The following is a 922746-nucleotide window of genomic DNA, read 5'->3' as shown; positions in this document are numbered from 1 at the left end:
AGAAAGGCGGCTGCGATACAGAAAGCAAGTGAAAGCAGCGTCTTGGAATGAATGCGCAACAGCAGTTTGGTAAACACAAAGAGCAGCAACTGCTTCATGAAGTAGATGCCTGCCACCATGAACACCAGCAGCATGAGGACTTCAATATTCCCCGTGACTTCATGCCACACCTGCTGCGGGCTAGTCATACCGATGAGGATGGCCTGTAGTGCCAGCAGGCCGCCAGGCTGTAATGGGTAACATTTCAGCGCCATACCTAGCGTAAAAATAAACTCCACGACGAGTAACCAACCGGCCCAAAACGGGCTGACAAAATAGAACAGCAGCGGATTAATCAGCAAGAAGCAAAAAATAGTCAATTTGTACCAGTCTGGCGCGTATCCGAGGAAATTTTTTAATAGCGCACGGTGGAGGGGCATGCCGCTCATAATGGAAGAGGAATCCTTATTCGTTAGAATAGTTTGATGGTTTTTATCATATCGTAAAAACTTTACAAACGGGCAGAAGTCTACCGTTCTACGCCACAAGAGGGCGGTTTGCAGTCACAATTTTTCATTGAAATTGCTCGGTGCCCGAGTGCGGCGCTATATCATGATTCTTTCGTCTGGTATTATGACTTAGCTTTTTTCGGCAATCACCGCTACGGATTATCAAACACATGGTTATAAAGGCGCAAAGTCCGGCTGGATTCGCGGAAGAATACATTATCGAAAGTATATGGAATAACCGCTTTCCTCCTGGCTCTATTTTGCCCGCGGAAAGAGAGCTTTCCGAACTGATCGGCGTGACCCGTACTACCCTGCGTGAGGTGCTTCAGCGCCTGGCTCGCGATGGTTGGCTGACGATACAGCACGGGAAGCCAACAAAGATTAACAATTTTTGGGAAACGTCTGGGCTCAATATTCTGGAAACGCTGGCTCGGCTCGATCACGATAGCGTGCCGCAATTGATCGATAACCTGCTGGCAGTGCGAACCAACATCGCCGCCATCTTTATTCGGACGGCGTTACGCCATAACCCAGAAAAGGTGCGTGAGGTATTAACTCAGACAAACGCGGTAGATGATAGCGCAGAAGCCTTTGCGCAGCTTGACTATAACGTGTTCCGTGGTTTGGCTTTTGCCTCTGGCAATCCGATTTATGGTCTGATCCTGAACGGTCTGAAAGGGCTATATATCCGTGTAGGGCGCTACTATTTTTCCAATCCGGAAGCCCGCAAGCTGGCGGTGAATTTTTACGGTCGGTTGGACGCGTTGCGTAGCGAAGAGCTCTACGATCAGGTGATGGATGTCGTCAGACATTACGGTAAAGAAAGCGGCGCGATCTGGCACAGTATGCAGAGTGCTATCCCGCGGGATATCGCAGAAGTACGCCGCTAAGGCTCATACCGCAGTTTCATTGTGAAAAGGGGATTCAGGTTGTTGCCTGAATCCCCTTTGTCTTTGGTCGTGTCGCTGACCTGCGAACCGAGTTCCGTTATGTGGATGCCGTCCCGTTACGCGGCGGGCAGCGTTCAATCAACTCGATGCTGCCATCCGTGTTAGCCTGTTCCAGATAGACGTCAAATCCCCACAGGCGGTGAACGTGCTTCAACACTTCCTGGCTACTTTTATCCAGCGGTGCGCGATTATGCGGAACATAGCGCAGCGTCAGTGCCCGATTACCGCGCAAATCCACATTCCAGACCTGAATGTTCGGTTCCAGATGGCTCAGGTTGTACTGCGCGGAGAGCTCCTGCCGGATCAACCGATAGCCTTCTTCGTCGTGAATCGCGGCAATTTCCAGATAGTTATTGCGGTCGTCGTCCAGCACCGTAAATAGCCGGAAATCACGCATCAGCTTCGGCGACAGGAACTGGCTGATGAAACTCTCATCCTTGAAGTTCTGCATCGCAAAATGCAGCGTATCGAGCCAGTCTTTACCCGCGATATCGGGGAACCAGTAGCGGTCTTCGTCGGTCGGTGACTGACAAATACGCTTGATGTCCTGAAACATCGCGAAGCCCAGCGCATACGGGTTAATCCCGTTGTAGTAAGGGCTATTGTACGGCGGCTGATAGATCACATTGGTATGGCTGTGCAGGAACTCCAGCATGAAGCGCTCAGTGACCCTGCCTTCATCATAGAGATGGTTCAGAATGGTGTAGTGCCAGAACGTGGCCCAGCCTTCATTCATCACCTGAGTCTGCTTCTGCGGATAGAAATACTGACTGACTTTCCGCACGATACGCAGAACCTCACGCTGCCAGGGCTCAAGCAGCGGCGCGTTTTTCTCCATAAAATAGAGCAGGTTTTCCTGTGGCTCTTGCGGAAAACGTCTGGCTTGTTCTGGTGCGGCACCCTGTTCACGACGCGGTAATGTCTTCCAGAGATCGTTAACCTGGCTTTGCAGGTAGGCCTCACGGCTTTTCTGGCGAGACTTTTCCTCTTCGAGTGAAATCTTCTGCGGGCGTTTGTAGCGGTCAACGCCGTAATTCATGAGTGCATGGCAGGAATCTAACAGGCGTTCCACCTCGTCCACACCATAACGCTCTTCGCATTGCGCGATATACTGCCGGGCAAACAGCAGGTAATCGACGATGGAGCTGGCATCGGTCCAACTGCGGAACAGGTAGTTGCCTTTGAAGAATGAGTTATGCCCGTAGCAGGCATGCGCCATCACCAGCGCCTGCATCGGCAGCGTGTTTTCTTCCATCAAATACGCGATACAGGGATCGGAGTTAATGACGATTTCGTATGCAAGCCCCTGCTGCCCGTGTTTGTAACGCTGTTCGGTTTCGATAAATTTCTTTCCGAACGACCAGTGGGCATAGTTGATCGGCATGCCTATACTGGAATAAGCGTCCATCATTTGTTCTGAAGTGATGACTTCAATCTGATGAGGATAGGTCGCCAGACGATACAACTTGGCCACTCGATCAATCTCATCAAGGTAAACCTGCAATAACTCAAACGTCCAGTCCGGTCCATCACTCAGGCGAAGTGTTTTTTTTACCTGATTATCCGTCGATATAGCCATCAGCGCGCCCCCTAACATAACAAGTCTGTACGTGAGATCTCGTTTACTGCCTTCCCGCTGGCTCCTGTGAAAAAATCATCGTTGTTCATTTAGTTATAGCTGAGCTTTGGCAACGCGGCAATTGACGAATTGAGCGTGTTTGATGGAAAAAGGTCGCTGAGGTGATAAAAAGAAACTGGGTATTACGCTGTCTATTGATAGGGAAATGCGCTCCCCGAAGAGAGCGCGAAAGACCGTTTGGGCTAGCGATGTTGATACCGTTTTAACAGCGCCTGAATATCGTTGAGGCGGGAAACGGCAATCGTAGACAGCTTCTCTTTAGAAACGTTGCGATCGAGCGAGATGCAATCCTTCCACAGTGAACGACCGGCAATCACGCCAGAAGCGCCATTTTTCAACGCACTTTCTACCTGAGGGAGAAAGGTGGCGTGATCGACACCCGCAGACAGAACGGCCCAGGGAATGTTACCGCAGAGTGTGGTTACGCGCGCACAGGCTTCATCAGACCCAGGATAAGGAATCTTTAAGACTTTCGCGCCTTGATCGATACAGGCCTGACAGCCTGCCGGAATAAGTTCGGGCAAGAGGCGGATATAGGCTTCACGAGATTCATTTTCCAGAGGGTAGGTCAGAAACTCAACGACGAGCAGTAAATCTTCCTGCGCAAAGTCCTGAATCACGGTACGGAGTGTGGCAAGGTTACGGGTATTGGCGTCGGGTATATCTGGGCGAAGGTAGATCATGATTTTTCCGCCGGTGGCACCCCATTCGCGGACTTTACGTGCCGTTATGCCGTCAACCATCGTGGAGATCCGGTAGCCTTCTGGCGTTGTTTCCCACCCTGACGCATCGAGCCCGATGAGCAGGCCGGTATCGCGGGGCAAAATCTTTTCGTCTATAAGACCCGGTATGGCGCAGATCGGATCAACCAGGACACAGCCTGCCTCTGCTGCCAGATAGCGAGTGATGTCATATTTTGTTTTTCCTAATGTCTCATTGGTAATCGCGGCCTGTGCTTCTGATGTCGGTGCTAATAATGTTCGCATGCCGCCACGTTGATCGCAGGCAATAACCATCATTGCCCCCGTCGCGTTACAAATTAATTGGTATCCCCGGTGCTCAGCAGTTGTCATGGTGTTCATGATAATTACCCTCATAAAATTAATGTAAATAAGCGATTAATCCAGGTGTGTTTTTATCCATTGAATTAATTCCTGATAATTAATTTCCTTATCCTGATCAACCGTGTAACATTTTCCCATACCCATCGGCAGTGCCTGATGCGCGAGTGAAATTAATTCCGGCAGATACTCACTGCCGGGATGGCCTTTTATCCTGTCATTCATTCTGGTCTGATATCGTTCAGCTACCCGGTCAGGTGAAATAGCATTCCATATCTCAAGCGTATGCTGGATATCACACGCAATCAGATAGTCCTGTAATAGCGATTTTTCGCGAAAACCGAACCAGGCATCAAGAATCAGAATACTATTATCAGGAGCCTGTCTAACGATATTAAACATGACCTGATAGGCGGCGACCCCCAGTTTTCTGTTTAGCGTTCTGTCAATCGTGTCGCAGAACTGCATCATGAACGGCTCTTTTATTTCATCGAGGCTTAACCGTGGGAGATTCAATTCATCCGCAATGATACGTGCTACCGTGCTTTTCCCTGATGCAGGGATGCCATTTACTAAAATAAGTTTTTTCATAATACCCCGACAATATCATCTGACGTAGTGGCACATCGAATACGAGAGAGCATGTCGTCCTTTTCTAATAAATTGATGATTGAGGCGATACCTTCCGTAATATGCGCATCACTGTTAACCCCACCAAACATAATTAAAATATCCACCGGTTCACTTCCATGAATAGAGAGCGGCGTCTGTAACGTCAGCAAACTAAAACAATTCTCCCGAACGCCACATTCAGGGCGCGCATGGGGAATAGCGATGCCTTCATCAAATACATAATAAGGGCCGTATTCCTTCGTGTTTTCTATCACCGCGATGGGATACGCCTTCGTAATACACCCCGCGCTGATTAATGGTTGTGCGGCACAATAAATAGCGTCTTCCCATGTCTTACATATCACGCCGAGTTGAATGCAATTGTGCTGCAAAAGGAAATTTTTTATGCTCATAAAACCTCATATATTTTTCCGAATGGTGTTTCTGAGTTCATCTATCTGAATAAAAATACGATCAACGCGCTCCCGATAGTCAGGATGCGAAGAAAATAGTTGAATGGCCTGATTGTATTTAATCATTAGCATTTTTTGCGTTTCACTATGACCCGGTTCTTGTGCTAAACGAGATTCAAGCTCCGCTAATTCTTCCTCAATTTCTCTGACGCGCTTGTCATCCGTATTATCGCGATGGTCGGATGAGGGGCTAGGGGATAAAAAGCGTTTGAGTAGAGAAAACATAGTGACTCCTTAAGCTATTTGCATCATGACGACAGGCCAGTACGCTATTGCGAGAGTTTACGGTTCGCAATAAAAGCAATGAATGCAACAAACGCGACAAAGGCGGCGACAAATAACCAGTCTTGCTGGAAAGCGTGTCCTAATATCAGGCCAGTGCTGATGACATCGGAATCACTGAAGGTGACGCCGGTAAAGCCGAAAATTTCCAGCAATGGCACCAGAATGGCGGGCAATAGCGTAATGAAAAGGCCATGAACGACACCGCCGATGACGGCACCACGTCGTCCCCCCAACGCGTTACCGAAAATACCGGCTGTTCCGCCCGCAAAGAAGTTGGTCAATAAACCCGGCAAAATCATTGCCAGCCCAAACATCGGGAAGATCAGCATCCCCAGAATGGAACCGACGGTGGTCGCGAGGAACCCGACAATCACGGCGTTCGGCGCATAAGGGAAGAGCACCGGGCAATCCAACGCGGGTTTGGCGTTAGGTACCAGACGCATGGCGATACCTCGAAAGGCGGGAACCAGCTCATTAAGCAGCAGACGTACACCGCTGTAGAGAACGAAAACGCCTGCGACAAACTGCATGGATTGCATGAAGGAATACATCAGATAGTTCACGCCGTTGGCGTACTGGGCGATGTAGGCCGGTCCTGCCGCCACGGCGGGGATGAGATACATCGGCACCATGACGACGGCCATCGACAGATAGGTATCCTGCAAGAATTTGAAGTTATCAGGCAGCGTTAAGTCTTCCGTAGATTTGGAGTTTTTACCGACGACCCGAGCGACGGCAGCCTGCACCAAATACCCGATGGTACAAAAATGTCCCAGCGCAACATCATCGGAATTCGTGATTTTACGGACAATCGGCTGTGCCAGCGCTGGCATCAGGACCGCCATAATGCCGCCAAATATGCCTCCAGTTAAGATCAGCGTCGCGCCGGTCAAGCCCGATTTATAGCCGATCACGGTACCGATTGTTGCCATCCACAGCAGAGCTTGCCCCGTCAGGAAGATATATTTAAAGGGGGTGATTCGCGCGATAAGGATGTTAACGGCAAAGATCACCATGAGCGTCAACGCGACTTCTGATCCGAGCTCGCGGTTTGCCAACCCAGCGATGGCGGCAACATCGGTGATGTAGCCTTTCATGCCAAAGCCTTGGGTAAAGATGCTGTTCAAATACGTCAGGGTATCAACGATGATGTTAATCCCTGCCATCATGATGAGGAAACCCAGCAGTGTCTTGAACGTCCCCTCGGCAGTTTTTCCTACCGATTTCTTCTGCAAAATCAACCCGATCATGGCGATCAGCGCGATTAATATGGATGCCTGGCCTAATAAGTCTTTCACAATGAAATTGATAACGGTGTTCATTTTTCACCTCATGCTATTGATGAGCCTGGATATACGCTAAAATTTTTTCTTCTATTTCATCTTTGTCGGTCAATTTATTAAGAATGATGATTCTTTTTTTCTCATCTTCACTGGCATCGCTATTCAGGATGTCAGCAAATATTTTCTGGGTTAAAATAACGTCATAATTGAAAGCAGAAGCTTCTGAAATCGTGGTGTGATTTATTTCTGCATCAATTCCTAGTTTTTTTAGTACGGATTTCGCACTCATTTCGATAGCGAAACTGGAACCTAATCCACAGCCGCAAACGCAAAGTACTTTCAACATAATCATGGCCTCATATCAGGTGATGAGCTTTCGCGAGCTTATAATAGTGACTGTCGACATCAATCAAACGTCGTTCGGAATCCTCCAGATCGATAGGAATGGCTTTGTTGTTATTATTGATAATGATGATTTTATTGGTTAGTCCGGTATTAATACACCGAACTACTTCTTCTGCTAACAGGATGCCCTGAATAATTTCTTCCCCAGTGGGCGCGCCATTTCGTAAACCATATCCCAAAATGGTTTTTCGGATACGGATGCCAATCTTATGCTCTAGTTTCTTGATAATGGTGTCGATAGCGCCCTGAAAGCCAGGAGTATATTCATGGGTATAACCTTCAGAGCATAAAATGATTACGCTGTTTTGTTCCGCGATTTTATCCCGAATACATTGTGATAATTGTTCAATATCCCACGGTGATTCTGGAATGAGTGCGATATCTGCGTTGCTCTTTAATGCCGCCTGCAATGTCAATTCGCCACAATAACCGCCGAGTAATTCAATCATGAATACCCGCCCTTGTAGTCCACGGCCTGTATTTCGCAATTTCTCTACTTCACTCATTACCTGCTCGCAGGCGGTAGAAAAACCGATCGTATAGCGGTTCCCTGAAATATCATTATCAATTGTCATTCCTACGCCATAGCAATGAATACCATAGTGACTGAGTTTTTTTAGAAATTGGAATGAGCCATCTCCTCCCGCCATAATGAGCGCATCGAGTTTTTGTTTTTGAATGTTTTTGACGATGTGCTCATAGTCTGTTTTTCTACATTTTCCGGTTTTTCTCCCTGAAGTAATCAGGGGCATTGCTGAGAGGGAATAATCCACCAAATCACGGCGAGTGAGCACTTTACAGCAGTTATCGATAAGGCCATTAATTCCACCATCGAAAATGACGATGTCGGAGGCAGTCATTCTATTCACCTGAAAGATGAAGTTATTTATTCCGCTAACGTCGCCGCCGCTAATGACTAATCCAATTTTCATCGTCGCCCTCTGGAAATATGAATAACCACCGTGTGAACACAATGTTATTAAACTGATAAGGCGTTTTTTTGATGAATGTCGCAAATTTGTATTTAATTACGGGGCTGAATGTCTTGACAGTGATGTCGTTAATTCAATTATTGTGATGATTGTCACGATTTTAAAATAAGCAAATTAACTAACTTGTTAATTCATTAGGCATTTAACATTTTCATCTTTTTTATTCTTCTTTATCTTTTCAGCTAAAGAGTGAATACGCATTTTGTGAATGATTTCACAGTTATTTCGTTACGATCATCAGTGATGAATAGATAAGAGAACAATATACCCTAAATAATTCGAGTTTCAGGAAGGCGGCAAGAGAAGGAATCCCGATGAACTTACTTGAGTAAGTGATTCGGGTGAGTGAACGCAGCCAACGCACATGCAACTTGAAGTATGACGGGGATAGATAAATGTTATCGTCGAGGCGGGTGACAATTCCTTCCCAAATGCTAGAGTAGTCTTCAGTTTTATCTTTTAACTAGTGTTTTATTCCATTAAATAAGCATTTTTCCAGTAGATTAGACGGTTTTTAACGGAGAGAAAGGGAGAGCGGTAGCATGCGGGTTGTGATTCTGGGAAGTGGCGTCGTTGGCGTAAGTACTGCTTGGTATCTTGCGCAGGCAGGGCATGATGTTACCGTTATCGATAGGCAACCGGAGCCCGCGTTGGAAACCAGCGCCGGGAATGCCGGACAAATTTCCCCTGGCTATGCCGCGCCTTGGGCTGCGCCGGGCATACCGCTGAAAGCGATAAAGTGGATGTTTCAGCGCCATGCACCGCTGGCCATCCGGCCAGACTTTACGGCCGCGCAGCTTTGCTGGATGTGGCAAATGTTGATCAACTGCGATGCGCGCCACTATAAAACCAATAAAGCGCGGATGGTGCGTCTGGCGGAATACAGCCGCGACTGTTTGCAAGCGCTGCGGCAGGATATCGGTATCCAGTACGAGGGGCGGCAAGGTGGAACGCTGCAACTGTTTCGCACTGAACAGCAATATGACAATGCGACACGGGATATCGCCGTGCTGGAAGAGGCTGGCGTACCGTATCAACTGTTGACTCGCCATGAGCTTGCCTCGGTTGAACCCGCGCTGGCGAACGTGGCGGGAAAACTGACTGGTGGGCTGCGTTTACCGCATGATGAGACGGGCGATTGCCAGCTGTTCACTCGCCAACTGGCGGCGATGTCCGCCGAGGCTGGCGTCACCTTTAAACTGGGGCGTAACGCTCGTCAGTTGCGGGTTGAAGGGCAGAGCGTCACGGGCGTGCAGTGCGACGACGAAATCATCGTGGCAGATGCCTATGTGATGGCCTGCGGCTCCTATTCCACTGGATTACTGCGTCAGTGGTTTGATATTCCGGTTTATCCGCTGAAAGGCTATTCGCTGACGATCCCGCTAGCAGATGACGCCTCGGCACCGGTTTCTACCGTACTGGATGAAACCTATAAAATAGCGATTACCCGCTTTGATCGTCGCATCCGCGTTGGTGGAATGGCAGAAGTCGTGGGCTTCAACACTGAGCTGAATCCCAAGCGCCGTGAAACGCTGGAAATGGTGGTGCGCGATCTCTATCCTTATTGCGGCCCGATTGAGCAAGCAACATTCTGGACGGGGCTGCGCCCGATGACGCCGGACGGCACGCCGCTGGTAGGGCGCTCACCGCTGAAAAATCTGTACCTGAATACGGGTCATGGCACGTTAGGCTGGACGATGGCCTGTGGATCGGGGAAATTGCTAGCGGATATTCTGTCGGACAAATCACCGGAGATTGAGTCCGATGATTTGTCCGTGGGAAGGTATGTTCGTTAGTTTTAAACTACGTGCGGGGCAGTGGCGTAATGCTGCCCTTGTGGTGCCGCGTGAGCAGACGGGCGCGTATCGCCAGCAAGGCGGCACAGAGCATCACCAGCGCCAGGGATATTTTTGACGGCAGCGGGAGCGCCATAGCAATCAGTCCCAGCGCTGCACCGCCCGCCATCTGCACAAATCCTACCATCGCTGATGCAATTCCCGCCTCATTGGAATAAGGCTCCAGCGCATAGCTGGTGGACGGCCCGATCAAAAATGCCAGACCTGCACAGGCCAGCGCGACGGGCAGCATGTAGGTTGGCCAGGTGTTTTGCATCGCTTCGGGTAAGAGAACGACGCCGCTAAGCAGCGAAAGAAAACCCGTACCCATCAGCAGGCTACCAATAGCCAGACAGCGCGGTCGGCCGACTTTGCGGATAATGCGATTCGCAAAGAAGCTGACCAGCATGATCCAAAAACCGTTTACGCCAAAGGCAATCGAAAACTCAAGCGGCGTGAGCTGGGCCTCATTCATCAACACCACAGGAGAGAAGGTGACATAGGTTAACGCCATCCCCATCGCGCCCGCGTTGACTGAGGCGAATCCCAGAAAGTGGCGATCGGATAACAGACGTACGTATTGGCGCAGCGGCAAGCCGTGTACGGGCAACGTTGAATCTGGTCGCGTTTCAGGAAGAAAGCGGATGACGACTGCCAGTACCAAAATGCTGTAGCCCGCGAGGAACCAGAAGGGGGCACGCCAGCCTAAGGCTTCGGCCAAAAGCCCACCGAATAGCGGCGCCAGCGCTGGCACAATGTTCAATGTGCCGTTAAGAAAGCCATAGGTTCTGGCGGCATCGTCACCGTTCAGTTTGTCACGCACGCTGCTGAAAATGGCGACGGCGGTACAACAGACGGCCAGCCCCTGAAAAAGGCGTGAGAGGATGAACAGCGTGGCGCTGGTCGCCAGCGCAGCCATGACCGCGCCGATGAGATAGATAATCACACCAGCCAGCGCCATTGGACGTCGACCGTACTTATCGACCAGCGGCCCCGCCAGAAGTTGGCCTAATCCCATGATCAGAATAAACAGTGCGACGGTGGACTGAATCAGCGATTCTGGGCTGTTCAGCGCCACGGCGATGGCGGGAATAAGCGGTAAATAGATGTCAATGCCCAGCGGGCCGAGTAGAACCAGAGCCAGTAAAATCAGAACAAATCGTTGCATAACAAAACAGAAATCTACGTTTTATGGGTTCGACAGGGTAATGCGCACCGTGGCGGAAGGAAAGTGTTATGTTTGTGACAACGTCACGATAATGTGAGGGAGATGGCGTAGCAAGACAGCATGAAGGCGGTAATCAACAGGGCGGAGCGTCGTCAGCCAGAAATTCTCCGCCCTTTAGTCAATTGTGCTTAATCCACTCAGGCCGTTTCAATGCGGGGATAAAAATCATGATTCTCCCGCTGCATACGCTCATAGACCTTACGCAATACGTTATTGGCATCAGCCCGAAAATCCCTGTCGTGACCAACCAGTTGTGAAGCCGTATTCCAGCGACGGGAAAACGCATCGTAATCGGCGGCAATGGTTTGCATTTCATTCTGGTAATGCTGGCTCATCTTCGTTAACTGCTCGTCACCGCTGCGCTGAAGTGAAGGGTAAAGCACGCGATCTTCTGCGGAAAGGTGCAGCTTGATAGTTGAACTCATGGCGACGATGGCGCGAGCGATATCCGCGGCGTTTTCTGTCACGCCCGCCTTAGACAGCCGGCGCAGGGTATCAATGCTTTCGAGGATATCGTTGTGCTGGTGTTTGAATTTATCAATGTTCATAAGCGATTCTCTGTGCAGGTATAATGCTATTTATAATATATGTATTTTAAATACACGTTTATAGAAAAATGCCCAGAGAGAGAAAATCAGCCAGCTAACGATTAATCATTAACAGATAACTGGCCGACTGAGAGGAGGGTCAATGTCCTACCGTTTGTTTACGGAAGAGTTCACGGAAGACAGGGTAAATATCATCCTGATCGCGGATATGCTGCATAGCGAAATTATCGAACGTATCGCGCAGTGCTTCATATTCGCGCCAGAGCGTCTGGTGTGAACGCCGGGTGATTTCAATGTAGCTATAGTAACGGACCATCGGCAGAAGTTGATTCGCTAGAATCTGGTGACACAGCGGGGAGTCATCAGCCCAGTTATCACCATCCGAGGCCTGTGCCGCGTAGATATTCCACTGCGACGGATCGTAACGCTCGCGCACCACTTCCTCCATCAGCTTTAACGCACTGGAGACAATGGTGCCGCCGGTTTCCTGAGAGTAGAAGAACTCCTGTTCATCGACCTCTTTCGCCTGCGTGTGGTGGCGAATGTAGACGACGTCGACGTTTTTATAATTTCTGCTGAGGAACAGATACAGCAGAATATAAAAGCGCTTCGCCATGTCTTTCGTCGCCTGATCCATCGAACCGGACACGTCCATCAAACAGAACATCACGGCCTGGCTCGACGGCTCGGCCCGACGCTCGTAGTTCCTGTAGCGCAGGTCAAACGTATCGATAAAAGGCACGCGGGCGATCTTCTGGCGCAGTTCGGTAATTTCCTGCCGCAGCCGTTCCTCTTCCAGCAATTGTGCGGGTTCGGTATGCGCCAGCTGTTCCAGCGTCTCTTCCAGTTCATGCAGTGTGCGTCGTTTCCCCGCTGTCATCGCCATACGGCGTGCCAGCGAGTTTTGCAGCGAGCGCACCACGCTGATATTGGCAGGAACACCGTTAGCGGTGTACCCAGCGCGGTGCGTTTTGTACTCGGTCATCTGCCGATGCTGGGTCTTCTTCAGGTTCGGCAGCGCCAGATCTTCAAACAGCAGGTCCAGATATTCGTCTTTGGAGATCTGAAAGACAAATTCATCCTCGCCTTCGCCATCTTTACTGGCATCCCCCTGACCGGAACCACCGCCGCCACCTCCTTGTGGCCGCTCGATTTTGTCATTCTGTACAAAGTGATCGTTGCCCGGGTGGACGCGGTGGCGGCGTCCTCCACGGCCCTGATGGAACATCGGTTCGTTGATGTCTGCATTGGGGATCGACACCGACTCCCCGCTTTCGATGTCGGTCACCGAACGCTTATTAATGGCCTCGGAAATCGACTGTTTTATTTGCGACTTATAGCGGCGCAGAAAGCGTTGGCGGTTCACCGTGCTTTTGTTTTTGCCGTTCAGTCGTCGGTCAATAAAATAGGCCATGTTTCCCCCAAACGCTGTTGCCAGCATCGTGCGTCATTATGATGACTTCCTCACCCGCAGATACCATTCGCACAGCAAACGCACCTGTTTCCGGGTGTAGCCTTTCTCCATCATGCGATCGACGAAATCATCATGTTTTTTCTGTTCATCTGTTGAAGTTTTGGTATTAAACGAAATCACAGGCAGCAGCTCTTCCGTATTGGAGAACATCTTCTTCTCAATGACCGTGCGCAGCTTCTCGTAACTGGTCCAGTTTGGATTCCGGCCGCTGTTGCTGGCACGGGCGCGCAGGACAAAGTTGACGATCTCGTTACGGAAGTCTTTAGGGTTGCTGATGCCCGCAGGCTTCTCGATCTTTTCCAGCTCGGCGTTTAACGATTCGCGGTCAAAAAGCTGGCCTGTATCTGGGTCACGGTACTCCTGATCCTGAATCCAGAAATCCGCATAGGTAACATAACGGTCAAAAATGTTCTGGCCGTATTCGGAATAGGATTCGAGATAGGCGGTCTGGATCTCTTTACCGATAAATTCGGCATACTTCGGCGTCAGATACCCTTTCAGATGCTCCAGATACTTCTCTGCCAACTCCTGCGGGAATTGCTCACGCTCGATCTGCTGTTCCAGTACGTAGAACAGGTGTACTGGGTTGGCCGCGACTTCGCTGTGATCGAAGTTAAAGACGCGCGACAGAATCTTGAACGCAAAGCGGGTCGACAGGCCGTTCATTCCCTCATCTACGCCTGCGTAGTCGCGATACTCCTGATAGGACTTCGCCTTCGGATCGGTATCTTTCAGGCTTTCCCCGTCGTACACCCGCATCTTGGAGTAGATGCTGGAGTTTTCCGGATCTTTCAGGCGTGACAGAATGGAGAAGCGGGCCAGCGTTTCCAGCGTGCCGGGCGCGCAAGGGGCATGCGTCAGCTCGCTGTGATCCAGCAATTTGTCGTAGATTTTGACCTCTTCGGATACGCGCAGGCAGTACGGCACCTTCACGATATACACGCGGTCAAGAAACGCTTCATTGTTCTTGTTGTTACGGAATTGCACCCACTCAGATTCATTGGAGTGCGCCAGAATAATGCCGTTGAACGGCAGGGCGGCAATGCCTTCCGTCCCGTTATAGTTGCCTTCCTGTGTTGCGGTCAGCAGTGGATGGAGCACTTTGATCGGCGCTTTGAACATCTCGACGAATTCCATAATGCCCTGGTTCGCTCGGCACAACGCGCCGGAGTAGCCGTAGGCATCAGGATCGTTCTGGGCAAAATGCTCCAGCTTGCGGATATCGACTTTGCCGACCAGCGCTGAAATGTCCTGATTGTTCTCATCGCCGGGCTCGGTCTTCGCGATCCCAATTTGCGCCAGAATTGATGGCCACACTTTGACCACTCTGAACTTGGTAATGTCACCGCCAAAGTCCTGAAGACGCTTGGCTGCCCACGGCGACATGATGGTGCCGAGATAGCGTCGTGGGATGGCATACTCTTTCTCGAGTATCGCGGCATCTTCCTGCGGGTTGAACAGGCAGAGCGGATGGTCATTCACCGGGCTGCGTTCGCCGTTGGCGCTGAGGATATAAATCGGTACGCGCTGCATCAGCGCTTTCAGGCGTTCGGCCAGAGAGGATTTCCCGCCGCCGACCGGCCCCAACAGATATAGAATCTGTTTCTTCTCTTCTAATCCCTGCGCGGCATGTTTCAGGTAAGAGACAATCTGTTCGATAGCCTCTTCCATACCGTAAAATTCTTCAAAAGCAGGGTAGCGAGCAATTACTCGGTTTGAGAATAGGCGCGACATTCGTGATTCTTGGGCGGTATCCACCATTACAGGCTCACCGATAGCCGTTAACAATCGTTCAGCTGCGTTCGCATAAGCGTTGCGATCCTGCTGACAGATAGTAAGGAATTCCTGCAGAGTGAACTCTTCATCCTTGGCAGCGTCGTAGCGCTGGCGGTAGTGATCAAATATGTTCATAGCGATGCCCGTCCTTCGTCGATTAGCACAGATTAAGAGAGCGTGTGGAATATATGCCTATTAATGTATTGCCCTCCGAAAGAAGAAATCTCCTGAGTCCAGCAACCCTTATGCCAACTTGTAGCGTCAGGGCGTCGTGATTTTATTCATTCCTGCTGGTCAGGAAGACGTCACCTTCTATTTAAAGCGTAGTTTGCATCCGTAAAATTTCCTCTAGTCCACAGACGTATTTTTAAGATATTTCAAGGACTCACTTTCAGGAAAATCCGTGTAACATTATAGGGAATAGGCGCTCAGCCTTAAGAACTCGGCCTATTACCGACGTTAGCGCACGTAAAACCTATCGAATAGTTAGGTTATTCGTTAATGTTATTTTTATATAACCTGAGCACGAACGTGTGTAATTGGCTTATCATGTTTCATGATATTTATCTGTAATAGGAAATAGAAAACTGTGAAAAAACCTCAACTATGTATGCTGGCCGCGCTGGTTTCTGGTGCTGTGCTCCTGCCTTCAGCCTATGCCGCAGATGTCTCTCTGGGCCTTGGCGCTGCGGGTTCAACGTCCGTGTACCGTGGTGTTGATAATGACGTTTATCCACTTCCTGTACTGAATTATGAAAGTGAAAGTTTTTATTTCCGTGGGCTGGGTGGTGGATACTACCTGTGGAATGACGGCGCAAATCGTTTCTCTTTAACGGCGTACTACCTGCCTTTAGGGTTTAAGCCGGGAGATAGCGACGACCTGCGGATGAAGCAGTTGGACAAACGCCGCGGTACGCTGATGGCGGGTGCCGCTTATCGTCATACCGCCGACTGGGGTGAAATTCGTACCGTGTTGGCAGGGGATACGCTGGATTACAGCAACGGCTTCGCGTGGGATACCGCCTATCTTTACCGCTTCTCAATGGGCGATCTGAGCATCACCCCGGGTATCGGCGCCACCTGGTTCAGTGAAAACATGAACCAGTATTACTACGGCGTTAGCGCACAAGAATCTGCTCGTTCCGGCTTTAACCAATATAGCCCTGGCGATGGCTGGGCTCCGTATCTTGAACTGAGCGCAGGCTATCAGATTAACCAAAGCTGGAGCGCTTGGGCCGTGGGCCGTTACACGCGTCTGTCTGACGAAATGAAAGACAGCCCGATTGTTGATAGCAACCACAGCATCTTAATGAGCGCGGGCGTCAGCTATCGCTTCTGATGCTTTTCATGAGCGCTTTTAATGCTCTTCGTAAGCATAGTGCATCTGCCGTACAATAATGGGGTGATATCACCCCATTTGCACATTTATGGTGCGCCGAATGCCATGTTAGGTTTGACGGTATAACAAGGAGAGATCGTGACAAAAGCGATTCGTTTTCCAGATAACACCCGCGTACCAGCAATCGGTCAGGGAACGTGGTTCATGGGCGAAGATGCCCGTATGAAAGCTCAGGAAGTGACGGCGCTGCAAGCAGGTATCGACCTTGGATTAACGCTGATTGATACCGCCGAAATGTATGCGGAAGGCAGGGCGGAGGACGTAGTCGGCGAAGCAATACGCGGCCGTCGTGACAGCGTTTATCTGGTATCGAAAGTGTACCCGCACAATGCGGGAGGCGAAAAAGCGATACAGGCATGTGAACGCAGCCTGAAGCGGCTGCAAACCGAGCGTATTGATCTGTATCTGCTGCACTGGCGTGGTGGCATTCCGTTAGTGGATACGATCGCCGCAATGGAGCGATTGCAGCAGGCGGGAAAAATCGGCCAGTGGGGTGTGTCCAATCTCGACTTTGAGGATATGCAGGAGCTGTGGTCGCTCAATGGCGGACAGCACTGCATGACTAATCAGGTGCTTTACCATCTGGCCTCGCGCGGTATTGAATTTGATTTGTTGCCGTGGTGTCAGCAACAGCAACTTCCCGTGATGGCGTATTGCCCGCTGGCACAGGCAGGGCGCTTGCGTGAGGGGTTATTCTCGCATCCGGTGGTGAACCGCATTGCGCGTGAACATAACATCACGCCTGCTCAACTGTTACTGGCGTGGGTGATTCGCCAGCCGGGCGTGCTCGCGATTCCAAAAGCCAGTTCTGTGAAGCATGTGCAGGAAAATGCGAAAGCGCTGGACGTGGTGTTGTCTGAGGATGATCTCGGGCAGTTGGATCAGGCCTTTCCACCGCCGACGCGCAAACAGCATTTGGATGTGGTGTAGCGGAAGCGAAAGGATTTGCAGAAGAGGTGTATGGCGGTTTCGCCATACACCCATATATACCCGTCATACTTCAAGTTGCATGTGCGTTGGCAATACTCGGCTCATATCTGAGCCTCGCTCTGAAGAGCCGCCGCAAGCGGCGTTCAAATCGGCTAAGCCGATTTGTCCTTACTCACCCCAGTCACTTACTTGTGTAAGCTCCTGGGGATTCGTGCGGTTGCCGCCTTCACGCAACTCGAATTATTTAGGGTATAGCTACGTTATAGCCGTGGTTATTTCTTGATGCGGATAACCGTCGCCAAACGAGCCGGCGCTTTGGCGGATGCGACAAACGGTTGATTAATCCGCGCGGTTTCTACACACACGAACGTTTTATATCCCTCATCGGGCATATCGCTAATCGTACGAGACAGCTCTGCTCCGGGGTTCCATGACACTACATCGCTATGGTGCATATGGTGTACTTCGATAGTGCGTTTCAGTACCGCATCATGTACCACGCTGGTGTCCTGCGGCTGGGTATAAATACGGTCTGTACGGTCGGTAAAGACCAAATCGCCTTGCTGCGTAGCCAACTTGCCCTGATCGACTTTATCGATGAATGATTCACCCAGACCGGCAATGCGAATATCGCTGATGTCGCCGATGTTGAAATAGGTGTGCAGCGCGCTGGTGATGCTGTAATCGCCATGTGCTTCCAGCTCAATACCGCACTCTTTGCCCAGCTTGAAACGAGCGATGAGCGTGAATTCATGCGGCCAGCTCTTACGCGTTTCTTCATTGTCCCGCAGCGTGAATGTGAGCTGCACGCCGTGCTCATCTTCACTGTGAGCGGTAAATTCCCACGGCAGCAGACGGGCAAATCCGTGGTTAGGATCGGCGAAAGGGCCAAACCAAGGGAAACAAATTGGGACACCGCCGCGAATCGCAACGTGATGAGTAAAAGGCGTATTGTCGCTCAGCCAGAGCACCGGTTCTTCGTTTGTCGGCTGCCAGCTGAGTAGGTGCGCCCCTTGCAATGCGACCGCTGCGCGCACTTCTGGATGATCAACGACGATGATAGGTAGTTGATCCAGCTGACGCTGGCTGAGGGTTGCGCTAATTTGCTTAGTGACGGGGAGTGAGAAAATTGTGTTATGCATGATAGTGCCTTTTTTTGATTGTTTTTCGTGGTAAAAAGAAATCTGCAATTAACAATAAAAAAGGGCGACATTACGTCGCCCTTTTTTCACAGAATCATCGCTGACGCTTATTTAGAGATGTGAGCGATCAGATCCAGAACTTTGTTTGAGTAACCTGTTTCGTTGTCGTACCAGGAAACCAGTTTCACAAAGTTATCGCTCAGTGCGATACCAGCTTTAGCATCGAATACGGAAGTCAGTTTTTCACCGTTGAAATCGGTAGAAACCACTTCGTCTTCGGTGTAGCCCAGAACGCCTTTCAGCTCGCCTTCAGAAGCGGCTTTGATTGCTGCACAGATTTCTTTGTAAGACGCTGGTTTTTCCAGACGTGCAGTCAGGTCAACAACAGAAACGTTCGGGGTAGGAACGCGGAACGCCATACCAGTCAGTTTGCCGTTCAGCTCAGGAATCACTTTACCTACTGCTTTAGCAGCACCGGTAGAAGATGGGATGATGTTCTGTGCTGCGCCACGGCCGCCGCGCCAGTCTTTGTGAGACGGGCCATCAACCGTTTTCTGCGTTGCAGTGGTTGCGTGAACAGTGGTCATCAGTGCTTCAACGATACCGAAGTTGTCGTTGATAACTTTTGCCAGCGGTGCCAGGCAGTTAGTGGTACAAGATGCGTTAGAAACGATTTCCTGACCTGCGTAAGTTTTGTGGTTTACGCCCATAACGAACATCGGGGTGTCATCTTTAGATGGACCAGTCAGAACGACTTTCTTCGCACCAGCAGCGATGTGTTTACGTGCAGTTTCGTCAGTCAGGAACAGGCCAGTTGCTTCAGCAACAACGTCCACGTTGACTTCGTTCCACTTCAGGTTTGCAGGATCGCGCTCTGCAGTAACACGAATGGTTTTGCCGTTAACAACCAGGTGGCCATCTTTAACTTCAACGGTGCCGTCGAAACGACCATGAGTTGAGTCGTACTTCAGCATATACGCCATGTACTCAGCATCTAACAGGTCGTTGATTGCAACGATCTCGATGTCAGAACGCTCTTGCGCAGCGCGAAAAACAATACGGCCGATACGGCCAAAACCGTTGATACCTACTTTGATAGTCATATATTCCACCAGCTATTGGTTTGTGAATAAAAGGTTGGTTGTAAAATTACAAAAACCTTGCTGAGCGTCAAGCGGAATCGTGTCAATAGTTGCTGTAAGTCAAACCTATGACCAAACTTTGTGCGAAAACCGCTCGACCCTGTAACTAAGTAACATCTAAGACTGATATGAGGGCGGAATGCATCATATAAAGCCTGTGTTATCCCAATATGTGACGTGCATCACAATTAAATATTCATGCTAATAACATTCCTAATATTAGGCCAGAACGGCCTGTTAGGTTGTTAATTTTTTGTTATAATCAATGATTAATTGAATTGATAATACCCGCTGTGAGACTTCCATGACTAACGACTCTGCTTCGTATACCCCGTCCGACAACACTGAATTGACAGAGATGCAGCGCTATGTCACCCAGCAACGCGGTACGGAGCCTGCGTTTTCAGGCAAATTGCTGCATAACAAGCGCACTGGCGCTTATCACTGCCTGTGCTGCCAGGCTCCGCTGTTTTATTCCGACAGCAAATACGACTCCGGCTGTGGCTGGCCGAGCTTCGATCAGCCCGTATCCTCAGAGGCGATTCGCTATCTGGAAGATGATTCACACAATATGCGCCGCATCGAGATCCGCTGCGGGCAGTGTGATGCGCATCTGGGGCACGTTTTCCCTGATGGCCCGAAAACCACGGGAGAACGCTACTGCGTGAATTCTGCTTCGCTGAGTTTTATCGATGACGTTGATGGCGAACGCGTTGACGGGTAATCTGTCCGCGATAGGTGTGGCAGTGACAGGCTGATAATGTTTTAGCTTTAAACGATTCAGCTACAATGAAACGCTACATAAACTGGAATTCAGTAATAATAAATCTGACCTTTCTCGGAGCAGAAACCGGATATGGAACTCAATGATCTGATCGACGCCATGACGCCAGAAATTTACCAACGGTTAGTCACGGCGGTGGAGTTAGGCAAATGGCCAGATGGTGTCGCGTTGACGGCTGAACAGAAAGAAAACTGCCTGCAAATGGTGATGATGTGGCAGGCGCGTCATAACGAAGAGGCTGAGCACATGACGATTGGCACTGATGGCGAAATTGTGATGAAGAGCAAGCAGGAACTGAAGCGCGAATTTAACATCGCTGACGCCATTATTACGCTGAAACCCAACGCGTAACGTGTGAGCAGGCAGCCGCAACGGCTGCCGCTATTTTCAGTCGTCAGTCGCGCTAACGTGCAGAAGACAACGTAGTAAGAAACTGCGTCATATCCGTCAGTATCGCGCCACGTTGCGCCATTTCCCGTAACGCAGATTCGCTGTCGTCGGGCAAAAGATTAACACCACGACAGCCGTCCACCAGAACTTCGGTGTGATAGCCCAGCGCAATGGCATCCAATACGCTGAATTTGACGCAATAATCTGTCGCTAGCCCCAAAATCGTCAAATGGGTGATGTGATTAGCGTGTAGCCACGCATCCAATTCGGTTTTAACACGATGCCCATTATCGAAAAAAGCGCTATAGCTATCGATCTCCGGCTGTGTCCCTTTTTGTACGATCCACTGAATGGCAGACTGATTCAGCGCGGGATGAAAATCAGCCCCGGCAGTTCCCTGCACACAGTGAACTGGCCACCAAATCTGCGGCCATCCGTTTAATTCACCGAGTTCTCCGACCTTAGTATTCGCATTAACCGCAAAGCTGCCGTGATTAGCCGGATGCCAATCCTGACTGGCAATTACCGTAACGCCAGCGGCCACGCAGGCCTCAATAGCACGATTGGCAACGTCAATGACGCGGTCGCCTTCGTTAACGGCCAATGCGCCGCCGGGGCAAAAATCATTTTGCAGATCAACTAATAGCAATGCTTTTTTCATGACGACTCCGTGATTAACTCAATCTTTATCGCTCAATTCCCCATGCAGGTTCTGCTGCATCAACTGGCGGATTTTATCGGCGCTTAAGTCTTGCTGGCTCAATAAGTAATGCAGCTTGGTCAAGGCGGCTTCGACAGTCATATCAAAGCCACTGATGACGCCCGCATGCGCCAGCGCATTGCCCGTCGCATAACCGCCCATGTTCACGCGTCCGGAAATGCACTGCGTCAGGTTGACGACCACAATGCCGCGAGCGGAGGCTTCACGTAACTCGTGCAGTAGCCCAGAGCTTTGCGGCGCGTTGCCAACGCCGTATGAGCGCAGGATAAGTGCTTTTACTGGCTGACGGAGGAAATTGCTGATGACATCGGCAGAAATACCAGGATAAATCGTAATCACCCCGATAGGCTGTGGCGTAATGTGATGCACTTTGAGCGGCGGACAGTTGCTACATTCCACGGTAGGTGCCAGCCGACGAATATGGATACCGGCTTCCAGCAGCGGCGGATAGTTGGGGGAGGCGAAGGCATCAAAACCGTCCGCATGGGCTTTGGTAGTGCGGTTGCCGCGCAGCAGTTTATTATTGAAGAAGAGGGCAACTTCATTGATAGGATGATTAGCGGCAACGTACAGCGCGTTCAACAGGTTAGTCTGGCCGTCCGAACGCAATTCTGCTAACGGAATTTGTGACCCTGTCACGATAACCGGCTTGGCAAGGTTTTCCAGCATAAACGAGAGTGCAGATGCGGTGAACGCCATCGTGTCAGTACCATGCAGAATCACGAAACCGTCGTAATCATCGTAGTGGTCTTGAATATCGTCCGCGATGGATTGCCAATCCGCTGGCGTCATGTCAGACGAATCGATTAGCGGGTCATATTCATGAATCGTGAACGATGGCATTTCTTCGCGGTGGAATTCCGGCATTTTTGCCAATTGCTGCTGTAAATGACCGGATACCGGAACATAGCCATTGGCGGAGCGCTGCATACCGATGGTGCCGCCCGTATAGGCGACATAAATGGATTTCTTTCGCATGGTGGTGTGAGTCAGGATTAAACCGAGAATTATAGAGGGAAAAACAGCCCGGTAGTATCATCATAAGTAATGACTATTACCGGGCCAGGCCCGTCATACTTCAAGTTGTTTGTGCGTTGGCTTATTTCACACAACTCGAATTATTTAGGGTACATACAGCGACCAACGTAAACGCTACCGGACTTCTCCGCAGGTGAGGCAAAATGCGTATCGGTTCTGCGGGTCGTTCAGGTTATTCATGATGGCCGGCTGTGACCGCACCACTTCCGCCAACTGGGCGACCGGTGCTGGCAGCATAGACTGGACGGCAACGGGCAGCAGGGCGTAAACAGAGGCGTTCACCTGATTCAGCATCGTGTCGAGCAGGCCTGGCTGTTCGGCATACCAGTTCAACTGATATTGCCCCAGTTTTGCCAACTCGGCCGCTTTCTTCACGGCGTCATCAAAATCGCCAATCTGATCGACCAGACCATTTTCTTTCGCATCGCTACCGACCCAGACGTGGCCTTGCGCGATCTGATCGATTTGCTCTGGCGTTTTCTTACGTGCCTGCGCAACGATATCGACGAAGTTCTTATAACCACGTTCGATACTCAGTTGCATCATCTGCGAGAATTCAGGCGGCAGCGATTTCGTGATTGACAGATCGGACAGAGGGGAAGTGGCAACGCCATCCGTGTGGACGCCAAGGCTTTCCAGCGAATCTTCGAACGTGGTAATCACGCCAAAAATACCGATAGAACCTGTCAGTGTACTGGCGCTGGAGATGATTGCGTTCGCTGGCGTCGAGATCCAGTAACCGCCCGATGCTGCCATACCGCCCATGGATACCACGATCGGTTTACCCGCCAAACGGAGTGCCATCAGTTCTGAGCGAATCAGCTCCGACGCGGTGACGCTACCGCCAGGGCTATTGACGCGCAGTACCAGCGCTTTGACTTTAGGATCGAGGCGGGCGGCCCGAATTTGTGCCGCCGTGGTATCACCGCCGACCATTCCCGGCGTTTCCGGGCCATCAATGATTGCCCCACTGGCAAACACAACCGCGATCTGGTTGTTGTTTTGTACTGGCGGTTTGATGGTGTAGTCGTAAATGCTGATGAAATTAAAATTGTTCTTCTGGCTATTCCAGCCGAACGCTTTAACCAGCGATTGCTCGGTCACGGAACGTGATGCCACTTCATCGACCAGCTTGTTATCCAGCGCATAGCGTGCGGTGTCGCCCTGAACGGCCTGCAAACCTGCAATGATGCTGGTTGCGCCCGGGAAAAGCTGCTGAGGCGTAATCTGGCGGTTAGCAGAAACGGTATTTAAATACTGTTGCCACAGAGCGTTGATCCAACGGCCATCGGCATCGCGTGCAGCAGGTGACATATCGTCACGCAGATACGGCTCAACGGCTGACTTATAGGTTCCCACACGGAAGATATTGGTGGTCACTTTCAGCTTGTCCAACATGGATTTGAAATAGAGATTGTTGGTCGCAAAACCGTGCAGATCAACACTGCCTTGTGGCGTCAATGACACCGTATTGGCAAAGCTGGCCAAATAGTATTGAGACTGGTTGTAGCTGTTGCCGACCGCATAAATAGGCTTGCCACTATCGCGAAATTCGCGCAGCGCTTTACCGATGTATTGCAGAGACGGCTGGTCGGCACCGGTAAAGTCGCTGAGATCCAGCACCATTCCCGTGATGTTGTCGTCACTCTTTGCCTGACGAATACTGTCGACGATATCAAACAGTGAGTTCTCCTGGCGACGATTGTTCGATGCGCCGAAGAATTCGCGTCCTAATTGACGCAGTTTGTTGTTAACGGTGGGTTGATCAATGACCACGCCCGTCAGATCGACTAACAGCGCACCCTTCGTGGCCGCTTCCGGCGTCGTTTTTACCTGCGCGTAGATCCCAACACCCACTAAAATCAGAGCAATAAGGAAAATATTGAGAATAAATTCTCTGATAAAATTAAGTAGACGCCATGTCCACTTAAAAAATCCGCTAAAAATTCGCCACAATGTGCGCATGATATCTCCATGAACGGGTAAACAGCGTGTGCCCTACGTCCTTCAACTCGCCCACTGGCAAGTGATGAAGCACAAGGAGTGATAGTATCCTAATGAGCGGACAGTAAAAAGTCAGCATTAAATCGCCGCAGAAGCACGCCCTGTCAGGGGTTATCTTGTAACAAAACTTCTACTTGTGCTAACGTGGCGCGCAACGTTGCCGTACAGTCATTTCTACTGTAGAAGTCGCTTGCCGTAGAACTGAATTGTACCGCAGAAATTATATTGCCAGACAGGAGATATGCGATGGATGCTCTTGAATTGCTATTGAATCGTCGTTCGGCCTCGCGCCTGACCGCACCCGCACCGACGGGGGACGCATTGAATAACATTATCCACGCTGGTATGCGTGCGCCGGATCATGGTGCGATGCAGCCGTGGCGTTTTTTTATGATCGAAAATGACGGTCTGGATCGTTTTAGTACGCTACTGACCCGTGCAGCGCAGCAGGAAGGGCTGGACGACGCTGGTATTGATAAAGCGCGTCAGGCGCCTTATCGCGCCCCGCTGATTATTACCATTGTCGCGCATTGTGAAGAGAACCCGAAAGTCCCGCTTTGGGAGCAAATTGTCTCCGCAGGCTGTGCGGTTCAGTCCATGCAGATGGCGGCATTGGCGCAGGGCTTTAACGGCATCTGGCGTAGCGGTGCCTGGACGCACAATGCTTTGGTACGCGAAGCGTTCAACTGCCGTGAGCAGGATGAAATTGTCGGTTTCCTCTATCTGGGAACACCACAACTCAAAGCCTCGACCACGGTCACGCCGCTTGATACCGACGCGTTTGTTCACTACTTCTGATCGTCATCTTTTGAATAATATCGATTTCCACTCCGTTTTACAGCGTGCTTTCCCGCGAGTTACGCGGGAAATGCCCAGTCTGCTTGATGGTGAATAATGCGACTTTTTATTGCCGAAAAGCCCAGCCTTGCGCGGGCGATTGCAGACGTGTTACCCAAACCGCATCGACGTGGCGATGGCTTTATTGCCTGCGGCCAGAATGATGTTGTGACGTGGTGCGTGGGGCACCTGCTGGAGCAAGCGCAGCCGGATGTTTATGATGCGCGCTATGCTCGCTGGTCGCTCACCGATCTACCTATCATTCCCCAGAAATGGCTGTTGCAGCCGCGACCTTCGGTCAGTAAGCAGCTCAACACCATAAAAAAGCTCCTGAATGACGCCACCGAAGTGATTCACGCAGGAGACCCCGATCGTGAAGGACAACTGCTGGTGGATGAGGTGCTGGAATACCTTTCCCTGCCGGAGGAAAAACGCCAGCAGGTACGCCGTTGTCTGGTGAACGATCTTAACCCGCAGGCGGTAGAGCGTGCCGTTTCTCGTTTACGTGAAAACAGGGAGTTTATCCCCCTGTGTGTGTCGGCGCTGGCGCGCTCCCGAGCGGACTGGCTCTACGGCATTAACATGACCCGCGCCTATACGATATTAGGGCGCAATGCGGGCTATGACGGCGTGCTGTCAGTTGGTCGCGTGCAAACGCCAGTGCTAGGGCTGGTGGTGCGGCGAGATGAAGAGATAGAAAACTTCGTTTCCAAAGATTACTTTGAAGTGAAAGCCCATATCGTGACGCCTGCCGATGAGCGTTTTGTCGCGCTATGGCAGCCCAGCGAATCCTGTGAACCTTATCAGGATGAAGAAGGACGCTTATTGCATCGTTCGCTGGCGGAACATGTTGTCAAACGTATCGAAGGCCAGCCCGCGTTTGTCACCAGCTATAATGATAAACGGGAATCAGAAACCGCGCCGTTGCCTTATTCGCTGTCGACGTTACAGATCGAAGCCGCGAAGCGTTTCGGGCTTAGCGCACAGCAGGTGTTGGATGTGTGCCAGAAGCTCTATGAAACCCATAAGCTGATTACGTACCCGCGTTCTGACTGTCGCTATTTGCCAGAGGAGCATTTTGCCGGGCGTCATGCCGTCTTGAATGCCATCTCCGTACATCAGCCAGACCTGTTGCCACAGCCGGTTATGGATGTGGATCGGCGTAACCGCTGCTGGGACGATGGTAAGGTCGATGCTCACCACGCGATTATTCCTACCGCCCGCAGTGCAAGTGCCTCGCTGACGGAGAATGAGCGCAAGGTGTATGGTTTAGTCGCGCGGCAGTACATCATGCAGTTTTGCCCGGACGCCGTGTTTCGCAAGTGCGTCATTGAACTGGATATCGCGGGTGGTAAATTTATTGCCAAAGCGCGATTTCTGGCCGAAGCAGGGTGGCGCACGTTGTTAGGCGGCAAAGAGCGGGACGAAGAAAACGAAGGCATGCCGTTGCCCGTAGTGGCAAAAGGTGATGAATTACTGTGTGAACGTGGTGAGGTCGTTGAGCGCCAAACACAACCGCCGCGGCCGTTTACCGATGCCACATTGTTATCGGCGATGACGGGTATCGCACGTTTTGTGCAGGACAAAGAACTGAAGAAAATCCTGCGGGCGACCGATGGATTAGGAACCGAGGCGACGCGTGCGGGTATCATCGAGTTATTGTTTAAACGGACATTTCTATTTAAGAAAGCCCGCTATATTCACGCGAGTGAAGCGGGGCGGGCGTTGATTCACTCACTGCCTGCGAGCGCGGCGCATCCTGACATGACCGCTCATTGGGAAGCCACGTTGACGCAAATTAGCGAGAAAAAATGTCGCTATCAGGATTTTATGCAACCGCTGACGAACTCCTTGCAGGAGTTGATTCAGCAAGCGAAACAAAACGGTGCGGTGAGGGCGTTCAAAGGGCTTTCTGCACCGCCGTCGGGAGCCTCAAAACGGCGCAAGCCTCAGGCTAAAAAAGCGAAGGAGCAGGAGCAATGAAATCGTTAGTGTCTTTGTGTGTCGCCAGTGTGATGCTAGTGCTGCCCGCGCTGGCGCAGGCTAATCGTGGCGGAACAGATATTGTTGTTCCCGTTCCACCGGAAGTGTGGGGGGCTGGGACGGCGGTGCGTGAGCAAAATAACAACTGCCTGCGTTGCTGCGTGTATGAAAATCGGAATTATTCTGAAGGCGCGGTGGTAAAGGTCGAAGGTGTGATTCTGCAATGCGTACGGGACAAGCAAACGTTGGGAACGAATAACCTTATATGGCAGTTGGTTAAGTAATAACGGTGGGTTAAAAAGCCCGACGCTTAATATACCCTAAATAATTCGAGTTTCAGGACAAACGTAAACGTTTGAACAACGCAAGGCGTTGGCCCGTTAGGGCGAGGCTTATTTATAAGCCTTGTAACGCGGCAAGTGAGGGAACCCCGATGAGCTTACTCAAGTAAGTGATTCGGGTGACTGAATGAAGCCAACGTACATGCAACTTGAAGTATGACGGGTATACTCCTGCGAATTTTAATCACCGCTGTGGCTTGGATGCACAGCGGTGATGTTATTTTCACCGCGTATTATCTCTGCAACGAAAGTTTCTACAACGAAAACGCCTACAACGAAAACTGCGCCCAGATCGGGGCATGGTCGGACGGTTTTTCCATTCCTCGAATATCGTAATCAATGCCGGTGGCGACGCAGCGCTCGGCCAGAAAGGTACTGGCAAGAATCAGGTCAATACGCAGGCCACGGTTGTCATCGAACCCGGAAGAACGGTAGTCAAACCACGAAAAACGATCGTTGCTCTCTGGGTTAGCGGCACGGAAGGTGTCGATAAGCCCCCAGTCTTGCAAACGCGCCATCCATTCACGCTCTTCCGGCAGGAAAGAACATTTACCGGTGCGGAGCCAGCGCTTACGGTTCTCTTCACCGATCCCGATATCCAGATCGGTGGGGCTGATATTGACATCACCCATCACAATCAGCGGTTGTGTCGCGCTATGGTGCTGTTCCAGATAGGTTTGCAGATCCTGATAAAAGCGCGTCTTGGCGGGGAATTTCACCGGGTGGTCGCGGCTTTCTCCCTGCGGAAAATAGCCGTTAACGACGGTGAGTGTGCCGTGCTCGGTGGCAAAATCTGCCATGATGATCCGGCGCTGTGCATCGTCTTCATCCGTTGGGAAACCGCGACGAACCGCAATGGGCTGCTCTTTACACAGCAGTGCGACGCCGTAGTGACCTTTTTGTCCGTGGTAATAAACGTGGTAGCCGTACTGGCTGACATCCTCTAACGGAAACATGTCATCGTGGACTTTCGTTTCCTGTAGCCCGATCACATCCGGCTGGTGTTGTTCGATAATGGCGGCCAACTGATGAGGGCGCGCCCGCAGGCCATTGATATTAAAAGATACAACTTTCATGTTCGCTGCCATTCGCTAAAAAATGTGACCAGATGGTAGCAGAAAATGGGGCATGGCGTCACGGCGAGGCTACGCTTTCGAATGGGGCTACTGGGCTTGTTGCCGTGGCTTCAGAGACGGTTGGCGCAGATGAGAATCGTTAAAAATAAGATTCACTTATATTCAGTTGAACATGAGGCTTGTCGACCGCTATACTCCGCTCCTCGCAGGAGAGAGGGCGCATACCCGTCATTATTTAGGGTATAAAATGACGCTCCGCCGAAGGCGCAAACTCCCATAATCGCTCAGGCTACCCTAACTGCGAATTCCATTGAAGCCAACTGGAGAGAGGTTGCAATGCAACCCACCGAAGGGGCAAGCAGCACTGCTGCGTAAACTCTCAGGTAAAGCGGACAGAGGGAGTGGCACATTTCACAGGATAACTTGTGTGCTGACTTACATCTATCTGATCGCGATTACGGCAGAGGGGATGTCCGGGGCGCTGGCTGCCGGGCGTCGTAATATGGATATTTTTGGCGTAGGCATGATTGCCTTCATCACCGCGCTTGGCGGTGGCACCGTTCGCGATATTCTCCTCGGTAATTATCCCATCGGCTGGACGCAGCATCCCGGCTATATCTACCTCACCATCGGTGCGGGTCTTTTCACGATTATCATTGCGCGCTTCATGCACCATTTGCACCGACTCTTTCTGGTGCTGGATGCAATGGGACTGATTGCCTTTACGGTCATTGGCTGTAACGTCGCACTGCAACTGAATTATTCAACGACGGTGGTGGTTATGGCAGGTATCGTAACCGGGATTTTCGGTGGAATATTGCGTGATATTTTCTGTAACCGTACGCCAATGGTACTGAAAAAAGAGCTGTACGCCAGCGTCTCGCTTTTGGTTGCACTTCTTTATCTTGGGTTAAAATCGCTTAACGTTAATCACGACATTAACCTGCTGGCGTCATTCAGCATTGGTTTGGCCGTGCGTCTGGCAGCCATTCGTTGGTCGTGGCAACTCCCCGTGTTCTCTTATGTTCCTGGACGCTGGAAAGGGAAGGCGTAATACTATCTTTCCCCATTCCATACTATTGCGCTGATTATTAGTGCGAGTGGTAGTGGGGAAATAACGCTATGCGTTGCTCAAAACCGTGCCGGTTTTGTCGAACCTTGGTCGAAGGCTCTCACCTTCCCCTAATGGAAATCTGACACTTTGGCGTTGGGATTTAATTCAGAAGTGTTGCTTTGAAATGGTGGTGGGGGAAGGATTCGAACCTTCGAAGTCTGTGACGGCAGATTTACAGTCTGCTCCCTTTGGCCGCTCGGGAACCCCACCACTGGCCTTGCTGCAAGACGCTTTCGCTTCAAGCGGGGCGCATCATATCAAATGATGCGCCCCTGTAAAGCGGTATATATCAAAAATAAATGCGGTTGCCGTTTTTTTATTCCCTTCGGCGCATCCTTATACAAAAAGATGCCCGATCAACCAATTACAGAATAATGGTGCGGTTACCGTAGACAAAAACACGCTGTCCCAGCACGCGGTACAGCGCACGACTCAGAACATTTTTCTCAACGTCTCGGCCTGCACGCATCATGTCGTCGCCCGAATAAGTATGGTCGACGTGAATAACGTCCTGCATGATGATCGGACCTTCATCCAGATTATCGTTGACGTAGTGTGCCGTCGCGCCAATGATTTTTACACCGCGCTCATAAGCCTGATGGTACGGGCGAGCACCGATAAAAGCGGGTAAGAACGAATGGTGAATGTTGATCACCTGATTCGGGTAGTGCTGAACAAAAGCCGGTGTCAGCACTCGCATATATTTCGCCAGCACGACGTAATCGGGTTTGTATTGGTCGATCTGCGCGATCATCTTTTGATCGTGCTCTTCGCGAGTCAGTCCTTCATGGCTGACCAGATGGAAAGGAATATCAAACCGCTCAACCAGCGTCTGCAAGGTATCGTGGTTGCCGATGACGGCAGAGATTTCGACATCCAAACCACCGTAGGCGCTTTTCATCAACAAATCGCCCAAACAGTGGGCTTCTTTCGTCACCAGAACGACGATGCGACGACGGCCGGCTGCGGTTAATTCGCGAGAAGATCCTTCGGGAAGCGCGCTATCCAGATCGGCTAACAGCGTGGTGTCGTTGAAAATCCCTTCCAACTCGGTCCGCATGAAAAAGCGGCCAGTGCGATGATCGACAAACTCATTGTTTTGCACGATATTCAGTTCGTGCTTATAACAAATATTCGTAATTTTCGCGATGAGCCCTTTTGCGTCGGGGCAAATGGTTCGTAATACTTTTCTTTGTATATTTTGGGATTGCATGAGCGTGTGGATCCTGTCCAAAAACTAAAATAACGATCTTATGGTAACGCAGCACTAAGGCCGCGTGGGCGACTGCCTGTGTTCTATTGTCCGCAACACTTTTTGTATTTTTTGCCGGAACCACACGGGCAAGGTTCATTTCTGCCTGTCTGCAAATGAACGCCGTCTATATAGTACCAGCGATCCTGCTGGCGAAGGAAGCGTGAGCGCTCTCGCATCACTTCTGTCCGCTGGTTGTCGCTTTCAGATATATAACGTGCGGCGAATTCCACATAGCCCTCATCGGGCGTTTTTCCGGGAGACGTTGCCAGTATAGTAAGGCCGAGCCACTGCGAATTTTGGCAGCTTTCTGCAAGGGACTCGCGCCATTTCTCGGGCTGAATGTCGGGATGCCAGGTGGCGATAAGGTAATCGACATCGTGTTTGACATAGGCGGTATAGCGCGATCGCATTAAGATGGCGGGCTCAGCCGCTGTTGCGGCATGCGTAAGGTAGGGGTGGCAGCATGCGTTATACTGCAACCCACTGCAACAGGGGCAAGATTCTGACACGACGTCTCCTGAAGAAAATTTAAGATAAAAACTGATAGATAATAAACAGATCACTATGCAGGATGCCGATATGTTACCTAAGAAACTCTAGGTGTAGCAATGTGCGCTAAAATGAAGGCAGGTGGATCAATCATGCAGCGGAAAAAAATTGGCATAGCCTTGGGAGCTGGGGCAGCGAAAGGATGGGCGCATATTGGTGTATTTAATGCGTTAACCGAAATGGGGATAGAGGTTGATGTTGTGGCTGGTTGTTCTGTCGGCGCGCTGGTTGGTGCGGCGTATGCCACAAACAATCTCTCCTCAATGGATCGCTGGGTGAGGGCGTTTGGCTACTGGGACGTGATTCGACTGATGGATCTCTCCTGGCAGCGCGGCAGTTTGTTGCGTGGCGATCGTGTTTTTAATAGTGTGAAGCATTTGTTACATACAACACAGATTGAAGACTGTGCTATTAAATATGGCGTAGTGACGACCAACCTCAGTACAGGGCGTGAGCTCTGGCTGACGGAAGGCGACTTGCATCAGGCTATGCGGGCGTCTTGCAGTATGCCCGGCCTGCTATCCCCCGTTCGATTTAACGATTACTGGCTGGTGGATGGCGCGGTGGTTAACCCTGTTCCCGTTTCTCTGGCGCGGGCAATGGGGGCCGACATCGTGATTGCGGTTGATCTCCAGCACGACGCTAGCCTTAATCATCAGGATTTGCTGTCGATCAAACCGACGGCGTCAGACATTGATGTGGAGAATGTTCCGCAAGATTGGCGTAGCAAAATTCGGGAACGCTTACTGCGAGGCCGCCGTCAGCAAGCGGAAAGTTCGCCAACGGCGATGGAGATAATGAGTACGTCGATTCAAATTCTGGAAAATCGGTTGAAGATGACGCGGATGGCGGGTGATCCGCCTGATGTACTGCTACAACCGCATTGCCACCAGATTGCTACCTTAGATTTTCATCGGGCGCAGGAGGCGATTGAGGCGGGTTATAAGGCGGTGGAAAAGATGCGTGATGAATTGTTGCCGCTCGCGAAAGAGGCATAGTGAAACGCGCTGCATGTAGTTAAAGCACATGCAGTGAAGAAGACTGGGTGTGCCGTCTACTCGGCACCTTGGCGCTAAAGCAGGTGTGATTATTCGGTGTTTGAAGTAAGGGGTACTGATGGAACAACCACTAGCGGGTAAGCATATTTTAGTCATTGATGACGAGGCCGTTTTTCGATCTGTGCTCGCTGGTTATCTGACTTCTCTTGGGGCTTCAGTTCAGGAAGCGGTTAACGGATTAGATGCGCTAAGTACTCTTGAACATTACCAACCCGATTTAATGATTTGCGATCTGAGTATGCCGACGATGGGAGGAATCGAGTTCCTTGAACGTCTGCGCTTGAAAGACAACGACACGCCAATACTGATCATCTCTGCAACCAGCCAGATGGCGGACATTGCCAAAGTCTTGCGGCTTGGTGTTCAAGATGTGTTGCTGAAACCGATTCGTGACTATGGACGTTTGCGTGAAGCTGTGATGTCCTGCCTATATCCTGATATGTTCACCTCACAGCTGAATGAAATGGATCAACTCATGCAGGACATGGATTCCCTGAATCAATCTCCTGAAGCCGTCACCAAACTGCTTGCCCAGCTACAACCGCCCGTTCAGCAAACGCTTGCTCGTTGCCGTATTAACTATCGTCAGTTGACGGCAGCGGAACAACCGGGGCTGGTGTTGGATATTGCGGCACTTTCGGAGACTGAGCTAGCCTTCTATTGCCTTGATGTTACTCAGGGCGTCAACAATAATGGGACGCTGGCAGCGTTACTGCTTCGAACCTTGTTCAATGGGGTGCTTCAGGAGCATTTGGCCGATCAACAACACCGTTTGCCGTATCTGCCGACGTTATTAAAGCAGGTAAACCAACTGTTGCGGCAGGCGAGCCTGGATGGCCGTTTTCCTTTACTCGTAGGGTATTATCATCAGCAGTTAAAACAGCTGATACTGATCTCCGCTGGGCTAAATGCAACGTTGAACGTTAACGGGCAACAGATAGCGTTGAATAGCGGCGTCCCTTTAGGAACGCTTGAAGGCGCTTATCTCAACCAACTGAATTATCAGTGTGAAGCATGGCAATGCCAGATATGGGGTGGTGGTGGCCGTTTACGACTAATGTTGACGACAGAATAGTCTGATAGCGCGAGATGGTGCGGGTTTCAGGTAATACTCATCTTTCGGTATTATTTTTTATTTCCTGCTATGTAGGGAGTTATCTTATTTTTATTGAACGGTAACGTTGGGACAAGCGTGCTCTTGTTAAAGTCGTTATACTCTTGCGGTTATCTTGATTAGATAAATAAAGTTCATTATTTGAACGGTATATAAGAGGCTGTTTATGTCTATTGTGAATAAAAAAGTAAAAAAAGCGGTCATACCGGTTGCTGGATTAGGGACGCGTATGCTGCCTGCCACCAAAGCCATTCCTAAAGAAATGCTGCCGTTGGTAGATAAACCGCTGATCCAATATGTTGTTAATGAGTGTATCGCCGCAGGGATTAATGAAATTATTCTCGTTACACACTCTTCTAAGAATTCTATCGAAAACCATTTCGATACCAGTTTTGAACTGGAAGCCATCCTGGAAAAACGCGTTAAACGTCAGCTGTTGGAAGAGATTCAATCTATCTGTCCTAAGCACGTCACCATTATGCAAGTGCGTCAAGGGTTAGCCAAAGGGCTTGGTCATGCCGTATTGTGCGCGCACCCGTTAGTCGGGGATGAGCCTGTCGCGGTTATTCTGCCAGATGTGATTATTGATGAATACGAATCCGATCTGAAGAAAGATAACCTGAGCGAAATGTTGCAACGTTTTTCTACCACAGGCCATAGCCAGATTATGGTTGAGCCTGTTGAAAATGTAAGTAGCTATGGCGTGGTTGATTGCAAAGGCGTGGAATTAAAAGCAGGGGATAGCGTACCAATGGTGGGCGTGGTTGAAAAACCTAAGGCTTCCGAAGCACCCTCTAATTTAGCCGTCGTTGGCCGTTATGTACTCTCTGCGGATATTTGGTCTCTGCTGGAGAAAACACCGCCAGGCGCAGGTAATGAAATTCAGTTAACCGATGCCATCGCAATGTTGATGGAAAAAGAAACAGTAGAGGCGTATCACCTGAAAGGTGTGAGCCATGACTGTGGTAATAAATTAGGCTATATGCAGGCATTCGTTGAATATGGTTTGCGCCATGATGGTTTAGGCCAGGAATTTGCGCAGTGGCTGCAGGAAACGATTGAAGCCGAAGAAAAATAACAGAATGTAATGATTGCTCTCTGTTTACAAAAAACAGAGAGCAGCCAAAAATGGTGACATATCTGTTTTTCTTTGCAATATGCGTTACCAAAGAAAAACCCCCGATAGTTATCGGGGGTTTTTTCGTATTCAGTACTTATAAGCGATTACAGCAGGAAATCATCTAAAGATTTACCTTGCTCTTCGATCGCTTTCTTGATTACTGCCGGTGTACGACCTTGGCCAGTCCAGGTTTTAAGTTCGCCGTTTTCGTCAGTGTATTGATATTTTGCTGGGCGGGCAGCGCGCTTGCTTTTACCTGCAACCTTAACCGAACCTAAAGACTGCAATAATTCGTTAGGATCAATACCGTCTGCAATCAGCATATCGCGATATTGCTGCAATTTACGCGCACGTTCTTCAACTTCAGCCTGAACCTGACTATCTTCTTCGCGGCGTTCATTAACCACGACTTCCAGTTTTTCCAGCATTTCTTCCAAAGTATCCAAGGTACATTCTCTTGCCTGGGCACGCAGAGTACGGATATTGTTAAGAATCTTTAGTGCTTCGCTCATTGTGATAATCTCAAATAATATTATTGGTGGCGTGTAGTGTGATAATAGAGTGCTATTTTCCTTTCTGCAATAGTCAAATTTGTAAGTTTGTTAAAAAACATCATTTTTAAAACAGATCTCACATCGTATGTTACATAAATATAAATACTTTTCTGTTATCAAAAAAATACATTTGGTATGCCGTTTTTCTCCCTCAAAAGGCAGAGAATGACTTATTGATGCCGTGCCGTTGTTATAAGGAACGTTTATATCCTTTATCATAACAGGCCGCCGCTAGCGGGTGGATGGACAAAATGTGGTCGGAGAATAGGCCATTGCGCAGCGCGAAGACGAGTTGTTACAATAAGTGTTTACGACCCGAAGATCATATACCCCAAATAATTCGAGTTTCAGGCAGGCGGCAAGAGAAGGAACCCCGATGAGCATACATAGGTAAGTGATTCGGGTGAGTGAACGTAGCCAACGCACATGCAACTTGAAGTATTACGAGTATATAGCCTGCCTTTTGGAGTGACCGAGTGGCTCAACTTTATTTTTATTATTCTGCAATGAATGCAGGGAAATCGACGGCACTATTGCAGTCGTCATATAACTACCAGGAGCGTGGGATGCGCACGCTGGTGTTCACGGCAGAAATAGATAATCGACATGGCGTGGGGGTCGTAAGTTCACGGATCGGCCTTTCTTCCCCGGCATTATTGTTTAATCCGCAGACATCCTTATTTGGATTGCTGGAGAAAGAACACCGCGCTCAGCCCGTCGATTGTGTATTAATTGACGAATGTCAATTTTTAACCCGCGAGCAGGTGAGTGAGCTTTCCGATGTCGTGGACCAATTAGATATCCCGGTATTGTGCTACGGGTTGCGTACTGATTTTCGTGGCGATTTGTTTTCTGGGAGTCACTATTTATTAGCATGGGCAGATAAGCTGATCGAGTTAAAAACGGTCTGCCATTGCGGGCGTAAAGCTAACTGCGTATTGCGGTTAGATGCACAAGGTAATGCCGTCCACGAAGGGGAACAGGTCGTTATTGGCGGCAATGAGAGCTATGTTTCCGTATGCCGTAAGCATTATAAAATTGCGCTGGGATTAACCCGTAAAGAAAGCGAGTAAGGCGGTTAAATATCCGACAGGCGGGGCGATGAATAAACGGCATATTGATACGTGTCTATGCTGAGTACGAGTAATAAAAATGCCCAACCTTAAAGAGGTTGGGCATCATTGAGAGATAAACCGCCTTTAGGCTAAGGCGGTAACAGCCAGAACATTAATGTGCAGCTTTCTTGCTGGTTTTAGCGGCCTTGGCTACAGGTTCAACTGCTTCTGTTTTTTCTTCTTCAGAGAACTTACGACCATAGTAAGTATCCAGCAGAATTTGTTTCAGTTCGGAAATCAGCGGGTAACGCGGGTTAGCGCCAGTACACTGATCGTCGAACGCATCTTCTGACAGTTTATCGACCTTAGCCAGGAAATCGGCTTCCTGTACGCCCGCTTCACGAATGGACGTTGGGATCCCCAGCTCAGTCTTCATTTCTTCCAGCCAGTTCAGCAATTTCTCGATTTTCTGCGCGGTACGATCGCTTGGAGCAGTCAAACGCAGGTGGTCGGCTATTTCCGCATAACGACGGCGAGCCTGCGGACGGTCATACTGGCTGAACGTCGTCTGCTTGGTCGGGTTGTCGTTCGCGTTATAGCGAATCACGTTTGAGATCAGCAGGGCATTAGCCAGGCCGTGCGGAATATGGAATTCAGAGCCCAGCTTATGCGCCATGGAATGACAGACGCCGAGGAAGGCGTTGGCAAACGCGATACCTGCAATTGTTGCGGCGTTATGTACACGCTCACGGGCAACCGGGTTTTTCGCGCCGTCACGGTAGCTGTCTGGCAAGTTTTCCTTCAGGAGTTTCAGCGCTTGTAACGCCTGTCCATCTGAATATTCGTTTGCCAGCACAGAAACATAGGCTTCCAGTGAGTGGGTTACGGCATCAAGTCCGCCAAACGCACACAGCGATTTCGGCATATTCATGACCAAATTGGCATCAACAATCGCCATATCTGGCGTCAGCGCGTAGTCCGCCAACGGATATTTCTGTCCGGTAGCATCGTCAGTCACTACGGCAAACGGTGTGACTTCAGAACCGGTACCGGATGTGGTGGTAATCGCCACCATTTTGGCTTTGACACCCATTTTCGGGAACTTGTAGATACGTTTACGGATATCCATAAAGCGCAGTGCCAGCTCTTCGAAGTGCGTCGTAGGGTGCTCATACATCACCCACATGATCTTCGCGGCATCCATCGGAGAGCCGCCGCCCAGCGCAATAATCACATCCGGTTTGAAGGAATGCATTTGTTCCGCGCCTTTACGCACGATGCTTAGCGTCGGGTCAGCTTCAACTTCGAAAAACACTTCGGTTTCCAGTCCGTGCTGTTTCAGTACAGACGTCACCTGATCGACATAGCCGTTGTTGAACAGGAAGCGGTCGGTCACGATAAATGCACGTTTTGCACCATCGGAGGCGACTTCTTCAAGGGCGATAGGCAGTGAACCGCGACGGAAATAAATGGATTTAGGAAGTTTATGCCACAACATATTCTCTGCTCGCTTGGCTACCGTTTTCTTGTTGATCAAGTGCTTCGGACCGACGTTTTCGGAGATGGAGTTTCCGCCCCAAGAGCCACAGCCCAGCGTCAGAGACGGAGCGAGTTTGAAGTTGTAGAGATCGCCGATCCCCCCCTGAGAAGCCGGGGTGTTAATCAGGATACGCGCCGTTTTCATCATATTACCGAAATGATTCACGCGTTCTGGCTGATTGTCCTGATCGGTATACAGGCAGGATGTGTGACCGATGCCACCCATTGCGACCAGTTTTTCCGCTTTAATGACAGCGTCATTGAAGTCTTTCGCACGGTACATCGCCAGCGTTGGAGACAGTTTCTCATGGGCAAACGGTTCGGATTCATCGACGGCCGTCACTTCACCGATCAGCACTTTGGTGTTTGCAGGGACGGTGATACCCGCCATTTCTGCGATCTTCGATGCAGGCTGGCCCACAATGTCGGCGTTCAGCGAACCGTTTTTCAGCAGAATACCCTGTACGGCATGCAGTTCTTTGCCTTTCAGCATGTAACCGCCGTGGGTGGCAAAACGTTCACGCACAGCATCATAGACGCTGTCCACCACGATGACTGACTGTTCTGACGCACAAATTACACCGTTATCGAAGGTTTTCGACATCAGAATAGACGCAACGGCACGCTTGATATCTGCGGTTTCGTCAACGACAACAGGCGTGTTACCGGCGCCGACGCCGATTGCCGGTTTACCGGAGCTGTATGCGGCTTTCACCATACCTGGGCCGCCAGTCGCCAGAATCAGATTGATATCTGGGTGGTGCATAAGCTGATTGGACAGCTCGACGGAAGGCTGATCGATCCAACCGATGATATCTTTCGGTGCGCCTGCCGCAATGGCTGCTTGCAGAACAATGTCAGCAGCTTTATTGGTCGCATTTTTTGCACGCGGATGAGGAGAGAAGATAATCCCGTTACGGGTTTTCAGGCTGATCAACGCTTTAAAAATCGCGGTAGACGTGGGGTTAGTGGTGGGAACAATACCGCAAATCAGACCAATAGGTTCAGCGATCGTAATGGTACCGAAAGTGTCATCAGTAGAGAGGACGCCACAGGTTTTTTCATCTTGATAGGCATTATAAATGTACTCGGAAGCGAAGTGGTTTTTGATGACTTTATCTTCCACGATCCCCATGCCAGATTCGGCAACCGCCATTTTTGCCAGCGGGATACGGGCATCCGATGCAGCGAGTGCGGCAGCGCGGAAGATTTTATCCACTTGTTCCTGAGTGTAAGTGGCAAATTCCTGCTGTGCCTTTTTCACTCTTTCGACCAATGCGTTAAGTTCAGCAACGTTGGTTACGGCCATAATGCTCTCCTGATAAATGTTAAACTCTTTCAGTCAATTGTTCGCCGGATAGAACAGTATAGATAAACGAGCGGGGTACGTTCCCGTTACTGGGCCATTCTTTCCTACCTATCACACGTTAATTGACTCAAAGAGCTTGTTAGTCGACGTTGTGGCGCGATTGTTGCTTTTTAAAATACTGTAACCGCCGATATCGTAAATTTTTGAAGTATTGTTTTGAAATCACATCAAAATTAAGAAGATTTACGTGTTCACAACGGTATGGGATGAGCATACCTATTTATAGGTGCCTTTTTTGTGATCAATATCGAATTTTCTTTAAGCTGACACCATTCAGCAGGTTGATTTTGATAACGATTATCATTAACCAGACAGGAACAGCGGCTTTTCTACCTAAAAGGGATTGGTAAGGGATAGAGAGAGGCACTGAAGTGGGGCGTTGTGGGAGGGATTCTAGGCTCGCTGTGGTTCACATTATGGGAGTGACGTGTTCGTATAAAACGTGCTCGTATAAACAGTGCTTATATCTTAATCGAGTTAGTTATTTTACGCACAGCCTATAGCAGGGAAATAGGGAACTATTGTGGTGCTAGGTGAGTAATGGAATTGTTAAAATAATAACATTATGGTCAGATAATGACGCGGACAGGTAAGCATACGTCATCATTTTTGTGCTGTGAAAATGATAAAACCCACTACGATGTTTTTTTGTTCAAAGCTTATAAATTGCTGAATATTTAAAAAATACTTGAAGGGGAATCGAAAAAACATTGTTTATCATGAGGTTAATGATTGTCATAACGATTGAAGTAAAATATTTACCGATTTGTAGTAAAGAAAATTAAGCAACATCAATGTAAAAATATTGGCGAATGTGTCCGCTTTTGATAGCTTCGAGTGTCGACCCGCTATTCGTTATTCATCCATAAATTAATTTTATGATTTATTTGGATAATGGGCGATCTTTTCTGCTCTATGTAACGGTGATTTTTACGCATAGAGTCCGGTATGGCGCTGTATCAAGACAGGGGCGTTTATAAAGTGAAAACTCGCAAAACAAAACGATGCTTTGTTACCAGTATGATTGCCGCAGCAGTGATGGCGTCATGCGTGAATGTTCAGGCTGCTACTGTACCTGCCGGTGTTGAACTGGCGAAAGAGCAAGTTCTGGTGAGAAACAATGGCGCTGAGGTGTCATCACTGGACCCACATAAAATCGAAGGTGTTCCGGAATCCAACGTCGCGCGCGATTTATATGAAGGGTTGGTGATTTCCGATCCGGATGGACACCCGATTCCAGGCGTGGCCGAGCGATGGGAAAGCAGCGATTTTAAAGTCTGGACATTCCATTTACGTAAAGATGCCAAATGGTCGAATGGCGAGCCGGTTACCGCACAAGATTTCGTTTATAGCTGGCAGCGTCTGGCCGATCCGAAAACGGTTTCTCCTTACGCCAGCTATTTGCAATATGGTCATCTGCTGAATATTGATGACATTATTGCCAGCAAAAAATCTCCCGATACGTTGGGCGTAAAAGCACTCGACGACCATACGCTGGAAGTCACATTAAGCGAGCCGATCCCTTACTTTTATAAATTACTGAATCACTCATCCCTGTCCCCGGTAAATAAAGCGGCGGTAGAGAAGTTTGGTGATAAATGGACCCAGCCGGAAAACTGGGTAGGAAATGGCGCCTACCGTCTTAAATCCTGGGTTGTGAATGAGCGGCTTGTGCTGGAGCGTAATACCCGATATTGGGATAACGGCAAGACCGTGATTAATCAGGTCACCTATCTGCCTATTGCTTCTGAAGTGACGGATGTTAACCGTTACCGTGCGGGTGAAATTGATGTCACCAATAATAAATTGCCCATTGAGCTATTTCAGAAGCTGAAAAAAGAAATCCCGCAAGAAGTTAACATCAATCCCTACCTCTGCACGTATTATTACGAAATCAATAATCAGAAACCGCCATTTAACGATGTACGGGTACGTACGGCTCTGCGCATGGGGCTTGATCAAGACATATTGACCAATAAAGTGAAAAATCAGGGCGATATTCCTGCCTATGGTTATATTCCTCCGTTTACGGACGGCTTGAAAGCGCATACGCCAGAGTGGTTTACCTGGCCACAGGCGAAACGTAATGAAGAAGCGAAAAAACTGCTGGCGGAAGCGGGCTATACCGCAGAGAAACCGCTGACGTTTAGTTTGCTCTATAACTCGTCAGATCTGCATAAGAAGCTGGCGATTGCAGCGGTCTCGGTCTGGAAACAGAATTTGGGCGTTGACGCGAAATTGGAAAATCAGGAATGGAAAACTTATCTCAGCACGCGTCATCAAGGCAATTATGACGTTGCGCGTGCCGGATGGTGTGCGGACTATAACGAACCGACATCGTTCCTGAATAGCATGCTGTCAGACAGTAGCAACAACACAGCGCATTATAAGAGCGCGGCGTTCGACAAGCTGATGGCGCAGGCGGTTCAGGCAAAAACGGACGATGAACGCGCAGAGATTTATCAGCAGGCGGAATCGCAGTTGGATAAAGACGCGACGATCGTGCCGGTCTATTACTACGCGAATACCCGACTGATAAAACCTTATGTCGGCGGTATTACCGGCAAGGATCCTTTGGATAATATACGGGTGAAGGATCTCTATATCATTAAGCATTAATCCGCGGCTGTTTACGGTTTGATGCAAATGAAATGAGCGAACAGTGATTAATTTGGTGTTTAATCTCTGGTTACCCATTCTTGCTCTGTGGGAATGGGGTGTGAGTCGAATCGATTAATCGTTTTCTCACAGGGCTCTAATTCAGGAATCGTGCTGGGATAACTAACACGACAACATTACAGGAGAAAATAATGACACACATCACAACTAAAAAAAGAGTAGCTGCCGCTATTATCGCGGCATTAAGTAGCACGATGGCTGTTTCTGCCTTTGCCGCGACCGTTCCCGCAGGCGTTCAGTTAGCAGAAAAACAGGAATTGGTTCGTAACAACGGTGCTGAAGTTTCTTCCCTCGACCCGCATAAAATCGAAGGTGTGCCGGAATCCAACGTGTCACGCGATCTGCTGGAAGGGTTGGTTATTGCTGACGTTAACGGCAAAACCAGTCCCGGCGTAGCGGAAAGCTGGGATAACAAAGATTTTAAAGTGTGGACATTCCACCTGCGTAAAGATGCCAAATGGTCCAACGGTGAGCCGGTTACCGCACACGATTTCGTCTATAGCTGGCAGCGTCTGGCCGATCCAAAGACGGCATCACCTTACGCCAGCTATCTGCAATATGGTCATCTGCTGAATATCGATGACATCATCGCTGGCAAGAAATCCCCTGATACGCTGGGCGTAAAAGCGATCGACGATCATACCTTTGAGGTTACGCTGTCCGAAGCGGTGCCTTATTTCTATAAGCTGCCTGTTTACGTTGCGATGTCCCCAATCAATAAAGCCGTTGTTGAAAAATTCGGTGAAAAATGGACGCAGCCGCAAAACTGGGTCGGCAATGGTGCTTACAAGCTGAAAAGCTGGGTTGTGAACGAAAAAATGGTGCTGGAGCGTAACCCGCAATATTGGGACAACGCCCATACCGTGATTAACCAAGTGACGTATTTGCCGATCGCGTCTGAAGTGACGGACGTTAACCGCTACCGCAGCGGTGAAATTGACATGACGTACAACAACCTGCCGATCGAACTCTTCCAAAAACTGAAGAAAGAAATCCCAGATGAAGTGAAGGTTAACCCGTACCTGTGTACCTACTACTACGAAGTGAACAACCAGAAGCCGCCGTTTAACGATGTACGAGTTCGTACCGCGCTGCGTCTGGGTCTGAGCCAGGATATTCTGACCAACAAGGTGAAGAATCAGGGCGATATTCCTGCCTATGGCTTTGTTCCTCCGTATATCGATGGCCTGAAAGCGTCAGTACCGGAGTGGTTCACCTGGTCACAGGCGAAACGTAATGAAGAAGCGAAAAAACTGTTGGCAGAAGCGGGTTATACCGCAGACAAACCGCTGACGTTGAACCTGCTGTACAACACCTCCGATCTGCATAAAAAGATGGCGATTGCAGCGGCTTCTATCTGGAAACAGAATATCGGAGTGGACGTTAAGCTGGAAAACCAGGAATGGAAAACTTTCCTCAGCACCCGTCATCAGGGAACCTATGATGTTGCACGCGCCGGATGGTGTGCGGACTATAACGAACCTTCAACCTTCCTGAACAGCATGCTGTCCGACAGCAGCAGTAACACCTCGCACTATAAGAGCAAAGAGTTTGATGCACTGGTGGCGAAATCCTTGCAGGTGAAAACCGATGAGGAGCGCGCTGCGGTTTACCAGCAGGCGGAATCGCAACTGGATAAAGACGCTGTCACCATACCGGTCTATTACTATGCGAATACCCGACTGGTGAAACCTTATGTTGGTGGATTAACGGGCAACGATCCGCAGGATAATGTTTACGTGAAAGATCTTTATATCATCAAGCACTAATAATAATGGCTGGCGCACGCAGCTGTGCTGCCAGCCTTTTATAGGTACGAGCAATGTTAAAATTTATTCTTCGCCGCTGTTTAGAGGCGATTCCAACACTATTTATCCTGATCACCATCTCGTTCTTCATGATGCGATTGGCACCCGGCAGCCCTTTTACCGGTGAGCGTAATTTACCGCCGGAAGTGATGGCGAATATTGAAGCCAAATACCATCTGAACGATCCTATCATGACGCAGTACGGTAACTACTTACTGCAATTGGTACAGGGTGATTTCGGTCCTTCTTTTAAATACAAAGACTATTCCGTGAACGATCTGGTCGCGACGTCTTTCCCTGTTTCTGCAAAACTCGGGGCTGCGGCATTCGTTCTGGCGGTTATTTTTGGTGTGAGTGCCGGTGTGATCGCCGCGCTGAATCAGAATACGAAATGGGACTATACCGTGATGGGCTTTGCCATGACGGGGGTGGTGATACCCAGCTTTGTCGTCGCGCCGTTGCTGGTGCTGATTTTCGCTATTACGCTGCGGTGGCTACCCGGTGGTGGCTGGAATGGTGGGGCACCCAAATATATGATTTTACCGATGGTGGCGCTGTCTTTGTCTTATATTGCCAGCATCGCGCGTATTACCCGAGGATCGATGATCGAGGTTTTGCATTCTAACTTTATCCGCACCGCGCGCGCCAAAGGGCTACCGATGCGCCGCATCGTCCTGCGCCATGCGTTAAAACCTGCGCTACTGCCCGTGCTTTCCTACATGGGGCCGGCGTTTGTGGGGATTATTACCGGCTCGATGGTTGTTGAAACCATTTTTGGTTTACCCGGCATTGGGCAACTGTTTGTGAACGGTGCACTGAACCGTGACTATTCACTGGTACTGAGTCTGACGATTCTGGTCGGCGGCTTAACCATTTTATTTAATGCGATCATTGACGTGCTCTACGCTGTTATCGATCCGAAAATTCGCTATTAATTGGGGGCGTTATGTTTTGGAATCGAAAAAACGTTGAAGCGTTAGAGAACTTCACCGAGCAGGCTGAGATTGAAGGGCGCAGTTTGTGGCAGGATGCGCGTCTGCGCTTTATCCACAACCGTGCGGCGCTGGCCAGTCTGTTTGTTTTAGCGGTGATTACCGTGTTTGTGATTTTTGCGCCGATGCTGTCGGCATTTGATTACGCCGATACCGACTGGGGAATGATGTCAGCCGCGCCGGATATGACATCGGGTCACTACTTTGGTACGGATTCCTCCGGTCGTGATCTGCTGGTCCGTGTTGCCATCGGTGGACGTGTGTCGCTGATGGTTGGTGTAGCCGCGGCGCTGGTTGCCGTGATCGTCGGAACGTTGTATGGCGCGATGTCGGGTTATCTGGGCGGGAAAGTGGATTCGGTGATGATGCGTCTGCTGGAAATCCTCAACTCATTCCCGTTCATGTTCTTCGTTATTCTGCTGGTGACGTTCTTCGGGCAGAACATGCTGTTGATCTTCGTGGCTATCGGCATGGTGTCCTGGCTGGATATGGCGCGTATCGTGCGCGGCCAGACGCTGAGCCTGAAACGTAAAGAGTTCATTGAAGCGGCGATGGTTTCCGGTGTCTCCACGCGCGGTATCGTGCTGCGCCACGTTGTGCCTAACGTGCTGGGCGTGGTGGTGGTGTATGCCTCTCTGCTGGTGCCAAGCATGATCCTGTTCGAATCCTTCCTGAGCTTCCTGGGGCTGGGAACGCAGGAACCGTTAAGCAGCTGGGGTGCCTTGCTGAATGATGGTGCGAACTCAATGGAAGTGTCGCCGTGGTTACTGTTCTATCCGGCGGCGTTTCTGGTTGTCACGCTGTTTTGTTTTAACTTTATCGGCGATGGCCTGCGTGATGCCCTCGACCCGAAAGATCGCTGAGGAATATCGACATGAGCAAGATTGAATTAACTGGCGCGCACGACGCGCTGCTACATGTTCAGGATCTCCGGGTAACGTTCAAAACGCAGGATGGCGATGTGACGGCGGTTAACGACCTGAACTTCACGCTCAACGCCGGTGAAACGCTGGGGATTGTGGGTGAATCCGGTTCCGGTAAATCACAAACCGCGTTTGCGTTGATGGGGCTGCTAGCGCGTAATGGCCGTATTGGCGGCTCGGCGCGTTTTCGTGGCAAAGAGATTCTCAATTTGCCGGAAAGCCAGCTGAATAAGCTGCGTGCTGAAGAAATCAGTATGATCTTCCAGGACCCGATGACTTCGCTGAACCCATACATGCGCGTCGGCGAACAGTTGATGGAAGTGTTGATGTTGCACAAACGCCTGAGCAAAAGCGAAGCGTTTGAAGAGTCGGTAAAAATGCTGGATGCGGTCAAAATGCCGGAAGCGCGTAAGCGTATGAAGATGTATCCGCATGAGTTTTCCGGTGGGATGCGTCAGCGCGTGATGATCGCAATGGCGCTGCTGTGTCGGCCAAAGCTGCTAATTGCCGATGAACCGACAACAGCGCTGGATGTGACGGTTCAGGCGCAGATTATGACGCTGCTGAACGAGCTGAAACGTGAGTTTAATACATCTATCATCATGATCACCCATGACCTGGGCGTGGTGGCTGGTATTTGTGACAAAGTGCTGGTGATGTACGCCGGACGCACCATGGAATACGGCGCTGCACGCGACGTCTTTTATCATCCGAGCCACCCGTACTCTGTTGGCCTACTCAACGCCGTGCCGCGTCTGGATTCGGAAGATGAAGTACTGGCAACCATTCCGGGTAATCCGCCTAACTTATTACGCTTGCCGAAAGGCTGTCCGTTCCAACCACGCTGCCCGTATTCAATGGATGTCTGCCATAGCGCACCGGCGCTGGAATCTTTTGGTGATGGCCGCTTGCGCGCCTGCTTTAGAGCGATTGAGGAGGTGGTATGAACAACGCGGACGAGAAAAAGGTGTTGTTAGAAGTGGACGATCTGAAAGTCCACTTTGACGTCAGAGATGATAAGCAGTGGTTCTGGCAGCCGCCGAAAAAACTGAAAGCCGTTGATGGCGTGACGCTACGTTTATATGAAGGCGAAACGTTGGGCGTGGTGGGTGAATCTGGTTGCGGCAAGTCTACGCTGGCGCGTGCCATTATCGGTCTGGTAAAAGCGACGGATGGGCGAGTCACCTGGCTGGGGAAAGACCTGCTGGGCATGAGCGCCGATGAGTGGCGCGCCGCGCGTAGTGACATTCAGATGATATTCCAGGATCCGCTGGCATCGCTGAATCCGCGTATGACCATTGGTGAAATTATTGCCGAGCCGTTAAAGGTTTATCACCCAGAGCTGGATCGACAGGCGGTAAAGGATCGTGTGAAAGCGATGATGCTGAAGGTTGGGCTGCTGCCAAACCTGATCAACCGCTATCCGCATGAGTTCTCTGGCGGGCAGTGTCAGCGTATCGGCATCGCGCGCGCGCTGATTCTGGAACCGAAGCTGATTATCTGTGATGAGCCGGTTTCCGCGCTGGACGTATCGATTCAGGCACAGGTGGTTAACCTGCTGCGTCAGCTACAGCGTGAAATGCGTTTGTCGCTGATTTTTATCGCCCATGACTTATCGGTTGTGAAGCACATTTCCGATCGCGTGTTGGTGATGTATCTGGGTCATGCGGTAGAACTGGGGACGTACGATCAGGTCTATAAAAACCCGCAGCACCCGTATACCCGCGCGCTGATGTCCGCTGTGCCGACGCCCGATCCCGATCAGGAGCGGAACAAGAAGATACAGCTGCTGGAAGGGGATTTACCTTCGCCAATCAATCCGCCATCGGGCTGTGTGTTCTGTACCCGCTGTCCGATTGTCGGCCCTGAGTGCTCGAAAACCCGACCACTGTTGGAAGGGAGCTTTACGCACGCGGTTTCGTGTTTGAAGGTCGATCCGCAGGCGTTGTTACCGGCGCAGGAAGCGGAAGTTCAGTAACCCGTTTATCGGTGACTGATGTAAAAAAGGCGTCTCCTGCGGGAGACGCCTTGCGTTGAAGCGAGATAACTTATTCTTTCCACAAAATGTGGCAAAGTTTGTGATCTTTTTCCCGACAAATCAGCACGCGGGCAAAAATATCCGTGATCTCGTCACCTTCATTCTCGGCAAGCCCAATGACGACTTCGGCAAAAAAGTCAGGGTTCAGATCGAAATCAACGTGCTCGGCCCAGTCTTCCGCAGGGTCGAATAACTCTGCGCCACCGCGCTCTTCGAATTGCAGGTTGAACAGCAGAATATCGGCCGGATCGAGATTATCAGCCGCGAGTTCTAAAAAGATATCGTAGGCCTGTTCCAATGCTTCGTCTTCGGTCAGGCGATTATTCAAATCCATAACGTAATTCCTGTTAATTCCCAATAGCCTTATTAGAACACGGGAAAACGCGTATTTATAGCAGGGGGCTGAAAAAGTAGAACAGCCGCTCGACGATGCGTTGCCAGTAAGGACGATTTTGCCACTGCGTGGCGTTTAACAGACGTGAGCGGGCGATATAGTCTTCCTGTACGCAGGCTAAATCGCTGCCGAATCCAGCATCGTCAATCACCAGCGTAATTTCAAAATTCAGCCACAGGCTGCGCATATCCAGATTCACCGTGCCAACCAGGCTGAGCTGTCCATCAACCAGTACGCTTTTGGTGTGCAGCAGTCCGTCCTTGAATTGATAAATTTTTACGCCAGCGGCCAGCAGTTCTGTGAAGAACGCACGACTGGCCCAGCCGACCAATACCGAGTCGTTTTTGTGTGGAACAATAATGCTGACATCGACACCACGCTGTGCGGCGGTGCAGATGGCGTGCAGCAAATCGTCGCTGGGCACGAAGTAGGGGGTCGTCATGATCAACTGCTTACGCGCCGAATAGACGGACGTCAGCAGCGCCTGATGAATCATCTCTTCCGGATAACCGGGGCCGGAAGCAATAACCTGAATGGTGTGGCCGCTCTCCTGTTCGAACGGCATAACGTTAACATCCGGCGGCGGCGGAAGCAGGCGCTTGCCCGTCTCCATTTCCCAGTCGCAGCAGTAAATAATCCCCAGCGTGGTCGCCACTGGGCCTTCAATACGCGCCATCAGGTCGATCCATTGCCCGACGCCGGCATCTTGTTTGAAAAAACGGGGATCAACCATATTCATGCTGCCGGTATAGGCAATACGGTTATCGATGAGGATAATTTTACGGTGCTGCCGCAAGTCCATGCGGCGGAGGAACGCACGGAACAGGTTCACTTTCAGAGCTTCAACCACTTCAATCCCAGCGGTGCGCATCAGCTCGGGGTGATGCTGACGGAAAAATTGTACGCTGCCGGCAGAGTCCAGCAGAATGCGGCAGTGCACCCCGCGTCGTGCCGCGGCGATAAGAGAAGAGGAGACTTGCTCAACCAGGCCGCCGGGTTGCCAGATGTAGAACACCATTTCGATGTTGCTGCGTGCGAGTTCAATATCACGCAATAGCGCTTTAATGGTGTCATCAAACGTGGTCATCAACTGCAACTGATTGCCTTTGACTCCGCCAACGCCTTGTCGCCTTTCACACAGCTGAAATAACGCGCTGGCGACTTCACTGTTTTCCGTTGCGAAAATACGGCGATATTCTTTTAATTCGCGTAGCCATTTTGCCGTTGATGGCCACATTTTGCTGGCGCGTTCGGCTCGGCGTTTGCCGAGATGGAGCTCGCCAAACGAAAGATAAGCGACAATACCGACAAGTGGCAGAATATAAATCACCAGCAGCCAGGCCATCGCAGAAGGCACCGCCCGACGTTTCATCAGAATACGCAAGGTCACACCAGCGATCAGCAACCAGTAGCCAAAAACCAGTAACCAACTTATTACGGTATAAAATGTCGACATAAAAGCAGCACAGTTCCCTTCTGCAAAGAATTAACAAAGTGTACGCATAGATTTATAAAAGGGGAAATGCCTTTCCTCTGAATAAAATAGCGTAGCTGGCTAAGAAGAGAATGGCGGTGAGCGTGATTCACTGATTGTCGTCACGCAATCGGGGGGTATAATGCCCAGCGCGAGTGAATTAACAAGAGCCGCATAATGAAACGCAGTCGGAATGAAGTGGGTCGCTGGCGGATGTTACGTCAGGTCCAGCGTAGAAGAAGTCGCTGGTTGGAGGCTCAATCACGTACGTATCGTCATATTCGCTCTGCCCGTTATTTGCAACAAAAGCAGCAACGACGGGCATTGCTCTATGCGGTAACGTACGACTGGTAAGCCAGTGAGGAAAATAGCGACCCGAGGTATGGTCGCTATTTTTTTATCATACTTTTTATCACACCCTGAGCTTATTCCCTCATCGGCTCATCCCATAGCCGGAATGCGCGGTGTCATTTCTCTCTGATCAATCATCAAATTAACTTCAGCCTCTGTTGAGGGCAGGATGAACAGCGATACCGACGTATTTAAGCGTTCCGTTTGCTCCAGCAGTGAGGCAAAGGTGTGTGCGGAGGCTTCAACCTGTCCCGCATTTTCTCTGACGGTATCGTTCAGCGTGCTGAGTCGGGCGGTGACTTCATGAATGCTTTCGTTCTGCTGGTGCGATATTTCCGAGATTTCGCTCAAAAACGTGCCAGTGCCTTTCGCTGTCTGAATAATGTTCTGTAGGCTGTCATTCAATTTGTTCACCAGCCGCGTGCCTGCGGTTACGCTATTGTCTGAATCACGAATCAGTACATTAATATTTTGTGCAGAATGGCTGCTTTGCGAAGCCAACGTGCCGACTTCCCGCGCGACAACGGCAAAGCCTCGTCCCATCGTCCCAGCTCGAGCTGCTTCAATGGCGGCATTCAACGACAAAATATGTGTCTGAAACGCCACGTTTTCAATCATCCCAATGGCTTCTGTCATCTCACGCGTTCTGCCTGCAATATCTGACATCGCCGCTTTGACGTCATTCATCATCGTCTCACCCTGAGCGGCGATCTTGCTGGTGTCTTCTGCATGCAAATTGGCCTGTTGGGTATGCTGGGTATTTTGCTCAAGATGCTGGCTCAGTTGAATAATGTGCTCCGTGGTGGCTTTGAGCTCGTGAGATTGGCGCTTCGCCTGTTCGGAAAGCCGATGGTTATCTGCCGCGACCCGATCGACCTGCGTCACCATGTGGTCAACGCCCTGACGAACCTGATTGACCAAGGTCACCAGACCTTCCTGCATTTGGATCACGCTGGTATTGAGCTGTTCAACTTCGCGTGTACCTCGCGTCTTTGTACTGACCGAATGCGAAAGGTCGCCCGCGGCGATCAGTTTTAAATGAGCGATGATGTGCGTCAGCGGACGAATAATGATCCGACTCACGCCAATCCACACGGCGATGGCGATAACCAACAAGAGGCCCAGAACCGTAATGAAAATTGTTTTTGCGTTATCGAGAGAGGATAAAAATTGTTGGCCATGCTGTTTTTGCAACGCATCGGTGTCTTGCAAATAGTGTGAATACTTCTGGGTAAAATCGCTTTGATAGGCCTGTACCGGAACGGCAAAGAAAATATCGATCTGATTGGTGGTTTTTATTCCCTCGACTAGCTCGACGAGCCCTGAATAAAGCTGGCTATAGCTCTTTTTCAAATCCACAAAAGCCGTCGTGTCTGCTTCAGGTGTCGTGGTTGTTTCCAGTTGCTGGTAATACGTTTGTGCCTGTTTGAGAGATACTTCAGCCTCATCCATCAGGCTATGCCAGCTACCTTCAGATCCGGTTTCTTTGTCTACCAACAAATAAATGCCCGCGCGGTTAAGTTTGTCGCTGGCATTCATCACTTCCATTCGCGCTTTATCCATTAACGCTTGCTGCTGGCGAAGACTCTCGTTAGCGGAAATATCCTGCCGAACCTGAGTCATCGTTTGCGAAATGACGCCGACGGAAACCAATTGCAGTAAAGAAAACAACCCAATGATCAATAACAATCCGGAGAGAATACTGAGGCGATGACGGCGGCGGATCGTAGTAACTCCGTTTCGCAAAATCGCAGGCATTAACATGATTGTTGATCCTCTATAAATGAATAGCGGTCAAACTATCACTGTTAAATGACTAAAATATTTCAGCTTTTGGCGAGGGCGAAAAGGGTCATGGCTTTTTCGCGTAGCCATGACCTATATCAAGGGAACCCTTAAAACACTTTCTTGAATGGCTTCACGCTGACGTGTTTATAGACGCCTACCGTGATGTAAGGGTCGGCGTTGGCCCATGCCGTTGCCTCATCCAGCGATGTGAATTCGGCGATAATCACGGAGCCGCTAAAGCCAGCCTGACCGGGATCGTCGCTGTCGATCGCAGGTAACGGGCCCGCAGTAATCAGTCGGCCCTGATCGCGTAATGCCTGTAAGCGGGCAAGATGGTCCGGCCGGACCGACAGGCGTTTTGCTAATGAATCAACATTATCTTCAGCATAAATGACGTAGAGCATAGCGACCTCACAGGTGGGAAGGTACCCTTTTTCGTTTTGGGGCCGGGGTTGAGACCCAGCGGTCAAACGCTATCGGGTAAGAGAAACGTGTTTCTATCATCATACGTGATGTTGTTTGAAGACAATAGTGCGAGGACAATAGGTTGATTTACCAGAGTAATCCCCCACGACTTCGGTTTTTTTAACAATTCCACGGGTTGTTATTGAATATGATTGCTATTTGCATTTAAACTTGGGCGGCATAAGAGGATAAAGACAGACTATGCCGCAAAAAAAGTTTTTTTTGACCCGCCGTTACTCATGGCCATTCATACTTTCAGTCGGTTTTCACGGTTCACTGATTGCAGGATTGCTATACGCATCATTTAATAATTCAATCGAATTACCGCAGGAATCTAAGCCCATCAGCGTTGTGATGGTGAACCCAGCGGCCTATGAAGCGGCACCTGCTGCTAAATCTGCCCCGGAGCCAGAGCCGGTTAAGCAGCCTGAACCTGAGCCGGAACCGATTCCAGAACCGGAGCCATTGCCGCAGCCGGTTCCTATGCCATTACCTGAACCAAAGCCCAAGCCGAAACCTAAACCGGAACCTAAGCCGGTGAAGAAGGTTGAGCAGCCGAAGCCGGTTAAACGTGAACCGACCGTTGAAAAACAGCCGCCTTCTCCGTTTACCAGCGAAGAGCCAACGCGCAATGTGAATAATGCCCCGGTGAAGCAGGCACCTGCGCCCGCAGCAAGCACGCAGTCAAGTGGGCCGCGTCCGTTGAGCCGTGCACAGCCTCAGTATCCGGCGCGCGCGTTTTCCCTGCGCGTTGAAGGGCGGGTAAAAATGCAGTTTGATGTGGATGAGTCTGGACGTGTTGACAACGTGCGCGTGCTTTCTGCCGAACCGCGTAATATGTTCGAACGCGATATCAAACAGGCCATGCGTAAATGGCGTTATGAAGCCGGTAAGCCGGGCAAAGATTTGGTTGTGACCATCGTCTTTAAAATTGACGGCGGGGCGGCAGTCGAATAATTCATGCTGATATGAAAAAGAGACGGGGCGTCATCTTTGCAGATGACGCCCCGTTTTCGTTATGCCTTTATATCCGGTAAAAACATATCCGTTCACAAATTAAGTGCTTACGCTACCCGATGTCACTCGCTTGGTGTGAAGTTGCTTTTACCTGCGGGCAGCTCGCGCGGATGACCTTCTTCATCTACTGCGACGTAGGTGAATAACGCTTCGGTAGCCCGATAGCGCTGGCCAATTGGCTCAGAAGAGACTTTCTTTACCCACACTTCAACGTTGACGTTGATAGAACTGCGGCCAGTGCGTAAGCAACGCGCATAGCAACAAACCACATCGCCGACGGCGACAGGTTTTAAGAACGACATCCCATCAACCCGTACGGTAACGACACGTCCCTCGGCAATTTCTTTCGCCAAAATCGCGCCGCCGATGTCCATTTGCGACATCAGCCAACCGCCAAAAATATCGCCGTTCGCGTTGGTATCGGCTGGCATTGCCAGCGTGCGGAGAACCAGTTCGCCCTGTGGTAACACGTTTTGTGTGCTCATTGTGTCTATCTCGCTTTGGCTATTGCTGTTGCTCGCTTTTTTCTTCTTCTGACTTTTCCTGATCGTTAGGCAAGTGACGATAGATATAAACGCCACAAATCAGCGTAAACAGCAGCGTCACACCGGTCAGACCAAAGACTTTGAAATTAACCCAAACGTTTTGCGGTAACCAGAAAGCAATATAGATGTTAACCAGTCCACACACCAGAAAGAACATGGCCCAGGCGAAATTCAGTTTCCCCCAAACGGGCTGCGGCAAGGTTAACTCTTTACCCAGCATCTTCTGAATCAGAGTCTGTTTCATCACAAATTGGCTAACCAGCAGGGCAATCGCGAATAAGGCGTAGATGATGGTGACTTTCCATTTGATAAACAGATCGTTATGGAACACCAGCGTTAACGAACCGAACACGACGACCATTGCAAAGGTGACCAGCGTCATTTTCTCTATTTTACGATACATCACCCAGGTGACCACGAGTGACAGCGCCGTTGCCGCAATCAGTGCACCCGATGCGATATAAATGTCATAAAGTTTATAGGCCGCAAAAAAAACGACCAACGGTATAAAATCAAGAAGTTGCTTCATTATGTCAATCCATCACTCAACAGTGTCGTAGTCATAACCCGCGAGAGTTATCCGATAGCTCATGCCATTATCCTTTATTGTGGAACACCATTCCCAAGATATTGTAATAATTTGCAGAAAATTACGATTGGGTAGATAGCGAACGGAGATCTGGCGGAACCTATGCCACCAAAGCGGTGGCATAAGCAAAGGGCAGTAATTAAGCGCGCAGCAGCATATAAAGGCGGAACAGATAAATGAGCAGGATCGCGGAGATCAGGTTGCCCAAACCGTTCAGAACCACGCCGAGCACGGTCGGTGAGGAAATCGGTAACTTCGACACAATCAGCAAAATAGCGATTTTAGCCAGTAGCCACATCACGATGGCAGGCGCGGTTGCACGCAGGTTACCGTAAGCCAGTTTGGTACTCACTTTAATGGCATTGAAAATCCCGCTTTTTTCCGTAACGACAATGACGGGTGACAAACTCAGCGCAATAGCGAGCAGCACGCCAGGAATGACCAGAAGCATCATGCCAAGCTGGATGAGCAGGGTGCACAGCAGGATCAGGATAAGCAGACGCAGTAAAAAAGGTGCAGCGGCGCCAATTGCTCGCAGTGCACTGGTGCGCTGTCCGTCAGAAACCAGTTGGATCAGCATCAGAACTCCGCCCGTCAACAGCGCATTGCCCACTAACGCAGCAAAGGTGCCTGCTGCCGACATTTTCAGTAACACGGTTTGTTGTGCCGGTGTCATCTGCTGAATCATATCCATCAAACCAGCTTCGACAGAAGATGACAGATCGCTGCTGGAACTGCTCAGAATCCGTAACTCGTCTCCAGAAGGCGATAGTGCATGATTCAGTATGACAGTAATGAATGCCGTCAACAGTGACATCATTAAGATGCTGATGAACTGGTTGCGGGTGAAATTCATTGTGTCACGGTACAACGTGTTAGCCGTGATAGGCATGCAGGCTCCTTGAAAAAGATAAATCGACAGAGAGAACTTAACTCCCGATTGTAACCTGTTAATTCGCGCTGTGGCACCCCGTCAACGATGCAATGCTGCTTTTCCCTTCACTAAGAAGTCAGCATGGCATGGTTACCCAGAGTGGTTCTCCTTGCCATAGGCCGTATACTTTATGCCTTTGCGCTATTTTTGATCTAAATCAATTTCATGTTTTTTAATGGGTTAGTGATAAATGATTCAGTTCAATTTTGGCGTAAAATTTTAAAAAGATGTGATCTGGCTTAAAACAAGAATACCTACTTAGGGGTATATTCGTTCGTAATTTAAACCCTATAAATGGAGTGGGTAATGAAAAAAACATCTTTCCTGTTGTTGGCTGCGGCGCTTATGCCTGCATTGGCACAGGCTCATGAAGCGGGGGATTTCATTGTTCGGGCGGGTACGGCCACTGTGCATCCAAGTGAAAGTTCGGACAATGTGCTGGGGTTGGGAGAATTTCAGGTAAACAACAATACGCAGTTGGGCCTGACCTTCAGTTACATGGTGACAGATAATATTGGCGTTGAATTACTCGCCGCCACGCCGTTCAAACATAAAGTCGGAACACCTGGTACCGGAACGATTGCGGAAGTGAAACACCTGCCGCCTTCACTGGTTGCGCAGTATTATTTTGGTGATGCTCAAGATAAATTACGTCCCTATTTGGGCGTTGGCCTGAATTACACGATGTTCTTCGATGAGAAATTTAATGATACAGGGAAGGGCGCAGGGCTGAGCGATCTGAGCCTGAAGAATTCTTGGGGTGTTGCTGCACAAGCGGGCTTGGATTACAACCTGGATAAAAATTGGTTGGTAAATATGTCCGTGTGGTGGATGGATATCGATACGGATGTGAAATTTAAAGCCGGTAACGATCAGCAAAGTATCCATACGAAGATTGATCCATGGGCCTTTATGTTTGGTGTCGGTTACCGCTTCTGATTGCTAACGTAATTTTTCTTGAAGAATAAAAAACGGCGAAGTAAATAACTTCGCCGTTTTTATAGACAGGAAATAACAAACCAATAAAGAGAACGCTATTTTATTACAGCAATTATCTAGATGGTGTTAGCCATTAGAAATTGTATTGTACGCCAACGCGGTAGCGAGTTTGACGCTCGTCAGTAGTTTTGCTACCAGAAACATTACCGACTTGAACGTAAGGTGTCCAGTTTTTGTCGAATTTATAAGCCAGTTTAACATCGTGGGTCATGTCATAGTTCTCGTTGTCAGCGAGGTAGCCAACAGAACCGGATTTAGTTTTCTTGTCGTATTCAAATTCGTATTCAATGACAAAATTCGCTGGCAGTTTGTAACCCAATGTACTGGTGATAGTGTAGCCTTTCATATCTGAAGGGGCTGAAGTACCAATGCTGTCACTTTTGCGCAGGTAGGATGCACGGTAGCGCAGGCCATAGTACAGAGAATCTGTGATGTTGGCTGTGCCTTTGATATAAGGACGATAGTTGTTGTCTTTTGAAGAGGAAACCATATTTAAGCCAGCTTCCACACCAAAGGTTTTATCGAATTTGTACAGGTAGCTAGCGGTGACTTCGGTACCGGTGCTGACCGTTTCGTTATAGGGTTTATTTGGCGTATTGTCTTTGTCAGATTGACCCCACTTGGCTTCCATTGACAGGCCAAAACCGTTGTCAAAACGGTGGGACATCAACAGACGATCTTTATGATCGTTCTTTGCTGTATCTTTCATTTCGTGACGATAGTCAATCGTCACCGCCATGGAGCTTAAGCTGATTAAGGAGGTTACCACCATCGTCAATATTTTAACTTTCATTTTATTATCCCAAGTCAAAGAGAATTATTATTTAAAAACGCGCTGCCACTTTTGTTCAGCGGTTCCATTCTATTTATTATTTCTTACAGTAATGTGAACAAGATCGTTAAAAAGAGAAAATTTAAAATGATCTCATTTCTGTGATTTTCTTCGTATTTTATTGGTGGGATTTATGCGGTTTAAAAATTAATGGTTATTTGATTTATTTCTTTGATGTGGAATTAAATAATTATTTCAATTTGAAAATATTGCTTACAATTATAATGAATTGGACATTAAATAACAATTGAAGATACTGATGTTTAATTAAATGAGAAATAATTTGAAACATTATTCGGCGCGCGACATTGCTTGCGTTAAGCACAAATCGCGCGCCTGAAACGTGTTATGAACGCGTAGCTGCTTTCATTTCACTCACAAAGGCGTGTAACTCGGACAGCATCACATCAGGCTGGTTCAGATTTTTTTCGATAATCCGTACGATCGCGGAGCCAGAAATAGCACCCGCTGCGCCTGAGGCTAACGTTTCCCGCACTTGAGCCGGATCGGAAATGCCAAATCCTTGCAGCGGCGGGGCGGCATGATACGTGTTCAGCTTGGCAACCAGATGATGCAGCGGCAGCTGTGCGCGCTTTTCTGCCCCGGTCACGCCCGCACGTGACACTAAATAGGTATAGCCACGGCCATAAGAGGCGATCTCACGCAGCAGTTCATCGTCAGCATTGGGCGGACAGATAAAAATGGGGGCAATGCCGTGTCGCAGCGCAGCCGTACGGAACGGTGCAGACTCCACCACCGGCACATCCGCCACTAACACCGAATCGACGCCAACCTGCGCGCAGCGCTGATAAAATTCATCAATACCGTTGCTGAAGACCAGATTGGCATACATCAGCAGGCCAATCGGGATTTCCGGGTATTTTTGACGTATTGCCGCCAGCATTTCGAAGCATTGGTCTGGTGTGACGCCTGCGGCAAAGGCGCGCAGGTTGGCGTCCTGAATGGTCGGGCCATCCGCTAACGGGTCAGAGAAGGGCACGCCCAACTCCAACGCGTCGGCTCCGGCGGCAATCAGCGTGTCGATAATTTTCAGGGATTGGCCGGGAGAGGGATCGCCCAGTGTAACAAACGGAACGAACGCACCTTCCTTTTTCTCTGACAGGCGGTTAAATAACTGTTGATAGCGTTCCATTAGATTTCTCCCCGATCTTTCAAAATATCGTGCACGGTAAAGATGTCTTTATCACCACGGCCGGACAGGTTTACCACCAGCAGTTGTTCTTTCTCCGGTTCCGTTTTAATCATCTTCAAGGCGTGTGCCAGCGCGTGGGAAGATTCCAGCGCGGGAATAATCCCTTCACCGCGGCAGAGCGCTTTGAAGGCATCCAACGCTTCGTCATCGGTAATCGAGACATAGTCAGCGCGGCCGATGCTGTTCAGATAGGCGTGCTGCGGCCCTACCGACGGGAAATCCAGTCCAGCAGAAATAGAATAGGATTCTTCAATTTGCCCGTCAGACGTTTGCATCATCGGGGACTTCATGCCGAAATAGATGCCGAGACGACCGTGTTTTAACGGCGCGCCGTGCTGCCCGGATTCAATGCCCAAGCCGCCAGGCTCAATGCCGATCAGACGGACGTCAGTATCATCGATGAAATCAGCGAACATCCCAATCGCGTTAGAGCCACCACCGACGCAAGCGAGTACCGCATCCGGCAAGCGACCTTCTTTTTCCAGAATCTGCGCTTTAGTTTCCTCACCAATCATGCGTTGAAACTCGCGCACGATAGTCGGGTAAGGATGCGGGCCAGCGGCCGTTCCCAGCAGATAGTGTGCCGTTTCATAGCTGCCGGACCAGTCACGCAGCGCTTCGTTACAGGCATCTTTCAGCGTGGAGGAACCGCTGTGAACCGGAATCACTTCTGCACCCATCAGACGCATGCGGAAGACGTTCGGCGACTGACGCTCAACGTCTTTTGCACCCATATAAACGCGGCATTTCAGGCCAAGCAGGGCGCAAGCCAGCGCCGTTGCGACACCGTGTTGGCCCGCACCCGTTTCGGCGATGATTTCGCTTTTACCCATGCGCTTAGCCAGTAGAGCCTGTCCGAGCACCTGATTGGTTTTGTGCGCACCGCCGTGCAGTAAATCTTCACGTTTCAGGTACAGCTTGGTTTTCGTCCCAGCGGTCAGATTTTTACACAAGGTTAACGCTGTTGGGCGACCCGCATAGTTTTTCAGCAGATCGGTAAATTCGGCCTGAAATTCAGGATCTTTCTGTGCACTGACGAAAGCCTCTTCCAACTGGCGTAACGCCGGGATGAGGATCTGCGGAACAAATTGTCCGCCGAATTCACCGAAGTAAGGGTTGAGTAATGTCATAATTTTCCCGTCTGTTTTAGTGTTGGGGCTGACGTAATGTCGCAAAAACCGCAGCAATTTTATGTGAGTCTTTTTTTCCCGGTTCGCTTTCGACCCCGGAATTGAAATCCAGTCCTGCGCAACCTTGCTGTGCCGCCAGTGCGCAGTTATCGCTATTCAGGCCACCGGCCAACAGCACGTTATCCAATGACTGATTCGCCAGCAGCGACCAATTAAAGGTTTTACCGCTGCCGCCCTGACCGTTGTCAAACACGTAGCGATCGACGTGGGTAAAATTGCGTTCTGGCAGCACATCCGCGATGCTTAATGCTTTCCAAATCTGGCAGGTCGCTGGTAATTGCTGACGTAACCGGTCGATGGTCTGTTGATCTTCATCACCGTGCAGTTGAACGGCTGCTAACCCTAACTGCGTTGTGATAGCCACGATGTGTTCGACGGGCGCATTGCGGAAAACACCGACATAGCGCAGTGGGGCACCTGTCATAACGTCAGTGGCTTGTTTGGCGTCAACATAGCGTGGGGAGCTGGCGACGAAGATTAATCCGCCGTAGAGCGCACCCGCTTGATAAGCTGCCTGTGCATCTGCGGCGCGCGTCAGGCCGCAGACCTTGTTTTCTCCCAAAATAGCGTTCTCACCTAGAATAACGCGGCGTACTGCGTCGTTCAGATCTGGCTCGGACATCAGTGAGCTGCCGATCAGGAAGCCCTGAGCAAACGCGCTGAGTTCACGAATCTGCGTCTGGCAGTTGATTCCGGATTCACTGATCACGGTGACGCCTGCGGGCAGACGCGGCGCGAGCGTCCGAGTACGGTTGAGGTCAATGGAGAGATCGCGCAGGTCGCGGTTGTTGATCCCGACGACGCGCGCTTCGAGCTGAATAGCCCGCAGTAGCTCTTCTTCGTTACTGACTTCTGTTAACACGCCCAGCTTCAGGCTGTGCGCTACCTCGGCCAGTTGCTGATACTGCTCGTCGTCCAGCACGGACAACATCAGCAGAATGGCATCAGCCTGATAGTAGCGAGCCAGATAGATCTGGTAGGGCGAAATAATAAAGTCTTTGCACAACACCGGCTGATGTACTGCCGCGCTAACCTGTGGCAGGAAGGCAAAATCGCCCTGAAAATACTTCTCGTCGGTTAAAACGGAAATAGCAGACGCGTAACCTTTATAGACCTGAGCAATCGCTACCGGGTCGAAATCATCGCGAATCAATCCCTTCGACGGTGAAGCCTTTTTGCATTCAAGAATAAAGGCGGGCTTATCTTGTTTCAGCGCCTGATAAAAGTCGCGCTGGCTGGGAACGATCTCATGCTGAAAAGAGGCCAGCGGCTGTGCTTTTTCTCGTTCCGCAACCCAGAGCGCTTTATCACGCACAATTTTATGTAATACGGTTTCCTGCATGGTTCCATTATCCTCTGGCAGACAGGGCGATAACGCGCTGATAAGCCTGTCCACTATGAATGACTTCAAGCGCCTGTTGCGCATTCTGGCGCAGATCTTCTTGTCCGAATAATCTCAGGAGCAGCGCAACGTTGGCGGCAACCGCCGCGGCGTGCGCGCGTTCACCTTTACCTTGTAGCAGTGACGCGAGAATGTCACGATTTTCTTCTGGCGTACCGCCTTGTAATGCCGACAGCGGATACGCATCCAGACCGAAATCGCGGTGCGTCAGTTCGTAGGTTTCGATCTCGCCATTGTTCAACTCAGCAACCTGCGTCGGTGCATGAAGCGCGACTTCATCCATCCCGCCGCCGTGTACGACGGCAGCACGTTGGTAGCCCAGCACCTTCAGCGTTTCGGCGATAGGGCGAACTAATTCGGGGCTATACACGCCAATCAGCGCCAGTGGCGGGCGAGCGGGGTTAACCAACGGCCCCAGCACGTTGAAGACGGTGCGCGTTTTGAGCTGCTGACGAACTGGCATGGCATGACGGAAGCCCAGATGGTATTGCGGAGCAAACAGGAAACACACGCCCAGATCGTCCAGCGCCTGACGGGAATCCTGCGCGCTCATATCCAGCTTAATGCCGAAAGCGGAGAGCAAGTCTGAGGAACCGGAGCGGCTGGATACGCTGCGGTTGCCGTGCTTGGCGATTTTCAGTCCACAGCTGGCAGCAACGAAGGCACTGGCCGTCGAAATGTTGATGCTGTTGGTGCCGTCTCCGCCTGTGCCGACGATATCGGCAAATAAATAGTCAGGGCGGGGGAACGGCTGCGCATCGGCCAGCAAGGCCGTGGCGGCGCCGGCGATTTCATCGGGATGCTCGCCACGCACTTTCATGCTAATCAACGCCGCGGCTAACTGGCTAGCTTCCAGTTCACCGCGAATAATGGCACCAAACAGCGCCTGACTTTCCTGACGGCTGATAGGGTTCGCGCCGTATAATTTTTCCAGTATGTGTTGCATGGTCATGACATCCTGAGCTGTAGACGGTTCCCGGGTCTTAGAAGACTGTTGTGTAGAAGACAATTGCATAATCGTATCCCTCGTTAAGCCAGTGCCCAGTCCAGCGTTTGTTCCAGCAGTCGAGCGCCGTGCGTGGTCAGAATCGACTCAGGATGGAATTGAAAACCGCAGACACGATCCGCATCGTTGCGCACGGCCATGACCATCGTGTTGAAGTGTGCGTTGACGGTCAGCGTCGACGGAATGTTGCTGCCGACCAACGAGTGGTAGCGCGCAACGGGCAACGGATGCGGTAAACCGCTAAACATACCGCTGGCATCGTGGTCGATGGCAGACGCTTTGCCGTGCAGGATTTCACCCGCCTGACCGACATGGCCACCGTAGGCTTCCACGATGGCCTGATGGCCGAGGCAAATGCCGATAATCGGCAACTGACCGCGTAAGCGTTGCAGCAGCTCAGGCATACAACCCGCTTCGGCTGGCGTGCCGGGGCCGGGGGAGAGCATCAGGATCGGTTTTTCCATTTGCTGTAAGCGCGCGATGATGACATCAGCAGGCAGATGGTTACGGTAAATCACGACCTGATGACCGCTGGCACGCAGTTGATCCACCAGGTTGTAGGTGAATGAATCGATATTATCGAGCAGCAGGATGTCAGCCATCAGAAAACCTCCTTGGCATGGTGCGCACTGGCAATGGCTCGCAGTACGGCTCGGGCTTTATTACGTGTCTCGTCGGCTTCGGCCTGAGGGTTAGAATCCAGAACCACGCCCGCACCAGCCTGAACGGTGGCAATACCGTCTTCGACATAGGCGGAACGAATGACGATGCAGGTGTCCAGATCGCCGTGCGCGGTGAAGTAGCCGACTGCGCCGCCGTAGCTGCCGCGCCGGGTTTTCTCACTTTCGGCAATCAACTGCATTGCCCGGACTTTCGGTGCGCCGCTCAGCGTGCCCATATTCATGCAGGCGCGGTAGGCGTGCAGCACATCTAAATCTTCACGCAGTGTGCCCACCACGCGGGAGACCAGATGCATCACAAAGGAATAGCGGTCAACTTTAGTCAGATCAGCAACGTAACGGCTGCCTGGCTGACAGATACGAGCCAGATCGTTACGGGCTAAATCTACCAGCATCAGATGCTCAGCCAGCTCTTTATGGTCGGTACGCATTTCCAACTCAATACGGCTATCGAGATCGCGATCCAGTGAGCCATCGGCACGGCGACCGCGCGGGCGGGTACCGGCAATGGGGTAGATTTCGATTTGGCGGCTGTCGGCATCGTATTTCAGCGAGCTTTCCGGCGAGGCACCGAACAGCGTGAAATCCTGATCCTGCATGTAAAACATGTAAGGGCTGGGATTGCTATCCTTCAGCGTTTGGTAGGCAGCTAGCGGTGAAGGACACGGCAGAGAGAAACGACGTGATGGCACAACCTGAAAAATTTCACCGATGCGGATGGCTTCTTGCATCTGGCTGACGACGTCACCGAAAGCCTCATCGCTCTGGTTGCAGCTCAGCGTCATGTCTTCGATGGACTGACGCGGCAGCGCCGGCGCTGGCTGGGTGAGCTGAAGTTGCAGCTGTTCCAGACGCTGCTGTAGACGCTGCTTTTCGCTCTGGTTCGGCGTAAACAGGCTGGCTTGCAGAGCGGTCACACGTTTTTGGTGGTCAAGCACCAGCAGCGTTTCTGCCAGATAGAAGCAAAAATCTGGGCAACGCTGCTGCTGGCTCAGCGCTGGCAGTTCTTCAAAACCAGCGACCAAATCGTAGGCGAACAGGCCGCCGAGGAACATGGCTTCCCGCTCGTCTGTCGGGCAGGTGACCAGCGTCAGAATCTGGCGTAAGGCATCAAACACAGATAGCGAGCGCAGGCGAGCATCTTCGTCCTGCATCGCGTCTGCCTGCGGGAAAGTGAGCTCACGGCCATTCGGGCGCGGCTGATTGGTAATCTCCACTGGCAGCGCGGTATCCAGAAGTGGCAGAAGACTGGCGCCGTTTGCTGTGAGTGCCTGAATGGAAACGTGCTGGCCCAGTGCGGTGATGCGCAGCGCGCTATCTACGATCAACAGGCTTTTCAGGTTTTCCTTGCTGTCGATTTCAGCCGACTCTAACAGCAACGTTGCAGGTCTGGCACCGCAGAGCTGATGGAAGATGGCACTGGGGTCGTTACGATAAACGGCCTCGGTACGCAGCAGTTCCAGTTTAGGTTGTGTTGTTTGCATTCTTACTACCCGTCTAATGTTGTGCCCATCAAATAAAAAGCCCGCTTAGTTAAGCGGGCCTGGGAATATCTGCATGTGTGATAACAGCAATGCGTGATTAGTCCACCCGCGAGAGGGAAGAGCGCCACCAACCATACTTCATCATTTTCTGCGTTGCCATTATCATCGTCTCGCTATCTGTTGCTGAACATTTTTTGGTACGGACCGATATTTATTACGGACCAATATTGGCGCACCGAACTTGTGTACTAGTTAACTGGTTCGTCGGTGAAATGTCAACACCTTCAATATGATTATTTTATTACTCGGAAAAACGGCGGGCATTACCATTTGCTTCCTATTAATGGCATCATGCGGCTTTCGCATTATTCTTGTTAATGGATAGGCTTGTGCCAGAAGATTCTCAACCGATATCGCCATTCCCTCTTTATGATTTGCATAGCCATACCACAGCGTCTGATGGCCTTTTAACGCCGACAGCACTGGTCAGTCGGGCAGTAGACATGCGGGTGAGTGTGCTGGCTATTACCGATCACGACACGACTGCTGGGCTTGACGAAGCGCAGCAGGCGATTGCACAACAAGGGCTGCCGCTGAGATTGATTCCCGGCGTGGAGATCTCCACGCTGTGGGAAAACCATGAGATCCATATTGTCGGGTTGGGCATGGATATTGCGCATCCAGCGTTAACGGGTTTGCTGCAACAGCAGGCAGAGTGTCGGCAGAGTCGGGCGGAACAGATTGCGGCTCGGCTGGAAAAAAACCGTATTCCCGATGCGCTGACTGGCGCACAGCGTCTGGCGACGGGAGGGCAGATTACACGAGCGCATTTTGCTCGTTACCTGATCGAGCTGGGCATCGCAGCGAATATGAATCAGGTGTTCAAAAAGTATCTGGCGAAAGGCAAAACTGGGTACGTGCCACCGCAGTGGTGCACTATTCCGCAAGCGATAGAGGCGATTCATCAATCCGGTGGTGTATCAGTGTTGGCGCATCCGGGGCGCTACGATTTGACGGCCAAATGGCTAAAGCGCCTGTTAGCCACGTTTGCAGAAAACGGCGGGATCGCAATGGAAGTGGCGCAATGCCAACAGGCACCGGATGAGCGTACGCAGTTGGGCCGCTATGCACGTGATTTCAACCTGATGGCGTCGCAAGGATCGGATTTCCACCTGCCGTGCGCCTGGATTGAGCTGGGCCGAAAGCTGTGGCTTCCTGCCGATGTCGAGCCAGTCTGGCACCATCCCGTGTTGGTAGGCTAGTGGTGCATCATTGCGTAATGGCATCGCTATCTCATGAAATAACAATCTTTTACCATCAACACGTTCTATAATAATCCTATTGCACGATGATGCGGGTTGGAATGCACAACGCCGCGAAATGTCAGATGTATGAGGTAGGGTCATGAGCCAGTTTTTCTATATTCACCCACAGAATCCGCAGCCGCGATTGATCAATCAGTCGGTGGAATTTTTGCATAAGGGTGGGGTGATTGTTTATCCAACGGATTCCGGTTACGCGTTGGGCTGTATGTTGGGCGAAAAGAACGCGCTGGAACGCATTTGCCGGATTCGCGATCTGGGTAGCGATCATAACTTCACGCTGATGTGTCGCGATCTGTCCGAGCTGTCGACGTATGCCCATGTTGATAACTCAGCTTTCCGGTTGATTAAAAATAATACGCCCGGTAATTACACGTTTATTCTGAAAGCGACGAAAGAGGTTCCTCGCCGCTTAATGAATGAAAAGCGTAAAACCATCGGCCTGCGTGTGCCGTCCAATCCTATCGCACTGGAGCTGCTGGCCGCGCTGAATGAACCGTTGATGTCGACAACGCTGATGCTGCCGGGAAATGATTTCGCCGAATCCGATCCAGAAGAAATTCAGGAAAGATTGGGAAAACAGGTGGACTTGATTATTCACGGTGGTTCGCTGGGTCAACAGCCGACGACGGTTATCGACTTGACCGAGTCCGTGCCGCGCGTCGCCCGTGAAGGCACCGGTGATGTCACGCCGTTCCTATAAGCGCTGCGACAGGGCTGTAACAATGGGAATACAAATGGCGCGAAGATCGGTATAATCGCGCCAGCATTGAATACGATGAACGATTTTTACGTAACCTGTTGAATTGTATCAGCAGTTATGACTCCCCCCGACGCCTGGGAAGGCGACACTAGAGGTTGCTCAATGAGCGAAAAGTTACAAAAAGTTCTGGCGCGTGCCGGACATGGCTCACGCCGCGAAATTGAAGGTATCATTCAGGCTGGACGCGTCAGCGTTGACGGTAAGATTGCCACTTTGGGTGATCGCGTCGAAGTGACGAAAGCCACCAAAATCCGTATTGATGGCCATGTGGTTACCGTTAAGGAAACCGAAGAAACCGTGTGCCGTGTGCTGGTGTATTACAAACCGGAAGGTGAACTGTGCACGCGTAACGATCCTGATGGTCGCCCGACGGTATTTGACCGTCTGCCCAAAATTCAGGGTTCTCGCTGGGTTGCGGTAGGGCGTCTGGACGTAAACACCTCCGGCCTGCTGCTGTTCACGACCGACGGTGAGTTAGCCAATCGCCTGATGCACCCCAGCCGCGAGGTTGAGCGCGAATACGCCGTGCGTGTCTTCGGTGAAGTTGACGACGAAAAGATTAAACAGCTGAGCAAAGGCGTACAGCTCGAAGACGGTCCGGCATCATTCCGGACTATCCGCTATCAGGGCGGTGAAGGTCTGAACCAGTGGTATAACGTGACGCTGACGGAAGGGCGCAACCGTGAAGTTCGCCGTCTGTGGGAAGCGGTTGGCGTGCAGGTTAGCCGCCTGATTCGCGTGCGCTACGGCGATATTACGCTGCCGAAAGGCATTCCACGCGGTGGCTGGACAGAAATGCCGCTGGAACAACTGAACTATCTACGTGAATTAGTGCAGCTTCCGGCAGAAACGGTATCGAAACTGCCGGTTGAGCGCGAACGCCGCCGGGTGAAGGCGAACCAGATCCGTCGTGCGGTAAAACGTCACAGCCAGATCAACAGTGCTCCAGCACGCCGCACTTCGCCAAAACCTAAGCGCAACGGTTAATATCGTTATCTTTACGGGCAGCTTTCGCTGCCCGTTTTCATTTCGCTTTGCTTATCAGCAATAAAAACTAGCGACTACCAGTCAATGCCTTGCTGTGCCTGAATCCCGTTATCAAACGCGTGTTTTACCGGACGCATTTCCGTCACAGTATCTGCCATTTCAAGCAAGTCACGATGGCAACCTCGTCCAGTAATAATGACCGTCTGCCCGGCAGGGCGCTGCCTTAATGCAGTGACAACGTCACTTAAAGCTAAATAATCATAACTAATCATATACGTCAGTTCGTCCAATACGACGAGGTCGAGCTGTGGATCGGCCAGCATGCGTTTGCCATGCTGCCAGACGTGTTGTGCCGCGACGGTATCCGTCTGGCGATTCTGCGTATCCCAGGTAAAGCCCGTCGCCATGACCTGAAATTCCACGCCGTGCTGTTGCAGCAGATTCTTCTCGCCGTTTGGCCATTCACCTTTAATAAACTGGATCACGCCTGCTTGCAATCCGTGGCCTATCGCTCGCGTGACGGTGCCAAAAGCCGCCGTGGTTTTTCCTTTCCCGTTACCAGTGAAGACGATCAGAATACCGCGTGTTTCATTCGCGGCGGCAATGCGGGCGTCGACCTTTTCTTTCAGGCGCTGTTGACGTTGCTGGTGGCGTTCATCGCTCATCGTGCGTGCTCTTCTCTATTATTCGGCTGGACCGGCTTTTCTGCTCGGCTGTGCGTCAAAACTCATCCCCGTCTTACGGCGGCTGTCATCGCCCATCAGATAGAGATACAGCGGCATAATATCTGCCGGCGTTTTCAGTCTCATCGGATCTTCGTTAGGGAAGGCTGACGCACGCATTCCTGTACGGGTTCCGCCGGGATTAATACAGTTCACCCGCAGATTTTGTGAACGATACTCTTCGGCCAGCACTTGCATCAGGCCTTCAGTCGCGAACTTGGAGACGGAATAGGCTCCCCAGCCGGCACGACCTTCGCGGCCCACGCTGGAACTGGTGAAAACCAGAGAAGAGCAAGGTGATTTCAATAACAGCGGCAGCAGCGCCTGCGTCAGCATAAAGGTCGCATTGACGTTGACCTGCATAACCTGATGCCAGATCTCAGGCGTTTGCTGTGTGATCGGGGTGATTTCCCCGAGTAATCCGGCGTTGTGGAGAACCCCATCCAGGTGCGGCACAACCTGTGCCAGTTCGTCAGCCAGTTGAAAGCACTGCGCGGAAGACAAGGCCAGCATATCGCAGACCACAACGTGCGCAGGCGTACCGTGTTCCTGCTCGATCTGCTGTTTAACCGACTGAAGTTTACTTTCTGTCCGCCCTAATAAGATGACGTGTGCGCCGTAGCGGGCGTAGGTCAGCGCGGCTTCCCGGCCAATGCCGTCGCCAGCACCGGTGATCAGAACGATACGGTTTTGCAGTAAATCGATTTTAGGCTGGTAGTGCACAATGAATTCCTCTTACCGTGGCGCAAAACAGCCACGTTTCAGGTATATAGAATACGGCACGGCGAGATGCGTCGGTCGTGCCACTCGGAACGTCAGATAACAGCGTATCCGGGCAGGGTGAATGGGGGTGTTATGCCTCAAATATCGACTGTTTTCAATGAGACTGCCTCTATTTATCCCCGTGCTGTTGTAAAAAGCAGCAGTAGACGTAAAAACCGCAGGAATAACATCGCCATATTGCGTGCCATCAGTTAGGTTATAGGAAGGGAATGGCGCACGACGTCAACGCCATGGTTGGTGAATAAACCAACATTAATTAATACGCAGTCAATGAGGACGGTGTTTGTGGAATTACTTTCTCTGTACGGTTTATTCCTGGCTAAGGTACTCACCATCGTGGTGGCTATTGGTGCGTTAGTCGTTCTAGCATTCGGGATGACGCAGCGTAAGCGTCCACATAAAGGTGAGTTGCAGGTCACGAATCTGGGTGAACAATATCAGGAAATGCAGCGCGAAATGCAGACTGCCTGTATGAGCGACACCGAGCGTAAGCTGTTATCTAAACAAGAAAAGAAGAAAGAAAAAGAAACCGCGAAGCAAGATAAACAGCGTGCCAAGCGCGGCGAAGAGAAAAGTGTCAAACCGTGCCTGTACGTGCTCGATTTCAACGGCAGTATGGATGCGGGCGAAGTCAGTTCGCTGCGTGAAGAGATCTCCGCCGTACTCGCCGTAGCGAAACCGAAAGATGAAGTATTGCTGCGTCTGGAAAGCCCCGGCGGTGTGGTTCACGGCTATGGATTGGCCGCCTCGCAGTTACAGCGTCTGCGTCAGGGCGGCGTGCGGTTGACCGTCTCGGTGGATAAAGTCGCTGCCAGCGGCGGATATATGATGGCCTGCGTGGCTGACCGCATCGTAGCGGCACCGTTTGCGATTGTAGGATCTATTGGCGTCGTGGCGCAAATCCCCAATTTCCACCGTTTGCTGAAAAACAAAGACATTGATGTTGAGCTGCACACCGCGGGTGAATTCAAACGTACGCTGACGCTGTTTGGTGAGAACACCGAACAAGGCCGTGAGAAATTCCGCGAAGATCTGAATGTCACGCACACGCTGTTTAAGGATTTTGTGCAGCAGATGCGCCCCTCTCTGGATATTGATTCGGTGGCGACGGGAGAGCACTGGTTTGGCACTCAGGCGAAAGATCTGGGGTTGGTTGATGCTATCGGCACCAGTGACGATCTGCTGATTGCTGAAATGGCCAACCATGAAGTATTAAGCGTTCGTTATACGCGGCGTAAACGCCTGCTGGATCGTCTGACGGGCAGTGCAGGTGATACCGCAGAACGATTGATGTTGCGCTGGTGGCAACGTGGTTCAAAGCCCCTGCTGTAATTGCTAAAACATTAAGCCGTACACAATCAAATGCCCGCGAATTTGCGGGCATTCGTTTTTAATCGATCAAGTCGTATTTTTCGGATAAAACATGCGCAAGATGCTTGAACATGTTAAATACCGCAGTGCTTTTTAAGGTCGGTATTCCGTTCTCATCGAGAAAAAATTCACCGCGAAAAACCAGCACGCCGTTTTTTTGTTCTACGCTATCAGCGACCATGCCATGCAAATAATCATCGTGATGTTTAATGATGTCATTGGCTTCAATTAATAAGCTCTGGCGGTCAATAGGACGCTTTTCTTCGTTAACCTGATGTTCAGGTGACATGATTGTTACTCCTGTACTCACCCTTGAAAAGGGGGGCGTTGCACTATATCAACAAGGTTATTCCTAAAATCAACACCGCGATTTCAAAATGCAATACGGCTATTTCAAAAGTCGCACCAAGAGAAAGGGTACTGCGATACGGTTTCAGCGTAAAGCGTAGATTATGATGCAAATGGACTACATTTTAGGCGCTTACCTGCCGATATTCAGTGTGGCAGGAAGCGGATAAAACAGGGTTTCCATGCTAATTAGGTTGCGTGGCAATATTTATCAGGTAGAGTGTGGGATTTTGCGCAGTCAGTAGAATCCGCTCTGGATGCCCCGAAAAATATCTGATTTTCAGAAGAATTCAGCAGGTAATAGTACATATGGGTAAAGCTCTCGTTATCGTCGAGTCCCCGGCAAAAGCCAAAACGATCAATAAGTATTTAGGCAATGACTACGTGGTGAAATCCAGCGTCGGTCATGTGCGCGATTTGCCGACGAGTGGCTCAGTCAGTAAAAAGAGCGCGGACTCAACGACTAAAGATAAAACGAAAAAGAAAGTCAAAAAGGATGAGAAATCCGCGCTAGTTAATCGTATGGGCGTCGACCCTTATCATGGCTGGAAAGCCAACTACGAAATACTGCCGGGTAAGGAGAAAGTTGTCTCCGAATTAAAAACGCTGGCGGAAAATGCCGACCACATCTATCTCGCAACCGACCTTGACCGCGAAGGGGAAGCCATTGCCTGGCACCTGCGGGAAATCATTGGTGGTGACGATCAGCGTTTCAGCCGCGTGGTGTTTAACGAAATCACGAAAAATGCCATTAAACAGGCATTTGAAAAACCAGACACGTTGAATATTGACCGCGTGAATGCCCAGCAGGCGCGTCGATTTATGGATCGCGTGGTGGGTTATATGGTTTCCCCGCTGCTGTGGAAAAAAATTGCCCGTGGCTTGTCTGCTGGGCGTGTGCAGTCGGTTGCGGTGCGCCTGATTGTCGATCGCGAGCGTGAAATTAAAGCGTTCGTGCCGGAAGAATATTGGGAACTGCACGCTGATTTGCTGGCAGGCAGCGATATTCAACTGCAAATGCAGGTGACGCACCATAACAGCAAGCCGTTTAAACCGGTTAATAAAGAACAAACGCATGCGGCGGTTAGTCTGCTTGAGAACGCGCGCTATGTGGTTGCCGATCGTGAAGATAAGCCGACCAGCAGCAAGCCAGGCGCGCCGTTCATCACCTCCACGCTGCAACAGGCTGCCAGTACGCGCCTTGGCTTCGGCGTGAAAAAGACCATGATGATGGCGCAGCGTCTGTATGAAGCAGGCTACATTACCTACATGCGTACCGACTCGACGAACCTCAGTCAGGATGCCTTGACGATGGTGCGTGGCTATATTGGCGAAGAATTCGGTAAGCGCTATCTGCCGGAATCAGCGAACCTTTACAGCAGCAAAGAAAACTCGCAGGAAGCGCACGAAGCGATTCGTCCTTCCGATGTTGGCGTGCTGGCCGACAGCCTGAAAGATATGGAAGCCGATGCGCAGAAACTGTATCAGCTGATCTGGCGTCAGTTCGTCGCTTGCCAAATGACACCAGCGCAATATGATTCCACCACGCTAATCGTGGAAGCGGTCGATTATCAACTGCGTGCCAAAGGTCGTACGCTGCGTTTCGATGGTTGGACGAAAGTCATGCCTGCGTTGCGTAAAAATGATGAAGATCGCACGTTGCCGACCGTGGCAGTGGGCGAAGTACTGTCGCTACAAAAACTGCTGCCAGGGCAACACTTCACTAAACCACCGGCACGCTACAGCGATGCCTCTTTGGTTAAAGAGCTGGAAAAACGTGGGATTGGTCGTCCGTCTACCTACGCGTCTATTATTTCCACCATTCAGGATCGCGGCTATGTTCGAGTGGAGAACCGCCGTTTCTATGCCGAGAAAATGGGTGAAATCGTTACCGATAGGCTGGAAGAAAATTTCCGCGAATTGATGAATTACGATTTTACCGCACGGATGGAAAGCCGCCTTGATCAGGTCGCTAATAATCAGGCGGAATGGAAAGCGGTATTGGATGAGTTCTTCAACGAATTTAGCCAGCAGTTGGAAAAGGCAGAACAGGATCCTGAAGAAGGCGGTATGCGCCCCAATGCGATGGTGTTAACCAGCATTGACTGCCCAACCTGCTCTCGTCAGATGGGTATCCGTACTGCTAGTACCGGCGTGTTTTTGGGCTGTTCCGGCTATGCACTGCCGCCAAAAGAGCGCTGTAAAACCACAATCAACCTGATACCTGAAGCTGAAGTGCTGAACGTGTTGGAAGGCGATGATGCCGAAACCAACGCGTTGCGTGCCCGCCGCCGCTGTGAAAAATGTGGTACGGCAATGGACAGCTATCTGATTGATAATCAGCGCAAGCTGCACGTTTGCGGGAATAACCCAGCCTGTGACGGATATGAAATCGAAGCCGGTGAATTCCGCATCAAGGGTTATGATGGCCCGATTGTTGAGTGTGAGAAATGTGGCTCCGAGATGCATCTCAAAATGGGACGCTTCGGTAAATACATGGCGTGCACCAGCGAGACATGTAGCAACACGCGTAAGATTCTGCGTAATGGCGATGTGGCGCCACCGAAAGAAGATCCGGTGCCGTTGCCTGAGCTGCCTTGCGAGAAGTCTGATGCCTATTTCGTATTGCGTGATGGCGCGGCGGGGGTCTTCCTTGCGGCCAATACGTTCCCGAAATCTCGCGAAACGCGGGCACCGCTGGTAGAAGAACTGGTGCGATTCAAAGATCGTTTACCGGAAAAACTGCGCTATCTGGCTGATGCTCCTGTGGCCGATAACGATGGCAACAAAACGCAGGTGCGCTTTAGCCGTAAGACTAAACAGCAATATGTCTCGTCAGAGAAAGACGGCAAGGCAACGGGGTGGTCAGCGTTTTACATTGATGGCAAATGGGTTGAAGGGAAGAAGTAACTTCTTTCAGTTACCCTGCACATAACTGGGTTATGTGTAAGACATCGCTAAATCAAGCCAGCCGCAAGGCTGGCTTTTTCGATCGCAGAAAATATCCAGATAAAACAGATGCATGAAGATTGTCCTGCGGTAGCATGAGGATTGTTGATCCGTGATAGAGAATCATGCGGTTTACCTCGGTGATAATCGCATGCACCGCGTTCTTTATCGCTATCGCCATGCAAAAATGGTTATATAAAAATAGTTTTTATGATTAAATGACATTAATTGATGGAAATATGCGCCAGGTGGTTAAGGCGTATACCCTAAATAATTCGAGTTGCGTGACAAAACGTTAGCGTTTTGAACAACGCTATGCGTTGGCCCGTTAGGGCAAGGCCCATTTATGGCCTTGTAACGCGGCAACTGCGCGAGTCCTCAGGAGCTTACATAAGTAAGTGACAGGGGTGAGTAAGGGCGGCCAACGCACAAGCAGCTTGAAGTATGACGAGTATAATCAAAGTCAATAAAATGGAACGTCGTCAGAACGTCGTGAGATGCCACGCGCACACTTCAATTGGGAATGGGATAAATTATGAAACTACAACAGCTTCGTTATATTGTTGAAGTTGTTAATCACAACCTGAATGTATCTTCTACCGCAGAAGGGTTGTACACCTCCCAGCCGGGGATCAGTAAACAGGTCCGCATGCTGGAGGATGAGTTGGGCATTCAAATTTTTGCCCGTAGTGGAAAACATCTGACACAGGTGACGCCAGCCGGACAGGAAGTCATCCGCATTGCACGTGAAGTGTTGTCGAAAGTCGATGCTATCAAAGCGGTCGCCGGAGAACATACCTATCCCGATAAAGGGTCGCTGTACGTGGCGACGACGCATACGCAGGCGCGCTACGCGCTGCCAAGCGTCATTAAAGGCTTCATCGATCGCTATCCTCGCGTGTCGCTGCATATGCATCAGGGCTCGCCGACGCAGATTGCTGAGGCCGTTGCGAAAGGATCGGCGGATTTTGCTATTGCGACTGAAGCGCTGCATTTGTACGACGATCTGATCATGCTGCCGTGCTACCACTGGAATCGCGCGGTGGTAGTAAAACCGGATCACCCGCTGGCGTCCAAAACCGATATTTCCATCGAAGAATTGGCCGCTTATCCTATCGTCACCTATACCTTTGGTTTTACGGGGCGCTCCGAACTGGATACTGCGTTTAACCGCGCTGGCCTCACACCACGTATCGTCTTTACCGCAACGGATGCCGATGTGATTAAGACCTACGTGCGTTTAGGGTTGGGTGTTGGGGTGATTGCCAATATGGCGGTCGATCCGCAGACGGAAACCGATCTGGTGACCATCAACGCGAACAGTATTTTTAGCTACAGTACAACGAAAATCGGCTTCCGCCGCAGCACGTTCCTGCGTAGCTACATGTACGACTTTATCCAGCGTTTTGCGCCGCATTTAACGCGTGATGTCGTCGATACTGCCGTTGCGCTGCGTTCAAATGATGAAATAGAAGCGATGTTCAAGGACGTCACGCTGCCAGTGAAGTAAACGCCATTCAGGGCGGGTCTCCAACGTAAAAAAGCCAGACAATGTCTGGCTTTTTATCATTCAAACGCTGATCCTCACATACGCATCGGCATGAGGTGCATCAGGCGGATGCTGTCGTAGTGGCGACATCCTGCGTCATACGTGTCAGTTTCGGTGCAGTCAACAGCATCAGAACGGCGATGATGCCCGTGACAATGCCAATCTGCATGAAGACAGTGCTATAAATCTCAAGAGACGCGTGCGGGTCTACGACGTTCTCAGGTACGGCCATCATATTCGCAACGTAGCCTGCGATAATCGCAGCACCGGCTGTAGTCAGGAACCAGGCACCCATGATAAAACCCATCAGGCGCTGTGGCACCAGTTGAGCGACCATCGCCAGACCCAGGCCGGAAATCATCAGTTCACCGATGCTTTGTAGCCCGTAGCAGAGGATCAGCCAGTTGACGGACACGATACCCTGTTCGTTCGCCATGCTGGCACCCCACGGCAGCACCAGAAACGCGCCGGAGCACAGCACCATACCAACCGCAAACTTGTGCGCCATCGGCAATTGGTCGCCCATTTTGTTATAAATCGCAGCCAGAAGCGGGCTGGCTACCATGATCCAGAACGGGTTGAGCGCCTGGTACTGCTCAGGCTCAAAAGTAAAACCTAAAATTGAATGCTCAACGTTGCGAATGGCAAAGAAGTTCAGCGATGTTGGCATTTGGCTATATAACACAAAGAAGACTACGGCTTCTAACATTAGCAATAACGCGACGATCATTTTCCGCCGTTCAGCGCCTTGAACAGCAAACATCTCTTTGATGAAAATAATGACGACGACCATGGCGATTAAGGCCAAAATCCAGCGAGCGATACTTTGATGGTGTAACAACCAAGTGGACACCGCGATCAAAGCGGCAATACCAATCAGCGAGTTCAATAGTTTTGGCAAATGAATCGGTTGGAAATCTGGCTGAGAACCTTGTGTGTTGACCCACTTGCGGCAGAACATAAAGTTAATCAACGTCAGAATCATACCAACTACGCTAAGAGAGAAGGCCACGCTCCAGCCATAGTGTGCGGCAAGCCACGGCGTAGCCAGCATAGAAAAGAAGGAGCCGATATTTATCGCCATATAGTACATGGTGAAGGCACCATCCAGACGCGGATCGTCTTTCGCATAGCAGGTAGACAGCAGGGCCGACGGGTTAGCTTTAAACAATCCGTTACCAACGGCGATGGTGGCCATACCGATATACACCCACGTCACGCTGTGGCCTGAGTAGGCAATCATGGTGTAACCGATCGCCAGCACGATGGCTCCCAGCACGATCACACGTTTGGTGCCGAGGACTTTGTCGCCTAACCAGCCGCCAATGGCGACGAAACCGTATACCAGCGCACTGAATGAGGAGAAGAGGGTAATGGAGTCGGTTTCGGACATGCCCAGCATTTTGACCAGATAAACCGCCATAATGCCTTGCAGACCGTAGTAACCAAAACGTTCCCACAGTTCGATGCTAAAGATGAGATAAAACGCTTTGGGCTGTTTGAAGGCGTTCATGCTGACGCTTTCGGGGGATTCGCTGTTGTTGTTTGCTGTTGACACAAAGACCTCTGATTTTACCTATCTCGTTTTTTAACGAGAAAAGAGCAGGAGTGAAGCAGTGAAACCGCAACCTCTTTTGACTAGTTATGGGGAGGAGAAACGGCGTTATATTGACGTGATTTTACGGATAGACAAGTCGTTTGACATGTTTTGTTACAAGTGGTCTTTATGACGGGATAAAACCAGAAATTAAATGTTATGCAGAGTTTAATTTCATAACTTGCTTTTGCTTCAAATGATTATATCGATTTGTCATATTTTGTTTTTCAAAAAGGGATATAAGCTGCATTTTTGTTGAAATCAAGACAATATCATTAGCTATGGATGAATGTGCGGTTTAATCTTTTGCATATTACTAAATATACAGTGAGTGTAAAAATGCATCAAATGCATGTGATAAAATAAAATACGACATAATTACAGAAGGTGACATTCAATCACTAAATTTTCTATTAAAAATAATTTATTAGCCTTAAATAGTGGTTACTTGTACTTTTATACAGACTTTTTGATAGAGGAATCTGCTACAACGTATCGAATAAACCACCAGAGAGCAGAGTTGCCTGAGCAGTAAAATGCAGAGAACTCGCGGATCACGTTGATAATGAGAGAGCGAAAGACAAGGTGGCGTGTGGAATAATCGAGAAAGGACGGTCTGCGCTCCAGGCCACAACAGACTAGGCGTCGACCTTTTCACCAAATTCACATAAATCTTCAATCAGGCAGGAGCCACAGCGCGGTTTACGGGCAATACAGGTGTAACGACCATGCAGGATTAACCAGTGATGGCAGTCGACTTTAAATTCTGCCGGAACGACTTTCAGCAGTTTTTCTTCTACCTGTTCGACATTTTTACCCGGTGCGAATCCTGTCCGGTTACTGACGCGAAAGATGTGAGTATCAACGGCAATCGTCGGCCAGCCAAATGCGGTATTCAGAACGACGTTTGCTGTTTTTCGACCTACGCCGGGTAAGGCTTCCAGTGCGGCGCGATCTTCAGGAACCTGCCCCTGATGCTTTTCCAGCAACAAACGGCAGGTCTTAATGACGTTTTCCGCTTTGCTGTTAAACAGGCCAATCGTCTTGATGTAGCCTTTAACGCCGTCTACACCGAGTTCAAGCAGGGCTTCCGGCGTGTTGGCAACAGGGTAGAGCTTTGCGGTTGCTTTGTTGACGCTGACATCGGTTGCCTGTGCGGAAAGCAGTACGGCGATGAGCAGTTCAAACGGCGTACTGAAATGTAATTCAGTCGTCGGATGGGGATTGTTGTCGCGTAAACGCGTTAAGATCTCAATCCGCTTGGCCTTGTTCACAGCGATTCCCCTACGGCACCCGTCACCGGTGCCGTTTTCCCTTCGGCAACAGCAGCACGGGCTCGGCGTTGTTTCATTTTCTCATCGATCAAATATTTCACGGCCAGCAACAGTCCCAGACCGATAAACGCGCCCGGTGGCAGCATCGCCAGCAGGAAAGGGGAATCAAGGTGGACAACCTCAATGCGGAGAGCCTTAGCCCAACTGCCCAGCAGCAAATCCGCGCCGTCGAATAGCGTGCCGTTACCCAGAATTTCACGTAAAGAACCGAGTACCACCAGTGCGCTGGTCGCTCCCAGCCCCATTGCCAGACCGTCAATGGCGGAAGGGAAAACGGCATTCTTGGAGGCAAAGGCTTCTGCTCGACCGATAACGATACAGTTCGTCACGATCAGCGGAATAAAAATCCCCAAAGACTGATATAACCCGTAGGCATAGGCGTTGATCAACATCTGCACGGTACTGACCACCGAAGCGATGATCATGACGTAAATGGGAATACGAATTTCCGCGGGTACCCAGCGGCGTAACGCGGATACAGCCATATTGGTACAGGTGAGAACCAGCGTGGTTGCCAGCCCGAGTCCCAACGCGTTAGTTGCGGTTGATGACACGGCCAGTAGAGGGCAGAGACCCAGCAATTGAACCAGTGCCGAGTTGTTTTTCCATAACCCTTCAATGAAAAGCGCTTTGGTTTGACTCATTGGTTCTCTCCACAGACGGACAGCGTGTTGATTTGTGATGGCAGCGTTTGCAGGTAAAGGGCGCTGCGTTTTACGCTATTAATAACGGCGCGCGGCGTAATGGTCGCGCCGGTAAATTGATCAAACATTCCGCCTTCCTTTTTCACTGCCCAGCGAGCATCTTGCTCGCCCTGTACCGTTTGTCCGCTGAATCGGGTGATCCAATCAGAAATTCGTACTTCGATTTTATCACCCAGCCCCGGTGTTTCGTGGTGTTCGGTGACACGGACGCCGAGTACCTTACCGTGAAAATCGGCGCCAACCAGCAGCCGAATCGCTCCAGAATAACCATCCGGCGCGGTACTTTCCAGCGCGGCGGCGACCGGTTCACCATTCTGACGAGCGATGAAAACGCGGTGCGGTGCTGAAGACCCTAATGCCGGATTGGTGACAACGTAACACTCTTTCTGAATGTCACTATTGTATAACTCGGCGGGAACAACCTGATCCAACAGCATCTTTTGTTGCAGCATTGCCTGATGCGAAATTGTGGGTTCCGTTAACATGTTCACGATGGCCGTGGTGGCCGTCGTGAATGCCGCAAACAGAGCCAGTGTCATCGCGTGGCGGCGCATAGTGGTAAACATGGTATGCTCCTTAGCGATGGTGGCCGTAAGCGCGCGGCTTGGTGTAATAGTCGATCAGCGGTACGGTGATATTTGCCAGCAGAACAGCAAACGCGACGCCGTCCGGGTAGCCACCGTAGGTACGAATCAGCCAGACCAGTAACCCAATCAGCGCCCCGAAAATCAGACGACCCCGGTTTGTGGTTGACGCGGTAACGGGATCGGTTGCGATGAAAAATGCGCCGAGCATAGTGGCACCCGACAGCAGGTGTAGCAGCGGTGGCGCGAATTTCTCCGGCGAAATGATCCAGCTTAGCGCGGCGCAGAACATCAGCGACAGCAGGAAACTGACCGGAATATGCCAGCGAATGGTGCCGCGCATCAGCAAAAACAGCCCGCCGATGAGAAAACCGATATTCACCCACTGCCAGCCAATACCGGACAGCGATTGGGCAAACATCGGCTGTTGCAGAATGTCCTGCGGCGTTTGTCCTGAGCGCAGGCTGGTTTTAAACGTATCCAGCGGGGTGGCTTGACTGACGCCATCAACATTGTGCATCAGCTGCTGCATGGTGTGCCCGTCAGGCGTGTGTCCGGTAAAGATGATCACTAACGCATCATGGAAATCGACGGGAATGGCTTGCAACGGCGCGGGCGGCAGCCAGCTTGTCATCTGGACAGGGAAAGAGATCAGCAGCACCACATAGCCAATCATCGCGGGGTTAAACGGGTTTTGCCCTAAACCGCCATACAGCTGTTTGGCGATAATGATAGCGAAGACGGTTGCCATAACCACCATCCACCAGGGCGCAAGCGGTGGCAGACTGATGCCGAGCAGTACGGCAGTCAGTAGGGCGGAATTATCAGCCAGCGTGGTGCGTATGGCGAACTTTCTCAGTGACAGTGTCACGCCTTCTGCGATAAGCGCGGTGGCGGACGCCAGCCCAACCTGAATCAGGTTACCGTAACCAAAGAAATAGACCTGCGCCAGCATGCCCGGCAGACAGGCCAGAATGACCAATAGCATGATGCGCTGTGTGCGCTGCTGGTTATGTGTAAACGGTGAACTCGCAATTCTAAAAGCCATTTATTCCTCTTGATATGACGATGCCTGCGCGGCTTTACGAGCTTTAACGCGCGCGATAGCGGCAGCCACGGCAGCCTTGCGTGGATCTTCCGGCTCTTGTACTTCAACAACGGCAATCGGTTCTGCCACCACGTCAGGGGGAGCCGATAAAACCGGTTCTTCCGTATTTGTTACAGATTGCTGCGCGGCTTTACGGGCCTTAACACGCGCGATAGCGGCAGCTACGGCAGCCTTGCGTGGATCGTCTGGCTCTTGTACTTCAACAACGGCAATCGGTTCTGCTACCACGTTTGGGACAGCCGATAAAACCGGCTCATCCGTGTTTGTTGCAGATTGCTGCGCGGCTTTACGAGCTTTAACTCGCGCGATAGCGGCGGCAACGGCAGCCTTGCGTGGATCGTCTGGCTCTTGTGCTTCCACGATGGCGATCGGTTCTGCCACTACCTTGGAAACCGCAGGCGTCGCCGCTTCTTCCGTACTTACCTCAGACTGCTGTGCAGCCTTACGCGCTTTAACGCGTGCAAGGGCGGCGGCTACCGCCGCTTTGCGTGGGTCATCAAGCTCGGCAGAGGGAACATCAGATGCTGGCGTTTCCTGCTGCGCCCGTTCTTCACGCTGCTGTTCTTCACGTGCTAAGGCTTTGCGGGCAGCGCGCGCGGCGATGGCCGCGCTGTTATCCGGTTGTGCATCGGGGATTACCTCGATTGGCGAACCGACCTCTGTTGCGGCGGTTTGCTTACGGCGTATGCGCTCGAGTGCGGCCTGAACGGCATCTTTATCCGTGGTGGATACGCCAGCCGCCGCCTGTTTATGGCGCAACTCGCGTGCCGCTTTTTCTCGTTCCAGACGGGCTTGTTTAGCGTCAAAGCGCACTTTGGCTTGCGCGGCACGCTGTGCCTCTTCATCGATGGCCCGAATTTCGGCCTTTTCCTGACGGTAATACTGCACCAGCGGAATATTGCTGGGGCAGACGTAAGCACAGGCACCACACTCGATGCAGTCAAATAGATGGTGATTGCGAGCTTTTTCGTGTTCCTGCCCGCGGCTGAACCAGTAAAGCTGCTGCGGCAAGAGTCCCGCTGGACAGGCATCGGCACATTTGCTACAGCGAATACAGGACTGTTCTTCAGCAACTGGCTCCATTTCTGCATGTGACGGCGCGAGCAGGCAGTTGCTGATTTTGACGATAGGGACATCCAGCGACGGCAGGGTAAAGCCCATCAGCGGCCCGCCCATCACGACCATCGGCTGTTTATTGACGTGGAAACCGCCCTGTTTGAGCAGGTGGCGTACCGGTGTCCCTAGTCGTGCCCAGACGTTGCCTGGCTGGCGCAAGGATTCACCGGTCAGCGTCACTACGCGTTCGGTGAGTGGTTCGCCGTCGATCACGGCGCGTTTGATAGCAAAGGCCGTACCGACGTTCTGCATCAGTACGCCAATGGCGGCGGAGTGTTTACCGAACGGGACTTCCTTGCCAGTCAGAATCTTGGTGAGCTGCTTGGCACCGCCTGACGGATACTTAGTTGGGATGACGCGCAGCTGCATGTCGCTGCGTTTACCCAAGGCCAATCGCAGTGCGCCGATGGCTTCCGGTTTGTTATCTTCGATCCCAATCAGAATGTGTTTTGGCTGCAACAGGAATGACAAAATCTCGACGCCCTGAATAATCTCCTCGGCGCACTCCTGCATGAGTCGATCGTCGGCGGTGATATAGGGTTCACACTCTGCGCCGTTGATAATCAGGGTTTCAATCCCGCGCATCCCGCCTTGTAACTTCGCTGCGGTAGGGAAACCTGCGCCGCCCAATCCCGCAATGCCAGCCTGATGCAGATGGGCAAGCAGGGTGTCGGTGCTCTGTGCGCGATAATCCGTAAAGGTCTGGCGCTCGCACCAGCGATCGTCGCCATCCGGCACGATGATGATACTGAGTTCGGACAGACCCGAAGGGTGCGCTGTCGTGTGCTGACGAATCGCGTTCACCGTTCCCGATGTCGGTGCGTGAACGGGCAAGGTGCGGCCTTTTCCCCGCGTTAACGGCTGACCGCGCAGGACTTTATCGCCGACGCTGACGCAGATTTCGCCTTCCGGGCCAAGATGCTGCTTGAGCGGAATAATGAACTGTTCTGGCAGCGGGATCTGGCGCAGTGGTATCTGGCTGGACTGCGTCTTCATTTCCGGCGGATGAATGCCTCCGTCGAAATCCCAGATTCTGTCTTTTTTAAAGGCGGAAAACAGCTTAAGCATGTCGTTCTACTTGAATAACGCGTACTGGAATCGTATCGAGATCCCATTTCCAGTTAGCGGGAGTCGGTGCGATAGGACGTAATTCGATACAGTCCGTCGGGCAAGGGGAGACGCAGAGATCGCAGCCGGTGCACAAATCGCTGACGACGGTGTGTACCGCTTTGGTACTGCCGATGATGGCATCAACCGGACAGGCTTGAATGCACTTGGTGCAGCCGATGCAGTTGCTTTCATCGATCCAGGCAACATGGCGTGCAGGAGCTTGAACGTCGGCATCACCTTCCAGCGGCTGCGGATCGACGTTGAGCTTTTCAGCCAACTTCAGCATCATCGCTTCGCCGCCGGGACCACATTTATTAATACTTTCGCCATTCAGCGCGACCGCTTCGGCGTAGGGCCGACAGCCAGGGTAACCGCACTGGCCGCACTGACTTTGTGGCAGCATGGCTTCCACTTCTTCCACGATCGGATCGTTTTCGACTTCAAACCGACGGGAGGCGTAACCGAGCACCAGACCGAATGCCAGCGCGAGTGCGCTTAATGCCGCAATGGCAATCCAGATAGCGATCATCAGAATTTCACCAGTCCGGTAAAGCCCATAAACGCCAGTGACATGAGTCCCGCGGTGATCAGTGCGATAGACGAACCGCGGAAGGGCGCGGGAATATCCGACACGGCGAGACGTTCACGAATGGCGGCGAAGAGCACCATCACCAGCGAGAAGCCCGCCGCGCCGCCGAAACCATAAATCGTCGATTGCAGGAAACCGTGTGACAGGTTGATGTTGAGCAGAACGACGCCAAGCACAGCACAGTTGGTCGTAATCAGCGGCAGGAAAATCCCCAGCAAGCGATATAGTTCAGGGCTGACCTTGCGCACGAACATCTCGGAGAACTGTACCACCACGGCGAGCACCAGAATAAAAGCCATGGTGCGTAAATAGAGAATATCGAGTGGAACGAGAATAAATTCGTTGATCAGCCAGGAGAACATGGAACCCAACGTCATAACAAACGTGGTCGCCATTCCCATACCAATCGCCGTCTCCAGCTTTTTGGACACGCCCATAAAGGGGCACAGCCCAAGAAACTTCACTAAGACGAAATTATTTACCAGAAGGATGCTAACAAAGAGCAATGCGTATTCGGTCATTACGGTGCCTAGAAAACAAAACCGGACTATTATCATGCATTGTTGGGTTTTCGACAACATACCCAAAGTAGGGGTATCGCCGTCCCCTTCAAGGGGCGGAAGGTCAGATTCGCTTAATAAGAGAAGCGCCGGGCTATTATACAGTAACGAGCTGGCGTTCTGAGTAATATCCCGGAAATAAATTATTGCATAACTATTCTTTTTATTGCGAACAACTACAGAACGTGATGCCAGACGGATTTTGGCACGCAGCCGAGATCGAACAAGCGCCCGCCAGATGCCAGCTCAGCCCGCCGATGGTCCGCAGCACGATACATGTTGATGATTTCCTGACTGTCTGTCAGAGAATAATTGAGGTGATCAAAGAGTTTTTCCAGACTTTCTGTTGAACTGACTTTTCTGAATTTGAGCAAATACTCATTAGCGGTCATGGCGAGTGGTCTAATAGTTATGTGGTTGAGATGACTAAGTATATTCAAGCAAGAAAGCCTGTCTAGAGGGCGATGTAATAAAGTACGCTTATTTTTCAACAACAAACAAATGAAAATGAAAAATAACGGATTGACAGAAAAGACTGCGGCGTTTAAGGCAACGGCGGGCGGCAGGACAATAGCAAACCAACGCGTGAAATGATGAGGGTCTATAACGGGGCAGATTATACGCTAATCTGCCCCTGAGAGCGGACTTAGCGGCTACAAAGTTTGTAGTACACCTCGTTCCAGCGCAGCGTATCTTTGAATTCGTGGAGTCGTGTTTCGTTGTCGATCACCAGCAGTTCAATGTTCTGCATCTCGGCGTAGAGCCGCATGTGTTCGAGATCCAACGCCTGACTAAAGACGGTGTGGTGCGCACCGCCAGCCAGAATCCAGGCTTCGGCCGCCACTTCCAGCGACGGCTGCGCTTTCCAGATGGCGCGGGCAACCGGCAATTTCGGCAGCGGGCGTGGCTGTTCGATGGTATCGACCAGATTAACCAACATTCTGAAACGGTCACCCATATCGATTACGCTGGCGTTGAGAGACGGCCCAGCCGGCGTTGAGAAAATCAAACGGGCAGGGTCGGCTTTTCCGCCAATACCAAGGTATTGCGCATCCAGAATCGGTTTCTGCTCTTTTGCAATTGTCGGGCAGACTTCCAGCATGTGGGAGCCGACGACCAGATCGTTACCGTTCTGGAAGTTATAGGTGTAGTCCTCCATGAAGGACGTACCGCCCGACAGCCCGCCCGCCATCACTTTCATAATGCGTAGCAGCGCGGCGGTTTTCCAGTCGCCTTCACCACCAAAACCGTAGCCTTGCTGCATCAGACGCTGTACAGCTAGGCCCGGCAGCTGTTTCAAGCCGTACAGGTTTTCAAAATCGGTGGTAAACGCGTGATAGCCGCCTTGCTCCAGAAAGCGTTTCATCCCGAGTTCGATCTGTGCCGCATCCAGCAGATTCTGGCGGTTAGCCCCGTTGAGTTTCACCGTGTCCGTTAACTGGTAGCTGGCTTCGTATTCTTCGACCAACGCATCGATATCGCCTTTGGATACGGCATCGACCACGGCGGTTAAATCGCCTAGACCCCAGGCGCTGACGGAGTAGCCGAATTGGATCTGTGCGCCGACTTTATCGCCTTCGGTGACGGCGACTTCACGCATGTTGTCGCCAAAGCGCGCGACCTTCAGCTGTTTGCTTTCCTGAATGGCGGCGGCAACCCGCATCCATTTGCCGATACGCGCATGGGCGTTCTTATCCTGCCAGTGGCCGACCACCACCTGATGAGCCTGCCGCATCCGGGCACCGATGAAGCCAAATTCACGTCCACCGTGCGCCGTCTGGTTCAGGTTCATGAAATCCATGTCCATGGTGTCCCACGGCACTTCGGCATTGAACTGGGTGTGGAATTGCAGCAGTGGTTTGCTGAGTACACTCAGGCCGCCAATCCACATTTTGGCCGGAGAGAAGGTATGCAGCCAGGTCAGCAGGCCGATACAGTTGTCCTGATAGTTGGCATCGCGACACAGTGCCAGAATTTCGTCCGGCGTTTTCACCAGCGGTTTCAGCACCAGCTTAACCGGCAGGTTGGCCTGTTGATTCAATCCGGCGACGACTTTTTCTGCGTTCTCTTTTACCTGACGTAATGTTTCCGGCCCGTAGAGATGCTGGCTACCGATGACGAACCAGACTTCAAGCTGCTTAAAATGATCCATGATGACTCCTGTAACGTGATCCCCAGAGGGATAAAAATTAGTTTTTTGCCGTAGACGCTGAGCTATAGACCGGTTCCGCGAGGCGGCACCACTGCTGATAGCGCTCATAGAGCTGCTGATAACGGGCGACGCGCTGGCTGTCTGGCATTAAGGTGCACGCTATACCGCTGGCCATATGCTGCTGTGCCGTTGGGATATCGCCGTGAACGCCAGCGGCGACGGCGGCAAAGATCGCCGCGCCAAGTGCACAGCACTGGTCGGAGGCGACGATCTGCAAGGGACGATTCATCACGTCGGTACACACTTGCATGATGACGGGGGATTTCCGCGCGATGCCGCCCAGCGCCAGCACGTTCTCGACGGGAACGCCCTGATCTTCAAAGCATTCCATAATCGCGCGCGCGCCAAAGGCCGTCGCGGCAATAAAACCGCCGAACAGCGTGGGGGCATCAGTCCCCAAATTGAGATCGGTAATCACGCCTTTTAGTCGCTGGTTGGCAAATGGCGTTCTACGGCCGTTAAACCAGTCGAGCACGACAGGCAGATGATCCAACGTGGGGTTCTCTGCCCAGCTGTGGGTCAGTCGCTCCAGCAGTTTGGCTTCCATCGCCTGTAGTGATGTTTTGAGTTCAGGATGGTCTTTCGCCGCTTCCTGTAACGACCAGCCCAGCAGCCGTCCAAACCAGGCGTACATATCACCAAAAGCGGACTGTCCGGCTTCGAGGCCGATATAGCCGGGAACAACACTGCCGTCGACCTGTCCACAGATACCGGCGATGGTGCGATCGGCAATGCGAGCATCGTCAGCGATCAGAATGTCGCAGGTGGACGTGCCAATCACTTTGACCAGTGTATACGGCTGTGCGCCCGCGCCGACGGTGCCAACGTGGCAGTCAAACGCGCCGCCCGCCAGAATGACCGTTTCGGGGATGCCGAGCCGCTGCGCCCACTCTGCGGTGATGATGCCGACCGGTTGTTCGGCCGTCCAGGTATCGGTAAACAGCGGGTACTGCAATGTTTCGGTCAGGCAGGGATCGAGCGCGTGCAAGAAATCTTTCGGCGGCAGTCCGCCCCAGCTCGGATGCCAGAGGGATTTGTGTCCGGCGCTGCACCGGCCACGGCGAATATCGGCAGGTGCTTGCGTGCCGGAAAGCAGGGCGGGCACCCAGTCACACAGTTCGATCCAGGAAACCGCGGCCTGACGCACGGCTTTATCGTCGCGCGAGACATGTAGAATTTTGGCCCAGAACCACTCAGACGAGTAAACGCCGCCGATATAGCGGGTGTAATCCGGGAACTGACCGCTGTGGCATAGCGCGTTAATGGCTTCTGCTTCTTCTATTGCCGTGTGGTCTTTCCACAGCACGAACATCGCATTGGGGTTGTCGGCAAACTCGGGGCGTAGCGCCAGGATCTGGCCGTGTTCATCAATCGGTGCAGGGGTTGACCCAGTCGAATCCACGCCAATACCGATGATGCTCTGCCGCTGTTCGTCCGTCAGGCGAGAAACCACGACCTTAACCGCCTGCTCCAGCGATTCGATGTAGTCCAGCGGATGGTGTCGGAACTGATTGTTGGCAGGCTGACAATATTTACCCTCGTGCCAGCGGGGGTAGTAGATCACTTCGGTTTCCAGCTCTTGCCCGCTTTGGCAGTCAACGGCTAAGGCGCGCACCGAATCACTGCCGAAGTCGAGGCCAATCGTAATAGCGCCCGCACCCATGCTTTGCTCCTCATTAATCCCAGATCGTTGCTGTTTACGATAGGCAGGGACAGCCAGAGGCGGTTAGGAGCGGTTAGCTGGAAGTATGTATTTTTCTGTCGCCTACAGCCATTTTGTGAAGCCGGTCAAAGGTTAATGATTGGTTAAATTTGCTAAATGTATGCACAAACCTGTCATTGTTCCGAGATGTGATAAAGCTCTATATTCTCGCCAGAAATAACGACTAAAACATAAAGCGTCTGAATGCTACTGAGTAAAGGAATCGTGCTAAGTCTGTGTTTTTCCTTTATCCGGACCGGAAATACCCTACCAGGAACTCGAACTCGTTTCAGCGTTGCTGACGAATGAAAAGATAATTATACCGGAGAACATCATGCATAAATTCACTAAGGTGCTGGCAGCAATCGGGTTGGCTGCTGTTATGTCACAATCAGCTATGGCAGAGAACATAAAGCTGGGCTTTCTGGTTAAACAGCCGGAAGAACCCTGGTTCCAGACAGAATGGAAATTCGCTGATAAAGCAGGAAAAGACCTTGGTTTTGATGTGATAAAAATCGCGGTTCCTGATGGTGAAAAGACCCTGAATGCGATCGACAGCCTGGCGGCGAGTGGCGCGAAAGGCTTCGTTATCTGTACGCCTGATCCGAAGTTGGGGCCAGCGATTATGGCGAAAGCGCGCAGCTACGATCTGAAAGTGATCGCGGTTGATGACCAGTTCGTGAATGCCAAAGGCCAGCCGATGGATACCGTGCCGTTGGTAATGATGGCGGCCACCAAAATTGGCGAGCGTCAGGGTCAGGAACTGTATAAAGAGATGAACAAACGCGGCTGGAAAGTAGAGGAAACCGCCGTGATGGCGATTACCGCTGATGAGCTGGATACCGCACGTCGCCGCACGTCTGGCTCTATGGACGCGCTGAAAACCGCAGGGTTCCCAGAAAAACAAATCTACAAAGTACCGACCAAATCTAACGATATCCCCGGTGCGTTTGACGCCGCTAACTCCATGCTGGTTCAGCACCCTGGCGTGAAAAACTGGCTGATTATCGGCATGAACGACAACACCGTATTGGGTGGCGTGCGTGCAACGGAAGGTCAGGGCTTTAAAGCGGACAACGTGATTGGTATCGGTATCAACGGCGTAGATGCAGTCAGCGAACTGTCCAAAGGTCAGGCAACGGGCTTCTTCGGCTCGCTACTACCAAGTCCGGATATCCACGGTTACAAGAGTATCCAGATGCTGAATGATTGGGTCACCAAAGGCGTGGAGCCGGAGAAATTCACCGAAGTGACCGACGTGGTGCTGATCACGCGTGACAACTTTAAGGTCGAACTGGAGAAGAAAGGCCTGATGTAATCACGCTTGATTTCGTAAAGACGCGGATAACGCCGGTCAGCATGACGCTGGTCGAGGTTATCCGCGCTCTACCTGCATCGTTATGAGGAAACAGACATGACAGCACAGTCACCCTATTTGTCGTTTCATGGGATTGGTAAAGAATTTCCCGGTGTTAAGGCGCTTTCGGATATCAGTTTTTCCTGCCATGCCGGCCAGATCCATGCATTGATGGGGGAAAACGGAGCGGGCAAGTCGACGCTGTTAAAGATCCTGAGCGGTAACTATTCACCGTCAGCGGGCGAAATTCATATTCAGGGCAAGCCCGTGCAGTTTAACAACACGATGGATGCCCTGAATGCGGGCGTTGCCATCATTTATCAAGAACTGCATCTGGTGCCGGAAATGACGGTCGCCGAGAACATCTATTTAGGTCAACTGCCGCATAAATACGGCATGGTGAACTATTCGCTGCTGCGCTATGAAGCCAAACTTCAGTTGCAGCATCTGGGGTTGGATATCGACCCTGATACCCCGCTGAAATACCTCTCTATCGGGCAGTGGCAGATGGTGGAAATCGCCAAGGCGCTAGCTCGTAACGCCAAGATTATTGCTTTTGATGAACCGACCAGTTCGCTGTCTGCCCGTGAAATCGAGCAGCTTTTCCGCGTAATTAAGGAATTGCGCAGTGAAGGCCGGATCATTTTGTACGTTTCACACCGGATGGAAGAAATTTTTGCACTGAGCGATGCCATCACCGTGTTCAAAGATGGTCGCTATGTGCGCACGTTTGACGATATGCAGCAGGTGAACCATGAGTCGTTGGTACAGGCGATGGTAGGGCGTAACCTGGGGGATATCTATGGCTATGCGCCGCGTCCGCACGGCGAAGCGCGTTTGACGCTGCAAGACGTGAAAGCGCCGGGCGTAAAATCCACGGTTTCCCTGAACGTGAAGCAAGGGGAAATTGTTGGGCTATTTGGTTTGGTAGGGGCTGGCCGCAGCGAACTGATGAAAGGGCTGTTTGGCGCGACCAAAATCACCAGTGGTCAGGTGTTGTTGGATGGCAAACCGCTGGTGGTGAATTCTCCCATCGATGCGATTCGCCAGGGCGTGATGCTCTGCCCGGAAGATCGCAAGGCGGACGGTATCATTCCGGTGCACTCGGTGCGTGACAACATCAATATCAGCGCAAGGCGCAAAAGCCTGAAAGCCGGTTTTATTATTAATAACCAGTGGGAGGCGGATAACGCCTCGAAGCGCATTGCGGCGTTGAACATCAAAACGCCGTCCGATGAACAGCTGATTATGAATCTTTCTGGGGGAAACCAGCAAAAAGCCATTCTTGGCCGCTGGCTGTCCGAAGAGATGAAGGTCATTTTGCTCGATGAACCTACGCGCGGCATCGACGTCGGCGCGAAGCACGAAATTTATCATGTCATCTATGAACTGGCGAATCAGGGGATCGCGGTGCTGTTTGCCTCCAGCGATTTACCAGAAGTGCTTGGGCTGGCCGACCGAATTATCGTTATGCGCGAAGGTGCCATCTCCGGCGAGCTGCTGCATACCGATGCTACGGAGCAGCAGGTGCTCAGTCTGGCTATGTTACGAACCCCCGATATTGAATCTGCGGTTGCCTGACCGCGAAGGAGCACAATAATGTCAACGGTTACGTCTGCAACCTCAGAAAAGAAGAAAAACGGTATGGGATTGTCCCGCATTTGGGATAACTACGGCATGCTGGTGGTGTTTGCCGTGCTGTTTCTTGGCTGTGCGATTTTTGTCCCGAATTTCGCCTCATTTATCAATATGAAAGGGTTGGGTCTGGCGATCTCGATGTCCGGTATGGTGGCCTGTGGGATGCTGTTCTGTCTGGCTTCCGGTGACTTTGACCTGTCGGTAGCGTCCATCATCGCCTGCGCTGGTGTCGCAACGGCGGTGGTGATCAATATCAGTGAAAGTCTGTGGATCGGTATCAGTGCCGGGCTGCTGCTGGGCGTGGCGTTCGGTTTACTCAACGGTTTCGTGATTGCCCGTTTGAAGATTAACGCGCTGATCACCACGCTAGCAACCATGCAGATCGCGCGCGGACTGGCATACATCATTTCCGATGGTAAAGCGGTAGGGATTGAGGATGAGCGCTTCTTCGAACTGGGCTATGCCAACTGGTTGGGTTTGCCAGCGCCAATCTGGATCACTATCGGCTGCATGATTCTGTTTGGCCTGTTGTTGAACAAAACCACCTTTGGCCGCAATACGCTGGCGATTGGGGGCAATGAAGAGGCGGCGCGTCTGGCCGGGGTGCCGGTAGTCCGTACCAAGATCATCATTTTCGCCTTGTCCGGTTTGGTATCGGCGGCGGCGGGGATCATTCTGGCATCGCGCATGACCAGCGGCCAACCGATGACGTCCATCGGGTATGAGCTGATCGTGATTTCTGCCTGTGTGCTGGGTGGCGTATCGCTGAAAGGCGGGATCGGTAAGATTTCCTACGTGGTGGCTGGTGTGCTGATTTTAGGTACGGTAGAGAACGCGATGAACCTGCTGAATATCTCGCCGTTTTCCCAGTATGTGGTGCGTGGTCTGATTCTGCTAGCAGCGGTTATCTTCGACCGCTACAAGCAGTTGGCGAAGAAAACGGTATAAATGCCCGTGAGGCAGATGAATAACTCTGCCGCTTTCTCTCATTACTAGCGTGTACCGGAGGCTCGATGTATCACCGTATGGCGCATGAATCTCAGCCTAATCCGCTGCTGCCGGGATATTCGTTCAACGCTTACCTGGTGGCAGGTCTGACGCCGATTCTGGCAGAAGGGCCGCTCGATTTCTTTATCGACCGTCCCGATGGGATGAAAGGCTACATCATTAACCTCACCATGAAGGGCCAGGGACAGGTCTTTGATGGTGATGAGACCTTTTTCTGTAATCCCGGTGATCTGCTGCTGTTTCCGCCTAAATCGAAGCATTTTTATGGTCGTTCGTCTGGCAGCGACTGCTGGTATCACCGCTGGGTCTATTTTCGTCCACGCGCTTACTGGGCCGACTGGTTGGAATGGCATACCAAAAGCTGCGGTATTGGCCGTATGAGTCTGCCGAATAACCAACTGCTGCTGGAATTCGACCGGCTGTTTGCCAATATCGAGCAAACACAGCGTTCTGGACGGCGTTTTTCGGAAGAGTTGGGCATGAATTTGCTGGAACGCCTGTTGCTTCGAGCGATGGAAGAAGACCCACAGAGTCCGCAGAAAATCATGGATCCGCGCGTGATTGAAGCCTGCCAGTTTATTACCAGCAATCTGGCCGGAGAATTACGTATTGATGAAGTCGCGCGGCACGTTTGCCTGTCGCCGTCACGGCTGGCGCACCTGTTCCGTGAGCAGGTGGGCATTAACATTCTGCGTTGGCGTGAAGATCAGCGCGTGATTCGCGCCAAGTTGTTATTGCAGACGACGCAGGAATCCATCGCCAATATTGGTCGCGTGGTGGGGTATGACGATCAGCTGTACTTCTCACGCGTGTTCCGTAAGCGGGTCGGCGTCAGCCCCAGCGATTTCCGCCGTCGCAGCAGTGAAATCAACTATCCGGCGGCCAAAACGCTGCCCGTGGCGTGGGAAGAACGGATATCCAGCGCCGTGAGCGGCTGACATACTCAAACGCATCAGATTCCCCTGGCTATTATCCCTCTCTGCAATCTGGCGGATGACGGGTATATACTGAGTGAGAAATCACAAAGTCAAAATAAGCTAAGGGGAATCGTCATGAGTGAGACCGTTCGTGTTGGACTGCTGGGCTACGGTTATGCCAGTAAGACATTCCACGCGCCGTTAATTGTTGGTACGGCAGGTATGGAACTGGTGGCTGTGTCCAGTAGCAGTGCTGAAAAAGTGCATGCAGATTGGGCAAATCTGCGAGTAGAGAAAGATCCTCAGGCGTTATTTAACGATCCCGATATTGACCTCATTGTTATTCCTACCCCTAATGACACACACTTCCCGCTGGCGAAACAGGCGCTGGAAGCGGGCAAACATGTTGTCGTCGATAAACCTTTCACAGTGACGTTGTCACAAGCACACGATCTGGGTGCGATTGCCGAACGCGTCGGAAAAATGCTTTCTGTTTTCCATAACCGCCGCTGGGACAGCGATTTTCTGACGCTGAAACAGCTGCTGGCGGCGGGGACGTTAGGAAATGTGGTGTATATGGAGTCACATTTCGATCGCTTCCGCCCCGAGGTTCGTCAGCGCTGGCGTGAAGACGGCAGCGAAGGCAGCGGGATTTGGTACGATCTTGGGCCACACTTGCTGGATCAGGCACTGGAGCTGTTTGGCTTGCCGGTGGCGATTCAGGTGGATATGGCGCAGCTAAGGCCGGGCAGTAAGGCCACCGATTATTTCCACGCGACGCTGATTTACCCGCAACGTCGGGTCATTCTGCACGCCAGCATGCTGGTGGCGGCGGCTTCTGCACGCTATACCGTGCATGGTACGCGCGGCAGCTTTGTCAAATACGGGCTCGATCCGCAGGAAGATCGTCTGAAAGCGGGCGAACGTCCACCACTGGCCGACTGGGGGCAGGATAAGCACGATGGCGTGCTGACGCTGTCTCGTGACGGCATAACGGCGGAACAAACCATCGCCACGATTCCGGGTAACTATCCGGCTTACTATGCGGCAGTGCGCGATGCGCTGCTCGGCAAGGGGGAAAACCCCGTCAGCGTGCATCAGGCGATTCAGGTGATGGAACTGATCGAGCTAGGGCTGCTTTCCCACGAACAGAAAAAAGCCGTTACGCTGAAAAATAGCTAGATTTACCGCGTTTTATTCCAGATAGTTACTGGCTTGTTTAAATAGGCGATCTTCGGATCGCCTGTCTTGTTAGGGTGTTCATTCGGCGGATAACAGGCTAGGGGAAAGGTGTCGGGCATGGGGTGGTTACAACGGTTACGCATTGATAAGTTCTTATTGGTTCTGATTTTGGTAGTGGTGACGGCGTCGGTTCTTCCTGCGGAAGGCTCCGTGAAGGTTTTCTTTGAGCACCTGACAACCGCGGCGATTGCTCTGCTGTTCTTTATGCACGGTGCGAAGCTATCGCGTGAAGCGATTACCACCGGCATGGGGCACTGGCGTTTGCATCTGGTGGTATTTGCCAGCACGTTTATTCTGTTCCCGCTGCTGGGAATCGGCATGAGCCTGCTGTCGCCAGTTGTGCTGACGCCAACCTTGTATCTGGGGTTCCTCTATCTGTGCGCGCTACCGGCGACAGTGCAGTCGGCAATTGCTTATACCTCAATGGCCGGCGGTAACGTCGCTGCAGCGATTTGTAGCGCCTCGGCATCCAGTATTTTGGGCGTATTTCTCTCGCCGATTCTGGTCGGTTTGCTGATGCATACGCAAGGGGGAGAAACGGATACGCTGCACGCTATTGGCTCTATTATCATGCAGTTAATGGTGCCTTTCGTGATTGGCCATCTGTCTCGTCCGTTGATTGCCAAGTGGGTTGAACGTAACCGTAAGCTGATTAATATTACTGACCGGTCATCGATTCTTTTGGTGGTGTATGTCGCCTTCAGCGAAGCGGTTGTGCAGGGGATTTGGGGGCAGATCAACGCCTGGTCATTGCTTGCCGTCGTCGGTTGTTCGATAGTGCTGCTAGCGATTGTGCTGGTGGTGAATACGCTGGTTGCCCGTAAGCTGGGCTTTAACACGGCCGATGAAATCACTATCGTATTCTGCGGCTCGAAGAAGAGCCTGGCGAATGGGATTCCGATGGCAAACGTGCTATTTCCTGCCGCCGCTGTCGGTGCGATGGTACTGCCGCTGATGATTTTCCACCAAATTCAGCTGATGGTCTGCGCTGCTTTGGCTCAGCGTTATGCCAAACGGATCAACAAGGAACAGGATACGTCTCGCCAGTAAGAGATTATCGGTCTCTCGTATCATGCAAAACGCCCTCGGTCTTACACAGGCCGAGGGCGTTGTCATTTGTAACCATCGTTTGTAACTGCGCGAAAATACAAGAAATAATCTATTACAGTGATCTTCAGAAAATCCAAGTAGCTGATCTCTGTAATTTATTTTTAACAAGAGCGTATCAAGCGGCTAACAAAAATTAGCCGTTTTTTATGGCTCGGAGATACACGCTACTGTGTGGCACCGCGTTTACGCAGAACCTTTTCACGTAGCTGCTGCTTTTCCTGCTCGCTGATAAACGCAATGTTCAGGCCGTTTTCCTGCGCTTTGCGAGTTTCTACCGCTGTCAGGCCAGCAAGTGGGGCCGCGACTTCATATTCGTGACGAATCTCTATGCCCTGAACGGCAGGATCGTCCGTGTTGATGGTGGCGGGGATTTCATAGCGCAGGAAGTGGACAAGCGGGTGCTTATCCAGTGATTCTACGGTGCTGGTTTGAATATTAGAGGTCAGACAGGATTCAATGCCGATCCCGTGCTCCGCCATGTGTGTCATGAGGCGGGGATCGATAATGGCGGTTACGCCGTGTCCGATGCGCTCTGCGCCCAGATGGTTAATCGCCTGCCAAATACTTTCCGGCCCGGCCGCTTCACCTGCGTGAACCGTGATGTGCCAGCCAGCATCGCGGGCTTGTCGGAAATGAGAAGTAAACTGTGCGCCGGGGTAACCCAATTCATCACCTGCCAGATCGAGCGCGACGATGCGATCGCGCTGGGACAGCAGGGCGTCCAGCTCTTGCTGGCAGGCCTCGGTGCCGAATGTCCGGCTCATGATGCCAATCAGACGGATATCGGTATCGAAATCACGGCTGCCTGCGGTAATGCCATCGATCACCGCTTCAACCACGCCAGCAATCGGAAGCTTATGATTCATCGCCATATAGTAAGGAGAGAAACGCAGTTCTGCGTAATCCAGCCCAGCTTTCATGGCATCTTCAACGTTCTCGTAAGCTACGCGGCGGCAGGCATCCAGTGAACCAAGTACAGCCACGCCCCAGTCAAGTTTTTGTAAAAAACTCAGTAAGTCAGGTTCGTTTTGGGTGACCTGAACGTGGGGACGGAGCGCTTCAATGTCGCTGGCTGGCAACGCTATATTGTACTGGCGCCCTAGATCCAGAATACTCTGGGCACGGATATTACCATCTAAATGGCGGTGGATATCCGTTAACGGCAGGAGTGAATCAATCATCATGTTATTGTCTGATTACTGTTTTTCATACGACAAAGTATAAAAAGAAATCGTGGTAAATAGCCAACGGTTACCGCCGAAATTCAGCCACTCTGAACAATCCTTAAGCAAAAACAAGCTGTTATTGCTTTCCCTGCCCCGTAGAACGGACCTTCAACTTAGGTATCGCCCGGATATAAATGAGTTCGCTGAGCAATTCTACTAACGTTTGGCTGACGATCACGGCTGGAAGTAGCGGCAGTGCGCCCGGTATTGCCAACGCCAGCGGTAGAATAACCAGAGCGTTGCGCGTGCTGGCGCTAAAGGCCACGGCACGCCCGCTAGCCGAATCCAACCGGAACGCGCGGGCAGTGAACCAACCGAGCAGCGGTGCCAGCAGCGCGAAGAGCAGATAAAACGGCACCGCGAGTAACACCGATGCCCAGGTGATGCGCAGTTGGGGAATGACCGCCGCCACGACGATAAACAGCACCAGAGCGGTAGCCGGAACGGGAAGATAGCCTAATACATCCGCAAATGTCGCCATCGTGCGCTGTCGCGCGGCTAGCCATTGCAGAAGGGCGGCCAGCGCTAAAGGTATGACAATCAGCCAGATAAACGCGTCGATAAAGGGCGCAAAAGCGATGAGTCCGGCGGCCTCGTGGCCGAGAAATAGCGTCAGGTAGAAGGGCAAAGCCAGCATTTGCAACATCAATAAAATAGGCGTTGCGGCCAACAGGCGGGCAGCATCGGCCCGTCCCAGATGCGCGAATGTCACCACGTAGTCAATACAGGGGGCGAGTAACACCAATATGATGCCCAGCTTCACCAGCGGATCGGCGGGGAGGAAGGGCAACAGCGCCGCGACCAGCAAGGGAATCACGATGAAGTTGGCCGTCAGCAACGCGCCGATGAATCTGACCTGAGTGATGCTCTTTCCGATCGTGGTCAGCGGCACTTGCAGGAACGTGACAAACAGCATCAGCGCCAGCGCTGGATTAATCACGACATCCAGTTGCTCCGTTCCCGGCAGTGCCAGAGCTGCTGCCACTGCCGCGATCACGGCAACAAAATAGATCGCGGCCTGATGGGCTTCCATGAAGGGTTTCAACGCGGACATGGTGTTATCTCAAAATCAAACTGGAGAGGTAGGGCAGGAAAAACGGTGGCGGCAAGTGCGGCCACCGTGTGTGTTAGCACGTCATACGATGTGCTGACTTATTGTGCCGGTGGTGTGACGGGTTCTTCCTGTGCGCCAGGCAGAGACTCTTCACCTTCTTCCGTTGGAATGGAGAAATACGGTGCGATGAAATCAGCCAGCGCTATTTTGTTGCCGTTGAAATCAATTTGGCCATCGGCATAGTGCAGTGAACTGGTAATGGCGTTGTCTTTTGTGACGCTCAGTTGGTTACCCTCACCAATCTGGGCCATCGCTTCAACCTGTTGTTTCGCCATGTCAGCGAGTTGCTTTTGCTCTTCCGCGTTGGTCGTTTTTGGTCCGCTCTGCACCATCAATTCCGCCAGCATATCCAGCGGCAGGTTGAGTTTGGCATCGAGTTTTTTGACCGACTGACGAATGATTTTTTCTTCATCCGAGAGGGGGGCATCGTTCACTTTATCTGTGCTCTGCAACGGATCGGTTAAATCCAGCGCCAGCGTGAACGTTCCTTCGCCTTTACTGTTTTTCCAACTGATCGGGGAGATGGCAATGCTTGGGTTGCCCTTCAGCAACTGTGGCAGATATTGCAGAACAGACATGGCGATATCCTGCTGATAAGCGTCAGGATCGATAGCGGTCGGATCCTGCAACAGTTTCTGCACTTTTTCCTGATAGGCGGTGAGGAACTGTTTGGTACCCGCGCCGTCAAGCTGTGAAATGGACATGCTGATGTTACCAGAACCCAGATTACGGTCGCCGATGATTAACGATCCTAGCGTTACGGCCATTTTGCCCGCCAGATTTTTATCATCTTCCGTTGCGCTACTTTGCAAAAAGAAGTCGTTCAACGTAACGGGTTCGCCACCTTCTACGGTAAACGTCATCGTTTTGAAGGACAGATTGCCATCACCTAAATCAAGATCGAATTTGCCTTTTTGATTGGTTCCCTTGATGGAGAAATCGGTGAGATCGACGTTCTCTGTTTGTCCCCAGGCATTTTTCCTTTCCATCTTCACGCTACTGATGGTGGTATCCAGCTTACTACTGCGCAGGTCGTGCCCGATATCCACCAAGGCTTGCGCGCCGCTGAAGGAAAATTTCTGTTCTGGCGACTGATGGTCGATAGGGGCCAACGTAACGAGTGACTGCGTATCACCGCTGTAAGCGACGCGAGTTTCGGATGTAAAGAACGGTTTATCTTTCGTCAGCTCAAACCAGGCTTTAATTGCTGGTGTGTTGGCCAGCTCGGTATGAACGGAAGCCATCGCCGGTGCGAGGTTGAATTTCTTGAGCTGTGCTAGCGGGAATGGCCCGTGAGACACGGTTTCGTTGAAGACCAGTTCTTCACCGGGCGCAAGGAACTGTGCACCTTTTGCTGTGCCGTCTGTCTGTAAAACATAGGCCAGGGTGCTGCTGAATACGCCGCCTTTATAGTCGCGATAGACCACTTTCAGCCCCGAGTTCGGGTAGGCTTGTTTGAGCTTAGTATTCAGCGTATCGGTAAAACCATCAATTTGCTGAGCCATCTGTTTGCCGGTGTACCAGGATGCGCCGGTCCAAACAGCACCCAGAGCAACAATAACGCCTACGGCGACTAACGACTTCTTCATTTTTATTCATCCTTTAGTAAAAAAATTCGCGTTTTCAACGCGAAACGCGGTTAACTTTCAACGTGATACGCAGGTAACTTTTTTCGGTTAACAATAGCGTATGGAACGAATTATCGGTTAAATACGCGAGCGAGACGCCCCTGTCCCTCAACCGTTATCGGTGATTCACTGGCAGAAATAAAGCAGGACTCTCCCGGACGTAGCGAGAGCCTCTGCTCATTTTTTTGCAGGACGGCATGGCCGTCAATACAAAATACAATGGCGGCACTGTTCTGGCTGAGCGACTGTGGGCTCTGGCTCAGTTCGTGCAGCGAAAAAGCAAAATCCTCAACAGGAATCGGGAAGCTGAGTTCATTACCCTGTCGGTGTGGTGTCGTCAGCAACTGGTTTGCGGGTTTGGCTTCAAACACGACATTATCCAGCAGCTCTGGAATATCAATGTATTTCGGCGTTAGCCCGGCACGCAGCACGTTATCCGAGTTTGCCATGACTTCTAATGCCACGCCTTTCAGATAAGCATGCGGCGTTTGAGCAAACAGGAACATGGCTTCGCCGGGTTGAAGCGTAATGACGTTCAGCAGCAGTGGGGAGAACAATCCGCTGTCGTCGGAATAGTATTGTGTGATCGCGCGGATGGTCGCCCAAGGCTCGTCATTTTGACTATTTAGCGCGGCTTTCAATACGCCGAGCGCGCGCGATTTTTGCTCACCTTCCATACTCAGCAGGTTAGTGAACAGCATGGCGAGATTCTTCGCGTCGGGCTGTTGTAAAAACGCGGTGATTGACGGATGTGCACCGGCAACCGGCTCCAGCAACTGCACAATTTCAGATAATTCTCGGAACCCATTCATGGCTTGAAAGGGCGTTAATGCGTAGACCAATTCCGGTTTGTGGTTGGCGTCTTTGTAGTTTCTTTCGGCCGCATCCAGCGGGATACCCGCGGCATTCTCTTTCGCAAAGCCTTGTTCTGCCGATGATTTACTGGGATGAACCTGAATGGAAAGCGGCTGTTCCGCGCACAAGACCTTAAACAAAAAGGGCAATTCGCCAAAACGTTGCGCGATCGTTGCGCCAAGATGGACGGTCGCGTCTTCTGCAATCACGTCACGCAGGCTGCGGGTATTGCCTTTTTCATCAATAATCGCCGAGCTGCTCTTAGGATGGGCGCCCATCCAAAGTTCTGCCATTGGTAAATCGTTAGGGTTATCAATGCCATATAGCTCAGTTAAGGCGTACTTGCTGCCCCAGGCGTAGTGCTGGACGCAATTGAGCATTTTTTGCATGTCGGCTCCCTGCTATTACATTAATTGTTAATTTCTGTGATGCTGGCTGTTAATTACCTGAGTGATTATGAATACACTGCATCTTCTTCGCTTCATGGTAATGTTTTATGTAGCGCGATACCAGACAGTGTTAGTAGACCAATAAGCGCGATAAGGCCAGTGAGTGTTATCAGAATAGGCTCAGCGATGTGATTCGATGTCTTCTACTAGTTGAATGTGTATTTTAAGGAGGAAAGGTAATGAGCACGACGCGTAGTGAAAAAGACTCAATGGGACCGATTGATGTTCCTGCTGAACGGTTATGGGGCGCACAAACGCAACGATCGCTGGAACACTTCCGTATTTCTGAAGAGAAAATGCCACGTGCGCTGATTTATGCGCTGGCACAAACCAAACGAGCGGCGGCCCGCGTCAACATGGATCTCACGCTTCTGCCTGCCGATCGGGGAAATGCGATTATTCAGGCGGCGGACGAAGTGTTGGCAGGCCAGCATGCCGGGGAGTTCCCGTTAGCGATCTGGCAGACGGGGTCTGGCACGCAAAGCAATATGAATATGAACGAGGTGTTGGCGAACCGCGCCAGTGAACTGCTGGGGGGAGAGCGGGGCAACAATCGGCTGGTTCATCCCAATGATGATGTCAACAAAAGTCAGAGTTCCAACGACGTCTTCCCGACGGCGATGCATGTCGCCGCTGTTGTCGCGATCAACGAACACCTGATTCCTGAATTGAAAGCGTTACACGCCACGCTGGCGTCCAAGGCGGAGCAGTTTAAGGATATCGTCAAGATCGGTCGTACGCATTTACAGGATGCCACGCCGCTGACGCTGGGGCAGGAAATCTCCGGCTGGGCCGCGATGTTGCAGCATAACCTGAAGCATATCGAGAACAGCGTGCCGCACATTTGTGAGCTGGCGCTGGGCGGCACCGCGGTCGGAACAGGGCTAAACACGCATCCTGAATATGCGGTGCGCGTGGCGGCTGAGCTGGCGACGCTCACCGGTCAACCGTTTGTGACTTCGCCGAATAAATTTGAAGCGCTGGCAACCTGTGATGCATTGGTTCACGGGCACGGTGCTTTGAAGGGGCTGGCCGCATCGTTAATGAAGATTGCTAACGATGTACGCTGGCTGGCGTCTGGTCCGCGCTGTGGTATTGGCGAGCTCAGTATTCCTGAAAACGAACCAGGCAGTTCCATCATGCCGGGCAAGGTCAACCCGACCCAGTGTGAAGCACTGACGATGCTGTGTTGCCAGGTGATGGGTAACGATGTCGCGGTAAATATCGGCGGGGCGTCTGGTAACTTTGAGCTGAACGTGTATCGCCCTATGGTGATTCATAACTTCCTGCAATCGATTCGCCTGCTGGCTGATGGCATGAAGAGCTTCGATGAGCACTGTGCGGTGGGGATTGAACCGAACCACGATCGCATCACTCAGTTGCTGAACGAATCGCTGATGCTGGTGACCGCGCTCAACACGCATATTGGCTATGATAAAGCGGCAGAAATTGCCAAAAAAGCGCACAAAGAAGGGCTAACGCTGAAGGCGGCTGCGCTCAAACTGAACTACCTCACCGAAGCACAGTTTGATGAGTGGGTTCGACCGGAAGAGATGGTCGGTAGCCTGAAAAAGTAATAGCGCGGTAGTCAGCGTTTTATCCTGTAGCCTGCCGGTGTTTACCCGCAGGCTTTTTCTTTTCACTCAGATGCATCGGTATACAGGTGTAAACGTGGAATAAGCAGGCGAAGTTCGGCCGCTTTCGGTTTGTGCTTATGCTTGATGTTGTTGGCGTCATAAGGATTGAGTTCGCCGATAATGGGCACGTCACCGCCAGATTCCTGCTGACAAAGCACGAGTAGAGGGGACGGGCAGGGATGCTGAATCTGTTTCTGCTGTTCGGGATACCACACTCGTGCGATGGGCTGCACTTTGACTGGACGTTTGATTTTCAAAACAGCGTCTTCCGGCAGCGACAATACCGCGTCTCTCTCTTGCTCGACATGTTCAATCCACTGCGCTTTGGTATACGGTGCGGCGTTTTTTGCCGCATTCAGGCTTTTGGTCAATTTTTCCAGTAGCTCCACACGCGTCATGTTCTTGATGATGTGCTTATTCGCCCAGCCAAAGCGGACTGACGCTGGGTTGGTGATGAGCGTCAACGAACGATAAGCACTCAGCGTGATCAACCCTTTCAAATGCGTGTGGACGAACTCAAAGCGTTGCTCCGGCTCCAGCCCGGATTCGACGGTAATAGTCAGCTCCAGCTCTTTTTTCAGCGCATTAATTTCCGCAATGAGTGAGTCTGCCTGCTGATACTGTACTGCGTTGACGGAAAAACAGAGTGCGCCCGGCAAACGGATCGCGCTTTTACTGCTGAGCGTTTCTGGATAGTGGTGAATGAACAGACGCTGAAAATGGGCTAACCCTTTATCGCGCGCCTCTTGTCCAACGTACTGCGTGACGGCGATATGCTCGATAGGGTCATGCTCCGTTCCTTTTTCCACATGGGGAAGGGAATAGACGCGGCCAACTAACAGCCGATATTCGGCAAACTGTTGTTGCATCAGAGCCAGCTTCGTTTCTAACGTCTGGAAACAGCGGTTCATGCGATCGATTAGCGCGTAGCGATTCATAACCAAACTCATTTAGTTACAACATACTTATCTTTATACTGATAAATGAGCACTTCAGCAATCGTGATTGTCATTATTTCAAGCAGGATTGACGGGGACATCGAGGGAGTTAGAGGGAACAATGCGGAGTTTGCCTGAATCAGGCAAACTCCAGTAAGAATGGCGTTTAAAGGCGCTGTTTGAGTATCAGGCTGACTGCCAGCGCGAGAAATAAGAGGGCGCTCAAAAACAGGGTAATTCCCATCCAGCCGAATGAATGCCAGAAGAATCCCCCCAGCGTGCCAGCCAGACTTGAGCCCAGATAGTAAGAAAAGAGATACATTGATGACGCCTGACCTTTCGCGCGCCGCGCCCGTTGGCCAATCCAACTGCTGGCTACCGAGTGAGCGGCAAAGAAGCCGGCGGTAAAGAGCATCATCCCGCCAAAGATCGCGAATAGCGGGCTCAGTGCCGTCATTCCCAGTCCCGCTAGCATCAGAAGGATCGCAATGCTCAGCACCGGGGCGCGTCCGTAGCGGGCCGTTAATGCTCCGGCTTTCGGCGAGCTGTAACTTCCGGTGAGATAAACCACGGAAAGTAAGCCAACCACCGCCTGACTAAGTAAATAAGGCGGAGCCAGCAACCGATATCCAATGTAGTTAAACAGGGTAACGAACGCGCCCATCAGCAAAAATCCCTCAAGGAACAGCAGTGGCAAACCTGCGTCGCGCCAGTGCAGTTTGCTGTTCAGCAGCAGCGTTTTCGGGCGCAGCGAGCCGGGTCGAAAATGGCGAGATTCCGGCAGAATGCGCCAGAACGTGATTGCTGCTATGAGTGCCAGTACGCCGATCGTGCCGACAGCAACCCGCCACGGGAAATAGTCAGTTAAAACGCCGCTAACCAGACGTCCGCTCATGCCGCCAATCGAGTTGCCGCTGATATATAACCCCATCGAAAACGCCAGCACGCTGGGGTGAATTTCTTCACTCAGGTAACTCATAGCGACGGCCGCAACGCCGCTTAACGATAGGCCCACCATCGCCCGCATAATCAATACGCCGTTCCAACTGGTCATAAACGCACAAATGACGGTGCAGATTGCAGCCAACATCAGCGACACAACCATCACATTCTTACGACCGATCGTGTCGGAAAGTGGGCCGGTGAACAATAACCCAAACGCCAGCATCACGGTCGATACGGAAAGCGACAGGCTGCTGGTCGCTGGCGAAATACCGAAATCCTGAGATAGCACTGGCAGCAGCGGCTGAACACAATACAGCAGGGCAAACGTCGCTAAACCAGCAGAAAACAGCGCCAGCGTAACGCGCATAAATTGCGGCGTACCACGCGTGATAGAGGGCGTTTTAGCAGAAGATTTTGGGGCAATATCATCCGCATCGTCGGGCGCAGAAATAGGCCAGTCGTTCGGTGCAGAAGATGGCAGGTTACTCACAATAATTCCTTACCAGAAAAGGTAAACTAGGCGTAAAACCACAATGAGAGGATCATAGAAGAGTGATATTATTTTGTATAATATATTAATAATCATGATTGATATGTTTAACATATGAATATCGAACTACGTCACCTCCGCTATTTTATTGCGGTCGCCGAAGAGCTGCATTTCGGCCGAGCCGCAGAAAGATTACGCATTTCTCAGCCGCCACTGAGCCAGCAGATTCAAATTCTGGAGGAACAGGTTGGCGCGAAATTGTTGGCGCGCAACAACCGGAATGTTCAGCTCACGCCAGCAGGCGAGATGTTTCTGAAAGAAGCTTGGTCGATTATCAGTCAGGTCGATCAGGCGGCAGAGCGGGCATCCCGCATTCAGCGCGGTGAAATTGGGGAATTAACGATCGGCTTTACGTCGTCCGCGCCGTTCATCAAAAAGATCTCCAGCAGCCTGCTGCGTTTTCGTCAAACGTACCCGGAAGTCCATATTCAGATGATGGAGCTCAACACCAAGCAGCAAATCGAACCGCTGCTGAACGGTAAGCTCGATATCGGCATCATGCGCAATAATCCGTTACCGGACGCGCTGGACCATCAGTTGCTGCTGCGTGAACCGCTGATTGCCGTCGTGCAGGAGTCCCATCCGTTAGCGCAGCAGGACGCAGGGCGTGCCATCAGCATCACGCAGTTGGCAAATGAGCCGTTCGTTTTCTTCTCCCGTGCGGTTGGAACGGCGCTGTATGACGACACGCTGACGCTGCTGAAACGCTATGGCATCAGCCCCTACATTACGCAGGAAGTGGGCGAGGCAATGACCATCGTCGGGCTGGTATCCGCAGGATTAGGCGTGTCCATCTTGCCTGCGTCGTTTTTGCGTATTCGGGTCGATGGCGTGAAATATTTGCTACTGGAAGAAGAGGACGCCACAACGGAAGTTTGGCTGGTTACGGCACGACATCAGCCGCAAAGTGCGGCTGCGAAAGTGCTGATGTCGCTGATGCTGGGCGGATAATCGTTAAAATATGCGTGCTAAATCACATAACGAATCAAATATTTGACGAGGTTAGTGAAAAGCCCCACCATACCCGCAGTTTTTTATTTTGCAGCGTGAAAAATAGTCATGCCGCAATAATAAAGATAAATTTTTCAACAGCAGTGCCAGATATAATGCGAATGAGTAGGAGCTAGGTTTGTGATAGCCGACGGTCAACCAGGACACATCGATCAAATCAAACAAATGAATGCCGGTGCAGTGTATCGGCTGATCGATAAGTACGGCCCGATATCACGTATCGAACTGTCCAAACGCGCTCAGCTCGCGCCCGCCAGTATTACCAAAATCGTCCGAGAACTGCTGGAAGCCCATCTGGTACAGGAAACCGAATACCAGGATGTGGGCAGCAGAGGGCGTCCCGCTATTGGCCTGATTTTGGATACCGAGGCTTGGCATTATCTTTCCGCACGCATCAGCCACAATACCCTGTTATTGGCGCTGCGCGATCTCAGCAGCAAGCTGGTTGTGGAAGAAGAAATCCCGCTTCCCGCTGCGTCGCCACAGCCACTGCTCGACCGTATTTTGAATGAAATCGATCAGTTTTTTATTCGCCATCAAAAGCGATTGGAACGGCTAACGGCAATCGCGATTACCGCACCGGGCATGATTGATGCCAGCAAGGGCATGATTCACCGGATGCCATTTTATGACGTTGAGGAAATGGCGATTGGCCCAGCACTGGAACAGCGCACGGGGTTGCCGGTGTATTTGCAGCATGATATCTGCGCCTGGACGATGGCCGAAGCGCTATACGGCGCATCGCGCGATTGCCAAAATGTGATTCAGGTGGTGATCGACCATAACGTCGGTGCGGGTGTGATTACCAGCGGTCGCATCCTCCATGCGAGAAGCCGGAATCTGGTCGAAATCGGGCACACACAGGTCGATCCTTATGGCAAGCGTTGCTATTGCGGCAATCACGGCTGTCTGGAAACGGTCGCCAGCACGGAAAATATGCTGGAACTGGCGCAACAGCGCATGAATACGTCCATGAGTTCGCTTCTGCACGGTTCACCGCTTAGCGTTGAGAGCCTGTGTGACGCCGCGCTCAAGGGCGATCAGTTAGCCAAAGATATCATTAATGATGTCGGTCATAACGTAGGCCGCATTGTCGCCATCATGGTGAACCTCTTCAACCCCGATAAAATTCTGGTGGGATCCCCTCTGAATAAAGCGGCCAGCATTTTACACCCCGCCATTTTAGGCTGTATTCAACAGCAATCATTCCCGCCCTATAGCCACAACCTCCAGGTGGAAGCGACCCAATTCTACAATCAGGGCACGATGCCCGGTGCCGCACTGGTGAAGGACGCGCTCTACAATGGATCGCTGCTGGTTAAACTGCTACAGGGATAACCATAAAGGCGTAGAGCAACAAAACATTGCGCTAACGCAAACTGCCCGAATGAGGCATAGCCTAGACTTTCACGCTTGGAAAGCATTTTAGCTGTGCTTGTTTTTTGGTATTCAGGTGGTCTGGAGTTATCCCATGTTGAAACGTATTTTTGTCACTGGTACTGATACCGCCGTTGGCAAAACAGTGGTATCCAAGGCGCTACTGCAAAAACTGGCGCTGGCAGGCAAATCGGTTGCGGGCTACAAACCGATAGCAAAAGGGTGCGAAGAGACGGAAGCGGGGCTGCGTAATAAAGACGCACTGCTGCTACAAGCCGCCTCCACGCTCGAATTGCCCTATAACATGGTTAACCCCATCGCACTCCGAGAAGATGAAATCAGCGCCAGTGAAGGAACCATTGATTACTGCACGATGACGCAAGGCCTGCGTCACATGGGCGAAACCGCTGATATCGTAGTCGTCGAAGGCACGGGCGGATGGCGGACTGTCATGAACGATCTACGTCCGTATTCCGAATGGGTAGTGCAGGAACAACTCCCTGTCGTGCTGGTTGTTGGCATCAAACTGGGCTGTATCAGCCATGCGCTGCTGACGGCACAGGCGATCATCAATGATGGTTTGCCGCTGGTTGGCTGGGTCGCTAACCGTATTAACCCCGGACTGGCTAATTACGCAGAAATCATTCACGTTCTGCGGAAAAAAATTCCGGCACCGCAGTTGGGCGAACTGCCTTACTTGCCACGCGCCGAACAGCGGGATCTCTCGTCTTATATCGATCTTTCTGCCGTCAGCTATTAATTTCTTTCGTCTTCTATTCCCGCTTCTCTGCGGGAATAAATTTTCTCCGTCACGCCACCTGTTATACTCACAGACAGTTTTTCTTCTTATCCTGAAAATATAATGAAAACAGAGAATAACCAGAAACAAACACCTGTTCCACATCGCCATTGGATTTTAATTGCCTGTATGCTGGCCATGTTCACGGCCGCGATTGAAGTGACAATTGTCGCCACCGCGCTACCCACCATCATCGCGGATTTAGGTGGGTTTTCCCTATTGGGCTGGGTCTTTGCGGGTTATTTGCTGACGCAGTCGATCAGTATTCCAATTTATGGCCGCCTGGCCGATCTGTATGGCCGCAAAAAGATATTCTTCTTCGGCATGATCGTGTTCCTGCTCGGGTCGATTCTGTGCGGATTCTCGACGCAGATGGGCTGGCTAATTGTCTTCCGCACCTTGCAAGGGCTGGGTGCGGGCGCGATTACTCCGATTGCCTTCACCATTGTTGCCGATGTGTACAGTTCGACCGAACGCCCCAAAATACAGGGCTATTTGTCCAGCGTGTGGGGCTTTTCCGCGATTATCGGCCCGCTGTTGGGGGCGTTTATCGTGCAACACTTCAACTGGGCTCTGGTCTTCTGGGTCAACGTGCCGATTGGGCTGTTCTCCATTTTCCTGCTGGCTCGTTATCTGCCAACGATGAATACCGTGCGCCAGCATCAGTTGGACTGGATGGGGGCGTTCTATCTGATTGTATCCGTCGCCAGCTTACTGATGGCGTTGCTACAGGCTGAGGTGTTTGGCTACTGGGTGATCCCGCTGCTTGCGATCTCTGCCGTGGGTAGCATTCTGCTGGTTCGACAGGAAAAGCGCACGCCGGAGCCGCTGTTTCCGCTGGCGCTGTGGCGCAATCGGGTCATTATCGCCGGTAACCTCGGCGGGTTAGTCGTCGGAGCAGCCATGATGGGTGTGAGCGCCTTTTTGCCGACGTTTATTCAGGGCGTAATGGGTAAAACACCGCTGGAGGCTGGCAGTATACTGGCGATGATGTCGATTGGCTGGCCGCTGGCCAGCACGCTAAGCGGGCGCTTAATGCTGTGGACGTCTTATCGGTTTACGGCAATGCTCGGCGGTATTGTGCTACTTATCGGCAGCCTGACGCTTCTGACCGTTCAACCGGACAGCAACCTTATGTGGGCGCGGCTCGCGGCATTTCTGATCGGCTCGGGAATGGGGCTGAGCAGCACTACGTTTCTGGTATCAATACAAAACTCGGTGGACTACTCCATTCGCGGCATCGCAACGGCTTCCGCCATGTTTACCCGCATGCTGGGTTCCGCATTGGGAACGGCAATCCTTGGCGCTACACTGAACATCAGTCTGCACTGGCGATTGCCGGAAGTGAGCGATCCACTCCAGACGCTCATGGATCCGGCCAAGCGCATCCTACTGAGCGTAAACCAGCTCGATACGCTGGCATCGCAAGTCGCCTCGTCAATCCACGGCGTATTTATCGTTTCGGCACTCATCGCGGCCATCACGCTGCTTTCCGCCAGAATGATCCCCGCGAGTCAGCGGCCGGGGCAGGCTGAAACCGGACAAAAGTAACGATAAAAGAAAAGGCGCGAAAGCGCCTTTTGAACATCTATGCTGAACATCCAGAGGAAGGGTTACGGTGTGGTCGTCGGCTGACCTTCTGCTGGCGCTGGCGCACTTTCCGTATTGGCGTCGCCCTCAGCATGGCGGGTGTAAACAATCTTGTGAGTATCACTCTCGCAGTGACCGACCACCTGACCACCGGCCTGATTCACCTGATCGTTCGGTACGATATCCAGCGTAAAACCGGATTCTGGCACGCCATTGGCGATGATTTTCTGGGTAATATCCGCTTTCACGCTCTCGCAAGATGCCTGTGCAGCTAACGGAGCAACCAGGAATAACGCGGCACCAAAAATGACGGTTTTTTTCATCTTTTGATCCTTTTCTCTGAAAAAAGTCTCTTTGAGTATATCAAACGATGACGATAACGCGAAAAAGCCGCGAAATCAGGCCATCAACTATGGCATGGAAACACTCTAGACGCAGGGGCCGGTGGCGCAGCCATACATCATAAACAGCGGAAAAAGGATAACAGCCGGAATCATGAGAGGGGCAAGCAGTACGTCTTTACCGGAGTTATCACTGCTATTGATCACAACAGGGATGGGCTGCGGCAAGCGTCCATTTTCTGTCGGGCTGACCAGTGACCCTTTTTTCTTACTGAACGTGCCTTGCGCGCTAAACGTCACTTCGCCTTTTCCCATCGTCGTGGGAATTTGTGCCGCGTAGAGCTCACGTAAATCGAATGCCTGCTCTTTGGTCAATCGGCGAGTATCAATCATGTTTTTATAGCTTGCATAGACTTGACCATTATTACGGAGAGAAAAATCGACCCTCACACCCGTGATGATGTCTTTATAATCGCGATAAAACGCGTAATAGTCCTGATACTCCTTTTGCGTTCTTGCGTCGGAGAATTTGTAAACGTAGGTAGCAGACTCAGCGATAAGCGTCCCGTTGTCATTGGTGATCGCCGTGATGTTATCCGTCTTCGGATAGGTGCTTGCGCACGAACTGACCAATAGACACATGATAAACACACCCCACAGTTTGATATGAAAAGGGCGTGAAAATAATCGAGCTAAATCCATATTCATCCTGATGCACTCCATTTGGGATAAAAATGCGTGTTGCTACGATATAGCGATAATCGTTGAGTGTAACGGTGATGTCACCTTCGGATACAGACTATTTTGCTGCATTACAAAGAGAAAAGGGGAAACCCACGCCAGAAGGCGTGGGTGAAAAATCAGGGGGTAACGGGGCGGCCAGTACGACGATCGAGGCAACGATCGGTGGTATTTTCCCAGTAAGCATTGACGTTGTAGCTGGCGTTGCATTTTTCACGCCCATCAATCGCTTTTTCGGTTTTATCGAATTCCTTCTCAACGCGGTTATTGACTTTATTACGCAGCGAACGGGTTGAATCCCATTGCTCCTTGCTTTGACGCGCCGCTTCTTTTGATAACGCGCTGTCGCCGGAATCAACAATGATATGGCGCGTCTCTGCCAGAGCAGCAGGCTGCCAGGCAGCGGAAACGATAACCAAAGAAAGCGGGATGAAGGCCCGAATCAAAGAAGAAAAAGAGTAGTGGTTCATGTTTCACCTTGACAGAACGAATGATAAAAACAAACGCCGATGCTGCAGAACGATAAAGCGCACGGCAAGCGATAGACAACAAAAGACGACCGCCGTTCCCTGTAACCCCCGCACTTCATGCAAAAAGAAAGGGTACCTATAACAAGAAGTATACATCCTTCACTTCAACAGCACTATAAGCGTGCAGCATCGGGTAAAAACGGTTTGTGAACCAGTAGAAAAGGGCATGAAACAGCGTTCATGCCATTAATTTTTGTGTTTCGGTAATGATTAACCTTCGCGATGTACGCTTAGCCCAGCAAAAGATTGGCTGACCGGCATCATTTCCAGCGTGTTGATGTTGACGTGTGCTGGCAGCGTGGCAACCCAGAAAACAGCTTCAGACACATCTTCAGCCGTCAGCGGCGTTGTGTTGTCATAGGTTTTACTGACTTTGTCGTCGTTACCTTTGAAACGCACGGCCGAGAACTCGGTTCCACCGACCAGACCCGGTTCGATATTCGTTACGCGGATTTGGGTGCCAGACAGGTCGGCACGTAATCCCAGACTAAACTGCTGTACGAACGCCTTGCTGGCACCGTACACGTTACCGCCTGCATAAGGCCAGTTTCCTGCGGTAGAGCCGATGTTGATGACATGACCGATATTACGCTCCACCATGGCTGGCAGCAGCGCACGCGTCATAAACACCAGCCCTTTGTTGTTGGTATCGATCATATTTTCCCAATCGTCTACCGACGCTTTATGCGCAGGCTCCAGACCCAGAGCCAACCCAGCGTTGTTCACCAGCACATCAATCGTTCGCCATTCGGCTGGCAGGGTGGCAACAGCCTGTTCAATCGCCTGACGGTCGCGCACATCCAGTTTTAACGGATACAGCGCATCGCCCAGTTCCGCCTTCAGCGCATCCAAACGTTCCTGACGGCGGCCCGTCGCGATCACTTTATGGCCCGCACTAATAAATTTACGCGTAATTGACTCACCAAACCCAGCCGTTGCACCGGTAACAAAAATAATCATGCTCTTTTCTCCCTGACCGTTTTCATGTTCTGCTTGTGCCTGATATCACTATAAATAATGAAAGGCATGCGATCATTTAGCCGCGCAATTCCCCGTGGGTCAAGCGTTACTCCGGTTTCAATGATGTGGTTTTGGAAGAATCGCCCCTCAGAACGAGGGGCGGATGTCGAGCCATAGCGAGTGCAAGAGTGGTATGACGGAGGATTAAATCCAGTTTTTGTTACGGAATTCACGCATGGTATCCGCAACCCACTGCGTTTCCTGCGGTGTCCCCAACGAGATGCGACACCAGTTATCCGCAGGCGGAAACGCACGGCCAATCAGCACACCTGCATCTGCCATATGCTTTTGGTAATCCTTGAGTGGCACAACCAATTGGTGGAAAACAAAGTTTCCCTCCGACGGTAAGTAAGGCAGTTCGAGGTCATCGAGCGCTTTCAGCAGGATTTGGCGCGACACATCATTACTCTTTTTGCTGTAGGTAATGAATGCCGAGTCGTCCATAGATGCTAATGCGGCATCCACGCCGCTAAAGTTGATTTTTTCGCCCGCGACATACTTTCCCATCAACGCAATGACGTTGGGATGGGCGACGGCATACCCAACGCGCATACCGGCCATGGCGTGTATTTTGGAGAAAGTTTTGAGCAGGATAATGTTCTCTGCACCTTGGGTAATCATCGGCGAAATAGAACGAAAACGCGGATCATTGACGAACTCGGCGTAAGCCTCGTCAACGATAAACACCGTATTGGCTGGCTTGCTGGCAATCCACGGTTCGATGATATCCGCAGGCGTAATCGTGCCCGTTGGGTTGTTGGGATTGACCAGATAAACGATGGAAGGGCCGCTGTAACCGGCAACGGCCGCTTTTAGCCCTTCAATATCGAACGCCCAATTGTCGAGCATTTTGACTTTCGTGACTTTAATGCCGGCAATTTTGGCAAAATGTTCGCCGTCGCCATAGGTTAATTCAGGAATCACCAGTTGTGCATCCAGCGATGCGTAGGCTTCAATTGCCGCTCGGATACCCTCAGACGATCCGGCCGTCAACAAGATGGAAGGTGCCTCGACCTGATGATGCGCCGCCAACTTATTGCCAAGCAGTAAAATTTCATTCTTTGCATAGCGGTTGGCTTTCACGACGGCCTCGCGCGCGGCGGCCTGCGCCTTGGGCGACATACCCAGTGGGTTTTCATTAAAGTTAATACGGATTGGATTAGCGGCCGACGGTGCGGTAAATGCAGCATTCTCAGGCTGTGTCTCGGCAAAAACCCGCGAGCTTAACCCTGTCGTTACCGTCGCCGTTCCCAGCAGGGCGCCAGAAAGTTTTAATAATGCTCTGCGTTTCGGGTTTAACACGTCGCTTTCATTGATTAAAAAATTCATCAAAACACTCTCCTTAGTTACATAATGACAGGAGAGCTAAAGCATAAAGCACGCCAACTTCCTTAATCGATGGAACGCTAATACCTTGTCAAATAGGAAAAATAACATTTTATTACGGCAAGTATGCCCGTCTGGCGGGAAATGCTGCGTTTTCTGATGCGCTGATTAAAGGTAAGGAAAATTGGTTGATTCATTGAGTGATTAAATCGAATAATATGAATTACTTATGCAAGGGAGCGATCATGACGCATACAATGATGCATCATGATGCGTTTGCCCTATGAGATAGCGAGTGCATAGCAGAGGGCATCACGTTTCTTGATTATCGGCTTCTACCGCTGCATATAACCGCTCAAGAATATCGGGAAAAGCAGACTGCACGCGGTTCCAGCTCGGTACAAACGGTTTATCCCCCAGAACATCGCTATAGGCATGGCCAGAAAAGGTAATCACATCAGAAAATAGCTCCACCGCCGACTCCTCTTTATGGCGGTCGAAACTCAGGCCATTCATGCGTGCGTCATGTTCGAAAGCATCAATCATATCAAGCGCGGTACGATAGTAGGTCGCCCGCAGGACGCGGAAAGAGTCCGTGGTGATATTCACGCCGAGAATCGCCAGCTTGCGATACAGCGCTTTTGTGATATCCGCGGCCATACGTTGCAATCCCGCGTTTGGATCGTCTTCAGACATCGGCTGATGTTTATGGTCGTAGCGATCGGCAATATCTACCTGACAAATGCGGCGGGTTGCGGTTCCGCGATAAATTTCTGACAGCACGCCAATTTCCAGTCCCCAATCGCTCGGGATACGCAGGTTGTTCAGAATGGTGGTGCGCATTGCAAACTCGCCGGAAAGCGGATAGCGGTAGCTGCGCATGTAATCCAGGTAGTCGGAATTGCCGTAGACCTTTTGCAGCGATTTCAGTAACGGGTAAACCAGCAGACGTCCCACGCGGCCATTCAGTTTTCCCTCTGCAACACGGGCGTAATAGCCTTTGCAGAAATCATAATTAAAGTGCGGATTTGCCACGGGATAGAGCAGGCGTGCCAACATTGCTCGGTCATAGGTGACAATGTCACAATCGTGTAGGGCGACACAGGAAGAACGACGCGATGCCAGCGTGTAGCCGACACAAAACCAGACATTCCGGCCCTTGCCGGGTTCCTCCGGTGCCAGCGACTTTTCTGCCAGTTCGTCGCTGAGTGCTTTCAGGCGCGGACCATCGTTCCATAGAATTCGATGTCGGTGCGGCAAACGAGAGAAAAATTTTCTAGCGTAGAGAAACTGCTCCCGATCGGCGCGATCCAACCCAATCACAATTTCGCCAAGGTAAGAAACCTGAGACAACTGATCGACAATGTGGCTCAGCGCAGGGCCTTCCAGCTCAGAATACAGCGATGGCAGAATCAGTCCCATACTGTTTTGCCCGGAAAATACCTGAAGTTCATACTCCAGCTCTTCCGTGCTTCGCTGAGTGAGATTGTGAAAATTGGTAATGATGCCATCTTGATAAAATTCGCTCATCCTATGCTCCCATGCCATCTTGAGGCGATGTCATACCGAGAAATGACTGTTGCTGATAAAGTGATCCAGCCCTTCACTCCAGCCTTGAGGCCCTGAATGCTGCGTGCAATATTGCTTGCCGATGTATGATTCAGGTAGGTTAACAATTTGATTTCCCTTGCCTTTAATTAATACGGCGCAGTCCACCGCGCATAACAGAGAGATATCGTTCGGGCCGTCTCCCAGACCAAGCGTTGTGATGTCAGTGTCACATTTCTCGATATACTGTGTTTTTATCCAGTTAACCATAAATCCCTTATTCGTTTGAGCACTCATGACGTGATAGAAGCGGCCACCTTGCGTCAGAGACAGGCCTGCGTCTGCCAATAACTGGCAGAAACGCGGTAGGGCATTTTGCTCGTCCAGCCACAGCAGCGGTTCAGAGCCTTCACGCTGTTGTGCTCGTCGGGCGTCTTGCACGGTTAACCCCGTCATCTCTGCTATTTCCTCGCTGTTCATATCGCCAAAGCCTTTGAAGCGGAAACCGGATGCACGCAGTTTCGTCAACTGAGTGCGGATAACGGAATACCCTGCGCCAATCCTCTTCTTTGGGTAATCGGGATGCGTTTGCCATGCCGACGGCAGCACAGCAATAGCGCCGTTTTCCGCAATATAGGGATACGGTTCTAGCCCGAGCGCCCGCCGTAAGGGCTCAACTTCTGCCGCCGTTTTACTGGTGGTAATAATCAGCGGGATTGCCTCGTTCGCCAGCCGTGTCAGCCACAGTTGCGCGGCATCCCACCGATAAGTCTCATGATCGAGCAACGATCCATCGAGATCGCTGAAAATAATCAGCTCCGTATTACGCGTTTGCATAGGTTCTCCATGTTTTATCGTGGATAAACAGAGAGTAACGATGGACGATTAACGTTAGTTAGAAAGGAGACGTATCTGTCAGTGAGGTGTTGTGTTCGTGGTATTGATGACTGTGATCATAGTCACGTTTTAAGGATAGGCGGTGATCCCTATCTTCACCAATAAGATAACGATCTGGCTATTTTCCGACAGGCAATGAACATCAACGGGTGCTGCTTTTATCCTGAAACGTTTTACGCCAGTCGGTCGGACTCACGCTAAAACGCTGTTTGAACTGCTGGCGAAATGTCACCACTGACTGAAAACCCACGCTATCCGCAATTGCTTCGATTGAGTGGGACGTCGATTCCAGCAATACCTGACTACAGCGAAGCCGTTCCGCCGTTAACCAGTCGCTGACCGTCATACCCGTGGCACGGAAGAAATGCCGGGTAAATGTCCTGCGACTCATCTGCACGCGGCTCGCCAATACATCCAGAGAGTGGGGGGAACGGAGATGGCTGCGCAGATAGTCCAGCAGTTGATTGATTTTACTATCCCGCGTATTTTCCGGCACCGGATGTTCAATAAACTGGGCCTGTCCACCTTCGCGGTAAGGCGGGATCACCAGACGGCGGGCGGCGCGGTTAGCGATAGCGCTGCCGCAATGTTGACAAACCAGATACAGGCAGCAATCTATTGCCGCCACCGTTCCAGCAGACGTAATCAGATGTTCATCTTCGACATAGAGCGCGTTGGTATCCAACTGCACATGAAGAAAGCGGGCGATAAAATCCTGCTCAAACGCCCAGTGTGTCGAGGCACGGCGGCCATCTAACAACCCAGCATAAGCCAGCACATAAGTTCCCAGACATAATCCGGCGATTTGTACTTTGCGGGTTTCGGCAGTGCGTAACGCATCCAGAAGCGGTGCAGAAGGGCGTGTTTCTGGATGGCTCCAGTGCGGGACTACGATCAAGTCGGCTTTCTCCAACGCGGAAAACCCGTGCTCAACGTTGATGGAAAACCCGTTTTCAGAGGCAACCATGCCCGGGTTTTCTGCACAGAAAAAAAGCTCAAACTGTTTTTCTTCATAGAGCATGTCGCTGAAAACCATACCCGGTATGGATAAATGAAACGGGCTAAAATTCTCGGAGACAACCACCGCGACGGTTAGCACAGCCATCATAGCCCTCATCAAATAATCAATAGGTTCCGGTTATTATCCGGTTCAGAATTGCACGCTTTCACCATCGTTCGGTACATACACGATGGACTGAAGCTTTTCTTCATGCAAATAGTCACGCAGTTCAGCACGACTCAGAAGACAATGGTTCACCGCTTCCATATGTGTTGCGACTATCGCCGCATTGGGTACGAGCTGATGCACACGCCGAACATCTTCTTTTCCCATGATAATGGAACCGAAGCTGGGAATAACGGCATTGCCGATATTCAGCGCCACCACATCGGGCGTGTGGTGTGTTAGGACATCGATAACATGCTGATTCCAAACGGTATCACCTGCCAGATAAAACGTCTTCTCATGCGCATACTGGAAGATAATCCCGCAGACGTCACCTAGTCGTTCCGCCATCTGTGGGTTGGCATAGGTTTCATCAGAACCATGCTGACCGGGTGTTTTGATCAGCGTGATGCCGTCATATTCCGTTTGCTCACCAAGTACACGCACTGAGGTAAATCCCGTGTTCCGAATGATGTCAGCATCCTGCGTATCTTGGCTGAAGATCGGCATTGTTTTCGGGATAGCATTGATGGCTGCATCATCCCAATGATCGAGGTGTGTATGCGTCACAATTACGGCATCAACATCCAGAATTGTCGCCATAGGCAAAGGAAGCTCGACCAGTGGATTACGCAGATGGTCGTTTGCCGTACCTGGGAAACCGGGATAAGTCGCTTTCAGTGCTAACATTGGGTCAATCAGAAACGTTTTCCCACCAAATTCAAGTTGTAATGTCGCATTACGAATCTGCGTTATTTTCATCTTATTGCTCCCATATCAGGTTAACTGGCAGTGCCATTACGCGCCGAACAGAAACAGTATAAGAATCTGACAGATCGCCAACAGTGGCCTGAATGACACACTTCGATGAATTTAGGCCAATTTATCTCAAGCGGATTGTTTATCATCAGGCGGGGAATCCTATTGCTGTCTTCATGCACACTGGTTATCTTGACTAACTAGCTATCTTAACCAACGTGCTGTTTCATCACTGAAAAGGACAATTCCATGCCCCATATTGATGTCAAACATTTCCCAAGAAACCTGTCTGAAGAAGAGAAGAAAGTTGTCGCGGAAGATCTTGCTGCGGTTCTGAAGAAGCACTTCGGTTCTTCCGACGACTCGCTTTCTGTGGCGTTTAACGAAATTCAGCCGGAGCGCTGGAAGGATGACGTTTACGATCCATTCATCAAACCGCAGTTGGATTCGTTGGCGAAAAAACCGGGATATTCGTATTAATTCGCCCGCATCCTAACGGATTAATTTGCCTGCTCCGAGAGTAGCTGAGCGGGTTAACCACCACGGGCCATAAGCAATAAAAAAGCCGATAACCTGTTAAGTGTTATCGGCTTTTCACCGTGCGGTAAAGCAGGGGAATTACGCAGTCAGCAGAGGCTGTGCCGTGCTTTCAACCAGATCCAGTAGGACTTTGACATCGTCCAGGCTGACCGTTGGGTTCAGCAACGTCAGCTTCAGGCAGGTAACACCGTTAAATTCGGTGACGCCTACGTTGGCACGACCTGATTCCAACAATGCATCACCAATGCGTTGGTTCAGCAAAGCGATAGTCGCGTCATCCGCTGTTGCCAGCTGTTGCGGGCGGAAACGGAACAGTACGCTTGCCAGCTGTGGCTGCATCACCAATTCCAGTGAGGCGTGTTCATCCACATACTGTGCAACCTGCTGTGCCAGCGTGACGCCGTGATCGATGATCGCTGCATACTGCTGTTGGCCTAATGCTTCCAGACCCATCCACAGTTTCAGCGCATCAAAACGACGCGTCGTCTGCAATGATTTCGACACCAGATTAGGAACGCCCTGTGCTTCATCGAACTCAGAGTTCAGGTAAGCCGCTTGATAGCGCATCAGCTCATAGTGGCGAGCTTCTTTCAACAAGAAAGCGCCGCAGCTGATGGTCTGGAAGAATTGTTTGTGGAAATCCAACGTGATGGAATCCACCAACTCAATGCCGTCCAGATAATCGCGATACTTCTCGGACAACAGCAGTGCGCCACCCCAAGCTGCATCAACGTGTACCCAAATCTGATGTTCTGCCGCCAGTGTTGCAATCGCCCGTAAAGGATCAATCGCACCGGCATCAGTGGTACCTGCCGTCGCCACAATCGCCAGAATCTGCTCGCCGTTAGCCTTGGCCAGCGCCACTTTCTCTGCTAAGTCGTTCAGATCCATCCGCGCGAAGCGATCGGTTTTCACCAGCGTAACGCATTGATAACCCAGCCCCAGTAAAGCCATGTTCTTTTGCACCGAAAAATGGGCATTTTCAGAACAGAACACTTTAATTTTCTTCAGGTTACCAACCAATCCATCTTGCTGGATCGAATGCCCCTGACGGGCAAAGAAGGCATCACGCGCCAGCATCAACCCCATCAGGTTACTCTGGGTGCCACCACTGGTGAACACGCCAGCGTCACCAGCCTTGTAGCCTACCTGAGCACGCAGCCACTCAATCAGCTTCATCTCGATGATGGTCGCAGACGGGCTTTGATCCCAAGAGTCCATGCTCTGGTTCGTGGCATTAATCAAGACTTCCGCCGCCTGACTGACCACCAAACTCGGGCAGTGCAGGTGAGCGACGCACTGTGGGTGATGCACCGACAGGCTGTCTTTCAAAAAATACTCAATCGCACGCTCGATAGCGGCCTGGTTACCCAGGCCCTGAGGATTAAAATCCAGCGTGATGCGCTCACGCAGTTCAGCAACAGTTTTCCCCTGATACATATCAGGCTGTTGCAGCCACTGCATGACGGCTTGACTACTCTGCGTAATCGCGTCCTGATAGGCCTCGATGCTTTGTGTCGAGGAGGCCAGAATCGGGTTTAGTTCTGTTTCAACTTGCTTGGACATCGTGGTCATTCGCTCCACTCAGACTGGCTTCACGCCAGCAGACAGCAGGGCGTTTTCAAATTTATCCAGGAAGATTTCCAATTCAGCATTGCTGATCAGCAGGGAAGGCAGCAGACGCAGAACGCAACCATGACGGCCACCACGCTCCAAAATCAGGCCCGTTTCAAAGCATTTTTTCTGCAACAGGGCAGACAGCTCGCCGTCAGCCGGGTAGCAACCCATGTGATCCTGCGCTTCGCCAGGCTTAACAATCTCAATCCCGATCATTAATCCCAGACCGCGAATGTGGCCGATCACCGGATAACGTTTTTGCAGCTCGGCCAGTTTGGCTTTCAGCCATTCACCTTGCTCAGCGACTTTATTGGCTACCTGATTGTCTTTGAGGTGCTTCAGCGTCGTCAGGCCGGTTGCCATCGCCAGTTGGTTACCACGGAAGGTACCGGTATGGTGACCTGGAGCCCATGCATCGAACTGCTTCTTGATACCCAGTACGGCTAATGGCAAACCGCCGCCAACGGCTTTGGACATCACGATGATATCTGGCTCAATGCCAGCGTGTTCAAAGGCGAAGAATTTACCGGTACGCGCAAAGCCCGCCTGCACTTCGTCGATGATCAGCAGGATGCCGTGTTCCTGCGTGACTTTACGGATGCGTTGCAACCACTCGACAGGTGCCGGGTTAACGCCGCCTTCACCCTGAACCGCTTCCAGAATGACCGCTGCTGGTTTGCGCACGCCACTCTCAACGTCGTTGATCAGGTTTTCAAAATAGTAGGTTAATGCTTTCACACCAGCGTCACCGCCAATGCCCAGCGGGCAGCGGTACTGGTGCGGGTAAGGCATAAACTGGACTTCAGGCATCATACCGTCGACCGCTTCTTTCGGTGACAGGTTACCCGTTACCGACAGCGCGCCATGCGTCATGCCGTGATAGCCACCGGAGAAGCTGATCACACCAGCACGACCGGTGTATTTTTTTGCCAGTTTCAGCGCAGCTTCGACCGCATCGGCACCAGAAGGGCCCGTAAACTGGAGGCAGTACTCTTTGCCCTGACCAGGTAATAAGGAAAGCAGATATTCGGAGAACTGATCTTTCAACGGCGTTGTCAGATCAAGTGTATGTAACGGCAAGCCGCTAGTAATGACACGTTGGATGCTTTGCAGCACGTCAGGATGGTTATGTCCAAGCGCCAGCGTTCCCGCCCCGGCCAGACAATCAAGATATTGATTATTCTCAACATCGGTGATCCACACGCCTTCGGCTTTCGCAATTGCCAAAGGCAATTTGCGTGGATAACTCCTCACGTTCGATTCAAATTCAGCTTGCCTTGCCAAATAGGTTTCGTTGTTTCCGTTTAATGAATTCGCACCTAAACTGTCAATACGGACTTTATCCGTCATCATATCTCTCCTACAACCGTGTGCTCGCAGGCAACCACAGTTGAATAAATGAATTAAACATGTAACTGCTATAAGAAAAACGCGGCCAATATAGGGTTTTTCAGTCACCGACTCAATGATTTATTTCGTTTCGAAACTTTTTATTTTTTTACATAAAAATCAAATGGTTGATTGGTTTTTTACGAATCATGATGCCATAGCTATTTTACACGCTTATTAAATAAGCAAAAAATATTTTCTGACATTGGGGGGAAATTGGACAAAAAAACGGATGGCTGCATGAAAAACGCCTGTTAAATACCCTATGCCAAAACCATTTTCATTCATAAAAACAAAATAAATTATTTATTTATCAAAATGTTGTTAGGTTTTTTACGGTGCAGGTAAAAAGCCATATGCCGTTCCATCGCTGGCGACTGCTGATATCGCATTTTATTATCGGTCATGCCACAGCAGACCGAGTTGTTCCTGTGTACGGCATTTATCGACATTCACAATCAGAGACGGATGAAGGAGGCAAAATGGCTACTTATATGACTCAACAGATGAGTAATCCCAAAACCATTACCATCACTTACTACCGTAAGCAGAGCAGCGCGCATGTTAGCCACGACGAATCAGGGCGTTTTACGGAAGATGCCGTCGCAAACTATGCACAATTTAATAATCTTCGCCCCGCAGACGTTGTTCGGGGCAATTATAAGAGTGGGCAAGGCGTGCCAGTAGGCGGTAAGGTTTTTGAAATTTAAGTGTAAAAAAGAAAGCCCGCTAAGTCTGTTACCAGATTCTATGCGGGCTTTCATTTCACCGAATCAACCGAGATAAACGGTTTCTATCTTTACGACAAAACCGATCCGAAAATTTTCGTATCGCGCTAACTGCCCCAGCGGTTTCTGAGGTAATTAACCGCGTCCTGGGTCTGTGGTTGATTGAGATAGTTCTCTCTGAACAGAATCGTACCGTTAATTTGCGGCACAGACTCGTTCAAATCGAGCTGCTTTTTCAGCTCTGGCACGCCGCCATTTATCGTCCAGTCAGGTTCATTCTTTGAAGGTTCACCCACTTTATACAGTGCAACGCCAATATAGAGGCGCGTGTTCGTCGGTTTCACCACATCCGCCCACCATTTTGCCAGTACATCATAGCGAGCCGCGTCGCGCGCGAAGGGCCAGTATATCTGTGGAGCAATGTAATCCAGCAACCCTTTCTGCACCCACAGGCGCGTATCGGCATAAGCTTCATCGTAAGCCGCCGCGCCTCGCGTGTCGGAGCCTGCCGCGTCGTGTGAGCGGTTACGCCATACGCCTGCTGGGCTGACGCCAAATTCAACCTCGGGTTTCAACTGCTTGATCGTGTGCGAAACTTGCTCAACCAATAGCTGTGTATTGTGCCGCCGCCAGTCTGCTTTTGAGCCAAATCCCTGACCATATTGCTTAAAAGTCTCACTATCGTTAAGCATCGAACCGGATGATTCGGCATAGAAGTAGTCATCAAACTGCACGCCGTCAATCGGGTAGCGTGCAACGACTTCAGCCACGATACTGGTGATCCAGTTTCGTGCTTCTGGGATGCCAGGGTCGAGCACAAAGCGATCGCCTGCCGTGCGGATCCAGTCACGGTGCAACACAAATACGCTGGCCGGATTTTGCGACAAGGTGCGATTGAGTTCCGTCACGGTTGCGGATTTAGTGTTAACGGAGACGCGATAGGGATTAAACCAGGCATGGACTTTCATACCGCGTTTGTGCGCCTCATCCAGCATGAACTGTAGCGGATCGTAGCCCGGATCCTCACCAATATTGCCCGTTAACATATCTGACCAAGGCAATATTTTAGAGGGCCAGAGCGCGGTGCCATCAGGTTTAACTTGGAAAAATACGGTATTGATACCGAGACTTTTCAATTTATCCAGCTTGCCTGTCAGCGCTTCCTGCTGCTGAGTTATGCGGCTAGCAGGGCTGCTGACATTGACGGATGCTACCGGCGGCCAATCCAGACGAGAAACAGTCGCCAGCCAGACACCGCGCATGGGTTCCTTATTATTCTGCTGAGATGTCGCCGGAAGCGGCTGCTTAACAGGAGGAAGCGGGGTGACAAGCGAACTCGGTGGTTTAGACGCGCAACCGACAAGTAGAAGCGCAGCAGCAATAAGTACGACCGGCTTTTTCACGTTGCTCAGCTCTTATTTCTGCGACTATTAGCCCATGGGTCAACAGCGCTATCATCTGGTTTTACGGGAGCTGAACCGTCCAGAGAATCAAGGTACAGTGCTTCAACTTCGGCACGCGCCCAGGGTGTCCGACGCAGAAACGTTAAACTGGATTTGACGCTTGGATCGCTTTTAAAGCAATTGATATTGATCCGTTTACCCAACTCAACCCAGCCAAAACGGGCAACCAGCGCATTGACTTGCATTTCAAGCGTTACGCCATGCAAAGGATCTTTAGAAGTATGAGCAGTCATGTAACGTCCGGTAATTTCAGATTTTTGTGTTCAGGATTGGGCTTGTAGCAAGGAAGGTTACAAGAAAGCGGGGCGGTCAGCAATGATTCAAGCCGCGACACCATAGTGATGGGTAATGAAGTTTTGTATTAGTCGTGACTTGATCTGACACACGGCCTTGAAAGGTTGAGAGTTACCGATTTTGATATGGGTGTCGAATCCTTATGCAAAACATGAGGTAACTCTCATGCTTCATACTATCAATCCTGTCATCAGTTATTTGTCTCCGGCCATAATAACCTCAATGCCCTTCTCCTGCAGTTGCATCATGGTGTCACTGGAAATATCACTGTCTGTAATCAGTACATCAACTGAATCAAGGGAACAGACTACATTCGGGCTGCGGCGACCAAATTTAGAAGAATCGACAAGCAGTACAATTTTCTTGGCGGCATGGCACATCGCCTGGCTTACTGCAAACACTTCATTAAATGTCGTCACGCCTGCCGTCATATCGACACCATCTGCACCAATGAAAAGTGTGTCGAAACTGAAATGAGTGAATGCGGACTCAGCAAGACTGCCGTGAAAAGACGCAGATGTGCTACGGTAAGTGCCACCAGGCATCAGAATGACCTGATCGTTATCCAGCTCAACCAGTTCATTGACGATGCTGAGGCTGTTGGTCATTACCGTAATGTTATTGAAACGCGCCAGATGTGGGACCATTTGTAGAACGGTACTGCCTGCATCAAAGATTAGTGAGTCACCCTCATTAATTAGCCCAGCAGCGCGGCTGGCAATTCGCTTTTTCTTTTCGGTATGGATAAGTGTTTTTCTGTCTATTGGCTGATCCCCTTCATCGCGGTTAAGCATAACGCCACCGTACGTTCTGATTACGGCACCGTCTTGTTGCAAGCGCGTTAAATCCTTACGGATGGTGGTGCCCGTCGTATTGAAATGGGCGGTGAGCTCTTCCACTGTGGTACGGCCATGAACTTGCAAGTATTCGAGAATTTGCGCCTGACGCTCAACTGGTTTCATAAAAGGTCCTTTTCAGTTTCTGAACTACCTCACTATCGCGAACGTTTTAATACGTGATGTAAAGGATTCATCTTTCAATTTGAAAGTTATCATCTTTTATTTTCCATAGCCAGTGTCAGTGCCTGCCGAAGTGCTTTATTTGTCGGAAATATGACATCAGGCCGTATTTCACTTAATAATCGGTTGCACAGGCTTTTCTCAGTGTACGGACGTGAGAAAACTGTTATCCCTTTCATAATGAAATTATCGGTGATTCTACCGTCACTGCTGACGGCAAGCGCCAGTACAACACGAGGTTTGAATCGTCCTTCTGACCGGCCAATCCGAACAATACCCTTGTCTGACAATGATGCTAGTGCATGATTAAATTGATTTATTTGCAACCATCCCAGCGCAATCTGTCCAGCCCATGCCATGGCTGCTATGGCTATCAGCGTGTTTACAGGATCCATAATTGTCTCCTGAAACCGGCAGTCTAACTGCCGGTTTCTTTATCAGAACATTACCTGCCCGCCGGTAACGTTAATAGACTGCCCTGTGCAGTAAGCTGCTTTATCACTTGCATAGAACAACAAAATATTTAGAACATCTTCATAGTCACACCCACGCTTAAGCGGTACCTTGTCGATATAATGTTGCTCGACCTGATCGGGCTGAATCCCCAGTTTTTCTGCGTACTGCGGCAGAAGCGACTGAAACATTGGCGACTTAAGCAGGTTTCCTAACATCAGGGCGTGAACGGTAATACCGTATTCTGCGAGGTCAAGCGCTAGTGATTGTGTCAGTCCAACTCCGCCAAACTTGGCCGCGCTGTAACCAGAATTGTGCTTACTGCCGACTTTACCGGACTTGGAGTTGATCTGGATAATTCTGCCTTTAATACCTTCCCTGATCATTAGCTTAGAAAATTCACGTGCACAGAGAAAATAGCCTACCAAATTGACCTGCAGCGACAGATCAAAGTCGCTCAGCCCAAACTCGGTTATCGGAGCAGCTTTAGCGATACCTGCACTGTAAAGTAACAGGTCAGTCCGACCAAATTCGTTATCCACCTGATGCGCAAGCGCGACTACACTTTCTTCATTTGTCGCATCAACCCCAAATGCACGGGCTTTGTTTTCGCCATGACGTTTGTTAATGGCATCCGCAATACTTTGTGCATTTTTTTCATTAAGGTCGGCAACGGCTACTTTATAACCGGCCTCTGCTAGGCCTTCGCACAGGTAAGCACCCAGCGTCTGGCCACCACCAATGACTACAGCAACCTGATCCATTTCTCTCTCCTGATTATTCACTTAACATACGAAATGTCTGCCCGGGTTCAATCGACACCGGTGCCGTGCCAGCGACATGAACGGTACCTGGAAATTCAGCTCGGCCAGCACCATCAAAACGTACTGTGATATGCCCAAGCTCACGCAGATTTTCACGCGCCACAACGCCCACAGCCGTTACGGGATAGTCTTTTTCACCGATGGTCAACACGGATCCTGCGCCAAAATCACCACGATCATTCACAGTGACCCGGTGGATAAAGCAGTACTCTGCAACGTCAGCAGGTGCACCTTCCCCGAAGGTGATAATGAAGTTGTCATCCAGAGACTCCTGAGCACAGAGGCCGACAGCGATGAACGTGGATTCATAAACAGTTTTCATAAATTTTCTCACTGTTACTGATAGATAAACCCAGAAACAGCCCAGGCAAGAAGAACGGCCGGCGCACCTGTAAGGAAGCGGCCTACCAGAACGGAGGGAACACCCACCCGCACGGTGTCTTGTTTTGCATCAGCCAGTGATAAACCAACCGGAATAAAATCACATGCTGCCTGCGAATTAATTGCAAACAGGGCTGGCAGGGCAAGGTGTGGTGGTATGGTGCCCTGACCAATCTGTACACCTACCAGCACCCCGATGACTTGAGCGATGACCGCACCTGGGCCGAGGAACGGCGAGAGCAAGGGAAAGGAGCAGACAAGCGCCAGCGTGACTAAACCAATCGGGCTGTTTGCCAGCGGCGTAAGACCGTGTGCGATGAAATCACCCAGGCCAGATGCCATGATGATGCCGATCAATGCTGAAACGAAGGCCATGAAAGGCAGGATCGTCTTCAGTACGGTATCTACAGTTTCACGACCAGCCTGAAAGAAAACGGCCACAACCGAACCCATTCCCATCCCGACCTTTGCCAGTAGCCCATCGCTTTGCTCGGTAATTTTCTTTGTAGTGTCATAGTCCCGCTGGCCCGAGGTGGTTTCAGAAAATGGATCGGACTGTACGTCACTCGTTGTAAGCTGTGCTGCCCCCTGAAACGGCTGAATATCGTCTGGTCGAACGCCAGATACGTAGATATCCTCGGTTATATACTGTGCTAACGGGCCCGATTTTCCTGTCGCGTGAATATTGACCGTCGGTATACGACGTTTAGGATAGAGACCACAGCGAAGTGTTCCACCACAGTCAATGACGGCGATACCAATCTCTTCGGCGGGCGGTTCACCTTCCTTAAAACCATCCACGGCTTCCCATCCGGTCAACTCCTTTAACCGCTCAACAATCGCCGGACGGGTACCGGCAGTGACGTAGACAATCTTTTTACCTGGCGTTACGGTCAACGTAAGTGGACCACCCCAGCCGCTCTCACCTTTTTTAATGACTATTGAATCAACCATGGTGTACTCCGCACTTATAAACGAACCTGACGGTCAAGTTGGATACGCATTTTTCTTTCAAAAATAGTGGTCGTGAGGTCGGTCACCCAACCACGGAAAAAATTCATGATCATTCCTACCATCAAATAGCTCACGGCAAGAGGGCCCAGAGGTAGGTCGAGCGTGGTCAGTCCGTTAGCGATCCCCAGATAAACAAAAAGTTCGCCAGGATTGATATGAGGGAAAAGACCGTTCATGGAATGGCAACTGTAGGAAGCCGCTGCGTAATAGCTTGGCTTGTATTTCTCTGGCATAAATTTGCCAAGGCTGAGTGTCATCGGATTACAGAAGACAAAAGTGCCGATAACCGGCAGGAATAGATAACGGGTTACTGGGTTACCGGCACAGCGTTGCGCAAGCACCTCAATACGCCGTTGGCCAACAAATACAATGAGTGCATTCATGACTACTAGTAGGCTTATTAACAGGGGGAGAATGCCAGTTACCATGCCGACAAAAACCTCACCGCCCTTCTGAAAGAGTCCGATAAACCATTCGGCTCCGTGTGTAATGCTTTCGATCATTTGGAAACTCCTTCACGTAGAGAATAGATTCACTTTCTTATTCACTGCCAAAAGAAGATAGATCGAAATAAAAACAATAAACACCTAATTGATCACAAAGTGGTTATTTTTACTTTCAAAATGAAAGATTATTTGAAAGTTAAAATGTTTCGTTTGTGCTTTTTTATTGGTGTTTTGATTTTTCCCTTGGAAATTTATAATGTTTAATTAAACGTTAAATTTTTTTAAATGCGTCATGTTAGACTCGATAAGTCTCTAATAAATATTAAAAAATCTCTTGTTGTAGCGAGGCTGATTGGAAGAAAATTGGGAAAGGAGCTATAAAGACTTCCTGTTAGGTGGGCTGTGGGGGCACAGTGAAAGATGAACTCAATGCCGCTCATTTCATGATAAAAGGGATATTTAGGGCGTTGCGTTAACAAACCACGGCTGTTGGTGATTGATGAAGTAGGGTACCTGCCATTCGGCAAGGAAGACGCTAATTTATTCTTCCAGGTTGTCGCCCAGCGCTATGAGACCTGCAATCTGATACTCACGAGTAATCTGCCGTTTACGCAGTGGTCCGGTACGTTTGGTGATAATGAAACGCTGACGGCAGCGATGTTAGATCGCTTGCTTCACCATGCGCATATCGTCCAGATAAGCGGTCAAAGTTATCGCCTGAAAGACAAATTGAAAAGCGGTCAGTTGAAGAAATCGATGGTCACTGAATCGCAGGAATAATCATTGGTGGGTGGGTCAGATTTACTTTGGCAGGGTGGGTCACCATTCAATCGGTATTGACAGCAATAATCCGGTACAGACTGACCACCAAATGCTTTGGGTGAATCGTCCCGATATGCTGGTGATACATATGTATTAATCAAAAAAGAAACAAACTGAACCACTGCACGAAATCGGGCAGCATTGGTAAAACCATGGGAAATAGAAAACGGGAGGGAAGTCAGAAATTACTAACGTATTGATTTATCGTAACGTGGATGTGACTTATGAACTTATTAACCACCACAGGTGATTTAACATAATATACATTATGCGAACCTATAGAGGCACAGGCAGGAACTGGCCGTTCCGCTAAGCAATATCCCCGTATCCGCAAAACACTTTTTCCGGCATCAGTAATCATCCCTACGGCTGACAATCTGGTAATGGTAAATTTTCCCGCTCGGGCCAGCGAACTTTATTTATATCTCGATGCAAAATCCTAATGGATTAAAAGCGGGAAATATAATTTTCTTTATTATCAATGCAATACTGTACCCATACGCAAGATTTGTGTATGAGCAAATCATTGGGTTTATCATGGGAAAAAATTTCTTTCTTATCAATGCAATAGTAATGCTGACAGTGAAAGTCATCACTATGGCTTTATGTTGGGCATTCTCAATATTCATCGCCCCGCTTGGGCTGGCATACCTTTATTACTATCATTCAAAGGCAGAAAAAGAATCCTAACAGGGGGTTATCATGGCTCTTGAAACGGCTGTTGGTATCATTTTCCTGCTCGTAATAGTTGGCAGTTATATAGGTATTGGAAAATAAAAATTGGTTCGCATAATAACGTTATGCAAAAGAGCCGCCTGCGGGATTCTATTTTCGCAGGCGGCTTTTCTACATAACGTGTATTAGCTTTACGATTTATCTGGGCCTCAGAGCGTTTTCCTCTACAATGTATTTCCCAGCCCTCTTATCAGGTCCATTCCCATGCCAAGACTGACTCAGAAAGACATGACAGAAAGTGAACAACGTCAGCTTAAGACGTTACTCGATCAGGCAAGAAAAAAACAGGACCGCCCGCTGACCAACTCTGAGAGTAATCATATTAAAGACGATTACATCGATAAGTTGATGAAGGAACGCGAAATCGTAGCAAAACAGGCCAAGGCCGAGAAGAAGAAAAATAAGTTTAAACCTGATTCCTCAGCGACTTATGAATGGTCAGCCAGTACAAATCTACGAGGTCGCCGCTAGCGTTTACGTCGCGGTTGCTCGTGTCTTTGGCTTGACACCATTACCGAAAAAGATGCCGAGCGGCCGCCGTTCGCACGCTCTGGCTTAATGCTTCCAGCGATGCAGAGCGGATATTCCAACGGTGCCAGTACAGTCGAATATCGATAGGATTTCCGGCTTGAAATGGCACTAATTCGCCTTTTTCCGTATGCGATGATGCCATATGTTCTGGGATCATCCCCCACCCTAGCCCTCTGAAAATGGCACCGACAAAGGCCGCCGTTGAAGGAACGAATTGCTGTGGCGGTTCGATCGCGGTTGGAACCAGCGATGCTATAAATAAGGATTGTAATCTGTCCTTATTGTTAAATATCAGAAGCGGCGCTTTTTGCAAACTGTCCGCATTGATGCCATCCGCAAAGTACGTTTCGTGAAAAATCGGTGAGCAATACGCGCGGTAACGCATTGTTCCTAAATACTCTACGCCACAGCCTTGAATCGGTTCCGAGCTAGCGCTGACCGCCGCCATGACCCGACCTTCGCGCAGCAAGGTTGCCGAATGCTCCTGATCCTCAACGAGAATATCGAGCAAAATACTGGATTGGTGACAGGCATCTTCCATCGCATCCAGAAACCATCCGTCTATTGAATCCGCATTCACAGCCACTGAAATACTTGGTCTGACTGGCATTTCAAGCGTGCTGAAGAGCTCGCTCTCCAACATATCTATCTGTTCTGCGTGCCGAAGTAACGCTTGCCCCGTTGGCGTTGCTCGACAGGGATTACCCCTTACGATCAGTACCTGACCAAGCTGATCTTCTAATTGCTTGATACGCTGGCTGATGGCAGACGGCGTGACGTGGAGTTTACGAGCCGCAATTTCAAAACTGCCGCTACGGACAATCTCCATGAACGCTCTCAGGCAGGGATAATTCAGATGCATGGTTATTTTTTCTTAACAATATCAGGATGATTCAATTTGCCTTAATTAAAGGCCCGATACAACTTTCGCAGAGCGATGAATGCCATACACGATATTGGGGGAAATTAAGGGGAATGTGAGCAAGAATCGCAGAAAGAGTAGAGATATACCCGGCAACCTCATGGTTGCCGGGTGACGGCGTCACTTTTTACTTTAAGAGCGCATGAGGTAATACGAGCTGTTGTTCCAAACGAAAATGCTCTATCGCCTGCGCTAACGACATGGACTGATCTTCCAGCGAACTGGCTGCAGCCGACATCTGTTGTACCAGTGCGGAGTTTTGCTGCGTCACGCCATCCATTTCATTGACGGCAATCGTAACCTGACTAATACCTTTCGCCTGCTCATCCGATGCCGTGACAATCTCACCGATGATACTTTGCACCGAGCTGACGGCGTGTGTCATATCCTGCATGGTTTTACCGGCATCGTTCACCAGTTTAACGCCGCTTTCAACGCGCTGGCTGGATTCCTCAATCAGTGCGGCAATCTCTTTCACCGCGCTGGCGCTGCGCTGTGCCAGACTGCGAACTTCCGATGCCACAACGGCGAATCCTCTTCCCTGCTCGCCCGCTCGTGCCGCTTCTACTGCGGCGTTCAACGCCAGAATGTTGGTCTGGAAAGCGATGCTGTTAATCATGGCGGTAATATCGCCAATCTTCTTCGCACTCTCATCAATCTGCGCCATCGTCTGAACCACCTGACTGACCAGCGATTCACCACGCTGAGCAATCTTCGTGGCATTCTCTGTCAACGTCGTGGCCTGATGAGCATTGTTGGCATTGTGTTTCACCGTTGCGGTGATCTCTTCCATACTCGCCGCGGTTTGTTCCAACGCAGCAGCCTGCTGTTCCGTACGCGATGCAAGGTTGAGGTTGCCGCTGGCAATTTCTGCTGCGCCTTGCCGCACAGAATCGCTGGCGTCTTTGATCTGTCCGACCACCTGACGCAGCTGTGACTGCATCGTATTTAGCGCGAAGAACAGACTGCTGCGATCGTTGGGCTTCACATCAATCACATTACTCAGTCGACCTTCTGCAACCGCCAGCGCAATGGTAGCCGCTTCGCGTGGTTCGCCACCCAGTGGTTTAAGCACTTTACGGCTGAATACCCAGCCCAGCAGCGCGCTCACCAACAGGATACTGATCACCATCATGATGACGGCATTCATTAATTGGCGTTCAGAAGCGGCCATCACCTGGCTCACAGGGACAACAATAGCCAAATGCCATTTATCTGTGCTGTTGCCGATAGTAATGGGTTGCCAGGTAATCAACGCTTCTTCACCCAGAATGGCATCGTCGTGTTGTACCACTGCGGACGTGAAGTTGTCCGTCGGCCCTTGCCAGGCTTTGCTCGTCTGGGATTTATCAGGATAAGAGATGACTTTACTCTCACTGGATAGCAGCATCGCGTAACCGCCGCCTTCCCAAGGCTTAATCCGGTTAATTTTTTCCTGTAATGACGCAAGGGAAATGTCTGAAGTCACGACGCCCCACAGTTTCCCCTGACTGACAATCGGTGCGGCGACTGACGTCAGCAGCGTTGGAACGCCATTGTAAGCATAAGAGTAGGGTTCGATGAGCGTATCTTTCTGGCTCTTTTGCGGCAACAGGTAGTAATCGCCCTGGCCGGGCGTCAGGAAGGACTGCAGAGGGTGCATCTTGTAGTTGCCTGCCTGATCGCGATCGACAAACCAAGCGTAGCGGCCTTTAGGTGCCTGGCCTGGCTGTTCGGCAAACTCAGCATCACGACCGTCAAACATATTCTCTTCAAAAATGACTGAAATCGAGAGGTATTCTGGGTTATCCCGCAGGGCATATTCCGTCATTTTATCGACCACGGCGCGGTCTTTAATACCTGCGGCGGGCAACGCAACCAGCCCTTGGCCAAGGTTATGCGCCACATCCCGGGCGTAGTTGAGTTCCTGTTGAATTCTTAATGCTTCACTTTGCGCTATCTGCTGTAAATAGCGTTCGGCCAGAGATTTTTGTTCTTTACCAGACTGCCAACTGAGCACACCAATGGTGACAGCGAAACCGAGTGCGATGGTTAATGCGCCAGTTAGCAGGACTTGAGCGCGGGTACTCATTGTTTTTTTTTGTATTAATTGTTTGGCCATTATGGCTCCCCTAGAGTTGATACTTAGCGTAATCAACATTCCGTTGCAATGAGCTCCTACTATTTGTTTATCGGCGTCTTTTTTTTGAACTTTAGCGGCGCAGAAGTGAGCAAGAAAGGGGTAGGAAGCCCGTGGTCGTTGGGGTGCGCTTGTCCTTTTTCATTGGATTAATGGCGTTCTGATGGAGGGTTCGGTTCCAGACTTTTATGCATATTAAAACCAGTGATCTGGAAGCCATTTTTTTCATATAACGCCTTGGCAATCGGATTATGCGCAGCCACTCTCAGCCCGATTTCGCCAATACCTAACGCTGTGAGTGCTACGTCCAGCGCGGCAAGCGAGGCTTTACCGAAACCACGACCCCGCCATACGGGTAGAAGGCAAAAATCAGAGACCCAGACGGCGTTTTCTTTCAGAACGACCCACAAGTAACCAATGGTGACGCCTGCATTATCTGAGGGATGAATGCACCATAATTTATTAGCTGCGGTGTGAACGCCCTGCGGTAGAGTAATATCGATCGATTGCGTGGCGATCGCCCTCGCCTTTTCTTCGTCATATCCCCGGGATTCCTGTAGATCCTGAGCATATTCAAGAATAAAAAACTGGCGATATTCGGGGTAATCCCCCTCAGCCATGTCCGTTAAATTTACCATTATGTTTATTTTTCCAAATCCGAGTGATGGTCAGCCTCGCTGACTGTGATGCATCACACCATTTATTATCAATGTAATCAATAGCGTGGAAGACACTACGCGGTTCCGATAACACGAAATGGAACCGCGCAGAAACGTCAAGATGGAGTGTCAGATGCCGTTCTGGTCGAACGTTCACGGGCGGAAGACGAACAGATAAAGGCCAGAATCACCATGACAAGAACCGGCAGCATGGCGATGCGTAACCCTGCAACTTCGCCAAGAAAGCCCAGCGCAGGCGGGCCGACGAGAAAAGCAAAGTAGCCCAACGTTGCGGCAATCGTGACGCGAACGGCACTGTTTTCTCCGCTTCCTGCGGCGGAAATGGTGAGCGGGAAACCCAGCGAGGCGCCGATACCCCAGAAGATAACCGCAGCGGCGGCCAGCAGTGGATCATTAGAGAAAATGACCAACGTCAGCCCAAGTGCGGCGGAAGCAGCGCTGAAACGGAGCACATTGACCTTGCCAAAGCGATCGACAAAATATCCTCCGGCAAAACGCCCCAGCGTCATACCAGCAGTGAATCCGACATAAACTAGCGTCCCCGACGTGTGACCAAAGTTGTGACCATCGATCATCAATAACGGTAGCCAGTCGTTGGCTGAACCTTCTGCAAGCGCCATCGCAAGAATAACCACGCCGAGAATCAGTAAGCGACTGTCTTTAAGTTCGTTGAAGACCTGCGTCTTGTAGTCGCCCTTTTCTTCTTGCTCAGAACGGGCCAAATCACTCAGCCATGGCATTTGGCGCATCAGCACCATCGCGGTGAGTATCGACAGTGTTACAGCCACCACAAAGTGCAGCGTAGTATTAATGTCGAACGCCGTCATTGCCATCCCTGTCAGCGCGCCGACTAGCGTTCCCAGGCTAAAAAAACCGTGCAGCGTGGTCATCAGACTTTTATTCAGATGCTGTTCAAACGCCGCCCCTTCAATGTTGATGGCGATATCAACCAAGCCAACTCCCGCGCCGAAAATCAACAATCCTATAAAGGCGCTGGGCGTGCTTTGAATCGACAGCGACGCGGCAAGCATAAGTAGCCCAAGCAAAAGCAGCAGGAATCCACCGACCATGGTTTTACGAATGCCGAGAACGTTAATGACTTTTCCTGCACCCAATACGCCGAGCATGGAACCACATGAAAAACCAAACAAAATCATGCCCATCGTTTCCGTTGAGGCATTCAGAACGTCACGCATAACGGGGGTTCGGGTCACCCAGGTTGCCCACGTAAAACCGGGAATGAACATCAGCCCAAACAGGGCAAATTTATTGATAGCGGGTTTTGTGGTCATAGCTCTCGTCGTCTTTATTTAAATCAATTCGTACATGCGTACGAATAACTATCGCACGAATATACACCACTTTGCACCTGTTTCACGACGTTCTTTTTTTAATGGGAAGGTGCCTGACACGATCGCGCCAGGCAGGAATTAAGAGGTTAGCTTGATTACCGTATTGAGAATATCTTCACGGCTGACAGCTTCACTATTGAGATAGTTATGGATCGTATATCCTTCAATCATTGCATCCAGCGAACATGCAGTTGCGATACTGAAATGGAGGTGAAGCGATGTTCTGCTGCGCGTCATCCACTCTTGCAATATCAGCCGATACTCTTCTTTCCGCGATGCCAGCGCGTACAGTTCAAAACTTAGTGTCAGGTGACGCGGTGTCGCCCAAATGTCTCCACAGATCAGATCAACCACCGCTTCGCGCGCGCTGTCGATGTCCTTTGCCTGCTTGAGGCGGACACGGAATGCGTGTGAGATACCATCGACCATATAAACGAACGCGCTGCTCAACAGCAATTCAATACTGCTGTAGCGATAGGTTAGCGTCCCCGGTGACAATCCGGCCTGCTGCGCTATTTTTCGGTAGGTTGCCCCTCTCACGCCGTGATCCAGTATGACTTCCAGCGCGGCCTCAAGAATTCTGCTTCGTGTATCTTTGCCATCATGCGTTGCATCGTGTGATGGTGACGTCATTCTGTTTCCCCTCAGCCAGCAATCCTGACTGTCGTAACATTTATAACAAAAAAAGCCGCCAGTGAGTTCGCTCCCACTGGCGGCTTATGGTAAACGAAAAGCGGCTTAGCCTCTCAATTTACTGTGATATTCGCCTTTCAAGGTATTGATTTCAGCTAACACCGCTTTAGCTTCGCTTAGTTTACCGGCATCCGCCAGAGCCTGTGCGCTGTCTACTTTTTGCAAAATTTTATCCAGACCTTCCACATAGGCTTTTCTGTCTGGGCCATCAGCAGGCTGTTTGGCGAAATCAGGCGGCACCTGCGTTTTAGCATGCTCAACGTGCTCACGGAATGTGCTCAGCGCGGTTTTCAGCGCGGTGGCATCGTCCGCTTTAGTGGCAGCGGTATAACTTTTCTGCATACCACGCATATCTTCCGACGTGGTGGCGTTTGCCAAAACAGGGGCCAGCAAACTACCGGCCAACAGCACAGAAAAACAGATCTTGGTCATTTTATTCATCTTGAACTCTCGCTTGTGTTCCACAGCACGACATACTCAGAGAATCTGACCACCACAAACCGGTCAGCCCAATATTGCTCTTGTTATATTGCGTCCTACGCCATCGTCCGCATCACGCAGCAATGACTATGCTAATTTTATGGTTATTATCGTAAGGATGTTAAATTATTTTTAATCGTTTCGTTGTTTTTAATTGTATAAATGTAAAAAAAGCTTACCGACACGACTCCGGTAAGCCTTTTTATCAACATCAGTTTTATCGGTAAAACGTGGAACAGCCTTAGCTCAGCGGCTTTTCTTAGTTCAACTGCTGTCCTTAATTCAACTGATACTCCAACGTAATCTCGGCTTTGAGCAGTTTTGACACTGGGCAGCCCGCCTTCGCTTTTTGGATGATGCTATCGAACGTTGCTTCATCAATGCTCGGCAGTTTCACCGTACTGTGCAGCGCGATTTTGGTGATCGCGAATCCGCCATCGACTTTATCCAGCGACACATCCGCCTTGGTATCGATCGACTCAGGTTTATGCCCTTCTTCGCCTAACATCAGTGAGAGCGCCATAGAGAAACAGGCCGCATGCGCTGCGCCAATCAGTTCTTCTGGGTTCGTGCCGGGCTTACCCTCAAAACGGGTATTGAAGCCGTAAGGTTGCTGTTGCAACGCACCGCTTTCCGTTGAGACAGTGCCTTTTCCCTGCTTGATATCCCCTTCCCAATGCGCTTGCCCTTTCTTATGAATGGTCATGCTGTCTCCTCTTCATCGTTATATACCCGTCATACTTCAAGTTGCATGTGCGTTGGCTGCGTTCACGCACCCGAATCACTTACCTGAGTAAGCTCATCGGGATGCCTTCTCTTGCAGCCTGCCTGAAACTCGAATTATTTAGGGTATAGATTAGCCATTGGAAGTTATCCACGTTGGCGCGAAATAATGTTGTCACCCTTTAAACCGTAGAACACATTCTGAATAAATCCAAATCGATTATTCACGCATATAATTATTTCACTCTATAGAAATAAACTCAGTGATATATTCAATGCTTTACTATTTTAAGATAAAACCGATTTACCTATTTATACAAAACCCCTATTATCAATACGCCAAAAAATGGATTCTCGTTTTGGTTTTTTATTTTACCACTCACCTATGTTATTAATCTTGAATCATATTGGATGTGAAACATGAATAAAATAACCTCATTAGCCTTGTCTGCATTATGCGTTATTCCCCTGATTAACACCGCCCACGCCCAGTGGGAACTGGACGACATCTGTTACGGCTACGCCACTGCGACGGGCTCTGGCTATCAGGGCGGTGCCCTTTTACTGGATCCGATCCCGCAGAACATGGAGATCACGGCGTTAAACCGAAACCAGCTGGATTATCGCGGCGTGAAGGCGTCGCTGGCTGGGGCCTACCTGAAAGTGAATGGACCAAAAGGCAGTACGGTGGTGTATGTCACCGACCTCTATCCTGAAGGTGGTGATTGTGCGCTGGATTTATCGTTTAACGCTTTTGAGAAAATAGGCGATCTGCGAGATGGGAAAATTAATATCGACTGGACGCTCATCGAAGCGCCGGTAAAAGGCAACGTTATTTATCGTATAAAGGAAGGTTCAAATCCTTATTGGGCTGCGGTGCAATTCAGGAACGTAAAATATCCCGTTATTGAAATGAAATATATGCGTAATAACCAATGGATTGCTGCACAGAAAACCGATTATAACCACTTTATTGTTGAGCACGTTGGAATGAACGATATTCCCATTGAATTTACCGACGTAAAAGGCAATGTCCTCAGCGATACGCTGCCACCGATGTCACAAAGTACCTCATCCGCTTACCTGATCACGGGTAACGTTCAGCTTTAATTCTCACTGCCTGAGGGAGGCTGACGTCGCGCAGCGTCCCTCGTTTCCGCAAATCACGTCTGAAAGAAAAGGCATCATTTTTGTCAGTGTTTTCATCATATTATCTGGACGTCATCGGCTGCACGTGAGTACACTTCTCGTTTCCCACTTTTTCTATTGCCCAAATATTTGTTAGTTTTATCACTTCTTTAAGCGTTTGATTCGCCATCATTCGCACTACAGTATACCCTGTCGCAGATTACACTCTATTTTCTGCTTTAGGCATCATTACAAAAGGTCTCTTTTGCGTGGCAAAATTATTTTTACGTAGTGGAAGTTTGGATGATTTTCTGGCGCTGGGTGAGAACGGCCAGCCAGTTTACGCATCAGCACTTCAATTGCGGGAAACGTTACGTCTCAGAAAACAGCAGCAGATTGCCGATTGTCTGGCGATTCCCCAACCCAACGAGCATGGCGACCGCATTGACTGGTATTCGCCGGTTGACGGTAAAGTCACCTCCTGGATTGCCGCAAGCGAAGAAGAACGAGAAAAGGCGCTGGCGTTACTGGAAACTTATCAAGCTGCGGTTGCCGACATCAGCCAGCGTGCGCAAAATGCAGAAAAAGCGGGGCAGAAACTCTTCGGTGTCCTGCTGGCAAAAGCGATACAGTTCCCTGGAGCGAACCACGTTTATCTGGTTGATGGCAAACCCGTCTTAACGTTCTGGGGCTTCGTCAATCTCGATAAGAAATCTCGGCTTGATGCATTGGACTGCCTGCGACCGGCCATCAAGGAAGCGGAACCGCTTTTTGTTGCACCCGCCCCCGTTGCAAGCGCCCCCACACTGCCGTTGGTCGATCCCGTTCCCGAGCCAGAACCACAGCCTATCGTTCAACCCGAACCTGTCAATTCAACACCTGCACCTGTCGCCGCTGCGGCAGCCGTGCCTGTTCGTCCACCGTTCTTCCGCCTGTGGTGGCTGCTACCTGCTGCCGCACTGCTAGCGATTTTGTCATTGCAAATACGTGGCTGCGTGTCAGGACAAGACGACAAGCCAACATCCGATTTAGCCGCGACGGTCAAGCCAGAAAAACGCGCCCTGCCTTCTTCTACGCCGGCTGAACCTGCGCCACCGCAAGAAAGCACACCCGCACTACCTGTCGTAGAAAAAGAGGTTGTGAAAGCCGCTGAACCATCTGTCGCTACGGCACCGGTTGCTGCCGCGCCTGTAGCAGACGCGGTCAAACCGGAAGCGCCAGCGGTCACGGAACCAAAAGAGCCTGTTGCACCGCCGACAGAACCCGTTGTCGAGCAAGTGCCAGCGATTCCTGCGGGCAAAGATGATTTAGTCATGCCAGCCGACGCGGTGAAAATCGGCTCCATCAAATTCCTGAACGGCAACTGGCGCGTCATTGTTGATGGCAAAGCGCCGATTACCGGCAGGCCGCCTAGCCTGCGCTACCAGATTCAAAATGGAAAAGGTACGGCACGCATCACTCATGGTGACGGTGTCACGTGTCGCGCTAACGTTGAGGCAGGATTAATGAGCTCTGGCAATCTGATCATCAACAGTCGTTCCGGCGCCCGCTGCTCTGATAATTCTCGTTTCCAAATGCCAGAACTGGTCTGTAAACAAGGCGCATCCGGCACCGCGGCGGAGTGTATTGGCCGTTATGACGCAGACACCGTTTTCCCGATGACGATAAAGCGCGAGAGTAAATAATCATGCTGGCGACGATTACCGATTATAAACAACGCATTACGTTGATTCAGGACAGCGGGATTCAGTTTTTGGATTTTGCTTTAAAGCCGCAATTTTCGGCTGAGCAGCCTAACCGCTATGTGCGTAAAAGTGCCAACGGCCCTCTGTTGCACCTGCTGTACGATGAACAGTCGGAAAAATTCCTGCTGCCTTCTGCCACCGGGATGCCGCCGGAAGTGGTGAAGCCTGAACTGAGCATTTCGCTTGAGCAATCGCTGAAGCTTCTAGAGAACATTTGGCTACCGCTGCCCTTCTTCCGCTTTAACCCGCCGCGCACCTTCATGGGCGGGCCGGATAACTGGGCGCGGATGCAAATTATTGCGTTGGATACACCCGATCAGGACGGCAATACGCACCGTATTTGTCTGGCGTTCGATACCAAAACCTACCCAGAAGGCCACGAGTACGAGTCGCTGGCACCTAATGCCAATGACATCAAAACCGGCGGGAGTTTCGCGCTGGCTTATCACAGCGACGAACTAGGTGAATTCCTTGATGAAACCTGGGTCGACGGTTGGCTGCGCGAAGTCTTTGCTCAGCGGGTTAAAGCGCTAGAAAGCCGTGACAATCACGATATAAAAGTGGCACTCAGAGGGTTTGAATATCAGGCACATTATCTGAATGTGTTGGATATGCTGGGCAACCAGCTCGAAATACCGGAAATTCGGATCAATACCAGCACGCTGCAGGAACCCGCCGTCAATGTTGACCTGATTTTGGATGTCGGTAACTCGCACACCTGCGGCATTCTGGTAGAAGACCATGCAGACGAAAGCAACGGCCTGAAACAGACCTATGAACTGCAGTTGCGCGATCTAAGCGAGCCACATTATCTGTACAACGAACTGTTTGAGAGCCGCGTTGAGTTCTCACAGGCGAAATTCGGTAAAGACAACTTTTCCGTAGAAAGCGGCCGTGATGACGCGTTCATCTGGCCGTCAATCACCCGCGTCGGACGCGAAGCCAGCCATATGGCGCTGCTGCGTCAGGGAACGGAAGGGTCGAGCGGTATTTCCAGCCCGCGTCGCTATCTGTGGGACGAAGAAAGCTATGCTCCAGGCTGGCGTTTTAGCCAGACGGACGCCCATTCGCAGACTGAACCGTTAGCGACAGCCATGCCGTTGACCATCATGCTGAATGATGAAGGCCAGCCGCTCTATAACCAGCCGTTGGAAGAGCGCCTACCGGTGTTTTCACCGCACTACAGCCGCAGTTCGATCATGACATTCATGCTCTCCGAACTGCTGGCCCAAGCGCTGATGCAGATGAACAGCGCGGCACAGCGGCTGAAGATGATCCACAGCAGCGCACCACGCCAATTACGAAATATCATTCTGACGCTGCCTTCCGCGATGCCGAAACCCGAGCGTGAAATTTTCCGCCGCCGGATGCATGAAGCGATCGCGCTGGTCTGGAAAGCGATGGACTGGCACCCGATGGATGAGGATTTCACCACACCAGCCGACAAGCAGCAGAGCCGGGTTCCGGTGCCTGACGTGCAAATCGAATGGGATGAAGCCACATGCGGACAGATGGTTTACCTGTATAACGAAGCACAGGTGAACTTTGGCGGCCGTGCGGAAGATTTCTTCGCCAGCATGGCACGCCCCGATAAAGAACTCGATGAAGGTGAACCCGCGGGCAAAACGCTGCGCATTGCCTCAATCGACATCGGCGGCGGCACCACCGACCTCGCCATTACGCAATATCTTCTCGATGACGGCGTTGGAAACAACGTTAAAATTATTCCGCGCCTGCTGTTCCGTGAAGGCTTTAAGGTCGCGGGCGACGATATCTTGCTGGATGTGATTCAGCTTTACATCCTCCCCGCGCTACAGACTGCGCTAAAAACCGCCGGAATGGCCAGCCCAGATGCGCTAATGGCGAAACTGTTTGGCAATGAAGGCCGTATGGACGCGCAGCTCACGCTGCGCCAGCAGGTCACGCTACAGGTCTTCATCCCGATTGGTCGCGCGATTCTTGAAGCCTATGAGCGCTTTGATCCGCTGGACACCAGCGCCGAGATCGAATCGACCTTCGGCGAATTGCTGGAACAGGCGCCAACGGAAAAAGTGCTGGAATACATCAATACGGAAGTGCAGCGCGAACTGCCAGTCAGCGACAAAGTCTTCGATATTTTGCAAGTGCCGCTGATTCTCAAACTGAACAAGCTGCACGGCGAATTCCTGTCTAACAAAATGAACATCACGCAGAATCTGCGCCTGATGTCTGAAGTGGTATCGCTGTATTCGTGCGATGTACTGCTACTGACGGGTCGCCCTTCGCGCTTCCCAGGGATTCAAGCGCTGTTCCGCCACCTGCAACCGCTGCCGATTAACCGGATGCTATCGCTGGATGGCTATCACACCAATGACTGGTATCCGTTTAACAAACGCGGGCGCATCGATAACCCGAAATCCACTGCCGCCGTCGGCGCGATGCTGTGCCTGCTGGCGCTCGATCTGCGCCTGCCGGGCTTTTACTTTAAGGTCGGTGATTTCCAGCCTTATTCTACGGTGCGCTACCTCGGCATGATGGACAGCAGCAACGCGCTGACACTGGATAACGTTTACTACAGCGATATCGATCTGGATACGCCGGATTTCGAGCTTAACCCGCAACACAGCTTTCAGGTGCGTGGCTCGCTCTGCCTCGGTTTCCGCCAGTTGGACAACGAACGCTGGCCTGCGTCCTCGCTCTATATGCTCTCAATCGTCGATCAGGATTTGGCGCGTAAGGTCGTCGGCGACAGTAAGCTGCGCGTCCGGTTGGCCGTAACGAAAAGCGACGATCAAGACAGCCCAGAGCGCTTTGAGATTGCCGATGCAGTGTTGGAAGACGGCACCCGCGTTCCGCCACAGCATTTACGACTCAAATTGAACACATTATCCGCTAACGGCTCAGGTGCGACCCATTATTGGATCGATAGTGGGAGTGTATTTAAAAAATGAAACGATTAACGCCCAAACAGCTCTCTACCCGACTTCACGGCCAGCTACAGGCCGTTGTGCAAGGTGTTGAACAGGCCATCGACTGGGTTGACAGCACACGCCAGAACGCCCCGCGTCTGGATATCGAAGCCGACCGTCTGATCGTCAAACTGCGCCGCAATCACAATAAAGCGCAGCACCTGTCCGATGTCGCGCAGAAAGACATTGCCATCGGCTTCTTTGGCTTGTCTCAGGCGGGGAAATCCTACCTGATCGCGTCACTGGCCGGGGGCGAAAATGGCAAGCTGGAAACCTCGTTTGAGGGGCAACAGCTGGATTTTATCGACCATATTAACCCGTCCGATCGGTCAACCGCGCTCGTTACGCGGTTTAGCCGACAATCGGGCATGAAGAACAAATCGTTTCCCGTTCAGTTGCAACTGCTCAGCGAACTGGATATCGGTAAGATCATGGCCAATGCATTTTTAAACGATCTCAATCAGGAGACCACGTTTGAAGAGCTGGACGAGCGCCATATTGCTGAACACATTAAAACGCTGTTGATGCACCGTCAGCCAGAACCGGTTGAAGGGATGAACCGCGATGAAGTCGTCGAACTCTGGGACTATCTCGCGCGTCATGATGTCAAACGGCAAAAACAGCTGGAAGCCCACTTCTGGCCGGTTGCGATTGAATTAGCGCCTTATCTCACCGTTGACGATCGCGCCCAGCTCTTCTCTGTACTATGGGGCGAGCTGAATTCGCTGACCACCGCCTATCGTCATTTCAGCCACACGCTGCAACACCTGTCCGGTACGCGCAAGCTGTTAGCGCCGCTGCGGATTCTGGTGGATGATGAGTTAAATCCGGCAGACGGTCTGATCGACGGTTCTGCGCTGGAACGCTTGCACAGCGCCGACGATCTCGGCGTGCTGGTGCGACCGGTTCAGAATGGCCGTGCAGGGAAAACGACGGAGCTTTCGCTGGCTGAGTTAACGATGCTGACGGCGGAGCTGCTTATCCCGCTGCATTTGCCGCCTAAAGAAGCGCTGTTCGAGCAGGTTGATGTGCTGGATTTCCCCGGTTTTGGTGAGATCCGCGAGACGCGGGACGAGCCACCAGCAAGACAGCAAAGCACACAGCATCCACTGGCACACACGCTATTACGGGCGAAACGCGCCTATCTGCTAGAGCGCTATACCGATAATCAGGAAATGAACGTGCTGATGGTATGCAGCGCCGCAGGCAATCGCGCCGACGTAAAAGTGGTTGGCAAAGCGCTGGATCACTGGGTTAAACAGACGCAAGGCGAAAACGCACAGGTTCGTAGTCACCGTAAACCGGGGCTGATTTGGGCGGTCACCCGCCACGATCGCCGTATTACGCACGGGCAAAATTATGATGCCGCGGTACAGCGCTATGTGGGTAATCCGGGCGATGCCTGGGGAACGATGCTGGCGATGGATAAACGCGGCGTAGCGCGGATGGCAACGTGGCTGGGCGCGGAAGTTCACCGGGATGTAAAACTGGGGCGCATCAGCGAACAGCTTAGCGAACTCCAACGTGAACTCAGCGATAACCTGCTGGGTAACTGGTATCTGCCCGTTGATGTTGACGATCCGGCAGAAAAACAGCGCATCGCAGAGACCTTGCTCAAATCGCTCCAGACCCGCACCGGCGTGCACGGTGAACTGCTGGAACGGCTGTTGCCTTCGCGTGATGAGCTGCGCCGTCTGTATCTGCAACAGAAAGGGGCAAGCTATGGCGGTTTCCATTCTGATGCCGAAGACCTCTCCGCCCCGTCCGCTCATAGCGATCCGTTTGGTGTCGGGATCGAAATCGATCTGTTTGCCGATGAACCGATCGCTATCGACCAACCTGCGCCGCCGATTTTGACGGTCGACCACAGCTATGAGGCGGACTACGCACACGGTGTTTATCGTTACTGGATTAACTATTTGCGTGGCCTGCCGGAAAATGCCCCGCTTCTCGATTTGCTGAACGTGCCGAAAGCGACGATCGAAATGCTGGTTGAAGAATTGATTACCGGCAGTATCCGTTTACGGATCGAAGAGGCGCTGGTTGACATGCTGGTCGACGGCGAGCAGTTGGGCATCAACCGCGAGAATAAGGCAGACCGTCAGGTTTCACGCGTGCTGACTATTCTCGGTGACTTCGTTGCCTGGCTCGGCTTCCAGCAGCTTGATGAATCCCTGCGCCCTGCCAGCCGTATCAATCGCGGTCATAAAATTTTCGCTAAACCCGAAAAACAGGCGGTCAGCTTTGGTGCTTCACAGCGCTTAACCAAGCTGTCGCTGACGCCGACCAACAATACGGCGTTTTATATCTATGACTGGCTGGTGGGTCTGAATGAGATGATTATTCAGAATGCGGGCTATTCCGCTGCACGAGAAGTCAGTGCGGAACAGCGTGAACAGCTAGGCACGATTCTGACGTTAATTAAGCCTGCTGAGAAATAATATTCAGTCTACCGCTGTCAATTCAGGAAGCATGGCGTGACATTGTCACTACATTTTGCGCCATGTTTTCTTTTTTCTGCAATACCACCCCTCCATATGTACTTCTCACCCTTAGCCATTCCTCAAAATCTTATTTGACGAACGGTGGATTCAATCTATACCTAAGTTGATATCTTTCAATTAATAAGCGTTGATGTTCCTCTATCTGTTAGCCATTTCCACCGCGTGGGAGTGGGTGACCTTAACAGGAGTGGTTATGACGATAGAAAAAGCGCGTGAGGAAGACGACATCTCGGTAGAGAATGATGAATATGAGCCTATTCTGCTGAAAATAAGGGCATTTTATCGAGAGCTGACAGCCGAGAGATTAACGGAGCTGAGTGATATCTATCATCAGGATATTCACTTCATCGACCCCGTTTCCAGCCATCATGGGTTGAGTGCTTTGCATCGCTACTTTTCTCATTCACTCGATAATCTGAGCTACTGTCAGTTCGAGATCGCCGATATCCATACCTTCCGCGGCGGTGCGACAATGTTCTGGACGATGCACTATGCGCATCCGTCGTTAAAGCGCAACGCGCCGCTGACATTAGCTGGCTGTAGCCACCTGCTCTTCGCCGACAACAAAGTTATCTATCACCGTGATTATTACGACATGGGCGCAATGCTTTATCAGCATGTTCCCCTGCTTGGCTCGCTCATCAGCCACCTGAAGTCGAGACTTCAGACATGAAACGCGTGTTGATTACTGGGGCGAGTTCTGGAATCGGCCAGCAATTGGCGCTGGATTATGCCAGAGACGGCTGGGACGTCCTCGCCTGCGGGCGCGATGAACAACGACTTAACGCATTAACTGCCGCCTTCCCAGCCATTCGCACGATAGCATTTGATATGACAAATCTGGCAGATACACAGCAGGCGTTGGAACGCGTCACGGTCGATCTGGTGATTCTCAGTGCGGGAACCTGTGAGTATCTGGATAACGGCGTCGTTGAAGCGGAAAAAGTCAGTCGGGTGCTGACAACTAACGTGATCGGCCCGGTGAATTGCCTGTCGGTGTTATTGCCACAGCTTGCCAACGGTAGCCATCTGGCGCTGGTTGGTTCGACCGCCAGCCTCGTTGCGCTGCCAAGAGCGGAAGCCTATGGCGCGTCAAAGGCAGCGCTGGCCTACTTCGCCCGCAGTCTGTCGCTGGATTTGCAGGCTCGCAATATCACCGTGTCCCTGATCTTACCCGGTTTTGTCGATACCCCGTTGACCGCACGTAATGACTTCCCGATGCCGATGCTAATTTCCGTATCACAAGCCTCAGCAACTATTCGCCGTGGTCTGGCAAAGAAAAAACGTGAGATCGCTTTTCCTCTGCGCTTTGCGCTGTTGCTCAACGCGATTTCAGTGCTCCCACAGTCATGGCAACGTCTGCTCGCCAGCCGGTTAGTAAGGTAAAACGTATGAAGATTGCCATTATTGGTAGCGGTATTGCTGGCTTAACCTGCGCGCTCAGATTATCCGATCGCTTTCAGGTGTCGGTGTTTGAGGCGAACGATTATCTGGGTGGTCACACGGCAACGATTGATGTCGTTCAGGATGGCGTCCCCTACGCCATCGATACAGGATTTATTGTCTACAACGAGCGGACCTATCCCCATTTTATTGCGCTGCTGGATGAGCTGGGGTTAACCGGTCAGCCGACAGAAATGAGCTTTTCGGTCAGTAATCCAGTTTCCGGTCTGGAATATAACGGCCATACGTTAAATACACTATTCGCCCAGCGCGGCAACCTGCTCCGCCCCAGTTTCTATCGTTTCGTTGCGGAGATTGTGCGATTTAACCGCGTCTGCAAACGGTATCTTGCCAACGACGATTATCAGGGGCTGACGCTAAGCCATTTGTTGCAGCAGGAAAAATTCTCGCCGTTCTTTGCCCAGCACTATCTTTTGCCGATGGGCGCAGCAATCTGGTCGTCGTCGCTTGAGGATATGCGGCATTTTCCGCTGTCGCTTTTCCTGACCTTCTTCAACCATCACGGGTTACTGGATTTGGTCAATCGCCCGCAATGGATGGTGGTTCCCGGTGGTTCACGGGAGTACGTGCGGCGAATCGCAGAGTGCATCCACGATCGGGCGACGATCCACATCCAGACGCCCGTCAGTCAGGTAACACGCGATGATGCAGGTGCTACAGTGCATACCACCGGGCAGACGTATCGGTTCGATCAGGTGATTTTCGCCTGCCACTCCGATCAGGCACTGGCGCTGCTGGAAACGAGTACGCCCGATGAGCAGCGTATCCTCGGCGGCATACGCTATCAGCCTAACCGCGTGGTTTTGCATACCGACACCCGGCTTCTTCCCCATAATCAGCGAGCGTGGGCAAGCTGGAATTACCGTCTGCCGGTCGATCAGGCGTTTAGCCGCGTGCGGGCCTCTGTGACCTATAACATGAACATCCTGCAAGGTATTCGTTCATCCACCACCTTCTGTGTCTCGCTAAACCCCCAGCAGGATATTGACCCGAATAAAATACTGCACCACGCGATTTATCATCACCCCGTGTTTACTCAACAGACGACAGAGTACCAGCAGCAGCGCGACCGGATTAATGGGCACAACCGCAGTTGGTTTTGTGGTGCCTATTGGTACAACGGTTTTCATGAAGACGGTGTCAAAAGCGCGCTGGATGTCGTCAACCTCCTCCATCAGAGTGTGCAAGATGAATAGCGCCTTGTATGTTGGCAAGGTTCGCCACCGACGTTTCACGCCCGTCACACATCGTTTCGACTATGCGTTATTCATGACGTTAATCGATTTAGATGAGATCCCCGCCTTGCCGCATGTGGGGATTGCGCTGGAGCGCTTTTCTCCTGCGTCATTTTGTCGCGGCGATTACCTCGGTGGCGGCGATATCAAAACCAAAGCGCAGGATCGGATTGCGGAACTGACTGGGGAACGCCTCACGGGGAAGGTCTTGCTGCTATGTCAGCTACGCTATCTGGGCTGCTATTTCAATCCGGTCAATTTCTATTATTTGTACGATGAGCATAACGAACTACGCTGGTTATTGGCAGAAGTGCGTAATACGCCTTGGAACGAACGTCATACCTATGCTGTCGTCCCCGATGGTTCTACGCCGGTTTCCAAAGCGTTTCATGTGTCGCCTTTTAACCCGATGGAGATGGTGTATCACTGGCGACTCACGCCGCCCGACGCGCGTCTGAGGATCCACATTGAGAATCACAGACAAGGACGCGAGTTTGATGCGACGCTGGTGCTGCATCGTCAGCCGCTCACTCGCGCCGCCCTGCGTGCTCAGCTTTGGTCTCTGCCGTTAATGACGATGAAAACCGCCTGCACCATATATTGGCAGGCTTTGAAACTGTGGATTAAACGTTCGCCCGTTTATCCTCATCCGCAGTCTGAAAAGAAGGACACCCCATGAGTTCAACGGAAACACAACTGGTGCGTCACCCGAGCAATACCGCTCGCTATACTCGGGCCAGAAAAGTGGTCTTTCTTCTGCTTAGTCGAATAGAAGGCGGAGGGTTGCGCCTTCGCGAACCAGAAGGCAATGAAACGTTATTCGGGGATCGGCACGCCACACTGCAAGGCGACATCACGATACATAACCACCGTGTTTATCGCCGTGTCTTGCTGGGTGGAAGTATCGCTGCCGGTGAAAGCTATATCGATGGTGATTGGAGCTCAACCAACCTCACGCTCGTTCTCCAGCTTTTGGCGCAAAATCAGGCGCTAATCGATACGCTTGAAACGCGTTTTGGCTGGTTGACGGGGCCATTTCATCGGTTTATCCACTGGTGCCGCCGTAACCGCCCACAGCAGGCGCAGAAAAACATCGCCGCTCACTACGATCTCGGCAACCATTTTTACCGCAGCTTTCTCGATAGCGAGATGCTCTACTCCAGCGCCTGGTATCAGCAACCCGAGATGACGCTGGAAGACGCACAGCGCGCCAAGGTGCATCGTCTCTGCGAACAGTTGGCGCTCTGTGAAACGGATCATTTACTGGAAATTGGCACCGGCTGGGGGGGATTAGCCGAACTGGCCGCGCGTGAATATGGCTGTCGCGTCACCACAACCACGCTGTCACAACAGCAGTATGATTACGCGGTTGAGCGCATTCAGCAAGCTGGCCTGAGCCACAAAGTGACTGTGCTGCTACAGGATTACCGCGCGTTGACCGGTCAGTATGACAAGCTGGTGTCGGTCGAAATGATCGAGGCGGTCGGAAAGGCTTACTTGCCCACCTTCTTCAAACGCTGCCAACAATTGCTGCGTCCACAAGGCCGCATGGTGCTTCAGGCGATCACAATTGCCGACCAGCGCTACAGCCATTACAGCCGTAATGTCGATTTTATCCAACGCTATATTTTCCCCGGCGGTTTTCTGCCCTCAATTACCGCGATGACGACCACCATGACGCGGCATACCGACTTTATCACCCGCGATCTGTTTGATATCGGTCAGGACTATGCCCGCACCCTCAGCGAATGGCGGCAGCGCTTTTATCAGCAGTGGCATATGCTGAATGCTCAGGGCTTTGATGAACCTTTCCAGCGCCTGTGGGTATTTTACCTTTGCTATTGTGAAGCGGGCTTTCGCGCACGCACCATCAGCACGGTACAGCTCACCGTAGAAAGGCCATGAGCAAAAAGCATCGCGGCTGTTCCTTGACACTCAACCCCTAAGAGGCAAAAGACAATGAAACTGAAGGCACTTATCCTGACAGGCGTGTTCTTTTCCTGTTCCACCTTCGCGGCAAGCACCACGGTGACGCTGAATGAAGCGCTGCCAACGGGCACAGGTGGAAGTATCGGTGAGGTATCCATTACGGAAACGCCGTACGGCCTGCTTTTCACGCCGAGTCTGAAAGGACTGAAAGCGGGTATTCACGGGTTCCACGTGCATGAAAATGCCAGTTGTGAACCCGCCGAACAAGACGGCAAACCAGTTCCCGCCCTGGCGGCGGGCGGCCACCTCGATCCGAAAAAAACCGGTAAACACCTTGGCCCTTATAACGATCAGGGACATTTGGGCGATCTGCCCGGTCTGGTCATGAATGCGGACGGCACGTCAACTTATCCACTGTTGGCTCCACGGATAAAATCGCTGTCTGAGGTAAAAAATCATGCGTTGATGGTTCACGTCGACGGAGATAACTATGCTGACACGCCAGCAAAACTGGGCGGTGGCGGAGCCAGGATGGCGTGCGGAGTGATTGATTAAGTAGGCGTAACGTTCGAGACGTGTGATGCCATATCGTTTGCGACATGGCATCACACATTAACAATTAACAACAGTGGTTAGCGGATAGCACGTTTTAAGATACGGTTAGCGCTGTTCAGGAAATCATCGGCAACCTTATTCACCTCTCCATTACCGTAATCCAGTTTTTGCAGACTGCTTGTCCACAGCTGAACCAATTCCTGATTTTCCATAAACGGTGAAACAGGCACCTTAGACGCAGGTTGCTCCGCTGCCGCCCGATAGGCATTCGCTAACAGGTTACCGGGGTTAATCACGCCGATCTCTTCCAGCAGTTTTTGCGCTTTCGGGTTAGCAGGCATCCCGTTTTGCAATCCTAATGCCTTCACGCCCTCCGGGTTACTCAGCATGAAACTCATCAGCATCGCCGCTTCCTTAGGATGCTTACTGTTCTTGCTGATGGCAAACAGCGAAGACGGCTTGGTGGTCAGCCCTGAATCTTTAGCATTGGGCATGGTGAGGAACGGTCCCGTTTCCAATACGGCATCCTTTGGCATATTGCTAGAGTAGGTATAGATGGCCGAATCCCATAAATACATCCCGGCTAATTCACCGTTAATCCAGGGGCGAATCTCATAGACGTTGGTCCGGCCGAATGAAGAGAAATAACGCTGATCGGGTATCACATGGGAATCAACCAGTTTTTTATAAAAGCCGAAGAGTTCCCGTACCTGATCGCGGCTATAGGCAATGCTCTGCTTCTTCTCATCGATCATATCAATGCCGTACTTCTGTGCCATGTAGCTACGGCCGAGCGTCAGAATATCCAGCACATCACTTGAACCTTGAGCAACGCCAAGCGGGTAATAATTATCGCCCAGCTTTTGTTTAAACACCGGACCGGCGGCAAACAGCTCATCCCAGGTTTGCGGATAGGCGACGCCTGCTTTATCCCAAGTGGTTTTGTTGTAAATCATGCTGCGGGACGTCATCGAAATCGGGAGACCTTGCAGCTTCCCTTTTACGTCCGCCGTTTTCAGGGCATTAGGCGAAAAATCTCCCAGCCCCAGAATGTCTTTTTGCTTATTCAAATCATAAAAGCCGTCGCCGTTGCGGGAAAACTGCGGCAGCCAGTTCCAGTCGATACGAATGACATCAGGCTCTTGTCCCCCAGCCATCTGCGTTGACAAGCGGGAAAGGTAGCCGTCCCAGCCAGCATATTCAGCTTTGACAGTAATCGTCGGATTCGCTTTTTGGAACGCGTTAATAGCAGCGAGTGTCGCCTCATGCCGCTGGTTGCCACCCCACCAGGAGATACGGATCTCGGCGGCATCAGCAGAGTGAGAGAATGCCGCGCCCACGGGAAGCGCAGCACAGAGCAGGAGTAGGTGAGATAATTTGTTCCGTGTTTTCGCCATAATAGAACCCTTATAATAGTATTCGGAGGTTTCCACCTGCTGCCCTTTTAGAGGCAAACAGGTACTACGGATGCGGAAGCATTTGCTGCCTGAAATGGCAGGTACTCTGATTAATTCCCTCTTTTCAGGTTAACGGCCAGTTCGCTTATTTTCACTGGCAGTTCGGTGCGTAATGATCGATTGGCAGCGATGCCAGTTAAAATAGACATTGCCCCATCACGATAATCTGCTGCGCGATGTAATGGATCGGGTTCCGGTGTACCAAACAGATCGTTTAACATGACCTGATCGCCGCCGCCGTGTCCGCCCGCTTTAAATTCAACCGGTACGACATAAGGCTCGTCAAACATCGGATAGATCTTTATTTCACATTCATTCAGCGCACCTTCATCCTCTTTTTGTCCGCCTCCGTTTACATAAGATTTTTCTACCAGTTTCATTTCTAACCGGCCCTTGCTGCCATTAAACACCACGTTCAGCCCTTCCCAGGGCAAATAGGCGTTTAATGAGTATGTCATGATAGCTTTGCTCTTATAGCGCACCATCACACCCAGTACATCTTCAATATTAATCCCGTCATCGAACACGCTTTTATCGCGGTAATAGCTATCCTCATGTTCGGCATCTAAATATAAGGCGGTCAGCTGTTCGCTTTTATTCATATGCAGTGCAAACGGATCGTTTTCTGCCGCCGCGCTATTATGTGACCGGGAATAAAATTCTGTGACACCGCGCGCTTCCGCATTCGCTTTACCGTAAAAACGTAAATCGCCCTGCGCATAGACCGTTTCCGGTTCGCTATTCAGCCAGAAATTCACCAGATCAAAATGGTGTGTAGATTTGTGTACCAACAGCCCGCCGCTATTGCGTTTGTCACGGTGCCAGCGACGGAAATAATCCGCCCCGTGCTCGGTATTCAGCAGCCACTCAAAGTGAACAGAATAGACTTCACCAATCATGCCAGCGGCAATTAGTTCACGGACTTTGCTGTGATGCGGTGCGTAGCGGTAATTAAAAGTCACGCGTAATTTACGGCCGGTACGGTGAATCGCATCGATAATCGCCTGACATTTTTCTTCATCAATCGTCATCGGCTTTTCACTGATGACATCACAGCCTAATTCCATTGCCCGGATAATATAGTGATGATGCGTCCGATCCAGTGACGTCACAATAACCACATCCGGCTTGGTTTCCGCAATCATCTGCTCGAACTGTTCGGCACGATACGTCGGCACATTATCGTGTCCATATTTATGGACAATCTGGTTGGCATAATTCATTCGCGTCTGGTTTGTATCGCAAAAAGCAACAAACTGTCCCTGATCCTGATAATCCCTGGCGATCGACTCCAGATAAAGGCCCGCGCGGCCTCCCGTTCCCACTACGGCATATTTTTTTTTCATTCTGCGCATTTCCTCCAAATAACATAGGACACATAGCGAGTCGTACATAAAAACAGGACGCTAAAACGTTCACCGAATTGGCTGACACATATCGATTAAGCGGCTGGTAGAGTGATTTGGACTATGACAAGCCATACCCACCCGCTTATGCCTTTGCCATAAAAAAATAGAACATCCCAACATCGTTCACCTTCATATTATTGCCATGCGATGGTGTTATCTGGCAGTAGGATGAAGATTGGCATGCTCCAGCTCTCATAAATACAAATTGAGCATTTATCATATTACCAATTGATTTTATTGATAATGTTAGGCGAGTCAAATCCTCATACCTCACGTTGGTTGTGCATTACCTCTCTTAAGGGGTCGTACGTCGACGGGATTCGTTCTAACGTGGTACCGATCGTCACATTCAAACTTTATTTTCAATCCGTCTGAGGATGCCGGATAATCGGCACGTCACTCATCAGAGAAGCAAGAAAGCGATAAGCGCGTAAGGAATCACTATGCAGACTTTTTTTCAGGACACCATGGCAACTCCGCTCGGGGAGTTATTGATTATTGCGGATGAAAATAATCATTTGCGTGCCGTCGAGTGGCGCGAGTATGAAGACGATTTATTTCGCTCACTCAATCGCAGTTATCGAAATGATCCCTTTTCGTTACAATCGCGTCATAATCCCGGTGGTCTGACAGACAGCCTGCAACGCTATTTTGAGGGTGAATTAGCGATTATTGATACGCTGCCCGTTGCTTCCGTAGGGACCGAATTTCAACAGCAGGTCTGGCGGGAATTGCGTCGAATCCCCTGTGGAGAAATTACTACGTACGGCGAACTTGCGACGCTACTGGGACGCACAGGCGCAGCGCGTGCGGTCGGCATGGCAAACGGCTCCAACCCTGTCAGCATCGTGGTTCCCTGCCATCGCGTCATCGGTACTGGCGGTGCACTGACGGGCTATGCGGGTGGTATTCACCGTAAGCAGTGGCTGCTCGCTCACGAAGGTTATTTACCTAAACAGCTCTTTACTTCAACAGAATAGTTTACCGTTATAATTTTTACGCTTCGCGACACACGAAATTGCCCTCCGAGTTGCTTATCATCGTAAGCGATTCGGATTAATCAACGTGTTAACCGTTCGGTAACGTAATGGACAAAAATATTATCTCCGCATAGGTCTTATATATCGGAATATTTCCCAGAAAAATCGAAAATTATAGCTAGTTCACTATTTATTGGTCTATTCCGGTGATTATCGGTCTTATCAGAGCCGATAAAAGCTGTTAAAATTGACCAATATCAATTATTGCCTGAGCAAAGCCTATGATCCCGGAAAAGCGAATTATCCGACGCATCCAGTCTGGCGGTTGTGCAATCCACTGTCAGGATTGCAGTATCAGTCAGCTATGCATCCCTTTCACCCTGAATGAACACGAGCTCGATCAGCTCGACAACATCATTGAAAGGAAGAAGCCTATTCAGAAGGGGCAGGCGCTGTTTAAGGCTGGCGATGAACTGAGATCGTTGTACGCCATCCGCTCCGGTACGATAAAAAGCTATACCATCACGGAGCAAGGCGACGAGCAGATCACCGGTTTTCATCTGGCCGGTGACTTGGTGGGCTTTGATGCTATCGGTACGGCCCAACATCCGAGCTTCGCGCAGGCGCTGGAAACGTCAATGGTCTGCGAAATTCCTTTCGAGACGCTGGACGATCTCTCAGGGAAAATGCCTAACCTGCGTCAGCAGATGATGCGCCTAATGAGCGGCGAAATCCGTGGCGATCAGGACATGATTCTGCTGCTGTCGAAGAAGAACGCTGAGGAGCGTCTGGCGGCGTTTGTCTACAACCTCTCCCGTCGTTTCGCCCAGCGTGGTTTCTCACCGCGTGAGTTCCGTCTGACCATGACGCGTGGTGATATTGGCAACTATCTGGGGCTGACCGTTGAAACCATCAGCCGTCTGCTGGGGCGTTTCCAGAAAAGCGGCACGCTGGCGGTAAAAGGAAAATACATCACGATCGAGAATCTTGATGCGCTTTCCGAATTAGCAGGCTCTTCACGCAAGTAATATTTCCAGCCTAACTATTTGACGCTGCCACTTTTCTACTGTGGCTGCGTCAACGCTCTTCCGCACCCTCCGTGATATTTCCTATTTTGTTATTCTGCGGCTTATCTCTGTTGTCCAAAACGATTCCATTGCGGTACTCTTGAATGACAGGCTGTGGAGTAACAGCTGTTTGGAGGAGCTATGGCAAAGTATCAGAACTTACTGGTAGCTATTGACCCAAATCAGGATGACCAACCAGCGCTGCGTCGGGCGGTTTACCTGGTTCAGCGACTTGGCGGCCGTATCAAGGCATTTCTGCCGATTTATGATTTCTCTTATGAAATGACAACTCTGCTTTCTCCCGATGAACGGGTGGAAATGCGTCAGGGCGTTATTCAGCAACGGACTGAGTGGATTGCGGAACAGTGCAAATACTACCTTGAGGCAGGAATTTCGATAGAAATCAAAGTGGTATGGCACAATAAACCCTTTGAAGCCATCATTCGGGAAGTCATTTCTGGGCAACACGATCTGTTGTTGAAAATGGCGCATCAGCACGATCGGCTGGAAGCCGTTATCTTTACGCCAACCGACTGGCAGCTACTGCGCAAATGCCCTTGCCCCGTGTGGATGGTAAAAGATCAGCCTTGGCCAGTCGAAGGCCGTGCGCTAGTTGCCGTCAATCTGGCCAGCGAAGACCCGTATCACGACCCTCTCAATATCAAACTGGTATCGGAAACGCTGGAGCTGGCGCAGCAGGTTGATCAGACCGAGGTTCATCTGGTTGGTGCCTACCCAGTTACCCCCATCAATATCGCCATTGAACTGCCTGATTTCGATCCCAGCGTTTACAACGATGCGATTCGAGGCCAGCACCTTATCGCCATGAAATCCCTACGGCAGAAGTTCAGTCTGGATGAACGCGTGACGCACGTAGAAAAAGGGCTGCCGGAAGAAGTGATTCCCGATCTGGCCGAGCATTTGCAGGCGGGCGTCGTGGTGTTAGGGTCGCTGGGCAGAACCGGCCTTTCCGCTGCTTTTATCGGCAACACCGTCGAGCATGTTATCGATCACTTGAAGTGCGATTTACTTGCGATCAAACCCGATGATTTCGTATCACCGATTATGTTAGAAGACGGCGATAACAGCTGATTGCTCGTTTCATCTTGCTCAACATCAAATAATGCCAGCCTCCGTGCTGGCATTATTTTTAGCGATATCATGATAGCGATATTTGAGATGTAAAAAAGGGGCGACATCGCCCCTTTCGTTTTCTACTTCCCGTCACGCTTACAGCGCTTTCAGAATCGCCTCAACGCTGTCTTTGGCATCGCCAAACAACATTTGTGTGTTCTCTTTAAAGAACAGCGGGTTCTGTACGCCAGCATAACCGGTATTCATAGAACGCTTGAACACGATAACATTCTGCGCTTTCCACACTTCCAGCACTGGCATGCCAGCAATTGGGCTGTGTGGATCTTCTTGCGCCGCTGGGTTAACAGTGTCATTCGCACCAATGACCAGCACAGTGTCGGTATCGGTGAAATCATCATTAATCTCATCCATTTCCAACACGATGTCGTAAGGTACCTTTGCTTCAGCCAACAGCACGTTCATATGACCAGGCAGACGCCCTGCAACTGGGTGAATACCAAAGCGAACGTTGATGCCACGCGCACGCAGTTTTGCGGTGATGTCATGCACAGGGTACTGCGCCTGCGCGACGGCCATACCGTATCCCGGTGTGATGATGACTGAAGTTGAGTTCTTGAGTAAATCAGCCACGTCTTCCGCTGAAGCCTCACGGTATTCACCCACTTCTTCACTCTCACCAGAGGACACGCCATCTGTACCAAAACCACCGGCAATCACGCTGATAAAGGAACGGTTCATCGCTTTACACATGATGTAAGATAGAATCGCACCAGAAGAACCCACCAGAGCACCAGTCACGATCAGCAGGTCATTGCTCAGCATGAAGCCCGCTGCCGCTGCCGCCCAACCAGAGTAGGAGTTCAGCATAGAAACGACGACCGGCATGTCCGCACCACCAATCGATGCAACCAGATGCCAGCCAAATACCAGTGCAATCGCCGTCATCAGAATCAGCGCCAGTACCTGCAACGCTACGCTGCCCGTATTGACGAAAACCAGCAGCAGCAGGAAGGACACAACCAGCGCCGCCAGATTCATTTTATGGCGATGAGGCAGCATCAATGGCTTGGAGGAGATATTGCCACGCAGTTTACCGAACGCGATGACCGAGCCCGTGAAGGTCACGGCACCGATGAAGATACCCAGAAAGACTTCCGTTAAATGGATATTAACCATCACCGGATCGGTAATTTCACCGTGGTCGAGGAAGCTATTAAAGCCAACCAGCACCGCAGCCAAGCCCACAAAGCTGTGAAGAATCGCGACCAGTTCTGGCATTTCGGTCATTTCAACCTTACGCGCCAGATAAATACCGATTGATCCACCGATCGCCATCGCGACGATGATCCAACCCACGTTGCCGGAATCCGGTCCCAGAATCGTCGCGATCAGCGCAAGCGCCATACCGCTGATACCGAAGATGTTTCCTTGTTGCGACGTTTCGTGCTTGGACAACCCAGCCAAACTGAAAATAAAGAGAATTGCGGCAACAATGTATGCAGCAGTTACTAATCCACCAGACATGTGTTACCCCTTAGTTTTTACGGAACATTTTCAGCATGCGCTGAGTCACGGTGAAACCACCGAAAATATTGATGCTGGCAATCAATACGGCAATGAACGAGAAGAACGACACCCATCCGCCGTGGCCGATCTGCAACAATGCTCCGACAACGATAATGCCTGATATTGCGTTAGTGACTGACATCAATGGCGTGTGCAATGCGTGGCTGACATTCCAGACAACGTAATAACCCACCACGCAGGACAGCGCAAAAACGGTAAAGTGAGACAAGAATTCTTTAGGTGCGACGTCAGCCAGCCAGCCAAACAGCAGGATGGCGATCACGAGGAACGCATATTTCTTCCACGGCGACGTCGGTTTAGCTTCTTCCTTCACTACCGCAGCGGCAGGTTTGGCCTGCTGTGGCTGTGCTGAAACCTGAATCGGCGGTGCTGGCCAGGTGATTTCACCTTCTTTAATGACGGTCACGCCGCGAATCACGGTATCGTCAAAATCGACATCGATCTCGCCGTCTTTCTCTTTGCAGAGTAATTTCAGCAGATTAACCAGGTTCGTACCGTAAAGCTGTGAGGATTGCGTCGGCAGACGGCTAGGTAAATCGGTGTAACCGATAATTTTGACGCCGTTTTCCGTCACGGTGACGCGATCGGCTACGGTCAGCTCGCAGTTTCCGCCCGTTTGCGCCGCTAAATCGACAATCACGCTACCGGGTTTCATGCTCAGTACCATTTCTTTGGTGATCAGGCGTGGCGCCGGTTTTCCAGGGATCAGTGCGGTAGTGACGATAATGTCGACTTCTTTCGCCTGAGCGGCAAACAGTTCCATTTCCGCTTTGATAAAGGCTTCAGACATGACCTTGGCATAACCGTCGCCGCTGCCCGCTTCTTCTTCAAAGTCGAGTTCGAGGAACTCAGCCCCCATACTCTTAACCTGCTCTTTTACTTCAGGACGGGTATCAAAAGCACGAACGATAGCGCCTAAGCTACCTGCGGCACCGATCGCGGCCAAACCGGCCACGCCTGCACCGATAATCATAACCTTGGCAGGCGGAACCTTACCTGCAGCGGTAATCTGTCCGGTAAAGAAGCGGCCAAACTCATGGGCGGCTTCAACGATGGCACGGTAACCCGCGATGTTTGCCATCGAGCTGAGCGCATCCAGTGACTGCGCGCGTGAAATACGCGGCACGGAATCCATCGCCATCACCGTCACCTGACGGGCAGCAAGTTTCTCCAGCAGTTCTGGGTTCTGCGCTGGCCAGATAAAGCTGACAACCGTACTGCCTGCACGGGTCAGTTCGATTTCATCATCCTGCGGCGCATTCACCTTCAGGACGATATCGGCTTGCCAGACTTCCGAGCTGTCAACAATCGACGCACCGGCTTCTTCGTATGCCGCATCGTCAAAACTTGCCAGTTTTCCCGCTTCACGTTCTATCGAGACCGTAAAACCCAGTTTCAGCAGCTGTTCAACCGTTTTCGGCGTCGCTGCTACACGGGCTTCATTGGCCAACCGCTCTCTTGGTACACCAATACGCATGCTGATACCCTTTTCGCTTATTTTTAACGAAGGTTATTATTCTCACCCTATTCTGTTATACGAATTCGCCAAGACCTACTGCACCCTGTATCCCCGCATTCACACGGTAGGAAGAGGGTCTTATCATCTTCTTGCCACACGCTTTTTTGGGGCGTCTCACTGTAGGCGAACTCATTTATAACGTACTGAAAATGTGATCGATGATCCATAAATAAAATGAATTTCACAGAAAAGCCGAGTTATCACAGGTTCTGTCAGCCTTTCTTGGTCGAAAATCATGCTCTTCTCTGCCTTTTGTAGCATTATTACAGAAGTATTTTTCTGTGCTGTTTCACAAAAACGATGTGTTACAAGGTTGTTAATTGGATAATTTGTATAAATATCCCTTATGATGTCAAAACAATCATTAACCGTTATTATTAGCACTTTTCTTGTTCCAAGCCGAAGTATCACGGCTTTTCAGCCCGCTGAAAATGCTAAAGCACAAGAATTTATTCCGTGCGATAATCAGCCCTATTCCGTTACAGGTTGATTGCTATACCTTAAATAATTCGAGTGGCAGGAAGGCGAAAGGATTTTTTATGAAGCTGAAGACTACTGTTATTGCATCCACATTGTTGTTATCACTCTCGGCATTTTCAGCGCAGGCTGCACAGGAACTTACGCCTGAGCAGGCAGAATCCCTGCAACCCTTTGAACGAATTACGTTTAAAGGACGTTTTAACGCGATCAATGAAGCGGTCGCGGCAGCCTCAACACGCGCTGACAAGTTGGGAGCAGAGTCGTTTTATGTTCAGTCTATGACGGATACTAATTCAGGCGATTCCTGGAATGTGACTGTCGACCTGTACCATAAAGATGCCCCTAAAGCGAAACAGAACGTGCAATATCGCACCGTCTACGGCGTGAAAGAATTGCCGAAAGATGCTGCCTACTTGCTCGAGCCTTATGACACCGTCACGGTGAGTGGTTTATTCAGCACTCAGCCTGATCTGATCGATGCGATTGCGAAAGCAGCAAAAGAGAAAAATGCCGATTCGTTCTACATCGTTCGTCAGGTTGATGTGAACTCGAATAGCGCGAATCAAAGGGCTACCGCATTTATCTATAAAGCCGATGCGCCAAAACGTCAGCTCCAGCGCCCTGATGCGATCCCTGCCGATTCTGATGCGGGTCGCGCTGCACTGGCTGCCGGTGGAGCAGAAGCCGCCAAGGTGGAAATCCCAGGGGTTGCTTACTCCGATAGCCCCAGCCGCAGCGTGGGCAACTTCTTTGAAACCCAGTCATCAAAAGGCGGACGTTACACGGTAACGTTACCTGATGGCACACAAATCCAGGAACTGAACAATGCCACAGCGGCACAGATGGTGCCTTTCGACTCCATTCAGTTCCGCGGTAACTACACCAATATTACACAAATATCCGAAGCCGTTGCTAAACGCGCGGGCGAGAAAGGTGCCAAGTACTACCACATCACCAGACAGTGGGAAGGCAAAGGCAACAACATGACCATCAGCGCGGATCTCTATAAATAACGGCCATCGTGCTGTGTCGTAGAAAATGGCGAACGTTATAAACAAAAAACCCGCGATATCGCGGGTTTTTTTATGCCGAGCTTCCTGCTCGCCACCCTGTAGGCCGTCGCAAGCGACGTTGAAAAACGTTCCCTACGTTTTTCAACGTCAGCAATCACTCTATTGTGAGCAAGATTACTTGCTGGTATCCAATTCCGGGAAACTTTTCACCAGATCGTCAATCGCTTTGATCTGTTGTAGGAACGGCTCCAGCTTATCCAGCGGCAGCGCAGACGGACCATCGCACTTCGCATTCGCAGGATCCGGATGAGCTTCAATGAATAGCCCTGCCAAACCCACAGCCATACCGGCGCGCGCCAGCTCTGTCACCTGTCCACGACGGCCACCGGACGCCGCACCAAACGGGTCGCGGCACTGTAGCGCATGCGTAACGTCAAAAATCACCGGTGCACCGTTAGACGCGTGCTTCATGACATTGAAACCCAGCATATCGACAACCAAATTGTCGTAGCCGAAGTTGCTGCCGCGATCGCACAAAATCACCTGATCGTTACCACCTTCGATGAATTTATCGACGATGTTCCCCATTTGACCCGGGCTGACGAACTGCGGTTTTTTCACGTTGATTACCGCACCGGTTTTCGCCATCGCTTCCACCAGATCGGTTTGGCGTGCCAAAAACGCAGGAAGCTGGATCACATCAACCACATCGGCAACGGGCTGGGCCTGATGCGACTCATGTACGTCAGTGATAATTTTTACGCCAAAGGTCTGTTTCAGTTCCTGGAAGATTTTCATCCCTTCTTCCAGACCGGGACCGCGATAAGAGTGAATCGAGGAGCGGTTAGCCTTATCGAATGACGCCTTGAACACGTAAGGAATGCCCAACTTCTGCGTGACCGTGACGTAGTGCTCACAAATGCGCATCGCCAGATCGCGTGATTCAAGAACATTCATGCCGCCAAACAGCACAAAAGGCAGATCGTTGGCGACGGGGATATCCCCTATCTTGACCACTTTATTCGTCATACTTTTACCTTCATGTCGGGAAATAAATTAACGTAGCATTACTGCAAAACGGTTTCTTAATGTAAGACTGTTTTTTTAATGCAAGACAATCTGTTTCTGCTCTATCGAGTGAATCTGTACTTTGATCATTTCACTCACCGGATCTTCCGGGCACTGTTCAACGAAATAGTTGAGATCGGACAGCGCAATATGGTCGCAATCCAGTTGGGCATAAATCAGGCCACGATCGCGGATTTCATAGGGATCGTCTGGGTCAAACTGCAGCACCGCTTCGCTGGCTCTCAACGCCAGCTCCATCTGTTTTTCTTCCATCAGGGCGACTTTCAGCGTGTCGAGCATTTTACGCACGATGAGGACATTTTCAGCTTCATCCAAATCTTCATCCAGCAGGCGGGTTGACGGGCCGATATTACCTTTCAGCCAGACTTCCAGCACATGCTCGCTCAGCGTATCGCCATTTAGCGGATTGATCAGCCACATCTCTTCATCGAGCCAGTCGGCACGCAGAATCAACTGCGTCGGGAAAATCACCGGCATCAGCGGCAGACCGAGTTCATTGGCGATATGCAAAAAGATGATGCCCAACGACACAGGCAGGCCCTGACGAGATTCAAGAACCTGATCCAACCACAGCGCATCAGATAGGCGATAAACGCCGCCCGCACCACCGAATCCCCAGGTGTGATAAAACAGCTCAATCAGTTTTTCAAGCTGAAGATCTTGCTCAAGACCGTCAGGAATAGCGGCTCGGGCGCTCTCAACCAGCTGTTGCAGATTTTGCCGCACATCCTGAGCGGGAAAGTCGCGGCGAATCGCCTGTGAAACCAACACGACACCATCACTTAGCAGTGACTGGTTGAATTCAAAATCAGCAATAGCACTCATAATTATTCCATCAGCAACGGTGATTGCGTCAGTGCCAACAGCACGACCACACCAAAGCATATTAAAGCAGATACAAACGCTAGCCAGCGAACGTTCTGGCTACGGGGGCGTTTCCCCAAGGCGATAGCGCCAAGAAGGATATAAATGATAACGCCAAACAGTTTTTCCGTCAGCCAGCTTTGCTCGGGAGTAAACGGATACGTATGGCTAAGCGTGATTAAACCAATACCGCTGATTAATAACAAGGTGTCGTTAATATGCGGCAGGATTTTCACCCAGCGCTGTTGCAGCAGCGCGGATTGCTGGCACAGCCAGAAAAAACGAATCACAAACAGAGAAATACTGATGCCAACCGTTGCCAGATGCAGATATATCGTGGCTGGGTAAAGAGTTATCACGTCCATTGCTCCTAATAAATTGGGGTATCCAACCAGCGTCCTAACGATACGCGGTCGTTGCCACCATAATCCTGACAGGTTTCTATCTGTGTGAATCCCCGCATCTGCAACAGTTGACGCACCGCGCCTCCCTGCTGCCAGCCGTGTTCCAACAGCAACCAGCCACCGGAATCCAAATAATGCGGAGCGGATTCAATAATCGTGCGTAAATCGGCCAGCCCGTTGTCGGCGGCAATCAGCGCGCTGGCAGGTTCAAAACGGACATCTCCCTGCGACAGATGCACATCATCCGCATCGATATACGGTGGATTACTGGCGATAAGCGCAAAGCGCGCGTGATTAAGCGGTGAATACCAACTTCCTGACAAGAAACGGGCGTTGTCGAGCCCCAATTGCTGGGCATTCTTTGTCGCTAGCGCAACAGCATCGGGTTGTACATCAACGCCAGTCACCCGGCAATCACGCCGTTCACTCGCCAGCGCCAGCGCAATCGCGCCGGTTCCAGAGCCCAAGTCCAGCACGGCACACGGCGTTTGAGGCAGGCGTAACAAGGCTTGTTCGACCAGACACTCGGTATCAGGTCGAGGAATCAGCGTGGCGGGCGAAACAGCCAGCGACAGTGACCAGAACTCGCGCACACCGATCAAATAAGCAATGGGTTCACCCTGTTCACGACGCGCCAGCAGTTCAGTTAATTGCTGCTGCTCAGCCGCGTCCAGCTCAGTTTCACCAAACGCCAACAGGAACGTGCGGGACCTACCAGTCACAAAGCCCAGCAAAATCTCCGCATCTCGCTTCGGGCTTTCTCCCGCCACAAGCTGCGCCGTGGCCGAAATTAACCAATCCTGATACGTCATTATTCCTGCTCGGACAACGCAGCAAGCTGATCGGCCTGGTATTCCTGCACGACTGGTTGAATCAACGTGTCCAGTTTCCCTTCCATGACTTCATCCAGCCGGTAAAGCGTCAGGTTAATGCGGTGATCGGTCACCCTTCCCTGCGGGAAATTGTAAGTACGAATACGGTCAGAGCGATCGCCGCTGCCGAGCAGGTTACGGCGGGTTGACGCTTCTTCCAACTGACGTTTCTGCACTTCTGCGGCACGAATACGCGCCCCCAACACCGACAGCGCTTTGGCTTTGTTTTTGTGCTGTGAACGCTCATCCTGACACTCCACGACAATACCGGTTGGCAAGTGGGTAATACGGATGGCGGAATCGGTGGTGTTAACGTGCTGACCGCCCGCGCCAGAAGAGCGGAAGGTATCGATGCGCAAATCCGCTGGGTTGATGTCCGGCATCTCTGCTTCCGGCACTTCCGCCATAACGGCGACCGTACAGGCCGAGGTGTGAATGCGCCCTTGAGATTCAGTCGCAGGAACACGCTGAACGCGATGGCCACCGGATTCAAACTTGAGCTGGCCGTACACACCATCACCAGAGATTTTGGCGATAACTTCTTTATAACCGCCATGTTCACCATCGCTGGCGCTCACCACCTCAACACGCCAGCGGCGTGCTTCGGCATAACGGCTATACATACGGAACAGATCGCCGGCAAAGATTGCCGCTTCGTCACCGCCGGTTCCGGCGCGCACTTCCAGAAAACAGCCGCGCTCATCGTCGGGATCTTTCGGCAACAACAGCACCTGAAGCTGCTGCTCCAGTGCTTCAATCGTCGCTTTGCTTTCTTTCAGCTCTTCCTGTGCCATATCTCGCATTTCAGGATCGTCCAGCATCATTTCTGCGGTCTGTTGATCCTCTTGCGCCTGCTGCCATTGCTGGAAACAGCGGGTAATATCAGTGAGCTGCGCATATTCTCGCGACAACGCGCGAAAGCGATCCATATCAGCGATGACGCTGGGCTCACCGAGTAACGCCTGGACTTCTTCATGGCGTTCTTGTAACGCTTCCAGTTTAGCAACAATAGAAGGCTTCATGCGGGCGGTTAAATCCTGTAATAGAGATGAATGCTAGTCCAGCCCAAGGCTGTCACGTAAAATTTGTAACCGGTGTTGGTCGCCGTCACGAGCGGCTTGCTGAAGGGATTTGGTCGGCGCGTGAATCAGACGGTTGGTTAAACGGTGTGTCAGTTCCTGAATCACCGCTTCAACGTCATTGCCTTGTTGGATGGCAGCCAGCGCCTTTGCCGTCATTTCCGCACGCAATTCATCGGCCTGAGCGCGATAATCGCGAATGGTCTCCACCGCGGACTGCGCACGCAGCCACGCCATGAAGTCGGAGCTTTCCTGCTGCACGATAGATTCAGCCTGCACCGCCGCCGCTTTGCGCTGCGCGAGGTTGTGCTGAATAATCGCATGCAGATCGTCCACGCTGTAGAGATAAACGTTAGGCAATTTGCCAACCTCCGGCTCAATATCACGCGGTACCGCAATATCTACCATCAGCATAGGCTGATTCCGTCTCGCTTTCAGCGTCCGTTCCATCATCCCTTTTCCGATAATCGGCAGTGTACTTGCCGTTGAACTGATCACGATATCAGCATGGACGAGTTGTTCGTCCAGTTCTGCCAGCGTGATGACTTCTGCACCGACTTCCGTTGCCAGCGCCTGCGCGCGTTCACGGGTGCGGTTCGCGATCACCATTTTCTGTACCTTGTGCTCGCGAAGATAGCGAGCGACCAGTTCAATGGTCTCTCCGGCACCCACCAACAGCACCGTGACATCCGACAGTGATTCAAAAATCTGCCGCGCCAGCGTACAGGCGGCAAATGCCACCGACACCGCGCTGGCACCGATATCCGTTTCCGTGCGAACCCGCTTGGCAACGGTAAAGGATTTCTGAAACAACCGCTCCAGTTCGCTAGACAGGGAATGACCACGCTGTGATTCGGCAAAGGCCTTCTTCACCTGCCCCAAAATCTGCGGTTCGCCTAACACCAGAGAATCCAGACCGCTGGCAACGCGCATCAAATGGCTAACGGCGGCATTATCCTGATGCCAATACAGGCTGCTGTTGACGTCTTCCGGGCGCAATTGGTGATATTCACACAGCCAGCGAATCAGTTGCTCACGCTGGTTTTCCTGTTCGTCAACGCTAAGATAGAGTTCCGTACGATTGCAGGTAGACAGCACAACGCCGCCCTGCACCAGCGGTTGCTGTAGCAGACTGTCGAGGGCCACGCCGAGTTTATCTGGTGAAAACACAAGGCGTTCACGCAGAGAAACCGGTGCGGTTTTGTGATTAATACCAAGCGCAAGCAGGGTCATTAGGCTGTTTCTGAGTAATACCGGTCTTAGTATGGATTTCGTTTGAATCGCATTCTACTTGATGCAGGAGAGCAAGAAAAGCGACAGCACGCGATACACCTCGTCTGAGGTAGTCACTTTTTGACAAAAAACAATAAACGCCATTAACGAATAACAATCATTGACGCTGAGCAGTAAGCCCGTTAGCGTGACGTATTTCACGGACTTCGTTCATTTACAGGATACGACCGACATGCCAACCAAAACCGTCCGATGCCTGCGTTTACTGCCTTTAGCCAGCATATTGCTCGTTGCCTGTAGCGTTAATCAACCGACCCAAACGGGTAAAAGCGCCACCTCGCCAGAGTGGCAACAGCACCAGCAAAAGGTCCAGCAGCTCAGCCAATATCAGACGCGCGGCGCTTTTGCCTATATCTCCGATAGCAAAAGAGTATCAGCCAATTTCTTCTGGCAGGACACACCGCCGCAGCGTTATCGGCTGCTGTTGACCAACCCGCTCGGTAGCACCGAATTAGAACTGCGAGCCCAACCTGACGGCGTGCAAATCACCGACAATCAGGGCAAGCGTTACGTGGGTAAGGATGCCGAATACATGATTCAGCAACTGACTGGCATGGCGATCCCGCTGAACAATCTGCGCCAGTGGATTCTCGGCATCCCGGGTGATGCGACCGAATTCACGCTGGATGAACGCTATCTGCTGAAAACCATCACCTATCGCCAAGGCAACCAAAACTGGAATGTCAGCTATCAGAGCTACAATACCGAGCTGACACCTCCGCTGCCAACCAGTCTGGAACTGGTTCAGGGTGAACAGCGTATTAAGCTGAAGATGAATAACTGGATGGTTAAATAAGCGATGCAACCGACGGTTATCGAGACATGGCCTGCCCCCGCCAAACTGAACCTGTTTCTTTACATTACCGGTCAGAGAGAGGACGGGTATCACCTGCTGCAAACGCTATTCCAGTTTCTGGATTACGGCGATACCCTGACGATTCGGCCGCGTGATGACGACCAGATTAACCTGCTTACCCCTGTCGACGGGGTAGAAAACGAGCAAAACCTGATCGTCCGCGCCGCACGCTTATTACAGCAACACTGCGAACGCCATACCATTCGCCCTGCCCGGTTCGGCGCAGACATCAGTATCGATAAGTGCCTGCCAATGGGCGGCGGGCTGGGCGGCGGATCATCCAATGCGGCTACCGTTTTGGTCGCCCTCAACCATTTGTGGCAAAGCGGGCTGAACGTGGATACGTTGGCCGAACTGGGGCTGCAATTGGGTGCCGATGTTCCCGTGTTTGTTCGTGGGCATGCCGCCTTTGCCGAGGGTATCGGTGAACAGTTAACACCCGCGAATCCACCAGAGAAATGGTATCTGGTCGCCCACCCTGGTGTAAGTATCGCCACACCGTTGATTTTCGGCGATCCTGAGTTGACGCGGAATTCGCCAATTCGTGATTTAGAAACTTTATTAAACCAGACCTTCGTCAATGATTGTGAAGCTATCGCAAGAAAACGTTTTCGTGAGGTTGAACAGCTACTTTCATGGCTGCTAGAATATGCCCCGGCGCGCCTGACTGGAACGGGGGCTTGTGTGTTTGCAGAGTTTGACACCGAGTTCGCAGCCCGTCAGGTGCTTGGCCAGGCCCCAGAATGGTTAAACGGTTTCGTCGCGAGAGGTGTTAATATCTCTCCGCTACAACGTACGCTTTCTGGGCAACGTTAGGTTTTGCCACACACCGGCTGCCACGCGGCCAGTCTGTAGCAAACTTAATTCATACACCCGTATGCATGTTGTACCTGTTGTTTTTCCTTGCTTGGCAGGTGCAATATTTCTCTGGACGCAAGCCTGAGGTTCTTCTCGTGCCTGATATGAAGCTTTTTGCTGGTAACGCCATCCCGGAACTAGCACAACGTATTGCCAACCGTTTGTACACTAGCCTTGGCGACGCCGCTGTCGGTCGTTTTAGCGATGGCGAAGTCAGCGTGCAAATCAATGAAAATGTACGCGGTGGTGATATTTTCATCATCCAGTCCACCTGTGCACCCACCAATGACAACCTGATGGAACTGGTTGTGATGGTTGATGCTCTGCGTCGCGCTTCCGCGGGACGTATTACCGCCGTTATCCCCTACTTCGGCTATGCCCGTCAGGATCGTCGCGTGCGTTCCGCACGTGTGCCAATCACCGCGAAAGTCGTTGCTGACTTCCTGTCCAGCGTGGGTGTTGACCGTGTTCTGACTGTTGATCTGCACGCTGAGCAGATTCAGGGTTTCTTCGATGTTCCGGTAGATAACGTATTCGGTAGCCCGATCCTGCTGGAAGACATGTTGCAACAGAATCTGGAAAACCCAATCGTGGTTTCTCCTGATATCGGTGGCGTTGTGCGTGCTCGCGCAATCGCTAAACTGCTGAACGATACCGACATGGCGATCATCGACAAGCGCCGTCCGCGTGCCAACGTTTCTCAGGTGATGCACATCATCGGTGACGTCGCTGGCCGTGATTGTGTGCTGGTTGACGATATGATCGACACCGGTGGCACGCTGTGCAAAGCGGCGGAAGCGCTCAAGGAACGTGGGGCTAAACGTGTATTCGCTTATGCCACACACCCGATCTTCTCAGGCAATGCTTACGAGAACATCAAGAACTCTGTAATTGATGAAGTGATTGTCTGCGATACCATTCCGCTGGCGGAAAACATTCGTTCACTGCCGAATGTTCGTACGCTAACGCTGTCTGGGATGTTGGCCGAAGCGATTCGTCGTATCAGCAACGAAGAATCTATTTCTGCAATGTTTGAACATTAATCGTCGCTGATCGGGTAACCGATCACAAACGATAATGATGAAGCCACCTGTAACAAGGTGGCTTTCTTATTTCTATACACGTCATACTTCACGTTGCATGTGCGTTGGCTTCGTTCACTCACCCGAATCACTTACTTGAGTAAGCTCATCGGGATGAAATGAGAGACATCCTGTCTCTCACCGAAGGCCAGCCTTTGGCTGGTCAAATTCGTTCCCGACGAATTTGTCCTTCCCTTGCCGCCTGCCTGAAACGCGAATTATTTAGTGTATGCCACTATAAAAAACAAAAAACCGCCATAGCGAGGCTACAGCGGCTCTATTGTTCAATGTACATAACGCCTATAACTTCATTAACGGTTATGGATGACGCTGGCGGCGACAACGCTTATCAAAGTGTTTAACCCACCAATAACGGTCTGCGACTTCCTCACGCCCGCTAATACGCGCCCCCACCAACCAAAATATTGCACCAGAAAAGATACCGACCAAGTCAATGTAAGTCATATATTCAGGGACATTTAGCTTAGGAAACTGACTGGCGATGGAGAAACCAATACCACCAATCATCAGAATCATACCAAGTCCCATCAACACATTACCTAATGCTGCCACGTTTTTGCGTTTCATCTGCCACCTCCAGATTAATTCTGTGGATGAATCGGAGTGCCATTACTGTTTACTGTCTTATCATTGATGCAATTATAGACAATAATGTACTTAGATGATTGCGGGAGGGATCACAGATAAGGGGAATGATTAATTTTTTTTTACGTTTAAACAAATAAATAGACAAAAATCCGAATAATCACCTCACTAAACAGATAACATTGTATTTACATTCCAACACCGATATTTGGCTATACCTCATGCGGTGTGTAAACTAGCGTTCTCATTATCACACTACCCTGCGTAAGTTTAAGCACGTAATCTGGAATATACCGTGAGCAGCATTAAATTAATTGTCGGCCTGGCTAATCCTGGCGCGGAATATGCCGCCACTCGTCATAATGCGGGTGCCTGGTTTGTCGATCGTCTGGCGGAGTCTTACCGTCAGCCGCTGAAAGAAGAAAGCAAATTTTTTGGTTACACCTCCCGCCTGAACTTGGCTGGGCAAGATGTACGCCTGCTGGTTCCCACCACGTTCATGAACCTGAGCGGCAAAGCCGTCGCGGCAATGGCCACTTTCTACCGCATCCAATCTGATGAAATTCTGGTTGCACACGATGAACTGGATTTATTACCGGGAATTGCCAAACTTAAGCTGGGTGGCGGCCACGGCGGCCACAACGGTCTGAAAGACATCATCAGCAAATTGGGCAACAACCCGAACTTCCATCGTTTACGCATTGGTATCGGTCATCCGGGTGATAAAAGCAAAGTAACCGGTTTTGTGCTGGGAAAACCGCCGACGAGCGAGCAGGCGCTGATCGACGATGCCATTGACGAAGCCGTACGCTGCACAGAAATCCTGATGAAAGAAGACATGATCAAAGCGATGAACCGCTTGCATGCCTTCAAAGCGGCATAATCTGGTCAGAATGCGGATGGCAGATCGAGATAAATTGCCATTCCGTGTATAATCGGCCGAAATGTTTCCATTCTGACAGGCAAGAGATAGTAATTGCCTGATTAATAAGTTATTTAAGGTGATATAAACATGGGATTCAAATGCGGTATCGTTGGGCTGCCTAACGTCGGTAAATCCACTCTGTTCAATGCGTTGACCAAAGCCGGCATCGAAGCGGCCAACTTCCCGTTTTGTACCATCGAGCCGAACACCGGCGTAGTACCGATGCCCGATCCACGTCTGGACAAGCTGGCTGAAATCGTTAAGCCACAGCGTATCCTTCCAACCACTATGGAATTTGTTGATATCGCCGGTCTGGTAAAAGGCGCGTCCAAAGGTGAAGGTTTGGGTAACCAGTTCCTGACTAACATTCGTGAAACGGAAGCCATCGGCCACGTTGTACGCTGCTTCGAAAACGACAACATTATCCACGTAAACAACAAAGTTGATCCGGCTGATGACATCGAAGTCATCAACACTGAATTAGCACTGTCTGACCTCGACACCTGCGAACGCGCCATTCATCGCGTGCAGAAGAGAGCGAAAGGCGGCGATAAAGATGCTAAAGCTGAACTGGCCGCGCTGGAGAAATGTTTACCGCAGTTGGAAAACGCTGGCATGCTGCGCTCACTGGATTTAAGCGATGAAGACAAAGCAGCTATCCGCTACCTGAGCTTCCTGACGCTGAAACCAACGATGTACATCGCTAACGTTAACGAAGACGGTTTCGAAAACAATCCATACCTCGATAAAGTGCGCGAAATCGCAGCCGCTGAAGGTTCTGTCGTTGTGGCCGTCTGCGCCGCCGTTGAATCAGATATTGCGGAACTGGATGACGCCGACCGTGAAGAATTCATGGCTGAATTAGGTTTAGAAGAGCCGGGCCTGAACCGCGTAATCCGTGCAGGCTATGAACTGCTTGACCTGCAAACCTACTTCACCGCTGGCGTGAAAGAAGTTCGTGCCTGGACCATCCCTGTCGGCGCCACCGCCCCGCAGGCCGCTGGTAAGATTCACACCGATTTCGAAAAAGGCTTCATCCGCGCCCAGACTATCGCCTATGAAGACTTCATCACCTACAAAGGTGAACAAGGCGCGAAAGAAGCCGGAAAAATGCGTTCAGAAGGCAAGGAATACATCGTTAAAGATGGCGATGTGATGAACTTCCTGTTCAACGTCTAATTCGCTCCTGTTGTCTCATGCGATCGCAATACATCGCATGAAGACCAACACTCCCCATAAAAACCACGCAGTTGCGTGGTTTTTTCTTTTCATGGCGTCTCACGTTATCTCATGACAGCGCAGTCAAAAATGAGTACTGGCATGAGTACAATCAGTTCCCATCTTCATTTTAAGGACGCAGGCACGGCCTGCCGAAATCACCAAAGCGAAATGGTCAGAGTTCAATCTCGATAATGCACGATCGGCCAATTACCTGCCGATAGTCACGGGGACTGACGCTTATAGTTGAGCGAAAGGAATATTACGAAGTACAGAATAGTGCAATTCAAATTCATCTGGTTCTAAATATAACCTAAACCACAATTGGTTAGCAGTTGACTCGCAAAGTGGTTACGAGAATAAAATTAAAGCACATTAATTAATGTATAAGGATAAATATTAATGAGGTTTTCAATTCTGGCTCTAACCATTGCCGTGTCTATTCCTTTTGCTGCCATGGCGGATGCGGGAAATCATTTTTTTACCCCCGAAAGTGTTAACGGTGAAATTGGTTTGGGTAGCCTGAGTGGCAAGACCAAGGAACAGGTTTACGACCCAGATTCTGCCGGACATAAGAACAGCCAACTAAACTGGAAATACAGTAATGCCGCAATCATTAAAGGTTCTCTTGACTGGGGTTTAACTCCATTGATATCGATCGGCGCTTCAGGCTGGACAACTCTCTCCAGCCGTGGTGGCTATATGGATGACACTGACTGGCTGGACGAAAGCCAGGAAGGATGGACGGATCAGAGTAAGCATTCTGATACCCGCTTAAACTACGCAAACGAATTTGATTTCAACGTAAAAGGGTGGGTACTAAACGAACCTGATTATCGTTTCGGCGTGATGGCTGGCTATCAGGAGAGTCGCTACAGCTTCAAGGCTTCTGGAGGATCCTACCACTATACTAATGAGAATACGGGCTTACCTGATATTGGCTCTTTCCCTGCCGAGACAGTAGTAATCGGCTACAAGCAGCGCTTTAAAATGCCGTATATCGGCCTTGTGGGTAGCTACCGTTATGAACGTTTCGAGTTCGGTGGCAGCTTTAAATATAGTGGATGGGTACGCGCATCTGACAACGATGAACACTACCTGACAAATACAACCTTCAGAGCAAATATTAAGAACCAGAATTTTTACTCTCTTGCCGCGAACGCTGGTTATTACTTAACACCCAATGCAAAAGTTTATGTGGAGGGATCCTGGAACCGCATAAACAACAAAAAAGGCAGTTTGTCTGCCAATGATTACAGCACTGGCGAGATAAATAGCGCAGTGAATAGCAGCGCTATTGAGAGCTATAACTTTATGACAACAGTCGGCCTGAGGTACTCTTTTTAAATTCAGTTAGCCGGATCATTTATCTGATTTTCCTCAGTTCGTATATTCTGAGTAGGGGGACGCCGGACGAATGGCTCCGCGCCGAAGTTTTCAGCAACATGCTCATGGGCGGCGAGTAAAGCGCTAATGATGGCGATAGCGACACCGTCAGCGGAGACCCGCACGGTATTGAAAATCTCCGTTGCCATTCCGACCCGCTCCGGCGTTACCACGTTGACAGCCAACGCGGCCATAAGCCCCCACGATCGTTTAGTGGATGTTATTGGTGATGGTACGCACCGGAACCCTGGCGGATTCAGGGCTCAAGCGCCGTCAGCTGGGCACGTTCCGCCGTGTGCTGGTCGGTGCGCCAGAATATTTTAAGGAACACGAATAGCGCTCCGTGGCGGAGGGGCACAAGCTTGACTCTCGTTACGCCCCGCTACCACCACTGACTAAACGTCTGCTGCGGATTATCAACCTGAACGCGTTCACCAATGCGGGGCGTCATCAGTCGCCAGTCTTGGTTTTCGCTGGCTTGCGCAATACGTTCCAGCGGATCGTTCCAGCGGTGGTGCGCTAGCTTAAATTTGCTGTTATGGCTCGGTAGTACCGCTTTAGCCTGCAAATCACTGGCTGCCTGTGCGCTCTCTTCCGGCGTCATGTGAACATAAGGCCAGTCCCGATCGTATTGCCCGCATTCCAGTATCGCGATATCGAATCCGCCCAGACGCGCAGCGATCTCCTTGTAATGCGCGCCATAGCCGCTATCCCCGCCGAGATACAGACGATACTGTGGCGTGATCAGCGCAAATGAGCCCCACAGCGTTTGATTATGTTTGAGGAGCCGACCAGAAAAATGCTGTGTAGGAAGCACATGGATGTCGACTCCGTTCTCTTTCAGGCAACTGAACCAGCCGCCTTCCGTAATGTCTGTCTGCGGGAAACCCCATTTTACAAAATAGGAACCTACGCCCGTTGGCGTGACGATGCGGCGGATTTTCCCGCGTAGCGCGTTCAGCGTGGGGTAATCCAGATGATCCCAGTGATCGTGGGTGATCAGCAGATAGTCGATTTCGGGAACATCGTCTGGTGAATACACATTGCTGCCCTTGAAGGCGACGTTGGTGCGCGGCACTGGCGAAGCGTTGTCGCTAAACACCGGATCCAGCAGGAACGTTTTCCCTTCCAGTTGAATAAAATAGCTGGAGTGTCCCATCCAGATGATAACGTTATCCGTTTTACTCAACTGGTGCAGATCGGTTTTTTCCGACGGCAGGCGGGTATCTGGCAACGCGCCAGCGTCTTTCTCGAAAAGAAAGCGGTACAGCAGCGCGAATCGGTTCTGGCTATCGACCGTCGGGCGAGCCACTGGGTTATGAAACGCGCCATCGCGAAAGAGTGGGTTTTCCGGCTGGGGCTTGACCTCTGGTGATACATACTGCGGCTGTTTTAACCAGCCGTAAACGGCGACTACAATCACAGCCAAAACGAGTAACAAAAGCATAGCGTTTATCCGGTGTCGTTTCGTGATGAATATATTTCGTAATGAATGTCGTTTCGCCATGCCCGATTTCAGGCATCGGCCCTTTGGCATCGGCAGTTATGCACGAACGCTGAGAATCTGGCAAGGGAGAACCGGGGGATTTTTGGTGCAAAAAAGCGAAGGTGTTCGCCTTCGCTCAGGAATGTTGATGAAAAACCGTGGTGGTCTATCGCCGCTTACGCCTGTCCTACTGTGTCAGCGCAGATTGCTTTTTAAGCGCCAGCATCGTTTTTCCCATCCCAACAACAAACTCATTTTGTTGCCCGATGACCTTATTCAGCGCGGCTTCATCCTGAATATTTTCGACCGTGTTGATCGCCTGCACTTCCAGCACGCGCCCTTTAATCAGCGTCGAGCACAGCGAATGCAGAACCTTGTTATTCAGAATCGTTTGTAAGCAGCGAAAAGGCGTCGCATCATCAATGTTTCCCGCACGCTGGTCAGGTTTGATACGCTGGCGCAGCATCTCTTTTTCGGTACTGGCGATCACCGCATCCAGATCGCTGGGCTTGGAGGCAATCGGGACATTGCCATCTCTATCTGGCGGCAGCATGAACAGTGAAACCAGCGCCTTATTGCCTGTCGTAGGGTCAACATACTCGGTCTGCACCATGTGGTTTACCGCATCGACCACTTTTTCTCGCTGAATCATGTTCAACAGCTGCGCAGGTAATGCATCGGTAAGATCCTGCGTGGTATAGCCGACGAACAAGTCTGGATCTTTTGTTTCGGCAAATCCGTGCAACGGCAGCACCAGTAACAGACCCGCAATCCCTTTCTTTATCACACTGATTTTCATTATATTCCTCGACTCTTCATTGTGTGCATTCCCCTATCTCACCACTCGCTATTCTTATCACGCTGACGTCGATAGCCTCAGGCCTTTTTACCACGTTTACACGCGACAGTGCATTCTACAACGACAGGAAAGAATAGCATTTTTTATACAAAAACTTGTTGTCGGAGAATTCCTTCGCTAGAATCGCGCCGTTTACTCACCCCCAATGTGTCATGTGGAGCCCTAAAGTGCCCTTTACGTCAGCCCCCCTCTAACCGCCGACGACTGCATTAAGCAGCCTCGATTCGGCGCAGTCTGCGCCAGCGTTGGCTGCGGTACGAGTTCCCTGTTTTCTCCGCTATTGTGCGGAGCAGAAAACGAACCTCCCGCTTCCTCCCCCGCGACTCTGACCTCTGGAATGCCAGTGGACAGTCTATTGACTCGCGCCAGAACACGTTCGTCGGCCCTCTTTTTTTCATAGATGGGCCTGGCTGCGCCAATAACGCAGCAGGCGAAAAACATGTATTTACATTCAATACCGTTATTAAAATATCCGCGTACCCCTCATCTGGAAGGTTCGCGTTTACAGCCCGGCGATGATGCATCGGATCAAATTGCACTAAAAGCACTGGCAGGCCGTTACGTCGTGATCGAAGAAAAGATCGACGGCGCAAACAGCGGCGTGTCCTTCAATGAAACGGCGGAACTCCTGCTCCAGTCGCGCGGCCACTATCTGGCTGGCGGTTCGCGGGAACGGCAGTTCAATCAGTTCAAGCTCTGGGCCACCGCGCACGAAATGCGTTTTCTTGAGCTGCTGGAAGACCGCTTCGTGATGTACGGCGAATGGGCGTACAGCAAGCATTCCGTGTTTTATGACCGGTTGCCGCACTATTTTCACGAATTTGATCTTTACGATCGTCGTGACGGCATTTTCTTATCGACGGCGCGCCGACACGCGATGCTGGCCGGTTCGCCCGTGTTGTCCGTTCCGGTGCTCTATGCTGGGGAAATGCCAACGAATCCGGCATTGCTGTGGAAGCTGGTGTTCCGTTCGCTGGCGAAAAGCCAGAACTGGAAGACGGCGTTTGAATCCACCGTGCAGCGTGAAGGTTTACCGCTCGCGTTGTGCTGGCAGCAAACCGATAAATCGGATCGTTCGGAAGGACTGTATCTGAAGGTTGAAGATGATGAACAGGTACTGGCACGTTACAAGCTGGTACGCCATGACTTTATCCAGACCATTTTGGACAGCGGCTCGCATCATTCCCGACGCCCTATTTTGCCGAACCAACTGGCTGAAGGCGTTGATCTGTACGCGCCTTGTCCAGCCGTATCCTGGGAAATGCTGGGGCTGAATACGCTGCGTTCTTTAGACGCGCTCGCCGCCGCCATGCCCGATAAGCAAGGAGTATGATTATCATGGATTGGAATACCATCAGGGAATTGGTCCCTGCCTCTGGCGTACAGCCAGATTTTGCTGATTGTCTGGATGCGTTCCCGGTGCTTCAACGCGCCAAAGAGACGCCGCAGGAGCCGCGCTATCACGGCGAAGGCGATGTCTGGACACACACCATCATGGTTGTCGAGTCGCTATTGCAGCTTCCCGATTACCAGACAGCCACGCGCGAGCAGCAGGAGATCTTGTTTTTTGCCGCATTGCTGCATGACGTTGCAAAGTACCGCACGACGGTAATTGACCCGGTAACGGGTCAGATTGGTCAACCGGGACATTCACGCAAAGGCGCTATCGACGCACGGGTGCTGCTGTGGGATGCAGGCGTTCCGTTTGCGATTCGGGAAGCGATTTGCCGCTTAATTTCGGTGCATCAGGTGCCGTTTTACTGCCTTGAGGATGAACGTCGTCGGGTGTCGCCGATCTTTACGATTCGCGAACTGTCATGGCAGTTGAGCATTCCGTTGCTGGCAACGCTGGCGGAAGCCGATATGCGCGGGCGCATCTGTCAGGATCAAGCGCGCGTGCTCGACAGTATTGAGCTGTTTCGCGAGCTGGCGCGGGAGGAAGGCTGTTACGGTCAGCCGAGATCGTTTGTCGATACCCACACGCGCCTGAGTTATTTTCGCGGAGCCGATGTTCATCCAGACTACCCACTGTTTCAGGAACCGGGTTCAAAGGTCACCGTGATGTGCGGTTTGCCAGCTTCGGGAAAAGACACCTGGGTGCGAACGCATCGGCCCCATTTACCCGTGGTTTCTTTCGACGATGCGCGAACAGAATTGGGGCTGAAACACGGTGAAAATGAAGGGAAAGCGGTGCACTGGGCGACCGATAAAGCGCGTTCACTGCTGCGAACGCACGAACCGTTCGTGTGGAATGCTACGCATCTCAGCCAGCAAATGCGCACCCGCACGTTGGATCTGTGCTACGCCTACGGCGCAGAAGTGGAGATCGTCTATCTGGAGCGTCCGCGTCAGGAATTGCTGCGCCGCAACGGGAAACGGGACACCACATTGAGCAATAAAACGCTGCAAGGTATGCTGACGAAATGGGAACTTCCTTCGCCGACAGAAGCGCATGATGTTCTCTATGAAAGCTAACGCCGCCGTAGCGCACGGAAGCGCGGTAAACGGGATCTCGTACTCTGTGAGACCGTTTCTTCCTGCATCAACATACGGTTTTTCATAGATCGGTTTATCGTCCTCGACACGTACGGGGACGATAAATCCCCCTGCCGCCTGAGCAATCAGGCCTTTTCTAAATTCCCCACACGTTATGACGCAAACCAGGGCTCTATCGGATCCGGATAATTTAGCCACATCGCCAGACCTTCTGCCATTTCTTTGTCCGTCAGCAGTGCGGCCTCCAGACGGGTTCGCAGCGCGTGTTCATCCATATCGATACCGATAAACACCAGTTCCTGCCGCGCATCACCCACGCCATCCACCCATATGGAACGAATGTAATCTAGCGATTCACTATCTGTCGGCCACCTTTCTTTTGGCGCGCTGACCCACCATGAACCAGCTAGCCCCTGACGCGCCACGCCGCCTGCCTGAGACCACGATCCGGCATATTCCGGGCGGCTTGCCAACCAAAAATAGCCTTTGGATCTGACAACCCCAGCGAGCGAATTTTCCATGACCTGCGCGAAGCGGGCAGGATGAAACGGCCGACGCGCGCGGAAAACAAAACTGGCGATGCCATATTCCTCCGTTTCAGGCGTATGCTCGCCGCGTAGCTCTTTCAACCATCCGGGCGCCTGCGCCGCTTTGTCGAAATCAAACAATCCCGTGTCGAGCACCTCGTTCAACGGCACAGCGCCAAATTGTGCGTGAAGTATTTTTGCACCCGGATTCAGTGAACGAACAATCGCAACCAGCTTCTGCTGTTGTGCCACATCAATAAGGTCGGTCTTGTTGAGGATGATTACATCGCAGAATTCGATCTGGTCGATCAACAAATCCACCACGCTGCGCTCGTCCCCCTCTCCTAACGATTCTCCGCGTGAATGGATACTGTCCACCGACGTGTAATCTTTTAAGAAATTATAGCCGTCGACAACGGTCACCATCGTATCCAGCCTAGCGACTTGAGAAAGGCTTTCTCCATCGTCACCCGCAAACGTGAATGTCTCTGCGACCGGAAGCGGTTCCGCGATACCGGTTGATTCAATGACCAACTGATCAAAACGCCCTTCTTTCGCCAGCCGATTAACCTCGATCAGGAGATCTTCACGCAGCGTGCAACAGATACAGCCGTTACTCATCTCAACCAGCTTTTCGTCCGTCCGTGAAAGCTCAGCGCCGCCCTCCCTCACCAGTGCAGCATCAATATTCACTTCTGACATATCGTTGACGATCACCGCGACGCGTCGGCCAGCGCGGTTATTCAGAATATGGTTAAGTAACGTGGTCTTTCCCGCACCGAGAAAGCCGGATAGTACGGTCACAGGTAATCTTGCATCTGCTTTCTGTCGAGCTACAACGTCAGCCATATTTCACACTCTCTAATGATTTGCATTTTTACTTTTCCGCTTCGGGATGATTCATCACCACAAATGTTTCGCTTTTAAACCTTCGTCGCGATAAGCTCCCTATGCATAAAATGTTATGTTATAACATAACAATTAAACCATAAAAAATCATTGAGAATTTGGTTTTGTCTAATACAGCGCACCCCAGCGCGGAAGTGTGGTAAACGGGATCTCGTATTCCGTGATACCGTTTTTTTCTGCACCAAAATACTGTTTCTTATAGACCAATTTATCGTCCTCGAAACGTACGGGGACGATAAATCCCCCCGCTGCCTGAGAAACCTGACATTGCCGTTCTTCGAGCACATCAATACAGAGTAAAACCGTTTGCGGGCCGTCGCGTTCCGCCGTAGAGAGCCACTCTTGCACGACCAAATAACGAGAATCCGGCGACCACAGCATGTCTTTGCCAAAAACGCGCCCTTCCAGTTCTTTTCCGTCGATGGATAGCGAAAAATAAAGAGGGCCGAACCGGATTTCACCGGCGCAAATCAACATCGCGCTATGTTGTCGATCGAATGAGGACAGTTTGTGCAGCATAGAAAAGGGTTCCAAATCAGTCAAAACCGGGGCGATTCCGGCTCACATACTTTGCTCCTACCTGAGCGGAGAAGAATTCCTGCCAAAATGCTGCCTGCGCGGCCAGATCGGCCGTCCATAACGCCACGTGTGCCGCTTTCATCATGATTCCTTATTAGCCGTTGTCTTTTGCTGGTGATACAAACAAACGGTTATGACCGCGTTCCATTCAGAATGGCTAACACCTGTTGGTGCAGATCCGGGTTACCGGTCGCGACCACCGTGCCGCCCGCTTCCGCTCGCTGCCCGTTGAGATCGGTAATGATGCCACCTGCCTGCTCAATAATCGGAATCAGCGCAACAATGTCGTAGGGCTGCAATGCAAATTCCACGCAGATATCAATCTGGCCTGCCGCCAGCATCGCCATCGCGTAACACTCGCCGCCGTAGCGCGTCATGAGTGTGCTTTCTGCTAGATCTTCGAAGCGAACCGCGGGGTGCATAGCCAGCGCTTCCGGGGCAGTGGTGTGAAGAATCGCCTGTTCGAGCGACACGCCTTTACGCGTGCTTAAACGCTTTTCTCCCTGCTGGTCGCTACGCCAGGCCTGTGAACCATCGGCCCAGAAACGCTCTCCGGTGAACGGCTGGCTCATCATCCCCATCACGGCGCGTTCATGGTGCAGCAGGCCGATAAGCGTTCCCCACACGGGTAAGCCACATAAGAAAGGTCGGGTTCCATCAACCGGATCCAAGACCCAACGCACCGGACCTTCCCCGCTCAGGCCAAATTCCTCGCCCATAATCGCGTGATCGGGGTAATGACGCGTGATGTGCTCACGGATGACCCGCTCAGCCTCTCGGTCAGCTTCCGTGACCGGATCAAAGCGAAAGCCCTCTTTCGGCTTCGTCTCAATTTGGTTTGCGGTAAGGGCACGAAAACGCGGTAACGTTTCCTGACTGGCCAACGTGGCGAGTTCATGAAAAAAAGCAATATCGGGAAGCGACTGACTCATGGTGTTTTACCTTCCTATCGCGTTGGTATGACGGCGTCATTAAGCTTTAAGGGTGATAAATCGCAATGCTCACTATAGCTCGATCGTGCGTTATTTTGCGTAATTAATTCGCTCGATTATGCATAAATCAGCAAGCAACCACAATTCACGTGCTTCGCATTGTTGGAAAAAAATAGCCCCCAAACGTCTCCGTCAGGGGGCTATCGTAGGAATCGCTGAACAACCTTATTGCCTTTAGCTCAGGTCAGATCCGTTGCTGGCGATGACCTTTTTATACCAGTAGAACGATTTCTTTTTCTTTCTGGCTAATGTGCCTTCGCCCCGGTCGTCGCGATCGACGTAGATGAAACCATAGCGTTTGCTCATTTCACCGGTAGAAGCAGCGACCAGATCGATGCAGCCCCATGAGGTGTAGCCAATGACGGGAATACCGTCACCAATCGCATCCGCCATCGCGCTGATGTGTTCGCGCAGGTAGCTGATGCGATAGTCATCATCAATCTCGCCCTGCGCGTTAATCTCATCCTTCGCACCCAGCCCGTTTTCTACCAAAAACAGCGGCTTCTGGTAGCGGTCATACATCATGTTCATGGTGATGCGCAGACCCAGCGGATCGATTCCCCAGCCCCATTCACTCGCCTTGATGTGCGGGTTCTTTAACGATTTAACGATGTTCGCCGCGCTGCTATTCTGCTCGTTCATATCCGCCGAGGCGCAGCGAGAGGCGTAATAGCTGAAGGACACAAAATCCACCGTGTTCTTGAGAATCTCATCATCGCCCGGCTCTGATGCAATCGTGATGCCCTTCTCTTTAAACAAACGGCCGGTATACGCCGGATAGGTGCCGCGTGCCTGCACATCAATAAAGAACAGATTCTCTCGATCTTTATTTAGCGCCGCCCAGACATCTTCCGGTTTGCACGACCACGGATAGAAATTGCCGCCAGCCAGCATGCAGCCGACCTGATTTTCCGGGTTAACCTCATGCGCAATTTTCGTCGCCAGCGCGCTCGCCACCAGTTCATGGTGCGCAGCCTGGTATTTCACCTGCTCATGATTTTCCCCGTCGGCAAACACCAACCCCGCGCCAGAAAACGGACTATGCAGCAAGATATTGATTTCATTGAACGTTAGCCAGTATTTCACCAGCCCGTCGAAGGCTTCAAAACAGGTTCGGGCATAGCGGGCGAAGAACTCTACCATTTTCCGGTTACGCCATGAGCCGTACTCGGTGACCAGATGCATCGGCACATCGAAATGGCACAGCGTCACCAGCGGCTCAATGTTGTACTTCCTGCACTCGGCAAACACATCGCGATAAAAGGCGATGCCGTCTGCGTTGGGCGTCAGCTCATCCCCGTTTGGGTAAAGCCGGCTCCAGGCGATAGAGGTACGGAACACCGTGAACCCCATTTCTGCCATCAGCGCGATATCTTCCTTATAGCGATGGTAGAAATCGATCGCCTGATGGCTGGGATAAAACTCATCCTCACGCAGCGCAAAGCGCGGTTCTTGCCCCAGCTTCACCGGCAGACGATTCACGCCGTGGGGAATCATATCCACCGTCGTCAGCCCTTTACCGCCTTCGAGGTACGCACCTTCTGCCTGATTGGCCGCAATCGCGCCCCCCATAAGAACCCATTGGGAAATGTTGATGCAGACATACGCTCTTCTCCTTCGTGCTCATTAGTGCTTCATTTAATTCGTGTTCGCTGCGTGCTGCGGCGCGGAAACCTTGTCGCCCTGTACGCGTTTATCTTCCGGTTGTTCTTCTACCGGGATGTCTTCAAAGCCCAGCAGCAAGGTGACGAAGAAGGAAATCACGACGGACAGAATCATGACGCCGAATACCCAGGCAATGCTCATCGGATTGGTCGGATCGAAGAACTGCACGCTGGTAAACAGCCCCGGCGAGGCCATTGAATGGCTTGCCAGACCACCGATACCGGCAACGGCACCACAGATAAAACCGGTGATTAAACAGGCGATCAGCGGACGCTTCAGACGCAAAGCCACACCGTACAGCGCAGGTTCAGAAATCCCAGCAACAATGGCCGATGCCGCCGCAGCCAGCGCTGTCTGGCGCAGTTCCGGATTTTTGGTGCGCCAGGCGACCGCCAGTGAAGATCCACCCAGCGACAGGTTTGCACCGATTTCAGACGGCATCACCATGCCTTCTTTGCCCGTCTCGGCGATGGTTTGAATGATAGTCGGAGTAAACACACGGTGCATACCCGTCATCACCAGCAGCGGCCAGATCGCGCCCATGATGGCAACGGACAGCCAGCCCAGATAATCATGCACGGTGTACACCACCGCAGAAATACCGCTACCGATCCAGATCCCAATCGGGCCGATCAGCATGATGGCAATCGGGGAAGCAATCAGCACGATTAACATCGGCTTCAGGAAGTTTTTGGTCACCGCTGGCGTAATGCGGTCTACCCATTTTTCAATGTAAGACAGAATCCAAGTCATACACAGCGCGGGAATGACGGTGTAGGTATACTTCACCGCCGTGACGGTCAGCCCCATGAACACCACCTGCTGACCCTGCGCCGCTTTTGCCATCAGATCGATAAACGTCGGATGCACCAGCACCCCAGCGATAGCAATCGCCAGCGACATGTTGGTTTTGAATTTTACCGCAGCAGACGCCGCCACCATGATCGGCAGGAAGAAGAACGCGCCGTCGCCAATCACGTTCAGAATCGTTATCGTCGATGCGCCCTTCTCAAACAACCCGGTCATATCGAGGATCATGGCGAGCAATTTCACCATCGAGCCGCCGATAATTGCCGGAATGAGCGGTGACATCGTGCCAATCAGCGCATCCAGAATGCCCGCGCCGATGCGTCGCAGCGTAATTTTATTGTTCACGGGTACGGCTTTTTCAGCCTCCGCGCCTTCCGGCAGCAGTTTCACCACTTCGGCGTAGGCCTGAGAAACGGTGTTGCCGATGATGACCTGACACTGGTTATCATTTTTCACGACGCCCAACACGCCGCTTATGGCCTTCAATTCAGCCACATTTGCTGCATCATTATCTTTCAGCACAAAGCGCAGACGGGTCATACAGTGCGTCACGGCAGCGATGTTATCAGCACCACCGATGGCATCGACGATCGAACGGGATACAGCCGCATAATTCTTTGACATGGATAAACAATCTCTCGTAATCGCGCACGCTACACCAAACTCAACACACCGTTCAACGCGTCCAAAACGGGAATATCACTTGATGCACGCACATTTATTATTCAATTTCATACAGTTATGAAAGTATTCATGCCGGTATCCCTGCTCCATGCAACGTGATGAAACGCCGATGGGTAACCGGTTCCACATGATAGTGTTTATATGTGAATGTAATTTCAATAGATTAATTATTAATATTTTACTTATGTGACCACGATCGCCATAGAAATGGAATCCTTCTCTCGATCGCACCCGCCCTCATCCCCTCGCGGCCAACACACAGGCAACTTGACGTATGACGGAGATAAAGTGTGTAAAATGATGGGAGTATTCAACGTCTCAGGATGTCTCATGTCGACAATGCAGGAAGTGGCGAAGAAAGCAGGCGTATCAAAAGCGACGGTGTCGCGCGTGCTATCGGGCAAAGGCTATACCAGTGAAGAAACCAAAACGCTGGTCTATCAGGCCATTGAGGAGACGGGGTATCGGCCCAATTTACTGGCACGGAATCTGGCGACCAGCAAATCAGCCTGTATTGGTTTGGTGGTGACCAATACGCTCTATAACGGCAGCTATTTTAACGAACTGCTGTCACAGGCCGCTAAGAAACTGGAAGACAACGGTCGTCAGTTGATTCTGGTCGACGGCAAACACAGCGCCGATGAAGAAAGAGCCGCGATTCAATTCCTGCTGGGATTGCGCTGTGATGCGATCATCATCTATCCCCGTTTTCTCAACGTGGATGAAATGGACGACATCATCGAGAAGCACAAGCAACCGATCATGGTGGTCAACCGTAAACTGCGTAAACACCAGAGCCACTGCATCTGCTGCGATCACAAAGGTTCCAGCTATAACGCCACGCAGCATCTGATCAGGCGTGGCCATAGAGATATCGCTTTTATCACCGGTTCGCTGGATTCGCCGACGGCTATCGAACGCCTTTCTGGCTATAAAGATGCCCTGACGGCGGCCAATATTGCGGTACGGGACGAGTTGATTGTGAGAGGAAAATGGACACCGCACAGCGGTTCGCTCGCCATTAACGCCCTGCGCGATAACCGGGTATCGTTCAGCGCCGTTCTCGCCAGCAATGACGATATGGCGATTGGCGCGATAAAAGCACTGGATGAGGCTGGCGTTGCCGTCCCGCATGACGTTTCTGTCGTCGGGTTCGACGATATTCCCACCGCCCCGTTTTTGAAGCCGTCGCTCTCCAGCGTCAAAGATCCTGTGAGCGATATGATCAACGAAGTCATTAACCGTCTGATCGCGATGCTGGACGGCGGCTATTTCTCGAAAGAAAATCTGTTCTTGTCGGAATTGCAGGTCAGAGATTCTATTCAGAACGGGCCGTATGGTAACCCGCCCGTTTGATCGCCATCCAGATGACAGAAACGGATCACACGCAGATTACAGATAAACTGCATTAGCTCAGACTTGAACTGATGGTTTTCGCGGCCAGCACACCATCAAATCTGACAGGCTGCTGTGAGCGAGAAGCGGAAGTTCGGAATGCATACTTACATAAGGTATCTTGAGTCATAGGGAGCAGGTCAGGGCCAACCCGGAGAAACGGAGCTTCGGAGGGTTAGCCCTTGCTTAATTCATAACTACATCTAAATAATATTATCTATTCGGATGAAATAAGATCGTCATATTTATTATTCTTTATTTTGCAAATTATTTTCCCAGGGATGTTTGGTCCTCCTTGGCTAAATATAAAACCAACAACTAAGTTATTTTTGGAGTTGCGTGGATCGCTTTCAAGAACTGTCCAGTCCCGGACATAAGGATAACCATTACCAGTATCACCTACACGTTTCTTAAAGTCGGTAATGCATTGTGAAACTAAATCACTTCGAGAGGGTTCTCTATAACTGTTTATCTGACTTAATACACAATCTCGACTTTCATTTATCTGTTCGCTCACGATCTTCATGGAACTTCCGTCCGAAGGCTTAAAGCTCTTAAACATACTGGTCATCTGAGTTTCAAGGTTTTGGCTAAATTTTGTTTCAAATTCAGCAGATGCTTGTTTATTAGTAATCTGGTAAGCACCTCGATATAGCATTGCAGCTTCCGATGAGTATCCTAAGCCACAAACTTTTAATGCCTGATCTACGGGGTCTGAGGAATTATATGGGGATTGTGTTACACAGCCTGAACTCATTATAATTATGATAATTAGTAAACACTTTAACTTTTTATTTATTAAACTCAGCAACATGTACTTTCCTTAATTATGATGATTCCGTAAAGAATTTGGCTTTTCGGATCAATTATCGACAATTCAGGAAGAATCTTTAGTGGAATAAGCATAGTCATTTCTTAATGGACAGACCAGTTACAACCAAAGAAAGTAACAATAACCTACTCCCAACTAAATTAGCGTACCAAAAGACAACCAGCCTTAACAAAATAAATTGTACTATTACGTCATAAAATTTGTGAGTCAGGTGATAACTATTATTACCTGACTCATGTGTGAAATTTAAATGCTAAATTTATCTTGTGTAGGAATATTGATAACGTTGCTCATCGTAGCTTCATTGTCTAAGCTGTCGTACCTAAGGGATACTTTGTCCCGTAAATTAAAAAGCCTAGCCTGCGCAGTCCTAACCATTTCATCAAAAGTAATAGCTTTAACTTCGCCAAACTTATCATTTTCATTATTTCCAACTGCTTGATACTTGCTGGCAAATCTATCTATAGTATCACCAACAACAAATGCTTTAATAAAAGGACGTGAAGATCCTACGCCAGTATGCCAAATATCTTCCACATAGGATCTTGCCTGATTCATCTCATCACGACCAATAGTGAAACCACCTTTCTTAAGCTCAATTAAAAGTACAGTCTTAGTCTTCTTTATTTCACCATCAAACTCTTCAAGCCCAAGCATGCTTAAAGATGAATTACTACCTACGACTATATCAGGACGTTTTGATGAATTTAAAAAACATTCTTTCTTATAACTTTTTTTAAATATGGTCTCCATAGTTTTGATAAGCCCTCTGTTACTTGAATATTCGGCACTATCGAATTCTGGGCCGAAAACCCAACGAGCCTTCTCGATTAGTGGATGTAGAGTATGTAATTCATCCACACTATGGTCACCACTAATCTTGGAAATCATCTCAACTAACTTTATGCGAGAGTCAATTTCAGCAAGAATTGTCATTGCATCTGTTACATTCCATTCATCCAGAAAAACATTCAGCGCTTCGACATCATCAGGCGAAATACTAATTAACTTTCTCAAAAGTGAAATTCCAGATCTGGATTTCTCTAAATTTATAGCTGCTTTAAAGGCCAACTCCAAATATTCCAATTTAATATCCGGACTTTCCTCCAAAATATTGTCTAGAAAATCATTCAGTTCCTTTCTAGCAAGAATGTTTAGACTCTTTATATCCTCAACATGGTTTTGAATTACCGTAGATTTTGCTTGTTGCATGTCTATTTGAGACAACTCAACATACCAGCCGCGAAGAATCCTACCGATCTCATTAGATATAAGGTCTATAGTTGTAAAGTCTGATTTGAAGCTGGACCAATCAGGTTCAACATAGCTGAATAGATCATTCGACTCAGCAATTAAAGTATATCTTTTGGCAAATGACTTTCGCCCATCTATTATTTGGTTTTTAGCAATATACCAAGAAGGTTTTCCTAACAATCTCCCACCCAGCCAAAAAGCGACACCATGCTGATTTGAAGTTCTAGCCGCAGCAGAAGAATCTACTAAAGTCAGTTTTATTTTTATGTTTCCGATTGGATTTATTTCTTCCGTTTTTACCACCCCAGGATGCTCTAGTAAGGTGATTTTTCGGCCGTTAACATAAACATGAAATTCCGGATTAAAAAGAAATCTTGCAGATATAATATCTGATATTTGTTCAGAGTCGACATAGTTACGAGTAACATTTACTGTAATCTTAGAACCATGACCTGCTGATTTCTCGCTACGGTGTTCAACAACTTTTATTGGACTTTGACCGGAGGAAACAGCTAAATGATAATAATTTCGGATGGAGTCCTTCCATGTTTCAACTATATAATTATCATCGAAACATAGTCCTGCATGTCTCCCTACACCATTGCATCCAAACGCAAGACGTTTAGTTTGGACATCAGCATCGCTAGGAAATTCGACATAAGCCCCCTGATGCTTGTGCCTATCGTATCGTAATCTAAGCCACCTGCTTTCGAATTGTTCTTTCGTAAGTCCTACTCCATTATCTTCGATAGTGAGGACTTGCGGATTGGTTTCAGATATATTTATTTTTACTATCGTTGCGCCAGCATCATGTGAGTTAGCTACAAGTTCAGTAATAGCAATATCAGGTTTCGTAGCTATTGAACCGATTTCTTTAAAAAGAAATCTCTCTTCATAAGTCACCGAATAACCGCTCATCCTATAACTTCCTTTTTAAGCATGCGTTTATCATGAAGTTTATACTATTGATGGTCGATACTTGTGTCTATCGATTGTTTAGGAATATATCGATTTTTTGCAACGTACATGCGTCGTAGCAAGGTCAACGAATAAAATTACTCATAACCCCCTCCAGCTCGGGCAGCCTCGCCTGCCTGCTTCACTTAATGCAATAGTTTTGATGCAGAACGTAGTTCGCTACAGAAGCCACCACATATGGTTTTTTGCGTGAGAAATACTGCATGAGACTCATGCGATTTCATGCAGTATAGACATGCTCTCAGACAACAGACATCAACAACCCGGCACTGGCCGGGCTTAAGCGAGCTGTTCTGTTCAGGTCAAAACAGTTTTCTTTTTTTCTGTCGTCATGTGATCCTGATATCGGTGTTGAACCGGTCAGGCTCATCACGTCGTCCCGAAATCTCAACGGCAATATTTCAATCGTCCATTTCAGCATTAAATTCAGGATACAACGTATCTGCATCATTTGTGCCTTCAATAATGCCCGGTATATGTGCTGAGCTACTCCGCTCAAATTGTCTGTACTTCATCTTGGGCAGGCTGCTCAATTCGGTACCGTGGAAAATAAAAAAGTCACGCAAAAGCTCATCAATGCGCTCTCCAGTGATGCCCTGATGGTGTAAGTATCCCCGCAAAACGAACCCTTAATTTTTTAAGAGTTTCTAGGCCTCCAACGTCCGCTGTTGGCAAGAGCTGCCGGTAAGATTACGTTTAGCTCTGCGCAGCAACATTGCCAGCTCCGGCCTGAGCTAATACAGATAAACCGATCGACGTGATTCAATCGTGCGTGTTCGACTGTCATTTTACGCTATTGACGTAACGAACCATGCCCTGGAGCAATTGCGCAAACCGATGTGATTCATAATTACCCTCACTTGGCACCATCCAAACGCTGTTGACCTCAAGTTGGATCGTTGGTACGCCATGTGCTGCGCCGAACTTTGTGACGGTTTCATTCTTGGAGGCGGCAAAATAGTTGTTTGAGTAATTGGAAATACCTTCATTTCGCAATGAGGTGATGAGTTTGGTCACCAGTTCGTCTTTACCCAGCAGAGATTTTCCCTTCATGGTTCCGATATCAACATCATAGGGTCGGTAAGGGTGGCTGCCGTGGATATCAATAATGAGTTTCGGCTTTTGTGATTTTATTAATTCGGCTAGCCTCGCTTTATAATCATTATTATCGTAGTAGTTGGGGTCTGAAGGAGAGGCTTTTGTTGTATAGATGACCGTCGAACCCGTCAGTTTTCCCAACATGATTGCCAGCGCTGCCGTTCCGCCTCCGTCAGAGAAACGATATTTTCCATCCCGAAACGGTTCGGTAGCATGGGGGGCGCTAATGATAATGGGCTCCTGCCCTAAGGTGACGTTAAACCATTTTTCCCCCTCTTTCGGTTTAACATCGCTATTTTTATCTGCATCCTTTTGATAGACGATTGCTTCGTTGATCTGTTCAGGCGTGAGCAATGCTTTTTCGAAATGGCTATTACCCTGATTCAATGAGCATGCCGATGCTGAAAAAACAAATAGTGCAATAACAGTAAATTTCCTTATTAATGCAATATTAAGTAATTCCTTCATCTGTTATCTCTCATAGAAATATTTGCCATACCAATGGCTCATGGAAACACAAAAGCAACGAAGCTCAGGAAGACTAACAGTAAAAATACGCGATTAAATCTGCCATACCGAGCGCAATGACTATTATAGAAGATGATTTTTGAAGAGGCTTTAATGAAAATAAAAAGGCAACACACGCACCGAAAACGATCGTTTACAGTACGTGATTGCCCATTTTTATCCGCTTGATACCGTCTTAAACGTAAACGTTAAGCTGGTTATTTGCCGTTGGGCGATTAACCCCATCGGCTATGGGTGGCTTAAAGACCGATGCGTTATTGTCGTACGTCGTCCGGGTTCGGGTAGACGCGTCCTGATTAGGGTAACCAGACAGCTGAGACGAGCGGGAAATGCCCTGAACATGATCAGGTTTGTCAGGCATGGTGCTATATGACACTGGATAAACGAGGTTGAGACCAATCATTTTTCTTCCCCCTATTCATCTTCTCTGCCAGTAAAACTTATCTTGCTTACTACTGAGTATAGAACAGTCAAGCGGGGGGAATATGTAAGGTTTTGTCTGAAAAAACATTGTTGGTGCACCACTGACAAAAGGAAAGAGAAGACAAACAATCAGCACTATCTTTTTTAATTTCTATCAGTGGGTTACACGTTTTCAGCGCTGTGCCAGCAGCCGAATCGACGCTTCACGCTCGCGGGGTAACGTTACAGGCGTATGGATGATGAACTCATCCACGCCAAAGCGCTGATGGTAGCTATCCAGACGCTGATGAATATGTTCCGGCGTGCCGTAAAGCACATGACGCGGCTCCTGTACGATACGGAAATCCGTTGCGCCCGCCTGCCGAACGAAGTTATCAGCCTGTTCTTGACTGCCTACCGTCAGCGGCGGCTTGTTCTCAATGTAAACTTTATAGTTATGCTGCGTGCTAGCCAGCGTCTCCGCATCCTCATGACGCTCGGCGGCAATCACCGACAGTGACAGCAGCGTCTGGGCGCTGGCGGGTTTCAACTCCCGATAGCTCAGGAGAGACTCCGTCAGCAACTTTTCACTGGCGTTAATGAACCCAGCGAACACAAAATTCCAACCCAGCGAGGCCGCTAACCGCGCACTCTCCTGACTGGCACCCAGCAGAAAGCGCTGTGGCGTCTGTTCAGGTAATGGCGTCGCGTTCAGGCTTTCGGCCGTCTCGTCATGGCTGTCGAGAAAGCGGTTTAGCTGATGTAGCTTCTCCGTAAAGGCAACCCGTTGTGTCTCACCGACTTCCTGCTGTAGCGCCCGCGTCGCCAGCGGCAACCCGCCCGGTGCTTTGCCGATCCCCAAATCCACACGCCCACCCGCCAGTGCGCTGATCACATGGAAATTCTCCGCAACTTTATACGGGCTGTAATGCTGCAACATCACGCCGCCGGAGCCAATACGCAGCGTTGTGGTGTGCGCCAGTAGCCAGGTGATCAAGACCTCGGGAGACGATCCCGCCAATTCATCGGAATTATGATGCTCGGAAACCCAAAAACGATGATAGCCAAGCGCTTCCGCCACTTTCGCCAGCGACACGGTTTGCGCCAACGCCTGCGCCGCACTCATTCCTTCGGCGATGGGGCTTTGATCTAATAAACTGAGTTTATATCCCACGATGTTTCCTTATTTTCAGCGACTATCCGTTAGCGTGCTAGCGCTATTCACCGCAATAAATAGTCATAACAAAAACAACAGCCATAGTAAAAAACAGAATAAGAAGAATGTTGCATAAAGGTGTAAAAAATAAATATTAATAACAGAATTTGTTAGCAGAAATATTCATAATAAATGAATACAAAAAAGCGCCATCATAAAAAGACATGAAATATAACCAGATGGTATTTATCCATTGCGTTGCTATCGGCTACCTTTAGCATGTTTAAGTTTTGTTAAGGAGGTGTATTGATATGGCTGAATCTATCCCCTGTTGTGATACGTCATTTGAGCAACAGTTAATTAACTGGCGACGGCACTTGCATCAGTACCCGGAATTGTCCAATCAGGAACACCAAACCACCGCGCACATCACCCGCTGGCTACAAGAGAAAGACATCCGCCTGTTGCCCCTTGCGTTAACCACAGGCGTCGTTGCCGAAATCGGTCACGGCAGCGGCCCGACGATTGCGCTGCGGGCCGATATTGATGCGCTGCCGATTGAAGAGTTAGTCGATGTGCCGTTTCGCTCTCAGCACGCGGGCGTCATGCATGCCTGTGGCCATGATTTCCACACCGCTGTGATGCTGGGTGCTGCCTGTTTGTTGAAAAAACGTGAATCTGTCTTACCGGGTAAAGTCAGGCTGTTTTTCCAACCCGCAGAAGAGGTCTCGACTGGCGCCAAACAGCTCATCCGTGCCGGCGCGCTCGCCGATGTCGCGGCCGTTTTCGGTCTGCATAACGCGCCTGAACTTCCTGCTGGCACCTTCGCTACCCGCAGCGGCCCGTTTTATGCCAACGTGGATCGCTTCGCCATTCACATTACCGGCAAAGGCGCACATGCGGCCAAACCCGAACAGGGCATCGACAGCATCGTCACCGCCTGCAATATCGTCAATGCGCTGCAAACCCTGCCCAGTCGTAGCTTCAGCTCGCTGGAATCACTGGTCATCAGCGTCACGCGCATTCAGGGCGGTAACACCTGGAACGTACTGCCGCAAACGGTGGAGTTGGAAGGGACGGTTCGTACCTACAATGCCGCGATTCGCGCGGAGATACCGGAACGAATAGAGCAATTGATTGGCGGCATCGCCCTTGCACTGGGTGCAAAAGCGGAACTGAAATGGTATCCCGGCCCGCCTGCGGTCGTGAACACCAGTGAATGGGCCGATTTCAGCAAGCAAATTGCCAGAGACGCAGGCTATCAGGTAGAAAACGCCGAACTGCAAATGAGCGGTGAGGATTTTGCGCTTTATCTTCAGGACGTACCGGGCACGTTCGTCAGCATTGGTTCAAACAGCGAATTTGGTTTGCACCATCCTCAGTTCAACCCAGATGAAAGCGCGATTGCGCCAGCTTCTCGCTATTTCGCACAGTTAGCGGAAGCGGCACTGCATCGCCTGAACACCACGAAAGTCTCCTCACCACAGGCCGTCCTGTCTTCATCGTAATACGCTAATTTATAAAACTAGCCACCTTCGTCTGGTTAATCTGGCGGAGGTGGCTATTTCCTGAATAATTCTCGTTGGCAGACTGATGACAAGTTTACAGGATTAAAACGGGGGTAATGGAATAGAAGAGTAAAGCGTCCGCGCCAGGGACAAAGGCGTTAGGAACGCCTTTGAACGTCGCTTGCGACGGCCCTGAAAGGGTGAATCTCAGGGATGAGATTCATATCCGCGCGGCTCGAGCTTACAGGGAGGTACTTGCAGCGTCTTTACGATCTATCCATTGCCCCCGCTCGACGCACTTTATCTGCAAGGCTTGGCGTCTGGTTAGTGTATTTCATTAACCCCGAACAGCATGATAACGACGGGAAAAATACACCAGACCATCCGTGCCTTCGCCCTGCTTAATCGCTAATACCCGGCAAATAAAGATATCGTGCGTCGCCGCGCTCACCACCTCTTCAACCTGACAGTCAAACGCTACCAGCGCGTCCCGCAACACCGGTGAACCCGTGTGTAACACGTCCCACTCCGCCGCGGCAAACCGTTCTTCGGTAGATGACGGGCTTCCAAACAGCGACGACAGCGCTTCATGATGGGCCGCCAGCGTATTGATGCACAAATGCGTATTCGCCTGAAACGTGGGATACACCGACGAACCGCGATTCAGACACACCAGCAGCGTACCCGGCGAATCACTGACGCTGGACACGGCGGACGCCGTAAAACCGGCCTTACCTGCTGGGCCATCCGTCGTAACGACATTGACCGCCGCGCTCAGCCTTGCCATCGCATCACGAAACGCCTGCCGGTCAACCGTGGCAACCGCCGCAGAGAGAATCGCGTCATTCGCGGTGACGTGTCGTTCAGCTATCAAATCAGACATTAAATACTTCCTTTAGATACGGCGAGAAACATGATTATTAACATCATACTAACAAAACAAGCCATATCATAATCTGAAATTTTTGAATTTCATTATCCATTTTTGTTGTTTTACATCACGCCTCGCCTCATCAATAGTGAAAACACGCTATTAACGTCTTATTAACCTTTCATTGAATACGTGAATACCTATTGATGGCTTGTTTATTGGCTGACGGTTTATTGATGGACTGTTTTCACTTTCATGGAAGTTCGTTTAATTAACAATAATGACGCTCAATTAATAATAAGCATATTCAATTAATAAAAAGGTTTCTGACAATGAGTAAAAAACAAACATCTGCAAATCGACAATTAAGACTGGGTTTACTATTACAGGGCGCGGCGGGAAATATGTCCGCATGGCGGCATAAAAACGTCGTACCCGACGCCAGCATTAATTTTGGCTTTGTTTTGGATGCGGTAAAAAAAGCCGAACAAGGGAAATTTGATTTTGTCTTCGTGGCAGACGGCCTCTATATCAATGAAAAATCTATCCCCCACTTTCTCAATCGCTTTGAACCGCTGACACTACTGTCCGCGCTGGCTACCGTCACCACACATATTGGTCTGGTTGGCACACTCTCGACGTCGTATTCCGAACCGTTTACCACCGCCCGGCAGTTCGCCAGCCTCGACCATCTCAGCAACGGCCGCGCAGGCTGGAACGTGGTGACATCGCCGCTGGAAGGATCGGCGAAAAACTTTTCCCGTCAACAGCACCCAGAACACGCACTGCGCTACCGCATTGCCGATGAGTTCCTTCAGGTGGCGAAAGGCCTGTGGGATTCCTGGGAAGACGATGCCTTTATTCGTGACAAAACCAGCGGACAATTTTTCGATCCTGAGAAGCTGCACACGCTGAATCATCAGGGAGAATTCTTCTCAGTACAGGGGCCGCTGAATATTGGCCGATCCGCGCAAGGCCGCCCGATTGTGTTTCAGGCTGGTGCGTCTGAAGACGGGCAAAAATTGGCCGCCAAACACGCCGATGCCATCTTCACCCATCAACACACGCTGGAAGACTCACAGCGCTATTACCGCGAAGTGAAACAGAAGCTGGAAGAAAATGGTCGCCGGGCCGATCAATTGCACGTTTTTCAGGGCGTCAGCGTGATTGTCGGCAACGACGCGGAAGACGTAGAGCGCCAGTATCAGGAAACCGCGCAGTTGGTCACGATTGAGGACGCTCTCAATTATCTGGGACGCTATTTTGAGCACTATGACTTCTCACAACACCCGTTGGATGAGCCCTTCCCCGATATCGGCGATCTAGGGAAAAACAGTTTCCGCAGCACCACCGATGAAATCAAACGCAACGCGCAGGAAAAAGGCTTAACGCTACGGCAGGTCGCGCTGGAGGCGGCCTCACCGCGTCCCGTCTTCAGCGGCACACCTGAGCAGGTGGCGGATGGTTTACAGCGCTGGTTTGAAAACGGTGCGGCCGACGGCTTCATCATTCAGGGCGGCACGCCGGAGACGCTCAACCACTTTGTCGATCGCGTCGTTCCTCTGCTACAACAGCGCGGACTTTTCCGTCAGGAATATCCCGGCTACACGCTGCGGAAAAATCTGGCGCTGGATTATCCGGTGAATCAATTCACGCGCTAGTTCGCGCAACAGGAGATTCACTGTGAAACGTTCCCCTTTTATCACGGTAACCCGCGTGGCGGCCCTATTGAGTGCCACGCTGGTGGCAAACGTGCAGGCGCAAGATGCGGGATTCGTTAGCCGTATCGATCTGAAGGCCAACCAAACACCTATTCGTACTGATAAAAATGCTGAGGCCATCGCGCAGATTCCAGCTCATTTCAAATTCGTGACGCCGGGTAAACTGACGATTGCCGTGTCAGCGCTCAGCTCACCGCCGCTGTCGCTGCTGGCTGACGATAACAAAACGCTTATCGGCAGCGATGCCGATATTGCGCGACTGGTGGCCGACGGCCTCGGGCTGGAGCTAAAGCTGGTGCCGGCATCCTGGGAAGACTGGCCGCTGGGCATCACGGCGGGGAAATACGACGCCGCTATTTTTAATATCGCGGTGACGAAACTGCGCAAAGAGAAGTTCGACTTCGCCACGTATCGCATTGATACGCTGGGTTTCTACGTGAAATCGACCAGCAAAATTACGTCGATTAACAAGCCAGAAGACGTCGCTGGTCTGAAAGTGATTGTCGGCTCCGGCACCAATCAGGAAAACATTCTGCTGGGCTGGGATCGGCAAAATCGCGCCAGTGGCCTACCTCCCGTACAGCCTGTTTACGTCACCGACGATGCCGCTGCCAACCTAAGCATCCAGTCCGGGCGCGTCGATGCGTTTTTCGGCCCCCATTCTATCGGGGCTTATAAAGCGGCGCTGACGGGCAAGACACGCATGGTAGGCAAAGGCCCGACGGTCGCTTACGTCGCGGTCACCACGCAGAAAGGCAACGGTCTGGCACAGCCAATCAGCACCGCCATCAATGGCGCGATCCACAACGGCAGTTACGCACAGGTGCTGGATCGCTGGGGTGAAGACGATGAAAAAATCACACAGTCCGTCGTGAACCCACCGGGTATCGGCGATTAAGTAAACGCGACACATTCATAAAAGTGACAGCGTCACGAAAACCATTATAAATAGTCACCTGCAAGGGAAAAACAAATGCAAAAAGAGATCGCATATTCATCCAACTCACATCGCATGCGTCCATCGCGTTTGACAAAGCTACTGACGGGATCGCTGCTGCTCGGCACGCTGTCCGCAACAACGGCACTGGCAGCCATCGACCTGAAAGCCAACCAGCAGCCGATCCATGCACCGAAAAATGCGGAGGCGATTGCGCAGATTCCGGCAGATTTTACATTCGTCACGCCGGGTAAATTCACCGTCGCCATCGCCACGTTGGGCTCGTCACCGCCGCTAGCGTTTCTGGCCGATGACAACAAAACCGTGGTGGGCAGCGAGCCGGATATCGCACGGCTGGTGGCCGACAGCCTCGGGCTGGAACTGAACATCATTCCAACCTCATGGGAAGACTGGCCGCTCGGCGTGGCCTCCGGTAAGTATGATGCCGCCATCATCAACATTACCGTCACCAAAGCGCGCAAGGAAAAGTTCGATTTCGCCACCTACCGCATCGACTCGCTCGGCTTCTATGTGAAATCCACCAGTAAGATTCAGTCCATTAAGGAAGCGAAGGACATCGCGGGGCTGAAGATTATTGTTGGTTCCGGCACCAATCAGGAAGCGGTGCTGCTGGCGTGGGATAAACAGAATCGCGCCAACGGCCTGCCCGCCTTTCAGCCGGTTTATGTCACGGACGATGCGGCTGCCAACCTGAGCCTGCAATCCGGCCGTTCCGATGCCTATTTCGGCCCCAACGTGATCGGTGCCTACAAAGCAGAGCTGACGGGCAAAGTTAAGCATGTCGGTACGGTCAACGGCGGTTACCCCAACGTCGCCCATATCGCGGTCACCACGCGCAAAGGCAGCGGGCTGGTACAGCCGATTAATACCGCGCTGAACGGCGTAATTAAAAGCGGTGAATACGACAAGGTACTGAACCGCTGGGGAGAAAGTATCGAACGTATTGACCGTTCAGAAATCAATCCGCCAGGACTGGGCGATTAATACCGCTCAATGGCTATCGGGACGCCATGATCGACACGCCATGGTTACCGATAGCCCCTATACGCTAATGAATCAGGAGTACCCCATGTCCGACGACATTTTCATTGTTACCCAGCCCGAAGATCCTATCGTGGCCCCGATTATCGACGGCCTGTTCGCGGAATATGAACAGCGCTATGGCGATTTTTTTGGTGAGCGGGAAAGCGATCCGCCGGGCATTTACCAGCAGCCGCACGGCATTTTTATTGCGCTGCTGCGTCAGGGCGTACCGATTGCCACCGGTGCGTTTAAACGCTACGACAGCACCACTGCCGAAATTAAGCGGGTATGGACGGATAACTCGCTGCGCCGTCAGGGGCTCGCGGGGAAAGTGATGCAAGAACTGGAACAACACGCCCGGCGATTAGGCTACCAGCATTTTTTCCTGACGACCGGTTTCCGCCAGCCTGAAGCGGTAAGTTTATATCTGAGCCACGGGTATACCCCTCAGTTCGATATCACCGTCGATCCGGTGACCTACAGCATTCCACCTTACGACGGGCGTTTACCATTTAAGAAAGCCCTGTTCGACGCTGCGACACCACGGGTTGCACGGCAAACGGAAGTCGAGCTTATCACCCGCCATTTGAAAGTGTGTTGACCCTTGCGCACGGTAATAGCCCTATGCACTAACAACAAAACGCTATTTTTCAGCATCACATTCAACGGGTATCGCTCATGACGCAATCTCTACACACGTCTTCTCAACAACCACCGCTGAGCCAGACACAGGAACCGCCGTTGAACATTGTTCCCGCGCGTTACCCTTTTCGCTTTGCCGGCGCGCTGTTTTCGCTGTTTATTTTTGCCGGGATTATTCAGTCAATCGCGCTGAACCCGCGTTGGGAGTGGTCGGTCTTTGCCGAGTGGTTTTTTAATCCAGTGATCCTTGCCGGACTGGGACAAACGCTGCTGTTGACCGCACTGGGTACGTTATTCAGTATTTTTTTCGGCACCGCGCTGGCGCTGGCCCGGCTTTCGCCGTCTTACCTGCTTTCCACGTTGTCGTGGCTGTATATCTGGTTGTTCCGATCGCTGCCGCTGATTCTGGTGCTGATCATTCTGTACAATTTCTCGTATCTCTATGACGAGCTGGCGCTGGGAATTCCCTTCACCTCCATCGTCTTCCTGAACTATCCGACGATAGATCTTCTGGATCAATTTTCCGTTGCCGTACTTGGCCTGACGCTGGTGCAATCCGCATATACGGCGGAGATTATTCGCGGCGGTATTCTTGGCGTGGATACAGGCCAGTTTGAAGCCTCCGCGGCACTCGGTCTGCCCGGCAGTCGCCGCACCGTGCGCATCATTCTGCCGCAGGCGCTGCGTTCGATTCTGCCCACCGGTTTTAACGAGATCATCAGCCTCGCTAAAGGTACCTCAATTGTCTACGTGCTGGCGCTGCCGGAGCTGTTTTACACCGTTCAGGTCATCTACAACCGTACGCAGCAGGTTATTCCGCTGCTGATGGTCGCCACCATCTGGTATCTGCTGATCACCACGGTGCTATCCGTCGTCCAATACTACGTGGAACGCTATGTGTCCCGCGGTGCGGTGCGTGAAATGCCGCCAACGCCGCGCCAGAGACTCGTCCGTTTCCTGACGCGCAAGCGCGCACGTTAACCCCCAGATTCTGGAGATTCACCATGTCTGAAGCTATCGATTATTTTGCTCATGCCCGCACCACCGCCCAGCCACAGGCAGAAAACGCCCTTGGGCTGATCGAAATCCGCAACGTGGCGAAACATTTCGGTCAGCACAAAGCGCTGGAGGATATCAATCTGACGCTGGCTCCCGGCTCCGTCACCGTGATCCTTGGCCCATCCGGATCAGGGAAATCCACGCTGCTGCGCACGATTAATCATCTTGAACGCGTAGACGAAGGGTTTATCCGCATCGACGGCGATTACATCGGCTACCGTCGCAAAGGGAATACACTCTATGAGTTGAAAGAAAAGGACGTGTTACGTCAGCGCATCAACGTCGGTTATGTATTCCAGAATTTCAATCTGTTTCCCCACCTTTCCGTGTTGGAAAACATCATTGAAGCTCCGCTGGCGCATAAGCTGTATTCGCGTCAGGAAGCGGAAGACATCGCCTTTACCCTGCTGGAAAGCGTCGGGCTACGCCATAAGGCGCAGTCTTATCCCCGTCACCTTTCCGGCGGCCAGCAGCAGCGCGTCGCGATTGCCCGCGCGCTGGCACTTAAGCCCAAAGTCATGCTGTTTGATGAACCGACGTCCGCGCTCGATCCCGAGTTGGTCGGCGAAGTGCTGGATGTGATCAAATCGCTTGCCCGCTCCGGCGTGACGCTGGTTGTCGTCACGCATGAAATCGGCTTTGCGCGCGAAGTGGCCGACCGCGTAGTGTTCATGGTGGATGGCAAAATCGTTGAAAGCGGGGATTCCTGGCAGGTGCTGAACCATCCCCGTCACCCACGGACGATCAATTTTTTGAATAAGGTGTTGTGAGGAAAAGAGAAGGTTATTCATCGATGCCATACTCATTAGGCTCGTTACGAGTGAGCCTAATGAGATCGTGCGTAAATGATTATTTCGCTGGCAATGGCTCAGCATACGGACTGCTGTAAACCTGAATCATCACACTGTTATCCGTATCAAACGTCGCAACCGTCACGACGTCCTTAGTGCCCGCCGCTTGCCAGCATTCCGCCTCAACATCGCAACGAGCCTGTTTCTCATAACCCATCGATGTCAGGTAAGTATGAACCTTGCTGGTATCGTCAGTGCCATAAAAATTTACCGTCCATATTTTAGCTTCCGGGCCCGTTACGTTTGAAAAATTGAAGTCATAGCGATCGGTAATACGTGGCATTGCTTTTAGAAAATCGGGGGTATAGAACGCATATTCCCTTTTGTCCTGCTCGGTATAATGTGCACTTCCAGCAAAATTCATTTTGATGTAGGGCCATAGAGAACCGACCGCAACAGCAATAACGGTGATGCCGAACACAGCAAAAATTTTCAGAGGTTTACTCATCCTTAAGTTCCCTTTCCTTTTTAGCTAAAGATACACAAAGAAATTATCCTCTTAAGGCTGTATTTTACACAACTTCTTCGTTCGGCCCGAAACTTTTGTCCTGGCGGCGTAGGGTTAAAGTAATCACATTTAAATCGCCACCAGCCCCCGTACGCCGTCCTGTTCCATCGTTTCTCCTCGTCCACGCTGGATGATTTCCCCCCGTGACATCACCAGATAGCTGTCGGCCAGCTCGGCGGCGAAGTCGTAAAATTGTTCGACCAGCAGAATTGCCATATCGCCACGCTGTGCCAGTTGGCGAATGACTGCGCCGATCTCTTTAATCACCGACGGCTGTATGCCTTCGGTTGGCTCATCCAGAATCAGCAGCTGTGGTTTGCAGGCCAGCGCACGACCAATCGCCAATTGTTGCTGTTGCCCACCGGACAAATCGCCGCCGCGCCGCTGTTTCATCTCATCCAGCACGGGGAAAAGTTGGTAGATCTCATCTGGCACCTGCCGCGCTTGTTTGCCCGGAAAACGCGATAGTCCCATCAACAGGTTTTCTTCCACCGTCAACCGAGGAAATATTTCCCGTCCCTGTGGCACGTAGGCAATGCCAGACTGCACGCGCTGATAGGGTTTGCGCGAGTTAATCGCTTCCCCCTGCCAGCGAATCGTGCCGGACTTCGCGGGAATCAACCCCATCAGGCATTTCAGCAGCGTAGTTTTCCCCACGCCATTGCGCCCTAGCAGACAGGTAATCTCGCCGGGTTTGACCTCAAACGACAGGCCGCGCAAGATGTGGCTACCGCCGTAATATTGATTCAGTTCTGCAATCTCTAACATGTTAGCGCCCCAGATAAACGTCAATCACCTGTTCATTCGCCTGTACTTCGCGCAGCGATCCTTCCGCTAGCACCTGCCCCTGATGCAGCACGGTGACGCGGTCGGCGATGCTCTCGACAAAGCCCATGTCGTGCTCCACCACCATCAGCGAGTGTTTGCCGGCCAGACGGCGGAACAGTTCGGCGGTATAGGCCGTTTCGGCGTCCGTCATCCCGGCGGCGGGTTCATCGAGCAGCAGCAGATGCGGCTCCTGTACCAGTAACATGCCGATTTCCAGAAACTGCTTTTGTCCGTGTGATAACAGCCCTGCGGGCCGTTGCCGTTCGTGGCCGAGCCGCAGCAGCGCCAACGTGTCGTCAATCCGGTCACGCTGCTCGCTGTTCAGTCTGGCACGCAGGCTTGCCCACACTGATTTGTCAGTTTTCAGTGCGATTTCAAGGTTTTCAAACACCGTCAGTGCTTCAAACACCGTCGGCTTCTGGAATTTCCGCCCAATTCCCGCACGCGCGATATCTACTGGCGATAGCGTCGTCAGGTCGGTATACTGATCGTAAAACGCTTTGCCGTTATCCGGTTGCGTTTTACCGGTGATGACATCCATCAGCGTGGTTTTCCCCGCGCCGTTTGGGCCGATGATGCAACGCAGTTCCCCGACGCCAATCTGCAACGAGAGATCGGTAAGCGCGCGGAAACCGTCAAAGCTCACGTTAATCTTGTCGAGTTGCAGCACCGGATCGGTCTGATGCCGATGGCGATCCGACGGATGCGGCTGCGCGAACTTTGGCTCCATCAATACGGGCTGAGTCGCGACGGTTTGTGCAGCCGCGGGAACCGATGGCACAGATAAAGACTCAGTCATGTTTCTTCCTCGTCAGCAATCCAATCACGCCACGCGGCAAAAACAGCGTGACGAGAATAAACATCAGCCCCAAAAAGAACAGCCAGTATTCGGGAAAGGCCACGGTAAACCAGCTTTTCGCCCCGTTGACGATCCCTGCGCCGAGCAGCGGCCCGACCAGTGTCCCGCGCCCGCCCAGCGCCACCCAAATGGCGGCTTCGATGGAGTTGGTCGGCGACATTTCGCCCGGATTGATGATGCCGACCTGCGGCACATACAGCGCCCCCGCCAGCCCGCACAGCACGGCGGAAAGTGTCCAGACAAACAGCTTGAAGCCTTTCGGGTCATAGCCGCAGAACATCAGACGGTTTTCCGCATCGCGTACCGCCGTCAGCACGCGACCAAATTTACTGCGCGCCAGCGCAAATCCCACGAGCAGGCTGGCGATCAACAGCAGCACGGTAGCGACAAATAGCCCAATACGCGTACCGGTGGCCGTAATAGGGAAACCCAGCAGCGTTGTAAAGCCGGTAAACCCGTTATTGCCGCCAAAGCCCGTTTCGTTACGGAAGAACAGCAGCATCCCGGCGTAGGTCAGCGCCTGCGTCATGATCGAGAAATACACGCCTTTGATTTTGGAGCGGAACGCAAACCAGCCGAACACAAACGCCAGCACGCCCGGCACCAGCACAATCAGGCACAGCGCCCAGGCGAAATACTGGGTTCCCGCCCAGAACCACGGCAGTTCCGTCCACGACAGAAATGACATAAACGCGGGCATTCCCTCGCCAGCGGCCTGCCGCATCAGGTACATGCCCATCGCGTAACCGCCCAATGCGAAAAACAAGCCGTGACCGAGCGACAGCAACCCGGCATAGCCCCACACCAGATCCAACGCAACAGCGACAATCGCATAGCACAAGATTTTGCCGATCAGCGTTAGCGTATAGGTGGAGATCGCCAGCGGATGCTCTGCGGGCAACAGCGCGAGAAACGGCAGGATCAGCAAGGCCAGAAAAACGATCGAACCCAGGCCAAGCATGAGTCGCGGTGCGCGCTGCGTCAGGGTTATCGTCATGGGTTGCGTAATAGATTGCGTCATCAGTCAATCACCCGTCCTTTGAATGCAAACAGCCCCTGTGGCCGTTTCTGAATAAACAGCACGATCAGTACCAGAATGACGATTTTGCCGAGCACCGCGCCAATCTGTGGTTCGAGCACTTTGTTAAGAATGCCAAGGCTGAATGCAGCGACCACCGTCCCCGCCAGTTGCCCGACGCCACCCAGCACGACGACGAGGAATGAGTCGATAATGTAGCCCTGTCCCAGCTCCGGCCCGACATTGCCCAGTTGCGACAGCGCTACGCCGCCCAAACCAGCGATGCCGGAGCCCAGCCCGAAGGCCAGCATATCAACGCGGCCAGTCGGCACGCCGCAGCAGTTCGCCATCGCCCGGTTTTGCGTCACTGCCCGCACATTCATGCCAAGGCGGGTTTTATTGAGGAGTAGCCAGGTGAGCAGCAGCACGCCGAGGACGAACACAATCACCGCGATGCGGTTATACGGCAGCACCAGATTTGGCAGCAGGTGCAGCCCGCCGGATAACCATGCGGGATTGGCGACTTCCAGATTCTGGGTACCAAACAGCATACGCACCAGTTGGATCAGCATCAGGCTGATACCCCAGGTCGCCAGCAGCGTTTCCAGCGGTCGGCCGTAAAGATGACGAATCACCGTGCGTTCCAGCACCATACCGACGCCAGCGGTGATAAAGAAGGCCACAGGCAGCGCCAGCAGCGGATAATACGCCAGCCAGCTCGGCGCAAACTGCTGGCACAGCGACTGCACCAGCCAGGTTGCGTACGCGCCCAGCATCAGCATTTCGCCGTGCGCCATGTTGATCACGCCCAGTAGCCCATAGGTGATCGCCAACCCCAGCGCCGCCAGCAGCAGGATAGAGCCGAGCGACAGTCCGGTAAACGCCTGCCCCAGCAGATCGCCGACAATCAAACTATGCTTAATCTGATCCAAACTCTCCTGCGCCGCCGCCCGCACGCCGGTATCCGGTTCGTTCTGTACCTGCGTTAACGGCTGTAAGCGCGCCTGCATTTGCGGGTCGCCGCTCTGCCCTAAGCGTTTGACCGCCTCAAGGCGCACCAGCGGGTTGGGATCGCTCAATTGCCGGGTCGCAATAGCGATATTCAGCGCCTCATGTACCTGCGCATCTTTCTCTACGTTGAGGCGTTGTACCAACAACGGCAACTGTTCCGTACTGCTGTCGCTCTGTAGTTGCCGTACCGCATTCAGGCGCGTTGCGGCATCATCGCTGACGAGCTGATGCGCGGCCAGCGCGGTGGCAACCAGACCGCGCAGGCGGTTATTCATAAACAGTTTTTTGGTCGCACCAACCGGTTCCGCGTTCCCGTCCAGCGGCGTTAATGTGCCCTGCACATCCCTAAACGGCTGCTGGTTCCGATCAAGCACAACCGACTCGTCGCGCAATGCCTGTAACAGCGGTAAGCGTGCAGGTTCTGGCGCGGCTGCCCATTGTTGCAGCAGTTCAGCCTGCTGCGTGCGGCTGGCTGCGGCAAAATCGGCCGCAGTCCCGGCCTGTACCAGCAGCGGAAACATCAGACACAGCGACAGCACAAACGTAGATAATCGATAACTCATCATCGCAATGTCCGCCATATAAGAGAGGGAGTATCCCCGTCCGATATGCTGGACGGGGCGTGTAGAGACGACGTTTACTGTGCTGCTTTTATTGGATGATCGGGCTTCTTATCGTTACCGGCGATGTACGGGCTCCACGGCTGGGCGCGAACCGGCTGCTCGGTTTGCCAGACCACGTTGAACTGACCGTTTTCCTCGATTTCGCCAATCATCACCGGTTTGTGCAGATGGTGGTTGGTGCTGTCCATCGTCAACGTAAAACCATCCGGTGCGGCAAAGGTCTGCTCAGCCATCGCGGCGCGCACTTTATCCACGTCCGTGGTGCCCGCTTTCTCTACCGCCTGCGCCCACATATGAATGCCGACATAGGTTGCTTCCATCGGATCGTTAGTCACCACCGTGCCCGCGTTCGGCAGGTTTTTCGCTTTGGCATAGGCTTTGTAAGCTTCCACGAAGTCGGCATTGGTGGGGTTATCTACCGACTCAAAGTAGTTCCACGCGGCTAAATGGCCGACCAGCGGCTTGGTGTCGATCCCGCGCAGTTCCTCTTCACCGACAGAGAACGCGACAACCGGCACGTCGGTCGCTTTGATTCCCTGATTCGCCAGCTCTTTATAGAACGGTACGTTGGAATCGCCGTTGATGGTGGAAACCACCGCCGTCTTACCGCCCGTCGAGAATTTCTTGATGTTGGAAACGATGGTCTGATAATCGCTGTGGCCAAACGGCGTATAGACTTCCTCGATATCTTTGTCCTGCACGCCTTTCGAATGCAGGAACGCGCGCAGGATCTTGTTGGTGGTACGCGGATACACATAGTCAGTACCCAGCAGGAAGAAACGCTTCGCCGCCCCACCGTCTTCGCTTATCAGGTATTCCACGGCCGGGATCGCCTGCTGATTCGGTGCCGCGCCAGTGTAGAACACGTTCGGCGACATCTCTTCGCCTTCATACTGCACCGGATAGAACAGCAGCCCGTTTAACTCTTCAAACACTGGCAGAACCGATTTACGCGATACCGATGTCCAGCACCCAAACACCACCGCCGCTTTGTCCTGCGTCAGCAGTTGACGCGCCTTCTCGGCAAATAGCGGCCAGTTCGAGGCCGGATCGACCACCACCGGCTCCAGTTTTTTACCCAACACGCCGCCTTTGGCGTTGATTTCATCAATCGTCATCAGCGCCACATCCTTCAGCGGCGTTTCTGAAATCGCCATCGTGCCGGACAGCGAATGCATAATGCCGACTTTGATGGTGTCCGCCGCCTGCACACTCCAGGTCAACCCCATACCAACCACTGTCGCAGAAAGCGCAAAAACTTTTAGCAATGAACGTCTTTTCATTTATTAGCCCTTAAGTCGTGTTGAGTGAGAATGGAATCGTGTGATGCGTCAGGTGAAACAGATTGAGGCCGCGCCTGCTGTAGCATGTGTAAGGTGATCTTCCTGACTTCGGCCTTACTGACGGCAATGTGGTCGGTCAGAATGCGCTGCGCCTCCTCAGTGTGCTGTTGCAATATCGCCAGCAAAATGCGGGCATGTTCTTTATAGGTCGCGTCGATACGATCCTCGCGGGTGAAATCGAGACGGCGAATAATGCGGATTTTCTCCGTCAGTTCGCCGTGAACCCGCGCCATTTCGCTGTTGCCTGCCGCCATCACCAGCCCACGGTGAAACCCTTCATCGTAGCGGGAGACGATTTTGCCGTCGTCCAGACGCGGTTCCTCAATCCAGAAGCGTTTTAGGTCCGCCAATAGCTCGGCGCAGCGCCCTGGCGGCATCCCGCACAGCCGCCGAATGGCTTCGCGTTCCAGCACAATGCGGAAGTCATACAGTTCCTCGAAATATTCGAAATCAAACGGACGAACCTGCCAGCCGCTGCGGAAATAGACTTCGACATAGCCTTCCCGCTCCAGCCAGAACAGCGCCTGACGCACTGGCGTACGGCTGACCGACATCCGTTCGGCAATTTCATTTTCACTAAAGCGGTCGCCCGGCATCAGGCGAAAGTCGAAAATGTCGTTTTTCAGAGTTTGATACACCCGCTCCGCCAGCGCTTCCGGGCGATCTTTGCTGCTCTTTTGTGTGCCTGTTCGCATCGTTTTCTCCGCCTCGCCGTTGATTCAGCTTGTCCTTTATTCCAGTCTCTATTCCAACCACAGCAAGGCATCACCGGGGCTGACCGATCGCCCCGGCTGGCAGCCGATGCGTTTCACCCGACCAGACTGCGGCGCGCTAATCGTCAGCTCCATCTTCATGGCTTCGACGATAATCAGCGGCTGTCCGGTTTCGATGACATCCCCCACGTTCACCAGCACTTTCCAGATGTTGCCGTTCATATCCGCACTGACCTGAAACGCGTCTTCGTCGTTCTCTACAGGAGCGGCAGAAACCACTTCCTGCGGCGTGCTGTCATCTTCCTGCTGCCACAGCGCTACTTCCGTTTCAAACGCCGAGGCCTGACGCTGGCGGAACGCGGTAATATCGTCGGCCTGCTCCGTCAGAAAACGCGAGTGTTCAGCAAAATCAAACTCGGTTTCTTCGATGCGGATCGCCGCGCGTCCTTCGCGGAAGTCATCGCGCAGCGCCGTCAGTTCGGCTTCGCTGACCGGATAAAACCGCACCTGATCGAAGAAGCGCAGCAGCCACGGTTCACCCGCGATGAACTGATCGTTTTTGAGGAATTTGTTCCAGATAGGCAGCGTGCGCCCCACCAGTTGATAGCCGCCCGGCGAGTCCATGCCATAGATGCACATGTACATCCCGCCAATACCCACCGTGCCTTCGGCAGTGAAGGTGCGTGCAGGGTTATATTTGGAACTCAGCAGACGGTGGCGCGGATCGATCGGCACCGCACAAGGCGCGCCAAGATAAACGTCCCCTAATCCCAGAATCAGATAGCTGGCATCGAAAATGATGTCGCGCACGTCATCACGGCGTGGTAACCCGTTAATGCGCTGAATGAAATCGACGTTATTCGGCAGCCAGGGCGCGCTGGCACGTACGGTTTCGCGGTAGCGTTCCACCGCGCCGAGCGTGGCGCTGTCTTCAAACGCCATCGGTAAATAGACGATGCGCGACGGCACTTTCATTTGGCTCACATCGCCAAGCTGACGTTCCAGATGAAGCAGCACGTCCAACAGCGCCCGCTGGCGGATAATCCGGCTGTCGTAGCGCACCTGTAGCGAACGCACGCCAGGCGACAGTTCTTCTATTCCCGCCGTTTCTAAGGCACGGATCGCCGCCATTAACAGATGAACGCGCAGCCGCAACGCCAGATCCAGCACGTTATCGCCGTACTCAATCAGAACGTAGTTATCTCCCGCCTGACGATACACGGCGGCGGGCGTGGTCGCAGTTGTCGGTACCGCAGCCAGCACCGTTGAGGAACCAAATTCTGTTGTCGCCAGCGAGGGAACGTCAAACGCAGGGGCATGCATCTTACCCAGCGTAGAAACACTGTCAGACTGCGCCTTTTCCAGCGCCAGCGCTTCATCCGCGCCGATCGGGTGGAAACGAATACGATCGCCCGGCTTAACCTGACCAACTTTCCACAGCTCAGCTTTGGCAATGGTGACCGGACAGACAAACCCGCCCAGACTCGGGCCGTCTCGCGTGAGAATCACCGGAAAGTCACCAGTAAAATTCACCGCGCCGATGGCGTATTCACAGTCGTGAATGTTGGAAGGATGGAGACCCGCCTCGCCGCCGTTCGCCCGCGTCCAGCTTGGCTTTGGCCCCACCAGACGCACGCCGAGTCGGTTCGAGTTGTAATGCACCTGCCATTCCGCCGCGAAAAATTCATCAATCGCCGCGTGGGTAAAGAAATCCGGCGCGCCGTGCGGGCCGTAGAGCACGCCAATGCGCCATTCGTTGCCATACTGCGGAATCAGCGCGGCGTCCACGGCCTGCGGTACATTCACGGGCGCGGGTGTCGTGCAGGCAGGCAAGTTGGGTTGAGAAATCGCCAGCATATCTGCCACGCGCAGCGTTCGTCCGGCGTGGCCACCAAATTCCCCGAGCGCGAAGGTCGAACGACTGCCAAGATACTGCGGCACATCGATACCGTTCCGCACCGCCAGATAGGTACGACAGCCGGATTGCGCGCGCCCCAGCGTCAGCGTTTGTCCGGCCTTGACCGTCAGCGGCTGCCAGTATGGCACCGTCTCACCATCCAGCGTCGCCGGACAATCTGCCCCCGTCAGCGCGATCACCGCTTCATGATGGAAACGCAGCGTCGGGCCTTGCAGCGTAAACTCCAACCCTGCCGCGGCTTCATCGTTGCCGACGATACGGTTTGCCAGACGGAATGCGAAATCGTCCATCGGACCGGACGGCGGCACGCCGATATCCCAATAGCCGAGGCGTCCGGGATAGTCCTGCACGCTGCTCCAGGTACCGGGTTGAATCACCTCAATCACCGACGCGGACGGCGTAAAGCTGTCGAGCATCCGCGTCCATACCGTCCCGTTGCGGAACGCATCGGTAGCAATAATCTGACGCAGGTAATCAAGGTTAGTGGCAATACCGTGCAAACGCGTGGCATTCAGCGCCTGTTGCATCTTCTCCAGCGCCAATTCTCGGGTTTCTGCGTGGACAATCAGTTTGGCGATCATCGGATCGTAATACGCTGACACCTCGGTGCCGGTGCTCACCCAACCATCAACCCGCACGCCATCGGGAAACGCGACTTCGGTCAGCACGCCGGGGCTAGGCTGAAAGTTTTTGAGCGGATCTTCCGCATAAATACGCACCTCAATCGCGGCGCCACGCGGTGCCTGCGTCAACAGTGCCCAGTCCAGCGGTTCATTTGCCGCAACATGCAGCATACATTCGACCAAATCCAGTCCGGTGACACACTCCGTCACCGGGTGTTCAACCTGCAAACGGGTATTCACTTCGAGGAAAAAGAACGCATCGCGCTCGGCATCGTAGATATATTCCACCGTTCCCGCGCTGCGGTAGCTAACCAGTTCGCCCAGCTTCACCGCGGAAGCCAGCAGCGCCGCGCGCGTGGCGTCTGGCAAATGCGGCGCGGGTGTTTCTTCCACAACCTTCTGGTTGCGCCGCTGCAATGAGCAGTCGCGTTCGCCCAGCGCGACCACGCGACCTTTACCATCGCCAAAAATCTGTACTTCGACGTGACGCGCCCGATCGATGCAACGTTCAAGAAAGACGCCTGCATCGCTGAAGAACTGTTCGCCCAAACGACGCACGCTCTCCCACGCCGCACGTAACGCCACCGCATCTGCACAGCGCGTCAGGCCAATGCCGCCACCTCCGGCAGTGCTTTTGAGCATTATCGGATAGCCGATGTCTTCGGCGGCGGTCAGCGCGTCCTCCAACGAGGCCAGCAGCGGCGTTCCCGGCGTCATCGGCACACCGGCGGCGGCAGCTAATTCACGGGCGCGGTGTTTCAGGCCAAACTCACCAATTTGCTGCGCGGTTGGCCCGACAAACGCGATGCCGGCCTTTTCACAGGCGGCGGCAAACGGCAGGCTCTCTGACAGAAAACCGTAGCCCGGCCAGATCGCCTCAGCCCCCGTTTGCTGCGCGGCAGCAAGCACTTTATCGATACACAGATAGCTGTCGCTGGCCTTCTCGCCGCCAATCGGTACGGCGATGTCTGCATCCTTCACATGCTGCGCGTTTTTATCCGCATCGGAATAAATCGCCACGCTGGTTATTCCCAACCGCTTCAGCGTGCGTATGGCGCGACAGGCAATTTCGCCGCGGTTAGCGATCAGCACGATCTTAAACATGGGATGCCTCCTGACGGGCAAGCCAGTGGCGCCAGCCGCCAAATTCGGTGATATCCACGGCGTCGCTCAGCGCAGCTGGTTCACAGATAAAGCCTTTTACCTGCCGTCCGTCGAGTAACGTCAGCGTGCCGATGCCCAACGGCGCAGGAATTTCTGCGACAAACTCACCAAAGCGCGCCAGCGGGATGTCCCACAGTTCGACGATAATCGCTGCGCCGTCGGTGCTTTTCGCTAAACCGGGCTTGGCCGGTTGCGTATTCGCCAACGCATAAAGTCGATAGTTTTCCGCCGTGCGCGTCTCTTCCACCCGCACCGCATCGCGGCGGGTCAGTTGATGGTTCAGCGGCATGCCCGTCAGGTGCGCGCCGACAACAGCAAGGCGGACGTGCAATGCAGAAGGCGGCAAGGTAACCTCTCCCGCAGGCAGCGCTTTTCCCGTTGCCCCCAGCGTGAGCGCCAGTTGAGCCTGCCAGCGCAGACCAAAACTCGCCAATGCACGGTCATGCCAGGCGGGCGCAATCAGCGTGATACCCGCTGGCAAGCCATCGGTACGGAAAGGTGCTGGCAGCGCCAGCGCCGAAAGATCGGCCAGATTGGTAAAATTGGTGTAGGTGCCTAACTGGGAGTTGTAGCGCACCGGTTCCTGCTTCATCGCCTCACGCGTGTGGATCGTCGGCGAGGTCGGCACGACTAACGCATCGAACGACGCCAGCGTTTGCTGAATCTGTCGCGCCAGTTCGGCACGCAGGTACTCCGCTTTAAAGGCCTCTACCGCGCTGAAACGTTCGCCGCTCGCCACAATGCCGTGCACCACCGGATCCATGTTTTCTGGCTGCTGTAGCATGTCGCCCACCGCAACCGTGCGTTCCGCCACCCAGGGGCCTTGATAAAGCTGATCGGCTAACTGCGTGAAAATGCTGAAATCGATGGGATGCAGCGTCGCGCCCGTTGCTTCTAATTCGACCAGCGCCTGCTGCCATGCCGCCTGTGCGACAGCATCAGAAAAAAAGGTCGGGTCGCTGGGGATAGCAAAGCGCGGCTTCGCTGGCAATGCAGTCGGTGACCGCCCCGGATGACAACGCGAGTAGGCATCCGCCTCATCGTACCCGCCAGCCAGTTCGGCGACGGTAAACGCATCCTCGACGGTCAGCGCAAACACAGAAATCGTGTCATTCAGGCGACAGGCCGGTACGACACCGCTTGCCGATAGCCACCCTTTCGTCGGCTTCAGGCCGACAATATTGTTAAATCCAGCGGGAACGCGCCCCGATCCGGCAGTATCCGTTCCCAGCGCAAAAGCAACCAGCCCGCGCGCCAGCACCGAAGCCGATCCCGAACTGGAGCCCCCGCTGATGTATTCGCCATTAAAGGTATTCGGCACCGCACCAAACGGCGAGCGCGTGCCGACCAGACCAGTCGCAAACTGATCGAGGTTGGTTTTGCCTACGACAATCGCCCCTGCCGCTTTCAGTTTGGCAACGGCAGTCGCATCCTTATCGGCCAGATAGGTAAAGGCCGGACACGCCGCGCTTGTCGGTAAGCCCGCGACATCAATATTGTCTTTGACGGCAAAGGGAACGCCGAACAGCGGTAGCGCGTCTGGGTTTTTACGATACTGAGGCAATAGCGCCGCGATCTGCGCCTGAAGGTGTTCAGGTGTCGCCAGCGCGATCCAGGCCGGATCGTCCGGCGACAAGCTGGCGAGCAGCGCGCCCAGTGTCTCGCCCACGCGATCGGCCTGCTGTTGGTAATGCTGTTTCCATTCCTGAAGCGTGAGTCCTGTCATTCTTGGCATGATGTGAATCCCATCTGGTATACAAGATTGAATTCACTAAAGCGAAAACCATGCCAAATTTTACTCTGTTGATTTTTATGGAGTTAAATAAAGAAGGCTGATTGCCATGCACAAAAAAGGAACAACCGTGCGCCATTGCGGAGCACGGTTTGCAAAAAAGGGTTGGGCATTGATATACGGATAATACTACTCTCAGGCGATCTTTTTCGCGGCCTGCTGCGCCAAAATTGACAGTTCTGTCGCCTTGAAGATATGCGCTTGCGACATCGCGATTTCGGTACGCTCACGGCAGTCACGAAGAAAATCTGGGAAAAAGGGGCGTTCGACGCTGCCTGCGGGGGTGAAGCGCTGTTCGCCCTTGTCATTCACCAGATAAACGACGTTGCTTTCTCCGCGCGTTAGATCGACATATTTCCTGATTTCGATATAGCCTTCCGTACCCAGTATCGTCAGACGACCGTCGCCCCAGACGCTCAAGCCATCTGGCGTAAACCAGTCACAGCGGAAATAGCCGGTTGCCCCGTTGTCGCCCAGCAGCATAGCATCGCCAAAATCCTCAAACTCTGGCTGGTGCGGGTGATGATAATTCGCCGTTTGGCTGGTCACCACTCGTGCGTTGGTATTGCCAGTAAAATAGAGAAACTGTTCAATCTGGTGGATACCGATATCGCAGAGGATCCCACCGTACTGACGCTTCTGATAAAACCAGTCAGGCCGTGCGCCGCGTTCGCGGTGTGGGCCAACGCCGATTGTCTGAATCACTCGCCCGATTTCGCCCCGTTGCACCAGTTCACCGGCAAACAGCGCACTATCCACATTGATTCGTTCATTAAAGTACACGGCAAACTTGCGGCCGGTTTCCGCTACACGACGTTGGACGGCATCCAACTGCTCCAACGTGGTCAGCGGCGGTTTTGCGGTGAAGAAATCTTTGCCGGCATCCAACGTGCGCAGTGCCAGTTCAGCTCTCTCGCTGGGAATGACGGCACAGGCAATAAGATCGATAGAGGCGTCGGCAATCAGCTGTTCCGCAGAGTCAGCAAAAGGAACGGCGGGGAAAAGCGAGATGAATTTTTCCCGATGATTAAGATCGGACTCAAACACGCCGACCAGTTCCGCGCCCGCATCAACCAACTGCCGACACATGTCATAAATGTGGTTGTGCGCTAATCCAATCGCTGCAAATCGCAATTTTTTCATCTTCACTTTCGCCGATATCGTCATGCCGAACGATTACAATAAGGCGGAAACCGAGCGGACTAAAGACAAAAGCCGCGTAACGCGTTAGAATTTTTCCTGTTTTTTTAACATATCCACATTTTCCGCAACGCAACTAAAGATAACCATGAAAAGAAAACGTATCCTTATCCCCCTCATCATTCTGATCCTGTTTGTACTCTATCTGAATCGCGATGCGTTGAATCCGTTTGCGCCTGACTGTAAAAATCTTCCAGCGAATCAACCCAAACCGGAAGAGTGTAAAAAACCCGTGAAAGAAGTCGCACCAGGTTTTGAAATTTAACGCTTTGAAATTTAAGGTTTTTAAATTTAAGCTGGCGCATTAGCGCGGTTTGGGAATATTGAACTGATCGCCTGAAGATCGACGGGCGGTTTGGGTTCCGCAATGAGTGAACGGCCTGCAACGTTCGGCACCGCAGGAAAAATACGAGTGGGTGCCGTCGTAGTCCGTTCAGTGGAAACCTGTGGCAGGTTCGGCGACGCATCGCCAAAATCGATTGAATGCGAACCTGACCGCATCGCTGGCGATACGTCCTGCTGTCCACCCGGCCGACTCGCCTCGGTATTATGCTGTGCAGCCGAAGACGCGGTACTTCCCCAACGGCTTCCGCCCTCAATACGATTGATCATTCACGTCCCCATTCTGCACTTAACAAACGAATCTCCCGCGTCATCCGAACACAGAAAGGCCTGCAAATTTGCCGATCGCGGTATGACGGGAGTGGAGATGAGTGGCGTAAAACTACGATAAGTTCCTGACAATATTCAGGGGCATTTGATAGTGATTGGCGGCTTATTCATTTTTTATGGAAATCGCTTTCCACAGAATATTCTCGGAATGATGGCGGGAATAAGTCAGATAACAGATTAACGGTTGTTCAATCACATATCATTATCATCACTAACGTTCAAGAGATATCTCCTATGGCCTGACAACCCTGATCTCCGCCACACCTATTCCTGACTCTTACAATAATCAGACGAAATAATTACAAAAAATTTCAAAGAGTAACCAAATGTGTGATCAACATAAATGAAACAACGTTTTCTTTTCACCATAATGCCACTCATCCTAATTATCAAGTCTACTGATAATTATATGAACCAGTAAATCTCGGGGATTATCAACATTCACTCATCAGCATAAGCCATTTCGCTGATTGAAATACTCATCAGCCACGTCGTATATAAGGAGTCATCGATGCATTGATAGCGAGCTGATTTACCCAGGGAAAAGCCCTGCCTGACATTATAAATGGCGTCATCATCATTCCTGGTGATTCTATTTTTACGCCCAAAAAATGACATCCACTGTCTGGTTTTAAAGATAGAGACTGCGCTCGTCAATAATATTATTTATTCATCAAAAAAGAGAAAGATAGAATGAAAGTATACACACGTAATCTACTCATCGTTTGTGCCGGATTCACACCTTTCCTCACTCAGGCAGAAACCGACGGCAAAACCACTTTCCAATATGAACATAATTGGAAGACAGAAGACCGCCGCCATTCAGACTCCATTAAGCTCATTCATAAGAAAACCAACGGCTGGTCGTACGAAGTCAAATTCAGTACGTCAGCAGGCGGGAACAGCAACTACGACGTTGCCTATGATGACATGCAGGGCGGCTCTGGCGGCATGGTGATCGGTAAAGATTTCAAGCTAAGCAAGGCCGCAACCTTAACGCCTACCTTTGAATTCTCCATCGGCAATTCAACCATGATGTACCAGCCGGGGTTGAAATATAACTACCGAATTAACAGCGACTGGTCTACTTATGGCCGCTACCGCTATGAATATAAAAAGCCCTCTCGCAGCTCACGTTATTCGACCATTTCCACGTCTGACAAATATGGTTACGCAGGGGAATCTTATTTATCAAAATCCGACACCGGACGTCATCGTCTGGATGCAGGGGTAACGTATTCCGGATTGGATAAAATTAATTTGACTTACGTCTTCAACTACTACATCGGTGATAACACCACAAAATCGTATAAATATAGCAAGGGTGAATTCACGGAAAGAGAATACGCAGTTTACGATAATGGAAAAACGGATTATGAACATCAGTTCAAAGTTCAATATAAGTTAAACAAACAGCTAACTCCCTACATTGAGTATGATGATATTAGCCAATCCAGCACATCATCAAGCCGACAGGGGAAAATTAAAGTTGGTTTCAACTACGTTTTCTAAGAAACACAGAATTTTATAAAAGAAATACGCCGTATTTCGTGCCGTGTTGATGAAGAAAATGAATTCATGAATGAATTTTGTCTATCAGCGCACAGTTTTCATAATTAACGATCAATATTAATGGTGCCCATAATGAAAAAACGCTACCTTGTGGCCGGTATTCTCTTTGCCCAAATTTATGCTATTTCCGCGTCAGCCTCTGATACCAAACTCAGCTATGAACATAGCTGGGGAACCATGAATCGCTATCACGGTGATGAAATTGGTATGCGACATTTTATGGATAATGGCCTGTACGTTGGCGTTGAGTTGAATTTTTATAATAAGAATAAAGATCTGACCATCGATGATGTCGTCTCGAATTCTTATGCTTTTTATACCGGCTATGCCTACAGCTTAACGCCTGAATTAACCCTGACGCCTAATCTGGAAGCGCGCTTCTATTCCGGTGGTACCAGCGGTGAAGGCACGGTAGGCGACATCAGCGCTAGCCAGAGTTCCGGCGCCCGCTATACGCCAGGTTTGAAACTGACCTGGGCGGTTACTGATAAGACGGATCTTCATGCGCAATATCGCTACGACCTCAGAAAAATCACCCGCAGCAAACGTACCAGCACGGATGATGACACTCACCGTCACCGCTATGAAGCGGGCGTTGCCTACAAAGGTTTCGACTATTTCACGCTGGCGTACACCGCTTACTACTATCACGCGGATTACGTGCTGCAAAACAACAAAAAGCATGACTATCAACAGGATTTCGACGTGGCTTACACCATCAACGACAACTGGACAGCCCACGTTGGCGTTGAAGATGTCGCCAGCGGGCGCGATGTGAAATCGCGTGAAGGGAAAGGAAAGGTCGGCTTCACCTATACGTTCTAACAACGGCTTACCTTTCTAACAGCAGTTTACTGCTATGCCATCTTTCTCGGGGATCCTGTTCATCACGCGGGATCCTTTTATTACAAGCATGAATCATCACAGGTAAATAAAATGAAAAGATTTGCGCTGTCGCTCCTTGCGGGTCTGGTCGCTTTACAGGCCAGCGCCGCTACGCCTGACCGCCTCACCATCGTCAATCAGTATGTTGATAACGTGCTGGCCAAAGCCGGTGACCACTATCACGGTCAGTCGCCTACGCCATTGCTTGCTGATGGTGTCGATCCTCGCACGGGCAAACAGATGGAGTGGATCTTCCCCGATGGTCGCCACGCCGTGTTATCCAACTTTTCCGCACAGCAGAATCTGATGCGCGTGCTGGTCGGGCTCAGTAACCTGAGCGGCAACCCCAGCTATAAGCAACGTGCCGAAGCGATTGTGAAGTATCACTTTCAACATTATCAGGATGAGAGCGGCCTGCTAATTTGGGGCGGCCACCGTTTTGTGGATCTAAAAACGCTGCAACCGGAAGGTCCCAGCGAAAAAGAGATGGTGCATGAGCTGAAAAATGCCTATCCCTACTACGATTTGATGTTCAGCGTCGATAAAGACGCAACCGCACGCTTTATTCGCGGTTTCTGGAATGCGCACGTTTATGACTGGAAGATCATGGAAACCAGTCGCCACGGTAAATACGGGCAAAAAATAGGCGCACTCTGGCAAAGTCCGTTTGAGCAACAGCCGCCCTTCTTCGCCACCAAAGGCCTCAGTTTCCTGAATGCGGGGAACGATCTGATCTATTCCGCCTCACTGCTGTACAAATACAATAAAGAAGATGGCGCGCTGGTCTGGGCAAAACGTCTGGCACAGCAGTACGTGCTGCCACGGGATAAAGCGACCGGGCTCGGCGTGTATCAGTTTACGCAAGCGCTGAAGCGCGATGAAACCACCGACGATGCCGATACGCATTCCAAATATGGCGATCGCGCCCAGCGTCAGTTTGGCCCAGAGTTCGGCCCCACCGCGCTGGAAGGCAATATGATGCTGAAAGGACGCACCAGCACAATCTATTCCGAAAATGCGCTCATGCAGCTCCAGTTGGGTAAAGATTTAGGTGCGGAAGGCAAAGAACTTCTGACGTGGACAACCGATGGCCTGAAAGCCTTTGCCAAATATGCCTACAATGAGTCAGATAACACATTCCGTCCGATGCTGGCTAACGGCAAAGATCTTTCCAACTACGTTCTGCCGCGTGACGGTTACTACGGCAAAAAAGGCACCGTGATCAAACCTTATCCTGCGGATAATTCATTCCTGCTTTCCTATGCTCGCGCCTATACCGTGTTACCGGACGCCGAGCTATGGCGTGTCGCACGCGGCATCGCTCGCGCACAGGGGTTAGGCGAATTAGGGTCAGCACCGGGTAAAGACGTTAAAGTGGATCTCGCCACCAAGAACAACGATCCTTACGCCCTGTTCGCGCTGCTGGATCTGTATCAGGCTAGCAAAGTGAAAGACTATCTGTCGCTGGCGGAAAAAGTAGGCGATAACATTATCAGCACACGTTATCAAAACGGCTTCTTTATGGCCGAACCCAACAGACAATATGCCGATGTCGATACTATCGAGCCTTATGCCCTGTTAGCGCTGGAAGCTGCGGTGCGCAATCAGCCACAGTCCGTTGCACCGTTCCTGAATGGAGCGGGCTTCACCGAAGGCGGCTACCGTATGGAGGATGGCTCAACTCGCGTGTCCACTCGCGATAACGAGATCTTCCTGTTGAACGTTGGTGAAACCTTGAAACCCAACAATAAGAAGTAAGCGTTACTCCTCAACACGCCAATGGTGGTTCGCTGCCATTGGCAACTTACTCATAAAATTGGACACGGTAACTACCTTGAAAGTTATCGATACCAGGTAGCCCCGTCGAATTTTCAGCTCTCTATTACTATTTTTGGTTGCCTACAATTCAAATTATTTAGGGTATATATTTATCACAGCTTAAAATAGGCTTGTTTGACTAAATTTCCTGGGTGCCAACAAGCTGTTTTACGACGATTACCACCATCATTTAATGATGTCGCATAAAAATATTCAGCATACCGTCTATTTTTTATAATAAACATATCACCCACCCTAGATATATACCACATGTATGCATCATCAATTTCATTCTGAACTCCAGGTATCCAACTGCATACAGATCTTCTATTATCTGTAACATAATAACTTGCGTACATAAACTCTTTATAGAATGTATTGAATAAATAAACACCTTCATCTGCCTGTATGACTTTCCACCTTCCCTGTGAGACTTGCTGCCCTACTGTTTCCCAACCAACAACCTTTCTCATATTATTAGCATTATTTTTTACAACATCATCAAGTAATGATGAGGCGTAAATATAATTATTATATTCCGTGTTATATATATCAATCAAGTTTGCATTGTTAATGATTGTATGATCGTTAAATTTAACTATCGCATGAACAATATATTTACAGTTATCGGGAAAATCCATCGGAATTATTCCCAAGTAAGGAGTGTCATTAATAGTAAGTTCCGAGTTTATACCAACACCATCCATTAAATACGTATATATTGATTCATTTATATAGTTAGATAACTTGAAATTTGTTTCAAAAATGTCACTGGTTGGATTTATACTCAAGAAAGTAACGAATGTAACATCATCTACCTTTTTATTGGTTGATGTTGCTAAAACCAAATGTGATTCGATTTTTTTGATTTTTTCATTTGGATAGTTAGTGAAGATCTCACCATCACTGTAATCCTCTATCTTCATCTGGTCCCATTGAAGTCCATCTAATCCATTAACTCGAGAAACGATTACCATTTTCTTTCTAACATCGACTAATTTGGGTGTTCTACTCTGTTGCCATATATATTGCTCATACCCTCTAATATTAGAATTAAAGCAATCTCTGAATTCAGAGTCGGTAACTCCACGATAGCTGTTATATTCTTTCTGTATAGATAACAGTATTGTTTCCAATGGATGTTTCTCTAAAAAAATCTTACAAATTGATAGTACATCAGTCAATTTTATGTTTAAATCATATCCTCCATGATACATCCAAATTATACAATCGCTACTGTTCTTGATGCTACAACGAAGATCTAAAAATCGAATACCATTATTAAGTTGGTCTTCTATGCTCCAATTCTGGGTTCTCACCCATCCTTTTTTTACAGCGTTAGTATATGTGTATGTACAACTGTCGTGAGTTCCTGGTATCGACATCTTATTTAATGATGTATTATCTGGAATACTAGACATCCAATCTGTTAGACCCAGATTAAATCCTCCTAAAAATTTCCAATTTGCATTGTTTTCAGGTTTTGTCGGGAAATAGCGATAACCAACTGATGGATTCCCTGAACTCAAAAACTGAAAATAGTACCTATATTCCGGATAATAATAGATATCGCCAAAAAAACCTGCCTCATTCCACATTTTGGGATTTTGATATGAACCTCTTGGATAGGTTCCTATGGCACTACATTGAATATTTTGTTTTTCATTATTATTCATTTTTTACCTTTTTATATTATTCTTGAACTCATTAAACGTCTGAAATTACATCTATTTATTGGAGAAGAAACTAATTGGTAAGGTTTTGTGTGCATCACTATTTAAAAAATTTAAACGGTAAGACTAAACCCTAAGAGAACTAAAAACCGCCCAACTTCTGCTATGTTCCTTACCATGCTTGTCAAAGCAGATAGAAAATCAGCTATCCAGTTGATCAATAAAAGATATTATCTCTACAAGATCGGCGTCATCATTATTTATATCATCTTTCATGTTTTCTATTTTTGCATTGAGCGGGGTAAGTATTTGGTTAATATCAATGATATTAACCACGGTTCCATCCAAAGTCTTTTCCGTAAAATTCAATCGATTTATCAAATAACCATCACAAAGCCATTCCTCATAAGAATCCGGCCCCATACAAGCCATAATATATACACTAGGATCCATAATAAATGGTGATGAAGAAGGTGCTGACTTAACACAGCCTTCATATTTTTTCGTAAGCAAGTCATATTCATAATTAAGTTTATTAAGTTCTGATTTTATATCTGAAACCCCATGGGTGAGCTCCACTCTAATATCTTTAAGCTTACTATCACATAAATTTATAATGGGGATTTGTTCTTGACAAAACGTCAGAACATAAGATAACAAATTATTATAAACATCCTTTGATCTGTTTTTTTTGTACTCCGAAATTAAATTATTTGAATTGTTTATGAAGTAGATTAATTTGTTAGGCAATGCATTAAGCAAAGGAAATTGATTGATATTATAATCTAAAATCACCATATATGTACCAATATCAGAAAACATTATCTTCAACGAGTATTCTTTCCATTGCTCACAATACTCTTTTAGGCTATTTATTGTATTTCCTGGCATAACTCCCCCATTAATAAATGGATAGTATTAAGTAAGCACCAACATACACGGTGCTTACTTATTAAAGTATTATTATGCGGCAGATGCTTTCGTTGCTTGTGCTAACTGGTCAGAAACAGAGGTTGTTTTATCTGTTGTCGGTTGAACTTGCATATACTGGCTTTTAAGAAGCTTAGCAGATTCTTCTATCGGTTGATTCGCCGATTTATAAGCAATAAGATGTTCTGTGAAACTCTCATCACTATCAGCATCGTTAAGATTTTTGTTTAGAATTTCAAGATTTGATGCCAAATCAGTCCATTGCTTTGAGATGTCAACCAGCGCTTTGGCCGCATCATTTGCGTGCTGAACTAAGCTTAGTAGTTGACCATTTACCGCTGTGGCTTGGGAGCTTTCTTGCTTCAAGCTATAGATTTCAGCTAGAAGTGTATTTTTTTGTTTATAGCAGTCAACCAGCGAAATAGTTGATGCTGCCTCCCCTGCAATGCTAGTCCCCACCACTCCCACACCTACAACAATAGCTGCGGTTGCCGCCCCTCCCGTAAATACCTCTGTCGCTGCACCAACACAAATCAAGACTGCACCACCAAGGATGCCGATTGCACTCAGAACTGATCCAGCAGTTAATTCATTAATTCTTTTATCAAGATCGGCGACCTGATTATTCAAATCGGTTATTTCACCTTTGTCTCCCGTAACAGCCGCTTGTACCTTATCGTTAGCACCAGAAAAATCACCAGACGATTTGGTAATATTTTCTCTGAAATCATCACATTGCTTTTTATAGTCTTCAGACTGATTCTGATATACTCCGCATTTTTTATGGATGCTATTTATAGATTCTATAACATCCTCTCTAGCAATAGAGTTGGGATAGAGTTTAATCGTCTCATCCGTGCGGTTAAAAACATCTAAAAGATTGTTCAAAGTGACTAAACATTGATTTTGGACGTTATTTATATAATCATTCGCATGATTGATGGCATCAGCTAAACTATCATTTAGACCTTTCTGTAAACTTTTTAAATGAGGATCAGCACTAAAATCAAATTTAGGCTGCTCGGTTAAGGCTAAACAATAACCGTTTACAATTAGAGCACTACTGACTTGATTATTGCTATCGTTAATCTGCTGATCTGCTCTTTGACGCATATCAACGTATTGTAAAACGTGTTGAGTTTTCATATATTTATCCTTTTGTTTAATTTAGTTATTACTTATATACATTTGATCACTGACATATTTTGCATAAACACTTAAATCAGCCCATAATTTAGATAATGCATTAGAATCACTCTCACTCATATTTAACAAACTATCTTTTAGATCACTATACTTAGAGTAAACATCCAACCACGCTTTTTCTGTATCCTCAGCCTTTGGATGAATCTCTTTATAATAATTATTAAAATCATTTGACTGTAACTCAATCGTTGTTGCCATAGCTATGGCTGCATTTTCCTTTGCAAGGGTTTGGTATAATCTGTCTAATTCAACAATATTCTCATTTATATCATCAAATATCTTTTTAACCTCGACCTCATCAGATCCAATATCTGCAATTATTTTTATATCGTCTGTCGGATCTTTTTTTAGCCCGTTCTCCCCTCTGGAAAGATTACGTTTTTCCACGCTATTATCTTTCATTTTTTTATTTGCCTGAAGTGGCATAACGGCATCTTTCAAATATTTAACGACTATCTTACTAATGTTTTTTCCAATGTCTTTATTTATCTCTAGTATTTTGTCAAGATCTTCTGACATTTTTTCCTGACACTTTTTAATCTCCGCCCTTGTTTTTTCTATTCCGTCAGAACCTTGTAATTCAGATATTCTATTTTGAATGTTATCAGAAAAAAAATTCGTAATATCACTGTAATCATTGTCAAATTCAGCTGTAACGCTGACAGCGCATTCGTAGATATCATTGATTTTCTTTATAATAGATGATGCTAATTTAGTGTCATCAGCGATATACTGAAAACCGATTGATATATAATTACTGTTGACTCGAATTAACTGAAGAAAACTTGAAACTTTAGAATAAGAAACATTATTAAAATCATGAGCATAATTTTTAAATGAACTCTGCGTAAATATCAGAGATTCTTTTAAATTCAGATCAGTTACGTAAAGATCCACATTCTCTTGCTCTTCAATCAACAAAGATTGCTTGGTATTCTTTATTGTCTTACTCATTAACGAAAAAATCGCATTTTTAACCGACTCAAAATCTAAGTCAATAAGATTATTACCTTCACTCATTTCATTCACCATAAACATGATTAAGCATTACCAGAAGGATAAATGTATTAATAATTTCACTGCTATCTATTTATTTTGATTTAATTCTCTTAATGCTGGACATTTGAAAGTTCGATTTATCTCCTTTAGCCATGAGCTAACCATGAATCAAACCCAGCCCCGTATCAGCCACTTTTATTTTACGGAAGAATAAAAACCAACATCCCTAGAGACATTAGTTTCGATTAAATGAGAATGCTTCTGGATATTAACAAACATTGTGCATTAATCAATAGAGCAATAAGAGATTTGCTAAATTTCAGGTACAATTATAATGAGGCTGCTAAGTGAAGTGATTTATTAACCGTAAATAGCTTTGAATACTCTGCGGATAATCAAATAAATTAAATGGCCTGTAGCAGTTAATAACTTCATCCTTGACTGTAATTTCTCGAAAAATCAATAGGTGCTGGCTTCAATCTGCTTGAGAATGGTGATGGTCTGGCTCCAGTAAAGCAGGATCTTTTCATAAAGAATCTCCTGTATTCAGATTACGAGAAAATTCCACTTATGAACACTCTGCTTTTTCGGGGGAATTCCCTCCCCAGCTTTACCATTCACAGAACAAGAGCACCATAACAAAGTGTGATGTTATGCTTATACATAGTGCAATGCTGACCACTATTAATGTGATCAGCATAGGTTAAAGGTTCTCAAGTGCTAGTTAACCAGAGGCACTTCTGGGTTCACACCAAGCCAGCCCGGCGTGGGTTCGCCTTTCGCTTCACCGACATACAGGCTCATCTGTGCGCGGAAGCGCTCGACCGCACCGCGGTCATACATGAAATCAGCAAATGCCTGCGGACGAGTGTTACGGTATTCCCAGATAGGCTTGTAACCTACTGGCGGCTCAACGTCGGTACGCACCGACCACATACGCGAGACCTGAGTCTGCGTTTGCGGATCCAGCACCCAGCTCAGGTACAGCTTGGCACTTTCCGGGTGTTTCGCCTGTTTGAAGATGGCGGCACGTTGCGCCCAGGAGACAAAAGGATCGGACTTCGGCAGCACAAAGCGGGTCACCGCATCGGCTGCTGGCACAAGCGCACCGGAACTGGTAAAAGTCGCGCTGTATTTTCCTGTTGCGATTTCAGCACCGGGCACGTTGGTGCCGCGCACATAGACGGGATCCTGCTCCTGCAATTTTTTCACAAAATCCCAGCCGTATTTATCCACGACCAGCTTGTACCAGAACAGTACCGCATCGTCGTCGTTCGGATAAGCCAGAATCAAATTGCCTCTCAGGTTGGGACGAAGATAATCATTAACTTCACGCGGCCAGGATTTTTCATCCAGAAGCTGGGTATTGACCAGATTACTGAATGCGATGACATAGGCACCGGTCCAGGCACCATCTGCATCACGAAATTCCGGATAAATTTTGTCCCAGCCACGCGCTTTGTAGTTCAGCAGTACGCCTTCTTTTTTCCAGCGGGGGAAATTCTGCACCGTTTGCAGTTGCACCACATCAGGAATCAGGGTGCCAGTCGCCAGTTGGTTATCAATACGGGCATCATGGTATTTGCTGTAATCGACAATCACATTCAGCTTCATGCCGGGAAAACGTGTCTCAAACGCCCGCTTGAAACCAGCCTGCTGTGACTGCACATCGCCACCGGCATAAACGGTAACCGTACCGCCTTCTCTCAACGCACTCTGATAGATTTGATCCAGCGAGCGCGTCTCAATTTCGACGCCCGCCTGACTTTGCCCGACGCTGAGCCCGGCCATCATGGCCAGCATCAGCACTGTTTTCTTCAGGTACTTCCCAGTGTATTGCATTGTGATTTCCTTCACTTAATGAATAAAACCCGTACCGACAAACGACAACGATCAGCCGTTAAAACGGCAACGGTCTAACCAGCGGATCGCAAGCCAGCGACACGCAGGATTGGCTCAACGAGATGAGATCGTCAAAAATGAAATCAGAATAGAAAGCGCATGGTCCTTCATTGATATATCTCCCGTTCGAGGGTGATTTCCCCGATTCCATTAGGATATTTAGCCTTGAGTTTACAGGATTAAATAAAAACACATACGAAGAAAAAGCGAACAATATAGTTAAAAATATTGAATGGATAAAATGAGATTACGCTTTCATGTGGAAATAGATGCAATATCAGAAAAATATAGGATGGGATTATTTATCTTATGAAATGATTTCAATTTTAATGATATTACTTAATACCATACCAAAATGAGAATATTATGATTGCAATTTATTTTTACACAGAGGGAAGAGCGGAACCGGAGAATACATTTTCTGGAATCACGTCAAGATAATCCGGGAGAAGACCATATCCATCCAAAAACACCCGATGCTGCGCAATAATTGCGAACGCTTGCTGCAACGGCGCTTTTATTTGTTCCGCACCAGCAATCCACTGCTGGTTATACTGTAAAAATTCCGCCGCTTTTTCCAATTCCCCTAACGACCATTGATCGACAGGATCGTAAGCCAGTTCAAGCTCGGCGATATAGGCTCGAAACTCAGATAAATAACGCTGAAACAGATCAAAATCAGCCACCATGGCACAGGCAGCCCGATCAAAAAAAGCGTTGAATGCCTGTTGAACCAATCCCCTATTCATATCGTAACCATCCTTAACTTACTGATTTCTCATAATATAATCTATACTAAACTATCGCATGTCCGGCACCGAATACACCGCAAATATTCTGCATGGCCCCGGCTCACAGCCGTGAAAGACGCCACTTTCCAAATGTTTTTTCGCCTCATCAAAAGACGCCAGCAGGCAATGTTCATTGACCTCCAGATCCTGCGCCATATGGTTGCAGGATAAGTAGGAACACTCTGGCGATTGCTCCAGATGAAAAGAGACAATATCAAAACCCTGCAACTCTTTTTGCCGTGGTATCTTCACGTCGGTACTGAACAAAGGGAAGAGATCAGGGGAAGGTCAGGCAATCAACGACATCGGCGATCTGCCAGTGTACAAGCGCGGGAACGGGCATTTTGGGTAAGACTGAGGCTGATAGGACGATCCCGACCACTATACTGTGGCCGGGAGATTTCAATTATTTTTTTGGTATATAGTCAGGATCTTCTTCATCACTATCCCAAAATTGATTTGGTACTGCATACTCTCTATCTTTTATTACAGGACACCATCCAAAATCATTATAGAAAACATAAAGATCAACTACTTCATAACTATCTTTTGTCTTCTTGTTTAACGTTATTAAAGCAGGTTCATCGTGAGTATAAACCCCGCCAGCTCTTGCTATTGCGCGCTCTTCTAAAAGTTGTCTATCCCATTCACGCATAATCCCCGCCGTGCATGGAACAACTGTAGAGAAGATGACTTCGAACTTATCAGACACTTTAATGGTGCATGGTATGTTCTTCTGTTCTGATAACAGTCCAGTAATCAAATTATCTGGGAAATTAATTTCTAATATCATTTTTGCCAACTTTTAGGGACAACAACGTCCCCTGTAAAATTTTTCTCGAATGTGCTAACAGGGCTAAAATATTGCTTCCCCCAAGGATCCCTTATTGCTACAACTGATATACCGTTTCGTGTTGTAACGCCATCTACAACAACGAAGTGTGAAAAACCACTACCTCCGGTTTTATCAGCAATACGGGCAATAACAGGTGCACCATTAGCAGTATAGCGAGATAAATCGCTAACGCCTCGGTTACTCCATGCGGCAGCATTAACCCCTTCCGATTTTAATATATTGGAGACTTGTAATGATGATATTCCACCAGGAGTAGGAGGTGTATTGGAGATCAAACTGACAATATCCACGGGTTTTCCCATTGTATCCAACACCATGCCGCATGAATTGTGACCACATGTCGGTAATGTTCCTTGATTGACGACAGCCCTATCACCATTGCGCGGAAGAGCGTCATCTAATAACGGGTGCCTATTGCCAGCCATTCCTGCAACATCATCTGTTGCATTAATAACTGTACCTTTTCCTGTAGGAGTTGTGGCAGTTGATTTTCCTCCCGGCAGTACTTTCGCTGGCACCAGTGTGCTGCCCAGTGCCGCCGCAAAATTCTCGAGTGCTTTTTGGTCTCCATTCCAGGCTTTCACAACATTGGTCTTGATGCCTTCCCACGCATCACCATTCATGATGCCATTCAGCACTTTCGCTGCCGCCGCATCTTTTTTAGCCATATCACTCTGTGCCTGACTACAGTAACTATCTCCGGTAGCACAGGTAGCTAGTACAGCTATCAAATCAAACGCCGTATCGCCGCCAAGCATCGCTAAATCGCCGGTTTCAGTAGCAACATTGACCAGACCATTTGTAAGCTGGGAAGCGGTATTCTCCCCCAGTTTTTCCCTGATCTGCTCTTTCCACCATTCCGCACTTTCTTTTACTAACTGACGCGCCTTATCACCACTTAGTGAGTTATTCTCCACCGCATTGCGCCCAGACTGCGCGCCGCTGGCGGCAGACGCCGTGCTGTTGCCTGCCAGACCGGATACCAGCCCGGAGGCCAGCGTGGAAAGTGCGCTGACTGACTGTTTTTCTTCTTCCGTCAGGTCGTTTGCCGTCTTGCCGGGGTATTGATCGGCCATGATGGCACGGGCGATCAGTTCACCGCTGGAGGCACCGATCGCCCCCGCCGCCGCATCCTGACCCGACAGTTGAGCGACCACAGCCCCCACCACCGCGTGCGCCATCGCGTTGGCTGCGATATCCGACGCCGTGATTTTGCTTTCATCCTTCGGTATCGTGACATCTTTCACCAGCTGTGCCAGATATGGCGATGCACCGCTGGCAATCGCTTTCTGGATGTCCCCACCCGCCAGTGCCTGAATCGCCGCCGTCGCCGCCTGTGCCGCTCGCTGGAAGTCACTGCCCGTGCCGTATTTCTGCATCTCGGCTTTGTAGGTCGGCGATTCTGTCAGCGCCTTTTTATAGTCCTCCCACATCGCGACCGAATCACCGTCCTGCGGACGTTTGACTTTGGCGTCGCCCTTGGCTTCTGCCGCTTTCTGCGCTTTCAGCTCGCCTTCCGTGCGCACGATATCCATCACCTGCGCGCCGATTTCACCAATCAGCTGCGCCTGTTTCAGGCGTTTCTGCTCTTTCTCTTTGTTAAAGATCGGGCTGAGCGCGTTGTTCGCGTGCTCAACGTCACGGCTCAGCGTGGTGATATCCTGCACCTGTTTCGCCGTATCCCGCAACAACAAGGTGCCGTCGCTCACCGCCGCATAGGTGGTGCTGGCAGCATTACCGCTGTTACCCAGCGACATCAGCGCCGACGGCACGTTCATCGCCAGCGTTGAGAGCAGGCTACCGCTCATCGATGGACTGGCGCTAAAACCTGCGCCGCTGTGCTCCACCTTGAATTCGGCTTTGTTGTTGAGCCCGCTCCAACCCAGCGTCCCCGTTTCCAGCCGATTTTTCTCTGCGCTGGCGGTGGAGCCAATTACCGCGGCGTCAAGCTGGGTATGCTCACCGGTTTTTATACCAAATCCGTCTTTACCCGCAAAGAGCCCTGTCTGTTGTTGCACACTGTCATAATTGCTGTGCATCTTGTCTTTACTGAGGCTGATATAGCCGCTACCGCCCCCGCCGCCCCAGGTAAAACTACCGCCCGCTGAGCCACTAACCTGTTTAGAATCATACCGGTCGCTATCCTGCTGACTTTGCAGCAGCAGATTTCGTCCGGTATCGACATCAATGCGCTCGCCGTTCACCTGCGCGCCAATCAGTCGCGTATCACGTTCGCTTTTCAGCGTGACGTGGTTACCCGCATCCACCGTCGTTTCTGACCAGCTATTGCCTGTACCGGTTTCCCGCCCTTTCGCCGCATTAACGTTGGCGAAAATGCTGAGCCCCGCACTCCCGTTACTCAGTCCCAGGCTGATGCCGATATTTCCGCCGCTGCTGCTGTTTTTACCGCTGATCTCCTCGCTGTTACGGGCTGAGAGCAGGTGAATATCCTGCGCCGCGTTCATCATGACGTCGCCGCCCGCCTTAAGCTGGCTGCCTGCGACTGTGATATCCCCGGTACGCGATTCGATGCCAATATCACCCGCCGCATTCAGCGTCGAACCAAAGCTCTGTTTCTGCTCGCTGGTCTGGCTGGAGCGTGAGTTTTGCGCCCCGAGAGAAATACTGACGCCAACAAAAGACGCTTCCCCCTTGTTGTTCAGCTCGGACTGGCTGCCCTGATAGGCCTGATACCCAGACAGCCCGGCCTTCATGCCCTGCAGCAGCGCCAGTCGGCCATCACTTTCACTTTTCGCCGCCTGAATGCTCTGCACCGCACTGTTGAGCGCCGAACCCACCACGCCAGACAGCGCTACGGTCAGACCCGCGCTTTTCTGCTCAAACTCCTGCTGCTGTTTGCGCGTGTCATAGCCCGGATCGAGGGTGACGTTGTTGCCTTGCAGGAAGATGTCTTTTCCGGCCACCATATCGGTGCCGCTGATCGTGACATCGTTCCCAGCCTTCACCGTCACCGAATCGGTCGTGCTGCCAAGGGTGCTGATGCTTTGACTTTGTGTCGCCGCCTGATCGCGCAGTTTCTGGCTGGTCGAGGTTGAACCGATGGTAAAACCAATGCCGCCGCCGCTAAACAGGCCGCTTTTTTTCTTGCTGTGCTCTTCATAATTCTGGTAGTTCTCTACGCTGGCAGCGGTGTTGACGTCATGATTCGCCAGCAGCGTGACCTGTTTGTCACCGACCACTGAGGAGCCTTGCAGGTTGATATCCTGATTGGCCGCCATCGTGACACTGTCACCCGACAGCAAACTGCCTTTCTCATTGGTTTGCAGCGTTTCCTGCAGCGTATGCGTCACCGTCTTCGAGAAGGCCTTTTTCTTGACCTTCGTTTCTTCAAAGAAGGTGTGCTGCGTTTCCGTGGCCGACAGCAGGTTGATGTCGTTGCCCGCCTGTGCCGTCACCGCACCGCTCGCCACACCCTGAGCCGCCTGCAGGTTGATATCTCTGCCCGCCTGCAGGTTCAGGCCCTTGCCCGCCGTTAATTCGGTACTCTGTTGGGTGATGTTTTGCTGCCAGTCGGCGTGACGGTTCCACCAGTTGCCGCTGTAGGTCTCTTCCTCTTGAGACAGCAGGTTGAGATCGCGTCCGGCCGCCAGTGTCGCATTGCCTTTGGCATTCAGGCTGGCCGCTTCGGACAGCACATCCCGTCCGGCCACCAGATTCAGATCGCCCCCGCTCAGGAGTTGGCTGTTTGCCACGTCCTGCGTGCGGCGCTGCGCGGTACTGCCGCCCTGATACAGCGTCTCTTTCAGCGTGTCCTGTGCAGTCAGACGAATATCATTACCCGCCGCCAGCGTCAGCGCCGTACCGCCGGAAAGCGAACTGGCATCGATCTGAATATCCTGACCCGCCACCGCTTTCAGCGCGCCGCCCGCATTAACAGTGCTGCCCTGCACCGCCGTGCTCAGCGAAGTATTGCTGCTGCCCCAGCCGATATCCACGCGGTTATTGGTCAGCGTCAGCGCCTCAATCGCGACATTGCCTTTGGCGTTCAGCGCCATGTCCTGTCCGGCATTGAGCGTAGCCGCCACGTTGCGGATATCCTTGCCCGCGCTGAGCGTCAGGCTGTTGCCCGCGACGATCTCGGCGGTTTTGCCCAGTTCAGTGAAGACCAGCGATCCGGTGCCGCTGCGTGAAGCCGTCGGCTGTGCGGTCTGGAAGTTGCGGCTTTCGGTTCGGTTGATGATATCGCCGTTGATGCTGGCGAGCTGCAGCGTGTTGCCTTCAATCCGGCTGCCGCTGTTGGTGATATTGTTGAGCGCCACCAGATTCAGGCCGCCGTCTGATTTGATCAAGCCGCCTTCGTGGTTATCAATCTTGTCGCCGCTGGCGATCGCCAGCAATTCAACGGCCTTGAGCGTACCGCTGTTGGTGACGCTGCCGCCCGCGTTCAGCTCAACCTTGTTCGCGACAATCGCGCTGCCCTGCAGGTTGCTTTTATCCGCCTGCGCCAGATACAGCTTCGGTGCCAGTACGGTCTGCCCGTTGACCTCGATATTTTCCCACCAGACCAGACTCTGGCTGAGATTTGCCACCTGATCTGGCGTCAGGCTGACGCCCAGTTGCAGGCTCATGCCTTTCTGCGCCGCGGCCGCGTTATCCAGCAGCATTTGCATCTGTGCCAAATCGGAGCCGGTGCCGTTCAGGTGACGCTGCCCGCTCTGTTTCAGCACCGCCTGGCTGATGTAGCGGGTATCAAACTCCGCATCCCCGAGGAAGCGGTAATCGTGGTCTGCATCCAGTCCCAGCTTGTCCAGCAGATAGGACGACCCCAGCACGCGGTCGGCCTGCGTCCACTGTGAACGCGTCTCGACCGGCACCACCGTGGACGGTTGCTGCCCCAGCAGCGTCTGCAGATCGCTGAACAGTGCGTTATCCACCTGCCCCAGCTGTTCCAGTTTGGGGTTGGTGTGGATTAGGTAGCGGCTGTCCGCATTCGGGTCAACAACCAGCAGCCCGTTATTGCCCGTCGGCAGCGGATAATCGGCAAGCGGGTTGGTGCTCAGGTTTTGCAGCCCGTTACCGATGGCGCTCAGCAGCGCGGCGGCAGAGAGAGGTTGTGGCGCAGAAGGCGTAGCGCCGCCCGGCAGAGTGTCTGCACTGACCGTCGGCTTCGGTGCGTCAATCGCCGCCATGCCCGGTGTGGCCAACGCAGCAGGCGCATCCACCGTGCCCGCTATCGTGACGCCCGCCGCGGCGTTGTCCACGTTAACCGGCGTCAGGCTATTCCCAGCATCAGGCCGTTGGCCTGTCGACGTCAGCGCAACGGCATCGGGGTTGCTGACGTGACCGGAGGTAGAAGGCTGTAGCACCACTGGGTCGCCGGTATTGAGCGTCAGCGACCCGCTGGTATTCGGTGACGCGATTACCGCGCTGATGTTGCCCGCCTGTGCGCCCGCTTGCAGCGCGGTGCCCGCCTGCGGCGTCAGTGTGACCGCAGCGGGATTGTTCACGTGACCGGAAGTCGAAGGCGATAACACCACGGCGTCGCCAGTATTCAGCGCCAGCGGCCCGGTGGTATTCGGAGCCGCAATGACCGCGGTGATGTTGTCAGCCTGTGCGCCCGCTTGCAGTCCGGTGCCCGCTTGCTGCGTCAGCGTCACCGCTTTGCCCGTCGCCGCCACGCCTGCGGCATTGCCTGACAGTGCAGCCTGTCCGCTGTTCGTTTTGGTGACGTCTACCGCACCGGTATTAAACGACGAATCCTGACTGGCCAACTGGCGCGTGGTCTGCTTCTGCAAGGGTGACAGCGTGGTGATGGCATCCAGCACTGGTTTGGTGGACGCAGGCATAAACCCGCCACTGCCCGGTTGCAACGTGGTATTACTGAGATCTTGTTTAATGTCGGCGGTAATGGTGCCGCCCGCCTGAATTAACGCGTTATAGCTTTCGCCAACGGTTTTTTCGGTGGTTGGGGTGCCGACTAGGATGTACCATATTGTATTGCCTGATATATCCACCGCATATCTGTATTTTCCGCTCGCCACATCATTATCGCCAGTCGGAAAAGCAACGGGGCCAGGGTTGATCCCCCTTTCTACATATATGGCGTCATAATATCTATAAGTAAGATATTCATTTAATGAACCAGTATAATATGAAGTGTTATTTAATATTTCTCCTTTAATAGAAATATCGTTATTTGCAACTATCTGAGATGCATTGTTAATTAAATTTTGAGTGACGAGTGATATGTTACCAACAGCTTTTAGCTCTCCTTCTCTACCTTGAGAGACTACTTTTTCTTTTTTGCTCTGGGTTGCTACTTTTATATATTCTAAATGTTCATAGGGCGCATACATAAACCAGTATTGAGAACCAGGGAGGGTTTCCCCCACCCTACTCACATAAACGCCATAGTCTTCTTTGTTAAACCACTCAATGGGAATATAAGCATCTGTTTTCCCCGCCCAATCAGGCACAGATTCGGCCGTCAATTCACTCTCCGTAACTACAAATCCCTCACGCTGATTGGTCAGCGTGCCGGTGTTAATGGTGATATCGCCGGCTTGGGTTTCAATGGTGCCGCTGCTGTTGAGCAGCGAGGTGCTGGCGTTACCCTGTGCATCACGTTGCACCCACAGGCTGTTGCCTGCCAGAATGGTGCCGAACACGTTGGTCAGGGAATCCGACAGCAGGCGCATATTGCCGCCCGCATACAGCATGCTGCTGTTGTGTAACACACCGCCGGCCTGCACCAGCAGGTCACCGGTGGTGCCTATCAGCCCTTTGTTATTCAGCGTGTTATCGCTCACCAGTGCCAGATTACCGCCGGTCTGAACGCTACCTGCTTCTGCCTGTACAATGTCTTTTGCGCTGATCCGCGAGTCTCCGCCGCCTGCCAGAATGCGACCCTGATTGGTCAGCGTGCCGGTACTGGTCAACTGGACGGATTGACCCTGCAGGGTGCCCCGCTGGTCGAGGTCGCCCGCCACGTTCAGCGCCAGCTGTTGCCCAGCGGCCATGGTTTGCGTGAAGGTCAGCGGCCCGGTGAGTTCAGCGCTCAGGTTGCCCAACGCCACCAGTTGCCCGTCCTGTTGCAGTTCCTGGGTTTTCAGGCGCAGATCCTGCGCGCTGTAGAGCTTCGCCCCCTGACGGTTAATCAGGCGCTGCGTCTGCAGCGCCAGCTGTGTCAGACCCAGCAGCGTACCGTGGTTGTCCAGCTCGTCGGCGATAATCTCCAGTTCACCCGCCTGCACCAGCCCGTGATTCACCCACTGCGGAATTTTCAGCGTCAGCTTATCTTGCACCATCAGGCTACCCTGCTGGGTAAACTGCGCCGTGTTGACGGCCAGCCCGCGCCCCTGCAGCCAGCCGTGGTTATCTACCGCCGCCGCGTTCAGCGTGGTGGTGCCGTCAGACAGCAACTGCCCCGCCTGCTGGTTGACAATCTTCTCTTTTCCATCCAGTTGCAGCGCGGCGGTGCCCTGTACCGTACCGCCGTTGGTGATGATGCTCCCCGTCAGCGTAGTGGTCGCGGCGTTGATGTCGCCCTGATTATTCAACGCGGCCGCCTGCACGCTCAGCGAGCCATCACTGCTTAAACGCGCCTGCGCAGCATTGCTGAACTGGCCGGCGACGGTGGTGTTAAGCGCACTATCGCCACGCAAAGTACCGTGATTAGTGAGTTCATCGGCACCCAGCGTCAACGTGCGGCCCTGCATCTGTCCACGGTTAGTGATGTCATGCGCCGTCAGGTTCAGTTGACCGCCGCTAACCAGTTGGCTGCCCTGCGCGCCCTGATAGGCACCGGTCAGCTGCAGCGTCCCGCGTTGGACGCCCAGCAGATTGCCCTGCTGATCGAGATCGCGGGCGGTCAGCCGTAACTCGTCCGATTGCCACAGCCCCTGATTACTCAGCGCGCCGGTCGTGAGTTCGCCCACACCACCGCTGAGCAACCGCCCCGTCGCCAGGTTATCGACGCGGTCAGTGAGATTCAGCGTAAAGCCGCCGACACCCGTCAGCGTGCCGCCGTTCTCCAGCGTCGCGCCGGTCAACGTCACCGCGCCCTGTGAGAACAGCTCACCCTGATTACGTAACTGGTCGCCGTTGAGCGACAGGCTGTTCAGCCCCGCGACGGTACCGCTATTGCTGAACGTATCGCCGTTCAGCGTCAGCGTACCCGCCTGCCATAAACCGGCGTTATCTGCCTGTTTAGCCTGGAGCGTGGCCGCCCCTTTGCTGAGCAACTGGCTGCTTTTATCGCCGACATAGCGCAGCACGTCGAGCAGGCGCAGCGCGTCGGTGCCCTGAATGCGGCCCTGATTCTCCATCTCGCGGGCGCGCAGTTGCAGGTCACCGGCCTGTAATGCCCCGGCGTTGCTCAGCATGCCGCTGTCGAGACGGCCAGCGCCGTTGGTCAGCAGTTCCGCCCCGGCACGGTTAATCAGTTCATCCCGGTTTGTGACCGTCAGGCCGTTGCTGCCCAGCACGCGCCCGCCATTATCCAACGTGCCGGTGGTCAGGCTCAGCGTGCCCGCGACTATCTCACCGCTCTGGCTCAGGTGGTCGGCCGTGATAACGGCGTCGCCGTCGCTCAGCAAACGAGACAGGGCGCTTCCCTGATAGGCGTTCAGTAAATCAAGACGCAGCCCGTCCTGACCGAGCAGCGACCCGCCGTTTGTCAGGTTGTTCGCCGTCAGCGCCAGCGTATTGCCCTGCCAGAACCCGTCGTTAGTGACATCACCAGCCTGCGTCTGCAGAGCACCGTTGGTCAGCAGTTGACCGGTGCCGCCAACCGTCAGGCCATCGCGCAGTTCCAGTGTGATGCCACGCTCACCGATAACCGTGCCGGTGTTGTCGAACGCACCGCCGTTCAGCACTAGCGCACGGCTTTCCCAGCGTCCGCTATTGCGCAGTTGGTTGCCGCGCAGCGTCAGCGTATCGGCAGTATGCAGCAGGCCCGTGCCCTGATAGTCGCCGTCAAGCGTCAGCGCGCCGTCGGCAATAATATTTCCCGCGTTGTTTATCGCACCACTGTCGAGCGTCAGCTTACCCACGCCGGACACGGTGCCCTGATTGTCGAGCAGGCTGGCGCTCAGCCAGCTGTCGCCGCCGGAGAGTAACGTGCCCTGATTGGTTAACCGGCTGGCCGGATTAGCGCGGTCCAGCGCGATGGCTAACCCGTGGTCCCCCTGCATCCGCCCGCGGTTGGTCAGCTGCTGCGCCTCAAACGTCAGGCGGTCTGCCTGCGCATCGCCGTCGTTTGCCGCCGTCGCCGCGCGTAAAACCGCCAGTCCCTGCGACAGGAGTTTCCCATTCTGCTGGTTGTTCAGGTCGTGGATGGCAGTCAATGACAGGGCGTTGAGACCAAAAATCTGCCCACTATTGGTCAGGTCAGCCGCCTGCAGCGTGATGTCGCCCGCCTGCCACTGCCCGTGATTATCCACCTGACCCGCCGTCAGCGTGCTGGTGCCCTGGCTCAGCCACTGACCCTGATTGCGTGCCGTCCCCGCAATCGCCAGCGTCAACGCATCGACACCAAGCATTTTCCCCTGATTATCCAGCGTCTGCGCGTCCACCTTCAGCGCCCGCGCTTCCAGCGTGCCCTGCTGGTCGATATGGTTCGCCACCACGCCCAGCGTGGTGCTGCCGCTGATAAGCCCGCGGTTATCCAGTTTATTACGCACATTCAGTTGCAGATCGTCCGAGCCCAGCATCTGACCGTGGTTGAGCACGTCCGCCGCGGTGATGCCTGCTCGTTGGCTGGTAAGGTCACCGGTGTTGGTTAGGGTGCCGTCCAGCGTCAGTTGCAGGTCGCGTGTGCCGTTCAGTTGACCGTCGTTGGTCACATCGCGGGCGGCAATGGCAAGCGCCTGGCTGTTCAGCGCGCCCTGATTATCAAGATGATTGCCGAGATCCAGCGTCAACCCGTTCACGCCCGTCAGGGTGCCATAGTTGAATACGTCCCTGGCCTTGAGCGTCAGCGCGTTACTGCTGATGTCACGCGTATTATTCAGCGCACCGTTCAGATGTAGATTCAGGCTGCCGACGCCGGTGATCGTGCCGTGGTTGGTCAGATCGCTGGCGTTCAGCGTCACCGCCGCCCCGTACAGCGTACCAGCATTGTCGAGGCTCTCGTTTACTGTAATGTCCAGTTGGTCGAGGCCGTTGATTTTCCCGCTGTTGTCCAGTCTGTCGGCCTGTGCGGTCAGTTGATAGCTGTTCAGCGTGCCCTGATTGGTTAACGCGTCATCCAGCGTCAGTTGAAGACCGTCAACGCCGGTGAGGGTGCCTTCGTTAGTCAGCGTACGGGCAGCAATAGTGCCGAGCTTGCTCCACAGCGTGCCCTTATTGTGTAATTCGCCGTTTGCCAGCGTCGCCTTCAGCGAGGTATCGCCCTGAATATGGCCGACGTTGGTCAGTTGCTGTGCGTCCAGCGTCAGGCTGTCCGCCTGCCACTCGCCCTCGTTGCTCACCTCGGTCGCGTTCAGCACCGCCATGCCCTGCGTGAGCAGTTTGCCGGTTTGCGCATTGCTCAGCGTATTTTTCGCCGTCAGCGTCAGCGCCGACAGTCCCAGTAGCCGTCCGGCATTCCCGACGTCATCCGCCGTCAGCGCCAGCGTGTTGCCCTGCCAGAACCCGTCGTTCGTGACCGCTCCCGCCCGTGCTGATAACTCACCGTTAGTCAGTAGTTGGCCGGTGCCGCCGACTGTCAGGCCGTCACGCAGTTCCAGCGTGATGCCGCGCTCACCGATGACCGTGCCGGTGTTGTCGAACGCACCGCCGTTCAGCACCAGCGCCCGACTTTCCCAGCGTCCGTTATTGCGCAACTGGTTGCCGCGTAACGTCAGGGTATCGGCAGTATGCAGCAGGCCCGTGCCCTGATAGTCGCCGTCAAGCGTCAGCGTCCCGTCAGCAATCACGCTGCCCGCATTGTTTATCGCACCACTGTCGAGCGTCAGCTTACCCACGCCGGACACGGTGCCCTGATTGTCGAGCAGGCTGGCGCTCAGCCAGCTGTCGCCGCCGGAGAGTAACGTGCCCTGATTGGTTAACCGGCTGGCCGGATTAGCGCGGTCCAGCGCGATGGCTAACCCGTGGTCCCCCTGCATCCGCCCGCGGTTGGTCAGCTGCTGCGCCTCAAACGTCAGGCGGTCTGCCTGCGCATCGCCGTCGTTTGCCACCGTCGCCGCACGCAATACCGCAATACCCTGCGACAGGAGTTTCCCATTTTGCTGATTCGTCAGGCTGTTGGCGGCGCTCAGCGACAACGCAGTGAGACCAAAAATCTGTCCACGGTTGGTCAGGTCAGCCGCCTGCAGCGTGATGTCGCCCGCCTGCCACTGCCCGTGATTCTCAACCTGATCTGCCGTCAGCGTGCTGGTGCCCTGACTCAGCCATTTGCCCTGATTGCGGGCCGTCCCCGCAATTGCCAACGTCAGTGCATCCACGCCCAGCATTTTGCCCTGATTATCCAGCGTCTGCGCGTCCACCTTCAGCGCCCGCGCTTCCAGCGTGCCCTGCTGGTCGATATGGTTCGCCACCACGCCCAGCGTGGTGCTGCCGCTGATAAGCCCGCGGTTATCCAGTTTATTACGCACATTCAGTTGCAGATCGTCCGAGCCCAACATCTGACCGTGGTTGAGCACGTCCGCCGCGGTGATGCCTGCTCGTTGGCTGGTAAGGTCACCGGTGTTGGTCAGGGTGCCGTCCAGCGTCAGCTGCAGGTCGCGCGTGCCGTTCAGTTGACCGCCGTTGGTCACGGCGTTGGCGGTAATGGCCAGTGCCTGGCTGTTCAGCGCGCCCTGATTATCAAGATGATTGCCGAGATCCAGCGTCAGCCCGTTCACGCCCGTCAGGGTGCCGTGGTTGACGACGTCATTGGCCTTGAGCGTCAGCGCATTACTGCTGATGTTATGCGTATTATTCAGCGTCCCATTCAGATGTAGATTCAGACTGTCGACGCCGGTGAGCGTGCCGTGGTTGGTCAGGTCGCTGGCGTTCAGCTCCACCGCCGCCCCGTACAGCGTGCCACGGTTGGTGAGGCTATTATCGGTTGTCAGTTCAAGGCGGTCGAGGCCGTTGATTTTCCCACTGTTATCCAGTCTGTCGGCCTGTGCAGTCAGTTGATAGCTGTTCAGCGTGCCCTGGTTGGTTAATGCGTCATCCAGCGTCAGTTGAAGACCGTCAACGCCGGTGAGGGTGCCTTCGTTAGTCAGCGTACGGGCAGCAACAGTGCCGAGCTTGCTCCACAGCGTGCCCTTATTGTGTAATTCGCCGTTTGCCAGCGTCGCCTTCAGCGAGGTATCGCCCTGAATATGGCCGACGTTGGTCAGTTGCTGTGCGTCCAGTGTCAGGCTGTCCGCCTGCCACTCTCCCTCGTTGCTCACCTCGGTCGCGTTCAGCACCGCCATGCCCTGCGTGAGCAGTTTGCCGGTTTGCGCATTGCTCAGCGTATTTTTCGCCGTCAGCGTCAGCGCCGACAGTCCCAGCAGTTGGCCGGCATTCTCGACGTCATCCGCCGTCAGCGTCAGTGTCTTCGCCTGCCATTGTCCACGGTTTTCCAGTCGGTTGGCGGTCAGCGTGCTGTCGCCCTGACTCAGCCATTTTCCGCTGTTACGCGCCGTGGTATGGATCGCCAGCGTCAGCGCATCCGCGCCCAGCATCGTGCCCTGATTGTCCAACGCACCCGCCTGCACATGTAGTTGGCGGCTTTCGAGCGAACCTAATTGTTCGACCTGACTCGCCTCAAGCTGCACCCGCTGACTGCCGCTCATCAGGCCGCTATTGCGCACCGTCTCCTGCAGCGTCAGGTGCAGCGCGTCACCGGAGACCTCGCCCTGATTGAACAGGTCAGTCGCTGACAGCCCCAGCGTCGCCCCATAAAGCTGGCCATGATTGGTCAGGCGGTCAGCAACGGTCAGTTGCAGTGCATCAATGCCGGCAATCTCACCGCCGTTAAACAGGGTATCGGCCGTAATCGCTGTCCGCTGCCCCAGCAGCGTGCCCTGATTATCCAGCGCGTGCCCTTGCAGTTGGATAGCGTTCGCCTGCCAGCGCCCGCGGTTGGTGAGCGTCGCACCAGACCAGTCCAGCGCCCCGTCCGTCTGCAGCGTCCCGCTGCCCTGATAATTGCCCGCCAGTGACAGCGAGGTGACGGCCAGCACGGTTCCGGCATTCTCCACCGTCTCGCCGATAAGGGTTGCCGCGCCGTTACTGGCGAGTGAGCCCTGATGGGTTATCTGCGTCGCGCGCAGCTGCGTGTCGCCTCCAGACACCAGTGTGCCGCGGTTGTCCAGTACACCGTCTGTTGCTCCGCCACTCTGGCGTGAGGATGACGCGTTGAGTTGCTGAATATCTGCCGCCAGCGACAGAGCCATCGGCAGGAATGCGTGCTGGCGCGCAGCGCTCGCAGGCGCGACCGTGATGTCGATATCGCCTTCGGCCTGAACCCGTCCCACGTTGGTGAAACTGGCCGTCTGCAGCGTCAGGTTATCTGCCTGCCACTCGCCGTGGTTCTCTGCCCGAGCAGCCTGTAACACCGCCGCGCCCTGCGTAAACAGTTTCCCACTTTGTTGATTGTTAAACCCGTTTTGTGCGGTTATGAACAGCGCGTCAATTCCCAGCAGTTGCCCAGCGTTGGTGACCTCATCCGCGTCAAGCAAGAGGGACCCGGCCTGCACCAGACCGCTATTGTCCACCTGCCGGGCAGTAACCATGCCGTTGCCCTGCGTCAGCACATTACCCCTGTTCGTGACCGTGCCCACGATGGCGAGCGTCAGCGCATCCACACCCAGCATCTTGCCCTGATTGACCAGTGATGCGGCGTCCAGCGTGACGGTTTTCCCCTCCAGCGTGCCCTTCTCGCGCTGGTTGACGTCGCCAGCCGTCACCGCCAGCGTGTTGCTGGCGCTGATCCCCCCGCATTCTCCAACTGACCAGTGAGCGTGAGCTGCAAAGCGTCCGTCCCGACGATGCCCCCTCGGTTATCGAGATCGGTTGCCGTGACACCCAGCGCACGACTACGCAACGCACCAGTATTGTAAAGGTTGTCGCTGAGCGACAGCGTTAACGTATCGACACCAGTGATGTCGCCGTGGTTTGTCAGTTGATCCAGAGACAGTGCAACCGTATTGCCCAGCACCGTCCCCTGATTGGTCAACGTCAGGCCTTGCAGGGACAGCGCCCGGCTTTCCCAGTGCCCGTGATTCACCAGCGTGTCGCCGTGCAGCGTCAGCGTACCCGCCGTATTCAGCAGGCCGCGGCCCTGATAGTCGCCACGCAGCGACAGTCCTGTCGCCGCGACCACTCGCCCGTCGTTAATCAGCGACGAGCCAGTCAGTTCAGTGCGCCCCAGGCTGGACAGCGTGCCCTGGTTATCCATCAGACGTGCGAACAACGTGGCGTCTCCGCCTGTAGTCACGGTGCCACGGTTAACCAATGTGCCTTTGCCGTCAGTGGTGGGCAGCGTCAGAGATAAGGACTCATCCCCCTGGATCTGCCCGTCATTGGTCAGATTCTCTGCCGCCAGCGTCAGAGCTTTCGCCTGCCATTCGCCGGCATTGACGGCATCCGCCGCCGTTAACGTCGCTACGCCCTGAGACAGCAGTTTACCCGCTTGCTGGTTGGTAAGCCCGTTTGTGGCCGTCAGCACCAGCGAGGACACACCGAGGATTTTCCCCGCGTTATCCAGTTCATTCACCTGCAGCGCGACATTTTTCGCCTGCAAGGTGCCCTGATTATCAAACTGGTGTGCCGATGTGGTGCTGTCGCCCTCGCTCAGCAGTTCCCCCTGATTCGACAGGTTGCCGGTTATCGCCAGCGTCAGCGCATCGGTGCCGTGAAGCGTGCCCTGATTGTCGAGTTGTGCCGCTTCCGCACGGAGCTGGTTACCTTGCAGCGTACCAGCGTTATCCAGACTGCCAGTTAAGAAGAGCGACAGGTTATTGATACCGCTCATCGTGCCGCTGTTGTTGAGTGACTCACCGTCTGCCGTCAGGGTTAACGCCTGCAACGATCCCCGGTTCTCGGCCTTCGTGGCCTGAAGGCGCAGCGCCTCCCCGCTGAGCCAGTCGCCGCTATTGGTAAAGGTATCGGCGACAGTCAGGTTCACCGCGCCAAGCGCCTGTGCCTGCCCGCTGCTGGTGAGGGTCGTCGCCTGAATAGCCAGTGCATGGCCCTGCAACGCCCCGGCATTGCTGGCGACATCGCTGTTAATCGTCCAGTTTCCGGTGGCCAGCAGGCTGCCGCGGTTGTCCAGTTGCGTAGCGGTAATTTGTCCGTCGCCGGTAATACTAGTCTTGCCCGCGTTAAGCCAGCGCTCAGCATTCAACAGGAACTGCTGCGCCTGAATCGCGCCATCGGTCTCCACCTGCCCCGCGTTCACCGTCAGGTCGGTGCCCGCCAGCAGCGTGCCGCGAGCGGATTGCGTCAGTGAACGTGTGGCATCAAGCTGCAGCGCGTTATCGGCCTGCAATGTGCCCTGATTGGCGAGCGTGCCAGTATGCAGCTGTAAGGCGGGGGCTGTAATCGTACCGTCATTGCTGAGACGGTCAGCGGTAACCTGCAGGATGTGACCGGACTGCATCAGGCCGCGGTTATCCAGCGTGCCACCCAGCGTCAGCGCCAGTTTTTCACCCGCGCTGAGCGTGCCACGGTTCACCAGACTGCCACCGTGCAGCGCCAGCATCTGTTGTGCGTTGAGCGTGCCGTGGTTTTCGATCGTCTGGCTGGTCAGGTCAAGTGCGTTTGCCGTGACGTCGCCCTGATTGGTGAACTGGGTGGCCTGCGCAGTCAGCGCCGTGGCCTTCAATGTGCCGCCGTTGGTGAGGTGGTCGGCCAGCAGAAACAGCTGATTATCCGTCAGAATGTTGCCCTGATTGTTCAGCACCGTTTGCAGTTCCAGTTTCACCTCGTTACGGGCGCTGAGTAATCCGCTGTTGTCCAGACGCTGCGCGTTAACCGTCAACCGTTCGGCCGCCGCCAGCGTGCCGCTGTTCGTCAACGCGTTGCCGCTGAACGTCAGCCCCTGCAGCGCGGCAATATCGCCGCGGTTGTCCAGCGCATCCAGCGTCAGCGTGAGGCTCTTCCCTGCCAGCGTGCCGCGCTGTACCAGACGTCCGCCGTCAACGACCAGCGCATTACCGGCGGTCAGGTTGCCCTGCCAGTCGCCCTGCTGTGTGACGCGCACGGTGGCATTGTTCTTCGCCTGAAATTGCGCACTGCCGGTGCCGTTAAGGGTAGTCGCCTCCAGCCGCACCGCTTCAGCGCCCGCGCTGCCTGCCAGCGACACGGTGTCCCCACGCATCTCAAGCACCGACTCCGCCCTGAGGCCGCTTTGCGCATCCTGCTGCAGCGATTGCCCTGCATCGATCGTCATTTTGCCGGCGGCAAGCTGGGTAGCCGCAAGCGTGACGCCGTCACTCTTTATCGATAATTGATTCGCTGACTTGACCTTGCCCTGCGCATCGACGCCAGCACTGATGACGCTGTTTTGCGCTTTCAGCCCGCCACCCGATGCCAGCTCGATATTTTGTCCAGCACGCAGCGTCGCGTCTTGCAGCGTGATATCCTGTCTGGCTTTCAGGGTCAGGGCGTCGCCCGCCTGCTGTTTGCCCTGCAGCGCCAGTGCGTCTGCGTCGGCCTGAATAGCGCCCTGCGCCACCGCATCGCCGAGGCTGAGTTTACCGTTCGCCGACAGCGTGATATCGCCGCTGCGCGCGCTCAGATTGCCGACGTTAACGCCCACGCCTTTATCACTGGACACCAGCTTGATGCGGTTGGTGTACATGCCACCCAGCGCGCCCGTATCCAGCGCGACTTTCACATTACTGCCAGCCACGCCGCTGTCCGCCGCCTGTGCCGTCACCTTGCCCGTCGCGTCAACCTGATTAGCCCCCAGCACAATCCGGGTATCGTTGGCATTCAGCCCGGCATCAATCTGCGCGGTGCGGGCTATCAGGCTGAGGTAGTCGCTCTTGCTCGCATCCAGCCCCTGCCCGGTCAGCGTGATATCGCCGCGCTTCACGTCGATATGTTGCAGGTTCCCCTGCGCATCCAGCTGTGGTTTTCCGGTGGTCAGCGTCACCTGCGGGGTGTTGATAAAGCCGCAGCCGTCGCAGGTAATGCCGTTCGGGTTGGCAACAATCACGCTGGCCTGCTTACCACCGACTTCCAGGTAGCCCGCCAGCGTACTGCGGTTGGTGGAGACCACTTCGTTGATAATGGCGTCGGCGGCTTTGCCTTTCAGATTGGGGTTATTTTGAATCAACCCACCAAGCTGGGTCGGATTGAGCTGTTCCGTGCCGTTATTCAGGATCAGGCCGGGTTTGTCGACGTTAAAATCGCGGTACTGGTTGTGGGAGATCCCCGCGCTGTTTGGCGTGGCGATATTAATGACTGGTACGCCGTTGCCGGCCTGATCCAGCGCGGTATTGCCCGTCGCGACCTGCACGCCCGCGGCCATCGCCGGCAGCAGCGGCTGAAACGCAATCAGATGGATCAGCGTATACGCCAGCAGGCGCTGTGTGGTTTTTACTGGTTTCATCCCTGATCCCCGGTCTTAACGACTCACAATAAACAACGAAAATTGAAAACAACTAATTGAAAAAGAATATTAAAAAGAAAGCCCAACGCGGTAATACACCACGGCACTATCCGGTTGTAGCCAGTCGGGATGTGCCAACGGCCAGCCAACCGTGATTTGTTGTGATAGATATTGGTTTGCGACACCCACGCCTACCGCCGCGCCCCACAGCGTACCCGCCGATTCGCTTTCGGCCTGATGCGAGAAGAGGTGCCCGCCGTCCACCGCCGCCGTCAGGGTGACGCTGCCCAACTGCGGCAACTGCGCCGCCCGCCAGTTGACTTCGTTGCGCCAGTAGCCACCGCGATTACCTGAGAGATACTGCTCTTTGAAACCACGCACAGAGGTTTCCCCGCCCAGCGTTACCTGTTCATTGCCATACAGGCGCTGCGGTGAATACTGGCCGTAGACGTTGGTGAGGTAATGAAGGTTGTCAGCAATCGGGTAGTAATAACTAGCCGCCAGCGTCACCTTGTTAAATTCGGCGCGCAGCGCATCATCAGATTTCCCTTCATCGCTTTCCGCGCCGAACCAGCGCGTTCCTCTGCTGTAAGCCGGGTTGAGCGTCGCCAGCCCGCCCCACAGTTTCTGGCTGTGGTTGATGCCGATAATCGCGCTGCTGAGTTTACGGCTGCTGGATTGCAGCAGGACATCGTTGAGGTAGTTCTTTCCGATACGGTGCGACAGGCCCGCCGAGAGGCTGGTTTTCATGTCGCCGTTGCGAAACACCACGCGTGACAGCGTGGCGCGGTGCGTCTGGCTGTCGCCGGTTGAATGCCAGACAAAATCCCGGTTGATGAAATCGTTGCGATAACGGCTTTGGGAGTAGTCGTAGCTGAGCGTCCAGTAACCATAGGGCAGCGACACGCCCGCCTGTAAGCTATCGACATTGCGACTATCGCGAAACTCGCTGCTGTGCCCGCCGTTGACAAACCACTGGTCGGCCAGCCCCAGCACGTTATCCGCCCACAGGCCGCCGCTGAGCTGCCGTTCTCCGGTACTTTTCTGTCCGCTATTATCAAAACCGATATTTGCTGTCAGCGGAATTTGCTTTTTACTGGTAAGGTTCACGATGGAATAGCCGGGCTGGCTGCCGGGCTGAATTTCGATGCTTACCTGCTGCGTCGGCATGCGGTTGAGCTGTTCCATGCCCTGCTCAATATCCCGGAGATTGAGAATGTCACCTTCCAACCCCGGAAAAACCTGTTTTAATGCCCACGTCGATTGATTATTCATATTAATAGATTCGAGACGGCCTTCCAGAATATCGATCTGCAATACGCTGCCAGAAAGATCTTGCTCAGCAATAAAGGCTCGGCTAGTGATATAGCCCCGCTCGATATACCAATTACTGACGTCATGAATCAGCTGATTTATATCGTTAACATTAAGACAACGATTAATATAATCTTTATTTAACTTATTTTTATCTTTTTCACGCAGCAGAGAACTATTGTGATAATTAATATCTTTAATGAAAAAACAGTGTCCGGCATCGCTTCCGCTCGTTGGATTTATCGTCGTTTGAGGTTGATTTAACTGCAATAATTCATCGCGCTGTTGCCGAGACTGATCAATTACCTCCGCCTGCCGCTGCTGAATGTCATTTCTGTCTGCCGGATTAAGCGGCGCGGAAAATACGGTATAAGAAAATAGCGCAGGCATGATAACAATCAGCCTGAAAAAACCACGCATGGCTTCATCCCTGATGATAATAATTTTTTCGGCATAGTAGAACCGTTAATTACCAAGCTCAATATGTCAGGTAATATATAATTTTATGACAATCGGTTTGCGTTAAGTCGCGATAAAATGTTTCCTTAACCAATAATTTTAGGTTGGTTACACTTCGTCATACAATGCTGCGTATTTCATGACCTTTTCCTGTCGATTCTTCACCCGTGCGATATCTCACGCCCCATAGCGTCGTTGATGCATCATATTGTATATTAACGCCTCATCGCCGCGGGTCGTTGCGGTATCACCCCACATCTCTATCTCATTACGTTGCGCAGCGCTTCTCTCTGGGGGAACAGTGAATTATCCAATTGGTCAGATCAATCACAGCTATCTGGGCTCCAGCGTTTATACCATGCTGCGTGAGGCGTTAATTACCGGCCAACTCAAACCGGACGATCGCCTGAGAATACGGGAGCTTGCCGCACAGGTTGGTACCAGCGTCACGCCAGTACGAGACGCGATCCTGCAACTGGCGAAAGAACAGGCGCTGGTGCTCAAGACGCCACGCGATATTCGCGTTCCTCAATTGACCGAGACCCAGTTTATTGAGATCCGCACATTGCGGCTGGCGCTGGAAGGCACGGGAGCCGAGCAGGCTGCTGCACACATTACGCCGAAGATGCTGGAGCAGATTGAAGAGAATATTCGCCAGAATCGTCTGGCGATTGACGAGAAAAATCTACGCGAAGCGCTGCGGTTAAATAGCGAATTTCACCTGTTCCTGGCGCAGGCGGCGCGTATGCCGCTGTTGACGCAGTTTATCGGCAGCCTGTGGATGCGTACGGGCCCGCTAATTGCGCAGGCCTATGCGCATTTTTCCGTACAGATGGCGATCGAACATCACGAAGAGGTCTTCGCGGCGCTACAGCAGCGCGATGCCAGCGCCGCTCGACAGGCTATCCAATCCGATATTCTGGACGGCAGCGAAACGATGCTGGCTTTTATTGCTATCGACCAATAGCGTGCCGTGGCTCAATCACGTTATGCCGCGATGAACCGTGGTAATAAGCCGCGAATCAGCAGTCGGGTCTCTTTGGCCTGGCTGATAAAGGCAGGCAGCAGCGCAGTAAAGCTCGGTTCGTCCAGCGATTCTGCGGTGTGCTGAGTGCACAAACGCAGCGTCGAATTCTCATCCAGCGCCAGCCAGCAGCCTTTCATCGCCGCCATTTCAAAGTTAAGCATCAGCATGAACTGGTACACTACCGTGCTAACCTCCCCCTGAAAGCGCATCACATCGCTGTGTAATAGCAGCACGTCGCTGCTGGCAGGGACTTCCAACACCACCGCCTCCTGACCGTCAGGTTCGCGTAGCGCGCAGATGCCGTCCTGCAAGCCCAACTGAGTACGGCTGAGCGCACCGTAATGGCGTAATAGCCGAGTAATATGCTGTTGTGTGGGTGTCATCCTGTTCTCCTGTAATCACCGCATGTTATTGACAATTAACCGTTAAGCTGTAGGCCTTCCTGCTGGAGCTGCTGCAACGCGTTAGCGGTAGCAGGATTGGCTTTGGCAATCTCGCCGCTCAGTTTGTAACTTTGCGGCACGGTTTGATCCTGTCCGTAGCTAAAGCTGACGTTGCCGAGCAGTTTATTCATACTGACGCCCGCGCTGCTTGACGCGTTGATGATGACCGCCGGGGTATTGAACCCTTCGCTCTTCTTCACCGCCTTCGAGACTTCAATGCTGGCGAGCCGCAAATTATTGCCGTCTTTGAACAGCGCGATGACGTCATCCTTACCGTGCGTCTTGTTCTGAATGCCCTTCTCGATCTTTTCCCGCACATCGTCTTTCAGTTCCAGCGAGACCGTCACCGAAGCTCTGTCGTTATCCTGCAAGCGGCTCACGATGTCCTTCAGCGCTGGGTTGTCCGCGATCAGTTGATTGATACGATCGGCATTGCTCGGCGGCATCGAAGAGAACAAATGGTTGCCGATGACCTGAAACAGCCCATTTTCCGTCAGTTTGCTGAGGTTGGTATAGGACGTCGTGTGTTTGACGCTATCCAGCGTAGCGCCGTCGCGCTGTGCAACATCCTGCCGCACATTCAGTTTTTGCAAATTCATCAATCCCTGATGCTGGTCGTCGGTTTTTGCCGTTTTATCCGCAAAATGTGTATTCAGGATGGCGAGCTGATCGTCCGGCTCAGCCATCTTTTTCACACCGTCGATTAAGAGCTGACTGGCAGGATCATTAAAGGCAGAGTTCAGCGTTTTAGTCAGCGCGTCGATATCCTTTTTCTCCAGCGGCTCGGCTTTCTTCATACCCAAACTAATCGACTGGTTAGTACGCGAGTCTGCCGCCACATTCACCCCGATGCTGGCCGAGGTGAAGAACGGGACGGTGCCATCAGGCGTGGTTCTGGCGGCTCCGGCGCTGAGCGTCGCGTTTGCCCCCACCGCAGCCTGATTCATGAAGCGCAGACGGTTGTCGGATTCCGTATAGGTGGTGGATTTCTCGCCTTGCGCAACGCTGGAGGAATGGGTGGCAGACAGCACATTGGCGCTCGCCGTCACGCCAACCGATCCGCGTAACGTGGCGCTGGTTGGAGCCGCGCCTTTTTCCGTCAGGTTGATGCCGCCGCGCAGTTCCAGCGCCGCATTGCCATCCAGATTGAAGCTGACCGTTTTACCTGCCTTCACGCTGTGCTGCTCCCCTTTATCCAGCAGAGCAAGCGGGTTGATGGTGCCGCTCGACAGGCCGTCAATAAATCCGGGTAGCTCTTCTTCACTGAGGGTAAAGTTCAGGGCGTTTTGCTGTGCGACTTGCAGGCTGGCGGATACGCCGAAGGAGGCACGGATATCCGGTGCAAAACTGTGTTTACTGTTAATGTCTTGCGTCATCTGCGCCGAGGTTTTTCCTGTCAGATACTGGCTGACGTCATACCCGCCGGAGTAACTCACTTTCCCGGTAATGCCGCCCGAACGCTCGAAAGCGACATTGATGCCGTTTTCACCGCGAGAAAAGCTCAGGTTGTAATTTCGTTCGCCGCTGACGCCGCCGCCCGGCGCCGGAGGGAAAGGTAATGGCGTACCGCTGACCACAAACGACATGGATGCTCCACCGCCATAGGTTCGGTTAAAGGCAATGCTTTCGTTGCTATCCAGCGACAGCACGGTCGACTTCATTTTATCGATCATGTCCGTCTGGCTGGTCGCCTGCATCACGGTTTTTGAGGTGACGCTGACGGCGTTCTCTTCTTTCCTGAACGCCTTCATAAAGGTTTTAACCGAATCGTAATCCGCCTCCAGCGATTTATGATTGGTGAACCCCATGTCGGTCATCTTCTTCACCGGGTTTTCGCCGTAATCTCCCTGCCGCAGCGCGTTAAGCTCTTTCATCATTGATGCCAGTGCCGCCTCACCCGGCGACGTGCCGGATAGCGTATCGATGCGATCGGTCAGCTTATGTAAGTCTCCCAGCACCAGGGTATCCAGCACCAGTCGCGTTTTCGCCAGTGACAGTGCATCGCTGGTATCCCGCTGCTGCCCAAACGCTTCGCTGTTCGGCTTTTGGGCTATTGGCGTTTTGCTGTCGACAAAGGCTTTGATCAGCGTACCAGCCGTACTCGTTTTCGATGACGGATGGCTTTCCATCGCCACCAACAGCACCGGGGCCAGATCTTTTTCTCTGCCATGCAGGCTGGCGGGTTTGCCTTCCGTGTTCATGACACCGTTATCGTTCACCACGCCCTGCTGTCTGCCGATGAGCAGCGCCGCCTTGGCCGAGCTGCTTTCCAGTTCGGTGTGGAACTGTTTTAACAGGTTCACCAGCGGTTTCCCTTTCTCCCCCAGATCCAGCTTGTCGATCTTCGTCGCCAGATCTGTCACCGTTCCCTGCGGTTGACTGGTCGTCGCATCCAGTTTTTTCAGTAATTCAGTCTGCATGTCATAAACAGGCTTCAGGCCTTCACGCCCGTTGAGCTGGTGCTGAACATGGTCGGCAAAGGTTTTTATCGGTCGCGGCATATCCAACGTGAACGAGACAATGTGGGCTCTGACCAGATCCGACAGCTTACTTTTAACCTGCTGCGACTCTTCACCCGTTTTACCCAAAACCTGAACATCGGCTTTAACCGTTACCCCGGTTAACGGTATCTTCATTCCCTTTGTCGCCACATCCAGTCGGCCAAACACCGTTTCTGCGTCACGAGGCTCTGCGGGTAACGGCGCATCCCCTTTTGGCACGGTTGTTTTCCACGCGTTCCCTTGCTGGGTGTGTAATTCATGGTCGTCATGCGCAATCTGCAAATGATGCTGTGCGTCCGTGCCCAACGAATTCACTTTGCCTTCTACCGGCGTCTTCACCGGCTGCCATTGTGCACTGTCGTGATTCGCCGCATTTTGCCAGTCGGTTTTCGCCAGTTGGAAAAGCTGCCCGTCTTTATTCAGGGCAAAGAGCGTCTGCTGGTGATCCAGCGCGATGTCTTGTATCTCACCGGCCAAGCCATTTTTGGGCAGCGCCAGCGGTGGCGCGGCGATCTTATCCGTTCCCGGCTTAATTTGGTGGAAATGCAGATCGCCCTGCTTATCGACGGCAATAAATTTATTACGGTTGATCACTGCCATCGCCGAGACGCCATCGTCCTTGTCGATGCCAGGGAGCACGGTGCCCGCTGACGGCGTCATACGCACCTGTGGCAGCGCAAACACGGTGTTGTCGCCGTGCGCAAACGTATCGGATTTCTGGTTAATGGACAGCGGCTTGATTTCACCGTCTTTCAGCGTATAAGCCTGATTGTCTAGGCCGCGCTTGAGCTGGCTGGCTTCAACGCTGGACGCCTCCCAGCTTTTGGTATTGCCGTTGTGAAAATGAACTTTGCCGTCCTGTAGCCCGATTTGCCCCAGTCGCCCCAAATCTAAGGTGTCTTTCGCCGCAGGCGCCGTCGTGGTCAGCCCCAGCTTATTACCCACCACCAGACTGTCGCTCAGGTTCCACCCCGGCGTTGGCGACAGCCCATTCTGCCCCAGAGGTGCGACGTGCTTTTGTCCCTGGCGATCGGTGGCGAGTGCCTGCGTCTGGCCATGTTCATCATGGGCAAATCCGGTAATACGATGGTCGTCGCCCAGCACTGCATTCAGTTCCGGCGTGCTGGCTGGGGTTAATGTGGCGTGCGGTTCACCCGCCTTTGGTAGCGGTGCGTGGTAAAATTTGCCGTCATTATCGGCAATCAGCAGGTGTTCTGCGGTTAACCCCACCGCTTTCGCAAACACGGGATCGCCATTTTCCAACTTAAGAGCCATCGGCTGCGGTGTGGCATCCAACGTGCTCATCAGATGCAACTGCGTGAGGTGATCCTGCTCGGTCAGCACGGCAGATTGCCCGTTCTGATTGGCAGAGAACGCCGTAATCTTATCGCTGAAGGTTGATGACGCCGTCCCCGACGACAGGTTGCTCAGCGTGTGGTCGTCTTTGACGGCATACAGTTGACCATCCCCCTGCCGGGATAACTGGCTGTGGGCGACATCGCTGCTTTGCTGCCAGACGCCAAACTCGGTATTCAACGCAAAGAGCTTGCCGTCATGAAGACGCAGTTGCTCACCCGCGCCTGACGCTGAAGCGGGCTGTCGGTGCACACCGGTCAGCAGCTCGTGGTTCATGCGCCCGGATAGCGGCACGCTCGTGGATTCGCCAGAGGTTGTTTTCAGAGCAATACGCTCCGGCGTGGACTCCAGCTGTACGTTATTCGCACTCAGTTTGCCCGCGGGCATCGCGCTACGGCCGCTGCTGTGAAGCGCAATATGCTGACTGTCATCGCTTTGAATCACGAACAGCCGCCCTGATTTGTCGGCGAGCGCGTGCTGCTGTGCATCCTGATTTTCATGATGAGCCACGAACGGCTGGCTATTCTTCCCGATGGTCTGTTGTAGCAGCGTGGTCAAGGCTTCCGGCAAGCCTTTGCCGAACTGAAGCTTACCGTGGCTGTTCAGCGTGATATCGGATTTCACAGCCGGAGCAGAACTGCCGCTTATTTTACTGTTCGCCGCTTCGGCAGAGGCAAAACGCGGTAGGCTATGGATCGGTCCGCCCGATGCCAGCGAATCACGCGGCGCGCGCGGTAAGCCCTGACTCACGCCTTCCGATGAGAAGAGCTCGCGCAGGGTGGTCGATCGCGAGTCCTGGCTCTTCACTGAACTGCCATTTCCCTGCTCCAGCTCGGGCGGTTTGTTTTTATCATGCAAACCTTGCTGAATCAGGGACTGCGCACCTTTCTGGCTCGCGCTGGTGCTAGCGCCCTGCGATAGCGATGTTTTCGCTAACGTGGCAGGTGCAATTTCCGACGTGGATAGACCGGGCTGAACATGCTGGATTTTCTGCATAACAGGTTCCAAGGATGATGAAGTGATCGTGTCGGTTAAGTGGTCATGTTCTCCTTTCGGTTCCCGACATCTTTCGCTTCCCTGCTCGGGAACCACATCACACCTTCCCTCACTTAATACGCAACAGACGTAAGCCTGTTACTGACTCATCACTATTCACTTCATTTTCAAGGAAATGTTATGGCTGATATGACGATTACGCTCAGCATACAACCCGGAGCAGGACTGTCATCGACAGGTCTTAATTCCCCACTTTCGGGCAGCAACAGCGGGGCTTCACCGCGTTCTGCGCAGCAGGATAGCCAACTTATGGAAGCGCTGGGCACATTGCTTAGCGCGCTCTTGCCTAATCCGCAGGGCAATACGCCCTCCTCAACCGATGGCAGCCCGCTGGGCCAGGGCGGTGCGGGCAACGGCGGCAGCTCGGCGTTAGGGCAAAACGGCAGCCCTGCCGATATGCTGATGAAACTGCTGGAAACGCTGATTCAGGGCAAAAATGGTCAGGAAGCGGGGAATCCACTCTCTTCCGGCTCGTCGGGTGCAGCAGGCGGCAACGGCGGTGCCTCACCGCTGGCGGGTTCATCCGGCACGGGTGGCGCAGGCGGTACACAAAATCCAGAAGATCTGAGCCGTTCTCTACTGCAAGATTCGGCAGGCAGCGCATTAGATAATGCGATTAGCCCAACGGCAGACGGCGGTGGTCAACTGAGCGGTAACGATCTGTTAAAAGCGCTGCTGGAATTGATCGGCAATCTGATGGATTCACAGAAAGGTGAATTCGGTCAGCCGCAAGAAAAAGGACAATCACAAGGTGGCGGTTCGCCGTCTGTGGGTGCACCGCAGGCTTCATCCGGCGGTGGCTCGCCTGCCGCACCGTCTGCACCCTCTGCTGGCGGTGGTGGATCCCCTGCTGCACCATCAGCGCCGTCTTCACCCGTTGGTGGTAGCGGCGGCGGCGCGTCTGCTCCACTAACAGCCGCCCCAACCGGCGTTGATGGCGGTTCAGCGACATCCCCCACGACGTCAACAGCAGGTGCTGGCCCAGTTGCATTCCCAAAGGCCAGCGGTGATGCCACCGTGGTAAATGACACCATCAAAGTCGGCCCTGGCGAAGTCTTTGACGGCGGTGGTAAAACCTTTACCGCAGGCAGCAAGTTAGGCGACGGCGGCCAGGCTGAAGGCCAGAAGCCGGTATTTGAACTGGCTCCGGGCGCAACGCTGAAAAACGTGGTGTTTGGTGATAATGCAGCGGATGGCGTACACGTGCGCGGCGATGCCAAAATTGATAACGTGCATTGGACCAACGTGGGTGAAGATGCGCTGACGGTGAAATCCAATACAGGTAAGCCTGCCAACGTTGAAATCACCAACAGTAGCGCTCAGGGCGCTTCCGATAAGATTTTCCAGTTGAACGCGGATGCCAACCTGACCATCGATAATTTCAAAGCGAAAGATTTCGGTACGTTTGTCCGCACCAACGGCGGACAACAAGGTAACTGGAACTTGAACCTGAGCAACATTGACGCAGAAAACGGCAAGTTCTCGTTCGTGAAAAGCGACAGTGAAGGGTTGAACGTCAAAGGCAGTAACATCAACCTGACGAACGTCAATAATCACTACAAAGTGCCGGATTCCGCCAACTTACAGGTGAAGTAAGATGCCAAACACGATAACCTCTCCCGCACCGACACGCTGGGCGGATATCGCCAGACAAGGCGGATACATTACGCCGGCGCAACGTGAATCGTTCACGCAGGCGATCCATTTAGTGAGAACACAGTTGAACACGGTACTCAGCCAGTCAGGATCGCTGCGACGGGGTGAGTTCGAGTTCGATACCTTTGTGGACTCGCTGGAGCAGGATTTCCTGCATCAGGCCGACATCCATACGAAGAACGGGCTACATAGCGACGTGGCACAGACCTCGTTCTGGGTCGCCCGCCTGATCGCCGATCGTTTTATTGCGGTGCGTCAACTGTAATACGTGCGCCATACCGCACCGGGGAAAAGCCAGCTAGGGAAACCTGTGCTGGCTTTATTGCTTACTGTCTATAAAAAAGAAGATGACCATTCCTGATACTATTTTTCTTGTTCTTCCGGCGTCACCAGATCATTTAGTATTGTGGGTAACGCGTTTCCCAATTTTTCTTGAAGTGATTTTCATTCACGCCAAATGCCTGCTTTATGAAGGCCATACATTTATAGAAATCATCGAAGGTATAATATTCGTCACCCTTTACATGTGCAGCGAAAACCTCGGAGTCAGAGTCTTCCAGATATTGCTTTTCAATATCGCAAACATTTAGGTTATAGAGCCAGAAAACATTGTTTCTATCAGGAACGTAGCCTAATGCTTTTACCTCTGGGTACATCTCTTCCAGCGTCAGCATTCCCTTTTCCAGAAAACCCATTTCTCTTTCGAACATCTCCTCAGGGAAATAAGCTCTGGGTCTGATGATAATAAAACGTGAATCCTTACCGCCATTGATATCCATTTCACAGTAGGAACCGTCTCTAACATCCCCTCTAAAACCGTAGGGGTATGGGTTATAAGGGGTGATTTTCTCGGTCATTACTTACGTCCTTACTGTGCCCAGTATCGTGATTGCCGACGGTAGCAGGCATAACCCACGATTGCATTTCTTATGAGCCCAATGATTAAAAGCCAGGTGAGTGGTTTCAGTCTGGCTAAAGACAACACATTGAGAGCTATGGGCTTACTCAACAAGGGGCTGGTTTGACGAGGCGAAATAAAATAATGAAAACGTTCCATGTGGTTCCCTGACGCAAGTCCCGTTAAGAAAAAGTCGCGCGTAAAGGATAGCAAGCGAAGTGAAAACGCCATAATGCAAAGAAAGAACTAAAACGAAGCAAGCTGATTGAATTGATTTAAATTGAAATAATCACATTAGAGCGAATGACAAGGAGCAGTGCTTTCGCCCTGCTCCTGATGGTGTTTCGTTTAATCAGCGAGCTTCTTCAACCCCATATTGACGATACGGTCGCCAATCATCGCCGCATCAATGCCCAGAGACGCGCCGCCGTTGCCACGAGCGTGCAGGTTAGTGTTGCCGGTATCACCCGCTACCGCGCTCTTGATCATGCCAACCGCCTTCATGAATTTATCCATGCTGCCCTTGGTCATGCCGTCGTCATCCGGCTTGCTCAGCGCTTTAGCCCAGGATTTATCCTCCTGTTTCGCCGTCTGCCAGTTGTCTTTCTGGTATTCTGCCTTGCCGAAAATTTCAGGATATTGATCCATAAACTGACCAATTTCTTTCGCCACCTTACGGTCTTTGTCATCGACGAAATAACGCGTCGGGCTGTCATTGTGCGTGCTGATGTTGTTCAACTCCTGCAAACCGGCTTTTTGCCCGACGCTCATCCCCAGTGTGCTACCCAGCTGATTAAACGCACCCGCACCGCTCAAGTCTTGCAGACCGTTATTGCCCAGTTGCAGCGGTGACGTTTGCCCTTTCGTCTGGCTCAGGCCATTGCCCAGAATTGCGGACAGCGCATCGTTAACGCCTTGGGTATAGGCAGAAATTTCTGGCGACGACGGCTGTTTGTTGCCGAAAAGCCCCCCCTGCTGCTGCGACATCCCGCCGCCCAGTAGATCTTCCAGCGCGCTAAACAGCAGGCTGCCCATCATGGCCGATGGATTCATGGCATTCATACCGGCACCCAGCGCGCCGCCCAAGCCACCGCCGAGCGCACTGCCCAACCCGCTGCCAAGGCTGCTACCGAGACCGCCCCCCAGACCACCGCCCAGTAGACCACCACCGAGTCCGCCCAGACTGCTACCCAAACCGCCAAGGCCACCGCTCATGCCGCCGCCCATCATGCTGCCCATGAACATCATGGTCGTCATGATATCGGACAGCTGTTCTGCGATGTTGCTACGCTGGCCACCAAACGCCGACTGCGACGGCGATCCGCCATTTTGTGAAGACTGAGATGGAAATAAACCGCCGTTACCGCCCGCTTTGATCGTGATTTGCAGAGAAGCTCCGCCACCAAGAGAATTAAGCATAATGTTTCCTCAATGAGTAAATGGGTTATGAAAGCGCCAATGATATGCGGTCAGCCCGCGTGATTGTGACACTCCCCCATTAAGTGATTTCCTTGCGTACTCAGTTCCCGTCTTATGCACGAAAACGCATGATTTTTTCACGGTTCAGCGCGGCGGCAGACCGGCCAAACGCCACAGTTCATCGATTGCCGCCACTGAATCAGTCAATGTGGATAATGCCCGACGTAACCGCAGATGTTGCTGTTCATCCAGTCTCAGGCTAATGGCAAACAGCGCGTCAGCCTCCAGAAAGCGGCGTTGTAAAATTTGCCGCAGCATTCCGGGGTAATGTCGAGCGGGAGCCAGCGTTAAGGTGAGCGTCGCCTGCCGTGCCGACACGACCGTAAACCACAGCGTGACGCCCGGCTGTACCGTCCAACAAGCGGCCGGCGCCGTTTCCAGCGCCGTGAGAAAGTCATGCTGATTGTCGAATTTCGCCACGGGTTCACTCATCCACGCTGACCCTGCTGTAATCCGCCGGGCCGCTACGCAAATCGGGCTGCCACCAGATGATTAATTGCCGTGTTTCCGACTGCGGACGACAGGTCACCGAGGCACAGTTGGCGACCTGCCGCGGGGCAGTGCAGGCACTCAGCAGGAGTACTATCAGCGCGACGGACAGTGCTTTATGATTCATGACAATTTCCTGTTTTAATTGAGATCGCTACCGAGATATCAGCAGGTTACGTCGGGCTGGCTGGGGCGTCAGCGCGGGCTGCAACGCCAGGAAAACCTCGCTGGATTCTCCCGGTGCCAGTGTGGTTTTCGGCCACACGGCCACCGCTAACGTGCGGCTACTGGCACAGGCGGCTTCATCAAAACGCTGCGGCTGTGTGCCGCCGTTACGCACGACACCAACGCTCAGGCGTACCTGACCGTTGCCGTACCACTGATAGCGCGAACTGTCGTAGATCAGGCCCGACTGCGAGCGGCACACCTCTCCCAATCGCGCACCGTTGCTGTCGGTCTGAAATCCGGCGGGAAGCTGGCGGCTGGCAAGATCGCGAAATGCGCCTTCAATCAGGCTATAGAGATCCGTTTTACCGTTGCGCTGTGCGACGCGGTTCATCGCACCGTTCAACTGCTGGCGATTGGCGGAGGAAACATAGCGCGTGGGATCGGTTTGATCGCCGACCAGATGCGGCGTCAGAATAAACAGGCGCTCACGGCGCGAGACTTCATGACGCGTCGAGGTAAACAGTTGTCCCAGCAGCGGGATATCTCCGAGGATCGGAATGCGACGATCGCGGTCACCGCTTTCTTCAACGTGAAAACCGCCCAGCACCAGCGCACGGTTCTCACCAATCAGCGCCTGCGTGCTGACGGTACCGCGTTTCACACCGGAGGCCTCACCTTCACGCCCCGTCTCCACCTGACCATCTTCGATGTCGATAACCAGTTGGATGCTGCGCTGCGCGCCTTCGCCGATCACGCGCGGTGTCACTTGCAAGCTGGTCCCCGCCGTTACAGGCTGAATGTCCGCGACGCGCTCGCCCGTGGCCGTAATGAACGCCGTCCGGCTGAAATCGACAATCGCGGGCTGATTTTCCAGCGTCAGCACGGAAGGATTGGCGACGATGGAGGCCGTTCCTTCCCCCTCCAGCGCCTGAATATCGGCGAAGAAGCGTTTGAAATCGCTGACAAACAGGGTGCTCCGCCCCATCATCATGGTGCTGCCCGCGCTCACATTGCCGAGCTGAGCCTGCCAGTTCGCCTCCAGCCGCGACAGGGCGGTCCGATCCACATCCAGAATAATGGCATCAATGTTGACCAAATTTTGCGGTACATCGATATGCTCGACGAGCTGCTGATACTCCGCTCGGCGTTTTTCATCATCCCGAATCAGCAGCGCGTTATTACGCACATCGGCGGAAATCTTGCCGCTCAGCGTCACACGGCCTGATGCCTCACCGTTGCGACCTGGGTTGTTACGCGTTGCCAGCCGGGTCATCAGCGAACGCGTACTGTCCCGCATCGCTTCCATGCCAGTATCCGGCTGCACGGGCATCGGGCCGGATGCGCCCGCCGGTGCCGCACGCTGACCATCCATCAACTCATTGAGAATGGTCGCGACGCCGGGAATCGTGACCTTCTGATCGCGATATTGCAGCGTACGGTCGGATACCGAGGCATAGCGCAACGGAAAAATCATCACCTTGCGCCGTTCGTCCTGCTTTTCCCGCTGCTGGCTGAAATTACGGATCAGATCGATATACGCCTGCGGGCCGGTGACCAGCACCACACCCTCTTCTGGCAATTCCCCCCAGCCGAAGCGCGCATCGAGCAGCCCGATACCACTGAGCGCCTGTTTGATATCGGGGGCGGCATCGGGGGAGATTTCCAGCCGCACCGACGCCTGTTCGTCCTGCGGGCTGACATAGAGCGCATTGTTATACACGAACCACTGAAAACGATGCTCCAGCGCCAGCCTGTCGAGAAACAGCGCGGGATTATCCGCCCGAATTTTCGCCGTAACCTCATTGTCCGCAATATTGCCCAGTACCAAATCCACACCGTGGCTGTTGGCAAAATCCGTCAAAATTGCAGATAGCGGCGTTTGCTCGGCAGAATAGGCATACGCGCCCTTATTCCAGTCGGGTGGCGTGGCGGCGTGCGCCAGCGAAATGATCCCGTTCACTGGGATAATCCCCATCAGCACCACCGCCCAGCAAAACCAGCGATAGACCGCCAGCAACGTGCTATACGATCGATGACGTATCAATCCCTTACGCATGTCGTTCTCCTTGCAAAAAAGCGAGCGTGTTCAGATTCAGTGGCGCGGAAACGGGTGCTTTCGCACGCGGTGTGAGCAGGCTCAGCCAGACATCCCGTTGATTAAGTAAGGTTTCCAGGCTGCGGCACAGTTGCATAACATCATCGGCATCGGGCCGCATCCAGAGCCAGAGCTGCTCATCCTGCGGTGAAAGCGACAGTATGGCGGTGTCATCCTGAAACTGGGCGTGGGCGGCGTCAGCCAGCTGTAATGCGCGCGCCAGCATCAGCTCATCTGGCAACGCGCGCAGCGGAATGGCCGCGCTACACGCCACGCCCGACGACTGCCGCACAAGTGCCACCGCGCCACCGTCAATGTCCAACTGTAGCGTCGGCGTCCCGCCGTTTAGCCAACGCTCCAGCATCGCGGCCAACTCAGTTGAAGTCATTGATGATGGCCTTTGCCAAGCCGTGTTTCACGCTCAACAGTTGCCCGACCGCCCAACTGGCGTTGGAATAATCCATACTGGCTTCAAAAAAGGCATAACTGTCTGCCTGACTGGCTCCGCCTTCGGCAACATTCAGTGCAATATCATCCAGTTGCTGCTGCGAATCGACCAAGTGCGCGTCAAGGCGACGCTGAATGGGGTTAAGGGACATAGCAGGCTCTCCTATAAGGTTTTTTCCTCACAAACGGTTTGGGCCGTTGACCTGACGTTTTGGCCGTTACCTAAACGTCATGTCATTGACTCAATAGTGAGTGGTTAACCCCGGCGTGCAGTTCCCATTAGCAGGCAGTGATTTCACATCGCGGCGGGATACTCAGGAGGAATGAGCTGCGCCGTCGCCTGCCGCCAGCTCAGCGACATCACGCCATGCGCCGTAATCAGCTTCATGGCATCGCTATCCAGCGCCTCATCGCTGGCGAGACGCCACTCCAGATGCGCATGTGCATCCAGCCAGTGCTGCACGTCGGCAAGCTGGGCGGGATGGCAGTACAGCGTTCCCCGGCTCTCTCCCTGCTGTTGCTTCAGCAGTTGGCGCAATAAAGCGTGATGACGCGACGGCGCAGGCGTTTTATCCAGCAAATGCGCCAACGCATCGCGCAGCAGCTGTCCGGCTTGCGTAATCATGATTTTTTCCAGATCCATCCGCTCTTGCTGAACACCCTGTAATAGCGCATTCGCCTGCTGCCAGAATTCTGCTTCTGCGTGTTCTACCGCCTGCTCACAGAGCGTTCGGGCACGGTCGTGCGCTTGCGCCACAATCGTCTCGGCCTGCGCATTGGCTTCTTCCCAGAGTGTCCAACTGCGCCGATGCGCTGCGATGCGCTCCGCCGGAATAATCACCGTTTCATCCCGACTCGCGCCGGGTAATGTCGCAAACGTCTTCGTTGTCAGCATTACGTCGTCCTTAGCAAAATGAATAGAAATGAGGAAGGTTATGTGGGTGTCGATGCCTTCCAGATCAGGGCATCGCACAGCGCATTCAGCCGTGCGGCGGGCAATGATACCGTCGGGGTATCACAATGATGTTCCCAGTCACGGGGCCAATCGCGAGGAAAAAGCAGCCGCAGACGCGGCCAGCACGTTTCACCATAGCGAAGGCGCAGCAGCATCAGCGCATCCTGATAACCCGCAGCGGGGGGCGCCAACGATGATGGAACAGAAAAGGTGATTGATGGCGGTAGCCATAAGCCCGGCCGCAGCGCCTTTGCCAGCCGCTCGCACCATATGCCCTCCGCGTCCGAGCGTTCCAGGTGACGTACGGGCTGACACACCCGTGCCATCAGGCGCAGTACCGTTTCCCGCTGCGCCGTATCCAGCGTCCCTATTTGCATCAATGAGGCAAGCGGATCCGGCAGCAGCACTGACGGCAGAGAAAAATGGCGATGAAGCTGCACGGCGTTTACATGCAGCCAGTCGCGACGCTGCGGCGAATCAGGCAATCTCACCTTCCCGTGCCACCAACTGGGATCGGCCTGTAACAAGCAGCCCTCAGCCCACCAGATCAGCCAAGCAAGCGGTGTGATGTCACCCGATTCGCCCCCCTGCTTTTGCGCTTGTGTGGTCATGGTGACGATGCTTCCCCCGCTTTTTTCTGCTGCCACTGCCGCAGGTAAGGTGCGCCAATGCGCCAGCCTAATAGCCCGGCCAATAGCAGACCGAACAGCCCCGCACTCCACTGCCAGCGCCGCATCTCATCCGGCGTGAGCGTAAACGGCCCCAGCGTGACCACGGGGATCGTGTCCTGATACGGTTCCGCCGGAACAAAGACGATCGCCAGCTCTTTATCATCCTTGCCAGACAGGCCGGGGATGCTGCTGGCAACCATACGACGGATACGTTGCTCCATCCCATCAGGCTCCAGTTCGGCACGGTATTTGATAAACACCGCCGCCGAGGCTGGCTGAACGGGCTCGCCGGGGGCGATACGCTCGGGCAGCACCACATGCACCCGCGCTACCAGCACGCCGTCGATCTGCGCTAGCGTCGCCTCCACTTCCTGCGACAGGGCGTAGATATAGCGGGCGCGCTCTTCCAGCGGCGTCGAGATCACACCACTTTTCTGAAAGACCTCGCCCAGATTGGTACGCGATTGCTTCGGTAAACCCGCCGCATTAAGAATATTGACGGCACGTTCCATGTTTTTCGCATCGATCACCAGCGTGACGCCGGTTTTGTCCACCCGTTTCTCCGCGCCGATCTGATAGCGGCCAAGCATCGAAATCGCCTCGTTGGCATCGTTCTCCGACAGCCCGCGATTCAGCTCAATCGGTTCGCCGCAGCCAGTCAATAGCCCGATCAGCAGAAGAAACACTCGCTTATCGATTTTCATAGGCCGCTACTGTAAGTTGGTGAGTTTTTCCAGACTTTGCACACTTTTCGCCACCAGTTTGGCGCTCAGCAGACTTTCCAGATAGAACGAGGACAGCGTTCGGGTCGCATCCAGCACATCTTTAGGATTATTGGAGCGCATCGACTGGCTCACATCGCGTTCAGCGGATTTAAAAACGCCGTTCAGTCCCTGAGATTTTTCCGCCAGCGCGCCCAGCCACTGACTGTTGCCGCTTTCTGCCGTCATCGGTGTCGACGACAGCGCTGCGCTAAACCAGGACACATCCTGATGGGTGGCGGAAGAGGAAAAAGACGTGCCGTTGTCCGCCAGCGGAGCATCCCCCGGCTGGGGCAGCGTAGTAGCGTGGTTGATTTTCATGGTGTGGATTCCATCGCGGACGGGATAAAATAAAGCCGGAGCAAAGCTCCGGCTCGTTACATCACGATCAGAACTGGATGGCTTTCGCCGCTTTCTGCCCGGAGTTCAGTGATTTGGACGCGGAATCCATCTGACCATCCAGAATGGAGTTTTCCGTATCCAGCGCAATTTTCTGTGCCTGAGCGCCCGCAGCACGCGTCAAAGAACCCGCCATCGCGGTATCCAGAGTCTGAGAAGCCGCCTGAGATGCAACCTGAGAAAGTCCTAAAGCCATGATATATCTCCAAATATAATGAATGTTTACGGTAGTGAACTGTCATGCTGTACATACAGTCATCTTGTTCATTCATTAAGTGGGAGAGCGGGTCAGTGAGTTCCAACGGAAAGGAAATTCTTTCTGTAATGCCATTCGAGAGGAAGAACTAGCCTAGTTTTATCTGTGTTTCCGGCCGTTAGTTATCATAGATTTCTTTTAAAATAATAAAAAACGTTATTACCTACCAAAAGTCCGTACGTTGTTTCTGATTTGCAGGAACGTTTTTATGCTGTGCAACTGGCAAGGATGCGATATTTGAACCCATGCCGTACTATTCTCGTCACGCTGCCAAATGGTCGCTATGCTCACCTTAACTACCAACACCGGATTGTGGTTCAGACTTGTTTTGATTTCGTTTGCCAGTGCATTGCTGGCTCTATTTATTGGCCAGGGAATTTTAGCCAGGCTGGAACAAACACAGCTGCAACACTATAGTCAGGAAGTGCTCAATCAGGGAATCGCTGTCGCGAATGAAGGCCGGGAAACCATCGATCGGGTGCTGATGCTGAATAACGCCCCTTGCTCCAGCGCGGACCTGAAAGAATTACGCCTGATCTCCTTTTACTCCGTTTATCTACGCGATATCGGGCGTATTAAGGACAACTATCTCATCTGCTCCGCAGGCTGGGGCATTCTCAACCCACCGATTTATCTGCTGCCGCCGAACCTAACGACGCCCGAGGGCGTACAGCTGTGGACTGCAATGAAAGACGTGGTTGATCCACGCATTACCGCAGATATCGCGAGCCTCAATGATGTCGTCACCATCACCGCCGCCGCCGCATTTCGCCGTTTCGTTCAGCCGCCAGCCGAACATAGCGCGATGCTGCTCACGCGTAATCTGGATCATGTCTATCAGACCTTTGGCAACATCGACCTACCGGCATTCAAACAAACGCAGCAACAGCATAACGCGTGGCTAAGCATGGGAAAACGCCAGACGTTTTTCTGCGCGCCAAACCGGAATATCTGCGTGCTGGCTCAGTTGGATTCCGCCGGAGTTTTATACCAGCCGTGGTATGTCATTGCCTCCCTGTTCTTTGTCGGTGCGCTCATCGGTGTCAGTTTTACCCTGTCCTACCAGCTCTATGACGATCGACACCATGCTTTGCCATCACAGCTAAAACGCGCGATCAAACATCAGCAATTTCAGGTACATTACCAACCGCTGATCAGCCTGCCACAGCGTGCCATTATTGGCGTAGAGGCGTTGGCACGTTGGAAAAACGAGCGCGGCGATAATGTCTCGCCAGAATTTTTCATCAGCATTGCAGAAAAAATGGGCTACTCAGACGAGCTAACCCGCATCATTACACGTCAGGCACTACGTGACATGCAGCCGTACCTCACGCAGGAAACGCCGTTTCTTCTCAGCATTAACCTGTCCGTCTCCGACATTGTTTCGCCCGATTACCATCACTTCCTACAGCAAATGTGTGACGAACTGGGGATAGACAGAACACGTATTATGTTGGAACTCACCGAGCGGTCGAGTACATCCCATAAGACGCTGGCAGACGGCCTTGAGGCCTTGCGACATTCGGGCTATAAGGTCGCGCTTGATGATTTCGGCACGGGCTATTCCAACCTCGATTATCTGAGCCACTTACCGTTCGATATGATTAAGATCGACAAGATTTTTGTCGGCGCCATCGGCACCGATTCGGTTAATGCTGCCATGGCCGACCTGTTATTCACCCTCATCAAAAAATTGGACGTCCCGGTGATCATTGAAGGGGTGGAAACGCGCGAGCAAGCCGCCTACATCCTGCAACAGTGCCCGTCGGCGATTATGCAAGGATGGTATTTCAGTAAGGCGGTGGCATTGCACGATTTACCGGACATCCGTCACTATCTGTGTCCGCCGATAGAAGCGGTGTAGACAGAAACGATGTAAATAGAAACGGTGTAACCTGAAGGCAGGCCTCTCCCCAAAACAGGCCTGCCATCTTCAGCCCTCATGCCTGACAGGCTTCCCCGCCCCCTGCGCACATTTCTCGCGCCGTCACGTTCAGCACTTTCAGGCGGTGATAAAGCGTCCGCTTGGGGATCCCCAGCTCCACAATCACATCGTCAATGCAGTGGTCGTGGCGGCGCAGCGCATCCTGAATCAGGAACTTTTCAATCCGCTTTAAGCGGTCTTTCAGTTGCAAAGGACGCGGGTGCAGCAGCGGCTGAATTTCAGCCAAAGGCGACAGCCCCAGCGCCCAGCGATCTGCCGCCGCTTTCAGTTCGCGAATATTGCCTGGCCAGTTGTGCGTCAATAGCTGTTCGTCAATGTCCGCCGTCATCGGCGGCAGCGTCATTTTCAGGCGTACCGCCGCTTCCTGACTAAAACGCTGAAACAGCGGCAGAATAAGATCGCTGCGGGAACGCAGCGTCGGCAGTTGAATCTTTACCGTATCCAGACGGAAATAGAGATCGCGGCGAAACAGCCCTTTTTCCACCAGTTGCAGCAGCGGCGTTTGCGTCGCCACAATCACGCGCATATCAACAGGCGTGAACTGGGTGCTTCCCAGTCGTTTTACACCACGGCTTTCCAACACGCGCAGCATCTTGGCTTGCAGCGTCATGGGCATACTGTCGATCTCATCCAGAAACAGAATTCCCTTGTCCGCACTTTCCAGATAGCCGGCGCGGGAACGGTTTGCGCCGGTATAAGCCCCTGAGACCACGCCAAACAGCTCGCTTTCGGCCAGATTTTCCGGCACGGCGGCGCAGTTCACCGCCACCAGCGGGCCGCTGCATCGAGAAAGTTGATGAATGCGGTTCGCCAGCGTGTCTTTGCCCGTACCGGTTTCACCTTCCAGCACGATGTCGACATTGAGGGGAGCAATAACATTGATAATTGGCGACAGCGATGAGTGAATATCATCAGCCGCGTGTATGGAAGATCCCGACGGCGGTGGGGAATATTCTAATGATGGCTTTTCTCGTGATAAATGGCCTAATGATGAATCATCTAATAATGAATAGCGCGGTCTGTCCTGACGGTAATGATTATTCATTAACTACTCCTGGAGCCCGAATGGGCTAACTTGCTGCTTTCCATAACGTGGGGCGTACCACCGCGTTTCTCCGCGTAGCGCACACCGATTCATCACCGGTGGAACGATGATAAGCATTACCGCCATTGAATAATGAAACCATCAGGCATCGCTGAACATCAGGTAGGAATTCCAAAGGAATTTGTAGGGAAATACCTACAAAAAAAGACCAACATAAGCAAAAACAGTCCGTTACCCTCCTAAACAATTAGCAGGAAAACGAAAAAATGTCGTAAGAAAAGCGTAAGCTTCAGCAAAAGGGATTCATCAACTGTTGAATCCCTTTTATCTGTTATTTTTCACACAGCGTATTCCCGCTATTAGGGAATGAGCTTCTTGCTAACGACGTATTTAACGATTTCCACATTGGTACTGAACTGCATTTTTTCCATCAGACGTGCCTTGTGGGTGCTGACCGTTTTGTTGCTGATGGCCAACTCATTGGCGATGGCGTTGATACCCATCCCCTGCGCAAACATAATCATGATTTGGTGCTCTCTGGCCGTCAGGACATCGTGCTCGGCTCTGCCGCTTTCCGCGTAGTTGGAAAACACCAGTTGCTCGGCAATGGTGTGGTCGATATAGCGAGCACCCTGTGCGACACGCCGAATGGCCGCCAGCAGCGCCTCTGGGTCTTTATCTTTAGTAATGTAGCCTCTGGCGCCGCTTTTCAGGGCATGCTGCGCAATTTGCACTTCGCTATACATGCTGAGCACCAGAATCGGCAGGCGCGGATATTGCGCGACCACGCGAGAAATCAGCGCTTCACCGCTGATACCGGGCATCGACATGTCCAGCAGTAGTAAATCGGGTGCCACACTGCGCAACTGCGCCAACACCTGAGCACCATTTCCCGCTTCGGCGACAACGCTCAGCGAGTCATCCAGCGCAAAGATCTGCTTGAGCCCTTCACGCATGATGACGTGATCGTCTGCGATCATTAAACGTATTAGTTTGCCCATCGCTCATTTCTTCCTTTGTTATTCTTGTTCCGCGATTAACGGAGATAGCCATTTTTAGGAAACGTTAACTGCACCTGCGTGCCTTTGCCGAGTGCACTTTCAATGATGACCTCACCTCCCAGCATGCGCCCTCGCTCTTTCATGCTCATGAGTCCAAAGGCGTTCTTATTCTTTGCACGAGAATCAAATCCTTTACCGTTATCCTCAATGCACAGCACGACGCAGTCCGGCTGATTCTCCAGTGTAATGAGCACCTGTGTGGCGGCGGCGTAACGCGCCACGTTAGTCAACGATTCCTGCGCGACGCGAAAGGCCGCCGTGGTGCTTTCGTCATTAAGCGCCAACGTTTCCCCCTGCGTTCGCAACAGGCAGGTTGCGCTGTAGTGCCGATTAAATTCGTCACGCAGCCATTCCAACGCAGGCGTGAGTCCCATGTTCAAGACATTCGGCCTGAGTCGGGTCGAAACGTTGCGCACCACCTGGATCGTTTGGTCCGCCAGTTGCATCAGCTTTTGCAAATGCGCCTGCATCTCTGGGTTTTCCTTGGCAAAACACATACGCATGAGCGACAGGCTCATGCGGATCGTGGTCAGGTGCTGCCCCAGCTCATCGTGAATCTCCTGTGCGATATGCTTACGCTCTTCCTCGCGTGAAATCTCACGCTGGCGCGCCAGCAAACGCAGTTGCATATGTGAATCGGCCAGCTTCTTTTCCGCATAGCGAATGGCCGTAATGTCCCGTCCTACGCTCAGAATGGAGACCAGCGCACCATGCTGATCGAATTCAGGCACGCAGCGAATATGGTGAATATGGTGATGACGCTGCTCACCTCTCCCCAGCTCTTCCATGACTTCGCCTTCCGCACTGCTGCGGGTATCGACAACCAGCCGCACCAGCTGTTCCATGCGGATCGCACAGCCCACACCGGGCATCAGTTCCGTAATCATACGACCCCGAAGTTGCTCTATGGTGAAATCCAGATGTTTCAGACTAGCGGGGTTGGCGTACAGACAATTCAGGTTGGGATCAAAGCGAATAATCAAATCCGGCGTGTTCTCAACCAGCGCGCGAAACTCCTGCTCCCGTGCGTAGGCCAGCTGTTCAATATGTTTACGTTCCCTGATATCTCTGACTACACACATGTTGTAGCTACGTCCTCTGTGTTGGAAATGCGTGAGATTGACCTCGACCGGAATAGTCATGCCATTGCGGGTAAGATGCCTGGTTTCAAACGTGGTGCCGACGCCCGATGCGTACGCCTGAAACCAGTCGGGCGAGCTATGCTCAGCGACCCAGTCGGGATCGATATCGGCAACGCTCAAATGCATGAATTCCGTAATGCTGTAGCCCAGCGTCTGGCTGGCTGCTTCATTGACGTAACAAAAACGCTGATCTTCATTGACGATATAAATCGCGTCCTTGATGCGGCCAAATGCAAAATCCACCAGTTCAAGCTCGGGGGCTTTGGTTTTCTCATCGGAACGAAAAGGTTGGGTGAACATCATTGCCATCTCCTTATTTGAATTAAGACTGTTGTGCAGCCACCCGTCGTGCAGGTAGCGCAATATGGCGTCTCAACATTCCAGAAGATGGACAGGGAACCCTGCAACGGCATCAATGCGACCTGATATCACGGCGTGCGACAACAAACTAAGCGGCAACCGCCATCATTAAATAAAGCGGTCACCACCTCAGTCAGTGAAAAACGGCGGGTGCAGGCACGTCCTTTCGTCCCGTGAAATGCCGTCAGGATTCTACGGCCTGACGAATCACACTTCGGGCACGAGACAGCCGTGACCGCACCGTACCGATCGGAATATCTAACTGCAGCGCGAGATCCTGATAGCTGGCATCGGTATCCAGCAATTGCATCAGCATCTGGCGGGTATCCTCAGGCAATGAGACGATGGCATCCATCGCGCGTTTCAATGCCCGCTGACTTTCGGTAATAGCGCCGGGATCGAGCTCTATCGCAATATGTTCCAGCATCTCATCCCCCATTTCCTGAGCGCGCTGGCGTGCCTGCTTGAAATAATTGCGAACCAGATTGAGGGCAATACCGAATACCCACGTCTCAGGCCGCGATGCTCCCGCAAATTTATCCTGATGTTTGAGCACTTCCAGATAGGTCATTTGCTGTAAATCCTCAACGTCGTCACGGTTGCTGACACGCTTGCGGATAAAGTTATGCAATTTCTTTCCGTGTTGACGAAACACCTGTTCCCAATCGACAGATAACGCTGGGTAAAGCGAAGGGGTCTGTTCGATGTGTTTCTGGGTAGACATTTCCATTTGCTGACTCTCCGTTGTTGTGCCCCATTGGCAAAAACGGAAGAGCAAGCCTTGTGCCAGCTCGAAATAATTCTTATCACACTGATTTTTAATCAGTTATTTTTCATTTTGCTTTTTATCACGCCACTTATTGCCAACGTCAGCGGCGTGAAATTGCAAGTTCTTGCAATCAGTAAAACGACATTTAATTCAATCCGCCATCAAATTCGGCCTGCTCCGATGACTTCACGTCGGGGAACCCATCCTTTTCTGCGTCCACACAGCAATACATTCATACCGCTGCACGTTCACACCACGACACGTAGCCGATTTATTCAGGATGACATCATGATCAAAATACCGACTGTCCTTCCCTCCAGCAGCGCCCTGCCACGCCCAGTCGTCGTGGATGACGATCCCGTGCCACAGACCACGGTGCAGCAGACGAGTTCTCATCCTGCGTCCCCCGGTTCGCCGTTATCCACCTCGATGGAAGAAGTGGCGATGGCATTTGGCGAGCAAGCTGAGCGAAGAAGCAAATCGCTGAATCGGCGCCACATCGCCCAGTTGCCGGACGCACGCGCGACCGCCAATGTCGAGCGGATTGAGAAACTGACCGAACTGTTCAGGATGCTGGAAAATCCGTCGCAAAGTACGCTCGATCAGCAACTGAGCCGCCTACGTGATCTGCTGATGCAGCAAGGTTCGCCGTCGCTTGAAGCGGTGTTGGAAGCCGCAGGCAACGATCCGGCGCGCGGCGATATCCTGCTGCGCCACATCCAGCAGCAGTCTCCCCAACAGCCCGAGCTGACGGCGGCGGCAGAACGTGCGCTACAGCAGTTGCATCAGGAGAAAGGACCGGAAGTCCGGGCCGGTCTGAATACGGCAACGGCCATTGCACTGTTCAGCACTCAGCCGGAACAAAAACAGGCGATGCGTGAACTGTATTACCAAAAAATTGTGCATCAGCAGTCGGCCAGCGCGCTGCTGGATTCCCTGCTGGAACGCTTTGACGCCGCGACCTTTTCCATTGGGCTGCGCACGTTGCAGCGGGCGCTGGCGGCGGATATTGCCTCGCTGACGCCGTCGATTTCGAAAGCCGTACTCAGCAAAATGCTGAGCAACCTCAACGATTCCCGCCACCTGAGCCATACGCTGTCATCCAGCCAGACGCTACTCACTCGGCTAGCGAACAAAGTGCCCGCCTTTACGCTCGGTGCCGTGGAGTTAACACGCCGCCTGATTGGCCTGAGCGCCAACGGTGCCTATGCCCGCGACCTGCATAATCTCGGGCGGGAAGTGGCCGGCACCCAGGTGCAGCATCAGGCGATGTTTTTCAGCGCCCTGCTACCGCTCGTCAGCGACCTGCCGCATCCGCTGTGGCGAGACAGTAAAAACCGGCAAACGGCGATCCAACTGATACGCGGCATGATTGGCGATATCGCTCAATATGAAAAACAGCAGGCCAAAAGCACTCAGCATGATGAACTGACGCAGCGTGATACCGCATCGCGGCACAAACAGGATGCACGCGACTCGGATAAGGAGCAGCCATGAATCTGTTGATTATCTGGCTGAACCGCATTGCGCTGAGCGCGATGCAGCGTTCGGAGGTCGTTGGCGCGGTCATCGTGATGTCCATCGTCTTCATGATGATCATCCCGCTGCCCACCGGACTGATCGATGTGCTGATCGCGCTCAATATCTGCGTCTCTTCCCTGCTGATCGTGCTGGCGATGTATCTGCCCAAGCCGCTGGCTTTCTCGACGTTTCCGGCCGTGCTGCTGCTGACCACCATGTTCCGGTTGGCGATCTCTATTTCCACCACGCGCCAGATTCTGCTCCAGCAGGACGGCGGCCATATCGTCGAAGCCTTCGGTAACTACGTGGTGGGCGGGAATCTGGCGGTCGGTCTGGTTATTTTCCTGATTCTGACGGTGGTGAACTTTCTGGTGATCACCAAAGGCTCCGAGCGCGTAGCCGAAGTGGCGGCACGTTTCACGCTTGATGCCATGCCCGGTAAACAGATGTCCATCGACAGCGATCTGCGTGCCGGACTAATCGAAGCCCATCAGGCACGGCAGCGGCGGGAAAATCTGGCGAAAGAAAGCCAGCTATTCGGGGCGATGGACGGTGCGATGAAGTTCGTTAAAGGCGATGCCATTGCGTCGCTGGTGATCGTGTTCATCAACATGATCGGCGGTTTCGCCATTGGCGTGTTGCAGCACAACATGGCTGCGTCCGATGCGATGCACGTCTACTCAGTCTTGACCATCGGCGACGGGCTGATCGCCCAGATTCCGGCCCTGCTGATCTCGCTGACCGCTGGGATGATCATCACCCGCGTCTCAGCCGACGGGCAAAAAGTGGATGCCAATATTGGCCGCGAAATTGCCGAACAGCTCACCAGCCAGCCCAAAGCGTGGATCATCTCCTCCCTCGGCATGTTTGGCTTTGCGCTGCTGCCGGGGATGCCGACGCTGGTGTTTGTCACCATCAGTCTGGCCTCACTCGGCAGCGGTCTGTTTCAGCTCTGGCGCATCAAACAACAGGGTCAGCTCGATGCCAACCAGTTGGAAGCGGACAATATGCCCGCTGAACAGAACGGCTATCAGGATCTGCGGCGCTTCAACCCCACGCGCGCCTATTTGCTGCTGTTTCATCCGATCTGGCAAGGGCAGCCAACGGCGACGGCGCTGGTACAGAATATCCGCCGCCTGCGTAACACGCTGGTCTATCGTTTTGGCTTTACGCTGCCGTCCTTTGATATCGAATTCAGCGATCGGCTAGCGGAAGATGAATTTCAGTTTTGCGTCTATGAGATTCCCTACGTTAAAGCCACGTTTGTCACCGACCGGCTGGCCGTTGCCAGCGGTGCCGTCGAACCGACTGATGCCGCCCTCGCCACGCCCGGCCCCACGCTACGGGATGAAAGTCAGTGGCTCTGGCTGCCGCTGGCACATGTCGCGCAGCAGCCCGACGACGTGCCGCGCTGGACGGCGGATGAGCTGATTCTGGCGCGCATGGAACAGGCCATTCACCGCACCGGTTCACAATTTATTGGTTTGCAGGAAACCAAATCCATTCTGGCCTGGCTGGAGAGCGAACAGCCGGAATTGGCGCAAGAGCTTCAGCGCATCATGCCGCTCTCGCGTTTTGCCAGCGTGCTGCAACGGCTGGCTTCCGAACGCGTGCCGCTGAGGTCGGTGCGCCCCATTGCCGAAGCGCTGATTGAAGTCGGCCAGCACGAACGGGACACGCTGGCGCTGACCGACTACGTGCGTCTGGCACTCAAATCGCAAATCTGCCACCAGTACAGCGACGAAAACAACCTTGCCGTCTGGCTGCTAACGCCGGAAAGCGAAGAACTGCTGCGTGATGCGCTGCGCCAGACGCAGAACGAAACCTTCTTCGCCCTGACGCAGGACTACGCCTCCACGCTGCTCGGCCAGCTGCGGCAGGCGTTTCCGCCGTTTTCCTCGCATCGCAGTTTGGTGCTGGTGGCGCAGGATTTACGCAGCCCGCTACGCACGCTGTTGCAGGACGAATTTCACCACGTTCCGGTGCTGTCCTTCACCGAACTGGAATCCACCCTGTCGATCAACGTCATTGGACGTCTCGATCTGTACGACTCCCCCGATCCCTTTAGCGCATAGGAAACATTATGTTTGAATTACGCGTGCTGACTGGTTTACATCGCGGTGCGGCGCTGCCGCTCTGCGGAAACACCTGGCGCATCGGTGCAGCCGATGACGCCGATCTTGTGCTTTACGATCCCGGCATTGCGCCGTATCACAGCCAGTTGGAGAAAACCGCTGACGGCTGGGCGCTTAGCGCACAGGATGGCGCGTTGTGTAATGCGGAAGGCCATACCGTCGAGCAGATTGACGCGCTGCCACCCGGCACGCCGTTTGCGCTGGGGCAGATTTGGCTCTGCATTGTCGCGGCCGATACCCCTTGGCCTGACGACAACGAAGCCCCTTCGACGGCGGAAGCGAACGTTCCCCCGGCGGATATGCCTATCGACGAACCACCGGTTCATACCACTGCGCCGCTTCCTACACCAGCACCCGCGACACGCCTTCCGCTGTGGGCTAAAGCCAGCTATCTGCTGCTTGGCGCGTTGCTGCTGGTGATGGTCGGCAGTTGGCAGCTACAGGAGAGCGTCGCGATGCCCGCCGCTCCGTCACCGCAGGATACCCGTAAGCCGCTCGGCACGTTGCCACAGCTGGAAAGCACGCTGCGCATTATGTTGCAGGAGCGAGAACTGAGCACGGCCGTGAAAGTGGCGGCGTATCAAGATCGCCTCACGCTCACCGGGCACGTCACGCCGGACGATCAAAAAAAGCTGGAACGGATGCTCGCTCAACTCCACCAACGTTATAGAACCGCGCTGTCCGTGGATAACCGCACGCAGCTGAAAACGGAACAACTGCCGTTTCAGATCGTTCAGGTGACCAGCGGGTCGCGCGCCAACGTCGTCACGGCGGACGGTCAGCGCTTTTTTATCGGCGATGAGATCGACAACCTGCGTCTGGTGAGAATTGATGAGCACCAGATTGAATTCAGCGGCAGACAACAGATAACGGTGAACTGGTAATGCAGACACAACCTTCTTCTTTTCCGCTACTTGAGCAATGGGTCGCACAGCAGCGCCAGCATCTGGCGAGCTACGCGCCCGTGGAGAAAAAAGGCCGCGTCATGGCCGTCAGCGGTATTTTGCTGGAGTGCAGCCTGCCGCAGGCGCGTATTGGCGATCTGTGCTGGGTGGCCCGTCAGGACGACAGCCAGATGATGGCCGAAGTCGTAGGGTTCAGCCCGGACAACACCTTTCTCTCCGCGCTTGGGGCGCTGGACGGCATCGCTCAGGGTGCCACCGTGACGCCGCTGTATCAGCCGCACTGCATTCAGGTGTCGGATCGTTTGCTGGGCAGCGTGCTGGACGGGTTTGGGCGGGCATTGGAAGACGGCGGCGAGAGCGCATTTGTCGAGCCGGGCCATGCCACAGGACGCACGCAGCCGGTGCTGGGCGACGCCCCGCCGCCGACCTCCCGACCGCGCATCAGTCAGCCGCTCCCCACCGGATTACGCGCCGTCGATGGCCTGCTGACCATCGGTCAGGGGCAGCGCGTCGGCATTTTCGCCGGTGCAGGCTGCGGTAAAACCACGCTGCTGGCCGAGCTGGCGCGTAATACGCCGTGCGACGCCATCGTTTTCGGGCTGATTGGCGAACGTGGCCGCGAACTGCGCGAGTTTCTCGATCACGAACTGGACGACGAACTGCGTAGCCGTACCGTGCTGGTGTGTTCCACCTCCGACCGCAGCAGCATGGAACGCGCCCGCGCAGCGTTCACCGCCACCGCCATCGCTGAGGCTTACCGGGCCGAAGGCCGTCAGGTGCTGCTGATTATTGATTCCCTGACGCGTTTCGCCCGCGCCCAGCGTGAAATCGGTCTGGCGCTCGGGGAACCGCAAGGGCGCGGCGGGCTGCCGCCGTCAGTCTATACGCTGCTGCCGCGTCTGGTCGAACGCGCCGGACAAACGGAAGACGGTGCCATCACCGCGCTCTATTCCGTGCTGATCGAGCAGGACTCCATGAACGATCCGGTCGCCGACGAAGTGCGTTCGCTGATTGACGGGCACATCGTGCTCGCCCGACGGCTAGCGGAACAGGGGCACTATCCCGCTATCGACGTGCTGGCCAGCCTGAGCCGCACCATGAGTAACGTCGTGGATACCGATCACACTCGCAACGCGGGCGGCGTACGGCGTCTGATGGCAGCGTACAAGCAGGTCGAGATGCTGATCCGCCTCGGCGAATACCAACCCGGCCATGACGAACTGACCGATTCTGCGGTCAACGCTCAGGCAGAAATCACGCAGTTCCTGCGTCAGTCGATGCGTGAACCGATGCCGTATGGCGTGATTCAACAACAGCTCGCCGGAGTCAGCCGCTATGCCCCATAACACCGAACGCGATGCGGAGTTACAGACCGTGTTGAACCTGCTGATGCCGATACGCCGCCAGCGCTTAAGCCGCAGCGAGCGTCAGCAGCGGCAGGAAGAACAGCAGTTGATCCGAATTGCGGAAAAGCAGCGCCATCATCAACAGCAGGTCGAGGCGCTGCGACAGGCCAGCCAGACGCAGCGCGACCAATTTGCCCGAGAAACCCAGGGGCAATGCCAAACGCTGGAAAACCTGAAAACGCGCCTTGCCGCCGAACAGCGCTTACTCGGCGAGATAGCGACAGAAATGCAGCAGGCGCAGGCCACACAGCAGCACCACCACGACCAGCAGCGTCTGGTTGATCACGCCCGAAACGCCACTCGCCAATGCCAGAAAGCGGTGGAGAAACTGGACTATCTGCTTACGTTACCTCAGGAGCACGTATGAATAACCGACAGATTGCGTCCCCCGAATCCAAGGCGACGCAGAACGCGCAGGCCGCGCTGCACGGCAAATCCTCACGCGCGAACGATTCACAGCACGATCCACACCATAGGGGTTTCTGGGAGGCCTTCACCTTTTCAGACGGCTTTGAAGACGCGTTCTATCAGGAAGCGCCTTTCGCCTTAGCGCCAAGCAACGCCATCAACGCCCCACCGCCGTTGCAGAGTGAGGCGCCGGACAGCCCACAAAACGTGACACCGTCACAGTGGCAGCCGCTGCAATGTGAGCTGATTGAGGCGATGGACAACATCTGCGCCCCGCCGTTTGCCTTCAGCCTACAGTTGCCGCAGTTGGGCGATATCGATGCGCGGTTAGCCACGCTGGTGCCGCGCGGCTGGGATATTTCTCTGCGTTTCAGCCGAGAAAGCTACCACCAGCTAAAAGATCGGCGTGAAGCCTGCCGTCATTCGCTCTCCAGCGCGCTGGACTGCCCGATAAATCTGCGTTTTGACGCCAGAGAGTATGAGCGATGAATCCGAATATACAGCACATCAGATCGCTGACGCTGCCGACCCTGTGCGCCCAGCACGCCCGCATCCGATCGACGCTGGCTGCCGGATTATTGCTGCCGTTTACCCGCGACGGACGGGCTGGCCGCCTGCACCTTCAACTGGCGAATACGCGCGAGAAGACAGAGGACTCGTTCACCACACAGGCAAGCCGTTGGCGGAGCGATATCGGCAATCTCTCACTGAGCGAGCCGTTTCCTGTGCTCAGGCTGCTGTCGGACTGCCCGCTGCTGCCCCTCACAGAAGAAGACGATGGCGCAGCACAAGAGTGGTACTGGACGCTCTATAACCAGTCGCTCAATCCCGTGCTGCGGGCGCTGGTCGGGGAAATCTATCCGCTGGGCCGTTCTCAGAAAAAACAGGATTCAACAGAGCAGAATCACAATGCTGCCTGGCTCAGCGTGAGCTGGAACGGCATGACCGTGCGCAGCCGGATGCAGGCTGCTGACGCCGTCTGGCTGGCGCTATTTTCCCGTGCCGACTGGCACCACCAACGCCGTGCGCTACCCGCAGGAATGACTATCGCTATCCCGCTCACGCTGGCTGATGCCGTGCTGCCGCTGCCTGCGTTACGCCGTTTGCGTACGGGCGATCTTATTTTGCCCAATCGCCCGTGGTTTACCCCTTCCGGCGAGGGAACGCTGTCATCCGGCACGCTGCGCCTGCGCGGCACGCTACAGCTCACGGCGCTCGCGCCCCACACCTTTACCGTTATCGACATGGAGACTGTCTCAATGCCCGCTACCGACACGATGCTAGCCGCTCCCCACTCAGATGCGTCAGCGCTTGAATTCACGCTTATGAGTGACAACGTCACCGAAAATTTACCGCCGCTGCCGGTCACCTTACACATTCGCTGTGGCAGCCTGACGATGACGCTGGCGGAATTGCAACACCTCGCCAGCGGTAGCGTGCTGACGCTGCGCGACGTGGTGACTGGACAAGCCTGGCTGTATCACGGCGATATCGCCCTGGCGAGCGGCGATCTGGTCGATGTGGAAGGCCGACTGGGGCTACAGATTACCCAATGCTTTTCCGCACCCGCGCACGAACTGCCGATAGCGGATGAAGAATACGCCGCCAAACCGGAGCTGGCACCATGACCTCCGGCGCGTTCGATCCGTTGATGTTTGCGCTCTTTCTGGGCGCCCTTTCCCTGATTCCGCTGATGATGATTGTCTGCACCTGCTTTCTGAAGATTGCGATTGTGCTGCTGATTACCCGCAATGCCATCGGGGTGCAACAAGTGCCGCCCAACATGGCGCTGTACGGTATCGCGCTTGCGGCGACGCTGTTTGTGATGGCACCGGTGTTTCAGGACATCAGCAAACGCGTGCAGGAAAAGCCGCTGGATATGACCGACATCACGTCGCTTCAGGCCAGCGTGAGCTACGGGCTAGAGCCGCTGCAAACCTTTATGTCACGCAACGTTGACCCAGATATCCTCACCCACCTGCATGAGAACAGCCTGCAAATGTGGCCTGCGTCGCTATCCGAAAAGGTGAATACGCAGAATCTGCTGCTGGTGATCCCAGCTTTCGTCCTGTCGGAGCTACAGGCTGGGTTCAAAATCGGTTTCCTGATCTATATCCCGTTTATCGTCATCGACCTCATTGTCTCAAACGTGCTGCTGGCGCTGGGGATGCAGATGGTCGCGCCAATGACGCTCTCGCTGCCGTTAAAGCTGCTGCTGTTCGTGCTGGTTAACGGCTGGACGCGGCTGCTGGACGGCCTGTTCTACAGCTACCTGTGAGGCCGCGATGGAAATAATCACACTTTTCCGTCAGGCCATGGTGATGGTCGTGCTGCTCTCTGCGCCGCCGCTGCTGGTTGCGGTGATCGTCGGCGTGCTGATTTCGCTGCTACAAGCGGTGATGCAGTTGCAGGACCAGACGCTGCCCTTTGCCGTCAAACTGATTTCCGTCGGGCTGGCGCTGGCGCTCTGCGGACGCTGGATTGGCGTAGAGCTGATGCAGTTGGCTATCACCGCATTCAACATGATTGCGCACACCGGGGTATAAAGCCGCATGATCGCCACCATTCAGCACGTTTACGATTTTATCATCGCCATTACGCTCGGCATCGCCCGGCTGTATCCCTGCTTTATTCTGGTGCCGGTTTTTTCACTCAACGTGCTGAAAGGCATGACACGTAACGCCGTGGTGATTTCCCTGACGCTGTTGCCCGCCCCCATCGTGCAGCAGCAGCTTCTGCTGACGCCGCTCTCCTGGCCGATGCTGCCCGGCCTGTTACTGAAAGAGGTTATTGTCGGGCTTCTCATCGCGTTGATTTTGGCGATGCCGTTCTGGCTGTTTGAATCCGTCGGTGCCCTGTTCGATAACCAGCGCGGCGCGCTCATGGGTGGCCAGCTCAACCCCGCGCTGGGTTCGGACGCCACGCCGCTCGGCCATCTGCTGAAACAGACGCTCATTCTGCTGTTGATTATCGGTATCGGTCTGAAAGGACTGACGCAGCTGATTTGGGACAGCTACCAGATCTGGCCGGTGCTGTCCTGGCTGCCCGCGCCGGGCGAACAAGGGTTTGAGGTCTATCTCAGCCTGCTGGCCGACACCTTCACTCATTTGGTGGTGTACGCCGGGCCGCTGGTCGCGCTGCTGCTGCTGTTGGAGTTCAGTATTGCGTTACTCAGCCTGTATAGCCCGCAGCTTCAGGTGTTTGTCCTGTCCATTCCGGCCAAGTGTCTGGTGGGGATGGCATTTTTCATCGTTTACCTGCCAGTGCTGCAATATTTAGGCGACCACAGACTTCAGGGACTGCCGGATCTCAAACACCTGCTCCCGCTGATTTTTACGGCATCGAACAGCGAATAAGGCGGAGCTGATGAGTGAGAAAACGGAAGAACCCACAGAGAAAAAACTCGAAGACGCGCGCCGTAAAGGGGAAGTCGGGCAAAGTCAGGATGTGCCCAAGCTGCTGATCTGCGTCGGCCTACTGGAATGCGTATTGGCATTAGCAGACAGCACGATGGGGAAACTGCAAACGCTGGTACAACTGCCGCTGCAACGGCTGGATGCCCCGTTTGCGCAGGTAGCGAAAGAGGTGTTTCACGATGCTGCTGTGCTGGCCGGTACGCTCTGCCTGTTAGCCGCCACCATTGCCGTGCTGCTGCGCGTGGTGGGCGGCTGGCTCCAGTATGGTCCGCTGTTTGCGCCCGAAGCGCTGAAGCTCGATCTCAACCGTCTGAACCCCATCAACCAGTTCAAGCAGATGTTTTCGATGCGCAAGCTGGTGGAAATGTTGACCAATATCCTGAAGGCGGTGGTGATTGGTACGGTCTTTTATAAAGTGGTGGTACCGGAGTTGGAAGCGCTGGTCGAATTGGCCTATGGCGACCTACACGGCTTCTGGCAAGGGGTTAAAGCGCTGCTCACGCGCATTGCCCGCACCACGCTGACGGCGTTGCTCGTGCTGTCCGCACTGGATTTCGGCCTGCAAAAGTATTTCTTTCTCAAGCAGCAGCGGATGAGCCACGAGGATTTACGCAACGAACACAAAGATTCCGAAGGCGATCCGCATATGAAAGGCCACCGCAAATCGCTGGCACACGAACTGATGAACGAACCTGCCGCCCCGCGTCCCAAAGCCAACATAGAAGACGCCGATATGCTGCTGGTCAACCCAACGCACTATGCAGTGGGGCTTTATTATCGCCCCGGTAAAACGCCGTTACCGCGCATTTTGTTTAAGGGGGAAAACCAAGCCGCACGCGATCTCATCGCGCAGGCGCAAAAAGCGGACATTCCGGTGATTCGCTTCATCTGGCTGACCCGTACGCTGTATCGCACCACGCCGGAGGGCCATTACATTCCGCGCGAAACGCTTCAGGCCGTCGCACAGGTGTATCGCGTCCTGCGACAGCTCGAAGACGAGCAAAAGCGCGACATTATCGAGATGGAATGAAGGCGAAATTCGTGCCGTGAATGCTGACGGTGGTTTCCTGTTTATGGGTTCCCGCCGGACTGGATATGCCTTGATTGCCAGAAGGCAACGCAACAGACTTTCATCCAGTCTGTTGCGTCAGTGACATCGTGTTATTTAATCGGCTGTTGATCCGTTTTAGGCTGGTTGGCACGGTAGGCATCCATGATCGGTGCCCAGTCCATGCCTAATGGGATAGGATGCTGTTTAAACAGCTCGCCGTATTTTTTGTCGAAATCATCAATGCCGTATTGTCTGGCTACGGGGACCTTTTTATCATACCAATCGTCAGTAACCTCTTCGGCAATGCCACGGGCAAGCAAGAGATCTGGACTAACGCCAAGTAAATCCCCGAACAAGAGCACTTCATAATAGCCGCTGGGCGCTAGGCCAAAATAGAGCCAATTACGCTGGTCTATGCGCTCGCCAATCTGATAACGCTGCTGCATCTGCTGCGTCAAATCGGCAGGTAAATCAACCTTGATGCGGTAGCGCTTGCGATCGTAGGAGGACACCATTTCTACCACTGCTCGATCGGGAACAGGCATGCCGTCTACCGGTAAGCCACCACCTCCCGCCCAGTAATAGCGCCTTTGCGTAATCCGTTTTACACTAACGCCAGGTCCTACGCCTCCTCCTGGATATCCGCCGATAAACGTCCCACCACGATAAAACTCAACGTTGGTCGTCCACGTTTCATCAATATTGCTCCCCGTACCATAACTCCAACTAACGTGAGTCATTGGGTTCTGGCTGGAGCAGGCGACCAGCGAGATGCATAGCCCCACAGTTATAATAAACGCTCTCAACATCATGCCTCCAGATTGCCGATAATATGTCGCCGTTCCTTGCTGACGGTGGTTTCTTGTTTATGGGTTCCCGCCGGACTGGAGATACCTTGATTGCTGGCACTGCGGTGCACATAGTCACGGCGTAGCGCCCGATACACCGTTGCCGGAAGCTGTTGGCTCAGATTTTTTATCACGCCCCGCTCGGTGGCCGCCAACGCCCAGTTCTCATCCAGTTTGGTCAGATTCACTGCTGGTAGTTTGGCTGAAAGTGGTTCAAGTTGAAGCATTTTATCTTCTGAACGCCAGGCCTTAAACGGCACGCCAACAGCGCGTCCCGCTTCCACCATCATATGTAATGGAATGCGGGAATATTCTCCTTCAACCACCCGACTCATCACCACTTCCACATAAACCGCCTTTTTCGGCCAGGCATCATCCTTACCGCGCCGCCGGATAAACGAATAGGGGATCAGGCTAATTGCCCCTACGGGTGGTGTGGCGGCACGCGCTAAATGTGGGTGAAGCCGATCAACCCAGCCTTGCGCGATCTTTTCCTCGGCATAAGCGCGTGCCTGACGATAGGCGCGGCTTTCGGTATCCGGTGTCGTCGTCACTTCCTCGCTCATAAAGCGCTCCAGTTCGAGGCACTCGGTTAGCGCCGGGTCGCTGTTCGGGTTACGTAAGCTCCAGCGGCTATAGTACCCGCCGCCGATATCGGAGTGCGCGCCCGGCAGTGCCAGTTCGGTAAAATGCGCGGGGATGCTGGTGCCAATCACAGTAGGAGTGATGCGTGTTAACGGGAAGTGCTTGCGTACCTCATCCAACGCCGTCAAATGCACCACCCGCTCGGCGCAGTCATCCTGCAAACAGATGTTGAGGCTGGGATGATACGATGAGGCCACCGTATCAAAAATCCCGACAAAGGTGATACGCACATCGTCCCGGTTTGCCCAGTCAAATCCCGCTTTAAGGTGGATAGACTCTGTGTTTGCTACCGCCTGTACCAGCGGATGATCGGCCTTTTGGTCGATCACATTAACAAAATGACGTGCCGCTGCCGCCCCACGGCTGAAGCCAAAGACATCGAACACTATCCGGTGAATACATTCAATATTCGGTAATACCTCCCTTAAATCACGTTTTACCGCAGCAACAATCTCCAGCTCGCAGGCCTGATTCACCTTGCCCACAATAGAGGTGTTTTCACCACCAAAATCGAGATCTAACCCTTTTGTCAGCATATTGTCCGTTCGGTATTCCATTCCCTCTTTGCCCGCAACCGGATCGCGGGTACCGATACCGCTGATATAAGCGCGTGCGCTTAAGTTTTCATCATCTGCTTTAAATTGCTCATAGAGTTTCCAGACATTGGTTTTATCGTTCGCCGCACTGTCACTCACTGGGAGCTGCCCCATCTGGCAGCCGCGTAGCTCTTTCTCCCTCTGTACTGGGTCGGAACAGGTTTCTGCCAGCCATTGCTCCACTTTTTTAAGGCCGGATTCGGCGTTGTAGGTGTTATTCCCCGTACCGTCGAAGAACACGCCAATGCGCAGTACGTTGATCTGGTAGCCTTTGACTTCGATAACGTAGGAATGGTTGGTAAATAGGCGAACCTTGCCGGCTTTTCCCTCCTGATGCGCCTCTGGCAACGGGTGTTCAGGCGCGCTCAGGCACAGGTCGCCTGTGGTTGCCTTAACATGTTCACGTGGGGTTTCCTCATTTCCCATCTTCTCTGCCACATAGGCCGGTACGATGCTTTGCCCTTCTTTCAAGGCCTCACGGGATTGTGCCGCCTTGAGCCAGGGTTGTGTCTCCAGTTTGACCGTTATCGGACCAACGGCAAAACCGTGAACCAACGTTGGCCCATCGTTGAGCGTCACCGTTTCGGCCTTGCCGGTATCGTCGGTGAGTGTCGCTTTTAGCCCCTTAAACGAACGATTGTGTTCATCACGCACATCAATCTCTATCCAGCAATCGTAATGTTCACAGGGGATACAGTAAGGATCGGCTGCCATCAGTTAACTCCTGTCAACTCTGATGAAAAATGAAATGTCCCAGATTGTGGTCTGAGTCTGCTCACACCACGATACGTTTTGGTAAACACTAATTTGGATAAAACGCAGAAACTTAGGTTGGGAAAAAATCACGCACCGTCACACGACAGAGGGCAAACGGACTGAGGGGGTGGAGCAATAGGCAGAATAATGAAAACGTTCCCTGTGACATCCTTGAAGCGAATCCTTTAATAAAAAATGGCAAACAAAGGATAGCAAGCAAATGAAAATTCAATAGTATGAAAAAAGAACCGAAAATAACTCAATAAATTGATTAATTTTGAAATTATTTCATTTGAATAAAGACCACACATAGAAATAGATCTGATCTTTCTCCTACTGCGGCATAGATTGCATGATGCAGTATTTCGCAAGTTGAAAACTCCGTCGCGCAGGTGTATCGCGTCCTGCGACAGCTCGAAGACGAGCAAAAGCGCGACATTATTGAGATGGAATGAAGGCGTAAAATCGCTCGCGGAAAGATCGAGATACCCGGAGCGACCACGGGGCGAGGCATCCCTGCGGGAACCTCATCCCCGTGTTTCTCCTAATCAGCAACAGCAATGAACCGTATCAAACCGCATCGGTAGCGATCTGGCTCAGATAATACGCTTCTCCCTGACGCAGCTCCGCCATCATAAAATCAAGGAAAGCCTGCTGCTGCGGCGCATGCGCTTTGCCTGCCAGCGTTTGAATCTGAAGCGAGCGCTGGTCAAGCTGCTTGATGTTAAGCGGCTTCAGGCGCATCGGTTGCTGTAAGCATTTATACATCACGGAATAGAAACTACAGGCGGTGACCGCCCCCGGCGTGCTCATCGCATAGTAATAAAGCGTGGTGAAGTTGTTGCAGCACAGCGTCGGTTCCAGAAAGGTGCCATTCATGCGACATGAGAGGTCGAACAACTGCCGCAGCGTGGTCGAGGATTCCGGCAAGGCCAGCGGGAAAGGATGCAGATCCGCCAGTTGAATAGACTGCTGCGCCAGTGGGTGATCGTCAGACATCAGCAGCATCAGCGGCGCAGGCAGCGCCAGTTCCACATTCACGCCCTGTTCGGGCGCCAGCGCAAACTGGAGCGCGATATCCACTTCACCATTGCGAATCATCTGGGACACCTGCATCGCCGACTCGACTTTCAGCGCAAAGGTGGTATCTGGATCATGCTGGCGGAAACGCGCAAATAGCGTCGGCAGCAGATCAAACGCCATCCCTTCCGTGCAGCCGATGCGCAACAGCGCCCGACGGCTGGCTTTCAGCCCCTGAATCTCCGCCACGGCGGCATCCATGTCCATCATGCTCTTACGCACGTGATTTTCCAAAATCCGCCCCGCATCATTCAGAACCATGCCGCGCGCATGACGTTCGAACAGCGGCACGCCGATGCGTTCTTCCAGCCGCTGAATTTGGCGGCTGATCGCAGAAACGGCCACAAACAGGTGCTGACTGGCGGCGCTGAGCGAACCGGTGGTGGCAACCACTAGGAAATAACGAATCTCGGAGCTGTGCATGGCGGTGTTCCTTTCAGACATCGCGGGGGGATTCGCAGGTTTATATTAAAAGCAAAGCTTAATTGCAATTTTTATTATTGTTGCAAAGCTCTTTTTTTCTTTAAATATCGGTAACTTCGGCACATTATCCAGCAAGGAAAGGCATGACCAACGCAGACCTTATTCGTATCGCCTGTGAACGTTTCGATCGCGGAGAATTTAAACAGATGCTGGCCCGGCGTATTGCCTACGCTAGCGAGAGCCAAAAAGCCGGTAACCATCCCGCGCTTAACCGCTATCTGACTGACGAGATCCAGCCCGCGTTGCAGGCGATGGGATTCAGCGTAAGGCTGATTGCTTCGTCGGATGAACGTCATCCCCCTTTTTTGCTGGCCGAACGTATTGAAGATCCCAACCTGCCGACCGTGCTGTCTTACGGCCACGGCGACGTGGTTTTCGGTGATGAAGAAAACTGGCGCAACGGGCTTACGCCCTGGGAATTGGTGGAAGAAGGCGACCACTGGTACGGGCGCGGCAGCGCCGATAACAAAGGCCAGCACAGCATCAACCTAATGGCACTGGAGCAGGTATTTCAGGCACGCGGGCAGCGTTTAGGCTTCAACTGCAAACTGCTGTTCGAGATGGGCGAAGAAATTGGTTCGCCGGGGCTTGCCGAGCTGTGCCAACAACACAAGCAGGCGCTGGCCGCCGATCTCTTTATCGCCTCCGACGGTCCGCGCCTCAGCGCAGAACGCCCGACGCTGTTCCTCGGCTCTCGCGGCTGCATCAATTTCCGTTTGCACATCCAGGCACGCGATCGGGCCTACCACTCTGGTAACTGGGGTGGATTGCTGAGCAATCCGGGTACCCAGTTGGCGAACGCCGTGGCCAGTCTGGTGGATGGACAAGGACGGATGAAGATCGACGCCCTGCTGCCACCGCCGTTAACGCCCGCGCTGCGGGAAATTCTCAGCACCATCGACCCCGCAGGCAGCGAGGGCGATCCAGCGATTGATGCAAACTGGGGCGAAGACGGTCTCACGTCTGCCGAACGGCTATTTGGCTGGAACACGCTGGAAGTACTGTCGTTCATTACCGGCAATCCGCACAAGCCGGTGAACGCGATTCCCGCCGACGCGACGGCGATTTGCCAACTGCGCTTTGTGGTAGGCACCGACTGGCAGCATCTGGCGCAACATGTGCGTCAACACCTCGACCAGCACGGCTTTACGCAGGTGGAGGTTGAGGTACTTAATACGTCTCCGGCGACGCGTTTTAACCCCGAAGATCCGCTAGTGAACTGGACGCTGGCACTGATGCAGCAAATCAGCGGCAAACAGCCCGCGCTGTTACCGAATTTGGGCGGATCGCTGCCTAATGACGTTTTCGCCGATATCCTCGGCCTGCCAACACTGTGGATCCCACACTCCTATCCGGCATGCGGCCAGCACGCGGTCAACGAACACCTGCTGAAATCCGTCGCCCGCGAAGGGTTAGCGATCATGACTGGCCTGTTCTGGGAACTGGGGGAGCAAGGAGATGCGTTACTAGACGAACACAGAGGGTGTGCACATCAGAAGTGATGTTTAGTGCTTATCTTCTCTGTCTTTCACTGGCATTAAAAATTAGGCTGAGGTGGAGATGACCGCCGAGTGAGCGGCATGGACGCCGCGAAAGCCAGTGCCGCGTCGGACAAAAACGCCAACGACGTTTTTGAACAGCACTTGTGCTGGCCCGAAGGGCGAGCCCCATTCATGGGGCGAGTAATCGCGTCACTGGCGGCTCGGAATACGGTCATGGACACCGAAGGAACCGCGTAAGCGGCATAATTTCAGCCATTAGCCTGGGTTCATAGGGCAAGCGGCGTTTGAGCTGCCCTATGTCGGGCGGGATACAGTGTTATAAACTAGCACTCATACCAATACGCCCGAAACGTTCCCTTTACTTACATAGATTAAGGGCTTAATTACAAACAAAACCGTAATTACTTCTTCATCCACTCAGGCTTCTGGAACGCGTGGAACATCGAGTTTTTGTCCTCAAAGAACGCGGCGAATTCCGGGGATTGGACGGCGGCTTTCAGATCCTGAGCGAACGGTTTGTCCGCATCTTCCGCACGCACAACGATCATGTTTTTCAGATCTTCCGGCAGCACATCCAGTTGAATGGCATCAGACAGGTTCAGGCCAGCGGAAATCGCGAAGTTGGCGTTAATCAACGAACCCGTTACGCCGCCCAGCGCACGCGGTAGCTGTGCAGCCTCCAGCGGTTTAAAGACCAGCCCTTTCGGGTTTTCTGTGATGTCACGCAGCGAGGCTTTGGTCGGCGTAATGTCTGGATTGATCTTGATCAGGCCGTATTTTTGCAGGAAATCCAGTGAACGCGCCAGGTTTGACGGATCGTTTGGCAGCGTCACGATATCGCCCGCTTTCAGCTCATCCAGCGAGCGTACTTTGTTGGAGTAAAAACCCATGCTGGCCGTCGGCACGGTGATGACTTCTGCCAGTTTCAGCCCTTTATCCGCGCTGAAACGATCAAGATAGCGACGGTTTTGGAACAGGTTGGCGTCAATACTGTTGTTCGACAGCGCCAGATTCGGCTGGATGTAGTCGCTGAATTCACGCACTTTTACGTCGTAGCCTTTCTTCACCATTTCCGGTTTGATCGCTTTAGTGACCATATCGCCATACGGCCCCGGCGAGACGCCGATGGTGATTTCTTTGCCTGAATCTGCTGCGTAAGCCTGAGAGATGCCCAACACCAGCATGAGTGGAATGAGTTTTTTCAATCGCATCGTCGCGTTCCTGTCTGTCCGATTTAGTCAGTCTTTACCATTATTTGGGCGTAATAGGTGCCATGATATTGATGACGAAGTAAGGCAGGCAGAGCGCGTGGGTAGATCGTAAAGACGCTGTAAATACATCCCTGTACGCTCGAGCCGCGCAATATGAATCTCATCCCGAGATTCACCCTTACAGGGCCGTCGTAAGCGACGTTCAAAAGCGTCATTGACGTTTTTGTCCCTGGCGCGGACGCTTTACTCTTCTATCCCACGCGCTCTGCTGCCATGTCGTATAACGGTTATAGGCGTCGTAGCGCCCTATTCTATTTTTATAACGTTATTCCCTGGTGTTGGATAACGTTTTACTGCTCACACTTATACCCGTCATACTTCAAGTTGCATGTGCGTTGGCTACGTTCACTCACCCGAATCACTTACCAATGTAAGCTCATCGGGATTCCTTCTCTTGCCGCCTTCATGAAACTCGAATTATTTAGGGTATATGATTTAAAATTTCTGATTAAAGAATCAGCTAAAACAAAAAGGTTTCCTGTCCGTAGCAATATTTTTCGTACAGTTCAGGGTTAATATCGAAGCCGATTCCCGGTTTATTTGGCACCGCAACACAGCTGTCTTTGTCTAATTCGACAAACGGCAGCATGAAGTCTTCATGCCAGTAGCGGGAAGATGGCGGAATATCGTGCGCGTAGATAAAGTTCGGCAGCGTAGACACCGCAATGTTGTGCGCTTTGCCGACCGCCGTATCCAGCATACCGCCGCACCACACCGGAATATTGTGGGCCTGACAGTAGTCATGAATCAGCTTGGTTTCGGTAATGCCGCCCACGCGCGCGACTTTAATATTGATGATTTTGGCGCTGCCCAGCTCTATCGCTTTACGCGCATCTTCTACCGATGCAATACTTTCATCCAGACAGATCGGTGTATTCACCGCCGCCTGAAGTTTGCGGTGGTCGATAATATCGTCATGCGCTAACGGCTGTTCGATCATCAGCAGATTGAATTTATCGATGCGCTTAAAGAAATCGATATCGTCCAGCGTGTAAGCGGAATTAGCATCCACCATCAGCGTGATATCACCAAACGTCTGACGCAGTGCTGCAATATGGTCGTAATCTTTTCCCGGCTTGATCTTTATTTTGATGCGCTTGTAGCCTTCGTTCAGGAAATTATCAACCACGCTGACTAATTGATCGGGCGTGTCCTGAATACCAATACTCACACCCGCTTCGACGTTATTCCGCACGCCGCCCAGTAATTGATGTAGCGGCACGCCTTTTATCTTCGCGTAAGCATCCCAAATACCGCCTTCGATTGCCGCTTTAGCGCAGTTATTACGCTTTACCGAGGCAAAAATATCGCGCACCTGCGAAGGATGTTCAATATTCCCAACCTGCTTAATCATCGGGATCAGGAAGTCACGCATAATATGCCAGGCGGTGACGTTGGTTTCTTCGTTATAAAACGGCAGCGAAATGGCCGAGCAATCACCGTAACCAATGTGTCCGCCAGCGTGCACTTCCGCGATGGAAAAGTGTTTCTCCGTCTGCGTCGCAAAGCTGGTGGTAAATGGCGTTTTCAGCGCCATTTTCATTTTTCTTAATACAATTTTGTCTATTTTCATGACATCTCTCTGCTGCCCTGAATACCTTATCCTGCCGTGGTGGTTTAGCGGCGTTCGCGCTTATTCGCCCGACGCGATAGCCTATCACCCAGCGTTTGCACGACCTGCACCAACACCACCAACGCAATGACCGTTACCACCATCACTTCGGTTTCATAGCGGTAATAGCCGAAGCGGATCGCCAGATCGCCGACACCGCCGCCGCCAACAATTCCGGCCATCGCCGAGTAGCCAATTAGGCTGACCAGCGTGATCGTCAGGCCGCGTAATAATCCAGCCAGCGCTTCCGGTAACAGCACGGTCGCGATGATACGCGTCGGGCTGGCGCCAAAGGCTTCAGCCGCTTCCACAATGCCCGGATCGACTTCACGCAGCGCGGAATCCACCAGACGAGCATAAAACGCAATCGCCGCAACCGACATCGGCACCGCCGCCGCAACCGGCCCTATCGTGTTCCCCAGCAGCAGTTGCGTTAATGGCAACAGCAGCACCAGCAGGATCACAAACGGGATCGAGCGGATGATATTCACCAGAATGGTTGAGATCAGATAGATAAAACGGTTTTGCCAGAATAAATGACGATCGGTCACATAAATCGCGATACCTAACGGCAAGCCGAATACCACCGCACAGAGCGTTGAAATACACACCATCGTGAAGGTTTCACCGAAAGCGAAGATTAATTCACCGAATAACTCAGTCATTGATGACCTCCACCCCAAAGGTATTCTGTCGAATATAAGCAATAGCCGCGGCTAAGTTATCCGCAGCCGGATCGTCACGGTATGAAATCTGAGCGATAATATGCCCCAGCGCGCGATCGTTAATGTATTCAATATTGCCGTGCAGAATATTGACCGAGACCTGAAATTGCTGCGCCACGTCGGATAATATCGGTTGTTCTACCGAATCATCGGCGAAAAGTATTTTCAGCAAGACGCCTTTATTATTCTGCTTAAAGCGTTCAGGTAATTCGACCGGCGTAGTATGGCTAACCAGCTGTTTGGTGTAGGCGTGCTGCGGTGCAGAGAAGATCGTAAAGACGTCACCCTCTTCCACAATATTCCCGCCAGTCATCACCGCCATACGCTGACAAATACTTTTAATCACGCTCATTTCATGGGAAATAAGCACGATCGTGATACCTAACCGGACATTGATGCTTTTCAATAGCGCCAGAATAGATGCCGACGTTTCTAAATCCAGCGCAGAGGTGGGTTCGTCACACAGCAGCACTTCGGGATGGTTGGCAATGGCGCGGGCGATACCCACACGCTGTTTCTGCCCGCCGCTCAACTGCGCCGGATAAGATGTTCCTTTATCCTGCAACCCGACCAGCGCCAAGATTTCCGGCACGCGCGTTGCAATCTCTTCCTTACTCTTTCCCGCCGCACGCAGGCTGAACGCCACGTTGTCATACACATTGCGGGTATGCATCAGATTAAAATGCTGGAATATCATCCCGATACGCTGCCGATGCTGACGCAGTTCACGGCCGGACGCATCGCTAATCAGCGTATCACCCAGAAATACACGCCCTTCGGTGGGGCGCTGCAATAAATTGATCGTCCGCAGCAGCGTACTCTTTCCCGCGCCGCTGGTGCCGACAATCCCAAAAACTTCACCCTGTTGAATGGTCAGGTTGACGTTGTTTACCGCCCTGGACTGTGCTGCTTTACCGGCGGGAAAATCAACGCTCACGTTTTCTAACCGAATCATTACCTGACTCACTCCTGCTGTTACAGACTATTTATCGGCATACGCAAACGTATACCTGTTTGATGTAGGGAAACCATTGTTCGTGGTAAAACTGTTCGTGGGTAAAATCATTTCGCATTAGTGGACGTTGAATCTATCCCACAGGACTGTTTCACTTGCCATTTTGAACAGGGATAGGCTCGCCATCGCCTTTTTGCGCTGAGGAATAACCGGGCTATTGATGTCTGCCATTTTTGCTATAATTAGATTAATTACTTATAAATCAATAAAATATTGAAAAATAATCGTCTGTTTAAAGTAGAGAGAAATGAGCTTTGCGTCAATGATAAAAAAAGCAAATCACCTTTCCATTTTTTAGAAACTTTTTTATGTCTTTTTCTTCTATATAAGCAACAAACGCCCTCGGTTATCGCATGAAGCTCACCACGTCACCAAACATAACAAATCATGATAATGCGTTGATAAGCATCTCAAAATATATCCTGAAACATGACCGTCACAATCAGCACCTAGCCTGATCCCGCACCGACAAGCATTTATCCTCCCAATTAAGGATGCCACCATGCGTTACAAGCCCTACACCGCTTACGGCGGCGCATTTCCGAGCGGGCATGCCAACACGGGTTACACCGATGCGCTGCTGTTAGCGGAAATGATCCCCGAGCGCTTCGTCCCGCTGATCGATCGCGGCGCGCGCTATGGCTATTCGCGCATCGTGCTGGACGTGCATTATCCATTAGACGTGATCGGTTCGCGGATGATCGCCGAACGCAATGTGGCGCACTACCTCAACGATCCACAGTATCGTCGGCTGTTTGAACAGGCGAAGACGGCGTTGCGCAGCGCATTAGAGAAAGCCTGTGGCACAACGTTGAGCGCCGGAGATGAAGAGGTTTTATCGCTACACGATGACATACGGCCTGCCAGCCCAACCTGGCGCGGCGTCTCCGGTTAGCGTTCCCGAAGGTGCAGAAGTCCTGCTCGACCCCGTGCTTCCACCTCTTTCCGTTGCCGAACACAGAAGCCTGATGGTGAAAACCGCATTGGCCGACCGCTACCCGCTCTCCGGCGCACCGAGCGATAAAGGTGCACAGAATTTCTGGCAACGCCTCAATCTACATGACGCCGTGCAATTAGCTCAGCACCGCTAGCGTTTCTCCTCTTCCTCACGCAGGAAAACGCGGGGAAGAGGACTATTACAAAAAAATGACATGTAATAACGGAAATCAATTGCCTTCGTTATTATCCACATTCTTTTGTTTCATTTTTTTAAAAAACCAACAGCTCTGGTTTTTTAAAAAATTACCGCTATGGCGTTATCTTAAATATTATCGTCTTCAGTTAGCTGTAACGGTAACTTTCCGGACAGGATAATATTTTAATGATTGCCCACCCAACCAGCATAGAATGCCGAACGATTTGTAAATCAATGTAAATCGGTGCTATTGTAAGTCCCCTGATACCACTTTTAAATTTTAGTTTATCTCAACATAAACATTCTCTTTATTCCGTCGATATAAGAATACCGCTCCTTATCCGGGAGTAATTAGAGGTATTTATGAGTATTAAATTTAAATTAATTTCGGTTATGGTGTTAATGGCATTATTGCTGTTGGTTGTCTCGCTTATCGGGCTGTTTGGCATGAACAATACCAACCAGTCGATGAAAACTCTGTATCAGGATCGGCTGATAGCACTGGGTTATCTGGACAATATCACCAGACAGGTGAACACCGTGATGTTTGAAATCGCCAGCGTTGATCTCTCACAGCCGAACAATGTCAAGACCGGGTTAGAGCACATCGCAGAAGCACAAAAAATTTATGATGTGCAATGGGGTTTATACAGTAAGACGTATTTAACGGGCGACGAAAAGTTATTAGAAGAACAATTTGCAGTGTTATACAAGCAATACAACGATAAAGTCGTTATTCCTGCCATTAATGCAATACAGAAGAATGATAAAAATGCATTAGAATATATTATTAATCATACCTTAAAAAGCGAATACGCACCGCTGCAAAAGACGGCTGACCAGCTGATTAAATTACAATCTGATGTAGGTCAGGAACTCTATTTGGAATCACAAAGTAGTTTCAGTAATATATTACTTTCCGTAGTGATTACCCTTCTGGCGGGGATCGTTATCGTTGCCTTATCCGGCTGGCGATTGATTATATCGATTGCCGTACCGATAAAAAATGCCGTGAATTTAGCCAGAAAAGTGGCAGATGGCGATCTGACGCATCGCATCGAAATTACGTCGAACGATGAAATGGGACAGTTGCAAACCGCACTGCGGGAAATGGTGCTGAACCTGACCGATATCGTCGAGCGTGTACACGGTAACGCCGACATTATTGCGACCGCATCCAGCCAGATCAGCAGTGGCAATATCGATCTCTCCTCTCGTACCGAGCAGCAGGCCAGTTCACTGGAAGAGACGGCGGCATCAATGGAACAGATGACGTCCTCGGTCAAACAGAATGCCACCCATGCCGCTCACGCCAGCCAGTTGGCAACCACCGCCTCACAGCGCGCAGTTGACGGCGGCAAGATGATGGGCGATGTGACATCAGCAATGCAGAAAATGGTGTCATCCGCAGAGAAAATCACCAATATCATCGGCGTGATCGACGGCATCGCGTTCCAGACCAACATCCTCGCGCTGAACGCCGCCGTGGAAGCCGCTCGAGCGGGCGAACAGGGCCGAGGCTTTGCGGTGGTCGCGGGAGAAGTACGCACGCTGGCACAGCGCAGTGCCAACGCGGCGAAAGAGATCAAAGAACTGATCGGGACGTCCGTCGAACAGGCAAACCATGGACACCATGCCGTCATCGATGCGGGCAGCACAATTCAAAGCGTAGTGGAAGACATCAAACGCGTGGCATCGATCGTGACCGAAATCTCCACCGCCAGCAATGAACAAAGTCTGGGTATCGGACAGATTAATACCGCGATTTCACAGATGGAAACGGTCACGCAGCAAAACGCCGCGCTGGTGAACGAAGCCGCCGCAGCAGCCAGTTCGCTGTCCGAACGTGCGGGTGAACTCAGCCATGCCGTTGCAGCGTTCCGTATCTAATCACCTTACCTTTTCACGTCACCCACGCGATTGATTATTCCCACGTGCGGGTGACGATGACTTTTAACACGTCGCTCAACGTGGTTAAAAACACATCGGCGTGCTCTTCCTGAAACACCAGCGGCGGGCGAATTTTCAGCACGTTTGCCGCTGGCCCCGTTGCGCTGATCAGCACACCGCGCTGACGCATGGCATTCACCACCTGCGACGCCGATTCACTTGCCGGCGCTTTACTTTCACGATCGCTGACCAGTTCTACGCCAATAAACAAACCGTAAGCCCGAATATCGCCAATCAGCGGGAAATCCTGCGCCAGTTGTTGCAACCCTTGCCGCAGATAATCACCCACCCGCAGGGCATTCTGCTGCAACTGCTCTTCGCGAATCACCCGCAGCACCGCGTGCGCCGCCTGACAGGACACCGGATTGCCGCCGAACGTATTGAAATAGCGGACATCTCGCCCAAATGCGTCGAACAGCGCGGAACGTCCAACCAATCCGGCGATAGGATGCCCGTTGCCCATCGGTTTCCCTAAACTCACCATATCCGGGACGATGCCGTGGCGCGCAAAGCCCCATAGCGATTCCCCCGTGCGTCCAAAGCCCGGCTGTACTTCATCCGCAATAAACAACCCGCCCGCCTGACGGATCAGCGCCGCCGCCTGCGCCATTTCGCCTTCCGGCGCGCTGAACACGCCATCGCTGGAAAAAATCGTATCCACTAGCAGCGCGGCAGGACGAATCCCCTCCTGCTGCATCTGCGCCAACGCTTCACGAATGCTGGTAAGAAATGCGCCGGGCTGACGATAGGTATCCGGTGCGTCAATCAGCTTCACATGGCGGCCACGCGCAACACCTTCCCCCAGCGACGGCGACAGCTCTGCCAGCGCGCTGGTCACGCCATGATACGCCCAGCGTGTCACCAACATGCCCGTTCCTCCTGTAGCATGTCGGGCAATGCGCAATGCCAGATCGTTGGCTTCACTGCCGGTACAGGTCAGCATCACGTTATTCAACTCAGCAGGAAACTCGCTCAACAGATCTTCTGCAAAATCGACAATCGCATGATGCAGATACCGCGTATGGGTATTGAGCTGTGCACTCTGTCGCGCCATCGCTTCCACCACCGCGGGATGGCAATGCCCAACCGAAGCTACATTGTTATAGACGTCCAGATAGCGCTTTCCCTGATGATCGAACAGCCACACGCCTTCGCCGCGCGCGACGTGCAGTGGTTCGTTATAGAACAGGCGGTAGCCGCTGCCCAACACTCGCTGACGGCGTGCCAGCAAATCGTCTGTCATCGTCATTTCAGAAGTGATTCCTCTCTGATTCATCGCGCGTTCTCCGGGCAAACCTGCTGTAGGCGAGTCACAAACTGCGCATGGGAATAGGTCGCGATGCGCTGCAAACTGTGCCAACAACGCGGCACATTGCGCAGCAGATACTCCTGATTATCGGGGTAGCGCGATGCACGCCACTGCGCAATGGTCAGCGTGAGCGCCATGCGGGTCGCTATCAAATCGGGCAGCAGTGCGATCTCCGCCGATGTCAGTGGCCTGTGCCGGTGATACGCGGCAATAAACGGCACAACCTGTTCCAACAGATCCGCCCCATCGCCAATTTGATACGCCAGCGCCGTCGCCACTTCGCAGATTATTGGGGCAAAGATAGCGTCGCCAAAATCGATAATGCCGGTGACCCGCGTCGGCGACGTGCCATCGACCAGCACATTATGCGGGTTCAGATCGTTATGAATGACCTGACGACGTAGCGTCGTCAATGCGGGCGCGACGTCGCTGTCATAGCGGTCAAAAACACGTTGAAGATGCTGGTACTGCTGCGGTTCAGAAACAAAATCGAGATAAGGACGCACCGATTCCGCGCGGCTGATATCCCACAGCAGCGAACGGTTCGCCGCCGGATGCGTAAAGCCTTGAAGCGCGTTGTCCAACTGCGCCAGCGAGCCTCCCAGTGGCGGCATCAGCGCCGTTGAAGGCGAAGTCAAATATTGCGGCATACCCGCCAGATAGCTCACCAGACGCACGCGCAGCAATACGCCATCCATCTCAACGCTCGTTTCCGACAGACCCGCCGTTGTCGGCCTGATACGCGGGACGGGCAATTCGGGCGCCCGCTGAGCAAGGTGCAACAGCAGCGCGGTCTGAAAGTCGCTGACCTCGGCAGGTTCCGCTGCATTGATGACTTTCAGCATGTAGCGTTCATCCGGCGTGACCGTCAGACAGAAATTTACATCACGCTCGCCCTGAAGCAGCGCCATCTGCCCGGTCAATCCATATTCTTGCTGCGCGATAGCCAAAGCCTGCTGACAGGAAACCTGCGGGACGGCCTGCGTCATTAATTCATCGCCGTGCGGCGAAGCCTCGACAAAAACGGGCTGATTGGACGCCAGACGTGGGAATGAAGGAAAAAGTGTGCTGAGTCGTCCGTCAGACATGCTGCCCCCCGTTAACGTGAATTTCCGCGCCGTTGACATAAGAGGCACCGGAAGTGCAGAGAAAATAGATCAGGCTGGCGACTTCTTCGGGCTTGCCTAAACGTTGCATCGGCACCTGCCGTTCAATGATGTCGCCCGTACCGGGTGACAGAATCGAGGTTTCAATTTCTCCCGGCGCAATCGCATTTACGCGCACGCCGTGTGGGCCGAAATCAAACGCCATTTCCCGCGTCAGCGCGGATAGCGCCGCCTTTGACGTGGCGTAAGCCACGCCGGCAAAGGGGTGAACGCGCGATCCGGCAATCGAGGTCACATTAATCACGCAGCCCTGTGAGGCCTTGAGTTCATCGAACAAGCCGTTTGCGAGCAACGCACAGGAAAACAGGTTGACGTTGAAGACCCGCAGCCAGGTCGCATAGTCCGTATCGCGGACGCCCAAGCGCTGTCCATCAGCGCCTTTTGGCGAAATACCCGCGTTATCGACCAGCGCATCCAGCCGCCCGCCCAGTTTTTCCTTAATCAGCGGTAACGTCTGTTGCAGGCTGTCGATATCTTCCAAATCGAGATGAATATGATTAAGCAACTTTTCCGCCCACGGGCACTCTTCCGCCCAGTTCTGGCGCGATGCGGTAAAGATCCGCCACCCCGCCGCGTGGAAATGCTTAACGGTGGCATGCCCGATTCCCCGGCTGGCACCGGTCAGCAGTAGTGTTTTTTGCGCTGTCATACCGAACCTCCTGAGTCTGTGTACAATCATTTTTTACACAACACACATCAAAATGGTGTTTGATGCATCATCAACTGGGTTTTAAAAAAAGCTGAAGAAATTTTCAGCAAAAATCGATCTTTTCTCGTGGCGAAATGCGCTCTTAAACACACTTTTATGCCGAATCAGGGAGCGTTTCGTGCGCTACAGTACTGTTATTTCATGCTACCTCGTAGCACGCGCCCGACGCAGGGCGGCTCACTCGCCGTCGCCCTGCGAACCCTGGCTTTTCGGCGCTAATCATGTCGCTGCGCGATGCCTTCGTCGGTATCAGGCTTAACGGACCGCTTGCGACACGTTCCCTACGTGGCGCAAGCTTTCGCGGCATCTATGCCGCTCATCCTAAGCCTGCTATCTCCTCAGCATAATTTCTTACGCCGGATAACAACCGAGCCGCTTACACTGGTTGTTTTTTGATGATGTTTGCCAGATTAGTTCCCACTCCGTAGCCGCTCCGAACGGCGGCGTAAAATCTCCATCACGATTAGCAGGATAAGCGCAGCACCCACCATCATGGTGGCGGCGGCGGCTATCGTCGGGTCGAGGTTTTCGCGGATACCAGCAAACATCTGTAGCGGCAGCGTGCGCTGGCGCGGGCTGGCAAGGAACAGCGTGACGATAACCTCATCAAACGAGGTCGCAAAAGCAAACAGCGCGCCGGAGAACACGCCGGGGGCAATCAGCGGGAACGTGACCTTGCGAAAAGCCAGCAGCGGCGAAGCGCCCAGACTGGCGGCGGCACGCGTCAGGTTGTGATCGTAGTTCTTCAATACCGCCGTGACCGTAATTACCACGAACGGCACGCCCAGCATCGCATGGGCCAATACCAGCCCCAGATAGCTATTCAGCAGCGACAGTTTAGCGAAAAAGAAAAACATCCCTACCGCGACAATTACCACCGGCGCAATCATCGGTGAAATCAGCACCGCCATTACCAGTGACTTACCGCGAAATTCACCGCGCACCAGCCCGACTGAGGCCAGCACGCCAAGCACCGTCGCCAGCAACGTGGCAAGCGGCGCAATCAGCAGGCTGTTGCCCAACGCGCCCAGCCACTCGCTGGAGTTGAAAAATTCGCGATACCAGCGCAGGGAAAATCCCGTCAGCGGATAGCTCAGAAACGAACCGGCATTGAATGAGAGCGGCACAATCACGAGCACGGGCACGATTAAAAACAACAGCATCGCCGCCCCGTAGAAATTAAAGAACGTGTTCCACAGACGGATAACCACTTCACCCTGCTGTCTCATTTGTTATCTCCCCAATATAAGGTGTGCTTAGTGCGCCGCGGCTTCCGCATTGGTGCGCGTTACACGGATGTACACGACATACAGCAACGTCACGATGATCAGCAACTGCGTCCCTAGCGCGGCCGCCATTCCCCAGTTCATGGTGGTATTGGTGAAGAACGCGACAAAATAACTCAGCATCTGGTCACTCGGCCCGCCCAGCAGCGCAGGCGTAATGTAGTAGCCAATCGCCATCATAAAGACCAGCAGCGCTCCCGCCGTCACGCCCGCGTAGGTTTGCGGCACGTAAACCCGCCAGAAGGCGATAAACGGATGCGCACCCAGCGAAATCGCCGCCCGTACGTAGTTCGGGGAAATGCCTTTCATCACCGCGTACAGCGGTAAAATGAAGAACGGCAGCAGAATGTGGGTCATTGAGATGTAGACACCGATGCGGTTGAACACCAGTACCAGCGGCTCGTCGATAATGCCGATGTGCATCAGCGAACGGTTGATCAAGCCACCGGACTGCAACAGCACAATCCAGCTTGCCGTCCGCACGATCAGCGATGTCCAGAACGGCAACAGCACCAGAATCAGCAGCAGGTTGGCACGGTTAGAGGGCTGTTTCGCCAGCCAATAGGCCAGCGGGTATCCCAGCCCCACGCACAGCAGCGTCACCACACCCGCCATCAGCAGCGTACGCAGCAGCACATCGACATACAGCGCCTGATCGGCAGGCTGCGGGACAATCTGCTGCGTGGTGGCATCGACTTTGTGGTCAAATACCGCCAGCAGGTAATAGCTGGTGAAAGGCCGCGCCGCGCGATCGAACGTTTGCCAGGTCGCCAACTCGCCCCACATCGGCTGTTCACGTATCAGTTGGTCACGAATATCGCTGCTGCCCTCAGCGGGCAGCTTGCGCAATGTGCGGGTAATCAGCGTGCGATATTCCGCCCCTTCATACCCCAATCGTTTGGTGATCGTGCTTAACTTACCGCTGCTGCGGGCATCGCGCAGATCGCCAACCAACGCCCGAAACACCGCCTCATCCGGCACATCGTTGCCCGACCAGAGCCGCATTGCGGCAATGGTCTGTGGCATATTGTCGCGCAATTCTGGGTTGGAGACGCTTTTCCCCAAAATCGAGGTGATCGGGAAGAGAAAACTCACCACGATAAACAGAAACAGCGGCGCAATCAGCAACAGAGAGCGTTTTTTATAGGCTTTCTGCGCCACCGACAATTGCTGTTTCAGTGTCGAATAATCCTCGTTTCCGCCAGACAGCGCAGCGGTTACGATATCGCTCTGGGACATAGGCTCTTTCTCCATCATCACGTACGGTCACTCACTGCGGCTTTACTGCGCGGCCCAGGCGTTAAAACGTTGCTCCAGCTCTTCACCATGATCGATCCAAAACTCAGTATCGACCTGCAAGGCCTGTGCCAGATTATCCGGTGCGGTCGGCAGATTGGCGGCGACGGCCGGTGCCAGCAGGCTGGTGGTTTTGACGTGCGTCGGGCCATACGGAATATTCTCGGCAAACACCTTCTGGTTTTCCGGCTGGTTGGCAAACGCGATAAACTGCTCCGCCAGTGCCTTGTGCTTGGAGCCTTTTACGATCGCCCAACTGTCCAGATCGTAAATGCTATCGGCCCAGACAATCTTGAAGTCATGCCCTTCTTTCTGCGCCGCCGCGACGCGGCCGTTATAGGCAGACGTCATCACCACATCGCCCGACACCAGCCATTGCAGCGGCTGTGCGCCGGATTCCCACCACTGGATATTCGATTTGATCTGATTCAATTTCTTAAAGGCGCGCTCGACACCTTCTGGCGTCGCCAACACCGTGTAGAGATCGTCACGCTTCACGCCATCGGCCAGCAGCGCGATTTCCAACGTAAATTTGGCACTTTTACGCAGCGCACGTTTGCCGGGGTAATCTTTCACATTCCAGAAGTCGGCCCAGCTTTTCGGTGCCTGTTTCAGCTTCTGTGCGTTGTAGGTCAGCACGGTAGACCACAGGAAAATCCCCGCACCGCACTCGGTCACCGCGCCTTTGACAAACTGAGATTGATCGCCCAGTTTTGACCAGTCCAGCGGTTCAAACAGCCCTTCGCTACAGCCGCGCATCAGTTCAGGGCCTTCGACTTCCACGACGTCCCAGCCTACCTGTCCGGTTTCCACCATCGCCCGGATACGCGCCATTTCACCGTTATATTCGCCAGCTTCCACCGTGCCTTTACCCGCCGCAGCGAACGGTTTGTAAAATGCCTTATCCTGCGCATCTTTGTTCAACCCGCCGAATGAAATCACCGTGACGGATTCCGCCTGCGCCTGACAGGCCATCGTCACCAGAAAAACCGTGGCCGCCATTTTCTTCAGTACCGGACGATTGCTGAGGCCTTTCGCTTTGGATGTGTTGGTAAGTTTGGACATGGCGTTGAATAGGGTCATAGTTTTGCTCCTGGAGTGTTAGCCAACGTATAAGGTCAAATACGAACCACAATTTTGCAGACTGCCATTTTGATGCATCATGTATCATGATAATCATGCAAAAAAATATGAGCATAAATTGTGCCAATTCAAAAATTTTATTGATGTTTTACTGCTGCGGCGGCGGGAACGGTGATGAGAAGCATCAGGGATACACAACTTCACTCTTCACCTGATGCCATTTCACCATTTTTGCCATGTTGTGGTGCAAGCCAGCATTGCCTTGCACCACCCAGACACATTGCGCGTCTGGTGTGCGCGTGCCGATAGGGGCTATCGACACGCGTTTCTTACCGACGATCTAGCGTGAAAGATCGACGCAGAGATATTTCATTTCCAGATAGTCTTCAATACCGAAACGTGACCCTTCACGCCCCAGCCCAGACTGCTTCACTCCGCCAAACGGCGCGACTTCATTCGAGATCAACCCGGTATTAATGCCGACCATGCCGTAGTCCAGCGCTTCCGGCACCGTCCACTGACGCACGGCATCACGCGTGTAGACATAGGCCGCCAACCCAAATTCGGTATCGTTCGCCATCGCTATTGCCTCCGCCTCATCGCTGAAGCGGAACAGCGGTGCCACAGGCCCGAACGTCTCTTCGCGGGCGAAACGCATTTCGCGCGTCACCCCGCCGACGATGGTTGGCGTGAAGAACGTGCCGCCCAATTCGTGACGTTTACCGCCCAGCAGCAGCGTTGCGCCGTGCGATAACGCATCAGCAATGTGCTGCTCAACCTTGCTCACCGCATCGGCATCAATCAGCGGTCCCTGCGTCACGCCCGGCTGCGTACCGTCGCCGACGTTCAACTTGCGCACTTCCTCAACCAGCCGTTCGACCAGCGTTGGGTAAATACCGTTCTGCACGTAGATCCGGTTGGCACAAACGCAGGTCTGCCCGCTGTTACGGAACTTGGAGGCCAGAATGCCTTTCACCGCCTGCTCCACATCGGCATCATCGAACACGATAAACGGCGCGTTGCCGCCCAGCTCCAGCGACAGCTTTTTCACCGTTGGCGCGCTTTGCGCCATCAGGATGCGACCCACTTCCGTCGAGCCGGTAAAGCTCAGCTTGCGCACCACCGGGCTATCGCACAGCACCTTACCGACCGACTGCGCATCACCGACGATGACCTGCAATACGCCGCGCGGAATACCGGCCTGCTGTGCCAGTTCCGCCAGCGCTAGCGCGGTAAACGGCGTTTGCTCGGCGGGCTTAACGATCATCGTACAGCCTGCCGCCAGTGCGGGCCCGACCTTACGCGTAATCATCGCCGCCGGGAAATTCCACGGCGTAATCGCCGCACACACGCCAATAGGCTGCTTAATCACCAGCAAACGCTGCTGCCCCTGCGGGGATTGCAGCACGCTGCCTTCAATGCGCTTAGCTTCTTCCGCAAACCAGTCGATAAAGCTGGTCGCGTAGGCGATTTCACCCCGCGCTTCCGCCAGCGGTTTTCCCTGCTCCGCCGTCAGCAGTACAGCCAGATCTTCCTGATTGTCCATAATCAGGCGCGCCCACGCCTGCAATAGCGCGGCACGTTCTTTTCCCGTCTTCTTACGCCATTCAACTAACGCCAACTCTGCGGCGGCAATCGCCTGCTTGGTTTGTGACGCCGTCACTAGTGGTACCGACCCCAGCACCGCGCCCGTCGCCGGATTGGTGACATCCAGACGTTCACCGTTTTGGCTGTCTTGCCACTCGCCGTCAATCAGGCAGTGTTGACGGAATAAAGTTTGTTGTTTCAATGAAATGGATGATTTCAGTTGCATAGCTTCTCTTCTATCGTGTTAATACGCGCGTCAGGATGCTCATCGCCTTGCTGAACTGATCGTCAGGCACCGTTAACGGGTACAGGAAACGGATCACGTTGCCATGTACGCCACAGGTCAGCAGCAGCAGACCGGCTTCCAACGCGCTTTTCTGAAATTGACGGGTAATTTCTGCTGACGGTTTACCCGTATTCGGATCGTTAAATTCTGCCGCCACCATCGACCCCTGTGCACGAATCGCCACCAGTGCCGGACACTGCGCTTTGATTTTCTCCAGCGTTTCCACCAGTGCAGCCCCCAAACGCTGTGCCCGTTGGCACAATTTTTCCTCTTCAATCACGTCCAATACCGCCAGCGCCGAAGCAACCGACAGTGGGTTACCCGCATAGGTGCCGCCCAATCCGCCCGGCGCGGGAGCGTCCATGACGTCAGCGCGACCAACAACACCGGAGATCGGGAAGCCGCCACCCAGGCTTTTCGCCATGGTGATCAGATCCGCTTTCTCCGTGTAATATTCCATCGCAAACAGCTTGCCCGTACGCGCAAAGCCCGTCTGCACTTCGTCGGCAATCAGCAAGATGCCATGCTCGTCACACAGCTTACGCAGCCCGCTGATAAAGGCCGGCGGCGCGACGTGGAAACCGCCTTCGCCCTGTACCGGTTCCAGCAGAATAGCGGCAACCTGATCGGCAGCGATGTCGGTATGCATCAGACGTTCGACGCTTTCCAACGCCTGTTCAACGGTGATGCCTTGCTTCTCATTCGGATAAAGCGCGTGAAAAATAGAGCCGGGGAACGGGCCGAACCCTGTGGAATACGGTGCCACTTTGCCCGTCAGCGTCATAGTCAACAGCGTGCGGCCGTGGAACGCCGCGTTGAAGGCGATCACGCCGGGGCGCTTGGTGTATGCACGCGCGATTTTCACCGCGTTTTCTACCGCTTCAGCACCGGTGGTAAAGAACGTGGTCTTTGCCGCGCCTTCAATGGGTGCCAGCGCGTTGATGCGCTCAGCCAACGTGACATAACTGCCGTAAGGCACAATCTGGTAGGCCGTGTGGGTAAAGCGATCCAACTGCTCACGCACCGTCGCGACAATCTTCGGGTGGCGGTGGCCAGTATTCAGTACCGCAATCCCAGCGGCAAAATCGATAAATTCCCGCCCTTCAACATCCCACAGGGTGCTGTTTTCCGCACGCTCGGCATAGAAATCACACATGACACCCACACCACGCGGTGTGGCGGCCAAACGGCGTTGATTCAGTTCGCTATTCTTCATGGTCTGCTCCGGTATCCCAAACACATCTGCTAGTCGTTAAGCGATGCTGTAGTTGAATAATGATCTAGTTGAACGATGCTTTCGTTGAACGATGGCTGGTTGTCGAAAGATGATGATGTCATTTAGACGCGAGATGGTTCTATAATCCAGTGCCAGTTTTGAATATTTGAAGGATCCACTTTTGCGCTCACTTCTGACCGACTTATTGCTTCAGCGTTTAGCGAACCAGCAAGACGGCGCGCTGAACAAGCGTTTGTACGACTGCATTCGGCTAGCGATTCTTGATAGCGCGATTGCCGCTGGCGAGCGTCTGCCGTCGTCGCGCGATCTGGCGCAACAGCTGTCGCTGTCGCGCAATACCGTGCTGACGGCTTACGAACAGCTACTGGCAGAAGGCTATATTGAAGCACGCAAAGGAAGCGGGACCTTCGTCACGGAACAGTTACCCGATGGCAATATGCAGCCGGTGAACAGCGACAACGCCGGGGAGATACGTGAGCCTAAGCATGAGCTCTCGCGTCGCGGTATGCATCTGCTGGGCTATGCTGGTGCTTCCGTCCGGCAATGGGGAGCGTTTATGCCCGGCATCCCGGATATCGCCAGCTTCCCTCATGATTTATGGCGGCGTATTCAAACGCGCCTGACGAAGCGTGTTCGCCCCGAACAGCTCTCCTATTCGCCGATTGGCGGTTGCCCCGAACTACAGTTGGCACTGGTGGATTACCTGCGCGTTGCCCGTTCTGTGGAGTGTACGCCGGAGCAGATTCTGATTACCGAAGGCACCCATCAGGCGATGGATTTGCTGGCCAAAATGCTGTGTAACCCCGGCGATTTGGCGTGGATTGAAGATCCCTGCTATTGGGGCATTCGCAATGTTCTGACGATTAACGGCCTGCGCATTGCTCCCGTCGATGTGGATGAACAAGGGCTGGCACCGCCAGAAACGCTCTCGCCCGACGTCGCGCCGCGTTTGATTTGCGTGACACCGTCACATCAATATCCGCTGGGCGCGGTGATGAGCCTGGCACGCCGTCAACGGCTGCTGGCACTAGCGCAGGAACACGGCTGCTGGGTAGTGGAAGATGATTATGACAGCGAGTTCCGCTTTTCCGGCAGCCCGATCCCCGCGCTGCAAGGGCTACAGACGCAATCACCGGTGATCTACATCGGTACATTCAGCAAAACGCTCTACCCCAGCCTGCGCGTGAGCTACATGGTGCTGCCGCCGCTGCTGGCACAGTCGCTGAAGACGGCACACTCCGAACTTTATCGCGGCGGACACTGGCTCACGCAGGCGACGCTCGCGCAGTTTATCCGCGAAGGCCACTACGCCGCGCATATCCGCCGCATGCGCCTGCTGTATGCCAAGCGCCGCGCGTTATTGACGTCACTGATCGAACAGCATCTGGGCGCAAATTACGTCGGGGACAACAGCAACGCCGGGCTGCATATGCTGCTCAGCCTGCCTTCCCACATCGATGATGTCGTGCTGAGCGCCGCGATTTTGCGCCGTGGCGTGATGGTCAAACCGCTTTCTAGTTACTACCTGCAACCGACACAGCAGCGCGGTTTATTACTGGGCTACGCCAGCGTGGAAGAGAGCCAAATGACGCAGGCTTTTTCCGTGATTGTGGCCTGTATTCAGGCGCTACATATACGTCATTCCGACGCCTGACAGCCCCCGTTTTTTATACGTAACCCTTCGCACCGTTACGGTGCCATCCTCCATTGGTGCGCCCCATTACGGCGCGCCCGTTGTGGTGAGCAATGGCGTTATGACACATTGCAGCGCGGTATTTCTGCTCGCTAAGCATCCGGCATGGTTTATGCATCCTTATGAATAACAGTGACTGCCGGAGAGTGAAAAATGAGAAATTATGTCAGCTTCAGGAATGTTCAGAAGACCTATGACGGCGACCGCCTGATCGTCAAAAACCTCAATCTGGATATCCGTGAAGGTGAATTTCTGACCCTGCTTGGGCCTTCCGGCTCGGGGAAAACCACCAGTTTGATGATGCTCGCTGGGTTTGAAACCCCGACGCAGGGGGAAATTATGCTGCGTGACGCACCGCTGCACCATCTCCCACCGCACCAGCGCGACATCGGTATGGTGTTTCAGAACTACGCCCTGTTCCCACACATGACCGTGGCAGAGAATCTGGCGTTTCCACTCTCCATCCGCCGCCTGAACCGTGCCGATATCAAAGAGAAAGTGGATCGGGTACTGGACCGCGTGAAGCTCACCAGCCTGGCCGATCGCTACCCCGCCCAGATGTCCGGCGGTCAGCAGCAGCGTGTCGCGCTGGCTCGCGCACTGGTTTTCGAGCCAAAACTGGTGCTGATGGATGAACCTTTGGGCGCGTTGGATAAGCAACTACGCGAGCATATGCAGTTGGAAATCAAAGAGCTGCATCAGTCGCTGGAGTTAACCGTGGTGTACGTCACCCATGACCAGAGCGAAGCGATGACCATGTCCAACCGCGTCGCGGTGTTTAACGATGGCGTGATTCAGCAAATGGACAGCCCCAGCGACATCTACGAAAAACCGGAAAATGCGTTTGTGGCGCAGTTTATCGGCGAAAACAATACGCTGCTCGCCACACGCGCCGAGGCCGAAGGCGCATTCTATCGGGCAACGCTGGACGATGGCACCTCGCTGCGCGCGCTGAAAGTCCGCCCCAGCTCACCGGGCCGAAAAATCACGCTCTGCATCCGTCCGGAACGTATTCACGTCAACGCGGCTCACATCGATGACGGCATGCAGCACGTCAAAGCCCGCATTCAGCAATTCATCTATCTGGGCGATCACGTCAGGATGATGACGGAAGTAGCCGGTCAGCCGCAGTTTATGGTGAAACTCCCCGCCAGCGAGATTCAGCCGCACTGGAAAGCCGGCACCGAAGTCAATCTGTCATGGCAACCGGAGCACCTGCGCGCACTGGATAGCATCATTACGCATTAATTGTGCTCTGGCAGCATCAAGAGATGTGAAAAGCCGAACAGAAAAAATAAATACGTTGCCCTGAATAAGGGCAACAGATACTGAATTAATATAGTGGGAACAGAGAAAATAATTAGCGCCATAGGGTATAATTTTTATTTAGGTAATTAATGCGTGACCACTCACAACTCAAAAATATCCTGTTTATTAATGACAGAATATAACTGGAATTTTTTCCTGATATCTATTTACACTCAATGCAGTTGCTCGTGCTAACCCTTCCTATTTTAAGTTTCAGCCACGTTATTCAATAATAACGATTTATTCTGTAACTTGAATTAATGAGGGCACATTCTAATGGACAGAGATCTCATATAAGGGAATACGTATGGATACGCCGCACTTCTTTGATCTGTCTGGAAAAACCGCGCTAATCACCGGAGGATCGCGTGGGTTGGGGTTGCAAATTGCTGAAGCACTCGGCGCTCAAGGGGCGCATATTATCCTCTCAGCACGCCACGCCGATGAATTGCAGACCGCGCAGTCACACCTCTCCTCATTGGGTATTCGTGCCGAATGGATTGCCGCCGACAATGCGCAGGATCGCGATATTGAGCGCCTCGCAGAGGAAGCCATCGCCAAGACAGGCCAGATAGATATTCTCGTCAATAATGCCGGTACGGCATTCGGCTCCCCAGCGGAAGACCATTCGATTGCTGACTGGGATCGCGTCATGAATCTGAATATCCGCAGCCTGTTTTTATTAACGCAGAAAATCGGCAAAGGCAGCATGATCCCCCGCCGCTATGGGAAAGTTATCAACGTGGCGTCGCTTGCTGGCTTGCAGGGCAACCTGCCCGGCTGGCTGGAAGGCATCGCGTACAGCACCAGCAAAGGTGCCGTGGTGAATTTTACCCGTGCATTGGCGGGTGAATGGGGTGAATTTAATATCACCGTCAATGCGCTCGCCCCCGGTTTCTTCCCTTCCGCCATGACACAGAATTTGCTAAATCGCCTTGGCGTTGATGCACTGGCGAAAAAATCACCGTTGCGGCGTATTGGGGACGATGAAGACTTAAAGGGTGCAGCGATCCTATTTGCCTCCGATGCCAGTAAATATATTACGGGTCAAATACTTTCCATTGACGGAGGCATGAGCGCCATATAAACCGCGCCTATATTATTAGCTATCAATTATTCTATCTTTAATCATTCCAAATCAACGAGGCTCATGGAGGAGGCGCGTAATACAGCCAATAGGCATGCAACTTGAAGTATGACGGATATAAATTCATGTACGTTTTCAGTCGAGCTAATTACAGGAGTAATAGCGATGAAAAGTTGCTTTGATGGATGGTCACCACAAGTCATTGATAGTGAAGATAAGAAGGCAGTCATTGCGCATATCGAAAAATATCGCTTTGCCGTCGTTACCCGCGAATGGAAATACGATGATTCCGATTTCCAAAAAATGTCAGCGCTTTATTCATTGGGTGATATTTATCAGTCAGCCTTTAACCGTCAGGAACACAAAGAGGGCGTATCCACATCCGGGGTGAATCAGATTGGCGGGCTCTCACACGGCACGCATATGGTTTTCAACAGTACCTCACACCTTTCTCTTCATACCGATGGCTCTTATATCCCGATTGGGAGCATAAAAACGTCTATCCTCCTTTGTAAACAACATGCCAGCCAAGGGGGTGGAACCGTCCTGTTTGATAGCGTATCCGCGTTTCAGAAGCTCCGGGCTGAGCACCCTGATTTAGCGAATATTCTGCTTGAAGAACAGATTTTCAGACGCCGTTCAACTGGGACACAATCCGGGACACAGTACGCCCATATCGGTCCGGTTTTTCGTCCCGATCGGGACGGCGGATTTATTGGCGGGTTTACGCTGGATGTGACCGCCGACTGGGACTATTCACGCAATATCAATCCTCGCGTTGTCGAGGCCGTCGAGTACATGTCGCAGTTGGCCGCTGAAGGTAGCCGCTATCACCTGACATTCCCTCTCTATCGCGGACAGGCCTTGATCATGCGTAACGATAAAATCTCTCACGGACGCCATGCCTATACGGACGATCCCGCCTCCCCAAGAACCCTGCTGCGAGGCATGTTCACCCGCGCCCCCACCCTGATCGCATAATCAAGGAGAGATCATGACCGATCGTTCAATGACGGAATCCGCGTTAGCGGCGCGCTGGGATGGCTGGCTGACGTGCCCGCAAGAACACCTTCAAGCCCGGATGCGAGATGAGTTAACCGAGCTACCGATAAGCGAGAAAACGCGGGCAGCGATGCTGGCCTTCGTTCATGAATACCGTCTCAACGGCGTCAACTGGAGCGTTCAGGGAATACGCGGAGACGAAGTTCAGGCGCAGCTACAGGATCTTCAACATGACGCACCGCCTTATTTTGCGTGGTTCTGCGAAAAGATTGCCCTTGCTGAAAAATACAAATGGGTCGGTGGCAGCGTGGATGCGGATGTTCTGGCGGCACAAACTCGCTATCAGAAATTTGCCATCATCTCTACGCCCAGAGCGGGTACCCATCTGCTCCGCACGCTGTTAGGTTCCCACCCGAATATTGAAATGCACGGTGAAGCGTTCAACCGGTTTGGCCAACATTTACTGCCCTATTCCGTTAAAGACACCGCTATCGAGACGATCCTGCATCGTCACCTGTTCAGACCCTATTTTGAATATGTCGAAGCGGTCGGTTTCGTGCTGTTTCGGGATCTTGATACTAACTGGGGCGATGCGCCGATCTGGCCTGCCTTGCTGGCAATCCCCGACCTGAAACTGATCCTGCTGGAAAGAAGAAGCCGACTACAGCAATTCGTGTCGTTGAAGAAAAGCCTGCGCGACCGCATCTGGTACGTCGGCCAGCATGATAGTCGCCCGATTTCTCACGAAAAAATGGCCGTGTCGGTCGATGAGCTAACGGCGTTCATCGATAGCAATCTGGAAAATCAGGCCGCGTTTTATCAGGCTTTTCAGCACCATGACATCCTCACCCTTGACTACGAAGAGGTGATGTCAGCGCCCGATATGGCTTCCAGCACGGTGCTGTCCTTCCTGGGGATTTCCGATTCCAGACTCTGTGCCGGTACAGGAAAAAAAGAGACCCGAACGATTGATTCGATCGTGAGTAACGTTGACGACATCAGAACCGCGCTGACAGGGACACAATATGAATCCTACCTCTAACCCATACTGGCCACCTTATACGGCACTCGCTGAAAAAGACGAACGCCCGATTATTCACCGTGGCGAAGGTGTTTATCTTTATGATGAACGCGGGCAGCGCTACTTTGACGGGATGTCGGGCTGCTATAACCATTGTCTGGGGCACTCTCACCCTGAATTCATTGCCGCTCTGCAACAGCAATTATCCACGCTGATTCATGCCTGCAATATCTATTCAAACACCCAACTCCCCGGCGAACTGGCCGAAAAACTCGCCGCTAAGCTACTCGGTACAGGCCTTCGCAAAACGTTCATCGTCGGGAGCGGCAGCGAAGGTGTTGAAAGCGCACTCAAAATGGCCTGGCAATATCAGGTCAACCGTTCCCGCCCAGCGCGAACGAAAATCGTGGCGATTAACGGCGCGTACCACGGCTGTACGCTCGGCGCGATGATGGCGACAAGACGCCCTTTTATCAACGAGGGTATTTTACCGTCTCTGCTCGACAGCAATACGATCACGATGCCCCCACCTGAACACCTCAGCGATATTCGCGGCTGGGAAACGCTGTTGGAAGAGCAGGAAGCGACCATCGCCGCCGTCATTATTGAACCGATCATGGCAATGGAAGGCACCCGATTGCTGCCTGAGGGCTTTCTACAACAGCTCTCGCAGTTAACAAAAAAACACGACATTCCGCTGATCTGTGACGAAGTTTACTGCGGCGTTGGCCGTGCGGGGACGTTCTGTGAATCGGTCTCACAAGGCGCACAGCCTGACATTGTCATTTTCAGCAAGTGTCTGGGCGGTGGCGTTCCCATTACCGCCGTGCTTGCCACGGGGGCGATTACCGACAGCTTCAAAGGGCAAATGCCGCCGTTTTTCCGCCACGGTCATACGCAATCCGGCAACCTGCTTGGCTGCCGCGCGGCGTTGTTTGTCATGGATTATCTGGATGCGCATCACCTCTACGATGAGGTCACGGCAAAAGGAAGGACGATCCTCCAGCTCGCCAAACAGCATTTTCCTCAGACCGAGGGGCTGATCAGCGTGCAAGGTAAAGGGCTGATGCTATCGATGACGTTTGAGTCCCTCGAACAGTGTGGCCGTGCGCAGGCGGCGATACGCCAACATGGCGTCATCGTTGGCGCAGCGGGTCCGTACTTAAAACTGGCACCCGCGTTCACGATTTCAGCCAACGAAACAGAGGAACTGATTCAACGTATGACTACCGCACTGGAAAGCCTCTGATGGGCGTTAACCACCACTATCCGTCAGGTGTGATTAATAACAGGGAGTGAAAAAATGTCCGACTATTTTGATCTTGAACGCATCATCCACGGCAAACGGCATGAAACCCCTTTCCAGTGGGGAGAATTAACCCAGATATGGCGTAACAGCACTATCGCCTCAACGCTTGCTCACGAGTTCCCGACCGACGGGTTTAACTATCGTGAACGTAACGGCGGCTACTTTTATCGTCGTACCCTTATTCCTTTAGCCTCCGGCAAGGTGAGCGACACCACGACGCTGTCCGACGCCTGGCTGGGAATGTGCAACGACTTGGTTTCTGACGACTTTACTGCCGCCCTGTCCGCCTTCTGCGGTGCCGACCTTTCCGAATTCAAAATGGAAGCCGTGGCCTTTCGCGGCGGGCGGGATACGCACTACCTTCCCCATGTCGACGCATCCTTGAAACGCGGATTCCGCCTGATTATCTATTTTAACGCCGAATGGGAAGAAAGCTGGGGCGGAGCCTTTCAGATCCTCAACCCAGAGAATCATGCTGACGTCTGCCATTCCGTTCTCCCGATTATGGGCAACGCCAGCGTCATCATCCGCAACGGGTTTTATGAAACCTGGCATGCGGTCATGCCGCTAACCGGCATCTCCGTCAAAACACGTAATGCGCTGAATATCACCTATTACGAGCCCGGCACGACGAGTACGGCACAGTGAAGAAGCTTATTTTTCTCTACGGGCCGCCTGCGGTGGGGAAACTCACTGTCAGTCGCCTGCTGGCGGAGAAAATGGGGGCAACGCTATTTCATAATCATCTGACGTATGATGTAGCGATGGCGGTGCTCCCGCCGGATAGTACATTTAGCACGCTCCGGCGCTTCGCCTGTCAGCTAAGGCTCTACGCCATCACGCTGCTTTTTGCAGAGAGTAATCGCGATCTGATCACGACCTTCTGCTATGAGGGAAGCAAAGACGACGAGTATATTGAGGCGATAAAGACACTGTGCGCGGAACATGGCGTGACGCCATTTTTCGTTCAACTCTGTAGCGACGAAGCGCACCTCTTAAATCGCGTAGAAAACGCGGATCGACATCAGTTCGGTAAGGTGAATACGCAGGAGAAACTCAAAGAAATTCTGAGGAATTACGACTACGCCGACACGATCGATGCCACCCATCATCGTTCACTGCACACCTCTGCGCTGGCCCCTCACGAAGCCGCAGAACAGTTACTCGACTGGTTTTATTCATCTTCATATTGACGCAACAGAAAGCACGTTGCCCCTGAACAGGGGCAACGGATACAAAATTAATCCCGAATCTTGCGATATACCCACAGCACGACAATCGCGCCGACAACCGCCACCACAAAACTGCCGAAATTAAAGCCATCGACCCGGCCGAACCCAAAGAAAACGCTGATATAGCCGCCCACAACTGCACCGACAATCCCGAGCAACACCGTCAGGATAAAGCCGCCGCCGTCTTTACCGGGCATAATCCACTTAGCCAAAATCCCCGCAATCAAGCCAAAAATAATCCAGGACAGAATACCCATACCTACTCCTCGCGTTTTCGTTTCACCACACCCGCTCTCTCGCCACTCATCGGCAAAGCGAGCCGTTAAGCAAGTATAGGTGAGGATTGGGGAAGTTGTGGGTGGGCGCTTCATGATGTAGCACTGCGCATCACTCACTGGGGGGAACGCTGAACCAGAAGTGGCAAAATATGCAGGATATCCGCGACTGGCCAGCCTGGTGCTCGTCCGGGTTTTATGCTCTTTAGTCCTTCAACACCCTGTAAAGTAAACCAATTTATCCATCTTCCAACGGATGAGCGTGCGGCACAGAGCAGTCTGGCGACGTCGGAGACGGTCATTCCCCGATGTAGCATTAGTATGGCGATGAGTCGTCTGGAATGGTTTTTATCGCGAGTCTGTTGGGCTTCTTTACGCATTAGTCGTCGTTCTTCATCAGGGATTGCTGCTATGATCGGCATCGCTCAGTCCGGTTGGTGATTTGTTTTGATTTGCCGATTGATCAGATCGCACAACTCGGACTGAGTTCCCTTCAAGTGAGCTACTATTTGGCTTGGCGAAGCTATTTAGAATGAATGCAAGGTAATAATTACCGGAAAAATTATTTCTTCTGTTAGATTTGATTGTTTACTATTTATATTCTTTTAAAAACATACGGTGTATGCTATTTTCCTATAGCTAACAATAAGTATTGTATCAATAAGTGAAATTATTTTCACATGGAGAATCATTAATAATGGAATATATAGAATCATCTAATCGAGTGCTCTCCAGATATTATGATGCCTTTATCAAAAGAACTAGCAGCATCATTCAGGAAACAGCAGAAGACATTGGCACAGGTGCGGCAAGAATGTCAGTGTGGATATCACCATATTCAATCGCACATTTGAATCCTAACTACGCACAAGCAATGACTGAATACAGATCTTTGATAATTAATGAAGATAAAAGGATGCTATACTGTTTGTCTTCCTTGGTCAGGAAACCCTCTATTATTTATGACATGGTGAAAGCAATTTTAGATTATTTGTTTTCCAAAATGCCTGAGAAAGAGCAAAAAGAATTATCGGAAAAATTTAAAGATATAGGGTATAAGTTTTCTAATGCTATAACAGATCAAGTAGTTAAACAATCAACAAAAATTGCTTTAATTGAGGCATTATCACAACTAATTGCATCAAGAATATTTAATGACCCAGAAGTAAAGCGTATAGCAAAAATATTAGCTCAAGGGGTTATTACAGCATTTCAAATATATGGTTATGTAGAAAAGGCATCTCGTGCCGCCCGAAAATTAAGGCGCGATGATAAAGTCATATATAACATGCTTTATTCCCAAGGTACAGAGATGTTATATTTCATTATAGCAAAAAAAATCAATCCCCTTATCGTGGTAACTAGATCGAACGACCATACTAATGCTGATGATTTTATCAATGTACTGGCTGATATTTTTTATGATTGGTAATCATTATGTTAAAAAACGTAAAGTCTGTTTTTTTTGATATTCTAGCCATTATTTTAACTGGTATCTTCTCGATTGTTATCATTTACTTATGTGGATATATGCCAGAGAGTATTGTTTTGCCATTTGCTGGCATTGGATTCATATTGTCATTTTGGTTAAGCCACCATTTAGTGGACAAACTGAGGTAATTATAATTTTTTTAATTTTTAGTCATTTACTATCGGTAGGTTTTTATTCCCAGTGTCTGCATTATGCTTCATATTTTTATTTTGGTTTATTGAGTATTTATCAGATAAACTATAGCCATCAATAAAGTCAGTAGAGAATGGAATATAATCATGAAAGAACGCATTTTTCATTAAATAACATGACTCCGGCAGAATTCATCCAGACTCTCCAGAAAGACAAAGATATCGAATTAGCCAGAGGAAAAATTAGCCATCAGATCAGTCAATTATCAAAAAGAGTAATAATAGCATTTCAAATATACAGTTATGTTGAAAAAGCCGCGCAATCCGCACGAAAACTAAGACGTAATGATAGAGTCATATATAACATGCTCTATTCAAAAAATACTGAGATATTATACTTCATCGTAGCGAAAAAAAATAGATCCTTTGATTGTTGTGACAAAATTAAACGATCATACTAACGCTGATAAACTTATAAATGCACTTGCTGATATTTTCTACGACTGGTGATGTCATGTTAAAATCGATAAGATCTGTTTTTTTAGACATTTCTGCTATTTTTCTGACAATTATATTTTCAATCCTATCAATTTATATATGTGGGGAGATTTTTCCTGAAGATATTTTATTTCCATCATCCGTATTTGGTATTATATTTTCATTCTGGCTTAGTAATCGACTAATAAATAAGTTTAGGTGATTGAATAATATGCAAGATAAAAGTGTTTTTTAATTCATTAATCCGTGTATTTCTTAGTAGGTAAAATAAGGCACAGTCACTAATAAAGTGATTATCTGTACCTGTATTTTAATTAAATCACAAAACACTATCATTCCAGATACTATAGCCAGATGTTCCTGCTACTTTATGCTCCCATGATATAGAGTTATATTTTAATAAAATTTTTTCATATGGCATCATTTCATTGTTATTTATTGAGTGTGGGTAATTACAGGAAATATCAACAATACGCGCATCTGTTAATTTAATTTCGTAAAAAAGCTCCAGTTGACCAGCAGAATTTACTCTATATAAGAAAAAATTAGCTGTTAATCGCTCATTTGAAGAGGTTGAAACACCAAGTAACGGTGATGATTTATCAATAAATTTAATTAACTCAACAGGATGGCAGGACAGGTTATCATCATAATTCATTGAGTGATTGAGTGATTGAGTGATTGAGTGATTGAGTGATTGAGACTCAATACTTGTATTTGGTCTTCATGACCGAGTTGACTTCTATTACCAATTGATTGCAGTGATGAACAACCAGAAGAAATTAACCCTTGCTTATCACCTGTAAGTTCTAAATAAATAATGCTAGACATTTGTCAATAACCTCAAGAAGTAAATTTATTAATGCATTGATGGTGTATCAATGCTGGAGTGAAAGTTTTCGCCCATCTGATGTTTTCATTTCAACAAGATTACTTTGGGTAATTTGCATCAAAGAAAGGCATAACCTCAACATCAATGCCAATGTTTCTTCAGGAGGTAATGGACTATTAAGAAGGCTACTTTTTAATTGTTCATTAAGTTGAGTGGTTAATTCTTCTTTACTTCCCACATTCTCTCTTCATGAGTTAATTCACTATTCTTAACTTAAAATCAGCCATCCAAAATAGGGCATAAAACACGGTCTGATGGTTGATACGAATTAGTTATTGCACTCAATGTTGAAATATTACAAAACTTTCATCTGCATGATTCTGAACTGGATGGGAATACCCTAAAGTATGCGCTCTACGCCGTACTATTTTTCATAATAGAGACAGAGTGTACTGGGATCCGCTTAATCGAACCTATTAATGATAGCGTTGCTAACTATTATCTAGCACAGGGTTTTGAAGATATAACATAAGCCCACTAAATAACATCTACTGGTCGCACGTATGTCTTTATTCACGACCATTTTACTTAAAAAATTCAGCCACCATCACATCAGTAACTTGGCGTCTCAAAACAATCTGGCATTAAACGCTGCCCTTTACTTACTCCTTCGCATACAAATAAACCGAAGCCCGTGACACGCCGAGGTGCTGGGCGATAGTTTCCATCGATTTTTTGACTTCCAGCAGGCCACTGTCTTTCAGTTCCTGGAGCAGGATTTTTCTGTCCTGCGCTTTTAACGCCCGTGGCGTGGTGGCAAGCCGGGCAGCGAAGTGATCGATGTGTTGTCTGATCGCCGCCGCACCGTTGGGTTCCAGATGTTCGGTCACCGAGTCAGAAGCGAGCTGGGTGAACTGCGCCAGCGCATTTTGCATGCCGCGAAACAGCGTCATATCAACATTCAGGCACAGCGCGGCGACGTATTCACCTTCCGCATTTTTAATGCCGACCGAGGTGCTTTTTACCGGACGCCCATCGGCAAACTGGTTAGCATAGTTTGCCAAAATGTTAGGAAATTCAGGCGAGGCGATGCGGGCAAGACCCAGTTCCGTCGCAGGCGCGCCAACCTCCCTGCCGGAGAGGTTATTGTGAATGGAAAGTATCGCGTGTTCCGGGTTTTTCAGATCGTGCACGACCACTTCACAGAATGGCGCGAACGTTTCGCTTAACCCTTTGGCTATCGCATCTAACTGCGTCAGCAGCAGACCTTCTCCAGATGCAGACATATTCCTCTCCACTCCTCTACCCATGCTCGCGCAAGCGCGTTTTCTGGCGCTGAGTGTACTGTAAGTACACCTGATTTAGTACCACGCGCGGTGTCAGCGGCACGCGATGCACCTCACGTCGACCGAGAAGCTAAAGATAAATCATATTAGACAATTTATCTAATTTTATATATTTTGTTTATTAAGCATTCGACAGCATCGGGCCAACGGCCACGATATTCATAATCACTAACATCGGATTATCCAACTATGAGCGACTTACGCCTCCCAACCTACGACGATGTGGTAGCCGCAGCGGAACGTATTGATGGCTATGCCAATAAAACGCCAGTGATGACATCGCGCACGGTCAATGACGCATTCGGTGCAGAGCTTTTCTTTAAGTGTGAAAACTTGCAACGCATGGGCGCATTCAAGTTTCGCGGTGCGATGAACGCACTGTTGCAGTTCTCGGACGAGCAGAAAGCCGCTGGCGTGGTCACCTTTTCTTCCGGCAACCATGCGCAGGCGATTGCGCTGGCCGCCAAATTACTCGGCATTCCAGCAACGATTGTCATGCCACACGATGCCCCGGCGGCAAAGGTCGCAGCCACGCGCGGTTACGGCGGAAACGTGGTGGAATACAACCGATATACCGAAGATCGTGAGCAGATCGGCAACGATCTGGCGAAAAAGTATGGCCTGACGCTTATTCCTCCTTACGACCACCCGCACGTTATTGCCGGGCAAGGCACTGCGGCGAAAGAGTTGCTGGAAGAAACGGGTGAACTGGACGCCCTATTCGTCTGTCTGGGCGGCGGCGGATTGCTGTCAGGTTGTGCGCTTGCCACCCGTCAGCTATCCCCACACTGCAAAATTTATGGCGTCGAACCTCTCGCGGGCAACGATGGGCAGCAATCTTTCCGCAGCGGCAACATTGTGCATATCGATACGCCCAAAACCATCGCCGACGGCGCACAGACTCAGCATTTGGGTAACTATACCTTCCCTCTGATTCGTCAGAATGTCGACGATATCCTGACCGTGACGGATGACGATCTGATTGACGCGATGCGGTTTTACGCCGAACGCATGAAGATCGTCGTTGAGCCGACGGGGTGCCTCAGCTTTGCAGCAGCGCGCAATCTCAGGGAATCGCTACGCGGTAAACGCATCGGCATTATTATCAGCGGCGGGAACGTTGATATCAGCCGCTACGGCGCATTTCTGACTGGCAATGCCTAAGGAAAAAACGATGATCTTTATTTCTGAAGCGGAATCAGCGGAACTCATCAACCATGAGCTGGCTTATGACGCCGTGCGTGAAGCCCTGCTCGCCGCCAGCGAACCGGAAGCACGCAGTTTTCCGGTGGTACACGGGCAAGGCTCCGATACGGTCAACACCTTCAGCATCAAGGCTTCAGCAACCGGTGAACTCGCGGGGCTAAAAGTCGGTTCGTTCTGGCCGAGAAACCCCGCTAACGGGCTGCCTCGCCATAATTCCCTCATTCTGCTGTTCGATCAGCAAATCGGGAAAATCGCTGTCGCGATTGAAGCCGGAAAGGTGAATGCCTTTCGTACCGCCGCCGCCAACGCCGTCGCCGCCGATTTACTGGCAAGACCCGATGCCGTAGTTCTGGCTGTGTTCGGGACCGGTCATCAGGCCCGCTACGAATGCGCCGCGCTGGCAAGAATACGGCCAATTCGTGCCGTGCTGATTATCGGGCGCGATAGCAGCAAATCCACAGACATGGCGCGAGAGCTCCAGGCTGCCGGGTTGGATGCGCAAATCAGCGATGCCGAAAGCGCGTGCCGCGCAGCGGATATCATCGTGACTGCAACGCCCTCACGCGCGCCGCTGTTTAACGCCGAATGGGTTAACGCCGGAACGCACGTTGTCAGCATGGGATCGGACGCCGTTGGCAAGCAGGAATTGCCGCCCGAGCTGTTTACCGCAGGCCGCCTGTTTTGCGATCTGCCTTCCCAGTCCCGAATGATTGGTGACTTCCAGCACGCGCCAGCTCATGTGACGCTGACCGCCATCGGCGACGTGATTAGCGCAAGCGCAGCAGGACGACAAACGCCGGACGACATCACCGTGTTTGACAGCTCCGGCTTGTCCATTCAGGACTTATATATCGGCCAGCGCATTCTTGCCGCCTGGCAACAGGCTAAACGAAATGAAGGTGCACAATGAACAAGAGTGAATGGCTTAACGCGCTGGAAACGCCCTTTTTGCTGATTGATGAGTTCCGCTTTCAACGCAATATCGACAGGCTTTATCAGCGTACGGAAAAATTAGGCAGCCAGATCCGGCCGCATCTCAAAACGCTACGCTCGATTGAAGCTGGTCGCTATCTACTCAAAGACACCGCTTCACCCGCGACAGTTTCGACGCTGGCAGAAGCAGAGGCCTTTGCCAACGCGGGTTACACCAACCTGCTCTACGCCGTGGGGATCGCCCCGCACAAGCTGCCGCGCATCGCTAACCTCATCCACAAAGGCGTGAATATTCATATTCTGCTGGATAGCGCAGAACAGGCGCGCGCAGTGACCGATTTCGCACTCGCCAATAGCGTGACGTTTTCGGTGTTTATTGAGATTGACTGTGACGGACATCGTGGCGGCATCCCGCCGGAAAGCGACGCGTTACTTGAATTGGCAAAGCAGATCGACGGCAACGGCGCGACGCTTACCGGCCTGCTGGCACATGCGGGAGAATCCTACGCCTGCCGCACGGACGAGGCGATCAGAGCGGCCGCGCGTGCCGAGTGTAAAGCCATCAATACCGCCGGACAGCGTGTACGGGCGCTGGGAATTGCCTGTCCTGTGCTCAGCGTCGGTGCCACGCCAACGGCGCACTTTGCTGAGGATTTAACTGGTGTTACCGAAGTCAGAGCGGGCGTGTTCACCACGTTCGATCTGGTGATGAAAAATGTCGGTGTCTGTTCGCTGGATGATATCGCGCTGTCGGTCGTCAGCACCGTGATTGGGCACAATCGCGAGAAAGGCTGGGTGTTTATCGATGCGGGTTGGATGGCGCTCTCCCGCGATCGCGGCACCGCGTCTCAGGCAAAAGATTACGGTTACGGACTGGTTTGCGACCTGAACGGCCGCCCTTACGACGATCTCTGCGTAACAATCACCAATCAGGAACACGGCATTATCGCACTACCCGCCGACAGTGGGCTTTCTATGGATGATTTCCCCGTCGGCACCCGACTGCGGATATTGCCTAACCACGCCTGTGCGACGGCTGCAATGCATCAGCACTATCAGGTTTTAAAATCAAACAAGCAGGTGCTGAAATCACACACGCATGAACAAGAAACCTGGCAGCGTATTACCGGCTGGTGATTGAACATCATCGGTCATACCGCCCGATCTGAACACGTCGGGCGGACATTTTTTTGTGCTACTCGTGGTTATCTTTCCGCGTCGATAAGCCGTTCGGCTCAGCCTAACGTCGGCTCGCAGTTCACAGGGAAATTCACCGAGTGAGCGATGTAGCAGGCATCGTGCGCCAGTTCGTGCAGTTTGGCATATTGCTCGGCGGTAGGCTGCTTTTCGCCGCTGAATGTCACCTGCGGACGCAGCGTAACGTCCAGCATCGCCATTTTTCCCGCTGCGTTCACCCCCATCGTCCCCACCGCGTGGTCCTGATAGTCATCCACGCAGAAGCGTTTTTTAGCCGCAATGGAAAGAAACCACAGCATATGGCAACTGGACAGCGAGGCTACCAGCGCTTCTTCGGGATCGACCGCATCCTCCAGCGAAAAAGGCAGCGGAACGACATGAGGTGACGACGAGGCACGCAGCGTAATCCCACCGTCAAACTGCCACTGATGCAGGCGGCTGTAGCGGTTATCAATAAAATCTTGCCCATCGCGTTGCCAGCAGATTGATGCACGGTATTCAGACATGACCCAGTTCCCAGTGTTGTGACAGATTCAGTGTTGTGACAGATTCAGCGTTATGAAACATTCAGGTGTTGTCCGACGACTTAACGCTTCTCTTTCGGCGCAGCACGCCCAGCGTGACTCTCCAGCCCTCGCAATAGCGCAGCAAGGTTAGCATCAAGAGAAGCCAGAACCTCGGCAGGCAGCACCGATAACACCTGACGCTCATTCTCAATGTGTGCTTCAACCGCGCGGTTAATCAGTTCAAGTCCCGTGCTAGTGAGTTTCACGAGCATACTGCGCGCATCCTGTTCGTTCTGCACGCGTTCGATAAATCCGCGGGTTTCAAGGCGTTTGAGTCGGTGAGTCATGGTGCCTGACGTCACCATCAGCGCGGAGAACAGCTCCGTCGGGCTAAGGCAATGCGGCGCACCTGCACGCCGCAGCGTAGCCAGCATATCAAACTCCCAACTGCTCAGTTCAAATCTGGAGAAACAGGCTTCCAGACGCAGTTCGATGAACGCGGCACATCGTCTGAGGCGTCCAATCGGCCCCATGGGGCTGGCATCTAGATCGGGCCGTTCGCGCCGCCACTGTTCAAGAATGGCATCTACCGCATCATATTCGCGTTCGCTGGTTTGATTTTTCATTTATCTTGACTTCAAGGTAATTAATCAACACTATCATGATATCTTGAATTGAAGGTAAAGTCATGAACACTACATCCTCACCACACTATTGGCGTGACGTCATACTCACGGCGCTGGCTCCCGCAATTTGGGGATCTACCTACATTGTGACATCAGAAATTCTGCCACCGGATCGCCCCTTCACGGCGGCGCTTATCCGCGTCCTGCCTGCCGGTCTGCTACTGCTCCTATTTACTCGCCGCTTCCCCGCCCGGCGAGACTGGTGGCGTGTGCTCGTGCTCAGCGCTTTGAATATCGGCGTTTTTCAGGCACTGCTGTTTGTCGCGGCTTATCGCTTGCCTGGTGGGCTGGCGGCGGTACTCGGTGCGATCCAACCGCTGCTGGTGATGGTGCTGGTCTGGGCAGTGGATCATCGCGCGCCCAGACTGGCTACGCTGTGGTCGGCGATCATTGGTGTGGTCGGCATGGCTATTTTACTGCTGTCACCGCAGACGACATTTGAACCCGTGGGCATCGCGGCCGCACTGCTGGGTGCGGTCTGTATGGCGACGGGAGTCTGGTTAACACGTCGCTGGCAACTTGATTTGCCCGTACTGCCGCTGACCGGCTGGCAACTCTTCCTCGGCGGATTGATGCTGGCACCCGTCGCGTGGGTAGTCGATGCGCCTCTGCCTGCGTTAACGCTGTCGCAATACGCCGCCTATATCTATCTCTGCCTGGCTGGTGCTGTGATCTCTTATGGGCTGTGGTTTCGTGGCATAACCCGTCTGCCGACAATTGCCGTTGCGTCATTGGGATTATTGAGTCCGTTAACTGCCGTGGTGCTGGGTTGGGTGTTACTTTCACAGTCGATGACCGGTACGGCGTTTCTGGGTTTGGCAATCGTCTTAGCCAGCGTCTTCGCCGTGCAATGGACGACGGCGCGAAGCAAGTAATCGACTGAACTGCCGATGACGATCGTTGTTGGCGGGGAAAGATGAAAAGGAAACGATTAAAACAGCAGCGTTATAATAACGCCGCTGTTTTAAATTGATGACTGATCTATTTGTAAAACGAAAACGGGGTAATGGAATAGAAGAGTAAAGCGTCCGCGCCAGGGATGGCGCGGCTCGAGCTTACAGGGAGGTACTTGCAGCGTCTTTACGATCTATCCATTATCCCCGCTTCACGTACTTCATCAGCAAGCCTTATTTTCTATCATACTTAGCGACGGTTACGCACTAACTGGTAGCGACGCGTCAGATACTCGACCGGTGCGCTCCAGATGTGAACCAGACGGCAGAACGGGAACAGAACGAACAGCGTCAGACCCAACACGATGTGCAGCTTGAAGATCAGCGCGACACCCGCCAGATGCTCAGATGCTCCCCCCTGGAAGAACGCCACGCTCTGCGCCCAACCGACCAGCTTCAGCATTTCACTGCCGTCCATATGCTGTGCAGAGAACGGGATGGTCAGCAGACCCAAACCCGCCTGAATCACCAGCAGAGACAGAATAAGAATGTCGCCAACGCTGGACGTGGCACGAATGCGTGGGTTGGTCAGACGGCGTTTTAACAGCAGCACACCACCGACAAACGTCAGCAGACCTGCCGCACCACCGCCGAACATCGCCATTTTCTGTTTTACATCCATCGGCAGGAAGGCTTCGTACATCCAGTGCGGCGTCAACATACCGAGGAAGTGCCCGGCGAATACGCCCAGAATCCCCAGATGAAACAGGTTAGACGCCAGACGCATCCCTTTCTTATCCAGCATTTGGCTCGAACCTGCGCGCCAGCTGTACTGGCCGTAGTCATAACGTAGCCAACTGCCAATCAGGAAAATCGCCATCGCCAGGTAAGGATAGATGTCAAAAAAGAACACATTAAAATAATTCGTGATTGCACTCATTAGCGTTGCCCTCCCGCCGATGTCGCGTCAAGATTCAGATATTGCGGCACCACCGCGCCAGCGAAGCGGCGTTGGTGTTGCGTTTGTTGGGCCGATGCGCAGCCTTCTTCGCCGAGGAACTTAACCTGTTCCTCTTCCCACACGGCATCCAGCGCCTGCGGCGTGTCGTCACGCGCTTCGTCAGCGACCTGATGTGTGACATCGTCACTTTTCAGGTCGCTACCGGACAACGCCAATAGCAGATCAAACAGCGCGGCATAGCTGCTGTCACGCTGCTGCAAACGCGCACCAATCAACGCCAAAATCGGCGCGATGTCGAGTAAACCCGCGCGACTCTGCGCGGGCTCCAGACGAGAAAGGTACTCAAGATACAGCGGCAGGTAGTCCGGCAGCTCACGGCAATCCAGCGCCAGACCGGCATCCTGATACTGCTGCATGAGATCGACCATCGCCTGACCACGGTCGCGAGACTCACCGTGAACGTGCTCAAACAGCAGCAGCGAGGTCGCCCGACCGCGGTCAAACAGGCCGCTATACTCCGCCTGTTTGTCCAACAGATCCTGCGCGCACAGCGTATTAATGAACTGCATGAGCTGATGACTCTCACGCAGCGGTAAAGCATCAGCCTGCTCTACCGCTTCGATCAGCTCAGCCCGGTTTTCCCACAGCTCGCTATCGGGATAGTCCAGCAGGCGAGCAATAATCCGCAGGCTAATCATGGTTCGTCTCCCGCATGATTTTGCTGTTCATGTCACGCGTTTTACTGCTGACATCAATGGCATCAATACGCTTACTGTTGAACAGGTTGAATTTGGTATCGCTACCGTGGCAACCATCGCCAAAGCTGAAACCGCAGCCTTTGCTTTCAGGAAAGGCTTCACGCGCCAGTTCACGATGGCTTGATGGAATCACGAAACGGTCTTCGTAGTTCGCAATCGCCAGATAGCGGTACATTTCCTGCGCCTGCGCTTCAGTCAGCCCAACCTGCTCCAGCGCGCTGGTGTCGATTTTGCCTTCTACGGTTTCTGCACGTTTGTAGTGACGCATCGCCAGCATACGTTTCAGCGCCAGCAATACGGGCTCGGTATCGCCTGCGGTCAGCAGGTTCGCCAGATATTGCACCGGGATACGCAGGCTTTCGACGTCCGGCAATACGCCAGTGTGCGCCAATTGACCCGCATCCGCGGCAGACTGAATCGGTGACAACGGCGGCACGTACCACACCATCGGCAGCGTGCGGTATTCTGGGTGCAGCGGCAGCGCCAGCTTCCAGTCCATCGCCATTTTGTACACCGGCGACTGCTGTGCCGCTTCAATGACGCTGTTTGGAATGCCATCTTTCAGGGCTTGTTCAATGACTTTCGGGTCGTGCGGGTCAAGGAACACATCCAGTTGGCTCTGGTACAGATCTTTCTCGTTTTCCACAGAGGCCGCTTGCTCGATGCGGTCTGCATCATAGAGCAACACGCCCAGATAGCGGATACGTCCGACGCAGGTTTCTGAGCAGAGCGTCGGTTGACCACTTTCGATACGCGGGTAGCAGAAAATACATTTTTCTGATTTGCCGCTCTTCCAGTTGAAGTAGATTTTCTTGTACGGGCAACCGGTCAAGCACATACGCCAGCCGCGACACTTGTCCTGATCGATCAGGACGATGCCGTCTTCGCCGCGTTTGTAGATCGCGCCGCTCGGACAGGTCGCCACACACGCGGGGTTCAGGCAGTGCTCGCACAGACGCGGCAAATACATCATGAACGTGTTTTCGAACTGGCCGTACATCTCTTTCTGCACATCATTGAAATGGACAGGATCGAAGTTCTTATCCTTGGAGCGTTTGCTGAATTCGCCGCCCAGATCGTCTTCCCAGTTCGGGCCGTTCTCGATTTTCTTCATCCGCTGACCGGTAATCAGCGAGCGCGGACGGGCGACAGGCTGATGCTTGCCTTCCGGCGCTTTACGCAGGTTCTGATAGTCGTAGTCGAACGGCTCATAGTAGTCGTCGATTTCCGGTACATCTGGGTTAGCGAAGATTTTGGACAACACACTGATGCGGTTACCCATACGCGGTTCGAGCTTGCCGCTGATTTTACGGATCCAGCCGCCCTTCCATTTTTCCTGATCTTCCCAGGCATGGGGATAGCCCACGCCCGGTTTGGTTTCGACGTTGTTGAACCAGGCGTATTCCATCCCTTCACGGCTGGTCCAGACGTTTTTACAGCTAACGGAGCAGGTGTGACAGCCAATGCATTTGTCCAGATTCAGCACCATGCCCACTTGTGAACGAATTTTCATCAGGCTTTCTCCTGCTGTACCGCTTTCTGTACATAGTCCTGGCCTTCATCATCCAGCCAGTCGATGCGTTTCATTTTACGAACCACGACGAACTCATCACGGTTTGACCCGACGGTGCCGTAGTAGTTAAAGCCATAAGCCAATTGGGCATAGCCGCCGATCATATGGGTCGGTTTCGGCGTGATACGGGTTACCGAGTTGTGAATACCGCCGCGCTGCTGGGTAATTTCCGATCCCGGCAGGTTAATAATGCGTTCCTGCGCGTGGTACATCATGGTCATTCCCGCAGGTACACGCTGGCTGACAACCGCACGCGCCGTCAGCGCACCGTTGGCGTTGAACGCTTCTATCCAGTCGTTATCCTCAATACCCAAATCACTGGCATCGTCTTCGCTCAGCCAGATAATCGGGCCACCGCGACCCAGCGTTAGCATCAACAGGTTGTCGCTGTACGTGGAGTGAATGCCCCATTTTTGGTGCGGCGTCAGGAAGTTCAACGCTTTTTCCGGGTTACCGTTAGGTTTCTGGTTCATCACCGGTGCAGCAGCACGGGTATCGACCGGCGGACGGTATACCAGCAGGCTTTCACCGAAGGCACGCATCCATTCATGATCTTGATACAGCTGTTGGCGGCCGGACAGCGTACGCCACGGAATCAACTCGTGAACGTTGGTATAACAGGCGTTATAGGAAACGTGTTCGTCTTCCAAACCAGACCAGGTCGGGCTGGAGATGATCTTGCGCGGCTGTGCCTGAATATCGCGGAAACGAATTTTCTCGTCTTCTTTATTCAGTGCCAGATGCGCGTGGTCACGACCGGTGAATTTGCTCAGCGCTTCCCACGCTTTCACAGCCACCTGACCATTGGTTTCTGGGGCCAGAGACAGAATCACTTCTGCCGCATCGATCGCCGTTTCAATCTTCGGACGACCTGCCGCCGCACCGTCAGTCTTGGTGTAGTTCAGTTTTTTGAGGAAATCGACTTCGGTCTGTGTGTTCCAACCGATGCCTTTACCGCCGTTACCCAGCTTGTCCATCAACGGACCAAGCGAGGTGAAACGCTCGTACAGGTTCGGGTAATCGCGCTCCACCATCATCAGGTGGGGTGCAGTTTTGCCCGGAATCAGATCGCATTCGCCTTTTTTCCAGTCATCCACGCCGAACGGCTGCGCCATTTCTGCTGGGGAATCGTGTTGGATTGGCAAGGTAACCAGATCGGTTTCCTGACCAAGGTGTCCCTGACAGACGCGGGAGAAGGTTTTCGCGATACCTTTGTAGATTTCCCAGTCGCTTTTGGAATCCCACGCCGGATCGACAGCCGCAGACAACGGGTGAATAAACGGATGCATATCCGAGGTATTCATGTCGTCTTTTTCGTACCAGGTTGCCGTTGGCAGGACGATGTCGGAATACAGACAGGTACTGGACATACGGAAATCAAGCGTCACCACCAGATCCAGTTTGCCTTCAACGCCTTGATCGCGCCATTCCACTTCTTCCGGCTTCACGCTGCCCGCCGTGCCCAGATCTTGCCCTTGAATGCCGTGCTCCGTACCCAGCAGGTACTTCAGCATGTATTCGTGGCCTTTACCGGAGGAACCCAGCAGGTTAGAACGCCAGATGAACAGGTTACGCGGGTAGTTTTGTGGACTATCCGGCTGTTCAGCGGCAAATTTGATTTCGCCTGATTTCAACGCAGCAACGGTATATTCCTGCGGCGTGACACCGGCGGCACGCGCTTTTTCTGCGATATCCAGCGGGTTAACGTTCAACTGCGGTGCAGATGGCAGCCAGCCCATACGTTCGGCACGCACGTTGAAGTCAATCATGCTGCCAGTAAAGCGGGATTTATCCGCCAGCGGTGACAGCAATTCCTGCGGCGCGACGGTTTCATAACGCCACTGGCTGGAATGGTTATAGAAGAACGACGTACTGTTCATGTGACGAGGCGGGCGCTGCCAGTCCAGACCAAACGCCAGCGGCGTCCAACCGGTTTGCGGACGCAGTTTTTCTTGTCCGACGTAGTGCGCCCAACCGCCACCGCTCTGACCGACACAGCCGCAGAAGACCAGCATGTTGATGATGCCGCGGTAGTTCATGTCCATGTGATACCAGTGGTTGATACCGGCACCGACGATGATCATGGAACGACCGTGCGTTTTATCGGCGTTATCCGCAAATTCACGCGCAATGCGGATGATGTTCTGACGAGAAACGCCAGTAATTTTCTCAGCCCAGGCTGGGCTGTACGCTTTCACATCGTCGTAATCGCGCGCGCAGTTGTCGTCGCCCAGACCACGATCCAGGCCGTAGTTCGCCATTGTCAGGTCATACACGCAGGCAACCAGCGCTTCGCTACCGTCAGCCAGCGTCAGGCGCTTAACTGGCAGTTTGTGCAGCAGGATTTCTTCTAGCGCAACGTTGTTGAAATGTTCGCTGACCGCGCCGCCAAAATACGGGAAGCCGACATCAACCACAGCGTCGTGCGACCCCAGCAGGCTCAAGCGTAGCTTCACTTCTTCGCCGCTCACGCCGTCACGCTGTTCCAGGTTCCATTTGCCCTGATCGCCCCAGCGGTAGCCGATTGACCCTTGCGGTGCCGTCAGGTTGCCGCTTTCATCGTCAATCGCGATGGTTTTCCACTGCGGATTGTTGTCTTGGCCGAGGTTGTCCACCAGATCGGAAGCACGCAGCATACGACCCGCCGCGTAGTAGCCATCTTCACGCGGTTCCAGCAGCACCAGCATCGGTAAGTCCGTGTATTGACGAACGTACTCGCTGAAATACTGGCTCGGTTTGTCGAGGTGGAACTCTTTCAGAATAACGTGGCCCATTGCCAGCGCCATCGCGCTGTCGGTACCTTGTTTCGGGTTCAGCCAGTGGTCGCACAGCTTGGCGATTTCAGCATAGTCCGGCGTGACCGCAACGGTTTTGGTGCCTTTGTAGCGAACTTCCGTAAAGAAGTGGGCATCCGGCGTACGGGTTTGTGGAACGTTAGAGCCCCAGGCAATGATGTAAGAGGAGTTATACCAGTCTGCCGATTCCGGTACGTCAGTCTGCTCGCCCCAGGTCATGGGTGACGCCGGTGGCAAGTCACAGTACCAGTCATAGAAGCTCAGGCACACGCCACCGAGCAGAGAGAGGTAACGCGCACCCGCTGCGTAGGACACCATCGACATTGCAGGAATCGGTGAGAAACCGATAACGCGGTCTGGGCCATAGGTTTTGGCGGTGTAAACGTTAGAGGCAGCGATCAGCTCGTTAACTTCGTTCCAGTCAGAACGAACGAACCCACCACGGCCACGAATTTGTTTGTAGTATTGGGTTTTTTCGGGGTCATTGACGATGGACGCCCAGGCATCAACCGGATCGCTGTGCGTCAGTTTCGCTTCACGCCACAGCTTCATCAGGCGCTTACGCATCATCGGGTATTTCAGGCGGTTAGCGCTGTAAAGATACCAGGAGTAGCTGGCACCGCGCGGGCAGCCGCGAGGTTCATGGTTAGGCAGGTCCGGGCGGGTACGCGGGTAGTCAGTCTGCTGCGTTTCCCACGTCACCAGACCGTTTTTCACATAAATCTTCCAGCTACATGAACCGGTACAGTTTACCCCGTGGGTAGAACGTACGATTTTGTCATGCTGCCAGCGACTGCGATAGCCGTCTTCCCAGTCACGATTGGTATTGAGGGTCTGGCCATGACCATCAGAAAACGGTTCAGCCAGTTGTTTGAAGTAACGTAACCGGTCAAGGAATTTGCTCATCCGGACTCTCCTGCTGCGAAGCCTGCTGGCCCCTGTCGTTATGAAATGCTCGTAGCAGACATCTGTTTTTGCTTACGACACATCGCTCAAATTGGCGCTAGGGTATCCAGCAACCGCGTCGTCAAACTTGATAACGATCAAGAGTGTCACCCTGTGAAAAACGGAGTACACCGCCAACTACCACCAAAGAATTATCACGAAAAAATCACGTAATTAAATGATTTTAAAGGATAAAAATAAAACCATTTGTTTTGTGCTTATACTGAATTCATACACACGACTATTTAGAGGTAGTAGTCAGGAGGCGACGAAAAATTGCTCGAACAAGAGAGATGACATATGGACGTTTTAGTATGGGGATAAGCCCCAAGATCACAGAATGTTCTGTCCTTATTTTTTCCGGCGTAAGAATTGTGCTGAGGTGAGCGTGACTGCCGGGTGAGCCGCATGGAAGCGGCGAAAATCCGTGCCGCGTCGGGAACGCGTCACGGGTGGCCCGAATAGCAGTCACGAACGCCGAAGGTATCGCGTAGCGACACAATTAGCGCCAACAAGCCAGAGGTCAAGGAGCGCGGCAATTGAGCGCTCTTTGTCGGGCGCACGCTACGGAGTAGCATGAAAATAACAGTGTTAATAGCGCACGAAACCGCCTCTTAGCCGGCATAAAAATGTAGCTAGGAGGCAGTTGGGAGGAATGAAGCAAGTCAACTCAACGCTTAGCGTTGCTTTCTGGCGTAGAACAGCCAGGTCACCAATACGCACACCACGTAGCACACCACAAACACCTTCATCGCACCGGTGGGTGAACCCGTTAACTCAAGCGATATCCCAAAAGCCTGAGGAATGAAGAAGCCGCCGATAGCGCCAATGGCTGAGATAAAGCCCAGCGCTGCTGCGGTATCCGTGGCGGCCGCACGCTGCGCATCCGCATCGCTTCCACCCTGTGTTTTCACGCGATCTGCCGTTAATTTTCGGAAAATCACGGCGATCATCTGGAATGTGGACCCGCTACCCAGACCGGCCGTCAGGAACAGCATCATGAAAATGCCAAAGAACATCCCGAATGAACCCGCAGAGTTCGCACTCGGCAGAGACAGGAACAACAGCACCGAGAAAATCGTCATCAGGATGAAGTTAATCAGCGTCACTTTTACACCGCCAAAGCGGTCAGACAGCATTCCGCCAACCGGACGTGCCAGCGCCCCCAACAGTGGCCCAAAGAACGCGTAGTACAGAATCACGATGTCTGGGAACTGCGTTCTGGACAGCATGCCGAAGCCTGCTGAAAAACCGATAAATGAGCCAAATGTGGACAGATACAGGAAGCTGAGTACCCACAGGTGCATTTGCTTCAAAACCGGCAACTGCTTGCGTATTGATGCATTGGCAGTCGACAGATCGTTCATACCAAACCAGGCAGCGGTTGCGGCAATCACCAGGAACGGTACCCACATCCAGGCGGCATGATGCAGCCAGATCTGGTTGCCATCAGGTTGCACAACGCCATTGCCGGAGAATCCCAGAATCGGCAGGAAAATCACCACGGGCACCAGCAGTTGCATCACGCTCACGCCGAGGTTACCCAATCCGCCGTTAATACCTAACGCACTACCCTGACGTGATTTAGGGAAGAAAAAGCTGATGTTCGCCATGCTGGACGCGAAGTTAGCACCCGCGAAACCACACAGCAGAGAAATTGTGACGAAAACGCTGTACGGCGTTTGCGGGTTTTGTACGGCAAACCCGAGCCAAATACACGGGATCACCAGAATGATGGTACTTAATGTCGTCCAACGGCGACCGCCAACCATGGGGATCACAAAGGAGTAAGGAACGCGTAACAGCGCACCGGAGACGGAAGGCAGCGCAGTAAGCAAAAATAACTGGTCTGTGGTAAAACTAAATCCGACCTTGTTTAGGTTAACGGCTACGGTACTGAAAATCATCCAGACACAAAACGACAACAGCAGGCACGGTACAGAGATCCAAAGATTACGCTGTGCTATCCGTTGTCCGCCAGATTGCCAGAATTTTGTATCTTCAGGATTCCATTCCCTTATCAGCGTGCTTTGCGATACTTTTTCGGGTGATGAAGGCTGCGTCATAAAAACCTCGATAAATAAAAACGCGGTAGAATTAAGGCGCAACATTAGGGATTACACCGCAGGTAAAGTTGATGCAAATCAACGCACTGTCAGGTAAAAAAACCGAGTAAAAATAACCACACTCCTTAATGAGTAATAAAAATAGAAAAATAAGCAACGATAATTCAAGCTGTTATATCTCTATTTTTTCTTACTGTCATATCCCCTTTCAAGGCATGGATATTCGGTGGTACTCACTAGTGGGTATGGGGTTATCATGTAGGATCGGGAAAAATGCCAAAAGGGTTATCCTTCTCGGTACTGGTTTTCTACTCCTCCAGCAGAGGTCGCTTTATTATGTTGAAACGTTTCCTGCTGCCGCTGTCGCTCGTCAATCAGGTTGCCTTATTGATGCTGCTACTCGGTTTGCTGGGTATTGCAGGTATGTCGGTTTCCAGTTGGATGTCTCAAAGCATTCAAGGGAACGCGCACGCCATTAATAAAGCGGGCTCGCTGCGCATGCAGAGTTACCGCCTGCTCTCGATGGTGCCACTCTCTGCCGAGAATGAAATTTACCTGCAAGAACTGGAAGAAGACGAAATCAGCAGCGACCTACAGCAAGCAGTACGTCGGGAAGGGCTCAGTGAACAATTCACTGAACTGCGCGTTTTCTGGCTGGAGAATCTGCAACCGCATTTGCGGCAGGCAACCCACTCCGCGGATGCCTCAGCAGATGTCGCCCGCTTCGTGAAACAGCTCGACGATCTGGTTTCCGCCATCGATCATAAAACCGAACAGCGGCTGATGATGGTCACGTTGGTGCAGCGTATCTTCATCGGCATCATGTTTATTCTGCTGGCCACCACGTTCTTTTACCTGCGTCGCCGCCTGCTGACACCGTGGCGGCATTTGGTTTCGATGGCGCAGGCTATTGGCCACGGCGATTTCACCCAGCGCGTTACCATCAACGGTCATGATGAAATGAGCACGCTGGGACAAGTGCTGAACAGCATGTCGGATGAACTTTCCGCCATGTACCACAGCCTGGAACTGCGCGTCGCCGAGAAAACGGCCGACCTGCAACAGAAAAACGATCTGCTTTCTTTCCTTTATCGCGCCAGCCGACGCCTGCATACTGGGGCACCGCTGTGTAGCCGACTGATGCCGATCCTGAACGAACTGCAGTCACTAACTCCGCTGCGTAATATTCAACTACGGCTGTATGAAGATAATAATCAGGAACAGTTTCACCAGATTAGTGATTACAGTCCGTCACCGCCGGATCACTGCCCAGATAACAGCTGCCAGAGCTGCGGTATGCAGGAAAAACGGGAAGAACTACCGGGCGAGCCTCACTGTTGGGACCTGCACGACAAGCACGGGCAATATGGCGTCGTGTTAGCCACGCTGCCGGGCAACGCCGTGCTGAGCCGCGATCAGAATCAGTTACTGAATACCTTATTGGAACAGTTGACTAGCACGCTGGCGCTGGAGCGTCAATCCAACCATCAACAACAACTGATGCTGATGGAAGAACGCGCCACGATTGCCCGCGAACTGCACGACTCTATTGCCCAGTCCCTCTCCTGCCTGAAAATTCAGGTGAGTTGCCTGCAAATGCAGGGCGGCAATTTGCCACCCGCATCACAGCAGTTGCTGACGGAAATGCGGGAAGAGCTGAACACCGCCTATCGCCAACTGCGTGAGCTGCTGACGACGTTCCGGCTGAAGCTGTCGGAATCCGGCTTACTTGCCGCGCTGCGGGCATCGGTCGATGAATTCGGCAAGCGACTGGGTTATCCCATCGAATTACATTACCGCCTACCGCCGCAGTCGGTCTCCGCTCATCAAGGTATTCACGTTCTGCAAATTGTGCGTGAAGCGCTGAGCAATATTTATAAACACGCGCAGGCCACACAGGTCGATATCACGCTACAGCTACGTCAGGGTTACATCGAACTCAGCGTAGCCGACAACGGCATCGGTATCCCTGATGATGCCAGTCGCGCCAACCACTATGGACTTATTATCATGCGTGACCGTGCACGGGGTTTGCACGGCGAATGCATTGTTCGACGCCGGCCGTCGGGGGCACTGAAGTCAATGTCAACTTCCTCTCCGAATACCGTCACCGGCTGCCATTAACAGGAGAAATTCATGATTAACGAAGATGCCGCCACCCTACTGCTGATTGATGACCATCCCATGTTGCGGAATGGTGTTAAGCAACTCATCAGCATGGACCCAGAATTACAGGTGGCAGGTGAAGCCAGTCACGGCGAACAGGGTGTCGAGTTAGCGGAGCAGTTGGACCCAGATTTGATTCTGCTCGATTTGAATATGCCAGGCATGAATGGCCTGGAAACACTGAATCGCCTGCGGGAAAAATCGTTATCTGGCCGCATTGTCGTCTTTAGCGTATCCAACCATGAAGACGATGTAGTCAATGCATTAAAAAACGGGGCCGACGGCTACCTGCTGAAAGATATGGAGCCGGAAGATTTATTGGCCGCGCTGCATCAGGCGGCATCAGGGAAAATGGTGCTAAGTGAAACGTTGACGCCGATTCTGGCCGCCAGCCTGCGCGAAAGCCGCCACAGCAGCGACCGAGATATTCAACTGCTCACGCCACGCGAACGCGATATCCTGAAGCTGCTGGCTCAGGGATTATCCAATAAAGTGATTGCCCGCAAGCTCACGATTACTGAAAGTACCGTTAAGGTTCACGTCAAACACCTGTTGAAAAAAATGAAGCTAAAATCACGGGTTGAAGCGGCCGTCTGGGTATTACAAGAAAAAGTCATTTAATCCCATCGTCACAAGATACCGCGATTGTCAGCGGTACGGATCAGGCGCTCTGGCGCCCTTCCGTACGAGATTATCCTCGCGTGAGCGAGGATGTCGCCGTAGTTAATGAAAACAGCGTTGATGAAAATAATTGTTGGAAATACCACCAACGCCCCGCACAATCTAAACGGTTGCTAAACGGCACCGGCATTTATAGCCATTATCCTAATTAATGTGACGTTGCTCTCGTCTAAACTAGTCCGTAATCGCATTTTTCGGCTTTTACATCGAGCTAACGTTGAGGAACAACATGAAGAAGGTTAATAAGGAGCGATTTATCGGCCTGGAATGGTTACGATTTTTGCTCGGCTGCTATGTGATGATTTATCACACCGTCCACGTTTACCCCCAGCGTGAGCGCATTCCTTTTTTGAGCGAACTCACCAGCATGGGGTTCTTCGCGACCAGCACGTTCTTTGTCCTGTCTGGCTTTTTGCTAGCGCATGTTTACATCAAGGACGGACGTCTGCGTGAACCTGTTCGCCAGTTCTGGGCCAAACGCTTCTTTAATCTTTATCCCATCCATATCATTGCCCTGCTGTCTTCGATTGCCGTTGTCACCCTGATGCAGTGGCTGGCCGTGCCGCCGGAAGGACAAGTCGCCAGCGCGCGCTTCGTCATTTATGACACCAACGATCCTACAGCCGATCCCGAAACGCTGCGCCATTACATGACGAATGTGCAGTTGGCGTTCAACGGGGTATTGCAGGTACTGATGTTGCAGGCATGGAATCCTTACTTCCTGACCTTCAATGCCCCGTTATGGTCGCTTTCCACACTGTTCTTTTTCTATCTGGCATTCCCGCTGTTAGCCCCGCGTCTGTTGAACAGTCGCCATCCGTGGCTGTGGATGGGGATAGTTTGCTTGCTGTATCTGTTGCCGCCGATTTGGGTGATTTGGCAACAACAGTTCGGCATGCCGTACACCGGACTATTACAGCGTGGACCGATTTTCCGTCTGCCTGAGTTTCTGGCTGGGATTTTGGGCTATGCACTATTCCGTCATTACCGTCAGAAAGATCGCTCACCGCTGACCAAAGGCCAATGCTACGCGATCGCCTTCTTTATTGGTGTCAATTTCCTTGTCGCCACTTGGTTGTTCACAAAAGGTGAGGCTTATTGGTACTTCCTGCTACACAACGGTTTGCTCCTGCCGGCTCAGGTTGGTCTGGTTTGCCTCAGTGCGTTAGCACGTGAGCCTAACAGCGAATGGCTGCGGCATTGGTCGCCGCGGCTGGGTGCAGCTTCGCTCTCCATCTTTGCGCTGCATGTTCCACTTTTCAATCTGTTCCGCACGTTGGAACAACTGGTGCGCGGTAACCCGATGGCCTGCTTCAGCGATTGGGATCAGTGTATTGCCGCAGCAGGTCAGGTGCAGCTCTCCATGACGGGCTATATCATTTTCCTGCTCAGCACCGTGACGCTCTGTGTTCTCTTCCAGGAACGGATCGTGTTCCGCGTAAGGACGTTCTTGACCGCACGTTTCCTTGGCAACAACAGCACGTCCCGCACGCAACGCACCGCATAGCGTCATCTATCGCACACGCTCTCTGGCCTGAAACAGGCTGGGCCAGAGAGCATCATCTCCCATACGATCAATTCTCTCCCCTCCGACCCAAAAACGTGACAGATATCGCGTTATAGCTGTTAATCATCAATAGCAACTTTTATAACTATTTACATTCTAATCAATTTTCGTTTTCGGGTAGAGCATCACTACGATTCCTGTTAATGTTTGCCGTTCCGGACTAAACCGGTTCGTTATCATCGGCTGTACGTCTTTGACGGACATCTCAATACCTGTCACCACGGTTTACTTGGCAATAATGACACTATCCAAACACGCACTCTCTTCCCTCAGCCTGGTTATCGCCCTCTCTGCTGGTATTACACAGAGCCGCGCTGACACCATTTGGCTGACCAATGGCGACCAGCTCACAGGGAAAATCACGCTGCTTGACGGCGGTAAACTCTTTATCAACACCGACTATGCAGGCTCTATTTCTGTTGCCTGGGACAAGGTGAAAACCTTTGAATCCGACCATGGTCTGGTGATTCAAGGCGAACGCTACGAAAAAGGCGTACTGTATCCGACGATCAAAGCAGGCGAAAACCGCGCCATCGTCGCGAACCCGTCGCTGGCTAACGAAGCCGCTGGCCCGCAAACATTGCCGCTTTCCGAAATCACGTCCATCGTCGCGCAGAAGCCGCTGGTGACCGATTTCGCCTGGAAAGGCAATATTGACGCCGGTATGTCGCACAAGAAAAGCTCGACAGAAACCGACAACTACGATGTGACGCTGAACACCAAAGCGCGTCACGATACGTGGCGACACAACCTTGATGCCAGCTACCATTTGGCAAAAGAGGATAAAGTCGAGAGCACCAAAAATGCGGCTGGCGAATATGCACTGGATAAGTTCGTGGATGAGAACTGGTTCTGGCAGGGTCGTTATCAGTACAAACGCGACTGGATTGAAAGCATTAAAATCAACCGCTCTTTCGGTCTCGGTCCCGGTTATCAGTTCTGGGATAACGATTTAGGCGCGTTCTCACTGACGTCGCTGGTCAACTCCCAAACCTTCGTCTACCGCGATCAGGGCGATGATGACTTCTACTCCGGTGCGATTAAGTGGGCGTACAACCGCTACCTATTCAGCAAATCGGTTGAAGCCTTCACCAACGGTGAATTGGGTCGTTCATTTGATGGCACTGCGCCAATCTATCTGAAAGCGGATGCAGGCCTGCGCTTCAAGCTGACCGACTGGTCTTCGATGAGCATGAAAGTGTCACGTACCCGTATCGAAAGTAATCAAGGGAATGTTGACGACACGCTGTACACCATGGGCGTTGGCGTCGGCTGGTAAGTCAGTTGCTTCACATTGCCTCAAGGTGAACGGCGATCTCGTCGTTCACCTCAATGTTCCCGCTCACCGCTGTCACTATTAGCAACTCCCTGCTGCCGCAGAACATGACTGTTGCAGGATTCGCACCCGCTGCGCCAGTTCGCTCACGCTTTCATCTTCCGTTCCGTGATTCTTCAGCTCTTGCTCAAGTGCAAACAGATATTGCGCATTGGTGCCGAGCGGACCGCTCGCGCACGCAATCAGCGGTGCAACGCTCTGAATGCAGGTATCATTTTCGTTGAGGGGATGTTCCGGTTCGGAAACAAACACCAGCGCTGTCAGCGGTGCACCGTTCTTGCGATGCAGTTCGCACCAGAGCGGACGATAGCAGCCCGTCAGCATTTCACGCTTCCACAACAGCTCCAGGTCTTCACGCAATGAGATTTCCGGCAAGCGAAAAGCCAGCCCCGTCGTTTGCCCACCGGGCTTCAGCGCTAGCATCCGCCCCGGCTGCGTTACCGTACCGCGACCGATGGTAAGGCGCAGACAAAAAGCACGCTGCCACCCCGTCAACGTGGCCAGACAGGTTTCTTCGGCGTCAAAAACCGGATTCCACATGAGCGAGCCGTAGCCAAATACCCAGACAGGACAACTATTTGGCCGGAGCGCCAGCGTCCTATCTAGCGAATCAGCCCGCTGTTGCGGGGTGAGCAGCAAGGTTTCTTCAATACAACCAAAAGACGTTCTACAATCTGCTTTCTGCAAAAAATCGCGTGTTAACACTACTTACTCTCCCCAACCTTACTCTTTTGCTGCTCATCAGACCGACTCTCGCCCTGCGTGTAAAAACCTAACTGCTTCATCTGCTTAATTTTACAACACTATCAACCCTGAGGTTATTCATTTATGGCTTTGCGATCAAGTTTGATACTAGTCACAAAAACTGAAAAAGTTCGTGATAATGTTTCAGTCACACAAGATTCAGCTTTTGTACCCTAAATAATTCGAGTTTCAGGCAGGCGGCAAGAGAAGGCATCCCGATGAGCTTACTCAGGTAAGTGATTCGGGTGACTAAGCGCAGCCAACGCACATGCAACTTGAAGTATGACGGGTATATCAACTAATCGGCAACTCACCGCTAGACTTGACGTATTCCTGATACAAACCTCATTTTTTTGACGTCAGGAACCTGACGAAAGCCGTATGCTTGACGTGAAAGCTCTCGGCATCAATAAAAAGTATCCGCGACGACAAGAATAATGACGGGCAGACATCAAATGATAATAATTATCATCTCATGTTATTATCATCCTTAATTTGGAATCGACTATCCACGGAGACACTGAATGGCAACGCCGCGTCAGCCTGTTTTAGTTCAGGTTAAACAGATCCACAATATTTCCCCTCATTTACGCTGCATTACGTTCCATCACGACGCGCTGCGCGATTATCCCGCCGAGCGGTATGGCGCGCACATCAAGCTCTTTCTGCCTCAGGCTGGACAGCAAAAGCCTGCTCTGCCTACAATCGGTGAACGCGGCCCAATCTGGCCAGAAGGCGAAGCCCGCCCCATCGTTCGCACCTATAGCGTTCGCGCGTTACGCCCAGAAGATGCAGAGCTGGATATGGTTTTCGCGCTGCATGAACATGCTGGGCCTGCCGTCAGTTTTGCCCGTCATGCCCAACCCGGCGATTGGGTTGGTATTTCGCAACCCGGCGGCCCGTTCCCGATGTTGCCGCCAGCGGCCGCTTATTATCTGGCTGCTGATCCGTCATCATTCCCTGCGCTCATGGCGCTGCTGGAGAACCTGCCTGATGACGCACAAGGGCATGCTGTCATCCGTGTCGACAGCGAGGCTGATAAACTTGATATCGCTAAACCAGCGCAGCTTCAGTTGCACTGGATTGTCGGTGGAACAGACGCGACCGCCACGCTATTGCAGCATTTCCAGGCACTGCCGACGGCTGAAAATGCATTTTACTGGTTAGCGGGTGAGGATCGTATCGTGGTTCAGCTTCGTCGCCACGTGCGTCGCGAACGTGGGTGTGAACGAAATCAGTTATATGCGGTACCTTACTGGCGAGAAGGGTTAAATGAAGAGGATTACCATCATAAACGCCACGATATCATGGACAATCCTGATGAATAACCACAAAAAAAACATTTGATATTATCATGATAGGGAGAAGACATGCAGATTCTCCCTTTTCATTCAAATTTAAGCTCAAAGCGTAAAAATCCGTAAAAAAAAACGCATCACCACGACAATCTGTTATCATATTGTTCGTTTTATTACGTTATAACTACTTTTTAGTAACCTTTTGCTGTTTATTGTTGTTCTACGTCTTTAATAAATGGTTTATGCATTAATAAAGGGGTTCATGACCTCAATAAACTGCTTTATGCCCTAAATAACTCGAGTTGTCAGTGCGCTGACTTGAAGTATGACGGGGATATTTTGCCGTATTATTCCTCTGGATAAGGAGAACTCCCGCAATGAAGTCTCATGCTGAGGTGGTCAAAACGCGCCATCATGAATACTCACTCATTTTTCCTGTTATTGCGCTAGCCGTACTCTATATGTGGGGCAACTCACAAAATTTTGTCGCGATTCTTGGTATCAACGCCCTCGCGCTAGCCGGAATACTTTTCAGCGCGTTTAGCGTAGTACGTCATGCTGACGTACTTGCACATCGCCTGGGTGAACCCTACGGTTCACTGATCCTCAGCTTGTCTGTCGTGATTCTTGAAGTCAGCCTGATTTCGGCGCTGATGGCAACCGGTGACGCTGGGCCAGACCTGATGCGTGACACCCTCTATTCCATCATTGTGATTGTCACTGGCGGTCTGGTGGGGTTTGCACTTTTGCTCGGTGGCCGTAAGTTTGCCACACAATATGTAAACCTGAGCGGTATCAAACAGTATCTAATGGCGATTTTCCCATTAGCCGTGATTGTGCTGGTTTTCCCCAGCGCCTTGCCTGACGGTAACTTTAGCGTCGGTCAATCGCTAATTGTTGCCGCTATTTCCGCGGCGATGTACGGTGTTTTTTTGTTGATCCAAACCCGCACGCACCAAAGCCTGTTTGTCTATGAGCATGAAGACGAAGGCGACGATCCGCACCATGGTAAACCGTCTGCGCACAGTTCACTGTGGCACACTGGCTGGCTTCTGGTTCACCTGATTGCCGTTATCGCGGTGACCAAGATGAACTCAATGCCGCTGGAAACACTGCTGACCGAAATGAACGCGCCGACGCAGTTTACGGGCTTCCTGGTCGCGCTGTTAATCCTCTCTCCTGAAGGGCTGGGAGCGATTCGCGCTGTTCTGAAAAATCAGGTGCAGCGGGCCATGAACCTGTTTTTCGGTTCCGTGCTGGCAACCATTTCACTGACGGTTCCTACCGTCACGATCATCGCCATGTTGACTGGCCGCACGCTGAACTTCGGTCTGGATATGCCACACATCGTCGTGATGCTGTCGGTACTGGTGCTGTGCCACATTACATTCTCCACGGGTAGAACTAACGTGTTGAGCGGCAGCGCGCACCTGGCGCTCTTTGCCGCCTATCTGATCACCATCACGCTGTAATTCCCCTGCCGACGCGGTTTTCACCGCGTCGGTCTCACCAGACTTCACTTCTCTTGATGTATATCTGGATCTTCTGAGCGCGTCCGGCGTATCGTAAGGCTGTCGTCGACGGACCGGCAGGCCCGCCATGTTGATTTGCTTCCTTACTTTGGTTTCTGCTTAGATGAAAACGCACGGAATTAACGGCGTCAGGCCGTTCAGCGCGCTGATCGATGCGTGCTGGCGCGAAAAATATACGCTGCAACGTTTTACCCACGACATTATCGCTGGCATTACTGTCGGCATCATCGCTATACCGCTGGCGATGGCACTGGCCATTGCCAGCGGCGTTCCTCCGCAGTACGGGCTGTATACCTCTGCCATTGCCGGGATTGTCATCGCCGTCAGCGGCGGCTCACGCTACAGCGTCTCAGGCCCGACGGCTGCCTTCGTCGTTATTTTGTATCCGGTATCGCAACAGTTCGGGCTATCCGGTCTGCTGGTTGCCACCTTGCTGTCTGGCGTCTTTCTGCTGCTGATGGGGCTCTGCCGCTTTGGCCGTCTGATTGAATATATTCCGCTTTCGGTGACGCTAGGGTTCACCTCCGGGATCGCTATCACCATCGGTACCATGCAAATCAAGGATTTTTTCGGCTTGCAGATGGCAGTAGTCCCCGAGCATTATGTCGAAAAAGTGTCGGCGCTGGCGCAATCGCTGCCGACCCTGCATCTTGCTGATACGCTGATTGGCGCAACGACGCTTTTGGTTCTCATCGTCTGGCCCAGACTCGGTATTCGCTTGCCCGGGCACTTGCCTGCGCTGCTGGCAGGTGTCGCGGTAATGGGGATCATGTCGCTGCTTGGTGAAAATGTGGCCACAATCGGTTCCCGGTTCAGCTATATGCTGGCGGACGGTTCGCAGGGGCAAGGAATTCCGCCTATCCTGCCGCAGCTCATTCTGCCGTGGGATATTCCGTCGCCGGATGGAAAGACGATGACGCTGGATTGGCAAAGCATTTCCGCTCTGCTGCCTGCGGCGTTCTCGATGGCGATGCTGGGGGCAATTGAGTCGCTGTTGTGCGCCGTCGTGCTGGACGGGATGACGGGCAAAAAACACAATTCTAATGCAGAACTGATGGGTCAGGGCTTCGGTAACATCATCGCACCGTTCTTTGGCGGCATTACCGCGACCGCAGCGATTGCCCGCTCCGCCGCCAACGTGCGTGCAGGAGCAAACTCGCCGATCTCCGCAGTGATTCATGCGCTGCTGGTGTTACTGGCGTTGCTGATACTGGCGCCGTGGCTGTCTTATCTGCCGCTGGCGGCAATGGCGTCGCTGTTGCTGATCGTCGCCTGGAACATGAGTGAAGCGCACAAAGTAGTGGATTTGCTGCGCCACGGGCCGAAAGACGACATTATCGTGATGCTGCTTTGTATGTCGCTGACTGTGTTGTTCGATATGGTGATCGCGATTACCGTCGGCATCGTGCTGGCGTCGTTGTTATTTATGCGCCGCATCGCGCAGATGACCCGACTGAGCGAACTACCTGACACCCAAATCCCGGATCATTTGGTGCTGCGCGTTAACGGCCCGCTGTTTTTCGCCGCGGCGGAGCGCATCTTCAACGATCTGACCGTGCGCAGCGAAGGCTACCAAAATATCATCCTACAGTGGGATGCAGTGCCGGTACTGGATGCAGGCGGACTCAATGCGTTCCTGCGTTTTAGCGACACGCTGCCCGAGGGCAAACAACTCATCATCACCGACATTCCCTTCCAGCCGCTAAAAACGCTGGCGCGGGCGAAGGTTCATCCGATTGAAGGACGGCTCAGCTTCTACGGTTCATTAGCGCAGGCGATTGAGGCGACGACGGTGCGTTCAGCGTAACGGAAACAGAATAGAAATAGCGTGCAGGCCACGCCGTGCTAATGCTGCACGGCTGGCATGTTGAATCGGACGGACAGGCGCTCGTCCCGCAGCGTTAAATCCAGCGCTGCATCACATTCGCTGCTAATGACGTTCAGTTGCTCGTTTGTCAGTGAGTAAGGCAGTTGGATATCAAACGTGGTAAGACCTTGCTGACGTGCTAGCGTAATCAGCCTGATGATATTGGTCTCGTCACTCACCTGCGTAGAAAGCACCTGTAGCGCCAGTCCCTTCAGCCGCTCTTTCGGCGCACTCTGCCGAGCCGGTGCCATCTTAGTTACCATGCCAAAAATCGGCATCACACCATACATTGCATCCACGAAACGCCAACGTTTGTTGCACAGTGCCGCTAAATAATCCGTGTAGTCCAGACAGAGTGGCTCACTGGAACTTAGTGACTCAGGGGACTTTTCCATATTCCCTTTTCTCCTCTTCGCCAGTGGTTTGCTGCGCACTACCCTGACGGGTATAAAACCGTAAATTGTATAGTGGTTAATTCAGGTATATTGTCACGCTTCGCCCCCTTTTGACCAGCGTGTTGAGGAGACCTAATTGTGACAACTTTTTCTTCTGCTCCCGTATTAATTACCGGCGGCGCACGGCGTATTGGGCTGGCGCTGGCGCGTTCGTTTCTGGCTCAGTCGATTCCAGTCATCATCAGCTATCGCACGCCTTATCCTGAACTGGAGACGCTACAGCAAGATGGTGCCGTTTGTCTGGCCGCCGATTTTTCCACCACGGAAAATATCTATGCGTTTGCAAAGCAAATCCAGTCGCTCACGCCGCGGCTCCGTGCCATTATTCACAACGCCAGCCGCTGGGAGCCTGAAAGCCCCACCACGCCGCCAGAGCAAACACTGGCCGATATGCTGCAAATTCATGTCTATACACCCTATTTACTCAACCAGTTATTGGAGTCTTGCCTGCGTGGGCAAGGCGTTGCTGGCGCGGATATCGTTCATCTGACAGATTACGTGGTAGAAAAAGGCAGCGACAAGCACATTGCCTATGCCGCCAGCAAAGCGGCGCTGGATAACATGACGCGGTCGTTTGCCCGCAAACTGGCACCCGAGGTGAAAGTCAACGCGATCGCCCCCAGTCTAATCCTGTTTAATGAAAAGGATGACGAATCCTATCGTCAGCAGGCGCTGGAAAAGTCATTGATGAAAATTGCCCCCGGTGAAGAAGAAATTGTCCAGCTGGTGGATTACCTGCTCAGCAGCCGTTACGTCACGGGGAAAACACTGGGTGTTGATGGCGGACGGGCTTTGCGCTAAGGCCCATCCAATAAAATCTCTGACGCTATTTCGTCTCTTTTTTCTTCACTCGCGCCTTACGCTGGTACACTTTATTGTTGGCGATATACGTCAGGTAAGCTGCACGTGTCAGCCCGCCAGTACGCTGGGCGAAGGCATCGTAGGTCGTATCGGGTGGAAAGCCAAACTCTGCCAATGCCTGTTCCCACGCTTCACGATGTTCCGGTTTGTGCAACGTTTTATCGTAGTCAGGGAAACCTTTATCAGCGAAGGACTCGGCTGACACGCTGCTATAAGCCCCATTGTTCATATAGTTACGCCCAGCTTTAAAAACTGTATCTTGACTGGCTTTCACGATCGAACTGGGCCCCCAGGACAGACGGTAGTCGCTTCTCTTTGTGCTGATGTTGGGGCCATAGCCAACAGGAAACAGAATGTCTTCTTCCGACAACACTTTTGATCCCACATACTCGTAATTACCGCGCAGGAAAGCATTATCCATGACAATCCAGCATTTTTCTGACAACGGCAATGCCACGATCTCCGACAGCGGTGGATTACGCTCAGTCGTGCTGAAAAGGTAAGGCCGAACAAATAACGGCATCGTCATCACATCATTCCAGATGCTATGTTCTGCAAAAAGTTCGTCTTTTTGCATCTGGCGCAGGTTGCCAATCACCAGGACATAGCCATCGGTATGCAAATCTATTTCGACCCGAAAGATATCGCCCGGAACCGTTTTATGCTGCTGGTTTTTCGCACTCATCAACCGTTCCAGCTTGTTCGCATAATCAGCTGGTAATCGGTCACGATAAGATCGCAGCCAGTCGACAATCTCTTCTTTAGTAGTCAAATGACGGCATTCCGGTAGCGGTAGCCGGATTGAGTTACGGTAATTGCTGGCGTTGATATAACCGTAGCTTCCCGAATTCAGCGTTCTGACGCCCGCAGAAAACACAATGCCATCGGCCATCACGCTGGAAACGCTGGTATACGTCAGCTTCTTTTCTTTACCGCGCGCGGTTCTGGGCAGAATAACGTCACGTTCGCGCGTGTGAATAATGACATCTTCTTCCTGATAGTTTAACTCGGTGGCGGTAATGCGCTTACGGACCGTGTCGCCATCGAAGCAGATAAAATAGCCGTCACGCACGGTGATAATATCCCATTCAGACGATAACGGTTCTAGCCCGAAATAAGGGCGTAAGGCTTCCTGCATCCAGCTGTTTATCTGGTCAATCGGTTTCATCTTCAGCGCGGTTCCCAGTGGAATAATCTATCATTATGTCGTGACTGCTCTCGGTAAACGCCGAGAATCAGGTGCAATATTGCCTAAAAAGCACGCCTCGCAGCTTATCTAATTTGAGCAAATAAACAAACACTTAACACCCATTTACGCTTCACTTCTCGTTTATCGCCTATCATCAGGCTATGCTAGCAACAGTGAGTTGGGGATGACGTAGAGACCATGCATAAGATTGTTTTTATAGAAGATGATACCGAGGTGGGGAAATTGATCGCCGCCTACCTTGGCAAGCATGACATTGATGTTCAGGTTGAGGCACGGGGCGATCAGGCATTGGCCTTTATTGAACGACAGCAGCCCGACCTTGTGCTGTTGGACATCATGCTGCCCGGTAAAGACGGTATGACCATCTGTCGGGAGTTGCGGCCACAGTACACAGGCCCGATTGTGCTGCTGACCTCGCTGGACAGCGATATGAATCATATTCTGGCGCTGGAAATGGGTGCCGATGATTACATTCTGAAAACCACGCCGCCCGCCGTGTTGCTCGCCCGCCTGCGCCTGCATTTGCGGCAATACGCTACCGCGCCCCAGGCCGTGACCGAAAACGCGGCACCCACCGCGTTGCAGGTGCATAAATCCCTGCACTTCGGCCTGCTCTGTATCGATCCGGTCAACCGGGAAGTGACATTAGGGCAAGAGCACATCGTGTTATCTACCGCGGATTTCGATCTGCTCTGGCAGTTGGCGACCCATGCGGGTCACATTATGGATCGGGATGCGCTGCTGAAAAATCTGCGCGGCGTGACCTACGACGGCATGGATCGCAGCATTGACGTCGCGATTTCCCGTCTGCGTAAGAAACTGTACGACAACCCGCTGGAACCGTTCCGTATTAAAACGGTGCGCAACAAAGGGTATCTGTTTGCCCCCAATACTTGGGAGAGCGTCACGCTATGAGAAAGCTGTTCGTCCAGTTTTTTCTATTGCTGTTCGCCTGCTTTGTGGTCATGACACTTCTGGTCGGGCTGGTTTATAAAGTCACGGCCGAACGCGCCGGACGTCAGTCCATGGATGATCTGATGAAAAGCTCGCTGTACCTCATTCGTAATGAGCTGCGCGCGATTCCGCCGCGCGACTGGCATAAAACCATCAGCCAGCTTGATTTAAACCTGTCATTCAAACTGCACATCGAACCAGTGAGCAAATATGCGCTGAGCCCCAAGAATCGGCAGCGTCTGAATCAGGGGGAAATTATCGCGCTGGATGATGAATACACGTTTATCCAACGCATCCCCCGCAGCCACTATGTTCTTGCCGTCGGCCCTATCCCTTATTTGTTCTTCCTGCACGAAATGCGACTGCTGGATTTACTGCTGGTGATGCTCATCGGGCTGTCGCTGGCGTTACCAGTTTTCCTCTGGATGCGCCCACACTGGCAGGCCATGCTAAAACTGGAGAATGCTGCGCAGCGCCTGGGAGATGGTCATCTGGAGGAGCGCATTCACTTCGATAGCACCTCAAGCCTGTACCGGCTTGGCGTCGCCTTCAACCGCATGGCAGATAACCTGAACCAGCTCATTAACAGTAAAAAGCAACTGATTGACAACATTGCGCACGAACTGCGTACGCCGCTGGTCAGGCTGCGCTATCGGCTGGCGATGAGCGACAACCTGACAGAAGATGAGCAGCAGGCGTTAAACCGGGATATTGGTCAACTCGAAGCGCTGATTGACGAGCTGCTGACGTATGCCAGACTCGACCGTCCACAAGTGACGCTGCATCTTGCCGATATTGATATTCCATCGTGGCTACAGGCAAAAGTTGATGATTTCCGCCTGATCCACCCTGACAAACACATCTCGCTGGACATGCCTCATTCAGCACAGATTGGTGCGCTCGATTTACGCCTGATGGAACGGGTGCTGAATAACCTGATCGGCAATGGGTTGCGCTTCTGCCACAGTCGATTGCATGTCAGCCTAACGTCCGACGCTGGGCATATCGCGTGTCTGCAAGTCGAAGATGATGGCCTTGGTATTCCGCCCGACAGCTGGGAAAGCGTGTTTGAACCGTTTGTCCGTCTGGAAGCGGGTATCGAGAACAGCAGCGGCGGATGCGGGCTCGGACTGGCCATTGTTCATGCTATCGCCCGGGCTTACGACGGCAACATTACCGTGGATGACAGCCCACTCGGCGGTGCCCGTTTCCGTTTTTGCTGGCCAGTAAAAACCGCGACAGCACAGGCCCCAATCGCCATTCAGCACTAGCACTGAGACGGCGGTAACCCCGCCGTTTATCCCTGTCTTTCCCACTTTTTCTGTCTTGTACATTAGGTTACACGCCGAAACCAATCACTCACTGAAGCCGCCCTCTGTTTCTCCTATTCTCTCTCTACCGGCCCAACTGAGGGCTACGAAACGTGAATGAGATAACGAGGAAATGATGATGAATAAAGTATTAGTTATGATCGCAGGTGCGGCACTGGGTCTGTCCTCTGTAGCGTTTGCCGCGGATACCGTAACCAGCGCACCCGCTCAGCCTACGGCGACCACTTCTGCGCCGGCTAAAGCCGTTCACCATAAAAAATCGGTGAAGAAAGCCCAACCAGCGCCAGCACAGAAAGCGCAGGCTGCTAAAAAACACGTGAAGAAAGCCAAACCCGCTCCTGCTCAGAAAGCACAGGCTGCCAAGAAACACGTGAAGAAAGCTAAACCCGCTCCTGCTCAGAAAGCACAGGCTGCCAAGAAACACGTGAAGAAAGCTAAGCCCGCTCCTGCTCAGAAAGCACAGGCCGCTAAAAAACACGTGAAGAAAGCGAAAACGGCAAAACCAGCGACCACTACGCCAGCAGCGTAATCGGTAAGCACCACGCCTTCCCTACGGGGAAGGCGTCACTTTCAGTTAGCCCTATTTGAAATCCACCTCTAAGGGCTTGCCGTAGCTCAATCATCAAACACTCGGTTTACCGGGTGTTTATTTCATGGGGGGACGAGAGAATGATGCGGCGTTACTCATTTGAAATTCTGTTATCCCTCGTTCTGCTCTGTGGCATTGTCACCCTGAGTTTTTTTCTCTAGTCACAGGGCCTGCATCATGCAGTGATTAATCGCACCGCTATTAATCATGAGGTTATTGAGCGTCAAAAACAGTAAACGTCAAAAATGTAGACCGCTAGCCAAATAAAGATTGCGGAGCAGTAAAGTTTTATCACTCAGCGCCGTTTATATCATTACACTCCGGGCAATACCGAGAACCGTATAATGAAAAGAACCCTGCAAATATCTGCCCTATTGCTGAGCACGCTGGTTGCGACATCCTATACCTTCGCCTCTTCCTCTCCATCGTCCGGTATCATCCGCTTTTCGGGTGCCATCGTCGAACCGGTCTGTGATGTGACAACACGCTCAAATAATGTGACCGTCAGCTGTGAACGACAAGGGGAAATACAAACGCTACACGTGAACAACAGCGCACAACATGCTGCTTTGCCGCAAGGTATCGGTTCTGTGAGTTCGAAAACGCTAAGTTCAGATGCGCGTATCGTGATCGTCAGCTACGAATAAAACGGGCGCCATTCTCTGTACTGCTGATATGAAAATGCGGCGCCACTTCAGATGGTGGCGTCGCATTTTGCGCATAAGGGGAGGATGAAATAAGCGCAGTGATGTTATCCGACGCCTTTACACTCGATAACATTTTAATTTTCAGTCTCTCACCAGCAAATACATCTATAGTTAATTCAACGCGCTATATTTAGCACCTCAAGATGACTTCTCTCATAAGGTTTATTCACTGCATGCGCATATCAGCCTGGTTGTTATGTTCATTATCATTTATCGCCCCGTTCAGTTGGGCGGAATCCTCACCGACAGACACCGCCGCGCAGAAGCAGCAACAAATCTTATTTTTCAACCATGACGATCGGGATATCGTTCCCGACACGTCGGTCTGGCCGTGGCAAGCGATAGGGCAGTTGGAAACCGCCAGCGGCAACCTCTGTACCGCGACGCTGATCTCCCCACATCTGGCGCTGACAGCCGGGCACTGCGTGGTCACGCCACCGAAAGGTGAGATAGATAAACCCGTCGCGCTGCGCTTTCTGGCAACAGAAAATGGCTGGCGGTATGAAACAACAGAAATTGAAGCGCTGGCGAATAAAACGCTCGCCAAAAAATTGAAAGCCGACGGTGAGGGGTGGATCGTTCCGCCTTCAGCAGCACCGCTGGATTATGCGCTGATTCGGCTAAAGCAAACGCCACCTTATATTCGCCCGCTTCCACTCTGGCAAGGCAGCCGTCAGGAGTTGATGCAGGCCTTGAAGGATAACGGCCAGCGCGTCACGCAGGCGGGTTACCCAGAGGATCATCAGGAAACGCTTTATCGCCATCAAAACTGTTTGATCACCGGTTGGGTTCACACTGCCGTTATGGCGCACCAGTGCGACACGCTGCCTGGCGATAGCGGCTCCCCACTGATGCTGAACTCAGCAGCAGGCTGGGTGCTCATGGGCATCCAAAGTTCTGCACCCGATGCCAGTGAACGCGATAGAGCCGATAATCGCGCCGTTTCCGTTACCGCTATTCGCCAGCAGTTAGAAACGTTAGCAAAACTAAGTTCACCAAAACCTGGCTCACCAAAACCGGACTCACCCAAATAACGCTAACGCTCCGCAGCAACGCACCGTCAGGCGGAAACCGGTATTCAGGATACCACCTGGCACCACCGTTTTCCGCCGATTTCATGGTATAAAAAAATATCTGTTCTATTCTTATCAGAGAGATAGGTTAATCATCCATATTGTCACCCTACAACGGGCATAACAATTATCAGGATGCTATTTTATCTTATGAAAACGACCATTTTTTATAATGAGATTTCCATTTATTTGCAGAGCGTTTCCTCAGCCAAGAGGCGATTCTTTTTTCGTAAGCTATCGGAAAATATCATAAATTCACACAGCGTATTGAAAACCGAAAACATGACTTAAGACAAAAAATCGCCTAAGCCTTAACAGGAAGATAAAGGTGGTATAATAAGTTACCTCAATTTTTAGCCTCTATGTTATTGTGTCGCCGTTAAATTAAATTGATGTTGTCGCGATTATTATTGCGGAAAGGAAGAGTCTACATGTTAAAACATTTGAGCCATGACGAAAAAAAACGCATGCAGACTCTCGACGAATTACAGAAAACCGATACATCTCAAGACGATATTCTTCACAAACTCACGAAACTGGCCTGCCAACTGCTCGAAACCCCGACGGCTCTCGTGACACTAACCGGTTCCAAATCTCTGCATGTTAAAGCGAAGACCCATTTCCCATTGGATAATATGGATAAAATAGGTTCCTTCGACCATTTTACCGTACAAACGGGTCAATCCTTTATCTGCCCCGATGCCACTCAGGACGACCGTTTTAAAGACAGCCCTTACGTAACCAGCGAACCTTTTATCCGTTTTTATGCGGGTGTGCCGCTAAAAACCAAAGACGGCTATTCTGTTGGGACGTTCAGCGTCATCGATTACCTCCCTCGCAACTTCAGCAAGGTCCAACTGCGGCTACTGCATGACTTAGCAACGATTGCGATGGTGTTAATGGAATACCGCAACGCGATTGGGCTGATTGATGCAGTCACGCTGTTGCCTAATCGCCAGCGTCTGATTGACGACATCAGCCACATTACCGACATCCACGAGCCCTACCTGCTTATTCTGATTGATACCATCGACATTTCTTACGCCTATGAAATGGGGTGTGCGCTGGGTATGCCGACCGTAGAAGGCCTGCTGAAAGATATCGGGGTCTTTTTACGTCTTAGCTTAAATTCATCAGACAATTTGTACTCTGCCGCCGTAGGCCGTTTCGCCCTGCTGGTGAAGGCCGATAGGAAAGAGCAAGTTCTGGCGGAACTCGACGCCTGTGCTGAGCGGATTCATGAAAGTATCACCAGTCATATTCCGCTCAAGCTGGAGTTCTTCGTTGGCTACACCGAATTCCAGATTCCGGCCAAAGAGCCGCAGCAAATCTTGCGTGAATCAATGAGTGCACTGCGCACTGCCATCACCAAAAATATTCGCCAGTTTGCCTACGACCCAGAGGCCGATAAAGCGCAGCAAATCGCCTTTACCTTGCTCAATGAACTGGCCGATGTGCTACAGAACAAGAAGCAGGGCCTCTATTTGGTTTATCAGCCGAAATTAAACATCAAGACCAACACTGTCATTGGTGCAGAAGCGCTAATTCGCTGGCGTCACCCTGAGTTAGGTGAGATTTATCCCGACCAGTTTATTCCGCTCGCGGAAGGTACAACGCTGATGCGCCCGTTAACGGACTGGGTTACCCGAGAAGCGGCATGTCAGGTGAAGCAGTGGCGTCAGAAGGGGTTAACGTTCCCCGTGTCGATTAATGTTTCCGCCCGAAATTTTTCCGAGAATGACTTTATCCCACGCCTCATCACCATTCTGGAGAACCACGGCCTCACTCCTCAGGACATTGACATTGAGTGTGTCGAAACGCAGAAAATCATCGAAAGCACCGAAACGCTCGCCACCATCCAAACGCTACAACAGCTCGGATTTACTATCGCGCTTGATGATTTCGGTACGGGATATAGCAACTTAAGCTATTTGCGCAATATTCCCTCTACGGTGATAAAGCTGGATAAGTCGCTGATTAAAGATATAAAAATTGATCACAAAAGCCGCGTCATTGTGCAATCCATTATCAGCATGCTGCACAAACTGAATTACATTGTGCTGGCGGAAGGGGTGGAAAATAAGGAAACACTCGACTATCTGGCTCATTTTGGGTGTGATGAAGTACAAGGCTACTATTTTTCCCGACCGATCCCGCCCGATACGTTTACCGCTTGGCTAACGGCTCGCTCGCCACAAACGTCTGCATAATCTACCCCGTCAGGCTGGCTATTCAATCAACGGTACGGAGAACGCCTATGACTCTTCTTACTCAGCAGGATGCGCTCGCCATCAGGCATGCCATCACGCTGCTGGAAGCCCCCTCTTTTACCATACAGGCAGCGAATCTGGTTGGAAAACCGATTGAATGGAGCCTGTCGAAGCTACCCGCCCTGGTGAAAAACAAAATACAGGATGTCGTTCATTCCGCGCTCTACAAAGCGGTAGACGCCGCACTCTATACGCTAGACGATGCGCCTGATCGCGTCGCATCGCCAAAGACACACAAGCTAGTCGTTGCCGCTTCCGGTGCAGTCAGCGGTTTTTTTGGCGCGGCGGGTCTGCTGGTCGAACTGCCTATCAGCACCACCATTATGATGCGTTCCGTGGCGGATATTGCCCGCAGCGAAGGTTTCTCCCTCAGTGATTTTTCCGTCAAAGCCGCCTGTGTAGAAGTTTTTGCGCTCGGCGGGACACAAGAAAGCGACGACGCTGCCGATTCTGCTTATTACACGTCACGCGCCGTTCTGGCCGATATCACCCGACATGCCAGCCGCGAATTAATCGGCATTGCCAGCAAAAAAAGCGCAGGGAAAGCGTCTGCCAGAATGAGTACCTCACAGGCAGGAAAAACGCTGGCAAAATTGATTGATGCGGTCGCCACCAGACTGGGCGTAACCATGACGGAAAAAATGGCCGCACAGATTGTCCCGGTGATCGGTGCCGCCAGCGGTGCAGCCATTAATACGCTATTTATTCACCACTACCAAAACATGGCGAAAGGTCATTTCATCATAAAACGTCTGGAACAGCAGTATGGTGAAGAAGCCATCAGGTCGGCTTACCTTGAGATCAAAAAGCAGCCCTTGCCGACCTGATGTGATACCGAGAGGATTACCCTTCTACCTGCTCCATCGCCTGCAACACGCGCTTATCCGAGATCGGGAACGGCGTTCCTAACTGCTGAGCAAAGTAGCTGACGCGCAGTTCCTCAAGCATCCAGCGCACCGCTTTCACATCGTCGTCATCACGTCGCTCCGCAGGCAGTTTATTCCACCATTGTTGCCATGCCTGTTGAACGTGCTCCACTTTCAGCATCTGCGCCCGGTCGCGGTGAACATCCTGTGCCAGTTTCTCCAGACGTCGTTCTATCGCGTGCAAATAGCGCAGCACGTCCGGCAGGCGTTGCCAGCCGTTTGCGGTCACAAAACCACGGAACACCAGACCGGTCATCTGGCTCTTGATATCACTTAACGCCAGCGCCATCGCCATGTCTACACGCCCTTTCAGACGCTTGTTAATGGTGAAGACCGCCGTCAGGATTTGCTCAACCTGTTTGGCGATATCAACCACCGTATCGTTCAGCTCCGCACGCACTTTTTCATGCAACTGCTGGAAGGCCTCTTCCTGCCAGACCGGACCACCGGATGATTCAATCAGCTTATCCACCGCGCAGGCGATGCAGTCATCAATGAGATCCAACACTTTGCCGTACGGATTGAAATAGAGGCCGAGTTTCGCCTTGTTCGGCAGCTTTTCATGCAGATATTTGATCGGTGACGGAATGTTTAGCAGTAACAGGCGGCGCACCCCCTGCCGCATGACCTGCTGCTGCTGGTGCGGCGTATCGAATAGGCGAATCGCCACGCTATCCTTTTCATCCACCAGCGCCGGATAGGCTTTGACCGAATAACCGCCCCGCTTCTGCTCATAACAATCCGGCAGCGAACCGAAGCTCCAGACGTGCAGACCGCGCTGCTCCAGCCCGTCATCCACTACAGATGACAGCGTTTGCTGCACTTTATCCTTGAGTTGCTCTTTCAGCGCATTCAGATCTTTGCCTTCCCGCTGCGTCCGATTCTTCTCATCGATAACGCGGAACGTGATTTTCAGATGATCGGGCACCTGATCCCACTGCCATGCCTCACGCGGCACCGTGACACCCGTCATCAGCCGCAGTTCACGTTCCAGCGCATCCAAGAGTCCTTTCTCTAATGGCGTGGTACGAGCCAGAAACGCTTCGGCATAGTTCGGCGCGGGCACAAAGTTACGACGTAACGGCTTAGGCAACGATTTAATCAGCGCAATCGTCAGTTCGCGGCGCACGCCGGGAATCTGCCACTCGAAGCCCTCTTCGCGTACCTGATTGAGAATAGGCAACGGGATATGTACCGTGACGCCATCCGCATCCGCGCCCGGTTCAAACTGATAAGACAAGCGTAATTTCAGGCTGCCCTGATGCCAGAAGTTCGGGTAGTCCAGCGCGCTCACCTTCTCCGCGCCGTCTTTAATCAACATGCTCTTTTCAAAATTAAGCAGGTCGGCGTTATCCCGGCTGGCCGCTTTCCACCATGTGTCAAAATGGCGCGACGACACCACATCGTGCGGCAAGCGCTGATCGTAGAAAGCAAACAGCGTCTCGTCATCCACCAAAATGTCGCGGCGGCGCGATTTATGCTCAAGATCTTCCACTTCCGCCAGCAGTTTGAGGTTGGCGCGGAAAAAGGCGTGATGCGTTTGCCAGTCACCTTCCACCAGCGCGTGACGGATGAACATTTCACGCGCCAGCGTCGGATCGATTTGGCTGTAATTCACCTTGCGGGCCGCGACAATCGGCAGCCCGAAGAGCGTCACCTTCTCCTGCGCCATCACCGTGCCCTGCGCTTTCTCCCAGTGAGGATCGCTGTAGCTTCGCTTAATCAGGTGCTGAGCCAGCGGCTCAATCCATTCGGGTTCAATACGCGCGGCAATGCGTCCCCACAAGCGGCTGGTTTCCACCAACTCAGCCACCATCGTCCACTTAGGCGGCTTTTTGAATAACCCGGAGCTAGGAAAAATCGCAAACCGTGCGTTACGCGCGCCGCTGAATTCCTGTTTCTCAATATCTTTCTGCCCGACATGCGACAACAAGCCAGTGAGCAGCGCACAGTGAATGCTCAGATAATCGGCCGGTTCGCTGTTGACCGGCAGCCCCAGTTCTTTCACCACCTGACGCAGCTGCGTGTAGATATCCTGCCATTCACGCACGCGCAGATAGTTAAGGAAATCCGTGCGGCACTGGCGGCGGAACTGGCTGGAAGACAGCGCCTTTTGCTGGTCACGCAGGTAATCCCACAGATTAACGAAAGCCAGAAAATCGGAGTCTTTATCGGCAAAACGACGGTGTTTCTCATCCGATGCCTGCTTCTTATCCATCGGCCTTTCGCGTGGATCCTGAATCGACAGCGCCGCGGTGATGATCATCACTTCACGCACACAGCCAGTTTTACGCGCTTCCAGCACCATTCGCGCCAAACGCGGATCGATCGGCAATTGCGCCAGTTGTTGCCCCTGCGGCGTCAGGCGATAATGCCCGTTCTCGGCCAGATTAATCGCGCCTAATTCCTCCAGCAGCCGCACACCGTCCTGAATATTGCGCTTATCCGGCGCTTCAACAAACGGGAACGCGGCGATATCGCCTAGCCCCAACGACGTCATTTGTAGAATGACGGAAGCCAGATTGGTGCGAAGAATTTCGGGATCGGTAAATTCAGGCCGTGACAGGAAATCCTGTTCGGAATAGAGACGAATACACACCCCAGCGGCGACACGGCCACAGCGTCCTTTACGCTGATTCGCCGACGCCTGCGAGACGGGTTCAATCGGCAGACGCTGTACCTTGGTGCGGAAGCTGTAGCGACTGATGCGCGCAGTACCGGGGTCGATCACATAGCGAATCCCCGGCACAGTTAGCGAGGTTTCCGCCACGTTGGTCGCCAGTACGATGCGGCGGCCGTGATGTGACTGAAAGACGCGATTCTGTTCCTGATTCGACAGGCGCGCGTACAGCGGGAGGATCTCGGTATGCGGCAAATCCAGACGGGTCAACGCCTCTGCCGTATCGCGAATTTCACGTTCACCGCTCATGAAGACCAGAATGTCACCCGGCCCTTCGCGCGTCAGTTCATCGACCGCATCAAAAATCGCCTGTAGCTGATCGCGTTCGCTGTCATCCGCATCTTCCACCACGGGGCGATAGCGCACATCTACCGGATAGGTCCGGCCGGACACTTCAATGATCGGTGCATTATTAAAGTGGCGAGAGAAGCGCTGCGGGTCGATGGTCGCCGACGTAATAATCACTTTCAAATCAGGGCGCTTTGGCAACAGCTGGCGCAAATAGCCCATAATGAAGTCAATGTTCAGGCTGCGTTCGTGCGCTTCATCGATGATCAGCGTGTCATACTGCATCAACAGGCGATCCTGCTGAATTTCAGCCAGCAGAATACCGTCGGTCATCAGTTTGACCAGCGTATTGTCACCCACCTGATCGTTAAACCGGACTTTATAGCCGACACTGCCGCCCAGCGGCGTTTCCAGCTCGGCGGCAATGCGGTCGGCAACGGTTCTGGCCGCCAGACGCCGCGGCTGCGTGTGCCCAATCAGACCGTGCACGCCGCGCCCCAGCTCAAGACAAATTTTCGGCAACTGTGTGGTCTTACCCGATCCCGTTTCACCCGCGACAATAATCACCTGATGATGACGCAGCGCTTCCAGTATCTCATCTTTTTTCTGGCTGACCGGAAGCTGTTCAGGGTAGTGAATCGCCGGACAGCTTGCCCGACGATTCTCAACTTTCTGGCGCGCAGTAGCGATTTCCCCCTCAATTTCCTGAGCGATCGCCGCCTGAGCCTGCGGGCTGCTGACCTTCTCCGCGCCCTGTAAACGGCGGCGCAGACGTTGCCGATCGCGAAGCATTAGCTCACTTAACTGCGTAGATAATGCACTGAGAGGTGATTTCACGTTGCTCTTCCTTAATCGTTTTCTCTAATTCTTGTCTCTGCCGGGGCGATGCTCGCCACCGAATCTGGCTCGATGGAGCCTAACCTGATTTTAAGGTACTGAATTTTTAAGCCGTGGATAGTAGCACATTGTCATAGACGGCTCTAATCGCCCCTGCCCGGACTTAGTCAAACATCGTCTTATTCAATTAAATCGAATAAAGACCTCGAATATTTGCACTTTTCACTTTCCAGAGCACCACATAAGATGTGACGCATCAAAGGGCGTTATGTTGTCGCCCACTTCAATCACTAAAGGAATTGGCAATGAGCAAAGTATTGGTTCTGAAATCAAGCATTCTGGCAGGTTATTCTCAGTCAAACCAACTGGCCGACCACTTCACCGCCGAGTGGCAGTCTGCACATCCAAACGACAGTATCACCGTCCGCGACCTGGCCGCTCAACCGATTCCGGTTCTTGATGGCGAATTAGTTGGCGCGCTGCGTCCTTCCGATGCCGCCCTGACTCCTCGTCAACAGGAAGCCCTGAAACTGTCCGACGATCTGATCGCCGAACTGCAAGCACATGACGTTATCGTGATCGCTGCACCAATGTATAACTTTAACATTCCGACTCAGTTGAAGAACTACTTCGACCTGGTGGCCCGCGCGGGCGTAACGTTCCGCTACACCGAACAGGGTCCAGAAGGTCTGGTGAAAGGTAAACGCGCTATCGTACTAACCAGCCGCGGTGGCATCCATAAAGGCACGCCAACCGATCTACTGGAGCCGTACCTGCGTGTATTCCTGGGCTTCCTCGGTCTGACTGACCTTGAGTTCGTGTTTGCAGAAGGTTATGGCTACGGCCCAGATGTGGCACAGAAAGCCACCGAAACGGCGAAAAATCAGCTGTCTCAGTTAGTTACCGCATAAAAATTCATCATTACCGACCTTGCCATTGGTTTACTTGGCTTGACTATTGCGCGCCTTCCGGCGCGCTTTTCTTTATCTCATCGCCAGCCGCATTGTCCGATCTTTCCAGCAGTTGTGTCGCCTCTTTATCCGCCTTGATGTGAATCTCATGCTCGATCTTCACGTTCATATTGATGGTGATCGGCTCTTTGGGCGCAGCCACTTCGATACGCGGCACACACCCCGTCAGGAAAGCGACCGTGCAACCTACCGCCAGCAATGTCTCGCACTTGTTCATTGTTCTACCTTGAGTTTATTCATTTGCCTGCTGCTCCAGCGTATCCCGCAAGTTATCGCCAAAACGCAAGCTGCGCCATAGCTGGAAGATATTCTCCTGATGGCGATAGTTAAGAATAACCTGTCGTTTCCCACTGAGCTGCGGGTTTTTCCCCTGTACCCGCGACGTTAATGTCAGCTCGCCCTGATTAGTCAGGTCAAGCGTGGCATAGGAACGCCCAATCTCCAGATAGCGCAGCCAACCAATCGCCGCCCCGCCTGCCAGATTTTTACTCGCTAACTCATCGGCCAGTTGGTTATCCAACCGCAGCGTCAGGAAACCATCATTGGTAATTCGTCCGCCTTCAATCAGCATGGTCGGGTGATTAAAATTCAACGGAAGCGTGCCGCTCACGCGCCCGGACAGGGCAAACTGCTTTTGCTTTAATACAGTTATCAGTTCGCTGAGATCCACACTCTTAACGGTGAACAGCGCCGGTTCCCGCTGCGGCCAGCGCAACGTAGACAGGCCAATATACCCATCCAAGACGTCCATGTTGGCCTGAGACATAACTAGCGGCTGTCGCTCACTGTACGGGTAAAAACCCTGGAGATCGACGCGGATATTGCTCATCCGAAACAGGTTATCCAACACGTCAATTCGCAGCGCAACGGGCTGCTTGACGCCCAGTTGCCAGCGCTGATCTTTTAAACGGTAAGGCAGGACAAAGTTGACGCCGCTAACTTCACCATCCTGTAGCCACAATCCGCCATTTTTCACGACCCAATGTCCGCCCGCGCTGAATCCTTCTTTACGTGCAGCGGAAAATGCCGCCTGCGCGTAAAACTGTCCGGCGCGAATGTTCATTTTCAACAGCGGAGAAAGCAGAGGCTGAAACACCTTAAGCGGCTGTGTCGGCCACCACGCGCCACCGCGCAGCCGCTCTCCATCCCAGCGGCCACGCAGCCTGACTGGCCCGATATCCTCAGCCTGTAGCTGCCCCTGTAGCTGGAAATCATCTGGGCTACGCCCCTGCATCGCCAACGTTAGCAACGAAGGCGGCAAGTAGCCCCCGTTGCTGAAGTGCGCCCGTTCGGAGGCCAGTTGCAGCGCCCCTTGAAAATGCTCACCGGAGCGGGCGCGTTGCCAACGGATCGGCTCAGTAATGGTCAGTCGGGGCTGGTGCACCGTCACAATGCCGTAGCCCAACTGATCCAAGCCGCTCGACAGTTGGCTGACTTCAATCAGGGTATCCTGCCACTGGCCTCGGCCGGCCACATCCCACTGACCTTTGAGCGGCGGCAGATGACCGTTGCCCCAATAACGCCATTGCCACTGCCCTTGATCCGGCCAGAAATCCTGTGCCTGACCGTCAAGGTGCAGGCTAAAGCGTCCCCAGTATGCTTCCCGCGCCTTCACAATCGCCTGTAGTCGCCCATTCACGCCCGTCGCACTGACTCGGACGCCCGCCAGCGGCCAGCGAGCCTCTTCAAGATAAATTTGCGGCGCAGGCCTTCCCCAGGCACGTAGCAGCGCCCCCGGTAAAAGAGAGAATTCGGGATTGAGAATCGAGCCCTGCAACACCCCCGGCAACGTTGCCGTCAAGGAGAGTGCGGGTAAGTTTGCCTGCCCGGTAAGCTGAAAGCGCAATTCGCTATTGAGCAGGCCGATGTTGCCCGGCCCCAACACCAGCACGGCGTTCGCCTTACCATTATGCCCTTGCGTCAGCATGTTCAACCGCGCGTTAATCGTGGTGGCATCCAACCCTTGTCGCCAATGTTGTAATGTCATTGCCACCTGCCCGGAGAGTGGCTGATCGGCATAAGGCCAGCGCCAGACGCCGTTAGTGACCTGAATCACCTCATCCGTCAGTTGCCACGGCAGCGATATCAGCGGCGTCTCGTCATTCGCCGCCTTCAGTACCAGCTCACCCGCTTGATGATGCCAGTCCAGCAGGAGCGAAAGCGGTTCGGGTGTCTGCCCTGAATCCAGTTTTCCGGTGAGCCGCCCCTGCACGGGTGCAGCATCCAACGTATCGGCCAGTTCCATCTCACCACTGATTTGCAGGCGCGCGAATCCCGCTGGCGTTGCGAGCATGCTTTCATGCAGCGTCAGACGCTTATCGTTCAGCTCTGCCTTAAACGCCAGTTGATCGCCCTGATAATCCAGCGTTTGTTGCCGTTTGCCGTCGCTGCTGAGTCGTACCTGCCCGGCATAATCCTGCCAGGGCTGTAGCGTAAACGTCTTCACCTGAATATCGGCAGCAGGCAATCGCTGTTGCCATTGCGCTAACTGCGCCGCTGGTTCGGTGCTGCTGCTTGCTGGCACATATTGCAGGCAGTCGCTGTTTAACGTCACGGCATCAATATCGACATGCCATCGCCAGCTATGCCAACGCAGCGTCATATCCCGTACGTCAACGAGCGTGCACTCCCCGGCCATAAGACGGAACCCCGCGCTATGCAGCCCACCGCCCTGCCAGCCAGGCGTCCCATCCACGGTCAAAGACATTTCCGTCGGTAGCCAGATATCGGCAAGACGCGGCAGCCACTGCGGCAGTGCTCGCCAGGAAAGAAACAGCAATGCGGCGAGCAGGAAAGCGACTGAAAGTGCACGTTTTTTAATCATTAGCGCGAGTTAAGCATCCTGTTCAATAGCGGTAAAATTCGTCCGGTATAACTCTGCCGATTATTCATTCACAAATCGCTCTTTTTGTTAACAAACAAACCTATCCAACTCACATTTACCACTATTATGCGTACGTACTCATTACCCTTTCGTGGTAAAATGTTTAATTGAGGTTATATTTTGTAATGAATCACGTTATCTCATCATGAACAAAGCGTTTACGGGTGGATATCAGGATTATCTCCTTCTGCCCGACCGCCTTAAAAAAAGCAATGAGCAACCTGAACCATTACCGCTATCCGCTGATTCATTGCCGTGGGTATGCCTCATGTTAAATCAGTATTCGGACACAGCATATCAAGGACTGCTTTATGCGTAATAACACCCCTGTAACCGACCGCCAGCTCTCTCTTTCTGAAAAAACCAGACTCATGTCGGTCACCACGCCAGAAAGCCATATTACCTACGCAAACAAAGATTTTATTGATGTCAGCGGCTATACCACAGATGAGCTGATGGGGCAGCCCCATAATCTTATCCGACACCCGGATATGCCACCAGCCGCCTTCGCGGATATGTGGAAAACGCTGCGCGCAGGCAATATCTGGACGGGGATTGTGAAAAATCGGTGCAAAAATGGTGACCATTACTGGGTAAAATCCAGCACCACGCCACTGAGAAAAGGCGGTGAAATTGCCGGTTATATGTCTGTGCGGACCGCCGCCTCACCTGAAGAGATTCGTCAGGCCGAGGAGCTCTATGCCAGTGCAAATGAAGGTAAACTGAAATATCGCGCCTTCCATCATGGTCTGCTTATTTATACTGGGCCATTGCGCATCCTGAGTCTTTTTAAAACCATGCCATTACGCTGGCGCATCCGCAGCTATTTTCTACTCTTTAGCCTGATTCCGCTCATCGCCGCCTATTCTCTGCTGGCGGGAACGGCATTGGCCTCCGTACTCTTTCCACTGCTCATCGCCTGTTGTTTTGTCAGTGGCGAGCTTCTGGTGCACCATGTTGCCCGTCCTATTGAGCAAATTCTGGCTCAGGCCATGCGTTCCGCTGCCGGACAAGCGGACAACCTGGCGCAACTTAATCGCGTGGATGAAATTGGCATGTTAATGCGCGCGGTAAACCAGTCCGGTATGAATTTCCGCACCTTCGTGGACGATGTGAACACCAATCTGAGCGAGCTGAAAAATGCCTGTAATGAAATCGCGCAAGGCAACCATACCTTGGCACAGTGCTGCGAGGAAACGGAAGAGAGCCTGCAACAAACTGCGGCGTCCGTCGAACAGCTCACTGCAACAATAAAAAGTAATGCGGAAGCCTCGCTTCAGGCCTCACTCTATACGCAGGATGTGAATCAGGCGGTAAACTCTGGCGAGCAGGCTGTCAGCCAGGTTTCCGATACGATGGAGACGATCACCCGTTCCAGCGAACGAATTACGGATATCGTCAGCGTAATGGATAATCTCGCGTTCCAGACCAATATTCTGGCCGTGAACGCCGCCGTCGAAGCCGCACATGCCGGAGAACAGGGTAAGAGCTTTGCGGTGGTTGCCAGTGAAGTACGTTCGCTGGCACAGCGTAGCGCCTCCTCTTCCAGCGATATTTCGACCATCATTGACGAAACGCTGAATAGCATTCGTACCGGTGAACAGCAGGTTTCACACACGCATAAATCCATGAGCAATATTCTGCTACAGGTTCAGCATGTCACCAATTTGATGAATGAGATCAGCCTCGCAACGCAGGAACAATCTCAGGGGCTGGAGCAAATTAATGAAGCGGTAAACCGCATTGATGAGCTCACACATCAGAATACCGCGCTGGCGAGTCAGTCACATTCGGCCACCGATCACCTGCAACAGCAGATCTCGAGTATGGTACAGGCAGCCTCGGTCTTTAGTCTTTCCCGCTAGCGAATTTCATCCTCACGGGCGCTCATATCAGGGCGTCCGTCGCCTTATCTCCTCGTCATTTTTCCCATTCTTGAACCTGCATTGCCCACCGTGCAAATTCGCAGAGTCATAATATACTCAATAAATGAATGCTTTTGGTCACTGGCACAGGCTCTTACCGTGAGTCGGGTTAGGTAACTCATTCCCTAAAGAAAAAATAACGGTCGAAACTAGTAAGAATATATAAGTCTACTCGCTAATTATTTCGTGAAGATTGCCGTTAATTAAATAGCACTCATCGCTTTCCGTTAGTTAATGGATCTAAAAACATTACATTTATGCTTGCTTATACTAAAAGGATCAATAAATGCGTAAGAATTTTCCGGTCAGTGATATTCAGTATTTATTAGATGAAAAAGCAAAGTTAATGTCGGTTACCACTACCGATAGCCATATCACTTATGCCAATGACGATTTTATTGATGCCAGTGGTTACGACTTTGAGGAAATTCTCCACCAACCTCACAATATCGTGCGCCACCCAGACATGCCCCCGCAGGCGTTTGCCGACATGTGGGCAACGCTGAAGGCAGGTCAAATCTGGACGGCCGTCGTCAAAAACCGCCGCAAAAATGGCGACTACTATTGGGTAAAAGCCAGTACGACACCGCTGATGAAGGAAGGGAAAATTACAGGATATATGTCGGTGCGAACGCGCGTTTCACAGGAAGAGATTCGGCAAGCAGAAGTGCTTTACCATCAAATGAACGAGAATAAATTAAAAAGCCGCCGACTCTTTCAGGGATTATTGATTTATAAAGGGCCGCTAAAACTTCTTAGCTTATTTACCGTCATCCCCATACGGTGGCGGATAAGAAGCTACGTTTTCCTTTTCATGCTATTTGCGCTTCTTTTCTTACTGGCTACCCTTCCACTCACCACACCGCTATTAATTTTTGTTTTGGCACTACTCGCTGGCGCGACAATAACCAGTGAATTATTAGTTCAACATCTGGCAAAACCACTGGAAAAGATTCTACGCCAGGCTATTAATTCCGCCTCTGGGCAGGCGGATAACTCGTTTCAACTTAATCGCGTGGATGAAGTTGGCATGTTATTACGCGCCGTCAACCAATCCGGCATGAATTTCCGCACGTTTGTCGATGATGTTAACGGCAAGCTGGCTGAACTACGCCACGCCTGCGGCGAGATTGCTTCTGGGAATTACACACTCAGCCAGCGCTGTGAAGATACCGCGCAAAGCTTACAATCTACCGCGTCATCAATGGAAGAACTGACGGCGACGATCCAAAGTAATGCGTCTGCCACACAGTTAGCAACGCGTTGTGCGAATGATGCCAATCAGGCTGTCAATGCAGGAGAGAAAGCGGTTAATCAGGTAACCGATACCATGGCAACCATGACCCGTTCCAGCAAAGAGATCACCGACATCATTAGCGTGCTGGATAATCTGGCGTTCCAAACCAATATTCTGGCGCTTAATGCGGCAGTAGAGGCCGCTCACGCCGGAGAACAGGGCAAGAGTTTCGCCGTGGTCGCGGGGGAAGTCCGTATTCTGGCGCAGCGCAGTGCCGCTGCCGCCAAAGACATCGCGGAGATTATCGATGCCACAATCGCTAACATTCACACCAGCGATAAATTGGTCAACCACACCAGTCAGTCAATGAACAACATTCTGGCTCAGGTACAGCAGGTCTCGCAGCTTGTGAATCAAATCAGCCTGGCGACACAAGAGCAATCGCAAGGGCTGGGGCAGATTAACTCGGCGGTGAACAACATTGATGAATTGACGCGCCAGAACACCATTTTGGCGACACATTCCAGTTCTGCCATTAATAGTCTGGAACAGCAGATCTCCACGATGTCCGAAGCCGTGTCAGTTTTCAGTACGTCTCGCTAAATCCGCTATTACCGTCTCTCAATTTCAAACCGTTACTGTCAGTCAGGTAACGGTTTGTCACCGCCCGATTTTCTGATAGCTTAACCTAAGGATTTTTCGGAGAAACTATCAATGAAACTGGCAATTTACAGCACGAAGCAGTATGACCGTAAATATCTGGAACAGGTCAATCAGCAGTTTGGCTATGAGCTGGAGTTTTTTGATTTCATGCTGACATCGCGCACCGCGAAAACCGCCGCGGGCTGTCAGGCCGTCTGCATCTTTGTAAACGATGACGGTGGACGCGAAGTATTGACCGAACTGGCAGCATTGGGCATTAAAACGCTCGCGCTGCGCTGTGCGGGCTTTAACAATGTCGATTTAGAAGCCGCTAAGGAGCTGGGTATCAGCGTAGTACGCGTTCCCGCGTATTCCCCTGAGGCCGTCGCCGAACACGCCGTCGGCCTGATGCTGACGCTTAACCGCCGCATTCACCGCGCCTATCAACGTACTCGCGACGCGAACTTCTCTCTAGAAGGATTGATTGGATTCAATATGCACAACCGGACAGCGGGCATTATTGGCACCGGAAAAATCGGCATCGCCACGATGCGCATTCTGAAAGGCTTCGGGATGCGGCTGCTGGCCTTCGATCCCTACCCGAACCCGCAGGCATTGGACTTAGGGGCAGAGTATGTCGATCTAAAAACGCTGTACGCCAACGCGGACGTTATCTCCCTGCACTGCCCACTGACACCAGAGAATCATCACCTGCTGAATCAGGCGGCCTTTGCACAAATGAAAAACGGCGTCATGATCGTCAATACCAGCCGTGGTGGCCTGATCGACTCGCAGGCCGCTATCGACGCGTTGAAGCAACAGAAAATTGGCGCGTTGGGTATGGACGTTTATGAAAACGAGCGCGATCTCTTCTTCGCCGATAAATCCAACGATGTGATTCAGGACGACATCTTCCGCCGCTTATCCGCGTGCCACAACGTACTGTTTACTGGGCATCAGGCGTTCCTGACGGAAGAGGCACTAATCAGCATTTCCCAAACCACGTTACAGAACCTCAAAGACATCAGCCAGAACGCGTCTTGTGTAAATCTTGTTACACCTTAAGTTTTCCTGCGGCAGTGCTGACTGCCGCGACACTCACCCTGCAGGACAACTTCCATTCATCAGCGATTGCTCGCTACAGCGCTTACCGTTGGCTAACTGACAGGCCCCCACACTCGCACCATCAAGCTGTCTAGAGATCGCCATCGTTCCACCAATCAGCGTACAGTTGACATCAACTGGCGAACTGCTTTTCAGCAACACGACGGCGTTCTTATCATCGTTTTGCGTGGCGTCTTGCTGGGCAGCGGCAGTGTTCTCATTATGGTTACTGCATCCCGCCAGCAGCAACGCGGCGGCAGCACATAACCATGGCAATAATTTCATGTTTTAGCCTCGGATCGGGTGGAGTGAAGGTGTTGACGCCACGTTTGGCATCAACACCTATCGGATAGACTTTTCAGACAAGGACTATATCTACCACACCGCACTTCGGCAATACATCTACGGGGTAAAAGAGACGTCAATCACCTAGAATCCTCGCCATAGAAAGACAATAAGGTCATCACTTGTAATCAGAAAAGATGTCGTGAACGTCTCACTTATTCGCGTTCAATGATCTTCCATACGCTGATATTTAGAGTGCGTAACAACTCAAAATAACGCGGTATTTTTATTGAGGAAGTATAGATAGCATCATTAGTTTCAATATAAATAATTTTAAATGAAATGATTTATATTCAACCAGCAGCATCTCTTTGTTTTTCATATTAATTACCACACCAAGAATTCAATATTTTCCTTTATTTATTTTTTTGATACCCTTCCCTTTTATTTATATAAACAAAGCGTCAAGTTATCATTGATAAACAAAAACAAATGCCATAGTTTTAATTCACTGCTCTCTGAAAGGCTAATAGAGCATCACAGCAATTATATTATCAATCAAATTAAATGAGGTGACATAATGTCAGATCAACTTCTTGGTGGATGGACCGCGTTCCGTGATTTGAATGATGCAGATAAAGAGATTTTTAAATCCACCGTACATTTGCTGGGTGTGACCTACACGCCTTTGTTTGTCGCAACACAGGTGGTGTCTGGCACCAACTACTCCTTTCTGACGAAAGGTACGGTAACATCCCCTGACGCACCGCTGAAAATTGTCAAAATCCATATTTATAAACCGCTAAGCGGCGATGCGCATATTACTAAAATTGAAGATATTCTCCCGTAATAAATAGTTCAATCAATGACGCTACGGCTAGTTGATTTAATTCACTAGCCGTAGCGTGGTTTTATATCTCCTACTTCCCTGATTTGCCAGAACCGCCTCCTACCTTGCCTGAATTTCCACCTGAAGATGAGGGAGCATTACCTCTATTGCCCCCCGATGGATTTCCGGTTGTGCTAGGCCAGTTTCCTCCCTGTTGCGGGTTGCTCGACGATGTACCTCTTGATGTGCTTTTACTCATGATATCTTCCTCTTTTAGTTGAGTACTCCTCTATTAGGATAGTCATAAGTAACACCGTTGCCACAAATAGCTTCATTTTGCGTTCGGAAGAACAGCCCAATTTCTGCTTCATCTGTTTTTTTGGCACAGTAACCCTTGGTTTTGTGGTACAAATGCCAAATTCTGTATCATTTTCAATCCTTAATAAAAATATATACACTTACCACACCTGAAGATTTCCACTTCTCCATAGCTCACCATCCCAGGAAATTACATCACTGAGATCTTTGCACATACTGTGCTGCCTCATACGTGGGGTCCCGTCCTTTTTGAACCATTTATTCATCAACGTTATCGGGGTTGGCGGATATGCCTTTTTCCGTTCATTGAGAGCAGGCTGCCAAAAATAAATAATTATTGATTCAGCTATTTCAAGAAAATGCCTCGATGCGTTATCAGGGTACGTTACGGCTCCTAACCAAAACTCCTGTTCTTTGGTTACGTCAAATGCTTTGTGTTTTGAGTTAAACCTTCTAACGTAACTACCTTCTGTTATCCCGCAATACTGAATCGTTGCTTCTCGCTCGTAAGGTTGCTTCCCTGTAACCAGATAAAGCCCATTTCCCCATTCAGGGTTATCAATTATCTCAGAATGAAGATATGGGCCACGCCAATCGATAATTACTGTAGTGTGTGATGCCATGAGTCCGTTCTCAAAATTAACAAATGCCTAGCTGATAATAACTTTTTTATCGTTAAATACAGCACCTGAAACAAAATTTCCTCTTTCTCCCCCCACCCGCCAGTCATATGGCACGTGCCCACCAATCACATCATGGCAAGATAAACATATATAGATCGCCCAGAAGTCATCCCTTTTATATCCCATACCATGTGTGATACTTGGAAGGTGGCACAATGCCACTGTTTCGGAATTACCATTACGGATGTCAGGAATCTGCAATGCATAAACCTGCCCTCGGGCAGGCTCACGTAACGCTTTTTTTCTGAAAGCAGGAAATTTCCTTATCATAATCAAAAACCCATCAGTTGGCTAACAGCCTGTTCTATTTCATATTGACCGGCAAAGTGCCGTTTCAGTATTCCGCCATCAGGATTCGGTGGAGATCGTAGAATCCAGCCTTAACCGTGAGATGAGTGAAGTATCCCCCTCAGTTTCCACGGCATCAGCATTAAACCGTAGCCGACGCAGTGCGATAACATTCTTCTAAGACGAGCAAAAAGCAGCGACTCGCCCCCTCACCCACAGGGGAATTCAGGAACACCGCTGTAAAACGATCTGGCATTCGTCGCCGTAATCCGTACCATACACGCCATGATCGTGCAGACCGTGTTGGCGTCTGCGCTGAACCGTTTTCCATCCGCAATGCCTTTTGCAACGAGCACAGATAAAAATGTCAGAAAATCAACAAATTAACCAGAAACAACAATACAACCTCAACAAATTGCAAAAGCGCCTGCGTCGTAACGTCGGCGAAGCTATCGCTGATTTCAATATGATCGAAGAAGGCGACCGCATTATGGTGTGCCTGTCCGGCGGGAAAGATAGCTTCACCATGCTGGAAATTTTGCGCAATCTGCAACAGAGTGCACCGATTAACTTTTCTCTGGTCGCGGTGAATCTGGATCAGAAGCAGCCGGGATTCCCGGAGCACGTTCTGCCGCAGTACCTTGATAGCATCGGCGTGGAGTACAAGATCGTCGAAGAAAATACTTACGGGATTGTGAAAGAGAAGATTCCAGAAGGGAAAACCACGTGTTCACTGTGCTCACGCCTGCGTCGCGGGATTTTGTACCGTACCGCAACGGAACTCGGCGCGACAAAAATCGCCCTTGGTCACCACCGCGACGATATTCTACAGACTATGTTTCTGAACATGTTCTACGGTGGGAAACTGAAAGGCATGCCGCCGAAGCTGATGAGCGACGACGGTAAACATATCGTCATCCGCCCTCTTGCTTACTGCCGAGAGAAAGATATCGAACGCTTTGCTGAAGCCCGCCAATATCCGATTATTCCGTGCAACCTGTGCGGGTCGCAGCCAAATCTGCAACGTCAGGTGATTAAAGATATGCTGCGCGACTGGGACAAACGCTATCCTGGCCGTATTGAGACCATGTTCAGCGCCATGCAGAACGTTGTGCCATCTCATCTTGCCGATCATGCGCTGTTCGATTTTAAAGGCATTCGTCACGGTAGCGACGTGGTGGATGGTGGCGATCTGGCTTTTGACCGTGAAGAACTGCCGTTGCAGCCCGTTGGCTGGCAGCCGGAAGAAGATGACGATGTGCCATCCGTGACCCGTCTTGACGTGCTGGAAATAAAATAAGCGCGACATTCCCGTGAGGGAATGGCATTACCATAACGAATAGAGACACGGTGGCAAGAAGCAGCGGTTGCTGTTTCACCACCGTGTTTTTTATTGCCGTTTTCTGCCGCGTAGAGTGCCGCTATCGGTCTTGCGGTGGTTCAGTGACGGGTTCGTGTTCCGGCCCTGTCGGCGGCGGATCAGGAATGGGCGGTGGATCGGGAAGCGGACGAGGTGTCGGATCGTTCGGTATAATGGGAATCGGTTCAACCGGAACCGTATCAGCTTGCAGATAATCCGTCGCGTCTTGAATGAGCATATTTTCCTCCTCGGTGTTGGATACTGTTAAGGCAAATCCAGCTACTGAAGCAGTACAGACATGCGTTACGGCTGACCAAGCAGCGCCAGCGCTTCCCTTTAAGCGTAGTAAGCTAATGAATAAAATGCCAAAGGCATTTTATAACGTCGCTTGCGACGGCCCGAAGGGGGTGGCGCGTAGCCCACCATAATAAAATGCCAAAGGCATTTTACAACGTCGCTTGAGGGAGAACGAAAAAGGTCAGGATCGAAGGACAAAAAAAAAGCCGACAAAACTGTCGGCATGGTGTGAATCAATTGTGCTATGCAGTAATTCAAAAAAGGAAGTAAGACAATATGGAGCGCAACGCCCATCGCTTGACGTTGCATTCACCTGCGGGAATGATAGTGCCGTACAACAGGGTAAAAAATGTTGATATTGCTCAATTTACGCGTGGTTTTTTAGCCGTTCGCGACAGTTTGTGATTCTCTGCGCACCGGTTCGCCACGAGTCGTTATAGCCATTTACTGCGTTTTAACCACCATGCAACGCCACCCACCAATATCACCAACATCAGGCAGAACGTGAAAAAACCAAACGGCGCATCGCCGCCGGGAATTCCCCCCAAGTTGACGCCAAATAAGCCGGTTAAGAACGTCGTCGGCAGGAAAACCATCGCCAAAAGCGACATCGTATAGGTACGGCGGTTCATCGCTTCGGTCATCAAGGCAGTGATCTCATCCGAAAGTACCGTGGTACGCGCAATACTGGCATCCAGATCTTCCAGTCCACGCCCTAATCGATCGGCGATTTCCTGCATTCTGCGACGATCGTCATCCTGCATCCAGGGCAGTTTCTCGCCGGAAATACGCGAGAATACATCGCGCTGTGGCGTCATATAGCGGCGTAACACGATAAGCTGTTTGCGGATCAGCGCCAGCTCACCGCGCGGTGGAATTTTTTGCTCCAGCAAATCCTCTTCCAGATCGATGATTTTCTCATGCAAATCATCAATGAACTCGCTGGTATGATCGGTCAACGATTCGGCAATAGAGACCAACCAGCTTCCGCTGTCCGTCGGGCCATTGCCTTCCTTCAGGTCGGTAAGTATTTCGTCGATAGCCAGAATCTTACGACGTCGGGTAGAAATGATCAGCTTGTCGGTAATGAACACCCGAACGGCCACCAGTTGATCCGGCCGCGCATTGGCATTCAGGTTAATGCTGCGCAGCGTGATCAGCGTACCTTCCCCCAAACGCGTGACTCTGGGGCGAGCGCTCTCCCCCGCCAACGCATTACGTACGCTATCCGGCACCAGCGTCGTTTTATTCAGCCAGCGCACGCTGGCGGGCAAGGTAGAATCCAGGTGTAGCCAGCAGGGTTTCTCGCTGTTAACCACATCCTGCTCACCAATCGGGGTCACGCCCCCCTTCCCATCCAACTGATACGCATGAACCGCACCGCTGCGTTGCAACTCTTTTCCTGCAAAGGATTCCACGTCTTGCCTCCAACGGTTTTTGCTATCAGCGCTTTTGCTATCAGTTTTGCACGCTACCGACCGGAGTGACCATCACGATCGCTCCGGCTTTATCGCCACATCATTCGATGTATTAATACGGTACTTAATGCTTTTCGATGTAAAGCATGTGGCTGTACGCCACGTCTTCAGGGTTAGTAATGGGATAGCCCTTCACCCACGGCTTGATCAAGCGTCCGTTGGTGTATTGATAAATCGGCGCAATCGGTGCTTCATCCATCAAGATCTGCTCAGCCCGGTTGTAGTCCGCATTCAGCGCCTGCGGGTTAGTCTGATTGCCTGCTTCATCCAAGACGCGATCGTAATTCGCATTTTTAAAGCGTGTGATATTTCCGCTGTGATGTGAGGTCAGCAGCGAGAGGAATGTCGACGGTTCGTTGTAATCACCGACCCAAGACGCCCGCACGACATCAAAATTACCGCTATTGCGGCTGTCGATATAAGTTTGCCACTCTTGGTTGGACAGGCGCACGTCTACACCCAGCGTTTTCTTCCACATGGATGCCACGGCAATCGCGATCTTCTGATGGCTTTCCGACGTGTTGTACAACAGCGATAATTTCAACGGGTTATTTGGGCCGTAACCTGCGGCTGCCATCAGCGCTTTTGCCTGCGCATTCAGCTCATCCTGAGAATATTGCTGCAACAGGCTTTCCGTCGGTTTGAAGCCCGCGGTGACATCCGGCGTAAAGTGCCATGCCGGTTTTTCCCCCGTGCCCAACACTTTTTCCGCAATCACTTTACGGTCGATGGCGTAAGACAGCGCTTTTCGCACTCGTACGTCATTGGTCGGCGCACGCTGCGTGTTAAACGCGTAATAGTAGGTGCCAAGCTGATCCGGCGTATAAACCTGACCGGGCAAGTCTTTCAGCAGCTTCTGGTACAGGTTTTTAGGAAACGACTCGGTGATATCGATATCCCCGGACAGATAGCGTTTTGTCGCGTTCGATTCCTGATTGATAGGAACAAAGGTTACCTTCATCAGGCGCGTGTTAGCGTTATCCCAATAATATTGATTCTGCGTGAGCACCAGTTTCTCATTAACAACGCGCTGGTCCAGTTTAAACGCGCCATTTCCGATCAGATTGCCCGGCTTCGTCCAGTCATTTCCGAATTTTTCTACCGTAGCCTGATGTACCGGAAAGAGGCTGAAATTCGCCGTCAGACTGACAAAATAAGGTACGGGCTTACTCAGTTGCACTTTCAGCGTGTGATCATTGACGGCCGTCACGCCAAGCTGATCGACTGGCAGCTTGCCCGCAAGAATCTGTTCAGCATTCTGAATCCCCGCCAGTCGGGCAAACCAGGCGAACGGCGAGCTGTTTTCAGGTGTGACCAGACGACGCCAGCTGTAGACAAAATCGTTTGCCGTAACGGGTTCACCGTTAGACCAGCGGGCATTATCTCGCAGGGTAAAGATAAACGTGCGGTTATCAGCCGTCTGCCAGCGCAGCGCTACGCCAGGAACAATGTTTCCCTTGGCATCCTGATTGACCAGCCCTTCAAATAGATCGCGCGCCACCTGTGCTTCCGGCAGCCCTACCGCTTTTATCGGATCGAGAGAAGCCGGTTCATCTTTAATGTGGCGGACGATTTCCTGTTTCTCAGCCAGAACCGTTCCCGCCGGAACCTGCGCCGCGACAGCATTGCCCGTCATAGCCGCCATCAACGCGGCATAAAATGCAGAATATCCATAGTGCATGATGATTTGACCTGAAAGCGTAATGAATTGATTGAAGAATATAATAGTCAGAAATCAGCGCTATCATCCAGCGATACCCCGCAATTTGTCAGCCTGCATCGCCGTTTGCGTCTCTGGGCCGATTTTTTTATGATGAAACGCATAGGCAATCACAGGGCGGTATCATGGAAAACACAATCATTCCTCTTCAGGCGCGCCAGCAACGAGGTAATTTACCATCGCTGGGCGAACCGTATGGGAAATCGCTGCTGGGCGCACCGCTGCTGTATTTCCCCGCCGAATTAGCCCCTTCAGAGAGCGGGCTGATTATTGCCGGAACACACGGCGATGAAACTGCGGCGGTGGTAGCACTTTCCTGCGCGCTCCGTACCCTCTTCTCAGGCCAGCGTCGACACCATGTGATTCTTGCAGTGAACCCGGATGGCTGTCAGTTGGGGTTGCGTGCCAACGCTAACGGCGTCGATCTCAATCGCAATTTTCCGGCCAGTAATTGGCAGCCGGGGAAGACGGTCTACCGCTGGAATAGCGCCGCAGATGAACGTGATGTCGAGCTATCTACCGGTGAAACCGCGGGTTCAGAGCCGGAAACAAAAGCCCTTTGCACGCTGATTGAGAAACTTAATCCTCACTGGGTTGTCTCTTTTCATGAGCCACTCGCCTGCATTGAGGATCCACATCGTTCCGAACTGGGTCGATGGTTGGCGCAACAGTGCGAGCTGCCGTTAGTATCGAGTATCGGTTACGACACACCTGGCTCTTTCGGAAGTTGGTGCGCCGACCGTTCGCTTCATTGCATTACCGCTGAGCTTCCGCCAATCTCGGCAGACGCCGCCAGCGAATGCTATCTGAAAGCGATGGTGGCATTGCTAAGCCAGCAATTTTAATCGTAATTTTTATACCAATGTTGCTAATGTTGCCCTAAACTGAGCAGCGTGTTAATCACCTGTAATTAAGGACGCAAACATGTCACAGAACGTACATTTTCAAGGCAATCCTGTGCCAGTAGCAGGGTCATTCCCAGCCAAAGGAAGCAAAGCCCCAGCATTTACTCTGGTGGCTAAAGATCTGTCCGATACCCCGCTGAGCAACTATGCTGGCAAGCGCAAAATCCTGAATATTTTCCCAAGCATCGATACCGGTGTTTGTGCCGCGTCCGTGCGCAAATTCAACCAACTGGGTTCTGAACTGGATAACACCGTTGTTCTGTGTATCTCTTCCGATCTGCCGTTCGCGCAGTCCCGCTTTTGCGGCGCGGAAGGTCTGAACAACGTCGTTGTGCTGTCTACCCTGCGTGGCGGTGAGTTTAAAGAAAACTATGGCGTTGCTATTGCTGATGGCGCTCTGAAAGGCCTGACCGCTCGCGCGGTTGTCGTACTGGATGAAAACGACAACGTGCTGCATAGCGAACTGGTGAACGAAATCACCACTGAACCAGACTACGACGCAGCACTGGCTGTTCTGAAATAAGCGATACTGGCATTACGTGAAAAAACGGCTGCGCAAGCAGCCGTTTTGTTATTTACACCTCGTCATCCCCCGCCGCTTTGCGCTGGCTGAGCCCATATTCTCGCAGTTTGTTGGCTATCGCCGTATGCGATACCCCCAGCCGTTTCGCCAGTTTGCGTGTACTTGGATAGGATTGATAAAGGCGGGTCAGCACGGAGCGTTCGAAGCGCTTGTTGATGTCATCCAGCGAGCCATCAAGCAGGGTTTCATCTTGCGGCACATCAATCGAAAACGCTGGGAGATCAATGTCCTGCATATGCAGTTCGTTACCGTCCAACTGTGTCAGCGCCCGATAAATGGTGTTTCTCAACTGCCGAACGTTACCCGGCCAGCCGTACTGCGGCAGGAAATGTCCCACATCTGCGGCCAATTTGGGACGCGAAATCCCCTGTTCGTCGGCAAAACGCGCCACGAAAAGCTCGGCCAGCGGCATAATATCTGCCGGACGCTCGCGCAGCGGCGGTAACATCAGCGTGAGTACATTGAGGCGATAATAAAGATCCTCCCGGAACTCACCGCGCTGCACCAGCTCCAATAAATTTTTCTTGGTCGCGCAAATCACCCGCACGTCAACATGGACTTCGTGATCTTCACCGACGCGGCGGAATGTTCCATCATTCAGGAAACGCAGCAGCTTAGTCTGCATCTGCGCCGACATTTCACCGACTTCATCCAGCAGAACCGAACCACCGTTAGCCTGTTCGAAGAAGCCTTTCTTACCTTCCTGCGCATTGAGGTACGCACCGGGCGCATGGCCGAACAGTTCGCTCTCCATCACGTCATCGGGTAACGCTGCGCAGTTCAGCGCTAGGAAAGGGTTCTTGCCACGTGGTCCGCGCAGGTGGCAGGCACGCGCCAGCATATCTTTGCCCGTCCCCGTGTCGCCCACGATCAGCAGCGGCGCGTCCAACATGGCTAATTTACGCGCCTGCTCAACCACCTGACGCATTTTCGGACTCACAGCCACAATATGATCGAACTCATTCTCATCGTTCACGGCAAGATTCTGCAACTGTCGTCCCATGCGAGCGGCCGATTTCAGCATCACCAGCGCGCCCGCCGTTGCCACTTTACTGGCATCATCTTCCAGACGGACTGGCGTCATTTCCAGCAAGAAATCCTGACCACGAATCACCACACGCTCCGCCACGACGGCGCTACTCTTCTCCAACCAACTGGCGAAATTGAAACTGGGAATCATGCTGCCAATCGTCAGCTCGCTGATAGTCTCTGCCGATTGTTCAAACAGCGCCAACGCGGCGGGGTTAAACAGCTCCAACTTTCCTTTCATATCCAGCGAGAATACGGGTTCAGGCATCGATTCCAGCAGCGCATTCAACGCCCGATGTTCACGTTCAGACGGCATGAACGCCACGGTACGCACATCGCTGACGCTTTCAATACGACGGATTTCCGTCATCAGCAGACGGAAATCATCAAAATCGAGGGTGGCAAAATTGAGATAAATACGGCCAATAGACGCAATTTCGATGCCGCGTAAATCAATATTGCGTGACGCAAGTAGATCTAACAGTTCACGGACCATACCAATGCGGTCTTCACAAATCACTTCCAGATGCATCAACGGCTACCTTCTTCAAGAGACACGACATGGCTATTGCTACTGATAATACCCTTTCGTTTGCACCGGATGAAGTAAAGTGGCAGCAAAAGTTGACACATCTGTACGTTTTTTCCACGTCAATAACGAAACGGGGTTAAGACAGTGGCGTCGTTGCCATCGCCACAATGGTTCGAATGCCTTCCAGATAGTTACCGAGGCGTAAATTCTCATCAAAACTATGCTGATTATTATCGGCATTCACCAGAGGAACGATGACGTAAGGTACTTTCAATACGCTGACCGCGCCGCTCATCGGCAGCGTCCCGCCCATCATACGATTCTTCTCCGGTGCGATGCCGCGCGGTGCAGTTGTCGTCGCGACTGCCCAGTGCCCCAGCGGGGAGTCGATCTCCGTTCTCGCTGCATAGGCGCTGCTCGGATAGGCCGTCAGGCTAAGGGAAATCAGGTGCGGATACTGTTCGCGTTCGGCCTGTGATGGTGCCTCACCGGCAATGATATGAAAGCCTTTGCTGGCGATATACTGGCGTAACAGCGCATACATATCATCCGGCGGCGTTTCCGGCACGGTGCGAATATTCACGCTGGCCGTCGCGGTCGACGGAATGGCGTTCGACGCTTTTTTGCCCGTATCGCCTGCTTTAATACCGAGAATATCCAGAGAAGGATATTGCACTGCCTCTGCCGCATTGCTGGCGACATTCTCTAGCCGCGCAACACCAAAGCGTTTCTCCAACGCGCCAGCGGGAGGAGCGGTCTCCGCCACCTGTTTTTTATCGCTATCGCTAAGCGTGACGCGGTCATAGTAACCGGGGATGGTGACCTTACCATCCGCATCTTTCATGCTGGCCAACAGCGTAGCCAAGTTTTGCACCGGATTCGGAATAACATTGCCATAGCCACCGCTGTGCGCCGCCGCGTTCGCACCGAAAACCGTCATATCGATCTGGATTGAGCCACGATTGCCAAAGTTGATGCCAGGGCGGTTGCTGGACGGCATTGCACCATCATAAATCACCATGCCGTCGCTTTTCAGCAGCGTCAGATTGTCGGCCATGACCGTCGTCAGCCCAGGCGAACCTTTTTCCTCTTCAGAATCCAGCAGCACTTTGATGTTGACCGCAGGTTCAACGCCCTTATCTTTCATCGCGTCCATGGCGGCGAGAAACATGACAATCGGCCCTTTATCATCAGCCGATGCTCGGGCAAAGAGGCGCCATTCTGGATTGATATCCCCTTTCAGCAGGCGCGACTCGGGCAGCGTTTGCCATTTGCCAGCGGCATCTTTTTCTTTCAGTACGGGCTGCCACGGCGGCGTTTGCCACTCAGACGGATTCACAGGCTGTCCGTCAAAATGCATGTAGAACAAAATGGTTTTACGATCGGCTTTTGGCGTGCCCAGCTCAGCATAAACCAGCGGTTTATCACCATTCGTCAGTTGCTTCGTAGTGAAGCCACGCTTCTGAAAAGCCTTTTCCAGCCAGTCGGCATTACGCTGGATATCCGCAGGCACGGCAGCATCATTTGGCAGCGTGAGTAATTCGAGATATTCAGGGAAGCTGTTTTGCGCGTAACGTTCCGCATCTGTGGGTGCCAGTACCAGCTGTGCGCTGGCAGGTAAGCAGAGAATGGCTGCCGACAGCGACAGCACCGCCAGCGTCAATTTTTTACTGGGAATCATAAAAACGTCCTGTTATACAGAAATGAGGAGTGTTAATCCTACACACGATTCTGTAACAGCGGTACTGCTAGCCAGAGTAGCATGCGGCTTGTACTGCCTTTCCCCGTTCAGCAATGATAAAATGACGATGGCACTCTGCCTGCACCATCGTCTTCACCCCTAACGCCCTTTTTGCAGCGTTTCTTTCACCTGACCAATCAACTCGCGGCGAAAATCACCGAGGCGCGGTTTGTCATCCAGCCACGGCAGCGGGCGACATAATTCCATCGCTTTGATACCCAAGCGCGCGGTCAGCAGGCCTGCGCCAATCCCCTGCGCGGCGCGGGTTGATAGCCGAGCGGCAAGATCCTGCGACATCCAATCCATGCCAATTTCCCGCACCAGCTCCGATGCGCCAGCAAACGCGATATTGACCAGCACCAGACGGAACAGGCGAATGCGGCTGAAATAGCCGAGTTCGATGCCGTACAACGCGGCAATACGATTAATCAGGCGCAGGTTACGCCAGGCAATAAAGGCCATATCCACCAACGCCAGCGGGCTGACGGCGATCATCAAGGTGGATTCTGCCGCCGAGCGGCTGATCTCACGCCGCGCCTGTGTATCCAGTACGGGCTGAACCAGACGCGCATAAAGCTCCAGCACTTCGCGGTCGTTGTGGGTTTCGTGGAGTGAAGCCTGCCAACGCTGTATCGCCGGATGACCGCTATCCAATCCTGCCTGCCGTGCCAGTTTTTCACAGAATTCGCGCCCGCGCCCCACACCGTGACTGTGCAGTAAATCGCGAGCCACATCGCGCTCTTCCGCACGTTCTCTCAAACGATAAAGCCGCCGCCACTCGACAGCCAGCGAACCGACGCCCGCCGCTACAATCAGGCTGCCTGCGGTAATGCCGCCCAGCGCAATCCAGTCCTGCTGTACCCAGGCGTTATGCAGCGACTGCACGCCCTGCGCCAGCGCGCTGACGCCAAACAGCCCGATCCCCGCCATCACCATACGCCGCCACAGGCTGCGCTTCGGGCGCAGCGCTGCACTGATCGCCTCTTCCGCCGCGCCTTCTTCTGGCACGTCTTCTTCGAGGCTGATCGGGGAAAACGGCGTGCCGCTCTGCTCGTCAAATGCCAACCCGGCACGCAGCTGCGGCTGTGGCTCTTGCGGTGAGACGTCATCGAACGTGACGCGGGGTTTCAGTGGCTCATTCATCGCAATTTATCCTTTAACAGAAAGTCCATGACCGTATCCAACCGGATATGCGGCAACGGCGTGTCTACCGTCATTTCTCGCGGACGAAATTGATCGAAATGGAAGCCCTGCGTTTGCCAGAATGCCGCACCCGGTAAACGCGCAGGCACTTCACCGGGGTAGACCGTCAACGGCTGGCCGTCGCTGAGTCGATGCCCTTTCAGCGCCGGAATTTTCTGACCCTGATGATCGACTACCCCGCTCTGCGTTGACTGGATCGACGCAATGCCTTCACAGCGCATATCGATGCCTTCAAACGCGGCGTTCTGCCACGCTTCTTGCACCAGTTGCTGAAGCAACGACACCAGATTGGCGTGCTGGTCGGCGGTAATGTGATCCGCTTTACTCGCCGCAAACATCAGCTTGTCGATGCAAGGCGAGAACAAACGCCGGAACAACGTGCGCTTCCCGTAATGAAAGCTTTGCATCAGTTGGGTTAGCGCCAGCCGCATATCGTTAAACGCATGAATGCCGCTATTGAGCGGTTGCAGGCAATCGACCAGAACAATCTGCCGGTCGAAGCGCACAAAGTGATCCTTATAAAATCCTTTGACGACCGACTGACAGTAATAATCAAAACGCTTACGCAGCATGCCGATGTTGGTTTTCTCATCGGCCTGCGCCAGCTTAGCCTCACCGATATTATTCACCTGCGGCCAAGGGAAGAATTGCAGCACCGGCGCGCCCGCCAGATCGCCCGGCAACACAAATCGACCCGGCTGAATAAAGTGCAGCCCTTCCTGTTTGCAACGGTGCAGATAGTCGGTGTAGGCCTGCGCCACCTCAGCAAGCTGGTTCTCATCGGCCGGCGCCAGCGGATCGATTTTCTCGCATAGCGCTAGCCAAGGTTTCGCCCATTCAATGCGCCCCCCTTGCAGCAAGCCACTCATCTGCTGTGACCAACTCAAATAGGTTTGCTCCAGCAGCGGCAGATCCAGCAACCACTCGCCGGGGTAATCGACAATTTCCAGATAGAGCGTCGACGTGTCTTTAAAGTGACGCAGCAGCGAATCCTTGGAGCGATAGCGCAGCGCCAGACGGATCTCACTCACGCCACGCGTCGGCGTCGGCCAAGCCGGCGGCGAGCCATACAGCGCGGCCATGCCTTCATCATAGGCAAAACGCGGCACGCCCAGATCGCGCTGCGGCACGCGTTTCACCCCCAGCAAACGCTCTTCGCGCACGGGGGAAAACATCGGCAAATGTGCACCGCTGTGGGTGTTCAATAATTGATTGACGAACGCGGTGATAAACGCGGTTTTGCCACTGCGGCTCAACCCGGTGACGGCAAGACGCAGGTGGCGATCCACGCCGCGATTGACCAGAGAGTTAATTTCGTTCTGTAGTCGACTCATCGAATGAACCATCACTCCTTTGGTTGAGAGATATACTGTTGAGAACTACATGTAGTAGAAAACGCTATGTAGTTGAAAACTGTATGTCGTTGAAAACCATATATCGTTGAGAAATATATCGTATCAATATAATAAAATCAGACAAACACCTCACGCCGACATAAATTCAACCACGATCACCTATCCCATACCGTATTTTTACCGCCAAAATGTAAAGGAACGATAATTTTAAGACAACTCTTAGCAAACAATAGGACAACTCTTAGCAAACAAATTGTTAACGTATATAACCTGAAATTGTACCAAGTAACCAATTGTTTCTGGAAACGAATGGTGTCCCAATAACAATTAATAATTCAGGTTAATTAATTATGCTACGGAATGCGTCATTCACTGACGGGTATCAACCTGCGCGTCTCAGCCAGCTTGCGCTGTTTATTTTATTGACCACCTCAGCAAGCAGTTGGGCGGCAGATAATAATCTGACGCCTCTTGCCGCACCGGACCGGGTGGATGAACAGCTGAATATCAACCAGCAGGATCGCCAGCGTGCGATGCAGCAGCAATTAGCGCCACAAACGCCCGATGTGCGTTTGCAGCCTCCCTCTTCATTCTTTACTACGTTGCAATTTCCGCCCGAACAACAGTGCTTTACGCTGTATCACATTATCCTGACCGGCAAAGAAGATTTCCCCTCCTGGCTACGTATCCCGCTGCAACAGCTGGCCGATCAGGGTAAAGGTCAGTGCCTGGGCGCACAGGGTGTCAACCTGCTGATGAGCGCACTGCAAAACCGTCTGATCGACCATGGCTACGTCACCGCGCGCGTGATGGCACCGCCGCAAAACCTGAAAACCGGCACCCTGCATATCACCCTGATTCCAGGCAAAACGCGCCAGATCACATTGACCAAAGAGAGCGATCGCTATGTGAGCCTCTGGAGCGCCCTGCCAGCGCGTGAAGGCGAACTGCTGGATCTGCGTGATATCGAGCAGGGGCTGGAAAACCTTCAGCGCGTGCCAACCGTACAGGCAGAAATGGCGATTGTTCCAGGCGAACAGCCAGGCGAAAGCGACATTAACGTGACCTGGAAACAGGAAAAAATGTGGCGTCTCGGCGCGACGCTCGATGATTCAGGCACCGAAACCACCGGTCGTTATCAGGGCGGCCTGACGCTGTATATCGATAATCCCTTCGCGCTCAGCGATCTGTTCTATATTTCCGGCAACCATGACCTGGAATCTGGCAGCGAAAAAGGCAGCAAGAACTACATGCTGCACTACTCTGTGCCGTTCGGCTACTGGATGGCGGGCGTCACCGCCAGCGGCTACGACTACAACCAGAATGTGGCGGGCGCGTATGAAGACTACAACTACAGCGGCAACAGCAAAAACCTTAACGTCCAGCTGAGCCGGGTGCTGTACCGCAGCGGCAGTCAGAAAACCTCGATGAGCTATGAAATTTTGACGCGCGAATCACAGAACTTCGTCAACGATACCGAAGTGGATGTGCAGCGGCGTAAAACCAGCGCCTGGCGTCTGGGCCTGCAGCACCGCCACTACTTTGGTGCCACCACGCTTGATGCCGCAGTGAGCTACCAGCGCGGCACTCGCTGGTTCGGCGCTATTCCGGCGCAGGAAGAGTATTTCGATGAAGGCACCGCACTGGCGAAAATTATCCAGCTGAATGCACAACTCGATGTGCCGTTTACGCTGGGCAATCAGACCTTCCGCTACAACGTGCAGTATCTGCGCCAGATCAACCACACCAAACTAACGCCTCAAGATCAACTGTCGATTGGTAACCGCTGGACCGTGCGCGGCTTCGACGGTGAACGCACCCTGACGGCCGACCGCGGCTGGTTCATGCGCAACGATCTGGCCTGGCGCACGCCGCTGCCCAATCAGGAACTGTATCTCGGCGCTGACTACGGCGAAGTTGACGGCTCGCGTGATTACCTCGTTGGAAAACATCTGGCGGGCGGCGTCCTTGGTCTGCGCGGCAACGCCTTTAACACGGGCTACGACCTGTTTGTCGGTGTGCCGTTCTCCAAACCGGAAGGTTTCCACACCAGCCCGGTCACCCTCGGTTTCAACCTCAGTTGGCAGTACTAAGGAGGCGCGTGATGAAGATTCCTATTAATGGCTATCAGTTAACCGCCCCGCTGCTCGGTGGTCAGTTCAGTGAAGCGGAAGCGCTTGGCGCGGCGGTCTGGCTGTGGATGCATTCGGAACAGCACCGCGATATTCCGCTCAGTGTTCTGCCGACGTTGCTGTTGCCCGCCATCAAACATCAGCAGTTTGTTATCGCCAGCCGCGATGATAAACCCCTGTTTTTCCTTAGCTGGGCGTGGATGGATGAAGAAGCGGAACAGCGCTACCTCACCGGCCCCGGCATTCTGGTGCAGCCGCAGGACTGGACCAGCGGCAACCGCCTGTGGTTCCGCGACTGGGTCGCGCCATTCGGCGATCAACAGGCATTTCGCCGCATCGTCGGCGGCACGCTGTTTCCCCACTTATGTGGCCGGGCGCTGTACCACAAAGGGGCGGAACGCGGACAACGGGTACTGCAATTCCGTGGCGATGACGTCACACAACAACAATTCAGACTCTGGCAGCAGAACACGCCGCTGGTTGCTTAACATCACTTTTAGCAGGGATAACTTTCCGTGAATAAGAACCTCTATCGCATCATTTTCAACAAGGCTCGCGGCCTGTTAATGGTGGTTTCCGAAATCAACCGCGGCCAGGGTAAAAGCGGCGCAAACGGCGTCGGCCATACGCTGAGCCAGCTGATTGGCCGGATGAAGCCCACCGTCTTCCTGACCATGACCGCACTCGGTCTGGTCACACTCGCGCCACAGGCGCTGGCGGCAGGGATTGTTGCCGACAAGAGCGCCCCGGGCGGCCAGCAGCCGAATGTCATGCAGAGCGCCAACGGCACGCCGCAGGTCAATATCCAGACGCCGAGCGCGGGTGGTGTTTCGCACAACAAATACACCCAGTTTGACGTCGATAACAAAGGTGCCATCCTCAATAACTCGCATAAGCAAGTACAGACCCAGATGGGTGGCTGGGTGGCGGGTAACCCATGGCTGGCGAAAGGCGAAGCCAAAATCATTCTTAACGAGGTCAACTCGCGCGACCCAAGTAAGCTGAATGGCTATGTCGAAGTCGCAGGCCGTAAGGCGCAGGTGGTCATTGCCAACTCGGCGGGCATCAGTTGCGATGGTTGTGGCTTCATTAACGCCAACCGCGCCACCCTGACCACCGGCACGCCGCAGATGACCAACGGCGAACTGCGCGGTTACCGCGTGGGCAATGGTGAGATCGTGGTGGAAGGCGCTGGCCTGGACAGCAGCCGGCAAGACTACACCGATCTGATTGCCCGCACCGTGAAAGTGAATGCCGGTATCTGGGCGAAAGATGTGACCGTCACCACCGGTAAAAACGAAGTGGCCGCCGATAACAATAGGGTTGATAACAACAGCGCCACCGCCAGCACTACAGCGGAGAGCGACAGCAGTGACGTCAAGCCGACACTGGCGATCGACGTCGCCCAACTGGGCGGCATGTATGCCGGTAAAATCCGTCTGGTGGCGACCGAGCAAGGGGTCGGCGTCAGCAACAAAGGCACACTCGGTACGCAGGCGGGTGATATCACCATTAACGCTAATGGCGATATCGTTAACAGCGGCACAGTCAATGCCGGACAGGATCTGCTGCTGGGCGGTAAAAAAGTCGATAACAGCGGCACGCTGTTTGCCCAGCGCGACCACAGCACCACCGCCAGCGATGAGGTGACCAACAGCGGCCTGATCGCCGCCAAAGGCAACACCAGCGTGCGCGGTGCCACCATCCGCAACAGCAAAGGCGCGGCCATTGCCGCCGGGATGAAAACCGATGGCACGCTGGCCGACAGCGGCAATCTGACACTCGCCAGCGACGGTAAACTGACCAGCCAGGGTCAGGCGCTGGCCGGTGGCGATCTGAACGCCAGCGCCAGCCAGATTGATCTCAGCGGCAGCGATACCGCCGCGCATCACGCCACGCTGACCAGCAGCAGCGATATCATCACCGACGACGCGCAGCTGCTGGCAAGTGGCGATTTGAAACTCTCCGCTGCCGGTAAACTCAGCAACGATCGCGGCGTGATTAACGCCAATGCGCTTCAGGTCAGTACGCCAGTTATCAGCAACCGTGGCGGCCAGTTACTGCAAAGCGGCGACCGCGATCTGCAACTCAGCAGCGACAGCATTGATAACCAGAATGGCCGCATCGCGGCCAATGCCAAAAAATTCAGCGTGCAGAGCGCCAGCCTGAATAACCAGGGCGGCACCATCATGGCGGCCGGTTCCGGCTCGCTGGATGTTGCGGCCAGCAGTGAACTGAATAACCAGAACGGTACGCTTGCCGCCGCCAGCGATCTGGCCATCGCCACGCCGGTGCTGAACAACAATCTGGGGCAGATCTCCGCCAATAAACAGCTGACGCTCGATCAGCAAAGCACCAGCGCCCTCTCCCGCGCCGCAGCCACCAGCAGCGATCTGCGTATCAGCAATGAAGGGGGTCGTCTGGTGGCGGGTCAGCAGTTGATCTTCCGCGGTCGCGAGATTAATGGCAGCGGTGAAATTCTGTCGCTTGGTGATATGGATCTCAGCTTCGCGGATGGCTTCAGCAACACCGGAAAAACACTGGCGAACGGCGATCTGACGCTGAATGTAAACAATAGTCTGATCAATACAGCGCTGCTTGGCGCAGGCGGTAAGCTGAATGTGCAGGCCAGCAACATCGACAACCAAGTCACAGGCGAACTGAGCGCGCAGCAGACCACGCTGAACGCCAGCGATACGCTGAGCAACCGTGGCCTGATCGACGGCGTGCTGACCCGCATCAATGCCAGCACCGTCAATAATATCGGTACCGGTCGTATTTATGGTGACGGCCTGGCGATCGGCGCAGCGGCACTGAATAACCTGGCGGAAAATAATAGCAGCGCCACCATTGCGGCACGTCAGCGTTTCGATCTGGGCGTCGGCACGCTGAATAACCGCGACCACTCACTGATCTACAGCGATGGCGATCTAGCCATCGGTGGCAACCTCGATGAAAACGGTGTGGCCAGCGGGAAAGCGGGCAACCTTAACAACCACAGTGCCACAATAGAGTCTGTCGGCAATATGGCGCTCAGCTTCACCGCACTGAACAATATCAACGACAATTTTGTCACCCGCTTCGTACAGCTGTCACAGAAGCAGAAAAATGAGTATATGGTGGTCGACCTGAATAATGGCGTTCACTATAGCCCTGACGACTACAACATCAGTTTCTACAAAAATGAAGTGCGTCATATCTGTATTGAAGGTGTGGTGTGTGGTCGTGACCACTATTATCAGTACACCTACACCGAAACGGTGCGCGAAGAACAGATCGCACAGAGCGATCCGGCAAAAATTATCGCGGGCGGCCAGATCTCACTCTCCGGCGATAAGCTGCTGAACGACAAGAGTCAGATTATTGCTGGCGGCAGCCTGCTGACTGCCGTTAAAGAACTGGTGAACACCGAAGTCACCGGTCAGAAACTGACGGAAAAAGTCGGACAGGTGATTGAGTGGGATCGTATTCATAAGAAAGGCACCGACAGCCAGAAAGCCAGAGCGTCCGCCTATACCCCGCCAACAGAAATTCAGTCCATCAGCCTCAGCCCGAGCGTGATGAAGGAGAATACCCAGGCAACCAGCAACGCGCCATCGCTGGCGGATTATGCCGCACAGCGCGTGGACGTGGCCGGACAGAACACCGATGTGATTCGTTCCATGACGCCGGATGCTTCCCTGCCAACCAGCAGCCTGTTCACTCCCCTGCCGGACGCCACCAGCAGCTATCTGATCGAAACCGATCCACGTTTCACCAATCAGAGAACCTGGCTGAGTTCCGACTATATGCTGAGACAGTTGCAAGCCGATCCGTCGATCACGCAAAAACGCCTCGGCGATGGCTTCTACGAGCAGCGTCTGGTGCGTGAGCAGATTGTTGAGTTGGTCGGTCAGCGTTATCTGGCCGATTACACCAGCGATGAAGATCAATACAAAGGCCTGATGGAAGCGGGCGTCAGCTTCGCGAAAAAATTCAACCTGGTGCCGGGCGTGGCGCTCACCGCCGAGCAGATGAAACAGATCACTCAGGATATGGTGTGGCTGGTGGCGCAGGATGTGAAGATGCCGGATGGCACCACCCAGAATGTGCTGGTACCGCAGGTGTATGCGCAGGTGCAGCAAGGCGATATGGACGGCAGCGGTGCGCTGCTGGCGGGTAAAAATATCAGCATTGGCGTTAGCGGCGGCATGCTGAACAGCGGTCGCATCAGTGCCACCCAACTGGTCAGCATTTCCGGCGACGATATCGTGAATGTGGGCGGCGTCATCGCCGGTAAATCCGTGTCGCTGCAGGCGACCAACGACATCACCAATACCGGTGGCACGGTACGTGCGGCCGATACCCTGCTGGCGCAGGCCGGACGTGATATCACCGTCGCCAGCGAGACCAATCACGCCGAGAGCCAGAACGGCAGCAACCGCTTCAGCCGTGACAATATCGACCGCGTGGCAGGCATGTATGTGCAGGGTGACGACGGCAAACTGCTGCTGCAGGCAGGCCGTGATGTCAATCTACAGGCCGCGCAGGTGGTTAGCTCCGGTGAAAACAGTCAGACGCAGATCGCTGCTAACCGCGATATCAATATGACCACCGTCACCACTGGCAGCAGCGACAAGGTGGTATGGGATAAAGATAACCATGTCACGCAGAGGCTGACTCAGGTTCAGGGCAGTGACGTCACCAGCGACGGCAATATCACGCTGAATGCCGGCAATAATATTAACGCTCAGGCGGCAAAACTGAATGCCGATCGGCAGCTTGCGCTGACGGCCACCAATGATATCAACCTCGGCAGCGCCAGCAGTCAGGAATATCTCGATATGAACTCCAAGGTGAAAGGTTCCGGCTTCCTGTCGAAACGCACCACCACCACCCGCGCCGGTTACGATGCCACGCTGGCGAACGGCAGCAGCCTCGGCGGGGAAAATATCTCCGTCACAGCGGGTAACAATTTGAATATCACCGGCAGCGATGTGGCGGCGGATCGGGATCTGGCGTTGCGTGCCGGTAACGACCTTAACGTCACGGCGGCTGAAGAGAGCCGCGACAGTTGGTCAATGAAGAAAACCACCAAGTCAGGCCTAATGAGCAGCGGCGGCATTGGCTTCTTTGTCGGCTCGATCAAAGAGAGTTCGACCTCCGATACCGCGGCGCTGACCCACAACAACAGCACGCTGGGCAGCGTCGATGGCGATACCAGCCTGGTGGCGGGCAATAATATTGCCGTGCAGGGTTCTGACGTGATCGCCGGTAACGACATCAATATGGTGGCGAACAATATCACCCTTGATGCCGCGAATAACCAGAGCACCACCGACACCACTTACGAGCGCAAACAGACGGGTCTGACGTTGGCGCTGTCCGGCGCGATTGGCAGCGCGATCAATACCGCTTACACCAGCGCGAAAGCCGCCGATGAGCAGCAGGATGGCCGTATGGCATCGCTGCAGAAGCTGAAATCCGGTCTGGCAGGCGTACAGGCTGCTCAGGCGGCGGTACTGGCATCGCAGAACGCCACCGACCAGAACGCCATTGGTGTCAGCCTGTCGCTGAGTACCTCGAAGTCGAAGAGCGAGAGCCACAGCGAAGCGGTCAACGCCTCCGGCAGCACCGTACAGGCGGGCAACAATATCAACCTGGTGGCGACCGGTTCAGAGAATGGCGCCGATGGCGATCTGACCATCGGCGGCAGTCAGCTGAAAGCGGGCAACGATGTGCTGCTGTCGGCAAACCGCGATATCAACCTGCTGTCAGCGCAGAATACCCAGTTGCAGACCGGCAAGAACAGCAGCAGCGGTGGCGGCGTGGGCATCAGCATCGGTGCGGGCCAGGGCGGTGCAGGAATCAGCGTGTTTGCCAACGCCAGTAAAGGTTCCGGTAACGAGAATGGCGATGGCCTGACACATACTGAAACCACCGTCGACGCCGGTAATAAGCTGACGGTCAACAGCGGGCGTGACACCACCCTGCGCGGCGCACAGCTGAGTGCCGATCAGGTAGTCGCCAATGTCGGCCGTAATCTGACGTTGCAGAGTGAGCAGGACGTTAACAACTACGACTCGAAGCAGAAGAACAGCTCAGCAGGCGCCAGCTTTACCTTTGGCAGCATGACAGGCAGCGTCAGCGCCAACGTGGCGAAGGACAAAATCCACAGCACCTATAACAGTGTGCAGGAACAAACCGGCATCTTCGCGGGTGACGGCGGCTTCGATATCAACGTCGGTAACCACACGCAGTTGGACGGCGCCGTGATTGGCAGCACCGCCAGCGAAGATAAAAACCGTCTCAGTACTGGCACGCTGGGCTTCAGCAATATCGACAACAGTGCAGAGTTTGAAGTATCGCACAGCAGCGTCGGTATCAGCACTGGCGGGCTGGGCGCGCAGGATCTGCTGAAAAACGCCGTGCAGAATCTGGCGGCCAATGGCCTGGGAGCGGGTGGGAGCGATGGGAATGCTTCCGGTACGACTTATGCTGCCGTTTCTCCAGGATCGCTGATTATCCGTGATCAGGCGAACCAGCAGCAGGATGTCAGCGAGCTGAGCCGCGATGTCGAGCACGCGAACCAAAGTATCAGCCCAATCTTCGATAAAGCGAAGGAACAGCAGCGCCTAAGCCGATTGCGATTGATTGGTGATATCGCGAATCAGGCTGTCGATATTACCCTGACTCAAGGCCAGATTCAGGCGAACAATGCGGGAATTAAAGAAGCTGGGGAGTGGGATGGTAAAGAAAAGCGTGATGTTTACTGGAATCGAGTCAAAAACACAGAAGCTTATAAAAGCGTGAGTGACCAGTATAAGGCAGGGGGTGATCTTGACCGTGGAGTTCGAGCTGCTGCGGCTGCAATTACTGCTCTGGCTGGTGGAGACCCTGCGAAAGCGCTGGCCGCAGGAGCTGCGCCTTATATGGCTGGAGTAGTAAAAGGCATGACAGTAGGTTTTGATGAAGACCCTACTGCCGGTCAAATTGCGGCAAATGCCATTGGACATGCTGTATTAGGCGGTGTGGTTGCGGAATTGTCAGGAACAAATGCTGCTGCAGGCGCCATAGGCGCGACGAGTGGAGAACTCGCTGCACGTGCTATTCGTGAATATTTATACCCTGGTATTAAAACGGAAGATCTCAAACCAGAAGAGCGCACTAAGATTAGCAATCTGGCATCACTGGCAGGAGCCCTTGCTGGCGGGCTCAGCACGGATACTTCTTCTGGTGTTATCACTGCACATGATTCCAGTAAAAATGCAGTGGACAACAATGATTTGTTAAGCCCTGGTATGATGTCCTGGGGTTCTGGTGCGGTGTCACTCGCCAAATATGAGATTGAGCAGGGTAAAACACCTGAGCAGGTCAGTGAATCACTACGCATCTACAACAGAGGCACCCTTTCCGAGAATCAGGATCCGGTAAGAGGATTATTGCAAGCCTGGGGCTTCTTTATGGTTAATGCCCTGACACTCGGTGGAGGTAGTACAGTGACAGGTGGAGCAATCACAGTCAATGGACTCATCGGTGGTGCAGCCAATATTAATAACCAGGTAATAACGATGAAACCGGGTGAAAAAATAAGTTACACCGATGCTTTAATTGCTACAGGCGTCAGCGCCGTCACCACTGGGAAGAGCTTTCTGGCAACCCAGGTTTGGGGGATGAGCGGAGCCTATGTTGGCAGTAAAATTAAGGGTGATCAAGATTCTACTGGGGCTGTTACTGGCGCTGGTGTCGGTAACGTTGCCGGTGCCACTACGTCGACCATTATCAGTGGCGCAGCGGGTACGAAATTGCCGAAACCTGCAGCGGATATGCTGGGAAGTACTTTTGGATCCGCTGTTTCTGAGGGGACCGGGACAGTAATCCAGAAAGCAATTGATAAGAAACCACAGGATCAACAAGGAAAATAAGCCGTGAGTACAAAAAAACCTCGCTTTAGTACACTTTTCTTTCTGATGGGAGGCTGCTTCCTGGCGCTCTCCTGCACGGTGGCACTTGTCTATTTTGGGGTATGGCTCTACTACCAGTTTATCCTGCAAATGCCATCAGGTATGCAATGGCAACCGTTACTGACTAAGGCTCTGCGAATTGGCATCGCTTCAGGGCCAGTCATTGGCCTGGGTGTCTGGATACATATGCGCATGGAATACAGTAAAGGAGATAAACGGTGAAACGGTTGCTGCGTTCTGCGAACGCAGCGGTCATTCTGACCGCTGCAGGCTGTGCCTTTATTCCAGACCATACTTTTTTCGTCCCCCCACCTCAAAGTGCTCATGCCCCATGGCTGAGGATTGTCGATAACACTGAGCAAACCAGCCTTTATCAAATGCTCAATGGTGAAAGCAAAGGTGGACTAATACGCTCCAGTGAGTGGGTATTACAGAATACAGTGGATCGGGGGATGCCAAAAGTTGCCGGAGAGAAATACAATATTGACTACTACGAAACGCAACTCATTGCAGGTGCAGAAACCGAAGTCGTCAATGTTTACGTTGAAGGTAAGCATACCTGCCTTGTGGATACTTATTTCACGCCGGAAGAAGGGAAGCTTTATCAGTTCCAACTGGAAACCGATACATTGCGGTTCCGCTGTCGCGTTCATGCCAGTGAAATCGTGAAAGACAGTAATGGTATGTGGCAGTTGAAGCCATTAAATACGGTACGTTACACAGCTAAGGCAGACAGTGGCTGGCATCCGATGCACAGTGGCATTTAATTTTTAAATATCAAAGCATAGTTGTACTGGATAAAAACTAGGTGCCTGAATTTGGCACCGTTTTCACTTGGTTTGCGATGGACAAACACGGCAGAATCGCCGTTATGGTAAATAACTGCTTTGGCAATTTACCTGATGCCCTTCTTGCAATCGCTGATGCTGAATCATTACTCGATCAACTAAATGATTACTTATGGGAAGAATCACAGATGTTTAGTTTTTACTCGAGAAATAAGGGAAGAAATACAACTTCTTATCTCTATCCTGCATCAAAATTCAGCCATATTCAGAACAGACAACAGGTTGAACAGTGGATTGATAATCACAAAATCAACGATCTATTTCCCAGAATGCATCGCGAAAAGCCATAGATTACAGTTCACTTCCCATTGCGCATAAAATCATAAAAAGGTTTCATCATGATATTACAACTGCGTGACAGCCCTGTTCTGATGAAGTTTGTTTATCTTCTTTCAACCGAGCTTAAATCTAACCCTGAATATGTCATGCAGGTGCAACGATTAACGCTGGATCAATCGAAACCGTTTATGGGACTCAAAGGGACACATGGTCTTTTTGGTTCCAAAGAGTGGTGGAGTAGCATTGAACAGGGAAAAATGCGTTTACTGCACCGATCTGGCACGATCACAAGAACCTATGTGGCAGGACAAGATCCCTCTCCGGTAGATAACTGTTTCAGTTTGCGGCTGGATGATGGCTCTGTCATTGAAGAAAGCATTTATAGCCATATCGATGATGAAGATAAAAAGCTATTCCGCCCGGGAGCCAGGGTGGATATCGTTTATGCACTTGATGAACTTAAGAGGACATCAGCCAATGGCGATAAATGCTATTCTGATATCGTGCTGGAAATAGCGATTTCTTTACAACCAATTAAATGATAACGAAATACGCTAATTAAAATAATGGCACCTTTATTATATTGCACTCCCCATCTCTGGTGGGGAGATTTTAAGACTAAAATCTGAGCGCAGCGTTACTGTAAAATACCCATTACTTTTCAAACCGATTAGGAATGAAACAAGTGAAAAAGTTACTGCGAAATAATCTGGCAATGATAGCACTGCTCTCTTCAGGCTGTTCTATTATGCCAAACAACTCTTTTTTCATTCCCCCCCCATGAAACCAATAACTCCCCGTGGGTACGTATCGTAGATAACACAGAACAGACGAGTATTTACCAGACGTTAAACGGCAAACGCACTGGCGGTCTTATTCGTTCCAGTGAATGGGTTTTACAGAATACCCAGGATCGCGGAATGCCGAAAGTATCTGGAGAGAAATACGATATTGACTACTACGAAACACCATTAGTGCCTGGTGTTGAAACAGCGATTATCAACGTTTATGTTGAAAGCAAATACACCTGCCTTATTACCACCCGCTTTATTCCGGAAAAAGGCAAAAAATATGAATTCCAGTTGGAGACCGATACCTTGCACTACCAGTGCCGCGTACAGGCCAGCGAGATGGTGAAGGACAGCCATGATCAGTGGAAACTTGTCCCTCTACAGAATGTTCGCTACAGCACGAAAGAAGGAAATGGCTGGCATCCGATGCACAGTGGGATCGGATCATAGAGATTGCAGCGAAAAAACAGCGCGACATTATCCACCTTCGACCCCAGTCGTACGGTGGATAATGTCTGCGAAAGCGTATGACCGATGACCAATTACAGGTGACGAAAGCGGTTCTGGACGCCAAACGTATCCGAGGTGACATAGCGTTCAATGTTGCGCAGGCGCTGTTCGCTGGCCTGCAACGTCGCGTCCGCCTCATTTAGCAATTGGCTAGGGGTACGAGCCGTCTTTTCATCCTCAAATTCCATTCCCGCTGGAGCCGGATCGAGCATAAAAGTCAGGATGATGTAAGCCACCACGGTGAAAAAGAACAGGCCGAAAAATATCGACAGCACCGTAATCAGCCGTACGAGCTTCACTGGCACGTCAAAATAACGTGCTAAACCAGCGCAAACCCCCTTCAGCATACCTTCTTCCGGCAAACGGTATAATTTTTTACCTGACCACGTATTTTTCATTACGATTTTCTCCAGTCCGGGTGTTCTGCATCCAGAATGTCTTCCAGCGCTCTGATACGCTCGCGCATACGAGTAGACTCTTCCGTTAAACGCGTCAGACGTTGTATATCGTTTTGTCCCAGTTGAGCACTGTTTTTACGCTGACTGTAATGTAGCCAAAGCCATATCGGTGCCACAAACAACATGAAAATGGTCAGCGGAATGGCAAGAAACAACGCACTCATTGTGTCTCCTTAGTTATTATTTACACGCCCTATGGCGGCTGCCGTTTTCTCACGACAGCCATCCGATGGCGTTTACGCTTTATTACTCTGCTGGCTTAACTTTAGCTTTAAGTGCCGCCAGCTGCGCGCTGATTTCATCGTCCGCCTTCAGCTCGGCAAACTGCTGATCCAGCGATTTTTGTTTCCCCAGCCCGTGGCTTTCCGCTTCCGCTTCCATCGTGTCGATACGACGTTCGAACTGATCGAAACGCGCCATCGCTTCGTCCAGTTTACCGCTATCCAACTGGCGACGCACATCACGCGATGATGCCGCAGCCTGGTGGCGCAGCGTCAGCGCCTGCTGGCGAGCGCGCGTTTCGCTTAATTTGTTTTCCAGCTCACCGATTTCACGCTTCATGCGCTCCAGCGTTTCATCCACGCTTTCGGCTTCATGCTGCAATACCGCGATCAGGTCAGTCAGCTTCTGCTTTTCAATCAGCGCCGCGCGAGCCAGATCGTCTTTATCTTTGCGTAGCGCCAGCTCGGCTTTTTCCTGCCACTGATCTTGCTGACCGTGCGCTTGTTCAATACGGCGGGCAATCTGTTTCTTTTCTGCCAGCGCCCGCGCCGAGGTTGAACGTACTTCAACCAGCGTATCTTCCATTTCCTGAATCATCAGCCGCACCAATTTCTGCGGATCTTCAGCTTTATCCAGCAATGAATTGATGTTGGCGTTCACGATGTCGGCAAAACGAGAAAAAATACCCATAATTACATCCTCTTCATGATTTCCAGCGTCTGATTACGCCTGATTTATCACCGGGACCAGCCGAGCCAGTCGCGATCTCCCTATAGGTATATCAATAAGCATGCCAACTTTTAATTTCACTTAAATTACTGAAAATAAAAGAATAGATAATTTTGACTATTTTTCCCTTTCCGTTAGATTAGTCAAATACGCTAACAGTTAGTAAAAATAACACGGTGGAACATCATGCTTCAGGAAAAAGAGAACCTGCTCGGCGAAGCCAACAGCTTTCTGGAGGTACTGGAACAGGTGTCGCAGTTGGCACAGTTGAATAAGCCCGTGCTGGTGATTGGCGAACGCGGTACCGGTAAGGAGCTGATCGCCAGCCGTCTGCATTACCTTTCCCCGCGTTGGCAAGGGCCGTTCATTTCGCTGAATTGCGCGGCACTCAACGAAAATTTGCTTGATTCCGAGCTGTTTGGTCATGAAGCCGGTGCCTTTACCGGCGCACAGAAGCGTCACCTCGGACGTTTCGAACGCGCCGACGGTGGAACGTTGTTTTTGGATGAATTGGCTACCGCGCCGATGCTGGTGCAGGAAAAATTACTGCGAGTGATCGAATACGGCATGCTGGAGCGCGTCGGCGGCAGAGATCAGCTACAGGTTGATGTACGTCTGGTGTGTGCGACCAATGACGATCTGCCTGCGCTTGCCGCCAGCGGTAAATTCCGTGCGGACCTGCTCGATCGTTTGGCCTTTGACGTTGTCCAGCTCCCGCCGCTGCGGGAACGCCAGCAGGACATCATGCTGCTGGCGGATCACTTTGCGATTCAGATGTGTCGCGAATTGCATCTGCCGCTCTTTCCCGGTTTTACGCCAGCCGCACGCGAGACGCTGCTGAATTATGGCTGGCCGGGCAATATTCGCGAGCTGAAAAACGTAGTTGAACGCTCAGTCTATCGTCACGGCGACAGTGAACAGCCTCTTGATAATATCATTCTGAACCCCTTCCGTCGGACGACCGCCGTGCAGGAAAAATCACATACCGCATCAGGTCAGCCGGATTTACCGCTGGAGATGAAACCGTGGCTGCTGGAGCAAGAGAAAGGTTTAATCGAGCGAGCGCTGAGTCAGGCAAAATTTAACCAGCGTAAAGCCGCTGAGCTGCTGGGATTAACCTATCACCAACTGCGTGGGTTGCTGAAGAAACACGATATTGTGGTGAATGAGTAAGAAGCGGGAAAGAAAATGCGGGCGAATTAACGCCCGCAGAGTAAATGGATTAATAGGTTAACAGCTCGCGATTACGGCTCCACACCCCATACCAACGTGCCTTTATCGTGCACGGTGATCTTATCCCAGTTAGCGTAGCTCGTGACGTTAGCGCCGTATGAATAGTCATTCGTTTCATTCACGTTGCTCCAGTCACCCGCGTGGATACGCACCTGCACTTCACCGGTTTCAGCGCCCGGCTGAAGGGAACCGGCTCCGCTGCTGAAGGTCACCAGAACATAGCGATTAGCCTTATCAGTGCTGGCGGCTGGCGTCCCCGTGCTGGTCACGATGTTATTAGGGCCGACGTTTGCCCAGTCAACAAAGAGGTTCGCGCCGGGTTTGCCATCATCATGGAAGTAGTAACGCACTTGCAGATCGCTCAGTTTGATCGGCGTACTTCCGGTATTTTTGATGTTGACGGCCATACGAATCGCATCATCGGACGGGTTGTTATCCACATTGCGATATTGCAGCACGACGTCACCCGTTGTTCCGTTACCCGGGTTGGTCGGTTCCGTTGGTGTGGTCGGGGTAGTCGGGGTAGTCGGCGTATCGCCATTACTCAGATCCGCACCTGCACGAATCTGCTCTCTGACAAATTTCCCTGACGTCGACAGATTCTGCTCCGTCCAGCCGCCTGATTTGCTCGCCCCCGGTGCCAGCGCGGCGGACGCCTCTGACTTATCGGTAAGCGACCAGTTCACCCAGCTTACGCCACGGTTATTCAGGAAATCGATCCAGGTCTGCGATTCTGGCAGGAACGGCCCGCCGTTGCCGGACGCATCGCTGGTGCCCCACTCGCTGACGAAAATCGCCGCGCCGCGACTTTGTGCATAATCAATGCGGTCGCGCAGGAACTGCCCGTGCGTACCCGCATAGAAATGCAGCGCGTACATCGTATTCGGATCGGGCAGCTGATTATCCGCTGCATCGTGGATATCCTGACTCCAGGTGCCCGTACCGACGATGATGAGGTTATCGGGATCTTTGCTACGGATGGTGTCAGTCACTTCCAGCGCATAAGGCCGAATCTGCCCGTTCCATGTCACGCCACCGTTTGGCTCATTGGCGATTTCATAAATCACGTTCGGCGAGCTGCCATACAGCCCAGCCATTTCGGCAAAGAAGGTTTTTGCCTGTGCTTTATAAATATTGGGATCGTTATCCGACAAGATATGCCAGTCGATGATGATGTAAACACCGAGGCTTTGCGCCGCCGCAACGGCCTCTTTTACCTTATTGGCGAGGGAGGGATTGGAAATATAGCCATCCGCCGCCGTGTACATGGCGACGCGGAATACGTTAATCCCCCAGTCATCACGCAGCCACTTCATGGAATCTTTATTGACATAGTCACCAAACCACTGCAACCCGTGCGAACTGACCCCTCTCAGTTGCACCCTTTTCCCCTGTTCATCCACCAGCCGCCCGTTTTCGATGGACAGCTGACCATGCGTTTCTACTGGCGTGGCGGATAATGCTGAAAAACTGAGTGACATTCCCAGCACCGTTGTTACCACACCTAACGTCAATTTCCTGACGATTTGATTCCTTCTCATCCACATATTCCTTATCTCCATTGTGAACCCATGATCTTGGGTATAGGCATGATAAGGGAGATTTATGTTCCCGCAAACAATTTAGGACATATCCCAACCATATTGATTTTATTAATTATTCATATGTAAATAAAAAGCAAGGTAAGTATATGGCAAGGTCATTATTGTTCAGACAAAAAAAAGCCAGCACGTCGGCTGGCTAAAATAATACTGGAAGCAATGTGAGCAATGTCGTGCTCTCCTTCAGTGCCTGCGAGAAGCCACTTCCGAAGTGCGAAGTGATGATAATAGTTATCAGTATCATCTGTAAAGTACTTTGTTGAGAATTTTTCTCATTACCATACTGACTATAGGGTTCCTGTAATCGCAATCCACAGAAAAAATGCCGTTCAGAATACGATTATTTCTGCCAATAACCTCTCCACTGACACATCTGATGCCTTAAGCGGTTGGAAAGTCGCCAGACACTCGCAACAAGAGTGGGGAGGATGCCAAGAGTACGATACACTCTGTGTATAACCGTATTGACTGAAAAATCCCGTATGTTCGGAAAAACCTGTTTCGCATTGGCATTCACCTGGCTGGCTTTGCCTGCACTGGCCGCACCACCGTCCGTGCCAACGCCGCCTGCTCCGCTGGAAAATATTCGCCAGAGCGGTTTTGTCTATTGTGTCAATGATGTCCTGAACACGTTTAACCCGCAGATGTCGCGCAGTGGCGTCACGATTGATACGCTGGCAGCCCAGCTTTACGATCGCCTGTTGGACGTCGATCCTTATACCTATCGTCTGATGCCAGAACTGGCTCAGCGTTGGGAAGTCTTGGACAACGGTTCGACATACCGTTTCTACCTGCGCCGCGATGTGCCGTTTCAGCACACCGCTTGGTTCAGCCCAACCCGCAATATGAACGCTGACGACGTGATATTCAGCTTCCAGCGCATGCTGGACGAAAAGCACCCGTATCATGATGTCAACGGCGGTGAATATCCCTACTTCGACAGCCTGCAATTCGCCGATTCGGTGCAAAGCATCCGCAAGCTGGGCGAATACAGCATTGAGATCCGCCTCAACAGCCCAGATGCCTCTTTCCTCTGGCATCTGGCCACGCACTACGCGCCGATTCTGTCCGCTGAATACGCACAACGTCTGGCAAAAGAAGATAAGAAAGAGCTGCTGGATCGCGAACCAGTTGGCACCGGCCCTTATCTGCTCAATGAATACCGCAACGGGCAATATATCCGGCTGACGCGCAACAGTGATTATTGGCGCGGCCTGCCACGCATGCGGCAAGTGGTTGTCGATCTCGGCTCCGGCGGTACGGGTCGCTTATCCAAGCTGTTGACGGGCGAATGTGATGTCCTCGCCTACCCAGCGGCGAGCCAGTTAACGATCCTGCGTAACGACCCGCGTCTGCGTCTTTCGCTACGCCCCGGCATGAACGTCGCCTATCTGGCCTTCAACGTGCGTAAACCGCCGTTGGACGACCGCCGCGTGCGGGAAGCCATCGCACTGGCGATCAATAACGACAGGCTGATGCAGTCGATCTATTACGGCACGGCGGAAACGGCGGCGTCTATTTTGCCCCGCGCGTCGTGGGCGTACGACAATGAATCGCAGATTACGGAATATAACCCGCAGAAAGCGCGGCAAATTTTGCAGGAACTGGGACTGACTAACCTAAACCTGCGCCTGTGGGTACCCAGCGCGTCACAGTCCTACAATCCCAGTCCGCTGAAAACGGCAGAGCTGATACAGGCCGATCTGGCGCAAATTGGCGTCACCGTGACCATCATTCCGGTGGAAGGCCGTTTTCAGGAAGCGCGGCTGATGGAACTTAGCCACGATTTAACGCTGGCGGGATGGGCAACGGACAGTAACGACCCGGACAGTTTTTTCCGACCACTGTTAAGCTGCGCGGCGATTCGCTCCCAGAGCAACTACGCGCACTGGTGCGATCCTACTTTTGATGAAGTACTGCAAAACGCGCTCTCGTCACAGCAGCTTTCTAAGCGGATTGACTATTATCAGCAGGCACAGCGTATTCTGGCAGAACAGTTACCCGTTCTGCCGCTGGCGTCGTCATTACGGCTGCTGGCCTACCGCTATGACATGAAAGGGCTGGTATTGAGTCCGTTCGGCAATGCCTCGTTCGCGGGCGTCTTCCGCGAGGAGCAACAGGCGCAGCAGAAGCCTTCTGCACCGGAAACCGTGGAGGAAGCACAGCCGTGATTATCTTTACCTTGCGACGTCTGGTGTTACTGATAGTGACCTTGTCACTGCTGACGCTGGTTGGCTTTAGCCTCAGTTACTACACGCCCAACGCCCCGCTCAACGGCGCGGCACTGTTTGATGCCTATCACTTTTATCTCACCAGCCTGCTTCAGGGAGATTTCGGTCGCTCTAGTATTAACGGACAGGCCATCAGCGAATTGCTGAAAGAAGTGTTCCCGGCCACGATCGAACTTTGTCTGCTGGCGTTTGCGCTCTCGCTGCTGGTCGGCATTCCACTGGGGATTACCGCCGGCGTAATGCAGAATCGCGGCGCGGACATTGTGATTAGCACACTGGCGCTCATCGGTTTTTCCCTGCCGGTGTTCTGGCTGGCACTGCTGCTGACGCTCTTCTTCTCGCTGCACCTCGGCTGGCTGCCGGTTTCAGGCCGTTTCGACCTGCTCTATCAGGTGAAAACCGTCACTGGGTTTGCGCTAATTGACGCCTGGCTGTCAGATTCGCCACATCGCGGCGAAATGATCGCCAGTGCCATCCGCCACCTGATTCTGCCGATTACCGTGCTGGCCGTCGGGCCGACCACCGAAGTGATTCGCCTGATGCGCGTCAGTACCACAGAAATCATCAGCAAAAATTACATTAAGGCAGCGGCAACGCGTGGGCTATCACGCTTTACGATCATTCGCCGCCACCTGATTCATAACGCGCTACCGCCGATTATTCCCAAACTGGGATTACAATTTTCCACCATGCTGACGCTGACGATGATTACCGAAGTGGTCTTTAACTGGCCGGGCGTGGGTCGCTGGCTGGTGAACGCCATTCGCCAACAGGATTACGCGGCCATTTCTGCGGGCGTGATGGTGGTTGGCGCGATGGTCATCACGGTCAACATCCTGTCCGATATTTGGGGTGCCATGGCAAATCCGTTAAAACACAAGGAATGGTATGCCCTTCGATAACGTTTATAGCGAAAAGCGGCTGCCTAGCCGACTAGGCGATACCTGGCGGGCCTTCCATCAGGATATGCTGGCGATGATCGGGCTATATGGCTTTCTGATCCTGATCGGCCTGTGCCTGTTCGGAAAATTTCTCGCGCCTTATGAAGTTGACCAGCAATTTTTGGGCTATCAATTGCTGCCCCCCTCTTGGTCACACTACGGTGAAGTCTCGTTCTTTCTTGGCACCGACGATTTAGGTCGCGACCAGCTAAGCCGCCTGCTAAGCGGAGCAGCACCAACCGTCGGCGCGTCGCTCATCGTCACCTACGCAGCAGCACTGTGCGGCATCGTGCTGGGCGTTTTTGCAGGCGTCACGCGTGGGCTTCGCTCTGCGATGCTCAACCATATTCTGGATACGCTGCTGTCCATTCCGTCGCTGCTGCTGGCGATTGTGGTCATCGCTTTTATCGGCCCTAAGCTCGAACATGCCATGCTCGCCGTCTGGCTGGCGCTGTTGCCCCGTATGGTGCGCACCATCTACAACGCCGTACACGATGAAATGGATAAAGAGTATGTGATCGCGGCTCGCCTCGACGGCGCTTCCACGTTTTATTTGGTCTGGTACGTCGTGCTGCCCAACATCGCCGCGCTGCTGGTTTCCGAATTTACCCGCGCGTTGTCGATCGCCATTCTGGATATCGCGGCGCTGGGCTTTCTCGATTTGGGCGCGCAGTTGCCGACCACCGAATGGGGTGCCCTGCTTGGCAACTCGCTGGAGCTGGTTTATGCCGCACCGTGGACCGTGATGCTGCCCGGCGCGGCTATCGCGCTGAGCGTGTTAATCGTCAACCTGCTGGGCGACGGCATCCGCCGCGCGCTCGTCGCGGAAACGGAATAAGAGGCAACGACTCCCTATGCCATTACTTGATATCCGTAACCTGACGATTGAATTTCTGACTCCCGACGGCGCGGTAAAAGCCGTTGACCGCGTCAGTATGACGCTGAGCGAAGGCGAAATTCGCGGGCTGGTGGGCGAATCCGGATCCGGTAAAAGCCTGATTGCTAAAGCCATCTGCGGGATCACCAAAGAGAACTGGCGCGTAACCGCCGATCGCTTCCGCTTCGATGACATCGACCTGCTGCAACTGTCGTCGCGCGAGCGACGTAAGCTGGTCGGCCATAACGTCTCCATGATTTTCCAGGAGCCGCAATCCTGTCTCGATCCGTCCGAAAGTGTAGGTCGGCAGTTGGTACAGGCGATTCCCAACTGGACGTATAAAGGTCGCTGGTGGCAGCGATTTAACTGGCGCAAGCGCCGCGCGATCGAACTGCTGCACCGCGTCGGGATTAAAGATCACAAAGACATTATGGGCAGCTATCCCTATGAGCTGAGCGACGGCGAGTGCCAGAAAGTGATGATAGCTATCGCGCTGGCAAATCAGCCGCGTCTGCTGATTGCCGATGAACCAACCAACGCCATGGAATCGACCACGCAGGCACAGATTTTCCGCCTGCTGTCGCGCCTGAACCAGAACAATAACACCACGATTCTGCTGATCAGCCATGACCTGCAAACCATGAGCAAATGGGCTGATCGGATTAACGTGCTCTATTGCGGTCAAACGGTGGAAAGCGCCACCAGTGAAGATTTGATCACCGCGCCGCATCATCCTTATACGCAGGCGCTGATTCGCGCAATGCCCGATTTCGGTCGCTCACTGCCGCACAAAAGCCGGCTGAACACCCTGAACGGCGCGATTCCTTCGCTGGAACACTTGCCCATTGGTTGCCGACTTGGCCCGCGCTGCCCTTATTCACAAAAGCAGTGTATGCAAACGCCGCCGCTGCTCTCCATTAAGAACCACTTATATGCCTGCCACTTTCCGCTCAACATGGAGGAACCGTAATGGTTGAGATGCTGCTTGAAGCCCGCAACCTGACCAAGACGTTCCGCTACCGGACCGGGCTGTTTCGTCGTCAGCATGTTGAGGCGGTAAAATCCGTCAGCTTTACGCTACGTGAGCGGCAAACGCTCGCCATCATCGGCGAGAATGGATCAGGGAAATCAACGCTGGCTAAAATGCTGTCAGGCATGATTGCCCCGACGTCCGGCGAGCTGGTTATTGACGATCACCCGCTGCACTACGGCGATTACCGCTACCGCAGCCAGCGCATCCGCATGATCTTTCAGGATGCGAGCAATGCGCTCAATCCGCGCCAGCGCATCGGGCAACTGCTGGATGTCCCACTGCGACTGAATACCGATCTCAGCGCCGAAGCGCGTGAAAGAGCGATTAATCAGGCGCTGCATCAGGTCGGGCTACGTCCCGATCACGCCTATTACTACCCGCATGCGCTCGCGCCGGGGCAAAAACAGCGTGTCGGTCTGGCGCGTGCGCTGATCCTGCAACCGAAAGTGATTGTCGCCGATGAGGCGCTGGCGTCACTGGATATGTCTATGCGGTCACAGATTATCAATCTGATGCTGGAGTTACAGGAAAAGCACGGTATCTCTTATATTTACGTGACGCAGCATCTGGGCATGATGAAGCACATCAGCGACCAGATTCTGGTGATGCAAGCAGGCGAAGTGGTCGAACGCGGCAGTACCGCCGATGTGTTGTCCGCCCCGCTACATGACCTGACGAAACGTTTGATTGCCAGCCACTTCGGCGAAGCGCTCAGCGCCGATGCCTGGCGACGCGACGGCGCACAACGTTAATCTCCGCGCACCACGGCGGTATCCCCGCGACAGCCACAGGGCTGTGGAAAAAGGGGGATACTGCTCGGAGTACCCCTACCGTCCCCAACATGGTAGAATTGCGCGGTTTATTCATCTCGGTCGTCACTTGCCGCGTACGTTTACGGGCACAGAAGTGGCGATCGCAGCAACAATGATCACAAGGATTACTGCTATGGGTTTTCTTACCGGTAAGCGCATTCTGGTAACAGGTGTTGCCAGCAACCGTTCTATTGCCTACGGTATTGCACAAGCAATGCAGCGCGAAGGTGCCGAACTGGCCTTCACGTATCAGAACGACAAATTGAAAGCACGCGTTGAAGGCTTTGCCAGCGAACTGGGTTCCAGCATCGTTCTGCCGTGTGATGTCGCTGAAGATGCCAGCATCGAAGCACTGTTTACCGAACTGGCTAACGTATGGCCGAACTTTGATGGCTTCGTGCATTCTATTGCTTACGCACCGGGCGACCAACTGGACGGTGACTACGTTGATGCCGTTACCCGTGAAGGTTTCAGCATTTCTCACGATATCAGCTCTTACAGCTTCGTCGCGATGGCGAAAGCCTGCCGTAAGATGCTGAACCCGAACTCTGCGCTGGTTACCCTGTCCTACCTGGGTGCTGAGCGTGCTATCCCTAACTACAACGTGATGGGTCTGGCAAAAGCGTCTCTGGAAGCGAACGTACGTTACATGGCGAACGCCATGGGTGCTCAGGGCGTGCGCGTCAACGCCATCTCTGCGGGCCCGATTCGTACATTGGCTGCCTCCGGCATCAAAGACTTCAAGAAAATGCTGTCTCATTGCGAAGCCGTTACGCCAATCCGCCGTGTCGTTACCATTGAAGATGTGGGCAACTCTGCTGCGTTCCTGTGTTCCGATCTGGCTGCCGGTATCTCCGGTGAAGTCCTGCACGTTGACGGCGGTTTCAGCATCGCCGCAATGAACGAGCTGGAACTGAAATAAGTCATCACGGTAAACCGTTTTTGACAAAAATGCGCTCTTAGAAAAGAGCGCATTTTTAGTTAGCAATAAATACGATGAACGCGTTTATGATTCCATGCATGTCTCTGCCTGCGTCGCTTCTGGAACAACTTCTTGAAGCCGTATCGTGGATAGCGTTCAGCCATATCGGTCAGAGCCTCAATTACCGGTTCATCACGCCGGGTGTCGGGCTGGTAAAAATACACCGTCCTGCTCAGCGATAACGTCCTGTATGCCTGGCGGATGCTCATCGTAAACTGCGCGGTCAGGTAACTGACGAGTTCACGCTTTATCGCTGGTTTTAAAGCTTTTTTCGATAACATCTTTGAGTGCCCGGCACTCCAAACTCAGATCGGCAAACATCTGTTTCAGTCGCCGGTTTTCGTCTTCCAGACCTTTCATTTTTTTGATATCAGACGCCTCCATACCGCCAAACTTCGCTTTCCAGTTGTAATACGAGGCCTCAGATATCCCTGCTTCGCGGCAGACGTCTTTCACGGTACGCCAGGCTTCAACGGACTTCAACACAGCGATGATCTGGTGCTCGGTAAATCGGGCTTTGCACATAACGATCTTCTCAACGGAACATAATCAATATGTAGGAAGATCTCTAAAAGTGAATGGCTCGGTTAAGCTGGATACTTACAGGGACACATACACACTGATTATGACACACCATCATTATTCTTTTGATTCATGGAAATGGTATGTTTTTGAAAAAAAATATCGAAAAAATAAAAAAAAATTATTTTGCATTTAATGAGCGCATTCTTTTATTAAAAAAAGAATTTAATTCTGAAAGTATTAGTTATTTTATTATCACAAACCATTAACGATAATGATTTTCATTTGACTTCCTTTGAAAAATGCCACATAGTCAAAACGCACCTTATATAGTGCGTTAAAAGGAGATAACCATGAAAAGAAATAACCATGCAGTAAAAAAGGACGTTGATTCAGATTATAAAAATCATGTCGAACCTTCATTGGTTTTACATAAAGTTAAAGGTAAAGCCAGTGTCATAACCAAAGGTGGTGATGGCCCAATATCCGAATACTTTATTGCGATGTCAGGTACAGGTTTTGTAGACTTAAGCCAAGGTAATCGTTATGGCTAATTTTTAAAGTTACACATGCAATATATTATATAAAAAACCAATGACATGCTGTCATATAAAGGCTGTTTTATTTTTCAAGCGGCCTTTTATTTATCAGAAAGGAGGCTAAATGTTAAGACTTGCCAAGCATAAGAATGACATCGTTATTCTGGATATTATAAATGATGAGTTTAATATTATAGAAGAAAACGATGGTGGTAAAGAAATTTATAACTCAGCCTCGAATTATCTAGATATAATTAATAAAACAAATTTAGAATTAGTTAACAATTACCTTATATGTGAGAGGCGTTGTGGTGATGTACATTATACAGGATTCCTAGAGGAACGTTGGTTTATGCCTTCTCCAGATGTGAGAAGGCTTGTAGATGTTGATATAATATATAGCTTTTTTAGATTATTCCAATGCATAAATATAACAGAGGAAAAAAGTTTTTTAGGGATAATCTGTGATTTACATAAAGTAAGACTTGAGTCAAAAAAATCGGATACTGAACTAAATTTTGATATAATTGACAAATATAAAACCCATCTTGAGATAATATTTCCATTTTTTAGAAAAAAAAGCAATTGCTTAACGTACTCATATTTTCTTGCAAAGCGACTCATTCATCATGGAATGGCTGCAGTAGTCGTAGTTGGTATAAGAACACAACCATTTTATAGCCATGCATGGGTTGAGATCGATGGAAAGGTCATAAACGATGAATGTGACATTAGAGATAAATTAACAGTGATTCTAGTTATCTAAACAAAAAGTGAGGGATTATGTTCTACATAACTAAAACGGATGAAAGTGAAGATAATAGCCATTCTTACAATTATTGCAACGGTTGGTCCTTCATTAAGGATAATTGTCAAAGTATATCAATTGGTAATGAAAGTTTTTTACTTTTTGGCATTGCGCAAAAAAATAACAACCCACTAAAAATCTCTGACTATGTATTCACTAATAATCCATTATCTAATATAGAAAAAGACCTTAAATCCTGCAATGGATATTTTTGCTTTATACACATATCTGACTCGGTCAGTATTTATACAAGTTTATATTGTTGTATGGAGATTTTTTATTTCGTTAGTGATGGGGAATGTATTATCACATCCGACTATAGGATGCTAATACAATCTAGTAAATCAACAGAAATCGATATTAATTATTGCAACCACTTTATTAATAATAAAGATGGTTTAACTGACTTAACATTTTATAAAAAATTAAAAAAGGTGCATTCTGGGACCGTATATAAATTTAACAAAAATGGAGGGATCGAAATTAATTCATTTTTTCCAGAAAAAACATCATTATCTATAACTGATATAATTAAAGAAGCAGTAGAAATTATATCAAAAAAACACAGTGATATTAATCTTTTTTTATCTGGCGGATTAGATTCTACGGTTTTATTTCTTTCACTCAAAGAGAGTGAAATTGATTTCACATGCTATAATATAGCTCCATATGAGAAAGAAAAAGAAATCGACTCAGAAATAGAAGATGTCAAATATTTATGTAACAAATACAATGTTAGTAATTACATTTTAAGTAATAACATCTCTATTGTATCTAATCCGTTCAATAAAGATTCTAATATAAACAGCCCAAATTATATAAAAATTAACGAAATTGAAACAATAAATAATAATGAATATATAAAAAAGTCTGCATCTCCTCTTAGTCTATTTATTTCAGGGCATGGTGGTGACAGTGTCTTCGTACAAAATCCATCCAGTAGAATTGTGAAGGATTGTATTCTAAGGTTAAAACCTTTTCTAGCCTTGATAAAAGCGCGCGAACTTTCAATGCTGAAAGGCCGTAGTCTTTTCGAGATATTCGCTCATGCCTTCTCACGTACAGGGGACACGAATCCCTCGCCTGTCTGGATTGACGAACTGCCAATAATCAATGATTGCATTCATCCTTGGATAAAAAATGAAAATAAGAATACAATTAGATATCAATACATTAAAGACTTAATTATACTAATTTCTGGCAGCCAATTTTTATCACATAACTCATCGTCATGCATATATCCATATTTATTTAATAAAACAATTTCATATCAGCTAAATTTTCCATATGAACTGACTTTCAACCGTTATTTTGATAGAGCGAACATAAGAGAGGAGGCTATGTCAAAGTATAATTGTTCTCTTTTGTATAAGAAGAAAAAAAGGTCTTCGTCTGTTTTATTGTTTAGCTTGATGGTAAAAAACGTTAAATTCTTTAAAGAAATATTATATGAAAATAAAGATTTTTTAGATAAAATAAATGTTAACTATGATAGTTTAATTGAATCCATTGATTATAACTCTAAAATTTCCATACAACACGATCATTACAATATTTTACGATTAATTAAACTTACTCTCTATAAGAAAATTTTAGAAGGTGTTAAATGAAAATCTTAATAAATATACTAAAAGGTTTATCATCGATTTTATCAATTAAATCTAAAGTATCATTTCTTGTTATTATATTACTGTCATTTCTTTCAATAACAACCGCAACATTAACACCTGTAATAATGTCAAAACTCACAGATAAATTAAACGAAAGTACAACATTATCAGATCAAAACCTGGGGGTGATTGTATGGTTAGGATTAGGGTATGTTATATTAATATCTTTAACAAAATCAGTTAATTTTATTTCATTATATATGCAAAGCATGTTGAGAGTTAATTGTTTGTCCTCAGTAAGCCACTATTACTTAAAAGATATTTATTACAAAAATAAAATTAAAAAAAATGGGGAAAACACAGGAAGCATGGCTCAAAGATTGAACAATATAAATAACGATTTATATTCATTAATTAACAATTTTGTCTTTAATATCATCCCTCCTGTTCTTCAAATTTTCTTCAGTTTGACTATAATAGTATTTACTGGTGATTTTATAGTTGCATCACTGTTTCTCATATACATAATTTCCTTTATGGTATTTAATCATAAATTTACAAAAAAAATAATTAAAGCCCGAACTGATCTCATGGATTCGGGTATACGTGCATATGCCCTTCTCACCGACAGCGTAAAGAACATATCTGCTGCGAGATCTTGTAATAGTTTTGATTTTTATTTTAAAAGATACAACGATTACTTATCCAAGGATGTCATCATTCAAAAAAAATACTGGAAAAAAAACTCATTATTAATAGGTTTTTCATCTTTAATTAATGTTTTATTTTTCAGTTTTACATTTATATTTACATTATTAAGAGTTATTAATGGAGAAGTTAGCCTTGGTCATTTCGTTATGATCTCATCCTATATATTTCTTCTATCCTCCCCACTTGACAATATAGGTTCAATGTTAAGCCAAATAAAACAATCTACTATTTCACTCGGTCCATTTTTTGATGGGATGAAAAATAGTGGAAAAATTTCTTACAAAGATTTCTCTACAGTTCGAACTGCAGTTTCACTTGATATAGTTAACCTATCCCATAGTTATGAAGATAATCTTATTCTAAATGAGGTAACACTCAGTATTCTACCTGGAAAATTTGTAACCGTAACAGGTAGAAGTGGGTCCGGAAAAACAACACTTGTAAATCTCATAACACTAAATTTACCTCCTGATGCTAATAAAATTTTCATTGATGGTATTGATGTTAAAGAAATATCACCAGACATATTAAATGAATTACAATATTATGTAACACAAGATGATAATATTTTTATGGATAGCGTTGAATTTAACTTAAGAATTGCAAACCCAAATGCAACAAGAAACCAACTTCTTGAGGCTATTGAGCTTTCCAACCTTTCTTCCGAGTTTTCGATGATTAACGATGACATTCTATCGTTAAAATTAGGAGATAATGGTGAAACTTTATCTGGTGGACAGAGGCAGCGTTTATCGCTTGCAAGACTATTTTTGAGATCGCCAAAATTGATAATACTTGACGAAATAACTTCATCATTGGATTTAGAAAACGAACGTAAATTAATGAATAATATTAGAAAAAAATTCCCTTTATCCACAATAATAAACATTAGCCACCGTGAATCCACCTTTAAATATTCAGATATTGTAATGAAAATTGAAAATGGTTTTTTAATTCACGGTAAAGAGACAAACTAAAAGTGTAACATTGGAAAAGTAAAAACCCACCTTTTGAAGAGATGAATTTAAAGTGGGGCTCCCTAGAAGGGAGCCTTGTTCGTTTTAATCCTGTAACAACTCCATCTGCTGTTCGTATTCTTGGTCCTTCTTATCCTGATGCCTCACATAACGTCTTATAATTTCTTCGTTCACTCCAACCGTGTCAGCAAAGTAACCCCTTGCCCAAAAATTATTGATCCTACCCACGTAAAGTGGACACAATCCTAAGCGAGGTTTTGGTTTTCAAACTGTTCCAAGTTGAGACCGCCACATGCACTGTGCCAGAACCAGAACCAGAACCAGAACCAGAACCAGAACCAGAACCAGAACCAGCGATTGTAATCGCACGCGATATAATTAAACACCGCCGTTCGCATTATTTCCCTACTGGCAAAATGCTCTCCGCGTAGGCATTGTCGTAACAGCATCCCTTTGCGTTCATACTGCCTCGTAGATTATGGCCTTTCAGCATGGCCTGATAATCTGCTGAACGGTACTGACCACCGTGAACAATAACAGGTAAATGACCACGGCAAGATACAACCAGCCGTCATCTGTACGTAAATAAGTGATCTCGCCTACACATTTTTGATTCGGGCCGCTGGCGATGAAATCCTGCTTCAGCAGATTTTCAGACACAGGTAGGCCATGGTCTCAGTAGCTGACGGGACTGAACTTTCGGGCGGCTTTTGCCCTTAGCCCTTGACGACGCAGGCTGGCAGCAAGGGGGGTCACGTTATATTCCGGTAGCTCATCAGCCAGTCGTAAGACACCGTAACGCTTTTTGGCGTTATTGAATGCCTTCCTGACGGCATCATCGCAGACAAGCCGGAACCGCTGACACGAGTTAATCTGATGACATCGACACCGCCAGACATACCAACCACTGCGGGCAACCTGGAACACCCGATACATGGCTTTGATACTGAACGCTGCCCGATGTTTTTCGATAAAGACATAATTCAAAAAAAATTCATAACGCAATAAAGTTGTATTTATATATTTTCAACATAGGCAGTAGTCCTGAATAGTCAAGCCACCGAATAATCCTGATCCAGCAATTCAAACACATAATGCCGCTGAGAAGAAAAAATAATATCTCGGTTTTTCGTCACAAAGATGGCTTCAATGTCCGGTTGATGTTGTAGAAACTCAATACCCGCGCTCACGCCCATGCCATAGAGCAGCGTGGTGTAGATATCGCCGTCGAGAGAGTCGTTCGAGATAACGGTGACGCTGTGCAGTTCATTATCCAGCGGATACCCCGTCCGGGGATCGAGAATATGGTGATAGATACGGTCATCCACGGTAAAAAATCGTTCATAGACGCCGGATGTCACCACGGATTTATTCTTCACCTTAATGATGCCCAGCAGGCTATCGCGATCCGCGAAAGGCTTCTGTAACCCGACGCTCCATAGCCCTTGCTCATCCGTCAACGCGCTACCAATAGCGAGCACGTTCCCCCTAGATTGATCAGCGCATCCTGAATAGCATGTTGATGCAGAACATCTCGAACGATATCGGCAATATAGCCTTTCGCAATCGCGCCCAGATCGATCTCCATCCCGACGCTTTCTAGCAACACGGCGTGATCCTGCTCTCTGAGAATAATGCGCTCGGGGTGCGTTAATGCCAGCGCCTGCTGTATCGATTCCTGATCAGGTACCGTGCTGCCGCTAAAACCGATTTTCCATAGCTTGACGACAGGGCCAATCGCCACGTTAAAGCCACTGTTTTCAATCAGGCTCACCGCTCTGGCGCGCTTAATCAGTTCAAAGACAACCGGGCTGACCGACACATAATCGTTCCCCGCCGCGTGGTTGATGCTCATGACTTCCGACTGCGCCCGATTAACAGTTAGCTGGTCTTCGAGCTGCTTGATGCGTTGAAAAACCTGCCTGACGGCGGTTTCATCATGGACGAACAGTTTGAGCAGGATGGGACTGCCCATCAGATGAACGGAGTAGACATAAGCGTTATCGACAGAAGGCATACGGTGACTCCTATGATCGAATGGCGGTACAGAGAGGAAACGACCAGACAATGGCGAGCGCCCTTTCAGACGCCCGCCATCGGCCTTACCCTTTTATCACGTTATCTTCTCTCACTTACTCTTCTACCAGCATGGGTTGATTTTCAGCCGTTTTCACCACAGCTTTCGCGAACTTTGCCTTGCGCGCCTTTGTCGGGAATGCGCCAGAATGACGCGGTGCCCGCGCATAGGCCGCAGCCTGAATCCCCGCCTGAATACCGAAGATAATAATATCCGCGACAGCGTTGCCACCAATGCGGTTCGCCCCGTGAATACCGCCAACCACTTCCCCTGCGGCATAAGCCCCAGAGATCGTCTCTTTATGGCGATTCAGCACTTCCGCTTTTTCGTTAATGGTCACCCCGCCCATCGTATGATGCACGCCCGGTGCTACCTTAATCGCGTAGTAAGGTGCCTGGTTCAGCGGATCGCGCATCCCCGTGGTACGGCCAAAATCTTCATCGTGTTTGTCGGCAATAAAGGCATTGTAACGTTCGAGCGAGGCGTGCAGCGCCGCTTGTGGCATGTCGAGCGTGTCGGCCAGTTCAGCGATGCTGTCCGCGCTGACGGTCAGCCCTTGTGCGACATACTCTTCAACGGCCCGATTGCGGTTTCTTACCTGCTCATCGAACAGGATGTACGCGTACTCTTCCGGCAGGTTGACGATGGCAGACGAGACGTTATCCCGCGTCTCCATTTCGTTAAAGAACCGTTCTCCGCGCTGCGATACCAGAATGGCTCCACCGCCGCGAATAGATTCGGAGATCAGATAAGAGGTGGTCTGCTCAACCGTTGGATGGGTTTGAATTTCGCCCATGTCCACCGTATCCGCGCCGATCTGTTCCAGCAGGCGAATACCACCACCCGTAGCGCCTTTGTGGTTGGTGGTGACGAAGCCTTTCAGATCTGGGCGGTATGACTCCACCATCGCCTGATTGGCACTAAAACCGCCCGTGGCAACAATCACCGCTTTTGTCGCAATCAGGCTCTCTTCGTGCTCATCATTAACGACTCTAACAGCGGTCACTTTGCCCTTCTCTTGCACAATTTCGGTCACCGACGTTTCCAGCAGCACCTCGATATTGTATTTATTAAGGTTCTTAATCAGCCCGCTGACCAGATAGCCGCCCACCGCTGCGCCATTGGCAGGGCGATGCGTTCTGTCAACGCTCATGCCGCCCGTCGTGGTGATATCGCTCAGTTCGATGTCGTGCTGCGCCAACCAGTTAATCGCGCCAGACGCGTGCTCGACAAAATACTGCACCAGCGCTGGGTTATTCTTCTGCTTTCCGCTTTTCAGGGTTTCGTTATAGAACAGCGTGTGGCTATCTTCGATGCCCCTATTTTGCTGGAAGATGGTTCCCGCCGCGTTCATACCGGCAGAGGCTTTGATGGTGTTGCCGCCGATGACTGGCATCTTTTCAATGACGATAACGCGCGCGCCCTCTTCGCTGGCCTGAATGGCCGCCGCCAGCCCTGCGCCGCCGCTGCCAATCACCACCACGTCCGCTTCGCGGCGCGCATCCGGGTTACCGCCATCGGCGATAATGGCGTCTTTGCTGGATTTCACCATCGCCTTGGTGACGGCCTTTTTAATCGCCTCACTCTGCGCCGTTGCGCCCGTTACGGCGTCAACGTGTGGGCTATTGGTATCCAGAATGCGCTCACGGATAATGTCAAAACTGATTTTCAGTGAATCATCAATATCGCTATTATCCAACGCAATGTCGGCGACCCTATTCTGCTCAAAATGGATGGTAATTTGCAGTTCGCCACCTTCATCCTGAACGTTTTCCTGATAAGCGCCGGATTTAAATTTCTTACCGGTTAAATTCACGTCCCGAATCATGGCTTCAACTAATGAAAAGCGCCACAGCGGTTCAGGAATCGTTAATGTTTCGCGTTTATCGCTGGCAATATAAAGCTCAAGTTTTTCCTGCTCGGCAATGCGATCCGTCCAGTCTGGATAAGCAATACAGGCTCTGCCAACGGCAATCAGGTCATAACCATTTTCTAACGCCGCGTCTGCATCTGCCTGGTTGACAATATCTCCCACGCCAATTACCGGAATCGCGGCTAATGTCGCAGAACGACGGGCAACATATTTTTTAATCAGCGGCGTCGGATCGTTTGTTTCGACAATCGATGAACGCAGAATATTTCCCATAGAGAAGTGGACATAATCCAGCCCGCGTGCCGCTAATTTTTCCAGCAGATAGAGCGAATCATCAAAATGAATGCCGGGTTCTTCGATCTCTTCTGGCGAGAAACGATAGCCGATGATAAACGAAGGATCGGCGTATTTATCCGCGACTTCGTGGGTGATATCCAACACTGCCAGCGGGAAGGCGGCACGTTTGTCACGGCTGCCACCCCATTTATCTGAGCGCTGATTAGAGTGGGGAGAATAGAATTGCTGAATCAGGTAGGTATTCGCGCCGTGAATTTCCACACCATCGAAACCCGCCTGAATGGCGCGATGGACGGCATCGCCAAACTTGCCGATCATGGCGTCAACCTCATCGCCCGACAGGGCAACCGGAACAATGGCTCCCGCACGCGGCGCGGCAATCGCGCTCGGGGCAACCGGCGTCGCACCACCGATAAAACGGGGTTCGACCATACGGCCGCCGTGATAAATTTGCAGGATCGCCGTCGACCCTTTTTCTTTAATCGCCGTCGCTATTTTGGTCAGTCCGGCAATTTTGTCGTCGTTGTCTATCCCTATCGCGCCGGGAAAAGCCAACCCTTTGTCATCAATAAAACAGCATTCCACAATAACGGTGCCGATGCTGCCTGCTCTGGCCTGATAATATTCCACCAGCTCTTTGGTCACGCTCCCATCGTAAAAACCGCTACAGGTGGTCATCGGTGCCATCAGTACACGGTTTTTCAGCGTCACGCCGTTGGGGAGAGTAAAAGCAGCAAATAAATCATGGTGACTATTCTTCATAATGAATACTCCACTTAAAATAAAATCTTGTTCGAAAAAGCCATGTTTTTCTTTTAATCATTAATTTTTCTGGCTGATAATTTGCGAACTTATTACTTACCAAGTATCTATTTTTTTTAATGTTATAAAATGTTTTCTTAGTATTTAAACTATTTTGTAGATCTGCTTTTATTAGGGGTATTGGCACAACTCTTTTTTATATTTAATATTCCATTCACTTCATTAACATCTTCTTATCCTTAAAATAACTAATCGGATGTTATTTATATTCTGCATAACAAAAAACGCCTCGGTAATAACACCGAGGCGCAAATACGCGTCATACTTCAAGCCGCAGGTGCGTTGGCTGCATTACTCGGTACACTTACGTGTACCTCACCCCGTTGGGGCCGCTGCAAGCAGCGTTCAAATCCACCTCTGGCAGATTTGTCGCTCACCCGAATCACTTACCTGAGTAAGCTCATCGGGATTCCCTCTTTTTGCCGCCTTCCTGTAACTCGAATTATTTAGCGTATAGAACAATAGAAATAGGGTGATTATTGGTGTTGATAGGTCGCCCTGCGGACACCGTTAATATACAGCTGGCGCTGCTCGCCCTTCCGATGTGAACGTCACGTCAATGCGCTGGCTATCCGCACGGATTTCCCAGCGAAGCCACAGCGCGTTTCCTTCACGCCATTGCCACGTCTCACCATCGTCCTCAAACAACAGCCCGCAATCGCAGCAAGGTATAAAAATACGGCAGTAGACGGTAGCGCAGCGCAATGGCACTGCGTATCGCAGGCGTTACCGCACGATACATCCACGGTTCGTTTACCGTCTGATCGTCATTCCAGGAGTGAATAGTGAAGCGCGGGTGCATCACGCCGTTTTGAACCCAGCGCACAAAAAGTTCGGCGTCCGGCTTGCCGCCCGAAAACCCGCCGACGTCGTGCCCAACATTAAACAAGCCGGACAGGCTCATCCCTATTCCCATCCGGGTGTTGTAGCGTAGCGTCTGCCCGTTGGTGCGGTTATCGCCGCTCCAGGTCTGCACATAGCGCTGCATTCCCGCACACCGATTGATTGGCGAGTTCTCCGCCCACTATCTCTTTGAACAAAGTCACCATAACGTATCGACTAAGCCTGCAACCACACCTGCGCCGCGTCAAAGAAGTTCTGCGCCAGCGGCGTCGCTCTGCCAGCCTGGGCAACAACAACAGCCGCACGACGGCGCATCGGCGGAAATTGCAGCGGCCGTAGCGTTAACGCGGGCGTCATTTCGGGGATCAGGCTGCCGTGAGGGACTATGCCGCACCCAAGCCCGACATAGGTGCTTTGGAGCAGTTGCAGGACAGAAGCGCTTTCCACCTTGACCCACGGCGAGACGCCCATTTCACGGAAATGGCTATCCAGATAGCGACGGAAATAGCGGCTGGCTTCCGCCAGACAGAGCGGGGTCTCAGAAAGCGCATCGAGAGGCAGTGGCGTCTCTCCCACCAGTTTTGGAAAATGGTGCGGATGGAATAAGAGATCAACACCCTGCTCCTTCAGCGGCGACGCCTGAAAGTGCAGTTCCTGTAGCGTCGAAAATTCAAAAAAGCCGATACCGACATCCACCGAATGCGCATTCAGCGCTTCCAGCAGTTGATCCGCACTGAACAGCGAGATCTGAAAATCCAGTTGCGGATAAACCTTGTTCACCGCTGCCAGTAGGCTCGACAGCGCGATACTGCTTTGCGGCACCGCGCCGATGCGCAATACACCACTCACGCCACGTTTCAGCGATGCGACTTCCAGTTTTAACCCCTGATAAACCGAGACGATTTCCCGCGCCCAGGCCAGCACGCGCTCACCTTCGGCTGTGAAGCCTTCAAAATTATTACCCCGATTGATTAACGCCAGATCCAGCTCTCGCTCCAGATTTTTCAACCGCATGGAGAGCGTGGGCTGACTAACAAAACTGGCTTCCGCTGCCCGGCCAAAATGGCGCTCTTTCTCCAGATTGCACAGGTATTGCAGTTGCTTAATATCCATCGTCAGGCTCGATCGTCAGACACAGTAGTGGGTAAGTCCCGAGTATACCATCGATAAATCGCCTCTATCCCACCATAGCCGCATTTGATTAGACGCGATCGCTGGCGGCACCTAAACTTCCCTTAGGAGCAAATATTTAAAATTTTGTTCACATAAAAAAAACATTATCACCTGCGGAACGTATATGAAATTCAAACCATCCATCAAGCCATACCGCAATGCGGCTGGCGGCTGGGGCTCGTTGGAAGCCACCACGCGCTTTGTCCTCGACAGCAAGCAAGCGCTGAAAAATATCCGAAACTTGTTGCGGGTCAATAAATCGAAAGGATTTGACTGCCCCGGCTGTGCCTGGGGTGATGACAACAGCAGCACGTTCAGCTTCTGTGAAAACGGCGCGAAAGCGGTCAGTTGGGAAGCGACGCGCAAAGCGGTCGATCTGGATTTTTTCGCCGCCCATAGCGTCACGACGCTACGTCAGCAGAGCAACTATTTCCTTGAGTATCAGGGCCGCTTAACCCACCCGATGCGTTACGACCGCGCCAGCGATCGCTATGTCCCTATCAGTTGGGACGCCGCGTTTGCGCTGATCGCTCACCATATCGGTAACATGGCACACCCTAATCAGGTGGAACTTTATACGTCTGGCCGTGCCAGCAATGAAGCGTCTTATCTGTATCAGCTTTTTGGTCGCATGCTGGGCACCAACAATTTCCCTGACTGCTCGAACATGTGCCATGAAGCTAGCGGAATCGGTCTGAAACAAAGTATCGGCGTGGGTAAAGGCACTATCCGGCTGGATGATTTCGAACACGCTGACGCGATTTTCGTCTTCGGGCAGAACCCCGGCACCAATCACCCGCGTATGCTGCACAGCCTTCGTCATGCCGCCGATCGTGGCGCGCACGTCGTCTCGTTTAATACGCTACGCGAGCGCGGTTTGGAGCGTTTTGCCAATCCGCAGAATCCGCTGGAGTTGCTCACGCCGCTGTCTGGCACCATTAGCGAAACCTACCTGCAACCCAATTTGGGTGGCGATATGGCTGCCGTGCGCGGCATGGTAAAAGCCCTGTTGGAAACGCATCGCCAGCGCCTGTCTGCCGGGGAAGCCGGTTTATTCGATCAGGATTTCCTGTCCACGCATACCCAGCAGGTGGACGACTATCTTACTGTGGTTGATGCCACAAGCTGGCAGAAAATTGAACAACAGTCCGGCCTGAGCGAAGCGCAATTACGCTATGTCGCAGCGATTTATCAGCAGTCGCCGCGTGTGATTTGCACCTGGGCGATGGGGATTACCCAGCACAAACACTCTGTCGCCACCGTGCGGGAAATCGTGAACCTGCAACTGCTGTTCGGGCAATTGGGAAAACCGGGCGCGGGGCTGTGTCCGGTACGCGGTCATAGTAATGTGCAGGGCAATCGCACCATGGGGATCGATGAGAAGCCGACGGCCGCGTTTCTCGATCGTCTGGCAGCGCATTATGACTTCACGCCGCCTTATGCCGCAGGCCACAACACGGTAGAAGCGCTGGAAGCGATGCTGCGCGACGAGATAAAAGTGCTGATCGCGCTGGGCGGTAACCTCGCCGCCGCGGCACCCGATTCGGCCCGTACCGAAGAAGCGCTCAGCCGCTGCGATCTGACCGTACACATCAGTACCAAGCTCAACCGCAGCCATCTGATTACCGGCAACGTCGATGCATTGATTCTGCCAACGCTCGGCCGTACCGATCTCGATATGCAGGCTAGCGGTGCGCAGTTTATTACCGTCGAAGACTCCTTCAGCATGGTGCACGCGTCACAGGGCGTCGGGCAGCCCCTTTCGCCGTTGCAGCGCTCGGAAACGGCGATTGTTGCGGGGATTGCCAATGCGGTGCTTGGCCATGAAAAACTCGACTGGCTAGCGCTGGCGGACGATTATTCACGTATCCGCGACCATATCGCCGCAACCGTTCCCGGCTTTACGGATTTCAATGCCAACTGCGACCTGCCGGGCGGATTCTATCTCGGTAACGCGGCCGCTGAACTGCACTTCAATACCCTCAACGGGAAAGCGCAATTCAGCCATGCCGCGCTGCCCGACACGCTGTTTCCCCAGCTACAAGGCAGCGACGTGCCTTTTACTCTGCAAACCCTGCGTTCACACGACCAGTACAACACCACGATTTATGGTCTGGATGACCGCTATCGCGGCGTGTATGGGCAGCGGGAAGTGCTATTCATGCACCCGGATGACATCAGCGCGCTGGGACTGGAAGACGGCGATCGGGTCGATATAGAAACCCTGTGGAACGACGGCATTACCCGCATCGTCAACGGTTTCAAGCTGGTGAGCTACGCGATTCCGCGCGGTAATCTGGCAGCCTATTATCCCGAAACCAACCCGTTGGTGCCGCTGTCCAGCTTTGGGGATGAAACGCACACGCCGACCTCTAAATCCGTGCCGGTTAGCGTTCGTCGTAGTACGCAAGCCGAGTCTCTGCTGCGTATCGCCTAAGAATCTGTCCACTAGGCGGCAATTCATCACATCAACTACTCTGCCGTGCCGTGAGATCAATTGCGTGCACGGCAGGTGGATGCATTCGAATCAGCGTTGACTTTACTCGGGTTTATCCGCGCTTCTGCTGCCGATCTGCGCCTACGCCACCCCCGATTATTCTTGCCGCCAGCACCCGATTCGAGTAAAACTGTGAACTGCTAATTGGGCTACTCACAACCGTATTTCTGGACGCTATGTTTCAAGATAATCCGCTGCTTGCACAGCTAAAACAGCAACTTCACTCTCAGACACCGCGTGTTGAAGGTGTCGTCAAAGGTACCGATAAAGGATTCGGCTTCCTTGAAGCTGACGGACAAAAAAGCTATTTCATTCCCCCTCCGCACATGAAAAAAGTGATGCACGGTGACCGGATTACCGCCACCCTACATACGGAAAAAGAGCGGGAAATTGTCGAGCCAGAAACGCTGATCGAACCCTTCCTTACCCGATTTGTTGGGCGCATCCATAAAAAAGACGATCGTTTATCCATTACGCCTGACCATCCGTTGCTGAAAGATGCCATCCCTTGCCGCGCCGCGCGCGATGTCACACACGATTTTCAGGAAGGCGATTGGGCCGTAGCCGAAATGCGCCGTCACCCGTTGAAGGGCGACCGTGGATTTCATGCTGAACTGACGCAGTACATCACCACGGGCGATGACCCACTGGTACCGTGGTGGGTGACATTGTCACGCCATAATCTGGAGCGCTCAGCCCCAGAGGTTGAAACGACTGAGCGCCATGACGGCGAACTCGTCCGTGAAGATCTCACCGCACTGAGCTTTGTCACTATCGACAGCGCGAGCACTGAAGATATGGACGATGCGCTGTACGTGAAGGACAACGGTGATGGTTCACTGCAATTAACCATCGCGATTGCCGATCCAACCGCGTATGTCGCGGCGGGTAGCGAGCTGGACAACATGGCACGCCAGCGCGCCTTCACCAACTATCTGCCCGGCTTCAATATCCCGATGCTGCCGCGCCCGCTGTCGGACGATATCTGTTCCCTACGCCCGGACGAGCGTCGCCCTGTTCTTGCCTGTCGCGTGACGATTGCCGCCGACGGTGCGCTGGGTGACGACATTCACTTCTTTGCCGCTTGGATCGAATCCAAAGCCAAATTAGCGTATGACAACGTCTCTGACTGGCTGGAAAATCAAGGAGAATGGCAGCCGCAAAACGACGCGATTGCCGAACAAATTCGTTTGCTGCACCGCCTATGTGTAGCACGCAGCGACTGGCGCACCACCCATGCGCTGGTATTTAAAGATCGCCCAGATTACCGCTTCCTGCTGGGTGAAAAAGGCGACGTGTTGGATATCGTGGTTGAACATCGCCGCATCGCCAACCGTATCGTTGAAGAATCCATGATTGCCGCCAACGTCTGTGCGGCCATTGTGCTGCGCGATAAGCTGGGCTTCGGCATCTACAACGTGCATAACGGCTTCGATCCTGCCTCGATTGAACAGGCGGTTGCCGTGCTGGACACCCACGGCGTTCAAGCCGATGCGCAAGTGCTGTTGACGCTGGAAGGCTTCTGTACGCTGCGCCGCGAGCTGGATGCCCAGCCGACGCAGTTCCTGGACAGCCGCATTCGCCGCTTCCAATCGTTTGCGGAAGTCAGTACCACACCGGGGCCGCACTTCGGTCTGGGGCTGGAAGCCTATGCCACCTGGACCTCGCCGATCCGTAAATACGGCGATATGGTGAACCACCGTTTGTTGAAAGCGGTTATCACCGGACAGGTCGCGGAAAAACCGCAGGACGACGTCACGGTTCAGTTGGCTGAACGCCGCCGCCTTAATCGTATGGCTGAGCGCGATGTCGGCGACTGGCTGTACGCCCGCTACCTCAAAGATAAAGCCGGTACGGATAGTCGCTTCAATGCGGAAATCATTGACGTCACACGCGGTGGCCTGCGCGTTCGTCTGCTGGATAACGGCGCAGTGGCATTTATCCCGTCCTCCTTTATCCACGCCGTACGCGATGAACTGGTGTGCAGTCAGGAAATGGGCACCCTGTCAGTGAAAGGCGACGTGGTTTATCGTCAGGGGGATACACTGGACGTCGTCATTGCTGAAGTTCGTCTGGAAACCCGCAGCATCGTGGCGAAACCTGCCGCCTAAGTGCCATGCCGCCGAGTCATCTCGGCGGACGTGCAACCCTCATCACAGGAGTGTTCCTGATGAAGAAAATAACAATCGGTACATCCGCGATACAGGCTTCCAACATTGCGTTGGGCTGTATGCGAATGGCGAAGAAAAGCACGAGTGAAGCGGCTGACATCCTCAATGCCTCCGTCGAGGCAGGCATCGATTTCTTCGATCACGCTGATATCTATGGCTCAGGTTTGTCGGAGGAGATTTTCGCCGCAGGTTTACAGAAAACCGCCATCCGCCGAGAATCAATTTTTCTGCAATCCAAATGTGGCATTCGTCAGGGCTTTTTTGACTTCTCGAAGGCGCACATCATCACGTCCGTCGAAGGTAGCTTGCAACGTTTAAAAACAGACTATCTCGATACGCTCCTGCTGCACCGCCCGGACACGCTGTTTGAACCCGATGAAGTCGCCGCCGCCTTTGATGAACTGGAAAGCAGCGGAAAAGTGCGCCATTTCGGCGTCAGTAATCAGAATCCGTTGCAGATTGAGCTGCTGAAGCAGTCCGTACGCCAGCCGCTTATCGCCAACCAATTACAGTTCAGCATTATGCACACGGGCATGATTGATGCCGGATTTAACGTGAATATGACGAATCCAGCATCGGTGAATCACGATGGCGCGATTCTGGAATACAGCCGCCTGAATACGATGACAATTCAGGCCTGGTCGCCTTTCCAGTACGGCTTTTTTGATGGTGTGTTCCTCGATAACGAGAAGTTCCCCAAACTGAACGCTACCCTTGATCGCCTCGCTGAGCAGCACCGCGTCACCAATACTGCGATCGCCACCGCGTGGATCTTGCGTCACCCTGCCGCGATGCAGGTGATTATCGGCACCATGAGTCCAGAACGTATCCGTGACATCGCGGCGGCGTCTACCCTGTCGCTCAGCCGCGAAGAATGGTACGAAATTTACCGTTCCGCCGGAAATGTTCTGCCTTAAACGTATCGGCCCTGCCATTCTCTGAATTTTCCTCGGCAAGGCCATCTTGTTTTTACAGCACTTATTTTTATCGCTCTCTCACGTTAGCCATTGTTTACGCTTTAAGTTTCTTTATAGAAATTCACGTCCGCTCACATTTTCTCATCCATTTCCTTCTCTTCGCCATTAAACCCACTATTGTTAAATTGCATTAACACCCGCGCTATATACCTCAAATAATTCGAGTTGCAGGAAGGCAGAAACCGCATGACAAATCGGTTTTAACCGATTTGAACAGCGTCAGCGCTGGCCCGAAGGGTGAGAGCCGAGTATTGCCAACGCACATGCAGCTTGAAGTATTACGGTATACCTTTTCTGAATAACGAAGGAGCCGTTGTTATGAGTAACGTAAAGAGCATTGTGATCTGGCTGCTAGTCGGCCTGGCGGGCGCCTTTTCGTTCGCCACGCTGGCGCTAAGCCGCGGTGAACACGTCAATGCCGTGTGGTTGGTTATCGCTGCGGTATCGTGTTACAGCATCGCCTATCGGTTTTACAGCCTATTTATCGCCAAAAAAGTGTTTGAGCTCGACGATCGCCGACTGACACCAGCGGAGCGTCATAACGACGGTCTGGATTACGTTCCCACCAATAAATGGGTACTGTTCGGCCACCACTTTGCCGCCATCGCGGGGGCCGGGCCGCTGGTCGGGCCGATTCTCGCCGCACAGATGGGCTTCCTACCCGGTACGATCTGGATTCTGGTCGGCGTGATGCTGGCGGGTGCCGTGCAGGATTTTCTGGTGCTATTTATCTCAACCCGCCGGGACGGTCGTTCTCTGGGTGAGATGGCAAAACAGGAGTTGGGCACGTTCGCGGGTATTATCACGATGCTCGGTGCGCTGGGCGTGATGATCATCATTCTCTCGGCGCTGGCGCTGGTCGTCGTTAAGGCGCTGGCAGAAAGTCCGTGGGATTGTTCACGATTGCCGCCACCATCCCTATCGCGCTCTTCATGGGCGTTTACATGCGCTTTTTACGTCCGGGCAAAATCGCTGAGGTGTCCATCATCGGCTTTGTGCTGATGATGCTGGCGATTGTCTACGGCGGCAACATCGCTGTACACCCTTACTGGGGGCCGTTCTTCACGCTAAAAGGGACGTCACTCACCTGGGTACTGGTGATTTACGGCTTCGTGGCGTCAGTCCTGCCCGTCTGGCTACTGCTGGCACCGCGTGATTATCTCTCTACGTTCCTGAAAATCGGGGTGATTGTCGGGCTGGCCTTCGGTATTGTATTCGCGATGCCGGAAATGAAAATGCCTGCCGTTTCTCGTTTTATTGACGGCAGCGGCCCGGTCTTCTCCGGTACGCTGTTCCCCTTCCTGTTTATCACCATCGCCTGCGGCGCGATTTCCGGCTTCCACGCGCTGGTTTCCAGCGGCACCACGCCGAAACTGGTTGAACGTGAGAGCCACATCCGCTTCATCGGCTATGGTGCGATGCTGATGGAATCCTTCGTGGCGATTATGGCGCTGATTTGTGCCTCGGTTATCGAACCGGGTATCTACTTCGCCATGAACTCACCCGCCGCCTTGATCGGCACCACGGTTGAGAGCGCCTCGTTAGCCATCAATAACTGGGGGTTTGTGATTACCCCGCAGGAATTGAGTGCCATTGCCAATGACGTTGGCGAAGCCTCTATTCTTTCCCGCGCCGGTGGTGCACCGACCTTCGCGGTGGGTATGGCCTACATCATCACGGAAATCTTTAACAGCCGAGCGATGATGGCATTCTGGTATCACTTCGCGATTCTGTTTGAAGCACTGTTCATTCTGACGGCGGTTGACGCCGGAACGCGAGCCTGTCGTTTCATGGTGCAGGATCTGGTCGGTATTGCGATTCCCAGATTAGCGAACAGCCGTTCCTGGCTGGGGAATCTGGCCGGTACGACCGTTGCCGTTTCCGGCTGGGGATTCTTCGTGTATCAGGGCGTGATCGATCCACTGGGCGGGATCAATACACTCTGGCCGCTGTTCGGTATCGGTAACCAGATGCTGGCCTCGATGGCGTTGATTCTCGGCACCGTGGTATTGTTTAAGATGAAGAAGCAGCGCTATGCGTGGGTGACTATCGTCCCAACCGTCTGGCTGTTTATTACGTCGATGACGGCGGGTTGGCAGAAAATCTTCCATGAAAAACCGAGCATCGGCTTTCTGGCTCAGGCGAAGCGCTTCGCGGCGGGTATTGAACAAAATACGCTGATCGCACCGGCCAAATCGATTAAAGACATGGAAACCATCGTCTTCAGTAACCAGATCAATGCCGCGCTGTGTGGGTTCTTCATGCTGGTTGCGGTCACAATGCTGGTTTCCGCATTCTTCGTCATTCGTCGTGCGATGAATAGCGATGTCCCAACGGCAAAAGAGAGCCCGATTGTCTTACGAGACGGCGCTCAGCCTTAAGCATCATCGACACATCCCCTCCAATCCCTCCCTCGCGGAGGGATTTTTTATGGGTGCCATCCCTATCCGCCAGCCTTACGGATTTAGCACGGAATTTGTGCCGGTCAGGATCGATCGAAGTCATCAAGTCCCACAAAAAACAATAGCGCCGCTGATGGGCGCTATATGGCTCAAAGGTAACGTGAAGAAACCGCTGCGCTTTATTGTCCGTAATACGCGTTCTTGCCGTGCTTGCGTAAGTAGTGTTTATCCAACAGCGTTTGCTGCATCTCGCCCAATTGAGGTGTTAACTGGCGTGAGAAAATCCCCATGTAGGCAAGCTCTTCCAGAACAACGGCGTTGTGCACCGCGTTGTCTGCATCTTTCCCCCAGGCAAAGGGGCCGTGTGAGTTAACCAATACGGCCGGAACATCCACCGGAGAAATGCTACGCTGGCGAAAGGTTTCGACAATCACCCTTCCCGTTTCCCACTCATAGCGACCGTTGATTTCCTCGTCCGTCATCAGACGTGTGCAGGGAATTGGACCATAAAAGTAGTCCGCGTGGGTTGTTCCCCAGGCGGGAATATCTTTACCGGCTTGCGCCCAGATCGTGGCATGGCGGGAATGGGTATGCACAATACCGCCGATATCGGCAAATTCCAGATACAGCACGCGGTGGGTATCGGTATCTGACGACGGTTTCTTCGTCCCCTCCACCACCTTGCCACTTTCCAGCTCAACGACGACCATGTCCTCCAGCGTCATCGCTGAATATTCCACGCCGGAAGGTTTGATCACCATCAAGCCGCGCTGTCGGTCCACCGCGCTGACATTGCCCCAAGTAAACGTCACCAGATTGTGCTGCGGCAAGGCCAGATTGGCTTCCAATACCTGTTTTTTTAGCGTTTCTAACATAATCAGCCTCCATCGGCGCGATAGCACCATTCTCGCGGCCTGACGGGTTCGTCGCTATGGGCTAAATCGCTAAAGACCTAGCGGTGTTCTGCTATGGGAAAAAGAAAGAGACACCCCACAGGATTGATTAAAAAACAGCCAAACTTATCAATTATTGCTATCGTTAACATAACGCAGGGGAATTAAGAGTTTTTACCTGTTGCCGTTTTTCCCGATGATTATACTTGTCATCAAGTGGTAGAAGGCTCGGTTTCTTTATTTAATACCGTAAAAAGCATGTTGTTCGATATTTTCTCACAAGAAACGTGAGACCAAGAGCAGAAAGGGGAAAAAGATGAAATTAAACAAACGTTTTGCAACAGCCGCTCTGGCAATTACGCTTGCTGTAACGCTTGCAGGCTGTTCAAACATGTCCAAACGTGACCGTAATACCGCGATTGGTGCCGGTGCGGGTGCGGTAGGTGGGGCTATCTTAACGGATGGCGGAACATTAGGAACACTGGGCGGTGCGGCTATCGGCGGGCTGATTGGCCGTCAGGTCGATAAATAACAAATTTGTGGGCAGCAGGTTCACGGGAGTAAACCTGCTGCTTTTTATACTCGTCATACTTCAAGCCGCATGTGCTTTAGCCGCCAGCCAGCTTAACCTTCATTCCTTTCGCTTCCAGCAGCTGTTTTAGCAGGTCGCGCTTATCTCCCTGGATTTCGATCACGCCGTCTTTCACTGAACCACCACAGCCACATTTTTTCTTTAATTCAGCCGCCAGCTTATCCAGCGCAGCATCATCAAGATCGAGACCGCTAATCAGGCATACGCCTTTCCCTTTTCGCCCGCTCGTCTGACGCTGGATGCGCACGATGCCATCACCTTTTGGCCGAACGACATGTTCTTCTTCCGGCTTAATACGTCCGGTTTCCGTGGAGTAAACCAGTTGGCTATTCTCGTCGCGACGCATGTTCATGATGCCGTACCGTTTAGCAATGAAGCGCGAATCTCACGCAGCGTCTGTGCGGGGTCCGCTGATTGGGTGATCGGACGTCCAATCACCATATAATCCACACCCGCCTGCTGTGCCTGAATCGGCGTCATAATACGGCGCTGATCGCCGACGTCGCTGCCAGCGGGACGAATTCCCGGCGTGACCAGCTTAAATGCCTGCCCGCATACCTGCTTCAACCGCTGCGCTTCATGTGCGGAACATACCACGCCATCCAGCCCGCTGTTATGCGTTAGCACGGCCAGCTTTTCCGCCTGCTCTGCTGGGCTAAGCGTAATACCAAGCCCGCGCAGGTCATCTTCGTCCATGCTGGTTAACACGGTTACGGCAATTAGCAGCGGCGCATCGTTACCAAACGGCACCAGCGCTTCTTTCGCCGCGGTCATCATGCGCGAACCGCCGCTGGCGTGGACATTGACCATCCACACGCCAAGATCGGCGGCGGCCGCAACGGCGTGAGCGACAGTGTTCGGAATATCGTGGAATTTCAGATCGAGAAACACATCAAAACCGCGCTGTTGCAATGTCTGCACGAACTGTGGGCCGAATAAGGTAAACATCTCTTTGCCTACCTTCAAACGGCAATCCTGCGGATCGATACGGTCAACAAACGACAGCGCCGCCTGCTGATTGGCATAGTCCAGTGCGACCACAATCGGGGATGATACCGTTTGATTCTTTTGCTGTAGATTCTCGTTTTTCATTCGTCACCCAGTCTCTTGCGAAGCCAAAATTCCCGCCGCATTCTACATGCCCCGCCCCTGAAATCCCAGCCGCCTGAAGACCAATGACGTTAAAGAAGCCTGCTGAAACGGAAATCACACACAATCATTAGTATGTTGTAACTAAAGCGCGTTAAAAAATACCCACTCGATATCGTGAGAGGTTATTGCCCGTCTAATCCACGGATTGGCTTTACGCTGGCCCAGGTGCGGCAGGAAGGACATTGCCAATAGAGTGATTGTGACGTGAAGCCACATTTGCGGCAGCTGTAGCGGGGTTTGGTGCGAATCTGTTCACCCACCATGTCGCGCAATCCCTGAAGATTTTCTTTTGTTCGTCCGTCTTCCGCTTCATGCAGGTGAAAATCCATCAGGCGATGGAACACGCGCATCGTGGGGTGGCGTTGAAGCTGACGGTTAATATAAGCCTGCGCAACCTCCGCCCCCTCTTCTCTTTCGAGGATGTCGGCCAGCATCAATTCCGCCGTCGCACCGGTATTTTCTTCTACGCAGCGTCTGAGGAAATTCGCCCAATCCAAAGGTTTATCTAAATGCTGATAGCACTCTTGCAGCATCGGCAGCGTTTCGCTAACCAGCTCTTTATCCTGATCGAGAACCTGTCGCAGAGCCTCCACGGCACGCGAATAATCCTGCTGCGCCATGTAGATGCGTCCCATCATGATAGACGCACGGGCGCACTGACTGTCCGCTGCCGCCCCTTTCTTCAGGAGCGTTAGGGCTTTATCCAGATCGTCGCTACCCATCGCCAACAGCGCCAATTCACAGTAAAAATGCGCGATGTCCACGCGGAGCTGGTCTTTTCCCATCTTGACCAGCTTTTCAGCAACATCAATTGCCGTCTGCCAGTCGCTGGTCGCCTGATGAATCTGCAAGAGCTGCTGCAAGGCGCTGCGCCGAAAATCTTCTTCGTCCACCAGTTGGTTGAAACTTTCTTCAGCGCGGTCATACAGCCCCGCGGCCATGTAGTCACGGCCCAGCTGTTGCATTGCCAGCAGGCGTTGTTCAAAGGTTAACGATGCGCTTTCAGTCAGCGACTGGTGGATACGAATCGCACGGTCAACTTCGCCGCGCGAACGAAACAGGTTACCGAGCGTGAGGTGGGCTTCAAAGGTGTTGCTGTCATCCTTGAGCATGTCAAGGAACAGCTCAACCGCCTTATCCTGCTGGTTGGACAACAGGAAGTTAACCCCGGTGACATACTCACGGGACAGGCGGTTGGATTCTTGCTCTTTGTCCTGCTGCGCACTTCTGCGACCCATGTACCAGCCGTACGCGGCGGCCACGGGCAGCAACAGAAACAGCAGTTCTAACATAGAGCAAATTCCTTAGTGGGTGACCGTCTGCACTGACGCCACATTCTCCTCGCTAGAGGTAGAAAGCTGTTGTTCCAGACGCTTGATTTTACGCTGTGCACGGCCAAGCGCAATGCGCTGACGCAGATAAAACAGACCACAGATAACCCAGCCAAGGGCAAAACCCAAGGCAAATAGCGTGGCGAGCAGTGTGGAGATACGATACTCCCCCTGTGCCAGCAGGTAGTTAAATGTCACAACCTGATCGTTGTGCGCCCCCAGTGTGACAGAAATGATGAATATCGCCAGCACGAGTAAAAAAATCAGCAAATATTTCACATTGTCCTTCCTGTGATATCCATTAACCGGATGAATTATGCCAAATTTTGGCGACAAACCCCATTAAATTACCATGTCCGACGCGGACAAGGAAATCAAGAACCGCGCTCCACTGCCGTCTGCGCTTGTTATTTATTCTGTGCTGAATAAAAATGACAGCAGCAAGCCAGCGAGGGGAAAAGTCATGTCAAAGCAGGACGAACAGCGATTATTGGGTCAAGATCGCTACGCTCTATTATAGCGAAGGGATGAAACAAACAGAAATTGCCGCCTCACTCCATTTGTCACAGTCTTTTGTCTCCCGCGCTATCACGCGCTGTGTTAAAGAAGGTGTGGTCAAAATCAGTGTAATTCAACCCCCGAACATGTTCATGGGGCTGGAAGCAGCAATTCAGAAGCGCTACGGCATCGATCAAGCTATCGTGGTGGATGTCGCCGATAACGCCACGCTGGCGCAAATCAAGCAGGCGATTGGTTCTGCCGCCGCACACTATGTCCAAACCAGTATCCGCCCTGACGACCTGGTCAGCATCTCGTCCTGAAGCAGCACGCTGCGGGCGATGCTGGACAGCTTGTATCCACAAAGTGTCAAAGCTCAGGGCGTCATCCAACTGTTAGGTGACGTTGGGCCAAGCGCCAACGAACAGGCGACGCTCCCGCCGGTTCGACTACCGTCAAAGCCCACCACAATCACGTCATGACGCCCCGCAAGGTGACAGACAAGGAGGTCCGTCATAAAAAATGCGGATGACAAATGCCATCCGCAGGGTACGTGCTACAGGGGATTATCTATGGAGTACAACCTACAACAGGAACAACAACTCAAGCGCTACGAGGATTTATTTTCGGCGACATCCTCCTCCGCCTGTTCTTTGATTTCTTCATACTGGAGCGAGAGCGGGCCGCACCAACGCTGTGCCAGCCAACTGGCGACCACCACCAGCAGCCAGCTAATTAACGTCGCCACCACCAAATCCTGCGGCCAATGCATGCCGAGTATCAGACGGCTACCCATCACGCCGCTGGCCCACAGCATCAAGATCACCACCGTTTTATAATGCCGACGCGCCCACAGCAGCCCAACGCCCAGCAGCGCCCAGGTTGCGGCAAACATGGTGTGGCCAGAAGGGAAAGCAAAGCCAGTTTCAAACTGCCAGTGGCTGCGCAGCCATTGTGGAATCTGCGTTTGGTCCTGCAATTGCGTTTTCACCAGTTCCGAACGCTCCTTGCGCGGCAGCGAGTAGAAATAGCTATCGTCCACCTGATGATTTTTCTCCAGCCAGACGACATAGGGCCGTGATTCCTGTACCCACTCTTTAATCACCGATTTGATTCCCTGCCCAATCAGCACCGTAATCGCCATGATGACCAGCAGACCGAGTGCGGGCTTAAGACGAAAACGCAGGCACCAGAGAAACCAGATACTCAGCACGATGCTGGTCAGAATGCCCCACGGCGATGTCACCGTTTCTGTAATCCAGAAGAGTACACGTAACCAAAGTCCGTCGTACTCTGGTTGCCACTGCCAACCGCTCATCCAGATAATCATGGGCATAATCAGTAATAGCGCTGCGCCAATGGTGGTTCGTTTGGCAATTTCGTACATAATTTCTTCCCATAATTCAGCATGATGCTATGCAACAAAACTTTCACAATTCTATCAGAAAATCCGACAAAAACTGTCAGCATGGCGTAAAATAGCGCTCAGTTCTGTCAACGAACCTGAAACCAGACCGCGGTAAGACCACGTTGTAATTCAATTTTTGTGATGTTCTTAAGCAGGCTTTTTTGCTGGTCAAGCGCGATAGGCAGCAGTAGGATTCGCCTCAGCACTTTTGTTTTGTGGACACAGCTTTTTTGGATACAGATTTTTTGGAGAAAAGTATGCAGCTAAAACGGGTGGCGGAAGCCAAGTTACCCACGCCGTGGGGCGATTTCCTGATGGTGGGTTTTGAAGAGTTCGCCACAGGTCACGATCACCTTGCATTGGTCTACGGTGATATTTCCGGTTCAGTTCCCGTACTTGCTCGCGTGCATTCCGAGTGCCTGACAGGGGATGCCTTGTTTAGCCTGCGCTGTGACTGTGGTTTCCAGCTTGAGGCTGCATTGGGTCACATCGCCGAAGAAGGTCGCGGCGTGCTGTTATACCATCGTCAGGAAGGCCGTAATATCGGGTTGCTCAATAAAATCCGCGCGTATGCGTTGCAGGATCTGGGGGCTGATACGGTAGAAGCTAACCATCAGCTTGGGTTCGCCGCCGATGAGCGCGATTTCACGCTGTGCGCTGACATGTTCAAGCTGCTGGGTGTTGATGAAGTTCGCTTGCTGACCAATAACCCGCAGAAAGTGAAAATACTCAACGAAGCAGGCATCAATATCGTTGAGCGCGTGCCATTAATCGTCGGGCGCAACCCGAAGAATGAGAACTACCTGGCGACCAAGGCGGCCAAAATGGGGCACCTGCTGGATATGAAATAACGATCCCGCTTCGCGTCAGGATCGTTTCTTTCAATGCTCACAGCCGGTTTTTTACCGGCTGTTTTATTAGAATCAGTGCTTGAGGATGTACATGTCTTGCGTGTAATAATCACCACGCACATTGGGAGAGAAACCACCGATGTAGGTCTTAACCATCTGTGGCTGGACATAATAGTAGATGGGCAGTAATGGAATCGTGTTATCTAAAATATCTGAGGCCTGTTGATAAATCGCCTCTTTCTCCTCCTTATCCTTCACCGTCAGCGCTTTTTTCAACAACGCATCATACTGTGCGTTACTGAATTTACCGTTGTTGTTGCTGTCATTCGTTTCCAGAGTATTCAAGAACGTACTGGCTTCATTGTAATCCCCCGTCCAGGACTGTCTGACCACCTCAAAGTTACCGGTACGTACGGTATCCAGCATCGTTTTCCATTCCTGATTTTGCAGCGTCACTTCCAACCCAAGATTCTTTTTCCACATTGAACTGGCAGCAATTGCCACGCGTAAATGCGATTCGGAGGTGTTGTAAAGCAGGTTGAATTTCAGCGGATGTTTTTCATCAAACCCAGCCTCTTTCAACAGTTTCTTCGCTTCCTCATTACGCTGTTGCTGTGTCCAGCTTGCCCATTCAGGATCCTTGCGCTGAAAGCCGCTTACATTTTTGGGGATCACGCTGTAAGCAGGCGTCTGCCCCATACCGAGTACATTGTTTGCGATGATATTTTTATCCAAACTGAGATCCAGTGCACGACGGACGCGGGGATCGTCAAAAGGGGCTTTTTTCATATTGAAGCGATAAAAATAGGTAGCCAGCAGCGGCGAGACTTTCACCTCCTGTGGGTACTCTTTTTGCAACGATGCGAATTGAATCGGTGACAAGATGCCCGTGACATCAATTTCGCCAGATTTATAACGATTCAACTCCGCCGCCTGCGAGCTGATTGGCAGGTACGTCACTTTATTAATCACGGTATGCGCGTTATCCCAATACTGACTATTGCGCTTACCGACGATGCGTTCGTTAACCACCCATTCGCTCAGCGTATAAGGGCCACTGCTGACAAAATTCCCGACCTGCGTCCAGTTATCAGGATGTTTTTCGAGAACCGCTTTCGGCAAAGGGACCAGAATATGGTAAGCCGACATTTCCAGGAAATACGAAAGCGGGTGTTCCAGCGTAACTTCAACGGTGTGACTATCCAGCGCTTTCACACCCAGCGAATCCGGCGCTTTCTTACCCGCCAGAATATCCGCCGCGTTCTTCACATACATACTGGCGACGTAGGTACCGTAAGGCGACAGCGTTTTAGGGTCGCTAAGGCGTCGCCAGCTGTACACCACATCGTCAGCAGTAATCGGTGAACCATCGGACCATTTGGCATCAGGCCGCAGGTGGAATGTCCACACCGTATTGTCTTTATTATCCCAGCGCTCGGCCAATCGCGGCTGAATGGTACCGTCATCGCCCACACGTACCAGATTATCGAAGAAGTCATTGATAATGTGGCCTTCTACATCGCTTTCCACCTTATGCGGGTCCAACGAGGCTGGTTCTGACCCATTGCCTCGTACCAGCTCTTGTTTATCCGCCAGCACCGTCCCGGCAGGAACCTGTGCCGCAAAAGCCGATGTCATCGCCCCTGTTGCACACAGCGTGAGAAGCAGCAGCGAATGTTTAAAGCGTTTTTCGATCAACTCATTCATGTAACCTCCTGTTATATCTCTGTCACCCTTCAAGCTACATTGGCAAGAGTGCCTCACTCGTCTCGTCTGGGGCTTGCTCATGGAAAGTCCACGCAGCACCGAGTAAAGACGACGGCGTGTTGTCTTGCAACCTGAACGATGAGGACATGGCTGGGCAATAATTTTTACTTATTCCCCATGTAGTTAGCATCACTACAACCTAACCATAATTCGCCTGAGGATACGAGAGTTTAATGTGAGAAAACGTGCGCTGGTGCATCAGGGTTAATATATCTTTCTTTACCGCCTGGAATGAACGTTACGCTGCTAGGATTAACGCTTCATTTTTAACCGTCAATAGTCCAAGCTATAAGCCTACGTAGCGATAACAAATGGAGATTGTTATGGATAATCAAAAAGAAGGGAGCTTGCGATTGCTTACGTCTGGTGAAATCAGGCTGGCTAAATCTATTTTTGGTGATTCAATCCACTACCACAAAGTTTGGATTCATCATGGCAGTTACCTTCCATTCGGCCTTCAAGATAAAAATACAGCCATGAGTCCAAATGGAGAACTGTACTTTCGGGCATGGTATAGCAACGATTTTTCCCTCACGAATATGTCCAACCAACACCTCTTTATTCATGAATTGAGCCACGCCTGGCAGCGTGAGCGAGGTATGAATGTCATATTAGAGGTTTAGTCAGTTGGGCTGTCAGTTATCGCTACCAACTTGGTAACCGCACATTAAGATGCTACTCAATGGAACAGCAGGCACAAATAATCGCTGATTATTTCGTTTTAAAAACATACGGCTATCAAGTGGGGAAAATGTAGAGAGCACGGGGAGATGTCACCCTTGATGGCGATACTTCTGAGACCGCCATACGGCAACAATATCAAAAAACCATGCAGTTCTTTCCCTGGAATTAACGATGACATTTACTGCAAAATTGTCTGCGTTTCTGCTTATAGTGACGAGTTTTCTTCTTGTCGGTTGCCCCGGTTCGGGCGATCGCTTGAAGCCAGACGAATTGACATCAGTCAGACAAGTGGGAAGCGATCTCTGCTTTTTAGTTAGTGATGCTCGGGATTACCAACCCACTCTTATTGCAATTAGTACAAGAGCCGCTCAGCCACAGGAATGGACGCTGTATGAAAATCCCAGCGTAGTCGTTACACAGGGCGAACTGTGCATTCCTCCTTCTTTTTACCGCTTTTTAGACGACAGCACATACGTCGTCAGGTATATCCTGCAATCGAAAAAATACGGTGATTTACGAAGAAGCGTCGTGTCTGCGATAGCGTTTACCAACGGCAGTGTCCGAAGCGTACCGCTTAGAAAGGATGAAGCCGCTTATTATTCATGTATCCGTTAATATTTCGAATTGAGTGAATTCACCGAGAGCAGGCTTTCTGCCCTCGGTGGCGAGACATAAAATTACAGCATATTGCGGATAACGTAGTGCAGAATGCCGTCGTTCTGGTAGTAGGTCAGTTCGTTGCGAGTGTCGATGCGGCAGCGGGTCTTGATCGTCTGCGTATTGCCATCAGCATCAGTGATATTCACCTCGACCGTAGCCCCCGGCGTCAGCTGATTTAATCCCGTAATCGAGATCTGCTCGTCGCCGGTTAATTGCAGCGTTTTACGCGTCACACCATCGGGAAATTCCAGCGGCAGAATCCCCATCCCGATCAGGTTAGAACGGTGAATACGTTCAAACGATTCGGCAATCACCACGCGGACGCCCAGTAAACGCGGGCCTTTCGCTGCCCAGTCACGGCTGGAGCCGGAGCCGTACTCTTTCCCAGCAAACAACGCCAGCGGAACATTGTCGTCCTTGTAGCGCATCGCCGCATCATAGATCGTCATCTCATTCTGCGACGGGATGTGGCGGGTATAGCCGCCCTCTTTACCCGACACCATTTCATTACGGATACGAATGTTGGCAAACGTCCCACGCATCATCACTTCGTGGTTACCGCGTCGTGAACCGTAAGAGTTGAATTCCGCCGTTTCGACGCCGCGCTCCAGCAAATATTTTCCTGCCGGGCTATCGCGCTTGATGTTGCCTGCTGGTGAGATATGGTCCGTTGTGACCGAATCGCCCAGCATCGCCAGAATACGTGCATTGTGGATATCCTGAACCGGCTCGGGGTCTTTCCCCATATCCAGGAAGAAAGGCGTCTGACGAATATAGGTCGATTCTTCCGGCCATTGATAGGTGGGATTGTCGTCGACCTCGATATCTTGCCACTCCTGCGTGCCCTCAAACACCGCGGCATACTGTTTGTGGAACATGCCAGCGCTAACGTTTAATACCGCGTCCGCCACCGCTTTGGCCGACGGCCAGATATCCTTCAGGTAGACAGCTTTCCCGTCACGATCTTCACCCAGCGGTTCTTGTGTCAGATCGACGTTCATATTCCCCGCCAGCGCATACGCGACCACCAGCGGCGGCGATGCCAGCCAGTTCGTCTTCACCAGCGGATGAATACGACCTTCAAAGTTGCGGTTGCCTGACAGGACGGCGCCGACCGTCAGATCGCCTTCTTTTATCGCCGCTTCAATCGCATCCGGCAGCGGGCCGGAGTTACCGATACAGGTAGTACAGCCGTAGCCCACCAGATTGAATCCCAGCTCGTCGAGGAACGGCGTCAATCCCGCTTTGGCATAGTAATCGGTTACGACCCGTGAGCCCGGTGCCAGCGAGGTCTTCACCCACGGCTTGGTTTTCAGACCGCGCTCGACGGCATTTTTTGCCAGCAGCCCGGCCGTCATCAGCACGCTTGGGTTAGAAGTATTGGTACAGGAGGTGATCGCGGCGATCACGACAGCACCCTGCTGTAAACGGTGTGTTTCACCTTCCAGCGTGAATTCTTCATAGTCAGAACGGTTCTTCACCGTGCTGACTTCCAGCTCTCGGCTGGCTTTAAAGGCTTCTGGCACGCCCGCTAAAGGCACACGATCCTGCGGGCGTTTCGGCCCTGCCAGACTGGTTTCCACCGTCGCCAAATCCAGCGCAAGCTGGCTGGTAAATACCGGTTCATCACCCGCATTACGCCACAGCCCCTGCTGCTTACTGTAGGCTTCCACCAGCGCAATCTGTTCTTCTGCACGGTTGGTCAACCGCATGTAATCCAGCGTGATTTGGTCGATAGGGAAGAAGCCACAGGTTGCACCATATTCCGGTGCCATATTGGCGATGGTCGCGCGATCCGCCAGCGGCAGCGAATCCAATCCATCACCGTAAAATTCCACAAATTTGCCGACCACGCCGTGTTTACGCAGCATCTGCGTGACCGTCAGGACCAGATCGGTTGCCGTGATCCCTTCGCGCATCTTGCCGCTTAGCTTGACACCAACCACATCGGGGATCAGCATCGAAACAGGTTGCCCCAGCATCGCAGCCTCAGCCTCTATCCCGCCGACGCCCCAGCCGAGCACCCCCAAACCGTTAATCATCGTGGTATGCGAATCGGTTCCCACCAGCGTATCGGGATAAGCAAACTGCTTGTCGCCCTGCTTTTCGTACCAGATGGCCTTAGCGAGATACTCCAGGTTCACCTGATGGCAAATCCCGGTTCCCGGTGGCACGACGCTGAAGTAGCTAAAGGCATTTTGTCCCCAGCGCAAAAACTCATAACGCTCACGGTTACGCACCATTTCGAGCTGCGTGTTATCTGTGAGCGCCTGACGATCGCCGAAGTGGTCAACCGTCACCGAGTGGTCGATAACCAGATCGACCGGCGACAGCGGGTTAACCTTATTCACATCGCCGCCCAGTCGTTTCACCGCCGCTCGCATTGCCGCCAGATCAACCACGGCAGGCACGCCGGTAAAGTCCTGCATCAATACACGCGCGGGCCGATAGGCAATTTCCCGGTCAACATGGCCCGTTTTCAGCCAGTCCACGACTGCCTGAAGATCGTCCTGCTCTACCGTGTCGCCGTCCTGATGACGCAACAAATTCTCCAGCAGCACCTTGAGCGACTTCGGTAATTTATCGATGTTGCCAAGCGTTTTCGCCGCCTTCGGCAGGCTGTAGTAATGGTAAATCTGCTTCTGTACCGTCAGTGTGTCCAGACAAGTGTCGCGAAGGTGTGATGACATGCTTCCTCCCAAATGAACTTGTTTTTCGGGTATGTTCGTTATTCTGCATCGGGCGATTAATCAATAACCAGCCTGAGCTTGCGGTCTTATTTAAAGATAACACAAACAAAAAATAACGTTTTTGCAACAAGGCGATATGAACGCAGCGATAGCCGTTAGCTATTGAAAAGGGGCAAATCAGAATAAACGCGAGTGGAATGGAAAACAGTCACGGTAACGTATGGCAGAGAGCGAGGAGAGGAAAGAAAACGGCCCGAAGGCCGTCTGTCTCAGTGCATTAACCTGACGTTAATTTAGACATTTCCAGTTGCCATCACGGGTGCTTCTTCGTCGACATGGTCTTGCTCTTCCAGGCCATGGTTTCGTTCCAGTTTGGCAACAACCGCGGTTGCCATACCGTTACCAATCACATTGGTCGCCGTGCGGCCCATGTCTAGGAACTGATCGATACCAATAATCAGCAAAATGCCCGCTTCGGGTAAGCTGAACATCGGCAAGGTGGCGGCTACCACTACGACCGCGGCACGCGCCACGCCAGCCATACCTTTACTGGTGATCATCAGCGTCAGCAGAATCAAGGTCTGCTCCGTCAGGCTTAAGTGGATATTGTAAGCCTGCGCGATAAACAGAATGGCAAAAGCCTGATAGATCATGGAGCCGACAAGGTTAAAGGAATACCCCAACGGGAGTACGAAGCTGGTGATTTTTTTGGGAACGCCGAATTCGCTCAGTGCTTCCATCGTTTTCGGGTAAGCCGCTTCGCTACTGGCGGTGGCAAATGCCAACATACTGGGTTCGCGCAGCAGTTTGATCAGGCCCCAGGTTGCTTTCTTACCGAGGAACAGCGCGCCAGCCCCGAACATAAGTCCCCATAGCAACGCCAACCCAAGGTAGAACTCGCCAATCACCTTGCCAAAGTCGAGGAGCAGCCCCAGGCCTTCGGTCGTAATAGAAGATGCCAGCGAGGAAAATACGGCCAGAGGCGCCAACCGCATGACATAGTCTGTCACCCGGAACATCACTTTCGCCAGTTCCTCTATCATCGATTCCATCGTGACGGCATGTTTATTCTGGCCTTTCACAAAAGCCAGCGCAGAACCGAAGAACATAGAGAACACCAAAATCTGCAATATTTCGTTATTCGCCATCGCTTCGACGATGCTGCGTGGAAATATATGAGCAATGAAACTTTTCAGTGTAAAGCCACCGGTATTCACGCCGGTATCTACCGCTATTGGCGTACTGGGAATGGCGAGATTCATTCCAACGCCTGGCTCGAAGATATTGGCTAACATCATGCCAATAAAAAGGGAAAGCACGGAAGAACAAATAAACCACACCATCGCCTTCAGCCCTATTCGGCCGACGGAAGAAGAGTTCCCCATGCTAGCAAGGCCGGAGACCAATGTGGCGAAGACTAATGGCGCAATGATCATTTTTATCAGGCGAAGAAAAACATCGGTTACTAAATTAAAGTAGGATACGACCTCTTTGGCTTCCTGCGCCGTTAATAAAGCATGACAGGCCCCGCCGACAATAATCCCGAGAAGAATAGCCAAGGCTATAAAAAACAATAACCTGTTTTTTTTCATAGTAACCTCATGATAATAAATAGAATCAGACAATACACATTATTAGCAAACATTAGCCACCTAACACACTGGCATGGCTTATCCGATTTTTGTCAGCATATTATCTGTGTCTTGATGTGATGATAATAGTTACTCGGGAAGCGTATTTACTTTTCCATCACCGATGAAAAAATGTCGACGAGACGTAACGTATAATTGAAAATATCGCTATTCATTAATATTTCGCACGCGCTACGGAAACCGTTGGACATAACTACCCCTCTTTTATTACATGCAATAAACAAAGGGGTAGTTTAATCAACTTCACTTTGAAATAGTTCCCCTTCATACCTTTTCCTATTTTTACTTTTAAATATCCATTAGACGCTAACCATGGGGGAATAACTTAAATCGACGGTATCATGAAAAATACGAAATCAATCACTAATGAAATTTTTCTTATCAAGAGATGTAGTAATGATTAATTAACCGCTATAAATCATGCGTCGAAAAACATCTCCCACGCCGCTTATTTCACCGTATTGGCTTCAAAAATCAACAACACCATTTTATTTGCTGCTCCGCCCTGGCCTCTCCTCTCTCCCACCGGCCTATCGCGATCTTGCTAACCCAGAAGTTGCCCTCACAATCCGTAACGCTGCTGTTTCTGCCCCAGCCAAAAGGGCATAAGCCACACACTATAGGGCTTTATCGATCGTCTCCGTTCAAACCAGCAAGATCGCATTGGAATGACGTATGAAAATTTATTTTTTCGCCGCAAAAATCGCCAAAACTTCACGCAAAAATCATACATAAGGAGTATTTTGCAAGAGGCCTCACACTCTCCCGTTACGTTTTGTTGTAAAAAAACGACATGTCGTTATTCAACAATCATCAGCGCATGTGTTGATGGAAAAATAATAATAGGAAGGGGTTTCCATGAAACTGTTTTACAACGCTGAAAGCAGTTCTCTTTTTACACACATTGTTTTGATCGAATCCAAATTGGAATTCAAGCTGGAGAAGGTCAATCTGCGCACGAAAAAGACAGAGCGTGGCACCGACTATACGTTCATCAATCCGAAAGGGATGGTGCCAGCGCTAGAACTAGATGATGGTTCTGTTCTGACAGAAGGTGTCGCTATCGCCGAGTACATTGCCGATCTGGTTCCGCACTGTAACCTTATCGCCCCTACTGGCAGCATGGCGCGCTACCATACACTCGAATGGCTGAATTACATTTCTGCTGAACTGCACAAAACGTTTACGCCGCTCTTCCGTCCTGGCACGCCGGAAACGTATAAAGAGTTGCTGATGGAGTATTTGCAGGTCAAATTCCGTTATATCAATCTGGTGTTAAGTGAACAGAACTATCTGGTCGCCAACCGTTTCAGCATCGCCGATGCGTATCTGTTCACCGTGATGCGCTGGGCACAGTCGCTAAAACTGGATATGTTCCGCTACCCTGCGCTGGCGGCTTACCTCGACCATATTGCCGAACGCCCTTCCGTCGTTACCGCACTTAAGGTTGAAAGGTTGAAAGGTTGAAAGGCTAACATGCAATAACGCCCCGGTATTCGGGGCGTTATACGTTTTACGACAGGCGAATCGCCTGGAAGTGATGACGCGGATTGGCAATCCCATCCTGAGCCGCAACCAGCTGTAGCTCATACTCATTCATCTCTTTCGTCACCAGCATAACTTCATAGACAGCCGCCGTGGTGTGCTCCAGCGCTTTATCCAACGCCACGCCCTTCAGCAAGTTCACCAGCAGCAATCCACTGGTCAAATCGCCCACGCCTACAGGTTGACGTTCAAACTCGACCAGCGGGCGGCTGATGTGCCAGGCATCCGTCGGCGTCACCAGCAGCATTTCAAAGCTGTCTTCACGCGTGGCTGCTCGGCTAAGGTGCTTCACCAGAACGATTTTTGGCCCTTTTTCACACAGGGCACGCGCAGTCTCCACGGCTTCTGCCACGTTATGCACGGTACGACCGCCAAGCAGTTCCAGTTCAGGCAGATTCGGCGCAATAATGTCGGCCGCTAGCAGCGACTGCTGGCAGTGGAAATCAGACACGCCGGGCGCGACGATGCAGCCTTTCTCCGGCGTACCCATCACGGGATCGCAGAAGTACAGCGCATCAGGGTTGGCTGCTTTAACCTGACGAACAATACCCAGAATATGCTCCCCTTGATCGGCGGAGCCGATATAGCCGCTCAATACTGCATTACAGGTCTTCAGCTTGTCGATGTTCGCAATTCCCTGCACCACGTCGGTCAGATGGCTGGCTGGCATCACACACCCCGTCCAGTGACCGTATTGGGTATGGTTCGAGAACTGCACCGTATTCAACGGCCAAACGTTTGCGCCCATCCGACGCATCGGAAACTCTGCCGCACTGTTACCGGCATGACCAAAAACGACATGTGATTGGATGGAAAGTATATTTTTCATTAGCTATGACTCAAATCCTTGCCAGCGCCTGTGCGCCTCAACTTACAAGAAGAAAGGGAGCTGACGCTCCCTTATCGGTGATGCTTATGCTTTCCAGCAGATCAGGCAGTAGTGCTTTTTGCCGCGACGCAGCAAGGTGTAGCGATCAAACAGACGGTCGGAATCGCTGAAGGTGTATTCAGGATCGGCCTGTTTTTCGCCGTTAATGGTTACCGCATTCGAAGCGATCATCGTACGAGCCTGACCGCGTGACGGCACCAGCTCAGCGCTGACCAGCGCCTGTTGTAAATCCGCGCCGTTTTCCAGTTCGATAATCGGCATACCATCCTGCGCCAGCTGCGCAAAATCGTCCTGCGTCATATCCTGCAATGCGCCAGAGAACAGGCTTTGTGTAATACGACGAGCCGCTTCCAGACCCGCTTCACCATGAACCATACGAGTTACTTCTTCCGCCAGCACATACTGCGCGCGTGGAGCTTTGCCGCTGTTTTTGTCTTCTTCTTCCAGGGCATCGATGTCTTCAAGGCTCATGAACGTGAAGAATTTCAGGAAGCGGTACACATCGGCATCTGCCGTGTTGATCCAGAATTGGTAGAATTTGTAAGGACTGGTCTTGCTGGCATCCAGCCAGATTGCGCCGCCTTCCGTTTTACCGAACTTCGTCCCATCAGATTTAGTAATCAGCGGTACGGTCAAGCCGTAAACCTGTTTCTGGTTCATGCGGCGCGTCAAGTCGATACCGGACGTGATGTTACCCCATTGGTCAGAACCACCGATTTGCAGTTCGACATCATGCTGCTTGTTCAGCGAGGCAAAGTCGTATCCCTGCAACAGGTTGTAAGAAAACTCGGTGAACGAAATACCGACGTCATCACGGTTTAAACGCTGTTTGACGGCTTCTTTGCTAATCATCTGATTAACGGAGAAGTGTTTGCCGATATCACGCAGGAAATCCAGCACGTTCATATTGCCGAACCAATCGTAGTTATTGGCGGCGATCGCGCTGTTTTTGCCGCAGTCAAAATCCAGGAATGGAGAAACCTGACGACGAATTTTCTCTACCCACTCACCCACGGTTTCAGCCGTGTTCAGCTTACGCTCGGTGGCTTTAAAGCTTGGGTCACCAATCAGCCCCGTGGCACCGCCAACCAGCGCAACCGGCTTGTGGCCAGACAGTTGGAAGCGTTTCAGGCAGAGCAGCGGCACCAGATGCCCCAAATGCAAGCTATCAGCGGTGGGATCAAAACCGCAATACAGTGCAATTGGCCCTTGCGCCAGCCGCTCTGCTAACGCTTCCTCATCCGTCACCTGGGCAATCAAGCCCCGCTCTTGCAATTGTTTAATCAGGTTACTACTCGCCATCGATAACTCCATTTTTATAAAAATAGGCCGTTACGTTCCCATTGGGTTTACGCACAATGCCGTGAGAGATGCGCAGCATACCTGTCTGCTGTCGCATGATGATTTCGCTGCTGCATGACGTTACGCAACCAGCTATGAACGCCATATCGCCGCGCAATGCCCAGTCAATGCGAAACCTCATAGGATAAAGTGCTGATGATAGGAGCGCCAGCGTTTAACACGGATATTTCGCGATTAAGGCGCTAAACGATCGATCTGCCAGCCCTCGTCCTGCCGCTGGTAGAAAAATCGGTCATGCAGGCGGTGTTCACCGCCCTGCCAAAACTCAACAGAATCGATAACGACGCGGAAGCCCCCCCAGAAGCTCGGCAAAGGCACCTCACCATTCTGGAATTTTTGCTTCAATTCCAAAAATTTGCTTTCCAGCACGCCACGCGCTGAAATCCGGCTGGACTGCTTTGATACCCACGCACCAATCTGGCTGTCTTTCGGGCGACTGTGGAAATATTTCAGCACCTCAAGCGCCGGCAGCTTCTCTACGCGTCCCAGCACGATGACCTGCCGCTCCAGCATATGCCAAGGGAACAGCAGGCTGATGCGTGGATTGTTTTCCAGATGATGGGCTTTGCGGCTGCCCATATTGGTATAAAACACCATGCCTTTCTCATCATAGTGTTTCAGCAGAACGATACGCTGGTAAGGCTGTCCGTGTTCATCCACGGTCGCAACGGACATCGCGGTAGGATCGGCCAGTTTCGCGTCGCAGGCCTGCTTCAGCCAGCGTTCAAATAAATCCAGTGGATTAGCGGGAAGATCGCTACGGCGAAGCCCGCCACGCGTGTATTCACGGCGGATGTCAGCAATATCGGCGGGTTGAATAAGAGGCGTACCGTCAGAGGGGGAACGTTCCTGAGTCATAATATCCTGCTGTCGCAATGTCGGGCCAGAAGCGGGCGAAAATCCCATTTTGCTCCCGTACCCGAAAAATCGCAATCAGCAGCAACACCGCAACCGTGCGGCGTCAGTTACATCGGTGCCAACACACAATCGTCTACGATAACCCGTTCACCCCGTTGGATAAATGCACGGTCGCCTTTACTCCAGAAGGTGTAGGTATCATTACTGTATCTGACGCCAGAAGCGGACACCACTTGAGGGAGCGTCAGACGTTCACCGTCCATCAGGAAACTCACCTGTGGAGTCGCTTCACCGCCCTGCTGTAGCGTAACGGTTAGCGGCATTGTGCCGCATTGATAATGCAGCGTTTCCACCGTCTGTTTATGGCCAAAATAGCTGCACCCGCTCAGCAGCATGAGCGCTGTCCCCGCCAGCAATCGTTTCATTTTTTCTCCTGTCATTTTTGTCGATGGCGGCAACTGGCGCTGCCGTTCATTTAAGTTTAACAAGAGGATAACCATGAGCCTCTCGGCAAAATCTGATTAATCCGCGCTGACCGGATAAATCGCGCCTAACACCGTTTCCTGACTCGCCCCCGTGACGGACGGCAGATTGCCCGGCAGCCCTGATAGCGTGCGTGACGCCAGCCAGGCAAACGCCAGCGCTTCCATATCATCGCCACTCACGCCACATTCATCCGTCGTGCTGACTTCGATGCCAGGCAGCAGCGCCGAGAGACGCGCCATAATGAGAGGATTACGTGCGCCACCGCCGCAAACCAGTAAGCGTTCGCATCCACCGACCAACAGCACCTGTTCAGCGATGCTCATAGCCGTTAACTCAACCAGCGTCGCCTGAACATCCTGCGGCGCTATCGGCGGCAGACCAGCCAGCATTCTTTCCAGCCACCCCAGATTGAAATACTCACGCCCGGTGCTTTTGGGCGCTCGCAACGCAAAATAAGGATCGGTCAACATTCGGCGTAGCAACAGCGGATTTACCTGACCGCTCATCGCCCACACGGCGTATTTATCATACGGTTGCGCGCAGTGCCGCCAGATCCAGGCATCCAACAGCATATTCCCAGGACCGGTGTCGTAACCGCGCACGGGCGCACCCGGCACCAGCAGCGATAGATTGGCGATGCCCCCGATGTTGAGCACGATACGTCGTTCGACAGGATGCAGCAGCAACGCATGGTGGAATGATGGCACCAGTGGTGCGCCCTGCCCGCCATAAGCCAAATCGCGGCGTCGAAAATCACCTATGGTCGTGATGCCAGTCAAGGCGGCAACGCGGTTATTATCGCCGATCTGCAACGTACAAGGCACATCGCCCGTGGGCTCATGCCAGACCGTCTGTCCGTGGCAGCCGATCGCGGTGATATCCTCCGCACTCAGCTCCGTCTCTTTAAGCAGCGTCAGCACGGCTTCGGCAAACAAGATGCCCAGACGCGTATCCAACTGCCCCAGCGCCGACAGCGTCACCGCCTGCCCCTGACACATCCCTAGGATGGCCATTTTGATATCCTGGGGTATCGGGTGGCAGTAGCTGGCCTGCTGAGCAACCGTATGTTCGTCAATCGCGGCTAGCACAACATCCACACCATCAAGGCTGGTGCCGGACATTACGCCAATATATCTGCCTGATCTCATTATATAGCCTTTGCCCCTGTGGGATAAAAAGAGAACACCGATAACAACTGTTATGTTGAGAATAAAAATAGCACGTTAACACGCTGAATTATTAAATTTTTTTACGTTTTTGCCACACGGGTTAGGTTTTAACCAAATGTCGGTTTTGGATAATATTTGCTACAAAAAAACTCTTTCTCGTACTATTTACTGCTCTGTCTATACGCAATTTAAGCGCACTATCATATTCTGAAAAAAAGAGTAAAAAGAGTGGCATGCTACACTGAGCCAGACCATAATTTGTTGGTATAACACTGCGTCGGCCGAGGCTGAGCCAGCCCGACATATTCGCTATTAAGGAGTTTGTATTATGATGAAGCGTTTGCTTGTGGTTACCCTTGCTGGTATCACGCTGGCTGGTTGTGCTAATACCAGTACGCTTTCAGGTGATGTTTACAGCGCATCCGAAGCCAAACAGGTACAGACCGTGACCTACGGTACGATTGTTTCTATGCGTCCGGTTCAAATTCAGGCGGGAGAAGATTCTAACGTGATCGGCGCGCTGGGCGGTGCTGTTCTGGGCGGTTTCCTAGGCAACACTATCGGCGGCGGTTCCGGTCGTAGCCTGGCGACAGCAGCTGGCGCAGTCGCGGGGGGTGTCGCGGGTCAAAGCGCCACGGGTGCGCTGAACCGCACACAGGGCGTAGAATTGGAAATTCGTCGTGATGACGGCAGTACCATTATGGTGGTACAGAAACAAGGCGATACGAAATTCAGCGCGGGTCAACGCGTTGCTATGGCCAGCAATGGCCGTAGTATCACCGTTTCCCCACGCTAATGTTGTGTGACGATCGCCATTCTCTGCGGCGATCGTCACAACGAATAATCAACTCCCGGAATAAATAACCAATAATCGATACTGGTGATATTGCCGGGATTTAATTCTCCCTCTGCGTAACCTAAATTTAGCTACGCTTGATTTTCATGTAATGCCAATATATTTTTCTCAAGACGCGAAACCAGCAGCGCTAATTCATCAACCTGCTCCGGCGTAATTCCAAATAATACTTCACTACGTGTATGGCTAATTACACCATTGACTGCCTGTATGATTGGCTCTGCTGATTCGGTCAGCATAATACGTTTTGCCCGACGATCGTGCGCACAAACGTGGCGAGTGATTAACCCTTTTTCCTCAAGCTGATCCAATGTTCGGACTAATGAGGGTTGCTCAATACCTATCGCTTTGGCGAGTTGAATCTGCGACTGCCCAGGGGGTAGATGGTATATGTTATGCAACGTGACCCAATGCGTCTGAGTCAGTTCAAGTGGTTTTAATCGATGATCGACCAGCGCACGCCATACGCGCACCAGACGGGCTAAATCAGATCCTAATGGCAATTCCATCACCTCTCCTTATTGTTAGCACGCTAAGTTATATCCCTGGATTGCAATCAACTCTGATTTATAAGAATAAAAAATGACTTTATTGTTGTAAAAATAGCTCCATCACGGAATGGATTCTATCAAATAAAAGTCTTTTAAAAATGATCTCAGGCTTATTTTATTCAATCGAACGCTCCTGCGTTGCTTAAACAAAATTTCACGTAAATAGACCATCTAAGACAAGATAACTTAAAACAACGATGGCTGACGGGACTCTGCTGGTGTATCGGGCTTCTCTGAACGCTGTGACCGTTTCATTCTCTGCCGACACAAACGCAGCACATCCTGTTTCTGCGCATCACTCATTTGGCCCCAACTAAAGCGCTCATTACGACTGCGAAAGCAACCGCGACAATATCCGCCTTCATCCGTCTGACAAACACCACGACATGGATTAGGGACAACAAAGAGTTCAAGTTGCTCTGGCACAACACCTCCTGCGACAACTCTATTTATTGAAGCCCTGTTCTTTACCGCTGGCAAGCCCAAACGGACAGTCACAATGAAAATAATTAGGTAACCATTGTAATAACTGACAATTTTTTACACGCCAGGCAGTCTAAAAGTGACCCAACGCGCTATTTATCCCTCCTGATAGTACGTTTTAACACAAACCTCACCATAGTGTCGCATTTTTAGCATCATCCCAACAACTTGGACTCGGTAGAACCACAACGCTATACTTCCCTCTTTGTTGCACTTTTTAACGAGGACACTATGCGCTTACTTCACACCATGCTGCGTGTTGGCGATTTACAACGTTCTATCGATTTCTATACCCAAATCCTGGGCATGCGCGTGCTGCGCACCAGCGAGAATACCGAATATAAATACACGTTGGCTTTCGTCGGTTATACCGAAGAGAGCGAAGGTGCGGTTATCGAATTGACTTACAACTGGGGCGTCGACAGCTACGATCTGGGCAACGCCTATGGCCATATCGCGCTAGGCGTTGACGATGTTGCAGCAACCTGTGAGCGTATCCGCAAAGCGGGTGGCAATGTAACGCGCGAAGCGGGCCCGGTCAAAGGCGGTACGACCGTGATCGCGTTCATCGAAGATCCAGACGGTTATAAAATCGAATTGATCGAGAACGCCCACGCCGGTAACGGCATCGGTCACTAATACCCCGCATTCCACAGGTGCTGTATCAGCACCTGTTTTTCCCCCTTCTTCTGCTATCTCTGCTGTTTGAAACAACAACGGCATGCTGCATCTCCAGTCAAAATTTGCAATAATGTGCGCTGCGTTTTGCTAACAATTAAGAGAAAAATGGCTGATAAAAGTGATCTGAACGCCCTGAGCGGCCGTTTTCGTGGGTTTTACCCGGTAGTGATTGATGTTGAAACCGCCGGATTTAATGCGAAAACAGATGCTTTGCTGGAAGTTGCGGCGGTAACATTAAAAATGGATCAAGACGGTTGGTTACAGCCAGATGAAACGCTACATTTTCATGTCGAGCCATTCGAGGGGGCGATTCTGGAACCCGCTGCACTGGCGTTTAATGGTATTGACCCCACCAACCCGCTGCGTGGCGCAGTGAGCGAATATGATGCGCTGCATGAAATTTTCAAAGTCGTACGTAAAGGGATCAAAGATCAGGGCTGCAACCGCGCGATTATCGTGGCGCATAATGCCACATTCGATCATAGCTTTATGGCAGCGGCAGCGGAGCGCTGTAGCCTGAAACGTAATCCGTTCCATCCTTTCGCCACTTTCGATACCGCCGCTCTCAGCGGGCTGGTGTTAGGCCAAACGGTTCTTGCTAAAGCCTGTATTACCGCCGGTATTGCGTTTGATTCCAGCCAGGCGCACTCCGCGCTGTATGACACCAACCAGACGGCGTTGCTGTTCTGTGAGTTGGTTAACCGCTGGAAACGTCTGGGCGGCTGGCCGATTGCGCTGGAAGAAAATTCGCTGGAAGACGCGTCAGCCGACGACTGAAAAGATTGAGATCAAAAAACGGGTGCCATAAAAGCACCCGTTGGAAGGATTCACGCACGCATCGTAATAACAGTTGACATCGTCATTACGCCAGACGAAAGCATTACTCTTGAGCGGCTTGCTGCGCTTTGTATTTGTCTGCCGTTTCTTTGATCAGCGGCTGCAATTCACCACGCTGAAACATTTCCATCACGATATCACAACCCCCAATCAGCTCACCGTCAACCCACAGCTGCGGGAATGTCGGCCAGTTCGCGTATTTCGGCAGCTCAGCACGAATGTCTGGGTTCTGCAAAATATCAACATACGCAAAACGTTCGCCACAGGCAGACAACGCCTGAACAGTTTGTGCGGAAAAGCCGCAGCTTGGCAATTTCGGGGAGCCTTTCATGTACAGCAGAATCGGGTTTTCAGCAATTTGGCGCTGAATTTTTTCAATTGTCGGTGTCGTCATCTTCTTGCTTCCTTAATTCTATAGGATGGCTAACGTCCAAAGCGCTAGCCATGAGCCGCCGTCAGAGGTGCTACGACAGCGACATTGACTCAGTGATATTGTACCGATGCCACTAGCCACAAAAAAACGCCATTTTTTGTAGGGTTATTTTTTCCTGAAGTCATTCATCATTGATGAAATCAACGCCAGAAAACGCAGATAAATCAATCGAAAAAATAACTATTAACGTTTTTTCACTATTCTGTATGAATAAAGCGACCGTGCCCACTTTTTTATGACGCCGTTTTCAGGAATACTGTGGGGATTGAGCGAGTTAAGGATTATGTTCGGTCACTTTTATTATGCGCTTATTTATTACTCTTTTTATATTATTTTTCAGCAACCTATCCCTGAACGTGGCTCAGGCTGCGCCGCCTACTCCGCATTCTGCGCCGAAAAAAAGCGCCGTGGCAGAAACGAATAAAAAAAACCGTCAAACCAAGGGTAATGCTAAATCACCGACACCGATAAAAAGCAAAAAACCAGAGCCTACCCCAGTCAGTAATAAAACCAAATCACGTACCGCGAGCAAAGCGACAGAAAAAAAACCGTCACGGACGCAAAGCAGCACGCCTGCGCTAGTGAAAAAAAATCTTAAAAAGCTTAAGCCTGAAGAAGAGAAACACACAACGGCACAGGCCAGAGTCAAAACCGGTTTGAAGAAAACGGCACTCAAAGGCAAAGCGGAGAAAAATCCGTCGCCAACAGAAAAGGGAATGGCGCTAAGCGCAGCGCATAAAAAACGCTATCAGCATGCCAAAACGACTGCAATGAATAAGTTGATGAGCCAGATAGGCAAGCCTTATCACTGGGGCGGTTCCTCTCCCTTTACCGGGTTCGACTGTAGCGGACTGGTTTATTACGCCTACAAAGATGTCGTTAAGATCCAAATTCCACGCACCGCAAACGAAATGTACCACCTACGTGACGCCGCTCCGATTAAAAAGAGCGAGCTGGAAAGTGGCGATCTGGTCTTTTTCCGCATCAATAACCGTGGCGCAGCCGATCACGTCGGGGTTTATCTGGGGGAAGGGAAATTTATCCAGTCACCGCGTACAGGCTCAGATATTCGCATCAGCAAGCTGAGTGAAGATTATTGGCAGGAGCACTACGTTGGCGCGCGCCGCGTGGTCACACCGCAGACGATTCGTTAAGAGTGATATAGGTTACATACGTCGAACAGAAGCAATTCAGACACGTTTTATGTAACATCAACGTGTCTGAATACCTAACCCGCACAAAATCATCGATCGGTTAGTTCAGCACCGCAGTAAAACTAAACACGATGATCACAGCCAACGAACCAATGGTTGTCAGCAAAGACATCTTCAGATCTGTATCCATAAACCACTCCTTATTAGCGAACAAATTTTCTCTGAAAACTTCATCTGAAAAAACACGCCCCTTCACAGCCGAATCCACTTAGGCAGTTAAAGCTACAAATAATAGGGTTATTACGATTCTTTCATAATTCTAGCGAAAAATCTCGGACGAATGCATCACTAATAGTATAAATTAGCCCTTTCACTTTCATGATAAATCGGACACAATCCGCTGTTTATGAAAGCGCTGCGTATCAGTCGAAAAACGTCAACCCAGATCCCTTCGGTATAACATTCGGCATTCTCCTTCTGAAATCCTGTTTTTTAGCTTAGAAGAAGAACATTAAACGTAGGCAAACGATTAACAATATACTTACGTCTGTAACAGGTAAGTTCAGGAGTCATTTTTAGATGGCAACGATTAAAGATGTGGCAAAACGTGCTGGCGTTTCCACCACAACCGTATCGCACGTGATCAATAAAACACGTTTCGTCGCCGAAGAGACTAAGGCAGCCGTCAGAGCGGCAATCAAAGAATTGCACTATTCACCCAGCGCCGTCGCCCGCAGCCTCAAAGTTAATCACACTAAATCTATCGGCTTACTCGCCACATCCAGCGAAGCCCCCTATTTCGCCGAGATCATTGAAGCCGTCGAAAACAGCTGCTATGCCAAAGGTTACACGTTGGTGCTGTGTAATTCGCATAACGACATCGGTAAACAGCGCGCCTATCTTTCTATGCTGGCGCAAAAACGCGTCGACGGCCTATTGGTGATGTGCGCCGAATACCCGCCTGAGCTGTTGTCGATGTTGGAAGATTATCGCAGCATTCCGATGGTCGTTATGGACTGGGGACAGATGCACAGCGATTTTACCGATACGATTATCGATAACGCCTTTGAAGGCGGTTATATGGCAGGCCGCTACCTGATTGAACGCGGCCATCGCGATATCGGCGCCATCCCCGGCACTCAAGAACGTAACACTGGCAGCGGACGCTACCTCGGCTTTTTGAAAGCGCTGAAGGAAGCTGATATCACAGTGCGTGACGAATGGGTGGTTCGGGGCGATTTTGAACCGGAATCCGGCTACAAAGCCATGCATCAGATTCTCGCACAGAAACAGCGACCTACAGCCGTATTCTGCGGTGGCGATATCATGGCGATGGGTGCCATCTGTGCGGCTGACGAGCTGGGTCTGCGCGTACCGCAGGACATTTCGGTGATCGGTTATGACAATGTGCGCCACGCACGCTTCTTTACGCCTGCGCTGACCACCATCCACCAGCCAAAGGAGCGTCTGGGCCAGTCCGCGTTCTCTATGCTCCTGGATCGCATTACCAGTAAACGAGAAGATGCGCACGTCATTGAAGTACACCCGACGCTGATTGAACGCCGCTCGGTGGCAGACGGCCCCTACCTCGACTATCGCCGCTAATTAGCGGCAATACTGCGCAGCGCAGGCAAGTGAGCACTACATGATGATGGAAAACTGGCATAATTTCGGCGCTGATGACGATCATACATTAATGGCCTAGCAGGCTCGCTTCCAGCAGAACTCGCCACCGCTTTCCACACGCTATACGGCCCGCTTCCACCGGATGTTCAGCTACTATCTTAACGCCTGTGCAGGGGCATTCAGAGCACGAACACTTCAGCTCTGGCAGGTCGTGTACAGCACGGATGGGATCGAAGGCGGGTTACGTGTTTCACGCTGATAGAAAAAAGAAAACCGGACGATGCGGCTCGTCCGGTTTACAAGAATAGGCAGTGCAGGATATCAGTCTTCGTTGGCGAGATCGCTCAACTGCTTGCTGGCTAACACGCGTTCGACGGTATCCACCACGGCCTGCGTTTGCGGGTCGATTTCAATATTGATACGATTTCCCAGACGTTTCTGTCCCAGCGTGGTGCGGTTCAGTGTTTCTGGAATTAAATGCACGCAGAAACGTCCGCGAGTGACTTCTCCCACCGTCAGGCTGATGCCATCAATCCCAACAAAGCCTTTATGCAGCACGTATTTCATCAGCGCTTCATCAGCCAGACGGAACCAAATCTGATGGTTATTCTCTGAAACCTGAATTTTGACCACTTCCGCCGTACACATGATGTGCCCCGACATAACGTGCCCACCGATCTCATCACCGAATTTCGCGGCTCGCTCAATATTGACGACATCGCCTTCATGAATATCGCCCAGATTCGTTAACCGCAGCGTTTCCTTCATGAGATCAAAACTGACACGATCGCCGTCAATGGCGGTTACCGTCAGGCAGCAGCCATTGTGTGCCACCGATGCGCCAGGCACGAGCCCTGGCAGCAGCTCGGGTGGGAGTTGGACAATGTGCGTGCGAAAGTTGGATTTTTCTTCAATCGACACCACCGGCGCGGTGCCCTGAACAATACCGGTAAACATGCGGTTTGCCTCTTAAAAACAAAGAAATGACGCTGTGCAGTGTGCCCGATATTTCACGGAAAACCAAACCGGAATGCCGTATGCCACATTGCTATCGAAACCGTAGCGTAACAAAAAGAATATATTCTCTTCCATGCTGGTTTACTTTCGTTAAGTCGTTACAATAACGCTCTCTTTATCCCGATCTGTTTTTCACATCTGAGTCATTTATCCTGCTATTACGTTAGCCATTCAAGGAAGGTATCCGTGCAACAGTATCTGACAGAAGCGCGTAAATTATCGGCGCTTGCTGTTCCTGTCATTATTGCGCAAGTGTCCCAAACGTCGATGGGTGTGGTTGACACCATCATGGCCGGTGCTTATAGCGCCACCGATATGGCCGCCGTCGCGGTGGGAACCTCAATCTGGCTCCCCGCCATTCTTTTTGGTCATGGACTGCTACTGGCGTTAACACCCGTTGTCGCACAGCTCAACGGTTCCGGCCGTCGCGATCGTATTTCTCATCAGGTGCGACAGTCCTTTTTCCTCGCAGCCATCATTTCGGTGCTGACAATGCTGGTGCTGTATCAGGGGGAATACGCGATTAACCTGATGAGCGACGGTTCGCCTGAATTGGCTGCGAAAGCCATCGGCTATCTGCACGCGTTGCTGTGGGGCGTACCCGGCTATCTGTTCTATCAAGTTTTGCGCTGCCAGTGTGAAGGGCTGTCCAAAACCTACCCCGGCATGATGATTGGGTTCATCGGACTGTTAATCAATATCCCGATTAACTACATATTCATCCACGGTAAATTTGGTATGCCCGAACTGGGCGGCGTAGGTTGCGGCGTCGCCACCGCATCGGTTTACTGGATCATGATGCTACTGATGATGCTCTATACCCGACGTGCCTCCTGGCTACGCGATATCCGTCTTCATCGCTCGGCATTCCGGCCAGATTTTACCGTGCTGAAGCGCCTGTTTGGCCTCGGTTTACCCATCGCGCTGGCGCTGCTTTTTGAAGTCACACTGTTTGCCGTGGTTGCCCTACTGGTGTTACCGCTGGGTGTTGTCGATGTCGCAGGTCACCAAATTGCCCTGAATTTCAGTTCGTTGATGTTCGTTCTTCCGCTCTCAGTGGGCGTCGCTACCACCATTCGCGTCGGACATCGGTTAGGGGAAGGTTCGGTTGAGAACGCCCGCATTGCCGCGCATACAGGAATCATGGCCGGCGTAGCGTTAGCCTGCTGCACGGCAGTCTTCACCACGCTGCTGCGTGAACCCATTGCCCTGCTCTACAATCAGGATCCGCTCGTGGTGGCGATGGCCTCTCAGCTCATGCTGTTGGCTGCCGTTTATCAAATCTCCGATGCCGTTCAGGTCATCGGCACCGGCGTATTGCGTGGCTATAAAGATACCCGTTCAATTTTCTATATTACCTTTGTCGCGTATTGGGTATTGGGGTTACCGAGCGGCTATCTGCTGGCATTGACCGATGTCATCGTGCCTCGCATGGGGCCTGCGGGCTTCTGGTGTGGTTTCATCATTGGCCTGACAGCGGCAGCGGTGATGATGGTGACGCGGATTCGTTTTCTTCAGCGCCAACCCGCCGCACGGATTTTAGCGCGCGCCGCCCGCTAGATAACATTTCATCCAGTTTTATACCCTAAATAATTCGAGTTGCGTGACAGAACGTTAGCGTTTTGAACAGCGCTAGCGCTGGCCCGAAGGGGGAGCTTCATTGATGAAGCTCATTAATCCCCAAGAGCTTACTCAAGTAAGTGACTGGGGTGGGTAAGAGCAGCCAACGCACAAGCAGCTTGAAGAATTACGGGTATCGTCGAAAAAAACGACGAAATGGATACAACCCCAGCAATCGCACTGGCAAGAGCACAAAATTGCATTTTTCCTCTTGCCAGCTTTCCCCTTGCTCGCTACTATTCGCCTCGCTGTCAGACAGGCAGCACGGTATCTCAATGCGTTCATAGCTCAGTTGGTTAGAGCACCACCTTGACATGGTGGGGGTCGTTGGTTCGAGTCCAATTGAACGCACCATTCTTTGTTTTTCCTTCGAATTAATTCTTTTTATTTCACCTCTTTTATACCTCATTTGTCCGTTCATACTGGCGGTTACAGGCACCGTATATTACCCCATTGACACAGCGGTGAGAGTAAAAGGCCAGAGGAAGTTGACTCCCCCATCGGGTTTTTAGGGTTATTCATTGGCGAACCACGTTATTCGCGAATTAAACTTGCGGGTGAATCAAACAATACTCATCCCAGTATCAAACCCTTCTCTGGCAGCAACCAATGCGTTACTGGTTTTCACCGCACCGCCAATTACCACCGTGTGATGAGCGCCCCCCCTTAATTCCTCGATCAATGCTGTCGCTGGCGTATACCCCAATGCAATGACCACCGTATCAGCTTGCAGCGCATACTGACCACGTTCATTTTCCACCCTAACTTCAGTTTCAGTAATTTCCATTACACGCGTGTTCAGACAAGATGCCACGTCATAGTCGTTGAGTAATGCCTGAAGATGGACTTTACTCACGCCATCCAGCTCGATCAGCAGCTTATCGCGCAGTTCCACGAGGGTGACCTCTTTCTGCTGCATGGCAAGATGCGCGGCAGTTTCACCGCCGACCTCACCACCACCAGCGACGACAACACGTTGCCCAACCGTTACATTTCCCAACAGGACATCCTCAGCCAACACCACATGAGGCCGGTGAATTCCCTTAATCGGCGGCAGCGAAGGGTTACCTCCGGTAGCAACAATCACCACATCAGGTTCACCTTGCTCCACCAGCGTTTTAGTCAGCGTGGTATTGCAGAGGACTTGCACATCGTGTTTCGCCAGCTCTCGGACAAGCCAGCCGGTATACGTTGCCAACTCTCCCTTGCCCGGCGGAAAAGCCGCAGAACGGAACTGCCCGCCCAATGAGGCATTTTTCTCGAATAGCGTAACGTGATGCCCACGTAGCGCAGCGCTACGTGCCGCTTCCATCCCCGCTGGGCCGCCTCCCGCGATATACACGCGTTTAGGTTCATCCACCTTGCTGTAATCCAACTCACCTTCTCGCCCGAGGGAAGGATTAACCAAACAGGTAAACGGCGCGCCGTGATACAGGCTTCCCGTGCACCCCTGCATACAGCCGATGCAATAGCGGATGGACGCTAAATCGCCCGCTTTAGCCTTATTCGGCAAATGCGGATCTGCCAGCGACCCACGGCCCATAGCAATAAAATCCGCTTTTCCCATCGCCAGAATAGTATCCGCCATGCGCGGATCGTTGATTCGGTTCACCGTGATAACCGGAATCTGCACCAACTGCTTAATCTCTTCTGCCAGCGATACCGTCCAGGCATGGCCGACATACATGGGTGATACTGTACCGTACTTGTTGCGATCGCCGTAAGCACCTACGGACACATTCAGTGCATCAACACCCCACTTTTCAAGCAGTTGCGCCAACACACGCGCCTCGGAGATATCCCTCCCACCGACCACGCCTTCATCGGCAGAAAAACGCACGGTGATAGGAAAGTCCGCACCGACCTGCTGTCGAACTGCCTGATAGACCTCCTGCAAGAAACGAACGCGATTATCAAAATGACCGCCATATTGATCGATACGCTTGTTAGCATACGGCGAAAGAAATTCCGCAATCAGATAGCCATGCCCGGCATGAATTTCCACACCGTCGAAACCAGCCAGCTTAACCCTGCGCGCGCAGTTACCGAAATCCTGCACGAGCTGCTGAATCTCGCTAATCGTCAATGCTCTGGGTATTTCCTGCAACCATGGACAGGGAATGGCAGAGGGCGCAACAGGCTGCATGCCACCATTGACACGTGAAGAACTTTGTCTGCCAGCATGGTAGATCTGCGCGAAGATTTTACTTTCGTATTGATGGATGGTGTCGGTCAGTTTTTTATGGCTGGAGATTTGCTCGTCATTCCAAAGCCCGGCAATAAACTGGTATCCCATAGCATGTTCATTGATGGCATAGTCTTCCGTGAAAATCAGCCCCCACCCGCCTTTCGCTTTCTCTTCATGGTAAGCGATATATTTATCACTGGCCGTTCCATCACGATGACAATAATTTGCCACCATAGCGGGGACGACAAGCCGGTTAGGAATAACACACTGATTTATTTTATAAGGGTGAAACAGTTTCTTAAACATGGTTTACCTCTCTCACGACATTTTTATGTGAATGAAATTCATTTCAATTTATTTCTTAAATTTTAAATTCAGCATCCAAATAGACTACAAATATAATGCAATACATACCGAGCATTAGAATTTATTTTAAAAGATTACACTGAATAGCAAATACCATTCAATAAAAGTTGAGCAAAAGATCACGAAAATAAAAAACATCACAAAATAAAAACACGACAACCCATCGAAAATGGATGTTAATGTAAATAACAATTAATTTTGTGTTATTGTTTCGTTCGGGTTGCTTCTACATACTGGCAACATAATAGACACACACATCAACACTATATTTATATTCCGTAAAATAATGATATTATATTAATAATATATACCCGTAATCATTGAAGATGCTTGATTTTATGTGACGAGAAGATCAAGCTCATCCACTATGAAAATATTTATTACCGACGAACAGAAAGCCGAACTTGAGCACCTTCATGACACCACTCGTGATGGCCGTGTTCGTGACTGTATTAAAGCCATCCTTCTTGCCTCAGAAGGCTGGACCTCTGCGCCTGCACGAAACGACGCGTCTGAATATACTGGGCACGCTGAATCTGAGCGATATTGGCAGCACGGTTATTCACGATGACAAAACGATTAATGACTACAACACTGCTCGTTTTTTCATTGAAATGCGAAAACATCACTCCGATTACCGACAAAAATCCATATGATACTGTACGCAAGTTATCACCGAACCCAATTGATTAAGGGTTGTGCCTTTGTAGTGAGATAGACCTTCGCTATTTACCGCCTTACAGTCCGTAATCTGAGCGCAATAGAACGCTTATGGAAAGTGATGAACGGACATGTGTGGAATAATCAATTTTTTAAAAACACTCGTGACGTTCGCAATGCAATATTCAATCTTTATCAACCACATTGCCAGAAATCGCAGACTCACTGACGTCTGGAATTCACGCTCGTTTTCAGGTACTCAAACCTGCATCTTGAGGTTTATTGGGTATATAATAATTAATACTCTATATAATTCGATTTTCAGGATGGCGGCAAGCAAAGGAATCCCGATGAATTTACGCAAGCGAGTGATTCAAACCAATATGCATGCAACTTGAAGTTGGCGAATATAGCACCGATAAAGAAATATTAAGAAATACAGGGCATAGCCTATTGGGTTACCATTATTTCAATTTACCGAGACCATTATGGGAAACGTTTATCAGATCGCGCTGGCAGAAAAAGCCGAGCAGAAACGCACACTGTCATTTGAATTTTCGCTTCACGACGATTTATTCAAAATATTGGAAAAAATCGATGGCAAGATGGACATGACGCCGGAACAGACTCAGGCTTTTCTGGTAGGCTTGAAGCTATTTAGTGAAGTGATGATGCAGAAAAGAAAACATCCGCCGTTTAAGGAATTTGCTGCCCCGTTCAGAGAATTTATGCTTAATCTCAAGAAGCAGTGATCCACACAGAGTCACGCAGCAAAAATGATGCTCCCCGCGCCGTGAAAACACCAGCGTGGGGAGCGTGACGTCTTACTCTGCCAGATCGAAGCGATCTGCATTCATCACTTTCACCCAGGCAGCAACAAAGTCATTCACAAACTTCTCTTTGCTGTCGTCCTGTGCGTAAACCTCAGCGTAGGCGCGCAGAATAGAATTGGAGCCAAAGACCAGATCCAGACGCGTCGCGGTCCATTTGACTTCACCCGTTTTACGATCGCGGATTTCATACAGGTCTTTACGGTACGGCTTCCACGTGTATTTCATATCGGTCAGGTTGACGAAGAAATCATTCGTCAGCGCCCCTTCACGATTCGTAAATACGCCGTGTTTGGTGCCGCCGTAGTTGGTCCCCAGTACACGCAGGCCGCCAACCAACACCGTCATCTCTTTCGCCGTCAGCCCCATCAGTTGGGTACGATCGAGCATCAGCTCTTCCACGCTCACGGCATAGTCTTTCTTCAACCAGTTACGGTAGCCATCATGGATAGGTTCTAGGACGTCAAAAGACTCTGCATCGGTCAGGGCATCGGTGGTGTCGCCACGTCCCGGTGCAAAAGGCACGGTCACCTGTACGCCAGCCGCTTTTGCTGCTTTCTCAATCCCCACATTGCCTGCCAGCACAATGGTATCGGCCACGCTGGCTCCCGTTGCGGCGGCAATACTTTCCAGAACGACTAACACACGCGCCAGACGCTCAGGTTCATTCCCTACCCAGTCTTTCTGCGGGGCAAGGCGAATACGCGCGCCGTTGGCACCGCCACGCATATCAGAGCCACGGAACGTACGGGCGCTGTCCCAGGCGGTTGCGACCAGTTCACTGATGGAAAGGCTACTTTCTGCAATGCGTGCTTTGACCACATCAACATCATAGTCGGTACGGCCAGCCGGAACCGGATCCTGCCACAGCAAATCTTCCTGCGGCACATCTGGGCCGATGTAACGCGCTTTTGGCCCCATATCGCGGTGCGTCAGCTTGAACCACGCCCGGGCAAACACTTCGGAGAAGTAGGCCTGATCCTGATAGAAACGCTCGGAAATCTTGCGATATTCCGGGTCAACTTTCAGCGCCATATCGGCATCGGTCATCATCGGGTTGTAGCGGATAGTCGGGTCTTCAACATCAACCGGCTTGTCTTCTTCTTTAATGCTGACGGGTTCCCACTGCGATGCACCGGCTGGGCTCTTTCTCAGTTCCCATTCGTGATTCAACAGCATGTGGAAGAAGCCGTTATCCCACTGCGTCGGATGCGTGGTCCAGGCCCCTTCCAGCCCGCTGGTGACGGTATAGCGCCCTTTGCCCGATCCCGTTGGGTTATGCCAGCCGAGACCTTGCTCTTCCACATCCGCACTTTCTGGTGCCGCACCCAGCAGGCTGGCATCGCCATTACCGTGAGTTTTACCCACCGTGTGCCCGCCCGCCGTCAGCGCAACGGTTTCTTCATCATTCATCGCCATACGGGAGAACGTCACGCGCATATCTTGTGCGGTACGCAACGGATCGGGATTGCCATCAACGCCTTCTGGGTTAACGTAAATCAGCCCCATCTGTACGGCCGCCAGCGGGTTTTCCAGCGAGGTACGATCGTCGCTGCCATAACGCCCTGTGCTCTTCGCCAGCCACTCTTTTTCCGAGCCCCAGTAGGTATCTTTTTCCGGGTGCCAGATGTCTTCACGACCAAAGGCGAAGCCGAATGTTTTCAGCCCCATGGATTCATACGCGATATTGCCCGCCAGAATAATCAGGTCCGCCCAACTGAGCTTATTGCCGTATTTTCTTTTGATTGGCCACAGTAAACGGCGCGCTTTATCGAGACTGACGTTATCCGGCCAGGAGTTAAGCGGGGCGAAGCGCTGGTTACCGGTTCCGCCGCCGCCGCGACCGTCAGTGGTACGGTAGGAGCCCGCCGAGTGCCAGGCCATACGAATCATCAGGCCGCCATAGTGACCCCAGTCCGCTGGCCACCACTCCTGGCTATCGGTCATCAGTGCATGCAGATCTTTTTTGAGGGCATCGACATCAAGGGTTTTGAGGGCGTCGCGGTAGCTGAAATCGCTGCCTAACGGATTGGTCTTGGTATCATGCTGATGAAGAATGTCGAGATTGAGGGCATTTGGCCACCAGTCGGTGTTTGATGAGCCAGTAGAAGTATTTCCGCCGTGCATAACCGGACACTTGCCGGCTGGTTTCGTTTTATTCTCGTCCATCGTTATCTCCCAGTATGTTGCATTGCCTTAATCGCTGTGCAAGAAGGTGGGGTCGTTCTCCGATAGCCTTGCCTTATGGCAGCGGATCACGTCATCGATTCCTTCTTCTTGATGCAAGACAGTGCCAGAGTCTCCCTATAATTTATAATTGTATATGCTAACTTCTGCGATAGCTTAACCTGATGAAAAGCGGCTCAATCGCACATTTTTCCTATCTGCATCAATAATCTCACCGATAGAACAGCGTGAGATAATGAGCCTGCTTGTCATGGATAGTGCTAATCGTTTAAGAATCGAGATACTGGGGGCGACCACGGTGTGAGGCATCCCTGCGGGAGCCTCATCATCGTGTTTCCCCCTAAATCCATGCTTAAGTAACCAGTATTAACTTGTAATAGAGACGTTTTCAGGGAACTCGCGGGTATTTCGCTCCACCCAACAACTACAGCGACGGCGAACGGAGTATGAACTGAGTAATTTCGGCTCGTTTCCCTAAGCGGATCGGAAAACCGTTCCACAGGCCCGCACCATTGCTCACGTACAGATGCATGCCATCCACATCATAGCTGCCGGACACATAGCCTTCATTCGCCAGTTGCGTCACCCAATGCATACCCAGCACCTGGCCGCCGTGCGTATGGCCAGAGAGTTGTAAATCCGCCCCGGCACGCGCATTCTCTTTCGCCCCCGTTGGCCGATGGCTGAGCAGAACGACGGCGGTATCCGGCGAAATCCCGCTGAGCGCAGCAGCGGTATCTGGCAGCAGTTGTTGAAAATCAGCGGCGGTACGATCGGTGATCCCTGCCAGCACAAACGCGGCATTATCGCGACCAATCGATACATTTTCATTGAGCAACATGCGTAAGCCCAGCGCATTCAGTCGCTGCACCCATTGCGTATATTCCACGTAATATTCATGGTTGCCCACGATGGCAAACACGCCGTGTGGCGCGGTCAGGTTACGCAGCGGTTCCATATCATCGTGACGGGCACTGACGGTGCCGTCGGCCAGATCGCCAGTAATCACCGTCAGATCGGGCTTAAGCGCGTTGGTTTTTGCCACCACCGCTTCCATCCAGGGGCGCTGTAACAGGCGGCTGGCATGTAAATCCGTTAGCTGCACCAGTCGGAAACCATCCAGCGCGGGCGGCAGTTGCTTCAACTCGACTTCTACCGTGCGCACTTCCGGAACACGCACCGCTTCCCAAACGCCAATCGCCGCCAGCCCCATCGCCACAACGGCCATTCCACCACGCAGCGCCATATTGTTCAGCAGAACCTGTCCAACCGAACGGGATAGCAGACGCCCTACGATGCCGAGCAGATCGACGGCCAATAGCAGGAACGCAGATATCAGCAGCGCGCCAAACGCCCATCCCAAAAACATCAGGACAAACGCGGGCACTTCCGGCGACGCCATCGTGCCAAAAAAGGTGCGCGTAATCAGATGGTGCTGCGAAGCCAGCAGCACTAACACCGCCAGCATGCGCTTTACGGGCACACCGACACGCAAGCGCCAGACCAGACGCCAGATAACATAGAGGGCGATGAGCCCAGTAATGACATGAAACACGGCTGTTTTTCTCTCTTTATCGGTGATGTCGGTATATTGACGCGTAAATTTTACACCATGACGCACACATTGCAGATCAACGCGGTAGAGGTGTTGTGTTGCCACAAGGTGGAGATTAACATGGCGCAATTCCATGCTGTACACATCATTGACCAGAATGAAGCCTGCTCGCTGGCGGCAGGTTGTGCATCATTTTGATTAACCAAGGACATTTATGTTCGATTACACCGACTTTCCCGAGCAACGGCAAGCCAAAATCAGGCAGATCCTCAGCGAGGAAGGCAAGGTCGTCTGCGCCCAGCTCTCACGTGAATTGAACGTATCCGAGCACACCATACGGCGTGATCTGAAGGAACTGTCACAATCCGGTGCCTGCAAGCGCGTTTACGGCGGTGCGGTCAGTATGCCGCCAGAGGTGATTGATTTTGCCAGCCGAGCCACTATCGATGCCGCCCAGAAAGATCGTATTGCTCAGGCCGTCATCCCGCTGATAAAGCCCAACAGCTGCGTCTTCTTTGACACCGGCACCACCAACCTGGCGGTGGCGAAACAGATCCCAGCAGGTCTGAAGTTTACCGCCGTGTGTAATTCGCCCATCATCGCGGCAGAGCTGATGCAGTATCCGGACGTAGAAGTGATTTTCCTTGGCGGAAGGATTCAAAAAGAGGTCGGCGGCGCGATCGGCATTGATACGCTCAGGCAGCTAGAGAAGATGTATTTCGATCAATGCCTGTTAGGTGGCTGTGCCTTTGATGCCAATGAAGGCCTAACCGTTTTTGAATACGATGATGCCGAATTCAAAAAATGTCTGGTGACCCGCAGCAGCGAAGTGATCGTTGCTCTGACCGCCAATAAGATCTCCGCACTAACGCGCTATCGCGTGGCGGCATGTGATGAAATCACCACGCTGGTAACCGATGATGAAATCTCTTCTGCCTGCCAGAGCGTATTAAGCGAAAAAAATCTGGATGTGATTATTGCCCGATAATGCGACGGTAGTCCCAGCGGCTGCCGGTTCACTTCATGCAGTTCACTTCATGAAAGCATCAGCTTTATCGTTTTCAATACCCCATCATCGTCATTGCTGCGGGCAATAAAATTCGCTGCCGCTTTGGTTTCCTCAAACGCATTGCGCATCGCAAAGCTGTAAGCCGTACGGCTCATTAGCTCAATATCATTGTAACCATCGCCGAACACCATTGCTTCATCGGAGGTAATCGCCAATTTATCCTGAAGGATTTCTACGGTGTGTCCTTTGTGTACACCAACGTTGGCAATGTCGATCCAAGCCGCTGACGATCAACAGCGCAGCAATAATTCTCATCGCATTCGGCTAAACATTCGACACTTGAAAGAGGATGATAAACAAAGCGCTTGCCACCAACGTCGGAGCCGTCCATAATAGCGCCCATTCCAAACGCTGGAATGAAGAAAAGCATTCTAATCAAAACGTTACTGATTAAGATGTTATCTACTGTACGACCGTAGCTCAGTTGGTTAGAGCACCACCTTGACATGGTGGGGGTCGGTGGTTCGAGTCCACTCGGTCGTACCAATTCATGTTCTGCAATATTACCCTACGCACGTAGGTTAATGAATGTGAATTGAAATTTTCCCCTTACTCGTATCCTGTTAAATTCATCAAAATCCATTCGAATTTAGTGTACTTACATCTATTTGAGCCCAAATTCAGCGCTGAATTCTAATCAATAACGACAATTCAGCTATCGATACATGGGCGAGTATGCCAAGCATGGCTGCACACATTTCCCAGCAATCGGACACGTATCGCCCTACCCCCGTCCAGCCAGTAAGATCTTAAGACCATCAGCAAACAAGGTCTTGACGTCATCAGACTGCTGGGAACATCCCCACACGCAGCCACTTCCACGCTCACGATACAGGATGGAGGCTTTTTTGGCGATGTGCATACGATTGGCCAGCGCCTGTGCCTTGTGCCTTGTGCCTTGTGCCTTGTGCCTTGTGCCTTGTGCCTTGTGCCTTGTGCCCCTCATTTCAAACACCTTTTTTGTCTTATAACAATAGTTACATGCCAACACATATTGATGTCATTCATAATCAAAAAACTTGACGAAATAGATGATAATCATCATTATAAAGACCAGATCATTTTCTGTAAGAGATGATAAACCATGGCTGGCTGCCTATTTGTCGAAAGAGCATCTTGAAAACATCGCTGGTGACTGGCGCATCTTCCGGCATCGGGGAGGCTTCCGCCCGCAAACGCCTCTCCGCAGGTTACACTGTCTACGGTACCAGTCTGCGGGGTGCCCAGGCTGGGCAACAGCCGTTTCCACTGCTAGTACTCGACGTCACCGACGAGGCTTCTGTCGAATCTGCCGTCAATGAATTGTTACAGCGGGAAGGACATATCGACCTGCTGGTGAATAATGCTGGCTTCGACGTTTCTCCAGCAGCCGCAGAGGAAAGCTCCATCGAACAAGCGAAAGCAATCTTCGATACTAATTTTCTGGGAACCGTTCGTATGATCCGCGCCGTTGCACCACATATGCGCCGTCAGGGCAGCGGCCGTATCATTAATATCGGTTCGAACCTCGGCATCGTGCCCATGCCTTATGTGGTACTTTATGCGGCCAGTAAACATGCAATAGAGGGCTATTCGGAAGCACTGGATCATGAGTTACACACCTATGGTATCCGGGTTTCGGTCATTGAACCGGCTGACACCAGAACGCAATTCGAAGCTAACAACCTCCAGCCAGATGCCAGTTAGAGGAATACGAACAAATCCGTGCAAACCTGGCTAACGTTGTCGCTCAGGCAATGATGACCGCAGATGAACCCGCCGTTGTGGCAAACATCGTGCTTCATGCCGCTCAAGACAAACAACCCAGACTGCGCTATACCGCAGGTAAAGCGGCAAAAAAATTGCAATTTCTTCGCCGATTCGCACTCGCCAGTGTAATGGAGTCAGGGATCCGCAAGAACCTGCAACTTGATGTGAAGAAGTCTTCGTAAATTAATGCATACCAGTCATACCGACTGGTTTGAGCCCAGACAGGCTATATTTCCTTTGCTGGGTAGATGCACGGCATAACCCAACGAATGTGAATTGGAGAAAAAAATGACGTTCAAAGCACTGCTTGCTACCAAAACTGGCGATGTGGCCTCAACCCATCTCGTCAACGTCAAAGATGAAGATCTCATGCCTGGCGATGTTACCGTCGCCGTTGAGTATTCTACAGTAAATTACAAGGATGCCTTGGCCGTCACTGGACGCAGCCCCATCATCCGTCATTACCCGCTCATTCCTGGCATCGATTTCGCCGGTATTGTCGAGCGCTCAAGCTATCCGGGCATTGCCGTTGGCGACCGTGTGCTGGTCAACGGTTGGGGATTGAGCCAAACCCACCACGGCGGCTTTGCACAGAAAGCACAAGTGCCCGGCGACTGGTTGATCAAGATCCCCGACGTATTTTCGACCAAAGATGCCATGGCCATCGGTACTGCTGGTTATACCGCAGCGCTATCCGTGCTGGCACTGGAACACGGCGGTCTGACGCCCGAACGCGGCGACATTCTGGTGACGGGTGCCAATGGCGGCGCAGGCTCGATAGCCATCGCGCTGCTCTCCGATCTGGGCTACCGCGTGGTCGCTTCCACCGGGCGTCCTGAGGAAGCGGATTACCTGCACAGCCTTGGCGCCGCCGAAATCATTGATCGCAGCACGCTATCTGAGCCTGGTACACCAATCGGCAAAGAACGCTGGGCTGGCGTCATCGATTCAGTCGGCAGCCATACTCTGGCCAATGCTTTAGCACAAACCCAGTATCGTGGGGTAGTCACTGCCTTTGGTCTGGCTCAGGGTACGGATTTGCCTGCGTCCGTATTCCCCTTCATTCTGCGTAACGTCACCCTTGCAGGTATTGATTCGGTCAACGCGCCCCAGTCCGCGCGTTTGCAGGCGTGGGCGCGTCTTGCCCGCGATCTGAATCTGGACAAACTGGCGCATACCACGCAGGTGATCGGTCTGGCCGATGTGCCCGTCATCGCCGAACGCGTACTGGAAGGCAAGGTGCGTGGGCGCACCGTTGTGGACGTGAACGCATGAGTATTCACACCGCCTCTCGCAGCTTTCGCTATCTGTCTATCCTGTCGGCACTGCTGTTCTTTGCGCTGGCTGCGATCTGGTTATTCACTCCCGCAACGCTACTCGCCAACTGGGGCGTTGCCTTCGATGGCGGTGTCGAAGGTCTGATCGGCCGCCGTGCTGCACCGCTATATGCCGGTATTGGGGTCATGCTTTTCGCCCTGAGAAATGCGCCGCCTTCGGCAGGACGTACAGCAGCAATAGCGGGATTCATCACAGCCTGCCTGCTGCTGGCGTTGCTGGGTGCTGTGGAGTGGGCCGCAGGACGAGTTAATGCGGGCATCCTGTCGGCAATTGTGGTCGAAATCGTTCTGCCGCTGGCCTTTGTGCTTGCTATTCGTGCGGAACGGAAAGGTCCGTCGCGCCGTTAGGCACGGCTGCAACCTAGTAGGGAGGCGTCGGCGGCGTTATCCCTACTTCAAACGTTATTCCCCCCTCAACAGGCAAAGGACTATATCATCATGAAGGCATTTTTCATCAATCGCTACAAGGACACGGGTCAGGTTGGTCAACTGCCCGACCCCGAGGTCGGGCACAATGACGTATTGGTGCAGGTACACGCCGCCAGTATCAACCTGCTGGACGCCAAGATCCGTAAAGGCGAATTCAAACTTATTCTACCGTATCGCCTCCCACTGGTATTGGGTAATGATCTGGCCGGTGTGGTCGTGCGCGTCGGACGTAATGTTCGTCAGTTCAAGGCAGGTGACGACGTTTATGCACGTCCCCCAGAGGATCGTATCGGCAGCTTTGCCGAGCTGATTGCCGTGAAAGAGGGCGCGCTGGCCCTCAAGCCAACTAACCTCGACATGGAACAAGCGGCCTCCATCCCGCTAGTTGCCCTGACGGCCTGGCAGGTGCTGGTCGAGACCGCACAGTTGAAGCAAGGTCAAAAGGTGCTGATTCATGCAGGTTCGGGCGGCGTAGGCACTATCGCCATCCAGCTTGCTAAGCACCTCGGGGCATTTGTCGCGACCACCACCAGCACCAGCAATGTCGAATGGGTGAGAAATCTGGGTGCTGATGTTGTGATCGACTATAAAACACAGGCGTTCGAAAACGAGCTGAAGGACTACGATGTCGTCCTCAACAGTCTGGGCAACGACGTACTCGAAAAATCACTTCAGGTGCTCAAGCCCGGCGGTCGGCTTATTTCTATCTCTGGACCACCAACCCCCGCCTTCGCCGAGCAGCAAGGGCTATCCTGGTTCCTGAAGCAGGTAATGCGTCTGTTGAGCCGACGTATCCGCAAAAAAGCCGACAAACACGGCGTGCGCTATGACTTCGTTTTCATGCGCGCAAACGGCAACCAGCTACGGGAAATCACTGCACTGATCGAATCCGGTGCAATCAAACCCGTCATCGATCGTACTTTCCCATTGGCATCGACCGCAGAGGCACTGGCTTATGCCGAGCAGGGAAGATCAAAAGGCAAAGTCACCATCAGTATTCGATAGCTCGCAGCTGCTGAATAGAGGAAGACGTTTCACTCACGGGAACACGGTGATGTGCTGGTGTGATACCCAATGTGCCCTTAGATGGCTCTGATCGGACAGACCAACGGAGGCCGCTACATCGGCGGCACCGCGGGCCGACGTGAACAGTTGTTTCGCGGCATTCAGGTGCACAACATTAAGACAGGCGTGGAAAGGAAGGCGATAAGCCGCACTAAACCATTGATTCAATCGAACGAGGCTAAGCACGCCAGCAAATCCTGCTCATCACGTCAGAAAGCGCGAAATTTCCACATGCCCATAGGTAACATCCAAATAACCTACAGATAACTTAGGGCGCGAAGATTCCTCCGCAACGCGCCTTCACGCACTTTTATTCTAGCGAATGATGCACCTAAATGATAAATTAACTCGCTGATTTTAGTCAGTTAAAAACTGTTAGCAGACGGATTCTGCCTCGCAACAAAGATAAAAATAATCACATCAGGAATGTAAATGAAACCATTCATTAAAGTTACAATGCCTTTACTTGCACTTTCCACCGCATTTTCGTCTCATGCCGCAGAGACCATCCCACCAACGGCCGTATCCGATCTTTACATTAAGACTCTGGTCAACCATGACGATCAGGCTATTCGTCAGCTAAATGATTACCTTCGGCCCGATCGTCTGCGTTCAGGCCGAAGTGCCGACTATGCAAACGCGGCTGAACTGAAAGAAGCCGATAAAGCCTTTCCTGGTGAAATAGCCGAAATGGCGCAGGCCTTGTTTCCAGAACCGCTTAGAGAAGGACTCCGAGCGCCTCTGGAAAGCTTGATGACGACCGTGCAGCAGGCCAGACAAAAATCCGAATGCAAATCCCTGTCAGCTGGCGAGCCGGAAAAGGACAGTAACGGCATACTGACCACTCAGGTGACATTTGAGTGCGTTTTGGTGAAAACGAATGAAACCTGGGCGGAAGGTGTGCAGCGGCTGGCAAAAAGCAATTGCAGCGCCTCACAGTGCAGCAGTGAACTGAAAAAACTACAGGATGCATACTCAGCGCCCGTCAGTTTTACCTATCAGGGAACCTTTTCACTGAGCAAAGTGCCTCAAGATAAAGACAAGGCATGGCGCAATGATTTCGCCAGCGAGACGTTTGACGAAATGCTAAGCCAGTTCTGAGCCTGAGACCTCCAGCCCCTTTGGGGTAGAGGTTCCATCGTTTAAGACACGTAAATCGTTTTTTTTCGGCGGGCGACAGTCCGCCGTTAACGACCAGCGGCCTACTGGCCGCGCGTTTCCAGATACAGCACCGTGGCGGCAACGCGGGAGCGCACATTGAGCTTGCGCAGCATGTTGCGGATATGCACTTTTACCGTCTCTTCTGAGATATACAGCACGCCAGCAATTTGTTTGTTGGACAACCCTGAAGCCACTTCCTGAAGTACATCCAATTCTCGCTCCGTCAATACGGTAAAAGGCGACGGCGTATCTTGTATGGCAATACGGTGACGCAACACGTCGCGCACCTGCTCGCTGAAAGCATCACCGTTGCGAATGGCCTCCAATAAGTGTTCTGGGGCGCTGTCTTTAAGCAGATAGCCATCGGCCCCCGCATCCATCAGCGTATAAATATCGCTGGGTGCATCAGAAACCGTCAGCACAATAACACGAGCGCAGATCCCATCACGCCGCAGCGCGTGAAGCGTATCCAACCCGCTTAATCCTTTCATGTTGAGATCGAGCAAGATGATATCAGGAGAATCCCGATTCGCGAGGCTTAACGCCTCCATGCCGTTGCTGGCTTCCCCAATCACGTCAAAGATGGCGTCAGTTGCCAGTAACTGACGGATTCCCCGGCGCATAAGCGGATGATCGTCAACGATCAGCACGCGATAAGATGGTTTTTCTGACATGCCCAGCCCCAATGTAATATGGATCTTATTATTTTTTATTTATGAATTATTCTGGATAAAAATCGTTCGTGTTGTCGCGTTCACGCACGGTCGTCGGCGTCGAAAAACAGACGCTAACCTGCGTCCCCCCTTCAGGGTGGAGGCCAATAGATAACTTTCCTCCTAACCGTTCGGCACGCTCCTGCATAATATTTAAACCATAATGTCCTGCGGGTTCCTCCTGATTGATAATGCCGCAGCCGTCATCACGAATATCAACACAGTAACGCCCATCTGGCTGCGTACGACAGTTGACGGTAATCGTCGTCGCCTGCGCGTGTTTAATGGCGTTCAGCACCGCTTCACGGATGATTTGCAGCAAGTGAACCTGCTGTGATGCATCCAGCGCCTGCGTAGGAATACGGCAATCGATCTCAATCGTCGCTGGCGTCTGCGCTCTTAGCGGCTCAATCATCTCCTGCATCGCCGCTGGCAAATCAGCCTGTTGCAGCGTCAGCCGGAAGGTTCCCAGCAGCTCCCTCAATTGGCGATAAGCATCGCTTAACGCCTGTTCAAAATCTGTGATGATCTGCCGAGCCTGCGCATTTTCTTCCGATACTGCACGCTTTAATAACGTCAGTTGGATATTCAGATAAGACAGCACCTGAGCCAGTGAGTCATGCAGTTCACGCGCGATGGTGGCGCGCTCTTCCATCAGTAACAGCTGCTGGTAGTGCTTCTGCGCCTGATTGAAATAGAGCCCGCGACCCAGCATATTAGCGACACTTTCCATCAACTGCGCCGACGGCTGCTGCGCTGATGCCTGCCACCGCAGTTGTCCAAACTCGACCTCTTGCAAACGGATCGGCAATACCTGCCACGCGATCTGCTCATCCGGCTGGCCTTCACATAACCGCCAGTTCTCCCCTACCCGCATTTCCAGACAAACGACCGTTTCATAGCGTCGAACAATTTGCAGAATCTGCTGAAAGCAATGCCTGTCGATCGTGCTGACATTCATCGCCTGAGAGCAGTTATACAGCACCTTCAGCATGCGGTTCACTTCCTGCAAGCGCAGCGTTTTCTGCCGAACCTTATCTTCCAGAGAGCGATAGAGCTTTTGCAGTTCGTCAGTCATGCTACTGAAGGTTTGCGCCAGTAATCCCAGTTCGTTAGGCAGATTGACGTCCAGCCGCGAATGGGTAAAACGCCCTTTCTCGATGGACGAACAGGCCGCCATCAGCTTATTCAACGGCACGACCACCTGACGACGGATGCGGCGCAGCGTAAAGAAGATCAGTATATAGATAGTGATCGAGCCAATTATTGATGTCACAACGACTATCATCATCTTGCGTTCAGAATAGTGCTGCAACGCCAGCACAAAGCGATCGATCTGCGTGACATAGCGAACAATATTGTCCTGATACCACACCCGATCCCCCGCGCTCAGGCGCTCATCCATTGTTTTCCAACTCTGCAACAGCGCGGCATAACGATCGCGCACATCGCGCGGTACATACCAGCGATCCAACAGGTGAAAAACCGGGGAATCCAGCGTTTGTGCATAGAGGCGGCGATGCGCTTCTAACGCGGCACGATCGCCCTGTAGGTCATACCCCATGCGATAGCTTTGCATACGCATCGATCCGGCAACGTTGATCGCTTCCGCATCGCGTAAACCGCTGGCTAACGTCAACAGCGCAATACCCGTCGTCAGAAATGAAAGCAGCGCGATATAAAAAAACGCGCGCGCCAGACTGGTAGAAACAGGACGTTTGACCACCATGACGAATAATCTCCTTTGGCGTCATACCTACTCAAAATAAGTAGATCAAGCATTCAGCGTACTATCACGATCCCCACTGGCACAGGCAAGCCAATGAGACGCGAATCCCACATAAGCTTGATCCGGCACCACCATTTACCTCTAAAGGGTGATTATCGCATACAGCCTAAGAGGAATAGTGTAACCCCTACAAAAACAGCGTGTTTCTATTGGATATTTCATTGCGTGCCAGAGCGAAAAACTGCCATGACTAACCTCTCCCGGCGTTCCCTACTGACTGGTGGCCTACAGCGGGCAGACAACACGCTGCGTCCGCCGTGGAGCGGTGTGGAAAGCCATTTCCTGAGCCAGTGCACTCGCTGCAACGTCTGCGTTGATGCCTGCGGCGCGGGGATTATCCAGCGTGGTTCAGGCGGTTTTCCCACTGTCGATTTCCAATGCGGTGAATGCACATTCTGCTACGACTGCGCTCGCGCGTGTCCACAAGCGCTGTTCGCGGAGAGTCACACCTCGCCGTGGGAATACCACCTGACGATCCAGGATGCCTGTTTATCACTGCATCAGGTGGAATGCCGCAGCTGTCAGGATGCGTGTGAAACAGGCGCGATACGATTCCGCCCCACCATTGGGCGCGTGGCTGCACCGTCCATCGACGACGACGCCTGTACCACCTGCGGTGCCTGCATTGCCGGCTGCCCTATCGGCGCCATATCGATGAAAAAAATCACAGCGGGATATCACACCGCGCCAGCGCGTCTGCCGACGCAACAGGAAAACCGATGAGCACAGTCTGGCATGTTTGCAGTGTAGTGGTTCACGTCAACACGGCGCAGATGGCAGCCGTTGGCGAGGCGTTAGCGACGCAACCCAATCTAGAAGTAGGTGCCAGCGATAGCGATACCGGAAAAATGGTCGTGGTACTGGAGTCAGATTCAGAAGACACGCTGTTAAAACAAATAGCGTCAATACGCGAGCTTACAGGCGTACTGGCGGTTTCGCTGGTTTATCACCAGCTTGATGAACCGTCTTTTGATGAACAATCTTTTGCTTTCGATGAACAACCTCTTGATCAACAAGCTCAGGGTGAGGAAATACTATGAAACTCAGTCGACGACACTTTATGAAGGCGAACGCGGTCGCAGCGGCAGCCGCGGTCGCAGGCATCACCATACCCACCGCGGTTCGTGCCGTGACCGAACAGTCGGATGCTATCCACTGGGATAAAGCGCCTTGCCGCTTCTGTGGCGTTGGGTGCGGTGTGTTGGTAGGGACGCAAAACGGCCGCATCGTCGCCAGTCAGGGCGATCCCGAAGCGCCGGTTAACCGTGGATTAAACTGCATCAAGGGCTATTTCCTGCCAAAAATTATGTACGGACAGGATCGCCTGACCCAGCCTTTGCTGCGTATGCGTGACGGTAAATTCGATAAAGAAGGCGAATTTACCCCAATCTCCTGGGATCAGGCATTTGACATCATGGCGGAGAAATTCAAAACCGCACTGAAGGAGAAAGGCCCCAACGCGATAGGCATGTTTGGCTCTGGGCAATCAACCATCTGGGAAGGCTATGCTGCCGCAAAATTGTTCAAAGCGGGCTTCCGCTCCAACAATATTGATCCCAACGCGCGCCACTGTATGGCATCGGCGGTCGTCGGCTTTATGCGTACCTTCGGTATGGATGAACCGATGGGCTGCTACGACGATATCGAGCAGACCGATGCGTTTGTCCTGTGGGGTTCCAACATGGCGGAGATGCACCCAATTCTCTGGTCGCGCATCACCGACCGCCGCCTATCGAACAGCAATGTCACGGTCGCCGTGCTGTCCACCTACCAGCACCGCAGTTTTGAGCTGGCGGACAACGGCATGGTGTTTACGCCGCAAACCGATCTGGCCATTCTCAACTACATCGCCAACTACATTATTCAAAACAATGCGGTGAACGAGGCTTTCTTTACCCGCCACGTCAACCTGCGCCGAGGCGTGACCGATATCGGTTATGGCCTACGTCCGACGCATCCGTTGGAAAAAGCGGCGAAAAATCCGGGTTCCGATGCGTCTGAGCCGATGAGTTTTGAAGAGTACAAAGCCTTTGTCGCTGACTACACGCTGGAAAAAACGGTCGCGCTCAGCGGCGTTCCCGCCGATCAGTTAGAAGCGCTGGCAAAACTCTATGCCGATCCGAAGAAAAAAGTGATCTCCTACTGGACGATGGGCTTTAACCAGCACACGCGCGGCGTCTGGGCGAACAATCTGGTTTATAACATCCACCTGCTGACGGGCAAGATCTCTCAGCCAGGCTGCGGGCCATTCTCGTTAACCGGGCAACCTTCTGCCTGCGGCACCGCGCGTGAAGTCGGCACCTTCGCCCACCGCCTGCCAGCGGACATGGTGGTGACCAACGAAAAACACCGCGCGATGGCGGAAAAGCTGTGGCAGTTACCAACAGGCACAATTCCTGAAAAGATCGGTTTACACGCCGTCGCACAGGATCGAGCGCTGAAGGACGGTACGCTGAATGCCTATTGGGTAATGTGTAACAACAACATGCAAGCCGGCCCGAACATCAATCAGGAGCGTATGCCGGGCTGGCGCGATCCGCGTAACTTCATCGTCGTTTCCGACCCCTACCCAACGATCAGCGCTTTGTCCGCTGACCTCATTTTGCCTACCGCAATGTGGGTGGAAAAAGAAGGTGCCTACGGCAACGCCGAGCGTCGGACGCAGTTCTGGCGTCAGCAGGTTAAAGCGCCGGGCGAGTCAAAATCGGATCTGTGGCAGGTGGTGAGCTTTGCCAAGCGCTTCGCCATCGAGGAAGTGTGGCCGGAAGCACTTCTGGCGCAGAAACCGGCCTACCGCGGCAAGACGCTGTACGACGTGCTGTTTGCGAACGATGTCACCACGCGCTTCCCGCTCAGCGAATTAGCGGAAAACCAGTTGAACGATGAATCTCGCGACTTCGGTTTTTACCTGCAAAAAGGCCTGTTTGAAGAATACGCCGCGTTTGGCCGCGGGCACGGTCACGACCTGGCACCATTCGATACCTACCACAAGGTTCGCGGACTGCGCTGGCCGGTCGTTGACGGTAAGGAAACACAGTGGCGCTACAGCGAAGGGCACGATCCTTACGTCAAAGCGGGAGAAGCCTACCGTTTCTACGGCAAACCGGATGGCAAGGCGGTTATTTTTGCGCTGCCGTACGAGCCTGCGGCAGAAGCGCCGGACGACGAATACGATCTCTGGCTTTCCACCGGCCGCGTATTGGAGCACTGGCACACCGGCAGCATGACACGTCGCGTACCGGAATTGCACCGCGCCTTCCCCGAGGCCGTGCTGTTTATGCACCCACAGGATGCCAAAGCACGCGATTTACGTCGCGGCGAGAAAGTCCGCATTATCTCGCGCCGTGGTGAAGTCGTCTCGATTGTTGAGACACGCGGTCGTAATAAGCCACCGCGTGGGCTGGTCTATATGCCGTTCTTCGATGCCGCACAGATGACCAACGTCCTGACGCTGGATGCGACCGATCCGCTGTCGAAAGAAGCGGACTTTAAGAAGTGTGCCGTCAAGCTGGCTAAGGTGTAACGCGCATGGCACGCCCGGAGAATTCATCACCCGCTCGCCGTCGCTTTCTGCGTGACGCCGTCCGTGCCGTTGCGGGTTTATCCGCCGCGGTGACGGTTCTCGGCATTCAGCAGCGACGCGCTCAGGCAGACGTACTCCGGCTGCGGCCGCCGGGTGCGCTGTCTGAGGCGGCGTTTTCCGGTGCCTGCATACGCTGTGGCCAATGTGTTCAGGCCTGCCCGTACGACACGCTGAAGCTGGCAACGCTGGTCTCCGGCTCCGCAGCGGGTAGCCCTTACTTTGTCGCACGCGATATCCCGTGTGAGATGTGTGAGGACATTCCCTGCGTGATCGCCTGCCCCAGCGGTGCATTACAGCCGTTGGACGCTATTGATGACGCCCGCATGGGATTAGCAGTGCTGCTCGATCAGGAAAACTGTCTGAACTACCAGGGGTTACGCTGCGATGTCTGCTATCGCGTCTGCCCCCTCATCGATAGCGCCATCACGCTGGAACCAGAGCGCAATGCCCGAACCGGAAAACATGCCCGTTTTCTGCCGACGGTGCATAGCGATGTCTGTACCGGCTGTGGCAAATGTGAAAAAGCCTGTGTGCTGGAACAGCCAGCGATAAAGATCTTGCCGCGCGCGCTGGCAAAAGGCGAACTCGGACATCACTACCGTTTCAGTTGGCTGGAGGCACGCGATGGCAAATCGTAAGCAAGACGCCGGACGAGAAGCTCGGGCGAAAAAAGGCTGGTGGCGTAGCCACCGCTGGCTGGTATTGCGTCGGCTGACACAGTTTCTGGTGCTGCTCATGTTCCTCAGTGGCCCGCTGTTAGGCTTCTGGATCCTGCGTGGTAACTACAGCGCCAGCCGCTTGCTCGACACCGTACCACTTAGCGATCCGCTGATGGTGCTACAAAGTTTGGCTAGCGGTCATCTGCCTGCCGCCCTCGCGCTGGTCGGTGCGCTGATTATCGCGCTGAGCTATGCGCTGGCAGGCAAGCGCCTGTTCTGTAGCTGGGTCTGCCCCGTGAATCCGCTCACCGATTTAGCCGCCTGGCTGCGTCGCCGTTTCGGCATCACCGCCTCGGCAACGCTCCCTCGCAATCTGCGCTATCTGCTGCTGATTATGATCGTGGCAGGGAGTGCGCTGACGGGCGGGCTACTGTGGGAATGGGTCAATCCGGTTTCACTGATGGGTCGCGGGCTGATTTTCGGGTTTGGTGCAGGTATCTGGCTACTGCTGGCGCTATTTCTGTTTGATTTGTTGGTCGTGGAACACGGCTGGTGCGGACACCTTTGTCCAACGGGCGCGCTGTATGGCGCGCTTGGCAGCAAAGGCGCACTGGTTGTGGATGCCACCGAGCGTGAACGCTGTACGCGCTGTATGGACTGCTTTCATGTCTGTCCAGAGCCACAGGTACTTCGCGCGCCCTTGCTCGATAAACACAGTCCGGCACAGGTTACTGACCGAGACTGCATAACATGCGGACGCTGTATTGATGTCTGCGCTGAAGACGTTTTTAAAATAACCCTTAGATGGAAACCGGGAGCAAAGTCATGAAAAGCCTGAGAATGGGATGGTTTCGCTGGATCACCGCCCTGGCGATAATGGGCAGTGCAATCGCTACTGCACAGGTGGATTTAAGCCAATCGCCAGAAGTCGCCGCGACACAGCCGGGAAATAGCCGGATGCCGAAGCAGCAGGAGCGTATGGCGCTCAACTATGTCAACCAGCCACCGATGATCCCGCATAGCGTGGATGGCTATCAGGTCACCCCGACCTTTAACCGTTGCCTACAGTGCCACGGCGTGGAGAGCTATCGTTCCACCAGCGCCCCCCGCGTCAGCCCAACCCATTTTGTCGACAGAGACGGCAACGTGCTGAGCAATGTCGCACCTGCACGCCATTTCTGCCTGCAATGCCACGTGCCGCAAGCGGACAGTTCGCCGATTACCGGTAACACGTTCGCCCCTTCTAAAGGCTTTGGACAGTGAGGTTTGCTATGAAACAACCAGGAAAAGTGGGACGGTTGTTACGCCAGCTGTGGCAATGGTGGCGTCGTCCGAGTCGGCTGGCGCTGGGAACATTGCTCATTATCGGCTTCGCGGGCGGTATTTTCTTTCTGGCGACATCCCAGAAAGGCATGGAAATGAGCAACAGCGAAGCGTTCTGCATCAGTTGTCATGAAATGCGCAATACCGTCTATCAGGAATATATGGAAACCGCGCACTACAGCAACCGCAGCGGCGTACGCGCCACCTGCCCGGACTGCCACGTTCCGCATGAGTTTGTGCCGAAAATGGTGCGTAAGATTCAGGCCAGTAAAGAGCTGTACGGCAAGATAATGGGCACGATTGATACGCCACAAAAATTTGAAGCACACCGGCTGACGATGGCGCAGAGCGAATGGCGGCGCATGAAAAATAACAATTCTCAGGAATGCCGCAACTGCCACAACGTTGACTACATGGACTTCTCAGGGCAAAAAACAGTCGCGGCGGAAAAACACAGCGAAGCGATAAAACTCGGTCAAACCTGTATCGATTGCCACAAAGGCATCGCACACAAACTGCCGGACATGCACGGCGTCAAAAGCGGGTTATAACCCGCCCCTCTTCGTCACACTCGGGACGGCGTATGCCGTCCTCAACACAAGCGGAAGCATCCGCCCTTCCCAATTCTGTCTATCGTATTCTTATAAATACCGTTAGGGTTTCGTGCGCAATAAGTAGTGCGATCTTCTGCAACTCGCGTCGCACGCGCCCGACGCGGGGCGGCTCAATTGCCGTCGCCCCGCGACCCCTGGCCTTTTGCGATAAATCGCGCCGCTTCGCGGTGCCTTCGGCGTTCATGCCCGCTGTTCGGACCGCCTGCAACGCGCTCCCGGCGCGGCGCAGGCTTTCGCGGCGTCCATGCCGCTCATCCGGCGGTCATGTACACCTCTGCGCGATTTTTTACGCGAACCAATCCCATAAAATCAAAAGACTGAACTTCGTTCATTGTTATTTTGGGACGGATGTTTCCGTCTGTGCTGAGAGCGGCCTTAGCCGCCCCGTGTCGGGCGCGTGCTGCAACGGTTGCAGAAAAAACCGTGGGTAATGCGCACGAAACCTTCACACTAATGACAGAAACAAGAAAAAACAAAAGGGCGATAGATATCGCCCTTTTACTATTTAGATGAAGATGAAATAACTTACTTCCCGGTTGTCGCCTGCACCGACATTGACGCTTTCGCCTGTGCCACGCTGCGTTCAATGACCGCTCGGCGCGTGTCGTTTTGCGGTAACAGCTGCAACATGGCTTCCCAGGCGTTAATCGCGTCCTGATAGCGCTGGGCTTCATAGGCATTGAAAGCCAATAGGCTCAGTACACGCACATTGGTCGAGCCGGAATTCATCAGTTCACGCAGCATGTCCCCACCGCGTTGGCTATCACGCGGGTCGGTAGATCGCGACAGCAGATCGGCATAGTCCAGCGCCAGATCCGTATTCTTCGGATCGAGTTGGAACGCTTTAGCAAACGCCTGCACGGACATGTCGTAGTTATTCAGCAAGCCCGCAATACGCCCCAGCATCCACCAGTCTTGCGGATTATCTGGTTGCGTTTCCAACTGGCTACGCAATCCCAGACCGAGACGCGCGACCTCTTCAATGGTCAGTGGCTCGGCGTCAGGATCCAGCGCTCGCTTCATCAGGTCCGGCGTTAACGCCACAACCTGCTGCAACTCCTGCACCCGATTAACCGCGGAAGTCTTCCAAAACACGCCGAGGCTGACAATGACCAGCAACAGCACGCCCGGCAGCAAAACCCAGCTGTTCAGCGGACGCTGTTGTGCCTTCGCACCGCTGGGAATGTCCTGCAATAGCGTATGCTGGAGTTCCTCAACCAGTTGAGCACGTTCCTGCTCATTGGCGATATCCACAGTAAGCTCACGCAGACGATCGCGATACAGCGCCTGATTGATCGCATCGCGATCGTATTCTCCCCGTGACGACCACGGCGCAAGCAGCAGCGCGGAAAGCGCAATCAGCGATAGCACAATGGTTGCGGTCAGTAGCATCATTCGGATTTCCCCCCACGTTCCAACAGCGTCTGCAAGCGCTTCTTATCCTGTGCGCTCATCGGTTCTTTGACATTTCTGATGCGGCGGGCACGCCGAATAATCATCCATGATCCCACAGCCAGAAACAACGCGGGCAGGAGCCACAGCAGTATCGTAAAAGGCGTGATCGGCGGTTCATACGTCACAAAATAGCCATAACGATCCACCATATAATCGACAACCTGCTCTTTCGTTTGTCCCTGCTGCATCAGTTCATACACTTTCTGCCGCATATCCGAAGCAATCATCGAATTGGAATCGGCAATGCTGTTGTTCTGGCATTTTGGGCAGCGCAGTTGCATGGTTAACTCACGAAACTGTTGCTCCTGCGTGTCGTTGTCAAAACGCAATACCTCGGAGGACGCCAGCACGCTGAACGACAGCAGCAGCGCACTAAGGAAGCCGATCACTCTCATGCGCCGCCCTCCTTGCTGTATTTATCCCACAACGGTTGCAGCGTTTCTTGCCACACCTGCATGTTGAGATCGCCCGCATGGCGATAGCGAATAATGCCTTTCCCGTCGATCAGGAACGTTTCCGGCGCGCCATACACGCCCAAATCCAGCCCCAACATACCGTCGCCATCAAATAAGCTCATCGCATAGGGGTTGCCTAGCGTCTTCAGCCATTCGACCGCGTTGGGGCGTTCATCTTTATAATTCATGCCCACGACGCGAATCCCCTGCGCCGCCAGCGTGTTGAGAAACTGGTGCTCCGCGCGGCATGTCGGGCACCAGGTCGCCCAGACGTTCAGCAGCAGCGGTTTGCCATCGCTCAGTTCAGATTGGTTATAAACCTTTCCCGCCTGATCCAGCGATTCAAGACGAAACGCGGGAATCGGTTTGCCAATCAGGGCTGACTCCAGCCGCATGGGATCGTCGCCGTCGCTGTTACGCACCAGCTGCCACAGCAAGGCCACCGCCAGCAGTAAAAACAGCATAAGCGGGATTAACAATATTTTGCGGCTCATGATGCTGTCCCCCGAACGGCGCGACGCAGGCGATAGCGAGGATCGAACATGCACAGGATGCCGCCTAACGCCATCAGCCCCCCGCCGTACCAAATCCAGCGGATAAACGGTTTGTAATACAGCCGCACCGCCCAGCTCCCGTCATCCAGCTTTTCACCCAAGGCCGCATAGAGATCGCGCGTCATCCCCGCATCAATGGCGGCTTCCGTCATGATCGCGCCACTGGTGTTGTAGAAGCGTTTTTCCGCCTTCAAGATCGCTTCCGGCTTGCCGTTGTGCGTGACCTCAATCGTCCCTTTCGCACTTTGCCAGTTCGGCCCCACGACATCACGCACGCCTTGAAACGTAAAACGGTAATCGTGGATCTCGATGCTGTCGCCTGCCCGCATCCGCACATCGCGCTCAACGCTATAATTTTGGCTGAAGGCGATCCCTACCACCGTCACCGCCAGCCCAATATGACCGCACACCATTCCCCACTGGCTCAGTGAAAGTGTGGTTAAACCGCGCAGCAGACCATGACGACGGGTGGAACTGGTATGCAGCTCGTACACCGTTAAGAAGAACACCCACAGCGCCATCGACAGGCCGACCACCGTCATGGCAACAAGGGAATCCTGTAACAGCCACGGAAACAGCAGCGACAGTGCCGCGGTCACGGCCAGCGCAATCAGCAGCAGCTTACGCAGCTTTTGCGGTTCGTCGCGCCGCCAGCGAACCAGCGGCCCCACGCCCAGCAGTAAGGCAAAAGGGGCCATTAACAGGGTAAACATGGTGTTAAAGAACGGCGCACCAATCGAAATGCTGCCCAAGCCCAGTTGCTTATGCACCAGCGGCAGCAGCGTTCCCAGCAGCACGACGAGCGTGGCCGCCATCAGGATCAGGTTATTGCCAAGCAGGAAAGTCTCACGCGACCAGAGCGAATTCGTTACCCGCGCCCGTACCCGGTTGCCTTTGATGGCGAACAGCAGCAAAGAACCGCCGATGACAATGACCAGAAACGCGAGAATAAACATGCCGCGTGCCGGATCGGAGGCAAACGCATGCACCGACACCAATACACCGGAACGCACCAGAAACGTCCCCAGCAGGCAGAGCGAGAACGCGCCGATGGCCAACAACACCGTCCAGGCTTTGAAACTGCCGCGTTTTTCGGTAACCGACAGCGAATGTAGCAGCGCCGTGCCCACCAGCCACGGCATCAATGACGCATTCTCCACCGGATCCCAGAACCACCAGCCGCCCCAGCCGAGTTCGTAATACGCCCAGCCCGAACCGAGCACGATACCCAGCGTCAGGAACGACCAGGCCGCCTGCGTCCACGGTCGGGACCAGCGTGCCCACGCGCTGTCCAACCGCTCAGCCAGCAGCGAGGCGACCGCAAACGCAAACGCCACGGAAAACCCGACATAGCCCATGTAAAGCAGCGGAGGGTGGAAGATTAACCCGACATCCTGCAACAGCGGGTTGAGATCGCGTCCGTCAATCGGGTAGTCCGGCAGCGTGCGCGTAAAGGGATTCGACGTCAGGATGATGAACAGCAAGAAGCCGACATTAATCATCCCCATCACGGCCAGCACGCGGGCGACCGCATCCAGCGACATCCCCCGGCTGAATACCGCCACGGCGAAGGTCCAGCCGCTCATCAGCAGCACCCAGAGCAGCAGCGATCCTTCATGTGCGCCCCACGCTGCCGCCACGCGATACCATACCGGCAGCGCGCGGTTCGAGTTGTTGGCTACGTAGAGGACGGTGAAATCATTAATCACCAGCGCATGCACCAACACGAGGAAAGACGCCAAAATGCATGCAAACAGCGCCCAGGCAAGCGGACGCGCCAACGCCATCAGACGAGTATCCTGACGCGACGCGCCCCACAGTGGGTAAACGCTGAGCAACAGCGCGACGCCTAGCGCCAGACAAAGCAGATAATTGCCCACTTCAGGCATCATAACCGTTTACCCTCTGTGGCCGCCGCCGGCGCATGGCCGTGCTGTCCTTCCATCGCCGCTTTGATTTCCGGTGGCGTGTAGTTTTCGTCATGTCGGGCAAGCACTTCTTTCGCCATAATATGATCGTCGGTATCCAGAATGCCCTGCGCCACCACTCCTTGCGCCTCGCGGAACAGATCCGGCAGCATCCCGTTATAGGTCACATCCACTGAACCCTGCGCATCATAAACGGTGAAGCGGACTTCCAGACTTTGGCTGTCGCGGCGCACACTGCCCGGCATCACCATGCCGCCGACGCGTAAACGCTGCCCAATCGCCGGTTTTTCCTGCGTTTCGTTCTTGCCGTAAAGAATTTCACTGGGCGTATAAAAGAGATCGATATTCGAGCTCAATGCATAGAGCGTCAGCGCTATCGTCACTACCGCACCGCAGACCACGGCCACGATGGCATAGAGACGGGTTTTACGCGGTGTACTCATTGCACCACCTCCATCGTTTCCGACTGGTGGGCCGTATTCTTACGCTGCTCGCGCGCCTGCTGGCGGCGGATATCACTCAGCAATGCGCGGCGACTTAACAGGGTATGACCGACCAATGCGCTCAGCGGTAACAGCGTCAGCACCACGGCCAGCCACACGTAAAAGGCATAGCCGCCCATCGCAAAGAAATCTTGCCAACTTGTGAAAGCGATGTTCATCGTGCTATTCCTCCTTTATTAAGCAGCGCAGCCACCCAGGGCGCGCGGCGCTGCTGCACCAGTATCAAGTTACGCAAGCGCATGAGTGACAACGTCACGAACAAGCTCATAAACCCTAACATCATGATTCGCAGCGGGAGACGCATGGCGGGATCGATCGTTTTCTGCATTTTTGTCGATCCCTGATGCAGGGTATTCCACCACTCGACCGAGAAATGGATGATGGGTAAATTTACCACGCCAACCAGCACCAGAATGGCCGCCGCACGACCGGCAAGACGGCGATCGTCAAAGGCGTTGTAGAGCGCGATGATGCCCACATACAGAAACAGCAGAACGAGTTCCGACGTCAGTCGCGCATCCCACACCCACCAGGTTCCCCACATCGGTTTCCCCCAGGTGGCGCCCGTCGTCAGCGCAATAAAGGTAAACACCGCACCGACCGGTGCCATCGCCGCCACGGCAAGTTCTGCCGTTTTTGACTGCCGAATCATCCCGATAAGCGCAAATATCGCCATCACGGCATAGACGCCCATCGACCATACGGCTGCTGGGACATGCAGGTACATGATGCGATACCCTTGCCCTTGCTGATAATCCGCAGGCGCAAACCCAAATCCCAGCAGACAACCGCCGATCAGCAACGTGGCACTGATCAAGGCAACCCAGGGGATAAGCCTGCCGCAAAGGCCATAAAGGCGATCCGGCTGCGTAAGCTGATAGTTTTTTTTCAACATAATCGTGTGCTCACTTTGCGTAAAACTCATCCCAACGGGACGATAAAGGCGATCCTGAGATCGGAAAATTATTGTATGCTCACCCGCAACGCCGCCGCCGTGGCAAACGGGCTCAGGGTGGCGCTGCCCGCCAGAAAGGCTCCGAGGATCGCAAGATACCCGCCGACTGGCAGTTGCATCATCGCGGCCTCAACCGCCGCCGTCGCAAAAATCAACAGCGGTATGGTGAGCGGCAAGACCAGCAGGCTTAACAGCACGCCGCTGCGACGCAGCCCGACCGTTAACCCCGCGCCAATCGCTCCCAGAAAACTGAGCGTTGGCGTGCAGAGCAACAGCGTTAACGCCATCACCCACCAGCCGTGGCTGTCCAACCCAAACAGCAGCGCCGCCAGCGGAGAAAGCAGTAACAGCGGCAGCCCGCTGACCATCCAGTGCACCACCACTTTCGCCAATACCACTAACGGCAGCGGCAAAGGCAACAGCGTTAGCTGTTCCAGCGAGCCATCCTGATAATCATCGCGGAAAAGGCGATCCATCCCCAGCAACGACGCGAGCAGCGCCGCCACCCACACCACGCCGGGTGCCACACGCATCAATAGCTGCGGCTCTGGTCCAATAGCCAGAGGAAATAAGATGATGACGATCAGGAAGAACCACAGAGGGTTAAGAATTTCCGCGTTATTGCGCAATGCAACGCGCAGTTCTCGAGCAATCAGCCGCCGCATGATGGGGTTCCCTCACTCGGCGTAAGCTGGATACAGCGAATATCCTGAGCGAACGGACGCAGCGGCTGATGGGTGGTTAAAATGATGATGCCGCCACGCGCAATATGGTGTTCCATACGCTGTGTCAGCATTTCGACGCCAGCCACGTCAAGCGCGGTCAGCGGCTCATCCAGAATCCACAGCGGGACGTCGGTGAGCCACAAACGCGCCAGCGCGACGCGACGCTGCTGTCCCGCCGAAAGACGCGCCACGGGCACATCTTCATAGCCAGCCAGCCCGACGGCGGCCAGCGCTTGCCAGAGTGCATCCTGATCCTGTTGCGGATAGAAAAAGCGCAGGTTCTCTTCACCCGTCAGGACGCTTTTGATGCCCGGCTGATGGCCTAACCACAGAAGTTGCTGATTAAACTGCTCGCGCATACGGTTGATGCGTTGCCCTTGCCAGCAGATTTCCCCCGATTCAGGCGTCGCCAGACCGCTTAAAATGCGCAACAGCGATGTTTTGCCCACCCCGTTGGCACCGGCAATTTGCACCATTTCTCCCGCGCTGGCCGTAAACGACAACGCGCTGAACAGCACATGCTCATCGCGTATGCAAACCACATCGCGCGCTTCTAACATCGGGGTGTACTCCTACTTTCTAATGCCATATACCCTTGGGTATAGAATAACATGGTGCCCTTACTCCCCCTCTTGGGGGCCGTAACCCTAAAGAGTTAATCTTTTTTATTGAGATCAATAAAATCGGTGATTCCGGTTATCCTCGTCATTATGACGGTGCAAAAAGTCGTGCTGACCCCTTTTATTCAAAAGTTATCACGCACTATTTCTGGCTATTCTTCAGCAGCGTTGCCGTGTTGATCGCCTCGATCAACTGGACGCGATTAACTCGTGGGCTGTACGTATCCAGTAAGCGCTGCCAAATCGTAATCGCGCGTGCATAATCCGCCTTCAAGAACGCATCGGATGCCAGCAGCATCAGCGCTGTCACTTCATTGGCATCCAGCGCCAGCGCTTTATCAACCATCTCTTGCATCGGCGGTGTGACGGCCTGACCGGCCTGGTAATACAGCACCGTTGCCAGTGCCGAATACAGCTCAGCACTGTCACCCTTCAGCGCAATCGCCTGCCGATAAGCGCGCAACGCGTTGTCATACGCGTTGCGGTAAAGATAATATTCACCCAGCTCAGCCCAGAGGACGCTGTTGCCCGGTGTTTTACGAATGTTGTCCTGCAAGGCAGTAAGCTGTTTTTCCTGCTGTTGCGCGTCGCTAAAATCATGGAGCGGATCGGCAAGTCGCTGTCGTTCCGTCTGAACCAGCGCAGCACGCGGGCTTAGCATGTAGAACGTCGCACTGCTCAATAAGATAACGATGACCGCAGCCACAACGGCGATGGCAGGCATTGGGCGCTGCGCAGAAGAAGAGGATGAGGCTAACGGCAGATCGTGGGACAGCTCTCGACCCAGCATCTTTGCCTCATGCTCGGACAGATGCTTTCCTGCCTGTTCACACTGAAAATGCCAGATGCGCTCCGCTAAACGCTGTAGCTTGTCATCCCCCTCCGACTGACGCAGGGGCAGTAGCGGCCATAGCAGCCCGGCCGCCAGAACGACAATCGCGACAGCGACGAACACCATACTTAATACGTTCAGGTCCAACAGGTTCACGCTTAACAGGCTCATGGACGCGCCCCTCGGTTCTGCCGCCGCATCACCCGCCACGCGATAACTGCAATCGCTAACAGCAAAAGCAGCGGCGTGAGCCAAAGGATGCCGGTTTGCATTTTCATCGGTGGGTTGTACTGAACAAAGTCGCCATAGCGTTGATTCATAAACGCCATAATGTCTGACTTGTCCTTGCCCTGCTCCACCATGGAAAAGACCTCATGACGCATACTCACCGCCACGGGCGAATTCGATTCCAGCAGACTCTGGTTCTGGCATTGTGGGCAGCGTAATTCGCCAGCAATCGCCATCGCAGCCTGACGCTGCGCCTGACTGGAAAACGCCCAAGTATCGACCACCTGAGCCTGTACAGAAAAAGCCAGCAGCATGAAAAGGAGCGCAATGTATTTACTCATAGGCCCTTCTCCCTCTGAACCACCCCAGCAGCGCGCCCGCGACCATCAGTAGGCCGCCGCCCCACACCCAGCAAACACCGGTTTGCACATAGAAACGCATGGCATAGCGGTTTTCGCCGGTTTTCTCTCCCATCACGGCATACCATTCTCTGATCGGCCCCCAGGCAATGCCCGGCTCAACCATCTGCTGTTTACGTGCGTTGTAATAACGACGTTCCGGCATGATGCGGGCGATCGGTGAGTCGCCACGATAAATCGCAATCACGGCCTGCTCGGCGGTGTAATTCTGCGCCGCCACTAACTCCAGCTGTAAAAATCGGAAATGGTAGTCGCCCAGCGTGACCTGTTCTCCCTGACCCACATTAGCGCTGATTTCCTGCTTGCTGCCCGCAGAGAACACAATCCCCAGGGCAAAAAGCGCCACGCCCGTATGCGCGAGCAGAGCAGGAAGCTGCTGACGTATTGCCGACAGCGGCTGTAACCACTGTGCAGCCATGACCCAGCCGATCAGACCCGCCGCCAGTGCGACAGCGTACCCATGCGGCCATAAGACCAGCGCGGTGATAACGCCGACAGCCAGCGTCACGTCGAAACGCCGGACAGGCCATCGCGCACTGCGTTTCCAGTAGCCCCCCGCCGCTACCCCGATGAGCAACAGCATCAGGCCAGCGAAGGGCAAGAGCACACGGTTAAAATAGGGCGCGCCCACGGAGATTTTCCCCCAACCCGCCAGCCCATAGATCATTGGGTAAAGCGTGCCAAGTAATACCACCAGCGCGACGGCACTGAATAACAACAGCACCAGCAGTATCGCCATTTCCCGCGACCAGCCGGAGAAGCGGGCAGCAGAATGGACAAGCTGAGCCCGCCAGCCATAAACCGCCAACGCCGCCATACTCAAGCAAGCAAACAGGATAAATAGAGGCACCGCACGGTCATGTTCGAGAGCGAATGCATGAACCGACACCAGTATCCCGGAGCGCACAATCAGCGTGCCCAACAGGCATAAAATGAACGTCAGCAACGCCAATATCAGCGACCAATGGCGAAAGATGCCGCGCATGCGGGTAACAGACAGGCTGTGCAGTAATGCGCTGGCCGTAAGCCACGGGAGCAGCGAGGCGTTCTCTACCGGATCCCAGAACCACCATCCTCCCCAGCCCAGTTCGTTATAGGCCCACCACGATCCGAGGATGATTCCTAGCGTCAACAGGCTCCAGGCGGGCAGCGTCCAGCGCCAGCAAATCCAGGCGGCGGGCGCAGTAAACTCACCGTGAATCAGGGCGGCTAACGCCAGCGCCGCACTCACAGTTAACCCGCCATAGCCCAGATAGAGCAACGGCGGATGAAGAATAAGGCCAATGTGTTGCAGCATGGGGTTGAGATCTCTCCCCGCCACCGCAGGCGGGAAGAGACGCACAAAAGGATCGGAGAAAAAGACAATGAACACCAGCAGCGCTGTCGCGATCACGGCCAGCATCGCCAGCGTCAGCGGAAACAGATCGCTTTCCGCCTTACGATAGCGACAGGCGAACGCGGCGCTCCAGCCGGTTAAACATAACAGCCACAGCAGCAGCGATCCTTCATGCCCGCCCCAGACCGCCGCAATTTTTAGCCCCAGCGGTAAATCACGATGACTATGTTGAGCGACGTAATTAACAGAAAAATCATCCTGTACCACGCTCAGCGTCAGCGCGATAAACGCGAACAGCACGAGGCCAAACAGTACCAACGTCCAGCACCGCGCCAGTCGGTAAGTGTCCGACCAGCGCAGGGAGTAGCCTGAAAATGTCAGCAACGCCGTCGCCACACCGACGCAAACCGCCAGCGACAGCGCGACATACCCAAATTCTGGCAATAACAACATCAACAGGCCTCTTGCTGGGAATTAGACAACGGTTAACTGCCCCGCATAGAGGATAAAGAAGCGCAGTAGCAATACGCCCACCAGACTCATGCCGCAGACCGCCAGCACGCCATAAGGTGAATGCTGTCGGTTAGCCCATGACTTGAGCAGCAAGGGAAGGACTAATCCAATCCCTACCACGCCCAGCCAGAACCACACGGCCCAGAACCCACCGCCCACGGCGGCCACCAGCGCCCGCTGCTTCCCATCGTCCCCTAAAGCAAGGCCGATAAAGAACGCAAACAGCAAGAAGATTTCTAGCCACACGACCGGCGTTTCGACACGGTGTACAAAGTGTGCTTCTTCGCTATGCGGATTGCGACGATAGCGGCAGGCCATGGCGATCAGCGCGACTGCGGCACCGGAGGACACCCCCGAAAACAGGAATAGCGCCGGTAAGATCGGGTTATTCAGCAGCGGATAGGTCTTAAGCGCGGAGAGTAAAAACCCGGTATAAGCCCCTAACATCACCGCCAACAGTAACATCACGATATCCAGCGATTTCTGCATCGGTGCCAGCCAACTGAGCACCTTGGGAAGCATGATCAGCTTCGGCAACCAGCGCTGTTGCAGCACGATAACCTGCTCGCTGAAAATGTTGACCAACCAAACCGCCAACGCCGCCATATAGACCTGAAACAGCATGACCCCAACTGACATCACCGAGGTAAAGCTGTAATGGAACATGAGCTTCCAGAACGTCCAGGGGCGCGTCAGGTGGAAAACCAGAATCAGCAATCCCAGAATGATGGTGCACGGTGCAAGAATCAGCGTGGTGCGCATTAGCGTACTGTCGGCGGTTGCCTGTTCGGGGTGGTAGCGTCGCAGTAAGACCGACAGCGTCACCAGCCCCGCAGAAATGCCCACCAGGAATAGGTAAATCGCAATCGGCCAGTCCCAGACTAACGAAGCAAAATGGAATGCGCTTGAAGACACGGGCGTCATTGATGAACCTCCCCGTATTTAAACGGTACGCGATAAACCTTAGGACGAGTGCCGAGCGCGATTTTGTAGCGATACGTCGGCTGTTGACGAAGCAGGCGGGAAATCTCGCTGTCAGGATCGTCAAGGTTGCCGAACGTCAGCGCGTTCGTCGGACAAGACAACACACAGGCGGGCAGTTTTCCGCCTTTCAGGTTGGTCTTGCGGCAAAAATCGCACTTATCCGCCGTTTTCGTCTTCGGATGAATAAAGCGCACCTGATAAGGACAGGCGGCAATACAGTATTGGCACCCTACGCACAGATCGGGATTCACATCCACAATGCCGTTTGTCGCATCGCGATATGACGCCCCGGTCGGACACACATCAACACAAGGTGCATGATCACAGTGCTGACAGGAGTGACGGAAAAAGCGGTATTTCACGTCTGGGAAGGTCCCAATCGGTTCGCTGCGAACGATCGTCAAGCGCGATACGCCTTCCGGCACCTGATTGACTTCCCGGCAGGCATCCATGCACGCCGTACAGCCGATACAGAGCGATTCATCGTGGATCATGCCGTAGCGGACGCCGTTGATATTCAGCGTCTGTGCGACAACCTGCCCCGCCGTACTGGTGATGGCAATGAGCCCCCCCATACGGGCAAGAAATTGACGACGAGAGCAACTCATGGCTGCCTCTTATTACCCAGATGAACTGAGGCTGGGTTGAAGTCTGGGTTATTGCGCTGATCGCTATGGCAATCCACGCACAGTTTGATGCGGCTCTTGTCGTTCAGCGTCTGCATACTATCCTGCGTGGGGTGCAGTTGATGGCAACTGGCACAAGCCACTTTCGCGACATGCACATCGTGTGGCCAAAACGATTTCTGCAACTGTTCCGGCGTATGGCATGACATACAGACGCTGTTTTGTTCTTCCACCTTATACATCGGGAAGTTAAAGCGCATGACATCTCTAACGCCTTCGCGGTGCATCGGCGATGGCTTGCCGTGGCAGTTTGTGCAGGTCAGCTGTTTCTGGTTATGCGGGTTGACGGCGGAGGCATGTTTGCCCTGCATGCCATCCTCTTCCGGTTTATGGCACTGTAGACACGCCTCATCGGGATTGCGCTGTGGCATGACTTCCCAGCGCTCTCCTTTTTCCGCCTGAGGTGCGGGCTGCGTCAGCCCTGGCAATGCCCAAAGCATGCCTGATACCAGCACCCCGGCAGTCAATAACGAACGTAATACGCTCATATCCACTCCACTTTATGATCGCCCGCGTCCACGGGCGATGAGGGGTTATTAGTTCAGTCGTCCAGCTTTGCGCGCTTGCTCATCCCACTGCGGCACTACCGTGTTCAGGAAATCCTGTTTTTCGGCTTTGATTTGCTGCATGTTGAGCCCAACCGCCTGCTGCGCTTTCTCTTTCGTCGAGATATCCGGCAGCTTGACTTCCCCTGTCACCCCTTTTTGTGCCAACAGACGCACCAGTTTGGTTCTCGCCTCGGCGGATTTACTCAGCGAGGTGCCAAGCATCCGTAAGCCTTCATCCGGCGCATGCATGTGAATACCGTGAGAGGCAACCGCCAGATCCCAGCGCCATTGCGCATGGCGAATATCCATCAGAATCGGCTGCATTTCTGCTTCGGTTGCACCGGCATCCCAGGCCGCTTTAGCCTCAAAGTGCGCGTGAACCAATTGCTCTTCTGCTTTCAGTTTTAAGTCCTGAATAGCCGTTTTGCGTTCAGCAACAACCGCCTGCATCGCCGCTTTATCCTGCGTGTGGCAATTGGTACAGGTTTCGCCGTAATTGTCGAAAGGGTTGCCGATCTTGTGATCGGTATACAGCTTGCCGTCCGCGTTTTTCACTTTCGGCATATGGCAGTCGATACAGGTCACGTTGTTTTTACCGTGAATACCAATGCTCCAGGTTTCATATTCTGGATGTTGGGCTTTCAGCATCGGCGCGCGGGAAAGGGAATTGGTCCAGTCGGAGAAGGAAATCGCGTCATAGTATTTTTCCATGTCTTCGACTTTCGTGCCGTTATCCCATGGGAATTTCACCGCTTTGTCTTTACCAGAAAAATAATACTCAACGTGGCATTGTCCACAGACCATCGATTGCTGCCCAAATCGACTGGTTTGATCAAACGGTTTGCCAATGGCTTCCATTGCGCGCTCTGCGTAAGGACGGGATAGCGTCAGCGCCGGTTTGCCCTGAGCGAAATCTGGGGACGCAGTATCATGGCAGTCCGCACAGCCGAGATCGTTAGTAATCTCCGGCCCGCCTCGCGCCCACTTGCCTTTGAAGTAGCCGTCCTCGCCTTCCTGTTGGATCAAGCGGGCGACATCCGGGCTTTTACAACTCCAGCACGCCATCGGCAGAGGGCCATCTTCTGCCGTCTTGGGTGCGCCAGTACGCAGCGTTTCACGCACGTCCGTTATGGCGTAGGCGTGGCCACGCGGCTTGTTATAGTCTCTGGAGAAGGGATAACCCGCCCAGAGGATCACCATCATGGGGTCTTCTGCCAGCGCATCATGACGCTCAGACTGTTCAGTGGTCGCTTTCCACGAGTTGAACTGATCGGGGTGTTGATTGGTGAATACGGCGTTTCTTGCTTCTATCGGGGCGGGAGGTGGTGACACCGGAGCATCAGCGGAATAGGCTGGCATCATTAGAAAGAGACTGGCTACCATGCCCCACAGATAGGAGATTGACGTGCTTATCCTGACCATGCGTTTGTGTCCAAATTAAGCCGCCTACTGGCGGTCATTTTAGTTATCCATTTGACAGAAACCACAACAACTGTCGTGACATTACTCGCACTATGAATAACAAAAAGATGCATTCAAAATATTGTTTTTGATCAAAGGTAAAGAAAAGTAATGAATCGTATCGAAAGTTATATGAGGATTGTCTCAGTCACGGAGGGGCATCGCAGAATATGGCAAGGGGCTTAAACACGGGGGACTTAAAAATTAAGCACTTAAAAACCGGGTGTTTAAGGATCAAGACAGGTGGCGCGAGCACTGGGATGACGCGCCAATCTTGGCAGTTCATCCCAGTGCATTTGCTGATACAGCGCGGCGTTTTGCCCGATAGAGCACATCAGAAGCTAAATAAGTGGGGCTTAAGTGAAAAATAGTGCCCCACAGTATGCCCTTCTGGGATTTTTATTTCCCTTGACCATAGGCCAACGCCAGCTTGGCGTAGAAATCTTCCAGCGTGAAGCGGGCATCAACGGCGTTATACACTCGAATCTGGCGCGCATTGTCCTGCGGTGCATAGGTCAGGTCGTCGTTTAACTGCGGCGCGTTGACCAGCGTGTAGTGATATTCATGGTCATCCAGCAGCAGAGAAACCGAGGGGTTATCACCCAATACCCAGACTTCGCTTTTCGGCCAGGGAACGTCCTTAATGGTTTCGGAAATCGCACGATTAAACTCGATCAACTGCTGCCACAGATACTCCCCGACTTTCCCCTGCGGCTTAACGCGTACGGCAAGCTCAGACAGCGAGACGCGCACGGACATATAAACATTATGCGGCACCTGCCACAACGGCACCTGAGACTTGAATACGCTGTTCGCCGCGACCGGATCGTTAAACATATTGTATTCCCAACCGCCTTTCGGATAAGGCATACCGCCAATCCACACCACCGTCATTTTGCTGGCGATCGTCGGTTCAGCCTGTAGCGCGGCAGCGATATCCGTAATCGGCCCCATGACTAATACAAACAGCGGATGCGAATCGTCTTTTAACGCTTCCTTGATCAGCATCTGCGCCCCTTCACTCAACGCAGGCGCGCCACCGTCGGCTTTCAGCGCCTGCGTCGCACCGCGATAAACGGGGATGTCCGTTTTTCCCATCACCGTCATCAGGCGTTGAAGCTCATGGTAGCTTTCCATCATGCTATTTTCGCCATCACGTTTCATCAACGGCGCAGTACGGGAGTAATGGGCGGCAATCAGCCCTTTTATCTGCATCGTTGGCGTCAACACCGCATGGGCAACGGCAAAATCATCGTCAGCCTCGTTTTTCGCATCGGCGCTGATAATGACGCGGATCTGTTTATGATCGGCTACATCAAAAGGTGAAGTTTGAGCCTGCGCAGTGAACGCGCTGAGGAACGGTAATGCCACAATCAGCATGGCAAACCGGGAAAAGTACCTGTGAATAGACATGATTATCCTTAACGGTGCTTGGCAATCGTTGATATGGCAGCCCAGCGATTCAGGCTGCCATCAGAGAAAGCAGGCATGCCACGACGCTGCCCGCAGCATGAAGACGCTATTTAAAAAGCTTCTGAACAAACTCGCTGTAGGCCGGTCGCCAGACATCCATTTCATGACCGAGGTTCGGATAATGGCGGTAGTCAAACCGGATATTTTTCTGCTCCAGTACGGTTTTCAGGCCCGCAATATCCTTACCGGTGATGTTGTCGGTTTCACCAATCACTACCGTGAAGTTCTTCAGTTGCTGATTGATCTGCTCCGGTCGTTCAAGCTGTGCAGCAACGGCCGTGTTCGGCACCGTTTCGGTGGTCACGCCGCTGAACGTTGCCAGCCAGCCGAAGTGATCCAGGTGGCTCATGCCGGATACCAGTGCCTGATAGCCGCCCTGAGACAGCCCGGCCAGCGCCCTGCCGTTCGCATCCTGACGGACGTTAAAGCGTTTGCCGATCTCTGGGATAATGTCATGGATGAGTTCCCTGTCCGCCGCTAACGCATTGCGCGGATAGAACACCTTACGGCGCTCCTGCGGTGGATAGTCTTCCGGGATGATGCCGGGAGCGTCCGTTTCCGTATCAGGAATGACGACCAGCATCGGCTCAATCTTTTTCTCCGCCAGCAGGTTATCCATCATCTGTGGTATCCGCCCCTGCACCACGGCCGATGCGCCCGTGTCACCAAAGCCGTGGTAGAAATACAGCACTGGCAACGGTTTTGACGATTCGCTATAGCCCGGTGGCGTCCAGACATAGACCTGACGCTCTGATTTCAATGCTTTCGAGTGATAGGTCAGCGTTCTTAGCTCACCGTGTGGGACCTGACGCACATCCAGAATGCTCCCCGGCACCAGAATCAAACTGGTATTTACCTGACGCTGTGGTTTAGTCAACGCCGTGCCAGTATCGATGGTGCGGAAGCCATCCACGCTGAAAAAATATTCATACAGGTTCGGTGCCAGCGCTGACGTTTTGAACGACCATACGCCAGATTCATCTTTCGTCATCGCATGGGATACAATGCTATCGGGCGTCGAACCGGTAAAAACACTGACCTGCTTCGCCGTTGGCGCAAACAGGCGGAAAGTGATACTGCTATCCGCGTTCACCGCCGTGACATACTGGCTTACGGGGACGGTTGCCGCGGGCATAACCGGAAAATCGGCAGGTAGCGCAAAAGCAGTGATGGAGACGCAGGCAAACAGACTGGTTGCCAGTATCGACACCGTGCGCTTTTTTACATTCATCAGCATAGTGTTGTCCTATTTTTAAGGATGGCAGGCGTTTAAGCCTGCCCTATTTGCGGAAATCCGTCGTTACCACCACACCTCGGCTTGCACACCAACGGTGAATTGGTTTTTCTTGTTATCTGCAAATTTATACGTCGAGATCTCATTATCCAGAATATTTAAGTAAGTACCGTAGAAACGAATTTCTGGTCTGGAGTTCAGGATGCTGGTATCCACTTTCAGTGCATGATACAGCGTGGTTTTATAACCAGATTCACGGAAATTTACGCCTGCTTGATTCGTATTCTTCTGCGTAAACCAGCCTAACTCCACGCCAGTTTGGTTATAGTTATCCCAAATATAGGCAGGACGGATTACGGTACGAATACTCTCGAAATCGCTGTGCGCACCGGTTTCATAGCTATAAATATCATTACCCCAAGAATACACCAGCGCATTAGCCATGATGACGTTGTCATGCAAATACATTTCACCCTGTGAAATTACACGAAATGCATTACCGCCGGTGTGATCGCCATAATAATTTTCACCCTGACCGATTGACGGATTACCGTCGTCATAACGGGCAAAGCCACTGGCGATCGAGTTATTTGCCGACTGTAACGTAAATTCGTTAAATCCACCGCGCGAATCCAGTTTCTGCTTGACGATTGCCGTCGCCAGATAACTGTCCTTCATTTTAAAATATTCGTTACTGCTTTCGTTATGTTTCTGGCCGTCGCTCTTATTTGCCATTACATATTTACCAATCAACGTTAATGCACCATCATCCCACAATGGCAGATTTTTATACCGAATCTCCATCGTGTTGGTATTCATTTTGGTTTTATCTGCATCTCTACCGATATTAGGATCTGCATATTCTCTGGAGTAAACGTTAACATCTTCACGCGTCAACGCGAGATCTAATTTCCCCGGCCCCGCGTTCATATTCTCTATCCCCACGCCCGCACCGGCATAAACGCGATCGCTTTTCCAGTCCAGCATTTGAATTTCATAAACAGGCAGGACATGCTTCCCGACCCAGAAATCGGCTTCTGGTGCAAAAGGCAGGAAGCCGTTTGTTGTCAGGTACAGATCGGAAAACTGAAGGACGTTTTCATTACCTGCGTTATCACCAAACCAACCCGCGCTATATTGTTGTCCGACGTTGCCGTCGAGTTTAACCACAGCGTGTGCCGTCTTGCCATCTTTGTTATAGACTCGTTGGGTGAGAAGAAGGTCAAACCAGCCGGAGTGCTCATTACCGAAACGACCTAAAGAACCGATGGCATAGGACTGTGGTGAACCATTTGTCCCCGTTGCCCAACCGGAACGTAAATAACCGGTATAGGAGAAACCGATGTCATCTTTAACGTATTTGCTAATTTCATCCAACGTTAGCGGTTTTTGCTGTGTATTTGCAGCCGTGACAACATCAACCGAGCTTGCCGCAGAGGCGGCTACCGTATGGTTAGCCGGAGAACTGTCAACGGATGCAACAGCCCGTGTTTTATCTTTCGCCGTTGAGTTTACGGCGACTTGGGTTTTATTTTCTGCGATCGTCTTATATTCACGTAGCTCTTTTTTTGTTGACTGCAATTCGGCTTTATTTTCCGCCAGTTCTTTCTCCAATAGTTCCAGTCTTTCTTCTACGGTCAATTTCGCGGCCATAGCACCATTAGACAAAAACACTGACGACATCAGTAATACCATCATCTTTACAGGGAATTTTTTACGCATGATTATTATCCGAGTAGGGTACATTTTTAAATTGAAAACAACATGCTTTCGACGCTAGCCGAAAGCTCGTCTATTTATAAAAGTTTGTAAAACCCAAATGACCGTTTATATGATTTAATGGCTAGTCAACACCCTCCCGTTTCATTTTATTCTCCTGCCATCTTTCCCATGGGTAGTAAAAAATAGAGTTCGCATTCATTCCAGAATTTGCTTTTCTGAGAATGAATGCGTAAATAACGTAGCGATGCACTGATTTATTTCAACGTTTCTCCGTTAGAGGAAATAACGTCTTTATACCAGTAGAAACTTTTCTTACGCCGGCGTTCTAACGTACCGTTCCCTTCATCATCACGATCGACATAAATAAAGCCGTAGCGTTTCGACATTTCGGCTTTTGACGCACTAACCAGATCGATAGGCCCCCAGCAGGTGTAACCCATAACCTCCACGCCATCTTCCAGTGCTTCGCCCACTTGATACAGGTGATCGTTCAGGTATTTGATGCGATAGTCATCGTTAATGCTGCCATCGCTCTCAAGTTTGTCTTTGGCACCCAAACCGTTTTCCACAATGAACAGCGGCTTTTGGTAGCGGTCATACAGATAGTTCAGTAAATAGCGCAGCCCTTCCGGGTCGATCTGCCAGCCCCACTCGGAGCTTTCCAGATGCGGGTTAGGCACCATATTCAAAATATTGCCGCGGGCTTTCAGGTTCACTTCTTCATCAGTCGTCACGCAGCCCGTCATGTAATAACTGAAAGAAATGAAATCGATGGTTTCTTTCAGCGACTGACGATCGTCTTCCGTTACCGTCAGCGTAATACCGTGCTGTGCAAAGAAGCGCTTCATGTACGCTGGGTAGTATCCTCGGGTTTGTACATCACCGAAGAACAGCCAGTCGCGGTTCTGCTGCATAGTTTCCAACACATCGCTCGGCTTACAGGTCAGCGGATACATCATCGCGCCCAGCAGCATGTTACCGATTTTGGCATCAGGGATAAGTTCATGGCAGGCTTTTACCGCTTTGGCGCTCGCAACCAACTGATGGTGAATCGCCTGATAAACCGCCTGTTTATCGCTTTCAGTGGGTAGTCCGACACCCGTAAACGGGGCATGCAGCGCACAGTTAATTTCGTTGAACGTCAGCCAGTATTTCACTTTGTCTTTATAGCGCTGAAATACCGTGCGGGCGTAGCGCTCGAAGAACGTAATCGTTTCACGGCTTCCCCAGCCGCCGTAATTTTTCACCAGACCGTACGGCATTTCATAGTGGGACAGCGTCACCAACGGCTGAATGCCATACTTTGCCATTTCATCAAACAGGCGATCGTAAAATGCCAGTCCTGCCTCATTCGGTTGGGCTTCATCGCCCTGCGGGAAAATGCGCGTCCAGGCAATCGAGATTCTCAGGCATTTGAAGCCCATTTCAGCAAAGAGTGCGATATCTTCGGGATAGCGGTGATAAAAATCGATCGCCGTGTCTTTAATGCCGCTGTCGCCTGGCGTACGCGTGACGATCTCGCCAAAAATACCCTGTGGCTGTAAATCGGACGTTGATAGCCCTTTACCGTCCGTTAAATACGCACCTTCAACCTGATTAGCTGCGATCGCGCCGCCCCACAAAAATTCTTTCGGAAACTGATGGCTCATCTCTTCTCCTCCCAATTGGGTCATAAATTTCAATGTCAGCGGATTAACGTCAACAACGCGCCCTGTTCCTGCACGGTGTTTCCGGCGGTAGGCAGAACATCAACGTAATCTTCGCTATTGGTGATAATGACGGGCGTTGTCGTGTCATAGCCGGCTTTCTCAATCGCCTGATAATCAAACTCCACCAGAAGATCGCCCTGCTTCACGACATCGCCGGTCTTAATGTGTGCAGTGAAATACTGGCCATCCAATTTCACCGTATCGATACCAACGTGAATGAGCACCTCAGCACCGTCTTCAGACTCCAGTCCGATGGCATGATTGGTCTTGAACAGCGAGGCAACCGTCCCATTCACCGGTGAGACCACGCGTCCGGCCTGCGGTTTAATCGCGATGCCTTTTCCCATTAACCCACTGGCGAACGTTTCATCACCGACCTGCTCAAGTGGCAGAACCGTTCCCTCTATCGGGCTGTTTATCTCTTGCTTACGCGTTGCATCGTTCCGGTTCTGCGTGGCTTGCGGTGCCGCCGTTGGCGCGTTTACTGCTGGCGCATTCTCTTGCGGCGGAATCCCAAATGCCCAGGTCGCCACCGCCGCGAAGGTAAAGGAAATCGCCGTACCAATAATGGCAGCCCAGACCGAGTTATCGACGCCTGTTGGTGGGATAACCTGCGTAAAGGTGAAGATGCTCGGGAAGCCGAAGGAATAAATGGTGGTATGGAAATACCCCAGAACACCGGCCCCGATTGCGCCACCTAAACAGCCAAAGATGAAAGGACGCTTCAGCGGCAATGTGACGCCATATACCGCAGGTTCTGTAATACCAAAGATGGCTGCCGAGAACGCCGAACCAGAAATCCCTTTCAGCTTCATATCACGAGTACGCAGCAACACGCCCAGCACCGCCCCAGCCTGCCCTAACACCGCAGGCGTCAGCAGCGGCAGCAGTGTGTCGTGCCCCAAGACGCTGAGGTTGTTGATCATCAGCGGCGTTAAGCCCCAGTGCAGACCAAAAATCACGAACACCTGCCACAGCGCACCCATCAGTGCGCCCGCAATTGTGGAGTTCAGCCCGTAGATCAGCTGGTAGCCGCCAGCCAGCATATGCCCAAGCCAGGTTGCCGCAGGCCCAATCAGCAGGAACGTAACGGGGACTGTGATACAGAGGCACAGTAGCGGCGTGAAGAAATTGCGGATGTTGATATGCAATAGGGCATTCAGTGGCTTTTCCAGACGTGAAGAGAGCCAGGCCGAGAAAATAATCGGAATAACAGAAGACGCATAATTAATAAAGGTGATCGGAATACCGAGGAAATAAAGTTGCTGATAATTCGCATTCTGCATCGAGCCAAATTCAGCAATCATGGATGGATGCACCAGCGTTGCACCAATCACCATCGTAACAAATGGATTTCCACCAAACTTCTTCCCTGCGGTATAACCTAACACCACTGGGAAGAAAAAGAATAATGCATCGCTTGCTGCAAACAGAACTTTATAGGTTCCGCTGGTTTCAACCATCCAGCCGCACACTAAACTCAGGGCTAAAAATCCCTTTAAAATACCAGAAGCAACCATGACGCCAATTAATGGCGTAAATATGCCAGATATAATATCAATGAAGCGGGAAAGAAGATTACCTTTCTTCTCATCACCGTCTTCATTACTTGAGGAGTCAGCCTGATCGCTCAATCCAGAAACATCCAGTAAACTGCTATAGACATCACTGACATGATTGCCTACAACAACCTGAAATTGTCCGCCGCTTTCAACAACCATGATCACGCCTGAATTACTTTTTAGCGCAGCGGCATCCGCTTTTTTGTTGTCTTTCAATTTAAAACGTAATCGGGTGGCACAGTGTATTACGCTAATGATGTTGCCACGTCCGCCGACACCATCGAGTATCTCACTTGCTAATGCTTTGTATTCCATCGTCTATCCTTAATACTAAACAGACTTAAATATCAATGATTTAAGATTGCCAGTTTTGTTTGAGACAAAAAAAAACCTAAATCGTTTTCCCAATAAACATTGAGAAAACGATTTAGGTTTTGCCTGCCCGTCTAGACTAGCCTGACAGTAACAATCCTGCTTGTTTACCCGTCATACTTCAAGTTGCATGTGCGTTGGCCGCGCTCACTCAGTCGAATCACTTACTTGAGTAAGTTCACCGGGATTCCTTCCCTTGCCACCTGCCTGAAACTCGAATTATTTAGTGGGTATCTGATAGTTTGCTTTTCACATACTCTATGCTTTCACTTTCGTCGTATGCAAGAACATTTATCTTGCCATACTGTTATTTTGTGACGAAAATCAAATTAACAAAAATTATTCTCCATCACCTAATTCTATTTTATCCTGGCCTTCTGTCCGCACACGTTCAATATGAATAGTTAAAAACATCAACTCTTCTTTCGTTAACGTATAGTGATACTTTTGAACAATATGAACTTGTATTTTTTCTGCGCAAAGATAAGACAATTGATATCTTTCCTTCACGACATCATGTAATGATTCATCATCGCTAAATACCGCATTTTTTCCTATTAGCCGTTGCGCGAAAAATTTCAAATGCGTCACAAAACGATGATAGCTTAACGCCTGCTCGTTATAATCCAGATTCAGCTGATATTTTACAATATTTAGTATTTCCTGCATGATTTTGGTAATCTGCAAGACTTCCGGCATTTCGCTGTCAAGCTGCGCATTCACCAAATGCAGCGCAATAAACCCAGCCTCATCTTCCGGTAAGCGTACGGCAAGACGCTGCTCAATAATATCCAGCGCTTCAAGACCAACTGCGAATTCCTTTGGATACAGGCGCTTTATTTCCCATAACAGCACATTACGAATATCTACCCCTTGCTTATGGCGCTCTATAGCAAAGTGACAGTGATCCGTTAAGGAGATATAGACGCTGTTTTGCAGTTTCCCGGGCAAACGGCCTTTTGCCAGCAGAATGATCTTGTCTGCCGTCGTGATGACATCCATCGGAATCTCTGACAGCAGCTCCTGCAGGCGCGATGTCAGCTCGCCGGATTTCATCACAAACACACGTTCAATCAGCGTTTCGTCCAGCAGATCGCCAGAGTGCTTTTTGAAGCCCAGCCCGCGTCCCATCACAACCGACTCATTATTGTTTTCGTCGATTACGGTGACGACATTATTGTTGAGTATTTTGGCAATCTTCATTTTTCAAACCCTGGAAACAAAAAAACCAGACACCCGTAACAAGAACGAGTATCTGGTTTTGCCTGCTTACGCAGTAACAATCCGCAATGGCAGGTAAACTACCATCTGCATTCATCTTCTCAAGAAGCATGACACAAAAACGTGATACGGATCGACAGAAAAACATGCGGCTTACATGCGTTTTCTTTATTTATCGTCGGCAGTTAAAAGAATCAATCACTTGCCGCCAGTCGCCGTCATACCGTATTTATGCAGTGAGTCTCTTAGGCAGTTGCGCAACAACGTTAGGTAAAAACACCAAATCGCTCAGTTTTTTGCGTAAACACGACAAAATATTCAGTTTCATCCCTTTTACCACCTTGTTTCTCGTCGCTTAATAACTATAATACGGAACGTCGTTTCAATTGAATGGTTTCAGCTAAACAACGTGCCACTATCAATAACATTATTATCAACGGCATCGCCAACGCGACCCCCGCTAATCTCATGCGACGAGCGGCTGCGCACTTCATCACCCATTCACAACGACCCTCTATACTTACCTCCTATACTGTTTCCTCATACATTCTTTCCAGCGGCTTGTCTTGCATCGCCACTGGTTCACTCGTTTTTTTATCCATCACAACTTGTAGAAACTATCGTATGAAAAAGACAAAAATTGTTTGTACCATCGGGCCGAAAACAGAATCGGAAGAAATGCTTAGCAACCTGCTGTCTGCTGGCATGAATGTTATGCGCCTGAATTTCTCTCACGGGGATTACGCAGAACACGGTCAACGCATCAAGAACCTGCGTGCCGTTATGGAAAAAACCGGTAAGCAAGCCGCCATCCTGCTTGACACCAAAGGCCCAGAAATTCGTACCATGAAGCTGGAAAACGGCGCTGACGTAACGCTGACCGCAGGTCAAACGTTCACGTTCACCACCGATCAAAGCATCGTGGGTAACAAAGATCGCGTCGCAGTAACCTACGCAGGATTTACCGAAGACCTCAGCGTCGGTAACACCGTTCTGGTCGATGACGGCTTGATCGGTATGCAAGTTACAGCAATCAACGGCAACGACGTCGTTTGTAAAGTGCTGAACAATGGCGATCTGGGCGAGAATAAAGGTGTCAACCTGCCAGGCGTTTCCATCCAACTGCCTGCGCTAGCTGAAAAAGACAAGCGCGACCTGATTTTCGGTTGCGAACAAGGCGTCGATTTCGTTGCCGCATCTTTTATCCGTAAACGTTCTGACGTTGAAGAGATCCGCGCTCACCTGAAAGCACACGGCGGCGAGCACATCCAGATCATCTCCAAGATCGAAAACCAAGAAGGTCTGAACAATTTCGACGAAATCCTGGAAGCATCCGACGGCATCATGGTTGCTCGTGGCGATCTGGGCGTTGAAATCCCGGTTGAAGAAGTGATCTTCGCGCAGAAGATGATGATTGAAAAATGTAACCTGGCACGCAAAGTGGTTATCACCGCAACGCAAATGCTGGATTCCATGATCAAAAACCCACGACCTACCCGTGCTGAAGCTGGCGACGTGGCAAACGCCATCATCGACGGCACCGATGCCGTTATGCTGTCTGGCGAAAGTGCGAAAGGTAAATACCCGCTGGAATCCGTTACCATCATGGCGACGATCTGTCAGCGTACCGATTCAGTGATGAAAAGCCGTCTGGATACCATCAAAACGCCTGGCGTACTGCGCATCACCGAGGCTGTATGCCGTGGCGCGGTAGAAACTGCAGAGAAACTGGATGCGCCACTGATTGTGGTTGCGACCAGCGGCGGTAAGTCTGCCAAATCTATCCGTAAATACTTTCCGAATGCCCGTATTCTGGCGCTGACGACTAACGACGTCACTGCGCGTCAGCTTCTGCTGAGCAAAGGCATTGATACGCTGCTGGTGAAGGAAATCGCCTCTACTGATGATTTCTACCGTATCGGTAAAGAAGCCGCGCTGAAAAGCGGTCATGCGCAGGCTGGCGATGTTGTGGTTATGGTGTCTGGTGCATTGGTTTCGAGCGGCACAACCAACACCGCTTCCGTACACCGTCTCTGATCCTAACTCTCAGATCGATAAAAAGCGCCTCAATGGCGCTTTTTTTATATTCTGAGACGACTTTCGACAGTGCGATAACCTAATTAATGCGTCTGTGTAACACCTCATTTAATAGCCTAATGTCTCAGAGTTATCCGGTAAAAATAGCACTGTTTTCCTTACTTTTTTAGTGAATATGTAAAACTCGCTGTTTCTTTGAGCGAACGATCAAAATTAAGCATGTTCTCATCAAAAATTTATTCTCATTAGAAAAAAGTTTGTGTAATACTTGTAAGGCTACATGGAGATTAACTCAATCTAGAGGGTATTAATAATGAATCGTACTAAACTGGTACTGGGCGCGGTAATCCTGGGTTCTACTCTGCTTGCTGGTTGTTCAAGCAATGCTAAAATTGATCAGCTGTCTTCTGACGTTCAAACTCTGAACGCTAAAGTTGACCAACTGAGCAACGACGTGAACGCAATCCGCTCTGACGTACAAGCTGCTAAAGATGACGCAGCTCGTGCTAACCAGCGTCTGGACAACCAAGTTCGTACTTACAAAAAGTAATCGAACTGGTTAAGTCGTGAAAATGGCGCACAATGTGCGCCATTTTTTTTGCCTGCGTTTTACCTTTTCAGCGTTTCTTTTCAATCCTTTTTTCGCTTTATCAGGCATCTTCATCCTTCTGCCTTATCTCTGGGCCAGCACAGATGCGCCTAAACGCATCTGGCCGATTTGTTTCATTATTACCGAGCAGTAGTGCTGATCGCTGTGATCGGCGCAGCCTGATGCGTTTTAGGCGCTTCTGGAGCCGATTCTACAGGTGGCTGGTAGGTATTGATGTCTTTTCCTACGCTAACCACGATTGGCATACCTGAACGACGCACAATCGCATCAGCAACAGCTTTACTGTCCGTCTCCGCGTCCTTAACAAACTTCTGCGTCTTCGCCGTCAGCGGAATCGGCATGGTTTGTGGATCGTCCTTATCGGTCTTCGACAGAGGCTGATGCACTTCCACGTAGCGTTTGCCGTCTGGTTCAACGGAAGTTTTAATCGCATCGTTAACAATCTGCACTCGCGTACCGATTGGCACGTTGTCAAACAACGCCTTGATGTCATCCGGGCGCAAACGAATACAGCCGGAGCTTACGCGCATGCCGATACCAAAGTCCGCGTTCGTACCGTGCAGCAGATAAACACCGCCGTGCGCTGATAGACGCAACGCGTGTAACCCCATCGGGTTATCCGGGCCAGCCGGAACGACAGCAGGCAGTTTAATGCCCTGTTCTTCGAGATAATGTTTACGGATGTTCGCCGTTGGCGTCCAGGTCGGGTTTTCACGCTTCTCGCTTACGCTGGTCGTCATCAGTGGCGTATTGCGCCCCAACTGACCGATACCGATCGGGTAAACGATGACGGTATTCTTCCCTTTCGGGTAGTAGTAGAGGCGCAACTCCGCCAGATTCACCACAATGCCTTCACGCGGGGTATCCGGCAGCAGCATTTGCGTTGGGATCGTGATCGTGGAACCCGCTGTCGGCAGGTAAGGATCCACACTTGGATTCGCTTCCATCATGCCCAACAGACCAATCTTGAAATCCGCAGCGATAGCTTCCAGCGGACGACCATCATTGGGGACCGTATAAGCGATATTCTCGCCGATAAGGCGGCTATTAGGTGGCGGTAGCGGGTATTCCGTCGCTTTAGCGGTGGTGCTGGTCAGGTATGCAGCAAAGGCCATACCAAGTAAAGTTAACGCGCGTTTCATATTAGGTTCCCTACATCACAGCTATACCCGTCATACTTCAAGCTGCTTGTTCGTTGGCTCCCTTACTCACCCCAATCACTTACTCATGTAAGCTCTTGGGGATTCGTTCGGTCGCCGCCTTCACGCAACTCGAATTATTTAGGGTATAATATATTAATTATCAAAAACATCCGGTTCTGTACCCAGAATGCAGTATCCGGCTGGCTATACCCTGTTTACTCCCGTCATACCTCAAGTTGCCTGTGCATTCGCCCTGCTGCAACCTAAATTTTTCAGGGGATATCTGGTGTCAATGCGGCTATTTTTGCCCCTTTCCACCGATCGTGGATATATATTAGCATTGTTGTAACAAAAGAATATTTTATTTAAAAATCAAAGCATTGATATTCAATTCTTTACAAAACAGAGTCAGCATAAAATTTAATGGAAAATAAATATACGGGACGAATTCTGAAATATCAGCGAGTTAATAAATCTGCCAAAAAACAATAGCGTGCCGTTGGTAAAATCAGTAAGTGAAAAAACAAAAAAGCGCTGGACGTTTTTTTCCGTCACAGCGCTTTACATGTAGAAAACAGGGAAGAAAATTAAAGTAGTGCAGTCGCATGCGCACGAATCGCGCGCAGCATCGCCTCAAGCCCCTGAGAGCGGGATGGCGTCAGATGTTGATTCAACGCCAGCGATTCAAAGAATGACCGCACATCCAGTTCAACAATATCCTGCGCTGTCAGTCCCTGATACAGGCTGAAAACCACCGCAATCAGCCCCTTCACAATGGCGGCATCACTGTCGCCGTGCAGGACGATAATGCCCTGCTCATCAGGCTTTGCCACAATCCAAACCTGGCTCTGGCACCCTGAAATCAGGTTATCTGGATTACGCCACTCATCGGGTAATGGATCAAGACGCTCTCCTAACTCGATGATATAAAGATATTTTTCTTCCCAGTCATTACAGCGCGCAAAGTTGCGCGCCAGTTTCTGCGGTTCTGGCAGACTCGCCATGCTTTCCTCCCCGAACAGATCCGCGCGTGGCGCTTAACTGCCCAGCAATCGATGGATACGTTGCAATCCGGCAACCAGCCGGTCAATTTCTTCGCGTGTAGTATAAACGGCCAGCGAGGCGCGGCACATACTGGGAACACCATAGTGTTCCATCAGCGGCATCGCGCAATGGTGGCCGGTGCGAATCGCAATACCGTACCGATCGAGGAAACTTCCGACATCATAGGCATGGTGCTGCCCAAGATTAAACGCAATCACGCCGTGACGCTCAGCAGGGCCGTACAGTGTCAGATCAGGCACCTGCGTTAACGCTTCCAGCGCATACTGCATCAGCGAGGATTCATAACGTTGAATGTCTTCACGCCCCAGCGCCGTCACGTAATCCAGCGCGGCACCTAAGCCTATGATACCACCCGTGTTGGGCGATCCCGCTTCAAAGCGCCACGGTGAATCAGCATAGGTAGTGCCCGTACGCAGGCTCACCTGACGAATCATCGCCCCGCCGCCTTCCCACGGTGGCATGGCCTGGAGCAGGTCACGTTTGCCGTATAGCACGCCAATACCCGAAGGGCCGTAGATTTTATGTCCTGAAAAGACAAAGAAATCACAGTCCAGATCCTGCACATCGACAGGCTGATGCATAATAGACTGCGCGCCATCGATCAACACAACCGCGCCCGCCGCTTTTGCCTGCACAATCATGGCTTTCACTGGGTTCAGCGTGCCCAATACGTTAGAGATCTGCGTCACCGCCAGCAGACGAGTACGTTCGTCCAGCAAGCCAGGAAGTTGCGCAACATCCAGCGTACCATCTTCAGCCAGCGGCAATACACGAACCTCAACGCCACGCGCTTCCGCCAGCATCTGCCAGGGAACGATATTCGCGTGGTGTTCCATCTCAGTGATGATCAGGTTGTCGCCCGGCTGGATGAAAGTGCGGCCATAGCTGTTAGCCACCAGATTGATGGCCTCCGTTGTCCCGCGTACAAAGACAATCTCTTCTGCTGAGGCGGCATTGATAAAGGATGCCACCTTTTCGCGCACCGCTTCCATCGTGCTGGTCGCCTGTGCGCTCAGCGTGTGAATGCCGCGATGCACCGCAGCATATTCATGGCGATAGAATTCGGCTTCGCGATCGATTACCGCGCGCGGTTTTTGCGCACTCGCGGCGCTATCAAGATAGGCTAACGGCTGGCCGTTAACCTCACTTGCCAGCAACGGGAAATCGGCGCGAACCCGTTCAATAGGATAACTCATCATACCGCCTTGCCGGCATTCGCCAGCGCGTTTGGCAAACGCTGCGCGATACGTTCCAGAACCACATCTCGCAGAGATTCGTTTTCAATCGCTTCTGTGACTTCCGCCGCAAAGGCGAAGATGATCATCTGTTGCGCATCCTGTTGCGTAATACCACGGGAACGCAGATAGAACAGCTGTTCTTCGTCCATACGGCCAATGGTGGCGCCGTGGCTGCATTTCACGTCATCTGCGTAGATTTCCAACTGTGGCTTAGTATCAACCTCAGCCAGTCGGCCCAACAACAGGTTGTTGTTGGTCATCTGCCCGTCAGTTTTCAGCGCATGCGGCGCAACTTTGATCATGCCGTTAAACACCGCTCTGGCGCGATCGTTGACGATAACCTTATGCAACTGACGACTTTCGCCATAACCCTGATTGTGCTCCAGATACGTTCGCGTATCACACACTTCGCTACCGACGGGCAGAATCAGGCTGTTCATGGACAGATTAGTGCCTTCGCCGTTCAACTGGGCGCTGGTGTTATGACGCGTCAGACCCGCCCCCAGCAAGAAGCTGTGGCTACGAACCCGAGCATCACGCGCCAGAACCAGATCGTTATGCGCGAAGTGGTAGCCCGCCGCCGCTTCAAACGCCAGCTTATAATGGCTAACCTGGCTATTTTCTGCCGCATTCACCGTCAGGCGCGCACCGGTAAAGTGGGCATGCTCATCCAGACTGACGTAGTGCTCGATAATTTCTGCGCTCGCGCCACGCTCAACGTTCAGATGATGACGATGGTGAACCGTGTTCAACGCCGCCGCCTGACAGCTGCTGATGTGCAACAGGTAAAGCGGTTTTTCCGCCTGCTGCCCGGCAGCCAGACGAATCAGCGTACTGGTGCTAGCCAGACTTTCAGTCAGGTGCAGGAACACTTCTGACTGGATGGCCGCAGGCAGCGCGCCACGCGCACGCGACGCCTGTACATCAACCTGATAAGGGCCCCAGTCGCTGTCGCTGAGTTCGGCATTAAATACGCCATCGACAAACACCAGACGCCAGCTATCCACGGCTAAGGCCACGGCATCTACCGCTGCACGATCGAGGGACGCTGCCTGCGGTGCGACAAATTCGTTGCTCAGCAAGCCATCCAGCGGCGTGTATTTCCAGTGCTCATGCTTACGGTGCGGTAAGCCAAGGCGCACTACGTCCTGCCAGTGTTGGTTAGCCTCTTCAGAACGGCGCGACGCATCACGCTCAAACAGGCCATGCCATTGTTGCAGCGCCTGCTCTTGCTTCTGGGCGATGCTGGTTTTACCCGTCGCGTTGTCGCTCGTCACATTATTGCTCGTCGGTAAGCCAGCCATAGCCTTGCTCCTCCAACTGTTTCACCAGCGAGAAATCACCGGATTTCACAATACGTCCCTGATACAGAACGTGGACGTGATCCGGTTTGATGTAATCAAGAATACGCTGGTAGTGCGTTACGATGATGAACGAGCGTTTGCCGTCGCGCAGGGAGTTCACGCCGTTAGAGACGATTTTCAGTGCATCGATATCCAGCCCGGAGTCGGTTTCATCCAGAATGCACAGATCCGGCTCCAGCGCCGCCATCTGCAGAATATCGTTACGCTTCTTCTCACCGCCGGAGAAGCCCACGTTGACCGAACGGGTCAACAAATCTTCCGGCATATTCAACAACTTGATCTTCTCTTCGATAAAGTCGGCGAAGTCAAAGCGATCCAGCGGTTCCTGCTCGCGGTATTTACGCACCGCGTTAACGGAGGTTTGCAGGAAGAACTGGTTGCTGACGCCGGGGATTTCGACAGGGTACTGAAACGCCATAAAGACGCCTTCGCCCGCGCGATCTTCTGGAGACAATTCCAGCAGATCCTTCCCTTTGAAGCTGACCGAACCGTCGGTCACTTCATATTCTTCACGTCCAGCCAGCGTTGCGGAGAGCGTACTCTTTCCTGAGCCATTCGGGCCCATAATCGCGTGGACTTCACCCGGCTTAATGGTGAGATTAAGCCCTTTGATGATCGCTTTACCTTCTACGCTGACTTTTAAATTTTCGATGCTTAACATGCTTATTCCTTCCAACGCCCAATGTGGCGAGCGCTTAATGAATTCCGGGACCGATGATTCTCATTATTCGTCTGTGAAAATCCCGGTAACTGCCGAATTAACCGACGCTGTGTTCCAGGCTAATCGCCAGTAACTTTTGTGCTTCTACCGCAAATTCCAACGGCAATTCAGAGAAGACGTCCTTACAGAATCCGTTTACGATCATCGAGATGGCGTCATCTTCGCTGATACCGCGTTGCAGACAGTAGAACAGCTGGTCTTCACCAATTTTCGAGGTCGTCGCTTCGTGCTCCAACTGCGCGGTATTGTTGCGCACTTCCACGTAGGGGAAGGTATGTGCGCCGCACTCGCTGCCGATCAGCATAGAATCACACTGGGTGAAGTTACGGGCGTTGGTCGCGCTCGGCATAATCTTCACCAGACCACGGTAGGTGTTCTCACTGCGTCCGGCGGAAATCCCTTTAGAGATGATGGTCGAACGGGTGTTTTTACCGATGTGAATCATCTTGGTGCCGGTATCGGCCTGCTGACGACCGTTGGTCAAGGCAACAGAGAAGAATTCGCCGACGGAGTAGTCACCGCGCAGAATAACGCTCGGGTATTTCCAGGTGATCGCTGAGCCGGTTTCTGACTGCGTCCATGACATTTTTGAATGCTCACCGGCACACAGCGCACGCTTGGTCACGAAGTTCAGAATTCCGCCTTCTGCGTCATCTTTACCGGAGAACCAGTTCTGCACCGTGGAGTATTTCACTTCGGCATTCTTGTTGATGATGACTTCCACTACGGCGGCGTGTAGTTGGTAGGTGTCACGAACCGGTGCAGAGCAGCCTTCGATGTAGCTGACGTAACTGTCGTCATCGGCGATCAGGATTGTACGCTCGAACTGACCGGTTTTCGCCGCGTTGATGCGGAAATACGTCGACAGTTCCATCGGGCAGCGCACGCCTTTCGGGATGTACACAAACGTGCCGTCAGAGGCGACCGCCGAGTTCAGCGCCGCAAAGAAGTTGTCGTTCGCCGGTACGACCGTACCGAGATACTGACGCACCAGTTCGGGATGCTCCTGAATCGCCTCGCTGAATGAGCAGAAAATAATGCCTTTTTCAGCCAGTTCATGCCGATACGTGGTCGCAACAGATACGGAGTCAAAAATCGCATCAACCGCAACTTTCTTGCCCTCACGGACAGGAACACCCAACTGATTAAACGCATTCTCTACTTCGCTGGTCAGGTAATTATTCACGTCCGTAATCCCGGATTGCTGCTTGGCGCCGGGCTCAGAGCCGCAGCTGTCATCGCAGTTACCGCAGGAAGGCGCGGAATAATAGCTATAGTCCTGATAGTCCAGTTTCTCGTAATGGGCTTTCAGCCAATGCGGTTCTTCCATCTCCAGCCACGCGTTGAAGGCATTGAGACGGAATTCCAGCATCCACTCAGGTTCATTACGCTTCGCCGAGATCGCCCGTACGACATCTTCATTGATGCCATGCGCCAGCTCATCGGTTTCCAACTGCGTGAAGAAACCTTCTTTATAGCGTCCATCACCCATCCAGATCTGGACATCATCAGGTACATCTACCGTGCTACGTGCCATAATTTTTCATCACTTAAATGCCAAAGCTTTCGCCACATCCACAAGCATGCTGCGCTCTGGGATTATTAAACTTGAATATCTGATTCAGCCCTTCACGGACGAAATCAAGTTCTGTGCCGTCAATGAAAGGCATCGCTTTCAGTGGGACATACAGTTTTGCGCCATCACGTTCGAAGACCAGATCGTCGGTCTCAAACTCCTGCACCAGATCCAGCACGTAGCCAAACCCTGCACAGCCTGACTGTTTAACGCCGAGCCGCAGTCCTTGCACGGCTTCATCCTGCTTCATCAGATTCTTAATCTGCTTCACGGCGCTCTCGGTGAGCGTCAGTCCTTGCCAGACATTTTCATCCAGTGAAAACGTCCCTACATTTTCCGCTTGCATATGGAATACCTCATTGCGTGTGGTACCAGTTTTAGGCTGGTTTCCCCTAATGTTAGTGATAATGAAACTAGCTTCAACCTCTTGTTTCGCAGGGCTATTCGTAACATTTCGGTTTTTAGCGAGCCAATAACGCTATTTTACACGTCTCTGACGCGCCAAACAATGCGGCAACAAATCAACTAACCAATTGATAATAAATGAATTAATATCATTACACCTATCCCTTCCGAGAAGGTAAAAATCATCATCTCGTTATCATTATTATAACATTTATCGGCGATACCTATTTGTAAAACAGGGAAGGTATATGAAGATTTATGTGATTTCCGATCGCATTTTTGACGTTAAAGCACATTTTGCCCATTGATCATGGCCTTTTTTATCAATATGATAATGATTATCATTTCATTTTCAGGATCGATAACCATGCTTTCCGTGAATGCCTGGCTGCACCATCAAATTGACGAATATAAATTTCAGATTCGCGATGCCACCGTTGATTTCTATATGGCGGAAGCTCGCCTGAACCGTCCAGGAAGCAATATTGACCATTTACGTCGCTATCATAACGCCTGCATGGACATGGTTGAACTCTGTCTGAGAAATGGCGATGACGACAGCTATCTGCATGCACTGGCCAAGCTGCACAATCGGTTGATTAAAGAGATTAATAATGAAGGGCGTTGTCACCTCTTTCGAGTGCAAAGCTACTACTTTGCCCGTAACACGCTGAAGTCGATTTGCCATCAGTTAAGCATGCAAGGCTCATGGGATAAAGCCACCGAGTTTCAGACAGACTTCGTTAAGCGCGTACCGTTTCTCCCCTGAAGAGCAATGTTTTCTCAGAACAACCGAACCAGACCCGCCAGCAGTCTGGTTCAGTGCTTCATGTTTACAGTTTTACGGTGTAATGACCGACGTCGTCAGACGTGAAATGCAACACAGGCGATTCTGATTATCAAAAATCTCAATCTGCCACACCTGGCTACGGCGGCCAACGTGAAGCGCCCGGCACACGCCCCGCACTTCTCCTTCACGCACGGCTCGCAGATGGTTGGCATTAATTTCCAGCCCCACAACTTGCTGATCGCCTTCAGAACACAAATAGCCCGCGACGGAACCCAGCGATTCCGCCAGCACAACAGACGCGCCGCCGTGCAATAAGCCAAATGGCTGGCGCGTGCGAGAATCTACCGGCATCACCGCTTCCAGAACATCATCCGCGATATGGGTATAGCAAATACCGACATGACCCACCATACACGTTTGGCTCTGTTGATTCAGTTGCTCAAGCGTAACCTGTCGTTTCCATAACATCAGATAATCTCCAGCAAGGCCTGTAGCGGATGGCGCAATGCGCTACCCTCCATGCGTTTCACCTGACTGCGGCACGAATAGCCGGTAGTCAGGCAGCGTTTCTGCGGTAACTTCTGCAACACCTGCTGCCAGGACAATGCATAGATTCCCTGCGAGTTAGCAAGGTTCTTGGTTTCATGCCCGTAGGTTCCCGCCATGCCGCAACATCCGACGCTGACATTCTCCAGTTTGGCACCAAAGCGCGAGAAAATGTCTGACCACTGTTTCGTGCTGATCGGCAGCGCCGTGGTTTCCGTACAGTGGCCCAGCAGATACCAGGATTCGCCAGTAGCAGACTGCGGCGTGCTGTCTGCCAAAGCCGTCATCAGCCATTCATGCACCAGTTGCACCTGAAAATCGCCACGTTTCTCACCCAGAATTTCACGGTATTCGTCGCGATAGCACAGCACCAGCGCGGGATCGACGCCCACCATTGGCACCCCCAGTTTAGCTACGCGGTTCAGGAAATCTGCCGTCTTCGAGGCCGTTTTGGCAAAACGCTGCAAGAAGCCTTTAATGTGCTGCGCTTTTCCGTTTGGCGAGAACGGCAACAGCACCGGTTTCAGCTTCAGTTTTTCGATCAGGTGGACGAAATCAGCCACCACCTGCGCATCGTAATAGCTGGTAAACGGATCCTGCACGATTAACACATACTGCTGGCGCGCCGCTTCCGGCAACTGTTCCAGCTGTTCCAGCGTGGTGTTGACGCCGCTATGCCCGGCAAACTGCTGACGCAGCGACGGCGATGACAGCAAGGGCAAATCGACCATACCAATCTGGCTGCGGCTCAGGTTATTCAGCAGCGGCATTTTCAGGAAGAAGTTAAACGTCTTCGGGCTGCGCGCCATCAGCGGCGCATAGCTTTCGACACCGGCCACCAGATAATCACGCACCGGACGCAGATAGCGCGTGTGGTAAAGTTGCAGGAAGCGAGAGCGGAAACCGGGCACATCAATTTTGATAGGGCACTGCGTTGAGCAGGCTTTACACGCTAGACAGCCCGACATCGCGTCTTTGACTTCGTGCGAAAAATCGTAGTCCCCTTGCTTCGCCTGCCAGGTATTGCGGGTCTTCTGGATAAACGCGCGCAGGCTCAGCTTCTGCTGCGGCAAGGCGTTCTCCAGCGTGACCGGATCGACGCCCTGCTCCGCCAGCAGGCGTAACCATTCACGAACCAGCGTCGCACGACCTTTCGGTGAATGAATACGGTTGCCGCTGATTTTCATCGACGGGCACATTGGGCTACGGGCATCAAAGTTAAAACATAGTCCGTTACCGTTACATTCCATCGCGCCACGGAACGCGGTACGCACCGTCAGCGGGATCGTGCGATCAAAGGTGCCGCGCTTGACCGCATCGACTTTCATCATCGGCGCATCCACGTCCAGCGGCGCACAAATTTTTCCGGGATTAAGTCGGTTATCGGGGTCGAACGCCGCTTTGATACGGCGCAGTTCGGCATACAGCTCCGGCCCAAAGAATTCAGGGCTGTATTCGGCGCGGAAGCCTTTGCCGTGTTCGCCCCACAGCAGACCGCCATACTTGGCCGTCAGCGCGACAATTTGGTCGGAAAGCTGCTTCATCAGCATTTCCTGTTGCGGGTCGCACATGTCCAGCGCGGGACGAACGTGCAGCACCCCTGCGTCCACATGGCCGAACATACCGTACGTCAGGTTATGGCTGTCCAGCAGCGCACGAAACTCTTCGATGTAATCCGCCAGATGCTGCGGCGGCACGCAGGTATCTTCCGCAAACGGAATCGGTTTCGCCAATCCTTTGCTGTTGCCCAGCAGCCCGACGGCTTTTTTCCGCATCGCGTAAATACGCTCGATTCCGGCCAGATCGTTACAGGTTTGGTAACCAATCACCCCGCCTTCTCCGCTTGCCAGCAGCGTATCCAGCCGTTGACAGAGTGAGTCGACCTGCCCGTTAATCAGTGCTTCATCATCCCCCGCGAACTCAACGATATTCAGGCCGAGCATTTCCTGATTAGGCACATCGGTAATCAGTTCGCTAACGGAATGCCAGACGATATCTTCGCGGGCAAGGTTTAAGACTTTGGAATCCACAGTTTCAACGGATAACGCTTTCGCTTCCACCATGAACGGTGCATTGCGCAACGCGGAGTTGAAGGAGTCGTATTTGATATTGACCAGACGACGGCTCTTCGGCAGCGGCGTGATATCGAGCTTCGCTTCGGTGATAAACGCCAGCGTCCCTTCCGCCCCGGTCAGAATACGCGTCAGGTCAAAGGTACGGAGATCGTCGCTGAACACATGGCGCAGGTCATAACCCGTCAGAAAACGATTCAGCTTAGGGAACTTGTCGATAATCAACGCACGCTGTTCGCGACAGCGGTGCAGCACCGTATGGTAAATACGGCCGATGGCGGAATCTTCTAACGCCAGTTTCTCTGCCAGCTCGACCGGCATCGCCTGCGTATCCAGCATTTCGCCGCCCAGCAGAACCGCACGCAGCCCCAGCACATGGTCTGAGGTTTTACCGTACACCAGCGAACCTTGCCCTGATGCATCGGTATTGATCATGCCACCCAGCGTCGCTCGGTTACTGGTCGACAGTTCAGGTGCAAAGAAATAGCCGTAAGGCTTCAGGTACTGATTAAGTTGGTCTTTAATCACGCCAGCCTCGACGCGTACCCAGCCCTGTTCTGGATTGATCTCCAGAATGCGGTTCATATAACGCGACATATCGACCACGATGCCGCGATTCAGCGCCTGCCCGTTCGTTCCTGTCCCGCCACCGCGTGGCGTAAAGGTCAGCCCGGAAAAACGCGTATCACCCGCCAGCCGCGAGAGGATCGCCACATCGGCGGTTGAGCGTGGGAAAACCACCGCATCCGGCAAAAGTTGGTAGATACTGTTATCCGTTGCCATCGTCAGACGATCGGCATAATTAGTCGCCGTATCGCCTGTGAATCCATTTTTCTTCAATGCTTCCAGAAAATTAAGCACCGGCTGGACCAGCCCGGGAGATTGCGTGATCTGTGGGATCATTATTTTTTGACCCTGTCCGTACATGATGTGTTTGCCAATATGTCGTGAAATGCCTGTGAAGAGTCTGCTATAGCCGCTCTGTCATCGGGGACATCACGTTTTATCACATTTCGCAATCGTGTGCGCTCCCGGATCGGCAAAAACATACAGCGTGTTGGCGAACCGTCGTTTCACCAACAAAATGTTCAACAGGCTGTCAAAACACCCGGAAATATCTCATGATGACGTTGTGATTAAATCAGTTCACCCAAACCACCTCACCTTCAGCCTTTTCTTTTGCTATTGAGGAACCATTCGTTGAGCAAATATTCTCAACCACCACGATTTGACCTGGCCAGAATCCTGTTCAGTCTGGTGTTTATTACTATCATGATTATTGCCTGTTTTTGGGTGGTGCAGCCTTTTATTCTGGGATTCGCCTGGGCATGTATGGTGGTCATTGCCACCTGGCCAATGCTGATTAAATTTCAGGCGCTATTATGGGGGCGGCGTTCTCTGGCAGTGCTGGTGATGACGTTGCTGCTTATCCTGCTATTTATTGTCCCGATTGCCGTTCTTGTCAGCAGCGTGGTGGATAACAGTTCGGCGTTAATGAGCTGGGGAGCCAGACAGGAAAATTTTTCGCCACCGACGCTAGAGTGGCTGACGTCCATTCCTTTAGTGGGAGAGAAATTATTTAACAGCTGGCAGGCGCTGTTGCAAAGCGGTGGCAGCGGTCTGTTCGCCAAGGTGCAACCCTATTTTGGTAAAACGGCAACCTGGCTGGTGGCACAGGCTGCGCATGTCGGGCGTTTTCTGATGCACTGCTCCCTGATGCTGATCTTCAGCGCCCTGCTCTATTACAAGGGCGAAGCCGTTGCGAAGGCCGTGCGACATTTCGCTATCCGGCTGGGACAGGAGCGCGGCGATGCCGCCGTGATTCTGGCAGCACAGTCAATTCGTGCCGTCGCACTGGGCGTGGTGGTAACGGCTATCGTGCAATCGGTGTTAGGCGGAATCGGTCTGGGGCTATCAGGGATTCCCTACACCACACTATTAACCGTTCTGATGTTTCTATGTTGTCTGGCGCAGTTGGGGCCACTTCCGGTATTGATTCCTGCGATTATCTGGCTGTATTGGACGGGCGATACCACCTGGGGCACCATCCTACTGGTATGGAGCTGTTTCGTTGGCACAATCGATAACATTATCCGTCCGGTATTAATCAGAATGGGAGCCGATCTTCCTATGCTGCTGATTCTTTCCGGCGTGATTGGTGGGTTGTTGGCGTTTGGCATGATTGGGATATTTATTGGCCCGGTCGTCCTCGCCGTTTCCTACCGTCTGCTGTTTGCCTGGATGCGTGAAATCCCCGAACCGCAAAACATCCTCTCCGTTAATACGTCTAACACACCGAATAAAGAGTAAGACCGGTAATCACTGTTTTATCTTCCCGTGGGTGGTGCGCCGCCCACGCATTCCCTTTCCCGACATCGCTTCTTCGGCTCTATTTTCCGATTCTATTTTTTCGACACTATCATTCCCTTACTTTTTCAATAGGTAAAAGTAGCTAATGATTAACCCTCTATTCCTAGGGATTAGTCCTAAAAATTTTGATATCATTTCTCTAATGCATCAATATTATTGACAATATAAAAACTCTGAGAAAGCAACTCTTAAAAGATAATTAACTATTAGGATGATTCTTAATGACTGGATAGGCCATAATCCATAGGATAAATACCGGAGCTAGTATTAACCTACTGTTTGTCAATGAGGTTTCCTCCTCGTCAGAGTTAGTAACGAATTGCTGTGTGTAGTCTTTGCCCATCCCCTGAGATGGGCCTTTTTTTTCCTTTCATTTGTCTTCCATTCAATTACGCCTCATCCCTTTTTTGTTACTCTCCTGTTTGCCTACTCTCAGTTCAGTTTTTCAGGAGTTTTTCATGATGCCTCTCGCCGCGAAGAGATTGCTACTCTGTGGCTTATTCACCCTTCTGACAGCCTGCGATAATCCAACGCCGACGACACAGCGCCCTTTGTTGACCATTGAAGGCAAGACCATGGGGACATTTTACAGCGTCAAAATTAGCGGCGATGTCACCGAAGATAAAACGCAGCTGCAACGGGAAATCGATGCCCTGCTGGAGCAGGCCAATAACGACATTTCCACCTACCGTGACGATTCGGTACTGTCGCGTTTTAATCAGTACCGGGGAACGGAACCACAGCCCATCAGCAATGGCATGGCGGATATCATTCTGGCCGCGCTGCGTATCGGTAACGCCACGCACGGCGCGATGGATATCACCGTCGGCCCGTTGGTTAATCTCTGGGGATTCGGCCCGCAGAAGCAGCCTACGCGGATTCCCAGCCAACAGCAGATTGATTTAGCGCGGCAAAATGTCGGGCTGCGCCACCTGAAACTGATCGGTGACGAAAAAGGCGAGTGGATTCAGAAAGACCTTCCGGATTTGTATGTCGATCTCTCCACGCTGGGCGAAGGCTACGGCGCAGACGTTCTTGCGCAGCTAATGACGCGTAAAGGGATCACCAATTATCTGGTTTCCGTCGGTGGTGCGATTTCCAGCCGTGGGGTGAACGCCGAGGGTACGCCGTGGCGTGTGGCGATTCAGAAGCCAACCGATCAGGAAAATGCAGCGCAGGCGGCGGTGAATTTGCAGGGTTATGCGATCAGCACCTCCGGCAGCTATCGGAATTATTTTGAGGAAGACAGCAAACGCTATTCTCACGTTATCGATCCCGAGACGGGCAGACCGATTACTCATCAGTTGGTTTCTGCAACCGTGATTGCGCCAACCGCGCTGGAAGCCGATGGCTGGGATACGGGTTTGATGGTGTTGGGAACGGAGAAGGCGTTGAAGCTGGCGGAACAGCAGGGGTTGGCGGTTTATCTGATTACCAAAACGGATAAAGGCTTTAGCGCAGTGATGACGCCACAGTTCAAATCCTTCCTGATTGCAGCACCGTGATTTTCAGCACGGCTTGCGATAAGCAGCGGCCGAGCGGTGGTAATGGATAGATCGTAAAGACGCTGTAAATACATCCCTGTACGCTCGGATTGCGCAGATATGAATCTCATCCCTGAGATTCACCCTTGCAGGGCAGTCGCAAGCGACGTTCAAAAGCGTTCCTGACGCTTTTGTCCATGGCGCAAACGCTTTACTCTTCTATTCCATTACCACCGTTTTCATTCTGTAAATATTGTTTCAACAACCTGAATGGCTGATGACTACGGATATCAGACACCCACATTACGGATTACTTGTGCTCCGCCAGATTCAGCCAGGTTTGCACCACGGTGTCCGGGTTGAGCGACAGGCTATCGATGCCCTGCTCCATCAGCCAGAGCGCGAAATCTTCGTGATCTGACGGGCCCTGACCGCAAATACCGACGTATTTACCCTGTTTCTTGGCGGCTTTAATCGCCATCGACAGCAGCGCCTTGACCGCATCGTTACGTTCATCAAACAGCGACGATACCACGCCAGAGTCGCGATCCAGACCCAGCGCCAGCTGCGTCATGTCGTTTGAACCGATGGAGAAGCCATCAAAGTGTTGCAGGAATTCATCGGCCAACAGCGCGTTGGACGGAATTTCGCACATCATGATGATTTTCAGACCGTCTTCGCCACGGCGCAGACCCTGACTCGCCAGTTCGGCAATCACCGCTTCCGCTTGCGCCACGGTACGAACGAACGGGATCATGATCTCGACGTTCTTCAGACCCATCACGTTACGCACGCGTTTGACCGCTTCACATTCCAGCGCAAAACAGGCTTTGAAGTCCGGCGATACGTAGCGGCCTGCACCGCGGAAGCCCAGCATCGGGTTTTCTTCTTCCGGCTCATAGCGTTCACCGCCGACCAGATTGGCGTATTCGTTCGATTTAAAATCGGACAGACGGACGATGACACGCTTCGGCGAGAATGCCGCTGCCAGCGTCGCGATCCCTTCCACTAGACGACCTACGTAGAATTCCACCGGATCGTCGTAGCCCTGCATCAGCGTTCTGATTTCGCGTTGCAGCTCAGGGGCTTGCTGGTCGAATTCCAGCAGCGCACGCGGGTGCACGCCAATCATGCGGTTGATGATGAATTCCAGACGCGCCAGACCGACGCCATCGTTTGGCAGGCAGGCGAAATCAAATGCGCGGTCAGGGTTACCTACGTTCATCATGATTTTCAGCGGCAGTTTAGGCATTTCATCAATCTGTGAACTCTTCACGGAGAAGTCCAGCAGATCCTGATACACATAACCAGTGTCGCCTTCCGCACAGGACACAGTCACTTTCTGCCCTTTGCGCAAACGCTCGGTCGCATCGCCACAGCCCACGACGGCCGGAATGCCCAGCTCACGTGCGATAATCGCCGCGTGGCAGGTACGTCCGCCGCGATTGGTAACAATCGCCGCCGCCTTCTTCATGATCGGTTCCCAGTCTGGGTCGGTCATGTCAGTCACCAGCACATCGCCCGCGTTGATCAGGTGCATCTCGCTGATGTCCTGAATCACTTTTACTTCGCCCGCACCGATACGGTGGCCGATCGCACGGCCTTCCACCAGCACCGTGCCACTGGCAGGCAGGTGATAACGCTCCATGACCTGGCCGTTGGAACGTACGGTCTCAGGGCGTGCCTGCACGATATAGAGTTTGCCCGTGTGGCCGTCTTTCGCCCACTCGATGTCCATCGGGCGGCCGTAGTGTTTCTCAATCAGCAGCGCCTGACGCGCCAGCGCTTGCACTTCATCATCCGTTAGACTGAAACGTGTCGTTTGTTCTGTCGGCACATCTTCAATCCGTACCTGCTTGCCATGTTCCTGACTCGCGGCATACACCATACGGATTTTTTTCGAACCCATGTTACGGCGCACAATCGCCGGTTTGTTGTTCTGCAAGGTCGGTTTATGAACATAGAACTCATCCGGGTTCACCGCGCCCTGCACCACCATTTCACCCAAGCCGTAAGCCGAGGTGATGAACACCACCTGATCAAAACCAGATTCGGTATCGATGGTAAACATCACACCCGCAGACGCCAGATCGGAGCGCACCATGCGTTGTACGCCCGCCGACAGCGCCACGCCGCGGTGATCATAGCCCTGATGCACACGATAGGAGATCGCACGATCGTTAAACAGCGACGCAAACACATGCTTCACCGCCACCATCACCGCGTCAATGCCCTGCACGTTCAGGAAGGTTTCCTGTTGGCCGGCAAAGGACGCATCCGGCATATCTTCTGCCGTGGCGGAAGAACGCACGGCAAACGAGGCGTCTTTCTCACCATCGGCCAGTTGCTGATAGGCGTCACTGATTGCCTTTTCCAGCTCCGGCTGGAATGGCGTATCAATAATCCACTGGCGAATCTGCGTACCCGCGCTCGCCAGTTGACTCAGATCGTCAATGTCGGTGCGATCGAGCAGCTCATAAATGCGCTGGTTGATCCCGCTTTGATTAAGAAAATCATTAAACGCCTGCGCCGTTGTCGCAAAACCGTTGGGAACAGCTACGCCCAATCCTGAAAGGTTGGTGATCATTTCACCCAGAGAGGCATTTTTGCCCCCCACCCTTTCAACGTCGTGCATACCGAGCTGGTTATACCAAAGGACATTACGCAAATCAGGGCCGTTATTGGACATCGAAAATAATCCTTTCTGCATACAATTAGGGTATGAAAGAGTTCGGTTGAGAATCGCCTCAACGCAATCAGGTTAGCATAGCGTTTTGATGAACATGGACAGGTGAATCGATCAACCTATGAAAAAAAACTGATTTCACGGCGAATGATTGCTTAACACGGTAAAAATCCAATATCGTAGAAGATTAGCATTCTTTATCATGAAGATAATGAAATGGTGTTTTAATAAAAGTATTATTGAAACGCAATTTTTGACGAGGTTAACGTGTTCGAGCTGTCGGAAATATCACAAGGGGGTTATGTGGAAAGAAACGTATTTTATGTCTCGGACGGTACAGCCATTACGGCAGAAGTACTGGGTCATGCGGTGTTATCCCAATTCCCCGTGAACACGGTTAGCTATACCTTACCTTTCGTGGAAAGTGAAGCGCGCGCCAAAGCCGTGTGTGAGCAAATCAATACGCTATATCAGCAAACCGGTGTGCGCCCGCTGGTGTTTTACTCCATCGTCACGCCGACCGTGCGTAACATTATTACCAGCAGCGAAGGGTTTTGCCAGGACATCGTACAGGCGCTGGTTGCCCCCTTGCAGGAAGAATTGAACACACCGCCTACGCCGATTGCCAATCGCACTCACGGTTTGACGGCCAATAACCTAAGTAAATACGACGCTCGTATTGCCGCTATCGATTATACGCTAGCGCACGATGACGGCATTTCGCTGCGCAACCTCGATCAGGCACAGGTTATTTTGCTGGGCGTGTCACGCTGCGGTAAAACGCCGACCAGCCTGTATCTGGCGATGCAATTCGGCATTCGCGCCGCTAACTATCCTTTTATTGCCGATGATATGGATAACCTGCGCCTGCCTGACGCGTTAAAACCTTTCCAGCACAAGCTATTCGGGCTCACCATTGATGCCGAACGGCTGGCGGCCATTCGAGAAGAGCGTCGGGGCAACAGTCGCTACGCTTCGTTGCGCCAGTGCCGTATGGAACTCAGTGAAGTTGAAGCGCTATTTCGCAAGCATCAGATTAAATATCTCAACACCACCAATTATTCCGTTGAGGAAATTTCCGCCAAAATCATCGACATTCTCGGCATGAGTCGAAGAATGTACTAGTACATGATAGATTTTTTATCCTGATGCGGTTGTAATGTGCGCCATTTCGTTTATTGTGTGCACCATCACTTCCCGGCATTTCGCCGCTGCGAAGCAACCTTTTAGTCGGAAACATAGCCTGAAAACGCTGTCTGAAAACACGGTCATGTCCATGCATTTCGGTGACGACAGGTTTTAGGCTTGACCGTATTCAGAGATAAAACATGCTGCAAACAGATGAACTGCGGAGCGCGCGCATCGAGAGTCTGGTGACGCCTCAAACGCTACTCGCCAGACTCCCGATTACCCCTGCCGTTGCCGAAAATGTCACCTCGTCACGCAAGAAAATTGAAGCCATTCTAACGGGTCAAGATCCCCGTTTACTCGTCGTAGTTGGCCCGTGTTCCATCCATGACACCGATAGCGCGTTAGATTATGCACGCCGTCTGGCTGCACTACGCACGCAGTATCAGGATCGACTGGAAGTCGTCATGCGCACCTATTTTGAAAAACCGCGCACGGTGGTGGGCTGGAAGGGACTCATTTCCGATCCCGCGCTCAATGGAACGTTTCAGGTGAATGAAGGGCTGGAAATTGCACGCCGCCTGCTGCTGGACGTCAATCAGCTTGGATTGCCGACCGCGACGGAATTCCTCGATATGGTCACTGGCCAATATATCGCCGATCTAATTAGCTGGGGCGCGATTGGCGCGAGAACTACCGAAAGCCAGATCCACCGAGAAATGGCTTCAGCGCTGTCCTGCCCTGTTGGCTTCAAGAACGGGACGGACGGTAATACGCGCATCGCCGTCGATGCCATTCGTGCTGCTCGCGCCCAGCACATGTTCCTCTCGCCGGATAAGCAGGGCCTCATGTCAGTCTACAAAACGCAGGGCAACCCGTTTGGCCACATTATTATGCGCGGCGGGAAAAAACCGAACTACCACGCGGAAGATATCGCCGCCGCCTGCGATCGCCTGCGTGAATTCTCGTTGCCCGAACATCTGGTGGTCGATTTTAGCCATGCCAACTGTCAGAAACAGCATCGCCGTCAGCTCGACGTTGCCGACGACATTTGCCAGCAAATTCGCGCGGGTTCACGCGCTATCGCGGGCATCATGGCGGAAAGTTTCTTAATTGAAGGCAACCAGCCAGCGATCAATCCTCTAGCATTGACGTATGGGCAATCTATTACCGATCCGTGCCTGAGCTGGCAGGATACCGAAACGCTGCTGGCACGTCTGGCGGACGCCGTCGACAGCCGATTCCACGCTTAATCACTCTCCCTGTGGTTCACCGCCACGGGGAATATAGAGTATCTCATTCCCTCCAATTGCTTCGCAACGCAATACTCTTCCTCCTTCTTTTAGCTGATGAGTAATGTGGTGATATTAGTTTTCACGCTTATTTTTTTTGCAGGAAAACAACGTGTGGGCGTAGTATTTCCCTGGCAATTATAAGTTGACCATGTAAAACCATGGAGTAAAGTCATTAATAGAATCTAGAATAGGATTCATTGTTTATATTTATTTATCCATACACGACAGGGCTACTCTTATTTCTGTACAGCGGCCTACTGATGATATGGCATGGCTGTTTTACTCAGCCAAATTATAATGTTAAATACGTGGTTTAATTACTATGACGATACTTACTACTCGAATGACGCTCAGCGCAATGCTGGCGGCAGGATTATCATTTTCAGCCGTTAATGACGCGGCAACAGTTCATAATCAGCAGGATACACAGGCGGTGGTAGCCGTTAATGATGGCGTTTCTGTGCATCCCGTGTGGTGGAAAGAAGCCGTATTCTATCAGGTTTATCCCCGCTCATTTAAAGACAGTGACGGTGACGGAATTGGCGACCTGAAAGGACTGACCGAAAAGCTCGATTATTTAAAGGCACTCGGCATTAATGCCATCTGGATTAACCCCCATTATGACTCGCCGAATACCGATAATGGATACGATATTCGTGATTATCGCAAGATAATGAAAGAATATGGCACAATGGATGACTTCGATCGTCTCATTGCAGAAATGAAAAAGCGTGATATGCGATTAATGATAGATGTTGTCGTTAATCACACCAGCGATGAACATAAATGGTTTATCGAAAGTAAAAAATCAAAAGATAATCCTTATCGCGACTATTATATTTGGCGCGATGGTAAAGGTGGCACACCGCCTAATAATTACCCCTCCTTCTTCGGCGGTTCCGCCTGGCAGAAAGATAACGTAACACAGCAATATTATTTACACTATTTTGGCGTACAGCAGCCCGATCTGAATTGGGATAATCCCAAAGTACGTGAAGAGGTGTACGACATGCTGCGTTTCTGGATTGATAAAGGCGTTTCCGGGCTGCGTATGGATACTGTGGCAACCTTTTCCAAGAATCCCGCTTTCCCCGACCTGACGCCAAAGCAACTGCAAAATTTTGCCTACACCTATACGCAGGGCCCTAATCTGCACCGTTACATTCAGGAAATGCACCAGAAGGTGCTGGCAAAATACGACGTCGTTTCCGCAGGTGAAATTTTCGGTGTACCGCTTGAGGAAGCGGCCCCGTTTATCGATCAACGCCGTAAAGAACTCGATATGGCCTTCTCATTCGATCTTATCCGTCTCGATCGCGCCGTAGAGGAAAGATGGCGACGGAATGATTGGACGCTGTCCCAGTTCCGTCAGATCAACAAGCGGCTGGTCGACATGGCTGGGCAACATGGCTGGAATACCTTTTTCCTGAGCAACCATGACAACCCGCGTGCCGTATCACACTTCGGTGACGATCGCCCCGAGTGGCGCACCCGTTCCGCCAAAGCGCTGGCGACCTTAGCATTAACGCAGCGAGCGACCCCGTTTATTTATCAAGGAGACGAATTGGGCATGACCAACTACCCGTTTACGTCATTGTCTGAATTCGATGACATTGAAGTTAAAGGCTTCTGGCAGGACTTTGTAGAGACCGGAAAAGTGAAACCTGATGTCTTTCTGGAAAACGTGAAACAAACTAGTCGCGATAACAGTCGCACACCATTCCACTGGAGCAATACGGCACAGGCAGGCTTTACTACAGGTACTCCCTGGTTCCGCATTAATCCCAACTATAAAAACATCAATGCAGAGGAGCAAACGCAAAACCCAGACTCCATCTTCCATTTCTATCGTCAGTTGATCGCACTTCGTCATGCCACGCCAGCGTTCACCTACGGAACCTATCAGGATCTCGATCCGAACAATAACGAGGTACTTGCTTATACTCGTGAACTCAACCAACAACGTTATCTCGTCGTGGTGAACTTTAAAGAGAAACCCGTGCATTACGCGCTGCCGAAAACGCTTTCCATCAAACAGCCCTTACTAGAAAGTGGGCAAAAAGATAAGGTAAAACCGAACGTGACGACGCTTGAGTTACAGCCGTGGCAATCTGGTATTTATCAGTTGAACTAATCGCGTTGAACTCGTCGGTACGCCCGCACGTCACATCCCGGCGAGCGGGCGAATTTACAGCGAAAGCTTATTACGCTGCATATAAAAGCTAACCTGATAATCATGTACGTTATAAATCATAATCGAAAAATCAAGGTACGCTCCTTCAACCGACTGCGATAGCGATGTCATTTGTAACATCGGCGCTCCCTCTCTAACGCTTAATAAGCGTGCCACCGATGCATCGGCTAAAATCGGCGAGAAAACTTCGTAACAACCGGCAATCTCAATGTGCTTTTCATCCTCGATATAAGCGAATTTTGATCCCTGCAAATGCTTGACCGACAGTTCTGGAAAGGGAGCAACCGGTAAATAGCTGTCTTCCAACATACAGGATTTACCGTCCACGTAGCGAATACGTTGGGCAAAGTAGATCTTTTCATCTGTCCTAAGCCGCAACTGTCGGGCAATCGCTGGCGGCGCGGGGATAATACGAAAATCCACGACGTCATTGGTCGTCGTACGACCAATCAAACGCATATGTTCGGCAAAACTGTTCAGCGCGTGACTCTCATGCTGAACATCTTTTTGTAGGATGTAGGTTCCACTCCCGTGGCGGCGCTCCAGTAGCCCTTCAGCCACCAGCAGTTCTAGCGCTTTACGTAAGGTCATTCGCGAAACGGAGAATTCTTTCGCCAAATGTTTCTCCGCGGGCAACACTTCACCAACGCGGAATTCTGCAGAATTAATGCGTGAACGAATCTGTTCGGCAATAAATTTATAGATCACTTTTAGACCTCCCTTTCCTCTTTCCGATGCCATGAGATTCACCCGACACCCTTAATTTTTATTTTCTAATCATAGTATTACGTTTCTCTCATCGCCAACGCTTTCCCGCACAGAATAAACAGGTCTGCAAGACTGCCAAAAGCTATACCTCTTTCCATACGCCAACTTGTTGATTGAGCTCACAAATCATCGATACACGCTCTGTTTGTGTGAAGCGACCTGCTTATTCTCACTACAGAACGCGTTATCTAGACCAAAAAAATAAATTTCCCTACAAACATAAAAATGAAGGACACCATTATGCTCAGTCAAATTCAGCGGTTTGGTGGCGCAATGTTCACACCAGTGCTGCTATTTCCTTTTGCCGGTATCGTCGTCGGATTGGCGATCATGCTGTCGAATCCCCTACTTGTGGGTGAGTTAGCTAACCCAGACAGCCTATTTTTTCAGATAGTTTATGTGATTGAAGAAGGCGGATGGACCATCTTCCGCAATATGCCACTGATTTTTGCGTTTTGTCTGCCGATTGGATTGGCAAATCACTCACCTGCCAGAGCGTGTCTTGCAGCACTGGTGTCTTACCTGACCTTTAATTACCTTATTCAAGCAATGGCGACCCAATGGGGCGGCTATTTCAATATTGATTTCAGCGCCGAGATCGGCGGCATCAGTGGATTAACGTCGATCGCAGGCATCAAAACGCTGGATACCAGCATTATTGGCGCTATCGTCATCTCCGCCTTTATCACCGCCCTTCACAACCGTTATTACGATAAAACGCTGCCGGTTTATCTCGGTATATTTCAAGGTACTGCTTTTGTGGTGATCATCAGCTTCCTGTTGATGCTACCAGCCGCCTGGCTGACCTTACTTATCTGGCCTAAAATCCAGATGGGAATCGCGTCCCTTCAGGGATTGCTTCTGGCATCGGGCGCTGCCGGAGTCTGGGTATACACGTTTCTGGAACGCATTTTAATCCCCACCGGACTACATCATTTCGTTTACGGACCGTTTATCTATGGTCCAGTCGCAGTAGAAGGCGGTATTCAGGTTAACTGGATCGCAAACATTCAGGCTTTTAGTCAGTCCACACTGCCATTGAAGACGCTTTTTCCCGTTGGCGGGTTCGCGCTGTTTGGCAACGCCAAGATCTTTGGTGCCATCGGCATCGCCGCAGCCATGTACGCCACAGCCAGCCCTGAAAACAAAAGCAAAGTTGCAGGACTGTTGATCCCTGCCGTACTGACTTCCGTGCTGGTTGGTATCACCGAACCACTTGAGTTCACTTTCTTGTTCATCGCCCCTGTTCTGTTCGCGATACATGCTGTGTTGGCCGCTACGATGACCACCGTGATGTATATTCTGGGCGTAGTCGGCAATATGGGCGGCGGACTGATTGAAATCGCCACGCAGAACTGGCTTCCCATGTTCCACCATCACGCCATGAATATGGTCATCCAAATTAGCGTCGGCATCCTGTTCTCCTTTCTTTATTTCCTGATTTTTCGCACCGTGATTTTGCGTTTCAACATCAAAACACCGGGACGGGAAGACAGCGAAATTCGCCTCTATTCAAAAGCAGATCTTGCTGGAAAAACCACGCCTCAACACGTGACACAACACGCAGCACAACAGGACGAAGCTAAAGCCTATCTGACCGCGTTGGGCGGAGCGGAAAACATAGCTAGTCTCACCAACTGCGCCACCCGTTTACGCATTACGCTGGCAGATCCAACGTTAATGCAATCCGATGACGTATTCCGCCAGCTCGGAGCACACGGCGTCGTCCGCAACAATCACGCCATTCAGATTATCGTCGGCCTGTCGGTTCCTCAGGTACGCGATCGTCTGGAAAATCTCATGCAAAACACACACCCTATGGAGGTTCAACCATGAAAAAATTTTCAATTTTAATCGCAGGCGGTGGCAGTACTTTTACCCCAGGCATTGTTCTTATGCTGCTGCAAAATCAGGATCGTTTTCCGATCGGTACGCTGAAATTTTATGACAACGACAGCGCTCGTCAGGAAATCGTCGCCGAAGCCTGCAAAATTTTGCTGCAAGAGCAGGCGCCTGAAATCAAGTTCAGCTATACCACCGATCCACAAACCGCATTTACCGACGTGGACTTTGTGATGGCACACATTCGCGTCGGTAAGTACCCTATGCGCGAACTGGATGAAAAAATTCCACTTCGTCACGGCGTAGTTGGGCAAGAAACCTGTGGCCCGGGCGGAATTGCTTACGGTATGCGCTCCATTGGCGGCGTGCTTGAATTAGTGGATTACATGGAGCAATACTCACCACAGGCGTGGATGCTAAATTACTCCAACCCAGCGGCAATCGTGGCAGAAGCCACCCGCAAGCTGCGTCCTAATGCAAAAATACTCAATATCTGTGATATGCCAATCGGCATAGAAGGCAGAATGGCAGACATTCTTGGCCTGAAGTCACGCAAGGAGATGACGGTACGCTACTACGGACTGAATCACTTCGGCTGGTGGACATCGATCCAGGATAAAGACGGTAACGAGTTACTGCCAACCATCCGCGAACACGTCGCTCAACATGGCTATATTCCACTGACGGTTGAGAACCATAACGAAGCAAGCTGGAACGACACGTTCGCCAAAGCGAAAGATGTCTGCGCACTCGATCCGCAGACGCTGCCCAATACCTACCTGAAATATTATTTCTTCCCCGATTATGTCGTGGCGCATGCCAATCCTGACTATACGCGAGCCAATGAGGTTATGGCCGGACGGGAAAAACAGGTGTTTGGCGCTTGCCGCGCCATCACTGAAGCGAAATCGGGTGCTGCTGGCGATCTCGAAATCGATGAACATGCTTCTTATATTGTCGATCTGGCACGCGCTATCGCATTTAACACGCGAGAAAGAATGCTATTGATTGTTGAGAACAACGGCGCGATACGTAATTTTGATCCTAGCGCGATGGTGGAAATTCCGTGTCTCGTAGGAAGCCATGGGCCAGAGCCGCTGCAAATAGGTGACATCCCTACGTTCCAAAAAGGATTAATGAGCCAGCAGGTTGCCGTCGAAAAACTGGTGGTTGAAGCCTGGGAAGAGGGATCGTATCAAAAGCTGTGGCAAGCGCTGACATTGTCCAAAACGGTTCCTAGCGCAAGCGTCGCCAAAGCCATTTTGGACGATCTGATTGACGCCAACCGCAATTTCTGGCCTGAATTACACTAGCCGTAAACGATTTACCGCCCCTTCTTATCGTGGAGGGGCTTTCTCCTTCTACCTTTCCCGGTATCTCGCGACACATAAACGCCTCACGCAATTTCCCTTATTCCACTTATTAAGAAAACTTCACTTGAGGTTGCGTTTTTGTTACATGAAAATGATTCTCATTCATTGCTATAATCAACACGACAACGATTAAGGGAACGAGATGCAGACGTCCATTTACCAACAATACCTCCAGGCTAAAGTAGAACATCCGCGTAAATACGCCCGCGATCTGGCTGCACAACTCGGCATCAGTGAAGCGGAATTAACTCACGCCCGCGTCGGACACGATGCACAGCGTCTACAGGGTGATGCCAAAGTTTGGCTCAGTGCACTGGAGCAAGTTGGTAATACCAAGTCGATCACGCGCAACGAATACGCCGTGCATGAGCACACCGGTTACTATCAAAACCAGACGCTTGATGGGCACGCTGGCCTTATCCTCAATCCGCGCGAGTTGGATCTGCGTTTGTTCCTTTCTCAATGGGCTTCCGCCTTTGCGCTGCGTGAAAATACCGCACGCGGTGAGCGCCAGAGTATTCAATTTTTCGATCATCAAGGTGATGCCATTCTGAAGGTCTACACGACCGACACCACGGACATGGACGCCTGGCAGTTATTTGTTGAGAAATTTACCAGCAGCGAAAATCCCGCGTTGGCACTTCGCCCAGCGAACAGCGCAGCAGTCGAGCAGGTCGTTGCCCATAATCCTCAGCTTGAAGCGGAATGGCGTGCGATGACGGATGTGCATGATTTCTTTATTCTGCTCAAGCGCTATAACCTGACACGTCAGCAGGCGTTTAACTCGGTCGCCGACGATCTAGCCTACCGTGTAGAAAACGATGCGCTGTCACAGATTCTGTTTGCCGCACGTGAAGATCAGAACGAGATCATGGTATTTGTCGGTAACCGTGGCTGTGTGCAAATCTTCACCGGTACGCTTGAGCGTGTAGAACGTATGGAGCAGCATGCGGAATGGATTAACATCTTTAATAAAGATTTCACCCTGCATCTGATCGAAGGCGCGATCGCTGAAAGTTGGATCACGCGTAAACCGACAGCCGACGGTATTGTGACCAGCCTCGAGCTCTATGCCGCTGACGGCTCTCAAATTGCACAACTCTTTGGGCAACGTACTGAAGGCACGCCGGAACAACAGCAGTGGCGTGACCAAATCAATGCCCTGAAACCGCATAAGGATCTCGCCGCATGAAAAACTGGCTATTCCCCCTGCTATTGACACTCCCGCTGGGGGTGTCTGCTGCCGAACGTATCGTTTCTATCGGCGGCGACGTCACGGAAATTATCTATGCGCTGGGCGCGGAGAAAGATCTGGTTGCGCGCGATAGTACCAGCCTGCATCCGGAAGCCGTGAAGAAACTGCCTGATGTAGGCTACATGCGTCACCTCAATGCGGAAGGGATTCTGGCAATGAAACCGTCTCTGGTTCTCGCCAGCGATCTGTCTCAGCCATCACTCATCCTGCAGCAAGTTGCGGACAGCGGCACAAAAGTGGTTCATGTAACCGCCGAGCCATCGCTGGATGCGGTGCCGAAGAAAATCGGGGCCATCGCTCAGACGCTAGGAAAGGACGCAGAAGGTAAAAAACTAGCGGAAACTTATCAGCAACAGTTGGCGGCAGTCAAAACGTCACCGCTGCCGGTTAATGTGCTGTTCATTCTCAGCCACGGCGGCATGACCGCGCTGGCTGCGGGCAAAAATAGCCCGCCAGACACCATTATCCGCAGCGCCGGATTAAAAAATGCCATGCAAAACGTTGAGCGCTACCAGCCATTGTCGCAGGAAGGTGTGATCGCCAGTGCGCCGGATCTGATTCTGATCTCCAGTCAAGGATTGAAAACGTTGGGTGGTGAAGCACAGGTCTGGAAATTACCCGGCCTGGAACTGACACCTGCGGGTAAGAACAAACGCCTGTTAGTGGTCGATGACATGGCAATGCTCGGCTTCACGCTCGATACCCCAGCGCTGATGGCAACACTGCGTCAAACAGCTGAAGCGATAAAATGACGTCACGGTTTCACCCGCGCACGTGGTTGATCGCACTGCTGTTATTGATGGTGGCACTGATGGTGGGTGCCGCCAACATGGGTGCGCTCCCCCTATCACTCAAGATGTTATGGCAAACGCCGCTTGACGATCCGATCTGGCATATCTGGCTGAATATCCGCGTGCCCCGCGTGCTGCTGGCGATCCTCGTCGGTGGTGCGCTGGCTTGTTCCGGCGCGATTATGCAGGGGTTATTTCGCAATCCGCTCGCCGATCCCGGCCTGCTGGGTATCAGCAGTGGTGCCGCGCTCTGCGTGGCGCTGACTATCGTGCTGCCGCTCGGCCTTCCCCCTCTGCTGGCGCTTTACGGCCCGATGTTCGCTGCCTTCGCGGGTAGTCTGGCAATTACAGCGATCATTTTCATCCTCAGCCGCTCCGAACAGGGTGGATTAACCCGACTATTGCTGGCAGGTATTGCGCTCAATGCGCTGTGTCTTGCCCTCATCGGCGTGTTGACCTACATCAGTACCGATCAGCAACTGCGCCAGTTCTCACTGTGGGGAATGGGGAGCCTCGGACAAGCACAATGGCCAATGCTGCTCGTTGCCAGCACGCTGGTCATCCCTGCCACGATCGCCACGTTATACTACGCGCACCGTCTGAACGTGTTGCAATTAGGGGACGAAGAGGCGCATTACCTTGGCGTTAATGTGAAACGCACCAAGTACACGTTACTGTTGCTGAGTTCGCTGTTAGTTGGCGTGGCGGTGGCGGTCAGCGGCGTGATCGGGTTTATCGGGCTTATCATCCCACACCTGATGCGCATGCATCTGGGTGCCGACCATCGCTGGCTCATCCCCGGCTCTATCCTCGGCGGTGCCTGTCTGCTGTTGTTTGCGGATACGCTGGCACGCACGCTGCTTTCTCCAGCAGAAATGCCTGTTGGTTTGTTAAGTAGCCTGATTGGCGGGCCGTATTTCTTATGGCTGATCGTTCAGCATAAAGGACGAGGCAATGACTGACTCAGCGTACGACCGGACGTTAGTCGCACGTCATCTACGCTTTCAGACCAACGGGCGTTATCTGACAGATGACGTTTCTCTGGCGCTACATCCTGGGGAAATCGTCGCGATTATCGGCCCTAACGGTGCGGGGAAATCCACCCTGCTCCGTTTACTGACCGGTTATTTGACGCCAGATGAAGGCGAGTGCCTGCTAGCCGGACAGCCTTTTTCGCACTGGCAGCCCGGCGCGCTCGCAAAAACGCGTGCGGTGATGCGTCAACATAGCGGCATGGCGTTTGCGTTTAGCGTGCGGGATGTCGTTGCGATGGGGCGCTCCCCTCATGGCCGCTACCCGAAAAATGATGATGTTATTCAGCAGGTCATGGCGCAAACGGGCTGTCTGGAACTGGCTACGCGCGACTATCGTCAGCTTTCCGGCGGGGAGCAGCAGCGGGTGCAACTGGCTCGCGTGCTGGCGCAGCTGTGGCATCCAGAACCAACGCCGGGTTGGTTATTTCTCGATGAACCGACTTCGGCGCTGGATCTGTACCACCAGCAGCACCTCTTACGCCTGCTCAAGCAACTGACACGCGAACAGCCGTTATCCGTATGCTGCGTCCTGCACGACCTGAATCTGGCCGCGCTGTATGCCGACCGCATTCTGCTGCTGCACGAAGGGAAGCTGGTCGCACAAGGCACGCCTGCGCAAGTGCTACAGGCAGAGACGTTGACCCACTGGTATCGCGCCGATCTCAGCGTCGGTTCACACCCTGACTACACCATTCCGCAGGTTTATCTGCGGCAATAGCCAAGTCCCCCCTGCTCCGGTTCAACTGGAGCAGGAAATCTCCAGATGTTTGCCCCATTCTGGCGGCAACGCCGCTAAATCGTTCATATCAAGCTGATCATCATACGGCTGACATAGCGCCTGATGCAGACGCGCCAGCACACCGATGTCGTCACTTTCCGCCCGTTCAATCGCCATCTGCGCCAGATAATTACGCAGAATATATTTTGGGTTCGTTGCATTCATCAACCGACGACGTTCCTCATCGCCCTGCTCTTCCTGCATCAGCCTCTGGCGATAGGTCGCAAACCAGCTATCGAACGCGGCTCTGTCGATGAATTCATCACGGAGCGGCGAGCGTGATGCCTGCTTCTCGCTGTCTGCCAGCAGACGGAACGTGCGGGTGTAATCGCTGCCTTCCTGCTGCATCAAACGCAACAGCCCGACCAGCACGTCATTATCTTCAGAACTTGCGGTAAATAAGCCCAGCTTAGCGCGCATCAGCATGCCATAGTGCTGCATCAACGCCGGTTCATAGCGGGCAAGCGCGCGCTCCAACGTTTCAGTATCCATCAGCCCCGACAGCGCCTGCGCCAGACGATGCAAATTCCACAGTCCTACGGCAGGCTGATTGTCGAACGCATAGCGCCCGCGATGGTCGGAGTGATTACAAATGAAATCAGGCTGATAGGCATCTAAAAAGCCGTAAGGGCCATAATCGATGGTCAGCCCTAAAATCGACATGTTGTCCGTATTCATTACGCCGTGCGCAAAACCGACGGCCTGCCAGTGTGTAATCAGACGGGCAGTACGCTCTACCACATCGCCGAACCACAGCTCATAACGCCGCTCGTCGTTTTCCCACTGCGGCCAGTGGCGGGCGATCACATACTCCACCAGCTGACGCACCTTTTCTGGCTCGCGGCGATAGTAGAAGTGCTCAAAATGACCGAAACGCACATGGCTCTCTGCCACGCGCAGCAGCATTGCTCCCTTTTCTTCCTGCTCACGCAGGACCGGATGTGTACTGGTGACAATCGTCAGCGCCCGCGTGGTGGGAATTCCCAGATGGTGCATCGCTTCCGAGGCCAGAAATTCGCGTATTGCTGAGCGCAACACCGCACGGCCGTCGCCCATGCGCGAATACGGCGTCAGCCCCGCACCTTTCAGGTGCCAGTCCATACTGCGGCCATCCGCCAGCTGTTGTTCCCCTAGCAGAATGCCGCGCCCGTCACCCAACTGACCGGCCCACGCGCCAAACTGATGACCGCTATAAACCTGCGCCAGTGGCGCCATTCCCGGCAGCAAACGTTCGCCGCTCCAGACAGCATCCTGTTCTGGCGTAAACCAGTCAGACGACAGACCGAGTTCCGCAGCCAATCCCTCGCTGTGATAAAGCAGACGAGCGCCATGCAGCGGCGTCGGCTGTAGCGCGGTATAGAACCCCGGCAGTTGGTCAAAATAGTGATTTTTGAATAACGGTGTTTGCTGCATCATGACTCCCTAATACCACTCTATTCCGGTGAAGAGAGCCACGCGCTCACCACACAACAATTAACGGGTAGATAGAAAGTGTAGAGGGATGGCACTGAAATTAACACGGAAGAAACGCAGGGGTATTATTTCCCTTACGTTTCCTTGTCATCGATTCGTTGAGAAAAACAGGACGTCTAGCGCAGACTCTGCTCCAGCCACTCAGCCAGTTCCTGCAATTCATTTTGCTGTTCGGGGAAAGCGGTAATCAGTGCCTGACACGCTGCCGCCAAGGCTTCTGGACGATACGCTGTTCCCTGTAATGCGGAAGCGAGTGCTTCTAACGGCGCGGGATTCAGGCTATCGGTATAAATCTGGGCACGAACGATCACGCCGCGCTCCACATCGAAATGTAATTCAACGCCGCCCCAGGTAAAGCGGTTATCCAGTAAATGCGAGAAATCCGGCGCCTGACCGAAGTTCCATTCCCAGCTACTTTGACGCGCAAACTGTTCGCTGAACCTGGGTAGATCTGGGTGGGCAGATGGCGAGATGATTTCCGGCTCGCACTGTTCGCCAAAATAATCAAAGAAGGCCTGCGTCACCGCCTGACAAATCGCCTGATGATCGACAGAAGGCAGTAATTCCACCAGATTGGCGACACGCGAACGCACAGACGTAATCCCTTTTGCCTGTAGTTTCTTAACATCCGGGTTCAAATAATCGGCTAAGCGGCTGAGATCTGCGTTCAGCAGCAGCGTGCCGTGATGGAACCCGCGATCCTTGGTTTCGCGGTAGGCAGAACCAGATACCTTGCGTACACCGTCCGCAGTTTCCACCACCAGATCATTGCGCCCCGAGGCGCTGGCCTTTAACCCAAGCGAACTGAGTGCATCCAGAACAATCTGCGTTGAGACGCTTTTATCGTATTCCGGTTTGCCCGCCATGAAGGTAAAGCAGGTATTACCGAGATCGTGGAAGACCGCTCCGCCGCCGCTGCTGCGCCGCGCCAACTTGATGCCATCTTCTTCCATCCGCCGCGTATTGCACTCTTTCCACGGATTCTGGGCGCGCCCAATGACGACAGTTTCCGCATTGCGCCATAAAAACAGTACCCGCTGCGTGGTAGGCATCTGACGAAAGATGCACTCCTCAACGGCCAGATTAAACCAGGGATCGTAAGAGTCGGAGATCAATAAACGCAGAGAGGACATGAGTGGATAGCTCCATGCTGTCAACAAAACAAAATAAGGAAGGAATCAGATGCGACGAGCCTGCCAGTACGCCCGTTTCCAGTACACGTTATCCAGCGACGAGCGGATGACGCCCTGACTGGTGGAGGCATGAATAAACTGGTCGTCTTTATCATAAATGCCGACGTGCAGCCCACTGCTGCCGCTGCCGGTTTTGAAAAAGACCAAATCGCCCGGTAACAGGTTATCGCGGTCAACGCGCTCGCCCAGTTCAGTTTGTTCTTCCGTGGTACGCGGCAATTGCATGCCAAACTTATCGCGAAACGTCAGGTAGACGAAGCCTGAACAATCGACGCCGTTACGATCCAGCCCGCCATAGCGATAAGGCGTTCTGTACCATTGCCCGAGTTGATCGTTTAGCTGCACCATCACCATGATCGAATCGCTCAGACGCGCGTCCGGCGGCGGGTTGTGCCGACTACTGCTACAGCCGACCAAAATCAGGCTGGCGAGGATCAAAGCATGTCGTAAACGTATCATCGCGATTACCATAAAACCGCCGAGGCCATAGTCCTCTAGCGTTTGAAAATGCTAGGTATTGATTAATTTAGCGTTTAATCGGGGCCTCTGGCAAGTAAAGGCGATTTTTCCTATTTTCTAACGACGCCATCTCCTCGCGACAGCAGTCAGGCGCTGCGCGTGATGATCCAGTTTCTGCCATCCACCACGTGCCGCTGAAACGCGACCCCGAACACAGGAGACAGCACGTCTGGCAGCATGACATCCGCTGTTTCGCCCTGCGCCACCAGAGTCCCTGCCGACAGCAGCCACACGCGATCCGCATGGTGGGCGCAGTGGTTCAGATCGTGTGCGCAAACTACGACGGCGATGCCCAAGCGACAGAGTTCACTCAGCAACGCATCCAGCGCCACCTGCTGCGCCACATCCAGACTGTTAGTTGGTTCATCCAGCAGCAGCAAATGCGCATGCGGATTGATCGTCGGCCAAATCTGCAACAGCGCCGCCACCAGCCGAACGCGCTGCCACTCACCTCCCGACAGCTGTGTGAGCGGGCGCGCCAGTTTATCGGTTAACATCAGGCGTTCTGCCAGAAAATGCACCACCTTTTCGACCGCGTCTTCCTGAGCCAGCGGCGGTTGATGCCGTTGCCAATACTGGAATACTGGCATCAGCGCCAGCGGCGGTTGCTGCTGTGCCAGATAGGCGCGCCGCACGGCCAGATCCGCTGCCGTATACTGCGACAGCGGCATGCCGGCCAGACAGACGTCACCTTCCCCCGCCAGTAAGCCAGCCGCTCTTGCCAGCAGGGTACTCTTTCCTGCGCCGTTCGGGCCGATGATGTGCAGCAACTCACCACGATGACACTCCGCACTCGTCGGCGACAAACGCGGTAAGGCGCTAGCCTGCAACAGCTGTAATACTGGGGAAGTCTGCTGCGTCAATTATTTTGCCAACGCCTCTTCGACCGCTTTCACGATGGTGTCATGGTCAGGTGCCATATCCGGCGCAAAGCGATCAATCACCTGCCCCTCGCGATCCACCAGGAATTTTTCGAAATTCCACAGGATGTCTTCTGGATTCTTGGGTTTACGGCCTTTATTGACTAAACGCGCAAAAAAGTCACTTTTCCAGGTTCCATTGGCTTCCGGTTGCTGACGAATCAACAACTGGTACAGCGGGTGACGGTTCTCGCCATTCACTTCAATTTTGCTGAACATCGGGAACTGAACGCCAAATGTCCCACGGCAGAATTCCTGAATTTCTTCTTCCGAGCCCGGTTCCTGCCCTGCAAATTCATTGGAGGGGAATCCCAGCACGACCAGACCTTTGTCGCGATAGGTTTCGTAGAGTTTTTCCAACGCGTCGTATTGTTTAGTCAGGCCGCATTGAGAGGCGACGTTGACGACTAAAGCCACCTGCCCTTTAAACGCGTCAAACGTTGTCGCTTTCCCGTCGATGGTGGTCAGCGGAATAGTATAGATTTCAGTGCTCATCGTTTTGCTCCCTTCAGTGATAAACAAGAGTGGATAGAACAAGACATCTCGCTACAGTCGATTGCGTAATAGTAGCCAGATAAACCACGGCGATCCCAGCGTAGCGGTAACCACGCCTATCGGCAACTCGGCTGAACTTAGCGCAACGCGCGCGACCGTATCCGCCAATAGCAGCACGCCGCCGCCAGCCAATGCACATCCGGTCAATAAATAACGCTGATCGGTCAGCCCGCACAGCCGTAACATGTGTGGGATCACCAGACCAATAAACGCGATAATACCGGCCAGCGCCACGCTCAGGCCAACCTGTACACCCATCACCAACACGAGAATGGTGCGCCAGCGATAGACTAGGATACCTAACTGACGAGCCTGAATCTCACCCAGCGTCAGCCCATTTAACACCGCCCCCTGACGACTCAACCACAGCAACAGCGGCAAAAGTGTCAACATCAACCAGCCGTGTCGCCAGTCAATGCCGCTGAAGCCACCCATCATCCAATACATCAGTTGGCGTAAATCGAGGCTGGTACTGAAATAGACGGCCCAGGTCATCACCGCGCTACAGATAATCCCGAGCGCAATGCCGATGAGTAATAAACGGGTATTGGAGATATGCCGACGGGCAAAATGGAGTAACAGAAAGGTAATCAGCAGCGCGCCAGCAATCGCGCTCAGGCTTAACATCCAGACGGGCAGCAATCCCTGCCCCAGCAGTACCGTCAGCACTAAGGCCACGCCTGCGCCGTTCGCCACACCCAGCAGCCCCGGTTCCGCCAGCGGATTATCAAAGACTGCCTGCATCACGGTGCCCGACATTGCCAGACTGGCCCCCACCAGCATCACGGCCAGCGTTCTGGGCAAACGCAGTTGCCAGACAAAGAGTTGCTGAGCCTCGTCCAGCCAGGCCGTCGGCCAAATCCAGCGCTCCCCGGCGCACAGGCTTACGACCAGCGTGAGTGCGAGAAACGCCAACAGCAGTGCCAGACTCCGACGATCGCGTCTGCACTGCTGTTGTTTTAGCTGGCTGTAGTGGGGTAACGGCATAGCGTGCTTTAGCGGGATATCACCCAGCAGTAATTAAGTATTGTCATGTATGTTAAACGATTTCGCTTACCTTACACGCATTTTCCTTATTACCGCAGCACGGTCAAAACGCCGTAGTGCCGCATACCACCCTTATTTGGTACTGCATACCGCAATATAGTTAAGCTGGTTCCGATTGCGGCGGAAGGTATGAAACATATTGAAGAACATGTCGCGGTTTTCTTTCTTCAGCGCATTTTTTACGATACGCGCCGCACCCGCTAGCCCTTCATCATAAATCAGCCCCTGTGGCGTCAGCAGCGTCATTGCGCCGTTATCGTAGCTAACCTTGCTAAAACCACACTCCTGAAACAGCGTCACCCAGCGCTCGCGCAGCATCGGTTGGGCATGCACGTTGATCGCTTTATGCATCTGTTCCACCGCCTGCAACGCCCCGGAATCCTTCTCGGAAAGTAGCATGATATCGTGCGTAATCAGGCGACCGCCCGGTTTCAGTACACGATAATATTCGGCAATAATGCGGCTCTTGGCTTTGTCGGCATACATCGTCAGCATGGCTTCATTAATCACCACATCAAAGTGATTATCGGGGAACGGCAGTTCCAGCGCATTTGCCTGCATAATCGTGACCTGCGAGGCTAAACCGTTCGCTGCCACATTTTCCTGTGCTTTCTTTAGCGCGACGTTATCCATATCCGCGCCAATAACCTGACAGCCAAATCGACGCGCAATCTCCATCGCCGTGGTGCCCATATTGCAGGCGACTTCCAATACTACACTGTCCTGTCGGAACCCGGCCTGGCTGAGCAGCCACTCGGTTGCCTTTCTGCCGCCGGGGCGCAGACGCTTTTTCCCCAATCGGGCTAAAAATTTATGTCCAGCTTCATGATCGCTCATACTCTGTCCCCTCCAATTCAGCGCGCCGTGATTTTGCTTGCCGAATTCATGCAAGTGATTATTATTTTCATTTACTAGCTTGATGGTAATACCAGCCTCTGGGAGGGCAAATGACATTTGTCAAAAAAGCGCTATCGCCCGATGAATACGGCGAAGTGCTGTTTCAGCATGAGTGGATGCGCGGTGAACCCAGCGACGTGGTGTGTGAGCTACTGGCAAAAAGTGAGCGTCTGTTTTTCCGGCAGGATGACATCCTGTTTCGCGAAGGCGACAAAATGCAGCACTGTTTGCTGGTTGAAACAGGAAAATTGCAGGCCTTTCGCCATACCTATGGCGGTGATGAGAAGATTTTCGGGCAGTTTGAACGCGGAGAATTTGTCGCTATTGCCGCTGTATTTATGGATCACGGTCGCTTCCCGATGAATATTCGCGCGCAGAGCGATGGCCACACGCTGATGATCCCACGGCAGGATATTCACCAGTTTTGCTTGCAGCGCCCAGAGCTGGCACTGCGTTTGCTCAACTATCTGGGCAAGAAACTCTACTCGACCATCAACCAAATCGACTGGCTGACCTCCAGCTCCGCGCCACAGCGTCTGGCAGATTATCTGCTGCGGCAGCACCACATTCAGCAAACTCAGCATCTGACATTACCGGTGAGCCGAGGCCAGCTTGCGACGTCATTAGGAATGCGCAGTGAAACGCTAAGCAGGCTAATGTCAGACTGGAAGCGGCAAGGCCACATTACCTATCGGGGTCATCAAGTGGAATTGTGCGATCTGAATTATCTAAAAGAGCTGGCTGCCGAAGCCCGGCGGACATTCTGATCGATCTAAGCCTTTGTCGATTCAGGCATGGCAAGCGGATAGAAAAACGGTAGTTATTATACTCTAAATAATTCAAGTTTCAGGAAGGCGGCAAGGGAAAGAATCCCGATGAGCTTACTCAAGTAAGTGATTCGGGTGACTGACAAATCTGCCAAAGTCAGATTTGAACGCTGCTTGCAGCGGCCCCAACGGGGCGAGGTACACGCAAGTGTGCCGAGTAGCGTAGCCAACGCACATGCAACTTGAAGTATGACGAGTATATATTTTTTGACAATTGTCATTCCCGCATCGTCGGATTACCAACTACGCTTAGCTGACATTAGTGAGAATAACTCTCATTAACACATTTGTCTTTCATAAGACATCGTGAGGGTAACGCTATGCTGGGCTTTTTCCGACGAACCTTATCATTTCATGGAGCACGGCCACCGCATCCGCAAGCGGACTCGCCGACAGAAACCGTTTCGCATACTCACTGTAGCGAGAGTGAATATTGTTTCTTTAACCACGCCGCGATGTTGCCCTTCGATCAGCTTGATGAATGTTGCTGCGGCAACGATCGGCAAGAGAAAACGCCATCCTCACACGATTCATGACGCTTTCTCTTTTTGCGGATGCTTAAAACTTTTTGTGGGCACTTAAAACTTAATGCTTTGACCGCGCGTCAGCCAGGCCGCGACAAACTCGGGTACGACGGTGCTGGCGGGGCCATACATTTTTTCATCAAACTGGCTTTCTACCTGGCTCGGCTCCAGATTCAGTTCCAGCGTGTAGGCGCCGTGCGAATGGGCCTCATGGACAAAACCAGCGGCAGGATAGACATGCCCCGACGTGCCAATCGCAATAAAGTAATCGGCCTGCGACAGCGCATGGTAAATCTTGTCCATGTGCAGCGGCATTTCACCAAACCACACCACATGTGGACGTAACGGTGCGGGAAATTGGCAGCAGTGGCAGCGTTCGCCGACAGCGAGATCGTCCGGCCACTCAAAAATCTGTCCACTTTGGCTACAGCGTACTTTCAGTAGCTCGCCGTGCATATGAATGACGCGCTTGCTGCCAGCACGTTCATGCAGGTTATCGATGTTTTGCGTAATCAGCAGGAAATTGTCTTCCAACATCGCTTCCAGATTCGCCAACGCCAGATGTGCGGCGTTGGGCACAATTTCCGGCTGCTGTAGCTGACGACGACGGGCGTTATAAAATGCCTGCACCAGCTCGGGGTTACGCTGAAAGCCTTCGGGCGTCGCAACATCCTCCACACGATGTTCTTCCCACAGGCCATCGGCCGCACGAAAGGTACGGATGCCCGACTCTGCTGAAATACCGGCACCCGTCAGTACCACCACGCGCGGTTTTTTCACTTCGCTTGCTGCCAGATAATCACGATGGAAAATACGCGCACGAAGACGCTGTTGCCGCATCCGCTTTCCCTTATGAAATCGCCCTAATCGTTGACGCGTATACATACTTTCTCCAGCTAGTTATCCATTAAGTGTAGCAACGCCGCACCACGTACGCCGCCCGCATCGCCATGACGCGCTTTCTCTATACGTGGCAGTTTCGCAATCGGTAAAAGTCGTGAAGGAAGGCGCGTCGGCAGAATTTGATAAATTTCATCAAAATTCGACAGGCCGCCGCCCAACACCAGCAGATGTGGATCGAACAGAGTCAGCAGATTGCCCAAGCAGGCCGCCAGTAAATCCATAAAACGATCGACAAACTCCAGCGCTTTTTCTTCTCCGCCACGATAGTGCCGGATAATCGTCACGGCTGGCAGCGCTTCGCCATACAGATGCTCGTACAGCCATTCAAAACCCCGGCCGGAAATATAATTCTCGATACAGCCTGATTGACCGCAACCGCACTTCACGCGGGGAATATCCACGCCGATGATATCCAGTGCGTCGGACGGCAGGCGGAGATGGCCGAACTCGCCTGTGATACCGTTGCGCCCGTCAACCGGACGTCCGTTAATCACCAGACCACCGCCCAGCCCCGTGCCTAAAATCATGCCCAGCACGACAGGATAGGAACGAAATTCCGCATCCCAGGCTTCCGACAGCACAAAGCAGTTAGCATCGTTACTGATGCGAATATCTCGCTGCAAACGCTGCGACAAATCCGTACGCAGCGGTTTTCCCATCGTCGCAGGCAGGTTAGCGGTGAATAGCGCACCGTCGTTACCTGTCTCCATGCCCGGTACGCCGAGACCGACCTTCCCCTGCATGCCAACCTGAGCATCGGCTTCATGCACCAGATCGACCAGCGTGGTGAGCAGGTCATCATAATTATTACGCGGCGTCGGCACCCGCTTTTGCCACACCTTGTTCAACTCCGCGTCGAACACGCCCAGCTCAATTTTCGTGCCGCCCATGTCAAAACCGTAGTACATGACTGCTCCTTAGAGTGTGATCGCTTTCCCACACGATAGGGACTATCCCCGTCATCTCTCAAGCCGCATGTGCGTTGGCTTGGCTTACTGTCCGCTCAACACGCGGGCAGGGTCAATCCGGCTGGCGCGCCGCGCCGGATACCAACTGGCAATCAAACTCAGCACCAGCGACGTGCCTAATACGATAAAAACGTCCATCAGATGCAATTCTGACGGCAGGAAATCGATAAAATAGATGTCGCCGGACAGCAGTTTATGGCCGATGAGTGCTTCAATACCGCGAATGATCGGCGTCAATTGCAAGGCCGCAACCACGCCGACCACGGCACCGATCACGCTGCCCAGCAGCCCGGCCAATAGCCCGTACCACACAAAGATAGCCCGAATCAGCCCATCTGACGCGCCCAGCGTACGCAAAACCGCGATATCGCTGCTTTTGTCTTTCACCGCCATCACCAGCGTTGAAACAATATTAAAACAGGCCACACCAATCACTAGGATCATCGCCAGATACATGATGGTTCTCACCATCTGAATGTCTCTGTACATATAACCATAGGTGCCAATCCAGCTGCGAATAGTGACATAGGCATTCGTGACTTCGCCCGCATCGCGCACCAGTTTATTGGCAGAAAACACGTCATTGGCTTTGATGGCGATCCCCGTGACGCTCTGCCCCATGTCCAGATATTGCTGGGCATCCGCCAACGGAATCAGCGCTAAGCCGTGATCGAGCTGGCCGCTCAGCTGTAAAATACCGCTGACGTGCAACCGGATGCGTTTCGGCTGCATCAGCTTCATTTCCGGGTCGCTGTTCGGGATCATCACTGTGACCCAGTCATCTTCCGCCACATTCAGCGCTTTCGCCACGCCTTGCCCAATGATGACCTGCTGTTCACCCGCGCGGAACCGCTGCCAGGCGTCATTAAGCACATAGTTGGGCAGCGCGCTAAGACGTTTCTCCTGCTGCGGATCGACGCCTTTTACCTGAACCGCCTGAAGTTTGGCACCGTTCTCCAGCAGCCCGGTGAAATTGATATAAGGTGCCGCGGCCGCAACGCCAGGCACCTGTTCTATTTTCGGAAGAATGTCCTGCCAGCCGTCGAAAGGCTGATTGACTGGTGCGATCTCACCATGCGGCACGACGGCGAGGATGCGGTTATTCAGTTCACGTTCAAAACCATTCATCGCGCTCAGGCCAAGAATCAACACCGCCACGCCGAGGGCAATCCCGAGCGTCGAAATGACCGAAATCAGCGAAACCATGCCGCCACGCCGACGGCCGCGGCTAAAGCGCAGGCCAATCAGCAACGAGAGCGGAGGATATCTCATTGCCGCGCTCCCATCAGGGTCAGTTCCTGCTGCAACTGACCGTCGCGCATTTCCAGTTGACGGTTCAGTCGGCTAGCCAGTTGCAGGTCATGCGTCACCACCAGAAATGCAGTGCCCTGACGGACGTTCAGCTCTCCCAGCAGTTCAAAAATAGTGTCTGTCGTACGCTGATCGAGATTCCCCGTTGGCTCATCGGCCAACACCAGCGACGGGCTGTTAACCAATGCTCTGGCAATCGCGACACGCTGCCGTTCACCGCCGGACAGTTCAGACGAACGGTGGTGGCTGCGCGCCTCCAGCCCGACGGCCGCCAGCATTTCGCGTGCTTTATCCCGCGCCTGTGACGTTGGCACTTTGCCAATCAGCAACGGCATCGCTACGTTTTCCAACGCGGTGAAATCCGGCAGCAGATGATGGAACTGATAAATAAAGCCCAGCTCGCGATTGCGTAAATCCGCTTTTGCCGCCGCTGAGAACGTGTTCAACGGCTGGCCTTTAAAGATGACCTCACCTGACGTCGGCGTATCCAACCCACCCAGCACATGCAGCAACGTACTTTTGCCCGAACCAGAACTCCCGACGATTGCCATCATCTCGCCGCTGCTCATTTCAAATGAGACATCGCGTAACACGTCGGTAGACAGTTTGCCGTCCTGATAGCGCTTGGACAGGTTAGTACACTGCAATAACGGTAAATCACTCATAACGTAAAGCCTCAGCGGGTTGAACGGCGGCAGCGCGCCATGACGGGTAAAGTGTCGATAAGAGGGCAATCACCATCGCGGAAATGGCGATTGTCACGACCTGCACAGGGTCGATCGCCACCGGCAACGCGGCACCATCCAGCAATACGCCCAAGATTGGCATCAGCGTATTCAGTTGGCTGGCCAATAACGTCCCCAGCAATGCCCCTAACAACGCGCCAATAACGCCAGCGCTGCCCCCCTGCACCATAAACACCATCATAATCTGACGTTGAGTCAGCCCCTGCGTTTGCAGAATGGCGACTTCTCCCTGTTTTTCCATCACCAGTAAACCCAGCGAGGTAATAATATTGAACGCGGCCACGGCAACGATAAGGCTGAGCAACAGCCCCATCATATTTTTCTCCATGCGTACGGCCTGAAACAGCTCACCTTTACGCTCGCGCCAGTCTTTCCAGACCGTGCCTTCCGGCAGCGTTTGCGTGCTCAGCGTATCAACCGACAGCGGCTTTTCCAGCCACAAACGCCAGCCGGTAATGTGGTTCGCCGGATAGCGCATCAACCGTGAGGCATCTTGCTGATTCACCAACAACTGGTAGCTATCCACTTCGCTGTTGGCGGCAAAGGTGCCAGCAACGGTGAAAATACGTTGGCTGGGGATACGCCCCATCGGCGTCAGTTGGCTGGCGCTCGTTACCATCATGCGAACGTGATCGCCAGCGTTAACGCCCAGCTGTGCCGCCAGTTTATCGCCCAGAATGGCCTGATATTGACCGGATTGCAGCTTCTGCTGTTTGACGTTAACCAGATAGCGTGACAGCGGCTCCTGCTCGTCAGGATCGATACCTAACATCACGCCCACGGCGACGCTGCGGGCGCTTTGCAGCACCACATCACCCGTCGTCAGCGGCGCAACGCGCGTTACGCCTTCCAGCGAGTCTAAGGAGGAAGCAGGAATCAATGCCGGGTTCAGTGAACCTTGCGGCGTAGAGATGACCGCCTGAGGCATCACGCCCAGAATATTGCCTTCCAGTTCGCGCTCGAAGCCATTCATCACGGAAAGCACGGTGACCAGCGCCATCACGCCCAGCGTGATGCCAATAGCGGATAACCAGGAGACAAACCGGCCGAAGCGGTCTGATGCACGCCCACGCATGTAGCGCAGGCCAATAAATAAAGCGACAGGTTGATACATGAAATCCGTCTGGATAAGGTTGCCAAAGCAAAGTGATCAAGGATAATAAAGGGTAGTACTGCTTTATGGAACCCTAACACCCTCACTCTACGGCTTTTTCTTATTCCCAGCCGGATGCAGGGAGGCGAGACCCGATAATCAGATGATGCCTGAAAATTACCGTTATTCGCTGCCGCCCAAAGCGGGTGAGCAGCGCCTGCTGGGCCAGTTAACCGGCGCTGCCTGCGCCGTTGAATGTGCAGAAATCATTGAACGCCACGCCGGGCTGGTGGTGCTTATCGCGCCTGATATGCAAAACGCTCTGCGATTGCGTGATGAAATTCAGCAATTTACCGACCAGCACGTCACCACGCTACCTGACTGGGAAACGCTGCCCTACGATAGTTTTTCTCCGCATCAGGAAATTATTTCGACCCGCCTCTCCACGCTCTATCAATTGCCTAACATGACGCGCGGCGTTCTGATTCTGCCGGTCAACACGCTGATGCAGCGCGTTTGTCCGCACAGTTTCCTGCACGGCCATGCGCTGGTGTTGAAAAAAGGCCAGCGCCTCTCGCGTGATAAGCTGCGTTCGCAGTTGGAGCAGGCGGGCTACCGCAGCGTCGATCAGGTCATGGAACACGGTGAATATGCCACGCGTGGCGCGCTGCTGGATCTGTTCCCGATGGGGAGCGAAGAGCCCTACCGTATCGATTTCTTTGACGACGAAATCGACAGCCTGCGCCTGTTCGATGTGGATACGCAGCGCACGCTGAATGAAGTGCCGCACATTAATCTGCTGCCCGCCCACGAGTTCCCGACCGACAAAACTGCCATCGAACTTTTCCGCAGCCAATGGCGCGAACAGTTTGAAGTGCGGCGCGATGCCGAACACATTTATCAGCAAGTTAGCAAAGGCGTCTGGCCCGCAGGGATCGAATACTGGCAGCCGTTATTTTTCAGTGAACCGCTGCCGTCGCTGTTCAGCTACTTCCCGAACAACACGCTGCTCGTTAACACCGGTAATCTCGAACAGAGCGCCGAGCGTTTCTGGCAGGATATTCAGCAGCGTTTTGAAAGCCGTCGTGTCGATCCTATGCGACCACTGTTGCCATCAGATTCACTCTGGCTGCGTGTCGACGGTCTGTTCACGGAGCTGAAAGCGTGGCCGCGCGTGCAGTTAAAAACCGATACGCTGCCGGAAAAAGCCGCCAACGTGAATCTGGCCTATCTGCCGCTGCCGGAGCTGGCGATTCAGCACCAGCAAAAATCCCCGTTGGATGCGCTACGCCGTTTTATCGAACAGTTCGACGGTCAGGTCATTTTCTCTGTCGAGAGCGAAGGCCGACGTGAAACGCTGCAAGAGCTGCTGGCACGAATCAAACTGAACCCGACGCTCATCAACACGCTGGAGCAGGCTCAGGAGCGTGGCACTTACCTGATCATCGGTGCCAGCGAACACGGTTTTATCGACACGCTGCGCCAGCGCGCGTTGATCTGCGAAAGCGATCTGCTGGGTGAACGCGTCAGTCGCCGCCGTCAGGATAGCCGCCGCACGATTAATACCGATACGCTGATCCGCAATCTGGCGGAACTGCGGCCGGGGCAGCCCGTCGTCCACCTCGAACACGGCGTTGGTCGCTATGCCGGGCTGACTACGTTAGAAGCTGGCGGCATCAAGGCCGAATACCTGATTTTGACCTATGCGGGTGAAGACAAGCTGTATGTTCCTGTTTCTTCACTGCATTTGATCAGCCGCTATGCAGGCGGTGCCGATGAGAATGCGCCGCTGCATAAACTGGGTGGCGATGCCTGGTCACGCGCGCGGCAAAAAGCGGCGGAAAGGGTGCGCGATGTCGCCGCCGAACTGCTGGACATTTATGCCCAGCGTGCGGCGAAAAGCGGCTTTGCCTTTAAGCATGACAAAACACAGTATCAGCTTTTCTGCGAAAGTTTCCCCTTCGAGACCACGCCCGATCAGGCGCAGGCCATCAACGCCGTGCTGAGCGACATGTGCCAACCGCTGGCGATGGATCGTTTGGTGTGTGGCGATGTTGGCTTTGGGAAAACCGAAGTGGCGATGCGCGCTGCGTTTTTAGCCGTTGAAAACCATAAACAGGTTGCCGTTTTAGTGCCAACGACGCTGTTGGCGCAACAGCATTTTGACAACTTCCGCGATCGCTTTGCCAACTGGCCAGTGAAGATTGAAATGATCTCTCGCTTCCGCAGCGCACGTGAGCAAACTCAGGTGCTGGAGGAAACGCAGGAAGGCAAAGTCGATATTCTGATTGGCACCCATAAGCTGTTGCAGAGCGACGTGCACTGGCGTGATTTAGGGCTGCTAATTGTGGACGAAGAGCATCGCTTCGGCGTGCGTCACAAAGAGCGCATCAAAGCGATGCGGGCAGATGTCGATATCCTGACGCTGACCGCCACGCCGATTCCGCGGACGCTCAACATGGCCATGAGCGGGATGCGCGATCTGTCGATCATCGCCACACCGCCAGCCCGCCGTTTGGCAGTGAAAACGTTCGTGCGCGAATATGACAATCTGGTGGTGCGCGAAGCGATTCTGCGTGAAATTCTGCGCGGCGGGCAGGTGTACTACCTCTATAACGACGTCGAAAATATCGAGAAAGCCACACAGCGACTAGCAGAACTGGTGCCGGAAGCACGCATCGCGATCGGTCACGGTCAGATGCGCGAACGCGAGCTGGAACGGGTCATGAGCGACTTCCACCACCAGCGTTTTAACGTGCTGGTGTGTACCACGATCATCGAAACGGGGATCGATATACCAAGCGCCAACACCATCATCATCGAGCGTGCCGATCACTTCGGCCTGGCACAGTTGCACCAGTTGCGCGGTCGCGTCGGGCGTTCCCACCATCAGGCATACGCCTACCTGCTGACGCCAAATCCTAAAGCGATGAGCACCGATGCGCAGAAGCGTCTGGAAGCGATCGCCTCATTGGAAGATCTCGGTGCCGGTTTTGCGCTGGCAACGCACGATCTGGAAATCCGTGGCGCAGGTGAATTGCTCGGGGACGATCAGAGTGGACAGATGACCAGCGTCGGTTTCTCACTGTATATGGAACTGTTGGAAAGCGCCGTTGATGCCTTGAAAGCAGGCCGGGAGCCGTCGCTGGAAGATCTGATCAACAGCCAGACCGACGTCGAACTGCGCTTGCCTGCCCTGCTGCCCGACGATTTCATTCCCGACGTCAATACGCGCCTGTCGTTATACAAACGTATCGCCAGCGCGAAAACCCCCGCCGAGCTGGATGAGTTGAAGGTCGAACTGATCGATCGCTTCGGCCTCCTTCCCGATGCAAGCCGCTATCTGTTGCAGATTGCCGCCTTGCGCCAGCAGGCACAGGCACTGGGCATTCGCCGTATTGAAGGGAACGAGAAAGGCGGTTTTATCGAATTCAGCGAGCAAAACCGCGTCGATCCCTCCCACCTCATCGGCCTGTTACAGCGCGATCCGGGCACCTACCGCCTTGATGGCCCAACCCGCCTGAAATTCATGAAAGATTTGAGCGACCGTCCGCAGCGCATCGAGTTTATCGGTTCGCTGCTGGGGAACATGGCTCAGCATACGCTGGCAGCGTAACTCACTTTCACCACGCTAAACGGGAACCTTCGGGTTCCCGTGAGGTTGCTAACAAAATCCGTAGAGCGGGAATAACGGATAGATCGTAAAGACGCTGTAAACACATCCCTGTGCGCTCGGCTTGCGCCATCCCTGGCGCAAACGCTTTACTCTTCTATTCCGTTACTCCCGTTTTCATTCGGTAAATAGGTTTGTCAACAGTCTGACAGGAATCTGTGGGTTCCAACCTCGTCAGCAAACATGTCTCTTTCACTTCATCCGCCTTTACAAGCACTGCCGTAACGCAGTAAAGTCGCCACCTTTTTTTATGGCATGGGGCACGACGATGTTTATCGGTTTTGACTACGGTACAGCCAACTGTTCAGTGGCGGTTATGGATGCAGGTACGCCACAGCTCCTGTCGCTGGAAAATGGCTCGCCTTATCTTTCTTCTCTGCTGTGCGCACCCGTGCGTGAAGCGGTTAGCGAGTGGTTATGGCGACACCATCAGGTCAATGCTGAGGGTGAGAACGCGCTGCTGCTGAAGCGCGCCATCAGCTACAACCGCGAGGAAGATATTCGCGTGCAGCCTGATAGCGTGAAATTCGGACGCGATGCATTACGCCACTATATGGATGATCCGGAAGAGACGTGGTTCGTTAAATCGCCAAAGTCCTTCCTCGGTGCCATCGGGCTGAAAGCCCAGCAGATTGCGCTGTTTGAAGATCTGGTCTGCTCCATGATGCTGCATATCCGCACGCAGGCAGAAAGCCAGCTTGACCAGCCTATTCGCCAGGCCGTCATTGGTCGTCCGATTAACTTTCAGAGTATCGGCGGCGAAGAAGCCAACCAGCAGGCGCAAGGTATCTTAGATCGTGCAGCCCACCGTGCCGGATTTGAAGACGTCGTCTTCCAGTTTGAACCTGTGGCCGCCGGGCTGGATTTCGAATCTACGCTGACGAAAGAAACGCGTGTGCTGGTTGTGGATATCGGCGGCGGAACCACCGACTGCTCCATGCTGCTGATGGGCCCAGAGTGGCACAAACAACACGAACGCTCGCAAAGTCTGTTAGGACACAGCGGCTGCCGCGTTGGCGGTAACGATCTGGACATCATGCTGGCGTTCAAACAGTTGATGCCACTGCTTGGCATGAATAGCGAGACGGAAAAAGGCATCGCTCTGCCGATCATGACCTGGTGGAATGCCGTTGCGATTAACGATATTCCGGCACAAAAAGAGTTTCATAGCACCGCCAGCCGCGCGTTAATCAACGAAATGATCCGTGATGCCCGCCAGCCCGAGCTGGTAAAAAGACTGCTGACCGTCTGGCAACAGCGCCTGAGTTACCGCCTGATTCAACTGGCGGAAGAGAGCAAGATTGCGCTTTCCAACCAGTCGGAAACGTCAGCCGATTTGCACTTTATCGAATCGGGTCTGGCAACACGCATTCATGCTGATGAACTCAACGCCGCCATCGATAATCCGCTCATGCGTATTCAGCAGCAGGTGACGCTGGCGTTAGAAACCAGTCAGACCCGGCCGGAAGTGATCTACCTGACCGGCGGCAGCGCACGTTCTCCCCTGCTGCGTCAGGCCATTCAGCAATTGCTTCCTGATATTCCTATCGCCAGCGGCAACGATTTTGGCTCCGTTACCGCCGGATTAGCGCGCTGGGCAGAGATTATCTTCCGCCGTTAAGTCAAAGACGGGACGCCAACCACGCGTCTCGTCAGGCTATTCTTTTGATCGCTACCGTGGCTTGATTAACAACCCACGCAGCAGCAATTCCAGCGCGGCAACGCCTTGTGTCAGCCGCGCATTACCCTCCTCTCCCTCCGCAATCCAGAACGCCGCTTCGGCCAGACTGCCGTAGATTAACGATGCCAGCGCCTGTGGATCGACGTCAGCCACCACCCCCTCTCGGATAAGGTTATCGATCAGCCGCTGCATCGACTCAACGCAATGGCGCTGCGAATCCGGCGACGCGCCGCCCAAAACTGCTCGGGCATCGCGCAGCACAATACGCTGAATCTCCGGCTCCCGCGCCATTTCCAGATAGGCGCGGCAGCGACGCCGAAAGCCTTCCCAGGCATCTTCAGCGGTATCGGAGATGATTTGCAGTCGTTCATCCATCTCGGCATCGATCTGTTCCACCACGGCTGCCAATAGTCCTTTCTTGTCACCAAAGTGGTGATAAAGCGCCCCACGGGTCAGGCTCGCCTGCGCAGTGAGATCGTCCATTGAGGTGTCAGCATAGCCGCGTTCGCTAAAGACCTTACGGGCGGTCGCCAGCAGCGTAGCGCGGGTTTCTTCCATTTCAGCACGGGTACGACGAACCATCGATACATCCTTACATACACACCGTATGATTATTTACATTCACTCCGTATGAATATATGCTTTTATTCATACGCTCTGTATGTATTGTCGCTGTACCACCATGCGGTGGCAAGTGGATTCACTTTGGAGAATGAGATGGTCAATCCTTATCGAGAACTTTTCACCCCCCCGGCACCAAGGGCTTTGCACTGGCTGGCCTGCTGGCGCGCATTCCGCTACCTATGACGGGCATTGGCATGATCACTATGCTGTCACAACTGCGCGGCAGCTATGCGCTGGCGGGTGCCGTGTCCGCCACCTTTGTGCTGACCTACGCGCTGTTGTCACCGCAGACCTCCCGTCTGGTCGATCGCCACGGGCAAGGCCGCGTGCTACCGATTGCAACCACCGTCAGCGTGATCGGCATGCTGCTTCTGCTCGCCAGCACCTGGTGGCAAGCGCCTGACTGGAGCTTATTCCTCGGTGCCTTGCTGGCGGGTTTCATGCCCAGCATGTCCGCGATGGTAAGAGCACGCTGGACAGCAATCTATCGCGGCCAGCCTCGCTTGCAGACGGCTTACTCGCTGGAGACGGTACTCGATGAAGTCACTTTTATCGCCGGGCCACCGCTGGCTGTCGGGCTGTCCGTTGCGGTGTTTCCTCAGGCTGGCCCGCTGGCAGCGGCGCTCTTGCTGATTATTGGCGTGTTTGCTCTGGTGACACAGCGCGGCACCGAACCGCCGGTAGAAGAGCAGGATGTCAGCACGGATCATTCGGGGTCGGTGATCAAACAGACGAACGTGCGTTTGCTAGCGCTATTGATGGCCGCGATGGGCGTCATCGTGGGCACCGTGGATATCGTCAGCGTCGCCTTCGCCGAACAGCATGGTCAGCCTGCTGCGGCCAGTCTGGTGCTGTCGGCTTATGCGGTCGGTTCCTGTCTGGCCGGGCTGGTGTTTGGCGCTCTCAAGCTGCGAACCGCATTGCACCAGCTGCTGTTGCTGGGCGGCTTGGCAACGGCAGTAACCACGTTGCCTCTATTGCTGGTTGGCAGCATTCCGGCACTGGCTGCGGCCGTGCTGATCGCCGGGCTGTTCTTCGCCCCCACCATGATCGTGGCAATGTCGCTGGTCGAACGTCTGGTGCCCGAACATCGCCTGACCGAAGGCATGACCTGGCTGCTGGCAGGGTTGAATATCGGCGTGGCGCTGGGCGCTGCGGTATCAGGCCACGTTGTCGATGACGACGGTGCTCGGGCCGGATTCACCGTGGCGCTGTGCGCTGGCGTACTGGTGCTGCTGGTCGCGCTGTGGGGATACCAGCGTTTTCGGGCACATGCCTCTTCTCTTCCCTATGTTGCTTGACGGTTAAACCGCTATTAAGGACTGAACCATGAATACGTCTTCCTCTATCCCTATAGGTGCAGCTTCACAGCATCTCTGGCTGGCCGTCGCCGCCGTTGGTCTTGCGACCTTCTCTGTCGTCACGACGGAAATGCTTCCGGTCGGCTTGCTAACCCCGATTGCCGATACGCTACAGACTTCTACCGGAACCGCTGGTCTGATGATTTCGCTGCCTGCACTGTTAGCCGCGTTATTCGCCCCACTCGTGGTCATCGCATCCGGCGGTATGGATAGACGCAGGATCCTATGCGGGCTGCTGACGCTGCTGGTTATCGCCAACATTGCCTCGGCACTGGCACCGAACATCGGTTGGATGCTGGCGGCACGCGTGCTGGTCGGCTTCTGCATGGGCGGCATTTGGGCGATTGCCGGTGGTCTGGCGGCCCGACTCGTTCCCGAGCACGCCATCGGCCTGGCGACATCTATCATCTTTGGTGGTGTCGCGGCGGCATCGGTGCTGGGTGTGCCGTTCGGCGCACTGATCGGCGATCTCGCCGGGTGGCGCTGGGCCTTCGGCTGCATGGCCGTCTTTAGCGGGCTGGTGCTAGTGCTTCACCTCGCGGTTATTCCTGCCTTGCCCGTCACCCATTCCGTCACCCTACGCCAGTTCGGCGAGCAGTTGATCAACCGTAAACTGCAAGTCGGGCTAATCCTGACGCTGTTGCTGGTAGCCGGACACTTCATGGCCTTTACCTTTGTGCGACCACTGCTGCTATCGGTGTCAGGGTTCGATGCGCGGTGGATCGGCGCATTGCTGTTCGCCTATGGTCTGGCAGGTATCATCGGCAATTTTCTGGTGGGCATCATCGCAGCGCGGCGCACGGCGTTAACCTTGATGGCAATCGCGTTGGGGCTGTTGTTGACCCCGATCCTGTTCCTGACCGTCGGTGGCTCACATTTCGGCGGCGGTATAGTGCTGCTCGTCTGGGGATTAGCCTACGGCGGCGTGTCTGTCGGTTTGATGACCTGGATGATGAAGGCCGCGCCGCGCGCCGTGGAGATGGCCTCCGCGCTGTATGTTGGCGTTTTCAACGTTGGCATCGCGCTTGGGTCATGGGCAGGCGGTCAGACAGTCGATAGCTCTGGCCTGATTACGACGCTTTGGCTGGCCGCTGGATTTGCAGCTGTCGCCGTATTGTTATCGTTGAGCATGAAACTGGCTGAGAGCAGGAAGAGCGTACAATAAAAAAACCGCGAGCACCTTCTTCAGGTGTCTCGCGGCTTTTAGAAATGGTGTCAGCGCAAAACCGTAGACGTTGGGGTCAGTTAACTCTGTTGGTTCAGGATTAATTGCCCGTTTCGGTCTACTGGAATTTGTGTACCAGGATCGCGATCCATGCGGATTTTACCCTGCTGGTCGCCGATTTTATAGGTGACATCATAACCCAGAACTTTTTGTGATTTATCGTACACGGTCTGACAGCGCTGTTGCTGCGTCGTGTACGTATCATTTTCCTGCATGCCGCTTTGTACGCGGTTACCTGCATAACCACCGGCCAACGCGCCCGCTACCGTTGCAATATCTTTACCACGTCCGCCACCAATCTGGTGCCCCAGAACACCACCCGCTACGGCACCCAGTACCGAGCCAGCAATCTGGTTTTCATCCTGCACCGGGCGACGATGCGTCACGCTCACATTACGGCATTCCTGACGAGGCGTTTTGACCGTTTCTTTAATCGGTGTTGCTGTTAGCACCTGTGCAAACTGAGGTTTAGAGGAAAAGACATCCATACTCGCCACCGCCGCCACACCCAATGCAGCAGCCACACCAATACCTACACCCGCTAACATTGATTTGTTCACAGGATACCTCCCGAATCTATTCTCACGCATTCCCCACCTGCAATCCTGACGAAACATTGTTTTACGTCAGCTCGCGTTTAACGCGATGAATCCGATGGTTCCTTCTGAATATCAGCATTCAGAATTTTCGGCGTGCGTGCTACGCCATCTGTAAACAGTGGAAAGTCTGCACAATGTTTCACACTCTCGCAATAAGACTAATTAACCAAAACTGTCAGATTCGTAACATAAAACCGTCATTTGGGAATTATCTTAACTGGAATTGGTAATAGGACGATATTTTATACTGCCATATCAGAGAAGTAGCCCATCGCGCGACGGCTCAGAAACAAGGGGAAGTAGATTGACGGAAAAGAGAGGGTTACTGAGTAAGTAAAAAGATGACCGCTGACAGAAAAGAATACGGGCATGACATTGCGTTCACGCCCGTATCAGAAAGCTGTCAACTGCGATGAATTAATGCAGTTTCAGACGCGGGCGAATCACCCGGTTGATCCCACCGACCAACATCATTAGGCCAGTTTTAACATAGCCATGCAGAGCAACCTGATGCATACGATAGAGAGAGATATACACGAAACGTGCAATCCGCCCTTCGACCATGACGGAGCCCCGCATCAGGTTCCCCATCAGGCTGCCAACCGTACTGAATTTAGACAGCGAAACCAGCGAACCGTGATCTTTATAGACATAAGGTTTCAGCGTTTGCCCGTTCAGCAACGCGATGATATTGCTGTGGCAGCGTGATGCCATCTGGTGAGCCGCCTGTGCGCGCGGTGGCACAAACCCGCCGTCTTCCTGCGGGCAGGAGGCACAGTCGCCAATGGCGAAAATGTTGGGATCGCGCGTCGTCTGCAACGTCGGTTCAACTACCAGCTGGTTAATCCGGTTCGTTTCCAGACCGGCAATCTCTTTCATCGCATCCGGTGCTTTGATGCCCGCCGCCCAAACCATCAGGTCGGCTTCAATAAATTCACCGTCTTTGGTATTCAGACCGCCACGTTCTGCGCTGGTCACCATGGTTTTCGTCAACACGCGAACGCCAATATTGTTCAATTCCTGATGTGCAGCCGCTGAAATACGCGGCGGCAGCGCAGGCAGAATACGTTCGCCCGCTTCCACCAGCGTCACATTCAGCGTTTGGTTATCCAGCCCGTCAAAGCCGTAGCTGTGCAGCTGTTTCACCGCGTTATGCAATTCCGCAGACAACTCGACCCCTGTCGCACCACCGCCAACAATCGCGATGTTCACTCGCTCTTTTTCTTCCTGATTTGCCGTGAATTTCAGGAACAAATTCAGCATTTCATTATGGAAACGACGGGCTTGTTTCGGGTTATCCAGGAAAATACAGTGATCTTTCACGCCCGGCGTGCCGAAGTCATTTGAGGCGCTGCCTAATGCCACCACCAAAATGTCATACGGAATACGGCGTGCCGCGACCAGCACATCGCCTTGCTCGTCACACACTTCAGCCAGTTGAATCTGCTGCTGTTCACGATCGATATCCGTCAACATGCCAAGTTGGAACTGGAAATAGTGATTGCGGGCGTGCGCCAGATAGCTCAGCGCATCCATATCGTCGTCCAGTGAACCAGTTGCCACTTCATGCAGCAGCGGTTTCCACAGGTGGCTGTGGTTGCGATCCACCAGCGTGATCTCCGCTTTTTTCTTGCGTCCTAACTTGTGGCCCAAACTCGTTGCGAGTTCAAGTCCGCCAGCTCCCCCGCCGACAATGACAATTTTTTTGGTTGGTGATGTCAAAATGACCCCCTAAAATGTGAACCAATCGTTAATAAAGAGTAAAAAATAATATCCTTATATAACATAGGGTTCGCGTAAGTTAAGCCTGATATCTGCTGCAAGAATAGCACGCTAGGTTATTTGGTCATACCAAAATTGATATATATCAATTTATTTTGTCGAGCAGGTTTTTAGCGAGAAAATTCCATCTTTATTTCAGTGAATTAGCGGAAATCTGCGCGAAGAGAAAATGCTGAATCGTGCGCGTCTGCGCCGCTGGATGAATTAAGGAAAGTAAATAAATTGCGTCATTCCTCCTGATCTCCCTCAAAAAAGGATACCAGAAGGAACGACAGCAGCCGTTAACAAGTCATCGCTAACGCAGGGTTAACCGAGCGTTTTGAAGGCTTTTATTCTCTGCAAATGGGGGGAGATGCTTTTGAATTTATGCGTCTGAATATCGTCCCAGACGATCTCGTAATACGTTCCCAACGTCTGCGCGCTACGCTGGCTGTCGAGCATTTCATCCTGACGAGAGAGCATCACCATACAGCGATCGCGGTTCTTTTCACGAAAGTTCGCCACGCACTTCGTGGCGATATCCAGATACTCTTCCGGACGATCGATTTTTCCACTCATGTTTTCCTGCGGGAAAAGGTTAGGATTAACGATGACTTGTCGTATATCACACAGGAAACCGACGCGTTCGGCCCAGAATCCCCCCAACCCCACGCCACAGATCAGCGGACGATCGTCATCAGACTGCTGAATCGTCTTATCCACCTGCTTGAGCAGATGTTGCATATCATGACGCGGATGCAACGTGCTGTAGCTAATCAGCCGAACATCTTCATCAATAAACTGAAGCTGCAGGACCTTTTCATGGTTGCCGGGGCTGGTCGAGTCAAAACCGTGTAAATAGATAATCATCTTTCATCCTCACCGCAGACTGAATTGCCTATTTCTCGCCATTTTTATACCCGTCATACTTCAAGCTGCTTGTGCGTTGGCTTCCCTTACTCACCCCAGTCACTTACCTAAGTAAGCTCCTAGGGATTCGCGCAGTTGCCGCCTTCACGCAACTCGAATTATTTAGTGTATATGCGCCTGCCAGCGCTCGCTGAGTAATGTGAGCGCCTGATTAGCCTGCTTCCAGCGTGGCGAATCCAGCAGTTCCCGACGAGAAAACGAACCCTGATGATATAAGCGCGTCAGTTGCTCCGCTTTGACCGGGGACAGGTTATCCAGCACGCTGACCGCCCCTTCACGATGGTTACAGACCAGGATCATGTCACATCCAGCCTGCAATGCCGCCTGCGCCCGCTCGGGATAGCTACCCATCACAGCGGCACCTTCCATCGAGAGATCGTCAGAGAAAATGATGCCATCAAAACCCAGCTCTTCACGCAGCACCGTTTTGAGCCAATAGGACGAACCACTGGCAGGACGCGGATCGGCCTCTGTGTAAATCACATGAGCAGGCATGATCGCATCCAACTGCTGGCGCTGGATCAGTTCTTTAAAAATCAGCATGTCGTGCGCACGAATCTCCGCAAGCGGACGTGGATCGCGCGGCGTTTCTTTATGTGAGTCGGCGCTGACCGCACCGTGGCCGGGGAAGTGCTTACCCGTGACCTTCATGCCTGCGCTGTGCATACCGCGGATAAAGCTCTGCGCCACCGCCAACGCTGTCTCTGGATTGGCATGAAATGAACGCTCACCAATCGCCGCGCTCTGGTGGCCGATATCCAGCACCGGCGCAAAGCTAATATCGATATCCATCGCGATCATTTCTGCCGCCATCAGCCAACCGCCTTCTTCCGCCAAACACAGGGCTTCTGATTCGCTATTTAATGCCGCGAAGGCCTGCGCGGCAGGCAAACGAGTAAATCCGTCACGAAAACGCTGAACGCGCCCACCTTCTTGATCCACGGATACTACAAGGCGCTCGCGCGACGCCGCGCGGATTTGACGCACCAGTTCGCGCAACTGCGCCGCGTCATGAAAATTACGGGTAAATAGAATCACGCCACCAACCAGCGGATGTTCCAGCACTTCACGATCTTCTGCATCCAGCTCATAGCTGGCGACGTCTAACATTACCGGACCCACAAAAACCTCATTCTTTAGAGTGTACTGCTTAATGAAATGATCTTTACCACAAAAGCCACATCGTCAGCCTGGCTATAGCCTGTAGCCCAGCTGTAACCGATGATATAGCGCGGGAATGTTCGCTAAAAACTCAGGGTTCTTCGTTTGCTGCCAGCGTAATTCAAACCACATCAATACCAGATAATCGACCCAAGGGAACCACCGCATCATCTGTTGCTGGAGGCGGCTCACGGAAAACCCTCGCTGATGTCGCTGGTAGCTCTGTAGAAAATGCGTTTGCGCCAGGCTTTCCATCTGGCTGGCTCGCATAATAAACGCCAGTTCAAAGGCAATATCGCCATCTGAGGCATATTCCCAGTCAATCAGCATCGTTCCTTGTGGCGTAATCAGCAGGTTTTCAGCATGCACATCGAGATGGAGAGGTGCCAACGCCAAAGGCGTGGGTAGCGCCGCATGCTGAAAATAATGGTAGGCGCGCAATAACGCGGGCGAACGGCGGCGCGGATCCATCAACTGCCAGTGCTGCGCGAATAGCGTTTTAAGATCGAGAGGATGACCGCTACGCGGTTGGCGATGAAGCTGAGACAATATTCGCGCCACTTCACCATTAGCCAGCATCATCAGGAACTCATCAGAGGTGGCAATACGCCCCGGAACCCACTCGACAATGAGCCAGCCATCACGCCACAGCAGTGGCCGTGGCGCGAGACCTATCGCCGACATCTGTCGCAGCAGAGCAAACTCGCGCTGGCGATCGACGCCCATTTTCCGCTCGGTTGGCGATTGCCGACGCGCAAGCCATTCGATGCCCTGGCCACGGATACGCCAGCTTTTACTACTCAGCCCACCAACCAGCTCAAAGCGAATATCCGCCATCTCCACGGCCGGGAAATATTTCTGGATCGTCGCAGTCAGCAGCTGGTGGAGGCCTGCCTGCTTAATGCTGAACGGCGCCATTGCCTGACCACACAATTTCACCGGTCTGCACCAGCATCAGTTGCATGTCGAGCTGTGGCGATTTCACATCACCACTAACGTCGCTGTACAGCACATACTGCGCGCTGACATAGCGCGCCAGACCAATCGCCTTGCTGCGCGATCCTAAACTGTCGTCAACCGACAGGCCCAGCGTTTGTTTTGCAGCGGCCAGTTGCTCACGCGGCACCAGCGTAAACGCCTTACCGGAAGATAACGCGCTGTACAATGCGCCCGTCGCTTTCGCGATCGGCAGTGAGCCGTTGGTGTTGTTTTTCACACTATCCACCAGCAGGATGCTGCCCGGCGTGACGCCATCGGCTTTAAGCATTTGCGCCACCAGCGGATTAATGCTGGCTTCCCAGTTCAACGTCTGGATTTTTGGCGGTTGTGGTACGGATTCCCCCGGAGGCGGCGTTGGCGTGGTCGGTACTTGAGGCTCAACGGGCTCAATCGTCGCAGGCGGTTCGGTCGGTTCCGGCGGACGGCTGGGGCAGCCTGTCAGGACCAATGCCGCCAGTATCACCCCTAGATACTTTTTCATATTTTCTCTCTCTGCACAGCATTACAAAAACAGATGAAGACGGACCTGACGCGCATTAGGACTGCTGCGCGTTGAAAAAACCGTCATTTCCGTCTGTGGCGGGATTTCAATGGACTGCACCTCTTCAAAAGGCAGTACATCCAGCCCGTTTTCGTCATACCAATAGAAACGGTAATGCACGGTCACCGCCTGTGAAGCGTCGTTACTGACGACGGAAGACGCACGCAGTCGGCCATTTTCTGAATCCAGCGACGGGTTCCCCGCGGTAATCCCGGCCGACAGCACAGGTGCATCCAATACCAGCGTTTGCCGCTCATTGATGGTCAGCACCTTTGGCGCGCTACAGCCCGCCAGCAGCCCGGCCATCAAACACGCGGACAGAAAAAGCATCGGGTTACGCATGATGTTCTCGCATGATGGTTTTCTCGCACGACAGTCTCCCCATGACTATCGAACCTGGTTCTGTAAGATCTAGTGCTATAGACTCTAATTCGCCAGCAAAGGCCCTAATGCGCGGCCACCCAGCAGATGCATGTGGATGTGATAAACCTCCTGCCCGCCGTGTCGGTTGCAGTTAATGATCAGGCGATAGCCGTCCTCTGCAATCCCTTCCTGCTGCGCAATTTTACCCGCGACCGTCACCATACGTCCCAGCGCCGCTTCATGCTCGGGAGCCGTGTCGTTAACGGTAGGGATCAAGACATTCGGGATAATCAGGATATGGGTTGGCGTGCGAGGCGCGATGTCACGAAAGGCAGTGACCAGTTCATCCTGATACACGATATCGGCAGGAATTTCCCGGCGGATAATTTTACTAAAGATGGTTTCTTCAGCCATGATTGATTTCCTTGTTAAAGCTGGCGTTGAACGACGTCATGTAGGCAGTATGAGTGACATATTCCATTTCTTTCAACCTTCTTCGTCTATTTCTGGTGCGGGTGGTCAAAATACGACTCCCAGTAAAAACCAGAAATACGCCTGCCTTCTCCCGAAAACAGTGGCGCTATCGCCGCTGCGGTAAGGATTTCGCACCGTCCTATCAACGGAATGACTGCTGCGTTCTTACCAGCATCAGCAACAGGATGCAGACCAGCAGAGCCGCGATCAGGTTGTAGAGCATTCCCGCCACAAAGGCCGCAACGTATTGGCTCGCGTGTGCCACCGCACCATCGCCTGTCGCCAGCACAGTACCAAACAGGACACCCACCACGGCCACACCCAGCGCCGCCCCAACCTGCTGAACCGTCGAGATCACACCCGATGCCATACCGGCCTGAACCTCATCGACAAAGCCCAGAACCAGATTCAACAGCGGCGTCATGATAAAGCCTTGACCCGCACCGACGACCACCAACACAGGGATCAGCCGAACGGCCACCAGATCCGCCCCCGCTACCTGCACCTGCATAATCAACAGGCCGATCGAGACAGCGTAAACCAACGCTCCCGCGACGATGGCAGGCGTGCCCCAACGGGCAACCAGACGTGGTGCAGCTAGAGATGCCAGAACGAAGCCCACGCTGCACGGCGCGAAAATACTGCCCGCGAGGAAAGGATCAAGCCCCAGCCCTGTTTGCACCAGTAGAGCAAAACACAGGAAAAATGAGCTGGATGTGGAATACACCAACAACACTAGCAACACGCCCAGTAGGAAGCGGCGCTGTGCGAGCAAACACATATCTACCAGCGGAAGATGCCCCGCCAGCTGTCGCCGTTCCTGCTGGCGATGAAAAACCGTCAACAAGAGCGTTGCAGTGGCCAACATCCACAGGCTCCATGCGGGCCAACCTTGCCCCGGGCCTTCGATCAGCGGCACCAATAGCAGCGTCAGCCCAACGCTGACTAACGCCACACCCGCCCAATCTAGCGAAGGACGCTGCGGCGTGCGGGTCTCAGGAATAAATCGTGCAGCCGCGATAGCCAACAGACCAATGGGAACATTGATAAGAAAAATACTGCGCCAGCCCAGCCCGAACAGATTGGCATGCACCAGCCATCCCCCCAGTACCTGACCCGCGATGGCAGCTAATCCCAGCGTCATGCCCAGCAAACCGAAGGCACGGCGGCTATCGTCACCGTCGAAATTGACGCGGATAGAGGCATAAACCTGTGGAAACAGTAAAGCGGCCGCAAGCCCCTGCAAGATACGCGCACCAATCAGAAACCCCGCGTTGGGTGCTAAGCCACACAGCGCAGAGGCAAGCGTAAATCCAGCCATACCCATCACAAACAGGCGACGTCGGCCAAATACATCCCCCAGTCGACCGCCCGTAATCAGCAATACGCCGAAGGCCAGTTCGTAACCCGCCACGATAAAGCCGATCTGCGCGAAGCTAGCGCCCAGATCGGCCTGCATGCTGGGAATAGCGACATTGACCACGAACAGATCGAAGATCGTGACAAAACCGGCCATCAACAGCACAGAGAGGCCGAGCCACGGCGGACTATTGACAGCCGGCGTAGGCAGTGCCGACGCGCGATAATTTGAGTTCATCTTATGTATCCTTGCATATCGAGAAGTTGCGTATCGAAAATGATGACGCCGCCATTCTCAAATCCTTTTTAAACAATTACAATTTAACCATTTATGCTATTACTAAAAGCAATGCGGTAAAACGATGCGAACATTGGAAAGAACTCGCCATGATCTGGCCACCTTTTTGCGCGCGCGACGTGAACGGGTGTCCCCCGCCGACGTGGGCTTGCCCAGCGGAGGAAGACGGCGCACGCCGGGATTGCGACGTGAAGAAGTGGCTGCGTTGGCTGGCGTGGGTCTGACGTGGTACACCTGGCTCGAACAGGGGCGTGATATCGGCGTGTCGGCAGCATTTCTGGACAGTCTGGCACGGGTGCTCAAGCTCGATGCCGCTGAACGTCGCCACCTGTTCCTGCTGGCGCATGAGCGACCACCGGCCGAACCGGGTAAGACGTGGTGCGTGGTGCCACCGCTAGTACGGCGTCTGATGCACGATCTGGCTCCGCATCCTGCCTATATCCTCAACCTGCGCTGGGACGTGCTGGCCTTCAATGAACCAGCAAACCAGCTTTTCGGCTTTGACTCGCATCCTCCAGAAAGACGTAATCTGCTTTGGCTCTTGTTCACCGACCCGCTACTGCATGAGCGATTCATCAACTGGGAGCAACAGGCTCCACAGATGCTGTCGAGTTTTCGCCGCGATTTCGCACGTGCGACGCAGGAAGCGGATATTCATGAACTGGTAGACGAATTGGAACAGGTATCGCCAGACTTCAAAACGTGGTGGCGGCAGCATGAGGTACAGGCTCCGTGCAGCGGCGTGCGGCAACTGATGATCGACGGCAAGGCTGAAGCCTTCGAGCATACGTCGCTGATCATCGATGAAGATCGCCATCTGCGTCTGGTGGTTTACGCACAGCAATCTCAGGGAAAGGAATGAGGTCGCGTTGACCATAAAAAAGGGGCTTTCGCCCCTTTTTATCACTCCCCAACAACACATCAGTGGGTACGGATGTAGTCGTCCATATCGGTTTTCAGATTGTCGGATTTGGTACCGAAAATTGCCTGAACACCGGAACCTGCCACAACCACACCTGCTGCGCCCAGTTTTTTCAGGCCAGCCTGATCAACTTTAGCCACATCGCCTACGCTAACGCGCAGGCGGGTGATGCACGCATCCAGGTTAGTGATGTTTTCTTTACCACCAAACGCGCTAACCAGTGCGGCAGCCATTTCAGTGCTGTCCTGTGAGGTTTGCTCAGATGCGCTATCTTCACGACCCGGCGTTTTCAGGTTCAGTTTGGCAATCAGAACGCGGAAGATGGTGTAGTAAATCAGCGCATAGCACAGACCCACAATCGGGAACAGCCACAGGTTGCTACCGTTGCCGCTCAGTACCACGAAGTCGATCAGACCGTGGGAGAAGCTTGTACCATCACGCATGCCCAACAGGATACAGATTGGGAACGCCAGACCCGCCAGAATCGCATGGATCACGTACAGGATCGGCGCAACAAACATGAAGGAGAACTCAATTGGCTCGGTGATCCCCGTCAGGAACGAGGTCAGTGCCGCAGAGATCATGATGCCGCCCACTTTCGCGCGGTTTTCTGGCTTAGCTGAATGCCAGATAGCAATAGCCGCAGCTGGCAAGCCGTACATTTTAAACAGGAAACCACCGGACAGTTTGCCCGCAGTCGGGTCACCTGCAATGTAACGAGGGATATCGCCGTGGAAAACCTGACCCGCCGCATTGGTGAACTCACCAACCTGCATTTGGAAAGGTACGTTCCAGATATGGTGCAGACCAAACGGTACCAGAGAACGTTCAACGACCCCATAGATACCGAATGCCAGCATCGGGTTCTCATTCGCTGCCCAGTGAGAGAATACCTGGATCGCGCTACCAACCGGTGGCCAGATGAAGGACAACAGCGTACCGACAATGATTGCCGTCAGGCCGGAAATAATCGGCACAAAACGTTTACCGGCAAAGAAGCCCAGATACTCAGGCAGCTGAATGCGGTAGAAACGGTTAAACATATACGCGGCAATCGCACCGGCAATGATCCCGCCCAGAACACCGGTATCTGCCAGATGCTTCGCCGTGATCTCGGCAGCCGGTAGATTAAGAACCAGCGGCGCAATCGCAGCCATGGTTTTAACCATGATGCCATAAGCCACCACCGCCGCCAGTGCGGAAACACCGTCGTTATTAGTGAAGCCCAGGGCAACACCAATAGCAAAAATCAACGGCATGTTGGCAAACACCGAGTCACCGGCCTGTGCCATGACGCTGGAGACAATTTCAGGCAACCAGCTAAAATTGGCCGAACCGACACCCAGCAGGATACCTGCGATAGGGAGTACGGATACGGGCAGCATTAGCGACTTACCTACTTTTTGCAGGTTTGCGAATGCATTCTTGAACATAATTGAGTGTGCTCCTGAGTAATAGTGCTTTTACTTCTGATACTTCATATAAGCAAAGGCGGGGAGGATGGCCTTTGCGAGTTGGGGTGTCTTAGCCCCCTTTAATTTTTACGCAGAGTAAAATAAATAGCGTCCACAATGTTTGATTGCTATCACGTTTCCACAAGCCAACAGGCTGAGATCGAACAGATATTGCACTTTTCTGTGATATATCGCTAAAAAACACGTCCCCCTGAAGAGGAAAAACCTAATCAAGGGGATTATGAAGCGCTATTAATTACACGGATAAAAAAAACTCGGCTATTTTCAGCCACTATTGCGCGGCGGTCAACCGAGCGGGATCGATGTGAAACAGGCGGGAGAAATTTTCTGTCGTAGCGGCAGCGAGGGTTTCCAACGATGTGCCTTTCAGTACAGCGAGATATTCAGCTACATCGCGTACGTACGCAGGCTGGTTTTCCTGACCCCGGAACGGAACCGGCGCGAGCCAAGGGGAATCCGTCTCAATCAGCATCCGATCCAGTGGCACGTAGCGCGCGACGTCACGCAATTCTTCTGCATTACGGAACGTGACAATCCCAGAAAACGAGATATAGAACCCCATGTCCAGCAGCGCTTTTGCCGTGATCAAATCTTCCGTAAAGCAGTGCAGAACACCGCTACATTTCTCTGCCTGCTCGTCACGCAGAATTGCCAACGTATCTTCACGGGCAGCACGCGTATGCACGATGACCGGCTTGTTCAGGTCATTGCCAATACGAATGTGTTCGCAAAACGACGCTTGCTGCTGGGCTTTCGTCTCCTGCTGATAGAAATAGTCCAGACCCGTCTCCCCCATCGCCACCACACGGCTGGCGCTGGCTAGCTCACGCAGCTCGGCATAATCATAAGGGGCTTCCTGATTGAGCGGATGAACGCCGCAGGAAAAGGCCACATTATCGCGCTCACCGATTAACTCCACCATGGCACGATAGCCGGGCAGTGTTGTCGCCACCGCCAGAAGGAAGCCGACATCACGACGTTTCGCTTTATCCAGCACATCGGAGACATCTTTATGCAATGACTCATAATCCAAACCGTCAAGATGACAGTGGGAATCCACTAACAACATGATATTTACTCGATAGTAATTAAACAGAAAAAGGATGGCTCTCACACTTAACTGATGAAGCAAGCGTGCGCTCTCCATCAAGCAGGCGTTCCGTCAGCAGCAGCTCACGGTTTACACCCGTGACGGTCAGCAATTTTTGCCGACAAGCCAGCCACTGTTGCAACTCATACTGCAAATGTGCGGAAGGCTCGCGCGCCAGACGCTCGACCAATTCGATCTGATCTTGATTCACCCAATGCTCGCTTGCCCCCTGCTGCCATTTCATGGCATCAAGTAGTAGCGCGGCCAACCAGTGAATACGAACATCCGCATCGTCATGATTTAGCTGTGGCAGCAACGAGAGCTGATCCCGTGAAATCAGCGCAGCAGAAAACGCCTGGCACAGCACGCTACGTTGCTTCCAACGCTCTGGCTGCAATAATGCCTCAGCGGCTAGCGGCGCGCCCGATTGTAATCTTAATGCCGTGCGCAATGCCTTGCTGTCATGGCGATGGCGAGCATTCAGCCACAGCACGCTCTGCGTCTCACTCGGGACATCCAGATAGTGATACAAACAACGGCTGCGCAACGTAGCCAATAGCCGGGCTGGTTCACGGCAGCCAAATAAAAAGAAGGTATTCTGCGGTGGTTCTTCCAGCGTTTTCAGCAGTGCGTTCGCAGCGGCTTCTGTCAGTTGCTCTGCGGCAGCCAGCCAAATCACTTTTGCTCCGCCTTGTCGGGAGTGCTGATACACTTTTTCCACGACGTCACGCACCGGATCGACGCCCAGACTTTGCTTGCCTTTCTCCGGGCTCAGCACATGCCAGTCCGGATGCGTTCCTGCGGTCATCAGGTTACAAGAGTGACACTGGCCGCAGCTTTTCATTCCATCAGGCCGCTGGCAGATCAGCCAGCGACTCAGCGCATAAATCAGCGATTCATCGCCCATTCCCGGCAGCGCATGCAGCAACAGCGCATGATGCCCCCTGCCCACTTGGTATTGGCCGATAAGCTGCCGATAGGATGCATTCAGCCACGGATACCAATCCATCAGCCCTGCCCCTGCGCAACAGGCTGCAACCCTTGTTGTTGCAACCATTGCTGTAACGTCGCCTGAATATCCGCACTAACGGCATCAATAGACTGTGAGGCATCGATCGTCAGGATACTATCATCCTCCGCCGCCAGTTCCTGATAGCGGGAGCGAGTGCGGTCAAAGAAAGCCAGCGACTCCTGCTCGATTCTATCCAGTTCGCCGCGCTGACGCGCGCGCTGCAAGCCAATGGCTGGCGGCAAATCAAGATAGAGCGTCAGGTCAGGACGAAAATCACCGAGCACAGTATCGCGCAGTGAGCGCAGCAGGTGCTGGTCGATCCCACGTCCACCGCCCTGATAAGCCTGTGAAGAGAGATCGTGACGATCGCCGATGACCCAGTTTCCATTCGCCAGCGCTGGTTTGATGACGTTATCCACCAGTTGAACCCTAGCCGCGTATAACATCAGGACTTCCGCTTTGTCCGTGACCTTCTCATCGGCCATACCTTGCTTGATGAGTTCTCGCAGCTTCTCCGCCAGCGGCGTGCCACCGGGCTCTCGTGTGAACACAACATCTTTCACACCATGTGAGCGCAGCGTTTCCACGACGATATTACGTGCGGTGGTCTTCCCTGCACCTTCCAATCCTTCAATGACGATAAATTTACTGTTCATCCCGTTCCTTTAACGCTGAGCGGTATACCCTCACAGCACGATTATGGTCTGCAAGGTTAGTGGTAAAACGGTGTCCGCCTTTTCCATCCGCCACAAAATACAGGTATGACGTTTTGGCTGGGTGCGCAGCCGCATCCAATGAGGCTTTCCCCGGCATCGCGATTGGCGTCGGCGGCAGGCCGGAAATGACATACGTATTGTAAGGCGTCGGCGTGTCTAATGCTTTACGGGTTATCACGCCTTTATAGTCGTCGCCCATGCCATAAATCACTGTGGGGTCAGTCTGCAAACGCATACCAAGCCGTAAGCGATTGACAAAAACGGAAGCAACCTGAGTACGTTCTTCATTGATCGCCGTTTCTTTTTCAATGATTGACGCCATCGTCAGCAATTCATCCGGTGTCTTATACGGTAATCCTTCTTCTCGCCCTTTCCATACCTCATCCACCGTTTTTTTCATGCGCTGATGCGCACGCTGCAACAGGGCGATATCGCTCGTACCGGCCGTGTATGAATAGGTATCAGGATAAAACCAGCCTTCTGGGTTCGTCTTATCTTTGATTTCCAACTGGGTGGCAACGTCCTGTTCGGTTTTATCGGCCAGTGAATGCTTGATGTAAGGCGCTTGTTGCAGCGTGGTTAACCACTCTTTCAAGCGTGAGCCTTCGACAAAACGGATGGAGAATTGCGCTTCTTTTCCGCTGGACAACAACGCCAGCATCTCGCGCACGGTCATGCCCGAAGTAAATCGATACGTACCCGCTTTGAATTTTGCCAACTCAGGTTCAAAACGCAGCAGCCACGGAAAAAATGTGTCATCAGTAATGATTTTCTGATCGAGAAGCAGCGTTTCCAGCCCTTCCCTTCCCGTACCGGCAGGAAGCGTAAAGATAGCTTCCTTTTCGATAGCCAATGGAGAATCAGCAAAACGCTGCATTTTCTGCCAGGCTACCAGCAACATGAGTACAACAGCAGCGATAATCAGCAAACCAACTTTCTTTTTCTTCATAAATCAACCATCTACTAGCAGTCAGAACTCAGGAATTGATAAAGATCTCGGGAGTGGTAACGCCAGGCATGTGCCTGATTCACGGGGACTATCGGCATTAATGCGTTACAAATCAGCACTTCATCCGCATCGGCCAATGCAGCAACGGGTTCGCTGACGATCTGTAGATCGAAGTCAGAACCAGCCAGCAAGGCGATGATATGCTGCCGGGCAATGCCATCCACGCCTGACTGGGATAAATCCGGCGTATAGACCCGGTGCCCTTTACGCCAGAATAAATTCGCGGCACAGCATTCCACTAGCGCACCAGAGGTGTCAAGCACGAGGGTCTCATCGGCTGAGGTCTGGTCAAGATGCGCGCGAATCAACACCTGTTCGAGCCGATTCAGATGTTTTATTCCCGCCAACAGCGGATTTTTAGCTAGCGCCACAGGGCTGAGATTCAGGCTAATGCCCTGCTCACGCCAGCTGGCATAGTGCGCAGGATAGCTTACCTGCATGACGACGCGGGTTGGCTGCGCGCAGCCTTGGGCACTGTAGCCACGCCCACCGGCACCCCGCGTGAGCATCACTTTCACTACGCCGTCCACTCGCCCCAGTGCTGCCTGTTTCATTTCAGCGATCAGACTTTCCCAATCAAGCAGCGGAAACAATAAACGCGTAGCGGCCTGTTGCAGACGCGCGACGTGTCGATCAAGCCAGACAATTTCGCCATCGCATACTCTGGCTGTCGTAAAACAGCCGTCGCCATACTGTGTACCCCGATCGAGTACCGAAAGCTGTTCCTGTAACTGACCATTAATCCACAGCATAATAAGCTCCGCATCATTCATCGTCGTCAGCTTGCCAGCAAAGCGGCGTTGCAGACAAGCAGGTGTGTCTGATTTTATGCAGGCAAAAAAAAACCCGGAAACCGGGTTTTTTTAAGACGCAATCGCAATCAAACTTTACGGAAGATCAGAGAACCGTTGGTTCCACCGAAGCCGAAAGAGTTGCAGAGTACGTATTCCAGGTTGCTGACCTGACGCGCCTCATGCGGCACGAAGTCCAGATCGCAGCCTTCATCTGGATTGTCCAGATTAAGCGTTGGCGGAACAGCCTGATCGCGTAGAGCAAGAATACTGAAAATTGACTCTACCGCGCCTGCCGCACCGAGCAAGTGACCCGTCATGGATTTTGTCGAACTCACCAGCACACTGCTGGCGTCCGCACCAAAAACGGATTTCACTGCCTGCGTTTCGGCTTTATCCCCCGCTGGCGTAGAGGTGCCATGCGCATTGATATAACCGATCTGGCTGGTTGACACACCTGCATCACGCAGCGCGTTTTCCATCGCCAGCGCAGCACCAGAGCCGTTCTCCGGCGGAGACGTCATATGATACGCATCGCTGCTCATGCCAAATCCAACAATTTCTGCATAGATTTTCGCACCGCGCTTTTTCGCGTGTTCATACTCTTCCAGTACCATAAGGCCAGCACCGTCACCCAGTACAAAGCCATCACGGTCTTTATCCCATGGACGGCTTGCCGCCTGAGGATCGTCATTACGCGTAGACAACGCACGAGCGGCACCGAATCCACCGACACCCAATGGCGTACTGGCTTTTTCTGCACCACCGGCCAACATCACATCCGCATCGTTGTAAGCAATAATACGAGCGGCTTGACCAATGTTATGCACACCAGACGTACAGGCCGTAGCGATAGAAATACTCGGGCCACGCAGTCCGTACATGATAGTAAGATGCCCAGCCACCATATTGACGATGGTTGACGGCACGAAGAACGGACTGATTTTACGCGGGCCACCGTTCACCAGCGCAGTGTGGTTCTCTTCAATAAGACCCAGACCGCCGATGCCAGAACCAATCGCCGCACCGATACGCGGGGCGTTCTCTTCCGTTACTTCCAAGCCGGAATCCTGCATGGCCTGAACGCCAGCAGCAACACCGTATTGAATAAAGGCATCCATTTTGCGAGCTTCTTTACGCGAAATGAATTCCTCAGAATTAAAATTCTTTACTAAGCCAGCAAAACGCGTTGCGTAGGCACTAGTATCGAAATGGTCGATCAGGCTGATACCACTCTGACCGGCAAGAAGAGCACTCCAGGTAGACTCAACTGTATTGCCGACAGGAGATAACATGCCCAGTCCGGTCACAACTACTCGACGCTTAGACACGCTTATCCTCCAGGGAGGGAAAAAAGACACTGCGGGACAAAAAACTTAGGCGGTCGAATGACCGCCTAGATATGTTCGCTTACTGCTGGTTAGCCTGAATGAAATCAATGGCTGCTTGAACAGTCGTGATTTTTTCAGCTTCTTCGTCTGGAATCTCAGTATCAAATTCTTCTTCCAGAGCCATTACCAGCTCAACAGTGTCAAGAGAATCAGCGCCGAGGTCATCAACGAAAGAAGCATTGTTTACGACTTCTTCCTGCTTAACACCAAGCTGTTCAACGATGATTTTCTTAACGCGTTCTTCGATAGTGCTCATACTCTTAAATTTCCTATCAAAACTCGCTTTCGCGATGGTTTTCGTAGTGTATAAAATGTTTGAAAAGATGCAACAAAATCTCGGCTGGTCGAACCACGATTTTGTGCTATTTTGCGGTTATCACCGCAAATAATGCAAATAGTTTTCGAGCTTTTTAGATCATATACATGCCGCCATTGACATGCAATGTTTCGCCAGTAATGTAAGCAGCTTCATCAGAGGCTAAAAATACAACAGCACTGGCGATTTCTTTAGCATCACCGAGTCGGTTAGCTGGAACCGACGTCAAAATGCCTGCTCGCTGTTCTTCTGTCAATGCCTGAGTCATATCTGTTTCGATAAAACCAGGCGCGACGACGTTGACCGTAATACCACGAGAAGCCACTTCACGCGCGAGGGATTTACTGAATCCAATCAGTCCCGCCTTCGCGGCCGCGTAGTTAGCTTGTCCTGCATTGCCCATCGTTCCCACAACGGAACCGATGGTAATGATCCGGCCAAAACGTTTCTTCATCATGGCACGCATCACTGCTTTAGACATGCGGAATACCGACGTTAAATTGGTATCCAGAATATCGTGCCATTCATCATCTTTCATACGCATCAGCAGGTTATCACGGGTGATCCCCGCATTATTGATAAGAATATCAACTTCCCCAAATTCTGCGCGAATTTCTGCTAATACGCTTTCTACTGATGCTGCATCGGCAACATTCAGCATATAACCTTTACCGTTCTCACCCAGCCAGCCGCTAATGGCTTCAGCACCTTTTTCGCTGGTTGCGGTACCAATGACTTTTGCCCCGCGGGCAACCAACGTCTCGGCGATGGCACGCCCAATACCACGGCTTGCACCAGTGACCAGTGCAATTTTCCCCTCAAAACTCATTGTATTCTCCGTTCTTATTTCTCAATCGCCGCTGAGAGAGAAGCAGGATCGTTCACCGCAGCTGCTGTCAGGGTATCGACGATTCGTTTGGTTAAGCCAGTCAATACTTTACCCGGCCCGACTTCTAACAGCGACTCAATGCCCTGAGAAGCCATAAATTCAACACAGTCAGTCCAGCGCACCGGGCAATGAAGCTGGCGCACCAGTGCATCGCGAATAGCTTCCGGTGTGGTTTCGATGCGTGCGTCAACATTATTGACAACGGGGATGACCGGAGAATTAAACGTCACGGACTCAAGCGCAACAGCAAGTTTTTTCGCTGCTGGTTCCATCAATGCACAGTGTGACGGTACACTGACAGGCAGCGGCAGCGCACGCTTCGCACCCGCAGCTTTACACGCAGCACCCGCACGCTCAACGGCATCTTTATTGCCCGCAATCACCACCTGACCCGGTGAATTGAAGTTTACCGGAGAGACCACTTGCCCCTGCGCGGATTCTTCACACGCCTTGGCAATGGCCTCGTTATCAAGCCCGATAATGGCATACATCGCACCCGTGCCTTCTGGCACGGCTTCCTGCATCAGTTTGCCACGCAGTTCAACCAGACGGACGGCCTGTTGGAAATCCAGAACGCCAGCACAGACCAGTGCAGAATATTCACCGAGGCTATGACCAGACATCAGAGCAGGCGTTTTTCCTCCCTGCTGCTGCCAGACACGCCAGATAGCAACAGAAGCGGTCAGTAGCGCAGGCTGAGTCTGCCAGGTTTTATTCAACTCTTCAGCCGGCCCTTGCTGGGTAAGCTGCCACAAGTCATAACCTAACGCTTCAGAAGCCTGAGCAAACGTTTCGGTGACGATAGGGTATTCTGCTGCAAGTTCAGCCAACATCCCTACCGTCTGCGATCCCTGACCGGGAAACACCATTGCAAATTGCGTCATATCACAATCCTGTTTAATTAAAAACGAACCAGCGCGGAACCCCAGGTAAAGCCGCCACCGAAGGCTTCAAGCAGCACCAGTTGCCCTGGCTTAATACGCCCATCGCGTACCGCTTCATCAAGCGCTGAAGGCACAGAGGCTGCGGAGGTATTACCATGACGATCTAGCGTCACAACCACCTTATCCATCCCCATACCCAGCTTTTTCGCCGTGGCGCTGATGATGCGCAGGTTAGCCTGATGAGGCACCAGCCAGTCTAATTCACTTTTATCCAGTTGAGCCGCTTGCAGCGTTTCTTCAACGATATGTGCCAGTTCAGTCACTGCCACTTTAAAGACTTCATTACCCGCCATCGTCAGGTAAGCAGGCGTATCCGCGTGGTTACGATCCTGATGTGGCAACGTCAGCAGTTCGCCATAACGACCATCGGCATGCAGATGGGTAGAAAGAATACCCGGTTGCTCTGACGGCGTTAACAGCACGGCACCCGCACCATCACCGAACAGAATCAGCGTGCCGCGATCTTCAGGATCCAATGTACGAGACAACGTATCAGAGCCGATCACCAGCGCGTATTTCACCGCACCACTTTTAACATATTGATCGGCAACGCTCAGCGCGTAGGTAAAACCTGCACACGCAGCGGCCAGATCGAAGGCAATCGTATCTTTGATCCCTAACAGTTGCTGAACCTGGCAGGCCGAGCTAGGGAAAGCATGGCTTGATGATGTTGTAGCAACAATCAGAAGACCGACGTCAGAAGGATCGACATTCGCCATTTCCAGTGCTTTCTGCGCGGCCCGATATCCCATGGTCGCTACGTTTTCATCCGGCGCGGCAATACGGCGCTCACGGATTCCAGTACGTGTGACGATCCATTCGTCCGTCGTTTCCACCATCTTTTCTAAATCAGCGTTCGTCCTGATTTCTTCAGGCAGGTAGCTGCCCGTTCCGATTATTTTTGTATACATGTACGCTTAGTCACTCTTGGGTAATACCGCTTCTAGACGAGTGGCAATCCGCTCGGGAAGCTGCCGCCGTACCGTCTGCATTGCCTGTTCAATAGCAACAGCAAACGCTCTCTGGTTTGCTGCACCATGGCTTTTGATTACAGTTCCCCGTAATCCTAGCAGGCATGCGCCATTATATTGATCGGGATTCAAATGACCGAAACGCTTTGATAAGCGTTTTTGTAGCAAACGCCCTAGCCATTTCAACCACCAGGATCGCTTTTGTTTTTGTCCTGGGCCTGAAGCTGGAGATTTCAGCAGTGACAGGAACATCCTTACCACGCCTTCCACCGTTTTCAGTGTGACATTACCCACAAAGCCGTCACAGACCATCACATCCGTTTTTCCAGTCAGCAGATCGTTGCCTTCCAGATAACCGATATAATTTATTGATGGTGACTCTTTTAGCTGTGCCGCTGCTTCACGGATAGTGCTCAGCCCTTTGCTTTCTTCTTCACCGATATTCAACAACGCGACCCGAGGATTTGTCAGCCCCAGCACTTCTTCTGCCATCACTGAGCCCATCACGGCAAACTGCACCAGCATCGTGCTGTCACAGTCAACATTCGCCCCCAGATCCAACACGACTGTTTTTCCATGTTGCTGGTGAGGTAATACTGACACCAATGCGGGTCGCTCAATGCCTTCCAGTGGCTTAATCAGGAGCTTGGCCAGCCCCATAAGCGCACCCGTGTTGCCAGCACTTACACAGGCCTGTGCTCTACCGTCTTTAATCAACTCAAGCGCTATGCGCATTGAGGTACCACGGCTCGCACGAATAGCCTGCGACGGCCTCGCATCACTAGCAATAACCGACTCCGCCGGAACAACTTCTAAGCGGGAAAGTAAATCAGAATCGACTTTGGCAAGTAATGGAGTAATCGCAGCAGGATCGCCGACTAATAACAAATTGAGAGCTGGATTAGAAGCCAGTGCCTGCAATGCAGCAGGCACTGTTACGCAGGGACCAAAATCCCCGCCCATCGCATCTAACGCCAGTGTTAGGCGTGTCAAGGTATTGCCTTGCAAATAATTCGCAAGAATTACTTAGCAATGACCTTGCGACCGCGGTAGTAACCATCCGCAGTGATGTGGTGACGCAGGTGAGTTTCGCCAGAAACTTTATCTACGGATACAGAAGCGGTAGTCAGCGCATCATGTGAACGACGCATACCACGTTTGGAACGGCTAGGTTTGTTTTGTTGTACGGCCATGGACCTTACTCCTTAATTACTTACGCTTTAAACTGGCTAATACGGCAAACGGATTTGGTTTTTCCGCCTCTGCAGGCAGTTGACCAAATACCATATCCGCTTCGGACACTTCACAGTGTTCAGAATCATGCACCGGGGCGATAGGCAACATCAGAATAATTTCATCTTCAATCATTGCCAGCAGATCGACTTCGCCAAATTCATCAACGCCGATCGGCTCATACGCTTCCGGTAACGCTTCGGCCTGCTCATCATTGACGACCGGGCTAAAACAGAATGTCGCATGGACTTGATGTTCAAACGGCTTTCCGCAACGCTGACACATCAGTGTGACCGTAACGTCAACGTTACCGTCAATTACCGCTAGACGCTGATTATCAATATTGAAAGATAAAGAGGCCTGAACATCACTATCCACACTCACCACTGATTCGGCAACACGCTCTACTTGTTCAGCTGAATAGACACCAACGTAATCTAAACGCTTCTGAGCAGTGCGGACCGCATCAAGGGTTAAGGGTAATTTTACCTTTTGCATAGGGCGCGCATATTAACGTCGTAACGACATAGAGTCAAAGAAAAAGGCAGTGATGCACCACCTTTCACCAATATTCGCTTCCAGAGCGGCGCACAGTTTAAAATGCCTTTCATCATTACGCTACGGTTTATCAAAAAATTATGCTGAAGATTGTTCTCGCCTCAACCTCACCTTACCGTCGAGCCTTATTGGAAAAGCTCGCGATCCCTTTTGTTTGCGCATCGCCAGACATCGATGAAACCCCTCGCCCCGGAGAAAACGCCGTCGATCTTGTGATCCGTCTTGCTGAAAGCAAAGCGAAAGCGCTGGCCGCGCACTACCCCAATAACCTGATTATCGGTTCCGATCAGGTTTGCGTGCTGGGGAACGCCATAACAGGAAAACCACATAGTAAGGGTAATGCAACACGGCAGTTGCAGCAGGCCAGCGGAAAATGTGTTTCCTTCTTTACGGGTTTAGCGCTCTTCAATAGTGCAACCCAAGAAATGCAGAGCATCGCAGAGCCATTTGATGTGCATTTCCGTATGTTAACGGAAGCGGAAATTGATGGTTATCTAGAGAAAGAGCAGCCGTGGAACTGCGCGGGCAGTTTTAAAAGCGAAGGATTGGGCATTACCCTCTTTGAAAGGCTATCCGGGCGCGATCCTAATACGCTCATTGGATTACCCCTTATCGCGCTAACGCAGATGCTACAAAAGGAAGGCGTGAACCCACTGACGATGTGAAATAAATCGGGATAGCCTAATGAAGCGCTATCCCGGCAGATAAAAGCAGGTAGGAGGTATACGTGGTTATGCTTTTGTCTTGCGCAGCACTTGCAGACAGCGACGCAGCCCGCTATCCAATGGTGCTTCGACTCTCAGTGTCTCGCCCGTGTTCGGATGTTCAAAACGTAGCGCTTGCGCATGCAGGAACAGACGTTTTAAGCCCGTGTCCGCTAGTTGCTGGTCGAATTCACGATCGCCGTAACGGTCATCGAATGCTATTGGATGCCCTGCATACTGGGCGTGTACACGGATTTGATGCGTACGCCCGGTAACAGGGCTCGCCCGCACCAACGTCGCGTGTTCAAAACGCTCTTCTATTTTAAAGCGCGTTTCTGACGGTTTACCGTCGCTGTTTACGCGTACGATACGTTCACCGCTTTGCAGGATATTTTTCAACAGCGGTGCCTGAACAACCTTGCAGTGAGACTGCCACTGGCCGCGAACCAGCGCCAGATAGTCTTTTTGCATGCCTTTCAGTCGCAGTTGTTCATGCAGAGAACGTAAGGCCGAACGTTTTTTTGCGACCAATAAAACACCCGAGGTATCGCGATCGAGGCGGTGTACTAACTCCAGAAAACGCGCTTCTGGGCGTAAAGCACGCAACCCTTCAATCACACCGAAGCTCAGACCACTGCCGCCATGCACGGCTGTACCCGAGGGCTTATTCAGAACCAACAGGTAGTCATCTTCATAAATAATGCACTCGGCCAACGCCGCCACTTTGCCAAGACTGGCAGAAACAGGGGTTTCATCGCGTTCTGCCTGTCGAACAGGCGGAATACGGATGACATCGCCATCGAGCAATTTGTACTCAGGCTTGACCCGTTTCTTATTTATTCTTACCTCACCTTTTCGCAAGATGCGGTAAACCATGCTTTTAGGCACACCCTTTAAGTGGGTATGCAAAAAATTATCGACGCGCTGCCCCGCTTCATCTGCGGAGATCGTCACAAATTGTACTGAAGGATTATCTGTTTTCATGATGCGCGATTCTAAATAGAGCAACCCGATAGCGCCACTTCTTTTTCTGTGCTTAACTGTGTGTCTGACTTATGAAGATATTGTTGCATTGTCGAGTAAGTGGACGGGTGAGTTGGGCTGTAGCATCAAACCCTGTCTGTTTTGGTGATAACAACAGAACTATCTTTATACAGACAGGCAAAGTCACCTTGCTATAACGGTATCAGCAGTGGAATAATGCTTTTGCGTTTCCCACGCGGATTTCCGATAAAACAAGGGGAAATTGCGAAATTATTAAATTTGCCTGATGACGCACACACGCAGCAATGGCGTAAGACGTAATGTGAAATCAAGCAGTTAGCGGGCTGCGGATTGCAGCTTGGCCGGCAAATGGAATCAGATCTGGCGACATAATTCAGAAGCTGTTCCCTCAGTAAATGCGCTGTTTTCCATCAGGAAACACAGGCTACCGAAACATGCGTCTCTATGCAGGCGACAACCGGGAGGTTGACGTCCCTGCGATAAGCCACGAGGCCATCGGTTCACTCCGGTCATGCGGTTCTTTTGTCCGCAGCTCTATCAATAATGCAAGTAAAAATAACGAGTAAGTTGAAGATGAAAAGAATGTTAATTAACGCAACTCAGCAGGAAGAGTTGCGTGTTGCCTTGGTTGATGGTCAACGACTGTATGATTTGGATATCGAAAGTCCGGGTCATGAGCAGAAGAAAGCAAATATCTACAAAGGTAAAATCACTCGTATCGAACCTAGTCTTGAAGCGGCTTTTGTTGATTACGGCGCTGAAAGACACGGTTTCCTCCCTCTTAAAGAAATCGCCCGCGAATACTTCCCTAACAACTATTCCTCCCACGGTCGTCCTAACATCAAAGACGTGTTGCGTGAAGGTCAGGAAGTCATTGTTCAGGTAGATAAAGAAGAGCGTGGCAACAAAGGCGCAGCACTGACCACCTTTATCAGTCTGGCAGGCAGCTATCTGGTCTTAATGCCAAATAACCCTCGTGCGGGCGGTATTTCACGCCGAATCGAAGGTGACGATCGTACCGAGCTCAAAGAAGCGTTGGGATCATTACAACTGCCCGATGGTATGGGGCTTATTGTTCGTACCGCTGGTGTGGGAAAATCCGCTGAAGCGCTGCAATGGGATCTGGCTTTCCGTCTGAAACACTGGGACGCGATCAAAAAAGCCGCCGAAGGCCGCCCTGCACCGTTCCTGATCCATCAGGAAAGTAACGTGATCGTCCGCGCTTTCCGCGACTATCTACGCCCAGACATTGGCGAAATCCTGATCGACAATCCAAAAATTCTCGATCTGGCGAAAGAACATATTTCTGCGCTGGGTCGCCCTGACTTCAGCAGCAAAATCAAATTGTACAGTGGTGAAATTCCGCTTTTCAGCCACTATCAGATCGAATCGCAGATCGAATCGGCTTTCCAGCGTGAAGTTCGCCTGCCGTCCGGCGGTTCTATCGTTATCGATACGACCGAAGCGCTGACCGCAATCGATATCAACTCCGCCCGTGCAACGCGCGGTGGTGATATCGAAGAAACCGCGTTCAATACCAACCTTGAAGCCGCAGACGAAATTGCCCGCCAGTTGCGCCTGCGTGACCTCGGTGGCCTGATCGTTATCGACTTCATCGATATGACTCCGGTTCGTCACCAGCGTGAAGTTGAAAACCGTCTGCGTGACTCCGTGCGCCAGGATCGTGCACGTATTCAGATCGGTCGGATTTCCCGCTTCGGTCTGCTGGAGATGTCGCGTCAGCGTCTGAGCCCTTCACTGGGTGAATCCAGCCACCACGTCTGCCCACGCTGTAGCGGCACAGGCACGATTCGTGACAATGAATCACTTTCACTGTCTATTCTTCGTCTGATTGAAGAAGAAGCGCTGAAAGAAAATACCAAAGAAGTCCACGCGATTGTTCCGGTCCAGATTGCCTCTTATCTGCTGAACGAGAAGCGTGACGCCGTTAACGCCATTGAGAAACGTCAAGGCGGCGTGCGCGCGATCATCGTGCCACACGACGGTATGCAGACACCGCACTACTCCGTTGTTCGCGTCCGTAAAGGCGAAGAGAAACCAACGCTCAGCTATTTGCTGCCTCAGCGTTTGGAAACGGAAACGCAGCAGTTGCAAGACGAACAAACGATCGAGCGTAAACAGCCTGAGCAACCCGCTTTAGCAACGTTTAGCATGGCTGAAATGCCAGAGGAAACCACGCCTCCAGTTGCCAAAGCGGCTCCTGCTGTAGCAAAAGCCACAGAGGATGCTCAACCGGGCCTCTTTAGCCGTTTCCTCAGTGCCTTGAAAGGCGTATTCGCTTCTGAACCTGTTGAAAAAACAGTGGATGCTGCTGACGATAAGAAAGCAGAAGACGAGAAATCTACTGAGGGTCAGCGTTCTGAACGTCGGAACTCACGCCGTCAGGGTAATAATCGCCGCGATCGTGGCTCACGTGACAATCGTGACAATCGTGACAATCGTGACAATCGTGACAATCGTGAACAGCGTGATGATCAACGCCGTAATAAGCGACAAAGTGAGGATGCGGTTACTGACACTCGGGCTGCGGAAAATGTGGAGAAATCCAGTTCGGAAGAACAACCGCGTCGTGAGCCGCGTGCTGAACGCCAGCGCCGTCGTCAAGATGATCGTCGTCAGGCTCCGGCAGAGGCAAAAGTACAGCCAGTTATTGATGATTCCGATGACAATGCAGTTGAGGACAAACCGACTCAGGTTATGCCACGTCGCCAGCGCCGTCAGTTGACGCAGAAAGTACGCGTTCAGTCTGATGCTCAACAAGATACCCTCTCCGATAGCACAGCGCCTGTCGCTGCCCCATCTGAGCAGGTTCAATCTTACGTCAAGCCAAGCGATGCTGCGGTAGATACTAACGAGGCCGATAACGAGCAAAACGATGCTAATCGTGCCAATGCCGAAAATGGCGGTATGCCGCGTCGTTCACGTCGTTCGCCACGTCACCTTCGCGTCAGCGGCCAGCGCCGTCGCCGCTATCGTGATGAGCGTTACCCATCTCAGTCACCAATGCAGTTGGAATTTGCCGCCGCCTCTCCGGAAATGGCATCAGGAAAAGTGTGGGTTAGCTATCCTCTTGCACAGCCACAGCCGGTTGAAAGCCAACAGCAGGACGAGAACGTTGCAGCAATTGAAACACCGCTGTTACCTGCCGTTGTCGAAGCCGCAGTGACTGTACAAGCTGACACAGTGGAATCCAACACGGTTGAAAACGTTGCGATTACTGAAGCGGTAGAAACAGTAGTTCACGAAGAAGCCGCGGTAACCGCAACAGCACAATCTGCCGACGTTATCCAGGATAGCAATGTAGTGGATGTCGAGGTGAGTACCGGAGGCGAAGAAAGCGTCGCCGAGCCAGTTACCGAAAACACCGCTATCGACGATGCTATCGCTGCAGTTGCCGTGAATGCCGTTGAAGAAGCAAAAGTTGCTGATACGGCGGAGACTCAGGTCGCTGAAGAAACTGTTGACGCGGTTGCTTCTGAACAAGCAGTGGCTGAAAACGTAGCTACCGAAGCAGTCGTAGAAGACAAGCAAGCGGATAGCATCGCTGATGCAACTGAGAAAGCAGATGTGGCAGAACCGGTTTCTACCCCTGCGGTTTCCGCAGTACAGGAAACCAGTCTGCCACAACGCGTTCAGGATGAGCCGGTAACCGCTATCAGCGCACAACCGATTGTGGAAGCGTCTGTATCGAGCGTAACATCTGTATCGAGCGTAACAAAGGCAGCAAGCGTTGCTGAGCAACCTCGTTATAAGCTCCACGCGACAGCGCCTATGACTAAAGCGCCAGCGCCAGCATACCGTGCAGAGCCTGCTCGACACAGTGATTGGGTACGTCCGGCCTATCCGTTCTCAGGAAAAGGTTCGGCAGGCGGCCATGCCGCAGTTAACCAGTCAACAGCGCCAGCAACCAAACCTACACCGGTCAGCGAGTAATCCTGATTTCTATAGACAAACACCCGCCAATTGGCGGGTGTTTTTTTATGCACAACTATTTTTTAGCCTAAAAAATTCAATAGTTTGATATCTACACTATCTGTTTTGCCATCCAGTTCCACCAAGAAGCGTTTAAAGTGCTCACTCTGCTCATGTGATGCCACAGCATCACGATCCTTCCAGCGTTCGAAGAACACAAACGAGCCGGGTTTATCCACGACTTCATGCAGATCATACTGCGCATTGCCCGCTTCCTGTCGGCTAGGTGATACCACGCGCTTTAGCGTTGCGGTAACATCAGCAATGAACTCAGCCTTTGCCTGAATAGTGGCAACAATACGAATTTCCATATACATCCCTTTTTTATCAATGAAAAGATAATGCTATCAGATGCCAATCCACGGTTAATTTCAAGCATTCATCAACAAACGGATGCATTCAAATAGCTTTACGCTTATCCTTATCCCCCGCCGTATCAGTCCCAAAACCAACCGAAAGACGATGTTTTTCTACTGACCGCCGGAGCGCAATTCCATGACCGCACAGCCCACTATTCTTAAAATCCGTCGCCCTGACGATTGGCACATTCACCTGCGTGACGATCAGATGCTGGAAACCGTTCTACCCTATACCAGCCGTTTCTTTGGCCGTGCGATTGTTATGCCTAACCTGACGCCGCCGATTACCAGCGTAGCCAGCGCTATCGCGTATCGTCAGCGTATTTTAGCCGCGGTCCCGCAGGGTGATGATTTTCATCCGCTGATGACGTGCTACCTGACCGATGCGCTTGATGCCAACGAAGTCGTGAGTGGCTTTGAGCAAGGTGTCTTTACCGCAGCCAAACTCTATCCAGCCAATGCGACAACGAACTCCAGCCATGGGGTCACCAGCGTCGCCAATATTTCTGGCATTCTGGAACAAATGCAGAAAATTGGCATGCCGTTACTCATCCACGGTGAAGTTACCGACTCTGCCGTTGATATTTTCGATCGGGAAGCGCGCTTCATCGAAACCGTGCTGGAACCATTACGCAAACAGTTCCCTGAGCTGAAGGTCGTCCTTGAGCACATTACGACGAAAGAAGCCGCGCAGTATGTTGTTGAAGGTAATGATTATCTCGCCGCAACCATTACACCGCAGCATCTGATGTTTAACCGTAATCATATGCTGGTTGGTGGCGTTCGCCCTCACCTATATTGCCTGCCGATCTTAAAACGCAATACGCATCAGCAGGCGCTACGTGAAGCGGTTGCTAGCGGCTGCGACCGACTTTTCCTCGGCACTGACTCCGCGCCCCATGCAAAACACAGAAAAGAGTCCAGCTGCGGCTGTGCCGGTGTGTTCAATGCCCAGGCGGCATTAAGTACCTACGCCACCGTTTTTGAAGAAATGAACGCGCTGGATAAACTCGAAGCATTCTGTTCCCTGAACGGCCCACGTTTTTATGGCCTGCCGGTGAACGACAGCTTGATTGAGCTTCATCGTGAAACCGTCACGTTCCCCGAAGAAATCGCTCTCGGCGACGAGTCGCTAATCCCCTTCCTAGCCGGACAAAGCCTCAACTGGTCAGTCCGTTAATCGACAAGCCCATCCGCACTATGCCGATGGGCTAAATTTTATTGCGTGTCTTGTTCTCCACTTGCAATAACTGTATAAATAAACAGTTTAAAGTTTGGAGGTCAGCATGCGCGTAGAAATCACTCTTGCAAAGACAACGCCTTTACCCGCTGGTGCAGTCGACGCACTCAGGCATGAGCTGGAAAAGCGTATTCATAAAATTTATCCCGACACGCCCATTCAGGTTCGTTATGCATCCGCAAATAACCTGACAGTCATGGGGGGTGGCAAAGAGGACAAAGATCGTATCTCTGAAATCTTGCAGGAAACGTGGGAAAGCGCCGACGACTGGTTTACCGCAGAGTAATCTAAAGCTTGAAAAATAACGAAGATATAGGCTGTAATGGCAGTTTAAAGCGGCAATTCGCCATGTGCTATGACCGAGGGTATCTGTTATGACGGTAGAAAAACCAGAAGAGGCAATGACATTTGGGGAACTGCTGGAGCTGATTGGCGAGCAACAACGCAAGATCGACGCTCTGGAACTTGCCTTTTCGTCCCTGGCGTTCTGCCTTGATGAAAAAGCAAACAAGCTGATGATTCACAATCTGGCACTCGAGTCTCAAAATGAGAATCGGGATCCAGCGATGAAGAAATACCTTGCTCGACTTGCTGCCGCATTGGAGAAAAATGCAGGATTTGGTGTGGAATAATGCTCTGCCGCCCCTGTTAACAACACCTTCGGGATGAAAGCCTATTCGTCCCGATATTTCATCTAACGCACCACCTATCCCTTAGCCACACCTGTCTGTGTAATCTTTTTTACGAAAAATTGAAAATATTTCCCATAAATTAAATAAGCAGCAGTATACTGATAATGTTCATTTAAAAATAATGAACCACCAGAAGCCTCGTTAGTCACTCATGTTAGTAACTAGTCAATAAAGGGGTATTTATGGATAGAGAAAATGAAGTTATTCAGACACATCCTCTTGTAGGTTGGGACATCAGCACCGTTGACAGTTATGACGCCATGATGATCCGTTTGCACTACTTATCCACCTCGGACCAAGCACCAGATGAAGCACATGTAGACCGGACGCTTTGGCTAACGACCGATGTTGCAAGGCAACTGATACACATACTTGAAGCCGGTATTGCAAAAATCGAATCTACAGACTGTGACGCCAGTGATTACCGAAAACATTAGTAATTGATAACGTTATTAATATTATATTCAATACCCATTGACTTTCCTAAAATAACAACACCGCCAATAGGGCGGTGTTGTTATTTTAGGGCTATTCTCATTTCTTTTTATATCCGTCAATAAATTAATTCGTGCCTATCTGTTTTTATACTATCACCGCCCTGATGCTAATAATCACCTGCTACATCATTATTCAACTAATAGAGTCCCTTTCCAGTGCCATTAATTTATTTCACCGTCGTCTTTATTCATCCTTCGCCTGAAAACAGCCATTAGAAATATCTATTTCTAGTAAAGAACTTCCATAACCAAACTGAATAAATTATGAATTTAAATTCAAAAAAATTGCTCATCTTTATGATAATGTTGCAATTTGAAAGTTTATATTGATTTTATGTTTCTTCCTGTTAAATTTCGCCGGATTGACTACGTTACCGATCTGATAAGGAGCTATCACCATGCTTTGGCGTAATACCTCTTCTCGTTATGGCCATATCAGCATTCTTTTGCACTGGATTGCAGCGTTAACCGTTTATGGCATGTTCGCTTTAGGGCTGTGGATGGTCACATTAGGGTACTACAATATTTGGTATCACCGTGCCCCAGAGATTCACAAAGCCATTGGCGTGCTGTTCTTTGCTATTTTAATCTTTCGCGTGGTGTGGCGTTTTATCTCCCCACCGCCTCCGCCGTTGAAAAGCTATTCCACATTAACCCGCGTCAGCGCGACGCTGGCTCATATTGCGCTTTATGTCATTCTTTTCGCCATTCTCATTAGTGGATATCTCATTTCCACTGCCGAAGGGCATTCCATCTCAGTTTTTGGCTGGTTTTCTGTTCCGGCCATTGTCAGCGGCTTGACGGATCAGGCCGATATAGCAGGCGACGTGCATCTTTATCTCGCATGGGCGGTGGTTGCCTTATCAGCGCTGCACGGTTTAGCCGCATTAAAACACCACTTTATCGATGGTGATAACACGTTGAAACGGATGTTGGGTCGCAACGTTCCTTAACTTTTTGGATTTATGGAGAAATACCAATGCTGAAGAAAACACTACTGAGCCTGACCGCAGTATCCATGCTTGCCTCTGCCGGTTCTGCACTGGCAGCAGAGTACAAGTTCGATAAAGAAGGCCAGCACGCGTTTATTGAATTCCGCATTAAACACCTCGGTTATAGCTGGCTTTACGGCAGCTTTAACGACTTCGATGGCGCTTTTACCTTTGATGAGAAAAACCCATCAGCGGATAAAGTGAATGTCACTATCAACACCAACAGCGTTGACACTAACCACGCTGAACGTGACAAGCACCTTCGCAGTGCTGAATTTTTAAACGTTACCAAGCATCCGCAGGCAACGTTTACATCCACTGAAGTGAAGAAAGACGGTGAAGACTACGATATTACCGGTAACCTAACCTTAAATGGCGTCACCAAACCCGTTAAGCTGGATGCCAAACTCATCGGTCAGGGTGATGACCCATGGGGTAACTATCGTGCAGGATTTCAAGCCGAAGGTACTATCAAGCTGAAAGACTTCAACATCACGACCGATTTGGGTCCAGCTTCACAGGATGTAGAACTGATTATTGCCGTTGAAGGCGTTCGCCAGAAATAAGGCGGCACCACGCATCAACAGTACACAGCCCTTTCCGTTGGAAAGGGCTTTTTATTGCACGATGAGCCGTTCGCTATTCAGCCTTGTCTTTCGCTACCGGTGCAGGAATGTGCAACGTTGACTGCAACAATCCTTTGGATTTATTGAAGATCTTCATCCCATTTTCACGCCCGCTGCGTATCGCTCTCTGCTCTTCCAATGGCAGTTTCGTTTCATCCTGACACTGCGTGCTACAGCAACCTTCGTATTTTGCGGCACAACTCGGGCATTGGATAAACAGAAGATGGCACCCTTCATTACGGCAGTTAGTGTGGCTATCACACGACGCTCCGCACTGATGGCAATGCGCGATAACATCATCAGAGATACGCTCCCCCATCCGTTCATCAAACACGAAATTCTTGCCGATAAACTTCAGCGGTAAGCCCTGAGCTTTAGCCTGACGCGTATACTCGATAATGCCACCCTCGACGTGATACACGTTCTTAAAGCCGTGATGCAGCATGTAAGCGCTGGCCTTCTCGCAACGAATACCGCCCGTGCAGTACATGACAATATTTTTATCACGCACCTCGTCCAGCATTTCAACTGCCATCGGCAACTGCTCACGAAACGTATCCGACGGCACTTCCAGTGCATTCTCGAAATGTCCGACTTCATATTCGTAATGATTACGCATATCGACAAACACGGTATCAGGATCGTCAGCCATCGCATTAACCTGATCGGCTTTCAGGTATTGCCCAACATTCGCGGGGTTAAAGGTAGGATCGTCAATGCCATCGGCAACAATCCGTTCGCGTACTTTCATACGCAATACCCAGAACGATTTCCCGTCATCTTCCAGAGCGACATTTAAGCGAATCTGATCGAGTGCCGGATGCGCACTGAACAATGCAGCTTTAAAGGTATCGAACTGATTATTGGGCACGCTGATTTGAGCGTTAATCCCTTCAGTGGCAATATAAATACGTCCAAAGACCTTGTATTGCTCAAGCTGAATATACAGGCGATCGCGAAATGCTTTTGGATCGTCAATCGTAAAATATTTATAGAAGGAAACTGTGGTACGCGGCTCGGTTTCCGCAAGCATACGTGCCTTCAGTTCCTCATTAGAAATTCGGTTATGTAACACTGGCATGGTGTACGTTCCTGTCTTCATTGAGGTTAGCGTGTGACGTTCAATATCAAGCTATAGCTCGATACATCGAATCGTCGGCATCATACCTGATAGCGTTGAGGCTGTCAGGGCATGAAATGAATAGCGCAACGAGAAAGAGTGATCTACCGTAAGCCAATGACCTCTGGGATTCATTTTCGCGTTCATGAAGTATCATCATCGAAGGATCTGTCATTATGAGCCAGCTTTTCTCCCCCGTATCGCTTGGTAAACTCGAACTGCCCAACCGAATCATCATTGCCCCCATGTGTCAGTATTCAGCTGAGGATGGCAAGGCGACAGCCTGGCATACGATGCATTTAGGTAACCTGTCACATTCTGGCGCTGGGCTACTTATTATTGAGGCGACCGCAGTTTCGCCAGAAGGTAGGATCTCCCCGCACGACCTTGGTTTGTGGGATGACGCAACCGAACAAGCCCTTACCAGCGTGATTCAGTCTGTCAAAACCTATTCTGACATCCCCCTCGGCATACAGTTGGGGCACGCAGGCCGCAAAGCCTCAACGGGCGTTCCGTGGAGCGGACGGGCATTTCTGCACCCAGAACAGGGGGGTTGGCAGACTATTGCGCCATCAGCTGTTCCTTACAACGTGAGCGATGCAACACCAAAGGCCATGTCAGAACCGCAAATCCGTGCGCTAATTGACGCGTTCGTTGACTCTGCCAAACGTGCGGACCGTCTGGGCTTTGATCTGATAGAGATTCACGCTGCTCACGGCTATTTGCTGCACCAGTTCCTTTCACCGCTGACAAATCAGCGCACAGATGGCTATGGCGGTTCGCTTCAAAATCGGATGCGTCTGGTCACTGAAATTTACCGTGCGATACGCGACGTTTTTCCTGAACATAAAGCCGTTGGTGTGCGCATTTCTGCGACAGATGGTGTGGAAGGAGGCTGGGATCTGGAACAGTCCGTACAGCTCAGTAAAGCACTGCACGAATTAGGCTGCGATTTCATCCATGTCTCCAGCGGCGGGCTATCGCCGTTGCAACAGATTCATCCTGCGCCTAATTATCAGGTACCGTATGCGCAGCGGATTAAGCAAGAGGTTGGTATTACGACCATCGCCGTTGGATTGATAACCGAGCCGGAACAGGCAGAAGCGATCGTTGCAACCGGTGAGGCAGACGCTATCGGGCTGGCTCGCGCGATACTCTTCGATCCTCGCTGGCCGTGGCATGCGGCCGCCAGACTAGGCGCACAGGTCTCCGCCCCTGCACAGTACTGGCGTAGTGAACCACGCTACGCCAGAGGCATTTTCAAACAGTAACGATAAACATGGTGTGTCAGGCGATCCTTTCAGGGTCGCCTCTTCCCCGTTTCACCATGCTCTATGTCACCAAAAGTCAAAAATCATTCTCTGGAGATGGTACGATTATTGCCGCTTTCTGTATAAAAATCAGTCAATAAGACAGTAATAGTTTGTTTTATTGGCAAAGCACCGCAATAATCTATCTTGCAGTTAACCATTAACCCGATTCTTTTTAACGGTTCGCGTGCTGACCAGCACCAAAATATTGATACTGAGGCCATGACACAAATCCCTTCTTTTAATCGTTCATTGCTACATCCGCGCTACTGGCCCACCTGGTTGGGCATCGGTATTCTTTACCTTATCGTCTTGCTGCCCTACCCCGCTATTTATCGTATCGGTACCGCGCTCGGCTATCTGGCTATGCGCCTGCTGCAAAAACGCGTCAAGATTGCCGCTCGCAACCTTGAACTGTGTTTCCCCGATATGCCACAGGCTGAGCGTGATGAATTAGTCAGGAAGAATTTCGAATCGGTCGGCATGGGCGTAGTTGAAACAGGTATGGCCTGGTTTTGGCCGAATTGGCGTCTCGAACGCTGGTTTACGGTAACAGGCCTTGAGCATATACGCCCTGAGAACGAACGGGAGCAAGGTGTATTGCTTATCGGGCTGCATTTTTTAACATTGGAGCTCGGTGCACGCGTTTTTGGTATGCACAATCCGGGAATCGGCGTGTATCGTCCAAATGATAACAAGCTGATTGACTGGTTACAGACGTGGGGAAGGCTGCGCTCCAATAAATCCATGCTGGATCGGAAAGATCTTAAGGGCATGATTCGCGCCCTCAAACAGGGGGACATCATCTGGTATGCCCCAGATCATGATTATGGTCCACGCAGCAGCGTATTCGCCCCACTGTTTGCCGTAAACACCGCAGCAACAACCCGCGGGAGCTATATGCTGATAAAAACAGCACATCCGGCAATCATCCCATTTGTGCCACGCCGGCTGCCCGAAGGAAAAGGTTATGAGCTGCTGATTCAGCCTGCTGAACAGGGAGCGCCTATAGATAATGAAACCGTGACCGCAGCCTGGATGAACAAGGTCGTTGAAAAGAACATTCTGCTCGCACCGGATCAATACATGTGGCTGCACCGCCGTTTCAAAACCCGTCCGGAAGGCGAACCGCCCCTTTATTAACATGCCCCCCTGTAGTTTCAGGAATTGCGACACCTTATGACAGACGAAAAAAAAGCAACGGCGATGGATTGCCGTTGCTTTATCTTTCACACCACTAATTTTCTACACTACAAGCAGTTAGCTTTTGATATGAGGTGCGGACAGTTTTTGGTAAGACTCAACCCATGCAGCATACGCTTCCGGTTTTTGCCACACATGGTAGTGCAAGCGCGAGATCGTAACGGGATCGCTAAGCAATGCCAGACGCTGGTTATTGGTCACCTCTTCCGGCTTGCGATTCAAAGCATCACGCACATTCTGCTCACGTACATCTTCAATCGCGCGGCTGAAGCGGTGACGCGCCGTCGCCATTGCACTGGCAAGGGCATTAACTGACGGATCAAAGACGGCCTGCATAAACCCGTTATCGAGTCTACGCTGGTGGTTCAACCGGCAATATTCATCCGTAGCGACCAATTCACGTGGCGGATTAAACTCTTCTGGTATCATCAACAGCTTCGCACGCTTACACCCCAACCCCAACGCTGCACGGCTCGAGTAAACCGATACAAACGGCGACAGAATCAGCGAGAAGACAATCGGCGACAGCCACCACAAGAAACGCAGATCCAACCATGCCATGCCAATCGCCCAGACCAGACCCAGAATCAACTGAGAACCGTGGCGCACAAACGCTTCACTCCACGGGGTCGCATCGTCGTCACGCTGTGGAGAATTCCACTGCACCGACCAGCCAAGAAATGCACTGACAACAAACACCGTATGGAACAACATACGAACCGGTGCCAGCAGAACCGAGAACAACATTTCCAGCAACAGAGAAAGGAATACCCGGAAAGCGCCACCGTACTCTTTTGCCCCTTTCGCCCATACCAGAATCACGCTCAACAGCTTTGGCAAGAACAGTAAGACCAATGTCGTCGAGAAGAGCGCAATAGCCAGTTCCGGCCGCCATTGTGGCCAGACGGGGAACAGCTGTCGAGGCTGCAAGAAGTACTGTGGTTCCATCAGCGTATGCACAACCTGTAAGGCTGTAGAGAGCACCAAGAACATAAACCACAGCGGTGCTGACAGATAAGACATCACACCAGTAAGGAAAACAGCACGGTGAACCGGATGCATACCTTTAACCAGGAACAACCGGAAATTCATCAGGTTACCATGGCACCAACGGCGGTCACGTTTCAATTCATCCAGCAGGTTAGGCGGCAGCTCTTCATAGCTTCCCGGCAGATCATATGCGATCCACACGCCCCATCCTGCACGACGCATCAGCGCAGCTTCAACGAAGTCGTGAGAAAGAATTGCACCGGCGAACGAACCTTCACCCGGCAGCGGTGCCAGAGCACAGTGCTCGATGAACGGCTTAACGCGGATAATCGCGTTATGACCCCAGTAATGCGACTCACCCAACTGCCAAAAATGCAGACCGGCGGTGAACAGCGGCCCATAGACACGCGTTGCAAACTGCTGGCAGCGTGCGTACAGCGTATCCATGCCAGAGGCTTTCGGCGAGGACTGGATGATACCGGCGTTCGGATTCGCTTCCATCAGTCTGACCAGAGACGTCAGACATTCACCGCTCATCACGCTATCGGCATCCAGAATCACCATGTAGCTGTACTGGTTACCCCAGCGGCGGCAGAAATCGTCGATATTGCCGCTTTTACGTTTGACGCGACGACGACGACGGCGATAGAAGATACGCCCTGCTCCGCCAACATCACGACACAGCTCCATCCAGGCCTTTTGCTCTGCCACACAAATATCAGGATCGTTACTGTCGCTCAGGACGTAAATATCGAAATGCTCAAGGTTGCCCGTCGCTTCAACCGATTCATACGTCGCACGCAATCCCGCAAACACGCGTTCTACGTCTTCGTTACAAATCGGCATGATTAACGCCGTGCGATGCTCGGGATTCAGCGCCTCGTTACCTACCGTCGTGGAAGAGATACTGTATTTGTCTCGACCAATCAGCAGTTGCAGGAACCCCATCAGTGCGGTCCAGAACCCAGCTGACACCCAACAGAACAGCACCGCGAACAGAACGAGTATGCCGCTTTGCAGCACATAAGGCAGCAGTTGCATCACGGAGCGCGTCCAAGGCTGCCCCGCCATTTCAAACGGATCGATCAGCGCCCATCCCTGATAAGGGAGAATGGTTTTCATATACCAGGTTGCGATCGCCGTCTGGAACAGCGTCAACGCCAGCAGAATATAGCGGCGGATTGTCCCCACCAGACGCCAGCGGTTTTCGGAAATTTTCTCTTCTGGGCTGTAATGAGGACGAGGCGGCACAGTACGGCCCAACAGACTTTCCCACCAGCGGATCAGTGGATTCGTCCGCCAGACATCAGGGAACATAGAAGCACGGGTAATGACAGGCATTGCTTTTAATGCCGTCCGCCCTTCTCTGTCTGTGCCGAGCTGCTTACCATTGTCCAGACCATCAGCCCAAGCCATTTCAAGACGAGCCTGCACGGAATGCAGTGCAACATCGTCTTCTGCCTGAACATTGGTCTGGCCCCCCTCAGACGGGTTACCTTCAGACTGGCTGCCTTCAGACAAAGCCTGATGCAAAACGGCCTGATCGTTCCAGGCCGCTTGCGGTAATTTTTCGCGAAGAACCTCTGCCTGCGGAGCAGGCAGAGGAAGTTTCTCAATATAATCGAGAGAAGAAGTTGACTTATTCATTAGCAGGCAGCTGATTGCTCCAGGTTTCAGTCAATGTCGTCTCGCCATTAACCAACGCAGCTCTCATTTCAGTCGGCTGTTTCGCATCCTTCACACGCAAACGCAGCGTCAGACGCCAGCCATGAGTTACCGGGTTATAGCGAACATTATTTTCTACAATCTCGCCGTTGTCGCCAATGCTGACCTGAGAAGCTACCGGAGCGTTCTCATCCAGTTCTTTTAAATTCGGCCCAATAAAGTCCACAATATAAGCGATCGTGCCGTCAGGCTGGCGGATCAGGTTAGATTGTTTGACATCACCGGCAGAACGACGGGTCTGTTGAACATAGGCAATATTCGGGGAATGCAGTTGATCTTCGTCGCGCGTAAAGTGCAGACGATATTTAATATCCAGCGGTTTGCCCGTTTCTGGCAACACATCCGGCGTCCAGAAGGCAACGATGTTGTCGTTGGTTTCATCCGCAGTAGGAATTTCAACCAGTTCAACTTTTCCTTTGCCCCACTCGCCTTTCGGCTCAACCCAACCGCTTGGGCGCAGATCGTAACGATCGTCAAGATCTTCATAGGCAGTGAAATCGCGGCCACGTTGCAGCAGACCAAATCCTTTCGGGTTCTCTACCGCATACGTGCTCACAGACAGGTGCTTAGGATTATTCAGCGGACGCCAAATCCATTCGCCATTACCAGCATGAATTGACAAACCGTTAGAGTCGTTCAGCGCGGGACGATAGTTCAACGTCGGTGACGGCTGGTTAGGCCCAAACAGATACATACTGGTCAGGGGAGCGATACCCAGCTTGCCCACTTTATCACGCAGGAAGACTTTAGCCTGAACATCTACGACGCTGTCACGACCCGGATAAACGGTAAAACGGTAAGCCCCTGCGGCACGCGGCGAATCCAGCAGCGCATAAATCACGAGGTGTTTATCATTCGCTTTTGGACGTTCAATCCAGAATTCACGGAAACGCGGGAACTCTTCACCAGAAGGCAACGCGGTATCGATAGCCAGACCACGTGCGGATAAGCCATAAATCTGGCCTTTACCTACCACACGGAAATAGCTGGCACCCAGCATACTGACAATTTCATCGTTCTTATCTGCTTTATTGATCGGATAGAGAACTTTAAAACCAGCAAAGCCGAGATTTTTAACAGCTTCAGGATCGTGATTAACGGAACCAAAATCAAAGTACTCTGGAGAGTATTTAATCTCATCAACCGTTGTCGCCGTGACTTCATTAATTTTCACTGGGGTATCGAAATACATCCCCTGATGGTAAAACTGGAGCTTGAAAGGCGTCTGTACATTATTCCAGTATGACTTATCGTTATTGAAACGAATTTGCTGATAGTCCGCAAATTTCATATCACGAAATTGCGCAGGAAGATTACTTTTCGGCGCTTCAAAACCCTTTTGTGCCAGTTTTTCAGCCTGCTGTGCCACATCATCAATAGAAAATGCCCAAGCAGGCACTGCGCTTACAGACAGCATAATGGCGGCGGACAGCCAGCGAAGGCTAGCAACCCGCTGTTTAAACCCAAATTTATTATCCAGCACAGCTCCCCCTGTTGGTGTGCTTCAATCAACTAAAATCCATATTAATGGATAAGTTAGCTTTCCCACAACTTGATAAAGATATTGTTCACCATAATAGGTCAGCGTTTAAACAACGAGCACGCTAAAGCATGATAAACCGGGTTGTAAAAATGGAAAACAGCCACGGACTATAGCGAATATCGACCTACGCGTGCGTAGGATTATTCCGTTTACGCCCGTGCAATTTCCTGACGTGTCATTGATAGGAATCAGAACGGATAGCAACAGCGCTTCATATGTCACTTACAGTATGTCGGGTATAAACATTTGTGTAACAATGCAGGGACAAGTAAAGTACACTCCTTGGCTGAACCCGGTATTGTTGAATTAAGACTGCTATGCTTTTGTCCGCGCTACGACGGCGAAGTTTCCCAGCCTGGGTCGGCATCTTCGCTATTTTGACCATCTTCATTGCCCCAGTGATTTCACAAACACTGGTGCTTCATGGGGCCCATGCTCATGAAGAGGGTACAAGCACGCTTGGTTCTACTACACATAGTGCTACGGCACATACGACCAGCGCGCATGATACAACCGCGTCCACCCGCGACAGTATAACCGAACCGCATCATAATCATACCGGACATGAGATGTCCGGGCATCACGCGACGCAATCACACCATTCCCCCTCATCACCGTCCATGATGATGGATCATGCTGCTTGCGGTTATTGCGTACTCTTTTCGTATACGCCAGCGTTGTTCGCAACGGGCTCTCCCAATCCCATACTGGCGGCGTCCTTATCGGAAACGCTGGTTATTCATTTTATTTCACGCATTGTCCTTCCTGAACGTTATGCTTCTCCTGTAGTCCGCGCCCCGCCTTTCTGAATCACGCATCATCATGCTCATGTGAATTTATAACGCATCACGCTATACCCTTTCTGGTGTGGCGTTTGCTCATTGTTTTGCTCAGTGATTTCAGAGGGTTTTATGTCACACCCTAATCAGGCATCAGCCACTGCCTCCAGCACGCGCCTAGCCGCAGAAACTGCGTCGGATAAACACGCGATGGATAAGGTATCGCCGCGTGCCGCAATCGTTGCCCTGTTCATCCGACTTCATTTTTATATCGGTATTTTTGTCGGTCCTTTTATTTTTGTCGCTGCCCTGACAGGGACGCTGTATGTCCTGACGCCGCAGATTGAAAACCGTCAGTATTCACACCAACTTTTCACCGAAAGCCAGGGCACGCCGCACTCTCTGGCTGAGCAAATCCATGCTGCACAGGCGGGACTCGCTCACCGTCAGGATGCAAAATTACTGGCGATACGCCCTGCGCCTGCCGCGGGAGAAACCACCCGCGTCATGTTTGCCTTGCCTGAATTGGGACCATCGGAAAGCCGCGCCGTTTTCATCGATCCTGTTTCGCTGGAAAATCGCGGCAACGAGATCGTTTACGGTACTAGCGGCATCCTGCCGTTCCGTACCTGGCTTGATTACCTGCATCGCGGGCTGCTGTTAGGCGATATCGGGCGTAATTACAGCGAGCTGGCAGCATCCTGGCTGTGGGTTGCAGCACTGGGCGGCCTTGTCATCTGGTGGTCAACCCGACATCTGTCGTCAGCGGCCAAACGGCGGAAATTAAAAAATAGCCAGACGACGGCAGCCAAGACGCAGCGTTTACGCCACTGGCACGCCACAATGGGACTGACCCTTGTGCTGGGTTTGCTCTTTTTCTCCGTCACGGGGTTAACCTGGTCGCAATGGGCGGGAAGCAACATTTCTGTCGCGCGTACTGCACTAGGATGGCAAACCCCATCGGTGAACACACAGTTGCCCACACCGATGTCTCATCACGACATGATGCACGGTCACGATATGACGATGACTACGGATGAGCACGCGGAGCACCATGCGTCGATGCCAATGGGGGATGTCGACGCTTCTTCACCCGCATTATTTGATGAGGTGTTGGCTACCGCACGCCATGCTGGGATTGATGCCAATAAAATCGAAATCCGCCCTGCCACCAAGCCGCACCGTGCCTGGACCGTTACTGAGCTCGATCGTTCCTGGCCAACGCAGGTTGATGCCGTGTCGGTTAACCCTGATACGCTTGAGATTGTAGACAAAACCGATTTCAACACCTTCCCGCTTGCCGCCAAGCTCACCCGCTGGGGAGTGGATGCCCACATGGGCGTGTTATTCGGTTTGCCAAACCAACTCATCCTCGCGGCGTTTGGTCTTGGGCTCTGTACGATGATTGTGTGGGGTTATCGGATGTGGTGGATACGTCGTCCAAAATCTCGCCATGACGCTAATCCGGTCAACACGTTGATGGCAGCATGGTTAGTGGTTCCTGTATTTCAGCGTGTGTTGATTGCGCTTATTACGCTACTGCTGGCCGTGAGCTTGCCCGTCATGGGGGTCAGCCTGCTCATCTTCCTGCTGATTGACGTTGTTCGGTGGTATATGAACCATCCTAAGCAAACTATCGCTAAAAGCTGATTACCATACTGCCATTATCGTTCGACTCGCCAATAGAAAACCGCCATTGTGCTACACAATTTGTGCAACATAATGGCGGTCAATCAGCAATATAAAGGTTAACGACAAGACGTTAGAACGTCGTCCAATCCGCCAATTCACCTTTAGCAGACGTTTTTTCCGCACGGGCACTTTTAGGTGCAGCCAGTGCAGGCGCTTCTGCTTTTCTACTTAACGCAGCGCTTTTATACGATGCGCCAAGATTGAATACGCTGACCGTACGCGTGAGGCTATTTGCCTGATCTTGTAAAGAGAGCGCAGCGGCGGCAGATTCTTCAACCAATGCGGCGTTTTGCTGAGTTGTGGTATCAATTTGCCCAACGGCCAGGTTGATCTGATTGATTCCATCACTTTGCTCACGACTGGCCTGCGCAATTTCGCTGATGATTCCCGTTACGCCCTGCACATTCATCACCAGTGAGTTCATCGTGACGCCAGTTTTTTCTACCAGCCCCATGCCGTCCTGTACTTTCTTGAACGAATCATCGATAAGCTCTTTGATTTCTTTTGCCGCCGTAGCGCTGCGCTGAGCCAACGCTCGGACCTCGCTGGCGACAACGGCAAACCCTCTCCCCTGTTCACCCGCTCGTGCCGCTTCAACAGCTGCATTCAGCGCCAGAATATTAGTTTGGAATGCAATGCCATCAATCACGCCAATAATTTCCGCCATACGCTGTGACGAATCGCGGATACCGCGCATTTCCTGCGTTACCGTTTCCATCATGGCACCGCTTTTTTTCACTGTTTCAGAAGCACTGGCCGCAAGGTCTGTTGCCTGCGTCGTATTATCTGCGGTATTTCTTATCGTCGACGTCAATTGTTCCATCGATGACGCCGTTTCTTCCAGCGAACTTGCCTGTTCTTCCGTTCGGGCAGACAAATCCTGATTCCCCGCGGCAATTTGCGATGCCGCGCTGGAGATCGTTTCTGCGCCATCGCGCACCTGACTGACAATCTGCCTTAAGCTACTGTTCATATTATTCAAGGCAGATAACAGTTGACCGGTTTCATCTTTACGATTGGTATAAATTTCAGAGGTCAGATCGCCTTTCGCGACATTTTCGGCCACACCCAGTGCTTCTTGTATAGGCTGAGTTACGCTGCGGGTGATCAGTGAAGCAATAATCAGCCCAGCTAGCGCACTGATGATTATGATCGTAGCGAGAACCATCAGCGCATTTTTATAGCTGTCACCCACCGCTTGCGCTGAGGATGACATTTTATCATTCTGTATACTGATGAATTCATTGACTTTGCTGATGTATTTCGCTTGAGTAACTCGCGTTACATTGAAGTACTCTTCGGCAGCGGCGTCGGTGTTCCCTGCTAAGACCAGTGATGAGAGTTTGTTCGCTGACCCAAGGAAATCGCGTCGTATATCGCTAATATCACGCAGTACCGCAACAGATTTATCGTCATTTACAGACTGGTTCAGATACTCCATGAGTTCAGATATTTTCCCTGAACGCTCTTTGTTCAGCACCAACTGTTTATTGATTTCACTTTCTGATTTGAGTAATAACAACAGCTGCTGATTATTGAGGTAACCGTTCAGCTCATCAATGAGCTTGTTACTTTTGACGGTGAGTGGATAGTTTTGCGAAACAATTTCATCCATTTTTTCGTGAAAATCACTTAGTTTTGAAATTGCAACGCTGCCAATTACCAAAAGCATTAATACCAGAAAGGAAAATCCCGCCCCTAATCGATATCCTATACGCCAGTTGGATAAATTCATTAACATCTCCTTAATTAATTTTCTCTATCTGTATAAAAATATATAATTGAAAAATTAATATTTGTTCAATAAATACAGACAGCTCCAATACTCTTTTTCATAACAAAAAAAATACACATCTCTGGACAGATTATTTATATGCCCTGGTGAGAAACATAAACAATATGTTGATAGGCATGGTCCATCAAACCATATCCATCACGGCACGGGCGAACTGGCCTAGCCAGATACGGCGCTGGGTGCAAGACATCTTCACATACTGGCAGTAGAAAAAACGTCATCCTTTACACCTCATCTTTTGCCGCACGCTCTCGTACCCTTACTGGCTTCTTACATTCCCATGCTCCCTAAAACCCAGAAGCATTACCGCCACTAAAATTAGTGGTTAAATAGCAGCAACAAAGATGAATAAAAAACCAGAACACGTCTTCCTTACGCCGAAGGGGGTATCGGCCTTCTGTAGATAATCTTTATATTTTCTAACTTATGGCATTAATATCTATTAAATCGATCATTTTTTTAAAATCTATCTATTTATAAGATATGTAGGTTTTAAAAAATGAATATTGTATTTGGGATATAACAATAAATTCAAAAACAAATAATAACAATTTGTTATACATTTAAATAAATACTGTTTGAATTGATATTCAGCCGCATGCAGGGAATGGCGATATATGAAAAATGAGAAAAATGGCGTGGGTTAACGTTATTTTCAGTTAAATCAACATGTTATATGAAAATCAGAGGGGGGCAAAAAAGAATCACCCAGACACCTTTTTATCAAGGTGTCTGGGTGATTTAATTTTGTTCTCTATTCTTTAAATCAATCAGAGATCAGAATCACATTCCAGCATTACTTTTTCTTGGAAGTCGCTTTAGATTTACCTTTCAGTAATTCTCGGAGTTTCTTGAGTTCTTTCTGCGTCAATGGCGCTTCTGCACCCACTTCCTCCGTACCCTGACTATCCACCGCTTCAGGAGATAGATCAGAGGCCTGGTGGCTTTCATCAAAGCTTCTCAGCAACCGGGCGCTAACTTCTGCGCTGAGGGATACTTCGTTTTCCAAAGCAGCGGCTTTGATTTTTTCTTTCAGCTCTGGGGAAATTTTCAGGGACAGGCTAGATATCTCACTCATTTTATTACCTTTCTCATGGGGTAAAATAGTAAGCTATGACAGCCAGCCTACAATGTCCATACTGAAATAAAAATTTAATATTTCTGTCACATAAATAGTTTAATTATTTTCATAGCAAGGATATTATTATTTCGCTATTTTTATTTTCCTATCGAATGCTATGTATTTCCATTTTTCATTCTCCAGTCATCAATCATTTTTCTAGTCACGTCGTCTTTGTAACAAATTGGCGAATAGCCTCCTGCTCGGATCCATGCGCTACGCTTACCGCACTTGCTACCATTACGCGCTGAATTATAAGGGCAAGGGCAATTACCGGAATAAGAAGAAATCGATTCCTGAATAATCTTTTCTTTGATCTGTTCATCAGAAATCCGAGAATTTTTCGCCATACTAGGTGTAGACACAGAAAGAAGGGCAACAGCACACACCATCGCAATAGCCAGTGTTGTTTTCATATCGAAGGTCTCATTTTAACCAGAGGATAGTCACTGTAGTACAAAATACACACCGCGGAGCGATGCCTCACGACTCCCCATAATGGGTTAAAAAATTGATCATAAAATATTAACAACATAAAATGCAGGCGCTTCGAGGATAAAAGGAAACAAACGTGCCACATCACTCCCTCTGGGAACTCATCAAACTTACCTACACGATCGGCTTTGTCGTTTCCCTGATCGTGACGTTCTTGTTAAGTAAAGACAAATCCCTGTTCATCCGATTTTTTGCGTCATTAATAGTAGGCCTAACCTGGCCGATGAGTTTTCCTGTTGTCCTGCTGTTCTCCATGTTTTGAAGCAGTGTTTATTTTCCATACAACGTGCATGATGACTCAATGCCGCAACGCCTAGGCTCGCCTTTTAGAGGGAATACCCCACAATGCGTAACATTCTGATCAGCGCCTGCCTGTCCGGCTTCCCTGTTCGCTATAACGGTACTGAAAAGAAATCTGTTGGCGAATACCTTGCCCAGTGGCGACAGCAGGAAAGGCTGATTACATTTTGCCCGGAGCTCGCTGCGGGTTTCTCAACGCCCAGACCTTCAGCGGAGATTATTCCGGCCTTGAGCGGCAATTCGGTCATCAAGGCTGGTGCCAAAGTTGTCGAAGCAACCGGTGGCGATGTAACCGAGCGTTATATCCTGGGCGCCTGGCTAACACTGCAAATGGCACAAGAGCATAACTGCCGCTTCGCTCTCCTAACGGAAGGAAGCCCATCCTGCGGCAGTCGCATCATATATAGCGGACGATTTGATGGTTCACAAACAGCAGGCAGCGGCGTCACCGCAGAATTGCTGCGCCACCACGGTATCGACGTGTTTTCCGATCGCGAGATCGAGCAGTTGATCGAACGCGTTGAATATTGCGATAACCATGCTGACGCATAGTGTCGCTGCTGTCCCATAACCAAACGCGGCAGCAGCGTTATGCAAAAACTAGCGGACAACTAAGACTGACATTTTCGCATGGCGAACGATTGCTGCGGCATTTGAACCCAGTAGATAGGTTTTCACATTCGGTCGCCGCGAACCGATGACGATTAAATCTGCATTAATCTCCTCCGCCAGCGCTAACACTTCGTCTCTAGCCGACCCGAAGCTGACGCTGCATGACAAACGCGATGCGGGAAGGTCGATCGTTTTCATCAGTGATTTCAGCTTGTCATTCGCTTTCACCACCGCCTCATTCTCAAACTCTTTTATGCCAAAAGAATAAGCAGATAAAAATGCTGACGCATCTGGGAGGGAATGAAAGAGGTGGATTGCGGCACCCGACATTTTAGCCAACCTGACGGCATGCGTAAGCGCGTGTGTAGTGAGTTCATCTTCTTCTATATCTACTGGTACCAGGATGCTCGTGTACATAATCACCTCCCCCCGTCGTGGATAACTGATTATCTGTCAGTCTGTAAGAAGCGTAGTCTGCCCCTCGTCAGCAAAATATGATCCTGTTCACTTTTACGCATGTTGCCTGCAACTTTTAACCTGATATGTGCATAAAGCAAACCGTTAGCTCACCGCCATTTACCGTTAAAGCGATCGTGAATAGATACGTGACGATTCACCCCAAGGGTGATAGCCCATTCCGGTAAAGTGAAATCCATATTGTTCATAAAAGCCGAGCAGCTCGGTGCATAAATGCAGCGCAGAAAAACCAGCACGGCGCGTTTCCTGAGCAAGATGTTCAATCAACTGCCCCGCATAACCCTTGCCACGATGGTTCTCTTCAACGTAAAGCGCACACAGCCAGGGATAAAGATCCATTCGGCTGATGAAATCATTGGTAATTAACCCTGCACCACCAATAATGTGCCCATCCTGTTCCAGCAGATACCAATCTGGCAATGGATTTTCAGCATCAATGCAGTGGTTGATACAGTCTTCGTAAAGCATCAACGTCTCATCTGATGCCCAGTGGCGTTGGAAATACTGGATCGCCCGAGCTTTGTATTCGGGCCGATTTCTGACAGAAATAATATTCAACATGAAACTAACGGCTCATCTTCCATGAAGCAACGATGTGCTCCGTGGTTTCTACCTTAATCGTGTTGCCCGGAATAATAAAATTCCGCCACACGTCGTTGTAATGCGTGATGAGCTGTTCAGCTTTCAGTTCGCCGCGATTGGCCGTCGTGTGGGCATCAGCTGCAATCGTCAACGCATAGCCGCGGCTGGCTGCATTTTTAATGGTTGCATCAACGCAATAATCCGTCGCACATCCGCAAATCGTAAGGTGGTTAACCCCCAATTCAGCCAGCACATCGGCTAACGACGTGCGGTAAAATGCATCACACGCCGTTTTGGTGATAAACAGGCTCCCCTCTGGCTGGTGCAGTTCAGATAATAGTTGCCCCCCCTTGCTGCCAGACAGCATGCCGTCTTCTTCATGCTGAATAAAAATCGTCCGATCTGCTGCATCTGAAAGCTGGTTTATCAATGCGACCGTCTGCGCTTGTCGCGCTCTTGGCGTTGTAAACACCGCATTTTGCATATCAATCACTATCAAAACCTGCATCTTTTTTTCCTTATTTCGACGCTCAACATCGGCACGCATTATCATCACGGAGGCAACGGCATGTCATCATCCCAACCCGTCAGTTCCGACTAAATCATGTCCACTATACCATGAGGATAAAATTTGATTTCCCCTGAACGCAGCAAATCAATATCAAACCAGCGAGTAACGATCGGAATACCGTTTGTCTCTATACCATGAATAATATCTTGTTGATAAAGGGACTCATCCTGAAAGCGAGCCTCATAAACAAACACAATCTCATGACCCGGCTTGCCATTGTAGGAGAAAATATTCTCTGAAACGCCCAACAGCGAAAAGTCCTTGGTCGCTGCACTGATTTCCTCCTGAACTTCCCTCTCCGCCGCGGCCTGCGACAGTTCGCCAAAATCAATGCCGCCCCCTAGTGGTAACACATAGTGCTCATTTTTTATCGGGTCATGCCCTTCGGCTAACAGAATTTTGTCATTATTGCGGAAAAGACAAACTGCTTTTGCTCTGATCTTTTGCATGCCAACGCTCCAAGTAAACTACAGCACTCTTTTGACAAAAAGACATTTATTGATAAACAGCCTGTATCACAGAAAAATGTCATCTTCTTGTACAGATCAAAATCTTATAGCGCGTAATCAAAATGCATTAATAATTTTTATGTTCAGTTAATGTTTTTCCCTTCCTCCTTTCATCTCGTTATGTTTAACTTATTGAAGTCATGTATCTCGCATAACTATTTCAGACATAATATTGGTGGAACACGATAAATTCATATTTATCCGCCTGACCATTGATCGTCGTCATCCTTTCGCATTTGGAAGCATCACTGAGTAACGCTGTGTTTATTTATCTTATCGACTGGTTTTATGCGTATGATGCGCTAAAGTTAACTAACCGTTTCTTCATATCTGGTGGATAGCGTATTAGCGCTGTCTAGCAGTGTGCGCATAAACCATGTCCAAAGCACGAAAGGGAGGAGAAGCAATGCATCCAGAGGTGTCCCAAAACGAGATCCCAACATCTGGTGGCCTCGGCCTTGATTCTCAGATCAGTGATACGGAAATACTCGGTAACATTGTGGAAGAAATCATTCAATCCGGTCATTCCGTCAGCAACAAGGCCATCATCGCTAAATTAGTCCACAAGATTGAAACAGAGGCCAATACCGCTTTTCAGGAAAAATATCGTTCCTTGCTGGAACTGGTGGTTTATAAAACGCAAGATGACTTCCTGATTTAATACGCAGTCAATGCATCACTCTATCGTTTTTCAGTAACACATATGCTTTCCAGTTCGGCATTTATTTAATGTGCTCAAGGCTATTCAGGAATACGCGAACAATAAATAACATCGGTATTTATATTGTTATTATTCTGGAGTAATAACTATCGATTTATTAATAATGAGTAACGCAGTGCTTATTTATTTTTTACCAATCGTTAGCATTCATTTCTGAATGAATAGGTGATGGGAAAATCCGCCTCGTGTCTTCACTACACGTCTCAGCATGCTCAGCTCAGAGGTTGTTACGGACAATGGCCACATCAACACCACAAGGTAAAAAAACGACTCTGGGATTTGATAGCAGAAACGAAAACGGGCTAGCCTAAGCTAACCCGTTGAATTTTTTGGCGGAGGAGTAGAGATTCGAACTCTAGAACACTTTCGCGTCGCCGGTTTTCAAGACCGGTGCCTTCAACCACTCGGCCACTCCTCCGCAATGACGCGAACTATAAACAGTGTGTGAGATCTTGTAAAGCATCACAGCGCTCGATTGCCTGAAAAATAATCTAACGCAACGCAATTGCACGTAAAAACGCCACGTGACAGATAAAATAGTGCAATTTATCTCCAGCATCACAAGACTTGCAGAACAAAATACGAGCGCTGGCACACAGAATGGAAAAACTTCAGCGTAAAGAAGGGTAAACCACCTTTAATAACGTCCTGCAACTATTTACTCTTTGACATTGGATAATAGCACCCTGAAGAGAGAGTCGCTGATATGGATCGTATTGTTGTTTCTTCTACCCGTGAAAGCTCGCTACTTAGCACTCATAAAGTGCTGCGCAACACCTATTTCCTGCTGTCGCTGACACTGGGTTTTTCTGCCGTTACCGCAACGGCAAGTACTGTACTTAACCTGCCCGCACCTGGCTTAATTCTGATGCTGGTTGGTTTTTATGGTCTGATGTTTCTGACGCACAAACTGGCGAACAGCCCTGCCGGTATTCTGGCAGCGTTCGCACTGACCGGATTCATGGGCTATACGCTGGGCCCAATTTTAAGCTCGCTGATTTCTTCCGGCGCAGGCGACATTGTCATGCTGGCCCTCGGCGGTACGGCGGTGGTGTTCTTCTGCTGTTCAGCTTATGTCTTAACGACACGTAAGGATATGTCCTTCCTGTCTGGCATGATGATGGCAGGATTCGTTGTTCTGGTTGTTGCCGTTATCGCCAATCTGTTCTTGCAGATTCCGGCTCTGCATCTGGCAATCAGTGCTCTGTTTATTCTGTTCTCTGCGGGAGCCATTCTGTGGGAAACCAGTAACATCATTCACGGTGGCGAAACCAACTACATCCGGGCAACGGTTAGCCTGTATGTCGCGATATACAATATCTTCGTTAGCCTGTTGAGCATTTTGGGCATCATGCGTAACGACTAAGCCTCGTCTATCGCCGCACCGAGAAAGCCCCATCTGGGGCTTTTTTTATTCCGGCGCAAACAGAAAAATTTGTTAAACTGCGGGCTGAACTATCGCAGTCGGAGAAAAGATGTTGGAGTTTGAAGGGCGAACAATCGCAACTGACGCGCAAGGTTACCTTATGGATAGCTCTGCATGGAGTGAAGCATTGGCTCACGTGTTAGCGGAACAGGAAGGCATCGTGTTGACTGAACCACATTGGGAAGTCGTCCGGTTTGTGAGGAATTTTTATCAGGAGTTCAATACGTCCCCCGCGATACGTATGTTGGTTAAGGCGATGGCGCAAAAGTATGGTGAGGAGAAAGGAAATAGCCGCTATCTGTATAAGCTATTTCCAAAAGGGCCAGCCAAGCAGGCAACTAAAATCGCCGGCTTACCCAAACCGGTGAAATGCATCTAGCGTCACCCAGATTCAATAGCGGATCGTAAAACTTTCATAGTCCGTCTTGCCATGTGGCTCAATAAGCACCTTATCCACTCTGGCGCTTCGTGGGCCCCCTTGTTTCAACCACTCAATCAACGCATCTACCGCATGAGGTTCACCGCTTGCGACAACCTCCACACTGCCATCATCACAATTACGCGCATACCCATTGAGTCCAAGACGCGTAGCCTGATACTGCGTGTTGTAACGAAATCCAACGCCCTGAACCGCACCATAGACATAGGCGACAGTCGCTATCTTTGTCATCTTCTCCCCCTTTCCAGCTCAGCGATCAAACAACATTTCATTAGCAGAGCTGTATCTTCTAAAAATTTACACCATACTGTTAATAATGTGTTCAGCCAGTGATTCATCAACGAACACATTACTTGAAAAAACGCTGTACGCTAAAAGGCGTTATCGGATGCGGTTGTCTTTCCTCCACGCTATCCGCAACGAGTAGAAAGTGTAATCTATTTCCAGGGGGGTGATATGATCATCTGTAAATTTGGTATCGGACAACAGATTCGTCATAGACAGCTGGGGTTTCCAGGGGTCGTTATCGATATCGATCCCGAATACTCATTAGACACACCAACCTGGGAAGAAATTAGCGGCAATGATACACCGCGCGCCGAACCGTGGTATCACGTTGTGATGGAAGATGACGAAGGCCAGCCGATTCATACTTATCTGGCAGAAGCACAGTTGATGAAGGAAGAGCTTTCTGAGCATGAGCACCCATCGCTAAACGAATTAGCCGAGGTCATTCAACGCCGTGCGCCACAGCTGCGCCATTAGTTTTTCACAACAAGCAAATACTGACGACCAAAGACAAATATTGGCGATGTTGTGGTATTCAGCATCGCCTACTATCTGCAACTTATTTTTCCAACCCCAGCCGCGGAATTTCAATTTTCGGACAGCGATCCATTACGACTTTCAGCCCGGCATCGTGAGCCAAAATTGCCGCTTGCTCATTAATGACCCCAATCTGTAGCCACAAAACGGTAGCGCCGATGGCGATGGCCTCTTTGGCTATATCATAAGCTGCCTCCGGCTGGCGAAAGACATCGACCATATCAACCGGTTTAGGAATGTCCGCTAAACTGGCATACCCTTTTTGACCTAAAAGCGTCTGGCCGGCCAGTTTGGGACTAACGGGGATAACCTCGTAGCCCTGTTTAAGCAAATACGCCATCACACCATAACTCGGGCGGGACGGATTATCGCTGGCCCCGACTAACGCAATAGTTTTTACCGTTTTCAGTACAGACTCAATATCTCTGTCATTCATGCTATTCAACCTCTCTTGCGTGATTTATTACAGTGTATCGCACATCCTACGAATAGCAGGAAATGGCTTAAAACCACCGCCATCTGTGCCTTATAGCGCGAAAAATGCCATAACACCCTGTTTCAAATTGAAACCTTTGACACATTCAGACAATTCCTCAACAATACTCGGATTACGTGCCATCTGGGAAAATTATGAAATTCGGCTTCATCACTGTCTGCCTTTTTATTGCAGGTTTAAGTACCTCAACAATTGCGGCAACAACGTTGAAATTAGATCAGAAGATCGATCTCCTTATGGTTGACGGGCAGAGGATGTCAGGCTCGTTGCTGAAAGGTGCCGATAGCCTCGAGCTGAGCAGTGGGCAACACCAGATTCTGTTCAAGGTAGTCGCTACTGTCGACCACCAAACCGGTGCGCCAGCAACCTATTTTCCTTCAACATTCATCGCGACCTTTAATACAGAAAAAGTGGCATCGGTATCATTTAAACTGCCGCCGCTGCAAACCCTTCAGGATCGCAAGAACTTTACCGCCCAGCCTGGATATCTATTGCTTGATGAAAAAAATCAGGCAATCCCCGTTCGTACCGATGCGATTGTGATTGCAGACAGTGAGCTACTCGATATAGAGCGAAAAATGTCCGAGTACAACGCGGCAGCGAAAGGCGCTTCGGTTGCTGGCTTTGCTACCGCACTGAATGAATCCGTAAGCTGGTGATTTTATACGCAGTCACCGTAGATTTTTGATACCCGTTCGCCTTTTCCTGCTTTTATCGCTTTGCACTGAAACTGCGTTTCCGTAATCTGTCTGTACCCTAGCGTCAGCTTTACTACACCAGATTGAAGGACGTAACCATGGAGTTCACCACCCGTACCATCCCCGCGCAAAAACATATTGCGCTGGTAGCACACGACCACTGTAAACAATCTTTACTGGATTGGGTTGGTACGAACAAACAACAGCTCACAGAGCACACGCTTTATGCTACCGGAACTACCGGTAACCTGATTCAATTGAACACGGGTCTGCCCGTAAAAAGCATGCTAAGTGGACCGATGGGGGGTGACCAGCAGGTTGGCGCACTCATTTCTGAAGGGAAAATCGATTTAATGATCTTCTTTTGGGATCCGCTTAACGCCGTGCCACACGATCCCGATGTGAAGGCGTTGCTGCGGCTGGCTACGGTTTGGAACATTCCTGTTGCCACCAACCGGGCAACAGCTGATTTCCTGATTAACTCAGCGCTATTTAAAGAACCGGTTCAAATCGCCATTCCTGATTATCAGCGCTACCTGCAAGACCGTCTGAAATAATATCAGCACATCACAATGGACCAGCGGCGCACTACATGTACTACACCGTCGACGCTGGTTTCTTCTGTTCTACATCTCTTTTTTGTTATCCCGGCTTACGCTGCGTCGGTACACCTAACCGATGAAGATGTTGAATAAACACCGATGGATTCGCCACATCTTGTAGCAACCAAACGCGATGCTTCGCCCTCGTCAACGCCACATACAGTAAACGTCGCTCTTCCGCATCGGGGAAATCCTCTGGTTCAGGTAATAACGCGGCCTCGATTACGGACTCTCTTGCCGGAGCCGGGAAACCGTCCTTCCCTTCATGCATACCCACGATAATGACATATTCTGCCTGCTGCCCTTTACTGGCATGCGCCGTCATGAAATCAATCTGCAAATTCGGCCATTTGGTTGCTGCCTTCTCTAAAATCGCTGGGCGTAAATGGTGATAACGCGCCAGCACGAGAATGCGTTCATCAGCTTTCACAAAACCGCTCAGTTTATCCAGAAGTGGCTCAAGCTGATCCTGAGGCAGGATGGTCACCGCTTTTTTATCTCCCTTACTCAGGCTATTAAGCGGTTTCTTCAACTGATACGGATTTTGCTGTATGAACGTGTTGGCGACTTCACCAATGCGTTCATTAAAACGGTAGGTGGTATCCAGCGCGCACTGCTCGCCAACACCGAAATGCTGTTCAAATGCTGTCGTCAACGCCAGCTCAGCACCGCTAAAACGGTAAATTGCCTGCCAGTCATCCCCTACGGCAAAAAGACAGGTACGGCTATTTTGTCGACGCAATGCTGCTAACAGCGTTGCACGCTGTGGCGAGATATCTTGAAATTCGTCCACCAGAATGTGCTTCCAGGGGCTCACAAATCGCCCTTTATCCAGCAAGTTCACAGCCTGGTGGATAAGACCGGAGAAATCGACGGCATTTTCGTCCTTAAGCGCTTTTTTCCAGGCTTTCAACAACGGCGCCATCAGGCGAATTCGTTGCTGAAACGCTGTCCGAATTGATTCTGGCGCCTGCTCAACCATTTCGCTCTGGCTGCCGCCGTGCATACGCATCAACCCTAACCAGCGCTCAAGTCGCCCGGCCAACCGCCCCGCCAGCTTCGGGTCGTTCCAGAAATCACCTTCTGGCACCTCCCACTCCAGCTCTTCCGTTAACCAACGTCGCCACCCGTTAGCCTGCGTTTTTTTCTCGGCACACTGCTGCTGCCAGTGAGAAGTCAGCAGTTCGCGACGCTGTTTCGCATCACTTTCCAGTTGGCTTATCATCGGAGCCTTGCGGCTAGCCTGCTGAATAATGTGCAATGCCAGCGCATGGAACGTCTTAGCCTGAATCTCATCCGTGTTGAGCCGCTCCCGGATGCGCTCGTTCATCTCTTCCGCCGCTTTACGACCAAATGCCAGCAGTAAAATCTGATCGGGCGTGGCTTCTTGGCGATGCATTAACCATGCCGCTCGGGCCACCAGCACGGAAGTTTTCCCGCTACCCGCACCCGCCAGTACCAGCACCCCCTCTTCACCATTAATCACCGCTTTACTCTGCGACACATTTAATGGCGAACTCTCCACCGTATCAAAGAAAGGCTGTTCTGCCGCCAGCGTGCGATCCATCCATGCCTGATTCACCGCAGTGCGCGTCTCATCGCCCTGCTCAAGCCAGCGCAAGCAATGCTGGTAGTGATCACGACAGTTATCAAAGGTTTCAAGACGAGACACAGGAAGAGGCAAAGCCCCCAGCGAATCGCGAATGGCATTTTGCAACGTTGCCAGAGTCTGACGGCTAAACCATTTGTCTTGTAGTGTCAGTGTTTGAATACTGTCCGTTTGGCGCTGCAAAACCTCAGCGCTGATCAGACTCATCTCCTCGCTCCAGTCGAGCCAGGATTTAAGAAGATGGCGGTAAAAAGCCTGCGTTTCCTGCCACTCTGTTCCGTGTAAGCGCACCACTTTTCCGGCTGGCAATTCAAATTCCAGCTCTCCCCACACCAGCCCTCTTTTACAGTGAATACTCAGCAACTGATTAAAAGGGATCAGGTATTGATGTTTATCGCCACTCACTTCGACACCGGCATTCAGTAACCGCACCCGGTTGTAAGGATGCTGGGCCAGATGTTTACCTAACGAGGTAGATTTCAGTTCCATGATGTTCGCGCCATGACTATGTGAGAGGTTATTCGTCCATTTTTATCGTTTATCTGTTCCCTAGTTTACCCGTTATCGGACTTCACGCTCTAGCCTTAAAAACAGGTTAGGATATCCTGATGCTTAATGTGATAATTCTTTTACCATCAGCGAGTTTGGGACGTTATCTGGTTACCTTACAAGTACAGGAGAGACTATGCGTACTGTGTTGAATATCCTTAATTTCGTATTAGGTGGTTTTTTCACCACGTTAGCCTGGCTTCTGGCGACAGTTGTCAGCATGCTGCTGATTTTTACCTTACCGCTAACGCGTTCATGTTGGGAAATCACCAAACTGTCGCTCTTGCCTTATGGCAATGAAGCTATCCATGTCGATGAACTACGCCCAGATGAAAAGAGTGCGATTCTCAGCGCAGGTGGATCGCTGCTGAATATCTTCTGGTTCATATTCTTTGGCTGGTGGCTTTGCCTGTCGCACATCATTACCGGTATCGCACAGTGTATTACGATCATTGGCATTCCTGTCGGCATCGCCAATTTTAAAATTGCCGCCATCGCGCTGTGGCCTGTAGGGCGTCGCGTGGTTTCCGTCGAACTGGCGCAGGCTGCACGGGAAAACAATGCCCGCCGCCACTTTCGCTAACGGCATCTAAGGATATTACGTTGCTCACCTTCGCCCCGGGAATTCGCCGCTATGTGTATAACAGCAGTTGGCTGTATACCATCCGTATCCTCATTGCACTGAGTGGTGCAGCGGCCGTTCCTTGGTGGCTGGGGCAGCCAACATCAACAATTCCCGTCACGCTTGGCGTCGTTGCGGCCGCCCTCACCGACCTTGACGATCGCCTCACAGGACGTCTGCGTAATTTGTTCATTACGCTGGCCTGCTTTTTTGTCGCTTCCGTTTCGATCGAATTGCTTTTCCCCCATCCCTGGCTGTTTGGCCTTGGTCTGGCAGTATCGACCTGTGGCTTTATTCTGCTTGGTGCATTAGGGCAGCGCTATGCAACCATCGCATTCGGCGCACTGCTGATCGCGATTTACACCATGCTGGGCATATCCCTTTACGACAACTGGTATCAGCAGCCCATCATGCTGCTGATCGGGGCCTCCTGGTACAACCTGCTGACGCTATTCGGCCATCTGATATTCCCCATCCGCCCGTTGCAGGATAACCTCGCGCAGTGTTATCAGCAGTTGGCTCGCTATCTGGATGCCAAAGCCAATCTCTTCGATCCCGATATTGAAGAAGAAACCGACAAACCCCTCATTGACGTCGCAATGGCAAACAGCCAACTGGTTGCGACACTCAACCAAACCAAGTCATCGTTGTTAACACGTCTGCGTGGCGATCGCGGCCAGCGCGGAACGCGTCAAACGCTGCACTACTATTTTGTCGCGCAGGATATTCACGAGCGGGCCAGTTCATCGCATGTTTACTATCCGCAATTGCGTGAGAAACTGCGTTATAGCGACGTTCTATTTCGCTTTCAGCGCCTGCTGAGTAGGCAAGCCAAAGCCTGTCAGCAGTTGTCGCAATCCATTCTGCTGCACCAAAAATATCAGCATGACAGCCGCATTGAGCGGGCTTTCGTGCATCTCGAATCCGCTATTGCACGTATCGCTGCCAACAACATGGCAGACGCCGCACAAATCAAAGCACTCACCTATCTCTTGAATAATCTGCGCGCCATTGATGCCCAGTTGGCGACGATCGAATCTGAACAGGCCATTGAGCAAGAAAACAACCCGGAAAACACGCTGGCAGATGACAAAATCACGGGGTGGAGCGACATCCGCTTGCGCATTAGCAGGCACCTGACGCCGCAGTCAGCACTGTTTCGTCATGCCATCCGTATGTCCGTGTTGCTCTGTAGCGGCTACGCGTTGATTCAGGTCACGGGCTTGCAACACGGTTATTGGATTCTGCTCACCAGCCTGTTTGTTTGTCAGCCCAACTATAACGCTACTCGGCGGCGGCTGACGTTGAGAATTATCGGGACATTGACCGGTATTTTGCTCGGCCTTCCCATCCTGTACTTCGTTCCTTCGCTGGAAGGACAACTAACGTTGATCGTTATTAGTGGCGTACTCTTTTTCGCCTTTCGCAACGTGCAGTACGCCCACGCGACCATGTTTATTACGCTGCTTGTCCTGCTCTGTTTCAACCTGTTGGGTGAAGGCTTTGACGTTGCGGTGCCACGCATCATTGATACGCTACTCGGGTGTGCCATCGCTTGGGCGGCAGTGAGTTTTATTTGGCCGGACTGGCGTTTTCGCGGTCTGCCAACCGTCATCAATAAGACATTGGACGCCAACTGCCGTTATCTTGATGCGATCATGGTTCAATATTATCAGGGGAAAGATAATAGCTTGCCTTATCGCATTGCCCGCCGCGATGCACATAACTGCGATGCAGAGCTGGCATCCGTCGTGTCGAATATGTCTTCAGAGCCTCATGCGACCAGAAGCAAGCTGGACAGCGCATTCCGCTTCATGTGCCTGAATCATACGTTGCTAAGCTATATTTCGACGCTCGGCGCACACCGAGGGAAAATTACCTCACCGGAAACGCTGCAATTGCTGGATGATGCCGTTTGTCGCGTTGATGATGCGCTACACTGCAGCGAAGAGGAAAGTTTGCGTATCAATCAGGGATTGAAAACCATCGCCGCCAGCCTTCAATCCCTTTCACCCGAGTCAGACAGTAAAGAATCATTAATTATTCAGCAAATCGGCCTGCTGATTGGTCTCTTACCTGAACTCGTACAGCTAAAAAATGACATGATGACACAGTGAAAACAGGTGCATTTCTTAGTGCTTTGGCCCTTTGGATACCGCATTATTTTTATACCATTCCAACAGTTCGTTGCGGATACCGCGAGGGAGTGCAGCCTGATGTGTGCCACAGATTGCACCAGCAAGCGCCAATAGCACGTTGACACTCAGATTAGCGCGAACCTTCCGCAACTCGAGATAGCTGTTTTTCGCACCATAATGCTGTAATTCATCGACATTCTTTATCCCCGCTTTCCACAGCAGCCGTTCGATATCGTGGTTAAGATTCGGAAGATCTTTTAAACGCCCATTGGTACTTCTGACAGCTTTATCATACTGTGCGCCTCCCAGTGCCAGATGGGCGAAATACAATAACTGCTCAGATTCTTGCCATAATGCTTCATCGACAAGAAAGTAATTCAACGGAACGGGCATACCGCGCTTGGTATAAATCAGATTAGGCATATCACGCTGTTGAAAATATTTTTCATCCTTCTTACTGGCGCGCAGATAAAGTTCCCCTTCCGACACCAGTCCAAAAATCGTTTTATTTGCTGCGATGCTGTAGCCACCAAATTGGGAACGCGACGTGATGTCCCCCAAAGATGAAAAAGACTGCTGAGATTGCAAAATCCTTTTTTTGCATAATTGCTTCATTGCCATAATCCTTAGTATTGAAATGATCTCTTCCTGAACAATTAAAAATATCTGTAGCAGGAACAAATAATTAACCACAGCCCCGATGCGGCTTCAAACAGTAAATGTGTTTACTGTCTCTTGCATAAGGAATATGCGAAGCGCTTTCAAAAAATCAGGTTGATTTTCACGCACACTGCATATACTGTACATACATACAGTGACACTATGGGTAGAATTCATTATGCGTACGCAATCAATCCGCTCTCACAACATCGAGCCATCATCATTTTCTGCTAATCAACACGCTGCGGAGCCCTCGGTTGCCACAGGTGGAATTATCAGCGAAATCGTGTACAACGCCGATCAACCCATAGTCACACACCTGTTATTACCGCTCTTACAACAGCTAGGCACGCAATCTCGTTGGCTGTTATGGCTTTCGCCTCAGCAAAAATTGAGCCGCCCTTGGGTCCAGCAATCTGGGCTACCGCTGGATAAAATGGTGCAACTTCACCACATCAATCCACTGTTTACGGTTGATGCCATGGAAAGGGCATTACTGACAGGGAATTACAGCGCTGTTTTGTGCTGGTTACCGCACGAATTGACGGAAGAAGAGAAGGTTCGGTTACGGCTCGCCGCACAGGCAGGAAACACTTACGGCTTTATTATGCGGCCAGAAAATGCTGGTGGGGACGCCTATAGACTGTTTCCCAGCCTTAAAATTCATTCGACATTGTATCATTAAGTAAATTAAGAATTTTCTCAGCCCATTCAGATGGTACGCCTTGTCGATCGCCGCAGAGCGGTATTCTGCGGGCTTTTTGGGTGTATTTAATACAGCCTAAAGACGTAAAATCTGTCAAAACCATCTACTATTTGTTAGCAAGTATGTATGAATCGTGCGGTTTTCTTATGATGTAAATCACATCATACTTGTAACTTTCTCATCACGTTGTAGACTTTAACTCGCTGGAGTTGCTCTTTTATAACGTCAGTTGACTGACAGTAAGTCATAAATAAGGGCAAAGTCTCCAACCAAAGGATTTTAACCAAAGGTTTATTAGCCCTCCAGGTTAATTGCCGATTTGGATGATAATGAGGCGTAAAATGAAAAAAACAGCTATCGCAGTTGCAGTGGCACTGGCTAGCTTCGCGACCGTCGCGCAAGCAGCTCCTAAAGACAATACCTGGTACACCGGTGGTAAACTGGGTGTGTCTCAATTCCACGATACTGGTTTCTACGGAAATGGTTACACCGGTGTCAACAACAACCCAATCAAAAGCAAGTTAGGCGCTGGTGCATTTGTTGGTTATCAAGCCAACCCGTACTTGGGTTTTGAACTGGGCTACGACTGGCTGGGCCGCATGAAGTATGCAGGTTCTACTTCTAACGTAGCAGACAGCGCGAGCTTCAAGGCACAGGGCGTCCAACTGGCCGCTAAACTCAGCTACCCAGTTCTGCCTGATCTGGACGTTTATACTCGTCTGGGTGGTATGGTATGGCGCGCTGACAGCCATGCAGCTACGTCAGTAAACACTGGTACAAGAGCGGACATCAACAACGACGACACTGGCGTTTCTCCGCTGGCTGCGATCGGTATTGAATACGCAATCGACAAAAACTGGGCTACGCGTGTTGACTACCAATGGGTAAGCAACATTGGTGATGCTGGTACTGTTGGTGCGCGTCCAGACAACATGCTGATGAGCGTTGGCCTGTCTTACCGCTTCGGCCAAGATGACCGCGTAGCGCCAGTTGTTGCTCCGGCTCCGACCCCAGCTCCAGCTCCAGTTGTTGAAACCAAGCGTTTCACACTGAAATCTGACGTCCTGTTCAACTTCAACAAAGCAACGCTGAAAGCAGAAGGCCAGCAATCACTGGATCAACTGTACACTCAGCTGAGCTCTCTGGATCCGAAAGACGGTTCTGTTGTTGTTCTGGGCTTCACTGACCGTTTAGGTTCAGAGCAGTACAACCAAGGCCTGTCTGAAAAACGCGCACAGAGCGTCGTTGATTACTTGGTTTCTAAAGGTATCCCTGCGAACAAAGTCTCTGCTCGTGGCTTGGGTAAATCTCAACCCGTTACTGGTTCTACCTGTGACAACGTGAAACCTCGTGCTGCGCTGATCGACTGTCTGGCACCGGATCGTCGCGTAGAGATCGAAGTTAAAGGCATCAAAGACGTGGTAACTCAGCCTCAGGCTTAAGTTATTAACGAAAAAAACCTCGCTTCGGCGAGGTTTTTTTATGCCGGACATCCTTGTCCGTCACCCTGTGGGTCGTTGCTGCGCAACGTTGAAAAACGCTCCCTGCGTTTTTTTATGCGCGTTTGTCAGCAAAATAAAATGACAAAATCCGATCACGTCTCGTCTTTATTCAGAATGGCTTTAAGATCCTGCTTAAGCAGCGACATCTGGCTGGCATATTTTTCTTTGTGCTCAGCATCTTCAATTAACTGCACAATCGTTTCTGATAAAGTCACGCCGCGTCTCTGAGCGAGAGCTGCAAGGCGCTGCCAGACCAGGTATTCCAAATCGATCGACTTCTTGCGTGTATGCTGGTGTTCTGCGTTGAAATGGCGTTTGCGCCGTGCGCGAATCGTTTGCTTCATCCGGTTTTCTAAGGTGGGATTCATACATTGCGCAATCCACTCCAGTACTTTCACCGGCTGGTTTTCCATTTTAAGCAATACCTGTACGGCATCATCAGCAGCGCTTTGCTCGAGAAAACGCGTAATCTCTTCTCCCTCCCGATGCTTCTTCACCAGGTATTTCCATTTCCACCCGCACTCAAGATTTTCTAGTTGTTGATATTTCATATTAAATTCTTCAGTGACCGCGTAACATGACTTTCAGCATAACAGTTTTCCCTGATTTTGACCGCTTTCTGGCGGTTTTCTGACAGCCTTTAAGACGATTAGCCAAACGTGGTCCGAGCTTCACCGTATGAAAGATGACTCTCCTTATGTGAAGTCTAGATTATTCTTGTATAATCACGCTTTTCCTTCAGACGATTACATTGATACTTTGACCAGTAACCGACTCTCATGGCAGCATTTACTGCCCAATAATACGCCTTATCAAACGCTATTCACTCAGGCAGCTCAACTTGCTCCTGCTGAATTCTCCGCTATTCAGTCACGTCTGGCAGATAGCCTGACGCTCTTTTGCCACCCTCGTTCACCTTCGCGCTTTATGCTGTTGAAAGCGCAGGAGAATGATGAATATATGGCATTGATCGCCCGTGCGCTGAGCGCCATCAGGCCAGACTCCGGGGAGATACATGGCAGTAAATATATCATTGAGGGTCGTCATATCCGGGTCGAACCCGCCATACAGCCTGCGGATAACTTTGCCGCACAGCAATCCTGTGGTTATCAGGAATGGATTGAACCTGAACAGCTCTTCGGCTGCATGCGCAGTTTTCACGATGAAATCACGCTGCACCCAGGGCTGATTCACCAGGTTAATGGTGGTACATTGATCCTGTCGGCCAGAGCACTGCTGGCTCAGCCTTTGATGTGGCTGCGTCTGAAACAGATTATGGCTGAAGGCATCTATCGTTGGCTGTCGCCAGACGAGCGTAAGCCACTTCCTGTTGATGTGCCACCGATGCCGCTTGATATTCGCCTGATTATTCTCGGTGACCGCGAAAGTCTGGCAGATATTCATGATATGGAACCGGAATTAGGCGAACACGCGATTTACGGTGAGTTCGAAGCGCAATTGCAGTTGATTGAAACTGACGATATGGCGCGCTGGTGCTCCTACATCAATGCGCTATGCAGCGAAAATCAGCTACCGCTGCTGGATGCGGATGCCTGGCCTGCATTAGTGAACGTGGCGATACGCTACAGCGGCGATCAAGGCAATTTGCCATTATGCCCGCGTTGGCTAATCGGCCAGTTAAAATATGCATCTCTATATGCCAGAGATGGTCAGATCACAGAGCAGGCGCTGGTTGACGCCGTTGCTGCTCGCCAATGGCGTGAAGGCTACCTTCGTGAACGCATGCAGGATGAAATCGAATTAGGCCAGATCCTGATCGAAACGGAAGGTGAAATCGTCGGCCAGATTAATGGACTTTCCGTATTGGAATTCCCAGGCTACCCCGTAGCCTTTGGCGAGCCGACACGTATCAGCTGCGTGGTTCACGCTGGCGACGGTGAATTTACCGACGTTGAGCGCAAAGCCGAACTTGCTGGCAATTTACACGCCAAGGGTATGATGATCATGCAGGCGTTCCTGATTACAGAACTGGAGCTTGATCAACAGCTGCCCTTCTCGGCTTCCATCGTCTTCGAGCAATCGTACAGCGAAGTTGATGGTGACAGTGCCTCACTGGCAGAGCTGTGTGCGCTGGTAAGCGCCCTCTCCTTCCGGCCAATCAATCAGCAGTTCGCTGTGACCGGCTCTGTCGATCAATTTGGTCACGTGCAGCCAATTGGCGGCGTGAATGAGAAAATCGAAGGTTTCTTTGAAGTCTGCCAGCGTCGTGGGCTGACGGGAACACAGGGCGTGATTTTACCTGCGGCTAATCTACGTCATCTCTGTTTACAGGAAGATGTCGTTGAAGCCGTACGCGAAGGGAAATTCCATCTTTTCCCGGTAGAAACTGCGCCGGAAGCGTTGTCATTATTGACCAACTTCGCTTATGACGATGAGCAACAGCCAAACCTGCTGTCCGCCATTCGTGAACGAATTGGACAACTTGCACCGCAAGAACGTAGACGTTTCCCTTGGTTTTTCCGTTAAACCAACTGGTTTAACCAGACGCAACAGACTTGCCCAGCGTACAGGTGTACGCTAACCTGCGTGCTTCATTAAAACAAGGCTTACAGAGACCATGGTAGATAAACGCGAATCCTATACAAAAGAAGACCTCCTTGCCTCCAGTCGTGGTGAACTGTTCGGCCCGCAAGGCCCTCAGTTGCCAGCCCCTAACATGCTAATGATGGACCGCGTCGTTAAAATGACGGAAGACGGCGGTAAGTATGGCAAAGGCTATGTGGAAGCCGAATTGGATATCACGCCTGACCTGTGGTTCTTCGGTTGCCATTTCATCGGCGATCCGGTGATGCCCGGCTGCCTCGGTCTGGATGCCATGTGGCAATTAGTCGGCTTTTATCTGGGCTGGCTGGGTGGCGAAGGCAAAGGCCGCGCGCTCGGCGTGGGTGAAGTCAAATTCACCGGACAAGTACTGCCGACAGCGAAGAAAGTGACTTATCGCATTCACTTTAAACGCGTGATCAATCGCCGTTTAGTGATGGGTATTGCTGATGGCGAAGTACTGGTTGACGGTCAGCAGATCTATACCGCTGACGAACTGAAAGTGGGTCTGTTCAAAGACACCAGCGCTTTCTAAGCACCAGATAGCACTGCGGGCGAAAAACCTTTCGCCCGCGTTATCCGTTTATTTATCCAATATTATCTCACCACAGCTTAAATCACTCGCCCTATCATGATGGGCTTTTCAGCTCATTGGTGATCGACTGCCGCACGTCTTGCGGTATCTTCAATTCGGTCGCTAACGCATCCAGATAGCTTTTCTCCATGAAGTGATCGACATCAATGACCGCACAGCTCAGGAAGTAGACCTCAAGCGCCTCTTCCTCATTTTTCACATCTTTCGCCAGCAGAATCGGATCAAGCGGTTGTTCTATAGCTTCCTGCACCCAGCGGTGCGCTTCACTACCCAGTTGCAGTTGCTGAATATTTTCATCAATACGCTGTTTCTCCGTCGCATCAATATGGCCGTCGCTCTTGGCAGCAAAAACCAAAGCCTGAATCAGACGGCGGGCACGAATATTTTCGCCCGAGGACTGGGTGCCAAACTGTGGATCGTCCTGATGCGTGTCACGAACGCGTTTTTTGTACTGGTTCCACAACACCACGCCCGCTGCCGCACTACCGCCAATGATCAACGCATTTTTGCCTAATGAACCCATGATTTTCCGCGTGGATTTATTCGACAACAACACGCCCGCCAAACCGCCCAGCGCAGCAGGCTTCAGCATATCGCCCAAATTGCCGTTTTTCCCCCCTTGATGCTGATTCCCCTGCTTGCTACCAGAGCCCAATAAGCCCTGAATCTGTTGCAGCCAATTATTCATTTTCATTCCTCAAGGAAAAGTGACATCACTGATGGTGTTGTCACTCATAGTAATGGTGCGGAAGGCGTTTGTTTGTCAGATTGTGTATAGCAATGAAAAGTATGGGCCGCACTGTCTCTACGGCCATCTGGGCGATCCATCTTGCTATGCAGGAAACGTCACGACGCTGACTTCAGCGGTGCTTTTCTCACTGGGATATTTCCGGAAACATAGTAGCGCGCTTTGCTACGCGGCAGCGGCTGGCGCCGGCGGATTCGGTCGGCAATTTTCTCGGCAATCATGATGGTTGTCGCATTCAGGTTACCGGTAATAATTTGCGGCATGATGGAAGCATCCACCACGCGTAGCCCTTCCATACCGTGAACCCGGCCTTGCCCATCAACCACCGCCATCTCATCCTCACCCATCTTACAGGAGCAGGAGGGATGGAATGCCGTCTCGGCGTGATTGCGGATAAACTCGTCCAGTTCCTCATCCGTCTGAACCTCCAACCCAGGACTGATCTCTCGCCCACGGTATTTATCCAGCGCTGGCTGCGCCATGATTTCACGCGTAATGCGGATCGCGTCGCGAAATTCCTGCCAATCTTGCTCCGTCGACATATAGTTGAACAAAATGCTGGGGTGCTCGCGGGCGTCTTTGGATCGTACCTGTACACGCCCCCGACTGAGTGAACGCATTGAGCCAACGTGCGCCTGAAATCCGTGCTCTTTCACCGCATTACTGCCATTGTAATTAATCGCGACGGGCAAAAAGTGGTATTGAATATTCGGCCAGGTGAACTCATCCCGGCTGCGAATAAAGCCACCCGCTTCGAACTGGTTGCTGGCACCAATGCCTGTGCCGTTGAACAACCATTCCGCGCCGATTTTAGGCTGGTTAAACCACTGCAACGCCGGATACAGCGATACCGGTTCTTTGCAAGCGTATTGCAAATACATTTCCAGATGGTCCTGCAAGTTTTCACCGACACCGGGCAAATTGTGCACCACAGGAATATCGAGACGCTGGAGCAAATCTTTCGGCCCCACGCCAGAACGTTGCAGGATTTGCGGCGAGGCGATTGCGCCAGCACACAGCAGCACCTCGCGGCGTGCCTTCGCCGTCTGCGCACTTTCCCCTTTAAAGTAAGCCACGCCAACGGCACGTTTTCCGTCAAAGAGAATCTTGTCGGTTAAGGCGTGCGTCATGATGGTCAGATTTTTACGGCCTTTTGCCTGATCCAGATAGCCTCGCGCGGTGCTGGCGCGACGCCCTTTCGGCGTGACGGTTCTATCCATCGGGCCAAAGCCTTCCTGCTGATAGCCGTTAAGATCGTCTGTACGTGGATAACCCGCCTGCACACCCGCTTCAACCATCGCGTGAAACAATTCGCTGTTTCCCATCTTCGGCGTGGTCACCGAAACAGGACCGCTCGCGCCATGATAATCATTCGATCCCACATCCCGTGTTTCCGCTTTACGGAAATACGGCAGGCAGTCAAGGTAACTCCAGTCTTCCAGACCTGGCATGGACGCCCAGTTATCAAAATCCATCGCATTGCCACGGATGTAGCACATGCCGTTAATCAGCGATGAACCACCCAGCCCTTTGCCGCGGCCACATTCCATGCGGCGATTATTCATGTGAGGTTCTGGGTCGGTTTCATAAGCCCAGTTATAGCGCTTCCCCTGCAATGGGAAAGCTAATGCCGCAGGCATTTGCGTGCGAAAATCCAGCCGATAGTCCGGGCCGCCCGCCTCAAGCAGTAGCACGCTTACGTCGCTTTCTTCTGTTAAACGCGTTGCCAGCACATTGCCGGCGGAACCAGCTCCGATAATGATGTAATCATATTCCATTAGGCTTTCTCCCCTTCGTTTAAAATACCGAGCGGAATTCACCCAGTTCAACCTGTACAGATTTAATTTGCGTATAGTGTTCCAATGTTGTTATGCCGTTTTCACGTCCGACACCTGAATGTTTGTAGCCGCCCACAGGCATTTCAGCCGGAGACTCACCCCAGGTGTTGATCCAGCAAATCCCAGCGTCGAGTTGATGAATCACCCGATGTGCCCGATTCAGATCGCAGGTCACGATGCCAGCCGCCAGTCCATACTCGCTCTCATTGGCGCGGCGGATAACCTCATCCTCATGCTGATACGTCAGAATATTCATGACTGGGCCAAAGATTTCCTCTCGCACAATCGTCATATCGTCCCGGCAGTCCGTGAACACCGTCGGGGCAACGTAGGCGCCTTGCGCATACTTCTCGTCAGTCATCGGTTCGCCGCCCACCAGCACACGAGCGCCTTCACGCTTCCCGCTTTCGATGTAGCGCAGTACGGATTCTCTGTGCGGGAAGCTGACCAGCGGACCAAAATTCACCTGCTCGTCAGTCGGGTCACCAATACGAATACGCTGAACACGCGCCAGAATTTTTTCCTCAAACTGCGCCTGCAATGCCTGCGGAATAAAGACGCGTGTACCGTTAGTACACACCTGACCTGAGCTGAAGAAATTCGCCATCATGGCGATATCCGCCGCCTTATCCAGATCGGCATCATCAAAAATGATCAGCGGCGATTTTCCGCCTAGCTCCATCGTGACGTCTTTCAGCGTCGAGCCTGCGGCATTGGCCATGACCGTTTTCCCGCTGGCGATCCCCCCAGTGAAAGAGACTTTGGCAATGCCTGGATGCGTAGTCAGCGCCTGACCAACGGATTTCCCCGTCCCCGTCAGCACGTTGAATACGCCAGCCGGTAACCCAGCCTCGGTATAGATTTCCGCCAGCTTCAGCGCAGTGAGTGACGTGACCTCGCTGGGTTTGAAGATCATCGCATTGCCTGCCGCCAGCGCAGGGGCGGATTTCCACAATGCGATCTGAATGGGGTAGTTCCAGGCACCGATACCCGCGACCACGCCAAGCGGTTCTCGACGGGTATAGGCGAATGAGGTATCACGCAGAGGGATCTGCTGACCTTCCAGCATAGGAATCAGCCCCGCGTAGTACTCCAAAACATCCGCGCCAGTCACGATATCAACAGTGCGTGTTTCCGAGAGCGGCTTGCCGGTGTCGTGCGTTTCGAGTAACGCGAGTTCATCGTTGCGCTCACGCAGGATATCCACGGCGCGGCGTAAAATTCGCGAACGTTCCATCGCCGTCATCGCCGCCCATACTTTCTGCCCCGCGGTTGCGGCACTGACCGCACGGTCAACATCCACAGCAGTAGCAGACTGAATTTGAGCAATGATGTCGCCATTCGCGGGGTTAATCGCCTCAAACGTCTCGTCACCCGTGCTATCGACATAAGTGCCGTTGATATAAAGCTGTTGTAAACCGTAGTGAGACATAAACTCTCCTGTCTGATGGCTGCCCAAACACAGGTTCCAGGCAGTGAAGGCAAAATGATAAATAAGGATTATGCGCGGGTGAGTTGCTGCTCAATATAGGTGTAGGTAATGCCCAGCGCTTCTTCGCGGTTGAAGGCCTCATGGCTTAGCGCACCACGCAGCCATAGCCCATCGATCAGACCTGCCAGCCCTTTTGCAGCAATACGCGCGTTGTCCTTCGACAAGCAGCGGCTGAATTCGACACACAGGTTGGAGTAAAGCCGCCGATCGTTAACCTGCTGTAGCCGACGGAGCATGGGGGAATGCAGGCTACTGGCCCAGAATGCCAGCCAGGTTTTCATCGCTGCGCTATTCGTCTGGCTATCATCAAAATTCCCCTGAACAATCGCCCGCAAACGTGCGCGAGGCGTATTTTCTGCCAGGTTCAGCAACCTTGATTTCACCGCCAGCCCCAGATGACTAATCAGATAGCGCATTGTCGCTTCCAGTAAGCCATTTTTATCGCGGAAGTAATGACTGATGATCCCATTAGACACTCCCGCACGTCGGGCAATCTGTACGATTGAGGCATCATGCATCCCCACATCGTTAATCGCGGCCAGCGTCGCTTCAATGAGTTGCTGCCGTCTGATAGGCTGCATTCCGACTTTAGGCACCGCACTTCCCCTTCATTTTTTCTCTTCATTTTTGCGTGATGAATCACGGTAAAAGACACTGGCTCATGATCCGATTTATCTCATTAAACTTTTTTTTGATTGAACGTTCAATAAAAAATGAATATCTTTTATTGCTGAAAGGTTAAAAATCTGTATCAATTATCATGAAAATCGGTGTGAGTTCAGACGATAACTCCACCTTAAAAAGAATAATTTCTTTTTTGTTCTGACGACCATCTTAAACGGAAAGCGTACTCAGCGGATGTCCTGCGCCGTGTCTTTGGTATGATATGCGCTAAGCGCGCTTCGTGGAGAGAGGAGTCGGAGTACCTATTCACGCAACGCAAGGGATAACCATGCCAGCATCAGACACCACCACCCAACGGGATCGCCTGAATCCTGTCGTGTTCTACACATCAGCGGGATTAATACTGACCTTCTCGCTGATGACCATGTTGTTTAACAAAGAAGCGAATGCCTGGATTACCCACGCGCTTAACTGGGTTTCTGCCACATTTGGTTGGTACTACCTGCTAGCCGCCACGCTCTACATCGTTTTCGTCATCTTCATTGCGTCATCTCGGTTTGGGTCGATCAAGCTCGGACCAGAACAGTCGAAGCCTGAATTTAGCCTGATGAGCTGGGCGGCAATGCTGTTTGCTGCGGGGATTGGTATCGATTTAATGTTCTTTTCCGTTGCGGAACCGATCACGCAATATATGATGCCACCGGAAGGACAAGGCCAGACGATAGAAGCGGCACGGCAGGCCATGGTCTGGACGCTGTTTCACTACGGATTAACCGGTTGGTCGATGTACGCGCTGATGGGCATTGCTCTTGGCTACTTCAGCTACCGGTATAATTTGCCGCTGACGATTCGCTCTGCCCTGTACCCTATCTTTGGTAAACGTATTAATGGCCCGATTGGCCACAGCGTTGATATCGCGGCCGTACTCGGAACCATCTTCGGTATCGCCACCACACTGGGCATCGGCGTCGTTCAGTTGAACTACGGGCTGAAAGTCCTGTTCCAGATCCCAGAGAATCTCACCGTTCAGGCCTCGCTCATCCTGCTTTCCGTGCTCATGGCGACGGTATCCGTGACGTCCGGTGTCAATCGCGGTATTCGCTTCCTCTCCGAGCTTAACGTCCTGCTCGCACTGGGCTTGATTCTTTTTCTGCTCTTCTGGGGCGATACCGAATTTCTGCTAAACGCGTTAGTGCTCAACGTGGGGGATTACATCAATCGCTTTACCGGCATGACACTTAACAGCTTTGCCTTTGATCGCCCGACAGAATGGATGAATAGCTGGACGCTGTTTTTCTGGGCATGGTGGGTCGCATGGGCACCGTTTGTCGGACTGTTTCTGGCGCGTATCTCACGCGGCAGAACGATTCGACAGTTCGTCGTCGGCACGCTGATCATTCCGTTTGTCTTTACGCTACTGTGGCTCTCCATTTTTGGCAACAGCGCGCTTTATCAGGTGCTCCACGGTAATCTGGATTTTGCCAATGAAGTCATGCAGCACCCAGAGCGCGGATTCTACAGCCTGCTGGCGCAGTACCCCGGCTTCAGCCTGAGCGCCTCTGTCGCGACCATTACCGGCTTGCTGTTTTATGTCACCTCTGCCGATTCCGGCTCGCTGGTGCTGGGCAACTTCACCTCTCGCCTTGGCGACATCAATAATGATGCGCCAAACTGGCTGCGAATTTTTTGGTCAGTCGCCATTGGCCTGCTGACGTTGGGGATGCTGATGACAAACGGTGTTTCAGCCTTACAGAACACCACCGTCATTATGGGATTACCGTTTAGCTTTGTGATGTTCTTTATTATGGCGGGATTGTATAAATCACTGCGGGTTGAGGATTATCGTAAAGCCAGCTCCTTACAAACATCGGCACCGATGCCAATCTCCGGCGACGATCGTCTGAACTGGAAGCAACGCCTCTCACGCGTTATGAATTTCCCCGGCACAACGCATACGCAAAAAATGCTGGATAATGTCTGTAAAGCCGCCATGGATGATGTCGCACGCGAACTGCGTCTGCGAGGCGCCAACGTTGAAGTCAACGACTTACCACCTGTCGAAGATGAACGCCTGAACCATCTCGAACTGTTGGTTGATTTGGGTGATGAGCAGAACTTTCTTTACCAAATTTGGCCACAGCGCTATAGCGTCCCGGCGTTTACCTACCGCGCCCGCTCGGGTAAATCAGATTATTACCGCCTTGAAACTTTCCTGTTGGAAGGGAGCCAGGGGAATGATCTGATGGATTACAGCAAAGAACAGGTGATTAACGACATTTTGGATCAGTACGAACGACACCTGAATTTTCTTCATCTTAATCGAGAGGCACCGGGCAATACGCTGACCTTCCCTGACGCATAATCCCCTACGCTATGGCGCTGAAATACAGCGCCATTTTTCAATATGTTATGCATTTACCCACCTTTTTCTTTCATCCTCTTTTTCCTGAATCTATGTGCTGTGCCGCATTCTTTGCTTCGACGATTTGCGCTTTATTTTTGAAACGGTATACTGCTCACATCAATTTGAAATACAGTTTTAAAAAATGTATTTGTCCGTCACAGAAAAGGAACGAACATGAAAATTGCACTGATTAACGAGAACAGCCAAGCTGCCAAAAACGCCATCATCGCCGAGTCTCTGACCAAAGCGGTTGCACCGTTGGGCCACACTGTACACAACTACGGCCAATACGCCGTTGAAGATGCAGCGCAGCTGACCTACATCCAGAACGGTATTTTGGCAGCTATCCTGCTGAACTCCGGCGCGGCTGATTTCGTTGTGACCGGTTGCGGTACTGGCCAGGGCGCAATGCTGGCTTGTAACTCTTTCCCAGGCGTAATCTGCGGTCTGGTTGTTGACCCATCTGATGCTTACCTGTTCTCTCAGATCAACAACGGTAACGCCGTATCTGTTCCTTACGCTAAAGGCTTTGGCTGGGGCGCTGAACTGAACCTGGAAAACCTGTTTACCCAGCTGTTCAAAGAAGAAGGCGGCCGTGGCTACCCGAGCGATCGCGTTGTTCCTCAACAACGTAACAAGAAAATCCTGGATGCCGTAAAAGCAGTGACCTACAACGATCTGATCACCATCCTGAAAGGCCTCGATCAGGATCTGGTTAAAGGTGCGATTGCTGGTCCTAAATTCCAGGAATACTTCTTCGCTAACAGCAAAGACGAAGCACTGACCAGCTACATCAAAACGCTGCTGGCGTAATCGTTCGATAGCTGACAAAAAACCACAGGCCATCACGGTCTGTGGTTTTTTTATGCCAATTATTTACTCGTTTTGCCTACATGTTAACGATACGGTTACGCGGACTATCCTTTACCGTTCAATGCTTAGCCATACGCACCGTTCGCACTAAATACTGCTTGACCGAAGCTAGGCGACTCCCTATAGTAGCGCCCCGTTGCCCCTTGTAGGCAACCCCCGGTGAGGTGTCCGAGAGGCTGAAGGAGCACGCCTGGAAAGTGTGTATACGTGAAAACGTATCAAGGGTTCGAATCCCTTCCTCACCGCCATATAAAAGAAAACGCCGCTGATGCAAATCAGCGGCGTTTTTTTATGCTGCTGGCATAGAAATTTTCATTCCTATGCCACACAGACATCAGCCATAGGCATGGAGCGTACGCTGGCACAGCGCCGAACGCACACAGTCCTCTTTACCGAAAGAGACAACGCCAATCATGTCATCCTCAACAAAACGCTCCAGTGCATCGCGCAGGCCGGATTTAACGCCAGATGGCAAATCACACTGCGTCACATCACCGTTGACGATAACCGTGACATTTTCGCCTAAACGCGTCAGGAACATTTTCATTTGGTTCACTGTCACGTTTTGCGCCTCATCCAGAATCACAACCGCATTTTCAAATGTCCGCCCGCGCATATACGCAAAAGGCGCAATTTCGACTTTGGCGATTTCCGGCCGCAAACAGTACTGCATGAAAGAGGCTCCCAGTCGACGCAAAAGTATGTCGTAAACCGGACGGAAATAAGGCGCAAATTTCTCCGCAATATCTCCAGGTAAAAAGCCAAGATCCTCGTCAGCCTGTAATACTGGCCGCGTAACGATAATACGCTCAACCTCTTTATGGATTAGTGCCTCCGCCGCTTTCGCAGCGCTCAGATACGTTTTACCGCAGCCAGCTTCACCTGTGGCAAAAATCAACTGTTTATTTTCTATCGCAGACAAGTAATGTTCCTGGGCAGCGGTACGAGCTTGAATAACGGAATTATCACGATTTTCGCGCGCCATTCCGATTGCTTCAATCCCGCCCATTTGTACCAGAGAAGTGACCGATTCTTCCTCACGCTGACGATGGCTACGCGACTCACGGCGAATAACGCGTTTTGCTTCACGACGAGCTTTGATCACTGCTTTTTGTCTTCCCATAGTGGCACCTTACAGTTTGTTTCACTTACCGCACTGCTCTACAGCGCGTGACGTTTAACTCACTAACGAGGTTAGGCTTCCTTATTAAGCCAATAGCGGACAGAGAATACGCATGATTCATCCACGAACTGAGTGAAAAACGGGCTGAGCATTCATGGATAGAAAAAGAAAATAAACGGAGAGTTTGGGTAAAGAGAGAATGGCGCAGTGTTGAAAATAAGTGGGAGGAAAGTCCCTCGCATCGGCGAGTCAGCAGCGTAGAATCTTGACATCGACTATAAAGTCCAAAAAAGGACACTACCATTCGCGTTCCTCACTGTGACAACAACTATTCCACTGAATAATGATTGATCGCATCGTAGAACTACTGCTAACCATTGCCTAAAAATTAGTGCCGAATGATTTCAGTAGTATGACAGTGCAATAATTTGCCTCTGCAATGCAAGCATTTTTTACACTGTCATAACATTTACGTATAGTCAGTATCCCATGGTTTGGCAATGTCAGCCTGAGAACGACGCATGATGCGCGTCAGAAATGCCGCTGCCAGTCCAGATATTGATCGTATTTTCGTAAGGCGCTGCGGTAGATATTTTGCTCAATACCGGGAAGGTAATCACATACGCGCTGCTGCACGCCATCACGGTGCCGGGAAAAGGTTTCTGCGGGATAATTATTGGCGGCCAGCAGCTCATCCAGGCGCCGCAAGCGAATGACATATTCGCGCATCGTGCTATGGCGGACTTCAGTCTGCTCAATCAGATACTGTGTGAAAGCTTTAATATCGAAATAGCTAGCAGTGGTATTGCATAATATTTCGCTACAAAAGCGGCAAAGTGGGATTAATTCCTGTTGCAGACCAGACCATATGTCATCGTCGATAAGCCTGTCGATGCTGCCGATCGATTTTTTATTAATAAGCTGATTGCGAAATACCAGTGAAACGCGGTCGAGCTCTTTATCACACTGGGAACAGTTGGTTTGTCTGTGTTTGAAGTCTTTCAGATAACGGCTTAGGAGCTGTTTCTTCCGAATTGATGGGTGCATGAATCCATTCCATGACAATATATAACTTCAATGTGAAGCGATAGCATCGTTCATTACGCCAGAGAATCTGGCGTGCTAAAACAGGTGACATTAATCATCTAAATACTGATGTAAGGCGCGCATCAATATTCAAACATTGTCATGGCCTGCTGCTTCAGTGACTGAAGATATACTTTGATAACAGTATTCCTACGCAGCGCAATTAAACATCGTTCATTAATTTCACGCGCAGGCGCTTTATCGCCTGGCTATGCAACTGACTGACTCTCGACTCTCCGACTTCAAGAACTGCCCCGATCTCTTTCAGGTTCAACTCTTCCTGATAGTAAAGCGTCAACACCAACTTCTCACGCTCTGGCAGGCTTTCAATCGCATCCATTACACGATGGCGCAAATTGCCTTCCATCAGCTGATGCAATGGGTTCGCATCTTCATTGCCTTCCAGTAACGCCTCTGCGCTGTCACCATGTTCTTCACGCCATTCATCGTAAGAGAAAAGCTGGCTGTTATTCGTATCCAGCAATATCTGACGATAATCTTCAAGCGTGATATTCAGGGTCTGCGCAACTTCCTGCTCCGTTGGAGTACGACCGAGCTGCTGTTCAGCCTGTTGCATTGCTTGTGCCACTTCCCGCGCATTACGCCGTACACTGCGTGGAGCCCAATCACGACTGCGTAATTCATCCAGCATCGAACCGCGAATTCGTTGGACAGCATAGGTGGTAAACGCCGTACCTTGTAACGAATCATAACGTTCAACTGCGCTTAACAAGCCGATACCACCAGCCTGTAGCAGATCGTCAAGTTCAACACTCGCGGGGAGACGAACCTGTAAACGCAAGGCTTCATGGCGCACTAGTGGAACATAGCGCTTCCAAAGGGAATTTTTATCCATTGTGCCTTCGGCGGTATACAAATCGCTCACAGTGACAAATACCTACGATGATAATGTTATCGACACTATTATGCTTTTAGGTAGGGTAGCCAATCGTCTGAATAGCGTCAAAAAAGGAGGGTTATTCATGCCATGTATGACAGGATTGAGTAAGGAGTCTGCGGAGAGAAACACAAATGGCACGTACAGAGGGTGCTGATCTGTCCCTGTGTAGTAGCCCCCATTTAAACCGGACACTTCATCAATAAGACATAGGCATAGACCTATGTTTAAGGAGTGTCTTGTGCAAAGAATCGAAGTGATCACTGGCGAGCAGAAGCGACGCCGTTATACTGCCGAAGAAAAGTCCCGTTTTGTTGCGCTGTCCATGCAACCCGGCTATTCCGTTTCTCTGGTTGCCCGGCAATATGGCATTACACCCAGTCTGCTTTTTAAATGGAAACGACTTATGAACGAAGGTGGCCAATCTGCGATCGCTGCTGGCGATGACGTTGTCAGTGTTGCTGAAGTTAAGGCACTGGAAAAAAAGGTAAAACAGCTTGAGCAGATGCTGGGACGTAAAACAATGGAAGCCGAAATCCTCCGCGATGCGCTGGAGATAGCGCAGTCAAAAAAGTTGATATCGCGCATGCCATTGCTGCCACCGGACGCGGTAAGTGTCAAGGAAGTTGGCACCCTTGGTTAATTTAAGCCGCCTGTTTTTCCCGTGCCGGATTCAACGTTACCGGGCCTTCCGGCTGCCAGTTTCTTGTCTTCCCTGACCAGCGCTCAGGATGCGCTTTCTGTGCCTGACGATACAGTTCATCCCGCTGGGTCAGCAGAGCTCTGTCTTCACCACGATGTCGTTCTGCCGGTGTCACATAGCGTATTCCACTGTGACGATGCTCTTCGTTATACCAGTGGGTAAATTTATCCACCCACTGACGCGCCTCACTCAGCGTTCTGAACCCCGACGAGGGCCACTGTGGCACATATTTCAGTGTCCGGAACAGCGACTCTGCATACGCATTATCATTACTGACTCGCGGTCTGCTGTGAGACGCGGTGATATTCAGTTCATGTAGTTTCATCCGCAGCGTCTGCGATTTCATCGCCGCACCATTATCAGCATGTAACACCAGGGGCTGACGCCAGCAGCCTTCCCGTATCACGCTACGTTGCATCAGTGCCGCTGCCTGTTCACCACTTTCCGTCTCATACACCTCATAACCGGTGATTTTTCGGCTGTACAGGTCGAGTATCATATACAGATAAAACCAGCGACCACGCACTACAGAGGGTAGCCAGGTGATGTCCCACGACCACACCTGACAAGGCCCGGACGCTATAAAGGTTGTCGGTGCTGATACCTTCTGCTGCCGTGCCTGACGTCCTCTGCGATGGACTTCACCTGAGCGACGCAACACCCGATAGAAGGTTGACTCACTGGCCAGGTAAATACCTCTGTCGGCCAGGCGCGGCACGATTTGTGAGGGGGAAAGGCTGGCATATTCCGGTTCATGACTGACATCCCGTATCCGGCTTTCTTCCTCCGGACTCAGCCGATTAAACGGCACGGCTCTTACCGCCTCAGCTCGCCGGTCACGGGGAAAGCACTGCCAGCGTCGCCAGGTACGCAGGCTGATGTTGACTTCACGGCAGGCAATGGCCAGTCGCGCTCCCGAGGTTACCGCTTCATTTATCCAGAGAATAAACTGCTGTCGCTCACCTTCAGGTGTCAGTCGTCCCCGTCGGCTTCCCCGTAGTAGTCTGTAAGCTTTTTTCGCAATACCAATATGGCTGCCGCCTCCGCAAGGGCTTTTTCTTTACGAAGCAGCTCTTTTTTCAGCTGTTTAATTTCTTTCTGACTCTGTTTCAGGGCAGCGTTATCACCGGGGTTTTCAGTCTGCATAAAGCCCTGTTTCCAATGAATAAGTTGCTCTGGGTAGAGTCCTTTCTTGCGGCAGTATTCCGCAATTTCTGCCTCACTGAGCGTGGCGGTTTCGACTATCACGGCAAAGCGTGCTTCTGCTGACCACTGGTCTGTTGTTTTCTCTGCTCCGGGCACGGGTTTTCCCTCTGATCTAGCCTGATTTCGCCAGTTATAGAGGGTAGCTTCGGATATTCCTTCCATCTGTGCAACAGCAACCACGGTCATATTGTAGGGTGGCAGCAGTTTTGCCAGTATGCTGGCTTTTCGTTCCGGGGAAATACGTTTCATTTGTCATTCCATCACCCTCGAATTTATTTTCAGTGGGGGTGACAACTATCCTGACACTGAGGGATGTCAGCGAACCGCGATTGACGAGGGCCTTGTTGTAGGCAGCCCAGTTGTTGATTTTAAATTTTTGTTTTGCCACGGGATACCGCTGCAGGATCAGGAATGTGATGTTCTGATCCTTATTGCAGCCAGAAGTTCGATTTATTCAACAAAGCCGAATCAACCATGATAAAATTTAATAACTTCAGTAATACGGCACAAATCATCTTCCTCTAATGTAGGATAAATAGGAAGACAAATTACTTTACTTGCTATAGAGTTTGCTATAGGGAGATTACTTTCGCTAGCTGATGGCATCCCCCTATACATTGGGAAATAGCTGATTAATGGATAAAAATAGCGTCTTGCAAAAATATTTTTATCTTTCATCTTCTGATAAATCTCATCACGACTTAATGAATATTCTGACTCTATAAGTATAGGGAAGTATGAATAATTAGAAACTGATTGAGGAGAATTTTTAATAATATTAACACCTTTTACACCCTGCAATTCATTCCGATAAAACTCATCTATTTCTTGACGTCTTGCTATCACTTTTTCAAAATTCTTCAACTGCAAAAGGCCAAAGGCTGCATTAAACTCACTCATTTTCCCATTAATTCCTGGAGCGACAACTGTAGTTTCATCGACAAAACCAAAGTTTTTAAGGCGGTCTATACGTAATTTTGTCTTAGCATCAGGACAAATAATTGCCCCACCTTCAAATGTATTAAACACTTTTGTCGCATGAAAACTTAATACACTGAGATCGCCATGTCTTAAAACACTTCCTCCTTCATCTTTAACACCAAATGCATGAGCAGCATCGTAAATAACTCGCAGATTATAATTATCTGCAATCGCTTGGATTGCATCAGTATCGCAAATATTGCCATAGCAGTGAACAGGCATTATTGCAGTTGTCTGTGGAGTAATTGCAGCCTCAATTTTCCTCGGATCCAAATTGAGAGTAATAGGATCAATATCAACAAAAACGGGCTTCAGACCATTCCAAAGTAGAGAGTGTGCTGTCGCGACAAAAGAATAAGGTGTAGTAATAACTTCGCCAGAAACTCTCAAAGACTGCAACGCAGTCAATAGCGCAATAGTAGCATTATTAAATAAAGAGATATATTCCACCCCTAAATATTCACATAATGATTTTTCCAATTGTGCATGCATCGGCCCACCATTGGTGAGTATTTTATTCTCCCATATTTCTTCAAGATATGGTAAAAACTCTTTTAAATCAGGCAAATAGGGTTGAGTTACAAATATTGGCTTATGATTCATAATCTGATCCAACAATTTTAGTCCAAGATGAATAATAAAAATTATTTTATTTAGGTATAAAATAGTAAACTGTTTCCAACAGACCTTCAGTATAGTGGCGCATATAGACTTTATAATCATTTCTATATGATAAAACTAACTCTGGTATCGTAAAGAAATCATCTACTTTATGATAAGCACAGATAGCAAGTTTAGGATGGAATCGCAATATTGTTTCTTTAGCTCCTTTTAAAGCGTTAATCTCATAACCCTCTATATCCATTTTAATATAACTAACCGAGTCAAATAGAACTTGGTCTAAAGTGCAAACTTGAATAACTCCTTCCCGTCATCACTTACTTTAGATGCAGTTCCATTTAATTCAAATCTCAACTCCTCTTCTTTTTCTGACAAACCGTAAGAAAAAAAATAGATATTTTTAATCCCTTTCAAGTTATCTTTAACTACATTAAACTGTTTTCGCTCTGGTTCAAAAACATAGATAGATTTATAGTCAGGAAATTTGTTAATAAACTCTAACGTAGTAGAACCGTCATAGCTTCCAGCATCAACGAATGTTTCAGGAGAATTCGAGCAAAAAACAACCTCATCAAAATACTGTTTTTTAGGGCAGAATGAAAAATCTTTCATAAAAGAAATATCATGAGTTAGTCTAAAATTAATAAGATTATCAAAGATGCGTTTTGACTCTTCATCACTTAATAACTCTCTTATTTTTTTATATTTCTCACCATTTTTATCGTATTCTTCTGAAAAGTCATCAAGAAACATAAAAGAAGGGAGTTCTAAACCAGAGTACTTTCTAAAATAGTAATAATCCAAATACTCTAAGTTTCTATCTTCTAATTTTTTACAGGCCATGATGATTTTTGCTTGAACTACAGCACAAATAACTAATGCGTTATTTGGTATATCATCCAATTTAAATATTGGGATATTATTGATATGATCTAATGAAGAGAAATCATCAATAAATCCATCAATTGATATTTTATAAGAAATAGAAATCCCTTGCTGAGATGTACCGAATATAAATACAGGCTTTTTTCTTTCGATTGCAGCCCGACAAAAATTTATAGCATACTCAATTCTACTCATAATAAAACCCTATAGAAATAATCAGTAATGTACATAAATTATAAATAATCATGAAAAAATATTATATTTTAAGAAAGTTTCTTGCATTACTTTATAAGTAGTTCCACTGAATCAACATCCAATACAAGACATCCAGTTTTTTCATAAACATCTTTTCTTTCTGGAAAGTAGTTATCAATAAAAATAGAATTATTCTGTATATAACGAGATTTTTTTTCACCATTTTTTATATGGAAAATTCCATTAAAAATAGATGGTGAAATTTTAGCCTTTACAAGTGTTTCATTAATGTCAAATTCGTGGCGAGTAATAAGATATATACGCTTACCCTCAAGAATTGATTGATAAATAAAACTTATAATTTTAGGCACCGCGTAACCATTCATTATTAAGGTATCATCCAAGTCGATATAAATATTTTTATATTCTCTATCTACTTTCGCACGAGTAGCAATATAGCGATCTATAAGTGTAATACCATTATTTGGCAACGCAATGATATCTCTTCCCATATAGTCATGTATCGCCATGAGAGGTAGGTTAATCCCTCTTGCTCGTTGAAAAACCATCGTACCACTTATACGGCAAGAGACTTCGAGTAGTTTCCATTTTCCTAGCCTGTCACCTTTCAATTGAAAGAACCATGGCCCACGCAAAATCATACGCTTATTAATGGTACTGGCGATATTTTTAATTTCGTCCCCTAACTCAACTTGCTGAGAACGCATGGTAATTCCTGCCCGAACCCTCTCCCGCGTCCTAGGGCCAATCCATACTAAATCACCTTTATGATTAGTAAAGCAATCGACAGTCAACTCAGAGCCAGGTAAATATTCGACAATCACAGGAGAAACAATATTTCTGCATGCAGAGTGGGCACTTTCAAAGCTATCAGCTAATATAATACCGTGTCCCCCTTGTCCCATATCCGGTTTTATAATAACTGGCCACGTAGATACGCTTTCTAGTATTTTATACTGATGTGGAACCCAGTGGCAGTCTTGAAATAACGCATAAGTTTCACTTTTCTTACGTGCAATTCTAGTCGCTGTTGAATCACCATTAACTAGAAAAAAACCAATTCTACTTGCTAGTAAAGAAAGTTTTTCTGCCACAGTATCATGCGTAGCAAAAACGACATTTATATTATTACTATGAATGACATTAGAAAAATGATCATAAAAAGTATCATCGTTTACGTTCGGAATATTTGATATATAATTTGGATATCGAAATCTACCATGGTCTTCTACACTAGAGGCCCCAATAATATTAACATGGATTGAGTATCTTAAAGACTGATATATTTCATTGGCATTTTCAGAACCACATGGAAAAACAAGCACATTGATTTTTTTATAAGAACTCATCGGTAGTATCTCTTATATTACTGATTCAATAATCTTTAGCATTGCGTCAATATCCTTAATATCATACCGCTGATCTATAGGTAATGGTAAAATATAATCCCTTAAATACAGCGTATTACTATCAGCAGGAGCTACATCCTCTAAATTAGGCCAATATGTCGCGACATATATTTTCTTTTGTATTAATCTATTTTTTATATTTTTATTCTCGATAAGCAATGGATATGCCATAGGAGTGGCATTCACAGATAATGTTACATTCAACAAATTTACATCCGAAAGTTTCTTATGCATATGATTATAATTTTTTATACGTCGGTTTTTTATAAAATCATAATCAATGCCGGACATAAGGTTCTCTGTCATACGCGACATATATCTCATTGGCAATGAATCAATTCTCTTATCTGCATCGCAGAAATCAGAGTAGGAAGCACTGGCACTCAGATCATGACGCTTCAGTAAATGCAAGCATCGCAGGTAAGAAACATCAACATCTAGTGATTCATTAAGTCTATCTGACGTAATTACCAAACCACCATCTGGAAGTCCAAAAAATTTTCTTGGACTGTAGAAAGCAGCAAGACCGCAATTATAAGAAAAAAAAGCCTGCGCATTATCAATTATAACGTTGGGATAATAACTAATTATTTCATCTATTTTTTCTGACATAACCCCAAAGTAATCATTAACAATGAAAAAATCATCTCTCCGAATTTTAGCAAGATTAGGGTTCATATTCAGATCGCAATCATAAAATACTATATCACAGTTTTCGTCCTTCAGTACTTGCCACACGACAGGACAGGTAAAATACGGCACTGCTATTTTTCTTATTTTATAAAGTCGAATAATATATTTTAAAGCATTTCTTGCAGAGTTAAGATAGATAGCCTCTGAATGATAAGTTGTTCCCCGCCCAAGTTCTAGCTGAAGAAATCCACCATACTCATTATAAGTATTCATAGTCATCCAACATTTTATTTATTTCATCAGGGGAATTGAACATCATGACATCAATAATAGACAATCCAGGAACATAAACATTAGTATTTTGTTTATATTGAGACAGGGTGGGTTTTATGAAAAACAAACCTATTCCATTTTTATGAAATACTTCTCTTTCATAAAGCGCATCCCCTCCAACAGCATTAATATAGCTATCAGCACAAAGATTATCACATATATTCAATATCTTATCCTGCCCCTTCAAACTAACGTCTTTTTGGATATCTGAAGATAACAGTAACTCCCGATTTATTGATAAATATTTTAGAATTAATTCAATACTATTAAATAGGAACATAGCTAAGTTTTTAGCTTCAAATGCTATTATTTCATTAACTAATTTATAAACATCGTTGAAAAATGGAGCTTTGGAATAATTTGTTTTTATCATTTTAACAAATTTAACAAAGTCATCCTTTATTTCTATCTCATTTATTAACTTATATGAACTACTATTGCTCAAAGATATTGAAAATAACTTTTTATCACCATTTATCAAAAAGTTATTTCTATTAATCCAGCCACCTTTTATGTAATTAACATCGTCATAAATCACATATACATCAACAGCTTTGATTAACTGCCAATATCCAATGTAAGGAAAAAAATACGGTTGCATTATCCCGAGCTTCATATCCTCTCCAATAATATAAAAATCATATTATATATAGCAACGCTACCGCCCTTGGCTAAGGCAGCCAAAAACGGTATAATTTCTCAATTTCACTTACCCACTACTTAGCAATACTCATTGATTATTCATCAATATGGAAACTGTAAGGCTCATGCCCATTACAATAATTTTCCCATACACGCCGTAATGCTTTTTCAAAATAAAAAGCTGCATTAACATTATGATTTCTTTTTCTAATTATTCTTTGACGCAATCCTTGTCGAATTACGTTTAACTCATCTAACTTACTTGCCCATGACACAGCAGTGTTAATATACTCATCCTGTGAGAGTACAACAAACTCATCAAGCCCCACAAATTTCATACCGGCAACACCTTGGCGGGAAGCTAGAGTTGTTCCTGCTAAAGTCAATGTTGGAACCCCCATCCACATAGCATGATTGGTTGTTGTTCCTCCGGTATAAGGGAATGTGTCTAAAAGAATATCTATTTTATTATGCAACCTTAAATATTCATGTATAGATACTCTTTTCTCAAAGATAAGTTGCTCAGAATTAACACCAGCACTCTCAAATTTCTTTTGAAAATCATCTATCATCGCCTGTCCGGCCATACCACCAATAAACATACGTATTTTAGGTGAGCTTGAAAGAATTTTCGCCCATGTGGCAATTACGCTATCATTTATTTTTTTGGGTCGATTAAAACTCCCCAACGTCAAATAACCACTTGACAGCGCAGGTAATTCGTTCACATCAGGACAACCGCTTATTGGTTCAAAATGTTTAACAAACGGAAGATAAATAATTTTTTCGGTTAACTGGTCATCTAATACACCCGCCTCAGCATAATTATGATCGATAATCATATAATCCATTGTTTTCAGCCCAGTTGTTCCAGGATAGCCAATCCAAGTAATTTGGATTGGTGCAGGCTTTAAAGAAAAGACAGGCAAGCGATTATAACCGGTATGCCCAGAAAGGTCGAAAAGAATATCAATGCCATCACGTTGAATTAAATCAAATAACTCACTGTCACTTTTACCCGCAACGCAATGCCATGCTACAGCACCTTTTTCTAACCTACGAGAAGTATCATCATATTTATGCGTTGTAGTATAAGCATAGAGAGAAAAGCTCTCGTGACTGATGTCATTCCATATTGGCTCTAAAAAATTACTTACGGGATGTTCCCATAAATCACCAGAAACAAATCCAATTTTTAACACCCTATCGGTATTTTTATCACGTTTATTTTCTAAAAAAACAGATAACTTTGTAGAATTATTATTCTCGACAATTTCACCATAACGTCTATGCTCTAAAAATAACTCCCGCGGAGTAATATCATTTTTGTGTGTCAGAGCAAACAACATATTACTATATAGACTTAAATCAAAAGGTGCTGCCTCAATAGCTCGGCGATAATAAATTATCGCCTCATCGATTTTAGATTGGGTATCTAATGTCATAGCCATTGCATTTAATATGGCCGCATCATTAGGCAGAAGTTTGATTGCTTTTTCTATACATATTTCTGCACCAGACATATTTTCAAATTTTAAATAAACAAGCGCCACCACATTCCAGGCAACAGCAATACTCCCATCACAGCGAATAACTCTATAGGCTAAGTTAATTGCTTCCCAGTAATGATATGTGTTATATAATAAACTAGCTAACTCGCTGTAGACCAACCATGCATTACTATGCATGGAAATGACTTTTGCTAAAGAGAATATCGCCGCATCTTTGTCACCAGTGACGAAGTTGATTCTTTCTAGCGTGATCCAATTTTGTAGATTGTCCGGTTGTTTTACCGTCAACTCCTCAGCCAAAGAACGTGCTTCACTATATTTCTGTTCTTGTAACAAGTCATATAATTGACGTTTAACTTTCGCATCAATAGGATCGTTAACGAATTCTTTTCTACTTTTCTCAACTTTTATGACATCACTAGCCTTGAATAACCCCCCACCGCTCGCATTACTGGAATACATAATCAGCGGGCTCACATTGTGGATAACTTCGTTAACATCCTTGGCTAGTTCCATACGTTTTTGGAAATAACGCTGCCATGCCAACGCACTTCCAATCATCAAACCTTTATGGTGCAATTCATCTAACAGCGCTAATGAGCCCTCTTCCTGCTCATCCAGTAAGCTCATTGGAATTTTCAGACCCTGAGCCCCTAATGGCAGCGTGAAAGACTCATACCAATAGTTGAATGCAGGGTAAATATCCCCACAGTTAGGTAATACTCGCAGTGCACTGAATTCACTTTTACGATAAGCGCATTCACCGACGCAGAAATGAATGCTCGATATTCCCTGCTTTAACAAAGCATAGAGAGATTCACGCACATTCTTTTCATGTTCTTGCTCATCATTTTCTCTTTCAGGAAAATGAGTATTAAATATAAGTTGCTTAAAGGAGACACTCGCTGGCCACGCATTACCTAAAACATCAAGGATTTGCTGTGTAAGTTCGTGATCGGTCGATATCTGTATGCCGGTATTGGTGATATGTGCGTTAGACGCCAATCCTTTATTTAACATGACACGGCGGAAGCTACCGGCCCAAGAAAGTTTATCCAGTCGAGAGGTATCAATTTCCGATTCCAGCTTTTCCGCTCGCTCAGCCGCCACCAACAGACTAAACCGACGTTTACGTCCGACATTGAAATCCAGATACTGTTGCTTCAATATTTTATTGCCTGTCGGACAGATTGCGCGCAGCAAACTATCTACCTGCTCACCATAGTGGGCGGCAATCTCGGTATGAGGTTCAATTTCACCGACATAAGACAAGCCTTCTTGCGTAATCTGCGCATTAAAGTCGAGCAGATAGCAAGGTTGATTCAGACCTTGTAAATAATTGAGCGCTAACGACACGTCTCCCAGTTTTTCAGCTTCTTCAACCAGGGCAGCAATAGCTGTTCTCTGAGGATTATCTGCAGATAGGCCCAGCGATAAGTAACTCAGCATGGCTCTGGCGCTGGCTTGCTGTTGTTCCGGTGTTTCTGCCAGACTGGCATGCAGATTTAAGGCATCCTGCAGTATTTCCTCTGTTTTCCCACCTGGGTAGGTCGAATAGGAAAAACACACCACGCCTTTTGCACTTAAGTGGCGGTGACAATATGCCAACAACGCCGAGCGCGCTTCGCCACCGATCAGTCCGAAAACACCATGGACAATAATATAATCAAATTTGCCAAGATCGCTGTCCAAAAGCGATGCCAAATCCATCGCCTGAAGTTGCAGATTGGTTAGCCCATACTGCTGTACCCACATCTGCCCTTGTGCAATTTTTTCCTCGTCAAGGTCGATGCCAATAGCCTGTGCCTGCGGATATGCAGTGGCAAATGGCAGCAGGTTCGCGCCACTCATGCATCCCAGTTCCAGTACTCGCGCCCTGTCAGGGTCCGCTGCCACAATGCCATGCAAGTATGCCACGGCTTGCAAATGCGTCGGTGAGGTATAAGGCAAAGGACAACGATCGGCCGCGCTCATTGTTGGATGGCTGGCAGCAGTATCTAGAGTCATCAGAAGGGAAAACCTTTCATGAGAGGAAAAAGAAATTACTACTATCGTATCAACTATTAAGATACGCAATCTTATAAATAGAGGGAAATATTAGGCGTATAACATACGTTAGGGAGAGATAGTACGGTTTCACAACGGCATTAACGCACAGGATGTTTACCATAAAAAACCAGCCCCGAAGGACTGGCTTATAATATAAGTTACAGTGTTTGTCTGGCTGGGGATTAACGCAGCAGAGACAGAACAGTCTGTGGAACCTGGTTTGCCTGGGACAGTACAGAAGTACCAGCCTGTTGCAGAATCTGGCTACGGCTCATGTTTGATACTTCAGTTGCGTAGTCAGCGTCTTCAATACGGCTACGAGCAGAAGACAGGTTGTTGATAGAGTTGTTCAGGTTGGTGATGGTAGATTCAAAACGGTTCTGAATCGCACCCAGGTTACTACGTGCAGCATCAACAGCTGACAGAGCAGTATCCAGAGAAGTGATCAGAGCCTGAGCTGCTGAGTTAGCAGAACTACCGGTAGCAACAGCGCCCAGAGAAGTGATTTTAGCTGCAACATCACTCATTGAACCAGTACCGCCAGTGGTGGCGTTGATCAGTGCGGTGCTGTCGATGGTAATAGTTTCAGTTGCACCAGTGTTAGCGCCAACCTGAATGATGATGCCAGCACTTGCAGAACCGTCCAGCAGTTTAGTACCGTTGAAAGAAGCGCTCTGAGCAACACGGTTAACTTCGTTAATGCGCTGAGTCATTTCCTTGACGATAGAGTCACGGTCAGTTTTGCCGTTAGGATCGTTCGCTGCTTGCGTTGCCAGTTCACGGATACGCTGCAAGTTGTTGTTGATTTCGTTCAGGTTGCCTTCAGCAGTCTGAGTCAGAGAAATACCATCGTTGGCATTACGTGCTGCCTGAGTCATACCCTTAACCTGAGCGGTCATACGGTTAGCGATCGCTTGACCCGCTGCGTCATCTTTCGCGCTGTTGATACGCAGACCAGAAGACAGACGCTCAATAGCGGTACCCAGAGCAGACTGAGATTTGTTCAAGTTGTTCTGAGTAGTCAGAGACATGATGTTAGTATTAATTACTGCCATGATAGCGTTCCTTAATCAGTGGTTATCGGTTTCGGGTTAGACCCACGGGTTCATCCCCGTCGCTAACATTTATCGGAACGCTTTCCAGAAGCTTTAACTTTTTTTTAGCCTAAATTCATTTTTATTGTTTAGAAGGCAATTCTGATAGGCCCCTTATTCGGCAACATTACTCAGCAATAAAGATGACCGTTCTTTACTGCTAAACTTATTTTCTATCCTGCCGATAATTGCTTCATAGCTCATCGCACTCTGAATAAAAGGATTCTATCATGGCAAATATTTCTTCATTAGGTGTAGGTTCAGGATTAGCTTTAAACGATTTGCTTACGCAGCTTAGAACCGCTGAAAATCAAAGGCTTGTGCCAATAACCACTCAGCAGTCTAGTTTCAAATCCCAGCTAAGCGGCATCAGTGCTCTGAAAGGCGCCCTTGATAGACTTAAAACAGCGAATGAAGCTTTAGCCATCTCTGAATCCTTCGGCGTCGTCAAAGGTTCAATTGATGGTATCACATCAACCAAAGTTTCCAGCACGAACAAAGCATTTACTGCAACCACCGATAGTAAAGCGGTTGCCGGTACCTTCAGTATTGACGTGAAACAATTAGCCCAAGCGCATTCAATAACGTCAGTAGCCAAGACCAGTGCCACCGAGCCATTAAGTGCGACAGACACAAAGCTCGTTATCGCTCAAGACAACGGCAAATTCACTAAAGTCGGTGATGATTATCTAAAATATCTGGAAATAGATATCAAAGCCGGTGAAACATCGCTAAACGATGTTCGTGACGCGATCAACAAAGTTAATGGCACCGTGACGGCAAGCGTCGTCAAAGCGAAGGATAATGAGTACTACCTAATGCTAACCGCTAAGAACAGCGGTACTGAGAGTAAAATCTCCATTGGGGGAGACGACACAAACGTCTTTAATGGCGCGCCAACAGAAAAGGTAGCAGCTAAAAACGCGCAAATCACGGCGAATGGCATTGATATAGAAAGACAAAGTAATTCGATTTCTGATGCCTTTGAAGGTGTAACGATCAATCTTCTGACTCAGACTGAAGCAAGCAAACCGGAAACCCTGACGATTGAGCAGGATATCACCGGAATGAAAGATACGATCAAAGCATGGGTTGATGCTTACAATTCACTGCAAGACACCATTGCTGCTCAAACAAAATACACTGCAGTTGACCCAGGTGAGTCCCAAGCAAGTAGCAATGGCGCATTGCTAGGGGATTCTACGGTTCGTGGTATCCAAAATAAACTCAAGGCACAGCTCACAACGGTACAAAGCGGCAGCGATGAATTCCGTATTCTGGCAGATCTTGGTATTACGCAAAATTTCAAAACTGGGAAGTTGGAAATTAGTGATACCAAACTAGACAAAGCGTTGAAAGAAGAACCAGGCAAAGTTCGAGCCTTTTTTGTTGGTGACAATGATACAACAGGATTCTCGACACAGACCCGTACATACCTGAAAGAAGTCCTTGATACGACAGAAGGTTTAATAAAAACCAAAGAAGACGGTATTAATAGCACACTACAAAAGTTGGATACTCAATCTACTCGTATGAAAAATGGGATTGAAGACACGATTGCCCGTTATCAGAAACAGTTCGTCGATCTTGATAAAGCCATGACAAAAATGAACGGTACGTTGAGCAGTTTAACTAGCATGTTCTCTAGACTCTAAATTCTCACTGAAAGAAATATAGGTAATGTGATGTACAACATGAAAGGCAGCCAAGCCTATGCTCAAGTGGGCCTCGAAAGCAGTGTGATGAGCGCAAGCCCTCACCAGCTTATCGTCATGCTGTTTGATGGCGCGCGCAGTGCGATGGTGCGCGCACGCATCCTCATGGAGCAAGGCGATATCCAGGGTAAAGGTATGGCGTTATCTAAAGCGATCAACATTATCAATAACGGACTAAAAACCGGATTGGATATGGAAGGCGGGGGCGAACTCGTTGAAAATCTGTCCGCTCTGTACGACTACATGTCTCAACGTTTGTTGATTGCTAATCTACATAACGATCCCAAAGCGATAGAAGAAGTCGAAGTGTTACTGGAAAATATCGCTGATGCTTGGCGACAAATCGGTCCTAATTATAAACCAGAGCAGGAAGTACGTTAATGGCCTCCCCCATCGGCTTCTAAAAGATTACCAACAGCTTTTGTCTCTGAGTCAAAAAATTCTTCATTTGGCCGTAAGCGGTCAGTGGGATACGTTGGTTGAGCAAGAGATTGTTTATGTTCAGTCCGTTGAAGGCTTAGTTAACACGCCAATTCCTGACGAAATTGACAGTGTGATGCGTTTGCATCTGCGACAGATTTTGCAGGAAGTGATGGATAATGAAGCGAAAGTAAAACAACTTCTGCAGAAGCGGATGGACGAATTAAGTTCGTTAATGGGGCAATCACTGAAGCAAAAGTCAATTAATACGACTTATAGCGAATTTGCAGGGAAGCGACTGCTACCAGGTGAACCCGCTCCAGGTGAGCCAAGCTCATAATTTCATACTCGTTATATATGATACTCGCGCCTCTATCTTCACCTGATACGGGTGCGTTTTTTTACCCACAAACGGTGCTTTTACTCTGCATGCTCAGGCTATCGGCATAACGAAATCAGCACGCGCTAAGAATTTAGAGATTAGAGGACGTGAAGACAGAGAATATATACAAGTAGGAGCCTGAACAAATAAAGATTGTGCGTAATTTCATTGTATTAGCAGTGAGATTACGCACAATGACTTTGCTAGTTACAGGTTGATATCATTAGACGACATCAAACAGACATATTCATCACTTCCTGATACGCAGATACCAGTTTATTACGTACTTGAATGCCCATCTGCATTGAAATGGATGATTTCTGCAAATCCACCATCACATCATTCAATGCCACGCCCGGCACACCCAAGGTAAATTTTTCAGCCTGCGTACGAGCCGTCTGCTGCGTGTCGCTGATCTTATCGATCGCGGCCTTCAGCTCACTGGCAAAACCAGGTTCTATCGATGGTCTGGCTATTGGCATATCAGCAGCTTGCAGAGCTTTGACCTGCATTTGCTGTAAAACGCCATCAATACCTTGAACTGACATAACACCTCACTACATCATACAGAGTAGACTGCTTATGCATTTTCTATGACAGCATTACCCTATCACACCGCTTTTCAGATAAATCGCACAATTAGCGCGAAAAATGCCACCTTATCGACCCATCGATTTTTCTTTTACGGAAAATAATGACATGCCGATAAATGTAGGCGAAATGTTTTATTGATTGCGCAATCAGGGAGTTCTGTTTTGTCACGTCACAACGTTAAGTATATCGTTCAACAACCAAGCAGAGATAGAGTATGAACGCCTCATTAACCGGCTCCGCTACCGGTAAAAATAGCTTTGGCGAAATACTCAACCGGTTACGCGCCAATCCGAAAATTCCGCTATTGATCGCAGCCGCTGCGACCATTGCGATCGTCGTTGCGTTGATGCTATGGGCTAAAGGTCCAGACTATCGAGTGCTTTATAGCAATATAAATGACCGTGATGGCGGTGCGATTGTCAGCGAATTAACAAAGCTGAATATCCCCTATCGTTTTGCGGAAAATGGCGGGGCGATCATGATTCCTGCCGCCAATGTCTATGAGACCCGACTCCGACTGGCTCAATTGGGACTGCCAAAAGGCGGCGCAGTTGGCTTTGAATTGCTCGATCAGGAAAAATTTGGCATCAGCCAATTCAGCGAGCAGATTAATTACCAGCGAGCACTGGAAGGTGAACTGTCCAGAACGATAGAAACGCTCGGCCCCGTTCAGAATGCACGAGTTCACCTTGCCATACCGAAACCTTCACTGTTCGTGCGTGAGCAAAAAGCGCCCTCTTCTTCTGTCACCCTGACATTACAGCCGGGTCGTGCATTAGACGAAGGGCAAATTAATTCCATCGTTTATATGGTTTCCAGCAGTGTTGCTGGCCTGCCACCAGATAATGTTACGGTCGTCGATCAAACCGGGCGCCTGTTAACCCAGGCTGGCGGCAGTGGCCGCGATCTGAATGCCGCACAACTGAAGTACAGTAACGAAGTCGAGGCGATGTACCAACGTCGCATAGAGTCAATCATCGCACCAATGGTTGGCATGGGTAACGTACATGCTCAGGTCACCGCGCAAATCGATTTCTCTGCTCGTGAACAAACTGACGAACAGTATCAACCCAACCAACCGCCAGATAAAGCGGCTGTTCGCTCTCAGCAAACCAGCCAGAGTGAGCAAAGAGGAGGCCCGAACGTCGGTGGCGTTCCTGGTGCATTAACCAATCAGCCCGCACCGGCGCCTACAGCCCCTATCGCAACACCGCCAAATAATGCTAACGCTAATGCCAATGCAAACAATCAGGCTGGCCAGCAGAACCAAAACAATGCGGCAGGTGCGCAAGCTAATGCGGCAAATGCAAATGCCGTTATTCAAACATCAAATGTTCGCAATGATGCAACAACCAACTATGAAGTCGACAAGACGATTTTACATACCAAACACAGCTCGGGTGGTGTGAAGCGTTTGTCTGCAGCCGTTATTGTTAACTATCAGCCTCCTGGTGAGGATGGCAAACCAGTAGCACTGACTGAAGAACAGATCAAACAGATTGAAACGGTAGCACGCGAAGCAATGGGCTTCTCTGCTGAACGCGGTGATACATTAAATGTCGTTAATACGCCATTTATGGACAGCACTGACGGTTCTGGCGAACTCCCGTTTTGGCAAAAACAAGCATTTTTCGATCTCCTAGTGGAAGCTGGCCGTTGGCTGCTGGTTCTGATCGTTGCCTGGATTCTGTGGCGTAAACTGGTTCGTCCGCAACTACAGAGAAAAACACAGCAACAAGAAGCGGCACTGGCGGCGGCGGCGCTGTCTCAAGGTGCAGACAGCGATGTTATGGTCAACTTGAGTAGCTCAGAAGTTGAACAGCAACGGAAATCGCAGCAACGCGTCAATGCAGAAATGCAAAGTAACCGCATACGTGAAATGGCAGAGAACGACCCACGCGTCGTCGCTCTGGTCATTCGCCAATGGATGAGTACTGAACTATGACCCTGACAGGAACAGAAAAAAGCGCCATCTTATTGATGACCATTGGTGAAGACCGCGCCGCGGAAGTGTTTACTCATCTTTCGACTAAAGAAGTGCAGCATCTTAGCTCTGCAATGGCGAACATGAGACAGGTATCACAACAGCAGTTGCTCGAAATTCTGAGAGAATTTGAGGCTGATTCAGAGCAATATGCCGCTCTCAGCGTGAATGCTGGTGACTACCTTCGCTCAGTGCTTGTCAAAGCTCTTGGTGAAGAGCGAGCGTCTAGCCTGCTGGAAGATATTCTGGAGAGCCGCGACTCTACGAGTGGAATGGAAACACTCAACTTTATGGAGCCGCAGATTGCCGCAGACCTTATTCGCGACGAGCACCCACAGATTATCGCAACAATCCTGGTGCACCTGAAACGTGCTCAGGCTGCCGATATCTTAGCCCTGTTTGACGAACGTCTTCGTCACGATGTTATGCTACGTATCGCGACCTTCGGCGGCGTTCAGCCTTCCGCACTGGCAGAATTGACGGACGTTCTGAATGGTTTGCTGGATGGTCAGAATCTCAAACGCAGCAAAATGGGTGGTGTTCGTACTGCGGCTGAGATTATCAACCTGATGAAAACCCAGCAGGAAGAAGCGGTTATCGATGCAGTACGCGAATTCGATGGCGAACTGGCACAGAAAATCATCGACGAAATGTTCCTGTTCGAAAATCTGGTGGACGTGGACGACCGAAGCATCCAGCGCCTTCTACAAGAAGTCGAATCCGAGTCTCTGCTGTTGGCATTGAAAGGTGCCGAAGAGCCTTTACGCGAGAAATTCCTACGCAATATGTCTCAGCGTGCTGCGGAAATTCTTCGCGACGACCTTTCAACTCGTGGTCCAGTACGTATGTCGCAGGTCGAAAACGAACAAAAAGCCATTCTGCTTATCGTTCGTCGACTGGCAGACAGCGGCGAGATGATTATCGGTGGCGGCGAGGATGCTTATGTCTAACGCTCCCAAAAATTTGGCCTGGCAGCCTTGGCAGCTCAACGATCTGGCTGAACCCACTCTAAAGCCCGCGCCAACATATCAGGTAAGTAATGAGCCTGAATTGTCAGACACGGAGCGTTTCCCTGAAGAAAACGCCCTTTCTGCCGCAGAGGACGAGCTCGCCTCTCTGCGTGAAAGCACGATGCAACAGGCGCGAGAAACGGGTTTTGCGCAAGGTCATCAACAAGGGTATGACGCCGGTTATCAGGAAGGTTTAGCCAAGGGGCAACAGCAGGGTTTGCAGAACGCCTTACAGCAGCAGCAACCGATTATTGAACAGATGCAGCAAATGGTCACCGAATTCCAACAGACGCTGGATACGCTCGACAGTGTGATCCCGGCTCGCCTGATGCAGTTAGCTTTGACCGCAGCAAAGCAGATTCTGGGGCAACCTCCGGTATGCGATGGTAATGCGCTGCTTGGTCAAATACAGCAATTGATTCAGCAAGAGCCTATGTTCTCAGGGAAAACGCAGCTGCGTGTTCACCCCTCAGACTTGGAACGTGTTGAACAATATTTGGGTCCGACACTCAGCTTGCACGGTTGGAGATTGCTTGCCGATAGTCAACTTCACCCTGGTGGTTGTAAAGTCAGCGCAGAAGAAGGCGATCTGGATGCCAGTCTGGCGACACGCTGGCATGAGCTTTGCCGTTTAGCCGCACCGGGAGAGCTATAATGACTTCACGCCTCGGACGCTGGCTTTCTTCTCTCGATTCATTTGAGAAGCGCATTGATGACACGCCTTCGGTGCGTCGTTACGGCCGCTTGACCCGGGCGACAGGTTTGGTATTGGAAGCGACAGGGTTACATATGCCACTGGGTGCCACCTGCCTCATTGAACGGCAGAATGGCTCGCAGGTTGAAGAAATCGAAAGCGAAGTTGTCGGTTTCAACGGGCAAAAACTCTTTCTTATGCCGCTGGAAGAAGTTGAAGGTATTACCCCTGGAGCGCGTGTCTACGCTCGCGTCGGCCAGGACAGCAGCAGTCAAGGAAAGCAATTGCCCTTAGGCCCTGAATTACTGGGTCGTGTACTGGATGGCAGCGCAAAACCGCTGGATGGTTTACCCGCACCGGATACAGGCTATCGCGCACCACTGATTACACCGCCGTTCAACCCATTACAGAGAACGCCAATCGACAGTGTTCTGGACGTGGGTGTTCGAGCCATCAACGCTTTGCTTACCGTGGGTCGGGGGCAGCGAATGGGTCTATTTGCGGGTTCAGGGGTGGGTAAAAGTGTGCTGTTGGGGATGATGGCACGCTATACTCAAGCTGACGTCATCGTTGTCGGCCTTATCGGTGAACGTGGCAGAGAAGTGAAAGACTTTATTGAGAATATCCTGGGTACGGAAGGACGAGCGCGCTCCGTCGTTATTGCCGCACCAGCTGATGTTTCTCCCTTATTAAGGATGCAGGGCGCTGCGTATGCCACGCGCATTGCTGAAGATTTTCGCGATCGCGGACATCACGTTCTGCTCATCATGGATTCGCTCACGCGTTATGCCATGGCACAGCGTGAAATTGCGTTAGCGATTGGCGAGCCGCCTGCAACCAAGGGTTATCCCCCTTCTGTCTTCGCTAAATTACCTGCGTTAGTAGAACGCGCAGGAAATGGTATTCATGGAGGTGGTTCAGTTACCGCCTTCTATACTGTTCTAACAGAAGGTGACGATCAGCAGGATCCTATCGCTGACTCCGCCCGTGCCATCCTTGACGGACATATTGTATTGTCACGTCAATTAGCTGAGTCTGGCCATTATCCGGCAATTGATATTGAAGCATCGATTAGTCGTGCGATGACAGCGCTGATCGATGAAGGGCATTATGCTTCTGTAAGGCAGTTTAAACAGTTACTATCCAGCTACCAACGTAACCGTGATTTAGTCAGTGTTGGTGCCTACGCCGCAGGCAGCGACCCTATGCTTGACAAAGCAATTCGGCTTTACCCGCATCTGGAAGCCTTCTTGCAGCAAGGCATGTTCGAACAAAGTAACTATGAAGAGTCCTGTCAGGCGTTGCACACTATTTTCCCTCGTAACGAGTAGGAGAGCAGATGAAAACCCAGTCACCGCTGGTTACACTACGCGAACTGGCGCAGAAGGACGTTGAGAAAGCAGCTGGCCAATTGGGTCAAGTTCGTCAGGCACATCAACAGGCAGAGCAGCAGCTCAATATGCTGTTAAACTATCAGGATGATTATCGTCAAAAATTGAACTCGACGATGTCCTCTGGTATGGCGAATAATAGCTGGCAAAATTATCAACAGTTCATCCGAACGTTGGACAGTGCAATTGAGCAACACAGACAACAGCTTTCGCAGTGGACATCACGTTTAGATTTAGCGATGAAGACCTGGCAAGAAAAACAGCAACGCTTGAACGCATTTGAAAAATTGCAGGATCGCGAACTGACAAGACAGCTTGCCAAAGAGAATAAAATAGAACAAAAACAAATGGATGAATTTGCCCAACGGGCCTCACAGAGGAAAGCAGAATCATGAATCTGTCCGCGTTACCTATGGCTACCACTGCCAGTGATACAAGCAGTTCTTCTGCTTCATTACTGACACAGGGCGAGCTGCCAAAAGATTTTGTTGATCTGTTGAGCAAACGCATATCGCAAGTAGCCGATACTTCGGGTAAAAAAACGCTCGATAAAGTAGACGAAGAAGCCCTGTTAAGCGCATTAGGGAAAGATAATGCTTCGCTTAGCCGTGACGATTTAAATGCCCTGCTTTCTTCCTTCAGTTCTCTCACGGGAGCAACGATTACAGCGGGTAAGCAAAATCCAGAAATTGTAGGACAGGCGAAGTTTAAGAATCTGGATAAAAAAGAGAGTGAGAGTGGCAGCACGACAGATGACACTATCGCCATGCAGGCACTGCTTGCCATGTTGCAGACAACGCCGCTTCCTACACAACCCGCCGCTGATAATATTGCAGCGAATGCCGTAAATGCAGGGTTAACGATTCCGGGACTCATTGACGCTAAACGCCAGAATGACGCGTCCGCATCAGTACTAAACAATACGGGTGAAAGTGCTAAAGGCACACTGGCAAAATTGCTTGACGCGTCAGTGACGCCAGATAAAGATGCAGGCATATCACGCGATCTGCATCATGTAGCCAAGCAAACCTCACTGACAACCGAATCTGCGGATGAGGCTGCAAAATTTTCGCTAACGACGCCGAATTCCCTTGTGGGCGATCGCAATGTGTCTGAATCAGTCTCTACGTTGGGCAACGGCGCGTCTCAAACAACGCCACCTGTCGCACAGGCTATGCATATTCAGCCGGCATCGGTGGGAACGACCACACCAGCTCCTCAGGCAGCGAGTGCTCAACTGAACGCACCATTTGGTTCACCACAATGGCAAGACGCATTGGGCCAGCAAATCATTATGTTCAGCCGTAATGGTCAGCAGACCGCAGAGTTACGTTTGAACCCACAGGAATTGGGTGCCCTGCACATCAGTCTAAAAATCGATGATAACCAGGCTCAAATTCATCTGGCTTCAGCAAACAGCCAGGTTCGCTCAGCGCTGGAAGCTGCACTACCTCACCTGCGTAATGCGATGGCAGAGAGTGGAATTAACCTTGGTCAGAGCAGCGTAGGCAGTGATTCCTCTGCCTGGCAGCAGCAAATGGCAGGTAATAACAACGATGGCAACAGCCGTGGCACGTCTTACCAACAACAATTTGGCCATTCATCAGAAAGCACAAGTGAACTATTAGACGTACCAGAACAGTTAAGATCAATGGCATCATCCGTCAACGGCGTTGATATCTTTGCCTGAAAGTGAAGTAAACGAATAAGTTAGCACGGTTTTCCCTGCCTATTCTCTGTATTGAACATTGCAATAGGCAGGATAATCATCGACATTACGCATTTATTTATTATTGGTTTCATCCAGCAATAAATATCGATAAGTAACGGGAACTATCTTTGGCTATGTCTGATATGCAAGTTCGACCAGGACGTAAACGGTCTATTTGGCTAATACTACTGATTATCGTTGCTCTCGCTGCAACTGGTGCTGCGGGCGCCGCTTGGTGGCTATTAAGTCAGAAAAATGCGGCAACGGCTGAGCAGGAAGCACCGCCACCGCCAGAGCCTGTTTTCATGCCACTGGATACCTTTACCGTTAATCTCGTCAATGCAGATAATGATCCTGACCGTGTGTTATATGTTGGATTCACGCTGCGTTTACCAGATGAAGCCACGCGTACCCGGTTTACTAATTATCTGCCAGAAGTTCGCAGCAGATTGTTATTACTGCTTTCTCGTCAGGACGCGATTGCGCTTGCCAATGAGCAAGGTAAACAGAAGCTGATAGAGCAAATTAAGCAAGTGCTAAGCCCACCATTAGTTCCTGGTCAACCTAACCAGGTCGTTACTGATGTTCTGTTCACGGCCTTTATACTGCGGTAACCATTATGGGCGATAGCATTCTTTCACAAGCAGAAATTGATGCATTATTAAATGGCGACAGCGGCGATAGCGACGCTGATGCAAATGCGTCGTCAAAAGCGGATGGGGGCGTCAAGCCCTATGATCCGAATACTCAACGACGCGTTATTCGCGAGCGTTTACAGGCATTAGAAATCATTAATGAGCGCTTTGCGCGTCAATTCCGTATGGGATTGTTTAACCTGTTACGCCGTAGCCCTGATATCACTGTAGGTGCGATCAAGATCCAGCCTTATCATGAGTTTGCCAGGAACCTTCCCGTACCGACAAACCTGAATCTGATTCACTTAAAACCGCTACGTGGTACCGCATTATTTGTATTTTCACCAAGCTTGGTATTTATCGCCGTAGATAACCTATTCGGCGGTGATGGGCGCTTCCCAACAAAAGTTGAAGGACGTGAATTTACCCACACAGAGCAGCGTGTCGTTAAGCGTATGTTGCGCCTTGCTCTAGAGGCTTATGGTGAAGCCTGGAATGCGATTTACAAACTTGACATCGAATATGTGCGTTCAGAAATGCAGGTCAAGTTTACCAACATTACGACGTCGCCTAATGATATCGTCGTGACTACGCCGTTTCATGTTGAGATCGGTTCGCTGACTGGCGAATTTAACATCTGTATTCCTTTTTCAATGATTGAACCGCTGCGTGAACTGCTCGCGAATCCTCCATTGGAAAACTCACGTCAGGAAGATCAGAGTTGGCGTGACACCTTAGCCAAGCAAGTGCAGCATTCAGAATTGGAATTAGTTGCAAGCTTTGTTGATATTCCGCTGCGACTCTCCAAGATTCTGAAGCTACAGCCCGGCGATGTGTTACCGATCGACAAACCTGACAAAATCGTTGCTCATGTTGACGGCGTGCCCGTGCTGACCAGCCAATATGGCACATTGAACGGGCAATATGCCCTACGTGTTGAACATTTGATTAACCCTATATTGAATTCTCTGGATAACGAGGAACAGCCCCATGAGTGACACCAAGAAACCGTCCGACGACAAGGAATCAGTGGACGATCTGTGGGCTGATGCATTTAACGAGCAGCAGGCTGCAGAAAAACCGGCCGCGACAACAGAAGGCATTTTTAAGTCGCTAGATGGTCATGATCCGCTGGGTGCTCTGCAGGATATCGACCTGATATTGGATATTCCTGTCAAACTCACCGTTGAGCTTGGCCGGACTAAAATGACGATAAAAGAGCTACTGCGCCTGACTCAGGGCTCCGTTGTTGCACTTGATGGCTTAGCAGGTGAACCGTTGGATATCCTGATCAACGGCTATCTGATCGCCCAGGGTGAGGTTGTTGTTGTATCTGACAAGTACGGCGTTCGTATTACAGATATCATCACGCCATCCGAACGTATGCGCCGCCTGAGTCGTTAATGGCAATAGCCTCGATGTCATCTCCGGCTCCAGTAGCAAGTCAGCAATCAACACTTGTTACTGAGCCACCACTTACCGGCAGCATGTTACTGACACAGGTTGGTAGCGTGCTAGCTGGTATTTTATTATTCATTTTGCTGATTGCCTGGCTAGCTCGCAAACTCGGTTTTGCTCCCCAAGCCAAGCAAAACAAGTTGCTAAAAGTGGTATCCAGTTGCCCTGTCGGGCAGCGTGAGCGTGTCGTTATTGTAGAAGTTGATAATACCTGGCTGGTGTTAGGTGTTACGGCTCAGCAAATCACGCCGCTGCATACGCTTTCAGCACAACCAACCAACGACAGTTCCTCAACTGGTGATACCAAGCCGGTAGATTTCAATCAACTGTTAAAGAAAGTTTTAAAGCGTCCGGAAAAATCGGAATGAGTGCCTTGCCTAATTATTTTCGTATCACCGCCCTGCTTCGCACACTGCGCTACGGTTTAGCCATCGGTTTATTGTTCATGGCACCATCGGTGTGGGCACAGCTTCCCGGTATTGTGACGCAACCTCTACCTAATGGTGGACAGAGCTGGACGCTATCCGTACAAACGCTGGTTTTACTTACGTCATTAACTTTTCTTCCTGCTGCATTGTTAATGATGACCAGCTTCACCCGGATCATCATTGTACTGAGCTTGTTACGTAATGCGTTGGGTACACCAACCGCACCACCGAACCAGGTATTGCTCGGATTGACACTTTTCCTGACATTTTTTGTCATGTCACCCGTATTAAACCGCGTTTATGACGAGGCCTATCTTCCCTTCAGTCAGGATCAAATCAGCATGGAAGTCGCCATAGAACGTGGCGCGGAGCCAGTCCGTGAATTCATGCTGCGGCAGACGCGGGAAACTGATCTGGCGTTGTTTACTCGGCTGGCAGAAATTCCAGAGATCCAGGGGCCTGAAGCGGTACCCATGCGCGTGCTTCTCCCCGCATTTGTGACAAGTGAGCTAAAAACCGCTTTCCAAATTGGTTTCACCGTCTTTATCCCTTTCCTCATCATTGACCTCGTTGTTGCCAGCGTATTAATGGCGCTAGGGATGATGATGGTTCCTCCGGCAACCATTTCATTGCCTTTTAAACTCATGCTTTTCGTATTAGTCGATGGCTGGCAGCTACTACTCGGTTCATTAGCCCAGAGTTTTTATAGTTAGACGAATAGAGGAATGCGACTATGACACCAGAATCGGTGATGGCGCTTGGCTATGAGGCAATGAAAGTAGCATTGGCGTTGGCGGCACCTCCATTGATGGCAGCCCTACTCAGCGGGTTACTTATTAGTCTCTTGCAGGCTGCCACTCAGATAAACGAAATGACACTGTCGTTTATCCCTAAAATCCTAACTGTCTTCTTCACCTTAGTGATCGCTGGGCCCTGGATGTTAAACCTCATGCTGGACTATATGCGTACGCTATTCGGCCAGTTACCTAATATTATTGGGTAAGCATGCTGACATTTAACAGTTGGGACATGGTGAATTGGGTCAGCCAGTTTTTCTGGCCTTTTGTCAGAATTCTTGCACTGATCAGCACCGCACCGGTCTTTAACGAAAGAGCGATTGGCAATCGGGTAAAAATCGGTCTGGGTGTACTGATTACCCTGCTCGTTGCACCCTATCTGCCATTAAACACCACGCCTATTTTTTCCGTCGCAGGTGTATGGCTGTTAATACAGCAAATTCTCATCGGCGTTACGCTAGGCCTATCAATGCAGTTAGCATTTGCCGCTATTCGCCATGCTGGTGAACTCATTGGCTTACAAATGGGGCTCGCTTTTGCGACCTTCTTTGATCCCACTGGCGGCCCGAATATGCAGGTAATCGCCCGTTTCCTGAATATTCTCGCAATCCTACTGTTCTTAACCTTTGATGGGCACCTCTGGATGATTTCGTTATTAGCAGATAGTTTCTATACTCTGCCCATCAGTACCAATCCTATTAACAGCCATGCTTTTCTCGCTCTTGCTCGTGCCGGTGGACTAATTTTTATTAACGGATTGATGCTGGCGCTGCCAATCATAACTCTATTGCTGACCATCAACTTGGCATTAGGCATGCTTAACCGCATGGCACCTCAACTCTCGATATTTGTCGTTGGCTTCCCGATTACCCTCACGGTGGGAATCATGACGTTAGGTTTATTGCTTCCATTACTCCCTCCCTTCGCAGAGCATTTATTCAGCGAAGTATTCGATTTACTGGCTGACATTCTCACTCAGCTATCAAGTTCTTAGCTCCCTACATAATGTGGTAGCCGAAGTGAGACCAATACGGATACCGTGCGCACATACTTATTCGCCATTTAAGATCCTTACGGTTTGGTATCGCAGCTCATCCTATGGAATATGGCTATACGACGCTGCTATTTTGCTAAATCGCACGTGGGGATTGCACCAGACATCGATGCCCTGAAACAATCTATGCACTAAAAAATAGGGGTTATATAAAAGAGAATGCCGGAGAGAATTGAGGATAATGGGGGAATAAAAAATGGCATGTCATCCATTCAATATAATGAAGGGAGTGACACGCCTAAAAAATACGCCCGGTTTAAGCGTATTCAAATCGTAAAGTAGAATAGAAAAATATCGTCTATTACTACTATCTCATCTGGAATAACGACATTCCTTGCATGTTCTGGAAAGCCGTATAAGATGCCTGCAGAGAAGACTGCTGCATGATGTAGGATGAGATCGCCTCATACCAGTCAGTATCTTGTAATTGCGACAGCGCTGTCTTATTAGCTACATCACGGTCTTTACCCACTGCATCGAGATTATCAATCTCATTGAGCTGGATACCCAGCTCTGCACGAACGGCTGAAATATTATTAAATGAATTGTTCAAACCACGGTTTGCAGTTTCTAATGCCGCTGCAACACTGGCTTTTGTTGTATCATTAGCACCCTCGAGCGGGGTTTCAAGCGCTTTAATTGCAATGTCTAGTGTTTCAAATAAGTCTGACTGAATACTACCATCCGGCTCTTTTTTAGCATCACCCGTCACACCATTGAAAACCGTAGAGCCAACATGGCTAACCGTCATATCCCGGGCTGCATCGACACGCTGTGAAATGGCCTGATATCCACCCTTATATTCAATACCAGCGGCACCTTCAACAAAGGGTAGCTTATCCGTTTCATAGCCAGAAAAAATATAGTTACCATTACCATCGGTACTGTTAGCCATATTCAGCAATTCAGCTTTCATACCGCGAAGAGCGGTCGCGACCGATTTCCGGTCATCATCACTCAGAACACCGCCACCTTTGATTACTTCGGTCAATGCGCTGCTAATGGTATTAGTACTTTTACCCAGAATAGATTCTTCCAGAGACATACTTTGTTTGGCAAAGGTACGAGCCAGCGTGTACTGCCCATTCTCCGACTGCGCCTGACCAAGCATAATCGCACTGGCCGCCGCGATTGGATCATCTGATGGATTTACAACGCGCTTACCGCTTGACAGCTGCTCACCCGTTTTTTGCCACGTGGCCTGACCATTAATAATGCCTTGCATATTTTGCTGGTACATCATGCTAGTACTTAAGCGCATGGTATCAATTCCTCTTTCTTAAATGGTCAAACTAACCACGGGCCGCTAAAAGTGCATCAAATATAGATTGTGCTGTTTTGATGACCTGAGCATTTGCCATGTAGTATTGCTGATAACGCATCAAATCGCCGTATTCTTCATCCAAGTTCACACCGGATACGGACTGTTGTTCTGCAGTCAGTTGCTTAACAACGTTTTGCTGCGATGTATTATTTATCTTCAGCGTGCTGGTTTGGTTACCAATCGAACCAACCAGACTGGCGTATGCCCCAGATACGCTGGCCTTTCCACCTACAATTTTCTCATTTTGTAGGGCAAGTAGAGCCTTAGCATTCGTATTATCACTCACGCCGCCAAACACGGGATTGCCGCTTCCATCCAAGACTGGCGCACCATTTTCATCAAGCTTAACGGATGCCGCTGCAATTTTATTAGGATCGGAAACAGCTACTGACATATCGATAATCACGTCATTAACGGGCTTAAGCAGGAAGCTGTCATTCGTTACCGGCGTCCCTGTGATAGCCATTTTGACGCCATCAAAGTTCAGGCTATTATCAGAGGTATCCACCGCCGCCGTGAATTTTGAATTATCAGACAAACGAGTTACCTGCCAATTAGCGCCATCGTATTTAATCGCATAATTAGTTGCCTGCACATCTTTGGTATCGGTGTAAGACGGAGTTAACACCGCGTTACCCCCGTTCTTGCTGTCGTTCAGAACAACAGCCTTACCAAAAGAGAAGAAATCGCCGCCTTTAACACCATTACGATCGTAACCTTGCTGATGCTGGATATTGAACGCATCGGCAAATGCCAGCGCTAACTGCCCTAACTGGCCACGCGCTTCATCTAGCGTTTCAGTACGGAAAGAAAGTAAGCCGCCTAATGAACCACCCGTTAACGTACTCTCATTTAATGAGACAACATCGTTTGTTTGGTCTTTATATCCAATAGTCAGGCGCGTTGGATCATTGCTTGAACCGATGGCTACCAGCTCATTGCTTGTTCCAGCCTGAACCAGGTTGGTACCATTTTTCAATGCTACGTTATAGACGATTCCATCCTGAACGGTAACGTCAACGCCTACCAATTTATTAAGTTGATCGACAAGAAGATCTCGCTGATCAAGCAAATCGTTAGGCATCGTGCCGCTATTTGCGCCCATTAGTTTCGTGATTTCGTTGTTTAACGATGCAATCTGGTCGGTATACGTATTAATTTGGCCAACAGTACTTTGAATCTGTGTATTCAGCCCACTGTCCATGTCACGCAGGTATTTATCCGTGACCTTGAATTGGTTTACCAGCCCTTCAGCCTTGCCCAGTACGGTTTGGCGAGTCGACGAATCACCTGCGTTACTGGTGAGGTTTTGCAGGTTAGAAAAGAACCCCTGAATCGTTGATGAAAGGCTCGTTGTGCTGCTAGCTAGCAGATTATCGATCTTGGAGATTTGCTCGTAGTAAGCAGAAACCGAGCTGCTTGTCGTTTGTGCAGCACGCAGCTGATTGGTGATGAATTCATTGTACTGGCGATTAATGCTAACAACATTGACACCGTTACCAATATACCCAGCCGATGTGCTGCTGCTAATAGCCTGCTCAAGTATCGCATTCTGCCGACTATAGCCAGTAACAGCCTGATTACTAATGTTGTTACTCACTGTACTCAGCGCAACCTGTGCACCTTTTAAGCCACTCATCGCGGTGTTAATTAAATTGGACATAGGGTGTTGTTCCTTTTACACAGGTTCTTCTTGCCCTGCGCGATTAACCAAATGCTGAAAGCAGCAAATACGCTACATAAGTTAATTACTTTATCGGTCAGGAAGCGCAAATCTTGAATAAAAAAATTAAAATAGCCGACTCAAATCGTGAGTGTAGGCTTTCGCCACTTTCTCACCAGAACTCTTCATTTGCTGGATCATGCTAACCAGCTTCTGGGCATATTGTGGGTCCGTTGCATAACCCGCCTTTTGTAACGCATGAGCCGCTTGCTCAGCCGTTCCGGCGCTCATCACAGCAGAATAACGTGGGTTATTGGTCAACAATTTCACATAGTCACCAATAGCCTCGATGTAGGAATCGTACACTCTGAAGCTGGCTTTTACCTTTTTGGCCACGCCTTGCTCATACTCTGTCGTCGTTATCTCTGTTGTCGGCCCATTCCAGCTACTGCCTGCTTTGATACCGAACAGATTATGACTTGGACGCCCGTCTTCGGTAGGGATTTCACGCTGCCCCCAGCCAGATTCAAGCGCAGCCTGGGCGATGATAAGGTGGTGAGGTATACCGCTATGTTGGCTGGCAATCTGAGCAGGTAAGGAAATCTGAGACACAAAATTACTATTGGATAGTGGCAACGCTGAACCCGTAGTGGGCAATTTGGGCAGCGCTTTACGTACCATCTGTTCCACGGCCGCAGTTGGCATGCTTTTAAGCACATCACCATCGAAGGTTAATGGAACAGATGGAACAGCGGCTTTGGCCGCCGTAGCATCTGGCGATTGTCGGGTCAATTGCTCAACCATAACATCCGCGAGCCCAAGCCCCTTGCCCTTAGTCGAGATCTCTTGAGCAATTTGCTGGTCATACATTGAGGTATACAGACGCGTCTGATCGCTGTTGAAAAGCCCATCCTGGGGAATCGCAGAACGCATGCTTTTCATCATCAATTGTACAAACACGCCTTCCATTTGTTGCGCAACCGCCCTGATGCCCTCTTTGCTTTGAGGATTGCCTGAAACTTCACGCTTCAGCGTATTCAGGGACTGCGCATCATAGGCCGCGTTATTCAGCGTCTGCATATCACTCATCAGATAATTTCCAGTTTGGCACGCAAGCAGCCAGCACTTTGCATCGCCTGCAGAATAGACATCAGCTCCATTGGCGTCGCCCCCAAAGAGTTCAGTGCACGCACGACATTGTTGAGGTTGGCGCTAGAATTGACACGCTGTAAAGCACCACCCGCTTGCTGAACCGAGATCTCGGTTTGCGGCGTAACCACCGTCTGACCACCGCCAAATGGGGTATTAGGTTGGCTGACGTTGGCTTGCTGATTGATCGTCACAGAGAGATTGCCCTGAGCAATAGCGCAGCTATCCAGCGTGACATCGCGGTTCATCACAACAGAGCCAGTACGAGAATTAATAACCACCTTGGCATCCTGAATACCGACGTTGACTTCAATATTCTGGACATCAGCTAAAAAGCGAACCTGAGAACTGTTGCCATGCGGAGCAAGTACCTGAATGGTACGAGAATCCAGCGGAGTCGCTGTGCCACCGTATCCAGAGCGATTGATTGCGTCGCTGACTTTCTGCGCCATCGAGAAGTCGTCATTCTTCAGTTGCAGCATTATCGTATTTGACGTGCCAAACGTACTCGGTAACTCTCGTTCAATAACTGCACCGTTGCTGATTCGTCCGCCGGCAAGTTGGTTAACCTGAACACTACTTCCGCCAGCGGAGGCACCAGCACCACCAACCAAAACGTTCCCCTGCGCCAAGGCATATACCTGATTATCCACCCCTTTTAATGGGGTCATTAACAGCGTCCCGCCGCGCAAGCTCTTCGCATTACCAAGTGATGACACAACGACATCAATATTTTGGCCTGTTCTGCCAAAAGGCGGAAGTTCCGCCGTTACCATCACCGCCGCCACATTCTTCAACTGCATGTTGGTTCCAGCAGGAACGGTAATCCCCAACTGGGAAAGCATGTTAGTTAAGCTTTGCGTGGTAAACGGTGTCTGCATGGTCTGGTCACCCGAGCCATCCAGACCAACCACTAAACCGTAACCAATTAACGCATTACCTCGTACGCCCTGGATATTCACCAGATCGCGAATTCTCTCTGCCGACGCAGGGGCAATATTCAGCGTCAGTAACGTCAGCAGTACAGTGAAAAATGATGCAATCCGCATGACAGGCCTCTTAAGCTTAGAACGGAGAAACATTGAGGAAGAACCGCTGTAACCAGCCCATGTTTTGCGCTTCGTTAATATAGCCATTACCGACATATTCAATGCGCGCATCCGCAACCTGGGTTGATGGCACCGAGTTGTTACCACTAATGGTTCTCGGATTTACTACCCCAGAGAAACGGATAAACTCTGTTCCCTGATTAATTGCAATTTGTTTTTCGCCAACGACCTGCAGGTTGCCATTAGCCAGCACTTGACCCACGGTGACCGTAATCGTACCACTGAAGGTGTTGTTCGCATTCGCACCACCCTGCCCCGTGAAGTCATTCGTTCCCGTCGCATTCAGCGACGCACGATTATTACCCAACGGCCCTTCAAGATAACGCGGTACCGTCGTTACACCGAACGTTGACGCACCATTACGAGCAGCATTGGCTGATGAGCTTTTACTGGCGCTAACATTTTCCTGCAACACGATCGTCAAGGTATCGCCAATATTACGTGGGCGACGATCCTCAAACATCGGCTGGTAGCCATAATTCATCGGCTGTACAGTTTGGAAAATAGAGCCATTAGGGCCCGCTAATACGGGCGATCCAGGCTGAGCAGTCGTAGGCCCAGTGACAACTTTATCATGCGGAATATAGGCGCAACCGTTAAGTGCTAGCATCGCGATCAATGCCAACAGACGGTGTCGGCGGAGTGGTTTGATAACCGACTTTGCATTCATTATCACTGCGGATATCGCCTTAAATTAATCTATTTCACATATTCACGGGGTAAATCAAAACCATACTTGCCCACTCATCTGGTGCTTATGGTCATCATTACCCCGTTAAACACTGTCTATATTGCTACTATCAGGCCACCAGAGCACCCGCTCTCGCTCCTGAAATTAGCGGGTTACTCATTACAGTTGGGTCAATTTCTGCAACATTTGGTCAGAAGAAGAAATTGCTTTACTGTTGATTTCATAGGCACGCTGAGTCTGGATCATCGAAACCAACTCTTCAGCCACATTGACATTGGAGGTTTCGACATATTTCTGATAGAGCAGACCCGCACCATTCAAACCTGGGTTCGTTTCATTCGGCGCGCCAGAGCTCGCGGTTTCCAGATACAGGTTTTCCCCCATGCTCTCAAGACCGCTATCGTTAATAAAGGTCGTCAGAGTCAACTGGCCAATCTGGTTTGTTGCCGCCTGCCCCTGCACTTTAACGCTGACAATACCGTCACGACCGATATTCAGTTCCGTCGCATTCGCTGGGACGGTAATGGCTGGCTGAACCTGATAACCACTGGACGTCACTAACTGGCCGTTACCGTCAAGCTGGAAGGCGCCGTCACGCGTGTAAGCCGTGGTACCATCAGGCAACTGTACCTGAAAGAACCCTTGGCCTTTAATGGCAACGTCTTTTGAATTACCGGTCTCGGAAAACGTCCCTTGAGTATGAATACGCTCTGTTGATACCGGACGAACCCCAGTACCTAGCTGCAAACCGGACGGTAGCATAGTTTGCTCTGAAGACTGAGCACCAGGCTGACGAATGGTTTGATACATCAAGTCTTCAAATACCGCACGCTGACGCTTGAAACCATTGGTGCTGACGTTTGCCAAGTTATTGGAAATAACGTCCATATTGGTTTGCTGAGCATTCAAGCCGGTTTTGGCAATCCACAAAGAACGGATCATTTATTCACTCCTGTGCGCACTCGGCGCTTAACCCATTGCTAATATCTGATTAGCGCGTTGTGCATTATCGTCGACGCTGCTAATGATTTTCATCTGCATTTCAAAGCGACGAGCATTGGCAATCATATCGACCATAGTATCGACCGTGTTCACGTTACTGCCCTCGATCACACCCGGCATAATACGCACGGTAGGATCGTTTTGCAGAACATTACCACGTTGTTGCTGAGCCTGTTGCGTCAAGCGGAATAATCCGTCATCAGACCGCTCAACTTCTTGTCCGGTAGCCTTTACAAGCTTCAAACGCCCCAACTGGGCTATCGTATTCGGCGGATCCCCAGCATTAAGCGCAGAAATTGTACCATCAGGCGAAATGCTGATTTGAGCCTGCGGAGGAATGTCAATCGGTCCACCGTCGCCCATCACAACACGTCCCTGGATAGTCAACTGCCCATCAGCGTTGATCTCCATATTACCATTACGGGTGTACGCTTCACCGCCATCAGCCGTTTGCACTGCCAGCCAACTCTCTTTCGGTAAAGCGACATCCATTGCACGGCCAGTATAATTCATCACGCCTTCAGTCATATCAGCGCCAGGCGTTGAAGCGACAACCAGCGTTCGGGTAGGCAGAGTCAACCCATTTACCGGTACAGCACGCAGTGCAGAAAGCTGTGCCCGGAAACCCGGCGTTGAGGCGTTAGCCAAGTTGTTCGCAGTAATTGCCTGCTTTTCCAATGACTGGCTCGCGCCACCCATTGCCGTATAAATCGCGTGATCCATGCAATGTCCCCGTTAGGATAATTAACGCAGGCTAACCAGCGTTTGCAGAATGGAATCCTGCGTTTTGATAGTTTGCGCATTTGACTGATAGTTACGCTGCGCAACAATCATGTTGACCAGTTCTTTACTCAGGTCAACGTTTGAACTTTCGGTAGATTTGCCGATCAGCTTACCCAGACTTCCAGTACCTGCCAGGCCAACTACTGCCTGACCAGAACTCGCCGTTTCAGACCAGGCGTTATCCCCTTCAGGCGATAAACCTTCTGGGTTAGCAAAGCTAGCCAACAGGATCTGCCCCAGCGCTTGTTTCTGACCGTTACTGTAGCTGCCTTCGATCGTGCCATCGTCATTGATAGCAAAACCGGTCAGCGAGCCTGGAGCGAAACCGTTCTGAGTTGGGCTCTTATAGCTATATTCGGTATTTTGCTGCACGCTACCGGTTAGATCGAGAGTAAATGTGCCCGTTGCTGCACCATTGGTGCCTACAAGATTGATAGTAAAAGGTGTGTGTGCATTGGTACCGGTAGAACTTAAAGCACCATTTGCCTCAAAATTCAATGTCCCAGCATTTTGATACAAGGCAGCAGTTACAGGGGTGATTGAGTCATCTTTGGCGTACGTCTGCCATGTGTTATTCGCAGTTTTAACAAAATACAGCGTGAAATTATGCACGTTACCCTGACTGTCATAGGTTGTTAGTGCAGTTTTACTGTTATAGGTACCTTCTGCGCCAGGCGTTGTAGCCCAGGAGTTTGTTGGAATGGCATCTGAAGATTTCAGGTTAGCCTTAATTGATGCGACTGTCGTTGCACTCGCCAGCATGTCCCCATCAGGAACCGTCAACGGTACTGGATCGGCACCCGTTTGCACCGTTGGCGGCGTACCAGCGACTGGGTAACCCGTCAGTTGCATACCTTGTGCGTTGACGATATTACGACCGTTCAGCATAAACTGACCATTACGGCTGTAATAAGTCGAACCATTGGTGTCTTGCAGACGGTAAAAACCACCGCCGCTAATTGCAATATCCAGGTCTCGTGAGGACGAAGTCACAGTACCGTTACCAAAATCCTGCAATACCGAAGCAACCTTCACACCCATACCAACTTTAGAACCCGCAAACATATCAGCGAATGTGACGGTCCCGGATTTAAAACCCACTGTCGCTGAGTTAGCGATGTTATTACCGATCACATCCAGGTTATTAGATGCCGCATTTAAACCACTGACCGCCTGAGAAAAACCCATGTCGCTCTCCAGAGAATTGATTAAGTCATATTCCAGATAGTGAATTTCACTGGAATAACATGAAATTTACACCGTTACAGAATCTGCCGGACATCGTCCATGGTGGCTCTGCCGCGTAGTCCTAAATCCAGTAATGCACCGCCATCAGCGCGAATAACACTATTTACAACCGCATAACTCAATGGTTGAACAACCTGCTGCGCACCGCCCGTACTGGCGGCGACAGTGAAGGTATAAGCTCCATCCGGCGCAACCGTGCCATCAGAAAGTTTACTATCCCAGTTGAATGAGTGAACGCCGGCAGAAAGCGTCCCCAGTTCGATCGTACGAACAGCTTTACCTGTCGCATCATTAACGGTGACGGTAACAACCTCTGCGGCTTTTTCCAGTTCCACGCCAAAGGGAGTGCTGGTTTCTTTACCAACAAGAATGTCTTTTCCAGGGATCATGACACTGTGACCAATCAGCGTTGTTGCCTGCATGGATTGGTTGTTATTGATCTGACCAGAGATAGAACCCAATGTGGTATTCAATTTTTCAATACCGCTGACCGTATTAAGCTGAGCAAGTTGGCTGACCAACTGATCGTTGCTCATCGGATTCGTCGGGTCCTGATTCTTCAACTGCGCAACCAGAAGTGTCAGAAACTGATTCTGTAGGTCAGCGCTGCTGTTCTTCTCTATCGCCGTTGTCGACGAAGTACTCTGGACGCTATTCGCAGAGGAAGTATCATTAATTGTTACAGACATTTATTCGTCTCCCGATTATTGCCCGATCGTTAACGTCTTCAGCATCATCGATTTTGTCGTATTCAAGACTTCGACGTTTGCCTGATAACTGCGCGATGCAGAAATGGTGTTTACCATCTCAGCCACTGGGTCAACATTCGGCATGCGAACGTATCCCTGCCCATCAGCTAGCGGGTTGCCCGGTTCGTAAACCAGACGAGCAGGCGATGGGTCTTCAATAACATTGGCAACGCGTACGCCACCCGTTGACTGCCCCGGAGCCGCATTCACTTCAAATACAACCTGCTTGGCGCGATAAGGTTCACCATCAGGGCCCGTCACGCTGTCTGCGTTAGCCAGGTTACTTGCACTCACATTCAGACGCTGGGATTGCGCAGAAAGCGCTGAGCCTGAAATTTCGAATATATTTAATAACGACATGAATCTTTACCTTCCCATCGCGCTACGATCATGAACCTGACTGCAGGACCGACATCATGCCTTTAATCTGTCCACCCAGAACGGTTAGGCTGGATTGATATTTCAGGCTATTATCGGCAAAATTAGTGCGTTCGCGGTCCATATCGACCGTATTGCCATCCAACGCAGGCTGATCGGGTACGCGATAGAGCAAATCAAGTTCCGGCGGCTGAAAATTCTGTGCCGGTATATGCCGTACAGATGTGGTTTTCAGCGCGATACCTGTACCGTTCACTCGCCCTTGCTCCATCGTTTTACTGAGCTGGCTGGCAAAATCGATATCTCTGGCCTGATAGCCTGGCGTATCCGCATTGGCAATATTCGCGGCCAGGATTTCCTGCCGCTGGGCACGCAAGTTCAACGCTTCCTGCTGAAACCGTAACGAGGCGTCTAATTTATCAAGCATGCTCCCTCCGCAAGTTAGAATTTGGAGTGAGTAGGATAATTCTCATGGCGGCTATGCCATCGAACGAATAGACACCAAATGCAGCGCTATTTATTGCCTTAACCTCACGCTGACATCGTTACACTTATATGCCCGATATAATCAGGATCAGGAGAGCCGAACAGGAATGAAAACAATACATTATTACCTCTATCTGGCGACGTCCTGTTTTTTCACCTTTTGTGCCCCTGCCAATGCGAACGACCTTCCTGCACAGATCAATCAATTTTTTGCCTCACGCTTTCAGGGAAGCACGAATACCGTAAACGTTGTGGTAAAATCGCCAGAATCGCAATGGCCACAGTGCGAAGCGCCCCAAATCACGCTGCCCGGGAATACGAAAATGTGGGGTAATGTGAGCCTGTCCATACGTTGCGGGCAACAGCGTCGCTTCATTCAAACCGAAGTTCAGGTAACAGGGAATTATGTCACCAGTGCACGGCTTATAAATCGTGGAACTACGCTGACGGAAAAAGACATTCGTTTGACAAAAGGCAGGCTCGATTTATTACCGTTGCGCCCTATACTCACGTTACCAGGCGCACAGGGCGCAGTCCTTTTGCGCGATCTCACACCCGGCCAGGTTATTACCGCCTCCATGATCAGACGCGCCTGGGTCGTAAAGGCAGGTCAGTCAGTGCAAATTATCGCCCAAGGGGAAGGCTTCACAATTAATGGCGAAGGAAAGGCCATGAACAACGCGGCAGCCGGACAAGCGGTCAGAGTCAGAACGGCAAATGGACAAATAGTCAGCGGAATCACAAACGAAGATGGGATTATTCTGATCTCACAGTAATTAATTAAAGATTTGCTCACGTTTGCCGATGATAGTTACAGAGTCATTACTGACGACGTTTTAAAATTGAATACCAATGTGATGTGTATTTTGTAACACATTGATGATTAACCATTTATCCTCAAATTAGAGGGATGTATTATGAGTATTGATCGCACCCAGTCACTGAAGCCGGTCAGTCAAGTTCAGCAACGCGAATCTGGTGATGTCGCTAAAACCAAACGTAAACAGGCTGAGGCTCAGTCTGAAGTTAGCGCAACACAGGTAAAACTGAGCGACGCGCAGGCAAAATTGATGCAGCCGGGTACGCAGGACATAGACATGAACCGCGTTGAAACCTTGAAGCAGGCAATTCGTGATGGCTCACTTAAAATTGATGCCGGAAAAATCGCAGATGCGTTGCTTAAAGAGACGCAGGATTTTTTAGCAGGTAATTAATATTTATGGAAAATCTGCAATCGATTTTGAATCAACTGCTGAGCAACCTACGTGAGCTCGATGTTGTTATGTCCGCAGAGCAGACACTGCTTTGCGCTGGTCACATTAACAGCATTGCTCTGCAACAGGTGACAGAGAGGAAAACTTCTCTGCTGGCGACAATGCAGCATTTGGAAACACGGCGCCATGAGACTGAATCGACTCTTAAGCTGCAAGCACCTTATGACGGTATTGAAAAGCTGTCGGCTTACTGGCAGCAAGTGCAAGAGTTAACCAGACGTTTGAACGATCAGAATCAGCACAATGGTCTTCTGCTTAGCCGGCATATTGCTTACACAAATGAAGCCATCAATATACTGAAGCCTCGCCATGGTCAGGGACTGTATGGTCCAGATGGTCAGTCAAAAGGCGTGACAGTTGGTGGTAGAAAAATTACATTCTAAAAGTCTCTGCATTTCTAGCAGAGATTTTTGATCATTTAAACCAGTGAGTTGTTTAATTTACTGTTTAAAAATTCTACTTGTAGTTTACCGCAATATCGATCGTACGCACGCTGAACGTATGATTAATACGCCCATTCCCTTCAATATAGTATACAAAACGAAACTCATTATTCGCCGCTAATCCGTCAAATGCTCGAGTTTGCCCGTCACCACTTCCGTCTAAATCAACACAGCGCTGTGGCGATTGTGAACACAGTTTCACAACAAGCCCCACAGGTATCGCTGAATCAATAACGTGCCGCCAATATATTGTCGTAATCGTTTCATCTGGATTAACAGCAATGTTAGGAACAAAAGCTGACGTCGTAACCATTTCGCCACGATGATCAAGTTTTATTCCTGGCATACTTCCGTTCCAACTACCTGGCGTCGCGATGGCACAGAACGGGAGTGCCAGCATGGCTGCTGCAAGAGCGCGCATCATCGTCCTCATTTCTGAGCTTCCCCTATCACTGATGTCATGCGAATCTGGCGATGATCGCTGATTTCTAAATTAGAAAGTACGGCCATGTTTGGCAAACTACGATGCAGGAATCGGGCAAGTAGAGCGCGTAAAGCATGGTTCACAAGCAACACCGGCGGAGCGCCCAACATTTCCTGCCGCTGTAGCGCCTGTTTTGCCTGTTCAAGTAGACGATCGGCAAGTCCCGGCTCAAGGCCACCTCCTCCTTGAAGCGCCTGTAACAGAAGACGCTCCAACGATCCTTCCAGACCGATAACCTGAAGTTCACTGTCTCCTGGGAACCACTGCTGAGTAATCGCACGTCCCAAAGCAACTCTAACCACCGTAGTGAGTTCATAAGGATCTGGCTGCACCGGCGCATGTTCAGCCAATGTCTCCATGATGGTACGCATATCCCTAATCGACACCCTCTCGCTAAGCAAATTCTGCAAGACCTTATGCAAGGTCGTTAACGTCACTACGCCCGGAATGAAATCTTCTGTCAGTTTTGGCATTTCCTGCGCAACGCGATCCATCAGTTGCTGAGCTTCCTGCCGTCCAAACAGTTCACTGGCATGCAATGCAATTAAGTGGTTCAGGTGCGTTGCGACTACGGTACTTGCCTCTACGACCGTGAACCCTTGAGCTTGAGCTTGATCTTTGAGGGCATTATCAATCCAGACCGCTGGCAGCCCAAACGCAGGATCCTGCGTGATATCTCCAGACAAAGAACCAACCGCATTGCCCGGATTGATCGCCATCCAACGGCCAGGATGAGCCTCACCGCTCCCCACCTCAACACCTTTCATCAGTATGCGGTAGCTGGCAGGCTGAAGCTCCAAATTATCCCGTATATGAACCACGGGCGGTAGGTATCCCATTTCCTGGGCAAACTTCTTTCTGATACTACGAATCCTGCCCAGCAGTTCGCCATCTTGCTGCGCGTCAACCATTGGGATCAATCGATAGCCAACTTCCATACCCAACGGGTCTTCAAGCTGTACGTCAGACCAGCTGGCTTCAATAACCTGATGTTTCTCCATTGATGCTGGTATAGGTTGCATCACGGGCTCTTTCTGCTGTTCTCCACGCATCCACCAGGCAAGCCCTAACAAAGAGGCTGTAAATAACAGAAAGACAAAGTTGGGCATTCCAGGAACCAGACCAATAAGTCCAATAACCGCCGCACTCAGCACCATCACTCGTGGGTTATTGAATAACTGGGTGACCATCTGCTCGCCAACGTCCTGATCGGTACTCACGCGAGTAACAATCACACCCGCGGCGGTAGAGATAATCAGAGCAGGGATCTGGGCAACCAAGCCATCACCAATGGTAAGCAACGTATAGCTTTCAGCTGCCTGCCCTACCGGCATGTTGTGCTGTACAACACCGACGATCAATCCACCAACAATGTTGATGACCATGATAATCAGTCCCGCGACAGCGTCACCGCGCACGAACTTACTGGCGCCGTCCATTGAGCCGTAGAAATCTGACTCCTGAGTGACTTCAGCACGGCGCTTTTTCGCCTCTTCCTCACCGATAATCCCAGCATTGAGATCGGCATCGATCGCCATCTGTTTGCCTGGCATACCATCCAGCACAAAGCGGGCACCGACTTCAGCGATACGTCCGGCACCTTTAGTGATAACCATGAAGTTGATTAAGACAAGAATGATAAAGACCACAATACCAATGGCGAAATTTCCGCCTACCAGAAAGTGACCAAATGCTTCAACGACCTTCCCTGCTGCTGCAGTCCCCGTGTGCCCTTCAAGCAAAATAATACGGGTTGATGCAACGTTGAGTGACAAGCGCAGTAAGGTAGAAAACAGAAGGATCGTAGGGAACGCAGCAAACTCGAGTGTTCGCTGCGTAAACATCGCAACCAGTAATACCATGATTGATAGCGCGATGTTAAAGGTAAATAGCAGATCCAGAATGAATGGCGGCAGCGGCAATACCATCATGGAAAGTATCAGCAGGATCAGTATTGGTCCGGCTAATATTTGCCATTGGGCACCCTTCATATTACTCGGTAAACGAAGCAAAGCGGCCAAATTAGCCATCAGTAGTATTCTCTTTAGCAAAATCCAGTGCATCCGGCACCGGTAGATGTTTCGGTTTTCTAGGAATTAATCCACCTTCCCGCTTCCAGCGTTTCAGTTGATAAACCCAGGCTAAGACTTCTGCAACGGCGGCATACAGCGCAGCCGGAATATGCTGCCCGACCTCTGAATGACGAAATAACGCTCGCGCCAACGGTGGGGCTTCTAAAATAGGAACACGATGTTCGGCCCCCAACTCACGAATACGCAATGCGATCTCACCAGCCCCTTTTGCCAACACTCTCGGCGCATTCATTTTTTTCTCATCATAACGTAATGCTACCGCATAATGCGTCGGGTTAGTGACTATCACATCAGCCTTAGGCACATCAGCCATCATTCTGCGCTGAGCAATTGCTCTCTGCTGCTGACGAATACGGCCTTTAACATGAGGGTCGCCTTCGTTCTGTTTATGCTCATCACGAATTTCCTGCTTGCTCATTCGTAACTTTTTGATGTGGCTCCACACTTGCCAAAATACATCAAAAGCAACCATGGGTATGAGTCCCATAATGATAAGGAAACCACACATCACAGCCAGTTCCAGCGCATCCCCCATCGCCGCAATCGGCGCTTCGGATACCAGATGTAAGATCTTCGGCCAGTTATGAATCAAGAACAAGGTACTAATGATCCCGACCATGACTGATTTCAATATTGCTTTGAAGAGTTCAGCCAGTGATTGGGCGGAAAACAATCGTTTCAGCCCAGAAATAGGATCTAATTTTTTGAAATCAACCTTTAATGATTTTGTACTAAATAATATCCCACCAAGCAGTAAAGGCGCAGACAGCGCAACCAACACAGCACCTAGCATAATTGGTATCAGCACCGATACGGCCTGACGCAGTAATGAGCCAACATGTCGTAGCATTTGGGTGTCATCACCAATCGTTGCGTAATCAAAATTTAACGACTGTGAGACAATTCTGGCCAACCGACCAGCCATGGCCTCGCCCCCCATCCACAAAATAGCCAGACCTGCGACCATCATCAGAACAGAGGTCAACTCTCGCGATCGTGGGATCTGCCCTTCTTCACGCGCCTTCTCCTCCTTTTGGGGAGTGGGGGCCTCTGTTTTTTCTAGATCGCTATCTTCAGCCACTATGGCGTTCCTGTTACGACTTTCGGGATAGGAATTTGCTGCCTAGCATGACAAATACGAGAAAGTTTTATGGCTGGAACAACGAGAAAAACCAACGCTTCTTTACCGCATAGTAAGAATTAAGGGGAAGGGAAAAGCGAATTTAGCTATTTATGGCCATAAACACTGGCCATAAATAACAGAGCGATGGTGTTCGTCATCTTTTTCAAGAAAGGAAGTGACTTCCTTTCTTGAAGGAAGATTCATTAGAACCCAAGGCTATCCAGAAGGTCATCAACCTGATCCTGATTGGCAACAATACCTGCTGCACCTTTATCCAACTGAGGTCCATTAAGCAGACCATCATTTGCACGCTTAGGCGCATCTGGTTTTTCTGGAATATTTTCCAGCAACACCATCAACAGTTGTTTTTCAATCTCCTGAACAACATCCATCATACGCTTGATTACCTGACCGGTAAGATCCTGGAAATCCTGCGCCATCATAATTTCCAACAGTTGAGCATTGGTAAACGAGGTATGCTGTGGTACATCTTCAAGATAGCTACGCGTATCCGTCACTAATTCGCGCGCATCAGCCAGCTCAATAGGATTTTCAAACCATTCATCCCAACGAACTTTCAGAGATTTGGCATCAGCTTCTAATTGGTTCTGACGTGGTTGCGCAGCTTCTACGCAGTTCAGAGCACGCTCTGCCGCTTGCGCAGTCATCTGGACAACATAGTCAAGACGATCGCGGGCATCAGGAATAGCCTCTGCGGCTTCTGCTATCGCATTATCCAGACCCAGCTCTTTCAAACTGTCGCGCAGCATACGAGTCAATTGGCCGATGCGCGAAATGATCTCGGTTGCTGAAGCTGTGTCGTTCACGGACGGCATATGTGGCGTCATAAGATCCCCTTACATACCCAGTTTTTCGAAAATCTTACTCAGTTTTTCTTCAAGGGTAGCTGCAGTAAATGGTTTAACTACATAGCCACTAGCACCCGCTTGTGCTGCAGCGATAATGTTCTCTTTCTTCGCTTCTGCCGTTACCATCAGCACAGGAAGGCTTGAAAGCGCGCCGTCAGCACGAATAGTCTGCAATAGCTCCAGTCCATCCATGTTGGGCATATTCCAGTCAGAAATGACGAAATCAAAAGCACCGGAGCGAAGCTTGTTCAGTGCATCTGCGCCATCCTCTGCCTCTTCTACGTTATTAAAGCCCAGTTCCTTCAGCAGGTTACGGACAATTCGGCGCATCGTCGAAAAATCATCCACTACCAGAAATCTGAGTTCTTTATCGGCCATACCTACTCCTAAAATATTTATTGCTCACCGAGAGCTGCTTATATACGTAATGCCTGTCCGGCAGAGATTTGTGCCAACATACGCTGGCTCACCTGGTGCAAATCCACCACTTCATCGACGCCACCCATCGCAATCGCTTCACGTGGCATCCCGAAAACCACACAACTTGCTTCATTTTGGGCCAAAGTATAAGCACCAGCCTGATGGAGTTCCAACATGCCAGCGGCCCCATCATTCCCCATTCCAGTAAGGATTACCCCTACGGCATTTCGCCCTGCGTATTGCGCAACCGAACGGAATAGTACATCGACTGATGGACGATGCCGATTGACGGGTGGTCCATCATTTAAACGCACTTGATAGTTTGCCCCACTACGTGCCAGTTCAAGATGGCGTGCACCTGGAGCAATGTAGGCATGACCAGGAAGAACACGTTCCCCATCTTCTGCTTCTTTCACCGTAATCTGGCATAGCTTGTTCAAACGCTCGGCGAAAGACTTCGTAAAGCCTGGTGGCATATGCTGGGTAATCAGTAATGCAGGGCTTGTCGGCGGTAGGGGCTGTAATACATGCCGTATTGCTTCCGTTCCCCCCGTTGACGCGCCAATCGCGATCAATTTCTCACTACTGAGCAATGGCATATGCTGAATAATTCTTGTCGGCTCTGCCCCAGCACTACGTTGCGGCAGGCGCGCTTTCGCTGCCATACGAATTTTTTCCGCAATCAGTTCGCTGTATGCCAGCATTCCCTCACGGATACCTAACTGCGGTTTGGTGACAAAATCAATCGCACCAAGCTCCAGCGCGCGAAGCGTAATCTCTGAGCCTTTTCCCGTCAGGGACGACACCATGACAACAGGCATCGGGCGCAAGCGCATAAGCTTTTCAAGAAAATCCAATCCATCCATGCGAGGCATTTCAACATCCAGTGTTAATACCTGAGGGTTGAATTTCTTAATCAAATCACGAGCAACTAGTGGATCTGGCGCAGTCGCGACAACTTCCATATCAGAATGGCTATTAATTATTTCAGTCATGATCTGACGCATCAAGGCAGAATCATCAACACATAATACTCTTATCTTGCTCATTATCTTTCCTTAGCCAGCCCATATACAGTTTGCCCACGCAAATAGAACTCGCGACTGATCTGGCTGAAATTCTCTGAATGCCCGGCAAATAACAATCCTCCCGGTTTAAGCATCGGGACGAATCGACGGAGAATACGCTCTTGAGTTTCTTTATCGAAATAAATCATTACATTACGACAAAAAATAGCATCAAATGGCGCGGGAACAGACCAATCAGGTGCGAGCAGATTTAGTTGTTGGAAATGCACCATTGACGCAAGCTCAGGGCGAACACGAACCAAACCACTATGTGGCCCGGTACCGCGTAAAAAAAACCGCTGTAGTTGCTGTGGAGAAAGAGAGCGCAACTCTTCCTGACGATAGATGCCAGCCGTTGCTTTTTCTAATACCTGAGTATCAATATCACTGGCCCATACCTGACATCCGCTCGCTTTATTACCTAAGACCTCTGCAAGCGTCATCGCCAGCGAATAAGGCTCTTCCCCTGTGGAGGCAGCAGTACTCCAGATAGTATAGCCATTGGGACGTTTCCTGGCATGTTCAGCCAATATGGGAAAATGGTGGGCTTCACGGAAAAACGCAGTCAGGTTAGTGGTTAACGCATTAACAAAGGCTTGCCATTCTGCACTGTTAGGATCTGACTCTAATAGTGCTAAGTACTGACCGAAATCGTTAATTCCAAGCAAACGGAGACGTCTAACCAAACGGTTATAAACCATTTCACGTTTGTGATCGGCCAGAACAATGCCAGCACGCTGATATATTAGTTGGCTGATTCGCCGGAAATGGGTGTCCGACAACGGCAATCTGTCAACCATCTGCGTTAGAATAGAGGCAGATTCAGGGCGATTTTGTGACGGTGTACTTTTCATATCAAACCGCTCGAATAGTGTTTTTTGCTATGGTTTTTTTTCAATCTGAACTTTCCTTTACAGCTAACGCAGGTTTTTATTGTCATTCGTCAATTACTCATCGCATTACGATTAAAACTGACACTGTATTGGTAAGACACCCCACAAGTTCTGCAAACTGAACCGGTCAGCGTGTTCGTTCTACCAAAGCCACATGCTGTCGGGTGGCGTTGTCCCTCTCATCACAGCTGTGCTACCTGCTTTATTCTTTGGCTTTAATACCAAAACAAGCCTCACCCCATCATATCCATAACATAAGTTACAGATTGTAACAATATCATGAATTACCCTGCTTCAAAGCGCCAAGCGCTATATCACTTACAAACCTCAAGTGTGCGCTGTTCGATTACTCGCATGTTCATTTTTCTAAATTATGGCGAGTAAACCATCACCCAGCCGCCTACATGTAAGCGGCTGGGGATTAGATGAATAACAGCGTCCCTACAAGCTTGGGTTAGGGTTACTTATAGCCTATATGGCAGTTCTGATTAGAACGTTTCCCAATTATCGTTTGATGAACCCTCTTTCGCTTTTTTACCGCCATTCGCTGATGAAGCCAACAATGCAGGTTTTTGGCCCGCAGTCGCTGATGTCGTCCTTCTAAATGAGCCCGCATCTTCAGACAGGCGGAATACGGCAACAGCCTGATTTAGCACTTTCACTTGTTCTTCCAATGCAACAGCTGCAGCGGCAGACTCTTCAACCAAGGAGGCGTTTTGTTGCGTAACCCGATCCATCTCAGTCACAGCTTGGCCGACCTGATCGATACCTTTACTTTGCTCATCAGAAGCCGAGGCTATTTCGCCCATAATATCCGTTACACGAGTGACAGCACTGACGATTTCTCCCATCGTTTCGCCCGCACTTTCAACCAATACAGAACCTTCATCAACTCGGCTGACAGAATCTTCAATCAAACTTTTAATTTCTTTCGCAGCCTGAGCACTACGTTGTGCCAGATTACGAACTTCACCTGCAACAACCGCAAACCCACGGCCTTGTTCCCCTGCTCTGGCTGCTTCAACCGCCGCATTCAGTGCAAGAATGTTGGTTTGGAAAGCAATGCCATCAATCACACTAGTAATATCGGCAATTTTTTGCGAACTTCCAGCAATATTGTGCATGGTTTTGACGACATTATCGACGACCTTACCACCCTTTTGCGCCGTCTCTGATGCACTCAGTGCCAACTGGCTGGCCTGACGAGCATTTTCCGCATTCTGTTTAACTGTTGCGGTCAACTGTTCCATACTTGCTGCCGTTTCTTCTAGTGAAGCAGCCTGTTGCTCAGTACGCGAAGAAAGATCGTTATTTCCAGCACTAATTTCTGTAGCACCGGTATAAATGGCATCAGCACCTTGTCGAACTGCACTCACCGTTGAAACAAACTCACTTTGCATATGGCGAATACTGTCAGCCAGAATGCCCATTTCATTGCTGCTATGAAAGTGAGTCGTTTTTGTCAGATCGCCTTTCGCAATATGACGAATGTGTTCAACAATACTATTTAGTGGCCTTATTAATAGCTGTTGAATACCAATCCAGGAAATCAGCGCTAACGCAAAAACCAACACGATAATGAAGCCAAGGATCCAGAGCGCCGAATCGTAAGCTGCATCATTTTTAGCTATACCAGCCTGATAAAGTTTATCGCTTTCAGCTTTATAGGCGTAATACGCTTTTTCAAAATTGTCCTGAAAACTCTGTGTTGGCTGCTCAACAAACTTCTTAAATTCCCCTGCATTCAAAAACTGAATTAATTCAGTTAATGCGCCATTCAGAGCCACATAATTCTCTTTTACGCCCCGAGTAACATTTTCATCCTGATGTGCATCCTGCGGCACTTTCTCATAACGGGAGAAAAAATCGTTTGCGACAGACAGTTGCCTTTGAGCAGAGACCAGAAGTTCTTTACCGCCAGCACCCGCCCCCGTACCGCTTGCATCAAGTGCAAAACGCGTACCCGCACGATTAAGTGTATTACGGGTCTGTAATAAATATGACCATGCTGAATCCAGCTCGGAACGCTTTTGGTTAATAACCTGTGTTGAACTGAAGATATCCTTATCATTTTTTAATGCACTAAAGAATAAACCACCAGAAATAAGCTGAAGTGCCCCAAACAACACGAGTACAAGCATCAAACCTGTAACAACTTTTATACGGTTAAACATATAACGCCTTTTGAGTAGACCAACCACCGATGATATCGGCACTATTCTGGATATCTTTACGAATTTTTGAACTGACAAGAATACAACTAAGGAAGGTTTTCGGGGCCACTTTCGTAGCCCCTGAGAAGGCCGATGTATTAGGCTTTCAAAACGCTATCAACCAGCGCCATTTCTTCGCTGCTCAACAGTTTTTCGATATCAACCAAAATCAGCATTCTCTCGCCCAGAGAACCTAAACCAGTCAGGTACTCTGTTGACAGTGTTACAGCAAACTCCGGCGCAGGACGAATTTGGTCTGTAGTCAATGACAACACATCAGACACGCCATCTACGACAATACCGACAACACGCTGGCCAAGGTTCAGAACAATAACAACCGTGTTGTCATCGTATTCAACATCCTGCTTGGCAAATTTAATACGCAAGTCAACGATCGGTACAATGACACCGCGTAGGTTAGTGACACCTTTAATGAAGGAAGGTGTGTTGGCAATACGCGTTACCTGGTCATAACCGCGAATTTCTTGTACTTTTAAAATATCAACGCCGTACTCTTCGTCACCCAGCGTAAAAATCAGGAATTCCTGTCCTACTGTTTCGCCAGTTAATTTCGTGACGCTTGCAAGTCCAGTCATGTTTTCCACCCTTTATTAACGATCTGTTTTATTAAGCAGCAGTTTCAACCACACGCTTTTCACGATTAAGCGCTTGTAACGCTGAAACATCCACAATCAGCGCAACGCTGCCATCACCAAGGATGGTAGCGGCTGAAACGCCTGGTACCTTGCGATAATTACTTTCCAGGTTTTTGACGACGACCTGATGTTGCCCAATCAACTGATCAACCAACAAGGCATAACGTCGACCCGCACTCTGTAGGATAACGACTATACCCTGAGTAGCATCCGTCTTAGCGCCATCCACATCAAAGATATGGAACAGTTCAACGAGAGGTAAATATTCACCACGAACCTGCAATACACGCTCTCCGCCGGCTAACGGATATAGGTCTTCCGACTGCGGCTGCAAGGATTCCATCACGGCGTTAAGCGGTAGAATAAAGACTTCTTTGTTAACTTTAACGGACATGCCATCAAGAATAGCGAGCGTTAATGGCAACAGGATTCTGATCGTCGTACCTTTTCCAGCCTGGAAGTGGATTTCGACATGACCACCCATTTCCTGAATATTCCGCTTCACCACATCCATGCCGACACCACGGCCAGAAACGTCCGTGACTTTCTCAGCGGTTGAGAAGCCTGGAGCGAAGATCAACATGCCAACTTCTTCATCAGACATCGAGTCATTCACAGCCAAACCTTGAGACAAGGCTTTAGCCAGAATTCTCTCGCGGTTGAGCCCTGCCCCATCGTCGATAACCTCAATACAGATATTACCGCCCTGATGTTCCGCAGAAAGCGTCAAATTACCTACAGCAGTCTTACCCGCAGCAACGCGTTTATCTGGAGATTCAATACCGTGATCGAGGCTGTTACGCACCAGGTGCGTAAGAGGATCGATAATACGTTCGATCAAACTCTTATCCAGCTCAGTCGAACTCCCCATAAGCGTTAGCTCAACCTGTTTATCCAATTTCGCAGCTAGATCACGAACCAATCGAGGGAAACGGCTAAATACATATTCCATCGGCATCATACGGATGGACATAACCGATTCTTGCAAATCGCGGGCGTTGCGTTCCAACTGCCCCATACTGTTGAGCAGATCGCCGTGCGCCACAGGATCGAGTTCGCTTGAGCGCTGTGCCAGCATGGACTGCGTGATCACTAACTCACCAACGAGGTTGATAAGCTGGTCAACCTTCTCAACCGCTACACGAATACTGGTATCACCGGTTTTTGCTTTATTTTTTCCATTTTCCGGTGCAGCTTGCGGTTTTGCAGCAACTGGCACAGACGGGGCAACTGGAGCAGCTGCTACAGGTGCTTCAACAACAGCCAATATCTCTGCAGCTTCAACGACGGCAGGTTGGCTGTCCACGGCAGACTTGAAGCTGATTTGCTCAGGCTCAAGAACAAAACACAGTACCGCGCTAATATCGTCTTCACTTTCAGACGTGACTAATGTCACTTCTACGCTAGTGTCAGTCTGATGAGGGTCTTTAACCGTCCCCAGATTGCCAAGCTCTTCCAGCATCTGAGGTATTTCCTGAGACTTCAGGCCAGTTAATGCGATACGCATTTCACCTTTACCTGCACCGTTAGATGCTGGGCTAGCAGAGTGCTGTGTGGCAGTTGGCGCATCAGACTGGGCTGCGTCACCATCGGCTTTAGACTCCAGAGCGAGCTGGCGCAAGGCCTGACAGATATACTCAAAGCTTTCAGCATTGGGTTCCTGTGCGGTTTTATAAGCGTCCAACTGATCCTGCATAATGTCTTTTGTTTCCAGAAACAGGTTGATGATATCAGTGCTAAGACGCATCTCGCCACGTCTTGCCCCATCGAGTAAGTTTTCTAACAGGTGCGTAGTTTCCTGCAATACTTTAAAACCGAATGTGCCAGCGCCTCCTTTTATGGAGTGAGCGGCACGGAAAATCGCATTCAATTGCTCAGTGTCGGGTTCTGACGGATCCAACAACAATAAGTGTTGTTCCATATCTGCCAGTAATTCATCTGCTTCATCAAAGAACGTTTGATAGAAAGCACTCATGTCCATGCTCACGTGGTCACCTCTGCTGTGAATCGCGGCTTATTGAGAAGGCGTCGCCTGACTATCGGGCGCAGCAGGCAACGCAGTAGTTGGCTGTTGGCGCTCTGGAGCAGGAACTCCATTAGTTGGTTGTGGCGATGCCCCACCACTTCCACTCGTATTGTTGTTATCACTATTTTCGGCAGCCGGAGTGGTAGATTTAGGCTTATCCAACTCCATATTTTGTAAATTTTCCACCTTGTCTATATTTACAGCAGAGCTTTCTGCATTTTCTTCTTCAATATCCTTTTGAGCTTGTCTGCTCAACACCAGCAAACTGATGCGTCTGTTAATCGCATCATTTCCACCTGCCGCCTGTTTGAGGTTCATTGTCGCAGCCATACCCACAACGCGCAAAACTTTTCCATCAGACAAGCCCCCAAAAATAAGCTCTCGACGTGATGCATTAGCACGATCTGCAGACAATTCCCAGTTGCTATAACCACGTTCCCCTGTCGTATACTGAACATCATCGGTATGGCCTGAGATACTCAGCTTATTAGGGAAATCGTTCATAATAGGGGCTATCGCACGCAGAATATCTCGCATATAGGGCTCAACCTGCGCGCTCCCGGTTTTAAACATGGGGCGATTTTGACTATCGATGATTTGGATGCGTAACCCTTCATCAATCATTTCAATTAACAGGTGTGGGCGAAGTGCACGTAAGCGAGGATCGGCCTCAATTAACTGATCCAGACGTTCACGCAATCTATTGAGTCGAACCTCATCCAGCTTCTTTTCTACGCTATCTGTCTTGATGGCCTTTTTCACTTCACCATCTTGTTGAGTGGGATCATTCCCCCCCCCGGAATGGGGCTGGAGCTGTCGCTTGATTTAGAGCCTGAAGTTAACGCAACCTTTAATGGGGTACGAAAATACTCTGCGATTTGAGCCAACTGCATTGGCGTAGAAATTGCGATAAGCCACATTACAAGAAACAGTGCCATCATTGCTGTCATGAAGTCAGCGTAGGCAATCTTCCAGGAGCCACCATGGTGGCCCCCATGTCCAGACTTACGCTTTTTGCGAATAATGGGATGCTGATGTTTCATGCGTTACTGTCCGACGCTTGCTGAGTCGGCGATTTCACACGACGAATGTGTTCTTCCAATTCGGTAAAGGAAGGACGTTCCGTTGAGTACAGCGTTTTACGGCCAAATTCAACGGCAATTTGCGGAGCGTAGCCATTGAGGCTCGACAGTAAAGTGACTTTAATGCACTGCAATACTTTGATTTTTTCTGCATTTTTCTGGCGCAGTAACGCAGCTAATGGGGAGACAAAGCCGTAAGCAAGTAAAATCCCCAAGAAAGTACCCACCATGGCGTGAGCGATCATCATCCCTAACTCAGCTGCAGGCCGGTCAACATAGGCCAGTGAGTGCACAACCCCCATAACCGCAGCGACGATACCAAATGCAGGAAGACCGTCACCCATCATCGTCAAGCTGGACGCAGGCACTTCACTTTCATGTTCAATAGTCTCGATCTCTTCATCCATCAGCGTTTCAATCTCAAACGCATTCATGTTGCCGCTGACCATCAAACGCAAATAATCGGTAATAAACTCAACAACAGTGTTGTCAGCAAGAATATTCGGATAGCTCGAGAAGATTTCACTCTCGCGAGGATTATCAATATCAAATTCCAGGGAAAGCATACCTTGCTGGCGGGATTTAGCCATCACTCGAAAGAGTAAGGCCATGAGATCCATATACAATGCTTTATTATACTTGGAACTTTTGACCAAAAGAGGTAGTGCTCGTAGTGTTGCTTTTATCGCCTTTCCATTGTTACCAACGATGAAAGCCCCTATCGCTGCACCACCGATGATCAGCAGCTCCGAAGGTTGATAAAGCGCACCCAAGGCCCCACCGACCATGAGATAACCGCCGAGTATCGAGGCCACAATTACGATATAACCCAATATAACCAGCACAAGAAATCCTTATAATAAAAAAGGTGGGCGGAAAGAGAGATAAAACTGCGGAGCCGTAGCCAGGACGTTCTAGAGGAAGAAATCTATCACCGCTTTCACAACTAACAGTGATAGATTCACAAATCGCTACAGGCTCAGACTGCGTGTTTTACCTGTTCATCCAGCAGTTGAGGTATTATATCGGCAAGATTTTGCGAAAGTTTACGCCTTTTTACCGCTCTGGAAGGGGGTTGACACAAACTACAAACAAAACTGTTTTTAGGTTGATGAGCGTGGGTAATGAACATCCCTTTGCAGCAATTACATGACGACAGTTGCAGCATACCGCTGTCAACAAACCGGACTAATGTCCAGGCTCGCGTCAATGCCAACAGTGGAGAATCGCTCTGTGGCGCACACTGTTCCAGGTAAAGTCGATAAGATTTAATAACCGCTTCAACACCGCTGCACTGCCCATTCTTGATTAAAAAGCTGTAAGCGTTGTAGAACATTGATGAATGAATATTCTGTTCCCAGGTCATAAACCAATCCGTTGAAAAAGGTAGCATTCCCTTTGGCGGCGGACTTCCTCTAAGTTCTTTATACAGTTTAATCAAACGTCCGCGACTTAACTGAGTTTCACTTTCCAACATTTGTAAACGAGCACCGAGCGAAATGAGCTCCATCGCCAATTGGATGTCTTTCGCTTCCTGAACAATACTTTTCTCCGCCATTACTTATGCCCTTTTCTTAGGCAGGTTTTCTTCTTTCGAAGCTAACTGTTGTAATAAGTTACTCGACAGCAAAATCCCCGTATGAATTTGTTGTAAATCATCCACACGTGATTCCTGAGTCAAGACTTTGATTGTATTGTGATCGTTAAAACGGAAATGGCATATCAGTTGGTTAGTTTCTGCCAATTTCACCATCTGCGGTAAAGTCAGTTGCATCAAGATATCTGCCATCTCGTCATTGATTCCCAGACGAAACATCGCAGAAGCTTTTTCATCATTAATTAAGCGTTGCGCCAGTAACAAATAAGACAGATTAATGTCATAAATGTGTTTGAGTAATTCAGAGGTACCCATATTTCCCATCCCGACAGGCTATGTTTAAAACATAAGTTAGGTGATAGACCATATCGCCCAGTTCGAAAATCACTCTCCATTGATGGCATAAAAAACTATCGGTGCCAGATACTGCGAGTTACTACCTTATCATTTCTTATTCGGGCAATCGTTACTTGACTTGCCAACTTTGCGCATCACGCTGAGAATCCGTTCATCCGTTGCTTTTTCGTCCCACCCTGAAGACTTGCTCCAATCAAAGCATAGGATTAATCCTAAAACAGCGCAACTGTACCGCCTAACCCGTAGCACACACAACGCGACTGAAGAATAATTCTGGCCATTATGTGATACAGATCACATAAATGAAAGCATTATGAGCTAAACCCTGTCTGGTCTGATCACTTTCATGCTTATTTTTACGCAAAAAATGCGCACTAAACATTACAAAAAAGAGCATTGAAAATAATAAAAAAGAAACAATTTGATTGCTATGTAAATGATACATATAAAAAAATCCGCTGCATTCAAAAAGACACACGGTTATGTAAGTTTATACTTTTCACTAAAAATTTACACTTTTTACCAAAAAAACTCTTAACTGCATGTTCTGAAGCAAAATTTATCTATCCTCTACAAGGATACAGTCACAACGACAACAAAGCATACCGGTCTAGCAGCAAAAGAGAGCTAAGACATTACCGTATTGATATTAAAGAAATTAGTGATTTCATGGGATTGGGTGCAGGCACTGCAGCATGAAGTTATCCGCGGCTTCAACGATCTCAAACATCACGCTACAGACAGTACCTTCAGGACGATATGTGAGTTGGGTCACAAAGGCATTTACCGATCGCTTTTAACAATTCGATTAACCAGCCAAATACCTGAGCATACCAGGACGAGTGCAAAGAAATATTTCCACTCCAGAATGCTTTCATTAAGAAACAGTGCTGACAATAGCGTACCAGAGACTGGGATAAGGAAATTAAATGGTGCGACCATACCGACACGATTATATTTCAGCAATTGGCTCCATAATGAAAAAGCGACTGAAGAAAGCAAAATAAGGTAACCTAGCATCAGTACAGCTTTCCAATCAGGTATGATGAGTGTCCCGCCAGTACAGTACCCAGATATCGTTAAAATGATCCCACCAATAGCCAGTTGATAACCGGTCATCACCGTTGGATCCATCGTTTGTGATATACGCTTACCATATATAGTAGATGCAGACAAAATAAATGCAGCAATAACAACGAACCCATCACCTAGCAGCGTAAAACCAATGTTCATTCCGTTACTGTTGATATTAACGACCATAACACCAGCGAAACCTAATATACAACCAATTAGTTTGTTAATATTTAATTTGTCATTTTGGTATAAATAATGAGCAAGCAGTACGCTGAAAAAAGTACTGGTTGCATTCATGATCGAACCTTTAACACCAGTGGTATAAGCCAGACCGATATAGAAAAAAACATATTGCAACGATGTCTGGAATATTCCCAGTGTGGTCAACTGGACTAACTGCCCACGCTGAAAGCGCCCGATAGACCGCCCGCTTAACACAGCAAGAACCAAAAGCAGCAGCCCAGCGAACGCGAACCGGTAGCCTGCAAAAACGAGTTTTCCAGGAATATCATTATCTGCAATGTGAAACAGCTCATAGCCATTTTTAATTGCTGGATAAGCGCTTCCCCAGAGCAAACAGCATAATGTGGCAATAAAAAAAACAACTTTTTTATCAGAAAAAAAATGCGTGCGCTTTTCCAAGAAAAATTCCTCCGAAGATAGATTTGCTATAATAGCGTTGAACCTCGGACAAATAAAGTTAGGAGGCAGACTCTCTTTATTTTTTATTATCAATCTGTATGATTTCGCATCACATATTTCCCTTTTCTTTTTAAAGAGTTAAAAACGTGATCGGGATCGCATCGAATTTTATTAAGGTTTCTCAATATGTGCCGATTATCTTTTACATTGGTTGTTTAGCTAATGAATTGTCATTGATGTAGATACTAAAACCTAAACGCCAATGCCGCAGCGGGTGGCATGGTAAATCATAAGTTCCTGAGAATGAGCGAATGGATATGAAAATAACTTCAAGGTCTGAGCAGCACGCCGAGGCTGGCATGCTGAGCAATTTACGGCTAGTTCCCTTATTCATCATTATTCTGGGTGGTATTATGCTGTTATTTGCAGCATCTATCGGTACATCCAGCTACTTTCTACAAAGCAGCAATCAGTCATTAGACGACGTCACACAAGAAATCGATACCCGAATGGGGATCTCAAACAGTTCCAACCACCTTCGCACCGCACGCCTGCTGCTAATTCAGGCCGCAGCAGCAGCTCGTATTGGTGATTCGCAGGTCTTCAACGACAACCTGAAACAGGCTGAGCAGCGTCTGGAACAATCAAAAAAAGCCTTCACTGTTTATGAACAACGCCCAGTTAAAACACCTCAAGATATGGCGTTGGACGGCGATCTGCGTAAGTCCTATGACGCGTACGTCAATCAAGGTCTTATGCTGATGCTCACGGCTGCAAAACAAGGTCTGTTTGAAGAGGTTATCACTCTCGAATCCGAAGAAACTCGGGTTTTAGATTTAGCCTATAACAAATTTTTGCTAGAGGCTGTCGCTTACCGCACGCAAAGAGCGAAAGAACTAAACGAAACTGCGCATAAAAATGCGCTGCTTGGATATTCGTTGATGGGCGGCAGTTTTGCGCTGGCTACCATTTTAACGCTTCTGACATTCTTCCTGCTGCGAGGGATCCTCATCAAACCAATAAATCAATTGGTCCTGAGAATTCAGCGTATTGCGCAGGGTGATTTGACTCAAATGTCAGACTGTTATGGTAGGAATGAAATTGGCACACTAGCCAGCAACGTTCAACAGATGCAGTCTTCTCTGGTCACTACCGTCACGACTGTACGGGAAAGCGCAGACTCTATTTATCAAGGTTCGACGGAGATTTCATCCGGTAACACAGACCTTTCCTCACGAACCGAACAACAAGCCGCAGCGCTTGAACAGACCGCGGCAAGCATGGAGCAATTAACCGCAACGGTGAAGCAAAACTCAGAAAATGCGCATCACGCCAGCCAGCTTGCGGCAAATGCCTCAGGAAAGGCCAAACAAGGCGGTGAAATCGTCGCAAACGTTGTGAACACGATGAACAGTATTTCTGGTAGCTCAAAGAAAATCTCTGAGATTACCAGCGTTATTAACAGCATTGCTTTCCAAACGAATATTCTCGCACTCAATGCGGCGGTTGAAGCAGCCAGAGCAGGCGAACAAGGTCGCGGTTTCGCCGTCGTAGCAAGTGAAGTTCGCAGCCTCGCACAGCGCAGTGCGCAAGCCGCAAAAGAGATAGAAACGCTGATTTCTGAATCGGTCAACCTAGTCAATAGTGGTTCTGTTCTGGTTGATAATGCGGGCCAAACCATGAAAGAGATCGTCGATGCCGTCACTAACGTCACCGACATCATGGGTGAGATTGCTTCTGCTTCTGACGAACAAAGTCGAGGAATTACTCAGGTTGGTCAGGCGATATCTGAAATGGACAGCGTGACACAGCAGAATGCTTCACTCGTTCAGGAAGCCAGTGCTGCCGCGGCATCGCTGGAAGAGCAAGCAGCGTTACTTACCCGTGCAGTTGCGACATTTAAGTTATCCAGCCATTTGTCAGCCCCTACCCGGCCGAACGCTCTGGCTGCTAAGGGACGTTCATCACTCGCCCTTCCCCGCCAAGCCAATACGGAAAACGGTAACTGGGAAACATTCTAATCCTGGATACCAACGTCACTGCGAGCATTGTTCACTCGGACAATGCTCGCATATTGGCATCATCCCATTTACTCTTTTTCTGGCAATATCTTTGGTTCAACAAACGTACCGTCTTTGCTATCAACCTCATTGAAAAACCAGATGCCAGCTGGGTAATCTTTTAATGCAACTAAATACATTATCCCTTCCTGAAACATATCTACAGCCAGAATCGTCCCTTCACGGCGCGTCTTCCCATCAGTTTTAACCGTAACCAGATCATTAACTTTCATAAATTTATCTCAAAATAGCTTCTAACATCAAAAAAACAGCATTATCATTTACAACTACGGTAGGAATAGTACCTATATGAAATGATTAATTTTATTTGTTTTTAACTACGCCATGTTGACCCTCTCTGTCATTCAATATCGATTATTCAGGCAAAAATTGATCGTTTCTATCCTAGTACATCCGACATATTCGCAAAAGAGATTAAAAGTTGAACGAACAATTGAACGTTAATGAACAGAGAGATAACGGTGAGTCAGACTACAATCAAGTCATAACATCAGAATGGACAAAACTGATAGCCACGACCTCACAAAAATCTTTTAATCTACTGCGAACCCTCGCCGATCAGAAAGCCTCCGACTTTGCTGACGCGTTCTACTCCTACATGCTCAAAGATCAAGAAGCCTCACTGTTTCTTTCCAGCCAGCAAGTCCATGATCGGCTCCATGGCTCTATGAGCAAATGGATTGTAGATATTTTAACGAATACTGGAGACCGTCTGGCAGACCTGATTAACCATCAAAAGAAAATTGGTCAGATTCATGCGCGTATTGGCATTCCTGTCGATCTGGTTGAGCGCGGTGCTCGACGTTTAAAATGGCACCTTTACGAAGACATTGCGAAGGTGGCAGAAGATAAAGCGCTATGCTTTGATGCCATGCGTTTCGCTTCTATTTCCATGGATATCGCCATAGAAATAATGAGTAAAACCTATTCGCAATCGCACGATCTGGCCGCTAAAAATGAAGAATCCTACCGGCTATTTTCTATTCTGGAAAATGCCAGCATGGAGAGAGAACGCCAGAATGCCTCGCTGCTAAATTGGGAAAATGCTTTTATTTTTAGTGTTGCTACTGGCACTCCCCTTTCCAGCATCCAGGATTTGAGTGATTCAGATTTTGGTCTGTGGTTTAACCATAAGGGGAAATCCAGTTTCAGTAACGTTCAGGGAATTCGTACTATCGCTACAATCATGACTGAAACGGATGAGTACATTCGCAGCTATAGCAACACCGCGCTGCTAACGCAGCAGGATTACGCCCCGCTACTTAAAGCGGTTAGAAGTAAAATCTATAAAATAAATATGCTGTTAGGATCGCTATTTGACGAAGTCCAAAAACTGGAAAGCGGCAAGGATACCTTGACTCTTCTGTTAAACCGTCGCTTTCTGCCAACCATTCTCCGACATGAAATATCGCTGGCAATGCACTCAAGCACCTCGCTCAGCATCGCTATGATTGATATTGACCACTTTAAATCCGTCAATGACACCTATGGCCATGCCGCTGGCGATAACATCCTGAAAAGAATTGCGGAAATTCTGTATGAGAGCACACGAAACAGCGACTATGTATTCCGGTATGGCGGGGAAGAATTCATGATCGTGCTCATTGAGACGCCCAAGGTTGCCGCTCACACCATCATCGAGCGGCTAAGAAAGAAAATTCAGGATCACCCGATTCATCTTCAAAATGGTGGAAGCGTTACGATGACCATCAGTGCAGGCATCGCCGTGTATAGTGGCCATCCAGATTATGAATGTCTGATAAAAGCAGCGGACGATGCGCTCTATCAAGCTAAAGCCAACGGCAGAAACAGGATTGAATACGCGCCGGAATAACTATTCTATCTTATTGCAAACCTGCGTTGCAGCTCACACCTGAAAAGAATAGCGCCCTATTCATCATCGCAGGTTTACACCATATTCCTTACCAAACAGATGAATTCCCCTCCATTGAACAAATTCACAGCATGAAAACGATAAACCAACGATTTTACTAACCAACCCGCCAGAAATTTGATACATATTCAATAAATAAGCATGATCGTCGACAATGCGTCATGCAGTAAATTTTTTATACTCTGATCTTATTTTACACTGGGGAGGAACGAGCATTGCAGCGACAGCAGGTTTCATCGTCACGAATTGATTCAATTGGGTATGACCCAAAGACGCACACGCTTGAGATAGCATTTCATAACAAAGATATCTATCAGTATGTCGGTGTGCCTGAATCTATCTATAAAAAATTTATTTCTGACGCTGTCGTCTCTAAGGGCCGTTTCTTTGATGGCGTGATAAAAGACAAATTCCTATGCCGAAAAAACAAGTAGGTAAAAATCTAGCAGCAACCGTTTCGCTACTCTTCGCCGTCTCTTAACGGCGAGTAAAAGAGTGGCTTTACACCGCATCAATTTGCCATTTCATCCAGCAGCCCTGCCTTCCAAAATCGCAACTAATCATGTGAATTAAATATAAGTGGCGTCATGTAACGATGTCGGTTAATCACGCGCATCGTTCGTTATACTACAAGAACACTTGCAGGTGATGTTCCCCTTTCTCTAGCACAATTCCGACCTGTTTCTTCTCTGCATCGAATAGCATATCCCTGCCATCCAGTATTACCTTTGATATCCCTTGGCACTGATGGCGATCGTTCACGATCTGGATACAATAACGGCTCTCACCCACGACCACCTGAGCCTCAAAGCCAGGCCAATCATCGGGAATACAAGGTGACAGTATCAACTCACTTCCTTCACGGCGGATCCCTAATATTCCCTCAATGCCCGCTCGATACATCCACCCTGCCGAACCGGTATACCACGTCCAGCCTCCCCGTCCCGAATGTGGTGCCACCGAATAAACGTCTGCGGCGATAACATAAGGTTCAACACGGTAGCGGGCGATTTGTTGCAGTGTCGAGCCATGATTAATCGGATTAAGTAAAGTAAACAGATCCCTTGCCTTATTCCCCCGCCCCAATTTGGCAAACGCTAATACTGACCACATCGCAGCATGCGTGTATTGACCACCATTTTCACGTAACCCCGGTGGATAACCTTTGATATAACCTGGGTCGTGCTCAGCACGATCAAACGGAGGCGTAAACAACAGCGCTAGCCCCTCGTCTTGCCGAATCAGATGCTGTTCCAGCGAGGCCATGGCCGTCGCCGCTCTTTCTGCATCAGCAGCGCCAGAAAGTACTGCCCATGATTGGGCAATAGAATCAATGGCACACTCATCATTGCTGTGACTACCCAGCCATGTCCCGTCATCAAACGTTGCCCGACGATACCAGGCACCATCCCAGGCCGAACGTTCAATAGCTTCCCTGACAGATTCGGCATGATCGCGCCAGCGGGCCGCACGAGTGGCATCATATCGTTCAGCCAACGGTGCGAAGCGTGCGATGGTATAAATCAACAGCCATCCAAGCCACACGCTCTCACCTTTACCCTTCTCACCAACGCGGTTCATACCATCGTTCCAGTCACCGCCGCCGATAAGGGGTAAGCCGTTTTGTCCGGTCAACTGTAAACATTGATCCAGACCGCGCGCGCAGTGTTCAAATAGCGTCGCCGTGTCAGCCGAAGGCATCGGCTGGAAAAATGCGTCATGCTCCCCCTCAGCGACAGGTGGTCCCTCCAGAAAACCAATTTGTTCAGTTAGTACGTCATAGTCCTGGCTAACCTGAATATAGTTCGCCGTGGCAAACGCCAGCCAAACACGATCGTCGGAAATTCGTGTTCTCACCCCAGCTCCCGAATGCGGTAGCCACCAGTGCTGTACATCACCCTCGGCAAATTGCCGCCCCGCAGCGCGTAATAGGTGCTGACGCGTTTCCTCCGGACGAGAAAAGGTTAAGGCCATGCCATCCTGTAACTGGTCACGGAAACCATATGCGCCGCTAGCCTGATAAAAGCCACAACGCGCCTGAATACGAGAAGACAGCGTTTGATAAAGCAGCCATCCGTTGAGCATGATATCCATGGCGCTATCGGGTGTTTTCACGCGGATCGCCCCGGTTACCGATTCCCAATGCGCTTCTACGTCATGTAAAACCGCATCCAGATCGATCTGCCGGTATTTCTCCACCAGCGTTCTGACCAGCTCAACAGACGCCGCCTGCCCGATAAACCAGACAATCTCAACCTCCTCGCCGGGCGCAATCGTCACCGCCGTCTGTAACGAACAACATGGGTCAAATCCCGCAGCAGTATTCCCCGACAAGGGGCTCTGGTTTACCAACGCTAAAGGCGCGCGCATATGCCCATTACGCCCGAGAAACTCCGTTCTGTCTGCCGTCAGCGACTGCTGGCTACCCGCCAGATCGGAAAAGCCAAACCGTCCGGGAAAACTACCAGACCACGGATTCCGTACCAACACCGCGCCCGTTTGTGAATCCACATGGCTTAACAAGTAAGGCGCGCTGGCGCTACGTGATGTGCCCAGCACCCATTCTGCATAAGCAGTAATCGTCAGCTGCCGCGTATACATAGAAGTATTGCGCAATCGCAAACGCGAGATCTTTATCGCGTCGTTCAAAGGGACATACTGCAACAACATCGACTCGATATCATTGGCAGCATGGGTAAAACGGCTATAGCCAAAACCGTGACGTGCAACATAGCATCCTCCGTCATTAATCGGCCATGCCGTAGGGGTCCATAGCACACCACTCGTCTCATCGCGGAGGTAAAGCGCCTCGCCGCCGGGATCAATCACTGCGTCATTGCCCCAGGGCGTTAATTGATTTTCACGGCTATTTTCTGCCCAACTGTAGCCACTTCCCTGCGCCGAAACCTGAAAACCAAACGTTGGATTGGCAATCACATTAATCCACGGCGCGGGCGTAGTGTGTTCAGCATCTAGCACCGTGACATATTCCCTGCCTTGCCGATCAAAACCGCCAATTCCATTAAAGAATGCCAGCCCTTCAGGACGAGCAGTGTTATCAGGCTGGGATTTTGGTGGGATGAGACTTACCGTTCTGACGTCCTTATCAGGATGCGGAATGAGTGCCAACTGATGGGAAATCGGCCCACGACGTGCAATCAGCGAGACACGGGCGATTGATAGCAACAGCGCTCTTGCTTCTACTGACATTAAATCAGCACGTAGCGCAAAGACCTCTCCTCGTGTTGATTCACCGCCAAGGCGGGCTCTTGATTGGCTGCTACGAATGGCCGTTTCAATCGCTATCTGCAAATCCTGGATATAGGATGAGGAACGTTCGTTAACGATCACCAGATCGACATTCAGTAACTTCATTCGCCAGTATTCATGGGCCCTTAATAGCTGATGTACCTGCGCTATATCGTCAATGTCATCAATACGCAATAACACAATCGGCAGGTCACCAGAAATAGACAGTGGCCACAGTTCGGATTGTTTACCTGCGCCCTTCACAATGGATTCAGACGGCGCACGAAAACGGGGATCGGCATAAATAATTGGCGCCGCCAGACGCTGAAAATCTGCCGCTTCCTCAGATTTCACGCCGAGATGGCGCAACTGCACCTGAGCCTGCGTCCAGGCAAACGTTTTATCCCGCTCATAGGCGCTGCGATCGTGGTGCTTATCAATCACATCAATTAACGCTTCGCGGGAAGCCGCCACCACGGTCCAAAATGCCACTCTCACCGTTTTACCGGCAGGAATTTTTACCTGTTGACGGAGTGAGAAAATAGGATCAAGTACCGTACCGGTGGTATTCGACAAGACTTGATGACCCAGAATGGCATCGGCTGTCATCACTGATTTACCCTTGCCAATAAAACGCGCCCGGTCTGATTCATACTGCATCTTGCTGCCAATGGCCCCTTCCAGCACGACAAAATGTGCGGCCCAGACGGGGGATTCATCCGGCGTTCGTGGGCGTCGGGTCGCAATCAGAGCAGAGAAGGCGTCCAGATAGTCTGTTTGTACGAACATGCGGGAAAATGCAGTATGTGCAGAATCAGCACTGGGCGGAGCCAGCACTATTTCCGCGTAGGATGTCAGTTCGATATCGCGCTGGCGGCGTCCACTATTTGTCAATGTGACACGGCGTACTTCCCCATCGCTCTCCCCCGATACCAACACATCAAGCGTGGTGGTCAGAGAACGTTCATGACGGATAAACGACGCGTGATCTTCACCAAAAACCACCTCATAACGATGCCTTGGTTCACCCAGCGCATTACCGATCACGCTGGGTGAAACAGGGACATGACCCACGGATTCACTTAGCTGACGTTGTTCACCGGCGGACCAGATTCTGTTGCTGCGCATATCACGTAACAACACAAAACTTCCCCAGTTATCTTGAGTCGTGTCTTCACGCCAGCGAGTAATCGCTAATTCACGCCAGTGGCTATAGCCGGAGCCCGTCGTAGTCAGCATCACCGCATAGCGGCCATTAGAGAGCAGATGTGTCATCGGTGCCCCCGTCGGCGATGCGGAGAATCGCCGCAACATGGCAGCCTCATTGCGGCTTTCGCCTCCACTGGCCTTCACCTCTTCAACCTGAGGCTCGGCGAGTGCCACCTGCGTCGGCAAACGTTCCTGTAACAGTAGCTCACAGGATTGAATCATTGGTTCGCGGTGGAAACGGCGGCGCATACTCCCGTCATGCAGGGTATTGGCGATCGCGATCAGCGTCATCCCCTGATGGTGCGACATAAAGCTATAAACGATAGCCACTTTTTTGTTATCCGGCAGACGAGACGGCGTGAAATCAAGCGCCTCATAGAAACCATAGCGGCCCGATGCCCCCATATCAGCCAAACGCGCATAGTTTCGGCAGGCAGCAAGCGGGTCCACCATGGTTGCCAGGCCAGTCGCATAAGGCGCGACAACCAGATTGTCTGCCAGCCCACGCTTTAAACCTAAGCCAGGTACGCCAAAATTTGAATACTGATAGGTAAAATCTATATCCCGTGCATTATAGGCCGATTCGGAAATCCCCCATGGCACGGATAACGCTCTACCATAAACCTGCTGTTGCGCCACAACCGACCGCGTGGTTTGTTCTAATAAACTCCCCACAGGAGCACGCATGACCAGCGATGGCATTAAATATTCAAACATCGATCCCGACCATGACATCAGCGCCAGCCCGTGAGCAGTGCGCACAGCCGAACGCCCCAGACGGAACCAGTGACGCGTACTCACATCCCCTTTGGCAATGGCAAACAGACTGGCTAATCTGGCCTCTGAAGCCAACAAGTCGTAACAACTCACATCCAGTTGGTTTTCTGACATCAAATAGCCAATTGATAGCAATTTGCGTTCGGGATCGACAAGGAAGGCAAAATCCATCGCTATCGCCATCTTACGGGCGCGTTCGGCCACTACACGCAGGCCTTCCATCAGAGATTCGGATGCTGTCGTAGAACCGTGCAGCTCACGCTCATGGGCGGTCAACATCGATGTCGTCGCATTAATCCAGAAGATGGACTCCGCTACCTCATCTTCATTGGCCGGCATTAACCGCGTTTGCGTCCGCTGTAGTAGTTGCTCCAACTGCACTATCATTTCTGGTAACAGGCGATCCGATGGCAAATGGCTATTTCGCAAACTGTCGATTTTATCTAACGACCGGAGCAGGACGGATTCATTCTTCGTTGCTTGATGAAGCAGCAGTGATGTACGGATCAGTTGCAGGTGGTCAGCCAAGGATTCCCGATAATCCGACAACACATTTTCTTCCCGCCAGAGTTCACAGGCATTTGCCAGAACGATCAAATTCCCTGCCAAATTGCCACTATCCACCGAGGACACATAAGCCGGTTGCAGCGTTTGTAGATCCCGCGTGTCATACCAGTTAAAAAAATGACCGCGAAAACGCGATAATCGCTCCATGGTGCTCAGTGTCGCATTGAGCCGTTCAACCACCTCAGTCAGGCCAATCCAACCAAAATCGCGCGCTGCTACGGTAGACAGTAAATACAGACCGATATTGGTTGGGGAAGTCCGGTGAGCCACAACCGGTTTCGGTTGCTCCTGAAAATTATCCGGCGGCAAATTGTTTTCACCTTCAGTAACAAAGGTTTCAAAAAAGCGCCAGGTACGTCGGGCGGTCAATCGCAGCGCCTGTTTATCTGCCTCACTAATGTTTTCCTGACGCGATATTGAGCGCTCACGACTCACTTGCAGTGCCAGGGCTGGCGCCGCCAGCCACACGATGCCAAGCGATAGCCAAAGTGGCCAATTCTGCGGAGTCATTAACCACCCGCCACCCACCGCCGCCACACCGAGTAACACCCCGCCCAGCATTTGACGATAAAAGCCCCCCAGCGTCAGGCGGGGACGGCGACCCGACTGCGCGGCCGTCGTCCATTCAAGTAAATGCTGGCGGGTAATCGTTAGCCGTATCAACGTGCGAATGAGTGCATCAAGCGCCTGCCTGCTATGATCGGCAAGAAAGACAAAAGAGAGCACGACCTGCATGAACGCGAGCTTAAGATCGCGCAATAAATGCCGGATAGGCTGGCTTTGACTCAGCGACTGTTGTCGAGTTATGCCACGCAAACCGCGTGCGATAACATCCCACAGCGCGGGCAGGCAGGAGGGAAACGCCAAGACTAGCAGGACGATAGCGATGCCCTTCCATGCCATATCAGGCGGTAGCGCCGCACATCCAATCAGCATCAATAGAAGGCTTGGAGCGAGCAACGATCGGCGCAAGTTATCAATCATTTTCCAGCGCCCCACCGCGGGTAAATGCACCGTCGTACCTGACGCTGACGGTATCCGTCCCAGAATCCATGGCAGCAACTGCCAGTCACCGCGCGTCCAACGATGTTGTCGTTTGACGATCACATCATAACGTGAGGGAAAGGTTTCGATTAATTCAACATCAGAAGCCAGCCCCGCACGGGCATAAATACCCTCAAAGAGATCGTGGCTGAGTAGGCTGTTTTCAGGAATACGGTCTTTGAGCGCGCGTTCAAACGCATCAACATCATAGATACCTTTACCGGTATAGGACCCTTCGCCAAACAAATCCTGATACACATCAGAGATCGCCGCTTCATAAGGGTTAATTCCCCCCGGTGCCGAGAAAATCCGCTGATATAAGGACGTTTCATGCCCGGCAGGCAGAGATGGCGTAATGCGAGGTTGTAAGATGGCATATCCCGCCACAATATGTTCCCCGTGGCGATCCCAGCGCGGTTGGTTGAGAGGATGAGCCATTTTGCCAATCAGTTTTAAAGCCGTATCCCGCGGCAAACGCGTATCCGCATCCAACGTGATCACATAGCGAACATCAGCAGGAACATGAATGTGATGACCGTCTACCGAAATAAAGTGGGTATCCGTCGCGCCGCGTAATAACCGATTAAGCTCATGCAATTTCCCCCGTTTACGCTCCCAACCCATCCACACATTTTCCGAGGGATTAAAGACCCGGCGACGATGCAATAATAAAAATCGATCGCCCGCAGGTCCTTTCCCATAACGCACATTGAGCTGTTGTATGGCGAGTAATGCCTGCGTCAACATGGGTTGATCGCCCGCAAGGTGTTCCGTTTCGGCGTCTACACCATCAGTCAACAATGCAAAGGTGATATCACCCTGCCCACCGGATAAGTAGTGAACCTCAAGCTGTTCTACCTGCTGTAGTAGATCTTGTGCGCTGGACAACAGCGTTGGCACTACGACTAATGTCCGGCAATGGCTGGGCACGCCTTGCAACAACTCCAGCCCAGCCAACGGTGCTGCGCCAAATAGCCAGGTGACCAGGCGATTAACCCAGGAGGTCGCGACGTCAGAACAGGGAATGATACAGATCAGTCCCATCACCACAAGCCAGGCATTCGACACCGCAGGTGAAGACAACACTATGCCGATGCCCGCCAGTAAAAGCACAGTGAAAAACGCGATAGCACCAACATAGCCGCGCATGCCACCACTCAGGGTAAAGCGATTGAATCGCAGTAGAAACGCGGGCTGAAAATCGATCGCCTCTTCAAGCTGTGGCCTGCCCTCCGCAATGAGATAGTAACCCAGTTCACGCTTACGTTCGGTAAGCTCGTCAGAATGCGAAGAAGCGGGCACCTGTTGTGCCAGTAAAAGCGCTTGTTCTGTAATATCCAGTTCAGAGCTGGGTGCCTGACGCGCGAGTTGTTCAATCGCGCTGCGGTATAAATTTCGAGTAGGGAAATCCATTGTCGCAAAGTCACTGTTCGCCCGCAGACATGCATCAACAAGACTCACGCTTTCGAAAAACTCAGCCCAATCGATATCCGAAATTAATCGCATACTGGTAATGATATTGCGCACAGTGACATTAGAAATGCCCAGGCGCTGCTGAGCGTGTTGCACGACTTCTTCTGTTGAACTTCCCTGCTGTTTTAGCCGTTGTTCAAGCCACCCTAATGCGGGCGTTGTCTTTGGATCCTGATCGCGTAGTCGCTTGACCAACTGTGCCGCAAACGTCTCCGACAGAGGGGCATCGTTATCAGAAGAAAGAATATAAGCGGAGAGATAGCTATTCGTTATTTCATCGCCTCGTACGGCGCCAGCTTCACCGGATTGCAAAAGTTCATTGGCAACCCGCTCAGCATCTGCGCGAGCCTTGCGCCCGACAGTCATCTGGTCAGCCAGACGCCGCAGATTTTCTATCAACACAATGCGCAAGGTGATAGCCACAGCCCATAGCTCACCGATCGTCAGAGGCTGAACATCCTGATATGCCATAATGAAGCGACGTAAAGCGATGGGGTCAACATGGCTGTCAGTATGAGTAATAAAAGCCCATACCAGCCCAAATACCCGTGGATAACCAGCAAAAGGGCCTTGTGACAGTTTGGGTAGCTGGCGATAGTAACGAGGCGGCAAATCTTCACGAACTTCACGAATTTGCGCGGAGACCAAATGGTAGTTATCTAGTAACCATTCAGCCGCAGGCACGACACTGCCCCCTTTATCCAGCTCTTGAGCACTGGCTCGGTAAGAGGCCAGTAATACTTTCGCATTATCATTCAAACGCTGGTGTAACGAGATCACATCAGGTGGCGATAAGGTCACAGGCTGTGCACTGGCTAACGTGCGGCCATGTTGCTCTAAGCGCTCCATGCCGAATAGATCCCCTCTGACGGGAAGAGTGTCATTCCAGGGCGACGCAACATCTTGGCGGGGGAAGGAAAAGTGGCGGGAAAATATTTTCATAATCGCCTTTTGGTCTGGATGCAAAATACGCACTGACCACCTTAAAGGTAACGTTCAGAAAACCAAGCAAACCTTATTGATCAGGATTACCGACACTTGATACAGGAACTGAATAAAAAATACGGGTCAATGACCCAAATGGTGAGAGAAATTGGAATCAAGAAAAGAGAGGCAAGGAAGTAAGTATAGTCGATAAACGCCAATTTATTAGGCGCGGTCAAAAAACAGAAAAAGCAAAATGTATAACGAAATAATTCAAAGATAATAAATTAAATATACAAAGAAGGTTCACCCTGGGGCCGAGTTTTAAAACGTCGATGCAACCAGAGGTACTGTTCAGGGGCCCTCATGATTTCATGTTCTATCATTTTATTCAGATAATGAGCAGCTAACAGACTGTCCTCATAAGGATATTTTTCTAAGATCGGAGAAATAATAAGTTGATACCCTTTCCCACCATCCTTACGAATCACGACAGCCGTCACCAATTCAGAACGGGTCAGCTTGGCAATAATAAACGTCCCATTGCTGGTAGCTGCACGTTCTACGCCCAGAAAAGGCACAAATACACTGCCTTTTACGCCATAATCCTGATCGGGTGCAAACCAAACACTGCTGCCTTGCTTCAAAGTATGCACCATGGAAATGAGTTTTTTCCGGTCAACCAATACATTTCCTGACCTCGAGCGCCCCCATTTTTGCACCAGTTCCAGCACGTTATTGTTATGAGGGCGATACATCACAGTCATCGGTTTACAATGGCCTAAAATACGAAAGTGCAACTCCAGCGTCATAAAATGTACACCAACCACAATAACACCGCGTTGCTTACTTTCAGCCTCTTGCAAATGTGTAATACCAACAATATCAATCCATTTTTTTATTCGCCAATCGGGCCAAAACCATGCCATCCCGGTCTCCAGTAGTGCGATGCCGAGCGAGGAGAAATTATCAATTAGCTTATTCTCAAGCTGCTGAGATGAGATGTCAGGGAAACAAAGCATCAAATTACGCCTGGCAATCGCTACTCGTCTTTTTAAAAAATGCATTGACTGACGCCCTAACCATCCTCCCAATACCACCAATGCAGGATAAGGCAGTTGAACCAGTAGAAAGAGTACTCCTAGACCAAACCATAATAACCAGTATCTAGGATGCGCGTAGCTTAAAAAAGACCGACAACGATTAAACATACCTTGATCTCTACTCACTTGCGCGCGGTTGACATTAAACTTAAGTTACCACCATTTAGAGATAAACATAACGAAAAACAATTCATTTAATTATTGTAATTTTTCATATTCAGCAGACAATATTTCATAAATTTTACTAAAACGTTGTTGAATAATAAGTGGTTGACCTTCTCTTGCAGCAAGTACGCCAGAGATAATCACACAAGTCTGTGTAAATAAAAACACTTTAAGCTCTTCTTCAGTCAATTGGAATGTTCCTCCATTAGAGGCGATTAAGCCTACTCGATAATTATTTGAAAACGGAAGATAAATAACATCCCCTACTCTCCCCTCGGCAAAAAATACAATCCACACTTAGGACAAATGACCGTAACATTTTCACGAAATCTATTTCTTTTCTGCTCAGTGATATGCTTGCATACGGGACAAGTCACTTTCACCGTTGTGCGATTAAACATCTGGAGAAAATCAAAGGTAGCCATACATTGTACCAAATAGGTGTATGAATATGCAGTGTACGCCCTAAAATCATAAATAGCACGATATCATCGTTATTATCCTTAAATCTCTAACATTAAATTTCAACACTCTGTTATTTAACAACAAATACCACAAAAAAGAAAATAGCCAGATTCGTAAACTTATAAAACAAGTATTGCCGTGAACACAATCGCTCAACATTTATTTATAGATAAGGTGAATAATCAAACTCAACATTAGATGCCCCCCCCACTGAATACCCTATCAATTCAGAAAATACTATAAAAATATTAACATAAAGCTTCAATAATAAACCGGCGTTAAATTGCTGATTGGAATAACAAAAAGATAACTAAAAAAGAGTTATTTTATGTGACTCATTCATCAAGAATTAATATAGGCATATCAGCATCTAAAATAAAAAACGTTATACCCGTCATACTTCACGCTACTTGCGCGTTGACAAAGTTCAGTCTCCCAAATAACTGGCTGGATAGCCGCTACACACTCAGGGTCGCTTCAGTACTGTGCAGACTATCACTCGTTTTATTTCCATGCGGTTACATAGCGCATGCTCCGCAATCCTTTGATCGGTAGCGCCGATCGATAAGATCGCATTGATCTATCAAAACGATTATCTTTTGATTATCAACACAGCTAAAATACTGCCGAGAATAACCATAACGCACTGTTTTATCTGATTTACCCCCATCATCGTGAAGGGATAATTATTGCCTATTACCAGGTAAATCAATAATCAGCAGATAAAAATCAATCCGTTATTTTGCTAAATCAGGACAGGAGTGGAATGACCCCGATTACCTCTATTAATTTAACGATACTGAGTCAACAGGGTAAATCGGCCACCCGGTTGAGCCAGGCGATTGAACGGCTTTCATCGGGCCTGCGTATCAATGGCGCAAAGGATGATGCCGCCGGTCAGGCGATTGCCAACCGGATGACCGCTAATTTGAATGCCAACAGCGTCATCATCAACGGAATGAAAGATGGCCTCAGCCTAATGCAAACGGCCGAGAGCGGGCTTAATGCCATCAATAATCTGCTACAACGTGGCAGGCAACTCGCGGTGCAGGCGGCAAATGGCACATTGTCAGATACCGATCAGGCCAGCCTGAACGGTGAATATCAACAAATCAGAGAAGAGATCGATCGCCTCGCTTCATCGACACAGATCTTTGGCCGCTATCCGTTGGCACCTGCTGAACCGGGTCCTCAGCCTGCCAAATTAGGGGAAACCTTGCCGCTGGCTGAAAAGTTTCCCGTCCCCAATATCAATCATCAATTTCCCTCTGGGGTGATTTCGCTGGCTTACATTCCTGCTGGCGCAAAAAATATTACCATCACCATCGACTCATTAAGCGCCGATGACGATATCCAGCTCTTTGCGCGAGACGGCAGGCATCTGGCCGGTACGCCCGCAGAAGGAGCAGACGCCGATATCGTCTGGTCAGCAAACGGCGTAACGGATGAAAGCACCATGAATACCGCCGTGATTACGCAAGATAACGGCTTTTTACCTGGAGCCACCTACTCGGCAGATTCGTTGCTGCAAGCCGGGGAATACAATATCAACACAGGGGCACAGACAACGTATCAGGGTATGACCATCACCTACAGCGGTGATGGCGACCGTTTTGAAGATGCCAACACCGGGGGCTTTAACGATGGAAATGTGGGCGCAGCAAACCGACTGGAAAAAATTCACATTGATGAGGTGACAGAAGATCTGATCGTCATTGTGGTTGGCAGCGGCGTATTTAATAGCAGCGCAAACTGGGATGAACTACCCACACCGACAGAGCCTGCCCCGCCACTACCGCCCTCCATACCGATCAGCAAGGAAACGACATTTGTCGTCGGGGCGAATTTCGGTGATGAATTGCAAACGGTCACTATCAACCCAACGCCAGCAGACAGCCAGTCACTGGGGCTTTCCTCTGTGACGCTAAGTACACCAGAACAGGCCAGTGCGGCATTAGCCACATTCGATAATGCACTGAACACTCTGGACGGTTATCGCAGTGAATATGGCAGCCAGATGAACCGTTTTGAATCCGTCACTGCCGTGCTGTCACAGGAGAAGGTTGCCATCGCTGCCGCCCGCTCACGCATATTGGATGCGGATTACGCCATTGAGGTTTCCACGATGACAAAATCCCAGATCCTACAACAGGCTTCCCTGTCCGTATTGTCACAAGCCAACCAACTGTCGGGAAACGTATTAAAGCTGTTACAGGGATGACGTGCCGCCATAAACATCACGTTGCTATTTTTCTATCGAATTGCGATCGCCATGAGCATTGAAATATTCAGCCGCTGCCCTTTCACCACGGCGGCGTTTACCTGTCTGGGAAATAGGGATAACGGTAATGTGCCAATCACTGTTGTTGATATTGAACACGGTATCGACATGGCACTATTAAGCCACATCATTACCACTGAACACCGGACATTCATTATTATTCTCAACAACCGCAGACATGCACCGGTGATGGTGGCTAAAAAGGTATTGCTGTTATCAAAACACGCGCCGATGAGCACGATTAAAAAAGTGATCTCTGCCATATCATCGCCCAGGGAAATAAAAGGCAAGACGATATCGTTATCACCGAATGAGAAAATATTCTTCGGCTATTGGCTGGACGGAATATCAATAAAAACCATCGCAAAGAAGATGGTGATAACCCATAAAACTGCCAACAACATGAAAAATAATATCTACAGAAAATATGGCATAAAGGATCTGCTCACCTTTTTACTCATCGCCAGAATCTCACACATGCAAAGTATCGCTGATGCCGAACATCACAGGGTTATCTACGTTGATAAGGTGGCGTGAGGTAACATTCTGAGAGCAACTGGAGACTTGAATCCCACTGATTTTGCGAGCATTATCGCAATATATCCCTTTTCTGCTCGTGTTGCGTATGCCATCTATCCAGGAACTTCAAACAGCAATCTCCAACATGTCGATATGGCGTAAAGGCGATCAACGTGCGCCTCATAAGCCATTGTTGCTGCTTTATGTCCTATCGGCCTATCAGCAAGGACACCCGCGCCTGTTCCACTATGGCGACGAAATCCGTCCGCAGCTCTTGGCTCTTTTGAACAGCTTTGGGCCACAGCGGCGTGCTCATTACCCTGAAATGCCATTCTGGCGGTTAAAGGGAGATGGTTTTTGGCAGTTGCAGAATAACGAGCAGTGTTCACCACAGAAAGGAAGTAAAGAGCCGCCAAACCGCGAGCTGATTCAGCACGATGTCATGGGGGGATTTGATGACGCCAGCTATCAGCTATTATGCAAACAGCCGCAGCTTATCGATAAATTGGCTCAACAGATTTTAAGTGAGCACTTTCCTGAAAGTGTTCAAGAAGTGATTGCCAACCGTCTGGAGCTGTTGCTAGATGATGTACGCAAGTCTCGCGATCCTCATTTCCGTCAAACGGTACTACGTGCGTATCAATACCGCTGTGCGGTCTGCGGTTATGATTTACGACACGATACAACGCCTGTCGGCCTGGAAGCCGCACACATCAAATGGAAGCAATACGGTGGCCCTTGCACCGTAACCAACGGGCTTGCCTTATGCTCAATGCATCATTCTGCATTTGATATTGGTGTTATCGGTATTGATCACAGCATGAAACTGATGGTTTCAGAAGGCGTGAATGGCAGCAAGATCGTCGAAAGGCTATTCTGGGATTTTGAGGGAAAGCCGCTGTTTCTGCCTAAAAAGCGGGAGTACTACCCGCTTGAGCAGTTTGTGGAATGGCATCGGGGGCAGGTTTTTAAAGGTATTTAAGCCCATTTCCTGATTGGTAACTCCGCCACCAATCAAAGAAAACCTTTGTCTTTCAAGTACACGCGACAGCTTTAACGCGCACTGGATGAAGGCAAAGAAAAAAGCGGAAGAGCTGCATCCGAATTTAAGTTTCGACTTCACGTTTCATGATTTGAAGGCGAAAGACATTTCTGATCTGGAAGGCAATTTGTACGAAAAACAAACCATACCCGGCCATAAAAATGTTGCTCAGACTGCAAGATACGACAGGAAAATAGCAGTCGTTCCAGTTGTTGGTGGTCAGAATATGGCGAAGTGATATGGCGAAAATATGGTGAAGAGGTGGTTTAGGCACAAAAAAACCGCCTTTCGGCGGTCTACGACATTGCACATAATGTGCTTGTTTTAATTCTTTTTAAATCAATGGTGCCGGGGCGGACTTGAAAAACATGCCATAAACATTGTATTTAAAGGATTTACCTTAAAATATAACGTGCATGTACCCGCATTTGTACCCACAGCCCACATTGCTTCATTCCCTACCCTGCCGTTCACTACGATTCCTAACAGTGACGCCAGTTGTTGAACTGCAACAGCATATTACAAAGACTGGCTATTGTCAGCCTATCTACCGACCCAGTTTTCTACGCGCAATCCTGGCACACGCTCAAACTCACGCACATTGTTCGTTACCAGAATCAAACCTGCGGACCGCGCATGACCAGCTAACATGGCATCATACGGGCCGATGGGGGTTCCTTGTCTTGCCAGTTCCGCACGAATTTGCCCCGTATGTACGGCAGCGTCAAAGCCATAAGTTTGCACTTCCAGACGCGCAGAAAACCCTTCAATCACGGCGAGATTCTTTTCTGGGTTTACCGATTTCTCCGCGCCGTAAATCAGCTCCATCAGCGTGATAGCACTGATAGCAAACTGCCCGTAATGGCGGTAGAAAGCGTCCCTGACTTCCTGCGGTTTGTTCTTGATGGTGTAAATACAGATATTGGTATCGAGCAGATATTTCAGCATCAGAAATCTTCCCTGACCTGATCATCGGGTTGCTCTCTGGTGATCATGAAGTCAGGTGTTACTCCATCTTCTTCGAACCAACTGTCCCAGCTTTCGCCTGCCGGAGTAATGATACGTGTGCGACCAATCGCAACGATATCAACCTGCTTCACATCATCGGGCAGCGCAACGGCTTTAGGGAGTCGTACCGCCTGGCTGCGATTGCTTTTAAATACTGTGGTTTTTTCCATGGCAGTCTCCTTGGATAAATTTTGTGCTATCGATAGCATAGAATATTGATGGGATATGTCAATGGGATATACCTGCGTAGTGTGATTGTTTAATCACCTTGCCGCCAACATCCCCGGATAATGTTTGGCAATGATATCGTTCATCTGCTCGATCAGATCAGGACGTTTAAAGGTGAGATGCCCAGTGCCCTTCTGAAAGTAACGCACACTAAAATACTCATCTTCATATTCCTGCTGATGTGGATTATCGCGAATATGGTCCATCAACCGGATAGTGAGATCGCCCCGGTTATCAGGAATCGGTTTACCATCCAACAGATACAGCATACGTTCCAGGTCGGCCAGTTGATCGCGTCGCCAGCCCCAGTTCAGGCCAAAGCCCCAACGGTTGTAGGTCACCAGATTACTGATGATGATTTTCTTGTCGAAGTAACAAGGGTGATTGGTCTTGTAATCCCACGATAGCCCTTTGAATACGTTGATTACCCCACGCTCGAATACCTCCTGCTTGCTCTGGTGAAGTTGCTCAAACGTGCTGAGAATATTGGCTTCGCTAATGGCGGGTAGCTCACCCTCCTCCAGATTTTTATGCCACTGGCTACGCGCTTCGGCATCCATCAGCGATAGCATGCCGGATTTCAGCATCAGGTCACGCCAGATATTACGATCCAACGTGCGAGTAATGGCTGGCATCGCTTTATCAGGTGTCTCTGTCAGCCAGCAATCGTAGCGATGTCCTTGTTTCAATGCCCAGTCTTCAGCGGTGCCGCCACCGATAGTCGCCGTTAGCGTTGAGATCGACTGTAGCTGATTAAGGAATTGTTCTATCTGTTGTAGCGCGGCATCACGTCCGGTGACGATACGCTCAATGTTGGTCGAGCAAATCAGCTCGGTGTGTTCGGTCAAAACCTCGGGTTCAGTTTGCATAGTTTGTGGTCCATACATAAAAGCAAATGCGCCAACCGGTCAGGGCTGGCGCATTATGCATCGGAGAGAAGAATAAATAGATTTGGTGAGATGTAACTGGAAAGCGGCTCGCAGTCTTTATGCTTTGAGCAAGCCGGTAGCACGTCTGGCACGGAGAACATCAACAGCAGTGAGAAACGGCGATTGCTCCTGCCAGTTAAAGCCATTGCGATCGATACGCACCAGTTCGTATTTTTCCACCAGAAAATTGACGGCATTGAGCAACGTGACGCCAGCATCAATATGTTCCTGAATCACATGTTCCTCGCAGAACGGTGTGTCGTTTAGCGTCAGGCCGTAGTGCTTTTCCAGCAGGTAGGTCAGAAGCTGCTGCCAGACGGCTATAGGCGACGCACAGGGGTTATCCTCCCGTGGCGGGATTGCAGGTGTTGTTTGCATGGGAACTCTCTACAGGTTAAGTCGATAAAATCAGGGAAATGTTCAGGATGGTGAGAGACGCTGCGGGTTATTCTGTTACCGCAGAAGTTGGATAAATAACGATATACACGTAGCCAACGCTGCCCAGCGTATCGGCTTCACAGGTCCATTCGTTGCAATGCAACGTAACACAGCCCTGCTGGCGGGGATTCAGTTCCCCCGTGCGTAGTTTCTGCTCCAACTGCTTGATCAGCTCAGAGAAGCAACGTTCCAGACTTTGGGCTTCCGTTTTGCTGAACGTACCGACAACGCTGTCCCGGTCTGCCAGATAATGCAGACGGTTACCTTCCTGCACCAGTCTGGCTCCAAATCGCGGCGTGATGGTACATTTTAATCCCCATTCCGGGGTATCCGATGATGACATGATGTTTTCCTTATAATAGTGCGACAGTAAGCGTGCTAATCACAGCCAGCCGCGTTCAGCGAACGACACCACCTCAGCGCCGCCGACCACCAGATGATCGAGGACTTTTACGTCGAGTTGTGAGAGTGAGTCCTTCAGCTTATCGGTAATATGACGGTCAGCCTGGCTGGGCTCGGCACAGCCGGAAGGATGATTGTGTGCCAGTATCACGGCGGCGGCGTTATGACGTAGTGAAGCTTTGAGGATTTCACGCGGATGCACTTCGGTGCTGTTGATGCCACCCAGCGCGATAATTTCCTTTTCTATCAGACGGTGCTGGTTATCCAGATACAGCACCATAAAGACCTCGCGCTCCAGGCTACTGAGCTCTAGCATTAACCAGCTTTTGGTGTCTTCCGAGGTTTTGAACTGCCGCGCATTTTTACGCACCCGTTTTTCCAGCAGGCACAGCGCCATCTGGATGATGCGCTGTTCTCTGGACGCAACGCAGCCTGCCAATGAATTACATGACATGGTGATCCCTTATCTAAACGATGGATGATGAAAAAGCAGGGTGAAATGGATGATAAGAGCACATAAATCCAATGCCTCGCGCAGACGCACGAGGCATTGGTTACGGAATAGCGAATAAGGTCAGCGGTTATTCCATCCTGAATTCCCATATGCCCTGATCGGTATCAACAATTATTTCAAGGACATTACATTCGGCTCCCCAGTTTTTTGACTTGAACGTCGTTTCAAAAGTGCTGCCGAAACGGAGTCGAACGGGCTTCCAGGACGCTTCGGAAAGATGCTTACAATTTCCCCGGTTAACCGTAATGTCTTTGACGACGACAGTATCAGTCAACGCCGTCACGGATATCCTTGGGTAATAGGGACCGGCGTACCAGTTTCCTGATGCAATATAGCTTTTCACTCTGACAGGCGAGTTTTCTGCAAAAACGCTGAACGAGCACAATCCCAGACAAAGCGCGATGAGTGCTTTTTTCATGATATTTTCCTTTATTCGACAGGCCGATGCCGATCAATGACCAGAGGGGATAACACTCAACGATGGCTGAATGTCAGCGAGTCCTTTTTGCCGTTGTAGTGGGTAAGGTTAAGCGTGGTTTTGTCGGCATCATGGGTGCTGTCAATCTTCACGATTTCACTGCAATCCTTGATGCTAATCGCCTTGATTTCAGGAGCGAGGTTGGTTTTATTGACGGCATACCAGCTTCCTGCCGGACAGGCCATCCCGGCACTTTGTTCCAGAAAGGCGTAATACGGCGTGTCGGTCAAACGGGTATAAAGGCTGGCGGTATCCGCGCCCTGAACCAGCATATCTTTACCGCTGTCTCCGCAATTCCGACAGAAAAGCTGGTCCTGCGTGTTTCTAAGTATTTGTGCCTGATACGCCAGAACTTGGTTATTCATCTGGAAACGGTTTTTCTCTCCATTCTTCCAGGTGACAGTGAGCAGCGTGTTATTTTTATTTTCCGTAACCGACACGGTGGCTACAGCCGATAAATCAGAGCGGTCATCGTCAAACTCAATAAAGTGAACGGTGGGAGAAGCTGCATATTTATCGATGTAATAAAAATCGGGTGTCCTGTTAGCCGTATAAGCAGGAATGGCATCATTCAACAGAATGGTATAGCGCGCCATGTCCCATAACTTGCTGTATTGATCCGTTTTATTTTTATAGCCCTGTGGATAGTCAGAAATAAAGAAACTGTCTTTCCTGTCGGGTCCACAGAGATGGCAAACCATGTGCCCTTCGCTGTCGGTGATAATTTGCGGTTCATTGTCAGCAGGCTTTGCCTGTACAGACAGAATGGGAAGAACAATCAGCGAGGCCAGCAGCATCCCGCTGCATGGCAGTGCAGGTTGTGTTTTCATTGTGATTTTCCTTCGGAAAGGCTTTCGGTTAAAAACCGGCCCATCCGCCAACGGTATTGATGATAAAAAGCAGGCAGGCCATAAAAATCACCAGCGTGATATACCAGCGCATAAAGCGGCCAAACAGCTTCAACAGCGTTCGCATATTATTTTTCTCTGCAAATCAGGTAATACAGCAATCCGGCCAATAACGGGTCGATGACCATACCCAAAATAAACCAGCCCCAGAATGAGCGACCGTTACTGGATGCCACGCATCCCAGTACGATTGCCAGTCCAACCCAAAGCAGTAACAACGGCATCATTGCCCTCCAGACGCATACGCGTTACATGAACATGTTATTGATTCGTAAAAGTAAAAAAATTTCAGAGTGGAATGTCGATTTTATAGCGGGGAGAAATGGCGGTATAACAAATCAATTCGATCGGTTAGATCGACAAAATCGATCGGTGACGATAAAGAAACCTGATGGGAAGCAGCAAAAACATTAGTCGAAGAAGAAAGACCACACGGCATTTGCCGCTCTGGCGACCGAATGGGTGACGCCATGCAGCACCTGTTTTGCCACCTGAGGCAACGGAGAGTGGTCAATGACCCAATCCACCGCACTGACCACCGTGTCGGAAAAACCTGCCCTGGCCTGCTGTACCGCGCTTTCAGTTTGGTGCTCGGCACGTAAATGCGGAATGACCGGACTGCGAGCCCGCTTTGGGAGAAGGGTTATCATCGCCTCCACTATCTTTCCCAGTTGATAACGGCCTTTAACGGAAAGCGGTAAAATGTTCTCTGCCACGATACCGAGTTGTTGCCCGATAACCGCCTGCTTTTGCGCCATATGCTCCAACTGCCTGGATGACGGCTGTGCAGAGGCCCAATGCCATTCCTCGCTCGGTTCAATCTTGTCGACCTGATTGAGCAGCCAGAGTATTGGCGTGTGCTCAACGTTCACGGAGCCGAACACATCACGGTAAAACTGCTCCTCGGCAGAATATGCACGATCATCAGCCTTCAATACCCACAGCACCATATCCAACTCCGGCAGCAGGGATTGATACAGCACGCGATATTCCTCATCCCGTTGCTGACTTTCACCCACACCGGGTAAATCAACCAGCGTGAGATAATGACGACCAAAACGCAGACGAATTCGCTGTGGTTCACGGGTACAGGCTGCGACAGCATTCACCGCACAAACCTCGCTACGAAACAGCGCATTGCATAGGCTGGATTTTCCTACGCCGGTTTTGCCCATAATGCCAATCACCGGTTCATAGGTGACCAACCGGGTCAACTCCTGCATAAGGGCATGACGTAACGAACGGGGATAGCTCCGCAGATGGCGGCGGATCAGCGCATAGCCTGATGATTTTTTCATATCGTCCTCAGAATGAAAAAGGCCATCCGGGATGGATGGCCTGATGAATTGAAATAGGTGGTAATCCAATAAGGTGATATATAACTGAGATTTTTTTAGTTTTTCTGATTCAGTTCTGCCCATGCTTTTTCTATCAGAAATTCGATCACATCAGCCCTGTTACGGTTAAAACGCTTCTCAAGTTTTACCAGCGTTTTTTTAGAACTTTCAGAAATACGAATATTTACTGGTGCTTTGGTGGCAACTTTCTTACGATGCTTCATATTTGCATAGCGTTTGCGCAAAGTATTTAGAAAAAGCGTCTTTGTATCTCTGCGCTCATTCCATAAGTAGTAAATAAAAGGGATGGCACGAAACTTAATATTCTGGCTAATTTCCGAGGAGCCGAAATCACTTAATAAATAATTATTGTTATTTAATTGCTCCCATACCCATTCGGTATGAACAGATTCTGCTTCAGAAAACCAGGAGAACTCATCTTTGATGCTGCTCCTTATACGAGAGTATTCCTTCCGAATTTCATCGAGGATATCCTGTAGATCACCAAGATATAATGGAAGAATATCCAAAATATATAACCCAGCGATCAAACATTGTTCGGCAGTATCTGGGGTACGAAGAGGGAGTTCGTCACGAATGATTTTATGTTTATTTCTATCTCGACGATAAAGACGTCGAGAATAGCGAGTAATTTCATCTAAAAGGGTATTTTGGCAGGTGAATTTTCTGAAAATGAATAGCCAAAAATAAACACAGGCATTTTTATCATGTGCAATCCATGTTACCGAAGATTCATCAATAAAACGATTTTTGTATCGTTCCTGATACCTGATAACCCTCCGAACAATATCCATATCGCCATCGTTATCTCTTAACATCCGATCAATACTGTTATTAATAACACCATTGCATCGGAGAAGGTCCCTCTTGCCCCCCAATGCAAATTGTCGAGCCTCATCCAAAAGATCCAGGCGCCAGAGAAGATAAACCCCCTCCCTAATGGACTTAACTTCAATATGTATACCCATCTTCCATCCTTCATTGCTGGTATCTTCATTGTTTACAACACTACTACAAACATCATCAAAAAACTGTGATTCATGATGCTAAAACTAGACTATCTAAAAGCGTGAAAAAGGCATTTTTTCTTGCGAATTTCTGATGTGTATAGTTGTATTTTTTAAGTTACTCATGCGTTATTCATAACAGATATCACACAATTTAAAATCAATAAAATTAATATTAATCAATATGTTATTGATATATAAAAATTAGTTTAATGAATTTAATAACTATAAATGAAAGAGTTAAGTATTACTTGACTGACTTGTACCAGTATGAGGATGAACCGACTATGTGACATAAGGTGATTCGTCGCTGATGTGGTTCATTAAGGAATAAAGTATTATTTAATAAACACAGTCATCACTATTAGATAAATAATAACACCTTTCGCTTAGTTACTAGTCGAATTATTAAAAACATCCAAAATCGGTTATGTTGATATAAAATCAATCCATCAGTCATACTCCATGCATCATTAAAAATTAACGCACTGAATAATTATCATGAGATAAATCCACCGGAATAGACATCATGAAAAAACGTCAGTGTAAAAGCATCAATCCGAACTATCAGCATGACATGCATTTGAACCAAAAACTCAGAACACATCAGGAGATGTTGTTCCTGCGTTACTCAAAGTTACTGATGCTGCGCGTAGATTTTGCGTACATTAAAACGAGTTACGGATTTAAGCACCCAGATGTAAATACTATTGTAGGGGACATGGTTAAGTTACTCCAACGAAGCTTGAGTATAGAAGGACTTGTAGGGTACGTATGGGTACTGGAATATACCGAAGTTCATGGCTTTCATATCCATGCAGCATTTTATCTTAACGGCCAGAAACACCGTAAGACATGGAATGCGTTTCTTTCTGTGACTGAGCTCTGGGATGATATTACCGATGATGAAGGTTATACGCATTGGTGTAGCCCCCAGGAATACTATGACGTACAGGGTGAGCGCGTTACCTCTTGGGACAACAATACTGGTCGAGACGACATGCTATATATTCTGAGTTATCTCAGTAAAAAGGATCAGAAGACAGACAGAATTATTTTTCAGTGCAGCGATATTCCTTCCCAATGTAAAAGTGGAGGACGCAACAGAAACAAACGCAGCTCTCATTTGTAAAAAATTACTCCGCTGGTGAATCATTTGAAGGAGTTCGCCAATTTCCATTTTCCGGCTCCTTCTCCATTCACCAGAGGAGAAAAACGATGAGCACCACTACCGATTATCGCCTTCTTGACGACCAGTTCGTCGATATGGCATTTATCACCCAGTTGACCGGACTAACCGACAAATGGTTTTACAAGCTGATTCAACTGGGTGAGTTTCCGAAGCCAATTAAGCTGGGCCGCAGTTCCCGCTGGCTGCAAAGTGAAGTCGAAACCTGGTTACAGCTACGTATCGATCAATCTCGCCAATAGTCGCACTTTCTCAACCCTACTTATTTTCCTGCTAACAGCGATAGAACAATCTCTACGCACGCACTCCTTGTCGCCAGAAATGGAACCAATTTATGCGCTTTCTAAAATGCTATCTGGCTAGTAACGCCAAAAATCGTTTTGTTAGTTCGACTGAGGCTAGCCGCCTGCCTCAAGGTCACTGGACGTGTACATCCTGTGGCTGCACGTTAATCCTGCATAAAGGTTCTCAACATGAAAGAGCCTGGTTTGAGCATGACCTGCTCAATATAAGTTCAAAAAAACTGATGGCATGTCCCTATCGAGACCCCGAAGAGAAAGAAGAAGAGAGGATTAAAAAATTACGGGAGCAGGTCTTTGCCAGCTACGTTCTCCCTAAACCGAAAAGCTGGTATTGCGCACTGTGCAAAAAAGACTATACCGGTAAGAAACTCTGCCCAATGTGTAAAGACGGTATCTACAGTGTTGTCGCCAGGAAGAAGGGACATGAATCCGAGGAAGAAGATCATCAGGAATAGATAATCCAGACGCGTTATCTCTCCCATCATTTCAGACCGAAACAGCGCCGTATCCCCTCCTCCTTATTTCATTTTCCCTGGATAACAGGCTGTCATCCGACTTCTCCGGAGAACATCGGCTGTCTGTTATTTCGCATATTGGAGATATTTTCCAAATGGCACGTAACACGACCCTATCCACGTTACTGGATAAGTACCAGAGTCATCTTGATGACAGCACAACGCACGCTATTCATCAGGGTATCAGTACGAGAAAAATGCATACCTTCCATCAGTTGAGTCTGACGACAGTGTCTCTGCCAGGCCAGCGTAAAGCGCATCTGATTATTCCCGCCAAGTTAATGCAGCAATCAGGGATATCACGTATTGAAGCTGGTAGCAGAGCTATTCTGCCAGTGAAGGCTGCACGCTATCTTCGCCGATACCCTATGCTGAGTGGTATTCTGATCAGCGAATGTGAGCGACTGCATCTGGAGGTATTGAGTGACAGTCTTCAGCAATTATTTGATCGGGAAAACGACCCCGGCATTCGGGAAATACTGACGCTACTGTGCTGGTTCGAGCTACTTGACGGCCTGTCTTTCCGGGAATGGGCATCACTGGTTAATAAAACTGACTGGCAGATCCAGGTATGGGTTAACACCCGTTTGAAAACTCAGCCAACCCTTTGGGCGATGATTGACGAATACGTTTTCTTCGCCTGCTTTGGTTACTGGGCAGACTATCGGCCTGCTTCATTTTCATGCCGTTACGCGCATACTGACTCAGAGCGCTTTTGATCGGTAATGCCGATCGATACGATCGCATCGATCTATCAAAACGATTATCTTTTGATCGGCAGCGCCGCTAAGCTATTGCCGAGAATAACCATAACGTAATGTTTTATCTGTTTTTTATTCCCATTTTCGGGAAGGACTGACTATTGCCTGTTATCCGGTAAATCAATAATCAGCAGATAAAAGGCATCCCGTTATTTCTGCCAAATCAGGACTGGTGCGTAATGACCCCGATTACCTCACTTCATTTAACGATACGGAATCAACAGGATAAATCGGTCACCCGATTGAGCCAGGCGATTGAACGGCTTTCATCGGGTCTGCGCATCAATGGTACGAAGGATGATGCCGCTGGTCAGGCGATTGCCAACCGGATGACCGCTAATCTGAATGCCAACAGCGTTATCACCAACGGAATGAAAGACGGTCTCAGCCTGATGCAAACCGCCGAGAGCGGGCTTAATGCTATCAATAACCTTATACAACGCGGCAGACAGCTTGCAGTGCAGGCGGCAAATGGCACGTTGTCAGATTCCGACCAGGCAAGCCTGAACGGTGAATATCAACAAATCAGGGAAGAGATCGACCGCATCGCTTCGTCGACACAGATCTTTGGCCGCTATCCGTTGGCTCCAGCTGAACCGGGTCCTCAGCCTGCCAAATTGGGGGAAACCTTGCCACTGGCTGAAAAGTTTCCCGTCCCCAATATCAATCATCAATTTCCCTCTGGGGTAATTTCGCTGGCTTACATTCCTGCTGGCGCAAAAAATATCACCATAACCATCGACTCATTGAGCGCCGATGACGATATCCAGCTCTTTGCGCGAGATGGCAGGCATCTGGCCGGTACGCCCGCAGAAGGCACAGACGCCGATATTGTCTGGTCAGCAAACGGCGTAACGGATGCAAGCACCATGAATACCGCCGTGATTACGCAAGATAACGGCTTTTTACCTGGAGCCACCTACTCGGCAGATTCGCTGCTGCAAGCCGGGGAATACAATATCAATACAGGGACACAGACCACTTATCAGAGTATGAACATCACCTACAGCGGTGATGGCGACCGTTTTGAAGATGCCAACACCGGGGGCTTTAACGATGGAAATGTGGGCGCAGCAAACCGACTGGAAAAAATTCACATTGATGAGGTGACAGAAGATCTGATTGTCATTGTCGTTGGCAGCGGCGTGTTTTACAGCAACGCAAGCTGGGATGAACTTCCCACACCGACGGAGCCTGCCCCGCCACTGCCGCCCTCCGTACCCATCAGCAAAGAAACGATGTTTGTCGTCGGGTCGAGTTTCGGTGATGCACTACAAACGGTCACCATCAACCCAACGCCAGCAGACAGCCAGTCACTGGGGCTTTCCTCTGTTACGCTGGGTACACCAGAACAGGCCAGTGCGGCATTAGCCACATTCGATAACGCACTGAAAACGCTGGACGGTTACCGCAGTGAATACGGCAGCCAGATGAACCGTTTTGAATCCGTCACTGCCGTGCTGTCACAGGAGAAGGTTGCCACCGCTGCCGCCCGCTCACGCATATTGGATGCGGATTACGCCATTGAGGTTTCCGCGATGACAAAATCCCAGATCCTACAACAGGCTTCCCTGTCCGTATTGTCACAAGCCAACCAACTGTCGGGAAACGTATTAAAGCTGTTACAGGGATGATGCGCCGTCAGAGACATCATTTTGCTATTTCTCTACTGAATCACTATCGCCATGAGCATTGAAATATTCAGCCGCTGCCCTTTCACTACGGCAGCGTTTACCTGTCTGGGAAATAGGGATGACGGTAATGTACCCATCACTGTCGTTGATATTGAACACGGTATCGATATGGTGCTATTGACTCACATCATTACCGCCAACCACCGAACATTCATCATTATTCTCAACAACCGCAAACATGCACCAGTGATGGTGGCTAAAAAGGTATTGCTGTTATCAAAACACACATCGATGAACACGATTAAAAAAGTGATCTCTGCCCTGTCATCGTTCAGAGAAATAAAAGGCAAGACGATATCGTTATCACCGAATGAGAAAATATTCTTCGGCTATTGGCTAGACGGAATAGCAATAAAAACCATCGCAAAGAAAATGGTGATAACCCATAAAACAGCCAACAATATGAAAAACAATATCTACAGAAAATATGGCATAAAGGACCTGCTCACGTTTTTACTCATTGCCAGAATTTCACATATGCAAAGTATCACTGACGCAGAACATCACAGGGTTATCTACGTCGATAAGGTGGCATGAGGTAAGGTCTGAGAGTGACAGGGCTTTTGAGTCTTAAGATATTACGAGCACCGAAATTAGGACATTGGTTCAACTGACAAAAAGCCTTAATAATCCACTAATGCAACTCAGTAGCACTTTAACGTAAACTCCAATTTGGCTATAAAATCCCGTACAAAAGAATGTTTAGCAAATTTCTTAAGATAAATAAGCAGTAAGAAGACCCAAAATCCTTTTGCCCCCTTTCTTGGCAGCTCAAAAAACACACACCCGTGAGATTCCCTCCTAATTTTACGTGAAAAATTTTATAAAATTACGTAAAATATAACATAAAGACACTCTGCTTTTTGCTTAATAAATGGACGAAACTGATGGCTAACGTTGACGCAGATTACTGCTACTCATTTCCAGCAATACGTGGCATACAGGCTGGACGTCCCTTTTATATTGCTACTTGTCCAATGCGCATCATCCCTAAAATTTTTAGTTTTGATGAGAGCGAAGTTCCACCAGAGCTACGAGCTCAGCGCATATTGAACAAATCTCGCATTCCAGAAATGGTTCGTTATCTACTTGAAAATCCAAAGGACTATGTTTTCTCAGCTTTGACTGCATCAATTGCAGTTGATGTACAGTTCGATGAATTTTCTGGTTCGAATAATCTGGGAACATTACGGGTTCCCATGGAAGCTCAAATTCTCATCAATGACGGCCAGCATCGTCGAAAAGCAATAGAGGATGCTCTTGAGGAGCGCCCAGAATTGGGGCAAGACAACATCCCAGTACTATTTTTTGTTGATGAAGGGTTAAAGCGTAGTCAGCAAATGTTTGCCGATCTGAACAAGTATGCTATACGTCCAAGTCCCTCTTTATCGGCACTGTATGATCACCGTGATATCAGCTCAAATTTAGCTCGATATCTGGCTATGTCCGTTGAACCGTTTGTTGGATTAACGGAACTGGAGAAATCCAGCATTAGCACACTATCCAATAAACTATTTACTTTAAGTAGCATTAAACAGGCAACCAAAGCTCTGTTGGGTAAAGATCCTAAAGAGGGTGATATTGAGGCAAACACACACATTGCTACGATTTACTGGCAAGCTGTTTTTCAGGTTATGCCAGACTGGCAACTAGCAGCAAGAAAAGAAGTTTCTCCCGCACAGCTACGTCAAGATTATGTACATGCTCATGGTATCGGACTTCAGGCGTTAGGATTGTTAGGTCGTTGTTTGCTTGCAGAATATCCGGAACACTGGCAACAACAACTATCGACACTCAAAACCTTTGATTGGCGTAAAAGTAACCCCGAGCTGATTAAACGGGCAATGCAGCACGGTAAGCTAAGTAAAACCAGTGCAGCTATCCAACTAACCTGTAATGCGTTGAAAAATGCACTATCACTTCCCCTCACTCCTGAAGAACAGGAGCTTGAAGCCCAAATGGTTGTCTCATGAGTAAATTAGTTCAGGCCTTCGATCTGGCCGAATACGAAGATTTTATTAATCAGGAGCAGTTCGCTGGACGCCCTCTGGCCGAATATGTTGCCGAAGTGCAAAGAATTTATTGTGCAGACAAGCGCCCGTGGGTAATTGGCTACAGCGGTGGGAAAGATTCTTCTGCCGTGATCACGCTAGTGTATCTGGCATTGCTCGGTCTGCCCCCAGAAATGCGCAGCAAAGATGTTTTTTTGGTGTCTTCCGATACACTGGTGGAAACGCCGGTCGTTGTGGATCTGATTAAGAAAACGATGTTGCAGATTGAGGCAGGCGCAAAGCGTAATGGTCTGCCGATCACTCAACATGCCGTGATGCCAAAAACCAATGAAACCTTCTGGGTGAATCTGCTGGGGAAAGGATACCCGGCCCCAACCCGAAGTTTTCGCTGGTGTACCGAGCGGATGAAGATCAACCCGGTCAGCGACTTTATTAAAGATAAGGTCAGCCAGTTTGATGAGGTGATTGTTGTGCTGGGTTCACGCAGTAGTGAAAGTGCTTCTCGTGCGCAGGTGATCGCAAAGCATAAAATTGATGGCTCACGCCTAGCCCGGCATACCACACTGGCAAATGCGTTTATCTACACCCCCATTGATACTTGGGATGTAGAAGACGTCTGGAAGCTGCTGCGCGGTGCGTTTCGCTATGCCCCTGAAGATATCGACGAATGGGAAAGCCCGTGGGGGGGAACAACCGTCCTCTATGGACGCTGTATATGGACTCTTCCGCACAGGGCGAGTGTCCGCTGGTGATCGACGAAAGTACCCCTTCTTGCGGAAACTCTCGCTTTGGCTGCTGGACCTGTACCGTAGTCACCAAAGATAAAGCGATGGAAAGTCTGATTAAAAACGGTGAAGAGTGGATGTCCCCGTTGCTGAAATACCGTGATCTGTTGGCATTCACTACTGATCCTGTGAATAAAGATAAATATCGTAACTACAAACGCCGTACTGGCAAGGTGAGTTATCAGTACGCGAAAGACGGTGAAGAAATTAGCGCAGAGCGTAAGCATGTTCCCGGTCCGTACTGGCTTAAATATCGCCAGCAGTGGCTTAAAGAGCTACTGAAGATTGAGCGCGATTTGAATGCCCAAGGCCATACCATCACGTTAATCACGCAGCCAGAATTGCATGCAATCCGCCAGGAATGGCTGAAAGATCCTAATGAGCCAGACTGGTACGACACACTACCTGGTATTTACCGTGAAGTTTATCAACAGGATCTGGACTGGGTAGTTGATGACCAGTCGCGCTTTGACGCCAGTGATGCCGATTTGCTGGTACAGATAGCTCAGGGATTTGACGTTGCACCCGAGATGGTCATGAAACTGATTGAACTGGAAGTGTCAATGGAAGGGTTAAGCCGCCGTCAGGGTATTTTTGACAAGCTCGGTACCATTCTAAAACAGGACTGGGGGAGTCTCGAAGAGATACAGCAGCAACAGTCAGCGCTACAAAAACGTAACGACCGGGATATTCATCAGGAAGAAATCACCAAGCTGGAAGCTGAACTTCAGATTTTACAGCGCAGAATTGTCGATTACAGCGAATCCTCTGTTTTGGTCGAGGAGGAAAACGAACGTGCTCATTAAACAACTCGTATTACATAATTTTCGGGTATTTAACGGTACTCACACCATAGATCTAGCTCCGAGAAAGCGCCCGCACGAAGCGAACTCTCGCCCTATTGTACTGTTTGGTGGTTTAAACGGGGCAGGAAAAACGTCGATTCTGTCGGCGATCCGTCTGGCCTTATATGGTCGGCTAGCGTTTGGCCTTGCGACGCAACAACAAGAATATATTGAACAGCTTAGCTCGTTAATTCACAACGGCGCGTACTATATTGAGCAACCCGAAGAAGCGGCTGTCGAGTTGACCTTTACCTACAATAAGGGCGGTCATGAAGCGGAATTCACCGTTACACGAGCCTGGAAAAAGGGGAAGAAAGATCGTCTTTCTTTGCAACAGGATGGGCAGCCGCTCAGTGAGCTGGATTACGATCAGTGCCAGGGATTTCTTAATGAATTAATTCCGCACGGCATTGCCGATCTGTTCTTTTTTGACGGCGAGAAAATTGCGGAGCTGGCGGAAGATGAATCAGGCAATATTCTTCGCACTGCCGTGCGTCGTTTATTGGGCCTGGATCTAATATCAAAACTGCGTAATGACTTAATAATTTTTGTTAAGCGTCAGCAATCCAGCCAGTTAGCGGGTTCTCAGCAACAGCAGATTGCTGAGCTTGAAAAACAAAGTAAAGAATTAGCCTACCTGACAGAAGAACTGCTAGAAAAAGCCGATTTTTCCAAAACGCGGATTGAGTTTCTGTCTAAAGATATTATCCGCTATGAAGGCTTACTGAATGCGCAGGGTGGCGCATTTGCCCAGACTAAAGCGCAGGAAAAACAGAAAGTTGATACGCTGCTCAAAGACAAGGAGCGTCTGGAAAAAGCACTGCGACAGGAGTGTGATGGGTCTCTACCTTATGCGCTGGCCCCGAACACTTTATCCCAGTTGTTGGGAAAAATTGCTGATGAAACCCAGATTAAGCAAACTCAGAGTTTTGAAAAAGAGTTGGGGCAGTTTTTAGCTCAACTTAAAAACGATATCGCATTGCGCTCCAGCACCACCAGTAAAATTGCCACGGAAGCGATTACCGATAATTTGAAAGAGTATATGGCAACCAAGCCTAAAGGCGATTTGCTATTTGATATCTCTGAACGTGAAGCTGGTATGCTCCAGCAGTCGATTGAACAAGACAGCAAAAAGGCATGGCAACGCTTCGATCTTTACCGTACTCAGTTAGCGGAGATTGAACAGCTATTAGAGCAGGCTGCCGCCAATATTGCCCGCGCCCCGGAAGACGACCAGTTAATGGATCTCTTTGAGAAACTGCGCGATCTGGATAAACAGCGTGAAAAACAGCGGCAAAAATATCTTTCATTGCTGGAAGACGCTAAACAGGTTAAGCAACAGCAACTGGATTGCGTCCGTCAGGTACAAAAAATGCACGATGTTGCCCGCAGCCAGCATGGCTTTAGCAGTGCCTTTAAAAACGCGCAAGAGACAATTAATTTGCTCGACCGGTATAGTGATGTATTGACGCAGGCAAGAGTGAAAACGCTGTCAGAGAACTTCGAAATCGCCTACCGCAAACTGGCCCGTAAAGAAGATTTGCAACTTAGCGCGCATATTAACCCAGATACGTTTGACGTTGAGCTGATTGATGAACAGGGTTCCGTCATAAACCGTAAGCTACTTTCTGCGGGTGAAAAGCAGATTTATGCGATTGCTATTCTTGAGGCGCTGGCAAAAACCTCTGGCCGTGATCTACCAGTAATTATCGATACGCCGTTAGGGCGTCTGGATTCTCAACACCGCGATAAGTTGATTAACCACTATTTCCCGTTTGCCAGCCATCAGGTGGTGCTGTTGTCTACTGATACGGAAGTGGATGAGCGTTATTTTGTCGATCAGTTGCGTGATGATATTTCTCATGCGTATGAGATTGTGTTTAATGCACATACTAAATCATCGGCGCTGAAACCCGGCTATTTCTGGGAATTAACCAAGGAGGCAGTCTGATGCTCCCAAATCGAATGGTGCTTAGTCGTCAGACTGAAGAGCAGCTTAAGAGATTGAAAGGATATACCGGAATCACGCCGAATGTTGCCGCCCGGCTGGCGTTTTTCCGTTCGGTAGAGAGTGAATTTCGCTATTCGCTGGAACGGGATAGTAAAAAGCTGGATGGTTCACTGGTGCTGGATAAAATTACGTGGCTGGGGGAGACATTGCAGGCGACAGAACTGGTGTTGAAGATGCTTTATCCGCAGATAGCGCAGAAGGATATGATCAAGGCTTGGGCTGCGCATGTTGAGGATGGGATTGCGGCATTAAGAAATTATCGAAACTTAAAAGATTTATCTAAAAACATATGAAATAAATATGGCGCTAATAACAGCGCCATATTTCTGTGTTCTTCTAGGAAAAGGAAAATACTTTTACAGCAGCATCAACATACATATCTGTAAGTTGTTTAACTGACTCTTCTGTCCACTTTTCTTGTTCATAAATCCATGAGTGGATACCAACTCCTGTATTTTTAAATGTATTTTTCTTATTTTCAAAAGACTTATTATCATTTTTGTTATTTCTGGAGGGATCTAAGAGAACAATATTGCCAATGCTATTTTTTAATTTTTCCATATCCATATTTTTGTCTTCTTGATGTGCTGAGTATGGATATATGTGCTCAAGAGTCATACTGTTAAAATCGAAAATTACAGTTTGATCCTCTCGCTTTAATCTATTTAGGCTATTACCCTGGCAAGGTTGTATTAACCATCCCCAGTTCTCCTGAATTGTCATTAATAAACATTTTATCGGTTTATTATCTCCTTTTTTTTGATAGATCAGACTTCTAACATTGGCAATAAATTTTACATCTTCATGATCTTTATCTAATAGAGTGTCATTAAATGCGTTATGTAAATTAGAAATATCAAACCTATCACGCTCAGCATGTATTCTTAATGCCAGGGTTGCATATAATTTTGAGAAAATACTTGCATGTAAGTCACTAATCATTTTACATCTAATAAAAAACTTGCTTGTTTCATTTACAATATGCTTAAAATTATTTTCAGATGAAAAACTTGCAGCCAGTAATAATGGCATTGCATGCAAATGTTTTAATTTATTGATAAGGAGATCTAATTTACTTTTATGCCATTTATTATCATTGTCATTCTCGAATGGCCACTCGCCACTTGATATATACTCCAGTCTCTCAACACACTCTCTAATGTAACCAACTGTTTTATTTATTTCTGATTTATTTATTGATTCATTAAATACTGTCTTTTTATATTCTTCCAGAACAGACGAAGCAGTAATATTAGTGCCAGTTAACATAATTAAAATCCATCTTAAATAATCAGTTACTTTCTTTGATGGATGTTTAAGTATGGCATCCCAATTATCTGAAATACTCCGTTGATACGAGGTGTTATCGCTACATATACCTATTGTATATGCTTTAAGTAATTCTCCTTCAGTTAAGTTAATACCCCTATCATTTAGCACGGTAAATAGCTTGTATGCATCATCAATACTATTGGTTACAATATGAATGACTAAAAAAGATTCTTCAAACAACTTGACTATGTCATCAATGATTTCTAAACACTCGGATATTTTTTTATTTTTAAATAGACTGTCCTTAATAAAGGCATTGAAGTTCTTCCTGGCCCTTAACATTAATTCATGAGAATTCCGTGTGGGTCTTAATGGATTCGCATCAATTAATGATTGATAGAATTCGTTATCAGCATTGCCTATTGTAATTCTTACATGCTTTTTAATTTCACGATTTTCTCTTTCATCAAGATGAAAGTATTTATAGATATCCTTTAAAATCATGGTTCTGTATTCGGAGTCTTTTTCTTCCTCACAATTAAGTGCATTAATAACATTCCGAATGACAGAAAAGAAAAGTACAATAGTTGATAGCCTTTGCTGACCATCCACTAATAAATTCTCTATCCTTCTGTGCCCTCCAAAAGTTTTTTCTTGGGCACAGACAACTCCTCCAAAAAAATGTTCGCAACTTTTCTTTGATTTCTTTTTACTCAAAGCATCTTGTATATCATTACAAAATTGCTCTATCTGCTCATCTTCCCATGAATAATCTCGCTGATATGTAGGCGTATAGAAAATATTGCTATTCTTAAATAATTCGCCAAAAGACATATATTCAGGTTTAACATTCATTTTATATCTCCAGTAAATTTTATTTATCTAGTTCCCAGAAAGCCTTATCGCGTAACTTGGAAACTTTTTTTGAACCATCAATATAAAGGCTAAAATGCTTCTCAAGCTGCCGAATCTGCCCCATCAAAGACTCCTGCTCACCTTTATCATCAACGTTAAATACCGCCTTGATATCCGCATTCCTAATCTCAGAAACACGATGGATCACCCAAGTCAAAATATAGGAAGCATAATTATTTTCCCCAGTCTTAAAATGAGTGATCTCCTGCGTAGACAGGATCGCACCAACTCCATACTCACGGCCTTCTTTTAGAATCTTACGCAGACTGGAAAAATCCTGACGCATAAAGTTATCGGCTTCGTCCACCAGAATCATTTTGGTAAGCTGACGATAATCTCCTCGTACTACAGGTTTACCACGCTTTTGCATTTGTGCATAAAACAAATCCAGCGTCAGGGCGACCACCAGGTTTTGCACTTCTGGCGGATAGCCAGCCAGCTCAATCACAGTGACACCGTCAATCAATTCGTACAAGCTGGTCATCTTCTCCGGGATGGTCTCGAATATCTTGTAACGCGCCAGTTTAGAAAGTGCTGCGTAAAGCGAATCTTCTTCAACCTTCTCCTGATCGAGGAAGCACTGCCATACATCTTCAATCGTCGGCGCAGCCCTTGACCATGTTGTCGGATCTTCCGGCGAAATGCCTGCAGCTTCGTAGCATTCTAAGATTAGATTTTCTAATTTGAGCTGCTGCTTATGGCCCAACCCATAGGCTTTTGCCATCGTTTCCGATAGCCCACCAGCGGTATGAATTGGTAGCATTGGCATGTCACCAAACAGAGATAATGGGTTGTAAGGCAGCTTAAATAATTTGTACTTTTTGGCCCCCGTAGCATCAAGAAAAGCCTCATCCACATAGTCTGATTTGTAGTCGAAGATCAGCAAACCAATAGGTTTGCCATCAACGTTACAGGACTGATTACGCATCAACTGTGTGACCAGTGATTTAGTAAACTGGGTTTTACCGGTGCCCATCGTTCCAATAATGCCGGTATTGGTATTCATGAATTTCGCGGTGTTGGTTGGCTCCCAATGTAACGGGCTCTGACGCGCAGCATCATGACCAAACAGGATCTGTAATGGAGTATCACTAATATCAGAAGTCGCCACCGGTACAGCAGGCTGTAACGACTCCGGTTCCGAAATGGACCGTGCAGTAGCCGGCGTTGTGACTTCTACTACGACTTCGGGTTGTGACGGAATGGCATCACACCCAGACTTAAGCCGATATTTTTCCGGCACCCGGTAACGCTCGGCAAGAGGTAGTTCATCCCCCTGTGCGGCAATCAGCGAAGGCAACAGTGAATAAGGGATCTCAATCTGTAAGATATTCTCCGCCGTCTCTTTATAAGAGAGATCAAAACAGCTCTCACTGTCTACATGCGCTACCACAAAGCCATCCACGTAGTCGGCAAGTTCACCCAACTGGTAGTCACCGGTGAGCCACCATTCGCGTCGTGCCAATAGAGGAGTCAGTTTGTCGTTACCCAGCACGCCATATAGACGCAGCTTTTCCACCTGCATTAATACCTGGCGGATAAAAAGTGCCCGGTACAGTTGTGAGGCCAGCGTTTGTGGCCCCAGAATATCCTGCTGTAAGTAACGCTTCAGTTCACGGGCCTGCTGCCCAGCATGGTTGTAATCAGGCCGCACTCCCGTTTTTACTTCCAACGGTAACAGATAAAGGCTGTTGTCTTTGAAGCCGACAAAGAGTACATCGTCAGAAATTGCCCCGCTTTGATAACCCTGCAAGTGGCGAGATAAATCGCTCTCTTTCATTCTCAGCCCGACGTTACCGGATACGCGGATCATTTCAGCCACCGATAGCGGAACCCAGCAAATGTCGGACTGATGCAGCATGGACTGCACGAATTTATACGCGCCAATAATGCCGTGCTTCTCTTTGCGCTCTTTCTCACCAGAACGCAGCATTTTCAGCAGCCATTCACCGTTAAAGGCATTAAATTCGGCAAGCAGGTTCTGGCTATCAACGGAAGGCTGCCCGATCTGATTTCCTGTTTGAAGCAGACGCAAGAACAGCTCAACCTGTTTTGTGACGGTCACGGCGTCATAACCTGCGCAACTGGTGTACTGGTCAGAGTAGTGGATAAGCACCACATCTTTTTGACTGGTAAAGAAATCGAGTGTGACTTTAGGGTCGATGATGGTGGTCCAGAGCGAGCTGTCATAAGAGTAATCAAGCAACTGCTTAAAATTGCCACTCACTGCCAGACTGATTCCCTGACCGTGATACTGGCTGTTGCTCTGGCGCGCCGGTTGCCACAGGCCGCCCAGCAAGCGTGCAAGGCGCAGAGCGCAGTAAGGTTCAGTATCGACATTACGCAAGCCAAAAGCGGTAAAGTAGGCATCGCCCTGGATTTCCGCCCCTTCGCCAGCAATAAGCCCATGACATAACACCCCGCTGGCAGCGTCTTCAATGCGGATCTGACGGCAATCAACCGGCGCGGTATTGGTAAAAAATGCCAGATGGGCGTAGGCTAGTTTGTCACTTTCCTGCGGCAGGACAAATTTACTGAACGTTAAACGGCTACGCAGCAAATCGATCAGCATATCGGCTTCTGCACGCCATGCGCCGCTGTTCAGACCAAGATCGTTTTTAAGCTGCTCATAGCTACCGCTTTCGGCAAAGTGGTCAAACGCATTGGGCAACAGGCGTTCATCGTAGCAGTTTACATGCACCGAAATTGCGCTCTCTTTCTCCTGCTTAAAGTATTCCACCAATCCCAGAAACAGTTCTCTAGCGTTGCCCTGATTAATGGCATTGATGATCAGCGCATTGTTTCCGGTACTCTGGAACAGCCGGGAATAAGCATCAGTAAATTCGTTGAGTTTGTCTTTGACCAGACGTTTAACGTAGTCATGGCTCATCTGGCGCTGGGGAATAACGTCAATCCAGAAGCGGTTTTCCGCCACCGGCTGTAGCTGCGCGTATTCATGCTCACTATGGTAGACAAACGGCATTAAGCCAGAGACAACCAGACGATCGAGGGTAATAGGCGGTAGTGAGGCAAAGGACGCTAATGTAGGCTGCTCTGGCTCCGCGATGATGGTTTCCGCTAGTTGCAGATGATAGGCCAACACTAAGGGGTGCAATGGCGAAAGGCGTTCATGTATTTCACCACGGCAAATACCCAGATGTAGCAGCCGTTTTTCCTGTGGTGTCAACGTCCTGCTCAGGCCAATTTGTTGTAACGCCAGTTCAAAAGTCCCCACCACATGACTGACCAGCGCACGATATTCTGCTGACCACGACACCAGGCTCGGCAGAGTGTTACGGTGCTGATAATAAGCCAACAGTTGGTGGTAGGCAGCATGAAGGTCGGGGTAGCTGGCATTAAGTTCATCCAGCGCAAACACGCTGTCGTCACTGCCTGTACCAAGCAGGTTCTGCGCAATCAGTGAGGCTTCCAGCATCAGTAACTGCTGGCGCACACCGACCACATTATGCTCGGTGTTATCCAGAATGACGCGCCCTTTCATCCGGTTCCAGGTCGCATTGCCATCTTCCTTAAAGAGTTTATTGAAACGACTCTGATCAAACAGTAACGGCAGTGTTAACCCTTCCTCAGCCCCCGGCCCTTCTATGTTAAGTAGCAGACGAGAATCACCTGAAATCAGCGCAAATTTGATTAGTTCACTTTGATTAGCCAGCGTTTCAAAATTTACCCACGCATACTGCCGACAATCAATATCATCGATCTCTTCATCCAGAGTACGGGTCTGGTCGCCAGTCTCCGCAATGCGTAACGTGTTATCTTCCAGTTGCAGCGTTAATTGGTCTTTACCCGGCTCAATGCGATAGCAATGCTGGATCTCATTCAGCCAAAATTGCCCTTGTTCAACTATCAGCAGGCGAAACTTATACTCTTCCGCCGAGTTATTGCGGTTGACTATTTCGAGGCTAAAAAAGCAGGGGTTCCCGTCGAAAGGTACTGATGCCATAATACGGGAGGTTTTCCCCCCAGCCCGGCTGGTGCGCCAGAAACGCTCTTTTTGTAACCGGCGATGATGAGCAATTTTTATCTGGTCATCCTGAAGGTCGTTGCTCTGAAAGCTGAACTCCAGTTCGACCTGCGATTGCCCCGGCTGTACCTGCACTAGGACGCTGATATCACGCTTACCCGCTTTACTGGTGCTTTTTGCTCTTTGCCAGACTTCACCGTTTTCAACGCCGATGTTTTCCAGTATCAGCTTCTGTTCGCTGTTCCGCGCTTTCTCATCCTGGTAGACCGAGAAATCAAGTTCGCGCCAGTCGTCTTTATCGACAAAATGCTCCTGAATAAATTTGGTATTGAACTCGGTTAGCACGTTCTCCAGTTGCCCACTGTAACGCTCGATACTGTCCTCTATCTGGCGATATAACTTCTGGTTTTCATTTAATCGGGAGCGTAGCTGTTTACCGCTAAAATTCAATAAGTGGCTATCATTGAATAGTTTTAGCTCCGAGAAATCTAGATTACCATCGTCCAGCAGACGGTATAACGATGAAAAACCAAATACGGTTGCGCCTTCATCCAGTATTGTTGTCAACTGATCGCCTAGCAAACAGCGGGACACTTGCGAACGAGCGCTATCCGTTGTGATTAATTTTTCGAGTTGGTGACGGAAAGTTTCGGGATGCCAGATTGCATTCAGTGCGGCCACATCCTTGGTACTATTGAGCAAGGTATCCAACATACTGTTATGGATAATCAACAACGCCGTTTGGGCAAAAATCCCGTTTCGGCCGGAAACCTCATCTCGCAAATGGGAAATATAGTTTTCCGTAAATGCAGGCGCGGTAGTACCGTGCAATACCGGAATAAGCTGAATACCGTTACATGATACGTAAGAAAGATGCTGTTCCGGCGCAATCTCTAATGTATTTCCACCAGCCAGGGAGTCGAACGCCTCCCAGAGTTTTAAGGCGTTATCAGGATCGGGAGATTTAAACTGGTAGCGCTCACCTGGTTCGATGGTGCTGCTAACCCATTCAATGAAGGTTTTCGCCAGATAGGTTTCATACTGTTTTACGGACATATACGGCGTCTCCACTGTCACTCATTCGCTCCACGTTTCCCATGCGTTCATAAAACGCTACCAGCATTTGTGTAGACTGGTTATCCAGATAAAACCCGCGTTGCTCAAAACCGCGCAACAGTTCATTCAACCGAAGTTTTTTGTTTTTACCCACGGTAAGATTGGTCAGTAACAACAACCGATCCTGATTCAGCACCAGCACTTTCCCCGCCCGGCCACGCACCTGGATGAAATCAGTACAAATCAGACTCTCCAGTTCATTGATATATTTGCGATTTACTGATGCGCGTTCAGATTTCTTGCCCTGAAATTGTTCAACAGCGACGGATAATAGTTGTTTGAAAGCATCGTCCAGGCTTGTCGCGCGATCGCGAGAGGTAAGTTGGCGATCCTCAATAAAATCCTGCAAATACTTGTTAAGGTCATTTAATGTTTGTGAAGTAGGATCTGAATTATTCAGGGCATCCTGATAGACCTGCCACAGTGGACGCTTTTTCGTGCCTTTACCCCATTGCAAAACCTCCAGCGCGGAGAGTATCGGGAAAAGTTTTTCACTTTGGCTAGCGAACCACTTATAGCCGAAGCGTTTTATCTGGTCCCGCTCTGAGCTGGCTTTTTCGGAATCAAGAATAAAAAACAGCGATTTACTTTGCGGTTCGCCGTCCCGCCAGTTGTCCAAGTTAAGCGCCAGTTGAGCACACCAACTAAAGGCGTACAAACGCAGGGTATTGGTCAATTCCTGCAAAAGATATTGCGGATGATCGGCCAGAAAGGCCAGATCGGACTGGAAGCACGTTACCATGTAGGGCAGGTAAGGCTGTTCTTCGGCAAACGGACCTTCCCCCAGAAGTTTTACTTTCTCATTGAGCTTATTCAGCATTTGCTGTTCGATGAAGTTCAGCTTGTCCTGTATCGGGTAATTCAGGCTAAACCCCCTCATCAGATTAGCGAACAGCGTTCCAAGACGTTTATCTGCCGTGGAGCCTACATTTATCTTTTCAGCATCAAACTGGGCGTGAAACAGCAAAAAAAGCGGAGAGACCCGAAAGATGTCCTGGTTGGAAAAATACATCCGCTCCAGTACGTGCCAGAAAGCTGGCTCATCAATTAATGTTTGTAGGTGGGCTTTGCAGTCCTCGCGAAATTGCTCAGTATTGTAGGCGTCGATTTTACGCTTCAGGGCATAACTCAGTACCAAGCCGGTGACGATTTGCCAGTTAATATTATTATTTTTATTACGCACCGGTAGGTAACTATCCAGTTGGTTGTTACCCACTTTTAACGTTGCTGCAATGGGATTCATTATATTACCCCTCCATGCCGCTAATGGTGATCATGTCGTCGTCCGACCTGGCGCTGTAAACCCGCTGTGCACCATCATAAAATTTGATTTCACTGCTGGATTTGGCTTGCTCCGCAATCAATTCTACGATTTCATCCAGTAATACAATCGCGCTCTTATCATATTTATTCGGACGATAGCCATTGTTCAGTTTGCGCAATAACTCAAATAAATTAAGGCCGATACGGATAGGTCCTAGTGAGTTTTGCCCCACTTTTAAATAAACGTCAAAACAGGTTGGATGGACCGTATTTTTCTTGAGAATGGCATCCCAGTCCGGTTTCAGTGCAACTGGCGCAGTGATTTTAACGCCGCCAAACTCGCCTAAAAAGAACTCATCTTTTTGCGTGCTCAACTCTGGTGCTTTACGGTTCGCGTAGCGTTGGATACCAGCCATAAGCTCGAAAGAATAAAACCGGTTCAACAATCTTTTCTGTTCCAGGTCTGCGGTGTAATTTTTATGCAGGTGCCAGATTTCTGAATAATGTTCGAGCAGTGACTCTTTAAAGAACGCCTGAAATTTCTGGTGATAATTATTCCCCAGAGACTCACTTTGTAGCAGCCAGAAGAGTCGAATTAATGAGGCGGCATCACCTGACTTAACACACTTGCGATCAAACGTAATATGTAAATGTTCAAGCGTTGCCAGAAAAGCATCCAGATCGGGATCAACAAGGCCAAGCTCATAGCGCAAAATGAATTGATCGAGTTCATAGGTATGTAATCTGGCGGGATCAAAATCAGAAACCTTTTTAATCAGATCATTTTCTGCACCGTTGAAGAGATTATCAAACAGGTAGCCAGGCCCCAGTAACAGGTGATGCAAAAAATCCAGTAATGTTCTTGTGGTAACAAACTGGTCTTTAATTAACCGGGTTTTAAAGAGTTGGGTGATTAAGACATTCTGAACGCCAGGCATACAGAGCAGTTTGAAGTTAGCAACAGTATTTAAATCATCCTGAGTTAACTCATCACGTTGAAAAATCGTGTAAAAAAGGTTGTTATCATCACCACTCGTTAAGTGATTTAATAAGTTTTTTATAAAGGGTGAATATTGCCGATCTTCGTCAAACTTGAACTTAGGGTACTGCTCGAAGTCAAAAAAAGAACAATTTCCGCTACGGTAAGGGCGATTCCCATCCTGTTGTTCTGACAAGAATGAGTCAATCGCAGAGCGGATAATCTGATGATCCTCATCCCCCTCTCTGGCAAAGTTGGCGAGCATCCCAGTGTTGATACCGATGAGAAGCGGATATGATTGTTGATGATGATTTTTAAATAAATCATTCAATGCATCAATAGCTGACTGTCGAGGAGCAAAACTATGTGTAGCATCCAGATGGAAACTAAACCTCTGCTGATATCGTGGTTCTGACTTACAACGGGTTAAAATTTCGGATTTCCCATCCCCACTACTTCCGCAAAGAAAAACGATCTCACCAGGCTTCGCAATATCCAGGTAATGCTGTAAGTCTTCTTCAATCTCTTGTTTGACAAAGAGTTGTTCTTTTAGCTCATCGAATATATCTTTTTGCCGATGAGTCTCAGTGCTTACAGAAAACGAAGATGACTTCGCAAGTACACCCAACGCTTTACGTAATGTGATTGCGCTCATAACCATCTGGTCTTAGAGAGAAAAATGTAACTATATTATACAAATAAGCATGCTCTCTACACCAGACTTAAAATTCTTTAAACTATCGCTCACTACTAAATATTCTGTGCCGTATAACTAATTTCGATTATCAGAATATGCAAGCTGTATACGATGCAGCCAGAATACAGCCTGCTTGTTTTACACATTACCCCGCCGTCAACTTCCCAAAATCAAACGGACTCACCGCTCTCTCCCGATTCGCATCGAGAAAATCCGCCCACCATTGCAGCATCAGTTTGCGTTCATCCAGATGCTCCGCCTTATGGATATACGCCGCTCGAACGCCATTGCGTTCCTGATGACTCATCTGCCGCTCTACCGCATCCCTAGACCACAACCCCGACTCAATCAACGAACTACACGCCATTGTACGAAAGCCGTGACCGCATACTTCCGTTTTGGTGTCGTAGCCCATAGTTTGCAGCGCTTTGTTTACCGTCCCTTCACTGACGGGTTTTCGTGATGAATGATCGCCAATGAAAACCAATTCACAATGCCCACTCACCTCTCTAATCTTTTTAAGGATCTCCAGTGCCTGACGGCTTAGTGGAACAAGATGTGGTGTGTGCATTTTTGAACCGCGCTCGGAGAATTTCACTCCGGGGATCGGTTCACGTTCAGGGGGAATCGTCCACAACGCTCGTTCAAAGTCGATTTCCGGCCAGCGAGCAAAACGGAGTTCACTGGAACGGATAAAAATCAGCAAGGAAAGATTTATCACCCACTTGGTAAACTCACGGCCTTTATAGCCATCTATACGGCCAAGTAGTTCACGCAAGCGTTCGAGTTCCAACGCAGGGCGGTGTTCGACTTTGCCGGGCATAATTGCCCCTGCCATATCTTGCGCCGGGTTATAGTCAATCAGGCCGTTTTGTACGGCATAGGTCATAATGGCAGTCACGCGTTGTTTTAGGCGTTTAGCCACTTCTAAGCGTCCAGAGCGTTCGACGCTTTTAATCGGTGTCAGCAAGTCGCGTGTTTTCAGATCTGAGATGTGTTTGCTACCGATAGCGGGGAAAATATTGTCGCTGAGACTTTTCAGGATACGTTCGGCATGGGATTCCGACCACTTCTTATTATCAGTATGCCAAGCGCGAGCCACAGCCTCGAAGGTTTGCTCATCATCTTGTTGTTGCGTTTTGACTGCTTTTTTATGCTCGTTGGGATCAACGCCAGCAGCAATAAGTTTTCGTGCCTCATCGCGTTTCTGACGCGCTTCAGAAAGGGAAACCTCCGGGTAAACACCTAGCGCCAGCGTCTTTTCTTTGCCATCCGAACGATAGCGTAAGCGCCAATATTTGGACCCGTTGGTATGAACCAGAAGAAACATACCGTTTCCATCGGTAAGTTTATAAGGCTTCTCTTCCGGTTTTGCTGAACGTACCTTGATGTCCGTGAGTGCCATAATGCTTTTCCTTCAATAAATGCGTTATTGAGGGTACAAGGATTTACCATACTGAAGTATACCCGCAATTGTACCCGCACAAGCAAGTTGATGTCAGTTGAATTGTATTGACGTAGGAAGAGTATGGAATGAAGGAGGAGCCAGTAAAACCGTGGGTTTTAGGCAAAAAAATAGACGTCGGTTGACGTCTATTGATTTATCAATGGTGCCCGGGGCGGGACTTGAACCCGCACAGCGCGAACGCCGAGGGATTTTAAATCCCTTGTGTCTACCGATTTCACCACCCGGGCTTAAATATTGGAGGCGCGTTCCGGAGTCGAACCGGACTAGACGGATTTGCAATCCGCTACATAACCGCTTTGTTAACGCGCCAAAATATTCAGGTTTTAGTAACCAACATCCGCAATTGCCGATGCTTTAAATTGGAGCGGGAAACGAGACTCGAACTCGCGACCCCGACCTTGGCAAGGTCGTGCTCTACCAACTGAGCTATTCCCGCAACACAGAACTTACTGATTCTTCTAACTTCTTACAAACCAGCGTTGCTGTTGATGCGGTGCATTCTACTGACCTGACACGATGAGTCAATAGAATTATCAAGCAACCGCATTCGTTTGCTGGTTTTTACGTCGCTTCGATCAAGGTTCAAGCAAATCGTGGCGCGCAGCGTTCAAATATTGAAACATGGACCAGAAAGTCAGTACAGCCGCGATGTACAACGCCACAACACCAACGCCTTCAACAATGCGTTCCGGACGCCATAGCAAAGCAAAAAGCGCCATCATCTGGGCCGTGGTTTTAACCTTCCCTATCCACGACACGGCAACGCTACTTCTCTTGCCAATTTCAGCCATCCACTCTCGCAATGCCGAAATAATGATTTCTCGCGCGATCATTGTCGCTGCTGGTAGCGTAATCCACCAAGAATGGTAATACTCCGCAACCAATACCAGCGCGACAGCCACCATCACTTTGTCCGCAACAGGATCGAGGAAGGCACCAAAACGCGTGGTTTGCTTCCAGCGGCGGGCAAGGAAACCATCAAACCAATCCGTCACGGCAGCAAACACGAAAATCAACGCGCAAAGCAGCGGTGCCCAGACGAATGGAAGATAAAACGCCAGCACAAAAAACGGAATAAGAGCAACACGAAACAGAGTAAGCAACGTCGGTATATTAAATTGCATAGCGCTTAGGTAACTATCTGGCTGGAGTGGATACTAGGAGTATGTTGCTACATTGTCCCTAGTGTTTCAATGCATGGAAGATTTTTTCTGCCAATGCATGCGAAATTCCTGGAACATTTGCAATCTCCTCAATACTGGCATTCATCAAAGGTTGCAGCCCTCCCATGTATTTCAGCAGGGTCTGACGACGTTTAGGGCCGACGCCTTCGATAAGCTCCAGCGTACTGGTATTTCTTACTTTTGCTCTCTTCTTACGATGTCCGCCAATTGCATGGTCATGCGAATCATCACGAATGTGCTGGATAACGTGCAATGCGGGAGAATCCGGCGGCAGTGCCACGCCCTCGCCCGTCGACTCAAAAAACAGCGTTTCCAGTCCGGCTTTACGATCGCTGCCTTTCGCAACACCAAGTAACAGAGGCTTATTTTTATCCCATGATACTTGCAACGAGTCAAATACGGCCTGAGCCTGACCGAGCTGCCCTTTTCCACCATCGATCACAATGACATCCGGTATTTTGCTGTCATCCAGCGCTTTGCCATATCGGCGTCGGAGGACTTGCGCCATGGCGGCATAATCATCGCCAGGCGTAATACCACTGATATTATAGCGGCGATATTCAGAACGTAACGGACCGTTGGCATCAAATACGACACAGGATGCCACAGTCTGTTCTCCCATCGTATGACTGATATCAAAACACTCCATTCGATGGATTGCTGGCAACTGCAAGACGTTGGCTAACGCAGCCAGACGCTGGTGAATTGTGGACTGCTGAGACAGTTTTGTGACCAGCGCCGTGGCAGCATTCGTCCGCGCCAGTTTTAAATAACGAGCACGATCGCCACGGGGCTTCGTCTGAATCTGTACTTTTTTTCCCGCAACTACCGTTAGAGATTCCGTCAGCAAATCTTTATCGGGCAGAGTGAAATCGAGCAAAATTTCTGTAGGAAGCGTTCGGCCTAAGCTTCCTTGCAAATAGAATTGCCCAACAAAAGTCTGCACGACTTCCCCTAATTCCGTACCACCAGGCACTTTGGGGAAATAGCTCCGACTGCCAAGCACTTTTCCCTGTCGGATGAAAAGGACATAGACACAAGCCATACCAGCATCAAAGGCAACGCTGATAACATCCAGATCTTCGCCGTCGCCGGAAACAAACTGCTTTTCCGTCACTCGTCGAACCGCCTGGATCTGATCGCGTATCCGAGCTGCATCTTCAAAATGCAGATCGCGACTGGCCGCTTCCATCCGAGAAATGAGTTGATTCAGTACTTGCTGATCTTTGCCAGACAAAAACAGGCGAACATAATCAACCTGCTGTTGATAATCCTCTTCGCTAACCAAACCGCTAACGCAAGGCCCGCGGCAGCGACCAATTTGGTATTGCAGGCAGGGACGAGAGCGATTGCGATAGACGCTATTTTCACACTGGCGCACCGGAAACAGTTTTTGCAGCAATATTAACGTTTCACGCACGGCATTGCCGTTGGGAAATGGACCGAAGTATTCGCCCTTCGCATGCTTAGCGCCACGGTGAACGGCCAGACGTGGATGAGCATCACCGCTCAGGAAAATCATGGGATAGGATTTATCGTCGCGCAACAAGACGTTATAACGCGGCTGATAAAGCTTGATGTAGTTGTGTTCCAGCAGTAAGGCTTCAGTTTCTGTGTGCGTGATCGTGACATCAATATGCTTGATGCTTTTGACTAATGCCTCGGTTTTACGGCTGGCAACATGACTGCGGAAATAGCTGGCAAGTCGTTTTTTTAAGTCTTTTGCCTTACCGACGTAGATGACCGTATTGCCGACATCATACATCCGGTAGACACCGGGCTGGCTCGTTACCGTTTTTAAAAATGCCGACGCATCGAAACTCTCACTCACTACTTAACAATGTCTCCGCGGTAAAAAGCCCATGCTTGATAGCCAGATGGGTCAGCTCCACGTCGCCGTTGATATTCAGCTTGCTAAACATACGGTAACGATAGCTGTTCACTGTTTTAGGGCTAAGATTAAGCTGATCTGAGATTTCAGTCACTTTCTGCCCCTTCGTTATCATTAGCATAATCTGTAATTCGCGTTCAGACAAACACTCCAGCGGCGCATCTGTCTGCGGCTCCAACTGGCTTAGTGCCATCTGTTGGGCAATATCAGAAGCAATATACCGTTTACCTGCATGTACTGCGCGAATGGCAGAAATCACTTCCTGAGGGGCGGCAGCTTTACTCACATACCCCGCAGCGCCAGCCTGCATAACTTTAGCAGGCAACGGGTTCTCAGTATAAATAGTGAGCATGATAACTTTTATATCTGGAGTAAAGCGCAGGATCTTGCGCGTTGCTTCAAGCCCGCCGATGCCCGGCATGCTCATGTCCATCAAGACAACATCCACATCATTGCTTCGGCACCATTTAACGGCATCTTCACCGCAGCATGCCTCACCAACCACTTTCAGACCTTTGATATCGTCAAGAATGCGTCGTATCCCTGCCCGCACCAATTCATGGTCATCAACAAGAAAAACGCTAATCAAAGAATAATTCTCCAAAAAAAGGGAGTAACACTTACATAAAAAATTGCTTGCAGGTGATACTACGTTGGTTTCAAAAAATAATGAACACAGATTTATATGAATATGTATTTTAAAATATGCCGAGAAGGAATAAAGCGCATTCCCGATCATAACAATATATCGTTAACCTGATGGTGAATGTTGATCACACTCTTAACATTTCAAATACGCCACACAGTATAAACACTTCATTGGCACAAAATGTATAAAAAACAATGCAAATCAAATGGCATGCAATTGGCTTTACATCTTGAATGTCAATAAAAAGTCACTATTGTAATCACGATGTGATTAGAAATTTTATCATCGTCAACCGCTGTATTATACAAATAATATATTCAGTGAAAAACGTCCATAGTGAACATCATATGTATTAAACAAAACGCATCTATAGCCTTTACCACAAAAAAACAGCCAAAATATAGACGCTATTTTAATAAGTTAAATGCATAAAAAACAGTCACTAAAATGGTTTTATCCGCGAATAATATCAATCCACAATATGCTTTATGTTATACTCCCGTCCATCTGGTTCTGCCTGTCGCATCAGCGGTAACGCCCGCAGCAGGCGAAAAAAACATCTTTTTCTTGTTGAGGAGAAAACATGAGCAACGCAGATTTTTCTACTGCTCCATCAGCTGAAACGCTGGCCCATGAGGTTACCTGCCTGAAGGCTATGGTTACGCTGTTATTAAAAGCAATCGGCCAAGCGGATGCCGGTAAAGTTATCATCAATATGGAAAGATATATTGCGCAATTGGAAGATGCCGAGCAAGCCACTGTCTTTGATAACACGATTAAACAAATCAAAACCAGCTACCGTAAATAGCACTATTTGCTACACCGCCATCTTAATATTTTGATCTGGCGGTGTAGTGATATTTAGCATTGCCTTCCTGATTTAAAAAATAGAGACGTTCGTCTACTTATTTCCGATATTGATGAGTTTCAAAAGCAGAGCCTCTTCTTTCTTTTTATATTGCGTTAATTCCATCACCAACGCTTTATCCAACAACTGTTTTCTGGAGAGTGCTTTCCTTTCATCAACCAGTTCCCTCAACTCGGTGAAGCATTCATTTATTTTGTACTCTTTTGAACTTTCAGTACAAATTATCTCATGGATTGCCTGGCTCAGTTCAGACAATGAGATAACCGACTTTGGATCCTGGTGACTTTTTTCTATGACAGCCAGTAGTTTTTCGAATCCCATATGAACCTCCGAAGTCAAGCAGAAACTTGCTTATGGCTAACCAGGAAACTCCAGCTACCTCTAAACGCCGCCCCAGTGGATAAGACACAACCCTGTGCAAACAACTCGTAACATCATAAACGATCTGTCAACGATTCCCTCTGTTAAGCATAGCACCTTCTCGCAACTCTTCAGGACGCATGAGGCACATTCTCACCAAGCAGAGTGATAGCTTTCAGCGATATCATCCCCCCTTTTATATATTCATCTGGCGTTAAAGCGTTATATGAATAAAATATGCCCGAAACAGTCACATCTATTAAGCAAGCGAAATTGTGATAAAAATGAAATGAATAAAAAAGAGGGTATAGATTAACGCAGAATAATACAGTTAACGTCAAGGGTGGATATAATTGAAAATTAACTAAAGAAAACAAAAATAATAACAAATTGAACTAAAGCCCATAAGCTATTGAAATTGTTGGTGGGTCGTGCAGGGTTCGAACCTGCGACCAATTGATTAAGAGTCAACTGCTCTACCAACTGAGCTAACGACCCAACGGGGGGAATTATTCTCCTCCCCGACGTGCCTGTCAAACACTTCATATTAATTTTTTATGTGTGATAATAAAATTGTTAGCAATTGGTAATTTTGTTAACCTGTTCAGCCTATTTATCTCTGCCTCTCACCAATTTATATCCTCTTCATTTTAGGGTAAAAAACATACAGCATCACGTTACATCATTATCTGCCCTCTTTATGCTTGGCTATCTCAGACATCCGCTGTAATAAGTACTGCGGTTGCGCTATCTTATTCGTTTCGATTTTCGCAAATGAGAGCCGCCAAAGAGCTCAAAAAAACATCACAGACAGAAACAGGAAAGTGTACTTACATGGTCGAACAATCAAAAGAAGCCGCAGACCTTGCCCCCGAACAGGGAGAGGGACTGCAACGGAATCTGACTAATCGTCATATTCAGCTCATCGCCATCGGCGGAGCGATCGGTACTGGGTTATTCATGGGCTCGGGCAAAACAATCAGCATGGCTGGTCCTTCGATCATCTTCGTTTATATGATCATTGGCTTTATGCTGTTTTTTGTCATGCGCGCAATGGGAGAGCTATTACTCTCCAACCTCAACTATAAATCATTCAGCGATTTCGCTGCTGACCTACTTGGGCCATGGGCGGGGTTCTTTACCGGCTGGACTTACTGGTTCTGCTGGGTCGTAACCGGGATCGCCGATGTCGTAGCCATTAGTGCCTACTCTCAGTTCTGGTTCCCTGATTTATCGCAGTGGGTCTCTTCCCTGCTTTGCGTACTGCTATTACTTACGCTAAATCTGGCAACCGTGAAGCTGTTTGGCGAGATGGAATTCTGGTTCGCAATGATAAAAATTGTCGCTATCGTTGCGTTAATCGTGGTCGGTGTCGCGTTGGTCATGATGCAATTCTCTTCCCCATCAGGAAACGTCGCCTCTTTTACCAACCTATGGAATGATGGCGGCATGTTCCCTAAAGGGATAAGCGGTTTCTTCGCCGGATTCCAGATCGCCGTATTTGCATTTGTTGGTATCGAACTGGTTGGTACTACCGCCGCTGAAACTAAAAATCCGAAAGTCGTGCTGCCCCGAGCCATTAACGCCATCCCAATCCGCATCATCATGTTTTATGTTTTTGCGTTAATCATGATTATGTCCGTCACCCCGTGGGGGGCAATTACTGCGGATCGTAGTCCTTTCGTGGAAATGTTCGTCCTCGTTGGCTTGCCTGCGGCCGCCAGTATGATCAACTTTGTCGTTCTGACGTCTGCGGCATCGTCAGCCAATAGCGGCGTATTTTCCACCAGCCGTATGCTCTTTGGCCTGGCGAAACAAGGCGATGCACCGAAAAGTTTCGGTATGCTCTCTAAACGCGCGGTTCCTTCGACTGGGTTGATGTTTTCCTGCATTTGCCTGCTGTCGGGTGTGGTGTTGATCTACCTGATTCCGAACGTGATGACGGTCTTTACGCTGGTGACCACCGTCTCCGCAATTTTATTCATGTTCATCTGGAGCATCATCCTGTGCTCTTACCTGACATACCGTAAAAAACGCCCTCAGCTCCATGCCGAGTCGTCCTATAAAATGCCGTTGGGTATTTTCATGTGCTGGATATGCTTAGCCTTTTTCGCTTTTGTTATTGTACTGTTAACATTACAACCAGATACACGGCAGGCGCTTATTGTCACGCCGTTGTGGTTTATTGTTCTGGCTATTGCTTATCAGTTTATTCGTCGGAAAAAGCAGGCTGTTGACGTGAAGTAAAAGATATAAACGCAAGAAAGGCGCGGACAACATCGGCGCCTTCAATTTTTTTCAGCAAAATCACGCATAACACAAGTATTCTCTATTATTGGATATAAACAATTCTCAATTGTATATAAGAAAATTAATATGCGAACAATTAATGTCGTCACCATTGATATATAAGAAAGTTATTCCCGTAATGGGACGGTTGTGATTCGATTGATATTCCTTGCTAATAGTTCGAGAGCTAAGTAATTATGTTCATCCTTCCGCTGTGAAGCATCAGCAACTACACCTTCTATCTTTCTATTTAACTCATTGATTTTACTGTCATCAAGTGTTGAAACAATAGCAGAAATCAGCATCTCTAACGATTCAATCTTCGCATTAAGCGCTTTTTCTCCAACTTCTTTTTCTGCCAGCTTTATTAAAAGATGAGAGAGAATATTATTCATTTGAACTCCTTAATCAAAAAAATAACCGTCATACACCCATAGGGCAACACCTGTTCTTGGTGCATAGGATTAGAGAAAACATAACGAAGATTAATGTAACACTGTGAATGGCCTGACCGCTAGTGTCTATTACCATTTTAAGGAAATCATATTCATACGGCAGCAATAAAATGAAGTTGCAGATAAACAAACCAAATAAATAAAAAAAACTAAAAAGCCATTTTATTTTTAAGAGTGAACATCCCTGTTTTAAGGAAGATAGATAATGCCATGAATGTGATGATCTTCACAAAAAATAAGAAAGAACACCATTTTGATAGTACAACTGACCATAAAATCTAATGAGTAGCCAGCCATCGGGAAATGGCTGGCTCTATGGCTACGCCTACGCACTCATTGATTGCCGTGCGCCACTCACCGCATCCTTTGCCTGTTCGCACTGTGACAATATCGTCTGTGCATGAGAATAAAGAATTTTTCCCGCCTCGGTGGGCGTAACACCGCGCCGGCTCCGTACCAGCAGCTGTTTTTCGAGTTCACTCTCCAGCGTCGCGACCTGCTGGCTCAGCGCCGGTTGTGCAATATGCAACAACTCAGCAGCCTGTGTCAGGCTACCGATATCAACGATTTTCACAAAATATTTGAGCCGTCTAAGATTCATGTCTGCCTCCTGAGTAGTTACCCTAAAGAGGTAGCAAAAAGCGCGCCATATTATGTCTCTATGTCTAAGAAAAAGTGATACCTCATTGATAAGACACAGGTAAAATAAGGAAAAGCAATGATTCTGCTAACCAACGCCCCCGATTTTGTCTGAGAAACCCGTCATCAAGCCAATACCAACCTGCACCATCTTAAAGCAATCCCTGCTATTTTAGGGTGCACACCTGCCCGCTCATCAGCGCATTTCATTGCTTTCCAGCGCTCAACTTGAGCAATAATTTCAATATGTTGGTTATTAGTTCGGCAATCAAACGCACTAGGCGATAACAGCCTTTGACAACCCGAAACGCTCCCGCTATTATCCATCGCACTTAACCGATTCCTCTGTAGTTCAGTCGGTAGAACGGCGGACTGTTAATCCGTATGTCACTGGTTCGAGTCCAGTCAGAGGAGCCAAATTCTTGTTTTCATGCCGCTTTGCGAATCCCTATATGATTCAGATTCAATAAGTTAGCGTGAAAAGTCTTCCCGATGCATTTTCAGTTTACCCTCCGCATCGGGAGAATTTGGTGGTCAGATTTGGGGTCAAGTTGGTTCGATGACGGAGTGACCCCCACATGTCTCTGAACGACACTAAAATCCGCAGCTTAAAATCATCCATTAAACCTTTCAAAGTTTCCGATTCTCATGGTCTGTACCTTCTAGTTAATCCAGGCGGTTCACGTCTCTGGTATCTCAAATATCGCATCAATAGAAAAGAATCCCGCCTCGGTTTAAAGCTATCTCCGGAATAACCCTTTCAACACGGCTGTACACTTATAAATATGCAAGTTAAGCGTGGAAAAATTCAATTTCAGTGTAAGTGTAATTGCTAATTTTCAGGCTGGGATGCCTGATCGGATGGCTAAGTGTTATATTAGCAGGCTCTATCGCCGTCAGCCCAGCGCTTGATATCACTCACTTTTGGCGACCTGATGCCCGTACTCAAGATATTCTTGGTTGTGTATAGGCTGATCTTAGCTTTGTCACCATCATGACTTTCTATCTGAATTAGCGTGTTGTTGATCAACAGTCCTTCTGAAAGAAGCTTTTGAGTGATCTCACCTTCTTTACGCTCACCGTCAAACTCGCTTAATACGATGACCGGATTTCCTGAATATGACTGATATTCCAGACACTGCCTTGCCATGTGCCTTAGGGTTCGATAAGTATCGGAGGACCCCGTCTTGCTAATGAAACTGCCGTCTAAGGATGATTTGCTGTTTTTCAAATCGCTGACGGTTATGGCGCATCCGCTAAGTGATATAGAAAATAATATTGACGCCAGGGCCAAATATTTCAATTTATGCTCCATTATTCTGGTAAATGTCCTACGCAGGATTGAGACTAAAATTGCGTTCTCTTTCAGACGGAATTGTGATTTGGGATATCAACAATAACCATGAGCCCACCTTCTGCAGACGTACTTAGGAAAACACTGCTGTTGTGTTGCTGCGCAACCGCTTTGACTATTGCAAGCCCCAATCCACTCCCGCTTTGTATCTGATTGGGATCACGAAAAAATCTGTCGAATACCCGCTCCCTCAATTCAACCATGATTCCGGGCCCTGCATCTGAGATACGCAATTGAATGGATTTTTCTAACGATCGTACCTCTACTTCAACCCGCCCGCCCTCAGGACTGTACTTCACAGCATTTTCAATTAAGTTGTCGATCAGCGACATCAGGCGTTCCCTGACACCTGTAATCCAGACTTCATCATGAGAGTAGAATTCAAGCTCAATTCGGCTCTCAGCAGCTAGCGGTGCCAACTCAGCCATTCGCTCTTGTATGAGCGTCGTCAGCGGCACAGGCTCCATAACAGTGTCAATGCGCGCTTCACTGTGCATCAGCAGCAGCAACTGATTGACGAGACGAGCAGCACGGCTATTGCTACGAATAATCCCTGCAAGCAATTCCTGTTGACTACAGTTGCTTACATCGGACTGCAAAGCCTCAACATTGACTCGCATTGCAGCCAGCGGAGTACGCAACTCGTGAGCGGCATCTGCAATGAAAGTCCGTTCCCTTTCAGTGCTTTCTCGTACCCTGGCAAGGAATATATTAATCGCGTCCACTATTTGGCGAAGCTCCTTGTGCTTTGGCACTGCTTTTAAGGGAGAAATATCTTCTGGTGTTCGTAAGGAAACTTCATTTGCCACCTTGTTCCAAGGACGCATTGCAATGCGGATTGACAGCCACGCAGGAAACAACAGAAAGGGAATGCATACCAGCAGCGGTAATATGTAATATCCGCGCGAGTTCAGGTATATGAAGAAGTTCCAGCCTCCAGCAGGAGTGAGCAGTGTCACCTCTGTGTCGGAGCGCCTAGACTTCAGAGTACGGCTAGTCCAAGTGCGACCGTTACTCTGAATATTTTGAATCATCCCATAACCGGTGTTTGCCACTCCTACCGGAGCGCCATCAGATGAATAAATTATCTCTTTATTCTTCCGAACGATTAGGCTGATTGACATTTTTGGGTCTTCACCTCCGCCATAGCCTTCCCGCAATGCCTTGCTGAATGTTTCCAGTACATCGGTGAGATCATGCGGGCGATCCCCCATACGATCCACCACTGTCAGAATGGTTTCATAGGTTTTGTTGCCTGATAGCATGGGAGGGCTGCGTAAGTTATCCCATAAAATGTAGGTCAGAAAAATACACCAAAGCAGCGTGAGTAATAGCATCTGGGCGATCATAATTCGCCGTACGAGCGTTGGAATTCTCAGATAGCGCCAAAAATTACGCATCAACCTGCCCCCTTCTGAATGGGTACGGTGTCAATGACAAACCCCACACCTCTCACCGTTCGCACATAGCCGTCACCAATTTTGCGACGCAAATTTCCCATATGTACATCGAGCGCATTACTCATATTTTCTTTTGCACCGAAGATCCTTTCTTCCAGAAAACTACGGGTCAGAACACGGTCAGAACGCAACATTAACGTTTCAAGCAGCGCGTATTCACTTGCCGTCAAATCAACATGACTTTCGCTCACTGTCACGCGACGAGTCGGCACATGGAGAGATAGCCCTCGAACCTCTATCACCTCATTCTGAAAACCGTAACTGCGCCGCACAAGTGCTCTCACCCTGGCCAATAACTCAGCGAGAACAAAAGGTTTGACGAGATAGTCGTCTGCACCGGCATCCAGTCCAGTCAAGCGATCTTGCAGAGTGCCCCGGGCAGTCAGGATGATGACGGGGATCCCCTTGAGCTGCTGACGCAGACGCGCCATCAGGCTCATGCCATCACCGTCGGGCAGGCCGAGGTCGAGCAATACAAGTTCTGGCACGCATACATCGAGTTGATGCAGAGCATCCACTTTACGGCGAACCCATATGACATCTAATCCTTGGTCTGTAAGGGCAATACGTACGCCATTGCCGAGATCGATGTCGTCTTCGATTAGGAGAATTTTCACAATAGTGACTTTATCAACAGTGAATGAAGAACGTCTGAAGAAAAAAACGGTATCCGTAAATCTATCAGGTTTGCAGAACGGGTACTTGCTTCAGTATTTCTTCATTTTTGGCTCATGAGAACTTCAGGGTCAGCATTCAAACTGAGCGTTCTGGCGTTTAAAACCGCTTGCATCGTAGTCAGTTGAACCCACAAGGACTTCCTTAATGAGAAACATCGAACTGAGTCATAAGTTCCTCCCGTCACTCTCGGGGCATACCCTGGGAAAATTGTTGTCAGGATTTGTCCTCGCGTTATTGGCAACCCCAATACTGGCAGCAGAACAGAAACAGGGCAACGAGTTGACCCTAGGAGGAGGCGTGGATGTTGCGCCACGTTATTCTGGTTCGGATGAAAACCGAGTCACGACGGCCCTAGTGATTGATTATTCTATGGTAAATGGTTTCTTCGTCAGCTCCACGCGTGGTATCGGTTACGGTAACAACATCGGCAAATTTGATTACAGCGCTGCGCTGAGTTATCGCGCAGGCCGAAAGGATCGTGACGTGGACAGCGACTCGCTCAGCTACGGTAGCGACTACCTGCGTGGTATGGGTGACGTTAAGGGCTCAGCTATCGTTGTGCCTGGCCTGGGATACGAGGTGACCGACTGGCTTAATTTGCAATTGCAGGCTGAGGTGCCGATTTCTCAGCGAAGCAATGGTGAGGCCCTGCATTTCAGCATTGTCAGCCCGCTCTATACATCATCTAAAAACGCTGTGACGCTGGCGCTGACCAGTAGTTGGGGGACCAGCAAGTACATGCAGACTTACTACGGAGTAAGTGCATCACAGTCGGCCGCATCGGGGTTTACTCGATATGATGCCAAGTCTGGAATTTATGCCTATTCACTGAATATGGACTGGACGCACAAGCTTAATCAAGACTGGAGCGTAGTTGCCGCAGCAGGTTTTACGCAGTTGGCTGGTGATGCACGAAATAGTCCAATTGTTCAACGAACAACATCGCCCACTGGCAGCCTGAAGGTGACATATAGCTTCTGATCGTTGTTCGACATGTGCTTCTCGGTAGCTTGTGGCTATGCACTGTCAATAAATACAAATTCGTCCCGCCCCAGTTCAGATGATGGGGCGCTACTGCCTGCTCCTGTTTGTAGGTCATCCAGCGTGAATCACCAAAGCCCTGTTTTGACGCGCTGCACCACAGCAACATGATATTCATTCCGCTATACGCGATACCGGTTGCGAAGTTGGAAGGCAACCCAGACATACCCGACACTCGTTGCCACGGGCAAGACCACGGTTTTACACCGGCTTCAAGCGCTGCAATGATGTTGTCGGTGACGGTCTGATAAATATCTGTTCTGGTTTGAGAAAATTTCGTTTTTGAGGAGCCTGACTGCTCCAGCGGGGATACGCTGGTCGCCGCTGCGGCGTTAGGGCGCTAGTCTGGATATGCAGGGAATTCGTCATGGTTTTTTCTCCGTCAGCGATGTGATTTTCGTCTTCGTATCGCCTGACGGTTCGCTTTCCCAGCATCGTTCCGGCACGCAAGGGCGCAGCATGCGTGCTATTTACCCTTATATGTTGATGTTGCTGTAAGATCCCTGGTGTTGGATTTGGCAAGGTTCATGCAGCACGTATTTACCCCAGGGTTTTTAAGCCCGACCGCAAGCAAACCGCGCATGAACTGAGCCACTCATTTGAAGCCCGTACAGTTGAATGAACTAAATTCGTATCGTAAGGAGGGGTAATATGAGTCAGCCAGTTCAGCAGGTTATCGGTATTGATGTGGCAAAACAGTCACTGGATATTGCCGGAACGGGAGAATTCGCTTCATTCACGGTGAATAATGCAGAAGATGGCTTCGCCGCGATCCTGAGAAAACTAAAAGAGATCAGCGTCTCATTGGTTCTGATGGAAGCCACTGGTGGTCTGGAATCGGCGGTAGCATGCAACCTTCAGGCGGAAGGATATGACGTAGTCGTTATCAATCCTCGTCAGGCTCGAGATTTTGCCCGCTCAATGGGGTATTTGGCTAAAACCGACAGACTCGACGCCAACGTGTTAGCGCAACTGGCACAAGTCATCGACTGCAGTCCTGAACGCAGCCGCTTTATTCGCCCATTACCAGAAATCACTCGTCAGGAACTCACAGCGATGGTCGTACGGCGTCGCCAGTTAAACCAGATGCTGGTTGCTGAGCGGAACCGACTTTATCCATCTCATCCAGGTAATAGGGAAAGTATTGCCATCATAATTGATGCGCTAGAAAGCGAGTTGAAGCGCATCACCCGCCAGATGAATAAATACGTGATAACACACTTCCAACGTCACGCAGAGCTGATTTCCAGCGTAAAGGGCGTGGGTGAAGCCACTGTCGCGACTTTGTTAGCAGAGCTTCCTGAACTGGGTAGACTCACACGCCGGGAAATAAGTGCACTGGCAGGCGTAGCACCGTTTAACAGAGATTCAGGCAAAATGCGCGGGAAGCGCACCACCTTTGGTGGCAGAGGTAGTGTGAGAGCAACACTCTATATGGCAGCGTTGACTGCTACGCGGTTCAATCCGGTGATCAGGGCGTTTTACCTGCGCTTGCTTTCCGCCGGGAAGGCCAAAAAGCTTGCTCTGGTTGCTTGTATGCGCAAACTGATCGCAATTTTGAATGCCATGGTAAGGGATGAGCAGAAATGGGACATTGCGCTTCATAACGTAAATTAAAAACGCTTTCTCAAAGACAGTTGCTTGCGGGACGGGTTGTGTAGGGAAACGATTAACCGGAAGCTGATACGGGAACGGAAAGCCACGGGAGAAAAACTGACCCTGCATAGGCGGGCGTAGCGCCCCTTAGGCCGCAGCGGTGAAATGGGTTTGGGGTTTAAATAGCGGTATTAATTCAGCCCTTCTTTGGCAGTATGAGCTTTATCCCCAAAATTTACTCAATTAGTCACGACCCCACTATTGGCGGGTAAGATCACTTGCATATCGCGAATGTAAAATGTGATGAATGTCCATAAGTTGTATAACGCGGTCAGCAATTGATAAAACAGCCCCCCGATAAAGAAAAAATGCCTTACTATCTCTGATATAAGCAAGAGAACTTAGGCGCAGCTTTCCTTTCTGCTGAAATTTTTGGGCTATTCAACACGAAGCATTTTGCAACTATGAATTCAACCTTCTATCTTGAACGTAATTTTACACACGATGGCAAGACGTACACAGAGACAGAGTTGCTGGCTGAATCAACGCACATTGTTGTGTTAGCAGAACCCGGCGGCGGGAAAACAGAGCTGATGAAAAGTATCGCTCTGAAACTGAACACCCCTGTCTTAAATGCCAGCGTTTTTGCTTATGTTGGAGCAAATAAAGAAAATAGCTCGCTGATAATTGATGCCGTTGATGAAGTCGCCAGAATCGATCAATCAGGTATCCATAAACTCCTTGCGCACGCCAGAACATCAAAGCCAAATCGCGTAATTATGTCGAGCAGGTCAAGCGAATGGGGACTGGCTTCCAGCAGTATTTTTGAAAAATTTCTTGGTGTCTCCCCTATGATTGTGAGACTGAGAGAATTCGATCAAGACGAACAACACGCCATCTTTAAGCACCATGCGCCAGCAGAAGACTTCTTTGCATTCCAGACCGAAGTAACACGGTTTAGTTTAGAAATGTTGTTACCAAACCCTCAGTTTCTGAAAATGTTCACCGATGCCTACTTAGAAAGTGGCAGACGATTTGCTGACAAGCGTTCAATCTTTGCTTTAGCGGTCGAACGGCTGGCTAAGGAAATCAACCCAGATATTCCGAAAGCCTCTATATCTCTTTCAGTTGCACAGAAGATCGCATTTTCTGCCGAGGTTTATGCCAAACTTCTGTTGTCGGGTGCAGAGGGAGTCAGCACCATCGACATGGCTGCAAGCCGGATGTATCCCATGCTGCCAGCGTTATTTAGCGGCAGTACTGCCTGTTACGACATATTGTCAACTCAGCTTTTCAAACCCGGCGATAAGGAAGACCAGCACCGCTCGGTTCACAAGATCGTCGCTGAATACTGCGCAGCGGATTATCTTATTAAACGAATAGCCGACCCAGGGGATGCTCTCAGTTTAACAAAGTGCTTACCAGTCATTGCACCGAATGGTACTGCCAGAGATGAGTTGAGAGGTCTGCTCGGATGGATGGCGGCATTAGGCAACAAGTCAGTACAGGAATCCATTATTGAGCTTGACGCCTATGCGGTACTCGCGAACGGCGATCCATCGCAACTTGAACGTTCATCGAAGCGACAACTTCTTCATCGACTCAAAGAGATTGAAACCGCAGATCCTTACTTTCGTCGGAGCGACTTTTGGCGCCGATTCAGCGCGGCTGGTTTTTTCACGCAAGACGTTGTCGAAGAAATAAAGCCTCTTTTAACTATGGGCAATGAAGGTCATTTACGTTATTTAATTTTAGAACTTCTGACTGACTCTCCGGTTAACAGTCAGTTGACGCCTGAATTGAGCCTACTTACTTTAAACCCCAACGAGTCTGAACATATTCGTACATTAGCAAGCAGATGCTTACTCAATGTAAAAGAATACGATTTCATTGGCGCTTTGGCCGTTTTAATTTTTGAAGCCAGTAATATTTCACTCAATATTTCAGCTAAAGTCATCGAAGTCGTAGGGCCAGAAAAATTTAACCACAAATATCTTTCTGGATTCTTACGAGTCTGTGCGAACCTCTATCCCAACAACAAAGAACAATTTGAAAGAGTGGTAGGAACTCGTTATTTTATTAAGAAGCTCATTTCCTGTTTTTCACAGCATACTCTCGAATCTCTTCTGGATGAATTAACCCATAACCTTTACTGCCATTGTGGGAAAAAATCCTATGAATGTGATTGTCGCAATGGGGTAAGTAAGATCGTCGGTTCAATGGTCGATCGCTATTTTGAATTAGCTCAAGCGCCGTTTGACCCTGTGAGGATCTGGCAATGGATAGGTAATCTCAATTTTCATCACCAATGCCAAGCCGATCAAAGTAAATCGGTACAGGTACTTCGGGAAAATGACACACTTCGTCAAGAGATCATTGCCCATGTATTCGGGCCACTAACGGATCGTAATGAAATATTCAATACAAGAGTAGAAAAGTTCGACGGATACCTGCACTCACATTCAGGCCTTCATTTATGTCGGAATGACTATAAATTTCTCCTCGATCTGGCGTTTGAAACAGATAACGCTGATCTGTGGGCGAGTTTCCTTGTCAGCCATCAACGTTACAAAAACAAGGAAGAACAAGGCTCTGATGACTTGCGGGCACAAATGCGTCAGCACGCCCTTTCCAAACCCGCATTTATGCGCGAATGGGCCAGATACAACAATGCAATGAAATTATCCGAGCAGGAACACCAGTTCTGGAGGTTTAGACATAGCCGAAGCAGGAAACGTCATGATAGAAAGCGACGGGATATCCACAACAGAAATATAAAATTTGTTAATGAAAACAGAGGGATTGTAGAGCAAGGTCGTAACTGGGAGTGTCTTGTTCGTTTTGCAGAACTTGTGCTCATGCATCCGGAAAGAATTGAATTGGAGTTTGGTGACGAAAAACTGGTTCGGACTGCGTTGCGAAATTGTCTGGATTTTATTACTCCCGAGGTCCCCACCCTTCCCGAACTAGCAGCCCTGCAATGCGAATCTAAATCCAGGTATTCTGAGATCATTTTATATGCAGCTTGCCTGGAGATACTACGCGCAGAAGGCCATCTTGAATGCGTCAATACCGAGTTGCTTACAGCATTAAGAACCAACATTCACATGGGATATGACTCAGTTTCGACGGAAGAACGTGACGCTCTACAGACTGAAATAGACCGCCTCATTTTTCCTGATAGTGAAAGTGCTGAAAAATATCTCCAGCAATACGTTGAACCCCAACTCGCTCAACCATGCCCTCACCCTGAAATCTGGATGTTAAGTGGAGAAGAGGTCTTTCGTCATTCACGCGCTAAACTTTCTATTGAATGGCTTCGTCGTTTTACTGATTTATCCCTTAACTCAGTAGATACACTTTTTGAAATTGCTGCTCAATACGGCGATCGTGAGGATTTAAAAGAGATTATTGCAGAGCGGTGCTCAGATATGATGTCAGGCTGGCCCAATCCGACAGAAGATGAGGATTTTGAACGCAAGCGAATATTCTGGCTGGTACGGGAGTTCTACTTTCTCGAGAGCATTACAGCTACTTATTGGACATGGCTAAAATCTAACAAAGATAATTTACTGCATTTTTATGAACGCTCTGGGCGCATGAACCGAAGTGAGCACCATGCCTGGCCGGAACTTACCTCAATTAAGGTTGAAGCCATTTTAGACGCTTTCTTTGAACAATGGCCGCGTGTTGAACTGCCAAGTCATTGGGGCAGCGATAGCCCTAAAGAGGAAAAAGCCTACCGCTTTTTAACTGATTTAATTTGGTCAATTGAATCAGATATTCCTGACAATGCAATACCTGTACTGGGTCGCCTTCTTACCGATCCACGTTTCACGAGCCAGCATAAAGGGCTGCAAAGTATATACGCTGGTCAGCTCAGGAAAAAAGCGCTCAGGGATTTTGAACCACCGACGCCAGATGAAATAGTCCAACATCTGAATTGTGATTCAGTGGTTACTGTTGAAGACCTGCGTCAGTTAGTTCTTCAGGAGCTTCATGATTTCCAGAAAGCGATTGATGGCGGGGAGTTTAACTCGGCAGATCGCTTCTATGAAAAAAATAAACGCCTTGATGAGGTAAAGTCTACGGAGATCATTGCTGAACGTCTCAATTTAAGACTCGAACCTCAGGGCATATCGATAACACCTGAGCATCAGTTGAAAGGTCAAAACAGGAGTGACTTCACGGCATCTAAGTTGATTGGTGGAAAAAGACGGCTGCTGGTTACGGAAGTCAAAGGCCAGTGGCACAGAGAGTTATATTCTGCCGCGTCAGCCCAACTCTATGACCGTTATTCTATCCACCCAGATGCCGAGCAGCAGGGTATTTTTCTTGTTATATGGTTTGGAGAGAGTGAGACCGTTGCAGGCCGCAAGCTCCACGGCATCAAAACCGCTCAGGAACTTAAAATCAGTATTGAAGCAGGGTTACCGGTTGATCTCCATGGTTTAATCGATGTTTTCGTTTTAGATGTTTCACGACAGAGTAAACATTAGAATTAGTAACATAGCCCCTACTTTGAATTTCTTGAGGGAGTTTTAAGTAATACACTATAAAAGAACTCAACAGTATTGTTACATCGAACATAAATATCCGATATCACCGCAGGTGTGATAACAGGCATTTACCACCGAAAAATTAACAAAAATTGGTGGTCATTCTGGTGGTCTTGACAGGAAGGGATTTTAGATTTAGCTTCTTTATTAGCCAGTTACTGGCAAAGGCGATCTCAGTCAGAGGAGCCAAATTTAGAAAATCCCGCTTAAGGAAACTTAAGCGGGATTTTTGCTATTTATCAATAAATTCATGTGAAAAGCATTCCGGTTCGCGTTAACCCGGTCCTTCACTGCCGGCCGCCAGCAGGGGAACCAGCACATCACTGATAGGAACGGGAATGCCGTGAGCATGGCCGTAGCGCTGTATCACGCCGTTGCGGATATCCCACTCCATCGGGCGATTGGCCTGACGGTCAGCGAGAATAGATGTGCCTAAATCGGCAGGCGCACGTTGAAAATTATCCACGATTTCCTGCGCAACCCCATCGTCCAGCACGGCCCCCTCGGCACGGGCGACAGCAAGACACTCACGCAGATACGCCAGAGCCAGCGCTTTGATATCCTCACGCGAAAACATTCCGGCGCGGCGATTCGCTAGCACCATCAGGCCCGCGACCGCATTTTGCAGCAGTTTGCACCATGCGACGGACAAAAAATCCGCAGACAACTCAACCGCGCAGCACGTGCCGCTCAGCGCATCAATCACCCGTTTTGCCTGTGGGACATCCGGCAGCGTCAGACGCGGTTTGGCGCGCAGCCAGACCGAAGCATCCGGCTCGCGCTGAGCCGGAAACCAGACCACTGAAGGCAACACTATTGCTCCATTGACCCAAGGTTCAAGCTGGGCTTTCTGTTCGACGCCATTTTGCAGAGCGCAGACCACCGTATTTTCATCGCATAACGCTCTCAACCACCCGGCGCTGTCGACGTTTTGGGTGGTTTTCACCGCGACAAAAACCAGATTGAAAGGATGGTCGATCGCCGTCGGATCGCTTAACACCGGACCTGGTACAACAATTTCGCCCCCATCGTGACGCAAAAGTAGCTTTGAATGTGCAGAACGCCCGCAAAGTAGCGGTGTGCGGCCCACTTCATGCAGTGCCGCAGCGATGGTCGTACCAATTGCACCAGGCCCAATCAGCGCAATAGTCGGATAGTCAGACATCGGTAGTTCTCCTGATTCGCTTAACCCATAATCAGTGCGCCGGCGACAATCACCACGCACGCCAGTATTTTTCTTAACGTCAACGCTTCGCCGAAAAACCAATAATCAAGGTAGATATCAGCACCTATCTGACGATGAAACGGTGATGTTTACCCAACCAGAGAAGCATGCCAAGTTCTGGATTAATCATTGCCAGTTCATCAGTTTCTTTATGCGTATTGATCCTTACTGCTCCAGAGCGAATTAGCCTCCGCAGTTCAGAGCGACTCATTTCGGCAAGCGCCTGACTACAAAAATCAATCAGTGCCAGCGGCGCTTGTCTGCCAACGATGAGTGGGAGATGGTCCTCTTCGGTGGGATTATGGCGCTGAAATACCCGCTCAAAATGTTTGCCAGCAGCGTCAACGGCTTCCGCACCGACCAACAGTATCCTCCCACCAATCTTACCCCTGCGACTCAGGCATTAACATTGACAAATTCACTCAAAAAGTAAGGACATTCGATATTTTCGGAAATATAGCTTTAAAGGATTGTTGGAGGTCAATACAAAATGGCAGAACCTGTTGCGAACCGTTTTATTAAACCCTAACGTGAGCATTATTCTTCACCCGTTGGGTATTCATTGTTTTGATTGACGAGGAAAAATGAAACGCTTGTTTGTCTACGGGACGCTGCGTCCGGGTCACGAAAATGCCTATATTTTGGAAAACATCGGTGGAGACTGGTTGCCGGGTTACGTGACAGGCACGTTTTATGAGCGTGGCTGGGGTGCCGCCGCGGATTTTCCGGGGATCGTGCTGGATGAGCACGGGCCGCGCGTCAACGGTTACCTGTTTCTGTCCGCTAATCTTGAGGCGCACTGGCCAATGCTGGATGAATTTGAAGAGGGCTACGATCGCGTTGAGGTTGTGGTTACCACGGCGGAAGACCAGCAGGTTACTGCATGGGTTTATCAGTTACAGCCACAGACAGGCCAGTACGCGGGATAGATAAACTACGTACCCTGCCCTAACCTGCCCCAGCAAGGGACCACATTTAAGAATCCCGCTTTAGGAAAATCAGGCGGGATTTTTGTTTTAACCTTACCATAAGGCCATGCAGTTGTTTACAACTAACCAGTTGAATTAAAAGTAAAAATATTATGTAGCAGGGTTCACTGTAACAGCGCCGATCCAGACCATACATCAAGTCATGAAGATGGCTCATGTCTATTGAAATTAAATCACTTTTACTCACGCAATGACTCTGGCATAAATTGTGCACTACTATAGACAAGATGAAACCTGCAAAAATTGTAAGACCTGAAAACCTTGGAAAAACAAGCAATAAATTCAGGTTTTATATCAAGAATTAGGATGCTAGATAGCGATGAATAAGAATTTTACCTTTACGATTAAGAACACGTGTTTCGATGAGAATTATAACCCCTCCGAAAACACGCGTATCACGACCAACTTTGCGAACTTGGCGAGAGGAAAAAACCGCCAGGAGAACTTGCGCAACGCGTTAACGATGATCGACAATCGTTTCAATTCCCTGGCGCATTGGGATAACCCTAAAAGCGATCGCTATTCTGTAGAACTTGATATCATTTCCGTTGAGGTTGATATTGAAGGCAATGGCAACAGCTTCCCAGTCATTGAAATATTGAAAACGAATATCGTTGATAAAAAAACTAACGAGCGCATTGAAGGCATTGTAGGAAACAATTTCTCCTCCTACGTGCGAGATTATGATTTTAGCGTATTACTGGCAGATCATAATAAGAATCACCCCGGATTTAGCACCCCAGACAGCTTTGGCGAGTTGCATGGGAATCTATTTAAATGCTTCGTTAATTCAAATACTTACAAAGATAATTTTAGTAAAGCACCGGTTATATGCCTAAGTGTTTCAAGTAAAAACACCTATCATCGGACTGGAAATCAGCATCCCGTATTAGGTGTCGAATACCAGCAAGATGAATATTCATTGACCGATCAATACTTCCATAAAATGGGGTTGCAGGCTCGTTATTTTATGCCGCCAAATAGTGTCGCGCCTTTGGCTTTCTATTTTTCTGGTGATTTATTGAGTGATTATACGAATCTTGAGCTGATCAGTACCATCAGCACGATGGAGACTTTTCAAAAGATTTACCGACCTGAGATTTACAATGCGAATTCTGCAGCAGGTCTGTGCTATCAGCCAAGCCTGAATCATCAGGATCATTCATTCACTCAAATTGTTTACGATCGAGAAGAACGTAGCCTGTTGGCTATCGAGCAGGGAAAGTTTACTGAGAAAAACTTCATCAAACCATACCAAGCTATTCTTGAGCAATGGTCTGCTAATTACGTTCTTTGATTAACCAAACACACAAGGTCACCGATTATTATGAAAATATTGTTACCCACCTCAACGGCTGGCAGCTTACCGAAACCCTCTTGGCTGGCGCAGCCTGAGACACTGTGGTCACCCTGGAAATTGCAAGGCGATGAATTAATTGAGGGCAAACAAGATGCGCTACGTTTGAGCCTGGCAGATCAACAACAGGCAGGGATTGACATTGTCAGTGATGGCGAGCAGACGCGCCAACATTTTGTCACGACGTTTATTGAGCACCTCAGCGGCGTTGATTTTGAGAAACGTGAGATCGTTAAAATCCGCAATCGCTATGATGCGAGTGTACCGACAGTCATTGGTGCCGTGGTTCGCCAAAAGCCCGTTTTTGTCGAGGATGCCAAGTTTTTACGTCAGCAAACCACGCAACCCATTAAATGGGCGTTACCGGGTCCCATGACAATGATCGATACGCTCTATGATAGCCACTATAAGAGCCGTGAAAAACTCGCCTGGGAATTCGCCAAAATTCTCAATCAAGAAGCCAAAGAGTTAGAGGCTGCGGGTGTCGATATTATCCAATTTGATGAGCCTGCATTTAATGTTTTCTTTGATGAGGTGAATGATTGGGGAATTGCCGCTTTAGAAAGAGCCGTTGAAGGGCTTAAATGTGAAACTGCGGTGCATATTTGCTATGGCTATGGCATCAAAGCGAATACCGATTGGAAAAAGACGCTGGGCTCCGAGTGGCGGCAATATGAAGAAATTTTTCCTAAGCTGCAAAAATCGGCGATTGATATCATTTCACTGGAATGTCAGAACTCTCGTGTTCCAATGGATCTCATTGAACTCATTCGCGGTAAAAAAGTGATGGTAGGCGCCATTGACGTGGCAACCAACACCATTGAGACACCAGAGGAAGTCGCCGATACGCTACGTAAAGCGCTTCAGTTTGTGGATGCCGACAAGCTTTATCCTTCTACCAACTGTGGCATGACCCCTTTATCTCGCCGCGTCGCAAGAGGCAAACTCAACGCGTTAAGTGCGGGTGCGGAAATCGTCCGAAGAGAACTCTTGGCTAAATAACATCGCATGGGTTTATCAGTTACTGCCACAAACAGGTCAGTACATGGCATAGATAAAATACGTTCGCTGCCCTAACCTGCCCCAGTCAGGAAACCAAATGTAGAAATCCCGCTCAGGAAACTTAGGCGGGATTTTTTTAGCCTCTTATGACGGTCAGCTAAATGGGACGTGGACACAACACCACTCACCTCGCATCCTGTTCAAAAGGCTCTCAACAAGCACTACTCATTGCCCCATTGATTCAGGAACGTCGCGATATCATCAATACGATGCTCATCAATACCGGCCTCACTGGCCATCTCTTTCTGCGACTCTTCACTGATCTCTTCGTTATTCATTAAGCGGGTGACCAGCAGTTGGAAATAGTGCGCCAGAGCGTCACGTTCCGACTCGCTCACCGGTTTTTCAGATTCTGTCGAATACTCATCCGTGATGTCATAAAATTTAAGCGGTACTTCATTGCTCATAAGTCGTCCCCAAGGGTTAAGGTCTCTGTCTGTTGATGCTCGTATCATCTGGTCTGGATAATACCATGAATAACCTTGAAGGCACCTTTCAGACACTGAACACATCGTGTGAAGAATGGGGACGAGACATTGGTGCGTTGTCCGTTATTCACAGAACGGAGAGCGATGCATTACAGAAGTACAGTTTTTCAAACTATCCCCTAAATAATTCGAGTTTCAGGCAGGCGGCAAGCGAAGGACAAATTAGTCGGGAACGAATTTGACCAGCCAACGGCTGACCTTCGGTGAGCGACAGGAGGTCTCTCATTTCATCCCGATGGGTTTACTCAGGTAAGTGATTCGGGTGAGTGACAAATCTGCCAGAGGCAGGTTTGAACACTGCATGCAGCGGCCCCAACGGGCTGAGGTCCACGAAAGTGGGCCGAGTAGCGCAGCCAACGCACATGCAACTTGAAGTATGACGGGTATATACCGATTATGCCTTCAAGAATATCAGATACTACATCGCCCCTTCACATAACTATATCGATGAGAAGCCCCGAAGGGCTTCTCATCGATAAGCATTGGCAAAAACGTTAATTACCACATTAAATCATCAGGCACTTTAAAATCAGCATATGGATCGTCTTCATCCTGCTCTTCCTGACTCAGCGCACTATTTAATACAATACTGTTCGCATCTCGCTGCGCAATTTTATCGGCTACGCTCGCAGGGATAATAACGTATTGATTCTCACCGCTGCTATCAACCACCAAACGAGCGATGGCGAGACGACCGCTAATTAGCTGAGCTTGAGTCAGCTTATCCACCGTTATTTTCTTAATTAAATTATTATCGGTGAAGTTAAAATCAATATCGCCTTTTGAAATAGTGATTCTATTCATTTCAATAAGTTGCTTCACCTGAGCTTTATACTCTTTAGATAAAGCCGCTTGTTTTTGTTGTTCACTTAGCTGTTTATCACGCTCAAGCTGTGCTTTTTTATTTTCTTCCACAGCCTCTCTTGCCTCACGAGCCTGAACCCGTGATTTTTTCGCCGTTCTTTGAACTTTGGCCATTTTTTTGCTGGTCACTAATCCAGCTTTTAGCATCTGCTCTTGTAAGGTGAGCTTTGTCATCTTCGTTCCTAAACCCGTGGAATAATTCACAGGATTATACCTGTAATTTTTGAGGCTGCGCCAGATTGCAGGACCCAAACGCGGTGCGGCTTGAGCTTGAAGGGCTATCAGAAGCGATGCCGAAATTCTGCTTATGCATGACGCAGGATGTCGGCACAGGGTCAACCCGAATGATTTCAGACCTTGAGCAGTTTCACCGTGGCATCCACGTCTATCTCATCTTCCGAGAAGATTAACGTCGTACCCTGGAAGGTGGTGATCGCCAGTTTTTTCATCGAGCGTACTTCACCAGGCTGGGCGGTTGATTTCGGCTTGATACTATTCATCAATATTCCTACAGACAGCACCGTATTTTCTTTATCAATACGGATATCGGCAGGCACTTCTTCGCTGTAAACGAGGTAAGATTTGATCGACGTGAGCTTAATGCGCTCACCTGCGATATAGATGTATTTGCTTTCCGGGAGGACTTTCACAGCATACGCTGACAGTCCCTTGTTATTCGTGGTGGGCTCGAAAGTGACCGCCGCATCTTTCTTAATCAGATCAGGGTTGGCGACCTTAATCACATGAAAATAACGGTTCTCACCGTTTTCATCTTTGATAAATCCAAAGCCCTTATCTTTAAACCAGGTTGTGATCGTTCCGTTCATCGCCATTACCGCCTACTTAATCGTTTATCTACTCAGTTTTTGCAGCGCGCAGTGTAAAGCACAATGTCTGCGCAGACTACGTCTTTGGGTTAAGTATTGATGATAAATTTCGGGTATGCGAAGGAACATTCCCGATGCCGATTCCCCAGCATCGGGAAATATCCATTTAACTGATATCACCACCGTTAGTGGCAATCACTTTCTGATACCAATGGAACGATTTCTTCTTATAGCGGTTGCCGCTACCGGCGATCGTGTCATCCAGTTCGACGTAGATGAAGCCGTAGCGTTTGCTCATCTCGCCCGTAGACATGCTGACCAGATCGATGCAGCCCCACGGGGTATATCCCATCAGTTCAACGCCGTCGGCAATCGCGTCTGCCATTGCTTCGATGTGCTGACGCAAATAGTTGATGCGATAGTCATCGGCGATGTAGCGAGCTTCATCTGGCTGATCCACCGCACCCAACCCGTTTTCGACGATAAACAGCGGTTTTTCGTAGCGGTCATACAGTTGATTGAGCGCAATTCGCAGCCCCACAGGATCAATTTCCCAGCCCCACTCACTGGCTTCCAGAAACGGATTGCGCGCCCCGCCCAGCAGGTTACCGTGGGCCGTCGCCGCATTCGGATCAGTTTTGTAGGTGGTGGAAGACATGTAGTAGCTGAAGCCGATATAGTCGACGGTGTGCTGCTTAATCAGCTCCAGATCTCCCGGCTGAATATCCAGCGTGACGCCCAGCGACTGCCACAGGCTTTTCGCGTAGTAGGGATATTTCCCGCCCGCCTGCACATCCGCGCAGTAAAAGTTAAATGACTGAGTCTCTTTCAGCGCCGCCAACTGATTGATGGGGTTACAGTCATAAGCGTAGTTAGTGGCAAACAGAATCATGCAGCCAATCTGGATCTGCGGATTGGTCTCATGCGCAATTTTCACCGCCAGACTGCTGGCGACAAACTGGTTATGCCACGCCTGAAATTTCGCCTGTGGCTCCAGCGCGCCGGTTTGTACCGTCAGCCCCTGACTCATGATTGGGAAGTGAGCAGCGCTGTTGATCTCGTTAAAGGTCATCCAGTACTTCACTTTGTGGCCGAAGCGCTCCAGCACCGTACGAGCAAAGCGCTCGAAGTGGCCGATTAACTCGCGGTTTTTCCAGCCGCCGAAGACGGTGGCAAGGTGCAGCGGCATCTCATAGTGAGAGATCGTAATTACGGGCTCAATGCCATGGGCGATGCAGGTATCAATCACCCGTTCGTAGTGACTCAGCCCCGCTTCGTTGGGTTGCTGCTCAACGCCGTTCGGGTAGATGCGTGTCCAGGCAATAGAAAAGCGATAGCATTTGAAGCCCATCTCGGCAAACAGCGCAATATCCTCACGAAAGCGATGATAGTGATCGATGCCTTTATGGTTAGGATAGGTGTAACGCTGTTCATCCAGCGTGAAGTCAAACGCGTCGGAAGCCACGATGTTTAAACGCGCTTTACCACCGGGAATAGCATCCACAATCGACAACCCTTTGCCGTCGATATTGTAGGCCCCTTCGACCTGATTCGCTGCGGTTGCCCCGCCCCACATAAAGCCGTGCGGAAATCTTTCGCTCATGGCACTTATCCTTTATCAATGCTGATTATTTATCGATGATGATTCTTTAATGTGGTGGGCCTGCCTGATGTTGATTTGATTCAGCGCGGCCCGAATGGCGGAAATTCTAGAGGAAAAAAGAGGGCATGAACAGAAATAAGAAACCGGTTGCATATCCGGTGTATGCGAGTCCGCCAGCATAGGGGCATTCGCCACGGACAGCGGATTGCGCTTTATTTTTTCGTCTTCGGAGGCACCTTTCGCGTGGCTAGCTTACTCGTTTTATCCTGCATCTGGCCTCTTCGGTGCGTGGTCTCAACGAGTTTCCTGAACGTCGGACACTCCATATGCGATGGCGCAGAACAGTCGGCGACGTGCCGCAGCGTGTCGCGCAATATCGTCAACTCATGGATTTGCCGATCGATGTCGTCGGCCTTCTGATGCAGCGCGATGCGGGGCAAATCCGGCATCCCATCCTTGTTAAACATGCCAGCGATTTCTTGCAGTGAGAACCCCGCCGCTTTCCCCATCGTAATCAGCCTGAGTTGCAGCAGCACGTCGGCAGGAAACTGCCGCCGGAGCCCATTCCGGGACACCGAAGCAATCAGCCCAATCTCCTCGTAATAACGCAGCGCGGAAGGCTTGATCCCACTCTTCTCTGCGATTTCACCTATATCCAGAAATTTCATGCTTGACCTCAAGTCGACTTTAATTCGTAGCATGCTCTGGAACCCACATTCTGACAAGGATAAAAAATGACAATTAACCAACCGGACGAACCAGAACAGGCTAAATCGGGAATCACCATCACGCTAGCACTCGCAATACTGTCAGCCTCGCTGGGGACAAGTATTGCCAATATTGCCCTTCCGACGCTGACAGCGGTATTTTCAGCGCCCTTCGCGCAGGTGCAAGCCGTGGTGATCGCCTATCTTGCAGCCATGGCACTTTCAGTTGTGATCGCGGGTCGCCTTGGCGATCGCTATGGGCTGAAGCCCGTGTTCATCACTGGTCTTGGGCTCTTCGCCATCGCTTCGCTACTATGCGCCATTGCCCCCCAACTGTGGCAACTTATCGCGGCAAGAGCATTTCAGGGGATCGGCGCGGCCTTCCTGATGACACTCGGCATGGCACTGCTGAGGCAAACAGCCGGTGAGAAGCATGTCGGGCGAGCAATGGGGATAGTGGGAACAGTATCCGCACTCGGTACCGCGCTTGGCCCTTCTGTCGGAGGGTTTCTTCTTGCGATAGCAGGATGGCGTAGCCTGTTCTGGGTACAAATCCCGCTGGTCACGATCGTTCTGTTCATGGCCTTTACTCTACTGCCAGCTACGCCGGTGAAGGAAAAAGCGTCGCTCTCAGGGGGATTGTCGGTGCGGAACACCACGCTGTTGTCGAATCTCACGATCAATGCGGCCGTCACCGCCGTTATTATGACAACGTTAATCGTCGGCCCCTACTATCTTGGCCTGGGTCTTGGACTGAAGGAAACGCTGGTAGGACTGGTGATGGCCATTGGCCCTGCCGTTGCGACCTTTAGCGGGATTCCATCAGGGCGACTGGTTGATACCTGGGGGTTTAGACGGGCTCTCACCGCCGGGCTCTCTCTCGTGGTTACTGGCACCTTTATGCTGGCGATCCTGCCCAATCTGCTCGGCGTCACGGGATACATTCTTGCCATTATTGTCCTGACGCCGGGCTACCAGCTCTTTCAGGCGGCCAACAACACCGCCACCCTTGCCGAGATTCCCGGGAACCAGCGCGGTACCGTTTCTGGCCTGCTCAACCTGTCGCGCAATATTGGGTTGATCGCCGGTGCCTCAATCATGGGGCAGGTTTTCGCTTTAGGGGTCGGAACGGAAGACTTTACCCATGCTGCACCCGCTTCCCTCGCGAATGGCATGCAGCTCACCTTCTTTCTGGCTGGCGCTATGGTGCTTGTCGCCATCGCATTTACCCGACGACCAAAGTGGAAACAGGCCACCCGATAACGGACCAGACATGTACCTTTTGAATTCGGGGCGACGACGCCCCTTTCCCGCTATAAATCACCAATGATTTATGAGCGTCATTCATAACGTCTATCCAGTCGCGCACGATTATCACGGGGCGTAATCCCGGTAAGATAATCCAAAGAATATAAAACCAAACGGACAGATATGACTCAAATTCAGACGCGTTCAGAAAAAACGTCAGGGCTATTTTTTATTGCCATTCTCAGTGCACTGATGGCGTTTACCTCTTTATCGACAGACATTTATTTACCGGCTATGCCCATCATGGCGAAGGATTTACAGGGGAATGCAGAGTTAACCATCACCGGCTTTTTAATCGGCTTTTGCACCGCGCAGCTGATTTGGGGCCCATTAAGCGATCACCTGGGCCGCCGAATACCGCTGTTTATTGGTATGGTCCTGTTTATCATCGGCTCTGTCGGCTGCGCCCTGTCTACGGATATGTCGCAGATCGTTTTTTGGCGTGTCTTTCAGGCGCTGGGGGCATGTACTGGACCGATGCTGGCCCGAGCGATGATTCGCGACCTCTTTAGCCGTACTCGCGCAGCGCAAATGCTCTCAACACTCATGATCGTGATGGCGATTGCGCCCATCGCTGGGCCGCTACTCGGCGGGCAATTGATCAAAGTAACGTCATGGCATGCCATTTTTTGGCTGCTGGCGGTGATTGGCATCGCTATGCTGATTTCATTACGCTGGTTACCCGAAACGCTTCCCGCAGACAGGCGAGTGAAAGCGTCGTTGCCCAGCGCCTTTCGCAACTATTACGCGCTGCTGACGAACGCGAACTTCATGCGTTTCACCTTATGCCTGACGTTCTATTATGTTGCCGCCTACGCCTTTATTACCGGTTCGGCCTTTGTCTACATCACCTACTTCGGTATCGATCCACAGCATTACGGCTGGCTATTTGCGCTGAATATCGTCGGCGTGATGGGCATGAGCGTGGTAAACCGTCGTCTGGTTCAGCGCTACTCGCTAGAAAGACTGCTTAAATTTGCCGTGCTGATCGCAACCGTCGCATCGTTCGTTCTGGCTATCGGCACGAAACTGCATATCGGAGGAATAATTCTGATTGTGGTCTCGGTGTTCGTGTTCTTTTCGATGAACGGCATCATCGCCGCAACGTCAACAGCCGCCGCACTTGATGCGGTGCCAAACATGGCCGGTTCTGCGTCGGCATTAATAGGATCGCTACAGTACGGCAGTGGCATTATCTCCTCCTTGCTGCTTGCGCTACTGAGCGATGGGACGCCGTGGACCATGGCGTGGATCATCGCCTTGTTTACCGCAGCCAGCGCGGTAATCGCACTCACCACACCAGCCACGAAAACAGCCAGTTAGCGAGTAATACATTAAACTTGTCCATCATCGGAACGATAAGGAACCTGAGGCCATGACTGACGAACATGATTCCACTCGAAGGATGCTGATTACCGCATTGGCAGGATTAACGCTGGCGAACGTCGCTCTGCCATCCACCGCTGCCGACGCCAGAAATAAGCCCATCAATAGCCGAATTTTGGTCGCGTACTTTTCCAGAAGCGGTAATACGCGGGTCATCGCGGGCGTAATTCATCGCAGCCTGAAAGCCGATCTTTTTGAAATTGAGCCTGCGAATCCCTACCCAGAGGATTATTTTCAGACCGTGGCGCAGGCAAAAGACGAACGTGACCGCGAAATAAGACCACCATTAAAAAATAACGTCGCCAATATCGAACGCTATCAGACGATTTATTTAGGTTTCCCCATTTGGGGGACAACCGTTCCTCCTATCGTGCAAACCTTTCTTCGTTCACATAACCTGACAGGAAAAAGACTCATTCCTTTCATTACCCACGGGGGATACGGCCTCGGCAACAGTGAGGATATTCTTGCCGCCCTGACGCCAGGGAACCGATGGAGAAAGCCACTCGTCATTGAATGCGATCAGGAAAGAAAGACAACAGAAACAGTCACCCACTGGTTAGACACGATCCAAACCGGCTGATTTAAAGGAGGGCAGCACACCGTCCTCATCTTATTGATAACGCATGGTTTCAATGAGCTTCACAAACGCGGAGGTATGCTGTTTACGGCTGGGATAATAAAGAAAATAGCCGGGAAAAGGTTCACACCACTCTTCCAGAACCTTAATTAATTTGCCTTCAGCCACAGCGTGTTCAATCGAATCCTCTGGAACGATAGATAATCCCAAACCGGATATTGCCGCATTCACCCGTGAAACAAGATTATTAAAAGTCAGTTGCCCTTCGACTCTGACCCGGATTTGCTGTTCTCCTTTAGCAAATTCCCAGGCATATAATCCCCCCATCGTCGGCAAACGCATATTAATGCAATTGTGCTGATGCAAATCATGTGGCGTTTCGGGAATCCCTTTTTTTGCTAAATAATCTGGCGATCCCACCACACACATACGCCAGTCAGGCCCGATTCTTACCGCAACCATATCTCTGGCAAGATGCTCGCCGAGCCGAACACCCGCATCAAAACGACCACTGACAATATCGGTCATCCCATTATTGATATTCAGTTCGATGTGAATATCGGGATAATCATGGGCAAATTTTTCCAGCAATGGCCAAACGGTGGAGTGAAGCGCATGTTCGCCCAAGGTGATCCGAATATTGCCTTTGATATCATCACTTTTATCTGCAAGCGCGGCTAAATGCTCCTCGATTTCTTGCAAACGGGGGCTGATGCCGTTGATTAATGACTCGCAGGCTTCAGTGGGAGCAACACTACGCGTAGTACGTGTTAATAATCGCACACCTAACCTTTCTTCCAACCCTTTAATCGCATGGCTAAGCGCTGACTGAGAAACACCCAGCTTTGCTGCGGCTCGCGTAAAGCTTTGTTCCTCAGCAACAACAATTAAATAGTAAAGATCGGTGAAATTATCCTTAAGCATTCTTTAACCACCACAAGATTCTTGATTATCAGGATTATTTAATCTAATCCTACCATACACCGCGAAGATTCAGTCGATATGCTCGTCATACTTCAAGTTGCCAGCGCGGAGTTGGTCAAATTTATTCCCACCGAATTTACCCCTCTCTTACTGCCAACCTGAAACTCGAATTATTTAGCGCCTAAATTACAGATATAAAATATAACCCAAAAGCCATTCTCAGCAGAGAACAATATCGCTAGCTATCCTTAGCTCTATCGAAAATAAAAATATTATTAATAAAAAATCATGCTGCATTAAAAAATAGATAATTCAATCGGAATAGAGATTAATGAATCACACACATAACGCTATGCTGTTTTCCCCAACTAATCAGTAGTCTTCCTGACTGTTATAGTTCGCTCATCAGGATATGCACCATTCCAGTATTTAATTATCGAGAAGAATATATGACGCCCACACCTCTTACTATCCTTGTGGTCGGCGCAACCGGCAGTATCGGCAGGCATGTGGTCGACGTCGCGCTGGAGCAAGGAAACCGCATTATTGGCCTCTGTCGTCGCGCAGCTAAGGCCGCACGACTTCCAGCAGGGGCCAATACGATCCTGGCCGACGTGACTAAACCGGAAACCTTACAAGGAGCAATACCGTCAATCGATGCCGTCGTTTTTACTCTCGGTTCCGATGGTTTAGGGAAAAACGGGGCAATGACTATTGATTATGGTGGCGTCTACCATGTGCTGATGGCATTACGCAGCCAAAAAATACGCATCGCGCTGATGACATCAATAGGCGTAACGGATCGTACGGGAAGCTACAACCAGCGCACCGAAGCCCATGACTGGAAACGCCGTTCAGAACGTCTCGTCCGCGCCAGCGGTCATCCTTACACTATCGTCCGCCCCGGCTGGTTTGATTACCATTCGCCAGACCAGCATCACATCACTCTGCTACAGGGCGACCAGCGGCATACCGGAACACCAGATGATGGCGTCATTTCACGCCGTCAAATTGCGGAGATTTTAGTCGCTAGCCTGACGGATAATGCCGCCATCAACAAAACGTTTGAACTGGTTGCAGAAAGAGGGAGTGCGCAGGCAAATCTAACGCCGCTATTCGCTGCGCTGGCAGCAGATCGGGCAGAGAAAAATGACGGTATATTTGATATCGACAATATGGCAGAAGCGCTAGAGCCAGCGCATCTTAAAGAGGCTCTACGCCGCGTCGCTACCGTTTGATGCCTTTTTAAGGGGCAGATATACGCCCCTTTTATCAGACCGTTATCATGATTCAGACATAGAAAGCAGGCCATCATCCAGTCGATGACCCTGAATAGGGATGCGAGAAAATAGTTCATCCATGGCGAATAAATCTGCTGCGCTCAACGTCAGAGCGAGAGACTGAAGGTTGTCGTCGATATATTCCACTTTATCCATTCCTGGAATAGGAACAATCCAGGGCTTTTGCGCCAACAGCCAGGCTAACGCAATCTGAACCGGGGTTGCCTGTTTCTTCGCGGCGATATCACGCAGCATATCGACAAACGGCATATTGGCCTTGATAGCATCGGGAGTAAATCGCGGGAAATTTGCTCGCAAATCAGTCGCACTGTCGAAGGTGGTCGTCGCATCGATCGTCCCCGTCAGGAATCCCGTCCCCAGCGGCCCCCACGGAACAAATCCAATGCCTAATTCTTCACATACTGGCAAAACTTCCGTTTCGGGCTCGCGTGTCCACAATGAATATTGGTTCTGCACGGCCGTAACAGGATGAATAGCGTGTGCCCGGCGAATCGTCTCAGCTCCCGCTTCAGATAAGCCGTAGTGGCGAATTTTACCCTCCTGAATCAGATCGTTCAGCGTACCAGCCACCTCCTCAATCGGGGTATTCGGATCCACACGGTGCTGATAAAACAAGTCGATGTAATCGGTTTTCAGACTCTTCAGCGATGCTTCCACTACCGTACGGATATTTTCCGGGCGGCTATCTACCCCAGTTATCACACCATTTTCCAGCCTGAAGCCAAATTTGGTCGCGATAATTACCTTGTCACGATATGGCTGGAGCGCTTTCCCCACTAATCGTTCATTACTATAAGGTCCATAGGCTTCTGCCGTATCAAAAAACGTAATCCCCCGATCGACAGCCGCATGGATCACATTCATGCCCGTTGCATCATCGACCGAACGCCCCGTGCCAAAACTTAAATTCATCGCGCCCATACCAAGAGCAGACACTTCTAACCCACTACGACCTAATTGACGATACTTCATATTTATTCCTTAACACGATGTATTAAGCATAGGTGACGATAACGCCGTCATAAAAAATTGGCGTTACAATCAGATAATTAAATCAGAAAAGAAAAAAGAGAGATAAAACGCAAGTAATATAGGGAAATTCAATATATTTCCATTGGCAAATATACTGTTAATTAATTCCCACCGATATTCATTTCCTCTGGCGATCGCGCTAATACCACTCTGAACCCAATACTGATCCCCGATAATCTTCTGAATATGGTTTTCTCCATGCACTGTGCCAACCATCAGCCGTGCTGTGCCAGCTTCCTCCGCGAACTACGCGGGAACTACCGTGGTCTGGCCCCTGTGGATCAATGACCGAGCTCTGCGAATAATAGTCGTTGCTATAATAATCACTGACCCATTCCCAAACATTGCCATAAATATCGTACACGTCCCATTGATTCGGTTTTTTAGTACCAACAGGGTGCGTTCCGCCTGATACAAAATTTTCGCCATTCCAGGCATAGCCATTTAATAATATGGCATCGTTCCCAAAGAAATAACGACTGGTGGTTCCCGCTCTGGCGACATATTCCCATTCGGCCTCTGTCGGTAAGCGATAAAAATGGGTTCCCTCACGTTGATTTAATTTCGCAATAAATTCCATCGCGTCTTGCCAGGAAACGGTAGCCGGGTGATTGGGGTGAGTAATACGCGCCGCCATACCCGGAAGACCATAATAGGGATTCGAGCGATCGCGATCAAAAGACGCCTCTCCCATAACCGCCAGCCAGTCCGCTTGCGTTACTTCGAATTGGCCGATCAGAAAAGCACGAGAAATGGTTACTTTATGCTGAGGCTTCTCGCGACTGTCGGCCTCCGACTCTGTCGACCCCATCAAGTAGCAGCCTGTAGGAATCGCAAGAAAACGCATGCCAAGTGAATTGGTGTACGTTTTTCCTGTAGTCGCGCGCGCCCCTGTATCTAAACGGCTTCCATCTGAAAGCCCGGTTTGTGCTGCCGACTGAGAGGCGGGTAAACCCAAACTAAACAGCGTCATCAACGATATAGCTGCTTTCCTTTTCATCATCATCCCCAATAGACGTTCACTGACCAATCAGGGGTAGATTTTATCCCCTCATCGTGACTCACCGCGCGTTCAGCTCTTGGCTGACGCAAGCTCACCGAACCAATAAGATGCCGTTACGCCGCCATCCATCAGGAAATCGCTGCCGGTGATAAAGGTTCCTTCTGGCCCCATCAGTAACGCCGCAAGCGCGCCAACTTCATCAGGATTACCGCCACGACCAACAGGCGAATTTGCCAGCATATTGCGATAGCCCTCACCTCGCGGCCCGTTCAGTTCATCATTCGCCAGCGGTGTGAAAATAATCCCTGGGCTAATAGTGTTAACTCTGGCGCCGCGTTTTCCCCACTTAACCGCTTCGGCCATCACCCTCAGCGCATTCCCGCGTTTGGACAACTGGTAAGCGTGCAATGTGTCAGTAATCCGTTCAGGCTGTAACATGGGCAGGCTCAGGAGTTCTTCCGTTGGCGTTGTCGCCAGAGCAGCGTTTTGCTCGACCGTTAATGGCGCCAGCCGGTGACCTGACTGTGATGCGATGACAACTGCAGCGCCCCCTTGAGAAATTATCTGACCAAATTCTTCGAGAACTAATGCTGTTCCATACAGATCCACAGTCAGAATCATTTCCGCCGTAGCCTGCGAAGGGGAAACACCCGCGGAGAGAATAACGCCCATTACGTTTCCCATTGATACGGCTTTCTCCGCCAAAGCATGAACGGATTCACGGTGCGCCACATTAACAACGGTGGTTTCGACATCAAAACCGGCGTCACGTAACACTTTGGCGGCGGCATCCGCATTTTCCTGATGCAGGTCAGCCATAAGTACGCGCTTGCTCTGACTGACACGCCGCGCGATAGCCTGACCAATTGATCCCGCTCCAATAACGACATTGATCTCTTTCATATTTCTTCCTCAGGCAAAAATTACACCGTATCCATCAGGTCTTAAGCGACCTAACGATCGCGACAGCGTGCTGTCACGGAGAGCTGAAATATCATAGAGGGTTTAGTACACGAGATAATCGGGTAAAATCAGCATGACTTTATGAGCAGGGATCATGAATTACATACAAGTAGTACGCGACATAGCTCATGCACATTAGCGATCCTGTTGTACAAACGGGAAATGGATACCATGGGGTTGAATAGGCGCTTACCGCCTATTCTGACGGCTAATGTTGACGAGAGGCGAGCGTTGCAAGCTCAGATAATGCGGTGGTTGCCTCGTCTAAGCGCTCAGGGACGAGTTTGTAGAACACCCAGTTTTTGATGCGTTTCGATGTGACAATCCCGGCTTTCGAAAGATATTGAAGATGGCCGGTGACCGTCGGCTGACTCAGGCCGATCTTCTCAGTGATAAACCCTACACACACCCCGTCCTTAACCAGATCGCCATCCTGCTGTTCTGGGAAATGTGCCCGAGGATCGGCCAACCACGCCAGAATGATGAGCCGTTGTTCATTGCCGAGCGCCCGTAATAGATCGGCCGTTGTCGTTGCTTGCTTGTTCATATAGCCAAATACCTATATAGTCATTTCCATATACAGCTGATAGAGAAATACTATGACAGACCACTATCAAAGGGCAACCGACTCTGTAACGTTGAAGGATATTTACGCCGCCTCTCAGCAGATCAAAGCAACAATACGCAGAACACCGCTAGACCACTCGCAGGAATTATCCGCTCTTGTGGGTGCAGAAATTCGACTCAAAATGGAAAACCTCCAGCAGACCGGTAGCTTCAAACTACGGGGGGCGGCAAACGTTCTTGCCAATCTGGATGCAGAACAGCGCCGCATTGGCGTCATCGCCCCAACGGCAGGAAACCACGGGTTAGGGCTCGCCTATGCCGGGCAGGTCGCGGGCATCCCCGTAACCATCTTTTTGCCACGCGCGGCAGATCCAATGAAAGTCGCAGCCATGAAAGGCTGTGGTGCACGTATTACGTTCTTTGATGACATCGAAGACGCGAGGCAGGCGGCTATCGCAACTGCGCAGCAGTCAGGTGCCACCTTCGTTTCGGCCTACGACAACCCACAGATGATTGCGGGTGGCGGTACCGTCGGTCTTGAGATTATGGAAGACTGGATGGATGCGGAGATCATCCTGGTGAATATCGGCGGCGGCGGGCTGGTCTCAGGGATTGCGACAGCAGCCAAGGCAATCAACCCCGCTATCGAAGTGTGGGGCATACAGAGCGAAGCCAGCCCGACGTTTGCCCGCTGGAAAGAGGCCGGTGAAACACTTCCCGTCGATCTGGCTCCCTCCATCGCCGAGGGCGTCAGCGGCTACATAGAGCCCAGTGCAATGACCTGGCCGCTGGTTCGTGACCGTGTCGATCGCGTACTCACGGTATCAGAAGCTGAAATCAAAGCCGCGATGCGATCAATGCTCGAACTTCACCGACATGTTGTCGAACCTTCTGGGGTGCCTGCCGTCGCGGGAGCCATTCGCTATGCGAAAGAGATTGGCGGACGCAAAACCGTCTGCGTCGTCACCGGCAGGAACATTTCGGGGTCACGCTACCTCACGTTGCTTAATGAGGCGACAGCCGACGTAAACCGGTAGAACAAGCGCCTCTTTGCTGGGTAACCTGCGGGAGGCGTTACAGCATAAACTCGTAATGCGAGCCGTCCGGTAGTTCAACATCCCGTTTCTTGCAAGCCATATGTAGACTGGAGAGAGCCATTGATTAAGCGTCAAATGGCCGTTCAAGCATTGTTTTGTCTGGCCTGACGGCGAGAGCGGCAAATTTCGGCATGGTTCTTATCAGCCCACTGAATCAACAACTGCATGGGTTGCAAAAAGGAGTGCCCTAATGGCGTCAGCGTGTATTCCACGCGCGGGGGAACTTCCGCATAGATCGTCCGATGTATGAACCCATCAGCTTCGAGTCGTTTTAGCGTGCGTGACAGCATCTGACGCGAAATATCGTCAATATGACGATGTAATTCATTAAAACGCAGCGTCTGTTGCGCCAGCGCTTCCAGTATTAACAAACTCCACCGATCGCCGATGCGATCCAGCACATCGCGGATCGGACAAGGATGGTCAAACGCAGAATCGTCGAGGTCTTCCGCTGGCGATGTTTTTTGGCTAACCGCGTCATTGGTGAGGATGTCATTAGTCATTGTTGTGTGACCTGGTTGCATACCGGTGACTTCTTGTGGAGAGAAAGTCGGGAATGTACCATCCAGATTCTCTATAGTCTATTTTTGTTACTTAGTCCCAAAACAAGAAAATAAGGAATTCACATGTCACATATCGCACTCATTGGCGCTTCTGGCGATGCCGGTTCACGCATTCTTAAAGAATTATCGGACCGTGGGCATACGGTCACCGCCATCGCACGCTCGCCAGAAAAAATTGCTTCACTGCCGAACGTTACCGCCAAGCAGGGTGACGCACTGGACAAAGAGGCTCTCGTCGCATTATTCAAAGGACATGACGTCGTGGTCAGTGCCGTTAAATTTGGTTCGTCCGATCCGGCTACCCTGATTGCAGCCGTTAAAGCCGCAGGCGTAAAACGCTATCTGGTCGTCGGCGGCGCGGGAAGCCTTGAAATTGCACCCGGCCAGCGCCTGATCGATCAGCCAAACTTCCCTGATGCTTATCGTCCTGAGGCCTCTCGCGGCGCAGCCTTCCTCGACTTGTTAAAACAGGAAAACGATCTTGATTGGTCGTTCCTCTCACCGTCCGCCGAATTTGTTCCGGGTCAACGCACAGGCACCTTCCGCCTCGGCAAAGACACGCTGCTGAGTCACGATAAAGGCAGCAGCATCTCCTTCGAAGACTATGCCGTTGCGCTGGTTGATGAAATTGAAAACCCGGCACACACTCGTCAGCGCTTTACCGTCGGCTATTAAGCCTTGACGGCGATCCGTACATTGATTTCTGCCCTCAGCAATGTGCGGATCTCGCGTTATACCCTAAATAAGTAGAGATAGAACGGAACGGTATCAGCGAACTGCGTGAGTTTGTTATGGTGTTGACTTAACTCGCTCTCTTTTCATGTATAAGGAGATTTTGAATGGCTACGTCCCCAACCTATGTGCCGCCAAAAGTCTGGCAGCCCGCCTCTTCTGGTGGTGCTTTCGCCAATATTAACCGCCCGATAGCTGGCCCAACGCACGAAAAAGCGCTGCCCGTTGGTAAGCATCCGCTTCAGCTTTACTCGTTGGCAACGCCAAATGGCGTGAAAGTGACAATCATGCTGGAAGAGCTGCTGGCGCTAGGCCATTCGGGAGCAGAGTACGATGCCTGGCTGATAAAGATAGGTGATGGAGATCAGTTCTCCAGCGGGTTTGTCGACGTCAACCCGAACTCCAAGATCCCCGCCTTACTTGACCAAAGCGGCGAAAAACCGGTTCGCGTGTTCGAGTCCGGTTCTATTCTGGTGTATCTGGCCGAGAAATTTGGTGCGCTGCTGCCGAACGACCTCGCCACGCGCACCGAAACCTTGAACTGGCTCTTCTGGCAGATGGGTTCCGCCCCTTACGTTGGCGGTGGGTTCGGGCACTTCTACGCCTACGCACCGGAAAAATTTGAATACCCGATCAACCGCTTCACGATGGAAACCAAGCGCCAGTTGGATGTGCTCAACCGTCGACTGGCAGAGAGCCGTTATCTGGCGGGTGACAGCTACACGATTGCCGATATCGCCGTCTGGCCGTGGTACGGCGGGCTGGTACAAAACGTGCTCTACTCCGCCGGAGAGTTCCTATCCGTACACGACTATACGCATGTGATTCGTTGGGCTGACGAGATTGCCGCTCGCCCGGCAGTGATTCGCGGTCGCAAGGTCAACCGGACCTGGGGCGATGAGTCTGAGCAGGTCGCCGAGCGCCATCAGGCCTCTGATTTGGATTAATCTTCTGCCGGCTGCCGAACAATACTAGCAACGTTCAACGACTAAAAAATCGGCCTCTGCCCTCTCCCGTCAAGGAGGAAGCAAAGGCCGAATGTGATAATACACACGCTTGACTAATTAGCGGCGTACTTTCACTTTATTCAGCACCGTCTGAATCGCCGTCGACAGTTCATTGATCTCGAATTTCGCAACGTAAGCATCTGCGCCAACATTGCGTACGTGATCTTCGTTCGCGCTACCAGACAGTGAAGAGTGGATCACCACCGGGATATTCTTCAGGAACTCTTCACGCTTGATGTTTCTTGTCAGCGTAAAGCCGTCCATTTCCGGCATTTCCAAATCGGTCAGAACAAGTGAGATCTTATCCGAGATAGGTCGGCCTTCTGACTGTGCTTCTTGCGCAATTTGTCGAATCTTGTTCCAGGCATCCTGTCCGGTGATGTGCATACTAAACGGAATGCCCATCTGGGTTAGCCCCTGCTCAAGCAGCGAACGAGCGACTTTGGAATCTTCCGCCACAATCGCAATCGCACCTGGCGTATAGGGGTAGATTTTCTCTTCTGCGTTCTTGAGTTTGGTTTCACGTTCGCCGGGAATGATATCAAACAGAATCTGTTCAACATCCAGCACCAGCGCCAGACGGTTGCTGTCTTTGTCGTTATCAAGACGCGCAATACTTGTGATATAGGAGCTGCTCACGCCCGCTTCAGCGGCCAGAACCTGACTCCATTCCAGACGAACGATATCGTCTACTGATTCCACGGCGAATGCCTGCGTACTACGTGCATATTCCGTGATAAGGAGAATGTTCAGGCCAGTTTCCGATGAGCTGCCGACCACGGCAGGCAGATCGATAACGGGAATGATTTGTCCACGAATGTTGACCATACCCAGCATCGGCGATTTCATGCCAGCCGCTTTGGTCAGCGTAGGCATCGGCACAATTTCACGCAGTTTAAACACGTTGATGCCAAACAGCTCCGATTTGCCACCTTCAGGTGATTTGCCCAGCTGGAATAATAAGAGTTCAAATTTATTAGCAGAGGTGAGGTTTGTTCTCTCATCGATTTCTTTTTGAAAATTATCCATGCTTTCCTCAGTGCGAGTCATTGTCATTATAGGTGTACCGTAACAAGGCAACATTCGAGATGTGAGCAAACAGGAACCAACATCCGACCGCTCCACTGTACGTGATAGTCGTGTTCTTCAATCTTATCCAGTGTCAAACGTAAAATATTTTTAAGTGTGTCAACCTCATCATCCAACGATGGCAATCATCGGACCAGTAGACGGATATCAGCCCTCTTCAATATAACAGTCGGCTAGCATCCTTAAGGTGCAGATAACATTTCCTGAACCATTAATATCGGCAGAATTTGCCAACACCTTATCCCAAATCGTGACAGAAATGTTGCCTGAGAAGAAAACCTCACACCTCTCTTGACACGGCAACCAGAAAAAACCAAAAAACACCGTACGGTTTAGTTTTAAAGAAGGTACACATGCCGAGATTAACGCATAGCGACAGTGAAGGTGCTCTAGCACCTAAACGGCTGGGTCGATAACCTGCCGCTGGATGCCGGATCGCCAAGGCAACTGCCTTACGCCGCCGCTCCGGCCATAAACATGCTGACCGCATCCCCGACGATTTCGCAGATGCGTTCCAGACTCATTGGCTGCAAATGACGGTGGAATATGCGGTCTTCAATTTCTGCCGTCAGCAGCGCCAAAAACTGCCACGCTATCGCCGCAGCCATCAGTTCAGAAAGCTTATCGACGTTCTCTTTCGGGCCTGATTCATAAAACAGCGAGCCAATATCGGAATGTCCGGCCTCTGCCACCACCATCCGATAAATCGCCATCGCGCTGCTATCGTTGGTCAACACGTACAGAATGCGTTCGCCGAAGCGCGTCAGTTGCACATCCAGCGTTTCGGATGTCAGCGTGTCCGTCATCAACCCCGCGGTCGCCTCGGACAGATGCATGGTCGCATGTTCACGAACGACAGCCGTAAATAGCTCGTCTTTGGTTGAAAAATAGCCATACAGTGTCGCCTTGGAACCGCCGACCCGCTTCGCCAGCTCATTCATGGTGGCGCGTTCATAGCCCATTTCCTGAAAAAGCTGCGCCGCCGTTTTAACAATGGCCTCACGACGAGCCTTAGTTCGGACTTCCCCCCCTGCCAGCCGCCGCTGACGAGCAAAACAGGATTCAATATAGCAATATTATCAAAACATTAGCCTCACCGCCGCCTCTTTACACAAAGCAACATGGCAGCCTGTAACAACAGGAGAAGGACGAGAAAGGTATGGGGATGAACAGCAAAAGGCTACGGGGTTGATAAGCGAAAACGGATTATTTACTATCCAGCTCCGAATAACGGAATATCCCTAAATCATTCGAATTGCAGGACAACACGTTGTCGTTTTGCACAACGCTAAGCGTTGACCCGTAGGGCAACGCAGTGAATCCTCAGGCGCTTACACTAGTAAATGACTGGGGTGAGCGAGGACAAATCGGCTTAGCTGATTTGAACGCCGCTTGCGACGGCTTTTTAGGACGAGGCTCAAAGATGAGCCGAGTATTGCCAACGCATATACAATTTGAAGTATGACGGGAGAACTGCTTTTAGGGCGCGTGGTTTGATACCACACACCCTAAATACAGCAAACTGAACAGGAACAAAATTATGGGTAATTCCCTGGGTTGGCAAATCAATTTGTAACAATTTTTTAAAAATTATTTTCTTAATTTTTTTTATAAATTGTCCTATTCATGAAAAAATTATAAGTGATATCATGGGGTAACAGTAGTTAGACTTAGGTATAGGTCAGCACTATACTTTTATGACGTCATCTATATCATGGGTACTTTCTCGCTTTTTATTGAGGCCGTTACATGTCTGTATTTTGCTCTGACAATGAAATTATCAATAACACGATAAAAAGCTATCTCGGCCGAAAATTAAAGCAGTATGGCGACCTGAAATACGCCTATATGATCATGAACAAGAAGAACCCGTCTCAGGTTGTGATCATCTCGAATTACCCACAGGAATGGGTTAATACCTATAAAGAAAATAACTATCAGCATATCGATCCGGTTATTTTGACGGCAATAAATAAAGTCTCGCCGTTCTCCTGGGAAGACAACATCGTTATTAACTCTAAGCTGAAGTTCTCCAAGATTTTTAATCTGTCAAAAGAGTACGATATTGTTAATGGCTACACCTTTGTCTTGCATGATAATAATAATAATCTTGCGGCGTTATCGATTATGTTTGAAGAACACGCGCCAACGGATATGGAAAACATTGTTGAGGAAAATAAAGACAAACTGCAAATGCTGCTCATTGCCGTTCATGAGAAAATCACCACGCTTTACAAAGAGATGGCGCAAAGCCCGCAGAGCAGAAAACAAGGTGACAAAGAGATTTTCTCCCAGCGCGAAAACGAAATTCTGTACTGGGCCAGCATGGGAAAAACCTACCCGGAAATTGCGCTGATTCTGGATATCAAAATCAGCACCGTGAAATTCCATATTGGTAATGTGGTAAAAAAATTGGGCGTGCTGAATGCCAAACACGCCATCAGACTGGGCGTAGAATTACAGCTCATCAAGCCTGAGCCTTTATAATCGTCATCACGTCTATTTCACTTTAGTGAGATAGACTGCTGTGCTTTCCATAACGCGCAATAGCGGCCTTCGACAACCAGAATTCGATGTGCCCCACAATTGTCGATAGCCGATGCGCGATAACAATGACCGTCCTGTCCTGAACCAGCCTGTCAATCGCCCGCTGTACGGCTAGCGCACTTTCGGTACCCAACGCCGCCGTCGGTTCGTCCAGATTGCGCCTCACACACCTGCCGGAGACCTGTCATGAAACGTAACACGATCCTGATCTTCACGATTTCTGCCATCATTTTACTCGCAGCAGCCACAACAATATGGTGGAAGGTTGGTCGGGGAAACAGCAATGCGCTGTGGGAGATCGTCAGCGAACAGTGCGTGCCCAACCAACAGCGCAACGGTAAACCCGCCCCCTGTCTGGAAGTCAATCTGGCGAATGGCTATGTGCTTTTTGACGACAGAAACGGTCCCTATCACGATCTGCTACTCCCAATCGATAAAATCAGCGGCATCGAGAGTCCAACGCTGTTGCAGCAAGGCACGCCCAATTTATTCGAACAGGCATGGGCGAACCGCAGCCATCTATCGCGCGAAGCCGGTAAGCCGATCAGAGATGATTATCTCTCGCTGGCGATTAACTCACGCTATGGCCGTACACAAAACCAGCTGCATATCCACATTGCCTGCCTGCGCCCGGAGATTTATCAAACGTTGAACCAGCAGTTCCCAACGCTCTCTGCCGACTGGAAAACGCTGCCGGTAAAAATTAACGGGCACGTCTATCTGGCAAAAACGCTCGCGGTGAACGAACTGGCGCAAAGCGATCCGTTCAAAACGCTCGATCGCTACGCACAGCAGCAGAATGAATCTATCGGCAAATACGGCCTTGCGATGGTCTCCATGCCGACGGGCGAAAAGGTGCTGCTCGCCAGCAGTTTGGACGTGTTCAATATGAGTCTCGGATCTGTGGAAGAAATTCAGGATTTTTCCTGTGCGCTGGCGAAATAGCCACTGACCGCGCCAGACAGCGGCCTAAAGGTCGATATACCCTAAAGAATTCAAGTTTCAGGAAGGCGGCAAGTGAGGGAGTCCCGATGAGCTTACTCAAGTAAGTGATTCGGGTGACTGACAAATCTGCCAGAGGCAGGTTTGAACGCTGCTTGCAGCGGCCCCAACGGGGCGAGGTACACGTAAGTGTGCCGAGTAGCGCAGCCAACGCACATGCAACTTGAAGTATGACGGGTATAGCAATCAGTTCGCTATAACTTATAACGTTTTGTTCATTGCGTTGCTAGCCGACCTCCGCCTAAAAAGTGGGGAAAATCGATAGGGTAGGTAGCTGCAATATGCATCTGGATTTACGGCAATTACGCAATTTTCTTGCACTGGCCGAACATGGGAGTTTTGTACAGGCCGCTGAGGCTGTCTGCCTGTCGCAATCGGCATTCAGCCGTAGCATTCAGGCGCTGGAGCAAACGATGGGGCATCCGCTTATCGACCGCCAGAGCCGTCGCTTTGCGCTGACGTGGCAGGGCAATACGCTGCTGCCGTTTGCGCGGCGTATGCAGGAGCTGTCATGGGAACTGATGACCGACATGCGGCAGATCAGCGAGGCACAAGAAGGCGAACTGACGTTTGGCTGCGGCCCAGCGCCATCTACCACGCTGATCCCCAAGGCAGTCGCGCATTTCCACGCCCTTCGTCCGCGAGCCAGAGTCACCTACAGCGTAGATAACTGGCAATCCCTGCGTGAACGGCTGCTAGCCGACGAGTGGCCTTTTATCGTTGCCGATACCTGGCAGGCCGAAATGGAAACCAACCTCCATGTCCAGCCATTAAGCCAGCAGCGCTGCTTTTTTATCTGCCACTCTTCGCATCCGCTGGTACAGCAGGCAACCGTCACGCCGGACGATCTCTTGCGCTTTCCGCTCGCCTCCCCTTTTATGCCCGTCGGCATGCGCAAGGTGTTGGCCGCATTAACGCGCCAGCCCGATTATCGGCCACAGATTCAGTGTGACCATATCTATTCTGTTTTCAGCATCCTACGGCATACGCAGGCCATCAGCTTCGCCAGCGAGGATGGCTTTGCGCTGGGTCGATTAAGCCATCAACTGGTAGAAATCCCGCTAACAGGCACGCCGCCGGAATGGGCAAATATGCAAACCCGCTTCGGTATTGTCACCTGTTTGCAGAGAACGCTACCACCGCTGGCCGAGCTGATGATCGAAAGCATACTGGCGCTGGACAGGCTGCGCTCACCGGCTCCGGCACTGCCGCCCCTGTGAGCGCATTCGTGATTATTTCGCAGGATTACCGCTGGCGTCATACACTGCCCAGTTCGATTCCAGCCCTTTGGCTTTCAGCGCCCGGTCAACAAACTGGCCGGCAAACCAGTCGCTGGCCGAGAACGTGCTGCGAATCAACCCGGCGGCTTTCGCCCGCTCAATGCTGTCCTGCAAGCTGCTGAGCAGGAACGGATCGAGACGCGGCGAGCTTTGGAAAGGGAGATCCTCCGCTTTCAATTCTTCCTGAAAAATCGTCTGCGGAATCTGACTCTGCTCGGCCATCAGCGCCGTGTATTCCGGCAGGTGCTGCGCCTCGCCGATCCACTGCGCATTGTCCACCAGCACATTCACCAGTTGCTGCGTCGTGCCTGGGTAGCGGTCGATAAAGTCCTGCGTCGCCAGCACCGAGGCCTGTGTGGTATTCGGCCAGCCCAGCGCCCGGCTGGTAGTCACAATATTGATGCCCTGCTTACGCAACGCCAGTAGGGAGACACCACCCCACACCGCATCCACGCGTCTGGCCGCCAGTGCAGCCTTGCCTGCCGTCCAGTCCAAATTGATGACTCGCACATCGCGCTCGTTTAGCCCAACGCTTTTAATCGCACGCTCAAACGACAGCTGATCGGCCGTTCCCTTGTAGACCGCAATCCGCTTGCCGCGTAAATCTTCAATGCGTTGAATACCCGATTCCGGCGTCGCCGCCAGATAAGAATTAGAGCCACGCGACCCCACTAGCACCCGCGTTGGCAGACTACCCGCACGGCCGATAATAGCGGCCAGATCGCCCAGATACACCACATCCAGCTGCTTGTTTGCCAGCGCCTCATTCACCGCAGGCCCCGCTCCTTTAAAGAACGACCAGCGAATGTTGATACCCTGCGGCTCAAATTCCTTCTCCAACTGTTGGCGAATATGCGCCAACCCCAGCGGCCCGCGAATAAAGGGTTTGCTGCCTGCACTCTGATCCGGCAAACCAATACGAATCTCCGCCGGCTTCTGTGCATCCTGCGGGGCGGCGTCGTTTGCCTGAACGGTGGAAACGAGCGCGGCGCCCATCAGCAAGGCAGTACTTAATACCTTCATCCCCCAGCGCCAGCGGGAAGATGCCGTTATCGGCGAGGCAGTGATCAACAGAGTGGCGTGCTGCATACGGTTTTCCTTAATAATTCGTTTCATCTGCCATGAAACTAGCGAACCGTCGGCGTCAGGCTTAAATAACATTTACAGGTTTGTTCAGCGGAAAAAAGCATAAATCAGGGCTGACGGGCTTGGGCTGCGCGTATGCATTTATTGCACGACGACCATCGCTTTATTGCATTGGCGTTCAACGTTGAAACCTGTTTTTTATTCCCTATTCATCCAGCTGCGATGGTTTTCGGGAATAAAATGAATAAGTCGATACTGCTGAAAAAAACCGCGATCGTCTGGCCAGCACTGCCGATAGCGCGGGTCTATTCTCTTGTCGTGTCAATAGTGATGCCGCTAATCGTGCCGCTGGCGCTGCTGGCGTTGTGGTATATCAGCACCCACTACAGCTGGATGCCCGCCCAGATTCTCCCAGCTCCCGACATCGTCGCTAAAACCGCCGTCGAACTCTGGCACAACGATCTCCTGCCACAGCTTTTTATCAGCCTGCAACGGCTGGCTAGCGGCCTGCTGGCCGGCGTACTGGCAGGGACGCTGCTTGGTGCGCTGATGGGAGCCTCACGCCGCGCCGAGCACCTGCTGCACCCGACGGTTTACGCGCTGGCACAAATTCCAACGCTGGGCTGGATCCCGCTGTTTATGGTGCTGTTCGGCATCGATGACGGCCTGAAGCTCGCCGTCATCATCAAGGCCGTGATTATCCCCGTGACGCTGCATACGCAAACAGGCGTGCGCAACGTGCCGCATGCACTACAGGAAGTCGCTCGCACTCTGCGCCTGCCGTGGCACCAGCGCCTCATCAAATTGACGCTGCCCGCCGCGCTACCCACCTGGTTAACCGGTTTACGGCTGGCACTCTCGCAGGCGTGGGTGTCGCTGATCGTGGTCGAGCTGCTGGCGTCGTCTCAGGGCATTGGCTACCTGCTGGTATGGGGACGCCAGCTATTTCAGTTGGATATTGTGTTTGTCTGTATCGCCGTCATTGGGCTGGCAGGGCTAACGATGGAGTGGGCAATCAATCAACTGGAACGCCGTCTGGTTTTCTGGCCACACCCGCCGCTCAGCCGCTTAACCGCCACCTCGTCTCGCCGTTTATCCGCGTTGGTTTTACCCTTTCTGCTCCTGCTGCTCTGGCAACAGGCCAGCCGTTTCGGTTGGATCGATCCGCTACTGCTGCCACCGCCCGCCGACGTGTGGCACATGCTGTTGCAAGGCGTGCGTGACGGCTCGCTCACCGAGGCGATGCAGGCCAGTCTGACCCGCGCGCTCGCCGGTGCGATAGGCGGGATTGCCGTGGGCCTCGTGTGCGGCGTGCTGCTGGGGCTGAATGCCACCAGCGACGCGCTCTTCACGCCTACGGTCGCGACGCTGCGTCAGATCGCGCTGTTTGCCTGGTTGCCGCTGCTGACGGCCTGGGTCGGCAACGATGAAACTGGGAAAATCACATTTGTGGCGCTGGCCTCGTTCTTCCCCATGCTGGTGGCCAGCCATCGCGGTATCCGCCAGCGTTCACAAACCTTACAAGAGGTCGCGCAGGTGTTGCAGTTGCGTTTATCAACCCGCCTGCGGGTGCTGATCCTGCCGGGAGCCGCGCCCGCGATCTTCGCCGGTTTACGTCTGTCACTGATTTACGCCTGGCTTGGCACCATCGGCGCGGAATATTTCATGTCATCAGGCACCGGGATCGGCAGCCTGATGATCAACGCCCAACAGCTATTGGATATGCCCGTGATTATCAGCGGCATGCTGTTAATTGGATTAACGGGCGCGGTGCTCGACCGCGTCGGATTAGGTCTGGAACAGCGGATGACGCGCTGGCGTTCCGCAGGAGAAATCGCATGACGTCCACAACCCTTGAGGTATCACCGCCAGTCGTACAGTTCGATCGGCTGCGTAAACAGTTTCGTGTACAGGGCGAGTCGTTGACGGTAATCGATGATTTTTCACTGTCGATTCACAGCGGTGAGCTGGTGGCGATTGTCGGCAGCAGCGGCTGCGGCAAATCCACGCTGCTACGCATGTTGGTTGGGCTGGACAACGACTATCAGGGACGCGTGCTGGTCGAAGGGAAAACCGTGCGCGGCATCGGGCGTGAGCGTGGCATGGTGTTTCAGGAACCACGCCTGTTTCCGTGGCTGACGGTGCGGCAAAACATCGCACTTGGACTGGCGAATGAAGCCATCGATAACAAAGAGCGGAAGCGCCTGATCGACCACTTTATTCAACTCGTCCATTTGCAGGATTTTGCCGATGCCCTGCCCGCCCAGCTTTCCGGCGGCATGGCGCAGCGTGTGGCCATCGCACGCGGGCTCGTCGCCAATCCACGCATCCTGATGCTGGATGAACCTTTTGGCGCGCTGGATGCGTTGACCCGCCAGCAGATGCAGCAGGAGCTGCGCCGCATTCATCAGGCGGAAGGCACGACCACGCTGCTGGTCACTCACGACGTCGAGGAAGCCGTCTATCTCGCCGATCGCGTCGTCGTGCTGGCACCGCGACCGGGCCGTATCCGCCAGATTGCGACCATTTCGCTGCCGCATCCACGCCAGCGTGACAGTCAGGCCTTTCACCAGCAGTGCAGCGACCTGCTCGCACTGTTGACGCAGCCTGCCGATACGGCTGCCGACCTCTCTTCTCTGAACACGTAAACACTGGAGCACCATTATGGGACACCCTTCCGTCTACCCGACCGGCACAACGATTTACAACCCGGAAAAAGCCTGGGGCGGCTACACCGTCTTTCAGGCGCTGGAACGTGGCGCGGTGCTGGTAGATATGAACGGCACCGAACTGCGCCTGTGGGAAGGCCTGCACGGCTTCCCCAACAAAATCCTGCCCGGCGGTTACATCCTCGGGCACAGCGGCGAACGTGATTCACGCTACGGCATGCAGGACATGGTCGATCTGATTCAGGTCGACTGGGACGGTAACGTCGTCTGGAAATTCAACGGCTATGAACACATTACCGATCCTGACCTTCCGCCAGAATGGATGGCACGCGTCCACCATGACTACCAGCGCAGCGGCAATCCGGTCGGCTATTACGCGCCGGGTCAGGAACCGCAGTCGATTGGCGGCAACACATTATTGCTGGCGCATACCAACCTGCATAATGAACGGATCAGCGACAAACTGCTGCTCGACGACACCATCATCGAAGTGGACTGGGAGGGCAACATTTTGTGGGAATGGCGTTGCAGCGACCATTTCGACGAACTCGGCTTTGATGACGACGCAAAAACCGCGCTGTACAACAATCCCAACCTGCGCAAAAGCGGCGGTGGGATGGGCGACTGGATGCACATCAACTCCATGTCGGCACTCGGCCCCAATCCGTGGTTCGATCAAGGCGATACCCGCTTCCACCCGGATAACATCATCTGGGACGCGCGCGAATCCAACATCATTGCCATCATCGACAAACAGAGCGGCAATATTGTCTGGCAGCTTGGCCCCAACTACAACACGCCTGAGCTCAAACACATCGGCTGGATTATCGGCCAGCATCACGCACATATGATCCCGGCAGGCTTACCGGGCGCGGGCAATATTCTGGTGTTTGATAACGGTGGTTGGGCTGGCTACGGCGCACCCAATCCGGCATCGGCTGACGGGGTGAAAAACGCCTGGCGTGACTATTCACGCGTGCTGGAAATCAACCCAGTCACGCTGGATATTGTTTGGCGCTATTCACCCTACGAAGCAGGTATTCCGCACCCGACTGACGCTTTCCGTTTTTACAGCCCGTACATCAGTAATATCCAGCGCCTGCCGAACGGCAATACGCTGATTAACGAAGGGGCCAACGGTCGATTGTTTGAAGTCACCGCCGATCATGAAATTGTCTGGGAGTTTATTTCCCCCTATTGGGGCAAGACGGTGAACACCAACATGCTGTATCGCGCCTACCGCGTCCCTTATGAATGGGTACCGCAGCTGCCGCGCCCACAGGAAACACCGGTGATTGCCCCTGATAATACTCAGTTACGCCAGCCCGGAGCCGCCGCGCCCGGCTTCGCCAGCGTGATTCGTATTGACGGCACGCGCCCTTATAAAAAGAGCGGCGATGCCCTGTGTGTCGCGACCGATAGCGAAGATCTCAAACGCAGCCCGAAGCTCTTTGCCGTCAACCGTGAGCGTTTTGCGCCACTCACCGTCGACAGTTGGCCTGAACTGGCAGCACAACGTGGCCCACAGTTGCTACTGGTCGGCGCGGAGCGCTGCGTCCACTGTAAAAGCCTCTATCGCCAGTTAGAAGCGATTCTGGATAACGAGGAATACCGTCAATTGCCGAGCCATTATCTGGACGCCGATCATCACATTGCCCTGGCGGAGAAATTGGCGGTCAGGACGCTGCCAACTCTGCTCTTGCTCGAAAACGGTGAAGAACAAGCACGCCTAAGCGGCGCCCAGCAGCCCGAACACCTGCGCCAGTGGCTGACCACGCAACAGAGCTAACCCTCACACCTTAACGCGATCTCGCTCCCAGTGAGATCGCGTCGTTGCTTTCATTTCTCACTTTTCTTGCTTACATCCTTCCATACCAACACAGTCGTCCTCTGCGCTTCTTCCCTGCCCATATCCGCTTCTTTTACCATTGCCTACAGATTATTCAGGGACAGAAAAACAGTATGGCCGCGCATGATGCGATTTTTAAACAGTTTCTCAGCGATCCAGCCGTCGCAAAGGATTTCTTCGCCATCCACCTGCCAGAAGAAATCAGGCATATTTGCGACTTCAGCTCGCTACAACTGCAATCAGCCTCTTTTGTTGACGAGGAACTGCGTGCAAGAATATCGGATATGCTGTATTCAATTCAGACCACCGCAGGGCAAGGTTATATTTATTGTGTGATTGAGCACCAGAGTCGCCCAGAAAAGCTGATGCCATTTCGCCTGCTGCGCTACGCGCTGGCTGCTATGCAGCAGCACCTCTCTCAAGGTCACGATACGTTGCCGCTCGTCGTTCCTTTACTGTTTTATCACGGCCAGCGTAGCCCTTATCCCTATACGCTGCGCTGGCTCGACGGTTTTGCTGACGCTATTCAGGCAGAAAAACTCTACAACACCCCCTTTCCTTTGGTTGACCTCACGGTGATACCGGATGAGGACATCAAGACGCATCGCCGCGCGGCGCTGTTGGAACTGGTGCAAAAACACATTCGCACGCGAGATATGCTGGAACTGGCGCAGGATATCGGGCTATTATTTGAGCGCTGGCAGGTACCGCTGCCGCAAAAAAGAGCGATACTGTTTTACATCGCACGAAGCGGCAACACCTCAAAGCCAGCAGAGTTTATTGAGGCCGTCGCACAGTCTCTGTCAACGGATCGGGAGGCGATCATGACCATCGCACAGCAACTTGAGAAAATCGGGTTTGAAAAAGGCATCAAGCATGGCATACAGCAAGGGATACAGCATGGCATGAAAGCCAGTGCTCAAAATATTGCTCGTCAGCTTCTGCTTAGCGGCATGGAACCTGCTCAGGTTTGTCAGATTACTCAGTTGAGCGCAGCGGAACTGGCACAGCTTGTTGATTCATCGAATGAGTAGGCTCTAAAGATAGTCTGCACCTTCCTACAATTTATTCTCCCCCTCTTTTTCATCATCGACGCGGTCAGATAAGGCTGCGTCGCGGCGCCAATTTATAGGCTCTGGATCACATTTCCTTTGCATCACGTCGTTGTATTTTGTTATGTTATTACATATCGATTTACACTAACCCTATACGTTAGCCATGATTAATTGGAACAGACACACAGACGCCATTCTTCAGGTAGAGAACCTGAGCCTGTCTATTGGTGGTGAAACCAAGGTCAGCGATATCAGCTTTACGCTGTTCGCGGGTGAACGTGTCTGTTTACTCGGTGCATCCGGTTCCGGTAAATCCCTCACCGCCAAAGCGGTCATCGGCACACCGCCATCGGGCTGCCAGATTAGCGGCAGTATTCGGGTGAATGGCGAAGCGGTCAGCCAGTTGAAAGCACTGGCGCGCCCGCAGGCCAGCCGCGTCTCTGCCGTGTTCCAGGACTCCGCAACGGCGCTTAATCCTCTCATGCCGTTGGGAAAACAGCTGTCTCTGGCGTTGAAAGCCCCCTCTTCCTCTGAGCTTTCTGCACTTCTGGCTGCCATGAAGCTGAATGATATTCCCAACCTCCTGCAACGCTATCCTGCCGAACTGTCCGGCGGCCAGCGCCAGCGCATTTGTATTACCCTCGCCCTACTCGGCAAGACACGCCTGCTGGTAGCGGACGAACCGACAACCGCACTCGATGTCATTACCCAGAAGCAGGTATTGCAGGTCTTACAGGAACGTAGCGCGCAGCCGGATGCTCCTGCCCTGCTGTTTATTACGCATGATATCACCGTTGCCGCCCAACTCTGCCAGCGTGGTCTGGTGATGGAAAACGGGCGAGTCATTGAATCCGGCAGTATGCAGCAACTACTGAATGCACCACAGCAGCCGTATACCCGCAGTCTGGTCGCTGCCGCGCGTCGCGCTGACACGCTTTTATCTGACAATCTTTTTCCTGATAATGTGTTACCCACCGCTGTTGCCGGAGCGCTTGCCGGATGAACCACCACCTGCACGCGGTTCCCTCACCGTTTTTAAGCCTTGAGCACGTCAGCCGCTATCGCCAAACGTCACGTTTGCCGTGGCAAAAGGCCGATCCTGCCAGTGCCATTTTTCACGACCTGTCGCTGAACCTGCAACAGCACGAACGCATCGGGCTGGTCGGTGCTTCTGGCTGTGGTAAATCCACGCTGCTAAAAACCCTGCTCGCGCTTGAAGCGCCAGAAAGTGGTGCGGTGTACTGCGACGGCAACCTGATTAAACCCGGTTCAGTGCGTTCGCTGCTCTGGTATCGCCGCCGCGTTCAGTACATTCCGCAGGATCCGGCAGGCTCGCTCGCGCCACGTCAGCGCGTCGCCGATCTCCTTATCGAGCCGCTGAAGCGACTCCGCCCCGATGAGAACCGTCACGCTAATGGAAATCATTCTGCCCGCCTGAACGAAGTCATGGATCAGGTAGGACTGAGCGTCACGCTTCTGAATAAGGTCGCTGGGCAGCTTTCTGGGGGACAGGCACAGCGTGTCGCGCTGGCACGAGCGCTGATTGTTCGACCCGAATTTTTACTGGCGGACGAGCCTGTCAGCGGTCTGGATTTACCGCTGCGTGAACAGATTAAAAACCTGCTTCAGCAGGTCACCGAACAAAACAAAATGGGCTTGCTGATGGTCTCGCACGATATTTCCATGCTCGCCGGGCTGTGCGACAGAATGCTGGTCATGGACGGCGGACGCATTATTGAAGATCGCCCCACGACCGAGGTGCTAGCTTCACCGCAGCAGGCGCACACTGCTCATCTGTTGCAGGCCGTCCCCGCGCTATCGACGTCAGGCTATTAGCTCGCTGAAAACGCGCTTTTTACAATAAAATATCGCATCAATAACACATTCCCCCGTAACGGGCTTTTTATAACGGATCATGACATGTCAGACCTTACCGCCAACCGCGCACCACGGCCTTATCCCCCGTTGCTTCTGGGTAGCCAGCTTGTTTTCAATATTGGCTTTTATGCCGTCGTACCGTTTCTGGCGATTTTTCTGCGCGACGACATGCTGCTTTCCGGCTGGGCTATCGGGCTGGTGATTGGCTTACGCACCTTTTCTCAACAGGGCATGTTTTTAGTCGGCGGCGCGCTGGCTGACCGATTCGGCGCGCGCGTGATCATCCTGTGTGGCTGTGTCGTGCGTATCAGCGGCTATCTCCTGCTGGCGTTAGGCGACTCGCTATGGCCGATCATCCTCGGCGCCTGTCTGACCGGTGTGGGCGGTGCGCTGTTCTCTCCCGCCATCGAAGCGCTGATGGCACAGGCCGGTACGCAAAGTGAAAAAGAGGGAAAACGCAGCCGCTCCGAGTGGTTCGCCCTGTTTGCCATTTGCGGCGAGTTAGGCGCGGTGCTGGGGCCGTTGCTCGGTTCAGTGCTGGCCGGATACGGATTCCAGCGCGTGGCACTCGCGGGCGCCGGCGTGTTTGTTATCGCGCTCATCGTCCTGTTTTTCAGCCTACCGCCGACGCAGCGCAATCAGAACGAATTACAAATTGCCCCGTGGTGGGAAACGTTCCGCCAGCGCCGCTTTGTCGCGTTCATCATTGCCTACAGCGCTTACCTGTTCAGCTACAACCAGCTCTATCTGGCACTGCCAGTTGAACTGCATCGCTCCGGCAGCAGCGAGAAAGATCTCGGCCCGCTGTTTGTCCTGGCCTCCCTGCTGGTGATCGGGTTACAGCTTCCGCTGGCGCGTTTTGCCCGCCGAGTTGGCGCGGCACGCATGCTGCCACTGGGCTTCGCGCTGCTGGCCGCGTCGTTCTTTAGCGTCGCGCTGTTTGCTTCCAGCACGCCGCCAGACGGGTGGCAGCGCCTGCTTCCGGCTATCTCATTAATTACGCTGCTGACGCTGGGTCAAATGTTAATCGTCCCCGTCGGGATGGACCTCATCCCACGCTTTGCCAACAACAAAAACTTGGGTGCGCACTATGGCGCACTAGCGTCGATGGGCGGCATCGCGGTACTGGTCGGCAACTTTATACTCGGCAGCCAGCTCGATCGCGCGCTAACACCGTCGCCACAGGCCGCCATTCCGTGGGTGCTGCTCGCCGCCGTGCCGCTGTGCAGTTCGCTGGCCATGATGGTCATCTGCCGCCCGTTTAAATCCACTTCAACCGTGAATGAATAAGGACAGACTGATGAATATGCGCAATCTCCTGTGGCCCGTTTCCGGCTTGCTATCAGCCACGCTGCTGCTTTCAGGCTGCTTCAATGAGCCCGAGGAAAACCACAGCCCACATCATGACGGTCGAATCAAACTGGCAATGCTTCAGCCTCCGCGCTCCGGCCTGACGCCGTTGAGCGATGATGCCTTTAAGCTGTCGCGCTGGAGCACGGCAGAAACGCTGGTGGTGCTCGACAAACTCGGCGAAGCCCAGCCTGCGCTGGCGACAAAATGGCAGCAGATCGATGATAAATCCTGGCGTTTTGAACTGCGGCCAAACGTCCATTTTCACGATAACACCACCTTAAACGCCGCCACCGTAGTGAACGCGCTCACCGTGGCGTCCACGGCTGCCCCCAAACCGCGCATTCTGGACGGCGTGCAGTTAACGGTAAAAGCCGATGGCGATAACGCCGTCATTGTCTCCACCGCTACAGCGGACCCACTGCTGCCACAGCGTTTATCCAGCCCGCAGTTGGCGATTCTCTCCACCGCGGCATACGGTAAAAATGGCGTCGTCAATCCGATCAACACCGGAAGCGGCCCGTTCGTTCTGCGTACCGTCACCGGCACCAGCAGCGCGGTATTGGATCGGTTCGACGGTTATTGGGGTGAGAAAGCACAGGCCAGCGGTATCGACGTCAGCTTTGTTTCCGACGGCGCAGCGCGCGCTGCTGCATTACGTACCGGCACGGCAGACATTGTCGAAGCCATTCCGGTTTCTCAGGCACCGCTGCTGGATCAGTCGCTGGTGCATGAAGTCCCCATGCCGCGCACCAACACGCTGTATCTGAATACGCGTCATGGCGTGATGCAAGATCCCGCGATGCGTGCTGCCGTGCGCGATGCGATTAATCGCCAGCAGCTGGTGGATAACGTCTATGAGAAACGTGCTGATATCGCGCAGGGTCTATTAGGTCCCGCGCTGCCGTGGGCTGCGGAACTGCGTCAGCCGGTAGCGAATCCGGTCAAAGCGGGTACGCCTGCGGGAGCGACCATCACGCTGGCAACGTTCAGCGATCGCGCCGAACTGCCTGAAGTCGCGGTCTATCTGGCACAGCAGCTCACTGCCGCTGGATTTACAGTAAAACAGGTGGTGCGTGAATATGCGCAGATCGAGTCCGACGCGCTGGCAGGCAAGTTCGATGCCTTTATTTTATCCCGCGCCACCGTGCTGGATTCCGGCGATCCGGTGGCTTATCTGTACAGCGACTTCGCTTGTGAAGGGTCGTTCAATATCGCTCAGCTGTGCCGCCCGGAAATCGATCAGGCACTGCAAAAAGCGGCCGCGATTCCTGCGGGCGTTGCACGCCGTCAGGCCATCATGCAGGCAGAAAACCTGATCCTGGCCAGCGATGCCGCGATCCCAATGCTGCATGAGCGCGTAATTCAAGGTGAAAGCGCACAGGTCAAAGACGCCCTGCGCGACCCGCGTGAACGCACGCTGATTAACGCCGTCACGCATATTGCCACCGGCGCAAAGTAACGGATAGCGCACCAGCAACCAGAAAGATGACGAGTTTATGAGCGAATCGCTGTATTGCCGCACCTGTGCGACCATCAACCAGACGCAACGCCCGCGATACGGCGTGCTGATCCCGCTGTTTTCGCGGCTGCTGACGCTGGCGGGCATCGTGGTGCTGATTGGCATGTTGCCGTGGTTGTCCGGTCAGGACCCGGCGCTGGCGCTGCTGCGTGCCCGTTCCGGCGAGCAGGAAGCGACGGCGGAAACGCTAAATGCGATTCGTCACTCTCTTGGGCTGGATCAAGGCCCGTTGCAGTTGCTGTTGAACTGGCTGACAGGCCTATTGCACGGCGAGGCGGGTAACTCCTGGGTTTCTGGTCGTCCAGTCCTTCCGGGGATGCTGCAAGCGGCGGGCGTCTCGCTCACGCTGATGGCGTCTTCGGCGCTGGTGGCTTTCACGCTGGCTGCCGTGCTGTGCACCCCTACCTTTCGGCAAGGGTTACGTGGGCAGGTTCATCGTTCAGGCGGCCTGTTTGCCGCCTTGTTTACCGCACTGCCCGAATTCCTGCTGGCGTCATTTCTACTGATCGTCGGCGCCGTCTGGCTACAGTGGTTCCCACCCTATGGCTGGCTAGGTTTGCACTACGCGGTACTGCCGTCGCTGGCGCTCGGTATTCCAGCAGGCGGTTACCTTGGCCGGATTATTGCCGACGCGCTATCCGCCACTTTCAGTGAAAATTGGCTCACCACCTGGAGCGTGTCGGGTGTAGGCCGTCGTCATATCGCACTGGCAGTGCTGAAACGCACGTTGCCCAGCGTGATGCCGCTAGTCGGGCTGGTTCTGGTTTCGTTAACCGGCGGTGCTATCGCCGTCGAAAAAGTGTTCGCGATTCCTGGACTGGGACGTGCAACGCTGGGGGCAGCGGCCGCGCAGGATCTGCCCGCCTTACAGATCGGCGTGCTGATTCTCTTACTCATCGCCTCGCTGGCTGGCATCGCAGCAAGCGGCGTGCGACTGCTGATTCTCGGACGCGCCCTGCGGAGCGGCGCTATGCCGGTGCCGGAAGAACACGGTAGCCCTGCATCTCGTCATGCTATCTGGCTGCCGATTATCTGCGTGCTGCTGCTGGCGCTTCTGCTGCTGGCTGGCCTGCCGCGCGATCCCTATACCTCCGCCTTTCTGCGCCTGCAACCACCGTCGTTCCTGCTGCCTTTTGGCGCGGACGCGATGGGGCGCGATTTATTGGCGCGCGTCGCGCACGGCACGCTACATACCTGTCTGCTGGCGCTGGCGGTGTCGCTGGCCTGTCTGGCGATCGGCCTGTTGATTGGGCTGTTTCCGCGTCTGTTCAGCGGCCCCATCGAAGTGACTAACGCCCTGCCGCCAGTGATTGCCGGGTTGCTGGTTGCTGCGGTTAATGGTCCGACGGCAACGGGCGCGGCGATTGCCGTCATTGCCGTCAGTTGGGCTCCGCTCGCGGCCCACACGGCAGCACTGGTCGCCGAAATCAACGCGCGTCCTTATATTCGGATGCTGCCGATCCTCGGTGTCGGTCCGATACGACGCAGCCTGTTCTATATTCTGCCCGCACTGATTGGTCCGCTTTTCCGTCACGCTATGCTGAAACTGCCAGGCATCGCGCTGGCGCTGGCATCGCTCGGCTTTTTAGGTCTGGGCGCGTCACCACCGACCCCAGAATGGGGACGCGTCCTAGCTGAAGGGATGCCGTATATCGAACGTGCCTTCTGGGGCGTACTGGCACCTGCGGCCGCACTCGGCCTGCTGTCGATACTGGCCGTGAGCGCAGCGAACCTCTCCGGCCGCCACAAACACTAATCTACCGAGAGACTCACGCCTCTCTCTACGTTCACAGCCCTGCCAGATTTCACGATGGCGGGGCTGTGCATCTTCAGTTACGCTGTGAGCGAATCTCTGCCGAAGTACATATGAATATACCCTAAATAATTCGAGTTTCAGGCAGGCAGCAAGCGAAGGACAAATTCGTCGGGAACGAATTTGACCAGCCAACGGCTGGCCTTCGGTGAGAGACAGGACGTCTCTCATTTCATCCCGATGAGCTTACCCAGGTAAGTGATTCGGGTGAGTGACAACTCTGCCAAAGGCAGATTTGAACGCTGCTGGCAGCGGCCCCAACGGGGCGAGGTACACGTAAGTGTGCCGAGTAACGCAGCCAACGCACATGCAACTTGAAGTATGACGGGTATAGTGCAGAGCGTGATTAAAGGAGAGAATATGCATAACAGCGGATCCCACGTCAGTCTTACCGTCACCCAGACTCTGGATAAACTGGAAGCGCTGTATGATGACGCCGTCTCAGCGCTGCGCGACGCCATTGGGGAGTTTATCAATGATGGCACGCTGCCCGATGCCACCGCGCGTGCAGCAGGACTATTTGCCTACCCAGCCTTACGCGTCAGTTGGAGTGGTAATTCGACCGGTCATCCCCGACACCGCGCCTATGGGCGTTTTACTCATCCCGGCAGTTACTCCACCACCGTTACCCATCCGGCATTTTTGCGTGCTTATCTGGCGGAACAGCTGGCGCTGCTGGAGGGAGATTATGACGTCACCATCGAGGTCAGCCCATCACAGCAGGAAATCCCGTTCCCCTACGTGCTCGACGGTTCCGACCTGATTCTTGACCGTTCCATGAGCGCGGGCATCGCCAAGCATTTCCCCACGACAGAACTGTCACAGATTGGGGACGAGACGGCAGATGGGCTGTTTCACGCGACCACCACATCGCCGCTGTCGCACTTCGACGCGTTGCGTACCGATTTCTCACTGGCGCGACTTCGCCACTATACCGGTACGCCGGTAGAACATATTCAGCCGTTCATTCTCTTCACCAACTACACCCGCTATGTCGATGAGTTTGTGCGCTGGGCCTGTGCGCAGATTGCCGATCCCGATAGCCCGTATGAGGCGCTGTCCTGCGCGGGGGGGATCTATATCACCGCCGACACGCCTAACCCTGAGCAGACGGTGTCCGATCTGGCCTGGAAGAACCACCAGATGCCTGCCTATCATCTGATTCCCCGTCAGGGTAAAGGGATTACGATGGTCAATATCGGCGTCGGACCATCCAACGCGAAAACCATCTGCGATCACCTCGCAGTGATGCGCCCTCATGCCTGGCTGATGATCGGCCACTGCGGCGGCCTGCGCGAAAGCCAGTCCATCGGCGATTACGTGCTGGCGCACGCTTACCTGCGTGACGATCACGTACTCGACGCCGTGCTACCGCCGGATATCCCGATTCCTAGTATCGCCGAGGTGCAGCGCGCGCTGTACGACGCGACCAAGATGGTCAGCGGGATGCCGGGGGAAGAAGTTAAACAACGCCTGCGTACTGGCACGGTTGTGACCACCGATGACCGCAACTGGGAGCTACGCTATGCGGCCTCTGCTCTGCGGTTTAACCTCAGCCGCGCCGTGGCGGTAGATATGGAAAGTGCGACGATTGCCGCACAGGGGTATCGCTTCCGCGTACCTTACGGCACGCTGCTGTGCGTCTCGGATAAGCCGTTGCATGGTGAAATCAAGCTGCCGGGACAGGCGAACCGTTTCTATGAAGGGGCGATTTCGGAGCATTTGCAGATTGGCATCTGTGCCATCGATCTGCTGCGGGCTGAAAGCGACAAGCTGCACTCACGTAAGCTGCGCACCTTTAACGAGCCGCCGTTCCGTTAATCGAACAGCGTTGTTCAGACAGCCGACCCTATTCAGGCGGTCGGCTGCTCTGGCGCGACTAAATACGTTATGTTATAACAAACCAAGTTCCATAGCGGATGTGCCCAATGAAAAAAGGTCTGTCAGTTCTGTTTCTTTCCCTGGTGGCAGTACAAGCTTCCGCTTTTCAGGCGAAAATAGCCCAGTCCGATGATGCTGGGTTACGTCATATCGATGAGGCCAAGCGCACTTTCTCTGGCTTTACGCCAATGGGACTGGAAACCATTCACCCCGGTCAGTGCGATGCAACCTCCGTTAATGGCTGTGGTTGCCCATTTTGCACTCAGCTGCGGCTCGTGGGTCGCTGAGCATCGTACCTTTGGCATCGAGAATGCGGGCATCCCTGCCCGCGTATTGCTTCAACCCTGATTGGGCTTTTAGCGCTTACCCGCCAACTCGGTAGGTGCGCCATCAATTTTAATATCCAACCCCTGCTTCGCGCTGTTCAGGTAAAACTCACGAATTCGCTGATTCACCGGATCGCTGACGTACACGCTGCCGCCGACAATGGCGAGCGATGGTGTTGGCGTTTTCGCACCGTAAGCGCAGTCAAACGCCTCAACCGCATCAAAGCTGGCGATTTGTTTCCAGTTCGGCGCCACGTCATACAACCGCAGCTTGCCATCTGGCGTCAGGTTGGCGACCCGTTTGCCATCAGCAGAGACTTCAAATTTGCACACGGCCTGAGCGTCTGGGATAGCAAACGTATCCTGTGCCGTGAGCTTTTTAGCCTGAGGATCGATGCGAATCAGTGCGTTAAACGGCTGCCCACCCAGTCCGCCGTAATTACCAATCACATAAGTGCCTTGCAGGCCGGATTTCAGCGTACTGGTACGGCGATCGTCAGGATAAGCCAGCTTGTGCGATACCCATTTCCCGCTCTGCTGTTTTACGATCAAAACACCGCCGTCGCTTTTCGCATCGCCATCCGATAATTTCGCGTTACAGCCAAAAATGTGGGCGTGATTTAGCGCGCTGTGCCCGTGAAACTCTTTACAAGAACGCTGGAGATCCTGCTTCTGGTTAAAGTCCGCTATCGCTTTCCAGCCCTTGTCTTGCTGATAAACCACAAAACCGTTAGGACGCGATGTCACCGTTTTATCATCCCCTTTGGTATAGGCTGCTTTCGGCACGGAAATCAGCCACTGATTATTCCCCAACGGTGCGGTGATACCGTGCTGCGGTGCTGGGCTTTTGCGCTTCTCAACAATAGGATTCGCGCTATCCAGATCCGACAAGCGGATCATGACCGATTCTGGCTTGCTGGGGCCGTCCCACGGACGTAAGCCATCGTACGACCAAGCCACCCAACCATTCTCCGAGGTAATATGTGAGGGTTTGTCTCCCGTCACCCGTAGCGGCAAAAGACGCGGTTCGCCTTTATGCACATCCAGATGGTCATCGTGCGATTCATAGGTCAGGCCGGTATCAAGAAAAGCGATAGTACCAGCATCATCATAAAGGTTGACGATTGTGAATCGCCCATTCTCCGTAGGCACCAACGCCGCATTCGCCCGGCCCACGTCAAAGGTATGCGTAACCTTGAAGGTATCCAGATCCAGCACGCTGAGCGTCGGTTTCTGGTGATCGGAAAAGATTAACCGCCCGCGCAATACCTCATGATCGTGCGCCTGAACGCTTGCACTCCCCGCCCCCATCAACAGCGCCAGAGTCACTGCGATTGTCGTTTTCTGCATCTTTCTCTCCGTGATGTCATTGTGATTTATAGTTATGTTATAACATAACAAACAAAGATACCAGAGTCAGGCAGGAAGGGCATAACAAAAGCGCCACATCTGCGGCGCTTGCTTAAGACAGTAAAATTGAGGCTAATTAATCTCAGGATGCTGTTCAGTCAGCCGTTTTCTTTTCTTCTCCAGTTCGGCAATTTGTTCATCGATTTCTTCTATTTTCTGCTCGATATTGTCGTACTGTTCCTGCAACAGCTCTTTGGCTTCCGTCCGATCCGATGCCGCTGGCGTTGCGCCTTTCAGCGGCTGGTTAGCAGTTTCCCGCATCGACATCCCGGTAATCAGGCCAATCAGCCCAATCACCATCAGGTAATACGCAGGCATATATAAGTTACCGGTAGACTCCACCAGCCACGCCGCCGCCGTTGGCGTAAAGCCCGCAACTAGCACGGAAACGTTAAATGACGTCGCCAGCGCGCTATAACGAATATGCGTGGGGAACAGAGCGGGAAGCGTTGACGCCATCACCCCCGTGAAGGAATTCAGCAATACGGCCAGCATCAGTAGCCCGCAGAAAATCAGCCCAATCACATCGCTGTTAATCAAGATAAAGCTGGGCACCGACAGCAACAGCAGCCCAATACTGCCGCAAATAATAAACGGTTTACGCCCATAGCGATCGCTCATCAGCCCCATCACTGGCTGCACAAACAGCATCCCGATCATGACGGCGATGATAATCATCACCCCATGATCTTCCGAGTAATTCAGGCTGTGTGAAAGGTAACTCGGCATATAGGTCAGCAGCATGTAATAGGTGACATTGGTGGTAATCACCATCCCGATACAGATCAACAAACCTTTCCATTGTTTGGTCACAATTTCACGCAGGGAGATCTTCGGCGGGGATTGGATGCTGTCTTTTGATTCTTTATCAATTTTGTCAACGTGCTGTTGGAACGTTGGCGTTTCTTCCAGCGCATGGCGCAAATAAATCCCGATTAATCCGAGCGGTGCAGCAATAAAGAACGGAATACGCCATCCCCAATCCAGAAAACTCTCTTCTCCCACGATGGAAGAAATGAGCACCACGACGCCTGCCCCCATGACGAACCCAGCAATAGAGCCGAAATCCAGCCAGCTCCCTAAAAAACCGCGTCGTCTGTCCGGGGAATATTCGGCAACAAAAATCGCCGCGCCGGTATATTCTCCCCCGACGGAGAATCCCTGCGCCAGTTTCGCCAGCAGCAGTAATATCGGTGCCCAAATACCAATCGATTCATAGGACGGAATCAAGCCGATACAGAATGTGCTCACCGACATGATAATAATGGTGATCGACAGGACTTTCTGGCGACCAAATTTATCCCCCATCGCCCCAAAGAATATCCCGCCAAGTGGCCGAACCAAAAAGGGAACCGAGAACGTCGCCAGGGCTGCGATCATTTGTACGCCGGGATCGGCACCGGGGAAAAAGACCTGTCCGAGTGCATATGCCACAAAGCCATATACGCCAAAATCAAACCATTCCATCGCATTACCCAATGCGGCGGCGGTAATGGCTTTTTTGAGTCTGGCATTATCAATAATGGTAATGTCCTGAATTTTCATCGGTTCGATTTTTTTCTTTTTTAATCTCATCCTTTTTTCCTTTGCTTAAAAAGCGACCCTTTATTAAAAATAAAATGCTCTCTTTCATACACAGGGAACCACCCGACTGCGCACTGAAAAATGAACAGCTTATTGGCCACAATATTCATTACACGTTGATACTGCTGGATGAAGTATAGAAGAATTTGGACAAAAGCTCGGATTCAGGCACCGCATGCGGAAATAACGCACAGGAATATAATCAAAGGAAAATAACGGTAAATAGTTATGACAACATCATCACATTAATGTAAGCGAGGTATTTTTACTTACGTGAAGCAATCATTTTCGGGTTACGGTTAAAATAGCGCGTAAATGCCAGGCTGAAATTAGCGGGATGTCGATAGCCAACTTGCCAGGCGGTCTGCGCCACCTGAAATCCCTGTTCCAGTAACTGATGCGCCCGTTCCATCCGCATCCGTAATAACATCTGACCCGGCGTGGTCGCAAAGCAGCGATGAAACCCAAGCTTGAGTCTGGATTCGCTCATTCCTGCCTGTGCCGCAATGCACGCCAGCGTCAGCGGTTCAGCCAAATGCTCGCGCATCCAGCAGCATACCTGCTCTATTTGCTGCCGCTCCTGTGGATGAATACCGCCTCGTTTCTCTTCCGGTTGCAGGACGTGCCGATACTGCGCCAGCAGGCTTAAGACGTGGATATGGCGATTTAGCGGATCGGCGTCAGCGCACAGCGCATTGACATGAACCTGACTGGCCGCAGATAGGGGCGTAAACGCACGCAGCGCTACCCCATCGTTACTGAATAGCTGCTCCGCACAATTCGCGCCAAAATAGCGAGTCGCCGCCGTTTTTCCTACCAGCAGCCGTAGCTGATCGACCTGCTGTTGAGCCTGATAATGACGCTCACCCACGCTGGCACCAAACGTCGTGATAGTGACATGTTGTTGACGAAACCAGATCGATGAACCGCCGCCACAATCGTAATAAGCAGACTCCCCTGCCAGCGCAAACGTCATGACCAGCATCGGTTGCGGATGTGGGTTCTGCGTTTCTTCCACCAAGTCGCGACACGGGCGATATTGCGAACGAGCCAGCGACAGATCCGTGTCGATACTGCTGAAATCCGACCAGCATTCGCCGATAACGCCCGGCAGTGTTCGACGCGAATCAGAACGATTCACCTCACCCGCACGACATCGATCGCCTGATGATAATCCCTCTCGCCCCTGCTGCCTTTGCACCATCTTCCCCCCGCCGTTTCGCATATGAAAAACGCCGCCTCGCATAACAATGAACATAATAACCATTCTCATTTATAGATAGCATATTCCCTATCGACTGACCATCAATGAGAAAGACCGTTTATGAATCCATTAGAGACGTTATGGCAGCTTGCTGCCAGCAGCGTAAAGGCTGACGCCTTACATCTGGCGCTGGAACAGCAGATTTTCGATCGGCTGGAAGAGGTCACCACACCGGAACAGCTGGCGGAAGCGCTGGGCTGGCAGCCGGAGAAAACCGAGTTTCTGCTTGAGATCCTGTGGAGCATGCAGCTATTGACGCGTCATCACGACGGTTATCGCACCGCTCCGGCCTGCGCCGCCGTGCTCTGCCGCAGCAGTTCACGTTTTCTGGGCGACGCCTGGCGTTTTCGCCTGACCAGCCTGCGTCAGTTTGGTCAGGGACTCGGCGACGGCATGCATCAGCCGCTGCAAACGCAGTTGAGCGAGTTACCGCGCGATGCAGCGTGGGCCAACGCCGCAGAACAGCAGATCGCACAAGAGCAGCGGGCGGTGACGGCCGACCGTGCCGAGCAACTTATCGCCAGCCTGCCGGATTTTCCGCAAATCAGACACGTTCTCGATCTGGGCGGCGGTCCCGGCTGGGTGGCGATTACGTTGGCGCTGCGTCACGCTCAGATTTCCGGCACGGTGTATGACCTACCGCAGACCGCCGCCGTGGCGCAACGCAATATCGACAACGCCGGGTTATCCGCTCGTCTGTCGGCGCAAAGCGGCTCATTTCCCAGCGAAAAACACGATCTGATTTGGAGCTCTTCTTTCCTGCATTTTGTCGAAGACATTCCCGCCATGCTGGGCACGCTCCACGATGCGCTGACATCGGAGGGCACGCTGATTCTGGCACAGGCGGAGATTGCTGAAGCACCGGAGGATGCCGCACCGGTTCTGCCGTTTTATCTGCCGATGCAAATGAGTGGACGCCACGTTACGCGGGAAGGCCAACTGACACGGTGGCTACTGGCTGCGGGCTTTACCTCTGTCGAAACTCATCGTCATCAGGCATTCCCCATGGCACCGCTGAATGTGCTGATCGCTCGTAAACACCGATAACAGCGCATGCTTTATCTGAATGTAAAAAGCCAGTCAGCAAAAGCTGACTGGCAAATAAAATCGTCAATAACACTATCTGCTTTATGATTCCCTACTTTCACACTCTCCCTGACGTGCTGGCGGCAATACTATTTTCATTATCAGAAACGGGTCCAGTCAGACGCACTAGGGACAGATGCTTTGGAAGAGACTGGAAGCATAGCAACAAGCGACAGCGTCTCCGTTACAGGCTGCTTTGGCGCCGATCGTTCATATCCCGCAATCCTGAACACCGAGACTTCTCTGACAAGCTGATCCGCTTGTTCCTTGAGGCTTTGTGCCGCCGCCGCGGATTCCTCCACCAACGCGGCATTTTGTTGTGTTGTCTGATCCATTTGGCTGACAGCGATACCGACCTGCTCAACCCCTGTCGATTGCTCAGCACTTGCGGAGCTAATCTCTGATACGGTATCGCTCAACTGACGGATGGACATCACCACTTGCTGCATCGTTTCCCCCGCTTTATTCACCAATACCGAACCAAGTTCAACACGTTCAACGCTCGCAGTAATCAGGTTTTTGATCTCTTTAGCGGCTTCTGCGCTACGTTGTGCCAGATTACGCACTTCTCCCGCCACAACGGCGAACCCTCGCCCTTGTTCGCCAGCCCGGGCAGCCTCAACGGCGGCGTTAAGCGCTAAAATATTCGTCTGGAACGCAATGCTGTCGATGACGTTGATAATATCCGCAATACTGCGCGAACTTTCATTGATGGACTTCATCGTGTCCACCACGTCATTGACAACATTCCCTCCCTGAAGGGCAACGGTACTCGCATTTTTTGCCAGCACATTAGCCTGGCGGGCATTGTCGGCATTGTTTTTTACCGTCATCCCTAATTGCGTCATGGTTGAAGAGGTTTCTTCGAGTGCACTCGCCTGTTCTTCGGTTCGTGATGACAAATCCGCGTTACCCTGGGCAATCTGCATGCTGGCAGTCGCGACACTCTCCGCATTATTTCTGACACCAATAACCATCCGCGTTAGCGCAGCCTGCATCTCTTTCATTTCTTCCAACAACAGGCCCGTTTCATCACGGCTAGTCACATCAATTGAACCACTCAGATCGCCTGCACTGATACGTTTCGCAGAGGAGAGTGCTGTGGATAACGGTACGGTAACGCTACGCGTTAATGACCAAGCGGTAAGGCACCCTAAAACGGTTGAAAAGACTGATAGCACCAGCATCCACAACAGCGCATCAGTAATATACGTTCTCGTCACCTGTTTGGCATGATCAACAAACGATACCTGTAGTTCGGTAAATTCTCTCAGTTTGGCAAAATAAACGGCCTGAATATTTGCTATATCACCAAATACCCATTCTGTTGCCAGCGCATCCTCATCTTCCATCGCATAGCCAATCGCTTTATTGATGCTCAGGCTATACTGTTTTCTGATATCGATAAGCTGATTAAATAACTCCCGCGCATGTTCCGAATTGACCATACCATCAAGCTTTTTATATATTCCACTTGCCGTTTCAGTTGTTTTTACTATGGTCGACTTTAGTTCCTGTTTTTCTTGCGTTCTGTCTGCCGGGAGGAGAATAATATCACGCAGCGTGCGGACATTGGTATTCAGCACGTCCTGAATATCGCGCAGCATGTCGACCTTAACCATTCTATCTTCAGTAACCTCATCAAACTCAGCACCAATGTTTTTCATGAAATAATAGCTGATGGATGACAAAGTCAGTGTCAATACAATTAACAAGCCAAACCCAAAAAAAAGCCGACTACCAATTTTTATATTTTTAAAAAAAATCATGTTAGCACCAGAATATTACATTTTAAAAATCGTTACCCAACCACGATTGATGACATAGTCAGCCGCTGTCTGTTTAACGAAAAAACAGCACATACGGTAAAGCGAACCACTATCGCACCGGGCTCCCTGGCTTCTCTAAATCTCTTATTTTCTGATGCATGTAACAGAATACTGGCATAAGAAATCCATTTGGCCATATATTTTTATATCTCACATTACACGTGTACTTGTGATGTTTGCTTACTGAAACGGTTTACTTGATAAAGTAATTTAACCCTCCTTTTTATTCCTCTCTAAAACTCACATTATTTATTGCATAATAAAAAGCAAACTATTGTTCAAAGAACGCTAAAAGCTTTAGCCCTCATCTACCGAATTCGAGTTAGTGTTACGTTTAATTGTGTAGAGTATGTATAAATAAAAAACAATGCCAGACCGAAGCAAGCTACATTCTATAACCATACACTATCACAAATGGAAGATCGATCGGAAATAACGATCATTAAACCATTCAATTTTCTTTGTTCGATCGTTTTTTTCTATCAAAAAATAATAATGGAGAAAATCTGAGTTTCACTAATTAAATCAGATTTATAAGTTAGAAAGCTAATAGTTAAGATTGAATAACAACACCGTCAATATCATTACGCTTTGTGACACTCAATATAGTGTAACGTGACTGAATTAATTAGATTTAAAGCATAATGGCAGGTTCACGCTAACTTGCGATGAACCAAAAAAAAGCCAGTCAATAAGGGTTGACTGGCTTTCGGAGTGAACATAATCGGGTGCTGCGTGTTTCCGTCTCGTTTTTCACTCTACCGCATATTCCTTCATTTTATTTTCGTCAGGCATTGTGCCATTGAGTTTCTTGAGCACTTCCTTCGCTTCTTTCAGCACTCGGGCACATTGCTCGCGCGTGATGGTAAGCGGTGGCTCAATCCTGACCGATTTAGCATTATTCAAGGTGCCCGCAACCAGAACATTACGTTGAAACAGTTCTTTCGCGAAGGCATACCCGATCTCGTTTTTCCTGAACTCGATAGCCTGCAACAGCCCCATTCCTCGTGCTTCGATAATCAATTGAGGATATTCGGCTGCGAGTTGCTGTAAGCCCTGCAACAAAAATTCCCCTTGTATGGTCGCCTGTTCCGGCAGATTCTTCGTCAGCAACTCATTAACCGTCGCCAGCGCCGCCGCGCAGGCCAGCGGATTGCCGCCAAACGTGGTGGTATGCAGGAATGGGTTTTCAAACAGCACGGAGAATACTTCTTCCGTTGCCACCGTTGCACCAATCGGCATCACGCCGCCGCCCAACGCCTTCGCCAGACACAGAATGTCGGGCTGCACGCCATAATGCTCACAGGCGAACATCTTGCCCGTGCGTCCCATGCCAGTTTGTACCTCATCCAGAATCAGCAATGCCCCAACCTCATCGCATAATGCTCTGACCGCAGGCAAGTAATTTTCCGGAGGCACAATCACGCCGCCTTCCCCCTGAATAGGTTCAAGGATGATGGCAGCAACGTCATCGCCAGTCTTCTGGCATTGCTGAACCTGCTTGCGCATGGCGTTGATGTCGCCAAAAGCAACATGATGGAAGCCGGGTAACAGCGGCATGAAAGGACGACGAAACGCGGGTTTGGCGGTGGCGGAAAGCGCGCCCAGCGATTTCCCGTGGAATGCCCCTGTCGCGGCGATAAAGGTATATTTACCGCGCGGTGACTGGTAAGCCTTCGCCAGCTTTAACGCTGCCTCAACCGATTCCGTTCCGCTATTGCAGAAGAAGCTGTATTTCAGATCGCCCGGCGTCAGCGCCGCCAGCGTTTTCGCCAACAACCCCCGCAGCGGATCAAGCAGTTCCTGACTGTGCAGCGGTTGTCTGGCGAGCTGGCGCTCAACGGCAGCAATGACGTTAGGGTTACGATGCCCAACGTTAAAAATGCCGTAACCGCCGAGGCAGTCCAGATATTCATTCCCTTGGGTATCAATCAGCGTATTCGGGCCGCTGGCGCGCCATTCGACTGCGCCGTAGTCGCCGCCGGTAGTGACAGATTTTCGGTACTCCAGAAAACCTGGGTTGACGTATTCGCGAAAACAACTCAAAACTTCTCGATTCAGTGCCGCCATGTCATCGTGGGATAGCGTGTCACTATGAATCCAATGCAGTGCCTGCTGAGTACACTCTAGCGGGTTAAGGTGGGCGTTTGATCTGGACAAAATGCGCTCCTTGAAAACGGACATCACGCGATGCCATTTTAATTAATGCACATAACACGCCAGTCGCCCGCCCCAAATCAGAATAAAATACAAAAACGCGATCTAATCCAAAAATTCAGCATATGATTTGAACTAAATAACAATATGACGAATTAAAAACCGATAAACATGGAAAATGCCAGTATGAGGAAAATCAAAGCATCTTGTGATGCCCCATTTTTGTCCAGCGCGCCCTTTTTTGGGGCACACCGAGGCTGGATAAACGCGCTATGTCATTACCCGCTTGCCGTTCAGGATAAACAGAATCCTGCGGCAGACAGAAAATCCTCAGTGCCGGATCATGATATGGCGCACGATGGTGTAGTCCTCCAGACCGTACATCGACATATCCTTGCCGTAGCCAGACAGCTTCTGCCCACCGTGCGGCATTTCGCTCACCAGCATGAAGTGGGTATTCACCCAGGTACAGCCGTACTGAAGGCACGCGGCCAGACGGTGCGCCCGCCCGATATCGCGCGTCCAAACCGACGAGGCCAGCCCGTAATGTGAGGCATTCGCCCAACCAATCACCTGCGCTTCATCGTCAAACGGTGTGATGGATATCACTGGGCCAAACACCTCTTTCTGAACGATTTCGTCTTCCTGCTTTGCCCCCGCCAGCACCGTAGGCTGGAAGTAGAATCCCTGCCCTTTCACCCGCTCGCCACCGGTCACCACCGTAATGTGCGGCAGCGCTTTGGCGCGTTCGACAAAGCCAATCACGCGTTTCAACTGTGGTTCGGTAATTAATGGCCCCAGCTCGGTCGTTTCATCATGTGGATCGCCTATTTTCAGCGTCGCTACCGCTTTTCCTAATGCTTCTACGACCTCATCGTAGATCCCTCGCTGCACATACAGCCGACAGGCAGCAGTACAATCCTGCCCCGCATTGTAGAAACCGAAACTGCGGATTCCATCAACTACCTGATCGATATCAGCATCGTCGAAGACAATCACAGGCGCTTTGCCGCCCAGCTCCATATGCGTTCGTTTTACGCTCGCGGCGGTATGCGACAGAATATGCGCGCCGGTCGCAATCGAACCAGTCAGTGACACCATGTTGACTTTCTCATGCCCCGTCAACGCATCGCCGATATCCGCCCCGCGCCCGAACACAATATTCACTACGCCCGCCGGCAGGATCTCCGACAGCAGATGTGCCAGATAGAACGTGGTCAGCGGGGTTTGCTCCGCCGGTTTCAGCACCACGCAATTTCCCGCCGCCAGCGCGGGTGCCAGCTTCCACGACGCCATCATCAACGGGTAATTCCACGGTGCGATGGACGCCACTACGCCAACCGGATCGCGTCGGATCATCGAAGTGTGTCCTTCAAGATACTCTCCCGCCGCCGAACCGCTCAGGCAGCGTGCCGCCCCCGCAAAAAAGCGAAACACATCGGCGACCGCAGGCACTTCATCATTCAGCGCCGCATGGTAGGGTTTACCGCAGTTCAGCGATTCAAGCTCGGCAAACGTCTCGGCGTTTTCCTCGATGGCATCAGCAATCTGTAGCAGTAGCGTCGCGCGCGTTTTCGGCGTGGTCTGGCCCCAGTGTGCAAAAGCGGACTCTGCGGCCAGAACGGCTGCATCAACCTGGTGCAAATCGGCCTGCGCAATGGCGGCAATTTGCTCTCCCGTGGCAGGATTAAATACCGCTAACGCCTCGCCTTTCCCCGCGACCAGCTTGCCTTCTATCAGTAATTTATCGTGCATACATTTTCCTTACAGAGAGAAAACCATCTTGTTTTTCATCACTATCTGTAAAATGTCTGTGCAAAAAACCTGCCACGTTGTGCTTAGCTGTCGCTCCGTTCTGCAACCGTGGCATGACACTAGGGTGCGTTGCCTGATTCTTTCTGCGTCTGCGTGGCGGCCTGTCTGGCTTCCTCAGCCAGCGCTTCAATCTCTTCTTCCGTCAACTGCTCTGATGCCTCATGCACCTTTGCCAGCCCTTCGCTGACCGTCACCTCTTTAGGATCCTGCGTTGAGTCCTTCGTGGTCATCTCTGTATCTCCTGATTAAATAATAAGCCAGCAAAGATAAGTGTAGTCGATGGCGAGAATCCGCCAATCTGAAGAAGATTTAACTCTGCTTTCCAGTTCGTCATATGTGATAATAATTATCAATTACACATATTTATTATTCAGGGCCTTACCCCGTCGATATCAACGGACAGGATCGCTATGGATAGCGCCGTGACAAGGGAAAGGGGTTCCGTTGCCGCAGAGTCGGCGGGAAGGTCACCTGACGGGACGTTGGCATGTCAGAGTCTGAACTCAGAATGCTGTTCAACCACTATGCAGAACGGTTGGAACGCTATCTCAATCATAAACTGCGCGACCCTCAGGCAGCGGCAGATCTGGTGCAAGAGAGTTTTTTACGGTTGGCACAACGGCTGGAACAGCAAGATGATGTAGACGACAAGAAGGCGTATCTCTATAAGACAGCAAATAATTTGCTGCTTGATCATGTCCGTCACCAGCAGCGCTGGCAGATGGCGACGTCCGTTGACGACGTGGAAGCGACGCTGGAATACCTGCCGGATGCCGCTCCCCAGCTCGATCAAACGGCCATCGCCCAACAGGAGCTGGAGCGTCTGGCAAAGGTACTGGCGACACTGCCGGAGCGCACACAACTGATATTTCATCTGCATCGGTTTGAACACATGACGCAGGCACAAATTGCTCAGCAGTTGGAGATTTCCCTCAGCACCGTTGAGAAACACCTTGCCATGACGCTGAACGCGATGATGACGATCCGCTCCTCGTGAAACGCGTCGCCCATCGTGAAATAATCACAAATTATTTACGGGTTTATTGCCGTCAAACGTCTACGTATTTAGAGACCCTACATATTCCAGGCCTACAACATGAACGATTATCCTCCTGAAATCCAACAGCAGGCAGCACGCTGGGCCATACGTTTGGCCGAAGCGCCGCTGGACGATGAACAGGAACTGATATTCCAGCACTGGCTGGCACAGGATCCGCACCATCGCCACGCGTTGGAACAGGCAGGGATGCTCTGGCACGGGCTCGGGTCGCTCAGCGCCGAGCAAAAACAAGTGCTGCAACCACAGCCGCCAGCCACATTGCCTGTCAGGCGCGTTAACCGCGCAACACAGTGGAAAATCGCCGCCTTGCTGCTACTGGGCTTCAGTTTCGGCACGACGTGGATTTCCGACGGCATCCTCATGTTACGTTCGGATTATCATGCGGCACATCAGGTCAAACACGTTACGCTGCCGGATGGCAGTGCGGTCGATATGGATGCGGGCAGCGCCATTTCGCTCGCTTACACGTCGCAAGAACGGCGCGTCACGCTGCTGCAAGGCTCGGCCTGGTTCACCGTCGCACCGACGACGACACAGGAAAAACGGCCTTTCTTGGTCGAGGCGGCATCGGGCACCACACAGGCGCTAGGCACGCAGTTCATCGTGCAGAACTCATCACAGGCCACGACCGTCGGCGTGGTGGAGCACCGCGTTCAGGTAACGGCAAACGGGCAAGCGCTGCGACTTGATGAGCAACAGGCGGCACGCTATACCGAACAAGGGATGACTCGCCTCCCCGGCTGGAATAGCCGCGAGCGCGGCGACTGGCGACGCGGCCTGCTCATTTTTGATCAACAGCCGCTGGCTATTGTGATCGCGCGTATCAATCAGTACCGCGCGGGTACGATCGTCATCCCCACATCAGCGTTGCGTCAGCGTCAGGTCAGCGGCATTTTTTCGCTGAACGAGCTGGATGGCGCATTGCAAACCATCGCTACCGAACTGGGTGCCAAAACCATTTCACTCCCCGGCGTCACGGTTCTGTACTGATCCTTTCTCCCACCAGCCTTCCCCACTCCTGCCATGCTGCTCAGGAGTGGTAATCACGCATAATTTCCCCTTACGTTCACAAGGCCGCAACTCTGCGGAGAAAAAAATTTAAATATTTTTTTACGGGTTCTGTCATCTCAGCCGTCTTCATATTTAGGTAATGATTTTTATTATCATTTTCATTAAGGAAAAGAGGGCTAATTATCCCTTTGTTTATTAATGCTTATTGATGATTTAACAGATGGCAGACCAGGCGAAAAATGTTTAAAAGAACACAACTGCAAGACAGCCGCTTGTTACAACGTAATCCACTTTCTCTTGCCGTCGGCATCGCACTGTCGCTGTCTGGCTCGTTCCACTATGCGCAAGCAGAAACGCAGGCCGCCAGCGTTCAGGAAGCGGCTCGTCAAAGCTCCGTCTTTTCCATCAGCGCGCAGCCGCTGAGCAGCGCGTTGCTGCGTTTCGCCGAACAGGCGGGGTTACAGGTCTTTTTTGCTGACGTCAAACTGGAAAACCTGCAGGCCGCTGCGCTTCAAGGGCGTTTCACGCCAGAGCAAGGATTACGTCAGTTGATCGGTGCCAACCCAGTCGACTTTCAGATCGGCAGCAATGGCGTCATTACTCTGCGCCCTCGTTCAGTCAACGTCGATACGGCAAAAATAGACGACGTGATGACGGTACGCGCGTTTACCGTCGCCAATCCGGGCGACTGGATCTATGAACAACCGCGCGCCATCAGCGTCATTTCACGCGAGCAGATGGATAACCGCCCTTCCCGCCACGCCGCTGATATGCTGGAACAGTCCGCTGGCGTTTACTCCAGCGTCAGCCAGCAGGACCCTTCGCTGTCGGTCAACATTCGTGGAATACAGGACTTCGGTCGCGTGAATATGAACATTGACGGCGTGCGGCAGAATTTTCAAAAAACCGGCTACGGCCAGCGCAACGGGCAGATGTATATCGATTCGGAGTTGCTCTCCGGCGCGACGATTGAAAAAGGCGCGACCAACGTGATGGGCAGCGCGGGCACATTGGGCGGCGTCGCCACGTTTAATACCGTCAATGCCCACGATTTTCTCGCCCCAGGTAAAGAGCTGGGCGGAAAACTGCACGCCAGCACGGGCGACAATGGAACGCATTTTATCGGCAGCGGCGTACTCGCGTTGGGTAACGAACGCGGCGACATTCTGGTCGGTGCCAGCGAGCGTCATCTGGGCAATTACTGGCCGGGTAATGATGGCAACCTCGGAAATATTCGTATCCCAGGCAATTCAAGTAATTACGAAGCGTGGGCCAATAACTTAAAGCATCAGAAAGTGACCAGCGCGGCCTACACCATGCGCTCGCGGCTGGCAAAAATCGGCTGGAACCTTCCTGCTAACCAACGCTTCCAGCTCAGCTATATGCAAACACAAACCTCTTCTGAAAACGCCGGAACGTTGTCTAACCTTTCCAATACCGAACTGGGTTGGAAAGCCAGCGGACACAGCGAGATTATGGCGCGCAGTACCGCGCTGGATTACAGCCTGAAGCCAGACAACCAGCGCTGGCTGGATTTTAAGGCCAAGATTTATTACGCCGATACCCATAACGACACCGATAACTATGCCCTCTCGAATACCAGCGCGTATCACGAGAGCACGCGGTTACGCACGTACGGGGCGCAGGCGCAAAACACCTCGACGCTGTGGCAGCAGGGCCCGCACGATCTGAAAACCGACTACGGGCTGGACTTCTATTACGACAAGATCACCACGGACAGCACCAATAGCACCGCCAGTAACGCCACTCCGGAAGGGAATCGTGCAATGGCCAGCCTGTTCGCGAATCTGAATTACGCGTACGACGAATGGGTAACACTGCAAGGCGGCCTGCGTTACGATCGCTATCGGTTACGCGGCACCACCAGCATCAGCTATCGCGAAATCCCCTATACCGTCGCGGATCCCTGTAAGCAAGGGTCGATCGCGCGCTGCCCGCCGTTCGTGACCACCACGCAGGATTGGAATGTCGATGACGAGCACGGCAAGCTGTCCCCCACGCTGTTTGCTGGCGTCCGCCCCGGCGTTGAATGGCTACAGCTGTACACCAGCTATGGCCTATCCTGGCGTCCACCATCAGTCAGCGAAACCTTTGCCAACGGCACCTACAGCGCAGGCAACTATTACCTCTATCCGAACCCCAACCTTAAGCCGGAGCGTTCCCGCGCCTGGGAGGTCGGGTTCAATATTCAGAAACCAGAACTGTTCACTGACGGCGACAGGCTGGTCACCAAGGTGTCCTATTTCGACACCCGGATAAACAACTACATCAGCCTGAACGGCGCGCGCAATAAACCGGGCTATAACGGCTATTCCCTCAGTAATTCCGTGTTCCAAAACAATCTGGCGAAGAGTCGATTTCGCGGCATGGAATACCAACTTAATTACGACGCGGGCTTTTTATATGTCGATGCCACCTACACCCACATGATCGGCAATAACGATTTCTGTGCGCCAGTGGCCTGGATGGGGGGCGTCACGACCGTCGGCGGTTCTCGAGGCAACTACTACTCCACGCCTGTCGATACCACGGCCAGCGATGCTTCTTGCCAGAAAACGCTGTTATTCAGCAACGCCGCCTATCTACCGGGCGACCGCGGTTCCGTCACGCTGGGGACGCGCGTCTTCGACCGCAAGCTGGATATGGGGGTCACGATGCGTTTTGCTCCCGGCTATCAGGATGCCGCTGCACCGGCCAACTCCGCCTATTTAGCCGACTGGCCCAAATATGAAGTTTACGATCTGTATGCCAGCTATCGTTTGACCGACAGCCTGACGGTGCGCGGTTCCGTCGAGAATATCGCTAACCGTACTTACGTCGTGAGCTATGGCGAATCACTAGGTTACACGCCAAGCCGGGGAAGAACGGTGCAGGCTGGCGTGGAGTATCGATTCTAATTTCTCTGTTTCCCCACGCGGGAGGCAGGAAAACAAAGGGGATGGGAGGGCTCATCCTCTTTTACGACAGACACGGATGACCGTGCCTGTAGATCGTTAGTTAATGAGGAATCTATTATGAGTTTTGCAATTACCTACGATGCCTACTATGCCAATTACAGCATTGCCAGCTACCTGACTGAATGGTCGGCAGCGTTTGGTGACGTTAATCATACCGCGGGTAACACACAAGTCGGTGGCAATAATACCGGGGGCTTTTACGGCGGCGACACCTTTATAGACGGTACTCAATATGCGATCACGAGTACGCAGAACGATTTCTCCGCGCTCATTGCAGGCGGCGATCTGACCTATAGCCTCTTCTCCCCGCCTGCCCACACGCTGTGGGGTCAGTTGGACAGCCTGTCATTCGGAAACGTCCTGCAAGGCGGCACCACGGCTGGCACCACGTACTCTCTTGCTGAGCCAGAAGTGACCTTCAGCGGGCTGGATCTCTCCACTGATATTGCCAACCAGACCGTTAGCGATCGCGGCGTAGTTCATGACGTGATTTACGGCCTGATGAGCGGACAGGTTCAGCCGCTGCTGACTGCGCTGAGCAATGCGGGTATCGATATTAACGCGAGCCTGGATAGCCTCAGCTTCGCCACCGCGACCGCTGATGCCGCGCTTTCTGCGGATACCGTGGTTGACGTCGTTGGCGTCGCTGAAACCGCCGATCTGCTGGCGGCATAAGAAAACGGCTAAAAGATGACGCTTTTAGCCGTTTGAGTGAACACCGTCGCGGTACGGAGAGAGTATATACCCTCAATATTTCGCGTTGCACGGATGCAGTGTGAAGTATGGCGGGCACGGCACCGCGACGGTCTAGTGAGTGTAATAACCGTTAGCAAACCGCGTCAATAGCGGTACGGCTAACCGCCCCCTCTTCCACCTTGTGGGTACACCACGGTGAGAACGATGGCACTTTATTAAAGAAGGAACATTCCATGCCCGCATCCCATCCGGCTTCATCAGGCCGGGAGATTATTGACGCGCTGGCCGCCTACCGTCAGGGATTTTGGGGAATTGGCCTGTTCAGCGCCGTTATCAACCTGCTGATGCTGGCACCGGCGATTTATATGCTTCAGGTTTATGACCGCGTACTGCCTTCCAGCAGCACGATGACACTGGCGATGCTGACGATCATTATGCTGGGCCTGTTTTTACTGATGGGATTACTGGAATGGATACGCAGCGCCGTGGTGATCCGCCTCGGTACGCAGATGGACATGCGCCTGAATCAGCGCATCTACAATGCAGCGTTTGAAAGCAATCTCAAGAACGGGACGGCAGGAGCCGGACAAGCCTTAAACGATCTTACCGCCCTGCGCCAGTTCGCCACCGGAAACGCGCTGTTCGCCTTCTTTGATGCGCCGTGGTTTCCGGTCTATCTTCTGGTGATCTTCTTACTTCATCCTTGGCTGGGCGTGATGGCGCTGGCGGGGGCGATCATCCTCATTGTTCTGGCCTGGCTGAATCAAAAACTCACGCGCGAACCCTTGGCCTTAGCCGCACAAAACACCGTTCAGGCAACGCAGCAGGCCAACGCTAACCTGCGCAACGCCGATGCCATCGAAGCGATGGGCATGCTGCCCGCCATGCGCGAACGCTGGCTGACGCAGCACAAATCTTTTCTCTATTATCAGAATGTTGCCAGCGAAAAGAGCGCCAACATGACTTCCCTGACGAAAAGCACCCGATTGGCGCTTCAGTCGCTGATGCTAGGTCTGGGCGCCCTGCTGGCCGTCAAGGGCGATATCACGCCCGGCATGATGATTGCGGGCTCCATTCTGGTGGGTCGCGTACTCAGCCCGATCGATCAGATCATTGGCGTCTGGAAACAGTGGATGCAGGCGCGTCTCGCCTGGCAACGTGTCAATCTCTTACTCGATAATCACCCAGCGCGTCCCGCTGGCATGGCGCTGCCCGCACCAGAAGGGAAACTTCAGGTGGAACAGCTCAGCGCCAACGCCCCCAACACGCGTACGCCCATACTCGCCAATATCACGTTTGAACTGGCTCCCGGCGATGTGCTCGGCGTGTTAGGGCCTTCCGGCTCAGGTAAATCCACCCTCGCCCGTCTGCTGGTTGCCGCTATGCCCGCCCTCGGTGGCAAAGTCAGGCTGGACGGCGCAGACATGCATCAGTGGGACAAAGCCGATTTGGGCCGCTTCGTCGGTTACCTGCCACAGGATGTTCAGCTTTTCAGCGGGACGATTGCCGAAAACATCGCCCGCTTCACTCAGCCAGATGCAGAAAAGATCGTTTCCGCCGCCGTCACAGCGGGTGTTCACGAGATGATTCTGCGGCTGCCGCAAGGCTACGATACGCTGCTGGGCGAAGGCGGTGCCGGGCTGTCCGGTGGTCAGAAGCAACGTGTCGCCTTGGCCAGAACCATTTACAACCAGCCGCGCCTGATTGTGATGGATGAGCCGAATGCCAGCCTGGATGACGACGGCGAGAAAGCTTTATTAGCCGCGATTGCCGCCCAACAGGAAGCCAAAAGCACGCAGGTGCTGATCACGCATAAACCCGCACTACTTTCCTGCGCCAATAAGCTGTTAGTCCTGCGCGCCGGACAAATCCAGTATTTCGGTGCAACAGATCAGGTGCTGAAAGAACTACAGCGTGCCAAGCCCGCCAAGGCTCCTATCGCCACGCCGCCCAGCACGAGACCTGCGCCAGTGAAGACAGCCGACGCCGCAAATGCCTTTATCCCAAAGGAACCGAGTTCAGCCGGGCTAAGTATGGTGTACAGCGCACCGGCGTCTCTCCGCGCCGCGCCGGATAAATGAAATTCAGCCCTTTGATAGCAAACGTCTGTCGTCAGAACAGCATCACGGAAAGAAGAGGATAACCATGTCCGCGTTACGCGAAGTCACATCACAGCCGACAACGCCCCTCCCTCAGGTGGCGGATAATATCGCGACGATGCCGTTACACACCGACGCCGGACGCTATTTGAAGTACGGCCTCTGGCTGGTTCTGGCAGGCTTTGGTGGCCTGCTACTCTGGGCCGGCATGGCACCGCTGGATAAAGGCGTCGCCGTATCCGGCCGGGTCGTCGTCGCGGATAACCGCAAAACCGTGCAGCCCGTCAGTAGCGGACGTATTGCCTCGCTCACCGTACGGGATGGCGACCACGTGCAGGCTGGGCAAATTCTTGCCACGCTGGACCAAACGCCCACTCAGGCGCAACGCGATAATCTCGTCACGCAGCTTCAGGAAGCGCACGCGGGCGAAGCACGTCTGCTGGCGGAACGCGACGATCTCAGTACGATCGTTTTCCCTGCTCCCACAGAGCAACACAGCACCGTCACGCAACAAATTCAGATCGCCCAGCAGCAGCTCTTCATCAGCCGTCGCGCTGCGCTACAACAGGAACGCGCGGCGATGCAGGCCGCCATCATCGGGGCAAAAGCGCAGTCGCAGGGATCCCAGGCGCTGCTGGCCAGCAGCCAGACACAATTCCAGATTATCAGCGAACAGCTGCGCGGGCTGCGTCCGCTGGCGCAGGAAGGCTATATCGCCCGTAATCGCCTGCTGGACGTCGAACGGCAGGCCGCCCAGTTAGCGGGCGCGATGGCGCAGGAACGGAATAATCAGGTACAGCTCCAGCAGCAGGTCGTCGAGCTGGAGCAAAAGATCCAGCAGCGCCAGAACGAATATCAGAAAGAGGTGCGCGCCCAGCTCGCCGATACCCAGCGTTCCATTCAGGATCTCATCCAGCGGCTGAAAACGGCAGAGTATGAACTTCAGCACACGCACATTCGCGCCCCCGCCAGCGGTACGGTAGTCGGGCTGGCGCTGCACACCGAAGGCGGCGTGGTGAATAGCGGGCAGATGCTGATGGAGATTGTTCCTGATGGGCAACCGCTATTGATTGACGCACAGCTGCCTATCGAACTGGTAGACAGAGTCAGCAACGGGCTACCCGTCGAGCTGCTGTTTTCTGCGTTCAACCAAAGCACCACGCCGCGTATTTCCGGCGTTGTCGCGCTGATCGGCGCCGATCAGTTAGTCGAACAACAGACAGGAAAACCTTATTACGCCTTACGCATTCACGTCGATGAACAGGGTAAGCAGCAACTCGCCGGGCTGGACGTTCGTCCCGGCATGCCGGTGGAAGCCTTCATTCGTACCGGTGAACGCTCCCTGCTCAACTACCTGTTCAAACCGCTTTCTGACCGCCTGCATCTGGCGCTGACCGAGGAGTAAGCATGCTGCGCTTTTCATCCGTTTATCGCGCGGCGATCCGCTCCAGCTATGCCGTCCCGCTTTTTCTCACGCTGATCTACAGCGCACCGAGTCAGGCACTGGGATTAATGGAAGCTTGGCAGCAGGCGCTGACGCACGATCCGGCTTTTCAGGCCGCCGTGCATGCGCGTAATGCCGACAGCGAAGAGAAGAACATTGGGCGCGCCGGGCTGCTGCCAAAAGTCACCTATGACTACAGCCAGTCCCGCAACGATTCCACGGTTACGGCGGGTGGTCAGCAGTCGGAGCGGGATTACACCAGCCACACTTCCAGTTTTTCCCTGCAACAGCCGTTGATCGACTACGCGGCGTGGTCGCGCTATCAACAAGGTGAAGCCAGCGCCGTGCTGGCAGATGAACAGCTGCGCGATGCCAGCCAGCAACTGCTGGTGCGCTTGTTTCAGGCCTACACCAACGTGCTGTTTAGCCGCGAGCAGATCGCGCTGGTTCAGGCACAGCAGCGCGCATACCGCGAGCAATATCAACTGAATCAACGCCTCTTCCAGCAGGGAGAAGGCACTCGCACCGATATGCTAGAAACCGAAGCGCGCGTCAACCTGACAGAAGCGCAGCTTATCGAAGCACAGGACAATCTGGATATCAGCCTGCGTGAACTGGAAACGCTGCTGGGGATGCCCGTTGGCGTGGATCAGCTTGCGGCGCTAACGCCACGCTTTACACCGCAGACGCTTCAGCCTGCGGGCTATCAGCACTGGCAATCGCTGGCGCTCCGCCACAACGCGCAGCTATTGGCGCTAAACCAATCGCTGGCCGTGGCGAAATACGGCATTGAGCGTAACCGGGCGGGTCACCTGCCGCAGGTCACGCTGGTTGCCAGCACGCGCAATACGCAGTCGGATACCGAAAACAGCTACAACCAGAAATACGATACGCGGTCGATTGGTATCCGCGTCAGCGTACCGATTTTTGCTGGCGGCGGTGTCTCTGCCGCGACGCGTCAGGCACAGGAGCGCTATCAGCAAACCGCGCGGGAAAAGGACGAACAGACGGCGACAATCCAGACGGAATTGCGTCGCCAGTTTAATCTGGTCACCAGCAGTCAGGCGAAAATTCGCGCCTATGAGCTGACGGAAAAGTCGGCGCTGGCGCTGGTCACCGCTACACAGAAGAGCGTTCAGGGCGGGGAGCGCGTGAATCTTGACGTGCTGAATGCCGAACAGCAGCTCTACGGCGCACGACGCGATCTGACCGAAGCACGTTATACGTGGCTGACGGCCTGGCTACAGCTGCGTTACTACGCTGGTACGCTCGATGAACAGACGCTGCGTCAGCTCGCGACCTATTTCGTGCACCTCTAAGAACGTGAATTCAGAACACAACATAAGAGATGGCGCAGATGTGCGACTATATCCTATTTAGGAAGGAAAATAAGCCGCATCCAGATATTCTAAAATATTTATAAAAAATTTATATTAATAACCAATCACACTATAAAGTGCATCCCTCTTCGCACCCAATGTAAAAACAGCAGTAAACCCGTCAGCTATACCCTAAATAATTCGAGTTTCAGGAAGGCGGCAAGCGAGGGAATCCCGATGAGCTTACTTGAGTAAGTGATTCGGGTGACTGAACGCAGCCAACGCACATGCAACTTGAAGTATGACGGATATATATTTCTGACGTGAATAACGACAACATGTCGACCCTTTTTATTTTTCGGCCATGACTCGGCGGTCTGACGTTGACTTCATTACTAAAAAGGGATTCATTTTATTATTTTTTAAACTAATCATTTAAAAACAATACAATATGTACAAATACCTCGTTAGGGGTAGAAAAAGAGGCGCTAGGGTATGGTTTTTTGCGGTTAACGTTAACGAGAATAAAAAGTAAAAGAACACAAAGCACAACAAAATAAGAACAAAAATTTAATCACTTTTGAAAACCCCCTGTCATTCATTAACAACCACATCAAGAGACACTCACTTAAATCATTAATAAATTAAATTTACACTTAAAAAACTAAATAAATCAAAAATGCGCAATTATTGCGAGCGAGATCTTTTATTTTCAGGAAATAACGCAAAGATAAAAATTAATAGATTTAGATCAAGAAAACAAATAACAACCCGTCCATATAGTAGCCACAGTAAAAACTCACTTATTTTAATTCTAACGAATTATTTCATTATATTAAGAAATGCAATGGGGCTACTATGGATTTCATCATTCAATTAGTCATTGTCCTGATCTGCCTTTTTTACGGGGCAAGAAAAGGCGGGATCGCGCTGGGTTTATTAGGCGGGATTGGACTTGTTATTCTGGTCTTTATTTTTAAACTACAACCGGGTAAACCGCCCGTTGACGTCATGCTGGTCATCATTGCCGTGGTGGCTGCATCGGCAACGCTTCAGGCATCGGGCGGGCTGGATGTCATGCTACAAATCGCGGAACGTATGCTGCGGCGTAACCCGAAATACGTTTCGATTATCGCGCCGTTTGTTACCTGTATTCTGACTATCCTGTGCGGTACAGGCCACGTGGTGTATACCATTCTGCCGATTATTTATGATGTCGCCATCAAGAATAATATCCGTCCTGAAAGACCGATGGCCGCCAGTTCGATCGGCGCTCAGATGGGGATTATCGCCAGTCCAGTCTCTGTTGCGGTGGTGTCGCTGGTTGCCATGCTGGCTAATTTCACCTTCCAGGGTAAGCATCTGGGATTCCTCGATCTGCTGTCTATTACCATTCCCTCTACCCTGCTGGGTATTCTGGCGATTGGGATTTTCAGTTGGTTCCGTGGTAAGGATCTGGACAAGGATGAAGACTTTCAGACATTCATCGCCGATCCAGAAAACAAACAGTATGTGTATGGCGATACGGCCACGCTGCTGGACAGAAAACTGCCGCGCAGTAACTGGGTTGCCATGTGGATCTTTCTGGCAACCATCGCTGCGGTAGCGATTCTGGGTGCCGTTGAAGAACTGCGTCCAGTCTTTGCCAGTAAGCCGCTGTCGATGGTACTGGTCATTCAGATGTTTATGCTGCTTTCCGGCGCCATCATCATTATCGCGACCAAAACCAATCCATCATCAATATCGAAGAATGAAGTGTTCCGTTCGGGGATGATTGCCATCGTCGCGGTATACGGTATCGCCTGGATGGCGGAAACCATGTTCGGCGCGCATCTGGAAGAGATCAAAAGCACACTCGGCTCAATGGTGAAGGTCTACCCGTGGGCTTACGCCATAATCCTACTGATTGTGTCCAAATTCGTTAACTCGCAGGCGGCGGCGCTGGCGGCGATTGTCCCCGTTGCGCTAGCCATCGGGGTGGATCCAGCGTATATCGTGGCGTCTGCGCCAGCCTGTTATGGTTACTACATTCTGCCGACCTACCCAAGCGATCTGGCTGCTATCCAGTTTGACCGTTCCGGTACCACCAAAATCGGCCGTTTCGTTATCAACCACAGCTTCATTCTGCCGGGCCTGATCGGCGTGAGCACATCCTGCGTCTTTGGCTGGGTGTTCGCTGCAATGTACGGCTTCCTGTAATTCGGTTCTCTCTACCTAAAAGCCGCCCATTGCTGGGCGGCTTTTATTTTTGTTGCCAGAGGCGAACGCAGGCCTGCGCCAGCGCGCGTGTCGGATCGATACTGATGTCCTGCCAGCGTGACGACACCGCCTCCAGCGCAGGCGGGACTTCCGTGCAGGCCAGCACCAGACGTTCTGCTCCCCGTTCAACCAGTTGTGCCGCTAACTGTTCCAGCAACCGTCCGCCGTGCTGTAGATCACCACGCTTTACCGCATAACACCCCGGCACGAAGAGCGTTGTCATTTCCTGTTCATTCGGCACCACGGTTTCCGCACCTAACTGCGCGGTAAAACGCTGCTGATACCATCCTGCATTGAGCGTCCCGTGAGTCGCAATCAGCCCGATTTTTTGCGGCGTTGTCTTTGCCTCATCTACCTGTGTCAGCGCGTGCAGCGTGGCATCGGCAATATGCAGCAGCGGTGCATAACTTGCCTCCGTCAACGCGTCAAACCAGTGGTGCGCCGTATTGCACGGCACCACAATATGGCTGACCGACAGGCGATTAAGCTGCCGGATAGCGTGCAACAGCGCCGGCAGCGGCGATTCACCAGTACCTGCCAGCGCCTGTTGGCGATCGGGAATCTGCGGTACGTTCCAGGCCACCACCGGCACATGATCCTGATCGCGACTGGCGGGCGTTTCTTCAACAATTTTATGCAACAGATCGACCGTCGCCAGAGGCCCCATACCGCCCAGCACGCCAATCAGCGGTGTACTCATTGCGCGGCCGTTTGTTCGAACAGTTGGCGGTAACCAAACAGCCCCGCCGAACCGCCGGTATGAATAAAGACGATGTTTTCATCAGCGCGAAAATGTCCTTGCCGAATCAAATCGATCAGCCCCGCCATTCCTTTGCCGGAATAGACCGGATCGAGCAAAATCCCTTCCAACTGCGCCAACAGCCTGAGCGCTTCCAGCGTTCCTTCGGTTGGAATGCCGTACCCTTTGCCGACATAGTCGCTGTTCACCTGCACCGCGCTACGCGGTAGTTCGCCCAGAATCCCCAGCAGTTGCCAGGTACGCTGTGCTAACGCGTAAACATTCTCTTCCTGCTTCGCTTTCGGCGCTCTGACGCTGATGCCTAATAGTGGAATCTGGCTGTTTGTCGCCACCAGCCCGGTCACCAATCCTGCCTGCGTGCCGGTGCTGCCCGTCGCGTGAACGATATGATCGATACGCAGACGCTGCTGGCTGGATTGAAATAACAGCTCTTCCGCACAGGCGACATAGCCCAACGCCCCTACCGGGCTGGAGCCGCCGCCGGGGATGACATAAGGTTTCAATCCTTCTTTACGCAGTGATTCCGCTAACGTTTCCATCGCCTGCTGCATATCTGTGCCAGCGGGCAGATGATCGATAATTTCGCCGCCGAGCAGGTTATCCAGCAGCACGTTACCGGAGCGCTGGTAGTCTTCACCGTAGTCCTCCACGCGCTTTTCCAGCAGCACCTTGGTTTTCAAGCCCAGCTTTGCCGCCGCCGCAATAGTTTGTCGCACATGGTTAGACTGCGTTGCGCCCTGCGTGATGATGACATCCGCGCCCTGCTGCTGCGCATCGGCAAGCAGAAACTCCAGCTTGCGGGTTTTATTGCCACCGGTCGCCAGCCCCGTGGCGTCGTCACGTTTGATGTAAATCGTCGGACCGCCCAGATAGGCAGACAGGTTCGGTAACACCTCCAGCGGCGTGGGAAAATGGCCCAGTGATAAACGGGGGAATCGAGCAAGGTGCATAATATTCTCCTGAAATACGGATTACAGATTGAGGTGGCGATAGACGCCTTCACGAGCGCGATACAAAATATGTAGCGTCAACGCGCGTATTTATGGCATGACCTTATCGATTTCATGGCACTACGTCGGATCTCTTTTTCTGTATTGAGATAAATTAAAATCAGTTAAGTAAATTAATAAATTATTAATTAATTCTTCAAGCCACTTTGTTATTTAAATAAGATAACTGCCCCCAACTGACATCATCGACAAAAATACCGTTCTCCAGCCGCTGACGATAAGTTTGCTTTTCTTTATCGCCGGGCAGCAATAACGCATCGTCATCACGGGATTGGCGCACCCATTCTAATAAGGCCGGAATTTCCTGCTGATAGGTTGCCGCACCGCCTAATTTCTGCGGATCGATTAAAATCGACAGCATGCTGTTAATAATTTGCTTACCCTCGCCTTTCGCCGTGCGTTCGGTTTTCCCACCGGTCAGCGCCGCGCCAAGCAACGAGCAAACCAACGAAAGCCCCGATCCCTTATGTTCACCAAACGGCAGTAGCGCCCCCAGAGGTTGTTCCATCAGCCAGCGGGGATCCACCGTCGGATTGCCTTCGTTATCAACGATACAGCCGGGTGCAACCTGTTTACCCTCATTCCACGCGATACGGGCTTTGTTACCGGCAATCACGCTAGTAGCAAAATCCAGAATCACCGGATCGTCGTGCTCAACCGGAATGCCGGCGCAGAATGGATTCGTTCCGAAACGCGCCTGCTGGCCCTGCCACGGCAGCACCACCGGTTTGGTATACACGTTGGCAAAATGCAGCGACACCAGCCCGACTTCCGCCGCCTGTTCTGCCCACGCGCCGATACGTCCCAGATGGTGAGCATTCGCCAGACTGATCACCGCCAAACCATGCGTTTGTGCACGCGCAATACCTTCTGCCACGGCCTGTTTTGCCACCACCTGACCAAAACCCTGCTGGCCGTCGAACGAAATCAACGGGCCGAAATCTAGCACTTTTTCCGCCTGTGCGTGGGGTGAAAGTCCACCTTCCCGAATCGCATCGATATAGCGCGGCAGCATGCTCACACCGTGCGAGTCATGCCCTTTCAGGCTGGATTCGACGAGGTTATCCGCCACAATCTCTGCAATTGACGCGTCCACATCATTCTCTGTCAGCCGATCGCGTAAATAATCACGTAAATAATGATGAGTAAAAACAGGCATGTTTTTTCTGTATACCACAATAGACATTTATATATTCCCCACTATAACGCGCAGATTTTTATCCATAACTGACAAATAAGACTATTCATAGCAAATATTTAGCTAAAGCGGTTATTTACTTGTTTTATCGCACGGGTGACTATTTAAAATATCATTTATTCTAACTTATTCCAAAAAACACTTTAGCTGCAACGCGCTAAGAAAATAGGATGCCTTCTTTAATACATTATTTACGACGAATATATTATTGAAATAATACCTTGTGGTTCTTTTCTAATTTTATTGCCAACCCTATTACTATTAATAATGAGACACCGATAATGAATCCCTCACTACCCGCGAAAAAATCGACGCGTTTCACACGCCTTGCCGCCATGATTGGCCTGACGTTAACGGCATTTGGCGCGAATGCGGAAGGTACCATCAGCATTGCGCAACAGTTTGGCATCGGTTACCTGATTCTGGATGTGGTGCGCGACCAAAACCTGATAGAGAAGCATGGTAAGCAGCAAGGGTTGGATATCAAGGTAGACTGGCGCACGCTTTCTGGCGCGACAGCGATCAACGAAGCACTGCTGTCCGGTGCGCTGGATGTGGCCTCCGCCGGTGTTCCGCCGATGCTGACCGTGTGGGACCGCACGCAGGGTCGCCAAAATGTGAAAGCCATTGCCTCACTCGGCTCCATGCCCAACTATTTGCTCAGCAATAACCCGGCGGTGAAATCCGTCCGTGACCTGAGCGATAAAGATCGTATCGCCGTGCCTGCTGCTGGCGTTGGCTTCCAGTCACGCACGCTGCAAATCGAAACCGCGAAGCTCTACGGCGCGGAGGATTTCAAACGCTTCGACAAGATTTCCGTCAGCCTGCCGCATCCCGATGCCAGCGCGGCTCTTATCGCTGGCGGCTCCGAAATCAACGCCCACTTCTCCAGCCCGCCTTTCCAATATCAGGCGTTAGAACATGCCAATGTGCACAAAATTTTGAGTTCTTATGACGTGTTAGGCGGTCAGGCAACGTTCAACGTGCTTTATACCACGCAGAAATTCCATGATGAGAATCCAAAAACCTACCGTGCCTTCTACGACGCACTGAAGGAAGCCTCGCAGACCGTCAAAGCAGATAAAGCCGCAGCGGCCGACACCTACATTCGGGTAGAGAAATCGAAACTGGATCCTGAACTGGTGAAACGCATCGTCGCCGATCCCGAGATCGATTTCACGATCACCCCTGAACGCACCTACGTTTATGCCGAAAAGCTGCACCAGCTTGGCGTACTGAAAAATAAAGCCACCTCCTGGAAAGACTATTTCTTTGCAGAAATTCACGAACAGCCGGGCAGTTGAATGCTCAGCGTCGCGCTCATTCGACGAGAACCTCGTCGCTACGCAGGAGAACAAGCATGACACACCACACTCACGACACGATTGACCAGCCGCTGTTGCAGGTTGACGGCGTCGGACTGGAATACCGAACGCGGCGCAGTCTGGTACGCGCCACCCATGATGTGAGTTTTGACGTCTTTCCCGCCGAGCGCTTTGTGCTATTAGGGCCTTCCGGCTGTGGCAAATCCAGCTTACTCAAATCTATCGGCGGCTTTCTGTCGCCGGTAGACGGTGAAATCCGCCTCGACGGCCAGCGCGTCACAAAACCGGGGCCGGATCGCATCATGGTCTTTCAGGAATTTGACCAGTTACCACCGTGGAAAACCGTGCTGGAAAATACGCTGTTTCCGCTAGTTGCCAGCCGTCAGGGGACGCGAGCCGAAGCAGAAGAACGCGCCCGCTATTTTCTCGATAAGGTCGGGCTGGCGAAATTTGCCGATGCCTATCCGCATACGTTATCCGGTGGGATGAAGCAACGCGTCGCCATCGCACGGGCGCTGACCATGCAGCCGAAAGTGCTGCTTATGGATGAGCCGTTCGCCGCACTGGATGCACTGACTCGCCGCAAAATGCAGGAAGAATTGCTGGCGCTGTGGGAAGAGGTGCGCTTCACGCTGCTGTTTGTCACCCACTCGATTGAGGAAGCACTGATCGTCGGCAGCCGGGTTTTGCTGCTCTCACCGCATCCAGGTCGCGTGCGGGCGGAAATTAACTGCCATCAGTTTGCGCTAAACGATCAGGGCAGCGAAGCCTTTCAGAGCACCGCGCAACGCATTCATCATCTTCTTTTTCCAACCGATGTTGACGCGCCTTCACCCGTCACATCCACGCAAGGTAAATCCTATGAGCATTCAGCCCCCCGTGCGGCCCGAGTATCAGCGTGAACTGACACCGCTGAAAGATTTTACCCTCACCCAGCCTCTGCCGCTGACGACGCGCCTGTGGAATCAGACCTGGCTGCGCAAGCTGGTGCTGCTGGCTGGGCTGCTTATCCTGTGGGAGTTCGCCGCACGCTGGCAAAACAATGACCTGATGCTGCCGAGCTTCCTGCAAACCTTTCAGGCTTTTCGCGACGATCTCGCCAGCGGTGAACTGCCGCAGAAGATGGTGGTTTCACTCGGCACGCTGTTGAAAGGCTATGTCATTGGCAGCCTGCTGGCACTCGCCCTCAGCGCGTTGGCGGTTTCCACCCGTTTCGGACGCGATCTCTTAGGCACATTAACCTCCATGTTCAATCCGCTGCCTGCGATTGCATTACTGCCGTTGGCGCTGCTGTGGTTTGGGCTGGGAGAAAAGAGTCTGGTATTCGTGCTCGTTCATTCCGTGATGTGGCCGATGGCGCTGAATACCTACTCCGGCTTTCTCGGCGTTTCGGAAACGCTGCGTATGGCTGGTCGCAACTACGGCCTGACCGGCTTTCGCTACATTAGCGCGATCCTGATACCTGCCGCGCTGCCATCGATTATCTCCGGCCTGAAGATCGGTTGGGCGTTTGCCTGGCGCACCCTGATTGCCGCTGAACTGGTGTTTGGCGCATCCAGCGGCAACGGCGGTTTGGGCTGGTACATTTTCCAGAACCGTAACGAGCTTTACACCGACCGCGTTTTTGCCGGGCTGGCTTCCGTCATCATCATCGGGCTGCTGGTTGAAGGGCTGGTGTTTTCCACCATCGAAAAGGTCACGGTAAAACGCTGGGGAATGCAGCGCTAGCTTGCGCATTACACCCATTATGGTTATGCGAAATCTGTCCATTCATAGCCAGAATTGTTCTTTTGCAGCGTTCTGCATCGCTGCTACAACTGATTTATCTTTTCCCACAGAGATGAGAGATCGCGCACATGATTGCAATCCAAGCGCCACAAACCTACCTGAATCGTGATGGCGTCATTCGTTCTGTCGGCGAATATGCAGCGCCTTACGCCAGCACAGTATTAATTATTACCAGCCCACAGGCATGGAAAACGACGTCGGATGCGGTCGAACGCAGCCTCAGTGATTACGGCTTAGGGTATCAGGTCGAATTTTTGCCGGGTGATTGCACCAAGCCAGCGATAGAAGCGCTGACCGCACAGGCACGAACATTCGGCGCAGAACTGATTTTAGGCATTGGCGGCGGGCGCGTGCTGGATGTCGCCAAAGCCGTCGGCGATATTCTGGGGCAAATTCCCGTCATCGCTGTCCCCACCATTGCCGCGACCTGCGCCGCCTGGTCACCGATCAGCGTGATATACAGTGACAGCGGTGCACACAACGGGGCATTTCCGCTAACGCGCTTACCCGTGTGGGTGCTGGTAGACAGCGAGATCATCGCCCACAGTCCTTCACGCTATCTCAGAGCCGGCATCGTGGATGCACTGGCGAAGTGGTACGAATTTCAGCCCTATTTGCGTCACGGCGATAGCGGATTGGCATTGGCGCTTAAAGCGCAGGCTGCACGGCTGGCCGTAGAGACATTTAATACGTATGGCGAGCAGGCCATCGCGGATAATGAGCAAGGTCTGGTCACGCCAGCCCTGCGCAGCGCGATCGACGCCGTTATCGCATTGGCGGGTCTGGCAAATAGCATGAAAGATGAGGTGCCACGTATTGGTGTCGCCCATGCGATTCACAACAGCATGACACGCCTGCCGGAACTGCATGACTGGCTGCACGGCGAGAAAGTGGGCTTTGGTCTGGCTACACAGGCGTTTCTGGAACACGATAACGACGCCGACCGCGAAGAGCTGTTCGCTCAGCTGCGCCGCTACGGTAGCCCGATCACGCTAAGTGCCCTCGGCCTAAACGAACGTCCACAGCTGGTTGAACACATCGCGCAGAACGTCAAAATCGCGCCGAAAATTGCCGCACGCCTGCCTTTTGCAACGGATGCCGAACGTATTGAACAGGCGCTATGGCGCACACAAACCTTAGAAGCCAGCGTGATAGATAGCCACGCAGCATGACGGTAGATCAATAAAGAAACGGGCGTCTCGATCACTCGCCGCGCCCGTTCATAAGCTATTTAAACTATACCGAGATTATCCCTGTTGGGATGGCTGCGTGCTTATCCCTTTAAGCTCACGTTCATAGGCCAGTGCTTTCTGTTCATCGAACTGGTTTTCCCACTTGGCAATGACCAGCACCGCCAGCGCATTTCCCACCACGTTCAACGCAGTGCGCGCCATGTCGAGGATACGGTCGACACCCGCAATGAACGCCAGACCTTCCAGCGGAATACCGACACTGCCCAGCGTCGCCAGCAGCACGACAAACGACACACCCGGTACGCCAGCAATGCCTTTGGACGTCAGCATCAGCGTTAACACCAGCACGATTTCCTGCCCAATCGACAGTTCGATGCCGTAGAGCTGTGCGATGAAGATCGCCGCAATACTTTGGTACAGCGTAGAGCCATCGAGGTTAAAGGAGTAACCGGTCGGCACCACGAAACTGGTAATCGACTTCGGTGCGCCATAGGCTTCCATTTTTTCGATGATACGCGGCAGCACGGTTTCGGAACTGGCGGTGGAATATGCAAGGATCAGCTCATCTTTCAGGATGCGGATCAAGAGGGTAATACGCAGCTTACACAGACGTGCAACGATACCGAGCACCACCAGCCCGAAGAAGAAAATCGCAGCATAAACCAGCATAACCAGCTTGGCTAACGGCCACAGCGACGCAAAACCGAAGTTGGCAACCGTGACAGAAATCAGCGCAAACACCCCAACTGGCGCATAGCGCATGATCATGTGCGTCACCTTGAACATGGTTTCCGACACGCCGCGGAAGACGTTCAGCAACGGCTCGCGGTGATCTTTCGGCAACGAAGATAGCCCCAGGCCAAACAGCACAGAGAAGAAGATGATCGGCAGCATTTCGCCATGTGCCATCGCCGCAAAAATATTCGGCGGGATCAGCGACAGCACCGTCCCAACCAGACTGTGCGAACCGCTCTGCACCTGCTCGGTGGTCTTTTGATACTGCGAGATATCAACGGCGGTCAGCGTCGACATATCGATGCCGTGACCCGGCTGGAAGATATTAGCCAGCGTGATGCCAAGAATAATCGCCACTGTCGTGATGATTTCAAAATAGAGGATGGTTTTGAAGCCGATGCGTCCGAGCTTTTTGGCATCCCCTACGCCCGCAATCCCGACAATCAGCGTGGCGATCACGATCGGGACAACAATCATTTTGATCAAGCGGATAAAGATGTCGCCCGCAGGGCTAAGAATATTACTGATGAGCCACTGGCGGCTTTCTTGCTGTTCATGCAGCACGGCACCGAGTGCAATACCCAGAACCAACGCAATAAGGATTTGCCAGGCAAGGCTGATTTTTTGTGTTTTCATCGTCATTTTCCGTTTTAAACTCCCCGCCATCATAAACATGGCGCTAGCGCGACTCCGGCGCAATGCGAACCGAAAAAATCAACGTGGAGGTGACTGACTAGTGAGAAGGATGTCTGATGGATTAGCCCATCATACTTCAAGCCGCTTATACGTTGTTCAAACCGCACACGTTTTGTCCTGCAACTCGAATTATTTAGGGTAAACTTTCTATTGTGATACCAAAATCGTTAACATAATCATTCAATAAAAATGCACAAGCATTTGTATTACTTAACAAAAATACAGACATAAATTATTGTTATGTCGGAAATGCTACTATTGCAGCACGATCAGATCAAGCAGATTATCGGCACGATAAACCCTATTTATGCTGAATCAAGTACAGTAAACGAAGGGCATCGCGGCACAAAAAATCGCGATAAAATCGAAAGGAAAAGACCTGCCCAGTCAGAAAAATGCTGGCTGGGCATCGGGTTAGGAAACGGTTGTGCCATTCAGATTTGGTAATCAATCACCGCTTCATCGTTATCCGAGAACACCTTATCTTTAATGTCATCCAGCGACAGTTCTGTATTACACAGCTGAATAAATTTCCAGGCATAGTTACGCTGTAACTGACCCTTTTTCAGTCCAAGCCAGACCGTGTTAGCTTCAAACAGGTGCTCAGCATTCAACCGTACCAGCCCTTTGTCACGCAGCGGATCGAATGACATATCGGCCACAATCCCCACCCCGAGCCCCAGCTCAACATAGGTTTTAATCACATCCGAATCTTGCGCACTCAACGTAATATCTGGCGACATGCCCACCGCCTGAAACGCACGATCTAAACGTGAACGCCCCGTAATCCCCTGGCGATAGGTAATCAACGGCTCCGCATTCAGCATCTCCAGCGTAATAACCGGTTCCTGCGTCAGCGGATGGTGTTCCGGCACAATCACCGAATGGTGCCAGCGATAGTAGGAAAACGCTGCCAGCGAGGGATCGTTAATCAACTGCTCACTGGCAATACCGATATCGGCTTCACCGGAATGGAGCATCGCCACAATTTCATCCGGCGTGCCCTGATTCAGTACCAGACGCACCTGTGGATACAGCGAGCGGAAAGCTTTAATCACCGGCGGCAGGCTATAACGTGCCTGTGTATGCGTCGTCGCGATCACCAACTGACCGGTATCGTTATTAGTGAAGACATTCGCCAGCCGCCGGATATTGCTGGCGTCATTCAGGATGCGCTCAGCCACCACCAGCAGTTCTTTTCCCGGCTCAGTCATGCCTAACAGGCGCTTGCCGCGACGGATGAAGATTTCAATCCCCAGCTCTTCTTCCAGCTCGCGGATGTGACGACTCACGCCGGATTGAGAGGTAAACAGCGTATTCGCCACCTCGGTCAGGTTGTAATTGCACCGTGCTGATTCACGAATAATCTTCAGTTGCTGAAAGTTCACCTTTCACTCCCTTGTTCTTTATTACAGATAGCAATATTGATGCAAGTAATGAGAGTCAGAACAAATAAGCAAATGGAGTTGATTATATTTTTTTATACTAACGGTATGTCTGCCGCGCTACCTTACCTAACAAGGAATAGACATAAACATTAAAATCAAACGGTTATATAGAATCATTTTTGTCACATGCACGCCGTCAATCAACCATTTGGCTATGATTTATTCCTTTCTGGTCTATTTATCTCCGCGCTTTTATTCCCTTTTTCGCGTATTTCTTCTCACGCTAAATAGGACGCACGACTTCAAGCTGATGTGCTATACCCCAAATAATTCGAGTTTCAGGAAGGCGGCAAGAGAGGGAATCCCGATGAGCTTACACAAGTAAGTGATTCGGGTGAGTGAACGTAGCCAACGCACATGCAACTTGAAGTATTACGGGTATATCGCTGCTATGATGGCGGTCTGAATCAAAGACGAGGTGGCAGCATGCAGGGCGTACCGGAACACTTTACTGATGAGAGAGACTATGCCCAATTCCGGCACTTGCCGGCGCTGCCCGGCATCGAGCTCTATCACGCGCACATCTGCCGTTATGCCTTTGAGCCACACACGCATGAGGCATTTGGCATCGGCACCATTGACGACGGGGCGGAGCGATTCCGCTATCGTGGAGCCAAGCACATTGCGCCTGTCGATTCGTTAGTGCTGATGAACCCTGATGAGCTGCACACGGGGGAATCTGCGACGGAAGACGGCTGGCGCTATCGCATGATCTACATCCCGCCCGATGTACTGGAGAACATCTCCGGCGAGAAAGGCTGGTGGTTTACCGACGTCGTGCGCCACGATCCCACTACTGCACGTCAACTGGCGATGACGCTGGCCGCCATGTGGCAAACAACCGATCCCTTGGCGAGTGAAAGCCTGCTGCTGTCGCTGATTGCGCTTTTCCGGCCTCACGCACGTATTGCACAACGTCAGATTATTGAACCGTTCCATCGCTTTGATGTGGTGAAGGCTTACTTACGGGAAAACTTTGCCCATACGATTACCTTAAAAGAGCTGGCGGCGCTGGTTTCCCTCAGCCCGTACCACTTCCTGCGCCAGTTCAAAGCCCAGTTTCATGTCACACCACACCAGATGCTGATGGCGATTCGACTATATGAGGCCAAGCAGATGCTGACGCACGGTATGGCGGCCGCCCATGTCGCCGTCGCCGTCGGGTTAACCGATCAGGCGCATCTGACTCGCACCTTTGCCCAGCGCTATGGCGTCACGCCCATTCGCTACCAAAAGCAGGTGTATCCGACCCAGCGCTAACCACTGCCGATGACAAACAGCAATATCCTACAATAATTCGTTGTCGACTCTCCCTAGACTGGCGCGATGAAATGTTGTGAACAAACGGGTTTATCATGCTGATTGGGATTTTATTTGCGCTTGCCGCCGGATTGATGTGGGGGCTAATTTTCGTTGGGCCGCTGCTCGTACCGGACTATTCTGCTGCCTTGCAGTCCACTGGACGCTATCTGGCTTTTGGGCTGATTGCCCTGCCGCTAGCTTGGCTCGATCGCCGTCGCCTGCGCCAGTTAACCCGCAGCGACTGGCTGGAAGCCACGAAACTCACGGTTATCGGTAACCTGCTGTACTACTTCTTGCTCGCCAGCGCGATTCAGCGCACGGGTGCACCGATCTCGACGATGATTATAGGTACTCTGCCCGTGGTGATTTCCGTGACTGCAAATGTGTTGTATAGCAAGCACGATGGTCGCGTGGCCTGGCGTCGACTTCTCCCCTCGCTATTGCTGATTGCCACCGGACTGGTCTGCGTCAATATTGCCGAACTGAAAGGAACCACCGCCGAATTCGATTTATGGCGTTATGCCAGCGGCATTGCGATGGCGTTTTGCGCGGTCATTTGCTGGACGTGGTATCCGCTACGCAACGCCCGCTGGCTGCGTGACCACAAAGGAAATACGCCGACCACCTGGGCTACAGCGCAGGGACTGGTCACGCTACCGCTGGCGCTGCTGGGGTATATGCTGGTGTGTGGTCATCTGGCGCTGACGGATAACACATTTACGCAGCCGTTCGGCCCACGGCCCGAGGTTTTCATCCCGTTGATGATTGCGATTGGCCTATTTTGTTCGTGGATCGGCACACTGTTCTGGAATGAAGCCAGCCAACGTCTGCCAACGGTACTGGTCGGCCCGCTGATTGTGTTTGAAACGCTGGCAGGGCTGGCCTATGCCTTCATTATTCGGCAATCCTGGCCACCGTTGTTGACGCTCTGTGGCATCACCTGCCTGATTGTCGGGGTGATCTACGCCATGCGAGTGAAACCGGAACCTGTAGTTGTGGAAGTTCAGGTACCGGTATCAAGAACCGAGTGAGAGGGAATAAGAAAATAAGACAAGCCAGTCTTCATGTTCTAATTGACGATCGTTTAAGAAACGAGATACCGAGGACTACCACGGTGCGAGGTATCCCTACTGGGAACCTCATCACCGTGTTTCCCCTATAAAATGCAGACGCATTTTAAATGCCATTTGTGGCAGCCCGTAAGGGCGAGCACAGGAACTAAGCGAGTAAATCCACGCTTAAGTGCCAACATTAGGTATTCGTCGGTATCTATGTCCGGCTTGCCAGTTTCTGAAACAGCGCAGTGAGTTGTGCTTCATCCCTTGCGCCCTGATGCTGATCGGTCACCTTGCCGTTCGCATCAATAATAAATGAAGTTGGCGTGCCGCTGACCTGATAGCGCTCTTTGGTAATGCCCAACTGATCGCGCACCACCGGATAGGTCACCTTGTGGTGCGCCAGCATCGACGTGATATCCACGCTGTCAGGGTCGGTGTTAACCGCAATCACCACCACTTTATCGCCATATTCCTTGCTCAGCTTCTCCAGTGCGCCCATTTCAATCATGCAGCCACCACAGCCCGACGACCAGAAATTCAGGTACACGCTTTTGCCCTGCCAGCTCAACAGGTCCACTTGCTGCCCTGCCAGATCGTAGGCCGCCAGCGCTGGTGCCTGTGATCCGACGCTAACCTGTTCTTCCTTACAGCCGCTCAGCGCCGCTGCGCCCAGCAGACACAGCGCGGTAATCGCGTTACGCCATTTCATGATGATTCACCTCTTCACCAAAATACTTACCGTGTTGCAGGCGGATAATGCGGTCAGCAAACCGACCTAACTCAGGATTGTGCGTCACCATCACAATGGTGCGCCCCTGCCGATGCAGATCTTTCAGCAGATCCAGTACCCGCTGTTCATTCTCTTCATCCAGATTCCCCGTCGGTTCATCGGCGAAAATCACCGGAGGCTCATTCACCAGCGCACGAGCGATACACACGCGCTGCTGCTCACCGCCGGAAAGCTGGCTCGGTAAGTGATCGACGCGATGCGCCAGCCCAACCTGTTCCAGCACACACTGCGCCGCCGCTTCATCCACCACGCTATGGTAGTGCTGCGCCAACATTACGTTTTCCAGCGCGGTCAAAAATGGAATCAGGTGGAACTGCTGGAATACCAGACCGATCTTATCGGCACGGAACTGGCGTCGCCCTTCTTCATCCAGCCCAGCGGCATCGACGCCATCCAGCAATACCTGCCCTTCACTCACCGTATCCAGACAGGTGAGAATATTCATCAGCGTGGTTTTACCCGAACCGGACGCGCCCATGATGGCGACAAACTCGCCGCGCGCGATACGGATATTGATGTTCTCCAGCGCGGTAACCTGACCAAAGCGTTTATAGAGCTGGCGAGTTTCAATCACCGCCTCCGCTGCCTGCGCCCCTTCCTGCGCGTTCACTTCTACAGACATCGAGTTACTCTCCTTTCAAGACTTTGGCTGGTTCGACGTAGATCGCCCGCCGAGTGGGAACCACCGCCGCAACGGCAGCAACCAATAACGATAGCACCAGCGTGAGCGGGAACACCGGTAACCGCAGCGAGATCGTCGCGTTGAATACGGCCATCCCCAGCACCTGAGCCAGCAGATACCCCAGCAGCGAACCGCACACCACGGCCGCCAGTGCAATGATGCCGGTTTCCGCCAGCATCTGCCGGATGATGTCTCGTCCGCTCGCGCCCAGCGCCTTCTGTAGCGCAAATTCGCGGGCACGTTCACCGACAATCGCCATCAGCGTCGTATTTACACACAGGGAAGACAGCACGAGGATCACCGCTGATACTAGCCCCATCAACCCTTTGATTTTATTCAGCACCTGGCCTTCCGACGCCGACACCTTCAGGATCGGGCGGATCTCCAACTGCGGATACTGCTGCTGAAGTTGGGCAGCGAAGCGATCGACCTGCCCCAGATCGTTGCTGACGCTCAGCAGCGCATTACTGATCGCGCCCTCTTTATCCAACCACTTTTGCGCCAGATCCAGATTCACGATCAGCATGTTGTCCGTCGCATCGCCGGATTCTACGATGCCTTTGATCTGCAACCGCTGCTTCCCGCCGTCGCCCACCAGTGTGATGCTGTCGCCGACTTTGACATTCAACCGCTCCGCCAGCTTCACCCCGATCATGGCGTTACGGTCATCGAAGCTGACGCCAATCCAGTTACCTGTGACCTGCCAGTACGGTGCCAACTGCCGCAGCGATTCGAACCACACGCCCATCAGCACCACTTTCTCCAGCTCCGTACGCGCCATACCGTACAGATAAGGGCTGGACGCATTGATCAACCCAGCGGGTGCGTTGTCGATAATCGGCTGAAACGTGCTTTGTGGAATCGTATTGCCTCGCGCTGGCCCAATATAAAAATTCGCGCCGAAGGTGCGTAGTTCCTGGCTCATCTTGGCGTTGATATCGAAATAGACGGCGGACATCGCCGTCACAATCGCCGCCCCGACCATCAGCGCAGCGAACACGACGCTGACGCGCTGCATACGCAGTCGCAGTGCGCGAAACACCAGCCGCCAGAACATGCTGTTCATCCAGCCATTAGCGCCCATACAGCACCTCCACTGGATACAGTTTGGCAATCCGGCGCGCCGGGAACCACGTTCCGATGATGGCAATCAGCATCGAGATCACCAACACACAGGGGATAACGATCCACGCAAAACTCAACGGTACGCCGAATAGCATCAGGCCAATGGCTTTCGCCAGCCCCCAGCCTGCAACACAGCCCGCGACACCACCGGCCAGACCGCTCAGCGCGGCTTCGAGATAAAACAGCAGCATGATCTGCCACTGGCGCGCCCCCAGCGCTTTCATCAGCCCGATCTCTTTGGCCCGTTCCATAATGGTGCTAGTCATTAGCGAGGCAATCCCCATCGCTGCCGCCACCAGCGCGGCGAAAGTCACCACCGCCAGAAGCAGTTGGATCTTGTCGATCACGACGCCTTCCGACGCGGCGACCTGCCAGATAGGACGCACCACCGAGCCAGAAATCGCTTCTTCCAACTGATGTGCAATCGAAGAGACATACGCGGTGCAGTACCAGAGGTCATACTCTTCGGCATTCAGCGCTTCCAGATTTTCCCGCGCCCGCCGCGACAGTTCATTTTCCGGCACGGTCAGCGCTGACACGCGGATGGCCTGAATTTTACCAGCCAGCCCCAGCAGCGATTGCACCGTTGCCAGCGGCATCACCAGACGACTTTCTTCATCACCGCCGCTGCTCAGAATGCCGCTAACCTCTACCGTTGCGTCCCCTTTTGCGCCGTGCAAGGCGAGTTTATCCCCGACTTTCCAGCCCGTTTGCGCCGCCAGCTGTTTTCCTACCAGCGTCTGCGCCACATTTTCCGTCGTCACCGGTTCCTGCGGCCACTGTCCCGCCACCTGCCAGTAGGGGCTAACGGTCATTTGTCCCGAGCGATAGTCTTCTTCATCCGGCACCGCAACAGGCTGAGAAAAGAAGGTGCCCAGCACGGCAACCGGCTGACCCTTGATCTCGACATCACCGCTCAGCAGCGGCGCAAAGCCGACAATGTTATTGCGCCAGAAGATATCTTTGATGTTCGGCAGCTCAGCCTCATCGAGGAAATCCTGCCCTTCCAGCGGATTACCGCGTTCGCCAAACAGCGCGGGTAGCGCCGCTTGCCCTGCTGGCTCAATCAAAATATTCGCGCCGTAGGACTTCAGCTCACGCGCCATTTTGTCGCCGATGTCGATGGACACCGCTAGCAGTGCGGAAATCAACCCCGCCGCCAAAAACACGGTCAGCACCGCCAGCGATTTACGCCGAATATTTCTGCGCCAGGACTGACGTAACAGTCGCCACAGCATGATTATTCCTCCTCAGCCTGCTCGCCAGCCGCCGCTTTGGCAGTGGCAAATTTCGCGGGACTTTCGCGGAAGCGGTTGTAGTTGGCCTCCGACGAGAAGAAGTAGGTTTTACCGCCGTAGCGATATTTATGTTCCGCGTTCACGTTGGTGAGTTTGGAGCCATCAACCGGATCGATAACGTCCATCGACACCACCGTCGAGAAGTAATTCGTGCCTGCCGCCAGTGACGCTCGCCCAATCACCAGCTCATTATCGTCGTTGCTCCAACCTTCAATCGGCACCGGATTACAGCCGCCCGCCTTCCCGATAGAAGGAATGAAAATATGCACGCCGCAGGCGACACAAATCACCTGATTGCCTTCCATCACGTAGCCCTGATCGCCGCACAGCAGGCAGGCGTCAAACACTACGCCAAGACGCAGGCGATCGGGATAGCGGTTAATGATGAAAAAGCGCACGGCCTTGCCATCATCGGCAATCCACACAAAGCGATGCAGCTTGCCATCGCGCACCTGCTCAATCGGAATATGTACTTTGCCATCGGCCGCCAGCGTCACGGGCTGTGCTTCCGACAGGCGAGGCGGCTGCGACGCGACCTTATCCCAATAAAGCTGGGCCAACGCCACCACCAATAACGCAGTGACCGTCGACAGCAGCGTGCGGCGCAGCGTGCGATAGCCTGCTGTCGCTTTACGCTTTTCAATCGCCTCATGCGTGGCCAGCATCTGGCGACGCGCATGCCGCAGCGGCCAAACCAGCCCGGCAGCCAACGCCGCCATGAACAATGCGCTGAGGTAATTTAATAAATACGCGCTGTTGGTGACGTGCGCCACATAGCTCAGGCGCGGCTTGGTGAGCCCCAGCGCCTGTAATTTCATCAACAGCAGCAGCAGATTACCGCTTATCGGCAACAGCAGAAGTGCAACCAACAGCGCCAGAAGCGGCCAGCGCAGTAAACGAATGCGGCGCACAATCATGCCGCACAGCGCGGCACAGAACACCAGCCAGCCAAACGCCAGCAGCACCGCGCTGAAATTCAGCAGCAGATCGGTATTCACCACATGGGTGGTTGTCAGCGCGGTCAGATTGGGATCGTTGCCCCACTGCACCGCCGCTCCCGCTACCAACAGCGCCTGCCACAGATAGCCAAGACGCGGGTGGGAAAAACACTGACAGGCCAGGAACAGGATCAAGGCAAGCGCTTGAAGCGCCGTAAATCCCAGCAGAAACGCTTGCCCGTTAGGAAAATGTACGCCAATAAACGTCCCGGCAAACAGCGCCAGCAGCGTGATCCAACCCAGCGATCTGACTGTCGGCGTGGAACGATGGCTCCAGTTCAGCCCCAGCAATAGCGCTATCGGCAGGAAGGATTGGAGGGTCGTGATAAAAAAATTCATATATACCCGTCACCTTTCAAGTTGCAGGTGCGTCGGTTGAGCGCGATGCCGGGTGGCATCAGCACGCGGGCCGGAAAATCACCGATTCTACGGGCAACAAAAGTGTGCCCGCAGAAGCGTGAACATGGCCGCGACAGAACATCGCGGACAGAAGACCTTATTCTAAGCCGACGTATTTGAAGTCAAAGCTGACATCAAACGGTTTCCACCAGCGGCCTACGCCCGTCTCACCATCGGTGTGACGGTGCATACCGGCTTTTGATGGCGGATCGATGTGGTAAGTTACTTTGTAGTTGCCCACGCCCATCATTTTGATGTTCGCGCCGTAGTGCGGACCATCGCTGGCAACCATCGGCATGAAGGTACCTTCCTGCTTTGCACCGGTATCGGTGTTGGTCAAGGTGTACGCGATGGTCAGGAACGGCATCCACTCACCGGCACCGAAGCCATTCTTGTTACCTTCAGCGGCGTGAATATCGGCTTCCAAATGGATGTCTGCTTTCGCGGCAGGCAGGCCCATCCCACGCGGTTCCATGTCGATAGGTTGCAGATAAACAGCGGCAATTTCCATTTCGTTCATGGAAACCGGCTCACCCGCTGGATATTCTTTAAATGCCAGCGCGGCAGGTGCAGTGAAAATACCGGCAATAACGGCACCCGCAATCAGACTTTTTTGCATATTCATCAAACCCATCCTCATCTCAGTCGTCCCTCTTCGCTTAATTCGCTAAGCGATTGGGGTTGTTATGGTTATTTGCTGCTCTTATACCCTAAATAATTCGAGTTGCGTGACAAAACGTTAGCGTTTTGAACAACGCTTTGCGTTGACCCTTTAGGGCAAGGCCTATTTATGGCCTTGTAACGCGGCAACTGCGCGAATCCCCAGGAACTTACTCAAGTCAGTGACTGGGGTAAGCAAGGGCAGCCAACGCACAAGCAACTTGAAGTATGACGGGTATATTGCTTCCAGTATTACATTAACGTCGGATGCCTTCTTTATCAGACGGCAGACGCCCTGCGCCGCATCACCCACAGGGCGATTAGCGCCGCGCCCACCAGCACACCCTGTGGAATCAGCGTCTCCACATAAGGATAAATCCCCAACCAGGTGATTTCCGGCACGCCGGTCAGCAACGTTGGTTCAAACAGTTTGCCTTCGATCAGTTCCAACACGCCTTTACCCGCGAACACAAACGCCATCAGGTACATAAAGCAGCCGGTAAACATGAAGAACGGCTTCAGTGGCAGTTTGACAATGGTGTAGCGCATCACGAAGTAGGCGATCAGCAGGATCACACAGCCGATAGCAAACCCAGCCAGAATGGAGAGGTGTCCCGCCATGCTGCTGGCATCACCGACCAGCGCGTAATAGAACAACACCGTCTCTGCGCCTTCGCGATACACGGCCAGAAAGCTGGTGAGCCACAGGCCGATCATGGAGCCGCTGCTTAGCGAATGGGACAGCTTACCTTCCAGATAGGCTTTCCAGTGCCGCGCTTCCACTTTGGATAACAGCCAGTAGCTCATGAAGAACAGCATCACCACAGCGATCAGCATCGTAATGCCTTCCAGCAGCTCACGACTGGCACCGGAATGGGTGAACACGAGTTGGAAAATGACGGCGGTAATCACGCTACACAGCAGCGCGACATAAACCGACTGGCGAATCAGCGGCAGCTTGTCCTGCTGATTGTTTTTCACCAGATAGGCCACGATCGCCGCCACAATCAGCAAGGCTTCCAGACCTTCGCGCACAATAATCAGCAGGCTGTAGATCAACAGGCTCCAGTGGGTTTCGCCGCCGTCGCCCAGCATGGTCACGGCCTTCGCCAGTTCCTGCTGCAACGCGTCTGCCTGCCCTTGCAGCTGCTCCGCAGGCTGTTTGGCGTTCATCAGGCTCACCAGACGGGTGAAATAGCCTTCCAGCGTCGATTTGAACGCCGCATCGCGAGAACCAATTTTGTTCTCCATGCCGGTGGCTTCAAACAGATCGAAATAGGTGTCCTGCACCGCCATGATGGCGGGTTTGACCTGGCCTTGACGGTACTGCGCGATCGCAGCGGCAATGGCCTGATTGATATCGTCGGCGACGTTCGCCCAGTTCGCATCCGGCACCGCACCAGTATCCGCGTTCGCGGTAGATGTCGCCGTTACCTGCTGGCTGTCACGCGTTGTTGGCAACCCCGGCAAGGCATCTTCGATATCCTGCAACAGCGTGGTGACCCGATAGGCAACATCGGTCAGTTGATCGGGCTGGCTGGCTAATGTAATCAGCGCGGAGAATTGTTGATTAATGGAAGCCGCCTGCTGCGCCGAGCGATTCTGCCTGACCGACATCTCCATTTCAGAGTTTTTAAAGCCCTGATAATGCGCCTGCTGCACGCTCTGGCTAGCCTTTTTGTAATCGCCGGCCTGATATTCCGTCACGGCTAGCGCGAGCTGGTCATCGATGATTTTGAAACTCTGCTGCCAGTACGGCGCAATATCGGTGTTGTCATAGGCACCGTGCTGCTCCTGTGCGACCAGCTTGTGCCCTTCCGACAGTACGGGCAGAACGGCATCCAGTTCGCCCTTCAGCCAGGAGATTTTTGCCTGTACCTCGGCCTGCGGCTTTCCTTCGCCAATCATGCGGCGAATTTCACCGAACGTAGCCTCTAACTGATAGCTTTTTTGCGCGGAAATGTTGATGCGGATCGGGCCTTCAAGGTTTTCAAACACCTCGAAATAGGCCATCTGAACTTCAGTGCGGGCCTCATCCGGCTTTTGCTGCTCATAGAGCTGAGCCGTTTTATCCAGCCGGGTTTCGATATCTTGAATAAATGAGGCGTAATCGGTCGCGGCAACTGCCGCTGAACAGCTAAACAGCCAACACAACACGAGAAGCGTTTTTTGCCAGATAGACATAAGCGAGTAATGAAGCACAAATGATATTTATTCTTATTATCACTTTGAAGCCGTAATCTGTCTTGATTTACGTCACGAAAACATGAGCAACAATCACTTTAGTGTGTAACAAATGGTTTCAGATTCAATTTAATGCCAAAAAAAACCGTTTTATTTATATAACCCCAGAAAAGTACGGTTTTATGATCTAAAAAACGGTAAAAATCGCCACAAAAAACAAAGCAATAATTATGCCATTATTTCAATTGACGTGTTAAAAGGTTGGAGACCCCAGTCTTAAAATGGCATTTCTTTACATTAACACAATCAGGTTTACAGAGAGAAATGCCATTTTCTCTCTGTAATCCAAGGTATTACATGCGTCACTGTTACGCGTTTCATCGTCATTTTTGGGCAACTCACCCTAGCCATTCAAGTAAACGCCGCATTTAAGTAAACCAAGCATCCAAGCGATAACCCGCGATCAACAGAACCGGGGAGATTCCTTTCCTCCCAGTTCGTCGCCAGCCTCATGGGCTATCTTACGTTCAACGTCTGTCGCGTATTTAACCCGCTGCGGATCAGAATTTTTCCCATCCCTCGCCGTTGCGACCCTGTGCCGACAGTAGCGGCGTAGAACCCTGCCCAACCGCACGATGGACGGGGGTAGCGATCGCCTGACGGGAAAAAGACATTGTTGGATCGCAATCTGATTCCAGATCGAACACATCCACCACGGCAGACAGCTCGCTGGTTTGTTCATCCAGACGCGCAGCCGCTTCCGCTGATTGCATCACCAACGTCGCGTTCTGCTGCGTAACACTGTCCATTTCGTGCACCGCCTGACTAATCTGCGTAATGCCGCGCGTTTGCTCATCCGTTGCCGCCGCGATTTCACCAATCAGATCGTTAACATGCGAAATGGAAGCGATAATGGCCGTCATCGCTTCACCGGACTGTCGAACCTGCCCTGCGCCGGTTTCAACGCGCGAAACCGATTCCGCAATCAGCGCCTCAATCTCTTTCGCCGCCTGCGCACTGCGCTGCGCCAGTGTACGAACTTCACCAGCTACCACGGCAAATCCTCGCCCTTGCTCTCCCGCCCGCGCGGCTTCAACCGCCGCATTCAGCGCCAGAATATTGGTCTGGAAGGCGATGCTGTTAATCACCGAGGTAATATCGGAAATTTGTCGGGAACTGGCGCTTATACCATCCATCGTCGTCATCACGCTGGTGCTGATATTCCCGCCTTTTTGCGCCGTCTCCGCCGCCTCCTTCGCCAGCTTACGCACCTGATGCACATGGTCAGTGGTTTGTCGCACCGTGGAGCTAATCTCTTCCATACTGGCCGCCGTCTGTTGCAATGCCGCGGCCTGCTGTTCCGTGCGGCTGGACAGGTTATCGTTGCCATCCTTAATGCTCGACGTCCCGTTGTTGATTTCCGTCGTGCTCTGCCGGATGACCGTCACCGTATCACGCAAACTTTTCTGCAATCGCTTGATATCGGGAATCAACCGCCCAGCACAGTTCTTGCCAAATTCCGCCAGCTCACAGCCTAAGCGGCCCGCCGTGAGCTGTGCCAAATGAGATTTGAGCACTGAAATCGGGATAACCAGATAGTTCCTCAAATAGTATTCCGTGAAAATCAACACGATGAGGCCAATCACCATCACAGCAATTAACGAATTACGATTTTGGGTATTGTGTTCATTCACGCTTGGAATCAACGAGGCGGCGGTAATGCTGTCCGAATAGCGTTTAATGTCTTCGCCAAACGTCAGGCTAATGGGGGGATAAACAGAGCGAAATATCTGTCGAAATCCTTCGTAATCATTGCGTTGTAGCGCCGCATTCATCGGATCAATCGCGGTAGCAATCAGAGTGCTCCACGTTTTTTCTACCGCCTCAACCGTGGCTGATTCGACGCCAACGTGTTCCGCTGCCTGGAATTTATCCAGCGAATCCTTGGTATTTTTTAACGCAACCTGTGCCATTTCCAACGTCTTTTTGGCGTTTTCTGGCTCGTTACGCTGCAAGTAATCCATCGTTCTTTCCATACGAGTTACGGCCCGAAAATATTGATCGGTTCCATAGACCAGATGGGAATACGTTTTTCGCTGAGTCTCACTTTTATCAAGCAAATTCGTGACCTGATAAAGCGAGTAAAGACTGAATCCTGATGCCACTCCCCACGCCACTAGCAGGGAAGCCACTATGAGCAGCACCATTATTTTTATGCTGACATTTCTTAGAAATTCCATAATGCACTCCGCGACGTTAACAAATATTTCCCGCCCGCACGCTCTGTCGGAAAAGTATTTACTTTTTACTCATGACGGTGCCGCCCGTTGTCTCGCGCCCTTATCCCACGCGATCGAACAGACGTTCTGGAATTCCCTGATTCATGCCCCATTAGATGGGAAATCTAGCTCAAAAAATTAACGAATAGAATGCGTTATCTTCCTTGAGATGCCAATTTCCGTTGTTTTAAACAGCCGACAGGCATGGCTACCCGAGCCTCATCGGTGACACATAGAGTTAATATCGTCAAAAACAGTATAGGCATTAACGGATAAAGAGGATGAATACGCGATAACCTATTTTCCAGACAAATGTCCTATGGGAAAAGGTCGCGGCACTCAACGCGTTAGAGCGATTTGTCACACGCTGAGCATGACCACGATCAGTAAATTAATTTTCTTTATCGGTGATTATCGAAGGTTAGATGACTGCATCAACAGCCTGCCGCAGGAATGCAGTTCTTACGATCCAAGACTCGGCTTTGGAGAATAATCATGCAGAAAGTGCTTACCGTCTGTCCGTATTGCGGGTCAGGCTGCAAAATTAACCTGCTGGTAGAGAACAGCAAAGTGGTTGGTGCGGAAGGGGCAAACGGCGTCACCAATGAAGGTGAACTGTGCCTGAAAGGCTATTACGGTTGGGATTTTCTCAACGACACGAAAATTCTGACGCCGCGTTTAAAGCAGCCGCTGATTCGACGTCAGAAAGGCGCGCCCTTTGAGGCCGTATCCTGGGGTGACGCTATCGATTTCGCCAGTTCCCGACTGAAGGCGATTAAAGAAAAATACGGCGCCGAGTCGATTATGCACACCGGCTCGTCACGCGGCCCCGGTAATGAAACCAATTATGTGATGCAGAAATTTGCTCGGGCGGTCACCGGGAATAATAACGTCGACTGCTGCGCTCGACTCTGCCACGGCCCTTCAGTGGCTGGGCTACAGGTTACGCTGGGCAACGGCGCAATGAGTAACTCTATCTGCGAAATCGAAAAAACTGACTGCATCCTGATTTTTGGCTACAACGCCGCAGACTCACATCCCATCGTGGCACGTCGAATCCTGAAAGCTAAAGCGCGCGGGGCAAAAATCATCGTGTGCGATCCGCGCCATATTGAAACCGCCCGCATCGCCGATCTGTGGCTGCCGTTGAAAAATGGCTCCAACATGGCATTGGTCAACGCGTTCGCTAACGTGCTGATCAACGAAGGCCACTACGATAAAGCGTACGTCTCCCGCCATACCGAAGGCTTCGAGGAATTCAGCCAGACCGTCGCGAAATATACGCCGGAGTATGTCGCCGACATCACTGGCCTGTCGCCGAAATTGATTCGCGACGCGATGCGAATCTATGCCGCCGCGCCGTCCGCCACCATTCTCTGGGGAATGGGCGTGACACAATGGGGCCAAGGCGTTGATGTGGTCAAAGGGCTGTCCGGCCTAGCCCTGCTGACCGGGAATCTGGGGCGTCCGAACGTGGGCGTCGGGCCAGTGCGTGGGCAGAACAATGTACAGGGCGCCTGCGATATGGGTGCGCTGCCCAATATGTTCCCCGGTTATCAAAAAGTCACGGATAAAGCGGTGCTAGCGAAATTTGCCGATGCCTGGGGCGTGCCTGAACTCTCCGACAAAATTGGCTACTCGCTAACCGACCTCCCGCACAAAATTAAAGAAGGGAAAATTCGAGCCAATTACGTGATGGGCGAAGACCCGCTGCAAACCGAACCGGATCTGTCGATGCTGCGTGATGCATTCAACGAGCTGGACTTGCTGATCGTACAAGACATCTTCATGACCAAGACCGCGGCGATTGCCGATGTGATTTTACCTGCGACCTCCTGGGGCGAGCACGAAGGGGTCTATACCGCTGCTGATCGGGGATTCCAGCGCTTTTATAAAGCCGTGGAACCACAGGGCAATGTCAAACCCGACTGGGAAATCATCAGCCTGATGGCAACAGCACTCGGCTATCCGATGCACTATAACAACACACAGGAGATCTGGGACGAGCTACGGCAGCTCTGCCCGCTGTATTACGGCGCAACCTACGAGAAAATGGCGGGACTGGGTTATGTGCCGTGGCCGTGCCCGACGGAAGACAGCCCCGGCACGCCGTGGCTGTACGCAGGCAACCACTTCGATCGTCCCGGTGGGAAAGGCCTGCTGCTCACAGCCGAATGGCGACCGCCTATGGAGCTGGTGGATGAAGATTACCCGCTGGTCTTGTGCACCGTGCGTGAAGTAGGCCATTACTCCTGCCGTTCCATGACGGGCAACTGCACCGCATTACAAACGCTGGCGGATGAACCGGGCTACGTGCAGGTTAGCCCCTATGACGCCGAGCGTTTAGGCATCCACGATCAGCAGTTGGCTTGGATCTCGTCACGACGCGGCAAGGTGATCTCTCGCGTTGCCGTCAGCGAACGCATTAATAAAGGTGCCGTCTATATGACCTACCAGTGGTGGATCGGTGCCTGCAATGAACTGACGCTGGATCATCTCGATCCGGTATCCAAAACACCGGAATACAAACACTGCGCCGTGAAGCTGGAAGCCATTGACGATCAGCAGGCAGCAGAGAACTATGTACAGCAGGAATACAGCCACCTGAAAGATCGACTGCGCAGCACCGCAGAAAACGTCAGCTAATCTCCCTTACCTAAGCCGCCGCGAGCCTAAGCCGTCAGGTAAAAGCCGTGGCGGCTTAGGAAATACGGATGGTTTAGACACCGTTTAACCTTCCTCGCCGATAATGCCTTTATTCCCCACCTCATCTTGTAAAATTTCATTAATGAAAACGGATAAATTTCCGTTAATCGATAATAAACTTCTACACAGAAATTAAATTTTCACACCTCTGTTTATTTTTTAAAATTATGTTGGCTATCACCGCCCTTCCCTCAACCCGATTGTTTTTTATTCCAATTTAGCGCAATTTGCGTTTCATTTTACAATGCTTTAATTTGTTTTTAACAAAAAGAGCCCCCTGTAGCGGTAGTTATCAATTCGATCAAAATAATTATTAAACAATCGGTTAGATGAAAACGAGTGGGGATAAAAGGAATATTATTATTGCTCGCATAGAGGTCGTTTATGTTACCGATTACTGTTGCCTTATCGCTTCCTCATTATCTGTCATTTATTATTCGTATCGACCCCGGAAGCTAACTCCCGTCTTTCATTCGTATTCCCCTGAACGTCGCTGACGTCGGGAAATAACCTGATTTCATCCCTTTCGATATGTGGTTATAAAAAACCGCACGGCTTTTAGCACCCCAAATTTGCCGAAAGAAAGGCAGTAAGTTATTCAGAATATAATAAAAAACAGGAGATTCACTGTGCTCACTATTCTCGGTTTCTCTATGGTCATCTGCTTTATGTACCTGATCATGACCAAACGAATGTCTGCGCTTATCGCGCTAATTCTTGTCCCTACACTGTTCGCACTGGCGGCAGGTTTCTATCAGGGGCTAGGCGCGATGATGCTGGACGGCATCAAAACGCTGGCTCCAACGGGCGTTATGCTGACGTTTTCTATTCTCTACTTCGGTGTCATGATCGATGCAGGCCTGTTCGATCCGCTGGTTCGCTTCATTCTCCGTCTGGTTAAAGGCGATCCGTTGAAAGTGTTGGTCGGCACCGCCGTGTTAACCTTAATGGTCGCGCTGGACGGTGACAGTACAACGACCTATATGATCGCGATTGCCGCATTCCTGCCGCTCTATCAGCGGTTGGGGATGAACGTGCTGGGGTTGACCTGTCTGGTGAACATCGCCAGCGGCGTGATGAACCTTTCTCCGTGGGGCGGCCCCACAGCGCGCGCGGCTGCCGCATTGCGCGTTGATGCACTGGACGTTTTCCTCCCCATGCTCCCGGCGATTATTTTAGCCAGCCTGACGCTGGTCGGCGTGGCCGTTTTTCTGGGTCTACAGGAACGCAAACGGCTAGGCATCATTGATGTCAGCAGCTTCCAGAATGCTTCTATCAATCTGGGCAACGGCAGCGACGAAGAAAGCGACGCTAACCGCCGCCCTAAAATGTTCTGGCCTAACTTTATTCTGACCACCCTGCTTCTGGTGTTTTTGGTAATCGGCCTTCTGCCTATTCAGGTGCTGTTTATGGTCGGCTTCGCTATCGCCGTCATGCTCAACTATCCCAAGCTGGAGGAGCAAAAAGCGCGGATCGGCTCACACGCCGCTAACGTGCTAGCAGTGACATCACTTATTTTCGCCGCTGGGATTTTCACCGGCATTTTATCCGGTACGGGCATGGTGGATGCCATGGCGAAGAGCCTATTGCAGGTGATACCAGAAAGTTTCGGTCCGTATCTTGCGGTGTTCACCGCGCTCATTAGCCTGCCGTTTACTTTTTTGATGTCCAACGACGCGTTCTATTTCGGAATCTTACCCGTTATCGCCCAGACGGCGGTCAATTATGGTATTACCCCAGAGGAGATCGCCCGAGCGTCGATTGTCGGACAGCCGTTCCACCTGCTTAGCCCGCTGGTGCCGTCGCTCTACCTGCTGGTCAGTCTGGCAAAAGTGGACATCGGCGATCACCAACGCTTTGCAATCAAATGGGCGATTTTTGTCAGCCTATCGCTGCTGGTCGGTGGTATTGTCTTCGGCGCATTTCCGTTCTATCACCAGTAAATCAAGATTGCTCCGGTCAGGCCGGAGCAGGCTTTGCTAGCAGGGAAGCCTTGCTGACAAGAATATAAAGATTCCTCGTAACCCCCTAACCGACATTGCCCCTAACCGACATAGCAGGATAGCCATGGCTTTAACTCCCCTACAGACAAGGATTGTCAGACAGATTGTCGCCTACATTCGCCGCGAACAGCTGCCGCCCGGCGCTCATCTGATCGAATCGTCGCTGGCGCAGGTACTGAACGCCTCACGCACGCCGGTCAAAGTCGCACTGCTGTATCTAACGGAAAAAGGCATGCTGCATTACCACCGCAACCGAGGGTTTTATCTTGATCGCCATGCCGATGAATTAGGGCATCTGGTCACCGAGTTAGCCGCCAGCAGCGAAGAACCGCTCTACCGGAAGATTGTTGATATGCGCCTTTCCCGTCGGTTGCCAGAGCAGTTTTCAGAAGTGGATCTGATGCGTGAATGTCAGGTGTCCCGCTCCGTACTGCGTAACGTTTTGACGCGTATTCAACAGGAAGGTTGGCTTGAGTTCCGTACTGGCCAAGGCTGGCGAACCACGCCGATTATCGATTCCGTCACGGCCTATGAGGAAAGTTTTACTTTCCGCCTGCTGGTCGAGCCAGTCAGTCTGCTGTCGCCGCAGTTTCGTATCGATCAGCACACGCTCAGCGCCTGCCGTAAGCAGCAGGAAGACATTCTCAATGGGGGTTACCTGACGCTCACACCACATGAAATGTTTGATGCCAATACGCACTTTCATGAAACGCTGCTTGCCTGTAGCGGCAACCGCTTCGCCCACCATAGTTTGCAACGAATCAATCAATTACGGCGTCTGGTGGAATATCGTCAAGGGAGTCCAGCCTTCAACCCCAAGCGATTGGAACAGATTGCAGAGCATCTGGCAATTCTGGATTTCCTGCAACAGGGAGAGATCGAAACAGCGGCAGAGTGGATGAAAAAGCATCTGGAAAAAGCGTGCCACGATAAAGTGAGCATCGATCTTTTTCGGTGAAATAACCAGCAGCGAGGTCTCAAATCATCAGTAACATATGTTTAAAAAATAAAAAACACCATTTTAAACACTCGAAACGCCCAGGTAGTTACAAATAGAAACACATAGAGCAATAATTAAACGTTAAATCAATAATACAAAAACAAACCCTTAAACACAAAAGAAAAGTCACGATTTAAATAATTAAAAAATTAATTTTTTTATAAAATGGCATGTATATAAAGTTTTCGTTAATTGTTCTTTTATTTTTACTTAATCTTTAAGTAATTCACCATATTTTTTATTGATGTATAGCCACATATCATTAGCAACACTACTTCAACACCTTACCCCATCTGCTACCTTGGCAAAAAAAATAATACAACCAATTGTTTAATAAAAGATTAATGAAAAAATACCGTTTTATTCGATCTGCGCATCACATCCCTATTTATCATTATAAGTGACATGGACATGCATTTTTCGCATGACAAAGATCACAATTACATAACAATCCGCAGAAAAAAAATGTAAAAAGCAAGAATCGTTGTAATATCGGCGAGCAGACACAACACCCCAATAACAGGTTCGGGTGAGGGATTGGTGTATTCAGGGAAAGCACCAACCATCACGCGGCAATAATATTGTGTTGTCTGAATCAATTCATCAACATGAGGTTTATATGCAAAGGCAGAAGTTACTTGTACAGATAGTCTTGGCTATCGTCCTGGGAATATTAATCGGCTGGGCTTGCCATCAATATCTTGACAGCGGTCGAGCAAAAGAAATTGCATCTTATTTCAACATGGTTACCGATATCTTCCTGCGCCTGATTAAAATGATCATCGCGCCGCTGGTCTTCGCTACGCTGGTTTCCGGCCTGGCAAGCATGGGAGGAAACTCTTCTGCCGTTGGCCGTATCGGTATGAAAGCGATGATCTGGTTTGTCAGCGCCTCGTTCATTTCCCTGCTTATCGGTATGGTCTTCGCCAACCTGTTCCAACCTGGCGCGGGCATGAATCTCGAAATTCCCGTACAGCATGTTGCGACAGGCCTGAACACAGACAGCTTTACACTTAAGAGCTTCATCAGTCATATCTTCCCGAAAAGTATCGTAGAAGCGATGGCGAACAATGAGATCCTGCAAATTCTGGTGTTCTCTCTGTTCTTCGGCTCCGCGCTTGCCTATGTAAAAGGCCACAACAAGCACGCGACCACGATCATTTCCATGATCGAAGAACTGACCAAAGTGATGTTCCGCGTGACCGACTACGTGATGGCGCTGGCCCCTATTGCTGTCTTTGCCGCAATCGCTTCCGCGATTACCACGCAAGGTCTGGGTCTGCTTTACGACTTCGGTAAACTGATCGGTGAGTTCTACCTCGGTCTGGCCGTACTGTGGGGCGTTCTGTTCCTGGTTGGCTACCTGTTCCTGGGCAAAGGCATCGTTAGACTGGCGAAACTGATTCGTGAACCGACCATGCTGGCTTTCGCCACGGCGAGCAGTGAATCTGCTTATCCGAAAACCATGGAAGCGCTGACCAAGTTCGGCGTGCCGAAAAAAGTCACCAGCTTTGTGCTGCCGCTCGGTTACTCGTTCAACCTCGACGGTTCTATGATGTACCAGTCCTTTGCGATTCTGTTTATCGCACAGGCTTACAACATCGACCTGAGCGTCACTGAACAAATCCTGATCCTGCTGACGCTGATGATCACCAGTAAAGGGATGGCGGGTGTAGCGCGTGCCTCTATCGTGGTGGTTGCCGCAACGCTGCCAATGTTCAGCCTGCCGGAAGCCGGTATCCTGCTGATTATCGGTATCGACCAGTTCCTGGATATGGGCCGTACCGCAACTAACGTCATCGGTAACAGTATCTCTACCGCCGTTGTGGCCAGTCTGGAAAAAGACGTCCACGATGATGATGAGGAGGAGGCTGCCGACGAAGTCGTTGCCTATAAGGAACCTCAGCAGGCCACGCAAAATAGCTAATGCTGAGTGAGTGAATGTTTCATCTATAGCGGCCTTCGGGCCGCTATTTTTTTATCTCTCATTACCCGTCCACATTGTCAGGGCGTTTATAGCCCAGACGCCGATGACAGCCCTTTCATGTAACGCCAGAATTTTTCAGAAGCCACATTCAACCGTGCATCGAGGCGATACAGATAAACCCCCATGCGAATCACGGCATTTTCCATGCTCAGGATCGTCAGCTCTTTGTTTTTCAGCTCTTCCTGAATGGAATAGTCCGGCAGCCAGGCGATACCATAACCTTTCTTCGTCATACGTTTGAGCAAGTCGCTCATGGAAGAGACGAAATTGACCGTAAACTTATCGCTGTCAACGCTGGATAAGTAACGGCTGACCTGACGCCCCATGTAGCTCGTCTCGGTATAGTTGAGTAGCGGCACCGATGAGGCACTGACATCAAACAGCGGCTTCCCTGCGCTATCACACGCGCAGACCGGATAAAGCCGGGATTCCAGTATCTTCTCGTGCATGAAAGGCTCCCCCATCAGATCCTCATTGTAGAATGAGAAAATGAAGTCGCTGCGTCCTTCTTTGAGATTCAGCACCGCCTCATCGACATCGATCGATTCGACATAAAAGATTTTTTCCTGCGGGTCCGGCACGTCTTTTAACAGCTCCGGCATGATGAATACCGACAGCGAATGCGCCGCGGCGATGGTGATCTTATTCTTGTAATTGTCCCCGCCGTGCAGCTTATTGAGCTGATACTCCAAATCATCCAGCGTATTACGGATATAGGCGTGGAACACGCGTCCCTGCTCGGTTAACTGTAGTGGCAACGCACTACGGTCGAAAATATCAAACCCAACCGCGGCTTCCAGCGCCTGAATTCGCCGACTGAATGAGGATTGAGAGATATTCCGCTTCTCGGCTGCCAGCGTAAAACTTCGGTGTTCTTCCAGCACAATAAAATCATAGAGCCACTTGGTTTCGATATTATTCAGCATCGTCCCTCACTCAAAACGCTCAGCGCCATGTTTTCGTTCCCTATACCAACGTTCTACATCGCCAACAAAGAGGCTTTCCACCGAAGACCGTAAACCCAGTAAAAGCATAGAGATGCCAATAGTTATGCAAATCATACATAGCAGATGGGAATTTAGCAATTCACATTGCCCGGCAGTGTGCGATTATCCTTTTAATTTCATAATGCTACAGGGTTAACAGCATGAATAGTCTCGTAGGAATTCTTGGCGGTATGGGGCCGGGTGCTACCGTCGATGCGATGCAAAAACTGATCAAAAACACGCCAGCCTATCGGGACCAAGACCATATTCCGATGATTGCGGTTTCTATTCCTGATATCCCTGACAGGACACAATGCATTCTCCAGCACAGCGCGTCGCCGCTGGATAAAATGCTGCAATATATGAAAATTCTCGAAAATGCGGGTGCTGAATGCATCATTATCCCGTGCAATACCGCGCACTATTGGTTTAATGACTTAAAACAGCAGTGTCGTGCGGAAATGATCAGCATTATTGATGTGACCTGTCAGGCGATTAAGCATGCCAACACCACGCGCGTCGGCCTATTGGCGACGACAGCGACGGTCAAAGCGAGAATTTATCAGGACAACCTGATTACCGATAATATTGACTGCTACACGCCGGATGATGCAGACCAACACCAGGTAATGGAAAGCATCTACGCGTATAAATCGGGTGATATCCCCGGCGCCTATAGCCTGTTGTCACCGGTAAAAGATCGCCTGTTGCAGGCTGGCGTTGAGAAAATTATTCTGGGTTGTACCGAGCTTCCCTTGATTCTGGAGCAGGAAGTCAGAACATCACCGCAACACTATGTCGATGCAACGGAAGAGTTAATTAAGAAAACAGTCGAGTGGTATTTTACTCACAGTACGAGAAATGATATCGCGGCTTAAGCACGCTTAATTTTTCTAGCGCATGTTTTCATTAAAAATGAATCAAAAAAAAACATGCCACTCGGCATGAATAAATTCGCCGAGTGGCATATTACGGCATACTCAATATTTAATAAATTTCAATTATCAATAAAAGTGAGCATGCAGGTACGTCATAAAATAAACCTTCAGTGATTATGATGGGAATTTCAGCGCACTATTTTGTGCCCCTGCATTCGAAACAACCCAGGATTGGGCCGCCGCGGTTGTCATCAAACTGTATGAATAGTTAGATGATGCCGTCCATTTCGCCGCTGGCGATTTACTCGCTACCGCTGCTGGCGAACTGCCATTATCGGTAAAGGTTGAACCATTGCCTTTATCATCAACCATCCCTTTCTTTTCAGCACCGCTGCCAAATACGTTGCGTTCAGAAATAACGTTGGCATTTTGCGCGACGGTAAAAGCCAACTGGAATTTATTGACGTAGTTATTGAATACGTGGAAATAGCCATAACGCATCAGGCCGGGCGCACGCACCTGAATATTTTCGTAATAGTTATGGCAAATAGTCAAACGTGGATAGCCATTGTAAGCGCTGTTATTATCGTCAGCCGGATGGCCGAAAATGCAACCATATTTATGGTTTGAGAATAAGCAGTTACTGATCGTGATGTAATCCGCCTTCTCACCGATATAAATCAGTTTATCGAGGCTACCATCGTTATCGCTCCACGTATGCCCAGGCCATGAACAGTGATCCACCCAATATCCCTTACCGTAGTTCAAATACAGCTGGATATCGTCATTATCCTTAATGGCAACATCATGTTTAAAAACCAGATTCTGGAAAATGACGTTAGATGAATTGCTCTCAGCACGCAGGTGAATATTGGTCAGTACATTAGCGCCACCGAAAGAACCGACGATGGTTTTATTGCTGCCAAATACCACCTTGGTCAAGGCCGACGTTTTCAGCGATGATCCCAGCACCACAATAGTTTTTGCGGAACCGCTCACCGCTGATTTAAAATCGGCCAAAGAATTTACCGTAACGACTTTACCGCCCGTTCCTCCGGTAACTTTTGCCGCTTTTGCAAAACCAATAAGCCCAGTAAGATTTGTTGTTGGATAAGCCATAAGTTTTCCTTTTTACAATGAGTGAATAATAATGTCTTCCAGCGTATTATTTAATTGAGACTAAATAATACGCCTCCGACAATTAAAAATTGTATAGAAAGGATTTCATTACGCTTATTAATCGAGTTTAATAAAAAAACAACCTTGCGAATAATTCAATACCCAATTAATACGCCGCCATCTTTTAGTAAAATGGCAGCGCTACGATTATCATCACCAGCCTTTTACCGCGCCGCCATTAAAAATACGGTTCGCAGCCTGTTCAACTTCATCAGACTGATAGGCCTGAATAAATTTTTTGACGTTTTCCGCCTCTTTATTATTTTCACGCGTCACAATAATATTCACATACGGTGATTCTTTATCCTCAATAAAAATACCGTCTTTCGTTGGCGTTAAGCCCGTTTGCTGAATATAGGTCGTACTAATAATGGCTACCGTCACTTGCGGATCGTCCAGCAAACGCGGCAACTGTGCCCCTTCCACTTCCATAATACGCAGGTTGTGTGGATTCGTCGTGATATCCAACACCGTCGGCAATAACCCCGTGTCAGGCTTTAAAGTAATTAATCCGGTCTTTTGCAGTAGCAGCAACGCTCGCCCCAGATTGGTAGGGTCGAAAGGAATCGCAATGGTATCGCCGTCTTTCAGATCGTTGATATTTTTAATCTTCTTCGAATAACCCGCCATCGGGAAAACGAAGGTATTTCCTACCGCTACCAGCTTATAACCGTGTTCGCGATTTTGCTGTTCGAGGAAAGGACGATGCTGAAAGACGTTCGCATCCAGATCGCTTTTATCCGTCGCCTCATTCGGCAAGAGTGAACCGCTGAACCCTACCAGCTCAACATCCAGACCATACTTTTCTTTTGCCACTTTCTTCGCTACGTCGGCGACATCCTGTTCCGCGCCGTTAATCACACCGACTTTAATGTGGTTGGCAGAGTGACTTGCGCTATCGCATGCCGTCAATGCCATCGCCGCCGTGACCATTCCCGCCACCAGCGCTATACGCCATTTATTCATCATTCTGGTTTACCTGATATCGTAACTGTATTGATTTAAAGAGAAAAACAGTAACGCCCCATAATTCACCGAGTCAAATAACTCCGCGTTCTATGAATATGCATTTCATTATTCGATGAATAAGTGTGGTGATATCTGTTAAGCCGATTCCATTTTACCTATCTGCTATTGCTCGCCTCTGCATTCCCCCGCATTATGACGTTTTGATGACTTTGCATTCACACGGCGAAACCATGATTAATGTGGCTTTGGTTGACGATCACATCGTTGTACGGTCTGGCTTTGCACAGCTTCTGACATTAGAAAATGACATTCAGGTTGTTGGACAATATGCTTCGGCGGCGCAGGCGTGGCCCCATCTACTCAAACAGCCGATTGACGTCGCCGTGATTGATATCGCCATGCCGGACGAAAGTGGCCTGTCGTTATTGACCCGTCTGCGTCAGCAGCGCCCCAATTTTCGCGCCATTATTCTGAGCATCTATGACACCACGGCGTTTGTACAAAGCGCGCTGGACGCGGGCGCAGGCGGCTATCTCACGAAGCGCTGCGGCCCAGAAGAGTTGGTGCAGGCGGTTCGCGTGGTTAGCAGCGGCGGTCTTTACCTCTGCGCCGATGCACTGCATGCCATTCGCCATCAACAGCAGCCACCGAAAGAGCTACTGGCGCTGACCCCACGCGAGCGAGAAATATTCAGCTTGCTGATCAACGGAATTAGTGTGAAAAGCATCGCTGAACAGCTCGAACTCAGCCATAAGACCGTTCACGTTCATCGCGCCAATATTCTCAGTAAATTACAGTGTGAATCCACGGTAGAGCTGGTGCACTTTGCGCTGCAACACCAACTGCTGGCTGGAAAATAAATCATGCACCGCCTGCACGTCATCGGTATGACGCTGTTTCTCGCCTTTTTCTATAGCTTGATTTGGCTGGCGCTGTGGACCATCAGTTTCTATTTGAGCAACAACGGCCAGCAGGCCGCGCTGCTGTTACCACAAGGGCTGCGATTGGCGCTGATGATTTTGCTGCCGCGCAAATACTGGCCAACCTTGCTGCTTGCGGAAATCGCCATCCAGAGCTGGCTTATCAGCGAACAGCTCATGACGCGCTCGCTGCTGCTACTTTCCCCGTTCCTTAGCCTAATTCCGGCCATCATCACGCATAAAATTTGGCATCGCTATACGCTTTATTGGCAACGGCTTTTACTGTTGCTGGCGGCGCTGACACTGAACACCGTTCTGCACGGCATCGCCATCGGCCCCTGGTTACATTCGCAGCTAACGCAAACGCTGCTGGCAACGTTTACCGGCGGCGTCCTGCTGATTCCGTTCATCTATCTGCTGTACGAATACATCAAACAGCAGCATTTGCAAACGCTGCTGGCACAGGAGATCCCCGATCCACCGCTGCGTACCTCGCTGCTGATTTGGTGTTCGCTGTTTTTTTCTATCGGCGTTTGCCTGCAAATGACGTTCACACCCGAGATGGAACGCCTGCTACTGATCTTCGTTTTTCTGCCTAACGTGGTCATGGCGTATAAATTCGGTTGGCAAGGTGGCGTGCTTTCCGCTGTGCTCGGCAGCCTGATGATTGCCGTCACGCGTCAGGTGAGCGGTGCCTTCGACGATCTGCGCGAGCTAGAACTCTTTCTCTCCACGCAGGCACTACTCGGCATTGGGCTGGGGATCGCGATAAGCCGTCAGCAACAGCTCGCACAGCGGCTCCAGCGCTATCGCCACCAGTTGGAGCAGGAGTTGAAAACCCGGCGGCGGCTTATGGAGCGCATCATCCACACCGAAGAGGCCGTGCGCAAAGACATCGCGCGCGAGCTGCACGATGACATCGGCCAAAATATCACCGCGATTCAGATTCAGGCCATGTTGGTAAAACACAGCGCGCCTGCTGATGCCGCCCAACATGCCGCTGGGCAAATCAGCGAGCTGTCGCGGCGTATCCACCACACCACCCGCCAGCTACTGCGTCAATTGCGCCCTCCGGTTCTGGATGAAATGGTGATGGATAAAGCGCTGCACCACCTGGCGGATGAGTTTGCCTTCGCGGCTCGCGGCATCCAGTTTCAGCTAGATTATCAGCTTCCCACGCCGCCGCATGATGACGTGGTGGTTTTCACGCTTTACCGGCTGGTGCAGGAGTTGCTCAACAATATCAACAAGCACGCCAGCGCGACGCAGATTACCGTTCGGCTTTCCCAGCAGGATGACCTGATTACGCTCGACGTCATTGATAACGGCGTGGGCATCACACAAAAAGACAGACCGAATCCGACAGGCGGTGGCTTCGGCCTGCGAGGTATCGAGGAGCGCGTACAGGCGCTGGGCGGTAACTGGCTGGTAAAAGCTGCCACCCTTAGCGAATCTGCCACGCCGCGCGGCACGCACATAATTGTTAACCTGCCCACAAAATTTAAACAAAAAGACGATTAGCTAGGAATTATTCCTAGCCACCTAAAACCTTGTCTCATTCTTTTTAATTCACATCCCCCTACTCTTCTCTCAACGCGACGGAGAACCCCATGCAGGCACCCATGTTTCCACCGGGACAGCTTTCACCAACACAAATCAGTCAGCGTTATCGCTACTGGCGACCGCGATTGTTGATTTCCATGGTCATCGGGTACGCCACGTTTTACCTAACGCGTAAAAGCATCAACTTCGTCATGCCGGTGATGCAGTTGGAATTAGGGTTAAGCAAAGGCGATATCGGTCTGCTGGGGACGCTGTTTTATCTCTGTTACGGCGCATCCAAGTTTATTTCCGGCATCGTGTGCGATCGCAGTCAGGTGCGCTGGTTTATGGGTGTCGGGCTGATGATTACCGGCATGCTGAACATTCTGTTCATGTACTGCCAGTCGCTCACGGGTTTGCTGATTGTCTGGGCGCTGAATGGGTTCTTTCAGGGCTGGGGGTGGCCGCCTTGCGCCAGACTGCTGAGCAGTTGGTATTCGCGTAATGAACGCGGCCTCTGGTGGGGATGTTGGAATACGTCGATCAACATCGGCGGTGCGGCGGTTCCCCTGTTGGCGGGCTATCTTGCCTCCGAATGGGGATGGCAGGCGGCGCTGCTGGTGCCGGGCATCATCGGCATTGTGATTGGTCTGTGGCTGTGCTGGCAGTTGTGCGACAAGCCGCAGCAACAGGGGTTGCCAAGTGTCGGCCAGTGGCGGCGCGATGCGCTGGAGCTGCGTCAGGAGCAACAGAGCCCGCCGATGCCGATGCGCCAGATTCTGCGCGATGCGATTTTGCGGAACCGTACCATCTGGCTGCTTGGGGTTTCCTACATTCTGGTGTACCTGATTCGTATCGCACTGAATGACTGGGGAAATATCTGGCTGTCGGAGAGTCACGGTTTCAACCTGCTTAGCGCGAACGCCACGCTGTCGCTGTTTGAACTGGGCGGATTGATGGGGGCGCTGTTTGCCGGCTGGGGTTCAGACCTGCTGTTTCGTGGTCAACGCGCACCGATGATTTTGCTGTTTGCATTAGGGCTGTTTTTAACCATGACCGCGCTGTGGCTGGCACCAATTCACCACTATTCACTGCTTGCGGCCTGTTTCTTCAGTATCGGTTTTTTTGTTTTTGGACCACAGATGTTGATTGGTCTGGCTGCGACGGAATACAGCCATAAGGATGCCGCAGGCACGGTGACAGGTTTTCTGGCGTTGTTTGCCTATCTGGGGGCAGCGCTGGCGGGCTGGCCGCTAGCACAGGTGCTGCAACACTACGGATGGTCGGGATTTTTTACTCTGCTGGCGTTGGCTTCAGCCTGCATCGGACTGTTACTGATGCCGTTGCTGATGGCAGGTGTCAGCCGCCGGGAACGTTTGATGACATCAAAATAGCAATAACAACAGATAGACACCTATAAAGGAAAACATCATGAAACTGAGTACCTTAACTACCCTCATCGCCGCTGGACTGGCCGTTGCTGCCGTTACCACCACCACCGCTCGGGCGGAAGGTCGCCTGGTCATTTACTGTAGCGCCACGAACGCCTTCTGTGAGGAAGAAGCCAAGGCCTTCGGTGAAAAATACGACGTTAAAACCTCCTTTATCCGCAACGGTTCCGGCAGCACGCTGGCGAAAGTCGATGCAGAGAAGAAAAACCCACAGGCTGACGTCTGGTACGGCGGCACGCTGGACCCCCAATCTCAAGCAGGTGAAATGGATCTGCTGGAACCCTATCAGTCTAAAAACCTTGATCAGATCATGCCGCAGTTCCGCGATCCAGCCAAACGTAAAGGCAACTACTCGTCTGCCGTTTACGTCGGCATTCTCGGTTTTGGCGTCAACACCGATCGTCTGAAAGAGAAAAACCTGCCAGTGCCACAGTGCTGGAAAGATCTGACCAATCCGGTCTACAAAGGCGAAATTCAGATTGCTGACCCACAAAGTTCCGGTACGGCCTATACCGCACTGGCAACCTTCTCCCAGCTTTGGGGACAGGATCAGGCCTTTGATTACCTGAAGAAACTGAATACCAACGTGTCGCAGTACACCAAATCCGGTATTGCCCCAGCACGTAACGCTGCACGTGGCGAAACCGCTATCGGTATCGGCTTCCTGCATGACTACTCGCTGGAAAAAGAGAAAGGCGCACCGCTGACGCTGATCTCCCCGTGTGAAGGTACCGGCTATGAAATTGGCGGCGTCAGCATCCTGAAAGGCGCACGCAATATGGATAACGCCAAGCTGTTCGTTGACTGGGCGCTGTCAAAAGAAGCACAGGAACTCTCCTGGAAGAAAGGCCAGTCCTACCAGATTCTGACTAATACCACCGCCGAAGCCTCTCCACTGTCGCTGAAGTTGCAGGATCTGAAACTGATCAACTACGACATGGACAAATACGGCGCAGCAGACGTGCGTAAAGAGCTGATTTCCAAGTGGGTTAACGAAGTCAAAATGGGCCAATAATCTCGATTCATTGTCCTTGATTCATTGACCTTCATTGATTGCAAAAATAACGGGAACACAGCGGTAAGCTCGCATTTCGCTTAACGCCGTGTTCTCAGCATCGCTGATTAACCATTACTCAATATTATTCACCAACCAATACCTGTGACGATTCAATCTCATAAAACAACTTTATAAAACTTGCACGCACCAGGGAACCCTATGTCACACACACTAACACTCTCACCGACGCCTAAGCGGGATCCCGTTTTCCTGTGGCTGGCGCTGATTGCAGCAACATTTTTGCTGCTGCCAGCGTGGAGCCTGGATTACGGCCTGCTGGATGCCTCACGCGATGAACTGCTGGCAGCCTACAGTTGGTCAAGCCTGAATATCAGCCTGCTGTGGTTCCTGCTCCCAGTAGGATTGTTGGCACGTCCGCTGCTGACGCCCGGCCGGGAACAGCGTAGCCGCCACCGTTTTGATGCGGCTTACGCGTTGTTCTGCGCCCTTTTCGTGGTCATCAGTGCCACAGTTGAAGGTCGCGGGATGGGCTATGGCACTATTGCACTGTTTGTCGCGCTGAGTGCGATTATTACGCTGGCGCTCTCCAGGCTGGACTGGCTGGGGGGCGATCGCTTCGTTATCGGCTCGCTCATCAGCATCATCGCGCTGATTGGCGTCTTTATCCTTTACCCCAGCATCGCCATCTTCATCCCGATGTTCACCAACGATAGCGGTGAGTTCGCGCCGCTGGCATTTATGCAGATTTTGGGTCAGGCACACATCTTACGGGTGATCTGGAACTCATTCCTGCTGTCGGTTGCCGTCGGTATCGGCTGTACTTTCTTCGGTATGGTACTGGCGATCTATACCTCGCGCATCGCCCGCCGTTCCGCGATTATCGGCCGCATTTTTTCCATTCTGCCTATCGTTACGCCACCGTTTGTCGTCGGGCTAGGTGTGACGCTGATGATGGGCCGCTCCGGTTACATAACCGAGCTGATGGTGGATTGGTTCGGTCTGACGAACACCAACTGGCTGTACGGTTTCACCGGTATCTGGCTGGCGCAGGTGCTCGCCTTCACGCCAATGTCGTTTATGATTCTGGAAGGCGCGATGAAGACCATTCATCCGTCGCTGGAAGAAGCGTCGTACACCCTGCGTGCCAACCGCTATCAAACCTTTCAGCGGGTTTTCCTGCCCTTGCTGAAACCGGCGCTCGCCAACTCGTTCCTGATCGTGATCGTCCAGTCGCTGGCTGACTTCAGTAACCCACTGGTGCTAGGCGGTAACTTCGACGTACTCGCGACCCAGATTTACTTCTACATTACTGGGGCACAGCTGGATTATCAGTCAGCCAGTACGCTCGGCGTTGTCCTGCTGGTGTTCTCACTGGCCGTGTTCTGCGTGCAATATCTGTGGATCGGTAAACGCTCCTACGTGACGATTTCTGGTAAGTCCTCTCGGGGTGATGTACAGCCGCTACCCGTTTCGCTGGTGTGGATCGTCAGCATCCTGCTCTATGTCTGGATTGCCTTTAACGTCCTGCTGTACGGCAGCATTTTCTACGGCAGCTTTACCGTTAACTGGGGCGTGGATTACACCCTGACGCTAGCAAACTTCAGCAAGCTGTTCGGGCAAGGCTTTAGCGACGGTGCCTGGCCTTCCCTGCTGGATACGCTGTTGTTCGCAGGTATCGCAGCACCGATTACGGCACTGTTCGGGCTGCTCATCGCCTACATCGTGGTGCGCCAGCAGTTCTACGGCAAGAAGGCTATCGAGTTCACCACCATGCTGTGCTTTGCGGTGCCGGGCACGGTTGCCGGTGTGTCTTACATCCTGGCCTTTAACAGCGCGCCGGTTTACTTAACGGGAACGGCGGTGATCGTCATCATGTCGATGGTGATGCGTAACGTGCCGGTTGGTATCCGTGCGGGTATTGCTGGACTGGGGCAGTTGGATAAATCGCTCGATGAGGCGTCGCTCAGCCTGCGTGCGGGTTCGATGCGCACGGTGTTCTATATTCTGCTCCCGCTGCTGCGTCCGGCCATTTTGTCTGCGCTGATTTACAGCTTCGTGCGCGCCATTACTACCGTCAGCGCCATTATCTTCCTGGTTACACCAGATACTCGCGTCGCCACGTCTTACATTCTTAACCGCGTGGAAGACGGTGAATACGGTATGGCGATTGCCTACGGTTCCATCCTGATTGTGGTCATGCTGGCCATTATTTTCCTGTTCGATTATCTGGTCGGTGAAGCGCGGGTTTCCCGCACGAAAGCCAAGAATAATGCCTAAGCGGAGTGATTACCTTGAATACTGAAAAAAGCTTTGTCGAACTGAAGCACATCACTAAACGTTTCGGCAACAACACCGTCATTGATGATTTGAATCTGGCGATCCCACAGGGAAAAATGGTCACGCTGCTGGGGCCGTCTGGCTGCGGTAAAACCACGGTACTACGGGCCGTTGCCGGTCTGGAAAAGCCGACAGAAGGCCAGATTTTCATCGATGGCGAAGACGTCACCGAGCGCTCCATTCAACAGCGCGATATCTGCATGGTGTTCCAGTCTTACGCCCTCTTCCCACACATGTCGCTGGGAGAAAACATCGGCTACGGGCTGAAAATGCTCGGTCGCCCGAAGGCAGAAATCAATCAGCGCGTAAAAGAAGCGCTGGCGCTGGTCGATCTGGAAGGGTTTGAAGATCGCTACGTCGACCAGATTTCTGGTGGACAGCAGCAGCGTGTCGCGCTGGCACGTGCGCTGATTCTCAAACCTAAAGTTCTGCTGTTCGATGAGCCGCTGAGTAACCTTGATGCCAACCTGCGCCGCAGTATGCGTGAGAAAATCCGTGAGCTTCAGCAGCAGTTCAACATCACCTCGCTATATGTTACGCACGATCAGAGCGAAGCTTTTGCCGTGTCCGACATGGTTCTGGTGATGAACAAAGGCAAAATCATGCAGTTGGGTGCGCCGCAGGAGCTCTACCGCCAGCCAGCTTCCCGCTTCATGGCTAGCTTTATGGGGGATGCCAATATCTTCCCTGCTACCTTCACGGCAGACAGCGTGAATATCTACGGCTACCTCATTCCGCGTCCGCAGGGCTTTGCTGCCGGATTAAGCGAATCCGTCGTCGGTATTCGCCCGGAAGCCATTACGCTCAGCCATCAGGGTGACGAAAGCCAGCGCTGCACCATCACGCAGGTCGCCTACATGGGGCCGCAGTACGAAGTGCAGGTGGACTGGCACGGTCAGTCGATGCTGTTGCAGGTTAACGCGACTCAGCTTCAGCCGAATCCAGGCGACAGCTACTATCTGCAAATTCACCCTTACGGCATGTTTGTGTTGTCGGAGCAGTAAACATCGGATAACTAACTTTCCACTACAAACCGGGAGCGCTTGCTCCCGGTTTTACTTTCTACAAACATCTAAAAACGCCTACAAACGTCAGCTTCTCTTCGGCCTGCGTTGATTACGCCGGAATACGCACACCGATTACGGATTCCCTGCGCGATTTGTTATGATAATGCTCTTTCAAGTACATAATCACGCACGGAATTGCCGCGATGAAACAGAAACCCATAACACTAAATGATGTCGCCGAGTACGCTGGGGTTTCCTATCAGACGGTTTCCCGCGTGTTGAACCAAGCGCCCCATGTTTCATCCCGTACTCGCAGTAAAGTGGAACAGGCAATGGCGGCGCTTAGCTACACGCCTAATCGCGTCGCCCAGCAGCTGGCAGGGAAAACCATCACCACGTTGGGGCTGGTCACTACCGATCTTTCGCTGCACGCGCCTTCACAAATTGCCGCGGCAATTAAGAGCACCGCCAGTCAGCTAGGCATTAACATCGTGATGTCGATGCTGAGCAGCCCGGATGTCAACACCTGTAATAACGCCGTTAACGACCTGCTTTCTCAGCGGGTCAGCGGCGTTATCGTGAATGTTCCGCTCTCCACGGATGACGTCGCCCACATTAGCCAAACCTGTGCCGACACGTCCGTCCTGTTTATGGATGCCGATCCGCATACCGACATACTCAACGTCATGTTCGATCCCGATCACGGCGCACGCTTAGCCATCACGCATCTGGTACAACTGGGGCATCAACACATTGCCTTGTTGACTGGGCCAATGACGTCGATCTCCGCCCGCCTGCGTTATGAAGGCTGGCTGGCCGAGCTGGAGAAACAACAGTTGTCCCCCGCTTCGGTGCTACACGGTGACTGGAGCGCCGCATCCGGTTACCATCAGACGCTGGCACTACTGGGGCAATCTCTGCGCGTCTCCGCCATTGTTGTGGCGAACGATCAAATGGCGCTTGGCGTCCTGCGCGCGCTGCACGAATATGGCCTTCGCGTACCGGAGCAGATGTCAGTGATCGGCTTTGACGATACTCAGGACAGCGCGTATTACACCCCACCACTGACAACCATTCGCCAGGATTTCAGGCTATTAGGTAAAGAAGGCGTCACTCGTTTGCTCGCCACGCTGCGCGATCCTACCCAGAGCACGTCACTGCTGTTACCCACCGAACTGCTCGTACGCCACAGCACTGCCGTACATTCATCAACCCATACCTCTCTACAAGAACTTACCAAAAACCTGTTGGACATTACACGCCAGCTACAAAGGCTGTAATCCTTTACACTGTTTGTAACCCTTTACACAACAGTAGTTTTTCACTACCGATGTCAAACCCTAACAAAATAATCGGATAAACAATAAGTTAATTATCATCCCTCGTTAATTTATTGCGCAGCGCTTTCCAAATTCGATGTATCCCCATTCATTTTACAAACGATCTTTGTGATCGCTTCCACTTTATTGTCACGTTCCACTTTACTCGCCATATCGAGTCGATATGTTATGAGCAACAGAAATTGTGAGCGAATAACAATTATAAAATCCGAACACAGAGGTAGACTCAAAAACGTTCAGGAGCCAAGCCATCATGAGCGATACCGTTTTATCGTATCCAGCACACCATCGCGCCACGCTGCAAGAAATTCTTGCCCGACGTGATTGGGAAAACCCAGCCTGTACTCACTATCAGCGGCTCCCTGCTCACCCACCGTTCAACAGCTGGCGTAGCATGGCTGCTGCACAACAAGATGAGCCATCTCAGCGGCTTCGTCGTCTGAATGGTGAATGGACGTTTAGTTATTTCACCCGCCCGGAAGCCGTCCCAGAAAGCTGGTTACAGCAGGATCTTCCTGATTCAGACACCATTCCGGTGCCTGCCAATTGGCAGCGACAGGGCTATGACACCCCGATTTATACCAACGTAAAATACCCGATCCCCGTCAACCCACCCTATGTACCAGAAGACAATCCCACAGGTTGTTACTCGCTCACTTTTAAGGTTAATCACGATTGGATCAGCCGCGGACAAACACGGATTATTTTTGATGGCGTTAACTCCGCGTTTTACCTCTGGTGTAACGGTCACTGGGTGGGATACTCGCAGGATAGTCGCCTGCCTGCGGAGTTTGACATCGGTCGCTATCTGACGGCCGGAGAGAATCGGTTGGCGGTGATGGTGCTACGCTGGTCTGACGGCAGCTATCTGGAAGATCAGGACATGTGGCGTATGAGCGGTATTTTCCGCGACGTCACGCTTCTGCATAAACCGGCGGTTCACCTCAGCGATATCCAACTGACGACGCCGCTCAGCGCCGATTTCCGCCACGGCACGCTGGATATTCAGGTGAAGGCAACGTTCTCTGAAGCTGAGGCCAAAAACCATCGCATCCACGCACAGCTTTGGCGTGGTAATAAGCTCATCGGTGGTACGCGACAGGCGTTCGGCAGCGATATTGTCGATGAGCGCGGTGCCTATCATGACAAATCTTTTCTCCGCATCGACGTGCCACAGCCCGATCTGTGGAGCGCCGAACAGCCGCACCTGTATCGTGCCGTCATTGCATTGGAAACGTCGGAAGGCGAACTGATCGAAGCGGAGGCCTATGATGTCGGTTTCAGAAAAGTTGAAATCCGCAGCGGCCTGCTGCTGCTGAACGGTCAACCTCTGCTGATCCGCGGCGTTAACCGTCACGAACACCACCCACAGCACGGTCAGGTTATGGATGAAGACACGATGCGGCACGATATTATGCTGATGAAACAACATAATTTTAACGCCGTACGCTGCTCACATTACCCTAACCATCCGCTGTGGTATCGGCTGTGCGATCGCTACGGTCTGTATGTTGTAGATGAAGCGAACATTGAGACGCACGGCATGCAGCCGATGAATCGTCTGTCGGACGATCCCGCCTGGCTGCCAGCCTACAGCGAACGCGTATCAAGGATGGTACAGCGCGACCGCAATCATCCCTGCATCATTATCTGGTCATTGGGGAACGAATCCGGCTACGGCGCAAACCATGATGCACTCTACCAGTGGATCAAACGCCACGATCCGACTCGCCCCGTGCATTACGAAGGCGGCGGCGCCAATAGCCGTGCAACTGACATTGTGTGCCCTATGTACGCCCGCGTTGATGAAGATCAGCCCTTCCCCAGCGTACCCAAATGGTCGATCACCAAATGGGTCAGCATGCCAGACGAACATCGGCCGCTCATCCTTTGCGAATACGCACACGCAATGGGCAACAGTCTGGGAGGGTTCGCACGCTACTGGCAGGCATTCCGCCAATATCCTCGGTTACAGGGTGGATTCATTTGGGATTGGGTCGATCAGGCGCTGAACCGCCGCGACGAACAAGGCAATGCCTACTGGGCATACGGCGGAGATTTTGGCGACATGCCTAACGATCGCCAGTTCTGTCTGGACGGCTTGGTTTTTCCCGATCGCACCCCGCATCCCAGCCTGTATGAAGCCCAGCGGGCACAGCAACACATTCAATTTTTCTGGCAGGCAGAATCACCGTGTGAGCTGCGTGTCACCAGTGAATACCTGTTTCGCCATACGGACAACGAGCAGTTGAACTGGAGCATTACGCTGAATGGTAAGATGCTCGCAGAAGGTTCTCTGCCGCTGACGCTCGCACCGCAGGCCACACAGACTCTGACGCTGCTGGAAGCCCTTCCCACAGTCGACCGCGCAGGAGAACTTTGGCTCAATGTTGAAGTTGTACAGCCGAAAGCCACCGCTTGGTCAGAAGCCAATCACCGCTGCGCCTGGGATCAGTGGCAACTTCCTACACAGCTCCATCTTCCCGAGGCACTTTGTTCTGGACAGAGGAAACCTCCTGTTCTGCACTCGTCCGATGCGTACTTTGACATTATTCAAGGCGAACAGCGCTGGCGCTTTAACCGCCAGAGCGGCTGGCTGGAACAGTGGTGGGCGACGGATACCCCAACGCTGTTAACCCCCTTGCAGGATCAGTTTGTTCGCGCACCGCTGGATAACGACATCGGTATCAGCGAAGTCGATCGTATCGATCCGCGCGCCTGGGTCGAACGTTGGAAATCGGCCGGGCTTTATCAATTGCAGACGCAGTGTGTTGCTATTCAGGCTAACCAACTCACCGATGCCGTGCACATTGTTACTGAGCACGTATTCCGCCATGCCGAACAGATCCTGCTGCGGAGTAAAAAGCGCTGGCAGATTGATGCCCATGGCGTGATAACCGTGGATGTCGATGTTGACGCCGCCACGGTGCTGCCGTCACTGGCCAGAGTAGGCTTGAGCTGCCAGTTAGCCGACGTCGCGCCTCAGGTCAGTTGGGTCGGGCTTGGGCCACATGAAAATTACCCAGACCGGCAGCTCGCGGCACAGCATGGGCACTGGAGCCTGCCGCTGGATGACCTTCACACACCTTATATTTTCCCAACGGAAAACGGGCTGCGCTGTAACACGCGTACGCTGACCTATGGCAAATGGACGATCACCGGAGACTTTCACTTTGGGTTAAGCCGCTACGGGCTAACGCAATTGATGACGTGTACCCACCATCATTTATTAGAAAAGGAAAAAGGCGTTTGGCTCAATCTGGATGGCTTCCACATGGGAATTGGCGGCGATGACTCCTGGAGTCCCAGCGTTCATCGCGATGATTTACTCACGGCCACGTATTATCACTATCGCGTCGCTCTTCAACATCATCAGCTGTCTTGATATGAAAAAACAGTATTAAAAAAACAACGGAAGAGAGCGAGTATCTACCCTAAATAATTCGAGTTGCAGGCAGGCGGCAAGAGAAGGCATCCCGAATCACTTACTCAAGTAAGTGATTCGGGTGACAAATCTGCTAGCAGCGGCCCTTTAGGGCGAGGCCCACGACGGGCCGAGTATTTGAACGTAGCCAACACGCCTGCGGCTTGAAGTATAACGGGTATAATGCATATCGGAGAAAATAACATGTACTACCTACATAATAAGAATTTCTGGATATTTGGCCTGTTTTTCTTTTTCTATTTCTTCATCATGGGGGCTTACTTCCCCTTCTTCCCTATTTGGCTTCATGATATTAACCAAATAAGTAAAAGTGACACAGGAATTATCTTCGCCTGCATTTCCTTTTTCGCCTTGTTATTTCAACCAATATTTGGCTTACTGTCCGATAAATTAGGATTGAGAAAACACCTGCTATGGATTATTACCATAATGCTGGTATTTTTTGCTCCGTTCTTTATTTATGTTTTTGGCCCATTACTAAAATACAATATCGTTTTAGGTTCTATCGTCGGCGGGATTTATCTGGGATTTATCAACAACGGCGGTGCACCGGCTATTGAAGCCTATATCGAGAAAGTCAGCCGCCGTAGCCAGTTTGAATTTGGCCGTGCGCGTCTGTTCGGCTGTCTCGGCTGGGCGCTCTGTGCGTCTATCGTAGGTATTATGTTTACCATCAATAACCAGTTCGTTTTCTGGCTAGGTTCCGGTTGTGCCGTCATCCTCGCTATCCTATTGCTACTGGCGAAACCAGAGGCCTCCTCCAGCGCTCTCGTTGCCGATCAGGTAGGTTCCAACCAGAAACCGTTCAACCTGAAAATAGCAGCCGAACTGCTAAAAGAACGCAAAATCTGGTTTCTGACGCTCTATGTCGTCGGCGTTTCTTGCACCTATGATGTGTTCGATCAGCAATTTGCCAACTTCTTCACCTCGTTTTTCGAGACCCGACAGGAAGGGACGCGAGTATTTGGCTACGTCACCACGCTGGGTGAATTGCTTAATGCCAGCATCATGTTTTTCGCCCCGCTGATTGTGAACCGTATCGGTGGTAAAAACGCCCTGCTCATTGCTGGTACGATTATGTCCGTGCGCATTATTGGTTCGGCCTTTGCCAATTCAGTGCTGGAAGTGATTGTGCTGAAAACGCTGCACATGTTTGAAGTACCGTTCCTGATTGTAGGCTGCTTCAAATACATCACCACGGTCTTTGAAGTCCGCTTTTCCGCGACAATTTATCTGGTGTGCTTCTGCTTCTTTAAACAGGTATCAATCATTTTCATGTCGATCTTTGCTGGCAATATGTATGACAGCATCGGTTTTCATGGCACTTACCTGATTTTAGGCGGCATTGCCCTTTCCTTTACAGCGATATCCCTCTTTACCCTGTCAGGAAAAGGGCCGCTGTATGCCTTTTCCGATAAACAGAAAGCGCCGCTGAATACACTCTAGCGATGGCAGGACGCGATAAAATGCCGGTATTTGCCAAAAATATCGGCAAATTGCACATTCTCTCACCGAACAGTGCAATTTTGTGGTTTACGCCTTTGACATGCACGGCACACGCCGTTATTATGCGCCCCGTTCACACGATTCCTCTGTAGTTCAGTCGGTAGAACGGCGGACTGTTAATCCGTATGTCACTGGTTCGAGTCCAGTCAGAGGAGCCAAATTCTTGTTTTCATGCCTCTTTGCGAATCCTTATGTAATTTAGATTCAATAAGTTAGCGTGAAAAATCTTCCCGATGCATTTTTAGTTTTCCCTCTGCATCGGGAGAATTTGGTGGTCAGATTTGGGGTCAAGTTGGTTCGATGACGGAGTGACCCCCAAATGTCTCTTAACGACACAAAAATCCGCAGCTTAAAACCATCCGTAAAACCCTTCAAAATTTCCGATTCTCACGGTCTGTACCTTTTAGTTAATCCAGGCGGTTCACGTCTCTGGTATCTCAAATATCGCATCAATAGAAAAGAATCACGCCTCGGCTTAGGTGCCTATCCTGATGTTTCTCTGGCTGATGCTCGTCAACAGCGTGACGGTATCCGTAAATTGCTGGCACAGAATATCAATCCAGCTCAACAGCGCTCTGCTGAAAGAACCACTCACTCACCCGAAAAAACATTCAAGCATGTGGCACTGGACTGGCATAAAAGCAACCGAACATGGTCAGAGAACCATGCCGCCCGTCTGCTCGCCAGCATGAATAACCATATCTTCCCGATCATTGGACACCTGCCGGTCACAGAATTGAAAACTCGCCACTTCATCGACCTGCTGAAAGGGATTGAGAAAAAAGGTTTGCTGGAAGTGGCGGCACGAACCCGACAGCATATGTGCAACATCATGCGTCATGCCGTGCATCAGGAGTTGATAGAGCACAACCCGGCGGCAAATCTGGACGGGATAATCGCCCCGCCCATTAAACGCCACTACCCTGCCCTTCCACTGGAACGACTGCCGGAGCTGTTGGCTAGCATTGAGGACTACAAGCAAGGGAGAGAATTAACCCGTTTGGCAGTCTCACTTACCCTGCACCTTTTCATCCGTTCCAGCGAATTGCGCTTTGCCCGTTGGTCTGAGATCGATTTCAGAAACAAAATCTGGACCATTCCGGCTACCCGTGAAGCCATCCCCGGAGTGCGTTATTCCGGGCGTGGTGCCAAAATGCGCACGCCACATATCGTTCCTCTCTCCCGTCAGTCCATCGCTATTTTGAAACAGATACGGGAAATCTCCGGGCATCAGGAGCTGATATTCCCCGGTGATCATAACCCGTATAAGCCAATGTGCGAAAACACAATCAACAAGGCGCTACGCTTGATGGGGTATGACACGAAAGATGAAATTTGCGGTCACGGATTCCGGGCAATGGCCTGTAGTGCGCTGATGGAATCTGGACTGTGGGCGCAGGATGCGGTTGAACGACAGATGAGCCATCAAGAACGCAATAGCGTTCGAGCGGCTTACATCCATAAAGCTGAGTATCTCGATGCCCGAAAAGCGATGATGCAATGGTGGTCGGATTATCTGGATACCAACCGGGAAGAATATGTTGCACCATACATTTATGCTCAACAACATAAGACGGCTGGAGCGGCCTGATCGATAACGCACCTAAGAGAAGATCCTGATAACAGGATCTTCTCTTCAGACTGTGAGAAATCTTCCCCTCAGAATTTCACAAAAAATCGCGAAATGTCAGGAAATTACTCAGACCGGATACAGGAATAAATGTCTATTGCGGGGTAATCAACAACGTAGAATTAGGGTTACTTTTCTTGTAACGATGGTACTGCAAGATTAGTGTTGCGAGATCCTCATCAACAGCATAGAAATACGCTTCCGGCACATCTAGCACCGCCGCAAACCGGCAAACCAGACCAAAATCCGGTGAACTGACTTCCCTTTCATATTGGCTTACGCGGGAACTCGACGTCTCTTCATCCAGTCCAGCGAGACAACCGAGCTCGACCTGTTTTAATCCTGCATTCACTCGCGCCAGTCTTAATCGTTTACCAATCACGGAATTACCTGCTTCGCAGATTAACATAAGCCGATTATCGCCGTTCCCGCCATGCCGCTCTTGAAGTGGTTCTTCAGCCAGTAAATTTAAAATTTATTTTTGGTTATTTTAAAATCAAAAATGAAGATTTAATTTATTGAGAGTAGGAATAATTAAATTTAGAAGGGTAAACGCACAAGAATTGAACACCATGACGCACTAGAACATCCACCTTACTGGGGTGTGATCAGCAGCGTGGTGTTAGGGTTGGCTTTCTTGAAACGGTGATACTGTAAGATCAAGGTGGCGAGATCGTCATCAACAGCATAGAAATATGCTTCTGGAACATCCAGAACCGCCGCGAACCGAGAAACCAGCCCAAAATCTGGCGCACTGACTCCCCTTTCGTATTGGCTCACACGAGAACTTGCCGTTTCCTCATCCAAACCAGCGAGGCAACCGAGTTCTGCCTGTTTTAACCCCTTGTTCACTCGGGCTAGTCTTAATCGCTTACCAATCACAGTGTTATCCACGGTACTGATCAACATAGATTGATTATCGCTTCTCTCACTAAGCTCTTCTTAAAGCATTTCTTTCTTAAATAAATTTAATCTTTATTTTTGGTTGTTTTTTCACCCATAATAAAGATATAGTTTACTGGAAGAAGTAAAATTTCAATCCAAGAGGAGGAAGTATGAACATTGAACAACAGGAACAACGAATGGACTGGCATCCTGCCGATATCATTGCAGCCCTGCGCAAACGAAAGACGACGTTAGCAGCCGTATCACGTGAGGCAGGGCTTAGTTCATCAACGCTTGCAAATGCACTAAACCGACCCTGGCCGAAAGGTGAACGACTGATCGCCGACGCACTGGGCATTCCAGCGAGTGAAATCTGGCCGAATCGTTATTTCGATTCACAAGGGCAGCGCATTCCGCGAGAAATTCGTCATAAAAACAATTAGATCATTTGCTAGTTTAAGCGCCAACCATCAGGGAATAACATTCTGGTTTCCACTCGATTCAACCATGCAGCATCATCAATTGGTTCGTTAATTACCTCGAACCAATTGATATGCCTGATTCAGGGTGTGTCCCTTCTTTTTTAATACAGAACTTTTACTGTGTTGATCTAAATAAAATCAGCAACGCTTGGAGTAAAAACCGACATAATCGAGATAGCTCGTTTGGTGATGGCTTCCTAATTTAGATATTTTTTGTGACGGCCAGCTAAAAGCAATCAATAACATCATCGTTATCCCAACAACCCCTCACTAATCCTATTCCTCATTTTCAGAATCCTATCTATACGTCGTGGCTGCATTAAGGAAACGTTAGCCACCTATGCAATATATCATTTTCATATAAAGGAGATGAATCATGATAACGAAAAATAGGATTTTCAATACCACTAGTGATGAATTTAACTGGATTACGATACCAGAAGCCATAGTTATCGCTACTCAGGTAAGAAACTCACCGTTAACAGAAGCTGATATTTATCGCCATGCCTTATATGGAGACATCAACCTTTCGATCTATTTCCAATCTCCAGTAATCTTACGAAGAATAAAAACATCAAATGCTAAGGCAAAACTTATGCCTATAGGCAATCATTTGATTAACCAGCTATGCATTCTCGAAAAGAACTGTTTCATCAATAACAGAAACTTAATCGTCATTACCGAGGGTAAATATACTTACCCCACTCAACAAGTGATTGATACAACGCTTATCGGCTATGAATACGTTCTGGTTCAACGTTTATTAGCGAGATCTCTTGGTATTCCACTACCCGTAGTCGGAGAAAATCACGTTAACTATGGTCTTACTGTCAATATCGGCGACGATCACTTTCAAATATTTGAGAAAATCAGGTATCGCGAAAGAGTAAAACAGCAAATCATGAGATTTCCTAAAAATATCGCATCACATATTACTGAAAAAATCCCAAACCAGAAAACAAACCATTATAGCCATAGAGAATATTTTCCGATTCATGATTTGCCAAAGGATGCCTGTTTTGTCATCAAACATGCCGAACTTGAGAAATTAATTAGCATGCCTGCCAAAAATGATACTTCGCCTCCCACCTTAACACGTATATCTACGCCGTTATCCAGATTGTTCTGGCTTGCCTGTAAAAACAATGAGTCTATCAGCCCATTAATCAGGCAACCCTATAAGCTTCTGTCCATCTTTGAACAATGGGCATCAGATGAAGGCATGATAGATCGATTCAGCGGTGATACGTTAAAAACAGCACTTGAGCGTGGTTCACCGACGTCCATTTAGGCACCCAATTACAATGACATTACACGCTTCAATCTAAAAACCCGTATTAAGGATTGTGGTGTCCGTAATACGGGCTCTTCAACTTTCACTCCTTTCCTCACTGTGTTTTTTTGTCATCTCCGGGCATATCCCATTTCTGCACTGGAGGTATTTATGACAGCTCATCAGTTATTACGCCTGAAACAAGTAGAAGTAAAAACTGGTCTGAAACGCTCACAAATCTACCTGTACATGAAAGAAGGCACCTTTCCCTCTTCAATAAAGATTGGGCCAGCCAGCGTCGCCTGGCTGGAATCTGAAATTGACGACTGGATTAACCTCAAATTAGCTAACCGCTTAACGCGCTAAGAGGAGATAGAGCATTATGTTCCCCTCCTTGAATTACACGGTGTTAACAAACGCCCTTGCCGCGCTTAAAGAAGGCAATTTTCGTTATTGTGAAACGTTAGGATTCACATTCGACGAATTGAATGCCCTCAATCAGCTATCACTCGACGAACTGTTTATCGTCAGCAGGGCATCGACGCAATTTATGTCGATCACAGTTCGTCACGACGCTCTAAAACAGATTCTGACGTTGTCCCGCCAGGAGGCGCAACGCCAGCAACAAATTAATCGTGCCATCAGATTGAGGGGGTCTATTGCACTCCTGAATCATTTTTTTGGCCTCACCTCAAATGAGGTCTGCACTCGCCGCCGGTTGCTGGGTGTCACCATCCCTTATGGCCGAACGCCTATTCCAGATGAAATCGTTGATGCTGAAATCTGGCTGTCATGGCAAAAGAAACGCACTGAGAACCTTGATACGCCTGATGCGTTGGAAGCAATGATGCAGATTACTGAATCATTGTCTTCCCGCGAAAAAGGGCTTTCCCTGACTGCCGTCTGGAACCGTATCACCCTTTGTGAGAAAGAAGCACTGAACAGGAGGACATCGCATGCCAGATGAGATCGATCGCGATCAAGAATTTAATGAGCAACGTCTGGAAGAGATGATTGAACAGAACCGTTTCAAGCCAGCAACTACGCCCTCATTACATTACTGCCGTTTATGCGGTGAATCCATTCCCGAGCAGCGACGGCAAACCCTACCTGGAGTGACAACCTGTACGGAATGCCAGACTATTCTTGAGCGCCGTCAGCGCTGATAACAGGATGACATTCGCGCAGAGAAGTTATCTTCTCTGTGCATTTTTTATTATCTGAATAAATACCATGCATATTATATGCAGTGAAATATTAAAAAAAACCATCACCATAATTACTTATCTGTATTGGTTCAGACTTGAGCTGGTAGTTTTCTGTGTTAGAACACTATTAAACCTGACAGTCTGCAATGAGCGAGGAGCCGACATTCCAAGTGCAGGAGTTAAGGCAATTGCGTATCTCTAGCATCCGTCGATGCCTTTTGTCATTTTCCCGGTTGTTAAGCTGAGTAGAGCCTTTCATAATACTGCCATTCACTCAGCTATATTATTGAAAGTCATGACAGAAGCGTCTTTTCTCTACCTGTCTACGATGTTGTTCCAAAGACCGCTACCGACCCAAAAAAACAGCATATCTCGGCACCCAGAGTGAAAAATAGCAGGCTAACGCGCCTTCTCAGACCACGGATATAAGAGACAAAGCTTAATGAAGGAGATTATTGCCTAAATGCAATGCAGCCTATTAGCGGTGGGATTAATCTTAAAAAGTCGGTATCAATCTGAGGAGCCATCAAGCAAGGAAAATGCTATTAAAGGCCATTTTTCACAAATAATTTATCGGTTTAATAATCAACAGAGAGCAGGTCAAGTAGATAAACTAAGGAATCATAATGATTCCAAATAAAAAATCATCATTGCCATTGAAATAGCATTTAACTACTCCCATCTTACACACGAAGCTACATCGTGATTATTATCTTCCCCGACAAGGCCACTGAGTCCTTCTTACGTTTGTACTAATATTCAGGCGAGAGCGTTTATGACAAATTCTCTGATGCTGGCTTCACGCCACATCCTTCTTGCAGGTAGCATTTCCAATACAACTGAAAACAATATCATCGATCGGGCGCACGAATTTGTCGATAAGTTCGTCGATGCGGTTTTGCAAGCGGGTGGCGGTTTTGTAATCTATGTTGCCGCAGAACCGGTCAACGCAGATGAGAAGCCATTGCTTTTCGATTGGACCATCGCTAAGGCTGTTGATAAACGAATCCCGAGTGAAAGCACACAGGTTAGACTGAAAATTGTGGCCTCTCATGAGCGCTTGAACACTAAGGCCAACGACGCTCAGCGTCGATTACTCTTTGGCATGATTGCGCGGGGTGTCGCGGAGCTTGTTCCTCTCGAAGATGAAGTGGTGACAGGTGGAAACGTTGGGGATGAGCAGATTGAACATGCGACTGCAATGGTAGCTCTTGGCGGAGGTAAAGGAGTTCTAGACCGCGCTTATAAAATGTCCAGAAAACACTTACCCGTATTACCTCTTGATTTACAGCTTGGTGCAAACAGCGAAGATGGCACAGGTGCAATAGGAGTTTTGAAAAAGTTTAATACTGCTCCTCTAACCTATATGCCAAATACCGGTAATAAGGTTATAAGTTCACTACCAGCATTGTCTCTACAAAATCCTTGTATGAGCTTGTCTCAAATCAGTAATCGTATCGTCAAAATTTTCTATGAGGAAGAGCAAGCCCGAAAGGACGCTTTACCACCTGATGTGCTGCTGTTAACAGCATTAGATGTCGAATTAGCGGCGGCTAAGCAGGCTTTAGGAATCTCCGAAGACGCAGAGCATAGAACAACTGAAAATGGCCTTCATATTTGGAGAGCACCTGTCAGCAAACGAGGCGGCAAAACAGCTAGTTGCGTCCTAGCTTGTTTTGCTGGTGCGGGCAATGTGGACGCGGCCTCTGTGACTACCATGCTTCTGGGCGAAATTAAACCTACCAGCGTGATTATGTTGGGGATCGCTGCTGGCCTTCGTGGCAAGTGTTCATTGGGTGAGGTCATTTTCGCCGATCGGATCGTCGCTTACGAGGGGGCGGCTTATGTGCAAGGTGGTGTTGTCGAAAATAGACCTGATATTTCCAGACTGACTATGTCAGTTCGGCAGGATGTCAGTTCCTATCTGTCGAGCAGAAGTGCACTCGAAACTCGCCTTACTGAAAGTTACAAGTTGCTGGGGATTGAATTTCCAAAACAGACTGATGCAGGTCCTGTCTTCCAAGAGGGTATCCCAAAAACAGCGACAGTTGCGAGTGGAGAAAAGCTTCTGAGGGATCCGGAAAAATTTTTAGGCATGCGTGAGCTTCATGGCAAAACAGAGGTTGCTGAAATGGAAGGCGCTGGCCTTTTTGCTGCATGTGCTAACTACGGTAAACCAGTTCTTATGGTTAGGGGAATCAGTGACTTTGGTGATTCTAAGAAAGATAACAGATTTCATCACCTTGCAGCAATGGCCGCAGCGGCGGTCACAGTTGACTATATAGCAAACGGAATGACGCTGAAAGATTGAGACTTATACCACTATTGTTAATTAAGGATAATCATGCCCTTATCTAATACAGCTCTTGAATATTACGACGATAAAGTCCTGCGATTATCACAAGATAAACGCAAGGAGTATCACAAACAAGTCGACAATCTTGTAAAAGAATTGAAGGCGCGCATCACTGATAAATCAAAGATTCGGGTTAAGAAGGTGGTGAAAGCAGGCTCTTTTGCCAAATTTACCATCTTACGTAAGATTGATGATTATCCCACGGATGTGGACGTTGTGTTCTACATTACTGGAGTAGATGAAGACAGTAAGTCTTATGAGGAATTGTGCAACCGAATACATGAGTTATTGATTGAAATCTATCCCAACAAGAAAGTTGATGACTTTGAGATTCAGCGGCGCGCGGCTAAAGTTTCATTCATTAAAAGTGGACTTGAGGTCGACGTTGTACCTGTTTTACAACATGATTCACTCCAGGACCACGGTTGGCAATTCGATATCCAAAGCGGGGCCAAAAACCTCACTTGCGCACCCTGTCATATTGAGTTCATCAAAGCACGTAAGGCCAAAGATAAACACTTCAGAACTTTGGTTCGTCTGGCGAAGCGCTGGAAGCATTTTTATGATGTCCCGGGGCTTAAATCTTTTCATATTGAACTCATCTTGGCCTATCTCGTCGATACCGATGGCGCAGCTGAAAGCATTGAAAAACGTTTTCGGGAATTCTTAGTCTATATAGCTCGTTCAAAACTGAGTGATCGAATCGACTTTCCAGAAAATAATGGTAAGCCCTCATCCAGTTTTAGTGATCCGGTTGTCATTATCGACCCAGCAAGCCCGGAAAATAATGTTGCTTCACGCATAACAGCGGAGGAAAAAGAACTCATAACAAAATCAGCTGAAAAAGCAGTGGAAGCGGCTACATTTGCATCAGTTGAAAACGACGATGAGGTTTGGAAAGAAATCTTCGGTCCTCGTTTTAAAACTAAGGATTGATAAATATGAGCACAAATACTAATACGACTACATATACAGTTGCTGATGTTGAAAAAGTCATGCGTAGCGTAAAAGCAGATTTTATTATGATAGCTGGTTCAACTAAAGCTATAACAGAAAATGATGCCGCAAATTATGCCCACGATATCGAAATTCTGGCTAAAGGAAACCATATCAAGTTTGCTGATGTAACACTCATGAACGGCTTAACAGAAGTGAAAGCTATCAGATACGTCTTTCATCAGGAAGGAGCGACTGGCTCTGAAAGACCTGGTGGCGTTATATGGCCGCTCACACCTAAAGATCAAGGGGGTTGGGTACGTATTCACCTTCGCTACTCTGAATCTTCATCACCGGAAAAAAGAAGAGGGCTTCCGTTTAAAATCTCATGGGGACCGTCTTCAACCGATGTCAGTCATAAAGACTTAACCTCATCTACGGGTAGAGGCTATAGCAGTAATGGATTCGGCACAAACAGAGAGGATTTTTCGTGAGCAATCAATCCGTATTTGAAGTTAAAGAAAACCTACCAACTGCTCAGCTTAATGCGCAGTCCCAAAAATTATTAGGTTTCGAAGCACGCTATGTGCGCGTCAAAAAGCGCCTTCAACTGATTTTACAAGCCGATGAGCTGGACCGATGGAGTCAAGTACATCACAGAAAAAAACTCACTGTAATTGGTTTACTGAATGAACAGTATCCATTGGCTATTTTCCACGGAGACGTTGGTACAGGTAAAACAGCGAATGCTGAGGCGATTGCGAATCGACTAGCCCGTGAAGCAAAAATTGAAGATGCAATTCTCTTCAAGCTTAGCAATAAAGTTCGCGGTACGGGTAAAGTGGGTGAAATGGGAACCCTGATAACTCAGGCCTTTGAAGACATTACTAGATCCATAGGTCCTGGTAGAGGACGCGCATTCCTTATTATTGATGAAGGGGATTCGCTAGGGGCTTCTCGTAGTCAGGTTCATAGTCATCATGAAGATAAAGTGGGTGTGAATACGCTCATTCAATCCATTGACAATGTGCGTAAACACAGCGGGCGAATTTTTGTCATTCTCTGTACAAATCGCCTCGCCGCTCTCGATGCTGCAGTTATAAGACGTGCATCGATTGTTGAGGAATTTACCCGGCCTTCAGATGTGGAACGTCTTGAATTATTTAAAAATGATCTGCAGGATATGGGATTCTCCCCCCATGACTTGTTGAAGCTTGTTAAAGCAACTGCCGTAACAGATACAAAGCCTGCTTGGACATATTCAGACATTAGAACGAGGCTATACCCAGCGGCTGTATCTTTAGCATTTCCTGATTCACCATTGAGAATTGAACATTTTTATCAAGCCGTGTCTGAATTAGAACCTTCACCCGTGATGGCTGGGTAATTCAGATGACATGTTGGAGCGTTCAATGAATAAGAATAGTGAAGTTTTTATCTCAGTAGATATTGAAACATCTGGCCCCATAGTAGGTGAGCATAGCATGCTAACTTTAGGTGCTTGTCTGGCATATAAACCTGATGTGTCTTTTTCGATAATGCTTAAACCTATTAGTGATAGATTTGTAGCTGAAGCATTAGAGGTTAGTGATCTGACGCTGGCAGAAACAAAAAAGAAGGGAGTTTCTCCTGCTGAGGCAATGACGAAATTTTCTGAATGGATTGAAGGTACCTTAACTGAAGGTTGTAAGCCTGTATTTGTTGGGTTAAATGCCCCGTTCGACTGGGGATTCGTGAACTTTTATTTCCTTAAATACCTCGGAAAGAACCCATTTGGATTTACTGCCTTGGACATCAAAGCTCTGTTCATGGGAGTTACTGGTTGCTCATGGGGTGATACTCGATCTAGTGCGATTGATGCAATTGTTAAACCATCCAAACAGGGAGACCATAATGCTCTTCATGATGCCCAATATCAGGCTGAGCTTTTCCGCTCGGTATATGAGATGAGTAAGAAAAAATAGAATTAGTGTTTTTTAAAAGGTCAATCTCTTCGAGTGTTATTTTTATGAACGTAAGAGATTGGCCGGATTGTACATTGCTTTAATCAGAGTGAAACATGGTTATATGATGTTCTAAAATATAGATTTTAACTTCATAATTTAACTGGAAAAAAGATGAGTGATAATAAATCGTTGGCATTCGAACATGCATGGAAGTATTTTGAAATTCACACGCAGCAAAGGATGACAGTTTTTAATTTTTACATTGCTATCATAGGATTACTTGCCGCAGGCAGTGGTGTGTGTTTGCAGCAAGGTGGTAAATATGTCTACTTTGCATCCGCTATGGGCGTGTTTATAATATTCATGTCTTTCATTTTCTTTAAGTTAGATGAGCGGGTGTCTTCACTTATAAAGAACTCTGAAGCTGCTCTCATTAAGCTGGAAAAAGGCTTTGATGAGTTTAGTTACGTGATTTTTCATAAGGAAAGTTCTGACAGTTCAGTCAATACCTCATTGTTTTCAGTGTGGACTTATGGTCGTTGCTTCAGGGTGTCTTTTTTTGTTGTGGCAAATGTCGGTTTTATTCTAGCGTTATCTCCATTATTTACTGTTTTTCTTATGCAGTAAACTTGTGCTCAAGGCGAATAAATCTATTCAAGTCGCGGTTTTAGCAAAGTCTGATACGGAAAATTCCGCGCAATTTGTCGAAGACGGCTGGGTTAAGCTCTTAGAAGAGGTACTCACGACTGATGCTGAAAGCATATTTACAAGGTTCGCGGACATGCACAAAGAAGATATCAGTACAGGGCACGTCTTTATCACAGGTTCTGTTTTCAGCAGTCTTATGACCGTCATTTTGAAATAACTTCTTCGAGTGGCTTTGACTCTCGCCAAAGCCACTCGAGGCAACCGAAAAGTTATATATTATTGTATCTTTAAAGTTCGCTAAGTTAGAATTTCCGCTCTTGACACAAATCTGTCTGTCAGATTAGGCATGCCAATAAGCTACAATAGCACCAGCTCAAATCCAAGCCAATACAGCCAACCTTATATAATCACCACACTACACATTTTCTCTCTCATTCCATTTTTGATTTTCTCATTCTCATCCTGACGCCTATATCGCACGCTAATCACGCCACCTTCAACTGGCGAGCTTTATGGACGTTTATTCGTCCGGGGCGGGTATTGCTCTTTAACAATGCGAATCGGGCTGTCACACAACCACTGTAGTAGCCCCCATTTAAACCGGACACTTCATCAATAAGACATAGGCATAGACCTATGTTTAAGGAGTGTCTTGTGCAAAGAATCGAAGTGATCACTGGCGAGCAGAAGCGACGCCGTTATACTGCCGAAGAAAAATCCCGTTTTGTTGCGCTGTCCATGCAACCCGGCTATTCCGTTTCTCTGGTTGCCCGGCAATATGGCATTACACCCAGTCTGCTTTTTAAATGGAAACGACTTATGAACGAAGGTGGCCAATCTGCGATCGCTGCTGGCGATGACGTTGTCAGTGTTGCTGAAGTTAAGGCACTGGAAAAAAAGGTAAAACAGCTTGAGCAGATGCTGGGACGTAAAACAATGGAAGCCGAAATCCTCCGCGATGCGCTGGAGATAGCGCAGTCAAAAAAGTTGATATCGCGCATGCCATTGCTGCCACCGGACGATATCCCCTAATCCGGATAACACAGGTACTGCAGGTATCACGCTCTAATCTTTATGAACGCCTGAGTGGGCAGCGACTGCCCCGTATGGCGCGTTACAGCAAAGAAGCGGATGAGGAATTATTGCCATCAATCAGACAGATATGCAGCCAGCGCTCGACAAATGGCTATCGCAGGGTCACCGCACATCTGAATCGCAGGTTAAAGGAAGACGGTCGCCGGGTAAATCCAAAGCGGATATACCGGATCATGAAACACCATAACCTGCTGCTGGCAAAATCGGGTCATGAGAAAAAACACCGCAACCATACCGGTAGTGTGATCACACTGAAACCGGATACCCGGTGGTGCTCTGACGGCTTTGAAATCCGCTGCTGGAACCGTGAAGTGGTACGAGTGGTGTTCAGCCTGGACTGCTGTGACCGAGAGGTTATCGGCTGGAGTGCCACCACAGGGGGTATCAGCAGTGTAATGGTACAGGATCTGCTGACAGAAAGTCTGGAGAAGCGGTTCGGTAACGCACTGATGGTCCCACATGCAGTAGAATGGCTGACTGATAACGGCAGTTGCTACATAGCCGATGCCACGCGTACGTTCGCCAGTTCACTGGGGTTCATCGTGTGTACCACCCCAGTACGTAGCCCGGAAAGCAACGGCATGGCAGAATCGTTCGTCAAGACGTTCAAGCGGGATTACGTCTACGTAAATGACCTGCCGGATGCAGTATCAGTGATGGAAAAAATGGCAGAATGGATGGAGGACTATAATAACCTGCATCCGCACAAGGGGCTGAATATGAAATCCCCACGCGAATATCGCGATGCCATGTTAGCTGCTAATTAGCCGTGTCCGTTTTAGTAGGGGCAACTCCAACCACAATTCAGGGTGCCGCTGAATGTTCTCGCTGACCCGTTGAAACCGGAATGCAGAATCGGGATGTGATCGATTGAGTTATTCACCATGACTTTTTATTAAAGGAAATAGCATGAGAAAACCTACCTATCACGTATTTGTCACGCAGGAAAACCAGCCCAACTCAAACCGAGAGAAAAACACGTACTGGACAAAAGTCGGTGTAGCGTTCGCTCATAACGGAAAACCCGGATTGAACATCGTACTGACACCCGGTATTGCGGTCTCCGGTAAGTTGGTACTCCTTGAACCGAAAGACGATAACGATACACGCAGACTCCTCCGCTCGATTAACGATCAGCTCTCACACTCCTTCCCTTGCCACCGTAGTCTGATGGCTTCGTGTGGCTCGACTTTTTACCGAGGCAACCATGCTTTCACCCACAGCCTTTCTGGTGGCGGCCATGCAGTGTGCCGCCACAATTCACCCCTCCACAGCGTTTGATGTAGCTAAAGTGGAATCCAGCTTTAATCCTTACGCTGTCGCTGAGATTGTGCCGAAGGAAGAAAGAGCGCCCGATAGCATAAGTGTCATTTCTCATCAGCCCACCAGCAAGCAAGCTGCCGTCAACACCATCAACCGGGTAAAGGAAAAAGGTCGCCGCTATTCGGTCGGTCTGATGCAAATCACCAGCACCAACTTCCGGCATTATGGCGTGACGGCCCATGACTTGTTAGACCCCTGCATCAATCTGTCCATTTTCGAGCGCATCCTTACCGACTGCTACCAGCGAGGCGGCACGCTGAAAAGAGCACTCAGTTGTTACTATTCCGGCAATTTCGATACGGGTCAGCAGCCAGAATCTGCCTTTAACCAAACCAGTTACATCCAGCGTATTGGCTATGCTGTCCCGTCAACGCGGGAAGATCTCAAGCGCAGTACCACCAGCCAATCCACTTCAGAGATTCATTATCCGACCACCGTCCTGCGCGGTGAGCTCACCGATAAAGCCACACCTGTGGTGGCCTCCTTGCACTATCCCGACACCATCCTTCGCGGTGATATATCCCTGCCTGTGATTAATGAGGAGCAATGACGATGCAAAAACGTAAATACTGGCCCGCGTTTTCTTCCCTGTTGATATCAACCCAAACGCTGGCAGCAGGAAGCGGATTTAATAAAGCCAACGATACGCTGAATAATACCTCCACCGGTTTGCTCGGGCTGGCCGCCGTCACGATCACGCTGGCAACCATGTGGGTAGGTTACAAAGTGCTGTTTGACGGTAAAAGCCTGCATGAAATGCGCAACGTCATTATCGGAGCCATCCTAATCGTCGGCGCATCGGGCTTTGGTGCCTATTGGGCATCCTAGGGGGAACCGATGACTACCCTGAACAAAGCGCTGACCCGCCCTGCCGCCATTATGGGCATCCCTCTCGTCCCGTTCGTGATCGTCAGCGGGGCTATTGTCCTGCTGTCGGTTTACACAAGCTATTACCTTGCCTTGTTATTAATCCCTGCCTGGCTGGAAATGAAAGCAAAGGCCCGAACGGATATTCATTATTTCGGACTGCTGTGGCTGGCCTTTAAAACCCGTGGGCGGTTTGCCACGGATCGCCATTTCGGTGCCCGTGCCGTGCTGGCAAGCCACTATGACGCCGTCGATGTTTCGGAGTTTACCGCTAAGATGAAATTAAACGAGCGCACCACGCTGGATAAATACATTCCTTACTCCTCCCACATTCACCCTCACATCATAAGAAATCGCGCCGGTGATTTAGTCGCTACCTGGGAGTTGGACGGTACTGTGTTTGAATGTGAGGACGAGCATCATCTGACATTGCTGGCAAGCCACCTTAACAACCTGATCCGCTCGTATGAAGGGCTACCGATCACCTTCTATATTCACCGCATGCGAGAGAAATATCAGGATGGCTTTGATGCCAGTTCGGGCATTCCCTTTTCAGATGAGGTCACTGAACGCTATTACCAGCCACTAAAAGAGAAACCGCTCTGGCGGCACCGACTTTTTTTTACCGTCTGTTATGTCCCTTTCTCCACGCTGGAGAAAAAAGTCATGAAGACGCAGACCGCCGGAAAAAGGAAAGCGGCTCTGGATGATGCACTGAAAAAGATGCTGGAGCACCATGAAGCCATCCACATCGCCCTGTCGCGTTATGTGGCAACACCATTGGGCCTTTATGAAGAAAAAGGTCGGGCTTACTCCTCACAACTGGCTTTCTATCATCGGCTGATTACAGGTAAATGGCAGAACGTGGCAGTGACGCGCACACCGTTTTATCACACACTCAGCACGCCGGATGTGTTCTTCACTACCGATACCGCCGAATGTCAGACGGTCGGCGGCTCCCGTTTCTTCCGCAGTCTGGAAATTAAAGACTATTCACCAGAAACCTATACTGGCCTGCTCGATGCGCTGCTGTATGCCGAAAGCGAGTATGTGCTGACGCAATCTTTCACCTGCATGGCACGAGATGAAGCGCAAAATCATATCCGACTGGCAGAAAAACGGCTGAACTCAACCGATGATGACGCCATTTCACAGCGAGAGGAATTGATCGCCTTACGCGACCTGCTCCAGTCTGGTCATGTGTCTTGCGGCAAGTATCACTTCTCGCTGCTGGTCTCGTCCGCCAGCGCCGATCAGGTAGTCAAGGAGACCAATGCGCTGGCTCAGCCTTTTAACGATCTCGGCATAATGACATCCCTGTCTACGCTGTCATTACCTGCCGCTTATCTGGCTCAACTTCCCGGCGTGTATACGTTACGCCCCCGTCTGGTGATGGTCAGTAGCAAGAATTACGCGGATATGGGGAGTCTGCATAACTTTCATCCCCACAAACGTCACGGCAATCCGTGGGGTGAGGCTATTGCTATCCTAAAATCCCCCGGTGGTGGCGGTTACTATCTGAATCTGCATGACAGTCAGGCAGGACGGAATGACTTCAATGAGAAAACGCCTGGGAATACCGCCATCATCGGTAAAACAGGTTCAGGAAAGACCCTGCTGATGACGATGATGAAACAGTTGATGCAGAAGTACCGTAATCCGGCGACATTTTCCGCCTCAGCCACCATCAAGCGGCTGACCACCGTTTACTTTGATAAAGACAGAGCGGCAGAAATGTCGATCCGCCAGATGGGCGGTCGCTACTTCCGTATCCAGACTGGTATCCCTACCGGATTCAACCCGTTTTCACTTGCACCCACACGACGGAATATCAGCTTTATCAAGCGGCTAATCCGCATGCTGTGCCGTCGTGACGGTAAGCCACTCGATCCCCGCGATGAAGAGCGTATCAGCACTGCGGTGGATACCATCATGCTGGACTATCCGCCGGAATATCGCCGTTATGGCATTACCCGATTGCTGGAAGTATTGCCAGAACCACCGACCAAAGCGGGTCGCGACGGGTTCAGTCTACATAGCACCAGATTTTACTTACGATGATGGTCGCTTTATCTATCTGGGATTTTCTCCCGTCAAAATCCTTCCGTCTATCTTCCGGCTCGTTAACGGGCAGGAACAGACCGTCACGCCCCGCATAACCAAACACGGAAACTATACCGTGGTCGTCGTGCGGGCAATGTCGCCACAGTTGGTATTGCGCTACGGCAGCGCGGTAGTCGGGATTGAGAATACGTCATTTGGCAACGCTACCGCTGGCAGCGATGACACCGTTTCATCTGTCGTTACGCTGGAGGCTAAATGACTGATAAATCCATCCCAGAGACAACGGAAAAAACCGTGGCGGAGCTGGAAGCCGAAGCCCGTGAACGCGCCCGTTCAGCGATAGCGAGTCAGGCACCGGAGCAGAACACGCTTCCCGGTCAACCCAAAGTCACCCGTTTCAAGAAAGCCTCAAGCCGCCGAACGCTGATAGTCATCTTGCTGAGTTTAATAGTGCTGATTGTGCTGGCATTGGGTGGAGATCGCTTCCTTGTCGCATTAAAGCAAAGCGATGATAAGGCGGTTGAAACCACAGCACCGCCATCAGCCAGTACAGAGCAACACGAGCGTAAAAACCTCGGCATGGACAACAATCCGTTCGGCCTGTTCGGTCAGGACAAACAGGAAACTGCAACAAATACTCCCCCAATACAGGCAGCACCACCGCAAGAGCCCCCCGCTTTAAATAAGGCAGCGGCACTGGTCGATGGGTCAAGTAGTGCCGCTGATTCCACACAACGCGGTAATACCCAGGCTTCACAAACGGCACCTTCCGGCACACAGCACAATCAGAGCAAAGACGCACCTGCAACCACATCTGGCACAGAGGCTAACAACGCCAATCCCGGTGTCGCAAAAGTGACCAGCGTCAGGCGACTGGGTCTCGATCCCAATCTCTACCTGCCGGTTGATCGCTATATTCCTTGCTCAATGATGCGACGTTTTGTCTCTGACGTGGGTGGCCGGATTTCCTGCCTTATCGGCGAAAATGTCTACAGCGCAAACCATTACGTGAAGTTGCTCCCTGCCGGAACCGTCGCCAGAGGGTTCTACCGCACCGGGGCGCTGCAACATGGTCGGAGCCGGATGTTTGTCATCTGGACGGAATTACGCACACCGGAACCCGGTAGCCTGCAAATCCCGCTGATTGATACCGAAGCCACCGGTCCATTGGGTGAGGCAGGGATTAGCGGCTGGATTGATACCCATTTCTGGGAACGGTTCGGCAATGCATTGATGTTGAGCACCGTACAGGACGTGGCCGCCGCCGCTTCAGATTCAGCACCGGGGAAAGACCGTAATACCGATTACACCGAAAACACTCGCGCCGCCGCGTCAGAAATGGCGAAAACAGCGCTGGATAACAGCATCAATATCCCGCCCACGATGTATCTGAATCAGGGAGATGTGATCGGCATCATGACCGGTACGGATATCGATTTCTCTTCCGTTTATCAACTGCGGCTGAAAAAGAGGTGGTATGAGCGCTGAAAACCTGTCGCTGGATTTTATGAAAAACCAGTTATTTGGTGAATTTCTGCCACTGGCAGGCCTGACGGAAATCGCCATCAACCGCCCCGGAGAGATCCACACCAAAATAAACGGTCGATGGCAGAAGCATGATTCTCCGGTTACGTTGCGTCAGTGCCATGCGTTTGCCAAAGCACTGGCCTCATGGAATGAGGACAATATCGATGATACCTCCCCTATCCTTTCCGCCACATTAGGATCAGGTGAACGTGTCCAGATCATTATTCCCCCAGCCTGCGAGCGGAATACCGTATCAATTACGCTGCGAAACCCGTCATTTGAGCAGAAAACGCATCAGTCCTGGATTGATGCCGGTTTTTATAACCGGCTAGCGGGTAAGGAGAGAAACGAAAGCAGAGATGATGAACTGACCCGATGCTATAACAATGGTGATATTCCCTACTTTATCGAAAAGGCCATCGAGTACGGCAAAACCCTCTTTATTGTTGGTGAAACCGGCTCCGGTAAAACCACCTATATGAAGACGTTGCTGCACTATATTCCGTCACATCTCAGGCTAACCACGATTGAAGATAATCCTGAAATCCGTTTTTACCACCACGCTAATTATGTCCATCTGTTTTACCCGGCAGATGCCGGAGACGAGGCGATTATCACACCCGGCAGACTTATCCGGGCGAATTATCGCATGAATCCAGATCGCATTCTGCTGGCAGAAATTCGTGGGCGGGAGGCGTGGGATGCGCTGAAAATTATTGGCTCAGGGCATGAGGGTCTTATCACCTCCCTGCACGCAGGCAGCGCGGAAGAATGTATTGAAGGGATCATTGACCGATGTTATGAAAATGCAGATTGCAAAAATATCCCGTTCGATGTGCTGTTACGCAAGGTGCTTAAATGCGTGGATATCATCGTCAGCGTAGATATTCACGGTGATATTCGTCGGATGGGTGATATTTATTTCAAACCGATACACCTTCATCAAATGAAAGAAACCTTCAGATAAAAAATAGCTAAATTACCTGTTATTCCCAATAAAGGTATTTGATATGAAAACGATCCTATTCACCGCCTGCCTTTTCTGTATGAGTTTACTACTGCCCTCTTCCGTAATGGCCGCTGATGCCTGCGAGATTGTTTTATGTCTGTACGGTAAAACAACCGGTAATGGTGGAGAAAATGAATGCCTGTCTGCTGAACGCACTTTCTTTACTATTGTTAAAAAGAACCGACACGGATTTCACCCTAACCGTACCGCCGATGCACGAAAAACCTTATTGCTCGAATGCAAATCAGCCGACCCGAAAGTTATCGACCAGATAATTAATAAGTTTGGCCGTTTGCGTAATTGAATTCAAAGAAAAACGGTAATAACAACATCCGGATTGTTACCATTCCCCTGTCAAATCTGGATGGAAAACTCGACACCGATCATGACGATTTTAGGCTTTTAAATTTATGCGAATAGCAGAAATTTAAAAGTGGCGTAAGGCGAGTAAATTCAATTTCAAAGAAATTGCTAATTTGCGTCGCCGAACCCATCTGCAAACAGCCGCGCCCACGCGGATTTTGCAGACCGGGGGGAGCCGAATAAATTTCGCCGCCCCAGCGAGCGAAAAGCTATCGCCCACGATAGCGGTTTATTTGGGGGGCTTGCCCCGCACACCGTCGCAGCTAAGTCTCCGGCCAAAAGTCGGTAGCGTGGCGCGACCAACCCCTTTAAAGGTCAGCTTCCCTTTTATTCACGCTGCGAGGAACGAGCAAAGGGAATAAAAAGGCGAAAGCGACCGTCTTAAAGGGGTTGGTCGCGCGTAGCGGGCGACGGTGTGCCGCCTTTGCCCTTGGGGGTTTTGGCGCGGCGTCCAGCCACGACATTACCCCATGTGACATGCAGTGAGAGCGTCCAGCACAAGCGTAATGTCACACGCCGTTGCCCGTCATTTGGGCGTTTCAGGGAACTGACGACCATGCGTCGGCTGTTTTCTGAAAGCGCGGATACGGGCATGAGCGTCGGAGACGTTCAGTGCTTTTCATTCTTTTATGGGCGTCATCAATAGGCGTCTCGTATGGGCGTGGGGTTTAACGTCCATCGGTGACGCCCATGTGATGCGCCCGTCACACCGAAATCAGACCGGAGGTCACTGTAATGGGAACTCATCTGATGCAAAGGTTGAATGCCTTTACGGATGTCTTTTCTTTTTTTCTGCTCTGGCTGCAACATAACCCGGTAATATTATCCATATTTGCCGGACTGACGCTGCCATTTATATTTAATCTGCCTCGTGAAGAAAGAAAAAATGCCCCTTTTGGTTAAAATTGGTGGCGGGTGTATCCACCTTCTTTTTCATATTTGGCACCCTGTCACCGCTGACCATTCAGGGGCTGAGTTTTTTCTTTAAAGTGCTCGATAATAACATCTTGCTCAGATTATCACGCTGGATACTGACTGTCGGATTTACGCTGGCAGGTCTGGCTTTTCATATTGTAGTCCGAAGGCTGCTGACGGGGGAAATCGACAGTTTAAAACATAGGATGATTAAAAAAAGCAAGTTGGAAAGAAATGTCAGAACGGATGTTCGTGAAGTCAGAGACATGCTACCTGACAGCATTTCATATAGTCCGCTGGATTATATTGACCTGAATAAAGGTATTTTTATCGGGCTGGATAAAGACGACCAGCCGCAATATATCACCGCCGAAGAATTTCAAACTCAGCACGCCGACCTTATCGGCACCACAGGTTCCGGTAAAGGCGTCAGTGCCTGTGTACTGCTTTATCAGGCAATACTTTCAGGTGAAGGCGTATTTGTCGAAGATCCTAAAAATGATGAGTGGGCACCGCATGTACTACGGGAAGCTTGTCAGAAAGCGGGAAAAAAATTTGTTCTTATTAACCTGAATGACCTTAATTTTCAGCTTGATTTACTGGCTGATATTTCTCATGAACAACTGGAAGAGCTGTTTAATGCAGGTTTCAGCCTGGGTAAAAAAGGCGAAGGTGCTGACTTTTATCGTATTGCCGACCGTCGTGCAGCCAGAAATACGGCAGCTATTTATGAAAAAGAAATGACGTTACGCGACTTATTTAACACTGACTTTGTGAAATCCCTCAGTGAAGATGTGCCTGCTTTTTATGGCGAGCTTGAGGAAATCGCTTTAGTGAACTCCATTAATGCCAATAAGGGATTTTCCCTAAAGACCATTTTTGATGAAGGCGGATGTTGCTACATCATCGGCTCGATGCGTAACCAGAAAATCATCTCGGCTCAGCGCATGATTTTAACTCGCTTGATTCAGATAGCCGAAACGCGTGACCGCATAAAAGGGAAACTTCGCCCGGTCGCTATTTTCCTTGATGAACTCAAGTATCACCTGTCCCGCCCTGCGCTTGAAGGACTTGGCGCAGCGAGGGATAAAGGCGTGCATATCATCATGGCTCACCAGTCGGTAAAAGATTTATATGACTGTCCGGCAGATCTGGAAGGTGATGCCGTTGCTGGTTCGGTGATTGAGAACTGCAAGTTTATGCTGGTTTATCGCCTTCGCGATCCGGATACTGCCGACTGGGTCGCCAGAATGACAGGCTCTATATTGGTTGACGATGAAATGAGGAAAGTTAAAACGGATATATCCCTGACGGAGAAAATGGATACTGACAGGATGATCCGTCAGGCTGAACGATATTATATAGACAGCAACATGTTGCTTAACCTCCCCAAATTTGTTGGTTTTGTTTTTACCCAGAACGATCTGGCGAAGGCAACCAAACTATTCCACATACCAGCAAAGAAGCAATATATCGACCTGTTTTCATTTGAGCATAAAAACCCTCCGCATACCGAAAAAGAAAATCAGGTTCACAAACCCTCCATTAACCTGTGAGGCTATCAATGCTTATTCATAACGTTACTGAAAGAAATGAAGCCGCAAAACGGAGAATGTGGGCATTGCTGTATTTTCTCAAGGAAGAAACGTTCTCTGATTTGCGGACCTTAAAAAAAGTTGTCGGCTATAAAGGAAAACATAACCATGCGATGTATAAACTGCTCAATAAAGCGGTTGCGATGGGCCTCCTGATTAAACACGAATATCCGGTATTGACCGGGAAAAAATCATTGTGGGGGCTCAGCATGCAGGGACTGGCGATGGTGGTTAGCGCTGATGACAAGGTTTTCCCTGCCTATTTTGAACCAGGAAAACTCAAACACTCGACGCTGGAACATCGACTGTTAAATCAGCGGGTCAGGATCGCCCTTGAGGAAAAAGGCGGTACAGGCTGGCTTAACGGCGATCGGAGAGAATTTATGTCGCGATACCCGGGCTTCCGGCACCGACCGGACGGCATTATTACCTTAAGCAGCGGTGCCATCGTTGCGGTGGAAACAGAGCGGTCGATGAAAACCCGCGCCCGTTACATCAGCATCATTAACAGTCATCTCGCCGCCAGCGACGCCGGACGCTGGCACTATGCGATGTATGTTATGCAGAACAACAAAACCAAAATCGCGCTCATCAGGCTGTTTGACAGTATCAGGACGGTGGTAAGGAACGGAATTTCGGTTCCGTTTGATGCGAAAAACCGGGAGATGTTTCTCTTCCGCACGATAGACGAACTTGAACAGGCTCCCGCCAGCCACGATTAAAGGCATGCCTGTTTGACAGCATAGAAAAAAACGTCAGAATCCGTCGATGAGGAAGTCTATTGCGGCCTTTACCTGAGTGCGGTACTGCGATGCATCACAAAACACCGCCCCCAGAGCCTGGACAGGGATACTTGCCAGCTCGTGGGTCATTACGGCGTATTCTTTGCCGTCCGTCAGCATGACGACGGGGACAAGGCGATCCGGTCGGCGACCTGCCGGATACTTTTCAATAGGGAGCAATGGGATCACTATCCGACGATTCAATTGCCCGATAATATCGCTCGTGACATCGAGCAACAGCGGGTAAACGACGCTTTTCCCGGTATTACCGTATACAGTGAATTGCATGGTTAAAACGTCCTGTATTCATCGCTGAAACAATCCTGCTCATCATGAAAACGATTTAGTGCTGCGAGAGCCTCCCTGTTTTCTTCCTGCCATTTTTTCGCTTCATGAGAGCGAAGCTCTGCATCCAGGGCAGTTGTCAGGGTAGCACTCAGATTAATGCCCGCCTCACGCGCTCTTACCAGTAAGGCACGCTCTACTGTCATGGTCACGCTCTGCGTGTTGCGTTGTTTCCCGGTCATGGTTTCTCTCCTGCATGAAATACGTGTGAATTACACGGCATAATGCACTTATCATAACACTAAAAACAGGCTCTGCTACCGTTGCAGTCCTGCAAACTTCACAGCCAGTCGTCATACCTGAGCCGTCGTTTACAGCAATCACCGATGTACAAACGCCGTTTGCGGGATGCGCGGGCTCTTTGCCGCCCGCACCCGCAGCCTGCAAATTTTCCGGGCATATTATGTCCAGAAAATTCGCAGGGAAATTTAAACCTCTGTCACCTTCCCTGCCCGATATAAGGTTAAAGCCGCACTCCTTTGCAGCTTTTTATTCTCCAACTCAAACCTTATCCATCAAGTAACGATGCGCTTTTGAGGCGGCGCTGGCCGCTTTGAAAACATAGCGCTTGTCGTTTTTCAGCGCCTGGAGCCATGAGGCAATATAGCTTTCATGCTGCACCTCTCCAACAATCCCCAAATCCGCTATCAGAAAAGCACTTCCCAGCTCAGCCACTAATTCCTCCTCCGCATAATCTGCACTGCCAAATTTCCCTTTCATTTCACGGTTAAGTCGTTTTTTACCACCGCTCCAGTGAACCAGCTCATGCAAACCAGTAGCGTAGAAATTAGCTGCATCTGAAAACAGATGGCGCTCTGGTAGCCAGACTTCATCGGTTGAAGGTCTGAAAAAGGCGTTTTGTCCTTTCTCAATGATGTTTGCGCCGCTCTTCTGGAACAGATTTTCGGCCTCCGGCAACGGGTCAAAGGTTGCTTCCGAGCTGACTGTTTCAGCTGTCAGTGGAAGGCCATCAATTTGTTCAACATTGAACACATTGAAGGTTTTCAGCATCGGGATCTGGTCGATGTCACCGTCTTCGTTTTCTTTCTCTAAGGTTGTATAGAAAATGGCTGTCGTGCCGTGCTCGCCTTTGCGAACCTGCCCACCGACTGCCTGTGCTTGTTTGTAAGTCATCCAACGTGAATCACCGAAGCCCTGTTCTGACGCACTGCACCACAACAGCATGATATTCATTCCGCTATACGCGATACCGGTTGCGAAGTTGGAAGGCAACCCAGACATGCCCGGCACTCGTTTCCACGGGCAAGACCATGGTTTTACACCGGCTTCAAGCGCTGCAATGATGTTGTTGGTGACAGTCTGATAAACATCGGTTTTGGCTTTAGAAAATTTCGTTTTTGAGGAGCCTGACTGCTCCAGCGGGGATACGCTGGTCGCCGCTGCGGTGTTAGGGGCGCTAATCTGGGTATGCAGGGAAATGGTCATGTTTTTTCTCCGTCAGTGGTGTGATTTTCGTCTTCGTATCGCCTGACGGTTCGCTTTCCCTACATCGTTCCGGCCAGCAAGGGCGCAGAATGCGTGCCATTTACCCTTATATGTTGATGTTGCTGTAAGATCCCTGGTGTTGGATTTGGCAAGGTTCATGCAGCACGTATTTACCCCAGGGTTTTTAAGCCCGACCGCAAGCAAACCGCGCATGAACTGAGCCACTCATTTGAAGCCCGTACAGTTGAATGAACTAAATTCGTATCGTAAGGAGGGGTAATATGAGTCAGCCAGTTCAGCAGGTTATCGGTATTGATGTGGCAAAACAGTCACTGGATATTGCCGGAACGGGAGAATTCGCTTCATTCACGGTGAATAATGCAGAAGATGGCTTCGCCGCGATCCTGAGAAAACTAAAAGAGATCAGCGTCTCATTGGTTCTGATGGAAGCCACTGGTGGTCTGGAATCGGCGGTAGCATGCAACCTTCAGGCGGAAGGATATGACGTAGTCGTTATCAATCCTCGTCAGGCTCGAGATTTTGCCCGCTCAATGGGGTATTTGGCTAAAACCGACAGACTCGACGCCAACGTGTTAGCGCAACTGGCACAAGTCATCGACTGCAGTCCTGAACGCAGCCGCTTTATTCGCCCATTACCAGAAATCACTCGTCAGGAACTCACAGCGATGGTCGTACGGCGTCGCCAGTTAAACCAGATGCTGGTTGCTGAGCGGAACCGACTTTATCCATCTCATCCAGGTAATAGGGAAAGTATTGCCATCATAATTGATGCGCTAGAAAGCGAGTTGAAGCGCATCACCCGCCAGATGAATAAATACGTGATAACACACTTCCAACGTCACGCAGAGCTGATTTCCAGCGTAAAGGGCGTGGGTGAAGCCACTGTCGCGACTTTGTTAGCAGAGCTTCCTGAACTGGGTAGACTCACACGCCGGGAAATAAGTGCACTGGCAGGCGTAGCACCGTTTAACAGAGATTCAGGCAAAATGCGCGGGAAGCGCACCACCTTTGGTGGCAGAGGTAGTGTGAGAGCAACACTCTATATGGCAGCGTTGACTGCTACGCGGTTCAATCCGGTGATCAGGGCGTTTTACCTGCGCTTGCTTTCCGCCGGGAAGGCCAAAAAGCTTGCTCTGGTTGCTTGTATGCGCAAACTGATCGCAATTTTGAATGCCATGGTAAGGGATGAGCAGAAATGGGACATTGCGCTTCATAACGTAAATTAAAAACGCTTTCTCAAAGACAGTTGCTTGCGGGACGGGTTGTGTTGGGAAACGATTAACCGGAAGCTGATACGAGAGAGGAAGTCACGCGGGAGAAAAAACTGCCCCTGCATAGCCGGGCGTAGCGCCCCTTAGGCCGAAGCGGTGAAATGGATGCAGAAAGCTCACTTAGAAGTGATTGGTGTGGTTTAGCTAGTTATCCATCATCGTGATAAATATGCAGAATCAGACATTACACAATAAATACAATATGTTGTGAAATTCATGATAGTATAACTATAATAGAAAGCGGTTTGTTTAATCCCCGAGAAATCATAAGCCAAAGTGTTGATGTCATGATTACATGGGATAAAAGGAAACATGCATATTTGGGTAATTATGTGATAGACTAAATCACAATTGCTTAATTAATAAGGTAAATTTAAATGAAGTTGAATATTGAAAATTTAGGCACTGTAAAATCAGGTTTTTTCTCGACAAATGATTTAACCATAATTTTTGGCAAAAATAATTCAGGGAAAACATATCTTAGCTATGCCACATACATACTAGCAAAAAAATTCAACGAAGCAGTTAAAAATGAATTTCCTATTATTGACATTTTAAATAAAAGTAAAGAAAAAACATATATTGAAAACATTCATCAAATAAAAATTCCGCTGGAAAATCTTTTCTACAAAACAACAGTTGGCAAGGTACAAAAGATCACAAACGGCATTCTATCTACAGGGTTTTGTGTAAACCCTGATTTTTTTAAGAAAACAAAAATAACATTTGATTTCAATTCAATTTTAGATTTGGCAATCAAAAAGAATCTTGAAACCTCTGTCTTACATCCATTAGGTTCTCAGGTAGCGTTTATCAAAAAAGAAAAAAATTCCGATCATCTAATAATCACCTTTAGTAAAAACACACATATTCAGACGGAAACAGTAGATGACAACACTAGAGAATTCATGGATCGATATTTTTGCGACACTATAACAGATGAATTGGTATCTTCTTTGTGTGATCTAGGAATTAGCAATCCATTTATTATTACATCTGAGCGCACTGGAGTAGAATTATTTTATCCTGAACTAGATAATAATCGCAGTTACATGGCTGAAGAATACCTTAGAAAATCAATACATACTATATCTTCACAAAAAAATAGCAATTTTCGGCATCACTTCGAAAGAAATATATCTAAATACTCCCTGCCCGTGGCCGATAATATTAGAGCTATACGTAATGGTAACTTGAAAAAAACTAACAGTGAGTTGTCTAAGACAAAAAACTTTAAAAATATTAAAGATAGTTTGGAAAAAATGACAAAAGGGGAATTCATCCGCAATGAATTCGGTGATACAACTTTCGCAATAAAAAATAAAAAAGGAGATTTAGAGGCAGAAATCCCGTTGCAAGTAGCATCATCATCCATTAAGGCCATGTCATTTATTGACTTGTATATCAACAAATTAGCTCTAAAGGATAGTACTCTTATAATTGACGAACCAGAACTTAATTTACACCCTGATAATCAAGTCATCATGGCCGAGCTAATTGTAAGATTAGTTAACTCTGGAATAAAAATAATAATGACAACACACAGTGATTATATCATACGGGAGATAAATAATCGAATTAAGCTTAACAGAATAAAAGATAAAAAAGATAAGTTAACACAGTTTGTTGAATTAGATATAGATATATTATCACCTAAGAAAGTCAATGTATTCCATATAGAAGACAGTGGTGTTATTTCCGACATTTCCGTTGATGATAATGGTATTGAAACAGTAATTTTCGACGATGTAATAATATCAACCTCAGACAGAGAAGATAACATTAATTACGAATTGGAATATTAAAATGATAGATATTATTGCAAATGTTTTAAATGACAAAGTGAAAGTGGCATTAATAAAAACTCAAAAAGGCTCATTATTAAAATTTACCGAAGACTCCCCCTCCAGCAAGATAAATAAAATTGAAATCGAAGATATACCTGATAATAGTATAGCATTTACTCTTGACTATAACGACCCATCAGATAGATCTTTTAAAAAATTATCTCCCTATTTCAATCCTGAAAATGACATTGGAATCAACAAGTCGTGTGATCTTGTTATCCTTAGTATAAAAAACACTCAAAATGATGACGGCAGTCAAAAAGCAAAAGCCGATGTACTCGTGACTGACTTTAAATCAGACACAGTTGGACCAAGAGGTGCAATTCAGATAGAAAACTCAATCCTCTTTGTTGACTATATAATAAAATTATTAGAAAAATTTTACTCCTTAAAAATCAATCCATGTTTTATTCGAAGAATAATTAGCACTCATGCCAAAAAAAAACCTATTGGCACTAAAAATAAAACTGACCGTTCAATTCTAAGAATCGTATCAGTCAGTGTAGATAAACAAAAAAAATGCACTTTAAAATACTCAAGAATTATATCATAATAGCGAAAACAATCTCATTAGCACTAATAAGTTAGAATCAGTCGATAGCTTTAATGATTTTTAATCAATCATGGATTTGTGAATACATTTGTCTTTTTTACACGTATTTTTAATATTTCTAGTTTTTCAGACAGCACTATTCCGACGCCAGGTTATTCAGGAGTTAATGAGGGCGTTTTCTGTCATATTAAGACAGCCAACGCTCTATGATTCCCTTCCCTTCATTCTGCATAAGAGTAAACTAGTATTGTTGTCCGATACGTACGATAAACATATTCTGCGTCAGTTATCCTAGCTTTTTCAGTACATTGTACCAATGCAGAGATATCATCTATGGGACATTATTTATCCGCATATTCATTGGATATCTGCAATTTGCTACAATCTAAATAGCTTCTCATATTATCGCTCCACTTTAGCCAGACCATGCTGATTGCCGGGGAACGGCGAAGCGGCATTCATAAATAGCTTCACCTGTTCCAGTAACTGCCACATGTACCGGCACTGATGGTTACGCGTTATCGTTTCGTGTAACGACAGCCAGAGCAACTCGATGGAATTCAGCCATGGCGAATACGTGGGCAGGAACAACAACCGGAACTTCGTATTTTTTTCCAGCCAGCGTTGTACTTTGCGACTTTTATGAATGATGTAGCTACCAACGACCAGCATAATGGTTTTCGCTCGCCGATATGTCCGCCGTAATGTCTCTAACAAATTGATAAATAAATCAGAACACTTTTTGCTGCCACCGACATAATGCACTCGTCCCGTATCCAAATGCAGTGCCCCTGCCAGATAATATTTTTGGTTATGTCCCGGCGTAGTTATGCGTTTTTGTTGCCCTTTGAGCATCCAGTCCGCACCGATTTTCGGGTTCAGGTCAATATCAACTTCATCCTGATAAAACACGGGATGCTCTGTTTGCTTCTGGCCGACGGCGCACTCGATGGCGAGTCGCTTTTCCTCATAATTCGGGTCTTTGATTTTCAGTGTTGGCGCGGCTCTGCGCCAGACAATACCCGCTCGTCTCAGATAGCGGTGCAACGTGGAAGGATGAAGCGCTACATTAAAAAGCCGATTAACGATAAGTGCCAACAACTCCGTGCTCCAGCGGGAACGCAGCCAGCCAAAATCCTGAGTATAACGTTGAATCAGAAGCGGGAGAGTATGCAGGGTATCCGCGACTGGCCAGCGTGGTGCTCGTCCCGACTTGAGGCTCTTTAGTCATTCAACCCACTGTAAAGTAAACCAATTTATCCACCTCCCAACGGATGATCGAGCGGCGCAGAGTAGTCTGGCGACGTCAGTGACGGTCATTCCCCGATGTAGCATCAATATGGCGATAAGTCGTCTGGAATGGTTTTTATCGTGTGTTTGCTGGACTTCTTTACGCATTAGTCGTCGTTCTTCATCAGGGATTGCTGCTATGATCGGCATCGCTCAGTCCGGTTGGTGATTTGTGATGTTTGGCGATTGATCAGATCGCTCAACTCGGACTGAGTTCCCTTCGAGTGATCTATTATTTGGCGAAGCTATTTAGGCTGAGCAGCATAAAAAATCCGTAATCCTGGTGAGATTACGGATTCTTACACAGCCACAGGATCGGTCAACCGATCCTTAACTGATCGGCATTACCAGCATAGCCAGAGGTTTTTCATAAGGGCAGTTGCATCCTATGCAGTAATGTTCTCTTCTAATCTTTGATTTAATGTCCAGCCGTAATAATTATAGTGAAATTCAACAAAAAAACTTCCTCTATCTGAACTAAATTTATTTACATAGTTGTTTTTAACATCAAAAAAATTAAATTTTTCTTAAAGATTAATTTTACTAAAAACCCAGCCATTGTTACACTTATATTCCATCATGAATTTTGTTAGACTTAAGCAACTAAACTCTTCTATTTCACTTGCTATATACAAAGGATAATGAGTTATCATTGCATAACCAATAGTGTTGATAGTAACTTCTTTTTTTGTTTTCTCATTTAGAAACTTACAAACCTCGTCTTTATTATCAATTACCCAATTTATCTTTTTCTGAAATTTCTTTACATAACCATTTTCAGAAGTGATAAATTTATCTAAGTCATCAATATACATCCGAGGTTCTGAGCTAAACCCCACTTGCTTAGCTTCAATTATAATTAATAATTTTTCTTTTTCACTGTAGCCAATGAAATCAATTTCTCCTATACTCTTTGGTATATGTATGATTTTTTTATTTCTGAATTTTAAACTTTTTACCGATAGCTCACCTTGTATACCAAGACTTTTAAGGTTTCTATCTACAACCCTTTCGAACCATTTCCCAGCTTCTAATGAAAGCTTATCCAATGATTTTTTTATTAAATTTGATTCCCATTCAGGTGGGATTTTTCTAAAGCACACATCACTGACTAATAAATCAAAACATTCCCTCGCCATTCTTTTAGAAAAGATAATATATTTCACTTTTTCGTTTTCAAAAATAAAAAAACCTCTCTTGTAAGCGCGATATTGTTGTTTTGGTTTATATAGCTCTCGCCCTTCACTCAACATACTTTCTGCTGTTAATGAAAAGCCGCTAATAATCCCACTCACTTGCACTTCATTTATTTTAAGGTCTTCACTTAATGATTTTATAATTACATCCAATGGAAAGCAACAGAAATTTTCATTTTCCTCACCTAGATTTAATATCAAATACTGCAATGTGCTTAATAGAGAAAGATAATTAATTGAGAACTTCTCCTTAAATGAATAATTTAATATTTCGGCCTGAATATCAGGAGATCTTAATATATTTTCAACACCTATATATTCATCTGCATTAATCAATTCAACCCTAGGATCAAAATCATACCTCCCATCTTCAATCACATTAAAATAAATATATTTACTTGCGTCCAAAATAAGAGTTACATCATCGTACAATCTATAATATGATTCACTTCTCATATAAAGGCTTACTAATTCCTCTACAGCAATAAAACAAATTGAAAGGGATCTTTCTTGTATTTCTTTTGAAATATTCTCGCTACTATGCTCTTTCATTCCAGCGATACAAAGCAACTCTAATAAATGTTTAATTGCTCTTCTTGTGAATACTCCATAATCACGCCAAAATAAAGTATCACTTGGTGTGAGATTGCCTTTTTTATATTCAATTTCGACTTGTCCATAAACGTCATATTGATTCATCAAAAAAATTGTAAATTCCCATTGATCTATTATAGGAAGATTATCATCTAACAATCGGTAGTATTCTTCATACATGTAATTTACGATTTCTTTCACCTCGTTCTTATTTGTGTATTTATTGGATTTGTACCTATCAAACACCCTCATCTTAATATGTTTGTAAACATAATTTTCAATTTTTTTATCTGCCCGGAAAATCTCTATCCCATTTATCCCCATTGAAGTCAACATGTACACCCCATAATTAAAATGATTTATCATCTTGAGAAAAAAAGCATTATACGATATTTTCCATTTTATAAAAATGGAAGCCGATTATTATTTACTCTAAATAGCTTTACCTGTTCCAGTAACTGCCACATATACCGGCACTGATGGTTACGCGTTATGGTCTCGTGTAACGACAACCAGAGCAACTCGATGGGATTCAGCCACGGCGAATACGTGAGCAGGAACAACAACCGGAACTTCGTATTTTTTTCCAGCCACCGTTCCACCTTGCGGCTTTTATGAATGATGTAGTTATTAACGACCAGCGTAATAGTTTTCGCTCGCTGATATGTCCGCCGTAATGTCTCTAACAGATTGATAAATAAATCAGAACACTTTTTACTGCCGCCGGCGTAATGGACTCGTCCCGTATCCGAATGCAGTGCCCCTGCCAGATAATACTTTTGGTTATGTCCCGGCGTAGTAATATGTTTCTGTTGCCCTTTGAGCATCCAGTCCGCGCCGATTTTCGGGTTCAGGTCGATATCTACTTCATCCTGATAAAATACCGGATGGGTCGGCTGCTTCCGGACGACCGCCTGTTCGATGGCGAGTCGCTTTTCCTCATAATGCGGGTCTTTGATTTTCAGTGTTGGCGCGGCTCTGCGCCAGACAATACCCGCTCGTCTCAGGTAGCGGTGCAACGTGGCAGGATGAAGCTCTACATTAAAAAGCCGATTAACGATAAGTGCCAACAACTCAGTGCTCCAGCGGGAGCGCAGCCAGCCAAAATCCTGAGGAGAACGCTGAACCAGAAGCGGTAGAGTATGAAGGATATCCGCGATCGGCCAGCGTGGTGCTCGTCCGGATTTGAGGCTCTTTAGTCCTTCAACACCCTGTAAAGTAAACCAATTTATCCATCTTCCAACGGATGATCGAGCCGCACAGAGCAGTCTGGCGACGTCGGTGACGGTCATTCCCTTATGTAACATCAATATGGCGATGAGTCGTCTGGAATAGTTTTTATCACGTGTTTGTTGGGCTTCTTTACGCATTAGCCGTCGTTCTTCATCAGGGATTGCTGCTATGATCGGCATCGCTCAGTCCGGTTGGTGATTTGTAATGTTTGGCGATTGATCAGATCGCTCAGCTCGGACTGAGTTCCCTTTAAGTGATGTGATGGACGTCCCTCCTCAACATAATCCTGCCACTTATGTTGAGCCATCCCATTTATAGAGGAACAACATCATGAACATGGTAAAAGTCGTCGGTATCGATCTGGCTAAATCCTTTTTTCAGCTTTGTGTCTGGATGAATGATGGGACCGTTGCCTGGAATCGAAAAATTTCTCGCAGCAAGCTGTTAGATACTGTTCGTCAATTCCCGCCGGATACACTTATTGCAACGGAAACTTGTGCAACCTCGCATTACTGGGGGCGGACTTTCCAATCCATGGGATACGCCATCCGTCTCATTCCAACCCAACATGTAAAGGCGTTAACTCGTCATCAGAAAAATGATGCCAATGATGCTTTGGCAATATGTGAGACGGCATTTCGTCCGGGGATTCACTTTGTTGCCGTAAAAACGGTTGAGCAGCAAGATATCAAGGCGCTGCGTTGTGCCCGTCAGTTGATGGTCGAACAGCGCACCGCCGCTGCCAACCAAATTCGTGCTCTGGCCGCCGAGCAGGGCTTCGAGTTCCCGGTTGGAATACACACTTTGCAACAGCGATTACCCGATTTGATTGGCGATGCGGAAAAGCCTGTGTCTCCGGTATTACGCCATTTGCTTTCTACTTTATTGGAAAACATCCACACACTGAATGAATATATTCGTTCAACAGAATATGAAATCGCAGCATTGTGTCAACAGCAGCCCCGGTATCGGACTCTGATGACGATACCGGGTGTTGGCCCGCTTATCGCCGCCGCTTTTTTAAGTGAGGTTGATACAGAACAATTTGCTAATGGAAGACAACTTTCCGCCTGGTGTGGTCTGGCTCCCCGGCAACACAGTTCCGGCGGGAAACACATCCTCACTTCGATGACTAAAAATGGTAACTGCGGCCTTCGGACACTCATCATTCATGGCGCCAGGGAAGTCATGCGCTGTGCCCAAAAGCGGGATGACCATCTTGGAAGATGGCTTAATCATGTCACTGAGCGACGGGGAAAAATGAAAGCCACCGTGGCGCTGGCAAATAAGCTAACACGTATTGTCTGGCGGTTGCTGTCTGAACCGGTTGATTTCAATATGGACAAGGCATTTGCGATGAGGTAATTATTTAGTTCGGCACAAAGTAAAAGATTTTCTGAGTTTGCAGGCACTGATAAGAAAACGGTAAACTAACCCTGTAATAACCTGAAGTAGATCCAGGTAGAAAATACCGGCCAAGTGATAAGGAAACAGGGTGCGGATGACATCATGGCGCGGGAAAATTTTCCCAAAAAGACGCCGGATATATGACAGCAAACCGCATCACGTCAGTACTTGTACACCACGGGACGTCCATATATGCTCTACTATTTGGCGAAGCTATTTAGTTACTAAAAACTAGGCTGTGTCCCTTAACTGTTTTTTGTACAACTCAACAGTGCAAAAAATGCGTTTAAGCGATAAAAATCGCCCCAGAAGTGTTCGACATTCAACCAAAAATCCCATATTGGGAAGTATTCTTACAGTACTTTTTGGTATGTAGGGAGGTTAAGGGACACAGCCTAATCTTCCTCGGAGTTAAATTTATAAATATTTACATTCATTATAAATCACCAAAAGGTGGTCATTCTGGTGGTCTTGACAGAAAGCGAATTCAGGTTTAGCTTACTTATTAGCCAGTTAATGGCAAAGGCGATCCCAGTCAGAGGAGCCAAATTTAGAAAACCCCGCTTAAGGAAACTTAAGCGGGGTTTTTGTTTTTATCCATTTATTCAATACATTCACGTGAAAAGTGTCCCCGATACACATTTCATTCTCCCTCAGCATTGGGAGAAGGTGGTGGTCAGATTTGGGGTCAAGTTGGTTCGATTGTAAGCACACCCGTTTTAGTTCCACACACTTTTTGAGGTTTCCGGGTTTTCAGCCATCAACCGGTATTCTTCCGACATCAGGTTAGATACTCAGGGCATTCGCTAACACCGTGCCTCAGAGCGTCTTCTATGGCACTTTTGTGTGTGGAATCGGCTGATAGGGACAACAACCGATATGGCGAGGGGAAGCGGGTCTGGATTCATGAGAGGAAGGCCAATCGCGCATGAACCCATTGTGTGCTCTTCGATATCGTAGGCAAATCCCTCGGCACAAATTGTATTCAATTGCTCAATTAAATCATCAACATTAGCGACCGAACAAGGCGTTGCTCTCTCCAAAATACCCGTTCCATACCGTGCATAGACGTCATCATCAGATAAAGTTGAAAGTCATGCTTTTCCGTTTGCCATTGTATAAACGGGATAGGTCACACGCACATCAGGGAAGAAGAGAGAACGTCGCCATTGGTAACACTGCGACAGCGTTCTCTCAATCATCTTAGTGACCGTATTTAAAATTAAAACCTAATGCGTCACCCGTCGTGTCGTATTCGCGGAAGTTGTAGATCAGAGGCTTCCATTTTGACGAATCGATGACATCATTTGATCCTAATAGCTCGCTCTCCACCCAGACATTCACAATATCCAGTTCGACAAGAATAAAACGCCCTTTGTCAGTCGTGCTGACGGTCTTACATTCCGCCTGAATAGGGCATTCAATCACCCGAGGTGGCGTAATATCGGTGGAGGCTTCAGTGTGAAGGCCGACTTTGGAGAATTTGTCGTGGCAGACCTGAACGCCCCATTTAATCTGACCTTCAGACAACGTATCGCTCCCAGTCAATTTACCCAGCGCTTCAACTTTCTCCCACAGTTTGTAATCCGGAATATTGATGACCACATCAGAGCCGGATAATAAATTACTGTAAGTTTTACTTCCTTTCGTGACACCGATAATAATTTTATCGCCGAGGGAAATTGATGACGAAATAGACGCAACATTGACTTCTCCGTTGCTATTATCTGTTGTCGTAACAAGGAAAACCGGAAATCCATAATAAAACGAACTGAGTTTTACGTTCTTTTTCATTTGAGTTCAGACCTCATCATAGAGTGGCGTTATATTTTTTCATTTCTACTCTTTTGATTTCCCTTTAACAATAACTCTAATTGAGTAGCCGTAAGGATGATTTATCCAATTCAATATCCCTAATAAGTAGACCATCAAAAAATAACTTAATGTAACTATTCCTTAATGTTAGTTTTTATCCCAACGCATCGATGGAGAAAAATAACCGACGCGGGAAAGATTGATCCTTGATAATACGGCCTTTCCGCAAAGTGTTGGGGTATTGTAAAAATTAATGAGCAGAAAGTAATTCACAAACATTAAAAGAGGTATATGATATGCACCATATGGTTTTTTCCTTCCGGCCCTGCAATGTGGCTGGGTAAAGCATGAGGTTTAAACATGGAACGAATTGTTATACCTGCGAATTATGTTCATACCCGTACAACGCCTTTTTGGACAAAAGATACGGCCCCTACGTCTATCTGGCAGCGCCATTTGGATGCAGGGACACGACAAGGCGTCTATCCACGCTTGTGCGTGATGCAAGGGACGATACGTTATTATGGTTACGCGGATGAGACAAGCCCTGAGCCTGTCGAGACGCTAACTATCGAGGCCGGACAATTTGGTGTATTCCCCCCAGAGAAATGGCACAGAATCGAAGCGCTATCTGATGATACGCTATTTAACGTGGACTTTTATGTCGATCCAAAAATTTTGATAGAAGGTTGAGGTAAACATAATGACAAGTGAAAATAAAGGCTATTCATTAACACTGTTGAATCGCGATAATAATAAAAAAGCAGAAAAAGTTTATCTTAAACCGATGGCTTTTTATGTACCCGATTTCGCCGCAGGTGCAGTTGTGGAATTACTCAACGAGCTGCCTTCAACCAGTAAAAATAACAAAGGTTTTTTGCTGACCGTCACAAATAATAATAACGGTGTGTCCGTTGATAAAAATCTCGCTACGGTCGAAGAGTTAAAAGACAAGACGATTTCGGCTGACGCAGTAAAAGAACTGGTTAATATCGTGCGTGGCTACGATGCGGATGAAGACACTAACGTCTGCGGCTGGTAATATCGACTTCCCAGCAGGTTAGATTATTTAAGATATACCTTTCGTACCCCTACTCATTAAAAAACAGGCGCTGGATGTCTTTTGACTTAACAAGCGCCCCTGTACCCTACCCACATGACAGACAATCAAAGATGCCTGAGCATGCTCATCAGGCAATAATCAGATGATTACACCTGCACAGGAATTTACGATTGTACTGCGATGACGTCAAAAGCGCGGGTTTGATCTTTTTTTCGCATAACTTTATTGGCGTACATGGCAGCATCCGCTCGGCGGATCACACCATCAGGTTCCTCGACGGAAGGATCTGCCGTGACAATCCCTATACTTGCGCCTAAATATTCAATATTGACCGTACCGAGCGCATAATTCCCCTGCAACAAAGGTGTAATGTCGTCTCTGAAGGAAGCAATCACGCGATCGTTCTCTCCCAGCGCAACGTTGACCATACGGGCAAAAACAAATTCATCGCCACCGAGACGCCCGACGACATCGCCCGGATTGCCCCACATAAGCAAACGTTGTCCCACCTCTTGCAAGAAGATATCGCCAGCTTCGTGGCCAAACTGGTCGTTAATTTTCTTAAAGCCGTCGAGGTCAATGAATACAATGAACGCCTGCTGCTGGTCATTCTTTGCCTGAGAAAACATCGCTTCCAGCGAGTAAAACACACCTCGGCGGTTAAGCAATCCGGTCAATGAATCGGTGTATGAATATTCATGTAACGCAACATTGGCGGCCGTTAACTGCTGCACTAACCACTCTTTCTGCACCTGCTGAGCAATAAGCTGCGCGAATAGACTTAGGATCTGTTCACCTTTAGTCGTCAGCGGTTTATGGTCAGAGCTCGCTGCACAGAGGGTGCCATATAACTGCCCGTCTTCCATACGTACCGGCGTACTGGCATAAGTCATAATGCCCAGCGCTTTCGCCGCCTGCGAATCGCCCCAGCATTCGGCCACGTTAGGCGTATAGCTTTGCCCTTCGTCTAACGCACGTTTGCACAGTGTGTCATGCCACGGAACCGAGACACCTTCAGGAATATTGAGCGTTTTGGTATTGTGGGCAAACAAGATACTTTGGAAACCCGCTTCGGTGTCAACCTGTGTCAGGTAGGTCGATTCCAGATCGGTGACCAGCTCCAGCATGACTAATAACTGGCGAACGAGCCCCTCGAAGGAGTCCTCTGAACGTAATGCGTTCGAAAGGTGAGAAAGCAAATTATCAGTCATAGCAATAAATCCCAACGGTGAATATTTTTAAATAAAAACAATCGATTAATATATCGTGTAGCGTATTTCAAACCGCCATCTGTGAAAACTGATTATAGCTACTACGATCTCTTCCTGTTACAGAAACCATACACGCCTTTCGTCTCTCTCTGGCTATTTGCACTGTGTGAGTCTACTGCGCCCCATTTTCTATAATCGATCAAAAAGCGCTATTTTTTATTCGACACGTCTGAAATAAATCTGTCTCGTCAGGCTAAGTCCTCCATTATGCTTTGCGATGTTTGCCGAAATGGGCTTCAAGGTGCTGCGCGTCTCTATCGCCTGGGCGCGCATCTTTCCAACCGGAGAAGACAGCGCGCCGAATGAGGCCAGTTTACAGTTTTACGACAACCTGTTCCGCGAGATGCGCAAGCATGGTATCGAACCGCTGGTAACGCTTTCACACTACGAAATGCCGCTGGCGCTGAGCGAGAAATATAATGGCTGGGTGCACCGCAACGTGCTGGATGCCTTCGTACGCTTCAGCAATGTCTGCTTCGATCGCTATAAGGATCTCTGAAGCGATGGCGATTTCCTGGGCCATCAGGGATTACGTGCAGGAAAAATACCAGATGGCCTTGCCGAAAGAAGAGCTTACCTGGCTGACCATGCATATCAGCAGGCTGGCCGAAAGCCAGACGCCATAGCAATAGCCTTACTCAAGACAGCCAATCATTACGGTTTTTATCGAGATGCTGACAAATAAAACCGAGATCGCTCCTGAGGAGTGAGTATGTTGACTCCCATCACGATAGTGAATAAACCGCGTTAATGAGATTGCAAACAAGAGTGATTATCATATATTGTTTTAGTCACCTGCCGAAAATATCTCCTTATTTTATTCATTTACGCATCACATTCACTCTGGAGAAGATAATAACATGTCAAAAACGCTGTCTGTTCTGCGCAAAAAAGCGCGCCTGCTGACGCTGGCCTCATCGATAATGGTTGCCTATGCCCTGCCTGCTGCTGCCGCAGATGACTCTCTGACGCTTTACACCACACGTGAACCCGGCCTGATTCAGCCGCTGCTGGATGCGTTCACTAAAGAGACGTCGGTTAAAGTCAATACCGTGTTCATCAAGGACGGCATGCTGGAGCGTGTGAAGGCGGAAGGCCAAAACTCACCGGCAGACCTGCTGATGACCGTTGATGCCGGTAACCTGATCGATCTGGTTGACGCCGGTGTCACACAGCCGATCCAGTCCAGTGCGTTAACCGAGGCTATCCCAGCGGCGCTGCGCGACAAAGATAATCAATGGTTTGGTCTGTCGATGCGCTCTCGCGTGCTCTATGCGGAAAAATCACTGCCGCTGACCGGCATTACTTACGAAAATCTGGCCGATCCAAAATGGAAAGGCAAAGTGTGTATCCGCGCGGGTCAACACCCTTACAATACCGCACTGGTTGCCGCGATGATTGCCCACCACGGTGAAGCCAAAACCGAAACCTGGCTGCGCGGTGTGAAAGACAATCTGGCGCGTAAAGCCACCGGTGGTGACCGCGACGTTGCGCGCGATATCCTCGGCGGCATCTGCGATGTAGGTCTGGCGAACTCTTATTATGTCGGCCACATGAAGAACGCCAAAGAAGGCACCGACGCCCGCAAATGGGGCGATGCCATCAAAGTCGTTCAGCCTACCTTTGAAAACGGCGGCACACACGTCAATATCAGCGGTGCAGCCGTTGCACGTCACGCGCCGCATAAAGATCAAGCCGTGAAATTAATGGAATATCTGGTCTCCGCTCCGGCTCAGCAGATCTACGCACAGGCAAACTATGAATATCCAGTTCGCAAAGGCGTCACGCTGGATTCCACCATTGGCAGCACGATTGGTGACGTTACTGTGGATAGCATTCCGCTGACCGACATCGTTAAATTCCGTAAACAGGCCAGTCAGTTGGTAGATAAAGTTGGATTCGATCAATAAGACCGGTTCGTCAACGATGCGCGGCGCCTTCGGGCGGCCGCGCCTCTTTTTTTCTCCGCTTCGCATCGCTGCCGTGGTCATTGCTCTCGGCGTACTGGCTCCGCTGGTTTCCCTGCTTTGGCTAGCCGCTGGCGCAGGCGTCGGCCATTGGGATCACCTGATGCGCTACGTTCTGCCCGATGCCGCACTCAACACGCTGATTCTGCTCGTCGGCGTCGGCGCGCTCGTCATGGTGATTGGCGCAGGCTGCGCCTGGCTGGTAACGGCATTTGATTTCCCCGGCAGACAATTCGTTAGCTGGGCGCTGCTGCTACCGCTGGCGATGCCAACCTACATTGTCGCTTTTGCCTGGCTCGATCTGCTGCATCCTATAGGGCCGATTCAGGAAGCGATCCGCAGCCTATTGGGCTACGACAGCCCGCGTCAGTTCCGCCTGCCGGATCTGCGCTCCATGACGGGCGCTATTCTGCTGCTCGGGCTGGTGCTCTATCCGTACGTTTATCTGACGATGCGCGCAATGTTTATCAGCCAGCCCGCACACCTGCTGGAAGCCGCACGCACGCTGGGGTTGAGCGCAACAGGCACCTTCCTGCACGTCGCCTTGCCGATGGCGCGCCCTGCGCTGGCCGTTGGCACCAGCCTGGCCTTGCTGGAAACGCTGAATGATATTGGCGCTTCCGAATTCCTTGGGGTTAATACGCTGACCGTGACGGTTTACACTACCTGGGTCACCCGTTCGGATTTACCCGCCGCCGCGCAGATTGCCTGCACGATGCTGACGGTGGTTATCCTGCTGCTGACGCTGGAGTATTACGGCCGGAAAAACCAGCGCTACGGCACCAGCCGACAGATGCGCGGCATTCTGCCCGCCCCGCTGAAAGGGGTACGCGCCTGGCTGGCGACCTGTGCGACCGTATTGCCTATCCTGCTCGGCTTCATCGCCCCCGCCCTCTTTCTGGCATGGGAAAGCGCTAAACGGCTGGGCGATAGCGTGACGATCTCCGCTGGCCTGATACGGTCGTTGCAGAACTCGCTTCTGTTGGCTGTTGGCGTCACGCTGGTCGTCACGTTCGTCAGCCTGATTATTGCGTGGTATGCCCGTCATTCCGCCATCGCTGACCGTTCACCGGAGCGCCGCCGCACCCTACTGAGAATTGCCTCGCTGGGTTATGCCGTACCCGGTACGGTACTGGCGATTGGCATGCTGACGCCCGGCATGGCGACGGATAATTTTCTCGCTGAATTGATAGGTTATAAGGGATTGCCGCTGCTTTCCGTCGGTATTCTGCTGGTGACCTGCTGTGCCATTCGCTTTATGGCGATTGGGATTGGTGCGCTTGATGCCGGACTGACGCGCATTCCCCCCGTAATGGAACAGGCATCGCGCCTGCTGGGCGAAAGTGAATTCGTCACCTTTTTCCGCGTACACCTTCCCCTGCTGCGCCCGGCGCTGGTGACCAGTGCGCTGCTGGTGTTTGCCGATGCAATGAAAGAGCTCCCCGCTACGCTGCTGCTGCGACCGGTCAATTTCGAAACGTTGGCAACCGTTCTGTATGCCGAAGCCGCCAGAGGCACCTACGAAGAAGGCGCGATTGCCGCACTGCTGATTGTGTTGGCGGGTACGCTCCCCGTTGTGCTGCTGGCTCGCAGCCAGCTAAAAACGTCGGTTGAGAAAGAATGAAAATCATGAGGAAGAGTTAAGGTGTCTGAGGCTACACTCGTTCTGAATAATGTCCACGTCGCCTACGGGCACAAGCATAATGTTCATCACGTGCTGAACGGTTTTTCTATGGAAGTTGCCGCCGGTGAACTGGCCTGCCTGCTGGGTGCATCAGGATGCGGTAAAACCACGGCTTTACGCGCAATTGCGGGTTTTGAGCACCTGACTCAGGGAACGATTCACGTCGGCGGGCGCTGCGTGGCGGGCCCGGAAGTGCATCTACCGCCAGAACAGCGCAATGTCGGGATGGTGTTTCAGGACTACGCGCTGTTTCCCCATCTGACCGCCGCACAGAATATTGCCTTTGGCCTGAGAAAACAGTCGAAAGATCTCCAGCAGTCGCGCGTGCGCGCCATGCTTGAGCTGGTCGATCTCGTCTCGCTGGCACAGCGCTATCCGCATGAAATGTCCGGCGGACAACAGCAGCGTATTGCACTCGCGCGGGCGCTAGCCCCGCAGCCCGCCGTCCTGCTGCTCGACGAGCCGCTATCCAGCCTCGACCCCGACAGCCGAAAACGTCTGGGACAGGAAGTGCGCGACATCCTGCGCGACGCCGGACAAACCGCGCTCTTAGTCACGCATAGCGAACAAGAAGCCGAACTGATGGCCAGCCACATTGGTTATTTGAAAGCAGGCAAGCTCGATAATATTTCGGTGAACCGAGACGTCTGATTCAGGTGGTTCACCCCTGACAAGATGGGAAATAATGAGTATGATTAAATCCTATCGGTATGTTAAAGGTGTAGACAATGAGAACAACACAGCAGATGAGTATAACGCTGCCAAATGAAATGGCTGCGCAGGTGAAAGCCCGAGTTGCCCGCGGTGAATACGCGTCAGAAAGTGAGGTTATTCGGGAAGGACTTCGAGCGCTGATTGCACGCGATAATGCAGTAGAGAATTGGCTGCAGGAACAAGTCGTTCCCGCCTGGAACGCGCTGCAACGCGGTGAAACAGAAAGCCTCAGCAGTAGCGACATTAGGAACAGATTAAAAGCCGAGTTCAGGAAGATGACCGGAGAAGAGTAATGGATTACAGGGTCGTATTCGCACCGGAAGCGGAGGAACAACTCGCAGCACTGTACCGCTACATCGCGAGGGTTTCGTCACCCCAAACTGCTCTCAGCTACACCGAAAGCATTGTCAGTTACTGTGAATCGCTTGAGTTATTTCCTGAAAGGGGAAACCAGCGCAACGATATTTTTCCTGGACTGCGCGTCACTAATCACAGCAAACGAACACTCATTGCTTTTATGGTGGAAAAAGAGAAAAAAACGGTAACAGTTCTGGGCATTTGGCATGGAGGACAGGATTATGAAAGCGACCTGCTGTCAGATGAAACTGATTAAAAATATTGTGTTAGCTAGCTAACTTTCCCAAGTACATTATGGCAGTAACCTACAGGTTACCCATAAGCCACTGCCCATTCTTATGTTCGTTTGCCAGTATCGCTACACCTTGCCCTGCCTATGCTTATCCGCATACTTGGGACTGTTGATCCACTGATGATCCGCTTCCCAGGTGAAGCGCCACTGGCGCGTCGGGCCTGCCATCACATTCAGATAGTAGCTGTCATAGCCTGCAATGGTGGCAACCGGGTGATAGCCGCGCGGCACCTGCACCACGTCCCTATTGTAGACCGCCATGCATTCATCTAATGAACGATCATCGGTATAGACGCGTTGCAGGCAGAATCCCTGTTCTGGATTCAAACGATGGTAGTAGGTTTCTTCCAGATAGGTTTCCTGCGGCGGGCTGTCGACATCATGCTTGTGGCTGGGATAAGAGCTGGTACAGCCTTCATCAGTGTACACTTCGACCACCAACAGGCTGTCTGCCGCTTTGTCCTCCGGCAAAATATTATGCACATAGCGCTGGTTGTTGCCGACGCCACGCTGCTCGGCATCGATATCTTGCGGGGCAATCAGCCGGGTCGGATGCGTGCCGAATCCCGGTGCGGCGCAAACTGCCAGTTCCAGCGCCGTGTGTGCCGTCACCGTAATCGTCTCTCCAGACGTGACATAGACCGCATAGGGTTTTCTGCGCTCAAACGGGCTCATCCTGTCGCCAATCTGCTCGAAGCACTCACCTGGCGTGACCACCGTTGCTTTGCCGCTGACCAGCACCAGACAGCGTTCGCTATCGCTGGCGGGCAGCGATAGCACTTGTTCCAGTGCCAATTGATATACCTCGAACCCCACGTAGCGCCAACCCGCCGTTTCCGGTGTGATGTGCTGCGTACGTCCGTGTTCGTCAGGAGCGCGATGGCGTGATAATAGTCGGGACATCTTTTGCCTCCTTTATCTCCCCGATTTCAAACTGCCTGCACGTTGATCTACTGGCAGCTTGAAGATGCGGGGGATATCACCACGAATCAGATCAATTCCGCCTGCTGGGCGAAACGTTGTAGGTTATTGTAACCCAGTGTCGCATACGTCAACGGATGCGCGACAGCCGGATCCTGTTCCGCTTCGACTACTAACCACCCGCTGTAGTGATGAGCTTTCAGGATGCTGAACACCGCTGGATAATCGACACAGCCGTCGCCCGGCACGGTAAATACGCCGCTCAGCACCGCATCCAGAAAACTGGTCTTGCGGTTTTTCACGTCTTTCAGCACATCAGGACGAATATCTTTACAGTGAACGTGATTGATGCGGTTAATCCAGCGCTTCGCCACTGCCACCGGATCGGCACCTGCGAACGTCAGATGACCGGTATCCAGCAGCAGCCCGACTTCCGGCCCGGTATGTTCCATCAGATTATCCACGTCCTGCGCACTTTCAATCACCGTGCCCATATGGTGATGATAGGCAATCTGCACGCCCTGACTTTGCGTGTAGCGCGCAAACTCGGTCAGTTTTTTGCCGTATTCCGGCCAGCGATCTTCGGGAAAACGCGGACGCAGATGAACGGGTTTCTGTTGATCGCCGTGAATCGCGCCCGTGACTTCGGCAAACACCAGCACCGTCGCGCCGAGATCGCGCAACAGCGCTAGATGCCCCTGCACCGCCTCAATCTCTTCTTCTACTGAACGCGTGAGCAGTTCGCCGGAATACCAGCCGGAGACTAAGCGCAAGTCGTGCGCTTGCAGGATCGGCCCCAGCATGCTGGCCTGACGCGGGAATTTATTACCTAATTCAAAACCGGCAAAACCGGCCTGCCGCCCTTCACTCAGGCAGGTTTCCAGCGGCGTGTCCGCGCCCAGAGAAGGCAGATCGTCATTTGTCCAGGTGAGTGGATTAATACCAAGTTGAACAGTCATATTATTTTCCCTTTATGCAAATTTGGTTAACCGCGCTGACGCCAAACGGCGATCAGTTGCAGGTAGTTATGTTTAACTTGCTCAATCAATTCGGCGTCATCGATCTCGTTACGCAGCCACTTTTGCGCAGGCTGGGCAAACAGGGTGCGGCCGACGGCAAAGCCTTTCACAATCGGGAAACCCACGGCGGCGCTGAAGCCTTGTTGTAACGTTTCCAGCGGCGCATCCAGCCCCAGAATGACCACGCCCCGACAGTAGGGATCGCGCTGTGCCAGCAGCGGCGTGAGTTGTTCCCAGCCTGCGGCAGACAGCGGCGGCAGTTTCCACCAGTCTGGCCGCACGCCGAGGTTGTAGAAGCGTTGAATGGCGCGCAGATAAAGCGCATCGCTGTGCGGCATCCCCGCGGGCAGAATGACTTCGAGCAGCAGTTCATGGCCGGATTGGCGACAGGCCTGATAGACCTCTATCACCTTCATTTCCTGCTCTCGCCGCAGCGCGTGGGCATCTTCCGGGTGGAAGAACACCAGGCATTTCACCACGTGCTCCAGCGGCCAGCTCACCAGCTGTGAGCCAATATTGCCGCGCTCCATCATTAACGGGCGCGATCCCGGCAGCTCAATCGGTCGGCCAATCCACCAGCCTTTTCCGGTGATGTCGTTCAGCGCATCCTGCCCGAACGTGCCGTCACACAGCAGACCGGCTTTACCTTCCAGCCCTGCCTGCTGTGCCGCGTCATAGCTGGCACGCAGAATCAGCTTTTTCAGTGCCGGAATACGGCTGATTTCAGTACCGCAGTTCAGCGCCATGTCTTCCAACTGGCTGCGGTGATCGAACGCGATCACGCACAGTTCATGCCACTGTTTACGCCGTGTCGTAACGCGGTGCAGATGGTTAAGCTCTTCGTCCAGATCGGGACGCGGCACGCTCGCCGCCCGTGCTAAATAGTTATCCAGTTCGATCTTGCTTGGCATCGCTGGGGCACAGCCGTGGCGTGACACTACCAGCGCACCGCAGGCATTGGCATACGCACAGGCTTTCTCCCAGCCTTCACCATTGAGATAGCCACGCAGCAGGCCGGACATAAACGCATCGCCTGCTCCCAGCACGTTCAGCACATCCACGCGCACGCCTTTAATCGTGATGCCTTTATCCAGATGATCGGGAATCGCGTCGCTAAACACCGAGCAGCCCAGCGCCCCACGTTTGCACACCAGCTCCGCCTGCGTGTGCTGCCGCACCGTGCGCAGCGCCTGTAAGGTATCCGTGCTCCCGCCCGCAATGTGGAACTCCTCCTCAGTGCCGACAATCACGTCAAACAGCGACAACACCTGCTGCAACTGCTCCGTAACCGCCTGCGCTTCAACAAAACGGTTTTCGCCATCGCCCAGCGATGTCAGCCCCCACAGCACCGGACGGTAGTCGATATCCAACGCCGTTTTCACCCCGTTGCGCCGCGCGTATTGCAGCGCCGTCAGCACCGCTTCACGCGTGTTAGGGTGGGAAAGATGCGTGCCGGTAATCGCCAGACAGCGTGACGACGCGATGTAATCCTCGGTGAAATCCTCCGGTGAAATCGCCATATCGGCGCAGTTGTCGCGGTAGAAAATCAGCGGAAAGGTATCGCGATCTTTGATGCCCAACAGTACCAGCGCCGTCAGACGTTCCTTATCGGTAATCAAATGGCTGGTATCGCAGCCGACCTGATTCAGCTCTTCACGCAGAAAGCGCCCCATATGCTCGTCGCCCACCCGCGCCAGCATAGAAGAACGCAGCCCTTGTCGTGCCGTGCCGTAAGCCACGTTGCCGGACGACCCGCCCAGATACTTGGCAAAACTGCCCATATCTTCCAGACGCGCGCCGATTTGCTGCCCGTACAGATCGACAGCAACGCGCCCCATGCAAATCACATCAAACGTCTTTTCCTTACTCATAGCGGCCAATCCTGTAAAAAGAAGAAATCACGTCAGTTGGCGTATTAGCCCACCTCGTCCACATTCACCCAGCGCGCCGTTTCGTGTGACTGCACGATCGCATCCAGAACTCGCGAGACTTTCCAGCCCTCTTCGAAATCCGGCCACATCGGGACGTCAGCCGCAATACCGTCGATCAGATCGCGCACCTCCACCGTTTTCTGATCGTTAAAGCCAATACCGTGTCCTGCGCTGGCGCAGAAGGCCGCATAGTCAGGATGCTGCGGCCCAGTCAGCAGCGTTTTGAATCCCTGCCGGTTCTCTGGCTCGTCATGTCGATAGAGCTTCAGCTCCGCCATGCGTTCCTGCGTGAAACTCAGCGTGCCTTTGGTGCCAGTGACCACGTAGGTCAGGCCCATTTTGCGGCCGCAGGCGATGCGTGAGGTTTCAATCACGCCGCGTGCGCCGCTGACAAACCGAACCATCGCATGCGCCTGATCTTCATTCTCCACCTGCACCTGCTCGCTGCTGCCCGGTGCCGTTGGACGCTGCGTAATCACCGTTTGCAGATCGCCGCAGACGCTGGCGATATCGCCCACCAGATACTGCGCCATGTTGACGATATGCGCCGCCAGATCCCCCAGCGCTCCCAGCCCAGCCGTTTCTTTGAAACAGTGCCAGTCGGCGGGTTTATTCGGATCGGCCAGATAATCTTCGTTATGCGTGCCGTAAAAATGCACCACTTCGCCAATCTCACCGCTGGCGATAATCTCTTTGGCCAGCTGTGAGGTCGGGTTCTTCATGTAGTTGAACCCCACCAGCGTTTTCACCCCAGCCCGCTGCGCGGCATCGACCATTTCTCGGGCATCACGCGCGTTCAGCGCCAGCGGTTTTTCTGAGTAAACGTGCTTGCCGTGCTCGATGGCCGCCATCGCCATCGTTTTATGCAGAAAATTCGGCGCGCAGATATCCACCACGTCAATGTCTGGGTCCGCCACCAGCGCACGCCAGTCCCCCGTCGAGCGAAGGAAGCCAAACTCCTGCGCCCGTTTGGCCGCCAGTTCCGGCGACACTTCTGCCAGCATCGCCTTCACCAGATTGCCTTTCAGCGGGAAGACCGTCGGTGCCTGCGCGTAGGCGATGGCATGCGCACGACCGATATAGCCAGTGCCGATTAACCCAATGCGTACATCCTTCATATTCACCTCGGTGCGAAAAAAGAGTCGGTACAGGTGCGGCTTAGATAGCGCCGCGACGGCTCTTGGCGTAGGTGTCGAACGCCACGGCCAGCACGATAATTACCCCGGTGATAATCTGCTGGTAGTAAGCCGATACGTTCATCAACACCAGTCCGTTAATCAGAATTCCCATGATGATCGAGCCGATAATCGTGCCGCTAATCCGGCCGTAACCGCCCATCAGCGACGTGCCGCCAATGACCACCGAAGCGATAACGCGCAGCTCAAAGGTGATCCCCGCGACCGCTTCTGCGCTGCCGAGACGGGCGCTGAGAATAAAGCCTGCGAGCCCTGCCAGACAGCCAATCACGACGTAGACGCTGACCAGTACGCGTTGCACATTCACCCCAGCCAGACGCGCGGCTTCGGTGTTACCGCCGATGGCGTACACGAAGCGACCCCAGCGAGTTTTATGCAGCGCGAGATAACCCAGCAAGGCGACCAGCGCGAAGATCCAGATTGGCACCGAAATACCCAGGATCTCTCCCCGCCCCCACCAGCGATAACCGGGGTCGAAGCCGGCAATTGGCGCCCCGTCGTTCATCACCAGCGTTAACCCACGCCAGATCGTCATCCCGCCCAGCGTGACGATGAACGGCGGCAGACGCAGTTTGGTCACCCCCAACCCATGCAGGAAACCAATGAAGGAGCCCATCGCCAGACAGACGCCCAATGCAACCAGCCAGCTCAAGCCGTACCAGGCACCAGGATCGACGGTGGTGAAGTTGTCACCTTTAATCACCGAGGCAGCCGTGATGGCGCATACCGCTAGAATCGAACCGACGGACAGGTCGATCCCAGCAGTCAAAATGACGAACGTCATCCCTACGGCCATGATCCCGTAGATGGACACTTCGGTAAGGATGTTGGTGATGTTGCGTTCAGACAGGAAATTGCTGTTCTGCGACTGAAAGAAGATCAGCAGCAGAATCATGAAAATAAACACGCCAAAGCGTTCAAAAAAAGCAATCGGGTCAAAACGTCCACGTGAATTGGACGGCGTAATGCTCTTAGAAAGCGGCTGCTGGGACATGCGTCACCTCCGTTATGCTGCGTGTAATGCGTCGTGGCAAATGGCCATCATCGTCATCAGTTTTTCTTCTGTGGCGTCATCGCCATGAATTTCCCCGCTGATCCGCCCTTCGCTGAGCGTGATAATACGGTCGGAAATCGCCATGACCTCCGGCAGATCGGAGGAAATCACAATCACGGCGACACCCCGTTTCGCCATATCGAACAGCACCTGATGCACTTCGGACTTGGTGCCAACATCGATGCCGCGCGTGGGCTCATCCACGATCAATACTTTGGGGTTCAGCGCCATACAGCGGGCAAGAATCACCTTTTGCTGGTTACCGCCCGACAGCTTTCGCACCTCCTGCTCGCTGTTCACCATCTTGATGTGAAGCGCCTGACGGTAGGCCTCGATCAGATCGTCCTCCTTACGGATGTCGACAAACCAGCGCCAGCGCATAAGTGACGAGAGATTAGATAGCGAGATGTTTTCCCTGATCGACAACCCCAGCACCGCACCTTCTTTCTTACGGTCTTCCGGTACCAGCGCGATGCCTTGCGACAACGCATGCAGCGGTGTAGAGGGATAATAGGGTTCGTCATCCAGCACAAATTCACCGGTAGAGAACGCGTCGGCACCAAACAGGCAACGCGCGATTTCCGTACGTCCCGCGCCCACCAGCCCGGCAATACCGAGCACTTCGCCAGCATGCACCTGAAAGCTGATGTCCTTTAGCGCAATACCGTGGGTATCCAGCGGTGGTTTTTCACGGCTTAAGCCTTTCACCGCCAGCCGTACCGGCTTATCCTGATGATGCGTTTCCGCAGGCGGACGGCGGTTAAACACCACGTCACGGCCGACCATCAGGCGAATAATCTCCTGCACATTCGTGCTGGCGACATCCCCGGAACCGGTGTAGCGGCCGTCCTGAAAGACGGTAAACCGATCGCACAGCTGGAAGACTTCGTGCAGCCGGTGCGTGACATACACCACGCTCACGCCGCGCCCTTTCAGCTCGCGCACCACGCGGTGCAGGCTGTCAACTTCACTGTCGCTCAACGCCGCCGACGGTTCATCCATCACAATCAACTTGGCGTTCAGCGTCAGCGCTCTGGCGATTTCTACCATCTGCTGCTGCGCCACGCTCAAACGTGCGACCTGCGTCGTCGGCGCAATGTTCAATTTCAGATAATCCAGTACCGCTTTCGCCTCGCGATTCACCGCCAGCGCGTCCACGAATACGCTACTACGCTGCGGTTCGCGTCCCAGGAACATGTTCTCCGCAACGCTCATATTGGGCAGCAGATTAAATTCCTGATAAATGGTGATAATCCCCCGCTTTTGGCGCTCAACGGGCGATTCGAGCGGTAACAGCGTTTCGCCACCAAACCAGATATCGCCGCTGGTTTGCGGCTGCGCGCCTGCCAGCGCCTTCAACAGCGTCGATTTTCCCGCGCCGTTTTCTCCCAATAGCGCATGAATTTCTCCCGGCAGTACGGTCAACTGCGCGTTGCTCAGCGCCCAAACGCCGGAGAAACTCTTTGCCAAATTGGTAATGTTCAGTAGGGGTTCCGTCATGTTTACCTTCCTCCCGCAAGGCCGCGCGGACGCGGCCTGCTGAATACCTGTTATGTAGAGAGCGACTTATTTACCCGCTTCGCCAATACGTTCGGCATCGTTCAGGTTATCTTTGGTAATCATGGTTGGTTGGTAGTCTGCCCCGGTGATAAGCGCTTTACTGCGGATGTTATTGGTCAACTGCGTCAGTGCGGTCGTCACCGCGTAGCCTGGACGTTGATCGGCAGTCACAGCCAGCCAGCCGTCGCGTACGCGAGCCAGCGCTTCCGGCACGGCGTCAAAACCGGTCACCATGACGTCACCGGGTTTCAGACCTTGCCCTTGTAACGCTTCAATCGCGCCCAGTGCCATGTCGTCGTTCGCAGAGAGGATCACCTGCGGACGTTTAGGCAGCGAAGGAAACACACTTTCAACGATGCGCATCCCTTCGGAACGCATCCAGTTCCCCGTCTGGTCTGCGACGATGTGGTATTTGCTCCCGCCTGCTTTCAGGCTGTCGCGAATCCCCTGCGTGCGTTCGATGTTAGAAGACGAACCCGGTTGACCGGTCAGCAGAATGATCTCTGCACCATCTGGGAATTTGGTTTTGACATAGTCGGCAATCGCCTGACCGCCTTTATAGTTATTGGCACCGAAGTGCGGCACCGCTTTTTCCGTTTTTACCGCACGATCCAGCGTTACCACCGGTAGCTTGGCATCCTGAATATCGGTAACCGCGCTGGACACCGCGTTGACGTCATTCGGTGACACCACGAAGCCCTGTGCCCCACGCGTGATGGCATTTTCCAAATCGGCGGCCTGCTTCGGCGAGCTACCCTGTCCATCCAACACCTGCAAATTCACGCCCAGTTCTTTGGCGGCTTTAACGGCGGTGCGTTGCATGTGAACTTCAAACGGCATAGCGAGATTCGGCGTACTGAAAACGATTTGTTCATTTTGGGCCTGAGCAAAACCAGACAGACCCAGTGCGATGGCGATTGCGGAAACGCTGATGACCTTTTTCATATGTCTATTCTCTGCTTCTGTTATGGGTATGGTGTAGGGTTGAAAGCAGGTAAAACGCGATGTGCCGATAGGGTTACACGGCGACCTCCTTGCCTTGAGCCAGTGATTCAAAGGCTTTATCCGCCAGATTCAGCGCACGCTCACCGTCCAGCCCGGAGCATTCCGGCTGCGTGCGGCCATTCAGCACATCGACAAAGTGCTGCCACTCTGCCGCGTAGGCGGCGTGATAGCGTTGCAGGAAGAAATATTCGGGTTTCGCCGCCAGACAGCCGTCGTCGGTCCACTGCTCGACCACGTTTTCGCGGATGTTGCCCGCGCTGAGCACGCCTTTCGCGCCATGTAATTCGAGACGCTGATCGTAGCCGTAGCCGGAGCGGCGGCTGTTGACGATGGTCGCCATCGCGCCAGAAGCAAATTTCAGCACGATAAACGCAGTATCGATGTCGCCCGCGTCGCCAATCGCCGGATCGACCAGATTGCTGCCTTGTGCAAAGACCGACACCGGCTCTTCGCCCATAATGAAACGTGCCATATCGAAATCATGGATCGTCATATCGCGGAACATGCCGCCGGAAACGCGGACGTACTCAGCAGGCGGCGGCGACGGATCGCGGGAGATAATCAGGAGAGATTCCGGCTTGCCAATGCGGCCTTCACCCGCCAGCGTTTTGACGCGGCGGAATTGCGGGTCGTAGCGGCGATTGAAGCCAACAAACAAGGGTACGTTCTGCTGTTTGACGACGGTCAGGCAATCACGAACGCGGGCAATATCCAGATGTACCGGTTTTTCACAGAAAATGGCTTTGCCGTGTTTGGCAGCCAGCTCAATCAGGTCGGCGTGCGTGTCGGTCGCGGAGGCAATCAGGACGGCGTGCACCGCCGGATCGTTCATGACCTCGTCAACCGTTTTTACTTTGGTATGATAACGTTCTGCCAGCGCCGTGGCATTTGCTGGGTTGGGATCGACCACCGCGTGCAGGTTGGTTTCTTTGTGTGCCGCGATGTTCACTGCATGGACCTGACCGATGCGGCCCGCGCCCAGTAAAGCGATGTTAAACATAGATACTCCCTTGCTGCCTGAGTGGCGTGTAATGCCAGACTGAAAAAGTGACGGATAACGGCTAGTCGCATTCTT

General features: G+C 51.0%; 781 protein-coding genes, 11 tRNA genes, 1 other RNA gene, 38 pseudogenes, 1 riboswitch and 1 other annotated feature (1 of these 833 running past the window's edge). Of the genes and pseudogenes, 372 read left to right on the top strand and 459 right to left on the bottom strand.

Annotation, left to right across the window (positions count from 1 at the left end; all coding sequences use genetic code 11):
* Positions 1–428, bottom strand: partial view of a sodium/proton antiporter NhaB gene (gene nhaB / locus EO763_RS11500; protein ID WP_161529025.1) — the 5' portion only. 1153 nt of this gene lie to the left of the window's left edge; 428 of the gene's 1581 nt are visible here — the first part of the coding sequence; the start codon lies at positions 426–428; its stop codon lies beyond the left edge, outside the window.
* A gap of 230 nt (positions 429–658) precedes the next feature.
* On the opposite strand from nhaB, the gene fadR reads away from it, so the two are divergent.
* Complete coding sequence (fadR, locus tag EO763_RS11495) at positions 659–1378, top strand: fatty acid metabolism transcriptional regulator FadR (RefSeq protein WP_103860760.1); 720 nt, start codon at positions 659–661, stop codon at positions 1376–1378.
* A gap of 97 nt (positions 1379–1475) precedes the next feature.
* Here fadR and EO763_RS11490 read toward each other — a convergent pair whose 3' ends face one another.
* From EO763_RS11490 to EO763_RS11455, 8 genes are all read right to left on the bottom strand, one after another.
* Complete coding sequence (locus EO763_RS11490) at positions 1476–3017, bottom strand: SpoVR family protein (protein WP_161529024.1); 1542 nt, start codon at positions 3015–3017, stop codon at positions 1476–1478.
* A gap of 242 nt (positions 3018–3259) precedes the next feature.
* On the bottom strand, positions 3260–4159 hold the full coding sequence (locus EO763_RS11485; protein ID WP_161529023.1) for a tagatose-bisphosphate aldolase: 900 nt from the start codon (positions 4157–4159) through the stop codon (positions 3260–3262).
* A gap of 36 nt (positions 4160–4195) precedes the next feature.
* Complete coding sequence (locus tag EO763_RS11480; RefSeq protein ID WP_161529022.1) at positions 4196–4729, bottom strand: P-loop nucleotide/nucleoside kinase family protein; 534 nt, start codon at positions 4727–4729, stop codon at positions 4196–4198.
* The gene (locus EO763_RS11475) at positions 4726–5163 is read right to left on the bottom strand and encodes a PTS sugar transporter subunit IIA (protein WP_161529021.1); all 438 of its coding nucleotides are present in this window, start codon (positions 5161–5163) and stop codon (positions 4726–4728) included. Before EO763_RS11475 ends, EO763_RS11480 begins: the two co-directional genes overlap by 4 nt.
* A gap of 6 nt (positions 5164–5169) precedes the next feature.
* On the bottom strand, positions 5170–5448 hold the full coding sequence (locus EO763_RS11470) for a hypothetical protein (protein ID WP_161529020.1): 279 nt from the start codon (positions 5446–5448) through the stop codon (positions 5170–5172).
* 44 nt (positions 5449–5492) lie between these two features.
* On the bottom strand, positions 5493–6830 hold the full coding sequence (locus tag EO763_RS11465; RefSeq protein WP_161529019.1) for a PTS sugar transporter subunit IIC: 1338 nt from the start codon (positions 6828–6830) through the stop codon (positions 5493–5495).
* Positions 6831–6843: 13 nt separating this feature from the next.
* Positions 6844–7137, bottom strand: a complete 294-nt coding sequence (locus EO763_RS11460; protein WP_010295258.1) for a PTS sugar transporter subunit IIB — start codon at positions 7135–7137, stop codon at positions 6844–6846.
* Between the two features lie 10 nt (positions 7138–7147).
* The gene (locus EO763_RS11455) at positions 7148–8128 is read right to left on the bottom strand and encodes a 6-phosphofructokinase (RefSeq protein WP_161529018.1); all 981 of its coding nucleotides are present in this window, start codon (positions 8126–8128) and stop codon (positions 7148–7150) included.
* Between the two features lie 602 nt (positions 8129–8730).
* Between EO763_RS11455 and EO763_RS11450 the strand changes: the two genes are divergently transcribed.
* The gene (locus EO763_RS11450) at positions 8731–9984 is read left to right on the top strand and encodes a D-amino acid dehydrogenase (protein WP_161529017.1); all 1254 of its coding nucleotides are present in this window, start codon (positions 8731–8733) and stop codon (positions 9982–9984) included.
* A gap of 7 nt (positions 9985–9991) precedes the next feature.
* Here EO763_RS11450 and EO763_RS11445 read toward each other — a convergent pair whose 3' ends face one another.
* From EO763_RS11445 to yeaG, 4 genes are all read right to left on the bottom strand, one after another.
* Positions 9992–11191, bottom strand: a complete 1200-nt coding sequence (locus tag EO763_RS11445; protein WP_161529016.1) for a multidrug effflux MFS transporter — start codon at positions 11189–11191, stop codon at positions 9992–9994.
* Positions 11192–11388: 197 nt separating this feature from the next.
* Entirely contained in the window at positions 11389–11799 is a 411-nt protein-coding gene (locus EO763_RS11440) for a hemerythrin domain-containing protein (protein WP_010295253.1), read from the bottom strand.
* 139 nt (positions 11800–11938) lie between these two features.
* Positions 11939–13213, bottom strand: a complete 1275-nt coding sequence (locus EO763_RS11435; protein WP_044204613.1) for a YeaH/YhbH family protein — start codon at positions 13211–13213, stop codon at positions 11939–11941.
* A gap of 36 nt (positions 13214–13249) precedes the next feature.
* Positions 13250–15184: a protein kinase YeaG gene (yeaG, locus tag EO763_RS11430; protein ID WP_039489567.1), complete on the bottom strand. Its 1935-nt coding sequence runs from the start codon at positions 15182–15184 to the stop codon at positions 13250–13252.
* 454 nt (positions 15185–15638) lie between these two features.
* On the opposite strand from yeaG, the gene EO763_RS11425 reads away from it, so the two are divergent.
* The gene (locus EO763_RS11425; protein WP_039472997.1) at positions 15639–16388 is read left to right on the top strand and encodes a MipA/OmpV family protein; all 750 of its coding nucleotides are present in this window, start codon (positions 15639–15641) and stop codon (positions 16386–16388) included.
* A gap of 138 nt (positions 16389–16526) precedes the next feature.
* On the top strand, positions 16527–17378 hold the full coding sequence (locus tag EO763_RS11420; RefSeq protein WP_161529015.1) for an aldo/keto reductase: 852 nt from the start codon (positions 16527–16529) through the stop codon (positions 17376–17378).
* Positions 17379–17650: 272 nt separating this feature from the next.
* Here EO763_RS11420 and EO763_RS11415 read toward each other — a convergent pair whose 3' ends face one another.
* The gene (locus EO763_RS11415) at positions 17651–18520 is read right to left on the bottom strand and encodes a D-hexose-6-phosphate mutarotase (protein ID WP_161529014.1); all 870 of its coding nucleotides are present in this window, start codon (positions 18518–18520) and stop codon (positions 17651–17653) included.
* Between the two features lie 107 nt (positions 18521–18627).
* On the bottom strand, positions 18628–19623 hold the full coding sequence (gapA, locus tag EO763_RS11410) for a glyceraldehyde-3-phosphate dehydrogenase (RefSeq protein WP_103860747.1): 996 nt from the start codon (positions 19621–19623) through the stop codon (positions 18628–18630).
* Between the two features lie 343 nt (positions 19624–19966).
* Between gapA and msrB the strand changes: the two genes are divergently transcribed.
* On the top strand, positions 19967–20386 hold the full coding sequence (msrB, locus tag EO763_RS11405; protein ID WP_161529013.1) for a peptide-methionine (R)-S-oxide reductase MsrB: 420 nt from the start codon (positions 19967–19969) through the stop codon (positions 20384–20386).
* A 132-nt stretch (positions 20387–20518) separates the two neighbouring features.
* Positions 20519–20797, top strand: coding sequence for a YeaC family protein (locus EO763_RS11400; RefSeq protein ID WP_103860746.1), 279 nt, complete (start codon positions 20519–20521; stop codon positions 20795–20797).
* 52 nt (positions 20798–20849) lie between these two features.
* Here the strand turns inward: EO763_RS11400 and pncA are convergent, their stop codons facing one another.
* The 3 genes from pncA to sppA form a co-directional block, all read right to left on the bottom strand.
* The gene (gene pncA, locus EO763_RS11395; protein WP_161529012.1) at positions 20850–21497 is read right to left on the bottom strand and encodes a bifunctional nicotinamidase/pyrazinamidase; all 648 of its coding nucleotides are present in this window, start codon (positions 21495–21497) and stop codon (positions 20850–20852) included.
* Positions 21498–21515: 18 nt separating this feature from the next.
* Positions 21516–22535: an asparaginase gene (gene ansA, locus EO763_RS11390; RefSeq protein WP_161529011.1), complete on the bottom strand. Its 1020-nt coding sequence runs from the start codon at positions 22533–22535 to the stop codon at positions 21516–21518.
* A 174-nt stretch (positions 22536–22709) separates the two neighbouring features.
* The gene (gene sppA, locus EO763_RS11385) at positions 22710–24560 is read right to left on the bottom strand and encodes a signal peptide peptidase SppA (protein ID WP_161529010.1); all 1851 of its coding nucleotides are present in this window, start codon (positions 24558–24560) and stop codon (positions 22710–22712) included.
* Between the two features lie 285 nt (positions 24561–24845).
* Here sppA and EO763_RS11380 point away from each other — a divergent pair, with 285 nt between their 5' ends.
* The 3 genes and pseudogenes from EO763_RS11380 to EO763_RS11370 all read left to right on the top strand — a co-directional run.
* The gene (locus EO763_RS11380; RefSeq protein WP_161529009.1) at positions 24846–25397 is read left to right on the top strand and encodes an NAD(P)H nitroreductase; all 552 of its coding nucleotides are present in this window, start codon (positions 24846–24848) and stop codon (positions 25395–25397) included.
* A 96-nt stretch (positions 25398–25493) separates the two neighbouring features.
* The gene (locus tag EO763_RS11375; protein ID WP_138255193.1) at positions 25494–27419 is read left to right on the top strand and encodes a DNA topoisomerase III; all 1926 of its coding nucleotides are present in this window, start codon (positions 25494–25496) and stop codon (positions 27417–27419) included.
* Positions 27416–27640 (top strand): annotated as a pseudogene (locus EO763_RS11370) (DUF1496 domain-containing protein); the annotation flags it as partial. The gene EO763_RS11375 and the pseudogene EO763_RS11370, both read left to right, overlap by 4 nt.
* 389 nt (positions 27641–28029) lie before the next feature.
* On the opposite strand, the gene xthA reads toward EO763_RS11370, so the two are convergent.
* Entirely contained in the window at positions 28030–28836 is an 807-nt protein-coding gene (gene xthA, locus EO763_RS11365; protein WP_161529008.1) for an exodeoxyribonuclease III, read from the bottom strand.
* A gap of 310 nt (positions 28837–29146) precedes the next feature.
* A riboswitch (glycine riboswitch) is annotated at positions 29147–29242 on the top strand.
* 21 nt (positions 29243–29263) lie between these two features.
* Between xthA and EO763_RS11360 the strand changes: the two genes are divergently transcribed.
* The gene (locus EO763_RS11360) at positions 29264–29890 is read left to right on the top strand and encodes a trimeric intracellular cation channel family protein (protein ID WP_039277547.1); all 627 of its coding nucleotides are present in this window, start codon (positions 29264–29266) and stop codon (positions 29888–29890) included.
* A gap of 185 nt (positions 29891–30075) precedes the next feature.
* On the opposite strand, the gene EO763_RS11355 is transcribed toward EO763_RS11360, so the two are convergent.
* From EO763_RS11355 to EO763_RS11345, 3 genes are all read right to left on the bottom strand, one after another.
* A tRNA-Tyr gene (locus EO763_RS11355) sits at positions 30076–30160 on the bottom strand.
* Positions 30161–30314: 154 nt separating this feature from the next.
* Positions 30315–31163, bottom strand: coding sequence for a formyltetrahydrofolate deformylase (purU, locus tag EO763_RS11350; protein WP_010295235.1), 849 nt, complete (start codon positions 31161–31163; stop codon positions 30315–30317).
* An 83-nt stretch (positions 31164–31246) separates the two neighbouring features.
* Positions 31247–31714 (bottom strand): YchJ family protein, encoded by a 468-nt coding sequence (locus EO763_RS11345; RefSeq protein WP_161529007.1) that lies wholly within the window; start codon positions 31712–31714, stop codon positions 31247–31249.
* A 132-nt stretch (positions 31715–31846) separates the two neighbouring features.
* Here EO763_RS11345 and rssA point away from each other — a divergent pair, with 132 nt between their 5' ends.
* The 3 genes from rssA to galU all read left to right on the top strand — a co-directional run bounded on the left by rssA (position 31847) and on the right by galU (position 35004).
* Complete coding sequence (gene rssA, locus EO763_RS11340; RefSeq protein ID WP_161529006.1) at positions 31847–32752, top strand: patatin-like phospholipase RssA; 906 nt, start codon at positions 31847–31849, stop codon at positions 32750–32752.
* A 118-nt stretch (positions 32753–32870) separates the two neighbouring features.
* Positions 32871–33887 (top strand): two-component system response regulator RssB, encoded by a 1017-nt coding sequence (rssB, locus tag EO763_RS11335; protein WP_161529005.1) that lies wholly within the window; start codon positions 32871–32873, stop codon positions 33885–33887.
* A 205-nt stretch (positions 33888–34092) separates the two neighbouring features.
* A complete protein-coding gene (gene galU, locus EO763_RS11330) occupies positions 34093–35004 on the top strand; it encodes a UTP--glucose-1-phosphate uridylyltransferase GalU (protein ID WP_039473018.1) in 912 nt (303 codons plus the stop codon).
* A 146-nt stretch (positions 35005–35150) separates the two neighbouring features.
* On the opposite strand, the gene hns is transcribed toward galU, so the two are convergent.
* Positions 35151–35558, bottom strand: a complete 408-nt coding sequence (hns, locus tag EO763_RS11325) for a histone-like nucleoid-structuring protein H-NS (RefSeq protein ID WP_010275331.1) — start codon at positions 35556–35558, stop codon at positions 35151–35153.
* 518 nt (positions 35559–36076) lie between these two features.
* Between hns and EO763_RS11320 the strand changes: the two genes are divergently transcribed.
* Positions 36077–36673, top strand: coding sequence for a thymidine kinase (locus tag EO763_RS11320; RefSeq protein ID WP_039489539.1), 597 nt, complete (start codon positions 36077–36079; stop codon positions 36671–36673).
* 154 nt (positions 36674–36827) lie between these two features.
* On the opposite strand, the gene adhE is transcribed toward EO763_RS11320, so the two are convergent.
* Positions 36828–39503 (bottom strand): bifunctional acetaldehyde-CoA/alcohol dehydrogenase, encoded by a 2676-nt coding sequence (adhE, locus tag EO763_RS11315; protein WP_161529004.1) that lies wholly within the window; start codon positions 39501–39503, stop codon positions 36828–36830.
* A gap of 1080 nt (positions 39504–40583) precedes the next feature.
* Between adhE and oppA (EO763_RS11310) the strand changes: the two genes are divergently transcribed.
* The 6 genes from oppA (EO763_RS11310) (at position 40584) to oppF (ending at position 47943) form a co-directional block, all read left to right on the top strand.
* Positions 40584–42182 carry an oligopeptide ABC transporter substrate-binding protein OppA gene (gene oppA / locus EO763_RS11310; protein WP_244322091.1) on the top strand — a complete coding sequence of 533 codons (1599 nt, stop codon included), beginning with the start codon at positions 40584–40586 and terminating at the stop codon, positions 42180–42182.
* 191 nt (positions 42183–42373) lie between these two features.
* Positions 42374–44011: an oligopeptide ABC transporter substrate-binding protein OppA gene (gene oppA, locus EO763_RS11305; RefSeq protein WP_161529002.1), complete on the top strand. Its 1638-nt coding sequence runs from the start codon at positions 42374–42376 to the stop codon at positions 44009–44011.
* 53 nt (positions 44012–44064) lie between these two features.
* Positions 44065–44985 (top strand): oligopeptide ABC transporter permease OppB, encoded by a 921-nt coding sequence (oppB, locus tag EO763_RS11300; RefSeq protein WP_039489534.1) that lies wholly within the window; start codon positions 44065–44067, stop codon positions 44983–44985.
* An 11-nt stretch (positions 44986–44996) separates the two neighbouring features.
* Complete coding sequence (gene oppC / locus EO763_RS11295; protein ID WP_010295218.1) at positions 44997–45905, top strand: oligopeptide ABC transporter permease OppC; 909 nt, start codon at positions 44997–44999, stop codon at positions 45903–45905.
* A gap of 11 nt (positions 45906–45916) precedes the next feature.
* On the top strand, positions 45917–46912 hold the full coding sequence (oppD, locus tag EO763_RS11290) for an ABC transporter ATP-binding protein (protein ID WP_161529001.1): 996 nt from the start codon (positions 45917–45919) through the stop codon (positions 46910–46912).
* Positions 46909–47943 (top strand): murein tripeptide/oligopeptide ABC transporter ATP binding protein OppF, encoded by a 1035-nt coding sequence (gene oppF, locus EO763_RS11285; RefSeq protein WP_161529000.1) that lies wholly within the window; start codon positions 46909–46911, stop codon positions 47941–47943. Before oppD ends, oppF begins: the two co-directional genes overlap by 4 nt.
* Positions 47944–48013: 70 nt before the next feature.
* Here the strand turns inward: oppF and EO763_RS11280 are convergent, their stop codons facing one another.
* Complete coding sequence (locus EO763_RS11280) at positions 48014–48337, bottom strand: HI1450 family dsDNA-mimic protein (protein WP_015840224.1); 324 nt, start codon at positions 48335–48337, stop codon at positions 48014–48016.
* Positions 48338–48392: 55 nt separating this feature from the next.
* The gene (gene cls / locus EO763_RS11275) at positions 48393–49853 is read right to left on the bottom strand and encodes a cardiolipin synthase (protein ID WP_015840225.1); all 1461 of its coding nucleotides are present in this window, start codon (positions 49851–49853) and stop codon (positions 48393–48395) included.
* 195 nt (positions 49854–50048) lie between these two features.
* Here cls and EO763_RS11270 point away from each other — a divergent pair, with 195 nt between their 5' ends.
* Positions 50049–50225 carry a YciY family protein gene (locus tag EO763_RS11270; RefSeq protein WP_085996914.1) on the top strand — a complete coding sequence of 59 codons (177 nt, stop codon included), beginning with the start codon at positions 50049–50051 and terminating at the stop codon, positions 50223–50225.
* 87 nt (positions 50226–50312) lie between these two features.
* On the opposite strand, the gene EO763_RS11265 is transcribed toward EO763_RS11270, so the two are convergent.
* Positions 50313–51986, bottom strand: coding sequence for a Tar ligand binding domain-containing protein (locus EO763_RS11265; protein WP_161528999.1), 1674 nt, complete (start codon positions 51984–51986; stop codon positions 50313–50315).
* Positions 51987–52117: 131 nt separating this feature from the next.
* Positions 52118–52414 carry a YciI family protein gene (locus tag EO763_RS11260; protein ID WP_161528998.1) on the bottom strand — a complete coding sequence of 99 codons (297 nt, stop codon included), beginning with the start codon at positions 52412–52414 and terminating at the stop codon, positions 52118–52120.
* A gap of 262 nt (positions 52415–52676) precedes the next feature.
* Between EO763_RS11260 and tonB the strand changes: the two genes are divergently transcribed.
* Positions 52677–53432 (top strand): TonB system transport protein TonB, encoded by a 756-nt coding sequence (gene tonB / locus EO763_RS11255; protein WP_039489521.1) that lies wholly within the window; start codon positions 52677–52679, stop codon positions 53430–53432.
* Between the two features lie 122 nt (positions 53433–53554).
* Here the strand turns inward: tonB and yciA are convergent, their stop codons facing one another.
* From yciA to EO763_RS11240, 3 genes are all read right to left on the bottom strand, one after another.
* A complete protein-coding gene (gene yciA, locus EO763_RS11250) occupies positions 53555–53977 on the bottom strand; it encodes an acyl-CoA thioester hydrolase YciA (protein WP_010275288.1) in 423 nt (140 codons plus the stop codon).
* 19 nt (positions 53978–53996) lie between these two features.
* On the bottom strand, positions 53997–54566 hold the full coding sequence (locus tag EO763_RS11245; RefSeq protein WP_010295202.1) for a septation protein A: 570 nt from the start codon (positions 54564–54566) through the stop codon (positions 53997–53999).
* Positions 54567–54765: 199 nt separating this feature from the next.
* The gene (locus tag EO763_RS11240) at positions 54766–55518 is read right to left on the bottom strand and encodes a YciC family protein (protein ID WP_161528997.1); all 753 of its coding nucleotides are present in this window, start codon (positions 55516–55518) and stop codon (positions 54766–54768) included.
* A gap of 348 nt (positions 55519–55866) precedes the next feature.
* Between EO763_RS11240 and ompW the strand changes: the two genes are divergently transcribed.
* Positions 55867–56499, top strand: coding sequence for an outer membrane protein OmpW (gene ompW, locus EO763_RS11235; protein ID WP_039489517.1), 633 nt, complete (start codon positions 55867–55869; stop codon positions 56497–56499).
* 133 nt (positions 56500–56632) lie between these two features.
* Here ompW and EO763_RS11230 read toward each other — a convergent pair whose 3' ends face one another.
* From EO763_RS11230 to EO763_RS11200, 7 genes are all read right to left on the bottom strand, one after another.
* Complete coding sequence (locus EO763_RS11230) at positions 56633–57352, bottom strand: oligogalacturonate-specific porin KdgM family protein (RefSeq protein WP_161528996.1); 720 nt, start codon at positions 57350–57352, stop codon at positions 56633–56635.
* A gap of 385 nt (positions 57353–57737) precedes the next feature.
* Entirely contained in the window at positions 57738–58544 is an 807-nt protein-coding gene (trpA, locus tag EO763_RS11225) for a tryptophan synthase subunit alpha (protein ID WP_039489513.1), read from the bottom strand.
* Positions 58544–59737 carry a tryptophan synthase subunit beta gene (gene trpB, locus EO763_RS11220; RefSeq protein WP_208852012.1) on the bottom strand — a complete coding sequence of 398 codons (1194 nt, stop codon included), beginning with the start codon at positions 59735–59737 and terminating at the stop codon, positions 58544–58546. Before trpB ends, trpA begins: the two co-directional genes overlap by 1 nt.
* Before the next feature lie 13 nt (positions 59738–59750).
* On the bottom strand, positions 59751–61136 hold the full coding sequence (gene trpCF, locus EO763_RS11215) for a bifunctional indole-3-glycerol-phosphate synthase TrpC/phosphoribosylanthranilate isomerase TrpF (protein ID WP_161528994.1): 1386 nt from the start codon (positions 61134–61136) through the stop codon (positions 59751–59753).
* Positions 61137–61143: 7 nt separating this feature from the next.
* Entirely contained in the window at positions 61144–62142 is a 999-nt protein-coding gene (gene trpD, locus EO763_RS11210) for an anthranilate phosphoribosyltransferase (protein ID WP_095699431.1), read from the bottom strand.
* Positions 62143–62225: 83 nt separating this feature from the next.
* Positions 62226–62804: a glutamine amidotransferase-related protein gene (locus EO763_RS11205; protein WP_010275261.1), complete on the bottom strand. Its 579-nt coding sequence runs from the start codon at positions 62802–62804 to the stop codon at positions 62226–62228.
* A complete protein-coding gene (locus EO763_RS11200; protein ID WP_161528993.1) occupies positions 62804–64366 on the bottom strand; it encodes an anthranilate synthase component 1 in 1563 nt (520 codons plus the stop codon). Before EO763_RS11200 ends, EO763_RS11205 begins: the two co-directional genes overlap by 1 nt.
* Positions 64367–64397: 31 nt before the next feature.
* Positions 64398–64502 (bottom strand) — a sequence feature (Trp leader region).
* Positions 64503–64743: 241 nt separating this feature from the next.
* On the opposite strand from EO763_RS11200, the gene rnm reads away from it, so the two are divergent.
* The 3 genes from rnm (at position 64744) to rluB (ending at position 67438) form a co-directional block, all read left to right on the top strand.
* Positions 64744–65628 carry an RNase RNM gene (rnm, locus tag EO763_RS11195; protein WP_167521840.1) on the top strand — a complete coding sequence of 295 codons (885 nt, stop codon included), beginning with the start codon at positions 64744–64746 and terminating at the stop codon, positions 65626–65628.
* A gap of 142 nt (positions 65629–65770) precedes the next feature.
* Positions 65771–66391: an L-threonylcarbamoyladenylate synthase gene (locus EO763_RS11190; protein ID WP_039473043.1), complete on the top strand. Its 621-nt coding sequence runs from the start codon at positions 65771–65773 to the stop codon at positions 66389–66391.
* 162 nt (positions 66392–66553) lie between these two features.
* The gene (gene rluB / locus EO763_RS11185) at positions 66554–67438 is read left to right on the top strand and encodes a 23S rRNA pseudouridine(2605) synthase RluB (protein WP_044204530.1); all 885 of its coding nucleotides are present in this window, start codon (positions 66554–66556) and stop codon (positions 67436–67438) included.
* Positions 67439–67512: 74 nt separating this feature from the next.
* On the opposite strand, the gene cobO is transcribed toward rluB, so the two are convergent.
* Both cobO and EO763_RS11175 read right to left on the bottom strand, forming a co-directional pair.
* On the bottom strand, positions 67513–68103 hold the full coding sequence (cobO, locus tag EO763_RS11180; protein WP_161528991.1) for a cob(I)yrinic acid a,c-diamide adenosyltransferase: 591 nt from the start codon (positions 68101–68103) through the stop codon (positions 67513–67515).
* 18 nt (positions 68104–68121) lie between these two features.
* Positions 68122–68883, bottom strand: coding sequence for a YciK family oxidoreductase (locus EO763_RS11175; protein ID WP_161528990.1), 762 nt, complete (start codon positions 68881–68883; stop codon positions 68122–68124).
* A 345-nt stretch (positions 68884–69228) separates the two neighbouring features.
* On the opposite strand from EO763_RS11175, the gene sohB reads away from it, so the two are divergent.
* Complete coding sequence (gene sohB / locus EO763_RS11170; protein ID WP_039531865.1) at positions 69229–70275, top strand: protease SohB; 1047 nt, start codon at positions 69229–69231, stop codon at positions 70273–70275.
* A 58-nt stretch (positions 70276–70333) separates the two neighbouring features.
* Here sohB and EO763_RS11165 read toward each other — a convergent pair whose 3' ends face one another.
* A complete protein-coding gene (locus EO763_RS11165; protein ID WP_039276201.1) occupies positions 70334–70603 on the bottom strand; it encodes a YciN family protein in 270 nt (89 codons plus the stop codon).
* Between the two features lie 368 nt (positions 70604–70971).
* On the opposite strand from EO763_RS11165, the gene topA reads away from it, so the two are divergent.
* Positions 70972–73572: a type I DNA topoisomerase gene (topA, locus tag EO763_RS11160; RefSeq protein ID WP_161528989.1), complete on the top strand. Its 2601-nt coding sequence runs from the start codon at positions 70972–70974 to the stop codon at positions 73570–73572.
* 574 nt (positions 73573–74146) lie between these two features.
* Positions 74147–75121, top strand: a complete 975-nt coding sequence (gene cysB / locus EO763_RS11155; RefSeq protein ID WP_015840250.1) for an HTH-type transcriptional regulator CysB — start codon at positions 74147–74149, stop codon at positions 75119–75121.
* Positions 75122–75221: 100 nt separating this feature from the next.
* Here the strand turns inward: cysB and dtpA are convergent, their stop codons facing one another.
* The 11 genes from dtpA to EO763_RS11100 form a co-directional block, all read right to left on the bottom strand.
* A complete protein-coding gene (dtpA, locus tag EO763_RS11150) occupies positions 75222–76718 on the bottom strand; it encodes a dipeptide/tripeptide permease DtpA (RefSeq protein WP_161528988.1) in 1497 nt (498 codons plus the stop codon).
* Between the two features lie 677 nt (positions 76719–77395).
* Positions 77396–78031, bottom strand: a complete 636-nt coding sequence (gene nth, locus EO763_RS11145; protein WP_039489490.1) for an endonuclease III — start codon at positions 78029–78031, stop codon at positions 77396–77398.
* Entirely contained in the window at positions 78028–78735 is a 708-nt protein-coding gene (locus EO763_RS11140; protein ID WP_161528987.1) for an electron transport complex subunit E, read from the bottom strand. The genes nth and EO763_RS11140 overlap by 4 nt, the downstream gene beginning before the upstream one ends.
* Positions 78732–79361: an electron transport complex subunit RsxG gene (gene rsxG / locus EO763_RS11135; RefSeq protein ID WP_161528986.1), complete on the bottom strand. Its 630-nt coding sequence runs from the start codon at positions 79359–79361 to the stop codon at positions 78732–78734. The genes EO763_RS11140 and rsxG overlap by 4 nt, the downstream gene beginning before the upstream one ends.
* A 10-nt stretch (positions 79362–79371) precedes the next feature.
* Complete coding sequence (gene rsxD, locus EO763_RS11130) at positions 79372–80427, bottom strand: electron transport complex subunit RsxD (RefSeq protein WP_161528985.1); 1056 nt, start codon at positions 80425–80427, stop codon at positions 79372–79374.
* On the bottom strand, positions 80428–82671 hold the full coding sequence (gene rsxC, locus EO763_RS11125) for an electron transport complex subunit RsxC (RefSeq protein WP_161528984.1): 2244 nt from the start codon (positions 82669–82671) through the stop codon (positions 80428–80430).
* Positions 82664–83242, bottom strand: coding sequence for an electron transport complex subunit RsxB (gene rsxB, locus EO763_RS11120; RefSeq protein WP_010296123.1), 579 nt, complete (start codon positions 83240–83242; stop codon positions 82664–82666). Before rsxB ends, rsxC begins: the two co-directional genes overlap by 8 nt.
* Entirely contained in the window at positions 83242–83823 is a 582-nt protein-coding gene (gene rsxA / locus EO763_RS11115; protein WP_011093834.1) for an electron transport complex subunit RsxA, read from the bottom strand. The genes rsxB and rsxA overlap by 1 nt, the downstream gene beginning before the upstream one ends.
* Before the next feature lie 215 nt (positions 83824–84038).
* A complete protein-coding gene (gene ydgT, locus EO763_RS11110) occupies positions 84039–84254 on the bottom strand; it encodes a transcription modulator YdgT (RefSeq protein ID WP_161528983.1) in 216 nt (71 codons plus the stop codon).
* Between the two features lie 254 nt (positions 84255–84508).
* Positions 84509–86014, bottom strand: coding sequence for an L-arabinose isomerase (gene araA, locus EO763_RS11105; protein ID WP_161528982.1), 1506 nt, complete (start codon positions 86012–86014; stop codon positions 84509–84511).
* 37 nt (positions 86015–86051) lie between these two features.
* A complete protein-coding gene (locus tag EO763_RS11100) occupies positions 86052–87737 on the bottom strand; it encodes a ribulokinase (protein WP_161528981.1) in 1686 nt (561 codons plus the stop codon).
* A gap of 373 nt (positions 87738–88110) precedes the next feature.
* On the opposite strand from EO763_RS11100, the gene EO763_RS11095 reads away from it, so the two are divergent.
* The 6 genes from EO763_RS11095 (at position 88111) to EO763_RS11070 (ending at position 94988) form a co-directional block, all read left to right on the top strand.
* Complete coding sequence (locus EO763_RS11095; RefSeq protein WP_161528980.1) at positions 88111–89094, top strand: arabinose ABC transporter substrate-binding protein; 984 nt, start codon at positions 88111–88113, stop codon at positions 89092–89094.
* Between the two features lie 96 nt (positions 89095–89190).
* Complete coding sequence (araG, locus tag EO763_RS11090; protein ID WP_161528979.1) at positions 89191–90714, top strand: L-arabinose ABC transporter ATP-binding protein AraG; 1524 nt, start codon at positions 89191–89193, stop codon at positions 90712–90714.
* An 18-nt stretch (positions 90715–90732) separates the two neighbouring features.
* Positions 90733–91719, top strand: a complete 987-nt coding sequence (gene araH, locus EO763_RS11085) for an L-arabinose ABC transporter permease AraH (protein ID WP_039489480.1) — start codon at positions 90733–90735, stop codon at positions 91717–91719.
* 65 nt (positions 91720–91784) lie between these two features.
* Complete coding sequence (gene araC, locus EO763_RS11080; RefSeq protein WP_161528978.1) at positions 91785–92717, top strand: arabinose operon transcriptional regulator AraC; 933 nt, start codon at positions 91785–91787, stop codon at positions 92715–92717.
* Positions 92718–92831: 114 nt separating this feature from the next.
* On the top strand, positions 92832–93878 hold the full coding sequence (locus EO763_RS11075; protein WP_103157293.1) for an oxidoreductase: 1047 nt from the start codon (positions 92832–92834) through the stop codon (positions 93876–93878).
* 117 nt (positions 93879–93995) lie between these two features.
* The gene (locus tag EO763_RS11070; RefSeq protein ID WP_161528977.1) at positions 93996–94988 is read left to right on the top strand and encodes a bile acid:sodium symporter family protein; all 993 of its coding nucleotides are present in this window, start codon (positions 93996–93998) and stop codon (positions 94986–94988) included.
* 224 nt (positions 94989–95212) lie between these two features.
* Here EO763_RS11070 and add read toward each other — a convergent pair whose 3' ends face one another.
* From add to manA, 4 genes are all read right to left on the bottom strand, one after another.
* Positions 95213–96229, bottom strand: coding sequence for an adenosine deaminase (add, locus tag EO763_RS11065; protein ID WP_161530380.1), 1017 nt, complete (start codon positions 96227–96229; stop codon positions 95213–95215).
* Between the two features lie 121 nt (positions 96230–96350).
* Positions 96351–97328: an arsenic resistance protein gene (locus EO763_RS11060; protein WP_161528976.1), complete on the bottom strand. Its 978-nt coding sequence runs from the start codon at positions 97326–97328 to the stop codon at positions 96351–96353.
* A gap of 98 nt (positions 97329–97426) precedes the next feature.
* A complete protein-coding gene (locus tag EO763_RS11055; RefSeq protein ID WP_161528975.1) occupies positions 97427–98977 on the bottom strand; it encodes a YdgA family protein in 1551 nt (516 codons plus the stop codon).
* A 110-nt stretch (positions 98978–99087) separates the two neighbouring features.
* Positions 99088–100260, bottom strand: coding sequence for a mannose-6-phosphate isomerase (gene manA / locus EO763_RS11050; protein ID WP_161528974.1), 1173 nt, complete (start codon positions 100258–100260; stop codon positions 99088–99090).
* Between the two features lie 239 nt (positions 100261–100499).
* Between manA and fumC the strand changes: the two genes are divergently transcribed.
* Positions 100500–101897: a class II fumarate hydratase gene (gene fumC / locus EO763_RS11045; RefSeq protein ID WP_010296080.1), complete on the top strand. Its 1398-nt coding sequence runs from the start codon at positions 100500–100502 to the stop codon at positions 101895–101897.
* Positions 101898–101959: 62 nt separating this feature from the next.
* Here the strand turns inward: fumC and tus are convergent, their stop codons facing one another.
* Both tus and EO763_RS11035 read right to left on the bottom strand, forming a co-directional pair.
* Positions 101960–102895: a DNA replication terminus site-binding protein gene (gene tus / locus EO763_RS11040; RefSeq protein WP_161528973.1), complete on the bottom strand. Its 936-nt coding sequence runs from the start codon at positions 102893–102895 to the stop codon at positions 101960–101962.
* A 166-nt stretch (positions 102896–103061) separates the two neighbouring features.
* Complete coding sequence (locus EO763_RS11035; protein ID WP_161528972.1) at positions 103062–104330, bottom strand: MFS transporter; 1269 nt, start codon at positions 104328–104330, stop codon at positions 103062–103064.
* Between the two features lie 114 nt (positions 104331–104444).
* Here EO763_RS11035 and EO763_RS11030 point away from each other — a divergent pair, with 114 nt between their 5' ends.
* From EO763_RS11030 to EO763_RS11015, 4 genes are all read left to right on the top strand, one after another.
* Positions 104445–105341: a LysR family transcriptional regulator gene (locus EO763_RS11030; protein ID WP_039489471.1), complete on the top strand. Its 897-nt coding sequence runs from the start codon at positions 104445–104447 to the stop codon at positions 105339–105341.
* Positions 105342–105521: 180 nt separating this feature from the next.
* Entirely contained in the window at positions 105522–106739 is a 1218-nt protein-coding gene (gene mlc / locus EO763_RS11025) for a sugar metabolism global transcriptional regulator Mlc (RefSeq protein WP_161528971.1), read from the top strand.
* A 133-nt stretch (positions 106740–106872) separates the two neighbouring features.
* Positions 106873–107538, top strand: coding sequence for a dethiobiotin synthase (gene bioD, locus EO763_RS11020; protein WP_010296067.1), 666 nt, complete (start codon positions 106873–106875; stop codon positions 107536–107538).
* A 102-nt stretch (positions 107539–107640) separates the two neighbouring features.
* Positions 107641–109128, top strand: a complete 1488-nt coding sequence (locus EO763_RS11015; RefSeq protein WP_161528970.1) for an MDR family MFS transporter — start codon at positions 107641–107643, stop codon at positions 109126–109128.
* 62 nt (positions 109129–109190) lie between these two features.
* On the opposite strand, the gene EO763_RS11010 is transcribed toward EO763_RS11015, so the two are convergent.
* The 9 genes from EO763_RS11010 to EO763_RS10970 all read right to left on the bottom strand — a co-directional run bounded on the left by EO763_RS11010 (position 109191) and on the right by EO763_RS10970 (position 117497).
* Entirely contained in the window at positions 109191–109490 is a 300-nt protein-coding gene (locus EO763_RS11010) for a DUF1161 domain-containing protein (RefSeq protein ID WP_161528969.1), read from the bottom strand.
* Between the two features lie 105 nt (positions 109491–109595).
* A complete protein-coding gene (locus tag EO763_RS11005) occupies positions 109596–110216 on the bottom strand; it encodes a hypothetical protein (protein ID WP_161528968.1) in 621 nt (206 codons plus the stop codon).
* Between the two features lie 152 nt (positions 110217–110368).
* Complete coding sequence (locus tag EO763_RS11000; RefSeq protein ID WP_039473112.1) at positions 110369–110719, bottom strand: DUF1283 family protein; 351 nt, start codon at positions 110717–110719, stop codon at positions 110369–110371.
* 270 nt (positions 110720–110989) lie between these two features.
* Positions 110990–111739 carry a bifunctional NADP-dependent 3-hydroxy acid dehydrogenase/3-hydroxypropionate dehydrogenase YdfG gene (ydfG, locus tag EO763_RS10995; RefSeq protein WP_039489466.1) on the bottom strand — a complete coding sequence of 250 codons (750 nt, stop codon included), beginning with the start codon at positions 111737–111739 and terminating at the stop codon, positions 110990–110992.
* 204 nt (positions 111740–111943) lie between these two features.
* Positions 111944–113128: a pyridoxal phosphate-dependent aminotransferase gene (locus EO763_RS10990; protein WP_161530379.1), complete on the bottom strand. Its 1185-nt coding sequence runs from the start codon at positions 113126–113128 to the stop codon at positions 111944–111946.
* Positions 113129–113437: 309 nt separating this feature from the next.
* Positions 113438–114655 carry a glycosyltransferase family protein gene (locus EO763_RS10985; RefSeq protein ID WP_010296046.1) on the bottom strand — a complete coding sequence of 406 codons (1218 nt, stop codon included), beginning with the start codon at positions 114653–114655 and terminating at the stop codon, positions 113438–113440.
* Positions 114656–114685: 30 nt separating this feature from the next.
* Positions 114686–115510, bottom strand: coding sequence for a mannosyl-3-phosphoglycerate phosphatase-related protein (locus EO763_RS10980; RefSeq protein ID WP_161528967.1), 825 nt, complete (start codon positions 115508–115510; stop codon positions 114686–114688).
* Positions 115511–115712: 202 nt separating this feature from the next.
* A complete protein-coding gene (locus EO763_RS10975; RefSeq protein WP_161530378.1) occupies positions 115713–116675 on the bottom strand; it encodes a GlxA family transcriptional regulator in 963 nt (320 codons plus the stop codon).
* Positions 116676–116720: 45 nt separating this feature from the next.
* On the bottom strand, positions 116721–117497 hold the full coding sequence (locus EO763_RS10970) for an MBL fold metallo-hydrolase (protein ID WP_161528966.1): 777 nt from the start codon (positions 117495–117497) through the stop codon (positions 116721–116723).
* A gap of 246 nt (positions 117498–117743) precedes the next feature.
* Here EO763_RS10970 and pptA point away from each other — a divergent pair, with 246 nt between their 5' ends.
* Complete coding sequence (pptA, locus tag EO763_RS10965; RefSeq protein WP_161528965.1) at positions 117744–117974, top strand: tautomerase PptA; 231 nt, start codon at positions 117744–117746, stop codon at positions 117972–117974.
* A gap of 138 nt (positions 117975–118112) precedes the next feature.
* Here pptA and EO763_RS10960 read toward each other — a convergent pair whose 3' ends face one another.
* Both EO763_RS10960 and EO763_RS10955 read right to left on the bottom strand, forming a co-directional pair.
* A complete protein-coding gene (locus EO763_RS10960) occupies positions 118113–119609 on the bottom strand; it encodes a pyridoxal phosphate-dependent decarboxylase family protein (protein WP_161528964.1) in 1497 nt (498 codons plus the stop codon).
* 9 nt (positions 119610–119618) lie between these two features.
* Positions 119619–121004, bottom strand: coding sequence for a diaminobutyrate--2-oxoglutarate transaminase (locus tag EO763_RS10955; protein ID WP_208851996.1), 1386 nt, complete (start codon positions 121002–121004; stop codon positions 119619–119621).
* A gap of 374 nt (positions 121005–121378) precedes the next feature.
* On the opposite strand from EO763_RS10955, the gene EO763_RS23595 reads away from it, so the two are divergent.
* A complete protein-coding gene (locus tag EO763_RS23595) occupies positions 121379–121750 on the top strand; it encodes a hypothetical protein (protein WP_244322080.1) in 372 nt (123 codons plus the stop codon).
* A gap of 125 nt (positions 121751–121875) precedes the next feature.
* Here the strand turns inward: EO763_RS23595 and EO763_RS10945 are convergent, their stop codons facing one another.
* From EO763_RS10945 to srlA, 8 genes are all read right to left on the bottom strand, one after another.
* Positions 121876–123171 (bottom strand): glycoside hydrolase family 10-like protein, encoded by a 1296-nt coding sequence (locus tag EO763_RS10945; RefSeq protein WP_161528962.1) that lies wholly within the window; start codon positions 123169–123171, stop codon positions 121876–121878.
* Positions 123172–123176: 5 nt separating this feature from the next.
* Positions 123177–123464 (bottom strand): VF530 family protein, encoded by a 288-nt coding sequence (locus EO763_RS10940; protein WP_161528961.1) that lies wholly within the window; start codon positions 123462–123464, stop codon positions 123177–123179.
* A 255-nt stretch (positions 123465–123719) separates the two neighbouring features.
* Positions 123720–124487, bottom strand: a complete 768-nt coding sequence (gene srlR, locus EO763_RS10935) for a glucitol operon DNA-binding transcriptional repressor SrlR (RefSeq protein WP_103198595.1) — start codon at positions 124485–124487, stop codon at positions 123720–123722.
* A gap of 89 nt (positions 124488–124576) precedes the next feature.
* Positions 124577–124939 (bottom strand): transcriptional regulator GutM, encoded by a 363-nt coding sequence (gene gutM / locus EO763_RS10930; RefSeq protein ID WP_161528960.1) that lies wholly within the window; start codon positions 124937–124939, stop codon positions 124577–124579.
* A gap of 42 nt (positions 124940–124981) precedes the next feature.
* Positions 124982–125761 (bottom strand): sorbitol-6-phosphate dehydrogenase, encoded by a 780-nt coding sequence (gene srlD / locus EO763_RS10925; protein ID WP_161528959.1) that lies wholly within the window; start codon positions 125759–125761, stop codon positions 124982–124984.
* Positions 125762–125774: 13 nt separating this feature from the next.
* The gene (locus tag EO763_RS10920) at positions 125775–126143 is read right to left on the bottom strand and encodes a PTS glucitol/sorbitol transporter subunit IIA (protein WP_103157297.1); all 369 of its coding nucleotides are present in this window, start codon (positions 126141–126143) and stop codon (positions 125775–125777) included.
* A 14-nt stretch (positions 126144–126157) separates the two neighbouring features.
* Complete coding sequence (gene srlE / locus EO763_RS10915; RefSeq protein ID WP_161528958.1) at positions 126158–127156, bottom strand: PTS glucitol/sorbitol transporter subunit IIB; 999 nt, start codon at positions 127154–127156, stop codon at positions 126158–126160.
* 14 nt (positions 127157–127170) lie between these two features.
* The gene (srlA, locus tag EO763_RS10910) at positions 127171–127719 is read right to left on the bottom strand and encodes a PTS glucitol/sorbitol transporter subunit IIC (protein ID WP_161528957.1); all 549 of its coding nucleotides are present in this window, start codon (positions 127717–127719) and stop codon (positions 127171–127173) included.
* A 399-nt stretch (positions 127720–128118) separates the two neighbouring features.
* Here srlA and EO763_RS10905 point away from each other — a divergent pair.
* The 3 genes and pseudogenes from EO763_RS10905 to EO763_RS10900 form a co-directional block, all read left to right on the top strand.
* A pseudogene (locus EO763_RS10905) lies at positions 128119–128442 on the top strand (ATP-binding protein); the annotation flags it as partial.
* Between the two features lie 456 nt (positions 128443–128898).
* A pseudogene (locus EO763_RS23815) lies at positions 128899–129174 on the top strand (hypothetical protein); the annotation flags it as partial.
* A 249-nt stretch (positions 129175–129423) separates the two neighbouring features.
* Positions 129424–129690 (top strand): YjbD family protein, encoded by a 267-nt coding sequence (locus tag EO763_RS10900; RefSeq protein ID WP_010296014.1) that lies wholly within the window; start codon positions 129424–129426, stop codon positions 129688–129690.
* Positions 129691–129730: 40 nt separating this feature from the next.
* Here EO763_RS10900 and EO763_RS10895 read toward each other — a convergent pair whose 3' ends face one another.
* From EO763_RS10895 to EO763_RS10865, 7 genes are all read right to left on the bottom strand, one after another.
* A complete protein-coding gene (locus EO763_RS10895; RefSeq protein ID WP_072014061.1) occupies positions 129731–130612 on the bottom strand; it encodes an HTH-type transcriptional regulator ArgP in 882 nt (293 codons plus the stop codon).
* 187 nt (positions 130613–130799) lie between these two features.
* Positions 130800–132773 carry a methyl-accepting chemotaxis protein gene (locus EO763_RS10890; protein ID WP_161528956.1) on the bottom strand — a complete coding sequence of 658 codons (1974 nt, stop codon included), beginning with the start codon at positions 132771–132773 and terminating at the stop codon, positions 130800–130802.
* A gap of 167 nt (positions 132774–132940) precedes the next feature.
* On the bottom strand, positions 132941–133429 hold the full coding sequence (locus EO763_RS10885) for a GNAT family N-acetyltransferase (protein WP_161528955.1): 489 nt from the start codon (positions 133427–133429) through the stop codon (positions 132941–132943).
* A gap of 137 nt (positions 133430–133566) precedes the next feature.
* Positions 133567–134763 carry an MFS transporter gene (locus tag EO763_RS10880; protein ID WP_161528954.1) on the bottom strand — a complete coding sequence of 399 codons (1197 nt, stop codon included), beginning with the start codon at positions 134761–134763 and terminating at the stop codon, positions 133567–133569.
* Positions 134764–134901: 138 nt separating this feature from the next.
* A complete protein-coding gene (locus EO763_RS10875) occupies positions 134902–135456 on the bottom strand; it encodes a TetR/AcrR family transcriptional regulator (RefSeq protein ID WP_039489436.1) in 555 nt (184 codons plus the stop codon).
* A gap of 105 nt (positions 135457–135561) precedes the next feature.
* Positions 135562–135957, bottom strand: a complete 396-nt coding sequence (locus EO763_RS10870) for a cytochrome b562 (protein ID WP_161528953.1) — start codon at positions 135955–135957, stop codon at positions 135562–135564.
* A gap of 316 nt (positions 135958–136273) precedes the next feature.
* Positions 136274–136702: an OsmC family protein gene (locus EO763_RS10865; protein ID WP_161528952.1), complete on the bottom strand. Its 429-nt coding sequence runs from the start codon at positions 136700–136702 to the stop codon at positions 136274–136276.
* Positions 136703–137139: 437 nt separating this feature from the next.
* On the opposite strand from EO763_RS10865, the gene EO763_RS10860 reads away from it, so the two are divergent.
* The 10 genes from EO763_RS10860 (at position 137140) to sodC (ending at position 150227) form a co-directional block, all read left to right on the top strand.
* On the top strand, positions 137140–137829 hold the full coding sequence (locus tag EO763_RS10860) for an expansin EXLX1 family cellulose-binding protein (protein WP_103860671.1): 690 nt from the start codon (positions 137140–137142) through the stop codon (positions 137827–137829).
* Positions 137830–138116: 287 nt separating this feature from the next.
* A complete protein-coding gene (locus EO763_RS10855) occupies positions 138117–139532 on the top strand; it encodes an SrfA family protein (RefSeq protein WP_161528951.1) in 1416 nt (471 codons plus the stop codon).
* Between the two features lie 2 nt (positions 139533–139534).
* Complete coding sequence (locus tag EO763_RS10850) at positions 139535–142522, top strand: virulence factor SrfB (RefSeq protein WP_161528950.1); 2988 nt, start codon at positions 139535–139537, stop codon at positions 142520–142522.
* A complete protein-coding gene (locus tag EO763_RS10845) occupies positions 142519–144981 on the top strand; it encodes a putative virulence factor (RefSeq protein ID WP_161528949.1) in 2463 nt (820 codons plus the stop codon). The genes EO763_RS10850 and EO763_RS10845 overlap by 4 nt, the downstream gene beginning before the upstream one ends.
* A gap of 256 nt (positions 144982–145237) precedes the next feature.
* Complete coding sequence (locus EO763_RS10840; protein ID WP_044204443.1) at positions 145238–145717, top strand: nuclear transport factor 2 family protein; 480 nt, start codon at positions 145238–145240, stop codon at positions 145715–145717.
* Positions 145714–146430: an SDR family NAD(P)-dependent oxidoreductase gene (locus tag EO763_RS10835; protein WP_161528948.1), complete on the top strand. Its 717-nt coding sequence runs from the start codon at positions 145714–145716 to the stop codon at positions 146428–146430. Before EO763_RS10840 ends, EO763_RS10835 begins: the two co-directional genes overlap by 4 nt.
* A gap of 5 nt (positions 146431–146435) precedes the next feature.
* Complete coding sequence (locus tag EO763_RS10830) at positions 146436–147704, top strand: NAD(P)/FAD-dependent oxidoreductase (RefSeq protein WP_161528947.1); 1269 nt, start codon at positions 146436–146438, stop codon at positions 147702–147704.
* Entirely contained in the window at positions 147697–148422 is a 726-nt protein-coding gene (locus EO763_RS10825) for a DUF1365 domain-containing protein (protein WP_161528946.1), read from the top strand. Before EO763_RS10830 ends, EO763_RS10825 begins: the two co-directional genes overlap by 8 nt.
* Entirely contained in the window at positions 148419–149648 is a 1230-nt protein-coding gene (locus EO763_RS10820; protein WP_161528945.1) for an SAM-dependent methyltransferase, read from the top strand. Before EO763_RS10825 ends, EO763_RS10820 begins: the two co-directional genes overlap by 4 nt.
* Before the next feature lie 54 nt (positions 149649–149702).
* Positions 149703–150227, top strand: coding sequence for a superoxide dismutase family protein (sodC, locus tag EO763_RS10815; protein ID WP_161528944.1), 525 nt, complete (start codon positions 149703–149705; stop codon positions 150225–150227).
* A gap of 77 nt (positions 150228–150304) precedes the next feature.
* Here the strand turns inward: sodC and EO763_RS10810 are convergent, their stop codons facing one another.
* Positions 150305–151624 carry an ABC transporter substrate-binding protein gene (locus tag EO763_RS10810; RefSeq protein ID WP_161528943.1) on the bottom strand — a complete coding sequence of 440 codons (1320 nt, stop codon included), beginning with the start codon at positions 151622–151624 and terminating at the stop codon, positions 150305–150307.
* Between the two features lie 110 nt (positions 151625–151734).
* Positions 151735–153030: a Gfo/Idh/MocA family oxidoreductase gene (locus EO763_RS10805; protein ID WP_161528942.1), complete on the bottom strand. Its 1296-nt coding sequence runs from the start codon at positions 153028–153030 to the stop codon at positions 151735–151737.
* Positions 153031–153536: 506 nt separating this feature from the next.
* Here EO763_RS10805 and ogt point away from each other — a divergent pair.
* The 3 genes from ogt to uspE all read left to right on the top strand — a co-directional run bounded on the left by ogt (position 153537) and on the right by uspE (position 156232).
* On the top strand, positions 153537–154073 hold the full coding sequence (gene ogt, locus EO763_RS10800) for a methylated-DNA--[protein]-cysteine S-methyltransferase (protein WP_161528941.1): 537 nt from the start codon (positions 153537–153539) through the stop codon (positions 154071–154073).
* 281 nt (positions 154074–154354) lie between these two features.
* Entirely contained in the window at positions 154355–155101 is a 747-nt protein-coding gene (gene fnr / locus EO763_RS10795; protein ID WP_010274971.1) for a fumarate/nitrate reduction transcriptional regulator Fnr, read from the top strand.
* A gap of 180 nt (positions 155102–155281) precedes the next feature.
* On the top strand, positions 155282–156232 hold the full coding sequence (uspE, locus tag EO763_RS10790; protein ID WP_161528940.1) for a universal stress protein UspE: 951 nt from the start codon (positions 155282–155284) through the stop codon (positions 156230–156232).
* A 138-nt stretch (positions 156233–156370) separates the two neighbouring features.
* On the opposite strand, the gene pntB is transcribed toward uspE, so the two are convergent.
* Positions 156371–157759, bottom strand: a complete 1389-nt coding sequence (gene pntB, locus EO763_RS10785; RefSeq protein WP_010274967.1) for a Re/Si-specific NAD(P)(+) transhydrogenase subunit beta — start codon at positions 157757–157759, stop codon at positions 156371–156373.
* Positions 157760–157769: 10 nt separating this feature from the next.
* Positions 157770–159299 carry a Re/Si-specific NAD(P)(+) transhydrogenase subunit alpha gene (gene pntA / locus EO763_RS10780; RefSeq protein WP_039489414.1) on the bottom strand — a complete coding sequence of 510 codons (1530 nt, stop codon included), beginning with the start codon at positions 159297–159299 and terminating at the stop codon, positions 157770–157772.
* 581 nt (positions 159300–159880) lie between these two features.
* On the opposite strand from pntA, the gene ydgH reads away from it, so the two are divergent.
* Complete coding sequence (gene ydgH / locus EO763_RS10775) at positions 159881–160834, top strand: DUF1471 family protein YdgH (RefSeq protein ID WP_161528939.1); 954 nt, start codon at positions 159881–159883, stop codon at positions 160832–160834.
* A gap of 174 nt (positions 160835–161008) precedes the next feature.
* On the opposite strand, the gene kdsA is transcribed toward ydgH, so the two are convergent.
* The 6 genes from kdsA to hemA all read right to left on the bottom strand — a co-directional run bounded on the left by kdsA (position 161009) and on the right by hemA (position 166375).
* Positions 161009–161863, bottom strand: coding sequence for a 3-deoxy-8-phosphooctulonate synthase (kdsA, locus tag EO763_RS10770; protein WP_010274945.1), 855 nt, complete (start codon positions 161861–161863; stop codon positions 161009–161011).
* Between the two features lie 75 nt (positions 161864–161938).
* Entirely contained in the window at positions 161939–162748 is an 810-nt protein-coding gene (gene sirB1, locus EO763_RS10765; protein ID WP_010304662.1) for an invasion regulator SirB1, read from the bottom strand.
* Between the two features lie 2 nt (positions 162749–162750).
* A complete protein-coding gene (locus EO763_RS10760) occupies positions 162751–163152 on the bottom strand; it encodes a SirB2 family protein (protein WP_044204425.1) in 402 nt (133 codons plus the stop codon).
* A 5-nt stretch (positions 163153–163157) separates the two neighbouring features.
* Positions 163158–164003: a peptide chain release factor N(5)-glutamine methyltransferase gene (gene prmC, locus EO763_RS10755; RefSeq protein WP_161528938.1), complete on the bottom strand. Its 846-nt coding sequence runs from the start codon at positions 164001–164003 to the stop codon at positions 163158–163160.
* On the bottom strand, positions 164003–165085 hold the full coding sequence (prfA, locus tag EO763_RS10750; protein ID WP_039489407.1) for a peptide chain release factor 1: 1083 nt from the start codon (positions 165083–165085) through the stop codon (positions 164003–164005). The genes prmC and prfA overlap by 1 nt, the downstream gene beginning before the upstream one ends.
* 33 nt (positions 165086–165118) lie before the next feature.
* Entirely contained in the window at positions 165119–166375 is a 1257-nt protein-coding gene (gene hemA / locus EO763_RS10745; RefSeq protein WP_103183289.1) for a glutamyl-tRNA reductase, read from the bottom strand.
* Between the two features lie 232 nt (positions 166376–166607).
* Here hemA and lolB point away from each other — a divergent pair, with 232 nt between their 5' ends.
* The 3 genes from lolB to prs all read left to right on the top strand — a co-directional run bounded on the left by lolB (position 166608) and on the right by prs (position 169192).
* On the top strand, positions 166608–167231 hold the full coding sequence (gene lolB / locus EO763_RS10740) for a lipoprotein insertase outer membrane protein LolB (protein WP_039489404.1): 624 nt from the start codon (positions 166608–166610) through the stop codon (positions 167229–167231).
* 3 nt (positions 167232–167234) lie between these two features.
* Positions 167235–168107: a 4-(cytidine 5'-diphospho)-2-C-methyl-D-erythritol kinase gene (ispE, locus tag EO763_RS10735; protein ID WP_161528937.1), complete on the top strand. Its 873-nt coding sequence runs from the start codon at positions 167235–167237 to the stop codon at positions 168105–168107.
* Positions 168108–168244: 137 nt separating this feature from the next.
* Positions 168245–169192, top strand: coding sequence for a ribose-phosphate diphosphokinase (prs, locus tag EO763_RS10730; RefSeq protein ID WP_010274915.1), 948 nt, complete (start codon positions 168245–168247; stop codon positions 169190–169192).
* A 357-nt stretch (positions 169193–169549) separates the two neighbouring features.
* Here the strand turns inward: prs and ychH are convergent, their stop codons facing one another.
* On the bottom strand, positions 169550–169819 hold the full coding sequence (gene ychH / locus EO763_RS10725) for a stress-induced protein YchH (protein WP_011093745.1): 270 nt from the start codon (positions 169817–169819) through the stop codon (positions 169550–169552).
* A gap of 313 nt (positions 169820–170132) precedes the next feature.
* On the opposite strand from ychH, the gene pth reads away from it, so the two are divergent.
* The 3 genes from pth (at position 170133) to EO763_RS10710 (ending at position 173327) form a co-directional block, all read left to right on the top strand.
* Positions 170133–170720 carry an aminoacyl-tRNA hydrolase gene (gene pth, locus EO763_RS10720; protein WP_161528936.1) on the top strand — a complete coding sequence of 196 codons (588 nt, stop codon included), beginning with the start codon at positions 170133–170135 and terminating at the stop codon, positions 170718–170720.
* Positions 170721–170849: 129 nt separating this feature from the next.
* Positions 170850–171941 carry a redox-regulated ATPase YchF gene (ychF, locus tag EO763_RS10715; protein WP_039314921.1) on the top strand — a complete coding sequence of 364 codons (1092 nt, stop codon included), beginning with the start codon at positions 170850–170852 and terminating at the stop codon, positions 171939–171941.
* Between the two features lie 441 nt (positions 171942–172382).
* A complete protein-coding gene (locus EO763_RS10710) occupies positions 172383–173327 on the top strand; it encodes an omptin family outer membrane protease (protein WP_161528935.1) in 945 nt (314 codons plus the stop codon).
* A gap of 2 nt (positions 173328–173329) precedes the next feature.
* Here EO763_RS10710 and EO763_RS23385 read toward each other — a convergent pair whose 3' ends face one another.
* The 3 genes from EO763_RS23385 to EO763_RS10690 form a co-directional block, all read right to left on the bottom strand.
* Entirely contained in the window at positions 173330–173560 is a 231-nt protein-coding gene (locus EO763_RS23385; protein ID WP_208852023.1) for a hypothetical protein, read from the bottom strand.
* 188 nt (positions 173561–173748) lie between these two features.
* On the bottom strand, positions 173749–174813 hold the full coding sequence (locus EO763_RS10695; protein ID WP_161528934.1) for an MBL fold metallo-hydrolase: 1065 nt from the start codon (positions 174811–174813) through the stop codon (positions 173749–173751).
* 226 nt (positions 174814–175039) lie between these two features.
* Entirely contained in the window at positions 175040–175651 is a 612-nt protein-coding gene (locus tag EO763_RS10690; RefSeq protein WP_161528933.1) for a hypothetical protein, read from the bottom strand.
* 499 nt (positions 175652–176150) lie between these two features.
* On the opposite strand from EO763_RS10690, the gene EO763_RS10685 reads away from it, so the two are divergent.
* Positions 176151–177044 (top strand): RNA ligase family protein, encoded by an 894-nt coding sequence (locus tag EO763_RS10685; RefSeq protein WP_039489391.1) that lies wholly within the window; start codon positions 176151–176153, stop codon positions 177042–177044.
* Positions 177041–178186, top strand: a complete 1146-nt coding sequence (locus tag EO763_RS10680; RefSeq protein WP_161528932.1) for an AAA family ATPase — start codon at positions 177041–177043, stop codon at positions 178184–178186. The genes EO763_RS10685 and EO763_RS10680 overlap by 4 nt, the downstream gene beginning before the upstream one ends.
* Before the next feature lie 173 nt (positions 178187–178359).
* Here EO763_RS10680 and zigA read toward each other — a convergent pair whose 3' ends face one another.
* The 6 genes and pseudogenes from zigA to ascF all read right to left on the bottom strand — a co-directional run bounded on the left by zigA (position 178360) and on the right by ascF (position 184313).
* Positions 178360–179583: a zinc metallochaperone GTPase ZigA gene (gene zigA / locus EO763_RS10675; protein ID WP_161528931.1), complete on the bottom strand. Its 1224-nt coding sequence runs from the start codon at positions 179581–179583 to the stop codon at positions 178360–178362.
* Between the two features lie 168 nt (positions 179584–179751).
* Positions 179752–180162 carry a hypothetical protein gene (locus tag EO763_RS10670; RefSeq protein WP_161528930.1) on the bottom strand — a complete coding sequence of 137 codons (411 nt, stop codon included), beginning with the start codon at positions 180160–180162 and terminating at the stop codon, positions 179752–179754.
* A gap of 19 nt (positions 180163–180181) precedes the next feature.
* Positions 180182–180304 (bottom strand): annotated as a pseudogene (locus EO763_RS10665) (glyoxalase/bleomycin resistance/extradiol dioxygenase family protein); the annotation flags it as partial.
* Positions 180305–180353: 49 nt separating this feature from the next.
* A complete protein-coding gene (gene hisN, locus EO763_RS10660) occupies positions 180354–181154 on the bottom strand; it encodes a histidinol-phosphatase (protein WP_161528929.1) in 801 nt (266 codons plus the stop codon).
* 234 nt (positions 181155–181388) lie between these two features.
* Positions 181389–182818: pseudogene (locus EO763_RS10655) on the bottom strand (6-phospho-beta-glucosidase).
* 34 nt (positions 182819–182852) lie between these two features.
* Positions 182853–184313 (bottom strand): PTS cellobiose/arbutin/salicin transporter subunit IIBC, encoded by a 1461-nt coding sequence (gene ascF, locus EO763_RS10650; protein WP_161528928.1) that lies wholly within the window; start codon positions 184311–184313, stop codon positions 182853–182855.
* A 390-nt stretch (positions 184314–184703) separates the two neighbouring features.
* On the opposite strand from ascF, the gene EO763_RS10645 reads away from it, so the two are divergent.
* A complete protein-coding gene (locus tag EO763_RS10645) occupies positions 184704–185729 on the top strand; it encodes a LacI family DNA-binding transcriptional regulator (protein ID WP_161528927.1) in 1026 nt (341 codons plus the stop codon).
* Positions 185730–185985: 256 nt separating this feature from the next.
* Here EO763_RS10645 and EO763_RS10640 read toward each other — a convergent pair whose 3' ends face one another.
* From EO763_RS10640 to EO763_RS10620, 5 genes are all read right to left on the bottom strand, one after another.
* Complete coding sequence (locus EO763_RS10640) at positions 185986–186582, bottom strand: hypothetical protein (RefSeq protein WP_039489381.1); 597 nt, start codon at positions 186580–186582, stop codon at positions 185986–185988.
* Between the two features lie 264 nt (positions 186583–186846).
* On the bottom strand, positions 186847–188772 hold the full coding sequence (locus EO763_RS10635; RefSeq protein ID WP_052038082.1) for an ATP-binding protein: 1926 nt from the start codon (positions 188770–188772) through the stop codon (positions 186847–186849).
* A 461-nt stretch (positions 188773–189233) separates the two neighbouring features.
* Complete coding sequence (locus EO763_RS10630) at positions 189234–189452, bottom strand: hypothetical protein (RefSeq protein WP_052038081.1); 219 nt, start codon at positions 189450–189452, stop codon at positions 189234–189236.
* Between the two features lie 163 nt (positions 189453–189615).
* Positions 189616–190398, bottom strand: coding sequence for a ketol-acid reductoisomerase (locus EO763_RS10625; protein WP_161528926.1), 783 nt, complete (start codon positions 190396–190398; stop codon positions 189616–189618).
* 655 nt (positions 190399–191053) lie between these two features.
* Positions 191054–192034, bottom strand: coding sequence for an LLM class flavin-dependent oxidoreductase (locus EO763_RS10620; RefSeq protein WP_161528925.1), 981 nt, complete (start codon positions 192032–192034; stop codon positions 191054–191056).
* 293 nt (positions 192035–192327) lie between these two features.
* Between EO763_RS10620 and EO763_RS10615 the strand changes: the two genes are divergently transcribed.
* Positions 192328–193524: a M20 peptidase aminoacylase family protein gene (locus tag EO763_RS10615; RefSeq protein ID WP_161528924.1), complete on the top strand. Its 1197-nt coding sequence runs from the start codon at positions 192328–192330 to the stop codon at positions 193522–193524.
* Between the two features lie 337 nt (positions 193525–193861).
* Here EO763_RS10615 and EO763_RS10610 read toward each other — a convergent pair whose 3' ends face one another.
* Positions 193862–194407 (bottom strand): flavin reductase, encoded by a 546-nt coding sequence (locus EO763_RS10610; protein ID WP_010295620.1) that lies wholly within the window; start codon positions 194405–194407, stop codon positions 193862–193864.
* A 320-nt stretch (positions 194408–194727) separates the two neighbouring features.
* Here EO763_RS10610 and EO763_RS10605 point away from each other — a divergent pair, with 320 nt between their 5' ends.
* The 6 genes from EO763_RS10605 to EO763_RS10580 all read left to right on the top strand — a co-directional run bounded on the left by EO763_RS10605 (position 194728) and on the right by EO763_RS10580 (position 200568).
* A complete protein-coding gene (locus tag EO763_RS10605; protein WP_161528923.1) occupies positions 194728–196056 on the top strand; it encodes an LLM class flavin-dependent oxidoreductase in 1329 nt (442 codons plus the stop codon).
* A gap of 22 nt (positions 196057–196078) precedes the next feature.
* A complete protein-coding gene (locus EO763_RS10600; RefSeq protein WP_103183274.1) occupies positions 196079–197014 on the top strand; it encodes an ABC transporter substrate-binding protein in 936 nt (311 codons plus the stop codon).
* Positions 197015–197089: 75 nt separating this feature from the next.
* Positions 197090–198058 (top strand): ABC transporter substrate-binding protein, encoded by a 969-nt coding sequence (locus EO763_RS10595; RefSeq protein WP_161528922.1) that lies wholly within the window; start codon positions 197090–197092, stop codon positions 198056–198058.
* An 85-nt stretch (positions 198059–198143) separates the two neighbouring features.
* Positions 198144–198698 carry a GNAT family N-acetyltransferase gene (locus EO763_RS10590; protein ID WP_039489368.1) on the top strand — a complete coding sequence of 185 codons (555 nt, stop codon included), beginning with the start codon at positions 198144–198146 and terminating at the stop codon, positions 198696–198698.
* Between the two features lie 77 nt (positions 198699–198775).
* Complete coding sequence (locus EO763_RS10585; protein WP_161528921.1) at positions 198776–199720, top strand: amino acid ABC transporter permease; 945 nt, start codon at positions 198776–198778, stop codon at positions 199718–199720.
* Positions 199721–199743: 23 nt separating this feature from the next.
* Positions 199744–200568 carry an amino acid ABC transporter ATP-binding protein gene (locus EO763_RS10580; RefSeq protein WP_039531830.1) on the top strand — a complete coding sequence of 275 codons (825 nt, stop codon included), beginning with the start codon at positions 199744–199746 and terminating at the stop codon, positions 200566–200568.
* Between the two features lie 79 nt (positions 200569–200647).
* On the opposite strand, the gene EO763_RS10575 is transcribed toward EO763_RS10580, so the two are convergent.
* The 10 genes from EO763_RS10575 to EO763_RS10530 all read right to left on the bottom strand — a co-directional run bounded on the left by EO763_RS10575 (position 200648) and on the right by EO763_RS10530 (position 214192).
* Positions 200648–201097 carry a hypothetical protein gene (locus EO763_RS10575; protein ID WP_161528920.1) on the bottom strand — a complete coding sequence of 150 codons (450 nt, stop codon included), beginning with the start codon at positions 201095–201097 and terminating at the stop codon, positions 200648–200650.
* A 129-nt stretch (positions 201098–201226) separates the two neighbouring features.
* Entirely contained in the window at positions 201227–201925 is a 699-nt protein-coding gene (urtE, locus tag EO763_RS10570) for an urea ABC transporter ATP-binding subunit UrtE (RefSeq protein WP_010295596.1), read from the bottom strand.
* A gap of 1 nt (position 201926) precedes the next feature.
* The gene (gene urtD, locus EO763_RS10565) at positions 201927–202715 is read right to left on the bottom strand and encodes an urea ABC transporter ATP-binding protein UrtD (RefSeq protein ID WP_208852011.1); all 789 of its coding nucleotides are present in this window, start codon (positions 202713–202715) and stop codon (positions 201927–201929) included.
* A gap of 61 nt (positions 202716–202776) precedes the next feature.
* The gene (gene urtC / locus EO763_RS10560; RefSeq protein ID WP_161530375.1) at positions 202777–203853 is read right to left on the bottom strand and encodes an urea ABC transporter permease subunit UrtC; all 1077 of its coding nucleotides are present in this window, start codon (positions 203851–203853) and stop codon (positions 202777–202779) included.
* An 11-nt stretch (positions 203854–203864) separates the two neighbouring features.
* Entirely contained in the window at positions 203865–205454 is a 1590-nt protein-coding gene (gene urtB, locus EO763_RS10555) for an urea ABC transporter permease subunit UrtB (protein ID WP_161528919.1), read from the bottom strand.
* Between the two features lie 56 nt (positions 205455–205510).
* Positions 205511–206779 (bottom strand): urea ABC transporter substrate-binding protein, encoded by a 1269-nt coding sequence (gene urtA / locus EO763_RS10550; RefSeq protein ID WP_161528918.1) that lies wholly within the window; start codon positions 206777–206779, stop codon positions 205511–205513.
* Entirely contained in the window at positions 206776–207534 is a 759-nt protein-coding gene (locus EO763_RS10545) for a GntR family transcriptional regulator (protein WP_161528917.1), read from the bottom strand. Before EO763_RS10545 ends, urtA begins: the two co-directional genes overlap by 4 nt.
* A 48-nt stretch (positions 207535–207582) precedes the next feature.
* Entirely contained in the window at positions 207583–211197 is a 3615-nt protein-coding gene (gene uca / locus EO763_RS10540; protein WP_161528916.1) for an urea carboxylase, read from the bottom strand.
* Positions 211190–212992: an allophanate hydrolase gene (gene atzF / locus EO763_RS10535; RefSeq protein ID WP_161528915.1), complete on the bottom strand. Its 1803-nt coding sequence runs from the start codon at positions 212990–212992 to the stop codon at positions 211190–211192. Before atzF ends, uca begins: the two co-directional genes overlap by 8 nt.
* A gap of 192 nt (positions 212993–213184) precedes the next feature.
* Complete coding sequence (locus tag EO763_RS10530; RefSeq protein ID WP_161528914.1) at positions 213185–214192, bottom strand: Gfo/Idh/MocA family protein; 1008 nt, start codon at positions 214190–214192, stop codon at positions 213185–213187.
* Between the two features lie 145 nt (positions 214193–214337).
* Between EO763_RS10530 and EO763_RS23290 the strand changes: the two genes are divergently transcribed.
* Positions 214338–214514 (top strand): hypothetical protein, encoded by a 177-nt coding sequence (locus tag EO763_RS23290; RefSeq protein ID WP_010285665.1) that lies wholly within the window; start codon positions 214338–214340, stop codon positions 214512–214514.
* A 26-nt stretch (positions 214515–214540) separates the two neighbouring features.
* Here the strand turns inward: EO763_RS23290 and EO763_RS10525 are convergent, their stop codons facing one another.
* Positions 214541–214861 carry a hypothetical protein gene (locus tag EO763_RS10525; protein ID WP_244322078.1) on the bottom strand — a complete coding sequence of 107 codons (321 nt, stop codon included), beginning with the start codon at positions 214859–214861 and terminating at the stop codon, positions 214541–214543.
* Positions 214862–215614: 753 nt separating this feature from the next.
* Here EO763_RS10525 and EO763_RS10520 point away from each other — a divergent pair.
* From EO763_RS10520 to EO763_RS10510, 3 genes are all read left to right on the top strand, one after another.
* Entirely contained in the window at positions 215615–216433 is an 819-nt protein-coding gene (locus EO763_RS10520) for an oligogalacturonate-specific porin KdgM family protein (protein ID WP_039489351.1), read from the top strand.
* Positions 216434–216565: 132 nt separating this feature from the next.
* Positions 216566–217318: an oligogalacturonate-specific porin KdgM family protein gene (locus tag EO763_RS10515; protein ID WP_161528913.1), complete on the top strand. Its 753-nt coding sequence runs from the start codon at positions 216566–216568 to the stop codon at positions 217316–217318.
* A gap of 111 nt (positions 217319–217429) precedes the next feature.
* Complete coding sequence (locus tag EO763_RS10510) at positions 217430–219136, top strand: pectate lyase (RefSeq protein ID WP_161528912.1); 1707 nt, start codon at positions 217430–217432, stop codon at positions 219134–219136.
* Positions 219137–219309: 173 nt separating this feature from the next.
* Here EO763_RS10510 and EO763_RS10505 read toward each other — a convergent pair whose 3' ends face one another.
* The 11 genes from EO763_RS10505 to EO763_RS10455 form a co-directional block, all read right to left on the bottom strand.
* Positions 219310–220872, bottom strand: coding sequence for a phosphatidylinositol-specific phospholipase C domain-containing protein (locus EO763_RS10505; RefSeq protein WP_161528911.1), 1563 nt, complete (start codon positions 220870–220872; stop codon positions 219310–219312).
* 198 nt (positions 220873–221070) lie between these two features.
* Positions 221071–221760: a hypothetical protein gene (locus EO763_RS10500; RefSeq protein WP_125232751.1), complete on the bottom strand. Its 690-nt coding sequence runs from the start codon at positions 221758–221760 to the stop codon at positions 221071–221073.
* 72 nt (positions 221761–221832) lie between these two features.
* Positions 221833–222945 carry an HBL/NHE enterotoxin family protein gene (locus tag EO763_RS10495; protein ID WP_161528910.1) on the bottom strand — a complete coding sequence of 371 codons (1113 nt, stop codon included), beginning with the start codon at positions 222943–222945 and terminating at the stop codon, positions 221833–221835.
* Positions 222946–222966: 21 nt separating this feature from the next.
* Positions 222967–224025: a hypothetical protein gene (locus tag EO763_RS10490; protein ID WP_161528909.1), complete on the bottom strand. Its 1059-nt coding sequence runs from the start codon at positions 224023–224025 to the stop codon at positions 222967–222969.
* 699 nt (positions 224026–224724) lie between these two features.
* Positions 224725–225846 (bottom strand): ABC transporter substrate-binding protein, encoded by a 1122-nt coding sequence (locus EO763_RS10485; RefSeq protein ID WP_161528908.1) that lies wholly within the window; start codon positions 225844–225846, stop codon positions 224725–224727.
* Positions 225847–226289: 443 nt separating this feature from the next.
* Positions 226290–226655 (bottom strand): hypothetical protein, encoded by a 366-nt coding sequence (locus EO763_RS10480; protein ID WP_161528907.1) that lies wholly within the window; start codon positions 226653–226655, stop codon positions 226290–226292.
* A 51-nt stretch (positions 226656–226706) separates the two neighbouring features.
* Positions 226707–226949: a hypothetical protein gene (locus EO763_RS10475; protein ID WP_244322077.1), complete on the bottom strand. Its 243-nt coding sequence runs from the start codon at positions 226947–226949 to the stop codon at positions 226707–226709.
* 154 nt (positions 226950–227103) lie between these two features.
* Entirely contained in the window at positions 227104–227490 is a 387-nt protein-coding gene (locus EO763_RS10470; RefSeq protein ID WP_010295556.1) for a hypothetical protein, read from the bottom strand.
* A complete protein-coding gene (locus tag EO763_RS10460) occupies positions 227487–241403 on the bottom strand; it encodes a hemagglutinin repeat-containing protein (RefSeq protein ID WP_244322076.1) in 13917 nt (4638 codons plus the stop codon). Before EO763_RS10460 ends, EO763_RS10470 begins: the two co-directional genes overlap by 4 nt.
* Positions 241400–245056, bottom strand: a complete 3657-nt coding sequence (locus EO763_RS23590) for a two-partner secretion domain-containing protein (protein WP_244322075.1) — start codon at positions 245054–245056, stop codon at positions 241400–241402. Before EO763_RS23590 ends, EO763_RS10460 begins: the two co-directional genes overlap by 4 nt.
* A gap of 69 nt (positions 245057–245125) precedes the next feature.
* Positions 245126–246790, bottom strand: coding sequence for a ShlB/FhaC/HecB family hemolysin secretion/activation protein (locus EO763_RS10455; protein ID WP_161528906.1), 1665 nt, complete (start codon positions 246788–246790; stop codon positions 245126–245128).
* Between the two features lie 340 nt (positions 246791–247130).
* Between EO763_RS10455 and EO763_RS10450 the strand changes: the two genes are divergently transcribed.
* Positions 247131–247796, top strand: a complete 666-nt coding sequence (locus EO763_RS10450) for a GntR family transcriptional regulator (protein WP_161528905.1) — start codon at positions 247131–247133, stop codon at positions 247794–247796.
* A 20-nt stretch (positions 247797–247816) separates the two neighbouring features.
* On the opposite strand, the gene EO763_RS10445 is transcribed toward EO763_RS10450, so the two are convergent.
* Together EO763_RS10445 and EO763_RS10440 are read right to left on the bottom strand one after the other, a co-directional pair.
* Positions 247817–248239: a type III secretion system chaperone gene (locus EO763_RS10445; RefSeq protein ID WP_161528904.1), complete on the bottom strand. Its 423-nt coding sequence runs from the start codon at positions 248237–248239 to the stop codon at positions 247817–247819.
* Positions 248240–248274: 35 nt separating this feature from the next.
* Positions 248275–253152 (bottom strand): AvrE-family type 3 secretion system effector, encoded by a 4878-nt coding sequence (locus tag EO763_RS10440; RefSeq protein ID WP_161528903.1) that lies wholly within the window; start codon positions 253150–253152, stop codon positions 248275–248277.
* A 180-nt stretch (positions 253153–253332) separates the two neighbouring features.
* On the opposite strand from EO763_RS10440, the gene EO763_RS10435 reads away from it, so the two are divergent.
* Both EO763_RS10435 and EO763_RS10430 read left to right on the top strand, forming a co-directional pair.
* Positions 253333–254808, top strand: coding sequence for a pectate lyase (locus tag EO763_RS10435; protein WP_161528902.1), 1476 nt, complete (start codon positions 253333–253335; stop codon positions 254806–254808).
* A gap of 1 nt (position 254809) precedes the next feature.
* Positions 254810–255133 (top strand): DNA-binding protein, encoded by a 324-nt coding sequence (locus EO763_RS10430; protein WP_161528901.1) that lies wholly within the window; start codon positions 254810–254812, stop codon positions 255131–255133.
* A gap of 133 nt (positions 255134–255266) precedes the next feature.
* Here EO763_RS10430 and EO763_RS10425 read toward each other — a convergent pair whose 3' ends face one another.
* From EO763_RS10425 to EO763_RS10370, 12 genes are all read right to left on the bottom strand, one after another.
* Complete coding sequence (locus EO763_RS10425) at positions 255267–255725, bottom strand: hypothetical protein (protein ID WP_161528900.1); 459 nt, start codon at positions 255723–255725, stop codon at positions 255267–255269.
* Between the two features lie 389 nt (positions 255726–256114).
* Positions 256115–257185: a type III secretion protein HrpN gene (locus EO763_RS10420; RefSeq protein ID WP_161528899.1), complete on the bottom strand. Its 1071-nt coding sequence runs from the start codon at positions 257183–257185 to the stop codon at positions 256115–256117.
* 144 nt (positions 257186–257329) lie between these two features.
* The gene (locus tag EO763_RS10415; RefSeq protein ID WP_161528898.1) at positions 257330–257677 is read right to left on the bottom strand and encodes a type III secretion protein; all 348 of its coding nucleotides are present in this window, start codon (positions 257675–257677) and stop codon (positions 257330–257332) included.
* Positions 257670–257861, bottom strand: a complete 192-nt coding sequence (gene hrpT / locus EO763_RS10410) for an HrpT family type III secretion system protein (RefSeq protein ID WP_161528897.1) — start codon at positions 257859–257861, stop codon at positions 257670–257672. The genes EO763_RS10415 and hrpT overlap by 8 nt, the downstream gene beginning before the upstream one ends.
* A 27-nt stretch (positions 257862–257888) precedes the next feature.
* Complete coding sequence (gene sctC / locus EO763_RS10405) at positions 257889–259958, bottom strand: type III secretion system outer membrane ring subunit SctC (protein ID WP_161528896.1); 2070 nt, start codon at positions 259956–259958, stop codon at positions 257889–257891.
* Positions 259951–260385, bottom strand: coding sequence for a type III secretion system chaperone (locus EO763_RS10400; RefSeq protein WP_161528895.1), 435 nt, complete (start codon positions 260383–260385; stop codon positions 259951–259953). Before EO763_RS10400 ends, sctC begins: the two co-directional genes overlap by 8 nt.
* Entirely contained in the window at positions 260372–260596 is a 225-nt protein-coding gene (locus tag EO763_RS10395; protein ID WP_009112566.1) for a type III secretion protein HrpF, read from the bottom strand. Before EO763_RS10395 ends, EO763_RS10400 begins: the two co-directional genes overlap by 14 nt.
* A gap of 143 nt (positions 260597–260739) precedes the next feature.
* Positions 260740–261339 carry a type III secretion system stator protein SctL gene (sctL, locus tag EO763_RS10390; RefSeq protein ID WP_161528894.1) on the bottom strand — a complete coding sequence of 200 codons (600 nt, stop codon included), beginning with the start codon at positions 261337–261339 and terminating at the stop codon, positions 260740–260742.
* A 38-nt stretch (positions 261340–261377) separates the two neighbouring features.
* Positions 261378–262010 (bottom strand): type III secretion protein, encoded by a 633-nt coding sequence (locus EO763_RS10385; protein ID WP_161528893.1) that lies wholly within the window; start codon positions 262008–262010, stop codon positions 261378–261380.
* Entirely contained in the window at positions 262007–262774 is a 768-nt protein-coding gene (gene sctJ / locus EO763_RS10380; RefSeq protein WP_161528892.1) for a type III secretion system inner membrane ring lipoprotein SctJ, read from the bottom strand. The genes EO763_RS10385 and sctJ overlap by 4 nt, the downstream gene beginning before the upstream one ends.
* A 6-nt stretch (positions 262775–262780) precedes the next feature.
* Positions 262781–263152, bottom strand: a complete 372-nt coding sequence (locus EO763_RS10375) for an EscI/YscI/HrpB family type III secretion system inner rod protein (protein WP_161528891.1) — start codon at positions 263150–263152, stop codon at positions 262781–262783.
* Positions 263153–263219: 67 nt separating this feature from the next.
* Positions 263220–263426: a type III secretion system major pilin HrpA gene (locus EO763_RS10370; RefSeq protein ID WP_009112561.1), complete on the bottom strand. Its 207-nt coding sequence runs from the start codon at positions 263424–263426 to the stop codon at positions 263220–263222.
* Positions 263427–263769: 343 nt separating this feature from the next.
* Here EO763_RS10370 and EO763_RS10365 point away from each other — a divergent pair, with 343 nt between their 5' ends.
* On the top strand, positions 263770–265350 hold the full coding sequence (locus EO763_RS10365; protein ID WP_161528890.1) for an EAL domain-containing protein: 1581 nt from the start codon (positions 263770–263772) through the stop codon (positions 265348–265350).
* A 76-nt stretch (positions 265351–265426) separates the two neighbouring features.
* Here EO763_RS10365 and EO763_RS10360 read toward each other — a convergent pair whose 3' ends face one another.
* The 4 genes from EO763_RS10360 to EO763_RS10345 form a co-directional block, all read right to left on the bottom strand.
* On the bottom strand, positions 265427–266476 hold the full coding sequence (locus EO763_RS10360) for a sigma 54-interacting transcriptional regulator (protein ID WP_161528889.1): 1050 nt from the start codon (positions 266474–266476) through the stop codon (positions 265427–265429).
* Between the two features lie 359 nt (positions 266477–266835).
* Complete coding sequence (locus EO763_RS10355) at positions 266836–267477, bottom strand: response regulator transcription factor (RefSeq protein ID WP_161528888.1); 642 nt, start codon at positions 267475–267477, stop codon at positions 266836–266838.
* 35 nt (positions 267478–267512) lie between these two features.
* Positions 267513–268982, bottom strand: coding sequence for a PAS domain-containing sensor histidine kinase (locus tag EO763_RS10350; protein WP_161528887.1), 1470 nt, complete (start codon positions 268980–268982; stop codon positions 267513–267515).
* A gap of 241 nt (positions 268983–269223) precedes the next feature.
* Positions 269224–269769 carry an RNA polymerase sigma factor gene (locus EO763_RS10345; protein ID WP_161528886.1) on the bottom strand — a complete coding sequence of 182 codons (546 nt, stop codon included), beginning with the start codon at positions 269767–269769 and terminating at the stop codon, positions 269224–269226.
* Between the two features lie 327 nt (positions 269770–270096).
* Here EO763_RS10345 and sctW point away from each other — a divergent pair, with 327 nt between their 5' ends.
* From sctW to sctU, 11 genes are read left to right on the top strand one after another with little or no spacing between them, the layout of a single operon-like run.
* The gene (gene sctW, locus EO763_RS10340) at positions 270097–271305 is read left to right on the top strand and encodes a type III secretion system gatekeeper subunit SctW (RefSeq protein WP_161528885.1); all 1209 of its coding nucleotides are present in this window, start codon (positions 270097–270099) and stop codon (positions 271303–271305) included.
* Positions 271302–273404, top strand: coding sequence for a type III secretion system export apparatus subunit SctV (gene sctV, locus EO763_RS10335; protein WP_161528884.1), 2103 nt, complete (start codon positions 271302–271304; stop codon positions 273402–273404). The genes sctW and sctV overlap by 4 nt, the downstream gene beginning before the upstream one ends.
* 8 nt (positions 273405–273412) lie before the next feature.
* Entirely contained in the window at positions 273413–274348 is a 936-nt protein-coding gene (locus EO763_RS10330) for an FHA domain-containing protein (RefSeq protein ID WP_161528883.1), read from the top strand.
* A complete protein-coding gene (gene sctN / locus EO763_RS10325; protein WP_161528882.1) occupies positions 274348–275715 on the top strand; it encodes a type III secretion system ATPase SctN in 1368 nt (455 codons plus the stop codon). Before EO763_RS10330 ends, sctN begins: the two co-directional genes overlap by 1 nt.
* Complete coding sequence (locus EO763_RS10320; RefSeq protein WP_161528881.1) at positions 275705–276142, top strand: type III secretion protein; 438 nt, start codon at positions 275705–275707, stop codon at positions 276140–276142. Before sctN ends, EO763_RS10320 begins: the two co-directional genes overlap by 11 nt.
* Positions 276139–276672: a type III secretion system HrpP C-terminal domain-containing protein gene (locus EO763_RS10315; RefSeq protein WP_161528880.1), complete on the top strand. Its 534-nt coding sequence runs from the start codon at positions 276139–276141 to the stop codon at positions 276670–276672. The genes EO763_RS10320 and EO763_RS10315 overlap by 4 nt, the downstream gene beginning before the upstream one ends.
* Complete coding sequence (gene sctQ / locus EO763_RS10310; RefSeq protein WP_161528879.1) at positions 276669–277811, top strand: type III secretion system cytoplasmic ring protein SctQ; 1143 nt, start codon at positions 276669–276671, stop codon at positions 277809–277811. The genes EO763_RS10315 and sctQ overlap by 4 nt, the downstream gene beginning before the upstream one ends.
* A complete protein-coding gene (gene sctR / locus EO763_RS10305; protein WP_161528878.1) occupies positions 277808–278461 on the top strand; it encodes a type III secretion system export apparatus subunit SctR in 654 nt (217 codons plus the stop codon). The genes sctQ and sctR overlap by 4 nt, the downstream gene beginning before the upstream one ends.
* A gap of 7 nt (positions 278462–278468) precedes the next feature.
* Positions 278469–278729, top strand: coding sequence for a type III secretion system export apparatus subunit SctS (gene sctS, locus EO763_RS10300; protein WP_010302163.1), 261 nt, complete (start codon positions 278469–278471; stop codon positions 278727–278729).
* Between the two features lie 6 nt (positions 278730–278735).
* Positions 278736–279539, top strand: a complete 804-nt coding sequence (sctT, locus tag EO763_RS10295; protein WP_161528877.1) for a type III secretion system export apparatus subunit SctT — start codon at positions 278736–278738, stop codon at positions 279537–279539.
* Positions 279540–279549: 10 nt separating this feature from the next.
* Positions 279550–280629 carry a type III secretion system export apparatus subunit SctU gene (gene sctU, locus EO763_RS10290; protein WP_161528876.1) on the top strand — a complete coding sequence of 360 codons (1080 nt, stop codon included), beginning with the start codon at positions 279550–279552 and terminating at the stop codon, positions 280627–280629.
* Positions 280630–280760: 131 nt separating this feature from the next.
* Here the strand turns inward: sctU and EO763_RS10285 are convergent, their stop codons facing one another.
* From EO763_RS10285 to EO763_RS10275, 3 genes are all read right to left on the bottom strand, one after another.
* Complete coding sequence (locus EO763_RS10285; RefSeq protein ID WP_223878615.1) at positions 280761–281462, bottom strand: DUF2931 family protein; 702 nt, start codon at positions 281460–281462, stop codon at positions 280761–280763.
* Positions 281459–283453 (bottom strand): T6SS phospholipase effector Tle1-like catalytic domain-containing protein, encoded by a 1995-nt coding sequence (locus tag EO763_RS10280; protein ID WP_161528875.1) that lies wholly within the window; start codon positions 283451–283453, stop codon positions 281459–281461. The genes EO763_RS10285 and EO763_RS10280 overlap by 4 nt, the downstream gene beginning before the upstream one ends.
* Before the next feature lie 612 nt (positions 283454–284065).
* On the bottom strand, positions 284066–284998 hold the full coding sequence (locus EO763_RS10275) for a LysR family transcriptional regulator (protein ID WP_103159836.1): 933 nt from the start codon (positions 284996–284998) through the stop codon (positions 284066–284068).
* 143 nt (positions 284999–285141) lie between these two features.
* Between EO763_RS10275 and EO763_RS10270 the strand changes: the two genes are divergently transcribed.
* Positions 285142–286560: a M20 family metallopeptidase gene (locus EO763_RS10270; protein ID WP_161528874.1), complete on the top strand. Its 1419-nt coding sequence runs from the start codon at positions 285142–285144 to the stop codon at positions 286558–286560.
* Between the two features lie 401 nt (positions 286561–286961).
* Here EO763_RS10270 and EO763_RS10265 read toward each other — a convergent pair whose 3' ends face one another.
* From EO763_RS10265 to EO763_RS10250, 4 genes are all read right to left on the bottom strand, one after another.
* Positions 286962–287771, bottom strand: coding sequence for a MetQ/NlpA family ABC transporter substrate-binding protein (locus EO763_RS10265; RefSeq protein ID WP_039489317.1), 810 nt, complete (start codon positions 287769–287771; stop codon positions 286962–286964).
* 520 nt (positions 287772–288291) lie between these two features.
* Positions 288292–289404: an o-succinylbenzoate synthase gene (gene menC, locus EO763_RS10260; RefSeq protein ID WP_161528873.1), complete on the bottom strand. Its 1113-nt coding sequence runs from the start codon at positions 289402–289404 to the stop codon at positions 288292–288294.
* 44 nt (positions 289405–289448) lie between these two features.
* Positions 289449–290108, bottom strand: a complete 660-nt coding sequence (locus tag EO763_RS10255; RefSeq protein WP_116586849.1) for a methionine ABC transporter permease — start codon at positions 290106–290108, stop codon at positions 289449–289451.
* On the bottom strand, positions 290101–291123 hold the full coding sequence (locus EO763_RS10250; protein ID WP_161528872.1) for a methionine ABC transporter ATP-binding protein: 1023 nt from the start codon (positions 291121–291123) through the stop codon (positions 290101–290103). The genes EO763_RS10255 and EO763_RS10250 overlap by 8 nt, the downstream gene beginning before the upstream one ends.
* Before the next feature lie 568 nt (positions 291124–291691).
* Between EO763_RS10250 and EO763_RS10245 the strand changes: the two are divergent.
* Positions 291692–292274: pseudogene (locus EO763_RS10245) on the top strand (phosphatase PAP2 family protein); the annotation flags it as partial.
* A gap of 407 nt (positions 292275–292681) precedes the next feature.
* Positions 292682–294208 carry a methyl-accepting chemotaxis protein gene (locus tag EO763_RS10240; protein WP_161528871.1) on the top strand — a complete coding sequence of 509 codons (1527 nt, stop codon included), beginning with the start codon at positions 292682–292684 and terminating at the stop codon, positions 294206–294208.
* A 34-nt stretch (positions 294209–294242) separates the two neighbouring features.
* On the opposite strand, the gene EO763_RS10235 is transcribed toward EO763_RS10240, so the two are convergent.
* From EO763_RS10235 to EO763_RS10195, 9 genes are all read right to left on the bottom strand, one after another.
* Positions 294243–295544, bottom strand: a complete 1302-nt coding sequence (locus tag EO763_RS10235) for an aspartate aminotransferase family protein (protein ID WP_161528870.1) — start codon at positions 295542–295544, stop codon at positions 294243–294245.
* The gene (locus EO763_RS10230) at positions 295541–296665 is read right to left on the bottom strand and encodes a phosphotransferase (RefSeq protein ID WP_161528869.1); all 1125 of its coding nucleotides are present in this window, start codon (positions 296663–296665) and stop codon (positions 295541–295543) included. The genes EO763_RS10235 and EO763_RS10230 overlap by 4 nt, the downstream gene beginning before the upstream one ends.
* Complete coding sequence (locus tag EO763_RS10225) at positions 296658–297392, bottom strand: SDR family NAD(P)-dependent oxidoreductase (protein WP_039471839.1); 735 nt, start codon at positions 297390–297392, stop codon at positions 296658–296660. Before EO763_RS10225 ends, EO763_RS10230 begins: the two co-directional genes overlap by 8 nt.
* Before the next feature lie 470 nt (positions 297393–297862).
* Positions 297863–298681 carry an ABC transporter permease gene (locus tag EO763_RS10220; protein WP_039544793.1) on the bottom strand — a complete coding sequence of 273 codons (819 nt, stop codon included), beginning with the start codon at positions 298679–298681 and terminating at the stop codon, positions 297863–297865.
* A 27-nt stretch (positions 298682–298708) separates the two neighbouring features.
* Positions 298709–299977, bottom strand: a complete 1269-nt coding sequence (locus EO763_RS10215) for an ABC transporter permease (RefSeq protein ID WP_161528868.1) — start codon at positions 299975–299977, stop codon at positions 298709–298711.
* Between the two features lie 42 nt (positions 299978–300019).
* Positions 300020–301099 (bottom strand): ABC transporter substrate-binding protein, encoded by a 1080-nt coding sequence (locus tag EO763_RS10210; protein ID WP_161530373.1) that lies wholly within the window; start codon positions 301097–301099, stop codon positions 300020–300022.
* A gap of 202 nt (positions 301100–301301) precedes the next feature.
* Positions 301302–301439, bottom strand: coding sequence for a hypothetical protein (locus EO763_RS10205; protein WP_161528867.1), 138 nt, complete (start codon positions 301437–301439; stop codon positions 301302–301304).
* A gap of 18 nt (positions 301440–301457) precedes the next feature.
* Positions 301458–302930, bottom strand: coding sequence for an NAD-dependent succinate-semialdehyde dehydrogenase (locus tag EO763_RS10200; RefSeq protein WP_161528866.1), 1473 nt, complete (start codon positions 302928–302930; stop codon positions 301458–301460).
* A gap of 10 nt (positions 302931–302940) precedes the next feature.
* A complete protein-coding gene (locus EO763_RS10195) occupies positions 302941–304206 on the bottom strand; it encodes a 4-aminobutyrate--2-oxoglutarate transaminase (RefSeq protein WP_161528865.1) in 1266 nt (421 codons plus the stop codon).
* Positions 304207–304387: 181 nt separating this feature from the next.
* Between EO763_RS10195 and pdxR the strand changes: the two genes are divergently transcribed.
* From pdxR to EO763_RS10155, 8 genes are all read left to right on the top strand, one after another.
* Positions 304388–305881: a MocR-like pyridoxine biosynthesis transcription factor PdxR gene (gene pdxR, locus EO763_RS10190; RefSeq protein WP_161528864.1), complete on the top strand. Its 1494-nt coding sequence runs from the start codon at positions 304388–304390 to the stop codon at positions 305879–305881.
* 192 nt (positions 305882–306073) lie between these two features.
* A complete protein-coding gene (locus EO763_RS10185) occupies positions 306074–307168 on the top strand; it encodes an ABC transporter ATP-binding protein (RefSeq protein WP_039489299.1) in 1095 nt (364 codons plus the stop codon).
* Between the two features lie 367 nt (positions 307169–307535).
* A complete protein-coding gene (locus tag EO763_RS10180; protein WP_161528863.1) occupies positions 307536–308315 on the top strand; it encodes an SDR family oxidoreductase in 780 nt (259 codons plus the stop codon).
* A 165-nt stretch (positions 308316–308480) separates the two neighbouring features.
* The gene (locus EO763_RS10175) at positions 308481–309296 is read left to right on the top strand and encodes a TauD/TfdA family dioxygenase (RefSeq protein WP_039489296.1); all 816 of its coding nucleotides are present in this window, start codon (positions 308481–308483) and stop codon (positions 309294–309296) included.
* A gap of 13 nt (positions 309297–309309) precedes the next feature.
* Positions 309310–310359, top strand: a complete 1050-nt coding sequence (locus EO763_RS10170) for a sulfotransferase family protein (RefSeq protein ID WP_161528862.1) — start codon at positions 309310–309312, stop codon at positions 310357–310359.
* A complete protein-coding gene (locus EO763_RS10165) occupies positions 310343–311587 on the top strand; it encodes an aminotransferase family protein (RefSeq protein ID WP_161528861.1) in 1245 nt (414 codons plus the stop codon). The genes EO763_RS10170 and EO763_RS10165 overlap by 17 nt, the downstream gene beginning before the upstream one ends.
* A gap of 54 nt (positions 311588–311641) precedes the next feature.
* Positions 311642–312295: a 2OG-Fe(II) oxygenase gene (locus EO763_RS10160; RefSeq protein ID WP_103162465.1), complete on the top strand. Its 654-nt coding sequence runs from the start codon at positions 311642–311644 to the stop codon at positions 312293–312295.
* Positions 312292–312840 carry a DEAD/DEAH box helicase family protein gene (locus tag EO763_RS10155; RefSeq protein WP_161528860.1) on the top strand — a complete coding sequence of 183 codons (549 nt, stop codon included), beginning with the start codon at positions 312292–312294 and terminating at the stop codon, positions 312838–312840. The genes EO763_RS10160 and EO763_RS10155 overlap by 4 nt, the downstream gene beginning before the upstream one ends.
* 47 nt (positions 312841–312887) lie before the next feature.
* Here EO763_RS10155 and EO763_RS10150 read toward each other — a convergent pair whose 3' ends face one another.
* Both EO763_RS10150 and EO763_RS10145 read right to left on the bottom strand, forming a co-directional pair.
* Positions 312888–313136 carry a GlsB/YeaQ/YmgE family stress response membrane protein gene (locus EO763_RS10150; protein ID WP_010300843.1) on the bottom strand — a complete coding sequence of 83 codons (249 nt, stop codon included), beginning with the start codon at positions 313134–313136 and terminating at the stop codon, positions 312888–312890.
* A 137-nt stretch (positions 313137–313273) separates the two neighbouring features.
* Positions 313274–313576: pseudogene (locus tag EO763_RS10145) on the bottom strand (helix-turn-helix domain-containing protein); the annotation flags it as partial.
* Between the two features lie 275 nt (positions 313577–313851).
* On the opposite strand from EO763_RS10145, the gene EO763_RS10140 reads away from it, so the two are divergent.
* Positions 313852–314586: a hypothetical protein gene (locus tag EO763_RS10140; RefSeq protein WP_161528859.1), complete on the top strand. Its 735-nt coding sequence runs from the start codon at positions 313852–313854 to the stop codon at positions 314584–314586.
* Between the two features lie 1008 nt (positions 314587–315594).
* Here the strand turns inward: EO763_RS10140 and EO763_RS10135 are convergent.
* From EO763_RS10135 to EO763_RS10125, 3 genes and pseudogenes are all read right to left on the bottom strand, one after another.
* Positions 315595–316106 (bottom strand): annotated as a pseudogene (locus EO763_RS10135) (Hcp family type VI secretion system effector).
* Positions 316107–316153: 47 nt separating this feature from the next.
* The gene (locus tag EO763_RS10130) at positions 316154–316345 is read right to left on the bottom strand and encodes a hypothetical protein (RefSeq protein ID WP_161528858.1); all 192 of its coding nucleotides are present in this window, start codon (positions 316343–316345) and stop codon (positions 316154–316156) included.
* Between the two features lie 424 nt (positions 316346–316769).
* Positions 316770–317393, bottom strand: coding sequence for a helix-turn-helix transcriptional regulator (locus tag EO763_RS10125; protein ID WP_161528857.1), 624 nt, complete (start codon positions 317391–317393; stop codon positions 316770–316772).
* Positions 317394–317642: 249 nt separating this feature from the next.
* Here EO763_RS10125 and EO763_RS10120 point away from each other — a divergent pair, with 249 nt between their 5' ends.
* Genes EO763_RS10120 through EO763_RS10110 form a run of 3 tightly spaced genes read left to right on the top strand, consistent with a single transcriptional unit; the run spans position 317643 to position 320729 of the window.
* Positions 317643–318617, top strand: a complete 975-nt coding sequence (locus EO763_RS10120; RefSeq protein ID WP_103199149.1) for a threo-3-hydroxy-L-aspartate ammonia-lyase — start codon at positions 317643–317645, stop codon at positions 318615–318617.
* Between the two features lie 10 nt (positions 318618–318627).
* Positions 318628–319569: an ornithine cyclodeaminase family protein gene (locus EO763_RS10115; protein WP_161528856.1), complete on the top strand. Its 942-nt coding sequence runs from the start codon at positions 318628–318630 to the stop codon at positions 319567–319569.
* Complete coding sequence (locus tag EO763_RS10110) at positions 319566–320729, top strand: DSD1 family PLP-dependent enzyme (protein WP_161528855.1); 1164 nt, start codon at positions 319566–319568, stop codon at positions 320727–320729. The genes EO763_RS10115 and EO763_RS10110 overlap by 4 nt, the downstream gene beginning before the upstream one ends.
* A gap of 98 nt (positions 320730–320827) precedes the next feature.
* Here EO763_RS10110 and EO763_RS10105 read toward each other — a convergent pair whose 3' ends face one another.
* Positions 320828–321295: an OsmC family protein gene (locus tag EO763_RS10105; RefSeq protein ID WP_010300828.1), complete on the bottom strand. Its 468-nt coding sequence runs from the start codon at positions 321293–321295 to the stop codon at positions 320828–320830.
* 80 nt (positions 321296–321375) lie between these two features.
* Positions 321376–321921 (bottom strand): MarR family winged helix-turn-helix transcriptional regulator, encoded by a 546-nt coding sequence (locus EO763_RS10100; protein ID WP_161528854.1) that lies wholly within the window; start codon positions 321919–321921, stop codon positions 321376–321378.
* A gap of 62 nt (positions 321922–321983) precedes the next feature.
* On the opposite strand from EO763_RS10100, the gene EO763_RS10095 reads away from it, so the two are divergent.
* Positions 321984–322856 (top strand): EamA family transporter, encoded by an 873-nt coding sequence (locus EO763_RS10095; protein WP_103199151.1) that lies wholly within the window; start codon positions 321984–321986, stop codon positions 322854–322856.
* 268 nt (positions 322857–323124) lie between these two features.
* Here EO763_RS10095 and narI read toward each other — a convergent pair whose 3' ends face one another.
* The 5 genes from narI to EO763_RS10070 form a co-directional block, all read right to left on the bottom strand.
* On the bottom strand, positions 323125–323814 hold the full coding sequence (narI, locus tag EO763_RS10090; protein ID WP_010276906.1) for a respiratory nitrate reductase subunit gamma: 690 nt from the start codon (positions 323812–323814) through the stop codon (positions 323125–323127).
* Positions 323814–324533, bottom strand: coding sequence for a nitrate reductase molybdenum cofactor assembly chaperone (narJ, locus tag EO763_RS10085; RefSeq protein ID WP_039489277.1), 720 nt, complete (start codon positions 324531–324533; stop codon positions 323814–323816). The genes narI and narJ overlap by 1 nt, the downstream gene beginning before the upstream one ends.
* Positions 324526–326106 (bottom strand): nitrate reductase subunit beta, encoded by a 1581-nt coding sequence (gene narH, locus EO763_RS10080; RefSeq protein WP_103860562.1) that lies wholly within the window; start codon positions 326104–326106, stop codon positions 324526–324528. The genes narJ and narH overlap by 8 nt, the downstream gene beginning before the upstream one ends.
* Positions 326106–329867, bottom strand: coding sequence for a nitrate reductase subunit alpha (locus tag EO763_RS10075; RefSeq protein WP_103159823.1), 3762 nt, complete (start codon positions 329865–329867; stop codon positions 326106–326108). Before EO763_RS10075 ends, narH begins: the two co-directional genes overlap by 1 nt.
* Positions 329868–330583: 716 nt before the next feature.
* Positions 330584–331972: a NarK family nitrate/nitrite MFS transporter gene (locus EO763_RS10070; protein ID WP_103164813.1), complete on the bottom strand. Its 1389-nt coding sequence runs from the start codon at positions 331970–331972 to the stop codon at positions 330584–330586.
* 336 nt (positions 331973–332308) lie between these two features.
* Here EO763_RS10070 and narX point away from each other — a divergent pair.
* From narX to EO763_RS10050, 4 genes and pseudogenes are all read left to right on the top strand, one after another.
* A pseudogene (narX, locus tag EO763_RS10065) lies at positions 332309–334116 on the top strand (nitrate/nitrite two-component system sensor histidine kinase NarX).
* Positions 334109–334759, top strand: a complete 651-nt coding sequence (gene narL / locus EO763_RS10060) for a two-component system response regulator NarL (protein ID WP_011093590.1) — start codon at positions 334109–334111, stop codon at positions 334757–334759. Before narX ends, narL begins: the two are co-directional and overlap by 8 nt.
* A gap of 289 nt (positions 334760–335048) precedes the next feature.
* Positions 335049–336326, top strand: a complete 1278-nt coding sequence (locus tag EO763_RS10055) for an acyltransferase family protein (RefSeq protein ID WP_039489272.1) — start codon at positions 335049–335051, stop codon at positions 336324–336326.
* A gap of 298 nt (positions 336327–336624) precedes the next feature.
* Positions 336625–337665, top strand: coding sequence for a DUF481 domain-containing protein (locus EO763_RS10050; RefSeq protein ID WP_039489270.1), 1041 nt, complete (start codon positions 336625–336627; stop codon positions 337663–337665).
* Positions 337666–337743: 78 nt separating this feature from the next.
* Here EO763_RS10050 and EO763_RS10045 read toward each other — a convergent pair whose 3' ends face one another.
* Positions 337744–338427, bottom strand: coding sequence for a gamma-glutamylcyclotransferase (locus tag EO763_RS10045; RefSeq protein WP_161528853.1), 684 nt, complete (start codon positions 338425–338427; stop codon positions 337744–337746).
* A gap of 563 nt (positions 338428–338990) precedes the next feature.
* Between EO763_RS10045 and EO763_RS10040 the strand changes: the two genes are divergently transcribed.
* The 3 genes from EO763_RS10040 (at position 338991) to dauA (ending at position 343103) form a co-directional block, all read left to right on the top strand.
* Positions 338991–339794 carry a siderophore-interacting protein gene (locus EO763_RS10040; protein ID WP_161528852.1) on the top strand — a complete coding sequence of 268 codons (804 nt, stop codon included), beginning with the start codon at positions 338991–338993 and terminating at the stop codon, positions 339792–339794.
* Between the two features lie 347 nt (positions 339795–340141).
* The gene (gene chaA / locus EO763_RS10035; RefSeq protein WP_039489267.1) at positions 340142–341236 is read left to right on the top strand and encodes a sodium-potassium/proton antiporter ChaA; all 1095 of its coding nucleotides are present in this window, start codon (positions 340142–340144) and stop codon (positions 341234–341236) included.
* 163 nt (positions 341237–341399) lie between these two features.
* Positions 341400–343103: a C4-dicarboxylic acid transporter DauA gene (gene dauA, locus EO763_RS10030; RefSeq protein WP_161528851.1), complete on the top strand. Its 1704-nt coding sequence runs from the start codon at positions 341400–341402 to the stop codon at positions 343101–343103.
* A 38-nt stretch (positions 343104–343141) separates the two neighbouring features.
* Here dauA and EO763_RS10025 read toward each other — a convergent pair whose 3' ends face one another.
* On the bottom strand, positions 343142–343558 hold the full coding sequence (locus EO763_RS10025; RefSeq protein WP_161528850.1) for a hypothetical protein: 417 nt from the start codon (positions 343556–343558) through the stop codon (positions 343142–343144).
* 138 nt (positions 343559–343696) lie between these two features.
* Between EO763_RS10025 and folM the strand changes: the two genes are divergently transcribed.
* Positions 343697–344419, top strand: a complete 723-nt coding sequence (gene folM / locus EO763_RS10020; RefSeq protein WP_161528849.1) for a dihydromonapterin reductase — start codon at positions 343697–343699, stop codon at positions 344417–344419.
* A 25-nt stretch (positions 344420–344444) separates the two neighbouring features.
* Here the strand turns inward: folM and EO763_RS10015 are convergent, their stop codons facing one another.
* Positions 344445–345647, bottom strand: coding sequence for an immunity 26/phosphotriesterase HocA family protein (locus EO763_RS10015; RefSeq protein WP_161528848.1), 1203 nt, complete (start codon positions 345645–345647; stop codon positions 344445–344447).
* Positions 345648–345866: 219 nt separating this feature from the next.
* Here EO763_RS10015 and rstA point away from each other — a divergent pair, with 219 nt between their 5' ends.
* The 7 genes from rstA to EO763_RS09980 all read left to right on the top strand — a co-directional run bounded on the left by rstA (position 345867) and on the right by EO763_RS09980 (position 353440).
* Positions 345867–346604, top strand: coding sequence for a two-component system response regulator RstA (gene rstA / locus EO763_RS10010; RefSeq protein ID WP_161528847.1), 738 nt, complete (start codon positions 345867–345869; stop codon positions 346602–346604).
* Entirely contained in the window at positions 346601–347914 is a 1314-nt protein-coding gene (gene rstB, locus EO763_RS10005) for a two-component system sensor histidine kinase RstB (protein WP_161528846.1), read from the top strand. Before rstA ends, rstB begins: the two co-directional genes overlap by 4 nt.
* Positions 347915–348092: 178 nt before the next feature.
* Entirely contained in the window at positions 348093–348503 is a 411-nt protein-coding gene (asr, locus tag EO763_RS10000) for an acid resistance repetitive basic protein Asr (protein ID WP_161528845.1), read from the top strand.
* Positions 348504–348907: 404 nt separating this feature from the next.
* A complete protein-coding gene (locus EO763_RS09995) occupies positions 348908–349210 on the top strand; it encodes a type 1 fimbrial protein (protein ID WP_161528844.1) in 303 nt (100 codons plus the stop codon).
* A gap of 233 nt (positions 349211–349443) precedes the next feature.
* Positions 349444–350304 carry a trypsin-like serine peptidase gene (locus EO763_RS09990; RefSeq protein WP_161528843.1) on the top strand — a complete coding sequence of 287 codons (861 nt, stop codon included), beginning with the start codon at positions 349444–349446 and terminating at the stop codon, positions 350302–350304.
* Positions 350305–350774: 470 nt separating this feature from the next.
* On the top strand, positions 350775–352553 hold the full coding sequence (locus EO763_RS09985) for a sensor domain-containing phosphodiesterase (RefSeq protein ID WP_161528842.1): 1779 nt from the start codon (positions 350775–350777) through the stop codon (positions 352551–352553).
* Positions 352554–352600: 47 nt separating this feature from the next.
* A complete protein-coding gene (locus EO763_RS09980) occupies positions 352601–353440 on the top strand; it encodes an EcsC family protein (protein WP_161528841.1) in 840 nt (279 codons plus the stop codon).
* Positions 353441–353456: 16 nt separating this feature from the next.
* On the opposite strand, the gene hrpA is transcribed toward EO763_RS09980, so the two are convergent.
* Positions 353457–357299 carry an ATP-dependent RNA helicase HrpA gene (hrpA, locus tag EO763_RS09975; RefSeq protein WP_244322089.1) on the bottom strand — a complete coding sequence of 1281 codons (3843 nt, stop codon included), beginning with the start codon at positions 357297–357299 and terminating at the stop codon, positions 353457–353459.
* A gap of 350 nt (positions 357300–357649) precedes the next feature.
* Between hrpA and EO763_RS09970 the strand changes: the two genes are divergently transcribed.
* Complete coding sequence (locus tag EO763_RS09970) at positions 357650–358255, top strand: FMN-dependent NADH-azoreductase (protein WP_044207618.1); 606 nt, start codon at positions 357650–357652, stop codon at positions 358253–358255.
* 43 nt (positions 358256–358298) lie between these two features.
* Here EO763_RS09970 and EO763_RS09965 read toward each other — a convergent pair whose 3' ends face one another.
* Both EO763_RS09965 and EO763_RS09960 read right to left on the bottom strand, forming a co-directional pair.
* Positions 358299–358532, bottom strand: a complete 234-nt coding sequence (locus tag EO763_RS09965; protein ID WP_010295906.1) for a YnbE family lipoprotein — start codon at positions 358530–358532, stop codon at positions 358299–358301.
* 15 nt (positions 358533–358547) lie between these two features.
* On the bottom strand, positions 358548–361139 hold the full coding sequence (locus tag EO763_RS09960) for a YdbH family protein (protein WP_161528839.1): 2592 nt from the start codon (positions 361137–361139) through the stop codon (positions 358548–358550).
* 371 nt (positions 361140–361510) lie between these two features.
* Between EO763_RS09960 and EO763_RS09955 the strand changes: the two genes are divergently transcribed.
* The 3 genes from EO763_RS09955 (at position 361511) to EO763_RS09945 (ending at position 366068) form a co-directional block, all read left to right on the top strand.
* Positions 361511–363064 carry a methyl-accepting chemotaxis protein gene (locus tag EO763_RS09955; protein ID WP_161528838.1) on the top strand — a complete coding sequence of 518 codons (1554 nt, stop codon included), beginning with the start codon at positions 361511–361513 and terminating at the stop codon, positions 363062–363064.
* A gap of 346 nt (positions 363065–363410) precedes the next feature.
* Positions 363411–364964 (top strand): methyl-accepting chemotaxis protein, encoded by a 1554-nt coding sequence (locus EO763_RS09950; RefSeq protein ID WP_161528837.1) that lies wholly within the window; start codon positions 363411–363413, stop codon positions 364962–364964.
* 111 nt (positions 364965–365075) lie between these two features.
* Positions 365076–366068 carry a 2-hydroxyacid dehydrogenase gene (locus EO763_RS09945; protein WP_103159817.1) on the top strand — a complete coding sequence of 331 codons (993 nt, stop codon included), beginning with the start codon at positions 365076–365078 and terminating at the stop codon, positions 366066–366068.
* Positions 366069–366101: 33 nt separating this feature from the next.
* Here the strand turns inward: EO763_RS09945 and EO763_RS09940 are convergent, their stop codons facing one another.
* Positions 366102–366392 carry a putative hemolysin gene (locus EO763_RS09940; RefSeq protein WP_103159816.1) on the bottom strand — a complete coding sequence of 97 codons (291 nt, stop codon included), beginning with the start codon at positions 366390–366392 and terminating at the stop codon, positions 366102–366104.
* A 580-nt stretch (positions 366393–366972) separates the two neighbouring features.
* On the opposite strand from EO763_RS09940, the gene EO763_RS09935 reads away from it, so the two are divergent.
* Positions 366973–367242 (top strand): hypothetical protein, encoded by a 270-nt coding sequence (locus tag EO763_RS09935; RefSeq protein ID WP_039489235.1) that lies wholly within the window; start codon positions 366973–366975, stop codon positions 367240–367242.
* 437 nt (positions 367243–367679) lie between these two features.
* On the opposite strand, the gene EO763_RS09930 is transcribed toward EO763_RS09935, so the two are convergent.
* Positions 367680–368162, bottom strand: coding sequence for a hypothetical protein (locus EO763_RS09930; protein WP_161528836.1), 483 nt, complete (start codon positions 368160–368162; stop codon positions 367680–367682).
* 27 nt (positions 368163–368189) lie between these two features.
* Positions 368190–368492: a nuclease domain-containing protein gene (locus tag EO763_RS09925; RefSeq protein WP_244322074.1), complete on the bottom strand. Its 303-nt coding sequence runs from the start codon at positions 368490–368492 to the stop codon at positions 368190–368192.
* A 382-nt stretch (positions 368493–368874) separates the two neighbouring features.
* Between EO763_RS09925 and ttcA the strand changes: the two genes are divergently transcribed.
* A complete protein-coding gene (gene ttcA, locus EO763_RS09920) occupies positions 368875–369810 on the top strand; it encodes a tRNA 2-thiocytidine(32) synthetase TtcA (protein WP_103162448.1) in 936 nt (311 codons plus the stop codon).
* A 121-nt stretch (positions 369811–369931) separates the two neighbouring features.
* Here the strand turns inward: ttcA and EO763_RS23285 are convergent, their stop codons facing one another.
* The 3 genes from EO763_RS23285 to EO763_RS09910 form a co-directional block, all read right to left on the bottom strand.
* Positions 369932–370108: a hypothetical protein gene (locus EO763_RS23285; protein ID WP_167521838.1), complete on the bottom strand. Its 177-nt coding sequence runs from the start codon at positions 370106–370108 to the stop codon at positions 369932–369934.
* A 493-nt stretch (positions 370109–370601) separates the two neighbouring features.
* Positions 370602–371585 carry a zinc transporter ZntB gene (gene zntB, locus EO763_RS09915; protein ID WP_161528835.1) on the bottom strand — a complete coding sequence of 328 codons (984 nt, stop codon included), beginning with the start codon at positions 371583–371585 and terminating at the stop codon, positions 370602–370604.
* 124 nt (positions 371586–371709) lie between these two features.
* Positions 371710–373326 (bottom strand): peptide ABC transporter substrate-binding protein, encoded by a 1617-nt coding sequence (locus tag EO763_RS09910; RefSeq protein ID WP_161528834.1) that lies wholly within the window; start codon positions 373324–373326, stop codon positions 371710–371712.
* Between the two features lie 164 nt (positions 373327–373490).
* Here EO763_RS09910 and mpaA point away from each other — a divergent pair, with 164 nt between their 5' ends.
* Together mpaA and tpx are read left to right on the top strand one after the other, a co-directional pair.
* On the top strand, positions 373491–374210 hold the full coding sequence (gene mpaA / locus EO763_RS09905) for a murein tripeptide amidase MpaA (RefSeq protein WP_010295874.1): 720 nt from the start codon (positions 373491–373493) through the stop codon (positions 374208–374210).
* A gap of 79 nt (positions 374211–374289) precedes the next feature.
* Positions 374290–374793: a thiol peroxidase gene (gene tpx, locus EO763_RS09900; protein ID WP_039288920.1), complete on the top strand. Its 504-nt coding sequence runs from the start codon at positions 374290–374292 to the stop codon at positions 374791–374793.
* Between the two features lie 52 nt (positions 374794–374845).
* Here the strand turns inward: tpx and tyrR are convergent, their stop codons facing one another.
* From tyrR to EO763_RS09880, 4 genes are all read right to left on the bottom strand, one after another.
* Positions 374846–376414: a transcriptional regulator TyrR gene (gene tyrR, locus EO763_RS09895; RefSeq protein ID WP_161528833.1), complete on the bottom strand. Its 1569-nt coding sequence runs from the start codon at positions 376412–376414 to the stop codon at positions 374846–374848.
* Positions 376415–376550: 136 nt separating this feature from the next.
* The gene (locus tag EO763_RS09890) at positions 376551–378095 is read right to left on the bottom strand and encodes a M20/M25/M40 family metallo-hydrolase (protein ID WP_161528832.1); all 1545 of its coding nucleotides are present in this window, start codon (positions 378093–378095) and stop codon (positions 376551–376553) included.
* Positions 378096–378254: 159 nt separating this feature from the next.
* Positions 378255–379298: a YcjF family protein gene (locus EO763_RS09885; RefSeq protein WP_161528831.1), complete on the bottom strand. Its 1044-nt coding sequence runs from the start codon at positions 379296–379298 to the stop codon at positions 378255–378257.
* Positions 379295–380692, bottom strand: coding sequence for a YcjX family GTP-binding protein (locus EO763_RS09880; RefSeq protein ID WP_161528830.1), 1398 nt, complete (start codon positions 380690–380692; stop codon positions 379295–379297). The genes EO763_RS09885 and EO763_RS09880 overlap by 4 nt, the downstream gene beginning before the upstream one ends.
* Before the next feature lie 371 nt (positions 380693–381063).
* Between EO763_RS09880 and EO763_RS09875 the strand changes: the two genes are divergently transcribed.
* From EO763_RS09875 to EO763_RS09845, 8 genes are all read left to right on the top strand, one after another.
* The gene (locus tag EO763_RS09875; protein ID WP_161528829.1) at positions 381064–382806 is read left to right on the top strand and encodes a ShlB/FhaC/HecB family hemolysin secretion/activation protein; all 1743 of its coding nucleotides are present in this window, start codon (positions 381064–381066) and stop codon (positions 382804–382806) included.
* 11 nt (positions 382807–382817) lie between these two features.
* Entirely contained in the window at positions 382818–383333 is a 516-nt protein-coding gene (locus tag EO763_RS09870) for a toxin-activating lysine-acyltransferase (protein WP_161528828.1), read from the top strand.
* Positions 383334–383360: 27 nt separating this feature from the next.
* Positions 383361–390749 carry a hemagglutinin repeat-containing protein gene (locus EO763_RS09865; RefSeq protein ID WP_244322073.1) on the top strand — a complete coding sequence of 2463 codons (7389 nt, stop codon included), beginning with the start codon at positions 383361–383363 and terminating at the stop codon, positions 390747–390749.
* Positions 390750–390752: 3 nt separating this feature from the next.
* On the top strand, positions 390753–391010 hold the full coding sequence (locus EO763_RS09860) for a hypothetical protein (protein ID WP_039480929.1): 258 nt from the start codon (positions 390753–390755) through the stop codon (positions 391008–391010).
* Complete coding sequence (locus EO763_RS09855; protein WP_244322072.1) at positions 391007–391555, top strand: hypothetical protein; 549 nt, start codon at positions 391007–391009, stop codon at positions 391553–391555. The genes EO763_RS09860 and EO763_RS09855 overlap by 4 nt, the downstream gene beginning before the upstream one ends.
* A gap of 41 nt (positions 391556–391596) precedes the next feature.
* Positions 391597–391926 (top strand): hypothetical protein, encoded by a 330-nt coding sequence (locus tag EO763_RS23280; RefSeq protein WP_052038079.1) that lies wholly within the window; start codon positions 391597–391599, stop codon positions 391924–391926.
* 48 nt (positions 391927–391974) lie between these two features.
* Positions 391975–392457, top strand: a complete 483-nt coding sequence (locus tag EO763_RS09850; RefSeq protein ID WP_161528827.1) for a hypothetical protein — start codon at positions 391975–391977, stop codon at positions 392455–392457.
* A gap of 378 nt (positions 392458–392835) precedes the next feature.
* Positions 392836–393156: a hypothetical protein gene (locus EO763_RS09845; protein ID WP_244322071.1), complete on the top strand. Its 321-nt coding sequence runs from the start codon at positions 392836–392838 to the stop codon at positions 393154–393156.
* A gap of 92 nt (positions 393157–393248) precedes the next feature.
* On the opposite strand, the gene pspC is transcribed toward EO763_RS09845, so the two are convergent.
* From pspC to pspA, 3 genes are all read right to left on the bottom strand, one after another.
* Positions 393249–393614 (bottom strand): envelope stress response membrane protein PspC, encoded by a 366-nt coding sequence (pspC, locus tag EO763_RS09840; protein ID WP_010295842.1) that lies wholly within the window; start codon positions 393612–393614, stop codon positions 393249–393251.
* Positions 393614–393838: an envelope stress response membrane protein PspB gene (pspB, locus tag EO763_RS09835; protein WP_039471726.1), complete on the bottom strand. Its 225-nt coding sequence runs from the start codon at positions 393836–393838 to the stop codon at positions 393614–393616. Before pspB ends, pspC begins: the two co-directional genes overlap by 1 nt.
* 82 nt (positions 393839–393920) lie before the next feature.
* Positions 393921–394586, bottom strand: coding sequence for a phage shock protein PspA (gene pspA / locus EO763_RS09830; protein ID WP_010276756.1), 666 nt, complete (start codon positions 394584–394586; stop codon positions 393921–393923).
* 225 nt (positions 394587–394811) lie between these two features.
* On the opposite strand from pspA, the gene pspF reads away from it, so the two are divergent.
* Positions 394812–395798, top strand: a complete 987-nt coding sequence (pspF, locus tag EO763_RS09825; protein ID WP_161528826.1) for a phage shock protein operon transcriptional activator — start codon at positions 394812–394814, stop codon at positions 395796–395798.
* A gap of 71 nt (positions 395799–395869) precedes the next feature.
* Here the strand turns inward: pspF and EO763_RS09820 are convergent, their stop codons facing one another.
* Entirely contained in the window at positions 395870–397405 is a 1536-nt protein-coding gene (locus EO763_RS09820; RefSeq protein ID WP_161528825.1) for a cellulase family glycosylhydrolase, read from the bottom strand.
* A gap of 536 nt (positions 397406–397941) precedes the next feature.
* Here EO763_RS09820 and sapA point away from each other — a divergent pair.
* From sapA to fabI, 6 genes are all read left to right on the top strand, one after another.
* A complete protein-coding gene (gene sapA, locus EO763_RS09815) occupies positions 397942–399630 on the top strand; it encodes an ABC transporter substrate-binding protein SapA (protein WP_161528824.1) in 1689 nt (562 codons plus the stop codon).
* Positions 399627–400592 (top strand): putrescine export ABC transporter permease SapB, encoded by a 966-nt coding sequence (gene sapB, locus EO763_RS09810; protein WP_010295825.1) that lies wholly within the window; start codon positions 399627–399629, stop codon positions 400590–400592. The genes sapA and sapB overlap by 4 nt, the downstream gene beginning before the upstream one ends.
* Positions 400579–401469: a putrescine export ABC transporter permease SapC gene (gene sapC, locus EO763_RS09805; RefSeq protein ID WP_010295823.1), complete on the top strand. Its 891-nt coding sequence runs from the start codon at positions 400579–400581 to the stop codon at positions 401467–401469. Before sapB ends, sapC begins: the two co-directional genes overlap by 14 nt.
* A 16-nt stretch (positions 401470–401485) precedes the next feature.
* Positions 401486–402478 (top strand): putrescine export ABC transporter ATP-binding protein SapD, encoded by a 993-nt coding sequence (gene sapD / locus EO763_RS09800; protein ID WP_161528823.1) that lies wholly within the window; start codon positions 401486–401488, stop codon positions 402476–402478.
* Entirely contained in the window at positions 402478–403293 is an 816-nt protein-coding gene (gene sapF, locus EO763_RS09795; RefSeq protein ID WP_010276730.1) for a putrescine export ABC transporter ATP-binding protein SapF, read from the top strand. Before sapD ends, sapF begins: the two co-directional genes overlap by 1 nt.
* Positions 403294–403486: 193 nt before the next feature.
* Complete coding sequence (gene fabI / locus EO763_RS09790) at positions 403487–404275, top strand: enoyl-ACP reductase FabI (protein WP_010276729.1); 789 nt, start codon at positions 403487–403489, stop codon at positions 404273–404275.
* Positions 404276–404337: 62 nt separating this feature from the next.
* Here fabI and EO763_RS09785 read toward each other — a convergent pair.
* Positions 404338–404860 (bottom strand): annotated as a pseudogene (locus tag EO763_RS09785) (transposase); the annotation flags it as partial.
* Positions 404861–405210: 350 nt separating this feature from the next.
* Between EO763_RS09785 and EO763_RS09780 the strand changes: the two are divergent.
* From EO763_RS09780 to EO763_RS09765, 4 genes are all read left to right on the top strand, one after another.
* On the top strand, positions 405211–405411 hold the full coding sequence (locus tag EO763_RS09780) for an acinetodin/klebsidin/J25 family lasso peptide (RefSeq protein WP_161528822.1): 201 nt from the start codon (positions 405211–405213) through the stop codon (positions 405409–405411).
* A 109-nt stretch (positions 405412–405520) separates the two neighbouring features.
* Entirely contained in the window at positions 405521–406162 is a 642-nt protein-coding gene (locus EO763_RS09775) for a lasso peptide biosynthesis B2 protein (RefSeq protein ID WP_161528821.1), read from the top strand.
* Positions 406163–406179: 17 nt separating this feature from the next.
* Positions 406180–407814, top strand: a complete 1635-nt coding sequence (locus EO763_RS09770; protein ID WP_161528820.1) for an adenine nucleotide alpha hydrolase family protein — start codon at positions 406180–406182, stop codon at positions 407812–407814.
* Entirely contained in the window at positions 407811–409502 is a 1692-nt protein-coding gene (locus EO763_RS09765; RefSeq protein ID WP_161528819.1) for an ATP-binding cassette domain-containing protein, read from the top strand. Before EO763_RS09770 ends, EO763_RS09765 begins: the two co-directional genes overlap by 4 nt.
* Before the next feature lie 84 nt (positions 409503–409586).
* Here the strand turns inward: EO763_RS09765 and EO763_RS09760 are convergent.
* The 6 genes and pseudogenes from EO763_RS09760 to EO763_RS09735 form a co-directional block, all read right to left on the bottom strand.
* Positions 409587–409718: pseudogene (locus EO763_RS09760) on the bottom strand (IS200/IS605 family transposase); the annotation flags it as partial.
* A 29-nt stretch (positions 409719–409747) separates the two neighbouring features.
* Positions 409748–410486 (bottom strand): annotated as a pseudogene (locus EO763_RS09755) (IS3 family transposase); the annotation flags it as partial.
* Positions 410487–410554: 68 nt separating this feature from the next.
* Positions 410555–411519, bottom strand: a pseudogene (locus EO763_RS09750) (FAD:protein FMN transferase).
* 115 nt (positions 411520–411634) lie between these two features.
* Positions 411635–414511, bottom strand: coding sequence for a flavocytochrome c (locus EO763_RS09745; protein ID WP_161528818.1), 2877 nt, complete (start codon positions 414509–414511; stop codon positions 411635–411637).
* Between the two features lie 536 nt (positions 414512–415047).
* Positions 415048–415568: pseudogene (locus EO763_RS09740) on the bottom strand (TIM-barrel domain-containing protein); the annotation flags it as partial.
* A gap of 62 nt (positions 415569–415630) precedes the next feature.
* The gene (locus tag EO763_RS09735) at positions 415631–416527 is read right to left on the bottom strand and encodes a LysR family transcriptional regulator (protein ID WP_161528817.1); all 897 of its coding nucleotides are present in this window, start codon (positions 416525–416527) and stop codon (positions 415631–415633) included.
* A 184-nt stretch (positions 416528–416711) separates the two neighbouring features.
* Here EO763_RS09735 and EO763_RS09730 point away from each other — a divergent pair, with 184 nt between their 5' ends.
* From EO763_RS09730 to EO763_RS09715, 4 genes and pseudogenes are all read left to right on the top strand, one after another.
* On the top strand, positions 416712–419024 hold the full coding sequence (locus tag EO763_RS09730; RefSeq protein WP_161528816.1) for an FdhF/YdeP family oxidoreductase: 2313 nt from the start codon (positions 416712–416714) through the stop codon (positions 419022–419024).
* A 236-nt stretch (positions 419025–419260) separates the two neighbouring features.
* Positions 419261–421195, top strand: coding sequence for an exoribonuclease II (locus tag EO763_RS09725; RefSeq protein WP_161528815.1), 1935 nt, complete (start codon positions 419261–419263; stop codon positions 421193–421195).
* 59 nt (positions 421196–421254) lie between these two features.
* Positions 421255–422172, top strand: a complete 918-nt coding sequence (locus EO763_RS09720; RefSeq protein WP_039489188.1) for an aldo/keto reductase — start codon at positions 421255–421257, stop codon at positions 422170–422172.
* A gap of 378 nt (positions 422173–422550) precedes the next feature.
* Positions 422551–424613: pseudogene (locus EO763_RS09715) on the top strand (carbon starvation CstA family protein).
* Between the two features lie 200 nt (positions 424614–424813).
* Here EO763_RS09715 and araD read toward each other — a convergent pair.
* Entirely contained in the window at positions 424814–425509 is a 696-nt protein-coding gene (gene araD, locus EO763_RS09710) for an L-ribulose-5-phosphate 4-epimerase (protein WP_161528814.1), read from the bottom strand.
* 334 nt (positions 425510–425843) lie between these two features.
* Here araD and osmB point away from each other — a divergent pair, with 334 nt between their 5' ends.
* Positions 425844–426059: an osmotically-inducible lipoprotein OsmB gene (gene osmB, locus EO763_RS09705; RefSeq protein ID WP_010276685.1), complete on the top strand. Its 216-nt coding sequence runs from the start codon at positions 425844–425846 to the stop codon at positions 426057–426059.
* A gap of 76 nt (positions 426060–426135) precedes the next feature.
* Here the strand turns inward: osmB and yciH are convergent, their stop codons facing one another.
* The 4 genes from yciH to EO763_RS09685 form a co-directional block, all read right to left on the bottom strand.
* Complete coding sequence (gene yciH / locus EO763_RS09700; protein WP_161528813.1) at positions 426136–426471, bottom strand: stress response translation initiation inhibitor YciH; 336 nt, start codon at positions 426469–426471, stop codon at positions 426136–426138.
* Complete coding sequence (gene pyrF, locus EO763_RS09695; RefSeq protein ID WP_161528812.1) at positions 426468–427211, bottom strand: orotidine-5'-phosphate decarboxylase; 744 nt, start codon at positions 427209–427211, stop codon at positions 426468–426470. The genes yciH and pyrF overlap by 4 nt, the downstream gene beginning before the upstream one ends.
* 182 nt (positions 427212–427393) lie before the next feature.
* On the bottom strand, positions 427394–428563 hold the full coding sequence (gene lapB, locus EO763_RS09690) for a lipopolysaccharide assembly protein LapB (protein WP_161528811.1): 1170 nt from the start codon (positions 428561–428563) through the stop codon (positions 427394–427396).
* A 12-nt stretch (positions 428564–428575) separates the two neighbouring features.
* A complete protein-coding gene (locus EO763_RS09685; protein WP_039489183.1) occupies positions 428576–428881 on the bottom strand; it encodes a LapA family protein in 306 nt (101 codons plus the stop codon).
* Positions 428882–429065: 184 nt separating this feature from the next.
* Between EO763_RS09685 and EO763_RS09680 the strand changes: the two are divergent.
* A pseudogene (locus tag EO763_RS09680) lies at positions 429066–429537 on the top strand (sugar-binding domain-containing protein); the annotation flags it as partial.
* On the opposite strand, the gene EO763_RS23275 reads toward EO763_RS09680, so the two are convergent.
* Positions 429477–429617: a hypothetical protein gene (locus tag EO763_RS23275; RefSeq protein WP_167521824.1), complete on the bottom strand. Its 141-nt coding sequence runs from the start codon at positions 429615–429617 to the stop codon at positions 429477–429479. The pseudogene EO763_RS09680 and the gene EO763_RS23275 sit on opposite strands and share 61 nt — an antisense overlap.
* 93 nt (positions 429618–429710) lie before the next feature.
* Complete coding sequence (gene pgpB / locus EO763_RS09675; RefSeq protein WP_039489182.1) at positions 429711–430487, bottom strand: phosphatidylglycerophosphatase B; 777 nt, start codon at positions 430485–430487, stop codon at positions 429711–429713.
* Between the two features lie 278 nt (positions 430488–430765).
* Between pgpB and ribA the strand changes: the two genes are divergently transcribed.
* Positions 430766–431359, top strand: a complete 594-nt coding sequence (gene ribA, locus EO763_RS09670) for a GTP cyclohydrolase II (RefSeq protein ID WP_161528810.1) — start codon at positions 430766–430768, stop codon at positions 431357–431359.
* A 72-nt stretch (positions 431360–431431) separates the two neighbouring features.
* On the opposite strand, the gene EO763_RS09665 is transcribed toward ribA, so the two are convergent.
* Positions 431432–433066: an ABC transporter substrate-binding protein gene (locus EO763_RS09665; RefSeq protein ID WP_161528809.1), complete on the bottom strand. Its 1635-nt coding sequence runs from the start codon at positions 433064–433066 to the stop codon at positions 431432–431434.
* A gap of 383 nt (positions 433067–433449) precedes the next feature.
* On the opposite strand from EO763_RS09665, the pseudogene EO763_RS09660 reads away from it, so the two are divergent.
* Positions 433450–433979: pseudogene (locus EO763_RS09660) on the top strand (type IV secretion protein Rhs).
* A gap of 2 nt (positions 433980–433981) precedes the next feature.
* Positions 433982–434425, top strand: coding sequence for a putative T6SS immunity periplasmic lipoprotein (locus tag EO763_RS09655; RefSeq protein WP_161528808.1), 444 nt, complete (start codon positions 433982–433984; stop codon positions 434423–434425).
* A gap of 62 nt (positions 434426–434487) precedes the next feature.
* Here EO763_RS09655 and acnA read toward each other — a convergent pair whose 3' ends face one another.
* Both acnA and EO763_RS09645 read right to left on the bottom strand, forming a co-directional pair.
* Positions 434488–437160 carry an aconitate hydratase AcnA gene (gene acnA, locus EO763_RS09650; protein WP_161528807.1) on the bottom strand — a complete coding sequence of 891 codons (2673 nt, stop codon included), beginning with the start codon at positions 437158–437160 and terminating at the stop codon, positions 434488–434490.
* Between the two features lie 293 nt (positions 437161–437453).
* Complete coding sequence (locus tag EO763_RS09645) at positions 437454–438752, bottom strand: dicarboxylate/amino acid:cation symporter (protein ID WP_161528806.1); 1299 nt, start codon at positions 438750–438752, stop codon at positions 437454–437456.
* Positions 438753–439670: 918 nt separating this feature from the next.
* On the opposite strand from EO763_RS09645, the gene gstA reads away from it, so the two are divergent.
* Positions 439671–440279, top strand: a complete 609-nt coding sequence (gene gstA / locus EO763_RS09640) for a glutathione transferase GstA (protein ID WP_161528805.1) — start codon at positions 439671–439673, stop codon at positions 440277–440279.
* Positions 440280–440325: 46 nt separating this feature from the next.
* Here gstA and pdxY read toward each other — a convergent pair whose 3' ends face one another.
* The 6 genes from pdxY to anmK all read right to left on the bottom strand — a co-directional run bounded on the left by pdxY (position 440326) and on the right by anmK (position 445100).
* Entirely contained in the window at positions 440326–441186 is an 861-nt protein-coding gene (pdxY, locus tag EO763_RS09635) for a pyridoxal kinase PdxY (RefSeq protein ID WP_161528804.1), read from the bottom strand.
* Between the two features lie 84 nt (positions 441187–441270).
* Entirely contained in the window at positions 441271–442548 is a 1278-nt protein-coding gene (tyrS, locus tag EO763_RS09630) for a tyrosine--tRNA ligase (protein ID WP_010302304.1), read from the bottom strand.
* Positions 442538–442729, bottom strand: coding sequence for a hypothetical protein (locus EO763_RS23380; protein WP_208851995.1), 192 nt, complete (start codon positions 442727–442729; stop codon positions 442538–442540). Before EO763_RS23380 ends, tyrS begins: the two co-directional genes overlap by 11 nt.
* A 53-nt stretch (positions 442730–442782) precedes the next feature.
* A complete protein-coding gene (gene pdxH, locus EO763_RS09625) occupies positions 442783–443466 on the bottom strand; it encodes a pyridoxamine 5'-phosphate oxidase (protein ID WP_161530370.1) in 684 nt (227 codons plus the stop codon).
* A gap of 107 nt (positions 443467–443573) precedes the next feature.
* On the bottom strand, positions 443574–443891 hold the full coding sequence (locus EO763_RS09620; RefSeq protein ID WP_161528803.1) for an MliC family protein: 318 nt from the start codon (positions 443889–443891) through the stop codon (positions 443574–443576).
* 96 nt (positions 443892–443987) lie between these two features.
* Positions 443988–445100, bottom strand: coding sequence for an anhydro-N-acetylmuramic acid kinase (gene anmK, locus EO763_RS09615; protein WP_161528802.1), 1113 nt, complete (start codon positions 445098–445100; stop codon positions 443988–443990).
* A gap of 349 nt (positions 445101–445449) precedes the next feature.
* On the opposite strand from anmK, the gene EO763_RS09610 reads away from it, so the two are divergent.
* Positions 445450–445917: an outer membrane lipoprotein gene (locus tag EO763_RS09610; protein ID WP_005972534.1), complete on the top strand. Its 468-nt coding sequence runs from the start codon at positions 445450–445452 to the stop codon at positions 445915–445917.
* Positions 445918–446048: 131 nt separating this feature from the next.
* Here EO763_RS09610 and slyA read toward each other — a convergent pair whose 3' ends face one another.
* Positions 446049–446486, bottom strand: coding sequence for a transcriptional regulator SlyA (slyA, locus tag EO763_RS09605; protein ID WP_010276609.1), 438 nt, complete (start codon positions 446484–446486; stop codon positions 446049–446051).
* A 228-nt stretch (positions 446487–446714) separates the two neighbouring features.
* A complete protein-coding gene (locus tag EO763_RS09600) occupies positions 446715–446954 on the bottom strand; it encodes a DUF1289 domain-containing protein (RefSeq protein ID WP_072014071.1) in 240 nt (79 codons plus the stop codon).
* Between the two features lie 288 nt (positions 446955–447242).
* On the opposite strand from EO763_RS09600, the gene gloA reads away from it, so the two are divergent.
* Both gloA and rnt read left to right on the top strand, forming a co-directional pair.
* A complete protein-coding gene (gene gloA / locus EO763_RS09595; protein WP_010276601.1) occupies positions 447243–447650 on the top strand; it encodes a lactoylglutathione lyase in 408 nt (135 codons plus the stop codon).
* Between the two features lie 147 nt (positions 447651–447797).
* Entirely contained in the window at positions 447798–448469 is a 672-nt protein-coding gene (gene rnt / locus EO763_RS09590; protein ID WP_039489171.1) for a ribonuclease T, read from the top strand.
* Between the two features lie 103 nt (positions 448470–448572).
* On the opposite strand, the gene EO763_RS09585 is transcribed toward rnt, so the two are convergent.
* Positions 448573–448923, bottom strand: a complete 351-nt coding sequence (locus tag EO763_RS09585; RefSeq protein ID WP_161528801.1) for a Grx4 family monothiol glutaredoxin — start codon at positions 448921–448923, stop codon at positions 448573–448575.
* A gap of 341 nt (positions 448924–449264) precedes the next feature.
* Between EO763_RS09585 and EO763_RS09580 the strand changes: the two genes are divergently transcribed.
* Positions 449265–450116 (top strand): C40 family peptidase, encoded by an 852-nt coding sequence (locus EO763_RS09580; RefSeq protein WP_161528800.1) that lies wholly within the window; start codon positions 449265–449267, stop codon positions 450114–450116.
* 100 nt (positions 450117–450216) lie between these two features.
* Here the strand turns inward: EO763_RS09580 and cydH are convergent, their stop codons facing one another.
* Positions 450217–450306, bottom strand: a complete 90-nt coding sequence (cydH, locus tag EO763_RS09575) for a cytochrome bd-I oxidase subunit CydH (RefSeq protein WP_102116387.1) — start codon at positions 450304–450306, stop codon at positions 450217–450219.
* 389 nt (positions 450307–450695) lie between these two features.
* Here cydH and purR point away from each other — a divergent pair, with 389 nt between their 5' ends.
* Together purR and EO763_RS09565 are read left to right on the top strand one after the other, a co-directional pair.
* Complete coding sequence (gene purR / locus EO763_RS09570) at positions 450696–451721, top strand: HTH-type transcriptional repressor PurR (RefSeq protein ID WP_039471672.1); 1026 nt, start codon at positions 450696–450698, stop codon at positions 451719–451721.
* A gap of 19 nt (positions 451722–451740) precedes the next feature.
* Positions 451741–452001 (top strand): annotated as a pseudogene (locus EO763_RS09565) (class I SAM-dependent methyltransferase); the annotation flags it as partial.
* Between the two features lie 62 nt (positions 452002–452063).
* On the opposite strand, the gene EO763_RS09560 reads toward EO763_RS09565, so the two are convergent.
* Positions 452064–452699, bottom strand: a complete 636-nt coding sequence (locus EO763_RS09560) for a riboflavin synthase (protein WP_039489167.1) — start codon at positions 452697–452699, stop codon at positions 452064–452066.
* 246 nt (positions 452700–452945) lie between these two features.
* Here EO763_RS09560 and EO763_RS09555 point away from each other — a divergent pair, with 246 nt between their 5' ends.
* A complete protein-coding gene (locus EO763_RS09555) occupies positions 452946–454319 on the top strand; it encodes an MATE family efflux transporter (protein ID WP_161528799.1) in 1374 nt (457 codons plus the stop codon).
* A gap of 337 nt (positions 454320–454656) precedes the next feature.
* Positions 454657–454733: transfer RNA gene (locus EO763_RS09550), tRNA-Val, on the top strand.
* Positions 454734–454941: 208 nt separating this feature from the next.
* Here the strand turns inward: EO763_RS09550 and EO763_RS09545 are convergent.
* Positions 454942–456873, bottom strand: coding sequence for an oxidoreductase (locus EO763_RS09545; protein ID WP_161528798.1), 1932 nt, complete (start codon positions 456871–456873; stop codon positions 454942–454944).
* A gap of 427 nt (positions 456874–457300) precedes the next feature.
* On the opposite strand from EO763_RS09545, the pseudogene EO763_RS09540 reads away from it, so the two are divergent.
* Positions 457301–457869: pseudogene (locus EO763_RS09540) on the top strand (transposase).
* Between the two features lie 212 nt (positions 457870–458081).
* A complete protein-coding gene (locus EO763_RS09535; protein WP_161528797.1) occupies positions 458082–458345 on the top strand; it encodes a DUF3861 domain-containing protein in 264 nt (87 codons plus the stop codon).
* Positions 458346–458417: 72 nt separating this feature from the next.
* Here the strand turns inward: EO763_RS09535 and katG are convergent, their stop codons facing one another.
* On the bottom strand, positions 458418–460592 hold the full coding sequence (gene katG, locus EO763_RS09530; RefSeq protein WP_161528796.1) for a catalase/peroxidase HPI: 2175 nt from the start codon (positions 460590–460592) through the stop codon (positions 458418–458420).
* A 442-nt stretch (positions 460593–461034) separates the two neighbouring features.
* Entirely contained in the window at positions 461035–462300 is a 1266-nt protein-coding gene (locus tag EO763_RS09525; RefSeq protein ID WP_161528795.1) for a metallophosphoesterase, read from the bottom strand.
* A gap of 79 nt (positions 462301–462379) precedes the next feature.
* On the opposite strand from EO763_RS09525, the gene EO763_RS09520 reads away from it, so the two are divergent.
* A complete protein-coding gene (locus tag EO763_RS09520; protein ID WP_161528794.1) occupies positions 462380–463153 on the top strand; it encodes a DeoR/GlpR family DNA-binding transcription regulator in 774 nt (257 codons plus the stop codon).
* A 47-nt stretch (positions 463154–463200) separates the two neighbouring features.
* Here EO763_RS09520 and EO763_RS09515 read toward each other — a convergent pair.
* A pseudogene (locus EO763_RS09515) lies at positions 463201–463464 on the bottom strand (HAD family hydrolase); the annotation flags it as partial.
* Between the two features lie 179 nt (positions 463465–463643).
* Between EO763_RS09515 and EO763_RS09510 the strand changes: the two are divergent.
* A tRNA-Val gene (locus EO763_RS09510) sits at positions 463644–463720 on the top strand.
* A gap of 238 nt (positions 463721–463958) precedes the next feature.
* Here the strand turns inward: EO763_RS09510 and EO763_RS23270 are convergent.
* Positions 463959–464180, bottom strand: coding sequence for a hypothetical protein (locus EO763_RS23270; protein WP_167521823.1), 222 nt, complete (start codon positions 464178–464180; stop codon positions 463959–463961).
* A 128-nt stretch (positions 464181–464308) separates the two neighbouring features.
* On the opposite strand from EO763_RS23270, the pseudogene EO763_RS09505 reads away from it, so the two are divergent.
* The 4 genes and pseudogenes from EO763_RS09505 to EO763_RS09490 all read left to right on the top strand — a co-directional run bounded on the left by EO763_RS09505 (position 464309) and on the right by EO763_RS09490 (position 467754).
* A pseudogene (locus EO763_RS09505) lies at positions 464309–465165 on the top strand (oxidoreductase).
* A 106-nt stretch (positions 465166–465271) separates the two neighbouring features.
* Complete coding sequence (gene acuI / locus EO763_RS09500) at positions 465272–466258, top strand: acrylyl-CoA reductase (NADPH) (protein ID WP_161528793.1); 987 nt, start codon at positions 465272–465274, stop codon at positions 466256–466258.
* Positions 466255–466668 (top strand): hypothetical protein, encoded by a 414-nt coding sequence (locus EO763_RS09495; protein WP_167521837.1) that lies wholly within the window; start codon positions 466255–466257, stop codon positions 466666–466668. The genes acuI and EO763_RS09495 overlap by 4 nt, the downstream gene beginning before the upstream one ends.
* Before the next feature lie 90 nt (positions 466669–466758).
* Positions 466759–467754 carry an NADP-dependent oxidoreductase gene (locus tag EO763_RS09490; RefSeq protein WP_161528792.1) on the top strand — a complete coding sequence of 332 codons (996 nt, stop codon included), beginning with the start codon at positions 466759–466761 and terminating at the stop codon, positions 467752–467754.
* Positions 467755–467787: 33 nt separating this feature from the next.
* Here EO763_RS09490 and EO763_RS09485 read toward each other — a convergent pair whose 3' ends face one another.
* Positions 467788–468000, bottom strand: a complete 213-nt coding sequence (locus tag EO763_RS09485) for a helix-turn-helix domain-containing protein (RefSeq protein WP_072014072.1) — start codon at positions 467998–468000, stop codon at positions 467788–467790.
* A gap of 246 nt (positions 468001–468246) precedes the next feature.
* Between EO763_RS09485 and EO763_RS09480 the strand changes: the two genes are divergently transcribed.
* On the top strand, positions 468247–468915 hold the full coding sequence (locus EO763_RS09480; RefSeq protein ID WP_161528791.1) for a hypothetical protein: 669 nt from the start codon (positions 468247–468249) through the stop codon (positions 468913–468915).
* A gap of 101 nt (positions 468916–469016) precedes the next feature.
* Here EO763_RS09480 and narP read toward each other — a convergent pair whose 3' ends face one another.
* A complete protein-coding gene (narP, locus tag EO763_RS09475; RefSeq protein ID WP_044205064.1) occupies positions 469017–469649 on the bottom strand; it encodes a nitrate/nitrite response regulator protein NarP in 633 nt (210 codons plus the stop codon).
* Positions 469650–469695: 46 nt separating this feature from the next.
* Complete coding sequence (gene narQ / locus EO763_RS09470; RefSeq protein ID WP_244322070.1) at positions 469696–471417, bottom strand: nitrate/nitrite two-component system sensor histidine kinase NarQ; 1722 nt, start codon at positions 471415–471417, stop codon at positions 469696–469698.
* Between the two features lie 246 nt (positions 471418–471663).
* Between narQ and napF the strand changes: the two genes are divergently transcribed.
* The 7 genes from napF to napC are packed head-to-tail and all read left to right on the top strand — an operon-like array spanning position 471664 to position 477593.
* Positions 471664–472200, top strand: a complete 537-nt coding sequence (napF, locus tag EO763_RS09465; protein WP_161528790.1) for a ferredoxin-type protein NapF — start codon at positions 471664–471666, stop codon at positions 472198–472200.
* Entirely contained in the window at positions 472197–472517 is a 321-nt protein-coding gene (napD, locus tag EO763_RS09460) for a chaperone NapD (protein ID WP_039359411.1), read from the top strand. Before napF ends, napD begins: the two co-directional genes overlap by 4 nt.
* Positions 472514–475000 (top strand): nitrate reductase catalytic subunit NapA, encoded by a 2487-nt coding sequence (napA, locus tag EO763_RS09455; protein ID WP_039489141.1) that lies wholly within the window; start codon positions 472514–472516, stop codon positions 474998–475000. Before napD ends, napA begins: the two co-directional genes overlap by 4 nt.
* A 5-nt stretch (positions 475001–475005) precedes the next feature.
* Positions 475006–475698, top strand: coding sequence for a ferredoxin-type protein NapG (gene napG, locus EO763_RS09450; protein ID WP_161528789.1), 693 nt, complete (start codon positions 475006–475008; stop codon positions 475696–475698).
* Positions 475685–476548: a quinol dehydrogenase ferredoxin subunit NapH gene (gene napH, locus EO763_RS09445; RefSeq protein ID WP_161528788.1), complete on the top strand. Its 864-nt coding sequence runs from the start codon at positions 475685–475687 to the stop codon at positions 476546–476548. The genes napG and napH overlap by 14 nt, the downstream gene beginning before the upstream one ends.
* Entirely contained in the window at positions 476545–476982 is a 438-nt protein-coding gene (gene napB / locus EO763_RS09440) for a nitrate reductase cytochrome c-type subunit (protein ID WP_161528787.1), read from the top strand. The genes napH and napB overlap by 4 nt, the downstream gene beginning before the upstream one ends.
* A gap of 8 nt (positions 476983–476990) precedes the next feature.
* Positions 476991–477593: a cytochrome c-type protein NapC gene (gene napC / locus EO763_RS09435; protein WP_039481125.1), complete on the top strand. Its 603-nt coding sequence runs from the start codon at positions 476991–476993 to the stop codon at positions 477591–477593.
* Positions 477594–478181: 588 nt separating this feature from the next.
* Here the strand turns inward: napC and ccmI are convergent.
* The 22 genes from ccmI to licT all read right to left on the bottom strand — a co-directional run bounded on the left by ccmI (position 478182) and on the right by licT (position 501133).
* Positions 478182–479051, bottom strand: coding sequence for a c-type cytochrome biogenesis protein CcmI (gene ccmI, locus EO763_RS09430; protein WP_161528786.1), 870 nt, complete (start codon positions 479049–479051; stop codon positions 478182–478184).
* Entirely contained in the window at positions 479048–479506 is a 459-nt protein-coding gene (locus EO763_RS09425; protein ID WP_161528785.1) for a cytochrome c-type biogenesis protein, read from the bottom strand. The genes ccmI and EO763_RS09425 overlap by 4 nt, the downstream gene beginning before the upstream one ends.
* Entirely contained in the window at positions 479503–480060 is a 558-nt protein-coding gene (locus tag EO763_RS09420) for a DsbE family thiol:disulfide interchange protein (RefSeq protein ID WP_161528784.1), read from the bottom strand. Before EO763_RS09420 ends, EO763_RS09425 begins: the two co-directional genes overlap by 4 nt.
* Positions 480057–482012: a heme lyase CcmF/NrfE family subunit gene (locus tag EO763_RS09415; protein WP_161528783.1), complete on the bottom strand. Its 1956-nt coding sequence runs from the start codon at positions 482010–482012 to the stop codon at positions 480057–480059. Before EO763_RS09415 ends, EO763_RS09420 begins: the two co-directional genes overlap by 4 nt.
* Positions 482009–482491 carry a cytochrome c maturation protein CcmE gene (ccmE, locus tag EO763_RS09410; RefSeq protein ID WP_161528782.1) on the bottom strand — a complete coding sequence of 161 codons (483 nt, stop codon included), beginning with the start codon at positions 482489–482491 and terminating at the stop codon, positions 482009–482011. Before ccmE ends, EO763_RS09415 begins: the two co-directional genes overlap by 4 nt.
* Positions 482488–482709, bottom strand: a complete 222-nt coding sequence (gene ccmD / locus EO763_RS09405) for a heme exporter protein CcmD (protein ID WP_161528781.1) — start codon at positions 482707–482709, stop codon at positions 482488–482490. Before ccmD ends, ccmE begins: the two co-directional genes overlap by 4 nt.
* Positions 482706–483446 carry a heme ABC transporter permease gene (locus EO763_RS09400; RefSeq protein ID WP_010305764.1) on the bottom strand — a complete coding sequence of 247 codons (741 nt, stop codon included), beginning with the start codon at positions 483444–483446 and terminating at the stop codon, positions 482706–482708. Before EO763_RS09400 ends, ccmD begins: the two co-directional genes overlap by 4 nt.
* Before the next feature lie 68 nt (positions 483447–483514).
* Complete coding sequence (gene ccmB, locus EO763_RS09395; RefSeq protein WP_010305762.1) at positions 483515–484171, bottom strand: heme exporter protein CcmB; 657 nt, start codon at positions 484169–484171, stop codon at positions 483515–483517.
* Entirely contained in the window at positions 484159–484791 is a 633-nt protein-coding gene (gene ccmA / locus EO763_RS09390) for a cytochrome c biogenesis heme-transporting ATPase CcmA (RefSeq protein WP_010305759.1), read from the bottom strand. The genes ccmB and ccmA overlap by 13 nt, the downstream gene beginning before the upstream one ends.
* Positions 484792–484993: 202 nt before the next feature.
* Complete coding sequence (gene nrfG / locus EO763_RS09385) at positions 484994–485854, bottom strand: heme lyase NrfEFG subunit NrfG (RefSeq protein ID WP_161528780.1); 861 nt, start codon at positions 485852–485854, stop codon at positions 484994–484996.
* A complete protein-coding gene (gene nrfF / locus EO763_RS09380) occupies positions 485851–486252 on the bottom strand; it encodes a heme lyase NrfEFG subunit NrfF (RefSeq protein WP_161528779.1) in 402 nt (133 codons plus the stop codon). Before nrfF ends, nrfG begins: the two co-directional genes overlap by 4 nt.
* Positions 486245–488119, bottom strand: coding sequence for a heme lyase CcmF/NrfE family subunit (locus EO763_RS09375; protein WP_161528778.1), 1875 nt, complete (start codon positions 488117–488119; stop codon positions 486245–486247). Before EO763_RS09375 ends, nrfF begins: the two co-directional genes overlap by 8 nt.
* Positions 488120–488140: 21 nt before the next feature.
* Positions 488141–489103, bottom strand: a complete 963-nt coding sequence (nrfD, locus tag EO763_RS09370; protein ID WP_161528777.1) for a cytochrome c nitrite reductase subunit NrfD — start codon at positions 489101–489103, stop codon at positions 488141–488143.
* Complete coding sequence (gene nrfC, locus EO763_RS09365) at positions 489100–489771, bottom strand: cytochrome c nitrite reductase Fe-S protein (protein ID WP_161528776.1); 672 nt, start codon at positions 489769–489771, stop codon at positions 489100–489102. Before nrfC ends, nrfD begins: the two co-directional genes overlap by 4 nt.
* A complete protein-coding gene (nrfB, locus tag EO763_RS09360) occupies positions 489768–490337 on the bottom strand; it encodes a cytochrome c nitrite reductase pentaheme subunit (protein WP_010305738.1) in 570 nt (189 codons plus the stop codon). The genes nrfC and nrfB overlap by 4 nt, the downstream gene beginning before the upstream one ends.
* 48 nt (positions 490338–490385) lie before the next feature.
* Positions 490386–491759, bottom strand: a complete 1374-nt coding sequence (gene nrfA / locus EO763_RS09355; RefSeq protein WP_244322087.1) for an ammonia-forming nitrite reductase cytochrome c552 subunit — start codon at positions 491757–491759, stop codon at positions 490386–490388.
* A 498-nt stretch (positions 491760–492257) separates the two neighbouring features.
* On the bottom strand, positions 492258–493271 hold the full coding sequence (locus EO763_RS09350; RefSeq protein WP_161528774.1) for a nucleoside hydrolase: 1014 nt from the start codon (positions 493269–493271) through the stop codon (positions 492258–492260).
* 106 nt (positions 493272–493377) lie between these two features.
* Positions 493378–494568: an esterase gene (locus tag EO763_RS09345; protein ID WP_420029419.1), complete on the bottom strand. Its 1191-nt coding sequence runs from the start codon at positions 494566–494568 to the stop codon at positions 493378–493380.
* Between the two features lie 63 nt (positions 494569–494631).
* Entirely contained in the window at positions 494632–496287 is a 1656-nt protein-coding gene (locus EO763_RS09340) for a carbohydrate porin (RefSeq protein ID WP_161528773.1), read from the bottom strand.
* A gap of 254 nt (positions 496288–496541) precedes the next feature.
* Entirely contained in the window at positions 496542–497936 is a 1395-nt protein-coding gene (locus EO763_RS09335) for a glycoside hydrolase family 1 protein (RefSeq protein ID WP_161528772.1), read from the bottom strand.
* 35 nt (positions 497937–497971) lie between these two features.
* Positions 497972–499873 (bottom strand): PTS beta-glucoside transporter subunit IIABC, encoded by a 1902-nt coding sequence (gene bglF / locus EO763_RS09330; RefSeq protein ID WP_161528771.1) that lies wholly within the window; start codon positions 499871–499873, stop codon positions 497972–497974.
* 396 nt (positions 499874–500269) lie between these two features.
* Positions 500270–501133, bottom strand: a complete 864-nt coding sequence (gene licT / locus EO763_RS09325) for a BglG family transcription antiterminator LicT (RefSeq protein ID WP_161528770.1) — start codon at positions 501131–501133, stop codon at positions 500270–500272.
* 642 nt (positions 501134–501775) lie between these two features.
* On the opposite strand from licT, the gene pykF reads away from it, so the two are divergent.
* On the top strand, positions 501776–503188 hold the full coding sequence (gene pykF / locus EO763_RS09320) for a pyruvate kinase PykF (RefSeq protein WP_044205113.1): 1413 nt from the start codon (positions 501776–501778) through the stop codon (positions 503186–503188).
* Positions 503189–503501: 313 nt separating this feature from the next.
* Positions 503502–503738, top strand: coding sequence for a major outer membrane lipoprotein (locus tag EO763_RS09315; protein ID WP_005970385.1), 237 nt, complete (start codon positions 503502–503504; stop codon positions 503736–503738).
* A gap of 179 nt (positions 503739–503917) precedes the next feature.
* On the opposite strand, the gene EO763_RS09310 is transcribed toward EO763_RS09315, so the two are convergent.
* The 7 genes from EO763_RS09310 to sufA all read right to left on the bottom strand — a co-directional run bounded on the left by EO763_RS09310 (position 503918) and on the right by sufA (position 511250).
* The gene (locus EO763_RS09310) at positions 503918–504940 is read right to left on the bottom strand and encodes a L,D-transpeptidase family protein (protein WP_161528769.1); all 1023 of its coding nucleotides are present in this window, start codon (positions 504938–504940) and stop codon (positions 503918–503920) included.
* A 587-nt stretch (positions 504941–505527) separates the two neighbouring features.
* A complete protein-coding gene (sufE, locus tag EO763_RS09305) occupies positions 505528–505944 on the bottom strand; it encodes a cysteine desulfuration protein SufE (protein ID WP_161528768.1) in 417 nt (138 codons plus the stop codon).
* 33 nt (positions 505945–505977) lie between these two features.
* On the bottom strand, positions 505978–507201 hold the full coding sequence (gene sufS, locus EO763_RS09300; protein ID WP_161530367.1) for a cysteine desulfurase SufS: 1224 nt from the start codon (positions 507199–507201) through the stop codon (positions 505978–505980).
* Positions 507201–508547 (bottom strand): Fe-S cluster assembly protein SufD, encoded by a 1347-nt coding sequence (sufD, locus tag EO763_RS09295; protein WP_161528767.1) that lies wholly within the window; start codon positions 508545–508547, stop codon positions 507201–507203. Before sufD ends, sufS begins: the two co-directional genes overlap by 1 nt.
* Positions 508522–509268 carry a Fe-S cluster assembly ATPase SufC gene (gene sufC, locus EO763_RS09290; RefSeq protein ID WP_161528766.1) on the bottom strand — a complete coding sequence of 249 codons (747 nt, stop codon included), beginning with the start codon at positions 509266–509268 and terminating at the stop codon, positions 508522–508524. Before sufC ends, sufD begins: the two co-directional genes overlap by 26 nt.
* Before the next feature lie 97 nt (positions 509269–509365).
* Positions 509366–510865 carry a Fe-S cluster assembly protein SufB gene (gene sufB, locus EO763_RS09285; RefSeq protein ID WP_161528765.1) on the bottom strand — a complete coding sequence of 500 codons (1500 nt, stop codon included), beginning with the start codon at positions 510863–510865 and terminating at the stop codon, positions 509366–509368.
* Between the two features lie 13 nt (positions 510866–510878).
* Complete coding sequence (sufA, locus tag EO763_RS09280) at positions 510879–511250, bottom strand: Fe-S cluster assembly scaffold SufA (RefSeq protein WP_039489096.1); 372 nt, start codon at positions 511248–511250, stop codon at positions 510879–510881.
* A gap of 426 nt (positions 511251–511676) precedes the next feature.
* Between sufA and EO763_RS09275 the strand changes: the two genes are divergently transcribed.
* On the top strand, positions 511677–512078 hold the full coding sequence (locus tag EO763_RS09275; protein WP_010297788.1) for a hypothetical protein: 402 nt from the start codon (positions 511677–511679) through the stop codon (positions 512076–512078).
* A gap of 72 nt (positions 512079–512150) precedes the next feature.
* Here the strand turns inward: EO763_RS09275 and menI are convergent, their stop codons facing one another.
* The gene (gene menI / locus EO763_RS09270) at positions 512151–512567 is read right to left on the bottom strand and encodes a 1,4-dihydroxy-2-naphthoyl-CoA hydrolase (RefSeq protein ID WP_161528764.1); all 417 of its coding nucleotides are present in this window, start codon (positions 512565–512567) and stop codon (positions 512151–512153) included.
* Entirely contained in the window at positions 512567–515620 is a 3054-nt protein-coding gene (ydiJ, locus tag EO763_RS09265) for a D-2-hydroxyglutarate dehydrogenase YdiJ (RefSeq protein WP_161528763.1), read from the bottom strand. The genes menI and ydiJ overlap by 1 nt, the downstream gene beginning before the upstream one ends.
* 297 nt (positions 515621–515917) lie before the next feature.
* Here ydiJ and ydiK point away from each other — a divergent pair, with 297 nt between their 5' ends.
* From ydiK to apbE, 3 genes are all read left to right on the top strand, one after another.
* On the top strand, positions 515918–517027 hold the full coding sequence (gene ydiK / locus EO763_RS09260; RefSeq protein WP_103860436.1) for an AI-2E family transporter YdiK: 1110 nt from the start codon (positions 515918–515920) through the stop codon (positions 517025–517027).
* 315 nt (positions 517028–517342) lie between these two features.
* Positions 517343–517454: antisense sRNA RprA (rprA, locus tag EO763_RS09255), an RNA gene on the top strand.
* A 91-nt stretch (positions 517455–517545) separates the two neighbouring features.
* Complete coding sequence (gene apbE, locus EO763_RS09250; protein ID WP_103970867.1) at positions 517546–518592, top strand: FAD:protein FMN transferase ApbE; 1047 nt, start codon at positions 517546–517548, stop codon at positions 518590–518592.
* A 289-nt stretch (positions 518593–518881) separates the two neighbouring features.
* Here apbE and ppsA read toward each other — a convergent pair whose 3' ends face one another.
* Complete coding sequence (gene ppsA / locus EO763_RS09245) at positions 518882–521260, bottom strand: phosphoenolpyruvate synthase (protein WP_161528762.1); 2379 nt, start codon at positions 521258–521260, stop codon at positions 518882–518884.
* A 300-nt stretch (positions 521261–521560) separates the two neighbouring features.
* On the opposite strand from ppsA, the gene ppsR reads away from it, so the two are divergent.
* The 3 genes from ppsR to EO763_RS09230 all read left to right on the top strand — a co-directional run bounded on the left by ppsR (position 521561) and on the right by EO763_RS09230 (position 525814).
* The gene (ppsR, locus tag EO763_RS09240) at positions 521561–522382 is read left to right on the top strand and encodes a posphoenolpyruvate synthetase regulatory kinase/phosphorylase PpsR (protein WP_039490055.1); all 822 of its coding nucleotides are present in this window, start codon (positions 521561–521563) and stop codon (positions 522380–522382) included.
* 203 nt (positions 522383–522585) lie between these two features.
* Positions 522586–523638 carry a 3-deoxy-7-phosphoheptulonate synthase gene (locus EO763_RS09235; RefSeq protein WP_161528761.1) on the top strand — a complete coding sequence of 351 codons (1053 nt, stop codon included), beginning with the start codon at positions 522586–522588 and terminating at the stop codon, positions 523636–523638.
* Positions 523639–524002: 364 nt separating this feature from the next.
* Positions 524003–525814, top strand: a complete 1812-nt coding sequence (locus tag EO763_RS09230; protein WP_161528760.1) for a glycoside hydrolase family 13 protein — start codon at positions 524003–524005, stop codon at positions 525812–525814.
* A gap of 54 nt (positions 525815–525868) precedes the next feature.
* Here the strand turns inward: EO763_RS09230 and EO763_RS09225 are convergent, their stop codons facing one another.
* Entirely contained in the window at positions 525869–526582 is a 714-nt protein-coding gene (locus tag EO763_RS09225) for a GntR family transcriptional regulator (protein WP_161528759.1), read from the bottom strand.
* A gap of 300 nt (positions 526583–526882) precedes the next feature.
* On the opposite strand from EO763_RS09225, the gene EO763_RS09220 reads away from it, so the two are divergent.
* The 6 genes from EO763_RS09220 (at position 526883) to EO763_RS09195 (ending at position 533655) form a co-directional block, all read left to right on the top strand.
* On the top strand, positions 526883–528478 hold the full coding sequence (locus EO763_RS09220) for an alpha-glucoside-specific PTS transporter subunit IIBC (RefSeq protein ID WP_161528758.1): 1596 nt from the start codon (positions 526883–526885) through the stop codon (positions 528476–528478).
* Complete coding sequence (locus EO763_RS09215; protein ID WP_044205143.1) at positions 528475–529797, top strand: 6-phospho-alpha-glucosidase; 1323 nt, start codon at positions 528475–528477, stop codon at positions 529795–529797. The genes EO763_RS09220 and EO763_RS09215 overlap by 4 nt, the downstream gene beginning before the upstream one ends.
* Before the next feature lie 202 nt (positions 529798–529999).
* Entirely contained in the window at positions 530000–531049 is a 1050-nt protein-coding gene (locus tag EO763_RS09210) for a hemin-degrading factor (RefSeq protein WP_161528757.1), read from the top strand.
* On the top strand, positions 531046–531864 hold the full coding sequence (locus tag EO763_RS09205) for a heme/hemin ABC transporter substrate-binding protein (RefSeq protein ID WP_161528756.1): 819 nt from the start codon (positions 531046–531048) through the stop codon (positions 531862–531864). The genes EO763_RS09210 and EO763_RS09205 overlap by 4 nt, the downstream gene beginning before the upstream one ends.
* Complete coding sequence (locus EO763_RS09200) at positions 531861–532865, top strand: FecCD family ABC transporter permease (RefSeq protein ID WP_039481224.1); 1005 nt, start codon at positions 531861–531863, stop codon at positions 532863–532865. Before EO763_RS09205 ends, EO763_RS09200 begins: the two co-directional genes overlap by 4 nt.
* Positions 532858–533655 carry a heme ABC transporter ATP-binding protein gene (locus EO763_RS09195; protein WP_039537998.1) on the top strand — a complete coding sequence of 266 codons (798 nt, stop codon included), beginning with the start codon at positions 532858–532860 and terminating at the stop codon, positions 533653–533655. The genes EO763_RS09200 and EO763_RS09195 overlap by 8 nt, the downstream gene beginning before the upstream one ends.
* 21 nt (positions 533656–533676) lie before the next feature.
* On the opposite strand, the gene EO763_RS09190 is transcribed toward EO763_RS09195, so the two are convergent.
* From EO763_RS09190 to EO763_RS09160, 7 genes are all read right to left on the bottom strand, one after another.
* On the bottom strand, positions 533677–535128 hold the full coding sequence (locus tag EO763_RS09190; RefSeq protein ID WP_161530366.1) for a protein adenylyltransferase SelO: 1452 nt from the start codon (positions 535126–535128) through the stop codon (positions 533677–533679).
* Positions 535129–535304: 176 nt separating this feature from the next.
* The gene (gene lplA / locus EO763_RS09185) at positions 535305–536321 is read right to left on the bottom strand and encodes a lipoate--protein ligase (RefSeq protein WP_161528755.1); all 1017 of its coding nucleotides are present in this window, start codon (positions 536319–536321) and stop codon (positions 535305–535307) included.
* Positions 536322–536366: 45 nt separating this feature from the next.
* Positions 536367–536840 (bottom strand): NlpC/P60 family protein, encoded by a 474-nt coding sequence (locus tag EO763_RS09180; RefSeq protein WP_080762700.1) that lies wholly within the window; start codon positions 536838–536840, stop codon positions 536367–536369.
* 146 nt (positions 536841–536986) lie between these two features.
* Positions 536987–537763, bottom strand: a complete 777-nt coding sequence (btuD, locus tag EO763_RS09175) for a vitamin B12 ABC transporter ATP-binding protein BtuD (RefSeq protein WP_161528754.1) — start codon at positions 537761–537763, stop codon at positions 536987–536989.
* Complete coding sequence (locus tag EO763_RS09170; RefSeq protein WP_161528753.1) at positions 537764–538315, bottom strand: glutathione peroxidase; 552 nt, start codon at positions 538313–538315, stop codon at positions 537764–537766. It abuts the gene before it with no gap.
* A gap of 51 nt (positions 538316–538366) precedes the next feature.
* Positions 538367–539362 (bottom strand): vitamin B12 ABC transporter permease BtuC, encoded by a 996-nt coding sequence (gene btuC, locus EO763_RS09165; RefSeq protein WP_161528752.1) that lies wholly within the window; start codon positions 539360–539362, stop codon positions 538367–538369.
* A 132-nt stretch (positions 539363–539494) separates the two neighbouring features.
* Positions 539495–540259, bottom strand: coding sequence for a class I SAM-dependent methyltransferase (locus tag EO763_RS09160; protein WP_161528751.1), 765 nt, complete (start codon positions 540257–540259; stop codon positions 539495–539497).
* 110 nt (positions 540260–540369) lie between these two features.
* Here EO763_RS09160 and EO763_RS09155 point away from each other — a divergent pair, with 110 nt between their 5' ends.
* A complete protein-coding gene (locus EO763_RS09155; RefSeq protein ID WP_010297730.1) occupies positions 540370–541086 on the top strand; it encodes a Crp/Fnr family transcriptional regulator in 717 nt (238 codons plus the stop codon).
* A 638-nt stretch (positions 541087–541724) separates the two neighbouring features.
* Here EO763_RS09155 and cobB read toward each other — a convergent pair.
* The 5 genes from cobB to lolC form a co-directional block, all read right to left on the bottom strand.
* Positions 541725–542555: a Sir2 family NAD+-dependent deacetylase gene (gene cobB / locus EO763_RS09150; protein ID WP_161528750.1), complete on the bottom strand. Its 831-nt coding sequence runs from the start codon at positions 542553–542555 to the stop codon at positions 541725–541727.
* A gap of 11 nt (positions 542556–542566) precedes the next feature.
* Complete coding sequence (nagK, locus tag EO763_RS09145; RefSeq protein ID WP_039538012.1) at positions 542567–543481, bottom strand: N-acetylglucosamine kinase; 915 nt, start codon at positions 543479–543481, stop codon at positions 542567–542569.
* Positions 543482–543565: 84 nt separating this feature from the next.
* On the bottom strand, positions 543566–544813 hold the full coding sequence (lolE, locus tag EO763_RS09140) for a lipoprotein-releasing ABC transporter permease subunit LolE (RefSeq protein ID WP_161528749.1): 1248 nt from the start codon (positions 544811–544813) through the stop codon (positions 543566–543568).
* Entirely contained in the window at positions 544810–545517 is a 708-nt protein-coding gene (gene lolD, locus EO763_RS09135) for a lipoprotein-releasing ABC transporter ATP-binding protein LolD (protein ID WP_039489063.1), read from the bottom strand. The genes lolE and lolD overlap by 4 nt, the downstream gene beginning before the upstream one ends.
* Positions 545510–546712 (bottom strand): lipoprotein-releasing ABC transporter permease subunit LolC, encoded by a 1203-nt coding sequence (gene lolC / locus EO763_RS09130; RefSeq protein WP_161528748.1) that lies wholly within the window; start codon positions 546710–546712, stop codon positions 545510–545512. The genes lolD and lolC overlap by 8 nt, the downstream gene beginning before the upstream one ends.
* Positions 546713–546854: 142 nt before the next feature.
* Here lolC and mfd point away from each other — a divergent pair, with 142 nt between their 5' ends.
* Both mfd and yegD read left to right on the top strand, forming a co-directional pair.
* Positions 546855–550307: a transcription-repair coupling factor gene (gene mfd / locus EO763_RS09125; protein WP_208851994.1), complete on the top strand. Its 3453-nt coding sequence runs from the start codon at positions 546855–546857 to the stop codon at positions 550305–550307.
* A gap of 325 nt (positions 550308–550632) precedes the next feature.
* Complete coding sequence (gene yegD / locus EO763_RS09120) at positions 550633–551985, top strand: molecular chaperone (protein WP_161528747.1); 1353 nt, start codon at positions 550633–550635, stop codon at positions 551983–551985.
* Positions 551986–552036: 51 nt separating this feature from the next.
* On the opposite strand, the gene EO763_RS09115 is transcribed toward yegD, so the two are convergent.
* Complete coding sequence (locus EO763_RS09115) at positions 552037–552627, bottom strand: TetR/AcrR family transcriptional regulator (RefSeq protein WP_161528746.1); 591 nt, start codon at positions 552625–552627, stop codon at positions 552037–552039.
* Positions 552628–552762: 135 nt separating this feature from the next.
* Here EO763_RS09115 and EO763_RS09110 point away from each other — a divergent pair.
* Positions 552763–553970: pseudogene (locus EO763_RS09110) on the top strand (MFS transporter).
* A 28-nt stretch (positions 553971–553998) separates the two neighbouring features.
* The gene (locus tag EO763_RS09105) at positions 553999–555195 is read left to right on the top strand and encodes an MFS transporter (RefSeq protein ID WP_161528745.1); all 1197 of its coding nucleotides are present in this window, start codon (positions 553999–554001) and stop codon (positions 555193–555195) included.
* Between the two features lie 80 nt (positions 555196–555275).
* Here EO763_RS09105 and EO763_RS09100 read toward each other — a convergent pair whose 3' ends face one another.
* From EO763_RS09100 to EO763_RS09060, 9 genes are all read right to left on the bottom strand, one after another.
* Complete coding sequence (locus tag EO763_RS09100) at positions 555276–555815, bottom strand: glycine zipper 2TM domain-containing protein (protein WP_010297275.1); 540 nt, start codon at positions 555813–555815, stop codon at positions 555276–555278.
* Between the two features lie 456 nt (positions 555816–556271).
* Positions 556272–557576: an NAD(P)/FAD-dependent oxidoreductase gene (locus EO763_RS09095; RefSeq protein ID WP_161528744.1), complete on the bottom strand. Its 1305-nt coding sequence runs from the start codon at positions 557574–557576 to the stop codon at positions 556272–556274.
* Positions 557577–557942: 366 nt separating this feature from the next.
* Positions 557943–558485 (bottom strand): alpha/beta hydrolase YcfP, encoded by a 543-nt coding sequence (gene ycfP, locus EO763_RS09090; RefSeq protein ID WP_010297273.1) that lies wholly within the window; start codon positions 558483–558485, stop codon positions 557943–557945.
* 162 nt (positions 558486–558647) lie between these two features.
* Positions 558648–559667, bottom strand: a complete 1020-nt coding sequence (gene nagZ, locus EO763_RS09085; protein ID WP_161528743.1) for a beta-N-acetylhexosaminidase — start codon at positions 559665–559667, stop codon at positions 558648–558650.
* Positions 559668–559739: 72 nt separating this feature from the next.
* The gene (gene thiK, locus EO763_RS09080) at positions 559740–560624 is read right to left on the bottom strand and encodes a thiamine kinase (protein ID WP_161528742.1); all 885 of its coding nucleotides are present in this window, start codon (positions 560622–560624) and stop codon (positions 559740–559742) included.
* Positions 560605–561186, bottom strand: coding sequence for a penicillin-binding protein activator LpoB (gene lpoB / locus EO763_RS09075; protein ID WP_010297262.1), 582 nt, complete (start codon positions 561184–561186; stop codon positions 560605–560607). The genes thiK and lpoB overlap by 20 nt, the downstream gene beginning before the upstream one ends.
* Before the next feature lie 21 nt (positions 561187–561207).
* A complete protein-coding gene (locus tag EO763_RS09070) occupies positions 561208–561588 on the bottom strand; it encodes a YcfL family putative periplasmic lipoprotein (protein ID WP_039480334.1) in 381 nt (126 codons plus the stop codon).
* Between the two features lie 84 nt (positions 561589–561672).
* Entirely contained in the window at positions 561673–562023 is a 351-nt protein-coding gene (hinT, locus tag EO763_RS09065; RefSeq protein ID WP_010276226.1) for a purine nucleoside phosphoramidase, read from the bottom strand.
* Positions 562024–562225: 202 nt separating this feature from the next.
* A complete protein-coding gene (locus EO763_RS09060) occupies positions 562226–563680 on the bottom strand; it encodes an MFS transporter (protein ID WP_161528741.1) in 1455 nt (484 codons plus the stop codon).
* Between the two features lie 124 nt (positions 563681–563804).
* Here EO763_RS09060 and EO763_RS09055 point away from each other — a divergent pair, with 124 nt between their 5' ends.
* Positions 563805–564602, top strand: coding sequence for a helix-turn-helix transcriptional regulator (locus EO763_RS09055; protein WP_161528740.1), 798 nt, complete (start codon positions 563805–563807; stop codon positions 564600–564602).
* 59 nt (positions 564603–564661) lie between these two features.
* Here the strand turns inward: EO763_RS09055 and ptsG are convergent, their stop codons facing one another.
* From ptsG to yceD, 14 genes are all read right to left on the bottom strand, one after another.
* Positions 564662–566095 (bottom strand): PTS glucose transporter subunit IIBC, encoded by a 1434-nt coding sequence (ptsG, locus tag EO763_RS09050; RefSeq protein ID WP_161528739.1) that lies wholly within the window; start codon positions 566093–566095, stop codon positions 564662–564664.
* 313 nt (positions 566096–566408) lie between these two features.
* Positions 566409–567206, bottom strand: a complete 798-nt coding sequence (locus EO763_RS09045) for a metal-dependent hydrolase (protein WP_161528738.1) — start codon at positions 567204–567206, stop codon at positions 566409–566411.
* 19 nt (positions 567207–567225) lie between these two features.
* On the bottom strand, positions 567226–568236 hold the full coding sequence (gene holB / locus EO763_RS09040; protein WP_161528737.1) for a DNA polymerase III subunit delta': 1011 nt from the start codon (positions 568234–568236) through the stop codon (positions 567226–567228).
* Positions 568236–568895 (bottom strand): dTMP kinase, encoded by a 660-nt coding sequence (gene tmk / locus EO763_RS09035; RefSeq protein ID WP_161528736.1) that lies wholly within the window; start codon positions 568893–568895, stop codon positions 568236–568238. The genes holB and tmk overlap by 1 nt, the downstream gene beginning before the upstream one ends.
* Positions 568885–569904: an endolytic transglycosylase MltG gene (gene mltG / locus EO763_RS09030; protein WP_161528735.1), complete on the bottom strand. Its 1020-nt coding sequence runs from the start codon at positions 569902–569904 to the stop codon at positions 568885–568887. The genes tmk and mltG overlap by 11 nt, the downstream gene beginning before the upstream one ends.
* A gap of 14 nt (positions 569905–569918) precedes the next feature.
* Positions 569919–570716, bottom strand: a complete 798-nt coding sequence (pabC, locus tag EO763_RS09025) for an aminodeoxychorismate lyase (RefSeq protein WP_161528734.1) — start codon at positions 570714–570716, stop codon at positions 569919–569921.
* Positions 570717–570844: 128 nt separating this feature from the next.
* Positions 570845–572086 (bottom strand): beta-ketoacyl-ACP synthase II, encoded by a 1242-nt coding sequence (gene fabF / locus EO763_RS09020; protein WP_161528733.1) that lies wholly within the window; start codon positions 572084–572086, stop codon positions 570845–570847.
* 79 nt (positions 572087–572165) lie between these two features.
* Complete coding sequence (acpP, locus tag EO763_RS09015) at positions 572166–572402, bottom strand: acyl carrier protein (RefSeq protein ID WP_005970506.1); 237 nt, start codon at positions 572400–572402, stop codon at positions 572166–572168.
* Between the two features lie 154 nt (positions 572403–572556).
* Positions 572557–573291, bottom strand: coding sequence for a 3-oxoacyl-ACP reductase FabG (gene fabG, locus EO763_RS09010; protein WP_010297224.1), 735 nt, complete (start codon positions 573289–573291; stop codon positions 572557–572559).
* A gap of 14 nt (positions 573292–573305) precedes the next feature.
* The gene (gene fabD, locus EO763_RS09005) at positions 573306–574235 is read right to left on the bottom strand and encodes an ACP S-malonyltransferase (RefSeq protein WP_039471543.1); all 930 of its coding nucleotides are present in this window, start codon (positions 574233–574235) and stop codon (positions 573306–573308) included.
* A gap of 17 nt (positions 574236–574252) precedes the next feature.
* Positions 574253–575206 (bottom strand): beta-ketoacyl-ACP synthase III, encoded by a 954-nt coding sequence (locus EO763_RS09000; protein WP_161528732.1) that lies wholly within the window; start codon positions 575204–575206, stop codon positions 574253–574255.
* Positions 575207–575212: 6 nt separating this feature from the next.
* Positions 575213–576259: a phosphate acyltransferase PlsX gene (gene plsX, locus EO763_RS08995; protein WP_161528731.1), complete on the bottom strand. Its 1047-nt coding sequence runs from the start codon at positions 576257–576259 to the stop codon at positions 575213–575215.
* A 29-nt stretch (positions 576260–576288) separates the two neighbouring features.
* A complete protein-coding gene (gene rpmF / locus EO763_RS08990) occupies positions 576289–576459 on the bottom strand; it encodes a 50S ribosomal protein L32 (RefSeq protein ID WP_005970518.1) in 171 nt (56 codons plus the stop codon).
* 16 nt (positions 576460–576475) lie between these two features.
* Complete coding sequence (yceD, locus tag EO763_RS08985; RefSeq protein ID WP_039489021.1) at positions 576476–576997, bottom strand: 23S rRNA accumulation protein YceD; 522 nt, start codon at positions 576995–576997, stop codon at positions 576476–576478.
* Positions 576998–577137: 140 nt separating this feature from the next.
* On the opposite strand from yceD, the gene EO763_RS08980 reads away from it, so the two are divergent.
* The gene (locus EO763_RS08980; protein WP_161528730.1) at positions 577138–577722 is read left to right on the top strand and encodes a Maf family protein; all 585 of its coding nucleotides are present in this window, start codon (positions 577138–577140) and stop codon (positions 577720–577722) included.
* 66 nt (positions 577723–577788) lie between these two features.
* Here EO763_RS08980 and rluC read toward each other — a convergent pair whose 3' ends face one another.
* Entirely contained in the window at positions 577789–578745 is a 957-nt protein-coding gene (gene rluC / locus EO763_RS08975) for a 23S rRNA pseudouridine(955/2504/2580) synthase RluC (protein ID WP_161528729.1), read from the bottom strand.
* Positions 578746–579339: 594 nt separating this feature from the next.
* On the opposite strand from rluC, the gene rne reads away from it, so the two are divergent.
* Entirely contained in the window at positions 579340–582720 is a 3381-nt protein-coding gene (gene rne / locus EO763_RS08970) for a ribonuclease E (RefSeq protein WP_161528728.1), read from the top strand.
* Positions 582721–582782: 62 nt separating this feature from the next.
* Here rne and EO763_RS08965 read toward each other — a convergent pair whose 3' ends face one another.
* Positions 582783–583070 (bottom strand): putative quinol monooxygenase, encoded by a 288-nt coding sequence (locus EO763_RS08965; RefSeq protein WP_161528727.1) that lies wholly within the window; start codon positions 583068–583070, stop codon positions 582783–582785.
* 184 nt (positions 583071–583254) lie between these two features.
* Here EO763_RS08965 and pyrC point away from each other — a divergent pair, with 184 nt between their 5' ends.
* From pyrC to EO763_RS08935, 6 genes are all read left to right on the top strand, one after another.
* Positions 583255–584298, top strand: a complete 1044-nt coding sequence (gene pyrC, locus EO763_RS08960) for a dihydroorotase (protein ID WP_161528726.1) — start codon at positions 583255–583257, stop codon at positions 584296–584298.
* A 106-nt stretch (positions 584299–584404) separates the two neighbouring features.
* Positions 584405–584644, top strand: a complete 240-nt coding sequence (gene dinI / locus EO763_RS08955; protein ID WP_161528725.1) for a DNA damage-inducible protein I — start codon at positions 584405–584407, stop codon at positions 584642–584644.
* An 88-nt stretch (positions 584645–584732) separates the two neighbouring features.
* Positions 584733–584990 (top strand): hypothetical protein, encoded by a 258-nt coding sequence (locus tag EO763_RS08950; RefSeq protein ID WP_010297192.1) that lies wholly within the window; start codon positions 584733–584735, stop codon positions 584988–584990.
* 242 nt (positions 584991–585232) lie between these two features.
* A complete protein-coding gene (gene bssS / locus EO763_RS08945) occupies positions 585233–585487 on the top strand; it encodes a biofilm formation regulator BssS (RefSeq protein WP_039489011.1) in 255 nt (84 codons plus the stop codon).
* A 458-nt stretch (positions 585488–585945) separates the two neighbouring features.
* The gene (locus EO763_RS08940) at positions 585946–586500 is read left to right on the top strand and encodes a cytochrome b (RefSeq protein WP_010276123.1); all 555 of its coding nucleotides are present in this window, start codon (positions 585946–585948) and stop codon (positions 586498–586500) included.
* 29 nt (positions 586501–586529) lie between these two features.
* Positions 586530–587105, top strand: coding sequence for a YceI family protein (locus tag EO763_RS08935; protein WP_161503050.1), 576 nt, complete (start codon positions 586530–586532; stop codon positions 587103–587105).
* A 73-nt stretch (positions 587106–587178) separates the two neighbouring features.
* On the opposite strand, the gene trhO is transcribed toward EO763_RS08935, so the two are convergent.
* Positions 587179–588246, bottom strand: a complete 1068-nt coding sequence (gene trhO / locus EO763_RS08930; RefSeq protein WP_161528724.1) for an oxygen-dependent tRNA uridine(34) hydroxylase TrhO — start codon at positions 588244–588246, stop codon at positions 587179–587181.
* Positions 588247–588461: 215 nt separating this feature from the next.
* On the opposite strand from trhO, the gene EO763_RS08925 reads away from it, so the two are divergent.
* Together EO763_RS08925 and EO763_RS08920 are read left to right on the top strand one after the other, a co-directional pair.
* Positions 588462–589556 carry an NADH:flavin oxidoreductase/NADH oxidase gene (locus EO763_RS08925; RefSeq protein ID WP_161528723.1) on the top strand — a complete coding sequence of 365 codons (1095 nt, stop codon included), beginning with the start codon at positions 588462–588464 and terminating at the stop codon, positions 589554–589556.
* 261 nt (positions 589557–589817) lie between these two features.
* Positions 589818–590738 (top strand): Kdo(2)-lipid IV(A) acyltransferase, encoded by a 921-nt coding sequence (locus tag EO763_RS08920; protein WP_161528722.1) that lies wholly within the window; start codon positions 589818–589820, stop codon positions 590736–590738.
* 117 nt (positions 590739–590855) lie between these two features.
* On the opposite strand, the gene mdoH is transcribed toward EO763_RS08920, so the two are convergent.
* Positions 590856–593435: a glucans biosynthesis glucosyltransferase MdoH gene (mdoH, locus tag EO763_RS08915; RefSeq protein ID WP_161528721.1), complete on the bottom strand. Its 2580-nt coding sequence runs from the start codon at positions 593433–593435 to the stop codon at positions 590856–590858.
* Entirely contained in the window at positions 593428–594930 is a 1503-nt protein-coding gene (locus tag EO763_RS08910) for a glucan biosynthesis protein G (RefSeq protein ID WP_103157790.1), read from the bottom strand. The genes mdoH and EO763_RS08910 overlap by 8 nt, the downstream gene beginning before the upstream one ends.
* Before the next feature lie 443 nt (positions 594931–595373).
* Between EO763_RS08910 and EO763_RS08905 the strand changes: the two genes are divergently transcribed.
* The gene (locus EO763_RS08905) at positions 595374–595865 is read left to right on the top strand and encodes a DUF2946 domain-containing protein (RefSeq protein ID WP_161528720.1); all 492 of its coding nucleotides are present in this window, start codon (positions 595374–595376) and stop codon (positions 595863–595865) included.
* Between the two features lie 102 nt (positions 595866–595967).
* A complete protein-coding gene (locus tag EO763_RS08900; RefSeq protein WP_161528719.1) occupies positions 595968–597485 on the top strand; it encodes a PepSY-associated TM helix domain-containing protein in 1518 nt (505 codons plus the stop codon).
* Between the two features lie 112 nt (positions 597486–597597).
* Here EO763_RS08900 and EO763_RS08895 read toward each other — a convergent pair whose 3' ends face one another.
* From EO763_RS08895 to EO763_RS08885, 3 genes are all read right to left on the bottom strand, one after another.
* On the bottom strand, positions 597598–599262 hold the full coding sequence (locus EO763_RS08895) for a methyl-accepting chemotaxis protein (RefSeq protein WP_161528718.1): 1665 nt from the start codon (positions 599260–599262) through the stop codon (positions 597598–597600).
* 856 nt (positions 599263–600118) lie between these two features.
* Complete coding sequence (locus EO763_RS08890; RefSeq protein ID WP_039489001.1) at positions 600119–600400, bottom strand: hypothetical protein; 282 nt, start codon at positions 600398–600400, stop codon at positions 600119–600121.
* A 158-nt stretch (positions 600401–600558) separates the two neighbouring features.
* Complete coding sequence (locus tag EO763_RS08885) at positions 600559–600858, bottom strand: hypothetical protein (RefSeq protein ID WP_161528717.1); 300 nt, start codon at positions 600856–600858, stop codon at positions 600559–600561.
* A gap of 155 nt (positions 600859–601013) precedes the next feature.
* Here EO763_RS08885 and EO763_RS08880 point away from each other — a divergent pair, with 155 nt between their 5' ends.
* Together EO763_RS08880 and EO763_RS08875 are read left to right on the top strand one after the other, a co-directional pair.
* Entirely contained in the window at positions 601014–601199 is a 186-nt protein-coding gene (locus EO763_RS08880; protein WP_161528716.1) for a GhoT/OrtT family toxin, read from the top strand.
* Between the two features lie 83 nt (positions 601200–601282).
* Complete coding sequence (locus tag EO763_RS08875) at positions 601283–601789, top strand: 2-thiouracil desulfurase family protein (protein ID WP_161528715.1); 507 nt, start codon at positions 601283–601285, stop codon at positions 601787–601789.
* Positions 601790–601837: 48 nt separating this feature from the next.
* Here the strand turns inward: EO763_RS08875 and EO763_RS08870 are convergent, their stop codons facing one another.
* The 4 genes from EO763_RS08870 to EO763_RS08855 all read right to left on the bottom strand — a co-directional run bounded on the left by EO763_RS08870 (position 601838) and on the right by EO763_RS08855 (position 603928).
* Positions 601838–602266: a universal stress protein gene (locus EO763_RS08870; RefSeq protein ID WP_010297151.1), complete on the bottom strand. Its 429-nt coding sequence runs from the start codon at positions 602264–602266 to the stop codon at positions 601838–601840.
* A 165-nt stretch (positions 602267–602431) separates the two neighbouring features.
* The gene (locus EO763_RS08865; RefSeq protein ID WP_161528714.1) at positions 602432–602887 is read right to left on the bottom strand and encodes a GNAT family N-acetyltransferase; all 456 of its coding nucleotides are present in this window, start codon (positions 602885–602887) and stop codon (positions 602432–602434) included.
* 4 nt (positions 602888–602891) lie between these two features.
* The gene (locus EO763_RS08860; protein WP_161528713.1) at positions 602892–603416 is read right to left on the bottom strand and encodes an isochorismatase family protein; all 525 of its coding nucleotides are present in this window, start codon (positions 603414–603416) and stop codon (positions 602892–602894) included.
* 89 nt (positions 603417–603505) lie between these two features.
* On the bottom strand, positions 603506–603928 hold the full coding sequence (locus EO763_RS08855; protein WP_161528712.1) for an NUDIX hydrolase: 423 nt from the start codon (positions 603926–603928) through the stop codon (positions 603506–603508).
* Positions 603929–604364: 436 nt separating this feature from the next.
* Here EO763_RS08855 and EO763_RS08850 point away from each other — a divergent pair, with 436 nt between their 5' ends.
* Positions 604365–604649 (top strand): biofilm/acid-resistance regulator YmgB/AriR, encoded by a 285-nt coding sequence (locus EO763_RS08850; protein ID WP_226310932.1) that lies wholly within the window; start codon positions 604365–604367, stop codon positions 604647–604649.
* A 390-nt stretch (positions 604650–605039) separates the two neighbouring features.
* On the opposite strand, the gene EO763_RS08845 is transcribed toward EO763_RS08850, so the two are convergent.
* Positions 605040–605127 (bottom strand) — tRNA-Ser (locus EO763_RS08845).
* A gap of 288 nt (positions 605128–605415) precedes the next feature.
* Here EO763_RS08845 and yccA point away from each other — a divergent pair.
* Both yccA and tusE read left to right on the top strand, forming a co-directional pair.
* Positions 605416–606075: an FtsH protease modulator YccA gene (yccA, locus tag EO763_RS08840; protein WP_103860384.1), complete on the top strand. Its 660-nt coding sequence runs from the start codon at positions 605416–605418 to the stop codon at positions 606073–606075.
* Between the two features lie 109 nt (positions 606076–606184).
* Complete coding sequence (tusE, locus tag EO763_RS08835) at positions 606185–606514, top strand: sulfurtransferase TusE (protein WP_161528711.1); 330 nt, start codon at positions 606185–606187, stop codon at positions 606512–606514.
* Positions 606515–606526: 12 nt separating this feature from the next.
* On the opposite strand, the gene yccX is transcribed toward tusE, so the two are convergent.
* Positions 606527–606805 (bottom strand): acylphosphatase, encoded by a 279-nt coding sequence (yccX, locus tag EO763_RS08830; protein ID WP_161528710.1) that lies wholly within the window; start codon positions 606803–606805, stop codon positions 606527–606529.
* A gap of 225 nt (positions 606806–607030) precedes the next feature.
* Between yccX and hspQ the strand changes: the two genes are divergently transcribed.
* The gene (gene hspQ / locus EO763_RS08825) at positions 607031–607339 is read left to right on the top strand and encodes a heat shock protein HspQ (RefSeq protein WP_103860380.1); all 309 of its coding nucleotides are present in this window, start codon (positions 607031–607033) and stop codon (positions 607337–607339) included.
* An 82-nt stretch (positions 607340–607421) separates the two neighbouring features.
* Here the strand turns inward: hspQ and EO763_RS08820 are convergent, their stop codons facing one another.
* Entirely contained in the window at positions 607422–607835 is a 414-nt protein-coding gene (locus tag EO763_RS08820) for a CoA-binding protein (protein WP_103941458.1), read from the bottom strand.
* A gap of 194 nt (positions 607836–608029) precedes the next feature.
* On the opposite strand from EO763_RS08820, the gene EO763_RS08815 reads away from it, so the two are divergent.
* Positions 608030–608554 (top strand): DUF2057 family protein, encoded by a 525-nt coding sequence (locus tag EO763_RS08815; protein WP_161528709.1) that lies wholly within the window; start codon positions 608030–608032, stop codon positions 608552–608554.
* Between the two features lie 137 nt (positions 608555–608691).
* The gene (locus tag EO763_RS08810) at positions 608692–609150 is read left to right on the top strand and encodes a methylglyoxal synthase (RefSeq protein ID WP_010276040.1); all 459 of its coding nucleotides are present in this window, start codon (positions 608692–608694) and stop codon (positions 609148–609150) included.
* 85 nt (positions 609151–609235) lie between these two features.
* On the opposite strand, the gene helD is transcribed toward EO763_RS08810, so the two are convergent.
* Positions 609236–611293, bottom strand: coding sequence for a DNA helicase IV (gene helD, locus EO763_RS08805; RefSeq protein ID WP_161528708.1), 2058 nt, complete (start codon positions 611291–611293; stop codon positions 609236–609238).
* Between the two features lie 196 nt (positions 611294–611489).
* On the opposite strand from helD, the gene EO763_RS08800 reads away from it, so the two are divergent.
* Positions 611490–611936: a YccF domain-containing protein gene (locus tag EO763_RS08800; protein WP_161528707.1), complete on the top strand. Its 447-nt coding sequence runs from the start codon at positions 611490–611492 to the stop codon at positions 611934–611936.
* 20 nt (positions 611937–611956) lie between these two features.
* On the top strand, positions 611957–614092 hold the full coding sequence (gene yccS / locus EO763_RS08795; protein WP_161528706.1) for a YccS family putative transporter: 2136 nt from the start codon (positions 611957–611959) through the stop codon (positions 614090–614092).
* A gap of 15 nt (positions 614093–614107) precedes the next feature.
* Here the strand turns inward: yccS and EO763_RS08790 are convergent, their stop codons facing one another.
* On the bottom strand, positions 614108–614728 hold the full coding sequence (locus EO763_RS08790) for a TfoX/Sxy family DNA transformation protein (RefSeq protein ID WP_010305607.1): 621 nt from the start codon (positions 614726–614728) through the stop codon (positions 614108–614110).
* Positions 614729–614951: 223 nt separating this feature from the next.
* On the opposite strand from EO763_RS08790, the gene sulA reads away from it, so the two are divergent.
* Together sulA and ompA are read left to right on the top strand one after the other, a co-directional pair.
* Complete coding sequence (sulA, locus tag EO763_RS08785) at positions 614952–615458, top strand: SOS-induced cell division inhibitor SulA (protein ID WP_039494953.1); 507 nt, start codon at positions 614952–614954, stop codon at positions 615456–615458.
* A 362-nt stretch (positions 615459–615820) separates the two neighbouring features.
* Entirely contained in the window at positions 615821–616921 is a 1101-nt protein-coding gene (ompA, locus tag EO763_RS08780) for a porin OmpA (RefSeq protein ID WP_161528705.1), read from the top strand.
* A 152-nt stretch (positions 616922–617073) separates the two neighbouring features.
* On the opposite strand, the gene matP is transcribed toward ompA, so the two are convergent.
* Complete coding sequence (gene matP / locus EO763_RS08775; RefSeq protein ID WP_161528704.1) at positions 617074–617532, bottom strand: macrodomain Ter protein MatP; 459 nt, start codon at positions 617530–617532, stop codon at positions 617074–617076.
* A 166-nt stretch (positions 617533–617698) separates the two neighbouring features.
* On the opposite strand from matP, the gene EO763_RS08770 reads away from it, so the two are divergent.
* Positions 617699–619468 carry an AAA family ATPase gene (locus tag EO763_RS08770; RefSeq protein ID WP_161528703.1) on the top strand — a complete coding sequence of 590 codons (1770 nt, stop codon included), beginning with the start codon at positions 617699–617701 and terminating at the stop codon, positions 619466–619468.
* Positions 619469–619559: 91 nt separating this feature from the next.
* A complete protein-coding gene (gene fabA, locus EO763_RS08765; RefSeq protein ID WP_039353100.1) occupies positions 619560–620078 on the top strand; it encodes a bifunctional 3-hydroxydecanoyl-ACP dehydratase/trans-2-decenoyl-ACP isomerase in 519 nt (172 codons plus the stop codon).
* A 94-nt stretch (positions 620079–620172) separates the two neighbouring features.
* Here the strand turns inward: fabA and EO763_RS08760 are convergent, their stop codons facing one another.
* The 4 genes from EO763_RS08760 to betI form a co-directional block, all read right to left on the bottom strand.
* Positions 620173–620826: a tellurite resistance TerB family protein gene (locus EO763_RS08760; RefSeq protein ID WP_080738436.1), complete on the bottom strand. Its 654-nt coding sequence runs from the start codon at positions 620824–620826 to the stop codon at positions 620173–620175.
* A gap of 158 nt (positions 620827–620984) precedes the next feature.
* Positions 620985–622664, bottom strand: coding sequence for a choline dehydrogenase (gene betA, locus EO763_RS08755; protein ID WP_161528702.1), 1680 nt, complete (start codon positions 622662–622664; stop codon positions 620985–620987).
* 19 nt (positions 622665–622683) lie between these two features.
* On the bottom strand, positions 622684–624156 hold the full coding sequence (betB, locus tag EO763_RS08750) for a betaine-aldehyde dehydrogenase (RefSeq protein WP_161528701.1): 1473 nt from the start codon (positions 624154–624156) through the stop codon (positions 622684–622686).
* Positions 624157–624224: 68 nt separating this feature from the next.
* Positions 624225–624812: a transcriptional regulator BetI gene (gene betI / locus EO763_RS08745; protein ID WP_161528700.1), complete on the bottom strand. Its 588-nt coding sequence runs from the start codon at positions 624810–624812 to the stop codon at positions 624225–624227.
* A gap of 356 nt (positions 624813–625168) precedes the next feature.
* On the opposite strand from betI, the gene EO763_RS08740 reads away from it, so the two are divergent.
* The 3 genes from EO763_RS08740 to EO763_RS08730 all read left to right on the top strand — a co-directional run bounded on the left by EO763_RS08740 (position 625169) and on the right by EO763_RS08730 (position 628365).
* Entirely contained in the window at positions 625169–627202 is a 2034-nt protein-coding gene (locus EO763_RS08740) for a choline transporter (protein ID WP_161528699.1), read from the top strand.
* A gap of 216 nt (positions 627203–627418) precedes the next feature.
* Positions 627419–628057 carry an RpiB/LacA/LacB family sugar-phosphate isomerase gene (locus tag EO763_RS08735; RefSeq protein ID WP_010309836.1) on the top strand — a complete coding sequence of 213 codons (639 nt, stop codon included), beginning with the start codon at positions 627419–627421 and terminating at the stop codon, positions 628055–628057.
* 218 nt (positions 628058–628275) lie between these two features.
* A tRNA-Ser gene (locus tag EO763_RS08730) sits at positions 628276–628365 on the top strand.
* Between the two features lie 86 nt (positions 628366–628451).
* Here the strand turns inward: EO763_RS08730 and phoH are convergent.
* The 3 genes from phoH to EO763_RS08715 form a co-directional block, all read right to left on the bottom strand.
* Positions 628452–629240 carry a phosphate starvation-inducible protein PhoH gene (gene phoH, locus EO763_RS08725; RefSeq protein WP_039471489.1) on the bottom strand — a complete coding sequence of 263 codons (789 nt, stop codon included), beginning with the start codon at positions 629238–629240 and terminating at the stop codon, positions 628452–628454.
* A gap of 531 nt (positions 629241–629771) precedes the next feature.
* Positions 629772–630287, bottom strand: coding sequence for a flagella biosynthesis regulatory protein FliZ (fliZ, locus tag EO763_RS08720; protein ID WP_010306119.1), 516 nt, complete (start codon positions 630285–630287; stop codon positions 629772–629774).
* A 202-nt stretch (positions 630288–630489) separates the two neighbouring features.
* Entirely contained in the window at positions 630490–631212 is a 723-nt protein-coding gene (locus EO763_RS08715; RefSeq protein WP_014915881.1) for an RNA polymerase sigma factor FliA, read from the bottom strand.
* Between the two features lie 253 nt (positions 631213–631465).
* On the opposite strand from EO763_RS08715, the pseudogene EO763_RS08710 reads away from it, so the two are divergent.
* Positions 631466–631833, top strand: a pseudogene (locus EO763_RS08710) (transposase); the annotation flags it as partial.
* Positions 631834–631868: 35 nt separating this feature from the next.
* Here EO763_RS08710 and EO763_RS08705 read toward each other — a convergent pair.
* The 10 genes and pseudogenes from EO763_RS08705 to EO763_RS08665 form a co-directional block, all read right to left on the bottom strand.
* Positions 631869–633382 (bottom strand): IS3 family transposase gene (locus EO763_RS08705; RefSeq protein WP_161528698.1). Its coding sequence is split into 2 segments (ribosomal slippage): positions 631869–632935 and positions 632935–633382, totalling 1515 coding nucleotides; the frame shifts between segments, so codons are not numbered across the junction.
* A 64-nt stretch (positions 633383–633446) separates the two neighbouring features.
* Positions 633447–633551 (bottom strand): annotated as a pseudogene (locus EO763_RS23930) (hypothetical protein); the annotation flags it as partial.
* A 50-nt stretch (positions 633552–633601) separates the two neighbouring features.
* Complete coding sequence (locus EO763_RS08700; RefSeq protein ID WP_103158570.1) at positions 633602–634717, bottom strand: DegT/DnrJ/EryC1/StrS family aminotransferase; 1116 nt, start codon at positions 634715–634717, stop codon at positions 633602–633604.
* Positions 634718–634763: 46 nt separating this feature from the next.
* Positions 634764–634979 carry an FkbM family methyltransferase gene (locus EO763_RS23925; RefSeq protein ID WP_425281358.1) on the bottom strand — a complete coding sequence of 72 codons (216 nt, stop codon included), beginning with the start codon at positions 634977–634979 and terminating at the stop codon, positions 634764–634766.
* 35 nt (positions 634980–635014) lie between these two features.
* Complete coding sequence (locus tag EO763_RS08690; RefSeq protein ID WP_161528697.1) at positions 635015–635815, bottom strand: hypothetical protein; 801 nt, start codon at positions 635813–635815, stop codon at positions 635015–635017.
* A gap of 86 nt (positions 635816–635901) precedes the next feature.
* Positions 635902–637185 carry an ATP-grasp domain-containing protein gene (locus EO763_RS08685; protein WP_161528696.1) on the bottom strand — a complete coding sequence of 428 codons (1284 nt, stop codon included), beginning with the start codon at positions 637183–637185 and terminating at the stop codon, positions 635902–635904.
* Between the two features lie 12 nt (positions 637186–637197).
* A complete protein-coding gene (locus EO763_RS08680; protein WP_044205934.1) occupies positions 637198–638151 on the bottom strand; it encodes an aspartate aminotransferase family protein in 954 nt (317 codons plus the stop codon).
* Positions 638138–638827, bottom strand: coding sequence for a WbqC family protein (locus EO763_RS08675; RefSeq protein WP_161528695.1), 690 nt, complete (start codon positions 638825–638827; stop codon positions 638138–638140). The genes EO763_RS08680 and EO763_RS08675 overlap by 14 nt, the downstream gene beginning before the upstream one ends.
* A gap of 121 nt (positions 638828–638948) precedes the next feature.
* Entirely contained in the window at positions 638949–642371 is a 3423-nt protein-coding gene (locus EO763_RS08670; RefSeq protein WP_161528694.1) for an O-linked N-acetylglucosamine transferase family protein, read from the bottom strand.
* 224 nt (positions 642372–642595) lie between these two features.
* Entirely contained in the window at positions 642596–643468 is an 873-nt protein-coding gene (locus EO763_RS08665; RefSeq protein WP_010279647.1) for a flagellin N-terminal helical domain-containing protein, read from the bottom strand.
* A 269-nt stretch (positions 643469–643737) separates the two neighbouring features.
* Between EO763_RS08665 and fliD the strand changes: the two genes are divergently transcribed.
* From fliD to fliT, 3 genes are read left to right on the top strand one after another with little or no spacing between them, the layout of a single operon-like run.
* Entirely contained in the window at positions 643738–645162 is a 1425-nt protein-coding gene (fliD, locus tag EO763_RS08660; RefSeq protein ID WP_161528693.1) for a flagellar filament capping protein FliD, read from the top strand.
* Positions 645163–645192: 30 nt separating this feature from the next.
* A complete protein-coding gene (fliS, locus tag EO763_RS08655) occupies positions 645193–645603 on the top strand; it encodes a flagellar export chaperone FliS (protein WP_014915891.1) in 411 nt (136 codons plus the stop codon).
* Positions 645551–645982 carry a flagella biosynthesis regulatory protein FliT gene (gene fliT, locus EO763_RS08650; protein ID WP_161528692.1) on the top strand — a complete coding sequence of 144 codons (432 nt, stop codon included), beginning with the start codon at positions 645551–645553 and terminating at the stop codon, positions 645980–645982. The genes fliS and fliT overlap by 53 nt, the downstream gene beginning before the upstream one ends.
* A 275-nt stretch (positions 645983–646257) precedes the next feature.
* Here fliT and fliE read toward each other — a convergent pair whose 3' ends face one another.
* Positions 646258–646572, bottom strand: a complete 315-nt coding sequence (gene fliE / locus EO763_RS08645; protein WP_044205918.1) for a flagellar hook-basal body complex protein FliE — start codon at positions 646570–646572, stop codon at positions 646258–646260.
* A 260-nt stretch (positions 646573–646832) separates the two neighbouring features.
* On the opposite strand from fliE, the gene fliF reads away from it, so the two are divergent.
* The 13 genes from fliF to fliR all read left to right on the top strand — a co-directional run bounded on the left by fliF (position 646833) and on the right by fliR (position 657720).
* Positions 646833–648563, top strand: coding sequence for a flagellar basal-body MS-ring/collar protein FliF (gene fliF / locus EO763_RS08640; protein ID WP_161528691.1), 1731 nt, complete (start codon positions 646833–646835; stop codon positions 648561–648563).
* On the top strand, positions 648560–649552 hold the full coding sequence (fliG, locus tag EO763_RS08635) for a flagellar motor switch protein FliG (protein WP_039311714.1): 993 nt from the start codon (positions 648560–648562) through the stop codon (positions 649550–649552). Before fliF ends, fliG begins: the two co-directional genes overlap by 4 nt.
* Positions 649545–650267: a flagellar assembly protein FliH gene (gene fliH / locus EO763_RS08630; protein ID WP_161528690.1), complete on the top strand. Its 723-nt coding sequence runs from the start codon at positions 649545–649547 to the stop codon at positions 650265–650267. Before fliG ends, fliH begins: the two co-directional genes overlap by 8 nt.
* Positions 650267–651637, top strand: a complete 1371-nt coding sequence (gene fliI / locus EO763_RS08625) for a flagellar protein export ATPase FliI (protein WP_103158374.1) — start codon at positions 650267–650269, stop codon at positions 651635–651637. The genes fliH and fliI overlap by 1 nt, the downstream gene beginning before the upstream one ends.
* 8 nt (positions 651638–651645) lie before the next feature.
* Entirely contained in the window at positions 651646–652092 is a 447-nt protein-coding gene (gene fliJ / locus EO763_RS08620) for a flagellar export protein FliJ (protein ID WP_010279625.1), read from the top strand.
* The gene (locus EO763_RS08615) at positions 652089–653387 is read left to right on the top strand and encodes a flagellar hook-length control protein FliK (RefSeq protein WP_161528689.1); all 1299 of its coding nucleotides are present in this window, start codon (positions 652089–652091) and stop codon (positions 653385–653387) included. The genes fliJ and EO763_RS08615 overlap by 4 nt, the downstream gene beginning before the upstream one ends.
* A gap of 155 nt (positions 653388–653542) precedes the next feature.
* Positions 653543–654022, top strand: a complete 480-nt coding sequence (gene fliL, locus EO763_RS08610; RefSeq protein WP_010301685.1) for a flagellar basal body-associated protein FliL — start codon at positions 653543–653545, stop codon at positions 654020–654022.
* 5 nt (positions 654023–654027) lie between these two features.
* Positions 654028–655041, top strand: a complete 1014-nt coding sequence (fliM, locus tag EO763_RS08605) for a flagellar motor switch protein FliM (RefSeq protein WP_010301682.1) — start codon at positions 654028–654030, stop codon at positions 655039–655041.
* Complete coding sequence (fliN, locus tag EO763_RS08600) at positions 655034–655447, top strand: flagellar motor switch protein FliN (protein ID WP_010279616.1); 414 nt, start codon at positions 655034–655036, stop codon at positions 655445–655447. Before fliM ends, fliN begins: the two co-directional genes overlap by 8 nt.
* Positions 655447–655869, top strand: a complete 423-nt coding sequence (gene fliO, locus EO763_RS08595) for a flagellar biosynthetic protein FliO (protein WP_161528688.1) — start codon at positions 655447–655449, stop codon at positions 655867–655869. Before fliN ends, fliO begins: the two co-directional genes overlap by 1 nt.
* Positions 655870–655946: 77 nt before the next feature.
* Positions 655947–656642, top strand: coding sequence for a flagellar type III secretion system pore protein FliP (fliP, locus tag EO763_RS08590; RefSeq protein ID WP_172644770.1), 696 nt, complete (start codon positions 655947–655949; stop codon positions 656640–656642).
* Positions 656643–656662: 20 nt separating this feature from the next.
* Positions 656663–656932: a flagellar biosynthesis protein FliQ gene (gene fliQ, locus EO763_RS08585; RefSeq protein WP_010279609.1), complete on the top strand. Its 270-nt coding sequence runs from the start codon at positions 656663–656665 to the stop codon at positions 656930–656932.
* 2 nt (positions 656933–656934) lie between these two features.
* Positions 656935–657720, top strand: a complete 786-nt coding sequence (gene fliR, locus EO763_RS08580; protein ID WP_044205891.1) for a flagellar biosynthetic protein FliR — start codon at positions 656935–656937, stop codon at positions 657718–657720.
* 367 nt (positions 657721–658087) lie between these two features.
* Here fliR and flgL read toward each other — a convergent pair whose 3' ends face one another.
* The 11 genes from flgL to flgB all read right to left on the bottom strand — a co-directional run bounded on the left by flgL (position 658088) and on the right by flgB (position 668303).
* Positions 658088–659041, bottom strand: coding sequence for a flagellar hook-associated protein FlgL (gene flgL, locus EO763_RS08575; protein ID WP_044205889.1), 954 nt, complete (start codon positions 659039–659041; stop codon positions 658088–658090).
* Positions 659042–659072: 31 nt separating this feature from the next.
* The gene (gene flgK / locus EO763_RS08570) at positions 659073–660767 is read right to left on the bottom strand and encodes a flagellar hook-associated protein FlgK (protein WP_161528687.1); all 1695 of its coding nucleotides are present in this window, start codon (positions 660765–660767) and stop codon (positions 659073–659075) included.
* A gap of 126 nt (positions 660768–660893) precedes the next feature.
* On the bottom strand, positions 660894–661856 hold the full coding sequence (flgJ, locus tag EO763_RS08565) for a flagellar assembly peptidoglycan hydrolase FlgJ (RefSeq protein WP_039538138.1): 963 nt from the start codon (positions 661854–661856) through the stop codon (positions 660894–660896).
* Positions 661856–662965, bottom strand: a complete 1110-nt coding sequence (locus EO763_RS08560; RefSeq protein WP_044205879.1) for a flagellar basal body P-ring protein FlgI — start codon at positions 662963–662965, stop codon at positions 661856–661858. The genes flgJ and EO763_RS08560 overlap by 1 nt, the downstream gene beginning before the upstream one ends.
* 16 nt (positions 662966–662981) lie before the next feature.
* Positions 662982–663695 carry a flagellar basal body L-ring protein FlgH gene (locus EO763_RS08555; RefSeq protein ID WP_010301661.1) on the bottom strand — a complete coding sequence of 238 codons (714 nt, stop codon included), beginning with the start codon at positions 663693–663695 and terminating at the stop codon, positions 662982–662984.
* Positions 663696–663875: 180 nt separating this feature from the next.
* A complete protein-coding gene (gene flgG / locus EO763_RS08550) occupies positions 663876–664658 on the bottom strand; it encodes a flagellar basal-body rod protein FlgG (RefSeq protein ID WP_011093286.1) in 783 nt (260 codons plus the stop codon).
* Between the two features lie 27 nt (positions 664659–664685).
* Complete coding sequence (locus tag EO763_RS08545; RefSeq protein ID WP_103158370.1) at positions 664686–665441, bottom strand: flagellar basal body rod protein FlgF; 756 nt, start codon at positions 665439–665441, stop codon at positions 664686–664688.
* Between the two features lie 21 nt (positions 665442–665462).
* Entirely contained in the window at positions 665463–666689 is a 1227-nt protein-coding gene (gene flgE / locus EO763_RS08540) for a flagellar hook protein FlgE (protein WP_161528686.1), read from the bottom strand.
* A 74-nt stretch (positions 666690–666763) separates the two neighbouring features.
* Positions 666764–667438 (bottom strand): flagellar hook assembly protein FlgD, encoded by a 675-nt coding sequence (flgD, locus tag EO763_RS08535; protein WP_010301652.1) that lies wholly within the window; start codon positions 667436–667438, stop codon positions 666764–666766.
* 15 nt (positions 667439–667453) lie between these two features.
* Positions 667454–667858: a flagellar basal body rod protein FlgC gene (gene flgC, locus EO763_RS08530; protein WP_015840801.1), complete on the bottom strand. Its 405-nt coding sequence runs from the start codon at positions 667856–667858 to the stop codon at positions 667454–667456.
* 28 nt (positions 667859–667886) lie between these two features.
* Positions 667887–668303, bottom strand: coding sequence for a flagellar basal body rod protein FlgB (gene flgB / locus EO763_RS08525; protein WP_010279550.1), 417 nt, complete (start codon positions 668301–668303; stop codon positions 667887–667889).
* 166 nt (positions 668304–668469) lie between these two features.
* Here flgB and flgA point away from each other — a divergent pair, with 166 nt between their 5' ends.
* From flgA to EO763_RS08510, 3 genes are all read left to right on the top strand, one after another.
* Positions 668470–669138, top strand: a complete 669-nt coding sequence (flgA, locus tag EO763_RS08520; RefSeq protein ID WP_161528685.1) for a flagellar basal body P-ring formation chaperone FlgA — start codon at positions 668470–668472, stop codon at positions 669136–669138.
* A gap of 141 nt (positions 669139–669279) precedes the next feature.
* Positions 669280–669576, top strand: a complete 297-nt coding sequence (flgM, locus tag EO763_RS08515; protein WP_011093279.1) for a flagellar biosynthesis anti-sigma factor FlgM — start codon at positions 669280–669282, stop codon at positions 669574–669576.
* 5 nt (positions 669577–669581) lie between these two features.
* Entirely contained in the window at positions 669582–670019 is a 438-nt protein-coding gene (locus EO763_RS08510; protein ID WP_161528684.1) for a flagella synthesis protein FlgN, read from the top strand.
* Between the two features lie 73 nt (positions 670020–670092).
* Here the strand turns inward: EO763_RS08510 and EO763_RS08505 are convergent, their stop codons facing one another.
* From EO763_RS08505 to EO763_RS08435, 15 genes and pseudogenes are all read right to left on the bottom strand, one after another.
* Complete coding sequence (locus EO763_RS08505; RefSeq protein ID WP_044205866.1) at positions 670093–670512, bottom strand: flagellar protein FlhE; 420 nt, start codon at positions 670510–670512, stop codon at positions 670093–670095.
* The gene (flhA, locus tag EO763_RS08500) at positions 670509–672593 is read right to left on the bottom strand and encodes a flagellar biosynthesis protein FlhA (protein ID WP_161528683.1); all 2085 of its coding nucleotides are present in this window, start codon (positions 672591–672593) and stop codon (positions 670509–670511) included. Before flhA ends, EO763_RS08505 begins: the two co-directional genes overlap by 4 nt.
* Positions 672586–673737 (bottom strand): flagellar biosynthesis protein FlhB, encoded by a 1152-nt coding sequence (gene flhB, locus EO763_RS08495; RefSeq protein WP_161528682.1) that lies wholly within the window; start codon positions 673735–673737, stop codon positions 672586–672588. The genes flhA and flhB overlap by 8 nt, the downstream gene beginning before the upstream one ends.
* Before the next feature lie 245 nt (positions 673738–673982).
* Positions 673983–674627 carry a protein phosphatase CheZ gene (gene cheZ / locus EO763_RS08490; RefSeq protein WP_005970711.1) on the bottom strand — a complete coding sequence of 215 codons (645 nt, stop codon included), beginning with the start codon at positions 674625–674627 and terminating at the stop codon, positions 673983–673985.
* Positions 674628–674636: 9 nt separating this feature from the next.
* Entirely contained in the window at positions 674637–675026 is a 390-nt protein-coding gene (gene cheY, locus EO763_RS08485; protein WP_010301639.1) for a chemotaxis response regulator CheY, read from the bottom strand.
* A gap of 38 nt (positions 675027–675064) precedes the next feature.
* Positions 675065–676117, bottom strand: coding sequence for a protein-glutamate methylesterase/protein-glutamine glutaminase (locus tag EO763_RS08480; RefSeq protein WP_044205858.1), 1053 nt, complete (start codon positions 676115–676117; stop codon positions 675065–675067).
* A complete protein-coding gene (cheR, locus tag EO763_RS08475; RefSeq protein WP_014915918.1) occupies positions 676117–676989 on the bottom strand; it encodes a protein-glutamate O-methyltransferase CheR in 873 nt (290 codons plus the stop codon). The genes EO763_RS08480 and cheR overlap by 1 nt, the downstream gene beginning before the upstream one ends.
* A gap of 527 nt (positions 676990–677516) precedes the next feature.
* Positions 677517–679202 (bottom strand): methyl-accepting chemotaxis protein, encoded by a 1686-nt coding sequence (locus EO763_RS08470; protein WP_161528681.1) that lies wholly within the window; start codon positions 679200–679202, stop codon positions 677517–677519.
* Positions 679203–679339: 137 nt separating this feature from the next.
* Complete coding sequence (gene cheW, locus EO763_RS08465; protein ID WP_039359892.1) at positions 679340–679837, bottom strand: chemotaxis protein CheW; 498 nt, start codon at positions 679835–679837, stop codon at positions 679340–679342.
* Positions 679838–679868: 31 nt separating this feature from the next.
* Positions 679869–681872, bottom strand: a complete 2004-nt coding sequence (gene cheA, locus EO763_RS08460) for a chemotaxis protein CheA (protein WP_172450682.1) — start codon at positions 681870–681872, stop codon at positions 679869–679871.
* Positions 681873–681911: 39 nt separating this feature from the next.
* Positions 681912–682966 (bottom strand): annotated as a pseudogene (motB, locus tag EO763_RS08455) (flagellar motor protein MotB).
* On the bottom strand, positions 682963–683850 hold the full coding sequence (motA, locus tag EO763_RS08450) for a flagellar motor stator protein MotA (protein ID WP_044205841.1): 888 nt from the start codon (positions 683848–683850) through the stop codon (positions 682963–682965). Before motA ends, motB begins: the two are co-directional and overlap by 4 nt.
* 134 nt (positions 683851–683984) lie before the next feature.
* Positions 683985–684563 carry a flagellar transcriptional regulator FlhC gene (flhC, locus tag EO763_RS08445; RefSeq protein ID WP_005970730.1) on the bottom strand — a complete coding sequence of 193 codons (579 nt, stop codon included), beginning with the start codon at positions 684561–684563 and terminating at the stop codon, positions 683985–683987.
* Positions 684564–684566: 3 nt separating this feature from the next.
* Positions 684567–684917 (bottom strand): flagellar transcriptional regulator FlhD, encoded by a 351-nt coding sequence (flhD, locus tag EO763_RS08440; protein WP_044205838.1) that lies wholly within the window; start codon positions 684915–684917, stop codon positions 684567–684569.
* Between the two features lie 825 nt (positions 684918–685742).
* The gene (locus EO763_RS08435; RefSeq protein ID WP_039520120.1) at positions 685743–686675 is read right to left on the bottom strand and encodes a DMT family transporter; all 933 of its coding nucleotides are present in this window, start codon (positions 686673–686675) and stop codon (positions 685743–685745) included.
* A 311-nt stretch (positions 686676–686986) separates the two neighbouring features.
* Here EO763_RS08435 and EO763_RS08430 point away from each other — a divergent pair, with 311 nt between their 5' ends.
* Positions 686987–688696 (top strand): methyl-accepting chemotaxis protein, encoded by a 1710-nt coding sequence (locus tag EO763_RS08430; protein WP_161528680.1) that lies wholly within the window; start codon positions 686987–686989, stop codon positions 688694–688696.
* A gap of 68 nt (positions 688697–688764) precedes the next feature.
* Here the strand turns inward: EO763_RS08430 and dsrB are convergent, their stop codons facing one another.
* Complete coding sequence (gene dsrB, locus EO763_RS08425; protein ID WP_103162884.1) at positions 688765–688968, bottom strand: protein DsrB; 204 nt, start codon at positions 688966–688968, stop codon at positions 688765–688767.
* 209 nt (positions 688969–689177) lie between these two features.
* Between dsrB and EO763_RS08420 the strand changes: the two genes are divergently transcribed.
* Both EO763_RS08420 and EO763_RS08415 read left to right on the top strand, forming a co-directional pair.
* Positions 689178–690590, top strand: coding sequence for a diguanylate cyclase (locus EO763_RS08420; RefSeq protein ID WP_044205829.1), 1413 nt, complete (start codon positions 689178–689180; stop codon positions 690588–690590).
* A gap of 275 nt (positions 690591–690865) precedes the next feature.
* Positions 690866–691084, top strand: coding sequence for a KTSC domain-containing protein (locus EO763_RS08415; protein ID WP_010297369.1), 219 nt, complete (start codon positions 690866–690868; stop codon positions 691082–691084).
* Positions 691085–691277: 193 nt separating this feature from the next.
* On the opposite strand, the gene EO763_RS08410 is transcribed toward EO763_RS08415, so the two are convergent.
* From EO763_RS08410 to EO763_RS23585, 4 genes are all read right to left on the bottom strand, one after another.
* Positions 691278–699911, bottom strand: coding sequence for a glycoside hydrolase family 94 protein (locus EO763_RS08410; RefSeq protein ID WP_161528679.1), 8634 nt, complete (start codon positions 699909–699911; stop codon positions 691278–691280).
* A gap of 269 nt (positions 699912–700180) precedes the next feature.
* Positions 700181–701104 carry an LpxL/LpxP family Kdo(2)-lipid IV(A) lauroyl/palmitoleoyl acyltransferase gene (lpxL, locus tag EO763_RS08405; protein ID WP_161528678.1) on the bottom strand — a complete coding sequence of 308 codons (924 nt, stop codon included), beginning with the start codon at positions 701102–701104 and terminating at the stop codon, positions 700181–700183.
* A 90-nt stretch (positions 701105–701194) separates the two neighbouring features.
* Complete coding sequence (locus EO763_RS08400; protein ID WP_161528677.1) at positions 701195–701458, bottom strand: hypothetical protein; 264 nt, start codon at positions 701456–701458, stop codon at positions 701195–701197.
* On the bottom strand, positions 701425–701562 hold the full coding sequence (locus EO763_RS23585) for a YnfU family zinc-binding protein (protein ID WP_235814437.1): 138 nt from the start codon (positions 701560–701562) through the stop codon (positions 701425–701427). The genes EO763_RS08400 and EO763_RS23585 overlap by 34 nt, the downstream gene beginning before the upstream one ends.
* Positions 701563–702392: 830 nt before the next feature.
* Between EO763_RS23585 and EO763_RS08395 the strand changes: the two genes are divergently transcribed.
* The 4 genes and pseudogenes from EO763_RS08395 to EO763_RS08380 all read left to right on the top strand — a co-directional run.
* Positions 702393–703847, top strand: a complete 1455-nt coding sequence (locus EO763_RS08395; protein WP_161528676.1) for a flagellin N-terminal helical domain-containing protein — start codon at positions 702393–702395, stop codon at positions 703845–703847.
* 51 nt (positions 703848–703898) lie between these two features.
* Positions 703899–704444, top strand: a complete 546-nt coding sequence (locus EO763_RS08390) for a helix-turn-helix transcriptional regulator (RefSeq protein WP_161528675.1) — start codon at positions 703899–703901, stop codon at positions 704442–704444.
* 88 nt (positions 704445–704532) lie between these two features.
* Positions 704533–705408 (top strand): phosphorothioated DNA-binding restriction endonuclease, encoded by an 876-nt coding sequence (locus EO763_RS08385; protein ID WP_161528674.1) that lies wholly within the window; start codon positions 704533–704535, stop codon positions 705406–705408.
* A gap of 58 nt (positions 705409–705466) precedes the next feature.
* Positions 705467–705706: pseudogene (locus EO763_RS08380) on the top strand (site-specific integrase); the annotation flags it as partial.
* A gap of 305 nt (positions 705707–706011) precedes the next feature.
* On the opposite strand, the gene vapC reads toward EO763_RS08380, so the two are convergent.
* The 11 genes from vapC to EO763_RS08330 form a co-directional block, all read right to left on the bottom strand.
* The gene (gene vapC / locus EO763_RS08375) at positions 706012–706416 is read right to left on the bottom strand and encodes a type II toxin-antitoxin system tRNA(fMet)-specific endonuclease VapC (protein ID WP_161528673.1); all 405 of its coding nucleotides are present in this window, start codon (positions 706414–706416) and stop codon (positions 706012–706014) included.
* A complete protein-coding gene (vapB, locus tag EO763_RS08370) occupies positions 706416–706646 on the bottom strand; it encodes a type II toxin-antitoxin system VapB family antitoxin (RefSeq protein WP_132455036.1) in 231 nt (76 codons plus the stop codon). Before vapB ends, vapC begins: the two co-directional genes overlap by 1 nt.
* Positions 706647–706739: 93 nt before the next feature.
* Positions 706740–707573 carry a DUF4942 domain-containing protein gene (locus tag EO763_RS08365; protein ID WP_161528672.1) on the bottom strand — a complete coding sequence of 278 codons (834 nt, stop codon included), beginning with the start codon at positions 707571–707573 and terminating at the stop codon, positions 706740–706742.
* 117 nt (positions 707574–707690) lie between these two features.
* Positions 707691–708011, bottom strand: a complete 321-nt coding sequence (locus EO763_RS08360; RefSeq protein ID WP_161528671.1) for a TA system toxin CbtA family protein — start codon at positions 708009–708011, stop codon at positions 707691–707693.
* Between the two features lie 67 nt (positions 708012–708078).
* Positions 708079–708414, bottom strand: coding sequence for a type IV toxin-antitoxin system YeeU family antitoxin (locus tag EO763_RS08355; RefSeq protein WP_161528670.1), 336 nt, complete (start codon positions 708412–708414; stop codon positions 708079–708081).
* Positions 708415–708453: 39 nt separating this feature from the next.
* Positions 708454–708927 (bottom strand): RadC family protein, encoded by a 474-nt coding sequence (gene radC, locus EO763_RS08350; protein WP_161528669.1) that lies wholly within the window; start codon positions 708925–708927, stop codon positions 708454–708456.
* A 127-nt stretch (positions 708928–709054) separates the two neighbouring features.
* Positions 709055–709405 carry a hypothetical protein gene (locus EO763_RS08345; RefSeq protein ID WP_116156686.1) on the bottom strand — a complete coding sequence of 117 codons (351 nt, stop codon included), beginning with the start codon at positions 709403–709405 and terminating at the stop codon, positions 709055–709057.
* Between the two features lie 56 nt (positions 709406–709461).
* On the bottom strand, positions 709462–710295 hold the full coding sequence (locus EO763_RS08340; RefSeq protein ID WP_161528668.1) for a hypothetical protein: 834 nt from the start codon (positions 710293–710295) through the stop codon (positions 709462–709464).
* A gap of 146 nt (positions 710296–710441) precedes the next feature.
* Positions 710442–710600 (bottom strand): hypothetical protein, encoded by a 159-nt coding sequence (locus EO763_RS23260; RefSeq protein ID WP_154715508.1) that lies wholly within the window; start codon positions 710598–710600, stop codon positions 710442–710444.
* Positions 710601–710783: 183 nt separating this feature from the next.
* Positions 710784–711671, bottom strand: coding sequence for a GTPase family protein (locus tag EO763_RS08335; protein ID WP_161528667.1), 888 nt, complete (start codon positions 711669–711671; stop codon positions 710784–710786).
* Positions 711672–711766: 95 nt separating this feature from the next.
* Entirely contained in the window at positions 711767–712699 is a 933-nt protein-coding gene (locus tag EO763_RS08330) for a hypothetical protein (protein ID WP_161528666.1), read from the bottom strand.
* A 568-nt stretch (positions 712700–713267) separates the two neighbouring features.
* On the opposite strand from EO763_RS08330, the gene EO763_RS08325 reads away from it, so the two are divergent.
* The 10 genes and pseudogenes from EO763_RS08325 to dndE all read left to right on the top strand — a co-directional run bounded on the left by EO763_RS08325 (position 713268) and on the right by dndE (position 723145).
* On the top strand, positions 713268–713870 hold the full coding sequence (locus EO763_RS08325; RefSeq protein ID WP_161528665.1) for a YagK/YfjJ domain-containing protein: 603 nt from the start codon (positions 713268–713270) through the stop codon (positions 713868–713870).
* A gap of 86 nt (positions 713871–713956) precedes the next feature.
* Entirely contained in the window at positions 713957–714169 is a 213-nt protein-coding gene (locus tag EO763_RS08320; RefSeq protein ID WP_161528664.1) for a helix-turn-helix transcriptional regulator, read from the top strand.
* 92 nt (positions 714170–714261) lie between these two features.
* Complete coding sequence (locus EO763_RS08315) at positions 714262–714684, top strand: putative zinc ribbon protein (RefSeq protein ID WP_161528663.1); 423 nt, start codon at positions 714262–714264, stop codon at positions 714682–714684.
* 155 nt (positions 714685–714839) lie between these two features.
* A complete protein-coding gene (locus EO763_RS08310; protein WP_161528662.1) occupies positions 714840–715463 on the top strand; it encodes a hypothetical protein in 624 nt (207 codons plus the stop codon).
* Between the two features lie 221 nt (positions 715464–715684).
* Positions 715685–717139 carry a flagellin N-terminal helical domain-containing protein gene (locus EO763_RS08305; protein WP_161528661.1) on the top strand — a complete coding sequence of 485 codons (1455 nt, stop codon included), beginning with the start codon at positions 715685–715687 and terminating at the stop codon, positions 717137–717139.
* Between the two features lie 51 nt (positions 717140–717190).
* On the top strand, positions 717191–717736 hold the full coding sequence (locus tag EO763_RS08300; RefSeq protein ID WP_161528660.1) for a helix-turn-helix transcriptional regulator: 546 nt from the start codon (positions 717191–717193) through the stop codon (positions 717734–717736).
* Between the two features lie 350 nt (positions 717737–718086).
* Positions 718087–719172: a DNA sulfur modification protein DndB gene (gene dndB / locus EO763_RS08295; RefSeq protein ID WP_161528659.1), complete on the top strand. Its 1086-nt coding sequence runs from the start codon at positions 718087–718089 to the stop codon at positions 719170–719172.
* A pseudogene (gene dndC / locus EO763_RS08290) lies at positions 719169–720802 on the top strand (DNA phosphorothioation system sulfurtransferase DndC). The gene dndB and the pseudogene dndC overlap by 4 nt, the downstream one beginning before the upstream one ends.
* On the top strand, positions 720792–722792 hold the full coding sequence (gene dndD / locus EO763_RS08285; RefSeq protein WP_161528658.1) for a DNA sulfur modification protein DndD: 2001 nt from the start codon (positions 720792–720794) through the stop codon (positions 722790–722792). The pseudogene dndC and the gene dndD overlap by 11 nt, the downstream one beginning before the upstream one ends.
* Complete coding sequence (dndE, locus tag EO763_RS08280; protein ID WP_161528657.1) at positions 722792–723145, top strand: DNA sulfur modification protein DndE; 354 nt, start codon at positions 722792–722794, stop codon at positions 723143–723145. The genes dndD and dndE overlap by 1 nt, the downstream gene beginning before the upstream one ends.
* 43 nt (positions 723146–723188) lie before the next feature.
* Here the strand turns inward: dndE and EO763_RS08275 are convergent, their stop codons facing one another.
* The 11 genes from EO763_RS08275 to uvrY form a co-directional block, all read right to left on the bottom strand.
* Complete coding sequence (locus tag EO763_RS08275; RefSeq protein WP_161528656.1) at positions 723189–724979, bottom strand: DUF262 domain-containing protein; 1791 nt, start codon at positions 724977–724979, stop codon at positions 723189–723191.
* Between the two features lie 19 nt (positions 724980–724998).
* A complete protein-coding gene (gene dptH / locus EO763_RS08270; RefSeq protein WP_161528655.1) occupies positions 724999–730080 on the bottom strand; it encodes a DNA phosphorothioation-dependent restriction protein DptH in 5082 nt (1693 codons plus the stop codon).
* Complete coding sequence (dptG, locus tag EO763_RS08265; protein WP_161528654.1) at positions 730061–731383, bottom strand: DNA phosphorothioation-dependent restriction protein DptG; 1323 nt, start codon at positions 731381–731383, stop codon at positions 730061–730063. The genes dptH and dptG overlap by 20 nt, the downstream gene beginning before the upstream one ends.
* Positions 731384–731387: 4 nt before the next feature.
* Positions 731388–733037 (bottom strand): DNA phosphorothioation-dependent restriction protein DptF, encoded by a 1650-nt coding sequence (dptF, locus tag EO763_RS08260; RefSeq protein WP_161528653.1) that lies wholly within the window; start codon positions 733035–733037, stop codon positions 731388–731390.
* Positions 733038–733224: 187 nt separating this feature from the next.
* Positions 733225–734484 (bottom strand): tyrosine-type recombinase/integrase, encoded by a 1260-nt coding sequence (locus EO763_RS08255; protein WP_161528652.1) that lies wholly within the window; start codon positions 734482–734484, stop codon positions 733225–733227.
* Positions 734485–734687: 203 nt separating this feature from the next.
* A tRNA-Leu gene (locus EO763_RS08250) sits at positions 734688–734774 on the bottom strand.
* 8 nt (positions 734775–734782) lie between these two features.
* Positions 734783–734856: transfer RNA gene (locus tag EO763_RS08245), tRNA-Cys, on the bottom strand.
* 51 nt (positions 734857–734907) lie between these two features.
* Positions 734908–734983 (bottom strand) — tRNA-Gly (locus EO763_RS08240).
* Between the two features lie 139 nt (positions 734984–735122).
* Positions 735123–735671, bottom strand: a complete 549-nt coding sequence (pgsA, locus tag EO763_RS08235; RefSeq protein ID WP_010279374.1) for a CDP-diacylglycerol--glycerol-3-phosphate 3-phosphatidyltransferase — start codon at positions 735669–735671, stop codon at positions 735123–735125.
* Positions 735672–735729: 58 nt separating this feature from the next.
* Complete coding sequence (uvrC, locus tag EO763_RS08230; protein WP_161528651.1) at positions 735730–737562, bottom strand: excinuclease ABC subunit UvrC; 1833 nt, start codon at positions 737560–737562, stop codon at positions 735730–735732.
* Positions 737555–738211, bottom strand: coding sequence for a UvrY/SirA/GacA family response regulator transcription factor (gene uvrY, locus EO763_RS08225; RefSeq protein ID WP_010279369.1), 657 nt, complete (start codon positions 738209–738211; stop codon positions 737555–737557). The genes uvrC and uvrY overlap by 8 nt, the downstream gene beginning before the upstream one ends.
* A 643-nt stretch (positions 738212–738854) precedes the next feature.
* Between uvrY and EO763_RS08220 the strand changes: the two genes are divergently transcribed.
* Positions 738855–739079 (top strand): DUF2594 family protein, encoded by a 225-nt coding sequence (locus tag EO763_RS08220; RefSeq protein ID WP_039490581.1) that lies wholly within the window; start codon positions 738855–738857, stop codon positions 739077–739079.
* A gap of 93 nt (positions 739080–739172) precedes the next feature.
* Here the strand turns inward: EO763_RS08220 and EO763_RS08215 are convergent, their stop codons facing one another.
* Positions 739173–739460 (bottom strand): basic helix-loop-helix domain-containing protein, encoded by a 288-nt coding sequence (locus tag EO763_RS08215; RefSeq protein ID WP_161528650.1) that lies wholly within the window; start codon positions 739458–739460, stop codon positions 739173–739175.
* Positions 739461–739921: 461 nt separating this feature from the next.
* A tRNA-Lys gene (locus tag EO763_RS08210) sits at positions 739922–739997 on the bottom strand.
* A gap of 336 nt (positions 739998–740333) precedes the next feature.
* Here EO763_RS08210 and cycA point away from each other — a divergent pair.
* The gene (cycA, locus tag EO763_RS08205; RefSeq protein ID WP_039490583.1) at positions 740334–741746 is read left to right on the top strand and encodes a D-serine/D-alanine/glycine transporter; all 1413 of its coding nucleotides are present in this window, start codon (positions 740334–740336) and stop codon (positions 741744–741746) included.
* 170 nt (positions 741747–741916) lie between these two features.
* Here the strand turns inward: cycA and iraP are convergent, their stop codons facing one another.
* Together iraP and EO763_RS08195 are read right to left on the bottom strand one after the other, a co-directional pair.
* The gene (gene iraP, locus EO763_RS08200; protein ID WP_044209219.1) at positions 741917–742183 is read right to left on the bottom strand and encodes an anti-adapter protein IraP; all 267 of its coding nucleotides are present in this window, start codon (positions 742181–742183) and stop codon (positions 741917–741919) included.
* Between the two features lie 391 nt (positions 742184–742574).
* Positions 742575–742844 (bottom strand): annotated as a pseudogene (locus EO763_RS08195) (LysR family transcriptional regulator); the annotation flags it as partial.
* Positions 742845–743223: 379 nt separating this feature from the next.
* Here EO763_RS08195 and EO763_RS08190 point away from each other — a divergent pair.
* Both EO763_RS08190 and EO763_RS23580 read left to right on the top strand, forming a co-directional pair.
* A tRNA-Asn gene (locus EO763_RS08190) sits at positions 743224–743299 on the top strand.
* A 161-nt stretch (positions 743300–743460) separates the two neighbouring features.
* Positions 743461–743634 (top strand): annotated as a pseudogene (locus EO763_RS23580) (Arm DNA-binding domain-containing protein); the annotation flags it as partial.
* 125 nt (positions 743635–743759) lie between these two features.
* On the opposite strand, the gene EO763_RS08180 reads toward EO763_RS23580, so the two are convergent.
* From EO763_RS08180 to EO763_RS08170, 3 genes are read right to left on the bottom strand one after another with little or no spacing between them, the layout of a single operon-like run.
* Positions 743760–744197, bottom strand: coding sequence for a hypothetical protein (locus EO763_RS08180; RefSeq protein WP_161528649.1), 438 nt, complete (start codon positions 744195–744197; stop codon positions 743760–743762).
* Positions 744198–744247: 50 nt separating this feature from the next.
* Positions 744248–745636, bottom strand: a complete 1389-nt coding sequence (locus EO763_RS08175; RefSeq protein WP_161528648.1) for a sensor histidine kinase — start codon at positions 745634–745636, stop codon at positions 744248–744250.
* On the bottom strand, positions 745636–746313 hold the full coding sequence (locus EO763_RS08170; protein ID WP_161528647.1) for a response regulator: 678 nt from the start codon (positions 746311–746313) through the stop codon (positions 745636–745638). Before EO763_RS08170 ends, EO763_RS08175 begins: the two co-directional genes overlap by 1 nt.
* A gap of 205 nt (positions 746314–746518) precedes the next feature.
* Here EO763_RS08170 and EO763_RS08165 point away from each other — a divergent pair, with 205 nt between their 5' ends.
* Positions 746519–747355, top strand: a complete 837-nt coding sequence (locus EO763_RS08165; protein ID WP_161528646.1) for a MipA/OmpV family protein — start codon at positions 746519–746521, stop codon at positions 747353–747355.
* A gap of 91 nt (positions 747356–747446) precedes the next feature.
* Here EO763_RS08165 and EO763_RS08160 read toward each other — a convergent pair.
* Positions 747447–747784: pseudogene (locus EO763_RS08160) on the bottom strand (ArdC-like ssDNA-binding domain-containing protein); the annotation flags it as partial.
* Between EO763_RS08160 and EO763_RS08155 the strand changes: the two are divergent.
* The 4 genes from EO763_RS08155 to EO763_RS23920 all read left to right on the top strand — a co-directional run bounded on the left by EO763_RS08155 (position 747767) and on the right by EO763_RS23920 (position 753848).
* Positions 747767–747913 carry a hypothetical protein gene (locus EO763_RS08155; protein WP_161528645.1) on the top strand — a complete coding sequence of 49 codons (147 nt, stop codon included), beginning with the start codon at positions 747767–747769 and terminating at the stop codon, positions 747911–747913. The pseudogene EO763_RS08160 and the gene EO763_RS08155 sit on opposite strands and share 18 nt — an antisense overlap.
* 153 nt (positions 747914–748066) lie before the next feature.
* Positions 748067–749032 (top strand): IS110 family RNA-guided transposase, encoded by a 966-nt coding sequence (locus EO763_RS08150; RefSeq protein WP_039494396.1) that lies wholly within the window; start codon positions 748067–748069, stop codon positions 749030–749032.
* A gap of 443 nt (positions 749033–749475) precedes the next feature.
* On the top strand, positions 749476–753510 hold the full coding sequence (locus tag EO763_RS08145; protein ID WP_161528644.1) for an NACHT domain-containing protein: 4035 nt from the start codon (positions 749476–749478) through the stop codon (positions 753508–753510).
* 152 nt (positions 753511–753662) lie between these two features.
* Positions 753663–753848 carry a hypothetical protein gene (locus tag EO763_RS23920; protein ID WP_425281357.1) on the top strand — a complete coding sequence of 62 codons (186 nt, stop codon included), beginning with the start codon at positions 753663–753665 and terminating at the stop codon, positions 753846–753848.
* Here EO763_RS23920 and EO763_RS08140 read toward each other — a convergent pair.
* Together EO763_RS08140 and EO763_RS08135 are read right to left on the bottom strand one after the other, a co-directional pair.
* Complete coding sequence (locus tag EO763_RS08140) at positions 753845–754735, bottom strand: oxidoreductase (RefSeq protein WP_161528643.1); 891 nt, start codon at positions 754733–754735, stop codon at positions 753845–753847. The genes EO763_RS23920 and EO763_RS08140 overlap by 4 nt on opposite strands.
* A 124-nt stretch (positions 754736–754859) precedes the next feature.
* The gene (locus EO763_RS08135; protein WP_044203499.1) at positions 754860–755159 is read right to left on the bottom strand and encodes a tyrosine--tRNA ligase; all 300 of its coding nucleotides are present in this window, start codon (positions 755157–755159) and stop codon (positions 754860–754862) included.
* 220 nt (positions 755160–755379) lie between these two features.
* Here EO763_RS08135 and EO763_RS08130 point away from each other — a divergent pair, with 220 nt between their 5' ends.
* From EO763_RS08130 to EO763_RS08120, 3 genes are all read left to right on the top strand, one after another.
* On the top strand, positions 755380–755724 hold the full coding sequence (locus EO763_RS08130; RefSeq protein ID WP_161528642.1) for a gamma-glutamylcyclotransferase family protein: 345 nt from the start codon (positions 755380–755382) through the stop codon (positions 755722–755724).
* 379 nt (positions 755725–756103) lie between these two features.
* On the top strand, positions 756104–757081 hold the full coding sequence (locus EO763_RS08125) for a DUF1852 domain-containing protein (RefSeq protein WP_161528641.1): 978 nt from the start codon (positions 756104–756106) through the stop codon (positions 757079–757081).
* 30 nt (positions 757082–757111) lie between these two features.
* Positions 757112–758143: a methionine synthase gene (locus tag EO763_RS08120; protein WP_039357231.1), complete on the top strand. Its 1032-nt coding sequence runs from the start codon at positions 757112–757114 to the stop codon at positions 758141–758143.
* Positions 758144–758364: 221 nt separating this feature from the next.
* On the opposite strand, the gene EO763_RS08115 is transcribed toward EO763_RS08120, so the two are convergent.
* The 5 genes from EO763_RS08115 to EO763_RS08095 all read right to left on the bottom strand — a co-directional run bounded on the left by EO763_RS08115 (position 758365) and on the right by EO763_RS08095 (position 762653).
* Complete coding sequence (locus EO763_RS08115; RefSeq protein ID WP_103160596.1) at positions 758365–758610, bottom strand: YmjA family protein; 246 nt, start codon at positions 758608–758610, stop codon at positions 758365–758367.
* Positions 758611–759189: 579 nt separating this feature from the next.
* Positions 759190–759729, bottom strand: a complete 540-nt coding sequence (locus EO763_RS08110) for a DUF2058 domain-containing protein (RefSeq protein ID WP_010298734.1) — start codon at positions 759727–759729, stop codon at positions 759190–759192.
* A gap of 176 nt (positions 759730–759905) precedes the next feature.
* Entirely contained in the window at positions 759906–760388 is a 483-nt protein-coding gene (locus EO763_RS08105) for a cold-shock protein (RefSeq protein ID WP_161528640.1), read from the bottom strand.
* 160 nt (positions 760389–760548) lie between these two features.
* Positions 760549–761985, bottom strand: coding sequence for a glycoside hydrolase family 1 protein (locus EO763_RS08100; RefSeq protein ID WP_161528639.1), 1437 nt, complete (start codon positions 761983–761985; stop codon positions 760549–760551).
* A 212-nt stretch (positions 761986–762197) separates the two neighbouring features.
* Positions 762198–762653: a helix-turn-helix domain-containing protein gene (locus EO763_RS08095; protein WP_161528638.1), complete on the bottom strand. Its 456-nt coding sequence runs from the start codon at positions 762651–762653 to the stop codon at positions 762198–762200.
* 66 nt (positions 762654–762719) lie between these two features.
* On the opposite strand from EO763_RS08095, the gene EO763_RS08090 reads away from it, so the two are divergent.
* The 3 genes from EO763_RS08090 to EO763_RS08080 all read left to right on the top strand — a co-directional run bounded on the left by EO763_RS08090 (position 762720) and on the right by EO763_RS08080 (position 765969).
* Positions 762720–763955, top strand: coding sequence for an MFS transporter (locus EO763_RS08090; protein WP_161528637.1), 1236 nt, complete (start codon positions 762720–762722; stop codon positions 763953–763955).
* Positions 763956–764123: 168 nt separating this feature from the next.
* Complete coding sequence (locus EO763_RS08085; protein WP_161528636.1) at positions 764124–765323, top strand: multidrug effflux MFS transporter; 1200 nt, start codon at positions 764124–764126, stop codon at positions 765321–765323.
* A gap of 52 nt (positions 765324–765375) precedes the next feature.
* On the top strand, positions 765376–765969 hold the full coding sequence (locus EO763_RS08080) for a flavodoxin (protein WP_161528635.1): 594 nt from the start codon (positions 765376–765378) through the stop codon (positions 765967–765969).
* A 30-nt stretch (positions 765970–765999) separates the two neighbouring features.
* Here EO763_RS08080 and EO763_RS08075 read toward each other — a convergent pair whose 3' ends face one another.
* Positions 766000–766890, bottom strand: coding sequence for a LysR family transcriptional regulator (locus EO763_RS08075; protein ID WP_161528634.1), 891 nt, complete (start codon positions 766888–766890; stop codon positions 766000–766002).
* A 449-nt stretch (positions 766891–767339) separates the two neighbouring features.
* Between EO763_RS08075 and EO763_RS08070 the strand changes: the two genes are divergently transcribed.
* Positions 767340–768128, top strand: a complete 789-nt coding sequence (locus EO763_RS08070) for an SDR family oxidoreductase (protein WP_161528633.1) — start codon at positions 767340–767342, stop codon at positions 768126–768128.
* Between the two features lie 45 nt (positions 768129–768173).
* Here the strand turns inward: EO763_RS08070 and EO763_RS08065 are convergent, their stop codons facing one another.
* The 4 genes from EO763_RS08065 to EO763_RS08050 form a co-directional block, all read right to left on the bottom strand.
* The gene (locus tag EO763_RS08065) at positions 768174–769163 is read right to left on the bottom strand and encodes an aldo/keto reductase (RefSeq protein WP_161528632.1); all 990 of its coding nucleotides are present in this window, start codon (positions 769161–769163) and stop codon (positions 768174–768176) included.
* A gap of 199 nt (positions 769164–769362) precedes the next feature.
* Positions 769363–770229, bottom strand: coding sequence for a formylglycine-generating enzyme family protein (locus EO763_RS08060; protein ID WP_161528631.1), 867 nt, complete (start codon positions 770227–770229; stop codon positions 769363–769365).
* Between the two features lie 66 nt (positions 770230–770295).
* The gene (locus tag EO763_RS08055; protein WP_116362670.1) at positions 770296–771129 is read right to left on the bottom strand and encodes an SDR family oxidoreductase; all 834 of its coding nucleotides are present in this window, start codon (positions 771127–771129) and stop codon (positions 770296–770298) included.
* 268 nt (positions 771130–771397) lie between these two features.
* Positions 771398–771736 carry an ArsR/SmtB family transcription factor gene (locus EO763_RS08050; protein ID WP_161528630.1) on the bottom strand — a complete coding sequence of 113 codons (339 nt, stop codon included), beginning with the start codon at positions 771734–771736 and terminating at the stop codon, positions 771398–771400.
* Between the two features lie 52 nt (positions 771737–771788).
* On the opposite strand from EO763_RS08050, the gene EO763_RS08045 reads away from it, so the two are divergent.
* A complete protein-coding gene (locus EO763_RS08045; protein ID WP_161528629.1) occupies positions 771789–772793 on the top strand; it encodes a threonine ammonia-lyase in 1005 nt (334 codons plus the stop codon).
* Positions 772794–772936: 143 nt separating this feature from the next.
* Here the strand turns inward: EO763_RS08045 and EO763_RS08040 are convergent, their stop codons facing one another.
* Positions 772937–773377 carry a winged helix-turn-helix transcriptional regulator gene (locus tag EO763_RS08040; protein WP_161528628.1) on the bottom strand — a complete coding sequence of 147 codons (441 nt, stop codon included), beginning with the start codon at positions 773375–773377 and terminating at the stop codon, positions 772937–772939.
* Between the two features lie 102 nt (positions 773378–773479).
* On the opposite strand from EO763_RS08040, the gene EO763_RS08035 reads away from it, so the two are divergent.
* Positions 773480–774091, top strand: coding sequence for an NAD(P)-dependent oxidoreductase (locus EO763_RS08035; RefSeq protein WP_161528627.1), 612 nt, complete (start codon positions 773480–773482; stop codon positions 774089–774091).
* 164 nt (positions 774092–774255) lie between these two features.
* Positions 774256–775095, top strand: coding sequence for a glutathione-dependent disulfide-bond oxidoreductase (gene yghU / locus EO763_RS08030; RefSeq protein ID WP_161528626.1), 840 nt, complete (start codon positions 774256–774258; stop codon positions 775093–775095).
* Positions 775096–775212: 117 nt separating this feature from the next.
* Here the strand turns inward: yghU and EO763_RS08025 are convergent, their stop codons facing one another.
* Both EO763_RS08025 and EO763_RS08020 read right to left on the bottom strand, forming a co-directional pair.
* Entirely contained in the window at positions 775213–776184 is a 972-nt protein-coding gene (locus EO763_RS08025) for a chemotaxis protein (RefSeq protein ID WP_103862019.1), read from the bottom strand.
* A gap of 512 nt (positions 776185–776696) precedes the next feature.
* Positions 776697–777206: a TetR/AcrR family transcriptional regulator gene (locus EO763_RS08020; protein ID WP_280117256.1), complete on the bottom strand. Its 510-nt coding sequence runs from the start codon at positions 777204–777206 to the stop codon at positions 776697–776699.
* 787 nt (positions 777207–777993) lie between these two features.
* Between EO763_RS08020 and EO763_RS08015 the strand changes: the two genes are divergently transcribed.
* Complete coding sequence (locus EO763_RS08015; protein WP_161528625.1) at positions 777994–778731, top strand: helix-turn-helix transcriptional regulator; 738 nt, start codon at positions 777994–777996, stop codon at positions 778729–778731.
* Between the two features lie 17 nt (positions 778732–778748).
* On the opposite strand, the pseudogene EO763_RS08010 reads toward EO763_RS08015, so the two are convergent.
* Positions 778749–778945 (bottom strand): annotated as a pseudogene (locus tag EO763_RS08010) (ABC transporter ATP-binding protein/permease); the annotation flags it as partial.
* Between the two features lie 32 nt (positions 778946–778977).
* On the opposite strand from EO763_RS08010, the gene EO763_RS08005 reads away from it, so the two are divergent.
* Positions 778978–779736, top strand: coding sequence for a CDP-diacylglycerol diphosphatase (locus EO763_RS08005; protein WP_161528624.1), 759 nt, complete (start codon positions 778978–778980; stop codon positions 779734–779736).
* A 338-nt stretch (positions 779737–780074) separates the two neighbouring features.
* Positions 780075–781013 (top strand): LysR family transcriptional regulator, encoded by a 939-nt coding sequence (locus tag EO763_RS08000; RefSeq protein ID WP_161528623.1) that lies wholly within the window; start codon positions 780075–780077, stop codon positions 781011–781013.
* Positions 781014–781025: 12 nt separating this feature from the next.
* Here EO763_RS08000 and EO763_RS07995 read toward each other — a convergent pair whose 3' ends face one another.
* Positions 781026–782162, bottom strand: coding sequence for an ABC transporter substrate-binding protein (locus tag EO763_RS07995; RefSeq protein WP_161528622.1), 1137 nt, complete (start codon positions 782160–782162; stop codon positions 781026–781028).
* A 237-nt stretch (positions 782163–782399) separates the two neighbouring features.
* Here EO763_RS07995 and EO763_RS07990 point away from each other — a divergent pair, with 237 nt between their 5' ends.
* From EO763_RS07990 to EO763_RS07940, 11 genes are all read left to right on the top strand, one after another.
* Complete coding sequence (locus EO763_RS07990; protein WP_161528621.1) at positions 782400–784001, top strand: ABC transporter permease; 1602 nt, start codon at positions 782400–782402, stop codon at positions 783999–784001.
* Positions 783998–784807: an ABC transporter ATP-binding protein gene (locus EO763_RS07985; RefSeq protein WP_039540841.1), complete on the top strand. Its 810-nt coding sequence runs from the start codon at positions 783998–784000 to the stop codon at positions 784805–784807. Before EO763_RS07990 ends, EO763_RS07985 begins: the two co-directional genes overlap by 4 nt.
* 16 nt (positions 784808–784823) lie before the next feature.
* The gene (locus tag EO763_RS07980; RefSeq protein ID WP_161528620.1) at positions 784824–786617 is read left to right on the top strand and encodes an aryl-sulfate sulfotransferase; all 1794 of its coding nucleotides are present in this window, start codon (positions 784824–784826) and stop codon (positions 786615–786617) included.
* Positions 786618–786790: 173 nt separating this feature from the next.
* The gene (locus tag EO763_RS07975) at positions 786791–787711 is read left to right on the top strand and encodes an Rpn family recombination-promoting nuclease/putative transposase (RefSeq protein WP_161528619.1); all 921 of its coding nucleotides are present in this window, start codon (positions 786791–786793) and stop codon (positions 787709–787711) included.
* Between the two features lie 184 nt (positions 787712–787895).
* Positions 787896–788735 carry an ATP-binding cassette domain-containing protein gene (locus EO763_RS07970; protein ID WP_208851993.1) on the top strand — a complete coding sequence of 280 codons (840 nt, stop codon included), beginning with the start codon at positions 787896–787898 and terminating at the stop codon, positions 788733–788735.
* The gene (locus EO763_RS07965; RefSeq protein WP_161528618.1) at positions 788732–789568 is read left to right on the top strand and encodes an ABC transporter ATP-binding protein; all 837 of its coding nucleotides are present in this window, start codon (positions 788732–788734) and stop codon (positions 789566–789568) included. The genes EO763_RS07970 and EO763_RS07965 overlap by 4 nt, the downstream gene beginning before the upstream one ends.
* Before the next feature lie 84 nt (positions 789569–789652).
* Positions 789653–790900 (top strand): MDR family MFS transporter, encoded by a 1248-nt coding sequence (locus EO763_RS07960; protein WP_103160610.1) that lies wholly within the window; start codon positions 789653–789655, stop codon positions 790898–790900.
* Between the two features lie 10 nt (positions 790901–790910).
* A complete protein-coding gene (locus tag EO763_RS07955) occupies positions 790911–792422 on the top strand; it encodes an ABC transporter substrate-binding protein (RefSeq protein ID WP_161528617.1) in 1512 nt (503 codons plus the stop codon).
* Positions 792423–792459: 37 nt separating this feature from the next.
* Positions 792460–794238 (top strand): ABC transporter permease subunit, encoded by a 1779-nt coding sequence (locus EO763_RS07950; protein WP_161528616.1) that lies wholly within the window; start codon positions 792460–792462, stop codon positions 794236–794238.
* A 417-nt stretch (positions 794239–794655) separates the two neighbouring features.
* A complete protein-coding gene (locus EO763_RS07945; protein ID WP_161528615.1) occupies positions 794656–796116 on the top strand; it encodes an AMP nucleosidase in 1461 nt (486 codons plus the stop codon).
* Between the two features lie 107 nt (positions 796117–796223).
* Positions 796224–796463 (top strand): hypothetical protein, encoded by a 240-nt coding sequence (locus EO763_RS07940; protein ID WP_161528614.1) that lies wholly within the window; start codon positions 796224–796226, stop codon positions 796461–796463.
* A gap of 69 nt (positions 796464–796532) precedes the next feature.
* Here the strand turns inward: EO763_RS07940 and EO763_RS07935 are convergent, their stop codons facing one another.
* The 3 genes from EO763_RS07935 to EO763_RS07925 all read right to left on the bottom strand — a co-directional run bounded on the left by EO763_RS07935 (position 796533) and on the right by EO763_RS07925 (position 800769).
* A complete protein-coding gene (locus EO763_RS07935) occupies positions 796533–797852 on the bottom strand; it encodes a hypothetical protein (protein ID WP_161528613.1) in 1320 nt (439 codons plus the stop codon).
* Positions 797853–797984: 132 nt separating this feature from the next.
* Positions 797985–799487, bottom strand: a complete 1503-nt coding sequence (gene proP / locus EO763_RS07930; RefSeq protein ID WP_010302094.1) for a glycine betaine/L-proline transporter ProP — start codon at positions 799485–799487, stop codon at positions 797985–797987.
* A gap of 274 nt (positions 799488–799761) precedes the next feature.
* Positions 799762–800769 carry an AraC family transcriptional regulator gene (locus EO763_RS07925; protein ID WP_161528612.1) on the bottom strand — a complete coding sequence of 336 codons (1008 nt, stop codon included), beginning with the start codon at positions 800767–800769 and terminating at the stop codon, positions 799762–799764.
* A 51-nt stretch (positions 800770–800820) separates the two neighbouring features.
* On the opposite strand from EO763_RS07925, the gene EO763_RS07920 reads away from it, so the two are divergent.
* Entirely contained in the window at positions 800821–801807 is a 987-nt protein-coding gene (locus EO763_RS07920) for a class I SAM-dependent methyltransferase (RefSeq protein WP_161528611.1), read from the top strand.
* Positions 801808–801947: 140 nt separating this feature from the next.
* Here the strand turns inward: EO763_RS07920 and EO763_RS07915 are convergent, their stop codons facing one another.
* From EO763_RS07915 to EO763_RS23255, 4 genes are all read right to left on the bottom strand, one after another.
* Complete coding sequence (locus EO763_RS07915; RefSeq protein WP_161528610.1) at positions 801948–803615, bottom strand: methyl-accepting chemotaxis protein; 1668 nt, start codon at positions 803613–803615, stop codon at positions 801948–801950.
* A gap of 813 nt (positions 803616–804428) precedes the next feature.
* Positions 804429–805835 (bottom strand): putrescine aminotransferase, encoded by a 1407-nt coding sequence (ygjG, locus tag EO763_RS07910; protein ID WP_208851991.1) that lies wholly within the window; start codon positions 805833–805835, stop codon positions 804429–804431.
* Positions 805836–806162: 327 nt separating this feature from the next.
* A complete protein-coding gene (patD, locus tag EO763_RS07905) occupies positions 806163–807587 on the bottom strand; it encodes an aminobutyraldehyde dehydrogenase (RefSeq protein WP_161528608.1) in 1425 nt (474 codons plus the stop codon).
* 119 nt (positions 807588–807706) lie between these two features.
* Complete coding sequence (locus EO763_RS23255; RefSeq protein ID WP_162847959.1) at positions 807707–807877, bottom strand: hypothetical protein; 171 nt, start codon at positions 807875–807877, stop codon at positions 807707–807709.
* A 257-nt stretch (positions 807878–808134) separates the two neighbouring features.
* Between EO763_RS23255 and EO763_RS07900 the strand changes: the two genes are divergently transcribed.
* The 8 genes from EO763_RS07900 to EO763_RS07865 all read left to right on the top strand — a co-directional run bounded on the left by EO763_RS07900 (position 808135) and on the right by EO763_RS07865 (position 820453).
* Complete coding sequence (locus tag EO763_RS07900; RefSeq protein WP_039506761.1) at positions 808135–808644, top strand: RNA polymerase sigma factor; 510 nt, start codon at positions 808135–808137, stop codon at positions 808642–808644.
* Positions 808645–808743: 99 nt separating this feature from the next.
* Positions 808744–809697, top strand: a complete 954-nt coding sequence (locus EO763_RS07895; RefSeq protein WP_161528607.1) for a FecR family protein — start codon at positions 808744–808746, stop codon at positions 809695–809697.
* Between the two features lie 260 nt (positions 809698–809957).
* A complete protein-coding gene (locus tag EO763_RS07890) occupies positions 809958–812636 on the top strand; it encodes a TonB-dependent receptor (protein ID WP_161528606.1) in 2679 nt (892 codons plus the stop codon).
* A 117-nt stretch (positions 812637–812753) separates the two neighbouring features.
* On the top strand, positions 812754–813371 hold the full coding sequence (locus EO763_RS07885; protein WP_107333095.1) for a heme acquisition protein HasA: 618 nt from the start codon (positions 812754–812756) through the stop codon (positions 813369–813371).
* Positions 813372–813625: 254 nt separating this feature from the next.
* On the top strand, positions 813626–815473 hold the full coding sequence (locus tag EO763_RS07880; protein ID WP_161528605.1) for a type I secretion system permease/ATPase: 1848 nt from the start codon (positions 813626–813628) through the stop codon (positions 815471–815473).
* A gap of 64 nt (positions 815474–815537) precedes the next feature.
* Entirely contained in the window at positions 815538–816896 is a 1359-nt protein-coding gene (locus EO763_RS07875) for an HlyD family type I secretion periplasmic adaptor subunit (RefSeq protein WP_161528604.1), read from the top strand.
* A 2-nt stretch (positions 816897–816898) separates the two neighbouring features.
* Positions 816899–818254 carry a TolC family outer membrane protein gene (locus EO763_RS07870; protein WP_161528603.1) on the top strand — a complete coding sequence of 452 codons (1356 nt, stop codon included), beginning with the start codon at positions 816899–816901 and terminating at the stop codon, positions 818252–818254.
* Between the two features lie 858 nt (positions 818255–819112).
* Positions 819113–820453: an anaerobic C4-dicarboxylate transporter gene (locus EO763_RS07865; RefSeq protein ID WP_161528602.1), complete on the top strand. Its 1341-nt coding sequence runs from the start codon at positions 819113–819115 to the stop codon at positions 820451–820453.
* A 43-nt stretch (positions 820454–820496) separates the two neighbouring features.
* On the opposite strand, the gene cuyB (EO763_RS07860) is transcribed toward EO763_RS07865, so the two are convergent.
* The 3 genes from cuyB (EO763_RS07860) to EO763_RS07850 form a co-directional block, all read right to left on the bottom strand.
* Positions 820497–821213, bottom strand: a complete 717-nt coding sequence (gene cuyB, locus EO763_RS07860; protein ID WP_161528601.1) for a cysteate racemase — start codon at positions 821211–821213, stop codon at positions 820497–820499.
* Positions 821210–822223, bottom strand: coding sequence for a D-cysteate sulfo-lyase (gene cuyA, locus EO763_RS07855; protein ID WP_161528600.1), 1014 nt, complete (start codon positions 822221–822223; stop codon positions 821210–821212). Before cuyA ends, cuyB (EO763_RS07860) begins: the two co-directional genes overlap by 4 nt.
* 196 nt (positions 822224–822419) lie before the next feature.
* Positions 822420–823442, bottom strand: coding sequence for a malate/lactate/ureidoglycolate dehydrogenase (locus tag EO763_RS07850; protein WP_161530361.1), 1023 nt, complete (start codon positions 823440–823442; stop codon positions 822420–822422).
* Between the two features lie 320 nt (positions 823443–823762).
* Here EO763_RS07850 and EO763_RS07845 point away from each other — a divergent pair, with 320 nt between their 5' ends.
* From EO763_RS07845 to EO763_RS07830, 4 genes are all read left to right on the top strand, one after another.
* Positions 823763–824785, top strand: a complete 1023-nt coding sequence (locus tag EO763_RS07845) for an ABC transporter substrate-binding protein (RefSeq protein ID WP_161528599.1) — start codon at positions 823763–823765, stop codon at positions 824783–824785.
* A 56-nt stretch (positions 824786–824841) separates the two neighbouring features.
* Complete coding sequence (locus tag EO763_RS07840; protein ID WP_161528598.1) at positions 824842–825708, top strand: ABC transporter ATP-binding protein; 867 nt, start codon at positions 824842–824844, stop codon at positions 825706–825708.
* Entirely contained in the window at positions 825668–826534 is an 867-nt protein-coding gene (locus EO763_RS07835; RefSeq protein ID WP_010298413.1) for an ABC transporter permease, read from the top strand. The genes EO763_RS07840 and EO763_RS07835 overlap by 41 nt, the downstream gene beginning before the upstream one ends.
* Before the next feature lie 128 nt (positions 826535–826662).
* Positions 826663–827766 (top strand): iron-containing alcohol dehydrogenase family protein, encoded by a 1104-nt coding sequence (locus EO763_RS07830; RefSeq protein WP_161528597.1) that lies wholly within the window; start codon positions 826663–826665, stop codon positions 827764–827766.
* 75 nt (positions 827767–827841) lie between these two features.
* Here EO763_RS07830 and gltP read toward each other — a convergent pair whose 3' ends face one another.
* On the bottom strand, positions 827842–829158 hold the full coding sequence (gene gltP / locus EO763_RS07825) for a glutamate/aspartate:proton symporter GltP (protein ID WP_039492752.1): 1317 nt from the start codon (positions 829156–829158) through the stop codon (positions 827842–827844).
* A gap of 494 nt (positions 829159–829652) precedes the next feature.
* Positions 829653–830606 carry an HTH-type transcriptional regulator Cbl gene (gene cbl, locus EO763_RS07820; protein ID WP_039492754.1) on the bottom strand — a complete coding sequence of 318 codons (954 nt, stop codon included), beginning with the start codon at positions 830604–830606 and terminating at the stop codon, positions 829653–829655.
* 486 nt (positions 830607–831092) lie between these two features.
* On the opposite strand from cbl, the gene EO763_RS07815 reads away from it, so the two are divergent.
* Together EO763_RS07815 and EO763_RS07810 are read left to right on the top strand one after the other, a co-directional pair.
* Entirely contained in the window at positions 831093–831926 is an 834-nt protein-coding gene (locus EO763_RS07815; RefSeq protein ID WP_161530360.1) for an AraC family transcriptional regulator, read from the top strand.
* A 95-nt stretch (positions 831927–832021) separates the two neighbouring features.
* On the top strand, positions 832022–832999 hold the full coding sequence (locus EO763_RS07810; RefSeq protein WP_039492757.1) for a DMT family transporter: 978 nt from the start codon (positions 832022–832024) through the stop codon (positions 832997–832999).
* Positions 833000–833237: 238 nt separating this feature from the next.
* On the opposite strand, the gene EO763_RS07805 is transcribed toward EO763_RS07810, so the two are convergent.
* The 8 genes from EO763_RS07805 to EO763_RS07770 form a co-directional block, all read right to left on the bottom strand.
* Positions 833238–833735 (bottom strand): TlpA family protein disulfide reductase, encoded by a 498-nt coding sequence (locus tag EO763_RS07805; protein WP_161528596.1) that lies wholly within the window; start codon positions 833733–833735, stop codon positions 833238–833240.
* Positions 833722–834438, bottom strand: coding sequence for an ABC transporter ATP-binding protein (locus tag EO763_RS07800; protein WP_161528595.1), 717 nt, complete (start codon positions 834436–834438; stop codon positions 833722–833724). Before EO763_RS07800 ends, EO763_RS07805 begins: the two co-directional genes overlap by 14 nt.
* Positions 834439–834442: 4 nt before the next feature.
* Positions 834443–835582 carry an ABC transporter permease gene (locus EO763_RS07795; RefSeq protein WP_039535488.1) on the bottom strand — a complete coding sequence of 380 codons (1140 nt, stop codon included), beginning with the start codon at positions 835580–835582 and terminating at the stop codon, positions 834443–834445.
* Positions 835572–836861, bottom strand: coding sequence for an ABC transporter permease (locus EO763_RS07790; protein ID WP_161528594.1), 1290 nt, complete (start codon positions 836859–836861; stop codon positions 835572–835574). Before EO763_RS07790 ends, EO763_RS07795 begins: the two co-directional genes overlap by 11 nt.
* 2 nt (positions 836862–836863) lie before the next feature.
* Positions 836864–838258 carry a Fe-S-containing protein gene (locus EO763_RS07785; protein WP_161528593.1) on the bottom strand — a complete coding sequence of 465 codons (1395 nt, stop codon included), beginning with the start codon at positions 838256–838258 and terminating at the stop codon, positions 836864–836866.
* 157 nt (positions 838259–838415) lie between these two features.
* On the bottom strand, positions 838416–838943 hold the full coding sequence (locus EO763_RS07780) for an iron transporter (protein ID WP_010285198.1): 528 nt from the start codon (positions 838941–838943) through the stop codon (positions 838416–838418).
* 314 nt (positions 838944–839257) lie between these two features.
* Positions 839258–841162, bottom strand: a complete 1905-nt coding sequence (locus tag EO763_RS07775) for an FTR1 family iron permease (protein ID WP_161528592.1) — start codon at positions 841160–841162, stop codon at positions 839258–839260.
* 560 nt (positions 841163–841722) lie between these two features.
* Positions 841723–843402 carry a methyl-accepting chemotaxis protein gene (locus tag EO763_RS07770; protein WP_161528591.1) on the bottom strand — a complete coding sequence of 560 codons (1680 nt, stop codon included), beginning with the start codon at positions 843400–843402 and terminating at the stop codon, positions 841723–841725.
* A gap of 534 nt (positions 843403–843936) precedes the next feature.
* On the opposite strand from EO763_RS07770, the gene fdhF reads away from it, so the two are divergent.
* The 4 genes from fdhF to EO763_RS07750 all read left to right on the top strand — a co-directional run bounded on the left by fdhF (position 843937) and on the right by EO763_RS07750 (position 851077).
* Complete coding sequence (fdhF, locus tag EO763_RS07765; protein ID WP_161528590.1) at positions 843937–846087, top strand: formate dehydrogenase subunit alpha; 2151 nt, start codon at positions 843937–843939, stop codon at positions 846085–846087.
* A 689-nt stretch (positions 846088–846776) separates the two neighbouring features.
* On the top strand, positions 846777–848090 hold the full coding sequence (locus tag EO763_RS07760; protein WP_161528589.1) for a CitMHS family transporter: 1314 nt from the start codon (positions 846777–846779) through the stop codon (positions 848088–848090).
* Positions 848091–848214: 124 nt separating this feature from the next.
* Positions 848215–849108: a GntR family transcriptional regulator gene (locus EO763_RS07755; protein WP_039492775.1), complete on the top strand. Its 894-nt coding sequence runs from the start codon at positions 848215–848217 to the stop codon at positions 849106–849108.
* Between the two features lie 661 nt (positions 849109–849769).
* Positions 849770–851077, top strand: coding sequence for a dicarboxylate/amino acid:cation symporter (locus EO763_RS07750; RefSeq protein ID WP_161528588.1), 1308 nt, complete (start codon positions 849770–849772; stop codon positions 851075–851077).
* Between the two features lie 86 nt (positions 851078–851163).
* Here EO763_RS07750 and hypT read toward each other — a convergent pair whose 3' ends face one another.
* Complete coding sequence (gene hypT, locus EO763_RS07745) at positions 851164–852063, bottom strand: hypochlorite stress DNA-binding transcriptional regulator HypT (protein WP_010285882.1); 900 nt, start codon at positions 852061–852063, stop codon at positions 851164–851166.
* Positions 852064–852284: 221 nt separating this feature from the next.
* On the opposite strand from hypT, the gene cuyB (EO763_RS07740) reads away from it, so the two are divergent.
* Positions 852285–853001 (top strand): cysteate racemase, encoded by a 717-nt coding sequence (cuyB, locus tag EO763_RS07740; protein WP_161528587.1) that lies wholly within the window; start codon positions 852285–852287, stop codon positions 852999–853001.
* A gap of 174 nt (positions 853002–853175) precedes the next feature.
* Here the strand turns inward: cuyB (EO763_RS07740) and EO763_RS07735 are convergent, their stop codons facing one another.
* Both EO763_RS07735 and nlpA read right to left on the bottom strand, forming a co-directional pair.
* A complete protein-coding gene (locus EO763_RS07735) occupies positions 853176–854120 on the bottom strand; it encodes a pectate lyase family protein (RefSeq protein ID WP_161528586.1) in 945 nt (314 codons plus the stop codon).
* A 213-nt stretch (positions 854121–854333) separates the two neighbouring features.
* The gene (nlpA, locus tag EO763_RS07730; protein ID WP_039535460.1) at positions 854334–855149 is read right to left on the bottom strand and encodes a lipoprotein NlpA; all 816 of its coding nucleotides are present in this window, start codon (positions 855147–855149) and stop codon (positions 854334–854336) included.
* A 230-nt stretch (positions 855150–855379) separates the two neighbouring features.
* On the opposite strand from nlpA, the gene EO763_RS07725 reads away from it, so the two are divergent.
* From EO763_RS07725 to EO763_RS07675, 11 genes are all read left to right on the top strand, one after another.
* Complete coding sequence (locus tag EO763_RS07725) at positions 855380–856009, top strand: response regulator transcription factor (RefSeq protein ID WP_010285873.1); 630 nt, start codon at positions 855380–855382, stop codon at positions 856007–856009.
* A gap of 3 nt (positions 856010–856012) precedes the next feature.
* Positions 856013–857590: an MASE1 domain-containing sensor histidine kinase gene (locus EO763_RS07720; RefSeq protein ID WP_161528585.1), complete on the top strand. Its 1578-nt coding sequence runs from the start codon at positions 856013–856015 to the stop codon at positions 857588–857590.
* Positions 857591–857679: 89 nt separating this feature from the next.
* Positions 857680–859005, top strand: coding sequence for an MFS transporter family glucose-6-phosphate receptor UhpC (gene uhpC / locus EO763_RS07715; RefSeq protein WP_039492789.1), 1326 nt, complete (start codon positions 857680–857682; stop codon positions 859003–859005).
* Between the two features lie 37 nt (positions 859006–859042).
* Entirely contained in the window at positions 859043–860077 is a 1035-nt protein-coding gene (locus EO763_RS07710; protein WP_161528584.1) for an ABC transporter substrate-binding protein, read from the top strand.
* A gap of 201 nt (positions 860078–860278) precedes the next feature.
* Positions 860279–862357, top strand: a complete 2079-nt coding sequence (locus EO763_RS07705) for an ABC transporter permease (RefSeq protein ID WP_161528583.1) — start codon at positions 860279–860281, stop codon at positions 862355–862357.
* 5 nt (positions 862358–862362) lie between these two features.
* A complete protein-coding gene (fbpC, locus tag EO763_RS07700; protein ID WP_039473674.1) occupies positions 862363–863421 on the top strand; it encodes a ferric ABC transporter ATP-binding protein in 1059 nt (352 codons plus the stop codon).
* 206 nt (positions 863422–863627) lie between these two features.
* Positions 863628–864704, top strand: coding sequence for a LacI family DNA-binding transcriptional regulator (locus tag EO763_RS07695; RefSeq protein ID WP_161528582.1), 1077 nt, complete (start codon positions 863628–863630; stop codon positions 864702–864704).
* A gap of 313 nt (positions 864705–865017) precedes the next feature.
* Positions 865018–868149 (top strand): beta-galactosidase, encoded by a 3132-nt coding sequence (locus EO763_RS07690; RefSeq protein WP_161528581.1) that lies wholly within the window; start codon positions 865018–865020, stop codon positions 868147–868149.
* Between the two features lie 243 nt (positions 868150–868392).
* Complete coding sequence (locus EO763_RS07685) at positions 868393–869655, top strand: MFS transporter (RefSeq protein ID WP_161528580.1); 1263 nt, start codon at positions 868393–868395, stop codon at positions 869653–869655.
* Between the two features lie 142 nt (positions 869656–869797).
* Positions 869798–869873: transfer RNA gene (locus EO763_RS07680), tRNA-Asn, on the top strand.
* Between the two features lie 161 nt (positions 869874–870034).
* Positions 870035–871306: a tyrosine-type recombinase/integrase gene (locus tag EO763_RS07675; RefSeq protein ID WP_161528579.1), complete on the top strand. Its 1272-nt coding sequence runs from the start codon at positions 870035–870037 to the stop codon at positions 871304–871306.
* Positions 871307–871439: 133 nt separating this feature from the next.
* On the opposite strand, the gene EO763_RS07670 is transcribed toward EO763_RS07675, so the two are convergent.
* Complete coding sequence (locus tag EO763_RS07670) at positions 871440–871754, bottom strand: helix-turn-helix domain-containing protein (RefSeq protein ID WP_039551213.1); 315 nt, start codon at positions 871752–871754, stop codon at positions 871440–871442.
* Positions 871755–871939: 185 nt separating this feature from the next.
* Positions 871940–872254: a helix-turn-helix domain-containing protein gene (locus EO763_RS07665; RefSeq protein WP_161528578.1), complete on the bottom strand. Its 315-nt coding sequence runs from the start codon at positions 872252–872254 to the stop codon at positions 871940–871942.
* A 146-nt stretch (positions 872255–872400) separates the two neighbouring features.
* On the opposite strand from EO763_RS07665, the gene EO763_RS07660 reads away from it, so the two are divergent.
* From EO763_RS07660 to mobC, 22 genes and pseudogenes are all read left to right on the top strand, one after another.
* Positions 872401–872673 (top strand): helix-turn-helix domain-containing protein, encoded by a 273-nt coding sequence (locus tag EO763_RS07660; RefSeq protein WP_014699383.1) that lies wholly within the window; start codon positions 872401–872403, stop codon positions 872671–872673.
* A 415-nt stretch (positions 872674–873088) separates the two neighbouring features.
* Complete coding sequence (locus tag EO763_RS07655) at positions 873089–874003, top strand: hypothetical protein (protein WP_161528577.1); 915 nt, start codon at positions 873089–873091, stop codon at positions 874001–874003.
* A gap of 153 nt (positions 874004–874156) precedes the next feature.
* Entirely contained in the window at positions 874157–874351 is a 195-nt protein-coding gene (locus EO763_RS07650; protein WP_024108950.1) for an AlpA family transcriptional regulator, read from the top strand.
* A 16-nt stretch (positions 874352–874367) separates the two neighbouring features.
* Positions 874368–874952, top strand: coding sequence for a DUF2857 domain-containing protein (locus tag EO763_RS07645; protein WP_161528576.1), 585 nt, complete (start codon positions 874368–874370; stop codon positions 874950–874952).
* Positions 874942–875151, top strand: a complete 210-nt coding sequence (locus EO763_RS07640) for a TraR/DksA family transcriptional regulator (protein WP_161528575.1) — start codon at positions 874942–874944, stop codon at positions 875149–875151. Before EO763_RS07645 ends, EO763_RS07640 begins: the two co-directional genes overlap by 11 nt.
* A gap of 817 nt (positions 875152–875968) precedes the next feature.
* Positions 875969–877504 carry a 5'-methylthioadenosine/S-adenosylhomocysteine nucleosidase gene (locus EO763_RS07635; RefSeq protein ID WP_161528574.1) on the top strand — a complete coding sequence of 512 codons (1536 nt, stop codon included), beginning with the start codon at positions 875969–875971 and terminating at the stop codon, positions 877502–877504.
* Between the two features lie 33 nt (positions 877505–877537).
* On the top strand, positions 877538–878485 hold the full coding sequence (locus tag EO763_RS07630; RefSeq protein ID WP_161528573.1) for a CBASS oligonucleotide cyclase: 948 nt from the start codon (positions 877538–877540) through the stop codon (positions 878483–878485).
* Between the two features lie 5 nt (positions 878486–878490).
* Positions 878491–878979 carry an HORMA-1 domain-containing protein gene (locus tag EO763_RS07625; RefSeq protein WP_161528572.1) on the top strand — a complete coding sequence of 163 codons (489 nt, stop codon included), beginning with the start codon at positions 878491–878493 and terminating at the stop codon, positions 878977–878979.
* On the top strand, positions 878976–879872 hold the full coding sequence (locus EO763_RS07620; RefSeq protein WP_161528571.1) for an AAA family ATPase: 897 nt from the start codon (positions 878976–878978) through the stop codon (positions 879870–879872). The genes EO763_RS07625 and EO763_RS07620 overlap by 4 nt, the downstream gene beginning before the upstream one ends.
* A gap of 25 nt (positions 879873–879897) precedes the next feature.
* Positions 879898–880449, top strand: a complete 552-nt coding sequence (locus EO763_RS07615) for a 3'-5' exonuclease (RefSeq protein WP_161528570.1) — start codon at positions 879898–879900, stop codon at positions 880447–880449.
* Between the two features lie 153 nt (positions 880450–880602).
* Entirely contained in the window at positions 880603–881058 is a 456-nt protein-coding gene (locus tag EO763_RS07610) for a hypothetical protein (RefSeq protein WP_161528569.1), read from the top strand.
* A gap of 657 nt (positions 881059–881715) precedes the next feature.
* A protein-coding gene (locus EO763_RS07605; protein ID WP_244321988.1) for an IS3 family transposase occupies positions 881716–882941 on the top strand; the annotation gives its coding sequence in 2 pieces (ribosomal slippage) (positions 881716–882058 and positions 882058–882941; 1227 coding nt in all).
* A 142-nt stretch (positions 882942–883083) separates the two neighbouring features.
* Positions 883084–883278 (top strand): annotated as a pseudogene (locus tag EO763_RS07600) (hypothetical protein); the annotation flags it as partial.
* Between the two features lie 103 nt (positions 883279–883381).
* Entirely contained in the window at positions 883382–884047 is a 666-nt protein-coding gene (locus EO763_RS07595) for a lytic transglycosylase domain-containing protein (RefSeq protein WP_161528568.1), read from the top strand.
* On the top strand, positions 884044–884325 hold the full coding sequence (locus EO763_RS07590; RefSeq protein WP_161528567.1) for a TrbC/VirB2 family protein: 282 nt from the start codon (positions 884044–884046) through the stop codon (positions 884323–884325). The genes EO763_RS07595 and EO763_RS07590 overlap by 4 nt, the downstream gene beginning before the upstream one ends.
* A 9-nt stretch (positions 884326–884334) precedes the next feature.
* A pseudogene (locus tag EO763_RS07585) lies at positions 884335–886383 on the top strand (VirB4 family type IV secretion/conjugal transfer ATPase); the annotation flags it as partial.
* Positions 886370–886687 (top strand): annotated as a pseudogene (locus EO763_RS07580) (TrbG/VirB9 family P-type conjugative transfer protein); the annotation flags it as partial. The pseudogenes EO763_RS07585 and EO763_RS07580, both read left to right, overlap by 14 nt.
* Complete coding sequence (locus tag EO763_RS07575; RefSeq protein ID WP_161528566.1) at positions 886684–887916, top strand: TrbI/VirB10 family protein; 1233 nt, start codon at positions 886684–886686, stop codon at positions 887914–887916. The pseudogene EO763_RS07580 and the gene EO763_RS07575, both read left to right, overlap by 4 nt.
* Complete coding sequence (gene virB11, locus EO763_RS07570; RefSeq protein ID WP_161528565.1) at positions 887906–888922, top strand: P-type DNA transfer ATPase VirB11; 1017 nt, start codon at positions 887906–887908, stop codon at positions 888920–888922. Before EO763_RS07575 ends, virB11 begins: the two co-directional genes overlap by 11 nt.
* Positions 888923–888965: 43 nt before the next feature.
* Positions 888966–889268, top strand: a complete 303-nt coding sequence (locus tag EO763_RS07565) for a conjugal transfer protein (RefSeq protein WP_161528564.1) — start codon at positions 888966–888968, stop codon at positions 889266–889268.
* A 794-nt stretch (positions 889269–890062) separates the two neighbouring features.
* Positions 890063–891798, top strand: a pseudogene (locus EO763_RS07560) (type IV secretory system conjugative DNA transfer family protein).
* Between the two features lie 8 nt (positions 891799–891806).
* A complete protein-coding gene (gene mobC, locus EO763_RS07555; protein ID WP_161528563.1) occupies positions 891807–892559 on the top strand; it encodes a MobC family replication-relaxation protein in 753 nt (250 codons plus the stop codon).
* A gap of 33 nt (positions 892560–892592) precedes the next feature.
* Here mobC and EO763_RS07550 read toward each other — a convergent pair whose 3' ends face one another.
* The 3 genes from EO763_RS07550 to EO763_RS07540 all read right to left on the bottom strand — a co-directional run bounded on the left by EO763_RS07550 (position 892593) and on the right by EO763_RS07540 (position 894410).
* The gene (locus EO763_RS07550; protein WP_161528562.1) at positions 892593–892907 is read right to left on the bottom strand and encodes a CcdB family protein; all 315 of its coding nucleotides are present in this window, start codon (positions 892905–892907) and stop codon (positions 892593–892595) included.
* 2 nt (positions 892908–892909) lie between these two features.
* On the bottom strand, positions 892910–893146 hold the full coding sequence (locus EO763_RS07545) for a type II toxin-antitoxin system CcdA family antitoxin (protein ID WP_161528561.1): 237 nt from the start codon (positions 893144–893146) through the stop codon (positions 892910–892912).
* Positions 893147–893465: 319 nt separating this feature from the next.
* Positions 893466–894410, bottom strand: a complete 945-nt coding sequence (locus EO763_RS07540; protein WP_161528560.1) for an ArdC family protein — start codon at positions 894408–894410, stop codon at positions 893466–893468.
* A 281-nt stretch (positions 894411–894691) separates the two neighbouring features.
* On the opposite strand from EO763_RS07540, the gene EO763_RS07535 reads away from it, so the two are divergent.
* The 3 genes from EO763_RS07535 (at position 894692) to EO763_RS07525 (ending at position 898102) form a co-directional block, all read left to right on the top strand.
* The gene (locus tag EO763_RS07535) at positions 894692–895657 is read left to right on the top strand and encodes an IS110 family RNA-guided transposase (protein WP_039494396.1); all 966 of its coding nucleotides are present in this window, start codon (positions 894692–894694) and stop codon (positions 895655–895657) included.
* Positions 895658–896079: 422 nt separating this feature from the next.
* Positions 896080–897507, top strand: coding sequence for an AAA family ATPase (locus tag EO763_RS07530; RefSeq protein ID WP_161528559.1), 1428 nt, complete (start codon positions 896080–896082; stop codon positions 897505–897507).
* A 1-nt stretch (position 897508) separates the two neighbouring features.
* On the top strand, positions 897509–898102 hold the full coding sequence (locus EO763_RS07525; RefSeq protein WP_161528558.1) for a hypothetical protein: 594 nt from the start codon (positions 897509–897511) through the stop codon (positions 898100–898102).
* Between the two features lie 402 nt (positions 898103–898504).
* Here the strand turns inward: EO763_RS07525 and EO763_RS07520 are convergent.
* The 3 genes and pseudogenes from EO763_RS07520 to EO763_RS07510 form a co-directional block, all read right to left on the bottom strand.
* Positions 898505–899542: pseudogene (locus tag EO763_RS07520) on the bottom strand (IS630 family transposase).
* 377 nt (positions 899543–899919) lie between these two features.
* Entirely contained in the window at positions 899920–901518 is a 1599-nt protein-coding gene (locus EO763_RS07515) for a hypothetical protein (RefSeq protein WP_161528557.1), read from the bottom strand.
* Positions 901519–901583: 65 nt separating this feature from the next.
* Complete coding sequence (locus EO763_RS07510) at positions 901584–902594, bottom strand: IS630 family transposase (RefSeq protein WP_161528556.1); 1011 nt, start codon at positions 902592–902594, stop codon at positions 901584–901586.
* 151 nt (positions 902595–902745) lie between these two features.
* Here EO763_RS07510 and EO763_RS07505 point away from each other — a divergent pair, with 151 nt between their 5' ends.
* On the top strand, positions 902746–903780 hold the full coding sequence (locus tag EO763_RS07505; RefSeq protein WP_161528555.1) for an IS110 family RNA-guided transposase: 1035 nt from the start codon (positions 902746–902748) through the stop codon (positions 903778–903780).
* An 848-nt stretch (positions 903781–904628) separates the two neighbouring features.
* On the opposite strand, the gene EO763_RS23915 is transcribed toward EO763_RS07505, so the two are convergent.
* Complete coding sequence (locus EO763_RS23915; RefSeq protein WP_482811985.1) at positions 904629–904811, bottom strand: IclR family transcriptional regulator domain-containing protein; 183 nt, start codon at positions 904809–904811, stop codon at positions 904629–904631.
* A gap of 214 nt (positions 904812–905025) precedes the next feature.
* The gene (locus EO763_RS07495; RefSeq protein ID WP_161528553.1) at positions 905026–905616 is read right to left on the bottom strand and encodes a flavin reductase family protein; all 591 of its coding nucleotides are present in this window, start codon (positions 905614–905616) and stop codon (positions 905026–905028) included.
* A 381-nt stretch (positions 905617–905997) separates the two neighbouring features.
* Here EO763_RS07495 and EO763_RS07490 point away from each other — a divergent pair, with 381 nt between their 5' ends.
* Together EO763_RS07490 and EO763_RS07485 are read left to right on the top strand one after the other, a co-directional pair.
* Positions 905998–906330, top strand: a complete 333-nt coding sequence (locus EO763_RS07490) for a TehB family protein (protein WP_161528552.1) — start codon at positions 905998–906000, stop codon at positions 906328–906330.
* Positions 906331–906340: 10 nt separating this feature from the next.
* Positions 906341–906679, top strand: coding sequence for a DUF1869 domain-containing protein (locus EO763_RS07485; protein ID WP_161528551.1), 339 nt, complete (start codon positions 906341–906343; stop codon positions 906677–906679).
* A 185-nt stretch (positions 906680–906864) separates the two neighbouring features.
* Here EO763_RS07485 and EO763_RS07480 read toward each other — a convergent pair whose 3' ends face one another.
* Positions 906865–907911: a sensor domain-containing diguanylate cyclase gene (locus EO763_RS07480; RefSeq protein WP_161528550.1), complete on the bottom strand. Its 1047-nt coding sequence runs from the start codon at positions 907909–907911 to the stop codon at positions 906865–906867.
* Between the two features lie 274 nt (positions 907912–908185).
* On the opposite strand from EO763_RS07480, the pseudogene EO763_RS07475 reads away from it, so the two are divergent.
* From EO763_RS07475 to EO763_RS07445, 7 genes and pseudogenes are all read left to right on the top strand, one after another.
* Positions 908186–908467 (top strand): annotated as a pseudogene (locus tag EO763_RS07475) (family 1 glycosylhydrolase); the annotation flags it as partial.
* A 1-nt stretch (position 908468) separates the two neighbouring features.
* A pseudogene (locus EO763_RS07470) lies at positions 908469–908597 on the top strand (PRD domain-containing protein); the annotation flags it as partial.
* Between the two features lie 234 nt (positions 908598–908831).
* Positions 908832–909881, top strand: a complete 1050-nt coding sequence (locus EO763_RS07465) for a Fe(3+) ABC transporter substrate-binding protein (protein WP_039506686.1) — start codon at positions 908832–908834, stop codon at positions 909879–909881.
* Entirely contained in the window at positions 909865–911562 is a 1698-nt protein-coding gene (locus tag EO763_RS07460) for an ABC transporter permease (RefSeq protein ID WP_161528549.1), read from the top strand. Before EO763_RS07465 ends, EO763_RS07460 begins: the two co-directional genes overlap by 17 nt.
* A gap of 21 nt (positions 911563–911583) precedes the next feature.
* Positions 911584–912273 (top strand): ABC transporter ATP-binding protein, encoded by a 690-nt coding sequence (locus EO763_RS07455; RefSeq protein ID WP_103972220.1) that lies wholly within the window; start codon positions 911584–911586, stop codon positions 912271–912273.
* Between the two features lie 77 nt (positions 912274–912350).
* Complete coding sequence (locus tag EO763_RS07450) at positions 912351–912629, top strand: ribbon-helix-helix domain-containing protein (protein ID WP_010304717.1); 279 nt, start codon at positions 912351–912353, stop codon at positions 912627–912629.
* Positions 912629–912949, top strand: coding sequence for a type II toxin-antitoxin system RelE/ParE family toxin (locus tag EO763_RS07445; RefSeq protein WP_161528548.1), 321 nt, complete (start codon positions 912629–912631; stop codon positions 912947–912949). The genes EO763_RS07450 and EO763_RS07445 overlap by 1 nt, the downstream gene beginning before the upstream one ends.
* A 102-nt stretch (positions 912950–913051) precedes the next feature.
* On the opposite strand, the gene iolB is transcribed toward EO763_RS07445, so the two are convergent.
* From iolB to iolG, 8 genes are all read right to left on the bottom strand, one after another.
* Positions 913052–913888 carry a 5-deoxy-glucuronate isomerase gene (iolB, locus tag EO763_RS07440; protein WP_161528547.1) on the bottom strand — a complete coding sequence of 279 codons (837 nt, stop codon included), beginning with the start codon at positions 913886–913888 and terminating at the stop codon, positions 913052–913054.
* 86 nt (positions 913889–913974) lie between these two features.
* Complete coding sequence (gene iolE, locus EO763_RS07435; RefSeq protein ID WP_161528546.1) at positions 913975–914865, bottom strand: myo-inosose-2 dehydratase; 891 nt, start codon at positions 914863–914865, stop codon at positions 913975–913977.
* 26 nt (positions 914866–914891) lie between these two features.
* Complete coding sequence (locus tag EO763_RS07430) at positions 914892–916796, bottom strand: bifunctional 5-dehydro-2-deoxygluconokinase/5-dehydro-2-deoxyphosphogluconate aldolase (RefSeq protein ID WP_161528545.1); 1905 nt, start codon at positions 916794–916796, stop codon at positions 914892–914894.
* 44 nt (positions 916797–916840) lie between these two features.
* Positions 916841–917974 carry a Gfo/Idh/MocA family protein gene (locus tag EO763_RS07425; protein WP_161528544.1) on the bottom strand — a complete coding sequence of 378 codons (1134 nt, stop codon included), beginning with the start codon at positions 917972–917974 and terminating at the stop codon, positions 916841–916843.
* Positions 917975–918014: 40 nt separating this feature from the next.
* Positions 918015–919046 (bottom strand): ABC transporter permease, encoded by a 1032-nt coding sequence (locus EO763_RS07420; RefSeq protein WP_039492426.1) that lies wholly within the window; start codon positions 919044–919046, stop codon positions 918015–918017.
* A gap of 12 nt (positions 919047–919058) precedes the next feature.
* Complete coding sequence (locus EO763_RS07415; RefSeq protein WP_161528543.1) at positions 919059–920606, bottom strand: sugar ABC transporter ATP-binding protein; 1548 nt, start codon at positions 920604–920606, stop codon at positions 919059–919061.
* A 66-nt stretch (positions 920607–920672) separates the two neighbouring features.
* Positions 920673–921611, bottom strand: coding sequence for a substrate-binding domain-containing protein (locus tag EO763_RS07410; protein WP_161528542.1), 939 nt, complete (start codon positions 921609–921611; stop codon positions 920673–920675).
* A 73-nt stretch (positions 921612–921684) separates the two neighbouring features.
* Positions 921685–922671, bottom strand: coding sequence for an inositol 2-dehydrogenase (gene iolG, locus EO763_RS07405; RefSeq protein WP_161528541.1), 987 nt, complete (start codon positions 922669–922671; stop codon positions 921685–921687).
* Positions 922672–922746 lie beyond the last annotated feature (75 nt).

It is taken from the genome of Pectobacterium odoriferum, assembly GCF_009931295.1.
Classification (GTDB): domain Bacteria; phylum Pseudomonadota; class Gammaproteobacteria; order Enterobacterales; family Enterobacteriaceae; genus Pectobacterium; species Pectobacterium odoriferum.
Note: the sequence above shows the minus strand (reverse complement) of the source record. Positions and strands in the feature narration are given on the sequence as shown.

Excerpts from the sequence above, each read along its gene's own strand:
- fadR (WP_103860760.1), top strand. The coding sequence starts at position 659 with ATGGTTATAAAGGCGCAAAGTCCGGCTGGATTCGCGGAAGAATACATT.
- EO763_RS11490 (WP_161529024.1), bottom strand. The coding sequence starts at position 3,017 with ATGGCTATATCGACGGATAATCAGGTAAAAAAAACACTTCGCCTGAGT.
- EO763_RS11485 (WP_161529023.1), bottom strand. The coding sequence starts at position 4,159 with ATGAACACCATGACAACTGCTGAGCACCGGGGATACCAATTAATTTGT.
- EO763_RS11480 (WP_161529022.1), bottom strand. The coding sequence starts at position 4,729 with ATGAAAAAACTTATTTTAGTAAATGGCATCCCTGCATCAGGGAAAAGC.
- EO763_RS11475 (WP_161529021.1), bottom strand. The coding sequence starts at position 5,163 with ATGAGCATAAAAAATTTCCTTTTGCAGCACAATTGCATTCAACTCGGC.
- EO763_RS11470 (WP_161529020.1), bottom strand. The coding sequence starts at position 5,448 with ATGTTTTCTCTACTCAAACGCTTTTTATCCCCTAGCCCCTCATCCGAC.
- EO763_RS11465 (WP_161529019.1), bottom strand. The coding sequence starts at position 6,830 with ATGAACACCGTTATCAATTTCATTGTGAAAGACTTATTAGGCCAGGCA.
- EO763_RS11460 (WP_010295258.1), bottom strand. The coding sequence starts at position 7,137 with ATGTTGAAAGTACTTTGCGTTTGCGGCTGTGGATTAGGTTCCAGTTTC.
- EO763_RS11455 (WP_161529018.1), bottom strand. The coding sequence starts at position 8,128 with ATGAAAATTGGATTAGTCATTAGCGGCGGCGACGTTAGCGGAATAAAT.
- EO763_RS11450 (WP_161529017.1), top strand. The coding sequence starts at position 8,731 with ATGCGGGTTGTGATTCTGGGAAGTGGCGTCGTTGGCGTAAGTACTGCT.
- EO763_RS11445 (WP_161529016.1), bottom strand. The coding sequence starts at position 11,191 with ATGCAACGATTTGTTCTGATTTTACTGGCTCTGGTTCTACTCGGCCCG.
- EO763_RS11440 (WP_010295253.1), bottom strand. The coding sequence starts at position 11,799 with ATGAACATTGATAAATTCAAACACCAGCACAACGATATCCTCGAAAGC.
- EO763_RS11435 (WP_044204613.1), bottom strand. The coding sequence starts at position 13,213 with ATGGCCTATTTTATTGACCGACGACTGAACGGCAAAAACAAAAGCACG.
- yeaG (WP_039489567.1), bottom strand. The coding sequence starts at position 15,184 with ATGAACATATTTGATCACTACCGCCAGCGCTACGACGCTGCCAAGGAT.
- EO763_RS11415 (WP_161529014.1), bottom strand. The coding sequence starts at position 18,520 with ATGCATAACACAATTTTCTCACTCCCCGTCACTAAGCAAATTAGCGCA.
- gapA (WP_103860747.1), bottom strand. The coding sequence starts at position 19,623 with ATGACTATCAAAGTAGGTATCAACGGTTTTGGCCGTATCGGCCGTATT.
- msrB (WP_161529013.1), top strand. The coding sequence starts at position 19,967 with ATGACTAACGACTCTGCTTCGTATACCCCGTCCGACAACACTGAATTG.
- EO763_RS11400 (WP_103860746.1), top strand. The coding sequence starts at position 20,519 with ATGGAACTCAATGATCTGATCGACGCCATGACGCCAGAAATTTACCAA.
- pncA (WP_161529012.1), bottom strand. The coding sequence starts at position 21,497 with ATGAAAAAAGCATTGCTATTAGTTGATCTGCAAAATGATTTTTGCCCC.
- ansA (WP_161529011.1), bottom strand. The coding sequence starts at position 22,535 with ATGCGAAAGAAATCCATTTATGTCGCCTATACGGGCGGCACCATCGGT.
- sppA (WP_161529010.1), bottom strand. The coding sequence starts at position 24,560 with ATGCGCACATTGTGGCGAATTTTTAGCGGATTTTTTAAGTGGACATGG.
- EO763_RS11380 (WP_161529009.1), top strand. The coding sequence starts at position 24,846 with ATGGATGCTCTTGAATTGCTATTGAATCGTCGTTCGGCCTCGCGCCTG.
- EO763_RS11375 (WP_138255193.1), top strand. The coding sequence starts at position 25,494 with ATGCGACTTTTTATTGCCGAAAAGCCCAGCCTTGCGCGGGCGATTGCA.
- xthA (WP_161529008.1), bottom strand. The coding sequence starts at position 28,836 with ATGAAAGTTGTATCTTTTAATATCAATGGCCTGCGGGCGCGCCCTCAT.
- purU (WP_010295235.1), bottom strand. The coding sequence starts at position 31,163 with ATGCAATCCCAAAATATACAAAGAAAAGTATTACGAACCATTTGCCCC.
- rssA (WP_161529006.1), top strand. The coding sequence starts at position 31,847 with ATGCAGCGGAAAAAAATTGGCATAGCCTTGGGAGCTGGGGCAGCGAAA.
- rssB (WP_161529005.1), top strand. The coding sequence starts at position 32,871 with ATGGAACAACCACTAGCGGGTAAGCATATTTTAGTCATTGATGACGAG.
- galU (WP_039473018.1), top strand. The coding sequence starts at position 34,093 with ATGTCTATTGTGAATAAAAAAGTAAAAAAAGCGGTCATACCGGTTGCT.
- hns (WP_010275331.1), bottom strand. The coding sequence starts at position 35,558 with ATGAGCGAAGCACTAAAGATTCTTAACAATATCCGTACTCTGCGTGCC.
- adhE (WP_161529004.1), bottom strand. The coding sequence starts at position 39,503 with ATGGCCGTAACCAACGTTGCTGAACTTAACGCATTGGTCGAAAGAGTG.
- oppA (WP_244322091.1), top strand. The coding sequence starts at position 40,584 with ATGATTGCCGCAGCAGTGATGGCGTCATGCGTGAATGTTCAGGCTGCT.
- oppA (WP_161529002.1), top strand. The coding sequence starts at position 42,374 with ATGACACACATCACAACTAAAAAAAGAGTAGCTGCCGCTATTATCGCG.
- oppB (WP_039489534.1), top strand. The coding sequence starts at position 44,065 with ATGTTAAAATTTATTCTTCGCCGCTGTTTAGAGGCGATTCCAACACTA.
- oppC (WP_010295218.1), top strand. The coding sequence starts at position 44,997 with ATGTTTTGGAATCGAAAAAACGTTGAAGCGTTAGAGAACTTCACCGAG.
- oppD (WP_161529001.1), top strand. The coding sequence starts at position 45,917 with ATGAGCAAGATTGAATTAACTGGCGCGCACGACGCGCTGCTACATGTT.
- oppF (WP_161529000.1), top strand. The coding sequence starts at position 46,909 with ATGAACAACGCGGACGAGAAAAAGGTGTTGTTAGAAGTGGACGATCTG.
- EO763_RS11280 (WP_015840224.1), bottom strand. The coding sequence starts at position 48,337 with ATGGATTTGAATAATCGCCTGACCGAAGACGAAGCATTGGAACAGGCC.
- cls (WP_015840225.1), bottom strand. The coding sequence starts at position 49,853 with ATGTCGACATTTTATACCGTAATAAGTTGGTTACTGGTTTTTGGCTAC.
- EO763_RS11270 (WP_085996914.1), top strand. The coding sequence starts at position 50,049 with ATGAAACGCAGTCGGAATGAAGTGGGTCGCTGGCGGATGTTACGTCAG.
- EO763_RS11265 (WP_161528999.1), bottom strand. The coding sequence starts at position 51,986 with ATGTTAATGCCTGCGATTTTGCGAAACGGAGTTACTACGATCCGCCGC.
- EO763_RS11260 (WP_161528998.1), bottom strand. The coding sequence starts at position 52,414 with ATGCTCTACGTCATTTATGCTGAAGATAATGTTGATTCATTAGCAAAA.
- tonB (WP_039489521.1), top strand. The coding sequence starts at position 52,677 with ATGCCGCAAAAAAAGTTTTTTTTGACCCGCCGTTACTCATGGCCATTC.
- yciA (WP_010275288.1), bottom strand. The coding sequence starts at position 53,977 with ATGAGCACACAAAACGTGTTACCACAGGGCGAACTGGTTCTCCGCACG.
- EO763_RS11245 (WP_010295202.1), bottom strand. The coding sequence starts at position 54,566 with ATGAAGCAACTTCTTGATTTTATACCGTTGGTCGTTTTTTTTGCGGCC.
- EO763_RS11240 (WP_161528997.1), bottom strand. The coding sequence starts at position 55,518 with ATGCCTATCACGGCTAACACGTTGTACCGTGACACAATGAATTTCACC.
- ompW (WP_039489517.1), top strand. The coding sequence starts at position 55,867 with ATGAAAAAAACATCTTTCCTGTTGTTGGCTGCGGCGCTTATGCCTGCA.
- EO763_RS11230 (WP_161528996.1), bottom strand. The coding sequence starts at position 57,352 with ATGAAAGTTAAAATATTGACGATGGTGGTAACCTCCTTAATCAGCTTA.
- trpA (WP_039489513.1), bottom strand. The coding sequence starts at position 58,544 with ATGGAACGCTATCAACAGTTATTTAACCGCCTGTCAGAGAAAAAGGAA.
- trpCF (WP_161528994.1), bottom strand. The coding sequence starts at position 61,136 with ATGCAGGAAACCGTATTACATAAAATTGTGCGTGATAAAGCGCTCTGG.
- trpD (WP_095699431.1), bottom strand. The coding sequence starts at position 62,142 with ATGCAACACATACTGGAAAAATTATACGGCGCGAACCCTATCAGCCGT.
- EO763_RS11205 (WP_010275261.1), bottom strand. The coding sequence starts at position 62,804 with ATGGCTGACATCCTGCTGCTCGATAATATCGATTCATTCACCTACAAC.
- EO763_RS11200 (WP_161528993.1), bottom strand. The coding sequence starts at position 64,366 with ATGCAAACAACACAACCTAAACTGGAACTGCTGCGTACCGAGGCCGTT.
- rnm (WP_167521840.1), top strand. The coding sequence starts at position 64,744 with ATGGATAGGCTTGTGCCAGAAGATTCTCAACCGATATCGCCATTCCCT.
- EO763_RS11190 (WP_039473043.1), top strand. The coding sequence starts at position 65,771 with ATGAGCCAGTTTTTCTATATTCACCCACAGAATCCGCAGCCGCGATTG.
- rluB (WP_044204530.1), top strand. The coding sequence starts at position 66,554 with ATGAGCGAAAAGTTACAAAAAGTTCTGGCGCGTGCCGGACATGGCTCA.
- cobO (WP_161528991.1), bottom strand. The coding sequence starts at position 68,103 with ATGAGCGATGAACGCCACCAGCAACGTCAACAGCGCCTGAAAGAAAAG.
- EO763_RS11165 (WP_039276201.1), bottom strand. The coding sequence starts at position 70,603 with ATGTCACCTGAACATCAGGTTAACGAAGAAAAGCGTCCTATTGACCGC.
- topA (WP_161528989.1), top strand. The coding sequence starts at position 70,972 with ATGGGTAAAGCTCTCGTTATCGTCGAGTCCCCGGCAAAAGCCAAAACG.
- cysB (WP_015840250.1), top strand. The coding sequence starts at position 74,147 with ATGAAACTACAACAGCTTCGTTATATTGTTGAAGTTGTTAATCACAAC.
- EO763_RS11140 (WP_161528987.1), bottom strand. The coding sequence starts at position 78,735 with ATGAGTCAAACCAAAGCGCTTTTCATTGAAGGGTTATGGAAAAACAAC.
- rsxG (WP_161528986.1), bottom strand. The coding sequence starts at position 79,361 with ATGTTTACCACTATGCGCCGCCACGCGATGACACTGGCTCTGTTTGCG.
- rsxD (WP_161528985.1), bottom strand. The coding sequence starts at position 80,427 with ATGGCTTTTAGAATTGCGAGTTCACCGTTTACACATAACCAGCAGCGC.
- rsxC (WP_161528984.1), bottom strand. The coding sequence starts at position 82,671 with ATGCTTAAGCTGTTTTCCGCCTTTAAAAAAGACAGAATCTGGGATTTC.
- rsxB (WP_010296123.1), bottom strand. The coding sequence starts at position 83,242 with ATGATCGCTATCTGGATTGCCATTGCGGCATTAAGCGCACTCGCGCTG.
- rsxA (WP_011093834.1), bottom strand. The coding sequence starts at position 83,823 with ATGACCGAATACGCATTGCTCTTTGTTAGCATCCTTCTGGTAAATAAT.
- ydgT (WP_161528983.1), bottom strand. The coding sequence starts at position 84,254 with ATGACCGCTAATGAGTATTTGCTCAAATTCAGAAAAGTCAGTTCAACA.
- araA (WP_161528982.1), bottom strand. The coding sequence starts at position 86,014 with ATGGATCATTTTAAGCAGCTTGAAGTCTGGTTCGTCATCGGTAGCCAG.
- EO763_RS11100 (WP_161528981.1), bottom strand. The coding sequence starts at position 87,737 with ATGGGTGCGGGCGCTATTACGATTGGCCTCGACTTCGGCAGTGATTCG.
- EO763_RS11095 (WP_161528980.1), top strand. The coding sequence starts at position 88,111 with ATGCATAAATTCACTAAGGTGCTGGCAGCAATCGGGTTGGCTGCTGTT.
- araG (WP_161528979.1), top strand. The coding sequence starts at position 89,191 with ATGACAGCACAGTCACCCTATTTGTCGTTTCATGGGATTGGTAAAGAA.
- araH (WP_039489480.1), top strand. The coding sequence starts at position 90,733 with ATGTCAACGGTTACGTCTGCAACCTCAGAAAAGAAGAAAAACGGTATG.
- araC (WP_161528978.1), top strand. The coding sequence starts at position 91,785 with ATGTATCACCGTATGGCGCATGAATCTCAGCCTAATCCGCTGCTGCCG.
- EO763_RS11075 (WP_103157293.1), top strand. The coding sequence starts at position 92,832 with ATGAGTGAGACCGTTCGTGTTGGACTGCTGGGCTACGGTTATGCCAGT.
- EO763_RS11070 (WP_161528977.1), top strand. The coding sequence starts at position 93,996 with ATGGGGTGGTTACAACGGTTACGCATTGATAAGTTCTTATTGGTTCTG.
- add (WP_161530380.1), bottom strand. The coding sequence starts at position 96,229 with ATGATTGATTCACTCCTGCCGTTAACGGATATCCACCGCCATTTAGAT.
- EO763_RS11060 (WP_161528976.1), bottom strand. The coding sequence starts at position 97,328 with ATGTCCGCGTTGAAACCCTTCATGGAAGCCCATCAGGCCGCGATCTAT.
- EO763_RS11055 (WP_161528975.1), bottom strand. The coding sequence starts at position 98,977 with ATGAAGAAGTCGTTAGTCGCCGTAGGCGTTATTGTTGCTCTGGGTGCT.
- manA (WP_161528974.1), bottom strand. The coding sequence starts at position 100,260 with ATGCAAAAAATGCTCAATTGCGTCCAGCACTACGCCTGGGGCAGCAAG.
- fumC (WP_010296080.1), top strand. The coding sequence starts at position 100,500 with ATGAGCACGACGCGTAGTGAAAAAGACTCAATGGGACCGATTGATGTT.
- tus (WP_161528973.1), bottom strand. The coding sequence starts at position 102,895 with ATGAATCGCTACGCGCTAATCGATCGCATGAACCGCTGTTTCCAGACG.
- EO763_RS11030 (WP_039489471.1), top strand. The coding sequence starts at position 104,445 with ATGAATATCGAACTACGTCACCTCCGCTATTTTATTGCGGTCGCCGAA.
- bioD (WP_010296067.1), top strand. The coding sequence starts at position 106,873 with ATGTTGAAACGTATTTTTGTCACTGGTACTGATACCGCCGTTGGCAAA.
- EO763_RS11015 (WP_161528970.1), top strand. The coding sequence starts at position 107,641 with ATGAAAACAGAGAATAACCAGAAACAAACACCTGTTCCACATCGCCAT.
- EO763_RS11010 (WP_161528969.1), bottom strand. The coding sequence starts at position 109,490 with ATGAAAAAAACCGTCATTTTTGGTGCCGCGTTATTCCTGGTTGCTCCG.
- EO763_RS11005 (WP_161528968.1), bottom strand. The coding sequence starts at position 110,216 with ATGAATATGGATTTAGCTCGATTATTTTCACGCCCTTTTCATATCAAA.
- EO763_RS11000 (WP_039473112.1), bottom strand. The coding sequence starts at position 110,719 with ATGAACCACTACTCTTTTTCTTCTTTGATTCGGGCCTTCATCCCGCTT.
- ydfG (WP_039489466.1), bottom strand. The coding sequence starts at position 111,739 with ATGATTATTTTTGTTACCGGTGCAACGGCTGGGTTTGGTGAGTCAATT.
- EO763_RS10990 (WP_161530379.1), bottom strand. The coding sequence starts at position 113,128 with ATGAATTTTTTAATCAATGAAAGCGACGTGTTAAACCCGAAACGCAGA.
- EO763_RS10985 (WP_010296046.1), bottom strand. The coding sequence starts at position 114,655 with ATGAGCGAATTTTATCAAGATGGCATCATTACCAATTTTCACAATCTC.
- EO763_RS10980 (WP_161528967.1), bottom strand. The coding sequence starts at position 115,510 with ATGCAAACGCGTAATACGGAGCTGATTATTTTCAGCGATCTCGATGGA.
- EO763_RS10975 (WP_161530378.1), bottom strand. The coding sequence starts at position 116,675 with ATGGCTGTGCTAACCGTCGCGGTGGTTGTCTCCGAGAATTTTAGCCCG.
- EO763_RS10970 (WP_161528966.1), bottom strand. The coding sequence starts at position 117,497 with ATGAAAATAACGCAGATTCGTAATGCGACATTACAACTTGAATTTGGT.
- pptA (WP_161528965.1), top strand. The coding sequence starts at position 117,744 with ATGCCCCATATTGATGTCAAACATTTCCCAAGAAACCTGTCTGAAGAA.
- EO763_RS10960 (WP_161528964.1), bottom strand. The coding sequence starts at position 119,609 with ATGACCACGATGTCCAAGCAAGTTGAAACAGAACTAAACCCGATTCTG.
- EO763_RS10955 (WP_208851996.1), bottom strand. The coding sequence starts at position 121,004 with ATGATGACGGATAAAGTCCGTATTGACAGTTTAGGTGCGAATTCATTA.
- EO763_RS10940 (WP_161528961.1), bottom strand. The coding sequence starts at position 123,464 with ATGACTGCTCATACTTCTAAAGATCCTTTGCATGGCGTAACGCTTGAA.
- srlR (WP_103198595.1), bottom strand. The coding sequence starts at position 124,487 with ATGAAACCAGTTGAGCGTCAGGCGCAAATTCTCGAATACTTGCAAGTT.
- gutM (WP_161528960.1), bottom strand. The coding sequence starts at position 124,939 with ATGGATCCTGTAAACACGCTGATAGCCATAGCAGCCATGGCATGGGCT.
- srlD (WP_161528959.1), bottom strand. The coding sequence starts at position 125,761 with ATGGATCAGGTTGCTGTAGTCATTGGTGGTGGCCAGACGCTGGGTGCT.
- EO763_RS10920 (WP_103157297.1), bottom strand. The coding sequence starts at position 126,143 with ATGAAAACTGTTTATGAATCCACGTTCATCGCTGTCGGCCTCTGTGCT.
- srlE (WP_161528958.1), bottom strand. The coding sequence starts at position 127,156 with ATGGTTGATTCAATAGTCATTAAAAAAGGTGAGAGCGGCTGGGGTGGT.
- srlA (WP_161528957.1), bottom strand. The coding sequence starts at position 127,719 with ATGATCGAAAGCATTACACACGGAGCCGAATGGTTTATCGGACTCTTT.
- EO763_RS10900 (WP_010296014.1), top strand. The coding sequence starts at position 129,424 with ATGCCAAGACTGACTCAGAAAGACATGACAGAAAGTGAACAACGTCAG.
- EO763_RS10895 (WP_072014061.1), bottom strand. The coding sequence starts at position 130,612 with ATGCATCTGAATTATCCCTGCCTGAGAGCGTTCATGGAGATTGTCCGT.
- EO763_RS10890 (WP_161528956.1), bottom strand. The coding sequence starts at position 132,773 with ATGGCCAAACAATTAATACAAAAAAAAACAATGAGTACCCGCGCTCAA.
- EO763_RS10885 (WP_161528955.1), bottom strand. The coding sequence starts at position 133,429 with ATGGTAAATTTAACGGACATGGCTGAGGGGGATTACCCCGAATATCGC.
- EO763_RS10880 (WP_161528954.1), bottom strand. The coding sequence starts at position 134,763 with ATGACCACAAAACCCGCTATCAATAAATTTGCCCTGTTTGGGCTGATG.
- EO763_RS10875 (WP_039489436.1), bottom strand. The coding sequence starts at position 135,456 with ATGACGTCACCATCACACGATGCAACGCATGATGGCAAAGATACACGA.
- EO763_RS10870 (WP_161528953.1), bottom strand. The coding sequence starts at position 135,957 with ATGAATAAAATGACCAAGATCTGTTTTTCTGTGCTGTTGGCCGGTAGT.
- EO763_RS10865 (WP_161528952.1), bottom strand. The coding sequence starts at position 136,702 with ATGACCATTCATAAGAAAGGGCAAGCGCATTGGGAAGGGGATATCAAG.
- EO763_RS10860 (WP_103860671.1), top strand. The coding sequence starts at position 137,140 with ATGAATAAAATAACCTCATTAGCCTTGTCTGCATTATGCGTTATTCCC.
- EO763_RS10850 (WP_161528950.1), top strand. The coding sequence starts at position 139,535 with ATGCTGGCGACGATTACCGATTATAAACAACGCATTACGTTGATTCAG.
- EO763_RS10845 (WP_161528949.1), top strand. The coding sequence starts at position 142,519 with ATGAAACGATTAACGCCCAAACAGCTCTCTACCCGACTTCACGGCCAG.
- EO763_RS10840 (WP_044204443.1), top strand. The coding sequence starts at position 145,238 with ATGACGATAGAAAAAGCGCGTGAGGAAGACGACATCTCGGTAGAGAAT.
- EO763_RS10835 (WP_161528948.1), top strand. The coding sequence starts at position 145,714 with ATGAAACGCGTGTTGATTACTGGGGCGAGTTCTGGAATCGGCCAGCAA.
- EO763_RS10830 (WP_161528947.1), top strand. The coding sequence starts at position 146,436 with ATGAAGATTGCCATTATTGGTAGCGGTATTGCTGGCTTAACCTGCGCG.
- EO763_RS10825 (WP_161528946.1), top strand. The coding sequence starts at position 147,697 with ATGAATAGCGCCTTGTATGTTGGCAAGGTTCGCCACCGACGTTTCACG.
- EO763_RS10820 (WP_161528945.1), top strand. The coding sequence starts at position 148,419 with ATGAGTTCAACGGAAACACAACTGGTGCGTCACCCGAGCAATACCGCT.
- sodC (WP_161528944.1), top strand. The coding sequence starts at position 149,703 with ATGAAACTGAAGGCACTTATCCTGACAGGCGTGTTCTTTTCCTGTTCC.
- EO763_RS10810 (WP_161528943.1), bottom strand. The coding sequence starts at position 151,624 with ATGGCGAAAACACGGAACAAATTATCTCACCTACTCCTGCTCTGTGCT.
- EO763_RS10805 (WP_161528942.1), bottom strand. The coding sequence starts at position 153,030 with ATGAAAAAAAAATATGCCGTAGTGGGAACGGGAGGCCGCGCGGGCCTT.
- ogt (WP_161528941.1), top strand. The coding sequence starts at position 153,537 with ATGCAGACTTTTTTTCAGGACACCATGGCAACTCCGCTCGGGGAGTTA.
- fnr (WP_010274971.1), top strand. The coding sequence starts at position 154,355 with ATGATCCCGGAAAAGCGAATTATCCGACGCATCCAGTCTGGCGGTTGT.
- uspE (WP_161528940.1), top strand. The coding sequence starts at position 155,282 with ATGGCAAAGTATCAGAACTTACTGGTAGCTATTGACCCAAATCAGGAT.
- pntB (WP_010274967.1), bottom strand. The coding sequence starts at position 157,759 with ATGTCTGGTGGATTAGTAACTGCTGCATACATTGTTGCCGCAATTCTC.
- pntA (WP_039489414.1), bottom strand. The coding sequence starts at position 159,299 with ATGCGTATTGGTGTACCAAGAGAGCGGTTGGCCAATGAAGCCCGTGTA.
- ydgH (WP_161528939.1), top strand. The coding sequence starts at position 159,881 with ATGAAGCTGAAGACTACTGTTATTGCATCCACATTGTTGTTATCACTC.
- kdsA (WP_010274945.1), bottom strand. The coding sequence starts at position 161,863 with ATGACGAATAAAGTGGTCAAGATAGGGGATATCCCCGTCGCCAACGAT.
- sirB1 (WP_010304662.1), bottom strand. The coding sequence starts at position 162,748 with ATGAGTGCTATTGCTGATTTTGAATTCAACCAGTCACTGCTAAGTGAT.
- EO763_RS10760 (WP_044204425.1), bottom strand. The coding sequence starts at position 163,152 with ATGGACGTGATAACTCTTTACCCAGCCACGATATATCTGCATCTGGCA.
- prmC (WP_161528938.1), bottom strand. The coding sequence starts at position 164,003 with ATGACGTATCAGGATTGGTTAATTTCGGCCACGGCGCAGCTTGTGGCG.
- prfA (WP_039489407.1), bottom strand. The coding sequence starts at position 165,085 with ATGAAGCCTTCTATTGTTGCTAAACTGGAAGCGTTACAAGAACGCCAT.
- hemA (WP_103183289.1), bottom strand. The coding sequence starts at position 166,375 with ATGACCCTGCTTGCGCTTGGTATTAATCACAAAACCGCACCGGTTTCT.
- lolB (WP_039489404.1), top strand. The coding sequence starts at position 166,608 with ATGCCAACCAAAACCGTCCGATGCCTGCGTTTACTGCCTTTAGCCAGC.
- ispE (WP_161528937.1), top strand. The coding sequence starts at position 167,235 with ATGCAACCGACGGTTATCGAGACATGGCCTGCCCCCGCCAAACTGAAC.
- ychH (WP_011093745.1), bottom strand. The coding sequence starts at position 169,819 with ATGAAACGCAAAAACGTGGCAGCATTAGGTAATGTGTTGATGGGACTT.
- ychF (WP_039314921.1), top strand. The coding sequence starts at position 170,850 with ATGGGATTCAAATGCGGTATCGTTGGGCTGCCTAACGTCGGTAAATCC.
- EO763_RS10710 (WP_161528935.1), top strand. The coding sequence starts at position 172,383 with ATGAGGTTTTCAATTCTGGCTCTAACCATTGCCGTGTCTATTCCTTTT.
- EO763_RS23385 (WP_208852023.1), bottom strand. The coding sequence starts at position 173,560 with ATGGCCGCGTTGGCTGTCAACGTGGTAACGCCGGAGCGGGTCGGAATG.
- EO763_RS10695 (WP_161528934.1), bottom strand. The coding sequence starts at position 174,813 with ATGCTTTTGTTACTCGTTTTGGCTGTGATTGTAGTCGCCGTTTACGGC.
- EO763_RS10690 (WP_161528933.1), bottom strand. The coding sequence starts at position 175,651 with ATGAAAATCAGTGTGATAAAGAAAGGGATTGCGGGTCTGTTACTGGTG.
- EO763_RS10685 (WP_039489391.1), top strand. The coding sequence starts at position 176,151 with ATGTATTTACATTCAATACCGTTATTAAAATATCCGCGTACCCCTCAT.
- EO763_RS10680 (WP_161528932.1), top strand. The coding sequence starts at position 177,041 with ATGATTATCATGGATTGGAATACCATCAGGGAATTGGTCCCTGCCTCT.
- zigA (WP_161528931.1), bottom strand. The coding sequence starts at position 179,583 with ATGGCTGACGTTGTAGCTCGACAGAAAGCAGATGCAAGATTACCTGTG.
- EO763_RS10670 (WP_161528930.1), bottom strand. The coding sequence starts at position 180,162 with ATGCTGCACAAACTGTCCTCATTCGATCGACAACATAGCGCGATGTTG.
- hisN (WP_161528929.1), bottom strand. The coding sequence starts at position 181,154 with ATGAGTCAGTCGCTTCCCGATATTGCTTTTTTTCATGAACTCGCCACG.
- ascF (WP_161528928.1), bottom strand. The coding sequence starts at position 184,313 with ATGTCAAAGAATTATGCGGCTGTATCCCGTTCGATCGTCGATGCCATC.
- EO763_RS10645 (WP_161528927.1), top strand. The coding sequence starts at position 184,704 with ATGTCGACAATGCAGGAAGTGGCGAAGAAAGCAGGCGTATCAAAAGCG.
- EO763_RS10640 (WP_039489381.1), bottom strand. The coding sequence starts at position 186,582 with ATGTTGCTGAGTTTAATAAATAAAAAGTTAAAGTGTTTACTAATTATC.
- EO763_RS10635 (WP_052038082.1), bottom strand. The coding sequence starts at position 188,772 with ATGAGCGGTTATTCGGTGACTTATGAAGAGAGATTTCTTTTTAAAGAA.
- EO763_RS10625 (WP_161528926.1), bottom strand. The coding sequence starts at position 190,398 with ATGAAGGAATTACTTAATATTGCATTAATAAGGAAATTTACTGTTATT.
- EO763_RS10615 (WP_161528924.1), top strand. The coding sequence starts at position 192,328 with ATGGCTGAATCTATCCCCTGTTGTGATACGTCATTTGAGCAACAGTTA.
- EO763_RS10610 (WP_010295620.1), bottom strand. The coding sequence starts at position 194,407 with ATGTCTGATTTGATAGCTGAACGACACGTCACCGCGAATGACGCGATT.
- EO763_RS10605 (WP_161528923.1), top strand. The coding sequence starts at position 194,728 with ATGAGTAAAAAACAAACATCTGCAAATCGACAATTAAGACTGGGTTTA.
- EO763_RS10595 (WP_161528922.1), top strand. The coding sequence starts at position 197,090 with ATGCAAAAAGAGATCGCATATTCATCCAACTCACATCGCATGCGTCCA.
- EO763_RS10590 (WP_039489368.1), top strand. The coding sequence starts at position 198,144 with ATGTCCGACGACATTTTCATTGTTACCCAGCCCGAAGATCCTATCGTG.
- EO763_RS10585 (WP_161528921.1), top strand. The coding sequence starts at position 198,776 with ATGACGCAATCTCTACACACGTCTTCTCAACAACCACCGCTGAGCCAG.
- EO763_RS10580 (WP_039531830.1), top strand. The coding sequence starts at position 199,744 with ATGTCTGAAGCTATCGATTATTTTGCTCATGCCCGCACCACCGCCCAG.
- EO763_RS10575 (WP_161528920.1), bottom strand. The coding sequence starts at position 201,097 with ATGAGTAAACCTCTGAAAATTTTTGCTGTGTTCGGCATCACCGTTATT.
- urtE (WP_010295596.1), bottom strand. The coding sequence starts at position 201,925 with ATGTTAGAGATTGCAGAACTGAATCAATATTACGGCGGTAGCCACATC.
- urtD (WP_208852011.1), bottom strand. The coding sequence starts at position 202,715 with ATGGAGCCAAAGTTCGCGCAGCCGCATCCGTCGGATCGCCATCGGCAT.
- urtB (WP_161528919.1), bottom strand. The coding sequence starts at position 205,454 with ATGGCGGACATTGCGATGATGAGTTATCGATTATCTACGTTTGTGCTG.
- urtA (WP_161528918.1), bottom strand. The coding sequence starts at position 206,779 with ATGAAAAGACGTTCATTGCTAAAAGTTTTTGCGCTTTCTGCGACAGTG.
- EO763_RS10545 (WP_161528917.1), bottom strand. The coding sequence starts at position 207,534 with ATGCGAACAGGCACACAAAAGAGCAGCAAAGATCGCCCGGAAGCGCTG.
- uca (WP_161528916.1), bottom strand. The coding sequence starts at position 211,197 with ATGTTTAAGATCGTGCTGATCGCTAACCGCGGCGAAATTGCCTGTCGC.
- atzF (WP_161528915.1), bottom strand. The coding sequence starts at position 212,992 with ATGCCAAGAATGACAGGACTCACGCTTCAGGAATGGAAACAGCATTAC.
- EO763_RS10530 (WP_161528914.1), bottom strand. The coding sequence starts at position 214,192 with ATGAAAAAATTGCGATTTGCAGCGATTGGATTAGCGCACAACCACATT.
- EO763_RS23290 (WP_010285665.1), top strand. The coding sequence starts at position 214,338 with ATGAAAAGAAAACGTATCCTTATCCCCCTCATCATTCTGATCCTGTTT.
- EO763_RS10525 (WP_244322078.1), bottom strand. The coding sequence starts at position 214,861 with ATGATCAATCGTATTGAGGGCGGAAGCCGTTGGGGAAGTACCGCGTCT.
- EO763_RS10520 (WP_039489351.1), top strand. The coding sequence starts at position 215,615 with ATGAAAGTATACACACGTAATCTACTCATCGTTTGTGCCGGATTCACA.
- EO763_RS10515 (WP_161528913.1), top strand. The coding sequence starts at position 216,566 with ATGAAAAAACGCTACCTTGTGGCCGGTATTCTCTTTGCCCAAATTTAT.
- EO763_RS10510 (WP_161528912.1), top strand. The coding sequence starts at position 217,430 with ATGAAAAGATTTGCGCTGTCGCTCCTTGCGGGTCTGGTCGCTTTACAG.
- EO763_RS10505 (WP_161528911.1), bottom strand. The coding sequence starts at position 220,872 with ATGAATAATAATGAAAAACAAAATATTCAATGTAGTGCCATAGGAACC.
- EO763_RS10500 (WP_125232751.1), bottom strand. The coding sequence starts at position 221,760 with ATGCCAGGAAATACAATAAATAGCCTAAAAGAGTATTGTGAGCAATGG.
- EO763_RS10495 (WP_161528910.1), bottom strand. The coding sequence starts at position 222,945 with ATGAAAACTCAACACGTTTTACAATACGTTGATATGCGTCAAAGAGCA.
- EO763_RS10490 (WP_161528909.1), bottom strand. The coding sequence starts at position 224,025 with ATGAGTGAAGGTAATAATCTTATTGACTTAGATTTTGAGTCGGTTAAA.
- EO763_RS10485 (WP_161528908.1), bottom strand. The coding sequence starts at position 225,846 with ATGCAATACACTGGGAAGTACCTGAAGAAAACAGTGCTGATGCTGGCC.
- EO763_RS10480 (WP_161528907.1), bottom strand. The coding sequence starts at position 226,655 with ATGAATAGGGGATTGGTTCAACAGGCATTCAACGCTTTTTTTGATCGG.
- EO763_RS10470 (WP_010295556.1), bottom strand. The coding sequence starts at position 227,490 with ATGATATTAGAAATTAATTTCCCAGATAATTTGATTACTGGACTGTTA.
- EO763_RS23590 (WP_244322075.1), bottom strand. The coding sequence starts at position 245,056 with ATGAAACCAGTAAAAACCACACAGCGCCTGCTGGCGTATACGCTGATC.
- EO763_RS10455 (WP_161528906.1), bottom strand. The coding sequence starts at position 246,790 with ATGCGTGGTTTTTTCAGGCTGATTGTTATCATGCCTGCGCTATTTTCT.
- EO763_RS10445 (WP_161528904.1), bottom strand. The coding sequence starts at position 248,239 with ATGACACCCACACAACAGCATATTACTCGGCTATTACGCCATTACGGT.
- EO763_RS10440 (WP_161528903.1), bottom strand. The coding sequence starts at position 253,152 with ATGCAGAAAATCCAGCATGTTCAGCCCGGTCTATCCACGTCGGAAATT.
- EO763_RS10435 (WP_161528902.1), top strand. The coding sequence starts at position 253,333 with ATGGCTGATATGACGATTACGCTCAGCATACAACCCGGAGCAGGACTG.
- EO763_RS10430 (WP_161528901.1), top strand. The coding sequence starts at position 254,810 with ATGCCAAACACGATAACCTCTCCCGCACCGACACGCTGGGCGGATATC.
- EO763_RS10425 (WP_161528900.1), bottom strand. The coding sequence starts at position 255,725 with ATGACCGAGAAAATCACCCCTTATAACCCATACCCCTACGGTTTTAGA.
- EO763_RS10420 (WP_161528899.1), bottom strand. The coding sequence starts at position 257,185 with ATGCTTAATTCTCTTGGTGGCGGAGCTTCTCTGCAAATCACGATCAAA.
- EO763_RS10415 (WP_161528898.1), bottom strand. The coding sequence starts at position 257,677 with ATGAGTGAACCCGTGGCGAAATTCGACAATCAGCATGACTTTCTCACG.
- hrpT (WP_161528897.1), bottom strand. The coding sequence starts at position 257,861 with ATGAATCATAAAGCACTGTCCGTCGCGCTGATAGTACTCCTGCTGAGT.
- sctC (WP_161528896.1), bottom strand. The coding sequence starts at position 259,958 with ATGCGTAAGGGATTGATACGTCATCGATCGTATAGCACGTTGCTGGCG.
- EO763_RS10400 (WP_161528895.1), bottom strand. The coding sequence starts at position 260,385 with ATGACTTCAACTGAGTTGGCCGCGATGCTGGAGCGTTGGCTAAACGGC.
- EO763_RS10395 (WP_009112566.1), bottom strand. The coding sequence starts at position 260,596 with ATGTCCCTTAACCCCATTCAGCGTCGCCTTGACGCGCACTTGGTCGAT.
- sctL (WP_161528894.1), bottom strand. The coding sequence starts at position 261,339 with ATGCTGACAACGAAGACGTTTGCGACATTACCCGGCGCGAGTCGGGAT.
- EO763_RS10385 (WP_161528893.1), bottom strand. The coding sequence starts at position 262,010 with ATGACCACACAAGCGCAAAAGCAGGGGGGCGAATCGGGTGACATCACA.
- sctJ (WP_161528892.1), bottom strand. The coding sequence starts at position 262,774 with ATGAAAATCGATAAGCGAGTGTTTCTTCTGCTGATCGGGCTATTGACT.
- EO763_RS10375 (WP_161528891.1), bottom strand. The coding sequence starts at position 263,152 with ATGAAAATCAACCACGCTACTACGCTGCCCCAGCCGGGGGATGCTCCG.
- EO763_RS10370 (WP_009112561.1), bottom strand. The coding sequence starts at position 263,426 with ATGGCTTTAGGACTTTCTCAGGTTGCATCTCAGGCGGCTTCTCAGACT.
- EO763_RS10365 (WP_161528890.1), top strand. The coding sequence starts at position 263,770 with ATGCTCACCTTAACTACCAACACCGGATTGTGGTTCAGACTTGTTTTG.
- EO763_RS10360 (WP_161528889.1), bottom strand. The coding sequence starts at position 266,476 with ATGAATAATCATTACCGTCAGGACAGACCGCGCTATTCATTATTAGAT.
- EO763_RS10355 (WP_161528888.1), bottom strand. The coding sequence starts at position 267,477 with ATGGGCAAACTAATACGTTTAATGATCGCAGACGATCACGTCATCATG.
- EO763_RS10350 (WP_161528887.1), bottom strand. The coding sequence starts at position 268,982 with ATGATGTTCACCCAACCTTTTCGTTCCGATGAGAAAACCAAAGCCCCC.
- EO763_RS10345 (WP_161528886.1), bottom strand. The coding sequence starts at position 269,769 with ATGGAAATGTCTACCCAGAAACACATCGAACAGACCCCTTCGCTTTAC.
- sctW (WP_161528885.1), top strand. The coding sequence starts at position 270,097 with ATGATCAAAATACCGACTGTCCTTCCCTCCAGCAGCGCCCTGCCACGC.
- sctV (WP_161528884.1), top strand. The coding sequence starts at position 271,302 with ATGAATCTGTTGATTATCTGGCTGAACCGCATTGCGCTGAGCGCGATG.
- EO763_RS10330 (WP_161528883.1), top strand. The coding sequence starts at position 273,413 with ATGTTTGAATTACGCGTGCTGACTGGTTTACATCGCGGTGCGGCGCTG.
- sctN (WP_161528882.1), top strand. The coding sequence starts at position 274,348 with ATGCAGACACAACCTTCTTCTTTTCCGCTACTTGAGCAATGGGTCGCA.
- EO763_RS10320 (WP_161528881.1), top strand. The coding sequence starts at position 275,705 with ATGCCCCATAACACCGAACGCGATGCGGAGTTACAGACCGTGTTGAAC.
- EO763_RS10315 (WP_161528880.1), top strand. The coding sequence starts at position 276,139 with ATGAATAACCGACAGATTGCGTCCCCCGAATCCAAGGCGACGCAGAAC.
- sctQ (WP_161528879.1), top strand. The coding sequence starts at position 276,669 with ATGAATCCGAATATACAGCACATCAGATCGCTGACGCTGCCGACCCTG.
- sctR (WP_161528878.1), top strand. The coding sequence starts at position 277,808 with ATGACCTCCGGCGCGTTCGATCCGTTGATGTTTGCGCTCTTTCTGGGC.
- sctS (WP_010302163.1), top strand. The coding sequence starts at position 278,469 with ATGGAAATAATCACACTTTTCCGTCAGGCCATGGTGATGGTCGTGCTG.
- sctT (WP_161528877.1), top strand. The coding sequence starts at position 278,736 with ATGATCGCCACCATTCAGCACGTTTACGATTTTATCATCGCCATTACG.
- sctU (WP_161528876.1), top strand. The coding sequence starts at position 279,550 with ATGAGTGAGAAAACGGAAGAACCCACAGAGAAAAAACTCGAAGACGCG.
- EO763_RS10285 (WP_223878615.1), bottom strand. The coding sequence starts at position 281,462 with ATGATGTTGAGAGCGTTTATTATAACTGTGGGGCTATGCATCTCGCTG.
- EO763_RS10280 (WP_161528875.1), bottom strand. The coding sequence starts at position 283,453 with ATGGCAGCCGATCCTTACTGTATCCCCTGTGAACATTACGATTGCTGG.
- EO763_RS10275 (WP_103159836.1), bottom strand. The coding sequence starts at position 284,998 with ATGCACAGCTCCGAGATTCGTTATTTCCTAGTGGTTGCCACCACCGGT.
- EO763_RS10270 (WP_161528874.1), top strand. The coding sequence starts at position 285,142 with ATGACCAACGCAGACCTTATTCGTATCGCCTGTGAACGTTTCGATCGC.
- EO763_RS10265 (WP_039489317.1), bottom strand. The coding sequence starts at position 287,771 with ATGCGATTGAAAAAACTCATTCCACTCATGCTGGTGTTGGGCATCTCT.
- menC (WP_161528873.1), bottom strand. The coding sequence starts at position 289,404 with ATGAAAATAGACAAAATTGTATTAAGAAAAATGAAAATGGCGCTGAAA.
- EO763_RS10255 (WP_116586849.1), bottom strand. The coding sequence starts at position 290,108 with ATGACTGAGTTATTCGGTGAATTAATCTTCGCTTTCGGTGAAACCTTC.
- EO763_RS10250 (WP_161528872.1), bottom strand. The coding sequence starts at position 291,123 with ATGATTCGGTTAGAAAACGTGAGCGTTGATTTTCCCGCCGGTAAAGCA.
- EO763_RS10240 (WP_161528871.1), top strand. The coding sequence starts at position 292,682 with ATGAGTATTAAATTTAAATTAATTTCGGTTATGGTGTTAATGGCATTA.
- EO763_RS10235 (WP_161528870.1), bottom strand. The coding sequence starts at position 295,544 with ATGAATCAGAGAGGAATCACTTCTGAAATGACGATGACAGACGATTTG.
- EO763_RS10230 (WP_161528869.1), bottom strand. The coding sequence starts at position 296,665 with ATGTCTGACGGACGACTCAGCACACTTTTTCCTTCATTCCCACGTCTG.
- EO763_RS10225 (WP_039471839.1), bottom strand. The coding sequence starts at position 297,392 with ATGACAGCGCAAAAAACACTACTGCTGACCGGTGCCAGCCGGGGAATC.
- EO763_RS10220 (WP_039544793.1), bottom strand. The coding sequence starts at position 298,681 with ATGAGACAGCAGGGTGAAGTGGTTATCCGTCTGTGGAACACGTTCTTT.
- EO763_RS10215 (WP_161528868.1), bottom strand. The coding sequence starts at position 299,977 with ATGTCCCAGAGCGATATCGTAACCGCTGCGCTGTCTGGCGGAAACGAG.
- EO763_RS10210 (WP_161530373.1), bottom strand. The coding sequence starts at position 301,099 with ATGTCCAAACTTACCAACACATCCAAAGCGAAAGGCCTCAGCAATCGT.
- EO763_RS10200 (WP_161528866.1), bottom strand. The coding sequence starts at position 302,930 with ATGCAACTGAAATCATCCATTTCATTGAAACAACAAACTTTATTCCGT.
- EO763_RS10195 (WP_161528865.1), bottom strand. The coding sequence starts at position 304,206 with ATGAAGAATAGCGAACTGAATCAACGCCGTTTGGCCGCCACACCGCGT.
- EO763_RS10185 (WP_039489299.1), top strand. The coding sequence starts at position 306,074 with ATGAGAAATTATGTCAGCTTCAGGAATGTTCAGAAGACCTATGACGGC.
- EO763_RS10180 (WP_161528863.1), top strand. The coding sequence starts at position 307,536 with ATGGATACGCCGCACTTCTTTGATCTGTCTGGAAAAACCGCGCTAATC.
- EO763_RS10175 (WP_039489296.1), top strand. The coding sequence starts at position 308,481 with ATGAAAAGTTGCTTTGATGGATGGTCACCACAAGTCATTGATAGTGAA.
- EO763_RS10170 (WP_161528862.1), top strand. The coding sequence starts at position 309,310 with ATGACCGATCGTTCAATGACGGAATCCGCGTTAGCGGCGCGCTGGGAT.
- EO763_RS10165 (WP_161528861.1), top strand. The coding sequence starts at position 310,343 with ATGAATCCTACCTCTAACCCATACTGGCCACCTTATACGGCACTCGCT.
- EO763_RS10160 (WP_103162465.1), top strand. The coding sequence starts at position 311,642 with ATGTCCGACTATTTTGATCTTGAACGCATCATCCACGGCAAACGGCAT.
- EO763_RS10150 (WP_010300843.1), bottom strand. The coding sequence starts at position 313,136 with ATGGGTATTCTGTCCTGGATTATTTTTGGCTTGATTGCGGGGATTTTG.
- EO763_RS10140 (WP_161528859.1), top strand. The coding sequence starts at position 313,852 with ATGGAATATATAGAATCATCTAATCGAGTGCTCTCCAGATATTATGAT.
- EO763_RS10125 (WP_161528857.1), bottom strand. The coding sequence starts at position 317,393 with ATGTCTGCATCTGGAGAAGGTCTGCTGCTGACGCAGTTAGATGCGATA.
- EO763_RS10120 (WP_103199149.1), top strand. The coding sequence starts at position 317,643 with ATGAGCGACTTACGCCTCCCAACCTACGACGATGTGGTAGCCGCAGCG.
- EO763_RS10115 (WP_161528856.1), top strand. The coding sequence starts at position 318,628 with ATGATCTTTATTTCTGAAGCGGAATCAGCGGAACTCATCAACCATGAG.
- EO763_RS10110 (WP_161528855.1), top strand. The coding sequence starts at position 319,566 with ATGAACAAGAGTGAATGGCTTAACGCGCTGGAAACGCCCTTTTTGCTG.
- EO763_RS10105 (WP_010300828.1), bottom strand. The coding sequence starts at position 321,295 with ATGTCTGAATACCGTGCATCAATCTGCTGGCAACGCGATGGGCAAGAT.
- EO763_RS10100 (WP_161528854.1), bottom strand. The coding sequence starts at position 321,921 with ATGAAAAATCAAACCAGCGAACGCGAATATGATGCGGTAGATGCCATT.
- EO763_RS10095 (WP_103199151.1), top strand. The coding sequence starts at position 321,984 with ATGAACACTACATCCTCACCACACTATTGGCGTGACGTCATACTCACG.
- narI (WP_010276906.1), bottom strand. The coding sequence starts at position 323,814 with ATGAGTGCAATCACGAATTATTTTAATGTGTTCTTTTTTGACATCTAT.
- narJ (WP_039489277.1), bottom strand. The coding sequence starts at position 324,533 with ATGATTAGCCTGCGGATTATTGCTCGCCTGCTGGACTATCCCGATAGC.
- narH (WP_103860562.1), bottom strand. The coding sequence starts at position 326,106 with ATGAAAATTCGTTCACAAGTGGGCATGGTGCTGAATCTGGACAAATGC.
- EO763_RS10075 (WP_103159823.1), bottom strand. The coding sequence starts at position 329,867 with ATGAGCAAATTCCTTGACCGGTTACGTTACTTCAAACAACTGGCTGAA.
- EO763_RS10070 (WP_103164813.1), bottom strand. The coding sequence starts at position 331,972 with ATGACGCAGCCTTCATCACCCGAAAAAGTATCGCAAAGCACGCTGATA.
- narL (WP_011093590.1), top strand. The coding sequence starts at position 334,109 with ATGATTAACGAAGATGCCGCCACCCTACTGCTGATTGATGACCATCCC.
- EO763_RS10055 (WP_039489272.1), top strand. The coding sequence starts at position 335,049 with ATGAAGAAGGTTAATAAGGAGCGATTTATCGGCCTGGAATGGTTACGA.
- EO763_RS10050 (WP_039489270.1), top strand. The coding sequence starts at position 336,625 with ATGACACTATCCAAACACGCACTCTCTTCCCTCAGCCTGGTTATCGCC.
- EO763_RS10040 (WP_161528852.1), top strand. The coding sequence starts at position 338,991 with ATGGCAACGCCGCGTCAGCCTGTTTTAGTTCAGGTTAAACAGATCCAC.
- chaA (WP_039489267.1), top strand. The coding sequence starts at position 340,142 with ATGAAGTCTCATGCTGAGGTGGTCAAAACGCGCCATCATGAATACTCA.
- dauA (WP_161528851.1), top strand. The coding sequence starts at position 341,400 with ATGAAAACGCACGGAATTAACGGCGTCAGGCCGTTCAGCGCGCTGATC.
- EO763_RS10025 (WP_161528850.1), bottom strand. The coding sequence starts at position 343,558 with ATGGAAAAGTCCCCTGAGTCACTAAGTTCCAGTGAGCCACTCTGTCTG.
- EO763_RS10015 (WP_161528848.1), bottom strand. The coding sequence starts at position 345,647 with ATGAAACCGATTGACCAGATAAACAGCTGGATGCAGGAAGCCTTACGC.
- rstA (WP_161528847.1), top strand. The coding sequence starts at position 345,867 with ATGCATAAGATTGTTTTTATAGAAGATGATACCGAGGTGGGGAAATTG.
- rstB (WP_161528846.1), top strand. The coding sequence starts at position 346,601 with ATGAGAAAGCTGTTCGTCCAGTTTTTTCTATTGCTGTTCGCCTGCTTT.
- asr (WP_161528845.1), top strand. The coding sequence starts at position 348,093 with ATGAATAAAGTATTAGTTATGATCGCAGGTGCGGCACTGGGTCTGTCC.
- EO763_RS09995 (WP_161528844.1), top strand. The coding sequence starts at position 348,908 with ATGAAAAGAACCCTGCAAATATCTGCCCTATTGCTGAGCACGCTGGTT.
- EO763_RS09990 (WP_161528843.1), top strand. The coding sequence starts at position 349,444 with ATGCGCATATCAGCCTGGTTGTTATGTTCATTATCATTTATCGCCCCG.
- EO763_RS09985 (WP_161528842.1), top strand. The coding sequence starts at position 350,775 with ATGTTAAAACATTTGAGCCATGACGAAAAAAAACGCATGCAGACTCTC.
- EO763_RS09980 (WP_161528841.1), top strand. The coding sequence starts at position 352,601 with ATGACTCTTCTTACTCAGCAGGATGCGCTCGCCATCAGGCATGCCATC.
- hrpA (WP_244322089.1), bottom strand. The coding sequence starts at position 357,299 with ATGCTTCGCGATCGGCAACGTCTGCGCCGCCGTTTACAGGGCGCGGAG.
- EO763_RS09970 (WP_044207618.1), top strand. The coding sequence starts at position 357,650 with ATGAGCAAAGTATTGGTTCTGAAATCAAGCATTCTGGCAGGTTATTCT.
- EO763_RS09965 (WP_010295906.1), bottom strand. The coding sequence starts at position 358,532 with ATGAACAAGTGCGAGACATTGCTGGCGGTAGGTTGCACGGTCGCTTTC.
- EO763_RS09960 (WP_161528839.1), bottom strand. The coding sequence starts at position 361,139 with ATGATTAAAAAACGTGCACTTTCAGTCGCTTTCCTGCTCGCCGCATTG.
- EO763_RS09955 (WP_161528838.1), top strand. The coding sequence starts at position 361,511 with ATGCGTAATAACACCCCTGTAACCGACCGCCAGCTCTCTCTTTCTGAA.
- EO763_RS09950 (WP_161528837.1), top strand. The coding sequence starts at position 363,411 with ATGCGTAAGAATTTTCCGGTCAGTGATATTCAGTATTTATTAGATGAA.
- EO763_RS09945 (WP_103159817.1), top strand. The coding sequence starts at position 365,076 with ATGAAACTGGCAATTTACAGCACGAAGCAGTATGACCGTAAATATCTG.
- EO763_RS09940 (WP_103159816.1), bottom strand. The coding sequence starts at position 366,392 with ATGAAATTATTGCCATGGTTATGTGCTGCCGCCGCGTTGCTGCTGGCG.
- EO763_RS09935 (WP_039489235.1), top strand. The coding sequence starts at position 366,973 with ATGTCAGATCAACTTCTTGGTGGATGGACCGCGTTCCGTGATTTGAAT.
- EO763_RS09930 (WP_161528836.1), bottom strand. The coding sequence starts at position 368,162 with ATGGCATCACACACTACAGTAATTATCGATTGGCGTGGCCCATATCTT.
- EO763_RS09925 (WP_244322074.1), bottom strand. The coding sequence starts at position 368,492 with ATGATAAGGAAATTTCCTGCTTTCAGAAAAAAAGCGTTACGTGAGCCT.
- ttcA (WP_103162448.1), top strand. The coding sequence starts at position 368,875 with ATGTCAGAAAATCAACAAATTAACCAGAAACAACAATACAACCTCAAC.
- EO763_RS23285 (WP_167521838.1), bottom strand. The coding sequence starts at position 370,108 with ATGCTCATTCAAGACGCGACGGATTATCTGCAAGCTGATACGGTTCCG.
- EO763_RS09910 (WP_161528834.1), bottom strand. The coding sequence starts at position 373,326 with ATGCACTATGGATATTCTGCATTTTATGCCGCGTTGATGGCGGCTATG.
- mpaA (WP_010295874.1), top strand. The coding sequence starts at position 373,491 with ATGGAAAACACAATCATTCCTCTTCAGGCGCGCCAGCAACGAGGTAAT.
- tpx (WP_039288920.1), top strand. The coding sequence starts at position 374,290 with ATGTCACAGAACGTACATTTTCAAGGCAATCCTGTGCCAGTAGCAGGG.
- tyrR (WP_161528833.1), bottom strand. The coding sequence starts at position 376,414 with ATGCATCTGGAAGTGATTTGTGAAGACCGCATTGGTATGGTCCGTGAA.
- EO763_RS09890 (WP_161528832.1), bottom strand. The coding sequence starts at position 378,095 with ATGATTCCCAGTAAAAAATTGACGCTGGCGGTGCTGTCGCTGTCGGCA.
- EO763_RS09885 (WP_161528831.1), bottom strand. The coding sequence starts at position 379,298 with ATGAATGAGCCACTGAAACCCCGCGTCACGTTCGATGACGTCTCACCG.
- EO763_RS09880 (WP_161528830.1), bottom strand. The coding sequence starts at position 380,692 with ATGAGTCGACTACAGAACGAAATTAACTCTCTGGTCAATCGCGGCGTG.
- EO763_RS09875 (WP_161528829.1), top strand. The coding sequence starts at position 381,064 with ATGCTACGGAATGCGTCATTCACTGACGGGTATCAACCTGCGCGTCTC.
- EO763_RS09870 (WP_161528828.1), top strand. The coding sequence starts at position 382,818 with ATGAAGATTCCTATTAATGGCTATCAGTTAACCGCCCCGCTGCTCGGT.
- EO763_RS09850 (WP_161528827.1), top strand. The coding sequence starts at position 391,975 with ATGATATTACAACTGCGTGACAGCCCTGTTCTGATGAAGTTTGTTTAT.
- EO763_RS09845 (WP_244322071.1), top strand. The coding sequence starts at position 392,836 with ATGCCGAAAGTATCTGGAGAGAAATACGATATTGACTACTACGAAACA.
- pspC (WP_010295842.1), bottom strand. The coding sequence starts at position 393,614 with ATGAAAAATACGTGGTCAGGTAAAAAATTATACCGTTTGCCGGAAGAA.
- pspB (WP_039471726.1), bottom strand. The coding sequence starts at position 393,838 with ATGAGTGCGTTGTTTCTTGCCATTCCGCTGACCATTTTCATGTTGTTT.
- pspA (WP_010276756.1), bottom strand. The coding sequence starts at position 394,586 with ATGGGTATTTTTTCTCGTTTTGCCGACATCGTGAACGCCAACATCAAT.
- pspF (WP_161528826.1), top strand. The coding sequence starts at position 394,812 with ATGCTTCAGGAAAAAGAGAACCTGCTCGGCGAAGCCAACAGCTTTCTG.
- EO763_RS09820 (WP_161528825.1), bottom strand. The coding sequence starts at position 397,405 with ATGTGGATGAGAAGGAATCAAATCGTCAGGAAATTGACGTTAGGTGTG.
- sapA (WP_161528824.1), top strand. The coding sequence starts at position 397,942 with ATGTTCGGAAAAACCTGTTTCGCATTGGCATTCACCTGGCTGGCTTTG.
- sapC (WP_010295823.1), top strand. The coding sequence starts at position 400,579 with ATGCCCTTCGATAACGTTTATAGCGAAAAGCGGCTGCCTAGCCGACTA.
- sapD (WP_161528823.1), top strand. The coding sequence starts at position 401,486 with ATGCCATTACTTGATATCCGTAACCTGACGATTGAATTTCTGACTCCC.
- sapF (WP_010276730.1), top strand. The coding sequence starts at position 402,478 with ATGGTTGAGATGCTGCTTGAAGCCCGCAACCTGACCAAGACGTTCCGC.
- fabI (WP_010276729.1), top strand. The coding sequence starts at position 403,487 with ATGGGTTTTCTTACCGGTAAGCGCATTCTGGTAACAGGTGTTGCCAGC.
- EO763_RS09780 (WP_161528822.1), top strand. The coding sequence starts at position 405,211 with ATGAAAAGAAATAACCATGCAGTAAAAAAGGACGTTGATTCAGATTAT.
- EO763_RS09775 (WP_161528821.1), top strand. The coding sequence starts at position 405,521 with ATGTTAAGACTTGCCAAGCATAAGAATGACATCGTTATTCTGGATATT.
- EO763_RS09770 (WP_161528820.1), top strand. The coding sequence starts at position 406,180 with ATGTTCTACATAACTAAAACGGATGAAAGTGAAGATAATAGCCATTCT.
- EO763_RS09765 (WP_161528819.1), top strand. The coding sequence starts at position 407,811 with ATGAAAATCTTAATAAATATACTAAAAGGTTTATCATCGATTTTATCA.
- EO763_RS09745 (WP_161528818.1), bottom strand. The coding sequence starts at position 414,511 with ATGAAGAATAGTCACCATGATTTATTTGCTGCTTTTACTCTCCCCAAC.
- EO763_RS09735 (WP_161528817.1), bottom strand. The coding sequence starts at position 416,527 with ATGGATATTAAGCAACTGCAATACCTGTGCAATCTGGAGAAAGAGCGC.
- EO763_RS09730 (WP_161528816.1), top strand. The coding sequence starts at position 416,712 with ATGAAATTCAAACCATCCATCAAGCCATACCGCAATGCGGCTGGCGGC.
- EO763_RS09725 (WP_161528815.1), top strand. The coding sequence starts at position 419,261 with ATGTTTCAAGATAATCCGCTGCTTGCACAGCTAAAACAGCAACTTCAC.
- EO763_RS09720 (WP_039489188.1), top strand. The coding sequence starts at position 421,255 with ATGAAGAAAATAACAATCGGTACATCCGCGATACAGGCTTCCAACATT.
- araD (WP_161528814.1), bottom strand. The coding sequence starts at position 425,509 with ATGTTAGAAACGCTAAAAAAACAGGTATTGGAAGCCAATCTGGCCTTG.
- osmB (WP_010276685.1), top strand. The coding sequence starts at position 425,844 with ATGAAATTAAACAAACGTTTTGCAACAGCCGCTCTGGCAATTACGCTT.
- yciH (WP_161528813.1), bottom strand. The coding sequence starts at position 426,471 with ATGAACATGCGTCGCGACGAGAATAGCCAACTGGTTTACTCCACGGAA.
- pyrF (WP_161528812.1), bottom strand. The coding sequence starts at position 427,211 with ATGAAAAACGAGAATCTACAGCAAAAGAATCAAACGGTATCATCCCCG.
- lapB (WP_161528811.1), bottom strand. The coding sequence starts at position 428,563 with ATGTTAGAACTGCTGTTTCTGTTGCTGCCCGTGGCCGCCGCGTACGGC.
- EO763_RS23275 (WP_167521824.1), bottom strand. The coding sequence starts at position 429,617 with ATGACGGACCTCCTTGTCTGTCACCTTGCGGGGCGTCATGACGTGATT.
- pgpB (WP_039489182.1), bottom strand. The coding sequence starts at position 430,487 with ATGTACGAAATTGCCAAACGAACCACCATTGGCGCAGCGCTATTACTG.
- ribA (WP_161528810.1), top strand. The coding sequence starts at position 430,766 with ATGCAGCTAAAACGGGTGGCGGAAGCCAAGTTACCCACGCCGTGGGGC.
- EO763_RS09665 (WP_161528809.1), bottom strand. The coding sequence starts at position 433,066 with ATGAATGAGTTGATCGAAAAACGCTTTAAACATTCGCTGCTGCTTCTC.
- EO763_RS09655 (WP_161528808.1), top strand. The coding sequence starts at position 433,982 with ATGACATTTACTGCAAAATTGTCTGCGTTTCTGCTTATAGTGACGAGT.
- acnA (WP_161528807.1), bottom strand. The coding sequence starts at position 437,160 with ATGTCATCACACCTTCGCGACACTTGTCTGGACACACTGACGGTACAG.
- EO763_RS09645 (WP_161528806.1), bottom strand. The coding sequence starts at position 438,752 with ATGAAAAAAAACAGGTTATTGTTTTTTATAGCCTTGGCTATTCTTCTC.
- gstA (WP_161528805.1), top strand. The coding sequence starts at position 439,671 with ATGAAACTGTTTTACAACGCTGAAAGCAGTTCTCTTTTTACACACATT.
- pdxY (WP_161528804.1), bottom strand. The coding sequence starts at position 441,186 with ATGAAAAATATACTTTCCATCCAATCACATGTCGTTTTTGGTCATGCC.
- tyrS (WP_010302304.1), bottom strand. The coding sequence starts at position 442,548 with ATGGCGAGTAGTAACCTGATTAAACAATTGCAAGAGCGGGGCTTGATT.
- EO763_RS23380 (WP_208851995.1), bottom strand. The coding sequence starts at position 442,729 with ATGAGGTTTCGCATTGACTGGGCATTGCGCGGCGATATGGCGTTCATA.
- pdxH (WP_161530370.1), bottom strand. The coding sequence starts at position 443,466 with ATGACTCAGGAACGTTCCCCCTCTGACGGTACGCCTCTTATTCAACCC.
- EO763_RS09620 (WP_161528803.1), bottom strand. The coding sequence starts at position 443,891 with ATGAAACGATTGCTGGCGGGGACAGCGCTCATGCTGCTGAGCGGGTGC.
- anmK (WP_161528802.1), bottom strand. The coding sequence starts at position 445,100 with ATGAGATCAGGCAGATATATTGGCGTAATGTCCGGCACCAGCCTTGAT.
- EO763_RS09610 (WP_005972534.1), top strand. The coding sequence starts at position 445,450 with ATGATGAAGCGTTTGCTTGTGGTTACCCTTGCTGGTATCACGCTGGCT.
- slyA (WP_010276609.1), bottom strand. The coding sequence starts at position 446,486 with ATGGAATTGCCATTAGGATCTGATTTAGCCCGTCTGGTGCGCGTATGG.
- gloA (WP_010276601.1), top strand. The coding sequence starts at position 447,243 with ATGCGCTTACTTCACACCATGCTGCGTGTTGGCGATTTACAACGTTCT.
- rnt (WP_039489171.1), top strand. The coding sequence starts at position 447,798 with ATGGCTGATAAAAGTGATCTGAACGCCCTGAGCGGCCGTTTTCGTGGG.
- EO763_RS09585 (WP_161528801.1), bottom strand. The coding sequence starts at position 448,923 with ATGACGACACCGACAATTGAAAAAATTCAGCGCCAAATTGCTGAAAAC.
- EO763_RS09580 (WP_161528800.1), top strand. The coding sequence starts at position 449,265 with ATGCGCTTATTTATTACTCTTTTTATATTATTTTTCAGCAACCTATCC.
- cydH (WP_102116387.1), bottom strand. The coding sequence starts at position 450,306 with ATGGATACAGATCTGAAGATGTCTTTGCTGACAACCATTGGTTCGTTG.
- purR (WP_039471672.1), top strand. The coding sequence starts at position 450,696 with ATGGCAACGATTAAAGATGTGGCAAAACGTGCTGGCGTTTCCACCACA.
- EO763_RS09560 (WP_039489167.1), bottom strand. The coding sequence starts at position 452,699 with ATGTTTACCGGTATTGTTCAGGGCACCGCGCCGGTGGTGTCGATTGAA.
- EO763_RS09545 (WP_161528798.1), bottom strand. The coding sequence starts at position 456,873 with ATGTTTAAGAAACTGTTTCACCCTTATAAAATAAATCAGTGTGTTATT.
- EO763_RS09535 (WP_161528797.1), top strand. The coding sequence starts at position 458,082 with ATGGGAAACGTTTATCAGATCGCGCTGGCAGAAAAAGCCGAGCAGAAA.
- katG (WP_161528796.1), bottom strand. The coding sequence starts at position 460,592 with ATGGACGAGAATAAAACGAAACCAGCCGGCAAGTGTCCGGTTATGCAC.
- EO763_RS09525 (WP_161528795.1), bottom strand. The coding sequence starts at position 462,300 with ATGGAATTGCGCCATGTTAATCTCCACCTTGTGGCAACACAACACCTC.
- EO763_RS09520 (WP_161528794.1), top strand. The coding sequence starts at position 462,380 with ATGTTCGATTACACCGACTTTCCCGAGCAACGGCAAGCCAAAATCAGG.
- EO763_RS23270 (WP_167521823.1), bottom strand. The coding sequence starts at position 464,180 with ATGAGGGGCACAAGGCACAAGGCACAAGGCACAAGGCACAAGGCACAA.
- acuI (WP_161528793.1), top strand. The coding sequence starts at position 465,272 with ATGACGTTCAAAGCACTGCTTGCTACCAAAACTGGCGATGTGGCCTCA.
- EO763_RS09495 (WP_167521837.1), top strand. The coding sequence starts at position 466,255 with ATGAGTATTCACACCGCCTCTCGCAGCTTTCGCTATCTGTCTATCCTG.
- EO763_RS09490 (WP_161528792.1), top strand. The coding sequence starts at position 466,759 with ATGAAGGCATTTTTCATCAATCGCTACAAGGACACGGGTCAGGTTGGT.
- EO763_RS09480 (WP_161528791.1), top strand. The coding sequence starts at position 468,247 with ATGAAACCATTCATTAAAGTTACAATGCCTTTACTTGCACTTTCCACC.
- narP (WP_044205064.1), bottom strand. The coding sequence starts at position 469,649 with ATGTCAGAAAAACCATCTTATCGCGTGCTGATCGTTGACGATCATCCG.
- narQ (WP_244322070.1), bottom strand. The coding sequence starts at position 471,417 with ATGGTGGTCAAACGTCCTGTTTCTACCAGTCTGGCGCGCGCGTTTTTT.
- napF (WP_161528790.1), top strand. The coding sequence starts at position 471,664 with ATGACTAACCTCTCCCGGCGTTCCCTACTGACTGGTGGCCTACAGCGG.
- napD (WP_039359411.1), top strand. The coding sequence starts at position 472,197 with ATGAGCACAGTCTGGCATGTTTGCAGTGTAGTGGTTCACGTCAACACG.
- napA (WP_039489141.1), top strand. The coding sequence starts at position 472,514 with ATGAAACTCAGTCGACGACACTTTATGAAGGCGAACGCGGTCGCAGCG.
- napG (WP_161528789.1), top strand. The coding sequence starts at position 475,006 with ATGGCACGCCCGGAGAATTCATCACCCGCTCGCCGTCGCTTTCTGCGT.
- napH (WP_161528788.1), top strand. The coding sequence starts at position 475,685 with ATGGCAAATCGTAAGCAAGACGCCGGACGAGAAGCTCGGGCGAAAAAA.
- napB (WP_161528787.1), top strand. The coding sequence starts at position 476,545 with ATGAAAAGCCTGAGAATGGGATGGTTTCGCTGGATCACCGCCCTGGCG.
- napC (WP_039481125.1), top strand. The coding sequence starts at position 476,991 with ATGAAACAACCAGGAAAAGTGGGACGGTTGTTACGCCAGCTGTGGCAA.
- ccmI (WP_161528786.1), bottom strand. The coding sequence starts at position 479,051 with ATGATGCTACTGACCGCAACCATTGTGCTATCGCTGATTGCGCTTTCC.
- EO763_RS09425 (WP_161528785.1), bottom strand. The coding sequence starts at position 479,506 with ATGAGAGTGATCGGCTTCCTTAGTGCGCTGCTGCTGTCGTTCAGCGTG.
- EO763_RS09420 (WP_161528784.1), bottom strand. The coding sequence starts at position 480,060 with ATGAGCCGCAAAATATTGTTAATCCCGCTTATGCTGTTTTTACTGCTG.
- EO763_RS09415 (WP_161528783.1), bottom strand. The coding sequence starts at position 482,012 with ATGATGCCTGAAGTGGGCAATTATCTGCTTTGTCTGGCGCTAGGCGTC.
- ccmE (WP_161528782.1), bottom strand. The coding sequence starts at position 482,491 with ATGAGTACACCGCGTAAAACCCGTCTCTATGCCATCGTGGCCGTGGTC.
- ccmD (WP_161528781.1), bottom strand. The coding sequence starts at position 482,709 with ATGAACATCGCTTTCACAAGTTGGCAAGATTTCTTTGCGATGGGCGGC.
- EO763_RS09400 (WP_010305764.1), bottom strand. The coding sequence starts at position 483,446 with ATGTTGAAAAAAAACTATCAGCTTACGCAGCCGGATCGCCTTTATGGC.
- ccmB (WP_010305762.1), bottom strand. The coding sequence starts at position 484,171 with ATGCGGCGGCTGATTGCTCGAGAACTGCGCGTTGCATTGCGCAATAAC.
- ccmA (WP_010305759.1), bottom strand. The coding sequence starts at position 484,791 with ATGTTAGAAGCGCGCGATGTGGTTTGCATACGCGATGAGCATGTGCTG.
- nrfG (WP_161528780.1), bottom strand. The coding sequence starts at position 485,854 with ATGAGCCTGTTAAGCGTGAACCTGTTGGACCTGAACGTATTAAGTATG.
- nrfF (WP_161528779.1), bottom strand. The coding sequence starts at position 486,252 with ATGAGTAAATACATTGCGCTCCTTTTCATGCTGCTGGCTTTTTCTGTA.
- EO763_RS09375 (WP_161528778.1), bottom strand. The coding sequence starts at position 488,119 with ATGTTGTTATTGCCAGAATTTGGGTATGTCGCGCTGTCGCTGGCGGTT.
- nrfD (WP_161528777.1), bottom strand. The coding sequence starts at position 489,103 with ATGACGCCCGTGTCTTCAAGCGCATTCCATTTTGCTTCGTTAGTCTGG.
- nrfC (WP_161528776.1), bottom strand. The coding sequence starts at position 489,771 with ATGAGTTGCTCTCGTCGTCAATTTCTTGCCCGTATGGGGGGGCTCATT.
- nrfB (WP_010305738.1), bottom strand. The coding sequence starts at position 490,337 with ATGAGCGTATTACGTTCGTTATTGACTGCCGGGGTGCTGGTATCAGGC.
- nrfA (WP_244322087.1), bottom strand. The coding sequence starts at position 491,759 with ATGATGCCAGCCTATTCCGCTGATGCTCCGGTGTCACCACCTCCCGCC.
- EO763_RS09350 (WP_161528774.1), bottom strand. The coding sequence starts at position 493,271 with ATGTCTATTCACAGGTACTTTTCCCGGTTTGCCATGCTGATTGTGGCA.
- EO763_RS09345 (WP_420029419.1), bottom strand. The coding sequence starts at position 494,568 with ATGCTGATGAATGTAAAAAAGCGCACGGTGTCGATACTGGCAACCAGT.
- EO763_RS09340 (WP_161528773.1), bottom strand. The coding sequence starts at position 496,287 with ATGCGTAAAAAATTCCCTGTAAAGATGATGGTATTACTGATGTCGTCA.
- EO763_RS09335 (WP_161528772.1), bottom strand. The coding sequence starts at position 497,936 with ATGAGCCATCAGTTTCCGAAAGAATTTTTGTGGGGCGGCGCGATCGCA.
- bglF (WP_161528771.1), bottom strand. The coding sequence starts at position 499,873 with ATGGAATACAAAGCATTAGCAAGTGAGATACTCGATGGTGTCGGCGGA.
- licT (WP_161528770.1), bottom strand. The coding sequence starts at position 501,133 with ATGAAGATTGCCAAAATACTCAACAATAATGTCGTCACCGTAATCGAC.
- pykF (WP_044205113.1), top strand. The coding sequence starts at position 501,776 with ATGAAAAAGACAAAAATTGTTTGTACCATCGGGCCGAAAACAGAATCG.
- EO763_RS09315 (WP_005970385.1), top strand. The coding sequence starts at position 503,502 with ATGAATCGTACTAAACTGGTACTGGGCGCGGTAATCCTGGGTTCTACT.
- EO763_RS09310 (WP_161528769.1), bottom strand. The coding sequence starts at position 504,940 with ATGAAACGCGCGTTAACTTTACTTGGTATGGCCTTTGCTGCATACCTG.
- sufE (WP_161528768.1), bottom strand. The coding sequence starts at position 505,944 with ATGGCGAGTCTGCCAGAACCGCAGAAACTGGCGCGCAACTTTGCGCGC.
- sufS (WP_161530367.1), bottom strand. The coding sequence starts at position 507,201 with ATGAGTTATCCTATTGAACGGGTTCGCGCCGATTTCCCGTTGCTGGCA.
- sufD (WP_161528767.1), bottom strand. The coding sequence starts at position 508,547 with ATGGCTGGCTTACCGACGAGCAATAATGTGACGAGCGACAACGCGACG.
- sufC (WP_161528766.1), bottom strand. The coding sequence starts at position 509,268 with ATGTTAAGCATCGAAAATTTAAAAGTCAGCGTAGAAGGTAAAGCGATC.
- sufB (WP_161528765.1), bottom strand. The coding sequence starts at position 510,865 with ATGGCACGTAGCACGGTAGATGTACCTGATGATGTCCAGATCTGGATG.
- sufA (WP_039489096.1), bottom strand. The coding sequence starts at position 511,250 with ATGCAAGCGGAAAATGTAGGGACGTTTTCACTGGATGAAAATGTCTGG.
- EO763_RS09275 (WP_010297788.1), top strand. The coding sequence starts at position 511,677 with ATGCTTTCCGTGAATGCCTGGCTGCACCATCAAATTGACGAATATAAA.
- menI (WP_161528764.1), bottom strand. The coding sequence starts at position 512,567 with ATGTTATGGAAACGACAGGTTACGCTTGAGCAACTGAATCAACAGAGC.
- ydiJ (WP_161528763.1), bottom strand. The coding sequence starts at position 515,620 with ATGATCCCACAGATCACGCAATCTCCCGGGCTGGTCCAGCCGGTGCTT.
- apbE (WP_103970867.1), top strand. The coding sequence starts at position 517,546 with ATGATGCCTCTCGCCGCGAAGAGATTGCTACTCTGTGGCTTATTCACC.
- ppsA (WP_161528762.1), bottom strand. The coding sequence starts at position 521,260 with ATGTCCAATAACGGCCCTGATTTGCGTAATGTCCTTTGGTATAACCAG.
- EO763_RS09235 (WP_161528761.1), top strand. The coding sequence starts at position 522,586 with ATGCTGCAAACAGATGAACTGCGGAGCGCGCGCATCGAGAGTCTGGTG.
- EO763_RS09230 (WP_161528760.1), top strand. The coding sequence starts at position 524,003 with ATGACGATACTTACTACTCGAATGACGCTCAGCGCAATGCTGGCGGCA.
- EO763_RS09220 (WP_161528758.1), top strand. The coding sequence starts at position 526,883 with ATGCTCAGTCAAATTCAGCGGTTTGGTGGCGCAATGTTCACACCAGTG.
- EO763_RS09215 (WP_044205143.1), top strand. The coding sequence starts at position 528,475 with ATGAAAAAATTTTCAATTTTAATCGCAGGCGGTGGCAGTACTTTTACC.
- EO763_RS09210 (WP_161528757.1), top strand. The coding sequence starts at position 530,000 with ATGCAGACGTCCATTTACCAACAATACCTCCAGGCTAAAGTAGAACAT.
- EO763_RS09205 (WP_161528756.1), top strand. The coding sequence starts at position 531,046 with ATGAAAAACTGGCTATTCCCCCTGCTATTGACACTCCCGCTGGGGGTG.
- EO763_RS09200 (WP_039481224.1), top strand. The coding sequence starts at position 531,861 with ATGACGTCACGGTTTCACCCGCGCACGTGGTTGATCGCACTGCTGTTA.
- EO763_RS09195 (WP_039537998.1), top strand. The coding sequence starts at position 532,858 with ATGACTGACTCAGCGTACGACCGGACGTTAGTCGCACGTCATCTACGC.
- EO763_RS09190 (WP_161530366.1), bottom strand. The coding sequence starts at position 535,128 with ATGCAGCAAACACCGTTATTCAAAAATCACTATTTTGACCAACTGCCG.
- lplA (WP_161528755.1), bottom strand. The coding sequence starts at position 536,321 with ATGTCCTCTCTGCGTTTATTGATCTCCGACTCTTACGATCCCTGGTTT.
- EO763_RS09180 (WP_080762700.1), bottom strand. The coding sequence starts at position 536,840 with ATGATACGTTTACGACATGCTTTGATCCTCGCCAGCCTGATTTTGGTC.
- EO763_RS09170 (WP_161528753.1), bottom strand. The coding sequence starts at position 538,315 with ATGAGCACTGAAATCTATACTATTCCGCTGACCACCATCGACGGGAAA.
- btuC (WP_161528752.1), bottom strand. The coding sequence starts at position 539,362 with ATGCCGTTACCCCACTACAGCCAGCTAAAACAACAGCAGTGCAGACGC.
- EO763_RS09160 (WP_161528751.1), bottom strand. The coding sequence starts at position 540,259 with ATGAGCGATCATGAAGCTGGACATAAATTTTTAGCCCGATTGGGGAAA.
- EO763_RS09155 (WP_010297730.1), top strand. The coding sequence starts at position 540,370 with ATGACATTTGTCAAAAAAGCGCTATCGCCCGATGAATACGGCGAAGTG.
- cobB (WP_161528750.1), bottom strand. The coding sequence starts at position 542,555 with ATGTATACGCGTCAACGATTAGGGCGATTTCATAAGGGAAAGCGGATG.
- nagK (WP_039538012.1), bottom strand. The coding sequence starts at position 543,481 with ATGTACTACGGTTTTGACATGGGCGGCACGAAAATTGAGCTGGGCGTG.
- lolE (WP_161528749.1), bottom strand. The coding sequence starts at position 544,813 with ATGAGATATCCTCCGCTCTCGTTGCTGATTGGCCTGCGCTTTAGCCGC.
- lolD (WP_039489063.1), bottom strand. The coding sequence starts at position 545,517 with ATGAGTGATTTACCGTTATTGCAGTGTACTAACCTGTCCAAGCGCTAT.
- lolC (WP_161528748.1), bottom strand. The coding sequence starts at position 546,712 with ATGTATCAACCTGTCGCTTTATTTATTGGCCTGCGCTACATGCGTGGG.
- mfd (WP_208851994.1), top strand. The coding sequence starts at position 546,855 with ATGATGCCTGAAAATTACCGTTATTCGCTGCCGCCCAAAGCGGGTGAG.
- yegD (WP_161528747.1), top strand. The coding sequence starts at position 550,633 with ATGTTTATCGGTTTTGACTACGGTACAGCCAACTGTTCAGTGGCGGTT.
- EO763_RS09115 (WP_161528746.1), bottom strand. The coding sequence starts at position 552,627 with ATGGTTCGTCGTACCCGTGCTGAAATGGAAGAAACCCGCGCTACGCTG.
- EO763_RS09105 (WP_161528745.1), top strand. The coding sequence starts at position 553,999 with ATGAATACGTCTTCCTCTATCCCTATAGGTGCAGCTTCACAGCATCTC.
- ycfP (WP_010297273.1), bottom strand. The coding sequence starts at position 558,485 with ATGATTATCTATTTACACGGTTTTGACTCGACCAGCCCCGGCAACCAT.
- thiK (WP_161528742.1), bottom strand. The coding sequence starts at position 560,624 with ATGGCGCCGTTCAGCATTAAGCAGGCAGGCCTCCACCAGCTGCTGACT.
- lpoB (WP_010297262.1), bottom strand. The coding sequence starts at position 561,186 with ATGAAAAAGTATCTAGGGGTGATACTGGCGGCATTGGTCCTGACAGGC.
- EO763_RS09070 (WP_039480334.1), bottom strand. The coding sequence starts at position 561,588 with ATGCGTAACCCGATGCTTTTTCTGTCCGCGTGTTTGATGGCCGGGCTG.
- hinT (WP_010276226.1), bottom strand. The coding sequence starts at position 562,023 with ATGGCTGAAGAAACCATCTTTAGTAAAATTATCCGCCGGGAAATTCCT.
- EO763_RS09060 (WP_161528741.1), bottom strand. The coding sequence starts at position 563,680 with ATGAACTCAAATTATCGCGCGTCGGCACTGCCTACGCCGGCTGTCAAT.
- EO763_RS09055 (WP_161528740.1), top strand. The coding sequence starts at position 563,805 with ATGCGAACATTGGAAAGAACTCGCCATGATCTGGCCACCTTTTTGCGC.
- ptsG (WP_161528739.1), bottom strand. The coding sequence starts at position 566,095 with ATGTTCAAGAATGCATTCGCAAACCTGCAAAAAGTAGGTAAGTCGCTA.
- EO763_RS09045 (WP_161528738.1), bottom strand. The coding sequence starts at position 567,206 with ATGTTGTTAGTGGATTCCCACTGTCATCTTGACGGTTTGGATTATGAG.
- holB (WP_161528737.1), bottom strand. The coding sequence starts at position 568,236 with ATGGATTGGTATCCGTGGCTGAATGCATCCTATCGGCAGCTTATCGGC.
- tmk (WP_161528736.1), bottom strand. The coding sequence starts at position 568,895 with ATGAACAGTAAATTTATCGTCATTGAAGGATTGGAAGGTGCAGGGAAG.
- mltG (WP_161528735.1), bottom strand. The coding sequence starts at position 569,904 with ATGAAGAAAAAGAAAGTTGGTTTGCTGATTATCGCTGCTGTTGTACTC.
- pabC (WP_161528734.1), bottom strand. The coding sequence starts at position 570,716 with ATGCTGTGGATTAATGGTCAGTTACAGGAACAGCTTTCGGTACTCGAT.
- acpP (WP_005970506.1), bottom strand. The coding sequence starts at position 572,402 with ATGAGCACTATCGAAGAACGCGTTAAGAAAATCATCGTTGAACAGCTT.
- fabG (WP_010297224.1), bottom strand. The coding sequence starts at position 573,291 with ATGAGTTTTGAGGGGAAAATTGCACTGGTCACTGGTGCAAGCCGTGGT.
- fabD (WP_039471543.1), bottom strand. The coding sequence starts at position 574,235 with ATGACGCAATTTGCAATGGTGTTTCCCGGTCAGGGATCGCAGACGGTA.
- EO763_RS09000 (WP_161528732.1), bottom strand. The coding sequence starts at position 575,206 with ATGTATACAAAAATAATCGGAACGGGCAGCTACCTGCCTGAAGAAATC.
- rpmF (WP_005970518.1), bottom strand. The coding sequence starts at position 576,459 with ATGGCCGTACAACAAAACAAACCTAGCCGTTCCAAACGTGGTATGCGT.
- yceD (WP_039489021.1), bottom strand. The coding sequence starts at position 576,997 with ATGCAAAAGGTAAAATTACCCTTAACCCTTGATGCGGTCCGCACTGCT.
- EO763_RS08980 (WP_161528730.1), top strand. The coding sequence starts at position 577,138 with ATGCTGAAGATTGTTCTCGCCTCAACCTCACCTTACCGTCGAGCCTTA.
- rluC (WP_161528729.1), bottom strand. The coding sequence starts at position 578,745 with ATGAAAACAGATAATCCTTCAGTACAATTTGTGACGATCTCCGCAGAT.
- rne (WP_161528728.1), top strand. The coding sequence starts at position 579,340 with ATGAAAAGAATGTTAATTAACGCAACTCAGCAGGAAGAGTTGCGTGTT.
- EO763_RS08965 (WP_161528727.1), bottom strand. The coding sequence starts at position 583,070 with ATGGAAATTCGTATTGTTGCCACTATTCAGGCAAAGGCTGAGTTCATT.
- pyrC (WP_161528726.1), top strand. The coding sequence starts at position 583,255 with ATGACCGCACAGCCCACTATTCTTAAAATCCGTCGCCCTGACGATTGG.
- dinI (WP_161528725.1), top strand. The coding sequence starts at position 584,405 with ATGCGCGTAGAAATCACTCTTGCAAAGACAACGCCTTTACCCGCTGGT.
- EO763_RS08950 (WP_010297192.1), top strand. The coding sequence starts at position 584,733 with ATGACGGTAGAAAAACCAGAAGAGGCAATGACATTTGGGGAACTGCTG.
- bssS (WP_039489011.1), top strand. The coding sequence starts at position 585,233 with ATGGATAGAGAAAATGAAGTTATTCAGACACATCCTCTTGTAGGTTGG.
- EO763_RS08940 (WP_010276123.1), top strand. The coding sequence starts at position 585,946 with ATGCTTTGGCGTAATACCTCTTCTCGTTATGGCCATATCAGCATTCTT.
- trhO (WP_161528724.1), bottom strand. The coding sequence starts at position 588,246 with ATGCCAGTGTTACATAACCGAATTTCTAATGAGGAACTGAAGGCACGT.
- EO763_RS08925 (WP_161528723.1), top strand. The coding sequence starts at position 588,462 with ATGAGCCAGCTTTTCTCCCCCGTATCGCTTGGTAAACTCGAACTGCCC.
- EO763_RS08920 (WP_161528722.1), top strand. The coding sequence starts at position 589,818 with ATGACACAAATCCCTTCTTTTAATCGTTCATTGCTACATCCGCGCTAC.
- mdoH (WP_161528721.1), bottom strand. The coding sequence starts at position 593,435 with ATGAATAAGTCAACTTCTTCTCTCGATTATATTGAGAAACTTCCTCTG.
- EO763_RS08910 (WP_103157790.1), bottom strand. The coding sequence starts at position 594,930 with ATGCTGTCTGTAAGCGCAGTGCCTGCTTGGGCATTTTCTATTGATGAT.
- EO763_RS08905 (WP_161528720.1), top strand. The coding sequence starts at position 595,374 with ATGCTTTTGTCCGCGCTACGACGGCGAAGTTTCCCAGCCTGGGTCGGC.
- EO763_RS08900 (WP_161528719.1), top strand. The coding sequence starts at position 595,968 with ATGTCACACCCTAATCAGGCATCAGCCACTGCCTCCAGCACGCGCCTA.
- EO763_RS08895 (WP_161528718.1), bottom strand. The coding sequence starts at position 599,262 with ATGAATTTATCCAACTGGCGTATAGGATATCGATTAGGGGCGGGATTT.
- EO763_RS08890 (WP_039489001.1), bottom strand. The coding sequence starts at position 600,400 with ATGAGTGAGATATCTAGCCTGTCCCTGAAAATTTCCCCAGAGCTGAAA.
- EO763_RS08885 (WP_161528717.1), bottom strand. The coding sequence starts at position 600,858 with ATGAAAACAACACTGGCTATTGCGATGGTGTGTGCTGTTGCCCTTCTT.
- EO763_RS08875 (WP_161528715.1), top strand. The coding sequence starts at position 601,283 with ATGCGTAACATTCTGATCAGCGCCTGCCTGTCCGGCTTCCCTGTTCGC.
- EO763_RS08870 (WP_010297151.1), bottom strand. The coding sequence starts at position 602,266 with ATGTACACGAGCATCCTGGTACCAGTAGATATAGAAGAAGATGAACTC.
- EO763_RS08865 (WP_161528714.1), bottom strand. The coding sequence starts at position 602,887 with ATGTTGAATATTATTTCTGTCAGAAATCGGCCCGAATACAAAGCTCGG.
- EO763_RS08860 (WP_161528713.1), bottom strand. The coding sequence starts at position 603,416 with ATGCAGGTTTTGATAGTGATTGATATGCAAAATGCGGTGTTTACAACG.
- EO763_RS08855 (WP_161528712.1), bottom strand. The coding sequence starts at position 603,928 with ATGCAAAAGATCAGAGCAAAAGCAGTTTGTCTTTTCCGCAATAATGAC.
- EO763_RS08850 (WP_226310932.1), top strand. The coding sequence starts at position 604,365 with ATGTCCAAAGCACGAAAGGGAGGAGAAGCAATGCATCCAGAGGTGTCC.
- yccA (WP_103860384.1), top strand. The coding sequence starts at position 605,416 with ATGGATCGTATTGTTGTTTCTTCTACCCGTGAAAGCTCGCTACTTAGC.
- tusE (WP_161528711.1), top strand. The coding sequence starts at position 606,185 with ATGTTGGAGTTTGAAGGGCGAACAATCGCAACTGACGCGCAAGGTTAC.
- yccX (WP_161528710.1), bottom strand. The coding sequence starts at position 606,805 with ATGACAAAGATAGCGACTGTCGCCTATGTCTATGGTGCGGTTCAGGGC.
- hspQ (WP_103860380.1), top strand. The coding sequence starts at position 607,031 with ATGATCATCTGTAAATTTGGTATCGGACAACAGATTCGTCATAGACAG.
- EO763_RS08820 (WP_103941458.1), bottom strand. The coding sequence starts at position 607,835 with ATGAATGACAGAGATATTGAGTCTGTACTGAAAACGGTAAAAACTATT.
- EO763_RS08815 (WP_161528709.1), top strand. The coding sequence starts at position 608,030 with ATGAAATTCGGCTTCATCACTGTCTGCCTTTTTATTGCAGGTTTAAGT.
- EO763_RS08810 (WP_010276040.1), top strand. The coding sequence starts at position 608,692 with ATGGAGTTCACCACCCGTACCATCCCCGCGCAAAAACATATTGCGCTG.
- helD (WP_161528708.1), bottom strand. The coding sequence starts at position 611,293 with ATGGAACTGAAATCTACCTCGTTAGGTAAACATCTGGCCCAGCATCCT.
- EO763_RS08800 (WP_161528707.1), top strand. The coding sequence starts at position 611,490 with ATGCGTACTGTGTTGAATATCCTTAATTTCGTATTAGGTGGTTTTTTC.
- EO763_RS08790 (WP_010305607.1), bottom strand. The coding sequence starts at position 614,728 with ATGAAGCAATTATGCAAAAAAAGGATTTTGCAATCTCAGCAGTCTTTT.
- sulA (WP_039494953.1), top strand. The coding sequence starts at position 614,952 with ATGCGTACGCAATCAATCCGCTCTCACAACATCGAGCCATCATCATTT.
- ompA (WP_161528705.1), top strand. The coding sequence starts at position 615,821 with ATGAAAAAAACAGCTATCGCAGTTGCAGTGGCACTGGCTAGCTTCGCG.
- matP (WP_161528704.1), bottom strand. The coding sequence starts at position 617,532 with ATGAAATATCAACAACTAGAAAATCTTGAGTGCGGGTGGAAATGGAAA.
- fabA (WP_039353100.1), top strand. The coding sequence starts at position 619,560 with ATGGTAGATAAACGCGAATCCTATACAAAAGAAGACCTCCTTGCCTCC.
- EO763_RS08760 (WP_080738436.1), bottom strand. The coding sequence starts at position 620,826 with ATGAATAATTGGCTGCAACAGATTCAGGGCTTATTGGGCTCTGGTAGC.
- betA (WP_161528702.1), bottom strand. The coding sequence starts at position 622,664 with ATGGAATATGATTACATCATTATCGGAGCTGGTTCCGCCGGCAATGTG.
- betB (WP_161528701.1), bottom strand. The coding sequence starts at position 624,156 with ATGTCTCACTACGGTTTACAACAGCTTTATATCAACGGCACTTATGTC.
- EO763_RS08740 (WP_161528699.1), top strand. The coding sequence starts at position 625,169 with ATGCCAGCATCAGACACCACCACCCAACGGGATCGCCTGAATCCTGTC.
- EO763_RS08735 (WP_010309836.1), top strand. The coding sequence starts at position 627,419 with ATGAAAATTGCACTGATTAACGAGAACAGCCAAGCTGCCAAAAACGCC.
- phoH (WP_039471489.1), bottom strand. The coding sequence starts at position 629,240 with ATGGGAAGACAAAAAGCAGTGATCAAAGCTCGTCGTGAAGCAAAACGC.
- fliZ (WP_010306119.1), bottom strand. The coding sequence starts at position 630,287 with ATGCACCCATCAATTCGGAAGAAACAGCTCCTAAGCCGTTATCTGAAA.
- EO763_RS08700 (WP_103158570.1), bottom strand. The coding sequence starts at position 634,717 with ATGAATCATAAGCCAATATTTGTAACTCAACCCTATTTGCCTGATTTA.
- EO763_RS23925 (WP_425281358.1), bottom strand. The coding sequence starts at position 634,979 with ATGGATATAGAGGGTTATGAGATTAACGCTTTAAAAGGAGCTAAAGAA.
- EO763_RS08690 (WP_161528697.1), bottom strand. The coding sequence starts at position 635,815 with ATGAGTAGAATTGAGTATGCTATAAATTTTTGTCGGGCTGCAATCGAA.
- EO763_RS08685 (WP_161528696.1), bottom strand. The coding sequence starts at position 637,185 with ATGAGTTCTTATAAAAAAATCAATGTGCTTGTTTTTCCATGTGGTTCT.
- EO763_RS08680 (WP_044205934.1), bottom strand. The coding sequence starts at position 638,151 with ATGAATACTTATAATGAGTATGGTGGATTTCTTCAGCTAGAACTTGGG.
- EO763_RS08675 (WP_161528695.1), bottom strand. The coding sequence starts at position 638,827 with ATGAAGCTCGGGATAATGCAACCGTATTTTTTTCCTTACATTGGATAT.
- EO763_RS08670 (WP_161528694.1), bottom strand. The coding sequence starts at position 642,371 with ATGACTCTAGATACTGCTGCCAGCCATCCAACAATGAGCGCGGCCGAT.
- EO763_RS08665 (WP_010279647.1), bottom strand. The coding sequence starts at position 643,468 with ATGGCAGTAATTAATACTAACATCATGTCTCTGACTACTCAGAACAAC.
- fliD (WP_161528693.1), top strand. The coding sequence starts at position 643,738 with ATGGCAAATATTTCTTCATTAGGTGTAGGTTCAGGATTAGCTTTAAAC.
- fliS (WP_014915891.1), top strand. The coding sequence starts at position 645,193 with ATGTACAACATGAAAGGCAGCCAAGCCTATGCTCAAGTGGGCCTCGAA.
- fliT (WP_161528692.1), top strand. The coding sequence starts at position 645,551 with ATGCTTGGCGACAAATCGGTCCTAATTATAAACCAGAGCAGGAAGTAC.
- fliE (WP_044205918.1), bottom strand. The coding sequence starts at position 646,572 with ATGTCAGTTCAAGGTATTGATGGCGTTTTACAGCAAATGCAGGTCAAA.
- fliF (WP_161528691.1), top strand. The coding sequence starts at position 646,833 with ATGAACGCCTCATTAACCGGCTCCGCTACCGGTAAAAATAGCTTTGGC.
- fliG (WP_039311714.1), top strand. The coding sequence starts at position 648,560 with ATGACCCTGACAGGAACAGAAAAAAGCGCCATCTTATTGATGACCATT.
- fliH (WP_161528690.1), top strand. The coding sequence starts at position 649,545 with ATGTCTAACGCTCCCAAAAATTTGGCCTGGCAGCCTTGGCAGCTCAAC.
- fliI (WP_103158374.1), top strand. The coding sequence starts at position 650,267 with ATGACTTCACGCCTCGGACGCTGGCTTTCTTCTCTCGATTCATTTGAG.
- fliJ (WP_010279625.1), top strand. The coding sequence starts at position 651,646 with ATGAAAACCCAGTCACCGCTGGTTACACTACGCGAACTGGCGCAGAAG.
- EO763_RS08615 (WP_161528689.1), top strand. The coding sequence starts at position 652,089 with ATGAATCTGTCCGCGTTACCTATGGCTACCACTGCCAGTGATACAAGC.
- fliL (WP_010301685.1), top strand. The coding sequence starts at position 653,543 with ATGTCTGATATGCAAGTTCGACCAGGACGTAAACGGTCTATTTGGCTA.
- fliM (WP_010301682.1), top strand. The coding sequence starts at position 654,028 with ATGGGCGATAGCATTCTTTCACAAGCAGAAATTGATGCATTATTAAAT.
- fliN (WP_010279616.1), top strand. The coding sequence starts at position 655,034 with ATGAGTGACACCAAGAAACCGTCCGACGACAAGGAATCAGTGGACGAT.
- fliO (WP_161528688.1), top strand. The coding sequence starts at position 655,447 with ATGGCAATAGCCTCGATGTCATCTCCGGCTCCAGTAGCAAGTCAGCAA.
- fliP (WP_172644770.1), top strand. The coding sequence starts at position 655,947 with ATGGCACCATCGGTGTGGGCACAGCTTCCCGGTATTGTGACGCAACCT.
- fliQ (WP_010279609.1), top strand. The coding sequence starts at position 656,663 with ATGACACCAGAATCGGTGATGGCGCTTGGCTATGAGGCAATGAAAGTA.
- fliR (WP_044205891.1), top strand. The coding sequence starts at position 656,935 with ATGCTGACATTTAACAGTTGGGACATGGTGAATTGGGTCAGCCAGTTT.
- flgL (WP_044205889.1), bottom strand. The coding sequence starts at position 659,041 with ATGCGCTTAAGTACTAGCATGATGTACCAGCAAAATATGCAAGGCATT.
- flgK (WP_161528687.1), bottom strand. The coding sequence starts at position 660,767 with ATGTCCAATTTAATTAACACCGCGATGAGTGGCTTAAAAGGTGCACAG.
- flgJ (WP_039538138.1), bottom strand. The coding sequence starts at position 661,856 with ATGAGTGATATGCAGACGCTGAATAACGCGGCCTATGATGCGCAGTCC.
- EO763_RS08560 (WP_044205879.1), bottom strand. The coding sequence starts at position 662,965 with ATGCGGATTGCATCATTTTTCACTGTACTGCTGACGTTACTGACGCTG.
- EO763_RS08555 (WP_010301661.1), bottom strand. The coding sequence starts at position 663,695 with ATGAATGCAAAGTCGGTTATCAAACCACTCCGCCGACACCGTCTGTTG.
- flgG (WP_011093286.1), bottom strand. The coding sequence starts at position 664,658 with ATGATCCGTTCTTTGTGGATTGCCAAAACCGGCTTGAATGCTCAGCAA.
- EO763_RS08545 (WP_103158370.1), bottom strand. The coding sequence starts at position 665,441 with ATGGATCACGCGATTTATACGGCAATGGGTGGCGCGAGCCAGTCATTG.
- flgE (WP_161528686.1), bottom strand. The coding sequence starts at position 666,689 with ATGGGTTTTTCTCAGGCGGTCAGTGGTTTAAATGCGGCATCTAATAAC.
- flgD (WP_010301652.1), bottom strand. The coding sequence starts at position 667,438 with ATGTCTGTAACAATTAATGATACTTCCTCTGCGAATAGCGTCCAGAGT.
- flgC (WP_015840801.1), bottom strand. The coding sequence starts at position 667,858 with ATGTCGTTATTAAATATATTCGAAATTTCAGGCTCAGCGCTTTCTGCG.
- flgB (WP_010279550.1), bottom strand. The coding sequence starts at position 668,303 with ATGCTTGATAAATTAGACGCCTCGTTACGGTTTCAGCAGGAAGCGTTG.
- flgA (WP_161528685.1), top strand. The coding sequence starts at position 668,470 with ATGAAAACAATACATTATTACCTCTATCTGGCGACGTCCTGTTTTTTC.
- flgM (WP_011093279.1), top strand. The coding sequence starts at position 669,280 with ATGAGTATTGATCGCACCCAGTCACTGAAGCCGGTCAGTCAAGTTCAG.
- EO763_RS08510 (WP_161528684.1), top strand. The coding sequence starts at position 669,582 with ATGGAAAATCTGCAATCGATTTTGAATCAACTGCTGAGCAACCTACGT.
- EO763_RS08505 (WP_044205866.1), bottom strand. The coding sequence starts at position 670,512 with ATGAGGACGATGATGCGCGCTCTTGCAGCAGCCATGCTGGCACTCCCG.
- flhA (WP_161528683.1), bottom strand. The coding sequence starts at position 672,593 with ATGGCTAATTTGGCCGCTTTGCTTCGTTTACCGAGTAATATGAAGGGT.
- cheZ (WP_005970711.1), bottom strand. The coding sequence starts at position 674,627 with ATGACGCCACATATGCCGTCCGTGAACGACACAGCTTCAGCAACCGAG.
- cheY (WP_010301639.1), bottom strand. The coding sequence starts at position 675,026 with ATGGCCGATAAAGAACTCAGATTTCTGGTAGTGGATGATTTTTCGACG.
- EO763_RS08480 (WP_044205858.1), bottom strand. The coding sequence starts at position 676,117 with ATGAGCAAGATAAGAGTATTATGTGTTGATGATTCTGCCTTGATGCGT.
- cheR (WP_014915918.1), bottom strand. The coding sequence starts at position 676,989 with ATGAAAAGTACACCGTCACAAAATCGCCCTGAATCTGCCTCTATTCTA.
- EO763_RS08470 (WP_161528681.1), bottom strand. The coding sequence starts at position 679,202 with ATGTTTAACCGTATAAAAGTTGTTACAGGTTTGATGCTTGTACTCGTG.
- cheW (WP_039359892.1), bottom strand. The coding sequence starts at position 679,837 with ATGACTGGACTTGCAAGCGTCACGAAATTAACTGGCGAAACAGTAGGA.
- cheA (WP_172450682.1), bottom strand. The coding sequence starts at position 681,872 with ATGAGTGCTTTCTATCAAACGTTCTTTGATGAAGCAGATGAATTACTG.
- flhC (WP_005970730.1), bottom strand. The coding sequence starts at position 684,563 with ATGGCGGAGAAAAGTATTGTTCAGGAAGCGAAAGACATCCAATTGGCG.
- flhD (WP_044205838.1), bottom strand. The coding sequence starts at position 684,917 with ATGGGTACCTCTGAATTACTCAAACACATTTATGACATTAATCTGTCT.
- EO763_RS08430 (WP_161528680.1), top strand. The coding sequence starts at position 686,987 with ATGGATATGAAAATAACTTCAAGGTCTGAGCAGCACGCCGAGGCTGGC.
- dsrB (WP_103162884.1), bottom strand. The coding sequence starts at position 688,968 with ATGAAAGTTAATGATCTGGTTACGGTTAAAACTGATGGGAAGACGCGC.
- EO763_RS08410 (WP_161528679.1), bottom strand. The coding sequence starts at position 699,911 with ATGAAAATATTTTCCCGCCACTTTTCCTTCCCCCGCCAAGATGTTGCG.
- lpxL (WP_161528678.1), bottom strand. The coding sequence starts at position 701,104 with ATGTTTAATCGTTGTCGGTCTTTTTTAAGCTACGCGCATCCTAGATAC.
- EO763_RS23585 (WP_235814437.1), bottom strand. The coding sequence starts at position 701,562 with ATGTTTAATCGCACAACGGTGAAAGTGACTTGTCCCGTATGCAAGCAT.
- EO763_RS08395 (WP_161528676.1), top strand. The coding sequence starts at position 702,393 with ATGACCCCGATTACCTCTATTAATTTAACGATACTGAGTCAACAGGGT.
- EO763_RS08390 (WP_161528675.1), top strand. The coding sequence starts at position 703,899 with ATGAGCATTGAAATATTCAGCCGCTGCCCTTTCACCACGGCGGCGTTT.
- EO763_RS08385 (WP_161528674.1), top strand. The coding sequence starts at position 704,533 with ATGCCATCTATCCAGGAACTTCAAACAGCAATCTCCAACATGTCGATA.
- vapC (WP_161528673.1), bottom strand. The coding sequence starts at position 706,416 with ATGCTGAAATATCTGCTCGATACCAATATCTGTATTTACACCATCAAG.
- vapB (WP_132455036.1), bottom strand. The coding sequence starts at position 706,646 with ATGGAAAAAACCACAGTATTTAAAAGCAATCGCAGCCAGGCGGTACGA.
- EO763_RS08365 (WP_161528672.1), bottom strand. The coding sequence starts at position 707,573 with ATGCAAACTGAACCCGAGGTTTTGACCGAACACACCGAGCTGATTTGC.
- EO763_RS08360 (WP_161528671.1), bottom strand. The coding sequence starts at position 708,011 with ATGCAAACAACACCTGCAATCCCGCCACGGGAGGATAACCCCTGTGCG.
- EO763_RS08355 (WP_161528670.1), bottom strand. The coding sequence starts at position 708,414 with ATGTCATCATCGGATACCCCGGAATGGGGATTAAAATGTACCATCACG.
- radC (WP_161528669.1), bottom strand. The coding sequence starts at position 708,927 with ATGTCATGTAATTCATTGGCAGGCTGCGTTGCGTCCAGAGAACAGCGC.
- EO763_RS08345 (WP_116156686.1), bottom strand. The coding sequence starts at position 709,405 with ATGAAAAAAGCACTCATCGCGCTTTGTCTGGGATTGTGCTCGTTCAGC.
- EO763_RS08340 (WP_161528668.1), bottom strand. The coding sequence starts at position 710,295 with ATGAAAACACAACCTGCACTGCCATGCAGCGGGATGCTGCTGGCCTCG.
- EO763_RS23260 (WP_154715508.1), bottom strand. The coding sequence starts at position 710,600 with ATGATGCCGTTGTTACTGCTTTGGGTTGGACTGGCAATCGTACTGGGA.
- EO763_RS08335 (WP_161528667.1), bottom strand. The coding sequence starts at position 711,671 with ATGAAAAAATCATCAGGCTATGCGCTGATCCGCCGCCATCTGCGGAGC.
- EO763_RS08330 (WP_161528666.1), bottom strand. The coding sequence starts at position 712,699 with ATGGGTATACATATTGAAGTTAAGTCCATTAGGGAGGGGGTTTATCTT.
- EO763_RS08325 (WP_161528665.1), top strand. The coding sequence starts at position 713,268 with ATGAAAAAACGTCAGTGTAAAAGCATCAATCCGAACTATCAGCATGAC.
- EO763_RS08320 (WP_161528664.1), top strand. The coding sequence starts at position 713,957 with ATGAGCACCACTACCGATTATCGCCTTCTTGACGACCAGTTCGTCGAT.
- EO763_RS08315 (WP_161528663.1), top strand. The coding sequence starts at position 714,262 with ATGCGCTTTCTAAAATGCTATCTGGCTAGTAACGCCAAAAATCGTTTT.
- EO763_RS08310 (WP_161528662.1), top strand. The coding sequence starts at position 714,840 with ATGGCACGTAACACGACCCTATCCACGTTACTGGATAAGTACCAGAGT.
- EO763_RS08305 (WP_161528661.1), top strand. The coding sequence starts at position 715,685 with ATGACCCCGATTACCTCACTTCATTTAACGATACGGAATCAACAGGAT.
- EO763_RS08300 (WP_161528660.1), top strand. The coding sequence starts at position 717,191 with ATGAGCATTGAAATATTCAGCCGCTGCCCTTTCACTACGGCAGCGTTT.
- dndB (WP_161528659.1), top strand. The coding sequence starts at position 718,087 with ATGGCTAACGTTGACGCAGATTACTGCTACTCATTTCCAGCAATACGT.
- dndE (WP_161528657.1), top strand. The coding sequence starts at position 722,792 with ATGCTCCCAAATCGAATGGTGCTTAGTCGTCAGACTGAAGAGCAGCTT.
- EO763_RS08275 (WP_161528656.1), bottom strand. The coding sequence starts at position 724,979 with ATGAATGTTAAACCTGAATATATGTCTTTTGGCGAATTATTTAAGAAT.
- dptH (WP_161528655.1), bottom strand. The coding sequence starts at position 730,080 with ATGTCCGTAAAACAGTATGAAACCTATCTGGCGAAAACCTTCATTGAA.
- dptG (WP_161528654.1), bottom strand. The coding sequence starts at position 731,383 with ATGAATCCCATTGCAGCAACGTTAAAAGTGGGTAACAACCAACTGGAT.
- dptF (WP_161528653.1), bottom strand. The coding sequence starts at position 733,037 with ATGAGCGCAATCACATTACGTAAAGCGTTGGGTGTACTTGCGAAGTCA.
- EO763_RS08255 (WP_161528652.1), bottom strand. The coding sequence starts at position 734,484 with ATGGCACTCACGGACATCAAGGTACGTTCAGCAAAACCGGAAGAGAAG.
- pgsA (WP_010279374.1), bottom strand. The coding sequence starts at position 735,671 with ATGCAATTTAATATACCGACGTTGCTTACTCTGTTTCGTGTTGCTCTT.
- EO763_RS08220 (WP_039490581.1), top strand. The coding sequence starts at position 738,855 with ATGAGCAACGCAGATTTTTCTACTGCTCCATCAGCTGAAACGCTGGCC.
- EO763_RS08215 (WP_161528650.1), bottom strand. The coding sequence starts at position 739,460 with ATGGGATTCGAAAAACTACTGGCTGTCATAGAAAAAAGTCACCAGGAT.
- cycA (WP_039490583.1), top strand. The coding sequence starts at position 740,334 with ATGGTCGAACAATCAAAAGAAGCCGCAGACCTTGCCCCCGAACAGGGA.
- iraP (WP_044209219.1), bottom strand. The coding sequence starts at position 742,183 with ATGAATAATATTCTCTCTCATCTTTTAATAAAGCTGGCAGAAAAAGAA.
- EO763_RS08180 (WP_161528649.1), bottom strand. The coding sequence starts at position 744,197 with ATGGAGCATAAATTGAAATATTTGGCCCTGGCGTCAATATTATTTTCT.
- EO763_RS08175 (WP_161528648.1), bottom strand. The coding sequence starts at position 745,636 with ATGCGTAATTTTTGGCGCTATCTGAGAATTCCAACGCTCGTACGGCGA.
- EO763_RS08165 (WP_161528646.1), top strand. The coding sequence starts at position 746,519 with ATGAGAAACATCGAACTGAGTCATAAGTTCCTCCCGTCACTCTCGGGG.
- EO763_RS08155 (WP_161528645.1), top strand. The coding sequence starts at position 747,767 with ATGCAGGGAATTCGTCATGGTTTTTTCTCCGTCAGCGATGTGATTTTC.
- EO763_RS08150 (WP_039494396.1), top strand. The coding sequence starts at position 748,067 with ATGAGTCAGCCAGTTCAGCAGGTTATCGGTATTGATGTGGCAAAACAG.
- EO763_RS08145 (WP_161528644.1), top strand. The coding sequence starts at position 749,476 with ATGAATTCAACCTTCTATCTTGAACGTAATTTTACACACGATGGCAAG.
- EO763_RS08140 (WP_161528643.1), bottom strand. The coding sequence starts at position 754,735 with ATGTCTGACTATCCGACTATTGCGCTGATTGGGCCTGGTGCAATTGGT.
- EO763_RS08130 (WP_161528642.1), top strand. The coding sequence starts at position 755,380 with ATGAAACGCTTGTTTGTCTACGGGACGCTGCGTCCGGGTCACGAAAAT.
- EO763_RS08125 (WP_161528641.1), top strand. The coding sequence starts at position 756,104 with ATGAATAAGAATTTTACCTTTACGATTAAGAACACGTGTTTCGATGAG.
- EO763_RS08120 (WP_039357231.1), top strand. The coding sequence starts at position 757,112 with ATGAAAATATTGTTACCCACCTCAACGGCTGGCAGCTTACCGAAACCC.
- EO763_RS08115 (WP_103160596.1), bottom strand. The coding sequence starts at position 758,610 with ATGAGCAATGAAGTACCGCTTAAATTTTATGACATCACGGATGAGTAT.
- EO763_RS08110 (WP_010298734.1), bottom strand. The coding sequence starts at position 759,729 with ATGACAAAGCTCACCTTACAAGAGCAGATGCTAAAAGCTGGATTAGTG.
- EO763_RS08105 (WP_161528640.1), bottom strand. The coding sequence starts at position 760,388 with ATGGCGATGAACGGAACGATCACAACCTGGTTTAAAGATAAGGGCTTT.
- EO763_RS08100 (WP_161528639.1), bottom strand. The coding sequence starts at position 761,985 with ATGAGCGAAAGATTTCCGCACGGCTTTATGTGGGGCGGGGCAACCGCA.
- EO763_RS08095 (WP_161528638.1), bottom strand. The coding sequence starts at position 762,653 with ATGAAATTTCTGGATATAGGTGAAATCGCAGAGAAGAGTGGGATCAAG.
- EO763_RS08090 (WP_161528637.1), top strand. The coding sequence starts at position 762,720 with ATGACAATTAACCAACCGGACGAACCAGAACAGGCTAAATCGGGAATC.
- EO763_RS08085 (WP_161528636.1), top strand. The coding sequence starts at position 764,124 with ATGACTCAAATTCAGACGCGTTCAGAAAAAACGTCAGGGCTATTTTTT.
- EO763_RS08080 (WP_161528635.1), top strand. The coding sequence starts at position 765,376 with ATGACTGACGAACATGATTCCACTCGAAGGATGCTGATTACCGCATTG.
- EO763_RS08075 (WP_161528634.1), bottom strand. The coding sequence starts at position 766,890 with ATGCTTAAGGATAATTTCACCGATCTTTACTATTTAATTGTTGTTGCT.
- EO763_RS08070 (WP_161528633.1), top strand. The coding sequence starts at position 767,340 with ATGACGCCCACACCTCTTACTATCCTTGTGGTCGGCGCAACCGGCAGT.
- EO763_RS08065 (WP_161528632.1), bottom strand. The coding sequence starts at position 769,163 with ATGAAGTATCGTCAATTAGGTCGTAGTGGGTTAGAAGTGTCTGCTCTT.
- EO763_RS08060 (WP_161528631.1), bottom strand. The coding sequence starts at position 770,229 with ATGATGATGAAAAGGAAAGCAGCTATATCGTTGATGACGCTGTTTAGT.
- EO763_RS08055 (WP_116362670.1), bottom strand. The coding sequence starts at position 771,129 with ATGAAAGAGATCAATGTCGTTATTGGAGCGGGATCAATTGGTCAGGCT.
- EO763_RS08050 (WP_161528630.1), bottom strand. The coding sequence starts at position 771,736 with ATGAACAAGCAAGCAACGACAACGGCCGATCTATTACGGGCGCTCGGC.
- EO763_RS08045 (WP_161528629.1), top strand. The coding sequence starts at position 771,789 with ATGACAGACCACTATCAAAGGGCAACCGACTCTGTAACGTTGAAGGAT.
- EO763_RS08040 (WP_161528628.1), bottom strand. The coding sequence starts at position 773,377 with ATGCAACCAGGTCACACAACAATGACTAATGACATCCTCACCAATGAC.
- EO763_RS08035 (WP_161528627.1), top strand. The coding sequence starts at position 773,480 with ATGTCACATATCGCACTCATTGGCGCTTCTGGCGATGCCGGTTCACGC.
- yghU (WP_161528626.1), top strand. The coding sequence starts at position 774,256 with ATGGCTACGTCCCCAACCTATGTGCCGCCAAAAGTCTGGCAGCCCGCC.
- EO763_RS08025 (WP_103862019.1), bottom strand. The coding sequence starts at position 776,184 with ATGGATAATTTTCAAAAAGAAATCGATGAGAGAACAAACCTCACCTCT.
- EO763_RS08020 (WP_280117256.1), bottom strand. The coding sequence starts at position 777,206 with ATGGGCTATGAACGCGCCACCATGAATGAGCTGGCGAAGCGGGTCGGC.
- EO763_RS08015 (WP_161528625.1), top strand. The coding sequence starts at position 777,994 with ATGTCTGTATTTTGCTCTGACAATGAAATTATCAATAACACGATAAAA.
- EO763_RS08005 (WP_161528624.1), top strand. The coding sequence starts at position 778,978 with ATGAAACGTAACACGATCCTGATCTTCACGATTTCTGCCATCATTTTA.
- EO763_RS08000 (WP_161528623.1), top strand. The coding sequence starts at position 780,075 with ATGCATCTGGATTTACGGCAATTACGCAATTTTCTTGCACTGGCCGAA.
- EO763_RS07995 (WP_161528622.1), bottom strand. The coding sequence starts at position 782,162 with ATGCAGCACGCCACTCTGTTGATCACTGCCTCGCCGATAACGGCATCT.
- EO763_RS07990 (WP_161528621.1), top strand. The coding sequence starts at position 782,400 with ATGAATAAGTCGATACTGCTGAAAAAAACCGCGATCGTCTGGCCAGCA.
- EO763_RS07985 (WP_039540841.1), top strand. The coding sequence starts at position 783,998 with ATGACGTCCACAACCCTTGAGGTATCACCGCCAGTCGTACAGTTCGAT.
- EO763_RS07980 (WP_161528620.1), top strand. The coding sequence starts at position 784,824 with ATGGGACACCCTTCCGTCTACCCGACCGGCACAACGATTTACAACCCG.
- EO763_RS07975 (WP_161528619.1), top strand. The coding sequence starts at position 786,791 with ATGGCCGCGCATGATGCGATTTTTAAACAGTTTCTCAGCGATCCAGCC.
- EO763_RS07970 (WP_208851993.1), top strand. The coding sequence starts at position 787,896 with ATGATTAATTGGAACAGACACACAGACGCCATTCTTCAGGTAGAGAAC.
- EO763_RS07965 (WP_161528618.1), top strand. The coding sequence starts at position 788,732 with ATGAACCACCACCTGCACGCGGTTCCCTCACCGTTTTTAAGCCTTGAG.
- EO763_RS07960 (WP_103160610.1), top strand. The coding sequence starts at position 789,653 with ATGTCAGACCTTACCGCCAACCGCGCACCACGGCCTTATCCCCCGTTG.
- EO763_RS07955 (WP_161528617.1), top strand. The coding sequence starts at position 790,911 with ATGAATATGCGCAATCTCCTGTGGCCCGTTTCCGGCTTGCTATCAGCC.
- EO763_RS07950 (WP_161528616.1), top strand. The coding sequence starts at position 792,460 with ATGAGCGAATCGCTGTATTGCCGCACCTGTGCGACCATCAACCAGACG.
- EO763_RS07945 (WP_161528615.1), top strand. The coding sequence starts at position 794,656 with ATGCATAACAGCGGATCCCACGTCAGTCTTACCGTCACCCAGACTCTG.
- EO763_RS07940 (WP_161528614.1), top strand. The coding sequence starts at position 796,224 with ATGAAAAAAGGTCTGTCAGTTCTGTTTCTTTCCCTGGTGGCAGTACAA.
- EO763_RS07935 (WP_161528613.1), bottom strand. The coding sequence starts at position 797,852 with ATGCAGAAAACGACAATCGCAGTGACTCTGGCGCTGTTGATGGGGGCG.
- proP (WP_010302094.1), bottom strand. The coding sequence starts at position 799,487 with ATGAGATTAAAAAAGAAAAAAATCGAACCGATGAAAATTCAGGACATT.
- EO763_RS07925 (WP_161528612.1), bottom strand. The coding sequence starts at position 800,769 with ATGAGAATGGTTATTATGTTCATTGTTATGCGAGGCGGCGTTTTTCAT.
- EO763_RS07920 (WP_161528611.1), top strand. The coding sequence starts at position 800,821 with ATGAATCCATTAGAGACGTTATGGCAGCTTGCTGCCAGCAGCGTAAAG.
- EO763_RS07915 (WP_161528610.1), bottom strand. The coding sequence starts at position 803,615 with ATGATTTTTTTTAAAAATATAAAAATTGGTAGTCGGCTTTTTTTTGGG.
- patD (WP_161528608.1), bottom strand. The coding sequence starts at position 807,587 with ATGCACGATAAATTACTGATAGAAGGCAAGCTGGTCGCGGGGAAAGGC.
- EO763_RS23255 (WP_162847959.1), bottom strand. The coding sequence starts at position 807,877 with ATGACCACGAAGGACTCAACGCAGGATCCTAAAGAGGTGACGGTCAGC.
- EO763_RS07900 (WP_039506761.1), top strand. The coding sequence starts at position 808,135 with ATGTCAGAGTCTGAACTCAGAATGCTGTTCAACCACTATGCAGAACGG.
- EO763_RS07895 (WP_161528607.1), top strand. The coding sequence starts at position 808,744 with ATGAACGATTATCCTCCTGAAATCCAACAGCAGGCAGCACGCTGGGCC.
- EO763_RS07890 (WP_161528606.1), top strand. The coding sequence starts at position 809,958 with ATGTTTAAAAGAACACAACTGCAAGACAGCCGCTTGTTACAACGTAAT.
- EO763_RS07885 (WP_107333095.1), top strand. The coding sequence starts at position 812,754 with ATGAGTTTTGCAATTACCTACGATGCCTACTATGCCAATTACAGCATT.
- EO763_RS07880 (WP_161528605.1), top strand. The coding sequence starts at position 813,626 with ATGCCCGCATCCCATCCGGCTTCATCAGGCCGGGAGATTATTGACGCG.
- EO763_RS07875 (WP_161528604.1), top strand. The coding sequence starts at position 815,538 with ATGTCCGCGTTACGCGAAGTCACATCACAGCCGACAACGCCCCTCCCT.
- EO763_RS07870 (WP_161528603.1), top strand. The coding sequence starts at position 816,899 with ATGCTGCGCTTTTCATCCGTTTATCGCGCGGCGATCCGCTCCAGCTAT.
- EO763_RS07865 (WP_161528602.1), top strand. The coding sequence starts at position 819,113 with ATGGATTTCATCATTCAATTAGTCATTGTCCTGATCTGCCTTTTTTAC.
- cuyB (WP_161528601.1), bottom strand. The coding sequence starts at position 821,213 with ATGAGTACACCGCTGATTGGCGTGCTGGGCGGTATGGGGCCTCTGGCG.
- cuyA (WP_161528600.1), bottom strand. The coding sequence starts at position 822,223 with ATGCACCTTGCTCGATTCCCCCGTTTATCACTGGGCCATTTTCCCACG.
- EO763_RS07850 (WP_161530361.1), bottom strand. The coding sequence starts at position 823,442 with ATGCCTGTTTTTACTCATCATTATTTACGTGATTATTTACGCGATCGG.
- EO763_RS07845 (WP_161528599.1), top strand. The coding sequence starts at position 823,763 with ATGAATCCCTCACTACCCGCGAAAAAATCGACGCGTTTCACACGCCTT.
- EO763_RS07840 (WP_161528598.1), top strand. The coding sequence starts at position 824,842 with ATGACACACCACACTCACGACACGATTGACCAGCCGCTGTTGCAGGTT.
- EO763_RS07835 (WP_010298413.1), top strand. The coding sequence starts at position 825,668 with ATGAGCATTCAGCCCCCCGTGCGGCCCGAGTATCAGCGTGAACTGACA.
- EO763_RS07830 (WP_161528597.1), top strand. The coding sequence starts at position 826,663 with ATGATTGCAATCCAAGCGCCACAAACCTACCTGAATCGTGATGGCGTC.
- gltP (WP_039492752.1), bottom strand. The coding sequence starts at position 829,158 with ATGAAAACACAAAAAATCAGCCTTGCCTGGCAAATCCTTATTGCGTTG.
- EO763_RS07815 (WP_161530360.1), top strand. The coding sequence starts at position 831,093 with ATGCAGGGCGTACCGGAACACTTTACTGATGAGAGAGACTATGCCCAA.
- EO763_RS07810 (WP_039492757.1), top strand. The coding sequence starts at position 832,022 with ATGCTGATTGGGATTTTATTTGCGCTTGCCGCCGGATTGATGTGGGGG.
- EO763_RS07805 (WP_161528596.1), bottom strand. The coding sequence starts at position 833,735 with ATGAAATGGCGTAACGCGATTACCGCGCTGTGTCTGCTGGGCGCAGCG.
- EO763_RS07800 (WP_161528595.1), bottom strand. The coding sequence starts at position 834,438 with ATGTCTGTAGAAGTGAACGCGCAGGAAGGGGCGCAGGCAGCGGAGGCG.
- EO763_RS07795 (WP_039535488.1), bottom strand. The coding sequence starts at position 835,582 with ATGGGCGCTAATGGCTGGATGAACAGCATGTTCTGGCGGCTGGTGTTT.
- EO763_RS07790 (WP_161528594.1), bottom strand. The coding sequence starts at position 836,861 with ATGCTGTGGCGACTGTTACGTCAGTCCTGGCGCAGAAATATTCGGCGT.
- EO763_RS07785 (WP_161528593.1), bottom strand. The coding sequence starts at position 838,258 with ATGAATTTTTTTATCACGACCCTCCAATCCTTCCTGCCGATAGCGCTA.
- EO763_RS07780 (WP_010285198.1), bottom strand. The coding sequence starts at position 838,943 with ATGAATATGCAAAAAAGTCTGATTGCGGGTGCCGTTATTGCCGGTATT.
- EO763_RS07775 (WP_161528592.1), bottom strand. The coding sequence starts at position 841,162 with ATGTCTATCTGGCAAAAAACGCTTCTCGTGTTGTGTTGGCTGTTTAGC.
- EO763_RS07770 (WP_161528591.1), bottom strand. The coding sequence starts at position 843,402 with ATGGAATTTCTAAGAAATGTCAGCATAAAAATAATGGTGCTGCTCATA.
- fdhF (WP_161528590.1), top strand. The coding sequence starts at position 843,937 with ATGCAGAAAGTGCTTACCGTCTGTCCGTATTGCGGGTCAGGCTGCAAA.
- EO763_RS07755 (WP_039492775.1), top strand. The coding sequence starts at position 848,215 with ATGGCTTTAACTCCCCTACAGACAAGGATTGTCAGACAGATTGTCGCC.
- EO763_RS07750 (WP_161528588.1), top strand. The coding sequence starts at position 849,770 with ATGCAAAGGCAGAAGTTACTTGTACAGATAGTCTTGGCTATCGTCCTG.
- hypT (WP_010285882.1), bottom strand. The coding sequence starts at position 852,063 with ATGCTGAATAATATCGAAACCAAGTGGCTCTATGATTTTATTGTGCTG.
- cuyB (WP_161528587.1), top strand. The coding sequence starts at position 852,285 with ATGAATAGTCTCGTAGGAATTCTTGGCGGTATGGGGCCGGGTGCTACC.
- EO763_RS07735 (WP_161528586.1), bottom strand. The coding sequence starts at position 854,120 with ATGGCTTATCCAACAACAAATCTTACTGGGCTTATTGGTTTTGCAAAA.
- nlpA (WP_039535460.1), bottom strand. The coding sequence starts at position 855,149 with ATGATGAATAAATGGCGTATAGCGCTGGTGGCGGGAATGGTCACGGCG.
- EO763_RS07725 (WP_010285873.1), top strand. The coding sequence starts at position 855,380 with ATGATTAATGTGGCTTTGGTTGACGATCACATCGTTGTACGGTCTGGC.
- EO763_RS07720 (WP_161528585.1), top strand. The coding sequence starts at position 856,013 with ATGCACCGCCTGCACGTCATCGGTATGACGCTGTTTCTCGCCTTTTTC.
- uhpC (WP_039492789.1), top strand. The coding sequence starts at position 857,680 with ATGCAGGCACCCATGTTTCCACCGGGACAGCTTTCACCAACACAAATC.
- EO763_RS07710 (WP_161528584.1), top strand. The coding sequence starts at position 859,043 with ATGAAACTGAGTACCTTAACTACCCTCATCGCCGCTGGACTGGCCGTT.
- EO763_RS07705 (WP_161528583.1), top strand. The coding sequence starts at position 860,279 with ATGTCACACACACTAACACTCTCACCGACGCCTAAGCGGGATCCCGTT.
- EO763_RS07695 (WP_161528582.1), top strand. The coding sequence starts at position 863,628 with ATGAAACAGAAACCCATAACACTAAATGATGTCGCCGAGTACGCTGGG.
- EO763_RS07690 (WP_161528581.1), top strand. The coding sequence starts at position 865,018 with ATGAGCGATACCGTTTTATCGTATCCAGCACACCATCGCGCCACGCTG.
- EO763_RS07685 (WP_161528580.1), top strand. The coding sequence starts at position 868,393 with ATGTACTACCTACATAATAAGAATTTCTGGATATTTGGCCTGTTTTTC.
- EO763_RS07675 (WP_161528579.1), top strand. The coding sequence starts at position 870,035 with ATGTCTCTTAACGACACAAAAATCCGCAGCTTAAAACCATCCGTAAAA.
- EO763_RS07670 (WP_039551213.1), bottom strand. The coding sequence starts at position 871,754 with ATGTTAATCTGCGAAGCAGGTAATTCCGTGATTGGTAAACGATTAAGA.
- EO763_RS07665 (WP_161528578.1), bottom strand. The coding sequence starts at position 872,254 with ATGTTGATCAGTACCGTGGATAACACTGTGATTGGTAAGCGATTAAGA.
- EO763_RS07660 (WP_014699383.1), top strand. The coding sequence starts at position 872,401 with ATGAACATTGAACAACAGGAACAACGAATGGACTGGCATCCTGCCGAT.
- EO763_RS07655 (WP_161528577.1), top strand. The coding sequence starts at position 873,089 with ATGATAACGAAAAATAGGATTTTCAATACCACTAGTGATGAATTTAAC.
- EO763_RS07650 (WP_024108950.1), top strand. The coding sequence starts at position 874,157 with ATGACAGCTCATCAGTTATTACGCCTGAAACAAGTAGAAGTAAAAACT.
- EO763_RS07645 (WP_161528576.1), top strand. The coding sequence starts at position 874,368 with ATGTTCCCCTCCTTGAATTACACGGTGTTAACAAACGCCCTTGCCGCG.
- EO763_RS07640 (WP_161528575.1), top strand. The coding sequence starts at position 874,942 with ATGCCAGATGAGATCGATCGCGATCAAGAATTTAATGAGCAACGTCTG.
- EO763_RS07635 (WP_161528574.1), top strand. The coding sequence starts at position 875,969 with ATGACAAATTCTCTGATGCTGGCTTCACGCCACATCCTTCTTGCAGGT.
- EO763_RS07630 (WP_161528573.1), top strand. The coding sequence starts at position 877,538 with ATGCCCTTATCTAATACAGCTCTTGAATATTACGACGATAAAGTCCTG.
- EO763_RS07625 (WP_161528572.1), top strand. The coding sequence starts at position 878,491 with ATGAGCACAAATACTAATACGACTACATATACAGTTGCTGATGTTGAA.
- EO763_RS07615 (WP_161528570.1), top strand. The coding sequence starts at position 879,898 with ATGAATAAGAATAGTGAAGTTTTTATCTCAGTAGATATTGAAACATCT.
- EO763_RS07610 (WP_161528569.1), top strand. The coding sequence starts at position 880,603 with ATGAGTGATAATAAATCGTTGGCATTCGAACATGCATGGAAGTATTTT.
- EO763_RS07595 (WP_161528568.1), top strand. The coding sequence starts at position 883,382 with ATGCTTTCACCCACAGCCTTTCTGGTGGCGGCCATGCAGTGTGCCGCC.
- EO763_RS07590 (WP_161528567.1), top strand. The coding sequence starts at position 884,044 with ATGACGATGCAAAAACGTAAATACTGGCCCGCGTTTTCTTCCCTGTTG.
- EO763_RS07575 (WP_161528566.1), top strand. The coding sequence starts at position 886,684 with ATGACTGATAAATCCATCCCAGAGACAACGGAAAAAACCGTGGCGGAG.
- virB11 (WP_161528565.1), top strand. The coding sequence starts at position 887,906 with ATGAGCGCTGAAAACCTGTCGCTGGATTTTATGAAAAACCAGTTATTT.
- EO763_RS07565 (WP_161528564.1), top strand. The coding sequence starts at position 888,966 with ATGAAAACGATCCTATTCACCGCCTGCCTTTTCTGTATGAGTTTACTA.
- mobC (WP_161528563.1), top strand. The coding sequence starts at position 891,807 with ATGCTTATTCATAACGTTACTGAAAGAAATGAAGCCGCAAAACGGAGA.
- EO763_RS07550 (WP_161528562.1), bottom strand. The coding sequence starts at position 892,907 with ATGCAATTCACTGTATACGGTAATACCGGGAAAAGCGTCGTTTACCCG.
- EO763_RS07545 (WP_161528561.1), bottom strand. The coding sequence starts at position 893,146 with ATGACCGGGAAACAACGCAACACGCAGAGCGTGACCATGACAGTAGAG.
- EO763_RS07540 (WP_161528560.1), bottom strand. The coding sequence starts at position 894,410 with ATGACCATTTCCCTGCATACCCAGATTAGCGCCCCTAACACCGCAGCG.
- EO763_RS07535 (WP_039494396.1), top strand. The coding sequence starts at position 894,692 with ATGAGTCAGCCAGTTCAGCAGGTTATCGGTATTGATGTGGCAAAACAG.
- EO763_RS07530 (WP_161528559.1), top strand. The coding sequence starts at position 896,080 with ATGAAGTTGAATATTGAAAATTTAGGCACTGTAAAATCAGGTTTTTTC.
- EO763_RS07525 (WP_161528558.1), top strand. The coding sequence starts at position 897,509 with ATGATAGATATTATTGCAAATGTTTTAAATGACAAAGTGAAAGTGGCA.
- EO763_RS07515 (WP_161528557.1), bottom strand. The coding sequence starts at position 901,518 with ATGTTGACTTCAATGGGGATAAATGGGATAGAGATTTTCCGGGCAGAT.
- EO763_RS07510 (WP_161528556.1), bottom strand. The coding sequence starts at position 902,594 with ATGCCGATCATAGCAGCAATCCCTGATGAAGAACGACGGCTAATGCGT.
- EO763_RS07505 (WP_161528555.1), top strand. The coding sequence starts at position 902,746 with ATGAACATGGTAAAAGTCGTCGGTATCGATCTGGCTAAATCCTTTTTT.
- EO763_RS07495 (WP_161528553.1), bottom strand. The coding sequence starts at position 905,616 with ATGAAAAAGAACGTAAAACTCAGTTCGTTTTATTATGGATTTCCGGTT.
- EO763_RS07490 (WP_161528552.1), top strand. The coding sequence starts at position 905,998 with ATGGAACGAATTGTTATACCTGCGAATTATGTTCATACCCGTACAACG.
- EO763_RS07485 (WP_161528551.1), top strand. The coding sequence starts at position 906,341 with ATGACAAGTGAAAATAAAGGCTATTCATTAACACTGTTGAATCGCGAT.
- EO763_RS07480 (WP_161528550.1), bottom strand. The coding sequence starts at position 907,911 with ATGACTGATAATTTGCTTTCTCACCTTTCGAACGCATTACGTTCAGAG.
- EO763_RS07465 (WP_039506686.1), top strand. The coding sequence starts at position 908,832 with ATGTCAAAAACGCTGTCTGTTCTGCGCAAAAAAGCGCGCCTGCTGACG.
- EO763_RS07450 (WP_010304717.1), top strand. The coding sequence starts at position 912,351 with ATGAGAACAACACAGCAGATGAGTATAACGCTGCCAAATGAAATGGCT.
- EO763_RS07445 (WP_161528548.1), top strand. The coding sequence starts at position 912,629 with ATGGATTACAGGGTCGTATTCGCACCGGAAGCGGAGGAACAACTCGCA.
- iolB (WP_161528547.1), bottom strand. The coding sequence starts at position 913,888 with ATGTCCCGACTATTATCACGCCATCGCGCTCCTGACGAACACGGACGT.
- iolE (WP_161528546.1), bottom strand. The coding sequence starts at position 914,865 with ATGACTGTTCAACTTGGTATTAATCCACTCACCTGGACAAATGACGAT.
- EO763_RS07430 (WP_161528545.1), bottom strand. The coding sequence starts at position 916,796 with ATGAGTAAGGAAAAGACGTTTGATGTGATTTGCATGGGGCGCGTTGCT.
- EO763_RS07425 (WP_161528544.1), bottom strand. The coding sequence starts at position 917,974 with ATGAAGGATGTACGCATTGGGTTAATCGGCACTGGCTATATCGGTCGT.
- EO763_RS07420 (WP_039492426.1), bottom strand. The coding sequence starts at position 919,046 with ATGTCCCAGCAGCCGCTTTCTAAGAGCATTACGCCGTCCAATTCACGT.
- EO763_RS07415 (WP_161528543.1), bottom strand. The coding sequence starts at position 920,606 with ATGACGGAACCCCTACTGAACATTACCAATTTGGCAAAGAGTTTCTCC.
- EO763_RS07410 (WP_161528542.1), bottom strand. The coding sequence starts at position 921,611 with ATGAAAAAGGTCATCAGCGTTTCCGCAATCGCCATCGCACTGGGTCTG.
- iolG (WP_161528541.1), bottom strand. The coding sequence starts at position 922,671 with ATGTTTAACATCGCTTTACTGGGCGCGGGCCGCATCGGTCAGGTCCAT.